The 922,746-nt window shown below is 55.9% G+C and carries 777 protein-coding genes, 7 tRNA genes, 1 other RNA gene, 18 pseudogenes, 2 CRISPR repeat arrays and 1 other annotated feature (2 of these 806 cut by a window edge); of the genes and pseudogenes, 396 read left to right on the top strand and 407 right to left on the bottom strand.

Annotated features, from left to right (window positions below; genetic code table 11):
* The 9 genes from CC94_RS0116765 to CC94_RS0116725 all read left to right on the top strand — a co-directional run.
* Positions 1-117: the final stretch of a dTDP-4-dehydrorhamnose reductase family protein gene (locus tag CC94_RS0116765; RefSeq protein ID WP_005371730.1), read on the top strand. It extends 747 nt beyond the left edge of the window; 117 of the gene's 864 nt are visible here — the last part of the coding sequence; its start codon lies beyond the left edge, outside the window; its stop codon occupies positions 115-117.
* 21 nt (positions 118-138) lie between these two features.
* A complete protein-coding gene (locus CC94_RS0116760; protein WP_005371729.1) occupies positions 139-1,149 on the top strand; it encodes a polysaccharide biosynthesis protein in 1,011 nt (336 codons plus the stop codon).
* Complete coding sequence (gene wecB, locus CC94_RS0116755) at positions 1,142-2,269, top strand: non-hydrolyzing UDP-N-acetylglucosamine 2-epimerase (RefSeq protein ID WP_005371727.1); 1,128 nt, start codon at positions 1,142-1,144, stop codon at positions 2,267-2,269. The genes CC94_RS0116760 and wecB overlap by 8 nt, the downstream gene beginning before the upstream one ends.
* Positions 2,266-3,252, top strand: a complete 987-nt coding sequence (locus CC94_RS0116750; protein ID WP_005371725.1) for a UDP-glucose 4-epimerase family protein — start codon at positions 2,266-2,268, stop codon at positions 3,250-3,252. Before wecB ends, CC94_RS0116750 begins: the two co-directional genes overlap by 4 nt.
* Positions 3,249-4,268, top strand: a complete 1,020-nt coding sequence (locus CC94_RS0116745; RefSeq protein WP_005371723.1) for an MraY family glycosyltransferase — start codon at positions 3,249-3,251, stop codon at positions 4,266-4,268. The genes CC94_RS0116750 and CC94_RS0116745 overlap by 4 nt, the downstream gene beginning before the upstream one ends.
* Positions 4,265-6,355: a polysaccharide biosynthesis protein gene (locus tag CC94_RS0116740; protein ID WP_005371722.1), complete on the top strand. Its 2,091-nt coding sequence runs from the start codon at positions 4,265-4,267 to the stop codon at positions 6,353-6,355. The genes CC94_RS0116745 and CC94_RS0116740 overlap by 4 nt, the downstream gene beginning before the upstream one ends.
* Before the next feature lie 202 nt (positions 6,356-6,557).
* Complete coding sequence (locus tag CC94_RS0116735; protein ID WP_005371721.1) at positions 6,558-7,478, top strand: LysR family transcriptional regulator; 921 nt, start codon at positions 6,558-6,560, stop codon at positions 7,476-7,478.
* Positions 7,475-8,068: a class I SAM-dependent methyltransferase gene (locus tag CC94_RS0116730; RefSeq protein WP_005371720.1), complete on the top strand. Its 594-nt coding sequence runs from the start codon at positions 7,475-7,477 to the stop codon at positions 8,066-8,068. The genes CC94_RS0116735 and CC94_RS0116730 overlap by 4 nt, the downstream gene beginning before the upstream one ends.
* Entirely contained in the window at positions 8,065-8,457 is a 393-nt protein-coding gene (locus tag CC94_RS0116725; protein ID WP_005371719.1) for a rhodanese-like domain-containing protein, read from the top strand. The genes CC94_RS0116730 and CC94_RS0116725 overlap by 4 nt, the downstream gene beginning before the upstream one ends.
* A gap of 857 nt (positions 8,458-9,314) precedes the next feature.
* Here CC94_RS0116725 and CC94_RS0116715 read toward each other — a convergent pair.
* From CC94_RS0116715 to CC94_RS0116690, 5 genes are all read right to left on the bottom strand, one after another.
* On the bottom strand, positions 9,315-13,550 hold the full coding sequence (locus tag CC94_RS0116715) for a DEAD/DEAH box helicase (RefSeq protein WP_005371718.1): 4,236 nt from the start codon (positions 13,548-13,550) through the stop codon (positions 9,315-9,317).
* A 254-nt stretch (positions 13,551-13,804) separates the two neighbouring features.
* Positions 13,805-14,707, bottom strand: a complete 903-nt coding sequence (gene ttcA, locus CC94_RS0116710) for a tRNA 2-thiocytidine(32) synthetase TtcA (RefSeq protein ID WP_005371717.1) — start codon at positions 14,705-14,707, stop codon at positions 13,805-13,807.
* 324 nt (positions 14,708-15,031) lie between these two features.
* Positions 15,032-16,252 carry a beta-ketoacyl-ACP synthase I gene (gene fabB / locus CC94_RS0116700; RefSeq protein ID WP_005371716.1) on the bottom strand — a complete coding sequence of 407 codons (1,221 nt, stop codon included), beginning with the start codon at positions 16,250-16,252 and terminating at the stop codon, positions 15,032-15,034.
* Positions 16,253-16,264: 12 nt separating this feature from the next.
* On the bottom strand, positions 16,265-16,780 hold the full coding sequence (gene fabA, locus CC94_RS0116695) for a 3-hydroxyacyl-[acyl-carrier-protein] dehydratase FabA (protein ID WP_005371715.1): 516 nt from the start codon (positions 16,778-16,780) through the stop codon (positions 16,265-16,267).
* A gap of 79 nt (positions 16,781-16,859) precedes the next feature.
* A complete protein-coding gene (locus CC94_RS0116690) occupies positions 16,860-18,764 on the bottom strand; it encodes a transglycosylase SLT domain-containing protein (protein WP_005371712.1) in 1,905 nt (634 codons plus the stop codon).
* A gap of 110 nt (positions 18,765-18,874) precedes the next feature.
* Between CC94_RS0116690 and CC94_RS0116685 the strand changes: the two genes are divergently transcribed.
* Together CC94_RS0116685 and CC94_RS0116680 are read left to right on the top strand one after the other, a co-directional pair.
* Positions 18,875-20,695 (top strand): ABC transporter ATP-binding protein, encoded by a 1,821-nt coding sequence (locus CC94_RS0116685; protein WP_051911528.1) that lies wholly within the window; start codon positions 18,875-18,877, stop codon positions 20,693-20,695.
* 64 nt (positions 20,696-20,759) lie between these two features.
* Complete coding sequence (locus CC94_RS0116680; RefSeq protein ID WP_005371709.1) at positions 20,760-21,590, top strand: PHP domain-containing protein; 831 nt, start codon at positions 20,760-20,762, stop codon at positions 21,588-21,590.
* A 48-nt stretch (positions 21,591-21,638) separates the two neighbouring features.
* Here CC94_RS0116680 and CC94_RS21750 read toward each other — a convergent pair whose 3' ends face one another.
* Positions 21,639-22,172 carry a DUF4231 domain-containing protein gene (locus CC94_RS21750; RefSeq protein WP_005371707.1) on the bottom strand — a complete coding sequence of 178 codons (534 nt, stop codon included), beginning with the start codon at positions 22,170-22,172 and terminating at the stop codon, positions 21,639-21,641.
* 59 nt (positions 22,173-22,231) lie between these two features.
* On the opposite strand from CC94_RS21750, the gene CC94_RS0116670 reads away from it, so the two are divergent.
* From CC94_RS0116670 to CC94_RS0116645, 6 genes are all read left to right on the top strand, one after another.
* Positions 22,232-23,146, top strand: a complete 915-nt coding sequence (locus CC94_RS0116670) for a 1-aminocyclopropane-1-carboxylate deaminase/D-cysteine desulfhydrase (protein WP_031431613.1) — start codon at positions 22,232-22,234, stop codon at positions 23,144-23,146.
* Between the two features lie 118 nt (positions 23,147-23,264).
* A complete protein-coding gene (locus tag CC94_RS0116665; RefSeq protein WP_005371705.1) occupies positions 23,265-23,921 on the top strand; it encodes a class I SAM-dependent methyltransferase in 657 nt (218 codons plus the stop codon).
* Positions 23,922-23,943: 22 nt separating this feature from the next.
* A complete protein-coding gene (ppk1, locus tag CC94_RS0116660) occupies positions 23,944-26,037 on the top strand; it encodes a polyphosphate kinase 1 (protein WP_005371704.1) in 2,094 nt (697 codons plus the stop codon).
* 85 nt (positions 26,038-26,122) lie between these two features.
* The gene (def, locus tag CC94_RS0116655; protein ID WP_005371703.1) at positions 26,123-26,647 is read left to right on the top strand and encodes a peptide deformylase; all 525 of its coding nucleotides are present in this window, start codon (positions 26,123-26,125) and stop codon (positions 26,645-26,647) included.
* 64 nt (positions 26,648-26,711) lie between these two features.
* On the top strand, positions 26,712-27,659 hold the full coding sequence (locus CC94_RS0116650) for an LOG family protein (RefSeq protein ID WP_005371702.1): 948 nt from the start codon (positions 26,712-26,714) through the stop codon (positions 27,657-27,659).
* A 12-nt stretch (positions 27,660-27,671) separates the two neighbouring features.
* Positions 27,672-28,943 carry an MgtC/SapB family protein gene (locus tag CC94_RS0116645; RefSeq protein ID WP_005371701.1) on the top strand — a complete coding sequence of 424 codons (1,272 nt, stop codon included), beginning with the start codon at positions 27,672-27,674 and terminating at the stop codon, positions 28,941-28,943.
* 62 nt (positions 28,944-29,005) lie between these two features.
* Here CC94_RS0116645 and CC94_RS0116640 read toward each other — a convergent pair whose 3' ends face one another.
* Positions 29,006-30,628: a GTPase gene (locus CC94_RS0116640; protein ID WP_005371699.1), complete on the bottom strand. Its 1,623-nt coding sequence runs from the start codon at positions 30,626-30,628 to the stop codon at positions 29,006-29,008.
* Entirely contained in the window at positions 30,609-32,348 is a 1,740-nt protein-coding gene (locus CC94_RS0116635) for a GTPase domain-containing protein (RefSeq protein ID WP_005371697.1), read from the bottom strand. Before CC94_RS0116635 ends, CC94_RS0116640 begins: the two co-directional genes overlap by 20 nt.
* Positions 32,349-32,472: 124 nt before the next feature.
* Between CC94_RS0116635 and CC94_RS0116630 the strand changes: the two genes are divergently transcribed.
* Positions 32,473-32,901 (top strand): hypothetical protein, encoded by a 429-nt coding sequence (locus tag CC94_RS0116630; RefSeq protein ID WP_005371695.1) that lies wholly within the window; start codon positions 32,473-32,475, stop codon positions 32,899-32,901.
* An 88-nt stretch (positions 32,902-32,989) separates the two neighbouring features.
* On the opposite strand, the gene glgC (CC94_RS0116625) is transcribed toward CC94_RS0116630, so the two are convergent.
* The gene (gene glgC, locus CC94_RS0116625; RefSeq protein ID WP_005371693.1) at positions 32,990-34,207 is read right to left on the bottom strand and encodes a glucose-1-phosphate adenylyltransferase; all 1,218 of its coding nucleotides are present in this window, start codon (positions 34,205-34,207) and stop codon (positions 32,990-32,992) included.
* Between the two features lie 149 nt (positions 34,208-34,356).
* Positions 34,357-34,488, bottom strand: a complete 132-nt coding sequence (locus CC94_RS25110) for a hypothetical protein (protein ID WP_005371692.1) — start codon at positions 34,486-34,488, stop codon at positions 34,357-34,359.
* Positions 34,489-34,930: 442 nt separating this feature from the next.
* Here CC94_RS25110 and CC94_RS0116620 point away from each other — a divergent pair, with 442 nt between their 5' ends.
* The 5 genes from CC94_RS0116620 (at position 34,931) to CC94_RS0116600 (ending at position 39,174) form a co-directional block, all read left to right on the top strand.
* Positions 34,931-35,380 carry a CBS domain-containing protein gene (locus CC94_RS0116620; protein WP_031431612.1) on the top strand — a complete coding sequence of 150 codons (450 nt, stop codon included), beginning with the start codon at positions 34,931-34,933 and terminating at the stop codon, positions 35,378-35,380.
* A gap of 262 nt (positions 35,381-35,642) precedes the next feature.
* A complete protein-coding gene (locus CC94_RS0116615; protein WP_031431611.1) occupies positions 35,643-36,434 on the top strand; it encodes a GNAT family N-acetyltransferase in 792 nt (263 codons plus the stop codon).
* A complete protein-coding gene (locus CC94_RS0116610; RefSeq protein WP_031431610.1) occupies positions 36,406-37,239 on the top strand; it encodes a lysophospholipid acyltransferase family protein in 834 nt (277 codons plus the stop codon). Before CC94_RS0116615 ends, CC94_RS0116610 begins: the two co-directional genes overlap by 29 nt.
* A gap of 152 nt (positions 37,240-37,391) precedes the next feature.
* Positions 37,392-38,408, top strand: a complete 1,017-nt coding sequence (locus tag CC94_RS0116605) for a M14 family zinc carboxypeptidase (protein ID WP_031431609.1) — start codon at positions 37,392-37,394, stop codon at positions 38,406-38,408.
* Positions 38,401-39,174 carry an alpha/beta fold hydrolase gene (locus CC94_RS0116600; RefSeq protein WP_005371679.1) on the top strand — a complete coding sequence of 258 codons (774 nt, stop codon included), beginning with the start codon at positions 38,401-38,403 and terminating at the stop codon, positions 39,172-39,174. Before CC94_RS0116605 ends, CC94_RS0116600 begins: the two co-directional genes overlap by 8 nt.
* Before the next feature lie 21 nt (positions 39,175-39,195).
* On the opposite strand, the gene CC94_RS22510 is transcribed toward CC94_RS0116600, so the two are convergent.
* Both CC94_RS22510 and recJ read right to left on the bottom strand, forming a co-directional pair.
* Positions 39,196-42,345 carry a sensor domain-containing protein gene (locus tag CC94_RS22510; protein ID WP_051911527.1) on the bottom strand — a complete coding sequence of 1,050 codons (3,150 nt, stop codon included), beginning with the start codon at positions 42,343-42,345 and terminating at the stop codon, positions 39,196-39,198.
* A 200-nt stretch (positions 42,346-42,545) separates the two neighbouring features.
* On the bottom strand, positions 42,546-44,288 hold the full coding sequence (gene recJ, locus CC94_RS0116590; RefSeq protein WP_005371676.1) for a single-stranded-DNA-specific exonuclease RecJ: 1,743 nt from the start codon (positions 44,286-44,288) through the stop codon (positions 42,546-42,548).
* A gap of 213 nt (positions 44,289-44,501) precedes the next feature.
* Here recJ and CC94_RS0116585 point away from each other — a divergent pair, with 213 nt between their 5' ends.
* The 4 genes from CC94_RS0116585 (at position 44,502) to CC94_RS0116570 (ending at position 50,355) form a co-directional block, all read left to right on the top strand.
* On the top strand, positions 44,502-45,134 hold the full coding sequence (locus CC94_RS0116585; protein WP_005371675.1) for an HD domain-containing protein: 633 nt from the start codon (positions 44,502-44,504) through the stop codon (positions 45,132-45,134).
* Positions 45,135-45,394: 260 nt separating this feature from the next.
* Positions 45,395-47,146 carry a carbamoyltransferase family protein gene (locus CC94_RS0116580; protein ID WP_005371672.1) on the top strand — a complete coding sequence of 584 codons (1,752 nt, stop codon included), beginning with the start codon at positions 45,395-45,397 and terminating at the stop codon, positions 47,144-47,146.
* A complete protein-coding gene (locus CC94_RS0116575) occupies positions 47,139-49,322 on the top strand; it encodes an iron-containing redox enzyme family protein (RefSeq protein WP_031431607.1) in 2,184 nt (727 codons plus the stop codon). The genes CC94_RS0116580 and CC94_RS0116575 overlap by 8 nt, the downstream gene beginning before the upstream one ends.
* Positions 49,315-50,355, top strand: a complete 1,041-nt coding sequence (locus CC94_RS0116570; protein WP_031431606.1) for a fatty acid desaturase — start codon at positions 49,315-49,317, stop codon at positions 50,353-50,355. The genes CC94_RS0116575 and CC94_RS0116570 overlap by 8 nt, the downstream gene beginning before the upstream one ends.
* Positions 50,356-51,062: 707 nt before the next feature.
* On the opposite strand, the gene CC94_RS0116565 is transcribed toward CC94_RS0116570, so the two are convergent.
* The 4 genes from CC94_RS0116565 to CC94_RS0116550 form a co-directional block, all read right to left on the bottom strand.
* Positions 51,063-52,370 carry a replication-associated recombination protein A gene (locus CC94_RS0116565; RefSeq protein ID WP_031431605.1) on the bottom strand — a complete coding sequence of 436 codons (1,308 nt, stop codon included), beginning with the start codon at positions 52,368-52,370 and terminating at the stop codon, positions 51,063-51,065.
* Positions 52,371-52,409: 39 nt separating this feature from the next.
* On the bottom strand, positions 52,410-53,039 hold the full coding sequence (lolA, locus tag CC94_RS0116560) for an outer membrane lipoprotein periplasmic chaperone LolA (protein WP_031431604.1): 630 nt from the start codon (positions 53,037-53,039) through the stop codon (positions 52,410-52,412).
* A gap of 12 nt (positions 53,040-53,051) precedes the next feature.
* Positions 53,052-55,400 (bottom strand): penicillin-binding protein 1B, encoded by a 2,349-nt coding sequence (gene mrcB / locus CC94_RS0116555; RefSeq protein ID WP_005371659.1) that lies wholly within the window; start codon positions 55,398-55,400, stop codon positions 53,052-53,054.
* A 178-nt stretch (positions 55,401-55,578) separates the two neighbouring features.
* Positions 55,579-56,601 (bottom strand): alpha/beta hydrolase, encoded by a 1,023-nt coding sequence (locus CC94_RS0116550; RefSeq protein WP_005371656.1) that lies wholly within the window; start codon positions 56,599-56,601, stop codon positions 55,579-55,581.
* A 255-nt stretch (positions 56,602-56,856) separates the two neighbouring features.
* Between CC94_RS0116550 and CC94_RS0116545 the strand changes: the two genes are divergently transcribed.
* The gene (locus CC94_RS0116545) at positions 56,857-58,026 is read left to right on the top strand and encodes an AI-2E family transporter (RefSeq protein WP_005371653.1); all 1,170 of its coding nucleotides are present in this window, start codon (positions 56,857-56,859) and stop codon (positions 58,024-58,026) included.
* On the opposite strand, the gene CC94_RS0116540 is transcribed toward CC94_RS0116545, so the two are convergent.
* Positions 57,968-59,389 (bottom strand): PhoH family protein, encoded by a 1,422-nt coding sequence (locus tag CC94_RS0116540; protein ID WP_005371650.1) that lies wholly within the window; start codon positions 59,387-59,389, stop codon positions 57,968-57,970. The genes CC94_RS0116545 and CC94_RS0116540 overlap by 59 nt on opposite strands.
* 354 nt (positions 59,390-59,743) lie before the next feature.
* Between CC94_RS0116540 and CC94_RS22505 the strand changes: the two genes are divergently transcribed.
* On the top strand, positions 59,744-61,750 hold the full coding sequence (locus CC94_RS22505) for an ABC transporter substrate-binding protein (RefSeq protein ID WP_051911526.1): 2,007 nt from the start codon (positions 59,744-59,746) through the stop codon (positions 61,748-61,750).
* Positions 61,751-61,784: 34 nt separating this feature from the next.
* Here CC94_RS22505 and CC94_RS0116530 read toward each other — a convergent pair whose 3' ends face one another.
* Together CC94_RS0116530 and CC94_RS0116525 are read right to left on the bottom strand one after the other, a co-directional pair.
* Positions 61,785-62,255 carry a peroxiredoxin gene (locus CC94_RS0116530; protein ID WP_005371646.1) on the bottom strand — a complete coding sequence of 157 codons (471 nt, stop codon included), beginning with the start codon at positions 62,253-62,255 and terminating at the stop codon, positions 61,785-61,787.
* A gap of 9 nt (positions 62,256-62,264) precedes the next feature.
* Positions 62,265-62,789, bottom strand: coding sequence for a glycine cleavage system transcriptional repressor (locus CC94_RS0116525; RefSeq protein WP_005371644.1), 525 nt, complete (start codon positions 62,787-62,789; stop codon positions 62,265-62,267).
* A 181-nt stretch (positions 62,790-62,970) separates the two neighbouring features.
* Here CC94_RS0116525 and CC94_RS0116520 point away from each other — a divergent pair, with 181 nt between their 5' ends.
* Positions 62,971-64,497 (top strand): SPOR domain-containing protein, encoded by a 1,527-nt coding sequence (locus CC94_RS0116520; RefSeq protein WP_031431601.1) that lies wholly within the window; start codon positions 62,971-62,973, stop codon positions 64,495-64,497.
* A gap of 59 nt (positions 64,498-64,556) precedes the next feature.
* Here the strand turns inward: CC94_RS0116520 and CC94_RS21735 are convergent, their stop codons facing one another.
* The 17 genes from CC94_RS21735 to CC94_RS0116435 all read right to left on the bottom strand — a co-directional run bounded on the left by CC94_RS21735 (position 64,557) and on the right by CC94_RS0116435 (position 84,977).
* Positions 64,557-65,051: a hypothetical protein gene (locus tag CC94_RS21735; protein WP_036304068.1), complete on the bottom strand. Its 495-nt coding sequence runs from the start codon at positions 65,049-65,051 to the stop codon at positions 64,557-64,559.
* 105 nt (positions 65,052-65,156) lie between these two features.
* Positions 65,157-65,900: a lysophospholipid acyltransferase family protein gene (locus tag CC94_RS0116510; RefSeq protein ID WP_031431599.1), complete on the bottom strand. Its 744-nt coding sequence runs from the start codon at positions 65,898-65,900 to the stop codon at positions 65,157-65,159.
* Complete coding sequence (gene gmhB / locus CC94_RS0116505; RefSeq protein ID WP_005371636.1) at positions 65,860-66,411, bottom strand: D-glycero-beta-D-manno-heptose 1,7-bisphosphate 7-phosphatase; 552 nt, start codon at positions 66,409-66,411, stop codon at positions 65,860-65,862. The genes CC94_RS0116510 and gmhB overlap by 41 nt, the downstream gene beginning before the upstream one ends.
* Positions 66,412-66,519: 108 nt before the next feature.
* Complete coding sequence (gene glyS, locus CC94_RS0116500; protein WP_031431598.1) at positions 66,520-68,589, bottom strand: glycine--tRNA ligase subunit beta; 2,070 nt, start codon at positions 68,587-68,589, stop codon at positions 66,520-66,522.
* Positions 68,586-69,506, bottom strand: coding sequence for a glycine--tRNA ligase subunit alpha (gene glyQ, locus CC94_RS0116495; RefSeq protein ID WP_031431597.1), 921 nt, complete (start codon positions 69,504-69,506; stop codon positions 68,586-68,588). Before glyQ ends, glyS begins: the two co-directional genes overlap by 4 nt.
* 291 nt (positions 69,507-69,797) lie before the next feature.
* Positions 69,798-70,532: an ABC transporter ATP-binding protein gene (locus CC94_RS0116490; RefSeq protein ID WP_051911525.1), complete on the bottom strand. Its 735-nt coding sequence runs from the start codon at positions 70,530-70,532 to the stop codon at positions 69,798-69,800.
* Complete coding sequence (locus CC94_RS0116485) at positions 70,529-71,299, bottom strand: ABC transporter ATP-binding protein (RefSeq protein ID WP_031431595.1); 771 nt, start codon at positions 71,297-71,299, stop codon at positions 70,529-70,531. Before CC94_RS0116485 ends, CC94_RS0116490 begins: the two co-directional genes overlap by 4 nt.
* Positions 71,277-72,380, bottom strand: a complete 1,104-nt coding sequence (locus CC94_RS0116480) for a branched-chain amino acid ABC transporter permease (RefSeq protein ID WP_051911524.1) — start codon at positions 72,378-72,380, stop codon at positions 71,277-71,279. The genes CC94_RS0116485 and CC94_RS0116480 overlap by 23 nt, the downstream gene beginning before the upstream one ends.
* Entirely contained in the window at positions 72,377-73,264 is an 888-nt protein-coding gene (locus CC94_RS0116475; protein WP_215731684.1) for a branched-chain amino acid ABC transporter permease, read from the bottom strand. The genes CC94_RS0116480 and CC94_RS0116475 overlap by 4 nt, the downstream gene beginning before the upstream one ends.
* Positions 73,265-73,301: 37 nt before the next feature.
* The gene (locus CC94_RS0116470) at positions 73,302-74,477 is read right to left on the bottom strand and encodes an ABC transporter substrate-binding protein (protein ID WP_031431592.1); all 1,176 of its coding nucleotides are present in this window, start codon (positions 74,475-74,477) and stop codon (positions 73,302-73,304) included.
* A gap of 204 nt (positions 74,478-74,681) precedes the next feature.
* The gene (gene glpK / locus CC94_RS0116465) at positions 74,682-76,169 is read right to left on the bottom strand and encodes a glycerol kinase GlpK (protein WP_031431591.1); all 1,488 of its coding nucleotides are present in this window, start codon (positions 76,167-76,169) and stop codon (positions 74,682-74,684) included.
* A gap of 4 nt (positions 76,170-76,173) precedes the next feature.
* A complete protein-coding gene (locus CC94_RS0116460; RefSeq protein ID WP_051911523.1) occupies positions 76,174-77,307 on the bottom strand; it encodes a GGDEF domain-containing protein in 1,134 nt (377 codons plus the stop codon).
* 115 nt (positions 77,308-77,422) lie between these two features.
* Complete coding sequence (locus CC94_RS0116455; protein WP_031431589.1) at positions 77,423-79,327, bottom strand: helix-hairpin-helix domain-containing protein; 1,905 nt, start codon at positions 79,325-79,327, stop codon at positions 77,423-77,425.
* A gap of 86 nt (positions 79,328-79,413) precedes the next feature.
* Entirely contained in the window at positions 79,414-80,151 is a 738-nt protein-coding gene (locus CC94_RS0116450; RefSeq protein ID WP_031431588.1) for a cell division protein ZipA C-terminal FtsZ-binding domain-containing protein, read from the bottom strand.
* Positions 80,151-83,660, bottom strand: coding sequence for a chromosome segregation protein SMC (gene smc, locus CC94_RS0116445; RefSeq protein WP_005371615.1), 3,510 nt, complete (start codon positions 83,658-83,660; stop codon positions 80,151-80,153). Before smc ends, CC94_RS0116450 begins: the two co-directional genes overlap by 1 nt.
* A gap of 106 nt (positions 83,661-83,766) precedes the next feature.
* The gene (locus tag CC94_RS22500; protein ID WP_005371613.1) at positions 83,767-84,498 is read right to left on the bottom strand and encodes a tetratricopeptide repeat protein; all 732 of its coding nucleotides are present in this window, start codon (positions 84,496-84,498) and stop codon (positions 83,767-83,769) included.
* 77 nt (positions 84,499-84,575) lie between these two features.
* A complete protein-coding gene (locus tag CC94_RS0116435) occupies positions 84,576-84,977 on the bottom strand; it encodes a hypothetical protein (RefSeq protein WP_031431586.1) in 402 nt (133 codons plus the stop codon).
* A gap of 696 nt (positions 84,978-85,673) precedes the next feature.
* Between CC94_RS0116435 and CC94_RS0116425 the strand changes: the two genes are divergently transcribed.
* Together CC94_RS0116425 and CC94_RS0116420 are read left to right on the top strand one after the other, a co-directional pair.
* A complete protein-coding gene (locus CC94_RS0116425; RefSeq protein ID WP_005371605.1) occupies positions 85,674-86,051 on the top strand; it encodes a hypothetical protein in 378 nt (125 codons plus the stop codon).
* A gap of 28 nt (positions 86,052-86,079) precedes the next feature.
* Positions 86,080-86,505, top strand: a complete 426-nt coding sequence (locus tag CC94_RS0116420; protein WP_005371603.1) for a hypothetical protein — start codon at positions 86,080-86,082, stop codon at positions 86,503-86,505.
* A gap of 92 nt (positions 86,506-86,597) precedes the next feature.
* Here the strand turns inward: CC94_RS0116420 and CC94_RS0116415 are convergent, their stop codons facing one another.
* Positions 86,598-86,786: a DUF2970 domain-containing protein gene (locus CC94_RS0116415; RefSeq protein ID WP_005371601.1), complete on the bottom strand. Its 189-nt coding sequence runs from the start codon at positions 86,784-86,786 to the stop codon at positions 86,598-86,600.
* Between the two features lie 97 nt (positions 86,787-86,883).
* On the opposite strand from CC94_RS0116415, the gene metH reads away from it, so the two are divergent.
* From metH to CC94_RS21720, 11 genes and pseudogenes are all read left to right on the top strand, one after another.
* Entirely contained in the window at positions 86,884-90,558 is a 3,675-nt protein-coding gene (metH, locus tag CC94_RS0116410) for a methionine synthase (RefSeq protein WP_005371599.1), read from the top strand.
* An 82-nt stretch (positions 90,559-90,640) separates the two neighbouring features.
* The gene (locus tag CC94_RS0116405; RefSeq protein WP_005371598.1) at positions 90,641-91,147 is read left to right on the top strand and encodes a TIGR00645 family protein; all 507 of its coding nucleotides are present in this window, start codon (positions 90,641-90,643) and stop codon (positions 91,145-91,147) included.
* On the top strand, positions 91,147-91,398 hold the full coding sequence (locus CC94_RS0116400; RefSeq protein ID WP_005371596.1) for a glutaredoxin family protein: 252 nt from the start codon (positions 91,147-91,149) through the stop codon (positions 91,396-91,398). The genes CC94_RS0116405 and CC94_RS0116400 overlap by 1 nt, the downstream gene beginning before the upstream one ends.
* A gap of 218 nt (positions 91,399-91,616) precedes the next feature.
* Entirely contained in the window at positions 91,617-93,431 is a 1,815-nt protein-coding gene (gene typA, locus CC94_RS0116395; RefSeq protein ID WP_005371595.1) for a translational GTPase TypA, read from the top strand.
* Positions 93,432-93,766: 335 nt separating this feature from the next.
* Positions 93,767-98,107 (top strand): RHS repeat-associated core domain-containing protein, encoded by a 4,341-nt coding sequence (locus tag CC94_RS0116390; protein ID WP_031431584.1) that lies wholly within the window; start codon positions 93,767-93,769, stop codon positions 98,105-98,107.
* A gap of 15 nt (positions 98,108-98,122) precedes the next feature.
* On the top strand, positions 98,123-98,680 hold the full coding sequence (locus tag CC94_RS0116385; RefSeq protein ID WP_005371593.1) for a suppressor of fused domain protein: 558 nt from the start codon (positions 98,123-98,125) through the stop codon (positions 98,678-98,680).
* Positions 98,681-98,813: 133 nt separating this feature from the next.
* Positions 98,814-99,584 (top strand): annotated as a pseudogene (locus CC94_RS25625) (RHS repeat-associated core domain-containing protein); the annotation flags it as partial.
* 183 nt (positions 99,585-99,767) lie between these two features.
* The gene (locus tag CC94_RS25620; RefSeq protein WP_483819027.1) at positions 99,768-100,082 is read left to right on the top strand and encodes an HNH/endonuclease VII fold putative polymorphic toxin; all 315 of its coding nucleotides are present in this window, start codon (positions 99,768-99,770) and stop codon (positions 100,080-100,082) included.
* A complete protein-coding gene (locus CC94_RS21725; protein ID WP_005371592.1) occupies positions 100,072-100,713 on the top strand; it encodes a hypothetical protein in 642 nt (213 codons plus the stop codon). Before CC94_RS25620 ends, CC94_RS21725 begins: the two co-directional genes overlap by 11 nt.
* A gap of 243 nt (positions 100,714-100,956) precedes the next feature.
* A complete protein-coding gene (locus tag CC94_RS24365; protein ID WP_213069487.1) occupies positions 100,957-101,448 on the top strand; it encodes a hypothetical protein in 492 nt (163 codons plus the stop codon).
* Positions 101,441-101,926 (top strand): hypothetical protein, encoded by a 486-nt coding sequence (locus CC94_RS21720; RefSeq protein ID WP_005371591.1) that lies wholly within the window; start codon positions 101,441-101,443, stop codon positions 101,924-101,926. Before CC94_RS24365 ends, CC94_RS21720 begins: the two co-directional genes overlap by 8 nt.
* A 1,062-nt stretch (positions 101,927-102,988) precedes the next feature.
* On the opposite strand, the pseudogene CC94_RS0116365 reads toward CC94_RS21720, so the two are convergent.
* Positions 102,989-103,579, bottom strand: a pseudogene (locus tag CC94_RS0116365) (transposase); the annotation flags it as partial.
* Between the two features lie 47 nt (positions 103,580-103,626).
* Between CC94_RS0116365 and CC94_RS25550 the strand changes: the two are divergent.
* The 3 genes from CC94_RS25550 to CC94_RS0116355 all read left to right on the top strand — a co-directional run bounded on the left by CC94_RS25550 (position 103,627) and on the right by CC94_RS0116355 (position 109,690).
* Positions 103,627-103,836, top strand: a complete 210-nt coding sequence (locus tag CC94_RS25550; RefSeq protein ID WP_157203455.1) for an HNH/endonuclease VII fold putative polymorphic toxin — start codon at positions 103,627-103,629, stop codon at positions 103,834-103,836.
* Positions 103,837-104,577: 741 nt separating this feature from the next.
* On the top strand, positions 104,578-108,822 hold the full coding sequence (locus tag CC94_RS0116360; protein ID WP_005371587.1) for a DEAD/DEAH box helicase: 4,245 nt from the start codon (positions 104,578-104,580) through the stop codon (positions 108,820-108,822).
* 385 nt (positions 108,823-109,207) lie between these two features.
* Complete coding sequence (locus CC94_RS0116355) at positions 109,208-109,690, top strand: PepSY domain-containing protein (RefSeq protein ID WP_005371586.1); 483 nt, start codon at positions 109,208-109,210, stop codon at positions 109,688-109,690.
* 58 nt (positions 109,691-109,748) lie between these two features.
* On the opposite strand, the gene CC94_RS0116350 is transcribed toward CC94_RS0116355, so the two are convergent.
* From CC94_RS0116350 to CC94_RS0116330, 4 genes are all read right to left on the bottom strand, one after another.
* Positions 109,749-110,288 (bottom strand): gamma carbonic anhydrase family protein, encoded by a 540-nt coding sequence (locus CC94_RS0116350; RefSeq protein WP_005371585.1) that lies wholly within the window; start codon positions 110,286-110,288, stop codon positions 109,749-109,751.
* Positions 110,289-110,730: 442 nt separating this feature from the next.
* On the bottom strand, positions 110,731-113,136 hold the full coding sequence (locus CC94_RS0116340; RefSeq protein ID WP_005371584.1) for an MMPL family transporter: 2,406 nt from the start codon (positions 113,134-113,136) through the stop codon (positions 110,731-110,733).
* Entirely contained in the window at positions 113,111-113,701 is a 591-nt protein-coding gene (locus CC94_RS0116335; RefSeq protein WP_245619773.1) for an outer membrane lipoprotein carrier protein LolA, read from the bottom strand. Before CC94_RS0116335 ends, CC94_RS0116340 begins: the two co-directional genes overlap by 26 nt.
* Positions 113,698-114,117 carry an acyl-CoA thioesterase gene (locus tag CC94_RS0116330; protein WP_005371582.1) on the bottom strand — a complete coding sequence of 140 codons (420 nt, stop codon included), beginning with the start codon at positions 114,115-114,117 and terminating at the stop codon, positions 113,698-113,700. Before CC94_RS0116330 ends, CC94_RS0116335 begins: the two co-directional genes overlap by 4 nt.
* 193 nt (positions 114,118-114,310) lie before the next feature.
* Here CC94_RS0116330 and CC94_RS0116325 point away from each other — a divergent pair, with 193 nt between their 5' ends.
* Positions 114,311-115,096 (top strand): hypothetical protein, encoded by a 786-nt coding sequence (locus CC94_RS0116325; RefSeq protein ID WP_005371581.1) that lies wholly within the window; start codon positions 114,311-114,313, stop codon positions 115,094-115,096.
* Positions 115,097-115,274: 178 nt separating this feature from the next.
* On the opposite strand, the gene CC94_RS0116320 is transcribed toward CC94_RS0116325, so the two are convergent.
* The 4 genes from CC94_RS0116320 to sodC form a co-directional block, all read right to left on the bottom strand.
* Positions 115,275-116,642 (bottom strand): efflux transporter outer membrane subunit, encoded by a 1,368-nt coding sequence (locus CC94_RS0116320; protein ID WP_245549499.1) that lies wholly within the window; start codon positions 116,640-116,642, stop codon positions 115,275-115,277.
* Positions 116,642-118,594 carry a MacB family efflux pump subunit gene (locus CC94_RS0116315; RefSeq protein WP_005371576.1) on the bottom strand — a complete coding sequence of 651 codons (1,953 nt, stop codon included), beginning with the start codon at positions 118,592-118,594 and terminating at the stop codon, positions 116,642-116,644. The genes CC94_RS0116320 and CC94_RS0116315 overlap by 1 nt, the downstream gene beginning before the upstream one ends.
* Entirely contained in the window at positions 118,591-119,796 is a 1,206-nt protein-coding gene (locus tag CC94_RS0116310) for an efflux RND transporter periplasmic adaptor subunit (protein WP_005371574.1), read from the bottom strand. Before CC94_RS0116310 ends, CC94_RS0116315 begins: the two co-directional genes overlap by 4 nt.
* A gap of 376 nt (positions 119,797-120,172) precedes the next feature.
* Complete coding sequence (gene sodC, locus CC94_RS0116305) at positions 120,173-120,694, bottom strand: superoxide dismutase family protein (RefSeq protein ID WP_005371572.1); 522 nt, start codon at positions 120,692-120,694, stop codon at positions 120,173-120,175.
* A gap of 318 nt (positions 120,695-121,012) precedes the next feature.
* On the opposite strand from sodC, the gene CC94_RS0116300 reads away from it, so the two are divergent.
* Positions 121,013-121,699 carry a DUF2490 domain-containing protein gene (locus CC94_RS0116300; protein WP_245619772.1) on the top strand — a complete coding sequence of 229 codons (687 nt, stop codon included), beginning with the start codon at positions 121,013-121,015 and terminating at the stop codon, positions 121,697-121,699.
* Between the two features lie 70 nt (positions 121,700-121,769).
* On the opposite strand, the gene CC94_RS0116295 is transcribed toward CC94_RS0116300, so the two are convergent.
* The 8 genes from CC94_RS0116295 to CC94_RS0116260 all read right to left on the bottom strand — a co-directional run bounded on the left by CC94_RS0116295 (position 121,770) and on the right by CC94_RS0116260 (position 130,716).
* Complete coding sequence (locus CC94_RS0116295) at positions 121,770-124,082, bottom strand: NADP-dependent malic enzyme (protein WP_031431575.1); 2,313 nt, start codon at positions 124,080-124,082, stop codon at positions 121,770-121,772.
* A gap of 127 nt (positions 124,083-124,209) precedes the next feature.
* Positions 124,210-124,635 carry an HD domain-containing protein gene (locus CC94_RS0116290; protein WP_005371566.1) on the bottom strand — a complete coding sequence of 142 codons (426 nt, stop codon included), beginning with the start codon at positions 124,633-124,635 and terminating at the stop codon, positions 124,210-124,212.
* Between the two features lie 130 nt (positions 124,636-124,765).
* Complete coding sequence (gene rpoH / locus CC94_RS0116285; protein WP_005371564.1) at positions 124,766-125,620, bottom strand: RNA polymerase sigma factor RpoH; 855 nt, start codon at positions 125,618-125,620, stop codon at positions 124,766-124,768.
* A gap of 83 nt (positions 125,621-125,703) precedes the next feature.
* Positions 125,704-126,711, bottom strand: a complete 1,008-nt coding sequence (gene ftsX / locus CC94_RS0116280; protein ID WP_005371563.1) for a permease-like cell division protein FtsX — start codon at positions 126,709-126,711, stop codon at positions 125,704-125,706.
* Between the two features lie 3 nt (positions 126,712-126,714).
* Positions 126,715-127,371, bottom strand: a complete 657-nt coding sequence (ftsE, locus tag CC94_RS0116275) for a cell division ATP-binding protein FtsE (protein ID WP_005371553.1) — start codon at positions 127,369-127,371, stop codon at positions 126,715-126,717.
* Between the two features lie 8 nt (positions 127,372-127,379).
* Positions 127,380-129,401, bottom strand: coding sequence for a signal recognition particle-docking protein FtsY (gene ftsY, locus CC94_RS0116270; protein WP_005371551.1), 2,022 nt, complete (start codon positions 129,399-129,401; stop codon positions 127,380-127,382).
* Positions 129,402-129,410: 9 nt separating this feature from the next.
* Positions 129,411-130,007, bottom strand: coding sequence for a hypothetical protein (locus CC94_RS0116265; RefSeq protein WP_005371549.1), 597 nt, complete (start codon positions 130,005-130,007; stop codon positions 129,411-129,413).
* A gap of 7 nt (positions 130,008-130,014) precedes the next feature.
* Positions 130,015-130,716, bottom strand: a complete 702-nt coding sequence (locus CC94_RS0116260; protein WP_005371548.1) for an SURF1 family protein — start codon at positions 130,714-130,716, stop codon at positions 130,015-130,017.
* A gap of 130 nt (positions 130,717-130,846) precedes the next feature.
* Here CC94_RS0116260 and CC94_RS0116255 point away from each other — a divergent pair, with 130 nt between their 5' ends.
* Positions 130,847-131,128 (top strand): twin transmembrane helix small protein, encoded by a 282-nt coding sequence (locus tag CC94_RS0116255; protein ID WP_005371543.1) that lies wholly within the window; start codon positions 130,847-130,849, stop codon positions 131,126-131,128.
* Positions 131,129-131,181: 53 nt separating this feature from the next.
* On the opposite strand, the gene CC94_RS0116250 is transcribed toward CC94_RS0116255, so the two are convergent.
* From CC94_RS0116250 to coxB, 4 genes are all read right to left on the bottom strand, one after another.
* Complete coding sequence (locus tag CC94_RS0116250) at positions 131,182-132,054, bottom strand: cytochrome c oxidase subunit 3 (RefSeq protein WP_005371541.1); 873 nt, start codon at positions 132,052-132,054, stop codon at positions 131,182-131,184.
* Positions 132,055-132,065: 11 nt separating this feature from the next.
* Positions 132,066-132,611, bottom strand: a complete 546-nt coding sequence (locus tag CC94_RS0116245) for a cytochrome c oxidase assembly protein (RefSeq protein ID WP_005371539.1) — start codon at positions 132,609-132,611, stop codon at positions 132,066-132,068.
* Between the two features lie 146 nt (positions 132,612-132,757).
* A complete protein-coding gene (gene ctaD, locus CC94_RS0116235) occupies positions 132,758-134,380 on the bottom strand; it encodes a cytochrome c oxidase subunit I (RefSeq protein WP_005371537.1) in 1,623 nt (540 codons plus the stop codon).
* Positions 134,381-134,450: 70 nt separating this feature from the next.
* Complete coding sequence (gene coxB, locus CC94_RS0116230; RefSeq protein WP_005371535.1) at positions 134,451-135,974, bottom strand: cytochrome c oxidase subunit II; 1,524 nt, start codon at positions 135,972-135,974, stop codon at positions 134,451-134,453.
* 643 nt (positions 135,975-136,617) lie between these two features.
* On the opposite strand from coxB, the gene CC94_RS0116225 reads away from it, so the two are divergent.
* Positions 136,618-136,854: a hypothetical protein gene (locus CC94_RS0116225; protein WP_005371528.1), complete on the top strand. Its 237-nt coding sequence runs from the start codon at positions 136,618-136,620 to the stop codon at positions 136,852-136,854.
* Positions 136,855-136,978: 124 nt separating this feature from the next.
* Positions 136,979-138,586, top strand: a complete 1,608-nt coding sequence (locus tag CC94_RS0116220; RefSeq protein WP_005371526.1) for an NAD(P)/FAD-dependent oxidoreductase — start codon at positions 136,979-136,981, stop codon at positions 138,584-138,586.
* Positions 138,587-138,607: 21 nt separating this feature from the next.
* On the opposite strand, the gene CC94_RS0116215 is transcribed toward CC94_RS0116220, so the two are convergent.
* Positions 138,608-138,961, bottom strand: a complete 354-nt coding sequence (locus CC94_RS0116215) for a hypothetical protein (RefSeq protein WP_005371524.1) — start codon at positions 138,959-138,961, stop codon at positions 138,608-138,610.
* A 150-nt stretch (positions 138,962-139,111) separates the two neighbouring features.
* Here CC94_RS0116215 and cysD point away from each other — a divergent pair, with 150 nt between their 5' ends.
* The 3 genes from cysD to cysN all read left to right on the top strand — a co-directional run bounded on the left by cysD (position 139,112) and on the right by cysN (position 142,099).
* Positions 139,112-140,020, top strand: a complete 909-nt coding sequence (cysD, locus tag CC94_RS0116210; protein ID WP_005371523.1) for a sulfate adenylyltransferase subunit CysD — start codon at positions 139,112-139,114, stop codon at positions 140,018-140,020.
* 42 nt (positions 140,021-140,062) lie between these two features.
* A complete protein-coding gene (locus CC94_RS0116205) occupies positions 140,063-140,410 on the top strand; it encodes a four helix bundle protein (RefSeq protein ID WP_005371522.1) in 348 nt (115 codons plus the stop codon).
* 66 nt (positions 140,411-140,476) lie between these two features.
* The gene (gene cysN, locus CC94_RS0116200; protein WP_005371520.1) at positions 140,477-142,099 is read left to right on the top strand and encodes a sulfate adenylyltransferase subunit CysN; all 1,623 of its coding nucleotides are present in this window, start codon (positions 140,477-140,479) and stop codon (positions 142,097-142,099) included.
* A gap of 134 nt (positions 142,100-142,233) precedes the next feature.
* On the opposite strand, the gene CC94_RS0116195 is transcribed toward cysN, so the two are convergent.
* Positions 142,234-142,869, bottom strand: a complete 636-nt coding sequence (locus tag CC94_RS0116195) for an MlaC/ttg2D family ABC transporter substrate-binding protein (protein WP_005371519.1) — start codon at positions 142,867-142,869, stop codon at positions 142,234-142,236.
* A gap of 156 nt (positions 142,870-143,025) precedes the next feature.
* On the opposite strand from CC94_RS0116195, the gene hemB reads away from it, so the two are divergent.
* The 4 genes from hemB to dinB all read left to right on the top strand — a co-directional run bounded on the left by hemB (position 143,026) and on the right by dinB (position 146,672).
* On the top strand, positions 143,026-144,030 hold the full coding sequence (gene hemB, locus CC94_RS0116190; RefSeq protein ID WP_031431573.1) for a porphobilinogen synthase: 1,005 nt from the start codon (positions 143,026-143,028) through the stop codon (positions 144,028-144,030).
* 114 nt (positions 144,031-144,144) lie between these two features.
* Entirely contained in the window at positions 144,145-144,648 is a 504-nt protein-coding gene (locus tag CC94_RS0116185; RefSeq protein ID WP_005371517.1) for a hypothetical protein, read from the top strand.
* Position 144,649: 1 nt separating this feature from the next.
* Positions 144,650-145,489, top strand: coding sequence for a shikimate dehydrogenase (gene aroE, locus CC94_RS0116180; protein WP_031431572.1), 840 nt, complete (start codon positions 144,650-144,652; stop codon positions 145,487-145,489).
* 70 nt (positions 145,490-145,559) lie between these two features.
* The gene (gene dinB / locus CC94_RS0116175; RefSeq protein ID WP_031431571.1) at positions 145,560-146,672 is read left to right on the top strand and encodes a DNA polymerase IV; all 1,113 of its coding nucleotides are present in this window, start codon (positions 145,560-145,562) and stop codon (positions 146,670-146,672) included.
* Here the strand turns inward: dinB and CC94_RS0116170 are convergent.
* The 15 genes from CC94_RS0116170 to flgB all read right to left on the bottom strand — a co-directional run bounded on the left by CC94_RS0116170 (position 146,655) and on the right by flgB (position 160,841).
* Positions 146,655-147,401 (bottom strand): hypothetical protein, encoded by a 747-nt coding sequence (locus CC94_RS0116170; RefSeq protein WP_031431570.1) that lies wholly within the window; start codon positions 147,399-147,401, stop codon positions 146,655-146,657. The genes dinB and CC94_RS0116170 overlap by 18 nt on opposite strands.
* 11 nt (positions 147,402-147,412) lie before the next feature.
* Positions 147,413-148,384, bottom strand: a complete 972-nt coding sequence (gene motB / locus CC94_RS0116165) for a flagellar motor protein MotB (RefSeq protein WP_005371512.1) — start codon at positions 148,382-148,384, stop codon at positions 147,413-147,415.
* A 47-nt stretch (positions 148,385-148,431) separates the two neighbouring features.
* Entirely contained in the window at positions 148,432-149,289 is an 858-nt protein-coding gene (gene motA, locus CC94_RS0116160; RefSeq protein ID WP_005371511.1) for a flagellar motor stator protein MotA, read from the bottom strand.
* 130 nt (positions 149,290-149,419) lie between these two features.
* Positions 149,420-150,688, bottom strand: coding sequence for an EAL and HDOD domain-containing protein (locus CC94_RS0116155; protein WP_036304057.1), 1,269 nt, complete (start codon positions 150,686-150,688; stop codon positions 149,420-149,422).
* 235 nt (positions 150,689-150,923) lie between these two features.
* Entirely contained in the window at positions 150,924-151,850 is a 927-nt protein-coding gene (flgL, locus tag CC94_RS0116150; protein ID WP_005371509.1) for a flagellar hook-associated protein FlgL, read from the bottom strand.
* A 9-nt stretch (positions 151,851-151,859) separates the two neighbouring features.
* Positions 151,860-153,515, bottom strand: a complete 1,656-nt coding sequence (gene flgK, locus CC94_RS0116145; RefSeq protein WP_005371507.1) for a flagellar hook-associated protein FlgK — start codon at positions 153,513-153,515, stop codon at positions 151,860-151,862.
* A gap of 24 nt (positions 153,516-153,539) precedes the next feature.
* On the bottom strand, positions 153,540-154,592 hold the full coding sequence (flgJ, locus tag CC94_RS0116140) for a flagellar assembly peptidoglycan hydrolase FlgJ (RefSeq protein WP_005371505.1): 1,053 nt from the start codon (positions 154,590-154,592) through the stop codon (positions 153,540-153,542).
* A gap of 13 nt (positions 154,593-154,605) precedes the next feature.
* A complete protein-coding gene (locus CC94_RS0116135) occupies positions 154,606-155,712 on the bottom strand; it encodes a flagellar basal body P-ring protein FlgI (protein WP_005371503.1) in 1,107 nt (368 codons plus the stop codon).
* Positions 155,713-155,731: 19 nt separating this feature from the next.
* Entirely contained in the window at positions 155,732-156,406 is a 675-nt protein-coding gene (gene flgH / locus CC94_RS0116130) for a flagellar basal body L-ring protein FlgH (RefSeq protein ID WP_005371501.1), read from the bottom strand.
* A gap of 13 nt (positions 156,407-156,419) precedes the next feature.
* Positions 156,420-157,208, bottom strand: coding sequence for a flagellar basal-body rod protein FlgG (gene flgG / locus CC94_RS0116125; RefSeq protein ID WP_005371499.1), 789 nt, complete (start codon positions 157,206-157,208; stop codon positions 156,420-156,422).
* A gap of 50 nt (positions 157,209-157,258) precedes the next feature.
* The gene (flgF, locus tag CC94_RS0116120) at positions 157,259-157,999 is read right to left on the bottom strand and encodes a flagellar basal-body rod protein FlgF (protein ID WP_031431567.1); all 741 of its coding nucleotides are present in this window, start codon (positions 157,997-157,999) and stop codon (positions 157,259-157,261) included.
* A gap of 22 nt (positions 158,000-158,021) precedes the next feature.
* Positions 158,022-159,317: a flagellar hook protein FlgE gene (gene flgE, locus CC94_RS0116115; protein WP_031431566.1), complete on the bottom strand. Its 1,296-nt coding sequence runs from the start codon at positions 159,315-159,317 to the stop codon at positions 158,022-158,024.
* 15 nt (positions 159,318-159,332) lie between these two features.
* The gene (locus CC94_RS0116110; protein WP_031431565.1) at positions 159,333-160,004 is read right to left on the bottom strand and encodes a flagellar hook assembly protein FlgD; all 672 of its coding nucleotides are present in this window, start codon (positions 160,002-160,004) and stop codon (positions 159,333-159,335) included.
* Positions 160,005-160,014: 10 nt separating this feature from the next.
* Positions 160,015-160,431 carry a flagellar basal body rod protein FlgC gene (gene flgC / locus CC94_RS0116105; protein ID WP_031431564.1) on the bottom strand — a complete coding sequence of 139 codons (417 nt, stop codon included), beginning with the start codon at positions 160,429-160,431 and terminating at the stop codon, positions 160,015-160,017.
* A gap of 2 nt (positions 160,432-160,433) precedes the next feature.
* Positions 160,434-160,841 carry a flagellar basal body rod protein FlgB gene (flgB, locus tag CC94_RS0116100; protein WP_031431563.1) on the bottom strand — a complete coding sequence of 136 codons (408 nt, stop codon included), beginning with the start codon at positions 160,839-160,841 and terminating at the stop codon, positions 160,434-160,436.
* A 958-nt stretch (positions 160,842-161,799) separates the two neighbouring features.
* On the opposite strand from flgB, the gene CC94_RS0116095 reads away from it, so the two are divergent.
* The 4 genes from CC94_RS0116095 (at position 161,800) to CC94_RS0116080 (ending at position 169,610) form a co-directional block, all read left to right on the top strand.
* The gene (locus tag CC94_RS0116095) at positions 161,800-163,023 is read left to right on the top strand and encodes a hypothetical protein (RefSeq protein WP_031431562.1); all 1,224 of its coding nucleotides are present in this window, start codon (positions 161,800-161,802) and stop codon (positions 163,021-163,023) included.
* A gap of 75 nt (positions 163,024-163,098) precedes the next feature.
* Complete coding sequence (locus tag CC94_RS0116090) at positions 163,099-166,629, top strand: response regulator (protein ID WP_031431561.1); 3,531 nt, start codon at positions 163,099-163,101, stop codon at positions 166,627-166,629.
* The gene (locus CC94_RS0116085) at positions 166,626-168,482 is read left to right on the top strand and encodes a GGDEF domain-containing response regulator (protein WP_005371474.1); all 1,857 of its coding nucleotides are present in this window, start codon (positions 166,626-166,628) and stop codon (positions 168,480-168,482) included. Before CC94_RS0116090 ends, CC94_RS0116085 begins: the two co-directional genes overlap by 4 nt.
* A 240-nt stretch (positions 168,483-168,722) precedes the next feature.
* Positions 168,723-169,610, top strand: coding sequence for a GGDEF domain-containing protein (locus CC94_RS0116080; protein WP_005371472.1), 888 nt, complete (start codon positions 168,723-168,725; stop codon positions 169,608-169,610).
* A 490-nt stretch (positions 169,611-170,100) separates the two neighbouring features.
* Here CC94_RS0116080 and CC94_RS0116070 read toward each other — a convergent pair whose 3' ends face one another.
* From CC94_RS0116070 to CC94_RS0115960, 23 genes are all read right to left on the bottom strand, one after another.
* Positions 170,101-170,856 carry a Fic family protein gene (locus CC94_RS0116070; protein ID WP_031431559.1) on the bottom strand — a complete coding sequence of 252 codons (756 nt, stop codon included), beginning with the start codon at positions 170,854-170,856 and terminating at the stop codon, positions 170,101-170,103.
* A 188-nt stretch (positions 170,857-171,044) separates the two neighbouring features.
* Positions 171,045-171,539, bottom strand: coding sequence for a flagella synthesis protein FlgN (locus tag CC94_RS0116065; protein ID WP_005371466.1), 495 nt, complete (start codon positions 171,537-171,539; stop codon positions 171,045-171,047).
* Between the two features lie 2 nt (positions 171,540-171,541).
* Positions 171,542-171,853: a flagellar biosynthesis anti-sigma factor FlgM gene (gene flgM / locus CC94_RS0116060; protein WP_005371464.1), complete on the bottom strand. Its 312-nt coding sequence runs from the start codon at positions 171,851-171,853 to the stop codon at positions 171,542-171,544.
* Positions 171,854-171,937: 84 nt separating this feature from the next.
* The gene (gene flgA, locus CC94_RS0116055; protein ID WP_245619770.1) at positions 171,938-172,636 is read right to left on the bottom strand and encodes a flagellar basal body P-ring formation chaperone FlgA; all 699 of its coding nucleotides are present in this window, start codon (positions 172,634-172,636) and stop codon (positions 171,938-171,940) included.
* Between the two features lie 93 nt (positions 172,637-172,729).
* Positions 172,730-174,667 (bottom strand): flagellar hook-length control protein FliK, encoded by a 1,938-nt coding sequence (locus CC94_RS22490; RefSeq protein ID WP_169740967.1) that lies wholly within the window; start codon positions 174,665-174,667, stop codon positions 172,730-172,732.
* Between the two features lie 87 nt (positions 174,668-174,754).
* Entirely contained in the window at positions 174,755-175,192 is a 438-nt protein-coding gene (gene fliJ, locus CC94_RS0116045; RefSeq protein ID WP_031431556.1) for a flagellar export protein FliJ, read from the bottom strand.
* Positions 175,193-175,195: 3 nt separating this feature from the next.
* A complete protein-coding gene (gene fliI / locus CC94_RS0116040; RefSeq protein WP_031431555.1) occupies positions 175,196-176,554 on the bottom strand; it encodes a flagellar protein export ATPase FliI in 1,359 nt (452 codons plus the stop codon).
* Positions 176,555-176,559: 5 nt separating this feature from the next.
* Positions 176,560-177,294, bottom strand: a complete 735-nt coding sequence (gene fliH / locus CC94_RS0116035; protein WP_031431554.1) for a flagellar assembly protein FliH — start codon at positions 177,292-177,294, stop codon at positions 176,560-176,562.
* Entirely contained in the window at positions 177,278-178,285 is a 1,008-nt protein-coding gene (fliG, locus tag CC94_RS0116030; RefSeq protein WP_005371454.1) for a flagellar motor switch protein FliG, read from the bottom strand. Before fliG ends, fliH begins: the two co-directional genes overlap by 17 nt.
* Entirely contained in the window at positions 178,278-180,056 is a 1,779-nt protein-coding gene (gene fliF / locus CC94_RS0116025; RefSeq protein WP_031431553.1) for a flagellar basal-body MS-ring/collar protein FliF, read from the bottom strand. The genes fliG and fliF overlap by 8 nt, the downstream gene beginning before the upstream one ends.
* Positions 180,057-180,080: 24 nt before the next feature.
* Positions 180,081-180,398 (bottom strand): flagellar hook-basal body complex protein FliE, encoded by a 318-nt coding sequence (gene fliE, locus CC94_RS0116020; RefSeq protein ID WP_005371450.1) that lies wholly within the window; start codon positions 180,396-180,398, stop codon positions 180,081-180,083.
* Between the two features lie 476 nt (positions 180,399-180,874).
* Positions 180,875-182,347 (bottom strand): sigma-54 dependent transcriptional regulator, encoded by a 1,473-nt coding sequence (locus CC94_RS0116015; protein WP_005371448.1) that lies wholly within the window; start codon positions 182,345-182,347, stop codon positions 180,875-180,877.
* Between the two features lie 255 nt (positions 182,348-182,602).
* On the bottom strand, positions 182,603-183,190 hold the full coding sequence (cheD, locus tag CC94_RS0116010; RefSeq protein ID WP_005371445.1) for a chemoreceptor glutamine deamidase CheD: 588 nt from the start codon (positions 183,188-183,190) through the stop codon (positions 182,603-182,605).
* 6 nt (positions 183,191-183,196) lie between these two features.
* The gene (locus tag CC94_RS0116005; RefSeq protein WP_005371442.1) at positions 183,197-184,075 is read right to left on the bottom strand and encodes a CheR family methyltransferase; all 879 of its coding nucleotides are present in this window, start codon (positions 184,073-184,075) and stop codon (positions 183,197-183,199) included.
* A gap of 183 nt (positions 184,076-184,258) precedes the next feature.
* On the bottom strand, positions 184,259-186,559 hold the full coding sequence (locus tag CC94_RS25105) for a methyl-accepting chemotaxis protein (protein WP_005371440.1): 2,301 nt from the start codon (positions 186,557-186,559) through the stop codon (positions 184,259-184,261).
* 68 nt (positions 186,560-186,627) lie between these two features.
* Positions 186,628-187,116 carry a chemotaxis protein CheW gene (locus tag CC94_RS0115995; protein WP_005371439.1) on the bottom strand — a complete coding sequence of 163 codons (489 nt, stop codon included), beginning with the start codon at positions 187,114-187,116 and terminating at the stop codon, positions 186,628-186,630.
* A 440-nt stretch (positions 187,117-187,556) separates the two neighbouring features.
* The gene (locus tag CC94_RS0115990; protein ID WP_005371435.1) at positions 187,557-188,624 is read right to left on the bottom strand and encodes a protein-glutamate methylesterase/protein-glutamine glutaminase; all 1,068 of its coding nucleotides are present in this window, start codon (positions 188,622-188,624) and stop codon (positions 187,557-187,559) included.
* 139 nt (positions 188,625-188,763) lie between these two features.
* On the bottom strand, positions 188,764-189,402 hold the full coding sequence (gene cheD / locus CC94_RS0115985) for a chemoreceptor glutamine deamidase CheD (RefSeq protein WP_031431552.1): 639 nt from the start codon (positions 189,400-189,402) through the stop codon (positions 188,764-188,766).
* A gap of 265 nt (positions 189,403-189,667) precedes the next feature.
* Positions 189,668-190,033, bottom strand: a complete 366-nt coding sequence (locus CC94_RS0115980; protein WP_005371432.1) for an STAS domain-containing protein — start codon at positions 190,031-190,033, stop codon at positions 189,668-189,670.
* Positions 190,034-190,361: 328 nt separating this feature from the next.
* A complete protein-coding gene (locus CC94_RS0115975; protein ID WP_031431551.1) occupies positions 190,362-190,871 on the bottom strand; it encodes a chemotaxis protein CheW in 510 nt (169 codons plus the stop codon).
* 11 nt (positions 190,872-190,882) lie between these two features.
* The gene (locus tag CC94_RS0115970; protein ID WP_031431550.1) at positions 190,883-193,021 is read right to left on the bottom strand and encodes a chemotaxis protein CheA; all 2,139 of its coding nucleotides are present in this window, start codon (positions 193,019-193,021) and stop codon (positions 190,883-190,885) included.
* Between the two features lie 49 nt (positions 193,022-193,070).
* Complete coding sequence (locus tag CC94_RS0115965) at positions 193,071-193,433, bottom strand: response regulator (RefSeq protein WP_005371426.1); 363 nt, start codon at positions 193,431-193,433, stop codon at positions 193,071-193,073.
* Between the two features lie 845 nt (positions 193,434-194,278).
* Positions 194,279-194,668, bottom strand: coding sequence for a response regulator (locus tag CC94_RS0115960; protein ID WP_005371424.1), 390 nt, complete (start codon positions 194,666-194,668; stop codon positions 194,279-194,281).
* Between the two features lie 500 nt (positions 194,669-195,168).
* Here CC94_RS0115960 and CC94_RS0115955 point away from each other — a divergent pair, with 500 nt between their 5' ends.
* On the top strand, positions 195,169-195,705 hold the full coding sequence (locus tag CC94_RS0115955; RefSeq protein ID WP_031431549.1) for a hypothetical protein: 537 nt from the start codon (positions 195,169-195,171) through the stop codon (positions 195,703-195,705).
* A gap of 50 nt (positions 195,706-195,755) precedes the next feature.
* Here the strand turns inward: CC94_RS0115955 and CC94_RS0115950 are convergent, their stop codons facing one another.
* The 13 genes from CC94_RS0115950 to CC94_RS0115890 form a co-directional block, all read right to left on the bottom strand.
* Positions 195,756-196,142 carry a DUF2802 domain-containing protein gene (locus CC94_RS0115950; protein ID WP_031431548.1) on the bottom strand — a complete coding sequence of 129 codons (387 nt, stop codon included), beginning with the start codon at positions 196,140-196,142 and terminating at the stop codon, positions 195,756-195,758.
* 177 nt (positions 196,143-196,319) lie between these two features.
* Complete coding sequence (locus tag CC94_RS0115945) at positions 196,320-197,054, bottom strand: RNA polymerase sigma factor FliA (RefSeq protein WP_031431547.1); 735 nt, start codon at positions 197,052-197,054, stop codon at positions 196,320-196,322.
* Positions 197,051-197,923, bottom strand: coding sequence for a MinD/ParA family protein (locus CC94_RS0115940; protein WP_281174020.1), 873 nt, complete (start codon positions 197,921-197,923; stop codon positions 197,051-197,053). The genes CC94_RS0115945 and CC94_RS0115940 overlap by 4 nt, the downstream gene beginning before the upstream one ends.
* 4 nt (positions 197,924-197,927) lie before the next feature.
* A complete protein-coding gene (gene flhF, locus CC94_RS0115935; RefSeq protein WP_031431545.1) occupies positions 197,928-199,334 on the bottom strand; it encodes a flagellar biosynthesis GTPase FlhF in 1,407 nt (468 codons plus the stop codon).
* 16 nt (positions 199,335-199,350) lie between these two features.
* Positions 199,351-201,447, bottom strand: coding sequence for a flagellar biosynthesis protein FlhA (gene flhA, locus CC94_RS0115930; protein WP_031431544.1), 2,097 nt, complete (start codon positions 201,445-201,447; stop codon positions 199,351-199,353).
* A gap of 2 nt (positions 201,448-201,449) precedes the next feature.
* A complete protein-coding gene (flhB, locus tag CC94_RS0115925) occupies positions 201,450-202,583 on the bottom strand; it encodes a flagellar biosynthesis protein FlhB (RefSeq protein WP_005371413.1) in 1,134 nt (377 codons plus the stop codon).
* A 28-nt stretch (positions 202,584-202,611) separates the two neighbouring features.
* Positions 202,612-203,385, bottom strand: coding sequence for a flagellar biosynthetic protein FliR (gene fliR / locus CC94_RS0115920; protein ID WP_005371412.1), 774 nt, complete (start codon positions 203,383-203,385; stop codon positions 202,612-202,614).
* A gap of 3 nt (positions 203,386-203,388) precedes the next feature.
* Complete coding sequence (fliQ, locus tag CC94_RS0115915) at positions 203,389-203,658, bottom strand: flagellar biosynthesis protein FliQ (RefSeq protein ID WP_005371411.1); 270 nt, start codon at positions 203,656-203,658, stop codon at positions 203,389-203,391.
* Between the two features lie 16 nt (positions 203,659-203,674).
* Entirely contained in the window at positions 203,675-204,430 is a 756-nt protein-coding gene (gene fliP / locus CC94_RS0115910) for a flagellar type III secretion system pore protein FliP (protein WP_005371410.1), read from the bottom strand.
* Complete coding sequence (gene fliO / locus CC94_RS0115905; protein WP_245619769.1) at positions 204,423-204,767, bottom strand: flagellar biosynthetic protein FliO; 345 nt, start codon at positions 204,765-204,767, stop codon at positions 204,423-204,425. The genes fliP and fliO overlap by 8 nt, the downstream gene beginning before the upstream one ends.
* 95 nt (positions 204,768-204,862) lie before the next feature.
* On the bottom strand, positions 204,863-205,228 hold the full coding sequence (fliN, locus tag CC94_RS0115900; protein WP_031431542.1) for a flagellar motor switch protein FliN: 366 nt from the start codon (positions 205,226-205,228) through the stop codon (positions 204,863-204,865).
* Between the two features lie 44 nt (positions 205,229-205,272).
* The gene (gene fliM, locus CC94_RS0115895; RefSeq protein ID WP_005371406.1) at positions 205,273-206,277 is read right to left on the bottom strand and encodes a flagellar motor switch protein FliM; all 1,005 of its coding nucleotides are present in this window, start codon (positions 206,275-206,277) and stop codon (positions 205,273-205,275) included.
* Positions 206,278-206,280: 3 nt separating this feature from the next.
* Positions 206,281-206,772 carry a flagellar basal body-associated FliL family protein gene (locus CC94_RS0115890; protein WP_031431541.1) on the bottom strand — a complete coding sequence of 164 codons (492 nt, stop codon included), beginning with the start codon at positions 206,770-206,772 and terminating at the stop codon, positions 206,281-206,283.
* Positions 206,773-207,448: 676 nt separating this feature from the next.
* On the opposite strand from CC94_RS0115890, the gene CC94_RS0115885 reads away from it, so the two are divergent.
* A complete protein-coding gene (locus CC94_RS0115885; RefSeq protein ID WP_005371404.1) occupies positions 207,449-207,679 on the top strand; it encodes an AbrB/MazE/SpoVT family DNA-binding domain-containing protein in 231 nt (76 codons plus the stop codon).
* The gene (locus CC94_RS0115880) at positions 207,679-208,107 is read left to right on the top strand and encodes a type II toxin-antitoxin system VapC family toxin (RefSeq protein ID WP_005371402.1); all 429 of its coding nucleotides are present in this window, start codon (positions 207,679-207,681) and stop codon (positions 208,105-208,107) included. The genes CC94_RS0115885 and CC94_RS0115880 overlap by 1 nt, the downstream gene beginning before the upstream one ends.
* Before the next feature lie 387 nt (positions 208,108-208,494).
* Here the strand turns inward: CC94_RS0115880 and CC94_RS0115875 are convergent, their stop codons facing one another.
* The 5 genes from CC94_RS0115875 to CC94_RS24145 form a co-directional block, all read right to left on the bottom strand.
* The gene (locus CC94_RS0115875) at positions 208,495-208,800 is read right to left on the bottom strand and encodes a flagellar protein FliT (RefSeq protein WP_005371400.1); all 306 of its coding nucleotides are present in this window, start codon (positions 208,798-208,800) and stop codon (positions 208,495-208,497) included.
* A 16-nt stretch (positions 208,801-208,816) separates the two neighbouring features.
* Complete coding sequence (gene fliS, locus CC94_RS0115870; protein WP_005371398.1) at positions 208,817-209,209, bottom strand: flagellar export chaperone FliS; 393 nt, start codon at positions 209,207-209,209, stop codon at positions 208,817-208,819.
* A gap of 143 nt (positions 209,210-209,352) precedes the next feature.
* Positions 209,353-210,729: a flagellar filament capping protein FliD gene (gene fliD / locus CC94_RS0115865; RefSeq protein WP_005371396.1), complete on the bottom strand. Its 1,377-nt coding sequence runs from the start codon at positions 210,727-210,729 to the stop codon at positions 209,353-209,355.
* Between the two features lie 314 nt (positions 210,730-211,043).
* Positions 211,044-211,454 (bottom strand): flagellar protein FlaG, encoded by a 411-nt coding sequence (locus tag CC94_RS0115860; RefSeq protein ID WP_005371395.1) that lies wholly within the window; start codon positions 211,452-211,454, stop codon positions 211,044-211,046.
* 88 nt (positions 211,455-211,542) lie between these two features.
* Positions 211,543-213,828, bottom strand: coding sequence for a flagellin N-terminal helical domain-containing protein (locus CC94_RS24145; protein WP_005371394.1), 2,286 nt, complete (start codon positions 213,826-213,828; stop codon positions 211,543-211,545).
* Positions 213,829-214,583: 755 nt separating this feature from the next.
* Here CC94_RS24145 and CC94_RS0115850 point away from each other — a divergent pair.
* Positions 214,584-214,895, top strand: a complete 312-nt coding sequence (locus tag CC94_RS0115850) for a flagellar basal body-associated FliL family protein (RefSeq protein ID WP_245619768.1) — start codon at positions 214,584-214,586, stop codon at positions 214,893-214,895.
* A 130-nt stretch (positions 214,896-215,025) separates the two neighbouring features.
* Here the strand turns inward: CC94_RS0115850 and CC94_RS21715 are convergent, their stop codons facing one another.
* The 3 genes from CC94_RS21715 to fliK all read right to left on the bottom strand — a co-directional run bounded on the left by CC94_RS21715 (position 215,026) and on the right by fliK (position 218,180).
* Entirely contained in the window at positions 215,026-215,532 is a 507-nt protein-coding gene (locus CC94_RS21715; RefSeq protein ID WP_005371392.1) for an REP-associated tyrosine transposase, read from the bottom strand.
* 252 nt (positions 215,533-215,784) lie between these two features.
* Positions 215,785-216,054: an EscU/YscU/HrcU family type III secretion system export apparatus switch protein gene (locus CC94_RS0115840; protein ID WP_005371391.1), complete on the bottom strand. Its 270-nt coding sequence runs from the start codon at positions 216,052-216,054 to the stop codon at positions 215,785-215,787.
* Positions 216,051-218,180 (bottom strand): flagellar hook-length control protein FliK, encoded by a 2,130-nt coding sequence (gene fliK, locus CC94_RS0115835; protein WP_157203453.1) that lies wholly within the window; start codon positions 218,178-218,180, stop codon positions 216,051-216,053. Before fliK ends, CC94_RS0115840 begins: the two co-directional genes overlap by 4 nt.
* A 1,041-nt stretch (positions 218,181-219,221) precedes the next feature.
* Between fliK and CC94_RS0115825 the strand changes: the two genes are divergently transcribed.
* The gene (locus tag CC94_RS0115825) at positions 219,222-221,861 is read left to right on the top strand and encodes an MMPL family transporter (protein WP_031431537.1); all 2,640 of its coding nucleotides are present in this window, start codon (positions 219,222-219,224) and stop codon (positions 221,859-221,861) included.
* 918 nt (positions 221,862-222,779) lie between these two features.
* Positions 222,780-223,262: a hypothetical protein gene (locus CC94_RS0115820; RefSeq protein ID WP_040578309.1), complete on the top strand. Its 483-nt coding sequence runs from the start codon at positions 222,780-222,782 to the stop codon at positions 223,260-223,262.
* 5 nt (positions 223,263-223,267) lie between these two features.
* On the opposite strand, the gene CC94_RS0115815 is transcribed toward CC94_RS0115820, so the two are convergent.
* Together CC94_RS0115815 and ubiA are read right to left on the bottom strand one after the other, a co-directional pair.
* Complete coding sequence (locus CC94_RS0115815) at positions 223,268-223,600, bottom strand: hypothetical protein (protein WP_031431536.1); 333 nt, start codon at positions 223,598-223,600, stop codon at positions 223,268-223,270.
* 469 nt (positions 223,601-224,069) lie between these two features.
* Entirely contained in the window at positions 224,070-224,942 is an 873-nt protein-coding gene (gene ubiA, locus CC94_RS0115810; RefSeq protein ID WP_036304499.1) for a 4-hydroxybenzoate octaprenyltransferase, read from the bottom strand.
* 101 nt (positions 224,943-225,043) lie between these two features.
* On the opposite strand from ubiA, the gene arsC reads away from it, so the two are divergent.
* The 5 genes from arsC (at position 225,044) to CC94_RS0115785 (ending at position 230,007) form a co-directional block, all read left to right on the top strand.
* Complete coding sequence (gene arsC, locus CC94_RS0115805) at positions 225,044-225,391, top strand: arsenate reductase (glutaredoxin) (RefSeq protein WP_031431534.1); 348 nt, start codon at positions 225,044-225,046, stop codon at positions 225,389-225,391.
* A gap of 2 nt (positions 225,392-225,393) precedes the next feature.
* Positions 225,394-225,993 (top strand): NAD(P)H:quinone oxidoreductase, encoded by a 600-nt coding sequence (gene wrbA / locus CC94_RS0115800; RefSeq protein WP_031431533.1) that lies wholly within the window; start codon positions 225,394-225,396, stop codon positions 225,991-225,993.
* On the top strand, positions 225,990-226,346 hold the full coding sequence (locus CC94_RS0115795; protein ID WP_084675370.1) for a DUF2069 domain-containing protein: 357 nt from the start codon (positions 225,990-225,992) through the stop codon (positions 226,344-226,346). Before wrbA ends, CC94_RS0115795 begins: the two co-directional genes overlap by 4 nt.
* A complete protein-coding gene (gene hda / locus CC94_RS21710) occupies positions 226,240-227,037 on the top strand; it encodes a DnaA regulatory inactivator Hda (RefSeq protein ID WP_342666525.1) in 798 nt (265 codons plus the stop codon). Before CC94_RS0115795 ends, hda begins: the two co-directional genes overlap by 107 nt.
* Positions 227,038-227,271: 234 nt before the next feature.
* A complete protein-coding gene (locus tag CC94_RS0115785) occupies positions 227,272-230,007 on the top strand; it encodes a cation-transporting P-type ATPase (protein WP_031431531.1) in 2,736 nt (911 codons plus the stop codon).
* A gap of 266 nt (positions 230,008-230,273) precedes the next feature.
* Here the strand turns inward: CC94_RS0115785 and CC94_RS0115780 are convergent, their stop codons facing one another.
* The 3 genes from CC94_RS0115780 to CC94_RS0115775 form a co-directional block, all read right to left on the bottom strand.
* Positions 230,274-230,564 carry a type II toxin-antitoxin system HicB family antitoxin gene (locus tag CC94_RS0115780; protein WP_005371369.1) on the bottom strand — a complete coding sequence of 97 codons (291 nt, stop codon included), beginning with the start codon at positions 230,562-230,564 and terminating at the stop codon, positions 230,274-230,276.
* Positions 230,565-230,612: 48 nt separating this feature from the next.
* Positions 230,613-230,831 carry a type II toxin-antitoxin system HicB family antitoxin gene (locus tag CC94_RS23215; RefSeq protein ID WP_005371367.1) on the bottom strand — a complete coding sequence of 73 codons (219 nt, stop codon included), beginning with the start codon at positions 230,829-230,831 and terminating at the stop codon, positions 230,613-230,615.
* Positions 230,832-231,230: 399 nt separating this feature from the next.
* Complete coding sequence (locus CC94_RS0115775; RefSeq protein WP_005371365.1) at positions 231,231-232,721, bottom strand: alpha-amylase family glycosyl hydrolase; 1,491 nt, start codon at positions 232,719-232,721, stop codon at positions 231,231-231,233.
* Positions 232,722-233,254: 533 nt separating this feature from the next.
* Here CC94_RS0115775 and CC94_RS0115770 point away from each other — a divergent pair.
* From CC94_RS0115770 to CC94_RS0115720, 11 genes are all read left to right on the top strand, one after another.
* Complete coding sequence (locus tag CC94_RS0115770; RefSeq protein ID WP_005371363.1) at positions 233,255-233,965, top strand: ABC transporter ATP-binding protein; 711 nt, start codon at positions 233,255-233,257, stop codon at positions 233,963-233,965.
* Positions 233,949-236,495: an FtsX-like permease family protein gene (locus tag CC94_RS0115765; protein WP_031431530.1), complete on the top strand. Its 2,547-nt coding sequence runs from the start codon at positions 233,949-233,951 to the stop codon at positions 236,493-236,495. Before CC94_RS0115770 ends, CC94_RS0115765 begins: the two co-directional genes overlap by 17 nt.
* A complete protein-coding gene (locus tag CC94_RS0115760; RefSeq protein ID WP_245619767.1) occupies positions 236,495-237,640 on the top strand; it encodes a lipocalin-like domain-containing protein in 1,146 nt (381 codons plus the stop codon). Before CC94_RS0115765 ends, CC94_RS0115760 begins: the two co-directional genes overlap by 1 nt.
* 102 nt (positions 237,641-237,742) lie before the next feature.
* A complete protein-coding gene (locus CC94_RS0115755) occupies positions 237,743-238,918 on the top strand; it encodes a phosphoglycerate kinase (RefSeq protein WP_005371357.1) in 1,176 nt (391 codons plus the stop codon).
* Between the two features lie 260 nt (positions 238,919-239,178).
* The gene (rpoZ, locus tag CC94_RS0115750; protein ID WP_005371353.1) at positions 239,179-239,418 is read left to right on the top strand and encodes a DNA-directed RNA polymerase subunit omega; all 240 of its coding nucleotides are present in this window, start codon (positions 239,179-239,181) and stop codon (positions 239,416-239,418) included.
* Between the two features lie 10 nt (positions 239,419-239,428).
* Positions 239,429-241,597, top strand: coding sequence for a RelA/SpoT family protein (locus CC94_RS0115745; protein ID WP_005371351.1), 2,169 nt, complete (start codon positions 239,429-239,431; stop codon positions 241,595-241,597).
* Positions 241,598-241,649: 52 nt separating this feature from the next.
* Positions 241,650-242,054, top strand: coding sequence for a RidA family protein (locus CC94_RS0115740; RefSeq protein WP_005371349.1), 405 nt, complete (start codon positions 241,650-241,652; stop codon positions 242,052-242,054).
* A gap of 10 nt (positions 242,055-242,064) precedes the next feature.
* The gene (recG, locus tag CC94_RS0115735) at positions 242,065-244,146 is read left to right on the top strand and encodes an ATP-dependent DNA helicase RecG (protein ID WP_005371347.1); all 2,082 of its coding nucleotides are present in this window, start codon (positions 242,065-242,067) and stop codon (positions 244,144-244,146) included.
* 6 nt (positions 244,147-244,152) lie between these two features.
* Positions 244,153-244,713, top strand: coding sequence for a chorismate--pyruvate lyase family protein (locus CC94_RS0115730; RefSeq protein WP_005371346.1), 561 nt, complete (start codon positions 244,153-244,155; stop codon positions 244,711-244,713).
* An 88-nt stretch (positions 244,714-244,801) separates the two neighbouring features.
* Positions 244,802-245,065 (top strand): AbrB/MazE/SpoVT family DNA-binding domain-containing protein, encoded by a 264-nt coding sequence (locus CC94_RS0115725; protein WP_005371344.1) that lies wholly within the window; start codon positions 244,802-244,804, stop codon positions 245,063-245,065.
* The gene (locus CC94_RS0115720; RefSeq protein WP_005371342.1) at positions 245,052-245,468 is read left to right on the top strand and encodes a type II toxin-antitoxin system VapC family toxin; all 417 of its coding nucleotides are present in this window, start codon (positions 245,052-245,054) and stop codon (positions 245,466-245,468) included. The genes CC94_RS0115725 and CC94_RS0115720 overlap by 14 nt, the downstream gene beginning before the upstream one ends.
* A gap of 107 nt (positions 245,469-245,575) precedes the next feature.
* Here the strand turns inward: CC94_RS0115720 and CC94_RS0115715 are convergent, their stop codons facing one another.
* Positions 245,576-246,397 carry a thermonuclease family protein gene (locus CC94_RS0115715; RefSeq protein WP_005371340.1) on the bottom strand — a complete coding sequence of 274 codons (822 nt, stop codon included), beginning with the start codon at positions 246,395-246,397 and terminating at the stop codon, positions 245,576-245,578.
* 92 nt (positions 246,398-246,489) lie between these two features.
* On the opposite strand from CC94_RS0115715, the gene CC94_RS0115710 reads away from it, so the two are divergent.
* Together CC94_RS0115710 and dtd are read left to right on the top strand one after the other, a co-directional pair.
* A complete protein-coding gene (locus CC94_RS0115710; protein ID WP_005371339.1) occupies positions 246,490-246,888 on the top strand; it encodes a gamma-glutamylcyclotransferase family protein in 399 nt (132 codons plus the stop codon).
* Positions 246,889-246,891: 3 nt separating this feature from the next.
* Positions 246,892-247,332 (top strand): D-aminoacyl-tRNA deacylase, encoded by a 441-nt coding sequence (gene dtd, locus CC94_RS0115705; RefSeq protein WP_005371337.1) that lies wholly within the window; start codon positions 246,892-246,894, stop codon positions 247,330-247,332.
* Positions 247,333-247,340: 8 nt separating this feature from the next.
* Here dtd and CC94_RS24140 read toward each other — a convergent pair whose 3' ends face one another.
* Positions 247,341-247,481, bottom strand: coding sequence for a hypothetical protein (locus CC94_RS24140; protein ID WP_005371335.1), 141 nt, complete (start codon positions 247,479-247,481; stop codon positions 247,341-247,343).
* A 179-nt stretch (positions 247,482-247,660) separates the two neighbouring features.
* Between CC94_RS24140 and rraA the strand changes: the two genes are divergently transcribed.
* The 3 genes from rraA to CC94_RS0115685 are packed head-to-tail and all read left to right on the top strand — an operon-like array spanning position 247,661 to position 249,538.
* Positions 247,661-248,146 carry a ribonuclease E activity regulator RraA gene (gene rraA / locus CC94_RS0115695; protein WP_031431527.1) on the top strand — a complete coding sequence of 162 codons (486 nt, stop codon included), beginning with the start codon at positions 247,661-247,663 and terminating at the stop codon, positions 248,144-248,146.
* A gap of 36 nt (positions 248,147-248,182) precedes the next feature.
* A complete protein-coding gene (gene ispH / locus CC94_RS0115690) occupies positions 248,183-249,133 on the top strand; it encodes a 4-hydroxy-3-methylbut-2-enyl diphosphate reductase (RefSeq protein WP_005371329.1) in 951 nt (316 codons plus the stop codon).
* A complete protein-coding gene (locus CC94_RS0115685; protein WP_005371326.1) occupies positions 249,134-249,538 on the top strand; it encodes an RNA-binding S4 domain-containing protein in 405 nt (134 codons plus the stop codon).
* 108 nt (positions 249,539-249,646) lie between these two features.
* Here the strand turns inward: CC94_RS0115685 and CC94_RS0115680 are convergent, their stop codons facing one another.
* From CC94_RS0115680 to CC94_RS0115670, 3 genes are read right to left on the bottom strand one after another with little or no spacing between them, the layout of a single operon-like run.
* Positions 249,647-249,979 carry a TusE/DsrC/DsvC family sulfur relay protein gene (locus CC94_RS0115680; RefSeq protein WP_005371320.1) on the bottom strand — a complete coding sequence of 111 codons (333 nt, stop codon included), beginning with the start codon at positions 249,977-249,979 and terminating at the stop codon, positions 249,647-249,649.
* On the bottom strand, positions 249,970-250,260 hold the full coding sequence (gene tusB / locus CC94_RS0115675) for a sulfurtransferase complex subunit TusB (RefSeq protein ID WP_005371315.1): 291 nt from the start codon (positions 250,258-250,260) through the stop codon (positions 249,970-249,972). Before tusB ends, CC94_RS0115680 begins: the two co-directional genes overlap by 10 nt.
* A complete protein-coding gene (locus CC94_RS0115670) occupies positions 250,260-250,580 on the bottom strand; it encodes a DMT family transporter (RefSeq protein ID WP_005371313.1) in 321 nt (106 codons plus the stop codon). Before CC94_RS0115670 ends, tusB begins: the two co-directional genes overlap by 1 nt.
* Positions 250,581-250,693: 113 nt before the next feature.
* Here CC94_RS0115670 and CC94_RS0115665 point away from each other — a divergent pair, with 113 nt between their 5' ends.
* Positions 250,694-251,626 (top strand): histone deacetylase family protein, encoded by a 933-nt coding sequence (locus CC94_RS0115665; RefSeq protein WP_031431526.1) that lies wholly within the window; start codon positions 250,694-250,696, stop codon positions 251,624-251,626.
* A gap of 66 nt (positions 251,627-251,692) precedes the next feature.
* Here the strand turns inward: CC94_RS0115665 and CC94_RS0115660 are convergent, their stop codons facing one another.
* A complete protein-coding gene (locus CC94_RS0115660) occupies positions 251,693-253,111 on the bottom strand; it encodes a high affinity choline transporter 1 (protein ID WP_005371309.1) in 1,419 nt (472 codons plus the stop codon).
* Positions 253,112-253,386: 275 nt separating this feature from the next.
* Entirely contained in the window at positions 253,387-254,907 is a 1,521-nt protein-coding gene (locus tag CC94_RS0115655) for a CYTH and CHAD domain-containing protein (protein WP_031431525.1), read from the bottom strand.
* Between the two features lie 181 nt (positions 254,908-255,088).
* Here CC94_RS0115655 and CC94_RS0115650 point away from each other — a divergent pair, with 181 nt between their 5' ends.
* Positions 255,089-255,592, top strand: coding sequence for a SixA phosphatase family protein (locus tag CC94_RS0115650; RefSeq protein WP_005371305.1), 504 nt, complete (start codon positions 255,089-255,091; stop codon positions 255,590-255,592).
* Between the two features lie 59 nt (positions 255,593-255,651).
* Here CC94_RS0115650 and CC94_RS0115645 read toward each other — a convergent pair.
* Positions 255,652-255,728, bottom strand: a tRNA-Asp gene (locus CC94_RS0115645).
* A 322-nt stretch (positions 255,729-256,050) separates the two neighbouring features.
* Here CC94_RS0115645 and ssrA point away from each other — a divergent pair.
* The 10 genes from ssrA (at position 256,051) to CC94_RS25545 (ending at position 264,657) form a co-directional block, all read left to right on the top strand.
* Positions 256,051-256,443: a transfer-messenger RNA gene (ssrA, locus tag CC94_RS23210) on the top strand.
* Between the two features lie 162 nt (positions 256,444-256,605).
* Positions 256,606-257,817, top strand: coding sequence for a tyrosine-type recombinase/integrase (locus tag CC94_RS0115640; protein ID WP_031431524.1), 1,212 nt, complete (start codon positions 256,606-256,608; stop codon positions 257,815-257,817).
* Positions 257,818-258,119: 302 nt separating this feature from the next.
* On the top strand, positions 258,120-258,821 hold the full coding sequence (locus CC94_RS0115635; RefSeq protein ID WP_031431523.1) for a hypothetical protein: 702 nt from the start codon (positions 258,120-258,122) through the stop codon (positions 258,819-258,821).
* Positions 258,802-259,068 (top strand): RhuM family protein, encoded by a 267-nt coding sequence (gene rhuM / locus CC94_RS24830; RefSeq protein ID WP_342666541.1) that lies wholly within the window; start codon positions 258,802-258,804, stop codon positions 259,066-259,068. The genes CC94_RS0115635 and rhuM overlap by 20 nt, the downstream gene beginning before the upstream one ends.
* A 1,362-nt stretch (positions 259,069-260,430) precedes the next feature.
* Entirely contained in the window at positions 260,431-261,462 is a 1,032-nt protein-coding gene (locus tag CC94_RS0115620; protein ID WP_031431521.1) for an integrase domain-containing protein, read from the top strand.
* The gene (locus CC94_RS0115615) at positions 261,446-262,063 is read left to right on the top strand and encodes a helix-turn-helix domain-containing protein (protein WP_157203452.1); all 618 of its coding nucleotides are present in this window, start codon (positions 261,446-261,448) and stop codon (positions 262,061-262,063) included. Before CC94_RS0115620 ends, CC94_RS0115615 begins: the two co-directional genes overlap by 17 nt.
* On the top strand, positions 262,056-263,309 hold the full coding sequence (locus CC94_RS22480) for a DUF1173 family protein (protein WP_031431519.1): 1,254 nt from the start codon (positions 262,056-262,058) through the stop codon (positions 263,307-263,309). The genes CC94_RS0115615 and CC94_RS22480 overlap by 8 nt, the downstream gene beginning before the upstream one ends.
* 120 nt (positions 263,310-263,429) lie before the next feature.
* The gene (locus CC94_RS21700; RefSeq protein WP_036304049.1) at positions 263,430-263,759 is read left to right on the top strand and encodes a helix-turn-helix transcriptional regulator; all 330 of its coding nucleotides are present in this window, start codon (positions 263,430-263,432) and stop codon (positions 263,757-263,759) included.
* A gap of 2 nt (positions 263,760-263,761) precedes the next feature.
* Positions 263,762-264,418, top strand: a complete 657-nt coding sequence (locus CC94_RS21695) for a DNA cytosine methyltransferase (protein WP_051911520.1) — start codon at positions 263,762-263,764, stop codon at positions 264,416-264,418.
* A gap of 8 nt (positions 264,419-264,426) precedes the next feature.
* Positions 264,427-264,657, top strand: a complete 231-nt coding sequence (locus CC94_RS25545; protein ID WP_215731683.1) for a DNA cytosine methyltransferase — start codon at positions 264,427-264,429, stop codon at positions 264,655-264,657.
* Positions 264,658-265,110: 453 nt separating this feature from the next.
* On the opposite strand, the gene CC94_RS23200 is transcribed toward CC94_RS25545, so the two are convergent.
* The 6 genes from CC94_RS23200 to CC94_RS0115580 form a co-directional block, all read right to left on the bottom strand.
* The gene (locus CC94_RS23200) at positions 265,111-265,926 is read right to left on the bottom strand and encodes an HNH endonuclease (protein WP_084675369.1); all 816 of its coding nucleotides are present in this window, start codon (positions 265,924-265,926) and stop codon (positions 265,111-265,113) included.
* Positions 265,927-266,416: 490 nt separating this feature from the next.
* Positions 266,417-266,848 (bottom strand): hypothetical protein, encoded by a 432-nt coding sequence (locus CC94_RS24355; protein WP_051911518.1) that lies wholly within the window; start codon positions 266,846-266,848, stop codon positions 266,417-266,419.
* Positions 266,784-268,943 carry a Z1 domain-containing protein gene (locus tag CC94_RS21690; RefSeq protein WP_215731682.1) on the bottom strand — a complete coding sequence of 720 codons (2,160 nt, stop codon included), beginning with the start codon at positions 268,941-268,943 and terminating at the stop codon, positions 266,784-266,786. Before CC94_RS21690 ends, CC94_RS24355 begins: the two co-directional genes overlap by 65 nt.
* 6 nt (positions 268,944-268,949) lie before the next feature.
* Complete coding sequence (locus CC94_RS0115590; RefSeq protein ID WP_215731681.1) at positions 268,950-270,458, bottom strand: ATP-binding protein; 1,509 nt, start codon at positions 270,456-270,458, stop codon at positions 268,950-268,952.
* The gene (locus CC94_RS22465; protein WP_157203451.1) at positions 270,442-272,571 is read right to left on the bottom strand and encodes a sigma-70 family RNA polymerase sigma factor; all 2,130 of its coding nucleotides are present in this window, start codon (positions 272,569-272,571) and stop codon (positions 270,442-270,444) included. Before CC94_RS22465 ends, CC94_RS0115590 begins: the two co-directional genes overlap by 17 nt.
* 39 nt (positions 272,572-272,610) lie before the next feature.
* Positions 272,611-273,507, bottom strand: a complete 897-nt coding sequence (locus CC94_RS0115580; protein ID WP_031431515.1) for a WYL domain-containing protein — start codon at positions 273,505-273,507, stop codon at positions 272,611-272,613.
* 792 nt (positions 273,508-274,299) lie between these two features.
* Between CC94_RS0115580 and CC94_RS0115570 the strand changes: the two genes are divergently transcribed.
* The 4 genes from CC94_RS0115570 to CC94_RS23195 are packed head-to-tail and all read left to right on the top strand — an operon-like array spanning position 274,300 to position 277,201.
* Entirely contained in the window at positions 274,300-274,533 is a 234-nt protein-coding gene (locus CC94_RS0115570; protein ID WP_031431514.1) for a helix-turn-helix transcriptional regulator, read from the top strand.
* A complete protein-coding gene (locus CC94_RS0115565) occupies positions 274,517-274,954 on the top strand; it encodes a hypothetical protein (protein ID WP_051911515.1) in 438 nt (145 codons plus the stop codon). Before CC94_RS0115570 ends, CC94_RS0115565 begins: the two co-directional genes overlap by 17 nt.
* A complete protein-coding gene (locus CC94_RS0115560) occupies positions 274,951-276,750 on the top strand; it encodes a DUF927 domain-containing protein (RefSeq protein WP_051911514.1) in 1,800 nt (599 codons plus the stop codon). Before CC94_RS0115565 ends, CC94_RS0115560 begins: the two co-directional genes overlap by 4 nt.
* Positions 276,743-277,201 carry a hypothetical protein gene (locus CC94_RS23195; protein WP_245619765.1) on the top strand — a complete coding sequence of 153 codons (459 nt, stop codon included), beginning with the start codon at positions 276,743-276,745 and terminating at the stop codon, positions 277,199-277,201. Before CC94_RS0115560 ends, CC94_RS23195 begins: the two co-directional genes overlap by 8 nt.
* Before the next feature lie 378 nt (positions 277,202-277,579).
* Here CC94_RS23195 and CC94_RS0115550 read toward each other — a convergent pair whose 3' ends face one another.
* On the bottom strand, positions 277,580-278,752 hold the full coding sequence (locus tag CC94_RS0115550) for an IS256 family transposase (RefSeq protein ID WP_031430785.1): 1,173 nt from the start codon (positions 278,750-278,752) through the stop codon (positions 277,580-277,582).
* A gap of 107 nt (positions 278,753-278,859) precedes the next feature.
* Positions 278,860-279,642 (bottom strand): TonB-dependent receptor, encoded by a 783-nt coding sequence (locus CC94_RS0115545; protein WP_031431510.1) that lies wholly within the window; start codon positions 279,640-279,642, stop codon positions 278,860-278,862.
* A 185-nt stretch (positions 279,643-279,827) separates the two neighbouring features.
* On the opposite strand from CC94_RS0115545, the gene CC94_RS0115540 reads away from it, so the two are divergent.
* Positions 279,828-280,079: a type II toxin-antitoxin system Phd/YefM family antitoxin gene (locus tag CC94_RS0115540; RefSeq protein ID WP_031431509.1), complete on the top strand. Its 252-nt coding sequence runs from the start codon at positions 279,828-279,830 to the stop codon at positions 280,077-280,079.
* Positions 280,080-280,170: 91 nt separating this feature from the next.
* The gene (locus CC94_RS21680; RefSeq protein WP_245549494.1) at positions 280,171-280,425 is read left to right on the top strand and encodes a PIN domain-containing protein; all 255 of its coding nucleotides are present in this window, start codon (positions 280,171-280,173) and stop codon (positions 280,423-280,425) included.
* Positions 280,426-280,592: 167 nt separating this feature from the next.
* Here CC94_RS21680 and CC94_RS0115530 read toward each other — a convergent pair whose 3' ends face one another.
* The 6 genes from CC94_RS0115530 to CC94_RS0115505 all read right to left on the bottom strand — a co-directional run bounded on the left by CC94_RS0115530 (position 280,593) and on the right by CC94_RS0115505 (position 289,607).
* Positions 280,593-281,576: a FecR family protein gene (locus CC94_RS0115530; RefSeq protein WP_005371257.1), complete on the bottom strand. Its 984-nt coding sequence runs from the start codon at positions 281,574-281,576 to the stop codon at positions 280,593-280,595.
* A 390-nt stretch (positions 281,577-281,966) separates the two neighbouring features.
* Positions 281,967-282,548, bottom strand: coding sequence for a sigma-70 family RNA polymerase sigma factor (locus CC94_RS0115525; RefSeq protein ID WP_005371256.1), 582 nt, complete (start codon positions 282,546-282,548; stop codon positions 281,967-281,969).
* 298 nt (positions 282,549-282,846) lie between these two features.
* Positions 282,847-284,049 carry a DUF3322 domain-containing protein gene (locus CC94_RS0115520; protein WP_005371254.1) on the bottom strand — a complete coding sequence of 401 codons (1,203 nt, stop codon included), beginning with the start codon at positions 284,047-284,049 and terminating at the stop codon, positions 282,847-282,849.
* Positions 284,046-287,399 carry an ATP-binding protein gene (locus CC94_RS0115515; RefSeq protein ID WP_031431506.1) on the bottom strand — a complete coding sequence of 1,118 codons (3,354 nt, stop codon included), beginning with the start codon at positions 287,397-287,399 and terminating at the stop codon, positions 284,046-284,048. The genes CC94_RS0115520 and CC94_RS0115515 overlap by 4 nt, the downstream gene beginning before the upstream one ends.
* Complete coding sequence (locus CC94_RS0115510; RefSeq protein WP_031431505.1) at positions 287,392-288,147, bottom strand: DUF4194 domain-containing protein; 756 nt, start codon at positions 288,145-288,147, stop codon at positions 287,392-287,394. The genes CC94_RS0115515 and CC94_RS0115510 overlap by 8 nt, the downstream gene beginning before the upstream one ends.
* Positions 288,144-289,607, bottom strand: coding sequence for a DUF3375 domain-containing protein (locus tag CC94_RS0115505; protein WP_031431504.1), 1,464 nt, complete (start codon positions 289,605-289,607; stop codon positions 288,144-288,146). Before CC94_RS0115505 ends, CC94_RS0115510 begins: the two co-directional genes overlap by 4 nt.
* A 532-nt stretch (positions 289,608-290,139) precedes the next feature.
* Between CC94_RS0115505 and CC94_RS22460 the strand changes: the two genes are divergently transcribed.
* The 5 genes from CC94_RS22460 (at position 290,140) to CC94_RS0115475 (ending at position 295,758) form a co-directional block, all read left to right on the top strand.
* On the top strand, positions 290,140-291,228 hold the full coding sequence (locus tag CC94_RS22460; protein WP_031431503.1) for an MBL fold metallo-hydrolase: 1,089 nt from the start codon (positions 290,140-290,142) through the stop codon (positions 291,226-291,228).
* A gap of 157 nt (positions 291,229-291,385) precedes the next feature.
* Entirely contained in the window at positions 291,386-292,636 is a 1,251-nt protein-coding gene (locus CC94_RS0115495) for an NAD(P)/FAD-dependent oxidoreductase (protein WP_031431502.1), read from the top strand.
* 303 nt (positions 292,637-292,939) lie between these two features.
* Positions 292,940-294,643 carry a SulP family inorganic anion transporter gene (locus CC94_RS0115485; protein ID WP_005371242.1) on the top strand — a complete coding sequence of 568 codons (1,704 nt, stop codon included), beginning with the start codon at positions 292,940-292,942 and terminating at the stop codon, positions 294,641-294,643.
* Positions 294,644-295,038: 395 nt separating this feature from the next.
* On the top strand, positions 295,039-295,464 hold the full coding sequence (locus tag CC94_RS0115480) for a response regulator (protein ID WP_005371237.1): 426 nt from the start codon (positions 295,039-295,041) through the stop codon (positions 295,462-295,464).
* Positions 295,465-295,491: 27 nt separating this feature from the next.
* A complete protein-coding gene (locus tag CC94_RS0115475) occupies positions 295,492-295,758 on the top strand; it encodes a hypothetical protein (protein ID WP_157203450.1) in 267 nt (88 codons plus the stop codon).
* Between the two features lie 44 nt (positions 295,759-295,802).
* Here the strand turns inward: CC94_RS0115475 and CC94_RS0115470 are convergent, their stop codons facing one another.
* Positions 295,803-296,294, bottom strand: a complete 492-nt coding sequence (locus CC94_RS0115470; protein ID WP_005371233.1) for a macro domain-containing protein — start codon at positions 296,292-296,294, stop codon at positions 295,803-295,805.
* Between the two features lie 293 nt (positions 296,295-296,587).
* On the opposite strand from CC94_RS0115470, the gene CC94_RS0115465 reads away from it, so the two are divergent.
* Positions 296,588-296,848, top strand: a complete 261-nt coding sequence (locus CC94_RS0115465; RefSeq protein WP_036304045.1) for a hypothetical protein — start codon at positions 296,588-296,590, stop codon at positions 296,846-296,848.
* 19 nt (positions 296,849-296,867) lie between these two features.
* On the opposite strand, the gene CC94_RS0115460 is transcribed toward CC94_RS0115465, so the two are convergent.
* Positions 296,868-298,919: a DNA topoisomerase 3 gene (locus CC94_RS0115460; protein ID WP_036304041.1), complete on the bottom strand. Its 2,052-nt coding sequence runs from the start codon at positions 298,917-298,919 to the stop codon at positions 296,868-296,870.
* A gap of 6 nt (positions 298,920-298,925) precedes the next feature.
* Positions 298,926-300,326 (bottom strand): nucleotide 5'-monophosphate nucleosidase PpnN, encoded by a 1,401-nt coding sequence (gene ppnN / locus CC94_RS0115455; RefSeq protein WP_031431500.1) that lies wholly within the window; start codon positions 300,324-300,326, stop codon positions 298,926-298,928.
* 178 nt (positions 300,327-300,504) lie between these two features.
* Between ppnN and CC94_RS0115450 the strand changes: the two genes are divergently transcribed.
* Positions 300,505-301,152 (top strand): hypothetical protein, encoded by a 648-nt coding sequence (locus CC94_RS0115450; protein ID WP_031431499.1) that lies wholly within the window; start codon positions 300,505-300,507, stop codon positions 301,150-301,152.
* A gap of 111 nt (positions 301,153-301,263) precedes the next feature.
* On the opposite strand, the gene CC94_RS0115445 is transcribed toward CC94_RS0115450, so the two are convergent.
* From CC94_RS0115445 to CC94_RS0115430, 4 genes are all read right to left on the bottom strand, one after another.
* Positions 301,264-302,652 carry a sigma-54-dependent transcriptional regulator gene (locus tag CC94_RS0115445; protein WP_005371225.1) on the bottom strand — a complete coding sequence of 463 codons (1,389 nt, stop codon included), beginning with the start codon at positions 302,650-302,652 and terminating at the stop codon, positions 301,264-301,266.
* Positions 302,649-304,115: a sensor histidine kinase gene (locus tag CC94_RS0115440; protein WP_005371224.1), complete on the bottom strand. Its 1,467-nt coding sequence runs from the start codon at positions 304,113-304,115 to the stop codon at positions 302,649-302,651. The genes CC94_RS0115445 and CC94_RS0115440 overlap by 4 nt, the downstream gene beginning before the upstream one ends.
* Positions 304,116-304,184: 69 nt before the next feature.
* Positions 304,185-305,909: a SulP family inorganic anion transporter gene (locus CC94_RS0115435; RefSeq protein WP_051911575.1), complete on the bottom strand. Its 1,725-nt coding sequence runs from the start codon at positions 305,907-305,909 to the stop codon at positions 304,185-304,187.
* A 199-nt stretch (positions 305,910-306,108) separates the two neighbouring features.
* Positions 306,109-306,609, bottom strand: a complete 501-nt coding sequence (locus tag CC94_RS0115430) for a YqiA/YcfP family alpha/beta fold hydrolase (RefSeq protein ID WP_005371222.1) — start codon at positions 306,607-306,609, stop codon at positions 306,109-306,111.
* A 199-nt stretch (positions 306,610-306,808) separates the two neighbouring features.
* On the opposite strand from CC94_RS0115430, the gene CC94_RS0115425 reads away from it, so the two are divergent.
* The 17 genes from CC94_RS0115425 (at position 306,809) to CC94_RS0115345 (ending at position 320,232) form a co-directional block, all read left to right on the top strand.
* Positions 306,809-307,249 (top strand): YceD family protein, encoded by a 441-nt coding sequence (locus CC94_RS0115425; RefSeq protein ID WP_245619764.1) that lies wholly within the window; start codon positions 306,809-306,811, stop codon positions 307,247-307,249.
* Positions 307,230-307,415, top strand: a complete 186-nt coding sequence (gene rpmF / locus CC94_RS0115420; protein WP_005371218.1) for a 50S ribosomal protein L32 — start codon at positions 307,230-307,232, stop codon at positions 307,413-307,415. Before CC94_RS0115425 ends, rpmF begins: the two co-directional genes overlap by 20 nt.
* 80 nt (positions 307,416-307,495) lie before the next feature.
* Positions 307,496-308,524: a phosphate acyltransferase PlsX gene (plsX, locus tag CC94_RS0115415; RefSeq protein ID WP_005371216.1), complete on the top strand. Its 1,029-nt coding sequence runs from the start codon at positions 307,496-307,498 to the stop codon at positions 308,522-308,524.
* Positions 308,521-309,489: a beta-ketoacyl-ACP synthase III gene (locus CC94_RS0115410; protein WP_005371214.1), complete on the top strand. Its 969-nt coding sequence runs from the start codon at positions 308,521-308,523 to the stop codon at positions 309,487-309,489. Before plsX ends, CC94_RS0115410 begins: the two co-directional genes overlap by 4 nt.
* Before the next feature lie 106 nt (positions 309,490-309,595).
* Entirely contained in the window at positions 309,596-310,546 is a 951-nt protein-coding gene (gene fabD / locus CC94_RS0115405; protein WP_031431493.1) for an ACP S-malonyltransferase, read from the top strand.
* Positions 310,539-311,267 carry a 3-oxoacyl-ACP reductase FabG gene (gene fabG / locus CC94_RS0115400; protein WP_031431491.1) on the top strand — a complete coding sequence of 243 codons (729 nt, stop codon included), beginning with the start codon at positions 310,539-310,541 and terminating at the stop codon, positions 311,265-311,267. The genes fabD and fabG overlap by 8 nt, the downstream gene beginning before the upstream one ends.
* Before the next feature lie 193 nt (positions 311,268-311,460).
* Positions 311,461-311,691: an acyl carrier protein gene (gene acpP, locus CC94_RS0115395; protein WP_005371208.1), complete on the top strand. Its 231-nt coding sequence runs from the start codon at positions 311,461-311,463 to the stop codon at positions 311,689-311,691.
* 89 nt (positions 311,692-311,780) lie between these two features.
* Positions 311,781-313,025 carry a beta-ketoacyl-ACP synthase II gene (fabF, locus tag CC94_RS0115390; protein ID WP_005371206.1) on the top strand — a complete coding sequence of 415 codons (1,245 nt, stop codon included), beginning with the start codon at positions 311,781-311,783 and terminating at the stop codon, positions 313,023-313,025.
* A 33-nt stretch (positions 313,026-313,058) separates the two neighbouring features.
* Entirely contained in the window at positions 313,059-313,895 is an 837-nt protein-coding gene (gene pabC, locus CC94_RS0115385) for an aminodeoxychorismate lyase (RefSeq protein ID WP_031431490.1), read from the top strand.
* Positions 313,885-314,883: an endolytic transglycosylase MltG gene (gene mltG, locus CC94_RS0115380; protein WP_031431489.1), complete on the top strand. Its 999-nt coding sequence runs from the start codon at positions 313,885-313,887 to the stop codon at positions 314,881-314,883. The genes pabC and mltG overlap by 11 nt, the downstream gene beginning before the upstream one ends.
* 5 nt (positions 314,884-314,888) lie before the next feature.
* Positions 314,889-315,515 carry a dTMP kinase gene (gene tmk / locus CC94_RS0115375; protein ID WP_031431488.1) on the top strand — a complete coding sequence of 209 codons (627 nt, stop codon included), beginning with the start codon at positions 314,889-314,891 and terminating at the stop codon, positions 315,513-315,515.
* The gene (locus CC94_RS0115370; protein ID WP_031431487.1) at positions 315,512-316,489 is read left to right on the top strand and encodes a DNA polymerase III subunit delta'; all 978 of its coding nucleotides are present in this window, start codon (positions 315,512-315,514) and stop codon (positions 316,487-316,489) included. The genes tmk and CC94_RS0115370 overlap by 4 nt, the downstream gene beginning before the upstream one ends.
* 5 nt (positions 316,490-316,494) lie before the next feature.
* Positions 316,495-316,848 (top strand): PilZ domain-containing protein, encoded by a 354-nt coding sequence (locus tag CC94_RS0115365; protein WP_005371196.1) that lies wholly within the window; start codon positions 316,495-316,497, stop codon positions 316,846-316,848.
* 176 nt (positions 316,849-317,024) lie between these two features.
* The gene (locus CC94_RS0115360) at positions 317,025-317,831 is read left to right on the top strand and encodes a TatD family hydrolase (protein ID WP_031431485.1); all 807 of its coding nucleotides are present in this window, start codon (positions 317,025-317,027) and stop codon (positions 317,829-317,831) included.
* Positions 317,832-317,939: 108 nt separating this feature from the next.
* The gene (nagZ, locus tag CC94_RS0115355; RefSeq protein WP_031431484.1) at positions 317,940-318,956 is read left to right on the top strand and encodes a beta-N-acetylhexosaminidase; all 1,017 of its coding nucleotides are present in this window, start codon (positions 317,940-317,942) and stop codon (positions 318,954-318,956) included.
* Positions 318,950-319,498: a hypoxanthine-guanine phosphoribosyltransferase gene (locus CC94_RS0115350; protein ID WP_005371190.1), complete on the top strand. Its 549-nt coding sequence runs from the start codon at positions 318,950-318,952 to the stop codon at positions 319,496-319,498. The genes nagZ and CC94_RS0115350 overlap by 7 nt, the downstream gene beginning before the upstream one ends.
* Entirely contained in the window at positions 319,495-320,232 is a 738-nt protein-coding gene (locus CC94_RS0115345; protein WP_031431483.1) for an S-methyl-5'-thioinosine phosphorylase, read from the top strand. Before CC94_RS0115350 ends, CC94_RS0115345 begins: the two co-directional genes overlap by 4 nt.
* A gap of 75 nt (positions 320,233-320,307) precedes the next feature.
* On the opposite strand, the gene CC94_RS0115340 is transcribed toward CC94_RS0115345, so the two are convergent.
* The 4 genes and pseudogenes from CC94_RS0115340 to CC94_RS25305 form a co-directional block, all read right to left on the bottom strand.
* Entirely contained in the window at positions 320,308-320,634 is a 327-nt protein-coding gene (locus CC94_RS0115340) for a hypothetical protein (protein WP_005371186.1), read from the bottom strand.
* A 300-nt stretch (positions 320,635-320,934) separates the two neighbouring features.
* Positions 320,935-321,264, bottom strand: coding sequence for a PilZ domain-containing protein (locus CC94_RS0115335; protein ID WP_031431481.1), 330 nt, complete (start codon positions 321,262-321,264; stop codon positions 320,935-320,937).
* A gap of 81 nt (positions 321,265-321,345) precedes the next feature.
* A pseudogene (locus tag CC94_RS25310) lies at positions 321,346-321,744 on the bottom strand (IS5 family transposase); the annotation flags it as partial.
* Entirely contained in the window at positions 321,636-322,112 is a 477-nt protein-coding gene (locus CC94_RS25305; protein WP_031429487.1) for an IS5 family transposase, read from the bottom strand. The gene CC94_RS25305 and the pseudogene CC94_RS25310, both read right to left, overlap by 109 nt.
* A 234-nt stretch (positions 322,113-322,346) precedes the next feature.
* On the opposite strand from CC94_RS25305, the gene CC94_RS0115320 reads away from it, so the two are divergent.
* From CC94_RS0115320 to CC94_RS0115280, 9 genes are all read left to right on the top strand, one after another.
* A complete protein-coding gene (locus tag CC94_RS0115320; protein ID WP_031431480.1) occupies positions 322,347-323,552 on the top strand; it encodes an ABC transporter substrate-binding protein in 1,206 nt (401 codons plus the stop codon).
* A complete protein-coding gene (locus tag CC94_RS0115315) occupies positions 323,549-324,517 on the top strand; it encodes a PQQ-dependent catabolism-associated beta-propeller protein (RefSeq protein ID WP_031431479.1) in 969 nt (322 codons plus the stop codon). The genes CC94_RS0115320 and CC94_RS0115315 overlap by 4 nt, the downstream gene beginning before the upstream one ends.
* Positions 324,514-325,248 (top strand): ABC transporter ATP-binding protein, encoded by a 735-nt coding sequence (locus CC94_RS0115310; protein ID WP_005371180.1) that lies wholly within the window; start codon positions 324,514-324,516, stop codon positions 325,246-325,248. The genes CC94_RS0115315 and CC94_RS0115310 overlap by 4 nt, the downstream gene beginning before the upstream one ends.
* Positions 325,249-325,255: 7 nt before the next feature.
* The gene (locus tag CC94_RS0115305; protein ID WP_031431478.1) at positions 325,256-326,059 is read left to right on the top strand and encodes an ABC transporter permease; all 804 of its coding nucleotides are present in this window, start codon (positions 325,256-325,258) and stop codon (positions 326,057-326,059) included.
* 95 nt (positions 326,060-326,154) lie between these two features.
* Positions 326,155-327,732 (top strand): hypothetical protein, encoded by a 1,578-nt coding sequence (locus CC94_RS0115300; protein WP_031431476.1) that lies wholly within the window; start codon positions 326,155-326,157, stop codon positions 327,730-327,732.
* 262 nt (positions 327,733-327,994) lie between these two features.
* Positions 327,995-328,477, top strand: coding sequence for a hypothetical protein (locus tag CC94_RS0115295; RefSeq protein ID WP_005371177.1), 483 nt, complete (start codon positions 327,995-327,997; stop codon positions 328,475-328,477).
* A 70-nt stretch (positions 328,478-328,547) separates the two neighbouring features.
* Positions 328,548-328,622: transfer RNA gene (locus tag CC94_RS0115290), tRNA-Gly, on the top strand.
* Positions 328,623-328,678: 56 nt separating this feature from the next.
* Positions 328,679-328,752 (top strand) — tRNA-Cys (locus CC94_RS0115285).
* 10 nt (positions 328,753-328,762) lie between these two features.
* A tRNA-Gly gene (locus CC94_RS0115280) sits at positions 328,763-328,837 on the top strand.
* A gap of 165 nt (positions 328,838-329,002) precedes the next feature.
* Here the strand turns inward: CC94_RS0115280 and CC94_RS0115275 are convergent.
* Positions 329,003-331,222, bottom strand: coding sequence for a pentapeptide repeat-containing protein (locus CC94_RS0115275; RefSeq protein ID WP_031431475.1), 2,220 nt, complete (start codon positions 331,220-331,222; stop codon positions 329,003-329,005).
* An 877-nt stretch (positions 331,223-332,099) separates the two neighbouring features.
* Between CC94_RS0115275 and CC94_RS0115265 the strand changes: the two genes are divergently transcribed.
* From CC94_RS0115265 to CC94_RS0115180, 17 genes and pseudogenes are all read left to right on the top strand, one after another.
* On the top strand, positions 332,100-332,498 hold the full coding sequence (locus tag CC94_RS0115265) for an MbcA/ParS/Xre antitoxin family protein (RefSeq protein WP_005371175.1): 399 nt from the start codon (positions 332,100-332,102) through the stop codon (positions 332,496-332,498).
* Positions 332,498-333,211 (top strand): RES family NAD+ phosphorylase, encoded by a 714-nt coding sequence (locus tag CC94_RS0115260; protein ID WP_245619763.1) that lies wholly within the window; start codon positions 332,498-332,500, stop codon positions 333,209-333,211. Before CC94_RS0115265 ends, CC94_RS0115260 begins: the two co-directional genes overlap by 1 nt.
* 454 nt (positions 333,212-333,665) lie before the next feature.
* Positions 333,666-334,592: a helix-turn-helix transcriptional regulator gene (locus CC94_RS21670; protein ID WP_245619762.1), complete on the top strand. Its 927-nt coding sequence runs from the start codon at positions 333,666-333,668 to the stop codon at positions 334,590-334,592.
* Between the two features lie 128 nt (positions 334,593-334,720).
* Positions 334,721-337,474: a CRISPR-associated helicase/endonuclease Cas3 gene (gene cas3 / locus CC94_RS0115245; protein ID WP_031431473.1), complete on the top strand. Its 2,754-nt coding sequence runs from the start codon at positions 334,721-334,723 to the stop codon at positions 337,472-337,474.
* Positions 337,471-338,961, top strand: a complete 1,491-nt coding sequence (casA, locus tag CC94_RS0115240; protein ID WP_031431471.1) for a type I-E CRISPR-associated protein Cse1/CasA — start codon at positions 337,471-337,473, stop codon at positions 338,959-338,961. The genes cas3 and casA overlap by 4 nt, the downstream gene beginning before the upstream one ends.
* A 28-nt stretch (positions 338,962-338,989) precedes the next feature.
* Positions 338,990-339,415, top strand: a complete 426-nt coding sequence (gene casB, locus CC94_RS0115235) for a type I-E CRISPR-associated protein Cse2/CasB (protein WP_031431470.1) — start codon at positions 338,990-338,992, stop codon at positions 339,413-339,415.
* 16 nt (positions 339,416-339,431) lie between these two features.
* Complete coding sequence (cas7e, locus tag CC94_RS0115230; protein WP_031431469.1) at positions 339,432-340,559, top strand: type I-E CRISPR-associated protein Cas7/Cse4/CasC; 1,128 nt, start codon at positions 339,432-339,434, stop codon at positions 340,557-340,559.
* A gap of 5 nt (positions 340,560-340,564) precedes the next feature.
* The gene (gene cas5e / locus CC94_RS0115225; protein ID WP_031431467.1) at positions 340,565-341,221 is read left to right on the top strand and encodes a type I-E CRISPR-associated protein Cas5/CasD; all 657 of its coding nucleotides are present in this window, start codon (positions 340,565-340,567) and stop codon (positions 341,219-341,221) included.
* Positions 341,208-341,825: a type I-E CRISPR-associated protein Cas6/Cse3/CasE gene (cas6e, locus tag CC94_RS0115220; RefSeq protein ID WP_005371161.1), complete on the top strand. Its 618-nt coding sequence runs from the start codon at positions 341,208-341,210 to the stop codon at positions 341,823-341,825. Before cas5e ends, cas6e begins: the two co-directional genes overlap by 14 nt.
* A gap of 41 nt (positions 341,826-341,866) precedes the next feature.
* Positions 341,867-342,133, top strand: a complete 267-nt coding sequence (locus CC94_RS0115215) for a hypothetical protein (protein WP_005371160.1) — start codon at positions 341,867-341,869, stop codon at positions 342,131-342,133.
* Positions 342,111-342,542, top strand: a complete 432-nt coding sequence (locus CC94_RS0115210) for a type II toxin-antitoxin system VapC family toxin (protein ID WP_005371159.1) — start codon at positions 342,111-342,113, stop codon at positions 342,540-342,542. The genes CC94_RS0115215 and CC94_RS0115210 overlap by 23 nt, the downstream gene beginning before the upstream one ends.
* 25 nt (positions 342,543-342,567) lie before the next feature.
* Positions 342,568-342,942 carry a type VII toxin-antitoxin system MntA family adenylyltransferase antitoxin gene (gene mntA, locus CC94_RS0115205; RefSeq protein WP_005371158.1) on the top strand — a complete coding sequence of 125 codons (375 nt, stop codon included), beginning with the start codon at positions 342,568-342,570 and terminating at the stop codon, positions 342,940-342,942.
* Positions 342,935-343,357 carry a type VII toxin-antitoxin system HepT family RNase toxin gene (gene hepT / locus CC94_RS0115200; RefSeq protein ID WP_005371157.1) on the top strand — a complete coding sequence of 141 codons (423 nt, stop codon included), beginning with the start codon at positions 342,935-342,937 and terminating at the stop codon, positions 343,355-343,357. Before mntA ends, hepT begins: the two co-directional genes overlap by 8 nt.
* A gap of 19 nt (positions 343,358-343,376) precedes the next feature.
* Complete coding sequence (gene cas1e / locus CC94_RS0115195; RefSeq protein WP_005371155.1) at positions 343,377-344,288, top strand: type I-E CRISPR-associated endonuclease Cas1e; 912 nt, start codon at positions 343,377-343,379, stop codon at positions 344,286-344,288.
* Positions 344,269-344,574 (top strand): type I-E CRISPR-associated endoribonuclease Cas2e, encoded by a 306-nt coding sequence (cas2e, locus tag CC94_RS0115190; protein ID WP_005371153.1) that lies wholly within the window; start codon positions 344,269-344,271, stop codon positions 344,572-344,574. Before cas1e ends, cas2e begins: the two co-directional genes overlap by 20 nt.
* 85 nt (positions 344,575-344,659) lie before the next feature.
* Positions 344,660-356,096: direct repeats of the CRISPR family, unit length 29 nt; unit sequence GTGTTCCCCACGAGTGTGGGGATGAACCG.
* 41 nt (positions 356,097-356,137) lie between these two features.
* The gene (locus CC94_RS23825) at positions 356,138-357,250 is read left to right on the top strand and encodes a hypothetical protein (protein ID WP_157203449.1); all 1,113 of its coding nucleotides are present in this window, start codon (positions 356,138-356,140) and stop codon (positions 357,248-357,250) included.
* Between the two features lie 246 nt (positions 357,251-357,496).
* Positions 357,497-357,700: pseudogene (locus CC94_RS0115180) on the top strand (transposase); the annotation flags it as partial.
* Positions 357,701-357,779: 79 nt separating this feature from the next.
* Here CC94_RS0115180 and tnpA (CC94_RS0115175) read toward each other — a convergent pair.
* Entirely contained in the window at positions 357,780-358,208 is a 429-nt protein-coding gene (tnpA, locus tag CC94_RS0115175) for an IS200/IS605 family transposase (protein ID WP_005371143.1), read from the bottom strand.
* 92 nt (positions 358,209-358,300) lie between these two features.
* Between tnpA (CC94_RS0115175) and CC94_RS0115165 the strand changes: the two are divergent.
* From CC94_RS0115165 to CC94_RS25540, 5 genes and pseudogenes are all read left to right on the top strand, one after another.
* Positions 358,301-358,581 (top strand): annotated as a pseudogene (locus tag CC94_RS0115165) (IS3 family transposase); the annotation flags it as partial.
* Between the two features lie 71 nt (positions 358,582-358,652).
* Positions 358,653-359,003: an ISAs1 family transposase gene (locus CC94_RS0115160; protein WP_084675364.1), complete on the top strand. Its 351-nt coding sequence runs from the start codon at positions 358,653-358,655 to the stop codon at positions 359,001-359,003.
* 48 nt (positions 359,004-359,051) lie between these two features.
* A protein-coding gene (locus CC94_RS0115150; RefSeq protein WP_157203448.1) for an IS3 family transposase occupies positions 359,052-360,280 on the top strand; the annotation gives its coding sequence in 2 pieces (ribosomal slippage) (positions 359,052-359,343 and positions 359,343-360,280; 1,230 coding nt in all).
* Positions 359,336-359,452 (top strand) — a sequence feature (AL1L pseudoknot). It overlaps the preceding gene by 117 nt.
* 9 nt (positions 360,281-360,289) lie before the next feature.
* Entirely contained in the window at positions 360,290-361,081 is a 792-nt protein-coding gene (locus tag CC94_RS0115145) for an ISAs1 family transposase (RefSeq protein WP_281174044.1), read from the top strand.
* 12 nt (positions 361,082-361,093) lie between these two features.
* A pseudogene (locus CC94_RS25540) lies at positions 361,094-361,781 on the top strand (IS3 family transposase); the annotation flags it as partial.
* A gap of 183 nt (positions 361,782-361,964) precedes the next feature.
* Here CC94_RS25540 and CC94_RS0115135 read toward each other — a convergent pair.
* From CC94_RS0115135 to istA, 4 genes and pseudogenes are all read right to left on the bottom strand, one after another.
* A pseudogene (locus tag CC94_RS0115135) lies at positions 361,965-362,264 on the bottom strand (ATP-binding protein); the annotation flags it as partial.
* A 104-nt stretch (positions 362,265-362,368) separates the two neighbouring features.
* A complete protein-coding gene (gene tnpA / locus CC94_RS0115130; RefSeq protein WP_031431457.1) occupies positions 362,369-362,800 on the bottom strand; it encodes an IS200/IS605 family transposase in 432 nt (143 codons plus the stop codon).
* A gap of 117 nt (positions 362,801-362,917) precedes the next feature.
* A pseudogene (locus tag CC94_RS21660) lies at positions 362,918-363,373 on the bottom strand (ATP-binding protein); the annotation flags it as partial.
* Positions 363,360-364,891: pseudogene (istA, locus tag CC94_RS0115120) on the bottom strand (IS21 family transposase). The pseudogenes istA and CC94_RS21660, both read right to left, overlap by 14 nt.
* 262 nt (positions 364,892-365,153) lie before the next feature.
* On the opposite strand from istA, the gene CC94_RS0115115 reads away from it, so the two are divergent.
* Together CC94_RS0115115 and CC94_RS0115110 are read left to right on the top strand one after the other, a co-directional pair.
* Positions 365,154-365,879: a hypothetical protein gene (locus CC94_RS0115115; RefSeq protein WP_005371132.1), complete on the top strand. Its 726-nt coding sequence runs from the start codon at positions 365,154-365,156 to the stop codon at positions 365,877-365,879.
* Between the two features lie 1,135 nt (positions 365,880-367,014).
* Positions 367,015-368,211: a catalase family protein gene (locus tag CC94_RS0115110; RefSeq protein ID WP_005371130.1), complete on the top strand. Its 1,197-nt coding sequence runs from the start codon at positions 367,015-367,017 to the stop codon at positions 368,209-368,211.
* Between the two features lie 83 nt (positions 368,212-368,294).
* On the opposite strand, the gene CC94_RS0115105 is transcribed toward CC94_RS0115110, so the two are convergent.
* The 3 genes from CC94_RS0115105 to icd all read right to left on the bottom strand — a co-directional run bounded on the left by CC94_RS0115105 (position 368,295) and on the right by icd (position 373,867).
* Positions 368,295-370,181, bottom strand: coding sequence for a di-heme-cytochrome C peroxidase (locus CC94_RS0115105; RefSeq protein WP_031431455.1), 1,887 nt, complete (start codon positions 370,179-370,181; stop codon positions 368,295-368,297).
* A gap of 659 nt (positions 370,182-370,840) precedes the next feature.
* The gene (locus CC94_RS0115100) at positions 370,841-372,490 is read right to left on the bottom strand and encodes a SulP family inorganic anion transporter (RefSeq protein WP_031431453.1); all 1,650 of its coding nucleotides are present in this window, start codon (positions 372,488-372,490) and stop codon (positions 370,841-370,843) included.
* A gap of 66 nt (positions 372,491-372,556) precedes the next feature.
* The gene (gene icd, locus CC94_RS0115095) at positions 372,557-373,867 is read right to left on the bottom strand and encodes an NADP-dependent isocitrate dehydrogenase (RefSeq protein ID WP_031431452.1); all 1,311 of its coding nucleotides are present in this window, start codon (positions 373,865-373,867) and stop codon (positions 372,557-372,559) included.
* A 275-nt stretch (positions 373,868-374,142) separates the two neighbouring features.
* Between icd and thpR the strand changes: the two genes are divergently transcribed.
* Genes thpR through rpiA form a run of 3 tightly spaced genes read left to right on the top strand, consistent with a single transcriptional unit; the run spans position 374,143 to position 375,806 of the window.
* Entirely contained in the window at positions 374,143-374,742 is a 600-nt protein-coding gene (gene thpR / locus CC94_RS0115090; RefSeq protein ID WP_036304030.1) for an RNA 2',3'-cyclic phosphodiesterase, read from the top strand.
* A 6-nt stretch (positions 374,743-374,748) separates the two neighbouring features.
* The gene (locus CC94_RS0115085) at positions 374,749-375,096 is read left to right on the top strand and encodes a phenylpyruvate tautomerase MIF-related protein (protein ID WP_031431449.1); all 348 of its coding nucleotides are present in this window, start codon (positions 374,749-374,751) and stop codon (positions 375,094-375,096) included.
* 35 nt (positions 375,097-375,131) lie between these two features.
* Positions 375,132-375,806, top strand: coding sequence for a ribose-5-phosphate isomerase RpiA (gene rpiA / locus CC94_RS0115080; protein WP_031431448.1), 675 nt, complete (start codon positions 375,132-375,134; stop codon positions 375,804-375,806).
* Between the two features lie 49 nt (positions 375,807-375,855).
* On the opposite strand, the gene CC94_RS0115075 is transcribed toward rpiA, so the two are convergent.
* A complete protein-coding gene (locus CC94_RS0115075; protein WP_031431447.1) occupies positions 375,856-376,323 on the bottom strand; it encodes a hypothetical protein in 468 nt (155 codons plus the stop codon).
* A gap of 204 nt (positions 376,324-376,527) precedes the next feature.
* Here CC94_RS0115075 and CC94_RS0115070 point away from each other — a divergent pair, with 204 nt between their 5' ends.
* The gene (locus tag CC94_RS0115070; protein WP_031431445.1) at positions 376,528-378,477 is read left to right on the top strand and encodes a heavy metal translocating P-type ATPase; all 1,950 of its coding nucleotides are present in this window, start codon (positions 376,528-376,530) and stop codon (positions 378,475-378,477) included.
* A 17-nt stretch (positions 378,478-378,494) separates the two neighbouring features.
* Here the strand turns inward: CC94_RS0115070 and CC94_RS0115065 are convergent, their stop codons facing one another.
* Complete coding sequence (locus CC94_RS0115065) at positions 378,495-378,872, bottom strand: hypothetical protein (RefSeq protein ID WP_005371116.1); 378 nt, start codon at positions 378,870-378,872, stop codon at positions 378,495-378,497.
* A 91-nt stretch (positions 378,873-378,963) separates the two neighbouring features.
* On the opposite strand from CC94_RS0115065, the gene xseA reads away from it, so the two are divergent.
* Complete coding sequence (gene xseA, locus CC94_RS0115060) at positions 378,964-380,307, top strand: exodeoxyribonuclease VII large subunit (RefSeq protein WP_005371114.1); 1,344 nt, start codon at positions 378,964-378,966, stop codon at positions 380,305-380,307.
* 33 nt (positions 380,308-380,340) lie between these two features.
* Here xseA and CC94_RS0115055 read toward each other — a convergent pair whose 3' ends face one another.
* The gene (locus tag CC94_RS0115055) at positions 380,341-381,792 is read right to left on the bottom strand and encodes a TrkH family potassium uptake protein (RefSeq protein WP_031431444.1); all 1,452 of its coding nucleotides are present in this window, start codon (positions 381,790-381,792) and stop codon (positions 380,341-380,343) included.
* A gap of 135 nt (positions 381,793-381,927) precedes the next feature.
* Positions 381,928-383,304, bottom strand: a complete 1,377-nt coding sequence (gene trkA, locus CC94_RS0115050; protein ID WP_005371110.1) for a Trk system potassium transporter TrkA — start codon at positions 383,302-383,304, stop codon at positions 381,928-381,930.
* A gap of 13 nt (positions 383,305-383,317) precedes the next feature.
* Here trkA and CC94_RS0115045 point away from each other — a divergent pair, with 13 nt between their 5' ends.
* The 5 genes from CC94_RS0115045 (at position 383,318) to CC94_RS0115025 (ending at position 386,944) form a co-directional block, all read left to right on the top strand.
* On the top strand, positions 383,318-383,500 hold the full coding sequence (locus tag CC94_RS0115045) for a hypothetical protein (protein WP_031431443.1): 183 nt from the start codon (positions 383,318-383,320) through the stop codon (positions 383,498-383,500).
* A gap of 287 nt (positions 383,501-383,787) precedes the next feature.
* The gene (locus CC94_RS0115040) at positions 383,788-384,315 is read left to right on the top strand and encodes a hypothetical protein (RefSeq protein WP_005371108.1); all 528 of its coding nucleotides are present in this window, start codon (positions 383,788-383,790) and stop codon (positions 384,313-384,315) included.
* A gap of 140 nt (positions 384,316-384,455) precedes the next feature.
* Positions 384,456-385,181 (top strand): orotidine-5'-phosphate decarboxylase, encoded by a 726-nt coding sequence (gene pyrF, locus CC94_RS0115035; RefSeq protein WP_005371104.1) that lies wholly within the window; start codon positions 384,456-384,458, stop codon positions 385,179-385,181.
* Positions 385,182-385,240: 59 nt separating this feature from the next.
* Positions 385,241-385,969 carry a sulfite exporter TauE/SafE family protein gene (locus CC94_RS0115030; RefSeq protein WP_005371103.1) on the top strand — a complete coding sequence of 243 codons (729 nt, stop codon included), beginning with the start codon at positions 385,241-385,243 and terminating at the stop codon, positions 385,967-385,969.
* A 12-nt stretch (positions 385,970-385,981) separates the two neighbouring features.
* On the top strand, positions 385,982-386,944 hold the full coding sequence (locus CC94_RS0115025; RefSeq protein WP_031431442.1) for a sigma-54 interaction domain-containing protein: 963 nt from the start codon (positions 385,982-385,984) through the stop codon (positions 386,942-386,944).
* Between the two features lie 321 nt (positions 386,945-387,265).
* On the opposite strand, the gene CC94_RS0115020 is transcribed toward CC94_RS0115025, so the two are convergent.
* From CC94_RS0115020 to lepA, 8 genes are read right to left on the bottom strand one after another with little or no spacing between them, the layout of a single operon-like run.
* The gene (locus tag CC94_RS0115020; RefSeq protein WP_031431441.1) at positions 387,266-388,006 is read right to left on the bottom strand and encodes a PP2C family protein-serine/threonine phosphatase; all 741 of its coding nucleotides are present in this window, start codon (positions 388,004-388,006) and stop codon (positions 387,266-387,268) included.
* Positions 388,007-388,014: 8 nt separating this feature from the next.
* Positions 388,015-388,761, bottom strand: a complete 747-nt coding sequence (gene pdxJ, locus CC94_RS0115015; RefSeq protein WP_031431440.1) for a pyridoxine 5'-phosphate synthase — start codon at positions 388,759-388,761, stop codon at positions 388,015-388,017.
* Between the two features lie 4 nt (positions 388,762-388,765).
* Positions 388,766-389,473, bottom strand: coding sequence for a DNA repair protein RecO (gene recO / locus CC94_RS0115010; RefSeq protein WP_031431439.1), 708 nt, complete (start codon positions 389,471-389,473; stop codon positions 388,766-388,768).
* Positions 389,466-390,347, bottom strand: coding sequence for a GTPase Era (gene era, locus CC94_RS0115005; protein ID WP_031431437.1), 882 nt, complete (start codon positions 390,345-390,347; stop codon positions 389,466-389,468). The genes recO and era overlap by 8 nt, the downstream gene beginning before the upstream one ends.
* Entirely contained in the window at positions 390,344-391,027 is a 684-nt protein-coding gene (gene rnc / locus CC94_RS0115000; protein WP_031431435.1) for a ribonuclease III, read from the bottom strand. Before rnc ends, era begins: the two co-directional genes overlap by 4 nt.
* Positions 391,024-391,410, bottom strand: coding sequence for a DUF4845 domain-containing protein (locus CC94_RS0114995; protein WP_031431434.1), 387 nt, complete (start codon positions 391,408-391,410; stop codon positions 391,024-391,026). The genes rnc and CC94_RS0114995 overlap by 4 nt, the downstream gene beginning before the upstream one ends.
* A 42-nt stretch (positions 391,411-391,452) precedes the next feature.
* Positions 391,453-392,229: a signal peptidase I gene (lepB, locus tag CC94_RS0114990; protein ID WP_005371090.1), complete on the bottom strand. Its 777-nt coding sequence runs from the start codon at positions 392,227-392,229 to the stop codon at positions 391,453-391,455.
* 41 nt (positions 392,230-392,270) lie between these two features.
* The gene (gene lepA, locus CC94_RS0114985; RefSeq protein WP_031431433.1) at positions 392,271-394,070 is read right to left on the bottom strand and encodes a translation elongation factor 4; all 1,800 of its coding nucleotides are present in this window, start codon (positions 394,068-394,070) and stop codon (positions 392,271-392,273) included.
* A 465-nt stretch (positions 394,071-394,535) separates the two neighbouring features.
* On the opposite strand from lepA, the gene CC94_RS0114980 reads away from it, so the two are divergent.
* Together CC94_RS0114980 and CC94_RS25090 are read left to right on the top strand one after the other, a co-directional pair.
* Positions 394,536-395,627 (top strand): phosphotransferase, encoded by a 1,092-nt coding sequence (locus CC94_RS0114980; RefSeq protein WP_031431431.1) that lies wholly within the window; start codon positions 394,536-394,538, stop codon positions 395,625-395,627.
* Positions 395,628-396,022: 395 nt separating this feature from the next.
* Positions 396,023-396,151: a hypothetical protein gene (locus CC94_RS25090; protein ID WP_005371085.1), complete on the top strand. Its 129-nt coding sequence runs from the start codon at positions 396,023-396,025 to the stop codon at positions 396,149-396,151.
* Positions 396,152-396,304: 153 nt separating this feature from the next.
* Positions 396,305-401,374: direct repeats of the CRISPR family, unit length 28 nt; unit sequence TTTCTAAGCTACCTGTACGGCAGTGAAC.
* A 131-nt stretch (positions 401,375-401,505) separates the two neighbouring features.
* Here the strand turns inward: CC94_RS25090 and cas6f are convergent.
* Genes cas6f through csy1 form a run of 4 tightly spaced genes read right to left on the bottom strand, consistent with a single transcriptional unit; the run spans position 401,506 to position 405,219 of the window.
* Positions 401,506-402,093: a type I-F CRISPR-associated endoribonuclease Cas6/Csy4 gene (gene cas6f / locus CC94_RS0114965; RefSeq protein ID WP_031431429.1), complete on the bottom strand. Its 588-nt coding sequence runs from the start codon at positions 402,091-402,093 to the stop codon at positions 401,506-401,508.
* A gap of 2 nt (positions 402,094-402,095) precedes the next feature.
* Positions 402,096-403,133 (bottom strand): type I-F CRISPR-associated protein Csy3, encoded by a 1,038-nt coding sequence (gene csy3 / locus CC94_RS0114960; RefSeq protein ID WP_031431428.1) that lies wholly within the window; start codon positions 403,131-403,133, stop codon positions 402,096-402,098.
* A gap of 17 nt (positions 403,134-403,150) precedes the next feature.
* Entirely contained in the window at positions 403,151-404,026 is an 876-nt protein-coding gene (gene csy2, locus CC94_RS0114955; protein ID WP_031431427.1) for a type I-F CRISPR-associated protein Csy2, read from the bottom strand.
* The gene (gene csy1, locus CC94_RS0114950) at positions 404,023-405,219 is read right to left on the bottom strand and encodes a type I-F CRISPR-associated protein Csy1 (protein WP_031431426.1); all 1,197 of its coding nucleotides are present in this window, start codon (positions 405,217-405,219) and stop codon (positions 404,023-404,025) included. The genes csy2 and csy1 overlap by 4 nt, the downstream gene beginning before the upstream one ends.
* A gap of 259 nt (positions 405,220-405,478) precedes the next feature.
* On the opposite strand from csy1, the gene CC94_RS0114945 reads away from it, so the two are divergent.
* Complete coding sequence (locus CC94_RS0114945; protein ID WP_031431424.1) at positions 405,479-405,769, top strand: type II toxin-antitoxin system TacA family antitoxin; 291 nt, start codon at positions 405,479-405,481, stop codon at positions 405,767-405,769.
* Entirely contained in the window at positions 405,756-406,244 is a 489-nt protein-coding gene (locus CC94_RS0114940) for a GNAT family N-acetyltransferase (protein WP_031431423.1), read from the top strand. The genes CC94_RS0114945 and CC94_RS0114940 overlap by 14 nt, the downstream gene beginning before the upstream one ends.
* Here the strand turns inward: CC94_RS0114940 and cas3f are convergent.
* Both cas3f and cas1f read right to left on the bottom strand, forming a co-directional pair.
* A complete protein-coding gene (gene cas3f / locus CC94_RS0114935) occupies positions 406,241-409,549 on the bottom strand; it encodes a type I-F CRISPR-associated helicase Cas3f (RefSeq protein ID WP_031431422.1) in 3,309 nt (1,102 codons plus the stop codon). The two genes, CC94_RS0114940 and cas3f, sit on opposite strands and share 4 nt — an antisense overlap.
* A complete protein-coding gene (gene cas1f, locus CC94_RS0114930) occupies positions 409,546-410,493 on the bottom strand; it encodes a type I-F CRISPR-associated endonuclease Cas1f (protein ID WP_005371065.1) in 948 nt (315 codons plus the stop codon). Before cas1f ends, cas3f begins: the two co-directional genes overlap by 4 nt.
* 558 nt (positions 410,494-411,051) lie before the next feature.
* Between cas1f and CC94_RS0114925 the strand changes: the two genes are divergently transcribed.
* From CC94_RS0114925 to CC94_RS0114850, 15 genes are all read left to right on the top strand, one after another.
* Positions 411,052-411,360 carry a hypothetical protein gene (locus CC94_RS0114925; protein WP_005371064.1) on the top strand — a complete coding sequence of 103 codons (309 nt, stop codon included), beginning with the start codon at positions 411,052-411,054 and terminating at the stop codon, positions 411,358-411,360.
* 710 nt (positions 411,361-412,070) lie between these two features.
* On the top strand, positions 412,071-412,526 hold the full coding sequence (gene ndhC / locus CC94_RS0114915) for an NADH-quinone oxidoreductase subunit A (RefSeq protein ID WP_005371061.1): 456 nt from the start codon (positions 412,071-412,073) through the stop codon (positions 412,524-412,526).
* Entirely contained in the window at positions 412,495-413,136 is a 642-nt protein-coding gene (locus tag CC94_RS0114910) for an NADH-quinone oxidoreductase subunit B (protein WP_005371059.1), read from the top strand. Before ndhC ends, CC94_RS0114910 begins: the two co-directional genes overlap by 32 nt.
* Before the next feature lie 39 nt (positions 413,137-413,175).
* Entirely contained in the window at positions 413,176-414,954 is a 1,779-nt protein-coding gene (nuoC, locus tag CC94_RS0114905; protein WP_031431416.1) for an NADH-quinone oxidoreductase subunit C/D, read from the top strand.
* 28 nt (positions 414,955-414,982) lie between these two features.
* Positions 414,983-415,438, top strand: a complete 456-nt coding sequence (gene nuoE, locus CC94_RS0114900) for an NADH-quinone oxidoreductase subunit NuoE (RefSeq protein WP_342666521.1) — start codon at positions 414,983-414,985, stop codon at positions 415,436-415,438.
* A 15-nt stretch (positions 415,439-415,453) separates the two neighbouring features.
* A complete protein-coding gene (gene nuoF, locus CC94_RS0114895; RefSeq protein WP_036304488.1) occupies positions 415,454-416,734 on the top strand; it encodes an NADH-quinone oxidoreductase subunit NuoF in 1,281 nt (426 codons plus the stop codon).
* Complete coding sequence (gene nuoG, locus CC94_RS0114890; RefSeq protein ID WP_031431411.1) at positions 416,734-419,427, top strand: NADH-quinone oxidoreductase subunit NuoG; 2,694 nt, start codon at positions 416,734-416,736, stop codon at positions 419,425-419,427. The genes nuoF and nuoG overlap by 1 nt, the downstream gene beginning before the upstream one ends.
* Positions 419,424-420,377 (top strand): NADH-quinone oxidoreductase subunit NuoH, encoded by a 954-nt coding sequence (nuoH, locus tag CC94_RS0114885; RefSeq protein WP_031431410.1) that lies wholly within the window; start codon positions 419,424-419,426, stop codon positions 420,375-420,377. Before nuoG ends, nuoH begins: the two co-directional genes overlap by 4 nt.
* A gap of 22 nt (positions 420,378-420,399) precedes the next feature.
* Complete coding sequence (gene nuoI / locus CC94_RS0114880; RefSeq protein ID WP_031431408.1) at positions 420,400-420,915, top strand: NADH-quinone oxidoreductase subunit NuoI; 516 nt, start codon at positions 420,400-420,402, stop codon at positions 420,913-420,915.
* 10 nt (positions 420,916-420,925) lie between these two features.
* Positions 420,926-421,444, top strand: coding sequence for an NADH-quinone oxidoreductase subunit J (gene nuoJ, locus CC94_RS0114875; RefSeq protein WP_031431407.1), 519 nt, complete (start codon positions 420,926-420,928; stop codon positions 421,442-421,444).
* A complete protein-coding gene (gene nuoK, locus CC94_RS0114870; protein WP_031431405.1) occupies positions 421,441-421,749 on the top strand; it encodes an NADH-quinone oxidoreductase subunit NuoK in 309 nt (102 codons plus the stop codon). Before nuoJ ends, nuoK begins: the two co-directional genes overlap by 4 nt.
* A 225-nt stretch (positions 421,750-421,974) precedes the next feature.
* Positions 421,975-423,789, top strand: coding sequence for an NADH-quinone oxidoreductase subunit L (gene nuoL, locus CC94_RS0114865; RefSeq protein WP_031431404.1), 1,815 nt, complete (start codon positions 421,975-421,977; stop codon positions 423,787-423,789).
* The gene (gene nuoM, locus CC94_RS0114860) at positions 423,786-425,288 is read left to right on the top strand and encodes an NADH-quinone oxidoreductase subunit M (protein ID WP_031431403.1); all 1,503 of its coding nucleotides are present in this window, start codon (positions 423,786-423,788) and stop codon (positions 425,286-425,288) included. Before nuoL ends, nuoM begins: the two co-directional genes overlap by 4 nt.
* Complete coding sequence (locus CC94_RS0114855; protein ID WP_031431401.1) at positions 425,288-426,745, top strand: NADH-quinone oxidoreductase subunit N; 1,458 nt, start codon at positions 425,288-425,290, stop codon at positions 426,743-426,745. Before nuoM ends, CC94_RS0114855 begins: the two co-directional genes overlap by 1 nt.
* Before the next feature lie 59 nt (positions 426,746-426,804).
* Complete coding sequence (locus CC94_RS0114850) at positions 426,805-427,350, top strand: DUF3782 domain-containing protein (RefSeq protein ID WP_005371041.1); 546 nt, start codon at positions 426,805-426,807, stop codon at positions 427,348-427,350.
* 66 nt (positions 427,351-427,416) lie between these two features.
* On the opposite strand, the gene CC94_RS0114845 is transcribed toward CC94_RS0114850, so the two are convergent.
* Together CC94_RS0114845 and CC94_RS0114840 are read right to left on the bottom strand one after the other, a co-directional pair.
* Positions 427,417-427,572 (bottom strand): hypothetical protein, encoded by a 156-nt coding sequence (locus CC94_RS0114845; protein ID WP_245549489.1) that lies wholly within the window; start codon positions 427,570-427,572, stop codon positions 427,417-427,419.
* 778 nt (positions 427,573-428,350) lie between these two features.
* Positions 428,351-428,743, bottom strand: coding sequence for a helix-turn-helix domain-containing protein (locus CC94_RS0114840; RefSeq protein ID WP_005371039.1), 393 nt, complete (start codon positions 428,741-428,743; stop codon positions 428,351-428,353).
* Positions 428,744-429,408: 665 nt separating this feature from the next.
* Between CC94_RS0114840 and CC94_RS23820 the strand changes: the two genes are divergently transcribed.
* Positions 429,409-429,612, top strand: a complete 204-nt coding sequence (locus CC94_RS23820) for a hypothetical protein (RefSeq protein WP_005371037.1) — start codon at positions 429,409-429,411, stop codon at positions 429,610-429,612.
* 55 nt (positions 429,613-429,667) lie between these two features.
* Entirely contained in the window at positions 429,668-439,564 is a 9,897-nt protein-coding gene (locus tag CC94_RS21655) for a cadherin domain-containing protein (protein ID WP_036304023.1), read from the top strand.
* 254 nt (positions 439,565-439,818) lie between these two features.
* Here the strand turns inward: CC94_RS21655 and CC94_RS0114830 are convergent, their stop codons facing one another.
* On the bottom strand, positions 439,819-440,241 hold the full coding sequence (locus CC94_RS0114830; protein ID WP_084675361.1) for a Uma2 family endonuclease: 423 nt from the start codon (positions 440,239-440,241) through the stop codon (positions 439,819-439,821).
* A gap of 35 nt (positions 440,242-440,276) precedes the next feature.
* Between CC94_RS0114830 and CC94_RS0114825 the strand changes: the two genes are divergently transcribed.
* The 4 genes from CC94_RS0114825 (at position 440,277) to CC94_RS0114805 (ending at position 443,264) form a co-directional block, all read left to right on the top strand.
* The gene (locus CC94_RS0114825) at positions 440,277-440,756 is read left to right on the top strand and encodes a nuclear transport factor 2 family protein (protein ID WP_005371026.1); all 480 of its coding nucleotides are present in this window, start codon (positions 440,277-440,279) and stop codon (positions 440,754-440,756) included.
* Between the two features lie 254 nt (positions 440,757-441,010).
* The gene (locus CC94_RS0114815) at positions 441,011-441,346 is read left to right on the top strand and encodes a rhodanese-like domain-containing protein (protein ID WP_005371017.1); all 336 of its coding nucleotides are present in this window, start codon (positions 441,011-441,013) and stop codon (positions 441,344-441,346) included.
* A gap of 25 nt (positions 441,347-441,371) precedes the next feature.
* The gene (gene fae / locus CC94_RS0114810; RefSeq protein WP_005371016.1) at positions 441,372-441,905 is read left to right on the top strand and encodes a formaldehyde-activating enzyme; all 534 of its coding nucleotides are present in this window, start codon (positions 441,372-441,374) and stop codon (positions 441,903-441,905) included.
* A 69-nt stretch (positions 441,906-441,974) separates the two neighbouring features.
* The gene (locus tag CC94_RS0114805) at positions 441,975-443,264 is read left to right on the top strand and encodes a PepSY-associated TM helix domain-containing protein (RefSeq protein WP_005371015.1); all 1,290 of its coding nucleotides are present in this window, start codon (positions 441,975-441,977) and stop codon (positions 443,262-443,264) included.
* A 62-nt stretch (positions 443,265-443,326) separates the two neighbouring features.
* On the opposite strand, the gene CC94_RS0114800 is transcribed toward CC94_RS0114805, so the two are convergent.
* Positions 443,327-445,525, bottom strand: a complete 2,199-nt coding sequence (locus tag CC94_RS0114800; RefSeq protein ID WP_031431397.1) for a patatin-like phospholipase family protein — start codon at positions 445,523-445,525, stop codon at positions 443,327-443,329.
* Between the two features lie 124 nt (positions 445,526-445,649).
* On the bottom strand, positions 445,650-446,375 hold the full coding sequence (gene aqpZ, locus CC94_RS0114795; protein WP_005371013.1) for an aquaporin Z: 726 nt from the start codon (positions 446,373-446,375) through the stop codon (positions 445,650-445,652).
* A 386-nt stretch (positions 446,376-446,761) separates the two neighbouring features.
* On the opposite strand from aqpZ, the gene CC94_RS0114790 reads away from it, so the two are divergent.
* Together CC94_RS0114790 and CC94_RS23815 are read left to right on the top strand one after the other, a co-directional pair.
* Positions 446,762-446,941, top strand: coding sequence for a hypothetical protein (locus CC94_RS0114790; protein WP_031431395.1), 180 nt, complete (start codon positions 446,762-446,764; stop codon positions 446,939-446,941).
* On the top strand, positions 446,938-447,105 hold the full coding sequence (locus CC94_RS23815) for a hypothetical protein (protein WP_157203447.1): 168 nt from the start codon (positions 446,938-446,940) through the stop codon (positions 447,103-447,105). Before CC94_RS0114790 ends, CC94_RS23815 begins: the two co-directional genes overlap by 4 nt.
* Before the next feature lie 36 nt (positions 447,106-447,141).
* Here CC94_RS23815 and CC94_RS0114780 read toward each other — a convergent pair whose 3' ends face one another.
* The 4 genes from CC94_RS0114780 to grxD form a co-directional block, all read right to left on the bottom strand.
* On the bottom strand, positions 447,142-447,840 hold the full coding sequence (locus CC94_RS0114780) for a metallophosphoesterase family protein (protein ID WP_005371012.1): 699 nt from the start codon (positions 447,838-447,840) through the stop codon (positions 447,142-447,144).
* A 108-nt stretch (positions 447,841-447,948) separates the two neighbouring features.
* Complete coding sequence (locus CC94_RS0114775) at positions 447,949-449,805, bottom strand: cytochrome c peroxidase (protein ID WP_036304485.1); 1,857 nt, start codon at positions 449,803-449,805, stop codon at positions 447,949-447,951.
* Between the two features lie 60 nt (positions 449,806-449,865).
* Positions 449,866-451,431 (bottom strand): hypothetical protein, encoded by a 1,566-nt coding sequence (locus CC94_RS22455; RefSeq protein WP_005371010.1) that lies wholly within the window; start codon positions 451,429-451,431, stop codon positions 449,866-449,868.
* A gap of 233 nt (positions 451,432-451,664) precedes the next feature.
* On the bottom strand, positions 451,665-451,988 hold the full coding sequence (grxD, locus tag CC94_RS0114765) for a Grx4 family monothiol glutaredoxin (RefSeq protein WP_005371009.1): 324 nt from the start codon (positions 451,986-451,988) through the stop codon (positions 451,665-451,667).
* Between the two features lie 172 nt (positions 451,989-452,160).
* Between grxD and CC94_RS0114760 the strand changes: the two genes are divergently transcribed.
* The 5 genes from CC94_RS0114760 to cpdA all read left to right on the top strand — a co-directional run bounded on the left by CC94_RS0114760 (position 452,161) and on the right by cpdA (position 457,292).
* Complete coding sequence (locus tag CC94_RS0114760) at positions 452,161-453,348, top strand: acetylornithine transaminase (protein ID WP_005371008.1); 1,188 nt, start codon at positions 452,161-452,163, stop codon at positions 453,346-453,348.
* Positions 453,345-454,247, top strand: coding sequence for an ornithine carbamoyltransferase (gene argF / locus CC94_RS0114755; RefSeq protein ID WP_005371007.1), 903 nt, complete (start codon positions 453,345-453,347; stop codon positions 454,245-454,247). The genes CC94_RS0114760 and argF overlap by 4 nt, the downstream gene beginning before the upstream one ends.
* 39 nt (positions 454,248-454,286) lie before the next feature.
* Complete coding sequence (locus CC94_RS0114750) at positions 454,287-454,964, top strand: TIGR04211 family SH3 domain-containing protein (RefSeq protein WP_005371006.1); 678 nt, start codon at positions 454,287-454,289, stop codon at positions 454,962-454,964.
* A gap of 228 nt (positions 454,965-455,192) precedes the next feature.
* Positions 455,193-456,509, top strand: a complete 1,317-nt coding sequence (gene argA, locus CC94_RS0114745) for an amino-acid N-acetyltransferase (protein WP_005371005.1) — start codon at positions 455,193-455,195, stop codon at positions 456,507-456,509.
* 9 nt (positions 456,510-456,518) lie between these two features.
* A complete protein-coding gene (cpdA, locus tag CC94_RS0114740) occupies positions 456,519-457,292 on the top strand; it encodes a 3',5'-cyclic-AMP phosphodiesterase (RefSeq protein WP_005371004.1) in 774 nt (257 codons plus the stop codon).
* 45 nt (positions 457,293-457,337) lie between these two features.
* Here the strand turns inward: cpdA and CC94_RS0114735 are convergent, their stop codons facing one another.
* A complete protein-coding gene (locus tag CC94_RS0114735; protein WP_005371003.1) occupies positions 457,338-457,919 on the bottom strand; it encodes an RNA pyrophosphohydrolase in 582 nt (193 codons plus the stop codon).
* A gap of 152 nt (positions 457,920-458,071) precedes the next feature.
* On the opposite strand from CC94_RS0114735, the gene CC94_RS0114730 reads away from it, so the two are divergent.
* Together CC94_RS0114730 and CC94_RS0114725 are read left to right on the top strand one after the other, a co-directional pair.
* Entirely contained in the window at positions 458,072-458,758 is a 687-nt protein-coding gene (locus tag CC94_RS0114730; RefSeq protein WP_005371001.1) for a histidinol-phosphatase, read from the top strand.
* Positions 458,755-459,930 (top strand): lytic transglycosylase domain-containing protein, encoded by a 1,176-nt coding sequence (locus CC94_RS0114725; protein ID WP_005370999.1) that lies wholly within the window; start codon positions 458,755-458,757, stop codon positions 459,928-459,930. The genes CC94_RS0114730 and CC94_RS0114725 overlap by 4 nt, the downstream gene beginning before the upstream one ends.
* On the opposite strand, the gene CC94_RS0114720 is transcribed toward CC94_RS0114725, so the two are convergent.
* The 7 genes from CC94_RS0114720 to CC94_RS0114690 form a co-directional block, all read right to left on the bottom strand.
* Positions 459,924-461,243 carry a hemolysin family protein gene (locus CC94_RS0114720; protein ID WP_005370997.1) on the bottom strand — a complete coding sequence of 440 codons (1,320 nt, stop codon included), beginning with the start codon at positions 461,241-461,243 and terminating at the stop codon, positions 459,924-459,926. The two genes, CC94_RS0114725 and CC94_RS0114720, sit on opposite strands and share 7 nt — an antisense overlap.
* Before the next feature lie 541 nt (positions 461,244-461,784).
* Positions 461,785-464,895 carry an efflux RND transporter permease subunit gene (locus tag CC94_RS0114715; RefSeq protein ID WP_031431389.1) on the bottom strand — a complete coding sequence of 1,037 codons (3,111 nt, stop codon included), beginning with the start codon at positions 464,893-464,895 and terminating at the stop codon, positions 461,785-461,787.
* On the bottom strand, positions 464,892-466,064 hold the full coding sequence (locus CC94_RS0114710) for an efflux RND transporter periplasmic adaptor subunit (protein WP_005370994.1): 1,173 nt from the start codon (positions 466,062-466,064) through the stop codon (positions 464,892-464,894). The genes CC94_RS0114715 and CC94_RS0114710 overlap by 4 nt, the downstream gene beginning before the upstream one ends.
* Positions 466,061-467,497, bottom strand: coding sequence for a TolC family protein (locus CC94_RS0114705; protein WP_005370992.1), 1,437 nt, complete (start codon positions 467,495-467,497; stop codon positions 466,061-466,063). The genes CC94_RS0114710 and CC94_RS0114705 overlap by 4 nt, the downstream gene beginning before the upstream one ends.
* An 864-nt stretch (positions 467,498-468,361) precedes the next feature.
* Positions 468,362-469,798, bottom strand: coding sequence for a TolC family protein (locus CC94_RS0114700; protein ID WP_005370991.1), 1,437 nt, complete (start codon positions 469,796-469,798; stop codon positions 468,362-468,364).
* A gap of 2 nt (positions 469,799-469,800) precedes the next feature.
* Positions 469,801-472,959, bottom strand: coding sequence for an efflux RND transporter permease subunit (locus tag CC94_RS0114695; protein ID WP_031431387.1), 3,159 nt, complete (start codon positions 472,957-472,959; stop codon positions 469,801-469,803).
* 19 nt (positions 472,960-472,978) lie between these two features.
* The gene (locus tag CC94_RS0114690) at positions 472,979-474,088 is read right to left on the bottom strand and encodes an efflux RND transporter periplasmic adaptor subunit (protein ID WP_031431386.1); all 1,110 of its coding nucleotides are present in this window, start codon (positions 474,086-474,088) and stop codon (positions 472,979-472,981) included.
* A 145-nt stretch (positions 474,089-474,233) separates the two neighbouring features.
* On the opposite strand from CC94_RS0114690, the gene CC94_RS0114685 reads away from it, so the two are divergent.
* Entirely contained in the window at positions 474,234-475,742 is a 1,509-nt protein-coding gene (locus CC94_RS0114685; RefSeq protein ID WP_245619760.1) for an ATP-binding protein, read from the top strand.
* Entirely contained in the window at positions 475,739-477,091 is a 1,353-nt protein-coding gene (locus CC94_RS0114680; protein ID WP_005370984.1) for a sigma-54-dependent transcriptional regulator, read from the top strand. Before CC94_RS0114685 ends, CC94_RS0114680 begins: the two co-directional genes overlap by 4 nt.
* Before the next feature lie 52 nt (positions 477,092-477,143).
* On the opposite strand, the gene CC94_RS0114675 is transcribed toward CC94_RS0114680, so the two are convergent.
* The gene (locus CC94_RS0114675; protein WP_005370982.1) at positions 477,144-477,449 is read right to left on the bottom strand and encodes a chaperone modulator CbpM; all 306 of its coding nucleotides are present in this window, start codon (positions 477,447-477,449) and stop codon (positions 477,144-477,146) included.
* Positions 477,449-478,402, bottom strand: coding sequence for a DnaJ C-terminal domain-containing protein (locus CC94_RS0114670; protein WP_005370980.1), 954 nt, complete (start codon positions 478,400-478,402; stop codon positions 477,449-477,451). The genes CC94_RS0114675 and CC94_RS0114670 overlap by 1 nt, the downstream gene beginning before the upstream one ends.
* A gap of 185 nt (positions 478,403-478,587) precedes the next feature.
* On the opposite strand from CC94_RS0114670, the gene CC94_RS0114665 reads away from it, so the two are divergent.
* Genes CC94_RS0114665 through CC94_RS0114655 form a run of 3 tightly spaced genes read left to right on the top strand, consistent with a single transcriptional unit; the run spans position 478,588 to position 484,464 of the window.
* Entirely contained in the window at positions 478,588-480,987 is a 2,400-nt protein-coding gene (locus tag CC94_RS0114665; protein WP_005370978.1) for a Lon protease family protein, read from the top strand.
* Positions 480,988-481,027: 40 nt separating this feature from the next.
* Positions 481,028-483,547 carry an alpha-glucan family phosphorylase gene (gene glgP / locus CC94_RS0114660; protein ID WP_031431382.1) on the top strand — a complete coding sequence of 840 codons (2,520 nt, stop codon included), beginning with the start codon at positions 481,028-481,030 and terminating at the stop codon, positions 483,545-483,547.
* Complete coding sequence (locus tag CC94_RS0114655; protein WP_005370975.1) at positions 483,535-484,464, top strand: class I SAM-dependent methyltransferase; 930 nt, start codon at positions 483,535-483,537, stop codon at positions 484,462-484,464. The genes glgP and CC94_RS0114655 overlap by 13 nt, the downstream gene beginning before the upstream one ends.
* Here the strand turns inward: CC94_RS0114655 and CC94_RS0114650 are convergent.
* The 4 genes from CC94_RS0114650 to CC94_RS0114635 are packed head-to-tail and all read right to left on the bottom strand — an operon-like array spanning position 484,453 to position 490,771.
* Positions 484,453-485,217, bottom strand: a complete 765-nt coding sequence (locus CC94_RS0114650; protein ID WP_005370974.1) for a hypothetical protein — start codon at positions 485,215-485,217, stop codon at positions 484,453-484,455. The two genes, CC94_RS0114655 and CC94_RS0114650, sit on opposite strands and share 12 nt — an antisense overlap.
* 28 nt (positions 485,218-485,245) lie before the next feature.
* Positions 485,246-486,691: a dihydrolipoyl dehydrogenase gene (gene lpdA, locus CC94_RS0114645; RefSeq protein ID WP_005370973.1), complete on the bottom strand. Its 1,446-nt coding sequence runs from the start codon at positions 486,689-486,691 to the stop codon at positions 485,246-485,248.
* 2 nt (positions 486,692-486,693) lie between these two features.
* A complete protein-coding gene (gene odhB / locus CC94_RS0114640; RefSeq protein WP_005370972.1) occupies positions 486,694-487,941 on the bottom strand; it encodes a 2-oxoglutarate dehydrogenase complex dihydrolipoyllysine-residue succinyltransferase in 1,248 nt (415 codons plus the stop codon).
* 1 nt (position 487,942) lies between these two features.
* The gene (locus tag CC94_RS0114635) at positions 487,943-490,771 is read right to left on the bottom strand and encodes a 2-oxoglutarate dehydrogenase E1 component (protein WP_005370971.1); all 2,829 of its coding nucleotides are present in this window, start codon (positions 490,769-490,771) and stop codon (positions 487,943-487,945) included.
* Between the two features lie 178 nt (positions 490,772-490,949).
* On the opposite strand from CC94_RS0114635, the gene CC94_RS0114630 reads away from it, so the two are divergent.
* Both CC94_RS0114630 and CC94_RS0114625 read left to right on the top strand, forming a co-directional pair.
* Complete coding sequence (locus tag CC94_RS0114630) at positions 490,950-491,660, top strand: DUF2914 domain-containing protein (RefSeq protein WP_005370969.1); 711 nt, start codon at positions 490,950-490,952, stop codon at positions 491,658-491,660.
* A gap of 304 nt (positions 491,661-491,964) precedes the next feature.
* Positions 491,965-492,279 carry an H-NS histone family protein gene (locus tag CC94_RS0114625; RefSeq protein WP_031431379.1) on the top strand — a complete coding sequence of 105 codons (315 nt, stop codon included), beginning with the start codon at positions 491,965-491,967 and terminating at the stop codon, positions 492,277-492,279.
* 180 nt (positions 492,280-492,459) lie between these two features.
* Here the strand turns inward: CC94_RS0114625 and cysZ are convergent, their stop codons facing one another.
* Together cysZ and mtnA are read right to left on the bottom strand one after the other, a co-directional pair.
* Positions 492,460-493,179, bottom strand: coding sequence for a sulfate transporter CysZ (gene cysZ / locus CC94_RS0114620; protein ID WP_005370965.1), 720 nt, complete (start codon positions 493,177-493,179; stop codon positions 492,460-492,462).
* Between the two features lie 27 nt (positions 493,180-493,206).
* On the bottom strand, positions 493,207-494,247 hold the full coding sequence (gene mtnA, locus CC94_RS0114615) for an S-methyl-5-thioribose-1-phosphate isomerase (RefSeq protein ID WP_005370964.1): 1,041 nt from the start codon (positions 494,245-494,247) through the stop codon (positions 493,207-493,209).
* Positions 494,248-494,308: 61 nt separating this feature from the next.
* Here mtnA and CC94_RS0114610 point away from each other — a divergent pair, with 61 nt between their 5' ends.
* The 5 genes from CC94_RS0114610 to sufT all read left to right on the top strand — a co-directional run bounded on the left by CC94_RS0114610 (position 494,309) and on the right by sufT (position 498,412).
* The gene (locus CC94_RS0114610; RefSeq protein ID WP_005370962.1) at positions 494,309-495,619 is read left to right on the top strand and encodes a TRZ/ATZ family hydrolase; all 1,311 of its coding nucleotides are present in this window, start codon (positions 494,309-494,311) and stop codon (positions 495,617-495,619) included.
* Positions 495,620-495,752: 133 nt separating this feature from the next.
* A complete protein-coding gene (gene ubiG, locus CC94_RS0114605; protein ID WP_005370961.1) occupies positions 495,753-496,460 on the top strand; it encodes a bifunctional 2-polyprenyl-6-hydroxyphenol methylase/3-demethylubiquinol 3-O-methyltransferase UbiG in 708 nt (235 codons plus the stop codon).
* Positions 496,461-496,466: 6 nt separating this feature from the next.
* The gene (locus CC94_RS0114600) at positions 496,467-497,135 is read left to right on the top strand and encodes an HAD family hydrolase (protein ID WP_005370960.1); all 669 of its coding nucleotides are present in this window, start codon (positions 496,467-496,469) and stop codon (positions 497,133-497,135) included.
* Positions 497,126-497,854, top strand: a complete 729-nt coding sequence (locus tag CC94_RS0114595; protein ID WP_005370958.1) for an SDR family NAD(P)-dependent oxidoreductase — start codon at positions 497,126-497,128, stop codon at positions 497,852-497,854. Before CC94_RS0114600 ends, CC94_RS0114595 begins: the two co-directional genes overlap by 10 nt.
* Positions 497,855-497,863: 9 nt before the next feature.
* On the top strand, positions 497,864-498,412 hold the full coding sequence (gene sufT / locus CC94_RS0114590; RefSeq protein ID WP_005370956.1) for a putative Fe-S cluster assembly protein SufT: 549 nt from the start codon (positions 497,864-497,866) through the stop codon (positions 498,410-498,412).
* 319 nt (positions 498,413-498,731) lie between these two features.
* Here sufT and CC94_RS0114585 read toward each other — a convergent pair whose 3' ends face one another.
* The gene (locus tag CC94_RS0114585; protein ID WP_005370954.1) at positions 498,732-499,202 is read right to left on the bottom strand and encodes a DUF302 domain-containing protein; all 471 of its coding nucleotides are present in this window, start codon (positions 499,200-499,202) and stop codon (positions 498,732-498,734) included.
* 40 nt (positions 499,203-499,242) lie between these two features.
* Here CC94_RS0114585 and mobA point away from each other — a divergent pair, with 40 nt between their 5' ends.
* The 7 genes and pseudogenes from mobA to CC94_RS0114550 all read left to right on the top strand — a co-directional run bounded on the left by mobA (position 499,243) and on the right by CC94_RS0114550 (position 507,337).
* Positions 499,243-499,839 carry a molybdenum cofactor guanylyltransferase MobA gene (gene mobA, locus CC94_RS0114580; RefSeq protein WP_005370952.1) on the top strand — a complete coding sequence of 199 codons (597 nt, stop codon included), beginning with the start codon at positions 499,243-499,245 and terminating at the stop codon, positions 499,837-499,839.
* Positions 499,829-501,022 (top strand): pyridoxal phosphate-dependent aminotransferase, encoded by a 1,194-nt coding sequence (locus CC94_RS0114575; RefSeq protein WP_005370950.1) that lies wholly within the window; start codon positions 499,829-499,831, stop codon positions 501,020-501,022. The genes mobA and CC94_RS0114575 overlap by 11 nt, the downstream gene beginning before the upstream one ends.
* Positions 501,023-501,364: 342 nt before the next feature.
* On the top strand, positions 501,365-501,841 hold the full coding sequence (locus CC94_RS0114570; RefSeq protein ID WP_005370948.1) for a formate dehydrogenase subunit gamma: 477 nt from the start codon (positions 501,365-501,367) through the stop codon (positions 501,839-501,841).
* Positions 501,838-503,390, top strand: a pseudogene (locus CC94_RS21650) (formate dehydrogenase beta subunit). Before CC94_RS0114570 ends, CC94_RS21650 begins: the two are co-directional and overlap by 4 nt.
* A 19-nt stretch (positions 503,391-503,409) precedes the next feature.
* Positions 503,410-506,250: a formate dehydrogenase subunit alpha gene (gene fdhF, locus CC94_RS0114560; protein WP_005370946.1), complete on the top strand. Its 2,841-nt coding sequence runs from the start codon at positions 503,410-503,412 to the stop codon at positions 506,248-506,250.
* 3 nt (positions 506,251-506,253) lie between these two features.
* Complete coding sequence (gene fdhD / locus CC94_RS0114555) at positions 506,254-507,114, top strand: formate dehydrogenase accessory sulfurtransferase FdhD (protein WP_031431376.1); 861 nt, start codon at positions 506,254-506,256, stop codon at positions 507,112-507,114.
* Positions 507,115-507,124: 10 nt separating this feature from the next.
* Positions 507,125-507,337 carry a formate dehydrogenase subunit delta gene (locus CC94_RS0114550; RefSeq protein ID WP_005370944.1) on the top strand — a complete coding sequence of 71 codons (213 nt, stop codon included), beginning with the start codon at positions 507,125-507,127 and terminating at the stop codon, positions 507,335-507,337.
* 360 nt (positions 507,338-507,697) lie between these two features.
* Here the strand turns inward: CC94_RS0114550 and CC94_RS25535 are convergent.
* Positions 507,698-507,830 (bottom strand): annotated as a pseudogene (locus CC94_RS25535) (IS5/IS1182 family transposase); the annotation flags it as partial.
* A gap of 257 nt (positions 507,831-508,087) precedes the next feature.
* On the opposite strand from CC94_RS25535, the gene CC94_RS0114545 reads away from it, so the two are divergent.
* Positions 508,088-508,678: an SRPBCC family protein gene (locus tag CC94_RS0114545; RefSeq protein WP_005370943.1), complete on the top strand. Its 591-nt coding sequence runs from the start codon at positions 508,088-508,090 to the stop codon at positions 508,676-508,678.
* Positions 508,679-508,883: 205 nt separating this feature from the next.
* Here CC94_RS0114545 and CC94_RS0114540 read toward each other — a convergent pair whose 3' ends face one another.
* Positions 508,884-509,783 carry a hypothetical protein gene (locus CC94_RS0114540; RefSeq protein ID WP_031431375.1) on the bottom strand — a complete coding sequence of 300 codons (900 nt, stop codon included), beginning with the start codon at positions 509,781-509,783 and terminating at the stop codon, positions 508,884-508,886.
* Between the two features lie 840 nt (positions 509,784-510,623).
* On the opposite strand from CC94_RS0114540, the gene thiO reads away from it, so the two are divergent.
* Entirely contained in the window at positions 510,624-511,727 is a 1,104-nt protein-coding gene (thiO, locus tag CC94_RS0114535; protein ID WP_031431373.1) for a glycine oxidase ThiO, read from the top strand.
* Positions 511,728-511,740: 13 nt separating this feature from the next.
* Positions 511,741-512,763 carry a quinone-dependent dihydroorotate dehydrogenase gene (locus tag CC94_RS0114530; protein WP_031431372.1) on the top strand — a complete coding sequence of 341 codons (1,023 nt, stop codon included), beginning with the start codon at positions 511,741-511,743 and terminating at the stop codon, positions 512,761-512,763.
* 185 nt (positions 512,764-512,948) lie between these two features.
* On the opposite strand, the gene pmbA is transcribed toward CC94_RS0114530, so the two are convergent.
* From pmbA to rlmH, 8 genes are all read right to left on the bottom strand, one after another.
* A complete protein-coding gene (pmbA, locus tag CC94_RS0114525) occupies positions 512,949-514,280 on the bottom strand; it encodes a metalloprotease PmbA (protein ID WP_031431371.1) in 1,332 nt (443 codons plus the stop codon).
* 111 nt (positions 514,281-514,391) lie between these two features.
* Positions 514,392-515,831, bottom strand: a complete 1,440-nt coding sequence (gene tldD, locus CC94_RS0114520; RefSeq protein ID WP_031431369.1) for a metalloprotease TldD — start codon at positions 515,829-515,831, stop codon at positions 514,392-514,394.
* 47 nt (positions 515,832-515,878) lie between these two features.
* A complete protein-coding gene (bamC, locus tag CC94_RS0114515; protein ID WP_031431367.1) occupies positions 515,879-516,568 on the bottom strand; it encodes an outer membrane protein assembly factor BamC in 690 nt (229 codons plus the stop codon).
* A 10-nt stretch (positions 516,569-516,578) separates the two neighbouring features.
* Positions 516,579-517,391 (bottom strand): carbon-nitrogen hydrolase family protein, encoded by an 813-nt coding sequence (locus CC94_RS0114510; RefSeq protein ID WP_005370929.1) that lies wholly within the window; start codon positions 517,389-517,391, stop codon positions 516,579-516,581.
* A gap of 23 nt (positions 517,392-517,414) precedes the next feature.
* Positions 517,415-521,233, bottom strand: a complete 3,819-nt coding sequence (locus CC94_RS0114505; protein ID WP_031431366.1) for a YhdP family protein — start codon at positions 521,231-521,233, stop codon at positions 517,415-517,417.
* Positions 521,234-521,309: 76 nt separating this feature from the next.
* The gene (gene rng, locus CC94_RS0114500; RefSeq protein ID WP_005370925.1) at positions 521,310-522,764 is read right to left on the bottom strand and encodes a ribonuclease G; all 1,455 of its coding nucleotides are present in this window, start codon (positions 522,762-522,764) and stop codon (positions 521,310-521,312) included.
* Positions 522,757-523,338 (bottom strand): Maf family protein, encoded by a 582-nt coding sequence (locus CC94_RS0114495; RefSeq protein ID WP_031431365.1) that lies wholly within the window; start codon positions 523,336-523,338, stop codon positions 522,757-522,759. The genes rng and CC94_RS0114495 overlap by 8 nt, the downstream gene beginning before the upstream one ends.
* Entirely contained in the window at positions 523,335-523,805 is a 471-nt protein-coding gene (gene rlmH, locus CC94_RS0114490; RefSeq protein ID WP_031431364.1) for a 23S rRNA (pseudouridine(1915)-N(3))-methyltransferase RlmH, read from the bottom strand. The genes CC94_RS0114495 and rlmH overlap by 4 nt, the downstream gene beginning before the upstream one ends.
* A gap of 631 nt (positions 523,806-524,436) precedes the next feature.
* Here rlmH and CC94_RS0114485 point away from each other — a divergent pair.
* Positions 524,437-525,537 (top strand): L-dopachrome tautomerase-related protein, encoded by a 1,101-nt coding sequence (locus CC94_RS0114485; RefSeq protein WP_005370919.1) that lies wholly within the window; start codon positions 524,437-524,439, stop codon positions 525,535-525,537.
* A 7-nt stretch (positions 525,538-525,544) separates the two neighbouring features.
* Here the strand turns inward: CC94_RS0114485 and CC94_RS0114480 are convergent, their stop codons facing one another.
* Positions 525,545-526,468: a LysR family transcriptional regulator gene (locus CC94_RS0114480; RefSeq protein ID WP_005370918.1), complete on the bottom strand. Its 924-nt coding sequence runs from the start codon at positions 526,466-526,468 to the stop codon at positions 525,545-525,547.
* 286 nt (positions 526,469-526,754) lie between these two features.
* On the opposite strand from CC94_RS0114480, the gene amoA reads away from it, so the two are divergent.
* The 4 genes from amoA (at position 526,755) to CC94_RS0114460 (ending at position 530,869) form a co-directional block, all read left to right on the top strand.
* Positions 526,755-527,507, top strand: a complete 753-nt coding sequence (gene amoA, locus CC94_RS0114475; RefSeq protein WP_005370916.1) for a bacterial ammonia monooxygenase, subunit AmoA — start codon at positions 526,755-526,757, stop codon at positions 527,505-527,507.
* A 14-nt stretch (positions 527,508-527,521) separates the two neighbouring features.
* Positions 527,522-528,745: a bacterial ammonia monooxygenase, subunit AmoB gene (gene amoB, locus CC94_RS0114470; protein ID WP_005370915.1), complete on the top strand. Its 1,224-nt coding sequence runs from the start codon at positions 527,522-527,524 to the stop codon at positions 528,743-528,745.
* Positions 528,746-528,858: 113 nt separating this feature from the next.
* Positions 528,859-529,632: a bacterial ammonia monooxygenase, subunit AmoC gene (gene amoC / locus CC94_RS0114465; protein ID WP_005370914.1), complete on the top strand. Its 774-nt coding sequence runs from the start codon at positions 528,859-528,861 to the stop codon at positions 529,630-529,632.
* 127 nt (positions 529,633-529,759) lie between these two features.
* On the top strand, positions 529,760-530,869 hold the full coding sequence (locus CC94_RS0114460) for an MFS transporter (RefSeq protein ID WP_245619759.1): 1,110 nt from the start codon (positions 529,760-529,762) through the stop codon (positions 530,867-530,869).
* A 152-nt stretch (positions 530,870-531,021) separates the two neighbouring features.
* On the opposite strand, the pseudogene CC94_RS25300 reads toward CC94_RS0114460, so the two are convergent.
* The 18 genes and pseudogenes from CC94_RS25300 to CC94_RS0114375 form a co-directional block, all read right to left on the bottom strand.
* A pseudogene (locus CC94_RS25300) lies at positions 531,022-531,420 on the bottom strand (IS5 family transposase); the annotation flags it as partial.
* Positions 531,312-531,788, bottom strand: a complete 477-nt coding sequence (locus tag CC94_RS25295) for an IS5 family transposase (RefSeq protein WP_031429487.1) — start codon at positions 531,786-531,788, stop codon at positions 531,312-531,314. The gene CC94_RS25295 and the pseudogene CC94_RS25300, both read right to left, overlap by 109 nt.
* 181 nt (positions 531,789-531,969) lie before the next feature.
* On the bottom strand, positions 531,970-532,446 hold the full coding sequence (gene ispF / locus CC94_RS0114445; protein WP_036304011.1) for a 2-C-methyl-D-erythritol 2,4-cyclodiphosphate synthase: 477 nt from the start codon (positions 532,444-532,446) through the stop codon (positions 531,970-531,972).
* The gene (gene ispD, locus CC94_RS0114440) at positions 532,443-533,135 is read right to left on the bottom strand and encodes a 2-C-methyl-D-erythritol 4-phosphate cytidylyltransferase (protein WP_031431361.1); all 693 of its coding nucleotides are present in this window, start codon (positions 533,133-533,135) and stop codon (positions 532,443-532,445) included. The genes ispF and ispD overlap by 4 nt, the downstream gene beginning before the upstream one ends.
* A 63-nt stretch (positions 533,136-533,198) precedes the next feature.
* Entirely contained in the window at positions 533,199-533,471 is a 273-nt protein-coding gene (gene ftsB, locus CC94_RS0114435; RefSeq protein WP_005370906.1) for a cell division protein FtsB, read from the bottom strand.
* A 57-nt stretch (positions 533,472-533,528) separates the two neighbouring features.
* Positions 533,529-534,809 carry a phosphopyruvate hydratase gene (gene eno, locus CC94_RS0114430; protein ID WP_005370905.1) on the bottom strand — a complete coding sequence of 427 codons (1,281 nt, stop codon included), beginning with the start codon at positions 534,807-534,809 and terminating at the stop codon, positions 533,529-533,531.
* A 10-nt stretch (positions 534,810-534,819) separates the two neighbouring features.
* The gene (kdsA, locus tag CC94_RS0114425) at positions 534,820-535,653 is read right to left on the bottom strand and encodes a 3-deoxy-8-phosphooctulonate synthase (RefSeq protein WP_031431360.1); all 834 of its coding nucleotides are present in this window, start codon (positions 535,651-535,653) and stop codon (positions 534,820-534,822) included.
* Between the two features lie 19 nt (positions 535,654-535,672).
* The gene (locus CC94_RS0114420) at positions 535,673-535,933 is read right to left on the bottom strand and encodes a Txe/YoeB family addiction module toxin (protein ID WP_005370903.1); all 261 of its coding nucleotides are present in this window, start codon (positions 535,931-535,933) and stop codon (positions 535,673-535,675) included.
* Positions 535,930-536,163, bottom strand: a complete 234-nt coding sequence (locus CC94_RS0114415; RefSeq protein ID WP_005370902.1) for a hypothetical protein — start codon at positions 536,161-536,163, stop codon at positions 535,930-535,932. The genes CC94_RS0114420 and CC94_RS0114415 overlap by 4 nt, the downstream gene beginning before the upstream one ends.
* Before the next feature lie 54 nt (positions 536,164-536,217).
* A complete protein-coding gene (locus tag CC94_RS0114410) occupies positions 536,218-536,517 on the bottom strand; it encodes a hypothetical protein (protein WP_031431359.1) in 300 nt (99 codons plus the stop codon).
* A gap of 169 nt (positions 536,518-536,686) precedes the next feature.
* Complete coding sequence (locus tag CC94_RS0114405; protein ID WP_005370900.1) at positions 536,687-538,318, bottom strand: CTP synthase; 1,632 nt, start codon at positions 538,316-538,318, stop codon at positions 536,687-536,689.
* Positions 538,319-538,423: 105 nt separating this feature from the next.
* The gene (gene tilS, locus CC94_RS24825) at positions 538,424-538,720 is read right to left on the bottom strand and encodes a tRNA lysidine(34) synthetase TilS (protein WP_245619810.1); all 297 of its coding nucleotides are present in this window, start codon (positions 538,718-538,720) and stop codon (positions 538,424-538,426) included.
* A gap of 141 nt (positions 538,721-538,861) precedes the next feature.
* A pseudogene (tilS, locus tag CC94_RS21645) lies at positions 538,862-539,742 on the bottom strand (tRNA lysidine(34) synthetase TilS); the annotation flags it as partial.
* 63 nt (positions 539,743-539,805) lie between these two features.
* A complete protein-coding gene (gene accA / locus CC94_RS0114395) occupies positions 539,806-540,774 on the bottom strand; it encodes an acetyl-CoA carboxylase carboxyl transferase subunit alpha (protein ID WP_005370898.1) in 969 nt (322 codons plus the stop codon).
* 260 nt (positions 540,775-541,034) lie between these two features.
* Entirely contained in the window at positions 541,035-541,901 is an 867-nt protein-coding gene (locus tag CC94_RS0114390; protein WP_031431358.1) for a YiaD family glycine zipper/OmpA-like lipoprotein, read from the bottom strand.
* A gap of 189 nt (positions 541,902-542,090) precedes the next feature.
* The gene (locus CC94_RS0114385; RefSeq protein WP_031431356.1) at positions 542,091-544,496 is read right to left on the bottom strand and encodes a phosphoketolase family protein; all 2,406 of its coding nucleotides are present in this window, start codon (positions 544,494-544,496) and stop codon (positions 542,091-542,093) included.
* A gap of 11 nt (positions 544,497-544,507) precedes the next feature.
* Positions 544,508-545,695 (bottom strand): acetate/propionate family kinase, encoded by a 1,188-nt coding sequence (locus tag CC94_RS0114380; RefSeq protein WP_245619758.1) that lies wholly within the window; start codon positions 545,693-545,695, stop codon positions 544,508-544,510.
* Positions 545,696-545,834: 139 nt separating this feature from the next.
* The gene (locus CC94_RS0114375) at positions 545,835-547,052 is read right to left on the bottom strand and encodes a UbiH/UbiF/VisC/COQ6 family ubiquinone biosynthesis hydroxylase (RefSeq protein WP_031431353.1); all 1,218 of its coding nucleotides are present in this window, start codon (positions 547,050-547,052) and stop codon (positions 545,835-545,837) included.
* Between the two features lie 432 nt (positions 547,053-547,484).
* On the opposite strand from CC94_RS0114375, the gene CC94_RS0114370 reads away from it, so the two are divergent.
* The 5 genes from CC94_RS0114370 to smbP all read left to right on the top strand — a co-directional run bounded on the left by CC94_RS0114370 (position 547,485) and on the right by smbP (position 557,124).
* On the top strand, positions 547,485-552,992 hold the full coding sequence (locus tag CC94_RS0114370) for a glutamate synthase-related protein (protein ID WP_031431351.1): 5,508 nt from the start codon (positions 547,485-547,487) through the stop codon (positions 552,990-552,992).
* Positions 552,993-553,075: 83 nt separating this feature from the next.
* Positions 553,076-554,818: a sulfite reductase subunit alpha gene (locus CC94_RS0114365; RefSeq protein ID WP_005370892.1), complete on the top strand. Its 1,743-nt coding sequence runs from the start codon at positions 553,076-553,078 to the stop codon at positions 554,816-554,818.
* Between the two features lie 263 nt (positions 554,819-555,081).
* Positions 555,082-555,603: a hypothetical protein gene (locus CC94_RS0114360; RefSeq protein ID WP_005370891.1), complete on the top strand. Its 522-nt coding sequence runs from the start codon at positions 555,082-555,084 to the stop codon at positions 555,601-555,603.
* 2 nt (positions 555,604-555,605) lie between these two features.
* Positions 555,606-556,178, top strand: a complete 573-nt coding sequence (locus tag CC94_RS0114355) for a hypothetical protein (RefSeq protein WP_005370890.1) — start codon at positions 555,606-555,608, stop codon at positions 556,176-556,178.
* Between the two features lie 613 nt (positions 556,179-556,791).
* Positions 556,792-557,124: a small metal-binding protein SmbP gene (gene smbP / locus CC94_RS23170; RefSeq protein ID WP_005370889.1), complete on the top strand. Its 333-nt coding sequence runs from the start codon at positions 556,792-556,794 to the stop codon at positions 557,122-557,124.
* Positions 557,125-557,191: 67 nt separating this feature from the next.
* Here smbP and CC94_RS0114345 read toward each other — a convergent pair whose 3' ends face one another.
* Entirely contained in the window at positions 557,192-558,946 is a 1,755-nt protein-coding gene (locus CC94_RS0114345; protein ID WP_005370888.1) for a proline--tRNA ligase, read from the bottom strand.
* A 179-nt stretch (positions 558,947-559,125) separates the two neighbouring features.
* On the opposite strand from CC94_RS0114345, the gene CC94_RS0114340 reads away from it, so the two are divergent.
* Positions 559,126-560,583, top strand: coding sequence for a M48 family metalloprotease (locus tag CC94_RS0114340; RefSeq protein ID WP_005370887.1), 1,458 nt, complete (start codon positions 559,126-559,128; stop codon positions 560,581-560,583).
* A gap of 629 nt (positions 560,584-561,212) precedes the next feature.
* The gene (locus CC94_RS0114335; RefSeq protein ID WP_005370886.1) at positions 561,213-561,917 is read left to right on the top strand and encodes a urate hydroxylase PuuD; all 705 of its coding nucleotides are present in this window, start codon (positions 561,213-561,215) and stop codon (positions 561,915-561,917) included.
* A gap of 270 nt (positions 561,918-562,187) precedes the next feature.
* On the opposite strand, the gene CC94_RS0114330 is transcribed toward CC94_RS0114335, so the two are convergent.
* From CC94_RS0114330 to miaB, 4 genes are read right to left on the bottom strand one after another with little or no spacing between them, the layout of a single operon-like run.
* Positions 562,188-563,030, bottom strand: a complete 843-nt coding sequence (locus CC94_RS0114330) for a CorC family transporter (protein ID WP_005370885.1) — start codon at positions 563,028-563,030, stop codon at positions 562,188-562,190.
* Positions 563,027-563,530, bottom strand: a complete 504-nt coding sequence (gene ybeY / locus CC94_RS0114325) for an rRNA maturation RNase YbeY (RefSeq protein WP_005370884.1) — start codon at positions 563,528-563,530, stop codon at positions 563,027-563,029. Before ybeY ends, CC94_RS0114330 begins: the two co-directional genes overlap by 4 nt.
* The gene (locus tag CC94_RS0114320) at positions 563,499-564,476 is read right to left on the bottom strand and encodes a PhoH family protein (RefSeq protein ID WP_005370883.1); all 978 of its coding nucleotides are present in this window, start codon (positions 564,474-564,476) and stop codon (positions 563,499-563,501) included. The genes ybeY and CC94_RS0114320 overlap by 32 nt, the downstream gene beginning before the upstream one ends.
* 16 nt (positions 564,477-564,492) lie before the next feature.
* Complete coding sequence (gene miaB, locus CC94_RS0114315; RefSeq protein ID WP_005370882.1) at positions 564,493-565,848, bottom strand: tRNA (N6-isopentenyl adenosine(37)-C2)-methylthiotransferase MiaB; 1,356 nt, start codon at positions 565,846-565,848, stop codon at positions 564,493-564,495.
* A gap of 413 nt (positions 565,849-566,261) precedes the next feature.
* Here miaB and CC94_RS0114305 point away from each other — a divergent pair, with 413 nt between their 5' ends.
* Both CC94_RS0114305 and CC94_RS0114295 read left to right on the top strand, forming a co-directional pair.
* Positions 566,262-566,894, top strand: a complete 633-nt coding sequence (locus CC94_RS0114305) for a PilZ domain-containing protein (RefSeq protein ID WP_005370881.1) — start codon at positions 566,262-566,264, stop codon at positions 566,892-566,894.
* Between the two features lie 396 nt (positions 566,895-567,290).
* Positions 567,291-569,081 (top strand): multicopper oxidase domain-containing protein, encoded by a 1,791-nt coding sequence (locus CC94_RS0114295; RefSeq protein ID WP_005370880.1) that lies wholly within the window; start codon positions 567,291-567,293, stop codon positions 569,079-569,081.
* Between the two features lie 175 nt (positions 569,082-569,256).
* Here CC94_RS0114295 and CC94_RS21640 read toward each other — a convergent pair whose 3' ends face one another.
* The 4 genes from CC94_RS21640 to cysS all read right to left on the bottom strand — a co-directional run bounded on the left by CC94_RS21640 (position 569,257) and on the right by cysS (position 573,898).
* Positions 569,257-570,834 (bottom strand): cation-translocating P-type ATPase, encoded by a 1,578-nt coding sequence (locus CC94_RS21640; protein WP_051040356.1) that lies wholly within the window; start codon positions 570,832-570,834, stop codon positions 569,257-569,259.
* A gap of 26 nt (positions 570,835-570,860) precedes the next feature.
* On the bottom strand, positions 570,861-571,556 hold the full coding sequence (locus CC94_RS25080; protein ID WP_483819026.1) for a P-type ATPase actuator domain-containing protein: 696 nt from the start codon (positions 571,554-571,556) through the stop codon (positions 570,861-570,863).
* A 65-nt stretch (positions 571,557-571,621) separates the two neighbouring features.
* On the bottom strand, positions 571,622-572,251 hold the full coding sequence (gene fchA, locus CC94_RS0114285; RefSeq protein ID WP_005370879.1) for a methenyltetrahydrofolate cyclohydrolase: 630 nt from the start codon (positions 572,249-572,251) through the stop codon (positions 571,622-571,624).
* A gap of 213 nt (positions 572,252-572,464) precedes the next feature.
* Positions 572,465-573,898: a cysteine--tRNA ligase gene (cysS, locus tag CC94_RS0114280; protein ID WP_005370878.1), complete on the bottom strand. Its 1,434-nt coding sequence runs from the start codon at positions 573,896-573,898 to the stop codon at positions 572,465-572,467.
* Between the two features lie 210 nt (positions 573,899-574,108).
* On the opposite strand from cysS, the gene CC94_RS0114275 reads away from it, so the two are divergent.
* The 4 genes from CC94_RS0114275 (at position 574,109) to CC94_RS0114260 (ending at position 578,966) form a co-directional block, all read left to right on the top strand.
* Positions 574,109-574,618, top strand: a complete 510-nt coding sequence (locus CC94_RS0114275) for a peptidylprolyl isomerase (RefSeq protein ID WP_425357666.1) — start codon at positions 574,109-574,111, stop codon at positions 574,616-574,618.
* A gap of 249 nt (positions 574,619-574,867) precedes the next feature.
* Complete coding sequence (lpxH, locus tag CC94_RS0114270) at positions 574,868-575,584, top strand: UDP-2,3-diacylglucosamine diphosphatase (RefSeq protein ID WP_005370876.1); 717 nt, start codon at positions 574,868-574,870, stop codon at positions 575,582-575,584.
* A gap of 412 nt (positions 575,585-575,996) precedes the next feature.
* Positions 575,997-577,835: a methanol/ethanol family PQQ-dependent dehydrogenase gene (locus CC94_RS0114265; RefSeq protein ID WP_005370874.1), complete on the top strand. Its 1,839-nt coding sequence runs from the start codon at positions 575,997-575,999 to the stop codon at positions 577,833-577,835.
* 261 nt (positions 577,836-578,096) lie between these two features.
* Positions 578,097-578,966, top strand: coding sequence for a quinoprotein dehydrogenase-associated putative ABC transporter substrate-binding protein (locus CC94_RS0114260; protein WP_005370873.1), 870 nt, complete (start codon positions 578,097-578,099; stop codon positions 578,964-578,966).
* A 214-nt stretch (positions 578,967-579,180) separates the two neighbouring features.
* Here the strand turns inward: CC94_RS0114260 and malQ are convergent, their stop codons facing one another.
* A complete protein-coding gene (gene malQ, locus CC94_RS0114250; protein WP_005370872.1) occupies positions 579,181-580,662 on the bottom strand; it encodes a 4-alpha-glucanotransferase in 1,482 nt (493 codons plus the stop codon).
* A 285-nt stretch (positions 580,663-580,947) separates the two neighbouring features.
* Here malQ and CC94_RS0114245 point away from each other — a divergent pair, with 285 nt between their 5' ends.
* On the top strand, positions 580,948-581,250 hold the full coding sequence (locus CC94_RS0114245; RefSeq protein ID WP_031431347.1) for a hypothetical protein: 303 nt from the start codon (positions 580,948-580,950) through the stop codon (positions 581,248-581,250).
* Here the strand turns inward: CC94_RS0114245 and glgC (CC94_RS0114240) are convergent.
* Positions 581,243-582,502, bottom strand: a complete 1,260-nt coding sequence (gene glgC / locus CC94_RS0114240) for a glucose-1-phosphate adenylyltransferase (protein ID WP_005370871.1) — start codon at positions 582,500-582,502, stop codon at positions 581,243-581,245. The genes CC94_RS0114245 and glgC (CC94_RS0114240) overlap by 8 nt on opposite strands.
* Positions 582,503-582,578: 76 nt before the next feature.
* On the opposite strand from glgC (CC94_RS0114240), the gene glgB reads away from it, so the two are divergent.
* The 4 genes from glgB (at position 582,579) to CC94_RS0114220 (ending at position 589,806) form a co-directional block, all read left to right on the top strand.
* Positions 582,579-585,008, top strand: coding sequence for a 1,4-alpha-glucan branching protein GlgB (glgB, locus tag CC94_RS0114235; RefSeq protein WP_084675359.1), 2,430 nt, complete (start codon positions 582,579-582,581; stop codon positions 585,006-585,008).
* An 8-nt stretch (positions 585,009-585,016) separates the two neighbouring features.
* Complete coding sequence (gene glgA / locus CC94_RS0114230) at positions 585,017-586,450, top strand: glycogen synthase GlgA (RefSeq protein ID WP_005370869.1); 1,434 nt, start codon at positions 585,017-585,019, stop codon at positions 586,448-586,450.
* A 180-nt stretch (positions 586,451-586,630) separates the two neighbouring features.
* The gene (locus CC94_RS0114225) at positions 586,631-588,136 is read left to right on the top strand and encodes an endonuclease/exonuclease/phosphatase family protein (protein ID WP_005370866.1); all 1,506 of its coding nucleotides are present in this window, start codon (positions 586,631-586,633) and stop codon (positions 588,134-588,136) included.
* Between the two features lie 74 nt (positions 588,137-588,210).
* Positions 588,211-589,806, top strand: coding sequence for a phospholipase D-like domain-containing protein (locus tag CC94_RS0114220; RefSeq protein WP_005370864.1), 1,596 nt, complete (start codon positions 588,211-588,213; stop codon positions 589,804-589,806).
* Between the two features lie 481 nt (positions 589,807-590,287).
* Here CC94_RS0114220 and CC94_RS0114215 read toward each other — a convergent pair whose 3' ends face one another.
* Positions 590,288-591,118, bottom strand: a complete 831-nt coding sequence (locus CC94_RS0114215; RefSeq protein ID WP_005370862.1) for a quinoprotein dehydrogenase-associated SoxYZ-like carrier — start codon at positions 591,116-591,118, stop codon at positions 590,288-590,290.
* Between the two features lie 149 nt (positions 591,119-591,267).
* Between CC94_RS0114215 and CC94_RS0114210 the strand changes: the two genes are divergently transcribed.
* The 11 genes from CC94_RS0114210 (at position 591,268) to argB (ending at position 603,355) form a co-directional block, all read left to right on the top strand.
* A complete protein-coding gene (locus tag CC94_RS0114210; protein WP_005370861.1) occupies positions 591,268-591,825 on the top strand; it encodes a DOMON-like domain-containing protein in 558 nt (185 codons plus the stop codon).
* A gap of 10 nt (positions 591,826-591,835) precedes the next feature.
* The gene (locus CC94_RS0114205) at positions 591,836-593,038 is read left to right on the top strand and encodes an exo-beta-N-acetylmuramidase NamZ family protein (RefSeq protein WP_005370859.1); all 1,203 of its coding nucleotides are present in this window, start codon (positions 591,836-591,838) and stop codon (positions 593,036-593,038) included.
* Between the two features lie 582 nt (positions 593,039-593,620).
* Positions 593,621-594,805, top strand: coding sequence for a cyclopropane fatty acyl phospholipid synthase (cfa, locus tag CC94_RS0114200; RefSeq protein WP_051911510.1), 1,185 nt, complete (start codon positions 593,621-593,623; stop codon positions 594,803-594,805).
* A gap of 102 nt (positions 594,806-594,907) precedes the next feature.
* Positions 594,908-595,558: a DUF599 domain-containing protein gene (locus CC94_RS0114195; protein ID WP_005370851.1), complete on the top strand. Its 651-nt coding sequence runs from the start codon at positions 594,908-594,910 to the stop codon at positions 595,556-595,558.
* An 89-nt stretch (positions 595,559-595,647) separates the two neighbouring features.
* A complete protein-coding gene (locus tag CC94_RS0114190; RefSeq protein WP_005370849.1) occupies positions 595,648-597,273 on the top strand; it encodes an alkaline phosphatase in 1,626 nt (541 codons plus the stop codon).
* 113 nt (positions 597,274-597,386) lie between these two features.
* Positions 597,387-597,524 carry a hypothetical protein gene (locus CC94_RS23805; RefSeq protein ID WP_005370847.1) on the top strand — a complete coding sequence of 46 codons (138 nt, stop codon included), beginning with the start codon at positions 597,387-597,389 and terminating at the stop codon, positions 597,522-597,524.
* A 644-nt stretch (positions 597,525-598,168) separates the two neighbouring features.
* Complete coding sequence (locus CC94_RS0114180; protein WP_005370846.1) at positions 598,169-598,600, top strand: YeeE/YedE family protein; 432 nt, start codon at positions 598,169-598,171, stop codon at positions 598,598-598,600.
* On the top strand, positions 598,597-599,013 hold the full coding sequence (locus CC94_RS0114175; protein WP_005370844.1) for a DUF6691 family protein: 417 nt from the start codon (positions 598,597-598,599) through the stop codon (positions 599,011-599,013). Before CC94_RS0114180 ends, CC94_RS0114175 begins: the two co-directional genes overlap by 4 nt.
* Before the next feature lie 170 nt (positions 599,014-599,183).
* Positions 599,184-599,642, top strand: coding sequence for a dUTP diphosphatase (dut, locus tag CC94_RS0114170; RefSeq protein WP_005370843.1), 459 nt, complete (start codon positions 599,184-599,186; stop codon positions 599,640-599,642).
* A gap of 231 nt (positions 599,643-599,873) precedes the next feature.
* The gene (locus CC94_RS0114165; RefSeq protein ID WP_005370841.1) at positions 599,874-602,444 is read left to right on the top strand and encodes a phosphomannomutase/phosphoglucomutase; all 2,571 of its coding nucleotides are present in this window, start codon (positions 599,874-599,876) and stop codon (positions 602,442-602,444) included.
* Positions 602,445-602,464: 20 nt separating this feature from the next.
* On the top strand, positions 602,465-603,355 hold the full coding sequence (argB, locus tag CC94_RS0114160; RefSeq protein ID WP_031431342.1) for an acetylglutamate kinase: 891 nt from the start codon (positions 602,465-602,467) through the stop codon (positions 603,353-603,355).
* Here the strand turns inward: argB and CC94_RS0114155 are convergent.
* From CC94_RS0114155 to CC94_RS0114140, 4 genes are all read right to left on the bottom strand, one after another.
* The gene (locus CC94_RS0114155) at positions 603,352-604,356 is read right to left on the bottom strand and encodes a DUF4124 domain-containing protein (protein ID WP_005370831.1); all 1,005 of its coding nucleotides are present in this window, start codon (positions 604,354-604,356) and stop codon (positions 603,352-603,354) included. The genes argB and CC94_RS0114155 overlap by 4 nt on opposite strands.
* Positions 604,357-604,475: 119 nt before the next feature.
* Positions 604,476-605,054, bottom strand: coding sequence for a YggT family protein (locus CC94_RS0114150; protein WP_031431341.1), 579 nt, complete (start codon positions 605,052-605,054; stop codon positions 604,476-604,478).
* Positions 605,054-605,881, bottom strand: a complete 828-nt coding sequence (gene proC, locus CC94_RS0114145) for a pyrroline-5-carboxylate reductase (RefSeq protein WP_005370828.1) — start codon at positions 605,879-605,881, stop codon at positions 605,054-605,056. Before proC ends, CC94_RS0114150 begins: the two co-directional genes overlap by 1 nt.
* A gap of 221 nt (positions 605,882-606,102) precedes the next feature.
* The gene (locus CC94_RS0114140; RefSeq protein WP_005370826.1) at positions 606,103-606,594 is read right to left on the bottom strand and encodes a YchJ family protein; all 492 of its coding nucleotides are present in this window, start codon (positions 606,592-606,594) and stop codon (positions 606,103-606,105) included.
* Positions 606,595-606,761: 167 nt separating this feature from the next.
* Here CC94_RS0114140 and CC94_RS0114135 point away from each other — a divergent pair, with 167 nt between their 5' ends.
* A complete protein-coding gene (locus tag CC94_RS0114135) occupies positions 606,762-606,956 on the top strand; it encodes a hypothetical protein (RefSeq protein WP_031431339.1) in 195 nt (64 codons plus the stop codon).
* A gap of 44 nt (positions 606,957-607,000) precedes the next feature.
* Here the strand turns inward: CC94_RS0114135 and CC94_RS0114130 are convergent, their stop codons facing one another.
* The 6 genes from CC94_RS0114130 to pilV form a co-directional block, all read right to left on the bottom strand.
* Positions 607,001-607,411, bottom strand: a complete 411-nt coding sequence (locus tag CC94_RS0114130; RefSeq protein ID WP_051040354.1) for a type IV pilin protein — start codon at positions 607,409-607,411, stop codon at positions 607,001-607,003.
* 181 nt (positions 607,412-607,592) lie between these two features.
* On the bottom strand, positions 607,593-608,060 hold the full coding sequence (locus CC94_RS22445) for a GspH/FimT family pseudopilin (RefSeq protein ID WP_051040353.1): 468 nt from the start codon (positions 608,058-608,060) through the stop codon (positions 607,593-607,595).
* Positions 608,061-608,156: 96 nt separating this feature from the next.
* Positions 608,157-609,116: a DUF4114 domain-containing protein gene (locus CC94_RS0114120; RefSeq protein WP_005370822.1), complete on the bottom strand. Its 960-nt coding sequence runs from the start codon at positions 609,114-609,116 to the stop codon at positions 608,157-608,159.
* Between the two features lie 45 nt (positions 609,117-609,161).
* Entirely contained in the window at positions 609,162-609,632 is a 471-nt protein-coding gene (locus CC94_RS0114115; protein WP_157203445.1) for a hypothetical protein, read from the bottom strand.
* A 99-nt stretch (positions 609,633-609,731) separates the two neighbouring features.
* The gene (locus CC94_RS0114110; protein ID WP_005370820.1) at positions 609,732-610,604 is read right to left on the bottom strand and encodes a PilW family protein; all 873 of its coding nucleotides are present in this window, start codon (positions 610,602-610,604) and stop codon (positions 609,732-609,734) included.
* A complete protein-coding gene (gene pilV / locus CC94_RS22440) occupies positions 610,601-611,086 on the bottom strand; it encodes a type IV pilus modification protein PilV (RefSeq protein ID WP_005370819.1) in 486 nt (161 codons plus the stop codon). Before pilV ends, CC94_RS0114110 begins: the two co-directional genes overlap by 4 nt.
* Before the next feature lie 783 nt (positions 611,087-611,869).
* Between pilV and CC94_RS24810 the strand changes: the two genes are divergently transcribed.
* The gene (locus tag CC94_RS24810) at positions 611,870-611,998 is read left to right on the top strand and encodes a prepilin-type N-terminal cleavage/methylation domain-containing protein (RefSeq protein WP_342633133.1); all 129 of its coding nucleotides are present in this window, start codon (positions 611,870-611,872) and stop codon (positions 611,996-611,998) included.
* Positions 611,999-612,363: 365 nt separating this feature from the next.
* Here the strand turns inward: CC94_RS24810 and CC94_RS24350 are convergent, their stop codons facing one another.
* Genes CC94_RS24350 through CC94_RS0114085 form a run of 4 tightly spaced genes read right to left on the bottom strand, consistent with a single transcriptional unit; the run spans position 612,364 to position 616,077 of the window.
* Positions 612,364-613,641, bottom strand: a complete 1,278-nt coding sequence (locus CC94_RS24350; RefSeq protein WP_031431334.1) for a hypothetical protein — start codon at positions 613,639-613,641, stop codon at positions 612,364-612,366.
* Positions 613,642-613,660: 19 nt separating this feature from the next.
* The gene (locus tag CC94_RS0114095; RefSeq protein ID WP_005370815.1) at positions 613,661-614,770 is read right to left on the bottom strand and encodes a pilus assembly PilX family protein; all 1,110 of its coding nucleotides are present in this window, start codon (positions 614,768-614,770) and stop codon (positions 613,661-613,663) included.
* A gap of 24 nt (positions 614,771-614,794) precedes the next feature.
* Complete coding sequence (locus CC94_RS0114090; RefSeq protein WP_005370814.1) at positions 614,795-615,595, bottom strand: PilW family protein; 801 nt, start codon at positions 615,593-615,595, stop codon at positions 614,795-614,797.
* Positions 615,589-616,077, bottom strand: a complete 489-nt coding sequence (locus tag CC94_RS0114085; protein ID WP_005370812.1) for a GspH/FimT family pseudopilin — start codon at positions 616,075-616,077, stop codon at positions 615,589-615,591. The genes CC94_RS0114090 and CC94_RS0114085 overlap by 7 nt, the downstream gene beginning before the upstream one ends.
* Before the next feature lie 183 nt (positions 616,078-616,260).
* On the opposite strand from CC94_RS0114085, the gene CC94_RS25075 reads away from it, so the two are divergent.
* Complete coding sequence (locus tag CC94_RS25075) at positions 616,261-616,668, top strand: type IV pilin protein (protein ID WP_005370810.1); 408 nt, start codon at positions 616,261-616,263, stop codon at positions 616,666-616,668.
* Positions 616,669-617,012: 344 nt separating this feature from the next.
* Here CC94_RS25075 and ettA read toward each other — a convergent pair whose 3' ends face one another.
* Complete coding sequence (ettA, locus tag CC94_RS0114075) at positions 617,013-618,680, bottom strand: energy-dependent translational throttle protein EttA (protein WP_005370809.1); 1,668 nt, start codon at positions 618,678-618,680, stop codon at positions 617,013-617,015.
* A gap of 331 nt (positions 618,681-619,011) precedes the next feature.
* Between ettA and csrA the strand changes: the two genes are divergently transcribed.
* The 4 genes from csrA (at position 619,012) to CC94_RS0114055 (ending at position 619,568) form a co-directional block, all read left to right on the top strand.
* A complete protein-coding gene (gene csrA, locus CC94_RS0114070; protein WP_005370808.1) occupies positions 619,012-619,209 on the top strand; it encodes a carbon storage regulator CsrA in 198 nt (65 codons plus the stop codon).
* 9 nt (positions 619,210-619,218) lie between these two features.
* A tRNA-Ser gene (locus CC94_RS0114065) sits at positions 619,219-619,311 on the top strand.
* Between the two features lie 80 nt (positions 619,312-619,391).
* Positions 619,392-619,468 (top strand) — tRNA-Arg (locus CC94_RS0114060).
* 24 nt (positions 619,469-619,492) lie between these two features.
* Positions 619,493-619,568 (top strand) — tRNA-Asn (locus CC94_RS0114055).
* Positions 619,569-619,861: 293 nt separating this feature from the next.
* On the opposite strand, the pseudogene CC94_RS23155 reads toward CC94_RS0114055, so the two are convergent.
* The 3 genes and pseudogenes from CC94_RS23155 to CC94_RS24340 all read right to left on the bottom strand — a co-directional run.
* A pseudogene (locus CC94_RS23155) lies at positions 619,862-620,044 on the bottom strand (IS3 family transposase); the annotation flags it as partial.
* A gap of 11 nt (positions 620,045-620,055) precedes the next feature.
* On the bottom strand, positions 620,056-620,421 hold the full coding sequence (locus CC94_RS24345) for a group II intron maturase-specific domain-containing protein (protein WP_051040352.1): 366 nt from the start codon (positions 620,419-620,421) through the stop codon (positions 620,056-620,058).
* Between the two features lie 58 nt (positions 620,422-620,479).
* The gene (locus CC94_RS24340; RefSeq protein WP_051040351.1) at positions 620,480-621,190 is read right to left on the bottom strand and encodes a reverse transcriptase domain-containing protein; all 711 of its coding nucleotides are present in this window, start codon (positions 621,188-621,190) and stop codon (positions 620,480-620,482) included.
* A gap of 23 nt (positions 621,191-621,213) precedes the next feature.
* On the opposite strand from CC94_RS24340, the gene CC94_RS0114045 reads away from it, so the two are divergent.
* Positions 621,214-622,176 carry an IS5 family transposase gene (locus tag CC94_RS0114045; RefSeq protein WP_005370803.1) on the top strand — a complete coding sequence of 321 codons (963 nt, stop codon included), beginning with the start codon at positions 621,214-621,216 and terminating at the stop codon, positions 622,174-622,176.
* A 149-nt stretch (positions 622,177-622,325) separates the two neighbouring features.
* Here the strand turns inward: CC94_RS0114045 and CC94_RS24790 are convergent.
* Positions 622,326-622,667: pseudogene (locus tag CC94_RS24790) on the bottom strand (DDE-type integrase/transposase/recombinase); the annotation flags it as partial.
* Positions 622,648-623,175, bottom strand: a complete 528-nt coding sequence (locus tag CC94_RS21615; protein ID WP_005370801.1) for an integrase arm-type DNA-binding domain-containing protein — start codon at positions 623,173-623,175, stop codon at positions 622,648-622,650. The pseudogene CC94_RS24790 and the gene CC94_RS21615, both read right to left, overlap by 20 nt.
* A gap of 399 nt (positions 623,176-623,574) precedes the next feature.
* Here CC94_RS21615 and CC94_RS23140 point away from each other — a divergent pair.
* The 4 genes and pseudogenes from CC94_RS23140 (at position 623,575) to CC94_RS0114015 (ending at position 626,016) form a co-directional block, all read left to right on the top strand.
* A protein-coding gene (locus CC94_RS23140; RefSeq protein ID WP_157203444.1) for an IS630 family transposase occupies positions 623,575-624,707 on the top strand; the annotation gives its coding sequence in 2 pieces (ribosomal slippage) (positions 623,575-624,007 and positions 624,007-624,707; 1,134 coding nt in all).
* Between the two features lie 39 nt (positions 624,708-624,746).
* Entirely contained in the window at positions 624,747-624,998 is a 252-nt protein-coding gene (locus tag CC94_RS0114025; protein WP_031431330.1) for a helix-turn-helix domain-containing protein, read from the top strand.
* Between the two features lie 195 nt (positions 624,999-625,193).
* Positions 625,194-625,643 (top strand): annotated as a pseudogene (locus CC94_RS25530) (IS630 family transposase); the annotation flags it as partial.
* Positions 625,644-625,701: 58 nt separating this feature from the next.
* Positions 625,702-626,016, top strand: coding sequence for a transposase family protein (locus tag CC94_RS0114015; RefSeq protein ID WP_005370794.1), 315 nt, complete (start codon positions 625,702-625,704; stop codon positions 626,014-626,016).
* 339 nt (positions 626,017-626,355) lie between these two features.
* On the opposite strand, the gene CC94_RS0114010 is transcribed toward CC94_RS0114015, so the two are convergent.
* Positions 626,356-627,192 carry a helix-turn-helix transcriptional regulator gene (locus CC94_RS0114010; protein WP_005370792.1) on the bottom strand — a complete coding sequence of 279 codons (837 nt, stop codon included), beginning with the start codon at positions 627,190-627,192 and terminating at the stop codon, positions 626,356-626,358.
* Positions 627,193-627,302: 110 nt separating this feature from the next.
* Between CC94_RS0114010 and CC94_RS0114005 the strand changes: the two genes are divergently transcribed.
* The 5 genes from CC94_RS0114005 (at position 627,303) to CC94_RS0113975 (ending at position 631,960) form a co-directional block, all read left to right on the top strand.
* Positions 627,303-628,073: a class I SAM-dependent methyltransferase gene (locus CC94_RS0114005; RefSeq protein ID WP_005370785.1), complete on the top strand. Its 771-nt coding sequence runs from the start codon at positions 627,303-627,305 to the stop codon at positions 628,071-628,073.
* 141 nt (positions 628,074-628,214) lie between these two features.
* On the top strand, positions 628,215-629,015 hold the full coding sequence (locus CC94_RS0114000) for an SAM-dependent methyltransferase (protein ID WP_245549486.1): 801 nt from the start codon (positions 628,215-628,217) through the stop codon (positions 629,013-629,015).
* 87 nt (positions 629,016-629,102) lie between these two features.
* Complete coding sequence (locus CC94_RS0113995) at positions 629,103-629,459, top strand: nuclear transport factor 2 family protein (RefSeq protein ID WP_005370781.1); 357 nt, start codon at positions 629,103-629,105, stop codon at positions 629,457-629,459.
* 74 nt (positions 629,460-629,533) lie between these two features.
* A complete protein-coding gene (locus CC94_RS0113990; RefSeq protein WP_281174018.1) occupies positions 629,534-629,971 on the top strand; it encodes a cupin domain-containing protein in 438 nt (145 codons plus the stop codon).
* Positions 629,972-630,586: 615 nt separating this feature from the next.
* A complete protein-coding gene (locus CC94_RS0113975) occupies positions 630,587-631,960 on the top strand; it encodes a class II fumarate hydratase (protein WP_005370777.1) in 1,374 nt (457 codons plus the stop codon).
* Positions 631,961-632,028: 68 nt separating this feature from the next.
* On the opposite strand, the gene CC94_RS0113970 is transcribed toward CC94_RS0113975, so the two are convergent.
* Both CC94_RS0113970 and CC94_RS0113960 read right to left on the bottom strand, forming a co-directional pair.
* Positions 632,029-633,045 carry a sterol desaturase family protein gene (locus tag CC94_RS0113970; RefSeq protein WP_036304001.1) on the bottom strand — a complete coding sequence of 339 codons (1,017 nt, stop codon included), beginning with the start codon at positions 633,043-633,045 and terminating at the stop codon, positions 632,029-632,031.
* Positions 633,046-633,481: 436 nt separating this feature from the next.
* Entirely contained in the window at positions 633,482-635,443 is a 1,962-nt protein-coding gene (locus CC94_RS0113960; protein ID WP_031431326.1) for a PAS domain S-box protein, read from the bottom strand.
* Positions 635,444-635,965: 522 nt separating this feature from the next.
* On the opposite strand from CC94_RS0113960, the gene hisB reads away from it, so the two are divergent.
* The 9 genes from hisB (at position 635,966) to tatC (ending at position 641,019) form a co-directional block, all read left to right on the top strand.
* Positions 635,966-636,559 (top strand): imidazoleglycerol-phosphate dehydratase HisB, encoded by a 594-nt coding sequence (hisB, locus tag CC94_RS0113955; protein WP_005370770.1) that lies wholly within the window; start codon positions 635,966-635,968, stop codon positions 636,557-636,559.
* Positions 636,560-636,640: 81 nt separating this feature from the next.
* The gene (gene hisH / locus CC94_RS0113950; protein ID WP_031431325.1) at positions 636,641-637,276 is read left to right on the top strand and encodes an imidazole glycerol phosphate synthase subunit HisH; all 636 of its coding nucleotides are present in this window, start codon (positions 636,641-636,643) and stop codon (positions 637,274-637,276) included.
* Positions 637,277-637,340: 64 nt separating this feature from the next.
* A complete protein-coding gene (gene hisA / locus CC94_RS0113945; protein WP_031431324.1) occupies positions 637,341-638,072 on the top strand; it encodes a 1-(5-phosphoribosyl)-5-[(5-phosphoribosylamino)methylideneamino]imidazole-4-carboxamide isomerase in 732 nt (243 codons plus the stop codon).
* 5 nt (positions 638,073-638,077) lie between these two features.
* The gene (hisF, locus tag CC94_RS0113940) at positions 638,078-638,854 is read left to right on the top strand and encodes an imidazole glycerol phosphate synthase subunit HisF (protein ID WP_005370766.1); all 777 of its coding nucleotides are present in this window, start codon (positions 638,078-638,080) and stop codon (positions 638,852-638,854) included.
* On the top strand, positions 638,851-639,243 hold the full coding sequence (gene hisI, locus CC94_RS0113935; RefSeq protein ID WP_005370765.1) for a phosphoribosyl-AMP cyclohydrolase: 393 nt from the start codon (positions 638,851-638,853) through the stop codon (positions 639,241-639,243). The genes hisF and hisI overlap by 4 nt, the downstream gene beginning before the upstream one ends.
* The gene (locus tag CC94_RS0113930; RefSeq protein WP_005370764.1) at positions 639,240-639,557 is read left to right on the top strand and encodes a phosphoribosyl-ATP diphosphatase; all 318 of its coding nucleotides are present in this window, start codon (positions 639,240-639,242) and stop codon (positions 639,555-639,557) included. Before hisI ends, CC94_RS0113930 begins: the two co-directional genes overlap by 4 nt.
* 163 nt (positions 639,558-639,720) lie before the next feature.
* The gene (gene tatA, locus CC94_RS0113925; protein WP_005370763.1) at positions 639,721-639,933 is read left to right on the top strand and encodes a twin-arginine translocase TatA/TatE family subunit; all 213 of its coding nucleotides are present in this window, start codon (positions 639,721-639,723) and stop codon (positions 639,931-639,933) included.
* A gap of 2 nt (positions 639,934-639,935) precedes the next feature.
* The gene (gene tatB, locus CC94_RS0113920; RefSeq protein ID WP_005370761.1) at positions 639,936-640,262 is read left to right on the top strand and encodes a Sec-independent protein translocase protein TatB; all 327 of its coding nucleotides are present in this window, start codon (positions 639,936-639,938) and stop codon (positions 640,260-640,262) included.
* On the top strand, positions 640,252-641,019 hold the full coding sequence (gene tatC / locus CC94_RS0113915; RefSeq protein WP_005370759.1) for a twin-arginine translocase subunit TatC: 768 nt from the start codon (positions 640,252-640,254) through the stop codon (positions 641,017-641,019). Before tatB ends, tatC begins: the two co-directional genes overlap by 11 nt.
* Before the next feature lie 92 nt (positions 641,020-641,111).
* Here the strand turns inward: tatC and CC94_RS0113910 are convergent, their stop codons facing one another.
* From CC94_RS0113910 to CC94_RS0113900, 3 genes are all read right to left on the bottom strand, one after another.
* Entirely contained in the window at positions 641,112-641,453 is a 342-nt protein-coding gene (locus tag CC94_RS0113910; protein ID WP_005370757.1) for a DUF2956 domain-containing protein, read from the bottom strand.
* Positions 641,454-641,542: 89 nt separating this feature from the next.
* A complete protein-coding gene (gene mnmM, locus CC94_RS0113905) occupies positions 641,543-642,121 on the bottom strand; it encodes a tRNA 5-(aminomethyl)-2-thiouridylate-methyltransferase MnmM (protein WP_005370755.1) in 579 nt (192 codons plus the stop codon).
* The gene (locus CC94_RS0113900; protein WP_005370753.1) at positions 642,096-643,157 is read right to left on the bottom strand and encodes an NAD(P)/FAD-dependent oxidoreductase; all 1,062 of its coding nucleotides are present in this window, start codon (positions 643,155-643,157) and stop codon (positions 642,096-642,098) included. The genes mnmM and CC94_RS0113900 overlap by 26 nt, the downstream gene beginning before the upstream one ends.
* 191 nt (positions 643,158-643,348) lie before the next feature.
* On the opposite strand from CC94_RS0113900, the gene CC94_RS0113895 reads away from it, so the two are divergent.
* Complete coding sequence (locus tag CC94_RS0113895; RefSeq protein ID WP_005370750.1) at positions 643,349-644,320, top strand: MerR family transcriptional regulator; 972 nt, start codon at positions 643,349-643,351, stop codon at positions 644,318-644,320.
* A 240-nt stretch (positions 644,321-644,560) separates the two neighbouring features.
* Here the strand turns inward: CC94_RS0113895 and ftsH are convergent, their stop codons facing one another.
* The 4 genes from ftsH to smpB all read right to left on the bottom strand — a co-directional run bounded on the left by ftsH (position 644,561) and on the right by smpB (position 650,042).
* On the bottom strand, positions 644,561-646,465 hold the full coding sequence (gene ftsH, locus CC94_RS0113890; protein ID WP_005370748.1) for an ATP-dependent zinc metalloprotease FtsH: 1,905 nt from the start codon (positions 646,463-646,465) through the stop codon (positions 644,561-644,563).
* Positions 646,466-646,619: 154 nt separating this feature from the next.
* The gene (locus tag CC94_RS22435; protein ID WP_051911509.1) at positions 646,620-647,993 is read right to left on the bottom strand and encodes a sigma-70 family RNA polymerase sigma factor; all 1,374 of its coding nucleotides are present in this window, start codon (positions 647,991-647,993) and stop codon (positions 646,620-646,622) included.
* A gap of 1,137 nt (positions 647,994-649,130) precedes the next feature.
* On the bottom strand, positions 649,131-649,484 hold the full coding sequence (locus tag CC94_RS0113880) for a HopJ type III effector protein (RefSeq protein ID WP_005370744.1): 354 nt from the start codon (positions 649,482-649,484) through the stop codon (positions 649,131-649,133).
* A 72-nt stretch (positions 649,485-649,556) separates the two neighbouring features.
* Positions 649,557-650,042, bottom strand: a complete 486-nt coding sequence (gene smpB, locus CC94_RS0113875) for an SsrA-binding protein SmpB (RefSeq protein ID WP_005370742.1) — start codon at positions 650,040-650,042, stop codon at positions 649,557-649,559.
* Positions 650,043-650,148: 106 nt separating this feature from the next.
* Here smpB and CC94_RS0113870 point away from each other — a divergent pair, with 106 nt between their 5' ends.
* From CC94_RS0113870 to CC94_RS0113860, 3 genes are read left to right on the top strand one after another with little or no spacing between them, the layout of a single operon-like run.
* Positions 650,149-651,510 (top strand): sodium-dependent transporter, encoded by a 1,362-nt coding sequence (locus CC94_RS0113870; protein ID WP_005370740.1) that lies wholly within the window; start codon positions 650,149-650,151, stop codon positions 651,508-651,510.
* Positions 651,511-651,512: 2 nt separating this feature from the next.
* Positions 651,513-651,944 carry a type II toxin-antitoxin system RatA family toxin gene (locus tag CC94_RS0113865; protein WP_005370739.1) on the top strand — a complete coding sequence of 144 codons (432 nt, stop codon included), beginning with the start codon at positions 651,513-651,515 and terminating at the stop codon, positions 651,942-651,944.
* Positions 651,937-652,236, top strand: coding sequence for an RnfH family protein (locus CC94_RS0113860; protein WP_005370738.1), 300 nt, complete (start codon positions 651,937-651,939; stop codon positions 652,234-652,236). Before CC94_RS0113865 ends, CC94_RS0113860 begins: the two co-directional genes overlap by 8 nt.
* Before the next feature lie 17 nt (positions 652,237-652,253).
* On the opposite strand, the gene CC94_RS0113855 is transcribed toward CC94_RS0113860, so the two are convergent.
* Together CC94_RS0113855 and CC94_RS0113850 are read right to left on the bottom strand one after the other, a co-directional pair.
* Positions 652,254-653,120 carry an aldo/keto reductase family protein gene (locus CC94_RS0113855; protein WP_005370735.1) on the bottom strand — a complete coding sequence of 289 codons (867 nt, stop codon included), beginning with the start codon at positions 653,118-653,120 and terminating at the stop codon, positions 652,254-652,256.
* Positions 653,121-653,665: 545 nt separating this feature from the next.
* On the bottom strand, positions 653,666-654,274 hold the full coding sequence (locus tag CC94_RS0113850) for an outer membrane protein assembly factor BamE (RefSeq protein ID WP_005370734.1): 609 nt from the start codon (positions 654,272-654,274) through the stop codon (positions 653,666-653,668).
* A gap of 179 nt (positions 654,275-654,453) precedes the next feature.
* On the opposite strand from CC94_RS0113850, the gene fur reads away from it, so the two are divergent.
* Genes fur through lolD form a run of 3 tightly spaced genes read left to right on the top strand, consistent with a single transcriptional unit; the run spans position 654,454 to position 656,815 of the window.
* Positions 654,454-654,870, top strand: coding sequence for a ferric iron uptake transcriptional regulator (fur, locus tag CC94_RS0113845; protein WP_005370733.1), 417 nt, complete (start codon positions 654,454-654,456; stop codon positions 654,868-654,870).
* Positions 654,871-654,894: 24 nt separating this feature from the next.
* Complete coding sequence (locus CC94_RS0113840; protein ID WP_005370732.1) at positions 654,895-656,142, top strand: lipoprotein-releasing ABC transporter permease subunit; 1,248 nt, start codon at positions 654,895-654,897, stop codon at positions 656,140-656,142.
* Entirely contained in the window at positions 656,135-656,815 is a 681-nt protein-coding gene (gene lolD / locus CC94_RS0113835; protein ID WP_005370731.1) for a lipoprotein-releasing ABC transporter ATP-binding protein LolD, read from the top strand. Before CC94_RS0113840 ends, lolD begins: the two co-directional genes overlap by 8 nt.
* Before the next feature lie 111 nt (positions 656,816-656,926).
* Here the strand turns inward: lolD and CC94_RS0113830 are convergent, their stop codons facing one another.
* Complete coding sequence (locus CC94_RS0113830; RefSeq protein ID WP_157203443.1) at positions 656,927-657,493, bottom strand: DUF2062 domain-containing protein; 567 nt, start codon at positions 657,491-657,493, stop codon at positions 656,927-656,929.
* 123 nt (positions 657,494-657,616) lie between these two features.
* Here CC94_RS0113830 and CC94_RS0113825 point away from each other — a divergent pair, with 123 nt between their 5' ends.
* A complete protein-coding gene (locus tag CC94_RS0113825) occupies positions 657,617-659,884 on the top strand; it encodes a DNA internalization-related competence protein ComEC/Rec2 (RefSeq protein WP_005370729.1) in 2,268 nt (755 codons plus the stop codon).
* A gap of 15 nt (positions 659,885-659,899) precedes the next feature.
* Here the strand turns inward: CC94_RS0113825 and CC94_RS0113820 are convergent, their stop codons facing one another.
* From CC94_RS0113820 to CC94_RS0113810, 3 genes are read right to left on the bottom strand one after another with little or no spacing between them, the layout of a single operon-like run.
* Positions 659,900-660,487: a CDP-alcohol phosphatidyltransferase family protein gene (locus CC94_RS0113820; protein WP_005370728.1), complete on the bottom strand. Its 588-nt coding sequence runs from the start codon at positions 660,485-660,487 to the stop codon at positions 659,900-659,902.
* Positions 660,484-661,236, bottom strand: a complete 753-nt coding sequence (locus CC94_RS0113815; protein ID WP_031431315.1) for an endonuclease/exonuclease/phosphatase family protein — start codon at positions 661,234-661,236, stop codon at positions 660,484-660,486. The genes CC94_RS0113820 and CC94_RS0113815 overlap by 4 nt, the downstream gene beginning before the upstream one ends.
* A 21-nt stretch (positions 661,237-661,257) precedes the next feature.
* The gene (locus CC94_RS0113810; RefSeq protein WP_245549484.1) at positions 661,258-661,791 is read right to left on the bottom strand and encodes a CDP-archaeol synthase; all 534 of its coding nucleotides are present in this window, start codon (positions 661,789-661,791) and stop codon (positions 661,258-661,260) included.
* Between CC94_RS0113810 and CC94_RS24785 the strand changes: the two are divergent.
* The 4 genes and pseudogenes from CC94_RS24785 to CC94_RS0113790 all read left to right on the top strand — a co-directional run.
* Positions 661,763-662,232 (top strand): annotated as a pseudogene (locus CC94_RS24785) (transposase); the annotation flags it as partial. The gene CC94_RS0113810 and the pseudogene CC94_RS24785 sit on opposite strands and share 29 nt — an antisense overlap.
* A 200-nt stretch (positions 662,233-662,432) precedes the next feature.
* Positions 662,433-663,314 (top strand): 3-mercaptopyruvate sulfurtransferase, encoded by an 882-nt coding sequence (gene sseA / locus CC94_RS0113800; RefSeq protein ID WP_005370725.1) that lies wholly within the window; start codon positions 662,433-662,435, stop codon positions 663,312-663,314.
* 29 nt (positions 663,315-663,343) lie between these two features.
* On the top strand, positions 663,344-664,324 hold the full coding sequence (locus CC94_RS0113795) for an ABC transporter ATP-binding protein (protein WP_425411954.1): 981 nt from the start codon (positions 663,344-663,346) through the stop codon (positions 664,322-664,324).
* Complete coding sequence (locus tag CC94_RS0113790; RefSeq protein WP_031431308.1) at positions 664,321-665,082, top strand: ABC transporter permease; 762 nt, start codon at positions 664,321-664,323, stop codon at positions 665,080-665,082. The genes CC94_RS0113795 and CC94_RS0113790 overlap by 4 nt, the downstream gene beginning before the upstream one ends.
* Before the next feature lie 206 nt (positions 665,083-665,288).
* Here CC94_RS0113790 and CC94_RS0113780 read toward each other — a convergent pair whose 3' ends face one another.
* The 11 genes from CC94_RS0113780 to CC94_RS0113730 form a co-directional block, all read right to left on the bottom strand.
* Positions 665,289-665,729, bottom strand: a complete 441-nt coding sequence (locus tag CC94_RS0113780) for a phage virion morphogenesis protein (protein ID WP_031431307.1) — start codon at positions 665,727-665,729, stop codon at positions 665,289-665,291.
* Positions 665,730-665,743: 14 nt separating this feature from the next.
* Complete coding sequence (locus CC94_RS0113775; protein ID WP_157203441.1) at positions 665,744-666,010, bottom strand: hypothetical protein; 267 nt, start codon at positions 666,008-666,010, stop codon at positions 665,744-665,746.
* Positions 666,003-666,626 carry a phage head morphogenesis protein gene (locus CC94_RS22425; RefSeq protein ID WP_031431305.1) on the bottom strand — a complete coding sequence of 208 codons (624 nt, stop codon included), beginning with the start codon at positions 666,624-666,626 and terminating at the stop codon, positions 666,003-666,005. The genes CC94_RS0113775 and CC94_RS22425 overlap by 8 nt, the downstream gene beginning before the upstream one ends.
* A gap of 25 nt (positions 666,627-666,651) precedes the next feature.
* The gene (locus tag CC94_RS0113765; RefSeq protein ID WP_031431304.1) at positions 666,652-666,870 is read right to left on the bottom strand and encodes a hypothetical protein; all 219 of its coding nucleotides are present in this window, start codon (positions 666,868-666,870) and stop codon (positions 666,652-666,654) included.
* A gap of 322 nt (positions 666,871-667,192) precedes the next feature.
* Complete coding sequence (locus tag CC94_RS0113760) at positions 667,193-667,963, bottom strand: hypothetical protein (RefSeq protein WP_031431303.1); 771 nt, start codon at positions 667,961-667,963, stop codon at positions 667,193-667,195.
* A complete protein-coding gene (locus CC94_RS0113755) occupies positions 667,960-668,940 on the bottom strand; it encodes a toll/interleukin-1 receptor domain-containing protein (RefSeq protein ID WP_169740962.1) in 981 nt (326 codons plus the stop codon). The genes CC94_RS0113760 and CC94_RS0113755 overlap by 4 nt, the downstream gene beginning before the upstream one ends.
* Before the next feature lie 1,637 nt (positions 668,941-670,577).
* The gene (locus tag CC94_RS0113750) at positions 670,578-671,387 is read right to left on the bottom strand and encodes a sulfotransferase domain-containing protein (RefSeq protein WP_031431301.1); all 810 of its coding nucleotides are present in this window, start codon (positions 671,385-671,387) and stop codon (positions 670,578-670,580) included.
* Between the two features lie 55 nt (positions 671,388-671,442).
* Positions 671,443-673,443, bottom strand: coding sequence for a carbamoyltransferase family protein (locus CC94_RS0113745; RefSeq protein WP_031431300.1), 2,001 nt, complete (start codon positions 673,441-673,443; stop codon positions 671,443-671,445).
* A gap of 148 nt (positions 673,444-673,591) precedes the next feature.
* A complete protein-coding gene (locus CC94_RS0113740) occupies positions 673,592-674,872 on the bottom strand; it encodes a class I SAM-dependent methyltransferase (RefSeq protein WP_031431299.1) in 1,281 nt (426 codons plus the stop codon).
* 182 nt (positions 674,873-675,054) lie between these two features.
* Positions 675,055-676,254, bottom strand: coding sequence for a sulfotransferase family protein (locus CC94_RS0113735; RefSeq protein ID WP_084675353.1), 1,200 nt, complete (start codon positions 676,252-676,254; stop codon positions 675,055-675,057).
* Between the two features lie 78 nt (positions 676,255-676,332).
* A complete protein-coding gene (locus tag CC94_RS0113730; RefSeq protein ID WP_031431297.1) occupies positions 676,333-677,517 on the bottom strand; it encodes a PepSY-associated TM helix domain-containing protein in 1,185 nt (394 codons plus the stop codon).
* A 179-nt stretch (positions 677,518-677,696) separates the two neighbouring features.
* On the opposite strand from CC94_RS0113730, the gene CC94_RS0113725 reads away from it, so the two are divergent.
* On the top strand, positions 677,697-677,957 hold the full coding sequence (locus CC94_RS0113725; protein ID WP_031431296.1) for a hypothetical protein: 261 nt from the start codon (positions 677,697-677,699) through the stop codon (positions 677,955-677,957).
* 89 nt (positions 677,958-678,046) lie between these two features.
* On the opposite strand, the gene CC94_RS0113720 is transcribed toward CC94_RS0113725, so the two are convergent.
* The 8 genes from CC94_RS0113720 to CC94_RS0113685 form a co-directional block, all read right to left on the bottom strand.
* Positions 678,047-680,515: a TonB-dependent siderophore receptor gene (locus tag CC94_RS0113720; protein ID WP_051911507.1), complete on the bottom strand. Its 2,469-nt coding sequence runs from the start codon at positions 680,513-680,515 to the stop codon at positions 678,047-678,049.
* Between the two features lie 142 nt (positions 680,516-680,657).
* Complete coding sequence (locus tag CC94_RS0113715) at positions 680,658-685,235, bottom strand: non-ribosomal peptide synthetase (RefSeq protein WP_051911506.1); 4,578 nt, start codon at positions 685,233-685,235, stop codon at positions 680,658-680,660.
* On the bottom strand, positions 685,232-688,654 hold the full coding sequence (locus CC94_RS23120) for a non-ribosomal peptide synthetase (protein ID WP_084675352.1): 3,423 nt from the start codon (positions 688,652-688,654) through the stop codon (positions 685,232-685,234). The genes CC94_RS0113715 and CC94_RS23120 overlap by 4 nt, the downstream gene beginning before the upstream one ends.
* The gene (locus CC94_RS0113705; protein WP_036303996.1) at positions 688,651-691,986 is read right to left on the bottom strand and encodes a non-ribosomal peptide synthetase; all 3,336 of its coding nucleotides are present in this window, start codon (positions 691,984-691,986) and stop codon (positions 688,651-688,653) included. The genes CC94_RS23120 and CC94_RS0113705 overlap by 4 nt, the downstream gene beginning before the upstream one ends.
* 49 nt (positions 691,987-692,035) lie before the next feature.
* A complete protein-coding gene (locus CC94_RS0113700) occupies positions 692,036-695,392 on the bottom strand; it encodes a non-ribosomal peptide synthetase (RefSeq protein WP_031431291.1) in 3,357 nt (1,118 codons plus the stop codon).
* An 89-nt stretch (positions 695,393-695,481) separates the two neighbouring features.
* Positions 695,482-696,039 (bottom strand): ankyrin repeat domain-containing protein, encoded by a 558-nt coding sequence (locus tag CC94_RS0113695; protein WP_031431290.1) that lies wholly within the window; start codon positions 696,037-696,039, stop codon positions 695,482-695,484.
* A 54-nt stretch (positions 696,040-696,093) separates the two neighbouring features.
* Positions 696,094-697,692 carry an MBL fold metallo-hydrolase gene (locus tag CC94_RS0113690; protein WP_031431288.1) on the bottom strand — a complete coding sequence of 533 codons (1,599 nt, stop codon included), beginning with the start codon at positions 697,690-697,692 and terminating at the stop codon, positions 696,094-696,096.
* Between the two features lie 82 nt (positions 697,693-697,774).
* On the bottom strand, positions 697,775-703,033 hold the full coding sequence (locus CC94_RS0113685; protein WP_245619756.1) for a non-ribosomal peptide synthetase: 5,259 nt from the start codon (positions 703,031-703,033) through the stop codon (positions 697,775-697,777).
* 1,029 nt (positions 703,034-704,062) lie between these two features.
* Here CC94_RS0113685 and CC94_RS0113680 point away from each other — a divergent pair.
* Positions 704,063-704,713 (top strand): VOC family protein, encoded by a 651-nt coding sequence (locus tag CC94_RS0113680; RefSeq protein ID WP_031431285.1) that lies wholly within the window; start codon positions 704,063-704,065, stop codon positions 704,711-704,713.
* A 52-nt stretch (positions 704,714-704,765) separates the two neighbouring features.
* On the opposite strand, the gene CC94_RS0113675 is transcribed toward CC94_RS0113680, so the two are convergent.
* From CC94_RS0113675 to CC94_RS22410, 4 genes are all read right to left on the bottom strand, one after another.
* Positions 704,766-706,349 carry an EH signature domain-containing protein gene (locus CC94_RS0113675; RefSeq protein WP_031431284.1) on the bottom strand — a complete coding sequence of 528 codons (1,584 nt, stop codon included), beginning with the start codon at positions 706,347-706,349 and terminating at the stop codon, positions 704,766-704,768.
* On the bottom strand, positions 706,340-707,035 hold the full coding sequence (locus CC94_RS0113670; RefSeq protein ID WP_036303993.1) for an OmpA/MotB family protein: 696 nt from the start codon (positions 707,033-707,035) through the stop codon (positions 706,340-706,342). Before CC94_RS0113670 ends, CC94_RS0113675 begins: the two co-directional genes overlap by 10 nt.
* Positions 707,035-708,852, bottom strand: coding sequence for an anti-phage ZorAB system protein ZorA (gene zorA / locus CC94_RS0113665; protein WP_031431282.1), 1,818 nt, complete (start codon positions 708,850-708,852; stop codon positions 707,035-707,037). Before zorA ends, CC94_RS0113670 begins: the two co-directional genes overlap by 1 nt.
* Before the next feature lie 370 nt (positions 708,853-709,222).
* Positions 709,223-710,944 carry a transglycosylase SLT domain-containing protein gene (locus CC94_RS22410; protein ID WP_005370671.1) on the bottom strand — a complete coding sequence of 574 codons (1,722 nt, stop codon included), beginning with the start codon at positions 710,942-710,944 and terminating at the stop codon, positions 709,223-709,225.
* 234 nt (positions 710,945-711,178) lie between these two features.
* Between CC94_RS22410 and CC94_RS0113655 the strand changes: the two genes are divergently transcribed.
* The 5 genes from CC94_RS0113655 to CC94_RS0113635 all read left to right on the top strand — a co-directional run bounded on the left by CC94_RS0113655 (position 711,179) and on the right by CC94_RS0113635 (position 716,257).
* The gene (locus tag CC94_RS0113655) at positions 711,179-712,621 is read left to right on the top strand and encodes an ATP-binding protein (protein ID WP_005370669.1); all 1,443 of its coding nucleotides are present in this window, start codon (positions 711,179-711,181) and stop codon (positions 712,619-712,621) included.
* Positions 712,618-713,292, top strand: coding sequence for a response regulator (locus CC94_RS0113650; RefSeq protein ID WP_005370667.1), 675 nt, complete (start codon positions 712,618-712,620; stop codon positions 713,290-713,292). The genes CC94_RS0113655 and CC94_RS0113650 overlap by 4 nt, the downstream gene beginning before the upstream one ends.
* A gap of 384 nt (positions 713,293-713,676) precedes the next feature.
* A complete protein-coding gene (locus tag CC94_RS0113645) occupies positions 713,677-714,006 on the top strand; it encodes a Spy/CpxP family protein refolding chaperone (RefSeq protein WP_005370665.1) in 330 nt (109 codons plus the stop codon).
* A 287-nt stretch (positions 714,007-714,293) separates the two neighbouring features.
* Complete coding sequence (locus tag CC94_RS0113640) at positions 714,294-714,479, top strand: hypothetical protein (RefSeq protein ID WP_005370663.1); 186 nt, start codon at positions 714,294-714,296, stop codon at positions 714,477-714,479.
* 323 nt (positions 714,480-714,802) lie between these two features.
* Positions 714,803-716,257 (top strand): hypothetical protein, encoded by a 1,455-nt coding sequence (locus CC94_RS0113635; protein WP_005370661.1) that lies wholly within the window; start codon positions 714,803-714,805, stop codon positions 716,255-716,257.
* Between the two features lie 652 nt (positions 716,258-716,909).
* On the opposite strand, the gene CC94_RS0113630 is transcribed toward CC94_RS0113635, so the two are convergent.
* Both CC94_RS0113630 and CC94_RS0113625 read right to left on the bottom strand, forming a co-directional pair.
* Positions 716,910-717,191, bottom strand: a complete 282-nt coding sequence (locus CC94_RS0113630) for a type II toxin-antitoxin system HicB family antitoxin (protein ID WP_005370659.1) — start codon at positions 717,189-717,191, stop codon at positions 716,910-716,912.
* A 166-nt stretch (positions 717,192-717,357) separates the two neighbouring features.
* Positions 717,358-718,974 (bottom strand): alkaline phosphatase D family protein, encoded by a 1,617-nt coding sequence (locus tag CC94_RS0113625; protein WP_005370653.1) that lies wholly within the window; start codon positions 718,972-718,974, stop codon positions 717,358-717,360.
* A gap of 144 nt (positions 718,975-719,118) precedes the next feature.
* Between CC94_RS0113625 and CC94_RS0113620 the strand changes: the two genes are divergently transcribed.
* From CC94_RS0113620 to CC94_RS0113520, 20 genes are all read left to right on the top strand, one after another.
* Complete coding sequence (locus CC94_RS0113620) at positions 719,119-720,849, top strand: hypothetical protein (RefSeq protein WP_031431278.1); 1,731 nt, start codon at positions 719,119-719,121, stop codon at positions 720,847-720,849.
* Between the two features lie 212 nt (positions 720,850-721,061).
* Complete coding sequence (locus CC94_RS0113615) at positions 721,062-721,856, top strand: UDP-2,3-diacylglucosamine diphosphatase (protein ID WP_031431276.1); 795 nt, start codon at positions 721,062-721,064, stop codon at positions 721,854-721,856.
* A gap of 14 nt (positions 721,857-721,870) precedes the next feature.
* Complete coding sequence (lplT, locus tag CC94_RS0113610; RefSeq protein ID WP_005370634.1) at positions 721,871-723,181, top strand: lysophospholipid transporter LplT; 1,311 nt, start codon at positions 721,871-721,873, stop codon at positions 723,179-723,181.
* A gap of 525 nt (positions 723,182-723,706) precedes the next feature.
* A complete protein-coding gene (locus CC94_RS0113600) occupies positions 723,707-725,503 on the top strand; it encodes a patatin-like phospholipase family protein (RefSeq protein WP_051911500.1) in 1,797 nt (598 codons plus the stop codon).
* Positions 725,504-725,692: 189 nt separating this feature from the next.
* Positions 725,693-726,175 carry a transposase gene (locus tag CC94_RS24775; RefSeq protein WP_031431272.1) on the top strand — a complete coding sequence of 161 codons (483 nt, stop codon included), beginning with the start codon at positions 725,693-725,695 and terminating at the stop codon, positions 726,173-726,175.
* Between the two features lie 594 nt (positions 726,176-726,769).
* A protein-coding gene (locus tag CC94_RS25525) for an IS5 family transposase (protein ID WP_157203341.1) occupies positions 726,770-727,536 on the top strand; the annotation gives its coding sequence in 2 pieces (ribosomal slippage) (positions 726,770-727,145 and positions 727,145-727,536; 768 coding nt in all).
* Positions 727,537-727,974: 438 nt separating this feature from the next.
* A complete protein-coding gene (locus tag CC94_RS24770; RefSeq protein ID WP_245619755.1) occupies positions 727,975-728,289 on the top strand; it encodes a hypothetical protein in 315 nt (104 codons plus the stop codon).
* A gap of 18 nt (positions 728,290-728,307) precedes the next feature.
* Entirely contained in the window at positions 728,308-729,030 is a 723-nt protein-coding gene (locus CC94_RS21600) for a transposase (RefSeq protein WP_245619754.1), read from the top strand.
* A 468-nt stretch (positions 729,031-729,498) separates the two neighbouring features.
* Complete coding sequence (locus CC94_RS0113575; RefSeq protein WP_215731680.1) at positions 729,499-729,702, top strand: Flp family type IVb pilin; 204 nt, start codon at positions 729,499-729,501, stop codon at positions 729,700-729,702.
* A 39-nt stretch (positions 729,703-729,741) separates the two neighbouring features.
* Positions 729,742-730,287: a prepilin peptidase gene (locus tag CC94_RS0113570; RefSeq protein WP_031431270.1), complete on the top strand. Its 546-nt coding sequence runs from the start codon at positions 729,742-729,744 to the stop codon at positions 730,285-730,287.
* Positions 730,280-730,819, top strand: a complete 540-nt coding sequence (locus tag CC94_RS0113565; RefSeq protein WP_245619752.1) for a TadE/TadG family type IV pilus assembly protein — start codon at positions 730,280-730,282, stop codon at positions 730,817-730,819. The genes CC94_RS0113570 and CC94_RS0113565 overlap by 8 nt, the downstream gene beginning before the upstream one ends.
* A gap of 136 nt (positions 730,820-730,955) precedes the next feature.
* Entirely contained in the window at positions 730,956-731,933 is a 978-nt protein-coding gene (gene cpaB / locus CC94_RS0113560) for a Flp pilus assembly protein CpaB (protein WP_342666518.1), read from the top strand.
* 19 nt (positions 731,934-731,952) lie between these two features.
* Positions 731,953-733,341 carry a type II and III secretion system protein family protein gene (locus tag CC94_RS0113555; protein WP_245619751.1) on the top strand — a complete coding sequence of 463 codons (1,389 nt, stop codon included), beginning with the start codon at positions 731,953-731,955 and terminating at the stop codon, positions 733,339-733,341.
* Positions 733,342-733,345: 4 nt separating this feature from the next.
* Positions 733,346-734,575, top strand: a complete 1,230-nt coding sequence (locus CC94_RS0113550; protein ID WP_031431264.1) for a CpaE/TadZ family protein — start codon at positions 733,346-733,348, stop codon at positions 734,573-734,575.
* Positions 734,575-735,864 carry a TadA family conjugal transfer-associated ATPase gene (locus CC94_RS0113545; RefSeq protein WP_031431263.1) on the top strand — a complete coding sequence of 430 codons (1,290 nt, stop codon included), beginning with the start codon at positions 734,575-734,577 and terminating at the stop codon, positions 735,862-735,864. Before CC94_RS0113550 ends, CC94_RS0113545 begins: the two co-directional genes overlap by 1 nt.
* The gene (locus CC94_RS0113540) at positions 735,857-736,762 is read left to right on the top strand and encodes a type II secretion system F family protein (protein WP_031431261.1); all 906 of its coding nucleotides are present in this window, start codon (positions 735,857-735,859) and stop codon (positions 736,760-736,762) included. Before CC94_RS0113545 ends, CC94_RS0113540 begins: the two co-directional genes overlap by 8 nt.
* Positions 736,763-736,773: 11 nt before the next feature.
* Positions 736,774-737,706 (top strand): type II secretion system F family protein, encoded by a 933-nt coding sequence (locus CC94_RS0113535; RefSeq protein ID WP_031431260.1) that lies wholly within the window; start codon positions 736,774-736,776, stop codon positions 737,704-737,706.
* Positions 737,693-738,436, top strand: a complete 744-nt coding sequence (locus CC94_RS21595; protein ID WP_157203438.1) for a tetratricopeptide repeat protein — start codon at positions 737,693-737,695, stop codon at positions 738,434-738,436. The genes CC94_RS0113535 and CC94_RS21595 overlap by 14 nt, the downstream gene beginning before the upstream one ends.
* Positions 738,437-738,683: 247 nt before the next feature.
* The gene (locus tag CC94_RS0113525) at positions 738,684-738,962 is read left to right on the top strand and encodes a DUF3613 domain-containing protein (RefSeq protein ID WP_031431257.1); all 279 of its coding nucleotides are present in this window, start codon (positions 738,684-738,686) and stop codon (positions 738,960-738,962) included.
* Between the two features lie 11 nt (positions 738,963-738,973).
* Positions 738,974-740,749 carry a TadG family pilus assembly protein gene (locus CC94_RS0113520; RefSeq protein WP_051911499.1) on the top strand — a complete coding sequence of 592 codons (1,776 nt, stop codon included), beginning with the start codon at positions 738,974-738,976 and terminating at the stop codon, positions 740,747-740,749.
* Positions 740,750-740,935: 186 nt separating this feature from the next.
* Here CC94_RS0113520 and CC94_RS0113515 read toward each other — a convergent pair whose 3' ends face one another.
* Entirely contained in the window at positions 740,936-742,051 is a 1,116-nt protein-coding gene (locus CC94_RS0113515) for a GGDEF domain-containing protein (protein WP_031431253.1), read from the bottom strand.
* Between the two features lie 343 nt (positions 742,052-742,394).
* On the opposite strand from CC94_RS0113515, the gene CC94_RS23795 reads away from it, so the two are divergent.
* Positions 742,395-742,607 (top strand): hypothetical protein, encoded by a 213-nt coding sequence (locus CC94_RS23795; protein WP_157203437.1) that lies wholly within the window; start codon positions 742,395-742,397, stop codon positions 742,605-742,607.
* A gap of 152 nt (positions 742,608-742,759) precedes the next feature.
* On the opposite strand, the gene CC94_RS0113505 is transcribed toward CC94_RS23795, so the two are convergent.
* Together CC94_RS0113505 and CC94_RS25520 are read right to left on the bottom strand one after the other, a co-directional pair.
* Positions 742,760-743,476, bottom strand: coding sequence for a YebC/PmpR family DNA-binding transcriptional regulator (locus CC94_RS0113505; protein ID WP_031431252.1), 717 nt, complete (start codon positions 743,474-743,476; stop codon positions 742,760-742,762).
* 313 nt (positions 743,477-743,789) lie between these two features.
* Positions 743,790-744,125: pseudogene (locus CC94_RS25520) on the bottom strand (IS701 family transposase); the annotation flags it as partial.
* 929 nt (positions 744,126-745,054) lie between these two features.
* Between CC94_RS25520 and CC94_RS0113495 the strand changes: the two are divergent.
* Positions 745,055-746,584: a LamG domain-containing protein gene (locus CC94_RS0113495; protein ID WP_084675350.1), complete on the top strand. Its 1,530-nt coding sequence runs from the start codon at positions 745,055-745,057 to the stop codon at positions 746,582-746,584.
* A 200-nt stretch (positions 746,585-746,784) separates the two neighbouring features.
* Here CC94_RS0113495 and CC94_RS0113490 read toward each other — a convergent pair whose 3' ends face one another.
* Entirely contained in the window at positions 746,785-747,741 is a 957-nt protein-coding gene (locus CC94_RS0113490; protein WP_005369238.1) for an IS5 family transposase, read from the bottom strand.
* Between the two features lie 628 nt (positions 747,742-748,369).
* Here CC94_RS0113490 and CC94_RS0113480 point away from each other — a divergent pair.
* Together CC94_RS0113480 and CC94_RS0113475 are read left to right on the top strand one after the other, a co-directional pair.
* Positions 748,370-749,221, top strand: coding sequence for a 5-bromo-4-chloroindolyl phosphate hydrolysis family protein (locus tag CC94_RS0113480; RefSeq protein WP_005370606.1), 852 nt, complete (start codon positions 748,370-748,372; stop codon positions 749,219-749,221).
* 25 nt (positions 749,222-749,246) lie between these two features.
* Positions 749,247-750,401 (top strand): toxic anion resistance protein, encoded by a 1,155-nt coding sequence (locus CC94_RS0113475; protein WP_005370604.1) that lies wholly within the window; start codon positions 749,247-749,249, stop codon positions 750,399-750,401.
* A gap of 70 nt (positions 750,402-750,471) precedes the next feature.
* Here the strand turns inward: CC94_RS0113475 and CC94_RS0113470 are convergent, their stop codons facing one another.
* Positions 750,472-750,786, bottom strand: coding sequence for an endonuclease domain-containing protein (locus CC94_RS0113470; protein WP_245549477.1), 315 nt, complete (start codon positions 750,784-750,786; stop codon positions 750,472-750,474).
* A 691-nt stretch (positions 750,787-751,477) separates the two neighbouring features.
* On the opposite strand from CC94_RS0113470, the gene CC94_RS0113465 reads away from it, so the two are divergent.
* Together CC94_RS0113465 and CC94_RS0113450 are read left to right on the top strand one after the other, a co-directional pair.
* Complete coding sequence (locus CC94_RS0113465) at positions 751,478-752,434, top strand: IS5 family transposase (RefSeq protein WP_005369880.1); 957 nt, start codon at positions 751,478-751,480, stop codon at positions 752,432-752,434.
* 450 nt (positions 752,435-752,884) lie between these two features.
* On the top strand, positions 752,885-755,461 hold the full coding sequence (locus CC94_RS0113450) for a chemotaxis protein CheW (RefSeq protein ID WP_031431249.1): 2,577 nt from the start codon (positions 752,885-752,887) through the stop codon (positions 755,459-755,461).
* A 286-nt stretch (positions 755,462-755,747) separates the two neighbouring features.
* Here the strand turns inward: CC94_RS0113450 and CC94_RS0113445 are convergent, their stop codons facing one another.
* A complete protein-coding gene (locus CC94_RS0113445) occupies positions 755,748-759,932 on the bottom strand; it encodes a sulfite reductase subunit alpha (RefSeq protein WP_031431248.1) in 4,185 nt (1,394 codons plus the stop codon).
* 189 nt (positions 759,933-760,121) lie between these two features.
* Between CC94_RS0113445 and CC94_RS0113440 the strand changes: the two genes are divergently transcribed.
* Positions 760,122-760,892, top strand: a complete 771-nt coding sequence (locus CC94_RS0113440) for a glutamine amidotransferase (protein ID WP_036303985.1) — start codon at positions 760,122-760,124, stop codon at positions 760,890-760,892.
* Between the two features lie 127 nt (positions 760,893-761,019).
* Here CC94_RS0113440 and CC94_RS0113435 read toward each other — a convergent pair whose 3' ends face one another.
* The 6 genes from CC94_RS0113435 to CC94_RS22405 all read right to left on the bottom strand — a co-directional run bounded on the left by CC94_RS0113435 (position 761,020) and on the right by CC94_RS22405 (position 767,392).
* Positions 761,020-762,111 (bottom strand): LLM class flavin-dependent oxidoreductase, encoded by a 1,092-nt coding sequence (locus tag CC94_RS0113435; RefSeq protein WP_215731678.1) that lies wholly within the window; start codon positions 762,109-762,111, stop codon positions 761,020-761,022.
* 191 nt (positions 762,112-762,302) lie between these two features.
* Positions 762,303-763,352: an ABC transporter substrate-binding protein gene (locus CC94_RS0113430; RefSeq protein ID WP_005370591.1), complete on the bottom strand. Its 1,050-nt coding sequence runs from the start codon at positions 763,350-763,352 to the stop codon at positions 762,303-762,305.
* Position 763,353: 1 nt separating this feature from the next.
* Positions 763,354-764,118: an ABC transporter ATP-binding protein gene (locus CC94_RS0113425; RefSeq protein WP_005370588.1), complete on the bottom strand. Its 765-nt coding sequence runs from the start codon at positions 764,116-764,118 to the stop codon at positions 763,354-763,356.
* Positions 764,109-765,185, bottom strand: a complete 1,077-nt coding sequence (locus tag CC94_RS0113420; protein ID WP_157203436.1) for a FecCD family ABC transporter permease — start codon at positions 765,183-765,185, stop codon at positions 764,109-764,111. The genes CC94_RS0113425 and CC94_RS0113420 overlap by 10 nt, the downstream gene beginning before the upstream one ends.
* A 5-nt stretch (positions 765,186-765,190) precedes the next feature.
* Positions 765,191-766,735 (bottom strand): TonB-dependent receptor, encoded by a 1,545-nt coding sequence (locus tag CC94_RS21590; RefSeq protein ID WP_051040344.1) that lies wholly within the window; start codon positions 766,733-766,735, stop codon positions 765,191-765,193.
* Between the two features lie 147 nt (positions 766,736-766,882).
* A complete protein-coding gene (locus CC94_RS22405; protein WP_051911498.1) occupies positions 766,883-767,392 on the bottom strand; it encodes a TonB-dependent receptor plug domain-containing protein in 510 nt (169 codons plus the stop codon).
* A gap of 522 nt (positions 767,393-767,914) precedes the next feature.
* Between CC94_RS22405 and CC94_RS21585 the strand changes: the two genes are divergently transcribed.
* A complete protein-coding gene (locus tag CC94_RS21585) occupies positions 767,915-768,160 on the top strand; it encodes a hypothetical protein (RefSeq protein WP_425357665.1) in 246 nt (81 codons plus the stop codon).
* A 220-nt stretch (positions 768,161-768,380) separates the two neighbouring features.
* Complete coding sequence (locus CC94_RS0113405) at positions 768,381-768,587, top strand: hypothetical protein (RefSeq protein WP_031431244.1); 207 nt, start codon at positions 768,381-768,383, stop codon at positions 768,585-768,587.
* Between the two features lie 322 nt (positions 768,588-768,909).
* Here the strand turns inward: CC94_RS0113405 and cynS are convergent, their stop codons facing one another.
* From cynS to CC94_RS0113340, 13 genes are all read right to left on the bottom strand, one after another.
* Positions 768,910-769,356 carry a cyanase gene (gene cynS, locus CC94_RS0113400; protein ID WP_005370586.1) on the bottom strand — a complete coding sequence of 149 codons (447 nt, stop codon included), beginning with the start codon at positions 769,354-769,356 and terminating at the stop codon, positions 768,910-768,912.
* An 88-nt stretch (positions 769,357-769,444) separates the two neighbouring features.
* Positions 769,445-770,647: an NAD-dependent formate dehydrogenase gene (locus CC94_RS0113395; protein ID WP_031431242.1), complete on the bottom strand. Its 1,203-nt coding sequence runs from the start codon at positions 770,645-770,647 to the stop codon at positions 769,445-769,447.
* Between the two features lie 763 nt (positions 770,648-771,410).
* Positions 771,411-774,560: an efflux RND transporter permease subunit gene (locus CC94_RS0113390; protein ID WP_031431241.1), complete on the bottom strand. Its 3,150-nt coding sequence runs from the start codon at positions 774,558-774,560 to the stop codon at positions 771,411-771,413.
* Complete coding sequence (locus CC94_RS0113385) at positions 774,557-775,705, bottom strand: efflux RND transporter periplasmic adaptor subunit (protein WP_245619750.1); 1,149 nt, start codon at positions 775,703-775,705, stop codon at positions 774,557-774,559. The genes CC94_RS0113390 and CC94_RS0113385 overlap by 4 nt, the downstream gene beginning before the upstream one ends.
* Before the next feature lie 57 nt (positions 775,706-775,762).
* On the bottom strand, positions 775,763-777,343 hold the full coding sequence (locus CC94_RS0113380) for an efflux transporter outer membrane subunit (protein ID WP_005370582.1): 1,581 nt from the start codon (positions 777,341-777,343) through the stop codon (positions 775,763-775,765).
* A gap of 341 nt (positions 777,344-777,684) precedes the next feature.
* Positions 777,685-778,713 carry a peptide-methionine (S)-S-oxide reductase MsrA gene (gene msrA, locus CC94_RS0113375; RefSeq protein ID WP_005370581.1) on the bottom strand — a complete coding sequence of 343 codons (1,029 nt, stop codon included), beginning with the start codon at positions 778,711-778,713 and terminating at the stop codon, positions 777,685-777,687.
* A 197-nt stretch (positions 778,714-778,910) separates the two neighbouring features.
* Positions 778,911-779,828: a LysR family transcriptional regulator gene (locus tag CC94_RS0113370; protein ID WP_031431239.1), complete on the bottom strand. Its 918-nt coding sequence runs from the start codon at positions 779,826-779,828 to the stop codon at positions 778,911-778,913.
* 56 nt (positions 779,829-779,884) lie between these two features.
* The gene (locus tag CC94_RS22400; RefSeq protein ID WP_005370579.1) at positions 779,885-780,247 is read right to left on the bottom strand and encodes an ATP-binding cassette domain-containing protein; all 363 of its coding nucleotides are present in this window, start codon (positions 780,245-780,247) and stop codon (positions 779,885-779,887) included.
* Entirely contained in the window at positions 780,247-780,675 is a 429-nt protein-coding gene (locus CC94_RS0113360) for a TOBE domain-containing protein (protein WP_005370578.1), read from the bottom strand. The genes CC94_RS22400 and CC94_RS0113360 overlap by 1 nt, the downstream gene beginning before the upstream one ends.
* A gap of 17 nt (positions 780,676-780,692) precedes the next feature.
* The gene (gene modC, locus CC94_RS0113355; RefSeq protein ID WP_005370574.1) at positions 780,693-781,772 is read right to left on the bottom strand and encodes a molybdenum ABC transporter ATP-binding protein; all 1,080 of its coding nucleotides are present in this window, start codon (positions 781,770-781,772) and stop codon (positions 780,693-780,695) included.
* The gene (gene modB, locus CC94_RS0113350; protein ID WP_005370572.1) at positions 781,769-782,455 is read right to left on the bottom strand and encodes a molybdate ABC transporter permease subunit; all 687 of its coding nucleotides are present in this window, start codon (positions 782,453-782,455) and stop codon (positions 781,769-781,771) included. Before modB ends, modC begins: the two co-directional genes overlap by 4 nt.
* A 12-nt stretch (positions 782,456-782,467) precedes the next feature.
* On the bottom strand, positions 782,468-783,238 hold the full coding sequence (modA, locus tag CC94_RS0113345; protein ID WP_005370570.1) for a molybdate ABC transporter substrate-binding protein: 771 nt from the start codon (positions 783,236-783,238) through the stop codon (positions 782,468-782,470).
* A gap of 274 nt (positions 783,239-783,512) precedes the next feature.
* Positions 783,513-785,015, bottom strand: coding sequence for an alginate export family protein (locus tag CC94_RS0113340; RefSeq protein ID WP_005370568.1), 1,503 nt, complete (start codon positions 785,013-785,015; stop codon positions 783,513-783,515).
* A 193-nt stretch (positions 785,016-785,208) separates the two neighbouring features.
* Here CC94_RS0113340 and CC94_RS0113335 point away from each other — a divergent pair, with 193 nt between their 5' ends.
* Positions 785,209-786,018, top strand: coding sequence for a TOBE domain-containing protein (locus CC94_RS0113335; RefSeq protein ID WP_005370566.1), 810 nt, complete (start codon positions 785,209-785,211; stop codon positions 786,016-786,018).
* A 168-nt stretch (positions 786,019-786,186) separates the two neighbouring features.
* Here CC94_RS0113335 and CC94_RS21575 read toward each other — a convergent pair whose 3' ends face one another.
* The 3 genes from CC94_RS21575 to CC94_RS25070 all read right to left on the bottom strand — a co-directional run bounded on the left by CC94_RS21575 (position 786,187) and on the right by CC94_RS25070 (position 788,884).
* Positions 786,187-787,971 (bottom strand): ankyrin repeat domain-containing protein, encoded by a 1,785-nt coding sequence (locus tag CC94_RS21575; protein ID WP_213069467.1) that lies wholly within the window; start codon positions 787,969-787,971, stop codon positions 786,187-786,189.
* On the bottom strand, positions 787,890-788,444 hold the full coding sequence (locus CC94_RS24330; RefSeq protein ID WP_213069466.1) for a hypothetical protein: 555 nt from the start codon (positions 788,442-788,444) through the stop codon (positions 787,890-787,892). The genes CC94_RS21575 and CC94_RS24330 overlap by 82 nt, the downstream gene beginning before the upstream one ends.
* A gap of 305 nt (positions 788,445-788,749) precedes the next feature.
* Complete coding sequence (locus tag CC94_RS25070; RefSeq protein ID WP_281023979.1) at positions 788,750-788,884, bottom strand: hypothetical protein; 135 nt, start codon at positions 788,882-788,884, stop codon at positions 788,750-788,752.
* A 103-nt stretch (positions 788,885-788,987) separates the two neighbouring features.
* Between CC94_RS25070 and CC94_RS0113325 the strand changes: the two genes are divergently transcribed.
* Together CC94_RS0113325 and CC94_RS23785 are read left to right on the top strand one after the other, a co-directional pair.
* The gene (locus CC94_RS0113325) at positions 788,988-789,920 is read left to right on the top strand and encodes a lytic transglycosylase domain-containing protein (protein WP_245549475.1); all 933 of its coding nucleotides are present in this window, start codon (positions 788,988-788,990) and stop codon (positions 789,918-789,920) included.
* Positions 789,921-790,313: 393 nt separating this feature from the next.
* Entirely contained in the window at positions 790,314-790,478 is a 165-nt protein-coding gene (locus tag CC94_RS23785; protein WP_157203435.1) for a hypothetical protein, read from the top strand.
* 68 nt (positions 790,479-790,546) lie between these two features.
* Here the strand turns inward: CC94_RS23785 and CC94_RS0113315 are convergent, their stop codons facing one another.
* Genes CC94_RS0113315 through gshB form a run of 7 tightly spaced genes read right to left on the bottom strand, consistent with a single transcriptional unit; the run spans position 790,547 to position 796,264 of the window.
* Positions 790,547-791,827 (bottom strand): dihydroorotase, encoded by a 1,281-nt coding sequence (locus CC94_RS0113315; RefSeq protein WP_005370561.1) that lies wholly within the window; start codon positions 791,825-791,827, stop codon positions 790,547-790,549.
* Positions 791,824-792,789 carry an aspartate carbamoyltransferase catalytic subunit gene (locus CC94_RS0113310; RefSeq protein WP_005370559.1) on the bottom strand — a complete coding sequence of 322 codons (966 nt, stop codon included), beginning with the start codon at positions 792,787-792,789 and terminating at the stop codon, positions 791,824-791,826. Before CC94_RS0113310 ends, CC94_RS0113315 begins: the two co-directional genes overlap by 4 nt.
* Positions 792,790-792,792: 3 nt before the next feature.
* Positions 792,793-793,311: a bifunctional pyr operon transcriptional regulator/uracil phosphoribosyltransferase PyrR gene (gene pyrR / locus CC94_RS0113305; protein WP_005370550.1), complete on the bottom strand. Its 519-nt coding sequence runs from the start codon at positions 793,309-793,311 to the stop codon at positions 792,793-792,795.
* A complete protein-coding gene (gene ruvX, locus CC94_RS0113300; protein WP_005370548.1) occupies positions 793,301-793,813 on the bottom strand; it encodes a Holliday junction resolvase RuvX in 513 nt (170 codons plus the stop codon). The genes pyrR and ruvX overlap by 11 nt, the downstream gene beginning before the upstream one ends.
* Positions 793,806-794,369 (bottom strand): YqgE/AlgH family protein, encoded by a 564-nt coding sequence (locus tag CC94_RS0113295; RefSeq protein ID WP_005370547.1) that lies wholly within the window; start codon positions 794,367-794,369, stop codon positions 793,806-793,808. Before CC94_RS0113295 ends, ruvX begins: the two co-directional genes overlap by 8 nt.
* A gap of 43 nt (positions 794,370-794,412) precedes the next feature.
* Positions 794,413-795,330 (bottom strand): TonB family protein, encoded by a 918-nt coding sequence (locus CC94_RS0113290; RefSeq protein WP_005370545.1) that lies wholly within the window; start codon positions 795,328-795,330, stop codon positions 794,413-794,415.
* Entirely contained in the window at positions 795,317-796,264 is a 948-nt protein-coding gene (gene gshB, locus CC94_RS0113285; RefSeq protein WP_005370543.1) for a glutathione synthase, read from the bottom strand. Before gshB ends, CC94_RS0113290 begins: the two co-directional genes overlap by 14 nt.
* A 120-nt stretch (positions 796,265-796,384) precedes the next feature.
* On the opposite strand from gshB, the gene rpmB reads away from it, so the two are divergent.
* Together rpmB and rpmG are read left to right on the top strand one after the other, a co-directional pair.
* On the top strand, positions 796,385-796,621 hold the full coding sequence (rpmB, locus tag CC94_RS0113280) for a 50S ribosomal protein L28 (RefSeq protein WP_005370541.1): 237 nt from the start codon (positions 796,385-796,387) through the stop codon (positions 796,619-796,621).
* Positions 796,622-796,633: 12 nt separating this feature from the next.
* The gene (rpmG, locus tag CC94_RS0113275; RefSeq protein WP_005370539.1) at positions 796,634-796,789 is read left to right on the top strand and encodes a 50S ribosomal protein L33; all 156 of its coding nucleotides are present in this window, start codon (positions 796,634-796,636) and stop codon (positions 796,787-796,789) included.
* Positions 796,790-796,857: 68 nt separating this feature from the next.
* Here the strand turns inward: rpmG and CC94_RS0113270 are convergent, their stop codons facing one another.
* Positions 796,858-798,162, bottom strand: a complete 1,305-nt coding sequence (locus tag CC94_RS0113270) for a cyclic nucleotide-binding domain-containing protein (RefSeq protein WP_245549474.1) — start codon at positions 798,160-798,162, stop codon at positions 796,858-796,860.
* 235 nt (positions 798,163-798,397) lie between these two features.
* On the opposite strand from CC94_RS0113270, the gene CC94_RS0113265 reads away from it, so the two are divergent.
* The 3 genes from CC94_RS0113265 to CC94_RS0113255 all read left to right on the top strand — a co-directional run bounded on the left by CC94_RS0113265 (position 798,398) and on the right by CC94_RS0113255 (position 800,750).
* The gene (locus tag CC94_RS0113265) at positions 798,398-799,762 is read left to right on the top strand and encodes a DegQ family serine endoprotease (protein ID WP_031431232.1); all 1,365 of its coding nucleotides are present in this window, start codon (positions 798,398-798,400) and stop codon (positions 799,760-799,762) included.
* Between the two features lie 66 nt (positions 799,763-799,828).
* Positions 799,829-800,344, top strand: coding sequence for a molybdenum cofactor biosynthesis protein B (moaB, locus tag CC94_RS0113260; RefSeq protein WP_005370533.1), 516 nt, complete (start codon positions 799,829-799,831; stop codon positions 800,342-800,344).
* Position 800,345: 1 nt separating this feature from the next.
* Positions 800,346-800,750 carry a DUF423 domain-containing protein gene (locus tag CC94_RS0113255; RefSeq protein ID WP_005370532.1) on the top strand — a complete coding sequence of 135 codons (405 nt, stop codon included), beginning with the start codon at positions 800,346-800,348 and terminating at the stop codon, positions 800,748-800,750.
* A 112-nt stretch (positions 800,751-800,862) separates the two neighbouring features.
* Here the strand turns inward: CC94_RS0113255 and CC94_RS0113250 are convergent, their stop codons facing one another.
* The 5 genes from CC94_RS0113250 to CC94_RS0113230 form a co-directional block, all read right to left on the bottom strand.
* Positions 800,863-801,123: an HP1242/YdcH family protein gene (locus CC94_RS0113250; protein WP_005370531.1), complete on the bottom strand. Its 261-nt coding sequence runs from the start codon at positions 801,121-801,123 to the stop codon at positions 800,863-800,865.
* Positions 801,124-801,441: 318 nt separating this feature from the next.
* The gene (locus tag CC94_RS0113245) at positions 801,442-801,762 is read right to left on the bottom strand and encodes a non-heme iron oxygenase ferredoxin subunit (RefSeq protein WP_005370530.1); all 321 of its coding nucleotides are present in this window, start codon (positions 801,760-801,762) and stop codon (positions 801,442-801,444) included.
* A 17-nt stretch (positions 801,763-801,779) separates the two neighbouring features.
* Positions 801,780-802,565: a class I SAM-dependent methyltransferase gene (locus CC94_RS0113240; protein WP_005370529.1), complete on the bottom strand. Its 786-nt coding sequence runs from the start codon at positions 802,563-802,565 to the stop codon at positions 801,780-801,782.
* Positions 802,566-802,614: 49 nt separating this feature from the next.
* Positions 802,615-803,067 (bottom strand): Fe-S cluster assembly sulfur transfer protein SufU, encoded by a 453-nt coding sequence (gene sufU, locus CC94_RS0113235; protein WP_031431229.1) that lies wholly within the window; start codon positions 803,065-803,067, stop codon positions 802,615-802,617.
* Entirely contained in the window at positions 803,067-804,290 is a 1,224-nt protein-coding gene (locus CC94_RS0113230) for a cysteine desulfurase (protein ID WP_031431227.1), read from the bottom strand. The genes sufU and CC94_RS0113230 overlap by 1 nt, the downstream gene beginning before the upstream one ends.
* Before the next feature lie 134 nt (positions 804,291-804,424).
* Between CC94_RS0113230 and CC94_RS21570 the strand changes: the two genes are divergently transcribed.
* Positions 804,425-804,940 (top strand): Uma2 family endonuclease, encoded by a 516-nt coding sequence (locus tag CC94_RS21570; RefSeq protein WP_245619749.1) that lies wholly within the window; start codon positions 804,425-804,427, stop codon positions 804,938-804,940.
* 36 nt (positions 804,941-804,976) lie between these two features.
* Here CC94_RS21570 and sufD read toward each other — a convergent pair whose 3' ends face one another.
* The 4 genes from sufD to CC94_RS0113205 form a co-directional block, all read right to left on the bottom strand.
* Positions 804,977-806,299: a Fe-S cluster assembly protein SufD gene (gene sufD / locus CC94_RS0113220; protein ID WP_005370516.1), complete on the bottom strand. Its 1,323-nt coding sequence runs from the start codon at positions 806,297-806,299 to the stop codon at positions 804,977-804,979.
* The gene (gene sufC / locus CC94_RS0113215) at positions 806,299-807,042 is read right to left on the bottom strand and encodes a Fe-S cluster assembly ATPase SufC (RefSeq protein WP_005370514.1); all 744 of its coding nucleotides are present in this window, start codon (positions 807,040-807,042) and stop codon (positions 806,299-806,301) included. The genes sufD and sufC overlap by 1 nt, the downstream gene beginning before the upstream one ends.
* A gap of 171 nt (positions 807,043-807,213) precedes the next feature.
* Positions 807,214-808,662, bottom strand: coding sequence for a Fe-S cluster assembly protein SufB (sufB, locus tag CC94_RS0113210; RefSeq protein WP_031431226.1), 1,449 nt, complete (start codon positions 808,660-808,662; stop codon positions 807,214-807,216).
* Positions 808,663-808,759: 97 nt separating this feature from the next.
* Positions 808,760-809,209: an SUF system Fe-S cluster assembly regulator gene (locus tag CC94_RS0113205; RefSeq protein ID WP_031431224.1), complete on the bottom strand. Its 450-nt coding sequence runs from the start codon at positions 809,207-809,209 to the stop codon at positions 808,760-808,762.
* Between the two features lie 170 nt (positions 809,210-809,379).
* On the opposite strand from CC94_RS0113205, the gene ppnP reads away from it, so the two are divergent.
* Together ppnP and CC94_RS0113195 are read left to right on the top strand one after the other, a co-directional pair.
* Positions 809,380-809,694, top strand: coding sequence for a pyrimidine/purine nucleoside phosphorylase (gene ppnP / locus CC94_RS0113200; RefSeq protein ID WP_005370508.1), 315 nt, complete (start codon positions 809,380-809,382; stop codon positions 809,692-809,694).
* A 26-nt stretch (positions 809,695-809,720) separates the two neighbouring features.
* A complete protein-coding gene (locus CC94_RS0113195; RefSeq protein WP_031431223.1) occupies positions 809,721-810,149 on the top strand; it encodes a YcgN family cysteine cluster protein in 429 nt (142 codons plus the stop codon).
* A gap of 55 nt (positions 810,150-810,204) precedes the next feature.
* Here CC94_RS0113195 and CC94_RS0113190 read toward each other — a convergent pair whose 3' ends face one another.
* The 5 genes from CC94_RS0113190 to CC94_RS0113170 form a co-directional block, all read right to left on the bottom strand.
* Entirely contained in the window at positions 810,205-810,678 is a 474-nt protein-coding gene (locus CC94_RS0113190; RefSeq protein WP_005370504.1) for a discoidin domain-containing protein, read from the bottom strand.
* A 57-nt stretch (positions 810,679-810,735) separates the two neighbouring features.
* Entirely contained in the window at positions 810,736-811,122 is a 387-nt protein-coding gene (locus tag CC94_RS0113185; RefSeq protein WP_031431222.1) for a DUF6632 domain-containing protein, read from the bottom strand.
* A gap of 68 nt (positions 811,123-811,190) precedes the next feature.
* On the bottom strand, positions 811,191-811,478 hold the full coding sequence (locus tag CC94_RS0113180) for a hypothetical protein (RefSeq protein ID WP_031431220.1): 288 nt from the start codon (positions 811,476-811,478) through the stop codon (positions 811,191-811,193).
* A gap of 85 nt (positions 811,479-811,563) precedes the next feature.
* Positions 811,564-812,526 (bottom strand): YVTN family beta-propeller repeat protein, encoded by a 963-nt coding sequence (locus CC94_RS0113175; RefSeq protein ID WP_031431218.1) that lies wholly within the window; start codon positions 812,524-812,526, stop codon positions 811,564-811,566.
* 2 nt (positions 812,527-812,528) lie between these two features.
* Positions 812,529-813,095: an SRPBCC family protein gene (locus tag CC94_RS0113170; protein ID WP_005370497.1), complete on the bottom strand. Its 567-nt coding sequence runs from the start codon at positions 813,093-813,095 to the stop codon at positions 812,529-812,531.
* A 269-nt stretch (positions 813,096-813,364) separates the two neighbouring features.
* Here CC94_RS0113170 and CC94_RS0113165 point away from each other — a divergent pair, with 269 nt between their 5' ends.
* From CC94_RS0113165 to CC94_RS0113155, 3 genes are read left to right on the top strand one after another with little or no spacing between them, the layout of a single operon-like run.
* The gene (locus CC94_RS0113165) at positions 813,365-814,744 is read left to right on the top strand and encodes a TolC family protein (RefSeq protein WP_005370496.1); all 1,380 of its coding nucleotides are present in this window, start codon (positions 813,365-813,367) and stop codon (positions 814,742-814,744) included.
* Entirely contained in the window at positions 814,741-815,805 is a 1,065-nt protein-coding gene (locus tag CC94_RS0113160) for an efflux RND transporter periplasmic adaptor subunit (RefSeq protein ID WP_005370493.1), read from the top strand. The genes CC94_RS0113165 and CC94_RS0113160 overlap by 4 nt, the downstream gene beginning before the upstream one ends.
* Complete coding sequence (locus CC94_RS0113155; protein ID WP_031431217.1) at positions 815,802-819,044, top strand: efflux RND transporter permease subunit; 3,243 nt, start codon at positions 815,802-815,804, stop codon at positions 819,042-819,044. The genes CC94_RS0113160 and CC94_RS0113155 overlap by 4 nt, the downstream gene beginning before the upstream one ends.
* Before the next feature lie 190 nt (positions 819,045-819,234).
* Here CC94_RS0113155 and CC94_RS0113150 read toward each other — a convergent pair whose 3' ends face one another.
* The 5 genes from CC94_RS0113150 to hypF form a co-directional block, all read right to left on the bottom strand.
* Complete coding sequence (locus CC94_RS0113150; protein WP_031431216.1) at positions 819,235-819,825, bottom strand: hypothetical protein; 591 nt, start codon at positions 819,823-819,825, stop codon at positions 819,235-819,237.
* 97 nt (positions 819,826-819,922) lie between these two features.
* A complete protein-coding gene (gene hypE / locus CC94_RS0113145; protein ID WP_031431215.1) occupies positions 819,923-820,969 on the bottom strand; it encodes a hydrogenase expression/formation protein HypE in 1,047 nt (348 codons plus the stop codon).
* On the bottom strand, positions 820,962-822,056 hold the full coding sequence (gene hypD / locus CC94_RS0113140) for a hydrogenase formation protein HypD (RefSeq protein WP_005370486.1): 1,095 nt from the start codon (positions 822,054-822,056) through the stop codon (positions 820,962-820,964). The genes hypE and hypD overlap by 8 nt, the downstream gene beginning before the upstream one ends.
* Positions 822,053-822,298: a HypC/HybG/HupF family hydrogenase formation chaperone gene (locus CC94_RS0113135; RefSeq protein WP_005370485.1), complete on the bottom strand. Its 246-nt coding sequence runs from the start codon at positions 822,296-822,298 to the stop codon at positions 822,053-822,055. Before CC94_RS0113135 ends, hypD begins: the two co-directional genes overlap by 4 nt.
* 6 nt (positions 822,299-822,304) lie before the next feature.
* Positions 822,305-824,593, bottom strand: a complete 2,289-nt coding sequence (gene hypF, locus CC94_RS0113130; RefSeq protein WP_005370483.1) for a carbamoyltransferase HypF — start codon at positions 824,591-824,593, stop codon at positions 822,305-822,307.
* Between the two features lie 67 nt (positions 824,594-824,660).
* Here hypF and CC94_RS0113125 point away from each other — a divergent pair, with 67 nt between their 5' ends.
* From CC94_RS0113125 to hypB, 7 genes are all read left to right on the top strand, one after another.
* Positions 824,661-826,439 carry an NAD(P)H-dependent oxidoreductase subunit E gene (locus tag CC94_RS0113125; protein ID WP_031431214.1) on the top strand — a complete coding sequence of 593 codons (1,779 nt, stop codon included), beginning with the start codon at positions 824,661-824,663 and terminating at the stop codon, positions 826,437-826,439.
* 1 nt (position 826,440) lies between these two features.
* Entirely contained in the window at positions 826,441-827,160 is a 720-nt protein-coding gene (locus tag CC94_RS0113120; RefSeq protein ID WP_031431213.1) for a 2Fe-2S iron-sulfur cluster-binding protein, read from the top strand.
* On the top strand, positions 827,150-827,692 hold the full coding sequence (locus tag CC94_RS0113115) for an NADH-quinone oxidoreductase subunit B family protein (RefSeq protein WP_031431212.1): 543 nt from the start codon (positions 827,150-827,152) through the stop codon (positions 827,690-827,692). Before CC94_RS0113120 ends, CC94_RS0113115 begins: the two co-directional genes overlap by 11 nt.
* Before the next feature lie 117 nt (positions 827,693-827,809).
* Entirely contained in the window at positions 827,810-827,992 is a 183-nt protein-coding gene (locus tag CC94_RS24765) for a hypothetical protein (protein WP_005370477.1), read from the top strand.
* A 207-nt stretch (positions 827,993-828,199) separates the two neighbouring features.
* On the top strand, positions 828,200-829,702 hold the full coding sequence (locus CC94_RS0113105) for a Ni/Fe hydrogenase subunit alpha (RefSeq protein WP_031431210.1): 1,503 nt from the start codon (positions 828,200-828,202) through the stop codon (positions 829,700-829,702).
* Entirely contained in the window at positions 829,695-830,204 is a 510-nt protein-coding gene (locus CC94_RS0113100) for a hydrogenase maturation protease (RefSeq protein ID WP_031431209.1), read from the top strand. Before CC94_RS0113105 ends, CC94_RS0113100 begins: the two co-directional genes overlap by 8 nt.
* Before the next feature lie 18 nt (positions 830,205-830,222).
* On the top strand, positions 830,223-831,002 hold the full coding sequence (gene hypB / locus CC94_RS0113095; RefSeq protein WP_084675348.1) for a hydrogenase nickel incorporation protein HypB: 780 nt from the start codon (positions 830,223-830,225) through the stop codon (positions 831,000-831,002).
* Between the two features lie 160 nt (positions 831,003-831,162).
* Here the strand turns inward: hypB and CC94_RS0113090 are convergent, their stop codons facing one another.
* Both CC94_RS0113090 and CC94_RS0113085 read right to left on the bottom strand, forming a co-directional pair.
* A complete protein-coding gene (locus CC94_RS0113090) occupies positions 831,163-831,768 on the bottom strand; it encodes a TetR/AcrR family transcriptional regulator (RefSeq protein WP_031431206.1) in 606 nt (201 codons plus the stop codon).
* A 1-nt stretch (position 831,769) separates the two neighbouring features.
* Positions 831,770-832,684, bottom strand: a complete 915-nt coding sequence (locus CC94_RS0113085) for a LysR family transcriptional regulator (protein ID WP_005370472.1) — start codon at positions 832,682-832,684, stop codon at positions 831,770-831,772.
* Between the two features lie 194 nt (positions 832,685-832,878).
* Here CC94_RS0113085 and CC94_RS0113080 point away from each other — a divergent pair, with 194 nt between their 5' ends.
* The 3 genes from CC94_RS0113080 to CC94_RS0113070 all read left to right on the top strand — a co-directional run bounded on the left by CC94_RS0113080 (position 832,879) and on the right by CC94_RS0113070 (position 835,035).
* Positions 832,879-833,463 (top strand): beta-class carbonic anhydrase, encoded by a 585-nt coding sequence (locus CC94_RS0113080; RefSeq protein WP_031431204.1) that lies wholly within the window; start codon positions 832,879-832,881, stop codon positions 833,461-833,463.
* A 129-nt stretch (positions 833,464-833,592) separates the two neighbouring features.
* Positions 833,593-834,120 carry an NUDIX hydrolase gene (locus CC94_RS0113075; protein ID WP_031431202.1) on the top strand — a complete coding sequence of 176 codons (528 nt, stop codon included), beginning with the start codon at positions 833,593-833,595 and terminating at the stop codon, positions 834,118-834,120.
* Positions 834,121-834,654: 534 nt separating this feature from the next.
* Complete coding sequence (locus CC94_RS0113070; protein WP_342666540.1) at positions 834,655-835,035, top strand: transposase; 381 nt, start codon at positions 834,655-834,657, stop codon at positions 835,033-835,035.
* Positions 835,036-835,196: 161 nt separating this feature from the next.
* On the opposite strand, the gene CC94_RS0113065 is transcribed toward CC94_RS0113070, so the two are convergent.
* The 4 genes from CC94_RS0113065 to CC94_RS0113055 all read right to left on the bottom strand — a co-directional run bounded on the left by CC94_RS0113065 (position 835,197) and on the right by CC94_RS0113055 (position 839,151).
* The gene (locus tag CC94_RS0113065; RefSeq protein WP_157203434.1) at positions 835,197-836,315 is read right to left on the bottom strand and encodes a hypothetical protein; all 1,119 of its coding nucleotides are present in this window, start codon (positions 836,313-836,315) and stop codon (positions 835,197-835,199) included.
* Positions 836,316-836,492: 177 nt separating this feature from the next.
* Positions 836,493-836,678, bottom strand: a complete 186-nt coding sequence (locus tag CC94_RS24120; RefSeq protein ID WP_169740961.1) for a hypothetical protein — start codon at positions 836,676-836,678, stop codon at positions 836,493-836,495.
* A gap of 68 nt (positions 836,679-836,746) precedes the next feature.
* Positions 836,747-837,961, bottom strand: coding sequence for a hypothetical protein (locus CC94_RS0113060; RefSeq protein ID WP_031431196.1), 1,215 nt, complete (start codon positions 837,959-837,961; stop codon positions 836,747-836,749).
* On the bottom strand, positions 837,958-839,151 hold the full coding sequence (locus tag CC94_RS0113055; RefSeq protein WP_169740960.1) for an Mce/MlaD family protein: 1,194 nt from the start codon (positions 839,149-839,151) through the stop codon (positions 837,958-837,960). The genes CC94_RS0113060 and CC94_RS0113055 overlap by 4 nt, the downstream gene beginning before the upstream one ends.
* A 341-nt stretch (positions 839,152-839,492) precedes the next feature.
* Here CC94_RS0113055 and CC94_RS23780 point away from each other — a divergent pair.
* Positions 839,493-840,625 (top strand): IS630 family transposase gene (locus CC94_RS23780; RefSeq protein ID WP_157203433.1). Its coding sequence is split into 2 segments (ribosomal slippage): positions 839,493-839,925 and positions 839,925-840,625, totalling 1,134 coding nucleotides; the frame shifts between segments, so codons are not numbered across the junction.
* Between the two features lie 90 nt (positions 840,626-840,715).
* Positions 840,716-841,482 (top strand): IS5 family transposase gene (locus CC94_RS25515; protein ID WP_157203341.1). Its coding sequence is split into 2 segments (ribosomal slippage): positions 840,716-841,091 and positions 841,091-841,482, totalling 768 coding nucleotides; the frame shifts between segments, so codons are not numbered across the junction.
* 25 nt (positions 841,483-841,507) lie between these two features.
* Here CC94_RS25515 and CC94_RS0113030 read toward each other — a convergent pair.
* Complete coding sequence (locus CC94_RS0113030; protein WP_051911497.1) at positions 841,508-842,185, bottom strand: class I SAM-dependent methyltransferase; 678 nt, start codon at positions 842,183-842,185, stop codon at positions 841,508-841,510.
* A 768-nt stretch (positions 842,186-842,953) separates the two neighbouring features.
* On the opposite strand from CC94_RS0113030, the gene CC94_RS0113025 reads away from it, so the two are divergent.
* Positions 842,954-844,084: a helix-turn-helix transcriptional regulator gene (locus CC94_RS0113025; RefSeq protein ID WP_031431186.1), complete on the top strand. Its 1,131-nt coding sequence runs from the start codon at positions 842,954-842,956 to the stop codon at positions 844,082-844,084.
* Positions 844,085-844,408: 324 nt separating this feature from the next.
* Here CC94_RS0113025 and CC94_RS0113020 read toward each other — a convergent pair whose 3' ends face one another.
* Positions 844,409-846,238 (bottom strand): TonB-dependent receptor plug domain-containing protein, encoded by a 1,830-nt coding sequence (locus CC94_RS0113020; protein ID WP_169740959.1) that lies wholly within the window; start codon positions 846,236-846,238, stop codon positions 844,409-844,411.
* Between the two features lie 538 nt (positions 846,239-846,776).
* Between CC94_RS0113020 and CC94_RS23095 the strand changes: the two genes are divergently transcribed.
* The 3 genes from CC94_RS23095 to CC94_RS22390 all read left to right on the top strand — a co-directional run bounded on the left by CC94_RS23095 (position 846,777) and on the right by CC94_RS22390 (position 848,929).
* The gene (locus CC94_RS23095; RefSeq protein ID WP_005370441.1) at positions 846,777-847,016 is read left to right on the top strand and encodes a hypothetical protein; all 240 of its coding nucleotides are present in this window, start codon (positions 846,777-846,779) and stop codon (positions 847,014-847,016) included.
* A complete protein-coding gene (locus CC94_RS0113010; RefSeq protein ID WP_005370439.1) occupies positions 847,013-847,228 on the top strand; it encodes a DUF2283 domain-containing protein in 216 nt (71 codons plus the stop codon). The genes CC94_RS23095 and CC94_RS0113010 overlap by 4 nt, the downstream gene beginning before the upstream one ends.
* A gap of 255 nt (positions 847,229-847,483) precedes the next feature.
* On the top strand, positions 847,484-848,929 hold the full coding sequence (locus CC94_RS22390; RefSeq protein ID WP_051911496.1) for a serine/threonine-protein kinase: 1,446 nt from the start codon (positions 847,484-847,486) through the stop codon (positions 848,927-848,929).
* Here the strand turns inward: CC94_RS22390 and CC94_RS0113000 are convergent.
* From CC94_RS0113000 to CC94_RS0112975, 6 genes are all read right to left on the bottom strand, one after another.
* Positions 848,926-849,474 (bottom strand): OmpA family protein, encoded by a 549-nt coding sequence (locus CC94_RS0113000; RefSeq protein WP_005370437.1) that lies wholly within the window; start codon positions 849,472-849,474, stop codon positions 848,926-848,928. The genes CC94_RS22390 and CC94_RS0113000 overlap by 4 nt on opposite strands.
* Positions 849,475-849,507: 33 nt before the next feature.
* Positions 849,508-850,029, bottom strand: a complete 522-nt coding sequence (locus CC94_RS0112995) for a hypothetical protein (protein WP_005370435.1) — start codon at positions 850,027-850,029, stop codon at positions 849,508-849,510.
* 18 nt (positions 850,030-850,047) lie between these two features.
* Positions 850,048-850,461 carry a hypothetical protein gene (locus CC94_RS0112990; protein WP_005370433.1) on the bottom strand — a complete coding sequence of 138 codons (414 nt, stop codon included), beginning with the start codon at positions 850,459-850,461 and terminating at the stop codon, positions 850,048-850,050.
* Between the two features lie 35 nt (positions 850,462-850,496).
* Complete coding sequence (locus tag CC94_RS0112985; protein WP_084675344.1) at positions 850,497-853,505, bottom strand: caspase family protein; 3,009 nt, start codon at positions 853,503-853,505, stop codon at positions 850,497-850,499.
* A gap of 150 nt (positions 853,506-853,655) precedes the next feature.
* Positions 853,656-857,486 (bottom strand): two-partner secretion domain-containing protein, encoded by a 3,831-nt coding sequence (locus CC94_RS0112980; protein WP_005370431.1) that lies wholly within the window; start codon positions 857,484-857,486, stop codon positions 853,656-853,658.
* 28 nt (positions 857,487-857,514) lie between these two features.
* Positions 857,515-859,224 (bottom strand): ShlB/FhaC/HecB family hemolysin secretion/activation protein, encoded by a 1,710-nt coding sequence (locus tag CC94_RS0112975; protein WP_005370426.1) that lies wholly within the window; start codon positions 859,222-859,224, stop codon positions 857,515-857,517.
* A gap of 453 nt (positions 859,225-859,677) precedes the next feature.
* On the opposite strand from CC94_RS0112975, the gene CC94_RS0112970 reads away from it, so the two are divergent.
* The 3 genes from CC94_RS0112970 (at position 859,678) to CC94_RS0112960 (ending at position 860,923) form a co-directional block, all read left to right on the top strand.
* The gene (locus CC94_RS0112970; protein WP_005370425.1) at positions 859,678-860,070 is read left to right on the top strand and encodes a helix-turn-helix domain-containing protein; all 393 of its coding nucleotides are present in this window, start codon (positions 859,678-859,680) and stop codon (positions 860,068-860,070) included.
* A gap of 215 nt (positions 860,071-860,285) precedes the next feature.
* Entirely contained in the window at positions 860,286-860,579 is a 294-nt protein-coding gene (locus CC94_RS0112965; protein WP_005370424.1) for a type II toxin-antitoxin system ParD family antitoxin, read from the top strand.
* The gene (locus CC94_RS0112960) at positions 860,576-860,923 is read left to right on the top strand and encodes a type II toxin-antitoxin system RelE/ParE family toxin (protein ID WP_005370423.1); all 348 of its coding nucleotides are present in this window, start codon (positions 860,576-860,578) and stop codon (positions 860,921-860,923) included. The genes CC94_RS0112965 and CC94_RS0112960 overlap by 4 nt, the downstream gene beginning before the upstream one ends.
* A gap of 169 nt (positions 860,924-861,092) precedes the next feature.
* Here the strand turns inward: CC94_RS0112960 and CC94_RS23775 are convergent, their stop codons facing one another.
* On the bottom strand, positions 861,093-861,839 hold the full coding sequence (locus CC94_RS23775; RefSeq protein ID WP_005370422.1) for a hypothetical protein: 747 nt from the start codon (positions 861,837-861,839) through the stop codon (positions 861,093-861,095).
* Positions 861,840-862,331: 492 nt separating this feature from the next.
* Between CC94_RS23775 and CC94_RS24115 the strand changes: the two genes are divergently transcribed.
* Both CC94_RS24115 and CC94_RS0112945 read left to right on the top strand, forming a co-directional pair.
* Positions 862,332-862,940: a hypothetical protein gene (locus tag CC94_RS24115; protein ID WP_031431170.1), complete on the top strand. Its 609-nt coding sequence runs from the start codon at positions 862,332-862,334 to the stop codon at positions 862,938-862,940.
* Complete coding sequence (locus CC94_RS0112945; RefSeq protein WP_040578290.1) at positions 862,909-863,466, top strand: helix-turn-helix transcriptional regulator; 558 nt, start codon at positions 862,909-862,911, stop codon at positions 863,464-863,466. Before CC94_RS24115 ends, CC94_RS0112945 begins: the two co-directional genes overlap by 32 nt.
* 189 nt (positions 863,467-863,655) lie before the next feature.
* On the opposite strand, the gene CC94_RS0112940 is transcribed toward CC94_RS0112945, so the two are convergent.
* The 3 genes from CC94_RS0112940 to CC94_RS0112930 form a co-directional block, all read right to left on the bottom strand.
* Positions 863,656-864,195 (bottom strand): TonB-dependent receptor domain-containing protein, encoded by a 540-nt coding sequence (locus CC94_RS0112940; protein WP_031431166.1) that lies wholly within the window; start codon positions 864,193-864,195, stop codon positions 863,656-863,658.
* A gap of 311 nt (positions 864,196-864,506) precedes the next feature.
* A complete protein-coding gene (locus tag CC94_RS0112935; RefSeq protein WP_005370420.1) occupies positions 864,507-865,601 on the bottom strand; it encodes a DegT/DnrJ/EryC1/StrS family aminotransferase in 1,095 nt (364 codons plus the stop codon).
* A gap of 110 nt (positions 865,602-865,711) precedes the next feature.
* Complete coding sequence (locus CC94_RS0112930; protein WP_005370418.1) at positions 865,712-866,641, bottom strand: Gfo/Idh/MocA family protein; 930 nt, start codon at positions 866,639-866,641, stop codon at positions 865,712-865,714.
* Positions 866,642-866,971: 330 nt separating this feature from the next.
* On the opposite strand from CC94_RS0112930, the gene CC94_RS0112920 reads away from it, so the two are divergent.
* From CC94_RS0112920 to CC94_RS0112875, 10 genes are all read left to right on the top strand, one after another.
* A complete protein-coding gene (locus CC94_RS0112920; RefSeq protein ID WP_005370416.1) occupies positions 866,972-867,610 on the top strand; it encodes a phosphoribosylanthranilate isomerase in 639 nt (212 codons plus the stop codon).
* The gene (gene trpB, locus CC94_RS0112915) at positions 867,600-868,802 is read left to right on the top strand and encodes a tryptophan synthase subunit beta (protein WP_005370415.1); all 1,203 of its coding nucleotides are present in this window, start codon (positions 867,600-867,602) and stop codon (positions 868,800-868,802) included. The genes CC94_RS0112920 and trpB overlap by 11 nt, the downstream gene beginning before the upstream one ends.
* Entirely contained in the window at positions 868,799-869,602 is an 804-nt protein-coding gene (trpA, locus tag CC94_RS0112910) for a tryptophan synthase subunit alpha (RefSeq protein ID WP_005370413.1), read from the top strand. Before trpB ends, trpA begins: the two co-directional genes overlap by 4 nt.
* Before the next feature lie 115 nt (positions 869,603-869,717).
* A complete protein-coding gene (accD, locus tag CC94_RS0112905) occupies positions 869,718-870,677 on the top strand; it encodes an acetyl-CoA carboxylase, carboxyltransferase subunit beta (protein WP_084675341.1) in 960 nt (319 codons plus the stop codon).
* Between the two features lie 21 nt (positions 870,678-870,698).
* Positions 870,699-871,973: a bifunctional tetrahydrofolate synthase/dihydrofolate synthase gene (folC, locus tag CC94_RS0112900; RefSeq protein WP_005370406.1), complete on the top strand. Its 1,275-nt coding sequence runs from the start codon at positions 870,699-870,701 to the stop codon at positions 871,971-871,973.
* Between the two features lie 4 nt (positions 871,974-871,977).
* Complete coding sequence (locus CC94_RS0112895; RefSeq protein WP_005370401.1) at positions 871,978-872,754, top strand: SPOR domain-containing protein; 777 nt, start codon at positions 871,978-871,980, stop codon at positions 872,752-872,754.
* Entirely contained in the window at positions 872,754-873,284 is a 531-nt protein-coding gene (locus tag CC94_RS0112890; protein ID WP_005370400.1) for a CvpA family protein, read from the top strand. Before CC94_RS0112895 ends, CC94_RS0112890 begins: the two co-directional genes overlap by 1 nt.
* A 25-nt stretch (positions 873,285-873,309) precedes the next feature.
* The gene (gene purF / locus CC94_RS0112885) at positions 873,310-874,815 is read left to right on the top strand and encodes an amidophosphoribosyltransferase (RefSeq protein ID WP_005370399.1); all 1,506 of its coding nucleotides are present in this window, start codon (positions 873,310-873,312) and stop codon (positions 874,813-874,815) included.
* An 83-nt stretch (positions 874,816-874,898) separates the two neighbouring features.
* Complete coding sequence (locus CC94_RS0112880) at positions 874,899-876,080, top strand: O-succinylhomoserine sulfhydrylase (protein WP_005370393.1); 1,182 nt, start codon at positions 874,899-874,901, stop codon at positions 876,078-876,080.
* A 424-nt stretch (positions 876,081-876,504) separates the two neighbouring features.
* Positions 876,505-876,891 (top strand): VOC family protein, encoded by a 387-nt coding sequence (locus tag CC94_RS0112875; RefSeq protein WP_005370391.1) that lies wholly within the window; start codon positions 876,505-876,507, stop codon positions 876,889-876,891.
* A 650-nt stretch (positions 876,892-877,541) separates the two neighbouring features.
* Here CC94_RS0112875 and CC94_RS0112870 read toward each other — a convergent pair.
* The 4 genes from CC94_RS0112870 to CC94_RS0112855 form a co-directional block, all read right to left on the bottom strand.
* Positions 877,542-878,081 carry an REP-associated tyrosine transposase gene (locus CC94_RS0112870; RefSeq protein WP_031431155.1) on the bottom strand — a complete coding sequence of 180 codons (540 nt, stop codon included), beginning with the start codon at positions 878,079-878,081 and terminating at the stop codon, positions 877,542-877,544.
* Between the two features lie 514 nt (positions 878,082-878,595).
* Positions 878,596-879,060 (bottom strand): pilin, encoded by a 465-nt coding sequence (locus CC94_RS0112865; RefSeq protein WP_031431153.1) that lies wholly within the window; start codon positions 879,058-879,060, stop codon positions 878,596-878,598.
* 583 nt (positions 879,061-879,643) lie between these two features.
* Positions 879,644-880,522: an Rpn family recombination-promoting nuclease/putative transposase gene (locus tag CC94_RS0112860; protein WP_031431151.1), complete on the bottom strand. Its 879-nt coding sequence runs from the start codon at positions 880,520-880,522 to the stop codon at positions 879,644-879,646.
* 155 nt (positions 880,523-880,677) lie between these two features.
* Entirely contained in the window at positions 880,678-881,604 is a 927-nt protein-coding gene (locus tag CC94_RS0112855) for an Rpn family recombination-promoting nuclease/putative transposase (protein WP_031431149.1), read from the bottom strand.
* Between the two features lie 982 nt (positions 881,605-882,586).
* On the opposite strand from CC94_RS0112855, the gene CC94_RS0112850 reads away from it, so the two are divergent.
* From CC94_RS0112850 to CC94_RS0112840, 3 genes are all read left to right on the top strand, one after another.
* A complete protein-coding gene (locus tag CC94_RS0112850) occupies positions 882,587-884,086 on the top strand; it encodes a hypothetical protein (RefSeq protein WP_005370386.1) in 1,500 nt (499 codons plus the stop codon).
* Positions 884,087-884,536: 450 nt separating this feature from the next.
* The gene (locus CC94_RS21560) at positions 884,537-884,818 is read left to right on the top strand and encodes a hypothetical protein (protein WP_051040325.1); all 282 of its coding nucleotides are present in this window, start codon (positions 884,537-884,539) and stop codon (positions 884,816-884,818) included.
* A gap of 14 nt (positions 884,819-884,832) precedes the next feature.
* Complete coding sequence (locus CC94_RS0112840; protein ID WP_005370385.1) at positions 884,833-886,041, top strand: porin; 1,209 nt, start codon at positions 884,833-884,835, stop codon at positions 886,039-886,041.
* 54 nt (positions 886,042-886,095) lie between these two features.
* On the opposite strand, the gene CC94_RS0112835 is transcribed toward CC94_RS0112840, so the two are convergent.
* Positions 886,096-888,948, bottom strand: a complete 2,853-nt coding sequence (locus CC94_RS0112835) for an EAL domain-containing protein (protein ID WP_031431145.1) — start codon at positions 888,946-888,948, stop codon at positions 886,096-886,098.
* A 31-nt stretch (positions 888,949-888,979) separates the two neighbouring features.
* On the bottom strand, positions 888,980-889,801 hold the full coding sequence (locus tag CC94_RS0112830) for a PEP-CTERM/exosortase system-associated acyltransferase (protein WP_245549472.1): 822 nt from the start codon (positions 889,799-889,801) through the stop codon (positions 888,980-888,982).
* 579 nt (positions 889,802-890,380) lie between these two features.
* Between CC94_RS0112830 and CC94_RS0112820 the strand changes: the two genes are divergently transcribed.
* Positions 890,381-892,522 carry a sodium-translocating pyrophosphatase gene (locus CC94_RS0112820; RefSeq protein ID WP_005370380.1) on the top strand — a complete coding sequence of 714 codons (2,142 nt, stop codon included), beginning with the start codon at positions 890,381-890,383 and terminating at the stop codon, positions 892,520-892,522.
* A 467-nt stretch (positions 892,523-892,989) separates the two neighbouring features.
* Here CC94_RS0112820 and pnp read toward each other — a convergent pair whose 3' ends face one another.
* From pnp to rimP, 7 genes are all read right to left on the bottom strand, one after another.
* A complete protein-coding gene (gene pnp / locus CC94_RS0112815) occupies positions 892,990-895,071 on the bottom strand; it encodes a polyribonucleotide nucleotidyltransferase (protein WP_005370379.1) in 2,082 nt (693 codons plus the stop codon).
* Between the two features lie 93 nt (positions 895,072-895,164).
* Positions 895,165-895,434 carry a 30S ribosomal protein S15 gene (gene rpsO, locus CC94_RS0112810; protein ID WP_005370378.1) on the bottom strand — a complete coding sequence of 90 codons (270 nt, stop codon included), beginning with the start codon at positions 895,432-895,434 and terminating at the stop codon, positions 895,165-895,167.
* Between the two features lie 204 nt (positions 895,435-895,638).
* The gene (truB, locus tag CC94_RS0112805) at positions 895,639-896,547 is read right to left on the bottom strand and encodes a tRNA pseudouridine(55) synthase TruB (RefSeq protein WP_005370377.1); all 909 of its coding nucleotides are present in this window, start codon (positions 896,545-896,547) and stop codon (positions 895,639-895,641) included.
* On the bottom strand, positions 896,544-896,918 hold the full coding sequence (gene rbfA / locus CC94_RS0112800) for a 30S ribosome-binding factor RbfA (protein ID WP_005370376.1): 375 nt from the start codon (positions 896,916-896,918) through the stop codon (positions 896,544-896,546). The genes truB and rbfA overlap by 4 nt, the downstream gene beginning before the upstream one ends.
* A 6-nt stretch (positions 896,919-896,924) precedes the next feature.
* On the bottom strand, positions 896,925-899,606 hold the full coding sequence (gene infB, locus CC94_RS0112795; protein WP_005370373.1) for a translation initiation factor IF-2: 2,682 nt from the start codon (positions 899,604-899,606) through the stop codon (positions 896,925-896,927).
* Positions 899,607-899,620: 14 nt separating this feature from the next.
* Entirely contained in the window at positions 899,621-901,135 is a 1,515-nt protein-coding gene (gene nusA, locus CC94_RS0112790; RefSeq protein ID WP_005370372.1) for a transcription termination factor NusA, read from the bottom strand.
* On the bottom strand, positions 901,125-901,610 hold the full coding sequence (gene rimP, locus CC94_RS0112785) for a ribosome maturation factor RimP (protein ID WP_031431140.1): 486 nt from the start codon (positions 901,608-901,610) through the stop codon (positions 901,125-901,127). Before rimP ends, nusA begins: the two co-directional genes overlap by 11 nt.
* A 396-nt stretch (positions 901,611-902,006) precedes the next feature.
* On the opposite strand from rimP, the gene CC94_RS0112775 reads away from it, so the two are divergent.
* Positions 902,007-902,426, top strand: coding sequence for a secondary thiamine-phosphate synthase enzyme YjbQ (locus tag CC94_RS0112775; protein WP_031431138.1), 420 nt, complete (start codon positions 902,007-902,009; stop codon positions 902,424-902,426).
* 77 nt (positions 902,427-902,503) lie between these two features.
* On the opposite strand, the gene CC94_RS0112770 is transcribed toward CC94_RS0112775, so the two are convergent.
* From CC94_RS0112770 to CC94_RS0112755, 4 genes are read right to left on the bottom strand one after another with little or no spacing between them, the layout of a single operon-like run.
* Positions 902,504-904,108 carry an ABC transporter ATP-binding protein gene (locus tag CC94_RS0112770; RefSeq protein ID WP_031431136.1) on the bottom strand — a complete coding sequence of 535 codons (1,605 nt, stop codon included), beginning with the start codon at positions 904,106-904,108 and terminating at the stop codon, positions 902,504-902,506.
* Between the two features lie 3 nt (positions 904,109-904,111).
* Positions 904,112-904,747: a DUF4276 family protein gene (locus CC94_RS0112765; RefSeq protein ID WP_005370368.1), complete on the bottom strand. Its 636-nt coding sequence runs from the start codon at positions 904,745-904,747 to the stop codon at positions 904,112-904,114.
* 5 nt (positions 904,748-904,752) lie between these two features.
* Complete coding sequence (locus CC94_RS0112760; RefSeq protein ID WP_005370366.1) at positions 904,753-906,027, bottom strand: AAA family ATPase; 1,275 nt, start codon at positions 906,025-906,027, stop codon at positions 904,753-904,755.
* A gap of 33 nt (positions 906,028-906,060) precedes the next feature.
* Positions 906,061-907,410 carry an ABC transporter permease gene (locus CC94_RS0112755; protein WP_005370365.1) on the bottom strand — a complete coding sequence of 450 codons (1,350 nt, stop codon included), beginning with the start codon at positions 907,408-907,410 and terminating at the stop codon, positions 906,061-906,063.
* 237 nt (positions 907,411-907,647) lie between these two features.
* On the opposite strand from CC94_RS0112755, the gene CC94_RS0112750 reads away from it, so the two are divergent.
* Positions 907,648-908,877: a pyrophosphate--fructose-6-phosphate 1-phosphotransferase gene (locus CC94_RS0112750; protein WP_005370363.1), complete on the top strand. Its 1,230-nt coding sequence runs from the start codon at positions 907,648-907,650 to the stop codon at positions 908,875-908,877.
* Between the two features lie 71 nt (positions 908,878-908,948).
* Here the strand turns inward: CC94_RS0112750 and CC94_RS0112745 are convergent, their stop codons facing one another.
* Together CC94_RS0112745 and CC94_RS0112740 are read right to left on the bottom strand one after the other, a co-directional pair.
* On the bottom strand, positions 908,949-910,763 hold the full coding sequence (locus tag CC94_RS0112745; RefSeq protein WP_005370361.1) for a YVTN family beta-propeller repeat protein: 1,815 nt from the start codon (positions 910,761-910,763) through the stop codon (positions 908,949-908,951).
* A gap of 19 nt (positions 910,764-910,782) precedes the next feature.
* Positions 910,783-911,730: a multicopper oxidase domain-containing protein gene (locus CC94_RS0112740; protein WP_005370359.1), complete on the bottom strand. Its 948-nt coding sequence runs from the start codon at positions 911,728-911,730 to the stop codon at positions 910,783-910,785.
* 408 nt (positions 911,731-912,138) lie between these two features.
* Between CC94_RS0112740 and CC94_RS0112735 the strand changes: the two genes are divergently transcribed.
* Complete coding sequence (locus CC94_RS0112735; protein WP_031431132.1) at positions 912,139-912,780, top strand: helix-turn-helix transcriptional regulator; 642 nt, start codon at positions 912,139-912,141, stop codon at positions 912,778-912,780.
* Positions 912,781-912,836: 56 nt separating this feature from the next.
* Here the strand turns inward: CC94_RS0112735 and fic are convergent, their stop codons facing one another.
* From fic to CC94_RS0112715, 3 genes are all read right to left on the bottom strand, one after another.
* Positions 912,837-913,886: a protein adenylyltransferase Fic gene (gene fic / locus CC94_RS21555; protein ID WP_425357664.1), complete on the bottom strand. Its 1,050-nt coding sequence runs from the start codon at positions 913,884-913,886 to the stop codon at positions 912,837-912,839.
* Between the two features lie 249 nt (positions 913,887-914,135).
* The gene (locus CC94_RS0112720; RefSeq protein ID WP_005370353.1) at positions 914,136-914,606 is read right to left on the bottom strand and encodes a tRNA (cytidine(34)-2'-O)-methyltransferase; all 471 of its coding nucleotides are present in this window, start codon (positions 914,604-914,606) and stop codon (positions 914,136-914,138) included.
* Positions 914,607-914,615: 9 nt separating this feature from the next.
* Positions 914,616-917,117 (bottom strand): glycogen/starch/alpha-glucan phosphorylase, encoded by a 2,502-nt coding sequence (locus CC94_RS0112715; protein ID WP_005370350.1) that lies wholly within the window; start codon positions 917,115-917,117, stop codon positions 914,616-914,618.
* Between the two features lie 433 nt (positions 917,118-917,550).
* Between CC94_RS0112715 and CC94_RS0112710 the strand changes: the two genes are divergently transcribed.
* The 6 genes from CC94_RS0112710 to CC94_RS0112685 all read left to right on the top strand — a co-directional run.
* A complete protein-coding gene (locus CC94_RS0112710; protein WP_005370348.1) occupies positions 917,551-919,287 on the top strand; it encodes an acetolactate synthase 3 large subunit in 1,737 nt (578 codons plus the stop codon).
* Positions 919,287-919,781, top strand: a complete 495-nt coding sequence (gene ilvN, locus CC94_RS0112705; protein WP_005370347.1) for an acetolactate synthase small subunit — start codon at positions 919,287-919,289, stop codon at positions 919,779-919,781. The genes CC94_RS0112710 and ilvN overlap by 1 nt, the downstream gene beginning before the upstream one ends.
* A gap of 54 nt (positions 919,782-919,835) precedes the next feature.
* The gene (ilvC, locus tag CC94_RS0112700) at positions 919,836-920,852 is read left to right on the top strand and encodes a ketol-acid reductoisomerase (protein ID WP_005370345.1); all 1,017 of its coding nucleotides are present in this window, start codon (positions 919,836-919,838) and stop codon (positions 920,850-920,852) included.
* A gap of 592 nt (positions 920,853-921,444) precedes the next feature.
* Complete coding sequence (locus CC94_RS24110; protein WP_005370343.1) at positions 921,445-921,618, top strand: hypothetical protein; 174 nt, start codon at positions 921,445-921,447, stop codon at positions 921,616-921,618.
* 236 nt (positions 921,619-921,854) lie between these two features.
* Positions 921,855-922,493: a DUF2238 domain-containing protein gene (locus CC94_RS0112690; protein ID WP_031431128.1), complete on the top strand. Its 639-nt coding sequence runs from the start codon at positions 921,855-921,857 to the stop codon at positions 922,491-922,493.
* 74 nt (positions 922,494-922,567) lie between these two features.
* Positions 922,568-922,746, top strand: the start of a protein-coding gene (locus tag CC94_RS0112685; RefSeq protein ID WP_005370339.1) for an LOG family protein. The gene runs 412 nt beyond the window's last position; 179 of the gene's 591 nt are visible here — the first part of the coding sequence; its start codon is at positions 922,568-922,570; its stop codon lies beyond the right edge, outside the window.

Below are 922,746 nucleotides of genomic sequence, written 5' to 3'. Positions count from 1 at the left end.
CCGGACGATGCCGTATGTATCGACCGTTCGCTGGATTCGGCGCGCTTCCGGCAAGCCACAGGCTATGTCCCGCCCACCTGGCCGGAACTGATTTTGATGATGAAAAATTTTGGATGACGGAGTTTACCGGGCACACCGATGTTTGATGATAAAGTCTTGATGATTACCGGCGGCACCGGCTCGTTCGGGCATACGGTGCTGAACCGCTTCCTGGACACGAACGTCCGGGAAATCCGCATTTTCAGCCGCGACGAGAAAAAACAGGAAGACATGCGCATCGCGCTGGCGAACGACAAGGTCAAGTTTTACATCGGCGATGTCCGCGATTACACCAGCGTTTCCGAGGCCCTGAGCGGCGTCGATTATATTTTTCACGCCGCGGCGCTGAAACAGGTGCCGTCGTGTGAGTTTTATCCGATGGAAGCGGTCAAAACCAATGTGATCGGCACCGAGAACGTGTTGAATGCGGCGATCGCCAACGGCGTCAAACGCGTGGTCGTGCTCAGCACCGACAAGGCGGTCTATCCGATCAATGCGATGGGCATCTCGAAGGCGATGGCCGAAAAAATCATGGTCGCCCGCTCGCGGATGATTCCGGAAACCGGCACGGTGGTCTGCGCGACCCGCTACGGCAACGTGATGGCTTCGCGCGGCTCGGTGATTCCGCTGTTCGTCGGCCAGATCAGGAAAGGCGAGCCGATTACCGTGACCGACCCGAACATGACCCGTTTCCTGATGTCGCTGGAAGACTCGGTCGATCTGGTCCTGCATGCGTTCGAGCACGCCCGGCAGGGCGACATTTTCGTGCAGAAGGCCCCCGCCTCGACGGTCGCGGATCTGGCCCAGGCGCTGAAGGAACTGTTCGGCAGCGCCTCACCGGTCAAAGTGATCGGCACGCGCCACGGCGAAAAGCTGTACGAGTCGCTGATCTCGCGCGAAGAAATGGCCAAGGCCGAGGACATGGCACGCTATTTCCGGATTCCCGCGGACAACCGCGACCTGAACTACAACAAATATTTCGTCGAAGGCGAGGCCCATATTTCGGAACTGGACGATTACACCTCTCACAATACCGTGCGTTTGAACGTAGCGGAAATCAAACAACTGCTGATGACGCTGGACTACATCAGGAAGGAACTCGATGCTTAAAGTGATGACCTTGATCGGCACGCGCCCGGAACTGATCAAGATGAGCCGGGTGATCGCCGAACTCGACCGGTACACGCGGCACCTCCTCGTGCATTCCGGGCAGAATTACGATTACGAATTGAACCAGGTATTTTTCGACGACCTGGAAATCCGGAAACCGGACTATTTCCTCGGCGTCAGCGGCGAAACTGCGGCCCAGGCAATTGCGGACGTGATTGCAAAGGCCGACGACGTGTTCGCAAAGGAAATGCCCGACGCCCTGTTATTGTACGGCGACACCAATACCTGCCTCGCGGTGATCGCCGCGAAACGGCGCAAGATTCCGGTCTTTCACATGGAAGCGGGCAACCGCTGCTTCGACCAGCGCGTGCCCGAAGAACTGAACCGCAAGGTGCTCGACCATCTGAGCGACATCAACCTGGTGCTGACCGAGCACGCCCGCCGCTACCTGATCGCCGAGGGCATCCGGCCCGAGACGATCATCAAAACCGGCTCGCACATGCGGGAAGTGCTGGATTATTACCGGCCGAAAATCCTGCAATCCGACGTGCTGGCGCGCGAGCGGCTCCGGGAAGGCCAGTTCTTCATCGTCAGCGCGCACCGGGAAGAAAACGTCGACCACCCGGAAAACCTGCGCGATCTGCTCGCAACGCTCAAGGCGCTGGCCGATACCTATCGACTGCCGGTGATCGTATCGACCCATCCGCGCACCCGCAAGCGCCTGGAAGCGCTCGGCGAGTCGCTGGAACACCCGTTGATCCGCACGCTGAAACCGTTCGGTTTTCTCGATTACATCCGGCTGCAGATGGCGGCGTTCTGCGTATTGTCCGACAGCGGCACGATCACCGAAGAAGCTTCGCTGCTGAATCTGCCTGCCGTGACGCTCCGCCAGACGCACGAACGGCCGGAAGGGATGGATGTCGGCACCTTGGTGATGTGCGGCCTGAGGCAGGAAAACGTGCTGGACGCCGTCCGGACCGTAACCGGCCAGCATGACCGGACGCGCCGGATCATTCCCGAGATAGCCGATTACCAGGCGGGCGAAGTCTCGAAACAGATCGTCAGAGTGGTGCTCAGCTACACAGGTTACGTCAACCGTACCGTCTGGTCGAAAACATGAACACCGCCGGCACAAGCGAACTGAACATTCTGATTACCGGCGCCAACGGCTTCATCGGCAGCGCCTTGACGAAACGCTTGCAGGCCGATCGGCGGTTTTCCGTCCGGGCTGCGGTGCGGAGCATGACGGGGCTCGGCCGGACGGCCGGCGCCGAAGTATTCGAAACCGGCGATCTGGCGGCAGACACCGACTGGCAGGCCGCGTTACAAGGCATCGGCGTGGTCGTCCATCTCGCCGCGCGCGCCCATGTGATGCGGGATACCGCGGCCGATCCTCTGACCGAATACCGCAAGGTCAATGTCGACGGCACCTTGAATCTCGCAAGCCAGGCGCTGCAGGCCGGCATCAAACGCTTCATTTTCATCAGCTCGATCAAGGTCAACGGCGAGCAGACGCCGCTGAACCGCCCATTTCGCGCGGAAGACCATCCTTCTCCGGTAGACGCCTACGGCATTTCCAAACGCGAGGCCGAAGACGGTTTGCGTGCATTGTGCGCGAATTCGGGCATGGACTTCGTGATTATCCGCCCTCCCCTGGTTTACGGCCCCGGAGTCAAAGGCAATTTCCTGACGCTGCTGCGCTGCCTCGATAAAGGCCTGCCGCTGCCGCTGGCTTCCATCCGGAACAAACGCAGCCTGGTCTCGGTGGACAATCTGGCCGATCTGATCGTGATCTGCATCGAACACCCCTCGGCCGCCAACCAGACGTTTCTGGCCAGCGACGGCGAGGATCTTTCCACGCCCGAACTGTTGCAACGCACCGCGGCGGCGATCGGAAAAGAAGCCTGCTTGTGGAGCGCGCCGGTCGGGTTATTGCATTTTGCCGCGCAATGCGCCGGCAAGACCGAGGCGATCCGGAAACTCTGCGGCTCCTTGCAGCTGGATATCGCCAAAACCTGTGAGCGGCTCGGCTGGCGCCCGCCGGTGGCTATCGATCAGGCCCTGCAGGCCACCGCCCGGTATTATTTGGGAGCCCGCAAGTGATCGAAGCCGGCGGTTTGCTTCTCTCGGCCCTGGCGGCGTTCCTGCTCACCGGCCTGATTCGTCGTTATGCCTTGCGCTCGAATCTGATCGATGTCCCGAACCGGCGCAGTTCGCATACGCAGCCGACCCCGCGCGGCGGCGGCATGGCGATCGTGGCGGTGTTTTCGGCCGGCCTCGTCGCACTGTCCGCCCTGGACGTACTGACTGCCAACCAGAGCCTAGCCTTGATCGGTGCCGGTACCTGGGTCGCCTTCATCGGTTTCCTGGACGACCATCGCCATATCCCGGCCGGATGGCGGCTTCTGGCGCATTTTGCCGGCGCGGGCTGGGGCCTTTACTGGCTGGGCGGCTTTCCGCCTCTGCTCTTGTTCGGGGAGACGGTCGATCTCGGCGGATTCGGCCACCTCTTCGGGCTCCTCTATCTGGTCTGGCTGCTGAACCTGTACAATTTCATGGACGGCATCGACGGCATCGCGGGCATCGAAGCGGTCACCGCCTGCCTGGGCGGTTCGATGTTGTTTCTGATCGGCGGCCATTACCAAGCCTGGCTGGAACCGGCCCTGCTCGCGGCCGCCGCCGCCGGTTTCCTGCTCTGGAATTTTCCGCCCGCCCGGATCTTCATGGGCGATGCGGGCAGTGGTTTTTTAGGCATCGTCCTGGGTATGCTCTCGCTGCAGGCGGCCTGGCTGGACCCGGCTCTTTTCTGGAGCTGGCTGTGCCTTCTGGGCGTGTTCATCGTCGACGCGACCTGGACCTTATGGCGGCGCTTCCGGCGCGGCGAAAGGCTGCACGAAGCGCACCGCAGCCATGCCTACCAGTTTGCGGCGCGCCGTTACGGCTCACATAAAACCGTAAGTTTATTCGTCGGCGCGGTCAATCTGTTCTGGCTGCTGCCGTCGGCGATCCTGATCGGCCTCGGCGTATTGAACGGTATCGCGGGCGTCGCCCTGGCCTACCTGCCCCTGCTTCTGTCCGCGATCAAATTCAACGCGGGCGGCGAAGAAATGCGCGGATGAAGTCCCGGCTGGCGCATTGGTTCATCGGGCAACCCCGCTCCCGGAAAGCCCTGATTCTGATCGGGGCCGATGTCGTGTTTGCGGTCCTGGCTTTATGGTCGGCTTTTTCGCTGCGCTGGGGCATCCTGTTCGTCCCTCGAAATATCGAGTGGACGCTGATCGCGGTCGCGCCCATGCTGGCCGTTCCGATTTTCATTCGCCTCGGCCTGTACCGGGCCATCATCCGCTATATCGAAATCAAAGCGTTATGGACGATCGTACAGGCGGTCGCTCTCTATGCCGGGGCCTTCGCGGCCATTTATTTCCTGCCTTTCATCTTTTACGAGAGCGGCATCCGCAACCTGCCGAGGACGGTCCCCATTCTGAACTGGCTGATCATGACCCTGCTGGTCGGCAGCAGCCGATTTTTCGCGCGCTGGTGGCTCGGCGACACCTATGCCCGGCTCGGCGGCGGGCATAAGTTCTCCCTGCAGCCGAAGAAGAAAGTGCTCATTTACGGCGCCGGCAGCGGCGGTGTGCAGCTGGCCTCGGCCCTATCGCTCGGCCGCGAATTCGAACCGGTCGCCTTCATCGACGACGATTCGTCGCTTCATAAACACAAAATTCACGGTCTCAGGATTTATCCGTTTTCGGCCCTGAGTTACCTGATCGACCGCTACGCGGTTTCAAGCGTCCTGCTGGCGATACCGTCCGCCAAAAGATCGCGCCAAAGCGAATTGATCCGGATGCTCGAACCCTATGCCGTGCATGTCCTGTCGATGCCGTGCGTATCGGAAATCGCCGAAGGTAAAATCACTTTCGATAGCCTCCGCGAAGTCGGCATCGAGGATCTCCTGGGCCGAGATCCGGTGACGCCCAACCCCGATCTGCTGCATGCGAATATCACCGGCAAAACGGTCATGGTGACCGGCGCAGGCGGTTCGATCGGATCGGAACTGTGCCGGCAGCTCGTCGCGCTGCAGCCGTCCGCGCTGGTGCTGTTCGAACTGAGCGAATACGCCCTGTACGCGATCGAACGGGAGCTGCTGTCTTCCCGCAACGGCGGGAACGAAAGAACGCCGATCTATGCGATCCTGGGCTCCGTAACCGATGCGCCGCGCCTGACCAAAATCTGCAAAACTTTCAAGGTACAGACGATCTACCACGCGGCCGCCTACAAGCACGTACCGATCGTCGAACACAATCCGGTCGCGGCGATACGCAACAATATATTCGGCACTCTGCGCTCGGCCGAAGCGGCCGTAACGGCGCGGGTCGAAACCTTCGTGCTAATCTCGACCGATAAGGCGGTACGCCCGACCAACACGATGGGCGCTACCAAACGTTTCGCCGAACTGATCCTGCAGGCCTTCAGCGCCGAGCCGTCCGTCCGGCAGTCCACCCGCTTCACGATGGTCCGCTTCGGCAACGTTCTCGGCTCTTCCGGCTCGGTCGTGCCGTTGTTCAAGGAACAAATCAAACACGGCGGCCCGGTCACGGTCACCGACCCGAATATCATCCGTTATTTCATGACGATACCCGAAGCCGCGCAACTGGTCATTCAGGCCGGGGCGATGGGCGGCGGTGGCGACGTCTTCGTGCTCGACATGGGCGAGCCTGTCCGCATTCTCGACCTGGCCAAGCGGATGATTCATCTGAGCGGCCTCGAAATCAAGGATCGAGAACATCCGGACGGCGAAATCGAAATCCGCTTTACCGGGCTCAGACCCGGCGAAAAACTTTACGAAGAATTGCTGATTGGAAACCATGTAACGGAAACCGAACATCCCCGCATCATGCGCGCCGAAGAACACGTAATCGCCTGGGCGGACCTTCGTAAACGTCTGGAATGCCTGGACAGGGCGGCAGAACGGGACGATCACGTACAAATTCGGGAAATTTTGCTGCAAGCGGTCTCGGGCTTCGCGCCGCAATGCGGCATCGAAGACTTGCTCTGGAAACGGGCGCAATCCGGCGCCGCAATGCCGGGCCCCGAAGAAATAGACAAAAAAAAACCTCCCTTCGAAAATGGCGAAGGGAGGCGGAAAAATCAAGCAGCGAATAAATTTGAGGAGGCGCCGCCCGATGAAACAGAGAAAAATCTGTGACGCTCTTACTATACAGTCTTTAAAATAGGATACAATAACGCATATAATAAATTCATTGTTTCCTCATATGAAACAACTTAAAATTTCGACGATGTACCGCTCCCTCACTTTGGCCGCATAGGATTGGCAATCCCGTCCTGCGATTCCGCGTTTCCCTTAAACCTTAAACCCGCCAAACCCAGCTTGATTGCAGGAGAATCCCGTGGATAAATTGACCAGCATGAACGTTTTCGTCCGTGTCGCGAAAGCGGGAAGCTTTGCCGGCGGCGCCCGCGATCTGGATATTTCCCGGGCGATGGCGACCAAGCACATCATCCACCTGGAAAGCGCGCTCGGCACCCGCCTGTTCAACCGCACCACGCGCAGCCTGAGTCTGACCGAAGTCGGCGCCGCGTATTTCGAACGCTGCCAACAGGTCCTGCTCGACATCGAGGAAATGGAATCGCAGGTCACTCACCTGCAGACCGAGCCGCGCGGCTCGCTGCGGATCAGCGCCCCGCCGGTAATCGGCGCCACCCATATCGCGCGCGCCATCTCCGAATTTCTGAAGCTGCATCCCGACCTGAACATCGAACTGACCATCCAAAGCGGCCCCGGCGACATGATCGAAGACGGCATCGATCTAGCGATTTATCTGGGCACGCTGAACGACACCAGCATGGTCGCGCGCAAACTGGCCAGTTCTTCGCTAGTGGTCTGCGGATCGCCCACCTATTTCGCCAAACACGGCATTCCCGAGACGCCGCAGGATCTCGTTCACCACAGTTGCCTGATCAACTGGGCCATTCATCCCAAAAACAAATGGCCGTTCAAAAGCGAATCGGGTTCCCAGACCATTACCGTCTCGGGCCGCCTGCAAGCCAACGTGGCGGATGCGATCCGCATCGCGGCGATCAACGACATGGGGCTGGTGATGCTGCCGATCTACATCGTCGGCTGGGATATCGAACGCGGCAGGCTCCAGCCCGTGCTCCAGAATTACCCTTCGCCGCCGCTGGATGTGCATGCGGTTTATCCGCACCGGAAATATTTGTCCGCGAAAGTCCGCGTATTCATGGAATTTCTGCAAACCTGGCTGGAGCCTCGCGTCAGCAAGCCCGGGGGGGACTGCCCCGAAACATGAATGAGCTCCAGGAAAAATGGGACCGGCTCTACAGCCTGGACGAACCCGGCAACCAGGCCCCGGTGCCGCTGCTGGCCGAAAACGCGTTCCTATTGCCGTCCGAAGGGCATGCGCTCGATCTCGCGTGCGGGCTCGGCGCCAACGCGATTTTTCTTGCCGAGCATGGCCTGAAGGTCGTCGCTCTCGATATTTCCGCCGTCGCGATCGAAAAGTTGCAGACTTATGCCGGCCGCCGCCGGCTGGCGATCGAGGCGCACCGGACAGCCATCAGCTCCGCTTCGCTGCCTTCTTCCGCCTTCGATGTCATCGCGGTCGGCCGTTTTCTTGACCGCGGTTTGAAGGATGCGATAATGAACGCCCTGAAACCCGGCGGCTTATTGTTCTATCAAACATTCACCCGCCTGAAAATCGGCGACGAGGGTCCGAAAAATCCCGCCTATCTGCTGGACCGCAGTGAGCTGCTGACCCTGTTTCTGCCGTTGCGCCCGGTTTTTTACCGGGAAAATGCGGCGATCGGCGACCTCGGGCAGGGACTCCGCAACGAAGCCCAATTTATCGGCCAAAAACCTGAGCAAGAAATAAAATCATGATCGAAAACCTGACTCCGCAACAATGCTGGGATTTGCTCCAGCGCGATCCGAATGCCGTCCTTGTCGATGTCCGCACTAAGATGGAACACGCCTTCGTCGGTCATCCGACCGGCGCCATCCATATCCCCTGGAAAGAAGCGCCGGACTGGCAGCTGAATCCGAACTTTGCCGCCGAGGTTGAGGCCGCCGTCCCGAATAAGGACGCCCCGATCCTGCTGCTCTGCCGCAGCGGGCAACGCTCGCTGGATGCCGCCAGGCTGCTCGAACGGGACGGTTACAAGCATCCGATCAACATTCTGGAAGGCTTCGAGGGACCGCTCGACGAGAACAAGCACCGCGGCAATCTCGGCGGCTGGCGCTTTCACGGCCTGCCCTGGGAACAAAGCTGAACCAGGCGCGCCTTCCCCGCACCGCGCGCCCTGTGCGCAGATAATTACTGCACGCTTGCAGACCCCCGCACGGGTCTACGCTCTTTTTCCTCATGCAGTCCCTTTCATTTTCCTCCGGCGCAGCACTTCCAGCTTCCCCTGCTCTTTTCTGCCACCTGCGGCTAACTCTCCTCCCACGCCAAAGAAGATAGAAAACCAATTAATTCATAAGTTTAAGATAAATTCTTAATGAATCTTAGGATGTTTAGCCAGCTCTTTTTAACAAACCTTAACAAACAATCATAACTTATTGTTTAAATAAGTTTTATTGTGCCAGTCGCGTAGTCGTGTAGTCGTGTAGGTCGGGCACGCGCTTTTTGTGCCCGATATTTTCGATGTGACACGGTTACGGATCATCGAGCACCCTCTTCGCCGCCCAAATGTCGGGCAACGGTGAAGCTGTTGCCCGACCTACCAGGCTACCAAGCTTCACCGTCCAAATGCTTCAAACGGGATAAAGATGATTCTAAAGTAGAGCGAAAGAAGAAACCGGCAGAAATTACGGTGTTTGTTCCACGCGGAACTCTTGACAAATCACTTGACACGACTTTAACTATCGCCTCTAAGTTACATTAACTTCCGCCTTTAAATCACATTAATAATATTTCATAAATATCTGTTTTTATTTTTATTATTAATGAAAATAAATTTTGGTTTCTTATGCCCTTTCCGGACAATTACGGCAGTCTCAGTCCGGAGATCTCATCTTCGATTTGGGCCGTCTCCGTTTTTTGAATCCGGCGAAGGAGGGACCGGAGCCTAATTTCAAAAACGCTCCGAGCCGCCCAAAAAGGATCGAAAGGATCGCGGCCTCCTCGTCAATCATCGCTGCGCATCAAACTCAGCAAATCGTCCGCCGAAACCTTGCCGCTGACGTCCGCACCTTCGAGCAGGCTGTCGGCAAGGTCGCGCTTGCGGCTGTGCAGCGCGACGATTTTTTCTTCGATCGTCTGTTTGGCGATCATCCGATAGATCGTAACCGGGCGCTGCTGCCCCATCCGGTGCGCGCGGTCGGAGGCTTGGTCTTCGACGGCCGGATTCCACCACGGATCCATGTGGATCACATAATCGGCCGCAGTCAGGTTCAGGCCGACGCCGCCGGCTTTCAGACTGATCAGGAACAGCTCGCCGTCGCCGCGCTGGAACGCATCGACGCGCTGCTGGCGTTCCTTCGCCGGTGTCGAACCGTCCAGATATTGATACCGAATGCCACGCCCTTCGACATAGTTTCGGATCAGTTGCAGATGGTCGACGAACTGGCTGAACACCAGCGCTTTGTGCTTGTTGTCGCGCAGTTCCTCGACGATTTCGCCGAACGCGGCCAGTTTGCTGCTCGGCAAGTTGATTTCGGCGTTTGCGAGCCGGCTGTCGCAGCAACTGCGGCGCAGTTTGGTGATCGCGGCGAGGATTTTCAGATGTTTCTGCCCCGGCGGGCCGTCGCTACTCGCAAGTTCGTTCAGGCTGTCGCGGCGGATCGCTTCGTAAAACGCCATTTCTTCGCGGCTGAGTTCGACATAAACCGGGATTTCGGTGCGCGGCGGCAGTTCCTGCAAGACCTGGGTCTTGGTGCGGCGCAGGATGAACGGCTGAATCAGCTTCTTCAGGCGCTGGCGGGCCTGGGCGTCGCGGTCGCGTTCGATCGGCCCGGCAAAACGCAGGGTGAACTGCTCCTGCGAACCCAACAGGCCCGGGTTGATGAAGCGGAACAGGTTCCAGAGCTCGCCAAGATGGTTTTCGAGCGGCGTGCCGGTCATCACGATCCTGAAATCGCCCTGCAGATTCATCGCGCCTTGCGAGCGGCGGGTCGCGGTATTCTTGATCGCCTGCGCCTCGTCGAGAATCACCGTCCGAAAGCGGATTTTCGCCAGCATTTCGGCAACGGCTTCCTGCTGCAGCAGGCCGTAGCTGCAGATCAGCAGGTCGTACGGTCCCAAACTCTCCAGCATGCCCTGGCGGTCGCCGCCGCCCAGTTGCCGGGGCTTCAGGGTCGGTGCGAAGCGGTTCGCCTCGTTTTCCCAATTCAGGCACACCGAGGTCGGCGCGACGATCAGCGCCGGACCGTCGGGCGCGCGTTCGACCAACAGCGCGAGGCCCTGGATCGTTTTGCCGAGACCCATGTCGTCGGCCAGGCACGCCCCGACGCCCCAGTGCGCCAGGCGCGAAAGCCAGACATAACCGTCTCTCTGGTAATCGCGCAGTTCCGCCTGGAAAGTCGACGGCAGCTCCGGCCGGAACTCGCGCGCGGATTTCAGGCGCTCGACATGCGCCTGCCAATGCTTGTCGGCTTTGAATGCGCCGCCGTCCGTGTCCCAGTCCTCCAGAGTCAAAGCCGCCAGCGGATTGATCCGGACGTTCCTGCCGCTGATGTCGGCGTAGGCCTGCAAGTCTTCCAGCCGGCGGCGGAACGCTTCGGTCAAAGCGACGAACTGGCCGTCCTTCAGTTGCAGGAAACGGCCTTTGCCGCTGCCGAGCAGGGACAGCAGCTCCTGCATTTCGATGACGGTGCGATCGTCGATCTTCAATTCGCCATCCAGCGCGAACCAGTCGTTAGCGCGTTTGATGTTCATGCTGAAATTCGTACTTCCGGCCTGGCCCAGCAGCCGGAATTTGACGCCTTCCGGCCATTCGACGATCGCCCGGCCTTCCGGGAGCGACTTGAGCTGCAGCAGCAGTTCGAGACATTGCTCGGGCTCTTCAAGCAGCCGCTCGCCGGCTTCGTCCTGCTCCGCCAGGCCCAAAGCCGGGCAGGCTTCGAGCAGTTCGGCGGCGCGCGTTGTTTCGAGCGGCAAGTCGCGCTTCGCCTGCAGCCGCCGTCCGTCGATTTCGGCAAAGACGCTTTCGCCGCCCCGGCCGGGCGCATAATACGCCCCGCCTGTCGCAAACGGCCTGATCAACAGCGCAGCCTTCAAGCCTTCGCCGAACGGCAGCAAATGCACGCGCGGCGTGGCGTCGGCGGCGACCTGTTCGGCGCCGCTCGAACTGCCGCCGACGTCCGAATGAACGGTCAACAGGCTCGAAATGCCGGTCAGAGTCTGCAGTACGCGTTCCTGCGCCGACATCGGCACTTCCAGACCCTGAGGCCCCAGCACCGAATAAATCTTTTGATGCTCGGGCGCGAATTCGACGACTTTCAGGCGCGTCGGACTTTCCTTGCCGACATGGATTTTAAGGTCGTGCCACGGCGCCGGGTGCAGTTCGATCCGTATCTTGTCGCCGCCTTTTCCCCGGCTGACCCGTAACTCGGGCTCGCCCTTGACCACTTCGACGCGCACTTCGGGCGAATCCGCCCAAAACAGCAACGGATGGCCGGCCAGAGCGAGCGGCATTCGGCTGCTGAATTCGTAAGAGACCGCCCCGTAGTACCAGCTGCCGCCGCGGAATTCCTTGATCGTCTTGCACAGTTTCAGATCGTGTTCGCTCAAATAATCCAAACTGTCACGCTCCTCGTAAAGGCGCTTCAAGGCAACCGTCCGGCCCTTGCTCCAGCCGCCCTTGGCCTGCTGTTTCTGTTCGCGGGGCTCGATGGCCACGGTATGGCCGTACTCATGATAGGACACCAGCCAGATCAGGCGGACCGACTTCTCCGGGGCCGCCGGCCGGTCAGCGCTTTTGCCGGCCGACGGCGCGATATTCAACAAGGCGTCCAGGGCCAGATCCCAATCGGGCCGGCTGACGAACAGCTCGGCCAGGGCAAGGGGTTGTTCGGCCAGAAAACCGGCATCCCAGCGTTCGCTCCCGGCAGGGGCGATTTTAGCGAATACCTTCGCCAGTTCGGCGGCCGGCCAGCGATAGCCGTTATTCTGTAAATGGGCGTATAAAGACTGCTGATTTTTGCTCACTTCCGTAACATGCCCGGCATCGACCCAACATTGGATCAGCCATAAAAACACATGCTGTAATGCATTCGGAATCACCATCGCCGCTTCCGGACGGCCGTCTTTACCGAAACCGGAGGTGAGTTTGAACGGCAGCGTCATTGCCAGAAGTTCGGTCCGCCGCTGCAGGTCGCCCTGCTGAAACTCGTGAAACAGCGCGAGGTAGCGGTAAACGTCGGTCCAGATCCCGCCCATCCTGCCCCCTTGGGCGAGCAGGTTCGGCAGCTTCGCGAGGCGTTCGCCGTCACGCTGTTTCATGATCGCGAGCGGATAGAATACCCCGGCCAGGCCGTAAAAATACGCCGTGCGTTTGCCGGTTTCTTTCCTGAGCGCCTGCAGCGCCTTTTCGAAACCGACAATTGCCTGCGCCGAATCGCCTTTCATAAAGGCCAGCGCGGCGGCGACAGCTTGCAATTCGGGCTCGGTGCGGGGCGTTATCCAACGCTCGAGTTCGTCCCAATCGCCGCGCAGCCATTGCAATTCGGCAAACACGCGCGTCGCCAGAGGCGCCTTGACGAGCCCCGGTTCGAGCGCACACCGGCTTAAAAAATCGTCAATGGCCGAGTCGGCATAGAGATGGCTCAATTGATGTAAGGCAATGTAACCGGCAATGTCGTGCAGGATGACCGGATGGCGCCTCTTCAACCACGCGGCATCGAACGGGTTCAAGATCCAGCGCAGATAGATGTCGTGATCGGGCGGCAAATTCAAGACATGGCGGCCGATTTTCAGGCATTCGTCGGCCTCTTTATACTCGCGGAGGTGAAAGCGGATTCGCGCTTCGCGCAGACAGTCGTCGGCCTTATCGTAGCGGTAATAGCCGCCGCGCACCGGCGCATGGCGGCCGATGCTGTCGGCGATTTTTCGGAAGGCGCGCGTTTCTTCCGCCAGCTTTCGGGTCAGCGGCTCGACAAAACGCCGTGCGCATCGGTAGGTACCTTGTTTAGGCGTTTTTTCGGCCAGCCGCGAGTCCTGCAAGGCTTCCAGCAGCGGCGCCAGCGTTGCCGGTTTGAACGCCTTGCCGTCCTTGTCTTTGAATCCGAGATCGAACAGACATTTGCCGATCAGCATCGGACCGGCATAGCCGTCATGAACGGCCAGCACGTCAAGGATGGCGCCTTGTTGGGGAGAAAGTTGTTCGTATGTTTTGAATTGTTCGGAGAGAATTGCGGAATCCATCACCAATGCTGACTCGTGTAAGGGTTCGGAGCGGACTGAGGGCGGTTACGGCTGTAGTTAGCCGAAGAAAAAATGTAGGAAGGGCAACGGCACGCATTGGAACGGTCTTTAGGAACCGCAGACCTATACTGCGCCGTAACCCGCCAAGGTTGCCGCAAAAGGCGGGTTCGGCGTGCGGAAAGCTTTGCCGAACCCGAAACTCAAAAGCGAAGCGCGCCGAACCCGCCCTACGTTTGACCAGGACGCGACGATCTTTATTCCGCCGTGCCCAGGATCACGGCCGTGCGCGCTTTCGCGAAAGCGCGGTCGAAAACCAGCGGCTGTTCGACGCGAATTGGCGGCGGTGCGTCATCGGCTCCGTCGCTGCGCTGCAAGCCGACAAAGTCGAACAGCTTCGCATCGGCCAATTGCGACGGCGCGACGTTCTGCAGGCTGGTGAAAATCGTTTCGAGGCGGCCCGGGAACTGTTTGTCCCAGCCTCGAAGCATCTGCTTCATCGCCTTGCGCTGCAGGTTTTCCTGCGAACCGCACAGGTTGCACGGAATGATCGGAAAGTTTTTGAAAGCGGAGAAGCGTTCGATGTCCTTTTCGCGGCAATACGCCAAAGGCCGGATCACGATGTTCTTCCTATCGTCGCTGAGCAGCTTGGGCGGCATCGCCTTCAGTTTGCCGCCGTAAAAGATGTTCAGGAAAAAGGTTTCGAGAAGGTCGTCGCGGTGATGGCCGAGCGCGATTTTGGTGACGCCGTGCTCTTCGGCGAAGCCGTACAGGATGCCGCGGCGCAGCCGCGAGCAGAGCCCGCAGGTCGTGGCACCCTCCGGAATCACCCGTTTGACCACGCTGTAGGTATCGCGCTCGATGATGTGGTAGGGCACGCCGATCGATTCGAGGTATTCGGGCAGCACGTGCTCGGGAAAGCCCGGCTGCTTCTGATCCAGATTCACCGCGATGATCTCGAACCGGACCGGCGCGGTTTTCTGCAGATTCATCAGGATGTCGAGCAAGGTGAACGAATCCTTGCCGCCGGACAGGCAGACCATCACCTTGTCGCCGTCCTCGATCATATGGTAATCGGCGATCGCATCCCCTACGTTGTGGCGCAGGCGCTTTTGCAGTTTGTTGAATTGGGTGCGGGTTTTCGAACGGATATCGGACATGCGATGAAACAATTAAAGGGGTGGAAATTGCGTAGGGCGGGTTCGGCGCGCTTTGCGGGTGACTTTCAAATCAGGCAGACATTTCCGTGCGCCGAACCCGCCTTTTACGGCAATCTTGGCGGATTACGATACGCAGCCAAGACCGTCGATGCTTAAAGCCCCTACCCATGCGCATCGGAATCCACCCTACGGTCTATCTACGCGGAGCGGGGGTTTGCAACCCCGTCCCCTTACGTTTTCTACCGTGCACGGCAGTAGAAACTCTGAGGACGGGACAATATGCCTCGCCCGGCCAAGCGCCTTGCAGTGCTAGAGAATTAGGAGTTAACCGGTATAGCGTTCGAAGATCAAAGTGGCGTTCGTCCCCCCGAAGCCGAAGCTGTTCGACATGATCGTATTCAGGGTCACGCCGTCCTCGCGCTCGCGCACGATCGGAATGCCTTCCGCGCCCGGATCGAGCCGGGTGATATTGGCTGAAGCACTCAGAAAGCCTTCTTCCATCATCAATAACGAATAAATCGCCTCGTTCACGCCGGCCGCGCCTAGGGCATGGCCGGTCAGGGATTTGGTCGAACTGACCTTCGGCACCCGGCCGGCGCCGAACACGGTACGCAACGCTTCGAGCTCCTTGGTATCGCCGACCGGCGTGCTGGTGCCGTGCGCGTTGATATAGTCGATTTTACTGCGTACCGTCGCCAGGGCCTGGCGCATGCAGCGCACGGCGCCTTCGCCCGACGGCTGGACCATGTCGTAACCGTCGGAAGTGGCGCCGTAACCGGTCAATTCCCCATAAATTTTCGCGCCGCGCGCTTTCGCGTGCTCCAGCTCTTCGACCACCAGCACGCCGCCGCCGCCGGAAATCACGAAGCCGTCACGGGTTTCGTCATAAGGCCGGGATGCCGTTTCCGGGGTATCGTTGTATTTCGACGACAATGCGCCCATCGCATCGAACAAAAGCGACATCGTCCAATGCACTTCTTCGCCGCCGCCGGCGAATACGATGTCCTGCTTGCCCATCTGGATCAGTTCCATCGCATGGCCGATGCAGTGCGCGCTGGTCGCGCAGGCCGAACTGATCGAATAATTGACGCCCTTGATCCTGAACGGCGTCGCCAGGCAGGCCGTGTTGGTGCTGGACATCGTGCGCGGCACCATGTAGGGGCCGACTTTTTTGATGCCTTTCTCGCGCAACAGGTCGGCTGCCTCGACCAGGTTCGAAGTGGAAGGCCCGCCGGATCCCATCACGAGGCCGGTCCTTTCGTTCGAAATATCGCTGTCTTCCAGCCCCGAATCGTCGATCGCCTGCTGCATCGCAATGTAGTTGAAGGCGGCGCCGTCGCCCATGAAACGCTTGATCTTGCGGTCGATATGGGCATCCAGGTCGATCTTGACCGCGCCGTGAATATGGCTGCGAAAACCGAGTTCCCGATAAATATCGGCAAAACCGATGCCGGACCGTCCGAGCTTCAACGATTCGACGACTTCATTCCGGTTATTGCCGATACTCGAAACGATACCTAAACCGGTTACCACAACTCTTTTCATTACCTTTAAACCTTAGAAATCTTCTGTAGAAGTAAACAGACCGACGCGCAAATCGGTCGCTTCGTAAATCTTTTTGCCGTCCACTTCCATCGTCGCGTCAGCAATGCCCATCACCAGCTTGCGCATGATCAGACGTTTCATGTGAATATGGTAGACGACTTTTTTGGCGGTCGGTAACACCTGACCGGTAAATTTGACCTCGCCGACGCCCAGCGCGCGCCCTTTGCCCGGCCCGCCCATCCAGCAGAGAAAAAATCCGACCAACTGCCACATCGCATCGAGCCCCAGGCAGCCCGGCATGACCGGATCGCCCTGAAAATGACAGTCGAAAAACCAAAGGTCGGGCCTGATGTCGAGTTCGGCGATGATCTCGCCTTTGCCGTACAGCCCGCCTTCATCGGTAATCAACGTGATGCGGTCCATCATCAGCATAGGCGGCAACGGCAATTGGGCATTTTTGGGTCCATAAAGTTCTCCCCTTCCGGACATCAACAATTCGTCGCGCGTCAGACTATGCTTTTTCTCCATTCTGTGTTTACCTTGGCAAATTTTTATTAAATTGGTTCCGCATATTATCTATCAGGCCCTGAAAAAAATCAGCTCATTTTTACCCGGGCGGAACGGCGGGCATCAGGTCGGTGATCTTCAATCCGGGTTTGTCGAGCCGATGCTGATAAATGACCGCATAGGACAAAACCGCCGCCACATACTTTCGTGTTTCCCGAAACGGGATCGTTTCGACCCAGATATCGGCGGGCATCGCCCCGGCATTCGGCAGCCATTTCGTTGCTCTGGCAGGCCCCGCATTGTACGCCGCGGCCGCTAACGCCACATGACCGTTGAAGCGCTGCAGCAGTTTTTTGAAATAATAAGATCCCAGCCGAATATTCACATCGGGGTCGAACAGACTGGCGTCCGTTACCAGATCTTGCTGAATCTCCCGTGCAATCTGCCTGCCCGTTTTCGGCATCACCTGCATCAGTCCCAGCGCCCCGACGGCCGATTCGGCATGGCTGTCGAGCATGCTTTCCTGCCGGATGACGCCCAGCACGACCGCAGGGTCGAGATTGTGGCGGAGCGCATTGTTCCGCACCTGTTCCAGATAGCCGACCGGAAAGCGCAAGGCCAGATCGTCCCAATAATCCGCCTTGGCCAGCGTCTTGATCGCAACCGGATGCCAGCCCCACGACTCCGCCAGCTTGGCGGCCCGTGCGCGTTTCTCCCGGGCCAGTTTTCCCGTTGCGAACCACCATTGCCGCTGCGCTTCCATTTCGCGGTTTAACGCCCTGAGCTCGATCACGGCCTGAAAATCCTTTTCGGCCGCCAATTCCGCCAGATCGTTCGCGGCCAGCGGCACAGGGGTATCGGCCAGGAAGTATGGCTGCGACACCGCGTCGGCGGCCAGAAAGCCGTAAAAACTTCGGTCCTTGGCAGCCTGCATATACAGCGACCGCGCCTCCGCGGCCTGGCCGGCGACCTCGAACGCACGCGCCTGCCAATACTGCCAGCGCGCTTCCTTGAGCTCTTCGAGCGTCAAATCCGACACGGCTGCTGCGATATGCTCCCAGTTCTGTTCGAACAAAGCGGCCCTGACCCGCCACTCCCTCACCTCGCCGTCATAGACACTCAAACCGGTCAACCGGTCGTAAGCGCCGGCCTTTCTTTGAAAGGCCAAAGCCAGCGCCAGCCGGCGCTCGGTCATTTGCTTGATGCGGTCTTCCAGCGGCAGGCCTTGTTTCTCGGCGTCCCAAAGCCGCACGGCCCTGTCCGGGTCCGACTTGGCGATCCGGTCGAGGCCATGCGCAAAAATTCGGGCGGACAACGCATCGTTGCCCGAACGATTCTTCAGTTCAATGATCCGTTCGGGGTTCTTATCGACTTCGAGCCATGACTCAGCGACATCACGGTCCGACCTCGGCAGCTGGCGCGCAAGCGATTCGGCCAGCTGCCGGTGGTTTTCCTTCAACGCCATTTCGAAACGCTGCCATATCATTTCGCGGCTCATCAGCGCGGATTTTTCCAACTCGGCAAATAGCGGTCCGCATTCGCCCGGCTGAGAACTGCCGCTCATCCACAACCGTTTGGCATTCAGCAGGGCCTGTTCCTGAAAACCGGTTTGAAAGCGGGCCCAATGATACAGGCATTGGAGCGCCACATTGCCGTCGGCTATGTAATTTTCGGTATAAGCCTGCCACTTGTTTTGCGCGGCCATCGACTTGAGCCATTTTTCCCGCAGCAGCGGAGCGTAGCGCGTGTTTTTATAATCCGCCAGAAACGCACGGATTCCGTCGGTTTGCGTCAGGTCCTTTTTCAACCACTGATACAGAAGATAAGGATAAAGCGGATACTCGGACAGCGTATCGGCCAGTGCCTGAAAAGCGGCCGCATCGCCGCGCTCGACCGCCTGCTCGGCCAGCACGAAGTCGCTGCGCTCGCGCTGCCGGTCGCGCGCGCAGGCATCGATACCCGACGCCAGTACGATAGCCAGGAGGATGACTCGTAGGGATTGCATGCTATTTGAGAAATTGATTGATACGGCGGTCTGAACGAAATATTCGAAGAAGCGCCGCCGAACGGCGGCTATGACTAAATTCAAGGCTTCGCTATAATGGCGCGGAAAATATGACGACTTCAACCCGAAACGTGCACTCCAAACCCTCACGATCCCAGGCAGCGCCTTTCAACTGGGATTATATCTTCCAAATTGCCGGCCAACATAAAAAAGCTCTGATTTATTCTCATGTCATCGCCCTCCTGGCGATGATCGCGAGCGTGCCGGTGCCGCTGTTCATGCCGCTGCTGGTCGACGAAATCCTGCTGCACAAGCCCGGCCTGATCATCGAAACGCTGAATCCGCTCGTCCCCGCCGCGTGGCAGGTGCCGGTCTTTTATATCGCGGCCGTGCTGCTGGCGAGCCTTGTGCTGCGGATCATCGCGATCGTTTTCAACATCATCCAGGCGCGCGAGTTTTCCTCCATCGCAAAAGACATCATCTTCCGCATTCGTCAAGATCTGATCGGCCACCTGCAGACGATTTCGATGGCCGAATACGAAAGCCTCGGCACCGGCGCGATCGTCACGCACCTGGTCACCGATCTCGATACGATCGACAATTTCATCGGCAATACGATCAGTAAATTGCTGGTCGCGAGCCTGACCATTTTCGGCACCGCCGCGATCCTGCTCTGGATGAACTGGCGGCTGGGCCTGTTCATTTTATTGCTGAATCCGGTCGTGATCTATTTTACGCGCGTGGTCGGAGGCAAGGTCAAGGATCTGAAAAGCAAGGAAAACAGCGCCTACGGCATTTTTCAGGAATCGCTGACCGAAACGCTGGAAGCGATCCATCAGATCCGCGCCAGCAACCGCGAAAAGCACTACTGCCGCGAACTGATCAACGCGGCGCGCTATGTCAAGGATTACTCGGCCGCCTATGCCTGGAAAAGCGACGCCGCGAACCGGTTGAGCTTTTTGATTTTCCTGTTCGGCTTCGACGTCTTTCGCGCTCTGGCGATGCTGATGGTGTTCTATTCGGACCTGACGATCGGCCAGATGCTCGCGGTATTCGGTTATCTCTGGTTCATGATGGGGCCGGTCCAGGAGATCCTGAACATCCAGTACGCCTTTTACGCGGCGAAAGCGGCTCTGGCCCGGATCAACAGATTGAAGGCGCTGAAGCAGGAGCCGCATTATCCGCATCTTGAAAATCCGTTCCTGAACAAGAAGACCGTCGCGATCCGGATCGAAGACCTGCATTTCAGCTACGGCGAGGAAAAAGTGCTGAACGGGATCAACCTGACGATCCATGCCGGCGACAAAGTCGCGCTGGTCGGGGCCAGCGGCGGCGGTAAGTCGACCCTGATCCAGACCTTGATCGGCCTATATCCTGCCGAAAGCGGAACGATTCGTTTCGACGACGCGCCGATGGAACGGATAGGCCTGGAAGTAGTCAGAGAAAACGTGGTGACCGTGCTGCAGCAGCCGATCCTGTTCAACGACACGATCCGCGCGAATCTGACCCTCGGGCGTACCGCAAGCGACGCGGAATTATGGAATGCCCTGGAAACGGCCCAGCTTGGCGACATCGTAAAAGACCTGCCGACCGGGCTGGATACGGTCGTCGGCCGCCACGGCATGCGCCTGTCGGGCGGACAGCGCCAGCGCCTCGCGATTGCCCGGATGATCGTGGCCCAACCGAAAGTCGTGATTCTGGACGAGGCCACCTCCGCGCTCGACAGCGAAACCGAATACAAGCTGCACCAGGCGCTCGCCGGTTTTCTGGCGGGCCGAACCACTCTCATCATCGCGCACCGGCTGAGCGCGGTCAAACAGGCCGATCATGTCTATGTATTCGAAGAAGGCAAAATCTGCGAGCAGGGACGGCACGAGACGCTGATTGCCCAGAACGGGCTGTATGCGAAACTCTATGGGGAATACCAATAACCGCAGGCGTAAGACAAAAAACAGATGGGCAGAACCCTCTAAACCATAACGATAACAAAAATCCATGTCCGAAATTTACGATCTGCACTGCCACTCCACCGCTTCAGACGGCGCGCTGTCTCCGGCGGAACTGGTCCGGCGCGCGCATCGGCAGGGCGTGACCGCTCTGGCCCTAACCGACCACGATACGACCGCGGGACTCGGCGAGGCGCAACGCACCGCGCAAGCCGAAGGCCTCCGCTTCATTCCCGGCATCGAACTGTCCTGCCAATGGCAAGGTAAATGCCTGCATATCGTCGGACTCGGGATCGACCCCGCCTATGCCCCGCTCGCCGAAGCGACGCATGATCTGCGTAACGTACGGCTGCACCGCGCGGAACAGATGGCGCAGAAACTCGAAAAGAAACGCATCCACGGCGCGCTCGAAGCGGTCAAAAGAATGGCTGGCGACAGCATGATCACGCGCACGCACTTCGCCGATTTTCTGCTCTCGCAGGGCCATGTGACCAGCCAGCAGGAAGCCTTCGACCGTTATCTGGCGAAAGGCAAGGCGGCCTATGTAGCCACTCCCTGGGCGGAGATGGGCGTGGCTATCGACTGGATCGTCAAATCCGGCGGCGTCGCCGTCCTTGCACACCCGTTGCGCTACCAGTTGACCGCCAACTGGCTCAGGCGCTTGCTGAACGCCTTCAAGGAGGCCGGCGGACAGGCCGTCGAAGTCGTGACCGGGCGCTACAATCCGGAAGAAATCAGAAACATGGCCGACCATGCGAGTCGCTTCGGGCTTGCAGGCTCTGCAGGCTCGGACTTTCACAGCCCCGACAATCAATATGTCGAACTGGGCCGCCTGGCGCCTTTGCCGCCGGCTATCCGGCCGGTTTGGGACTTGCTGTAGATCTTTCTATTGTCTGACCCACATTCGCTTCCTCTCGTAAAAATCGTTTTAAACGGCGTTATTTTTAGCGTGTTGATCATCGGTTTCGCCGGCGGCACTGTTGCGGTACTGCCAGAATAATTGCTGTTCTTCCGCAATCACCGTTTCGACGCGCTCGACCAACAGCCGGTAGGCGGCCTCCTCATCGGTCACCGGGGCATAATCGCCGGCATTGTTGATGTACAGGCGATATTCCCGTTTCATCCCTTCGGCCGCTTTCCGGTAAGCCTGCCAGGTTTCGTTCGGACGCAGCAGCGTATCCACCGCGCGGAATACCGTGACGGCCGCGCCTAACAAGGCAGTGGCTCCGGCTGTCCAGGATTGATCGGCAAACACCTGGATGACCGAAATCAGCGCGCCCGTCACGATCACGGCCATTGCGAAAAACAAATGCTTGTATTTATACTGCCCTGCCTTGCTTTCGTACCAGCTCCGCTGATCTTCGAGAATGTTTTCGAAATAGTATGCCGCCCTCTCCTTGCGGCTCTCGATCACCGACTTCCAGGACGATACAGGGCGTGCTTCATTCGTTTGTTCGGTCATGGCTTTTTCTCTAGCTAAATAAGTCCGGCGTATTGTTATTATTTTACGATAAAATCCAGATGCATCCCGCCCTGTCCTCTCTGAAAGCCGGCTTTCATCCCTCGCCGCTGGTCCGTATCGCCGATCCCGATCTGCCCCGGGAGATCGAATTGTGGCTCAAGCGGGACGATAGGCTGCATCCTATCATATCCGGCAACAAATGGCGGAAGTTAAGCCACATCCTCGAAGACGCACTCTCATCCGGAGCCCGCACCCTGATCAGCATGGGCGGCGCCCACTCGAATCATCTGCATGCGCTGGCTTACGCCGGCAAACGACTGGGTTTGCAGACGATCGGCCATATCCGCGGCGAGCGGACGGAGCCGCTGACGCCGACCCTCGAGGACTGCCGCAATTGGGGCATGGAACTGCGCTTCGTTTCGCGGTCGGAATACCGGCAGCTCAGGCAATACCGTAAACCCGACAGCCTCCCCGGTATCCGGCCCGGCCAATACTGGCTGCCGGAAGGCGGCGCTCAGCCTCTTGCGCTGAAAGGCGTCGCCGAACTGGTCGAAGAAATCGAGATGCCTTTCGACGCGCTTTGCCTGCCCTGCGGCACCGGCACGACGCTGGCCGGCTGCATCGCCGCCCTCGGCGGCGCAAAAACCGTGCTCGGCTTTGCGGCGCTCAAGCACGCGGAGTTTTTGACGGCCGATGTGGAAAGCCTGCTGCCGAAACCCTGCCCTCGCTGGCAAATCGTTCACGATTACCATTTCGGCGGCTTTGCGAAAACGGCGCGCGAATTGCTCGAATTCATCCACCGCTTTGAACTGACCCAGCAAATTCCGCTCGAACCGGTCTATACCGGAAAAATGATGTACGGACTTTACGACATGATCGCCAAAGGCTGTTTCACCCCCGGCCAACGCATCGTCGCCGTCCACACCGGCGGCCTGCAGGGCAGGCGCGGATTTAACGCCGTCAACGCCGGATAAGACGGGAAGTATCGCCCGTCAATCCAAGTCGGCCCGGCAGCGCACTTCCCTCGGCACCTGCGGCATGGGTACATCTCTTCCCTTAATTCACCTATCACGTTAACTACGAGAGAATGCAATGGATAGACAACCGGAACCCGAGCTGATGGAAGATCCCGAACAGGTCAGGGCCTATGCCGAAGCCGATTTTGCGGTCCCGCACCAGCAATTCGTCGACCGCCTGCGGGCCTTCGTCGGCGACCCGGAATTCAGCGGCATCGCGCTCGACCTGGGCTGCGGGCCGTGCGACATCGGCCTGTGTTTCGCCAAGGCCTTTCCACGGTGCCGCATCGACGCGGTCGACGGTTCGCGCGCGATGCTCGATTATGCGGCCATCCGGACGCCGTCCATCGGGAACCGCATCCGGCTGATCCACGAACGTCTGCCTTTTGTCATATTTCCCGAACAATTTTATGCGATCATATTCAGCAACAGCCTGCTGCACCATTTGCCCGACCCGCAGGCGTTGTGGCAAACGATAAAAAAAGCCGCCCGGCCCGGCACCCGCATCGCGGTGATGGATCTGCTGCGCCCCGCCTCGCTCGAGGCGGCAATGGCGCTGGTCGAGGCCCATGCCGCCGGGGAGCCGGAGATTTTACGGCGCGATTTTTACCGTTCCCTGCTGGCCGCTTTTACCCTTGAAGAAATCCGGGATCAACTCAAAAAAGCCGAACTCCCGCTAAACATCGAACCAATCAGTGACCGCCACGTTTTCATCGAAGGCGTAATGCCTTAATCGCCAACCGCTCAAAATAGTTATGGACGCCATCATCGAAGTCATCCCCGCCGCCGACCTGCAAAAGCCGGAATTTTACATCAACCGCGACGCCAGCCTGCTCGAATTCAACAGGCGGGTACTGGCGCAAGCCCGCAACGAAGACGTGCCGCTACTCGAAAGGCTCAACTACCTGTGCATTTCCTGCTCGAATCTGGACGAATTTTACGAAGTCCGGGTCGCTTCCGTAATCCAGATGGCGGCGATCGATCCCAAGGTTACCGGTTCCGACGGTCTGACCCCGGGCGAGCAGCTGGAACTGATTTCGGTCAAGGCGCACGAACTGGTTACCGAGCAATACCAGGTGCTGAACGAGATCCTGATTCCGAAACTGCAGACACAGAACATCAACTTCATCCGCCGCAAGGACTGGAGCGAAACCCAGCTGAAATGGCTGCAGAATTATTTCAACGAGGAAGTGCTGCCGATCCTGACGCCGGTCGGCCTGGATTCGGCGCATCCTTTTCCGCGCATTCTGAACAAGAGTTTGAACTTCATCATCTCGCTGACCGGCAAGGATGCGTTCGGGCGCAACAGCGGCCGCGCGATTTTGCAGGCGCCGCGCGCATTGCCCCGCATCGTGCAGCTGCCGGCCGAGGAAACGCAAAGCGGCCGGTACGATTTCGTGTTTCTGTCGTCGATCATCCACGCCTTCGTCGACCAGCTGTTCAACGGAATGACCATCAAAGGCTGTTACCAATTCCGGGTAACCCGCAACAGCGACTTCTTCGTCGACGACGATGCGATCGACGACCTGCTGCTTGCGGTCGAAGGCGAACTGGCGATGCGCAACTACGGCGACGAGGTCCGCCTCGAAATCGACGCGAATTGCCCCGATGAAACGGTCGCCTTTCTGCTGGCCCGCTTCGACATGACCCGGCAGCACCTGTTTCTGGTCGACGGTCCGGTCAATCTGAACAGGCTTCAGGAAATCATTCGCCTGGTCGACCGTCCCGACGTGAAATTCGTGCCGTTCAAGCAAAGCGTTCCGGCGCAATTCGCGCGCAACAAGGACATGTTCGCCGCCATCCGCCGACAGGACATTCTGCTGCACCATCCGTTCGACTCGTTCGCGCCGGTCGTCGAATTCCTGCGCCAGGCCGCGGCATCGCCGGAAGTGCTGGCGATCAAGCAGACCCTGTATCGGACCGGCGCCGACTCGCCGATCGTGAACGCCTTGATCAAGGCGGCCCGGGCCGGCAAGGAAGTGACCGTGGTGATCGAACTGCGCGCCCGTTTCGACGAAAAGGCCAACATCGATCTGGCCGCCAAGCTCCAGGAAGCCGCAGTGCATGTCGTGTACGGCGTCGTCGGCTACAAGACGCACGCGAAGATGTGCCTGGTGCTCCGCCGCGAAGGCAAGGAACTGGTCAATTACGTGCATCTAGGCACCGGCAATTATCATCCGAAGACGACCCAGCTCTACACCGATTACGGCTTGTTTACCTGCGACAAGGAACTGGGCGAAGACGTCCGCAAGGTTTTCGCCCAACTGACCAGCCTCGGCAAGGTCACCAAGCTGAACAAACTGCTGCAGTCGCCGTTCACGCTGCACAGCGGCCTGCTGGACAAAATCGAGCGCGAAATCGCTTTTGCGCAGAAAGGCAAAGCGGCGAAAATCGTGATCAAGGTCAATGCGGTCGTGGAAGAAATATTGATTCAGTCGTTATACCGCGCCTCGCAGGCCGGCGTCGAAGTCAAACTGATCGTACGCGGCATCTGCTCCCTGCGGCCCGGCATTCCTGGCGCTTCAGAAAACATCGAGGTGCGCTCGATCATCGGCCGCTTCCTCGAACACGAACGCATCTACGCCTTTCTGAACGGCGGCAACCAGGAAATCTACGCATCGAGCGCCGACGTGATGAATCGAAACATGTTCCGCCGCGTCGAAGTGTTTTTTCCGATCGGCAGCAAGAAACTGCAAAACCGGATTCTGCGCGATCTGGAACTGTACCTGACCGATAATACCGAGGCTTGGCTGATGCAGCCGGACGGCCATTACCGGCGCGCGAATCGAATAGAGGACCAGAATCCCGTCCAGGCACAGATCCAATTGTTGAATGAATTGCAGAGTTAATCCATCCATAGTAAAAAAAGACCCTTTTTCACCCCGACCGGGACGATAAGCCCGAATTCGTCCGCGTAACGCTGAGAGGCATTTTATGAATCGGATAAGAGAAATTGCCCAACTGGGCGCCGAAGTGTTGCGGCGCCAGGCCCTGCCCGCCGCTGAAACGAACAGCGCCGAAAACCGCGCCGTGATCGCCGCGATGAAAGCGACGCTGGCCAATACCCAAGGCGTCGGTCTCGCCGCGCCGCAGATCGGCGAATCCGTGCGCATCGTGATCGTCGCCTCCCGCCCCACCCCGCGCTATCCGGACGCGCCTCTAATGGAACCGACCGTGATGATCAATCCCTCCTTCGAAACGCTTTCGGAAAGCATCGAAAAAGGCTGGGAGGGCTGCCTGAGCATTCCCGGAATTCGCGCCCTGGTCCCGCGCTTCAAAGACATCCGGGTCGACTATACCGACGAGCAAGGGCATCCGGTCCAAATCCGCCTGCAGGACTTCATCGCCCGCGTTTTTCAGCACGAATTCGACCATCTGAACGGCCTGGTCTTTCTGGACCGCGTCGAAAACAACCGGGACATTTTTTCCGAAAGCGAGTATCTTAAATTCTTCAGTTGAGCACGGATGGGCTTTCTCGGGCACATACCGGCCCTATTCGAGAAATCCATTTGTTACGGAAACCATGAAGCAAAACAGAAATATCCTTTCCTGCGCCCATCCCCTGAAAGAAGAACGATCCGAGCCCTTACCCTTCCAGATCCCCAAACCCGCCGAAGAAGATCCTGAAGCGCCGTTACGGCTGAAAAAGATCCTGTCCAGCGCCAGTTACCGCCAGGCCGACCAGGACGTCGACTTTCTGAATCAGGACGAACTGCGTTCGTTTCGTTTGCAGGTCGATTTTTTAAAAGCGGAGCAGACGCTCAAGGAAAACCGCGTCGAAAACACCATCGTGGTGTTCGGCGGCACGCGTATCAAGGAACCCGGCGAATCGAAGCGCAAGGTGGACGGCCTGAAAGCCGCGCTCGAAAGCAAGCCCAACGATCCCTTGCTGCTGGGAAAACTCCGGGTCGCCGAACGGGTTTACGCGAAAAGCCATTATTACCATACTGCGCGCGAATTCGGCCGCCTGGTCGGCGAGTCGCGGCGGCAGGCGCCCGACCGTGCCTGCGTGGTCATGACCGGCGGCGGCCCCGGCCTGATGGAAGCGGCCAACCGCGGGGCCTACGACAGCGGCGCGCTGACGGTCGGCCTGAACATCAACCTGCCTTACGAACAGTTTCCGAACCCGTATATCACGCCCGAATTGTGCTTCCGCTTTCATTATTTCGCGATGCGCAAACTGCATTTCCTGCTCCGCGCCAAGGCGCTGGTCGTGTTTCCGGGCGGCTACGGCACGTTCGACGAACTGTTCGAAACCCTGACCCTGATGCAGACCCGCAAGATCAAGCAGGCGCCGGTCGTGCTGGTAGGCGAGAGCTTCTGGAAGGAAGCGTTCAATGTCGATTTCCTGATCTGCGAAGGCGTGATCGATCCCGAAGACCGCGAGTTGTTCTGGTATGCGGAAACCGCCGAGGAAATCTGGCAAAGCATCCTGGACTGGTACAATGTCAACGGCGAGCCGCTGCTCTAAAGCGCCAAGCCCATGGAATTCGCCGACCTGATCGCGACCATTCCCCCCATCCTGATCCAGTTCGGGATGACGGTCGCCTTTGCGTTCGTGGTCGGGCTCGAATTTCGCCGCTATCATCAAATCAATCAATACCAGCTTCATTTCGGCAGCACCCGGACCTTTGTATTGATTGCGATTCTGGGCTTTATGCTGTTTTCGCTCGATTCCGGCAAGCTGCTGTTCGCCATGGGATTTCTACTGTTTGGGGCGGCGCTGCTGATTTATTATTGGCACTTGGCCGCGAAAGGCATCTTTTCGATCTTCAGCCCGCTGCTGGGGCTGCTGATCTATCTGATCGGTCCGATCGCGATTACTTTTCCGAACTGGTTCCTGGTGCTGTTTGCGGTAGTGCTGATCCTGATGCTCGGCGCGAAGCCGGTCATTCACCGTTTTTCGGATCAGCTCGCGAACGACGAAGTCGTCACGCTCGCCAAATTCCTGATCATTTCCGGCGTGATTCTGCCCTTATTGCCGGATCGGCCGATCGCACCGGCACTGCCGGTCACTTATTACAAAGTCTGGCTGGCGGTGATCATCGTTTCCGGCTTTTCGTATCTCAGCTATCTGATCCACAGTTATTTTTATAAAAGCCGCGGCCTGATGATTACGGCCGTATTGGCCGGGCTGTATTCGAGTACGGTCGCCACCATCATGATCGGCCGGCGCGCACGCAATTTGCCGGGAGCCGAAAGCTATGTCTCGGCCGCATTGATCACCGCCACCACGATGATGTACCTGCGCCTGCTGGCGATTATTTTTCTGTTCGACCTGCATGCGGGCCTCCGGCTGCTGTTGCCTTTCCTCCCGATCATCGTGCTGTCGGTGATCGCCGTGGCGGCGTTGGTCCATTATAAAAACGAATGCCCCTCCGAAGCGGATACGGTCGATGTCGGCCACCCGCTGGAACTTTCCACCGCCGTTCTGTTTGCGGCGCTGTTCATGGTGTTTACCTTCGTCACCCAATACGTGATCAGCCATTTCGGGCGCTCCGGGCTGAATTTCCTGGCGATTGCGGTGGGATTGACGGATATCTATCCGTTCATCCTGTCGTTGTTGAGCGGAAAATTTCAGGTTTCCGAATCGGCAATCGTTGCCGCGGTCGTATTGGCCAGCGGCAGCAACAATCTCTTGAAAGCCGCCTATGCGATATTCTTCGCGCGCAACGCTTCGGTACGCTTCGGAGCCGTCTGGCTGATTCTTCTGTTTTTGGCATCCATCGCGTATGCATACGCGTTGATCGTTTGATCCGATTCTCGCCCGCCCGCTCACGCCGAAGCGGTGAGCAATCGAACGTAATCAATCTCGGCTTAACGAATCAACATCCGTTGCAGCGGACTGCTGCTGTCGATCGTGGTCTGCTGCCGGCTTTCGAGTGCGGCGCAGTGGCCAAGCAGATCGGCGACCTGCCTTTGCTGTTCGGCATGCAAATCTTTCATCCGATCGATCGCCGCCAAGGCTTCGGAACCGATCGACGCAAACGCCTGCGCCAGGCCTTTTTGCAAGCCGCGCAGTGCGCTGGCCTGCAGCGAAGGCTTCAGTTTTCTGGCGATGAACCAGGGCGTCAGCCAGCTGATCGCGACCACCAGGCTGCTGTGAATCAGAAAATCGACGCCCAGGTACGCCAGATGGGTTTCGTTGCTGTACTCGTAACCGGTAAACACCTGATAACCGACCCAGCTCAGGGCCGCCAGCGGCAGCAGGATTTCGGCGATGCGCGCCCCGCTCAGCAAAGTCCGCTGCAGAGTGTTGCCGGGATTGGCGAGAGATTGTCTCACCGCCAGTTCGCTTTGGGTTTCGATGATTTTCGGCGCTTTTTCGCGAAGCGGAGCCAGTTGCCGCTTGAGCGGCTGCGCCGGAATGCCGCGCTGCTCGGCCTGCAGCACGAACTCGTCGAGGGCATCGTCGAACCGGGCTTTCGCCCAAGCGTCCCATAGCAGCGCATCGGCCTGAGTCGAAGGATATTTTCCGGTCGCCGGATGGGTCAGCAAGCCGACCGCATGTTCCGCATAATAATCGGCCAATTGCCTGACCGGCCAGGCGAAGCCTTCCAGCAGCAACTGCCCGGTACGCTGCCATTGCTGCTGCCAAAGCGGAGAGAGCTCCTTGAATGCCGCATCGCCGGCCAAAGCCTGCCGGTATTGTTCCAGCGCGCAGCGGAGCTCGTCGAGGCGGACCTTAAGCCCGCGCTGTTCGAGCTGCTGCACGGTATGCTCGTTGGCCAGATCGGTGAGCATCTTTGCCAAGGCGCTGAATTCGTCTTCCTGCCCGTCTTCCGCGCAGATCGTCTTGAAAACGATCGGGTCGACGAAACCGGCCTTGCTCAACTGGCGTTTGAAGTCCTCGAATTGTTCCGGTTGGCCGCGGTCCCATTGATTCAATACGAACAGCCAGGCGTGCCGCGCCCCTTCCGCCAACAGCAGCCGCCAGGCCTTCTCGTCGCGGTAGCGTTCCGGACTGACCACATAGATCAGTACGTCGATATGCGGCAGCCATTCCAGCACCAGATGCCGGTTGGCCTGGTCGATGCTGTCGAAATCGGGCATGTCGATCCAGATAATATGCCGTTTCGCCTCGTCGTCGTGCGGCGCGGTCTTCACGCTGGCGATCGGCAGATGCTCGGGCAAATGCCGGAGCGCGACCGAACGGTGGTGATACAGGGTCACCTCGCGCGAAGTCGGCCGTTCAATGCCGGTTCTGGCAATCGCCTTGCCGGCCAGCCGGTTCAACAGCGAACTCTTGCCGACGCCGGTACCGCCCATGAACGCCACCAGCAACGGCCGGCCCTGCCCTTGGCCGAACAGGGCGCTCGGCGTACCGGTCCGCGGAAGGCTTTCCTGTTCCGGCATGTCCCGATCGATCCAGCCCACCTCCGCCGCTTGTGCGGCCCACTGGCGGGTATGATCCGCCAAATCAGAGTAATCGTAAGCCATGACGTTTTTCCTTCAGATGGTTTTCCGCTTCCTGTAATTGCTCGGGCGTAATGTTGAAATGCGCCAGGGCGGACAATTGCTGCGGCAAAGCCGCCAATTTGTCGCGCAGCGCCTCGACGAACAGCACCTGTCTGACCTGGTTCAACTGGTTTTTTTTCAGATCGGCCTCGACGCTGTGCATGTAACTGCCGATCGCGCTTTCGGCCAGCAGCGAGGTCACCGTCAGCATCGACGGAGCGATCACCAGATCGTGCACCCCGATCCCGCCGGTATGCAAGGTCAACGCGATCACCGCCGCATCGGTCGTTGCCCGGGTCGCGCGCAGGCTGTTCAGTAGCAAAGGCTGCTCCTGCAGTTTGCGGTACAAACGGTGCGCGGCGCTTTCGACATCCTGCTGGAAAGTCTGGTGGTAATGTTTGACCGCGCCGTCGAACCCGGCCAACAGCTCCTGGCGCCGGCCGCGCAGAAGCGCGCCCATATCCTTCCACCACAGGCGCTGCTGATGCTCCTCGGCCTTGTCGCGCAGGTTGTCGGTCATCTGCAGCAAGGCGTGCTCGGCGATCTGGTGCAGCAGCGCGACTTCGTGGCTGGTGCCGGTCAGCGAAGCCTTCTTGCGGCCGAGCTTCATCAACTGCCTGACCGGCCAGGTCAATGCCCGGCGCGTGCCGGCCAATATGCCCGCCAAGCCGGGGATTTCGAGCAGGGCGAGCAGTTCGGCCATCGCGACCTGAAAGGTTTCGTAGTGATGCGGATGGTTCAGATAGTCGCGCTGATAATGGTCCAGCGCCTGTTTGATCGTTTGATCGAGCAACTGATGCCAATCTCTCAGCGCCTGATGCTCCTGCACAACGGGCTCCAGCCATTGCGGCCAGTAATACTGGAGCAATTCCTGCTCGTAGCGGGCATGCTTCTTGTAGGAAACCCGAGCGGCGAGCCGCGGCAGCAGCGACGGCTTGGCCTCCGGCCAGACCGGCAGGCCCGATGGCTTGTCATAGTACAGCGGCACGACTTCCGGAAATTCGTCCTTGCGGGCCAGCAGCCATTTTTCCTTCAAGGAATGCACGATCAGCGCTTCCGAGCCCTCGCTGAGCTTGTTCAGGCAGATCACGGTCGGCTGGCGTAAGGCTTCCAGGACGGACATCATGTCCCAGACCGACTGGTCCGCGTATTTTTCCTTGCTGATCACCAGCACGATCACATCGGCCAGCGCCATGGTCCGGATGACACCTTCGCGGTAGGTCGACGAATCGATCGAGTCGAAATCGGGCGTATCCCACAATACGCATTCGGGCAGTAGCGAAGAATGCGCTCCCGGTTCGGACAGCGCAAAGCAATCGTGCCGGTCTTTGCTCAATTGCGCGGGCAGCAGTTGCTGAAAACGCCCGAAGTAGCGCTGCAAGCCGCTGCAATCCTCGCGCCCGACCCGGTGGCAAAAGCCTTGCGGATGCACCGTATAGCCCGCCAGGGGGCTCACTCCGGCGGCGCCGGACTGAAGCAGCACGTTCACCAGCGTGCTCTTGCCCGCCTGCGTCGGCCCTACCACGGCAATCTGCAGCGGCGGCAACGGCTTGGAATCGATCAGCGCGCCTTTGCGTAAAAAAGCTTCCGCCAGCAGCAGCTGATCGATGCGCTGCCGGTAGACCGCCTTGGCGGATTCGAGAGGAGCCTGCTGTAAAATCGTCTGGTAACGCTGCTTCAGTAATTGGATAAATTCCAGCATAAGGGGTTGCATGGGTTATAATTGCCGATCATTTTACCGAGTTTTTTGAAGATCAGGCGTTATTAATAAACAATAAAAAGCCAATACCCTTAACACCGATCCGTCATTCCATCGAGGCAGCCTAATGAAAAAAATTTCCCTATTCCTGATTTTTATTCTGAGTTGTATCCTTTTGTCCGCCTGCGGCAGAAGCGACAAAGTCAACGGGCACAATATCCGGACCGCGTATAAGTCCGTCAAAGTATTGAAGGAACGGCTGCCGGCCGAGAAGCGCATCGAATTCGAAGTCTCCTTCTGGACCATTCGCGACGCGCAAAAGGCCGATTCCGAATTTTTGAATGCGGTCGACGGCAAAACCCCGCTGGAAATCATCGATATGGGCCAAGAGATCTACCAGCAGCGGAAGAATGCCGGCTTCAAGGGCTATGAGCACTATTCGAGCTGGGAGGACATGATCAACAAGTTCAGCCAGGAAAGATCGCAACAAGGCGCGATCAAAAAGGAAGACGCCAAAGATAAAGCGAACGACGTGCTTTACAATTTGCCGCGTTAGCCGAGAACGAAAAATGCCTGTTCCGGATGGACCGTTTCATACCGGTCCGTCCTTCCCCTTCCCCGCCACGGCCTGAACCGGTCCCGGGTCAAAAACGGTAGCCTTTCGGCACCACCGTCACCCCGCTTTCCGAAACCGTGAAACGCACCGCATCGGCCACCGGATCGATGCCGATTTTCTCGCCGGACGGTACGCTTACATACTTGTCGATGATGCAGCGCTTCAGCACCGCGCCGGCGCCGACCTGCACGCCCTTGAACAGGATCGAATCCTCGACCCGCGCATCGTCATCGACGCGAACCTGCGCCGAGAGAATGGAATGCCTGACCGTGCCGCCCATGATCACCGCTCCGCCGCAAATCAGCGAATTATCGAATTGACCGGGGCGGCCCGAGTGACCGGGCGCCATCCTGGCCGGGGGATATTGGCCGGGATAGGTCCGTATCGGCCAATCGCGCTGATACAGGTTGATCGGCGGCACCGGCAGCAGCAAATCCATATTCGCCGTGTAATATGAATCGACCGTGCCGACATCGCGCCAGTAACGGTCGGGCGTCACCCGCCCCTTCTCGCCGCCGAAACGGTAGGCGAAGACGCGTTGCCGGCCGATCAGGCGCGGAATGATGTCCTTGCCGAAATCATGGCGCGATTCGGCAAGCTCGTGATCGAATTTCAACTCCCGGCAGAGCAAATCCATATCGAATACATAGATCCCCATCGAAACCAGCGCATGTTGCGAATCGTCGGGCAGCGCCTGGGGATTGGCGGGTTTCTCCCGAAACTCCACGACGCGCTGAGACGGATCGACCGACATGACGCCGAAACCGCGGGCTTCCTCCAGCGGCACCCGCATGCAGGCAATCGTCAGTTCCGCGCCCTGCTCCTGGTGAAAATGCAGCAGGGCGGCGTAATCCATCCGGTAAATATGATCCCCCGACAGCACCAGCACATAAGCGGCATGGCTGCGTTCGAGCAGATACAGGTTTTGCATGATCGCATCGGCGGTGCCCGCGTACCAGGAATTACCGGTGCGCATCTGCGGCGGCACCGGGGTGATATACTCCGAAACCTCCGGATTGAAAATCGACCACCCGTCGCGCAGATGCTTTTGCAGGGAATGAGATTTGTATTGCGTCAGCACCAGAATGCGCCGCAGTCCAGAATGCAGACAGTTCGACAAGGTGAAATCGATGATCCGGTATTTGCCGCCGAAAGGCACGCTCGGCTTGGCCCGTTCGGCGGTCAAGGGGTGGAGTCTGGAACCGGCGCCGCCGGCCAGAATAATGGACAGGGTCTTGTCGAGCATGAAATGTCCTTTCAACCAAAACCTACCTGCCTAATACGAACACGTAAGCTTTATTCAAATACACCCAACTTTTCTCCTTACCAAACTTCAAGCGAAACTTGGCAAGGAGGCTGGAGGTGCGGAAACAGCCCTGTTTCCGAAACTAAAAATCAACCGTGATCGCCGCGTTTCCGCAGCGGACGGCAGCGAGCCATTGATACGCTTTTCTGACATGTTGCCAGTTCACGCCGATACACTTCCATCAGCACCAAAAACAGGCACAAAAATACAAAAGCAGCCATCTCAATCTCCTTCGTAGTTAAAAACAGAAGAATGCCGAGAAAGCATTCTTCACCCTAAGGATATCAAGCATTAACCATGCCATTTCGGTTACCGGCTTGATTTAACCTCACGAACCGAAAGCATTTCAAAGCCGTTCAAACCGCCCGGCGCTTCGGCACCAAAATGGTGATTCTCCCTTGTGAAGCGGGATAATATCAGTGCGCCGCTGCACGGGTTTTAAATCCGGCGGATGCCCCCTCCGGACCGCCTGCTTCAAAATTTCCTTATTTTTTAGTTATCCGCTCTTTCGGAATAGTTCACCCAAAACATTTGAAGCGCGAAACGGGCCGCAATACCGCAAACGATTCGTCCTGCCGCAACGGCAAATAACTTCGGCTTTGAATCAAACGCGCCCTTTAGAGTCAATTATTACCGTTCCCCACTCAAAATCGGATTTTCATTATGACGCTTAAAACCTTATGCAATCGCGAAGTTCTGGTGGCGTATAAAGACGACACGATCTTCAATGCCGCCGTACTGATGCGTCAATATCATGCCGGCGATGTGATTATAGTGGAAGAACGCAACGGCTTGCGCTATCCGGTCGGGATCGTGACGGACAGGGATATCGTCATCGAAGTGATCGCGAAAGAACTCGCGATCGATGCGGTCACGGTAGGCGATCTGATGTGCCGCGAACTGGTGCTGGCGCAGGAGGACGACGACCTGCTCGACGCGATTCGATCGATGCGTCAAAAAGGCGTCAGACGGCTGCCGGTCGTCGATAAAAGCGGCGTTCTCGTGGGCATCTTTGCTGCCGACGATCTGATCGGGTTGATCGCTGAACAGTTACAGGCCGCGGCCGGGTTGATCGGCAAGGAACAGGCACAGGAAAAGCAGTATCGATATTGACACGCCCCTACGTTTTCCTTTCAAAATTTTCTGAGCAAAACCGGCCCGCTTTCCGGGGCTGCCGAAAGTTTGCGTGCGGTTAATCCGGATACCCCCAAAATAACGGCTTCAACAGCGGGCGAATCCAGTTCTTTGTTTTGTTTTCGCTTCTTCTGTCATCGAAGTGTCATCCGCCCGTCACGTAGCGTTAACGTTTCCGACACGTAACTGACATCTCGCTCCCGTAATTTATCGGCATCTTTTAATAGCTAGAGCAAAGCCGATGAAAAATCTCGATCAGGAGACTTGCCAACCCGCCGCCAAACGCTTCAGCAGTTTCATTGCGGACTCGGAAGCGATGATCAAAGCCGCGCAAGCACTTCGCTACCGCGTTTTCGCGCGGGAAATGGGCGCCCGGCTCAAGTCCGCCGCCGAAGAACTGGATTATGACGAAATCGATGCGTACTGCGATCACCTGATCGTTTACGACAACCAGAAAAACAAGATCGCCGGCTATACGCGCCTGTTGAATCATGAACAAGCGCAATCGCTCGGCCGCTTTTATTCTCAGGATGAATTCGACCTGAGCCCGATTCTGGCGCTGCCCGGCCGGTTCCTCGAAATCGGCCGTACCTGCGTCGATCCCGATTATCGCGGCGGCGCGGTGCTGACGACCCTGTGGTCGGCGCTCGCGCAGTATGCGAGCGAAGGCGGTTATCGCTATCTGCTGGGCTGCGCCAGCATCACGCCGGGCCCGAGCGGATATGCGGTGGATGCGGTCTTTCGGCATATCGACCGGAAAAATATCGCGCCGGCAGCCTTGAAAACCGTCCCGGCCGTCCCGGTGCCGGCGCGTTTGCGCTGCCGGCGCGACGAGTCGGGCATTCCGCCGCTGCTGAAAGCCTATCTGCGTTTCGGCGCTTTGGTCTGCGCCGAACCGTTTTGGGACGAAAGCTTCAACTGCATGGATCTGCTGATGCTGCTGCCGCTCGAACAGCTGGAGCAGCGTTACAGCAAGCACTATCTGAGAAACGGCCAGAGCGCCAATGAAAGCGAAACTTCGGCTCTACTCTAAAGCGGCCGGGCTCATGCTGCTGTTTACGGCCGGCTTTCTGATCGCCGCAGGCCTGTTTCCGGTCATCGGGCTGGTTCGCCCACCCGCCGGAGCCAGACAAATCAGGGATGCGGTCAAACTCCGCTGGCTGCAGCGGTTCGGCCGCATCCTGAACCTGCGGGTCGACAGGAGCGGCAGCCTTGCCAGGCACCCGGTGCTGGTCGTCAGCAACCACGTCTCCTGGCTGGACATCATCGTCCTGGGCGGGCATGTGCCCGGTTGTTTCGCCGCCAAGGACGACATCGCCGGCTGGCCGGTCATCGGCTATCTGTCGCGGCAGGCCGGCACCGTGTTTATCCGCCGGGGCGACAGGAAGCAGATCCTGCAGACCGCCGAAAAAATGGCCTGGCAATTGCGCCGGAACGGCAATATGCTGGTTTTTCCGGAGGGCACGACCACCGACGGCAGCGAAGTCCTGGATTTTCACGCGTCGCTGTTTCAACCCGCCCTGCTGACCCGTGCCGCGATCCAGCCCGCGGCCATCCGTTATTTGAACGCCGCCGGGGAAAGCGCGCCGTTCATCGGCGACGAAACATTCGTCACGCATTTGTTCAAAATGCTGGCGCTCGACAAAATCGACGTCAAACTCGATTTTCTGCCGGCGATCGAGAGCGAAGACAAAACCCGCAACGGCATCAGCCGCGAAGCCAGAAGCCTGATCCGGGAAGCTTTGCGGGCCGATGAGCCTGTCGGCGTTTTAACTCCCGCAAGCCGGAAAATCAGAAGGCAAATTGACGGCTTAGCGGCTTCTCTTCAGGAATCATAGACCTGGCAGGTCTTGTAACCGAAAGTAATTCGCCCGAAGCCTAACCTGCTGTCTTTCCCGGAAAAGATTGAGTACAATCGGCCGCATCTCACCCCGCACCCGCCTCAACGGCGGAACAGCGCTTAATTCATCACGGAAATAACGATAATTGGATGGCGGATTTTGTCTTACCGGAACTCGACAGGCTCGAACGCCTCATCGAACGACTCGGCAACCGCGCGCAGTGCGAAATCGTCGAGCGCATTCCTTACGAGGGGCACCAATTCCCGATTCACTGCATCACGCTCGGTTCGAACCGGCCGGAGGCGCCGGCGCTGGCATTTTTCGGCGGCGTGCACGGCCTCGAAAAAATCGGCTCGGAAGTGATCCTGTCATTCATCCAAACGATCACCGGCCTGCTCGACTGGGACGAAGAATTCGCCGCACGACTGCAGAAATCGCGCCTGGTCTTCATGCCTCTAGTCAATCCGGTCGGCGTGTATCTCGGCACGCGAGCGAACGGCAACGGCGTCGATCTGATGCGCAACGCGCCTGTCGAAGCCGAAGGCGCCACCCGGCTGTATTGCGGACAGCGCATCAGCCCCCGCCTTCCCTGGTACCGCGGCAGCGAACTCGAAATGGAGAAGGAAGCGCTGGCCTTGTGCCGCGTGGTCGAAAAACACTTGTTCGACTCGAAGCTATCGATCGCGCTGGATCTTCATTCGGGTTTCGGCATTCGTGACCGCTTATGGTTTCCCTATGCTTCGCGCAAGACCCCGTTCGGCCATTTGGCCGAAATGCTGGCGCTAAAGGAAAACCTCGACCGCTGCTACCCTTACCATATTTACAAAATCGAACCGACCTGCACCGAATACCTGATCAACGGCGATTTATGGGATTATCTGTTCGACCGCTTCGCCGAACAGGCACAGGAAGCGCGGCTGTTTCTGCCGCTGACGCTCGAAATGGGGTCCTGGCTCTGGCTGCGCAAAAACCCTTTGCATCTGTTTTCGCGCCACGGCCTGTTCCATCCGATCCTGCCGCACCGCCAGCAGCGCATCTATCGGCGTCACTTCCTGCTGTTCGATTTCCTGCATCGCAGCCTGCTCTACCCAGCGGGCTGGACAGCCCTGGGCGAACGGCAAAAACACCAATACACCCGGAAAGCGATGGAGCTGTGGTATGCCTGAACCGACTGCCCCCCCTTTCATTTTGCTGCGCGGCCTGACCCGCGAATCGGCGCACTGGGGGGATTTCGTGCCGCAGTTGCAGGCCGCGTTTCCGAACGCACGACTGACTTTGCTCGATTTGCCCGGCGCAGGCCTTTTATTTCGAGAAACTTCGCCGGCCTCGATCCGCGGCATTCTGGAAAAAGTCCGAATGCAGGCGCTCGAACAGAATTCTCTCAATGAACCGGCCGTGTTGATCGCCGTTTCGCTGGGCGGCATGGTCGCCTGGGAGTGGATGCTCACGCATCCTCAGGAAATCGGCGGCGGGATCCTGATCAGTACCAGCCTGGGCGGTTTGAGCCCTTTTTACCGGCGCCTGCGCTGGCAAAATTACGGCAGACTGTTCGCCGCGGCCGGGAATCGGGATGTCGAAAAAAGAGAACCGGCGCTGCTCGAATTGCTCAGCAACCGCGAAGACCGCTATCCGCAAACCGCCGCCGACTGGATCGCGATTCAAAAAGCGCGCCCGGTCGGCGCCGGAACCGCTTTCCGCCAGTTGATGGCGGCCGCGACTTATTGCCCCGGAGACATCAAGCCGAAGCCGCCGATCTTGCTATTGAACAGCCGCGGCGATCGACTGGTCGATCCGCAGTGCTCCGAAGCCATTGCCCGCAAATGGCAGCTCGAATTCCATACCCATCCCTGGGGCGGGCATGACTTGACGGTCGACGACAGCGGCTGGGTGGTGGCGGAAATCCGTGCCTGGATCAAAAACGCGGCGCGCTGAAAAACGCCAAAGCACGGCGATTTACGAAATCGTCGGCTCCGAAACGGCCGGGCATAATGCCGGATGCTTCGCTAACAGGGCCTCGAACCGATCGGCGGGAAGGGGTTTCGAAAAAAAGTAGCCCTGCCCGTAATCGCAGCCCATCTTTTTGAGTATCGCGTACTGGTCTTGAGTTTCGATGCCTTCGGCGATCACCTGAATGCCCAACTTGTGAGCCATGCCGATCATCGCTTCGCAAAGCGCCAGATCGCTGGCCCCGGAAGCGAGATTGCGCACGAAGGACTGGTCGATCTTGAGATAATCGATATCGAACTTTTTCAGATAGGAAAGCGACGAATAGCCTGTCCCAAAGTCATCCAGCGCCACCTGTATCCCCATGTCCCTGAAGACCAGCAATTGGCTGCTGATTTCCTCCCGGGCTTCCATCAGCAGATTCTCGGTGATTTCGACAACGATACTTTGGCCCGGCAAATCGGCTTCCGCCAAAGCATTGAAGCAAGGGACCCGGCTGTCGGCATTCGCCCTGAATTGGGCGGGAGACATGTTGACGCTGACCTGAAACGCCGGATAATGGATGGCGCGCCACCGCGCCACTTGGGCAGCCGCCTGGCGGCACACCCAATTGCCTATTCCGATGATCTGGCCGGTGTCTTCGGCAATCGGTATAAAGTCGGACGGACTCACCAGTCCCCTCTGGGGATGCTGCCAGCGAATCAGCGCCTCGGCCTTCTGAATAAGGCCGGTTTCCAAATCCACGATGGGTTGGTAGTGCAAAATAAACTGATCGTTTGCCAAGGCGCTGTACAGGTCGTTGGTCAACCGCATGCGGGCATTGGACACCTCCTGCATGGCCGGCGTGTAATAATGAAAACGATTGCGTCCTTGGCGTTTGGCCGCATACATGGCTTGGTCGGCGTTTTTAAGCAACGTCGTAATGTCCCGGGCATCGTCGGGATAGAAAGTGATGCCGATACTGGCCGAAACATAGGCCAACTCGTTCTTCAGCCGGTAAGGCATCGCCAGTTTATCGAGAAGACCATTGGCAACCCGGCCGACATTGCCGACATCCTGCAAATCGTCCAGAACGATGATGAATTCATCCCCGCCCAGACGCCCGGTAATGTCGGATTCCCGCACGCATTCGGCCATACGCTCCGCCGCTTCCTGAAGCAGCGAATCGCCGACCTCGTGCCCCAACGTATCGTTGACGTCTTTGAAACGGTCCAGATCGATCAACAGCACCGCAAATCGCCTGTTATCCCGGCGCGCCCGCTTGATTTCTTCCATCAACCGATCATGGACCATTCGCCGGTTCGGCAGATTCGTCAAAAAATCGAAATTGGCCTGGCGCCAGATAAGCTCTTCGCTCTTTTTCTCTTCGGTAATGTCGGAAAACAGCGCTACCCGGCGGTACGTCGAACCTTCATCCCGGCAAATCGTATCGGCGATCAACCGCGCAGGATAGATTTCACCCCCCTTGCGGCGGCTCCAGACCTCTCCTTGCCATTTGCCGGAAATGGAAATCGCCCCATCCATCTCCCGAGCGAAAGTGCCGTCATGGGAAACCGAAAAGAGAAAGTCCGGCTGTTTACCCAAAACCTCCTCGAAGCCGTAGCCCGTAATTTCGGTGAAGGCGGGGTTGACGGTAATGATGCGGTTATCCGCGTCGGTTACCATCATCGCTTGGCTGCTGGCTTGATATACCAGAGTGGCGAGCTCCATCTCTTCGGCGGCGAGTCTGCGGTCCGTGATATCGGTGAACATGGCGAATGCGCCGGCAAAGTTGCCGTCGCTGTCCGTCAATGCGGAACCGGCAATCGAACACCAACGGACTTTACTGTCCCGGCGGCGTAGCCGCAGCTCGTAATAGGTGCTTTCTCCTTGGCTTCTTTGCCGCATTTCGCGCCGAAAATGCGGAATGTCCGCCTCAAAAACAAATTCCTCCAACAGCCGTCCGAGCATCTGTTCGGGCGCATAACCCAGCATCGAAGTCATGGCCGAGTTGACGAGAACGATGCGAAAACGCCGGTCGATCGAGCAAATGCCCTCATTGCTGGTCTCGACGATGAGCCGATAGCGCTCTTCGCTTTCGCTTAAAGCTTTTAAGGCTTGACGCCATTGGGAGATGTCCTCCGTAATCGACCAGATATAGCGCTGCCCATGAGGCCCGGATACCAGCATGCCGTTTAGACGGAGAGGAATGCGCTGGCCGTTTTTATTCCGGTATTCTTTCTCGTACGGTCCGTAGTAGCCGACGCGGAACAGCGACTCCAACTGCTCCGCTTCCTGCGATTCGTATTCCGGCGGCGTCAGCGCCCAGTAATCCAGGTTCTTGAGTTCGTCCGCCGAATAACCGCACATGCGGCGAAAAGCTTCGTTGAATTCGATAAAACGGCCCTTCATGTCGGTCAGGGCGATGCCGAGCGGCGACAACTCGTAAAGCCCGCGCAGCCTCTTTTCATTTTCTTTCAAATGTTGTGAATATTCGCGGTTGAGAATCAGGCTCATCGCAATCATCAGGCCCAAATAGCCATAAGACCGCAAAGGGACAAAATCGATGGCGAACAACCTCACCATAAGCCCTTCGGTCAGGAACATCATGAAAAAGCCGACGGCGGCGATCATACCCAAGAGATTGCGATGTCCGCTATGACGGTAAAAATCGCTCAGCGCATGCAGCACATAGCCAAAGCTCGCCATCACCGTAACCATGCCGAAATAAAACCATCGCCCCGGCTGACCTACCACCAGGGCAACCGCTTCTCCCCATCTCGAATGCAAAGTTTTGAAACCCTCGATCCGGTCGTATAACAAACCGAAAGGCTGGCTTACATTCACCCATAACAATAAAACGTAGAGCAGGGTCAACCCTTTCAGAAATCGCAGCGGCCGGCTGTTGGAAAAGAGCGCGATAAACCAAAGGAAAATCATGAAAAATACGATGCTGAGACCGAGGCTCCATTTGAGAGCCGTAATGCATTCATCGAGATTTTCGGCTTTTAACGACCGGCATTCAAATAAGGCGACCAGCGATACGACCCAACTCGCCGAGCCGAATGCGATCTGAGCGGCATTGAAGGGCCGGCTGAAACCCACGGAAAAATGAATCAGACCGGCATAAATGCAGAGGCCGGAGAGAACATACAAGCTGGGCGCAATGATTTGGATCATCTTCTACGGGTAAGCGGGACATAGGCCGTGCCGAACCGGCAAGAGGCTATGATCAAAGGTCGTCAGGCGGTGAATGTCCGACTCAGTATAGCCAGCTTTTCAAGACGTTGGCTCAAATTCGGACTTTTTTACAAAAATCTTCCATCTCCGGCTTTTCGTTTACCCCGCTCCCGCAACAGTACCGGACAGCCTTCAAAGGGTTACAACGTTTTTTCGAGATACTGCACGATCAACTGCACATTGCGGTTGCTCCTGAATTCGTTGATGTCGAGCTTGTAGGCCGCCCGGCAGGCGCGAAGGCCGAGCCATCGTTCGGGGTGATCGATAAAAAACGCGATCGCATCGATCAATAGGCCATTGGCGTTTCTCAACACCAGCTTCAGATGCTTCTGGCCGACGATGCTAGCCTGTACGACCTCGAACTCGCCCTGGAAAACCGGTTCCGGAAAGCCCTGTCCCCAGGTCGCGGCGTTCTGCAGCAGTTCGGCGAATTCGACCGTCATTTCCTGTTCGCTAAGTTCGCCGTCCGAAAGCACTTTCTGCTCCAGATCGACCTCGTCCAGGCGTTTACGCACCATTTCATCGAACGCCAGCGCGAACGGCGGATAATCGTGCATCGCAATACTCATTCCGGCCGCCATCGCGTGGCCGCCGAATTTGCTGAGCAACTTCGGATGCGCGGCCGCGATGTCGCTGAGCACGTCGCGGATATGCACCCCCGGAATCGAGCGGGCCGAGCCTTTGATCTGATCCTTGCCTGCCGGCGCGAACGCGATGACCGGCCGGTGCAGGCGGTCCTTGATCCGGGACGCCAGAATCCCGATCACGCCCTGATGCCAATTGGGGTCGAACAGGCACACGCCGGCAGGCAAATGGCGCTCGTCGAGCGCCCGCATCTCTTTCAGCAGCGTCAGCGCCTCGTGCTTCATCTGGCCTTCGATTTCCTTGCGGCCGTTGTTCAGGTCGTCCAGCTGCAGGGCCATCTGCCTGGCTTCCTCCGGATCGTCGCTGAGCAGGCACTGAATCCCCAGCGTCATATCGTCCAGGCGGCCGGCCGCATTCAAACGCGGCCCGAGCGCGAACCCCAGATCGGCGGCCTGGAGCGTGGCCGGTTTGCGGCCGGAAACGTCGACCAACGCCTGAATACCGGGATGCGCCTTGCCCATCCGAATCCTGAGCAACCCTTGATGCACCAATATCCGGTTGATCCGGTCCAGCTCGACTACATCGGCAACCGTTCCCAGCGCCACATAATCGAGCAACTGGCCGAGATTCGGGTCGGGCAATCCCTTGGCCTGAAACCAGCCGGTTTCCCGGAGCCGGCTTCTGAGCGCCAACAGGCAATAAAACATGACCCCGACCCCGGCCAGCGCGCGGCTCGGAAATTTGTCATCGGGCAGGTTCGGATTCACGATCGCCTCGGCGGCCGGCAGCTCGCTCCCCGGCAAATGATGATCGGTGACCAGCACCTTGATGCCGGCCTGTTTCGCCGCCAGGACTCCGTCGATGCTGGAAATGCCGTTATCGACCGTAAGGATCAGGTCGGGCTGTCTCCGCTTGACCAGCTCGACGATCTCGGGCGTCAATCCATAGCCGTACTCGAAGCGGTTGGGCACCACGAAGCCGACGCGCCGGGCGCCGAACAGTTGCAGGCCCTTGATCGCCACCGCGCAGCTGGTCGCGCCGTCCGCGTCGAAATCGGCCACGATCACGATTTTTTGGTCCTGTTCCAGCGCCGTGATCAGCTGCTCCACCATCTTCTCAATGCCCGACAAAAGCCAGGGCGGCGGCAATTTGGCCAGCGAACGGTCCAGATCGTCGGGCGAGGCGACGCCCCGCGCCAAAAAGATGCGCTCCAATATCGGATGCAGGCCGTCCATAGGCAGATGCGGTTGAACCAATGGCCGGGAAGTAATGATTTTTTTGACGCCTTGAGGGTACATGCGCGGGGGGAAATTAAGTCGCTTTCAGAGCTGATAAAGATGAGCCATTATAGCGCCAAATAACGTAACTCCGATCCGGATAATGTCCCGAATCTAGCCGTTGACCGGGCAATGACAAAGGGGCTATTTTTTATATTTTTGTTGCAAGCTGAATCGGCAACGGGAAAGATAGACATAAATTTATCGATAACTTATAGGACACATTATAAGACCATGTTTCTGGTTGAGCGCTGGTTTGAAGCCTGGGCAGCCCTCGGAGTTCCCCGCAGCCCCGAGCTCGAACGGCTGCATGCCGATTTGACGCGGCGTTACTGCGAGCCGCATCGGCATTACCATACGCTGCGGCATCTGGCGGAGTGTTTCGGCCATTTGTCCGAGTTGGCGCCGTATCTTTCGCATAAACCGGAGTCCGAGCTGGCGCTGTGGTTCCACGACGCCGTTTACGACCCGCATCGCACGGACAATGAAGCGCTAAGCGCGGCTTGGGCGGCCGATTCGGCCCGCTCACTGGGCGTTGCGGAACCTACGGCCCGGCGTATCGCCCGGCTGATCATAACCACCCGCCACAATGCAGAACCCGAGGGGAACGATGCTGAGGCCGTGACTGACGCCGACCTGGGCATCCTGAGCGCCGACGCCGGGCGCTTCTTCCAGTACGAAGCGCAAATCCGGCAGGAATATGCCTGGGTTCCCGAAGCTGACTTTAGAGCCGGGCGCGCCGAGTTTCTGGCCCGCCTGCTGGACCGGCCGCATATTTTCTCGACGGAGCGCTTCCGCCGCCGTTATGAAGCTCGGGCGCGCGCCAATTTGCAGGCGTCCGTTCGCCGGTTGGCCGAGAGCCCTTGAGCCCGTCCCCGGCTCAAGCGTCCACCTCGCAACACAAACCCTCCTCTTCCTCCCGTTCGCCGTCGAAACGGGAAATTCCGATTTTAAAACAGCAAATTACAAAATATTCCATCCCGTTCCTCGGGAATTCCCGATTTTAATCTGGATTCCTCGCGCCATTATGGTATATACATCACTGATCGCCGGGATCGATGATCTCGATCGGTTGGAGCCCTCGATAACAACGATAAAACATCCACCCGAATCATGCCTGGAGCGGAATGAAAACCTATTGTATCGGCTTGTCGGTCACTTATCACGACTCGGCGCTGGCGATTGTCGACGCGGCGGGCGATGTGCTGTTCGCCGAAGCGACCGAACGCTTTCTGCAGAACAAGCGCGCGTTGAACGCCGAGCCGGACCAGTTGTTCCGGATACCGGAGCTGCTCGAAACCTATTGCCCCGATCCGGGCGCAATCACGGTCGCCAGCAACTGGCGCAAACGGCGGCCGCTCTACGAATCGCTGATGTCGCGGCTCGGCCTGCTGTCGGCGCCGGGCCTGCTGAAAGACGGCATCAAACGGCTGCGTTCGCCGCTCGGCAATTATCAGCTGCACCACATGATGGCCTGCCAGCACAACAGCATCCGCCGCGCCGGCCTGAATCTGGTCCGGATCCTCCGCGAACGCTATCCGCACTGCAAAATCCGCTTCGCCAACTACGACCATCATCTGACGCATGCCGCGGCCGCCTGCTACGGCAGCCCGTTCGAGGAAGCCGCCTGCGCGGTGATCGACTCGTTCGGCGAACGCGGCGCGATGGCGTTTTACCGGTACCGGGACGGCAGGCTGGAGCCACTTTACGAGGCCCGCGGCGCAGGTACCGCAAGCCTCGGCCTGTATTACATGAAGATCACCGAACTATGCGGCTTCGACTGGCTGAAAGGCGAGGAATGGAAGGTAATGGGTCTGGCGCCTTACGGCCGCCTGAACGAAGCACTGTATGCGCTGCTGCAATCGACGATTACGCTCGACGGCTTCGAGGCACGGCATCAGGGCAAGAAAATTTTCGACCGGATCGACCGGCTAGACGTCTTCAAGCACAAGCAGCAGGATCCCATCGAACTGGCCGCCGATCTGGCCTTTACCGGCCAGCGATTTTTTGCGGAGACGGTGAACCGGCTGCTGACCCATCTGCAGCATGTCACCCAGTCCGACAATCTGGCGTTGGCCGGCGGCTGCGCGCTGAACTCCTCGAATAACGGCCGGATCACCCAGGAAACCCCGTTCAGGCAAGTTTATGTGCCTTCCGCCCCGGCCGACGACGGCTGCGCGCTCGGCGCGGCCTGGCTGGCGCATCATGACGCGCATCCGGCGCCTCCCTCACCGAAGGCGATACAAACGCCCTACACCGGTTCGGTAATCGCCGAGGAGGCGATCGACCGCCTGCTGCGCTTCAACCGCTCGCTGACGATCGAGCATCTGCCGGAGTCGATCTGCGAAGCGGCCGCCCAACGGCTGGCCGAAGGAAGACTGGTCGGCTGGCTGCAAGGACGCGCCGAATTCGGGCCGCGCGCGCTCGGCAACCGTTCGATCCTGGCCGACCCGCGCTTTGCCGAAACGCAGGACCTGATCAACGAAAAAATCAAATTCCGCGAAACCTTTCGTCCGTTCGCACCGTCCATTCTGCATGAGTTCGGCACCGACTATTTCGAACATTACCAGGAGTCGCCGTATATGGACAAAACCCTGAAAATTCGCGAAACGATGCGCGGGCGGATTGCTGCCGTCTGCCACGTGGACGGCACCGGACGCCTGCAAACGGTCAAGCAGGAATGGAACCCGCGTTTTTACCGGCTGATCGACTGCTTCCGGCAAGTGACCGGCGTTCCGGTGCTGCTGAACACCAGCTTCAACGTGATGGGAAAACCGCTGGCACATTCGCTCGAGGACGCGATCGCGCTGTTTCTGACTACCGGGCTGGACATCCTGGTCGTCAACGACTATCTGATCGGCAAGCCCCGCGATGCATGAGCCCGCCGACCCTTTCGCTCTTCATCTGAAGCCGGCCTTTTCGAAGGCGGTTTACCGGACGGCGCGGCAATACCGCCAAAACGGGAGAACACTGTTCCATGCACTGATCCAGGATGGTGAAGAGCCCGCGCTGTACCCTTTCGCCTATCATTTTATCGAAAGCCGCCAGGCCGGAAAGACATCGTCCGATTCAACCGGATTGCCTTCCAGATGGGATAGCGAGAGTATTTTACAGGCGTTGACATTGCAAGAATCGACCTTTCCGCCAATAACAGCCACACTCGCCCAACTGCGAGATGCCCTGGTCCAGGTTCAACCGGTGCTGCTGACCGAACCGTGCTGGCTGCGGAACATCCTGCAGACTGCGACGAATCAAGCGCCGGCCGCGATTGCCCTGTCGGCCGTGTATGCCTCGTCCGGCGCGATGGCTGCGTCGGACAAAGCGTTTCAAGCGTTGCTCTTGAACGCCGGCCTGGAAATTCCCGATCCCTGCAGCAGTGCTTTTGCCCGGAACGAAACGATCGATTCCCGGTTTTTCGATTTCGCGGCGCTGCAACTGGCGCTTGGGCAATTTCCACGCGTCTTTTTTCCCGAAATTCTCGGCTTTACGGTTGCGTGGTGCGATTCGCGGAGCCTGCTCGAAGGATTGGCGAACGATCCTCCGGAATTAACGATTTATCTGCAACGCAGGCGGAATCGATTGCCATCGGCAAAGCCTATTGCAATCGATGCGATCCGGGATTACCTGGCCCGGTTCGAGAGCGGCAAGACTACGCTCTGGCAACGCATAACGGCTGGATTCGATCTCTACCGGAAGCATTTCGAACGATGCGAGCGTCGGCTGCGCGACCGCCTGGAAAATCCCGAAACCGCCGCGCAGGCAGCGGCAAAGATGTTGACGGAGAAAGCCCAGGGCGCCTGCGGGCACCACCGTCATGTCAGGCTGGAAGGACGCTCGCTGGACGACTGGTTCGCCGAACAGCCTTTCGATGGCAAGGGGTTTCTTGCCGCCTTGCACCGATCGGCCTACATCAACCGGCAAAATCCCGCCGCCAGCCCCTTGCTGAAGCTTTTCGAGTTCGAAGGGCCGATGTTCGGCGTATTGACCGAAGCCGATAGGGATTGCCTGAAATACTGGCTAAGCGGAGAAGATGCCGGCTTCGAAGAAGTGCCCTGCCCCGGCGAAACTCCGCCCGAAACGGACTGGCTGCCGGCGGAAGGCGGAGACGATACGCCCGCATTCGGCAAAATGAACCGGCGAGAACTCTACCATTATCTGGTCAATGCCGAGCTTTATCCGGACGTATTACCCACCGCCCGCCGCCTCGTCGAACGCATGCTGCGCACAGCGGGCCGGTTCAGCCGCTTGCCGTTCGCGAACTATACGCATCGGGCCTTTACGAACCATATCGATACGCTTTATCGACGCGAGATGCAGGCTTACGAACCGTTGGCAGAAAAGCCCCGTCTGTCCAGGCGGGCCTATGTCTGGGGCATCGAACAGCTGGCGCCGGCGATTTTGGCCGACGGCTGCTGGCTACAGCATGCAAGCCGCCTCGAATTCACTGCGTATGCAGCCATCGGCGCGTCCTTATCCAAAATCTACGACGACGAAACCGGTAACGGGACCGAAGCGCAGAACCATCCGGTCATTTACCGGCGCCTGCTCGACAGCCTGCACATCGATCTGCCGCCGATTCACGATCCGGCCTTCTGCCATCATCCCGGTTTTATCGACAGCGCCTTCGACATTCCGGCGTATCTGCTGGCTATTTCGCAGTTTCCGGCCAGTTTTCTGCCGGAACTTCTGGGCCTTAACCTGGCGATCGAACTGAGCGGCCTCGGTAGGATTTACCTGCGACTAGCCGAGGAACTGGAGTTTTGGGGCATCGATCCGAAGATCGTGAAAGTGCATACCTCGATCGATAATCTGGCGTCGGGGCATGCGGCGCTTGCCGGAAACGCAATCCGGCATTATTTGGATCAAATTGCCACCGGCCAGGGCGAAACCGCCAAAAACGCCCACTGGCGCCGGATTTACCGCGGCTACTGTTCGCTGGCGACGGCCGGGCGGACCTTCAAAATCGCGCTGGCCGTTCGTTATTTATGCAAGCCATTCCAAGGCCGGTGTAGCGGCCGGCACTTTTTTGTCCGCCGCTCCGGCCAAAATGCCTAGCTGTTTCGGGTATCTGCTCGCTTTCGTCTTGCCGCTCGGCAGTTTTGTGTTTTTGCTGGGCGGACCGCATGCCCAGGCAACGGCATTGGCCTGGACGCTGCCCTTCTGGCTGATGCTGCTGTTGGACTGGAAAACGCCCGATTGGCCGAGCCATCCGGACAAAAAAATGCCGGAGCTGTACTATGACGGGATTCTGTATGGGCTGGCCCTGCTGCAATGCCTCAACATCGTCCTGATGCTCGAATTCGTGTCGAAACTATCCTGGGAGAAGCCGGGCGATTTCGGCGCTAATCTGATCAATCTGCTTCTGGTCCGCTTTCTGGTCGGCACCAGTTCGGGCACATCGGGCATCGTCGTCGCGCACGAACTGATCCACCGCGACTCGAAGCTGCAGCGCCTATTGGGACATCTTTTGCTGTACAGCGTCTGTTACGATCATTTCGTGATCGCGCATCAACGCGGCCATCATCACCATCTCGGCATGCCGGAAGATATCGCCACGGCACATTTCGGCGAAAGTTTTGCCGCTTACTGGCGCCGGGTTTTCAAAGGTTATTTTAATTATGCCTGGCGATCGGAACGGGAGCGGCTCGGCATCGGGCGGCGTTTCTGGCAGGCCGGACTGTTGAAGCATCAGGTGCTGCACGGTTTGGCGGTCGAATGCACATTCGTCATCGGGATCGTTGCGCATTACGGCTGGCTGGCCGCGCTGCTGTTTCTTTACCAGGCATTCGCCGCGGTCCGGATACTGGAAGCCGTCAATTACTTCCAGCACTGGGGGCTCGGCGAAGGCCGGTTCGGCAGAACCTATGGCTGGGTCACAGGCTCATGGTTGTCTCGCTATGCGCTGATCGGCCTGTCGAATCACATCGGCCATCATCTCAACGCCAAAAGCCGCTATCACCAAATCACCTATTCCGACCGGGGGCCGAAAATGCCCTACGGCTATTTCGTGATGAATCTCTGGGTAAAACTGCACAATGCGTCATACCGGAAGATGGCGGAAAATAAGCTGCTCCACTTCGATTGCTGAAAATATAAGCTTTACCTTCCACGTCAAGCGTTATGAATAGCAGCGTTGTAGGGCGTTTTTGCGACAGCAAAACGCCAATCCCCTTCAAAGCGAGGCGGATTGCCTAGCGGCGAATCCGCCCTACAAGCGCTACCGGGGGTACGGAGAGCTGTAGGGCGTTTTCGCGATAGCAAAACGCCAATAAGCCCTCCAAGCGCGGCGGATTGCCTGGCGGCGAATCCGCCCTACAAAAGCGACAAGTTTTACCGAAGATTTTCGTCCCTCAGCGCCGGGACCGTTCGTCGAGCGCTGCAGAGCTGTAGGGCGTTTTCGCGATAGCAAAACGCCAATAAGCCCTCCAAGCGCGGCGGATTGCCTGGCGGCGAACCCGCCCTACAAAAGCGACAAGTTTTACCGAAGATTTTCGCCCCTCAGCGCCGGGACCGTTCGTCGAGCGCTGCAGAGCTGTAGGGCGTTTTCGCGATAGCAAAACGCCAATAAGCCCTCCAAGCGCGGCGGATTGCCTGGCGGCGAACCCGCCCTACAAAAGCGACAAGTTTTACCGAAGATTTTCGCCCCTCAGCGCCGGGACCGCTCGTCGAGCGCCTGCAGAGCTGTAGGGCGTTTTCGCGATAGCAAAACGCCAATAAGCCCTCCAAGCGCGGCGGATTGCCTGGCGGCGAATCCGCCCTACAAGAGCGACAAGTTTTACCGAAGATTTTCGTCCCTCAGCGCCGGGACCGCTCGTCGAGCGCCTGCAGATGTTTCAGCTTTTCGGCGATTTTGATTTCCAGGCCCCTGCCCACCGGCTGATAATAGGTAGTTCCCCGGAGTTCGTCGGGAAAATAGTTCTCGCCCGCAGCATAAGCTTCGGGTTCGTCGTGCGCGTAGCGATACGCCTTGCCGTAATCCAGCGCCTGCATCAGTTTGGTGGGCGCATTGCGCAGATGCACCGGCACGCCCAGGCTGCCGCTGCGCTTCGCATCCTGCATCGCGGCATTGTAGGCCCGGTACACCGCATTGCTTTTCGGCGCGCAGGCCAGATAAACGACCGCCTGCGCCAGCGCCAGCTCGCCTTCGGGACTGCCCAGGCGCTCCTGCGCCTGCCAGGCATCCAGAGCGATCTGCAGACCGCGGGGATCGGCATTGCCGATGTCCTCGGAGGCCATCCGGACGATCCGGCGGGCGATATAGGCCAGGTCGCAGCCCGCGTCGAGCATCCGGCACAGCCAGTACAGCGCCGCATCCGGCGCGCTGCCGCGCACCGACTTGTGCAGGGCTGAAATCTGATTGTAAAACTCCTCGCCCTGCTTGTCGAAGCGCCGGACGCCGCCGCTCAGCACTTCGCACGCCAGCGCTTCGCCGATGGTTTTCTCGTCGTTGGCGGCGGCCAGTTCGACGGCCAGTTCGAGCAGGTTCAGCAGCCTGCGCGCATCGCCGTCGGCGGCCTGCACGAATTGCCCCCGGATTTCCGCCTCCATCGCAATTTCCAATCGCCCCAGGCCGCGTTCCCGGTCGGTCAGGGCGCGTTCCGCCACCGCCGACAAGTCTTCCGCGGTCAAAGGGTTCAGCACGTACACGCGGGCCCTGGACAATAACGCATTGTTCAATGCAAACGATGGGTTTTCGGTCGTTGCCCCGATAAAATAGACCGTCCCGTCCTCGACGTGCGGCAAAAACGCATCCTGTTGCGCCTTGTTGAATCGATGCACCTCGTCGACGAATAAAATCGTCCGGTGCTGCTGTTGCTGGAGCAGAAACTGCGCCTCGGCGACCGCCGCGCGGATTTCTTTCACGCCGGCGAGCACCGCCGAAACCGGCGCGAATTCGGCGTCGGCATGGCAGGCGATCAGCCGCGCCAGCGTGGTTTTGCCCGCGCCGGGCGGCCCCCAGAAAATCATCGAATGCAGGCGTCCCGCCATGATGCTTTCATAGAGGGGCTTGCCCGGCTTGAGGATATGCTTCTGTCCCGCATACTCGTCCAGGCTTTGCGGCCGCATTCTGTCGGCCAAAGGTCTCGTCAAATCATCGGACATTTTGCGTTTTTCCTTGCGTTCCGCACCTTGCCGCTCCGATTATTCCTCGAACACATCCGCACCCTTCGGCACTTCAAACTGGAACAAATTCTGCTTGAGCGGCGGATTGATCAGCACGTTCGAAAAATAGATACGGGTCAACTGGCCGAAATTATCGCTGAGCTCCATGCCGCCGAGGGAGCCCTTGGTCAAACCGATCAGGATGTATTTGAAGGTCGTTTCCTCGCTTTTCGGCGACAGCTTGATCCACTGCATGTCGCCTTCCTTGCCCTGGCCTTCGATGATGAAATTGTCTTCCAGAGACACTTCGCCGCTCAAGAGCAGCGCCGGCGTCGAACCGAGCGATTGATCGAGTTTTTTGACGGTGACCTGGTCCAGATCCTTGTCGTAGAACCAGACCTTGCCTTTGTCGGCGACGATCTGCTGGGAAAAGGGCTTCTGGTAATCCCAGCGGAATTTGCCCGGCCGCTGCAGGTAAAAGACGCCGAAACTGGTCTTGGCCGGCAGCCCCTGCTCGTTCAGCAGAACCTGCTTGAAATCGGCCGACAGCGACCTGGAAGCGGTCAGGAAGGCTCTTAACTGCCGTACCGGCTCGTCGTCCGCCTGCAGCGGCAAACTGACAAAAGCCGATAGTAATAGGATAAAGCCCAGCCATATTTGTCGATTCATTAAAACTCCTGATTAGTTACTTTGAGGAAAAAATTCCTCAAACCACGGCCGATCCTGTTCGATGACCGGATTGCCGCAGGCCGAATAGGCGGTCGGCTCGGACCCCGCGACATACGGATAACCCTTGCCGTACGGACAATCCGCCCCGGCGACCAAGCCGGAATAAGGATCGATCCTCACCATTTTGATATTGTCGGGCGGCGTCAGACTCACGGGTTGCCTCGAAATCTGCCGCATGAGCGCGGTCCAGACCGGCAGCGCGCCGGTCGCTCCGGTCAAGCCGGCCGGTTTGTTATCGTCGCGCCCGACCCAGACCACCGAAAGATAATCACCGGTAAAGCCGGCGAACCAGCTGTCCTTCGCATCGTTGGTCGTACCGGTTTTGCCGACCAGGCCGTAATTCTGCGGGAAAACCGAATACGCCGCGGAACCGGTGCCCGAATGCATCACTTCCTGCATCATGGTGTTCAGAATGTAAGTAGCGGACGGATCGACCGTCTGCCGGACCGTGTACGGATAGCTTTGCAGCTTTTCTCCCGCCGCGGAAACGACCGCCTTGATCGCCTTGATCGGGGTCAGGAAACCGTCGCCGGCAAGCGTCTGGTACATCTGGGCCACTTCGAGCGGGGTCAGTTGCGCCGCACCCAGCAGGAAGGAGGGATACAAGTCAACCTGGCGGTTCACGCCCAAATCTTTCAGCGTTTTCGCGACCCGCCCGATGCCGATATCCATGCCGACCCGAACGGTCGCCAGATTGTACGATTTGGCAAGCGCGGTATGCAGCCCGATCGTGCCGTGCTCCTTATGGTCGTAATTCTTCGGACTCCAGTCGTTGCCGTGGTCGCCCTTGATGAAGATCGCGCTGTCGTTGACCGGCGTGGTGATCGTGTATCTTCTCGGGTTCTGCAGCGCGGTCAGGTAGATCACCGGCTTGATCAGCGAGCCGATCGGCCGCACCGCATCCAGCGCCCGGTTGAAGCCGGCGGAAGAATCGTCCCGCCCGCCCGCCAGCGCCGCGATTTCGCCGCTGTCCCGGCGCGTGACCACGACGGCCGACTCGAGCGCTTTGACCCTGGACAGTTTTTCCAGTTGCGGCAGCTTGCGCTTGGTCGTCTCTTCAAGCTTATCCTGAATTTGCGTATCCAGCGTGGTAAAGATCCGCAGACCCTCGGAAGTCAGATCCTCTTCATGGTAGTCCTGCTTCAGTTGGCGCTTGACCAGATCCAGAAAGGCCGGATAGCGGTTCGCCGAACGATGCGTATTCGCGATCACCGCCAACGGCCGCGCCTTCGCGGCGGCAGCTTCTTCCGGCGTGATGTATTCCTGCGCGGCCATTTCGTCGAGCACCAGATTGCGGCGCTGCAGCGCCCGATCGGGAAAACGGCGGGGATTGTACTCGGACGGCCCGCGCACCAGCGCCACCAGCGAAGCCAGTTGTTCCAGCGACAGATCCTTCAACGGAGCACCAAAATAAAACTGGCTGGCCAGCCCAAAGCCGTGCACCGCGCTGGCGCCGTCCTGGCCCAGATAGATTTCGTTCAGGTACGCTTCGAGAATCTCGTTCTTGCCGTAACGGTACTCCAGGATCAGCGCCATCAGCGCTTCCTTGATCTTGCGGGTCAGTTTGCGTTCGGACGTCAGATAGAAGTTTTTGACCAGCTGCTGGGTGATCGTGCTGCCGCCCTGCACCATGTCGCCGGCCTGGATATTTGCGAGCATCGCCCGCAGGATGCCGCGCATGGAAATTCCGAAGTGATTATAAAAATCCCTGTCTTCCGACGCGAGCAGGCCTTTGATCAGCCTATCCGGCGCTTCTTCGAGCTTGATCAGTATCCGGTCTTCCTTGATGGTCGGATAAAAGCTGCCGATCTGGACCGGATCCATTCGGACGATCGCCAGGCTTTGTTCATTGGCCAGATCGGTAATGCCCGCGATCCCGATTTCGGAAAAATCGACCCGCATCGCCACGCCGGGCTGCGGTTCCGGCTGGTCCCAAAAGGTGAAGGTGCGGGTTTTGACCGAAATCCGCCCGCCATTGCGAAAATAAGTGCCTTCCGCCGCCAGCTCCGAATCTTTCCGGTAATGCAGCATCTCCAGCAGATTCTCGAATTTTTCCGCACTGATCCCGTAGCCGGCATACAGTTCGACAGGATTGCCATAGACGCGCGCGGGAATCGCCCAGCGTTTGCCTTCGAACTGGGCGCGTACGTGGTAATCGAGATAACCCAAGTAGGTGAAAAGAAAGAAGGCACCGAGGCCGATCAGGATGATAAAGCTGTTTCTAAACCAATGGGATGTAGATTTTCTGCTTTGGGGATTCTTATTGTACCGGGCACTTCGCCTGGTCGATCTGTGTGTCATGGCCTTTTTAAGCAGTGATGGGATAAATGCGTCCGTTATATGAATCGGCTATTATACCCAGTTCAGGCAGGCCGGCATCAGAAACCGTGACATTAGCAAGCCTTCGATGAACCCCTCATGAATGAAACGAAAAAGGCCGGCCGGACGCTGAAAGCCCGGCGAGGCTTTCGGTGCCTCCTCAATTGAACGAAGTCAATACCGGCTTCAGCACGATTTCGGCGCGCCGGTCGGCGCCGGACGGCAAATGGACCTTGCGGGAATCTATCCAGGCGGCGATATCCTGCCAGGTTTTGTCTGCCTGCAAATCCCTGAGCAGCATATGATAGCCTTGCTGATAAAACGCGACGGTTTTTTCTTTTTCGCCGGAGGGATTCTTCTTATGCTTCAGAAACCGTTGCAGAAAGGCGTAAGTGGGCTTTTTGGGAATGATATCGTCTTTTTCCCCATACAACAGCAGCGTATCTTCAGTCAGCGAATCGGCGCTGTTGAACGCCAGATCCATCAAGTTGGCCAGGCCGTACAGCGTTTCGACGCGGGCTCCCTTGATCACCCAGGGATCGCGGCCCAATTCGCGGAGCATTTCGATATTGTCCGACGGCGTCACCTTCACGACGCCTTTGCCGGTCAGCCTCAACCAGGGCGTCGTATGGGCGAGTATCCACAACAGGCTGTTCTGGTACCAGGGCATCGTCTTGCGCGCCCAGAGCGCAGGCGCGGCCAGAATAATCCCGTCGACAAGCTCGGTGGTATCGTGTTTGGCCGCGGTCATCACCACTGCGCCGCCCATGCTTTCGCCAAGCAGGAATATCGGACTTCTGGGATAGCGTTCCTTAACCAGGCGCGCCAGCGTCAACAGATCGTCCGCATAGGAGGCGGAGCCGGCCCACAGTCCGCGCTTCGGCGCGGCGCCGAAGCCGCGCTGGTCATAGGCAAAACTGGCGATGCCGTGTTCGCTGAAATAGCGGGCCGGCTGGTCGAAAAAACGGCTGTAGTCGTTGAAACCGTGTACCGCGATGATCACCGCTTTGGGTTCGCCTTGGGGCAGCCAGCTCCGAAGCGGCAAGCGCGCGCCGTCTTCGGTAATGAAAGCCAGCGTATCGAGACGAGCCACGGTCGTTTTGGCGCCGGAAGGGTAAATGGAAGGCATACAGCCGGACAGCAGGAGAGTGATCAAGGAGAGGATCGAGACAATCTTTTTCATATACCTTCGACCCGGCCGGATGCCGGGATAAACGGAACGGCAGACAAGGCGGCAACTACAATCCGAACCCTTGTCTTGAAGATCGAATGTAAAACAACCGTCATTTCCGCCCATCCTGCGGGAATGATGAGCCCCCGGTTCAGAGAAGTTGCTTCCATCCAACAATAATGATTGTGAATGCGCATAAAAGTTCCTAGCGTTCCCGTTTCAGAATAGCGTTAGAATAAGGATTATTCAAACAAAAATTCACCCGTCATGCCTGCGGCAAACCCGAACCGAACCGTTATCGCACTCGTCCTTCGCTCTTTCGTCAACCGGATCCTGCCCAATGCGCAGGCCGTTTCGCTGGCATTGATACTGATCATGATTTCGGTACTGATCTATTCGCTGTCCGGCCTGCTAATGCCGGTGTTCGCTTCGGTCGTGCTGGCTTACCTCCTGGAGGGAATCGTGGCGAAAGCCGAAGCGGCGGGCCTGCCGAGATGGACGAGTGTCTATCTGGTATTCTCGATCTTCATGACCGGCGTCGTTTTTTTGTGTTTTTATCTGCTGCCGATCGTATCGCAGCAAGCCGTCGAGTTTGTCCAGCAGATTCCCGCGATGGTGTACCGGCTCGAAATGAGCATCCTGCAGCTGCCGAAACTGTATCCGAAACTGATCTCGCAAAGCCGTATTCAGGAAATCATGCAGATACTGCAGCGGGAGGTGTGGTCCTACGGGCAGAACATGCTGTCGGTGTCGGCCGCGTCGCTGGTCAGCGTGGCCAGCGCGATCGTCTATCTGTTCCTGGTGCCGATGATGGTGTTTTTCTTTCTGAAAGACAAAAAACTGCTGATCGACTGGTTTCTGCAATTCATCCCGAGCGACCGGTATCTGACCGCGCGCGTCTGGGAAGAAGTCGACATTCAGATCGGCAACTATATTCGCGGCAAGTTTGCCGAAGTGTTCATCCTTTGGGCGTCCAGCTTCATCACTTTCCGCTTTCTCGACCTGAACTATGCGATGCTGCTGGCGGTGTTCATGGGCCTGCAGGTCATCATTCCCTATGTCGGGGCGACACTGGTCACCTTCCCGGTGCTCGGCGTCGCCTATTTTCAATGGGGCTGGGGCAGCGACGCATTCGTGTACGTTGCGGTCGCCTATGCGATCATCCAGGCCCTCGACGGCGTCCTGCTGGTGCCGATCCTGTTCTCCGAGGCGGTCAATCTGCATGCGATTGCGATCATCGTGGCGATCCTGTTTTTCGGCGGCCTATGGGGCTTTTGGGGGGTATTTTTCGCGATTCCCCTGGCCACCGTAGTCAAAGCGGTGCTGTCGGCCTGGCCCCGGCTGGGCGATCCGAATCACGACAGTCCGTTTTACTGCCCTATAAATAGTCCGACCCAAAATCCGCCAAACGCGAGCGCTCGCCGCGGCGCAGGGTGATATGCGCCGCGTGTTCCCAGCGCTTGAAACGGTCCACCACATAGGTGAGCCCCGAGGTCGTCGCGGTCAAATAAGGCGTATCGATCTGTGAAAGGTTGCCGATACAGATGATCTTGGTGCCGGGGCCGGCGCGGGTGATCAGTGTTTTCAACTGCTTGGAGGTCAGGTTCTGGGCCTCGTCGATGATCAGATAGCGGTTCAGAAAAGTCCGGCCGCGCATGAAATTCAACGAACGGATCTTGACCCGGTTCATCAGCAGATTCTGCGTTGCCCCCTGCTCCCATTCGGTATTGCCGGACCGGTTGCCCAGCAGTTCGAGATTGTCCATCAGCGCCCCCATCCACGGCGCCATTTTTTCTTCCTCGGTACCGGGCAGAAAGCCGATATCCTCGCCGATCGGCACCGTTTCGCGCGTCATGATGATTTCGTTATAGAGTTTGTGTTCCATTGTCAACGTCAAGCCGGCCGCGAGCGCCAGCAAGGTTTTGCCGGTGCCGGCCGTGCCGAGCAGCGTCACGAAATCGATGTCTGGATCGAGCAGGACATTGAAGGCGAAGTTCTGCTCGCGGTTCTTCGCGGCGATGCCCCAGACGCTGTTGTGCTTAGTCCGGTAATCCCGTGCCAGTTCCAGGATCGCGGCGCGGCCGTCGCAGGAACGCACGATCGCCTCGAAATTCGAGTCGTCTTCCATGTACAGGTACTGGTTCGGATACCATTCCGCGACCAGCGGATTTTCAAGTTTATAAAAGGTTCTGCCCTTTTCCTGCCACGAATCCATCTTGCTGCCGTACCGGTCCCAGAAATCGTCTTCGAGCGCCATCGCGCCGCTGTACAACAGTTCGATATCGTCGAGCACCTGGTCGTTGTGGTAATCCTCGGCCGGCAGTTCCAGCGTCGCCGCCTTGAGGCGCATGTTGATGTCTTTCGAGACCAGGATCACTTTGATCCCGGGCAATTGTCGGGTCAGCGCCAGCACCACGCTCAGAATCGAATTATCGGCAAGACTGCCCGGCATGGTTTCGGGCAACAGTTCGCTCATGATGCTGGTCTGGAAATACAAACGGCCGGCCCTGCCGATCACGCCGCCTCCCCCGCCGTTCGCCTCCAGACGCGATAACGGCAATCCGTCCTTGATATGCTCGGGATTCACGTCCCGGATCAGCTCGTCGAGAAAACGGCTGGCCTGGCGCACGTTGCGCGCCACTTCGGTCATGCCTCTTTTGGCCCGGTCCAGTTCTTCCAAAACGATCATCGGAATGAAAATGTCATGCTCCTGAAATCTGAAAATACAGGCGGGATCATGCATCAGCACATTTGTATCGAGCACAAACAGTTTTTTATCGGGAGTGGTTTGAATATTCATGAAATCCTTGAGCTGTGAGGTTCAAAAGTCATCGATGCGCGCTTGTCTTCCGCTTCCGATACCGACCGGCGCTATCGTTAAGAATAATCGCTTTGAGTGGATTTATAAAGCACCCTGAGATGGGATGCCGTTCCCGGAAACGTCCCGCGAACGGTCTTTAACCTTCATGGCCTTCCCGGCCAAATAGCAAAATTGTGACCGCTTTCTCGGAAAAGTTTCCATCTTTCGACATCTGAACTATATTCACAAGTAAGCGTTTTCGATCGCCGATATTTTTAACGGCAAAAATCACAAGCCATGAACCCAACTCGCGCTTTTTCGTTTATCCTCTCGGCTTTATGCAGTACAGTCCCCGTGTTTGCCTTTCCGGCTCCGCAACAGGACATCATCGATATTCAACTGCGCTGGCACCATCAATTCCAGTTTGCCGGTTACTATGCCGCCGTCGAAAAAGGCTTTTACCGCGAGGAAGGACTGGAAGTCCGGCTGCATCCCGGCGATCCCGCGCATCAACCCGTGCAGGAAGTCCTGTCCGGGCGCGCCCAATATGCCGAAGGCAACAGCGAAGTCCTTTTCCAAAGACTGCGGGGCGAGCCGCTGGTTGCACTGGCGGCCATTTTTCAGCACTCGCCGTCGATACTGCTGGTGCGCAAGGATTCGGGCATCGATTCGGTACATGACTTGGCCGGAAAAAAGGTGATGCTGATGAATCGGACCGAAGATGCCGATTTCCTGACCATGTTCGTGAATGAAGGGATTCCGCTTTCTCAAATCGACATTATTCCGAGCAGTTATCGAATCGACGATTTGATAACCCGCAAAGCGGACGCTTTCAATGCCTATTCGAGCAACGAACCGTTTTTCCTGAAGCAGCGCGGCATTCCTTACAATGTCATCGCCCCCGGCAATTATCGGGTCGATTTTTACAGCGACATTTTTTTCACTTCCGAGAAAGAATTACGCAGCCGCCCCGAACGCGTCGAAAAGATGCTTCGCGCCACGCTGAAAGGCTGGCGCTACGCGATGGATCATCCGGACGAGATCATCGATTTGCTGATCCGCCGCTACCCGGTCGACAAAACGCGGGCGCATCTCGAATTCGAGGCGGCGGAGATGCGCAAACTGATCTTCCCGGATCTGATCGAAATCGGTCATATGAATCCGGAACGATGGCAGCATATGGCCGACGCCTTCGTGAAAGCCGGCTTGGTCGGATCGGATGATTATCTCGACGGCTTCCTCTACAGCGTCAAATCCAACAAGCACTTACCCGCCTGGGTCGTCCCGGTGCTGGCGTTCGCCCTGGCCGTTATCGCCTTGATCCTGGCCGCCGCCTATTACCTGATGCAATTGAACCGGCGCCTCGCATCGGCGCAGCATCAATTGCACGCGGTCAACCGAGCCCTTTCGGAAGAAATCGATGAACGCAAAACGATCGAGGCAAACTTGCGCATCAGCGAAACGCGCTACCGTTCGCTGTTCGGGAACATGGTTGAAGGCTTTGCGTTTTGCCGGATGCTTTACCGCAACGGTCAACCCGACGATATCCAGTACATCGAAGTGAATCCGGCATTCGAAACCTTGACCGGCTTGTCGGCCGTGACCGGCAAAAAGATAACCGAAGTCGTGCCGGGCATCAAAGCGTCCAACCCGGAAGTCTTCGAAATTTACGGGCGCGTTGCGGCAGGCGGCCCTCCCGAGAAATTCGAGATTTTCATGTCTCCGCTCAATCTCTGGTTTTCCGTCTCGGCCTACCATGCCGACACCGACACTCATTGCTTCGTCACGGTGATCGAAAACATCACCGAACGCAAACTGCTGCAACGCAATTACGAGCAGATGGCGCAGACCGATTATCTCACCGGCCTGTCCAATCGCCGATATTTCATGCAGCAGGCCGAAACCGAGCTGGCGCGCACCCTGCGCTACGGCAGCGCCTTGGCGCTCCTAATGCTCGATCTGGATCATTTCAAACAGATCAACGACAACCACGGCCATCGGGCCGGCGACAAGGTCTTGCAGGCGTTCAGCACGCTTTGCCTGTCGATTCTGCGCGAATCGGATCTGATCGGGCGCCTGGGGGGAGAGGAGTTTGTCATCATGCTGCCGGAAACCGGCGTCGCGGAGGCCATCGGCGTAGCCGAACGGCTGCGAAAAATAACGGAAGAAGTGTTCGTGCTCCTGGAAAACGGGCAGGCTTTGTATTTTACCGTTTCGATCGGGATCGCCGGACTCGACGAACGCTACGCGCATCTCGACGCCCTGCTTCAGAAAGCCGATCAATCGCTTTACACAGCCAAGTCGATGGGGCGTAACCGGATCCATACCGAGGCATCATGCATCCGCGCGGCCTGCCGGTAAAAGCGCAAACTACACAGCTTTCCACGGGCTGAATTCAGTTCAGTCCTTCCACCGCCAGCAGCACTTCCCGTGCATGGTCCTTGACCTTCACTTTACGCCATTCGCGCACCAGCATTCCACGGCGGTCGAACAAAAACGTGCTGCGCTCGATACCGCGAACCTGCTTGCCGTACATGTTCTTCATCCCGATCACGTCGAACAGGCCGCAGAGCCTCTCGTCAGGGTCGGACAACAGCTCGAACGGAAACGCCTGCTTGGACTTGAAGCCTTCATGCATCTTGACCGAATCACGCGACACACCGAAAACGACCGTATCCAGCGCAGCAAAGCGCTCGCTCAGATCGCGGAAATCGCCGCCTTCCTGCGTGCAGCCCGGCGTATTGTCCTTCGGATAAAAATACAGCACGATGTTCCGCCCCGCGTAGTCGGTCAATCTAACCGTTTTGCCGCCGGTAGACTGAATTTCGAGATCGGGCGCGGCGCTGCCGAGCGTTAAAGGTGTCATATCCGGCTCCTAACGTTTAATCGGTTCGAGAATGGCGTCGATATTCAGTTGATCGCAGAAATCCAGAAATTCCTCGCGCAACGGCAGCAAGCGGACTTCCGGCGGGATCAGCACGATGAATTTGGTGGTGAACACCGAAGTCGAAATGTACGGCGCCTGATACGAACTGCCCGACACCTCCTCGATTTCGATTCCGTGCGAGTCCAGGAAGGACGATACCGCTTCGATGATGTTGTCGCGGTCGACCGATAACGTTTCGAGGGAATAAGGCAGAAAATCTTTTTCTCTGTGCTGATGTTCGGGCCTCAGCATATGGACCTTGATGTCCAGGCGCTTCTCGACCGCTTCCAGGGCATTTTCGATCTTGGCGATTTGGTTCCAGTTACCCTGGATCAGCAAATAGGCTGCATGCGCCTGTTCCAGTCTGCTGTAGCGAACTTCTACAATACCGCATTTGCAATCGCGGACTGCGGACAATATTTCGCTGATGAATAAGCTCCGGTTATGTCCCAATACGGTAACGGCTAATTGCATATTTTTCTCTTCGGTTTATCGGCTGAGGGCGATAAGGGGCAAAAATACTGTGGCAAAAAATACATCCGCTTAGCTTCAAACTCCTATTGATTAAACAAATGAAAGATATTGGATTTTTTCCTCGCCAAGCAATAAACTAGCCGGAAAAATGAGCGTTATATTACTACCAAAGAGCCCCCCAATGACAGAGCTTTTAAACAAAAAGTCTAAAGAAGGACGCTACCGCGTCGAACCGAATATCGCCGAAGTCGATCCGGTCATTGAGCCGTTGACCGATCTGGATGATGACGAAGATGCGATCGACCGGCTGCTGATCAATACGGGTTTCGACGCCGATGAAAACGTTTCCGCGCGGACGGTAGTCGATGACCGGACGTTACCGATCCCTCAGGACGTTGTCCCGCCCTTCGATGCGTTCGGTGAAGACGAGGCCCTGACCGTACTGCAAGCCGACGATGACGAATATGTCGAACCGGTGGATATCGGCTCGCCGCTCGCCGACGTCGAGCTAGCCCCGGATCCGCCGCCGTACCAAGCGGCATCCGTAAATATTGAACCGCTCCCGGGCCAGGATGCGCTTGCGCCTATTGCTGACGAGCACGCGGCCTCCGCCTTGCGCCATCCGGCACCCGAATCTGCCGGCACGCTTCATGACATTTTCGCCTTGCCCGCCGAAAAGGATGAAGCTTTCGCGCCGGACGCCCCGGCACTCCCCATTCCCAAACCCGATCCGGAAGAAACGTCCTTTGTCAACCGCACCGCATTCAAAGACTGCCGCCCTCCCCTTGACCGAGAGCCGGAACCAGACGCCATTCCGCATCATCCACCCGGAAATGAAACGACGGCATTGGGCGATGTGAATCCGTCTGTCGAAGCTCCCTTCTCCCCATTTAAAGCAGACGCTTTCATCCCGGAACGAGGCATCGCCCCTGACGCACCGCTGCATGCCGGGGAAGAGAGCCGTCTGCCCTCGGCGCCGGAAGACCTCCTGCAACGTATCGCGCAGCTTGAAGCCAAAGCCTCGAATACCCGCCGCCTTTCCTATGCGGCGATGTTGCTGTCGCTCGCCGCCTTATGTGCGGCTTCATACCTCGGCTACCTAGCCGTTCAGACACGTGCCGAACTGATTAAACTGCAAGACATGCAGTCGATCATGAAAGAAGACCTCGACGGCTTGAGCGAAAAGCTCGACAATGGTAAACAGGTGGTCGGAGACAGCGCCGATACGCCCAGTGCCTTTATCGATGAAAGCCCGCAAAAGCCGGGAAACCAATCGGCCGCGGTCCGGGCACCGGCTTCTCCGGAAACCGGGCCGCTTCATGTCGCCGCCCCGCCGGCGGCCGGCGGGGCCCGAAAAATTTCCGAACCTTCCGTCCGCAAAATCCGTGTTTTACCGGTTCAACCGGCCCAAAGCGCCGCACCGCAAAAAGCTTCGGAAAGCTATCCGGACAAACCCGCCACAGGAACCGCCGGCGGCCCGTGGTCGGTTAACTTGGCCGCCTTCAGACAGATGGACGATGCCAGAAAAAAAGCCGCGGAATTGAAGCGAAAAGGGATTCCGGTCAAAGTGAGGAAAATCGATATCAATCATTCCATTTGGTACCGGCTCAGCGTGCCCGGCTTCGCTACCAGGGAGGCAGCCAGCGCCCACTCGGCGCGGCTCAAGAAATTGCTGCGTTTGAACTCGATTTGGGTCGCGGCGACTTAAGCCGGAGGTTATCCCGCCGATGACGGCAGAATACCGTCGAACCGATCTCCAGGCAGGATTTATTTTTTCCCGGATTCGACAGGCGCCGGCTGAGCCGGTTCGGCATCGCTTTTTGCCGGTTCGGCATTCGGTTTCGCCTCTTCCTGAGCCCCTTTTCCCTCTTCTTCGGGCTCGGACTGAATCATGATGGCCGAATAGCAGTTCATCAGGCTTTCGGTGAAATTGTTGTGGGCATCGGCCAGGGCTTTCGGTGAACCGAAATCCTTACGCAACTCATCCAGCGTTTTCTTCGGGTCTGCCGACTTCATCAACGTCAGCATTTTGGTGTAGTTTTTATAGGCGGTACGGCGTTCGGGATCGAACTCGGCAAAGCCGGGCATGTGCTGGGTCGTGGTGTCGACGACACAATCGGTCATTTTTTCCGGATCGATGTGATAGTCCTTCACCTCCTGTTCCTTTTTTATTTCCTCCAAAACCGCCGCTTCATATTCGCCTTTCTCGGCGCAACCCACGGCGAGCAAAGCGGAAATCGAGATGAGTAAAATCTTTTTCATTCAGTTAAACCTTGAGTGATTGTTTTATAAACCAATGGAAAACCAGAAAAACCGGCATAAGAAGCAACTTGCAGTTTTTACGCCCCGTGCTTTCGACCCGCTTTTTTAAAGTTCCTTCATCGCCTCGGCAATCCAGGCTTCGGCCTCGGCATTGATATGGGCGGCCTTGCGCCCTTTGCTTTCGATCGGAGGACCGATTTTGACCTTGATCGTACCCGGATATTTCAAAAAGCTGTAACGCGGCCAGTAAACGCCGGCGTTATGCGCAATCGGCACGACCGGATATCCCGATTGCTGCGCCAGCATCGCCCCGCCGGCATTGAATTTTTTGACTTCGCCGGGCGCGGTACGGGTGCCTTCCGGAAAAATGACCACCCAGAGGCCGGCCTTTAAATTCTCTGTGCCTTTATCGAGCAATTTACGCAGCGCCGCACGCTGATTTTTGCGGTCGATCGCAATCGGTTTCAATGTTGCCATCGCCCACCCCCAAAGCGGCAGCCAAAGCAGCGACCGCTTCAGCAAAACCGAATGCATCGGCAGAAAATCGCGATAAGCGATCGTCTCCCAGGCCGACTGGTGCTTGCTCAGCACGATCGAAGTCCGGCTCGGGTCGATGTGTTCCATCCCTTCGATTTCATGGTCGATCCCGCAGCATGCTTTAGCGAGCCACAGCACCCATTTGATCCAGAGCCCGGCGATCCGGTAACGGATCCGGAAAGGCAGCACAATCGCCATCAGCACCAGGGGACAGATCACGAACAGCGACAGCGTCATGCCGATGAACAGCAGCGTCGAACCGAAATAAACCTTAAAGTTCCTGCCCCGAGACGAGGGCGTTTGCAGCGTCATATAAATTGTCAAAAACCGGGATTTTCAAATGGGGGTTCGCGGCCAGCGTTTTCCGGCCTTTGCCGGTCTTGACCAGGATCGGCCGGATGCCGGCCGCTTCGGCGGCCTGAATGTCGCGCAGCGAATCGCCGACCAGCACCGCATCGTGCAGATCGGCCCGATGCTCCGCCGCGAAGGCTCTGATCAGCCCCGCTTTCGGCTTGCGGCAGTCGCAATCGTCTTCAGGGCCGTGCGGACAGTAATATATCGCCTCGATCGCGCCGCCGTTTTCGGCAGCCAGGCGGCGCATCTTCCGGTGGATGCGCTCCAGCATGGAGAGATCGAACAACCCGCGCGCGATGCCGGACTGGTTCGTGATCACCACGACCTTGAAGCCGTGGCTGCCCAGCAGCGCGATCGCCTCCAGGCTTCCCGGAATCGGCCGCCATTCTTCCGGCGACTTGATGAACGCGTCGGAGTCCTCGTTGATCACGCCGTCCCGGTCGAGCAGTACATAACGGTTATGCGCCATGTTTCAAGCCGGGCCGCTTCGACCTGAGGCTGCGGAACCGGCGAAAAGCCGGAATTTTCTCGCCGCTCGGATATTCTGTTGCTTCATCGATGGGGCGCCGGTCTCCGATCAAGACTGCAGTTTCGAGATGTCCGCGCAAGTCAAAAACTGTTCGGACAACAGCGTCAGCAACGCCAGCCGGTTCGCGCGCAATTCGGGATCGTCGCACATTACCATCACATGATCGAAAAAATCGTTGACCACAGGCTCCAGCTGCGCGAGCCGGCTCAGCGTGCCCTGGTAATCGCGCTGCGCCAAAAGCGGCTGGATCGCCTCCGCCGCGCTGTTGGCCGCTTCAAACAGACGCTGTTCCTGCGCTTCGGCGAGCGTTCCGACCGAAGCGGCAGGCGCCGTCTCCGATTTTTTCAGGATATTGCGGATGCGTTTGTTCGCGGCCGAAAGGCTTTCGGCCTGCGGCAACTGCCGGAACGCTTTGACCGCGGCCAGGCGCTGAACGAAGTCGAGCGGCTCGGACGGATTGACCGCCATCACCGCCTCGAACTCATCGGCCGAGTAGCCCTGATCCAGGCAGTAGCCCTTCAGCCGGTCGAACACGAAATCGCTCACCAGCGCACGCGTCGCCTCGACGTCGAACGCATGCGTGAACTGGCCCAGCGCAACGTCGATCAGATCGCGGATATTCAGCGGCAGGCGGTTTTCGACGATGATCCGGAGCACGCCGATCGCCGTGCGCCGGAGCGCATAAGGATCCTTGTCGCCGGTCGGAATCAGTCCGGTGCTGAAAATGCCGCACAAGGTGTCGATCTTGTCCGCCAGCGCGACGATCCGGCCGGTTGCGCTGCCCGGCGTCGGACCGCCGGCCTGCTTCGGCAGATAATGCTCTTCGATCGCCTGCGCCACTTCGGCCGGCTCGCCGTCCGCCAGCGCGTAATAACGGCCCATGATACCCTGCAGATTGCCGAATTCGCCGACCATATCGGTCAACAGATCGGTTTTGGCCAGCAACGCGGCACGTTTCGCCAAGCCGGCATCGGCCTGCAGCAGGTTTGCAATCACTTCGGCCAGTTTGACCACGCGTCCAGTCTTGTCCGCCACGGTCCCCAGCTTCTCCTGGAACACGATGTTGGCCATACTCAAGACACGCTCGGCCAAAGGTTTCTTGCGATCCTGTCTCCAGAAAAATTCGGCGTCGGTCAGGCGAGGAGTAATCACGCGCTCGTTGCCGCGCCGGATCGACTCGGGGCGCTTGCTCTCGATGTTGCTGAACGTGATGAAATGCGGCAGCAGCGCGCCGCCCCGGCTCTTCACCGGAAAATATTTCTGGTTGGTCTGCATCGTCGTGATCAGCACTTCGGCCGGCAATTCCAGAAAGCGTGGATCGAAATTGCCGGTGACCGGCATCGGCCATTCATTCAGCGCAGCGACTTCATCGAGCAGATCGTCCTCGATATGCGCGATGCCGTTTACCTGGACGGCGGCCTTGTTCGCGGCCTCGCGGATGAGCGTTTTCCTGGCTTCGAAATCGGCGATCACCCTGCCCTTCTCATGCAGCGTTTCTACATAAGCCTCGGGGCTTGCAACCGTCAATTGCTCCGGCGCATGAAAGCGGTGGCCCTGGGTGGCGCGGCCAGTTGTCAGGCCCAGAATCTCGGCCTCGATCACCTGTTCGCCGAACAGCAGCACGGCCCAGTGCACGGGCCTGATGAATTCGGTCGTGAAGCTGCCCCAGCGCATCCGTTTGGCGATCGGAAGCATAGCCAGACTTTTGCGGATGATGTCAGGAATCAATTTTTCGGTAGCCTGCCCTTCGATCTCCTGGGTATAGGAAAGCCATGCACCCTTGTCGGTTTTCAGCTCCTGCAATTGATCGAAGGTGGTGCCGCAGCTGGCCGCGAATCCCAGCGTGGCCTTACTCGGGCTGCCGTCCGGCGCATAAGCGGCCTGCAGTGCCGGACCGCGCTTTTCGACCGTCTTGTTTGGCTGTGCGGTATCGAGATTCTCGATCAAAACCGCAAGACGCCGCGGCGTCGCATAAAACCGGCTGCCTGAAAACGCCAAGCCAGCCTCGTTCAATCCCGCGACGATGCCGTTTTGCAGCGCCTGGGCCAGATTCAGCAGGTTCTTCGGCGGCAGTTCTTCCGAGCCCAATTCGAAAAGTAAATGTCTGGTTTCGCTCATCTTGATTCTCCCTGTCCGGCCAGCATCGGAAAGCCCAGCGATTCACGGCGCTGGTAGTAGGCCTCGGCGACCGATTTGGCCAGATTTCTGACCCGCAAAATATAGCGCTGGCGCTCGGTGACCGAGATCGCGTGCCGCGCATCGAGCAGATTGAAGGTATGCGACGCCTTCAGCACCATTTCGTAGGCCGGCAACGGCAAGTTTGCCTGGATCAATTTCCGGCATTCCTGTTCGTAGGTGTCGAAGCATTTGAACAGAAAATCGACGTTCGCATAATCGAAATTGAACGCGGACATTTCGACCTCGTTCTGATGGAATACGTCACCGTAACTCACCACGCCGTGCGGAGTACGCGTCCAGACCAGATCGAACACGCTCTGCACGCCCTGCAAATACATCGCCAGCCGTTCCATCCCGTAAGTGATTTCGCCGGTTACCGGCCGGCACTCGAGGCCGCCGACCTGCTGGAAATAGGTAAACTGGGTCACTTCCATCCCGTTCAGCCAGACCTCCCAACCGAGCCCCCAGGCGCCCAGCGTCGGCGACTCCCAGTTATCCTCGACGAAGCGGATGTCGTGTTCGAGCAGATCGAAGCCCAGGTAACGCAGGGAATCGAGATAGAGTTCCTGAATGTTGTCGGGCGAAGGCTTCAGGATCACCTGGTACTGGTAATAATGCTGCAGGCGGTTCGGGTTCTCGCCGAAGCGTCCGTCGGTTGGCCGGCGCGAAGGCTGGACATAGGCCGTATTCCAGGGTTCGGGGCCGATCGCGCGAAGAAAGGTCGCCGGATGAAAAGTCCCCGCCCCCACTTCCTGATCCAAAGGCTGCAGCAGCACACAGCCTTGCTTGGCCCAGTATTCCTGCAGGGCCAGAATCAATCCCTGAAACGTCGAAACATCGTAATTCGAACTCGCCACGGTACACTCACGATATGCAGTAAAAATCTCGTGATTATATCTTAAAATTCGGTTTAAAGCAGGGTTTATGGCGCGCTTTCAAAACGCCGCGCCATACTCAAGGTGATATTGTAATGTCGGCAGACAAGGCTACGCATCGAAATGCCCCCACTGCCATTAACTTAAGAAAAAATAGAGTCCAAAGCTTGCTTTGGCCGACTTAGCGATTTTTCCAAAGCAAGCTTTGGACTCCACGCGAGGCCGACTCGACGTTCTTATTAACTTAATGGCAGCCCAAGTGCCTCCAGGCGCTCAAGCCCCCAAATACGCTTCCTTGATGCGAGGATTATCCGACAATTCCAGACCTGTCCCGGCCAGTACCACCCTGCCCGTCTCCAGCACATAAGCCCGATGCGCTATCCGCAACGCCATGTTCGCATTCTGTTCCACCAGCAGGATTGTGGTGCCGGTCCGGTTGATGTCCTCGATGATGCGGAAAATTTCCTGTACTAGCCGAGGCGCCAAACCCATGGAAGGCTCATCCAGAAGCAGGAGCCGGCCGCGGCTCATCAGCGCGCGCGCCACCGCGAGCATTTGCTGTTCGCCCCCCGACAGGGTTCCCGCCGGCTGCTGCCGGCGCTCCTTGAGCCGCGGAAACAGCGAAAACACCCTGTCGTAATCGGCTTCGACCTCGCCTTTGCCCTGGCGCTGCCAGGTCGCCAGCTGAAGATTTTCCTGCACGGTCAGGTTGCCGAAAATGCCCCGGCCCTCCGGCACATGCGCGATTCCGAGTCCTACGATCGAATGTGCCGGGATCGGCCCAAGATCACTTCCGTCGAAAACGATGTCGCCGGTAAATCGGATGAGGCCCGAAATGGCCCGCAGAATCGAACTTTTACCGGCGCCGTTCGCACCGATCAATGTAACGATTTCCCCCCGGTTGACCTTGAACGATACCCCGTGCAAAGCCTGAATGCCGTTGTAACGGACCTCCAGATTCCGCACTTCCAGTTGCGGGCCGGCCTGCCGAATCGACGCCTGTCTCATTTAACCGGAACCTCGCCCAGATAAGCTTCCAGAACCCGGGGATGGTTCTGGATCAATTTGGGCGGCCCTTCGACCAGGGTCACGCCAAAATCGAGCACCTGGATCCGTTCGCAGATGCCCATGACCAGCTTCATCTGATGCTCGATCAGCAGAATCGTCAGTTTGAATTCGCGGCGAATCCACTGGATCAACTCCATCAACTGCTCGATCTCCCTCGGGTTCATCCCGGCGGCGGGCTCGTCAAGCAACAGCAGTTCCGGCGAAATCGCCAGCGCCCGCGCTATCTCCAGCCGCCGCTGCAGGCCATAAGGCAGATTCTTCGCTTTTTCGCCGGCCAGATGCTCGAGTTTGAATATCCCCAACAGCTCACGCGCATGATCAATCACGCGCTGTTCTTCGCGCCGAAAGCGCCCCAAGTGCAGCAATGCCTCCCAGGGCGTGTAAGCGACCTGCGAATAGTGCGCGATCCGGACATTGTCCAGCACCGACAAATCGCGGAACAAGCGGATGTTCTGAAAAGTGCGGCCGATGTGCAACGCGGCAATCTGGTTCGGGGTCTTTCCCACCAGTTCGGTGCCTTTGAAGCGGATACTGCCCGAACTGGCCCGGTAGACGCCGGTGATCAGGTTGAAGACGGTCGTCTTGCCGGCGCCGTTGGGACCAATCACGCCGACCAAATCGCCCTCGTAGAGTTCCAGATTGAAATCCTCGACCGCGCGCAGGCCGCCGAACCGATGTCCCACCTTAGTCGCTTTCAGGATGTTCATGTAAACCTGCTTCGGGAAGCGTGTGACGATGAGCATCCTTATCCCGTTCTGGAACGAAACCACGGTATTCCCGCAGCCCCATCATGCCGCGCGGCCAGTACAGCATCACCAGAATCAGCGCCAAGGGCATGATCACCATCCGCCACACGCCGAGATGGCTGATGAAGTGCTCGTTCAGGGGATTGAATACCGCCGCAGGCAGCCAGGACAACAGCGACGCCATCGTCGACGGCCGCAACAACTCCAGCAGCACAGTGAAAAGCGTCGCGCCGAGGATGGAGCCACCGATCGACGCGATGCCGCCCAAATAGACCATGATCAGAATTTCGGTGGACTTGGCGATATCGAAAACCCGGGGGCTAATGAATTGCAACAGATGCGCGAACAGCGCACCGGCAATGCCCGCACAGAACGACGACAGCATGAAGGCGAAAAATTTCACCTGCCGGGTATTCACACTCATCAGGTCGCTCGCGATTTCGTCTTCGCGAATCGAGAGCACGCCGCGCCCGTAGTTGGAATAAACAAAATTGCGGATCAGCCAAACCAGCGCCACGGTCCAGAAAAAGACCCAGGGCAAAGTCGTCAGCCGCAGGATGCCGGAGAGACCGCGCGGTCCGCCGACGAAGTCGATATTTTCGATGCCGGATTTGACGATCATCAGGAACGCCAGGGTAATAATCGCCAGATAGTCGCCTCTGACTTTGAACGAGGGAACCGCGACGATCAAGCCGAAGACCGCGGCCGCCGCACCGCCGGCCAGCACCGCCAACGGAAACAGCAGCGGAAAATCGGCCGCGGGCAGCACCTTCATCGTCAGCACGGCCGAGGTATAGGCGCCTATGGCCATGAAGCCGGCATGCGCCAGGGAAAACTCGCCCATGTAGCCATTCACCAGATTCAGGCTGACGGCCAGGATGATATTGATGCCGACGTACATCAGAATCAACTGCGCGTAAACGCTGAGCAGATGGTACTCCGGAACCAGGAAAGCCAGAACCAAGCCGCTCGCGAGCAGAACGGGAACGAGCCAGCGCCGCTCCAGCAGCCTGTTCCAATAAACGCTAACTTTGGCGATCATACTTTCTGGACGCGCGGCTTGCCCAAAATACCGTAGGGCCGGACGATGATCAACAGCATCAGCAGCGTGAACGCGACGAAATCGCGGAAGGTCGACGGCAAAAAGGCCACCACCATAATCTCGACGCTACCGAGGATAAAAGCGCCGACCATCGCGCCGCGAATATTGCCGATGCCCCCCACGACTGCGCAAATAAACGCCTTCCAGCCGACCAATATCCCCATGTACGGATCGATCACCGGATAGGCCAGCGCGTACATCGAACCCGCCGCGCCCGCGAGTCCGGCGCCGATCGCGAAAGTGATCGAGATGACCCGATCGACCGGGATGCCCATCAGAGGCACATAGGTCTTGTCCCAGGAAATCGCGCGCATCGCCATTCCGATCCGGGTACGATGCACGATGGTGTCAAGCAATCCGATCAATACCAGCGACAGGCTGATGATGACCAGTTGTATTGACGAAAGCGAAAGACCGTACAGGTTCCAGGTGACGTTTCCCAATAAGGTCGGGATGTGCTTCGGATAGGGCGACAGCGCCAGCGTGAAGTTCTCCAGAAACAGCCCGACGCCCAGCGCGGTAATGATGGCCGAAACGCGCGGTGCCTGGCGCAACGGTTTATAGGCAAGCCGTTCGATCACGACGCCCAGCAGCCCGGTCCCCAACATCGTCAGCAACAAGGTCGGCACAAAGCTCAAACCGAGCTGAGTCGACAGCAGAAAACAGAAAAATGCGCCGATCATGAACACATCGCCGTGCGCGAAGTTGATCATGGCCAGGATGCCGTAAACCATCGTGTAACCCAGCGCGATCAACGCGTAGATTCCGCCCAATTGCAAGGCGTTCAACCCTTGTTGCAGCCAGTAGATCAGCGCTTCGTTCAAAGCCTCGGTCCTCGGACCCTATATCCGATCCTGTACTTCATGGCGCCGCGTTCATTACCCAGACGAACTTATCGCCTTTCACCTGCATGATCACCGCGCTCTTGACCGGGTCGCCGGAACCGGGAGCAAACTTGATGATACCGGTCACCCCTTCATAGTCGGCCACCGCGGCCATCGCATCACGGACCGCCTTGCGATCGAGTGCGGGCGATTTTTTCAGTGCCGCGGACAACAGGCCCATCGCATCATAGGTCAGTGCGGCGACGTCGTCCGGCGTATTGCCGTACCTGCCGGCATAGGCATCGATGAATTTTTTCGCGGCCGGCGTCGCAATATCGGCCGCGTAATGGTTCGCGAAATAATCGCCTTCCACCGCCCCGCCCGCCAGCTTGATCAGTTCCGGGCTGCTCCAGGCGTCGGAGCCGACCAACGGTTGCTTGATGCCCGCACGGCGCGCTTGCTGGGCGATCAGGCCGACATCGTTGTAATAGGCGGGCAGAAAGACAATATCGGGACCTGCGCTCTTGATCTTGGTCAACTGCGCGGAAAAATCGCGGTCGCCGGTCGTGTACGTTTCAAAAGCCACGATCTGCCCGCCCAACTCCGCAAAGGTTTGACGGAACAGATCGGCCTGGCTCTTCGGCGCCTCGGAGGCCACATCGTAAAACACAGCGGCCTTTTTCGCGCCCAGCTTTTCGGTCGCGAACCGGGCCAGCACCCGGCCTTCGAACGGATCGGTATAACAGGCGCGAAATACATAGGACTTCGGTTTGCCACTGCTCGTGTCCAGCGTCGTCTTCGGATTGGTTGACCAGGGCGTGATCAACAACGTCGTGTTGAACTCGGCGATCTCGGCGGCGGGAATCGCACCGAGACTGGCATTCGGGCCGATAATCGCGACCACGTTGTCCTGGCTGATCAGTTTATTGGCCGCGGCCACCGATTGGTCGGGTTTGGAAGCGTTATCCTCGATGACAAGCTCGACCGGATAAGTTTTGCCGTCGACCGCGATTCCACCGGCGGCATTGATTTCGCCGACCGCCAGTTCGGCGGCATTTCTGGACGAAGCGCCGACCGCGGGCATGTCGCCCGTCAATTCGACAATCAGCCCCACTTTGATCGTATCTTGCGGGTGGGTGGAATTGCCGCAACCGGCCAACTGCATGGCGGTTATCGCGATTGGCAAGACAGCCAGGAAGATTGTTTTACGCATGAGTCTTCTACGAAAAAAGGCTTAAAGCGGGTTTTCACCAGTGATTGAGATGACTCCCATCACGCCGATAATTGAGTCGAGAATAGCGCTGAACACCATAGTAGCCAGAATCCATCTTTCTTTTTATGCCGTTCGCAGTTAGCCGGGCTATGATCCGCTTTCTTGCCAAGAATAGCAATATGCCGCTCTCCCGCTCGTCGGCCTTTACGGGCCGTTCCATCCCTTGACGCTCTCGACGGCCTTGCGCCATTGTTTTTTATGAGCTTCCCGCACGCCGGCCGGCATAGTGCCCTCAAAAGAGCGATCGGCCCGCCATTTATCGGCCAGCTGATCCAAGGTCCATACCCCCGTGGCAATCCCCGCCAGATAGGCCGCGCCCAGCGCGGTCGTTTCGAGATGCGCCGGGCGGACCACTTCGAGCCCGGAAATATCGCTCTGAAACCGGGCGAGAAATTGATTGGCCGCCGCGCCTCCGTCGATCCGTAACTGGCTGACCGGCCTGCCGCTGTCCTCGGACAGAATCCGTAAAATATCGTCGACCTGAAAAGCCATGCTTTCCAGCGCGGCGCGGATGATATGCGCCGCGGTTGTACCGCGGGTCAGCCCGAAGATCGCTCCGCGCGCGTCCGGATCCCAATCCGGCGCACCGAGCCCGGTGAAGGCGGGCACGAAATAAACACCGCCGTTATCGCCGACCGAGGTTGCCAGCATTTCGCTGTCGGCGGCCGAGCCGAGCAGATGCAGGGCGTCGCGCAGCCACTGAATGGCCGCGCCGCCGACAAAAACGCTGCCTTCCAGCGCGTAGTCGACCCGGCCGCCGATCTGCCAGGCGACCGTGGTCAACAGCCGATGCTTCGAGAGAATTTTTTCGGCGCCGGTATTCATCACCAGAAACGAGCCGGTGCCGTAGGTGCACTTGGCCATGCCCGGCTCGACGCACAGTTGCCCGAACAGGGAGGCCTGCTGATCGCCGACGACCGCGCCAATCGGCATGCCTGCGCCGATCTCCTCGCTGCGCGTCAGGCCGTAGCATTCGCTCGACGGTCTGACTTCGGGCAACAAGGCCGCCGGAATTCCGAACAGGTCAAGCAATTCTTCGTCCCAACGGAGGGTTTCGATATTGAAAAGCAGCGTACGCGACGCATTCGATACATCGGTGATGTGCAGTTCGCCCCGCGTCATTTTCCAGACCAGCCAGGTATCGACGGTGCCGAACGCCAGCCTGCCCTGCCGCGCCCGGTCAAGCGCGCCGTCCACATGATCGAGAATCCAGCGGATCTTGGTCGCGGAAAAATACGGGTCGAGCAGCAGGCCGGTTTTTGCCCGCACCCTGTCTTCCCAGCCGGCCGCCTGCAAGCGCGCGCACTGCCCGGCGGTGCGCCGGTCCTGCCAGACGATCGCGTTGTAAATCGGCTTGCCTGTCTGCCTGTCCCAGATGACCGTCGTTTCGCGCTGATTGGCGATGCCGATCCCGGCAATCGCTTCCGGGCCCAAATCGAGTCGCTGCATCGCCTCGCGGCATACCGAGGACTGGCTCTGCCAGATGGTTTCGGGATCGTGTTCGACCCAGCCCGCTTGTGGAAAAATCTGCCCGAACGCCTGTTGGGCAACGGCTGCGGGCCTGCCCTCCGAATCGTAGAGAATACAGCGCGAACTGCTGGTCCCTTGGTCGATCGACATCAAATAGCGCATCGGCTCAAGCCTTTAGCAGCGCAAACGGCCTGTCCCGCGGAATGTCGTGGTATTCGATCCGGTTGCGGCCGTTATTTTTGGCCTGGTACAAAGCGGAATCGGCGGTGTTGATCAAGCATGAAGCGGCTTCGGCGATCGTCAACGGATCCCTGCGATCGGAACGATAGGTCGCCAATCCGATGGAAAGCGTCACAGGTATCGTGATTTCGCTGAAAGTGATTTTGAGAGACTGCACATTTCTCCGAATCCGTTCGGCGATTTCACAACCGGTCGACTGATCGATATTGCTCAACAAAACCACGAATTCCTCGCCGCCGTAACGGGCCAGCACGTCATTATTCCTGAGCTGGTTTTTGATCGCCTTCGCCACGATCGATAACACGCTGTCGCCCGCCAGATGGCCGTATTTGTCGTTGACCGATTTGAAATGGTCGATATCCAGAAACAGGCAGGTCAACGGATCGCTGTTGCGCTGGCAGCGTGCAACTTCCTCGCCGATCCGCTGTTCGAGAAAACGGCGGTTGTTGACGCCGGTCAGCGTATCGACATAACTGGTACGGCGAATCGTTTCGATATTCAGGCGATTCTCCAGGCAGATGCCGACCACCATGCTCAAATGGGCGAGAAAATCGTCCGTAATCGAGCCGAAAAAACGGCCGGGCCGGCTGCTGCCCAAATTCAGCGTGCCGAGGTATTCTCCCCGTTGGTACAACGGAATAATCGCGATATGGGCCAAAGGAATATCGTCGGAAACGAAAAAATGCCCGAAATGCTCCTGCACGAAGGACCCAAGGTAGGAATGCAGGACATAGCCGAACTTTACACTGAACAATCCCTTGTCGCACAGCAAAGTCAGACGTCGATGATGCGCCGGATCGAACGATTCTTCGGCGAGCAACTGGCTCAACTCGCCGGACTCGTCAAGCAGGCAGAGCGTGACCTGATCGAGATCGAAATCGGCTTTCGCGCTGTCCAGGATATAGCGGATCATTTCTCCCAGCGAACTTTGATCGAACAGGCGCATCTCGAAAGTCTGGAAGTCCTTCAACATCGAGCTGCCTTTTCTGATGGAATCGAACAGGCCACTGATGTGGCTTTCCAACACAATCAAATCCGTCGTCAAGTCGTTTTCCAGCATGGCCTCTCTCCGGCAATTCGCAGGTCATCGCCTCTTCCCTGGCAAGCTTAACGCTCCCTTATCCTCCTGCTTCGCTAGAAGTTTATTTCATATCACACTAATTTGTAAATAAAAATTAGTCAAACATCGCCAGATATTCGACTTCGCTGATCACCTTCACCCCTTTTGCCGCGGCTGCGCTGATTTTCGCTGCGCCGACATCTTCTCCGGTCACCAGAAAATCGGTCTTGCCGCTGACTGCGCTGGCGACCTTCGCGCCCAGCCGCTTGGCTTCGCGCGTCATCTCCTCGCGCGAACCGTGCGTCATCGTGCCGGTGAACACGATCGTTTTGCCCGCGATCGGGCTGGCGGGCTGCGCCTGCTCGCTGCGCAGCGGCGTCCTGGCCAGATTGAAGCCGAGCGCATGAATTCGCATGAAATCGTTCTTGATTTTCGCCAGATTCGCAATCACCGCCTCGCCGGTCTTCTGCGCGAAGCCTTCGATCGAAACGATGTCGTCCAACGTCAGGTCGAAAATGGCCAGCAGCGGAAAATGCCGCAAAAGCCGCTCGCAGTTGCCGAGCCCCATCCGGTAAATGCCGAAAGCGCCGAGAAAGCGCCAGTCCTCGATCGAATCCCGGCGGCTCCGGGCCAGTTGATCGAGCAGATTCTGCGAGGTTTTCTCCCCGAAACCGAGCTGCTGCAAATACTGCCGGTCCAGTTGGTAGATTTGGTAAACCGAATGGATCCCTGCCGCATGCAGTTTCTCGATCGTCTTCTCGCCGAAACCGTCGATATTGCCGAGCGTCCTGAAAAAATGCTCGATCGTATTTTCGATTTGCGCCGGACACTGGACCGGATTCGGGCAATACAGATAATCGCTGTCCCAGATCAGCGCGGTGCCGCAACTCGGGCAGGTTTCCGGAATTTGCGGCGGTTGCGGAACGATGACCCGTTCGATTTTCGGGATCACCAATCCCGAACGGATCAATTCGATCACCGCGTCCTCGCCGATCCCCATTTCTTTCACCATTTTGTAATGGTGCGCGGTCGCACGCGAGATCATCGCGCCGCTCAATTTGGTCGGCTCCAGCTCGGCGACCGGATTCACCCGGCCGGAACGCGAGGTCTGCGGGGTTACCCGCAGCACTTTGACGACCGCGGTCTCGATATTGTTTTTATAGGCGATCTGCCAGCGGTGATGGTGGCGCGTCGCGCCCATGTGCTGCCTGATCCGGACATCGGTCACTTCGAAAATCACCCCGTCGACATCGTACTCGACCTTGGCCGGCACCGCGTGCACAATCGTCTCGAACTGTTCCAGAATCTCTTTTACCGAACCTTGCCAGTCCGGCAGCTGCGCAAACGGAAAGAACACCGCGGCGTGGTTCTGAATCGTCGCCAGTGCGTGTTCTTCGAGATCCTTTTCCTTGATGATGCTGGCCTGGAAATTACGCGCATTTTCAAAATAATCGGCCAGATGCGTCGCGAAATAACGCTGGTTCACCACGATCTCGCCGGCGCCCTGCCCGCGCCGGCCGTCGCCGGCGACCACGAGGCCGCGCTCGAACACCCGGCTGATGTCGGTCCCCTTGCGGCCGTCGCCGCGGGTATAAAGCATTTTGCCGTCGTCGTAAGCCGCAAAGCCGTCCAGCTTCGGCGTCGCTCGAAAACGCAGCCCTTCGAAATCGATGCCCAGTTCCTGCGCCGCTTTTTCGACCCGCTGCAGCCATTTTTCGATGCCTTCCTTCGAGTAGGCTTTCTCGGTCGACAGCATCATCTCGGGCAGCGCGACCGTTTTGCCGACAAACGCTTTTTCGGGCTCGACCGTTTCCAGATAAGGATGATCGGGATGGCGCCGGCGCAACTCTTCGAGAAACACGAAATCGTACACGGCATCCGAAAGGATCGGTTCGCCGCGCCGGTAATATTCGTTGCAGACCTTCAAAAATTCGACCAGCTCGCCGTCGGATAACCGGTCGGGCCGCGCCTCGGCGGCGATTTTGAGGATGGCTTCGGGTGGGGTGTGATTTTTATTCAATGGAACTGACCGGCAACAAAAAAGGCCAGACGGATCATCGCTCTCGGGCGAGAAATCCGCCTACGTCAAAATTTTTCCGATAAGTATTACAGGCTCCGGCGAATCAATTCCACCGTTTTCTCGCTCAACGGCCTGTGCTCGTGGTCGAGCACGGTGCCGTCCAGTTCGGCCGCCATGAACACGGCCGTCTGCACGAAGTCGTCGAATACCGGCACCGCGTCTTCCAGCTCGCCGGGCTGCATGAAAAAGATAATGCCCGGGCAATAGAAGTCTTCCAGATCGTGCTCGGGGAAAGTGCCCGGAGGCTGCATGCTGGCGACGCCGAAATCCACCAGGCGTTTCGAGTCGAGCCGTTCGTAAATTTTTAGATTGCCGTATTCGAGGCCGGCGAGGTCGAACGCATGGGCGAGGTCGAGACCGTTAAAACCTTCGTCCTGATTCGCGATGACGCTGAACTGAATGATGCTGGGCGCGGGAAAGCGCGGCTCCGGCTCGTCATAGTCTTCAGAATCCTCAGCTTCCGGATTCGCCTCAGCGTCCGGCTCTTCGGTCTCCGGCTCATGGTAGCGGCCCGTTTTGCCGGATGAAACCGCTGCGGACGCGACTGCCATCCTGTCGTCGTCCTCTTCCAACGTGCCGGGAAAGTCCTCGTCATCAATGGCCTTTCTCGGGGCAACCCCGGACTTCGGCGGCGTTTCGTCTTCGAAATCGTCCTCCAGGCTGTCCCGGTATTTCTTGCTTTTGACGAATGCCCATGCCAGCATCCCGGTAATGATGATCAAACCGGTTGCAATGATCACAATTCTCAATAATTCTTTATCCATCAGGTTTCCGCCAGACTGACTGCTTCTTCTAAATCGACCGCGACCATCCGGGAGACTCCCGGTTCTTTCATCGTGACACCGGCCAACTGGTGCGCGATCTCCATCGTGGCCTTGTTATGCGAAATATATAAAAACTGCACCGAGGACGACATTTCCTCGACCATTTTGGAAAAGCGGCCGACATTCGCATCGTCCAGCGGCGCATCGACCTCGTCGAGCAGACAGAAAGGCGCCGGATTCAGATCGAAAATCGAAAACACCAGCGCGACCGCGGTCAGCGCCTTTTCGCCGCCGGACAAGAGATGGATCGAGCTGTTGCGCTTGCCGGGCGGCCGCGCGATGATGTTCACGCCCGATTCGAGCAGATCCTCTTCGCTGAGTTCCAGGTAGGCCTGGCCGCCGCCGAACAATTTCGGAAATTTTTCCTGCAGGCCGCCGTTTATTTTATCGAAAGTTTCCTTGAACCGCAGCCGGCTTTCCTTGTCGATTTTGCTGATCGCCAATTCCAGGGTCTGCAGCGCTTCCGTCAGGTCGGCATGCTGCGCATTCAGGAAATTCATTCGTTCGGTCTGCGCCTTGAACTCTTCGATCGCGGTCAGATTGATCGCGCCGAGGCGTTCGATCTGCCGGGCCAGTTCGTCGACTTTTTGCTTCCAGGCCGACTCCTCGGCGCCTTCCCGCAACTGCTTCAGCACTTCATCCGCATCGGCTTCGATCTCGGTCAGCTGTTCGTTGACGGTTTGCTGGCGCACCCGGCTTTCCTGCAGTTCGTAGCGAATCTTGTCGAGCGCTTCCTTACGTTTTTCGAGTGCGTTTTGCAGTCGCACCTGTTCCTGCGAGAACCGCGAAATATCGGCTTCGACCTGTTCCTGTAATGCGCGCTGCGTTTTCAGTTGCTTGTCGAGCCGTTCGCGGTCGAGCGTCAGTTCCTGCAACTGCTGTTTTTCTTCGTCGATCGGCTTCAAGGTATCCTGCAGTTTTGCCTCCAGCTCGGCCTTTCGGTCGAACAGTTGCCGACACTGCAATTCCAGGCGTTCGATCTGTTTCGCGGTATGATTTTCGGAGGCCAGCAGCGACTCGATCTGGGTTTTCAGCGCGAAAACTTTTTGCCGGGCGTCATGCACCCTCTGTTCGGCCGATTTTTGCTGGCCGGAGAGATCCTGGCTCGCGCTTTCGAGTTGATGTTTTTGCTGCGCCTGTTTTTCGAGCGTCTGTTCGGCCTCCTGCATCAACTGGACCGACTCGGCGATCAGCTCGGCATTCTCGGCGATATGCGCGTCGATCTCTTCCAGCTCGCGGCGCAGCTGAGCGATCCGGCGCTGCTGCTGTTCGAAACGCGCAGTTTTGGCGCTATGCTCGGCGCTGCGCAGGGTCAGCCGGCTTTGCAGCGTTTTATCTTCCTGCTGCAGCGTGTCGCGGCTGCGCTCGGCGGTCTTCAGATCGTCCTCGGCGGTTTCGAGGCGCTCCTCGAAAGCGGCGATTTCGGCCTGTAATTCTTCCTGTCGCTGCTTCAGCTGGCGCAGTTCCCGTTCGCGCTGCAGGACGCCGGCCTTGCTGTCCTGCGCGCGGATGATCCGGATCCAGCCCGGCCCGAACCAGGCGCCGTCCGGCGTGATCACCGATTCGTAGGGCTTCAGCGACAAGGCCAAATGTCTGGCCGACGCCGTATCTTCGGCACAATGAATGCCGGCAAGAATCGCGTTCAAATCCCAAGATGCTTTGACCTTGGCCGTCAGAAGTTCGCCGTTCTGCAACGCTTCGGAGTTGACCCGGAAACCGGTTTCGAACAAGGCGAGCGAATCGCCCTGCAAGCGGGGCAATTCCGCCACCACCGGCTGGGCATCCTCGACACAGATCGCTTCCAGATAGCCGCCCAGCACCGTTTCGACCGCGGTTTCCCAGCCCGGCTGCACGTCCAGGCATTCGGCCAGCCGCCGGCTGCCGCCGAGCTGCATGGCGTTCAGCCACTCGTTCAGTTTCTTGTTGTCCTTGCCCATCGCATGCTGCTGAAGCAGTTCCAGGGAAGTGATCTTGCCCCGGATGCCGTGCAGTTCGGCGCGCTGTTTGTGCAACGTGTCGTGCAGGCTTTTGATCTCGTCCCGGCGGTCGCGGCTCAGCCGTTGCGCGGCCTCGATCTTTTCGTGCAGCTCGGCCCGGTCCGTTTCGAGCAGATCGATTTCCTCGGCCAGCGCCTCGATTTCGTCTTCCAGTTCGCTGCCGGACAATTCGTCGCGCTCGGCCTGCAATTGATCGCGGCGGGCCTGCAATTGCCGATTCTGGTTCTGCAACTGCCGGGATTTGACCCGTTCGACCTCGGCCTGTTCCTGATAGCGCGCGCTTTCGGTCCGGTAGACTTCCCACTCGGCCTGCCAGTCGCTCTGCTTCTGCTGTACGCCCTGCTGCCATTGCAGGCTTTCTTCCTGACGCTGTTCGGCGATCTGTAAAGCCTCTTCCGCGGTCAGTTTCGCCTGCTTCAGGGTTTCGAGCTGCTCCCGGTCCGTATCGATCTCGCCCTGCGCCTGTTCGGCCTGACGCGTTACCCGGTCGATCTCGGTCTCGGTTTCGCGATGGGATTGTTCGTTATGGCGGATCGCCTGCTCCAGGCTGCCGACCTCCGCCACCACGCTGTAATAATCACCCTGCGCCTTATTCAGATTGTGCTGCTGGTTTTTATGATCGCCGCGCTTGCTTTCGAGCGCGCTTTCCAACGCGCGCAATTCAACGAAGACCCGATTATGCTCGTGCGCCGCTTCCTGCATCGCCGACTCCAGCGCGGCCGCGGCCGCTTGGTATGATTGCCAGCGCATCGCCAGCAATTCGAGTTTGAACTGGCGTTCCTGCTTTTTCAGTTCGGTGTATTTCTCGGCTTTCTCGGCCTGTTTTTGCAGGTGCTTCAGCTGTTTTTCGACTTCGTCGCGAAGATCCTGCAGGCGCTCCAGATTTTCGCGGGTATTCTGCATCCGGGATTCGGTCTCCTGGCGCCTTTCCTTGTATTTGGAAATGCCCGCCGCTTCTTCGATATGCAGACGCAGATCTTCCGGTTTCGCTTCGACGACCCGCGAAATGGTGCCCTGTTCGATGATCGCATAACTGCGCGCTCCGAGGCCGGTGCCCAGAAAAATGTCGGTGATGTCCTTGCGCCGGCATTTCGAGCCGTTCAGCGTGAACTGCGACTGGCCGTCGCGGCTGACCTGGCGCTTGATCGAAATGGTCGAGTAATTGGCATATTCGCCGCCCAGTTTGCCTTCCGTATTGTCGAAGATCAGTTCGACCGAGGCAGTGCCGATCGGTTTGCGGGTCGCAGAACCGTTGAAAATCACGTCGGCCATGTTCCCGCCGCGCAGGTGTTTGGCCGAACTTTCGCCCATCACCCAGCGCACGGCGTCGATGATGTTCGATTTGCCGCAACCGTTCGGGCCGACGATGGCGGTCAGATTGCCGGTGATCGGAATCGTCGTCGGGTCCACAAACGACTTGAAACCCGCCAGTTTGATTTTTTCCAGTCTCATTACGGAAAGAAGAAATGCTACGCGAACAAAATAAGCGCGTATTATCGATGATAATGCGGCGAGCGGCGACTGTTTTCAGCGCCGCGCGCCGCATCGGAACGCCAAGCTAAAAACCGGCGGCCTTGTCGCGCGCCGCCTTGGCGCCGGAGGAATCTTTCTGCAATTCGCGCGCGCGGGCGATCAGCAGCCAGCTGTGCTTCTTCAGATATCGGTCGCCGCCGGCCAGAAGCGCGGCTTTTTTCGCCAGCTCCTCGGCCTGTTTCGGTTTGGACTGCTGCAATCGTAACAGTGCCAGCTTGTAATAGAGGCCGGCATTGTTCGGCTCGATGTTGCGGGCGCGCTCGATCGTGGCTATCGCGGAATCCAGGTTCCCCGACCGGCTGCTCTGATTGGCGGCCGTCACCAGCGCGCCGACGGCCGGCGAAGACGAAGCGGACGGTTCTATCGGCTGAAAAGGGATAGGAGCCGGAACGAACGCTTCCGGCGCCGGGACATTGACTGCGGGGCCCGGAGACACCGGCGGCGCTTCGACACCGCCCGTCACGGCCGGGACATCCGCCTCCGGCAACGGCGGCAGCATTCCGTCCGTCCCGCCGGTCATCGGCGTCGGCTCGATAGGAGTCACCTGCTGATTGAATTCCGGAATCGGTGTCGTTGTCACGGTAGGTTCGGGAATCTGAGCCGGAGCCGGCGGCTGCACCACAGGCGCGCGCGGCTGTCGGTAGACCGGCGCGGGCCCCGCATGGATCGGAGCGGGATACTGCTGTTCGTAAAGTCCCGCACAGCCCGATAAAAGCCCGGACAGCACGAAAAGTATAATGAAATGTTTTTGCATCATTGATTTCTCATCTAGCGCGGAGTAAGGGCGGAAAAAATATGCCGCCCATAAAATCCAGGCCACTTTTTTCGGCGCAGTCAGGAAACTTTCTGCCCGTAATAATTGATCTTCTGCAATCGATTCAGATTCGCGCGCCGGGAATCGAGCTTCAACCGTTTGAAAATCGCCCGGACCTCCATAGCCCGGATTTCCTCCAGGGTGCCGAATCTTAACTTAAATAGGTTCTTTTTCCTACCTTCGGGGAAAAAGCGCATGATCCGGTCGACCTCTTCATCGATAACCCTTCGTGCCCGCAGCAAGTCTTCAGCCACATCCTCGGGAAAATCAAACGGATGATCGGGGTCGACGGCGACGGGAACCGTCTCCGGCTGCTTCGGCCGGCCGGCATTTTCAGGGTTCAGTATCCCGCGCAGGCGACGGCTTTTGGCCGGGTCGACAAGCGGAGGGCTTTCGCTGACTTCCGCATAAGGGGGTCCCAAGACTTTTCGTTTTGTTTCTGCGGGCATGAAGAACCGGCGGGAATGAATAAAAGGCAGACTTTATCCCGACTCGTTAGCAAATGACAAGCCTTCTACCGGCTTGACACCGGTTCGTCAAGGCAAACGGACCCGGCCGGGCGCTTGTGCCGGGTTTGGAGCCGGAATCTGAGGGGAATCGACGACCTGCCGGAAGCTATAAAGCCATCCTGGACAATCGTCAGACTGAAAGGAAGAAAGAACGTTTGAAAATAATAGGCCGCCTCTAATCCTCAATAATTTCGAGATCAGTTCAGGCGGCCTAAATACTTAATAATTAATGATTAAGCGGGTTGAGACAGAGATTTACTGCTCGTCGTCCGGGTGTGGAGCGAAAACCCATTTTACCAGGGCATACACCGCGCCAACCACCACCAGCAAACCAACAATGCCAGCAGGCGTTTTCAAAGTCTCAGTCAAATCTAAGATGAACCCCATATTAGTCCTACCTATAATTGTAAATATTTTTTAGAAATTGCCAGATTAGTAGCAAGGAATGCACATGATACTTTAGGCTCCATTAAAGTCAAGGATTAATGACGGATAAACGGCCCGGCCCCGGCCTGCGGCATTCTTTTTACCGCGTCAGTATGTCCTCGGATAGCGAGTGTGGTATAGTTTAAATTCTGTGTAATAGATTCGGACTGAGGGGATAGATTCATGCGCCACTATTTATTATCATCGGTAGCCTTGCTGGCGTCTTTCACGGCAAACGCCGATGTGCAGTTGAAGGATGACAGCGATATTCGAGGCAAATGGAATTTGTATGCGGAAGCGGCAAAGCTGGACGGCGAAAAGAAGAACGTCGATATCGTCTGGGATTTTGCGGACAACGGCATCCTGCATACGATTGCGACCGACTCGCTCGGCCGTACCAATGAGATGAGAATCGAAGTAAAATACATAGTCGAGGATGGAGTACTGAAAAAAGAAGTGTCGCCGGGACGCGGCAAATTCGAGACCTGCAAAGCCGTCGAAAAGACCGCCGACAGCATGGTGCTCAAATGTTCTTTCAATTACTTCTTCCTGAAAAAATAATAATTAAGAAAATAATAAAGGTGTAACTATGATAGGTGGAATTTTAATGGTGTTGGCCGTCATCTGGATTTATCAGTCGGCTAACAAAGCAAAAGTCAGCAATCCTTTAATGTGGGTCGCGATCGCGGCCGGCGTGTTCTTTGTCGTGCAAATGCTCTTGGTGCAGGCAAACGTCTTTATCCTGGAAGCGGTCCGGGGCAGCGAGTCCAGCGGCGATTACGAAAGAGACCTGCTCAGTGTCGGCGACAGAAAAAACCAGGGCGGCTTTCAGGGCGTGGGCGGTTATCTGCTGTCGGTCTTTTTCGAACTGATGCCTCCGCTTGCCGGCGTGCTCGCAGTGGCCTTCGTGCGGCTCAAGTTCGTTACGAAAGAATCCTTTTCGATCCACAACCTGTTTAGCGGTATCAAGGAAATGTTTACCAGCATTTCGCAAAGCTTCAAAACTCCCGAATAAAACACCACAAGGCCCCGCCCGCCTCGCTAAAAAGCTCAAGCAATGCTTGAGCTTTTTAGTTTGCGGCGGGGTCCCGGATTCCTTGATAGCGGTCAACCGGTAACCATCCGTACCAGGAAAATGATCGCGGAAACAAAAACGACCGTAAAGATCAGCCCCGCTATCAGATAGGCCGGCAACGAGCCTTGCATAAAATCTTTTTGCCTGTTTTTTTCGCTTTGCACCCCCATTGCGGCGGACAAAACACTTTTTATGACATCGACGATCGACGGTTTGGACATTCGTACCTCCTTTAAAAAAATTCGAATAATAGTGTAGTCATTCGGCCCTACCAACCGCAATTTTTCGACGACCGGCCCGACCTTTTACCTTTTGCCCATGGACAAGACCCCCGATTTAAAACAGCTCCTTTCCCAGAAAATCCTATTCCTCGACGGCGCGATGGGTACCATGATCCAAAGCTACAAGCTGGAGGAAAAAGACTACCGGGGCGCGCGTTTCGCCGACTGGGACATCGACCTGAAAGGCAACAACGATCTTCTGTCGCTGACCCAGCCCGCGATCATCAAAGCCATCCACTGCGCCTACCTGGAAGCCGGTGCGGACATCATCGAAACCAACACCTTCAACTCGACCCGGGTCGCGATGGCCGACTACCGGATGGAAGCTTTGGTTTACGAAATCAATGTCGAATCGGCGCGTCTCGCCCGCCAGGCCTGCGACGACTATACACAGCTTACGCCGGACAAGCCACGCTTCGTCGCCGGCGTGCTGGGACCGACCAACCGGACCGCCTCGATGTCGCCCGACGTAAACGATCCCGGCTTCCGTAACATTTCGTTCGACGAACTGGTCGAGGCCTACACCGAAGCCACCCGGGGCCTGATCGACGGCGGCGCCGACATCATCCTGATCGAAACGGTGTTCGACACGCTGAACGCGAAAGCCGCCGCCTTCGCGGTCGACGCCTACTTCGAACGGATCGGCCACAAGCTGCCGGTGATGATTTCCGGCACGATCACCGATGCCTCGGGCAGGACTTTATCGGGCCAGACCGTGGCCGCGTTCTGGCATTCCCTGAAACATATCGAACCGATCTCGTTCGGCTTCAACTGCGCGCTCGGCGCAAAGGAATTAAGGCAGCACATCGACGAACTGTCGACGATCGCGGATACCCATGTCTCCGCGCATCCGAACGCGGGCCTGCCGAACGAATTCGGCGAATACGACGAATCGCCGGAAATGATGGCGCAGGAAATCGCCGACTGGGCAAAGCAGGGCTTTCTGAACATCATCGGCGGCTGCTGCGGCACGACGCCTGCGCACATCAAGGCGATCGTCGAGGCGGTTTCGCCCTACCCGCCCCGAGCCATTCCCGACATCCCCAAAGCCTGCCGATTGTCCGGCCTCGAAGCGACGGCGATCGGCCCGGACAGCCTGTTCGTGAACGTCGGCGAGCGGACCAATGTCACAGGCTCAGCGGTCTTCAAACGGCTGATCGTGGCCGGCGATTACGAGGCCGCGCTCGACGTCGCCCGCCAGCAGGTCGAAAACGGCGCGCAGGTAATCGACATCAACATGGACGAAGGCATGCTCGAATCGAAAGAAGCGATGGTGCGTTTCCTGATGTTGCTCGCGGCCGAACCCGACATCGCGAAAGTGCCGATCATGCTCGATTCGTCGAAATGGGAAATTCTCGAAGCCGGGCTCAAGTGCATCCAGGGCAAAGGCATCGTCAATTCGATTTCGCTGAAAGAAGGCGAAGCGAAATTCATCGAACACGCGAAACTGGTCCGGCGCTACGGAGCGGCAGTGATCGTGATGGCGTTCGACGAAGTCGGCCAGGCCGACACACAAGCCCGCAAGGTCGAAATCTGCACCCGCGCCTACCGCATTCTGACCGAACAGCTCGGTTTTCCGCCCGAAGACATTATTTTCGATCCGAACATTTTTGCGATCGCGACCGGCATCGAAGAGCACAATAACTACGGGCTCGATTTCATCGAAGCGACCCATGAAATCAAGGCGACCCTGCCGCATGCGCTGATTTCCGGCGGCGTCTCGAACGTTTCGTTCTCGTTCCGCGGCAATAATCCGGTCCGCGAAGCGATCCATGCGGTGTTTCTCTATCACGCGATCCAGGCCGGCATGGACATGGGCATCGTGAACGCGGGCCAGTTGGCGATCTACGAAGACATTCCGGCCGAATTGCGCGAGGCGGTCGAAGACGTCGTGCTGAACCGGCATCCGCACGCGACCGAAAAACTGCTCGAAATCGCCGAACGCTACCGCGGCGACGGCTCAAGCGGCGCCGTCAAGCCCGAAGAGCTGGAATGGCGCAGTTGGCCGGTCAACAAACGGCTCGAACATGCGCTGGTGAAAGGCATCGCCGATTTCATCGACGAGGACACCGAAGCAGCCCGCCTGCAAGCCGACAAGCCGCTCCATGTGATCGAAGGCCCGTTGATGGACGGCATGAACGTGGTCGGCGACCTGTTCGGGGCCGGCAAGATGTTCCTGCCGCAGGTCGTCAAGTCCGCGCGGGTGATGAAAAAGGCGGTCGCCTATCTGATGCCGTTCATGGAAGACGATCAGGCCGAAGAACGCCAAAGCAACGGCAAGATTCTGATGGCGACAGTCAAAGGCGACGTGCACGATATCGGCAAGAATATCGTCGGCGTGGTGCTGCAGTGCAACAACTACGAGGTGATCGACCTCGGCGTGATGGTGCCGGCCGAAACGATCCTGCAGACCGCGCGCAAGGAAAAGGTCGACATCATCGGTCTCAGCGGCCTGATCACGCCATCGCTGGACGAAATGGTGCACCTCGCCAAAGAAATGCAGCGCCAGGGCTTTACGATTCCGCTGCTGATCGGCGGCGCCACCACCTCGCGCGCGCATACCGCGGTCAAGATCGAACCGAATTACGAAGGCGCGACCGTCTATGTACCGGACGCCTCGCGCGGCGTCGGCGTCGCGGGCAGCCTGCTCAGCGCCGACCTGAAAGCCGGCTATACCGAAGCGGTGCGCGCCGAATACCGGGAAGTTCGAGAGCGCCATAAAGGCAAAGAGGCGAAGACCCAGCAGCATCCGATCGAAGCCGCCCGCCGGAACCGAGCCGCGTGGAACGGCCATATCCCGATCAAACCCTCGTTTCTCGGCATCCGGGCCATCGACCGCTTCCCGCTGGAAACCCTGGTCTGGTATATTGACTGGTCGCCGTTCTTCCAGACCTGGGAACTGGCCGGGCGCTATCCGAAAATCCTGGACGACAGCGTGGTCGGCCTTGAAGCGCGCAAACTGTTCGACGATGCGCAAGTGATGCTGCACAAAATCATCAACGAAGCATGGCTGACCGCCCGCGCGGTGATCGGCTTTTTCCCGGCCAACAGCGACGGCGACGACGTGATCGTGTACGCAGACGAATCGCGCGCCAAAGTCCGCGCCGTGCTGCACCATCTGCGTCAGCAAAACGTGAAGGCGCCGGGCCGGCCGAACTATTGCCTGTCCGACTTCATCGCGCCGAAAGAGCAAGGCATCGCCGATTACATCGGCGCGTTCGCGGTGACCGCCGGCGTCGGCATCGAAGCGAAACTGGCCGAATTCGAACGCGATCACGACGACTACAGCGCCATCATGCTGAAGGCGCTGGCCGACCGTCTGGCAGAAGCTTTGGCCGAATACATGCACCAAGCGGTCCGAACCGATTACTGGGGTTATGCGAAGGACGAAAAACTCAGCAACGAACAATTGATCGAGGAAGCCTACCGCGGCATTCGTCCCGCCCCCGGCTACCCGGCCTGCCCGGACCATACCGAAAAGGCCAGGCTGTTCGAGCTCTTGAACGTCACCGAGAGTACCGGCATCACCCTGACCGAAAGTTACGCGATGTATCCCGCCGCGGCAGTCAGCGGCTGGTATTTCGCGCATCCGGAAGCACAGTATTTCAACGTCGGCAAAATCAACCGGGACCAACTGCAGGACTATGCCAAACGCAAAGGCATTGCCGAAGAAGTCGCCGAACGTTGGCTGTCGGCGCATCTGAATCATTGAAAGCACTGGTTCAAAGTTCAGAGAGCAAGGTTCAAAGCTCCCGATTTCTTGCACCCTAGACCTTGAACCCTGAGCCCATCCCATGTCATTAAAAGAAAAAATCGAACACTCCCTCGAACGCATCCTGTACGGCAGCCGCTGGATCCTGGCGCCGGTCTATGTCGGGATGAGCCTGGTCGTCGCCGCGCTGTTCATCAAATTCTTCCAGGAACTCTATCATTTCCTGCCACACCTCCTGGAGATGAACGAAACCGACCTGATCCTGAAAGTGCTGGCCCTGATCGACCTGACCATGGTCGGCAGCCTGATCGTAATCGTGATGTTCAGCGGTTACGAAAACTTCGTTTCCCGTCTGGATATCGCCGAAGACGCCGAAAAACTCGACTGGCTCGGCACCCACGACTACGGCTCCCTGAAGATGAAGATCGCCTCGACCATCGTCGCGATTTCGTCGATCCATCTGTTGAAAATCTTCATGAAGATCGAAGACACCCATAACGATAAAATCCTCTGGTACGTGGCCGTGCATCTGACGCTGGTCGTTTCGGCCCTGCTGATGAGCGTCCAGGACAAGATGAGCAAACACTGATGCGCTTCTTATTGCTCGGCACCGAAGGCTGCCACCTCTGCGAAGAAGCCGGGGAAATCGTCGCGGCGTGCGCACCGCATTTCCCGGTCGAATCGGTCGACATCGCCGAACATCCGGAATGGCAGCCCGATTATGCGCTGAAAATCCCGGTTCTGCTGGAACCGGCAAGCCGCCGCGCGCTCTGCTGGCCGTTCGACCTGCCGCAGGCAGCCCATTTTCTGCAACAGTTCGGTGAAGCGGTTTCGCGTTAAAGCCGGACGGACGGCTACCCTCCATGCGGCTCGCCTGGAACGCCGCCCATCGGCGTCCAGCGGCGATTTTTCGGTGACTCGTTGAACGATAAAAACACCGGGCCGGCTTTTGTGTATAATTCCTTTCCTTAACCCTCGTTTACCCCCAAATCCCTTTTGCGATGCGGGCACGGGATGCGCCGCATCGAATCATTCGCTAACCCTTTCAAATTGACTCAATGGATATCAATAAATTAAGAAACGTCGCGATCATCGCGCACGTCGATCACGGCAAAACTACGCTGGTCGATAAACTGCTGCAGCAATCCGGCACGTTTGCCGCGCACGCGAAAGTCGCCGAGCGGGTCATGGACTCGAACGACCTGGAAAAAGAACGTGGTATTACCATTCTGGCCAAGAACACCGCGCTGGACTGGAACGGTTACCATATCAACATCGTCGATACGCCGGGCCACGCCGATTTCGGCGGCGAGGTCGAGCGGGTACTGTCGATGGTCGACTCGGTGCTGCTGCTGGTCGACGCGGTCGACGGCCCGATGCCGCAGACTCGCTTCGTGACCCAGAAAGCGTTTGCGCTGGGCCTGAGACCAATCGTCGTAATCAACAAAATCGACCGCCCCGGCGCACGCCCGGACTGGGTCGTCGATCAGACGTTCGACCTGTTCGACCGCCTCGGCGCGACCGACGAACAGCTCGATTTCCCGATCGTCTATGCTTCCGCACTGAACGGTTTTGCCGGCCTGGAACCGACCGTCACCGGCGGCGACATGACGCCGCTGTTCGAAACGATTGTAACGCACGTCAGCCCGCCGGACGTCGATCCCGACGGCCCGTTCCAGATGCAGGTGTCGAGCCTCGACTACAACACCTACGTCGGCGTGATCGGGATCGGCCGGATTCAGCGCGGCGCCGTCAAGACCAACATGCAGCTGACCATCGTCAGCCGCGAAGGCGAAGAGCGCAAGGGCCGCATCCTGCAGGTGTTCGGTTTCCACGGCCTGGAGCGGGTCGAAGTGCCGGAAGCGAATGCCGGCGACATCATCGCGTTTACCGGTATCGAAAAACTTGAAATCTCGGATACGCTTTGTCATCCCGATGCAATCGAGGCCATGGCCCCGCTGACCGTCGACGAGCCGACCGTTACGATGACATTTCAGGTCAACAATTCGCCGTTTGCGGGCAAGGAAGGCAAGTTCCTGACTTCCCGGCAGATCCGCGAGCGCCTGGAAAAGGAATTGCAGCACAACGTGGCGTTGCGCGTCGAGGACACCGGCGATCCGGACAAATTCAAGGTTTCGGGCCGCGGCGAGCTGCATTTGTCGGTATTGATCGAAAACATGCGCCGGGAAGGCTTCGAACTCGGCGTTTCGCGCCCGGAAGTGATCCTGAAGGAAGTCGACGGCGAAAAACATGAGCCTTTCGAAATGGTCACGATCGAAGTCGAGGAAACTCACCAGGGATCGATCATGGAAAAACTCGGCGAGCGCAAGGGCGACTTGTTGAATATGGTGCCGGACGGCAAAGGCCGGGTGCGCCTGGAATATAGGGTGCCCTCGCGCGGCCTGATCGGCTTCCAGACCGAATTCATGACCTCGACTTCGGGTTCCGGACTGTTCTACCATGTGTTCGATCATTACGGGCCGATGAAAAAAGGCGAGCTAGGCGCCCGAAAACGCGGCGTGCTGATCTCGATGACTCAGGGCAAGGCGCTGGCTTATGCGCTGTTTGCGTTGCAGGAACGCGGCGAGCTATTTCTGGTGCATGCCGATGAAGTCTATGAAGGCATGCTGGTCGGCATCCATTCGCGCGCAAACGATCTGGTCGTGAACCCCTGTAAAGCCAAGCAGTTGACCAACATCCGCGCAGCCGGCACCGACGAGAACCTGATTCTGGTACCAATTCAGAAAATGACGCTCGAACAGGCGCTCGAATTCATCGACGAAGACGAATTGGTCGAAGTCACGCCGAAATCGATTCGGCTGCGCAAGAAACTGCTGCTCGAACACGAACGGAAACGGGCCGCAAAAAGTTAACTACTTAATAGCAGGGGCTGGGCTTCAAGCCCAGTCCCGAATGTCCGCCGTCTGCACAACCCCCGCTGTGATTCTCTTTATATATGGCCCACGGCCCTACACCGCATGCCGCTCGTCAATGCAAGAAAAAACGCCGTCCCGATAACCCCCAATGCCGTTAAGTTTAGCTCCAAGGCGTTGCAAAGCTGGCTTTGCAAATGACGTAACTTTTTTAACGGATCAGGTGAGGTGAATATCCTTCTCGAACGTCTTCTAGTTAAATGAGCCGATAGAGTCGGCAATCTAGTGATTACCGGATGTTCAGCCCATCGAATTTTCCCACCCTGAGGACGATCATGTATTTCCTTCCCCCAGCGCGACTGATCTGGCGAGCTCACCTTTGGCTCTCACTGTTATTCCTTCCCTGCCTGGCGTCTGCCGATCCGGGCCTACCCTACGAGCAACTGCCCGGCCAGCTGCAATGGGAACAGAACGACCGCACGCGCGTACCGCAGGTCGAGTTCCAGTCGGAACCGCTGTCCGGCGCAACGCTGCTGAAAGAAACCGACTACCGCGGCGAAGGCCAGTTTCCGTTGGTTTTTACCCGCATCCGCGCTTCACCGCAGTTTTTAATGACGGAAAACTGCGATTCTCTCGCCGGAATGAGGGGTTGGATACACAGTTATTCGAGTTGCTTGATCGATCATCTAAACTACGATGGTCCTTCAAGCAACCGTACGCTCACCGTCTGTACATTGGGTGTGTGCACGATGTTCGAGGAAACCTTAAAGCCGCGCTCGAAGGACGTGCGCGACACCTTGGTGGCGAACGGCGTGATCAACGGCACGAGTTATCGCTGGGTCTATACCCATTTCCAATCCGGCATCCGCGAAGCCTACAACGGCCTCGGTAATCTGGTAGCCCGCTTCGACCGGTCCGGCATCGAGCACCGGGTGGTTTACCAATCAATAAACGGCTTCAACCGGATCAGCACGGTAACCCACGTGCCGAGCGGGCGCGTCTTGCGTTTCCAATATAACCAAGGTTGGCTGGTTTCGATGACCGATCCGGCTGGTCAAATCTATGCTTACAACTTCAGTAACAACTCGAATACGGTGACCTTTCCGGCGGCGACGGCGGGGGCTATGCCGTTAGTCAGGCACTATACCCAAGGAACTTTAACTTTAAGGGCATGTTACGACGCAGGCGGTATCGAAAATATCCGCAACGCTTATACCTATTTGCATACGGTATCGGAAGGCGAACGTACCTTGTTGGATACGACCTTCAATTGGCCATGCAGTACGAATTTCCCCACTTATTCGCGCATCGAGCAGGCCGGGCACAATGCTAAAAACCGAGTCCAACAGCGTAGTATTCTAACGGAAAAGCTGACCGAACAGTTTGCCGACAGCGATACCGCCGACTACCGGTCACTGGTCTACAATCGAACTTTTACTCAAACGAACGCTACCGATATAAGAAGCCCGATTTACCGTCCAAAAGGTGTCAGCCTGCGGTGCGCCGATTGCGACGGCGATTTTAAAACCGCTACCTATAACGCCAAAGGCGACCTGTTGAGCCGCACCGATTATCTGGGCCGGGTCACCACGTTCACCCGCGACCCTCGCGGCCTGCCGCTGACCGAAATGGAAGCCGCCGGCACCCCGGAAGCGCGCGCCACCACCCGCACCTGGGACAGCCGCTTTCCGCTCAAAACCGCGGAAGTGCGCGGCGCGGTGGCCAAAGACTGGCGCTACAACGACCGCGGCCACTTGATCAAGGAAATCGTCCGGCCGGCCACGGAAACCCTGGCCTACGACAGTTGCCGCACCGGCTCCACGACCTGCCACCAGACCGTGTATAGCCACACTTACGATCCCACGACTCAAGTCATCGTGCGGACGGTCAAAACCGGCCCGCGTCCGGAAAACGGCAGCACCGTCACCGACTACCGAAATAACGGCGACCTGTGGAAAACCACCGACGCCCTGGGGCGTGTCGGGGAAGTGGTCGGCGTCGATGCGCACGGCCATGTCACCGATCAGGTCGACATCACCGGCGTGCATACGGTCACGACTTACAATGCCCTGGGCCAGCCGTTGTCGGTCGCGGTCGGTGAGGACGTGACCCGCTACGCCTACGCCACGGACGGCCGCCTGCAAACGCTGACCCGCCCCGACGGCAGTCAATTGAACTACACCTACACGCCGGCCGGCTCGGTAAAAACAGTCAGCCTGAGCGCGAACGGCCGCACCGATACGGTGGCGTATCAACGCGACAGCCGCGGCAAGATTCTGCAGACGCTCGCCAGCCAAACCGGGCAGGCGGCGCAGCGTTGGGAACAAGGTTTCGATGAGCGGGGCCGTTTGATCTCGGAACGCGACGGCTCCGGCAGTTGGTCTTCCGTGTCGGTCTATAATGACAACAACCTCGAAACCCGCACCTGTTTGAGCCTGGAAATCTGCGACTTGACCGGCTATACGGCCCTGGATCAAATCAACGAAAAAACGCGGGCGCCGATGGCGGACGACCATTCGCTCGCCCTTTCCATTCCGTTGTTCGATCTCTGGTACGACCCGGCCGGCCGGGTCAACCGGGTGGTCGATCCGAACGGCGTCGAAACCCGCTTGAGCCACACCGAGCTGGACCGCCACGACCGCGAGGACTCGGCCGACTTCGGCCTCCGCCAGGCCGACTTCGATCTGGCCGGCAATGAAACCTACCGCGAGGACCCGGACGGCTACGCCAGCGATAAAACCTACGACCCGCTGGATCGGCTGCAACGCGCCGCGTACAGCGATAACGGCGTGCTGGCACAGACCTGGGACGTGCCGACGTTGGCCGGCGAACCGGCCGCCTCTGCGCTTGGCCGCCTGACCGGACGCAGCCGGCTGAATGCCGCCGCCGAAGGGAACCTCACCGTCAACGAGGCGTTCCGTTATAATGCCCGCGGCGACGTGACCGGCTACCGACAATCCTTGAGCGGCCGCCCGGATTTGACCTTCACCACTGCCTACACCGCCGGCGCCGACGCCGCCGGCAAGCCGACGCGGATCGACTATCCGGGCGGCTTGACAATAACTTACCGCTACGGCACCGACGGCCGCGCCACCGAGGTCCTCGCCACGCTCGGCGCGACGACCTTGACGCTGGCCACCGACATCCGCTGGCAGCCGTTGATCCATCGCTTGTCTCGACTGACTTTCGGCAACGGCCTGACCTATACCCGCGAACGCGATGCCGGCGGCCGGCTGTCTGCTGTCACGTTAACGCAGGGCGCCTCGGCCTTGTACCGCTTCCCGGTCGGCTACGATGCCCGCAACCGCGTCACCGTCTACGGCCCTACCACTTTCGCCTACGACGACCTCGACCATTTGGCCGAACACCGCGACACGACACGCACCCTGCTGCGCCACGACGCCAACGGCAACCTGGAGCAAGTTCAACAGTTGAACGCGAGCGGTGTGCCGCTTGCCAACAATCATTTGGTCTACATCGGCAACCGCCTGATCCAGGAAACGCAAATGCCCGCCCCGGCCGAAGGCGGCCTGGACGGCTCCAACGGCCCGTACCGCTACGACCTATCCGGCTACGTGACCGGCCACGGCAAAGCCGTGCAATTCGGCTACGACGCGGCGCGTAACCTGACCCGCTACACGCGCAATGGCCTGACCACCCGCTACGTCTACGACGGCCACCGCCGCCGTGCGCTCAAGCTCGCCAGCGGCAGCGAGACGCGCTATGTCTACGACGGCCAGGATCACCTCCTCTACGAACTGGCCGCCAACGGCAGCCGCTGCAACTACGTCTGGCTCGGCGACATCCCGCTGGCGGTGATCGACCAGAACGCCGCCGGCGCGCTGACCGCCGCCTATGCGATCGAAACCGACTTCGCCAATACCCCGCGCTACCTACGCTCCGCCTTGCCGAACGTCAACCTGAGCCAACCGGTCTGGGCCTGGCCGCTGGCCCCCTATGGCAATGCCCCGGCGCAGCAAGATCCGGACAATAACGGCAGTCAAGTCGTCTTCAACCTGCGCTACCCCGGCCAGTACTACGATGCCGAGTCGGGCCTGCATTACAACCACACCCGCTATTTCTCGCCCCGCACCGGCCGCTATCTGCAACCGGACCTCATCAAGCTGGAGGGCGGAGTCAATGTGTACACCTATGCCAATGGCAATCCGGTACACTATACCGATCCGACCGGGACGTTCGGTGTAGTCGGTGCCTTTTTTGGCGGACTTTTCGACTTCAGCTTTCAGATGCTGAGCAATGGCTTTGATATTGGCGCCGTGAGTTGGGGCGAAGTGGGTGCTTCGGCGGCTTTGGGGGGAGTCGGCGGTGTGGGAGTCGGTACGCTTGGGAAGATGAAGAAGGTTGTTGATAAGGCGGGGGATGTTACAAAGAGCGCAGCGGATATTACGAGACGACCTTCAAGCTTCAGAAAACAAACAGTACAAGATGCATGGGATAATGCTACAACTGGATCGAAGCCTGGGTCAAAAGCATGTCCTACATGTAGCAAAGATGTGGAAGTTGCACCAACTCAGGGACGCAGAGATTGGGATGTTGATCATCAGCCAAAATGGAGTGAGAGGAGCTTGAGTGGCATGGACAGAAAGCAGGTCCTAGACGAATATAACAAAGATGTAAGGTTACGATGCCCAAGCTGTAACCGTTCTGACAACTGAGGAGCAAGCCAAATCATGAACATTATTGACCATGCTGAAATATTTCTTGGAAAAGTTTCACAAGGTTGGAAGGAAAATCTTTCTTCTGATGGCTTGCAAGTAGTGTGTTTCGAGGATAGCCCATTTAAATCTGTAGATACCTTTTTCACAGTGGGTTTAAGTCACCACGAGTTAAGGATATCTGATGAAAAAAAAGTCCGTCAGGAGTTGGTTTTCCCTCTATCAGGATCAGACACGAGCACGGCTGAAAATATGGTCTCACTCTTGCTCTTTATTTGTGAGCTGATCCTAAAGGATCACAACGCTCTTCTTCGAGGACAGGTAATACGACTTCCAGTAGATGCAGCTAAGAAACTCGGATTTGATGCGGTGTATTGTACAATTCCTGTATTTATGGGTGATGCTTTTGCAACCTTTAGCGGGTCAGAACCGCCGACAGTCGTTGTTTGGTCTATTCCCATTTACACTAGTGAAGCGAATTATGTTAATGCAAATGGTTGGAACAAATTCGAAGATTTATTGGAAGAAAAAGACCCCGATTTATTTTCTTTAGAGCGTGAACCAATAATTTGATGTTACAACCCGTAAGATACTCTGTTCAAACCCGTAACCCGTAACCCGTAAGGCGGAACCGGCTTTGCCGGGTTCCGCCATTCGGAACGACCACGATGCCGAACGAGCCCTGTAGCGCCACGACGCCAACGGCAACCTGGAGCAAGTTCAACAGTTGAACGCGAACGGCGTGCCGCTTGCCAACAATCATTTGGTCTACACCGGCAACCGCCTGACCCAGGAAACGCAAACGCCCGCCCCGGCCGAAGGCGGCCTGGACGGCTCCAACGGCCCGTACCGCTACGACCTATCCGGCTACGTGACCGGCCACGGCAATGCCGTGCAATTCGGCTACGACGCGGCGCGTAACCTGACCCGCTGCACGCGCAATGGCCTGACCACCCGCTACGTCTACGACGGCCACCGCCGCCGCGTGCTCAAGCTTACGAATGGCAGCGAGACGCGTTCCATCTACGACGACCAGGATCATCCGCTCTACGAACTGGCCGCCGACGGCAGCCGCCGGAACTACGTCTGGCTCGGCGACATCCCGCTGGCGGTGATCGATCAGAATGCCGCCGGCGCGCTGACCGCCGCCTACGCGATCGAAACCGACTTCGCCAATACCCCGCGCTACCTGCGCCCCGCCTTGCCGAACGCCAACCTGAGCCAGCCGGTCTGGGCTTGGCCGCTGGCCCCCTATGGCAACGCCCCGGCACAGCCAGATCCGGACCATGACGGCAGCCAAGTCGTCTTCAATCTGCGTTACCCCGGCCAATATTACGATGCCGAGTCGGGATTGCATTACAACCATACCCGCTATTTCTCGCCAAGAACCGGAAGATACTTGCAGCCCGACCTCATCAAACTGGAGGGCGGGGTCAATGTGTATACCTATGCCAATGGCAATCCGGTACACTTTACCGATCCGACCGGGACCGTTTGGGATTTTGTGGATATCGGCTTTTTTGCGCAGAGTCTGTTTAACTTTATCCAACAGCCGGGCTTGGACAACGCCATTAACTTGGGGCTTGACGGGGTTGGGTTGTTACCTGGGGTACCGGCGTTAGGGACACTTAGGCAGGTGGGCCAGGCGGCGGATAAAGTGATGGATGGGGTAAAAGGGGTTAAGCCACCTAACCTTAGTCCTTCAGGCGCTGGCCGTAATGGGGCTTTCCGAGAAGCGAAAAGACAGTCTGGCGTACCGGTCAATCAACAACCCAGTCGTGTTACTCCAAATGTCGACAAGAGGGGAAATACTCAACCAGGGAAAATCTATGAGTTTGATAGTCCTACCTCTGGCGGAGGTATGAAAACTATAAGGATTAGGGATGACTCCGGTGGGCATAATTTCGGAGCAGGCAATTTACAAAATCGTGGGCCACATTTTAATGATGAAATAGGTAATCATTATGACTACTGAGATTAAAACTACTATTACAATGAATATCTCTGTAAAAAACGAAGTATTCAACCTAAATAAATCAAACATCCCTGAAAATTGCACCTTGGCAGCTATTTCTTGGTTTCTTAGTGGTGAATCTATCAGTACGTTACAGTTGAAGATTTTGAATATTATTATTAATTTAATTACTGAGAAGCTAACAAAATATAATGTTTGGTTATTTATAGGTAACTCTACATGGCAACCTGATACAAGAGTTGTTCGTTATCGAAAACTCTGGAATGCATTAAAAGCAAGAGGTGTCGAAATTCCCCATTTCGGTGAAACTTTTGAACAGATGCAAGAAAGCGCTCAAGGACTAAAGTTTTTTGGAGCTAAGCTAATTTCAGAATTAAGTACTACTAGTGTTATCCAAGCTATTCATGAAGAACGTTGCGCTTATATATTGGCCTTACCTAAAGATATTAGTATTGACCAGGCACTCGACAAAGGATGGCAAGTAAATAATATCTTTGATAGAGAGCTTTTAAAATTTATTGCAAAGAGTAATGGAATAATTTTAAAGGCTGTTGGGGAGTTTGATGACTATGAAGCGGGTTTTGTTGGTATTGCTAAGCCGGAATTGATTGTGAAGCTTATAACCCGGTAACCCGGTAAGGCGGATTCGCCGATAGGCAATCCGTCATGGCTTTGAACCCGTAAGGCGGAACCGGCTTTGCCGGGTTCCGCCATTCGGAACGACCACGATGCCGAACGAGCCCTGTAGCCCTGTAGGTCGGGCAACCGCTTTATCGTTGCCCGACGCCCATGTGGCGATCATGCTTCGGAATATTGCTCGGGCCTGAAGCCTGCCACCTTTCAAGGCATTGGAAATGTCGGGCACAAAAAGCATGTGCCCGACCTACACGACTTTACCGGTCCGACCGGGACATCCTGGGACATCGGAGACTTCTTTTCGACGTTTTCTTCGATATTTTCCAGCTTTACGTCTCAGTTTATCAGCTTCTCTGATACCGGTAATGTATCTACGCCTGAAGTTGGAAAGGCAGATTTAGTTAAGGGAGTTGTTAATGCGGTAAAAAATGCATTGAACTCACGTCAAGCTAGACGGGAAACAATGAGGCAAGAAAAAATCCCAACTAGCCAACAACCGATTTCTCAATCTAAAAATCAATCCGGTCGAGAGTACAAGTATGAGGTTCCGAAGAAAGGAGGAGGGATAGAAACAAAGTCAGTTCAACAACAAACATTGGATAGAAGCCATCCAGGTGAAAAACATTGGGAGGCCGGATCGATTAAAGTTGACGGTGATGGAAATATACAAACAAATAAATACGGTTTTCCAAAACTGGAAAATAATAAATCGAAGGTAGATTATGAATGATTCAATAGAGAGAAAACAAAAAATTGCTTATAAAGTTAATCTTAAAGATCATTTAACAGAACTAAGCTACTTTAGTCAAAAGCCTGTGACAGAAGCATCTTTGTTATCTATAGAAGAAACAAAAAAAATAATGAATATAAAAATTAGCGATCAAGCGGTAACTACCCGCTTTACTATTCCATTCAAAGATAAAAACCTTCCAAGATTTGCCTTATTTATCGATTTATTGTACAAACAAAATCCAGGCCCTATGTTTATTTGGACTAAATTTTCTGAAATTTGCGGATGTATCAAAATCAACTCAATTAAAGAATTTAATTTTGAATTTCCTTTCTCTGCGAGCTCTCACGGCATTGTTACTCTCATCACTAAAGATATCACCGATAAAATGGTACTTGATTACTACTTAGATGAAGAGGATAAAGAAATGCTAGAGGTTAGCTTAATAGGGAATAATTGGTCGGCAATTCGTTATTAACCCGTAACCCGTAACCCGTAAGGCGGAACCGGCTTTGCCGGGTTCCGCCATTCGGAACGACCACGATGCCGAACGAGCCCTGTAGGTCGGGCAACCGCTTTATCGTTGCCCGACGCCCATGTGGCGATCATGCTTCGGAATATTGCTCGGGCCTGAAGCCTGCCACCTTTCAAGGCATTGGAAATGTCGGGCACAAAAAGCACGTGCCCGACCTACACGACTAAAAGACCTTAATTTAACGAAGAATACGGAAAAGGTCAGCCCTGTAGGTCGGGCAACTGCTTTATCGTTGCCCGACATCCATGTGGCGATCATACTTCAGAATATTGCACGGGCCAGAAACCCTGTCACCTTTCAAGGCATTGGAAATGTCGGGCACAAAAAGCACGTGCCCGACCTACACGACTATGGTACGTGTCTGAAACCCTGCCACCTTTCAAGGCCTTGGAAATGTCGGGCACAAAAAGCGCGTGCCCGACCTACAGGGCTTTTTTAACGGACCAGCTGAGGTAAATGTCCCTCTCGAACGTCTTCTAGTTAAATACGTATTAAGAGCTAAAGGCTGTTACGCTGTGAAAACAGCCTAATAAAATCCCCCTGCTCCGCTTTTTTCAAAGGGAGGAAAGCGGCATTGTCAAAGGGGCGAGGGTATGAGCCGCTTCAACAATGGCCAAAACGACATCCCTCCTTTGAAAAGAGAGAGCGAGCATGCTGGCGGACATCTTCTCCTTTGAAAAAGCTGTCTCTTGATTACAACTCAGCAAGCGCAGATTTGCTGAGTTGTAATCAAGAGACAAGCGAGAGGGGGGAGCAAGGGGTGCGACCTATTATCGACCCAAAATATGGCTGTTAAAACCTTATTGGACGAGGCTATTCCAGCGAGCCGTGATATGAAAAAACAAACAATATAATTAGAGTTTGCTCAGTAAATCAGCCATAGGCCTGTACCAGCCGAACGGCTGATTGAAACGGAGCACGCCGGGTTAAAAGTATTGGTTTCCAGGCCTGTGCAACTGCCTTGATCAAACCCGCAAGGCTGCATTTCCTGAGGCCAAAAAAGATCCTTTGCAGGATCAACAGGTTCATGACCAGGAAGATGGTGTTGATCCAGGCAAAAGAGGTATTGGCGCGCTTGGCCCGGATGTCGTTGAGGCGGTAACCTCTCTTGCCTTGGCCGAATTTGCCCTCGATGGGAATGCGTTGCAAATAGTCTTGCCGACGCTGCGCCTTGGCTTGTTTGAGCTGTTCGCGATTGGCGTCGGTGACTTGCTTGGGGCGGCCGAGCGGCTTGCCGGCGAAGTGGATGCCGCGTTGCTTCAAGTAGCCGCGGTTGGCGCGCGTGCCATAGAGCGGATCGGCGATCACCCGCTCCGGATAGTGGCCGTACCGCTCGCGGTAAGCCTCAACCTGGGTAGGCAGGTCCAAGCCTTCATGAAAGGCATCCCACCGCAGGTGGTCGACATGGGCCAAGCCGTCGCCGGTTAGACTGACGCTGAGTTTGGCGCCAAACTCGACCGGCTTGTCCTGTTTGCCGCGCACTATCGGCCGCACATAGGGCTGACTGATACTGACGATACGCTGGTCGCAGCGGTGGGTCTGGTTGCAATACATCTCCGATTGCTGCTGGTACACGTGCTGGATCACCCAGTAACGATGCAGCCCTGTAGGTCGGGCAACCGCTTTATCGTTGCCCGACGCCCATGTGGCGATCATGCTTCGGAATATTGCTCGGGCCTGAAGCCCTGCCACCTTTCAAGGCATTGGAAATGTCGGGCACAAAAAGCACGTGCCCGACCTACACGACTATAAGGATCAGGGATGACTCTGGTGGGCATAATTTCGGAGCAGGCAATATACAAAATCGTGGGCCACATTTTAATGATGAAATAGGTAATCATTATGACTACTGAGATTAAAACTACTATTACAATGAATATCTCTGTAAAAAATTAAGTATTCAATCTAAATAAATAAAACATCCCTGAAAATTGCACCTTGGCAGCTATTTCTTGGTTTCTTAGTGGTGAATTTATCAGTACGTTACAGTTGAGGATTTTAAATATTACTATTAATTTAATTACTTATAAGCTAACAAAAAAAGTAAGGCGTAACCGGCTTTGCTGGGTTCCGCCACTCGGAACGACCACGATGCCGAACGAGCCCTGCAACTTTGATGCGATGCTCCAAACTTTATTTTATCTGTCGGCCTAGGGTTGGCGGATCGCCTGCCGGCATATCAAGCGACCCGGCATTCCAAGCTCATTCGGCGGAACCCGGCAAAACCGGTTCCGCCTTTAATAAAATGGAGACTTGACATGTCTATAACAGGTCGGGCAACCGCTTTAGCGTTGCCCGATGTCCATATGGCGATCCTACTTCGGAATATTGCGAGGATCTGAAACCCTGTCACCTTTCAAGGTCTTGGAAATGTCGGGCACAAAAAGCGCGTGCCCGACCTACACGACTGACCATCGGGAAGCGCATCGTTCGTGATCGGCCCATGTGCCGCAAGAAGGCGCCTCTCTGGCGAACGATGCGCTTCACTTCGTTCAGCACATCCTACTGCCTTCCAGGTAAAATGGTGGCAGTTTCCTGCCAAATGACCGTTTACTCAAAAATTCTTATCTCCTCCATGTCCGGCAACTAAAGCCATGACGCATATCCTGCATTCTTTCCATCCTGCCGTCTCACATTGGTTTCTGGATCGATTCCAGGCGCCGACAGACGTTCAAAGCCAGGCCTGGCCCGCGATTCAGGCCGGCCAGGCGACGCTGATCGCCGCGCCGACCGGTTCCGGTAAAACGCTGGCCGCCTTTCTCGCGGTGATCGATCAACTGGTCAAACAAGGCGTCGAGAGCTTTTTGCCCGATCAGGCGCTGGTACTGTACGTTTCCCCGCTGAAAGCGCTGTCCAACGACATCCATAAGAACCTGGAACTGCCGCTGTCCGGCATCGGCATGGCGCTGCTCGAAGCCTCATTGCCCGGTGTCGTGATCCGCGCGCAGACCCGGACCGGCGACACCAGCCAGGCCGAACGGATCGCGATGAGGCGCACTCCGCCGCACATCCTGGTCACGACGCCAGAGTCCTTATATATTCTCCTGACCTCCGAATCGGGCCGCGAGATGCTGAAAACGGTACGCAGCGTGATCGTCGACGAAATTCATGCCGTGGCCGGCAACAAGCGCGGCGCACATCTGATGCTGTCTCTCGAAAGATTGACTCAGCTAACCGAAAAGCCGCCGGTGCGGATCGGCCTGTCCGCGACGCAGAAGCCCTTGACCACAATCGCACGCTTTTTGACCGGAGACCGCAACGAGCCCTGTACGATCATCGATACGGGCCATGTCCGGCAACGCGATTTGAAAATCGAGGTGACCGGCTCGCCGCTCGAAGCGGTGATGGCGAACGAGGTCTGGACCGAAATCTACGACCGTCTCGTCGAACTGGTCAACGACCACCATACCACGCTGATTTTCGTGAACACCCGGCGGCTCGCCGAACGCGCCGCCGCCGCGCTGGCCGAACGCCTCGGCGAGGAGTTCGTGACCTCGCATCACGGCAGCCTGGCGAAGGAACACCGGCTCGACGCGGAAAACCGGCTCAAGCAGGGCCGGCTGAAGGCGCTGGTCGCGACCGCCTCGCTCGAACTCGGCATCGACATCGGCGATGTCGACCTGGTCTGCCAGCTCGGCTCGCCGCATGGGATCGCGGCGTTCCTGCAGCGGGTCGGCCGTTCCGGGCACCGGCTCGACGCAACCCCGAAAGGGCGGCTGTTTCCGCTCACGCGCGACGACCTGCTGGAATGCACCGCGTTGTTGAACGCGGTCGCGCACGATCAGCTCGACACGATCCGAATCCCGGATCATCCGCTGGACGTGCTCGCCCAGCAAATCGTCGCGGAAGTCGCCTGCCGCGAGTGGCCGGAGCAGAATTTATATGAAACCCTGCGCAAAGCCTGGCCGTATCGCGAACTAACATTGGAGCAATATACTGCGGTCGTCAAGATGCTTGCGGACGGCTACCACACCCGGCGCGGACGCCGCGGCGCCTACCTGCACCGCGACGCCGTGCACGGGATGCTCAGGCCGCGCAAGGGCGCGCGGCTGACCGCGATCGTAAACGGCGGCGCGATCCCGGATCAGTTCGACTACGACGTAATCATGCAGCCGGAAGGGCTGTTCGTCGGCACGCTGAACGAGGATTTCGCGTTCGAAAGCATTCCTGGCGACATTTTCCAGCTCGGCAACAATTCCTACCGGATGCTGAAGATCGAGCAAGGCAAAGTGTTTGTCGAGGACGCGCACGGCCAGCCGCCGAACATCCCGTTCTGGTTCGGCGAGGCGCAGGGACGCAGCCGCGAACTGTCCGAAGCGGTGTCGGATTTGTCCGAAACGGTCGATCGCCTGCTCGAACAGGGCGGCGATGCTGCGCGCGATTTCATCTTCCACCGGCTCGGCCTGCCCTCGCCTGCCGCCGAGCAGCTGCATCATTATCTCGCCACCTCGAAAGCCGCGCTGACCGCGCTGCCCTCGTTCAAGACGATCATCTTCGAACGCTTTTTCGACGAAACCGGCGACATGCATTTCGTGGTGCATTCGCCCTACGGCTCGCGAATCAACAAAGCCTGGGGGCTGGCGCTCCGGAAACGCTTCTGCCGGCGCTTCAATTTCGAACTGCAGGCGGCCGCGACCGAGGACAACATCGTGCTGTCGCTGGGGCCGACGCACAGTTTCCCCCTGCTCGAACCGGCCGGCTACCTGAAGGCTGCTTCGGTCAGGGACGTGCTGGTCCAGGCGCTGTTGGCCGCACCGATGTTTCCGACGCGCTGGCGCTGGGTCGCGAATACCGCGCTGGCGGTGCCGCGTAACCGCGGCGGCAAAAAAGTGCCGGCGCAGTTCCAGCGCAACGATGCGGAAGACCTGATCGCGATCGTTTTTCCGGACCAACTCGCCTGTTTCGAGAATATCGCCGGCGACCGGGAGATTCCGGATCATCCGCTGGTCGAGCAAACGCTGTGGGACTGCCTGCACGACCTGATGGACCTCGACGGCCTTGAAGCCGTTCTGGCAGGCATCGAAAGCGGGGAAATCCGGGTGATTGCCCGCGACCTGACTTCGCCCTCGCCGATGGCACAGGAAATTCTGAATGCGCGGCCGTACGCATTCCTCGACGACGCGCCCGCCGAAGAACGCCGTACGCTGGCGGTGCAGCAGCGCCGTTTCGGCAGTCCCGAAGATGCCGCCGAAATCGGCCGCCTGAATCCCGAAGCGATCGAACAAGTCTGCCGGGAAGCCTGGCCGGAAGCGCGCGATCCGGACGAACTGCACGATGCGCTGGTCGTACTCGGCTTCATGACCGAGCTGGAAGGCCTGCGCGCACCGATCGGATTATTCACGGCGCTGCAGCGCAGCGACCGGGCAACCGCGCTGCGATTGCCGAATGCGCAAACGCTCTGGGTAGCGGCCGAACGACTGGCCGAACTGCAGCAGCTTTTTCCGAACGCCGCACTCGAACCGCCTATTCGCGCGCTGCCTATCGACCGAACGCAGGCCGAAGAGGATGTCTTGCGCGATCTGGTTCGAAGCCGTCTCGAAGAACTCGGGCCGGTCACGGCCGATCTGCTCGCCCGCCCGCTGGGCCTGCCGACGCCGCGAATCGAGGCCGCGCTGATCGCACTGGAACAGCAGGGTATCGTGCTGCAGGGCCGCTTCACGCCCGGCGCGGAGGCCGTGGAATGGTGCGAGCGCGGCCTGCTCGCGCGGATCCACCGCTACACCCTGAAGCAGTTGCGCCGGGAAATCGAGCCGGTCGCCCCGAGCGTTTACATGCGCTTTCTGTTCCACTGGCACGGCCTGCGCGAACCGGGAACCGGCGAAGCGGCGCTCGCCAAGGCCCTGCATCAGCTCGAAGGTTGTAATCTCCCCGCTTCCTGCTGGGAACACGACATTCTGAGCCGGCGCATCAAACCTTATTTTGCGTCCGAACTGGACCAGCTTTGCACGTCAGGCAAATTCATCTGGCTGCGTCTGAAAGCACTGGGCGACAGCGCGCCGAAATCGGCCGGCAAAAACACGCCGGTCGCGCTGGTCGCGCGCGAGCACCTGGAAACTTGGCGCGCCTTTGCGCCGGTTCCGGACATCGAAGCGCAGGCGCTCTCCGGCAATGCGCAGAAAGTCCATGCCGCGATCAAGGAATGGGGGGCGAGCTTTTTTCAGGAGCTGGCCGCCGAAACCGGCCTGCTGAAGACGCAACTGGAAGAAGCGCTCGGCGAACTGGCCGCCGCAGGGGTGATCACTTCGGACAGCTTCCAGGGCCTGCGCACGCTGGTCACGCCGCAAAAGATCCTGCACCGGCGCGGCAAGCGCTATCCGATTTACGATCCCTTCGCCGCGGCCGGGCGCTGGTCGCTGCTGCGCTCCTTGCGAAAGCCTACGGAAGCGCATTATCCGGCCGTCGAACACATCGCCCGCATCCTACTCAAACGTTACGGCGTGGTGTTTCGGAAAGTGCTGGAACGGGAAGAAAACCTGCCGAGCTGGCGTGAACTGCTGTATGTTTACCGGCGCCTGGAAGCACGCGGCGAACTGCGCGGTGGCCGTTTCGTGCAAGGGTTTGCGGGCGAGCAATTCGCGCTGCCCGAAGCGGTCGGCCTACTTCGGAACCTGCGCAAACCGCCCATCACACCCGAGCTGGCCGTGATCAATGCGTCCGACCCGCTGAATCTGACCGGGATCGTCACGCCCGGCGACCGGATTCCGTCGATCCACAGCCAACGCCTCGTCTATAAGGACGGAACGCCACTGGCGCATGGCTCGGGCAAAAACGTGCATTACCTGCAAACTCTTGACGCGGAACATCAATGGCAATTGCAGTGGGCGCTGCTGAACAAATAATACCGCCCTTATGCTATTGCCGTGAAAGATGCGTAGGATATACCGACGTAAGGAGGCGCACCGAGTGCCCTTCAGGGTATCGGTCGCGAACGATACCCTGAAAGCTCTTGATGCGCTTCACTTCGTTCAGCACATCCTACGCATCTTTCACCTATCGCGATGACAGCCTCAACTTTATAGTATTGGCTTCCCTTTACCAGGACAAACGGGGTAAAAAAGCAAGAAAATTGTCGAATTTTATTGATGTCTATCAATCAAAATTATCGATAATAATTCTGTTACGCTCAGCGTCAATCACACTTTCATTTCAGACCGGCCGATTCCTAATCCATCCGCGTGGCGGAATCAGCGGCGTTTCCCGTCCTTCTTGATCAAGGAGAAAATCATGAACGCTAAATATATTTTTGTTGCATTCCTCGCCGTCATCGCCGCCGGCGCCGCTGCCCAAGGAACCCCGGAAGGGGACGCCTGCCGTAAAGCGGTGGCCGAGCTCGCAAAAGGCGAAATCGTCAAAATGAAGCTTAAAAATAAAAACGGCATAGACCTTTATGAAATCGACGTCAAATCCCCGGACGGCGTCAAGTGGGAGTTCAAGTGCGACAAGGCCACCGCCAAAATCCTCGAAAAGGAACAGGAACTGCCGAACGCCAATCATCCTACATTTACGGCACTGAAAAAAATCGATGAAACGCAGGCCCGCCAGATTGCCCTGAAGGCCCAGCCCGGAACGATTACCAAGGTAGAATATGAAATCGAAAAGGACGGCACCGCCACGTATGAATTCGGCATCAGAACGAGCGACGACCAGGATATGGAGGTCGAAGTCGATGCCGCAACCGGCAAGATTATCAAGACCGAAGAAGATTAACGGCCTGCAGATGTCGGCAAGTCAACGAGAAGGCTGACGGATGCCGTCCGCAATCCGTTTATTCCGGAGATTCCTGCAAATGCTCATTCTTCAATTGAATGTAATGCGCCGCGGAATATTCGAGAAACTCTTTTTCGGAATCGGTTAGCGGCCGCTTTTTCTGGGCGGGCGAACCGACGTACAGATGCCCGCCCTCCAGCCGCTTGCCCGGCGGCACTAAGGCGCCCGCGCCCAGCATCACATAGTCTTCCAGCACCGCATCGTCCATCACGATCGCGCCGATGCCGACCAGGCAATAATCGCCGATCGTGCAGGCATGCGCGACCGCCCGGTGCCCGATCGTCACGCCCTTGCCGATCGTCAAGGGATAACCTTTTTGGGTGAACTGACCGTAATGCGTCACATGCAGCACCGAGCCGTCCTGCACATTGGTGCCTTCGCCGATCGTAATGCGCTCGACATCACCCCGAATCACGACCGAAGGCCAGATCGAAACGTCGTCGCCGAGCGTCACCTCGCCGATCACGGTCGCATTTTGGTCGATATAGACCCGTTCGCCGACGGCCGGCCGTTTACCTTTAAAACTTCTGACTGTCACAGTGACTCCTTGAATAGAATGTTCCCAGAAAGGGGTTAATATAACCGTTCCCCGGCGCTTAGGCCAGATTTACGGAAGCATTTCCGCCGGGCGTAACCGGCCTGAATCGCCGGTTCCAATCAATGGACCGGCAGGAGTCCAAAGCTGGCTTTGGATCACTTCTCTATTACGTTCAAAGCAAGCTTTTCAAAGCGGGCTTTGAACTCCAATGCTTGAGCTTTGTAGGACTTGTATATAACGATGAGCACTGGAGCGTGGGAACGAGAAATTTGCAGAGCAAATCCCCCCTGCCCCCTTTTTCAAAGGGGGATGTCGTCTTCCGGGCTCAGCCGGTAGCAGTAGGTCGGGCAACGATGAAGCTGTTGTCCGACCTACTCGGCTTGAAAAATCCCTGATACGGGACTGCCGGTAAGTCACTTAGGAAACAAAAGGAAACCGAACGCTACATCGGCGCGTCTTCAGTCCGCTTTTTACGAGGATTGAGCGCGCTTTTCCTAATGTTTCCGGCGATCTTGCGGGGCTCTTTGGGTCTTTGGAGCGGATTTTCTTTCCCGATCAAAGGCGCCGTCAGCATCGCGGCCATAATCCCGACCGCCACGGTAAAACCGAACGCATGCACGATCTCGGTCGAACTGACTGCGAGCAGGCCGAACGACAGCAAGGTCGTCAAGCCCGAAAGGGTAACGGCCAGCGAGGTGCTGGTTCGCCTTTCCCCGGCCAGATAAAAGAACGCCGCGTAATCGACGCCGATTCCCAAGACCAGCAGCAGCGCGAAAAGATTGAAGAGGCTGAACAGCTGATTGAACCAGCCGGTCAACGCGAGTGCGGCCAGCGACGCAACAAGCGGAACCGACATCACGGTCAGGGCGCCGCGCCGGCCGAACTTGAAACACAGGCCTGCCGACACCAGCGCGAAGGCGGCAAACAGCAGCACGCTCGCCCTGATCCGATAGCGCGCGAACAGCGAAGAAAGTTCCTCGACATGATCGACCCAGACGACGCCCGGCAACGCTTCTAAAGACTTCAAAGCCGCAGCATCCCGAATCCGGCTCAGAGCCACGATGCCGGCACAGCGGCCTTCGGTACAGCCGAGCCAGAGCGACCGTTTGCCGGCGTCGGCCGCCGCCAGCCAGTCTTCCAGTTTCAGCGTGCCGCCCTCGGCCTCGGCAAAGGTTTTCAATTCTGCGGCGATGGCGGCGCGGTCGAAGCCCAGTTCGCTCATATAACGTTTAGCCAGGCCGGAATCGAACAGGGCCTTTTTCACCAGAAGATAGTCAGTCCGCTGGTTTTCGGGATCGGGCCAGTAGCGGCTGAGCCCTTCGTAGGATTTCAGAGCGTCGCGCCGGATCAGGGCATCGAGCTTTTCGAGCAGGCGCTGTTCGTTAACATACCACTCCTGCCGATCCTTGCCCGAAACGAGGAAAAACTGGTTGTCCCGTAGTTGCAAGAGCCGCCGGATCTTTTCGGCGTCCTGCAGCAATGCCGGGGATGCGGACTGGAGTAAACGCACATCGTCGCGCGGGGTCAATTGGGCCGTACCGCCCGCCAGCACGATCAGCACCGATGCGCCGAGCCAGCGGCGGTTGTGGAAAGCCCAGTCCGGCCAGCGCCGTTCCCACAGCGTCGCCAGTTTCAGCAGCGCCGGCTCGTGCGCGAAGCGGAACCCGGTCAGCAGCAGCGGAAACAGCAGCACGACGGTCAGCCAGGCGGCGAACAATCCCACCGCGGAAAACAGCGCGACTTCTTGCAGCCCCGGAAACGGCGAAAAGCCGAGGCCCGCATAGCTGAGCAGGTTGCTGATCAGTCCCAGGAACAGCGCCGGAAATATCGCCGACAACCCTTTGCGCGGATTCCAGTCGCGCTCGCCGAAACTGTCGCAGAGATAATGTTGGGCGTAATCGTCGACCACGCCGATCAGGCTCGCGCCGAACACCAGCGTGATGATATGAATCTTGCCGAACATCCAGACACTAACGACTAATGCGGCGGCCAGGCCGCTTGCGATCGCTGCCGTGGACAAGAGCAACGGTCGGATGCTGCGGAACGTCCACAGAAACAGCAAGACAATCCCGATGCCGGAACCGATGCCGACCGTCGAGATTTCCCGTTGAGCCGACTCCGCGCCGTAGGCGGTAAACAGCGGCAGGCCCGAAACGAGCAGTTCGCCGCCGGACTTTTGTATCTCGGCCGCCGCATTCCGGCTCAATTGCAGCAGCTTTTCGAGCTTGTCCAGAGGCAGCCGGCCGTTGTCGAGATCGGCCTGCAGCAGCACCCAAACCTTTTGTCCATCCCGGACCGTCACGACGCCTTGTTCCAGATTCAGGCCGGCCGGTTTTTGCGTGGCCATATAGCGCCCGAATAGCAGCAAGGGATCGTGTTCGAGCATCGCTGCCTGCATCTGGCCGGCCGGGCTGTAGAGCATCTCCAGGTTCCGGTCGAGCAGAGCCTGAGGCTGCGATACCAATAAACGCCGCGTTTCCGGATCGAGCAAGCGATAGCGATGAGCGAAAAACCGCCGGTATCGATCGACGCCCTGTTCCTGGTTAACCTTCAATGTGATGCTGCCGAACAAGCCGCTGTCTCTGACCCGCTTTTCGAGCTGTTCGGCATTCGCAATGGCTGCTTCACCGCCGGGCGCGCCGATCAGCCAGATCACCTTGCGGTTGATCAACGCGTTGTGGCGTTCGATCGCCGCGGCAACGTCGGGACGCTGCTCGATTTTCGGCAACAGCGCCAGAAAGCCGGTTTCGAGCCAGTCGCGGTTCAGCGTGTCAAACCCGAGGACGCCGAGCAGCAGCATCCCGAGCAGCCAGATCCCGGCGCTAAGGCGCGGAAGATAAGCGTTCAAAATCGGCTTCCTGGGTGGACGTCAATGATTCGGGATGGGCGATAGGGTCGAAGGTGATGCGGGTGGAATTGCCGTTCGCTTCCTTGATGTCGATCTGCCTGAGTTCCTTGTCCCCGGCCAGTTGCATCTCGAAAATGATTTTTCGCAGCAAAGGATCCTTCGGCTTCAATTGCAGTCGCCATGCGGTTTTACCGTTCGTGCCGGCCAATTCGAAGCCTTCCTGCATCGACTGCAAATCGCCTCCGAACATCGCGGTAAACACCCGGCCGAACGCCGGCGGCAGAATCTGTTCGCCCTGCGCCGTCAATAATCTTGTTCGATTGACCAACAGCATGGAAGGCACCGGCGTCAACGTTTGCCAGATTACGCCGCGGCTTCGGTGGTAAATGAAGGTTCCGGTCGAGATCAGCGGCTTCTTCAGGACTTTGATGTTTTTTTCCTGCCGGAAGCGGCCTGCGGTCAATTCGGTCTTGACGAGCCGCGCACCGATCTCCGCCAGCGTATCGGTGGCCAGAGTCGCCCGCAATGGCATCAACAATAATAAAAGGATAGCCAACGGTTTCACGGCTTCACCCCCAGCTTTTTCAGCAATACCGGCGGCGACTCCAGGCACATTTCGCGGTTGCGCCTGTCCACCGCAACCTGGACCGTATGGCCCTTGGCCAGTTTCGCGCCGGTCGCGGCATCGATAATCGAATAATCGATCTTCAGGCGATGTTCCCATTCGGCGAGGAAGGCTCTGACCGTCACGATCCGGCCGAACACCGCCGGCTTGATATAGCGAATGCGCAGGTCGATGATCGGCCAATCATAGCCCGAATCGCGCATCGCGAGATAGTTATAGTCGATCCGGTCGAGCAGTTCGCAGCGGGCGATTTCGAAATATTTCGCATAATGTCCGTGCCACACGATCTCCATCATATCCGCATCGTGGAAAGGAATTTTAAGATCGATTTCGGCGCAGTAAATGGGGTTTTGCACTGAGCTATCCTGGTTAAGGGCGGGAATCCGGCCCGCTATTTTATGTCAGATTGGTTTTATCCGAAAAATAAACGGCCCGGCGCCAGCTTGCATGTTGGATGCCGTTGCGTTAGACTCCGAAATGCCCCCAGAGAACTCCGGTTATTAACGCACCCGGCCGCCGCCGCGGCCGAACCGATACAGGAGATGTCTTATGCAATTTTTTCGGATGCAATCCCCTCCCTACAGTTCCGACAGCCAGGATTTATCGATCAATGGCAATCTGGAATACGTTTACCGCTTTCCCGGCGTCAGTTGCAATGCTTGCAAGGCCACCTACGGCGGCAGCCGCATTCTGACCCTGGAAGCGCCGCCGCAAATCCGGACCGACCAGCGATTCCGGAGCCGCTGGCCGATTACCGAGCGGGAACACGCAGCCATGCAGCGCGAAGTCGCCGCTTATCTGGATGCCGATTTCGCCGCCTTTGAAACCTTCAAACCGGGCGACAATTTCCAGCCGGCCTACTACGACAGCCCGTCGCTTCCCCATACCGACTTTTTATGGCCGAACATCCGCAGCTTCGTCGTTTCGGCGAGAATGAAGCGGATCGTCTTCGACGAGCTGGCCGGCGACGTCGATATCGTTCCGATCAGTCCCCGCAAAGTCGGCAAGCGCCCCGGCAATGCCTTGCCCGCCGCCCTCGATCCGGACGATCCGCAGAACCGGATTCATGGCCCGGCAGCGATCGAGCCGTATTATCAGATTCTGGTCCGGTCGGAATCGGATTATCCGAAGGGCGGTTCGCCGGTTTCGGTCTGCCCGGTCTGCAAACACGAAACGATCGACGACGAAAAACGGGAGCTGGTGATGCGCGAAGACATGTGGCGCGGCCAACCGATCTTCCTGCTCAGGACGACGTTGTACGTAATCGTGACCGAAGCGCTGGCCGAGAAAATCCAAAGGGCCGGCGCCAGCAATGTCGATTTCGTGCCGGTCTAACTCGCGGCCGGTACAAGTCATCGCCGTATCTCAGATACGAAGGCCGGATAAGCGCAGCGCATCCACCGCATGATTGCCGGATGCGCTGCGCTTATCCGGCCTACGAGAGAGGATTGGGGGAGAGGGATTTTTCCTCTATTCAGGGCAACCGGTTCCGGCAAGAACAGCCCTCGCAATACTACAAACGCCGCCAGCCCCCGCCCAGCGCCTTGTACAACAGCACCGAGGCGGTCAGCACGTCCACATGCGCCTGCACCTCGCTATCCCGTGCATTCAGCAGGCTGCGCTGAACGTTCAGCAGGGTCTGATAATCGGTCGCACCGGCCAGATAGCGTTCCAATCCCAATTCGTACGCCTCACTAGCACTGTTAACCGAAAGATGCAACTGTTCGCGGCGGCGTGCGGCCTGACCGCCTAGCGCAAGCGCATCCTCGACTTCGCGATAGGCGATCAACAGCGTTTGCCGGTAAACCTCGACCAGTTCGTTACGTCGGGCCTTGGTCCGTTCGAGTTCGCCTTCGAGGCGGCCGCCCTGGAAGATCGGCTGGCTCAATGTGGCTCCCGCCGCGACCGCGATGCCGGCCGGCTGCGACATCATCGCGGCAGTGAAAATGTTGTCCGCGCCGAGTTCCAGTTTTGGATAGAAGGCGGCCCGGGCAACGCCGATATCCGCATGCGCGGCGATCAGCTCGGCTTCGGCGCCCCGGACGTCGGGACGCTGCTCGAACAAGGCGGCCGGACGAGCCGGGTCGGCGTTGGGGATGCGAATCCCTTGCAACGTTCTTCCCTGCGGCTCGAACTGTTGCGGAGGACGGCCGAGCAGCACCGCGAGCGCGTTCTCGGTCTGCGCGATATCCTGACTGAGACGGGCCACCTGCGCAGCGGCATTCGCGCGCTCGGTCTGTTGCTGCGCGACATCCAGCGCGGTCGCGGCGCCGGCCTCGAAGCGCGACTCGATGAGAGCCAGCACTTCGCTGATATTTTTGAAATTCTCCTCGGCGATGGCCCGGCGGTCCTTGAGGCCGAGCAGCGTAAAGTAGGTCTGGGCGACATCCCCCATCACGGTCAGCCGCAGCGCATCGAGCGAGAAGCGGGCATTGTCCAGATGCGCCCTGGCGCTGTCGCGGCCGGCGCGCAGGCGGCCCCACAAATCGACTTCATAGGACAGGTTCCATTGGCCTTGCCAGGTACTTTGGCCGCCGTTGAAACGGGTGCCGTCGTCGTAGGTATAACTGCCGCCGGCGCCGACGGCAGGCAGCAGCGGCGCGCCGGCGATTTTGGCGAGCGCCCGGAACTGATCGATACGCCGGGTGACCGCAGCCAGGTCGCGATTGTTAACCAGCGCTTCATTCATCAGGCGATCGAGCTCGGCGCTGCCGAACAGTTTCCACCAGACCGGCGAAATGGCCGCTCCGCCGGTCTGCGTTTTCGGTGCAGGATTCTTCCAGGCTTCGGGGACGGCATCGGACGGACGCCGGTAATCGGGCACCAGCGAGCAGCCGGCCAGCGCCAGGCAAATGGCCAAAAACCCTTGTTTGTTCTGCATCATTCCGCCGCCAGCGCCACCACCGGATCGAGCAGCGCCGCCTTGCGCGCCGGTAAAAAACCAAATAGAACGCCGGTGCCGAACGCGCAGGAGAACGCCATCACGGCCGGCAAAGGGGAAAAAACCACGGTCATTTCGAACATCGCAATCACTTTGCCGGCCCCGAAGCCGAGCAAAACGCCCAACAGGCCGCCCAGCGTACACACCACGGCCGCCTCGGTATTGAATTGCAGCAGAATGTCGCGACGCCGCGCGCCGACCGCCATCCGGATTCCGATTTCGCGGGTACGCTCGGTCACGCTGACCAGCATGATGTTCATCACCCCAATGCCGCCGACCAGCAGCGAGATCGCCGCCACCGTGCCGAGCAGCACGGTCAGCGTATTCTGGGTCGCGGTGGCGGTTTCGAGAATCGAAGCCATGTTGCGTATCCTGAAATCTTCGGTCTGATGGCGCGAAAGCAATAACCTCGAAATCGCATCCTCGGTTTCTTCGATCGCGCCCACATCGCTGACGCGCACGGTAATCCCGTTCAGATAATTCTGCCCGAACAGCCGGATCAGGCCGGTCGTGACCGGCACGAACACCGTATCGTCCTGATCGCCGCCGAAGCCCGATGCCCCTTTCGGAGTCATGACTCCGATCACTTCGAACGGGATATTGCCGATCAGAATATAGCGCCCTATCGAGTCGATCCCCTCCGGGAACAGGATCTGCGCGACCGTTTGCCCGAGTACGACGACCGGTGCGTAGCGACGCATGTCCTGGTCGTTGAAAAAATCGCCTTCCGCGACCGGCCAGTCGCGGACTCTGGGCAGCGCCGCGCCGACACCCTGAATGGTGGTCGCATAGTCGATATTGCCGAACCGGACCGTTTGCCGGCTGCTGCGCTCGGGCTGGGCGACTTCGACATTCGGCAGTTCCTGGATCGCCTCGGCGTCATCGGGAGTCAGTGTGATGACATCGCTGGCACCGCGCAGCCCGGGTGCGCCGGGGCGGATCGACAGCAGATTGGTGCCCATCGACTTGATCTGATCCAGCACGTCCTGCTGGCTGCCCTCCCCGACCGCAAGCATCGTCACCACCGCGGCGACACCGATGATGATGCCGAGCAGCGTCAAGGCGGTCCGGAACAAATTGACCCGCAGCGCGCGCAAGGCGGTCTTGACCGCTTCGCCAATATCCGCGAAGACGCCGGCCTTGCCGCCCGGATCGATCATCACGTTCGGATGCTCGGCGCCCAGGCTCGACGGCGCCGAATCATCGACGATTCTGCCGTCGCTGATCGTGATGATCCTTTCGGCATGCGCGGCGACGCCCGCATCGTGGGTGATCAGCAAGATCGTGCGCCCCGAGCGGTGCAATTCCTTGAGCAAGGCCATCACTTCCTGGCCGCTGCGGCTGTCCAGCGCGCCGGTCGGCTCGTCGGCCAGCATGACGGGCGGATCGTTCATCAGCGCCCGGGCAATCGCGACCCGCTGCTGCTGGCCGCCGGACAATTGCGAAGGCCGATGGTCGCAGCGTTCGCCCAGGCCCAGGTTGGAAAGCAGCTTGCGCGCCCGTTCCAGGCGGGTGTTTTTATCTTCGCCTGCATAGAGCGCGGGAATCTGGACATTTTCTTCCGCGCTTTCCGAACCGAGCAGATTGTAGCGCTGAAACACGAAGCCGAACGTCGCCCGCCGCAACGCGGCCAGTTCGTCCGGATCGAACAGCGAAACGTTCCGACCGGCCACCTGATAAGTGCCTGAAGTGGGCCGGTCGAGACAGCCCAGGATATTCATCAGCGTCGATTTGCCCGAACCCGACTGGCCGATGATCGCGACGAACTCGCCGGGCCAGATTTTCAGCGATATGTCGTCCAGGGCCCGAATCAGATTGTCGCCGCTTTTGAAAGTCCGGGAGATGCGTTCCAGGTTCAGCAACGGCTCCGTTTTTGCCAGGTTCAGGCTCATATCCGCGGCATCGCCGGTGGTCTGTAGGAATCTCTGCCTCCATTCTTCTGGGCGGACGCCACCGTCAGCTTGACCCGGTCGCCGACCGACAAGCCGTCGCGAATCTCGGCGAAGCGCCGGTTCTGTATACCGACATGAATCACTTTTTCGCTCACCCGGTTATCGGCTCCGGCCGCCTTGACCTGATAGGCCCTGCCTTTCTCGTTGTCCCGGTCCTGCAGCCGTTTGCCCAGCGCATTGACCGGGATCACCGGCACATGCCGGGCCTCGCCCAGCACGAAAAAAACCTGCGCGCTCATCCCGCTCATCAGCTGGCCGTCCTCGTTGTCGACATCGACGAGCACGTTGTACAGGACCACATTGTTCACCACTTCCGGCGTCGGCAGAATCTGCCTCACCACGCCCTGCCAGCGGCGCTGGTCCGAGCCGAGCGTGGTGAAATAGACGGGCATGCCGACCTTGATGCGCATGATGTCGGCTTCCGCGGTCTGCGAGCGCACGGTCATCTTGTCGAGCTTGGCCAGCTGCATGATATTCGGCGTTTGCTGATTGGCGTTCAGGGTCTGACCTTCGCGGGCAGTCTGCTGTACGACGGTGCCGTCCATCGAGGCGAAAATCTTGGTGTAGCCCAGATTGGTCCGGTCGCCCGCAAGCGTCGATTCAACTTGCTGTATTTGCGCCCTAATCGAATCGGCAACTGCCAGCGCGGCCTTGCTGTTGGATTCACTGTTCTGCAGCGTTTCCTGGCTGACCGCCTTGGTCGGGTACAATTTCCGATTGCGGGCATACTGACGGTTGGCAAACAGGATCAACGCCTCTTGCTGGACCAGTTGCGCTTTCAAATTATTGATACTGGCTTCATCCGCCTGCACCCGCGCCGCATAAATGCGCGGGTCGATTTGAGCCAGCTGCTGGCCGGTTTTGACAATGTCGCCGATCTCGACGAACAGTTTCTGCAACTGGCCGGTGACCTGCGCACCGATATCGACATATTCCTTCGGCTCCAGTTTGCCTTGCGCGGTCACGTTTTCTTCGATGTCGCCGTAGGCGATTTCGACGATCGACTCTTTCATCGCCGCCTGAGCCGACTCGGTTTCCTTCTGAAAATAAAAACGCAGCGCCGCGCCCGCTGTGACGAGTACGGCAAGCAGGCCGGCAAACCAGTAAAGGTGCCGGCGAGTGATCAATGGTTTTACCCGCATTAAAAACGACTTAAAAGAAAATAAGAATCATTCGCAAAAATTGGCAGCATTGTAGCATGGCCGCATGCGTTTCAGGCTTTTAGGGAGAGATGACGGATCGGTTTTCAAAAAGCAGAACGGTGATAATCAGGTTCTTAAGAGCACAGTCTCGGGTACAAAATAATAGCCCACGGTCCGGTTCCATGACTCCTGTCGAGTGCACACGGCGGATCGGATCGATCCGCCGTGTGCAGAGCAATTTTCCCGTCGGGGGCTCTCACATTGAATCTTAGGCTTGTCAAGGTATCCGGCGCGGGAGATGCTTCTTGCATCGCCGATCACTCCGCCCGCCGGCAACGAGATGATAGCGGAGCAGCCTTAGCCGGCTATCCGAAATTCAGTTTCCGATGATTCCACAGGCAATCCGGCCCTTGCCGCCGCCGAGCGGTTCGGGTTGGTCCGAATAATTATCGCCGCCGGCATGGATGACTAACGCGCGGCCTTTGACGTCCTCCATTCTCAGGCGCGGAGCCATAACACTTTCGGTCACCTTACCGTTCGTGTTCACGACCAATTTCGGTAAATCGCCTAAATGACCGCTGCCTTCCGGACCTGCATGCTTTTTCGTGGCTTTCGGGTCGTAATGTCCGCCCGCGGCAAGCGCCGGCGTCATTTTACCCTCTTTTTCTTTCGCCTCGCAGTTTGGATTTTCGTGCAGATGAAATCCATGCTCCCCCGCAGGCAGCCCCTCAAGCACCGGCGTAAAAACCAAACCGTTCGGCAACTCGGTGATTTTAATGCTGCCGATCGCTTTTACCGTTCCCTGCTCGTTGACCGTATTCATCGGGACAGCGACTTCGGCGGCAATGGCATAAGTTACCGATGAAACGAACAGTGTGACGAGATAAACAGCCCTCATTTGGCTCTCCCATTGACGAATTGGATAAAAACTCTTCTCATGGTAAAACCAGCGACAAAGTAAATCAACTTAAAAACATCGGTTATTTTCCACCACCGCAGTTTTTTCGATAGATTTTTATTCCTTGCCTAAAGGGCAGCTCATTTTTTAGAATTTGATTAATTAATTGAAAAGTTGTACTTTTCATAAGTGGCCTGTATTTTGCTGAATATAAGCGCCTCCGCATGAAAAAGCCTTCATGCCGGGCGCTGCTTCACGTTTCGCTAACAGACAGGCAATCGAATTTTTAATTGTAGGAATACCGGTATGAGAAAAACCATGAATCCCCTCGGACTGACGGCCATTATTTTGAGCTCCCCCGCCTTAGCGGACGATCTGCTGCAGGATGCCGGCAGCTGGCTGCAGATCGTCGGCGAAGGCAGTTTGAGAGGGGTGGATCCAAGCCTCGAAAAAGGGCGCATCTGGCTGGAAGGACAATCCCGTTTCGACGATAACTGGAATCATTGGTATCAAGGCATGGTCCGCGCGGCCCTGGGCTATTCGCTGAGCGACCGGGCGACAATCTGGGCGGGCTATACCTGGCTGCCGACTCAAAACGTCGGTAAAGAGTATGTATCCCAGCAGGATGTCTGGCCGGCGTTTCGTTACGTTTTGCCGACCGATTTCGGCACCTTAACGTTCAGAACGATGGTCGAAAGCAATTTCCTGAAAGGCGACGATGTCCGTTTCCGGCCCCGGCAAATGATCCGCTTCATGCATCCTTTGGAATTTGAACCGCGCTTGAGCCTGATCACCTGGGACGAGTTTTTCATCCGCGCGAACTCGACCCGTTTCGGCGGCAAGTCCGGCTTCGATCAGAACCGGGCATTTGCGGGGCTCGGCTGGACCTTCAACAAAAACTTCAGGGCCGAAGGGGGCTATCTGAACCAGTATCTGGACGACGCCACCCATACCGATAACACGATGCATCATTTGATCATGGGATCGCTATACATCAACTTCTGACATTGTCGATAAGCTTTATCAACAAACACCGGCCGGGCTTCAAAACCCGGCCGGTGTTTGTTCGCCCCCTCTAAGCCGCGTCGTTCGCATCCGCGACGCAAAGCGCGGCCATGTTCACGATCCGCCGCACCGTCGCAGCCGGCGTCAGGATGTGCGCGGGCCGCGCACAGCCCAGCAATACCGGCCCGATCGCGATGCCGCTGCCGGAGGCGGTCTTGAGCAGGTTGTAGGCGATATTGGCCGCGTCGATGTTCGGCATCACCAGCAGATTCGCGCTGCCTTTCAGCTTGGTCTCCGGCATCATTTTTTTCAGCATCTCGTAATCGAGGGCCGTGTCGCCGTGAATCTCGCCCTCGATTTCCAGTTCCGGCGCCTTTTTCCGAACGATCGCAAAGGCCGCGCGCATTTTTTGCGCGGACGCGCTGTCGCCGGTCCCGAAATTCGAATGCGACAGCAAGGCGACACGCGGAGTCAGGCCGAAACCGCGCATCCGTTCTGCGGCCAACAAGGTAATCTGAGCAAGCTGCTCAGCATCCGGATCGTAATTGATATGCGTATCGACCAGCAAAATCTGGCGGTCGGGCAGGATCAGACCGTTCATTGCCGCATAGACGTTCACGCCCTCCTGCTTGCCGAGCACCTGGTCGATATACCCCAGATGCGAAGCCGCCGTTCCGAAAAGCCCGCAGATCATCCCGTCGGCATAGCCCTTATGCACCAGCATCGCGGCAATCAGGGTATGGCGGCGGCGCATTTCGAGCTTCGCATAATCCTCGTTGACGCCTTTGCGCACGGTCATGTCGAGATAGGATTTCCAGAAATCGCGGTAACGCTCGTCGTATTCGGGGTTCACGACCGTAAAATCGACATCGGGCCGAATGCGAAGCCCCAGTCTTTCGATCCGCTGCCGCAATACCGCGGGCCGCCCGACCAGGGTCGGATAGGCGATATTTTCGTCGACCAGCATCTGCACCGCGCGCAGCACCCGCTGTTCCTCGCCTTCGGCGAACACGATCCGTTTTTTCGACGCCGGAATTTGCTTGGCGATCCGAAACACCGGCTTCATGAAAGTCCCGCTGTGATAAACGAACTGCTGCAAGCGTTCGACGTAAGCCGGCATGTCCCCGATCGGACGGGCCGCGACGCCCGACGCTTCCGCCGCCGCCGCAATCGCGGGCGCAATCTTGGTCATCAGGCGCGGATCGAAAGGCTTCGGAATGATATAGTCGGGACCGAAAATCAATTCGTCGATCCCGTAAATGCTGGCGACGATTTCGGACTGTTCCGCTTGGGCCAGCTCGGCGATCGCATGCACGGCCGCAATTTCCATCGCCCGGGTGATCGTTGTCGCGCCGGAGTCCAGCGCGCCCCGGAAAATATACGGAAAACACAAGGCATTGTTGACTTGGTTCGGATAATCGGAACGGCCGGTCGCGATCACCGCGTCATCGCGCACGGCGGCAACCTCTTCGGGCAGGATTTCGGGATCGGGATTGGCCAGTGCCAGAATCAAAGGCCGCACCGCCATCCTCTTGACCATCTCGGGCTTCAGGACGCCGCCGGCGGACAGGCCCAGAAAAATATCCGCGCCCGGCATCGCCTCGCCCAGGGTCCGCGCCTCGGTATCGCGGGCAAAACGCGCCTTGTTCGGATCCATGCCCTCGGCGCGCCCCGTATAAACGACGCCGTGGTGGTCGGTCACGAAGATATTCCCGGCCGGAAATCCGAGGTCGATCAGCAAATCCAGGCAGGCCAGCGCGGCGGCGCCGGCGCCCGAAGCGACCAGTTTGCACTGGCCGAGCGTTTTGCCGACGATTTTCAGCCCGTTCAGGATCGCCGCGCCGACGATGATCGCGGTGCCGTGCTGATCGTCGTGAAAAACCGGAATCTTCATTCTTTCGCGCAGCTTGCGCTCGATATAGAAACATTCGGGCGCCTTGATGTCTTCCAGATTGATGCCGCCGAAGGTCGGTTCGAGCGCCGCGATGATGTCGCAAAGCTTGTCCGGGTCCTTTTCGTCGATCTCGATGTCGAACACGTCGATGCCGGCGAATTTCTTGAACAACACGCCCTTCCCTTCCATCACCGGTTTGGCCGCCAGCGGTCCGATATTGCCGAGGCCCAGCACCGCGGTGCCGTTGCTGATCACCGCGACCAGATTGCTGCGCGCGGTGTATTTGAAGACGCTGGCCGGATCGGCCGCGATGGCCTCGCAGGCCGCCGCGACCCCCGGCGAGTAGGCCAGCGACAGGTCGCGCTGGTTGGCTAGCGGTTTGATCGGCGTGACGCTGATCTTGCCCGGCGCCGGAAATTCGTGATATTCGAGCGCGGCCTCGCGCAACTGCCTGCGCAGTTCGCCGTTGGAGTGATCTGATGACTGCATTGCCGCGATCCCTTTCTTGAGTTCCGGAATGTCTTTGATTCTACCAGAGTTGAGAAGGCGAAATCGCGAAAATCGGCGGATGAACTGCCGGGCGCCGGCACCGCCTGAAAAATAGACGGCCGAGCCGTTAATTTCCCGCCAGTAGAATCTTGCGCACGGCCTGATATTCCCGCAGGCGCTCGCGATCCTTTTCGGTCGGCTCGGCAATGCGCGACAGATTCATGTTGTCCGCCACGTCCGCCAGCTTGACAGCCCGCGCGATCGGGTTCCGCACGGCGCGTTCGGCCGCTTCAATACGCGACTCCCCCGGCTCCTTGGTCAAGGCGCGCACCGCTTCTATCACTTCCGCCGGAAAATTCTCGTCGGCGAGGTCTTCGAATGAAATGCCGGTATCCTCCACCACGTCATGCAATATCGCCGCCAGACGTTCGTACGGAGAGTCGACCGCCAACATCACCCGGATCGGATGCAATATGTACGGCTGTCCCGCTTTATCAAGCTGGCCCGCGTGGGCTTTGACCGCAATCTCTATGGCTTTTTCCAAGGTGGACATGCTCTTTCTCCCTTTGTCACTGCGATTTAATAATGCTTCCGACGCGCCGGACTTCGGAAAATTCCGCCCATAAAAAAGGCTTAACGGAAATCCCGTTAAGCCTTGTAAAAACCGATACGGTTTCAGCGAATCAAGCCGCCAGTACCGCGGTCCGCAATTTCTTCATCGCATTTTGCTCAAGCTGGCGGATCCGCTCGGCGGATACGTTGTAGCGCTCGGCCAATTCGTGCAGCGTCGCTTTTTTGTCCGCCAGCCAGCGGCTGGACAGGATATCCAGGCTGCGCTCGTCCAGTTCGGACAGGGCTCCGGACAGCAATTCCTGCTCATGGCCGGACCATTCCTCGTTTTCCAGCAACAGGGCCGGATCGGCGCCGTGCTGTTGCAGATAATGGGTCGGCGCGACGTAAGTCTGCTCCTCCTCATCGTCGACCGGCAGGTCGAACGAAACGTCGCGGTTGCTCAGGCGCTGCTCCATTTCGTACACCGTGCTGACTTCGACATCGAGGTCGGCGGCGATGGCCTTGGCTTCGTCGTTCGACAGCCAGCCGAGGTTTTGCTTGGATTTGCGCAGATTGAAGAACAGTTTGCGCTGCGCCTTGGTAGTCGCGACTTTCACGATGCCCCAGTTCTTGATTACGTACTCGTGAATCTCGGCCTTGATCCAGTGCACCGCAAACGACACCAGGCGCACGCCGATGTCCGGATCGAAGCGTTTGACCGCCTTCATCAGGCCGATATTGCCTTCCTGGATGATGTCCGGCATCGACAGGCCGTAACCGCTGTAGCCCCGCGCCACGTGCATCACGAAGCGCAAGTTGGTCATCACCAACTGCCGCGCGGCTTCCAGATCGCCGTGATCTCTAAACCTTATCGCCAATTCGCGTTCCTGCTCGGATGTCAACCTAGGCATTTGCCGGACCAGATTCAGATAAGCATCGAAAGTGCCGGCCGATAAATTAACAGGTAAGGTTAATGCATGACTCATGATGTAATGTACCTCGGTTAGTCAACTTGATTTAATTTTAGCACTCTCAAACTCAGAGTGCTAATCATTTTACAAGTTCAACGCTACTCGGGCCGCAATTGCCGGAGCTGATAGGTCAGAACCGCCCAAGAGCCTGTCACGCCGAGTCCCGAAGACAACAGGACCAGAAAAACCGACTCGCCGTAATCGAGAAAGCGCAGATGAAAACTACCCTCGTAAAGCAGCGACAGGTTCTCGACAGAACGCCACAACAGCAGCATGATCGCGGTCACGATGAACCAGGCCGCCACGCCGGACAAAAAACCGATCCAGAAGCCGCCGTACAAAAAAGGCCGCTGAATGAAGCGATTGGTCGCGCCGACCAGTTTTGCGATCACGACTTCCTCGCGCCGGTTATGCAGCTCCAACCGTATCGTATTGCCGGTGATGAACAGCACGCCAAACCCGAGCAGAATGCTGATGCTCCGGGTCGCCCGCTCCGCGAGCCGAATGATCGACTGCATCCTTTCGAGCCACTGCATGTCCATCTGCGCCTCATCGACTTCAGGATATTGCAGCAAGGCTTGCTGGAGCGTTTTCAACACCTTGACATTCGATTGCGCCGGCGTCGGCACGACTTCGAGCACGACCGGCAGCGGATTGCCTTCGAGCGCATCGAGCGCGGCGTCCAGGCCGCTGTTGGCCTTGAATTCGGCCAGCGCCTGCGCCTTGCCGATCAGTTTGATCGCGGCGACTTCGTGATGCTTGCTGATTTTTTCGACCAGCCTGCGCGCCTCGGCTTCGGTCACCGAGTCTTTCAGGAACAGCGAGATCTGATTGCTCGACTCGATCGTGCCGGTCAATTGTTCCAGATTCTCGACCAGCAGGTAAAAGCAGGCGGCCAGCGCGATCGAAATCGCAAGCACGCCGACCGTCAGTGCGGTTGTGAATGGCTTGTCGACAAGCCGCCCCAAGCTGGAAAACAGTGCATGCGCATGCAAGTCGCGATAAGCATGCAGTTTGTCGAAAAAATCGCCGCCGGCAATTTTGTTCTGGGGGGCTTCCTGGCGGGGCTGCGGTTTGGGTTTAACCGGTTTAACGGCGCGCTTCATCGTTTATCCCGCCACCAGCCGGCCGTGGTCCAGCGCCAAAACGCGCCGGTCCATTTTGTGAATCAAAGCGATATCGTGAGAAACGATCAATACGGTGACTCCTACCTGTTGAAATCGGGTAAACAAGGTCATGATTTCCGCTGCCAGCTCGGGGTCCAGATTGCCGGTCGGTTCGTCGGCCAGGATCATCGGCGGCTTGTTCACCACCGCGCGGGCGATTCCGACGCGCTGCTGTTCGCCGCCGGATAGGGTCAGCGGATATTTTTTCTCTTTGCCCAAAAGCCCGACCTTGTCCAGCGCCGCCCTGACCTTCCGGGCAATTTCGCGGTGCCCGTAACCGGCCACCGCGAGCGGCAGCGCCACATTGTCGAATACGGTGCGGTCCTGCAGCAGTTTGAAGTCCTGAAAAATCAGCCCCATTTTGCGGCGCAAAAAGGGAATCTGGCGATCCTGCGCATAACTGACATTATGGCCGCCCAGATAGATCTGTCCGCGGCTGGCGCGCTCGATCAGCGCGATCAGCTTGAACAGCGTGCTTTTCCCGGCCCCGGAATGGCCGGTCAGGAACGCCATCTCGCCGCGCTCCAGATGGAAGCTGATGTTGCTCAGCACATCCCCGGCTTCGGAATAGCGTTTGCTCACGTTATCGAATTTTAACATAATCCTTGTCAGTCCCTCGCGAACAGCGCCTCGACGAACGCGCCGGCATGAAAATCCTGCAAATCGTCGATGCCCTCGCCGACGCCGATAAAACGGATCGGAATGCCGAGCTGCTTGGCCAGCGCGAAAATCACCCCGCCTTTGGCGGTACCGTCGAGCTTGGTCAATGCCAGGCCGGTCAGAGAAACCGCTTCATTGAACTGCTTGGCTTGCGACAGCGCATTCTGACCGGTGCCCGCATCGATCACCAACAGCACCTCATGCGGGGCGGTTTCGTCGAGTTTGCCCATGATCCGTTTGACTTTCTTCAATTCGTCCATCAGGTTGGACTTGGTATGCAGGCGGCCCGCCGTATCCGCGATCAGCACGTCGATCCCTTTCGCCTGGGCCGACTGCAGGCCGTCGTAAATCACCGAAGCCGAATCGGCGCCGGTATGCTGCGCGACCACATGGATGTTGTTGCGTTCGCCCCAGGTTTGCAGTTGTTCGACCGCCGCCGCCCGAAACGTGTCGCCGGCCGCCAGCATCACGCTGTGACCCTGCGCCTGCAGGCGTTTGGCCAGTTTGCCGATCGTGGTGGTTTTGCCCACGCCGTTCACGCCGACGACCAGAATCACGAACGGAGTGTCCTGCTTCGGGATCGCTAGCGGCTGGCTGCAGGGTTCCAGAATGCTCAACAATTCCTGTTTGACCGCGGCGGCCAGCGTTTCCGGGTCGCGAAGCTGATGCCGTTCCAGGCTTTGGGTCAGGCGGTTGATGATCTTGGTCGTCGCATCGATGCCGATGTCGGCCATCAATAAAGTCGCCTCGATGTCTTCGAGCAGTTCGTCGCTGACCGATTTCTGGCCGAGCGTCAGGCCGGCCAGCGCGTCGCCGAGCCCGGAACGGGTCCGTTTCAACTGCGATTTCAGACGCAGATACAGTGATTCGGGCGCCGGCTCGACATAAACCTCTTCTGTAGGCTTTTCGATCGTGACCGGAACCTTGGGAATTTCCTTCACTTCCGGCAACGGACGCGGGCGTTCGGCAGGAATTTCGGCTGCCTTCAGGCCGTAGCGCCCGTAGAAACCGATCGAAATCAGCGGCATCATCATCAATGCCGCGAACGCATTGTGCAGCACGGCCGCCCATAACGGCGCGGCCAGTTCCACGACCGCGATGCCCAGGCTGATCTGGGCGATCAGCAAAATGCACAGTTTCAATCCGGCGCGTCTGACCGGCTTCGGATTTTTCGCCGAAACCGCCAGCAGCATCACCAAGCCGAGCACGAGCAAGCTGACCAGCGCAAACATGCGATGCAGCCAGTGCACCGCAACCTGGGCCTCCGGCGGCAGCACACCGGTATCGCCGTTTATCAGTCCGTTCAGCAGGTCCGTCGCGTGGTAGAAATCGGCCGTTTCCGGAAACCATTGCCCGTTGCACAGCGGAAATTCGGTGCCGCAGGCCAAGGCGGCCAGATTCGTGCCGGTCCAGCCGCCGAGCAGAACCTGCAGCAAAACGACCCACATCCCGAAGCGGGCCCAGTTCACCGGCCCCTGCCGGGACGGCAGGCGGACATAATCCGGCTTGACGCGCAAATACAGGCCGAACAGGAGCCAGAACGTGAACATGCCGAGCATTAGGTGCAGCGTCACGATCAGCGGCATCGTCCGCAGTTTTACCGCCCACATGCCCAGCGCGGCTTGCAGCCCGACCAGAACCAGCAGGAACAAGCTGCCGGTGACTGCGGCGACTCGGTTGGTCTTGACCCAGGGCGATAAAACGGCGAGCAGCAAAATCACCAAGCCGAGACCTGCAGCCAGATAGCGGTGCGTCATTTCCTTCCAGGCCTTGGCAGGGTCGAAAGGGTGTTCGGGAAAGGCCCGATCGGCTTCGGCCTTAAAGTCCGGCGTATCGGCAATCACGGCCCTGCCGTAGCAGCCGGGCCAGTCCGGGCAGCCGAGACCGGCATCCGACAGGCGCACATAGGCGCCGAAAACGATCACGATCAGCGCCAGAAAGACGCCGAAAAGAGCAATTTTTCTATACATGGGTAATTCCTAACCGATCTGCGAGATTCTTAAAAGATGCGCCAAATCGCTTTTGACTTTATAGGGATCGAATCCGGGTTCGTATTGCATCATCAGATTACGCAAGGGATCCATCAATAACACCGCACCGTCGTGGAATCCCTCCGGCTTGATTTGAGCGAGTTTGGCCATCAAGGAATCGCTCGGCTTCACGCGCAGCAGCGATTTGTCGCCCTGCCACCAAACCTCGGCAAGCTTCGGATCGGGGTTGTCGAGCAACAAAACGATACGCCGGGTTCTCGGCAGATCCTTATTCAGCATCAGCTGGATCTGCCTGGTTTTATGCAAGGCATCCAGGCAAGCCGCATTGCAGTCCTGACGCGGAATCACATTTACGATCAGCCAGTGCGCATTCAATTCGTGAATATTATCGGTGGTGAACGCATCGAATCCGCTCAATTCGGAAGTTTCGGTCGTCACCGGCGGCACGATCAGTTGGCCGTAATTGGTCCGGCCCTGCAGCCACTCCGGCCTCGCCTTGAACAACAAGGCGGCCAGAAACGGAATAAAAGCCATCGCAAACAAAGTGAGGATGAGCAGGCGGTTTTTTTTCTGTTGATCATTCATTTTTTTATTATTTTAAACGGCTGTACCAGACAAACAGCAGCGCCAGCGCGGCGGCAAGGCCGAACCATTGCAGCGCGTAGGCGACATGCTGTTCGGGCGGCATCACCGCAGCTTCGCGCCATTCGCGCCGGTAGCCCTCGGGGGCCTGTTTGTCGAGTTCCAACATGAAAGGAAATACGGGATAGCCAAATCTTTCGGACAAAACGGCACTGTCCGCAATCTGGACCACGGCCGGCCAGCCTGCGGTCGGCTGATCGGCGCCGGCCAGCTTGATGCCGACGCTCGGAAAGTGATTGATCCGGCCGCTGACCTGCGTCGGGTTGGATCGAATCGCGATATCGGGCAATACTTTCCTGTCCCGGCTGGCCGGAATCCAGCCTCGATTCACCAGGATCGCCTTTTCGCTTCCGTCCAGAATGAACGGCGTCAGGACAAAATAACCCGCCCGGCCTTCGACAACCTGGTTGTCGATCAAAATCTGATGCGTGCTGTCGTAAGAGCCGCTCGCCGCGGCCTGCCGATAGCGCAGAACCTCTTTCTCTTCCGGCGTTGCCGCCGTCAGCTGCAGCGCGGGCGCGGCCATGCCTTGTTTTTGGCGGTCCAGAAATGCGCGCTTTTGTTCGGCCCGATCCAACTGCCAAAAACCCAAGGAAATCAATACCGGCAAAAGGCACACTACGACCAGCGTGGGAACTTTTTCAAATTTCATGGTTTGATCTTACGCCTTTATGGGCGTCCCGCACGTCAAGGCAAAGGAACAATAAATTTGCAATTCTTCCGGCAAAGGGATAATTTTCGCTTTCCATCAATTTCCGCATGCAGCCCGCTCCCATTTATTCATGATTATCAAAACAATCGTCGCCCTCGCCTTTATTCTGATCATTATAAGTCTCGGTTCGGCGCTTTTACACCTCGTCAAACACAAAAGCGACGAAGATTCGAAAAAAACGGTCAAGGCGCTGACTTTCCGGATTACCCTGTCGCTGATACTGTTCGTTTTTGTTTACCTGATGATCGCGACCGGCCTCTATATACCGCAAGGCATTGGCGCCAGAATGCATGCGCCGAAACCGCCCGCCTCAACCGAACCCGCTCCGCAAAACACGCCGCCGTCGAATTGACAAAAAAAAGCGTTGCCTGAACGGCAACGCTTTCGATCGATTGAAAACCGCGATTACAGCAAATACACGAACACGAACAGGCCCAGCCAGACCACGTCGACGAAGTGCCAGTACCAGGCGGCCGCCTCGAAGGCAAAATGGTTCTCGGGCTTGAAATGGCCTCTCCAGCTCCGGAACAACACCGTGCTCAGAATGATCGCGCCGACGCAGACATGGAAGCCGTGGAAGCCGGTCAGCATGAAGAAAGTCGAACCGTAAATGCCGGTGCCGAGCGTCAGCCCCATTTCGGTGTAGGCTTCATGATATTCGTAAGCCTGAAGCCCGACGAACAAAAAGCCGAGGGTAACAGTCGCTATCAATCCTTGAATCAATTGCTGGCGCTTGCCGGCCAACAGGCCATGATGGGCCCAGGTGCAGGTCACGCCGCTGCTCAACAGAATCAACGTATTCAAAAAAGCCAGCCCCCAAGCGCCCATAGGCTCGAATTCGCCGTCCGGACTCGGCTTGCCGCCGATCAGATGCGCCGGACCATTGGTCGGCCATACCGCCTCAAAGCCCTTGTGCAGCATCTCGCCGGTAACGCCTTCCGCAAGCCACGGCACCGACAAATTCCGGGTGTACCAGAGCGCGCCGAAGAAGACCGAGAAGAACATCACTTCGGAAAAGATGAACCACATCATGCCCATCCGGTAGGAAATGCCGACCTGGGTGTTGTACATGCCGTATTCGCTTTCCAGCGACTGCAGGGTAAACCAGCCCGCCAGCATGAAGATGAAAACCAAAAGGCCCAGAATCATCATGCCGGGCCCGATCGACGAACCGTTCAGAAAATTCGCGAACCCCGCCAGCATGATAAACAGCCCCACCGTGCCTATTATCGGCCAGGTCGCTTTATGCGGAATGTAATAAGCATTGTGTGTGGACATAACGTTCCCCTTTATTGTTTCTCTGCTTTTTCAGTATTGTCAAAAAATGTGTAAGCCAGTGTAATCGTTTTATGCTCCGGCGAAATCTTCGGATCGACGACGAAACGCACCGGCATCATCCTGCCTTCCCGCGGCTTGAATTTCTGCTCGGTAAAGCAGAAACACTCGGTCTTCTTGAAGTATTCGGCCGCAAGGCCCGGTGAAATACTCGGTATCGCCTGCGCAACCATCGGCTTGTCGGTCTTGTTTTGCGCATAAAAATTCACCGTATAAAACTGGCCCGGATGAATCTTTAATTTCGGCGTTTCCGCACGAAACTCCATCGGCGCCGATTCATTCAGCGCGGTCACGAACTCGACGGTCAACTCGCGGCTTTGATCGACCTGATAACCGGTTTCCTTCGCGGCCGTAGTATCGACCTTGCCGTTAAGACCGGTTACCTTGCACAACACATCGTATAACGGCACCAGCGCGAAACCGAAGCCGAACATCACTATGGTGACCAGCAACAGGGTACGCACCAGCCTGGCGTTTTTTCGCCGCAATTCGTCAGTCATTGCGAGACGGCTTTCAGAACCGCAAAGACATAAATTGCGACGGCAATCACTACCAATATTAATGCCGTCAAAATATTTTTCTGCTTGATATTCATTTCGATACGGATACGCTGCCTGAGGCAGCGTATCTCCGGTTCAGCTACGGCTTAGGAATGCTCGCTTGGAACGGTTTCCGGCGGCGTCGTGAAAGTATGATAAGGAGCCGGTGACGGCAAAGTCCATTCCAGACTATGTTTATGCGCATCTTCCCAGACTTCGTCGGTCACTTTCTCGCCGGTGCCGCCGCGGATCGTATCGATCACGATATACAGGAACAGCAACTGGCTAAGTCCGAAAATGAAGCCGCCGATGCTTGAAACCATATTCCAGTCCGCGAACTGTACCGCATAATCGGGAATACGGCGCGGCATACCGGCCAACCCCAGGAAATGCTGCGGGAAGAACAGAATGTTGACCGAAATCGCCGACAGCCAGAAATGCAGCCTGGCGATTTTTTCGTTATACATATGACCGGTCCATTTCGGCAGCCAGAAGTAGCCGGCCGCCATCAGGATGAATACCGAAGCCGGCACCAGCGTATAGTGAAAATGCGCCACGATGAAATAGGTGTCATGATATTGAAAATCGGCAGGCGCAACCGCCATCATCAAACCGGTAAAACCACCCATCGTGAACAACACCACGAAGGCGATCGAAAACAGCATCGGCGTTTCGAAGGTCATCGACCCCTTCCACATCGTCGCGGTCCAGTTGAACACCTTCACGCCGGTCGGAATTGCAATCAACATCGTCGCATACATGAAATACAGTTCACCCGCCATCGGCATCCCGACCAGGAACATATGGTGAGCCCAGACGATGAACGACAGAAACGCGATCGACGCGGTTGCATACACCATCGAGCTGTAGCCGAACAGGGGCTTACGAGCAAACACCGGAATGATCGTGGAGGCGACGCCGAAGGTCGGCAGAATCATCACATACACTTCCGGATGACCGAAGAACCAGAAAATATGCTGGTACAGTACCGGGTCACCGCCGCCGGCCGCATCGAAGAAGCTGGTATCGAAGAAACGGTCGGTCAGCAGCATGGTCACCGCACCCGCGAACACCGGCATGATCGCGATCAATAAGAATGCGGTGATCAGCCAGGTCCAGACGAACAACGGCATTTTCATCAGCGTCATCGCCGGTGCGCGCATATTGAAAATGGTCGCGATAATGTTGATCGCACCCATGATCGACGAAATCCCGAGCAAATGCACCGAGAAGATCGCAAACGGCAGCGCCGCACCGGTTTGCAATACCAACGGCGGATACAAGGTCCAGCCGGCCGCCGGCGCGCCGCCTTCCATGAACAGGGTGCTGGCCAGCAACAAAATACCGGCAACCAGCATCCAGAAGCTCATGTTGTTCATCCGGGGCAGCGCCATATCCGGCGCGCCGATCATCATCGGAATCATCCAGTTCGCCAAACCGACGAAGGCCGGCATCACCGCACCGAACACCATGACGAGGGCATGCATCGTGGTCATCGAATTGAAGAATTGCGGATTGACGAACTGCAAACCCGGTTCGAACAGCTCGGCACGGATCACCATCGCCATCGCGCCGCCGACGAAAAACATCGCGAGCGCGAAAACGAGATACAGCGTGCCGATATCCTTATGGTTGGTCGTAATGATCCAGCGAATCCATCCCTTCATCGGGCCGTGGTCATCATGATGATCATCGTGCTCATGATCATGGGGTGCTATGACAGCGGACATAGTTGTTATACCTCAAATAAAATGTAAAAAAAGAAGCCATGAATCCAGGTAAACGCAAGGGTTTGCCACCTTATTGCAGTAAAGGCTCAATCTCCTCGGGCGTAATCATGTCGTTTACCGAATTACCCAGTGCATTACGGGTATAAGTCACGACTGCGGCAAATTCTTCAGGACTCAACGTACCGCCGAAAGCCGGCATCATACCTTTGCCCGCCTTCATCAAGTCGATCTGTTCCTTGATGTCGCCGTTGACTACATCGCTGCCTGTCAACGCCGGGAACGTCGGCGGCAAGCCCTGGCCGCCTGCCTGATGGCAGGAAACGCAACGGCTTTCATACACGGTCTTGCCTTTAGCAATCAAGGCTTCCTTGGATGACGACGGCGCGCTTTCATCCGCTTTCGGCTCTGCCGCCGGAGCCGGCTCCTCGGCCTCTTCTTCATCTTCGTCCGACTCCGAAACGGCCGCTGCGCCTTCCGGCAGCATCGCGTGCACCGCTTTCGGCTGAATTTCATCGCCAACCGAGTTGCCTAACGCGTTACGGGTATAGGTGATGACCTCCGCCAGCTCATCGGCCTTCAGCATTTTGCCGAATGCCGGCATTGCGCCTTTACCGTTCAGGACGATCTCGGCCTGCTTGTTGATATCGCCGGTCACGATCGGGCTGCCTTTAAGAGCCGGGAATGCGCCGGGAACACCCTCACCGGTCGGCAAATGGCAGGTGGCGCAGTTTTTCTCGTAGACGCCTTGGCCCGCCGTGATCAGCTCATCGCGACTCTTGTCGCTCAGGTCAGGCCCTTGGGCTGCTTCCGACTTGGTTTTCTTGACCCAGGCGTCGTAATCGGGCTGGTCCATCGCAACCACTACGATCGGCATGAAGCCGTGGTCCTTGCCGCACAACTCGGTACACTGGCCCCGGTATGTGCCGGCCTGATCGACCTGAGCCCACGCCTCATTCACGAAGCCGGGGTTTGCGTCTTTCTTCCAGCCCAAAGCCGGAACCCACCAGGAATGGATCACATCGGCCGCAGTAAACAGGAAGCGGATTTTCTTTTTGGTTGGGATTACCAAAGGCTTGTCGACGTTCAACAAATAATTCGGCACGGTGCGCGGATCGATATCGGAGCCAAGCTGGCGCGCCTTGTTGCTTTCTTCGTCCAGGCTGCTGAAAAACTTGATGCCGTTGTCCAGGTATTCGTATTCCCATTTCCACTGCCAACCGGTCACCTTGACCGACATATCGGAATCCTGCACGTCGCCGAGATCGAGCATCGTCTTGGTCGCCGGGATCGCCATACTGATCAGAATCACGGTCGGAATAATGGTCCAGATGATTTCGATCGTGGTGTTTTCATGAAACTGTGCCGCCTGGTGACCTTTGTCCTTGCGGTGATGCAAGATCGAATAGAACATCGTGCCGAACACGCCAAGACCGATGAATACGCAAATCCAGAGAATCAGCATATGCAGGTCATAAACATCATGACTGATCTTGGTAACCCCTTCGGTTAAGTTGAGCGTGTAATCCGCCTGCGCTAACTCTTGCCCGATAGCCGTCAAGATCGTGCCTGCGAATAGTTGCTTGGTTTTGTTCACGGAGCAGCCCCTTCGTAAGTAATAAAAAACCTTGAATGCGTCATTTCATTCCGAAAATCCGGGGCAGCGTCGAAACAAAGCTCCCCCTACGCAATAAATTTCACAATATAACTGTGTAATTCTACCCTATCAAACCCTTCTAAGCCAGATGTCTCTAGCGGTTAAAGCTTGCGCAGCGACCGCTGCACTGCCCATTCATTAGTGCTCAAATGCCTGCAACTTCCGGTAAAAACTGCTTTAGCACAGACAAAAGCGCAGAAAACGGTCAAAATATTTGAGACAAAAGTAAACGCCGATCAACCTAAAAATGTGATTTTCCCTTAAAGAATGCATCGAAAAAATGAAAAATTCCCGAGACGGAATATGAGCGAAGCAGGCAAAGATCGGCAAAAACCGGCCTTACCAGTGGCCATTCCGGTAGCCGGCCGGTGCTCCGCCGGCCGATATACGGGAGCGCCGGCTTGCGGACCGACGAAGAAAGCCCCTGGTGAACGCCTGGTAAAAGGACCCCATTCTGGTCCATACTACGGTCCAGTGATCTTTTATCCCGCCGGTCCGGCACACAAACCGAGTTTCATCATCAAAAGAAAGCTCGGGTATAATGCCCTAACCAAAGATAAATCCGCGCGAGGCGGTCACCGCTATGCCTTCCGATTACCGTCCCATTCTGGATAAAATCAAAACCGGCGATTGGGATGCCGCGCATCGGTCGATTCAGAACTTCTCCGACCCGCTGGCTTGCCGGATCCATGCCTTTCTGCATCGACAGGAGGGCGACCTCGACAATGCGGCCTACTGGTACGCCCGTGCAAAAATGACGCCGCCTGCCGATAGCTTGACCGAAGAACTCGACCGCCTTTATCGATTGGCGCAAAAATAAATCGTGCACCGAAATTTTCAAGTCCCGAAAACAATCCTGCGGTTCCGCCCGCCTTTGAATATTTACCTTCCTTTTTTTAATAACCGCGCCGGTCCAGGCGCTGCCCATTCCTTTTGCCGTACCGATGCTGCGTATTACCGAACTCAAACTGCCGCTCGACCATTCCGAAAACCAGCTGAAATCCGCTATCATTCAACGTTTAGGCATTAACGCCGGACAGCTGAAAAGCCACAGCATCTTCCGCCGCGGCTACGATGCCCGGAAACGCGACAGCATTACGCTGATTTATACGCTCGATGTCGAACTGGAAAACGAAGCCGTCGTGCTGGCGCGCTTTCGGGACGATCCCCACATCGCCCCTACCCCGGACACCCGCTATCATCCTGTCGCGCAGGCACCGCAAAACCTGGCGACAAGGCCGGTCGTGATCGGCTTCGGGCCTTGCGGACTTTTCGCAGGACTGCTGCTCGCGGAAATGGGGTTCCGTCCGATCATTCTGGAGCGAGGCAAACCGGTGCGCGAGCGCACCAAAGACACCTTTGGCCTCTGGCGCCAGCGGGAATTCAATCCGGAATCGAACGTGCAATTCGGCGAAGGCGGCGCGGGCACCTTTTCAGACGGCAAATTGCACACTCAAATCAAGGATCCCCACCATCGCGGCCGCAAGGTGCTGACCGAATTCGTGAAGGCGGGCGCGCCGACGGAAATCCTCTATTTGAGCAAGCCGCACATCGGCACGTTCAGGCTGGTGTCGATGATCGAGGAAATGCGCGGCACGATCGAAGCTCTGGGGGGCGAGATCCGTTTTCAAAGCCGCGTCGAGGACATTTTGATCGAAAACGGCGCAGTGCGCGGCGTGGCGCTGGCGAACGGCGAGACGATCGATGCCGATCACATCGTGATCGCGGCCGGCCACAGTGCGCGCGATACCTTCAAAATGCTCTACGAACGCGGCGTCTATATCGAGCCGAAACCGTTCTCGATCGGCTTCCGGATCGAGCATCCGCAATCGCTGATCGACCGCTGCCGCTTCGGCAGCTATGCGGGGCACCCGCTGCTCGGTGCGGCCGATTACAAACTGGTGCACCACTGCAAGAACGGCCGCTCCGTTTACAGTTTCTGCATGTGCCCCGGCGGCACGGTCGTCGCCGCCACCTCCGAGCCCGGCCAGGTGGTGACCAACGGCATGAGCCAGTATTCGCGCAATGAACGCAACGCGAACAGCGGCATCGTGGTCGGCATCACGCCCGACGATTATCCGGGATACCCGCTGGCCGGCATCGACCTGCAGCGGGAACTGGAAAAAAGAGCCTTCGAACTGGGCGGCGGCACCTACGATGCGCCGGGCCAACTGGTCGGCGATTTTCTGGCCGGCCGCCCATCGACCGGATTCGGCTCGGTGCAGCCGTCTTATACCCCCGGCGTGCATCTAGGCGATTTGAGCAAGGCTCTGCCCGCTTATGCAATCGAGGCGATCCGCGAAGCGCTTCCCGCTTTCGATAGAAAAATCCCCGGCTTTGCGATGCAGGATGCGGTGCTGACCGGCGTCGAAACTCGCACCTCCTCGCCGATCCGAATCAAGCGCAACGGGGACTATCAAAGCCTGAACACGCGCGGCCTGTATCCGGCCGGCGAAGGTGCGGGCTACGCCGGCGGAATTATGTCGGCAGCGATCGACGGGATCAAAGCGGCGGAAGCGGTCGCCCTGAACATCATCGGAAAGAGAAAATAATCGCCGCGCCGGAGGAAGGATTCACTTCGAGCGCTTGGTCGTGTTGAAGACGTAAGAAGCCACGACGCCGCGGTTATCGAACTTGATCACCAGGTCTTCGGTTTCGCCCTCGCTGAACAGGCTGTACCGATAATGCCCGTAAGTCCAGGTCTTCATTCCGTTATCGATGCCGGTGCGCCAGGGTGCGCCGAAGGTCGTATAGATGTCGTTCTGGGTCGTCTGGCCGATCCGTATGGTCGAAACTTGGCCGGCCGGAAATTCGTGCCCGATCGAAGCGCACCCCGACACAGACAGAAACACCAGCATCGCGGTCAGGCGGGCGGCGTTCTGTAGAATTCCGCAACGGCGGACCGGGGAACAATCGTGGAAGCGCATGGAAATATCCTTTCGAAAAATGAGAGGCGTCATCATAAAGCAATCACCGGTAAAATTCCTGTCCTTTTGCGCGCACGGCTGGCAATCGAAGGCCATACGAATTAGAATAACGGGTTAAACTCAAGCTTACCGAATTATCTGGCCCACTTAATGATTGATTATAAACTGACGCATCTGAAACAGCTTGAAGCTGAAAGCATTCACATCATTCGGGAAGTTGCCGCCGAATTCGAACGGCCGGTGATGCTGTATTCGATCGGCAAGGATTCCGCGGTGATGCTGCACCTGGCGATGAAAGCGTTCTATCCGGGAAAGCCGCCGTTTCCCTTGATGCATGTCGATACGACCTGGAAATTCCGCGACATGATCGCCTTCCGCGACAAAATGGTGAAGGATCTTGGTCTCGAGCTGTTGGTCTATATCAATCAGGACGGGGTCGACCAGGGCATCGGGCCGTTTACGCACGGCAGCAAGAAACATACCGACGTGATGAAAACCGATGCCCTGAAACAGGCATTGGACAAATACAAGTTCGACGCAGCTTTCGGCGGCGCCCGCCGCGACGAGGAGAAATCGCGCGCGAAGGAGCGGGTCTATTCTTTCCGCGACAAAAATCACCGCTGGGATCCGAAAAACCAGCGCCCGGAACTTTGGAACATCTACAACGGCAAGATCGACAAGGGCGAAAGCATCCGCGTGTTCCCGCTGTCGAACTGGACCGAACTGGACATCTGGCAATACATCCATCTCGAAAACATCCCGATCGTCCCTCTTTATTTCGCCAAGGAGCGCCCGGTCGTGAACAAGGACGGCATGCTGATCATGGTCGACGACGAACGGATGCCGATCGGACCGGACGACAAGATCGAAATGAAGAAGGTCCGCTTCCGCACGCTGGGCTGCTACCCGTTGACCGGCGCGGTCGAATCGAATGCGACGACACTGCCGGAAATCATCCAGGAAATGCTGTTGACCACGACCTCCGAACGCCAGGGCCGCCTGATCGACCACGACCAAGCCGGCTCGATGGAGCAGAAAAAGCGCGAAGGGTATTTCTGAAATCAGGTTCAAGGTACAGGATATAAAGTTCAAAACAGCATCATGCGATTTGAAGACCTGGAAGTTTGGAAAATCTCTTGTAGGCTGTGCGTTGAGCTCTACAAAGTACTTGAAGAATGCCACGATTTCGGCTTTAAAGATCAAACCACTCGCTGTGCGCTATCTATTCCCAGCAACATCGCTGAGGGTTATGAGCGAGGCAGCAACAAAGATGCCACTAAATTTTTCTATTACGCCAAAGGCTCTGCCGGCGAATTAAGAACGCAAATCTATATTAGGGTAAAAATTGGGCACTTTGATAACGAAACAGGAATTTCTCTAAAAAATGAAGCGGAAAAAATTTCCAAAATGCTTTCCTCGCTTATCAAATCCCGCCAGCCTAAACCTTGAACCTTGAACCTTGAACCTTGAACCTTGAACCTTGAACCTTGAACCTTGAACCTTGAACCCAACCTAATGTCCCACCAGTCCGATTTAATCAGCACCGACATCAACGCCTATCTGGCGCAACACGAACGCAAGGAACTGCTCCGCTTTTTAACCTGCGGCAATGTCGACGACGGCAAAAGCACGCTGATCGGCCGCCTGCTGCACGACTCCAAGATGATCTACGAAGATCAGCTGGCCGCGGTGCAGGCGGACAGCGTCAAATCGGGTACCACCGGCGCGGGCAAGATCGATCTGGCGCTGCTGGTCGACGGGCTGCAGGCCGAGCGCGAACAAGGCATCACGATCGATGTCGCTTACCGCTATTTTTCGACCTCGACCCGCAAATTCATCATCGCCGATACCCCCGGCCACGAGCAATACACCCGCAACATGGCGACCGGCGCGTCGACCTGCGATCTGGCGATTATTCTGATCGACGCCCGCTACGGCGTGCAGACCCAGACCAAACGGCACAGCTTTATCGCGTCCCTGCTCGGCATCCGGCACATCATCGTCGCGGTCAACAAAATGGACCTGGTCGATTACAGCGAAGCGACTTTCAATAAAATCAAGCGCGACTATCTGGAATTTACCGCCGCGCTGTCGCTGCACGACATCCGCTTCATCCCGATTTCGGCACTGGACGGCGACAACGTGGTCAATCGCAGCGGGAACATGCCGTGGTTCGACGGCGAGCCGCTGATGGACGCGCTGAATAACGTGAAGATTGCGAACGACCATAACTTTATCGACGCGCGCTTCCCGGTCCAGTACGTAAACCGGCCCAACCTGAATTTCCGCGGCTTCTGCGGCACCGTCGCGGCCGGGGTGTTCCGGAAAGGCGACCCGATCACCGCCCTGCCCTCCGGCAAGACCAGCAAAATCAAGTCGATCGTAACTTACGACGGCGAGCTTGCCGAAGCTTTCCCGCCAATGGCAGTTACCTTCACGCTGGAAGACGAGATCGACATCAGCCGCGGGGACATGATCGTCGGCAACGAAACCCTAACAGCGATCGTTGCCGATAAATTCCGTGCGCACATCGTCTGGATGCACGAAAAGGCATTGACGCCCGGTCGGCAGTACACCCTGAAGCTGGCTACCCGCAGCGTGTCCGGCTCGGTATCGATGATCCACCACCGGATCGACGTGAATACGCTGGAACACCACGATGCCAGCGAGCTGAAGCTGAACGAGATCGGCCACTGCACCGTATCGGTCAATGCGCCGGTCGTGTTCGACGCTTATAAAACCAGCAAAGGCACCGCTTCTTTCATCATCATCGACCGCCTGACCAACGGCACGATCGGCGCGGGCATGATCCTCGGCACGACCGAAGAGGAAACCCTACCCCCGGTCAGCGTCGAGGAGCGCGCGGCCCGCTTCAGCCAACAGGCCTCGGCCGTTTCGCTCACCGGCACGAACGCCAGGGAAATCGCTTATCAACTGGAAAGAAAACTGTTCGACAACGGCCATGCCGCGACCGTGCTGGAAACCGCCGATGCCGCCCTGATCGAGGCAATCAAAAACGCCGGCCTGATCGGCTTGTGCGTCAACGGCGAAGCGCAATGCAACGCCGAGTTCGACAGCGAGGTGCTGCCGATCGATGAAATCTACAACGGGCTGAAAGACAGAAAGATCATTTACTGAAGAAAATCCGGAACGGGACTGCAAAAGCGCCACCCGGAAACCGGCAGGATAGCGTTTATCGCTCTAAATGTCCGATGACAAGGCCGGGAAGGCGGAAGGCATTGACGATGTGCCTTCCGCCTTTATTTTTAGGATCAGGACTTCGTCGACAACGCTTCCGCGTTACGCTTGGCCAGGCTTTCGATCACCGCGCCCAGCGAACCTTTTTGCTGCACTTCATTCGTGAAAGTCGTCCGGTAGTTGGTGACTAGGCTGACGCCTTCGATCATGATGTCGTAAGCCTTCCACTGTCCGGTTTCGCTCAAAAACATCCGGTAATTGACGCCGACCGGCTGAATGCCCGGCTGCAGCACTTCGGTTTTGACGACCACCTTGTTGGAGCCCGGCTCCATGTCCATCGGCAGGAAGCGGACCGACCACTCCTTGAATTCGATGAAAGCGCGCGAGTACGTTCTAACCAACAATGTCTGGAACTCCTGCTTGAAGCGCTCACGTTCTTCCGGGGTAGCGGTTTTCCAGATTTTGCCCAACACCAGCGCGGAAATCTTGTCGAAATCGGTATGCGGATAGATCACTTCATTCACGAATCGAGTGATTTTTGCGAAATCGTGCTTAAAGGAACTATCCTGCAGGCGTTGTTTCAGCTTGTCCGCTGCATCCTGGATTGCTTGTTGAGGCGGTAGCAAGTCTTGCGAATAAGCGCTCGATACCGGTAAAAATGCCATAAAAAACAGACATAAACCGAAAAGCGTAATTTGTTTGAACTTCATATTAATCCTCAGAATGATAGAAACCTGTTGCCTGTCATTTTCAAATGATCAAAATGACTTTCCTGTTACAATAAAAAATTTGCGGAACCGCGCCTGCCGATTTGCAGCGTGGTGCTTAACGTTGAGATTTTCTTAAATACCAAAAGTTCTGGCAAGATGACCTATCATACCACCAATTTTCCCAAAATACGCATGAGAAGAATGCGTTACAGCGACTTTTCGCGCCGCTTGATGCAAGAGCACCGCTTATCCGTGGACGACCTGATTTATCCGGTATTCGTGACCGAAGGCAGCAATGAAAGAATCCCGATCGTGTCGATGCCCGGCATCGAAAGACTATCCGTCGACCTCCTTTTGGAAGAAGCCTACGAACTATTCAGTCTCGGCATTCCGGCGCTTGCGCTGTTTCCGGTCATTCCCCTAGAAAAAAAGTCCGATCTCGCCAAGGAGGCTTACAATCCGGAAGGACTCGTGCAAACCACAGTCCGCGCCCTAAAAGAATCCGTGCCTGAACTCGGCGTCATTACCGACGTGGCGCTGGATCCTTACACTTCGCATGGGCAGGATGGCCTGATCGATCAGGACGGTTATGTGCTGAACGACGAAACGATCGAAGTGCTGGTCAAACAGGCCCTGTCGCACGCCGAGGCCGGCGCCGACATCGTCGCCCCCTCGGACATGATGGACGGGCGCATCGGCGCGATTCGGCAGGCGCTGGAAGCCAGCCGCCACCGCAACACCAAGATATTGGCCTACTCCGCAAAATATGCGTCGAGTTTTTACGGCCCGTTCCGGGACGCGGTCGGCTCGTCGGCCGCGCTGGGCAAGGCCAACAAATACAACTACCAGATGGATCCGGCCAACTCCGACGAAGCCTTGCGCGAGATCGCGCTGGACTTGCAGGAAGGCGCCGACATGGTCATGGTCAAACCCGGCATGCCCTATCTCGACATCATCCGCCGGGTCAAGGACGAGTTCGGCGTCCCGACCTTCGCCTATCAGGTTTCCGGCGAATACGCCATGCTGAAAGCGGCTTCGATCAACGGCTGGCTCGACGAAAAACAGGTGGTGCTGGAATCGCTGCTGGCATTCAAACGCGCCGGCAGCGACGCCATTTTGACCTACTTCGCCAAGTCCGTGGCAGAATGGCTGCAAAATTGAACTCAGGCACATCGAACTGAAACTCAACCGCTCTGCCGAGCTCAAAAAGTCCAGAGCGGCCGGCAAGAGCGCCGTAAAACAATCACAACGATAACGACAAACGGAGTCCCGGATATGATTCTTACCGCAAGGCGCAAACGCCAGATCGAAGCCATCATCTTGATTATACTGCTGATATTGTCGCTCGGCGGTATTTTTATCAATGACTACGCTCCGTCCGACGGTTTCGGCTACTGGGTCATGATGGTCTTCGTATTCGCCTTTTTCTCGATCATTCTGGGCTGGCTGCAATCGCAACAGGAAGGTGAAAATTTCGCGCCGGTGTTGCGCGATCAGGCGCTGCATTGGCTCTGCACCCTGCTCGTAGTCGGCGGCGACTCGATCGTGCTGAAGCCGGAAAACAACTCCGGCCTGGTCATTCTGCTGATTCTGTCGCTCGCGGTGGTGCTGGACGGCGTGCGCATCGGCTGGCGCTTCAGCGTCGTCGGCATCTTTCTGGGCGTCTCGGCGGTGATTCCGACTTATACGCAACATTTTTTCTGGGTGGAACTGATCATCGTCGCCACCATCATCACCCTGACCATCATCTGGAGCTTTTGGCTGAGGAGAAACAATTAACATGCCCGCAATTGACCGTTATGCCGTCTTCGGAAGCCCGATCAAACACAGCAAATCGCCCCAAATCCACCGCCTGTTCGCCGAACAGACAGGCCAGTCGCTCAGTTACGAAGCGCAGGAGGTAAAGGCCGAGTCATTCGCCGAGGCAGTCCGCGCCTTCTTCGCCGCCGGCGGCAAAGGCCTGAACTGCACCGTGCCGCTGAAGGAACTGGCCTACCGCTTTGCCTCGCACAAAACCGGACGCGCGGAACGCAGCAAGGCGACCAATACGCTCGCCCTGCAGGCGGACGGCACGATTCTAGGCGACAATACCGACGGCTGCGGCCTGGTCGGGGACCTGCTGAATAATCATCGCATCACGCTCGCGGGCAAACGCATCCTGATTCTCGGTGCGGGCGGCGCCAGCCGGGGCATCCTCGGGCCGATCCTGGAAGAAGCCCCGGCCGCTCTGGTGATCGCGAACCGGACCGTCGAAAAAGCGGAGAGGCTTGCCGAAGAATTCGAATGTCTCGGCAGCATTGCCGGCTGCGGCTTCGAAGCGCTTGCCGGACGGCAATTCGACCTGATTCTGAACGCCACCTCCGCCAGCCTGAGCGGCGAACTGCCTCCCCTGCCCGAACATCTGCTCGCCGATAAAGGCAACTGTTACGATCTTGCCTACGGCAACGAGCCGACCGCCTTCGTGCGCTGGGGAATCGCCCAGGGGGCGCAAAAGAGCCTGGACGGGCTCGGCATGCTGGTCGAACAAGCGGCCGAAGCGTTCTTCATCTGGCGCGGAGTCAGGCCCCAGACCCATCCGGTCATCGATCTGCTCGACCGGGAAAGAAAAGCCCAAGCCTAGCCGAACCGGCGGATGCGCAACACCTATCCGCCTATCGGCCTCGATCAGCCAAGCCGACAAAGAAAACGCCATGACTGCCGACTCGCCTTTGCGCAAAATCATCCATATCGACATGGATGCTTTTTACGCAGCGGTCGAGCAGCGCGACAATCCCGCCTACCGGGGCAAACCCATCGTGGTCGGTGGCCAACCCGATTCGCGGGGCGTGGTCGCGACCTGCAGCTATGAAGCCAGAAAATTCGGCATCCGTTCGGCGATGGCCTCCTCCCAAGCTTACCGGTTGTGTCCCCAGGCGATCTTTGTAAAGCCCCGGTTTGAAGTTTACAGAGACGTCTCGGCAGCGATCCGGCGCATTTTTTCCGACTATACCGAACTGTTCGAACCGCTGTCGCTCGATGAAGCGTATCTGGACGTGACCGAGGTTTCGCATTGCCAAGGATCGGCCACCTTGATTGCCAAGGAAATCAAAGACAAGATTCGGCAGCAAACCGGACTGACCGCCTCGGCCGGCGTTTCCTACAACAAGTTCCTGGCGAAGATCGCCTCCGATCTCGACAAACCCGACGGATTGTATCTGATCACGCCGGAACAGGGCCCCGGATTCGTCGAACGCCTGTCGGTCGGCAAATTTCACGGCATCGGCAAGGCCACCGAGAAAAAAATGCACGAACTGGACATCCGGTCCGGGCTGGATCTGAAACGCTGGCCGCTGTCTTTATTGGTGCAGCATTTCGGCAAGGCCGGACAGCATTATTACGACATTGCCCGCGGCATCGACCACCGGCCGGTCCGCAATTTCCGCCCGAGCAAATCGGTCGGCGTGGAAATCACCTATCCGGAAGACCTCGCCGAACCCAACCTCATCCTGCAGCAACTGATCGACCTGATGGGCAAGGCACTCGCACGGCTGACCGCGAAACAGATGACGGCGCATACGCTCACGGTCAAAATCAAATACCATGACTTCGTGCAGATCACCCGCAGCAAAACGCTGCCGCAGGCCATTACGGGAGTGGAAGGGTTCGAGGCCATACTGGCCGATTTGCTGAAAGATACCGAGGTCGGCGTCAAAAAGGTACGCCTGCTGGGCATTGCCCTGTCGTCCCTGCACAGTCCGGAGTTACTGCATTACCGGCAAACGGACCTGTTCGCCTTCTCCATGCCGTCACATTTCCCAAATTAACAGGCGGGTATGCCGCGCGTCGTTCAACTGCACGATCCTGGCGGGAGCACAGTCCGGCACGGCAAAGGAATTGCTTACAAACAAAGAACCTGCCCGCATTTCATGCTTCGCCTTTCGCCAGAGTTCGGCCATGGGTTCCGGCGACAGGAAAGCGTAGACGACATCGTAATCCGCCAGATTTTCATTCCAGAAGCTGCCGTAACGGACATACACGCCACTCTTCTTCGAGCGCAGCCGACTCACCAGAAAAGGAAGCGGCGCCGACTCGATACCGTAGAACCGCCCGGCCGGCTTTTGCTCGGCAAGGCGGGCCAGCAGGCCACCCAAGCCGCTGCCCAAATCGAGAAAACGGAACGGCCGGTGCCCGGGCAACAGCGAGGCCAGCGCCGCGCAGCTCGTTTCGTTGGAGAGATAAAGCGGGACTCTTTCCTTGGCATTACTGAAAAAAATCAGCCAAAGCAATAAAAATCCTCCCAAAAAAAAATGGGGGGACAAGTTGAGGCCGGATACCAGCAACAGCATCGGCACAAAAAGCCCCTGTATGACGAACCACCATGGAGGCAAACCGAAAAGCCAGCTCGACACGACGGCGGTTGCGCTTTGCAGGAGCGTCAACCCCCACCAAGGCAACAACAGGCCAAAAAGCAGGCTCGCTTTAAATGCCAGAAACGCGGCAAGCAATGCTCCCGCCTGCGCCAGCAAGGCGGAAAAAACGACCGGCAGACGCATCGATGCCGAGACTAGCGGCTTACCGGCTGGGGAACAGGCGGCTTGATCTCCGGCACGGCCGGCGACGGCGGCAAAGAAGAATTGTTCAGCAGCTTTTTCTGTGCGAAGTCGCGGACGTTGGCGCTGTTGATAACGCCTTCTTCGGTTCGCTTATTCAGGACGATGATCGAAATTCTCCGATTGATCGGATCGAGGGGGTTGTCCTTGTTCAGATGGACGCTGGAAGCCAGGCCCACGACCCGGATGATCTTTTCGTCCTTTAACCCGCCCCGCACCAGTTCTTTGCGGGCGGCGTTGGCGCGATCCGCCGACAACTCCCAGTTCGTATAGCCCTGCCCATTGCCGGGAAAGGGAGCGCTGTCGGTATGTCCCGAAACGCTGATCCGGTTCGGCAATTCGTTAATGACCGGAGCGAGCTGATCCAGAATCTGCGCCGCGTAAGGCTCCATCTTGGCGCTGGCCGTATTGAACATGGCCTTTTTTTCCTGATCCATGATCTGGATGCGCAACCCTTCCGTCGTAAAGTCGATCATCAGCTGGTCCTTGTACTGATTCATCAGCGGGGTGGTTTCGATCAAATTATCGATTTTTTCCTTCAGTTGCTTCAGGTGGTTGATATCCCGCCGTTCCGCTTCCTCATCGACATCCCTGTCGCTGGCCTCGGCAATGGATTCCTGCTTGCCTTCATTGGTCAACTTGACCTGCCCCTCGGACTGCGTCACATCTTGCCCGCCACCCTGGATCAGGCTGGTCGCATCGCCGGTATTGGCCCCGCCGGCAATGGACGGCCTCCAGGGGTCGGTAAAATAATCGGCAATCCCCTGCCGAATCGAAGGCTCGGTCGTACCGAGCAGCCACATGAGCAGAAAAAAAGCCATCATCGCCGTCACGAAGTCGGCATACGCCAATTTCCAGGCGCCGCCATGATAGCCGTGTCCGCCTTTTTTTATTTTCTTGATGACAACAATCGGATTTTCATTCATGCGGGCGGATTTTCATTCATGCGGGTAGCGTAAGGCCAATATCGTTTTTATTGTTTGTTATTCTTGAGATGCTCTTCCAACTCTATAAAAGGCGGACGCTCGGCGGAGAACATGACTTTTCGGGCAAACTCCACTGCCACGGGAGGGGCATAACCGTTCATCGAGGCAATAAAGCCGGCCTTGATGCTTTGATAGTATTTGGTGGACTCGGCCAGCTTCTGCTCCATCAGGCCGACCAGAGGGCCGATAAAACCGTAGGAAAGCAGAATCCCGAGAAAAGTGCCGACCAGCGCCGCACCGATGAGCTGGCCCAATTCGGCGGGAGGCTTGCCTACCGAACCCATGGTATGGACTACGCCCATGACGGCAGCGATGATCCCGAAAGCCGGCAAACCGTCGGCCAGGCGCGACAAGGCGCTGATAGGCAAATGCCCCTCTTCATGGTGAGTTTCGATTTCGAGATCCATCAGATTGTCGACCTGATGGACATCGAAATTGCCCGCAACCATCAACCGAAGATAGTCGGTAATGAATTCGACGGCATGGTGATCGGCAAGCACATTGGGCGCCGCGTTAAAAAGGGGACTTTGCGAGGGGTTGTCTATGTCGGCCTCGATGGCCAACAATCCCTGCTGCCTGATTTTGACGAAAATATTGTTTAACAAGGTCAGAGTTTCCAGATAAAACGTTTTTGTATATTTGGAACCTTTGAATACGCCTCCCAAACCGCGTAACGCCGCTTTCAATACTTTCGGGCTGTTGGAAACGATAAAGGCGCCTACAGCCCCTCCAAAGATGATAACAAACTCAAACGGCTGCACCAGAACGCCGACATGCCCTCCCGCCCCCATGTATCCGCCCAACAGAGCGCCAATAACTACGATATATCCAATAACGACAAACATGCAGCCTTCTCTTCAAATATAATCAGCAAATATTATCAGGTAATTCCGTTTTCGGTACGGCGAAGATATTAAAAGTGTAGCGGATTATTTGAATCAGGCGGGCTTTCTTTTCGAGAAACCAGAGGACGGCCTAGGCGAGCTCATTCAGAATATCCTCTGCGCTGGTAATGGCCTGTATATAGATTGCGACCAATTTATCCATGGCGACCAATTCCGCAAACGGTTCGAGCGAATGGCCCTGTTCAAGCGCTTGAATGCAATTCAATCCGACACTGTAAGGCCCCGTACGCTCAACCAGTGCTTGGGTCATTTCGGCTTGAATAGGCATATCCTTTACCAATTGATCGAGAGGCTGGCCGAACATCCCGTCAAGGATCGACAGCAGTCCCACGGCATAAGCGCTTTCCGGCTTACCGAGTGCGAGCTCTTTGCTCATCGAGTAACATAATTCGGCGCGGATCAAGCCCGTTTTTATAATCTCGACGCTTTTCACGGGCATATCGGACATGATGACCAGGCTTGCCCAGGCCCTCAGTCTTTTTAAACCGATAAACAAGACGGCTTGCTGAATGGAGTCGACTTTTTTAGTAAAGCCGAAGAAGGCCGAATTAATGAATCGCAGGGCTTTAAAGCTGAGTTGGGGATCCAGAGAAATCAACCGGGCCAACTCGTCCAGACCCACCGCGGGATCATTGATTCGGGAAATCATCTTTATCAATAAATTCTGATTGGTCTGCAGAATTTTGGTATTCAATATCTGGGGCCTGGCGAAAAAGTATCCTTGAAAAAGATCAAAACCCATTTCCAGCACCTTTGCAAACTCGGCATACGTTTCAACTTTCTCCGCAAGCAAAACCAATCCTTTCTTCTTTAAATCGGCAATATTTTGCGAATAGGCTTCGAGGTGGAGTCCGGTAATATCGATTTTGACGATAGAGCAATAAGGTAATAAAGGAGACCAATGAGGCTCGAACCTGTAATCATCCAGGGCGATAATAAAGCCGCTCTCATGCAGCTTACGTATGCCGCCTACCAGTTCGGCGTCGATTTCAATGTCTTCCAGAACCTCCAGCACGAAACGGTCCTTATCCAGCGGTAAGGCTTGCACATCGGTAAACAATGTTCTCGTAAAATTCACAAACGCTTTATGAGGCCCGACCAAATGTTTCACGCCGAATTCAAGAAACGTATAAAGCAGGGTACGCGCCGTTACGAGATTTCCGTTGGCGCCTTCCTCCGGTCCGGCATTCCGGTATCGATACAGCAACTCATAACCATAGGTCCGTTGATTGCGGTCAAGGATGGGCTGGCGTCCTACTTGAACGATCTCTGTCGGGCATTCCAGCTCTGTTTTGGGATTATTATCCGGCACGCAGTGTTTTCTATGTCTAAACGCCATGTTATGAATCTGCGATTCACGCCTTTACCTTACAGAATGCCATAAACACGGGGCGAATCGGAAGTCATTTCTCGACTTCACGGGAAACGCCGCCATTCTATCGCCGAGCCGATATATACCCTGGCTTTATATTCCGGCTTTCGGCGAATAAGTTTAACCGCATGATCAGATGTATATGGATAACTTGCTATACGCCCGGACAGAAAGCCGGAAGTATCGGGAAAGTCCTCCGAAGTCAAAAGAGGTTGAATAGCGACAGCTTTTGCACCTGTACGAAAGCCTGCTGAGCCGCCTGCAATGCAGTGGATTGAAGACTGAAGCGGCTGATGGCATCGGCATAATCGACATCCTCGATTCCGGATAATACCGTTTGGATGTTAAGCACCTGATCGGCATGCATGTTTTCTTGCTGATCCAATACGTTGAGCCGAACCCCTATCGAGGATTGCACATTGATTATCCTCTCCATGGATTGCTTAATATCGTCCAGCGAACTGGATTCCGGCGCATTGCTTTTTAGGTCGGCGATAAATTTGTCTATCGCTTCAAAAGCGTTATCGATGCCGGGAGATGGACCGGCGGGGGGAGGCGCGCCGGTAGGCACTCCAAAAACACTCTCGCCCGGGTTTCCGTCAGCCACCAGACGATCCGTACCGATTTGAATCTGCCGCTGATTGCCGTCTCCGCCGTAGGCATATCCCCCGCCGGGGGCGGGAACCTTTTCGAAAGGCTGGGTATCGCTTTTAAATCCTGCAAACACATATTCGCCGTTCGCGTTTCGGCTGTTGGCTATCGCCACCAGTTGATCCTTCAAGCCCTCCATTTCCGTGGCGATCGCATTCCTGTCGCTCGGCGAATTCGTGTCATTCAAGCCCTGAATTCCCAACTCGTTGATTTGTTGAAAAATATCCACCGCGTTCTGCAATAGTCCGTCCTGTAACGAAAGCCTTTGCCTGGCGGTATCGATATTTCTTTGATACTGCTCGGTCTGATTGAGGTTTTGATTCAGATCGACCACGCGCGCAGCGGCTGCGGGATCATCGGACGGCGCCAGTATTTTTTTGCCGGAAGACAGCTGCATCTGGGTCTGGCTCAACCGGACCTGCTGGTTCAGAATGGAATTGAGGCTCAATTGCTGCGCCCAAGAAGTCGAAATTCGCATGACAGTCTCCTATCGAATAGCTCCGATGAGGGTATCGAACAGGGAATTGGCGACGGAGATTGCCTTTGCCGCCGCCTGATAAGCATTCTGAAATTTAATCAGATTCGCCGCCTCTTCGTCCAGGTTGACCCCCACCAGATTTTCCCGGGTTTGTTTGGCCTGGTTCAGCAAAACCTGCTGAGCCGATTGGCTGGTTTTTGCCGATTGCGTGCTGGTCCCAACCTGGCTCACCAATTGGCCATACGCGGAAGAAAGCGTGGAGCGGCCTCCCGATAGAATAGGCTGCTGTTCAAGATTCGCAAGCTTCAGCGCATTGGTATTGTCCCCCGGAACGGAAGCGCCATTGCCCGCCGCGGCGATTTCCTCGGGATCGCCGATATTGATCTTCAGGTTTTCGGCCGCGTAAAAGGCGGGGCGGATCAGAAAGCTCGAAGCGCCGGTCGGCGGCGTAGACAAGCTGATCGTCATCCCTTCCACATTGACCGGGCTTCCGGGAAAGCCGGCGATATTGATCGCCTGCTTGTCGCTCAGGCGGGTCAACGTATAATTGGTGCCGTCGTAATCCAAACGATAATCGCTGGGGTTCAGGTTCGCCGTATTGGCCGGATCGTAAGTGGCAGCGATGCTGCCCCCTCCCGGCAGGCCGGGATTGACCGTAACCGGCACATTCATGCCGGTGCCGCCCAAGGCGAATAAATCCTGGCCCGGCGCGCCGTTCAAATCGAAGCCGCTGTTATGTATCGCGTTGAACTGCACGGACAAAGCGGCAGCCAAGACTCCCAACTGTTGTTGCGCGGGGTCCAGAATCTGATCCCGAAATTTGAGCTCGCCCGATAATTCGCCGCCCGTGATCGACTGCGTGATGGGCTGGCCGTTGATAACGATATCCTTATAGGAATTATCGAAAGTGGAGCCGGCCAGCGATAAAGTCGCCGCACTCGCATTGGAAACCAAAGACTGCCCTTTGCCGATGATCAGGTTGACCGAGCCGTCGTCCATATTGAGCGCGGACACGTTGATTTTCTCGGCGATCTTGGTGATCAGCGCATCGCGCTGGTCCAGCAGATCGTTCGGCATCTGCATACCGCCAGTCCGTCCGAACTCCGCGGTGATTTTAACGTTCAGATCGGCGATGGACTGCGCATAGGTATTGATATCGTCGAGAGTGGCCTGCATCTGCTTGTTCGTCTGATCGCGCAAACCGTCGAAAGACGATGCCATGTCATTGAATTGTTGCGCCAGCGAACCGGCCTGCCCCAGCATGGCCTGGCGGGCGGCCAGGGAAGTCGGGTCATTGGCGACATCATTGACCGCGCTAAAAAACGATTTTAAAGTCACCGGCAGGCCCGAGTCGTTGTTGCCGACCAGCGTGTCCACTTGCGATGCCATGCCCGCCAAATAGTCCGACTCGGCGAAGGCGGAGGTGCTGGAATTGAGCTGCTGATTGATAAATTGATCGTAGCTGCGCGTAATATTGACGACGTTGACGCCCTGTCCGATGTACCCTGCCCCCGTAAATTGAGGGGGACGGGCGCTCAGCTCGACCTGTTGCCGGCTATAACCTTCGGTATTGACATTGCTGATGTTCTGGCTCGTCGTCGCCAGCCAGCGCTGGGAAGCGAAAAGCCCTGTCAACGCCGTTTCTAAAATCCCCGTTCCAGCCATGATCTTGTCCTGCTTCGGTTGTTATCAGGCCCGATCGTCCATCGCCGCGGCAAGATCGGGTTGAATGTTGTTCATTGTTGCGCCGCGATAAATGCTGATGATCTTCTCGGCGTATTTCGGATCCGTCGCATAGCCTGCCTGCTGCAATCCGCGCAGATACCGTTCCGGACTATCAGCCTGTTTCAAGGCGTCGCCATAGCGCGGGTTGTTTTTAATCAATCGCACATAATCCTGAAAACTTTCCTCGAACGAATCATACGCACGAAATCCTGCGTTGGTTTTCCTGCCGACGCCTCGTTCGAATTCCAGCGCCTGGACCGACACTTGTTCCCCCTGCCATGCCCTTCCGGCTTTGATGTTGAACAAGTTGAAGGTGCTTTCACCCTCCCGGTTTTTGATCAACGAACGCCCCCAATTCGTCTCCAGTGCCGCCTGCGCCAGCAGCACTTTCGGCTCGACGCCCAATTCCCTGGCGGCCCGTTCGGCAATGGGATGCAAATGCCTGACAAAATCCTGTGCAGAATATATCGGCAGATCGCCGGATTTCTTGAATGAAAATTCCGAATCCCCGCCCTCCAAGGCAAGCTTTTCACCGTTGACCGAAGCCGGATTGATTTCTTCTTCATTCCCGATCGCGGCATCCGACGCTTCATGACTCTCATCGATCTTGCCGAGGATACGGCTGTCGACTTTGCCGTGCCGGCCCGGCATCGCCTTGCCGGCGGTGGAAGAGCGGTTCAGATAATCCTCGATATTCATTTTTCCGGTCTTGTCATCGTCGGCCTCTTCGCGTTTCATCTGCTTGACGATCAAATCCGCCAGCCCAACCGATCCCGACAGATTCGACGCCAACTGTTGATCGTACATTTCGCCGTAAAACTTGCTTTGCTCGTTATCCAGGATACCGTCCGCCAGTTTCGACTCGCGCATGCTTTTGAGGACCTGATTCAGGAAAACGGCCTCGAATTGCTTGGCGGCCGCTTTCAAGGCTTCCGGAGACTCTTTCCTGGCTTCGGTTTTCAGCTTCGCAAGGGCGTTGAGGTCGGTATAAACATCGGACCGGTTCGCGTTTAACATAAGAAACCTCCCGCTAAATGACTATCAGCTCGGCGCGCAGGGCGCCGGCGGTCTTGAGGGCCTCCAAAATGGCGACCAAATCGCTCGGCCCGGCCCCGACGGTATTGACCGCCTTGACGATTTCATCCAGGGACACGCCGGCATTGAATACGAACATCCGGTTTCTTTCCTGTTCGACTTGCACATCCGATTGCGGCGTCACCACGGTCTGGCCGCCGGAAAACGCATTCGGCTGGCTGACCTGCGGATTTTCGCTGATGGTCACCGTCAAACTGCCGTGCGACACGGCGGCCGGCCGCACCCGAACTGTATTGTTGATCACCACGGTTCCCGTGCGGGAGTTGACGATGATCCGCGCCGGCGCCTCGTCCGGCATGATATTGATGTTTTCGACCAATGCCGCGAACGAGACTTTTTGCGCCACATCGAAAGGCCCCCTGACGCTGACCGAAGCGGCATCGACCGGCCTCGCGGTATTGGCGCCCAGTTCTCTGTTGATGGCTTCGGCCATTCGATTGGCCGTCGTAAAATCGGCCGCATGCAAATTGAAAGTTAAAATGTTGCCTTCCGAAAAAGGCGTTTTGACCGTACGCTCGATGGTGGCGCCGTTCGGAATCCGGCCGACGGTGGGATTGTTGACGGTAATGTTGGAACCGTCCCGGCCGGTCGCGCTCAAGCCGTTCACGACCAGATTGCCCTGCGCGACCGCATAAACTTGGCCGTCCGCGCCCTTCAGCGGCGTCATCACCAAGGTGCCGCCCCGCAGACTTTTCGAGTCGCCGATTGCGGAAACCGTGACGTCGATGGTTTGCCCCGGCTTGGCGAACGGAGGCAAATCGGCCTGAATCGCCACGGCGGCGATATTTCTCGATTTGGGATCGACGCCGGGAGGCAAGGTCACGCCGAAGCGGCCCATCATGCTGCGCAAGGTTTGCCCCGCAAACTTGGTTCTATCCCCGGATTTGTTGTCCACGCCCACGACCAGCCCGTAACCCACCAACTGATTGGTCCGCATTCCTTCGACGGAAGCGATATCCTTGATCCGTTCGCCTCGAACCGAACCGCTGAGAGCCAGTCCCAGCATGGCGAATAAACCGATGGCCTTGCGTACGCTCTTCATGTTTCAGACTCGCTCGAATTCAGAAAGGAAACCACGGACTATAGATGATCCTGGCAAGCCATCCCATTTTGCTGGCGTCCGCCATGGCGCCTTCTCCGGTATACATAATGGTCGCATCGGCCACTTTGTCCGAGGAAACGGTATTGGACGTGTCGAGATCGACAGGCCTGACGATACCCGAAAGCCGGACGTATTCGTCGCCCTGGTTCAACGTCACTCTTTTCTCGCCGCGCACCCGCAAATTGCCGTTCGGAAGGACTTCCACGACCGTAACGGAAATATTGCCGACCAGACTGTTGCTCTGGTTGGCCTCGCCTTCCCCGTTAAAGTCCCTTTTGCCGGCCAGTTCGGTTTTCGCATCGTTGCCGGTGAGGGACGACAGCGCGAATCCGGCGACAGTCGGCGCCGACACCAGCACATCGAGGTCCTTTTTCGCACTCAGATCGTCCGCCTTTTTGGCCTGGGTCAACTCCTGAAGCTTGATGGTCAACACATCCCCCACCCGCATCGCCTTATTGTCTTCGAACAGGCGCATGTCGTAACCGGCCTGGTAGATGGCGCCGCTATTCGACACGGGAGGCTGCAATGATGCCGGCGCCACCGGCGCGAATGCGGGATCTTTGGGCGGCACGGTCGTGCAAGCCGACAACAGAATGGACGCCAACCCCAAAAGTCCAAGCTTTTGCATGATCATCCTCATTCTCCCGCTACAGTTGCTGGGTCACGAACGAAAGCATTTGATCCGTGGTCGATATGGCCTTGGAATTCATCTCGTAAGCCCGCTGGGTTTCAATCATGTTCACCAGTTCTTCGACGACATTCACGTTGGAGGTTTCCAGAGAGCCCTGCAATAACGTGCCGTATTCCTGGTCGCCCGGCGTGCCTATGAGCGGCGCGCCGCTGGAGACCGTTTCCCGGTAAAGGTTTTCGCCGACCGGTTCAAGACCGGTAGGATTGATGAAATCCGCCGTCTGGATCTGTCCGACCTGAACCGGCGCGGCATTTCCCGGCTGCAACACCGAAACGGTGCCGTCCCGGCCGATCGTGATGCTGAGCGCATCGTTCGGTATCGTAATCGCCGGTTCCAACTGCAAGCCGCCCGAAGTCACCAGTTGGCCGTTGGAGTCGAGTTTCAAGGTTCCGTCGCGGGTATAATTAATGTCGCCGTTCGGCATCAGGATTTGCAAATAACCCCTGCCGTTGATCGCGACGTCCAGGGAATTTTCGGTCTGCTGAATATTTCCCTGCGTATGCAGTTTCTCGGTAGCGACAGTTCTGACGCCGGTGCCCAACTGCAGGCCCGACGGCAATTCGGTATTTTGAGTCGTCTGCGCGCCCGCTTGCCGAATATTCTGATAAACCAGATCCTCGAATAGCGGCCTGGATTTTTTGAATCCGGTGGTGTTGACGTTCGCCAAGTTATTGGCGATAACGGCCATCCGGGTTTGCTGGGCGTCCAGGCCGGTTTTGGCGACCCATAAAGCGCGTTCGGTCATAGTAATCTCCTGCGTGTCAAAGAATTGTCTCGATCAAACTCATGCAGGGTTTATGCCATCTGCATCAGTTTGGCGCCGATGCTGGCATTGTCATCCGCCGCTTTCATGACTTTGGTTTGCAGTTCGAAATTTTTGGACAGTTCGATCATCTCCACCATCGCGCTGATCGCATTGACATTGCTGCCTTCCAAGGAACCCTGCACCAGCCTGACGTCGGCGCTGGCCTCCGCCGTTTTGCCGCCTTTCAAATGCATCAGCCCGTCATTCAACTTTTCAAGATCGCCCGGCGCCGGCTGGACCAGCTTGATCCGGTCCAGCATCGCCATATTGGTGGAGTTGACGCCCATCGGAATGATGCTGATCGTGCCGTCCCTGCCGATTTCCAGCTTTCGTGCCGGCGGCAGGGAAATCGGCCCGTTTTGCCCCAGAATCTGCAGGCCGGCGCCGTTCTGCAGCAAGCCCTCGGGAGTGATCCGAAGATCGCCGGCGCGGGTATAGGCTTCCTTGCCGTCGGCCGTCTGCACGGCCAGCCAACCGTCGCCCTCGATCGCAACGTCCAGTTCGCGGCCGGTGGTTTGCAGCGCGCCGATTGACAGATCCGTCGCCGGCCTTTCGGTCATCGCATAAACGCGCGTCGGATAACCGGCGCCGAACACCGGCATGCTGCGGAATTGCTCCAGATCGGCCTTGAATCCCGAGGTTTGAGTGTTCGCCAAATTATTGGCGTTTGCCGTTTGCGCCAATAATGTTTGCTTGGCTCCGCTCATCGCGATATAGAGACTCTTATCCATTACGGCTCTCCCGGCTTAGCGTTTAACGGATATTCAAGATGGTTTCGGTAACGGTTTTTTCAACGCTGATGGCCTGGGCATTGGCCTGATAGGCTTGCTGGCCGATGATCAGCCGTACCAATTCCGAGGTCAAATCCACGTTGGAAGCTTCCACCGCGCCCGACTGGATCTTCCCGAAACTTCCCGTGCCAGGCGCGCCGACAATCCGTTCGCCGGAGTCCGCGCTTTGCGCCCAAGTCGTATCGCCCAATTTCGCCAGCCCTTGCGGATTGGGAAAACGGGACAGCGCGACCTGGCCCAACGTTTCCGCTTTACCGTTGCTGTATTTGGCATAGACGACTCCGGAATCATCGATATCGATCCCTATCAAGTTACCCGAAGGAAAACCGTTCTGAGCCAGATTATTGACCGAAAATACACTGCTGTATTGGGTCGTTCCGGTAAAGTCAAAGGTCAGGCTGAGCGAATCGACGTTCAGATTGGGATCCAGCGTCGTGGAGTCGATCGGGCCGTAAGCGAGCGGCATCACCGTCGTCAAGTTTCCGGCCGTGTCGAACGTCATCGTCTTAAATGATTGGGAACCGTCGAGCGGTAAAGGCGCTGCCGTACCGTCGGTATTGATCGGTTTGCCGTCAACGAACAGATACGTATTCCAGGTATTCGGCGTCGTCGGGCTCTGACTGACGTAATAAGTAGTGGCGATATGGGAGTTTCCTTGCGAGTCGTAAATCGTCAAGGACGTAGAGTGATTGTAGGAATTCGGAACCGCAGGATCCACGGTGGTAGCGGTCGGCGCGACCTGGGTCGACTGCAGATTCGAACTGACGCCTATGGTGCTGGTGGCGGTCGGCGATCCCTGATTGGCCTTGACCTGCAAAGGCTGCAAAACTCCGGTGCTGAATCCCGCGGCCACCGTCGTTCCGTTCGGCTTGAACGTCATCAGGTACAGGCCCTGATTGTTCACCACATAGCCTTCCTTGTCCAGTTTGAACTCTCCGTCCCGGGTAAATGCGGTAGGCTGATCCGACGTAGCGCTGCTTCCCAACGAAAAAAAACCGTCGCCGCTGATGGCCAGATCCAGATTGTTGCCGGTCGCATTGATGTTGCCCTGCGTAAACTGTTGCGCCACATTCGCCACCCTGACCCCGGTCCCCGCCTGAATACTGCTGACGCCGCTGACGCTGGCGGCATAGACATCGGAAAACTCCGCCCTGGATTCCTTGAAGCCAACCGTGTTGGCATTGGCAATGTTATTGCTCGTCACGTCCAAATTTTTCGAAGCGGCATTCATGCCGCTGACCGCTGTAAAGAAAGCCATGTGATTTCTCCAAAATTAAAGAATCTGTGTGATTTGATTGAAGTTTACCGCCCCCAATCCTTCCAGGTTCACCGTAACGCCCTGCTGGCCGTTGCCCAGAATAACGCTGTCGACCTTGGAATTGACTTGCGTGGCCAATGCCGTATTGGTTCCGTCGATGGTCGCCGCCGCCTCCAGCTTATAGCTGCCCGGATGCGCCAATACGTTGCCATCGCTGTAACCGTCCCAGGTGAAAGGCACATTTCCCGCTGTCTGGTTGCCAAGATTCAAGGTCCGCACCGTTTCTCCCGTTTGCGCATCGACGATTTTCAACGTCACATTGGGGGAGTTGCCCGGCAGCACCAGTTGTCCTTGAATCTCGCCGCCTGCCGGCAGAGTGCCCTGACCCGACTGCACGGACACGTAATGCCCCACCAAGCTTGAGGCCTGCAGGGCCTGATCCGAACTGATCGAATCAGCGAAACTTTTAAAAGATTCCTGCAAATCCTGAATTCCCGCCACCGTTCCGAACTGCGCCATTTGCGCCAGAAAATCGCCGTTTTCCATGGGCTTGGTAGGATCCTGGTGAGTCATTTGCGTCGTCATCAGTTTCAAAAAATCTTCCTGTCCCAACGACGACTTTTTAGAAGCCGTCGTTTGGGAGCCCGATAATCCCAGGGCGTTGATCGCATCTATTCCGAGAGTCATGCCATGCCTCCTATTTACCCATTTTCAAGGTTTGAAGAATCAGTTCCTTTGCCGTATTCAAAACCTCCACATTGTTTTGATAAGAGCGGGAGGCCGACATCATATTGGCCATCTCTTCGATCGTATTCACGTTGGGTTTGTAGATGTACCCGTCCTTGTCCGCCAGGGGATGATAAGGCGCATATTCCGCCACCGACGGCTCCTGGCTTTCCACCACGCCCAATACGTTGACGCCGCTTCCTGGTTTCTGCCGGTCGAGAAGATTCTTCAACTCGGAAGCGAATACCGGCTGGCGGGATTTATACACCGTATCCAGACTGCCGCTGACGGTGTTGGCGTTGGCAATGTTGCTGGCGACCAGGTTCAGCCTGACCGACTGGGCGTTCATACCGCTGCCGGCAATATCGAAAATATTGAAATTGGCCATGCTCATTCACCTCTGAGGGCCATCATCAGACCCGCTAAACTGTTATTGATAAAATTCAAACTGGCTTGATACTGCACCGCGTTTTCGGCAAATTTGGCCTGTTCCACATGCGCTTCCACGGTATTGCCGTCGAGCGACGCCTGGTTCGGGTTGCGGTACATCATCCTGGCGCCCAGCGTTAACTCGGGGGGAGCAAGGTGATTCGTCCGCGTGCGTTCCAGGTTTAAACCGGAAAGGTTTAAACCGGAAGGCATGTTTTGCTTCAATACCGACGAAAAATCCAGGTCGCGCGCTTTATAGCCCGGCGTGTCCGCATTGACCAGATTCGAGGCGAGCACCTCGCTGCGTTTTTCGCGCAATGCCAGTGCCTGCGCGTGAATCCCCAAGGCTTTATCGAAATTTATAGACATACTTTTTACCTCACGATAGGTCGCTTCGAGATTTCTTAAGCAAATACCGCACCAAAATATTTTTTCTATTTGTAAACAAATATCTGCAATCCGATAAGGGTTTTTGATTACGATAGGACATGATTTCTTGCTATGATGAAACCCCGCTATTCATGCGGAAGAAGCGGTTTGGCCGGCGTACTGCCAAATTATTGACGTTGCGCCTGTGCTGCGGAAAATTACCGGCTGTGTCGGCAATTGGAAGACAGATCTATTACGGAATTAAGAGCTAGAGGCTGTTGTGCTGTGAAAGCGGCCTGGATAAAATCCCCCCTCTTTTTCAAAAGGGGAAGCGGCCGTAGGATGCGGTGAGGAACGAACCGCATCGTTCGCGATTGATGCGGTTCGTTCCTCACCGCATCCTACGGCTCTTGTAGGGTGGATTCGCCGCCAGGCAATCCGCCTTCCCTTTGAAGCCGGGTAGGCCGGGCAACCGCTTCATCGTTGCCCGACGTCAGGTGGCAACCTTGCTTCGCTATGGCGACAGCTTGAAGTCGCCACCCCATTGAACTCCGGCCATGTCGGGCACAAAAAGCGTGCCCGACCTACTCGGCTGCCCCTTTTTCAAAGGGGAAAGTGGCCGTAGGATGTGGTGAGGAACGAACCGCATCGTTCGCGATTGATGCGGTTCCTATCGTCACCGCATCCTACGGTTCTTGTAGGGTGGATTCGCCGCCAGGCAATCCGCCTTCCCTTTGAAGCCGGGTAGGTCGGGCAACCGCTTCATCGTTGCCCGACGTCAGGTGGCAACCTTGCTTCGCCATGGCGACAGCCTGAAGTCGCTACCCCATTGAATCCGGCCATGTCGGGCGCAAAAAGCGTGCCCGACCTACTCGGCTGTTGTGCTGCAAAGAGTGGATGGAGCAACGCCGATGCGGCGCTTAATTCGCATTTTAGGGTTATTTACGAGTAATGGCTTATGAAATATTGGTTGTCGGCGGCTTTATTGGCGAATATCGCCTTGCTTCTGGTGGAATTTCATTCCGGAGCATTCGAATCCGCCCCGATGGAAGAAACTAGCGACCTCCGGAAAGAACGCGAGACTGATTCGAATCCACACAAAGATGCACCCGGTGAAATCGGTCTCGCCGATACTCCTGTTTCTTCTGCCGAAAATTCAAACGGGGGTTTGAATTCGCACCATGAAGCGCGGCTGGAAGTTGAACAATCTCCGCGTCAGGATAATATTTCCATTCCCGATGCCCAGGCATTGCTTCCAGCATCGAACTCAATCCAGACGCCCGGACAAACCCGGACTTTTCCGCTCGAAAGCGGCAGCGCGGACGCTCCCGGAGATGAACCCATTGCTGCCGTTGGTCTTCCGCGGCCGGCGCAACCGCCCGCCTCTCCCGAGCCGTCAAAAACCCCGACCGCCATTCAATCGGCTGAGAAAGGCTCCGCCGCTCCATCCACCCTTGCGCCAATCCCGCTTATCCCTGCCGAGGAAAAGAATGTCTCCGCTGCTCCCGAAAATCCTCGAAAAGGCGGAAAGCCGGGTCTGGCTCACGCCGTTCCTCCCAACGAAATCGCCGGGAAAGCCGAAGCGCCTGTGCATTCGCCAAAAGCCGCGGCGCAAACGGCAAAAAACAAAAACGCCGGGAGTGAATCCGTGGCCAGGGAAACGTATCCGTCGCTCCCCCTGCCGCACGCGCCGGATAAAGTGCTGACAGCCTGCTACATGGCCGGCCCCGCCAATAGTCTCGGCGCCCTAAACGCGCTGCTCGGGCAGTTCCGTCCGCAATTGACGGAACTGGCCATGGCTCCGGCCCCGGCGGAAAAAGCGCATAAGCACAACCGGTTTGTAGTGTACTATCCCGCGCCGCCTTCCTTGGAAGAGTCGTTTCTTGCCGCGACCACCTTAAAAAACACCTATGGAATTAAAGACTTGCAGGTCATTAGAGACGGAGAGATGAAAGGCGCCATTTCTTTGGGCGTCTTCAGCAGCCAACGGAACGCCGAATCGGCAAAAAGCCGATTTGAGCAGCAAGGGCTGCAAGTCCAAATCAAACCGCGTTTTCCGACCGAAAACGCCTACAAAGTGCGAATGCGCTGGACTTCGCAGCAGGAACCGATCGCCGAGCAATTAGTCGATGCATTGACCCGGAGCTATCCCGATACCCGGCGAATTGGCTCCTGCGAGTAACCGGATCGGGGAGATAGACTCGGTTTCTTAACAGCCTGCTAGACTTTAAGGACGAATCACCGAGAAGCACCCCCCATGATGGTCACCGCCCCCGTTTCAAAATCGCTCAAACGATCTTTCCTGTATTCGCTCATCAGCATCGGCATCGTCCTGGTACTTGCGGAAGCCCTCGTCATACTGCTGCTGGAAGCCCTGCCTGCGTGGGGGATCGGGTTAACGCCCCTGCAGGAAAACGCTGCGCGCCTGGTATTACTCTTCGTGTTGTCGGCTCCTTTGACATGGGTGTTGGCATTGCGGCCGTTGGCCGGAAAAATCGACCGGCAACAAGCCGGCCATATGAACCGGATCAACGAGAATCAACAATTACGCCAGGCGCTGGACTTTCATGTCCTGATCAGCATTACGGATGTCGCCGGACGCATCACTTATGTCAACCGGAAATTTTGCGAAGTCTCCGGGTTCAGCGAAAGCGAACTACTCGGCCAAGACCACCGTATCATCAACTCCGGCTATCATGATCAGGAGTTTATCCGTCAAATGTGGCGCACGATCGCCCAGGGCCGGCCCTGGGAAGGCGAATTCTGCAATCGCAGCAAGGAAGGCCGCCATTATTGGGTAGCCAGCACGATTATTCCGATGCCGGGTCCGAACGGCAAACCTGCGCACTATCTTTCCATCCGCCGCGAAATCACCAAGATCAAAGAAAACGAAATCCGCCTGTTGACCCTGAAACAGGCTTTGGATGCCAGCAGCGAGATGATTATCGTCACGGACGATCACGGCTGTATTCAGTATGTCAACCCAGCTTTGTGCGATTTTACGGGCTGGAAAGAAGAAATGCTGGCCGGCAGGCCGCCGGACATCCTCGACAGCCCGAATGCCGATCCGCGCTCGTTGCGCGAAATGCGGAACAGCCTGCGCCTCGGCAAATCCTGGAGCGGCCGTCTGCTCAACTGGCGAAAGGGCGCGCCGCCCTTTCGAATCGCCGGCCAATCGCCTGTTCCGGATGCACGCGATTATTGGGCGGAAGTCTGCATCACGCCGATACGCAACCAAAATGGCGAGATCATCGGTTATGTGCAGATTCAGCGGAATATCACCGACCAGGTCCATAAGGAACAAGCCCAGACGCTGGAAAATGCCGACACTGTCGCGCGTCTGGCCATTTCCGAAACATTGCAGCAAACGCTGCCGCTGCAACAGCGATTTATCCGGGTGTTGGATATTCTGTTCAACCTGAAAGCATTCGACTTGCAGCGTAAGGGCGGCGTATTTCTTAAAGACCCGAACGAGGATTGCCTCGATTTATTCCTACTGCACGGCAAATTCAGCGAGGAATTCATCCGCCGCGAACAGCATGTGCCTTTTGGGGCCTGCCTGTGCGGACGCGCGGCCGTTTCCCAGGAACTCATCGTCAGTAATGACTGCTTCTGCGACCCGCGCCATGAACACCAGTTCGAAGACATGCAAGCGCACGGTCATTATATTGTGCCGATCGTGTCCGCCGGCGCAACCCTGGGCATTTTGTTTCTCTATACCGATCCTCATCCTTTGCAGTTGGAATCGCGCCTGACCATGCTGCGGCAAGTCGGCGACATGATGGGACTGGCCCTGCTGCAGGAACAAGCCAGGCATTCTTTGGAAAAGGCGCGCAATGCCGCCGAAGAGGCCGCCAAAACCAAAGCCGAGTTTTTGGCCAACATGAGCCACGAAATCCGCACGCCTATGAATGGCGTATTGGGAATGCTGGATATTCTGAAAGATACCGACATGAGCTATGAACAGAGAGACCTGTTGGAAACGGCCGCCAATTCCGCCGAATCGTTATTAGCCATCATCAACGATATTCTGGATTTTTCCAAACTGGAAGCGGGCAAATGCGAGCTCGAACAGATCGAATTCAACCTGCCGGCCCTGGTCGAAGAAATTTGCGCTTTGATGTCGGTTCGCGCGCACGCCAAGGAATTGGAACTCAACTGCTTTCTGCCGCCCACGCTGCCGGCGCGCTGGCTAGGCGATCCCAACCGCATCCGGCAGGTGCTGGTCAATTTGGTCGGCAATGCGGTCAAATTTACCGAACGAGGCGAAGTCTCCGTCAAAGTATTGGCGCAAGCATCCGCCGGCGACGACAGTGCGCTACGCGTGGAAATCAAAGATACCGGTATCGGCATGAGTCCGGAAGGCCAGACACTGTTGTTTCAGCCGTTCGCACAGGCCGACAATTCCACGGCCCGGCGTTTTGGCGGAACCGGTTTAGGACTATCCATCAGTAAAAATCTGATCGATCTGATGAAAGGCAATATCGGGGTGGAAAGCGTGCAGGGGAAAGGCACTTGCTTCTGGTTTACCTTACCGCTGCAACCGGTCGATAATCATGCCGCGCCTTCTCTTACCGATCTTTCCGGCAAACGCGCGCTGGTCGTCGACGATAACGACACCAACCGCAAAATTCTGCGGTACTATTTGCAGCACTGGGGCATGCGGGTCAGCGAAGCCGATAATGCCCCCGCCGCGTTGACCGAACTGCAAACGGCGGCCCTGAAAAACGAGGCTTACGATATTTTACTATCGGATCTGCATATGCCCGATATGGATGGCTACGCGCTGGCGCGCGCCATTGCAACATTCCCCTCCATCGCCGCTACGCCGCGCCTGCTGCTTTCCTCAGGCGGCATGGGCTCCGAAGCCGACCGCCTGGCGTTGGGCTTTGCCCAAAGTCTGCTAAAACCCGTCCGTCAAGCCCAGTTGCTAGAGGCCATCGCCAGCGCCTTGCATGCCCCGCTCAGAAAAACCCTGTCGCCGATCAAGATTGCCGAAGAGTTACCCGATTACGGCAGCAAGCAGATCCTGGTAGTCGAAGACAACAAGGTCAATCAAAAAGTCATCCTGGCGATGTTGGGCAAATTCCGATGCACTCCGGACCTGGCCGAAAATGGCCGGGAGGCGCTCGATAAATTGGCCCAAAAAACTTACGATCTGGTGTTCATGGACTGCCAGATGCCGGTCATGGACGGCTACGAAGCGGCCCGCCTATTGCGAAACCGGGAATCGCCCCTCCCCGTGAAAACTCCCGTCGTTGCCCTCACGGCACATGCCGCCGCCGGAGAGCGCGAGAAATGCCTGGCCGCCGGCATGGACGACTTTTTAAGCAAGCCTATCGTCAGACAGGAACTGGCGGAAGCCTTGGCGCGATGGTTGGGAGACGCCAGCTCCTGTGAGATAATGGCCGACACGAAGTCTGTTATTGCGAACGACCTGTCCTCCCCGTGCTGGGATGAAGCCGAAGCGCTTAAACGTCTGGACAATGATCAAGAGCTACTCAACGACATGATCGATTTATTCTTCACCATCACCCCGGACCGATTGCTCGAACTCGAAGAAGCCCTGGCTCGCCGCGAGCCAGCCGCCCTGGCCGATGCCGCGCATGCGATCAAGGGCATGGCCGGGCATTTTTGCGCCGATCCGCTGTATTCCGCCGCGGCCAGACTGGAGCACAGCGCCCGGCAGGAGGAACCGGGCGATTTTCGACAAATGACGCGGGATGTGGCCGATGCGGCCGCCCGGTTGATGGTCGCATTGCGCTCAAAGCAAGGCGCCGCTTTATGAATACCGAGTTCAGCTTTCACGAACTCAAAGCGGCTGAGCGTCTGCCTACACCTTCGGGGCTTGCCTTGGCGATCATGCAGTTGCTGCAAAAAACGGATGCCACCCTACTGGAACTGGCCGAACTGGTAAAAGGGGATCCGGCCTTGACCGCACGCATCTTGGGCTTTGCCAATTCCGCCGCATTCGGTGCCCGCCGCCCCGTAGCCACGGTCCATGACGCCGTGCTGATGATGGGCATGAATTCGGTACGCAATTTCGCGTTGAGCCTGTCCTTGATCAACAATCACCGTGACGGCCATTGCATGGGCTTCGATTATCCGATCTACTGGGCACAGGCGCTGGCCATGGCCGTCGCCATTGCCGCCATTACCGCGCGCGAACGGACGATAGCGCCGGAAGAAGCTTTTACGATAGGCTTATTGTCCGACATCGGCCGGCTGGCCCTGGCCACCGCCTGGCCGGAAACTTACGGCGATTGTCTTCAAATGTCTCAGGGCGACGACCTGCTGCGCCTGGAACGTGAACGCTTTGCCGTCGACCATAAGGAACTCACCCTCATACTTTTGCTGGACTGGGGGTTTCCCAGCATATTGCTGGATGCACTCAACCTCAGTACCGAACCTCTTGCCGGCGAAATTTCCAGGGTAACCCGCCTGGCCCGGCAATTGGCTTTCGCCCGGCAGATCGCACGTTACTGCATCGCCGATGACCAGTATCGCACCACCCTCTTACCGGATTTGCAGCGGCAAGCCGAAAACCACTCTCTCGAGCGCGATTTTTTCGACAAGTTTATCAATGACATCAGCAGGGAATGGCAGACATGGGGCAAATTGATTGAAATCAAGACCGATGCGCGGCTTGCGTTTCCGGCGGCCCCGAGCGAGCAAACGGAAACATTACCCGGACTGGATCTGCTGCTGGTAGACGATGATCCGATGATGGTAGCGCGCCTGTCGAAGCAATTGACGGCCGCCGGCCATCGGGTGGCTGCCTGCCGTGACGGCGAGGCCGCGCTAAAACATGTCGTCGAGCATAAGCCGCAAATGATGATTACCGATTGGCGAATGAAACCCCTGGATGGTTTAAGCCTGTGCAAGACCTTGCGTGAAGCCGACATCGGCAAGAACCTGTATCTGATCATGCTCACCGCGACCGAAAGCGAAGACGCCCTGGTCAAGGCTTTTGCCGCCGGCATCGACGATTATGTCACCAAACCGGTCAGCCTGCGGGTTTTATTGGCGCGTATCCGCGCCGGCCAGCGCATCATCATGCTGCAACAGGAAGTGGAAAAAGAAAAAAAAGACATCCAGCGCTACACCGCCGAGCTGACCGTCGCAAATCGCCGCCTGGAAATGATGGCGAATACCGATATTCTCACCAGCCTGCCCAACCGCCGTTATGCCCTGACCCGCCTGGAACAGGAATGGGAAACCGCCCAGCGCTACAATCGGCCCTTAAGCGTCTTGATGCTGGATCTGGACCATTTCAAATCGATTAACGATACCTTGGGCCATGACGCCGGTGACGCCGTACTAACCCATTCCGCGAAAATATTGAAAGCCACCGTCCGGGCAAGCGACATCGCCTGCCGTCTGGGCGGCGAAGAATTTTTGGTGATCGCCCCCAACACAGACGGAACCGCCGCCCTTTTACTCGCCGAACGCATTCGCGGAGCCATACAGGCTCAACAACCCAAAGATCCCGCTCTCACAAAGCCGATTACCGTCAGCATCGGCGTTGCCGGCTCGGTAGGGGACAAACCCGGCTGGAAAACGCTTATCAAACTAGCCGACCAAGCGTTATACCAGATCAAGGCAAGGAGCCGTAATGCCGTACAGCTCGCATCGTTTTGAAAAGTTTTCCCCGGTTGCCGAACCGGTCCGCATCTCGCGTCTTGTATTTGTACGGACCTTGAATTATTTTTACCGTAACGATCCGCGACTCACTCAGCGTCAATTTTCAGGCATTTCAAAAATGCCAACTATCTCACATTTTCATCTATCTGAATTATAAAGATTATAGTTTTTTGGCATAAGAATCGCTTAATCATTCACAACCATGAAACCTCATGAATTCCAATCCGGAGAATCGTTGTGAATCAGAAATCCGCAGTACTGACCGTTACCAGCACCAGCACATTCGAGTCGGCCAAAGCTGTCAATCTGGATCATTTTGATCTCAGCAGCGCTTTGCAGACTACGCTCGATTTCAATAAATTGATTTCCATTTTCAGCCGGAAAATCGAAAGGCTGATTCCTCATACGGCCTATGCGTATTCTCATACGGAATTCGGAGTGGAAATCAAAAACGGGGTTTTTACCCGCAATGCCTATACCTACCTGCTCAAGCTCGAAGAGCAGATGCTCGGTAAATTGACTTTCATGAACAATCGCAAATACAGCCAGAAAGAGATCAAGCTATTGGAAAATCTGCTGTGTTTTTTAATCTACCCTTTAAAAAACGCAACTCAGTATCAGCATGCTTTGAAAATGGCTTACACCGATCCCCTGACCCAGGCCAATACCCGGACATCCTTCGACGATTCGGTAAAGCGGGAAATGAGCCTGGCCATTCGGGCAGGAAAAAACCTCTCGGTCATCTTTCTCGACATCGACCACTTCAAATTTTTCAATGACCATTACGGCCACCAATGCGGCGATTTCGTCCTGGCGTCCCTCGCCAAATGCATCCGCGACAGCCTGCGTTCCAGCGACCTTCTGTTCCGCACCGGAGGCGAAGAATTCGTCATTTTATTGAGCGACACCGACATTGACGGCGCCAAATTATTGGCGGAAAGAATTCGTATGTCCATTGAAAACCATACCCTGGTTTTCGACATGCATGCCATCAAAGTGACGGTCAGCCTGGGAGTCAGCGCCTTATGCAAGGAAGATACGGCGGAAACTTTTATCAAACGTGCCGACGCGGCCATGTATCAGGCGAAAAGAGACGGCAGAAACCGGGTATTCGTCGCCGCTTAGCCGCCTCCTCGCCTGTCCGGCTCGAAATGATCCGGACGCATGAAGAGGCGCTCGCCCTGATGTAGTGCTCTTCGCTTTGATTGCCCACGTGCGCTTGCCACCATTGTCGTACTTCCGGCAAATGGCTTTCGTCCACTTTCTCGTGACCTTCGCGGGTGTTGGGTGGCGACACCGCAATCGCGCTGGATACCAGGCTCGTTTCATTGCGCTACTTTTGTAGCGGATGGCGGATAGCTTGCTGTCGGCGGCTAGAGCATTTTCATATCGCGTGTAGGAAAGTCCTCACCGTCTGAAGGGTGCCCTGCCGTCAAGTCCAGCCCCGTAGGGTACGCTGTGCGCACCTTTCGACATTGATGGTACGCACAGCGTACCCTACGGGGGCGGTCGAGCGGTTGTTGGCAGGATTTTCCCAGCCGATAAGAGTGCACCTTCTTGCCATCGATGAACTCGGTTACGGTAATCCCCGAAGTTTCAGGCAACAGGCTCATCATTATGCGTCCTTGGAACCTTGAATGATCCGCAGATAACGCTCCAGGGCAGTCTGCTCAAGCCCTGCGACCAAATCGATGAACGGACTGTAATCCCCACGTGTATGCGCAGTATCCAGCGCATCGTAATAGCCCAAGCGTTGCTCGACCGGAATGATCACCGGCAAAAATCCTCGCCGCATCAACTCAAAGTTCATCAATAAACGCGAAGTGCGGCCGTTGCCGTCGACAAACGGATGAATGCCGACAAAATCGACGTGTAACCGAGCGGCACACTCCATCGGATGCAGATTGATTGATCTGCTGTACCAATCCATGAGGGCAGCCATCGCTTCCGGCACTTTAATGAAATCGGGCGGCACATGCTCTGCGCCGGCGATCACCACGTTTTCCTGCCGGTACTGGCCAGCATTGCGGTCGTCGATATTTTTCAGCACCAAGTGATGAATGGATTTGATCTGCCATTCGCTCAACGCATCCTGGCTTTGAACAATGGCTTCCACATAATCGATGGCTTCTTTGTGGTTGATCACTTCGAAATGCTCGCGCAACGGCTTGCCGCCGATCGTAATGCCCTCTAGCACCACCTTGGTTTCTTTCAACGTCAGCGTGTTGCCCTCGATAGCGTTGGAATGGTAAGTCCACTCCAGCACTTGTTGTTCATGCAGCGTGCGGACGGTGTGTTCCGGCAGAGGACGAAGACTGTCCAGACAGGACTTGAGACGATCGATTCCGGCAAACAGGAACGGAATATTCATGATTTGTCTACCGTTACGCTGAGTTTGCTGGTAAGCAATTGTTGCATCGGAGCTTTTTTCTCCTGCTGTAGACAGATGAGTTTTTTGGGAGAGTTTCAATCTCTCTCCCGGCTGCGGAAAGAATTTGGGTGATTTTTTCTTGTTCTAAAAAATTTTTGTAAATCTCAAAAGAGCCGACAATTTTGGCACTATACCGATATGAGGGGGCGGCCCAAATAGTCGGCTTTGGCAATGCCGTCGGGCCCATAGGTATTTCCAATTTGCGGTTTGCCCTTAATAATCTGCAAAGAGCGCTTGGCATGGCGCGACAGAAGATCGATGCATGCCCCGTTGCGTTCGTTGAGCGCTTTACAGTCCGCGGAAAGCCGGACGACTTGTGCCCAGCTGCGGGTTGCTTCCGAGGTAGAGAATCCCGCCGCTTCGGCACGCTGAAGGCATAGCGACATCCCTTCCCGATTATGGGGCAGCTTTTCCAGGGCCAATAACTCGCCCAGTTGCCGGTTCACCCGCTCCATCTGCTCGACGAGCTGATTTTTGTTGCTCGCGATAAAACCGATCAGTTCGGCTTGCGGCGTCTGCTTCAGGTTCTCGGCCTCTTGATTGAGCTGCCGATAGAGTGATTCAACCAACGGCAGAACACTGAGGATCTGTTTTTCGATGAGCGGAAATGTTTTTTCTATCATGGTCAAATCTCCTTATCCGGCGGCAACAATTTTTCAAATTCAATCATTTTTTGAGCGATCTTTTCAGCATCGATCTGATACTTGCCTTCGGCAAGCGCTTTCTTTACCGCGTTGATTCGATCCACATCAAAGGTGGAAGCGGGCGATAATTCGACCGCTTTTTTAAAGTCCCGTACAACCGTGGAGGCGGGAATATCGCCCTCATGTTTGACAGTCTTGGCCGACACCTGCTTTTGATCGTCGGCGTCAGCCTTTTTGACGGGTTTAACCGGGGCGAGACTGCTAAGTCTTCCGGCGATGGGTTCTATGGCCATGTCAAATACCTCTATTCCGCTCTATCTATATCTAATTTAGCGGCAGGGTATGGTAAAACTTTAACGTTTTTTTTGATAGGCCTTTTAATGATCGACCGATGCGATCCCCGGTTCCACTACGGCGGCGCTAACGACGCGCCCGGAACTTTCGTTCTTGACCCGAATCTTTTGCCCCCGCGCGCCGTCCATCATCGCCTGGCCGTTCATTCGGACTTCAAAGCCGGGCCGGCTGGAAGTGATGGCGATTTTTTCCCCCCTTCTTATCAGTATCGGCTCGGCAACCGCTCGGGGACTGAGAACAACTCCTGCCGGCAGAAAACGCGTGGCTTGTTTGTTTTCGAGCTGCTCGGGCTGGGCGGCGGCAGCGTCGCTCAGCCGGGCGATTTCTCTTTTCTCGAAGGTAAAGTGTTGCCGGGTAATGATATCGCCACGCTGTACGGGCTGCGTCAGGACCGGAACTTCCTGATAAAACTTGATGAGGGCGGTGACGAATATCGACCATCTGTTTCCCGAATTGCAGCGTACGCCTACCGCAACCCGTCCCGAGGCTTTGCTCAAGTCACTCGTGGTATAGGCTTGCAGCGGCTCCAAACAGGCGGATAACGCCAATAGATTGTCGATCGGAACGACGCTAACCTCGTATTCGTACATCGGGCTGATATTTTGCCCGATATAATCCTTTACGGTTTCATAAATGCTTTCATGGGACTGCAAAGGCTGTTCCGCCCTGGCCGGATTCAGCAACATCCAGACCAATACGCATAGGCTATATAAAATCTTCATCGCAAAATTTGCCGGTTTTATGACTTGATAATTATTCAGCACATTTAATGCCAAAGCTTTCCGCATTTTGACGGCCCAAACTTCCCGCGAACATCAAGCATAGATATTCAATAATCCTTTATTGACGACGGTACCTCCGCTTTCCGGCTCTTCGCCCGCTTCGGCCATGCTCCCCGCCGGCTGAACGCCCGCTTCGAAATGCTTCGGCGACTGCTGAGAAGAGGATTGTTGCTGCTGTTGGCCCGACGACGTATTTTGCGAAATATTGACGTCCGTCAGATTGAGCTGCTGCTCGTTCATCATTTCGCGCAATTTGGGAATGGAGGCTTCCAGTACCTCACGCACCGCGGCGTGCTGCGCCGTAAACGCGATCGTTGCCTGATCGTTCTGCATTTCGATACGTACCGAAATCGGCCCGAGATGCTCCGGATTCAACTTGATTTCGGCCGCGGACAATTCTTTATGGTTCATCCACAAAATCCGTTCTCCCAAATCCTTGTTCCAGTCGGGATGCTGCATCGGCTTGGTCATTGCCGGCATGTCCGCCCTGTTTTCGGAAGGCTGCCGATGAGATTGGGCAACCTCCACCATGCCGCGGGGCGGCACGTTGTCCGTATCCGGAGCGGAAAGGCCGGCTTCGTTCGAATGCGCATCGTTCGAAGGTGGCGATTTTTCCGGGGGATCGACATTCGGAAATTGAAATTCCTTGACGACCCGGCCAAATTCTCCCTCTTGCTTCGAGGCGTCTTCGGGTGCCGCCTGCGTCCCTGCGCCGTTCGGTTTCAATTCTTCGAACAACGGCTTAATAAAAGGTTGGGACGATATTTTGCGCCCTGCGTCTTCGTTTACGAAATCATCGAAGCTCTTTTCTTCGCCGGCAGCCGCGGACACAGGCTGAGGCGGTACGGGCGTCGCCGTCAATACCGTCATGGAGGGTATAGCCTGCGCCGGATCGTCGGTGTCTTTATCCGAATCTTGTGCCTTCCTTTTTTCGTTACCCGCATGAACCGTAGAGTCGGCCCGGTCAATTTTTTGACGGGGCAATTGTTCGACGGTCTCGGGTAGAACCGCCCTCTGGTTTGGCTTATTGCCGGCGTCTTCGCCGGATTCGATGTTTGACGGCCCGTTTTTTGCCGATTGGACCGGACTTTGCGGATTGGGCGTAAATTCCGGATAGGCCGGTCCGTCTCTATCCGAATCTTCGGGCTTTTGCCCCCCATCCTGCCTGATACTTTGACGGTCCGCCGGCGTTTCGACCGTTTGCGGGCGGAGTTCGACAGCCTCGACTAACGGCATTTCCCGGGCCGAGGCGTCATCGCCCCCCGCTCCGGTGTCGGCCGCCTGAGCAAGAGGTATTTTTTCGGAATCCGGATGCCTAAGCGAAGGCGCCAAGGCCGGAACCGCCGGCAAAACCTCGGAATCGCTGCCTTTGCTTGCGCCGGCAGTTTTCACGGTCGTCGCCGTCATGGCTACAGCGGATTTTACCGAATGCTCCGCAACAGATTGCCGCTCTAGCGAGTATCGTTCTACAGGATGTTCCGGCGCAAGAAGCGGTGCGCTTTCGGCATTTCCTTTCGCGCCGTAACTCAAGCTGTCCGTTACCGCCTCCAGAGCGGCTTTGGGATCGGCCGCTTGGCCGGCTGCGCCGGCCCCCGTCTCCCCGGCGGTGGATTGCGCCGAGGTTCGGCCGTTCTGAAAAGCCGCATTGGCCGGCAAGTCAACATCGACGGCTTCCGGCTGTGTCAAAGCCTGGTCGATCGGCTCCGGCAAAGGCGGCAGGGCCGCCGCGTCATATTGCCGGTCGCCCGGCAGATCCGAAAATTCGGCAAAACGAGCCGGCGGATTCGCCGGTTGAAGCGCAACCGGAGCAACGTACTGTCCCGGCGGTAACGTCCCCTTCGCGTTGGCCTCGCCCAACGACGCCAACTGTCCCCTCAAGGCGTCCGCAAATCCCCCTGTCGAGGGGCCGTTATCGATCAACGATTGTCCACTCCCGTCAGCCGCAATCACCGGCTGGAGTACGGAGGCCAATATACTCCCCTCGATATTCATAACCACCCTCTTGCCAATTCTGTCAAAGATTTCCTTCGATTTTCGGGCGCTTTTTCGGATCAGCCTTTAGCGGCCCATAACGAATCTCGTGGCCCATTCATCCTGTTCCTCTTGCTCGATCTTGTCATCGAGCTTCTTTTCCGTCACGACCGCCGTATCGCAAACTTTCTGCAGACTCGCCGTCTGATTGTGCCGATTTTCCCAGTGTTTCTTTTTCGCCCGGAATTCCGCCTGGCTTCCCTGCAGGGAAAGTTCCTGGCCTCTGATCGCCGTATCCAGCTTATCCATGAACGACCTGAACTCCATCAACCGGGCGGCACTGGCGCCCTCGCCTCCCAAACGATTGAAGCGTTCCTGATAATCTCGCCGGTAATTTTTTAAATTTTCCAATTGCGCTTCGATTTCCTGCATTTTCTTCCGAGAGGCGCCCAACGCTTCCAGGGCGTTTTTTTCCTGGACTGCCTTGATCTCCACAATCGCTTTGATACGCTGGGATCTTTTCATCGTTTATCCTTTATTTCTTAATTCCAACAGTATTTCCAACTCTTTCAGGCTGCGTTCCACGTTGACCGCTTCGTTCATATCCTGTTTCAGAAACTCCAGGATCGCCGGATTTTTTTCGATAGACTTGTCGATACGCGGATCGGAGCCGGCCTGGTAGGCGCCGACGCTGATCAAATCCAGATTTTGCCGGTAAATGGAGTATAAACGCCGGACCTCCAGCGCCATCTTCATGTGGCTGCTATCGACGATATCGGGCATGACGCGGCTCACCGAGGCTTCGATATCGATCGCCGGAAAATGCCCGGACTCGGCCAAATTTCTGGACAGGAAGATATGGCCGTCCAACACGCCCCGGGCCGAATCGGCGATCGGATCGTTATTATCGTCGCCCTCGGTCAGCACCGTATAAAAAGCGGTGATCGAGCCGCCGCCTTCGCTGCCGTTACCGGCCCGTTCCACCAGATGCGGCAGCTTGGCAAAGACGGAGGGCGGATAACCCTTGGTAGCCGGCGGTTCCCCGATCGCCAAAGCGATTTCGCGATGGGCCTGGGCGAAACGGGTCAACGAATCCATCAGCAGTAACACATCTTGCCCCTGATCGCGAAAATATTCCGCGATGCTGGTCGCCAGCAAAGCGCCGTGCACCCGCATCAGGGGAGGGTCGTCGGCCGGCGTGGCGACGACCACGGCCCGCTTCAGCCCCTCTTCGCCCAATATCTTCTGTACGAATTCATTGACTTCGCGCCCCCGCTCGCCGATCAGCCCGACCACCACGATGTCCGCCGCCGTAAACTTGGTCATCATGCCGAGCAGGATGCTTTTTCCGACGCCGGTGCCCGCAAACAAGCCCATGCGCTGGCCTCGTCCGACGCAGAGCATCGAATTGATCGCCCTGACGCCGACATCGAGCGGCGTGCGGATCGGCTTTCGCGTCAAGGGGTTGATCGTCGTGCCGTTGAGCGAAATGCGCGCATCCGCGTTCAGAGGCCCTTTGTTATCGAGCGGTCTGCCCGCGCCGTCCAAGACTCTTCCGAGCAAGCCGGCGCCTACGCTAGCCAGACTGTTTTCCCCCATCGGAATGACGCGGCAATCCGGCTCCAGCCCATACAGTTCGCCCGCCGACATTAAAAAGACCCGTTCACCCGCAAAACCGACCACCTCGGCCTCGATTTTTCTTCCGCCGTTCATCTCGATTCGGCAGCGCGAACCGATCGCCGCTCTGCATCCGACGGCCTCCAGGGTCAGCCCCACCATCCGGGACAGCTTTCCTTCAACCACCAGGCCGGGCGTTTGCTCAATTCTTTGCGAGTAAGGCTTTAACCTGTCGATCCAAACCCCGGACCGGTTCGCTTCCGGAATCATCGGCTTCAATCCCCCTGCCGCTCGCCGCCGAACAGCGTCGAAATCACGGACGCCAAACGATTTTCCATCGAAGCGTCGATATGCGAAACTTCGGTATCGACTTTGCAGCCGCCGCGGGTAATCAACGGATCCTCGATCAAATTCCAGGGGGGAGACAGCTCCGTCGGAGCCAGTACGGAGCGCACCAATTCCGCGTCGTCCGGATGCAGATGCAAATAGATTTTCTGAGAAGACAGCGGCAGTATCTTGATCGATTCTTTGACAGCGGCAATGATCTGCCCGGGGTCCATTTTGATTTCCCTGCGTATGATTTGGGTGGCGATAGCGATCGCCAATTTGACCAGCTCCTTTTCCACTTCATCGTCGAGTACTTTGAACGGTTCGCTCAAGGACTCCATCAGCCGGGCAAACTCCGCGGCCTGCTCCTGCAATAAGTGCTGATTTTCATCATAGCCTTTTTTTATGCCTTCGGTGAGTCCCTCATCGAAGCCTTTTTTTACGCCTTCATCGAAGCCCTGCCGAAAGCCGTCCTGTTTCCCTTGCGCAAAAGCTTCCTCATACGCCTGCTTTTGAACCGCTTCGATCTCCTCAACCGTCAACTTCGGCGTTCGGCCGGGAACAAGAACCGACGCTTCGGCTTTCTCCCGCGTACCCGGAGTCGAAACTTCCGGCAGATTCCATAATTCGAACGTTTCCGTTTCCGGCAGGGAAAATCCGGACGTTTTAGATGAGTTTGTCATCGCCGCCTCCGAATGTAATCGCACCCGACTCGGCCAGGCTTCTGACGATCAACAAGATTTCTTTCTGCGCCTGCTCCACTTCGCTCAATTTGGCAGGCGGCGCCGCTTCCAGGTCATCGCGCAGCATATCCGCCGCGCGCTTGGACAGATTGCTGAAGATTTTATTCTTCAGTATTTCGCTGACGCCGCGCAATGCCAGCAGCAGCCGGTCCGCCGCCACCTCGCGTAGAAACGTTTGCATGCCCCTGTCGTCCAGATTGACAAGATCTTCGAAAATAAACATCTTATCCTGGATCTTTTGCGCCAATTCGGAACTGCTTCCCGATATTTCCTCCAGCAACAGGGTACTGACGGGGCTATCCATGTGATTCAAAATATTGGCAGCGACATTGACTCCGCCGACAAAGGAAGATTTGATGTTTTCGTTGCCCTCCAATTGCTCTTCCATGATTTCATCCAGTTCGCGCAAGGCGGCAAGCGGCACGCCTTCCAGCGAGGCAATGCGCATCAGCAGGTTCGGGCGCACTTCTTCGGGTAAGGACATGATCACATCCGCCGCCCGCTGGCCATCGAGCAAAGACAGAATATTGGCGACGATCTGGGGATGTTCTCCGCGCACCAGATCCGCTATCGAGCGCGTATCCATCCATTTCAATTGGTTAATGCCTTTCGACCGGCCTCCGATCAATATTCTGTCGATAATGATTTCCGCTTTTTCGGGACCCAAAGCATGCGTCAGGACGCTTCGAATATAATCTTCCGAATCAACCCCCAAGGCGGTCTGTTTTTTGACGGTAACGACAAATTCGTCCAGCACGGCATCCACCATTTCCGGTGAGATGCCTTTCAGCGACACCATGTTGGCGCCGATCAACTCTACTTCCCTGGGTTCCAGGTATTTCATAATCTCGCCGGCCCTTTTTTGCCCCAACGCAAAAAGCAGCAAGGAAGCGCGTTCAACGCCGGTTAAAGTGCCTTCGGGACTACTCATCTTTGATCCACGCCTTAATCGTTTGCACCACTAATTTCGGATTTTCATCCACTAACCTCTGCACATATTCCATATGCCTTTCGTAACTCTGCGGCGCCGACAACAGCGAGAACTCATCCCTGGCAGACGCCAGCGCAGCATGTTCCGCTCTTCGATCGTCAGCCGGCACGGCTTCGGGAACGGCTTTATCGGCCGGAGGATTCCCGTCCACCGAAGCATTGTTTGCCGCGGCCGCGGCCTCCGCCTTGTCCGGCTCCTTTTTGTCATCGACGCGGCCTATAAGTCCGCGCACGGCGGGACGCAATACGCCGAACAGCAGCAGCAGGATAGTTGCCGCGGCAATCAGCTGCTTCATCAGTTCCGCAAACCAGACTTGTTCCCAAACCGGAATTTCCGGCAGGCTTTCCATTTCTTCATTCGGATTGAAGGAGACGTTGGTTACCGTCACCTGATCTCCCCGTTTACTGTCGTAGCCCACGGTCTGCTTTACCAAATCGCCGAGCCGGTTAATATCGTCGGCGGTATAGGGTTGATTGGCGGCTTTGCCATCCTTTCCCACCGTATGGCGGTCGTCCACCACCACGGCGACAGTCAGGCGGCTGATAGCGCCGGTTCCCATGCGGGTATGGGTAATGGTCTTGTCCAATTCGAAGTTTCTGGTGGTGCTTTTGGAAAAGGAGCCGTTTTCCGTATTCGCCGCATTCTTTTGGGAATCCGCTGCCGTCACTTTTTCCGGCGCAGTGCCCGCCGGCGTCGGCTGGTTGGATAACGCCCCCGGCACCCCTTGAACCGCGGACAGCGTATTCTTTTCTTCCGCCGCTTGTTCGCTTCTCAAGACCGAACCGTCCGGGTTGAACATTTCCTGCGTTTTTTCGGTTTGCGTGAAATCGACATCTGCGGAAAGCTGGACGCGCATGCCGTTGGAACCGACCAGAGGCGTCAAAATATTGGCTATCCGTTCCATCAGATGCTCTTCGATATTTTTTTTGTATTCCAACTGCCTGGAGGCGAGATAAACTTCCGACGACGAATCCTTGCTGTTCAATAACTGCCCTTTCTGATCCACGACCGTCACTTGCTCCGCTTCAAGCAATGGAACGCTGGAGGCCACCAAATGGACGATCGATTGAATTTGCTCTTTATCCAGCGATCTGCCTTGGTACAGATTGACCATGACCGAAGCGCTCGGTTTTTTACGGTCTCTGACGAACACCGACTGCTGAGGCATTGCCAATAATACTCTCGCCGATTTTACATTCTGGATCGACATGACGGTTTGCGCGATTTCGCCTTCGAGAGCCCGTTGAAAGCGGAGCGCCTCGACACTCTTGCTCGTTCCGAAGCCGGGGTCCTTATCCAGTAAATCGTAGCCCAGACTCTTGCTTTTGGGCAGTCCCTGAGACGCCAGCTTGAGCTTTAGCTCATGAACTTTATCGGCCGGCACCATGATCGCTCCGGATCCGGACTCTACCCGGTACTTGACGCCTTCCGACTCAAGAATTTCCAGAATTTCAGAAGCATCCTTATCGCCGACTTCCGAAAACAATAAGCCGTAAGAAGGTGCTTGCGACCAGAGCACGACCGCAACGCCCACTGCCACGCTGAGCGCCAGCCCGAGCATCAAACCGATCTGACGCGTTAGCGGCAGCCCGGCCAGACCTTGCATGACAGGATGGGCATTGCCCGTTACCGCCAACGCGCCTTGAACACCGGCGTTCGTTAGATCTTGAGTCCCGGCATTCATTAAATTATTACCGTTTTGCACGCTCATTTTTCAGTCGCTTTGCCGCATGAATTATATCGGCATGTTCATTACGTCTTTATAGGCGTCCACAAGTTTGTTTCTGACCTGCAGCATGGCTTGAAACGAAACGCTCGCCTTTTGCGAAGCCAGCATGACTTCCGCCAGACTGGCGCCGGACTCTCCGGTTTCGAACGTCTCCGCCATGGTGCGCGCGGTTTGTTGGGAGGCGTTGACGGAATCAATGGTCTGCCTCAGCAATGCCGAAAAATCCGTGTTACCGCCGTTGCCTGTTTCCTGCACTCGATTTCCGGCTTCGAGAGACATTGCCCGCATCTCGGCCAACATACGGTTTATGTTCATATCGTTCATGGCATTTCCTATCGATTTATCGGCACCGGCTGACAAAGGAGAAAAGTCCGATGCCCGGACAATTTAATTTCACCGCCCTAACTTTATGCATGATTGATGCCAATTCTGCTACATCTCTCTGCTCTACGCCGAGGAACGGCAGCCGGCTTTCGGTGCGTTATCCGATATTTCCCAATTAAATCCGTCAAGTGAATGCCAACGCATATCTTTCGGGCCGTTGCCGCATGGCGATTAAAAGGGATGGCGCCTACCCGGAGTACCACTGCATTTCCTGCCATCGTCAAAATTTTGACAAAAGCCGCTTTTGTAAATCGAGCGCACACAAACTCTGCAAACAAAGCGGGAAAGAAAAAAGAATGCGCGCTTGCCAATGCATCGCTCGGTTGCCGTTGCAACCCAGCCGCAGGGAGGAAAGCGGGAGAAGGGAATCGAGACTCAGGATCCGCCCCGGTTCGAGAAACGAGCCCGGAAACAGCTTAAAACTGCAAGTCCAGCTTGCGTAACTTTTCAACGAGCGTAGTACGGCGAAGATTCAACCGCTTGGCCGCGTGCGCCACAATGCCATTGCTTTCTTCCAGCGCTTGACGAATCAAATGGCTTTCCATCGTATCCAGATATTTTTTGAGATCGATACCTTGCTCGGGCAAAGACACGCCCTCGCCTTTCATGACATTTTCCAAAACCTTATCCGCTTCCGTAGGCTCCGCCAATTCGCCGCTTTCCTCTACTTCTTCCGGATCGGCCACGACTGCGCCCGAGAGATCGGCAAAACGCTGAAATTTTTCCGGCAGGTCGGCGGCATTAACCACTGCCCCGGGATAAATAATAGCCAGCCGCTCGATCAGGTTCGCCAACTCGCGGACATTACCGGGCCATTCATACCGCATCAATGCCGCCATGCACGCATTGCTCAATCTGACCGTGCCCCGGTTTGAAGCTTCCATTCTGCCGGTGATGTCCTTGACTAAGAGAGGAATATCCTCCGGGCGATGCCTTAATGAAGGAACTTCGATAGGAAAGACGTTCAGGCGATAGTACAAATCTTCCCTAAAACGGTTTTCTTTGATCTGGTTCTCAAGGTGCCGATGCGTAGCGGCAATAATCCTGACATCACAATGTATGGCCTTGCTGCTGCCCACCCGCTCGAATGTCCGTTCCTGCAGGACTCTCAGCAACTTGACTTGCATCGCCAGGGGCATATCGCCGATTTCGTCCAGAAAAAGCGTGCCGCCCTCCGCCAGTTCGAAGCGCCCCACCCTGGCATTCAAGGCGCCTGTAAAAGCCCCTTTCTCATGGCCAAACAGCTCGCTTTCCAACAATTCGCCGGGGATCGCACCGCAATTAATCGGCACGAACGGCTTTGATCTTCGAAGGGAAGCGTCGTGCAATGACCGGGCGATGACTTCTTTGCCGGTTCCCGATTCGCCAAGAATCAAAACAGTGGCATCCGAATCCGCAACCTGATCGATGAGTTTTCGAACATTGACGATCGCCGGACTATTGCCCTGCAACCGCGCAACCGATGACGAACGGCGATCGTAGGCTCTACGGTCCGAGTGGGGATTGTTGAGCCCGATTTCCTGCCAGAAAGCGGTAAAGAGCTTGTCAGTGACGCGCTTTAAGCCGGCGTGCGTAATGGGCCATTCCAATATCTGATGGACCATTTTGTCGATCGCAGACGGAACCTCGTCAACGGCCCCTTTGTCCACTAGGAGAATAAGCGGTATTTTTCCCGCCTGGGCCGCGATATCCTTGATCGCAAGCGCACGTTTCTGCGAATCGACATCGCCAACAAAAATACCCGCGTATTGTTCGATCTGTCCGGTAATCGGCCCATAATCGGAAGCATCGGCAAAAACTGCCTGATATTCCATAAATGTAAAGATGACTTCAAGCTGCTGGGATCTTGTCGCGTTATTGTCGATGACTAAAATTCTCGGCAAAACCATATTTCCACACTCGTACTCAAGTATAAACCCTCAGAGAAGCCATCTATCACAAACTCCGAATCATAAATAACTCGGCTACAGCAGCGGACGAAGTGGCCTATTGCCAGGCAAGACTTTTAATTATAGCCGGATAAGATCATCATTCATATTGAACAGAAAAAAGACCGGCACCGTTCGCGAAAGAAAATGCGATAGAAAATAAGGCCGCCTTTTTAAAAAGGCGTCGCCTGAGCGAGTTCATTGCACTCCCCGGTCTCATTCTCCATGCAACAGGCGATTAACGTATGCTTCCTCGCGCTGGATAAGAGTGGCGTTATGGAGCCTTATCAGTTTCTTGACCATGACTTTGCCCTGCTCCGGAAAAAAATAGATTTTACGCGGATAGCGATCATATAAATCTTCGGCGACGATGGGTATCGCTTTGAGCTTCAGGTAGCTGCGTATAAAGTCGGCGGTACGCCGCCCCAGGTTATCCAGCCTGTCGTTTCTGAATGGATCGCCGCCGCCGAACAATTTGGCTTCAAGATTTTCATAGCGCGCGCCCATCCCGAGCAGATGATCGATCAGAACCTCCATGGCACGGTTGCCGTAATCAGTCGAATCGTAACCCGACTCTCCGTCCTTTCTCCGAGGCGGCAACATGAAATGATGCATTCCGCCGATACCGCTTTCCCGGTCGCGAACGCAGACCGCTACGCACGATCCCAATACGGTTACGATCAGGATGGGGCGAGCAGTGACATAATATTCGCCGGGTACAATCTTGACCGCATCAATATCAAAATAATTGTCATAATAAAAATTGGGAGCCGGTACCTCGTCGTCTGAAAAAAATTCGGACATGAATCCTTAAATTGAATTATGAAGAGGGTTTGACGGCAATGCAGCCTTTGAATGACGCACAGACGAGGCAAGTTCGTAAACGGTCTTGCCTCGCAATTTGAAGATATCCGCCGCGTGATGCAGGCTTTCCGAATGACCGGCGAACAGCAGTCCGTTTGCTTCCAGTTTTGGGGCGAAGCGTTTGAGAATTTTGTATTGGGTTGGCTTATCGAAATAAATCATGACATTACGGCAGAAAATAGCATCGAAGCCTCCCCCGATAGGCCAATGTTCATCCAGCAAATTAAGCCTTCTGAAACTGACCAAGTCGCGCAGTTCTTTCCGTACCTGAACATACCCGTCATTATTTCCAGAGCCTTTCAGGAAGAAGCGCTTGAGCGTTTCCCTGGGCAGCTTTTCCACCCGTTCTATTGGATAGATGCCGGCTTCGGCCTTACTCAAGACGTTCGTATCAATGTCGGTGGCGATAATCTCCACGGGAGGATTAAAGGCGCCGAAAGCTTCCACCACGGTCATGGCCATGGTATAAGGCTCCTCTCCGGTCGACGAGGCCGAGCACCACAAACGGATGGGCCGCTTTGACAGGCTCAGCACATGTTCCTTGAGAATCGGAAAATGATGGGGTTCACGGTAAAACGCCGTAAGATTGGTCGTGAGCGAGTTAATGAAGGCTTCCCACTCCTCGCCTTGATCCCGTTCCACCCTGATCAGGTATTCTTTGAAGGTTTTTAAACCGGTAGCCCGCAATCGGCGCCCTAGCCGCGTGTAGACCATTTCCTGTTTGCTATCGTTGAGCTTGATGCCGCTGTGCTGATAAAGGATGGTCCGAATCCGTTCAAAATCTTCCTTTGTGTATAAAAACTCCTTTTGCTCTTGTTTGCTCATCTTGCTCTGATCCTGACTGAAAATGAAGTTGCATTATTTAACCCGTACAGGCTTCGGAAATGATCTTGCCCTATGAATGGCTGAACCCAGACAGGAGGGGCGGTTTAAAACCGTCCCTCGGCATCGATAGATAAAAATTAGAACCTTCAGTCAATGTATAGCGCCCGATGCGATGCTTCTCGGCTAAAATTCCGTCCACTCATCGGCATGGGTTTGATTCAACTTGACGCTGCCGGCAGTTAACCGGGCCGAAGGTTTATAAGCGGATGACAAACTCGCCGCAGGACGCGGCGAGGAAGGGGTAAATCGGCTTGCGGATGAAGTGTCGAGGCGGAATTGACTCACCGTTTCCGATAGCGTTAACGACTGCTCCTCCAATGACTCCGCAGCCGCTGCGGCTTGTTCGACAAGCGCCGCGTTCTGCTGAGTCGCTTCATCCATCTGGGCTACTGCGGTATTCACCTGTTCGATACCGGAGCTTTGTTCTACGGACGCAGAGGCAATTTGCGACATGATATCGGTCACCCGCTTCACCGAGGAAACAATCTCATCCATTGTTTTGCCCGCTTCGAGCACCTGCTGGCTACCATCTTCGACCTTTTCCACCGAATCGCTGATCAACGCTTTGATTTCCTTTGCAGCTGCCGCCGAACGCTGAGCCAGATTACGTACCTCACTGGCCACGACGGCAAATCCGCGGCCTTGTTCACCGGCGCGTGCCGCCTCCACCGCGGCATTGAGCGCCAATATATTGGTCTGTAAAGCAATCCCGTCGATCACGCTGATGATGTCGACAATCTTACGGGAGCTTTCGTTGATCGCATGCATCGTATCGACCACTTGCTGCACGACACCGCCGCCTTTAACGGCGACGTCTGCGGCCGACAGCGCCATTTGGTTCGCCTGCTTGGCATTCTCGGCATTTTGTTTTACCGTGGAAGCAAGCTCCTCCATGCTGGAAGCCGTTTCTTCAAGACTGGCAGCCTGCTGTTCCGTGCGATGCGACAAGTCGGCATTACCGGCGGAAATTTCCTTTGCCGCCGTATGAATTGAATCGGTAGCCTCTCTGATGGTCAAGACAGCCTGAGCCAGATTATCTACCGAGACATTGACGTTATCGCATAACCTGGCAAAAGTACCCTGGTAATTTGTCGTAATTTTTTCAGTCAAATCCCTTTTTGCCAGCGCGCCCATTACCCAGACCACTTCATTGATGGGCCCCACGATAGCATCCAGCGTGTCATTAATTCCCTTAACGATGCGCTGATAGCCGCCCTGGTGCCGAGACACGTCGGCGCGAGTATCCAACCGCCCTTCCAAAGTGGCTTGAACCAGCGAATCGGTATCCACGATCAGTGCCTTGAGATTGGCGCGCACCTGTTCGATCGTTTCGTTGACAAACCCTTTCTTACCGGGAAACTTTTCCAGTGGCGCATCGAAATTACCTTCGCCGAATTCCTTAATGCATTCCATCGCCTTCATATTCATCTCGATATGGCCACTGACCATTTCGTTGATACGCTGCACGACGGTTTTATAGACCCCGTTGAAACGCTCGACGTCGATCATCCAATCGATATTGCCATTGCCATGCTCCTCCGACATGAGCTGTTGACAGGTGAGAAGGCCGTTGAGAACACCTATGCTGACGTTGAGATTTTTCTTGAGGGTATTGAAATCTCCCTTATACTCATCCGTAATCCGCTCAGGGATATTGCCTTGAGAAATATCTCCAATATATCGAGCCGTCATCGTTATAGGATTAATCAGCGCTTCCAGTACCTTATTAATCCCTTCCAGTATTTTTTTATGTTCACCCTCTTCCAGTTCTTCCGGTTTGGCCCGGACCGATAAAAGGCCATTGACGGTACTGTGGACAATTTCGTCAATCTGCTTAAAGAAAAGCATTTCCGAGGTATGGTCTACCCATTCGACAACAGAGCCTAGACGACTCCCATTCTCATCGATAACAGGGCTGGCCGTTAAACTGAAAATACGGGCGCCAACGGTAATCTGCGCCTTATGAATGCCCGTTAACTCGCCTAAAATCCGCTGCTGATGCGCCGGATTTTTATGAAAAATATCCATATTTGTGCCGATCAGGCGATGAGTGTCAAAACCGGGAAACACCTTGCGAAGATCGGCCTCCGCATTTTTCAGCATTTGAATTACCGCAGGATTCATATAAATGATATTGCGATCCTTGTCGGCCATCATCACGCAAGAGGTCACGGTATCGAGAGCTGTTTGCATTCTATGAAAATGGACCGCCTGCTCGACGTTCCTGTCCATAGCTCGACGGCTTTCCAATATCCGACGCTCAAGCGTAACCTGACTATTTTTCAATGCCTTCATAAGAGGAGCGACGACATCACTGCCCGTTGTTTCGATATCGCCAGTAAAATCACCATCCTTCATTTTATCGATGATTTTCACTGCCTCGTCAATGCGGGATTTCACCGCTTTACTGAGTAATAATGCCATTTTGATGCCTCTATCTTACCAATTAGCGAAATTATTATTTATTGCTGTTTTATGATTGAACTTAATTATTAAGCCGCAACTCTTTCAACTAGAGCCATATCTTTGGCCGACATGAGTTGCTCGATATCCACCAGAATTATCATACGCTCATCGATCGAGCCCAACCCGATGATATATTGAGTATCAATGCTCGCCCCCAATTCCGGCGTGGAATGAATTTGCTCAGGCGTCAATTCGATTACGTCGGATACACCGTCAACCACCATACCAATCACTCGGCCGCAGACATTTAAAACGATCACTACTGTAAACGGGTTGTATTCCACATTCCCCAATTGGAATTTTATGCGCATATCAACAATGGGCACTATGACGCCGCGCAAGTTAATTACGCCCTTGATGAAATCCGGAGTATTGGCAATCTTAGTGACCGTTTCATAGCCGCGAATTTCCTGAACCTTAAGAATATCGATTCCATAATCTTCATCGCCCAGTTTGAAGGCCAGATACTCCCTGCCGGTAGATGCAGCCCCGCCGGGCTTCTGATTGTCTTGCATAAATAACCCCGATTCTTAATATTGTGAATATTTAATATCGAATTTCAAAAATGGTGTAGTGTATCCGCATCGGTCAACTTTCGGCGGATTCAAGAATCTTTGCCCTAAGGCTCCCTTCCTGCCAGCACTACAGTTTTACTTAAGCATAGTAAAACGAAGCAGCAAGTCAAACCGTTATTGTAATTTTTTTATATCAAAAGTGATGCGGAATTCTTAAGACCAGAACATGCGGAACCATCCCGGCAATAAAAGGAATCTATGGGACAAAAAGCTGGGCGCCCAAACCCATTACGTCAATAAGCCTGACGGAATGGGGCAATTTAGCCATCTCGACATTCAATGAACTTGCCGTCCAGAGAAAATTTCTACCACTAAGAAACCTTCCGAAGAAAATCAGAGAGCTTGAATTGCTTTATTGATTGCATTCCAAGAAGAATTTCTCAGATGAGGGAGAGTATTTTACTGGCAATTCCATGGAGTGGCACAACATGATCGACGCATCCCATTTTATAAGCCGCTCCGGGCATACCCCATACGATGCTGGTCCGTTCATCCTGAATAACAGTGATTGCCCCGGCATCATGCATCTCACTCATCCCTTTGGCCCCGTCAACCCCCATACCGGTCAATAAAACGGCTATTGCATTTGTGCCGACGCTACGGGCAAGAGAGCTGAACATGACATCGACAGCTGGTTTATGACGATTAACGTACTCCCCATCATACAAGTGGATCACCAAACGGGCACCCTCCTTCATCACTTTCATATGCCTGTCTCCGGGAGCCAAATAGATATGGCCGGCTTCCACGATCTGGCCGTGCTTTGGAATGCAGGTTGTCATTTCAGTCACAAAGTCAATATGCCTGGCAAATGACTCGCTGAAAGCCAAAGGAAGATGTTGCGTAATGACGACAGCCGGGGTGTCTGCCGGAAACCCCTTGACGACCGATTTAATCGCCTCGGTTCCTCCCGTGGACGCTCCCAGGGCGATAATCTTATTGGAGGCTGCGTAGCTTTTTTTTACAGGATACGGTTTTTCCTTGAGTTGGCCGGGTATTTTTTCGATATCGCCCGATTTCAATCCTCTATTGTCGAAATTTCTAATATTGGCCAATGCCGCCATTTTGACCTTGCCAATAATCTCTTCCGCATAATTGTTCAAGGTATTGGCAACATCCACTTTAGGCTTGGGGACAAAATCAACAGCTCCCAAGGAAAGCGCTTCCAACGTAATGTCCGCTCCTCTTTCTGTGAGAGTCGAAATCATTACCACCGGCGTCGGCCGCAAACGCATCAAATTTTTCAGAAAAGTAATGCCGTCCATCTCCGGCATTTCGATATCCAAAGTCAGCACATCGGGATTGAGCTGCTTGATCATATCCCTGGCAATATAGGGGTTGGCCGCAGTACCGACCACTTCGATATCGGGCGATGAGTTAAAAATCTCAGTCAATAGTCTTCTGATTAACAAAGAGTCATCGATGATTAATACCCGTACTTTATTCATGCATTATTTCTTTATCAAATTACATGTCGCCCCGCATACGCGCTTGGCTACTACATTCCGGTTTACTTAGACTCTATCGGTCTTGCGGCAGATCGACGATGAATCTCTTGCTCTATACTTTACTATAAGGGGACTTCAATCAAAAAAGTTCAATTTCGCCGGCAACCGGGATATCTTTAAGGCTATTAAAATATTGGCGTTCTCTTTGGAGAACCGTATCGTTATGCAATTCTCTTATTTTTTTCATTGCCGCTTTTCCCGTTTTCGGAAAATAAATTATTTTTCGAGGATAAATATCACCCAAATCCTGAGATAGCAATTTCAATCCTTCCTGATCGAGATAATCCAGAACAAAATTGATATTTTTGATTCCAATATCGGTTAGAGTCGGAATGATTTTTCCGCCTCCGAATACTTTTACTTCCAGATTTTTACGTTTACCGCCATTGCTCAATATGGTATTGATCAAATGTTCCATAGCATAGTTTCCGTAACGCGTAGAAGCCCCTATAATAGATTCATTACTCTTTTTTATCGGGCCGTAGTTTCCTTCCGGCAGCATAAAATGATTCATACCGCCAATGCCCAATTCTTTATCTCTGATACAAGCCGATACGCATGATCCCAATACCGTGGTAATCATCTCGTCTTCTTGCGTCACATAGTATTCTCCAGGGAGAATCTTAATCGCTATGATTTCCCGGTCTTTATCCCAATATCGATTAAGACGCTCAAACCCCGCAATCGACGGCCTACTAATCTTAATGTGCGCATTCATCAGTTACTTAATCTTCCCATAAATAGTATATGTAATCTATTCAAAGCCCTAAGAGCGAATTTGAGGATTCTGAATGTCCAATAAATAGCTGCTGACCAATTCCTGAAAAATTAGATTTAAGCCCATGTGCCTTTAGCCTTAAAGAATACCGAGTCCAGTCGCTAACAACAAACAGCACTCTATGCTTTATTAATTAATACGAACATGACCCGCGCAAATAAGAACATAACCCGAATGCTCTTCACAGCTTCCCGATGTCACCTATTTATTGCGCAAAACCATTGAGCTCCAACACGTCCGATAATCCCAGCAGGTCTGCGGATTCTATGAATCGTGGGGACGGCTCGGTAACTAGAATATTTTTTTGCCGTTTACCGGCTTCTTTTTTTAACGCGACTAACAGTTGCAAGGCCGCCGTATCAATCGAGGCCACCTGAGAGGCATTAATCTCAATCGAATCATGCACCGCAAAGGAATTTTTAATTCTTTCATGTAATTTAGTAATATTCTGAATACTTAAGACGGTATCCAAATTGATACGCGGCCCGGCATCCTCGCACTCCGTATCTGAGTTAAAACTCTGGTCTTCCTGCACATCCGTCATTGAGTTCATATCGTTTTCGGCAGTCATCTTTAGAAAATTACTCGCGTTTTCCTGTTTAAGGCACACCCTTATACATAAATGCCGTCATATCCGCCGGCAAGCGGGTATCCAGCACCAGGGAGGCAGGCTCAAAACATCCCTGTAGTCTGGATTCCGGAAATCCCTGCCGGAATGACGGACTTGGGTATAAGGATATGTGTTTAAGGTCATAAGAATATCCATCCCGCATCCCTTCTTTAGGCTACTAGCCATCTTCCATAAAATACTGGATTTAAGAATACAATTATTATTACTTAGTCATCTGCTGATATTTAAATATATTCAATGCCAGGGAAAGAGACAAAACCCTCGGCTGCTAATTATTATAATTTTCCAGTTCTTCCAGTTTGAGTAGTTTATCCACATCCAGCAAAATCACCATACGCTCATTGACCGATGTCAGGCCGGTGATGAATTCGTTGCTGACTTTCGAACCAAAATCAGGCGCTTTCTGAATTTTGTTTTTGTCTATGGTAATGACATCCGATACGGCATCAACCACCACCCCCATGGTCCTTGTTCTATTACCGTCTCGGGTTTGTAGCACAACGACAACGGTCAGCGGAGTGTATTCGGTAAATTTCAAGTCGAATCGCTCTCTCAAGTCGATAATCGGTACGATCGATCCGCGTAAATTCACCACGCCTTTCTCATAATAAGGAACATTAGGCACTCGGGAAACCGGCTCCCAACTGCGAATTTCCTGGACACGAAGAATATCCACCCCGTATTCTTCATTTTCCATCGTAAAACTCAAGTACTGGACCGCGTCGATTTCCTTGTGATAACGGTTCTGCTCCGAACTATTTTCTATCTCTTGTGCCATATCCGCTCTCGCTAAGCCGCCGAAGGTATCTGCGCCTGACGATTGGAATACCTTACCAAACCCGGAACGTCAAGAATTAAAGCGACCGAACCGTCGCCAAGAATGGTAGCGCCTGAAATGCCTTCCACTCTGCGGTAATTCGCTTCCAATGATTTAACGACCACCTGTTGCGGTCCCAATAATTCGTCGACAAACAGGCCGCATAACGCGCCTTGCCTTTCTACCACAACAATGACTCCCTCGGATGGCTTGGACTTGTCTTTGAGCGAAACATTGAATACCTCGTGCATTCTGATGATCGGAATGTATTGATTCCGCAGTTTGAATGCCTCGCCTTTACCGGCTATCGTATTAAGCATTTTTTCGGTGACATTGATTGATTCGATAATTGAAACCAAAGGCACAATATAGATTTCATCGCCCACGGCAACGGACTGGCCGTCAATAATGGCCAAAGTCAACGGCAGATGAATGGAAATCGTCGTACCTTTTCCAAGTTCGGAAATGATATCGACATTTCCTCCCAAGGCCTGAATGTTCTTTCTTACGACATCCATGCCGACACCGCGGCCGGAAATATCGGTAATACTTTCTGCGGTTGAAAAACCCGGCATGAAGATCAATTCAAAAGCCTGTTTGTCGCTCAACTGGCTATTTTCAGCAATCAACCCTTTCTCGACAGCCTTGGCGATCAATTTATTTCTATCCAATCCCCTTCCGTCATCGCTGATCTCGATAACGATATGGCCGCCCCGGTGATAAGCATTCAGTTCTATCGTACCGATTTCGGACTTGCCTGCAACCAGCCGGTCCACCGGCATTTCTATGCCGTGATCCAGGCTGTTCCTGATTAAATGCACCAACGGGTCATTGATCAATTCAACGACGGCCTTATCCACCTCGGTGTTTTCCCCCACTAATTTCAACTCGATTTTTTTGCCTAGCTTGGCACCGATATCATGGACCAGCCGGGGAAATCGGCTAAATACGAAACTAATGGGCAGCATCCGTATGTTCATGACGCTTTGCTGCATGTCCCGGGTATGGCGTTCGAGCTGTGAAAGGCCCCTTTTCAGCTGTTCCAACTGATCCATGGTAAAATTTTCACTGATCAGGCCCAGCATGGATTGCGTTATGACGACTTCGCCCACCAAATCGATCAAGGCGTCAATTTTTGCGGTATCGACACGAATTGAACTGGAATTGGAATTGGAAGACTTGGGCGATTTGGTTTGATCATTATCAGGCTGGGAGACGCTCTGTTTGGTGCTTTCCGGATTGCCCGTCCCGGTTTTTGCTTCGGCTTCGCCCAATTCCGTTTTCGGAGCGCCGGTTTCGGGCGGAACCGGCTCCGGCTCGATTTTTTTTACTGGCGGAACCGTTTTGCCAGGCTTTGTCAAAGGCTGAATGTCGAGTTCGCAGTCCCCCTCAACCCAGGAAAAGACCTCATTGACTTCCTGAAAAGAGATGTCGCCTTTTATCTGCAGTGTCCAGGAAAGATTGCACTCCTCCGGGTCCAGCTCAAAAAGCCCCGGCACATCCCGCGTATTGACCGATACGGAATAGTCGCCCAACTCGGCGAGCTCGCGAAATATCCTCACCGGATCGTTCCCGGTTTTAAGCAGGTCAAGGTAAGGGCAAAAGGCTATCTTCCAGCCTTGCTCCGGCATTTCGCAGGCTTCGGATGCGACAGCCTCATCATCCGCATTTCCGGACTCAGGCCGGGAAGATGGAGGCTCAGTAGCCGGAGTCCCCCCTGCCGCGCCGTTCAGTTGAATTTCCAGGGCAAGTTTATATTTTTCTACCGCAGCCCGATCTACGCTTTCTCCTTCCTGAATTGAAGTCAGCATGGTTCTCAGACAGTCCACCGAACCTAACAAAACATCGACCGCGGGTTGAGTCACTTTCCTTCGCCCGTCGCGCATCTCGTCAAGTAAGGTTTCCATCACATGGGTAAAATCAGCCACATCGTGAAATCCGAATGTACCGCTTCCGCCCTTGATCGAATGCGCACCCCGGAAAATGGTATTAATCATTTCCGCATCTATATCTCCCGTATCGAGGTTTAACAACCCGGATTCCATCGCATCCAGTCCTTCGAAACATTCTTCAAAAAAGACCTGATGGAATTGAGACATATCGATAGACATAGGCTTACCTGTGTAATACGAGAATTTGAGTCATTACCTTGACTATAAATTAGCCAAGAACCTTTTTTAATGTCCTTAATAACTGTTCCGGATCAAATGGTTTGACGATCCATCCCGTCGCTCCGGCCGCCTTGCCTTCTTGTTTTTTTTCAATCCCGGACTCTGTCGTCAGCATCAGCATGGGTATGTATTTATAATCGGGCAATGATCTCAAATCTCTGATGAGGGCAATACCGTCCTTATTCGGCATATTGACATCGGTGACGATGCAATCAAATTTCTTGATTTGGGCTTTTGTCAATGCATCAACCCCATCTACAGCCTCTTCGACTTCATAGCCAGCGCCTTTAAGAGTAAAGGCGACCATTTTTCTCATAGAGGCTGAATCGTCAACTGCAAGAATACTTGCCATTGTTTTCTCCATTGTTGTACTTAAAGCAAAATCGGGTCAATAGCAGCAAAACGTCAATCGTTTCCTGAAAGTATAGTAAAAAAAATTTTTTTGTTGGATTTTGCGAATTGAAAAGGAAAGTGAACAGCCAAAGCAAGAGCTTTGCGAATCAGATGATCTGGAGCGAGAACAAAACGGCACTTGTCGGGATTGCGGTGTAATGGTCAACAAAAACCGGACACCTATTCAAAAGGAGGTGGCACCGAAAAACTGAACGAGCGGCAGGTACTTATGGACCGCTTCGTAGGGTACGCTGTGCGTACCTTCCCCCAATGGTATAGCACATCAATGGTACGCACAGCGTACCTTACGGTGGGATGCCGGACGGGATATTTATCCCGTCCGTAACGTTTGAAGCGGGACAAGCAGGGAAGAGGATTTTGTGTTGGCAGAGAGTTTTCAAACAGTGGGGACGGCGTTATAAATCCTGCCCCGCTCAGATCCTGGGAGCGTACATCCCTGCAGTCGAGCGTACCCTACTTGAAGCTTGAGTTCGGGATAAGAAACAACAACCCCATGCTCTCATTTATCAAAGTCAATCCGCTGCCTCAGAGGTAATGGCTTATCCCGAATTCAGGTTACAAAACCATTTCACGCCCTTATTGATCAGGTTAAACCCATGCCCTTATACATAAATGCCGTCATACCCGCCGGGCAGCGGGTATCCAGGGCCAGGGATGGCAGGCTTAAACGTCCCTGTAGCCTGGATTCCGGCAATCCCTGCCGGAATGACGGGCTTGTGTATAAGGACATGGGTTAAACCTCTGATGATTCATTTGAATCATCAGCGGCCCATGCTTGCATAATCATGACAGCATAGTGCCAATTTTCTTTATTAAATCAGCGGGTTTATAAGGTTTTATAATATAAGCCGTTATGCCCGCCTCGATGGCTTCTTTGACTTTGCTGCCTTCCGACGACGAAGTGAGCATAATAAAAGGCGTACTTGCCAGTTTAGGCTCTGCCTTTACAGCTTTGAACAAATCCAATCCGCTCATTCCCGGCATGTTCCAATCACAAACTACCAGATTAACTTTTATCCTTTTCATCAATTTGAGCGCTTCTTCCCCATCGGGCACATCAAAAACATGCGCAAAACCGGCATCCCGTAAAACGGCTTTGGTCATGCTGCGCATAGATAAGGCGTCATCGACAACCAAGATTTTGTTCTGAAGTAATTCGTTCGTTAAGTCCATCGTTGTTCCAAAAAACAAGAGCTATAAATTTCCACGTGCTCAACAAAATTAGGCAAAATCAATAGAAAATCTGCTAAGCACTATTGACTGAAAGGAAGAAAAAAGGCTTCAAAACGCCACGCAACTCAAGCCAATCAAGCTTTTAAAGCATTTTCTTCCCTGCTCGCACTCTAATAATAGCAAAAACGAATAAATTGGCATGGGTAAAATGCCTTCCCTACATCTTTCGCGTCCGGATAATGATAACGGCTTCTCAAATCCAAAAAATTAAGGCCAAAATAAACGCCTCCTTCCGGCCTTCCGGGAACTCACGATTTTTATCGAGAGAGCACTACCCTGCTTATCCTGTGTAATTTGCCGACACTATATTTCTTATGTAAAATTAGGCACCTCGTTTTTTAGCTCGGAATATGAAAATGTCTAATATTTTCCATCGATCGAAAAAATCTTGGCGATTTTGTAACCCTTATTTGGCAGTTAGTTCCTGCATGGTGAAATAATTGACTCATTCCGATTCGAAAAGCCCCGATCTTGATTGGAGCCAGGTCCGAGAAACCGTCAAATTGTTGACATTGTCAGCCACGCAGGTAGACGTGATCATGCAGGAAGGCGACTCGGCAGTCGATACACTGACCGATTCGTTTACCGAAATTGTAGAAAGTATGCAGGCAATGAACCAGCATCTTTTGGCTCTTGTCGATTCCAATGAGAGGGAACTGGCTTTAACTTGCTGTTCGAAGACCCAGGAAAAGATTCAAGCCGCCATCGTTGCATTTCAGTTTTACGACCGCATGCAGCAGTGTCTGCATCATGTCACCTCGAATCTGAGAGGATTGTCCAATCTCGTTGGAAGTCCGGAACACCTCTATAATCCTGATGCATGGCGAGAACTTCAAGGAGAGATAAGATCCAGATTTACGATGGAATCCGAAAAAGTGATGTTTGACGCTATTCTTCAAGGCAAATCGGTCGATGAAGCGATTGCCGCAAAGACCGCCTTCCAGGAAAACGAGTCGGACAATATAGAACTCTTCTGAGTCCGACAAAAACCTTGCTTCGTTCCAAACGCAGAAATAACCCGCAAGCTTCAACCCGGTCCTGATCCGTGCAGACGCATCAATAACACGGCCTCGTCCCTGCACAAGCTACAATCGCGCATCAGCTCTTCCACGCTCGCGCCATGGCGAATTTTCTGAATGATGGCGTTATAGGGATTTGCCGATTGCTCATTTTGCTGAAAAGCCGAAAGCTTTGCCGATAACCCTTTCAATTGTTCATCGATAAACGCCAGCCGGCTGTCCGCCGCTCGTGCGGACGAACTCAACCCGGCTAAATATTGATCGTTTTTTTGAACGCTATTTTTCAATACCTGCAATTCACCCTTTAGTTTCATGTGAGTACGCACCAGCCATAACAGCATAACCACGACCGTTACCGTAACATGCGCAAGGACGATCAAAAACAAATTAGCCATCGATCAATTTCATTTCCTGGAGAGAGTGAGCCGAACGCTTTTTCCGGATTTTACAGTTTCTCATTCATGTCTTACGGACTGTGCCGAAATGAATTTTCCACTGTCCATCCGTTTCCTTTATCGTCCGAACAAAGCCGAAGAAAGGCATCGAACGGAAGATTATAACGCAGAAAAATTTTACCGGCTTGGTTCCAGCCAGCCTTTCATTCTGGAACGCAATCTCAACACCGCTTGCGAACTGATCTGGCTCACCCTCGATTCGCTGACATTCAACACATCCCCAATCTCGCGCAGATTCAACTCTTCGCCATAGTAGAGCGATAACACGAGCCGTTCGCGCTCGGGCAGTCCCGAGATGGCTTCGGCCAGGGCCTTTCGCAGCCCCGCCCGGCTCACATCCTCAAAGGTTGCCTCGCCAAAGCTCGCCGCCTCGTCAAGATAATGATCGCCGGACTCGGCCAATTCTTCGATACTGAAGATGCGGCAGCTACTGGAATCTTCAAGTATGCGATGATACTCTTCGAGAGAGATCCCTAAAAATTCGGCAATCTCCTCCGCCCTGGCTTCCCGTCCCGTCTTATTTTCAATCACCCGGATAGCGTCCGTCACCAGCCGCCATTTTTTATGCACCGAACGCGGCGTCCAGTCGGAACGCCGCACCTCATCCAGCATCGCTCCGCGAATACGTATCCCGGCATAGGTTTCAAAACTGGCGCCTTGGCCGATGTCGTAGTTTTTAATGGCGTCCAGCAATCCCAGCATCCCGGCCTGAACCAGATCATCGAGCTGCACGGCATCGGTCAGCCGGTTCAGCAAGTGCTGGGCGATTCGCCTGACCAGCGGCGCATATCGCATGACGTGCTCATCGATGCCGCCGGTCTGAACCGCGCTGTACATGGCTACTCCGCTCATACATAATCCTTGTGGGAACTGTATTGAACCATTCGTTCAATGAAAAACTCGAGATAGCCGCCCGCCTGATACTTTACCGGCAAGGCATCGATTTTTTCGGCGATTTCCGTGATTGCGAGGGAGATGTCGCTCTTGGGATATTCCAATACCACCGGGCTTTGCTGCTGGACCGATTTACGCAAAGTCAAGTCGTAGGGTATGCTGCCGATAAACTGCAGGTTAACGTCCAGATAGGCGTCGGTAACTTTACATAATTTCTGAAATAACTTTCTGCCTTGCTCCCCGGTTTGGACCATGTTGGCGATGACATTAAAATCACTGACCGTATAGTCTCGATTCAGCAGCTTGATAAACGCATAGGCATCCGTCAGCGAGGTAGGTTCATCGCAAATCACCACCATGACCTCCTGACAGGCGCGCACAAAGTTTATCACGCTCGCCGAAATGCCGGCTGCAGTATCCACGATCAAAACATCCATCTCCTGATCGATCTCGCTGAACGCCCGAATCAGCGCGGCCTGCTCCAGGGTGGTAAGCTCCGACATCTTCTGAATACCGGAAGATCCCGGAATGACTTTCAATCCCATCGGACCTTCCACCATGATCTCATTCATGGATTTCTCTCCGGACAACACATGAGCCAGATTGAATTTCGGATAAATGCCCAGCAAAATATCGACGTTGGCCAACCCCATATCGGCGTCGAGCAAGGCAACCCGGCGGCCTTTTTTAGCAAGAGCAACCGCAACATTCACCGACACGTTGGTCTTACCTACCCCTCCCTTTCCGCTGGCAACCGCAATGACCTTAACCGGCTTAACGCTTTTCATATTTCTAATCCCTTGAGCTTGATCATGATACTGTTGCATGATTTTATGCTACAAACATTTCGTAATTTTCAAAATCGCCGACGCTGTTATCCGCTTTAGATTCGGCTGCACATTGGCCGATCAGCGTTCTGGCCACAGGGATAAACATATCTTCGGGAACGCGCTGCCCATTGGTGATAAAGGATACCGGCAGATTCTGCTCTATCAGCGCGGAAAACGCCGGACCGGCGGTAACCGCCTCGTCGAGCTTCGTCAGGATACAGGCCTGCGGCTCAAAAAACCGGAAGGCATTAATGATCTCATTCATAACCCTGTATTCGGATGCGGCCGACATTACGAGATAAGCTTTAATCGAGAAAACACTTTGCCGCAGCATGTTGATCTGCTCCACCAGCTTCATATCCCGCTGACTCATGCCGGCCGTATCGATCAGAATCAGGCGCTTGTCGGACAGGCCGAGGATAAGGTTCCGTAATTCCTCGCTGTTGGACGCCACCCGAACCGGCACACCGAGAATACGTCCGTAGGTATTGATTTGCTCGTGAGCGCCGATTCGATAGTTATCGGTAGTGATCAAGGCGACCTGCGACGGGCCATGCTTCAGAATGAATTTGGCGGCCAGCTTGGCAATGGTCGTCGTTTTACCGACACCGGTGGGACCAATCAGCGCCACGACTCCGCCTGTGTCCAACAAGTTGTCCTGGGCGATGGGCAGCATTTTCGCCATCAATTCCTGAGCTTCTGCAAAAGCCAAATCGATATTGGCATAACTGTTCAGTTGATTGGCGACATTCACGCTCGTTTTTTTGGAAATGCCCATCTTGGCCAATTGCTGTAACAGATGAGCCCGGGCCGGATTAGCTTGTGGAAGACTTGTAATGCCGGTGTCCGCCATTTTGCTGTCGATAGCGGATTTCAAAGATTTAAGGTCTTTGAACATTTCCAGCAACAGTTTCTCCGACAGGGTGGGTTGCTTCGTTTCCGCCGTCTTGGCTTTCTCGACCGGTTTTTCTTTCTCAAAGGGATGAACGACAGCAGACGGAGCCGGTTTGGTTTCTTTTACCGGCAGCACGTTTTCTTGAGCACGAAACTGCATTCTTTCGGCATAGCCGACAAACTGATCAGCCGCAGCCCGCGGAGTGTGATCCGGCATCATGCCTCCGCGGCTTCTTTTTTCATTGTTGCTCAAGCCATCAAAACGATTGGTTTCGGCCTGCAAACCCGGCGCTTGGCGAGGCGCTGCTCTATTTAATGCCGTTGGTAACGGCTCGCCGGATTGCTCCACCAACTTGTTTTGAATCAATTGTTCGTCAAAATCACGGGCCGCAACAATTTCAATTCCGCCGTCAACGGATTTGTTCGACATGATCACCGCGTCAGCACCTAATTCTTCTTTGACCATACGCATCGCCTGGCGTATATCCGGCGCAAAAAAACGTTTAATTTTCATCTTGTTGCCTCATTTTTTATGTCCATCGCCCTATGGTTGAAACTACTTTGATTTGCCGGTCCGGGGGTATTTCGTTATAGGCCAGAACATGTAGCCCGGAAATCGAATGGCGGACAAATCTGGCCAACCAGGGGCGCACGTAGGAAGATACCAGCAAAACCGGAGCTTGCCCCTCCATTTCCATTTTTTGCGTATTTTCCTGTAACGACCTATGCATTTTTTCCGCCAACCCCGGTTCGATGCCGGCCCCTTGTTCACCTGCGGTTTGCAAAGATTTATGCAATAACTGTTCCAGCTCATACTCTAGCGTCATGACCGACAATTCCGGCTGTATCCCGCTGATTTCATGGACAATCATTCGGCCTAATGAAGCGCGCACTGCTGACGTCAAGACGTCGGGATCTTGACTCTTGACCCCGTATTCCGCCAAAGTTTCGGCAATCGTGCGCATATCGCGGATGGGCACACGCTCCTGCAGCAAATTCTGCAGGACCTTGACAACCAAGCCCAAAGGCAGAATTTTCGGCACCAGATCATCGACCAGCTTCGGCGCCGTCTTCGCCAGGTTTTCAAGGACTTTCTGCGCTTCTTCGTAGCCGAACAATTTATGCGCATGGAGCTGAAGCAGATAGCTGAGATGCGTAGCCACCACAGTGCTGGGGTCCACCACGGTATAACCCAGTGTTTGGGCATAATTTTTCTGGGACGGCTCGATCCAGACCGCTTCCAGCCCGAAAGACGGATCGCGGCAGGCTTTGCCTTCCAGCGTTCCGAAGACGCGCCCCGGATTGATCGCCATTTCCAGGTCGGGCATGATTTCGGCCTCACCGACCGTAACGCCCATCAATGAAATCCTATACTCGGTAGGATTCAAATCCAGATTATCGCGTATGTGAACGGACGGAACCAAAAAGCCGAGCTCTTGCGAGAGTTTTTTGCGCACACCTTTGATCCTCGCCATCAACTGCCCCCCCTGATTTTTATCGACCAGAGGGATGAGCCGATAGCCGACCTCCAACCCCACAACATCGATCGGCATAACATCATCCCAACCCAACTCCTTGATCTCGGGCACGGCAGGAGCCGCCATATCGATCGGATAATTTTCATCCACCATTTCGCCCTGCTTGCGCCGTTTATCGATCAAATAAGCGGAACCGGCCAGCATCGAAGCCAGCAAAATAAAAACCAGATTCGGCATGCCCGGAATGATGCCCAGCGCCGCGATGACCCCTGCCGTAATCAGCAGGGCTTTCGGATTTTCGAAAAGCTGCGTGCTGACTTGCTGACCGAGATTCTGGCTGGTGCTGCCGACTTTGGTCACCACGATCGCCGAAGCGGTCGAGAGCAGCAAGGAAGGAATCTGGGCGACTAGGCCGTCGCCGATGGTCAATAAGGTGTAAATCTTCCCGGCATCGGCAAAACTCATGCCGTGCTGACCGACGCCGATCGCCATACCGCCGATCATGTTGATGAACAAAATGAGGATACCCGCCACCGCATCACCGCGGACGAATTTGCTGGCGCCGTCCATCGAACCGTAAAAGTCGGCTTCGGTCGCAACTTCGGCCCGGCGGGCGCGCGCCTCATCCTGAGTGATCAAGCCGGCATTCAGGTCCGCGTCGATCGCCATCTGCTTGCCCGGCATCGCATCCAGCGTAAACCGTGCGCCGACTTCCGCGACCCGTCCTGCGCCTTTGGTCACGACGACGAAATTGATCACGACCAGAATGGAAAAAACGACCAGACCCACCGCAAAGTTGCCGCCGATCACGAAGGCGCCGAAGGCCTCGATCACCTTGCCCGCCGCGTCTCCGCCGTTATGCCCTTCCAGCAGGACGATCCGGGTCGAAGCCACGTTCAACGCCAGGCGCAATAATGTCGCCAACAGAATCACCGTCGGGAAAGCCGCAAACTCCAGCGGCTTGAGGGTATAGACGACCACCAGCAGAATGATCAGCGAGAAGGCGATGTTGAAGGTGAACAGCAAATCCAGCAAAAACGCCGGCAACGGCAACATGATCATCGCCAGGATCATCATGATGACGATCGGTGCCCCCAGCTCCGCCTTGCCTAAAAATTTGACGGCCGAAGTAATTTTACTTAATTCCATACTTATCTATCTTGTTTGAACTCGTCAGGGACTTGAATATTGACAGGCGGGCGGGGCTCGTTCCAATGATTTTCCCTGGCCATTTTTAATTGATAAACATAAGCCAGCACCTGCGCCACCGCTACATAAAGCCCTTGCGGTATCTCCCGGTCGACGTCGGTCGAATAATACAGCGCTCTCGCCAGCGGCGGAGCCGAAACCAGGGGCACATTGGCGCCGACCGCCAACGATCGAATCTGGGCGGCCATCAAATCGGCGCCTTTCGCTACCAGTATAGGCGCCCCCTTGGAATCCATGTCGTATTTCAACGCCACCGCGTAATGCGTCGGGTTGGTAACCACCACGTCGGCTTTCGGCACTTCCGCCATCATCCGATTCTGCGCCATTTCCATCTGAATCCGGCGCTGCCGTCCCTTCACTTCCGGCTTTCCTTCGGTTTCCTTCATTTCATCCTTGATTTCCTGCAGCGTCATTTTCAATTTGCGGTTGTGGTCCCATAACTGATAGGGTACGTCGATCATCACCACCACGATCAGCGAAGCGCTGAGCACGAGAAAGCAGATCCCCACAATATGCAGCGCATGGAGAATGGACTGATCGACCGGTTCCACGCCCAGCCCGATCAGTTCGCCGATGAAATGCCGATACAATAAAAAAGCGGCGGCCAAGATCAATAGGAATTTCAACAGGGCCTTGAGCAGTTCAATCAGTCCCCTCAGGGAAAACAGCCTGGCAAGGCCTTTGAGCGGATCGAGCTTTTCCAGCTTGGGCGCAATCGATTCCCAGCTGAAAATCCACCCGCCCAGCGCCAGGGGAGCAATCACCGCGACGGCAACCATCACCGCGATAAAAGGAGCGATCAACGACAAACCGTCCAGCATGGCCTGCTTGAACCGGATAACGGGACTTAAAGGATCGAAAATGACTTCCCGTTTGAGTTGAAACTGCTCCCGCATGAGGCTCAACAATCCATTGCCCATGCGCCCTCCCGTCATCAGCAGGAGAATGGCGCTGGCGATCAGCATGGCGAAGGTATTCAGTTCGCGGGAACGGGCGATCTGGCCTTGTTTTCGGGCGTCTTCAAGACGCTTGCTGGTGGGTTCTTCGGTTTTTTCCTGATCTGAATCTTCAGCCATGACGCACAATCTTCACCGACAATAAATCTCACAGCCTCAACAACTGTTCGATCAGCTCATAGGCGCCGGTCAAAAGACCGGAAAGTTGCCCCAATACATTGGGAAAAGTCAGCCAGATCAACGCCAGCCCCAACATCAGCGTTACCGGAAAGCCCACTGAAAAAATATTCAGCTGCGGAGCGGCGCGCGTCGCCACTCCGAAGCCGATATTGACCAGCAGCAGACTGACGATGAGGGGCATCGCCAATAATACGCCGCCCGCAAACATGCGGCTGCTCCAGGCGATGATCGCCCAAAGGTCGGCCTTGGCAAGGCCGTCGGGTCCAATCGGCAGACTGGCAAAACTGTCCAGCAGCATTTTGATCAACAGCAAATGGCCATCCAGGCTGAGAAACACCAAAGTCCCGGTCATCGTGTAAAGCTGCGAGACGAGCGGCGCTTGCTGGCCATTTTGAGGATCCACCATGGAAGCGAATCCCAGACCCATGCTCAACGCGACACTTTGCCCCGCAAACGAAAGCGCGGAAAAAACCATCTGCACGATAAAACCGATCGCCAGGCCGATCACAACCTGCTGGACGATGATCAGCATGCCTTCATAACTCAGCATGTCGACGGCAGGCGCCCCCGGCAATAACGGCATGACGACAAACGTCATCGCCGCCGTAAGAATCAACCGCGCCCGGGCCGGTACGGCCTGCAAACTGAACAGAGGAACCGCCGTAAACATCGCGCCGATGCGGATCATGGGCAAAAAGAATGAAGCGGCCTGATGCAAAATTTGGGCTTCGGTAAAATTCACGGCTTATCCAATCAATTGCGGAATCGCCTTTACCAGGCCTTGAAAATAATCGAGAAACAATTGCAGCATCCAGGGCCCGGCAATCAGCAGTACGAGCCCAATGACGATCAATTTAGGGACGAAGGTCAGCGTTGCTTCGTTGATCTGGGTCGCCGCCTGAAACATAGCAATAATCAGACCAACCCCTAGGGAGGGCAGCAAAATGGGGGCCGTCAGCTTGATTGCGACGATCATCGCATCCTGGCTGATATCATAAATGGTATCCGGCGTCATAATTTTGACTTCGATTTCAGTTGACGTAAAAACTCGCCGCCAGCATTTCCATAATCAAGGACCAGCCATCGGCCAGTACGAACAACATGATTTTGAACGGCAACGAAACGATCATCGGGGACAGCATCATCATCCCCATCGTCATCAACACACTCGCAACGACAAGATCGATGATCAGGAACGGCAGGAAAATCAGAAACCCTATCTGAAAAGCCGTTTTCAACTCGCTCGTGACATAAGCGGAAAGCAACAATGAAAAAGGAACCTCTTCGATGGAATTCAAGTCGGCATGACCGGAAATTCTGATAAACATCTCCAGATCGGCCTCACGGGTCTGCTTCAGCATAAATTGGCGGAACGGCTCCGAAGCTTGGGTAATTGCCGTGGCCGCGTCGATTTTTTCTTCGAGGTAAGGCTGTACCGCCTCCGTATTGACTTTCTCGAGTACCGGCATCATGATGAAAATCGTCAAAAACAAAGACAAGCCCAATAACACCTGATTGCTGGGCGCCTGCCCCGTGCCGAGGGCCTGCCGCAGTAAACTCAGCACAATCACGATCCGGGTAAACGCAGTCATCGTCAGCAGCAACGCCGGCAACACGGTCAGCAAGGTCATCAGCGCCAGAATCTGAATCGTGACGCTATAGGTCTGGCCGCCCTGCTTGCCGGTGGTGACGGTGACGGCATCGATGCCGGCCGCAAACGCAGGCGTCTCGGCCCATAGGCAACCGGCGGCCAGGAGCAAGGCGGTCAACACGAGAGAGCTACGCATCGGGACGGGATTTAATCGCTTGCATGAGTTTTTGGGCAAATACGCCCTTGACGGAACTTTTGGCGGCGTCTTCTCCGGCCAAACAATCATCTCCCTCCAGTACGTGCAAGGTCTGAATCCGGCCGGGCGTAACGCCCAGAACCAGTTGTTTCCTACCCACCTGCAACAGGATGACTTTTTCCCGCATACCCAGCGAGAGTCCGCCGATCACTCGCATTCGCTCTGCGCCGGCCGCAGCCATTCGGCTGAATTTGCCGATAACCCAGATGCAAAGAAAAAAAATCCCCAGTACAACCAGGAGTCCAAGAGTCCAGTGGAGCAGATCGGCGGAAGCCACGCTTCGAAAAGGCGGTTTTGAAACATCCGTCGGCAAGGCAAAACTCGCGGATGCGCATAGAAATAAAAAAATGCAAAAGAGAGGTTTTATCGACATCAGGCCAATCTTTTGACGCGTTCCGACAGACTGATGATGTCGGTCAGGCGAATACCGAATTTTTCATTGACGACAACCACTTCGCCATGCGCAACCAAGGTGCCGTTAACCAGAATATCGAGCGGCTCGCCCGCGAGACGATCGAGTTCGACAATCGCCCCCTGATTCAATTTCAACAAATTTCTGATGCTGATCTGCGTCCGGCCAAATTCCATAGACAGGGTGACAGGAACATCCAGAATGACGTCGAGATTGAGTTCTTCCGATGAGGCGCTTAATGGTTTCTCGTATTCATTGTGAAGAGTTCCCGCTTCTTCGAATTCATTAACTTTAACTTCACCCGATTCAAGGGGATCTTTATTCATATTGCTTGTATAACCATTTGAATTGTTAATATTGCCCGAATCACTCAAACGGACTCGGTTCTCACTATCTTATCGATAATCTGCACGGCATAGTGACCTTCCGAAGTGCAAGGTCTGCACGTAAAGACAGATACGCCTTCGGCCTTCAAGGACAGGGTTTTCGGCATGTCGATCGGGATGATGTCGCCTTTCTTCAACCGCAAAATATCGCTGATGGGCAGATTCTTCTCGACCAACTGGGTATTCACTTTCAGTTTAGCCTCCATCACTTCATTTCTCAAAGCCACCCGCCATTGCGTGTCGGATTCCGTACTGTCCACTCCCACCGACTCCAATAAACCCTTGATCGGTTCGATCATCGCATAGGGCATCAGAATGTTGATATCGCCGCCCCCGCCCTCCAATGCAATGTTGACCGTAGTGATCATCACATAATCGTCCACTCCGACAATCGCCGCATAATTCGGATTGATCTCCGAATTCAAATATTCGAAATTGATCGCCAGCACCGGTTCCCAGGCATCTTTCAGGTCTTTGAAAATCATGTCCAATATCTTCTGGATTACCCTCATTTCGGTCCGGGTAAACTCGCGGCCTTGAGAATTATGGTCGTACTGACCGTTGCCGCCGAAGAAATTATCGACCACGGTAAACACGAAATAGGGGTCCATCACGATCAATGCCCGCCCCCGAAGCGGGGAAATCCGGACAATATTCAAGTTGGTCGGCGTGCGCAACCGGTCCATGAAATCGGAAAACTTCTGAAACTGAATCCCCGATACGAAAATTTCCGGAGAACGGTGCAACAATTTAAACAGCGATGTACGTAAAGAGTTGGAGAAACGGTCGTTAATCATCTCCAGCGTGCGTATATGGCGCCGCTGAACCACCCTTTCCTGGGTGTTGAAATCATAGGGCTTGACGACCTCTCGCGCATCAACTTCCTCCGCTATGCTTTCAACTTCGGCTTCAGGCTCAAAATCGCCCTCTTCGACACTATTGAGCAGCGCCTCGATCTCTTCCTGGGAAAGTAAATCCGACGTACTCATAATCTATTGCATGACGAAGGCAGTAAAAAACAATTCCTTAACCTGACTCTTTCCCGCCATTTTTTTGAGAATCGAATTCACTTCATTCAACATGGCGGCGCGCAGCTTTTCCTTCTCCTCGCGCATGTTCAAGCTTTCGGGTTTTTGAGCACTGATCAGCATCAACAAGTTATTGCGAATCATGGGCTCATGCTTTTTCACAGCTTCCAAGGCATCCTCTTTTCCGGCGACCAGAAAAGCGAGCGAAATCTGGATCATCTGAATGGATGAGCCTCTGGGAAAATTCACCGTCAGAGGTTTAGCCATCTCATAGTAAAGCTTTTCAGCTTCCTCTTCATCGTCGTGCGCCGTTTTTTCGGCATTGGCCGAATGATGCAAATAATAAAAAACACCCCCTCCAACACCTCCGGCCAATAAAACCGCCCCCAGAATAATGGCGAGCAGCTTCATCGTAGATTTTTTCCCTTTACCGGCGTTTTGATCAGATTCTGCCATAGTCGAAATCGAAGCTTCGTTTAATTTAAAAAATCGATGCTTACTATTATAGACACTGGCAAGGGAAAGAGATAGGAACAGCTCACGCAGGACGGGGCAATCGCGCCATATTCACAAAGGCCGTCATTCCGGCAGAGATTGGCGGAATGACGAGCGCTGTAGGGTGTTTTCGCGATAGCAAAACGCCAATCCCCCTCAAAGCACGGCGGATTGCCTTCGGCGAATCCACCCTACAAGGGCTTGTGTTTCCCGCAAATCCCTGTGTTTCCACCGCCGTCGGAGCGACGCCTTCGTCGCGATGCTCGATGGCCGTTGATATTGAAACCTTTTTTGGCGGAACCGCTGCCGCGTTCCGCCCTACAACGCGGTAGGGTGTTTTCGCGATAGCAAAACACCAATCCCCCTCAAAGCACGGCGGATTGCCTTTGGCGAATCCACCCTACAAGGGCTTGTGTTTCCCGCAAATCCCTGTGTTTCCACCGCCGTCGGAGCGACGCCTTCGTCGCGATGCTCGATGACCGTTGATATGGAAACCCTACAACGCGGTAGGGTGTTTTCGCGATAGCAAAACACCAATCCCCTTCAAAGCGCGATTGCCCTGTTTTTCATCCCTCTATTTACTTTTCCCGTTACAGAGTATTACCATTAAAGTATTACTTTCCACCCGGTAATCATCATGCGCGTTACAAGCAAAGGCCAAGTCACCATTCCTCAAAACGTCCGGGAAAGCATGGGCATCCTGCCCGCCGAAACCGAGATCGAATTTCTACAGGATAAAAACGGGCGCTGGTATATCGTCAAAGCCCCAAGCCGGACAAAAAAAACCAGCCGGTTCCGGTCCGCCCATAAAACGGCAAAATTGACGATGAGCACCGACGATATCATGGCCTTGACGCGAGCCGGCTGATGGCCGTTATCCTGATCGATAGTGGCGTGGTCATCGACCTCTCCGACCCTGAAAGCGCCTGGTTCGAATGGAGTGTCGCGACCCTGGAGCGACTCGACCAGAACAATACCCTGGTCATTAACCCGATCATTTACGCCGAGTGCTCCATAGGATTCGAGCGCATCGAAGAAGTGGAAGTCCTGTTCGAACATCTGGGCTTCGTCATCCGGCCAATCCCGAAAGAGGCCCTGTTTTTGGCGGGGAAAGCCTTTTTACAGTACAAGAAGCGCCAAGGCGGCAAAAGCAATGTGCTGCCGGATTTTTTCATTGGGGCGCACGCCGTAGTAGCAAATTACCGGCTAATGACGCGGGATCGGGGACGCTTCAGCACCTACTTTCCCAGCGTCGAGTTGATCATGCCGAATTCGGCCAACGGGTTGAATCGATAGGGTCCTCAAGGAGGCCTCGCTCGGGATGGAATTTGCAACAACACAGGGTTGGATAAACGAAGCGCATCCACCGCGCTGTTATCCAAGCCAAGCGTTACGAAGAGCAGAGTTGTAGGGTGTTTTCGCGATAGCAAAACACCAATCCCCTTCAAAGCACGGCGGATTGCCTTCGGCGAATCCACCCTACAAGGGCTTGTGTTTCCCGCAAATCCCTGTGTTTCCACCGCCGTCGGAGCGACGCCTTCGTCGCGATGCTCGATGGCCGTTGATATTGAAACCTTTTTTGGCGGAACCGCTGCCGCGTTCCGCCCTAGAGCCGTACGCTATGCGTACCGTTTACCGCCGAAAATGGTACGCACAGCGTACCCCACCCACCGGCCCGAAAAACTAAAGCATATAAGCCTTCACGGCTTTCTTCCCCTGCTCCATCTGCCGTAAAGCCAAGCCCGCCTCCTGTTTTTCGGCCAGTCCCAGCGTCGCTATTTCATAATCCATCGCCAGTATATTTCGGATACTTTCCGCAACCGGAGAAGCCAATTCAGGCTCGACAGGGGTGAGAAAAAAGGCGGAAATCCGCTCGCGCCTGCCCGCTTCTAACGCGATCACCTCATCCCAAAGCGAAGCCTGGGCTTTTTCCAGCATCGCCCGGGTTAGCTCAACCAGTTGCAGAAGCTCGGCTATCCTGTCGTTCATTTAAAGCCAACCGGTCCTAAACATTCAAAATACCGGGGATCGCATCCCATCCGGCTTTAATTTCCAGCATCAAATCGGCAATCTCGTCGAGAATCGCCTCGTCGCTCTGAAGATTGGCCATCAACAGACGTTGGGACATATAGCCATACAGACTATTCAGATTCTCCGCCAATTCGCCGCCTTTTTCCTTATCCAGCGAGGCCTGCAATCCGCCGACGATCGTAATGGCTTTACCGATGTTCTCGCCTTTTTGAGCGATTTCTTTCCGAAGGATATTGCCCTTCGCCAACGCGATTTTTTCGAGCACCCCTTCCATCAGCATCTGGATAAGGCGGTGCGGCGTCGCATCCATCACCAAGGACTGAACACGCACTTCTTTGTATTGGTTCATTGCCATACTAGCATTCATTTGACTCTCCTCTGTATTTTTTATGCTTTGAAATCAGAATTATCCGACAACTATAGCGGCAGTTTCATCCAAAACTTTAGAGCTAAAAACCGCTAATTTTCCGATATTCCGATTCTCCAAAACTCAGTAAAGGCTTCTTTAGCTTATCCGTTCGTACTTACGACACCGGGTAAATTAGCCAATTGTTGTGTCAAAAAACTTCCGGTACTCTGCAATTGCGCCACCAAGGTATCCATCGCCGTAAACTGCTTGCGGTAGCGGGATTCCAGCGCGGTCAGCCTCGTGTTGAGAGCGTCCCGTTGATCGGCAATACCGGCAATGCTCTTGTTGACGCCGTTAATGCGCGAAGACAAAGGGCCATCGGAAGACAGATACGTTGTCAAAGTGCTGTCGAATTTTTTGGCCAAGCCGTTTTCGGAAGAAAATAAATTGGCGATGGCATCGAAATTGGTTGTCATCGCTTTGTCCAGTTTGGAGGAATCCAACTGCAAATTGCCGGTTTTATCGCTGACAATGCCGATATCGGCTAAAGCCGAGATGCCGCCCCCGCCTTGCACGACACTCGACAGCACCTGGCGAAGCTGATTCTGTACGCCGCGCAACGTGGCGTCGCCCAGCAACGGCCCGCCGGTTTGGGTAGCGGCGTTGTAACTGGATAAATTGCTCATCGTATTGACCAGCGAATTGTACGACTTGATGAAATCATTGAGCTTGGAGGTGACGGAACTTTTGTCCATCGCGACGGTGATCTTGCCGGTCGTGGCCGGATCGGCTTTCACCAGTGAAAGGGTAACGCCGGTAATCGCGTCCGAAAAGCTGTTGCTGTCGCGGGTCACCTGCTGCCCGTCGATATGAATGATGGCGTCCTGGGCGGACTGGACCGTGGTCAGATTGGCGGTCGCCAGCCGGCTCAAATCCTTGCCGTCCGACGCATTCGCATCGGTTGCGGTTATTGAGATGGTATTGGCTGCGCCGACCTTTTCCGAGGTCAACACCAATTGCGAACCGGTATCGACTTTAATGATCGTCGCCTTGACGCCCGGATTATCCGTAGCGGAATTGATCGCATCGCGAAGGCCGGCCAAAGTCGTGTCGGCACCGACAGCGATGTTGAAACTGGAGGAACCCAAATCGATTTTGAGACTGCCTTCGCCGACAACATCGGTTTCGGCGCTAAAATCGCCGGAACGCACTTTCGCGGCCTGCGCCAATTGATCGACGGAGATCGAAAAACTGCCGGCCACGGCGGCGCTGCCGGCGGTTACGGTAAACAAATCGGTGTCGCTGGAAGTGGCGGTGCGCACCTTGAACGCGGAAGCATCCTTGAGCGCCTGTACGCTGGTCTGAAACGAAGACAGGGCACCCTTCAGCGAACCGTAGGCCGAAAGATCCGCTTGTAATGTGGCTTCTTGAGTGTTTAACCGATCTGTCGTCGGCTGTCCTTCGGCAGTCACCAATTTCGACACGAGGCCCTCGATATCCAGCCCCGATCCTACCCCGGCAGAAGTAATTGCAACCATATTGAGTCCCCCCTTAACTTAAGAAGCTGTCTTGCAAAACATCACAAGCATTTTGCAAGGGTTAATGTGATCATGGCAATCCACAAGGGCTTGTGTTTCCGCCGCCGTGGGAGCGACGCTTTCGTCGCGATGCTCGATGGCCGTTGATATTGAAACCCTTTTTGGCGGAACCGCTGGCGCGTTCCGCCCTACGATTCATCCACCTTACGGGTTACAGGATCGTAGGATGCGGTGAGGAACGAACCGCATCAATCGCGAACGATGCGGTTCGCGTTCCTCGCCGCATCCTACGGCTCTATCATGCCGAACACCCATCAGGCCGTGGAACTGAATATCGTCAATTTTCCCTTATCATTCTGCTCCGCCAGGCTGCGCGCCAGCCTCAACGCTTCTTCGGACGGAATCTGCCGGATGACTTGCTGGCTTTTCGTATCGATGACTTTAACGATCATCTCGCCGCTTCCTTCGTCAAGGCTGAATTGCAGATCCCTCTGGATGTTCTGCACAAAATCGTTCAGCTTACTGACGGCATTACCCAGCTTTTCCGGATCTTTCGCCTGATCTTTCCCTGCGCCGGAAACGGCATCAGGCACAAGACGTGCCTCTACCGTTGCCGCCTCGGCTTGCGGAGCCGGGTCGATCGGAACCTTTGCCTGAACCGCCGGCTCGGGCGTCGCGGCCGGAGCGGGAGGGCGCTGTTGAGTCATGCTGGTACCAATGTCCATGTTAACCTCCTCATCAAACTCCTTTTTACATGATCATGAAAAAACGGAAGCCCGGCGTTGCCGCCGGGCAATGGCTTGGCACTCTATATTATCTCAAAAGACTCAAAACGCCTTGCGGAAGCTGATTGGCCTGGGACAACATCGCCGTGCCGGCCTGCTGCAGGATTTGCGCGCGGGTCAGGTTGGCGGTTTCCTTCGCGAAGTCGGCGTCGGTGATCCGGCTCTTCGAAGCGGTCAGGTTTTCGGTCCGCGTTTGCAGACTGTCCACCACGGCGGCAAAACGGTTTTGGTAGGAGCCGAGCGATGCGCGCGAAGTATTGATCGTCTGCAGGGCGCCGTCAATCGTGTCCAGGGCTTTGGAGGCGTTGGCGGCGGTCAGCACGTCGAGGGACGCGAGGCTATTTACGGACGAGGTGGTAGTAGCCGTTGTCGTCCCCGTAGTAAAGCCCGCATTGCCCGCCGCGGCACCACCCAGGACAATGCCGTCGGCGCTTGTGCTCGACAAGGTAATGGTGCCGTGATTGGAGAAAGCGCTGGCTGCGGCTGCCTGTCTTCCAAGTTGATCGGCACTCAGGCCTGTTTGAGTCGCCAGGGCCGTTTGAGTGGCCTCTGCTGCTACAGGATCCGTCGCGGTACCGGAGATGCCGAATGTCAAACCGTCCGCATTAGTGCCGTCCGTGAAGGTAATTTCCCCGGTTGCTGCGTCAGCTGCGACAGTGCCGTTTGCTGCGGTGCCACCGGTGGTGGCTTCCAGCGCCGTATTAATCGCTGCAGCTAATTGCTGTCCATTGTATGCGGCGCCACCGGAGGCTTGTTTACCAATCACGCCAGCAGTAGTACCTGCGCCCACATCAGCGACAATTTGAGCTGCCAACGCGTCTTTGTTATCTGTAGCGGTTGCGGCATCCACGGCAACGCCGCTTTGAGCAATACCCAAAGTTTTAGAGGCCGCTACAGTCAGTGTACTGCCAGCTACCGTCACTGTGCCGGCACCCTTCCCATTGATAAGGTCAGCGAGGGCAGTAGCATCTGCATCATCATCTCCTGTTGCTTTGTAAGAGATATTTCCTGTAGCGCTACCAGTGAGAGTGAGATTATAGGTTTGCCCGGCGGTCAAGCTTGTAATTGTATAGGTACTACCGGCATCTCCAGCAGTGGCGGCAGTCGCTGCGGCATACGCTTCAGTAGCCAAGGTAACATCAGCCACACTCGTGCCATCTACCGTCAGACCGGTAATTGTACCGCCAGCAGTCGAAAAACCCGGAGTAAAAGTACCCGCAGTAGCTACGGCCGCGCCGGCAACAGCAGGAGCGCCTAATTGCCCAACGTTACCGGATTGAAGACCTGTCCGATTGAGGAAAGCCGTTTTTGCGGTCGCAGCGGCAGCCGGATCGGCGGCGACACTATTCAGACCGATACTGATGTCGCGGCCATCGGCAGCAGTCAGGGTTAAGGCTCCCGTGGTCACATTTGCCGATGCGGTAACACCGGTTTGAGTAGACACCTGATTAATTGCCGCCGCCAGGTTAGCACCTTGGCCGGCGGCTGTTCCGCCTGCCGCGACAGCACCGATATTAACTCCATTAATACTGAAGGTATTGGCCGCAATCCCGGTAAAATCTGTTGCGGCAGAGCCGGTGACGGTGTTCGGATTAGCCGTCGCGGTCACGCCGGACTGTCCGGAAATCGCGTTGATCGCTTCGGCGATCGAGAAGGCGCTGGCGTCGCTTTGACCGGGCAACGCGCCGATTTTCGAGGCGCCCACCTGCTGGCCGTTCAGCGTCAAATCGCCGGCGGCAAGAGCGGCAATCGTTTTCCCGCCCGAATTGCTGGCTTTGTAAGACGCCCCCGCGCTGCCCAAATCCGAAGTCCGGGCGCTGGAAATCGACGAAATCTGGATCACGTCGCTGGAAGAATTGTTGGCGCCGATCTGGAAGTTTTTAGCGGTAAACGAACCATCCAGCAGTTTGGTGCCGTTGAACGACGAGTTTTGCGACACCCGGTCGATTTCCGCAATCAACGATTGCACTTCGCCGTTGATCGCCGCGCGGTCGGAATCGGAGTTGGTGGCATTGGCCGACTGCACCGCCAGCTCGCGCATCCGTTGCAGGTTGTTGCCGATCGTGTTCAAATCGCCTTCGGCCGTTTGCGCCAGCGAAATACCGTCGTTCGCGTTGCGCTGCGCTTGGTCGTTGCCGCGGATTTGCGAGTTCATACGCTCACTGATCGCCAAACCTGCCGCGTCGTCCTTGGCGCTGTTGATGCGCAAACCGGAAGACAAACGTTGCAGCGAAGTCGCCAGCGAAGCCTGCGACGTGCTCAGGTTTCTTTGGGCGTTCAATGAAGAAATGTTGGTGTTGATAACTTGTGCCATGATGACTCTCCGATGTATGGACTAAAAAGGCCAAACGGCTTGGCCGGCTTAAAAGTATCGGGGATTTTTTCATATTACTCATTGCCCCGCCTTTGTCCTGGTTATCGACTGCGCTTTTTAAAACTTTAATGTTTTTTTGTCCTGTCATGCGTTTTGTGATCTGCTTCACATAATCGCAGCACCCCGGTGGATTGCCTTCGGCGAATCCACCCTACCCCGCTGCAACCTCGTAGGGTGGTTTCGCGAAGCAAACCACCTCAGGCCTCAAATCCAGGGCATGACCTGCCGCGAAACCCGGCGAACCCGGCGGATTGCCTTCGGCGAATCCACCCTACCCCGCTGCAACCCCGTAGGATGGTTTCGCGAAGCAAACCACCTCAGGCCTCAAATCCAGGGCATGGCCTGCCGCGAAACCCGGCGAACCCGGTGGATTGCCTTCGGCGAATCCACCCTACCCCGCTGCAACCCCGTAGGGTGGTTTCGCGAAGCAAACCACCTCAGGCCTCAAATCCAGGGCATGACCTGCCGCGAAACCCGGCGAACCCGGCGAACCCGGCGAACCCGGCGAACCCGGCGGATTGCCTTCGGCGAATCCGCCTTTCGATACCCGAGCGCCAAAATGGCCTATACTGAAATCCTGATTATCGTCAGCTTAACGGGAGCCAATCGTGCGCTTATCGGTTTTATTACTCAGTTTTTTACTCATGTCTTCTTGGGCTTATGCGAACGAAGGATCCTCATCGGGGGAAGGCGGCATGGAATACCTGGAAATCACGCCCAAAATTACGGTCAATCTGGCTGAACCGAGAAGCTACTTGCTGGTCAATGTTCAGCTTTTAGCCGAAGGCCCGAAGGCAGTCGAAAAACTCAAAAAACATATGCCGGCGATCAAGCACGAGCTGATCATGCTGCTCAGCGGCAGGTCGACCGATTCGATCCAGACAATGGAACAGCGCGAAGCCTTACGCAAGGAAACCGCCGCCGCCATTAAAAAAACCCTGGAGCACTACGAGGACAGCGATGGCTTTCGAGACGCTTTTTTCAGCGAATTTTTGATCAGCTATTGATGTAGGCTAAATGGCGGATTCGCCGAAGGCAATCCGCCATTTAGCCTCAAAGCCAAGGAATGGCTTGTCATGAATGCCGGCGGATTGCCTTCGGCGAATCCGCCCTACTCCGATACATGAGGCAAATTCTCTACTTTTCCGCACCAGTCCACCGGCAGAATGCCGTCGCATAGCATACATAACGGTGGAACGAGGAATACGGCCAATCGCGCACGCGGCTGACGTAGCCATGTTTTAAAGGGTTAACATGAACATAGTCGATGTGCCGGGAATAATCGCGTTCGGATGCCAGCGTGTGTTCCCAGTAACGGCGCTGCCATATGCCGCGTTCGGCGCGCCGGCGGCGGAGCGGGGATATTCGCTCGATATTGGGCAGACCTTTCGAGAACAGCAGTTTAATCAAACGCCAGCGCAAAGGGTAATCATCGGAGTCGGACGGCAGCGTCCATATACAGTGCATATGATCCGGCAATACCACCCAGGCATCGATATGGAAGGGATATAAGATTTTCACGCGCCGAACGGAGTCGCGCAAAAGCCCGATATGATCGGTCAATAACGTCTGTTTCCGGTCGAGAAGATTGACGGTAAAAAAATAGCATCCGCCCGCTACGAAATTGCGCCGGTAATTAGACATCGGAAATCCCGAAATAAAAATAAGCGTAGCAGAAACGTAGGGTGGTTTCGCGAAGCAAACCACCTTTCAGGCTCAAACCGGGGCATGGCCTGCCGCGAAACCCGGCGGATTGCCTTCGGCGAATCCGCCCTACTCCGTACCTGAGACAGTGCAACCTCGTAGGGTGGTTTCGCGAAGCAAACCGCCTTTCAGGCCTCAAACCGGGGCATGGCCTGCCGCGAAACCCGGCGGATTGCCTTCGGCGAATCCGCCTTACGGCCGTTTGCCGCTCAGCATGTAGGCGAACGCAATCACTTCGGCCACCGCGATGTAGAGCTCGCGCGGGATTTCGCGCTCCAGAGGCACGCTGGCCAATACTTGAACCAATTCCGCATCGTGACGCAGAGGAATATGGTGCGCTTCGGCCAGTTCGATAATCTGTTCCGCCAGCAATCCTCTTCCTTTGGCAGTCACTCTGGGGGCGCCGGTTCCGTCATAGTTCAGCGCAACGGCAAGGGTGGATTTTGGGTTGTTTTGGGTCATGCGAGAAGGTCCAGCAAGTGTAGGTCAACCGTTTCCGAAAGCGACGACGAAGGCGGTCGGTCCAAGACGGTGAGCGCCCCAACCGCCAACCCGGCCTGCTCCAGCCTTGCACGCAGCGTTTCGGTCGCCTGGCCGATCCTGTCGGCGGTTTCTTCCCGATCGCTCCAGAGGCAGGCATCGATTTGCGTGCCGTTCCAGATGATACGGGCGTTAAAGGCGCCCATGCCGGGAGGCTGGAGCTGGATCGTCGCGGTCCAGCCGGGAACACGGTCCTCGGTCGGAGAGCCGCCTTCCGCGGCAATCGACAGTTCGGCGTTGTCCTGATAGTTTCCCGCAACGAAAGGCAGATTCAATTGCAAACATACGGTGCCGTCGTCGCGCGGCTGAGAGGCCAATTGATCAACGGCAATTTTAGCCAATGCGCCTTCCGCTTTCTGGGCCAGCTTGGCCGGGTCGATCTCTTCCGGTTTGCTGAAACTGTCTTCGGCTTTATCGGTTAAAGGAAGAGGCGGCGCGTTCCGAACCGTCGATAGGCTCGTTTCGAATGGCTGCGGTTTGGCCCCGGCCGCCAGCCCTTCTTTCTCCGGCGTCTGAATATCCGTGGAATGGGCCGCTTTGTCGGCAGCGAGTTTAGCCGCGCTTTGCTCCGGTTTGGGCGCGAAAGTTTCCGTTTCGGCCGGCGCCGGCGCGCCGACTTTCTCTTCCGGTTGAGTCAGCAACAGCCACGGGGCAGACGGCGAAGCCGGGAGCTGCCCCACGGCAGCGCTTTTGGCCTGCGATTGCGGCGGCAGGGGCTCGCCGGTCGTCGTAGGCAAGGCGCTTGCCGCCCGTTGCGGCATCTTGTCCGGATTCGAAACGGCCTGATCGCCGGCCTCTTCCGGAACCTGTGCCGCCGTTTGGAAGGGCGCCGTTCCGGGCGGAGAGGCGCTTTCCTGCCGCAAAGGTCGAGCAGGGGCAGCCGCCTTGCCGCCTTCTCCTGGCTGCAGAACGGCCAGCAGATTCAGCAGGCGCGCCTTCAAATCATTTTCCGGAAGCGGCGCGCCTTCGGCCAGGGCCGCCTCAAGAAACACGCCCGGATTCCGGACGGCTTTTTGCAAACCCTCGGGCGTCATCAGTTTTGCCGCCTGCGGCAGTACCGTGACAAGACGCTCCGCCGCAGGACTCGCCGCTTTGTCGACAGCGAGCTTGGCCGCGCTTTGCTCCGGTTTGGGCGCGAAAGTTTCCGTTTCGGCCGGCGCCGGCGCGCCGATTTTTTCTTCCGGTCGAGTCGCCGGCGGCCACGGAGCAGACGGTGAAGCCGGGAGCTGTCCCTCGGCAGCACTTTTGACCTGCGATTGCGGCGGCAATGCTTTACCGGTCGGTGGAGGCAAGGCGGTTTCCGCCCGTTGCGGCACTTTAGCCGGATTCAGAATGGCCTGATCGCCGGCCTCTTCCGGTGCCGGTGCCGCCGTTTCGGAAGGCGCCGTGCCGGGCGGAGAGGCGCTTTCCTGCCGCAAAGATCGAGCAGGGGCAGCCGCCTTGCCGCCTTCCCCTGGCTGCAGAACGGCCAGCAGATTCAGCAGGCGCGCCTTCAAATCATTTTCCGGAAGCGGCGCGCCTTCGGCCAGGGCCGCGGCCAGCGACGCCTCAAGAAACACTCCCGAATTCCGCACGGCTTTTTGCAAACCCTCGGGCGTCATCAACTTTTCCGCCTGCGGCAGTGCCGCGGCGAGACGTTCCACAGCCACATGCACCGGCCCCGGCAGATTCGAAGAATTCGAGGACGGCAACCGGCCCACCATCGCGGCGAATTCCTTCAAATCGATCTGCTTCGGCAACAGCTCGCGCAGGGCCTTGGGCACGACTTCCGGCCCGGGCGGCTCGGCAGGAAGAACGCGTAATTCGGGCAGCGCGCCGAGCCGGCTCACCTGAACCTGCAAGCGCTGGCCGACGGTCAATTCCGCTTGGCTCATCGCGGTCAGCGATTCGCCGCCCGGTAACCGCTGAAGCTGAAAACGATTTTCGCCCATCCGCGCCTGAACTACGACATCGAGGATAGTTCCCAGTTTAAGCGACTCAATCTGTTGAGGAGACGCGGCGGTCGCTGCAACATTCGAGAGAGCCGCACTGTTGCGAATTTCCATCATCCAAGCCTCGGTCGGGTACGGTAAGGGGGAGATTGTGCCTTGCAACAAGCGCAGGCCGGCTAGAGCATTTTCGTTTCGGGTTTACGTGCCGCCAAGTTAAGGGAAACTCGTCATTCCGGCAAGGATTGCCGGAATCCAGAAGCCAAGGATGGCGGGCTCTAATACATCCCTGTCATCTGGATCTCGGCACAAATCTGTCTGGAACAGATTTGCATTGACCCGAAGGGGGCCAGGCAGGAAAGCCTGGCATGAATCCCTGCCGAGATGACGGCTTGACTTAACAGTATTGTGCACTTATACGCGATATGAAAATGCTCTAGACACCCAAACTCATGCTTTCAATACCGCATCCGATTTTTTAGGTGCCGAATCGCAAAACCCTGGACGCCTCGCGATCTTTCTGTACGGATTGCTCATGATGATTGGGATCATGCCGATTTTGGCCTTTGGTATTTTCACATCCCGCAAGCAATGCCAGCATGAAAAATAATAGGATAGACGATTTCATCATACCCTCCTCATTCGGTTGTCGGTGAAATATAAAATAGCAAATTCCGGCATAATTCACCAAGTCTCGGCACGGAGACCTCAAGCAAAGCCCCATTGAATGACATGGATTGACAGCAATTGCTGCATCCCTGCCCTGCCGCGAGTGTTGTCATACCCGCCGCGAATGCAAGCCGCCACGGCCAAGCGTTGCGCGGTTCGGCCCTCATCTTCGAGACCTTCCCATTAAGTCAATCATGGAAGGAAGGCCTGCCCTCCACGGCAATCATGCGATGGTGAAACTTCCGCAGGACGGGTTTTTTAAGGCTGCGGAATACTTTCACAGCCTCCAATATCCCGTCCGGCGTTTGGACCCGCTGCCCCGCAACGCGGATCTTCGGAAAAACGAGACATAGCGCGATTGCCCCGGCATGCCCTCGCCTGTACTGTTATTTTGAGGAATTTTGCTATTTTGCAGTCTATAAATCTATTGCCCAAACCGCGAAAGCAGTTTCCGGATTCTGCCCCCTAACATAAAAAGACCCCAGGTGCCGCATGAAAAAAATCACCGAAGTTTATGGTCAATGGATCGCCAAACTGGATGGCAGATTGCTGCGTTATCCGAAAACGCTAATCCTGACGTTCCTGCTGCTCTGCGGATTCAGCGTGTACTATACGGCCAAGCACCTGGGCATCGATGCCGATACGACCGATATTCTATCGAAGGATCTGCAGTTCCAGAAAGATCGCGAGCGTTTTATCAAGGCTTTTCCGCAGGATGACCAGGCGATCCTGGTCGTAGTCGATGCCCGGACACCGGAGCAGGCAACGCGCGCTTTGGATTATCTCGGAGCGGAATTCGGCAGGGAACGGCAGATCAAATCGGTTTACATCCCGGGCGCAGGCGATTTCTTCGAGCGGCACGGCCTGCTTTATCTCGACCTTGACAAGTTGGAGGAACTGGCCGCCAAAATGACGGAAGCCCAGCCCTTCATCGGCACGCTGTCCAAGGATAACAGCCTGAAAGGGCTGTTCAACATTCTCGAACAGGCCATTACCGCAAAAACGCATGAATTGCCGGTCGACCTGAATCCCCTACTCGATAAAATCGGTGCGGCGATCCAGGCCGTACTGGACGGCAAGACTTATCAGTTATCCTGGCAGCAGTTGATGGTGGGGGAACACAGGGACCTGTCGAGCACCCGGCGCTTCATTCTGCTCAAGCCCCATCTGAATTTCGAAGAACTGATGCCGGCCGAAAAGCCGCTGGCGGCGGTACGGGCCGTCACGGCAAAAGCCGAACAAATTTTCCCAGGAATCGACATACGGCTGACCGGCGAGGTCGTGCTGGAACACGACGAACTGGCCACGGTAACCTACAGCGCCGAAATGGCTTCGGCGTTCTCGTTCCTGCTGGTCTTCCTGTCCCTACTGATCGGCTTCCGGTCGGTCAAACTGACGCTGGCCACGCTCGGCGTGCTGACCATGGGCCTGATGCTGACTTTCGGCTTTGCCGCACTGGCCATTGGGCATCTGAACATTATTTCGGTGTCCTTCGCGGCGCTGTATATCGGTATCGGCGATGATTACGCGGTCCAGGTCTGCATGCGCTACCGCGAACTGTTCAGGCAGAACATGCCCCGCGGGCAGGCCCTGCTCGAAGCCGTGCGCAAGGTCGCGCCGCCGGTCACTTTGTGCGCGATCACGGGAGCGACCGGCTTTTTTGCCTTCCTGCCAACCCAATACACCGGCGTTTCCGAACTGGGGCTGATCGCCGGCGTGGGCATTTTCATTTCGCTACTGATCACGCTGATCGTACTGCCGGCGATATTGAAGCTGTTTCCACCGAATTCGGGGCCGGCAAAAAAGTCCGACGATCTGTTCCCGGACTGGGTTTACCTGTTCCCGATCCGGCATGCCACTCCGGTCAAGTGGGCTACCGCCTTACTGACTGCGGCGGGCCTGGCCGTGCTGACCCAGGCCCGGTTCGACATCAACCCGCTCAATTTGCGCGATCCCTACAGCGAATCGGTGGCCACCTTCAGGGAATTGCTGAAAACCCAAAATACCTCGCCGATGACGCTGACCGTACTGGCGGACAGTCAAGACGAAGCATTGGCCACGGCGCAAAGGCTGATGCAACTGGAATCGGTCGAAAATGCGATTACGATTTACGACTATATCCCTTCGAACCAGGAGGCCAAACTGAGCATCATCGATGACTTGTCCCTGGTCATGGGGCTCCAGTTGACGGCGTTTCCGGCCCCGCATCGGGATAGCGTTGAAAACGGCATGGCGGCATTGGAAAAATTCAGGCAGGCTGTCGGCAAGCATTTAAAGGAAAAGCCCGACAGCGAGCTTGCGGCAACCCTGCGTCCGTTGCATCGGAAAGTGGAGTCGCTGATTGCGGTATTGCAAGCGAAATCGGCTCCGGAAAGAAAAGCCATGCTGGACAAATTGCAATTCAGCCTGCTGGATACGCTGCCGGATACCATGAATACGCTGCTGAAAGGGTTGAATCCGGGCGAGGTCACGATCGATACGCTGCCGCCCGACCTTGCCGAACGCTGGCTCGGCAAAGACGGCGTCTACCGGATCATGGCCTCGCCCAGCAAGGACCTCAACGATGAGAAAAACCTGAAAGCGTTCATCCGCGAGGTCCGGCAAATCGCCCCACACGCGACCGATCTGCCGGTCATTTACCTGGAATCGGGCAATGCGATCGTAAAAGCCTTTCAACAGGCGCTGGCCAGTGCCGTCGCGGCCATTGTGATCGTGTTGATATTCACGCAGCGCAACACCAAGGACGCGCTGCTGATTCTGCTGCCTTTGACGATGACGGCCGTCCTGACCGGCGCCTCTACGGTACTGATGGACAATCCGTTCAACTTTGCCAATATCATCGTCATTCCGATCCTGTTCGGGCTGGGCGTCGATGCCGGCATCAACATCATGAACCGGCTGCGCCATCCGGATCGGGAAGACAGTGTTCTCAGAACCGGCACGGCCAGAGGCGTCGTGTTCAGCGAGCTGACCACGATGTGCAGCCTGGTCAGCATGGCGTTCACCCCGCATCTCGGCCTTGCCGGCATGGGGCAACTGCTGTCGATCGGATTGCTTCTGAGTATTATCTGCACGCTGATCGTGTTGCCGGCGTTTGTTTCCGGAGAGGAGGGGCGAATAGCCCGCGGATAAGGCCACAGCCGGGAAGGGGCGCCCTCGGAGGCCGAAATTGAATTAAAAAGAGTCGTCATCGGGTGCCCCCTCCTGAGCGGGACAGCGGTTATAACCGGTGCTGTTAAATTTAGCCCCGACGCTCCAAGCTGGCTTTGCAAATGACGAAACCGATTGACAAAGCCAGCTTTGTACTTTTAAGAAGGCTTGACTCCAGCTTATCTTAGCGGCATCGGGTTTACACCCCGTCCGCACTGTTTGAAAATTCTCAGCAAACACCAAATCATTTTCCCTGTCGGTCCCGCTTTAAACGTTACGGACGGGATAAATATCCCGCCCGGCATGCAGCCGGCGGTTCATACCGTAGGGTACGCTGTGCGTACCTTTTCGCCCCCAATGGTACGCACAGCATACCCTACGACTGAAAACAGGAACGATCGGCGGCATGCCGGGAAGCTATTTCTAGCCACATCCTAAACGGTTTGCAAGTGGAGCTGAAATTCATCATCATTGTCCGGCCGTCCCTGTGTATTACGAAGACCCAGACCGGTAAGCGCTGCACTCATCACCGCCCAACCGCTCTTCTCAGGCTGACGGTACATCCGGAGATGGCATGAAGTCGACCGCTCTTACCTCCGTTAGACATTCACTTATCAACGCAAAGGTTATAGTTTTATGATTGAGCGATATTTTTTTCCGGGTGCTGCATTCAGTTGGGCCCCGCCCCAAGCGATTACCACGCAACCTAAAGACGGAATCGTAACCGTGAGCCCGCCGACTCCGTCGGTCATGACTTTTCAGGATCTGGATCCTTTCCACTTCGATACGAGCACCATGAATCGTTTCAGGAGCCTGGGGTTAACGAAAAACTAGGCGATACATCACGATTGGCTATGCTACATTCACGGGCGCACCGCCAAAATCAGTTCGACTAACGATGTGCTGACCGGATTCATGAGCGGCTGCTATATCGCCGCCTGGACCGACAACACAGGCAGGCAAGTCGGCCACATCGGAACCATAGAAAGCGTGGGTAAGACCCAGCCGCCGAATTCGACGGTGAAACAAACTTTCTCGGCCATGATGCCTAACAATGTCAAGGCCTATAATCCGATGGCATTGACGCGAAAATATCCGCAGTACGATGGTTGGTGGAACGTACTGAGCCTGGTGACGTCCGACAGCCGCTTCTATTCCATCCTACTTTTGAAGCATCGCCGTAACGATCCCTTGATTACCTGTGCCGGCATAAAGAGTTGCGCAGGCATCGGGACCAAATATGATGCGGCAGCTTTTGGCTTAAGGCGTCAGATTCCTTACCGGAGTCCGGAAAATGCGCCGAGGTGGAAAGCATCAATTGTTGGGCTTCATTGCATTCAGCCCAACCTACGGCTACGGCATCGGCGCATTTTCCCGCTCTGAACCGATTATTTTTTCTTATAAAAATTAGAGGTATAACAAGACATCAGCGCGCCCCTGACCAAGGCCACATCATTTTGCCGGTAGATTTGACTTTCCTTATCGCCGAGCGTGGGCATAAGTTTCTTGGTTTCGTCGGAAATATCGCTATTGCTGAAAACCGCATCAGCCACACAATTGCAATAGGAGTTGGCCTGTTCCGCGGGGCGCGTGGAGCTCTCCTGATTGATACAGCTATTTACGAAGACCGGTTTAACCTGGTACGTATCGCGATTCTCGCCGGTACATGCCGATAAATCGATACATAAAGCCGCAATAAACACTAAGTTTTTCTTATTCATTTTATTCCTTGTCATCGATATTACGTCTCGAGAAATTGTAGTCGTTTGTTGATTAAATTAGGATAGAGAGAAGGGCTTTTATTCAGGGTTCCTCAATCCTTCCCGCCATTCCCTCTAAGACATGGCAAAAATAACCTCCCGGCAGGCCGCCCGATCGTCCCCCCGCGTTGCGCGCACATGAGACGCTTCGGGTGGCAACAATGGGATAGATACGCTCTTTCAATACAATCCCTATTTTGCAAGCTCCGTAGGGTACGCTGTGCGTACCTTTTCATTCCTCATGGTACGCACAGCGCACCCTACAGCGGTAATCCACTCTTCGGAGCACCCCACCCGCCGTGGAGGGTTTTCGCGTAGCCTAGACAAGGCTGTATCACGATGAGAACGCCGTTCGAACCACTCTGCGGTTCGGGGGCCAGGTTCCCACGCAAAGCGCAGGAGCTATGAGGAGAAGTTAATCGATCCAATCCTAAACAAACCGGTAATCCAGCACCAAGCCGATAAAAACCGCCAGCCCGAACCAGTTGTTATTCAAAAACGCCTTGAAGCAGAGCGCCCTTTCGCGGCGGAAAATCAGTTTCTGCTGGTAAACCGCCAGCCCTGCCGCTACCAGCAGCCCGGCGTAATAAAAAATGCCCAGTTCCTGCATGCGCCCGACGGCGATCAGCAAGGCAAGCATCACGATCTGCAGCGCGCCCATGATATGCCGGTCATAGGCGCCGAACAGGATCGCGGTCGATTTGACGCCGATTTTCAGGTCGTCGTCCTTGTCGACCATCGCGTACATCGTGTCGTAAACCAGCGCCCAGAGCAGCACGGCCAAGTACAAAAGCCAGCCGGTCAAGGGAATCGCATTCAATTGCGCGGCGAACGCCATCGGCACCGCCCAGCCGAACGCGGCTCCCAGATAGGCCTGCGGCAGATGCGTGAAGCGCTTCATGAACGGATAGCTGGCGGCCAGAAACGCGCCGATGAAAGACAGCCCGATCGTGAACCGATTCATCAGCAGAACCAGTCCGAACGAAATCAGGCACAAAACCGCGAACAGGATCAGGGCTTCCTTCGGCCGGACGCGGCCGGACGCGATCGGGCGCTGCCGGGTGCGTTCGACGTGCGGGTCGAAATCGCGGTCGGCGTAATCGTTGATCACGCAGCCGGCGGCCCGCATCAGCACTACGCCCAGCACGAATACCGCGCATACCAGCGCATCCGGTTTGCCGTTTCCCGCAATCCACAGCGCCCACAGCGTCGGCCATAATAGAATCAATGTACCGATCGGACGGTCAAACCGGGCAAGCAGCCAGTATTGTCTGGCGCGATCGCAAATACGATCCGAAATCAGTGCGGACAAGAAATGACCCCTTTTTCAGCGAGAGTTTTGACGAGAAATGTTATTATAACTTCTTTATTGGAAAGCGCGCCGAAGCGCCGGAGGCCGCCGTTATGAAGGTTAAAATTTATCATAATCCGCGTTGCAGCAAATCCCGCGAAACGCTGCAACTGTTGCGCGACAAGGGCATCGAACCCGAAATTGTCGAATATCTGAAAACGCCGCCAAGCGCGGAAGAACTCGACCGGATTCTGCAAAAACTCGGCATCGAGCCGCGCGATTTGATGCGCAAAAAAGAAAAGCCCTACGACGAATACGACCTGTTCGACAAATCGCTGGACAGGGAAACCCTGATCCGCGCGATGGTCGAGCACCCGATCCTGATCGAACGCCCGATCGTGGTGGCCGGCGAGAAGGCCGCGATCGGCCGGCCGCCGGAAAACGTGCTCGCGATTCTGTAACGATGGCCAGGATCCTGGTGCTGTATTTCTCCCGGCACGGGGCGACCGCCGACATGGCGATGCAGGTCGCGCGCGGCGTCGATGCGGTCGAGGGCGCCGAAGCGGTGATCAGGACCGTGCCCGACGTGTCCGCGGTCTGCGAAAAAACCGCCGAACGGATTCCGGCGCATGGCACGCTGTATGCGACGCTGGACGACCTGAAACATTGCGACGGCCTCGCCCTGGGCAGCCCGACCCATTTCGGGAACATGGCCGCGCCGTTGAAATATTTTCTCGACGGCACGACCCCGATCTGGTTTTCGGGCGCCCTGGCCGGCAAGCCAGCCGGCGTTTTCACCTCGACCGGCAGCCTGCACGGCGGCCAGGAAAGCACGCTGCTTTCGATGATGCTGCCCTTGCTGCATCACGGCATGCTCCTCCTGGGCCTGCCGTATACCGAGACGGCCTTGCGCGAAACCGCCTCGGGTGGCACGCCGTACGGGCCGAGTCATCTGACGGAGCGAAATGCCGCGTTGACCGATCACGAAAAAACCTTGTGCCGGGCATTGGGCAAGCGTCTGGCCGTCACCGCGAAAACGCTGAAAGCGGGAATGCCGATTTGATCAGCAGCCGGCCGATTTTCTTCCACTACTTGGCGCTCGCCGGCTATTTCGGGCTGTTTGCGCTGATGATGCTGTGGCCTACCGTACTGGCCGCATCAACCCGGTTTCCCGTGGCGCTGATTCTGGTCGTGACGGTAACGCCGCTGTTGCCGCCGCTCCGCGGTTTGCTGGCCTTCAACCCCAGAAGCCACGCGTGGGCCGGCTTCCTCAGCCTGCCGTACTTCGTGCACGGCACGGTCGAGGCGTATGCCAATGCCGGCGCCCGTCATCTGGCTGCGGCCGAGATGCTGTTCAGCCTGTTGCTGTTCTTCGGTTCCGCGCTCGCGATCCGTTTCAACAGGAAAGCGCAGTGAGCATGGCGAAGCAACTGCCGTTGCAGTTTGTGTTCAGGGCCAACCAAACGTTCCAGGATTTTTTCCGGGCGCCAATTCGTCCGTCGTCAATCATCTGCAGCAGTGCGTTGCGGGCAACGGCGAAGCGTTTATCTTCCTTTGGGGACAAACAGGCCTCGGCAAGAGCCATTTGCTGCACGCCTGCTGCCATGAAGCGCAGCAGCAGAAGCTTTCGTGCTTCTATTTCGATCTGGCGCTGGCCGCCGGATCTTCCGTACACCTGTTCAACGACCTGGAAGCCTTCGAACTGGTCTGTCTGGACAACGTGGAAGCGATCGCCGGCCATGCCGACTGGGAGCAGGCCCTGTTCAACTTCTTCAACCGGCACCGGGATTTGGGGCATAAGCTGATCGTTTCTTCCCGCACCGCTCCGAAAGAACTGCCCATCCAACTGCCCGATTTGAAAACGCGGCTGAACTGGGGGCTCGGTCTGAAAATCCAAACGCCGGACGACACGGGAAAGACCGCCGCGCTGATTTATAAAGCCCGGCGCATGGGTCTGGAAATCTCGCCGCAGGCCGGGCGTTTCCTGTTGAGCCGCGCCAACCGCGACATGAATTCCTTATGGCGCCTGCTCGACCGGCTCGACCAAGCCTCGCTGTCCGCGCAGCGCAAATTGACCATCCCGTTTTTGAAACAGATTCTCGATTGAGGAAGCGCCGCTAAAGGCCGGTACGGCCTGACTCCGGTCGGGCTTATCTTTCCGGTTATAAGGGAAACTTCCCCCCGCATTCGCCCTTATTTTTCATCTTCAAAGTCAACATACCGCTAAAATTCCGGTCGATAAAGTGATTATCCCATCCTGCGCCTGGAACAATACCTTTTGCCGGGCGGACTGGAGAGGGTAGAATCGGTTAATCATTGTCAGCTCAATCCTGGATCCTATATGCCTAAGCAAAAAACTGCCAATAAACGAGCGACGAATTGGCACACGCTTGCCGCCGCCGACACGGTCGCGCGCCTGAGTTCGGACAAGCACCACGGCTTGTCTTCCGGCGAAGCGCGCGCGCGGCTGAAACAATACGGACGTAACCGCCTGCCGCGGCCGCCCAAGCGTTCCGCTTTCATCCGCTTTCTGCTCCAGTTCCATAATATTCTGATTTATGTGATGCTGACGGCCGCCGGCACGACAGCCATGCTGGGCGACTGGGTCGACACCGGCGTCCTGTTGGCCGCGGTGATTGTCAACGCGATCATCGGCTTTATCCAGGAGGGCAAAGCGGAACAGGCGATGGACGCGATTCGCGGCATGCTCTCCCTGCATACGACAGTCATTCGCGACGGCAAGCGCCTGGAAATCGAAGCCGAAAAACTGGTGCCGGGCGACATCGTGACGCTGGCTTCCGGGGACAAAGTGCCGGCCGACCTCCGGCTTATCACCGGTAAGAGCTTGCGGGTGAACGAGGCGATATTGACCGGCGAATCCGAAGCGGTCGAAAAAACAGCCGGCCCGGTCCCGAATGACGCCCCGCTGGGCGAGCGTTTCTGCATGCTTTTTTCCGGCACCCTGGTCACCTCCGGGCAGGCGTCGGCTATCGTGGTCGCCACCGGCCTTCGCACCGAACTGGGACGGATCAGCTCGCTGCTTCGACAGGTCCGGAGCACGACCACGCCGCTGCTGCGTCAGATCGACAGATTCGGCCGCTGGCTGGCACTGGCGATTGTGCTGCTGTCCATCGCGACCTTTATTGTCGGCGTGCTGTGGCACGGACATCCGCCTAAAGAAATGTTCATGATGGCGGTGGCTCTCGCCGCATCGGCCATCCCCGAAGGACTGCCCGCCATCATGACCATCACGCTGGCGCTCGGGATGCGCCGGATGGCGAAACGCCATGCGATCATCCGGCATCTGCCGGCGGTGGAAACGCTGGGTTCGGTCACGGTCATTTGTTCCGACAAGACCGGTACGCTGACCCGGAACGAAATGACGGTGCAAAAGCTCGCCACCGCGGATCATGTTTTCACTGTCAGCGGCGTGGGTTACGAGCCGGACGGCGGGGTTTATCTGAACGGCGCCGCGGTCACCGCCGACAACTGCCCGGAACTGGAGGAAATTGCCCGCGCCGCCGCGCTATGCAATGACGCGCAACTGCACCGGGATGCCGATGAGTCCTGGCAACTGGCAGGCGATCCGACCGAGGGCGCCCTGCTCGCATTCGCCGTCAAAACCGGCAAAGATCCTGCCTGGGAGCGCGAAAAGCGGCCGCGTACCGACGCCATCCCGTTCGAATCGGAACACCGGCTGATGGCGACCCTCCACCACGACCATAAAGACAACGGCCTCATTTTCGTCAAGGGCGCTCCCGAGCGCATTCTGGAAATGTGCGACCGCCAGGGCGGCCTCCAGCAGAACCAGACCACGCTGGATACCGGCTATTGGCTTCGCCGCGCGCAGGCATTCGCCGCCGACGGCTTGCGCGTCCTGGCGATTGCCGGAAAATTAGTCGAGGATTCCAAGCGCGAGGTCAGTTTTGCGGATCTGGAAAACGGCTTTACTCTGCTCGCTCTGGCCGGAATCATCGATCCGCCCCGGGAAGAAGCGATCGCTGCGGTGAAAACGTGTGTCGGCGCCGGCATCCGCGTCAAGATGATCACTGGCGACCATGTCGATACGGCACAGGCGATCGGCGAGCGGCTCGGCATCGGCCTCGGCAAACCGACCTTGAGCGGAGCCCAGATCGAAGCCCTGAATGACGAGCAGTTGCAGGAAGTCGTGCTGGAGGTCGACGTATTCGCGCGGGCAAGCCCGGAACACAAGCTGCGCCTGGTAGAGGCTCTGCAGGCGGCGGGTCAGGTTGTGGCGATGACCGGCGACGGCGTGAACGACGCGCCCGCGCTAAAGCGGGCCGATGTCGGGGTCGCGATGGGCCTGAAAGGGACGGAAGCAGCCAAGGAGGCATCGGACATGGTGCTGGCCGACGACAATTTCGCCACGATCGGCAACGCCGTTTACGTGGGGAGAGGCATTTACGACAATATTCAGAAATTCATCCTGTTCATGCTCCCGACCAACGGCGGGGAAGCCCTTGTCGTACTGGCGGCCATCTTCTTCGAGTTGACCCTGCCGCTGACCCCGGCCCAGGTGCTCTGGATCAACATGGTCACGTCCAGTACCCTGGGACTCGCGCTCGCCTTCGAGCGCCCCGAGCGCGACGTCATGCTCAAAAAGCCCCGCGCTCCCAAGGAACCTTTGCTTTCCTGGTTTTTCGCCTGGCGGGTGCTGATGGTTTCCACGCTGTTCATGATCGGCGCGCTCGGCCTTTTCCTCTGGGAAACGCAGCGGGGATCCAGCCTGGAAACCGCGCGCACCATGGCGGTCAGCACCGTGGTCGGCGCGGAAATGTTCTACCTGATCAACAGCCGCTACATCTACAAATCCGTCTTGTCGCTTGAAGGATTGTTCGGAAACGCCTACGTTCTGATCGCGATCGCCGCCTGTGCGGCATTGCAGATCGCTTACGCCCATACAGGCCCCATGCAGGCCTTGTTCGGATCGACCGGCCTGTCTCCGAACGAATGGCTGAAAGTCGCCTGCGTCGGCTTTTTCATCTTTGTCGCCGCGGAATTGGAAAAAGCCGTGATTCGCTGGCTCTTCGTTGGCGTTGCCGTCGTCCGCCGGTAAAATGACTTTCCGATATAGGGTACGCTGCGCGTACCTTCTCAAAGCCCGCAACACGGCAAGGCCATCTTTGATGTTCACGGAAATATGCCGCGTCATCTGTAGGGTCGTAGGATGCGGTGACGATAGAAACCGCCTCAATCGTGAACGATGCCAATCGCGAACGATGCGGTTCGTTCCTCACCGCATCCTACGACCCTGCCCCGGTCAGGGCTTGCCGGGATGACGTGTTTTCCTTACGAAGGCCATATACCCAAAGCAAAAATGCTCTAATGCACGTACATACTGTTCAAATTTGCAAATTCCGGCACATTCCGCTCTTTTTCCTGCGTTCCTATCTGCAGGATCTTAACAGTGCAAGCCGGCGTTGGCGGTTCGAACCCAAGTTCGCCAAGCCGTCCTATCTGTTGAGCAAGGGTAGATTGCAGAGCGGCCAGGGCTTTTTCTTCCGTCGCTCCATAGGCGACGCAACCGGGCAGGTCCGGACAATAAGCGGAATAATTCTTTGCCAATCCCCGGTTGCTCAGCTGGATAATGGCGATAAAAAATCTCGTATTCATGTTATTTCGTTAAGCGTGTTGTTGACTTGTGCATCGGCAATGACGAACTCAAACCTCTAAAACCTGTACTTGCGAATGGTTCTCGATGGAGTCAAGTCCGAGTGCTTTCCGGCTGTCTATATGACGGATGACGCAGATTTTCAGGGCTTCGAGCGCTTTTTCCGGCGTCGGGGCATGCGCTATGCAACCCGGAATGTCCGGGCAATAAGCCGAGAAACGCTTGGTAATGTCTTGACGGGTCGGTTGAATAACGGCTGCTAATTTCATTTCGTGCGACTTTAAACAGGGGTTTGGTTAAAAAATCTCCTATTTTTCCTCTCCTTAATAAAAGCGGCATCGGTCTTGACGATCAGCCAGCTTCTTTTGGCGTCATATTACAGAGGAATCGGCACGACCGAAATACGGGCGGGCGCGTACGTAGATGCCCGTATTCAATGTCCGCAATTTGCTTCGCTTGCTCTGCGCCATTTGCGCCCGCCAAGACGAGCGAAGCCCGGCAACCGAAAAAGGCGGGCTTTGCCGCAAGCCCGCTCCAAAAATGCGGTTCGGAAAGCCTCACGGAAGGCGGAATAGCGCAGCCCATTCCGCCGGATGCGATGCCTTCATGCGGCGCAATGCGGCTTCGCCTATTGCGCCCTACGGTTCTACCGGTTTGAAGGCCGACGTTCATCGGCCATTATTGCCCCGCTCTGCGGCCAGAAAATGAAATCCCCATGCCGGCAGGTCGACGTATAAGCCTTCGTTCTGCAGCTCCGCCCCATCGCGTTCGAAGCTTGTCGACTGGAAAATATCGTTCAGCCGCCAAACCCCGTCATTGAGTCCCGGCCAGGCGATTTTTACCAGGCCCTGGCTTTGCGTTTCGGACAGGTTCACTACGATCAGGCAACGGCTGTTTTCCGTGGCCCAGGTCCAGGCCACCAGATTGTTGCAGGTCGCATTGTCCGGCCAGCCGCCGCACTCGCAGAGCTGCCAGTCGCCCTGCATGAAGTCGCCCTCATTCAATGCGCAGAGTAATTGCAGATAAAACGCCAGCGAATCGGTAGCCGGAGCTTCCTCCGGCCGGCGCCCCAACGATACCGGCAAACGAACGCGCAGGCCTTCCAACTGGCCTTCGTGGATCAGACGCGCGCCGGGCAAGGTCAGCGCGGCGACCGCGGCGGCGCGCTGCCTCTCCGGATTGAAAGCGGCGGCGGCCCTGGCCTCGCCGTGATTTTCAATGAAGCGGACCAGTTTGTCCTGATAGGCGCGGTCGGCGCGCAGATGCAGCCGCACGCTTTCCGCCGGCTCGTGGGCCAGCCGATCGTACAGGCGTTTGTCGTAACAGAAATCGAAGCCTTGCTGCTGCAACTCCCATTCTTTGTCCCAGTAGGCTTCGGCGATGAACAGGAAGCCGGGATGAGCCTTTTTGACGGCCGGTATCACTTCGCCCCAATATTCGGTTGCGGGCCTGTCGCCCGCGCGCGGCCCCCAGGTTTCCTCGAAAACCGAATCGAGCAACAGCATCGCCATGTCGCAGCGCACGCCGTCGCACTGAGCGGCGACCGCATTCAGGGTCTCGACGGCGGCGGCACGCAAGCCGGAATGAAAACCGTTCAGTTGGACCCTGTCGGCCCATGCGGGAAAGCAAGGATCCTTGGCGCAGGCAAAGATGTTGCCGCCGATGTCGATGAAGGAGGCCGGGTCCCGGCTGAGATCCTTGTCGCCGCCGCGGATAAAATAGGTGGGATGCTCGGCCAGCCAGGGATGGTCCGGTGCGACATGATTGGGAACGAAGTCGAGGATCAGGCGCAGACCGCGCGCCGCCATTCCGGCTCTGGCAACGGCCAGGGCATCCGGCCCGCCCAGATGCTCGTCAACGCGGTAGCGCCTGATGCAGTAAGGCGAGCCGACATGATCCGCCTCTTTGAAATCCGGCAAAGCGGCTTGGAAATCCGCCCGCAAGGATTCATCGGCCATCGCGATCGTTCTGCCCATCGGGCTGCGTTCCCACACGCCCATCAGCCAGACCGCATCGAAGCCGAGGGCGGCGATGCTGTCCCACTCGATATCGGGGACCGAAGCCAGGGTGACCGGCCGGCCGGCGCTTCGGCTGAGCTCCTCCAGCCAGACCCAGGTATTGATTTCGTAAATCTGCGGATATTTCGTCCAGGAATTCATAAAGTCTCTTTTGGTTTAGGTGGTGTGTTTCTTCTTCAGGAAATCGTTTTTGCCGGTCTTCGGAGACTCTGACGCACCCTGGCTATAGGGTGGACAAGCGTAGCGCATCCACCGCGCAATCGCCGGATACCCCGGAGAGCACAAGTGCGCTTCGCTTATACAGATGGAAGACCAAAGAAATGATAGGGATTCGGATCTTTCAAAATCACAAGAAGCAAGATGGGTTGGCCTATTGACTAACGGGACTTGTTCGAATCGAATGCATTAACCGCTCGGCCGACAGCCGGCGACGCACGGCGAATGGATTAGCGCGCCGCTCACCGTGCGAAGCAGGCATGATGAAGCCTGCCCGGTCATTTTATACGTAAAGCGCTTATCGTAAAAACATATAATAAAATTATGTAATATTACAAGGCCAGACACTACGTCCGCCAGGGAAACTTGTCCTGCCGAATCCTGAGTTGAACCTTTCGCACGGTGCTTGTCGAATCAGCATTCAGCTTCATTCGCCCGCTTTTCATCCGGGGATCATCATGCCGAGCCATTGCGTCCTCCAGCTCAAGCAGTTACGCAAGAGTTATCCCGAACCCGGCGGGCGGCGCGTGATTTTCGAAAACTTGAACCTCGACGTGCGGCAGAGCGAATTCATCGTGCTGCTGGGCCGCAGCGGCTCGGGCAAATCGACCTTCCTGAACCTGATCGCCGGAATCGACCGGCCGGACAGCGGCGAAGTGATCGCGAACGGCGTCAATCTGACCCGCCAGTCCGAGCATCGGCGCACGCTGTTCCGCCGCCGCCATATCGGCTTCATTTTCCAGAATTACAACCTGATCCCGACGCTGACGGTCGAAGAGAACCTACTGCTGCCTTTGGAACTGACCTGGAAACGCATCACCCGGCAGGAGCGGCTCAAAGTCGCCGACATGCTGGATAAATTGGCGCTGCAAGCGCACGGCGGCGCGTATCCTGACCGACTGTCGGGCGGCGAACAGCAGCGGGTCGCAGTCGCGCGGGCGCTGATCCACGATCCCGACCTGATCCTGGCCGACGAACCGACCGGCAACCTGGACCTCGACACCGGCAGAACCGTCCTCGCCATGCTGGATGAACTGGTGCAGCGCGCCGGCAAGACCCTGATCATGGTGACCCACAGCCCGGAAACGATCGGCAAGGAAAATCGGCTTTACGCGATCGGCGACCGCAAGCTGCAAGCGGTGGAGCGGGACGATGGCCGGCCTGCTTAGGCGCAGCAGCCGCAACCACCTGTTTCGCCACCCGGGCCAGTTGGTTCTGGCCCTGCTCGGCATCGCGCTGGGCGTAGCCGTCGTCATCGCGGTCGACCTGGCGCTGGACAGCGCATTCCGCTCGTTCGAACTGGCCGGCGAAGCGGTGTCCGGACGGGCGACACATGTGATCGGCGAGGACGAAGGGCTGGACGAACGACTTTATACCCGGCTGCGCGTCGAGCAGGGCATCCGGAACATGGCGCCCCTGATCCGCGATGATGTCGCCCTCGCCCAGGACTCCGACGATCGTTACACGCTGTACGGCATCGATCCCCTGATCGAAAAAGACTTTCGGGCTGCCTGGCAGAAACAGCCGGCTGGCGGCGACTCCGGCCGGCTCTTGCGGAAACTGCTGACGGAGCCCAACGGCGTGCTGATCGGCGAACGGACCGCCCGGCGCCTGAACGCGGCTGCCGGCGATACTTTTCCGATCCGGACCGCAACCGGCCTTCATGTATTGACGATAATCGGCCTGATCGAGGCTCCGGATGCCGTTGCGGAACAGCTGCTCGACAAAGTGATCGTCGCCGACATCGCGACCGTCCAGGAACTGACGGGGCTCTACGGCAGGCTCAGCCGGATCGAACTGATGCTGCCCGAAGGCGCCGAGCAAGGGCCGGTTCCGGAAAGAATCCGCCGCGCCCTGCCCGCAAGCCTCCGGATTGCTGCGGTAGAAACGCTGGCGCAAGCGGCCCGCGAAATGACGGAGGCGTTTTCGGTCAATTTGAAAGCCTTGGGCCTGTTGTCGCTGCTGGTCGGGCTTTTCCTGATCTATAACGCGATGCTTTTTCTGGTCGTACAGCGGCGCGGACTGATCGGCATCCTGCGCGCGCTCGGCGTCACGCGCCGGGAAATCTTCGGACTAATTCTGCAGGAAGCCCTGCTGCTGGCGGTGACCGGCACTCTCCTCGGCACGCTCGCCGGGATCGGAATCGGCGGTTTTTTGTTGCCCTCGGTCTCGGCCACGCTGAGCAGCGTTTATTTCGCAACCGGCTCCGGTACTTTGCTGATCGCTCCGGAACAAATCTTTAAAGCGGCCGCGCTTGGTATCGGCGCCAGCCTGCTGGCCGTGTTGCCTCCCGCTTTCGAAGCGACGCAGGTGTCGCCCGCCGCCGCGCTGACGCGCTCCCGGCTGGAGTCCGGTTCGAAGCGGCTGGTCCGGCTAGGCTTGGGACTCGGGCTGCTGCTGATCGCTTCGGGGCTGACGGTGATCGAACTCTCCGAATCCAGCATCCGTTTCAGTCTGGCCGGCATTTTTCTCTTGATGGCCGGCTTTGCGCTGCTGACGCCGGCAGCGACCCTGGGGATGATGAAAGGGATCGGCCGGCTGGTCGAGAGCCGGAGCATTATCGGCCGCCTGCCGGTGCGGCTGATTTCGGCCGAGATCAGCCGCACCGGTATCGCGATGGCGGCCCTGATGATCGCGGTCGCGGCGACGATCGGGATGGACCTGATGATCGCCAGTTTCCGCCAGACCGTGTCGGACTGGATCCGAACCAGCCTGCAGGGCGACCTGTACGTAACCTTGACCGGCAACCCGGCCGCCCCCGGCAAGGCGGCCAAAAATCGCGAACTGAAAGCGGCCATCCAAGCGCTGCCCGGGGTCGATGTGACGAGCAGCGTCCTGCGCACCTCGTTGCCGGCGCCAACCGGCCCGGTTCCGGCTACGGTTTTCGATTTGACTGCGCGTTCCCATGCCGGCTTTCTGCTGTTGCAGGCAAGCGATTCGGTCTGGGAACGGTTCGAGCTGGAACCGGCCATTCTCGTCACCGAGGCTTTCGCCTATCACCACCGGCTGAAGCTCGGCGACACGCTGACCTTCCTGACACCCACAGGTCACGTCATCTATCAAGTGATCGGCATTTATGCCGACTACAGCGGCGACCGGGGGCACATCGCAATGAGCCGCCGGCAATATCTTCGACACTGGCCGGATCCGGGTTTTACCGGGATCGGCGTTTACGCCCGGAGAGAGGCCGATATAACCGGACTGGAAAAATCGATCCGCCGCACACTCTCCGCCGGGCAGACGCTGCGATCGGCCCGCGTCATCTACGAGGCGTCGATGCATGTTTTCGAGCAAACCTTCACGATCACCGAAACCTTGCGCGGATTGGCGGCCGGAATCGCGATGATCGGCGTGTTCGGCGCATTGACGGCCCTGCAGTTGGAACGCGCCCGCCAGATCGGAATTCTGCGCGCGATCGGCCTGACGCCGGGACAATTGTACCGCCTGATCGCCGCCGAAACCGGACTGATGGGACTCTGCGCCGGCCTTTTCGCGCTGCCGGTCGGCGGCCTGGTAGCGTACGAACTGATTTTCGTAATCTACCGGCGTTCCTTCGGCTGGACGATGGCGTTTCATTTCCACCCGGAAATACTGCTGTACGGCCTGCTGCTGGCGTTCGGCGCCGCGCTTCTGGCCGGCCTGTGGCCGGCCCGTAAAATGGCGCGGATCAACCCCACGGAAGCGTTGAGGACGGAATGATGAGCGGGCGCCTGTGGATTTTGCCGATCGCGTTGGCGTTGGCGGCCGGGGGAGGATCGATGACGTTCCGCTACAAAGATCCGGCCGCTGTCGAGCCGCCGCAAGACGATGCGTTCAGCGATACCCTGACTTCCGGCGATCCGGGCTTCGAGCGGGCTTACCGGCCTCGTCCTTTTTCTTTTCCCGACGATTTCGGCCCGCACGAGCGCTTCCGGACCGAATGGTGGTATTTCACCGGCAACCTGCAGACCGGGGGCGGGCGCCAGTTCGGCTACGAGCTGACTTTTTTCCGCTTTGCGCTGACGCCGCACCGGCCGGCATCGACATCGGCCTGGCGCACCAACCAACTGTATATGGCACACTTCGCGCTAACCGATGCGGAAACCGGGCGCTTTCTTGCCGACGAACGCTTCAGCCGGGCCGCAAGCGGACTCGCCGGCGCACGCAACGAGCGCTACCATGTCTGGTTGTACGACTGGAAAGCCGAGGGCCGGAATAACGACGGTTTTCCGATTCGCCTGCAGGCCGGAAGCGGAGCGCATGCGCTCGACCTGAATCTGAAAACCCAAGATTCTCCCGTACTGCAGGGCGACAGGGGCCTGAGCCAGAAAAGCGCGGAGCCCGGCAATGCCTCCTATTACTATTCCTATCCGCGCATCACTACGGAAGGCATCATCACCGCGGACGGCAAAAGCCACCGTGTCACCGGCGAAAGCTGGATGGACCGGGAATGGAGCACGAGCGCCCTGGCCAAGGAACAGGCGGGCTGGGACTGGTTCGCGCTGCAGCTCGATAACCGGAGCGAACTGATGTTTTACCGGTTCCGGCGCAAGGACGGCCGGCCCGATCCGAACAGTACAGGCGCCTGGTTTCCGGCCGATCGAAGCAAGCTACCTTTAACCGATCGGGAAGTCGTCGTCGAAGTACTCGGCTACTGGAAAAGCCCGCACTCGAAGATCACTTATCCTGCGCGCTGGCGCCTCTCCGTGCCGGGCCAAAAGCTTTCGCTCGAAATCGTGCCGTTGATTAACGACCAGGAACTGAATTTGAGCTACCGCTATTGGGAAGGCGCGGTTTCGGTTCGGGGCCGATGGAACGGGAAAGAAATCGAAGGAAAAGGGTATGTGGAATTGACGGGATACTGATAAAGATACCTTAACTGCATAATCTATGCGAACAAGACTAACCCGCCTCCGATACCTTATAATAAGCCGATTCGCCCCTTACTAAAACCAAGAGAGAAAAATATGTCAGTAAAAAGAATGGCCGATCTGGATTTGGCCGGCAAACGCGTATTGATTCGTCAGGATTTGAACGTACCGGTCAAGAACGGCAAAGTCACCAGCGATATCCGTATCCAGGCCAGCGTACCGACCATTCGGCAAGCCCTGGAAAAAGGCGCTGCGGTGATGCTGATGTCGCATCTCGGCCGCCCTGAAGAAGGCGTCTATGATGAAGCGGCCTCGTTGAAGCCGGTCGCCGACCGCCTGTCCGAACTGCTCGGCAAACCGGTGCGCCTGGAAAAAGACTGGATCGACGGCATCGCCATTCAACCCGGCGAAGTGGTGCTGTGCGAGAATGTCCGTTTCAATGCCGGGGAAGGTAAAAACAAGGACGAACTGGGCCAGAAAATGGCCGCGCTCTGCGACGTGTTCGTAATGGACGCGTTCGGCACCGCGCACCGCGCCCAGGCCTCGACGCACAGCGTCGCGAAATTCGCGAAAGTCGCCTGCGCGGGCCCGCTGTTGGCCAGCGAACTCGACGCGCTCGGCCGCGCGCTGGAAACCCCGGCCAAACCGCTGGTCGCGATCGTCGGCGGCTCGAAAGTCTCGACCAAGCTGACCGTGCTGAAATCGTTGTCCGAAAAGGTCGACCAATTGATCGTCGGCGGCGGCATCGCGAACACCTTCATCGCGGCGGCCGGTTTCCCGGTCGGCAAATCGTTGTACGAACCGGATCTGATCGGCGAAGCCAAACAACTGATCGCGATGGCGAAACAAAACGGTTCCGACATTCCGGTTCCGGTCGACGTGGTCTGCGCGAAGGAGTTTTCCGAAACCGCGGCGGCCACCGTCAAAAAAGTCAGTGAAGTGGCCGACGACGACCTGATCATGGATATCGGTCCCGAAACCGCAAAGCAATACGCCGAGATTCTGGCTTCCGCCAAAACGATCGTCTGGAACGGCCCGGTCGGCGTATTCGAGTTCGACCAGTTCGGCGGCGGCACCCAGGCGCTGGCCGAAGCGATCGCCGAATCGCCTGCCTTTTCGATCGCCGGCGGCGGCGATACGCTAGCGGCGATCGACAAATACGGCATCAACGACAAAGTCTCCTACACCTCGACCGGCGGCGGCGCTTTTCTCGAATTCCTCGAAGGCAAGGAACTGCCGGCCGTGGCAATCCTGAAAACGCGCGGCGAATAATCTCCTGCGCGGATTTTCTCCGCTCTGCATCCTGGCCTTTCCCGGCCGGCAAAAATGCCGGGAAAGGGCAAATCGGCATAGCCCCGGCTAACAGCGGGGGCTATCCTTTCAACCGCGTTCAATATTGCTAATATTCCATTATTGCTAATATAATGGCTTTAAGCGTTTTGTAACGCACTGATCAAAAAATAGAAAACCATTCTCCGTCAAGCCGGTCAAATGATCGGATTGATTTTGAACTCATACTTAGTAGGATACCGATGGCCAGAGTTACGATTGAAGATTGTTTGGAACATGTCGAGAACCGCTTTAAGCTGGTGCTGCTGGCGGCAACACGCGCGCGCCAGTTGAGCCGCGGTGCGGATGAATTCGTCCCGCGCGGCAAGGACAAGGATACCGTCGTTGCGTTGCGCGAGATCGCTGCGGGCCATGTGACCATGGAAAATGTCGGTGCTCTGCACCGCTCCAGCGAGCATCACGATCCGAATCCGATATTCTGAGACTGAATGTATGTTGGAAATAGCCGATCCAATCGAACTCGAACGCCCCCAGGACAAGCTGGTCAGGCGTTTGTGCGAGATCCTGAACGGCTATCTCGACCAGCCCCATATCGACGACTGCGTCCGGGCCTATGAATTCAGTGCGGCGGCGCATTCGGGACAATTCCGCAAAAGTGGCGAAGCCTACATCTGCCATCCGGTCGCGGTGGCGATCAGTCTCGCCGAAATGCGGATGGACGCCAACTGCATCATGGCGGCGATTCTGCATGATGTCATCGAAGACACCCCGATCAGCAAGGCCGAATTGGCCGCCGAATTCAGTCCCGATGTCGCCGAACTGGTCGACGGCGTAACCAAGCTGACCAAGATCGACGGCATTTCGCGGGCCGAGGCCCAGGCTGAGAACGTCCGCAAGATGTTCATGGCGATGACCCGCGATCTGCGGATCATCATGGTCAAACTCGCCGACCGGCTGCACAACATGCAGACCCTCGGCGTGATGCCGTCCGAGAAAAAACGGCGCATCGCCAAGGAAACGCTGGACATCTACGCACCGCTCGCGAATCGGCTGGGCATGAACAATATCCAGCAGCACCTCGAAGTCCTCAGCTTCGAGGCCATGTACCCCCGACGTTATGCGATCCTGAAAGCGGCCGTCAAAAAAACGCGCGGCAGTGGGTTGAAAACGATCAATACGGTCGAAAACTCGGTCAAAAATCGGATGAGCCAGGCCGACATCGTGTGCGAGGTGTCCGGCCGCGAAAAGAATCTCTACAGCATTTATACCAAAATGCGGCACAAGAAAATTTCCTTGCCGGACATTTTCGACGTGTACGCCTTCCGCATCTGCGTCGACACGATCGACGACTGCTACCGGACGATCGGCGTCGTGCATTCGCTCTACAACCCGAAACCCGGCCGCTTCAAGGATTACATCGCGCTGCCCAAGGCGAACGGGTATCAGTCTCTGCATACAACCCTGATCGGCCCCGGCGGCGTACCGCTCGAAATCCAGATCCGCACGCACGAGATGCACCGGATGGCCGAGTCGGGCATCGCCGCGCACTGGCTGTACAAATCCGATGACGACAGGCAAGAAAAATTCCAGAAACGCGCGAACGAATGGCTGAAAGATATCCTCGAAATCCAGAAGTCGGCCGGCGATTCCCTGGAATTCATCGAAAACCTAAAGGTCGACCTGTTCCCGCAGGAAGTGTTCGTGTTTACGCCGAAAGGCAATATCGTGAAAGTGCCCCGCGGCTCGACCGTGGTGGATTTCGCCTATGCGGTGCACACCGACATCGGCAATCAATGCATCTCCGCACGCATCGACAAACAGCTCGCGCCGCTGCAAACCAAACTCGAAAACGGCGTAATGGTCGACATCATCACGGCCCCGTGGGCACGGCCGAATCCGTTGTGGCTGAACTTCGTCATCACCGCCAAAGCCCGTTCGAGCATCCGCAGCTACCTGAAAAACTTCAACCGCAAGGAGGCGATCCTGCTCGGCCGCCGCCTGCTCGAAAAAGAATTGCAGGCGATGGACCTGCATCTCGAACAGGTCGATGAAAAGCGGATTCATGACCTGCTCAAGCTCATCGCCAAACCGTCGCTGGACGATCTGTTGGAAGATATCGGCCTCGGCAACAAAATGCCGTTCCTGATCGCCAAACGGCTTTCCCAGGACGACGTGCACGGCGCGCTCAAACTGGAAGACACGCAGATGGCCCGCACCGCGCCCTTGATCATCAAGGGCACCGAAGGCATGATCATCACGCTGGCCAAGTGCTGCCGGCCGATTCCGGGTGATGCGATCGTCGGCTTCTACAATCCGGGCAAAGGCATCGTCGTCCATCATAACGAGTGCCATAACAGCAGCGACACCCGGAAAAAGCAGGCCAACTGGCTGGAGGTCGAATGGAGCCAGGATCTGACCACCGAATTTCCGGCCGAATTGCGTCTCGAAGTCATGAACCGGACCGGCACGCTGGCCACGATCCTGGCCGCGATCTCCGAAATGAATTCGAATATCGAAAACGTCAGCGTCGCCGATCAGGACGACAAGATCTGCGTCGACCTGATCACGCTCAGCGTCAAAAACCGCGTCCATCTGGCCGAAATCATGCGCAAGCTGAAAAAGCTGCCGATCGTGGTCAGACTCGAACGCGTCAGAGCCTGATACAATCCAGATTCTGAGAAACAGTTTTACGAAATTCCAGCCCCTTTACCCCATGATCAAAGAAACCATCAGCACCGATAAAGCCCCGCAGGCGATCGGCACCTATTCGCAAGCGGTCAGAGCCGACCGCACCGTTTACCTGTCCGGCCAGATTCCGCTGTCGCCGGAAACGATGGCCCTGGTGGAAGGCGACATCAAAGCCCAGATTGTCCAGGTCTTCGAAAACCTGCAGGCAGTCGCCGAAGCCGCTGGCGGCACGTTTGCCGATTTCGTCAAACTAAACGTGTACCTGACCGACCTGGCGCATTTCCCGCTGGTCAACGAGATTATGGGGCGCTATTTTCAGGAACCCTATCCCGCCCGTGCCGCGATCGGCGTCGCCGCGCTGCCGAAAGGCGCACCGGTCGAGATCGACGGCATCATGTGCCTGCCGCCCCAGGAATATCCCGCCTCCTGAGCGTGTTTCGATGAACCGTCTGCAGCAACCGGTTGCCACGCTCGCGGGAATCGGCGCGCAAACCGCGCGCCGTTTCGAAAAACTGGGCATCCGCGTCATTCAGGACTTGCTGTTCCATCTACCGGCGCGTTACGAAGACCGTACCCGGCTCACCCCGATCGGCTCGCTCGCAGCGGGCATGACCGCCATGATCGCCGGCAAAGTCGAATTCGCAGACGTCCTGCCGCGCGGACGCAAAAGCCTGATCGTCCGGATTGCCGACGACACCGGCTTTATCTCGCTGAAATTTTTTCACTATTCGGCAAGCCAGCTGCATGCCTTTGCGCCCGGCGCGCTGGTCAGTTGCTACGGCGAAGTCCGTTACGGCTACGCCGGCCTGGAGATGACCCATCCCGACTACCGGATCGTTGCTGACACCGACGGTTTCTCGCTGGAGACCCGCCTGACGCCGGTCTATCCGCTGACCGAAGGGCTCGGCCAGACGGTGATCCGGAAAGCCGTCAAACAGGCGCTCGCATTGTGCGAATACGATGCCCGGCTGCTGACCGACTGGATCCCCGAACCACTATTACATGAGCTGCGCTTCCCTACCCTGCAGGAAGCGCTGCAAACCCTGCATACGCCGGGCGAACCCGCCGCCTCCGCCGCACTGCAAAACGGCAGCCATCCGGCATTGAAACGGCTCGCGTTCGAAGAACTGCTCTCGCACTATCTGAGCCTCCGATCGGCGAAAAGCAAAATCCAGTCCTGCCGGGCCCCCGTATTGGCCGGCGATCCGGCTGCCGCCGATCGCTTCGTTCGCCGCCTGCCTTTTCCGCTGACCGGTGCCCAGCGGCGCGTGATCACCGAGATTGCCGACAGCTGCCGGAAAATCCAGCCGATGATGCGGCTCGTGCAGGGCGACGTCGGTTCCGGCAAAACGGTCGTGGCGGCCTATGCGGCGCTGCTGGCGGTCAGTTCGGGTTACCAGGCCGCCGTGATGGCGCCGACCGAGCTTCTGGCCGAACAGCATTACCGCAACTTCAGCGCCTGGTTCAGCCACTTCGATATCCAGGTTGTACTGTTGACCGGCCAGACGAAAGGCAGGCAACGTCAGGAGATTCTGGAAGCCTTAAAATCCGGAACGGCCCCAATTGCGGTCGGTACGCATGCGCTGTTTCAGGACGGCGTCGAGTTCGATCGGCTCGGGCTTTGCATCATCGACGAACAGCACCGGTTCGGCGTGCACCAGCGCCTGGCGCTGCGCGAAAAAGGCCGCCAGTCAAGCATCCGTCCGCATCAACTGGTGATGACTGCGACGCCGATTCCGCGCACCCTGGCGATGCTGCAATATTCGGACCTCGACATCTCGGTGATCGACGAATTGCCGCCAGGCCGAAAGCCGATCGTGACCAGCGTGATTCCGGCCGACCGCCGCCATGAGGTGATCGCCCGCATCAACGGCTGGGTCGCGCAAAAAAAGCAGGCGTATTGGGTCTGCACCCTGATCGAGGAATCCGAAGCACTGCAATGCGAAGCGGCCGAAAAAACCGCGGAAATGCTGACCGAAGCGCTGTCCGGAGTACGGATCGCGCTGATCCACGGACGTATGAAGGCGGCCGAGAAAGACGTGGCGATGCAGGCGTTCAAACAGCATCAAATCGATCTTCTGGTCGCGACGACCGTGATCGAAGTCGGTGTCGACGTGCCGAACGCCGGGTTGATGATCATCGAAAATCCGGAGCGGCTCGGCCTTTCGCAGCTGCACCAGTTGCGCGGGCGCGTCGGCCGCGGGGACAGCGACAGCTATTGCCTGCTGATGTATCAGCCGCCGTTATCGGAGATGGCCCGCCGGCGGCTCGGCATTTTACGCGACAGTAACGACGGCTTCGTGATTGCCGAAAAAGACCTCGAACTGCGCGGCCCCGGCGAAGTGCTCGGCACGCGCCAGACCGGCGCAGTGCATTTCAAAATCGCCGATTTGGCGAGGGACGCCGATTTGCTGGATAATATCCAGCAAATCGGCGAACGGTTCTTCAACGAGGTCCCGGACGCCGTCCAACCCCTGTGCGACCGCTGGCTCGGGGCATCCATTCATTACGCCGAGGTTTAACCCCGCTTGCCGTTCCAAAGTCTGTTATTCTCCCGTGAACCCGGCTGGCGGGAAAACCGTCCGGGACTTCGCCACCGCCTGCCCGAAAACGTCGCCTCATGGATTTACGAAGCCGGCTCGCTGACCCGGCGCCTGCGCAGCTATTACGGCAGTGCCGTCAAGGTCGAAGTGGTTTATCAACGCTGGCTGACGCCATTCCTGAGCGAACGCAAGCTGCTCGGCCAAGCCGAACACCGTTACTGCATGACCCGCGAGGTGATGCTGCACGCGAACGGGATGCCGCTGATCCTGGCCCGCACGATCATGCCGAAGCAGACGATCCGGTCGGCGCACAGAAACCTCTCTCGTCTCGGCAGCCGTCCGCTCGGGGAGGTGATATTCTCGTATCCCGATATCGAACGGCTGGATCTTCAGGTCACGGCGCTAAGCCCTTCCGCCTGGAGCCCGAAGGCAGTGGAGCTAGGCGCCATCCGGACGCCGGTCTGGGGGCGGCGGACCGTCTACGCGATCATGCATCAGCCGCTGCTGGTCAACGAATTTTTCATGCCGGGCGCCTTGGCGATCTGACGCGCAAATACCGTACAGTCGCACCTCCTTCTATTATCCCAACGACCATGATAAACTCCGTCTTACTAAGTAAGAATACCGAGTCATCATGCCGACAGTGACAGTTTCCGATAAAGGCCAAGTTGTAATACCGGCGGAAATCCGCCGGCGAATGGGCATTACGCCCGGCTGCCAGCTCAATTTCATTCTGGAAGGCAATGCGTTGCGGGTCGAAGTCAAGCGCCGCATCCAGCCCAGCCGTGCCGAAGAAGGTTACGGCATGCTGGTCTGCAAAAGACGGGGCGAAAGACGGTTATCCGATTTCGATGTCGCCCAAGCCATGCGCGAGACGCCGGATAATGATAGCGATTGACACGAATATACTGGCGCGCTTTTACGTGGAGGATCCCAACGATCCTGAAGCAGTCAGACAACGCCCCATTGCCCGGCGCATTCTAACGGAATCGGCGGATTTGTTCGTTCCGTTAACCGTAATATTGGAATTGGAATGGGTGCTGCGCGCATTTTACGGTTTCGGCAGCGACGATTTCGCGCGCGTTATTACCCATCTGTTAGGGCTTTCCCACATCAACGTCGAAAACTGGCCCAGCATTGCCGACGCATTGGAATTGCACCGTGAAGGTCTTGATTTTGCCGATGCCTTGCATCTAAAGGCAGGCCAACATTGCGAGATTTTTTACAGTTTCGACGACCGGCGTTTTGCCCGGCGCGCAAAAAAACTGGGCGTCAAACCGAACGTTACGGTGCCGAGTTAAAGCCGGGATTCGGACTTGCTGCCGGCTCAATCTCGGTCGGATCAAGTGATCAGCGGGTTTGCAGAACCCGTCCGACCGAAATACCGGGCGCTTCGGCAATCGCTCGATCAACTGCGGGAGTCGCCCACGATGGCGCTCGGGTGGCGGATCAGCATCGAATAGCCGCCCTTGTATTTGTTCAGCCAGCCGCGCACCTCGACCGATCGGCCCAGATAACGGCTTAAATCCGGAAACATCGGCAATCCCCGCTTTTCGATCCGGGCCTCGAACTTATCCGAAAATTTCAGGTACACGAATTTCCGGCTGCCGCGCAAATCGACGACCCGCCCGGTCACCCGCGTCCAGCCCGGATGGCCCGAAGCCGGCAGGCGGTCGGCCGGAATCGGCTCGTATTCCGATTTACGCCAGATGCCCAGGCGGGCCTTTTCGGCACGGCGTTCGGCATCGACCAGCCGGTCGACATACAGCAGATTCGGCGGATAGATATTCACCGCCGCCAGACCTTGCTCGACCAGTTGCAGATTGATATGCTCCTTTTGATCGGTAAACACGTGCGCGAGCGTCCTGCCGTATTTGTCGGCCGCTTCAGCATCCGACTCCAGCCGCACCTTGCGGTTTTGCAGCTTGGCGGCGAGCCAGCGCTTCGCCTCCTCGCCGCCTGCCTGTTCCGGCTGATTGCGATGCTCGACCTCCGGCGTGTTCACGCCAAGCAGCCTGACCTTGCGGCCGTCTTCGAGCATCAGCGTGTCGCCGTCGAACACTTTTTTGACCCGGTAGAAACCGTACCCCGGCTTAATGTCGAGCACTTTCGCCGCCGCAGCCGGACGGTCGGAGTAATGTTTGTTGCCGGCGCCGTCCTGCCAGCCGTAGATTTCCGCGTTGACCCAATAGGCCAGGCATAACAATAATAGCGAGACGATACGCCGCATGGATTTCCTTGAAAGGCGAAAAAGACCGGCCAAACCGTGTTGACCCGAAGAAAACTTCAGTCCCCTTATTTTAGCCTAACCGTCGGAATGCTTTGATTAACGACTTATTATTCGTTTACGGTACGCTCCGCCGCGGAAGCCGCCATCCGCTGGCCCGGCTGTTGGCCGAAAATGCCGAGTGGCTCGGTTTCGCCTATTTTAGCGGCCGGCTGTTCGATCTCGGTGCGTACCCCGGCGCGGTGCCGTCCGGCGACCCCGCGCACCGGGTCCGGGGCGAGCTCTACCGGCTTGACGATCCCGCTGCGATACTGCCCCTGCTCGACCGTTACGAAGAATTCGGCGAAGAGTTCCCCGAACCGAACGAATTCATCCGCTCGCTGCAGGCGGTCCGTTTCAAAGGGTGCGCGTTGAAAGCCTGGATTTATCTTTATAACTGGCCCACCGGCAACCTTACCGTTCCAGGGCAAAACCATTCCCATAAACTGAAATAATGCATGATCACGATCATCCAGCGCGTTACGACCGCCCATGTCGCGGTCGACCATCAAATCATCGGCAAGATCGGGACCGGCATCATGGCGCTGGTCGCGGTCGAAAAGGAAGACAGCGAAAAGCAGGCCGAACGCCTGCTCGAACGGATTCTGAATTACCGGATTTTTCCGGACGAGGCCGGCAAAATGAACTTGAGCCTGAAAGACATCGACGGCGGCCTGCTGCTGGTGCCGCAATTCACGCTGGCCGCCGATACGCAAAAAGGCAACCGCCCCAGCTTCACCTCCGCCGCGCCGCCGGAGCACGGCAAAAAGCTGTTCGGCTATCTGCAGGCTCTGGCGCTGAACGTCCATCCTTCCGTACAATTCGGGCGCTTCGGCGCCGACATGCAGGTGGCGCTGGTCAACGCCGGCCCGGTCACCTTTACCCTCAGATCGCAGTAACGCCCCCCTTACCAGCCGCTGTCGTCATCGTTCCGATAGGGCTGCGGCTTCACCTTGTCGGAAATTTTAGGAACCTTCGCCGAGCGCAGCAGAATCAATGCGCTGCCCAGGACGAACAGCAGGGCGACGATAAACAAAACGATCCACATCGGATAATCCTCAAGTTGCCTGAAAACCTTTAATAGACTATAAAATAGCCGCATAACGTTCCCATTTTAACGCGCTAAAGGTACGGCGTATGGAACGATTCATAAGGAATTTCGGGAAGCGTTTTATGACCCTTCTTGATGGCACCGCTTTGAAACCGACTGTTTGGGAAACCGATCCGATGACTTTTACCACCGCCCGCCTCTGCGATGCCCACGCCCACGATATGCACTTTCATATTGCCGAACCGCTGTTCAAACCCTACGGAGCCAAGCCGATATTCCGGGGCCGCATCACGACCTTGAAAGTTTTCGAAGACCATGGGCAGATCAAAACCATCCTGCAGGAAAAAGCCGAAGGCCGCGTGCTGGTGGTCGATGGCGGCGGGTCGCACCGCTGCGCACTGATCGACGCCGAGCTGGCCAAACTGGCGGTCGCTAACGGCTGGCAGGGACTGGTGGTTTACGGCTGCGTCCGCGATACCGCAGAACTGATCGAACTGCCGATCGGCATCCGCGCGCTGCACGCCCATCCTTTGCAAAGCCACCAGAAAAACTTCGGCGACCGCGATCTGCCGGTCTTTTTTGCCGGCGTCCACTTTAAAAAAGATCATTTTATATATGCCGATCATGACGGAATCGTCGTCTCGGACAAAATGTTGAGTTAAAATAAGCGGATATTTTCCCACTATGGAAGTCAAGATATGCAAATCGTACTCGCTAACCCGCGCGGATTCTGTGCCGGCGTCGACCGGGCCATCGAAATCGTCGATCAGGCGCTCGAAACCTTCGGCGCGCCGATTTATGTGCGCCACGAAGTCGTGCACAACCGCACTGTCGTCGACGGATTGAAAGCGAAAGGCGCGGTATTCATCGAAGATTTGAAAGAAGTACCGGTCGGCTCGTATCTGATCTTCAGCGCACACGGCGTTTCCAAGCAGGTGCAGAAGGAAGCCGAAGAACGGCAGCTGACCGTTTTCGACGCGACCTGCCCGCTGGTTACCAAAGTGCACATCCAGGTCGCCAAGCATGCCAAATCGGACCGCGAAGTGATCCTGATCGGCCATGCCGGCCATCCGGAAGTCGAAGGCACGATGGGCCAATACGAAAAATGCACCGAGAACGGCGGCATTTATCTGGTCGAAACGCCGGAAGACGTCGCGAACCTGAAGGTGAACAATCCGGACAATCTCACCTATGTCACGCAGACCACCCTGTCGATGACCGATACGAAAGTGATGGTCGACGCGCTCAAGGCCCGTTTCACCGGCATCAAGGAACAAAAAAAAGACGATATCTGCTACGCCACGCAAAACCGCCAGGACGCGGTTCAGGACCTGGCCAAGAAAGCCGACGCGATCCTGGTCGTCGGCTCGCCGAACAGCTCCAATTCCAACCGCCTGCGCGAAATCGCCGAACAGCTCGGCAAACCGGCCTACCTGATCGATACCGCCAAGGACATGAAACAGGAATGGTTCGACGGTATCGAAGTCGTCGGGGTGACCGCCGGCGCCTCGGCGCCGGAAGTGCTGGTCCAGGAAGTGATCAGCAAGCTGAAACAATGGGGCGGCTCGACCACCACCGAACTGCCCGGCATCGAGGAAAAAGTCGTCTTTTCGTTGCCGAAAGAACTGAAAAAACACATGGTGCAGTAATTGCCCGCCGAACTCGACTCGCTCCGCCTCGATAAATGGCTGTGGGCCGCGCGTTTTTTCAAGACGCGGGGTCAAGCCCAGGAAGCGATCGCGGGCGGCAAGGTGCACGTCAACGATCAGCGCGTGAAACCCGGCAAGGAAGTGAAGCCGGGCATGCGCCTATCCATCACCAAGGACACCCTGCACTGGAAAATCACGATCGTAGCGCTCTCCGCACAGCGCCGGCCCGCCAAGGAAGCGGCGCTGCTCTACGAAGAAGATCCCGAAAGCCACGCCAAACGCCAGCAGCAGATCATCGGCGAACGCGAAATGCGCGCGCTGATGCCCAACAACGGCCCCGACCAGCGGCCGAACAAAAAGCAGCGGCGAATGATCCACCGTTTCAAGCAGGATTTCGATCTCTAACGTAGGGTACGCTCGACTGCAGGGATGCAGGAGGTAGAGCAATGCAGGAGCAATTGCCGAGTGCGTACCTTTCTCGATTCTTCCGGTTCATGGTACGCACAGCGTACCCTACATGCACGTCGGCGGCTTCGGCAGCCCCGCCAGCTTGCAGGCGTATTTCAAAGGCCCCTCGGGAAACAGGCGATGCAGATACCGGCTGTTGCCTTTGTCCTCGCCGAGCGCCTTCGCAACCGCTTTCGCGAACACCCGCGCATTCGGCAAATGCTTGAACTCGAAGTAATAATTCCGGATGAAGCGAATGATTTCCCAGTGCGCGGGGCTCAATTCGATCCGCTCCGCCTCGGCCAGCTTTTCCGCAATCGCTTCGTTCCAGTCGGAGGCGTTGACCAAAAACCCCTGATCGGTCGTCGCCAGCGCCCTGCCGCCCACCTTCAATTCCATGACTGAATCAACGGATGCGCGACGGTCAGTTCGACCAGTCCTGGATAATCGATCACTTCGATGCCTTCCACGATCCGGTCGGCCTCGATACCGCGCATCAGCAGATCGGCGGACAGCGCATACAGAGGGTGATCGGCCAGCATCCCTGCCAGACGATCGTACAGCCGGCCGTCACGTAAAATCCAGAGCACCGCATTTTCCAGAAACACCACGCTGCTGCCCGAATCGATTCTTTCCAGAACGGCTGACGGAACCGGCGAAGCGGAAATCAGATGCAGCATTAATGCGCTTCGGTCAGTTTAAGACCGATGACGCCGAGAATCACCAGCGAGATCGACATCAACCGGCATACATCGGCCGGTTCCTTGAACAATAAAATGCCCAGGGCCGCAACCCCGACCGCCCCCATCCCGGTCCAGACCGCATAGGCCGTACCCAGCGGCAAAGACTTGATGGCCAGCATCAACAGGTAAAAACTGCACAATCCCGACACGCAGGTGACCACGCTGGGCCACAATTTGGTGAAACCTTCGTTGAACTTCAGGCTCAATGCAAAAACAATCTCCGCGAGACCGGCGGAGAACAACAATAACCAGGCCATTTAGCGCCTCTTGCTTTACTTCGGTAAAAGCGACTATTCTACCCTAGGCGGCAGTCTCGACGAAATCCCGCAGCGCGGCGGCGCATGGCCATCCACTTCGGTTTTATCTCCTTATGATGACGCTTTATTACACGCACGGCGACTTTCTAAGACACACCCCGCCCTTTGAGCACCCCGAATCGCCGGATCGGCTGCGCCGCATCGAAAAAGCCTTACAGGCGCCCGAATTCGCCAAACTGGTCAGAAAATCGCCGCCGCTCGGACCCGCGCAATACGATCAAATCCGGCTGATCCATACCCAGGCACATATCGACCGGGTTTTACACCCCATCCCGGAAGGCAGCCACCACTACCTCGACCCGGACACCTATCTTTCGCACGGCAGCGCGAACGCTGCCTTGCGCGCAGTCGGCGCGGTCTGCGATGCGGTCGACCAAGTGGCCGGCGGCAAGGCCGACAACGCTTTTTGCGCGGTGCGCCCACCCGGCCATCATGCCGAACCGGACCGGGCGATGGGTTTTTGCCTGTTCAACAATGTCGCGATCGCCGCCGAACATGCGCGGAAACACCCTTCGATCCGGCGCATCGCGATCGTCGACTTCGACGTGCATCACGGCAACGGCACCCAGGCTGCCTTCGAACGGCAAGCCGAGGTGCTGTACGTTTCCACTCACGAAATGCCTTTATATCCGGGCACCGGTTATCCAAACGAAACCGGCGTCGGCAATATCGTCAACATTCCGCTCGCGGCCGGCACGGACGGCGCCGAATATCGCCATAAGGTCGAAACGATCGCCCTGCCCGCACTACGCCGTTTCAAACCCGAACTGCTGCTGGTTTCGGCCGGTTTCGACGCGCACTGCGACGACCCGCTCGCGGACATCGAGCTGGTCGAGGACGACTACCGCTGGATTACGGAAGAATTGATCACCGTCGCCAAGGAATTCTGCAACGGCCGGCTGATATCGGTTCTGGAAGGCGGCTACCACCTGGAAGCCCTGGCGCGCAGCGTGGCGGCGCATGTGGGAGTGTTGCTGCAGGCTTGAACACCAAAGCGACTTTCCCACCCTCACAGACCTGCCAGGTTTTGAAAACCTGGCAGGTCTTCTCCATCAATGTTCCTCACGCAGCCAGGCCGCGATAAGGCCCAATTTTACATCTTTCCTGCGCATGCTTTCCCATGTTGCCACCAGAACATAGCTCGCCAAGGCGGCCGACAGCGAAACCAGATAAGGCGTCGCCAGATCCAGAACATGATGCCCGACAATCCAGGTCAGCATACCCACAGCCAGCGTCACGCCGGCACTGAACGCGCCGCCGAAGGAAGTGAAGAGCCCGAAGATCACCACCGTAAAAATACCCGCGCTGCCGAAAGCGGAGGCCTCTTCGACCAGCGTGTAGACCCGGCCGGCATTCAACGCCAACGCAAAGGCGACGATTCCGCTCGCCAGCACGATCATCCGGGCGATTTTGACTTTCGCCGCATCGTCCCGAACCTTGACCAGCGGCACGACCAGATTGTGCGACAACAGCGCCGAGGCCGCCAGCAAGGCGCTGTCGACGGTCGACAAAATCGCCGAAATCAGCGCGCCGGCGAAAACGACGTAGAAAAAAGAATGCAGATATTTTTGCGCCAGCGTCGGCAAAATCTGCTCCGGTTCGTTCAACCCGGGCAGGAGCTGCATACCAAGCAGCCCGATCGTGACCGGAATCAGGCCGACCGCCAGATAAAGCAGGCCGCCGTACACGCAGGCGCGGCGCGCCACTTCGGGAGAGCGGCTGGCCAGCACTCGTGCGACCAGCTCCTGAGAAAGCACCGAGCCGCAGATCGGGATCGCCCACTGTTCCAGCGTTTCGAGACCCGATTTTTCCGACGTTCCGAAAAATCCCAACCGTTCCGCATCCAGACGCGCGATCGACACGTCGAGGCCCCCGCCCGCCTCCAGCACGATCACCAGCAACAGCAGCAAGCCAATGATCAGCGCGATGCCCTGCACCGCATCGGTCACCACGTCGGCCAGCAAACCGCCGTACATCGTATAAACGATCACGACCGCTGCCGCGACCGCAATCGCGATGTCGACTTCGAGCCCGGACGCCGAAGACAGCACCTGCCCAAACGCGCGAACCTGCGCCGCCGCCCACATGATCGAGGTCGGGGCGATCAGGAGCACGGCAAAGCTCTGGATTCCGGCCGAATAACGCTGCACGAACAGATCGGCCAGCGTGGTCAGATTGCGCCGCCACAAATGCGCCGCAAACACCAGGCCCATTAGAACCAAACAAAGGGTGTAGCCGAACGGATCGACCGTTGCGCCCGACAGACCGTTTTCGTAGACCGAACCCGCCGCGCCGATGCAGGTCTCCGCGCCGAACCAGGTCGCGAACACGCTCAGGCTGCCCATGCCGACGCCGAGACTGCGCCCGGCCAATAGATAATCGCTTTCGCTGGTGATTTTTCGCGAACAATAAACGCCGACCAGCAGTTGCAGCAGGATGTAAACGACGATGCCGACAAGTACGGTATTCATGCCACGGATACGAGCGAAGTCAAAAACGGCTCATTGTATCCCAGGAAAGCGGGAAGTCAGGAGAGATTCGAAGTTCGTACGGATTGCGTAAAATGCGCAATCCAACCTGCGGAGCCTATGATCGGGATGAATGACGGGTTGAGAGCTGTAGGGCGTTTTCGCGACAGCAAAACGCCTAGCCCTCAAAGCGAAGCGAGGCGGATTGCCTGGCGGCGAATCCGCCCTACAAGGGAGCCGTAGGTTAAGCCGGCAAAAGCCGACTCAACATGAAAAACCTACTGCTGCCCCGCGAACAGCGCTTTGAAGACCGCGTGATTTTTCGCCTGCACAAACGCATCGAATGCCGGCTGATAATGTTTGCGCACCCGCGCTTTTTGGATGGTCAACTGGTGAACCAACTCGTCCAGGGCTCTCAGCGTGGCGGGCGGCAACTCGCCTTTGTTATCCTTGCAGCAGCGATCGATATAATCGATCTGCACGTCGAGATCCTGAAAATCGCCAAGCACGTCCTGCAATCCTTTAAGCTGCTTGATCAGCTTTCTAACCTGTTGCCTGGGATACAGGCTTTGAAAAAACTCGATCAGGTAACGCAATTTCTTACAGGTCTTGCGCAATTCGTGTAGATTTTCCGCCGGCGAATGCGGCGTAATCGCCCGGCCCTCCTTGACTATGCGACGATAGATCTTCCAGATACGGCGATCAGCCAGCGTTTTGATGTCCGGGCAGTGTACAGCGGTGGATTCCGGATACGACCGGCTTTTCAGGCAGTGCTCCCATTCCGTCAGTGTCTTGCGGTATTTGGCCGAACTCAATTTTTCAGCCAGATCCCGTTGATTTTGCGTTCGCTTTTCCTGCAGCAGTTCCAGAAACGGCTCGATATCCGCATGCGAATCGGTAGGCAGATGAAGCATGTAGCGCTCGAATTTCGCCAGGTAAACGTCGAGATCGCGCGTCGGGCCGGTAACCTGGCCCAACCAGGAGAAAAAATCCGCGAAATAGCTTGTTACATCGGCCGTCAGCACATCCTTGAGCTGACCGAGGCCGGTACGGGTTCGCCGCACCGCGACCCGAAAATCGTGCAGAAACTCGGAATCCAGATCGGCAATCACGCCCTGTTCGTTCAACTTCATCGTTTTCAATAAAGCGCCGAAGATGAATTTGACGGCCAGATCGGCGCGCATCGAGGAATCGAGATCGATTTTGAGCTTGGACGAATAATCGTTCGGCTTGCGGCCTTCGAGCGCGAGCGCAAGGTCCAACGGCGACCGGGCGAGCGGCTGCATGCCGAGCGCTTCGGTCAGGGTCGCGGCGATATGTTCCGCGGTTTTCAGGAAACCTTTGACCGGCTGAAGCGTCAGTTGGCTGTTCAAAAGTTCGTAATCTTCAAGCAACAGGCGCAGGATGATGCGCTTTTCTTCATTGCGCAGCAACAAATGATAGGCTTCGTACTCCAGCGAACAGAGAGGCAGCAGTGCGCGCGGTTCCAGATAGGTTTCCAGCGTAGTGCGCACCTTGCCCGCTTTAAGAAGATTGGCCCGGTGAGGGATCTCCTGCGTTTCCAGGGTCGCAAAAATCCGGCCGTTCTGCAGATTTTTCAATACCAGGTTCGAAGCCGTCCGGGACCGGTTGAATTCACACAAAATTTCGTTTTGATAAAGGCGCCAGTCGAAACTGTCGTAATAGGTGCGGAGGCAATACTCCTGCAAAACCAGTTGCACGTCGGCAAACTTATCCAGAGACGCGATCAGCTTATCAACGCCCAGACCCGCAGGCAATTCGAATCGTAAGTCCATCATCCCGTCGTTCCGGAAGCAGATTTTGAGATAAAAGGCATAAATCCTTTATACTGCCATTCTTATATGACAGTTTAATGACGTCGGCCGCCATACACAAGCACAGCCGGCGGGGTTGTTAATTTTGACCGCCGAAGTCCGTCAAGATTGCAAAAAACCCATTTATTTTGAAGGGTAAAAAACGATGAGAGAATTATGGTTGTTGCGCCATGGCAAATCGGACCGCGATGCGGTGGGTTCCGACTTCGACCGCCCGTTGAAACCGCGCGGCAGACGTGCGGCGCAGCGTCTTGGCGAGTGGTTGCAGGAGCGCGGGCTATATCCGGATTTGATCATTACATCGCCTGCCCGGCGCGCGCTGAATACCGCCCAACTGGTCTGCGACGCGCTGAAACGGCCCGAGCCGCCGACGCAGGAGCCGCGGCTTTATTTTTCCGGCCTGGAAGAAATCAAAAACGTACTCGCCGGATGTCTCGAATCGGCCCAATGCGTAGTGCTGGTCGGACATAACCCGGACCTGGAAGAACTGCTGGTCGAACTGGTCGGCGAAGACGGCCTGCCCGAGGTCGAGAAACTGATGCCCACGGCAGCTTTGGCCCGGCTTGAAATGCCGGATGACTGGAGCGAACTGGAAGCCGGCTGCGCCAGACTGATCGAAATTCTCTATCCGAAATCTTTGCAGGAATAGAAAAACGACTGAAGAAAAAGGAGAGGGGAGCAAAAAGCTCTCCCTATGAAGAAGACAGATGGCGGAGCGGACGGGACTCGAACCCGCGACCCCCGGCGTGACAGGCCGGTATTCTAACCGACTGAACTACCGCTCCGCGTTAGAAGGCGGGCATTTTACAGGATTTCTGAAATTCGTCAAGCACTGTTGCCAACTTTGTAGGGTACGCTATGCGTACCATCAGGCAAAAAGGGGGTACGCATGGCGTACCCTACAAGGGAATCGCATTTCGGCAGGCCGGCGCCCCGCCCCTGAAATGAAGAATCCTGTAGGGATATTCCCACTGATGGGCTATAATGACCATCTTAAATATTTTCAATTTTCCCGGTGCCGTTTGGCGTAAGTCGCCGAGTCGGAAAAATTTTTTCGAAAATTGAATTTTTTTAAAATATTCCTATCTCAAGATACGAAACAGTTAAGGGGGCGACTTGGCTTCGACGTGGGTAGCGAAACCTTAAGTGCATGCCGAGGACTGTACACCTCGTAAAACCTACAGAAAAAAAGTATTCGCAAACGACGAAAACTACTCAATGGCTTTGGCTGCCTAAAAACAGCCACCATTCCTTTGACTGTCTGTGCTTATGCGGGCAGAGTTCTTAATGTCCTTCGGGACAAGCGGAACGCTCAGAGGTCATTCACATAAGATCGCGCCAAAATTTGTCCGGGGTGGCGGCGCTAAAACCTAACGGAATCGCTGACAGTTTTCTTGGCCCGACGGGTAGCTGGCAGCTAAATCAAAAGCGCGGGATAAGCATGTAGACCTTACGGCGGAGTACTTGCGGACGCGGGTTCAATTCCCGCCGCCTCCACCAAGAATTCGTTTAAAGATGTCCGATAAAATCCAGAAAACCCGCATTCCGCAAGGGATGCGGGTTTTTTGTTGTCCTGGTTTATCCCATAAGACTTATTGACATACGGTAACTTTTGACGGTAAATTTAACGGTAACTCGGCTACCGTCAAAACAGTTACCGTCATGCCTCTGTCCGATACCGCCATAAAAAACGTCAAACCCAAGCCGGATAAGCCTTTCAAGCTTCCGGATGAAAAAGGTTTATATCTCCTTGTTACCGTCAATGGCGGTAAGTGGTGGCGTTTTGATTACCGTTTTGACGGTAAGCGAAAAACACTTTCCATGGGGACTTATCCCGATACCGGACTAAAGCAGGCCAGAGAAAAACGAGACCTAGCCAGAAAGCAAATTGCCGAAGGTGTTGATCCCGGTCTGGATAGAAAAATCAAAAAACAAGGCGCTGGCGAAAATACTTTCAAGGCATTGGCTTTGGAATGGTTTGAGAGAAAAATGACCATCCGCTCCGATAGCCATCAAAAACGCACCAAAAGTTTACTGGAACGTGATTTGTTTCCATGGCTGGGCGACAGGCCGATTGCGGACATCAAAGCACTGGAATTGTTGCAGGCGCTACGCAGAATTGAAAATAGAAACGCCATAGAAACCGCGCATCGGGCCTTGCAAGTGTGCGGTCAGGTTTACCGTTACGCCATTGCCAATGGCAAAATAGAGTCGGACATAACCCTTTCGCTAAAAGGCGCTTTAACTGCTGTCAATTCTACAAACTTCGCATCCATGACCGACCCGCAGCATGTAAAGCCATTGCTGCAGGCAATCGAGAATTACAGCGGCTCTTTCATCGTAAAATGTGCATTGCAGCTGGCCCCCATGCTGTTTGTGCGTCCTGGTGAGCTAAGGAACATGCAATGGCAGGACGTTAACCTGGACAAAGCGGAATGGCGTTACCTGGTAACAAAAACCCAAACCCAACATATCGTGCCGCTATCCAGACAGGTACTGGCAATTTTAACCAGCCTGCACCCGCTAACCGGCAATGGTAAATTTGTATTTCCATCGGCAAGAACGCCAAACGGCTCAAGAGCCATGTCCGATGTCGCCTTGCTGGCCGCCCTGCGGCGGATGGGTTTTGGCAAGGACGAAATGACGGTGCACGGATTCCGGGCCATGGCCAGAACCATTCTGGACGAAGTACTGGGATTCAGGCCGGATTTTATAGAACATCAGCTAGCCCATGCCGTTAAAGATCCAAACGGCAGAGCCTATAACCGCACCGCCCATCTGGCGGAACGGGTCAAAATGATGCAGGCTTGGGCGGATTATCTGGATAATTTGAAAGCTGGGGCCGATATCTTGCCGTTTAAAAGAAAAGGTTAGATTTGGCTTTTTGGAAGCAAACAACCAAATAATGGTTTTAAATATTTTATGGGTGAACTTGGGGAATTAAGGGAACATTCATATAATTTAATAAGCTAGATGATTTTTATTGCTTTAAGTTAGGCTAGGGAGAGGAACTTTCTTAACCGGTTTAACAGCTCTAGATAGTTTTTATTGATAGTCTGCCCTCACCAATGTTATACAAAATGGAAGCTTAAATGCTAATCAATAAATTATTGTGTAGAAGATCTTTATTAGGTAGTTATGCAGTTAACTATCAAGTTCCTTGTTAGGCTGTATGCATGACGCGACATTTCGGACTCGTCGATTATAAGGTTCAAGAAGCGGAGTTCTTTTTGCTCGAAACGCATCGGCATGCAAAGAAGCTGGGATTCCTCAACGTCCAATTCTGTACTGCTGCTTTTGTATCTTCCGCTCGGAGCATTACTTTCGCCATGCAGTCGTGTCTCAAAGGGCATGCAGAGTTCGATTCGTGGTATGCGCCCCGCCAGGAAGCTCTAAGGAAGGATGCGTTATCTCGTTTTTTTCATGATTTCAGAACAGTCACACAACATATTGGAGAAAATCTAGTTTCCGGCGGTTCGCACAGTAACACTGGAACATTTTATTACTTCTTGCCGTGTTCAGATTTGCCAAATGTGCCGGAGATGGACGTAATCACAGCCTGCGATACTTATTTCAGAAGGGTTCTGAACCTTGTTTTCGATTGCTACGTCGATCTACGCACAACAGTCGACGGCCAGTGGTACTTCACCGAGGAACACTTCAGAAGCATTGGGAAGACTATTGAGGATGCTGAGGAAGAACTGGGCTTTCCACGCGGCTGGACCGACATCAAGCAACCCGATATCGAGCCATATCGCTGGGAACTGTTAAGGAAAAGAGCTGATGGTTGCGGGATTGAAGAACAGTTCCACACTTGGCTAGATAGAGAGTTAGAGCGACCAGAGCCTCTTCCGCCATATTTTCCAGTCGCCAAATAATTCATTCAATCGAGAGCTGGAGTCTCTTGATCCTATCGTCAATGCCTACCTGGATTTGGCAGAAGAATGGACACCACGGGAAATTCCAATGACCATGGTGGCCTGGGCCATACGGCTTGACGCCTTTTTGGAATTTACCGAAAGAGGCATCCTGCAAAACAGTGGCAAAGTTTCCATGGAAATTGCTAAAAAACATGCCGAAAGCGAGTTTGAAAAAATTCCGCATTGTGCAGTACAGGTTATTTGAAAACGAATTTCAGAACATATTGAAACAAGAAAATGCCGCTTCCAATCAGGAAAAATAGAAATAATTGTTCGCACCTTGCTGGATTGCACGGGACTCTAGTGGACAACATAAAACAACATATCCTATTGAAAATAAATAAATTTCCATCAAAACACGCTTGACATCCCCCTAAATTACCACCAAACTACCCCCGGCTAAAAGAACTTTTCAGGACGAGATTTTCATAGACTCCAAATCCGGGAGTATAAACACACGGATCTATACCGACTATAGCCCCTCGGGGTGGCAGAGAAGCCGTTGGATGTACTGTGTCCGTAGGGCCGTTTGGCAATGCGTCCACCTGAAGATATTTTTATATGATGAATGGTGCGGATGGGCTTTAAAAAAGTGCTATCTGGGTCGGCAGGGAAAGTGCGTCCTGATGAAATGCATCGGGAACGCCTTCATATTTTGACAACAATAACGATTTTAATGGCCGTTTACGGCTGTTAAATATTCAGTATGCGCCTTGGTGCGCTTTAAATATACCGATAAACCGCGTTAGTAGGTTTTTCTGAACGGCGGTGTTGCTGTTGTGCCTGTTTCAGGTGCTGAAATCCTGGCTGGAATCACGGTTCCGCAGGATGGTTACTGGCGGGCTTTGCCTCCAGTGCAGCAAGCCTGATCTATCGGTCTGCATACAAACGCTTGTCTTCCAAAGGTCAGGCTGGCCTATGCCATCCGCCTTGGTAGCCGATGTTTGTCTCGTCCTTTCGAATCTTACGATTTCGATTCCAAATCGCCATGTCCTCATGGCCCGGTCTGGCATTGCTGGTCTCAACCGGCCTTTGCTCATGTATCCAAAAGAAATTTATTGTACCTGTGCACCGCAGCCATCTGGCTTGGTGCATTCAGAACCAGACCCGCTGTTTCAATTTTTCTGAAAAACAGAACAGAACGGGTTTTAAGTAATTACTTTAAATAAATCATACGGATAACTTCGCGCTCATCGCGGGTTTTTCCGGGTTTTCCGGCAACGGATGATGATGGGGCAGAGTTGATTGTCGGGGTTGGACAGTCAATGCGTTTGGCCAGCACCCCTAGTCCGTTTCCGGTTAACCATCAACATTTCTCGCCCGCGCAGCGAGTCATAAGCCGCGCCCACCTCAACTTTGTACGCACAACTGCCGAGTTTGCAACTCGTGCGTCAACACTCATCGTCATGAGCATGGCCTTGTGTGCAAAGCGGGTGCAGGAGCCGGGTTACCCCGCTCATGACGTTAAATCATTCAAGGCCTACCCGGCTCCATCTTGCCAAGGGGATTTTCGCCAGTCCTTTTGGCAAGACGGAGCCATAGCCAAACATTCAAGGAGTACAACGTGATGCATCACGACCAACCCAAACGGTCAAACCGGAAGAACCGTCCAAAATCTTCCCGGAATTACGGCATTGGCAGCCGCAGCCTGCTGCGCGCCGGCAAAATGTGTTCGCACCAGGCGGATAAATCTTTTTCCACCAAAGGCACTTTGGCGGATCGCTGGACACTGTTCGCCAAATGGCTGCAAGCGGAATGCAGCATCAGCAAAATGGAAGCGATCACCCAGGAACATGTCCTGGCTTACGGACGGCATCTGAACCAGCGCGTCCGGATGGAAGAATTAAAACCCTCCTCCGCCCAACTGTATCTCTCGGCGGTCAACAGCATTTTGAAAACCGCCACGGCCGGGCAATGGCAAAGCATCAGTCCAACCCGGGATTGCGGCATACCCAGGCGTAAATATCTTCCGGAAACCAGCAAGGCCATGCCGCCAGCCAAACATGCGCAAGTCTTGGCGGAAATAACCGGCAGCCACGACCATCAATCAGGCGAGCAGACCAAAGAACCCGGCCATCAACGCCTGGCTGTTTTGCTCGATCTGCAACGGACATTGGGCTTGCGCTTTAAGGAATCCGCCTTGCTGGACGCCAAACAGGCGTTACAACAAGCCGAAACGACCGGCCATATCAGCATTTTATCCGGCACCAAAGGCGGCAAGCGCCGGGAGGTACCGGTCAGCGCATCCGCCAAGTCCGCATTGGTACAGGCGGCGCAAATCCAGGACGGCCGTTCATTGATTCCGCAAAGCATGAACTATGTGCAATTTCGCACCGCCTGTTATGCCCTGGCGCAGCAATATCAATTCAACTTTCACGCCCAGCGCCATCACTATGCCCAGCAACGCTATCAGCAACTGACCGGCGCAGCGGCACCGATTACCACTGGCATCCCCAGAAAAGACTGGCTGGATTATCTGGCCAAACAACTGGGCATGGACACATGCACGGCGGAAGCCCTGGACCAGCAAGCCCGCTTGAAACTATCCGCTGAATTGGGGCATAACCGGCTGGAGGTGGTCAGTGTCTATATTGGTTGAGCAAATTCAAAGCCTGGCCCACCAGTATGTGCGCAGCGGTTCCAAGGAAAATCGCCGGCTGCAGGTGGGCAGAATGATCAAGTTTGCAGAATTTATCGAACAAACCGAACAACTGCATAACCTGCACGAAGTCGGCAAACGCCATGTCATCCTTTTCTGGAAGGCTCACCGCGACATGGCGCCCAAAACCGCCAATGCCTATTGGCTGGCCTTATGCGTGATCTGGCAATGGAGCAATAAACCCGGAACGCCGCCAAAGCCGAATCTGTTTGTCCAGTCCGGCAAGAATGAAAAAACAATCACCAATCAACAGCCTGCCAGCGATGAATCCGGTTTGGCTGCCACCGTGTTGAACGATGCAGCGGTTTTACCAAACCTGACGGATATCTGCCTTTACCTCAAACGACAAAGGCTTAATCTAAACCTGACTCTGAAAGCAGTAAGCCAAGCAATCGGAATCAGCATGGAAACCATCACCGACATGGAATCCGGCAACGGGCAAATCCGTTACGCGGATGTCGCCAGCCTGAGCCAATTCTACGTCAGTTTACAAAACGCCAGCCAGGCTAACCCAATTAACGAGGAATCCAGCCATGAGTGAAATCAATATCGACGGCACCCTGATCGATTACGCGCAGTTGAGCGATCCGGAAAATCACTATGCACAACAGCTGATGGCCCGATATTACAAAGGCTTGGTGCATCCATTCTGTACCTGCTTGGCAGATGATCAATGCCGGGAAATCAACATCAGAAAGCGCAGTTGCTATTTTCCGGCCAGAAATGCCAAGACCAGTGGCAACCATGCTCCCTGGTGCAAGCTTTACATCAATCCGGCATTGACCCAATATCAGCGGGATAACCAGCCGGCGATAATTGAGAAAGATGACAAACTGGATGTCAAAATCAAAGCCATCCTGACAATCAGCGCCAAGCCCAAGCCCAAAACCAGCAAAATTTACGGCACGGAAGCCACGGCCAGTAAAACGACATCCCGCACCGGCATAACCTTGTTGGGTTTTTTACATCTATGCTGGCAAACGGCCAACCTGAATGACTGGAGACCCGCAAAACAGCCCAAATGCGGCTTGAATACCGTTGCCTCCAGCATACATAAGATTGCCGGCAAAATTACCGTTGGCAGACATCCCCTTGCAGAAAAACTGATTATTCCGCACTGGATCTTTCCGGAAAATGACACCACCGAAACGCGCGACCAGCATTACTGGAATGAAATCAGGAAAATAAGCATGGCCGAAAGTCAGAAAAATCTTGAAGAAAAAACTGCAAACTCCGGCAAGGCGGCAATTGTGATTGGCCTAGTGCAGCGCCTGATCAAAACCAAAGGAAGCAGCGGCAATGTCGGCGTATCCATACAATTGCTGGACAGCCTGCTCTGGATGCCGGCGGAACTGGCCAAGAAAACGGAACACAGTTTTGGGCAATGGCTTTCCGAAATAGGCAAACCAGCTCGGCACATCATCGTCATCTGCACGGTATTTCGTAAAGGCGATTATTACACCATCGGCGACATTGCCCTGATGCGCACCAGCAAGCAATTCATACCGGTCGATTCCAGCTACGAATTGCTGGTTGCGGATAAGCTGGTAGCCGAAAACAGGGCATTTACCAAGCCGTTAAAACTAGATGAAGAACCGTACCTGCCGGACTTTGTGCTGAACGATTGCCGGCAAAAATGGGTGCTGGAGGTTTTTGGATTGAATGATGCTGAATATCTTAGGCGGAAAGCTGAAAAATTAGCCTATTACAGGAAAAGGCAAATTTTTTGTTGGCATTGGTCGCCAATAAGTAATTCTGTAATGGCTGAATTTCCGGATCAACAATAGTTTTTTCACTAAATGGTGCCTATTGCGCACGATTAATCAAATTTGAGAGCTTATTTATAATTCTTAATATGTATAAAATTTGATAAAATATGCATATTAAGCATATTTTTCTATCGCGCGATGATTTCATCTGTATCTGAGTTGGTTCGTATTGCAAGGAATGGGCTAAGTCAGGAGCAGTTTGCCAAAGAACTTGGAGTCAAGCAGTCTTCAATAAGTCGATATGAAAAGGGTTTAGTCAATCCTCCGGCACGCGTGATTGACCATTGTTTGCGTCTGATTAATCAAAACCAGACAAATATTGCTCCATCAGCAGAAGAACTTGCATCAAAAATTTTGAACCACCTTACGGATATTGCTGCCGCAGAAACAAGGATGGCTCTCGATAAGATTATTGACACATTGGTTGCCAAACAATCGAACATAAAGTCGAAGAAAGGCAAAAGGTAAAAATGAAGTTAAATAACATACAAGTGATTGATCTATTTGCCGGGCCAGGCGGTTTGGGCGAGGGATTTTCAAATGCGTCTGACGATGCATTCAGAATTATAGTTTCTGCAGAGAAAGATCAGTTTGCACACCAGACTTTAAGACTAAGAGCCTATTACAGACAATTACTGCGAGAGGCACCAGATAAGCTGAATGTATATTTGGATTTTTGTAATGGAACTCGGGAGATTCCTTGGGACGAGTCTACACAGGCCTTATGGAATGAAGCCGGAGAAGAGGCAAAACTTATTGAGTTAGGCACTGAATCCGGTAATGCCGAACTGGACATTGCAATTCAACAAAAACTCGATATGAATGCACCGTGGGTTTTGATTGGTGGTCCACCATGCCAAGCATATTCACTGGTAGGCAGATCTAGAAACAAAGGAAAAATTGATTACAAACCAGAGAAAGACGACAAGCATTTTTTATACAAGGAATATTTGAGAATAATTCAGAAATATCGGCCTGCTATATTTGTAATGGAAAATGTAAAAGGAATTCTGTCATCCAAAATCAATGGTGAATTGATATTTCATTCAATTCTTAAGGACTTGTCCGATCCTGATTCAGCCATCAACGATGGAAACACCGTCGGAAGATACAGAATTTATCGTTAGTAAAAGATGTGGAATTTAAGCGGGGTGACAGCCCAACATCGATCAATCCGCATGATTTTATCATTCAGGCTGAGGAATACGGAGTGCCGCAGGCGAGACATCGAGTAATCCTGCTCGGAGTCAGGGAGGATATTCCGATAAACAGTAGACAATTACTAAACAAGATTGAAAAACAAGTTAATGTCGGAGATGTAATAGCCGATCTCCCTCCAATACGGAGCATATTAAGCCGCGCCTGAAAACTGGGCTGCTAATGTTTCCGGGCATGCAACTTATCTGACCTCAAATTCCAGTGATCCAAAGCTGCGATATGAACTTAATATGGCTGTGCATGGGGTCTCAAAACATATTCTTACTGGCGGAACAAGAATGCACACTGAAAATTATCCCAAAGTAGTGAAGTCAGAGTTGCTGTCGGAATGGTATACAAGGAATCGTCCACAAGTCTGGCTGAACCATGAATCAAGAGCACATATGACCAGCGACCTGAGGCGTTATCTATACGCTGCAGCTTTTGCCAAAGCTCATAACCGTTCACCGAAAGGGGCTGAGGATTTCAATATACCCGGTCTGGAACCCAAGCACAAGAATTGGGAGACCGGACATTTTGCTGACCGATTCAGGGTGCAAGTTTCGGATAAACCGTCAAACACTGTGACCACTTAAAAGGCCAAAATAGCCGTTATAAAAAATCAATCGGAACAGAAAATTGCTTCTCTGTGACGCGCTAATGACTGTTTATCGGGCAGGAATTTTTCCGGGAGTGTTAATTGCTTTCCTTCGTATGATAAGAAGTTAAATCGGAGCGCTTCTACCGTCATAAATTCCTTGATTCTTTTACCCAGCACTAGCCTGTATTCTTCGTCGAAAGTTATCAATCCTCTATCAAATGCCTTGTCATGTAAATTAGAAAGACACAAGCCATTGCATGGATTTACTCTTTGATCTGGGTAGTCAGCCCAAGGAAGGATATGGCTCGCAACTAGAAGCTCGGAAACTGGAATTCCGGAAATACAACATCGGTTGAGGTAAGAAGCAAGAACTGTACGACGAAAAAAGCCTTGGGCTAATCTCGCCGTTATTGTCCGTGTAGTTTCTGTTGAACCAAGCCAATCTTTTGATTTAGCGCTATCATCACTTGTGTTGTCGCTAAATTTTTCCTGTATTGGTAAATTAGAGAATGGTATTTTTTGTTCAACTACTTGACTCCAAAGATACTCGCTTTTTGCTGAAACTTTTTCCCAGTTTCTAGTAATTTCTTCCCAAATTTCACGATCCAATTTACTGGCACCAGATAAACCTTTAACACCACGCGCCTGCTCCTCAGGATCAAGAGAAGTGAAATTGTTTAGTTTCATCGCAACACTACTTGGAGTTCGGCCAATTGCCGTTGCAAGTTCAATTACTTCACGACACCTACTATGTTGCTTACCAAATGGTATTCGGCAATATAGATTTACAGCCAATAATGTTTCTTCTCGACTCCACGGTTTTCTGATCGTAGTCATAAAATTTAGTATTGTTAGGAAAAACAGCCGATAAAAATAAATTTCTTTTGTTTTATTATGCCGCTTTCATTATTGGAGAAAAGTCTTTGTAGCCATAAGAATCAAGATCGTTCCAATTGGGTTGAATTTTAGGCAAAAACAGGTTGCTGCTTCGACTGCGGCGGAAGCAGCGAATTTTTATCAAAGACTTAGTACTCGCTAAGGTTCTTGAGTTTTTATGAGGTGTGCCTTCTGGCAGATTGGCTCCTTCGTGACCGGGTTCGAGTACGTATAAAAGCAGCAAACCTCTATCTCGGGATGGCTCGATATCATTCGCACCATATCCCCGTATTTCTCGAATTGCGGGACCATTTGGCACGTCCGGTGGCTCTTGCAATTTGCCATCTCGAAGTCTGGCCGGATCAGGCTTCCAGGCTTTTTGAGTTTTTTCGAGTGCGGCTTCCCAGGTTTTTGCATCGGTGTCTATAAACTCGTCTCTTGGTGACAGGAGTCATCCAATGGAATAGCGGTCATCGAAACGGCCGTTATTTTTTCGGATCAGCATATTGACTGCGATGTCCTTGGTTAAACTGAAGTCACCTCCATCACCACCCCCAATCAATGCAATAGTCCATTTGCTCAGTTCACCGGCATCATTCATTGACCGAATGAATTCGGCGATAAGATTGCTTTTTACTTTGTAGGATTCCGGGTAGGTTAAATAGGCCTCCAGAAAATCAATAACCTGACTTGCCGCTCCATCGCGCCAGAGGAATCCATTCCACCGCTGTTTCCCTTTTGCTGTCGACCTCTCAGGGTTGACTTCAGTGGGCTTCCCAAGAGAGTTAATCAGCCCTAATGTTGCCGCAATGTTTGATTCAAGAATACCGGTGCGCTTGTGAAAAACGACTGTTTCCAGCAGTTTTCCGCTGAAAGAGAGCAACAAATCTCTTGCCGCTCGCATCTTTAGCCGGGAAGTAACCATAAGCACGGGATGAGACTGAACTTTGAGGCCATATTCGCGAGGTGTGGCTCCCACTGGCAACCATCAGATCAAACTCTTCCCTTAGCTCTTCTGCTGCGTCGGCTATGTGTCCGAACCACTCTGAAAGTTCCGCAGTTGTATATAGACGGCATAAATCCAGATAGCCCGGTCGATATCCAAACCAGCGCCCCATCTGCATCAGCGTGTCGTACATTTTGGATGCACGCAAAAAATAGCTGACACAAAGTCCTTCCAGTGTAAGGCCTCGAGCAAGTTTATCGCCACCAATCGCAATCACCTTGAGGCCTGTCCCCTGGCGTTCGTCATAGTCAAGAGCATCCTTCGCCGTACCATTAATCATCCTGATTTCGATGTCGGAAATGGTGTCGAATAATCCGGCCTGAATGTCATCCCATGTCACATTCCCTTTCGATACCTGATCTGGTTGGACGGAACGGATTGCCTGGGATGTGGGCTTGAAGTCTTCTTCCCATAAGGCCTTTAGACGTTGAAGAATCATCTCGTGCTCGATGTTCCGGTGGAGCCGCTGGCGCATGTGCCGAATATGTTCTTCTACCTGTTTGCAAACCTCTTTCTGCACAGAGTTGAAACGAGTGACGTGTACAAGCATTGAACAGTGTTCATTCGCCTGACCATCAAGTCGGCGAACTGCACAGGCAAGAACAAAGGCGTCTATTGCATTTACAATTGATGGAGGGAGGTTCTCGGTACCGTTGTGGATCGGTCTATGGCCGTTTTTATGCTGTTGCGGCATCCAGCCAATTCGTCCGTCTTCAGTAGCATAGTCATCTACCAAGCGTACAAGAGGCAACCCACTTCGGAAACCTTCCTGATTCATTAATCCAAATACTTTGGATGGACCTATGTAGTTCGAAGGGGCCGCCAAGTTAATAATGAAGGAAGATGGAAAAAGATCAGGACCTTCATCACGAGTTTCTCCCCGTTCGTGTATGAAAATATTGGCAAATGGGGTGGCTGTGTAACCAACATAAGCCGACTTGGAGAAAGAGTGCAGAATTCTTCGGATCAGTCTGTTGATGGTTGTTGGCAAATGCTCGTCATCCGGGTTTCCATCTGCGTCGAATACCTGTTCTTGGGTATCAACAGAAGCATGGTCAGCTTCGTCATCTATAATCAACAGTGGTAGTTTTGTTACGATTTTCTTTACTTTTGGAAGGTCGTCGTGGGTCTCTGCGCCCCCCTGGCTGGCAGCAAGATTGGTGTCGGCGGCATGATTTTGAATCCATTTCAGGAGCTCACGAAGAACGGTCTTGTTCTTTTTTACAACAAAAAGCCAGGGACGTTCTTCAGGTGAAACGGCCAGATTTCTGGCAACTCTTTTACTAAAGTCGCCGCTATTGGAACGATTGGTTGCACAATTGGGGTGGATTTCCTTGTCACTATCGATTTCACCAACACCAAGAAGACTTTTGATATCCCGATCAGTCAACGTTTCATAACCTAAAAAACCTTCTTCCAGTCTTATTTGGGTTTGAGAGCGCAGATTGTTATGAAGGCCAGCGAGTACAATGATTATCTTGTATCCAGCATCTGCTGCTTTACAGATGAGTCCGGTGTAGTTCCCTGTTTTACCTGACTGAACATGTCCGACCACAAGTCCGCGACGATCCCAGCGTCCGGCACGAGTTGGATCTTCCAGCAAAGCCAGAACGGAGTCGCTGGATTTATCCAGAGCCTCAATGGCCTTCCAGGAGAGTTTTTTCTCAAGCCATTCCCGATAGCGTTGCCAATAACGCCAGTTTTGTTTTCTTGATGAATTCAGCCAGTCCTCGTGTCCGACATTACTTACAAGGCTGGTATCTTGACCGATCCATTGACTGTTTCGACGAATCAATTCGTCGATTACACCCTCTCGATCAAGATTTTCCGCCCACTGTGGATTCATTAAGATAACCAGATCAATCTTTTCCGAGATTAAGGCTGGGGTTATGGTCGATTTGTCTTTGTCGGCAACAAGTAAGACCTGGACGATTTTTACAACATTCTGAAAATTTTCATTTGGTTCTGCCACTTTCAATTACTCCTTGTCATGAGCGTCTGGTTTATCTGGAAGTTTTGAAATTAAATCAGGGTAATTATTAAACGGATTCATATTAAGAAGCAGAGTCTTAGCTTGAGCCGGGGGAATTCCCTTGCGAAGAACCATACTCCCATAAACGACAGACAGAACAGTCTCAACTGCAGAAGGATCACCTGCAAATCCTGTTCGAGGAGTCTCGCGAGCCTCGGTTGTATCCAGCCAGATTCTTTGTACGGGGATTGTTTCTTCGATGATGCGCAGCATTGCCCGAATTTGTGGTTCGATGGCTCTGGCATCCTCCAGCACCGATTTTATGAGTGGATGCTCTGAGTCGATACGATAGCGAATGCCACCTTTAAAATGTTCTGTGTGCCATGCCTGAACTAGTGGCTCATTATTACCAGTACGCAGCGGTTGTCCTCGATGGGCAAATACACGTCGCGCTCTCTCGCGAGTATCTTCCGCCAGCCTGGTAAGTCGCTCACGGATTGACACAGGTGGGCGTGCACTTGACTTGCGCACATCGATTTTCCATTCGGCATCCGCAGTATTGGGAATATCCAGCCTGATCCTGGCTAGACGATGAGCTTCTTCCTTTGTCCAGGAGCGTCCACGTCCCAGACCCAACCAGCTACCGGAAACAAGCAATCTTTCGTTTCTGTAGACATAAAATCCCTGCTGAGCAGTCCAGCCATCCGGACCCGCAGCAGAGTCGTGATCACGTAATGCCATACGATCTTTATGAGGAAGTACATGACATCTAACTTCTACATATCCATATTCTGTTAGTATACGTTCGGTTGGTGACGACCATGTAGCCGGGTGCCCCGTAAGAAAAGGATCCCAGGGGTCGATATGTTTTCCATTGAGGAATATTTGAAGCCGATTTCCAGATAAGAATCGATGAAAAACCATTGCCAAATGACGTTCTACCCGATCTATGAGATCAAGAAAATCTTGTTCACAAAAACTTGAGGCAATGATTCTGTCTAGGGTTTCCCACAAGACAATAGTGCCAGTATTCTCGGTAGCATATAGCGGTGTAAGAAACTCAATTGAATTTTCGTCTGACCCTTCAAGAAGGTGCCAGCCATCATCTTCGCATGCCGCAAGCACATCAAGATCCCACCTCAGGCAGTTCAATTTTCCAGCTTTGCGACTGGCGACTGTCAGCCTGCGGCATTGGGAAAAAGAGGCAGTTTTGAGGCCCAATCCAAATCGCCCTAAATCATGAGATTGACGTTCAACGACTGGATTTCTTTCTCCTAATCGCATGGCAAGGTCAAGTTCGCAGTCATTCATTCCATTTCCGTTATCGAGAATAGAGATAACTGATTGCTTTCCATTCCACTTAAACAAAATTTCTACTTTGCTTGCGTTGGCTGCAATGCTGTTATCAATGATGTCCGCCAAAGCTGTAGCCGGTGAGTAGCCCAATCCCCGAAGTGCTTCAAGCATTGCTACTGCCTTTGGAGGGGCATTTCGCGAGTTATTCGGATTTTTCATCTTCCTTTGCTTCGTCCTGTTTTTTTTGTTTGGGGATTTCAATAAAATCTCTGAGGCTTTCAGCTCTTGAGGGCCCCCTCAATTTACGTAATGCCTTGGCCTCAATTTGCCTAATGCGCTCTCGCGTAACCATAAAGACCTGTCCAATTTCCTCTAGAGTATGTTCCTCACTATCATCCACTCCAAATCGTAAACGAAGCACTTCCGATTCTTTGGGCTCTAGTGTATCCAGCATGCGATCCAATTCGTCGTGAAGCGCAATCTGCATTACAAATTCGTCAGGAGTTGGGGCGGCGGAAAAAAAGAATTCTGAGTTCACAACATATTCAATACCCAATGAATCAATCGGGATTATTTCAGAAGTTGCTCTCAATGCTTTTGTCACCTTTTCCATTGGGAGCGACAATTGTTTTGCAATGCTGGCTGCATCGGCAGTCAGCCCAGTAGTCTGCTCAATTCTTTCTCTGGCCCATTCGACTTGATTGACTGATTCGATCATATGCACTGGAATACGAATCAAGCGCGCCTGATCGGCAATCGCACGAGTTATTGATTGTCGTATCCACCAAGTAGCATAGGTTGAAAATTTGAAACCACGTCGATAATCGAACTTCTCGACGGCTTTGATCAGGCCAAGATTGCCTTCCTGAATCAGGTCCAGGAAGTCCAATCCTCTATGCACATATTTTCTGGCGATCGAGTAAACAAGCCGAAGATTGGACTCAACCATTCGGGATTTCGCTCTTTTTACTTTATCAAGTGCAACTTCAAGAGCAGAATAGGCTGCTGGATCAGTTTTGGATTGACCCAGTCTGTTGCAAAGATCTTCCAAAAATGCCCATGACAATCCGATTTTTCGCAAGGAGTCGAGCATGATGCAATTGTTTTCCTTTGATAAATGAGGAAGTAAGGCGCGAATTGTTTCGATTTGAACTGTTAAGTCAGAGATGGGTTTCTCATCAATATCTTCGTTATCATCATGAAAATGGTAGCCATCATCGGCTGGGCCATCATCTTCAGACTGAATGATGGTCTCCCGATTAACCATTGTGTCCAACGGCAATTCATTCATCAGAATTTTATTAGCTACACAAAGAATTTCAGTTATCGCAGGGAAAGAGCCCGAAATTGCAATGAGAGCCTCCTCCAGCCCCTTCTCAATAATGTTGCCAATTTCAGCCTCACCTTCTCTAGAAAGCAGGCTCACTGCTTTTGCCATGTCTTTTTCGTAGAGTCTTTGAGGTTCGATGTTTTGGGAAGTCAGTTCACTCAGCAAGGACAAAGCCTCTTTAGCAGTGTCTTCGATATCCTCGTCCAAGGGAATAGGAATATCAGGTTGCAGCCATTCGACATCCTCTATAATCACCCCCAGTTCTTCCAGAATAAAGACGAGGCGCCTCTCGAACTCAATATCTAAATTTCCTTGATCGTCCAGGGCAACATCTTCAATCCACCGCCGTGATGCATGGCTTTCTTGCAGAGCGACAAGGAACAGGTGTTGCACTGCGCTACGAATTTCATCGTTCCAGACTCGTCTGTGATTTTGTTGACTGTCAGTCAGGTCAATGTCTACATCAGACCAGTCTTCGTCATAGTCGATTGGGGTGTGAGCAGAAATAGCACGATGAGTTGCTGAAACCATGGATAGGCATTCATCATCATGAGGCGGAGGAGGTGAATCTTCTTCTGATTCCCAGCCTGAAAGATCAAATGCTTCATCAGAAGACTTTAACTGATCGAGTTTTTCGCATTCACTTGATTCATGATGCGATTGGATTACCCCGGTATCTAAATTTTTATCAAGTTCGGACAGACTCTTTTTTAACAATTCAGCAAGACTGTCCATGTTCTTGCTCAATGCAATAGTGAGTGCATCATTTCCCTCGTTGTCCTGCGTTCGAGGGTCGGCGCCGGCCTCAAGAAGAATCATGCAGGTTTCAGTATGTCCTTTAGATGCCGCAAGAATAAGTGGTGAACGTCCCTTTTCATCGATAGCATTGACTTCGATTCCGCGACGGATATGCAGGCGAACAGCAGCTTGAACACCGGAGAGCACTGCCATTTTGAGGAGTGGGTTTAAGAGTTTTCCCGGTTTCAGAAATACATCATTCACATCATATCGTCCATAGTAAAGTAGTAGTGAGGATTGAACTCACTTTCTCTCCGTGGGTGAAGCGTATCCTGGAGCAATGGCTGCACTCTCGACACCATAGAGAGCTAAATGATCTTTCAGCCAGAGCCTATGTTCAGGGCCATGAAGACTATGATCCGGCGAGCAGTCAACACACCACTTGCGAAGCACGTATCCGGCAATGGTACCGCGCATCTTTAACTTCAACTCACCATCAATCATGCCATAGTCCATTTCGGTAATCTCGGGACGCGGTTGATTCGGGTGTGGCACAAGATCTAGCTCAACTATTCTCGACCACTGAATATCCTCATTTTGGCACTCGCAGGGATCGACTTTATCCTCTCGCATCACGATTGGTTGCCGGATTCGGCTGATTACAAAATCCCGGAAGTTTTGCGTATTCCGGTCAAATGCTCGCACGTGCCAACGTAGGCCATTATCAATCAAGGCAAATGGAATGATTTCCCGTTCGGTTTTACCGCTGGAGATGGAGTGATAGACAATTTTAAGAGGACACTCGTTATGAATGGCTCTGGTAACGCTGGCAAGAATCTCCAGATCACAATGGGCTAATCGCGAAGGTATTTCACATGCGATCCATGGGCTGAACCGCGCAGGTTCACCGTCACCATAACCCTGTGAAAGCCAAGTAAGCACACGCTCTGGCGGAAAATCGAATACCGGTTTAAAACCCTCTCCAACCGTGTATATTTTGTTTTTAGTGTTGTAATCAAGATTATCCGGGGCAAGTTCCTTATAAAATCCAATATCTCTTGTTGCGGCAGCAGCCTGAATTCCAAATCTGGTAGTCAAATCCTGACGACGTATTTCGCCAAGAAAGTGCAATCGCAATTCGATAAATGCGAGGCGATCACGTTGAGTTTGGGTTAAGTCTTTAACTTGCTTGAATGTCATTCAGATTTTGAACTTGCGGTTGATGATCATTTAATGATGGTAATCCATGTCATCATAAAAGTCTATAATCCGCATCATTTTGATGCGGACTTGCGCTTTTCAGTCTTGAACTTCATGAGCATGAAGAATGGCTTTAGCTATTTGATTTTATGAACTAATTAATGCCTATCTGAATTCCTTCCATTGTTTTGTACAAAAGATGAGTAATTTTTCAGTTTTTGTACAACTCAGCCAAAAAATTATCTTCAAAATATCAAATCAGGACCAAATAGATACCAACTCCAGGATTTTTGGCGAATTATCGAAATATTTTTTAGCAATACACCTAAAAAAATCTAATTAGGCACTTTAAGGTCGTTTTTTCGATGTGATCGATAAAAAATTGTTGTTGGATTTTGCAAAAAATCACGAATTAGCAATTTATTGCAGGTTTGCCATCAAAAATTTCCAGGACAATGATTCCAATTGAATCCAATACTGTCGTTTACAGTTTGCAGAATCAATTTTTGAGGCGATTACTCATTTATTTTGGATTTTATTTAGGGATATTGCAGCAAATTGCAAATTCAATATTTGCAGCAATACAGTTGCCAACACCTTTATTGCAGAATGGGTACAGGAAAAAGCTATCGATTAATAACTGAATCAAAGCGTCCATTAACACATTTTGGCAATTTTAACCGTTCTAAAGATGCCGTATTTGGCCATCTCTGTCAGCAAAAAATTATTTTTTTTATTGCAAAATTTTACCCAACTCGAATATTGCACCTATCTGGATCAAGGAGTACCTGAATGTCCAAACTACCCGAAACCGGTTATCTACGCCTGGCGCAAATCATAGGCAATGCCAAAGTCAATCCGCCGATACCGGCTCTGATTCCGGTCAGTAAATCCACTTGGTGGGCTGGTGTTAAATCCGGCCGATTTCCGACGCCGATTAAACTCGGGCTTCGTATCACGGTCTGGCGAGTGGAAGACATCCGTGATTTGATTACGCGGTTGGCGCTTGATGCGGCAGCGCAATAGCAAAAAGCTGCCACCATTCGGCAAGGCTTTGGCTGACAAGCTGCAATCTGCTGTTCCGCCTTGGCTGGTGATTGTCTGTATCGGCAATGGATGCTGGCAGCGCGCCCGGCATTGGCAACAAAATCCCAGTGTTTGGGCTTTGGTGATGCCGGCGTCCGATTCGCCCTTGGATTATCTCTGGCAAGTGCAGGCTTTATGCGTGCTGGTGGACAGGGATTTGGGCGTGTCCTGTGCGCAGATAATGCAACTGGTCAAGGTGCTGCTGGTTTTCGGTGCTTTTCAGGTAACGGTTTATCCGCGCGGGGTGGATTTTTCTTTGCCGGCTTATGTATATGATGCCAGCAAGCCGGTGGGTGAGCGTTGGGTGCAGGTACGGGAGCAGATTGTCACCTATCCAGGTCTATCCGGGAGGGAGGGATGATATTTCTGCCTGAGACGCTGGATCTGGATGAGGCGGAGTTGGCGTTATTGCAGCAGGAAGTGGCTATGGCCAAGCCGGTCAAGCAATTGTCGTTTGCCGATCTGCAGTTGCCTTGTTATCTGGTCGAGGATGAGAGTTTTGAGCTCAACGGGCAACGCCGTGCCGGGGTGTGGTATTGCTATCAGACGGAAGCCAATCAGCGCCGATCTGCCACACAGCATGTGGTTCGAATTTGTTCGCCATTGTATATCGATGCGGTGACCAATAGCGAGGATGGCCGCTATTTTGGCCGTTTGCTACGCTATAAAGACACCTTTGGCAACTGGCGGAAATGGCCGATGCCAATGGAATTGTTGCGCGGTTCCGGCGAGGAAATCCGCGGCGAATTGTTGGCGTTCGGTGTGGAAATCGAATGGAAGCAGCGGCATCGGTTGATGGATTATCTGCAATCCTTCGTGCCGCCTAAAGTGGTGACGTCAGTGACACGTACCGGCTGGACAGCCAAAGGTCATTCCTTTGTGCTGCCGGGCAGTATTATCGGCGCTCAGGATGTGTTTTTGCAAAGTGACGGTATAAGTCATATCAATACTATAGGTTGCGGCGGCGATTTCCGGCAATGGCAAAGCCTTGCAGCGTGTTGTATAGGCAATCCGATTTTGATTGTTTCAGTCTGCGTGGCTTTGGCTGGGCCATTATTGGCGAAAGTACATCATGATTCCGGCGGCATACACTGGACAGGTGATTCCAGTAGCGGCAAAACCACGGCCTTACAATTGGCGGCATCGGTTTGGGGCGATCAGCATTTTAAACGCAGTTGGCGGGCAACCGCCAATGGCCTGGAAAGCATAGCCGTCGCTTTGTCCGATACCTGTTTATGCCTGGATGAAATCAATGAGGCCGATCCTCAGGAAGTGGGCAGTATTGTGTATTGCCTGGGCAACGGTACCGGCAAAACCAGGGCCAACAAGCTTGGCGCTGCCAAACAGGTACAGCATTGGCGGCTTTCCATTTTGTCTTCCGGTGAGAGGCCGGTTAACAAAGTATTGGAGGAAAACGGTAAACAGGCCAAGGCCGGTCAATTATTGCGCTTACTGAGTATCCGCGCCAACCGTCAATTCGGCTTGTTTGATGATCTGCACCATTTCCAGGATGGCCGGGAGTTTTCCAATTATCTGAAGCAGCAATGTGCCAGACATTACGGCCATGCCGGTATCAAGTTTGTTGAATACTTGATCAGCCAAGGCGATGAAGACTTTATCGAGACATTGTCCATACTGGAAGCGCAGTTTACCCATACCGATCCGCAATCGGCCAGAGTGGCGTCCCGATTTGCCGTGTATGCCATGGCTGGTGAACTGGCTAGCGAAGCCGGTATTTTACCTTGGCAATCCGGCGTCGCGCTGCAAGCCTGCCAGTTGATCTACCGGCAATGGCAAACCGAACGCGGTCATGGCTTGACCGAAAGCCAGCAAATATTGCAGAACGTTCGTACTTATATCCTTAAATTCGGCGATACCCGCTTTACCGATAAAAACAATCCGGAAGAAAAGCCGCGTGGCGACCGTTCCGGTTGGTATATGGATCAAGGCGAAGAGCGGATTTATTTGTTCAGCGGCGAGGAGTTGGAAATCGCCGGCGGCAAATTCGGCCTGACCCGCATCCTGGATGCCCTGGAAGAAGCCCACTGGATCGCCGACCGCTATTCCGACAAGCGTTACAAGAAAATTACCATCAAGGGCCATGGCAAGCTTTGCCTCTATTGCATCTCACCCAGGGAGGAAGAGGCGCATGCTTGAGGGATTGTTCAGCCAGCTTTCAAACCAAACGGCAAATGTTCCCCCGGCTGTTTTACAAAAATCGTTCAGGGAACCGTTGAAAGCCGCTGTTTACAAGGGAAGTTCCCCGGTTCCCCCGATTCACCGGCATAACAAGCAATATCCAAATTTACAAACATTGTCCGATCAGGACAGGCAGAAAATTCTGGATTATCTGACCGCCATTGGTGAAACGGATCAGAAAGTTATTCAGGAAATGTTGCAAATCTGTGCGGTTGATGCCGATAAGCGGATTTGGATGCTGCAATGGGCTGAACAGCATCTGCCGAAACCACCTGTTGAACTTCTTGATGACCGGCATTATTGCCGGGAGTGCCTGCATCTAAAGAACAAGAGGTGTCAAAAGCAGGATTTCAGGCCTGTTGATGATGTTCCGAGGCGGTGTGGTGATTATCAGGGATTAACCTTTTGATCGGGTTCGGGATAAGGTTTTAAATATTAAGCAAATTAGTTGATAAAAACTAGAATTTATAAGATATAACGAATAGGCTATTTTGCTTCAAAGTTTGATAAAATATCACACAATTCTGGAAAAAATTTGAAAAATTTAATCAAATGCTGATCAATATTATTTGTATCGAATAGCATTTTTAGTTGAGCTTGCAATTAGTTATCTAATTCCTTGTTTGGAGTTATGAATTATGCGTGAAACTTTTCAGCGAATGGAGTTTTTCGAGACGTACTACTACGCTAACGTGATTCATAACGTTCTCGAAAATACTTGGCCATACTTGAGGAATTTGAACAGTTGGCGAGAGTGTAAAACAATCCGTGTAAACTGCGGTTAAATTTAATTGGGCATGCGGTCTGGAAACATAATCATAAACTGATTAATAGCCGGCTTCCAATCGCGCAATGGCATGGACCATTTTTTAGAGGCATTCTCGATTGCCAAATAAATGACTTTCATAGCCGAATCGTCATTGGGGAACAGTTTCCGTTGATTGATGGCTTTTCTAATCACGCTATTGATCGATTCAATGGCATTGGTGGTGTAAATGATTTTCCGGATCGCGTCAGGGTAATCGAAGAATGCGATCAAGTTGGCCCAGTGGTTGCGCCAGGAGCGACTGATGGAGGGGTATTGGCCGTCCCATTGCGCGGCAAAGGCTTCCAATTCCTGTTCTGCTTCAGTCACGGTAACGGACTGGTAGATTTTCCGGAGCCCGGCGGCGACGGTTTTGCGGTCTTTCCAGGACACGAAACGCAAGGAATTGCGCACCCTATGCACGATACAGAGTTGGACTTGTGTGCTTGGGAAAGCGGCGGCGATCGCTTCCGGAAAACCGGTTAAGCCATCGACACAGGCAATGAGCACATCCTTGACGCCGCGGTTTTTCAGTTCGGTCAGGACCGACAGCCAGAATTTGGCGCCTTCATTTTCGGACAGCCACAGACCCAGCAACTCCTTTCTGCCTTCCAGGGTGACGCCGAGCGCCAGGTAAACGGCTTTGTTGATGACTCGCTTGTCCTGCCGGATTTTGACGACAATGCAGTCCAGATAGAGGATAGGATAGAGCGCATCCAAGGGTCGGGATTGCCACTCGATCACTTTGCCCAGTACCGCTTCCGTGACATTAGACACCAGGGTGGGCGAGATATCGGCGCCATAGAGTTCGCGGAAGGTTTCGACGATATCTCGCGTGCTCATGCCCTTGGCATACAAGGTCAGAATCTTATCGTCAAAATGACTCAAGCGGGTTTGATGCTTGGTGACCAGCGGCGGCTCGAAGCTGCCGTTACGATCGCGTGGGGTGTCAATCTCAATGACCCCGTGTCCGCTTTTCAGCTTTTTTGTGCCATAACCGTTGCGACTATTGCCGGAACCATAGCCTTCGGGAGAAGGCTTGGCATACCCTAAATGGGCATCCATTTCGGCATTCAGCGAGGCTTCTACCGTGATTTTCAGTAAATCCTGAGTCAGTGCCGCTAAATCACGCTCTGACTTAACGCCACGGGCCAAATCTTGTCAAGCGGCAACCATCGTGGGGTCTTTAATAATATCGCTCATTTTCTGCTCTCCTTGAGAGAAGTTTACTACACTGAAAATAAGCGGTTACACGGAATTATTTACACCCTCATACGGCCATACAATACAGCCGCGGGACCTTTGAGCACTTCAATGCTTTGCAGATTGCCGACATCGAATTCCCCTGGAAATCCGTCGTTACCAAAGAGCAATCCATTCCGGTAAACCCTGTCATTTTGAAAGCCGCGAATAATGAAGCCAGTGCCAAGACCCAATGTCGGCCGCGCCCGCACGCCACTGACGTTTTCCAGCGCATCCTTGATGCGCGTGCTTTTCTGGTCATCCATTACGGTCCTTGGCACGATTTGCAGCGACACTGGTGTTTCGATGAGCGGCGTGTCGGTCTTGGTAGCTGTGCTGGAATTACGAATGGCGTAGTTCTTGTTATAAGGATCGGTCGAATCATATTCCGCCGCGCCCGTCACCGTCATTGGCGGCAGTTCGACGTTTCCCGAAGCCGGGGCCGATGCCCGCTTTGTACTTTTCTCCACCGTAATCGTATCCCCCGCCGTTTTCCGATACTCCAACCCGGAATCGGCCAGCATGATGCGCAGCGCCTGTTCCGGCGTGTGCCGGCCGGACACCGGGCGCGACCGTAAAGCGCCGACCGCGCCGGCCTGATACAGTAAACGCAGGCCGGCGCGGTCGGCCAGTTCGGTCAAGGCGCTGTCCATCGGCTGCGCCGGGATGTCGAAGGTTTGCAGGGCGGAGCCGGCCAGCGCCGGCATGCCGAAACCGCCGGCGAGCAACGCCGAGGCGATACAGGCGGGCAATAATCGATTATCGCCGGGCTTTGCTTTGTCGTTTCGATGTCTGGTTTCCATGTTTTCCCCTTAACAATGAAGCGGCAAAATAACGCCGCGTATGGGTTAAGACGGATCAGCGGGAAAATCTTGTAATCGGTATCCGAATTTTTATATGCGCCATTTCAAAGCGCCGGCCGCCTTTGACAAGGGAAAATGGAGCACCTATTCTTAGCCATGCCTAGCCAAGCTATGAGGATTGTATGATGCAAGTCAATATACTCGAGGCTAAAAATAGCCTCTCCAGCCTGATCGTTGCCGCCGAGCGGGATGAAGAAGTGATCATCGCGCGCAACGGCAAACCTGTCGCCAGAATCGTCAAATACGAAGCGCCCAAGGTAGCCGCTCCCGGCGCCTGGCGCGGCAAGGCCGGCTATGCCGCCGATTGGAATTCCGCCGGGAACAACGCGGAAGTCGAACGTCTGTTTACGGAAGACGATGACGCGTCTGCTGCTTGATACCTCGTTTACGACTGGCTGATGGGAGAAGTGCCGGACCGTGCACTCATCGAACGGATTCAGGCCGAAGGCGCCTGGGTCAGCGCGGTAAATGGCGATCAAGAACGGCCTGGGCAGAATGCCCTTGCCTTCCGGCAAAGTCGCCGAAGACATTCAGGCGCAAGGTTTTCGATGGTTGAACGTTACGCCGTACCACGCCCAGACGCTGTTTGAATTGGGCGCTCGCTATAAAGGCCCTTTTGACCGCTTGTTGCTCGCTCAAGCGAAATACGAGAATCTATGGATTGTGACTTACGATGCAATCTTTCAGGCTTATCTCGATGAAGTCATTATCGTAAAAAAATAATGCAAATTTATCCTGCAAGCATGGGGCCCAATATCGTTAAGATAAGCCGGAATCAGGGCGCTTAGGATTTCGCCAGAAATAACTTCCCCTTTTTGAAAAAGGGGGGATCGAGGGGGATTTGTTTGATAAATCTCCCCCGGCCCCTCTTTTTCAAAGAGGGGAGTGAATCATCCCCGGAGCAACGTCAGCCACGGCGTGATGCGGGTGATGTTGACCGGCAGAATGTCGGCGATCATGTCCAACGCGGCGGCGGGGTCGCCCACGGGAAAGACGCCGGTGACGCGCAAGGTTTCGAGCCCGCCGTTGACGATCACCATGCGGCCGGGATAATAGCGATCCAATTCGGCGACCACCGCCGCCAACGGCTGGTTTTTAAAGATCAGCTTGCCGCGCCGCCAGGCCGACATCTGCTTGGGGTCGATCGCAACAGGGGCTTCGAATCCGTGTTCCGGGCTGTAGCGGGCTTGCTGTCCGGCATTGACCCGGCTCGATTCCGGATAATCCTTGTCATCAAGTCCTTTGACGCCGACGGCGTGCTCCTCGACCGTCACGCGCGTGCCCCGGCTATCTTCCCAAACCTCAAATACGGTGCCCAAGGCCTTGACGACGGCGGTGCCGGTGGCGACCTCAAACGGCCTGGCGGGATCTTTGGCCACGGTAAATACCGCTTGCCCGCGATGCAAGGCGATATGCCTGCCGGCGGCGTCGAAGGCGACCGAGAACGCGGTGTCGGTATTCAGCGCGACCTGGCTGCCGTCCGCGAGGATGACATGTTTCTGCTCGCCGACGCCGGTGGAATAATCGCTGAACCAACGTTCGCCGAAGCCTAAAAACTGAATCGCCGACGCGGCCAGAAGCAGGCCAGCGGCTAAACCGGCCCATTGCCGGCCGTGGGATCGGCCGCGCCGGGTTCCGGCGGGGATTTTCCGGAGGCCGGCGGCAGGCGGCGCGCTCGCCAGCATGGCGTTCCCCATCTCCAACCACAGCTGTTCGGCCTCGGCAAACGCCTTGCGGTGCGAGGGACTGCGGCTTTGCCAAGCCTTGGCCTCGGCAAAATCCTCAGCGGCCGCCTTGCCGGAATTCAGCCGGATCACCCAATCGATGGCCTGATCGGATAGGGCGGTAATTTCTGAAACCGGGGCTTTGGACATGGCGATAATGGGACACTTTTATGATGGTTATTATGACGGATCAATAAAGAATTGTTGCCATTATAAAGCAGTTGAGCCGTTAAACGGGGAAACACGAGGCAATGCCGTTACCGTGAAAATACATTTTCATTCCGAAGGGTGAACGGTGATTTTCATGACTGTTAAGTTACCGTCATCTCGGCATGGATTGCCGAGATCCAGACTACAGGGATGTATTAAAGCTCGCCATCCCTAGCACCTGGACTCCGGCATTCCTTGCCGGAATGACGAATTCTCCCCCTTAACCAACGGCATTGGAATACGAGAAAGCCCGCCCGCGCTTTTACCTATTCAACGGCGCTTTTCAGAACCAAGCCAACGCCTGCGTTATCGTCAAAAACGCCGCCTCGTTCAGTAATTTTTCAAGCGGCCGCGGCAATGTTTCATCGCCGACGCCAGATGCTTGGCGACCATGCTTTCGGAGATGCCCAGGCGTGCGGCAATCTCGACGTGGCTACAGCCGTCGACCCGGTTCAGATAAAAAGCCAGCCGGCAGGCTTCCGGCAGTTCGGCCAAGGCCCGATTGACCGCATCGAGCCGTTGCTGCTGCTGATAGCGGCTCTCCGGGCCGGGCAGGCGTTCGGGAATATTTTGCCAGGTTTCTTCGTCGACCTCGTGCGGCAGCCGATTATGGCAGCGGCGCTGACAGTCGATGACCAAATTGGCGACAATCCGAAACACGAACGCACGCAGATTTTCGACCGTCTCGGGACGCGGATGGCCGTTCATGCGCAGAAAAGCGTCGTGCAGAATATCCAGAGCATGATCTTCGGTACCCGCTTTCCTAATGATAAAGCGGCTCAGTTCGCCCCTATGCTGCTGGATAAAATCGGCGATATGCTGAAGGGTGAAGTCGGATACGCCTTCCGGATCTTCGGAAGCATCCGTGCCGGTGCCGCATAACGGCTGAGAAAGATTGGAAAAATCGGTCATGAGCTGGCCAGGGATTTTTTTAAAAGCCTAAGCACAGCATTTTTCGTGCCTGACCAAACAATTGCCGGACAGACTGGCTTTTCCCCGCAGCGACGATTGCAAGCGCCCGCTTCCGTGTGTGAAATGCCGCACACGATGCGTCAAATACCGCAGTGCCGTTGGGATGAGCTTTACGAACCCCCAACAATTCGACCGGTGAACGCTGCTTGTTGGGGGGTCCTGACGTCACCCGCCATATGCATCAACTTAAGGAATCTCTGAACAACTGAGCGGGGACGGGGTTTCACACCCATAGGCGCTAACTTAAAATCCGCTTTCTGCCGGTCTCCAGCCAGTCCAGGAGTTGCCGCAAGGCATGGTCCGGCGCGATGCGTTCCTGCTCCAGGCGCGTCCTGCCGTAAAAGCCGTCGCGCAGCCGTTCGAACAAGCCAAGCTCGGCGGCGGTCAGGCAAGCGGGCGTCCGCCGGCAAGGGCTCTCCTCGTCGACCATACGCTCGCGATACCGCAGCAAGGTGGCTTCATCCATCATCAGCGCCTGTACATGCGGCTGGCGACGGCGCGCATCGCTTAAAAACATCAGCCCCGCGCTGTCGATGTCGCCCCAGTAGCCGATTTGCCGAGCACCCAACCAATCCGCATCCATCCAGGCGGTATTGCCGCCCCCGCCGAATACCGCAATCGTGTCGTCGAGTTCGGGCAGCGCATAGCCGCTTTGGACGTTTTCGACGACCAGGATGAAGGATGCCGGCAGCGGATGGCATCGTAAAGTCTGCGTATCGAGTTGCAACAGCGGCAGCCCGGCCAGCCGCTCCCGGCTTTGTCGACAAAGCGGCCGCACTTGCAGCCAGCCGCGGGGATTTTCGCGGCAGTCCAGCCAGCCGAGCAGCCCGTCCGGTTGGGTTGCCGTACCGTCATACAGGCAATCCAGCAGGTCGCCGAGCAGGACGGCATAGTTCTCGACGAATTTGGTATCCACATGTTCGAGCGGCAGCGCGCGCAAAAAAGCGCCCTGCCCCATTCCCGGCCGCAGTTGGGGCAGGCATTTCGCAAGCAGAACGGCATCGTCCGCCGCCATGTCTTCGATGACGTCGAGATGTTTGAGCAAGGCGTTCGACAAACGGGTATCGATGGCGAGCAGAGGCAGCATGCGCTCTTCCCAGAGCCGGCTTCTAACTTGGGCTTCCGGACCGAGCAGCGCGACCAGTTCCGGCATCGACCCGATTTGCAAGGCCACCGGCACGTCGTGTTCGCCGAGGTGCGGGAATTTTTTGCGTTGCCATTCCAGTTGCTCGGGAAAACGCCAGGCCTTCCAGCCGGCGATGAATTGCCGGAAATGTTCGAGATCGGCCAGCGCCTGGTCTTCGGTCGGCGCCTTAAGCAGCATGCGCAGCGGAAACGGGCGCTCTCCGCATAGGCGTCCGCGCAAATTCCGGGCATGATCCCATTCGCGCCGTTTGATCTCGGCAACGGCTTCCGCGGGCGGCAATCCCCACGGCTTCATGTTTCGGGTGCCAGCACGATGTCGAGTTCGCCGGCTTGCCGCTGCAGGCGTCGGTCGATTTCTTCCCAGGTCACCTCGCAAAGCCGGCTTTCGTGCGTCGCGCCATCGCGTTCGGCAATGATCAGGGAACGCGCCGATTCGCGCGCCAGATTCAGGTTTTTATAAGGCGTGATCAGGTTTACGTGGATGTGCAGTTCCTTGAAGATGCGCAGCACCCGGCGGCTGACCGCCTCGGCGGTGTTCGAGAACGCTTCGTCGAGGAATACGGTGCTGTAGACCGGACGGTCGTAGCCGTCCGGCGTCAGCACGTAGGCCAGGCTGGCCGCGACGATCGTGCCGGCGAACGATTCTTTTTCGCCGCCGGATTTGCCGCTCGACGATTTCAATACGTCGCGGATCGCGCCGTCTTCCAGGCCGATTTCTTCCGCATAGAACGACAACTGGTGGCGCGGATCGAGCAGGCGCAGGCTTTCGAGCGTATAGGCGCTGGCCGAGCTGCTGGCTTTGTCGAGAATTTCGATCACCTGTTGCAACACCGCGAACCGCGCCTCGTGATCGTCGCCGGTCAATTGCTCCATGACCTGCCGCAACAGCCGATTGAAATGCAGCACATGCTCGTATTGATCGTTTTGAATGCCGAGGCGCAGGAAGCTGCCGGCCTTGAATTCGGTCCGCGCCAACACCCGGTTGATCGTTTCAATGCGTTCGTGGATTTCTTCGCGCTCCGAATCGATGCGCTGACGGATCGCGGCCAGCGATTGCGTCGTGTGCTTGTTCAGGCGTTTTTGAAATTCTTCGACCAAGGCCGGCAGGCCGTCTTTTTCGAGTTGCCCGAGATGGTGCAAATACTCGGACAGGCTGGCCAGGTCCGCGCCCCATTCGGCGGTCAAGGCTTCCCATTTGGCGCGAAAACCGGTCATGATGCCGATCGCGCTCCGGCCTGCCCGGTCTTTGCGGCCGCGTGCCGCATCGCGCTGTTGTTCGAGGCCGCGACGATGGCGTTCTTCGATTTTGGCCGCATCGTCCAATTGTTCGTCTTGCAGCGCGCCGGTTTTGCCGCGCAACGCCGCGCGCAAATCGTCGCCGAGCCCTGCCGCCGCCAAGCGTTGCGCCTGTTCCTGTCGGGCCGCCGCGCTTTGCCGGTCTTTACCGATACCGGCGACCTCGGCGATCTGTTGCCCTTGCTTTGTCTGCAACTGCTGCAGCGCCTGCTTGGCCTCGTCCCAGCGAGCTTTCGCCTTGGCCAGATCGCCGCCGGCCTGCTCCAGTTGCCGGATGTCGTTTTGCAGTTGCCCGGTTCTTCCCTGCCAATACGGCGCATCGATTTCGGCCCAGCGGAATTCGCCGAGTTTTTCCCACTGCCGGCTGCGTTTGCCGACTTCATCGAGCCTTGTGCGGGCTTCGGCGGCGGCCTTGTCGAGAACGCCCAGTTGTTCGGCCAGGGCCTTGGCCTCCTGCTTCAACGCGTCCAGGCGGTTTTTGTTCGAGAAACCGAGCTGCCAGGCGCGGCGGTCGTCGATGCGCTGCTGGTCCTTTTTCTCGAAGCGGCCTTTTTCGAGGTGCATCAGGCCCTGTTGGGTCAGCGAAAACGGCGTGCGGTCGAGTGCTTCGGTCGAAGCGACGCAATCGAGGTCGAAATGCGCCAGATGCTGCTTCAGCCAGTCGCGGTACGGATGCTCGCGCCAAGCCAGTTTGCGCAGATAGCCGTTGGTTTTGAACGTTGCCTTGTCGTTCGAAGCGCGCACGACCTGCGCACGCACATGCAGGCCGGTGTGGCGCTGGTTCAGCCAGCGGGTGACCAACGGATATTCGCCTTCCGGCACCGCCAAAGTCGTGCGCAGGCCGCCGAGCGCGCGTTCGATCGCGCCTTGCCAGGCGCGCTCTTCGTCCTTCACGTCGAGCAATTCGCCGAAAAACACCAGTTGCTCGCGTGCGAGCCCCAGCGCTTCGGCCATTTCGTCGCGCAGTTGTTGAAACTTGCTGTCGATGTTCGAGTCGGGACGCGCTTCGATCGCGCGGATTTCTTCCTGCAGGTCGCGCTGTTGCTGCTGCGCGTTGGAGAATTTGGCCGCCTGCTCGGCAAACGCATCCTGCGCTTGGGTTTTTTCCTGTTCGATTTGTTCGATCGCATTTGCGGCCTGTTGCCGATTCCGGGCAAACACCGCTTCCTGCAGCGTTTTATCCAACTGCAAGGCGCCGGCGATCTGCTGGTAGTCGGCGGCGCGGCGGGTCGTGTCGCGCAGTTTGTCTTCGGCGACGGATAAGTCTTTTTTGATCGCTTCGATTCGTTCGCCGCCGGCCTGCAGATAATCGGCGTGGCGCTGTTCCGCGTTGCTTTCGGCGTCTTTTACCTCTTGTTCCAGTTTGGCCAATACCTGCTTCGCCGCGCGCAGCCGATCTTCGATCCGTTCGACGCGCTCGGCCCAGAGCGCCGCGCATTGTTCGCCGAACCAGACCGGCAAGCCCTGCAGTTCGGCATCGAGCTGTTTGAGTTCGCTTTCGGCGCGGAACAGGTCCTTTTCGATCGCCGGCAATTCGGCCAGCGCGTCGCGCTGGCGGCGGGCGTCGAGCAAACGCTCGTGGATACCGACCAGATCGGCAAACTCGCCGACCGCCTTGCGCGCATCTTCGCGCACGCCGCTCGGCTCCAGCACCAATTCGCGGATCAGCGCGGTCAGATCGTCGATTTTCTTCAAACCCAACGCGCGCGCCAGCAGCGCCGGCGCGTTCGGGTTATCCATGCGCAGCAGCCGCCGGTAGCTTTCCAGGTATTCGGAAAAGCGGTCGTCGCAGTTGGTGATGGCCGGATCGTCCTTCAAAAAGTTTTTCAATGCCCGAGGATCGCCGTCGCCGAACGCGTCGAGCAATTCTTTCAGCGCCAGTTTGCGGCGCGCGACCAGGTAGACCCGCTTCAGATCCCCAAGGCTGCCGCCGGCATGGGTGATCCAGAACAGCGCCGCGAGCGCCATTTCGGCGCCGTCCTCGGCGGCGTAATTCGCGCACAGACCGGTCACGACCGCGCCTTCGCGCTTGCTGCGCACCCGCGTCTGGCTGCCGTCGTGGGCGCTGCCGAAGCTGCCGCGCACGTACGACATCAAACTTCGGTCGCTGCGGTCGCCCTGCGCGGCGGCCACGTTGAACGCCGCCTTGCCGGCCGGCTGCAGCAGCGCCATCAGCGCATCGACCAGGGTCGATTTGCCGGCGCCGTTGTCGCCGGTGATCAGAGTGCCGTCGGGATCGATGGCGGCCGTATGCAGGCCGTGGAACGAACCCCAGTTGTAGACCGACAATTGCCGCAGCCTGATCGCGCCGCAATCGTACAGGTCGGCGATTTGCGTTATTTCATTCATCGTTCGTCTCGCTGCCGGACCGTTCGGCCAGGCGGGTGTATTCGCCGAGCATTTGCTCCAGAAACGCCGCGTTCACGACATAGCGGATCACCGGGGTGATTTCGTAACGGTCGTCCTCGCCGCGCACCGCCCCCAGGATGCGCCGGTCCTTCATAGTGTTCAAGGCGCCGTTCAATTGGCGCAGGTCGCCGCGGCTGCTGTTGGTCAGCGGCAGAAACGGCCGCAGCGCGGTTTCGATGCGTTCGTTGTCGATGATCACGCGTTGTTCGCCGGCGGTTTCGCGTTCCTGGTAATGCTTGCGCAGCACCAGGAGCAGCAGCGTATCGTAGAGCGACAAAGTGCGCCGGTTGATCAGCGAAGCGCCTTCTTCGTCGCCGTCGCCATCGCCGCCCTGCGTCAGCAGCATCGCGATGCCGGCCTTTTCGTCGAGCAACAGGCGCAGGTTCATGTCGGCCAGATGTTCCTGAATGCCGGCGCGGTAACGGCACAGCGCCTCGAACAACAGGCGCTTGTTCTCGGCCATGACCACGCCGTGGCGCATGAGCGCGATCAGGGCGCGCCGCGCTTCCTGCGGCAAGCGTCCTTGCTGCTGGTCTTCGACCGCAAGCGGTGCGAGCGGCAGCATGGCCTCCTCTTCGGGCTCCGTCTCCGGCTCGCTTTCCGGCACGGGCGGAGGCGGCATTTCCTCCGCTTCGGCCGGATTCAGCAACATGTCGAAAAAATGGGTTTGCCGGTATTCGCGGTTCATAATTGCAATTCTTCCAGCCGCTCGGGAAACTGCTCGGCGCTGAGCAGGTAATGCGGAATTTCGGCCTTGAATCGGCGGCCCTGGCGGTCGGCGATGCTTACTGTTTGGCGGCCGCTCAGTTCGGCCGCCCCGACCGCCCGCGCCACCCGCAGGCAGGCGACCAGTTCTTCCAGCCCGGCCTTGACCGGCCGGCGTTCGATGACGTCCGCGACCGACAACGGAATGCGGCTGCCGCGCACGATGTTGCGCATGCCTTCGGCGATCTGCATCACCTGCACCGCATGCAACTGCTCGAGCATGGCCGCGCTCGGCGTCGAGGCGTTTTGCGCGGCTTCGATGCCGCGCGTATGCAATGGTTCTTCCGGCATTTTCAGGCGCAGGCTGGCCGGCGAAGAAATCTTGACCGTGCCGCTCGCAAGCGCCAGGCCGGTGTCGTGGCGGAGCGGAATCGCGGCGTCCTTGAAGCCGACCGCCAGCCTTTCGAGCCTGCCGAGCAAACGGTCGACCGCGCGTATTTCGGAGGCCGCGCCGCTTTCGACGAACTGGCGCAGTTTTTCCTCGGTGCGGCGGCGTACCCGGAACACGCGTTCGCTTTCCTTGTTCAATTCGCGCATCAATTTGCCGAGAAAACGCGCCTGCGTGTCGTTCAGGTGTTTCGCGGCCGGGCGGGTCAAGATCGTCTTCAATTGCTCGCGAAGTTCGGTGCTGCGATTCGGGTCGCACAATAATTGGAAAAAACCGTCGAAGGCCCGGCCGGCATCGCTGTCGGCCAGCAGCCGTTCCTGTTCCAGCAGTTTCAGGATGACCGCGCCGCGGCCGCCGCCGGATTCGATCATCTCGATGCGCAGGCTTTGGTCGAGCCGGCGGATGTCGTCTTCGACGCGGCGAAAATCGCCGGTCAATACGGAAGCCAATTGATAAATTTCGACGATGCGTTCGCGCTGTTCGCTGTCCGACAACTCGCGCACGATGCCCGCCTGCAAGTCGTCCAGTTCGCGCTGGATCTCGGCCTTGCGCGCTTCCAGGATGGCCGTACGCTCGCCGGGATCGGGGCTGAGCGCGACCGACAGATCGCGCACTGCATCCTGGACGATACGCAGGTGCGAGGCGGTGGCGCCGCTCTCGCGCTGGTCCATTTGCCGGCAGAAACGCAGCGCCACTTCGCAGGCATCGGTTTTGCTCAGGCGGTCGTCCAGTTCGCGCAGCCAGCCGGACTGTATCCATTGGCGCAGGTAGCCCGGCGCATTTTCTTTGCTGTCCAGCCTTCCCTGCTCGCGCAGCCGTTCGAGTTCCATGTCCAGGGCGGCTCGGGCGCGCCCGAACGCTACTTCGTTGTCGTCTTCGAACAAATCGGCGATAAACGCCAGTATCACCGGCGCATTGTCGGCCCGCAGCAGGCGCCAGGCGGCGTGTTCCTTGTGCAGGCGGCGGAAGCGGGCGTTTAATTCGTGAAAGCTCATTAAATTCCGTTAAAATCAGAGTCCGCCGATTATAGCGTATGCGGAACGGGATTTATCGACCTTTTCCCCGGACTGTATTGTTCCCAGGGTGAAAAAGGCCGTTACTCGTTCCCACGTTCCAGCGTGGGAACGCATACGGAACGAGAAAATCCCGAAATCACGGCTTCGAAACGTCGGGTTACGCTATCGCTAACCCGACCTACGCACTTAATCTGTTTCATGACCGCCTTGTGAAACACATTCATGTCTCGGTGAAACATGATGAAACGCCAAAGCACCACGCATCAGGAACGGTATCCGCGCTTTTCCAAAGCCGGACCGCTTCACTCAACTTTCCCGCCGGATGGCATCAATCCATTCTCTGCCTGTAAATTGAACCGAGACTCAATCTTTTGCGCCGAAAAGTACCGAGTATTTTCAAAGCGCCTATTCGAACGTTTTTAGGTTGGCACGTACATTGCTGTTAACACAACAGCATTCATTTAAACGATAATCTAGCGGTATCGTTCCTAATAACAAGAGGAGAGACAAAATGATTTTCAAACAATTATTCGATCCACAAACCTGGACTTACACTTATTTCATCGCCGATACCGACGCCAGGGAAGCGGTGCTGATCGATCCGGTCAAGTCGCATATCGACGAGTACATCGCCCTGCTCGACGAGCACGGCCTGAAGCTGAAATATACGCTCGAAACGCATGTGCACGCGGACCATATCACCGCCAGCGGCCTGCTCAGGCAAAAACTCGGCGCGGAAACCGGCGTCGGCCAGTTGTGCGGCGCCATCGGCGCGGATCTGCAATTGCAGGACAGCGATGTGCTGGAATTCGGCAACGGCGAAAAAATCAAGGTCATCGCGACGCCCGGCCACACCCAAGGTAGCGTCTCGTTCCTGTGGCGGGACCGCGTGTTTACCGGCGACTCGCTGTTCATCGGCGGCTGCGGACGCACCGACTTCCAGAGCGGCGATGCGGGCGCGCTGTACGACTGCATCACCCGGAAACTGTTTACTCTGCCCGACGAAACCCTGGTTTATCCGGGCCACGACTACCAGCAGCGCTGGGTCAGCAGCATCATGCAGGAGCGCATCACGAATCCGCGCCTGGCCGGCAAAACCCGCGAGGAATTCATCAAGATCATGAACAACCTGAATCTGCCAAAGCCGCGACTGATCGATGAAGCGGTGCCGGCCAACCGTTACTGCGGCCTGGATGAAGACGAGCGGCAGGACGCGGTGGCGCGGCGCGATTCGACGCGGCCGGAACGGGCTATGATCACCGCGCAGGATCTGGTCTCGGCAGCCAAAGAGCGGATCACCGAAATCGGCATCGACAAGGCCAGGCAGTTGCTGAACCAGAGCGGCGTTGCCGTGGTCGACGTGCGCGAAGAGAGCGAATATGCGGCCGGCCATATCGACAACGCGCTGCCGATTCCACGCGGCGTACTGGAGTTCAAAGTTGGCGCCACGCCGGAACTGGCCGACAAGTCGAAAACCGTCGTCGTTTACTGCCGGACCGGCGGCCGCGCGGCGCTGGCCGCGCAAACCCTGCAAAACCTGGGGTATTCGAACGTGCTGTCGATTGCCGGCGGTTACGAGGCCTGGCAAAAAAGTCTCTGATGCGGTAAATCCGCAATGCCGGTTGACTTAAGCCGAGTTTAGCGTAAAAGTGAAGCCGGACGGACGATCGGACGTTCGCCCGGCAAAGTCTACGGATACCTGAGAGATTAAAGAGGCTTTGCTTCTACCAATAAGAAACTTCAAGCGAGGAGATTTTATGTCGCAACACCATACCCTTCTGATCGTCGGCGGCGGCGCTGCCGGCGTGTCGGTCGCGAACAACATGCTTCGGCAACAGCCGGAAATGGATATCGGCCTGATCGAGCCTTCCGAAAAGCATTATTACCAGCCGGGTTTCACGATTATCGGCGGCGGCGAATACACCCTGAAAAAAACCACCCGCAACGAAGCCGACCTGATCAACCCGAAGGTCAACTGGATCAAGGACTACGCCGAAAGCTTCCAGCCGGAACAAAACACCGTCACGCTGCGTTCGGGCGAAACGGTCAGTTACGATTATCTGGTCGTCTGCCCCGGCCTGCAACTGGATTGGGACAAGATCAAAGGCCTGAAGGAAACGCTCGGCAAAAACCGGGTCAGCAGCAACTATTCGCCCGAAACCGTCGAATATACCTGGGAGTGCATCCGCTCGCTCGAAGGCGGCACCGCGCTGTTCACCCAGCCGACCATGCCGATCAAATGCGCCGGCGCGCCGCAAAAGATCATGTATCTGGCGGCCGACCGTTTCCGGAAGAAAGGCATCCTCGACAAATTCACGATCGAGTTCTGCAATGCGGGTCCGGCCATGTTCGGGATCCCGTTTTTCGCGAAGGCATTGGAGAAAGTGGTCGACGGCTACGGCATCAAAAAATGTTTCAACCATAATCTGGTCGAGATCGACGGCCCGAACAAGACCGCGATTTTCGAAACGACCGACAGCGACGGCAATAAACAGCGGGTCGAGAAAAAATTCGACTATATCCATGTAACGCCGCCGCAAAGCGCCCCGGATTTCGTCAAGCGCAGCCCGCTCGCGAACGCGGCCGGCTGGGTCGACGTGAATGAAAATACCCTGCAGCACAACAAATATCCGAACATTTTCGGCCTGGGCGATGCGACCTCGACTCCGAACGCAAAAACCGCCGCAGCAATCCGCAAACAAGTGCCGGTCGTGGTCGACAACATTTTGCGCCTGATCAAAAGCGCCGGTGTGGAAAGCCAATACGACGGCTACGGTTCCTGCCCGCTGACGACTTCGCTGAGCACGGTGATGCTGGCCGAGTTTTCCTATGGCGGCAAGGTGACGCCTTCGTTCCCGCTCCTGGATCCGCGTATGAACCGCTGGATCTGGTGGTGGGGGAAAAAGGTCGGTTTTCCCTGGATGTACTGGCATTTGATGCTGAAAGGCTACCGGATCGACATTCCGCACAAGACCCGCTATGCGGAAAAATTCTTGAAGGAACAATAAGCGAGAAAGGCTCCGGACAAACGGCGCAAGAAAAACGCGGAGCCATCGCCGGGCAATTCAGCCCCCTTTCTACCCGGCGCATCCGCAGCGCTAAATCCGGCCCCATACTCAGCAACGTTCCCACGCCCTTTGCGTGGGAATGCCTTCCGCGATGCATTGCAGCCTTCCGCGCTTTTCCAGCCGGCTCTTGCCTGATTCCGATCTTGAAGACGTTTTTCAGGAACGATCCATCCGCGGCCGCAACCGCGGTCCTTGCTGAAAAATTGTTTTTGACCGGTTTTGTCACTAACCTATTTGTTTTCGATGCGCCCGACTGACTTTCTGCCCATTTTCGGCTGGCTCAAAACCTATTCCCGGAGCGATCTCCAGGGCGACGCGTTCGCCAGCGCGATCACGGCCATCCTGCTCGTGCCGCAAGGCATCGCTTATGCGCTGCTGGCCGGGATTCCGCCGCAACTGGGACTCTATGCCAGCATTTTGCCGCCGATGCTGTATGCGCTGTTCGGCACCAGCCGGACCTTGTCGGTCGGTCCGGTATCGATCGCCGCGGTGATGATCGCCAGCGCGCTCGCCTCGCCCGAGATCAGCGCCCTGCATCAGCCCGAACAAAGCGCCGTGATGCTGGCCGCCGAAACCGGGATGATTCTGCTGCTGATGGCCCTGTTGCGCATGGGGAGCCTCGTTAATTTCATCAGCCATCCGGTGCTGACCGGCTTTACCAGCGGCGCCTCGATCCTGATCGTATTCAGTCAGCTGCCGCCGCTGCTCGGATTGGCAAAATTCGACTGTACATGGAGTCTCGGCTGCTACGCAGACACTGTACGAACGGCCAATCCCGCTGCCGCGGCCACCGGATTTTGCGCGCTTTCCCTGTTGATCCTGTTCGGCAGGCCGCTCACCGGCCTGCTCAAAAAAACCGCCATGAAACCGGCCTGGATTACCGCCGTCAGCAAATGCGGACCGTTACTGGCGGTCGCCCTCGGCGCGGCGGCGGTCAACCGGTTCGATCTCCATACCGATTACCGCGTCGCCACAGTCGGTCCAATTCCGGCCGGACTTCCCGCTTTGCGCTTCGATATGGGCGATTATGCCCATTGGCGGCTTCTGCTGCCCTATGCCGTCTTGATCGCCCTGGTCGCCTATGTCGAAAGCGTCGCGATCGCCAAGGCGATTGCGAACCTCAAAGGCGAAAAAATCCGGCCCAATCAGGAATTGTTCGGCCTCGGCGCGGCCAATATCGCCTCGGCCCTGTCCGGCGGCATGGCCGTGGCCGGAGGCTTCAGCCGCACAATGGTCAACTTTTCCGCCGGCGCGCGGACCCAACTGGCGATGCTGGCGGCCTCCGGTCTCGTCGCGCTGGCGTTAATGTTTTTCAGCCCTTATTTTGCCGCCATCCCGAAATCGGTGCTCGCCGCGATCATTCTGGTCGCGATCACGCCGCTGATCCGGTTGAAAAACATCGTCGACACCTGGCGCTACGATGCCAGCGACGGCCTCGCCGAAGGCGTCACCCTGCTCGGCGTGCTGGTGCTCGGCATCGAGGAAGGCATCACGCTCGGCATCGTCCTGACCCTGATCAGCTACCTCAGAATCACGAGCCATCCGCACATCGCCGTGGTCGGACGCATCCAGGGCACCGAGCATTTCCGCAACGTCAAACGCCATGAAGTGAAAACCTGGCGGCACCTGCTGCTGCTTCGCGTCGACGAAAACCTCACTTTCGCCAACGTAAACTATGTCGAGGAATTCATTACCGACCAATTGCGGCGCCAGCCGGACATCCGGCATATCGTGCTGATCTTCGCCTCGGTCAGCTATATCGACAGCACTGCGCTCGAAGTGATCGAAGGCCTGAACGATACCTTGAAAAACCGGAACATCACGCTGCATCTTTCCGAAGCGAAAGGCCCGGTGCTCGACAAGCTGCAGAAGACCGACTTTCTCGGCCATCTGAAACCCGGCAAGGTGTTTTTTCGGACCCAGGATGCGGTCAATGAACTGGCTTAGCATGTGGCAAAAAACCACTTCCCGAAAGCCCCCTTGACCGTTCCTCCGCGCTGCGCGCGTTATAGTTGTAGGATACGCTGTGCGCACCATCGGGAAAAAGGTACTCACAGCGTACCCTACAACGGTTTGTGCCCTTTGGAGTGTAACCCAAGCCGGGAAGGCGTCGATCGCGCGCATTCCGAAACAAAACGGCAGCCGGTTCAAAACGCTTGCCGGATCCTATCCTCTCCGCCGAAGGGCGGGCAAGGGCCTCCGCCCCGTCCTCTCAAGCCGCTTTCATCCCGATTCGCCTTCGGTTTTGCCATCGGGCTTAGTACTTTCGTACAATTCACAAACCTCGAAAAATCGGTAAACTATCGCCGTTTACGAACAATCGGCGTATGGGAACCGGAAGAATGGACATTGTGATTATCGATCATCAAGAAACATTGGCCCGTCTGATCCCTACCGATAGAGTTACCGTACAGTTTTTTGACGATCCGCTTGCCGCTTTTCGCTTCATTGAAACTTCTGAACCCGCTCTCGTCTTTGTAAGTTTCGGATTACTGAGAGATGAGGTTTTTCTCTGCATCGAATACCTATACCGGATCATTCCCGACAGCCCGATTATTCTGACCGGCTCGCGACTCGAAGACGACAGCGTCCTCGACTGCCTTCAGGCAGGCGCGCGCGGCTATCTCGAACTCGGCGACGCGGAAAAGTTCGTCGGCAAGCTGATCGGCGCGGTAGTGAACGGCGAAGCCTGGATTTCGCGGAGATTGGTTGCAAAACTGTTGCAGCGATTACAGAACCGCCGTTACGAATCGCTCGGTACCGGCTAACAAGAGCTAACAATAGAAAGAATGGAAATGAAAGATTTGCAAAGCGGCCAAGAGGCGCCCCCGACTCAAACGCAGGAGACATTGAGCCTGCAAGACCTGTTGATCGATGCGGAATCCGATGCGTTAAGCGATTATCTGGCGCTTTCGATCAGCCTGGACGGTCAGGATGCGAGAGTCAGCATCACCACCACCGATGCCGAGCCGACGACTTATTCATCGGTATTCTCCAGCATCCAGGAAATCGATCTGCAGGCCCTGCTGGCCAACTTGCAGGCCGACTCCGGCCAAGGATGAAGCGGCATTTCATCGCAAAGCCGAAACCCGGCCGTTTTGGTCTTCTATAGCCCGGGCTCCAGCGCCGCTTGGCCCGGACGGTAAACGGCGTACACATAGACCGGGATGTCCAGCCCGCCCAGGCGCTCGTCGATCAAGGGCCAGACATCGTCCCAATCCAGGTCTCCAACTCCGGTCGCCAGCCGCGGCAATGCCAACGAGGCCAGTTTTTCGTGGCGAATGATTTTGACCAGCGCGTCCAATGCGTGCCGGACATTGCCGATCGTCGCCTTGCCGTGCCGGTGATCGTGGCTGTCGACGCCTTCCTGAGTAATCAGATTGACGATCCTGACATGGTCCGGACCACCCCACATCCAGGCCTCGCCCGGCTTGGTATTGTGCATGTGGCACCAGCGATGGAAGTCCTTGTGCATGGCCGGATACCGGTCGTGCAGTTCGAGCGCCAGCCCTTTGTCCATCGGATCGTTGAGGCCCACGCCATGCGCGATCGCCTGGGCCTGGGTCAATAAGATATCGCCTTCGACTCGGTAAATCATCGTGTTCTCCTTATGTTATTCCAGGCCTGATCGCGATGGCGTCAGACCGTTTGTTTTTTAGCCACAAAGTCTCCAAAGACGCCGGTTATGCTTGCCAGCCCGAATGATAGATACGCGCTCACTGCGCTGCCGCCCATTATAAGGCGGTTTCGAAGCCTCGCGTTTCCGTATCGGATTCGGTCATCAAAAACACTGACGCTGATGCGAGAATTGCGGTAAATTTCCAATCGCTTCGGGATGAATTCCGAATTACCCTTGTCTATAGTCTAGTTTAACGGAATGAGGCTGTTATTATGAAATTAAAGCCGTTACTTTCTTCTGTCGGAGAACACATGCAGGAGCAGCCGATCGGCTCCTTGCTGACCTTGTTGTTTGCCTTGCTGGTGATCATCCTGATGAGTTTGTATTTTCGGGTTTATATGGACGATGAGCGGTGGGAAAAATTCAAAGCCGAGCACCACTGCGAACTGCGGATGAGCAAAACCGGAACGCAGCGCGCGAGCTGGGCTTGCGACGACGGCAAAACCTATTTCCGCTGGCGCCAGCAGCGTTGAGGATCGGCCAATTCCAAAATCAAGGACGCGGCTCGCGCAATCCTGCATCAACGCCGATTTCGCCGCGCGGATCCAGCGTCAGCACCGCAGACGCATGCTCGCCATCGATCGTGATCCCGCAAGCTTCCGCGGTACGGCCCTGCCACAATAATTCCGCCGCCATCCGGCGGGATATCTGCGCGCCGAACGCCTCTTTCCACAACACAAACTTGCAACCCTTGCGCCAGTCGCTGCAGCCGTAGCCTTTTCGGCCTTCGATGACCGGCGCGCCGCAGAGAGGGCAGCGCCCCAGGTCCGCCGGTGCTTCGCCGCGTCGGGATGAACTCACGATAGCGCGGGTAAAACGGACGATCCCTTCCATGAACTGCCGCGGATCGTATTCGTTCTGTTCGATTCTTTTCAAGCGCGATTCCCATTCGCCGGTCATCGCGGCCGACTTCAAATGCTCGTCGGCGATCAAGCCGATCAGCCGCTGCCCGGTTTCGGTGCTCAGCAACAATTTTTTCTGCCGGCGGATATAGTCGCGCTTGACCAGCACTTCGATGATCGCGGCCCGCGTCGCCGGCGTCCCCAGCCCTTTTTCCTTCAAGGCTTCTTTCAGTGTTTCATCGTCGCAGGTTTTGCCGGCCGACTCCATCATGCCCAGCAAAGTGGCTTCGGTATAGTGTTTCGGCGGAGTCGTCTTGCCCTGTTTGAGCGCTGGCCGGTGCGGCCCGGTTTCGCCCTGCTCGAAAGCGGGCAGAATTTTTTGCTCCTGCTCGGCAGGCTGGGAAGAAGAATCCTTATATAATGCCTGCCAACCCGGCGCCTCGATAACCGTGCCGGTCGTTTTGAACGGCACTTCGGCCGCCTCGCCGAGCACGGTGGTGACCTGCTTCAGGCAGGGCGGGTAAAACCCCGCGATGAACCGTATCGCGATCGCCTGATAGACCTTTTCCTCATCGCCCGCCAACGGCGACCGCGGCAAGGTGGCGGTCGGAATGATCGCATGGTGATCGGTCACGCCGGCGTCATTGAACAGGCGGCCGGTCAAAGCCAGTTGATTCAGGTTCAGCGCTGCGATCTGCGGCTCGAAGCGCGCCTGCAAGGCTTGCAGCAAGGGCCTGACCTGTGGCTTCATGTCCGTGCTCAGGTAACGGCTGTCGGTACGCGGATAAGTGATGTGCTTTTTTTCGTATAACGACTGCGCAAGCCGAAGCGTCTGATCGGCCGTGAAGCCGTGGCGGATGCTCATGTCTTTCTGCAGATCGGTCAGATCGTACAAAGGGGGCGGATAGACTTTTTCCTGCTTGCCTTTGACCGAGATAATCCGGAAATCGCTGCCGTCGATACGTTCCCTGAGCGCCTCGGCCTCCTCCTTTTTCTCGAAACGCCCGCCGCTGTGTTGAAAGTCGACCTCGCGGTACAAGGTATGCAGTTCCCAGAAATCTTTCGGCTTGAAATCGGCGATCTCCCGGTCGCGCTGCACGACCAGCGCCAGCACCGGCGTCTGTACCCGGCCGAGGGTCCACAGCTGCGAACCCTGGCCGAACTTGAGCGTGTAATAGCGGGTCGCATTCAGACCGACGATCCAGTCCGCCTCGCTGCGGCATTTCGCGGCCCGATAGAGCCCTTCGAAGGCCCGGCCCTCGCGCAGCCGGGCGAATCCCTGGCGAATCGCCTCGTCGGTCAGCGAACTGATCCACAGCCGCTTGAACGGCTTATCCTCGCAGCCGCACCAGGACAGGATGTAACGGAAGATCAGTTCGCCTTCCCGGCCCGCGTCGGTCGCGCACACGATCTCGCCGGCGCTCCGCAACAGGCTTTTGACCGTCTGCAACTGCTTCTGCGCGGCCGCGTCCCCCCGCGCCCTGAGCGCAAAACGCTCGGGAATGATCGGCAGGCTCTCCAGGGACCAGCGTTTCCAGGCCCGGTTGTACTGGTCCGGCTCCTGCAATTCGACCAGATGCCCGAAAGCCCAGACGATCCGGTAACCGTTGCCTTCCAGGTAACCGTCGCGCCGGTTGTTGACGCCCAGGCAGCGCGCAATGTCCCGAGCCACGGAGGGCTTTTCGGTCAAAACGACTTTCATCGAAATCTATGCCCGGTTCCCCTCGACGGCTTCCGGCCGGACGATCCGGTAACAAGGCACGTATTTCTTGCCCGGCAGTTTCATCCGGTGCTGCTTCACGAAAGACGTCAGCAGCGTATCCATCAGCGCCATGATCTCGGGATCGCCATGAATTTCGAAATGGCCGTGCTTTTCGACCGCGCGAATCCCTTCGTCCTTCACGTTGCCGGCCACGATGCCCGAAAACACCCGCCGCAGATTCGCCGCCAAGACATGCACGGCCTGATTTTTATGCAGGGCCAGATTGCTCATGTTGTGATGCGTCGGCACGAAAGGCGTTTGGAAGACTTTGTCGATATGCAACATCCAGTTGAAATAATACGCATCGCCGGCAGCCTTGCGGAAGGCTTGCACTTGGCGGATGCCCGCTTCCATCTCGATCGCGGCCTGCCGGGGATCGTCGATGATGATCCGGTAGCGCTGCCGCGCTTCCGTGCCGAGCGTGCCGCCGATAAACCGGTCAATCTGCTCGAAATAGTCTCCCGCGCTGTCGGGTCCGGTAAAAATCAACGGAAACGGCATCGCCTCGTTTTCGGGATGAAGCAGAATGCCGAGAATGTACAGAATTTCTTCGGCGGTGCCCGCGCCGCCCGGAAACACGACGATGCCGTGGCCGGTCCGCACGAACGCTTCGAGACGCTTCTCGATGTCCGGCAGAATGACCAAGTCGTTCACGATCGGATTCGGCGATTCGGCCGCGATGATGCCCGGCTCGGTAATGCCGAGGTATTGCCCGTGCTTGATCCGCTGCTTCGCATGGCCGATCGCCGCGCCTTTCATCGGACCCTTCATCGCGCCCGGCCCGCAGCCGGTGCAAATGTCCAGGCCGCGCAGGCCCAGTTCATGGCCGACCTGCTTGCTGTACTCGTATTCCTTACGGCTGATCGAATGCCCGCCCCAACAGACGACCAGCTTCGGATCCACCATCGGCAGCAAAATGTTTGCGTTGCGGAGAATGTGGAACACCGCATTGCTGATGCCCTCCGAGGTTTGCAGATCGAAGCGCGGATTGTCGTTGATCTCGTCGCTGACGTAGATAATGTCGCGCAATACCGCGAACAGGTGCTCTTTGATCCCCTTGATCATGTTGCCGTCCACAAAGGCGTGCGCAGGCGCATTTTTCAGCTCCAGCTTGATTCCGCGCTGCTGCTGGACGACACGAATCCCGAAGGACGAATACCGTTCCAGAAGCTCCTTGCCATCGTCCATCGAACTGCCGCAATTCAGTACCGCCAGCGCGCAATTGCGGAATACCCGGTATAAACCGCCTTGGCTGGTATCCAACAATTTACCGACTTCGGCTTTCGATAGAATGTCCAGGCGGCCTTCCTCGGGCGATATGACCGCATCCATTACTTCTTGTTTCATTCTGTTCCTCTACACTTCACTCTTCGGTGGATTGCTTCGCGACGCTTGTTCCTTGACGGAAAGTTATGCCTCTGGCCGACACCCGCCTTTCCCGGATAAAAAACAACCGTGTATTCATGACCTATTCAGCATTTTCAATTATGATTTTCCTGACTCATAATTATATAGGGCTAAAATCATGAACCCCATCATTAAAGGAGCGATTCTGGCTGGATTGGCGATATTGCCTGCGGCTTGCGCAACCTATCCCCAAGGGTACTATGACAGCGCCGGCTACGGCTATTCTCCGAATTACTACGACAGCGGCTACGGCTATGGCGTCGTCGAACGTAATTATTACAATACATACACCTACCCTACCCCTACCTACCCTACCCCGGCTTACCGCACCGTGGCACCCTCCTATCGCCACGACGACGGCCGGCACTACTCGCCGGCTTCCGGCACCCTTTACCCTAACTCCGGCTCCCGCGGCCGCGACGCAAGGAATCATTATAACTGGAACGTACAGGCTGCGAAGCCCTACGACAACCGGAAATTCGATCGGGACCGCCAGGGATATGGCGATCGGCGCGAAGGATGGCCGCAGCATCCGGCCGCACCGAATGCGTCCGGGCAAGGGCCGCGCCGGCAAAATTGGGATCGGCAGGAAACCGGAAGTCAGAACAGCGGTTTTGAAGAGCACCACCCGGCTTACGGCAGAGCGGGATCGGAATGGCGGAACAATGCCCCGGCCGCCCCGAAAAACGGGCAGGACGGGCAAGCGAGACAAAGGCCCGGAAAACGGCACGCCCCGAATCGGCGGGACATGCAAAACGGTCAATGACCGCTTTCCGCCGGCCAGGAAGATCGAAGAGACGCGCCGACCCGCAACGAACGGATTGGATATCACTTCCCTCCGGATCGGCCGGACGCTCCGAATTCAGGCCCCGCGAGATCATTCGACGCTTTTTAAATTATATTTTCGCACCCGGTAACGCAGGGTTTCCCGTGTCGCCCCCAAATCCCTGGCGGCCGCGGTCAGATTGTAATCTGCACGCTCCAATGCGGTCTTGATGATGAACTTGTCCATGTCGTCCAAGGCCATGCTGCCGTCCAGCGGCAGCAGAATCATGTTTTTATCGGTCACCCCGACCTGCGGCGGATTGGCCTGCCCCGGCAATTGCAGCCATTGTCCCGGAAAAACCGGCCCATCGGCAAACAGGACGCAACGCTCGATCACATTGCGCAGTTCGCGCACATTGCCCGGCCAGTCGTAATTTTTCAGTTTGCTCCAGACCTCCGCCGGAATATCCTTGACGCGCTGGCCGGCTTTCGCATTGAATTCGGCAACGAACAACGGCACCAGATCCTCCAGGTCTTCCTTGGCCGCACGCAAGGGCGGCAGCATGACCTTGAAAACGCTCAGGCGGTGGTAAAGATCGCTGCGGAAGCTGCCTTCGCGCACCATCTGTTCCAGATCGCGGTTGCTGGCTGCGATAATCTGCACATCGACACCGACCTCTTTTTCGCCGCCGAGACGGCGCACCTTGTGATCCTCGATCGCCTTGAGCAGCTTGGCCTGCAGTTCGAGCGGCATTTCGCCGATCTCGTCCATGAACAGGGTTCCGCCGTCGGCCTGTTCGAGCAGGCCGCGATGCCGGGCGGTCGCGCCGGTAAACGCCCCCGATTCGTGGCCGAACAGTTCGGATTCGAGCAGTTCGCGCGGCAGCGCCGCACAGTTCACCTCGATCATCGGCTGCTGCGCGCGGGCGCCGCCGTAGTGCAGGATTTTCGCGGCCAGCCCCTTGCCGGTGCCGGTTTCGCCGCCGATGATCAGGGCGCTGAACGGCACCTGGGTCAAGCGTTGCAGCAAACTCCGCACCTCCTGCGCCTGCCGGCTCCGGCCGACATAGGCGCTTGGCGAATAACGCTTATGCCCGGCGCTGGCCTGCTCGCGCACTCGCCTGATGATTGCGGCGCTGCGTGCGGCGCTGGCAACCACCAGATCGAGCCGCTCCAGATCGCAGGGTTTTTCCAGAAAATCATAAGCGCCGAGCCTGAGCGCCCGCACCGAATCGGGCACGCTGCCGTAGCCGGTCAGAAACAGCCATTCGGCATGCCCTGCCTTCTTCTTGATCTTTTCCATCAAATCCAGGGCATTGCCGTCGGGCAGATTCAGGTCCGAAAGTATCAGCAACGGCGCCAGATTTTTTTTGACCAGCCAATCCTCGGCTTCGGCCAGCGTGGTCGCCAAGACGACTTCCCATCCCGATTTCCGGTAATGCAGCGACAGTTCGGAACCCAACAGTTTTTCATCTTCGACGATCAGCAAGGTCTCTATCATCGATGCGCCTCCTCAACAATGGCCGGCCAACACAGCGAGACACAGGCGCCGTGCGGTATCAGATTCTTGAGACCGATGCAGCCGCCGGTCTCTTTGACATAACGTTGCACCATCGACAGGCCGAGCCCGGTGCCCCGCTGGCGGGTCGTCCGAAACGGCCGAATGCCCTGTTCGAGCAGTTCCGGGGAAAATCCGGGACCGTCATCCGCCACCTCGATCCTGAGACCTTCTCCATCCCGAACAGCCGTGACGCATATCATACCGCTCCGTCCTTCCAGAGCATCGGCCGCATTCAAGATCAGATTCAACAAAGCTTGCCTGAGGCCGCCCGCCGGCAAATGCGCCCTGAGCGGCGGAGGCGCCACAACCTCCAGACGGATGGTTTCGGCGATCTGATAACGGGTCAATGCCGCCAGATCGCGGATCAGCATCGCAATATCGATGTCGTCGGGCTCTTCCGGCGCATGGCGGCTTTGGTTCAGCAGATCGTTGAGCAAATGGCCGAGCCGTTTCAGTTCGCCGCCGATCAATTCCATGCGCGCATACTGGCCGGGATTATCGATCTCGCGCCGCAAGTTGCTAAACGCGATCTGGATGCCCGCCAGCGGATTGCGTATTTCGTGGGCAAGTTCGGCCGCGACTTCGCCGACCGCCGCGAGCCGTTCGGCCCGGGCCAGGCTGGCCTGCTGTTCGAGCAGGGCCTGGGTCGCCAGCCTGACTTCCCGCTGAAGCGATTGCGCATACAGGCGTTTGGCTTCCTCGAGTTCGGCCAGATGGCTGACCATCTCGTTATAGCTGTTGAAAACCGGCAACAGCAAAGGATCGAGATGGTCGGTCGTGATTCGGGTAAAATTGCCTTCGGTCAGGCGCTGCAGCAGCAATCTCAGATCGTGCAAAGGGTGTAGGATACGTCGATAGAAAAACCCGAACGCGACGACCACGATTACGATAAACGTGACTGCGGCCAGATCAAGTTCGGTTTGCGTGTCTTCGCTGATCTCGCCGAGCAATTTCTCGCGCTGCCCAAGCTCGTTATCCAGCGTATCGCTGAGCAGATTCAGCGCGCTGATCAAACGCTCCTGCCTGTCTGTCACGCCAGGTTGCCGCCATTCATCGAGTATCGACTTAACAAGGGTCATGTTTCCGGCGGAGCTTTCGGCCAAAAAACCGCTTTCCGCAAACAGCGCATTCAATTCGGCGACCGTGCCGCTCAACGCGTCGATCGTCGGCAGCAAGCGCTCGTGCCGGGCGATTGGGGTCACTTTGGTCAGATAATCGATCAGCGCCTTTTGCAGCGCCACCGATGCATGCTGCACGCTATGCGAATAATTGACGTGGAAAAAGACCGTATTGAAATGATGCAGGTTGCGCCAGATCATCCCGACGAACATCGCCAGCGTCAACGACATCAACAATAAAAAGGCCAGAACCCGATGCTGGATAGGACTACTCAAGAATTGCATAAATTTTAAACAGGATAGATGCGCCTGCGATCAGGGCGGGTATTTCGCCCGCCCTGATCGCTCCGGAGATTAAACTTCCTCCGTCGAACGCCGTTTATTGTCCGCGTAGCCCGGGAGACCGTGATGATCCGAGCGCCGTCTACACATGTGGTCTCTTTTCATTTTGCGCACAGCCAGCGGATGCCGTGAGTAGGTATCATGGTATTCCATCCCGAAGAACTCGCAGACGCCGCCCTGTGCTTCATAATTGTGCTGGAATTCGTGCAGGAATTCCATCACGGTATGATCGATCAGATAAGCATTGCTCAACTGAAAGATCACATGCCGGCCCTTGTCGATGCCGGCCAGCGCGTTTTTCAACGCCATGAAGTTCGAAAAGATCGCCGCCCCGACGATTTCGACCAGCAGCACGCCATTTTCCAGGCGTTCCAGCACGAAATGAATCTTGAACAGATTATTCAGCCGGACGCCTCTGAACATATGGATCGCGAATTTGGCCGCGATACCGATCGCCACGCCGACCAACAAGTCGGTCGCCAGTACGCCGATAATGGTGAGCACGAACATGAACAATTGTTCCTTGCCGATCCCCATCACTTTGGCGAATTCTTTCGGCGAAGCGAGACGAAAACCGGTAAACACCAGCAAAGAGGCCAAAGACGCCAGCGGAATGCTGTGGATCAGGCGCGGAAACAGCACCACGAACAGCAGGAGAAACGTGCCGTGAAAAAAATTGGCCCAGCCGGTTTTCGCCCCGTTGTTGCAGTTGGCGGAACTCCGGACGATTTCGGCGATCATCGGCAGCCCGCCGATCATCCCCGCCACGAGATTACCGATGCCAATCGCAGTCAAATCGCGATCTAGGTCCGAGTGCCGCCGATAAGGATCGAGTTTGTCGACCGCCACGGCGCTGAGCAGACTTTCCAGGCTGCCGACCAGGCAGATCGCGACCACCGCTTCCCAGAACTCGGCCGTCGCGATTTTCGAGAAATCCGGAAAATAGAAACTGGACAAAAAATTATCCGAAATCGCGACCAGAAACTTCGGCCCGACCGTGGCCTCGTGATGCGGCAGAAACGTAGCATCCGGCAGAAACAGATACATGTGTTCATGATCGAGATCGTAAAACTTCCCCAAACCGATACCGGCCAGCACCACCAGAATCGGCGCCGGCAGCATTTTCAGCTGCGGCTCGCGGACCACCTGCCAGAAAATCAGGATCGCGATGCTGGTCACCCCGATCATGGCGATTTCCGGATTCAGGTCGACGATGCTGCGCGGAATTTGCGCGATCGTCGAGAACAGACTGCCGCTTTCCGGTGTCTCGCCGAGCATCACATGAATCTGCTTGGCCATGATGATGATCCCGATCGCGGCCAGCATTCCATGCACGACCGAAGCCGGAAAAAACGAACTGAGCCGGCCGGCCTTGAAGAACCCCATCGCGATTTGCAGCACGCTGGCGACCACGATCGCGGCCAAGGTATAGCGATAACCCGCCATCGCGTCGCCCTGCCCAAGGCTTTGCACCGCGTCCAGCACGACCACGATCAGGCCGGCGGCCGGGCCGTTGATCGTCATGAACGAACCGCCGATCCTCGAAACCAGCATGCCGCCGACGACCGCCGTAATGAGCCCGGCGGACGGAGGAAATCCCGACGCCATCGAGATCCCCAGACACAACGGCAGCGCGATCAAGAACACCAAAAACCCCGACAACAGGTCCGCTCGCCAATTTTCCTTTAATCCGGCAATCCCCGTTTCGGGTAAGCCGGGCGATAAACCTTTAGACATCAGCATCTCCGTAATATTGATAGATGCCTAAGCCTTAGCGAATACCATGCCAGCCCACATAAAACTATAAACTATTGTTTATAATATATCTTCTTATCAAGAAGCCCTCATCGTCCGGAAAAACGGTGTAAAACCACCGTTTTAAGGTTGTATTACACCTTAAGCCTGTATTCCGCCCTGTTCGCCGAGCGTTTGCCAGCTAAGAAATCGTCCGCAGGAACCGCTCGAACTCTTGAATGATAAACGGCAGTTCGCCCATCAAGCGATGATCCGCATCCACCATCGTCAGACGGACCCGGTATTCCCGGCAAAAGCGCCAGGCATGCTCGGGCGGCACGATCTCATCGCGCCAGCCGTGATAAACCCAGGTCTTGTCCGGCGGGATCGTAAACGCGGTTTGCCGGTAGCCCGGCAGATAAAAAGCGGGAGCCAGTAGAAAAAGACCGGCCGGCTTGACCGTTTCGGCCGCAACGGCGGACACGTAAGCACCCATACTCGAACCGACCAGTACAACCCGGTCGAAATTCCGCCATCCCGTCGCCAGCAATTGGTCAGCACGCCGATCGGGATCGGGCTGCGCCCGGTAATCGGGGCTTTCGAACCGGTAACCCTGACTTTCTGCGGCTTTCGCAAATGCCAGCGCCTTTTCGCCTCCCGGCAGGCTGTCCTTACCGTGGCTGTAGATCAGTAATTTTTTCATCCGTTTCTCCGATAGATCTTGCCCATTCTGGGTAATACCTTAAAATCATATAGCATTTGACCATAGCAAGGTTTCACGATAAGATTATTGATTTATGTTAGATCGCCTCCCCCGAACTATTGATCCGTTACATCTCGCCGACAAGCGCAGTGTAATTAAAGGGGAGCTTTCGCTTAAAGATTTTGGCCGCCTCTGCGGCATGCTGTTCGATACCGGCGGAAACGTCGCGGTCGAGCTCCATTTCAGCCGCGAAGGCCGATTGGCCAAAATCGAAGGGAAGATTGAAACCCGTCTGCAACTGATCTGCCAGAATTGCCTGCAGCCTATCGACTGGCCCGTACAGGCGCCCGTCCGGCTGGGCGTTGTGAACTCCCTGGAGCAAGTGGACCGCTTGCCTCCGGACTTCGAACCGCTGTTCGTCGAGGAAGAAAAAATGCCTCTGCTGGATATCGTCGAAGACGAGCTGTTGCTGAATCTTCCCCAGTACCCGAAACATTCCGAAGCCTGCCAGATTCAGGAGACGGACAGCCGCGTGCCGACTCGACCCGAGGCAGGCCGGCAAAAAAGACAGGATAACCCTTTTTCCATTTTAGCCAACTTAAAAAACCAGGAGAACCCTCATGGCAGTACAAAAAAGTAAAGTATCCCGCTCGAGACGCGGCCAGCGCCGCTCGCACGATGCATTGACCGCCCGCACGCTGTCGCAAGATCCGTTGACCGGCGAAACCCATCTGCGTCATCACGTCACTCCCGACGGCTACTTCAAAGGCCGCCAGATTACAGCGGTTGCCGGCGACGAAGAATAAGCAGCGAACTTTAACTTGGCGCCATACCGAACCCTCGCCGGTTCGGTTTTTTATTTTTTGATGCGGAGACCTCGGTTAAGGTGAGCTTGACAATTTCGATTGATGCGATGGGTGGGGACTTTGGCCCGGACGTAACGATCCCGGCCTCCCTGGATTGCCTGAAGAGCAATCCGGAACTAAAGCTGATTCTGGTAGGCAATGAAGCCGTCATCAAGGAGAAGTTGGGAAACCATCTCGAAGCTTATCGCGACAGACTCACCATCCATCATGCATCCCAGTGCGTCGACATGGACGAACCGCCGTCAAAAGCTTTAAAAAACAAAAAGGATTCCTCGATGCGGGTCGCGATCAATCTGGTCCGCGACGGCCTTGCCGATGCCTGCGTCAGCGCGGGCAATACCGGCGCGCTGATGGCGACCGCCCGTTTCGTGCTCAAAATGATACCGGGCATCGACCGCCCGGCGATCATTTCCACACTGCCCTCGATTCACGGTCATACCCATGTGCTCGATCTGGGCGCGAATGTCGACTGCACGGCGCAGCATCTGTTCGAATTCGCGGTGATGGGCGCCGAACTGGTCAAGGCGGTCGAGAACATCGAATCGCCGCGGGTCGGCCTGCTGAACATCGGCGAGGAAGAAATGAAAGGCAACGAGCAGGTAAAGGCCGCCGCCAAGCTGCTCGAAGCCTCCTCATTGAATTACATCGGCTATGTCGAAGGGAACTCGCTGAACGCTGGGGACATCGAGGTCGATCTGATCGTCACCGACGGCTTCGTCGGCAATGTCGCGCTCAAGTCGATCGAAGGCGCCGCCAAAATGATCGGGACCCTATTAAAGCAGGCGTTTTCGAAAAACCTGCTGACCAAGGCGGTCGGCCTGATTGCCTATCCGGTTTTATCCTCCTTCAAAAAACGGATCGATCCGCGCCTTTACAACGGCGCCAGCTTTCTCGGCCTGCGTGGACTGGTGATCAAAAGTCACGGCGGCGCCGACGTGCTGGCTTTCAAAACTGCGATACGGTTGGCTGAAATTGAAGTCAAACAGGACGTCATACGCAAAATCAGCCAGCAGGTCGAACAGAACCTGTCTTTGGGAATGCATTCATGACCCGCTATTCAAGAGTCATTGGCACCGGCGGCTATCTCCCCTCGGAAATCTTAACCAACGATCAAATTTCGGAAACGGTCGACACCTCCGACAGCTGGATCTTTGAACGGACCGGCATCAAGAGCCGGCGTATCGCGGCTCCCGACGAAACCGCCGCCAGCATGGCCGAAATTGCGGCCCGCCAGGCCATCGCGATGGGCGGCATCGATCCCGAAGAAATCGACCTGGTCATCGTCGCGACCGGCACGCCGGACCGCGTCTACCCGAGCACGGGCTGCCTGCTGCAGCATCGGCTCGGGATCAAACATTGCGTCGCGTTCGATGTCCAGGCCGCCTGTTCCGGCGCGATCTTCGGGCTGAGCATCGCCGATCAGTACATCAAAACCGGTGCGGCCCGCAAGGTGCTGATCGTCGGCTCCGAAATCTGCTCGCGCATCGTCGACTGGACCGACCGGACGACCTGCGTGCTGTTCGGCGACGGCGCCGGCGCGCTCCTGCTGGGCGCTTCCGAAGAAACCGGCATCCTGTCCACCCACATTCATTCGGCCGGCGAATACGAAGAACTGCTGTACTGCCCGAACCCGCAGGCCGCAGCGAACGGCCATAAACACGAAATGGGCTTCATCAACATGCGCGGCAACGAAGTCTTCAAAGTGGCAGTCAACACGCTCGGGCGGATTGTCGACGAAACCCTGGAGGCCAATGCGCTGGACAAGGAAGCGATCGACTGGCTGGTCCCGCACCAGGCCAATATCCGGATCATCCAGGCCACCGCGAAGAAGCTGAAAATGCCGATGGAACAGGTCGTCGTCACCCTCGAAAACCAGGGCAACACGTCTTCCGCTTCGGTCCTGCTGGCGTTCAACGAGGCAGTACGCGACGGGCGGATTCAGCGCGGCCAGATCGTCCTGCTGGAAGCCTTCGGCGCCGGGTTCACCTGGGGCTCGGCATTGCTAAAGTATTAATAAAGCGGGGTAAAAGCACAAGGCGGAAAAGCAAAGTGGCTTTTCGCCTCGCGCTTTTGCCTCGCTCAAAAATAACAAAGACTTTAAAAAATACTCGACACTTCGCATGAGCACACAACACTACGACTTAGCCTTCGTTTTTCCAGGCCAGGGTTCCCAGTCGGTCGGCATGATGGCCGACCTGGCGGCCGGTTTCCCCGAAATCAAACAGACGTTCGAACGCGCTTCCGATGCGTTGGGCAAGGATTTGTGGACCCTGGTCGGCGACGGCCCTGAAGCCGACCTGAATCAGACGCAGAATACCCAGCCCGCCATGCTGGCTGCAGGGTTTGCGATCTGGGAAGTCTGGCGCAAGCAGTGCAGCATCCGGCCGGCCTGGACCGCAGGCCACAGCCTCGGCGAATATACCGCCCTGGTCGCCGCCCATGCGATCGCGTTCGAAGATGCCATCAAGCTGGTCGCAGTCCGCGGCCGCCTGATGCAGGAGGCGGTGCCGCCGGGCACCGGGGCGATGGCCGCGATTCTCGGACTTGAGGATCATCAGATCGTGGAAGCCTGCAAAAAAGCGGCGCAGGGCGAAGTCGTCGAGGCGGTCAATTTCAATGCGCCGGGCCAGGTCGTGATCGCCGGTCACGCAAGCGCGGTACAGCGCGCGATCGCCGAAGCCCAAATACTGGGCGCCAAGCGCGCCGTGCCGCTGCCGGTCAGCGTGCCCTCGCACTGCGCACTGATGCGCGACGCCGCCGATAAACTCGGCGAGGAACTCTCGCGGGTTCAAATCGACAGCCCCGAGATGACGTTGATCCACAATACCGACGTGATGTCGCACAGCGCCCCGGAAGTGATCCGCAACGCGCTGAAGGAGCAGTTGTTCAAACCGGTGCGCTGGGTCGACTCGATCAGATTCATGCACGACCAGGGCGTCACCCGCATTGTCGAATGCGGCCCCGGCAAGGTCCTGATCGGACTGAACAAACGCATCGCGAAAGATGCCGAACACCTGTCCATTTTCGACACCAAATCTTTCCACACTACACTGGAGCAGTTAAATGGCTAAACAAGTCGCCTTAGTGACAGGCGCCAGCCGCGGCATCGGCAAGGCGATCGCCGAAAGACTGGCCGGCGACGGCTTTTTCGTGGTCGGCACCGCGACCACCGACAACGGCGCGAAAGCGATCTCGGCTTATCTCGGCGAAAACGGCAAGGGCCTGCGTCTCGACGTCGCAAACGCCGATTCGGTCGCCGAAGCGATCAAGACCGTCAACGACGCATTCGGCGCACCAACCGTACTGGTCAACAATGCGGGCATTACCCGCGACAATCTGTTGATGCGGATGAAAGACGAAGAATGGGATGCGATCATCAATACCAATCTCGCCTCGGTCTTCCGAATGAGCAAGGCCGTGCTGCGCGGGATGATGAAAGCGCGAACCGGACGGATCATCAGCATTTCTTCGGTGGTCGGTTCGACCGGCAACGCGGGACAAGCCAATTATGCCGCCGCCAAGGCCGGCATCGTCGGATTCAGTAAATCGCTGGCAAAAGAAGTCGGCTCGCGGAATATTACCGTGAACGTGGTGGCTCCGGGCTTCATCGACACCGACATGACCCGGGAACTGGGCGACGAGATCAAAACCTCGCTGCTGGCGTCGATTCCGCTGGAACGGCTCGGCTCCGCCGAGGAAATCGCGCACGCGGTATCGTTCCTGGCCTCCCCGGGAGCTTCCTATATCACCGGCGAAACCCTGCATGTGAACGGCGGAATGTATATGCCCTAACCGTTACGCCCGAGATTGGGCAAGCGTCAACCCAGCTTTATATTGTGACTTTGAATTCAGATTAAAGTATAATTTTCGCTACCGTCGTCTGGAATTTCCGTGGACGGGATTTCTGGTAAAACCAATAACAATATCATTGTAAATATATGATTTCTTATTAGAAGTATATTTACATTGCTTGAGGATATAAATTATGAGTAATGTTGAACAACGAGTAAAAAAGATTGTTGCAGAGCAATTGGGCGTCAAAGAAGATATCGCCAACGACGCGTCTTTCGTGGACGATCTGGGTGCCGATTCTCTGGACACCGTTGAACTCGTTATGGCGCTTGAAGAAGAATTCGAATGCGAAATTCCGGACGAAGAAGCTGAAAAAATCACCACCGTTCAGCAAGCTATCGACTACGTCGAAAAAAATACCTGATAGCGATTTCTTAGTGGATGACAACCCGCGCATCCACTAACCCTCACCCCCCGTTTTTCTAAACCACAGATTCCACACGGTAACACACATTGAGCACACGTCGAGTCGTAATCACCGGTTTGGGCGCCATTACGCCTTTAGCAAACACGGTAGCCGAAACCTGGGACGGCATCATTAACGGCAGAAGCGGCATCAGCCCGATCGATTCGTTTGACATCTCGCCTTTCGCCACTACCTTCGGCGGCGTGATTCGCAATTTTGACGTCACCCAATATATCCCGGCCAAAGATGCCCAGCGCATGGACGGCTTCATCCACTACGGACTGGCGGCCGGCTGCCAGGCGATCGAAGATTCCGGCCTCGAAGTGACCGACGCGAACGCGGAACGGATCGGCGTGGCGATCGGCGCCGGCATCGGCGGCGTGACCGGCATCGAAGAGTGTTACGCGCTGTACGACAAAAGCGGCCCACGGCGGATTTCGCCGTTCTTCGTGCCCGGCAACATCATCAACATGATTTCCGGCAACCTGTCGATCAAGTATGGATTGAAAGGCCCGAATTTCGCGATCGTAACCGCCTGCGCGACCGGCACGCACAATATCGGCGATGCGGCGCGGCTGATCCAGCACGGCGACGCGGACGTCATGATCGCCGGCGGCGCGGAACGATGCACGACCTCGCCGACCGCGATGGGCGGCTTCATCTCGGCAAAGGCGTTGTCGCGCCGCAACGATAGCCCGGCCACGGCCAGCCGGCCCTGGGACAAAGACCGCGACGGCTTCGTACTCAGCGACGGCGCGGGCGTAGTCGTTCTTGAAGAACTCGAACACGCGAAAGCGCGCGGCGCCAAGATTTATGCGGAACTGATCGGTTACGGCATGAGCGGCGACGCCTATCACATGACCACGCCGTCGCCGGGCGGCGAAGGCGCGGCGCGCTGCATGCGCAACGCCCTGCGCAACGCCGGCCTGAATCCCGCCGACATCGATTACATCAACGCGCACGGCACCTCGACGCCGGCCGGCGATATCGGCGAAACTCAGGCGATGAAAGCCGCCTTGGGCGACCATGCCTATAAGATCGCGGTCAGTTCGACCAAGTCGATGATCGGCCACATGCTCGGCGCGGCCGGCGGCATCGAGGCGGTATTGACCGCGCTCAGCATCGAGCACCAGATCGCGCCGCCGACGATCAACCTGGATAACCCCGATCCCGAGTGCGATCTCGACTATGTCCCGCACGTGGCCCGCGACATGAAGATCAGCATTGCGATGTCGAACTCCTTCGGTTTCGGCGGCACCAACGGAACGCTGATCTTTAAACGCTACGAATAAGCCCGATCCCGCACAGGGTCGCCCTGTCCGCCGATGCTGCTTGTCAATGGTGAACGCAGAAAGACCCTGCCCGTTTCGGACCGCGGCCTGCAATATGGAGACGGCTTGTTCGAAACGATCGAAATCGAGAATTCCCGGCCGGTTTTTTTCGATCTGCACCTGAGGCGTCTCGAGGCGGGTTGCCTTCGGCTCGGGCTTCCGTTTCCCTCTCCCGGCCTATTGGCCGAAGAAGCCCGGACCTTGTGCCGGGAGTCGCCCGCTCAAGCCGTACTCAAGATCATTGTGACCGCCGGCTCCGGCGGGCGCGGCTATCGCCGTCCCGAAACGATCGAAACCACCCGGATTTTGAGCCTGCACCCCTACCCCGAGTACCCGGCCGCCTTCGGCACCGAAGGGATCCGGGCCCGCCTCTGCGCAACACGCCTGGGCATCAATCCGGCCTTGGCCGGCCTCAAACATCTGAACCGGCTGGAACAAGTACTCGCCCGCGCCGAATGGAGCGACTCCGCCATCCAGGAAGGCCTGATGCTGGACAGCGGCGGCCATCTGATCGAGGGGACGATGACCAACCTATTCTATGCCCGGAACGGCGCCCTCTACACCGCCTCGCTCGAATGGTGCGGGATTGCGGGCATCATTCGCGAACTGATCATGCGGCTTGCCGCCCGGCATCGACTTGCCGTTATAGAACTCAGCTACACGCCCGAACGGTTAGCGTCGGCCGATGAAGCCTTCGTCTGCAATTCGATTATCGGCATCTGGCCGGTCCGGCAATTCGAGCAAATCGCCCTCCGTCCCGGTCCAATTACCCGTAACATGCAGCAATGGCTGGCGGATTACAAACAAGAGACGCTTCGCAGTGAGCCATAAAATCATAGGACTGACCTTATTATTCATCAGCTTCACGGCCGGCTGGGCGTGGATGGATTACCGTGCCGTGTTGGAAACACCGGCCGTCAAAGATAATCCGGTTGTGATCGAGATCGCGAAGGGAGATTCGATGGACCGAATTGCCGAAAAACTCGCCGAACAACATCTGAAGATCAATCCATTCTGGTTCAAGGTGGTCGCGCTCCGAAAGCAGGCGGCCTCCAAGCTGAAAACCGGCGAGTTCGAATTCGCCGTCGGACTGACGCTGCCCGAAATCATCGATCAAATCGCCGCCGGCAAGACCCGGCAACACAGCGTCACCTTTCCGGAAGGCTGGAGATTGACCGATATTCTGAACGCGCTGAACAGCAACCCCTACATCGAACACACCCTGAAAGATGCTTCCCCCGACGCCCTACGCACCCGGCTTGAAATCAAGGAAAACCATGCCGAAGGCTTGTTTTTCCCGGATACTTATTTTTTCGAAAAAAACATGACGGATGTCTCGCTGCTGAAGAGGGCCTACGGTAAAATGCAGTCGGTGATGCAGGAAGAATGGCCGCAAAGATCGGCAGACCTGCCGCTTGTCTCGCCTTACGAGGCGCTAATCCTAGCCTCGATCATCGAAAAAGAAACCGGCGCGAACGACGAACGGCCCCTGATCGCGGGCGTGATGACGCGCCGACTGAAAAACGACATCCCGCTACAGACCGACCCGACGGTCATCTACGGGATGGGCTCCGATTATCAAGGCAATATCGGCGAGCAGGATCTGAAAAATCCGACGCCCTATAATACCTACCAGGTCAAAGGCCTGCCGCCGACGCCGATCGCGATGCCGGGACGCCAGGCAATCCGCGCCGCCCTTCACCCCGATGACGGCAGCAGCCTGTATTTCGTCGCGAAAGGCGACGGCACCCATGTCTTTTCATCGACCCTGCAGGAACACAACCGCGCGGTCAAACAGTTCCAAAAACAAAAAAAATGAGCGGCATGACACGCGGAAAATTCATCACCCTCGAAGGCGGCGAGGGCGTCGGTAAAAGCACGAACCTGGTCTTTCTGCAAGACTATCTGAAGCACCGGGGCATTCCGGCCGTCGTCACCCGCGAACCCGGCGGTACGCCGTTGGCCGAGAAGCTCCGCGAAGTGCTGCTCGCCCACGGCAGCGAATCGATCGCCCCGACCGCCGAATTATTGCTGATGTTCGCGGCCCGCGCGCAGCACATCCGCCATGTGATCGAACCGGCGCTGGCCCGGGGCGAATGGGTGCTGTGCGACCGTTTCACCGACGCGACTTACGCCTACCAGGGCGGTGCGCGGCACATGGATTGCGCCGCGATTACCTGGCTCGAAAATCTGGTGCAAGGATCGCTTCGCCCCGATCTGACGCTGCTGCTCGATGCGCCGGCCGAAATCGGCCTGGCGCGCGCGAAGGGACGCCGGAGCAAACCAGACCGCTTCGAAACCGAAAAACGCCGGTTTTTCGAAGACGTGAGGCAGGCCTATTTGCGGCTCGCCGCACTGCATCCGGAGCGGATCAGGCTCATTGCCGCAGACCGCCCTCTGCCCGAAGTGCAGGCGGATCTCGCCGCTTCGCTGTCGGCCTTGCTCAAATGAAACCGTTACTGCCCTGGCAGCAAACCCAATGGCGGCAACTGTGCGGCTACCTCCGCCAGCGGCGCATTCCGCAGGCGCTGCTGATCAGCGGCAACAAGGGCCTCGGCAAACGCGAACTGGCCGAACGCTTCGCCGCAGTCCTGCTCTGCCGGGCGCCTTCCGCCGAAGGGGAAGTCTGCGGCAGTTGCCAGGCCTGTAAACTGCATGCGGCAGGCAATCACCCGGACCTGTTGGTGGTGGCTCCGGAAGAACCCGGCAAGGCGATCGGGATCAACCCGATCCGCGAACTGATCGCCGATATCCAATTGAAACCGCAATACGACGCCTATCGGGTCGTGATCATCGATCCCGCCGAACAACTGAACCGGGCGTCCGCGAACGCATTTTTGAAGTGTCTCGAAGAACCGACCGAACGCACGGTGATCATTCTGGTCACCGCCAACCCGGCCAGACTGCCGATCACGATCGCCAGCCGCTGCCAGCGCCTGGCCTTGACGCCGCCGGCCCGGGCCGCCGCCGTTGCCTGGCTGCAAGCCCGGTCGGTCGCCGATGCGGATGCGCTGGCGGCGCTGGCTCAAAACGCGCCGCTGACCGCGCTGGCCTATGCGGAAGAACAGGTCTTGACCACCCGCAACGGCTGCTTCAAAGCCTGGCTCGACATCGCCCGCCGTCGCGCCAGCCCGGTCGCCATTGCCGAAGACTGGCAAAAACTGCCGCTCTCCCCGCTGCTCTCCTGGCTGACCGGCTGGGTGATCGAGCTGGTCAAATGCAAATTCCAGCCGCAAAATCCCCCCACGCCGTCTGCTTCGGCCGAACGCCCCTTGCAGGAACTGGCTGAGCGGCTAGACTTAAAGGGCCTGTATCGATTGTACGATTTATTGCTGGCGGCCCGCGAGCGGCTCGACAGTCAGATCAATAAACAAATGATGCTGGAAGAAATTCTGATTCAATGGACCGAACTCAACCGGAGCTAATCATCATGTCATCGCCAGACTCTACTCCCCGGCAAGGCATCTTGTCGCTGTCCATCAAGGAAAAAAGCGCGCTGTATATGGCTTATATGCCTTTCGTAACCAACGGCGGCTTGTTCATCCCGACCACCCGGAATTATGAAATGGGCCAGGAAGTATTCATTTTGCTGAGCCTGATGGAAGAAACCGAAAGGCTGCCGATTGCCGGCAAAATCGTCTGGAAAACCCCGGCGGGCAGCGTGTACCGCGCCGCCGGCATCGGCGTGCAATTCAGCGACCAGGACGGCGGCATGGTCCGCAATAAGCTCGAAAACTATCTGGCCGGCACGCTCGAATCCGAACGGCCAACCCATACGATGTAAAATCCGGATGCGACTAATTTCTGCACATCGCGCCCCGATCGCGTAAAATATTTCTCCCTTGCCGGCAGCCACATCGTTGCCCGCCGACAATCCGGGAAACGGGCCGGCATTCCGCCTGTCCTCGTTTTCTAATTCAGGCCGTTTCTTATTATCCCGAAAGCTACCTCCGAAGCCTTATGCTTATCGACTCGCATTGCCATCTCGACCGCATCGACCTCGAACCCTACCGGAACGATTTCTCGGTTTTCCTGAAAGAAGCTGAAAATCAGCGCATCGAACACATGCTCTGCATCTCGATCGACATGGAAGCGTATCCGCCCATGCTCGACTTGGTCAGCCGTTATCCGCAGCTCTCGGCGACGGTCGGCGTGCATCCGAACGCGCATGAAGGTTTTGAGCCGAACGAGGAGCAATTGGTCGAGCTGGGCAGTCATCCGAAAGTGATCGGCATCGGCGAAACCGGCCTGGATTATTTCCGCAGCGCCGGCGACCTCGGCTGGCAGCACGAGCGTTTCCGGACCCATATCCGCGCCGCGAAAGCGCTAAACAAGCCGCTGATCGTGCATACCCGCGAAGCGCGCGAAGACACGCTGCGCATTCTGAAGGAAGAAGGCGCCGAAAGCTGCGGCGGCGTCATCCATTGTTTTACCGAAAACCAGGCATTCGCCGAACAGGCGCTCGACCTGAACTTTTATCTTTCATTCTCCGGCATCGTGACGTTCAACAGCGCGAAGGAAATCAAGGAAGTCGCGAAACGTGTGCCCCTCGACCGTTTTCTGATCGAAACCGACTCGCCTTATCTTGCGCCGGTGCCGTTCCGCGGCAAGCCGAACTATCCGACCTACGTGCGCTATGTCGCCGAACAGATCGCCGAATTGCGCAATACCTCGTTCGAAGAAATCGCCGACGCCTCGACGAGAAACTTTTATACGCTGTTCAAGTTGAACCAACAATCGGATAAAAAACCACTCCCTGAAATTTAACCCGCGTAGGGTACGCTGCGCGTACCTTTCGGAAGCGTGCCTTATCGGAATGCCCTGATAAGATACGCGCAGCGTACCCTACGATTGATCCATTAACCCATCCAAACCATGACGACGCTTCCTTCACTCGGACCGGTCATGCTCGATGTCGAGGGGCCGACCCTCGCCGTGCATGAGATCGACAAAATCCGCCATCCGAACACCGGCGCGGTAATCCTGTTCGCGCGCAACTATGACAATCCCGAACAGGTCCGGGCGCTGATCGCGAGTATTCGCAAGGCGCGCGGCGGCGAAGTTTTGATCGCAGTCGACCAGGAAGGCGGCCGGGTTCAGCGTTTTCAAAACGGTTTCACGCGCCTGCCGCCGGCCGCGCGCTATGCGGAAAAACCGGAACTGGCCGAAGCGGCGGGTTGGCTGATGGCCAGCGAACTGCTTGCGGTCGGCGTCGATTTCAGTTTTGCGCCGGTGCTCGACGTCGATTGCGGGATCAGCCAAGTGATCGGCAACCGCTCGTTTTCGACCGATCCCGAACGGGCGGCGGAACTGGCTTCGAGGTTCAGGAAAGGCATGCAGTCGGCCGGCATGGCCGCGACCGGCAAACATTTTCCGGGGCACGGCGCGGTCGCGCCCGATTCGCATCTGGCGCTGCCGGTCGACGAACGCGGCCTGGACAGCATCCGCGCCAAGGATTTGCTTCCGTTCAAGCGGCTGATCGCCGAAGGGCTCGAAGGCGTAATGCCTGCGCATGTCGTGTTTGCGGCGACCGACCCGCGGCCCGCCGGTTTTTCGCCGTTCTGGATACAACAGGTTTTGCGGAAAGAATTACAATTCGACGGCGCGGTTTTCAGCGACGATTTGAGCATGGCCGGCGCTTCCTGGGCCGGAGGCTATCCCGAACGCGCCGAGGCGGCGCTCGCCGCCGGCTGCGACATGGTGCTGGTCTGCAACAATCCGGCCGCCGCCGAACAAGTGCTCGAAACCCTGCCGACCAAAGCCGACCCGCTCCGGGAACACCGCCTTGCCGCGATGCGGGGCAAAGCGCAATTTACCCGCGAAGAATTAATGAATTCGGTACAATGGCGCAAAATTTCAGAACGGATCAATCGAGCTTTTCACTCATGCTAGACGAAATTCAACAGGTACAAGAAACGGCCGATTTGCTGTACAGCGAACAGGAAGTCGAAACGGCGCTCGACCGGATGGCCGAACAAATCAACCGGAAACTGGCCGGCACCAACCCGGTGTTCGTATGCGTGATGCACGGCGGCGTCGTCGCGGCCGGCCGTCTGCTCACGCGGCTGACCATGCCGCTGACGATCGATGCGGTCAACGCGAGCCGGTATCAGAACAAAACGTCGGGCAGCACACTCGCATGGACGCTGAAACCCGGCACGCCGCTGGCGGGCCGGACCGTGCTGATCGTCGACGACATTCTCGATGAAGGGATTACCCTGAAGGCGATCGTCGATTATTGCCTCGAACAAGGGGCGAACACCGTCTACACGGCCGTGCTGGTCGATAAAAAGCTCGACCATCCGAAGCCGATTCAGGCCGATTTCGTCGGCGTCGAGACCGAAAACCGTTATCTGTTCGGGTACGGGATGGATTACAAAGGCTATTTGCGCAACGCGGCCGGCATTTATGCCTGCAAGGAAGGCGGCGCATGAGCAAACTCGCGATCATCGGCGGCACCGGCCTCATGCAGCTCGAAGGTTTGAAGATCGTCAAGCGCGATGCATTGACGACGCCTTACGGCCAGCCGTCGGCCGAATTCCTGACCGGCGACTTCCACGGCCGCGAAGTGGTTTTTCTGGCCCGGCACGGCAATCCGCATGCGATCCCGCCGCACAAAATCAACTACCGGGCCAACCTCTTCGGGCTCCAGCAGCTCGGGGTCGAACGGATCATTGCGGTGGCGGCGGTCGGCGGCATTACGCGGGAGATGGAACCCGCGCACATTGCGATACCGGACCAGATCATCGACTATACCTACGGCCGCCACCACACCTTTTTCGAGGGTGAAAACGACCCGGTTACCCATGTCGATTTCACCTATCCGTACACCCAGAAGCTGCGTACCGGACTGATCACGGCGGCTGCGAAAGCGGATATCCGGGTTTCTCCCCTGGGCACCTACGGCTGCACGCAGGGTCCGCGTCTTGAATCCACCGCCGAAATCCGCCGGATGGAACGGGACGGCTGCGATGTGGTCGGGATGACCGGTATGCCGGAAGCGGCGCTGGCGAGGGAAGTCGGGATCGATTATGCGGCGATGGCGGTGGTTGCGAACTGGGCCGCCGGAAAGACCGAAGGCGAAATCACGATGGTGGAAATCGAGATGCATCTGCACAAAGGCATGGCGAACGCGGCAGAAATTCTGAAAGCGTTTATTGCAGCCTGAAACGCCGCCTTTCCGCCCGGTTTCCGCGCACCCTGCGCGGAAACCGGATACCCCGCCCCGGACGGGAACAACCGTTCACTGACGGCGCAGATTATGCTTTTTGCGGTAAATGTTCTGGCTGGCCTGATTCTGGCGGCGATTCAGGCGGACCTGCTCTTTCCGCGTGAGGACCCCGTCGGCTTTGGCCTTGTCCTCCATGCGCCGGATCTTTTCCTGCTGCGCTTGCAAACGCTGCACTTCTTTCGAAGTCAATCTACCCGAGCTGACGCCTTGTTCAATACGCTGCTGCTGCTTTTCCTGGCGCCGGTCGACCCGCAGCGTATCGGTGCCGGCGTAACCTGCCGGAAGCACGGCGGTAACAAGTAAAAACCCGGCAAGTATTAAAGCGGTTAACGGCTTCATTGTCATTTTCCTCGAGGAACGTTAAACAGAGGGCTCACATTCTATCCGGTTTGAACAAAAAACCCATCTCGGATTCGCTTCTTCGGTCATTCCAGACGGTCCGCCTGAATCCGCTCGCCTTCCGCCGGAAGCAGCGGCAATGCCAACCCTGCCCGGCGCGGACAGGACCGGCCGCCCGGCGCTCGACCCGGCCACCGGCCAGGGACTTGGCACAATAAACAGAGATTCCGCTCAATCGATAACCGATCATTTGGCTCCCCACCTCGCGGTTTTCACCTCGACCGGGCAATGCGTCCTGCGTCACTTGAAAGTCAGTTTTTCCTGGGTCTTCAGCATATAGTCGCCGAGCTCGTTATTATAAGCGGCGAATTTTATCCCATACTGGTCCTCGCCCTCGGATTTTCTGATCACCGTGGCACCAATCTCGAAGCGCCTGGCGGTTTCGAACGTCAGTAATACGATGATCTTGGAACGTACCGCCAATTTCTCCGGACTGAAGATCAAGCAGCCCCGGTTGCTGATATCGAGTAGCTCGACCGGAATCTCCTGCCGAAACCGGTCGCCCCCGATCGCGCTAAACCAATTCTGTTTGCGGATATGGACCTTGATGTCCTTGCGGATATAACGCACGGTCCGGCGCTCGTTGGCTACCTGCCCATTTCCCTTTCGGTCGGGAGTTAAACCCTTATTGTCAATATTTAGATAGTGTCGTCATAAGATAGCTGTCCACAGGGCGATGCACCGGATCTGCACAGCGGCCAGGAACGATGCGGTGTTCTTGGCATAGCGTGTGGCAATACCTCGCCAGCGCTTGAGGTGCAAGAACGCGTTTTCTACTAAATGCCGCAGTTTGTACAGGTCGCGATCGTAGTCGCGGGGTTGTTTTCGATTGCGGCGTGGCGGAATGACCACCGTCATCTGATTTGCTTCGGCTTGGGCTACGATAGCATCGCTATCGTAGCCTTTGTCCGCCAATAAGTACTGAGCATCCACGCCTTCGATCAAGGCTGAAGCCTGCGAACAATCTGCTGTGGTACCTGCTGTAATAAGGATTCTGACCGGCATACCATGCGCATCCACGGCCAGATGTATCTTACTGTTGAGCCCCCTTTTGTGACCGCCATGCCCTGATTGCCGCCTTGCGCGCCGGTCGCATGCGGATGGACTTTGATGTGGCTGGCATCAATCATCAACCATTCATAGTCGGGTTCGGTGACCAACTGTTCCAACAGGGCTTCCCAGACGCCGTGATCTCGCCAACGGCAAAACCGGCGATGGGTGTTCTTCCAATCGCCATAGTCAGGTGGCAGGTCGCGCCATGGCGCACCGGTACGCAAAATCCAGAAGACCGCATTGATAAACAAGCGGTTGTCTCGCGCTTTTCCGCCCCAGGCCCCGGCACGGCCGGGCAGATGGGGTTCCAGTAAGCTCCAAACCGTATCGGAAATGTCATGGCGGCGGTGGGCAGGTTGGGACATGGCTCTTTAATCTCATCAGCAACGACAATCTCCGTATTATACCTGACAAAGACTTATCTTGTGACGACACTATCTAGAGTCATGGCGATACTCGATCAGAAATGATTGTCAGAAAACCAGTATCGATCTTTATCAGGCAAAATTCAATTGCCGGCCCGCATGCGGGCGCCAAAAGTTAAATAAAATTCATCAAATCCGTTAAAATTGAGTCTCTTGTTATTTAATCGTCAAAATATGATTGATCTTCTCAAGTCCTCCCTCCTTAGGAACCGGCTGCCTATCGCACTGATCACGCTGCTGGTCATGGCGGATCCGGTCGCCGCGAAAGCCCAGCCGATCCCGGTGCCGATCGCCTATCTGACCCAGGAACGGGAAGTCCCGCCGCCGCTGTCGAATCTGGACCCTTTCATCAAGGACAAGGGTCTGCCAGGCGCGGAACTCGCAATCGAGGACAACAACACGACCGGACAATTTACCGGACAGGCGTTCGCTTTGAAAGCCTTTACCGTTCCGCTGCAGGGCGATCCACTGGCCGCGTTCAAACAGTACATCGCCGGCAAATACCGTTTTGTGGTCGTGAACCTGCCCGAGATCCAGCTGATCAAGCTGGCCGACCTGCCGGAAGCGAAAGACGCCTTGTTGTTCGATATCGCCACCACGGACGACAAACTGCGCAACCGGGACTGCCGGGCGAACGTGCTGCACATCCTGCCGAGCCGCGCCATGCGCGCCGATGCCCTGGCGCAGTATCTGCTCAAAAAACGCTGGACCAAATTGTTCCTGCTGCTGGGCAACCATGACGAAGACCGCCTGTACGGCGAGGCGATCAAGCGGGCCGCCACCCGTTTCGGACTCGAAATCGTCAGCGAGAAGCCCTGGGAACATACCGCCGATGCACGCCGCACCGCGCAATCCGATGTCCCTGTCCTGACCCAGGCGGACGACGAATACGATGTGCTGATCGTGGCGGACGAGCGCGGCGAATTCGGCGAATACCTCGACTACCGCACCTGGCTGCCCCGGCCGGTCGCCGGCACGCAAGGCCTGACCGCGACGGCCTGGCACCGGACGCACGAACAGTGGGGCGCGGTGCAATTGCAAAACCGCTTCAAGGAAAAATACGGCCGCTGGATGGAAGAGATCGGCTATGCCGGCTACCTGGCCACCCGGGCGGTCGGCGAAGCGGCAACGCGCGTCAAATCGAACGAATTGCAGCCGGTCAAAGACTATCTGCTGAGTCCTGCCTTCGCGCTGCAAGGTTATAAAGGCACGCCGCTGTCGTTCCGGGCCTGGAACGGCCAACTGCGGCAGCCGGTGCTTCTGGCGGCGCCGCGCTCGCTGGTGGCCGTCGCGCCGATCGAAGGCTTTCTGCACCCGAAAACCGAGCTCGACACGCTCGGTTACGACCAACCCGAAGCTACCTGCCCCTTGAACAAATGATTAAAAACACTTTGCTCGCCGCGTTGCTGGCCACCCCGTTTATCGGCCCCATCGCGCATGCCGAAACGCTGTTCGTGACGCTCGAAAAAGACAACGCGCTCGCCGTCGTCGACCCTGTCGCGGGCAAACTGCTCAAGACGGTGCCGGTCGGCCAGCGTCCGCGCGGAATCGCGCTCAGCCCCGACTTCAAATCGATTTATGTCGCCACCAGCGACGACGATACGATTAAAATTCTCGACGCGGAAACGTTGAAAGAAATCGGCAAGCTACCGTCCGGCGAAGATCCCGAAACCTTTGCGCTAAACCCGGACGGCACCCTGCTGTATGTCTCGAACGAAGACGACAGCAGGGTCACCGCGATCGATCTCAAGAAACGGAAAGCGGTCAAGCAAATCAAGGTCGGCGTCGAACCGGAAGGCATTACCGCCAGCCCCGACAAAAAATGGGTGATCAGCGCTTCCGAGACGACCAACATGGTGCACTGGATCGACGCGAAAACGCTGGAAGCGGTCAACCACATCCTGGTCGATCCTCGCCCGCGTGCGGTCGCTTTCACGGCCGATAGCGAACAGTTGTGGGTCACCTCCGAAATGGCCGGCACCCTGACGATCATCGACGTGAAATCGCAGCAAATCGTGAAGAACATCAAATTCGCAGTCCAGGGCGTGACGGCGGACAAGATCCAGCCAGTCGGGATCGTGATCGACAAGGAACGCAAGCGCGGCTATGTCGCGCTGGGGCCGGCAAACCGGGTCGCGGTGGTCGACGCACAGAAACTGGAAGCCGAAAATTATCTGCTGGTCGGCCAGCGCGTCTGGAATCTGGCGTTTTCGCCCGACCAGCAGCGTCTGTATACGACCAACGGCGTCAGCAACGACATCTCGATCATCGATCTGGCCAGCCAGACCGTCACCCAATCGGTCGGCGTCGGCACCTACCCGTGGGGCGTCGCGGTCAAACCATGAACACGAATGCCGCCTTAACCGTCACTGACGTCAGTTTTTCCTACGGCGCCAAAAAAGCGCTGGACCGGGTCGACTTCGAGATTCCGCCCGGACACTGCACGATGCTGCTCGGGCCGAACGGCGCGGGCAAAAGCACGCTGTTTTCGCTGATCACCCGCCTCTACGACACGCCGAACGGACAAATCGAACTGTGCGGCTACGATATCAAAAAAAGGACCACCCGGGCGCTGGCCAACCTCGGGATCGTTTTTCAGCAAACGACGCTGGACCTGGACCTGACCGTGCTGCAAAACCTGCGCTACCACGCCGCACTACACGGTATGAGCCACAAAGTCGCCGCACAACGCATCCATGAAGAATTGGAAAGGCTCGACATGTTCGCGCGCCGCTTCGAAAAAGTCCGCCAACTGAACGGCGGCCACCGCCGCCGCGTCGAGATTGCCCGCGCCCTCCTGCACAAGCCGGCGCTGCTGCTGCTCGACGAACCGACCGTCGGCCTCGACGTGCCGAGCCGCACGTCGATCGTCGACTATGTGCACAGCCTTGCCCGCACCGGCCATATCGCGGTGCTGTGGGCCAGCCATCTAATCGACGAAATTTATCCGGACGACCGGCTGATCGTGCTGCACAAAGGCAAAATCAAGGCGGCCGGCAGCGTCGACGAGATCCTCCAAAGCACCGGCACGGCAACGGTCAAGGACGCTTTTTTCAGACTGACCCAGGGAGACTGAAGACACGATGAACATACTGCACTTCTGGCGCGCGCTGTGGGGTATCGTCGGCCGCGAACTCCGGCGCTTCGTCACCCAGCGCGAACGTTTCATTTCAGCGCTGGTCAGGCCGCTGATCTGGCTGTTCGTCTTTGCCGCCGGCTTCCGGGCCGCGCTTGGGCTCGCCATCACGCCGCCTTACCAAACCTACATTCTTTACGAAGTCTATATTACGCCGGGCCTGATCGGGATGATCCAGTTGTTCAACGGCATGCAGAGCTCGCTGTCGATGGTCTACGACCGCGAAATGGGCAGCATGCGCAGCCTGTTGGTCAGTCCGCTGCCGCGCTGGTTTCTACTGGTATCGAAACTGTTGGCGGGCACCTTCGTGTCGATCCTGCAGGTCTACGTATTTCTCGCGATTGCCTGGATTTACAAGATTCATGCGCCCTGGCAGGGTTATCTCTGGATCGTCCCGGCGCTGATCCTGTCCGGCCTGATGCTCGGAGCGCTCGGGTTACTGTTGTCGTCCTTCATCAAACAGCTCGAAAACTTTGCCGGCGTGATGAATTTTGTGATTTTTCCGATGTTTTTCCTTTCGACCGCGCTCTATCCTTTATGGAAGCTGAAGGAATCGAGCCTGCCGCTATACCATCTGGCCCAATACAACCCCTTTTCCCAGGCCGTCGAACTGATCCGCTTCGCCTTATACGGCCAACTCAACCAAGAGGCACTGCTTTATACGCTGGCTTCCTTCATGGTGTTTATCACTGCCGCGATTATTGGCTATAATCCGTCAAAAGGAATGATGGTAAAAAAAGGCGGCGGTTAAACATTCCTCGGCAGCATGCTCCGGCCGGACGAGAATAAAAACTTCTGACCTCCGCCCGGCATCTGTCAAAGCGCCTTCCTCTCTCCGGTGACTATGTGAAAAATTCTTTTTACCTTGTTATTCCCAAACAGGAAAACAATCCGCAACGCACCAAAGAATACGAGGCCAAACCCCTCCAGCAGTGGATCAACGAGCTTCCGGCGGCGAATCCGGGCCTAGCAACGCGCTTGGTGCACGATTTGATTATCGAGTTCAATACTCTGGCGATCTCGGCCGATCTCCGGATCGCGGCGCTCGAACAGCTGCGCCCCAGTATTCTCGCCATCGAAGAAAATTTACTCAGCCGCCTAACCAAAACCGGTTTTCCCAAAGAAGAGAACGACCAAAAAATCTTCAACGTGCTCGTCTCGATCGAAAAGGAACTGACGCTGAGCTACTGGATCGTGCTGAAGGAACTGTCGCAGAAAACCTTCGGCTGGTTCCAGGGCAAACAATTGCCTCTGGCCCTGCATCGCTGCATCAGCGGACTCAGCGGCATCGTGGTCAGCCATTGCCTGATGGGCATATCGATTCCGGACTGGATATGGATCGACCTGCATTCGCTCTACAAACTCAGCGTCAATCTGAAAAAAAACACGGCCAGGATTATCGACGATCCGACCCATCCCTCCGAAAAAAGCAGTCCGGAAGACTGCTACAAGCAAATCCTGCTGCTCAGCCTGGCCGCTCCGAACGGACTGATGCAAAAAGAGGTGCTGCGGGTCTATCACTTCATCAAAACGCTCTGCGAATCGGTGCATATCCAGAACACCCCGGTTTCCGGTCAGTCGGCGCAATTTGTGATTCTGACCGACGAAGACCGGCCGCCCTTTCTCTTGAAAGAAGGAGCCCATCGTCCGGATTCCGCCACCCTGTATCTGGACTTCACCAAACTCTATAAAACGCTCGAACACAAGGCAAGACTCGCCAACATCGGCGAAGGGCGCTTCAACTCGGTGCTTGCGCTGCAAAACAATCAAATGCCGAGCTTCGATCTCTTGGAATACCTGTTCCACCGCTGGTCCGGCTTCGAGCTGGAAAGCACCCCGCTATTCGAAGACCGCCTGGACCGCTGCATTACGCTGGGCCTGATCTCTGCCCACGAACTATTGAACGATTCGCTGCACCCATCGGAAAGCCAAACCGAACTGCAGGCCCATACGGCTTCCGAAAGTTTGCTGACCTACCGATTCGAACAAGCTGGCATCTTATCCATCGGGCGCCTGATCGGCATCCGAAAAGCCGACCGCCGGGACGACGCCATCGTACTGGGTATCGTCAACCAGATCCTAATCGAGAAAAAGACGAACAATCTGCTATTCGGTGTCGAATTTCTGGCTTCACAATGCTATGCGGTTACCTATAACCCGCTCGACTCATCCAAAAAAGAAGAATCGATCAAAGCGCTGCTGTGCACCGTTACAGAAGCGGACGGCGACAAGAGCTACCTGATTACGGATAACTTCATCCTGAAAGACGGGGATACCGCCCGTATTTACTGGAAAAACGAAGATTATTCCGTTTCGCTGCGCGATCGGAAAAATATCGGCCTGGGCTACTGGCGATTTCAATGCATAAAAATAATGGAGAGGCCAAAAGCTTCCACCCCGGCAAAAGGCTATGACTTCATCTAGCTTCCTTAGAAAATCCGCCCGGCACAAAAAACACAAACCACTTGAAAAGTTTTTTCATCGTGGTAACTTGTGCGGTCGAGTGAGCGATTAAAACAGTAGGAAAATAGGTTGCGGCCTCATCGGCCAAAACCGCTGCACTCCGCACGCAATGAATTTTAGACAAATGCAGACCTTCCGCTCCGGATCAGGGAAAGTCAAAGGCAAGAATCGTCCGAATTCCTATGCAATTACAATAATAAAATCAATATCGTGAGGATAAGAAATGAGTAACGAAGATAAAACCAAACCCTCGTTGGATACGGCCAAAAACCTGTTCGGCAATCTGACTTCTGCGGCGTTGAACCTGAAAGAAACCAAACCTAAAGTGTTCTACGGCGCGGTCGGCGGCGTTGCCTTACTGGTTTTGATCGCGGTATTCAGCGGCGGGGAAAGCCGTCCGGCCGTTCAACAATATAATAAGCAAGCTCTTGCCGTCGGTCAGACCTATTCATTAAAATCCCCGAATAGCTACGATCCGAACTCCACGATCCGTATCGTTCCTGCTCCGGGCACCCTGGCTGCCTACGATGACACCGAAGAAGCGGATCGCACCGGCACCTGCCAGCATTTCCCGCAAGGAACCAAAGTCAAAGTGCTGAGACTGCAGGACGCTTTCGATACCGCCAACAGCTTTGCCGAAGTTTCGATCGAAGGCGGCGAGTGCAACGGTAAAACCGGCTGGGTTTTGTCGATCGATCTGCAATAAATCGATCGGCGCTGTAAAAATTATTTGACACATTCTGTAAATACTATATAATTTGCGAATAATTTCTAGCGCGGGAATAGCTCAGTGGTAGAGCACAACCTTGCCAAGGTTGGGGTCGCGAGTTCGAATCTCGTTTCCCGCTCCAAAATATGACAAAAAAGCCGCGGAACTCGCGGCTTTTTTATTTAGATTTAAAATCAAGGCTGCGTAGCAAAATGGTTATGCAGCGGCCTGCAAAGCCGTAGATACCGGTTCGATTCCGGTCGCAGCCTCCATCATATCCATGCGGGAATAGCTCAGTGGTAGAGCACAACCTTGCCAAGGTTGGGGTCGCGAGTTCGAATCTCGTTTCCCGCTCCAAAATATGACAAAAAAGCCGCGGAACTCGCGGCTTTTTTGTATCGAAAACCAATAGCGTGTCGCTCAAATTCAACTTCAAGGGTTTGATGCACCCGGTATTATCCCTCCTCAACCGGCCAAAATCCGAGCCGGATACAGCACCTATGGACGATGCGGCCAGTGCGGCTACCGGGGCTTTTCCGCATTCTTGCGGAGTTCCGCAGTATCCCGCAGTTTCAGGCGGGTCTGTTCCGACAAGCCGGCCAAGCCTGCGCAGGACTTCGGCGCCTCGAGCACTTTGAGCAGGGCCGCCGCCAGTCCGGAATCCGGGTTATCCTCCGTTGAGTTGTTGAAAGCCCGTCTTGCGATACCGGCGGCAATCGCCGGGTCCGAACAGGCCAGGTCGATCAGTTTAGGGTGCAGCACTTTGGTGCGATAAACATCCAGCTGCGCCGGACTCTTGTATTTGCATCCCAACAAGACGCGGTGATCGCTGTAACAATTTGTCCGGCTGGCCGCTTTGCCCGGCGACAAACCGGTGCCGACCTGTTTCATCCGTTTCTGCAGGGCGCTGAATTTTTCATCATCGAGTAACGGTTTCAGCATCGCTTCCAGGCTGCGCTGTTGCTGTGCATCCCACTCCAGCGAGGCATGATCGGCAATAAAGATACCGTCGAGATTGGCGGCAGACCAATCGCTCCCCTGCAGTTGCGTTTCCCGCAGCTCCGCCCCCTGCAGATCGGCCAGGACCAGGTCCGCGCCCTGCAATTCCGCGTAAACCAGATCCGCGCCTTGCAGATTCGCCTTGCGCAGCGTAGCGCCCTGCAGTTTCGCGCCTCGCAGGTCGGCACCCTGCAGTTTTGCCCCACGCAGATCCACGCCCTGCAGGTTCGCCCCGCGCAGGTCCGCACTCTGCAAGTTCGCCCAGCTCAGGTCGGCGCCCTGGAGGTCGGCACCGCGCAGGTCCGCGCCCTGCAAATCCGCTTCGACCAGGACCGCGCCTTGTAGTTGCGTACCTCCCAGGATCGCGCCCTGCAGTTGCGTCTTGTCCCAGCCAGCCACCCCCTGGAGCTTTGCTCTCAGCAGCACAGCGCCCTGCAGTTGGACATGGCGAATGTCCGCCTTGGGTAATTGGGCTCCCTGCAAATTGGCGAAACGTAGATCGCGCTTTTGCAAATTGAGGCCGTCGAACTCCTTGAAGGCCGCATCGCGGATTGCCTTGTTCGGGTCCGTTGCGCGCGTCAGCAGGGACAAAGAGACTTCTTTCGGTACCAGGCGCCTTTCCTTCAGATTCAGATTGCGCGAAAAAAAGCTCAAGTCGAACCACGCACAGGGCCCCAGCATCACCTGAAGAATCGAAGCCTCGGTTTTTTCGGCCTGCTCCAGCGAAGTGCAGGATATGGTCCCCTGTTTATGCACCGCGACGCTCAGCCAGGTTTCGGGCACTTTCCGGATCAGCCAGTCTTCGAAATACCCGGAGTCCTGCTCCGGAGAGCCGTTTCCAGCATCGCTTTTCGCCGGGCTGTAATAAGCCTGGACGGTCATCCTGCCGGGTATCACCGCGACTAGGCTCAACAAGACCACCAGCGGCAGCGACACCATCAGAACGATCATTCCCTTGGGTTCGGTCCCGGTTTGCTGAACCGGCCGCAGGGCGACTTCGCGCAGATGCCGGTTCGGCCAGCGCCGCTGGATCGCCCGGACCGACCGGTTCCATCCCAGTTCGCACAGATAGTGGAGCGAGGCCGGCCAATACCCGAACAGTTTGAAGGCGAAGTTTTGCCACCATTCCCCAGCCCGGTCCTGCGGCGATGCAATCAGCGGCCAGAGCGCGACCAGCATGACCGCGTCGACCCAGACCGCGAACCGCTGGGACCAGGTGATCGCCTCATCGTGAAACGGCAGAAAACGGATTTGCGCTGCCAGCAGCATAAATAAAGGCAAGGCAATGATCGTAATGCCGACGATCAGCGACAGCAGCCAGCGTATCAGCCAGACATTGGACCTCCCGACGATCAGGTGCGTAAAAGGAAAGATGAACAGGCGGTCGCGGATTTGTTGCCCGGCCGAAGTATTGGGCAAATCGTGGTCCAGATTCCAGAGCTTGCAGGAAAGCAGCTCCAGTTGCATCAGCAGATTGAAATGCAGCAGCACGACCATCCACGGGGCGAACGAATAAAAAGCCGTCAGCGGCAATTCCACATCCAGAATCGGCAGCTTGACCGGACTGATCCGGAGCAGATCCTCGTGCGTGGTTCCCCAGACGATCACGCCGAGATAGGCGGCGAACGCGATGAACGCGACATGCAGCGCCGCCACCGTCTGCGAGGCGGAATTGGCCGAATCCAGCAGTTTCTCGATGTGCGGAGAATTTTCGGGGTTGGGAGACAATGCAGGGCTGGTCATGGCGGCGAATACGAAAAGCGGCTTACTGGGTTTTGAGTTGCCAATGTCCCGAATCGATCCTTCGGGTTTGGCTTGAATGCCCGCTACGTTACCGGAGGCACGAAGACGCGTGAACAGAGACGACGCCGATTCGCGGTACACGGCTTCGGGCTTCGCTTCGTAACGGCGGGAAAAAATCGTTTGGCGTCGGCCCGGGCCGCATCTCACCGTAGGCTCTCGCGGTTAGATGGCCGGGCCGGCGCGCCTGCTCGATATCCGCCCTCAAAAAAGCAGGTTACCCGAACCGAACGGCGCCGCACTGACAAGCAGCCCGTTCTTATCGCTATGGGCATCGCGCACCAGCGGCGTAAGCCATTTCCCCGTTCCGGCAACCGGTCGGCGAATCTCCGGGAACCGTTTTCCGAACATGCCGACACAAGGCAATTCTTTTCACAAAATTGCCGCAGCCCTGTAGGTCGGGTACGCGCTTTTTGTACCCGACATTTCCAATGGCATGGTTTCGGATCAATACAATATTCCGAAACATGATCGCCATCCACACGTCGGGCAACGATATGGAAACAATATGAAAATACTCTAATCCAGGTTTCTATTCGGAAGCAGAAAAGACGTTTACCTAGGATTTGGTCAGTAATTAACTTCCCGAATGCGAATCGTTGTAGAGGCAGCTTCCGCCTCGACAGATGCCTCGGTCGCGGCTGAAGCCGCTTCTACACACGCTGGGCATGCCAATATCCGGCCTACTACACGAACCGGCCGTTCGCAGACTACAAGCCCAAGATAAATTCCTAGGAAAAAGACAAAATGCTTGACAAAGTCCATATATAGACTTAATTTTTATTATAATACATAAATAAACCCATTTAGGAGGTACGGCGTGTTATCTATCGCAAAAGACCGCCCCGGCCTTGACCAGGCCACGGTGGCAAAAAGTGCGTTACGGACTTTTTTTAATATCGCGGAAGCCTGGAAGCTCAGCACGGAGGAAGCGATGACGTTGTTGGGAGTGGATTCCCGCAGCACTTTTTTCAAATGGAAAAAGCAGCCCGAACTGGCCAAGTTGAATCCCGACAAACTGGAAAGGCTCTCCTATATCTTCGGTATTTACAAAGCCTTGCAGATTTTATTGCCAAAACCCGAAGCGGCCGACCAATGGATCAAGCGCCCGAATTCCGTAGCCTTGTTTCAAGGCAAATCCGCGCTTGACCGAATGCTGAAAGGCCGCGTCATCGATTTGTATATCGTCCGGCAATACCTCGACGGGCAGCGCGGATGATGAATCATATGCCGACGCCGCCGATCAATCGTGTGGTCTGGCGGCCCTGTTGGCGGCTGGTGCCGAGCCGGTTTCCGCCGTCCGGATTATTCGACCGGGTCGCCGAGCCGGAAGACCTGGACATTGTTTTCGCCATCGAAGCGCTGACCAATGACCGGTTGTTGGACGAATCGGGCGACATCATGCGGGTTCCCTTCGAAGACCGTATCTCGGGTCCCGGAACAACGCCGATCATGGCTGCGTTCACTCACCTCACCCCCGAAGGAAGCCGGTTTACGGACGGCACTTATGGGGTTTACTACGCCGGCAGCGACATGGATACGGCCATCGCCGAAACCCGGTTCCATAAAGCCAGGTTTCTGGCGGCGACGAACGAGCCGCCGATAGAAATTGACATGCGCAGTTATGCTTCGGATTTGGACTCCGAACTGCATGATATTCGAAAGATGCAATCGCGGATGCCGGCTATTTATACAGACGACCCGGAGAGTTATAGCCATCCTCAAGCACTGGCGAAAGCATTGCACGGCACGGGATCGAACGGCATCGTTTACGACAGTGTCCGTTATGCCGGCGGGGAATGTATAGCCGTCTTTAAACCGCGCGTGCTCTCTCCCGTTCGGCAAGGCCCGCATTTTTGTTATGTATGGAACGGAGAAGCCATCACGGAGATTTATCAAAAAAACCGTTACCAACCGGGGCAATCATTCTGACGCCGTCCCGACTGTCCTATAAAAACCCTTTATGGGCAACCCATGCATTATTTTCCGGACTATTGGCTGCCGGGATGGCGAAACACCGGTAAAATTCTTACGGCTTCGCAACTGGAAGCCGTGCACTAACCATGAAACCTTTGGAATACGGATTTCGCGTAACGCTTCATTCGCCCCCTGTAAGGATCATTGTTCCAAACTGATCAATATCGATATTACGTAGCCGGTTTCACCGCCTTGAATAAGCCCATGGATGACCCTACCCAACACAAACCCACATTAAAGAGCAATTAACCATGACAACTCTCACGCCTTATTAATGTCCAAAGCAAACCAGGGCTGGTCGCTGCTAAAAATTAGACTACAATAAGTGAATCTCTCAAGTGGTTTTGAATACCGAATAAAACCACTTGAGCGTTTATATTGTCCTCACTCTAAGGCCTAGTATCCAGACATGGAACGCTTCGAACGTATTTACCAACTGCACCATATCCTATCCGGCCGCCGTACGCCGATCGCCAATAGAGACCTTCAGGAACAACTGGAATGTTCCGAAATCACCGTCAAACGCTTGATAAGCCTGATGCGCAACCACTTCGCTGCGCCGATCGTGTACAACCGGCAATTGAACGGCTACACCTATGGCAATGAAAATGGTGCGCATCCCTATGAATTGCCCGGATTGTGGTTTAGCGCCGATGAACTTTGGGGATTGTTGACCTGCCACACGCTGCTCAGCAAACTGTCACAAGGCATCTTCGGCGAACACGTGATCCAGTTGCAAAAGCGCGTAGAGAAATTGCTCGCGTTGGATAACACCAGCGCCGGACGCAAACTCGAAAGCGTCAAAATCCTCGCCATGGCTGCCCGGCAAAAAGGCATCAATCCGCTGTTCAACAAAATCGCCTCCGCGTTGTTCGACCGCCGGCAGCTGCGTTTGACCTACAAGGCGCGCAGCGACGGCGAAACGACCGAACGCGACGTATCGCCGCAGACCCTGGTTCATTACCGCGACAACTGGTATCTCGACGCCTGGTGCCACCTGAAAAACGAGCTGCGCATTTTTGCGGTCGAAAACATCCAAACCGCCGCCCGGCTCGACCGGCCCGCCAAAATCATTCCCCGCGCCGAGCTGGATACCTATTTCTCTTCCGCCTACGGCATCTTTTCAGGCAAAGCCGAGCATCTCGCCAAACTCAAATTCACCCCCGAACGCGCCCGCTGGATCAAAGACGAACACTGGCATTCCGAACAACAGGGCCGCTGGCTCGACGACAGCAGCTACGAACTCGCCTTCCCGTTCGGCGACCACCGCGAATTGTTGATGGACATCCTCAAACACGGCCGCCACATGTCGAAGTCCTCGAACCGGCGTTTTTAAGGCAGGCCGTTCGGGATGAAATCCAGGAGATGAAAAAAATTTACCGAAAAGACGAGATTGGGATCATCGAATGATACGGTGGCTATGGATAATGCAATTTCGAGTTAAAAAAACCGGCGACATTGACGATGGCAGAAGAAACGAATAAAGAAATTCCGTTGTATTACCGCTATTGGGGCAAGGCTAAACCTGAAACTGATAGCGGAGGTCCGGCTTATCATTTGCTGCCTTATCATTGTCTGGATGTGGCGGCAGTTGCTGATATTTGGCTGAACCGGAGCTACGATATTAAACGTTGTTTCACGGACATTACTGGATTGGATGAAGAAAAAAGCCGGGCATGGCTACTGTTTTTTATCGCTTTACATGATTACGGCAAATTCGATTTGCGCTTCCAGCGCAAGGCGCGAGAAGCCTGGGAAAACGTCAATGCCGAATTGAATGCCATTCCTACACAACTGACCGGCCAAGCAATTAAAGAATATAACCACGGGCCGGCCGGGCTTTACTGGTTTTATCGCGATCAACATCCGCGCTTCTCTTCCGGGGACGGCGATTTTTACTTTGACGATAATGATGAATGGCTGGCCTGGTCAAGTTGGCTGGCGCCGGTGGTCGGCCATCACGGTATTGTGCCGGGCGAACACGAGAAAGACGCGCCGAAATATAGCCTATTCGCTTCCGAAACCCTGTTGGATACTTTCAAGCAAGCCAGGTTACAGTGGCTTCAAGCTTTAGAACGGTTATTTCTTGTTCCTGCAGGGCTAACATTGGCGGATACGCCGCCGCTACTTGAGCAAACCAAAAATAAGCAATCGCCGGCGACGATGCTGGCAGGATTTTGTTCGGTCGCTGATTGGTTGGGGTCGTGCGACTGGTTTCGCTATGACAAGCAGCCATGTCCTGATCTTGAAAAATTAACCCAGTGGTATGAGCAGCGATTGGAAATTGCCGGAAGCATTTTACAGGAGGCCGGCGTTATCAGCCAGGTTCAGCCTTATCAATCGATCGATGTGTTACTGAACGGCAACTCTCCCAGACAAGTCCAGTGCCTGATCGAACGCCTACCCAAAACACCCGGCATGACGCTGATCGAAGCCTCCACCGGCTCAGGCAAAACCGAAACGGCATTGGCTTATGCCTGGCAATTATTGGCTTTGGGTTTGGCCGACAGCATTGTGTTTGCCTTGCCGACTCAGGCAACTGCCAATGCGATGTTGAGCCGTCTGGAAAAAGCCGCGCCGCTGCTGTTTGCCAATCAGACCAATGTCGTACTAGCACACGGGCGAGCCAAATATCAACAAGATTTCATCGATTTAAAACAAGCCTGTCGCCCCCAAACCGCCCAAGGCAATGAAGAAGCCTGGGTGCAATGCGGCAACTGGCTGGCACAAAGCCGTAAACGGGTTTTTCTCGGCCAGATTGGGGTGTGCACGGTCGACCAAGTCTTCGTATCGGTGTTGCCGGTCAAGCATAAATTTGTGCGCGGATTCGGCCTGGGCCGAAGCGTTTTGATCATCGACGAAGTTCATGCCTATGACAGTTACATGTATGGACTCATGGATGCCGTGCTGGAACAGCAACGCCTTGCCGGCGGCAGTGCGATTTTACTGTCAGCGACGTTGCCGTCCGGGCAAAAACGGCAGCTGGCTGCGGCATGGGCATGTCAATATGAGGTCGTCAATCAGACTTATCCGATTATCAGCCATTACAGCGCCGGACAAGTTGAAACTTTCGATCTCATGGAGATGCCCGAGCAGCAGCCTAAACCGGTTACCGTCGGTCTAGAGCTAATAAAATATCCCGAACTATTGCCGGACGCCTTGTTCCTACAACGGTTACTGGACGCGGTTGAACAAGGCGCGCAAGTTTGCCTGGTGTGCAATCTGGTCGCTGACGCCCAGCAGCTTTATCAACGCTGCCAAGTGCTCATCGAACAATCGGCAATACTCACAGCGGAGCAATGCCTGCTGTTCCATTCCCGCTTCATCTTCGGCCACCGCCAGGACAAGGAGCGTAAGGTCCTGGATTGGTTCGGCCCCGAACCGCACCCGAAAAATATCAGAAACCAAGGTCATTTGTTGATAGCGACGCAAGTGGTCGAGCAATCTCTCGATCTCGACTTCGACTGGCTGGTAACTCAGCTTTGCCCGGCAGATTTATTGTTTCAACGCATGGGCCGTTTGCATCGTCATGCCAAAAATCGGCCGGACAGGCCGAAGCTCTTTGCCGATCCGATTTGTACCGTACTGCTGCCGATCGAGCCGGATTACGCATTGCACGAAGTCATCTACGGCAACAGTCGGGTGCTTTGGCGCACTCAACGGCTTTTGGAAACTGCCGGAGGTGACGAAGATTTACAAATCACCTTTCCGACAGCTTATAGGGATTGGATCGAGAAAGTTTATGATGAAAATGCATGGCCGGATGAACCTGAATCGGTGCTGAAAAGCTACGATGTCTACGATAAAGACTGCTACACCAGCAAGATGTTGGCGAAGCAGTTGATTAACAGCAGCATGCACGAACTTTCGGATAATGATGCGAATGTTTCCGTCCTTACCCGTGACGGGGACATGAGCCTGAACGTCATTCCTGTCTATCTCGACTCACAGGGACGGCGATGCCTGTTAAACGGCAAAATGATCGATGAGATGGATGAAAGCCAACGATCGGAAGCCATCAATCTGAACAGCGTTGCCGTACCAAGCAGTTGGGGAAAACACGATCGGTTACCGATATCCGATCAAGAGGGGTTAATTTGGCTTTCTATGCAACGTCAAGAAAACGATCAATTTATAGCTAAACACTACAATGATACTTATCTGTATCATCCCGATACCGGCCTCATCCGCATTGATCCAATCGAGGAGAACGCATGAACTTACTGACAGATGCTTGGATACCCATCCAGCAACAAGGCAGCTACCAAAAGATTACTTTGCAGCAACTGCTGTGCGGCGAACAAAGCGGCGAGCTTTGCCTGCCGCGCAACGACATGGAATTGGCCTGTTTGCAGTTGCTTTGCGCCATAACGCAAGTCCTGTTTACGCCCAAGAACAAAAAGGAATTGGGACAATATATCCAACAACCGATGACGGCACAGGACTATGTCGAAGTCAGCCGGGGAAAAATGTCTTGGTTCGATCTAAATCACGCGAAGACCCCGTTCATGCAAATTCGCGGCGTCAAATCCACCCAACCAACGGGCATGGATAAATTGCTGGCAGGCGTAGCTGACGGCACTAATAAAGCCTTCGTTAACCCGCAAGGGCTGGGTGAAGTTTTATGCGGCGGTTGTGCAGCCATTGCATTGTTCAATGCGGCCAACAACTGTCCAAGTATGGGCGGCGGTTTTAAGGGGAGCTTGCGCGGCAGTACGCCCATTACGATTTTGATCCGGGGGAAAGAACTACGGCAAACCATCTGGTTAAACGTATTGACCGAAGAAACAGCGGAAGCTGCGATGCCGTGGTATCAAAATACGAAGAACCAATTGCCGAATTATCTGGACACCGTCAAAGCCGATGCCAAAATCGCTGCCTCCGCGATCGGCCTCAATCGAGGTTTGTTGTGGCAGCCGGCGCATTTCGAGCTTTTGCCGCCAAAGACTTCCGGTTGCTGCAGTTGTTGCGGTTGCATAGAACCGGTATATGACGGTTTTAACAAGGCCAAATTTAATTACACGGTAGAAGGCGTTTGGCCGCATCCCCTATCCGCCCGTATTTTTACCGTTAAAAAAGGCGAGAAAGAAGAAAAATTTCCATCCTTTACCACGACCGCGCCGACCTGGACACATTTAAGCCGTTTGGTTGTCGATCAGCAAACCGACAAGGAAGGCCAACAGACTGCACCGGTAATTCAACAAGCCAGAACCTTCATGGCATCCGATAAAATTCAATTGATCGTCGGCGGCTACCGCAACAACCAGGCTACGATTTTAGAACGCCGTCACGAATTGTTCAGTCTGGCGCAAGGCTGGGCGACACACGGCGAAGTAATTCACCAGATCATCGCGGTCGGCCTGGCTTACAAAACGGCGTTAAGAAAAGCGCTGTACCTGTTTGCGGTCGGCATTAAAGACAAAGTGCATGGATCCGGCATCAATCTTTGCGAGTCTGCCGAAACGAACTATTACCAGCAAACGGAAAGCCTGCTGCATTACAGCTTGGCCGCCGTCGATTACGCCGCACCATCGGCGGCATTAAATGCCCAAAACGGCAAGCTCAAGGCAATGGTGACCGCTTTATTCGAACAAGCGACCGAACCCTACCGGCAAGAACCCAAGATGCTGAAAGCCTTGGCGCTGGCGAGGCGATCCTTAAATAAATCCCTGCAAGAACTGGAACCGGAAGGAGCGAATACATGAGTGTAGGAGAAAACAAGGGCCGGATTTTATGGCTTTGTATGAACATTACCAAAAGCTGAAACCCGGCCCGCAAGCCGAACTCAAGCGTGTCGTGCAACCGGACGACTTGCTTGAAATCCCTGCTTTCTATCGGCTATTGCAAGACAACAAGGCGAGCAAAAACATGCAGCGCTTGGTGTTTTGCCTGCCGTTGATCAAGCACCAGGACAACGGCGATTCGCTGGGAAAAGCGCTGGCAAAAGCCGACATCAACGAAAAGCGACTGTTTATGGTGATTCGTTCTCAGGAACCGAATGACCTGATCCAGTTGAGACGGCTGCTCAAACAGGCCGAGCCGAAGCTGGATTGGCCCTCAGCGGCGAAAACCCTGTATTTCTGGAACGACCGCGCCAAACGCCAGCTATTGGAAGATTTCTTCTTCTATCAAAACAGCAAAACCAAAGAATCCGCTTAATGCAAAGGAACAAACCATGAACGAGAACTTTATCAATTTCCACGTACTGATTTCCCACAGCCCCTCTTGCCTGAACCGCGACGACATGAATATGCAAAAATCGGCGATTTTCGGCGGCAAGCGCCGAGTGCGTGTTTCCAGTCAGAGTTTGAAGCGCACGATGCGCCATAGCGATTATTATCGCGAACACTTGGGGGAACCCAGCGTGCGCACCAAGCATCTGGCGGATTTTCAAACGCAAACCATTGCCGCTCTTTCGGGGCGTTACGAGGAAAAACTGATCAAACAAGCGATCAGCTATATCTCCGGCAAAGATGCCAGCGCCGAAGATGCCAAGGGTGATGCGGTTGCACCCTGGGTATTGGAAGAAGTCGCGTATTTTTGCGAGCAAATCACAGCGCTGGAGTCCGATGGCATCGACCCGAAAAAACTGCAAAAACAAATCGAAAAAGACGGCCAGGCCTTTCGCCAAGCCCTTGCGAGAGGTATGGACATTGCCTTGTCGGGACGGATGGCGACTTCCGGTTTGATGAGCGAAGTCGGCAAAATCGATGGCGCCTTGGCTGTCGCCCATGCTATCACCACCCATACCGTCGATGCCGATATCGACTGGTTTACCGCCGTCGACGACTTGCAGGAATTGGGATCAGGGCATTTGGATACGCAGGAGTTTTCGTCCGGGGTTTTCTACCGTTATGCCAGCTTGAATCTCAAGCAGTTGCAGGTGAATCTCGGATTACTGCCGGACATGAAAGCGCCAGAAACAGGCGACAGCCGTACAAAAGTGCTCGATATTGCCGCGCATGTTTTACACATGCTGGCAACCGAAGTTCCCAGCGCCAAGCAGCAAAGCTTTGCCGCGCACAATCTGGCTGACGTCGCATTGGTCAGCTTCGCCCATCAACCGATTTCGCTGGCCAACGCCTTTGAAAAACCGGTGCCGGCGGACTATAAAACCGGCGGATTTAGAGAGCCGTCAATCAAGGAATTAAACGCCTATTGGGATAAAGTGCATCGCGGTTACGATTTGACGGAACGCTGCGCCGAATTCGCTTTGGATGAAATCGCGCTGCCAGCCGGAATTGTAGCCAAATCCTCCCTGCCTGATCTTGAAAACTGGCTCAGAAACAACGGTCAAGGTTAAAAGCCATGCGCGACTATCTGATCTTAAAACTGCAAGGCCCGATGCAGGCATGGGGGCGGGAGAGCTTTGAAGGCTTACGGCCCTCTGAGCTGTTCCCCGGACGCAGTGCTTTGTTGGGTTTGCTCGGAGCATGCTTAGGGATCGACCGTACCGACCGGCGACGATTGCAAGATTTGGCAGCCAGCGTTTCGTTTGCCGTACGAGTCGACCGGCAAGGACAAAAAATGACTGATTATCATACCGTCAAGGATGCGAGAGAAGATTATCGCGGCCTCAAAAGCCATAACACCATTCAGACCTGGCGGGAATATTGGCAAGATGCCTGTTACACGGTAGCAATTTGGGCAAGTAGAGATAATGCACCTCTACATTTAGCCGCTATCGAGCAGGCAATTAAGCAGCCGATCTACACACCAGTACTGGGGCGGCGCAACTGTCCATTAGCCAGACCGTTGTTTGAAACGAAGATTGCCGCCGAATCCGCTCTGGCGGCACTAGCGCAAACCGGAGCGAATCAAGGCACCCTTTACAGCGAAGAGAATAGCCCCGGCGCGATACCTCTTAAAAAACGGGATGTGCCGATCGTTCATCAACCGCGCCAATTCGCCAGCCGAACCGTGTTCATGACCGCTGTTCAAGGAGCGCTCCATGTATCTGAGTAAAATTCACATTCCCTGGCATCAGGCGAAAAACCCTTACCAGTTTCATCAGGCGCTCTGGCGTCTGTTTCCGGGACAGGATGAATCAACGCGGGATTTTTTATTTCGGGTTGAACAGATGCAAAAAGGCATTGGAGCCAATGTTCTTTTACAGTCCACTTTACAACCTCAAAGCAGCGTCCAAAGCCCGTCGCTTCTCGCTCAACGCGAATACGATTTGAATGTGCAGAACGGCCAACACTTTCGCTTTCGCCTGCGCGCTAATCCGATCAAAACGATTAAGGACAGCGACAAAGGCACATTCGAGAAAAAAGGCAAAACCTATACGAAAACCGTGCGCGTTCCTTTGTTGCAAGAAGAACAGCAGCAGGCCTGGCTGGAACGTAAGCTACAAACTTTTGCGCGACTGGAAACACTGACGATGCAGCCGGAACCCGTTCTATATTTTCGCAAAATTAAAGAAGGCCGAAGCGGTAAAATTCAAACCGTGCTGTTCGACGGCATATTGACTGTCACTGATGCAACCCTATTTAAGCAGGAAATAACTCAAGGTATTGGCCCTGCCAAAGCCTTCGGCTGCGGCTTGCTATCTATCGCCAGGATTTAATGTTACAGTCCGTATGACAATTCATACAATGAGGTAATGCCATGAGAATCAACGCAAAATTAGACGAGCAAAGCGAGAAAAACTTGCAGTTTATTAAAGAGCAAACCGGCGAAACCGTGACCCAGATCATCAAGGAACTGCTCGCGGATAAAGCGGGCGAACTCAGGCAAAAACAGCAGCCGGGAAGCAAAATGAAAGCCTTGCTGCAAAGTAAGTTTGTAGGCTGCGGCGAAGGACCGGAAGACGGTTCCGTCAATTACAAAAAATATATCCGCGACTATATCGATGAAAAATTTAGTCATCGCTGATACGGGATATTTTGCGGCGTTGGCTAATCCCAAGGATAGGTACCATCTGCTTGCACTTTCGGTAAGTCAATCGATTTCCGACGACTTGATCACCACTTGGCCTGTCATTACCGAATTATGTCATTATTTGGTTAAAAATATTTCACCGCAGGCGCAAGCCTTTTTTCTGGATGAAATTTCAACAGGGATTATTCAGGTTGTGAATACAGAAAAGGAGCATCTCAATCGAACGCGACGCTTGCTTTTGAAATATGCTGATCTTCCTATGGATTTTGCCGATGCCTCCCTGGTGATTTTAGCCGAAGAGTTGGGCCACGGCCGGATTCTCTCGACCGATCGGCGCGATTTCAACACGTATCGCTGGAAAAATCACAAACCATTCCAAAACCTGCTGCTGCCGGACGACTGATTCGGCTTCGATGAGAACGCATGCCATGTCTGAACTGCTGCAAAAAATCGCCGAGCTAGCCGATAACGATTCCGACATTGCGGTCGTCTGGCTCTACGGTTCGCGCGCGAAAGGCAATGCCCATGCGTCCAGCGATTACGATCTAGCCGTAGCATTCAACCGCTTCATCAAAGACGATCCGATCGAAAAGCGGCTACGGCCCGAGTGTCTCGCGCTGGACTGGCAACGGGCTTTAGGTCTGCATGATTTTCAGTTGTCCATTGTGGACATCAATCAGGCGCCGATTCCTTTGGCGTTTGAAATCATTCAGGCCGATACGGTCATTTTTTGCCGGGATGAAAACCGGCTTTGGCAGGAAACGCTCCGCATTCATAGCCGCATGGAACTCGATTATGCCTGAAGCCTATCTCGACTCGATCGAACAACATAGCCGGGAGCGCCGGGAAGACCTTGATGGCTTGTCTGTTATCGCCGCAGAGCGCCCATTCAGCCGAATTGAACGCCGTGCCGCCGAACGGGCTTTGCAGATATTGATAGGAGCCTGTATCGGCACGGCAAAATTTTGGTTAAAGGCCGAACATCTTAACCTGCCGTTGGACGCATACGAGAGCTTTGCCAAATTGGCCGAATTGCAAAAGCTTTCGCTGGATGAACTGAAGCAATGGCGCAAAATTGTAGGGATGCGCAATGCTTTGGTGCCCGATTATCCGGCCATCGACGCCGACTTGTTACGGACAGTTTTGGCTGAGCGATCGTACGATTTTCTGATCGACTTCATTTTGAAGGTTAAACGGCAATGCACGACTCAACGTTAATCGAACAAGGAAATCTTTCATGCTCCCACCACTCAAACCCATCGCGATGAAAGAACGCGTGTCGATGGTCTTCATCGAAAAAGGCCAGATCGACGTGAAAGACGGCGCCTTTGTCGTGATCGACGAAACCGGCATCCGCACTCACATTCCGGTCGGCAGCATCGCCTGCATCATGCTGGAACCGGGCACCCGCGTTTCCCATCATGCCGCAGCGCTAGCCGCCAGAGCCGGCACATTGCTGGTCTGGGTCGGCGAAGCGGGCGTCCGGGTCTATGCTTCGGGACAGCCGGGCGGCGCGCGTTCCGACCGCTTGCTGTATCAGGCCAAACTGGCGCTGGACGATGCCGCCCGCTTGAAGGTCGTGCGCAAGATGTACGAGATCCGCTTCGGCGAAAAACCGCCCGAACGCCGCAGCGTAGAACAATTGCGCGGCATCGAAGGCGCCCGCGTAAAAAAAACCTACGAACTGCTGGCCAAGCAGGCCGGCGTCACTTGGAAAGGCCGCCGCTACGATCCGACGGAATGGGACAACAGCGATATGGCCAACCGCTGCGTCAGCTCGGCTACCGCCTGCCTCTACGGTATCTGCGAAGCGGCCGTGCTGGCGGCCGGCTACGCACCGGCGATCGGTTTCATTCATACCGGCAAGCCGTTGTCTTTCGTGTATGACATCGCCGACCTGTTCAAATTCGACGAGATCATTCCGCACGCCTTCAAAATCGCTGCGAAGAATTACCGCGATCCGGAACGCGAAGTCCGGCTGATGTGCCGCGATATTTTCCGGCAAAGCAAAATCCTGAGAAAAATCATTCCCACCATCGAAGACGTACTGGCCGCCGGCGACTTGGAAATTCCCAAGCCCGCCGAAGAGTCCGTACTCCCCGCCATCCCCAATCCCGAGAGCATCGGCGATGTTGGTCATCGTAGTTGAAAACGTCCCGCCCCGGTTGCGGGGGCGCCTTGCCGTCTGGCTGATCGAGATTCGTGCCGGGGTTTATGTAGGCGATTTGTCGGTCAAAGTCAGGGAAATGATCTGGGTACAAATCGAGAATGGCATCGAAGACGGCAACGCGGTCATGGTCTGGACCACCAATACCGAACCCGGTTTCGACTTCATCACCCTGGGCAAAAACCGCCGCCTGCCGGTCGAGTTGGACGGCTTGAAACTGGTTTCGTTTTATCCCGAGGAAGACCCGAACGATCAGAATGCTCTTTAACAATTTAACGTTAAAAAACCGGCAAAGAATCGGTGGAAATTTTGAGGCGATTATTTCGCTTGTCTAACAATGTGTTAGGATAAGTGTGTTCCCCACGAGTGTGGGGATGAACCGTCAGAGACAAGCGAGACCAATATAACGCTCAAGTGTTCCCCACGAGTGTGGGGATGAACCGATATCTGTGTATCTAACAGAATATACAGTCTAGTGTTCCCCACGAGTGTGGGGATGAACCGTTTTCGGACAGCGACGGCGTCGCGATGATGGAGTGTTCCCCACGAGTGTGGGGATGAACCGTCTCATTGGTCACTTTGGCGCTGATCCTGTTAGTGTTCCCCACGAGTGTGGGGATGAACCGCCGTTTTGAGCGGCTTTTTCTACTTAGTGCTAGTGTTCCCCACGAGTGTGGGGATGAACCGGCCGCCAACAAACGGGTCGGCGATCAAACCGCGTGTTCCCCACGAGTGTGGGGATGAACCGATTATCCAGCGTTGGAGAGTATGATCGGCGGCGTGTTCCCCACGAGTGTGGGGATGAACCATGTCGTAAAGCCGCTTGTTATCGGATAGTGCCGTGTTCCCCACGAGTGTGGGGATGAACCGCATTCATCGACATCCTCAAACCCGCCGACGAGGTGTTCCCCACGAGTGTGGGGATGAACCGCGGTGGATCGACGGCACACCGTTGAGCAGTTGGTGTTCCCCACGAGTGTGGGGATGAACCGCCGGCACGTTTATCGTCGATCCCGACAAGGGTGTGTTCCCCACGAGTGTGGGGATGAACCGAACGGCGACAACTACCCGAACGAGATTGTTGTGTGTTCCCCACGAGTGTGGGGATGAACCGCGCGCGGGCGCACGGCGCGAAGTCTGCATGAAAGTGTTCCCCACGAGTGTGGGGATGAACCGCCCCGCGTTCTGTTAAGGCTTGTCCGCAGATTGTGTTCCCCACGAGTGTGGGGATGAACCGCACCATGCCTTCGAAACGTTCGGTAAAGCCGAGTGTTCCCCACGAGTGTGGGGATGAACCGACATGCCGACTGATCTTGTGCCACGCGCCGCGGTGTTCCCCACGAGTGTGGGGATGAACCGCCATGGACGAAACCTGCAACCTGCGCCTGCAAGTGTTCCCCACGAGTGTGGGGATGAACCGCTGATCGCGCAACTGACCGCACAAATCGTCGAGTGTTCCCCACGAGTGTGGGGATGAACCGCCAAAAAAAACGAACCAGCGGAGACTAAATAAGTGTTCCCCACGAGTGTGGGGATGAACCGCGCTCCAACTCAGGCAGGGTCAGTTGGAAGATGTGTTCCCCACGAGTGTGGGGATGAACCGTTGCGAACGTCGGCGACGACAAGATTAATCGCGTGTTCCCCACGAGTGTGGGGATGAACCGGAGTACCTGAGTTTGTACGAGCGGGTCGGCAAGTGTTCCCCACGAGTGTGGGGATGAACCGTTCGTCGGCGGCGCGCCTTAGTTCGGCGTTAGGTGTTCCCCACGAGTGTGGGGATGAACCGAGCTATTCTCGCAGAGCATATATAGCGTGCCGGTGTTCCCCACGAGTGTGGGGATGAACCGCTAATGGCGCAGGTTATCCGAACCGTTCCCGCGTGTTCCCCACGAGTGTGGGGATGAACCGTCAGCGCGGCTTGTACCGCGCCCTTTTCAGCAGTGTTCCCCACGAGTGTGGGGATGAACCGTTGACTTCGCATACGACGAAATCGCTTGTCGAGTGTTCCCCACGAGTGTGGGGATGAACCGTGCGCTCGGAAGACGACGCCACGGTCTACCTGGTGTTCCCCACGAGTGTGGGGATGAACCGATTTACAGCGCATACACGACGCAGCTTTTAGGGTGTTCCCCACGAGTGTGGGGATGAACCGTACGCACCGCTGATTCTGGTGCCGTAGGCAATGTGTTCCCCACGAGTGTGGGGATGAACCGCTTTTGGGCCGTGTTAAATATCGCACGCTTGAGTGTTCCCCACGAGTGTGGGGATGAACCGATTCCGAAAGGCAATTACCAACAACACGTCGTGTGTTCCCCACGAGTGTGGGGATGAACCGTTTTGGTCGGTGCGCCTTTCACTTATCGGGTCGTGTTCCCCACGAGTGTGGGGATGAACCGTAATCGACGTTGAATTAGATACGACCGAAAAGGTGTTCCCCACGAGTGTGGGGATGAACCGGATTACCCGGACATTTCCGCCGATGGTCGCATGTGTTCCCCACGAGTGTGGGGATGAACCGTTATGGTAAGTTATCAGAGCTATCAGAGTTACGTGTTCCCCACGAGTGTGGGGATGAACCGATGAATCCCGCAGAACTTGCGGCTTATCTGAAGTGTTCCCCACGAGTGTGGGGATGAACCGGCATCATACATATGCATATTTCGCTTTTCGGTGTGTTCCCCACGAGTGTGGGGATGAACCGTACGCATGGACCCAGCCGACAGAGCCGATCAGGTGTTCCCCACGAGTGTGGGGATGAACCGACGGTGTTTTTGTTAATAGTCATTTTGTATTCGTGTTCCCCACGAGTGTGGGGATGAACCGCTTGATTAATCTTGATTAATTCAGCTAGTCTCGTGTTCCCCACGAGTGTGGGGATGAACCGGCTGAGATAGACCGTCTACTTAAACTATTAGGGTGTTCCCCACGAGTGTGGGGATGAACCGGCCGGCGTGGTAGTATTTACACTCAGGCAAGCGTGTTCCCCACGAGTGTGGGGATGAACCGGATAAAAAGGGCTTAAGGTTTACATCTAAGCCGTGTTCCCCACGAGTGTGGGGATGAACCGTTTATCGGTTAATGCGTGGATTAGAACTAATAGTGTTCCCCACGAGTGTGGGGATGAACCGTTTTCCCCTGTCCTTTATTAAATTGAGCTGCAGTGTTCCCCACGAGTGTGGGGATGAACCGGTATGTGTTCTGCTAGTATATCCGCCGCCGTCGTGTTCCCCACGAGTGTGGGGATGAACCGGGTTTATTTTAAAAATACTAAAATAATCAACCGTGTTCCCCACGAGTGTGGGGATGAACCGCAACTATCCCATTCAAGTTCAAACATTGAAGAGTGTTCCCCACGAGTGTGGGGATGAACCGGATTTATTTTAAAAATACTAAAATAATCAACCGTGTTCCCCACGAGTGTGGGGATGAACCGCAAAAGCAACCGCAGCATCTTCACATTAGAACGTGTTCCCCACGAGTGTGGGGATGAACCGGTCTTACCACCAAATGATACTGTTTCTGGTACGTGTTCCCCACGAGTGTGGGGATGAACCGTCCGCTTTAGTTCGTTTTTCACCGTCCACGGTGTGTTCCCCACGAGTGTGGGGATGAACCGATATTGTACCCAATGACTTCAGGCACTGGGAAGTGTTCCCCACGAGTGTGGGGATGAACCGTCTTTGAAACCAGCTTCCATGTTTTCAACGATGTGTTCCCCACGAGTGTGGGGATGAACCGACTAGCTAGTAGTTGGTATAGATTTTGCCGGGGTGTTCCCCACGAGTGTGGGGATGAACCGCAAAATCGCTATGGCTTAATCTTGATTAAGCAGTGTTCCCCACGAGTGTGGGGATGAACCGCTCAGACGTTCAGATGAGCCATTCAGCCAAATGTGTTCCCCACGAGTGTGGGGATGAACCGCCGCGATCCGCCCCGCCCTCGAAACCGCGATCGTGTTCCCCACGAGTGTGGGGATGAACCGAAGCGCGCGACTGGCAAGGCAAGTACGAACAAGTGTTCCCCACGAGTGTGGGGATGAACCGCGCCCGCCGCCGTATTGATGACGAGCTGCAGAGTGTTCCCCACGAGTGTGGGGATGAACCGATTAAAGAGGCACTACCAGTTTTACCTGCCGCGTGTTCCCCACGAGTGTGGGGATGAACCGGCAGGAATTTATTTATCTAAACCTAGTTTTGAGTGTTCCCCACGAGTGTGGGGATGAACCGTTATGGGATTTAATAGCTAAATAGATTAATCAGTGTTCCCCACGAGTGTGGGGATGAACCTGGTCAACTCGTTTAAAGCTAACCAAAGGATACGTGTTCCCCACGAGTGTGGGGATGAACCGTAAATCTATATCTGGGTTCCTAGTCGTATGACGTGTTCCCCACGAGTGTGGGGATGAACCGATAACCAAAACCCCAATACCATGAGCAATCAAGTGTTCCCCACGAGTGTGGGGATGAACCGCCAGATTACGGCACAGCTCATAAAGCTGTTGAGTGTTCCCCACGAGTGTGGGGATGAACCGCCCGGATAATAGGTATTAAATATCGCTTTTCGGTGTTCCCCACGAGTGTGGGGATGAACCGATACTAAAATCAGCACTAACCGATACTGAGAAGTGTTCCCCACGAGTGTGGGGATGAACCGAACCATTTGTTGGTGGGGCTAACTCCATACAAGTGTTCCCCACGAGTGTGGGGATGAACCGATTACTGTTTAGTCCGTTCCGCTCGCATCTGAGTGTTCCCCACGAGTGTGGGGATGAACCGAGTAAACAACAAAGCCGATTTTGTTATAGCACGTGTTCCCCACGAGTGTGGGGATGAACCGCAACTATTGCTTCAAAGCTCGAACATCGAAGAGTGTTCCCCACGAGTGTGGGGATGAACCGGGAAACAAAATATTTACCAGGATTATTGAACTGTGTTCCCCACGAGTGTGGGGATGAACCGGCTTTTGCATCGTGAATCAATTGCCCCAGGTCGTGTTCCCCACGAGTGTGGGGATGAACCGTTCCGGCTCCACCTGGGCGCGGGCTAGGTTCGGTGTTCCCCACGAGTGTGGGGATGAACCGAGGGCGTCATAGATTCGCTCCATATTGCGGAGGTGTTCCCCACGAGTGTGGGGATGAACCGGCAACTACGGCACAGGCCGTGATATCGCCGAGGTGTTCCCCACGAGTGTGGGGATGAACCGGGCTTGAAATCGCCCTCGTTCAGCGACGGCGAGTGTTCCCCACGAGTGTGGGGATGAACCGACCATCGAACAATTCATGGCCGAGCTGGAAGCGTGTTCCCCACGAGTGTGGGGATGAACCGCTCTTGGTGCGCCAGTTCGAGCAACGGCTCGAGTGTTCCCCACGAGTGTGGGGATGAACCGGCATCTAACAGAGCGGCAGATGTAGCGTCGGTGTGTTCCCCACGAGTGTGGGGATGAACCGGCGTAGTTGCGGTAGATCCGGCCGTCGACCTGGTGTTCCCCACGAGTGTGGGGATGAACCGGCGACCCGTTGACCAAAGGCATCGTTGATCGCGTGTTCCCCACGAGTGTGGGGATGAACCGGCCGGCGGCGCCGGCAACCTCGCGCAGATCAGGTGTTCCCCACGAGTGTGGGGATGAACCGTCGCTCAGGACGCGGACGGCCCGGCAAGTGTAGTGTTCCCCACGAGTGTGGGGATGAACCGTGGGTCTCCACCAGATTGTTGCCCTGCTCGACGTGTTCCCCACGAGTGTGGGGATGAACCGGCAATTCTAGCGCGTCAGCGCGAGTCCGATACGTGTTCCCCACGAGTGTGGGGATGAACCGGCATGACCGTCGGCAATTTCGACGAGCAGGGTGTGTTCCCCACGAGTGTGGGGATGAACCGGGTGTACGGTCACGGTCCACTGGATCGAAGGTGTGTTCCCCACGAGTGTGGGGATGAACCGACTACGATGGTCTGGTCGTGTGGCTGCGTGACGTGTTCCCCACGAGTGTGGGGATGAACCGAAACCTAACGCTAATTAGGCATCCTAAATGACGTGTTCCCCACGAGTGTGGGGATGAACCGCGTACGCTTGCCATTGGCGCGCGTACTTTCTTGTGTTCCCCACGAGTGTGGGGATGAACCGGCGTCGTAGTCGGTCAGGGTGTAGGTATAGGTGTGTTCCCCACGAGTGTGGGGATGAACCGAAACAGGACATTACCCGATTTCGGCTCTCGTTGTGTTCCCCACGAGTGTGGGGATGAACCGAACGAGGCGGACACCTTGCTGAAACGGCGGCTGTGTTCCCCACGAGTGTGGGGATGAACCGGTCTTTTCATGACTTTTACTACAACATTTGCGGTGTTCCCCACGAGTGTGGGGATGAACCTTTTGCACGGCCGCCAGATAACGCTGGTATTCCGTGTTCCCCACGAGTGTGGGGATGAACCGGCAATGGGCCATGACGTATAACGCTAGCTTGAGTGTTCCCCACGAGTGTGGGGATGAACCGAAGACCTGCGCAAAGACGGCAAGACCGTCGCGGTGTTCCCCACGAGTGTGGGGATGAACCGCCGGATCAAACAGGCCGGCGATGAACTGCGCCGTGTTCCCCACGAGTGTGGGGATGAACCGCTTGCGACGACCGGGCGCTGTGAGATTACCGGGTGTTCCCCACGAGTGTGGGGATGAACCGGCCGCGTACAGGTACACATCGGGATGCGCGGAGTGTTCCCCACGAGTGTGGGGATGAACCGGCGATTCGCTGCGCGTCAGACTCCCCAATCAAGTGTTCCCCACGAGTGTGGGGATGAACCGCCCTGGTGTCCGGCATCGAGTCGGATTTCATCGTGTTCCCCACGAGTGTGGGGATGAACCGCGATATATCGAATCCGAACGAGGAAGGAAAACGTGTTCCCCACGAGTGTGGGGATGAACCAGGCGCGCTTGTCTTCCGGTATATCGATGCTGGGTGTTCCCCACGAGTGTGGGGATGAACCGGGGTTGGGAACCGCCTGAATGGCCAGATCTTTGTGTTCCCCACGAGTGTGGGGATGAACCGGCAGAGCAGGAAATGTTTACGATGCTTGGGCTGTGTTCCCCACGAGTGTGGGGATGAACCGCACTTCGCACCATACCTCACGCGGATCACCGAGTGTTCCCCACGAGTGTGGGGATGAACCGTTCGTGGGGATTGAGCTTGATGAAACCTATTAGTGTTCCCCACGAGTGTGGGGATGAACCGTGAACGCGCAATCCCTGCAAGCGTCGCTGATAGTGTTCCCCACGAGTGTGGGGATGAACCGACTTCAGCAGTTTTGCGTAAACCCGAGTCCGTGTGTTCCCCACGAGTGTGGGGATGAACCGCGCCAAGGCCCTGATCTCGATCATCAACCGCAGTGTTCCCCACGAGTGTGGGGATGAACCGACCCCACGCAAATGACAGACGCCGAATTCGCTGTGTTCCCCACGAGTGTGGGGATGAACCGCCTGACGCGCCGCAGGCAAACAGTCTGCCTGCGTGTTCCCCACGAGTGTGGGGATGAACCGCCAATCGGCGCGCCGAAATCGCCCAAACCATCGTGTTCCCCACGAGTGTGGGGATGAACCGCGCTTCCCGGCCTCCAGCATGGCTTCGGCGGAGTGTTCCCCACGAGTGTGGGGATGAACCGACCCTGGACCTGACCACCTTCAATATCGCCTCGTGTTCCCCACGAGTGTGGGGATGAACCGCCACGGTCTTCTCCCCCTTTCGGTACGAGGAGGTGTTCCCCACGAGTGTGGGGATGAACCGGTATCCGCTTCTTCGTTCCCGAGGTGTCCGTGGTGTTCCCCACGAGTGTGGGGATGAACCGCGCAAGTACAAAAGCGCCGACACAAAACAAAGGTGTTCCCCACGAGTGTGGGGATGAACCGGCGCTGTTCCAGTCGCTGGAATCAGCTTTGGTGTGTTCCCCACGAGTGTGGGGATGAACCGCGTTCAAGGCAGCATCCGACGCTGAGAAGGACGTGTTCCCCACGAGTGTGGGGATGAACCGCATCCGACGCTGAGAAGGACAACCGCGCCGCAGTGTTCCCCACGAGTGTGGGGATGAACCGATCGCCGCGTATTCCGGGGTCGAGGCATAAAAGTGTTCCCCACGAGTGTGGGGATGAACCGAACAACATGGTTAACGGCCTACAGAACCAAATGTGTTCCCCACGAGTGTGGGGATGAACCGTACGAGCGTGGCGCGGTAATGCCTGGGGGAGAGTGTTCCCCACGAGTGTGGGGATGAACCGAGGAGAAATCGGGGACGAAAAAGAGGGCGTAAGTGTTCCCCACGAGTGTGGGGATGAACCATCGGTATAAAGCGATAGCGAGTGACTCTAATCGTGTTCCCCACGAGTGTGGGGATGAACCGCGACCTAAACATGTCTTGTGGCGATATTGCCAGTGTTCCCCACGAGTGTGGGGATGAACCAAGGAACGTTACGCGCAGCGGATGGCGGCAATACGTGTTCCCCACGAGTGTGGGGATGAACCATTCGACGGCAACGCTTTTGCTAGCAATGGAGCGTGTTCCCCACGAGTGTGGGGATGAACCGAATTCGCCAACTGAGAACGACATGATAAAAACGTGTTCCCCACGAGTGTGGGGATGAACCGGGCTTGCTGAAGAAGAAAGCCGATATGGCGATGTGTTCCCCACGAGTGTGGGGATGAACCGCCATGCGCCTGATGCGGCCGCAATGAGCGCTAGTGTTCCCCACGAGTGTGGGGATGAACCGACCCAAAGTTCGGCGTTCCATCCGTCGCCCTCGTGTTCCCCACGAGTGTGGGGATGAACCCGCGCCGTCTACCGTCCAGTATTCGGGCTCGCCGTGTTCCCCACGAGTGTGGGGATGAACCGAGGCCGACTTGAACCGGCTGCTGTCGGTACAGGTGTTCCCCACGAGTGTGGGGATGAACCGCAGCGATTACTCGATGGCGGTTTCTCGGTCGTGTGTTCCCCACGAGTGTGGGGATGAACCGGCAGGTTTCGACATGGCGATCCAGGAAGTGAAGTGTTCCCCACGAGTGTGGGGATGAACCGGACGGTAACCGCTACGTTCAGTTGGAATCGGTGTGTTCCCCACGAGTGTGGGGATGAACCGCCTTTGCCGTCCAGTCGCTCCGGTGTGGCGGAGTGTTCCCCACGAGTGTGGGGATGAACCGTGATCACCGACGCGGCGACCACGTTCATTGTGGTGTTCCCCACGAGTGTGGGGATGAACCGTACAGCAGTTGCAACAGCAGTTTCAGCAAATGGTGTTCCCCACGAGTGTGGGGATGAACCGGTGACATTTCAATATTCTCTTCTGATTCTGGCGTGTTCCCCACGAGTGTGGGGATGAACCGCTTGCGCCGACATCGTAAACGGCAATGATGACGTGTTCCCCACGAGTGTGGGGATGAACCGGCTCTGAGATCTGGATAACGTGGAACCCTGAGGTGTTCCCCACGAGTGTGGGGATGAACCGTAAATTCGGTCATTCCACCCCCTGCGGCACCAGTGTTCCCCACGAGTGTGGGGATGAACCGATTTCGTACGCAGGCACGCCGCGTTCGACGAGGTGTTCCCCACGAGTGTGGGGATGAACCGGTCGTCGATATGGTCACTCGCGAGGCACTGAGGTGTTCCCCACGAGTGTGGGGATGAACCGCCTTTGGTCGAGGGAGCAAAGCGCCAAGGCCGTGTTCCCCACGAGTGTGGGGATGAACCGTTATCCCGACAATCAGAGAGGAAGGCTCTGAGGTGTTCCCCACGAGTGTGGGGATGAACCGGCCAGGTAGCCCTTCCGCTTTGGCTTGTTGGGGTGTTCCCCACGAGTGTGGGGATGAACCGCCCCGTATATCGGACCAACAGGCGCGTTCACCGTGTTCCCCACGAGTGTGGGGATGAACCGCTCTGCAATCAGCGTTCAATCGGCTCGGCGGGGTGTTCCCCACGAGTGTGGGGATGAACCGGCAGTCGCATTCTTTTTTTAGCGCATCGACGCGTGTTCCCCACGAGTGTGGGGATGAACCGTTGTTCAGCGAGCTTGGCCGCCCTGTTGGCGAGTGTTCCCCACGAGTGTGGGGATGAACCGCAGTATATGCATAGATTGGTTTGGGAGAGAAAGTGTTCCCCACGAGTGTGGGGATGAACCGGCCGCGTACAGGTACACATCGGGATGCGCGGAGTGTTCCCCACGAGTGTGGGGATGAACCGGCTATTTGATTAAGCCGCTCCTTTATACCGGAGTGTTCCCCACGAGTGTGGGGATGAACCGTTGTCAACGACGCTAGGCAGAACTCCCCGTCGGTGTTCCCCACGAGTGTGGGGATGAACCGGCCGCCTCTATTCTGACCGAGACGCTATAGATGTGTTCCCCACGAGTGTGGGGATGAACCGCGTGTCTCCTGCGCTTCGCTCATTTCGAGTTCGTGTTCCCCACGAGTGTGGGGATGAACCGCTGGTGATCGACATTCCGCGCGGCAAGCTCGCGTGTTCCCCACGAGTGTGGGGATGAACCGTAGGTGCCAGGCTGGTCTTGCCGTAAGGCGAAGTGTTCCCCACGAGTGTGGGGATGAACCGACGGTCTCGGTGTAGACGGCCGGGACATCGACGTGTTCCCCACGAGTGTGGGGATGAACCGTCGTCCGGATCACCCGGGTGTACGTTTCCGGAGTGTTCCCCACGAGTGTGGGGATGAACCGGTCTTGACCAGCGGTAATAACCGGAAGGCTTGGTGTTCCCCACGAGTGTGGGGATGAACCGAGTATGCTTGGCCAGGTACTCACGCTCGTAGAGTGTTCCCCACGAGTGTGGGGATGAACCGCGTTCGTCGAACGCGTCGCCATCAAACTTGAAGTGTTCCCCACGAGTGTGGGGATGAACCGCTGAATAGCTACGTCATTGTGTCGGGTTACAAGTGTTCCCCACGAGTGTGGGGATGAACCGCGTACCGATCGATGCCCAAGCGATAGCCGAAGGTGTTCCCCACGAGTGTGGGGATGAACCGGTCTGCCGACATCATCTGCTTCGATTTCATGAGTGTTCCCCACGAGTGTGGGGATGAACCGTGTATCTTCCGCATGATGGCGTAACGCATGATGTGTTCCCCACGAGTGTGGGGATGAACCGCCGTGGATGCGTTCCAAAACCACACTGGCCTGGTGTTCCCCACGAGTGTGGGGATGAACCGTCCTTGCAGCAACCGTCAGTGCCAACGATTACGTGTTCCCCACGAGTGTGGGGATGAACCGATATGGGTCCTGGCGCTATGTCTCCTGATCAGGTGTTCCCCACGAGTGTGGGGATGAACCGTTGGTCGACGCGCTGAAAGGCCTGTTCCAGGAGTGTTCCCCACGAGTGTGGGGATGAACCGATCATAGCGTTAAATTGGCGCGATAACGCGAAGTGTTCCCCACGAGTGTGGGGATGAACCGCGCGACGAAAACCGCAATATTGGGATTGGCCCGTGTTCCCCACGAGTGTGGGGATGAACCGTTGTTGCAAACAGTTGATTGCCATTTTCCGGAGTGTTCCCCACGAGTGTGGGGATGAACCGCAGTCTTCGAGCAAGTCACCGTCGATCCCATAGTGTTCCCCACGAGTGTGGGGATGAACCGCGGCCTACCTGTTTGAGAGTCAAGATGCTGTGGTGTTCCCCACGAGTGTGGGGATGAACCGTCAATTTCGGCCGCCTTCCGTTCCGCGATGAAGTGTTCCCCACGAGTGTGGGGATGAACCGGCATTGTTTCAAAACAACAAACGAATCCACGCGTGTTCCCCACGAGTGTGGGGATGAACCGATGGCACCATCGCCCTAGTCAAGCAGAACGGAAGCAACAAATTGATGTATATGGAAGGCGTGGTGGGCAATGACGGCGTCTTTCACACCGTAAATTCTGGATTTAAAACGCGCGAAAACTATTTAAAAACGAAGACGCTGCTCTGGGATGGGGCGCCGTCCCATCAGCCGTTGCCCCCTAACGCAGTCTCGGGCCAGAACAACGCCTACAGACAGACCATATCACAAACCGAGTTTACCGACAAGCAGGCGGAATTGTATCGCCAAGCGGTTGCCGCACGACGCCAACAGGGCGATATCTTCGAGGCCGGCGCCTCACGGCGCATGCTCAAAAGCGATTCAAACAAGGCGCCGCTGCTGGAAGATGCGCGCGTCCCGGAAAACTTCCTGAACGGCTCCCCTGCCGACGTTGCGCAATTTTTGAAGTCGATGCAGAACAAGCCGCAAGCCTTGCGCGCGGCCGAAGACTATTTGTCGACGCAACTGCGAAACCGCATTTACACGCCGAGCGGCGACTTGAAGGCGAAGTGGCAGCAGGAGTGGTTAAAGTGGCAGCAGGCGCATCAGCCTGTACTGAGACAGTTTCCGGAGCTGAATGAGAGAATCACCACGGCGCTCAAGATGCAGAATTCCGCATCGAAAACAGCCGGCGTGCTCGACAGCGGCGGCGCCCGGCATTTTTTGGCCGAAAAAGACCCGGATCGGTCAGTCAAGTCACTGCTGCAAAGCCCAAACAAACAGCAAGATGTCAGTGGCCTGCTGACATTGGCGCGCGATCCCGCGCAACGGCAAAACCTTGCGGGCGCGATTAAAGATCATTGGCTGAGCAATGTGACGCAAAACGGCGCGACCGACATTCTGGGCAACCCGGTATTCAATCGGGGGCAAGTGCTCAAATCGATCAAAGACCCCGCGAATGCCGGCTTATTGCGCGGCCTATTGGACAATGAGGGGCTAAGCCGCCTGAATACCATCGCCAAAGACCTGGAACGTAGCGACTATTTGAATTATGCGCCCAGGGCGCGCGGCTCGGATACCAACGCTAATCTGGGGAATCGAGCCTTTGTCGGTCGTGCGACCGATACCGGCTTGGAAAAGATATTCGGCCGCTCCTACGGGTTGTTGAAATCGTGTTCCCCACGAGTGTGGGGATGAACCGTTGCCGCCAAAACCGTAGGCGGATAGGCCGTCGTGTTCCCCACGAGCGTGGGGATGAACCGCCGAGCGGAAAATCTACAACGCCGTGGCCCGCGTGTTCCACACGAGCGTGGGGATGAACCGACTTATGGTGGGCGATACGGGTACCCCATGATGTGTTCCCCACGAGCGTGGGGATAAACTGATATGGCTACACTAAACCGGACACACTTTTTAAAATATATCGAAAAAAGTGAGTCCCCTATGAGTCAAGAAAAACCCAAAACCTATACTGCGGAATTTAGAGAATCGGCCGTGAAGCTGGCGAATGAATCCGATCAATCGATCGCGCAGACCGCCAAAGACCTTGGCATTAATATAAATACCCTGCATACCTGGATCAGCAAATACAGTCGGCCGACTGATCAGGATAAAGCTATCCGCACCGACCAGCATCTTTACGATGACTAAACAACCACCGGCTAAAAGCCGGTGGGTTTGGGTTACGGACTGAAAGTCCGGGATACGCGTCGGTTTAACGACGCGTCTACGGTTCAACTTTAAATTCGGTAGCTGGATCCGACTCAAAATGATGCTCTAGATATTCTTTGATCATCTCTTCGGTCATCTCTCCCACCGTGGCACAAAAATACCCCCGCGCCCAGAAATGCCGCCCCCAGTACCGCTTCTTCAACGCAGGAAACTCCTCGAACAACTGGCTGGCCGACCTCCCCTTGATTCGCCTCATGATTTCGCTGGGCGCCAGTTCCGGCGGCGCGGAAACCAGAATATGCACGTGATCCTTGCTAACCACCCCTTTCACAATCCGTATCTCAAAGGCTTCGCAGGTCTGCCGCACCCACTCCCGGACGCGTTCCCCGACGTCACCTTTCAATACCGGGTAGCGATATTTCGTCACCCAAACAAAAGGGTATTCAATTTTAAATACCGTGTGGCTGCCATACCGATAGTCCATGCCACTCCCATCTGTAAATCTTTCATCTTACCTCCGCAGGGCTGCAGATGAAATCTGCCCGCCTAAAGGCGGGGCTTAAACCTTTTATATCGAAGTTAAAGCGCTTGAAGAAAGAGGTGGCCCGGCTGACCGAGGAGCGTGATTTATTAAAAAAGGCAGCCGCGTACTTTGCCAGGGAACAACGGTGAAGTACGCCTGGATCCAACAGCATAGCAGCGCGTTTGCGGTGGAGACGATGTGCCGGTTTATGAGGGTGTCCCGGAGCGCTTACTATGCTTGGCTGCAACGCCCTGAAAGCGCCGGTGAAAAAGAGGATGCTGAATTGACCGAACTGATTAAAACCGCTTTTGCCAAGAGTCGGGCGACTTATGGCAGGGCAATCGCGCTATCTCCCTATTGACATGAGCAAGCGTATAAAATAAGCCCTTTGCAGAGAAAACAAGGATGCCACCCAATCCAATGCCGTATTTCGAGGACCTCAAAGATCCACGCCGCGAGACGAAAAACAAGTTGCACAAGCTGAGCGATATTTTAAGGATCGTGTTATACGCCGTGCTGAGTGGCATAGAAGACTGGGTGGGCATGGAAGCATTCGCCGAAGAGAAAGAGGCGTGGCTGCGTGAGTTTCTGGAGTTACCGAACGGTATTCCATCGCACGACACCTTAAGCGATGTGTTGGGGAGGATTGATCCTAATGCCTTTCAGGAAGCCTTTTTAAGCTGGGTTCATGCGGCGTTGCCGAGTCTGTCGGGCGAACAAATCTGTTTGGACGGCAAGACGTTGCGCGGCAGTTGAACCGCCCCGGGTTTTCAGGAGGCTCTAACTTTATGAGAAGATAGAGCAATGAAAGAGAAAACCACCAAGCACTATTCACCAGAAATTCAAGAGCGGGCGATTCGCATGGTGCGCGAGCATCAGGGCGAATACACTTCAGAATGGGCTGCAATTCAGTCGATCGCCGGCAAGCTCGGTTGTACGGCGGAAACGCTTCGCCGCTGGATCAGGCAGTCACAAAAAGCCAGCGGTGATACACAGGAGCCGGCCGGCAGTGAATCGGAACGCATCAAAGCATTGGAACGGGAAGTCCGTGAATTGCGGCAGGCCAACGAGATTCTACGCAAGGCGTCGGCTTATTTTGCCCAGGCGGAGCTCGACCGCCCATTCAAACGATGAAAGCCTTTATTGATGAACATCGCAATGTTTACGGGGTCGAGCCGATCTGCAAAGTCTTGCCGATTGCCCCGTCGACCTATTACCTTCATGCGGCACGTCGGGCCAAGCCTGAGCTGCGCTCTGCCCGCAGCCAGCGCGATGAAGCGCTGAGCCTTCAGATTCGTCGGGTCTGGGAAGAAAACTTCCAAACCTACGGCGCGCGTAAAGTGTGGCGTCAGTTGCAGCGCGAAGGCTTCTCGTTGGCTCGATGCACGGTCGAGCGCCTCATGCGACAACTGGGGCTCAAAGGCATTATGCGGGGTAAAACTGTCAAAACCACCATTAGCAACTCCAACGCAGTTTGTCCGCTGGATCGCGTTAACCGCCAATTCAATGCCGAGCGTCCGAATGCGCTATGGGTCGCCGATTTTACCTATGTCAAAACCTGGCAAGGCTTTGTGTATGTCGCTTTCGTGGTCGATGTCTTTGCCCGCTACATCGTCGGCTGGAAAGTCTCCGCTTCTGCACAGACCGATTTTGTCCTGGATGCCTTGGAACAGGCTTTGTCTGATCGTCGGCCAGCAAGGGATGGCGGTCTGATTCATCACAGTGACCGCGGCGTGCAGTACGTGTCGATCCGTTATACTGAGCGTTTGGCAGAAGCCGGTGTTGAGGCGTCGGTCGGCAGTGTAGGAGACTCTTATGACAATGCCCTGGCCGAGACTATCAATGGCTTATATAAAGCCGAGGTCATTCATCGGCAATCCTGGAAAAACCGCGAAGCCGTCGAACTGGCCACTTTGACTTGGGTCAATTGGTTTAACCATCAACGACTGCTAGGACCGATTGGTAATATGCCTCCCGCTGAAGCCGAGGCAAGGTATTATCAACAACTTTATGAGTCTGCTATCGCGGCATGACTCACAACAATCAGCCTCCGACAAACCCGGGGCGGTTCAAGTCGCGTCGGCGACAAGGCCGTACATTTGCTGAGTGCGTATGCGGCCAAAGCGCGCTGGGTGTTGGCGCAACAGGCGGTCGGCGAGAAAACCAACGAGATTACGGCGATTCCCGATCTGTTATCGATGCTGGACATGACCGGTGCGCTGGTCTCGATTGACGCGATGGGCTGTCAGAAGCGCATCGCCCAAACGATTATTGATGCCCAAGCTGATTACCTACTGGCACTGAAGGACAATCACAAGGATTTGTGCGGCGACGTCAGGCTTTGGCTCGATACCGAAGCGACGGCCGGACACCTGCCTATGCATGAAACCGTGGATAAAGACCATGGGCGCATTGAAATTCGCCGCTGCCATTTAAGCGCACAGATCGACTGGCTCGAACAGAAGTCGGAATGGAAAGGCTTAGCCGCTGTCGGCCGGGTGGAATCGACACGCATTATCGGCGATAAAACGTCCGTCGAAACCCGGTATTATCTGTGTTCATTCATCGATCTGGAACGGTTTGCCGAGAGTGTACGCCAGCATTGGGCCATTGAAAACCAGCAGCATTGGGTATTAGATGTGCAGTTCAGGGAAGACGACAACCGGGCCCGAAAAGATCATTCGCCGGAAAACTTGGCGTTAATCCGGCGCGCGGCGTTGAATCTGTTGAATAACAACGGACCCAGTAAAGACAGCCTACGCCGACGAAAGCTACGGGCTTGTTTGAGCGACCGTTACCGTGCCGAACTGATCTTCGGAAAAAAACGGACATAGCGCGATTGCCCTGCGACTTATGGGACGCGCCGCCTTAAAGTGGTGTTGTTTCAGCGGAAGCAAACCGTCAGCCGGCGCCGGATCGGCCGCTTGATGCGCCAGGCGGACTTAACGTGTAAAACGAAACGGAAATTCAAAGCGACCACGCATTCCCAGCATGATCTACCGGTAGCGGACAATGTATTGGACCGTCAATTCAAGGTCATGCAGCCCAACCGGGTTTATGCCGGCGACATCACCTCTATCGCCACGCAGGAAGGCTGGCTGTACCTGGCGGTGGTCATTGATTTATGCTCTCGGCAGGTGTTCGGTTGGTCGATGGCCGAACATAGGCGCACTCAGCGGGTCAACGACGCGCTATTGATGGCTCTCTGGAAGCGCAAAGCCGGATAAAGGTCTGTTGTGGCACAGCGATCGCGGCAGCCCGTATGCGTCGGAAAGCCATCGGGCGCTGTTAAAACAGCATGGCATCCGCCAGAGCATGAGCCGTAAAGGCAACTGTTGGGATAATAGTGTTTCGGAAAGCTTCTTCCATACCTTGAAAACCGAACGGGCGCATCAGCAGACCTATCAAACCCGAGCTGAGGCTAAACAGGCGATATTTGAGTATATTGAGGTCTTTTACAATCGCGAGCGGCTCCATTCCGCCAACGGTTATATGTCGCCCGTAGATTACGAACTGCAGCTAAAAACTGCTTAACTTTGTGTCCGGTAAGGTGTTGACACATCAGAACCGTACTTTGATTCGCTAAAACTTGGATGTTGAAAGTGTTCCCCACGAGCGCGGGGATGAACCGTTCCATCGTGCATTGGATATGCGGCTGTCAATGGCCAATAATTTTGAGCCAGTTTCGGCCATTAAAATTGAGCCACTTTACCAGGATTAAGATGGCTGATTCAGTTTTGTTTTGAGTCGGTAACTTTCTCCTCCGAGCATAAAAATGTGGGAGTGATGGATAATGCGGTCGACGATCGGCACGGCGACGTTATCATCGTGGAAGAATTCGCTCCACTGGGTGAAGTCCTTGTTGGTGGTCAGGATGATCGACCGGTATTCATACAGCGCATGGATGAGCTGAAACAGGTTATGCCGACCTTGCTTGTTCATCGGTAGATACCCCAGTTCATCGATGATCAGCACATCGAACTTGAGCAACTGGTTGATCTTCTTTTGTAAATATCCCCCGGCAAAGCCGGGGGCTTTATGTTGTGAACCGCTCAAAGCGGTAAGAGGGGTCGCTAACGCGGCCCCAGTTTAATAGCCGCCTAAAGGCGGCCTTCAGTTCTTCAGCTCCAAAGACTCAACTGTTCAATTCTCTGGTCTTCTTGTTCTTGATGCCTTATGTACTCTCGAATCATCGTTTCATCTCGACCTACCGTCGAAACAAAGTAACCACGCGCCCAAAAGTGCTGGCCTACAAAATTGCGCTTCTTCTCTCCGTAAACCCGCGCGAGATGGATGGCACTCTTGCCTTTGATGAAACCGATCACTTGCGACACTGCGTACTTCGGCGGGATCGCAATCAGCATGTGCACGTGATCCGGCATCAAATGCCCTTCAAGGATCCGACTTTCTTTCTGGCTCGCCAGTCTTTTAAAGACTTCTCCCAAGTGCTGGCGCAGCTCCTTATACAACGTTCGTCGCCGACATTTCGGGATAAATACAATGTGATATTTGCACTCCCACCGGGAGTGACTTAAGCTTTCGTTCTCGTCCATCAGGTTCTCCTCTATCGTGTGCTTGGCGGTTCACGGTAGTCAGTTTCCTGATGGACTCCTCTTATTGTCAAACTTTTGCTGTCTCCCCGGCAGAGCCGGGGGATTTCCCATTATTGTTAATTCGCCTTTGAGTTCGGCCACTTCCAGGGTTTCCATCAGGCTGAGGGCGGTGTGGAAGCAGACTTTGTAGCCGGCGTCGATGGCTTTCAGACCGATGCCGATGGCCAGATGGGTCTTGCCGACGCCGGGCGGTCCGATAAAGACGACGTTGTCGCGGTTGTCGATAAAGCCGAAGTCGAGCAGGCTGTTGACCTCGCGTTTGCTGATCGTGGTCTAGAACCGGTAATCGAACTCTTCCAGGCTTTTGTGCAGCGGAAAGCCGGCGCGTTTACGGTTTTGCTCGATGCGCTTGCCGTTGCGTTGTTGCTTTTCGTGCAGGACCAGGCTTTCGGCAAAATGCAGATAGGAGCTTTCATGGGCTTCGGCTTGGTTCAACAGTTGTTCCAGAGCGTCGGCAATACCGGCCAGGCAGAGACTGCGGTACTTCTGGGCGACGCTGTTAATGGACGCTATGGCTCACTCCCTGGCCAGTGGGGTGGCCATGCAGGGCGGCATAACGGGCCAGGACGGCCGAGCCGGACTGGTCGCCGGCTTTACCTCGGCCGGTGTGATGCGTTCAGGGTGTTGCTGGTAGGCGGCCAGCCGTTCCTTAAGGCCGGTGGCGGTTAGGCGCGGCGTGTCGAGGAGCCGTTGCCAGAGCGCTTCCGGCAAGGCACCGTGGCAGCGTAGGTGCTCGGCCAGCACCTGTTTGGCGCCCGCCAGCTGGTCTTTGTAGATTTTCGGCGAAGAGGCTTTCAGCACCGTGCAGAGCGCCAACGCCCGATCGGGGTGACCCAACAACTGTTGCAGTTCCTGTTCCAGCGCTTCGACGCGCAGGTCCCTGTCGCGGTAATGATGGGTGTTCTTGAGGATCTGCCCTTTGTCCAGACACACGCCATGTTCGGCGATCACTTCGCCGCTGCTCAAGTCGCTGATGCGGAGCTGGCCGTCTTGTTCGCAAACGCCAACCCGCGCATTTTGATACGCCATCGGCACCGAGTATTTATTCGATTGCCAGGCGATCAGGCCGGTCTTGTCGGCTTTACGCGTCACCACGACGGCCGCTGCGGCATCGAGACAGGACGGGGGCAGATACGGCAACATCCTGGCTTTTTCCTCACGCGCATACAAGGCACGCGGAGACTGGCCAGTGCTGCCGTGGCGGCGTTGATTGGCGGTGCGGTCCAGCCAGTCGGCCACATACTGCTCCAGATCACGCCAATCGACGAAGGTCTCGCCGTACAGCCCGTTGTGTTTAACGTATTTGACCCCGGCTTCAACCTTGCCTTTGCTTTCCGGATCATAACCTTCACAGGTCCGGATATGAAACCCGGCGGCCGTCGCATACTGATGGAAACGCTGATTCAAGGTTAACTCCCGGAAAACCTCATTGATCACCACCCGCTTGGTCTGATCGTACACGCATTCCTGCGGCATGCCGCCAAAATAGCGGAAGGCCGCATCGTGCTGGTGAATCAACATGCCGGTATCGGTCGGGCGCTGGGATACCGATACATGCAGCAAGCGCGAATAGGACAGCACGAATACCGTGAAATACACCGTGGTTTCTCTACCGCCGATCATCACCCCGCGCAGCTCGCCGCCGTCGACCTGGCACTGCTCGCCCGGGATCATATCCAGCACCGGTTCGTAATAGCGGGACTGTTTGAAGCTGATCTCCTGCTTCAACGCCTGGATATAGCGCCGTACCGACCGGTCGGACACCGCCATATCATCGACTTTGGCCTTCAACTTACGCAGCACTTTCACGGCCGACAGGCCCGGATAGGTTTGCAGCTGTTGAATGATGTAGTCGCGGTGATCGTCCAGTTTCTTGACGCGGTCCGTGTCGGACAACAGGGTCGTAATCGCCGGTTCCGGTAGCTTCAAATACTTGCTGACGGTGTTGCGGGAAATCCCCAATGCTTTGGCAATCTGCCGCTCCGATAAGCCATTGCCATGGTTGTATAACGCTTTGATCTGATGGATCACGATCCACTCCTTCATGCCGGTCCCTGAACAAAAATCAGGGACTGTGGCAAATACTTTGAGAAAAATAAAGTCTGAAAAAGTGGCTCAAAATTGTTGGCCAATTTGGCTCAGTTTAATTGGCCATTAACAGCGGCCATGGCGGTGTTCCCCACGAGCGTGGGGGTGAACCGCTCAGTGGCTTTTATTCATCTAAATTACTGTAGTAACCTTTGGTGCTAGCTAAATGGTAGGTGGGCCATGGAGAAGGTCTAAAGAGTGTTAAGTGTTTGACCATAACCAGGCATCGCTTTGGCCAAGCGAACTGGTGACCATTGGTCTGTTGTTCGCTCTCAAAGGTGTCGGCAGTCGTGCCTTCTACCGCTGGCTGACACGCAATTGCACGGCTTGCTTTCCCACCCTGCCCGAGCGTACCCGCTTGTTTCGCCGCCTGAAGACGCATTGGCAGTGGGCTCAGCTGTTTCTTGCCCAACCCCGTCTGCTCGGCGTCATCGACAGCTACGGCATCGAACTGATCCACCCGATACGCCGGGGCCGCAACCCCAAGGGTTGGGGGGAACCGGGTATTTTCAACCACCGCTGGATCGTGGGCGGCAAGTTATGCCTGGCCCTCAACCATTTGGGCCAAATCATCGGCTGGGCCTGGGCGATCGCCAATGCTCACGATACGTGGTTCCATCCGATCGTTGAGGTCTTTAAGGACCGTTGCGTGATGTTGGCTGATACCAGTTTCCATGCGGCAAAAGGCGATCCGCCCAATCTCAAGATCTGTCCCCGAGTCCAGTGGAATGGCAGAATGCTAGTGGAAACCGTTTACTCGATGCTCACCGTCGTTTCCCATACAAAAAAAATGCGCCATCAAACGGCCGACTATTTTCAGGCCCATCTCGCCATGGCGGTAGCGGCTTTCAACCTCTTGATCGCTTGGGACGGCTTGCCTGCGCTGAACGATGGGTTCGTTCCTCTATCCATCGCGGGGTTCAATCTTTAAATAAAAACCAGCACCAAAGGTTAATAGACAACTGTTACAGTGTCCAGCGCCACCTGTTCAACGGCGTCATTGCCAGGTTTATTGGTATTCTTATGCCTACTATGGCGCATTTGAACCCAGAATTTCAGGCTGACGTCAATGCGTAACTTCTATGTAATATTTTAATTTCCTGCAGCAAACTAATGAAATTGAAATAATTACCCTATGCCAGCAAAAAAATATCGCGTAAAACTGACTGAAACCGAACGAAGGTAGTGCGGGGCAATTCGTCTTTCCCACAAACGCCATGGCATCACCTGCTCCATTTCCTGTAGAAATCGTTGACGCCGCGTTTGCTTCGGCTTCTTCACAAACAGCGTAGCGCTCAGGCCAAGTTGCTTTATGCGGGTATCCTCTCGAAAATGGCGGTAAGGATATCTTATCGCAGAGGTTGGACTTATTCAGAGTTTCCTTTAGCCATCCCGACACCGTGTCTCGATCGACCGCAAAGGTATCCGCTAACTGGATTAAACGGTAGCGCTTACCACTCAAAAGCACCGCATACGCCCGCTACCAAAAACGCGGCCACGAGACATAACGAGAAGCCTCCAACAGCGGGCGCTGCTCCGCTTCGCTTAATCGATTCACATACTTCATTGATCGCTCTACAACCTGCCATCACATACCCTGATTTTACCCGGTTTTTTATGCATACCTACTTAGAGAACAAATGACTTGATATTTTAATTTAATTTTAATATAAAGAACGATTAATAAATTTTTTACGTCTAAAAATAGCACTCAATTAATGTAATCTTAATTTTTTACTGATATATTAAAAATTGAATGATATATGGCGTTTGTTTTAAATTGATGACCTTGTAATTAAGCCTTTGTCTATCTGTATAACCAGTCTTAGGATTTACTTCTATTAATTTAATATTTTTTTATAAATCCAACAAATAAGCTAGGCCGGTTTGCATTCCGAATGCTTTCTTCCCTTTCGGTGCCCTCTGCAAAAACCAATACAAAAGCTTGGTTTATTAATCAATCTATTATATCCGAAGGTATAAAAGCCAAAAAACCGGAATGGTCGAATAACTATACATTCCAGACTCTATGCGAATTTTTCAAAAACTTCACTTGGAGAGTTACCATGCCCAGACCTCCTAAAAATTCCGCACGGGGCGGCTCCGGAAAACGTACCGCCGAAATTCCGAAATCCTCTTTCGAGCACATACCCGATCCCGATCTGGAAAACCGTCTGATTGACGAGATTGCGGATGTTCTAGTCAAACTGCTCGAAAGACATTGTTCGCTTACCGGGGAACAACGGAAATTTCTGAGCGAGGGTTATCCGGAGTCTGCCCGGCTACTTCGAGACGTTCATCCCAAATCGCACGGCTGCGTAGAAGCAGTCTTCCAAATTGATCCTGAGCTGCCGAAGGAATATCGGATTGGTTTGTTCGACAAGCCCGGAAAACGCTATGAATCCATCATCCGGTTTTCCAGTACGGTCGCCCTGGTAAGTCCGGATATCGACAAAACCGGAAAGCATGGATGCCGCGGCATGGCGATCAAAGTGTTCGATGTCGAGGGAAACGTATTGAGCAAAGATCAAGGAGAGAACAACCAGGATTTTTTGATGATCGATCAGCCGAATTTCACGTTTGCGAATATCGAGGATTATCATCGGCTGCATCGGATTCCAGGCACGCACAATGACAGGCCGGCAGTTTTTTTTGCCCCATGCTGTCTCCGGGATCCGAGGCTGGACGATATCGAGAAAAAAGCAGTCATGAAATATATGGAGGAGGAAAAGATCGAGTCCGACGACATTCAGTCCATCCTGTCAACCTTCAAAATCGTGCAGTCGATCCAAACCACGCCGATAGCCAATCCGTTAGGCGTTTCTTATTTCAGTGCCGCGCCGTTTCTTTTCGGGCCCGACCGCGTGATGAAGTTTTCCGCCCGTCCTCGTATCGAAATACCGCCGACCAGAGTTCCCCACCCGTCCGCAGACAACTATCTCCGCAATTCGCTCATCGAGTCCCTGAAAGGAAACGAACCGCTCGTTTTCGATTTTCGCGTCCAAATCAGAAACGATGTATCTGAAGCCGATATTGAGAATGCCACAACGGTATGGGACGAAAAAAAATACCCGTTCGTCGAAGTGGCCAGGATTACGATCCCTTCTCCGCAGGAGATCGACAGTCCCGAAACGATCGCCCGTTGCGAACGATTGGCGTTTACTCCGTGGCACGCCCTGCCCGAATACCAGCCGATCGGCGGCATCAATCGGCTACGAAAAAGGATTGATGAGATTTCGGCGCAATACAGGCTGAACAAATAACTCAATAATTCCCTTTTGGGGTTCCCGCGCCCTGCCCGGGAACCCCATTTACAACCTCGGCGAGCAATCGCCGCCACTCTCCTTTATAGAATTTTCAAATATTCCAGCAACGCGGCCTTTTCCTCTTTCGACAGCTTCGTACCGAACTCATGGCCGCAGCGGCTGTTGCCGGATTTGGCGTTGGCACCTTCGCAATCGGTCGTTTTCAGCACGTAATCGAATTTGCTTTGCTCGACCGCCAGCCCGACTTTTTCGGGATCGTAGGCCGGACCGATTTTGAACTCGGCAGGGCGGTTTTCGACCGGTTCCAGCAGCGCCGCCAGCGTCGGCACCGAACCGTTGTGCAGGTAAGGCGCGGTTGCCCAGATGCCCTCCAGAACGCGCGATTCGTAGGCAATCGCAGGATTCGGATCGGTGAATTTATCCTTGCAGCGGTACCCGTCGGTTGGGGCCTTGGCAGCCGTCGGCATCGAATGATACATGCCTTTCAGCACCGCATTTTCCGGGGTGACCATGTCCGCCTGTTGTTTCCGCAGCTGATCGGTAATTTCCTTAAGTTTGCCGTTCTTGACGTCGCCGGCCAACCGCTCGACGAGTCCGAGCTTGGTTTGCGCCTTCAATTCCAGATCGAGCGCTTTCGGCGAGGCGGTATATTGCAGGAGCGTTCCCATACCGACCAAGCTCAAGACCTTGACCGCATTTTCGCCCTGTGCCTTCAGCGGCTGTTCGAGGAACGGAATCTTCGCTCCGGCCAGCACGCCGGTATCTACGGTCAACGCAAACAAGTCGAACTCTTTCGCGTCGGTGCCGACATAACACAGCGGCGTCGCCCAGGTTTTATTCAAGGCGCGCGGCACGCCATCGCGAATGCCGTGACAGGCCGCGCAGCCTCCGTTTTCGGTCTGGGTTTTGCTTTCGTAAATCCGCTTGCCCCGAGCGGCCAGTTTCGCATCGACCGCCCACTTGCCGGTTTTCCAGGGCCATTCCGGCGGGCCGATTTTCTTGACTAGGTTTTCGACCGACTTAAGCCCGTCGAAATTGGCCGAATTGTGCTGCAGATAATCGTAGCCGAGAATCCGCCAGGGCACCTTTTGCGGATAGAAATCCGCAAACACGCCAAGTACTTCGCCGTAATTGCGCGATAATCCCAGTAATGCATTACCGTTGTCCGCAAAGCCCGGCCACTGGGTCTTGTCCTGGATCGGGGCGTTCCAGACAAACGGATAGCGCACCGGCGTGTCGGCCAGCCGGATATTCGAGCGAATGATATGATCCGGTGCCGTGCCGATATCCAGCCCGGTCAGCCGGTTCAGGATCATCGCCACTGCATCGAGGCGCACAGGCCCCCAGGGCTTGTCCTTCGGCAATGCGATGCTCATGATCGTATGATAAGGCAGGTACCAGGTCTCGACGTTCTGCCGCAGCTTCGACTTTTGCTCGGCCGAGGGAACGCCGCCCAACACAGCGGCCGCGAAATCATCGAAGGATTTCTGATCGTCCAAGATCTGCCCGACCGCGCTGTCCAGATCGGCCGCGAAACTTTGAAAGTCGGCGATGGCCGGTCCGCCGTCGATCCGGTAGCCCTGGCCGTCCACCTCGATTTCCCGGGTATGGCAGGCGGAACAGGTCATCCCGACCGAACTGCCGTTGGTCGTAAAGCCAACCGGTAAGCCCTTGATCTTGCCGGCGGGATTCGGCAAATAACCGTAGCGGGACAGGCTGTCCTCCAAAAACGGCTTGCCGTTCAGCTGTTTCAGCGCCTGGAACCACTGTAGCGGCATGACTCTGGAGCCCTGATCCTGGGAATAATATTGCAGGCGCGCCGCCGCAGTCCACTGCTCGCCCTGCTCCGCATAAATCGGGCCGGGTGCGGCATTGGCCGGCTGTAGTCCGGGCAATAGGCAAGCCGCGGCCGTTAACGTAACGGAAGAAAGATATTTCAATCTGAATAGCTGGTGTCGCATTGTCATGGAATTTTCCCCCTGTCGATCAATAGGTTGTTATTGTTTTAGCGGACGAGAAAGCCGTTCCAAGGCGCTTCCTCAAGAAGTGTTGCCGGCCGAAACCGGTTCGTTGAAAACGCTCAGCATTATACGTCAGCTCGCGCTCGGGGTAGGAAATTTATCTAGTAAACGACATAAGGAAATTAAACCTTAAGGATGTGGCTAAAAATAACCTCCCGGCATGCCGCCCGATCATTCCTGTTTTCAGTCGTAGGGTACGTTGCGCGTACCCTGAGGGATTGAAAAGGTACGCACTCGGACTGCTCCATGCGTTGCCCTAACTCCCGCATCCCTGCAGTCGAGCGTACCCTGCAACGGTTTGTGCTCTTTGAGGGTATAACCCAAGCCGGGGATATGACGATAAGCGCTCGGCGGGGGAACGAGAGGGAGTAATGTCGACCAAATCCTAAGCATAAAGCGCGCGGTAGATCACAGTACAGTAACTGATCTCGTTCAAAGCCAATGCTTACCCAGAGTGGAACCGGAAGGGATTATTTTCGAGTGGATTCGGCAGCGTTCCAGCACTGAAACCATACCGGCGTGCCCGGCTCGGAAACAACGACAGCGCCAAGCGAGCGTTGCCGCCGGTCTCCGAACTTTGTAAATGAACAAATTACTTCAGGGTATTATTTCCTGTCGTCCGCGGTCATCAATCTCGCAGCCAGCGCATGATCGGAAAACCGCTCCAGCGCATGGCCGACTTCTCGGCAAACGCCGCCCTGCGCTTTATAATCCCGGCTGAAATCGTGGATGAAATCCATCACGGTATGATCGATCAGATAGCCGTCCGTGAAATCGAAAATGACGGTCTTGCCTTTTTCCAAACCTTCCACGGCGTGTTTCAGCGGCAGATAGTTCGAAAACAGGGCCGAACCCGACAATTTGACGACAATCGTATCGGTTCCTGTCTGCCGGATGGAGAAATGGATTTTGAACATGTTTTTCAGCCACACCCCGCGCACAAGGTGGATGACCAGTTTAGCGGCGATGCCGAGCGTGACGCCGATCAGCAAATCGGTCGCCAATACGCCGATCATCGTAATCAAGAACAAACCCAACTGCTCGGCGCCGATTGCCCAGACCTGGCTGAAAGTTTTGGGCGAAGCGAGCTTGAAGCCGGTGTAAACCAGCAGCGCCGCCAGCGACGCCAGCGGAATGTTATGGATCAGGTGCGGAAACAACACGACGAACGCCAACAGGATCAGGCCGTGGAAAAAATTGGCCCAGCCGGTCCTGGCGCCGTACTGGATATTGGACGAACTCCGCACGATCTCGGCGATCATCGGCAAACCGCCGATAAAACCGGCGACCGTATTGCCCAGGCCGACCGCCGCCAGATCGCGGTCGAGATCGGACTTGCGCTTGTAAGGATCGAGTTTGTCGACCGCAGTCGCGCTCAGCAGCGTTTCGAGGCTGCCGACCAGGCAAATGCTGAGCACCGCGCCCCAGAATTTCAGCGTCAGCGCCTTAGAATAGTCGGCAAGTTGGAAAAAGGACGACCATTCGTCCGGAATATCGACCAGAAACCGCGGCGCGATCGCATGCGCATGGCCGGCTTGCAGCTCCGAGTCCGACAGAAAGGGATGCCAATGCTCATGTTGCACCCCGAAAATCTGCCCCAGCCCCATCCCGGTCAGCAGCACGACCAACGGGGCGGGAACCGCTTTCAATTTCGGCTGTTTGAGCCGTGGCCAGAAAATCAATAGGGCCAGTCCGCTCAGGCCGATGAAGGCGATCACCGGATCGGGATTTAAGAGGCTGTGCGGAATCTGCGCGATTGTCGCAAAAATGCTTCCCTCCGCAGGGCCGGCGCCCAGCATCACATGGCTCTGTTTGGCGATGATGATGATCCCGAGCCCCGCCAGCATCCCGTGCACGACCGCAGGCGGAAAAAACGCACTGTACTGGCCGGCCTTGTACACGCCCATCAGCACCTGCAAAGCGCCGGCCAGCATGATCGCGGCCAGCGTATAGCGGTAGCCGGCCAAGGGATCGCCATCGCCCAGCGCTTGCGCCGCGCTGAGGATCACCACGATCAAGCCGGCCGCCGGGCCATTGATCGTCACATGGGAACCGTTCACCCGCGACACCAGGAGCCCGCCGACGATGGCGGTGATAATGCCCGCCGACGGCGGGAAGCCGGAGGCGATCGCAATGCCCAGGCACAACGGCAAGGCGATCAAAAACACAAAAAAACCGGCGAGCAGATCGCTGCGCCAGTTCGTCTTCAAGGCATCCAGGCCGGATGATGGCGGCATTCCAGATTGCAGGGTCATTAAATAAAGAACCTCGTTAAGGTGAAGTAGGATAGCCTTTTACAGCGCTGCAAAAGGCTGCATCTTTTACGGTCGCTCTTTTAAACGAGCAATCATTACATCCGCAAATTCGCTGCATTTGACCTCGGTCGCGCCCTCCATCAGCCGGGCGAAATCATAGGTGACCCGTTTACCCGCGATCGCGGCGTCCATCGCCCGAATCACCGCGTCGGCCGCTTCGGTCCAGCCCAGATAACGCAGCATCATTTCGCCGGACAGAATCAGCGATCCCGGATTGACCTTGTCCTGATTCGCATACTTCGGCGCGGTGCCGTGAGTCGCCTCGAACACCGCGGCGCCGTTCTGATAGTTGATATTGCCGCCCGGCGCGATGCCGATCCCGCCGACCTGCGCGGCCAGCGCGTCGGAAAGGTAATCGCCGTTCAGATTCAGCGTGGCGATCACGTCGAAGTCGTCCGGGCGCGTCAACACCTGTTGCAGCGTAATGTCCGCGATCGCGTCCTTGATCAACAGCCGGCCCTGCGCCAATGCGTCGGCCTGCTCCTTATTCGCGGCCGCTTCGCCCCGAGCCGCCCTGGTTTTTTCCCACTGCAACCAGGTATAAGTCTGCTCGGGATATTCCCGCTCGGCCAGCGCATAAGCCCAACTCCGGAACGCGCCTTCAGTAAACTTCATGATATTGCCTTTGTGCACGATCGTGACGCTTTTACGCTGATTCATCAGCGCATAAGAGATCGCGGCCCGCACCAGGCGCTCGGTGCCTTCCTGCGAAACCGGCTTGATGCCGATGCCCGAGGTGTCGGGAAAACGGATTTTCGCATAATGCTTCGGGAAATGCTCTTGCAGCAAAGCCAGAAAACGCCGGTTCTCTTCGCTGCCCTGCTCGAATTCCAGCCCCGCATAAATGTCTTCGGTGTTTTCCCGGAAGATCACCATGTCGACCGACTCGGGCTTTCTGACCGGCGACGGCACGCCTTTGAACCAGCGGACCGGGCGCAGGCAGACGTACAGGTCGAGCAATTGCCGGAGCGCCACATTCAGCGAACGGATGCCGCCGCCGACCGGCGTGGTCAGCGGCCCTTTGATCGACACCCGGTAATCGCGGCAGGCCTCGACGGTCGCATCCGGCAGCCAAGTGCCGAACTCGCGGAAGGCTTTTTCGCCGGCAAAGATTTCGAGCCAATGGATTTTGCGCCGGCCGCCGTATGCGTTCGCGACCGCCGCATCCAGCACGCGCACGGTCGCGCGCCAGATGTCGGGCCCGGTGCCGTCGCCTTCGATGTAAGGGATGATCGGATTGTCCGGAACGGCCAGCCTGCCGTTCTGCATGGTAATCGGAACGCCGCCGGGGGGCGGAATCAGCGTGGGACCTGTCATAGGCGTCTCCTTTGCAATCGTGGGCTGACGGGACCGCCGCATCAAACGGGATCTGCGGCGTATTGGAATCGCTTTGGCGGCATCATAACAAAAAGCGATTGGCTTTGTCTTAGCCGTTGAGGTATCTTCGTACCGGCTCCTTTCGAAGCTTCGGCAGAGGCGGCGGATTCGTCCCGAAAGAAGGACCGCGAAATGGACTCGCAAAAAAGCTGTCGACAGTCGATAAGGGATTTCACAGTGCACGCGCCTCGGAAAAAAGGCGGGAGATCACGCCATTGAAACGCTTGTTTTTTGCCCTCTGGCCCGTCCCTGAAATCCGCGCAAGATGCGCGGCGGTCTCCGCCGCGCTGAAAACCGCCGGCCGGCCGGTGCAAGCGGATAACCTGCATGTGACGCTGGTTTTCATCGGCAGTGTCGACGAAACGGTCGAAGCGAAGCTCATTGAGGCGGCCGGAACGGTCGACTTCGCGAAGATTTCAATCCGTTTCGACGCGCTGGATTACTGGCGCAGGCCCCAAATCATTTGCCTGACCGGCAAACCGGAAGATACCGCGGCAACCTCGCTGGTCGATGCATTGAACCGGATCGCCGCCGCGCTGGAAATCCGTACGGACGACCGACCTTATCAGGCGCACGTGACGTTGCTCAGAAAGGCCAAAGCACTGCCTCCGCTGGCCTTCGAACCGATCGTCTGGCAGTCCGGCGCTTTCTGCCTGGTCGAATCCCGCTCGACACCGGAAGGCGTCGTCTACCGGGTGCTGAAAACCTGGCAAACACCGACAAAAGCCGGAGCGGAAACCGAACCCCGTCCCGGATTAACAAATCCGGAAGGCGGCATTATAATCGGCGATAACGCCTCCACCCACCGCCCCTAAAACGCCATGCCCTATCTAAAACTGAACACGAATGTCGACGTCGACAACGCCAAATCCCCCGAACTGCTGAGCCAATTGTCGCAGTTGGTCGCCGCCGAAACCGGCAAACCCGAACGCTATGTGCTGGTCGAACTGAATGCCGGCAAGGCGATGCTGTTCGCGGGCAGCGCCGAGCCCTTGGCCTATCTCGAATGCAAAAGCATCGGCCTTTCGGCGAAGCAGGCGAAATCGCTGTCCGCGGCCTTGAGCCGGCAGCTCGAAACGGCCCTGGCGATTCCTGCGAACCGGATCTATATCGAATTCGGCAATTGCCCGGCCGAATTCTGGGGCTGGAACGGTTCGACGTTCGGCTGACGGGAAAGCTCTTTCTTCACCGGAGAAAACCAATCATGAACGACAAAGCATTGGTCGCCCAGCATGCGGCGCAGAAAATCGAAGACGGCATGATCGTCGGTCTCGGCACCGGCTCGACCGCGAATTGCTTCATCGAAGCGCTCGCGAAGCGGCATCAGGAGGGATTGAACATCAAGACGATCGCCAGTTCCATGGTCAGCGCGATCAAAGCGCGCGAACTCGGGCTGCCGCAGATCCCGATCGAACAGTTATCCGGCCTAGACGTGTATGTCGACGGCGCCGACGAAGTTGCGCCGGACATGACCTTATTGAAAGGCCGGGGCTACGACCTGGTCCGCGAGAAACTCCTGGCCGGCGCAAGCCGGGAATTCTGGGTGTTGATCGATCCGGGCAAGCGCGTCGGCCGGATCGGCGAGCGCTATCCGATCCCGGTCGAAGTGATTCCGTTCGCCTGGCGGCTGGTTAGGGAAAGCCTCGCCACGGTCGGCGGCAAGGCCGAACTGCGGCAGACGCCGAACAAGGACGGCCTGGTAGTAACCTCGCACGGCAGTCTGGTGCTGGATACGGTTTTTCCTGAAGCGTTCGACAGCCGCAAACTGGATACGGTGCTGAACGGGATACCGGGAGTCGTCGAACACGGCATTTTCAGCCGTCTGGCCAGCGCAGTGTTTTGCGCCCAGGATGGACAAATCGAGGAGCAATTGGCTTGAATAGGGCGATCCCGTTCCCGCGTGCCTGCGCGGGAACGAAGCGCGTCGATCAGAAACGCTCTTTCTCGGTGATTTTGCCGTCACCGTCAACCGAGACAGCCCACTGGGCACCGGAAACGTCGAGGGTAAAATCGAAGGCCTCCCCCGCCCCGTTCGGATTCGCAACCTGAATCGCTTCCTTGATCTCGTGGTTCGGAAATTCGGCCTTCAGATTCTCCAGGGTTCCGGGCGGCAACAAGCCGGAGGGATCGATCACCGGCGCGCTGACGAAGAAATAGCCGTTCTTGCGATAATATTCGATCAGCGATTCTTCGCCGTCCTTGAAATGAATCTGATACAGTTCTTGATTGAAGTGCTTTTTGGGCAGCGCACTGATGTCCGCCGCATTCGGATGCTTTTTATACAATTGATCGACGACCGGCGCCGGCAAACCGTCTTTGCCTAACACCTCCGCACGGACAGGAAACGCCACGAACGCCGCCGCAGCCAGCAATGAACCCAGGAAAAATTGACGCATGATACTCTACCTAATCAGGAATTTATTGTAATTATCGATTTGTCGCGGCATCGGAAAAAGCAGGCCACAATGCCGCTTGTTTATCGTTTATAAAAAACGGCCGAAATTATAACCAATATTCGCCGGTTATCGGATAAGCAATATCATCAGCGCACCCGCCCGCGGCTATTCACTCATTTTTAAGGACAGATTTTCGAAATCCCGATGCCGAAGTTCTCGTATGCAAAATCATCCCCGTTCGGTTCCGAACAAGGAATAGCTTTGTTAAGTCTGGCCGGCATCGGCACTCACCTGTGGCTCCGCTATGCATCCGCTGCCGGCGGCCAAACCTATCGACTATCACTTTCGGCTTCGTTCGGTCCCGAGCCTGAACCTGTCTTCCGTTACGGTTTCGACGCCGCCATTGCGCTAATGCAGTTCCCCTTAATCTCTGTACTCGTTCTGGGCGGTGTCCCGTTGCTTTACCGCCTGCTGGCGAAAATGCTGCACGGCGATCTGGGCGCCGATCTGTTGGCCGGCACATCGATCGTCACCTCCGTGTGGCTGGACGAGTGGCTGGCCGGCAGTCTGGTCGTGCTGATGCTGTCGGGCGGGGCGGTGCTCGAAACCTATGCGTTGCGCAAAGCCTCTTCGGTACTCGAAGCGCTGGCGAAGCGAATGCCGTCGATCGCGCATAGGAAAACCGGCGAGGCGCTGGCCGATGTCGCGGTCGAAAAAATCCAGGTCGGCGATACACTGGTGATCCTGCCGCATGAAATCTGCCCGGTGGACGGCACCGTGCTCGAAGGCACGAGTACGATGGACGAGTCCTATCTGACCGGCGAACCGTACTTGATGTCAAAAACCGCGGGTTCTCCGGTTTTGTCCGGCGCGATCAACGGCGACGCCGCGCTAACGGTACGCGCCGATAAACTGGCGGCGGACTCGCGCTATGCGAAGATCATGGAAGTGATGCGCGCGTCGGAAAACTCTCGTCCCAAAATCCGGCGGCTCGGCGACCGGCTCGGCGCCTCGTACGCGCCGCTCGCGCTCGCGATTGCGGCGGCGGCCTGGTATTTCAGCGGCGACGTGGCCCGCTTTCTGGCCGTGCTGGTGGTCGCAACCCCCTGCCCTTTGCTGATCGGGATTCCGGTAACCCTCATCAGTTCGATCTCGCTGGCCGCTAAGCGCGAAATCATCATCAAGAACCCGGCGGTTCTGGAAAATCTGGGCCTGTGCCGAACCGCCATTTTCGATAAGACCGGCACCTTGACCTACGGCCGTCCGTCCCTGGTCGCGATCGAGACCGATCCCGCCTTCGACGAGCGCGAAGTCCTGGCGCTGGCGGCAAGCCTCGAACGCTATTCGAAACATCCCTTGTCGGGCGCGATTCTGAAAGCGGCAGAGAAAACGGCGCTCCCTCTGCGGCCGGTCGAGCAAATCACCGAGCGGCCGGGTCAAGGCATTTCCGGCCTGGTCTCGGGCAAAAAAGTGGCGATCACCAGCCGCAAATCGTTTATCGCCCGTTCTCCCGATGCGCTCGCGCGTTTGCCGGAAATATCGGGCGGCCTGGAATGCATCGTGCTGGTCGACGGGCGGTATGCTGCAACGCTGCAATTCCGCGACGAAGTCCGCGCGGACAGTTCCTCGTTCATCAATCATCTTCAGCCGAGCCATTTGTTCGACAGGGTGATGCTGGTTTCGGGCGACCGGGAATCCGAAGTCCGTTATCTGGCCGAGCGGGTCGGGATCGATCATGTATATTCCGGCCAAAGCCCGGAACAGAAACTGGCGCTGGTCAGGGCCGAAACGGAGAATGCCAAAACGGTGTTTCTCGGCGACGGAATCAATGATGCGCCGGCCTTGACCGCCGCGACGATCGGGATTGCGTTCGGGCAGAACAGCGACATTACCGGCGAAGCGGCCGATGCGGTCATCATGGACAGTTCGCTCTTGAAAGTGGACGAACTGTTCCATATCGGCAAAAGGATGCGCCGGATCGCCCTGCAAAGCGCGATCGGCGGCATGGTATTAAGCACGGTCGGAATGGGAGCCGCCGGGATGGGCTATCTGAGCCCGGTCGCCGGGGCTCTGGCGCAGGAATTGATCGATGTGATCGCGATTCTGAATGCGCTGCGCGCCGCGCTGCCGCCGAAATCGCTGTCGGATTTCTGAACCTATTACGCAAACGTTTAGCGATAAAAACGATTGCCCCCGTAATAGCCGCCGTTCTGCTTGAGGTCGCGAATGTCTTCCGAAGCCCGCGTGAGCTTTGCCTTCAGGATCTGTCTCTCCCGCCAGTCCAGACGGCCGTCCCGTTTGAAGCGCTGTTCGACTCGCTCGATATGCTGCTGCTGACGCGCCAACTGCTGATATTCGCGAGGCGTCAACTGTCCTCTTGCCAACCCGCTTTTGATGCGCTGGCGCTGCTGCCACTGGTCGGCGTTGATTCTGCCGCTTCCCCTCTGGCCGTAAAAATCCGCCCCGCCATGATAATCCTGGGAATGCGCCTCTGCGGTGCCGATCAGGAACAAGCCGCACAACACGCCCAAAATTTTTGTCTTTTTCATGATCTGTCTCCTTTGTTGATGACGGCGACAGATTAACCTCGGCAAGTTGAATCCGAACTGAACGATTTTAAAAATGATAGAATGCCGCGCCATGAGCGCAATCACCCTACAACCCCGAATTTATACCGTCTCGGAACTGAACCGCGAAGCCGCGCTTGCGCTCGGCGAACATTTTTTGATGGTCTGGGTCGAAGGCGAAATCTCCAATCTCAGCGCGCCTTCGTCAGGCCACTTGTATTTCTCGCTGAAAGATGCGGGCGCGCAGGTGCGGTGCGCGCTGTTCAAGAATCAGCAGCGCGGACTGCGCTGCAAACCTGCCAACGGGATGCAGGTCATCGTCAGGGCCGAGGTCAGCCTGTACGAGCCGCGCGGCGATTACCAATTGATCATCGAGCGGCTGGAAGCGGCGGGCGACGGCGCCCTACGGCGGGCTTTCGAAGCCTTGCGCTGGAAACTGTCCGCCGAAGGCCTGTTCGATCCGTCCCGCAAAAAACCGCTGCCATCCCTGCCGCGGGCCATCGGCATCGTCACCTCGCCGACCGGCGCCGCATTGCGTGATATTCTCAGCGTATTAAGACGGCGCTTCCCGGCCATTCCGGTGATCGTTTATCCGGCCTCGGTCCAAGGGGCCAATGCCAAACTCGAAGTGGCGGCGGCAATCGATACCGCCAACCGGCGCGCGGACTGCGAGGTGCTGATCGTCGCGCGCGGCGGCGGATCGCTCGAAGACCTGCAGGCCTTCAATGAAGAAATCGTCGCGCGCGCAATTGCCGCGAGTTCGATTCCGGTCATTTCCGGAATCGGCCACGAAACGGATGTGACGATCGCCGACTTCGCGGCGGACCTGCGCGCCGCCACCCCGACCGCCGCCGCCGAACATGCCACGCCGGACCGGCAGCAGTGGCTCAACGGTTTCGTGCAATCGGAAAAACGCCTCGAACAATTGCTGCAGCGCAAACTGACAGGCGCGCACCAACGCCTGGCATGGCTCGATAAACGCCTGAAACAGCAACATCCCGGACAAAAGCTCAGACGCAACGCGCAGCGGCTGGACGAACTGGCGCTGCGCCTGACGCAAGGAATGCAACGCAAGCAGCAACAGCATCTTCATCAGCTTGCCGCCGCAAACGCCAAATTATGGCGTTTCAACCCGGCCGCGCGGATACGCAGCCAGCAGCAGCGGCAACAATATCTGGTACAGCGCCTGCAGCTCGCGATGCAAAACAAACTGGAACAAAACCGGCTCAAACTGGCGAACACCCGCCAGACCTTGCACGCGGTCAGCCCGCTCGCGACCTTGAATCGGGGCTATGCGCTGGTAACGGAGGCGGAAAGCGGCAGCCTCGTGCGTTCGGCGCGGCAGCTCGCGGTTGGCGACAGAATCCGAATCCGGGTGGCGGACGGTCAATTTGTCAGTGAAATCGTCGATCGCTGAGCCAGCCGCTGGCGGCAAAATCCGCAGCCGCGGTTATTTTTTCCAGAATTCGGGCAAGAATAGAATGATGATCGAAAAAATCTGCACCCGTCCGAGCAGCATCGCAAAAGTGCATACCGCGGTCTGGAAATCGGTCAGACTGGCATAAGTGGTAGCCGGCCCGACCTGATTCAAGCCGGGACCGGCGTTGTTGATACTGGAAATCACCGCGGACAGGGCGCTGATGAAGTCCATCCCGCTGAACAGCAGTGTGAACACCAGGATCACGATGCACATGAAATACAGGAAAATAAAGCCGGTCACCGAAGTCACGATCGAATTCTTGATGATCTGCTCGCCGATTTTTAAAGGCCGTATCGCATGCGGATGAATGAATTTGAACAATTCGAGGCGCGCCTGCTTCAACAGAATGATCGTCCGGATCATCCGGATGCCGCCGCCGGTTGAACCGGAGGAAGCCGAGATACAGCTCAGAAACAACATCCACATCGGCACGAAAATCGGCCACTGATTGAAATCCTGCGTCGCGAAACCGCAAGTCGTCGCAATCGTGACCAGATTAAAGGTCGCATGGCGAAAAGCGATCCAAAAATCGGGATAACTGCCTTCCTGCCACAATATCGTCGCCGTCATGACGCAACTTCCGAGCATCAGCACCAGGAAACTCCGCGCCTCCATATCGACCGCATAGGGCTTGAGCGAAAGTTTCCGTATCGCAATGAAATGAGTCGCAAAGTTGACTGCCGCGATCAACTGAAACACGGTCAGCACGATCTCGATCGGCAACGAGTTGAAATAACCGACGCTCTGATCATGCGTGGACATGCCGCCCAGACTCATGGCGGAAAAGGCATGGCAAATCGCATCGAACCAGTTCATTCCGGCCAGTTTCAACGCGATGATGCAGACGACCGAAATGCCCGCATACACCATCCACAAGGCTTTCGCGGTCTGCGCAATGCGCGGGGGCAGATCCGATTCCTTGACCGATCCCGGCGTTTCGGCGATATACAGCTGCATCCCGCCGATGCCCAATATCGGTAAAATCGCGACGGCGAAGATAATGATGCCCAGGCCCGCGATCCAGCTCAGTTCATGGCGCCAAAGATTGATCGATACCGGCAATTGATCGAGCCCGCTCATCACGCTCGAACCGGTTGTCGTGAGGGCGGAGACGACTTCGAAATAGGCGTCGATGAAACTCATGCCGGGAAAATAATACAGAAGCGGCAAGGTACAGAATACGGGCGTTGCGGACCAGGTAATCGCGACCAGTAAAAACCCGGTCTGCCGCGATACTTTCTTGGGAACGCGCAGCGTCGGAAAAAACAGCGCCGCACCGGACAGCAAAGTAATGCCCGTGCCCCGGAAAAAAGCCTGCGTCGCGCCGTCATCGGCAAAATAGGACGTCATCAGGCTGGTCGCCATCAGGCCGCTGAAGCCCATTGTGACCAGACCGAAAATATGGAAAATCGTCAAAATCATGGGGTTGTCCGTGCGGTATGAAGCCTCGGCCATTCCTCTAAACCCATCGAAAAATCGAGAAGAACCGGAGGGAGAGTTTCAAAAGGGGTAGGCACGAGCGAAAGCTCGCGAAAATCGTCCATGGCTTCGGTGTTATCAGACCTTATGCAACGGCTGAAAGATTTTTTCGATATTGCTGACCAGTTTTTTGTCCATCGCGAACATCACCACATGATCGCCTTCCTCGAAGATCACGTCGTGATGGATCGGAATGACTTCGCCGTTCCGTATCAGGGCGCCCATCACGATGCCGGACGGAAAATGAATACTGTCCACGCGCCGTCCGACTACCGAGTTCGGATCGCTGTCGCCGCTGTAATGCGCGATCGCCTCGATCGCTTCGGCGCTGCCGCCGCACAATGAACGCACCTGCACCACGTCGCCGCGGCGCACGTGCTTCAAAATGCTGCCCAGCGTTTCCTGGTTCGGCAGCACCGCGACGTCGATATCGGTATCGGCCAGCAGCTTCGTATAGGACTTATGATTGAGCAGGCAGATCGTCTTGCGCGCACCCAGGCTTTTCGCCAGCGACGCCGAGATGATATTGACTCCGTCGTTTTCAGTAATCGCGCAAAACAGGTCGGTACTGCCGATCGATTCGTCGATCAATAAAGCTTCGTCGGCGCAATCGCCGTTCAGTACGACCGTTTTTTCGAGCTCGTTGGCGATCTTGTTCGCGCGTTTCGGATTGAGTTCGATGATCTTGACCTGATGGTCGTTCTGCAGCGCCAGCGCCAGCCGCTTGCCGACATGCCCTCCGCCGGCAATGATGATCCGCTTCAACGGCGCTTCCAGTTTACGCAACGATTTCAGGACCTGCCGGACCTGCTCGCGCGGAGCGACCAGGAAAATCTCGTCGCCGGTTTCGATCGTCGCGTCGCCGTTCACGACCAGGGGCTTGCCGTCCCGGAAGATCGCGACAATCCGGATTTTGGCATCGGATAAATGCTCTTTGAACGAACGAATCTTTTTACCGGTCAGAAAGCCGTTCGGCACCACTTTGACCGAAAACAGCCGTACCAGCCCTCCCGCGAAATCGGAAATGTGCAGCACGCCGGGAAACTCGATCAAATTGCGGATCGACTCCATCACGATCTGCTCGGGGCTGATCACGATGTCGATCGGAATGCCGGCCGGGCTGAATAAATTCGGGTTCTTCATGTAATCGATCGCACGCACCCGGGCGATCGTTTTCGGGCGACTGTACAGCGCGTTGATAATCAGGCAGGCCAGCATGTTGGTTTCGTCGCTGTCGGTCACCGCGATCACCATGTCGGTATTATGCACGCCGGCCTGTTCGAGTACGCTCGGATGCGCCGCATTGCCGCTCACCGTCGCGATATCGAAGCGCTGCTTCAAGGCGTCCAGGAGCTCGGGCTTGAAGTCGATCACCATGATATCGTTTTCTTCGCTTGCCAAAGCCTCGGCGACCGACGAGCCGGTTACGCCCGCTCCGAGAATGAGGATTTTCATAATCGACTTATTAATGAACCAATCAAATCAAATTTGGCGCGATATTATAAATATCGTGCTGAATATTTCATTAAAATTATCCGCCTACCTCGACGGCATGCAAAGCGCCGCTGCGGTAGCCGGCAGATTTACCGATACGAATCAATCGCCTGTTGAAACACGGCCGAATGTGCGCTGCGATAAAACACATCATTAAAGCCGTTAATTTCTGTAACCCGTGCGGATTTCATGGGGTAGCCAGACGGCTGGCCAGCTCATGGGGAGCCATTCTCGTTAACGGCTCCAGCAATCCTGCGGTTCAGGAAGCATTAAGTTTGAAGCCAGATAATAACGCCCGATCGATATGCGCCGTTCAAACGATTGAGGCCGGCTTTCGCCCATGAAAATAAACTGCGATGATATGGGTCGTCCGTAGTGGACCGGGAAAGGCTTTTCGAATATCATCCCCAGCCAATTTTTTCACAACAATTTCTTTAATTAACTATGAATAAACTTTATCGATTCGGACAAATTACCTCACTCGCCTCTGCCGCTTTGATCACGGGATGCCTGGGGGGAGTCCCCGGCAGCTATCCTGCGCAGGGCTACCCGACCTCCGGTTATCCCAATCAAGGATATTCGTACGGCGGCTATCCGAATACCGGTGCACAGACAGGGCTCGGCTCGATTTCGGGGACAGTCATCGCGGCCATTATTCAGGGCATGGCCGGCAGCGTTCTCAACGGACAAATCGGCTCGCAGCTCGCGCCTGTCGACCAGAACTTCCGTCTCCAACAATTGGGCGGATTATTGCAAACGGGCAATATCGGCCAGTCGCAGCAATGGCTGAACCCGCAAACCGGAAGTCAAGTTGCGATCAATCCGATCGGCCAGCTCAGCCTGAACCCGCAAACCCAGCAGAAATGCCAGAATCTCGAAGAAACCGTCATATTGCCGGACGGCAAAAATATCCGCGAAAAGCGGACGGCTTGCCTCGATCCAACAACCGGAAAATGGAATCTGGTCAAGTAAGGGCCGAAACACCCTCGCCGCACCGTTTGCGCTTTTGCCGGCCGGTGAGTCATCCCGTACATCTCACTCTATTCGAGTGCATGGTATGATATGGCGAATTTTCCGGTTTTTTATTCTACTCAATCCGATTGCCCTGCCCGATGAACGATTCCTTTCTTTCCACAAAGCCCATCCCGAACGAAGAACGCCTGATCATGGCCCTGGATGTGCCCGGCTTCGAACAAGCACGCGCCCTGGTCGAAAGGCTCGGCGACAGCGTCGTGTTTTACAAGGTGGGGATGGAATTGTTCATGTCGGGCGATTATTTCGGCTTCATCGAATGGCTGAAACAGCGCAATAAAAAAGTCTTCGTCGATCTGAAATTTTTCGACGTGCCCGCAACGGTCGGACGTGCGATCAAGGCGTTGAGCAGCAAAGGCGTCGATTTCGCGACCATTCACGGCAACGACGCGATCATGGAAGCGGCCGCCAAGGATAAGGGTCCGCTGAAGGTTTTGGCGGTCACCGCCTTGACCAGCCTGGACCGGGGCGACCTGAACGACCTCGGTTTCCAGTGCGACGTGCGCGAACTGGTGCTTTCGCGCGCCCGGCGCGCCTTGCAGCACGGCTGCGACGGCGTCGTTTCGTCCGGGCTCGAAGCGCCGATGCTGCGCGAGGAGCTGGGCCAGCGCCTCTTGGTCGTCACGCCGGGAATACGGCCGGTCGATAACCGCGAAGAAGACGATCAAAAACGGGTGGCGACCGTCGAAACCGCCTTCCGGAACGGCGCCGATTATATCGTGGTGGGCCGGCCGATACGCGACGCCGCCGATCCGAAAGCGATGGCCGAAAAAATTCAGGGACAGATTCGCGATCAATTCCGTTGAGCCGGTGTTTCTGTTGCTCGCAAATGCTTTGCCCGACCGTGCGTTAATGCGGGGAAACGATGGTACTTGACCCCGCCTTTTCGACATCCTATCCGGTCGCGTTTTTGATGGGGCTGTTCAGCAGCGTCCATTGCATCGGGATGTGCGGATCGATTATCGGCACGCTGACGCTCAGCTTGAGCGCCGAAATCCGCGCCAGAAAATCCTCGCTGCTTCCCTACGTCTTCAACTACAATGCCGGGCGCATCCTGAGCTATGCACTGGCCGGCGCCCTGGCCGGCATGATCGATCTGCTGATTTTGCATTCGGTCGGGCGCATACAGGGCTACCGGCTGCTGCAAATCGTTTCCGCGGTGATCATGACCGGTTCCGGCCTTTATATTGCCGGCTGGTTTCCGCGTTTCGCCTATGTCGAAAAAGCCGGCCTGCGGTTGTGGAAGCTGATCGAACCTTACGGACGCAAACTGATCCCGGTCAAGAACCGCTGGCACGCCTTCCTGTTCGGGATAGTCTGGGGCTGGTTGCCGTGCGGCTTGGTCTATGCGGCGCTGGCCTTGGCCGCCACTGCCGGCAGTATTCCGCACAGCATGCTGACGATGTTTTTTTTCGGACTCGGCACTTTACCGGCTGTCATGGGTATCGGTATAATGACAGGATCATTGGTGCGGTTATCCAGATGGCGCTATTTCAAGCAGGCTGCAGGCCTGATCATGATTGCGCTCGCTTTGTTCGCCGCCCTGCCGTGGCTGAATCCGATGGCTTACACGGCGCATTCCGCAATTCATTGAGAGGATCCACTTATGAACCCTTTTAGCTCGATCATTGGTCAATCCCCCGCATTGGAATCGTTGTTGCGCAGCGCCGGCATCGCCGCCATGACCGATGTCACAATCTTGATCAAGGGCGAAACCGGCACCGGCAAGGAAGTATTGGCGAATGCCCTGCAAAAAGCCAGTCCGCGCGCGCGCAAGCCGTTCATTACGCTGAACTGCGCCGCACTGCCCGAGACCCTGATCGAATCCGAGTTGTTCGGCCACAGGAAAGGCGCTTTCACCGGCGCGATTGCGAACCAGCAGGGCCTGTTCCAGGCCGCCGACGGCGGCACCCTGTTTCTGGACGAAATCAACTCGTTGCCGGTTTCGATCCAGGCAAAGCTGCTGCGCTTTCTGGATTCGGGCGAATGCCTCGCGGTCGGCGACACCAAGCCCTATAAAGTCAACGTGCGCGTGATCGCCGCGACCAACAGCGACCTCGTCCAGCAAATCGCCGCCGGCGAATTCCGGCAAGACTTGTATTTCCGGCTGAATGTGGTGCCGCTGGAACTGCCCTCCCTGGCCCAGCGATCCGAAGACATCGGGCCGCTGATCAACCACTTCCTGAATGTATTCTCGAAAACGCATTCAATCGATGCCCCCAAATTCAGCCGGCATTCGCTCAAAATCCTGAAGGCTTATCCGTGGCCGGGCAACATCCGGGAATTGCGCAATTTGTGCGAACGGCTGTGCATTTTGCTGGCGGGCAGAACCATCGAACCCGAGAACCTGCCGTTTGAATTTACCCGCGGCGTGGATGAAGAACGCAATCTCGAAACCGGCTTCAAGCTTCCCGAAGGCGGCGTGCAATTGGACACACTGGAAGCCGACCTGATCTATCAGGCCCTGAATCGGACTCATGGCAACCGCAGCCAGTCGGCACGATTGCTGGGTCTTTCCCGGGATACGCTGCTTTACCGGATGCGCAAGCACGGCTTCGCCGCGCAGTAGAAATGTACCGGGGGAAAGCCCTCCGTCCCATTATTAAAATAAACCATCCGCAAACCGGCTTAAGACAGGGCTGCCCGATCGTTCATCCACATTGCGCGACCTCGGACGGCGACAACGGGGCAAATACGCCCTTCCCCCTCCCCTTATTTTGCATGTAGGGTACGCTGTGCGTACCTTTTCACTCCAATGGTACGCACAGCCTACCCTACAGCAGCGGCTGACAACTCAAGCTAGGCAAGAAGATGGGCTAACGATAAGCGAGCACTCGGCGGGGAAGTAATGATCGACCAAATTCTCAGCAAACGGAACCAGCAATCGCCTTCACGTCGCCAGACAGCGGACCCACTGCACGGTAATATTGTCGCTCTTGCCACTTGCGCGCAACAGCGAGAGTCTGGCTATTTTTCCCAAGTCATCCAGTTCGGTTTGGGGTTGCGCCAGCTGAACCAGTTCCTGAGCTTTCACATTTTCCCAAAATCCGTCGCTGCAGAGAACAAAGGTTTCTCCCGCCTGCGGAGCCGGATAAACATTGATCTCGACTTCGTACCCCATCGCGATATTGATGCTGCGCAACAGGCAATTCTGCTCCGGATGACCGCCCATTTCGGCTTCGGTGATTTTGCCTTCTTCCAGGAGTCCCTGCAGAACCGAATGATCCCGCGTCCGCCAGACGATCCCCTGCGAATTCAGCCGGTACACCCGCGAATCGCCGCAATGCGCCGTTAACACGCACGCTTTGCCGAGATAAAGAATCGCGCAGGTGGTATGCGCCTGAAGAGCCTCCGGATCATTCGCCGACAGATACCGCATTTCTTCAATCGCCGCATCCACCCATAGCGACATCGTGGCCGCCGGTTTCCCGCACATCAGATCCGCAAAGGCTTGGGTATTCTTGATCAGTCCGTGGCAAAAGAAACGCGACGCTTTTTCCCCGGCATAATGTCCGCCCAGACCATCGGCGACGACAAACACGGCAAAGTCGTGGCCGATCCGGTAAGCCATGCAGTCCTGGTTGATCTCCCGGTCGCCCGGCGAAGTCAATTGGTGATGGACCAGCTTCATACGATGCTTTAACGGCCGGATAACCGGCTTTGCACCATCAACCGTTTCAAATCCCCGACCGCCTGCGCAAAGCCGCTGAACAATGCCCGGGCAACGATCGAGTGCCCGATGTTCAATTCGACGATTTCGGGAATCCGGCAGATAGCCTGGACATTATGGTAATTCAGCCCATGTCCTGCGTTGACCTGCAAGCCGGCGCGGTCAGCCAGGCGCGCGGCTGTCCGGATGCGTTCCAGCTCCAGGGCGCGGGCGGCCGGAGTCGGCGCTTCCGCATAGCGGCCGGTATGCAGTTCGACAACCGGCGCACCGGCCTTGACCGCAGCTTCGATCTGCGCCGCTTCCGGATCGATGAACAGGGATACCTCCACTCCGACGGCCGCCAGCCTAGCACAGGCCGAGGCGATGTGAAGCAGATTCCCGGCCACGTCCAATCCGCCTTCGGTCGTCAACTCCTCACGCTTTTCCGGCACCAGGCAGCAGGCGGCCGGCTTGAGTTTTTCCGCGATGCCGACCATTTCTTCGGTCACCGCCATCTCCATGTTCAGCCGGGTCTGGATCATCTCCTTCAATAAAAACAGGTCGCGATCCTGAATGTGCCGGCGATCTTCGCGCAGATGCGCGGTGATGCTGTCCGCACCGGCCTGCTCGGCCGCCAGGGCCGCCTGGACGGGCTCCGGGTACACGGTACCGCGCGCCTGCCGGACGGTAGCCACATGATCGATATTGACGCCTAATAAAATTTCTCTGCTGTCCATGAGTTTACAAACGTTTGATGATTTCGTTGAGAACCTTGCGGCTGTTCAGCGGTTTCCCGTGCAGCAACTGGTCCAGTACCTGCCTCAGCAAGGCTTTCGCCGCGGCCAGCACAGCCGGATCGCTGAAATTCCGGGCCTGAATCGCCAGCAAGCTTTTTCCGGTATAAATGCCCTCGGCAGCTTCGACCGGACTCAGCTCGGCGCCGAGGTGATAGCATTTCGACGGTTCGACCGGCTTACCGTGCTGCATGTCATACGCAAGCTGCAATCCGTAACCCGCCTTCTCGATCAAATTGAGTTCGAAGTTTCGCAGCACCGCTTCGAGCGAGCCGCCCTGCCGCAAATCGGTCAGACATTGGCAATAATCGGCAAACAATTCGGGGTGCGGATCGTCCTTGTGCAAAAAAGCTTCGATCAATTCGTTCAGGTAGAAACCGCAGTACAACGCCAACCCGGTCAACGGCCGAAACGGCTCCGCCAGTTCGGCATCGGTCAGGGTCTTTAATTCCGCCTTGCCGAGATAGCTCAGCCGCAACGGGATGAAGGGCTGCAAGAGGCCCTGCGATTTCGATCTGGCCTTCCGGACGCCTTTCGCCAGCAGCGAAAGACGTCCGAAATCCTGGGTAAACGCTTCGACGATCAGGCTGGATTCGCGATAGTCCCGCTGCTGGAGGATATAGGCAGGCTGCAGGAAGACCCGGTTTTCAGTCATTAAAGCCGAGGCCCTGCAAGGCGCGCTCGTTGTCGGACCAGCCCTTTTTGACCTTCACCCACAGTTGCAGATAGACCTTCCGATCGAGCAGCTTTTCGATATCCAACCGTGCATCGGTGCCGACTTTTTTCAGCATCTCGCCATCCTTGCCGATCACGATCGTTTTCTGCGCCGATCGTTCGACCCAGATCACCGCATAAATCTTGGTGATGCCGGGCTGTTCCTGAAACAGCTCGATTTCGACGGTCAACGCGTACGGCAACTCGTCGCCGAGCCGGCGCGTCAGTTTTTCGCGGATGATTTCGGCGCACAAAAAGCGCTCGGGACGGTCGGTAATCTGGTCTTCGGGATAGATCAGCCCGCCTTCGGGCAGCAATTCGAAGATCGCTTTTTCGAGCGCGTCGAGATGGGTGTTTTTAAGTGCCGAAATCGGCACCAGATGCTTGAACGGAAAACGATGCTGCGCCTCGGCGAAAAACGCCAGAATCTGCTCCTTGTCCTTGATCCGGTCGACCTTGTTGACGGCCAAAATGACCGGCAAACCTGCCAGCTCGAGTTTTTTGAAAATTACCTCGTCATACTCATGAAAAGACAGGCCGTCGATCAGCCAGACCACCACGTCGACACCGAGCAGAGCGGTATCGGCGGCCCGGTTCAGATAGCGGTTCAAGGCACGCTTGTCGCTTTGGTGCATGCCGGGCGTGTCGAGATAAACGACCTGTCCGGCCTCGGTCGTATTGATCCCGACGATCCGGTGCCGGGTCGTTTGCGGCTTGCGCGAGGTAATGCTGATCTTTTGTTTCAGCAGATGATTCATCAATGTCGACTTGCCGACATTCGGGCGCCCGATCAGGGCTGCGAAACCGCATTTCATTGACCTTTATTCTCCAGCAATTGCAGCATTTTTTCGGCTGCCGCCTGTTCCGCCCGTTTTCTCGACACCCCGGTACCGATACTGGCATCCTTGAGCAACGGAATCGTGCATCTGACCTTAAAAGTTTGCTGATGCGGCAAACCGGACATGGTCAGCAGCGTATATTCGGGTAGTTCCACTCTTTTGGACTGCATCAGTTCCTGCAGTTGCGTCTTCGGATCTTTCTGCCAATTGTCCAGCGTCAGGGCCTGCAGTTTTTCCTGAAACAAATGTCTGATCCATTGCTTGCAGGCTTCGATGCCCTGGTCGAGGAACAAGGCGCCGATCACCGCTTCCAGCGCATCGGACAGAATCGACTCGCGCCGGAAGCCGCCGCTTTTCAATTCGCCGGATCCCAGCAGCAGATAATCGCCGAAGCGGTGCGCGCGCGCCAGCTCGGCCAGTGAAGCCTGATTGACCAGATTGGCCCGAAGCCGGCTCAGCACGCCTTCGGGCGCCTCGGAAAATTTCTCGTACAAAATCTCCGCAATGACGAACCCCAGAATCGAATCGCCCAAAAATTCCAGGCGTTCGTTATTTTTCGCGCCGGCGCTGCGGTGGGTCAGCGCGGTCGAAAAGAGCTCGGGATTATTGAATGTCAATCCCAGGTTACGGGATAAAATCTTCGGATCCCTGATCACACGTTGCTGTCCCCGCCGGCTTCTATCATGTCGTGAAATTCGACCAATACGCTGAGATTGTAGGCCATCGGCTCGACGACCTCATATTCGATCTCGACCTTCACAGAGTTGCTGCTTTTGCTGATCTTAATGTCCCCCGAGTCAATGAAGTCGACATAACCGATATTGAAACGGTTACTGAGGCTACGCCGGATTTCCGATTCGCTCATGTTAGGAAATGCGGGGTCTTTCTTCAACGCGGACAGGACGCCGGCGACCTTGTTGTGATTCAGATAAATCGGCCCGATCTTCAAAATCAGAAAGACGAAAAACCCGAAAATAAAGAGCAGAACGCACAACGAAATAAACGTAAGCCCCCGCTGATGTTTCGGCAATGTTTGCATGACGGCTCCGGATCGATAATGAACGAATCCATTAAGTCTAGTTTATTTTAACGCCGTGCCAATGCGGTCGAAACCGACGCCTTTATGCTGCCAATCCCAGCTCATCCAGATGAAAAACGCCTTGCCGACCAGATTCTGCTCGGGCACCATGCCCCAGTAACGGCTGTCGTTGCTGTTGTCGCGGTTGTCTCCCATCACAAAATAATGGCCCGGCGGCACCACGAATACCCCTTCCACGGAGGGAGCTTCCTGGCGGACCAGGATTTTATGCTCGACGCCGGTCAAATCCTCGTTCAGCTCGACCGCTCCACTCATATCCTGACCCTGCCCAAAGCCTTCATAAGTGCCGATAGGTTTCTGGGCCACCGGCATATCGTTCACGAAAAGCGTTTTGTTGAAATAGCCGATCCTGTCTCCCGGCAAACCGATCACGCGCTTGATGTAATCGACCGTCGGGTCTTTCGGAAAGCGGAACACCACGATATCGCCGCGCTGGGGTTCGTTCAAATCGACCACTTTTTTATTGATCACCGGCAGGCGAATCCCGTACGTGAACTTGTTCACCAGAATGAAATCGCCGATCAGCAAGGTCGGCATCATCGAAGCGGACGGAATCCGGAACGGTTCGGCAATGAAGGAACGCAGCAGAAACACGATCAGCACGACCGGGAAAAAGGAATGCGCATATTCGACCAGCCAGGGTTCGTTTTCCGCATCGTAAGGTTGGCCTTTGCTCTTTAAATAGGCGGCGTAGCCGCCCCAGATGACGCCCGTGACCACCGTCGCCACGAGCAGAAAAAACGAAAAATCGTAGTCCATCGCTATCCAGTCGAGTAATGATTAAAAAATGGTGGGACCGCTCATTCCTTGTTCAGTTGCAGGACCGCCAGGAAAGCCTCCTGGGGTATTTCGATATTACCGACCTGCTTCATCCGTTTCTTGCCGGCCTTTTGCTTTTCGAGCAGTTTTTTCTTGCGGGTGATGTCACCGCCGTAGCATTTCGCGGTCACGTTCTTGCGCATTGCCTTGACCGTCGAACGAGCGATGATCTTCGCGCCGATCGCGGCCTGGATCGCAACTTCGTACATCTGCTTCGGAATCAGATCTTTCATTTTTTCGACCAAGTCGCGGCCGCGGCTCTGGCTTTGGTCGCGGTGCACGATCACCGATAGCGCATCGACCTTGTCGCCGTTGATCAGCACGTCGAGCTTGACCAGGGGCGCTTCCTGGAAGCGCAGAAATTCGTAATCGAACGAGGCGAAGCCGCGGCTGACCGATTTGAGCCGGTCGAAGAAATCGAGCACCACCTCGCTGAGCGGCATTTCGTAATGGATCGATACCTGCCTGCCCACGAACTGCATGTCTTTCTGCACGCCGCGTTTTTCGATGCACAGATTGATGACGCTGCCCAGGTAGTCCTGCGGCACGAAAATATTGGCGCGGATGATCGGCTCGCGGATTTCTTCGATCAAACCCGCTTCGGGCAATTTGGCCGGGTTGTCGACCATCACGACTTCGCCGCCGTGCGTCACGACTTCATAGACCACGGTCGGCGCGGTCGTGATCAGATCGACGTCGTATTCGCGTTCGAGCCGCTCCTGCACGATTTCCATGTGCAGCATGCCCAAAAAACCGCAGCGGAAACCGAAACCGAGCGCCTGCGAGGTTTCCGGCTCGAACTGCAGCGCCGCATCGTTCAGATTCAGCTTTTTCAACGCTTCGCGCAGTTCCTCGTAGTCGTCCGAGCTGACCGGATAGAGCCCCGCAAACACGCGCGGCTGCACCTTCTGGAAGCCGGTCAACTGCTCGGCGGCCGGATTGTCGGTCCAGGTGATCGTATCGCCGACCGGCGCGCCGAAAATGTCCTTGATACCGGCCACCACGAAACCGACCTCGCCGGTATCGAGGAGTTCCTTTTCCAGCCGCTTCGGCGTGAATACGCCGACCTTTTCGACCAGAAACGACTTGCCGGTCGACATGATCGTAATCTTCTGTTTGCGGCGGATGCTGCCGTGCACGATACGAACCAGCGATACCACGCCAAGGTAGCTGTCGAACCAGGAATCGATGATCAAAGCCTGCAGCGGCCCTTCGGCATTGCCGGTGGGCGGCGGGATTTTGGTGACCAGTTGCTCCAGCACATCCTGCACGCCAAGCCCGGTCTTCGCGCTGATCTTCAAGGCGTCGTCGGCCGGAATCCCGATCACATCCTCGATCTCGGCGATGACCCGCTCCGGCTCGGCCGAAGGCAGGTCGATCTTGTTCAGGACCGGCATCACCTCCAGGCCCTGCTCGATCGCGGTATAGCAGTTCGCCACGCTCTGGGCCTCGACGCCCTGCGCCGCGTCCACGACCAGCAGTGCGCCCTCGCAGGCGGCCAGCGAACGCGAAACCTCGTAGGAGAAATCGACATGGCCCGGCGTATCGATGAAATTCAGCTGGTAAGTTTCGCCGTCCTTCGCCTTGTAGTCCAGCGTGACGCTCTGCGCCTTGATCGTGATCCCGCGTTCTCTTTCGATGTCCATCGAGTCGAGCACCTGCGCGGACATTTCCCGATCGCTGAGCCCGCCGCAGATCTGAATGAAACGGTCCGCCAGCGTCGACTTGCCGTGATCGATGTGCGCGATGATCGAGAAGTTTCTGATATGTTTTAAATCCACTGCGTTTTCTAGTCTGTCAATGAAACTGAACGGAAGGCGGGATAAATCAGGAATGATCGTCCAATGACTTTGGAGCGTGCCGAACCGCGCCCGAATAAACCTCGCATTATAACAGAACCAAGCCGTGTATGACCCGACTTTCACAGCGCGGCCACTCATCGGGCGGAACATTTTGAGGATGGGCAGGCCTTATTGTTCCGCAAAGGTATTCCGGAAAACCGGAAAGGAGTCAGCCAGTCAAAATACACCCCAAACTGTTGATATTAAGATAAAAACATACTTACGCGCCAACCCGGGAACGCGGTAGCCGTGGCGCAGCCGCCGCTTTGCTTTTGCTTAATTCCTACTTACAATAATGTAAAAACCAGCCGATGCCCTTCCCGCGGAACGATCCGGCGGTACGGAATTTAGGCCTTTTCCTATTGAAAAACAACGCTTCCAAAACCCATAAAGCCCCAAGACCTCATGCAATACGCCATTGCCGATCATCATTCAGACATCATGGTGAACCGCCTTCACGACTTTACGGTTACCTGGGCGCAACGGATTGTCAAACGCCACTGCCTTGAAACCCGCGTCAAAAACATCGAACTCATTTCCGCCGATGTCGGCACGACGACCCGCGTACGCCTGGCGGTCGACCACGACGGTCCGGAATCGCTGCCTCGCCGCTGGTTTGTCAAAATTCCCTCGCTGGCCTGGCGGGCCCGGCTGATCACCGCCCTGCCCCGGCTTTTGCACGTCGAAACCCGGTTTTACCGCGACATCGCCCATGCGGTTCCGCTGGCCAGACCTGCGCTCTTGGCCGCGCAGAGCCGATTCGGCAAAGGGGCCACGCTGGTATTGTCCGACATCGCCGAAAGCGGGGCTCTGCCCGGCCGGGCCGGCGAAGCCTTGACGCTGCCTCAGGCCGCCGCCGTCGTCGAGCAGCTGGCCCGCTTTCATGCCGCCTTTTGGGGCATTCACCACGATCGGAACTACCGCTGGCTGGGCGGCCCTATCCGCCGTCTGGAAGACACGCTGGGCACGTTGATGGCAGTGCCATTGATGCAGTTGGGTCTGGAAAAAGCCGCAGGAGCCGTACCCGCCCGTTTGCACCGGGCCGCGCTCCATTACGCGCGCCACCGCCGGCGGATCATGCAGTTCCTGAACGGCGGCACCCAAACGCTGATCCATCGCGACTGCCATCCCGGCAACTTTTTCTGGAGCGACTCGCAACCGGGATTCCTCGACTGGCAACTGGTCCGGATCGGCGAAGGCGTCGCCGATATTGCCTATTTTCTAGCGACGGCGCTGGAGCCCGAACTGCGGCAAGCGCACGAGCGTCCGCTGCTGGATTTATACCGGCAGACGCTGGCTGCGCACAAGGCCGCCGAAACTACGCCGGACCTACTCTGGCAGCGCTACCGCGCACATCTTTCCTACCCTTTCGAGGCGATGGTCGCCACCCTGGCGATCGGCGGCATGATGGAAGAAAACGCCAACCTCGAAATGATCCGGCGCGCCGCATGCGCCATCAGCGACCTGGACGGATTCGAGGCACTGGCGGAGGCATAGGTCTTGATACGCTGCCGGTCATCATGAAGGTCAGCCGAAGACAGCGCAATCGCTTCTCGCCTTGATGGCAATACCGTTAAGATAAGCCGGAATCGGGCCGCTTCATGGCGTGACAAAGCCGGCTTTGTCAATCGGTTCGATGAGTTGCAAAGCTAGCTTTGCAGCTCATCAGAGCCTCCTTAACGGCATTGCCACTAGCGATGGATTGCATTTTCCAATTGATGCGCAAGCCATTCATGTCGCTTTCGGCGTCCTGACGCCGGGAAAATCGTTCGAGCCCATTCTTCATAGGGCTTGACGTCACTAACAGCGTTTATCTCGCTCTCCAAGATATCTTGCAATCCTTTGTATTCCGGATCAGAATCCGAAGTATCCCTGACTCAAAGGTGGCGGCAATGTTGAGAATGGTTTTCGAGATTGTAATGGCGCTGGCGGTTATTTTATCTCTGGTGTTTTTTACCAAGATGGGCTCGCTGGATAATCAAGCCGACGACGAAGACAAGCCTAGCGACAACAGCGAGTAGAGACCTTCTTTTAAGGTCAAAGCCATGTGCGGCCGATCCACAACCGCATAGCGGCGATTCTCGTCCGCAGATTGAAACGCCTGGCTGCAAACGAAATTAAGCCGCCTGTACGGCAGTGAACCGATGATGGATTTTTCAATGTCGTTCGCCCCGTTTCTAAGCTACCTGTACGGCAGTGAACGTCATCAAACAGAAAAAAGGGCGCGGCAGTCATTTCTAAGCTACCTGTACGGCAGTGAACTACGATCAGGTCTATGTCTCCGGCCAGCATCATTTCTAAGCTACCTGTACGGCAGTGAACGCGCCGTGGGTGGCGTTGATGCTGATGCCGACTTTCTAAGCTACCTGTACGGCAGTGAACCGGGTATCGCGTTCGAGCAGTTCCTCAGCCTTTTTCTAAGCTACCTGTACGGCAGTGAACTTTTCGGCCCAGCTCGGCATCGAAGTTTTCAGTTTCTAAGCTACCTGTACGGCAGTGAACTGCGACCCCGGTCAACTGCGTGATTACGAACGTTTCTAAGCTACCTGTACGGCAGTGAACAACTCGCCCATCATGATGGCGGCGTGGTGCATTTTCTAAGCTACCTGTACGGCAGTGAACTTCGCTCGCGGTGAACACTCCCCAACGCTGCTTTTCTAAGCTACCTGTACGGCAGTGAACCCGCTGATGAACGTAAGCCACGTCTCGTAACTTTTCTAAGCTACCTGTACGGCAGTGAACCGCTACAACAGCGAGATTGCGCAGATCAACAATTTCTAAGCTACCTGTACGGCAGTGAACGGCCTGAAAGGGCTGCAAAACCGCATCGAGCATTTCTAAGCTACCTGTACGGCAGTGAACTGCAGCGACCACATCAACCCCGGCTCGATAGGTTTCTAAGCTACCTGTACGGCAGTGAACCGGCCATTGCCAACGCGACAACGATCGCTGTCTTTCTAAGCTACCTGTACGGCAGTGAACTTGCTGAAGGTCTGCACCACGGTTTGCGTGAATTTCTAAGCTACCTGTACGGCAGTGAACCGCGGGACGCCTCTCGGTCGCTTCAGGACATGTTTCTAAGCTACCTGTACGGCAGTGAACGTTCCCCCTGTACTGATGGAAGCGCTCGTGAATTTCTAAGCTACCTGTACGGCAGTGAACTGACAGCACCGCTGCAACGCATTGTCCGCTCATTTCTAAGCTACCTGTACGGCAGTGAACTCTACGCTTCCTTTTCTCGTGATAGGCCTTCTTTTCTAAGCTACCTGTACGGCAGTGAACGTTCCCCCTGTACTGATGGAAGCGCTCGTGAATTTCTAAGCTACCTGTACGGCAGTGAACTGACAGCACCGCTGCAACGCATTGTCCGCTCATTTCTAAGCTACCTGTACGGCAGTGAACTTATTGATCTCAGAAAAAGAAAAGCAGGGCATTTTCTAAGCTACCTGTACGGCAGTGAACATACCGATCTGCGTTTCGGTTTTGAAGTCACCTTTCTAAGCTACCTGTACGGCAGTGAACTGCGCCAGCCACGAAAGGCGCGACAGTCCGGATTTCTAAGCTACCTGTACGGCAGTGAACAGATGGCGGTTGTATTGCCTGCTCATGGGCTTTTTCTAAGCTACCTGTACGGCAGTGAACTCGGAGAGGGGGAGATCGTGGACTAGGCAGTATTTCTAAGCTACCTGTACGGCAGTGAACGTTGACGTTGGCAACGGCTTTGCTCGATTCCATTTCTAAGCTACCTGTACGGCAGTGAACTGGTCGATGATGCCGAATTGATGACCGGTATATTTCTAAGCTACCTGTACGGCAGTGAACAATTTTTAGACTGCAAACTGAGAATATTTGCTTTTCTAAGCTACCTGTACGGCAGTGAACACTGGTCAGGAGATCCCATTGGCGCAGGATAATTTCTAAGCTACCTGTACGGCAGTGAACTTGCATTGGCCTACGCCGAATCCGAAGCCGATTTTCTAAGCTACCTGTACGGCAGTGAACTAGGTCGCGCCAGAATCACGCATGAAACCTCATTTCTAAGCTACCTGTACGGCAGTGAACCAAGGTTCACGCGTCATGGACGTGCAAGACCATTTCTAAGCTACCTGTACGGCAGTGAACGCGCCTGGCGACATGACGCCGACCGCCATTATTTTCTAAGCTACCTGTACGGCAGTGAACATAAAATTAACAAACGACGCATACCCAGATCATTTCTAAGCTACCTGTACGGCAGTGAACCACGGGCCCCGGACATGGTAGGACAGGGTTTATTTCTAAGCTACCTGTACGGCAGTGAACCGTCAGCGGCACAATCGCCAATGCGCTGCCAATTTCTAAGCTACCTGTACGGCAGTGAACTTTGATTGCGCCTGCCTTGCCGCCAACGGTTGTTTCTAAGCTACCTGTACGGCAGTGAACCGAGTAATCAGCCCTTGCTGGTAAGGGTCCGATTTCTAAGCTACCTGTACGGCAGTGAACGGTCTATGCGCGAATGCGCGGCGTCATGGAATTTTCTAAGCTACCTGTACGGCAGTGAACCCAGCGTCAGAAACCCGGTTCGGCAGGACATTTTTCTAAGCTACCTGTACGGCAGTGAACACGTAATCCAGCGTCAGAAACCCGGTTCGGCATTTCTAAGCTACCTGTACGGCAGTGAACATTTATCGCCCCATCCACAAATGGACGGTTGATTTCTAAGCTACCTGTACGGCAGTGAACCTACCGGACGGCGGGCTGTTGGTGGATCGTGATTTCTAAGCTACCTGTACGGCAGTGAACTAAATGCGCTGCCGGCATTGATGGGCTCGGCTTTTCTAAGCTACCTGTACGGCAGTGAACTACACCCTGCAGCGTACCGGCGCGTAGCCGTTTTTCTAAGCTACCTGTACGGCAGTGAACGGGATTCACTTGATAAAATTAGGGATGACAATTTTCTAAGCTACCTGTACGGCAGTGAACATCGCGCACGCCATCCCCGATCGAGCGGGGCATTTCTAAGCTACCTGTACGGCAGTGAACTTTCATTTGTGCTCTCCGGTTGTTTCGTTAAATTTCTAAGCTACCTGTACGGCAGTGAACCTATTCATCGCCATCTCAGCCTGTAATAATATTTTCTAAGCTACCTGTACGGCAGTGAACCACCATATCGCCCATTTGCACAGCGGCTTCCTTTTCTAAGCTACCTGTACGGCAGTGAACATCAGATCGCGCTGCCGATTCCGCTCCAGCAATTTCTAAGCTACCTGTACGGCAGTGAACGATAGCGGAAGTTGGACGGAGCCAGCAGCCGATTTCTAAGCTACCTGTACGGCAGTGAACAATTGCGGTCAGCGGTTTTGATTGGCGATGATTTTCTAAGCTACCTGTACGGCAGTGAACATTAACCAGTTTCGATATTGCCACCTTGGGCGTTTCTAAGCTACCTGTACGGCAGTGAACTTCAAGATCCCGTTTTGGTCAGGGGCGGTATATTTCTAAGCTACCTGTACGGCAGTGAACAATACATTCATGGGATTCACTTGATAAAATTATTTCTAAGCTACCTGTACGGCAGTGAACCAAGTCGGCGGCAGGGCAGGAAATCCAGCTTATTTCTAAGCTACCTGTACGGCAGTGAACTGGAACATTAGAAAAAACGAAGCCCGGTGTCTTTTCTAAGCTACCTGTACGGCAGTGAACTGCGTGATGATGAACGCCGGCAGCGGGAAACTTTTCTAAGCTACCTGTACGGCAGTGAACGGCGCTTTCGTGTCGAGCGCGACTTTCTCCACTTTCTAAGCTACCTGTACGGCAGTGAACTGACAGCCTCGCCCAAATTATTCACAATGTTTTTTCTAAGCTACCTGTACGGCAGTGAACGGGCGAAAAATACTTAGCCACTATGGAGCAATTTTCTAAGCTACCTGTACGGCAGTGAACGTTTGCATAAGTTCGATGCCGATCGATTTGTCTTTCTAAGCTACCTGTACGGCAGTGAACAAATCGGTGACGCAAAGCGCGGACAAAGTGCTTTTCTAAGCTACCTGTACGGCAGTGAACTACCGGGCAGTTAAACGCTGCCTCGGCGTGATTTTCTAAGCTACCTGTACGGCAGTGAACATCCTGACCGACGCGAAAGAGCTGTTCCAGCATTTCTAAGCTACCTGTACGGCAGTGAACATCATGAGCGTAGAGATGAAAATAGAGGTATCTTTCTAAGCTACCTGTACGGCAGTGAACGCGCACGAACGTCGGCAGCCGGTTAAAGGTAATTTCTAAGCTACCTGTACGGCAGTGAACCGCCTTGCCCATTCTTCGGCGCTCATTTTTCCTTTCTAAGCTACCTGTACGGCAGTGAACACCAATTCCTTGAGCTCCTTGGTTTTTTTATTTTTCTAAGCTACCTGTACGGCAGTGAACCATTGACTAGTGACGCGGCTTCGCGCGCAGAGATTTCTAAGCTACCTGTACGGCAGTGAACTCTTGCTTAATCGGCGCATTGAACCCGTGCATTTTCTAAGCTACCTGTACGGCAGTGAACGTCCGGTAGATTTCGTGCAGCCTTTTGCAGCTTTTCTAAGCTACCTGTACGGCAGTGAACACATAGACGGCGAATCATGGACAGTCAATGATTTTCTAAGCTACCTGTACGGCAGTGAACATTATCGGCATATATGACGCCTCACTTGGGGCTTTCTAAGCTACCTGTACGGCAGTGAACGGCGGGGCCGGTGAAGACGTCGATCAGCTTATCTTTCTAAGCTACCTGTACGGCAGTGAACTGTAGGGCAGCCGCTCTCTGCGCATGTCGCTTTTTCTAAGCTACCTGTACGGCAGTGAACCTTATCCTTGTGCCAGTTGCTCAGCGTCTGCATTTCTAAGCTACCTGTACGGCAGTGAACCCCGCGGCGGCGGCCGTGCGAGCGGATACCGCTTTCTAAGCTACCTGTACGGCAGTGAACACAGCGGTTGACCGACATAAATTTGTCGTAAATTTCTAAGCTACCTGTACGGCAGTGAACTGTTCGTAACGTGGTTCAGGACCAATTATCCTTTTCTAAGCTACCTGTACGGCAGTGAACAAACCCGTCTCTGACGGCCTTGACTTTCATCATTTCTAAGCTACCTGTACGGCAGTGAACCTGGATAGCGCCCGGCGATTGACCTATCGCGATTTCTAAGCTACCTGTACGGCAGTGAACAAGATGCCGCTCAAGTCGTCGATCACTTCTTTTTTCTAAGCTACCTGTACGGCAGTGAACTGTGGATCGACTTCAATTTAGATAAGCATAACAATACCTTGGACGGAATTTTCCGTTTTTACCAACGAAAAACCCATCTAAGACAACTAATTGATTTTTCTGTATTTTTAAAAAGCTATTTCCGGCATTGGTCAAAAAACGGGAACGCTGCTTGAATGGCTCAATCCATAGGTGCTAAAACCGCCTTTCGTCGGTTCACCGGTTTCCACATACTCAATAAACAAACGGAATCTTTCCCCGCTACTTTGGCTTTTCATCCATACGAAAGGCGCCTCGATGCGCTGCTCCACGCAGTTTTCGAACGTTGCAATCGCCAGTTCGATACCGATGTTTTCCCGTTCGGCTTTGCGCCTTGCCAGTCTCGCCAGTCTGGCGCTACTGCTTTTCGACTGGATGCGCCGGTAATAGGCATGGGTTCGAACGCGATCGGGAATGGCGCGGATTTGAGTCAAGTGGACATAATCGCTGAGACGGCTTAGCCATTCCCGTACATTGCACTGTTCGAGCTGGCGTTCCGTTTCGGCCAACAGCCGCAGCTTATGGCCCAACCGGCGATTTTCCGCATCGTACGCCGGTAGCGCGATGCCGATCGGCACTTTGCCGTCGGCGTCCTGCATTTCCACTAACGCCAGATGCACCTGTTGATAGACTTTTTCCCATAAAAAATGCAGGCCGATTTCGGCATCGGGCAACAAATTGATGTCCTGATAGACTTTCATGCTCAGTCCTTGCCGCTCTCGCCGAAAACGCCGCCGCGTACCAAGACCGCCATCACATAGTGTTCGTCGTTCTCGGCCAATTTTTCGCCGCGCGCGAAGCGGTCGAACAGCGTGTAAAAATCGGCTTTATCCTTGGGCGTGCGGTAGGCTTTGCCCAGATTGGTGACGGCACCGTAAGGCTCTATTGCGATCGGCCCAATTTGCGCCTCATCGTAGCCTGGATACCAGGTATCGATCGTGCGCAAGGCGTTGCCGATTTTTTGCGAATGCATGCCGGCGATGCCGTCAATCTCATAAAGGATTTTGCTTTTTTTCGATTTGCTGCTGCCTTTGTCCAGCACCAGTTCTTCGCTCGGATAAACGTCCTGCGCCAGACCGACCTGCGCATACGCGTTGACTTCCAGCAACAGGAATTCGGTTTTGCCGGATAAGGCATCCGCGATTTTGCCGGCCAATTCGGCAATTTGCGGATCGGGATTGTCGAAATACCGGGTGCTGACGGCCTTGGCATCGAATAGCCATGCGGAGCGATCGCCTTGATTCAACACCTTGACCGCAACCTCGATCTTTTCCGTGCCGACCCGGTTGCGCCACAAAAAACGACCGTTGGCGATATTGGCCGCATAACGCGAGGCCAAGTCGCGGAAACCTTCGCTATCGATATAAGCTTTTGCGGATTTGGCATAGCTGGCATTGAATTCAGCGCTGTTGCAGGCCGAGGGTTTTTCCACGCCGCTCAGGATTTTCAGTGTGAAGGTCAATTTCAACGTGTCCTGGTCGCTGCCCAGCGCGCAACTGTCGACGGTTTGTGGGTTGGGATTTTCGATTGTGGCGTCCAGTTTGGCCGGATCGTCCTGCAAGGCTTTTTTCAGGCGGTTGGAGATGGTACCGCGCACCGACTTTTCCTGCAGTGTCAAGGCTGTTGCCTGTTCGACCCGGCGTTCCCAGGTCGTGCCGTATAATCGTCCGTCCGAAGGCACCAGTTTTTTTTCGAATGCCAGTACCGAAGCGGAAACGAGGTTGTTGTTTTTATTGGCCATGATCGGTTTTCCTTGCGTTAAGAGCGGTTGTTTTGTTGACAAAGGTAGAAGTTGTTTTCGGCATCGTAGCGGGTGTGCCAAAGCAGGTCGTCCAGGCGCTTGATCCGGTACGGCATCACGAACTCGCCGAGCGTGACCAGACTTTCGGCAAAACGGTGCGGCGTACCGGGATCGCGCTGGTTTTCGGCGAAGCCTAATTCGGTAATGCCGTGAAAGCCGGTCGCAATCGGCACCAGCCAGCCCTCGGCTTTACGCTTGGCGGTCCATTCGCCTTTGCCGTTGTCGAGAAGCCGGCTGCGGTGTTCGACTTTGAGATAACTCAATAAGGCGTCGATCGCATCCTGGCCGTTCCGCATCGCTTCGGCCATCAGTTCGCGGCGTTCCTGCAACACGTAGGACGGCATCAGCTTGCGGATCAGTCTGGCCAGTTCGTTGTCGCCGTCGATTGACAGCGTTTCCGGTGCTTTGAACGATAGAATATCGCCGCCGGCCAGTTTCAATTGATAAAGCCGGCTTTCCACGGCCTGGGTGAGTTTTGCGCTATCGTCCTGGCCGACACCCTGGTACTCAATCGCCAACGATACGGTCAAGTGACAGCGGGCTTCTTCGATGAAAGACGGGCGCTCGCCGGTTTTATCAAGCGGGTTGCCGGTGCCCACGATCGAATGGACGAAATCGCCCGGTCCTTTATAGGTTTGCAGATCGATCCGATGGCAGGCGACGGCGGCGCGGGTAAAGCGCAAGCTTCCGAATACGCCGGCATTCAGTTGGCACTGCAGGGCATGGATGCCGCCGAACCAGGCGGTCATCGCCGGAAAGCCGAGGGTATAAGGGCTGGACAGCGCGTTGGCGTTGTGGATTTTCAGTTGTGGGACGATCAAGAACCGGTTCATCGCAAAAGCTCCTCATGCTCACCGAGCACTTTTCTAATGTGCTTCAGTTCGTCGTCGCCCATCGCAATCGCTTTCTCCGCGCCGATGACATTCCGATAGGCGATACGGAACCAATCGGCCAGACTCACGATGATTTCGGCGAGCCATTCGTCTTCCTGCTCGCGCCGCACATCGAAAGCGGAATCCAGCCAGATCTTTTGCGCCAACGGCAAGCGCGTGTTTTCGGACCAGCCCGCCGTTTCCTGTCTTAATTGCCCAACCGTTTCGAGCACGCGTTCGGCGATGGAAATGATCCAGTCATCCCGACCGTCACGGATATCGATGTTGTTGGGTTTTGCCATAAACAGTCGGTGCAATGCCAAGAACTCTTCCCGGTACGGCTTGAAGTACAGGCTGTCCTTGAAGAAACTGGATTTCGGCCGCCGGACGACGCGTTGCGCCAAAACCGGGGGCAACGAAGGCAGCAAATAGGCAATGCCGCCGTTTTGGTTGTTCAGTATGCTGATGTTCTGCGGCTTGGTGCCGCCGAAACCGATCGCGGCCAGATTGTAAATCTCGTCGCAGCCATGTTCGTTATGCGCTTGATTGCGACGGTCGTCGCGGGCTTGTTTGGCCTGTTCCGAAAAACGCATGGCGTTGATGCGTTCTTTCAATTTGAACACCAGGCCTGAAGGCGTCAGAATCGACAGCAGGTGATAGCCGCCTTCGATCGGAAAATAGACTTGTTTGATTTTTTCGGAGGTTTTTATCGTGCCGGAAAGCTCAGTGATCGCTAACAAGCCTGTCCGTATATCGGAATAGTCCATTGAAGGGATCGTCAGTTGCTGTTTGATCGCTTCGGTGTTTTGCTGCAGATGTTCAAGGACCGATTTACCATCTGCCATCCGCAGAGCCAAAAATTTCCATATAGGTATATTTGCCGACGTATCGAAAATAGTATCAAGGTCAGTATCGCTATTTCCCGTCCGTAAAAAACCGTCGTTTCTGTGCAAAGCAGATGCGCAAACTTCGCTTGTATTTTTAGCGTCAGGGTGGCTGAATTTAACGGGGTGACTGACTCGAAACAATTTGCCAGCTTTTTTCGCTGCTTTTGGCAGCCAGTCATCCAGCTCCTTTTCTAATTCTGGCAAAGTCGGATTTGACGAGCTCTTGAGTCGTCCCGTCAAAAATGTTTGCAATACCGGGTCTAACATGCTGCTATCCTTCCAAAATAAAGTCAAATGAGAGTGTATTACAGGAGAAAGTTTAATTCAACCTGTTTAATGAAAGTTGTATAATGAAACTCTGCCGAATAGGCAGTTTAGAAATGTTTTATGAACGTTGTTGCATTCACTGCCGCACAGGCAGCTTTAAATTTAAAGGCAATACGATTCGCCATATGTACCCACTAAATAGGCGATTTTTGTTTTATTTGTAGGTACAATATCACCGAACTTGAACAAAGGGTGATATATGAAAAGCGAATCAAACCATCAAAATATCTTAAAGGTCCGCATGGACGCGATAACCTTGGAGTTACTGGAACGGGCCAGAAGCTACGTCGATTTGGATAAAAGTAAATTCACACGGCAATGTATCCGCGAAAAAGCAGAGGCGATTATTGCCGAACATGAGTCTACGCACTTTGGCGAGGAAGATTGGCGGGTGTTTTTCGAGATGCTGGATAATCCGCCAGAACCTACCGAACGTATGAAAAAAGCAGCCTCCACTTATAAAAAAATAATTGATAATGAAGAAGTTTGAGCTTTTGGAACCCGAGAGGCATGACCGAAAATCGTTCGATTGCGGCGTTCCGGCGCTGAACCTGTATTTGCAGCGTTTCGCCAATCAGGACCAAAAGCGCGGCCTGAGCCGTGTTTATGTGCTATCGGAAGGCCGGCATATTATCGGTTATTACACGATCAGCGCGGACTCTGTCGTTACCGATGCCTTGCCGGACAAGGAGAAATTCGGAGCTTATGCGAAAGCGCCTTTTTTACTGTTGGGGCGTCTCGCCGTCGACAAGCGTTTCCAGAGTCGAGGTTACGGCGATGCCTTGATTTTTCATGCCTTCAAAACTACCGCGGAAGCGGCGGAAAAAGTCGGTATCCTGGGTATCGTCGTCGAAGCAAAGGACGATCGAGCGGTTTCTTATTACGAGAAATTCGGGTTCATCAGGTTGATCGTCACCCCAAACCTGCTGGTGCTGCCTTTCTCGGCAATGAAACCGCTGCTTTAACGATCGTCGATCTTCCAAAATCCCAATTGTTCGCCATACGCGAAGCATCTGCCGTTGTTGATATCTTTTTCAGAGACTTCCACGTTGATCTCACCGTAGCGTAAAGCCGTCCCCAGCAGCGATAGTCCGGATTTTTCGGCTTGCTGTTCGAGCAGTTCCCGATAGTCGCGGTGCAGCCACCAGCGTTCCTTCTCCCGGCCAGTCAGTTCCACACGAGACACTTTGTAAGTCTTTTCGACGGTATTGATGCCGTCTTCGCACGTTTTTTCGACAAAGCGGGAGTTGCCTTTTTCGTCCGGCACATCATACAAAGTTTGTTCGCACGTCTGTTGGCGGAACGGCGTCAGATTTTGCGGCAAGCCGGTCAACCACCAACAGCCGTCCAGCCAGCCCTGCAAACTTTCGGGGCCGCATTGCACATAAGCGGTCAATAGCGACTGAATACGGCGATGTTCCAGATCGGCCAGATTATTTCCGGGCTGCGGCTTGGCGCTGCACCGGATGCGCGGCAGGGCATCGATGCTCGACAATTGCGTCGCCGGAATCAGCTCCGATAAATCGTGCGTATTCAGGCGGTTGTTTTTGTCTTCATAACCGGGGTAACAATAGGCCGGTTCGCCGTCCGTCCCGAGCAAGGCCCGCAGGTTGTATTGCAGCAGCGCGATGTTCGGTTCCGAGGGCACGAGCTCCCGATGACGCAGCACGCGTCCGGCCAACTGGATGATCGAACGGTAGGAAGACGGCTCCACCACGGCCCAGTCGAAATCGTGGTCGCGCCCCACTTCTTCGACCGGCGTTGCGACCAGGATAAAGATCAGATTTTCCGCAGGACTTTCATGAAGATGTCTTCGAATGACTGGATCGTCGCAACCGGCGTTGGGCCGGTTGCGCTTGAGCACGTCATCCAGATGCCGTTCCTGGTGATGACGCAATAGCAACACCTGCCGGCTGTGGTAGGCCATGACGCGGATATCGATGCCTTCGGGCCAGCCGGCCGCCGCCAGATAACGGGCCAACTCGACGCAGGGCGTAACATTGGCCATGCGCACGACGCCGAACGATACCCGCTTGCGGTGGTCGGGCTCAAGAAAGGCATGGCGGCGGTGCAGGCGCGCGATCGTTTGCCGAATCGCGGCGAAATAGGATTGCTTGAGCCCGTCTAAGTCGCCGCCCGGCCCGGGGCATTCGACCATTTCGCCGATGCGCTTGACCGGCGTTTTAGCCGGGTTTTGCAGGTTGGCGCAGCGTTTTTCGATAAAGCCGGCATGCGCTTGCCGGTAGCCGCTCAAATCGGCGTTTTGCAGCGTTCGAACCCGGCTATCGAACTCGTCGATCCAGGCGCAGCCGATTTGGCTCTTGACCCTCCGGCTTTGCGCAAACAGCCGCCAACCGTTTCGGTAAGCGTTGAAATAGCCTTCGGCCAGATCGGGCGGAATGGTGGCCGAAGAAATCATCACCTTCCGTCCCAACATGCCTGCCAGATGGATCAGGCGGCCGATCGCGACCAAATCGTCGCCGTCGAAGTCATCGATCTCGTCGATGACCAGATCCGAAGACATCAGGCGCAAGCACGGTAAAATGTAGCGGCCACCGCGCCGGGTTTCGGTTGCCGCCATCAGATGGTCGACCGTACAGGCCAAAACCGGCGCGTAGAGAAATTTTTGTTTGCGTTTGTCGATTCTACCGCTCCGATCGGTCCAGACGGTGCCGAGCGCACTGAGCGCCGCTTCGGGAATATCGAAATCCACCTCGTTGTCTTCCCACAACGCTTCCGCCGATTCCGAGCCGCCTTGTTCGCTAGCGGAGGCGTCTTCTTTCAAATTTTGTTGCACCTGCTTATGCAGTTCCAGCACCGCCCGCGAACCAATCATGACGGCCAGTTCGCTATCGTCCAGGCCGATGCGGCTCCGGTATTCGTCGCCGGTTTGCAAGGTCAGCGTGCGCAGACCCAAGGCCAGCACGTAGCGCAGACTGTCGCCGCCTTCGGACAAGGATTGCATGATCTTGGCGTTGGCCAGGGTTTTACCGCTGCCGGTGCTGGCCATGTTGACCGCGAAAAATCCGTAGCGGCCGCCGTCGGCATTCGCTTCGGTTTTCCAGGCTTTGATCTTGTCCACCGCCTGATCCTGCCAGCGAAATCTTTTGTTCGTGCTTTTCTTTTTCAGACATTTGACATCGTAAACCGGCGGCGGGTCGCTTTCGAACAGCGGCAAACGGCGCGCGATCGTGGTCGCGCATTTGCCGACGCGTACCAAATGTTCGTCCAGGCGCTGCTTGAGATCGGCATTTTTATCGGTATTGGCAAATAAGGGCAGATCCTTGGGCCAGTTGCCGTCGGCATCCTGCGAAGAATACTGGTGATCGCCCAACATCAGGCATAAACGCGCATGGTGCAGCAACAGGCGGTAGCTGCCGTCGGCCAGCGCCGCTTCGACTTGCGGCAGGCGGGCCAGCAATTCGCCGGCCCATTTTTTCAGTTGCTCCAGCCAAGCTTGGGAATGGGCCAACAAGCCGTCGGAAAAGGTCAAACAGTCGCCTTGACGGTTTGCTTCGGCTTCGTTGCGATAAGCCCATGCGGCGGTAATGCGCTTCAACGCCTGTTGCAGGCTTTCGGCCGGCGTACTGCGCCATTCCCTGGCCACGTCCCTGGATTTGAAGTCCGGCAGTTTGTGATGCGTTACGACCAGCCAGGCAATCAGGCATGCCACGTCAGGCAGGGCAGCCATCGGTTTGTCGCCGAGGCTGCGCATTTTTTCGGCCAGCGCCGTTTCGTCGACAACGCCTTCCGCCAGGCGTTTCAACCATACCGCATCGCTCGGCTCGCCGTCGATCATGGCCGCCAGCAGCAACACCGAAACCCACTCGTGGCGCAGCGGATCGGGCGGCATTTTCGCGCGCAGTTTTTGTTGAAACCACAGCGACGCCTTGCCCCAATCGTGAAACAGCGCCGCCAGCGCGGCCAGAGTTTTGATCAACGGCAAATCATGCCAATCGTTTTCCCTGACTCTGCCGGCGATTTCCTGCCGGGTGGTATTGACCGGCACGATGCCCTGCGCATTGAATCGGCTTCGATTGCCGACGATCCAGACCAGTTCGCTGCGGCCGCGGCTGCGCAGCCAATGGCAGGCGACGGCGGTATTCTTGGAAGCGGTTTTGCGCAGCAGTTTTCTGACCGCATCCAGGCCATCCTGGGTAATTACCGTCTGCCAGGTACGGTCGCCGATCCGGTTGGCGAAACTGTCGAGCACGCGCCGGGTTTTATCGAGCGCATTTTTCTCGCATTGCGAGACGAATGTCACCATCATAAAAGGCGACCTTCCAGGCTGAGGTTTTTGACCGTATCGAACATGAAGTCCAGCGCCTTATGTTCTGCAAAACTTTGCAGGCACTGCTGGCGGAATTCCTGCTCGTTGTTCCGTTCTTTGGCGCAAATGAAGGCCCAGGGCAGCACAAGCGTATCCTTGACCAGATCGGCGACATCGAACACCAACGCGCCGCGCCGGGTTTTGCCGTGCATGACCGCAAAGCCGTGCGGAATGCCGAGGACCCAGAGTGTCGTCGCCGCCAAGCCGTAGGCCAGATAATTGCCGTGATTCAAAAACGCGTTGGCGTCGTCTTCTCCGGCATGGTCCCGCGTAAACCCGTCCGTTCGGGTGGCCTGGGCCGCGATTTTATACAGATTTTTGGTCAACTGCGCTTCAATGGTCAGTAAATCGGTCACACTCGGACTTTGGGTTATTCTGGCGTTGAAGCTGTTCAAAGCCCGTTCCACGTCCGCATCGTCGGCATAAAACCCGTAATTTTGCAGTTCCCTGTCTTTTCCCCAGACCCGCTGCAAATAATCGAGCCGAAGCCGCTGCAACCGCTTGGCAACTTGCAGGCGCTTGCTTTCATCGAACCAAAACGACAGCCAGCCTTGCACATATTCGGTCGGCCGGTATTCGCTTTGCGGCGACAGCCATTCCACTTCATTGCCAGCCAGTAACGGCGTTCCGCCGCCACCGCAAAAACCGATCAATACGCCTGCCGATGCCAGCATTCTGACGGCGGCCTGGGTGATGGACGTACCGGTCCCCAACAAAATCACGGTAGTATTGGCAATCGGGATATTCCAATACTGTTTTTCTTCTTTGCCTTCGGTCAGGTAAAGCACCCGCCCGTCTTTCTGCATGACGCGGCATTTTTCCAGGTAATAGATGTTGGCGCGTTTGGAATGCAGAATGGCTTTTAAATCGGTGAGTTGCTCCATGGCTTTATATTTTTTCACAATTTGAGTTTGTCCCCGATATCCACAAGGCGGCCTTCGCCGCCGCAGCGGAATGGCGTGCGCAGCTTCTGCCGAAGTCAGCCTTTCGTTCGGTGGCAAATAGATCATCGGGACATTTAATTGCTCGGCCCTTTTAACCGGCGCCGACAGTCTAACAAACCAACTACATCCCGGCAATGATCGGGAAACCGCCTTCGAATCTTTGGAGCGCTGCTCTGCAATCTGAATCGATTAGCCACGGGCGGATATGCAGATCTCGATACGGATCGCTTACGGCAAGGTACTTTGCAGCCTGATCTTTTTCAAAGCCCGTAGGGCGGGCCGGCGAGGGAAACCCATCGTTCGCGATTGATGCGCTGCGCAAGGTTCAGCGCCTCTTATCAAGATGTACCGGCGTGTTGGGTTAACGGTAAAGCGGTTAACCCCACCTGCCCGGCTTCAGCCAAGCCAGGAATCTCAATGTAACTTATCGATTTATTTCCTGTCATTGGTTGCGTAAAGGCAATGAAATTGCTCCTGCCGCAATGATGAGGAGGAAGTATGAAAGTAATAGTTGGGTTAGCGGGTTTGTTCGCGATTCTTATCAATAGTCCTTTATCTGCCTGCGATATTGTCAATAAACGGGATATTTATGTAGCCGACCGAATCGGTGTGGCGGGTAATTGTTCAAACAATGGCGAAAAAATCGAATGTTACGAGGTAGGCGAATACTATGGCGGCCTGACCTGCGAGGGGCCCATAGGAACCAACAGCGGCTACAATTTAAGGGACCTGATCTACGCTGTTTGCGCCTGTTCGTCCGAAGATCAGGAAAGGATTGACGAGCAGATGAACCAGGAACTCGAATAGCCCGGATTGTGCTCCGGACGAAACTTGTCGATTCAGTCGACGGCTGGAAGGCGGTTTCGTGTGCGCAAATCACTACCGTTCCTGGTAAAGAGTATCTTTTCCGCAGAAGAGGAGCTAACCGCTGATCCCGATAAGGTATTAGGCTGACTCTGTAGGAGCGAGCGATAAAAGCAATCCCGGAGAGCGTGGCGCAATAGGCAGCGCATGAAACCCGGTCTTCGGCGAAATACTCGTCCCATGCTGACGGCTTTTCGCTATTTGAATTGGATCTTGAGGCAGGAAGCACCCGCCGGCATCCGCTTCCCGTTCGAGAATGAAAGGATCTCCAATGCTCGGCCTTTTGCACGGTGTGGGAAATTGAACAAACCGCCACTTCCGGCAAAGCCAAGGGAACCGCGTTCGAATCCTGAATAATCGTCTCGTCAATCTGATAGGGCTTCGGGGAGCCGGAAGATAGGTAGCGTTCGACGAGAATCGATCGATGCAGACGCTTTGAAAAAAATAGCCTTATTTCTTGAACTCCAGCCTAACGATATTGTCTAATTCTTTTAGAATTGTAAGCACCGGACTCAATGACAAGTTCATTGCGATCGTGGCGACCGGATTAAGGATACAAACGCCCGGCGCTTCCCAAAACCCGAGCCAGGGCGTTTCGGAACCGTCAGCCGGACCATTCCACTTGTCATTCACCGTAAGCGGAGCATTCATCGATGGTTGCCGAAGCCTCTTCCGTCTCGCATATCCTGCCGCTGCTCGTTTATTTCGGGGCCATCCTCGCCATTACCGCCGTCATGCTCGGCGGCGCCTATTTGCTGGGCCAACGGCATCGCGCGCCGCGCGCGGAGGAACCCTTCGAGTCCGGCATCGTACCGACCGGCGACGTGCATCTCCGCTTCTCGGTGCAGTTTTATCTGATCGCGATCTTTTTCGTGATTTTCGATATGGAAACCGTCTTTCTGTTTGCCTGGGCGATCGCCGTGAAGCAGACCGGCTGGACGGGCTTTATCGAAGCGTCGATTTTTATCGGTATTCTGATCGCGACGCTGATCTATCTTAATGCGATCGGCGCGCTCGACTGGCGAACCCGACGGCAGCGCCTTGAAGCCGCCCACCGCCAACACTTGGGAGAGAAGCATGCATTGGACCTTGACCCGCGCCGAGGATGATCCCGCCCCGCAACCGGGAGGACATGCCAATGAGGAAACCCTGCGCCAGAGCTTTCTGCTCGCCAGGCTCGAAGACATGGTCGCCTGGGGACAGGCCCATTCGGTCTGGCCTTTCAATTTCGGGCTGTCCTGCTGTTATGTGGAAATGGCGACCGCCTTCACCAGCCGGCACGACATGGCCCGCTTCGGCTCCGAAGTGATCCGGGCGTCGCCCCGCCAGGCCGATCTGATCGTGATTTCGGGCACGGTATTCCGCAAAATGGCACCGGTCATCAAACGGCTCTACGACCAGATGCTGGAACCGCGCTGGGTGATCTCGATGGGCTCCTGCGCCAATTCCGGCGGCATGTACGACATCTACAGCGTGGTGCAGGGCGTGGACAAGTTTTTGCCGGTCGACGTGTATGTGCCGGGCTGCCCGCCCCGCCCCGAAGCGCTGCTGCAGGGACTGATGCTGCTACAGCAGGCGATCGGCCGGGAAAGGCGGCCTTTAAGCTGGACCGTCGGCGAGCAAACGGTCATCAAACCGGCCGAAAAACCCAGCTACCGCGATCTGCTCACCGAGGCGAGGATGCGCGCTCGCGAGTTGAGAAGCCCGGACGAACTCTAGCCCCAAGGTCAGCATGAAGGCTTGGAAGGATAAACATCGATGAACGCCGAGGCAGGCAATACCGTGTATTCTCCCGCCGCCTCCGAGATCGCCGAGGCGCTTGCCGAACGGCTCGGAGTTGCCGGCCTTATCCCCCAACCTACCGCCGACGGGATCACCACCTTGTGGGTTCCCCGCGAGAAGCTGCGCACGATCCTGCACTGTTTAAAACACGAGCTCCTCTCTCCTCATGTGATGCTGTTCGACTTGACCGCGATCGACGAGCGCCAGCGCATTCACCGCCAAGGCTTGCCGGACAGCGATTTCACGGTCATCTATCATCTGCTTTCCTTTTCCCGAAACGAAGATATCCGGCTCAAGGTAGCCCTGCGCGAAAACGATCTGCTTCTCCCGACGGTTTTGGACCTCTGGCCGTCGGCGAACTGGTACGAGCGCGAGGCCTGGGACATGTTCGGGATCGTCTTCGAGGGCCATCCGCATCTTCGCCGGATTCTGATGCCGCCGACCTGGGAAGGGCATCCGTTGCGCAAGGATCATTATGCCCGCGCCACCGAAAAGGAGCCTTTCACCCTTCCCGACGAACGCCAGGACATCGAACAGAATGCGCTGCGTTTCGTGCCGGAAGACTGGGGCATGAGCCGGCGCAGCGAAGAAAGCGATTTCATGTTCCTGAACATGGGGCCGAACCATCCGAGCGTCCACGGCGTGTTCCGGATCGCACTGCAACTCGACGGCGAAGAGATCGTCAACGCGCTGCCCGACATCGGCTACCACCACCGCGGCGCGGAAAAAATGGGCGAGCGGCAGTCCTGGCATACCTATATTCCTTACACGGACCGGGTCGATTATCTGGGCGGCTCGATGAACAACCTGCCTTACGTGCTGGCCGTCGAGAAACTGGCCGGAATCGAGGTCCCGCCGCGCGCGGAAGTGATCCGGGTGATGGTCGCCGAATTCTACCGAATTGCCAGCCATCTGCTGTTCTACGGCACCTATGCTCAGGATATCGGCCAGTTGTCGCCGATTTTTTACATGTTTATCGATCGCGAACAGGTCTTCGACATTCTGGAATCGATCAGCGGCGCCCGGATGCATTCGAGCTATTTCCGGATCGGCGGGGTCGCGATGGATTTGCCGAAAGGCTGGGACAAGCGGATTCGGGAGTTTCTCGACCGTTTTCCGGGACGGCTCGACGACTACGACAAACTGGTGATGCGAAACGGCACGATCAAACGCCGCACGCAAGGCGTGGGCGCTTATAACACCCGGGAAGCGATCGACTGGGGCGCGACCGGGCCGGGGCTCCGGGCGACCGGCTTCGGCTGGGATTACCGGAAGGCGCGGCCCTACTCCGGCTATCAGAACTTCGAATTCGAAATCCCGATCGCGCAGAACGGCGACTGCTACGACCGCTGCGCGGTGCGGGTCGAGGAAATGCGCCAAAGCGTCCGGATCATCCGGCAATGCCTGGACAACATGCCCGAAGGGCCTTATAAGGCCGAACACCCGCTGACCACGCCGCCGCCGCGAACACGGACGCTGCACGACATCGAAACGCTGATCCAGCATTTCCTGAACGTGAGCTGGGGACCGGTGATTCCGGCCGGCGAAGCGGCCGTCACCGTCGAAGCCACGAAGGGTCTGAACGCGTACTACCTGACCAGCGACGGCAACGGCATGTCCTACCGCACCCGCATCCGCACCCCCTCTTTCCCGCATTTGCAAATGATACCGATGATGTGCAACGGCATGATGGTCGCCGACCTGATCGCGATACTGGCCAGCATCGATTTTGTAATGGCCGACGTGGACCGTTGAGATGAAGGCAGAAACGAATACACGCGCTTTGAGCGCAACCGAAATCGACGAGATCAACGCCGAATTGCCGCACTATGAAGACAAGTCGGCCGTCTCGATCGAAGCATTGAAGATCGTTCAGAAACACCGCGGCTGGGTTTCCGACGACAGCCTCACCGCAATCGCCGAATACCTGAAAATATCGCCCGCGCAGTTGGAAGGGGTTGCGACCTTTTACAATCTGATTTACCGCCGGCCGGTCGGCAACACCGTGATTCACGTCTGCGACAGCGTGAGTTGCTGGATGCTCGGCGGCGACCGGTTGCGCGACAAGCTGTGCCGGCATTTGAACGTCAAGCTCGGCGAGACGTCGCAAGATGGCGAATACACCGTTTTGCCGATCGTTTGCCTGGGCGCCTGCGACCGCGCACCGGTCGCGATGGTGAACGGCGAACTCAGGCCGGATCTGACCGACAATATCGTACAGGAACTCCTCGGAGAATAAGGCGAGATGGCGACGATGGACAGACCGTTAACCCAGAACATCCGCGCGGACCGTGACTTCGCCACCCTGGCGGATTACCGCAAAACCGGCGGTTACGAAGGACTGAGGAAGGCCGTAACCGACCTCGGCCCGAAGGCAGTGCAGCAATGGGTCAAGGACGCAGGACTCCGAGGCCGGGGCGGCGCCGGCTTCGGCACCGGGCTCAAATGGAGCCTGGTGCCGATCGACCCGGCGCCGGACCACCCCCCTTATCTGGTGGTCAATGCGGACGAGATGGAGCCCGGCACCTTCAAGGACCGGCTGCTGCTCGAAAAGGACCCGCATCAATTGCTCGAAGGCATCGCCATTGCCGCTTACGCGATCCAGGCGCAAACCGCTTACATCTTTCTGCGCGGTGAATACCGCCTGGCCGCCGAGCGCTTGACGCGGGCCCTGCAGGAGGCCCGTGCGGCACATTATGTCGGCGCGCATCTCCTCGATTCAGATTTCTCGCTCGATATTCATCTCCATACCAGCGCCGGCCGCTATATCTGCGGCGAAGAGTCGGCGCTGCTGAATGCACTGGAAGGCAAGCGGGCCACGCCGCGCCCAAAACCGCCCTTCGCGGTGGTCAGCGGCCTGTGGGGGCGGCCGACGGTCGTGAACAATGTCGAAACGATCTGCAACGTGCCGCACATCCTGCGCCACGGCGCGGACTGGTACAAGGGGCTCGGACGCGGCGCCGATGCGGGCACCAAGCTGTTCGGCGCCAGCGGCCGCGTCAAACGCCCCGGCCTGTGGGAACTGCCGATGGGCACGCCGATTCGCGAAATCCTGGAAGAGCATGCCGGCGGCATGAAGGACGGCTACCAACTGCGCGGCTTCCTGCCCGGCGGCGCTTCGACCGATTTTCTGCTGCCCGAGCATCTGGACGTGCCGATGGAGTTCGATACGGTCGCCAAGGCCGGCAGCCGGATGGGCACCGGCACCATCATCGTGCTCGACGATAAGACCTGCCCGGTGCGGATGGTGTTGAATCTGGAACGGTTTTTCGCGCAGGAATCGTGCGGCTGGTGCACCCCGTGCCGGGACGGCCTGCCGTGGACAGTGACGCTGCTGCAGGACATCGTCGAAGGCAGGGGCCGCCCCGAAGATCTGGATACCCTGGCCGGTTTAACCCGGATGCTCGGCCCCGGCAACACGTTTTGCGCACTCGCGCCGGGCGCGATGGAACCGCTGCAAAGCGCGCTGAAATATTTCCGCGAAGACTTCGAACGCTACATTTTTCAAAACCGCCCGCTCAAGGAGGCCGTCTGATGGCCCGGATCGAAATCGACGGCAACCTGCACGACGTGAAGGACGGCGACAATGTACTCGCTGCCTGTCTGTCGCTGGGACTGGATCTGCCCTATTTTTGCTGGCATCCGGCGCTGGGGTCGGTCGGCGCCTGCCGGCAATGCGCGGTGATCCAGTACAAGGATGCGGAAGACCCTCGCGGCCGCCTGGTGATGGCCTGCCTCACGCCGGTCGCGGATAACCTGCGCATTTCTCTGAATGCCGGCTTGGCCCGGCAATTCCGCCAGGACAACATCGAGCTGTTGATGACCAATCACCCGCACGACTGCCCGGTCTGCGAGGAAGGCGGCGAATGCCACCTGCAGGACATGACGCTGATGACCGGCCACACCGCGCGCCGTTACCGCGGCCGCAAGCGGACGCACCGGAATCAATATCTCGGCCCTTTCGTCAATCACGAAATGAACCGCTGCATCGCCTGCTACCGCTGCGTCCGCTTCTACAACGACTACGCGGGGGGCAACGACCTCGAAGTGCTGGGCATCCACAACAACGTGTATTTCGGCCGCTTCGAGGACGGCACGCTCGAAAACGAATTCAGCGGCAATCTGGTTGAAGTCTGCCCGACCGGCGTCTTCACCGACAAGCCGTTCAGCGACCGCTATACCCGGAAATGGGACTTGCAGACCGCGCCTTCGGTCTGCGTGCATTGCAGCCTCGGTTGCAACACCGCACCGGGCGAACGCTACGGCGAACTGCGCCGGATCGTGAACCGCTACCACGGCGACGTGAACGGCTATTTCTTGTGCGACCGGGGACGCTTCGGCTACGGCTTCGTAAACAGCGATCTGCGCATTCGAACCGCACGCATCGATGGCCAAAGGGCTGCGTCTTCGGAAATCGCGATAGAACATTTTCGGGCACTGTTACAAGACGCACAGGGACTGATCGGAATCGGTTCGCCGCGCGCATCGATCGAGGCAAATTTCGCGCTGCGCGAACGGGTCGGCGAAGACAACTTCTTTCTCGGGCTCGACGATACCGAGCACACCTTGCTGGAAACCATCCATCACGTTATCACGAGCGGAGGCATCCATACGCCATCCCTTCGCGAAACCGAACAGGCCGACGCGGTCCTGATTCTGGGCGAGGACCTCACCCACAGCGCGCCCCGCCTCGCCCTGTCGCTCCGTCAGGCGGTAAGGAACGCGACGATCGAACTGGCCAAAAAACTGAAAATCCCGCATTGGCTGGACAACGCGGTCCGGCAATTACAGGGACAGGCGCAAAGCCCGCTGTTCATCGCCTCCGTTTACGCTTCGCGCCTGGACGATATCGCAGCCGGAACCTTTCACGGCAGTCCGGAAGCGATCGCCCGGCTCGGCTTCGCGATCGCGCATTACCTGAATCAGGAATCGCCCCTGCCCTTCGGCCTGGACGAAGCGGACAATGCGCTGGCAAGCCGTATGGCGGCCCAGTTGCGCCAGGCGAAACGGCCGCTGATCGTTTCGGGCACAAGCGGCTCAAGTCTGGCGGTAATTCAAGCGGCCTACAATGTCGCCAAAGCGCTGCCGGCTCAGGACAAAGGATTGATTTTCGCGTTGCCCGAGGCGAACAGTTTGGGCCTGGCGATGCTCGGCGGCAAACGGCTGGAAGCAGCCTTCGCGCACGTGAAAAACGGTTCGGCCGACACGGTCGTGATTCTCGAAAACGACCTTTACCGGCGTGCGCCGCAGGCACAGGTCGATGATTTTTTAAATTCGGCACAACAAACCGTCGCGATCGACCATCTCGAAAACACGACGACCGCAAAAGCCGGCCTGCTGCTGCCCGCCGCCACCTTTGCCGAATCCGAAGGCACTTTGGTCAGTAACGAAGGCAGAGCCCAACGTTATTTCCCGGTTTATCCGACGAAAGAACCGGTGCTCGCCGCTTGGCAATGGCTGGATCGCGCTATCGAAAAACCCCGCTGGAACCATTTCGGCGATTTGTCTTCGGCCTGTGCGGCGGAAATTCCTGCGCTTGCCGGGATTGCGCGCCTCGGCCAGGCAAATGTGCCGGCCGTCGAGGGAAAAATCCCCCGGCAGCCGCACCGCTACAGCGGACGCACCGCGATGTACGCCAACATTAAGGTCAGCGAGCCTCCTTCGCCGGAAGACCATGAAACGCCGTTCGCTTTTTCGATGGAAGGCGACACCGTCCATGCGCCGCCCGCGATGGTGCCGGTCGTGTGGGCGCCGGGCTGGAACTCGAATCAGGCGATCGGCAAGTTCCAGGACGAAATCGGCGGCCCGCTGCACGGCGGCGACCCGGGTATCCGGCTGGTCGAAGCTTCGGGAACCCTGCCCTGGTTCGACGGGATTCCGCCGGCTTACACGCCCGATCCAACGCTTTGGCGGATCATCAGACTGCCGAATATTTTCGCCGGCGAGGAATTGAGCCGGCATTCGCCGCCGATCGCGGAACGGCTTCCGGACCTGTGTATCTTCATGAATCCCGAGGATGCCGGAAGGTTGGCTGTGCGCGACAACGATCCAGTCGAGATTGCCGATGTGGCCGGATTCGTCTTACATCAGCTTCCGGTCCGGATCGAACCGACCTTGTCGCCCGGTTTGCTCGGCGTGACCTCGGGCCTGCCGCCTTTTCAAAATATGCGAAACGACGCCCGAGTCGTGCTGAAAAAAGCTTCGGTCCAAGAGGAGGATCGCCTATGAACGCCGAACTCGGCGAAGCCGCCGACATCGCCGGTATTTTGATTGCGGTGATCGTCGTCGCCGCACTGCTGATCTGGGTCGAGCGGCGCCTTCTGGCTGTCTGGCAGGACCGGCTCGGCCCCAATCGCGTCGGACCGCTGGGGCTGATGCAGGTGGTCGCGGACATGATCAAGATGTTTTTCAAGGAGGACTGGATACCGCCTTTTGCGGACAAACCAATCTTCGTGATCGCCCCGACGATCGTCTTCATGACGGCGCTCGCGGCTTTCGCGGTGATCCCGTTCGCGCCGGGCGTCGGGATCATCGATTTCAATTTCGGGCTGCTTTATTTTCTGGCGCTGTCTTCGCTGTCGGTCTACAGCATCGTGCTGGCCGGCTATGCGTCCAACAACAAATATTCGCTGCTCGGCGGCTTGCGCGCGGCCGCGCAGACGGTCAGCTACGAGGTCTTCATGGGCATTTCGATCATGGGCGTCGTGATGCTGGCCGGGACGTTCGATTTAAGAGGAATCGTCGAGGCCCAGCGCGGCGGCTGGTTCATCGTGCCGCAGTTTTTGGGCTTCGTGATCTTTTTGATCGCGATTGTCGCCGAAAGCCGCCGCGGCCCGCTCGACCTGCCCGAAGCCGAACAGGAATTGGTGGCCGGCTTCCATACCGAGTATTCCGGAATGAAATTCGGGATGTTTTTCGTCGGTGAATATGTCGCGATCATCCTGAATTCCGCGATCATCGCGACGCTGTTTTTCGGCGGCTGGCTGGGACCGTGGCTGCCGCCCCTGGCTTGGTTCTGCCTGAAGACGGGCATCGGGGTCATGTTTTTCATCCTGATCCGCGGCGCCTTGCCGCGCCCGCGCTATGACCAGTTGATGGCCTTCGGCTGGAAAATCCTGCTGCCGGCCGGCCTGTTGAACCTGGTGATCACCGGCGCGCTGGCACTCCCGCCGGGCTGACCATCGAGACAAGGAGCTTATGATGCTGAGCCAGTTGCGATCGTTATGGGAAGTGTTGAAACACACGTTCGTCAAGCCGGATACGGTCGAATACCCGGAACAGAAACCGGCGCTGTCCCCGCGCTACCGGGGACGCATCGTGCTGACCCGCGACCCGGACGGCGAGGAGCGCTGCGTCGCCTGCAATCTCTGCGCGGTGGTGTGCCCGGTCGATTGTATCGCCTTGCAGAAAACCGAGGACGAAAACGGCCGCTGGTATCCCGAATTTTTCCGGATCAATTTTTCGCGCTGCATTCTATGCGGATTTTGCGAGGAAGCCTGCCCGACCTGCGCGATCCAGCTGACGCCCGACTTCGAGATGTGCGAATACGACCGGCAGAACATGGTCTACGAAAAGGAACATCTGTTGATCGACGGCACCGGCAAATATCACGATTACAACTTTTACCGGGTTGCCGGAATGACGATCGGCGGAAAAGCGAAGGGACAGGCCGAAAACGAAGCCCCGCCGGTCGATGTGAAAACCCTGTTGCCCTGAAGGAAACCCTATGGCGCCGATCCTGTTTTACCTGACCTCCGCGGTCGCGGTGTTCGCGACGGTGATGATGCTGACCCGGCTGAATGCGGTCCACGGGCTCCTGTACCTGATCCTGTCGCTGCTGGCGGTCGGCGTGATCTTCTTCCTGATGGGCGCCTATTTCGCCGCGGTGCTGGAAGTGATCATCTACGCGGGCGCGATCATGGTGCTATTCGTATTCGTGATCATGATGCTCAACCAGGGTCAGACGACAACCGCCCAGGAGCGTGCTTGGCTACAGCCCGGCGTCTGGATCGGGCCATCGTTGCTGGCCCTAATTCTGCTCGCCGAAATGGCCGTGATCATCGTTCATGGCGGTCATATGGAAACCGGCCGGATCGTAAGTGCGAAACAAGTCGGCATCACCTTATTCGGCCCTTATCTGATCGCGGTCGAACTGGCCTCGATCCTGCTGCTGGCCGGGCTGGTCGGCGCTTACCACCTCGGCAGGCCGATACCGAAAACGTTACCTCCGGAGAGCGGCCCATGAACACGATTCCTTTGGAATTCGGGCTGATGCTGTCGGCGGTGCTGTTCGTGCTCGGCTTGATCGGCGTATTGGCGCGCCGCAATCTGATCATGATCCTGATGTCGCTGGAAGTAATGCTGAATGCGGCGGGGCTGGCGTTTATCGTGGCGGGTTCGCGCTGGGGACAGGCGGACGGACAGATCATGTTTTTGCTGGTGCTGACGCTGGCGGCCGCGGAAGTCGGTATCGGACTGGGGCTGGCGCTACAGATTTTTCACCGTTTCAAAACGCTGGACGCCGATGCGGTCAGCGAAATGCGAGGTTAGTACAGGTAGGATGTGCCGACGAAGGAGGCGCATCGTTCGCGATGCGATACCCTGAAGGGCATTTGATGCGCTTCACTTCGTTCAGCACATCCTACGCATTTTTCATCTGCCGAGGTATGGATGGCAGCCCCATAGTTGTTAAATAACAACTTTATTTTGCCCTCATCCTCTCCCCAAGGGGGAAGGAATCGTTCTTTGGACTTAGCCGTACAGGAGGATTCGACCGTGTTGCAATTGTTAGGCTGGATACCGCTTTTTCCGCTGCTCGGCTTCCTAAGCCTGGTTTTTTTCGGCCGGCGCCTGTCCAAGCCGACGATTGCCCGGATCGGCGTCGGCAGCGTGGGAATTTCGGCCTTGCTGGCCTTCCTGGTCGGCTTCGAATTCCTGCGCGGCTCGATGGCGCCCTACCGGCTGGCGCTGGGCGCCTGGATCAGCAGCGGTGACCTCGCGATTCCGTTCGACCTTTATCTCGATGCATTGTCGCTGACGATGCTGTTCGTGGTGACCGGCGTCGGCTTTTTGATCCACCTGTATTCGGCCGAATTCATGGAAGAAGATGCCGGCTATGCGCGTTTTTTCGCCTATATGAACCTGTTCGTTGCCGCGATGCTAGTGCTGGTGCTCGCGGACAATCTGCTGCTGCTCTATCTGGGCTGGGAAGGGGTCGGACTCGGCAGCTATCTGTTGATCGGCTTCTGGTACGAAAATCCGGAAAACGGTTACGCCGCGCGCAAGGCGTTCGTGATGACCCGCATCGGCGACATGGCGCTGGCGTTGGGCCTGTTTTTACTGTTCACCGAACTGCATACGCTCGATATTCAAACGGTGATGGAGCGGGCGCAGAGCCAATGGACGGTCGGCGCGATCCTGCCTGTGGCCGCGGCGGCGCTGCTGCTTGGCGGCGCGGTCGGCAAATCCGCGCAGTTGCCGCTCCAAACCTGGCTGCCGGACGCGATGGCCGGCCCGACGCCGGTCAGCGCATTGATCCATGCCGCCACGATGGTCACCGCGGGAGTTTATCTGATCGCGCGGACGCATGTATTGTTTACACTCGCCCCACCTGTGCAAACCGCAGTCGCCGTGGTCGGCGGGATTACTTTACTGATCGCGGGGTTGTCGGGCCTGGTGCAGACCGACATCAAACGGATCCTGGCCTATTCGACGATCAGCCAGATCGGCTACATGTTTCTCGCGCTCGGCGGCGGCGCCTGGTCGGCGGCGATTTTCCACCTACTCACGCACGCCTTCTTCAAGGCGTTGCTGTTCCTGGCGGCCGGCGCGGTGATCTTCTGTTTCCACCACGAACACGACATTTTTAAAATGGGAGGCCTCCGCAAAGCGATGCCGCTTGCATTCTGGAGCTTCCTGATCGGCAGCGCCGCGTTGGCCGCGCTGCCTTTCACTTCCGGTTATTACAGCAAGCATGAAATCCTGCTGGCGGCCTTCTCGCGTTCGCCGGCGTTATGGGGAGTCGGCTGTCTCGGCGCCTTGCTCACCGGCATCTACAGCTTCCGGCTGGTCTTCGTGGTGTTTTTTGGTAGCCAAACCCGGCAAGTCGAGACGACCATCGGCCACCGGATGGGTATTCCCCTCGTCCTGCTGAGCATTTTGGCATTGGCGGGCGGCATGCTGCAAATCCCGCTCGATTCGGTCTTTCCGGTCTCCCACGCCGAGGCTGTTTCTCCGCTGGTCTCCCTTGTCACGCTGAGCATGCCGATACTGGGTTTGTTGATCGCGGCGCTTTTTTATCTGACCGGCACGTTTTCGCCGGCCGCTTTCGCGAACGAGCCGATCAGGCGGCTGCTATTCTCGGGCTGGGGCTTCGACGCTATCTATCGGGCGCTGTTGATTCATCCTTTCGCCGCACTGGCCCGATCGAATAAAAACGATCGGGTGGACAGCCTGTACGCCGGCATCGCCCGGCTGAGCCGGCAACTGCACGCACTCGCCACAGTCACCCAAACCGGAAGCGTCCGCGGGTACGCTACGTCGATGGCGTTAGGCTCCGCCATCGTGATCGCGATAGGGCTGCTGTCATGATGCTGTCTTCTTTGATCGCCGTTTTGTTTCTCGGCGGCATCGCCGCCTGGACGGCCGAACGTTGGAACCCGAGCGCGCCGCGCTGGATCGCGATCGGTACGCTGGCCCTGGAAGCCCTGCTGGCCGGCTCGCAATTTGCGGGGCTTGATGCTAGTACCACCCTTCTCTCTACACCAAGTCTATCATCCGCGTGGCTGGCCGAAGTCGATTTGCCCTGGATTCCCCGCTTCGGCATCGGTTTTCACCTGGCCGCCGACGGCCTGAGCCTGTTGCTGATCGCACTGACCGTACTGCTCGGCTTTATGGCGGCCAGCAGTTCCTGGACCGAAATCGACCAACGGACCGGCTTCTTTTACTTCAATCTTTTAACCTGCCTGGCCGGCACGGTCGGCGTGTTTCTGGCGGTCGACCTGTTCCTGTTCTTTCTGTTCTGGGAAGTGATGATCGTCCCGATGTATTTCCTGATCAGCATCTGGGGACACGAAAACCGGATTTACGCGGCGATCAAGTTCGTGATTTTCACGCAGGTCAGCAGCCTGTTGATGCTGATCTCGATCATCGTGCTGGCGCTGGTCCATTACCATGCCACAGGCGCCTTCACGTTCGATTATTTTGTTCTGTTGAACGCCAGGCTCGATCCCGAATTGTCCATCTGGCTGATGCTCGGTTTTTTTATCGCGTTTACGGTCAAGCTGCCGGCGGTGCCCTTCCATACCTGGCTGCCGGACGCGCATACGCAGGCGCCGACCGGCGGCAGCGTGATTCTGGCCGGCGTGCTGCTGAAGACCGGCGCCTACGGGCTGCTGCGCTTCGTGATCCCGCTGTTTCCGGATGCCGCGCACCGGTTCGCGCCGGTGGCGCTCGCGCTCGGCGTGGTCAGCGTGCTGTACGCGGCGCTGATGGCGTTCGCGCAATCCGATTTCAAACGGCTGGTCGCTTACACCAGCGTCAGCCACATGGGTTTCATTCTGCTGGGCGCATTTTCCTGGAATCTGCTCGCGATGCAGGGCGCGGTCGTGACGATGCTCGCGCACGGGCTCAGCGCCGGCGCCCTGTTCATGATTGCCGGTTCCCTGCAGCACCGCCTGCATAGCCGGGAATTCGGAAAGATGGGCGGCTTGTGGCAGGTCATCCCGCAATTGTCCGCCTTTACGCTGTTTTTCATAATGGCGACGCTGGGGCTTCCGGGACTCGGGAATTTCGTCGGCGAGTTCCTGGTGCTTATCGGGGTCTTCCAGGCAAATACGGCCGCGGCCGCAGTCGCCGCGCTCGCACTGATCCTGTCGCCGGTCTATGCGCTGATCGTGATCCAGCGAGCCTACCACGGTCCCTTGCAAACACGGCCCCTGCTGGCTGATTGCAGCGTCCGCGAACTGGCCTCGCTGGGGCTGCTGGTCGCGGCCCTGGTCTGGCTGGGCCTGCATCCCCAGGCCGTCCTGGACGTTTCGAAGCCGGCGCTGCAGCCGTGGGTGCAGAACCTCAATGCAAAGGAGACCTGATGAAACTCGGTTCGCTGATCGCTCTGGCGCCTTTTCTGGCAATGACCGTCACGGCCGTTGCCGCGATGCTCGCGATCGCGGTCAAACGGAATTTAGCGCTGATTAACGGGATTGCGGGCGCCGGCATCGTGATCTCGCTGCTGTTGCTCGCTCCGGCCCGACAGCAGGCTCCGGCACAAGTAACTCCGCTGCTGCGGATAGACGATTACGCGCTGTTCTTTATCGCCTTGCTGCTGTGCGCAGGTCTTGCGGTGCTGGGCCTATGTCATGATTATTTCAAGGAACGCGGCGGCGAAAACGAAGAACTTCCGCTGCTGCTCGTCACCGCGCTGCTCGGCGGCTCGGTGCTGGCCGCCAGCAGCCATTTCGCGGCCTTTTTTCTGGGGCTCGAAATACTGAGCATTTCGTTGTTCACGCTAATCGGCTATCCGGTCAATCAATTGCGCCCGCTCGAAGCCGCGATCAAATATCTGATATTGTCCGGCGTGTCTTCCGCCTTTCTGCTGATGGGCATCGCATTCCTTTACGCACAAAGCGGCGAATTGAGCTTCAACGGCATGAATCGCTTTATCCTGTCCCAACCGGCAATGAACACCGTCGTGTTGAGCGGAATCGTGCTGATCGTGGCCGGACTCGGTTTCAAACTGTCGTTGGTGCCGTTCCATTTGTGGACGCCGGACGTCTACGAAGGCGCACCCGCGCCGGTCACCGCTTTTATCGCGACCGTCTCGAAAGGGGCCGTTTTCGCGCTGCTGCTGCGCCTGTTCGCCGAGACCGGCAGCTACGCGTACACGCCGCTCCAGCCGGTGCTCGGCTTCATCGCGGTCCTGTCGATTCTGGGCGGCAACCTGCTGGCGCTGCTGCAAAAGAACGTCAAGCGCCTGCTGGCCTATTCGTCGATCGCCCACATGGGCTATCTCCTGGTCGCCTTCATCGCCGGCGCGCGGATTGCCAAGCCTTTGGTCGTGGAATCGGTGGGCTTTTATCTGGTCGCCTATTTCATCACCACGATCGGCGCGTTCGGCGTCGTGTCGGTGCTTTCTTCGGCGGATCGGGAAGCCGGCGATATAGCCGTTTACCGGGGCTTATTCTGGCGGCGCCCCTGGCTGGCCGGCACGTTTACGCTGATGCTGCTGTCGCTGGCCGGAATTCCTTTGACCGCCGGCTTCATCGGCAAATTCTATATTTTCGCCAGCGGCGCCGACGGAAAGCTCTGGGGCTTGCTGGCGGCGGTCATCGTCGGCAGCGGGCTGGGGCTTTTCTACTATCTCAGGATTATCGTGACGATGTCTACGGAGGAGGATGAAGGAAAAGAAACCGAACTTCGAACAATGCCCGGCGAACAGTTATCCGCCCTAACGCTTGCCGTTTTAAGCCTGTTGCTGGTCTGGTTCGGAATTCTTCCCGAGTCTCTTATCCATTCTATTCGCGCCGTAGCAGATATTTTCGGCAAATAACCCAAACGCGAAAATGTGTTATAGTGCAAACCCTTATTTTTCCACTGAGTTAAACCTCCATGTCCACACCGGCTGAAGACATCTGGGCCATTTTGCGGGAAGTGGCCGAATCGCAAAAAGAAACCGACCGCAAGTTTCAAGAAACCGACCGCAAACTCAAGGAACTCGGCAAGCAAATCGGCGGCTTGGGAGAAAAATTCGGCAGCTTTACCGAAGGTTTGGCGTTGCCGTCGATGGAAAAAATCCTGCGCGAACGTTTCGGCATGGAGGTCGTCAGCCCCAGCGTGCGCGTCAGCAAAGGCGGCGAACACATCGAAATCGACGTGCTGGCCTACACCAACGGCGAGCTCAATCGCGCCTACGTGGTCGAAGTCAAAAGCCATGTGCGCGAAGAAGCGATCAGCCAAATCCTGACTTTGCTGAAACGCTTCCGCGACTATTTTCCCGAGCATAAAAACAAAACGGTCTACGGCATTCTGGCGGCGGTCGACATGACGCCGGCGTTACGCGAGCGCGCGCTCAGTGAAGGGCTTTATGTCGCGCGCATCCATGACAGCGTCTTCGAGATGGACACGCCGGAGAAATTTGAGCCGCAGGCGTATTGATTGTTTAGAGATTAGATAAATAGAAGGGAAAAAGCCCTTATGGCGGAACCGCTAGCGCGTTCCGCCCTACGCGCTCTCGGTCAGCAATCTCTCATAAGGAATATGCAACCCGTCGTGCAAGCGCTTAATCATCCTTAAACTCAACGGACGCTTGCGGTTAAGCACTTCCGAGACCCGGCCGCTGCTGCCGATATAGCCGAGTAGGTCGGGCAACAGCTTCATCGTTGCCCGACGATAGGCGGCAATCTTGCTTCGCTATTGCAACAACCTGGAGCCGCCACCCCATTGGACCCCGGCCATGTCGGGCACAAAAAAACGTGCCCGACCTACGCGGCTATCTGCTGTAGGGCGTTTTCGCGATAGCAAAACGCCAATAGCCGGGTAGGTCGGGCAACAGTCCCATCGTTGCCCGACATTCGGTGGCAATCTTGCCTCGCTATTGCGACAATCCGCAGCCGCCACCCCATTGAACCCCGGCCATGTCGGGCACAAAAAAACGTGCCCGACCTACGCGGCTATCTGCTGTAGGGCGTTTTCGCGATAGCAAAACGCCAATAGCCTTCAAAGCGGAGGCGGATTGCCTAACGGCGAATCCGCCCTACAAGAGCTCGCGTGGAGCCGGGTAGGTCGGGCAACAGTCCCATCGTTGCCCGACATTCGGTGGCAATCTTGCCTCGCTATTGCGACAATCCGCAGCCGCTACTCAATTGAAACCCTGCAATGTCGGGCACAAAAAGCGTGTCCGACCTACTCGGCTACCTGCTGTAGGGCGTTTTCGCGATAGCAAAACGCCAATAGCCTTCAAAGCGGAGGCGGATTGCCTAAAGGCGAATCCGCCCTACAAGAGCTCGCGTGGAGTCCAAAGCTTGCTTTGGTTGATTTTCCAAAGCAAGCTTTGGACTCCATTTTTCTTAACTTAATGACAGCGCGTAGCACGGGTAAAGGCGCCAGCCGAAACCCATCCATCGAAAAAACAAGAACATGCAACGTCCGGAAGTCATCATGATTTACCGTTTCTGGGCGCCTTCAGCAAATCGATAATTTCTTTCAAATACGCCACTTCTTTGTCTTTCTGCTCGACGAGCAATTGCAGTTTTTCCAGCTCGACTTGCAAGTGCATGGATTCGGGCGAGGACTCACCGATGTACCAATTGCCCTGCTTGTTATGCGTGCCAGTCTGGTTGAAAACATTTTTTTCATTTAGCTCCAGCAAATCCACGAGCTTGATGCCGAACAAGGCGGCAATCTGCTCGAGCCGCGACAAATTCACGTCCGTTTCGCCGCGCTCGATACTGCCGTAACCGTTCGGCGACATTTCCAGCTTACTGGCCGCCTCTTCCTGCGACCAGCCTTTCAACTGTCTGAGCAGGCGAATTTTTTCATGTACAGCCATAAAAAACACATCCCATGGGTGAAATACCAAGTCTGGCTTGATTGTAGCAAACTCGCGGCATTTTTATAATTCGAGCAGCAACGTAAAACGTAAGGTGGATTTGCCGACACGACTGCCGGGTAGCGTCGGGCACAAAAAAACGTGCCCGACCTACTCGATCATTTCAGTCAAATGACCGATAACAGGCTCGCATGCCATGAAATAAATTAGCCGGGTAGCCGAGTAGGTCGGGCAACAGCTTCATCGTTGCCCGACGATAGGCGGCAATCTTGCTTCGCTATTGCAACAACCTGGAGCCGCCACCCCATTGGACCCCGGCCATGTCGGGCACAAAAAAACGTGCCCGACCTACTCGATCATTTCAGTCAAATGACCGATGACAGGCTCGCATGCCATGAAATAAATTAGCCGGGTAGCCGAGTAGGTCGGGCAACAGCTTCATCGTTGCCCGACGATAGGCGGCAATCTTGCTTCGCTATTGCAACAACCTGGAGCCGCCACCCTATTGAACCCCGGCCATGTCGGGCACAAAAAAACGTGCCCGACCTACGCGGCTACAGCTATCTTCGGCAAACATTTCAGTCAAATGACCGATGACAGGCTCGCATGCCATGAAATAAATTAACAAGCTCCATGTTATTTCTACCGTTAGAAGACGTTTCTCCATGTGCGACAAAAAAAACAGCAACGATAACCGCCGCAAGCGAAAACAGCCGCTTGCCGACACCCTCATTCCCAATGCCGTTAAATTAAGCCGTCATCTCGGCACGGATTGCCGAGATCCAGACTACAGGGATGTATTGAAGCTCGCCATCCCTGGCGCCTGGATTCCGGCATTCCTTGCCGGAATGACGAATTCCTCCTCTTAACTTAACGACATTACTCCATCCCCTGTACCCAATCATTGAATAAGGAACCCCCCCAATGAGCCTTCGTATCGCCTTTATCGACGCCCGTATCGGCAATTATCAAGCCCTGATCGCCGCCCTGCCGGACGGTGTCGACGCCATCGTGCTCGATCCGAACCGGGACGGCCTCGAACAAATCGCCCAGGCCCTGCAAAACCGGCCCGCGCTGGACGCGATCGACATCGTGTCGCACGGCTCGCCGGGATCGCTGACCCTGGGCGCCGGCGTCCTGAACGGCGGCAACCTGGCGGATCATGCCGCGCAACTGGCCGAAATCGGCGGCCATTTGACCGCCGGCGGCGACCTGCTGCTCTACGGCTGCGACGTGGCCCAGGGCGATGCCGGGCAGGCGTTCATCGAACGGCTCGCGCAATTGACCGGGGCGGACGTCGCGGCATCGACCGACCTGACCGGCGCGGCCGAACTGGGCGGCGATTGGCGACTGGAAGCGGCGACCGGCCCGGTGGAAACCGCCAGCCTGGCGCTGCCCTATGGCGGCCTGTTGCTGGACATCCCCGGCACCGACGGAAACGACACGCTCACCGGCACCGACGGCGACGATATCTTGACCGGCGGCCTGGGCGACGACCTTCTGCAAGGCGGTTTGGGCGAGGATGTCGCGGTATTTGCCGGCAACTTGGCCGACTACCAAATCGCCGCCCTTGGCGACGGCAGCCTGCAAGTACGCGACCAGAATCCAGCCGACGGCGACGAAGGCACGGATACGCTGTTCGGCATTCAAACCTTGCGGTTTGCCGATCGCGATATTGGCGTGGGCAGCACCGGCGTGCGCAACGAATTTCAGGTCAACACCACCACGACTAACAATCAACTGTCTCCCGCCGTCACCGCGCTGAATGACGGCGGCTACCTGGTGACCTGGGTGTCTCTGGGCCAGGACGGCAGCGACTGGGGCATCTACGGCCAGCGCTACGACGCCGACGGCAATGCCTTGGGCAGCGAGTTTCAGGTCAACACCCCCACGGCCGGCGATCAACTATCTCCCGCCGTCGCCGCGCTGAACGACGGCGGCTACCTGGTGACTTGGAGGTCTAACCAGAACGGCAGTGACTGGGACATCTACGCCCGGCGCTACGACGCCGACGGCAATGCCTTGGGCAGCGAGTTTCGGGCCAACACCACCACGGCCAACGATCAATACGCTCCCGCCGTCGCCGCGCTGAACGACGGCGGCTACCTGGTGACTTGGATGTCTTATGGCCAGAACGGCAGTGACTGGGACATCTACGCCCGGCGCTACGACGCCGACGGCGGCACCGTGGGCAGCGAGTTTCAGGTCAACACCACCACGACTAACAATCAAATGCATCCCGCCGTCACCGCGCTGAACGACGGCGGCTACCTGGTGACCTGGCAGTCTAACCAGAACGGCAGTGACTGGGATATCTACGCTCAGCGCTACAACGCCGACGGCAGCGCCCAGGGCAACGAGTTTCAGATCAACACCACCACGACTAACAATCAAACGAATCCCACCGTCACCGTGCTGAACAACGGCGGCTACCTGGTGACCTGGGAGTCTGAGCAGAGCGGCAGTGGGTTGGACATCTACGCCCGGCGCTACGACGCCAACGGCACTTCCCAGGACGACGAATTTCTGATCAACACCACCACGGCCAACGATCAATCCGCTCCCGCCGTCACCGCGCTGAACGACGGCGGCTACCTGGTGACCTGGATGTCTCTGAACCAGAACGGCAGCGACTGGGACGTTTACGGCCAACGCTACGACGCCGACGGTAACGCCGTGGGCGTCGAGTTTCGGGCCAACACCACCACGGCTGACAATCAACTGTATCCCGCCGTCGCCGCGCTGAACGACGGCGGCTATCTGGTGACCTGGCAGTCCAATATCCAGGACGGCAGCGGCACTGGCATCTACGGCCAGCGCTACGATGTAGACGGACAGCCGTTCGGCAGCCCGAAACTGATCGGTAGCCCCGAAAACGACAGCCTGAGCATCGCGGCCGACACGGCCCTGCCCGTCATGTTGCTTGGCGAGGCGGGCAGCGACATGCTGGGCGGCGGCAGCGGCAACGATATCCTGGAAGGCGGTGCCGGCGACGACACTCTGCACGGCGGCCTCGGTGACGATACTCTGGAAGGCGGCGCCGGCGACGACATCCTGTCTGGCGGCGGCGGCAACGACCGGCTGCTGGGCGGGCCCGGCGAGGATATTGCCCAATACGCCGGCAACCGGGCCGATTACCAATTCAGCCTGGACCCCCAAGGCCATGTGACCGTGCGCGACATCCATATGGACGATGGCGATGAAGGCACCGACACCTTGCTCGACGATCTCACGCTGCGTTTTGCCGATGGCGACTACATTGCCACGCCCCAGATCAGAGGCGGCGAATTTCAAGTCAACACTACCACGGCCAACAGTCAAGCCTATCCCGCCGTCGCCGTGCTGAATGACGGCGGCTACCTGGTGACCTGGATATCTTATGGCCAGGACGGTAGTGGCTATGGCATTTACGGCCAGCGCTACGACGCCGACGGCAACGCCCTGGGCGACGAGTTTCGGGCCAATACCACCACGACCAGCGATCAAGTTGCTCCCGCCGTCGCCGCGCTGAAAGACGGCGGCTACCTAATAATCTGGACATCCTGGAACCAGGACGGCAGTGACTATGACATCTACGCCCAGCGCTACGACGCCAACGGCGATCCCCAGGACGAGGAGTTTCGGGTCAACACCACCACGGCCAGCGATCAACACGATCCCGCCGTCGCCGTGCTGAACGATGGCGGCTACCTGATAATCTGGACATCCTGGAACCAGGACGGCGATAGCGGGGGCATCTACGGCCAGCGCTACGACGCCGACGGCAGCGCCCTGGGTGACGAGTTTCGGGTCAACATCACCACGGCCAACGATCAATCCGCTCCCGCCGTCGCCGCGCTGAATGACGGCGGCTACCTGGTGACCTGGATGTCTTATGGCCAGGACGGTAGTGGCTATGGCATTTACGGCCAGCGCTACGGCGCCGATGACACTCCTCAGGAAAGTGAGTTTCTGGTCAATACCACCATAAACGACTATCAAAGCTATCCCGCCGTCACCGTGCTGAACAACGGCTACCTGGTGATCTGGACATCTTTTGGCCAGGACGGTAGTGACTATGGCATTTACGGCCAGCGCTACAACGCCGACGGCGATCCCCAGGGCAACGAATTTCGGGTCAATACCGCTACGGACTACGGTCAAATATATCCCGCCGTCACCGCACTGGACGACGGCGGCTACCTGGTGACCTGGATGTCCATTGGCCAGGACGGCAGCGACAGCGGCATCTACGGCCAGCGCTACGACGCCAACGGCGATCCCCAGGACGAGGAGTTTCGGGTCAACACGACTACGGCCAACTCTCAATCCCTTCCCGCCGTCGCCGCGCTGAACGACGGCGGCTACCTGGTAACCTGGCAGTCTCAGAACCAGGACGGCGACGGTTCGGGTATCTACGGCCAGCGCTACGGCGCCGACGGCAATCCGGTCGAGTCGGTGGTGCAAGTGACGCTCAACCATGCGCCCGCCGCCGCCCCGGTCGCGCTCGGCTCCGCCGTCGAAGACAGTCCCGGCGTCACCATCACCGCCGCGCAATTGCTCGACGGCGCCAGCGATGAGGACGGCGATACCCTGCAAATCACCGCGCTAAGCCTGAACGATCCCACGCAAGGCCAATTGACGGCGGAACCGAACGGCATTTCCTGGACCTTCGTGCCCGCCGCCAACCTGAACGGCCCAGTCGGCTTCAGCTACGCGGTCAGCGACGGCCACGCCGCCTTCGCCGGCAGCAGCGCCAGCCTGACGCTGACGCCGGTCAACGACGCGCCGAGCGGCACCGACAAGACGGTAACGGTGCCGGAAGACGGCAGCCACGCGTTTACGGCGGCGGACTTCGGTTTGACCGACCCGAACGACACGCCGCCCAACAGCCTGCTGGCGGTCAAGATCGCCACGCTGCCGGCGGCCGGCAGCCTCACCCTCGACGGCGCGGCCGTGACGGCGGGCCAGACGATCGTGGCGGGCGACCTCGGCAAGCTGGCGTACGCGCCGGCGGCCAACGCCAATGGGACGGGCTACGCCAGCTTCACCTTTCAGGTGCAAGACAACGGCGGCGCCGCCAACGGCGGGGTGGACCTGGACGGCACGCCCAACACCCTCACGGTAAACGTGACGCCGGTGGACGACGCGCCGAGCCTGGCCGATGCGAGCCGTTCGATCGATGAAAATAGCGCCAACGGCACGCTCGTGTACGACGTAAACGACAGCCTGACCGGCACCGACCTGGACAGCGACGGCCAAGCCATCACCTACGGCATCACCGCCGGCAATAGCTCGGGCGGCTTCGCCATCGAGGCATCGACCGGCAAGATCACGGTGGCCGACGGCACGAAGCTGGATTTCGAAACCCAGCCAAGCTTCACGCTGACGGTGACGGCCAGCGACGGCGCGCTGAGCGATACGGCGACCATTACCGTCAATCTCGACAATCTGGACGAAGTGGCGCCGGTGTTTACTTCGGGCACGACGGCAACGGCGATTGCTGAAAACAGCGGCGCCGGGCAGGTGGTGTATAACGCGGCGGCGAACGATCCGGCGACGGACGGCGGCCCGTCCAACCCGCTGGTCTATAGCCTGAGCGGCGCCGATGCGGCGGCGTTGACGATCAACGGCAATACCGGCGAAGTGACGTTGATCGACGATCCTGACTTTGAAACGAAACCCAGCTACAGCTTCACGGTGGTGGCCACCGATGCGGCCGGCAACGCCGCGACGCAAGCGGTGACGTTGGCGGTCAATAACATGGACGAAGTGGCGCCGGTGTTTACTTCGGGCGCCACGGCAGCCGCGATTGCCGAAAACAGCGGTGCCGGCCAGATGGTATACACGGCCACCACGACCGACAATCCGGATGGCAGCCATCCAAGCGACGGCCCGTCGACGCGCACCTACAGCCTGAGCGGCGCCGACGCGGCGGCGTTGACGATCAACGGCAATACCGGCGCGGTCACGCTGACCGGCAACCCGAACTTTGAAGCGAAACCCAGCTACAGCTTCACGGTGGTGGCCACCGATGCGGCCGGCAACGCCGCAACCCAAGCGGTGACGCTGGCGATCAACAACGTGGATGAAGTGGCGCCGGTGTTTACCTCGGGCGCCACGGCGACGGCGATCGCCGAAAATAGCGGCGCCGGGCAGGTGGTGTACACGGCCACCACGACCGACAATCCGGATGGCAGCCATCCAAGCGACGGCCCGTCGGCACGCACCTACAGCCTGAGCGGCGCCGACGCGGCGGCGTTTACGATCGATTCCGAAACTGGCGAAGTGACGCTGACCGGCAATCCGAACTTTGAAGCGAAACCCAGCTACAGCTTCACGGTGGTGGCCACCGATGCGGCCGGCAACGCCGCAACCCAAGCGGTGACGCTGGCGATCAACAACGTGGACGAAGTGGCGCCGGTGTTTACCTCGGGCGCCACGGCGACGGCGATCGCCGAAAATAGCGGCGCCGGGCAGGTGGTGTACACGGCCACCACGACCGACAATCCGGATGGCAGCCATCCAAGCGACGGCCCGTCGGCACGCACCTACAGCCTGAGCGGCGCCGACGCGGCGGCGTTGACGATCAACGGCAATACCGGCGCGGTGACGCTGACCGGCAATCCGAACTTTGAAGCGAAACCCAACTACAGCTTCACGGTGGTGGCCACCGATGCGGCCGGCAACGCCGCAACCCAAGCGGTGACGCTGGCCGTCAATAACGTGGACGAAGTGGCGCCGGTGTTTACCTCGGGCGCCACGGCAGCCGCGATTGCCGAAAACAGTGGCGCCGGGCAGGTGGTGTACACGGCCACCACGACCGACAACCCGGATGCAGGCCATCCGAACGACGGCCCGTCGGCACGCACCTACAGCCTGAGCGGTGCCGACGCGGCAGCGTTGACGATCAACGGCAATACCGGCGCGGTGACGCTGACCGGCAATCCGAACTTTGAAGCGAAACCCAACTACAGCTTCACGGTGGTGGCCACCGACGCGGCCGGCAACGCCGCAACCCAAGCGGTGACGCTGGCGGTCAATAACGTGGATGAAGTGGCGCCGGTGTTTACCTCGGGCGCCACGGCAGCCGCGATTGCCGAAAACAGCGGCGCCGGCCAGATGGTGTACACGGCCACGACAACCGACAATCCAGATGGCAGCCACCCGAACGATGGCCCGTCGGCACGCACCTACAGCCTGGGCGGCGCCGACGCGGCGGCGTTTACGATCGATTCCGAAACTGGCGAAGTGACGCTGATCGGCAATCCCGATTTCGAAACGAAAGCCGGCTACAGCTTCGAGGTGACCGCGACCGACGCGGCCGGCAACGCCGCGACGCAAGCGGTGACGCTGGCCGTCAACAATCTGGACGAAGTGGCGCCGGTCTTTACCTCGGATACCACGGCGGCGGCGATCACTGAAAACAGCGGCGCCGGGCAGGTGGTGTACACGGCACAGGCAACGGACGCAGGCCAGCCGTCGGCGCCGTTGGTGTATAGCCTGGACGGCGCCGATGCGGCGGCGTTCAGCATCGATGAAAACAGCGGCGAAGTGACGTTGATCGACGATCCTGACTTTGAAACGAAATCCAGTTACAGCTTTACGGTGGTGGCCATCGACACGGCCGGCAACGCCGCGACGCAAACGGTGACGCTGGCGATCAGCAATGTAGACGAAGTGGCGCCGGTGTTTACCTCGGGCGCCACGGCAGCCGCGATCGCTGAGAACAGCGGCGCCGGTCAAGTCGTTTATACTGCGGCGGCGAACGATCCGGCGACGGACGGCGGCCCGTCCAACCCGCTGGTCTACAGTCTGGGCGGTGCCGACGCGGCGGCGTTGACGATCGACGCCGAGACCGGCGAAGTAACGCTGACCGCCGACCCGAATTTCGAGATAAAAGCCGGCTACAGCTTCGAGGTGACCGCGACCGATGCGGCCGGCAATGCCGCGACGCAAACGGTGACGCTGGCTGTCAATAACGTGGACGAAGTGGCGCCGGTGTTTACCTCGGGGGCCACGGCAACGGCGATCGCTGAAAATAGCGGCGCCGCTCAAGTCGTCTATCGCGCGCAAGCCACCGATGACCCGGATACCGAGCACCCCGGCGATGGTCCATCGATTCCGTTGGCGTATAGCCTGGGCGGCGCCGATGCGGCGGCGTTCAGCATCGATGAAAACAGCGGCGAAGTGACGTTGATCGACGATCCTGACTTTGAAACGAAATCCAGTTACAGCTTTACGGTGGTGGCCATCGACACGGCCGGCAACGCCGCGACGCAAACAGTGACGCTGGCGATCAACAATCTGGACGAAGTGGCGCCGGTGTTTACCTCGGGCGCCACGGCAACGGCGATCGCTGAGAACAGCGGCGCCGGTCAAGTCGTTTATACTGCGGCGGCGAACGATCCGGCGACGGACGGCGGCCCGTCCAACCCGCTGGTCTACAGTCTGGGCGGTGCCGACGCGGCGGCGTTGACGATCGACGCCGAGACCGGCGAAGTAACGCTGACCGCCGACCCGAATTTCGAGATAAAAGCCGGCTACAGCTTCGAGGTGACCGCGACCGATGCGGCCGGCAATGCCGCGACGCAAACGGTGACGCTGGCTGTCAATAACGTGGACGAAGTGGCGCCGGTGTTTACCTCGGGGGCCACGGCAACGGCGATCGCTGAAAATAGCGGCGCCGCTCAAGTCGTCTATCGCGCGCAAGCCACCGATGACCCGGATACCGAGCACCCCAGCGATGGTCCATCGATTCCGTTGGTGTATAGCCTGGGCGGCGCCGATGCGGCGGCGTTCAGCATCGATGAAAACAGCGGCGAAGTGACGTTGATCGACGATCCAAACTTTGAGGCGCAGGCCGGCTACAGTTTTGAGGTGATCGCGACCGATACGGCCGGCAACACGGCTATCCGAACGGTGGCGCTGGCGATCGATGACCTCAACGAAGCGCCGGTATTTACCTCCGGCACAACCGCGAGCGTCGCCGAAAACAGTCCGCCGAGCACGGTGGTCTACACGGCGATCGCTAGCGATCCCGACGCGGGACAAACGTTGACCTACAGTTTGGACGGCAGCGATGCCGGCTTGCTTGAGATCGACGCCGAGAGCGGCGCGGTCACTTTAAAGACCATCCCTGATTTTGAGACGCGAAATAGTTACCGTTTCACGGTCATCGCAACCGATAACGCCAGTATCGCACTGAATGCTTCTCAAGCGGTGATCCTGACCGTGACGAACGTGCCGGAATCCGACGACGACAACGACGGCGTTCCGACAGAGATAGAAATGAACGTTCCCGTGTTGGCCGACGGCAATGGCGCGATGGTCGCCGGCGACGGCAACGGTGATGGCGTGGCCGATAGCCGACAAACCAACGTGCTCTCGCAGGCAGTCTTGAATACGCCGACGGCCGTCAGCCATTCCGACGGGGCATTGCCTGTGTATGTGACCCTGGTCGCCGATTCGAATGCCGGTAAAGCGAACGTGACAGGGCCGTCGGCTTCGCGCATCACCGAGTTTGAGCAACTCGATGCGCCCGCCGATTTTCCGGACGCGGGCGCTATTCCCCTGGGCTTGTTCGGTTTCTCCGCGACGACGCAAGAAGAAGGTGGCACCGAGACCTTCAGTCTCTATCTCGACGACGATATTCATGTCAACGGCTATTGGAAAAAAGACGCTCAGGGCACCTGGGTCAATTTGGCCAGTGCCGCTTATGGCGGCGCGATGACCACGGAAGGCGATAAAACGCGGCTCGACTTTCAAATCACCGACGGCGGCGAATTCGATAGCGACGGTCTTGCCAACGGCGTGATTCGCGATCCGGGCGCGCCGGCGTTTTTGCCCCCGCTCGGTCAGCTGATCAATGACAATAACAAAGGGAATCATGTGTATGGCGAGAACGGCCGCAACGACGTGCTGTTAGGTAATAACGGCAATGACCATTTATTCGGAGGTTCCGGCGATAACTGGCTGGTCGGCGGCAAGGGAAAGGATACCTACCATTTTTCCGCTACCGATCGGGTGGCCGGCGGCATGGATCGGATCGTCGACGACAACGGCAGCCTCATCGCCTTCGACAGCGCCCTGTTGAGCCAGTTGAAATTGAACGGCACGGCCTTGAGTCAGTTAACGGGCGGAAAAAATGGCTTGGGCAGCGTGATCGACGCCAATAACGGCTTGGCGTTTAAAGACGGTATTTTGCAAGTCGATGCGAATGGCGATGGGGTCTTCAATGCCGATGACGACTTTCAGGTGCGTTTTTATAACCGTACGGCCGATACGCTGCGGTTCGATACCAACAAAGACCTGTTGATCTTGAACGGCAAAGGGCCGAAAGCGGCGCTGCCGATGACGGGCAGCCCGCAGTCCGATACTCTGATTGGCGATAATAAAGCCAATGATCTGAATGGCGGCGCCGCCGACGATATCCTCTATGGCGCCGGCGGCCGCGATAAACTGACCGGCGGCAAGGGCGCCGATATGCTGGTCGGCGGGGCCGGGCGCGATCTGTATTATTGGGCGGCCGCCGACCTGGAAGCGAACGGGCACGATCGGCTCATCGACGGTAAAGGCAGCCGGCTCGGCTTCGATGCGGCGATATTGAGCCAGTTGAAGCTGGGCGGGCAGGCGCTCTCCGATATCACGGCGCGCAAAGTGGCCATCGGCGCGACGTTGAATGACGATAATGGCGTAGCCTATCGAAACGGTGTATTGCAGATGGATCTGAACGGCAATGGCAGTTTTGACGACGGCGATTTTCAGATCGAAATTGTCGGCACCACGCCTTTGAAAGGGCTGGTTTTCGACGGCGCGCTGGATGTGATCAAGTTGGTATAGCGTTGTGGGAGCGACGCCTTCGTCACGATGCTCGATGGCCGTTGATATTGAAACCCTGATGGCGGAACCGCTAGCGCGTTCCGCCTTACCCATCCTCTGTTGTAGGGTGTTTTCGCGATCGCAAAACGCCAACCGGCTGCAAAGCGATGGCGGATTGCCTGACGGCGAATCCGCAAGGGCTATTGCGACAATCCGCAGCCGCTACCCCATTGACCCCCTGCCATGTCGGGCACAAAAAAGCGTGCCCGACCTACTCAGCTACCTACTGTAGGGCGGTTTCGCGAAGCAAACCACCTCATCCAAACAAAATCCGGCTCGATCAAGACATATTCCTGCAATGACGGCAGGTTGATGTAGCGTAAAAGTTTCACCGCCGTATCGGTTTTTCGGGTTGACTTCGACAGCACTTCGACGATCAGCGCCGGGTTTTCCGAAAACATGTCGGAACCGCTCATTTTGCTGCAATCGACGACGACATCCGGATAAACGTAGTCCCTACCGAGCCGGACTTTCATGTCGGCCATAAAAGGTGTACACGGTTTTCCTTCCAGGTGATTGCCGAATTTGCGCGTCAAATTGCCGGCCATGCAGTTATGGTTTATGAGTGAAAAGGGATGAGATATTTTCTCGTCGAGATTTCGGAATACAATAGGCCTGCCGGCATTAAAATCCGGCATTTCTCCCGTCTTCACTCACCGCTAAGGAGTTTTCCGTGACCGTCATCCATGAACCGCGACCGCCCTTTCCTCCGTTTACCCGCGAAACCGCCGCGCAAAAAGTCCGCATGGCGGAAGACGCCTGGAATAATCGAAATCCCGAACGTGTCGCCTTGGCCTATACCGTCGACAGCCGCTGGCGCAATCGGGCCGAGTTTCCGGTCGGCCGCGAACAGATCGTCGAATTTCTGATCCGCAAATGGCGGACCGAGCTTGAATACCGTTTGATCAAGGAATTATGGGCCTTCGAAGGCGACCGGATCGCGGTCCGCTTTGCTTACGAATGGCACAACCATGAGGACGAATGGTTCCGCTCATACGGCAACGAGAACTGGGAATTCGATGAGAACGGCCTGATGCGCCGCCGTTATGCCAGCATCAACGACTTGCCGATCGCGGAATCCGAACGCAAGTTCCATTGGCCGCAAGGGCGCCGGCCGGACGACCATCCGGGGCTCAGCGACCTCGGGCTTTAGAGGCGGATGTTTGCAAAGCGAGCTTTGCAACACCTCCCATCCTGACTTAACGACATCGGTCCGCCTCCTTCCTGCCGCGAATGAAACCGGCCTCGCGAACGGGCGTCGGGATTTATTTCCGGCGCCCGCCCTCTAATAAAAAACCACTAAAAACAACCCGGCCGGAATCGCCGCCCGAACCGGCGCATTACCGGAAAAAAACGGACGGCAGTCCGTTAAATGCGATTGAAACACTCAGTTAAGGAGGTGCGAAAATGAACATCCTGACGCGAAACGAATTGAAAAATATGCAGGATAATCGGGAAGATTTTCTGCTGCTGAACGTGCTCTCGGAAGATGCTTTCCGAAAAGCCCATATTCCGGGCTCGCAAAATGCGCCGGTCTCCGGAAGCGAGTTTCTACAAAAAGTGGCCACGCTGGCAGGACCGCAAGGCAAGGACCGTCCGATCGTCACCTATTGCGCCGGCTTTCATTGCAATGCCTCGAAAGAGGCAGCCAATCGGCTGGCCGCGGCCGGTTATTCGCAAGTCTCCGCATTCGAAGGCGGCCTGGAAGACTGGGCGAATGCCGGCTATTCCATTGAGCCCTAAAGTTACAGCTAACCGGAGAAATATCATGCCGAATATCAATATCCCCAAACCCAAAATAGATCATGTATTGGTTGGTGAAGCGCTGGTTGGAGAAGGGAACGAAGTGGCGCATATCGACCTGATCATGGGACCGCGCGGCAGCGCCGCGGAATTCGCTTTCTGCAATGCATTGACCAACCAGAAACGCGGCGATAATGCGCTGTTGGCGCTGATAGCGCCCAACTTGATGACCAAACCGGCGACGGTCATGTTCAACAAGGTGGAAATCACCAACGGGCGGCAGGCGGAGCAGATGTTCGGCCCGGCGCAAAGAGGGGTCGCCACGGCGGTTGCCGACTGCGTCAAGGAAGGCATCATTCCGTTGGAGGAGGCTACGCATATATTTATCTGCGTAGGTGTCTTCATTCACTGGGACGCTACCGATAACAGCAAAATCCAGGACTGGAATTACGAAGCCGTCAAACTGGCGATAAAGCGCGCTGTCAAAGGCCAGCCGTCGCTGGAAGAAGTCATCGCCGAAGAACACTCACAGCACCATCCGCTGGCCGCGCACGATTGATGCGCCCGGCCTGACAGAAAAAGCCGATCCGTGGGATAATTCGCAGTTTTTCCGAAGCCCTTTTCCCGAATGACCCACGCGATCATCAAGGCCCGGCGCGGTCGGGCCGTCTGGCTCAAACTGCATCTGCTGCTGGCGCTCGGCGCCGGTTTTTTGTTTGCCCTGCTGGGCCTGACCGGCAGCCTCAGCATTTACCGGGAAGATATCGACGAACTGCTGAATCCACGCCTGGTGATCGACCATCCCGAAGGCGCTCACCAATCGCTGGACAAGATCATCGCGGCGGTGCGGTCGGCACATCCGGACCGGCACGGCGCCTGGACGCTCGAAATGCCGAGATCGCCGCACGGAATGATTACCGCCTGGTTCGAAAAACCGCGCGAAACGTATTTCGAGTGGTACGCTCCCTTGATGGTTTCGGTCAATCCTTACACCGCCGAGGTCGCTGCGAGCCGCTTCTGGGGCTCGACCTTTACGACTTGGTTCCTGGATTTGCACAGCCATCTGCTGCTCGGCCTGACCGGACGGAAAACGGTAGGGGCTTTGGGACTGCTGTTGATGCTGTCGGCGGGCAGCGGGCTGTATTTGTGGTGGCCCGGCATCAAAGGGCTACGCAAAGCGCTGACGATACGGCGGCAATCCGGCCTGCTGCGTTTTGCGACCGATTTGCACCGGATCACCGGTTTTCTGAGCGCCGCAGCGATCCTCACGCTGGCCGGCACCGGCGTCTTGCTCTCTTACCCGGCACTGGTGGAAACGCTGACCGGCGAGGCCGGGATGGGCCACGGCGAGGCGAACGGCGCGATCGTCAGCACCGCCGTACCGAACGATCATCCAGTCGGTCTGGAAGGCGCCGAGTTCATCGCCCGCGCCCCGTTTCCGAACGCCGAATTACGGCGGATCAGCACGCCGGTCGGCGACAGCGGGGTGTTTGAAATCCATTTTCGCCAGGACGGCGAAATCAATCAGCGCCATCCTTTCACCACGGTCTGGGTAGACCGCTGGAGCGGCCACATTCTGGAAGTGCGCGACCCGGCCCGCTTTACGGCCGGACAAACCGCGGCGGCCTGGCTATGGCCGCTGCATTCGGGCGAGGCCTTGGGCGCCTCGGGACGCTTGCTCTGGTTTTTGGCAGGACAGGCGCTGTTTTTTCTGTATCTGAGCGGCCTGTTCCGATGGCTGTGCCGGCGCGGCGTGCTTCGGGATCGCGCGGTCGATTTTACGCCTGTGAAAAAAGCCGGTTACCGAATCCTCGCCCTGGCTTGGCGCCTGGGCCTTGCGCTCGGGCGGCGGGCCGCTGAATCCGGGCGAAAAGCCCTGCCGCAAGCCGTTGCGTGGTGGCAAAAGCTGAGCCGGTAACCGTCGGCGGCCGGGACATCGGCGTTCAAGTCCCCCTTGCATGAAAGCGCAACGCAGATGCGTTACACTTCCGGCACGCCTTCGACGTCCTCCTGTACCCCTTCGACGGCTGCTTGCGCCGCTTCCGCGAAAATCTCCGAAACCGGGGTAATTTCTTCGCTGGAAAGCGACAGCGCGCTGCACATCTGCGCGGTCAACCGGAACCCCAACTCCCGGTACGCCTCGACCTGAACCTCATCAAAAAACTGGTCGTTCGTGGACTGATTCGGAAACTCCTCGTGCTGGGCGCGGTAACTGTAGATTTCCGCAGGCAAATCCTTGGCCAGCGTCGCCCTGACGATATACAGGGTACCCTTTTTGGCGGGCCCCAGAGCGCTGGCCGGGTAATGGATCGTGCCTCTGTCGAAGCCCATTCTCGAAAAGCCGAAGCGCTTCGCGTACACGCTTTCTCCGTCCGATCCCGGCATCAGGCTTTCCAGCTCGTCATGGAAAGTAATCGTGACGTCGAAATCGACCTGGATCCGCACCAGAAGACTACCGATATCGTCCAGGGTGAAATTCGGGTCCGCGCCGGCCGAAGAAAAATAGAGGGTATCAACGCGCCTTCTGATCAATTCATACAGCCCGGTATTGTCGAAATGGCCGCCGTCGGTCAGCTCCAGATAGCCCACGTTTTCCCTGAGATCCTGTCCCAGTAACCCCTGAAAAAAGCCCGGATAGAAAAAGTTGGGGCGCCTGTTCATATCCGACAGGATTTTCCGCCAGCCGGTCACCGCCGGATTCTGTATCCAGAAGCCCAGCCGGATATTGAAAAACGTCAGCAGAAACGAAACCAGGCGGTTGCGGGTGGTGCCCTGCCCGGAGTTGGCGGCGTTCGGATTCAACGCGGCGCCCGAAATCGACACCGCCGTCGCGAGCGTCATTTCGCCGTCGGACAGCGCATCCATCGGATGAAAACCGACCGCGTCGCCGCCGCAATACAGATGGGACATGATGAAATTGTCCCCGGCGCGGCCCCGGTATTTGGCATTGGGAGAATCGACCAGAACGGCATTGGTATTGATGATGTGGTAAGGCCCCCATTGATCGGGTCCGGAAACTTGGGTAAAAAAAGCCACATCGGCTTCGGTCGCCAGTTCCCAGCGCGTGTTGTTCACCGCTTGCGGATTCGGCAGAAAGGCTTCCATCAGGCGGTCGCGGTCCATTCGCCCGATGCCGAACAGGTTCAGGTTGACGAACCATCCGGTCAGGACGACGCCGGCGATCACCAATCCGTAAAGCCACTGCATGTCCGAATGATCCCAATCCAGCGCGAATTTATAACCGACCGCCATGATGCCGAAGATCAGCAATGCCGAGGTCAGCAGAATACGAATCTCCGTCATCGCGCCTTTGCCGGCCTGGTTGCCCTTTTGCTGCTGGAAAAACTCGTAGATCGATCCGATCATGCCGAGCAGCGCCGGAAAGGAAGTGGTCATATATTCCATTCCGCGCAGTTTATCGCTGACGAATTGGTTGATTCCCGGCAGCAACGCCAATACCCAGAATGCAAGCGCCAGCAAAATGATCTTGCCCTGCACGCGCTGAAACCAGAAACGCCCGCGATACCCGCGCTGCTCCGTCCCTAACTTCCGCCAGGTCATCCAGGCATACAAAAAACTGGTGATTCCGAAGACCAGCACCATGATCAGCGCGGCTTGCGTGAAAAGGGAGGCCGGCTGCCAGCCGTCCGTAAACGGCAGCATCCAGGGTTTCGGCACGAACAGCCGGAGATTGACGAAAAGATAAAAGAGGCTGACGATCACCGCGAGATAGACCGAGGACGCCAGCGCAATATTACGCAGCAGGACGCCCAGCAGCGACAAGGCCGACAGCCCGTTCGGCAGCAGGTAATTGCCGTTCTGCCTCAGGAAATTCAGCGGCGAATGGACTGCATCGGAAGCGAACGGAAAAGTCCAGGGCGAACCGTTCTTCTTGTTCTGATAATTGAACCAGGTCAGCGAGGAGCCGATATAGCCGCCGCCCGAAACGGTCGACAAATAGTCCACCCGACGCAAAATATGGTATTTGTTCAACCCCTGCAGGACGCCCAGCGCGAACGAAGCGGAACGGATACCGCCGCCGCTGATCGCCAGTCCGGCAAGGCGTGCGGCTTCATCGGCTTCCCGAATATCGCCCCGGTTCAGCCGCTGGCTTTTGATGACTTCCAGTTCTTCCTGACGAACTTGCGCAAAACCGGTTGCGGATCGATCTTTTTCCATACCCTCCCCCTCTCTGCATAATAATGCCCTTGCCATCCATCTTCAGTATCCGGGCTTCTCGAAACCTTTCTCTCGTCAAAAAAAGCCGAGAAGCTCAGATGTCGGTTCGATGAATGAACGATTTTTATTGTTGTTTGACGAAGCCGGGAGCCGCCGTATCTTCAATCCGCTCTTCGGCAATCAACCGATAAATGTAAGCGCCCAAAAGCGCGCCCGCGATCGGAGCGACCCAGAACAGCCAAACCTGCCCGAGCGCCCAGTCGCCGGCATAAACCGCGACGCCCAGGCTTCTGGCGGGGTTGACTGAGGTGTTGGTGACCGGTATGCTGATCAGGTGTATCAGGGTCAGGCCCAAGCCTATCGGGATAGGGGCAAAACCTTGCGGCACGCGGCGATCGGTGGCGCCAAGAATGATCAGTATAAACATCATGGTCATCACGACTTCGGTCACTAACGCGGCCCCCAGGGAATAACCGCCTGGCGAATGTTCGCCGTAGCCGTTCGCCGCAAAACCGGCAGCGGCATCGAAACCCGCCTTGCCGCTGGCGATCAGATAGAGAATGCCGCCTCCGACCAATCCTCCGGCCACCTGAGCCAGAATATAAGGCAACAATTTATTCGCGGGAAAACGTCCGCCGGCCCACAAGCCGATAGATACGGCGGGATTCAGATGGCAACCGGAAATATGGCCGATCGCATACGCCATCGTCAAAAGCGTAAGCCCGAAAGCAAACGCAACCCCCAGTAACCCGATGCCCACATTCGGAAACGCGGCCGCCAATACTGCGCTGCCGCATCCGCCCAAAACCAACCAGAAAGTTCCCAAAAACTCGGCGCCTATTTGCTTCATGTTCATTCTCCTGCAATTCATGATAAGTAAATCGGATAATCCTACGGATGCGCGTTCCTTACGGAATGCTTCCTCACCGTCCCGAACCCAAAGTCCGTAACGGTCAACCCATCCCAAACCTAAATTAAAAAACAAACGAATAACAGCCGACTTGAGGGTATCAAGCCTTTACTTTCCCAACTGCTGACGGGAACGGTCAAACAATAAAATCAATTGCCTCGCCATTTTTAAAAATGACGAGGCAATATAGACAGGCTTGGTGAAACTGTCAATTTCTTTCCGGTTGATAACATCCGGATAAAGAGACGGGGATAAACGCTTGAATCCTTATGCGAGGATAAAAATCGACTCATCTCTGCATCCCCTTTCAGGAATACCTGTCGAAATTGCTTAAAACTATCGGCCCGTCGATTTGCCTGACCGCAAAAGCCACCCGCTTCGGCCGCCGCTGGGAAACATTCGGAGTCTGGAAGACGATTTTATTGATGTGGACGTTACGGCTTCGGAATTTTTTCGGCGCCGATCCGTTCGACCTGGCGGAACTTTACCACAAGGGACGCTGTTGAAAAGCGTAATTCGCTTATCCGCCGCACCGGGCATTTTCTCGATCATGGCCGGCTGGAAATGCCGGCTTGCGAATGATCATCAAGCCGGACATGGCGCGAAGAGACGGCTGCTACGGGTTTTCTCCGGCTGCCTGTCAAAACCTTACGCCGAAACGGGGCAGTGACAAATTCCCAGGCGCCGCCGGTTCGAAAAAGCAGACCTAATCCGAAACGGCCAGTTCCCCGGCGTTCACCAGATTGCCGGCCAGATCGGCCACCACTTGATCGGCGACACCCACCACGCGGATATTGCGCCGAATCGTGGCAGCATAATTTTCGTGCAGATGGCCATGAAACACATGTTTCACTCCCATCGCGGAGGCCAGCTCGCCGATTGCCGCAAACCCGAACCGATGCGAGGACGGGGCTTCGTGCGTGACCAGGATATCGGCCTGCAGGGCTTTCATCGCTTCGAACTCGTCATGCCAGATCGCGGACCGGTATTTTAGCGACAGTTCGGAATAGCGCTGCGCAGTTTTCTGGCTGTTCAGAAAATGGCGTTTGTTGATCCACTTCGGCTGGGCAGGCGGATACCAGACCCTGCCCAAAAAAATCCCGCCGAGTCCCGCGATCCGCAACCCGGCGATTTCCTTCACGCGAAGGTGCAGACTGTAGTCGGCAAGCGAGGAGTTGAACAGGCTGTGGTATTTGCAGGGCGACTGGAAGTCATGGTTACCCGCGATCCACCAAATTTCGGTCAAGCCGATGATCTCGGCCAGATAGTGCTCCAAAGGGCACTCCAAATCGTAATCGCCGAGCAGCACGACCGCTTCGGGACGGCATTTTCGGACCGCCTCGATCAGCGGCCGAAAATTTCCGTGCGGATCGCCGGCAAACAGGATTCGGTGATTGGGGTTCATGATCGCTCTTGAGCGCGGATTTCGTTGATTTTAAAGTCCTCATGTTATCATCAAACGGTTGAGCTTCTCCAGCACCAAAATCCGTCGTAGCCAGAGAAACCCGATTTGTCATTTCGCATCGCCGATCGGCGCCGCAAACGCATCGCCGACCAAGTCGCCGACGTTCGAACCGGTCAGGCTCTTCAGAAACGCGACCAGCGCCGCCGCTTCCCGATCGTTCAGCGGCAAAGGCCGGATCAGCGGATCCAGGTTTTCGTTCGGACGACCGCCTTGCCGGTAAAATTGCACGACTTCCTCTAACGTCCCCAGGCTGCCGTCATGCATGTACGGCGCGGTCAAACCGATATTGCGCAGGGAAAGCGTGCGGTATTTCCAGCGGTCCTCGGGTTTTTGGGTGATTTCATAACGGCCGAGATCGTTGCCCTTATCGCCGGATACCGAATCGATCACCTCGCGGTCGACTTCGACGAAAGTGCCCGGCGCAATCTGCACGCGGCGCTTCGCGTTCGAGCCGTCCATCGCCGCGGCAAAACCGATTCCGGTATTGTGGAAGCCGTTGTCGGTAAACAACGCAAATTTCGAATCGACCGTGTGGCACCCGGAACACCCGGCTTTGCCGGTAAACAATTTGAAACCCTGCTGAGCCTCTTCGCTCAGCACTTTCCGGTCCTTGCCGTAGAACCAACGGTCGAACGGCGAATCGGCCGAGTTCAAGGTACGCTCGTAGCTGGCGATCGCCATCCCGAGGGTTTCCATGCCCGGCCCTTTGCCGAAGGCTTTTTGAAACAATCCCCGGTAGTCCTCGCTGTTGGCGACCGTCTCCAACACATAGCCGATCGACGGATTCGCCATCTCGTCGTGCGCGAGTAGCGGCCCCCATGCCTGTCGCTCCAATGCCGTTTCGCGGCCGTCATGAAACAGCTGATCGAGATAAGCGACATTGTACAGGGTCGGCGAATTGCGGCGGACCGTCCGCCCTTCGACGCCGACCGCGGTCGCCATTTCGTTGCTGGTAAAGCCCTGCTCCGGAATATGGCACATCGCGCAGGAAAAGGTCTTGTTCAGCGACAGGCGGCGATCGTAAAACAGTTTGCGGCCCAGGCCGATTTTCGCCTCGGTCAAGGGATTGTCCTTCGGCACCGGCACGGGCGGCAAACCCCGCATCGGTTTTCGAATCGTCGCCAGCAGGTCGATCGCTTTGCCCCGCCGTTCCTTCATTGCCAGCGAATGGGTTTGATAGCCGCCGCTTTCGTAATCGGACTTGTCGTCCCCGGCCCGATACAAGGACGGCTTGCCGGCCGCAGGCGTCTTGACCGCTACGGTCCGGGGTTCGCCGCTCAGCAAGGTCTTGATGTCATTGATCAACGTATCCGCATGCAGAAACGAGACGCTGTAAATGTTCCGGATGCGTTTGTCCGCATCGATCAGATAAACCCGCAGCACATGCGAAAACGTCCCGGTGCTTTTGCCTTCCGCGTCGTAAACCTTCTGCACCGTATGGTTGTAACCGCCGAGAATCGGCTGCAGATCGGCCTCGGAACGCGTCGTCAGAAAATGCCATTCGATGCCCGGCGCCTGAAACTCCTTGCCGTATGCCGCCATCGTGTCGGGCGTATCGTGTTCGGGGTTGAAGCTGAGCGTAATCAGTCTCAATTTGGCGGCGATATCCTTCTCGTTGGCAAGGCGCCGTTTGATTTTATGCAGCACCGCGATCGCCAAGGGGCAGCCGTTCACGTCGCTGCAGGTCGAATAGACGAAACTGAGCAGCACGATCTTGTCGCCCATCAAATCGTACAGTTCGAGCGCCTTGCCGTCGCTGTCCAGCACCTCGCCGTTGGCGGCCTCGCCCAAAGGCGGCAACGCATAAGTGCCCGGTGCCGGCAACGCGAATTGCAGATTGCCGTAGCCGGGGGCGAGCGGCGGTTGCTCCGCCGCCCGGAGACCGACAGCGCCTATAAGATTCATGAACAGGAAGGCAAGAAATGCTTGCCCAGGGATAATGCGCGATTTCATGGCTGTTCTTTTTTACAAACCGTAAACGCGAACGATTTCGGAGATCGCCTGGGTGACTTTTAGTTCCAGGTCCGCTTGCCAGTTTTCTTCGTTCTGACCGTAGAGAATCACGCGCCGGGTGCTCAAATCGATCGGAATGTCGCCGGCGTTCCGGGAAATGATCAGCACGGGTTTGGCGAGCGTGTGCGCGATGCCGAGCTCATAGAGCACGTTCGGATTGCGGCCGGTGATGTCGGCGATCACGAAATCGGCCATATTGAGGCTCCTCCAGATATCGACCAGGATATCGGTGGGCGTGAACACGTCATCGCCGCGCACCGCCTGCACCGACAGCGCTTTGCAGGCATCCGCCAGAAGCTTGTGGACGTCGCTAGACCAAGCGTAACTGAAAGGCATCACCAGGAAGCACGTTCTTGTTCTCGAACCGTCATTATCCGTTACGGACGCAGGAAACAGTTTTTCCGGCCCCAGAAAAATTACATCCTTCTTCAGCCGGCGCGCGGAAGCATCCAGAAAGTCGAGATAAGCCCCGAGACCGGTCGATTGCAGCGCCGCAGAGATGCGCGTATCGGCCGTGCGCCACTCCTCCCCGGTCAGTCGGTTCCGCAAGAGGTGTTTTGTATGGGATTTCAGATATCTCACCGTCTCGTCGAAACGATCGGTCAGCCAGACCTCGATCACGACCAGCGCAACCACGAACAACACCCCATAAAATGACTTCCAGACCCGATGAATCGGCAAAAAGCCCACCGCGACCGCCAGCAGCAGCCCGCCCAGCGACAGCAATATCAGCAGCGCCGAAAGGCCGGATCGCCCCTTGCCCGGCTCCTGGCCGCTCTCGGTTTTCTGTGGCGTGCCGGAAAACTGGGTCAGGGCGGCCAGCATCAATAATTGCCCGAACATCCAGACCGCCTCGATGCCGTACGGCACATCGTTGTCGCTGTAGGCCAGATCGCTTGCCAGCAGCAAGGCGGTCGCCACCAGCGTCATGCTCACCGCCGGCGATTGTTTCAACAGGACCGCGATCAGGCCGGAAACCAGTATCAGGAACTCGAAGCCCGACACCACCGCATCCAGACGGCCCGCTGCCTCGCCGAGCAGCGGCAAATATTGGGGATAGTAGAAATTGGCCAGAATCAAGAACAAACCGGCGAACAACAGCGCAAAAACGCCCTGGGTCAGCGCCGTCGGCGGATAGCTCCGCCATTGTTCGAGTACCAGATAACCCCACGCGCACACGCCGAAGAAGACGAATCCGCCGTAGCTGATGTTCGAATAGGACGGCAGGTCGCCGCTGAAATGGAAAGACCGATGAACGTCCGCCGGATCGAAGGTAATCCAGGACACACTCATCATGATCAGGCTCAGGCCGTGGAAAACCAGAAAAAACGTATAAGGCCTCGCGGTTTTCCGGGCAGTAAGGAATGCGGCCAGTGCCGCCGCCACCGCTGCCGAAGCCTGATCCCAGTTATAAAAATTCAGGCCGAAAGACTGATCGCCCAACACGACCCAGAACGTCAACCAGAGCAGATACAGCGCGGTCAAACCGCCCAGCCATAAAGTTGTCCGCTCTCGCATTCGCCTGCGCCCTGTCGTGTAAGTGTAAGCGCTGTAGCTTAACAAGCATTGTCGATACTGTCTAACCGGGACCACGAGCGGCGAAATCACGGACGCATCCTGTCGCGGCGGATGCCTTATCGCATTCGGGTTTGAACGGACCGGCCCGATTGCCGTAGCCGGAAACGACGGCGCCGTCCCGGATTCCGCGGAACCGGCGGGACGAGACTCGGAAAGAAATAATGGATGGCGGGTTATTCGGCGACCGAATTGGCTGCGCTCAACATTTTAGCCAGTTCGCCTTTTTGGTAGAGATCGATCATGATGTCGCAGCCGCCGACCAGTTCGCCGGCGATATAAAGCTGCGGATAAGTCGGCCAGTTGGAGTAGCTTTTCAACGCTTCGCGCAATTCGGGGTCTTCGAAAATGTTCACATAGGCATATTTTGCGCTGCAGGCATCCAGAATGTGCACCGCCTGCCCTGAAAATCCGCACTGCGGAAAATCGGGCGAACCTTTCATATACAAGATCACAGGATTGGATTCCAGTTGGGATTGAATTCTTTCGATAACGCTCATGATTTTTTAACACTCGATAATGAAAATTGGTTGATTCTAACAAGTTTAAACTCATTAAAAAAGCAAATCTTTAAGCCTCTACTTGCCTGATACACAATAGAAATTTATAATCGGACCTTTTTTTCTGCCGGCTGGGGTTTACTGCCGGTTTTTTCATTTACAGGTCAATGAAATGAACAGTCACATCATGCCGACTTACGGGCACCTGCCGGTGACCTTCGTGCGCGGGTCCGGCGCATGGTTATGGGATACCGACGGCAAGCGCTACCTGGACGCCTTGTCCGGCATCGCGGTTTGCAGCCTGGGGCATGCGCACCCGGCCGTTCATCGCGCGATCTGTAAACAGAGCGAAACCCTGCTGCACACTTCGAACGTCTATCAAATCGCCGTTCAGGAAAACCTCGCCGCCAAGCTTGCCGCCCTGAGCGGAATGGACAATGTCTTTTTCTGCAATTCCGGCGCCGAAGCGAACGAAGCCGCGATCAAAATCGCGCGCAAATACGGCCATGGCCTGGGCATCGATATTCCTCGGATCATCGTGATGGAAAAAAGTTTCCACGGGCGCACGCTGGCCACCCTGAGCGCGACCGGCAATCCGAAGGTCCAGCAGGGCTTCGAACCGCTGGTCGAAGGCTTTATCCGCGTGCCTTACAACGACGTGCCCGCGCTCGAACGGGCGCTGGCCGAACACAGCGGCGTGGTCGCGGTGCTGGTCGAACCGGTGCAGGGCGAAGGCGGCGTGAATGTGCCGTCTGCGGACTATCTGAACCGGATCCGCGCCCTTTGCGATCGACATAACCTGCTGATGATGCTGGACGAGATCCAGACCGGCATCGGCCGCACCGGCAAATTCCTCGCCTTCCAGCACAACAGGATACTGCCCGATGTCGTCACGCTTGCGAAAGCGCTCGGCAACGGCGTGCCGATCGGCGCCTGCCTGGCGCACGGCAAAGCGGCGGAGGTCCTCACCGCAGGCAACCACGGCTCGACTTTCGGCGGCAATCTGCTCGCCTGCAGCGCGGCCCTGGCCGTGCTCGACACGCTGGAACAGGAAAAGCTGGCCGACCAGGCGGAACGCCACGGCCGGGCGATCCAGGCAGCATTCAGCGAAAGCCTGGACGGCATGCCGGGCGTCGTCGACATTCGCCACAAAGGCATGATGATCGGCATCGAGCTGGATCGCCCGTGCGGCGGTCTGGTTTCCGCCGCCCTGGAGAGAGGCCTGCTGATCAACGTAACGAACGAAAAGACGATCCGCCTGCTGCCGCCGTTGATCTTCGACGAGGCCCAGATCGAATTGCTCGTCGCCATTTTATCCGGTCTCGTCAAAGACTACACAGCACAAGATGTAACCCTATGAAAGTCAGACATTTCATCAGCCTGCTCGACATTACCGGCTACGAGTTCCGGAAACTGATCAGCCGGGCCATCGAACTGAAAAAACATCGCGACCGGAATTATTATCCGTTCAAAGGCAAGGTGCTCGCGATGATCTTCGAGAAATCTTCGACCCGCACGCGCGTCTCGTTCGAAGCCGGCATGGCGCAATTCGGAGGCAGTTCGATGTTTCTTTCGCCCAGGGATACCCAGTTGGGCCGCGGCGAACCGATCGAAGACAGCGCGAAAGTGATTTCGAGCATGGTCGATTGCGTGATGCTGCGCACCCATAGCCATGAGATGGTGGCCACCTTCGCACTGAACTCCCGCGTGCCGGTCATCAACGGCCTGACCGACGAGCAGCACCCCTGCCAGCTATTGGCCGACATGCAGACCTATTTTGAAAAGCGCGGCGACATCAAGGGCAAGACGGTCGCGTGGATCGGCGACGGCAACAACATGTGCCATTCCTATATTCATGCCGCGATGCTGCTCGATTTTCATCTGCATATCGCCTGTCCGGACGGTTACCGCCCGAATCAAGCGATCGTCGAGGCGGCCGGCGATCATGTGAAATTCTTCGCGGCCCCGATCGAGGCGGCCCGGAACGCCGATCTTCTGGTCACGGACGTCTGGGCCAGCATGGGACAGGAAGAGGAACAAAAATTGCGGGAACTGGCATTCAAGAATTACCAGATCACCGCCGAAGTGATGCGCGCCGCCAGGCCCGACGCGCTGTTCATGCACTGCCTGCCCGCGCACCGCGGCGAAGAAGTCGCCGCCGAGGTGATCGACGGACCGCAGAGCGTCGTTTTCGAAGAAGCCGAAAACCGCCTGCATGCCCAAAAAGCGCTGCTCGAATTTCTCATCCCGGGTAAATAACGTTAAAATCGGACTTCCTCATACCCTAGAGATTCCATCGTGAAACGCCTACTCATCGCTTCCCTGCTGGTCGTCGGCGCCGTCCATGCGGCAGAGCCGAACAAGACGGTCTATGTGACCGACACCCACATCATCGCCTTGCGCAGCGAAGAAAGCAACAAAGGCGCCCTGGTGCGCTCGCTTGAAACCGGCACCCCCCTGACCGTGCTGGAAGTCAGCAAGAAAAGCGGCTATTCCCGCGTCCGGCTGGAAGACGGCACCGAGGGTTATATTCTGACCCGCAACACAATGAAAGAACCGCCCAGCCGGACGCAGTTGGAATCGGCCACCCGTGAAAGCGCCGCGCTGAAATCCGAAAATGCGGCGCTGAAACTCGAACTGATCAAGCTGAAACAATTCCTGACGCCCGGCACGACGCTCGAACAATCCCTGGCCAAGGAACGCGATAAATTGATCCATGAACTCAGCGAGCTGAAAAAAACGTCGGCCGATGCGATCCGGATCAAAGCCGAACGCGACAATTATGAGGAACGCTACGTACAGATCGAAAAAGAAGCCAAGCAGCTGGAACGCGAAAATGCGGCACTCAAGGACCGCTCGGAGCAGGACTGGTTTCTCTATGGCGGCATGGTCGCCTCGATCGGGATGATCCTGGGATTCGTGCTGCCGAAGCTGAGCTGGCGGCGCAAATCGAGCAATTGGGATACTTTTTATTAACCGTCAACACCGGCGCCCGCTGTTCTTCTTTGCTTTTTCAACTTTTCCCGGAACAGAGACATGCCCGGCTGCATGCACACGGCGAATATGATGGCTTCCGCGATCGAAGAACGTAGATTGGGTTAGGCGCCAGCCGTAACCCAACGCATCGAAGACTGCAATGTTGGGTTACGGCTGGCGCCTAACCCAACCTACAAAAATCACATTTTCGATCAATCCTTTCCTTTGATGCTACCTAACCAATCCTTCGTCAACTGGTTCAGAGATTCCTCGCCCTACATCCACGCGCACCGAAATAAAACCTTCGTGATCAATTTCGGCGGCGAGGCGCTGCTCGACCCGGACTTCGACCATCTGGTCCACGATTTCGCGCTGTTGAAGAGCCTCGGCATTCGGCTGGTGCTGGTGCACGGGATTCGTCCGCAGATCGACGAGCGGCTGAAGAAACTGGACGCTCCCGCGCTATTCCACAACAATCTCCGGATTACCAGCGAGCTGGCGCTGCAATGCGTGAAGGAAGCGGCCGGCACCGCACGGGTCGAGATCGAGGCGCTGTTGTCCTTGGGCCTCGCGAACACGCCGATGGCGGGATACGGGCTTCGGGTTGCTTCGGGCAATTTCGTGACCGCCAAACCGATCGGCGTGATCGGCGGCGTCGATTACGGCCATACCGGCGAAGTCCGGCGGATCGACGGCGCGGCGATCGAACGGCAGCTCGACCAGGACGCGGTCGTGCTGATCTCGCCGATCGGCTATTCGCCGAGCGGCGAGGTGTTCAACCTGTCCGCCGAACAGGTCGCCACCCAGGTCGCGATTGCCTTGAGAGCCGAAAAGCTGATCCTGTTGACCGAGCAAAGCTTTTGCGATCCCGGCAGCGGCCAGCAGATCCTGCAAATGACCACCGCCGAAGCGGGCGATTTCCTCGATCGGCATCCGGAGCTGCCGAATATTGTCGCCCTGCCGCTGAAAGCCGCGATCCAGTGTTCGAACGCGGGCGTGGGCCGCGTCCATCTGGTCGATCGGAGGACCGACGGCGCCCTGCTGCTCGAACTGTTTACCCGCAACGGTGTCGGCACGCTGATCAGTGCGATGCCGTTCGAAGAATTGCGGTCCGCAACGCTGAACGACATCGGCGGCATTCTGGAACTGATCAAGCCGCTCGAACAGCAAGGCATTCTAGCCAAACGTTCGCGCGAAAAAATCGAAATGGAAATCGCCGATTATATCGTCGTCGAACGCGATGGGCTGATCATCGGCTGCACCGCGCTGCATCGGGATGAACCGAGCCGGAGCGGCGTAATCGCCTGCCTCGCGGTCCACCCGGACTACCGGGGCGGTTCGCGAGGCAGCCGGCTGTTGGATCATGCCTATGCCAAAGCCAGGCAGTCAGGCCTGAAAAGGATCTACGCCTTGTCGACGCAAACGATGCACTGGTTCATCGAGCGGGGATTTGGCCAATCGGACCTGGCCAGCCTGCCGGATTCGCTGAAGAACCTTTATAATCCGCAGCGGAACTCCAAGATACTGAATAAAAAAATCGACTGAAATCCAGCCATGCCGGCGCACGCGCATACCCTCCTGCAAATTTCCGATCTGCATCTTCTCCCGCATCCGGGAGATACGATGTACGGCATCGACACCGAATATTATTTTCACCGGGTGCTCGAACACGCGCTGGCGGCGCATCCTGACATCGACCTGATCCTGGCCACGGGCGACCTGACGCAGGAACCTTGCCTCGACAGCTACCGGCGCATCGCCGAAAAGCTGCAGAGCGCGGGAATTCCCTGCATCTGCCTGCCGGGAAACCATGATGATCCGGCGCTGATGCAAAGCGCTTTGAACAGGGGACGGGTCAGCTGCAATAAACAAACGTTTCTCGGCAATTGGCAGACCATTGCCTTGAGCAGCCTGATTCCGGGTAAACCGGGCGGACGGCTCGATGAACAGGAATTGCGGTTTCTGGAAGACTGCTTGCGCGCTTGTCCGGACCGGTATGCGCTGATTGCGGTGCACCATCACTGCCTGAAAACCGGCAGCCTTTGGATGGATACGATGATCATCGACAACAGCGGGGAATTTCTTGCGGTACTGCGCCGTTACCCGAAGGTCAGGGCGGTCACCTGCGGCCATATTCATCAGGTGATGGACAAGCGGACCGATGCGGTACGCGTATTCAGCGCGCCTTCGACCTGCTTTCAGTTCGAACCCGATAGCCTCGCTTTCAGCCTTGACGACGCCGGGCCCGGTTATCGGATCGTTTATCTTTACCCCGATGGCAGCCTGGAAACCGCCGTTTACCGCCTGCCCCAAAAACCGGCGGTTTAGGGTCTCAAATAGACCTTTATTGACAGCCTTCTTGCCTGAAATCCGTTATGCCCTGGCGGCGGCCTTTTTATGTCTCGGCCGGCGGCTGCCTTTCAGCCTGGCAGGCGGCATCCGATCCTTAACCGTTTTGCCGGCCATATCGACGGGCAAGCCTTCGATGGCCAGAATCTCGCTCAATTCGGTCATCGCCCGCTGATAAACCTTGCGCTTGAAATAAACGACATCTTTCAGCGGTTCCCAGTAATCCACCCAGCGCCAGCTGTCGAATTCCGGTTTCGGGCAATGGTCGAAACGCACGTTCGATTCATGCGTGAGCAGCCGCAGAATAAACCAGATCTGCTTTTGTCCGATGCAGATCGGCGCGGTATTCTTACGGATATAACGTTCGGGCAGTTTATAACGCAACCAATAGCGTGTCCGCCCAAGTACCTGAACATGCTGCTGCTGCAGCCCGGTCTCTTCCCACAATTCACGATACATCGCCGTTTCGGGGTCTTCGTCTTGATTGATACCGCCCTGAGGAAATTGCCAGGCATTCATCCCCATCCGTTTTGCCCAAAACACGCGACCCTCGTCATTGCAAAGGATGATCCCGACATTGGGCCGGTATCCTTTCGAGTCTATCATGTTAAAACCTTGTTGTTTACCCCACCTTTTCCCCGGCGCGCGTATGATAAAATGACGAGGCAGGTAAGGCAGTTATAATGAATACCTCATTGAACCATAAAATCAACCGAGTTTCCATAGGCAGCTAGCCTTTTAATCTGGACAGGATACCCGTGAGTTTAGCCATTTTCGATTTGGACAATACCCTGATAGCCGACGACAGCGATTACCTATGGGGGCAGTTTCTGGTGGATCGCGGCATCGTCGACAAGGACGAGTACGAGCAGGCGAACGTGAAGTTTTACGACGACTACAAACGCGGCACCTTGAATATCGTCGAATTTTTGCAATTTTCGCTGCGCCCCCTCTCTCTGCATAGCGCCGATCGACTTCATCAATGGCGGGCCGAGTTTGTCGAGGACGTCATCCGTCCGCTGCTGCTGCAGCCTGCTCTGGAACTGGTCGGCAAACATAAAAAGCGCGGCGATACGCTGCTGGTGATTACCGCCACCAACCGCTTCGTGACCGAACCGATCGTGAAGCTGTTCGGGATCGAAAACCTGCTCGCGACTACGCCCGAATTCAAGGAAGGACGTTACACCGGCGGTTTCATCGGCCTGCCCTGCTTCCGGGAGGGGAAGGTCGCCTATCTCGAAAACTGGCTGCAAGATTCGAACGAGACATTAAAAAACAGTTGGTTTTACAGCGATTCGCACAACGACCTGCCTCTCTTAAGCAGGGTCGAAAATCCGGTCGCGGTCGATCCCGACGCGACATTGAAGCAGCACGCCGAATCGGCGAACTGGCCGATCATCAGCCTGCGCAACGGCGTCTGTCCGGACAATCATTTGCATAAATGACCGACAGCCGCGCGATGGAAAAGCAGGAGCGACTTCCCGAAACGGAAACGGCCGACACGGCCGGGGCAAAGCCGCCGAAACCTGCCCGGACACGCAATCCATCGCCATCGGCACCACGCAGAAAAGGCGCCTCGAAATCGCCAGCCGCCTCAAAATCAACCACCAAAAAGAAGAAAAAAACGCCGCCTCCCGGTTATCTGCAGCGCAAGCTGGCCCTGCTTACAATCGAAGTGATCAGCCTCATCGGAGTCGCGATTTCGGCCATCATCGTGCTGCTCGGCTATTCCGCCGCGCACTTCACCGGCACCGGCTTTTTCGCCAACCTGCTGCCGTTCGCGTTCGGCATCTTGCTGCTGGTCCTGCTGGCGGCATTTTTCCTGCTCGGCTGGTGGCGGCTGCGCCAATCGCTGCATCAGAAAGCCGAGATCCTGGCGCCGGCGGTTGCCGCAGGCCTTGCCGTCGTGATCGGCTGGATCAGCGTGCAGGATAATTTCGCGCTGGCTTACAGACATTTCAGAACGCTGGTCGGCGGCAAGGTGGAAGCCGGGCGGGTGACGCTGGCGCATCAGGTCTATGCGGCATACCGGCGTTACGGCACCAAAGCGATGCAAAAAATGCTGGACCGGGCCGCGGCCTTCAAGCCCGCGATCGAGGCGGCGGCCGAAGCGTTCGACGTCGACGCGAATATCCTGCACGGAATCGCGGCTGCCGAGTCTTCGTTCATGCCGCGGGACAGCGCGGACGGCGGCCGTGGCCTGTTCCAAATCACCCAGGTGCCGAAAACGATCGCCCGCGAAGCCGCCGAGCAACTGGAGGTCGACAGACTGGATCTGCAAAACCCGAAGCACAACGCCTTCATTGCCGCCGCAACGTTCAAACACTACCTGAACGAAATGAACGGCGACCTGTTCCTGGGCCTTCTGGCCTACAACATCGGCCCGGCCAACGGCGGTTTGCGCTTCATCATGGACAAGTACCATGCTTCCGACTTCACGACCATCCAGCCCTATCTGCAGGAAATGCCGCGCGGCTATCCGGTGCGGGTATTATCCTACGCGCTGGCTTTCCGGCTCTGGCGCGAGGAAGGCAGACTGCTGGCCTACGAAGAAGGCCGCAATGCGGTTCACATTCAGAATATCGGCATACCGGGCCTGCACGGCAATTTTTATTGAGCCGGCCTCTTGTTTTTGAGATCGGCCTTCTCATTTGCAACCAGAACTTTGTCGATTCGCGTGCCGTCCACATCGACCACTTCGAAATACCAGCCGTCGTAAACGAAGTGATCCGCCACATGGGGTATTTTTTCCAGATAGAACAGAATGAATCCGCCGACAGTATTGAACGCCGTTACCGCCTCGCCGGGAAACGGCCCCGTCATGCCGATCGCCGATTTCAGCCGGACGATCGAGACGCTGCCGTCCACCAGCCAGGAACCGTCATCGCGCCGTACGATGTCGGGATCGAATTCAGCTTCCGGGCTCGGCAAATCGCCCACGATCGCTTTCAATACATCGCTCAAGGTAACCAGACCTTCCAGTTCGCCGTATTCATTCACGATCAGCGCAAACTCGTCGTGCATTTCCCTGAAAAACTCCAGAAGCTCGGGCAGCATCAACGAATCCGGCACATACAGGGGCGCGCGCAGCACAGGCCCAACATCGAATTCGCCCCCGTCCATCAGGATTTTCAACAAATCGCTGCGGTGCAGAATGCCCAATATGTTTTCAACGCCGCCACGGCAGACCACGGCCTTCGCATAAGGACAGTCGGCAATCAGGCGTTTGACCGCCCGCTCGTCATCCTCCAGATCGACGATAAAAATATCCTTGCGTGGCGTCATGATGGCGCCGACCCGCTGCTCGTCGAGCTTCAGCACATTCGAGACCAGCTGCCCTTCCTGGTCATGGAACACACCCGCTTCCGAACCGATGTCCATCAGGATTTTGATTTCTTCGTTGGTCACTGTAACCTTACGGGGCTTATGGGCGCCGATCATGCGCAGCAGCACGTTGCTGGAAGCGGACAGCAGCCACACCAACGGCGCGGCGACCAGGGCCAGGCCGTTCATCGGCCCGGCCATCACGCGGGCGATGCTTTCCGGACGCAGCAATGCCAGGCGTTTGGGCACCAGTTCGCCCACCACGACCGAAAAATAAGTGATCGAGACGACCGTTGCCGCTAAAGCCAGATTTTCCGCATAAGGCGCAAGATATGCTACTTGCCGAAACTGGACGGCCAGCGGCTCGGCCAGTGCACCCTCACCTACCGCTCCGCTCAGAATGCCTACCGAGGTGATCCCGACCTGGACGGTCGATAAAAACCGCGAAGGTTCCTGATGAAGCTTCAAGGCGGCTTGGGCGCCGGGCCGATGCTCGTCCGCCAATTTCTGCAGCCTCGCTTTGCCGGAAGAAACCAACGCCATTTCCGACATGGCGAACAGGCCGTTTATCAGAATCAAAATGACAATAAGCGCAATGTCCATCATGCCGGCCGCCAGCCTCGTCAGGTACGGTTCAAGTATTTAAAGCACGGATTTTACACGAACGGCGCGTATTCAGCTCGAAGGCGCTTGAAATCGAGTCCCATCGAAGCCTGCCGGCACTAAAGCATTTTCATATCGCGTGTAGGGAAATGCTCACCGCCTGAGGGGTGCCATGCCGTTAAGTCCAGCCAGCCCCATAGGGTACGCTGTGCGTACCATCAATGTCGAAAGGTACGCACAGCGTACCCTACGGGAGCTGAACCCGTAAGATACGGGTGCCGGACGGGATATTTATCCCGTCCGTAACATTTAAAGCGGGATGGATAGGAAAGATGATTTGGTGTTGGCGGAGAATTTTCAAACAGCGGGGACAGGGTGATAAACCCCGTCCCACTCAGTCCGGCGGAAGTTTCAACATAGCGCGATTGCCCTGCTCAGACCAAAGGTTTATCCCAAGTTCAGGTTATGTACGCTCTTCCGGCTCCGGCGCGAAGATGGAGCAATGCGTTCCGCTCTATCCAGCGAGCTTTGAATCAAAATGGAATCAGTCCTTATCCAATTCGAGCTCTTCCTTTGTCGGCAAATTGATCGGCGGCTCGAACAAGCGATAGAGCACCGGCACCAGCAGCACGGTCATCACCGTGGCGCTGAACAGTCCCCACACAATGACGGTCGCCAAAGGCCGCTGGACATCCGACCCCAGGCCGGTCGCCAGCGAGGCGGGCACCAGCCCCAGAATCGCGACCAGCGAGGCAATCAGAATCGGCCGGACGCAACGCACCGAGCCCTGAATGATCGCGGCTTCGAGCGCGGCACCGTTCATGCGCAATTCGGTGATCGTACGGACGATCAGCACCCCATTCATGATCGACACGCCGAAAACCGCCGCGAATCCGACCCCCGAAGACACGTTCAAATGCATGTCGCGCAGATACAGCGCCGCTACGCCGCCGACAAACGCAAAAGGGATCGCGAACAGCAGGATCAGCGCCGCGCGCAGCGAACCGAAAGTCGCCAGCAGCAACATGAAGATCACGCCGATGCTCATCGGCACCAGAATGGTGAAATGTTGCGCGGCGCGTTCCAGATTTTCGAACATGCCCAGCCAAGCCGCCCGGTAACCGCTCGGAACGGTGATTTCTTTCGCGAAAAGATTTTTGGCTTCCGCCACAAAACCGCCCTGATCGCGGTTCACGATATCGGTACGCACCGTCAATCGGCGGCGGCCGTCTCCGCGCGCAATGATCGTCTGCCCATCGACGATATCGATATGCGCGACCTGCGCCAGAGGAATCGGTATGCCCTCGGTATTGTAGACCGGCAGCCGCCCTATCGCGGCGGGCGAACTCAGATATTCCTTCGCGAAGCGGGCAACGATATCGATGCGCCGTTCTCCTTCAAATAAATGGCCGATCGGCGAACCGCCGACCGCAACGTCGATGAGCCGATTCACATCCTCGATGCTGACATTGTAACGCGCGCACAGGAAACGATCCGGCTTGATCACCAATTGCGGCTGAGGGCCTTCCTGTTCGATGCTGACGTCTTCCGCACCCGGCACCCTCGCCAGCAACTCCTTGGTTTTTTGGGCGAGGCGCAACAGCACATCCGAATCGGCGCCTGAAAACTCCACGGCCAGATTCGCCGAGGTGCCGTTCGCATCCTCGGTCACGCTGTCGATGATAGGCTGGGTAAAGTTGAAGCGCGTGGTCGGAAACTCGGCGCGAAAACGGTTTCCCAGCGCGGCCAGAAGTTCCTGCTTGCTTGAAAATTGCACCCACCGATCGCGCGGCTTGGGACTGATCAGCATCTCTATCCGGCTGGGCGGAAAAGGATCGGTGCCGCTGTCGCTGCGTCCCGCCTGCACGACGATGAAATCGATATCGGGAAACTCGAGCGCAATCTGCCGCAGCCGCTGCCCGAATTTGGACGTCTGCTGCAAGGCGGTGCCTTCCGGAAAATTCGCCCGCACCCAGGCGACGCCCTCGTCCATGTAAGGCAGAAATTCGGTGCCGAGGCGCGGCACGACGGACACCAAACTGACCACCAGCACGGTTGCGGCGGCCATTACGGTAGGCCAGCGGCGGCGCATCAAGGTTTCGAGCAGCATGGAGTAGCGCGGATAAAGCCACCTCAGCAGCGGATTTTCCCAATCCCGGTAACCGTGCCGAAACAGATAACTGGCCAGAACCGGCACCACGAACAGCGCAAACAGCATCGCGCCGAACAGCGCGAACAAGATCGTCAACGCCATCGGCCGGAACAGCAAGCCTTCGATGTGCGTCAATGTCAGCAACGGCAAAAAGGCGCCGACAATCATCAGGATCGAAAAAAACACCGGGCGTTCGACCTCCAGAGACGCATCGAGCACCGTTTTGGCGGCGCCGGTCCGGCTTTGTTGCAGCGTCGCCTCGTGCATGCGATGGGCGATATTTTCCGCCATGATCACCGCGCCGTCGACGATGATGCCGAAGTCGATCGCCCCGATCGAGAGCAGGCCGATAGGAATGCCCATCGCATTCATCAGCACCAGCGCGAACAACAGCGAAAACGGAATCGTCAAGGCGACGAGCAGGGCCAGGGAGGGGCGTCCCAGAAAAAACAGCAGCACCACCGTCACCAGCGAAATACCGAGCAAGACGCTGTGGCTGACCGTATGCAGGGTGCTGTCGACCAGCATCGAACGGTCGTAGAATGGCACCACCTGCACGCCCTGCGGCAGATCGACCTGGTTCAGCACCGTAATGACGTCCTTGACGTGGTTCAGCACGGTCGAAGGGTTTTCGCCCCGCCGCATCAGCACAATGCCTTCGATCGTCGCATCGTTGCGGTTTTTGCTGAGAATCCCGGAAGGCACTTTCGAATCGATCTCGACATCGGCCACGTCGCGCACATAGATCGGCGTACCGCCATGCGATTTGATGAAGATATTGCCGATTTCCTCGACGCTTTGCAGCGCACCGCGTCCCCTGATGACGAAAGACATGCTGCCGCGCGACAGCACGCTGCCGCCGGCGCTTTCGTTGTTGGTCCGGATCGCCTCGACCACATCGCTCAAAGACAGGCCGAAACGCTGCAATTGCGCCGGATTCATCAGCACGGCGTACTGTTTTTCGTAACCGCCGAAATTGCTCACGTCGGCGACGCCGGAAGCGCGCAATAAATGCGGTATCACGATCCAGTCATTGATCGAACGCAGTTCAATCAGATCGTAGCGCCCGTCCGAAACCAGCTCATAACGCAGGATTTCGCCGTAAGCGGTCGCCAAGGGCCCCAATTCGGCCGAGGCGCCGTCGGGCAAATCGAGACCGGTCAGTTTTTCCTGGACCCGCTGCCTGGCCCAGTATCCTTCGACGCCCTCTTCGAAAATCAACTGCACGACCGACAAACCGAAGATGGTGCGCGAACGGATCGTATCGACGCGCGGCACGTTACGCATCTGAATTTCGATCGGCACCGTGACCTGGCGTTCGACCTCTTCGGGCGCCCTTCCCGGGTAGGTCGTGATTACCTGCACCATTTGCGCCGAGATGTCGGGATAGGCATCGATCTGCATCCTGGAAAAAGACCACAGCCCCAATAGCGTAATAATCACCGCGATGCCCAGCACGATCAGGCGATGGTGCATCGCATTGTTCAACAGGCGCGGGATCATTCCTTCACACCCTCGGGCTGCATTTCCTTAGCAATATCCTCATTCAGCAGCGCCTGCACCAGCATCGGTTTCAACAGGATCGCGCCATTGCCGATGATTTTTTCGCCGCCCTGCAGGCCCTGCAGAATTTCGACCCGGTCGCCGATGCTTTCCCCGACCTGAACTTCAGTGATTTTCCATAATCCCGGACCAGCGCCTATGAACACAAAATCGGCGTTCCGGCTGTGCAAAACCGCATCCGACGGCACCAGAACCGCCATCCGGGGATCGGTGCCGAGGCCGATTTCCGCGTACATGCCCGGCTTGAATTTATTATCCGGATCCGGCAGCTCGAAGAACACCCGCAAAGTATGCTGTTCCGCCGACAAAGCCGGAGCCAGACTCTTGACTTTGCCGATGAAGGACTGTCCCGGCAAGCCATAAAATTTGGTCACGCAGGCCTGCCCCACCGCAACCAAATTGATCTTCAATTCCGGAACATCCGCCTTGATCAACGACGTGCCGGAAGCGGCGTTTTCCAGCAACGAAGGATCGACGCCGTCCTGCAGCAAAGTTCTTTCCAGCGCCGCGCGGTTGCGCGTCGCGACCGTCAACGCGGTCTCGGCCTCGTAGACTGCCTTCTGGCCTTCCAGTTGCACTTGCAACAGATTCGCCTCCGCGGCAGTCAGATCGCGGATCGCTTCGGTGCCGGTCGCGACCAGTTTGCGTAAACGGTCCACCACCAGTTTTTGTGACTGAGTCTGTGCGGCGGTCAATTCGCGGATCTTTTCCAGCCGTTTGATATTGAATTCCTTTTCCGCCCGTGCGCGCTGCCAGTCCGCATAGACTCCCGAAAGCTCGATGCTGTTGAACTGCCAGCGATCTTCGCTCGGGTTGGAGCCCGGTGCCAAATGGGCGACGACGGAACCCGTCGCCAGCAACAGCGGGGTGGTGATCTGATCCTTCGGAACGGTCGAAATATCCAGCTTTTGTTCGAGAAGGCTGCCCGCCCTGACGGCAACGGTCCTAGGACCGGCCAGCTTTACTACCGCCGTGTTGTCGGCGGCGTTCTGATCGGCATGGCCGGGACGCCCGGAAGCCATCATCAACAAAAAGGCCGCGGCGATGACGATGCAGCAACCGTAAAAAAACACACGCCTGCCGAAACGGGGTAAAAAAGGATGGTTCATTGCAAGATTTCTTTGCCGACGGCAGCATTGAGTTGAGAAAGCGAATGCCAGTAACTGGAACGGCTGGTGATATGCAGACGGTAGGTCTCAAGGTAGATTCGCTGGGCATCCAATACCTCGATCAGCGTCTTGCCGCCCAATTCATACGCCTGGTTGATTTTGTCGCGCACATTTCTGGCCGCATCCAACTGGCCGGGGTCATCGTTGATCAAAACTTGGTGAGCGGAGGCAAACGCCCTGACCGCCTGATCGATTTCGCTGCGCAACGCAGTCAACTGCGCTTGCAGATTGGCTCTGGACTGGATCAATACCGAGCGCGCCTTGGCAATATTGCCCTGATTGCGGTCGAAAAGCGGCACGACGATGTCGACACCGGCTCCCCAGGAATTGGCATCCGGATAACCGATGGCCTGCTGCTGAAACTGGCGGGTATAACCGATTTTCGGCACGACTTGCGGATAGGCGTTGCGTTCCTGCAAGGCAATATCGGCATTCGCCTTGTCGAGCTGGCGTTGCAGAGACAAAAGATCGGGCCGGTTTTCCTCCGCCAGCTCGAAAGCCTTTTCAATTTCGATCGGCATAGCGGGATCGGCCACATCCAGACTGCCTTTGACCGCAACCTGCACATTTCCGGCAATGCCGAGCAAGGCGCGCAATTGATTCTGCGCCGCATTCAGCTCAAGTTCCCGCGCATGGACATCACGGTGGCTGCTGAAGATGGACAGGCGAATCCTATCCGCCTCTATCGTGCCGACGCCTCCCAAGGCCACGCGATTTAGAATAATCCGCTCGACTCGGGTCAGATTGGCATTGTTTTCCTGCGCCAGCTCCAGCATGGCCTGCGCTTCGAGTACGGTATAAAAGGCGGAAATCGCCGAAGCGATCCGAAGCCTGACCGTATTGGCGAAATCCGCCGCCGCAATATCCACGCCGTGCCGGCCGGAAACTATCGCGGCGGCACGCTTGCCGAATAAAAACCAGTCGATCGGCATCGAAATCCCGGCATCGAATTGCGGCGGACCGCCCTGCCGGTCCACGGTAAACGTCCGATCCAAAGGCATCAAGGAGCCGCTCACCGACACGTCGGGATTCGGCAAAAGCCCGGCCGTGATCAGGTCCGCTTCAGCCTGATGAATATTCTCAAAGGCCGACTGAATGACCGGATCGGCCTTTAAGGCGGTTTGAATGACTTGATTTAAATTGAATTCCTTCGCCTCGATTTGCGGCGAAGAGGGCTTTTCATCCTTGAGAGGTAACGCTTCGGCTTCAGGAATGGAGACCGAATCGTCAGCAGTCTCCTTCAAATCCTGCATGTAGGCCGGCGGCAGGAGGGGCTGATACGCGGGCGGAGTACACCCATTCATCACAATCAGCGCGGAAATTGCAGAAGAAAAACGCTTACTCTTCAAATGCATGCGGGTGCTTATACGCATGTTGTCAATTCTATTTTGTTAACGGAACGGATAGGGTTCAAACATCGGCAAACTCCATGAATCTCAAGAAAGGACTATAGAAGATAATTCCAGGTTTCGGCAGTTCGAATAAAATTTGGCGCAATTATTTTTTTCGATTCGCTATTATAACGCATCGCGCAAACTTGGCGCGGATCCCCTTCGATCACTGACCTCGGCCCCGCCGAGTCCTGCCGACACTAGAGCATTTTCATATCGCGAATAGGGAAGTCCTCACCGTCTGAAGGGCGCCCTGCCGTTAAGTCCAGCCAGCCCCGTAGGGTACGCTCGACTGCAGGGATGCAGGAGGTACGACCCCAGGGATGGGGAAGGTAGATCGCGTCGGGAACACGCGATCGAGAGCAATGCAGGAGCAATTGCCGAGTGCGTACCGTCAATGTCGAAAGGTACGCACAGCGTACCCTACGGGGCTGAACCTGTAAGATACCGATGCCGGACGGGATATTTATCCCGTTCGTAACGTTTGGAATCGCGCGAACACAGACGATGATTTTATGCTGGCGATAGGTCTTCAAACGTGGGAAACGGGGTTATCAACCGTGTCCCGCTCAGGGTATGCGCATAACCAAGGTCGATTAAAATTCGAAGATTCGGGCGGAGCTCTGTATAAACCTAAAACGTAAGCAATTCTAATGCCAGAAACCATTTGCATAATATACCTTTTAAAAACAGTTATTTACACAAATCTTAGAAGATATTCATCAAAGGACAATGGTTTGAAAAAACCATGAATTCGAAAAAACACCGTTTAATAATGAACGGCACGCATGAAACCCGGAGGCGCCTGGGCAGGGTGCCGCCAGATCCTGCCGGCGCTTGACGCGATTATCGCCAGCCGCCGCCCAATGCCCGGTAAATATTGACAGTCGACAGCCGTTCCTGTTTGATCACGTCGATTAATTCGAGATTGGCCTGCAAAGCGTTCTGCTGCGCGATCAGGACTTCCAGATAGGTTGCCCGCGCGGACCTATAAAGCTCCTTGGAGGTATCGACGGACTTTTGCAGCGTTTCGCTCTGCTGCTTTTTCAACTCTTGCATGCGTTGCAGATTCCGGAGATTGGAGAGCTGATTCGCCACTTCGACATAGCCGTTCAAAATGGTTTTCTGGTAGTTGTACATGGCGGTCAACTGATTGGCCTTGGCGGTATTGAACTGGGCTTTCAGCGCATTCATGTTGATCAGCGGCGCCACCAGGGTCCCCATCAGCGAATAGGCGAGCGAGGCCGGCGACTGAAACAGAAATTCCGGATTGAAGGCCTGAAAGCCCAGCGTCGCGGTGATGTTGAAATTCGGATAGAAAGCCGCCTTCGCCGCCTTCAGATCGAACTTGCTGGCCTCGATCTCGAATTCGGCCGCGCGGATGTCGGGGCGGTTTTCCAGCAGTTGCGAAGGAATGCCCGCCAAAATCTGCCGGGAAACGGCCTGGAACAAAACGTCTTTGTTTCGCGGCAGGGGCTGCGGATAGCGCCCGAGCAGAAAGTTGATCCTGTTTTCGGTTTCGGTGATGCGCTGCAGCGTCTGTTTTTCAAGCACCTCGGAATTGAGCAACTGGGCGCTGAATTGCTGCACGGCCAATTCGTTGGCGCGGCCGGTTTCTTTCTGGAGCTTGATCACCTCCAGCGCCTCCTGCTGTTTCCGGAGCGTCTGCCGAATAATGTCCAGTTCGTTGTCCAGCGCCAGCAATTCGTTGTAATGGATCGCCACATCGGCGACCAAGTTAGAAATCACGAACCGGCTCCCTTCCACGCTGGCCAGGTATTGCGAAATGGCGGCCTTGCGCTGGTTCCGCAACTTGCCCCAAACATCCACTTCCCAGGACGCCTGCAGCCCCAGGAAGATATCGGTTAAATTTTCCGGAACGATTTGGCCGGGCGTGATATAGGTGGACGCGTTTCCCGCCCCGTCCATCGTGTACAGCCCGAATTTCCGCACCCCGCCGCCCACGTTCAGGCCCACTTTCGGAAGCAGCGCGCCGTTCGCCAGCTTCACGCTGGAACGCGACATCTCGATGCGTTGCAGGGCGATTTGCAAATCGAGGTTATTGCGTACCGCGGTATCGATCAGCTCGACCAGCAGCGGGTCGGTGAAGTATTGGCGCCAGTCGATGCCGGCGATCGTGGCATCGCCTTTTGGGTTCGGAAAGGTTTTGGGGATTTCCTTTTCCGGAACGGACAGGTCGGTATTGAGCGTTCCGCAACCGGTGGCCGCCGAAATCACTAAACACAGGACCGTGCGGGAAAAAATTCGACATTTCAATTTCATTTTTAGAGTGTTTCGGTGTAGGCAATTTCTTCTTTTCTTTTTTCGGGATTGCGCTTATCGGCGAGGGTTGCAAACACCACATACAAACCGGGGATCACGATCACCCCGAACAGCGTTCCGAAAATCATGCCGCCCGCCGCCGCGGAGCCGATGGTATTGTTGCCGATCTTGCCCGCGCCGGAAGCGAACATCAGCGGAACGAGCCCGGCGATAAAGGCGAAGGAGGTCATCAAGATGGGACGCAAACGCAGCGTCGCCGCCTCGATGGCTGCTTCGAACGGCGTTTTTCCGAGCCGGTGCTTCAGGGTCGCGAATTCGATGATCAGAATGGCGTTCTTACCGAGAATACCGATCAGCATGACCATCGCGATCTGCGCGTAGATATTGTTCTCCAGCCCCATCAGCCACAGAAAAAACAAGGCGCCGAACACGCCGGTCGGCAAGGAGAGGATCACCGGCATCGGCAGGATGAAACTTTCGTATTGCGCCGCGAGCAGCAGGTACACGAACAACAGGCAGATCAGAAAGATGTACACCGCCTGATGGCCCGCCTGGGCCTGATCGCGCGACGAGCCGGCCCAATCGTAGCCGAAACCTTTCGGAAGTTTCGTGGCGGCGACTTCCTTGATCGCGGCGATCGCCTGGCCGCTGCTGTACCCGGGCGCGGGCTGTCCGTTGACCATCGCCGAGGGATACATGTTGTAGCGCGTCACCTGTTCCGGACCGTAGACTTTTTCGACGCGCAGAAAGGACGAAAAAGGGACCATGTTCCCGGCATCGTTTTTAATGTACAGCTTCATCAGGTCGTCGGGCTGGGCGCGGTATTCGGGCAGCGCCTGCACCATCACTTTGTACATCTGGCCGAAACGGATGAAATTGGTCGCGTATTCGCTGCCGATCAGGGTTTGCAGGGTGCTCATCGCATTCTCGGCGGTAATGCCTTTTTGCGCGGCCTTGTCGCCGTCGATATGCAGCAGGAATTGCGGAAAGCGGGTGTTGAAGGTCGTAAAGGCATTCACGATCTCGGGCCGCTTGTTGAGTTCCTCGACGAAGGCGTCGACTGTTTTCTGCAGGCGATGGAGGTCGCCCTCGCCGGTTTTGTCCAGCAGGCGCATTTCGAAGCCGCTGGAATTGCCGTAACCCGGCACGGGCGGCGGCGTGAAAAACTCGATGCCGGCGTCCTGGATATGCCGGGTTTTTTCTTCGAGCAGGCGGATGATCTCCTTATCGGAAACGCTGCGTTGTTCCCAGTTTTTCAGACTGATCAGATTCATGCCGTAAACGGCGCCCGTGCCTTCGGACAGCAGGCTGAATCCCGCCAAGCTGGACACCGAATTCACGTCCGCCAGACTCGAAGCGATCCGCTGCACGGCGTCCGAGGCTTTTTCGGTGCGTTCCAGCGTCGCTCCCGTCGGAGCGGTGATATTGACGTAAATCGTCCCCTGGTCTTCCTCGGGAATGAAGCCGGAAGGCACCAGGGCGCCGATCAGGCCGGCGCCCGCGGAAAAACCGAGCAATATCCCGAACGTGACCAGCCTTCTGCCGGCGATCGCGCCCACCAGTTTCCGGTAGTTTTCGGACAGCCCGTCGTACCAGGCATTGAAGCGGGTAAAAAACCGGTGGGCCCCGGATTTTTTCGGATGGTCGGGGTCATGGCCGTTTTTAAGAAACACCGCGCACAGCGCGGGAGTCAGGGTCAGCGCGGTGATGCCGGAAAGCACGATGGAACAGGCCATCGTCAGCGAAAACTGTCGGAAAAACACGCCTTCCGGGCCCTCCATGAAAGCGACCGGCACGAACACCGCCGACATCACCAGCGTGATCGCGACGATCGCTCCGCTGATTTCGCGCATCGCCTGCTCCGTAGCTTTACGCGGCCCTATCCGCGCATGTTCCAGCTTGGCGTGCACGGCCTCGATGACCACGATCGCATTGTCCACCACGATGCCGATCGCGAGCACCAGCGCGAACAAGGTGATCAGGTTCAGCGAAAAACCCATCATCTGCATGAAGAAAAACGTGCCGATCAGCGATACCGGCACCGCGAAGATGGGAATGACGGTAGAACGGAAATCCTGTAAAAAGACAAACACCACCAACGCGACCAGCAAAAAAGCTTCGGCCAGGGTTTTGATCACTTCATGGATGGAAGCGTCCAGAAACTCGGAAACGTCGTAACTCAGCGTATAGTCCATGCCCGGCGGGAAAGAAGCCGATTTGATCGTCGCCATCGTGGTTTTGATCCGCTCGATCACCTCCTTGGCATTGCTGCCCGGACGCTGCTTCAGCAAAATCGCGGCGGAAGGCCGCCCGTTTTCTTTCGACAGGACGTTGTAATCCTGCGAATCGAATTCGATCTCGGCTACGTCCTTCAGCCGCAGAATTTCGCCGTCCTCTCGGCTTTTCAGGACGATGTTTTCGTAAGCTTTTCGGGTGTTGAACTTGCCCGTGTACTTCAAAACGTATTGCAGCGCCTGGGCTTTTTTACCCGAGCTTTCGCCGATTTTGCCGGGCGCCGCCTCGACGTTCTGCGCCTTGAGCGTATCGATGATTTCGGCGGCCGAAATGCCGTACATCAGCATCTTGTCGGGCTTGAGCCAGACCCGCATGGCGTATTCCCGGGACCCCAATATTTCGGCGAAGCCCACGCCCTCGATTCTTTTCAGCTCTTTTAAGACGTTGATGTCGGTAAAGTTGTAAAGGAATTTTTCGTCCAGCGACGGATCGGAGCTGAGTATGTTGATATACAGCAGCATCGCGTTTTGCACTTTCTCGACGATCACGCCCGCTTTAATCGCTTCGGCGGGCAATTCGTCCAAAGCGGAAGATACCCGGTTCTGGACATTGACCGCCGCCACCTCGGGGTCGGTCCCGGCCTTGAAAATAATCTGGATTTGGCCGGCGCCGTCGTTACCGGAAACGGACGACATATAGGCCATGCCCGGTACGCCGTTAATCACCCGCTCGAGCGGCGTGATCACCGCCTTGACGACGACTTCCGCATTGGCGCCGGTGTATTGGGTAGTGACGTTGACCTCGGGCGGGGCGATATCGGGAAACTGCGTCACCGGCAGCCGGATCAAGGACAACAGGCCGATCAACGTAATCAGAATCGAGATCACGATCGACAGGACCGGACGATGAATGAATTTACTGGTCATGAGGATTTCTTGCCGTCGGTTAGAACTTGCCGGTTGTCGGCATCACTGCAGCCGGATCGACGGGAACGGGCCGGATTTTCTTGCCCTCCCTTTCGTCGCCGGCGCCTTCGAAGAGAACCCACTCGTTTTCCGACAGGCCGGATTCCACGACGTAAAAATCTTCGAAACGCATTTTCGGGACGATGTTTCTTTGTTTCAGGCGCCCTTCGCTATCGACCACGAACAAATAAATCTTGTCCTGAATTTCGAAAGTGGACTTCTGCGGCACCAGCAACGCATTGTTAAGCCGTTCGTCGACAATGACCTTGCCGTTGGCTCCGTGTTTCAACAGGCCGTCCGGATTCGGAAAACGGGCCCTGAAAGCGATGTTACCCGTCGAACGGTCGAATTCACTTTCGATCGCTTCGATTTTCCCTCTGTAACCATAAGACGCATTGTTCGCGAGCTTCAAGCCGACGGAACTGATTTCCTTTTCCCCGTTCGTCCTGTAATTGAGGTAATCGATTTCGGAAAGATTGAAATAAGCGAACACTTCCCGGTTGTCGGAAATGGAGGTCAGCATATCGCCTTCCAGAATCAGGCTGCCGACCTTGTTCGGTATGCGGTTGATGGTGCCGTTGAAAGGCGCCCGGATTTGCGTGAATGCAATGTGTAAAGCCGCTTTTTCGCTGTTTGCCTTGGCCTCTTCCACGTCGGCCGCCAAGGCCTCGGTTTTGGCCTGGGCGACTTCGAGCTCGGTCCCGGACACGATGTTTTTGGCCGCCAGCAGCTTGACATTGGCTAAGTCCACCTTGGCCGCCTTCAAATCGGCCAGAGTATTTTTATAGACCGCATTCGCTTTTTGAAGCTCCTTTTCAAACTCCAATGCGCTCAACGTGAACAATAATTGATCTTTGTTGACGGCCTGACCTTCGTCCACATGAATGTTGTCGATGTATCCTTTCACTTTGCTGCGGACTTCGACATACTTCACCGACTGAATTTCGGCGACGTAGTCGCTGCTCCGGGTGATGTCTTTTACCATCGGATGGATCACTTCGCGGGATTCCGCAGTTTCGGTCTCCGTTTCTGAAGTGCAGGAGGCCAAGGCCAGGCACAGGGCGAGCAATGCGGTTCGGCTGTTTTTCATTGAAAGAGGGATGTCATTGGCAATCCTAAAATTTATGCAATGATCATGCCGCCTTAAGCCGGAAATAAATTCATGCCGTTTTTCATGGGGTTTTCATGGGGTTGCTTGGAAGTAATTTTTTATTCGCTTACCGATGTGTTGCGTCTTGCAACAAAGCGGCGCAAAATACGTCACCATGTCGGTGATTTATAAATTGACCCTCTCCCTGTTTGCCCTGTCTCTCATGGTGTTCGGCATCTACGGGACGTATCAGCTTCGGGCCGAATCGCAAAATTTGCGGGATGAAGTCGAACAGGAAACGCGCTTGCTGGCCTACAGCCTGCTCGTTTCGGTAGAAAACGCCTTGCGGGATGAACAAACGGAAGACGTGCAGGCGCTGTTGCAGCAAATAGACCGGCTCAGGCCCTCCATCGACGTACGCATCTATATTCGAAACCGCAACGTCATCCGTTCGGCTGCGGAAGGGCTGGCTTGGCCGGAACCCGTAGAGCGTACCCTCTTCCAGACCACCCTTGAGGGTGAAAGAAAAGAATTTTATTTTCCTGTCGAAGATCCCGACTTTCTTGTGGTGTCTTTGCCTTTCGGCAAGGATTCCGGGGCCATTCCGCCGGGCAATCTGGCTCTGGTGCGCTCGCTGCAGAAAATGAGAGCGGACTTGAGCGACATGAAGACCTATATCGCGGTGTCCTTTTTTTCTTTCATTTTATTTATCACCCTCCTTTGCTTCTTTTTGGGCCAGATCTACATCTCCCGCCCTTTACGGGAACTGCGCCAGGCCATGCTTGCCTTCGGGAACGGCAAGGAGCCGCCGAAACCCTTGCCGGTGAACGGCAGCGACGAGCTGGCGTCGGTAAGGCAGGAATTCAACCGGATGACGGCCCAATTGTTTTCGGCGCATTGCCGGCTCGAAACCGAAACCCAGCAACGCCGGCAGCTCCAGCGCGCGTTGCAGAATGCCGACAAAATGATCACGATCGGCCAACTGTCGGCAGGGCTGGCCCATGAAATCGGATCGCCCTTGCAGATCCTCAACGGCCGGGCAAGAGCGCTTGCAAACGGCGGCGACGATCCGGGAGAAGTGCGGCGAATCGCCAATATTCTGGTCGACCAGACCGACCGTATTACCCGCATCGTCCAGCGCCTGCTGGAATTTGCCCCGCGCCATCCCGCCGAACCCGTGCCATGCGACGTCATCCAGACGGTCGCGGAAGTCATCGACATGCTGGGTTTCGAAGCGCGCCGACAAGGAGTGACCATGACTTACACCCATCCCGAAACACTGCCGTTGGGGATGATCAACAAAGACGGCGTCCAGCAGATCGTGTTGAACCTGCTGTCCAACGCGCTGGCGGCCATCGTCGGCCCGGGCGAGATCGGCATCGATCTGGCGCAGGGAGCGATCGCCTATGCCGACAAGCCGGTCACGGCGCTCCGGCTGACCGTCCGCGATACCGGGACCGGCATTGCTCCGGAGCATCTCCCCCATCTCTTCGAACCTTACTTCACCACCCGCGGCAAACAGGGCGGCACCGGCCTCGGGCTGGCCGTAGTCAAAACGCTGGTAACCGAAATGGGCGGCACTGTCGCCGCCGAAACCGCCGCCGGCAAAGGCAGCCGGTTCATCGTCTATCTGCCCTGGAAAAATCCGTTATGACCGAAGAAAACGCTCGCCTGCTGGTAATCGATGACGATCCCGGCGTTGTGGATTATCTGCTCGAAATGCTCAGGCAGCAGGGTTATTCGGTTACCGGCTGCACGCAAACCGGACAGGCGCTCGAAGCGATAGAAAAAGAACCGTTCGACCTGGTCGTTTCCGATGTGGTCATGCCCGGAATGCGCGGCCTCGAATTAATGGCCGCGATCCACCGCAAACGGCCCGAACAGTTGGTATTGCTGATCACCGCCTTCGGCAGCATCGATTTGGCGATACAAAGCATGCGCGCCGGCGCCTGCGATTTTTTAACCAAGCCGTTTCGCATCGAAGAACTCTATGCCGCGGTAACGCGCGCGTTCGAGGACAGGCAGATGCGCCGCACGGCGGTAAAAATCGGCGAGAGCGGCGGTAAAAACCCTGACGAAAGCACTTTCATCACCCGCAGCCCTTGCATGCTTCAACTGATCAATCTGGCCACCCGGGCGGCGGGGGTAAATTCCACGGTGCTGCTGACCGGCGAAAGCGGCACCGGCAAAAGCGCGGTGGCCCGCTGGATTCACGACCACAGCCCGAACCGTTCGGGCCCTTTTATCGCGGTGAATTGCGCGGCGCTGCCCCACAGCTTGGTGGAAAGCGAACTGTTCGGCGTACGCAAAGGCGCTTTTACCGATGCCAGCAAAGATCGTCCGGGGCTGTTTTTACAGGCCGACTCGGGAACGCTGTTTCTGGATGAAATTGCCGAACTGCCTTTGGAAATTCAACCGAAACTGCTGCAGGCATTGGAAACCGGAAAAATAAGGGCGCTGGGCGACACACGGGAAATCCGGCTGAACGTCCGCCTGATCGCCGCGACCCACCAGCCTCTGGCGCAGCGCGTCAACGATAAAACGTTTCGCGCCGACCTCTATCACCGGCTTAACGTGATCAATCTCGAAGTACCTTCTTTAAGGGAGCGCAAGGAGGATATCGACGAATTGGTCAATGTATTGCTTCACAGGATTTGCCGGCGGCTCGGCAAACAGGAATCCGTCAATATTTCCATGGAAGTGTTACGCTGGTTTCGGGCTTATCACTGGCCCGGCAATGTCAGGGAACTGGCCAATACGCTGGAAAGGGCCATCGTACTTGCCGAGCATGATACCCTGCTGTTGGAAGATCTGGCGCAAGCCTCGAAACTGCCGCCGAGCGAAGGGGATTTTCTCGAGTCGGCCATGCAGCAGGGATGGACGCTGGCGAATATCGAACGGGCTTATATCCGTCATGTACTGGAAGCGACCGGCGGCAATAAAATACAGGCCGCGCGGATACTTGGCCTGGACCGCAGCACTTTATACCGTAAGCTGGGCTGAGGCTTACTCCGAATGGCGCCCTGGCTCAGCCCAGTGGATTGACCGTTAAAAATCAGAAATCGCGCATTTGCCGGCGCAGCGTCTCCATTTCTTCGAGCAAATCCAGCACCAGCGCGCTACCCGGCAGATTCACGCCCAGATCGTGCTGCAAGCGGATCGCGATTTGGACCCGCTTCAGCGCCCGCGTATCGAAGCGCCAGGTATGGATCGAAGCCCCCTCCGGATCCAGAATGCCTTCCTCGACCATTTCGACCACCTGCTCCCGGGTGGCTTTCGCGCACTCGCACAATTCCACCAGCGAAAATTGGACCGATTCGTCCATGACCGTTCCGGCGATCACCAACAGTTCTTTTTTCATCAGTCGATTCCCATGTTCTGGCGAGGATTCATCGGCATCAGCTCGGCCATCCGTTTATACAGCGCGGCGGCGGCTTCATCGGGCGCCGGCGGCGTCACGATTTTCAAGGTGACGAGTTGATCGCCCGGCGTCACGCCCGGCAATCCGCGTCCCTTCAAACGCAACTGCGTCCCCGCTTGCGAACCGCGAGGAATTTTGACTTCGACTTTCCCTCCCAGCGTGGGAACCGGCACATTGCCGCCCAACGCCGCTTCCCAGGGCGTCACCGGCAACTCGATCGAAATATCCTTTCCTTTCGCCTGGAAGTAGCGGTGTTTGTTGAATTCGACTTCGAGGTACAAATCGCCGTTTTTTCCACCCTGCATGCCCGGCATACCCTGCCCGGTCAGGCGAATGCGCTGGCCGGCCTGAATCCCGCGCGGAATTTTGATATTGAGCGTTTTCCTGTTCGATACGATGCGGCCCTGGGCGTCGATTTCCGGCGTATCCAGCGCAACCGTCCGCGACGCGCCGTGGTACGCATCCTCCAGATCGATCAGGATACGCACATGCTGGTCTTCGCCCTGAGCCTGAAACCCGCGATAGAACACGCCTTCTTGATGCGGCGAAAAGCCGCCTCCGAACAACGCTTCGAAAAAATCGCTGAAGCCGGTTGTCCGGCCGCCGCCCGCGAACCCCGTACCGAAATCGAATTCGCGCTGCCACTCGGGTGGCGGGGTAAAGGTCTGCCCTTCCTGCCAATTCTGGCCGATCCGATCGTAAGCCGCGCGCTTCTTCGGGTCTTTCAGAACCTCATAAGCCTCGCCCAGTTCTTTGAATTTGGCTTCCGCATCCTTTTCCTTGCTCACATCGGGATGGTATTTGCGTGCCAACTTGCGGTAAGCTCTCTTGATTTCCTCCGGCGTTGCCTTACGATCAACACCCATGATCTTGTAATAATCTTTATATTCCATTGGCTTCGGCAAAAGGTTGGAAAACGCTGAAAGTTATGATAATCCTAATCCACGAAAACTATAATTAAAACTTCGGGTCTTTTGGTTTAATGGATATAGCCCCTATATTCATGATCAGTCTCGGCTAAAATAGAAATGGCGTAACCGCTCTTGCCCCTCCCGCTTCATTGGATGAGTAATATTGAATGAAAATGACACCGCTGCCATCTTCACAACTCTATAAAGCCTGCGATACCTCACAGTTAAACTTCGCTTCCACACAGGAACTGGAGGATATCGCCCTGACGGTCGGCCAGGAGCGCGCGATCGAATCGCTCAAAATCGGTATCCGGATCGCCAAAAAAGGCTACAACGTCTTCGCAATGGCTCCCTCGGGCACCGGCAAGCTGACGTCGGTGCTGCAGTTGGCCGAACACGAAGCCAGCCGCCATGAAGCCCCGGCCGATTGGTGTTACGTGAACAATTTCGCCCAGCCGTCCCGACCGCAGACAATCAGGCTCGCTCCCGGCGAAGGGCGCATTTTTCAGACCGATATGGAAAAATTGGTCGACGAACTCAGCATTGCGATTCCCGCCGCGTTCGACGGCGACGAGTACCGCTCCCGAGTCGGCGAACTGGAGAGCAAATCGCGCCAGCATGAAGTCGACCAGCTCAGTCAGCTTCGCGACGAGGCCGCCGAAGCGCACGTCATCCTGACCGAAACGCCGACCGGCTATGCGTTCGTTCCGGCCGACGATAAGGGAGAGCCGATCGGCGCCGAAGAGTTCAACAAATTCGATAAAGACAGGCAGCATCAAATTCAGGAAGCGATTTTCGCTTTCCAGGAACGCCTGCAGAACCTGCTCAAGAAATTTCCGGCGTGGCGCAAGGAAACCAAGCGCAAACTGCAGGCCCTGAACCGCGAAATCGCCGAACTGGCGGTCAACCATTCGATCGACGACCTGCTCGCCAAATACAGCCGGCAGGATGCAATCATGGCCTACCTGAAAGATGTCAAACAAGACATCATCGAGCATATCCGCGATTTCATTCCGCATGCCGAGAAAGTACTTCCTTTCATGGAAATGCCGCAGGAACAGAGTCCGTTCAAACGCTATCAGGCCAACCTGATGGTCGACTTCAGCCACAAAAGGTCCGCGCCCGTCATTTTCGAACAACATCCGAACTACGGCAATCTGATCGGGCGGATCGACCATCAGGCTTACATGGGTTCGCTGGTCACCGACTTCACGATGATCCGGCCCGGCGCGCTGCACAAAGCGAACGGCGGCTTCCTGATCCTCGATGTGCAAAAACTGCTGTTCCAGCCCTATGCCTGGGAGGGCCTGAAAAGAATCCTGCAGATGGAGGAAATCCGGATCGAATCGCTGGAACGCGCGCTGAGCCTGATCAGCACGGTATCGCTCGAACCCGAGCCGATTCCGCTGGACGTCAAAGTGATCCTGATCGGCGAACCGATTTACTATTATTTGTTGAGCGCCTACGATCCGGAATTTCACGATCTCTTTAAAATCGCCGCCGATTTCGACGATACGGTATCGCGCGAAACCGAAACCCGGGACTACGCACGACTCCTGGCAACGCTGGCGCGGCGCGAAAAGCTTCGCCCATTGAGCCGTGCGGCGGTAGCCCGCGTCATCGAACACAGCGCGAGGATGGCCGGCGATACGGAGAAGCTCCTGACCCACCTGCGCAGCCTTACCGACCTGCTGACCGAATCTGACTATTGGGCCGGCAGCAACGGCCATACCGAGATCACCAACAGCGACGTGCAGCAGGCGATCGACCACAAAATCAAACGGCTCGACAAAGTGCGCGAGAAACTTTACGAAAACATTCTGCGCGGCACTCTGATGATCGATACAGAAGGGACGGTCGTCGGCCAGATCAACGGCTTGTCGGTGTTGCAGCTCGGCGATTTCATGTTCGGCCAGCCGTCGCGAATTACCGCGACGACGCGCCTCGGCAACGGCAAAATCGTCGACATCATGCGCGAAACCGAGCTCGGCGGCGCCCACCATTCCAAAGGCGTGCTGATCCTCTCGAACTTCATCGCCGCGCGCTATGCGCGGAAAAGCCCGTTTTCGATGTCCGCCAGCCTGGTTTTCGAACAGTCTTACGGCCATGTCGACGGCGACAGCGCCTCCCTGGCCGAACTCTGCGCAATTCTTTCCTCGCTGGCGCGGGTGCCGCTCCGGCAGGATATCGCGATGACCGGCTCGGTCAACCAGCTCGGCCAGGTGCAGCCGATCGGCGGCGTGAACGAAAAAATCGAGGGCTTCTTCGACATCTGCTCCGCCAAGGGGCTGACCGGCAACCAGGGCGTGATCATTCCTGCCAGCAATATCAAGCACCTGATGTTACGATGGGACGTGGTGCATGCCGCGCAAACGAAACAATTCTCGATCTTTGCGGTTTCTACCGTCGACGAGGCGTTGGAAATACTGACCGGCATCGAAGCCGGCGAAGCCGACGCCGCAGGCACCTACCCGCAGGAATCGTTCAATGCGAAGGTCGACGGGCAGTTGCAGCAATTTACGACGATAAGAAAGGATTACGCCAAATCCCAGTCGGATCAAGCCTGAAAGGATGCCTCTTTCCCTCCTCCCCTTGAGGTAACATACGATGAAAACCCCTGCCTTCTTTCGTCCGGACATGGCATCGAAGCTCGACGGCCTCGCCGAGCTCGCCATTGATTGCAGTTACACCTGGGCGCACGGCGCGGACGAAGTCTGGTGCGAACTCGACAAGAAATTATGGACGCTGACCCGAAACCCGTGGCTGGTGCTGCAATCGGTGTCCTATTCGCATCTGGAAAAACTGTCCGAAAATCAGGACTTCTGCCAAAAGCTTCGCACGATCGTATCGGCGCACCGGCTGGCCTTGTCCGAAAACCGCTGGTTCCAGCATCATTACCAGCAGCAGGCCTCCCTGAAGAAGATCGCCTATTTCAGTATGGAATTCGGGCTCAGCGAGGCGCTGCCGATCTACTCCGGCGGCCTTGGCCTGCTGGCGGGCGATCATTTGAAAGCCGCCAGCGATCTGGGCCTGCCGCTGGTCGGCGTGGGCCTTCTCTACCAGAACGGCTATTTCCGCCAGGACTTCGATGCGCGCGGCAACCAGATTGCGCTCTACCCTTCCAGCAACACCAGCGATCTGCCGATCACTCCGGTGCGCGATGCCAACGACGAATGGCTGCGCATCAAACTGCTGACTCCTTATCAGCTTTGGGTGCGCGTCTGGAAGGCGCAAATCGGCCGCATCGAACTGTACCTGCTCGATACCAACGACCCGATCAACCATCCGGTCGACCGCTGCATCACCACGGAACTTTACGGCGGCGGCTCCAATCACCGCCTGGCGCAGGAAATTCTGCTCGGCATCGGAGGCTGGCGCGTTTTGCAGGCCTTGGGCATTACGCCCGACGTCTGCCACCTGAACGAAGGGCACGCCGCGTTCGTGGTGCTGGAGCGGGCGCGCGACCTGATGCGCGAGAAAAATCTCGATTTCGCGACCGCCGTGACGATCGGCCGCGCCGGCAACCTGTTCACCACGCATACGCCGGTCGAAGCCGGTTTCGACCGCTTCAGCCCGGAACTGATCAACACCCAGCTGGGGCTGTATGCGCAAGAACTCGGCATCGACATGCCGACACTGCTGAGCCTCGGCCGGGCGCCGGGTTGCAACGATCCGCAGGCCCTATTCAACATGGCTTACCTGGCGATACGCGGCAGCACCGCGGTCAACGGCGTCAGCCGGCTGCACGGGGAAGTCAGCCGGGATATTTTTACCCCGTTGTTTCCGAACTGGTCCCGCCATGACATTCCGGTCACGCATGTGACCAACGGCGTGCATGTGCCGGCATGGGACTCCAAAGAGGCGGACGAATTATGGACGCGCCAATGCGGCAAGACCCGCTGGTTGTGCGACCCGGAGATTCTCGGCAAAAACTTCAACCGCGTCGAAGACCTGGAACTCTGGAACATGCGCGCCAAAAACCGCGACCGCCTAGTCCATTTCGTCCGCGACGAATACAGCCGGGAAATCAACATCCACAGCAATTTGAACCCGGACGAACTCGAAAAGCACGTCCTGCGCCTGTTAGACCCGAACGTGATGACGATCGGCTTCGCGCGCCGCTTCGCGACCTACAAACGCCCGAACCTGCTGCTGACCGATCCGGAGCGGCTGGCCCGCATTCTATGCCATCCTTCAAGGCCCGTGCAGCTGGTCGTATCCGGCAAGGCGCATCCGGCCGACATGCCGGGACAACAACTGATCAAGGACTGGCACCAATTCATGCGCCGCCCCGAGATCCGCGAGCGCGCGGTATTCCTGAGCGATTACGACATGATCACCGCGGAATACCTGGTGCAGGGCGTCGATCTCTGGATCAATACGCCGCGGCGGCCGTGGGAAGCCTGCGGCACCAGCGGCATGAAGATCCTGGTCAACGGCGGCCTGAACGTTTCCGAGCTGGACGGCTGGTGGGCCGAGGCTTATACGCCCGAAGTCGGCTGGGCCTTGAACGGCGACGAAGCCGGACACAGCGACCTGGAACAGGCCGAGATACTTTACCGGCTGCTGGAAGAAGAGATCGTTCCGGCCTTTTACGAGCGCAACGAACAAGGCATTCCGGAACGCTGGACGAAAAAAATGCGCGCCAGCATGAGCTTGCTGACCCCGCATTTCTCCGCCAACCGGATGGTCCGGGAATATACCGAGCGTTTCTATCTGCCTCTGGCCGCGCAGTATCATCAAAGGGCGGCGGCGCAAGGCGACTCGGGCAAAAGGCTGACGCAATGGCTGCAGCGCCTGCAGGATTTCTGGCCCAAAATCCATGTCGAGCAGGGGCAGGCGGAAGACCACGGCGCAGAGCAAACCTTCAAACTGCACGTCTACCTGGGCGACTTGACCGCCGATGACGTTTCGGTGCAGCTGTTTTCCGAACCTGCGGCCGACATTCCGGAAAACATTTACCCGATTCCGATCGCACACCCGATTCCGGGCGCCGTCAACGGCTATGTGTACAGCCTCACGATTCCGGCGGTCCGCCCGATCCAGGATTACACGCCCCGTATCATTCCCCGCCATCCTGGCTGTCTGGTTCCGATCGAAACGCAGCATATTTTGTGGATAAAGTAGAGGGCCGCCTATTTCCGGGCAACCCCGGACCTACACATTCGGGCGAGCCTAACGCGCTAAAAACGGCCGATCTTCCCTATTTCGACGCGCTGCTGAAACTGCTGCAGAGCGGCAATGCGGCGGTCGAGCAGAGTTTCGGACGGCATGTGCACTGGGGATATTGGGAACATCCGCAGGAAGCTCTTCCGAGCGCCGCCGGTTTTGCCGAAGCCGCCGAGAACCTGAGCCGGGAACTCTGCCGGGCCGCCTCGATAAAAACGGGGCTGGCCGTATTGGATGTCGGCTGCGGTTTCGGCGGGACGATCGCGCATATGAACGACCGCTACGCCGACATGCAATTGACCGGTTTGAATCTGGACGCCCGCCAGTTACAGCGTGCCCGCGACCGGACCGTTCCTCAAGCCCGGAATCGGATCGGCTTCGTCCAGGGCGATGCCTGCCGACTGCCGTTTCCGGACCGATGCTTCGATGCGGTGCTGGCCGTCGAATGTATTTTCCATTTTCCGAGCCGCGAGCGGTTTTTTCGGGAAGCCTGGCGCGTATTGAAGCCGGGCGGCATACTCGCTCTGTCCGATTTCATTCCCGCGCCGGTGATCGCTCCTTTCGCCAAGATCAGGCTGCCGGAGCGTTTAAGCCGGGGATTTTACGGTAAATGCAACGTGCGATATACGCTTGCGGATTATCGGCAATTGGCCGCCGGCTCCCGGTTTACCTTACTTTGCGAACGGGATATTACGAGAAATACGCTGCCGACCTACCCTTACCTCAGACGCCTCGCCCGGCAGGCAGGCTATTTTAACGGCTTCGCGATGGTTGAAACCGCTGCATTGGAACTGCTGAGCCGTCTCGAACTGATCAAATATTTCGTTTTCGCGTTCGAAAAAGGCGCCGACGAATCCGCACCTTTAACGGGATAGCCTGACCGGCGCGATCGGCAGCATGATCAAAAATCCTAATCCAGAACCGAGCGCCAGCCATTTTACGAACGTATAAAGCCGGCGCAGTTTGCGGTTGGCCTTGTTGACGATCGTAAACTCGTTCAGATAAATCGTTTCGCAAGCGCCGTTGCCGGTATCCTCGCGCGTCGTGCTGGTGCCCCGGTAGAAGCCGTTGGCGGGATTCGCATACTCGACAAGCAGGCCGCTCAGGCGGATGTGATCGCCCGGCTCGGCTTTCATCAGCGCGGCTTTGACCGTCTCCTGGTCGGCCAGCAGATGATTGTTCGACAGCGCATTCATCTTAAACGCACTGCCGGTCTCGCTATCCTGCCAGGAAACCCAGCAGGTCCAGGAGTCGTTACGAAAGTCGATCCGGCGATAGATGCCGGACTGCACATTCTCGCCCCAGACCACGCACAAATCGCGCAGGTTCAGAAAATCCTGCCAACGGCCGTGATGCCAGATATCGTCCAGTTGATCCGCATCGTGCAGGCTGACCACCACGCCGTCGAGCCGGTAGGAAAATCTGGGCGTTACCGTATAATGCCGCCCATTGACTTGCGCTGTGAAGGCGGCTTCATCGGTCGGCTCCTGTTGAGGCTCCTGAAGCGCCTCGGCATCGTAATAGGAAGGTTCGGGCAGTCTGTCCTTGTAGACGTACAGGCTTACCCAAAGCAATGCGCTGACCCAGAAGATCCTCTTGAACAGCGTTTCCAGAACCGACAACAGCATCCTGCTCAGCGGTGCGGCAAATACATAGTCACTCGCTCATCGGCAAATGCAGGGCCATCTTCCGCAACGCCAGTGCGCCTTCGTAGAGCGCTTCGGACAGCGTCGGATGGGCATGGATGGTCTTCGCGAGGTCTTCGCTGCTGGCGCAAAACTCCATCGCGAGCACCGCTTCGGCGATCAGTTCGGACGCCTGCGCGCCGATCATGTGAACGCCGAGAATCCTGTCGGTTTCGGCATGCGCGATCACTTTGACCAGCCCTTCGGTGCGCCCCATCGTCAGCGCGCGCGGCGAAGCGCTCATCGGAAAAAAACCGACCTTCACCGGTTCGCCGAGCGCCCTGAGCGCCTGCTCGGTGTGTCCGACCCAGGCAATCTCCGGATCGGTATAAATCACGCTCGGCAACAGATCGTAGTTGATGATCGGATGGAGGCCTGCGATCTGTTCGGCCACGAACACCCCTTCTTCGATCCCCTTATGCGCGAGCATCGGACCGAGCAGAGTCAGATCGCCGACTGCATAAACGCCGGGTAGATTGGTCCGGCAATTTTCATCGACATGCACATAACCCGACTCGTCGAGCAACAGGTCGGCTTCAGGCGCAGCCAGTCCTTCGGAGTTGGGCTTCCGGCCGATCGCGACAATCATCCTGTCGACATGCAGCGTATCGTTGCCCTCGTGATTCTGGTATTCGATCACGACTTTGCCCTCGCTTTTCTTCGCCGAAATCACGCGCGCGCCGAGCCGCATCTCTATACCCTGGCCGGTGAAGATACGGTAAGCTTCGAGCGAAATATGCCGGTCCGGCAGATTCAGAAAATTTTCCTGGGCTTCGAGTAAAATCACTTCGGCTCCCAACCGGTTCCAGATACTGGCAATTTCCAGCCCCTTGATCCCGGCGCCGATGATCGCAAGGCGTTTGGGGACCGAATCCAGGTTCAATGCGTCGCCGGTGTCAATGATGTATTCCCGGTCGATCGGCGCATAAGGCAACTCCAGCGGCTTGGAGCCGGTCGCCAGAATGATATGGTCCGCGTTCAGATAAGACGCTTCGCCGCCTTTTACCGGAACGATCTCGACCCGTCCCGCCTGCAGCAATTTGGCTCTGGCATGAATATGATCGATCTTGTGAAAACCGAACAGTCCGGCAATGTGGCGGTTGATCTCCGCAACGATCCGGTCTTTCCGTTCGATCATCCGCCCGACGTCGAGCGAAATGTTTTCGACGCCGATCCCGTGCTGCGCCAGGCCGGTGGTCAGCGAATGATAAATCTTCGCCGACTCGAGCAGGGCCATCGACGCGATGCAGCCCGCGTTCAAATACGACCCGCCCAGATTGGGCCGGCCGAGTTTATCGCTCCAACTGTCGACGCAAGCCGTTTTCAACCCCAGCTGGCCGCAGCGTATCGCCGTCACATAGCCCGCAGGACCTGCACCGATGATGATGACGTCGTACTTCGCTCGTTGTATCGGCATGTTTAAATGTTCAGCAGTAAATGGGCCGGCGATTCCAGACACTCCTTGACCGTGACTAAAAACTGCACCGCTTCGCGGCCGTCCACCAAGCGATGATCGTAAGACAGCGCCAGGTACATGATAGGCCGGATCACGATCTGACCGTTCTCGACGACCGCCCGTTCCTTGATCGCATGCATGCCCAGAATCGCGCATTGCGGCGGATTCAGAATCGGCGTGGACAGCATCGAGCCGAACACGCCGCCGTTGGTAATCGTGAAGGTGCCTCCCTGCAGATCTTCATAGCTCAGCGTGCCGGTGCGGGCCTTCTCGCCGAAATCGGCGATGCTTTTTTCGATGCCGGCAAAATCCAGTTGATCGGCATCGCGCAACACCGGCACGATCAGGCCGCGCGGAGTCGAAACCGCGATCCCGATGTCGAAATAGCCGTGATAAATGATGTCGTTGCCGTCGATCGACGCATTGACCGCCGGAAATTTTTTCAACGCTTCGATCGAAGCCTTCACGAAAAACGACATGAAGCCGAGCTTGGTGCTGTGTTTTTGCTCGAATCGCGTCTTGTACTGGTTGCGCAGGTCGATCACGCTCTGCATGTTGACCTCGTTGAAGGTAGTCAGCATCGCCGCGTTCCGCTGCGCCTCCAACAGCCGCTCCGCGACTTTCGCGCGCAGCCGGGTCATCGGCACGCGCTGTTCCGGACGCAGGTTCGAAGCCCCGCGATTTTGCTCGGGCGCCGGACGCGGCGCCTGTTCCGGTGCGGGCGCGGGCGCTTTCTGCCCGGCTTCGGGCGCAGCCTGCTTCTTGAGATGGTCGAGCACATCGGATTTGGTAATCCGTCCGCTTTTGCCTGTGCCGGTAATTTCCTGCGGACTCAGCGTCGTTTCCTGAAGCAGGCGCCTGACCGAAGGGCTTAACGGCATTTCCGCGGCCTCCTGGCGAGGCTCCTCGGTTTTCGCCGCCGCCGCGGGGCTTTCAGCAGGCGGCCGAGTCTCGGCGGCATCGGCGCCAGCCCCGGAAGTATCGATGACGGCCAGCACCTCGCCCGCGGTCACGACCGTACCGTTCTCCTTCAGAATGCCGCTTAGCACGCCCGCTTCGGGAGCCGGAACTTCAAGCACGACCTTATCGGTTTCCAGGTCGACCAGATTCTCGTTCCGGGCCACCCGATCGCCGGGTTTTTTATGCCAGTTCACTAAGGTGGCGTCGGCGACCGATTCGGGTAAATTGGGGACTAACACTTCTATGCTCATATTAACTTCCTGAGGAATTGCCGTATAAAGCCGAATCCACGACGGCTTTCTGTTGCTGGATGTGTTCATGGAAATGGCCGACCGCCGGCGCCGCGGAAGCCTCGCGTCCGCTATAGCTCATCCGGATATGCGGCGCCAGGTTGTCGCGGAAATGATGGTTCGACTGATACCAGGCTCCCTGATTCTTGGGTTCTTCCTGGCACCAGACGAACTCTTCCAGATTCGGATATTTGGCCAGCTCGGCCTTGAACAATTCGGTCGGAAACGGATAAAGCTGTTCGATTCGCCCGATCGCGACCTGTTTCAGGCCGGCTTCGCGGCGCGCTTCCAGGAGATCGTAATAAACCTTGCCGGCGCAGAACACGTAGCGGGTCACCTGCCGAGGGTCGATCTCGTCCGTCTCGCCGATGATCGCCCGGAAATGACCGCCGGTCAATTCTTCCAGAGTCGAAACGGCCAGCTTGTGCCTGAGCAGGCTTTTCGGGCTCATCACGATCAGCGGTTTCCGGTAAGGCCGGATCAACTGGCGGCGGAGCAGATGAAAAATTTGCGCCGGCGTGGTCGGCGTGCAAACCTGAATATTGTGTTCGGCGCAGAGCTGCAGGTAACGCTCCAGCCGGGCGGAAGAATGCTCCGGCCCCTGCCCTTCATAGCCGTGCGGCAGCAGCAGCACCAAGCCGCACAAACGCCCCCATTTGGTTTCGCCGGAACTGATGAACTGGTCGATCACGACCTGGGCGCCGTTTGCGAAATCGCCGAACTGCGCCTCCCAGATCACCAGCGTGTTAGGCATCGTGGTGCTGTAGCCGTATTCGAAACCCAGCACGCCGGCTTCGGACAGCAGCGAATCGTAAATATCCGCGCGCCCCTGGTCTTTATCGAGGTGTTTCAGCGGAATGTATTCTTCGTTCTTCAGCTGGTTGTGCAGCACCGCATGGCGATGTACGAAGGTGCCCCGGCCCACGTCCTGGCCGGTCAGGCGCACATGGTATTTTTCCATCAGCAGCGTCGCATAAGCCAGGTTTTCCGCGAATCCCCAATCCAGCGGCAACGCGCCGGCCGCCATCTTACGGCGATTGTCCATCACCTTGGCAACGCGCGAATGAATTTCGAAGCCGGCCGGCAAACGCAGCATACGGTCGTTGCAATAGCGGATCCGGTCGAGCGAGACCGTCGTATCGCACGGCGCTTCCCAGTGCTGGCCGTGAAACTGATTCCACTGGTGCGTATAGGAATATTTCGGATTTTGCGACAGCGGCCGCGAAACGACCTGCCCTTCATCAAGCATTTTTTGATAGTTTTGCTCCATCGCCGCGGCTTCTTCCGCCGCAATCACCCCTTCGGCGATCAATTTTTCGGCATATAGCCTGCGGGTGGTTTTGAGCTGGCGGATTTTTTTGTACATCATCGGCTGCGTCGCGGCCGGCTCGTCGGCCTCGTTATGGCCGAGCCGCCGGTAGCAGATCAGATCGATCACCACATCCTTCTTGAAGGTCATCCTGAAATCCAGCGCCAGTTTGCTGACGAAGGCGACCGCTTCCGGATCGTCGCCGTTCACATGAAACACCGGCGCCTGGATCAGGCTCGCAATATCGGTGCAATAGAGCGTGGAACGAGCATCCCTCGGGTCGCTGGTGGTGAAACCGATCTGGTTGTTGATCACGATATGGATCGTACCGCCGGCTTCGAAGGCACGGGTTTGCGACATGTTCAAGGTTTCCATCACGATGCCCTGCCCCGAGAAGGCCGCATCGCCGTGGATCAGGACCGGAACGACCTGATCCTTGCCGTCGATGCCGGCGCGGTCCTGCCGCGCCCGGACCGAACCTTCGACCACCGGATTGATGATCTCCAGATGCGAGGGGTTGAACGCGAGCGTCAGGTGAATCGGGCCGGTCGGCGTATCGATATCCGACGAAAATCCCATGTGGTATTTGACATCGCCCGAACTGACGCCCGGCGGCGACGATGCCGAGTGACCCGCAAACTCGTCGAACAATAAGGCCGGACTCTTGCCGAGAATATTGACCAGCACGTTCAGGCGTCCGCGGTGCGCCATGCCGATCACGATTTCGTTGACCCCTTTGGTGCTGCAGCCCATGACCAGCTCGTCGAGAATCGGGATCAGCGATTCCCCGCCTTCGAGCGAAAACCGTTTCTGGCCGACGAATTTGTTATGCAGATAAACTTCGATCCCCTCGGCCGCCGTCAACAATTTCAGCACCCAGCGCTGTTTCTCAGCATCGAGCGTCAGATTGCCCTTGGCGTTTTCCATCCGGCTGATCAGCCACCGGCGCGTCGCGGTATCGACGATATGCATGTATTCGGAGCCGATGCTGCCGCAGTAAATCTCTTTCAGATTCGCGATGATTTCGCGCAACGGCAGGCGGTCGACGCCGTGCAGGATGCCGGTATCGAACCAGGTATCCATGTCGAGTTCGGAGAGTCCGTAAAAGGCCGGATCCATATCCGGGGGCGGCGGCAGAGTCTTGCCGAAGGGATTGTTGTCGGCGATCTGATGCCCGCGCACCCGGTAGTGATTGATCAGCCGCGCGACCGCAGCCTGCTTCTTGACGCTCTCTTCGGTAAAGCCCTGCAATTGGGCCAGCCGCCCCTGCGATTTCGTCGCGAGTTCGGCAAACCGTTCGACAATGGGGCTGTGCGGGGTCTCATAACCGCCGCCGTTCTGAATCGAGCGAAAACGCTGCCGCCAATCGGGATCGACCGACTCGGGGTCTTTCAGATAACGCTCGTATAAATCTTCGATAAACCAGGCGTTGCTTCCATACAGGGAGGAAGATTCCCGGAATTTTTCAAGCAGCGAAGCCATGATTAAGTATCCTGATGGGAAAAAGCGGAAACGGCTGTCTGTCCGGATTATATTCGCACGCAATAGCGTAGTGGTATATTACCAGTATGTACGGCCTTTGCTCACTAAATAAATGCGCGATAAATGCGCGCATAAAACTTGAGACAACGGAATTTCTTGAACTGTAATCGAAAAACGTATGACAGACCCTAAAAACATCGTAATCAAAGTCAAATACACGACGCCCGGCACCGCTGCAGAAACGTCGGCCTCGAACGTGAAAATGATCACGGAGTGGAACATCAAACGCATCGCCTGCACGGTAAGCGTCTTGATTTTGTCGATTACGGCGCTGTTCCTCCTGCTGGCCGGCAATTCCGAACCGGAAGTCGCCGCACGGAACGAAACTGCACTGCCACCGACACCTTCCGCAAGCCAAAGCGCTATTCAGTCCGGCCCGAAGCTTTCCTCGCCAGAGGTTTCGGCAACCCCGGAGAAGCAGGCTGCGATTCCGAATCTCTCTTCCCCTCCGGCAGTATCCACTCACGCCGAACCTTCCGCCCCTGCAGGCAACGGCGGTCGAATCCGACGGGCTGCGCTTGCCTACCGCATCGTCGATAAAGAACCGGCTGATTTGATCGAGGGCAACGTCAGTATCGGCAACGGAAAACCCGTGCAGATGTATTACTTCACCGAAGTCAGGGGCAAAACGGCACAAACCCTGTTCCACGAATGGCTTAGAAACGGCCAGAGGGTGCTACGCCACCCTGTTGCCATCGCCGCGGAAAGATGGCGCACCTCCAGCCAACGCGAACTTGGCCTCAACGACCGAGGGAACTGGTCCGTACGGACTATCGACAATCACGGCACGGTCATGAATGAAATACGTTTTACCGTATCGGCCGAATAATCCGGTCTGCCTCCCGGCTTGTAGCCTTGAATTATATTACGCATAAAAACGCACCCTGCCGTTCAGTTAAATATTACTGAATGTTTCCTTAAAACTTTGGTCACATAATCAATATCTCAATATCGGATGGAATTTTCTTCTACAGGGGGTTTTGTTTTTCTTAATAATCTCAACCATGCCGGATGCAGGATTGCTGATTCCGAGAATCAACGTGATCAATTTCACTAAATGATATAAGGCATGTTTTAAAATCGATAGGGGTTATGATAAAATTCAACCTCACTAAAATTTTGAGCAATACATTATGACTGATTTTCAGAATCTTTCTGTGAACGAATTACAAACGGTTATCGAAAACGCAGAGAAGGCGTTAAAAAATAAGCTTGTCAACCATCGCAAAGAAATCATCACGCAGATAAAAGAATTGGCCGCTTCGATCGACGTGACGGTGGAAATCATCGAGAACGATAAAAAATCGCCCCGGAAAGGCGTTAAAGTGCCCGCAAAATACCGCCACCCTAATGATCCCAGCAAGATCTGGACGGGACGCGGCATGATGCCGAAATGGCTGCGCACTTTAATCGAAGAAGGGCACGATAGTTCGGAATTCAAAATCTAAATCGATTTTGAAAAATCTGAAACTGTTTCAAGCAAAAAATCGTTCTAACACCCTGTACTGTTCCGCAATGGGATTCCGCGGCTGCCGCCTGACGAGAGGAGGCGAAACCTCAAGCGTGAACTGATGCTATGGGCAAAAATGGGGATATTCGACAAAAAGACTATCCCCATTTCAAAGCGATCACTTTTTTTCGATTTCCCGTAAATACAGCGTCGCCCCGATCACTGCGGCAGGCGCAACGACGATATTCACGATCGGCACAGCCAAACCCGCTGCCGCCAGCCCTCCGAAACTCAAAGCCCCCCACCTGACGCTGCCGATGAGTTTACGCTGTTCGGAAAACAGAATACCCGCATTTTCCAACGGATAGGCCAGATATTCCAATGCCATTCCCCAAGCGCCGAATAATGCCCATAATAACGGCGCGATCACATTAATCCCGGGAATAATCGAAATGATTACCAGCAATATTGCGCGTACCCCCAAATAAGCCGCCCGCCGCAATTCGGCCTTGACGACCCGAAGCCAGGGCACTTCCATCACCGTTGCCGATTCCCCGGCGGCAATCCCCAAGGTCGCGGCCGATAACATCCCGTAAAACGGCGACGCGATCAGATTGGCCAATACTGTAAAGGTAAAAAATCCGCCGATAAAAAAACCGATAAAGAATAGCGGCCATAATATCCAGCGCAGCCATTGCAGCCAGTCCGGAATCAATCGATCGATCATATCGCCGAGATAAAGATATCCCAGCGCGAATGCGACCGCATACAGCACTAGATTGACCAGTACCGGAATCACGACAAATTTTCGCAGCTTCGAATTGCCGAGCCATCGGATTCCCTCCCCGAAAAACTTAATCGCCAGCAAAGGATTATTCCCTTTTCGATCTAACATCATTAGCCATACCTCCCGTATTTATTATGCTCAGGACATCCGCAAGCGGGCCATGCCGTCGGCGGACGGATTCGGCACGACTCCCGTTTCGGTCACGATCGCATCGATCAATTCCGACGGCGTCACGTCGAAAACCGGATTCCAGGCCTGGACCAGCGAATCCTGCTCCCGGTAACAGGCAGGCAGCAGTTCCGCCGGATCACGCTCTTCGATCTCGATACGGCTGCCGTCGGCGATCGTCCAGTCGATCGTCGAAGTCGGCGCGACCACCATGAATTTGACGCCGTGCTGCCTAGCCAAAACCGCCAAGGCATAAGTGCCGATCTTGTTCGCCGCATCCCCGTTCGCCGCGATCCGATCCGCGCCGACGATCACCCAGTCGACCGCGCCGGAGCGCATCAGCCAAGCCGCCGCCGAATCGGCAATCAAAGTCGCGGGTATGCCGTCCTGGGACAATTCCCAGACGGTCAGCCGCGCGCCTTGCAGCCAGGGCCGCGTTTCGCCCGCATAGACCTGCACCGGCCGGCGGCTGTACAAGCTGCGTATCACGCTGAGCGCGGTCCCATAGCCGCCGGTGGCGAGCGCGCCGGCATTGCAGTGCGTCAAGACCCCTTTCGCGCTGCCGATCAGGTCCGCGCCGCGTTCGCCCATCGCCCGGTTCGCGGCAATGTCGTCCGCATGGATCTTTTCGGCTTCCGCAAGCACCGCGGCCAAAGGCGTATCCGGGTGCGCATCGAGCGTCTTTTTCATCCGGTCCAGCGCCCAAAACAGATTCACCGCGGTCGGCCTCGATTTGGCCAGCCCGTCGATATCGGCATCGACCTTGGCCCGCCAGTCCGCTGCATTTTCGCCGGCATGGCGCCTCACCGACAATACCACCCCATAGGCAGCGGCAATCCCGATTGCCGGCGCCCCGCGCACTCGCATCGAAGCAATCGCACGGCTCACCTCTTCGGCCGTGTCAAAATCCTGATAAACGATCCGTTCGGGCACTTTCCGCTGATCCAGAATCTGCAACGCATTACCGGTCCACTTGAGAGCTTCGACAGACAATCTGTTTTGTTTCGTCATTATTTAGTCAAAAATCATCGTATATAAAGTTATAATTCCGCGCTTCAATCAAGGAATGCCCATGCAAGTCGATACCCTGATCCATGCCCGCTGGATTATACCCGTTGAACCCGAATCCGTAACCTACGAAAACCACACCCTGGCAATCGACGGCGGCCGGATTGTCGATCTTTTGCCAACCGAGGAGGCCCGGCAAAAATATACCGGGACGCATATCGAAAACCTGGACAGCCACGCCTTGCTGCCGGGGCTGATCAATTGCCATACCCATGCCGCGATGACGCTGTTGCGGGGCATTGCGGACGATCTGCACTTGATGGACTGGCTGCAGAACCACATCTGGCCGATCGAACAGCGCTGGGTCGGCGAAGCGTTCGTCAGGGACGGTACCGAACTGGCGATCGCCGAGATGATCCGCGGCGGCACGACCTGTTTCCAGGACATGTATTTCTTCCCGGAAGTCGTGGCGCAGCAAGCCGTACAGCACGGCATCCGCGCCAGTATCGGCCTGATCGTGGTCGATTTCCCGACCGTCTGGGCCGAAACCGGCGACGCCTACATCGAAAAAGGCCTGGCGTTGCGCGACCGGCTTCGCTACGAGCCGCTGCTGACGACCGCGTTCGCCCCGCATGCGCCTTACACGGTATCGGATGCGCCGCTCAAAAGAATCCGGATGTTTTCGGACGAACTGGAACTGCCGGTACACATGCATGTGCACGAGACGAAGCACGAGGTCGAGGAGGAATTCGCCAAGACCGGCCTGCGGCCGCTTCAACGCCTGAAAGCCTTGGGATTGTTGAGTCCGATGCTGTCGGCAGTCCATATGACGCAACTGACCGAGGACGAAATGGACCTGCTCGCGGAAACCGGCGCGCATGTCGTGCATTGCCCGGAATCGAACCTGAAACTGGCCAGCGGCTTTTGCCCGGTCGCACAATTGATGGCCCGCGGCGTCAACGTCACGCTCGGCACCGACGGCGCGGCCAGCAACAACGACCTCGACATGTTCGGCGAAATGCGCACCGCCGCGCTGCTCGCCAAAGCGGTCGCGAACGACGCGAGCGCCCTGCCTGCGTCAATGGCGCTGAGAATGGCGACGATCAACGGCGCCAAAGCGCTCGGCATCGGACGGGAAACCGGCTCGCTCGAAACCGGCAAGGCGGCCGACGTGATCGCGGTCGATTTGAGCGACCTCGAAACCCAGCCCTTGTATTGCCCGGTTTCGCAGATCGTCTATGCGGCCAGCCGCCGGCAGGTCAGCGACGTCTGGGTTGCCGGAAAACGCCTGCTGAAACAAAGAGAATTGACGACGATCAATTCCAACGAATTGAGCGGAAAGATCGGCCATTGGAAAGAACGGCTTTCATCCTGATCGGTTTATCTGAGGGCGCGCGCATTACGTATGATTTTCGCCGCGAAAAAGGTACGCACAACGTCCTCCGACGTATTGACCAAGATCAATAACCTAGTAAAATACTAAACTATAGCCACCCACGCTAACGCTTATGACTGCATCCAATAACGTCCACCCGCACGAAATCAACAAGTTCGGCTCGCAAGCCGAGCGCTGGTGGGATCCGCAGGGCGAACTGAAAACCCTGCACGACATCAACCCTCTCAGACTCCAGTTCATCCGCCGCTTTATCGACCTGAAAGGCGCGCGGATCGTCGACGTCGGCTGCGGCGGAGGCATTTTGACCGAAGGCCTGGCCAAAGAAGGCGCGGATGCGCTCGGCATCGACTTGAGCGCAGAACTGCTCGACATCGCCGACCTGCACGGCCTCGAATCCGGCATCCCTACGCAGTACCGAAAAATCAGCGCCGAAGACCTGGCCGCCGAGCAGCCAGCCGGCTTCGATCATGTGACGTGCATGGAAATGCTCGAACACGTGCCCGATCCCGGCGCGATCATCAACGCCTGCGCGACGCTGGTCAAGCCGGGCGGCATGGTGTTCTTCTCCACCTTGAACCGCAAGCCGAAGGCTTATCTGCTTGCGATCGTCGCGGCCGAGCACGTGCTGAAGATGCTGCCGAAAGGCACCCACGAGTACAAGACCTTCATCAAGCCTTCCGAACTCTGCCAATCGGCGCGCAACGCCGGCCTGCAGCTGAGCGGCGTGGTCGGGATCGAATACAATCCGCTGACCCAACGCTTCAGCCTCGGCAACGACATCGACGTAAACTATATCGCCGCTTTTCGGCGCCCCGAGTAAACGCCGATGGAACTTGCCTGCATCCTATTCGATCTGGACGGCACTCTGGTCGACACGGCGCCCGATCTGATGCGCTGCCTGAACCTCTCGCTCGCCCGGCACGGCTTTCCGGAAGCCAGCGACACTGCGGTTAAACCGTTCATTTCGTTCGGCGCCCGCGCCATGATCGCTGCCGGCCTGGCCGAACCGGTCGCTTCCGGCGTTCGGGAAACATTGCTTGCGACGATGCTCGACTGTTATGAACGGCATATCGCCGATCAGTCGAGCTTCTTTGCCGGTATCGAAGAGACGCTGGCGCAAATCGAAGCGCAAGGCCTGAAATGGGGCGTCGTGACAAACAAGCGCGAGCGTTTCACGAACCCGTTGATGGCGGCCTTGAACCTGACCGACCGCGCCGCCTGCATCGTCAGCGGCGACACCACCGCCTATTCGAAACCGCATCCGGGCCCCATGCTGGCCGCCTGCGAACAAGCCGGCGTAAAACCGGAGCAGTGCGTCTACATCGGCGATGCGGTTCACGACATCGCCGCCGGCAAAAACGCCCACATGAAAACCCTGGCAGCAAGCTACGGCTACTTGAAACCCGGCGACCGGCCGGAAACCTGGGGAGCCGACTCGGTGATCGATTCGCCCCTGCAAATTACCGACTGGATAGGAGCGCACCGATGCCGCTGAGCCACCAAGTAATACTGATTACCGGCGCGGGCGGCGGCCTCGGCGCGACCGCCGCATTGACGCTCGCCAAGCGCGGCGCGCATGTGATTCTGCTCGACAACAAAATTCCGAAACTCGAAGCGGTTTACGACAAGATCGTCGAAGCCGGCGCTCCCGAACCGATCCTGTACCCGTTCGACCTGGCCGGCGCGAGCGAAAACGATTTTCAGGAACTGGCCAACCGGATCGACGAAAAATACGGCTCGCTGCAAGGCGTTCTGCATTCAGCAGTCGAATTCAGCGGCTTTACGCCGATCTCGCTGCTTGGCACCAAGGAATGGGGCCATGCGCTGAACGTAAATCTAAACGGGCCGTTTCTGCTCTGCCGCGTGCTGCTGCCGGTACTGCAAAAAAGCCCGCATGCCTCGATCGTATTTATCTCCGACTCGTCCGCCCGAAACGCCCCGGCTTATTCCGGCGCCTACGGCGTGTCCAAATTCGCCGTCGAAGGCCTGGCGAAGATTTTGGCCGAAGAAGTGGAAAGCACCGGCAAAATCCGGGTCAACATCATGGTGCCCGGCCCGGTCGACTCCCCGCTCCGTAAAAAAGCCTATCCCGGCGTGGACAACAGCAAACTGCCGTCGATGGAATCCCTGGCGCCGGTCTACCTTTATCTTTTCGGCCCGCAGAGCATCGGCGTGAACGGCCAGGTGATCGATGCGCGGACCTTTCATCTCTAAAGCACTTTTATGACAGAACGAGAAGCCTTTGTCCTGACCCGCGACGTGGACGTCATCACGATCCCCGACGGCGTTCCCGGCAAGCTGAAAGAAGGGGAAACGGTCGTGATTCACCAATCGTTGGGCAACAATTATACGGTGGTAACCGAATACGGGCATATGGTCCGGATCGACGGCAAGGATGCAGACGCGCTCGGCAAGGAGGCGCACGCACTGCATACGCTGATGTCCGACACCAGCCCCGAAGCGGTCGAAAAAAACTGCTGGGAAGTGATGAAGACCGTGTACGATCCGGAAATTCCGGTCAATATCGTCGACCTCGGGCTGGTATACTCCTGCGAGGTCACGCCGGTCGGCGAACATCTGAACGACGTGCAGATCCGGATGACGCTGACCGCCCCCGGCTGCGGCATGGGCCCGGTGATTCAAGGCGACGTCGAAAGAGGCATCCGCGCGCTGCCGGGCGTCGACCAGGTCACGGTCGAAATCGTGCTCGACCCGCCCTGGTCGCGCGAGATGATGTCGGAAGTGGCGCAGTTGCAGTTGGGCCTTTACTGATCCTCATTCTTGGCGAGGCCGCGAAGGATATATACCTCTCCTCGATCTTCCATACTCCGCCGATCGTACCGTAACATAACGAAAACCCGGTGCCCTCAAGCCGATCGCCTGACGGCCTGACGACAAATAGAAGCGGAAACGCTCCCGATCAGTAATTATCGGGATTTGCCAATAGGAGTGGAATATAGCGGAAAAAAAGACAGCGCGAGAGGAAAATAAGCATACCAAATGGACATCCAAGCTGATGTAAGGAAATCGCTTCCGGTTTCCGGCGCCCGCCGGGTGTTGCCCCACCGGGAGGCGTTACGCGCCCGTCCTCCTACTCCTCGACGGCAAAGTCGAGAATCTCTTTTAGCTTTTGGTTCATCGTCTCCAGGAAACGATTCAATTCGGGATTGTCCGAATCGGTCGGCAGCAGGTGGGTCCTGACGACAGTCTTGCCGTCCCGCCGATACATTACGACATTACAAGGCATGTATTTGATCGCTTCCGGCGCCATCTTCAGCATCGTCCTTGCATGGGTCAGATTGCAGAACTGGATCGTGTCGAAATCCGGAAAATCCTTGTCGCCGCGTTCGCGGATCACTTTACCGACCCGACTGTGTGCTGTTATCCTGAAATTGTTTTCCGCAATCGCGCTTTTCAGCTCGTCGAGCACTTCGTCGTAGGGCTTCCGCGTTTCGACCTGGTAATAGTACACATACTCGCCGGACACCGGGGCAGCGCCGTTAATCCCTGCGCAACCGGCAAGGAATGACAGGCTGATCAAAATCACGGCGCATCGGAACATGGTCAAACCGAAAAGTGAACAACCGGCACAGCTTAACATTATGAACCATCGAACAACAACGGCAGGCGTGATCCTGGCGGGAGGGCGGGCGCGCAGGATGCACAATCAGGACAAAGGGCTGATTCCGTACCGCGGCCGTCCCCTGGTCTGTTACGCGATCGACGCGCTGGCTGGCGCGGTCTCCGAAATCATCATCAACGCCAACCGCCATCCCGACCGATACCGTGCGCTGGGCCGGCCGGTCGTGCCTGACCTGACCGCCGGTTTCGACGGACCATTAGCGGGCATCCTGGCAGCGATGCGGCATACCGAAGCGGAAGTCCTGGTGGTGCTGCCCTGCGATTCGCCGCTGATTCTGACCGAACATATCGAGAAATTACTCGCGGCACGGGACGAGCACGATGCGGACATCGCGGCCGCGCACGACGGCGAGCATCTGCATCCGGTTTTCCTCGCGCTCAAAACCGATTTAAAAAATAGCCTGCAGGAATACCTGAGCCGCGGCGAGCGCAAAGTCGGCCACTGGATCGGCCAGCATCGGCTCGTGCTGGCCGATTTCAGCGCCACGCCGGAAATTTTCGCCAACGTGAATACGATGTCCGAACTGGCCGCGCTGGAGACTCAAAATGAACGGTAAAATGGAACGACACCTATACCCGGCCCCGAGCCGGCGCATCGCCGCCGTGCAATCGCCGATCATCCCGGTCGTCGGCGCCTGGACCCGTAACCATCCCAGCACGCTCTCTCTCGGCCAGGGCATGGTTTCCTATCCGCCGCCCGACTCGGCCCTCGACGCGATCCGCGATTTCGGCAGGCAGGCCGAGCAGCATCTTTACGGTTCGGCGTTCGGTTATCCGCCGCTTTTGGACTTGATCCGGGACAAGCTGCGCCGGGAAAACGGCATCGATACGGGCGCCGGCATCGGCGTGATGGTTACCGCGGGCTCGAACATGGCGTTTCTGAACGCGCTGCTTGCGATCGCCGATCCCGGCGATGAAATCATTCTGCCCCTGCCCTATTATTTCAATCAGGAAATGGCGATCCGGATGCTGGGCTGCGCGCCGGTCGGCGTCAACACCGACAATCGCTGCCAGCCGGACATTGCGCGCCTTCGCGCCTCGATTACCCCAAAAACCCGCGCGGTCGTGACCATCTCGCCGAACAACCCGAGCGGCGCGGTCTATCCCGAAGCCGCGCTGCGCGCCATCAACGCGCTGTGCCGCGAATACGGGCTGTACCATATCAGCGACGAAGCCTACGAATATTTCACCTACGGTAAAATCCGGCATTTTTCGCCCGGCTCGCTGCCCGGCGCCGCGCCGCATACGATTTCGCTCTACTCGCTCTCGAAAGCCTACGGCTTCGCGAGCTGGCGGATCGGTTACATGGTCTATCCCGAAAACCTGGCACCCTCGCTGTTGAAGATCCAGGACACCAACCTGATCTGCCCGCCGCTGATCAGTCAGATCGCCGCCGCCGGCGCCCTGGAAACCGGCGCCGATTATTGCAAAAACCGTCTGCCGGAACTGGCTGCAAAACGCGAGCGGTTGATCGCCCGGCTACAGCCGCTGAAGGGCTTGTGCGAAATCCCGGAGCCCGAAGGCGCTTTCTATCTGCTGCTGAAGATCGATACCGAGAAAAACGACCTCGAACTGGCTAAAATGCTGATCGACGACTTCAAAGTCGCCGCCATTCCGGGCAGCGCGTTCGGATTGACCGACGGCTGCTGTCTGCGCATTTCGTACGGTATGCTGGATCAAGCGCAACTCGATGCCGCCGTCAGCAGGTTGATCAAAGGTATTCGACGATTCGCGACGTAAACGCCCGCCGCAGTCGCTGCAAACGCCTTGAACGACAGCTCTTCTCATACCTTGAAGTAGAAATGCCGCGCCCGTTCATTCGGCATTTTCCACTCTGCCGTAACGGTATTGCCTCCGGTTCGCCTGCCTCATTTCTTATCCGAAACTTTTATTTATGCTCGACTATCGAATTGTTTATTTCCGCTCTTTTTTACAATGTTGAAGTTTCAATAACATAATCTTTTGTCACTTTTATGATCCTTTTACTTCGAAATTCAATTGTGTTAATCTGGACAAACCACTTTTATGAGCAACGCAAAAAATCTGTTCGATTGTTCTAATTTTTTAGCCAGAGAGACAAACATGACTGAATCCGGCGCCAGCCATGCCGAAGTGCACGATATCATCGCCAAGTTGAAAGACCTCCCCGGCGCGCTGTTACCGATCCTGCACGGAATCCAGGACAAGCTCGGTTATATCCCGGCCGCCACCGTTCCCGACATCGCCAAGGCGTTGAATCTGTCCCGCGCCGAAGTGCACGGCGTCATCAGTTTCTATCACTATTTCCGCGAGACGCCGCCCGGCAAAACCACCGTCCACATCTGCCGCGCCGAATCGTGCCAGGCGATGGGAAGCAGGCAACTGGAGGCGCACGTCAAAAACAGACTAGGCATCGACTATCACGAAACCACCGCGGACGGCGCGTTCTCGCTGGAACCTGTCTATTGCCTGGGACTTTGCGCCGCCTCGCCGTCGATGCAGATCGGCGAGCAGCTTTACGGACGCGTCAGTGCGGACTTGTTCGACTGCGTGATCAAGTCCGAGGAGGTATCGGCATGATTCACAAGATTTACATTCCGGGCGATGCGGCTGCCGTTTCATTGGGCGCAGACCGCGTTGCGGTGGCCGTTGCGCAGGAAGCCGAAAAGCGCGGTATTCGGATTGAATTGGTCCGCAACGGCTCGCGCGGGCTCTTCTGGCTGGAACCCTTGGTCGAAGTTGCGGCCGCCAGCGGACGGATGGCTTACGGGCCGGTGCAAACCCAAGACGTCGCCGGATTATTCGATGCCGATTTTCTGAACGGCGGCAGTCATTCCCTCGCACTGGGCCCGATTGAAGAACTCCCTTATCTGAAAGCTCAACAACGCCTGACGTTCGCGCGCGTTGGAATTACCGACCCGGTAAGCCTCGACGATTACCTCGCCCACGAAGGCTACCGCGGCCTTAAAAACGCACTCGCCATGTCCGGGGCGGACATCGTCAAGCAAGTCACCGATTCGGGCCTGCGCGGCCGCGGCGGTGCGGCATTTCCGACCGGAATCAAATGGAACACGGTACTGAACACGCCGTCCGAGCAGAAATACATCATCTGCAATGCGGACGAAGGCGACTCCGGCACCTATTCCGACCGGATGGTGATGGAAGGCGATCCGTTCGTGCTGATCGAGGGCATGACGATCGCCGGTATCGCGGTCGGCGCAACCCAGGGCTATATCTACCTGCGCGTCGAATATCCGCATGCGCACAAGGCGTTGAATGCGGCGATCTCCAAAGCTTACGAGGCGGGCTACCTCGGCAACAATATTCTGGGCAGCGGTAAAAATTCGATCTGGAAGTACGCCTCGGCGCAGGCGCTTACATCTGCGGCGAAGAAACATCGCTGATGGAAAGCATCGAAGGCAAGCGCGGCCTGGTCCGCTTCAAACCGCCCCTGCCCGCGATCAGCGGTCTGTTCGGCAAGCCGACCATCGTGAACAACGTCATTTCGTTGGCCTCGGTGCCGATCATTCTGGACAAGGGCGGCAACTACTACCGCGACTACGGAATGGGCCGCTCGCGCGGCACGCTGCCGCTACAACTGGCCGGCAACATCAAACACCCGGGCCTGGTCGAAATCGCGTTCGGGATGACGCTGCGCGAACTGCTCTACGATTTCGGCGGCGGCTCGGCGACCGGGCGCCCGATTAAAGCCGTCCAGGTCGGCGGCCCTCTGGGCGCCTTCCTGCCCGAATCGCAATTCGACACCCCGCTCGACTATGAAGCCTTCGCGGCGGTTTGGGCCGTGCTCGGCCACGGGGGCGTGGTCGCGTTCGACGATACGGTCGACATGGCCGAAATGGCGCGCTACAGCATGGAATTCTGCAAGATCGAATCGTGCGGCAAATGCACGCCGTGCCGGATCGGCTCGACCCGCGGCATCGAAGTGATCAGCGACATCATCGAAGGACGCAATCTCGCAAAGAACGTGCCGCTGCTGCGCGACCTCTGCAATACGCTGCTTAACGGCTCCCTGTGTGCTCTGGGAGGCATGACGCCTTATCCGGTACTCAGCGCCCTGAACCATTTCCCGGAAGACTTCGGCATCGCCGATCAAGCCGACGCCGCCTGATAATTAAGAGGTATTCGTTATGTCGCTCGATAAAGAAAAAGATTTCGGCACCCCTGCCAGACAATCCGATCAACTGGTCAATCTGGAAATCGACGGCTTCCAGGTCACTGCGCCTGCCGGCACATCGGTTCTGCGCGCGGCGGCCGGCATCGGCATCGATATTCCGAAGCTGTGCGCGACCGACAGCATCGAACCGTTCGGCTCCTGCCGCTTGTGCGTGGTCGAAGTCAAGGGCATGCGCGGCATGCCCGCCTCCTGTACCACGCCGGTCGCCGAAGGGATGGTGGTTACGACCCAGAATAAAAAACTGGCCGATGTGCGCCGCGGCGTCATGGAGCTCTACATCTCGGACCATCCGCTCGACTGCCTGACCTGCGCCGCGAACGGCGACTGCGAACTGCAGGACATGGCCGGCGCGGTCGGCCTCCGCGAAGTGCGCTACAATCCTGCCGGCGAAAACCATTTGGACGCCGTCAAGGACCAAAGCAACCCGTATTTCACGTTCGACCCGAGCAAGTGCATCGTCTGCTCGCGCTGCGTGCGCGCCTGCGAAGAAACCCAGGGCACCTTCGCGCTGACGATCGACGGCCGCGGCTTTGCCTCGAAAGTCTCGCCGAGCCAGAACCAGTCTTTCATGGATTCCGAATGCGTCTCCTGCGGCGCCTGCGTCCAGGCCTGCCCGACCGCGACACTGATCGAAAAATCGGTGATCGAGCTCGGTACGCCCGAGCATGCGGTCGTAACCACCTGCGCCTATTGCGGCGTCGGTTGCTCGTTCCGTGCCGAAATGAAAGGCGATCAAGTGGTCCGGATGGTGCCGCACAAGGACGGCAAGGCCAACCACGGCCATTCCTGCGTGAAGGGCCGCTTCGCTTTCGGTTACGCAACCCACAAGGACCGGATCACCAAACCGATGATCCGCAAGAGCATCAAGGATCATTGGCAGGAAGTCAGCTGGGAGGAAGCGATCGGCTATGCCGCCTCCGAACTGAAACGGATCCAGGCCAAATACGGCCGCGATTCGATCGGCGGCATCACCTCGTCACGCTGCACGAACGAAGAAACCTATCTGGTGCAGAAACTGATCCGCGCCGGCTTCGGCAATAATAACGTCGACACCTGCGCGCGCGTCTGCCACTCCCCGACCGGTTACGGACTGAAGCAGACTTTCGGCGAATCGTCCGGCACCCAGAATTTCGATTCGGTGATGAAGTCCGATGTGGTCATGGTGATCGGCGCAAACCCGACCGACGGCCATCCGGTATTCGGCTCGCAAATGAAAAAACGCCTGCGCCAGGGCGCGAAGCTGATCGTAATCGATCCGCGCGAGATCGATCTGGTCAAATCGCCGCATGTCAAAGCTTCGCACCATTTGAAATTACGCCCCGGCACCAATGTCGCTTTGATCAATGCGCTAGCACATGTCGTGGTAACTGAAGGGCTTGTTAATGAAGAGTTTGTCGATGCCCGTTGCGACCATGAATCGTTCAACAAATGGCGACACTTCATTGCCGACGAGCGCCATGCCCCCGAAGCGGCCGAAGCGGTGACCGGCGTGCCGGCCGGCGAAATCCGCGCCGCCGCGCGTCTTTATGCAAGCGCAGGTAATGCCGCGATCTACTACGGCCTCGGCGTCACCGAGCACAGCCAAGGCTCGACGACGGTAATCGGCATCGCGAACCTCGCCATGGCGACCGGCAACCTCGGACGCGAAGGCGTCGGCGTGAATCCTCTGCGCGGCCAGAATAACGTACAAGGCTCCTGCGACATGGGCTCGTTCCCGCACGAATTCCCAGGCTACCGCCATGTTTCGGACGATGCGACACGCAAACTGTTCGAACAAAACTGGGGCGTCCCGCTGCAAGACGAACCCGGTCTGCGCATTCCGAACATGTTCGATGCAGCCAGCGACGGAAGCTTCAAAGGTCTCTACGTCGAAGGCGAAGACATCGCGCAGTCGGACCCGGACATCCAGCACGTGCATCATGCGCTGGAATCGATGGAATGCATCATCGTTCAGGATCTGTTTCTGAATGAAACTGCGAAATTCGCGCATGTATTCCTGCCCGGCTCCTCTTTCCTCGAAAAAAACGGAACCTTCACGAATGCAGAGCGCCGAATCTCGCCGGTACGCAAGGTCATGGCGCCGCTCGCAGGTTATGAAGACTGGCAAATCACCCAGATGCTGGCGAATGCGATGGACTACCCGATGAACTACAGCCATCCATCCGAAATCATGGATGAAATCGCCCGGTTGACGCCGACCTTTACCGGTGTCAGTTACGATAAAATCGAGCACCTCGGCAGCGTTCAGTGGCCATGTAACGAGGATGCTCCGGAAGGCACGCCGACCATGCACGAACATCAATTCATGCGCGATAACGGCAAGGGCCTGTTCATGCTCACCGAATACATCGCAACGCAAGAACGCACGACCCGGATGTTCCCGTTGATCCTGACCACCGGCCGGATTTTGTCGCAATACAACGTCGGCGCGCAAACCCGCCGCACCGGTAACGTGGCCTGGCATGCCGAGGACCGTCTCGAAATCCATCCGCATGACGCGGAAGATCGCGGCCTGAAGAATGGCGACTGGGTCGGCGTCAAGAGCCGTTCCGGCGAAACCGTGCTGAGAGCGCTGATTACCGACCGCGTTCAGCCGGGCGTCGTTTACACGACTTTCCACTTCCCGGAATCCGGCGCAAACGTGATCACGACCGACAATTCGGACTGGGCGACCAACTGCCCTGAATACAAGGTCACCGCCGTGCAGGCCACCAAGGTCGGTCAGACTTCGGAATGGCAGAAAAACTATCGGGCATTTTCCGAAGAACAGCTGGAACTGCTTGCAAAGGGATAGACCATGGCCAATGTCGTGATGCAGCCGCTTTCGCCCGAGCTGGGCTGGCCGAGCTACCAGCAGAGCCGGGTCGAGCGTTGGCGCGGGCAGCAGCACAGCATCCAGCAGGACTATATCGCCGAAGAGGTGCCGGTGTCGCTGGTTTACAACGGCCAGCCGCATGTAGTGATGCTGATGACGCCGGCCAATATCGAGGATTTTGCGCTCGGCTTCAGCATTACCGAAGGCATTATCCAGGATCCTGCCGAATTGCTATCGATTCATGTTTATAACCGTTCGAAAGGAATAGAAGCACGAATTAAAATTCCCGACACGCGTTTTGCCAATCTGGCCGACAAGGGCCGCAATCTGACCGGCAGGACCGGCTGCGGACTCTGTGGCGCGACGACCCTGCAACAGGCGGTGCGTGACACCAAAACGGTCGGCGGCGATTTGCAGCTGGCCTCCGGCGAGCTGTTCGCGGCACTGAACGAAATTCGCCAGCAGCAGACACTGAATCAACTGACCGGCGCGGTGCATGCGGCCGCCTGGATTCTGCCGGGACAAGGCATCCAATACCTTCGCGAAGACGTCGGCCGCCACAACGCACTCGACAAATTGATCGGCTTGTTATTGCGGCTCGGCAAAAACCCGGCCTCAGGATTCCTGCTCATGACCAGCCGGGCTAGCTACGAATTGGTACAAAAGGCCGCCAGCGCCGGCATTACCCTGCTGGCAGCCATGTCCGCACCGACCGGACTGGCCATTCGCCTCGCCGAAGAAGCCGGCATGACCCTCGTCGGTTTCGCCCGGGATGACCAGCACGTCGTCTACAGCCGCCCCGAACGGCTGACTCATACCACTTATCCTACCCTGATTACCTGATAATTGAGCGATGCAACTCGAAAAACTGATCAAAATGGCTAATGATATTAGCGATTTCTTCAATTCGGAAAGCGACAAGGAACTCGCAGCCGAAGGCATTAAAAATCATATAAAACGATCTTGGGATCCTCGAATGCGGAACCAGATCATTGCTTACTGTCAGGAAGACGGAAAAGACTTGAATGCTCTGGCGCAAAAAGCGGTACAGAAATTGGCCTCCTAATTCAGCAACGTAGACAGGGATAAGTCGGACTCGCACCATCCCTTCCTCGGCAAATCCCCTGTTAAAAATAATCTGAGGTGAAATCGGCAAATGGCCGGGACCATCCAAAGATTTGTTGTAATTGTAGGATGGGTAGAGCGTCAGCGAAGCCCATCAAACAGTCGTCCGGATACTAACAACAAGCGTTTCGAGGCTCCTGTTATCCGAATATGACCAAGCTCCATGCACCACATGCCCCCCAGCAATGGGTTTTGCTGACGCTCTACCCACATCCTACCGGCTAAACAACCTTCCTTCTATAACAAGCTTCAAAGCTCCCCCGTTGACGGTACGCGGATACGAATCACAAGTCTCGATCGCGTAGTCGCGGGATTGCTTGCGATTTCGACGCAGGGAATGACAACCGCCATCTCGCGGTCTTGGGCTTGAGCGACAAACACATCGCTACATAGCCTTTATCCTCCCATAAATGCTGAGCATCCACGCCTTCGAGAAATCTTATCCCCAGTATTGAACAAGCAACCGGCCCTATGGAACCAGGAAATCCTGCTTCCGAACGCCACGGCTAAATTTCCTTTTCTCTTGAAATGTCTTGAGTGGTATTCATGAAATTCTGTATTTCCATTATGATAACAAACTTTTTACATATATATGTTATAAATGTATAAAATACTTTCCTGTAATCTGCATTGAGGCATTACGCCATGTGCCTGGGGATTGCGCAAGACTCATACCACAAGGAGTAGAATCATGTATAAAATCGCCACCATCCCACGAAAAATAGCCATCGTATGCGTGGCAATCGCCGGGCTCTTGTTCTTTCCCTTGGCGGCTCAGAGTGCCAATGTACTGCGCAGTTCGGTGACAAGACAGGGTGGTCAATACCTAATACACATGGAAACCGTTGTCCAAGCCCCCATTTCTAAGGTCCACTCCCTTCTCAAGGATTATAAAAACTTTACCCGCTTCAACTCAATTTTCAAGCAGGTTAAATTTGTGAAGGACCTGGATGATGGAGGGATTAGAATGGGCGTCGAATCGGAGTTTTGCATACTGGGCATTTGCCAGCATTTCGACTGGCTCCAGGATGTCCAGTTTCTACCCGACGGGGATATTTCCATAACTATCGTGCCGAACCAAGGTGATTTTCGGCAGGGAAATGGCCGCTGGAGTCTATCATCGGTAGACGGTGGAACTCGGCTGTTATTCAACCTTGATCTAACACCGAAACATTGGGTTCCGCCAGTATTGACTACATTGTTAATGCAGCAAAAAATTTCCGATGACGCTTTTAAATTCGCCCAAGAACTAGAAAAGATGGCAATCTCGAAAGGCTGTTAATTCCTAGTTTATCAGCCAGTGCCGCTTCTGGCAGCCTGCCAGAGTCGGTCCATCATACAAGCAGAGATAGGATCTTGTGTAATATTAAGGATGACATCGAAGCGAAGAATGCCCTATCCATTATCCACACAACGTGTAGAGAATTTCAGACAAAAAAAGGAGGGCCATCGAAGTCCTCCTTTTTTGATAGCGGAAAGGATTCTTTTTAGAAACCAAAGCCGATATAGCCGCCGGCGGTGACGCCGTTGGTATTTACACCGTCCACGCTACCCAATGCTTGGTGCCAGCGGGCATCCGCACCGATATAAATATCCTTCCAAAGCTTATAATCCGCACCAGCGCCGAACTGCATACCCGGGTTGAGTACGGTAATTGCATCGGATGGCGGACTGATGATCGACAATTCGAAGCCGACAGGAATAATCCATGGTCTGAACGCGCTGCCTTTCATGAATTTGATTTTCGGGGAAGCTGCCAAAGACAACTGATTGACAGTAGCGCTCTGCGTATTGGCGGCAGGAAGGTTTACACCTAAACTAGCCAATACCGCAGTCTCTTGAGGAGATAAACCGTTTGATTTCTTGGTTCCAAGCTGCCGGTAATCGATCAACAATTCAGCCAAAAGTTCGGTATTGTCCATCAAGCCGAACAAATCGTCGTTGATGCTGAAATCGAAGCCAGCGCCGAAATACCAAGCGTCATGACCACCGATTGAGCCAACGATAGCACCAAAAGGAGCTCCGCTTCCCGAAGGATCCAATGTACCGCCTCTCTTTTGTTCGTAACGCGCATAACCGCCGCGGAAGAAAGCCATGTTATCCTTGGTTTCAACCTTAACCGGTGCGGATTTGACTTGCTGCATCCATTGATCCAGCTCTTGAACTTTTTCGGAATCGTTATGCGGCGCATTGACTGCGGCGCGCAAACTGGCCAATTCGTTTTGAACCGCTTGCAACTGTGCTTCCAGAGCGTCCGCTTTGTTGCTTGCGGCTTCGGCAACGCGCTCCGCTTTCGAGTGAGCCTGTACTTCCGGCGCAGCGGCAACGCCGGCCAGAGTCAAAGCCGCTGCCGCAATAGCACAGGGTGTATAAATTTTCTTGCTCATTTATTCCTCCTCATGAGGTTGTAATTTTACAAAATTTTGCTTTGAAACAACAAAGCGTATTCCACGGCGTAATAATAGCAATAATACCTTTCCATTACAAGTTTTTATGTTATTTTTTCAACATATTTTTTTTATTTAAAAACATAGACTTAAATGATTTTAGCAAAAACAATCTTATCCTTGTACGCCTAAAACAACAAACGCGGCGATCAATTTCCGTGACTACAATATAGTTGTCGAGAAGGCTTTCTATCCTCTACCCGTCTTAAAAAGTAATTTCTAATAAACTAAAAATACTTCATAGAAGCTTTTTGTTGCATTTCAACAACAATCAAACAACCGGGTATCTGAAAGGCGGAGAAGTAAAGGTTTCCTCATGCTCCGAATTTAATGACATGAATATCCGCTATTTATCATAATCAGAGCATTTTTTATATCGCGTGCAAGGGGCGAATTTGTTCGCCTTCAAATCAAGGTCACGGGCAATTCAGTTCGCGCCCCTGTAGAAGCGGCTTCAGCCGCTATTAGAGAATCTATCGCGGCTGAAGCCGCTCTTACACAATCTGGTTTTGGACAATTAAGGCCGTCATTTTTGTTGGAATCCCTAACGGCATTGCCAAAAACAAAGACCCTAAACCCGAAACGAAAGTGCGTTGGCCCTCTCTTACCATCAAATACCGAACCGGAAGCCGCAATATTATGTTAGATTAACCGGTTCTTAGGTTGCAAAGGTCACTTGAGACCTCGTAAACCGATCGCTTCGATAAACCGATATCTACTTATCGATTATTTATACTCCTGAATCAACATCCCGGTTCTTTCCCCGGCTTTTATTGATCCATGACTCAACATCCAGACTTTACGCTAATCGGCGGCGGCATCATCGGCCTTTTAACCGCCAGAGAACTCCGCCAAACCGGCGCCCGCATTACATTGATCGAAAAAAACCGGCTCGGCCAGGAATCCTCCTGGGCAGGCGGCGGCATTTTGCTTCCTTTATATCCCTGGCGGCAACCGGATGCGATTTCCCGCCTGGTGATGCGCAGCCTCGCCTTGTATCCGATCCTGGCTGAACAGCTCATAGAAGACACGCGGCTGGATCCCGAATGGACGCCCTGTGGTTTACTGATCACCAAAAATCCCGATATCCAGGCGGCAATCGACTGGTGCCATCGCAATGCGATCCGCTACGAAGCGCCCGGAGCGGCTTTTTTCGATAATTTGAATACCCGGCCCGAAAATCCGCTTTGGCTGCCCGATATCGCGCAGGCGCGCAATCCCCGGCTGGTCAAATCGCTCAGACAGGACTTGATCGATAGAGGCGTTAAAATCATCGAAGCGTGCGAATTAATTTCGGCATCCATGCATCAATCCCGGATTGATGCAATCAATACCACGCAAGGTACATTCGCAGTCGACCGGCTGATCATCAGCGCCGGCGCCTGGACCGGCGAATTATTCGGGCAACGGTTTCCGGCCCTACCGCCGGCTTGTACGCCGAACATCGTGCCGGTCAAAGGCCAGATGCTGCTGTTCGAGGCCAAGCCCGATACGCTCCGGCATATGGTGCTCGACGAGGACCGCTATCTGATCCCGCGCCGGGACGGCAAGATTCTCGCAGGAAGTTCGGTCGAACTCGATCAATTCGACAAAACGCCGTCGCCGAAAATACACGATCAGTTGAAGAATTTTGCTTGGGCGCTGATGCCTTCATTAAAACACTTCCCGATCATCAAACATTGGGCGGGCCTCAGGCCGGGAACCGAACACGGCATCCCTTACATCGGCCGGCACCCCGAAATCGGGAATCTCTACATCAATGCGGGCCATTTCAGAAACGGTCTGGCAATGGGACCGGCCTCGGCCGAACTGCTGGCCGACCTGATCTTGAACCGCGCGCCGCGCGTTGCGCCGGAACCTTATCAATTTTCCAGGCCGCATTAATCGTTTTTTCGACATGAATTTTTACCCTCTATTACGTCCGCTCCTGTTTAAGCTATCTCCTGAAACCGCGCATCGCGTCACGCTGAACCTGCTCGATGCGGCTTATGCCTCGGGCATCAGCCGCGCGCTCTATCCTGAGATCGAGGCTGCGCCGGTCGAAGTGATGGGCTTGAATTTTAAAAATCGGGTCGGGCTCGCAGCCGGCCTGGATAAAGACGGCGACCATATCGATGCCTTGGCCTCGCTCGGTTTTGGCTTCATCGAGATCGGAACGGTCACGCCTCGCCCCCAGCCCGGCAATCCGAAACCGCGCTTGTTCAGGCTGCCGGAGCATCGGGCGATCATCAACCGGATGGGATTCAACAATCTTGGCGTGGATCATCTGATCGGACGGGTCCGCCAGGCCGACTACAGGGGCATTCTAGGCATCAACATCGGCAAGAATTTCGATACGCCGATCGAGCAGGCGGCCGAAGATTATCTGGCAGGCTTCCGCAAGGTCTATCCTTGGGCCGGCTACGTCACGATCAATATTTCTTCGCCGAATACGAAAAATCTGCGCCAGCTGCAGCAAACCGACGAGCTCAAAAACCTGCTTTCGGCCTTGAAGGAAGAGCAATTCGCACTGGCCGAGAAACATCTGCGTTACGTACCGGTCGTCGTCAAAATCGCGCCGGATCTGAACGACGAAGAAATCGAACAGATTTCCCGATTGTTGATCGCCTTCGCGATCGACGGCGTGATCGCGACCAACACGACGCTCGACCGTACCGCCATCGGCGGGCATCCGCTCGCTGCGGAAGCGGGCGGGCTGAGCGGAGCGCCGATCAAGGACAAGTCCACGGCTGTCGTACGCCGGCTGGCGGAAGCATTGAATGGACGCTGCCCGATCATTGCGGCCGGAGGAATATTGAGTGGCGACGATGCGCGGGAGAAAATCGCGGCGGGAGCCAGCTTGGTGCAGATATACAGCGGCCTGATCTATCAAGGGCCGCAGCTGATTGCGGACTGCGTAAAGCGGTTGAATGCGGCGTAACGGCGTAGGGTGGGTTAGGCGCGCAGTTGAAAGGTTTTAAATGTAGTGCGATGTTTTCCGCGCGCCGAAACCCACCGTGGATATAAACGGCAATGGCGGGTTACGGCGCGCGGAAAACTTTGTCGTATATCAGAGGTTCAAGGGTTGGCGCGCCTAACCCGCCCTGCGATTCTGCAATAAACATATTATTCGCCGGCAACCGACATCCGCTCGATCAAAATCGATCCGGTACGGACATTGCCGCGCAGATCGACATCGTTACCGACAGCCACGATATTCCTGAACATATTCTTCAAATTACCGGCGATCGTGATTTCCTCGACCGGGTATTGTATCTTGCCGTTTTCGACCCAAAAACCGGCGGCACCGCGCGAATAGTCCCCCGTGACCATATTCACTCCCTGCCCCATCAGTTCGGTCACGAGCAGGCCGGTGTCCAGCAGCTTCAACATCCCGTGGAAATCCTGCGTGCCCGGATCAATGGTCAGATTGTGCACACCGCCGGCGTTGCCGGTGCTCTTCATGCCCAGCTTCCGGGCCGAATAGGTTCCCAGCACGTAACTGTGGACGACGCCTTGGCTGACGATGTCGTGCGGACGGGTCGCGACGCCTTCGCTGTCGTACGCGGCGCTGCCGAGCGCACCGACCAGATGCGGCTGCTCGTGAATATGGATAAATTCCGGAAAAATTTGTTTGCCGAGCGAGTCCAGCAGAAAAGAAGACTTCCGGTACAGTACGCCGCCGCTAATCGCGCCGATGAACGAACCGAGCAGGCCGGCCGCAACCTCCGCCGCATACAGCACCGGACATTGCCGGGTGCTCAAACCGCGCGCGCCGAGACGCCTCAACGTGCGTTGGGCGGCTTTTTGACCCACATGAATGGCCGACTCCAGATCTGAAGGATTCCGGGCCACGCTGTACCAGTAGTCGCGCTGCATGTTGCCGCCGCGTTCGGCCAGCACCGAACAGCTCAAGGAATGCCGGGTGGACATCGTTCCGTGCAGGAAGCCCAGCGTGTTGCCCAGCACATGGACGCCCTGATGGGTATTCACGCTGGCGCCTTCCGAGTTGCTGATTTCGGGATCGTAACCGCGCGCGACATCCTCGCATTCGATCGCGAGAGCGATCGCCGCTTCGGCATCGATCGGCCAGGGATGGTTCAGTTGGAGATCGGGAAATTCGGTCGCCAACAACTCCCGATCGGGCAGACCGGCACAGTCGTCGGCATTCGTGTACCGGGCGATGCTGCAGGCTGCCGCGACAGTGTCCTTGATCGCCTCGGGAGAAAGATGCGTGGTGCTTGCCGAGCCCTTGCGCCGATCAAAGTAAACCGTTACGCCGAGGCCCTGATCGCGGTGATGTTCGATCGTTTCGACATCGCCCATCCGGGCCGTCACCGACAGGCCGTTTTCCTGGCTGAGGCCGGCTTCCGCGGCGCTGGCGCCCTGCCGAAGAGCCTCGTCCAACAAGGACTGGACGATAGCCTTCAATTCGTTGAGTTGATCCTGGTTTTGCAAAATAGACTCTTGGGGTTCCGTGTCGGATTGCTTGGCGAACCCGACCTGATGATTTAAAGACCTGCCAGATTTTGAAAACCCGGCAGGTCTGATGATTTTTTCAAAAATCGATTAAACACTCGTCCCGCCCACGGTCAAGCCGTCGATTTTCAGAGTCGGCTGACCGACGCCGACCGGCACGCTCTGGCCTTCCTTGCCGCAGGTGCCGACGCCGGAATCCAGCTCCAGATCGTTGCCGACCATCGATACGCGAGTCAAGACGTCCGGCCCGTTGCCGATCAGGGTGGCGCCTTTGAGCGGCCGGGTAATCCTGCCGTTTTCGATCAGGTACGCCTCGCTGGCCGAAAACACGAACTTGCCGGAGGTAATGTCGACCTGACCGCCGCCGAAGTTTTTCGCGTAAATGCCTTTCCCGACGCTGCGAATGATTTCTTCCGGATGGTGCGGACCGGGCAGCATGTAGGTATTGGTCATCCGTGGCATCGGCGCGTGCGCATAGGATTCCCGACGGCCGTTGCCGGTCGGCTTGACGCCCATCAGCCGCGCATTCGTCTTGTCCTGCATGTAGCCTTTCAGGATGCCTTTTTCGATCAGGACCGTCCGCTCGGTCGGAGTGCCTTCGTCGTCGATATTCAGCGAACCGCGGCGGCCCGGCAGGGCGCCGTCATCGACGACCGTACAGAGATCGGAAGCGACCCGCTGTCCCACCCGGCCGCTGAACGCGGAAGTACCCTTGCGGTTGAAGTCCCCTTCCAGCCCGTGTCCGATCGCTTCATGCAACAGAATGCCCGGCCATCCCGGCCCCAGGACGACGGTCATATTGCCGGCCGGCGCCTCGACCGCTTCGAGGTTGACCAATGCCTGGCGCACCGCTTCGCGGCCGTAATTCAGCGCCCGGTCCTGTTCGATGAAATAACGGTAGTCGCTGCGCGCGCCGCCGCCCATGCTGCCCTGCTCGCGCCGGCCGTCCTGCACGACGATCACGGTCACGTTCATCCGCACCAGCGGCCGCACATCGGCAGCCAATGCACCGTCCTGCCCCGCAACCAGGATATGGTCATGGACGCCGATCAGGCTGACGATCACCTCTTCGATGCGGGGATCCAGCTTGCGCGTTTCGCTTTCGACCCGGCGCAATAAATCGATTTTCTGCCGGTCTTCGAGCGATCGGATCGGGTCGATCGGTGCGTAGTAAGACGGCCAGCTCGGCGGCAAAGACAATCCCACGCGGGCCTGTTGGGCCTGGCGCACGATCGCCTTCACGTTATTGGCCGCCTCCATCAGGACCGGCAGTTCGATCCGGTCGCTGTAGGCAAAACCGGTCTTGTCGCCGGACACGGCCCTCACGCCGGCGCCCTGCGCGATGTTATGGCTGCCTTCTTTGATGATGCCTCCTTCCATGACCCAGGATTCGGCACGGGTGGACTGGAAATAAATATCGGCCGCATCCGCCCTGGAAGACATCAGGCGGCTCATGATCGTATCGATTTCGCTTTCGGTAATGCCTGAAGGCTTCAGGATGGCTTGTTTGGCCAGGGTGATCAATTCCATTAATACGGTTCGGTTAGAATAAAAGGACGCAAGTCAGTATAAAGTCATCAATCTTCGCGAAGATCGTCTTTCAACGTGAAATAGAGCGATCTCAACAGTTTTTCGGCACCGCCGCCGGCCGGCTTGTCCTCCGCCGTATCTGCCTGGTCGGCGATCTCTTCATCATCACGGTCGGTTCTTTTCCGGTACTCTGCGTCCTTCCCTGGCGCAACGGTCACTTTCGTGACGGACTCTTCCGGCGAAACGGTCAGCACGTAGGGCCGCTTCTCATAATCGTCACTGAACAGGCCGAGGGTTTTTTCGATCATGGAACCGTGCTTGGACACATAACTGTCCGCATCGTAACTGACGTAAAATTTACCCTTGTCATGTTCAAGATCGGTGACTTCGATCCCGCTTTGGATCATTGCGCGCTTCAGCGAGTTCCAGGCCGTATCGAAGGGCTGCCTGAGCGTCAGCACCCAGGGCGGCACCTCGCTGATCGAGACGGCCTGATCGCCCAGGCCTTTCTTGATTTTCGCTTTGGCCTCATTGCGGTCTTCATCGGCGGCCGAAGCGGCGTCTTCCGGCCGCTTATCCGCGCCCGCGTTTTCCGGCGCCTCGCCAGCCGGCTCCTGCTTTTCGATCACCAGTGTAGGGGGCTTTTCAAGCGTCGAGGTGTCGCGGTAACGCGGATCTTCGGATGCACAGGCTGCCAGCAACAAGCCGGCAAACAGTAAACCGAAATGCAGCCGCATAGCTTCTTCCTTAAATGAATCGGCGGTGCTGCAGCACCGGAAACGCCGTACGAACTTTTTCGAGACGCTCCAGATCGATGTCGGCCATCACGAAGCCGCCGCCGGTCTTGCAGCAATCCAACACCACGCCCCACGGATCGACGATCATGCTGTGCCCGAAGGTCTTGCGTCCGTTAATATGAAATCCGCCCTGATTCGGCGCAATGATGTAGCACAGATTTTCGACCGCCCGGGCGCGCAGCAGCAGTTCCCAGTGCGCGGCACCGGTCTCGGCGGTAAACGCGGAGGGAATAATCAGGATTTCCACCCCCATCCGGGCCATTTCTCTAAAAAACTCCGGAAAGCGCAAATCGTAGCATACGGCAATGCCTATCCGACCGAACGGGGTATCGAAAACCAGAGGGCGTGCGCCGGCCTCGATCGAATCGGATTCCCGGTAGACTTCATTCGTGCCCGGCACGCTGACGTCGAACAGGTGCATCTTGTCGTAGCGTGCAACCCGTTCGCCGTGGTCGTTATAGATCAGGCAGGCGGCTCTGACTTTATTTTCGGCATCTCCCGCGATCGGCATCGTGCCGCCGACGATCCAGACCCCGTATTTCGCGGCCGTTTCGGATAAGAAATTTTGAATCGGCCCCTGGCCGTCGGTTTCCTTGATCCGTATCTTGTCCAGTTCATGCTCGCCCATCAGCGCAAAATTTTCCGGCAGCGCGACCAGTTTTGCACCGGCCTTTGCCGCTTCCGCGATCAGTTTTTCGGCTTCCAGCAGATTGGAGCCGACATTGGGACTGGAAGCCATCTGGATGGCCGCACACTTACTCATTCATTCCTCTCTCGTTATTGTCTTCATTTTTGCAGCAGCGACGGAAAGTCGGTAATTCCGCTCCAGGTTTTCTGCAGCAAACCTTCCTTTTCATGCAAAGTCAGAATCTCCGCGTTTTCCCAGCTGCCTTTGACCCGATATTGCGAGCCGAAAAAAAAGCCTTCATGCTCGGTGCCGGTGATCGTTTTGTCGATCAAGGCCGCAAACTTGCCCATAATTGTACCAGCAATGGGCACCGCATCGGCACTTTTTGGCGTCACCGTCACCACGTGATCGAGTGTCCGGTTCACGAAATCGGTTTCTCCGACAATCGAAATTTTGGCCGGCACGGCATCGACTACCAGATCGTCGGTGACGGCCTTACCGTGGGCCAGATTAAAGCGGCCTTTAATGCTGTTGAAAGTCAGCCCTTCCTGATACACGTCGCTAAAGTCCAATTGGAGACGTTTGAACCACTGCGCCATCGCCAGAATTCCGAGCACCCGTCCGAAGCCGGGTTCGATGCTCAGGATGCGCCCGCTCTTGAAATCGACGTCCGCAGCGCCCTCCAGATCGGCCAGCGCAAAACGGTAAGGCGGCGCCTGCCAATTCAGATCGAAATCGATCACGCCGCTGGTTTCGGTCAAGTCCTTGTTGATGCCGAGACGGGCGAACAGGGAGCCTCCCTTGACCAACTCCAGACGCCCCCTGGCACGGGTTTGAGAGCGGCCGCCGGCACTTTTCCAGCTTCCGGTCAACGCCAGTCTCTGGTCTTTGCCCTGCAATTCGAAGCGGTCGAACGACAGGCCGTCTTCGACCCGTTCGGTATCCAGCACAAACCGGCCCAGATCGGCTTCATTCCAAAAGGTTTTGGCGCTGCGGACCGAGAGCCGCGGAAAATAGTCGCGCGCCTCCCCTCGGCCTTCATCTTCCAGCCTGAATCGGGTCAGCGCGAAAACATCCAGACGATCCAGATTCAACTCGATCCGCTCCGGCCCCTGCAAATCGGCCGGCAGCTTGACCCGACCTTTCAGAATGGCAGTGTCGATGCCGCCCTCCCAGTACGCATCCGATCGCCGCAAGTCGAGGTCGAACCGCCCGAGGCCGGTTTCCCCCCAAAGCCCCTGGCCGCCGTGCACCTTGATCTGCGCGACATCGAATTTACTTTTCTGGCCTGAGGACGGGGTGCCGGTCAACCGGATCCAGTCCCGCAATTGCAGCCGGTCGCGATGGATTTCAAGCAGCAGGCCGGGCTCGCTGCGCGGCTCGGCCCGGCCATCGCCCAACAGGATATGGCCCGACTCGACATGCGGCTTGTTCAAACCGATTTTGAGCGCGGCGCTGAAATCGTTGCCGTAATGCAGTTGGACCAGTGCCGTATTCCGATCGTCAAACTCGAAAGCAATCGACAAAGGTTTCTGTTGATTTGCCGGTTTTGCCAGCATATCGGGCAAATCCAGCCGCACCCCATTCAAATCGGATTGGGCTGTCAAGGTCGGCTTGCCCTCCGTATGCGGCAGGCGCAAGGCAAGCCGGTAAGCGGCCTCTCCCCGCGCGAAATCGAGCCAGGGCATATCGAGTTTGATACGGAGCGCTTCAATGCCGGCTCGCCCGTCGGCACGCACTTCGGTTTTAAAGCCGTCCGTGTCGAGGTTGATTTTGACCGGACGATCCAGAAAGCTGGCGGTAAGACTATCGCCATAGACGCCTTTCCCGTCGAACTTGAGATTTCCGGTCAGGTTTTTCAATGTCAAAGCGGGGGACTTCAGCCCCAACACGGCATCCTTGAACTGCGCTTCCACATCGGTCCGATAACCGCCGCCGTTTTCCAAAGGAATTTCCAAATTCAGGTTGAACTTGGCTTTCCCTTGCGGCGCCGCAATACGCAAAAACGCATTCGTGCGTTCGGCCAGGGGAGAGTTCCGCACGAATTCGAGCGCCTGGCCGATATCACCCTCCAGCTCGCCTTTGATCGCCAGCTTACCGGCGGCCTCCAGACTCCGGATGACGACATCGCCCTGCTTCACCGCTACGCCGTAAAACGCCCCCTGCCGCACAGCCACATTCAGACTCTGCCGGTAAAACAAGACTTCGGCCGCCGCACCGGTCAGATTCGGCCAGCCCGATTGATAGGCAAGCTCCACATTTTCCGCGTCGAAGAGAACTTCGAAGACGCCTTCGGAGCCTGTAAACGGAAAATCCCCCGGATTGCCGTACAGCAGAAATCCGCCTTTCGGGATGGAGCCTTTCACAAACGCATGATCGAGCCAATCCACCACGCCGGACGCGATGCTTTTGGCCGGCAAATAGCGGCTGATCACTTTGACGTCGGAACAAGAAAACCGGCTCTGCAGATCGATAAACGGCTCGCCGCCTTCGTCCGGAACGGAAAACTGCAAGCGGCTGTCCGTCTTGATGCCACGAGACTCCAGCGTCAGCAACGGACTGGCAATGGACAGCCCTTCGTCCGTATGCCGCCATTGGACAGTCCCCGCTACTCGATCGAGCGGGAGCGGTTCGCGAAACAGGCCCGGCGCATGGAATACCGCATCTTCGCCGGCCAGTTCGATCGCGCCCTGCTGCCGGTTGCCCCGGATCCGTCCGGACAGATTCTCCAGTCCGGGCAGTGCACCGACCGCCGCGAAGCCCGCCTGGTTGAAGCCGCCGTTCACCGACAGGATTTGTCGGTCGAAATCCGCAAACAGCGCAAAATCGCGCAGTTCGCCTTTCGGATTGAAATCGCGCAGCGACTTGGCCGCCGCATTTTCCTTCGGCAGCAGAAAACGGCCCAACAGAGCGGCTTCCTGCAGTTCCAGGCGCTCGGCATACAACGCCATCCGCCGCGCGGCCTTTTCCTGTCCGCCTGCATTTTTGATGCTGAGTACCGCATCGGGCCAGGTTTTGATCTCGTCGCGCTCGCGGGTCTTCAGTACGAATTCCTTGAGGTTAAGCTGCCACTGCCTTTCGCTGAGCCCCAGATAGAAACGGCTTTGCAGTTGTTCGGCGACGAAGGGTTCGGTACCGGGCCTGTTCAACCTCAAACCGCGAATATCCGCCTGGGCGTTAACCGCCACCGCCTGCGTCTGCCGCCAGTCGCTCCAGATCCTGAGATCGCCGTGCCCGGACGCCACCGTAATCGCCATCGGCAGATCGAGCGTCACCCATTCCGGCAAATTCAGGTTGCGGCCTTCGAGAAAGGCGCGGCCTTGCAGGTTTTTGAAATCGAACAGATTGCCGGCGAAGTCCACCGACACCCGCAGCGTTTCGCCAAACTTTTCGGGTAACCGCATCAGTACGTTCAACCTATGGCGATCGCCCTCGTTGATCAGCGCCATGTCGACGGACTCGAACGTCAACGGCCGTCCCTGTTTCTGCTCGTCCTGCCAAGCAATGTCGCTGTCGAGCACCTCGTATTTGCCGGTTTCGAGCAGCCACAACGGGTCGCCCTCGCCTTCCCTCAGGCCGGCGATGCTCAATTTGCCGTCGGCATTGCGTTTGACGGTCAGTTTCGCGCCGACCAGCGTCACCCAGGACGAGGCCAGCAGATCCCTTTTGAGAGCGGCCTTCAGCAGATGAATGCCCAAACGGATTTCCCTCAGCTCGATCGCATTGCGTTCGGCCGACGCGATCGAGGCGATGCCGATATCGCTGAGCACGACCTCGGGACTGAAGCCGCGCATCCGGGCGCCGAGCCGGCCGATCGTGACCGGAGCGCCGACCATCACGCCGACCCGCGACGCCAGCCGGGCCTTGTAGCCTTCGACGCCGGACAAGGCCAGGCGCACGCCGGTCATGCCCAGAGCGGCGGCGATCAATCCCCAGAAAAGCAGATGCCGGGCAGCCCGGCTAACATGGCGGATCATAAAAACGGGTGAAAAGCCAAGGATGCTCTAGGCTGGGATCGAAGCTTTTTTCGCAGGATGACGGGCGCCTTTCGCCTTACAAAAGCACCACATCGTATTGCTCCTGATTGTACTCGGCCTCGGCGCGGAACTTGATCTGCACGCCGAGAAACGCTTCGAGTTCCGCCAGCATGTCGGCCTCTTCGTCGAGCAGCATTTCGACCACTTCGTTCGAGGCCAGAACGAGCAGCTGTTTGACCTTGTATTGCCTGACCTCGCGGATGATTTCGCGGAAGATTTCGAGACACACCGTCTCCGGCGTTTTCAAGACGCCGCGGCCGCCGCACGCCTTGCAGGGCTCGCAAAGGATGTGTTCGAGGCTTTCCCGGGTCCGCTTGCGGGTCATTTCGACCAGTCCGAGCACCGACACCTCGGTGATCTTGGTCTTCGCGTGATCCTTCTCCAGATGGCGTTCGAGCGCCTGCAGCACCTGGCGCTTGTGCTCGTCGCTCTGCATGTCGATGAAGTCGATGATGATGATGCCGCCGAGGTTGCGCAGCCGGAGCTGGCGGGAAATCGCCTGCGCCGCTTCGAGGTTGGTCTTGAAGATCGTCTCTTCCAGATTGCGGCCCGAAACATAACCGCCGGTGTTCACGTCGACCGTCGTCATCGCCTCGGTCTGGTCGAACACCAAATGACCGCCGGACTTCAGCTTGACTTTGCGGTCGAGCGCCTTTTGAATCTCGCTTTCGACATTGTAGATTTCGAATACCGGGCATTCGCCGGTGTAATGCTCGATCACCGGCACGATCTCGGGCACGAATACTTCGGCAAACTCGACCAGCCGGTGATAGGTCTCGGTCGAATCGACCCGTACCCGATCGATGCCTTCCTTATAGAGATCGCGAAGCGTGCGGATGCTGAGCGGCAGGTCCTTGTGAATGAACTGCTTGGCCTTGGCGCCGGCAATCTTTGCAGAAATCGCCCCCCAGAGCTTCAGCAAAAAGGTCATATCGGCGATCAATACCGGCTCTTCGACGCATTCGGCCGCGGTCCTGGCGATGAAGCCGCCGCAATTGTGCTCCTGGCGGAACGCATCGAGGCAGGCTTTCAGGCGTGCCCGTTCTTCCTCGCATTCGATCCGGTGCGAGACGCCCGAATTGTTCGCATAGGGCATATAGACCTGATAGCGCGACGGAATCGAGATTTCGGTCGTGAGCCTCGCCCCTTTGCTGCCGATCGGGTCCTTCACCACCTGCACGACGATGTGCTGGCCTTCGTAAAGATAATGCTCGATGTTTTCGGAGCCTTTTTTTTCGAGCTCTTTGCTGGACAGGTCGGACAGGTGCAAAAACGCGGCCCTGGGCAGGCCGATATCGACGAAGGCGGCCTGCATGCCGGGCAGCACCCGGCAGACTTCGCCTTTATAGATGTTTCCCACTAATCCGCGCTGGCGGGTGCGTTCGATGATGAGTTCCTGCAAAATGCCGTTTTCGATGACAGCAACGCGCGTCTCCGGCGGCGTCACGTTGATTAGAATTTCTTCACTCATGCAAAACCTGGATACCTTGTTGTAAAAGAAGTTCGGCCGTTTCGAACAACGGCAGCCCGACCACGCCGGAAAAACTGCCCCGGATCGACTGCACGAATACACTGCCGAGTCCCTGGATCGCATAACTTCCGGCCTTATCGGCCGGCTCTGAGGTTGCCCAGTAGGCCAATATTTCCCGTTCGCTGAGCGCCCGGAAAGTGACATGGGTCACACTCAGCGCCTCGCCGTGTTCGTTCCCGCGCAGCGAGACCGCACTGTAAACCTGATGTGTCCGCCCCGATAATCGGCGCAGCATCATGATGGCATCCTCCTTATTCTTAGGCTTGCCCATAATCTGCCCATCCAGTACGACCGCGGTATCGGCGGCAAGAACCGGCAAACCCATATGCACCACTTGCGCATGACAAACCGCCGACTTTTCGGCCGCAATCCTACGCACATAGTCATGGGGCGCTTCATTATGCCGAGGCGACTCGTCAATGTGCACCGGCCAGATCTCGTAAGTCATACCGATCTGATCCAGCAATTCACGCCGACGGGGCGAGGCCGAAGCAAGAATGATCCGGGCTTTCATCCGCGATGATAAGGATGGTGGGTCAGAATACTCCAGGCGCGGTAAAGCTGCTCGGCCACGACGATACGCACCAAAGGATGCGGAAAGGTCAGATTCGACAAACACCAGGATTCGCGAGCCGTTTTTTTAACCGCTTCGGCCAAGCCTTCCGGCCCCCCGATCAGCAAAGCGAGGTTCTGGCCGCTTTCGAGCCAGCGTTTCAACGCCGCGGAAAGCTCGGGAGTGGACCAGGGCTTGCCTGCCAAATCGAGCGCAACCGGATGGCAATTCGCCGGAATCGCAGCCAGCATCCGGTCACCTTCGTCCTTTACAATCCGAACGACATCACAATTTTTGCCCCGATTGCCCGGATTAATTTCCTTTAAAATCAATTCGCATTCCCGCGGCAGCCGCTTCGCGTATTCGTCATAACCTTGCTGCACCCATGCGGGCATGCGGTTTCCTATCGAGATCAGATGTATTTGCATCGGAGCAGGATACCGAGAAGCGGCGCTTGTTGCAATGCGGAGCATGCAATTGCAGTAGTTCCGGCAGAGGGCTCAAGTCGGCACATTGATGTTACAACTGATTCCGATGACTGGATAAATTGATCGAAACAGGCTATTTTACAGCCAGTTTTATGCGATCTTAAATGCTTGGGGAATCAAATGAAAAAGGGTATTCGGAATTGGGTGTTGAAAAGTTAAAGTTTGGCTGAGACAGAAATTTTATTCATTGTTGAAATACCGTGCTCGGTATTGCTTCCAGAAGATCACAGGCAGCACTCGGCCAATTTGAGACATTTAAAGATTCCGAAATGGCTTCAGCAAAAAGTCGGCTCTATGTTACTAAGGATTTGGCTCCGAATAACTGCCCGGCCAAAGACCTGCCAGATTTTAAAAACCTGGCAGGTCTGCAACGTATGCAGGGAGGTTAATTGCGGCCGAATCCTAAGCAGCCATTAATAAAATTATCGTTTTTTCTCCCCTTCAACAATCAATTCAATGGGCATCCTCGATTCATAAATTTTGTGAATGGCAGCATGAGTAAACATCATTTAACACCTGGGTAGCGCTCTAGTATGGTGTATTGGAACATAACCAACAATGAGGTATAAAAATGAATCGTTTAGTCAAATTTAGCGCTATCTTACTTTTGGGAGTAGCCTGGCGAGCAGGTGCTGGAGGTAATTCGAATTTCGAGGTTCTGGCCAACCTGGACCAGGGGCCGGGCAATGTCACCGTGACGCAGGAGGGACGCATCATTATGAGCCTGCATCAGTTTTACGCGCCCGAGTTCTCTGTTGTTGAAGTGCAGCCGAATCATGCGTTGACGCCGTTTCCTTCACCAGCATTAAGTGCTTTTATCTCGCGATCGGCATTGAAGCTCGATTCGGTTCTGGGCATCCGTTCGGACAAAAACGGCATTGTCTGGATGCTTGATAACGGCATGCGCGGCAAGGCCACGCCGAAATTGGTCGGCTGGAATAGCCGTACCGATCGATTGCACCGCGTCATTTATTTGCCCCTTCCATTAACCGGTGAACACGCTTTCGTGAATGATTTTGTGGTCGACCTGCGCCACCAACATATTTATATCAGTGATCCGGCCGGCGGCAGCGATGCGGCATTGATTGTCGTAAATATAACAACAGGTTCTGCGCGACGGGTGCTGCAAGGCCATCCCAGCGTGCTTCCGGAAAACGTCGATCTGATTATCGACGGAAAACCGGTTCAGGTCAGGGAAGCGTCAGGGCGTTTGGTCAGACCGCATATCGGCGTCAATCCGATCACGGAAGACCTGAACAACGAATGGGTCTATTATGGCCCGATGCACGGGCATGGCCTGTACCGGATCAAGGCGGCCGATCTGACCGATGAAAGTCTCGATGCGCAGACGCTGGCAAAGCGGGTGGAACGCTATAGCGATAAACCGATTTCGGACGGCATCACAATCGACCAAGCGAATAATATCTATCTCGGCGAATTGGCCGAAAACGCGATCGGCGTCATTGCGCCGGATCGGACTTACCGGCGGCTTGCCCAGTGCCCGCGCTTGTCCTGGGTCGATTCCTTCAGCTTCGGACCGGAGGGCCGTTTGTACGCGGTAGTCAACCGGCTGCATCAATCAGCTGTGCTGAACGGCGGCGAATCGGCATCGAAGCTTCCTTATTATCTGCTGCAAGTCAAACCGCTCGCCCCCGGTCTGCCGGGGCGCTAAGCCAACCTCATAGGGCGGCAAAGGTCTGGCCGATGTCAGTAAGGAGCCCGCGCAGCCAGACCAGCGCTGGGTCCTTGTCGCAGAGCGGATGCCAAATCATCGTCAGGTCATAGTCCGGCAGATCGACCGGGACCGGAAAGATGTCGAGCGCCGCAAAGCGGGTGAACTGTTTGGCGGTCCGCTGCGGCAGCGACAGGACCATGTCGGTTTGCGCGACGATCAGCGGCGCCGATAGAAAATGCGGCACGATCAATTGAATGCGCCGCTCCATGCCCATTTCCTGCAATTTCTGATCAATCAGTCCAACCGGGCTGCCGGTCCGCGAAATCAGCATATGCGGCAATGCGACATAATCGGTTAGTGACAAACCGTCTTCTAACATCGGATGCCCCTTTCGGGCCAGACAGGCCATGCGATCGCTGAACAAAGTCTGACGATGCAGATGGGAAGGCGGATTCAACACCGATTCAAATCCGAGCACCACGTCCAGGCTGCCGTTTTCGAGGGCTCCTGTCGGAAACGAGGCTTCGGTGCGTTTGACCTGGACTGCAATGCCGGGCGCGAGGCGGCTGATCCGTTCGGATAGCGCTGGCAACATCAGAAGTTCCATGTAGTCGGTCGCAGCCAGTACGAATCGGCGCTGGCTGGTCAGCGGATCGAACGCCGCCGGCAACCGAATCAAATGCTCTACTTCTTTCAAAACTTCCTTGACCGGGTCTATCAAAGCCAATGCCCTCGGCGTCGGCTTCATGCCGCTTGGCGTTTTGATCAGCAGCGGATCGTCCAGTTGCTGGCGCAGCCGGTGCAGAATATGGCTCATCGCCGATTGGGTAACGAACATCCGTTCCGCGGCGCGTGTCACGTTCAATTCTTCCATCAGCACATCGAAGGCCACCAGCAGATTCAGATCGAAATTTCTTAGCGAAGTCATAAAAAAGTATCCCTGCCGCGATAAAAGCTGCATTTTTCCATGGTACTACGCCGGCGCGGAGCTGTACGTAGGTCCTCATGATAGCGAAAAATCACCGGGTTCCCGGTAATGAATTTGCTCAATGGCGGCATGAATTTTCACCATTTAACAAGCCGACTCGAAGTATTTAATCTATCTCCCCAGCGTGTTGTTGGCCGATTCAAGTATCCGCTTTCCCCTCATTTAAGTGATCCTCGGCGGCTGGACAATGCGCACCTTTTTTCATTTCATCCTAGGAGATGTGAATATGTCGCTACCTATTACTACGCAATCAATCAAGCCCTATTCGGGCGAAAAAGCCAGGCTTGTCAGGGCTTACGATTATCTGATTCTGGTCCTGGCCCTGTTTCTTTTTATCGGCTCGTTCCATCTGCATTTCGCACTGACCGTCGGCGACTGGGATTTCTGGGTGGACTGGAAGGACCGGCAGTGGTGGCCGTTGGTCACGCCGCTGATGGGCATCACGTTTCCGGCGGCGGTGCAGGCGGTGCTGTGGGATAAGTTCCGGCTGCCGCTCGGCGCGACCTTGTGCGTCGCCGCCTTATTAATCGGCACCTGGGTCACCCGGATCTTTGCCTATCACTACTGGAATTATTTTCCGGTCAACATGGTGCTGCCGGCAACGATGCTGCCCGGCGCGCTGGTGCTCGACGCGATTCTGATGCTGAGCAACAGTTTCACAATTACCGCCATCATCGGCGGCAGCGCCTTCGCCTTGCTATTTTATCCGAGCAACTGGCCGATTTTCGCGCTGTTTCACATGCCTGTCGAGTATGCGAATGCCCAACTGACCCTCGCCGATTTATTCGGTTTTCAATACATCCGAACCGGAATGCCGGAATACCTGCGCATTATCGAGCGCGGCACGCTCCGCACTTATGGCCAATACGCGGCGCCTCTGGCCGCCTTCTGTTCGGCGCTGCTGTGCACGCTAATGTATGCCTTGTGGTGGTACATCGGCAAGTGGTTTGCGACAACCCGTTACCTGAACAAAATCTGATCGGAGATAGCAAGATGAAAATCAGAATTACAAAATGGGTTTACACCATCGGATTGATTATCATAGGTTTAGGCGGGCCAGTACAAACCGCTCTCGCCCACGGTGAGAAAGCTCTGGAACCGTTCATCCGGATGCGCACGATCCAATGGTATGACGTGGCCTGGTCCAAACAACAATTCAAGGTCAACGAGGAAGTAACCGTAAGCGGCCGTTTTCATGTCGCCGAAGACTGGCCGGTCAGCGTGCCGAAGCCGGATGCGGCGTTTTTAAATGTATCGACGCCGGGGCCGGTGTTGATCCGTACCGAGCGTTGGTTGAACGGCAAGCCGTGGGTCAACTCGGTGGCGCTGCAACCGGGCGGCGATTATGAATTCAAGATCGTGTTGAAAGGCCGTCTGCCGGGACGCTACCACATCCATCCGTTCTTCAATTTGAAGGATGCAGGTCAGGTAATGGGTCCGGGCGCTTGGCTCGATATTTCCGGGAATGCCGGCGATTTCAGCAACGAAGTCAGAACATTGAATGGCGAAATCGTCGATATGGAAAGCGTCGGTCTCTTCAATGGTATCGGGTGGCACCTGTTTTGGGGCGTGCTGGCGACAGCCTGGCTGCTTTGGTGGGTACGCCGGCCGCTGTTTATCTCCCGTTACCGGATGTTGCAGGCCGGCATGGAAGATGAACTGATCACAGTTAATGATCGCTTGATTGCCAAGGTCGTGCTGGCGGCAGTGCCCGTGGCTGTACTCGCCATCAACGCGGTCACGGTCAATCGCTACCCGAACGCGATTCCCCTGCAGGCGTCTCTGGACCAGGTATTGCCGCTGTCCGCCCAGGTCAATGCGGGCCAGGTCGATGCAGAAGCGGTCAAAGCCGAATATATCATAGCGAAGCGGATGATGATCTTTACCGTCAGGGTCAATAACCGCAGCGATAAGCCGGTTCAGCTCGGCGAATTCAATACCGCGAACGTCAGCTTTATCAATCCCGAGTTGCCGGCCGCCTCCCAGGTTTCGACGATCGAGGCAACTTTGAGGCTGGATGATAATACGCCGATTCGACCGGGTGAAGAGCGAACGATCTCCGTAACAGCGCAAGACGCCTTATGGGAAACCGAGAAGCTGGATGGCCTGATCAACGATGCGGACAGCCGCGTCGGTGGCCTGCTGTTTCTTTACGATAGCGAAAGCGGCGAGCGTTACATCTCGAGTGTATCCGCCGCCGTGATACCGAAGTTTTAATCATTCATTAGGAGACCTAGCGGACCTGGCGGCATTCCGTATGGCGCTCTCCAAGGTGGGGACGTTGACCGGCCAGAACGATAGCTCCCTATATCATCAAGAGGAGAACCCTTATGGCTACAACATCAGAAAATATGCCCGTTATCACATCAACCGGGAACCGTCTACCCTGGTATTTGCAGGATTTGCCACGATACCTGAAAACCTTCGGCGTGCTAACCGTCATGTATATCGGCTTGCGTCTGTACCAGGGCGCTTTTGCGGTCTCGGCAGGGCTCGATTCGACCGAGCCGGCGTTCGAGCAATACTGGATGCGGTTGTTTTATATTGAACTGGCGGTCATCGCGGTGGTAATGACCGGCCTGTGGTCTTATTTATGGCTTACGCGCGATCGGCAGCTGGACAAGCTATCGCCTAAGGAAGAGATTCGCCGCTATTTCACGCTGACGATGTGGATCAGCATCTATACCTTCGCCGTGTATTGGGCCGGCAGTTATTTTGCCGAACAGGACAATTCCTGGCATCAGGTCGCGATTCGCGATACGCCGTTCACCGCCAATCACATCATCGAGTTTTATTTCAATTTTCCGTTGTATGTGATTCTTGGCGGCTGTGCCTGGCTTTATGCCAGAACGCGGCTTCCCCTGTATGCGCAAGGCATTTCCCTACCGTTAACCTTGGCCGTGTTCGGCCCGTTTATGATCCTGGTCAGCGTCGGCTTCAACGAATGGGGACATACCTTCTGGTTTCGCGAAGAATTCTTCGCCGCGCCGATTCACTGGGGCTTTGTGATCGGCGTCTGGTTTGCCCTGGGGGTGGGCGGCATTCTTCTCCAGGGCGTCACCCGCTTAATCGACTTATTGGATAAGATTGAGGATGCGGAATAACGCCGGGATGAACATAAACAGAATAGATTCCGCGCCCCAGCGGTTGCACTATGCCTGGATCGTATTGGCAGTGACCTTTGCGTGTCTGTTTTTCGCCGCCACGCTCCGGTCATTGCCAGGCATCCTAATGCTGGCGCTGGAACACGAGTTCGGCTGGACCCGAGACACGATCAGCGGCGCCGCGGCGTTGAATCTGCTGCTATTCGGAATCTCCGGGCCATGGCTGGGCCGCTGGATGGATCTCTATGGACCCAAACGCGTATGTTTGGTCAGCATTGCGCTGCTGGCGCTCGCTGCCGGGGCTTGTACCATAGCCAGTGAACTATGGCAGTGGTATCTGCTGTGGGGAGTCATGGCCGGCATCGGCTCCGGAGGGACGTCAATCGTGCTGGGTTCGGCCTTGATCAACCGCTGGTTTACTGAGCATCGGGGATTGGCGCTCGGCGTGCTCGGCGCGGCGTTTTCATCGGGCCAACTGGTTTTCACACCGCTGCTGATGCAGATCAACATGGATTTCGGCTGGAGACCGACTCTTCTGCTATTGGCTGGACTGTTAGGATTATTGGTGTTGCCGCTCTCGGCCTATTGGCTCGCTGACGAACCTATCCTGAAAAGGTGTCGTCCATACGGTAATGCCGGCAATGAGATAAAGCACGTGCCGGCCGATCCCAGACCAATGCGCAAAGCGATACGTCAATCCCAGTTTTGGTTGTTGGCAGGCAGTTTCGCCATTTGCGGCTTCACTACATCCGGTCTATTCCAAACCCATCTGATTCCGCACGGTATCGAGCATGGATTTACAGAAATGGGGATGGCGGTATCACTGGGCTTGATGGGTGCGACTGACATTGTGGGCACCATCTTATCCGGCTGGCTTTGCGACCGTTTTGACAAAAGCAAATTATTGGCCATTTATTATGGCTTGCGCGGTCTGTCGCTAATGGGGCTGCTCTTCGTGGAGTCTATTGAACAAATGCTACTGTTTTCGATGGTTTATGGTTTGAACTGGCTCTCCACGGTACCCGCAACCTCGGCGCTGACCGCCGATTTGTTCGGCAAAAATAACGTCGGCGTCGTATTCGGTTGGATCTGCTGTGCCCATCAAGCGGGCGCCGCATTGGCTTCGTACTCAGCCGGCTACCTGCATAGCCGGCTGGGCAATTATCATCTGGCCTTTCTTTGCTCAGGCCTGTTTGCCTTATTAGCAGTGCTCATGGTTGTTAGAATTCGCAAATAAATTGAGATTCGGCGTTTTAGGAAAATATCCGGCGACAAATCGGTCACTGCTTCAGTCGGATAAGGGGAGAAAAGCAGACGGTTGAGAGGAAAAATAGTTAGCGACGAGTTTTGGGTCGATGACTGCTGCTCAACTTTTTCTAGATAGTGTCGTCATAAGATAGCTGTCCACAGGGCGATGCACCGGATCTGCACAGCGGCCAGGAACGATGCGGTGTTCTTGGCATAGCGTGTGGCAATACCTCGCCAGCGCTTGAGGTGCAAGAACGCGTTTTCTACTAAATGCCGCAGTTTGTACAGGTCGCGATCGTAGTCGCGGGGTTGTTTTCGATTGCGGCGTGGCGGAATGACCACCGTCATCTGATTTGCTTCGGCTTGGGCTACGATAGCATCGCTATCGTAGCCTTTGTCCGCCAATAAGTACTGAGCATCCACGCCTTCGATCAAGGCTGAAGCCTGCGAACAATCTGCTGTGGTACCTGCTGTAATAAGGATTCTGACCGGCATACCATGCGCATCCACGGCCAGATGTATCTTACTGTTGAGCCCCCTTTTGTGACCGCCATGCCCTGATTGCCGCCTTGCGCGCCGGTCGCATGCGGATGGACTTTGATGTGGCTGGCATCAATCATCAACCATTCATAGTCGGGTTCGGTGACCAACTGTTCCAACAGGGCTTCCCAGACGCCGTGATCTCGCCAACGGCAAAACCGGCGATGGGTGTTCTTCCAATCGCCATAGTCAGGTGGCAGGTCGCGCCATGGCGCACCGGTACGCAAAATCCAGAAGACCGCATTGATAAACAAGCGGTTGTCTCGCGCTTTTCCGCCCCAGGCCCCGGCACGGCCGGGCAGATGGGGTTCCAGTAAGCTCCAAACCGTATCGGAAATGTCATGGCGGCGGTGGGCAGGTTGGGACATGGCTCTTTAATCTCATCAGCAACGACAATCTCCGTATTATACCTGACAAAGACTTATCTTGTGACGACACTATCTAGCAAGCGATAAAAAAGTGACTTTTAGGCAGCGGTTCTGATGACATGCAATTCCAAATTACGAATCAATTGCTAATTTGCCATTCAACATCCACTTCCGAATACCCCTATTTTTTTTCTACCAACACCACCGCCTGCACCGCAATTCCTTCCTTACGGCCTTCGAAGCCGAGTTTTTCGGTCGTAGTCGCTTTCACATTGATGAAATCAACTTCGGTTTGTAAATCGTCGGCGATATTCCGGCACATCGCGGCGATATGGGGAGCCATTTTCGGGGCTTGCGCGATGATCGTGATGTCGGCATTGACCAGGGTATAGCCCCTATCACGAACGACGCCGTAAACATGGCGCAGCAACACTCGGCTATCGGCGCCTTTGAACTGCGGATCGGTGTCCGGAAAATGTTTGCCTATGTCGCCCAGCGCAGCTGCGCCCAGCAACGCATCGGCCAGCGCATGCAGCACCACGTCGCCGTCCGAATGCGCTTCCAGTCCTTTTTCGTAAGGAATCGTCACGCCGCCTAAAATGATGTGATCGCCCTCGTTGAAGCGGTGCACGTCATAGCCTTGCCCTACTCTGATCATTGTTGCTCCAGATAAAAGGTTGCCAGCGCCAGATCTTCGGGCCGGGTAATTTTGATGTTGTCGGCTCGTCCTTCGACGATTTTCGGCTTGAAGCCTTTCAGCTCAAGCGCACTGGCCTCGTCGGTGATTGCCGGGTTGCCTTCCGCTTCGGTCAACGCAGCCTTCAACATGCCGTAGCGGAACATCTGCGGGGTCAACGCGCGCCAGATATGGCGGCGGTCGAGCGTTCCGACGATTGAGCTTCCCTGCACATCCTTCAAGGTATCGTGCAAAGACAGCGCCAGAATCCCGCCGATCGGATCATCGGCCAGGGTATCGATCAGTTTACGGATATCTTCCGACGTGATACAGGGGCGAGCGGCATCATGCACCAGCACCCAGTCGCCGTCATCGGCTTGGCCGTGCAGGGATTTCAACGCGGACAGCACCGAATCGGCCCGTTCCTTGCCGCCGGGCGCGGTGATCACGCTTGGATGCCTCGATACTTCCAATTCGGGCCAGTAGGGATCCTCGGTCGAAACGGCCACCGCGACCGCACCGAACACGCCCGCCTCCAGCAAGCGGTTCAGGGTCCGCTCGATCACGGTCTTTCCGGCCAGTTCGAGATATTGTTTGGGACGGTCGGACTGCATGCGCTTGCCGACGCCGGCCGCCGGCACGACGGCCCAGAATTGGATTGACTCGGTCATCAAACAGGATTGATCAGCAGGGGAATCGCGTCAAAACGCATTCAACCCAATGGATGTTAGGGATTATTTTTCGATTACCTGAAAAAAAGTCTCGTCTTCGCGAATCATGCCCAATTCGTCGCGGGCGCGTTCCTCGATCGCTTCCTGGCCTTTGTGCAGGTCCCTGACTTCCGCATAAAGTTTCTCGTTGCGCTGGCGTTTTTCCTCGGCCAGCTTCTTCAGTTCCGCCAGCTGTTGTTGATAGGCGCGCGTTTCCTTCAGACTGCCGTCGCCGAGCCACAGGCGGTATTGAAAGTGGAGGATCAGCAGAATGATGACCGCAACGAGAAATTTCATGACGTCCGTTCAGGGCGCAGGCCGGCAAACATGCCGGCCTGCGCCCGTTTCCAGGATTTAGAGCGACTTGAATGCGCTACGGCCGGCATAGCGCGCCACGCCGCCCAGCTCTTCCTCGATCTTCATCAGGCGGTTGTACTTGGCGACACGGTCGGAGCGGCTGAGCGATCCGGTCTTGATCTGGCCGGTGCCGGTCGCAACGACCAGATCCGCGATCGTGGTGTCTTCGGTCTCGCCGGAACGGTGCGAAACGACCGCCGAGTAACCGGCTTTTTTCGCCATGTCGATCGCGGCCAGCGTTTCGGTCAACGTGCCGATCTGATTCACCTTGATCAGGATCGAATTGGCGATGCTCCGCTCGATGCCTCTGGCCAGAATCTTCGGATTGGTTACGAACAAATCGTCGCCGACCAGTTGGATGCGGCCGCCGAGTTTTTCGGTCATCAGTTTCCAGCCGTCCCAATCGTTTTCGTCGAAACCGTCTTCGATGCTGATAATCGGATATTTGTTGACCCAATCGACGAAGAAGTCGGCCATTTGCGCCGACGTGTACTGCTTGTTCTCGGACGCCAGATCGTAGACGCCGTCGCTGTAATATTCGGACGCGGCCGCATCCAGGCCCAGGTAAATGTCGACGCCCGGTTTGAAGCCGGCCTGTTCGATGGCCTGCAGGATCACGCCGATCGCTTCTTCGTTGGATGACAGGTTGGGCGCGAAACCGCCTTCGTCGCCGACCGTGGTCGCCAAACCTTTCGATTTCAATACTTTGGCCAGATTGTGGAACACTTCCGCGCCGTAGCGGATCGCTTCGCGGAAAGTCGGCGCGCCGACCGGCAAAATCATGAACTCCTGCAGATCGACGCTGTTGTCCGCATGCGAGCCGCCGTTGATGATGTTCATCATCGGCACCGGCATCACGAATTCGCCGGACTTGTTCAGATAACGGTACAGCGGCTGCTTGCTTTCCTGCGCCGCCGCGTGCGCCGCCGCCATCGAGACCGCCAGCAATGCGTTCGCGCCCAGACGCGACTTCGATTCGGTGCCGTCCAGTGCGAGCATCTTGTTGTCGATGCCTTCCTGATCGGCCGCGTCCATGCCGATGATCGCGCCGCGGATTTCGGTCTTGACGTTCTCGACGGCTTTCAACACGCCTTTGCCGAGATAGCGGGATTTGTCGCCGTCGCGCAGTTCGATCGCTTCACGTTCGCCGGTCGATGCCCCGGACGGCACCATCGCGCTGCCGACCACGCCGGACGCCAGTACCACATCGGCTTCGACGGTCGGGTTGCCGCGCGAATCCAGAACTTCTCTTGCACGAATATCTACTATTGCAGCCATTAATGTTTCCTTAGATTGTTGTTTCTATCAGGGGATGGGCTTTGACCGCCTGATCGATGGTTAATAAAACTTCGAGTAATTCTTTGATCCGGTGCATCGGCCACGAATTCGGGCCGTCGCTTTTCGCCTCGGCCGGATTCGGATGCGTTTCCATGAACAGGCCGGAAATGCCGACCGCCACCGCGGCCCGCGCCAGCACCGGCACGAATTCGCGCTGGCCGCCCGAACAGTTGCCCTGTCCGCCCGGCAATTGTACCGAGTGGGTCGCATCGAACACGACCGGGCAGCCGGTGTCGCGCATCACCGCCAGCGAGCGCATGTCGGAAACCAGGTTGTTGTAGCCGAACGACACCCCGCGCTCGCAGACCATGATCTTGTCGTTACCTGCGGCCTTCGCCTTGTTCGCGACATTCGCCATGTCCCAGGGCGCCAGAAACTGGCCTTTCTTGATGTTGACCGGAATGCCGCACGCGGCGACGTTCCGGATGAAATTGGTCTGCCGGCACAGAAACGCCGGCGTCTGCATCACGTCGACGACCTTCGCAACTTCGGCGAGCGGGGTGTCCTCGTGCACGTCGGTCAAAACCGGCACGCCGATTTCTTTTTTGACTTTGGCCAGAATTTCGAGCCCGCGCTCAATGCCGAGTCCACGGAAGCTTTCATGCGACGAACGGTTGGCCTTATCGAACGACGATTTGTAGATAAAAGGAATGTTCAGTTCCTGCGTCACTTCTTTCAAATAGCCCGCCGTATCGAGCGCCAGTTGTTCGCTTTCGATCACGCAGGGGCCCGCGATCAAAAACAGCGGCTTGTCGAGGCCGACTTCAAAACCACATAATTGCATGAGTGTTCTCGTTTTGTGACTACTTCTTGTAATGGTATTTACAACTGATAACAATCAACCTGCCATCCTGGATTTTATAAACCAAACGGTGTTCGTCATCGATTCGCCGCGACCAATAGCCTTGCAGTTCATATTTCAACGGCTCCGGTTTGCCCAACCCTTCATAAGGATTGCGGCAAATATCCTTGATCAGCGTGACGATGCGTTTATGGCATTTTTTGTCATCGATTGCCCACTGATTAAAATCATCAAATGCCGTGGCTTCGAAACTGATGATCACAATTTTTCTAAATCAATATCGATCAGACGGTTGCTTTCGATCTGCTCAATGGCGGCCAGCAGCCTCTCTTTATTTTCGGGGTTGGACAATAAATAAGCCGTTTCATCTTGCGCGACCTGCGTCACTTCGGAAATCGCGATTTCGATCGTTTGATGAGGAAACTGGGCTTTTATCGCAGCGATGAAGTTTTCATTCAGATCATCGCTATTGATTTTATAAAGCGTGTACATTGAACTTAGAGGTTTATTCTTTTGATGTAGTGGTATTTTCCGTTCATTTATTTTTTAAAACCGCTGCAATATCGATATATGTGATTGCTTATTATACTTCTGGCAATAAGGCATCAGAACTAGTGCAGCTTCCCTAGCTCTTTGAGGCCCAAATTCCTTTTCAATCTTTTCCAGTATAATTTTATATTGCAACAGACTACCGCTACGATTATAAGGCTCGCGAGTATTTAGTATGCTTTCAAGCCAATTCATTGTCATTTTTGCTGAAGTAGGTTTCATATCTTGGGGTACATGTTTAAGCCTACCTTCTTTGAATGCTTCATAACATTCCAGAATCATTGCTTTTGTGATCATTGCTAAATCTCCGTTCAGAGTTTACATTAAGCCGTGTAGGTCGGGCAGAGCTTTATTGCCCGACGTTTTAGGTATCGGTTGCACGAAATGTCGGGCACAAAAAAGCGTGCCCGACCTACTACACTACGCAGCTCAAAATTGTTGGGTTACGGCTATCGCCTAACCCAACCTACACAGTTATCTTTTTATGCTCCGCCGCCGCGATCACGAATCCCGAAAACAACGGATGCCCTTTGCGCGGAGTCGAGGTAAATTCGGGATGGAACTGGCAAGCCAGGAACCAGGGATGATCGGCGATCTCGATCACTTCGACCAAACGCCCATCGATCGATTTGCCGGAAAAGCGCAGGCCGGCCTTTTCGAGCTTATCGAAATACTGATTGTTGAACTCGTAGCGATGACGGTGACGTTCGGTAATCACGTCTTTCTGGTAGAGACGGAACGCCAGCGAATCGGCCTGCAGGCGGCATTGCTGACCGCCGAGGCGCATCGTGCCGCCCAAGTCGGAGTTTTGATCGCGCGTTTCGATCCGGCCGGCCTCGTCCATCCATTCGGTGATCAGGCCGATCACCGGATGCGGCGACTTCGGCAGGAATTCGGTGCTGTGCGCGCCTTCGAGTTTCGCCACGTCGCGGGCGAATTCGATCACTGCGACCTGCATGCCGAGGCAGATGCCGAGGTAAGGAATCTTGTTCTCGCGGGCGTATTTGACCGTGGCGATCTTGCCTTCCACGCCGCGCTCGCCGAAACCGCCAGGCACCAGGATCGCATCGACGTTCTTCAGCGCGCCGACGCCTTCGTCTTCGATCGTTTCCGAATCGATATAATGAATTTTGACCTTGTTACGAGTTTTGATGCCGGCATGAATCAGCGCCTCGTTAAGGGATTTGTACGAATCGGTATGGTCGACGTATTTGCCGACGATCGCGATGTTTACCTCATTGGTGGATGTGGTCAATGCATCCACCACGTTTTTCCACTCGGCCAGATTCGCGGGCGGCGCATTCAGGCGCAATTTGTTCACGACGATGTCGTCCAGGCCCTGTTCATGCAGTAAGAGCGGAATCCGGTAAATCGTATCCGCATCGACCGCCGAAATGACCGCTTTTTCCTCGACATTGGTAAACAAGGCGATCTTGCGGCGCTCGTTTACCGGAATCGGCTGTTCGGAACGGCAGATCAAAATGTCCGGCTGGATGCCGATGGTGCGCAGTTCCTTGACCGAATGCTGGGTCGGTTTGGTTTTGAGTTCGCCCGCCGAGCGGATATAAGGGACCAGCGTCAGGTGAATGAACAGCGAGCGCTCCGCGCCGAGGTCGACGCGCATCTGCCGGATCGCTTCGAGAAACGGCAACGATTCGATGTCACCGACCGTGCCGCCGACTTCGATAAGCGCGACATCTTTGCCCTCCGCGCTTTGCTCGATGCGGCTCTTGATTTCGTCGGTAATATGCGGAATCACCTGTACGGTCGCGCCGAGATATTCGCCCTTGCGCTCGCGGCGCAGTACGCTGTCATAGACCTGACCGGTGGTAAAATTGTTCTTCCGGGTCATCGTGGTTTTCAGGAAACGCTCGTAATGCCCCAGATCCAGATCGGTTTCCGCGCCATCCTCGGTCACAAACACTTCACCGTGCTGGAAAGGGCTCATCGTGCCCGGATCGACGTTGATGTAAGGATCCAGCTTGGTCAACGTCACTTTCAGGCCGCGCGCTTCCAGAATGGCCGCGAGCGAAGACGCCGCAATGCCCTTGCCGAGGGAAGAGACGACCCCGCCGGTGATAAAGATATATTTGGTCATGTAAAGATTGTTTACTTCGGATTTTAGACAGATGACGGGTATCAGAAGGGTGGCTATTCTAGCACCAAACAGGCACTATCGTCTTTAGCGATTTGCGCGCCCGGATCAATGACGGGCTAACGCCAGACGGAAACAGGGATACAGGCCTTCCCGGTAATAGTCGGCGCCGATCCAAAGGTCGGCGACCGCGGCCAGTTGGCCGTCGAGATAGAGCAAAGGAAGCGCAGCCCTTTCCCAAGGCGGCATACCGATCTCCTGATAGAGATTTTTCAAAAGATGATGACCACGGCGTCCGGGCAACGCGATCTTTTCTCCCCCGCTACGGAATTTGACGGTTACGGTTGACTGCCGCCAGACGGACTCGGGAATTCCGTCCGTCGAAACGACCCGATTCAGGGTCATGCGTTTGCCGATCATCAGCGATTCCTTTTCCTTCGGCCAATCCAGGGGCTGCAAATCCTCGACTTGCCCATTTCGCAGGCAATACAATCTGTTCCGGTAGCGGCGCATTTGACAGCCCTGCCCGTTCAGCACCGGATCGCTATCGCCGGCGGCGCCGATCACGTGATCGAACAACTGCGTCAGAAAAGCCTGGGACGGCATTTTCAAACCCATTTGCCCGAACCAGTGCCGGATGATCAACCGGCGCCTTCGAAGATCAAACGTGCCGAGCCGCTCGATATCCAGCGTGTTGTCGCGGGCGGAATGCACGAGAGCGAACGATTCGGCGGCAATCTCGGCCAGCACGGCATAAGCTTCCGCGCAATGGCCTGCCGCCCGACCCACGGTCCGATCGCAGGCCGGCCAGCGCTGTTTCAATAACGGCAGTACTTCGCGGCGCAGAAAGTTGCGGTCATACACGCTCTCGCGATTGGTCGGATCCTCGATCCAATCCAATCGATGCGCTAACGCATAGCGATCTATGTCTTGTTTCCGGACATGCAGAAACGGCCTGAGCAGCGTCCCCGGACCGAACGGCATGCTTGCCGGCATGCCGGCAAGCCCGGCAAACCGCCGCCCCGCAGCAACTGCAGCAGGACCGTTTCGAGCTGGTCGTCCCGATGCTGCGCCACCAGCAGCACATCATCCGGGCGCATCAACGGCTTCAGCGCCGCGTACCGGGCGTTCCTGGCCGCTTCTTCCGGGCTTTCACCCGGCCTGGGATGCGCATCCACGCGGCGCAGCAAAAAATCGACCCCAAGTCCGCGCGCCGTCGTTTCGGCATGGCGCGCCCAATCCTCGGCCTGCGCCTGCAGGCCGTGATGCACGTGCACCGCCGTAACTCTTTCACGCAGTTTCGGTTCCTGAGCGCACAGATGCAGCAGCACGTGCGAATCGACGCCGCCGCTATAGGCGAGAAAAATTTGCCGGGGAGACGCCCGGCACAAAGCGAGCGAAGACTCGATCAGCCGCGGCGTCAGCATGTGGGTTAAAATCTCGAGGTTCAAGAGCCCGGCATTAAGCCGGGCGGCGGAAATACCGGCTATTTATTTAACCGGCTCTTCGATGAAAGCGCCGAAATTCATCAGGCGCTGATAACGTTTTTCCAACAACTCGTCGATATCGAGCTGTTTCAGTTCTTCAAGATGGCGCTGTAGGGCTTCCTTCAAATTCTCGGCCACGCCGTGAAAATCCCGATGGCCACCGCCCACCGGTTCGCGCACCACTTCATCGAGCAGGCCCTGCTCGCGAATCCGGTCGGAAGTGATCCCCATCGCCTCCGCAGCAAGCTGCGATTTGTCCGCGCTTTTCCATAGGATCGAAGCGCAGCCCTCCGGAGAAATGACCGAGTAGGTGCTGTATTCCAGCATGATCAGACGGTCGCCGACGCCGATCGCCAACGCGCCGCCGGAACCGCCTTCGCCGGTCACGGTGCAAATGATGGGGGTTCCGAGTTTGGCCATTTCGAACAGGTTTTTCGCGATCGCTTCGCTTTGTCCGCGCTCCTCGGCGCCGATGCCGGGATAGGCGCCCGGCGTATCGATCAGGCAGATCACCGGCAATTGGAAGCGCTCGGCCATCTTCATCACGCGAAGCGCCTTTCGGTAGCCTTCGGGGCGCGGCATCCCGAAATTGCGGTAGATTTTTTCCTTGGTGTCGCGGCCTTTCTGATGCCCGATCACCACGACCGGCTCTCCGTCGAACCGAGCCAGGCCGCAAACGATCGCCGGATCGTCCGCATAAGCGCGGTCGCCGTGCAATTCATGAAAATCGGTGAACATCAGCTTGATGTAGTCGAGCGTATAAGGACGTCCCGGATGGCGGGACAATTGCGAAATCTGCCAGTCGGACAGCGTCGCGAAGATCGATTCGGTCAGTGCACGGCTTTTCTCTTCCAGTTGCTGGATGGCATCGGATATGTTGATGTCATTATCGAATTCCACATTACGAAGCTCGCGGATTTTGGCTTCCAGTTCGGCAATGGGCTGTTCGAAATCGAGAAATTTTAAATCCATGGGGTCTTGATCGATGAGGGTCTAAGTCTGTAAATAAAAACACCGGCCGCCCGAGAATGCGGCTAACGGGCAATGATTATACCCGATGCAGTAAGCGAATCGTAAATTAATCCCACGGAAAAACAATGTATCGTACTGCCGCTCAGTCCGGCCATGAGCCGGCAAAAAAAGCCCCTGCACAATCACGTTGCACAGGGGCCTGGCTCACGCAGCCGGAGAACTCGCCGGCCGAAACACATTCAGCGCGGATATCCGGAGGGCTATTGCGGGTAGCCTTGCTGCGGGTAGCCCTGTTGAGGATAGCCCTGCTGCGGATAACCCTGCTGCGGATAACCCTGCTGCGGATAACCCTGTTGCGGGTAGCCCTGCTGAGGATAGCCTTGCTGTTGCGGATAACCTTGCTGTTGCGGATAACCTTGCTGTTGCGGATAGCCCTGCTGTTGAGGCTGCTGCGGAGAGCCTTGCTGCGCGCCGGCATTGCTGTTCGCAACGATCGCCAGTTCGACACGGCGGTTTTGCGCGCGGTTTTCCTCGCTGGTATTCGGAAACTTCGGCATTCTCTCGCCCATGCCCTGCTGTTTCAGACGGGAAAAGTTCACGCCGTGCTGTCCGAGATAATCGGACACGCTGGCAGCGCGTTGTTCCGACAAACGCTGATTATAAGTATCCGAGCCAATGTCGTCGGTATGGCCGGTAACGGTAATCGTCGATTCAGGATATTGATTCAGGATAGTGGCCACCGTATTCAGCGCGGACTGCGCTTGGGGGGTCAACGTCGATGAATTGAAGGCGAACGTCACGTTTTCCGGCATGTTCAGATTCAAGGTGTTCTCGGCGGTTCTCTGCACTTCGATGCCGGTACCCTGCAAAGACTGCTCCATTTGTTTCTGCTGATGATCCATATAAGCACCGACGGCCGCACCGACCAGACCGCCGGCCAAAGCCCCCCAGCCGGCATTCTTCAGATCGTTGCCGCCGAAAGCGGTGCCGATCGCCGCACCGGAAGCCGCGCCGATGCCTCCGCCCATAGCAGCCTTGCTGAGCGAAGACTGGCCGGTGTAAGGATCGGTGACGCAAGCCGATAATAATACGGAACTGATCGCTGTGATTAATAAGGTTTTTTTCATATTTGCCTCGGTCATGGGGTGAATAGTGGGCGACCTTTTATATTGAAGCCGATAAAACGTATTTTCAGAAAATTTGCCTAGTTTGACATTAATTTCCGAAAAGTTCTTAATAATTATACTAACAGATTCTAAACGGATACTGAACAACCGCGCCGGATTCGAACATGAACTTAGCCGCATAAGGACGCCTTAGCCAGCTTGCATCTGCAAACCTGCCGTCTCCGCAGGCCATTTCCATTCGCGGATCTCCGGCATGTCCTCGCCGTGGATCCGGATATAGTGCTTGTGGTCTATCAGTTTGCCCTTGAAATATTGTTTCAGATAAACCGCCCGCTCTTTTAACCGAGGCACTCTGTCGATCACATCGATCGCCAGATGGAAGCGGTCGATATCGTTCATGACGACCATATCGAAAGGCGTCGAAGTCGTGCCTTCTTCCTTATAGCCGCGCACATGCAGATTCTCATGGTTGGGGCGGCGGTAAGTCAGCCGGTGGATCAGCCAGGGATAGCCGTGATAAGCGAACACGATCGGCTTGTCGGAAGTGAACAGTTGTTCGAAATCGCGGTCGGACAGCCCATGCGGATGCTCGCCCGGCGGCTGCAGCTTCATCAGGTCGACGACATTGATGACCCGGATTTTCAGGTCGGGAATCTGGGTCCGCAGGATGTCGACCGCCGCCAATGTCTCCAGCGTCGGCACGTCGCCGGCGCAGGCCATCACCACATCGGGTTCTTTACCGAGGTCGTTGCTCGCCCATTCCCAGACGCCGATGCCGGCGTGGCAGTGCTTGATTGCCTGGTCCATCGTCAGCCACTGCGGCGCCGGCTGCTTGCCGGCGACGACCACGTTCACGTAGTTGCGGCTGCGCAGCACGTGATCGGTCACGGACAGCAGGGTATTCGCATCGGGCGGAAAATAAACGCGCACGACCTCGGCTTTCTTGTTCACAACATGGTCGATGAATCCCGGATCCTGATGCGAAAAGCCGTTATGGTCCTGGCGCCAGACGTGCGAAGTCAGCAAATAATTCAATGAAGCGATCGGCCGCCGCCAGGGTATGTGGTTACAGGTTTTCAACCATTTCGCATGCTGGTTGAACATCGAATCGACGATGTGGATGAACGCTTCGTAACAGGAAAAAAAGCCGTGCCGCCCGGTCAGCAGGTAGCCTTCCAGCCAGCCCTGGCAGGTATGCTCGCTGAGAATCTCCATGACCCTGCCGTCGCGCGCCAAATCGGTGTCTTCCGGCAGGATTTTTTCCTCCCAAACCCTGGGCGTCGCCTCGAAAACGGCATCCCAGCGGTTCGAGGCCGTTTCGTCGGGACCGAAAATCCGGAAGTTGCGCTGTTCGAGGTTGCCCCTCATCACGTCGCGCAAAAACTTGCCCATCACCCGCGTCGCTTCCGCCTCGACCGCTCCGGGTGCAGGGATTTCCAGCGCATAGTCGCGAAAATCGGGCAGCCGCAGATCGCGCAGCAACACGCCGCCGTTCGCATGCGGATTATCGCTGATCCGGCGCTGGCCGCGCGGCGCAAGCTCCAGTAACTCGGGTTTCGGCGTCCCCTGCGCATCGAAGAGCTCTTCGGGACGGTAACTCAGGAGCCATTGTTCGAGCATCTCGATGTGCGCCGGATTATCGGCCAGATTGGCCAGCGGCACCTGATGCGAACGCCAGAAATCCTCGGTTTTCTTGCCGTCTACACTCTCAGGGCCGGTCCAGCCTTTCGGGGTACGCAGGATAATCATCGGCCACTTCGGGCGGCTCCAGGATTGGCCGGAGCGTACCGTTTGCTGTATCGCCCGGATCTCGTCCAGGCACCGGTCGAGCGCCTCGGCCATACGCGGATGCACCGCCGCCGGATCGCTGCCTTCGACCAGATAAGGCCGGTAGCCGTAGCCTTCGAAGAGCTTGATCAACTCGTCCTGGTCGATCCGGCTCAAAATCGTCGGGTTCGCGATCTTGTAGCCGTTCAGATGCAGAATCGGCAACACCGCCCCGTCCCGCGCCGGATTCAGGAATTTATTCGAATGCCAGGAAGCCGCCAAAGGGCCCGTTTCGGCCTCTCCGTCGCCGACCACGCAACAGGCGATCAGGTCGGGATTGTCGAATACGGCCCCGTAGGCATGCGACAACGCATAGCCGAGCTCGCCGCCTTCATGGATCGAGCCGGGCGTCTCCGGCGCGACATGGCTCGGGATGCCGCCCGGAAACGAAAACTGCTTGAACAGGGCACGCATCCCCTCGCGATCCAGCGAAACGTTCGGATAACGCTCGCTGTAAGTGCCTTCCAGCCAAGCGTTCGCGACCATCGCCGGCCCGCCGTGCCCCGGGCCGCAGATAAAGATCATGTTCAGATCGTGCGCCTTGATCAGACGGTTCAGGTGCACATGGATGAAATTCAACCCTGGCGTCGTACCCCAATGCCCCAACAAACGCGGTTTGATGTGTCCGAGCGCCAACGGCTCGTTGAGCAGCGGATTGTCGAGCAGATAGATTTGCCCGACCGACAGATAATTTGCCGCGCGCCAATAGGCATCCATCCGGCTCTGCATTTCGGGGGAAAGCGTTGCATGTTCTGAAGCGGTTTTCACGCGTATTCTCCTTAAGATCGATATTCCAAACGGTTTAAAATCTGCGCCGCAATCTCGCGCTCTTCTTCGGCATGGATAACCAGGATTCGCGGCTTTTTGATGGGACTGCCGATATCCCGGTCATGTTCCGAGACCCGCAGGTTGGCTTCAACATCGATCGCGAAACCGAGCCGGTCGAGCCCTTCGGCAATTTTTTGCCGGATCAGGGGCGCGTGCTCGCCGATGCCGCCGGTGAAAATCAGCGCATCCACATCGCCGAGCACCGCGCAGAGCGCCCCGATATATTTTCTGATCCGGTAGCAATAAATGTCGACGGCCAGCCGGGCCCGCTGATCGCCGTTTTCGGCCAGCCGCAAGACTTCGCGCATGTCGCCCGCCCCGCACACGCCCAACAGGCCGCTTTCGCGGTTGAGCAAACGGTCCAATCGGTCCGCCGTCCAGCCTTCTCTGAGCAGAGTCACCGGAATCATCGGGTCGATGTCGCCGCTGCGGGTCGTCATCATCAGACCTTCGGTCGGCGAGAATCCCATCGAAGTGTCGACGCCTCTGCCGCCGAGTACCGCAGTCGCACTGGCGCCTCCGCCCAGATGCAAAATGATGCAATTGATATTGGCGCGGTCCTTCGACAAGAGCGTAGCGGCCCTTGTAACGCTGTATTGGCAGGAAATGCCGTGAAAACCGAAGCGGCGAAACTCGACATTGCCCGACAATGCAGGAGGAATAGGGTAGCGGCTCGCATGTTCAGGCATTTGCCGATGGAAAGCCGTATCGAAAACCGCATATTGCGGGATTTCCGGAAACGCGGCCTCCGCCATTGAAACGCCGAGACGGTTCAGCGGATTATGCAGCGGCGCATAAGCATCCAGTTCCGCAAGACGGGCCGACACCTCGGAAGTCATCCGAGTCGCACAGGTAAAGTCGCCGCCTCCATGCACGACCCGATGACCGATCGCCCCCAAGGGGGCTTGCAGGTCCGGCAGCTGTTCCCGCCACTCGTCGAAAACTGCGGACAAGGCTTGCCTGGCCATCGCGTTCTCGGGAATATGCCGCTCGATGTCCTTTCCCCGGCTATCCCGACCTTTCAACCGAATGCCGCCTCCGTTTCCGTAATCGGCATTCATTCGCGCGATCTCCCGCAAACTCGAATCGAACAGCCGGGTTTTGACCGTGGCGCTGCCAACGTTTATGATCAGCAGCATGAATTCATCGGAACGCATGGACAAGAATTATCGCATTTAAATTTAACGAGCAAATGAAATAGGCACAAGCCGGCAGCCGCAGCCGCCCGGAGCGCCGCAAACGGCGGCCCCGCGCCAGCAGGATCATACCGGCAGGGAATTAGATGAACGGCTCGCCGCGCGCCAGCCTGGGAAGATCGCCCGCGATTCCCATCGCGCTGCGCATCACCAAATTCTTTGCGGGCAAGATCCGTTCGGCCAATCCCAGGCCGAGATTACGCAAAAATTTGACCGGCGGCAGATCGTTGCTGAAGACCCGGTAAAACGCGTCCATCACGGTCATCATTTTCAGATTTTCGTTCCGGCGCATTTTTTCGTAGCGCTTCAATACCGCGGCATCGGCGATGTCCTCGCCTTTTTTATCGGCATCGAGCAGCACTTCGGCAAGCGCCGCCGCATCGAGAAAACCGATATTGACGCCCTGCCCGGCCAAAGGGTTGATCATGTGCGCCGCGTCCCCGACCAGCGCGACGCCGGGTTTGACATAATGCTGCGCGTGCTGGCGCTTCAGCGGGAAGCTGGCCCGCCCCAGCACTTTGTTGATCTTGCCGAGACAATCGGGGAAAGCGGCTTGCAACTCCCTCAACAAGTCCTCGTCGGCCAACGCTTTTAAACGGTTGACCTGATCGGGAGAATTGTACCAGACGATCGATCCGTAATGCCCGGTCAAGGGCAGAAATGCTTGCGGTCCGCTCGGCACGAAGCGCTGCCAGGTAATATCCTGCTGCCCGTAGGCGGTTTCGACATAGATCACCAGCGCATGCTGTTGATAATCCCAGCCGGTCACCCCGAGGCCCACCGTTTGCCTAACCCTGGACTGGCCGCCGTCGGCCGCGACCAATACCCTGGCCGACAACACGCGCCCGTCCGCGAGTTCGAGCTCGGACACCTTGCCGGGCTGATAACGGATTTTGCTCACCTCGACCCGGTAAATGACTTCGACGTTTTCGAACGCCTCAAGACGCTCCAGCAGTGCCAATTGGGTGATCCGGTTTTCGACGATATGGCCCAGCTCGCGTTCTCCGATGTCGTCGCTGCGGAACTCGGTATCGCCCGCCGTTTCCCAGACCCGCATCCGTCTGAAGGGGCAAAACCGGCGACTTTCGACGCCTTGCCAGGCGCCGACCGCCGCCAAAATGTTTTTCGAGGCGATGCTGAGCGCCGAAACGCGCAAATCGTGCGGCTGTTCCGGCGAGAAAGGTTCGGGCGGCGCGCTCTCGATCACCGCAACTTTCAGGCGACCGCCGCCCAATCCGCAACCGACCGCCGCACCGACCATACCGCCGCCGACAACCACCACATCAAAATCTTCTTTCATGTTTCCGAAAAGTACTGTATGCCTAATAAACCGGACCCGAACATGGCTCAAAACGTTTTCCCGCCCTGTTCCACCCGACTTTACAGCGCCATTAAGCCCTTGTCCAATAAATATTTTGTATCCGAAACAGGGCCGATTCCCCGCTCGACAAGCATACGATTCGGTGATATAAGCAACAAAATCCGTGACGGTAACACCCTACTATCGTAAACGATTCGACGGCCTTCCGATGCCTTGCAGAGTTCGAGTAACCCATGACAAACCCGGACAAATCTGTTAGCATTGGCAGGTTTCACTAGATGAATTTCTTTGGCAAAGAAAATATCGTAACGGACTCAATGCGCCGGTTTTCGCCCGGCTTACTCTATCACGCATTGAAATAAAACGATCAATTATGGCCGCCTGCGCGGCATAATTAGGACGGGCTGAACTATGAACAACAATTCCCGAATGAGCGACCAGCAACCCTTACTCTACGATGCCGATTTATCCCAGGATAGCTGCGGCGTGGGTTTCATCACCCATAAGCAAAGCATACAGACGCACGACATTTTGGTCAAAACGCATGAAGCGCTGTGTACGATCCCGCATCGGGGAGGGATGAGTTCGGAAGGAGTCGGCGACGGCGCCGGAATCAATATCGACTTATCGCTGAAATTCTTCCGCAAGATTACCGGTTTGAATGACCTGGAACTCGGCCGATTCGGCGTTGCGAATTTCTTTTTTCCGGAAGATCACGATCACTACGACTCGGTTACCTCGGAACTGATCGAGCGCCATTTCAGAGAAGCCAAGCTGCCGATCATCTTATGGCGTAATGTACCGGTCGACAACTCGGTCCTGAACCAAGCCGCGGTCAAGGCGCAGCAGCCGATCAAGCAGGTCGTGTTCGGCCGCCCGGAGCATTTGAAGTCGGCTAGCCATGACGAGTACGAAAAGTATATTCAGGCGGCTCTGCTGGATCTCGAAAAGGAAGGTTTTACCCGTCCGGAGCTGAACGGCTTTTATCCGCTGTCGATGAGCTCCCGCACCCAGGTCTACAAGGGCCGGCTGAATTCGTTCGAAGTGATTCCGTATTTCAAAGACCTGTACGATACCGACCACGAAGTCAGTACGCTGTTTTTCCACACCCGGTTTTCGACCAACACCGCGCCGGCCACGATGATGGCGCAGCCGTTCCGCTACATGGCGCACAACGGCGAACTGAATACCGACAAGAAAAACCGGCTCAGCGAAAACGCGATCGCGCGCCAGCACAACAAGCACATCTGCTTTCCGTGCGGCCAGTCCGACTCTGGCCGCCTGGATCAGACCTTGACCCGGCGGATCAACGAAGACGACCTGGACATCGTGACCGCGGTGCTGGCGATGATGCCGCCGGCCTGGGAAAACGACACCACCCTGTCGCCGGAAGTGCGCGCGATGCTCGAATACTTCAGCCTGTACGAAGAAAAGAACGACGGCCCCGCCGCGCTGATCTTCAACGACGGCATCCGCGTCGGCGCGCGCCTGGACCGCCTTGGCCTGCGTCCTCTGCGCTCGGTCGAAACCAAGGAATACCTCGCCGTGATGTCCGAAGCCGGCCAGATCGACTTCCCGCCGAAGGAAGTGCTGACCCGCGGCCGGATCGAGGCCGGCGGCATGCTCTACTTCGACCACAGCACCGGCGAAAAATATAACAGCCATCAGGTGATGGAAAGGCTCGCGAAGGAAAAAGACTACCGGGCTCTGCTGAAGCAGCGCAGCCTGCACTTGGCCGAACTACCGAAGGTCGAGCTGGCCGAACTGAGCAACGACCATGAATTCAATTTCGACCAGCGCCATACCGCCTACTCGCTGAACCAGGAAAGCTTCAAGTTCCTGCTCGACCCGATTCTGCAGACCGGCGCCGAAAAAGTCTCCGCGATGGGCTACGGCCTCGCCCCGAACGCGCTGTCGAGCGCAGAAGGCGGCATGTCGCGCTATTTCAGCCAGCGTTTCGCGCAGGTCACCAATCCGCCGCTCGACTCGATTCGCGAAAGCGACGGTATGACATTGCGCGTCGCGTTGGGCGCCAAGCCGACCTTTTCGGACGAATACAGCAAGCAACTGGTGATCGACTCGCCGATCCTGCAGCGCACCCAGCTCGAACAGATCCGCCGCGAGCCCCAGGTCAGCACGGTCACGCTGGACATGCTGTACCGGCCGGATTTCGACGACGCGAAGCGTAACGAAGACGCGCTCGAAGCGGCACTGCTGAACGTCTGCGCGCAGGTCGAACAGGCCGCCCGCAACAATGTCGGCATCGTCATCCTAAGCGACGTGAAGATCGGCCGCGAGCTGGCCGCGATTCCGGCATTGCTGATGATCGCCGCCGCCAACCAGCATCTGGTCAGGATGGGCCTGCGCTTCAACTCCTCGCTGATCGCCGAGACCGGCCAGGCCGCGAGTCCGCACGACGTCGCGACGATTCTGGGCTTCGGCGCCTCCGCAATCTGCCCGATCAGCGTGCATAACCGCGTGATCACCGATTTCGTACCGGCCGACCATCAAAAAGCGCTCGACAAATTCCAGAAAGGCGTCGAAAAATCGCTGATGAAGACGATGGGCAAATTCGGCCTGTGCACGGCCGAAAGCTACATCGGCGGCGAATTTTTCGAATCGAATTATATCGACACCGAAGAGCCGGGACTGGCGCCTTACTTTCCGAACATTCATTCGTCGGTCGGCGGCGCGCGCTTTTCCGACATCGCCGCCAGCGCGGCCGGATGGCATCAAAAGGCGCTCAGTGTACAGGAGGAAAAGGATATTCCGTTCCTCGGCCTGTTCAAGGAGCGCCAGGACGGTGCGGGGCACTCGTACGGCAACACCGCGGTGCGCGAATACATCAACATGACCGACGAGCCGATCCTGTACATTCCGCAAGATAAATCGCCGGAAGCCTCCGACACGGCCTATACCGATTTCGGCTATACGAAGCGCACCCCCGAACAGATCGACAATTTCGGCATTACGCCCGCCTACCGCAGCTTCACGAAGAACCTATACCTGGAACGCGAATCGCGGCCGGCGGCACTGCGCGACATCATGGATTTTCCGGCCGACGTGACGCAGGCGGAAACCGCGCAGGATTTCGACCGGATTCTGGGCAAGCAAAACCTGCGCGGCAACATCAATTACCTGATCCGCGGCCTGGACGTCAGCAAGACCGGCGAAAACGCTTTTGCCGTTAAACTGACGTCAAATACTTCTACTTCGAAAGCGCGCCTGGAGCAACTGGCCGAGCACTTCAAGACCCGCTTCGCCGGCACCGCATTTACCGCCGCGATCGAAAGCGACGCGCTGACATTGAAACTGGAAGACGCTGACAGCCTGTTCGCGAACTATCTGAACAGGATCCGGGCCGCCCGCGAACCGATCGCGCTAGCCGAGGTCCAACCCGCGCACGAAATCACCCCGACGCTCGCGTCCGGCGCGATGAGCCACGGTGCTTTGCTCGCCGAAGCGCACGAAACGGTCGCCCAAGGCTTCAACATCGTGGGTTCTTTGAGCAACTGCGGCGAAGGCGGCGAGCATTCGAGTCGCTTCAACACGCTGAAATCCTGCAACATCAAGCAGTTCGCCTCCGGCCGTTTCGGCGTCTGGGCCGGCTATCTGGCCGATCCGAACCTGCGCGAGATCGAGATCAAGATCGCGCAGGGCGCAAAACCGGGCGAAGGCGGCCAGTTGCCGGCACCGAAAGTCACGGTCGAGATCGCGGCGTTGCGCGGCGGCACGCCGAAGGTCGAGCTGGTCAGCCCTCCCCCGCATCATGACACTTATTCGATCGAAGACCTGGGGCAATTGATTCACGATGCAAAAGCCGCCCGCGTTAAAGTCGGTGTCAAGTTGGTGTCGTCCGAAGGCATCGGCACGATCGCGGTCGGCGTCGCGAAAGCCGGCGCGGACGTGATCAACGTCGCCGGCAACACCGGCGGTACCGGCGCGGCGGCGGTCACCAGCCTGAAAAACAGCGGCCGCTCGCCCGAAATCGGCATTGCCGAAGTGCATCAGGCGCTATCGGTCAACGGTCTGCGCGACAAGGTGATTCTGCGCTGCAGCGGCGCGCACCAAAGCGGCCTCGACGTCGTCAAATCGGCGATTCTGGGCGCCGATTCGTTCGAATTCGGCACCACCGCGCTGATGATGCTGCGCTGCGTGATGGCGAAAAACTGCAACGTGAAATGCCCCGCAGGGCTGACCACCGTGCATGAAGAGTTCAAGGGCGATGCACGCGTGTTGGCGCAGTACCTGATGAACCTCGCGCATGAAGTCCGCGAAATCCTGGCCGTACTCGGCTACAAGAGCCTTGCGGAAATCCGCGGCCAGACCGGCCTCCTGCACCTGATCGAGCATCCGTCGCTGATCGGCCAGGTCGACCTACGCAAGATGTTGGCGTATGTCGATGTAGTCAAGATCGCCAACCCGGTCTATCTCGAAGCGAATTTCGCCATCGACGACAAGATCATCGAAAAGGTCAAGGCCGAGCTGATCGAAAAAGGCCAGCCCCAGGTCGTGATCGAAGGCAGCGAGTTCAAGCTGAATAACCGCCACAAGACCATCGGCGGCCAGACCGCGATCGATATCGAACGGATGCTCGCTTATGAGCTGTCCGAACAGCAGATTGCGAAGGCTAAGCCGATCTACCTGAACCACGGCAAGGGCCACCGCGCCGAGGGCCGCCGTTATCTGGCGTCCGAGACGATCGTGATCCGTACCACCGGCTCGGCCGGCCAAAGTTATGCCGCATTCCTGAATGACGGCATGCGCATGGAACATCTCGGCACCTGTAACGACGGCGTCGGCAAATCGATGTGCGGCGGCCTGTTGATCGTCGAATCGCCCGGCGGCGGTGTCAAAACACCCGGCAACAACGTGCTGATCGGCAATTTCGCGCTGTTCGGCGCGACCGGCGGCAAGGCGTTCATCAACGGCGAGGCGGGTGACCGTTTCGCGGTGCGCAACTCGGGCGCGATGGCGGTCGTCGAAGGCGTGGGCGATTTCGGCTGCGAATACATGACCAACGGCGCGGTGCTGAACATCGGCGGATTCGGCAAAGGCTTCTGCAACGGGATGTCCGGCGGCAACGCCTACCAGTACGACCCGGACAACCGGCTCGAAAACCTGTACGACAAATCGTCCGTGGAACTGCGCCGCCTGAGCGAAGACAGCGATGTCGCCCGCGCGCATGAGCAGTTCGTGATTTCCATGCTGGAACAGCATGCCGACTACGCGAATTCGAGCAAGGCCAAAAACCTGCTGAACAACTGGACGAACGAGCGCGAGCATTTCAAATTCGCGCTGCCTTTGTGGCTGAACAAAACGCAGTCGGCCGTATTCCTGCAAAAAGCGATGGACCGCAAGGAAATGATCGAGGAATTGTCGGTCGAACTGGCGCGCCGGCAGATCGAACAGGTCCGGGAAGCGTACCGGACCGCCAGCCCGCTGTTCGGCGGCGCGATTCCGGCTTACGGGTCGACCGACACCGACCTCACCTTCAAGCTGGTCAACAGTTTCATGGTGCTCGAAAAGGCGCAGCAAGTCGCGCAGGAGATGCTCAAACACTTGCCCGAAGCGCAACGCACTCCGGCCCGAATCGAACAGGCCGCGCGCAAACTGATCGTCGAGCGCCCGCGCAAACTGCAGGATACGCTGGTCAAGACCACCCGCGAAGCCTACAGCAATTACACGGACGAACAGTTGTCCTGGCTGCTGGCGGATAAACGGCTGAACGATTACAAAACCGCCCTGATCAACCGCTCGGTGCAAAGCATTTATTCGATCGGTTCCACCGCCTGGATTATCGAGCAGGATCAGGTGAACAAGGCAGCACTGGCGGGCATTCCTTCGATCGAGCAATATCTGGCCAGTCTCGCCGGCCTGAGTATCGTGCAAGGCATGTTGAACGAACAGGCGGCCTAATCTCGCACCCGTAATTTCTTCGAGCTGCGCTCCCTCGGATCCCGAGGGGGCTCCGATTTTTATTGATTTACATTTAAACGGAAATGAAAACACCGCAAATTCCTCTCGACGGTCCTTACAGCGAAAGCCAGCGCGCTTGGCTCAGCGGCTTCTTTGCCGGCATGCACACCCACATGATCCAAAGCGCGGGCGCCGCCCAGCAAACCGCGAGCCGTACGATCGACATCCTGTACGGCAGCCAGACCGGCAATGCCGAATCGGTTGCGAACGATGCCGCGCAGATCGCCAAGGCGCACGGACTCAAACCGGTCGTCAAGGGCATGGACGAAGTCGAAGCGAATGCATTGGCGGAAATGAATTACCTCCTGGTCATCACCAGCACTTACGGCGAAGGGGAGATGCCCGACAATGCGCAAATGCTTTGGGATGCGGTCAAGAGCGATGCGATGCCGCGGCTCGAAAAGCTGCAATATTCGGTGCTGGCGCTCGGCGATACCAGCTACGATCTGTTCTGCCAGGCGGGCAAGGACTGGGACGAACGGCTCGCAGAGCTCGGCGCGAAACGCGTTTACGACCGGGCCGACTGCGACGTCGATTTCGAAGAGCCCGCCGAAGCCTGGATCAAGGCGGTCATTCCGTTCATGTCCGGCGGCAACACGACGGCGACCGTGGTTGAAACCGAAGCGACAGTTGCCGAAAAGTCTCAATATAATCGGAAAAATCCGTTCCCCGGCAGAATGCTGGTCAATCGCCTAGTCACGGCGCCTTCCTCGTCGAAAGAAACCCGTCATTACGAAATTTCGATCGCAGGCTCCGGAATGAGTTACGAAGCGGGCGACGCGCTGTGCGTCGTACCGACCAACTGCCCGGAACTGGTCAAGGATATTCTCCAGGCGATCGGCTGCAACGGCGACGAAGACGAACCGGTCAACGGTGAATTTACATCTCTGTACGAAGCTCTGCGTACCCAGTTCGAAATCAAGACGCCGAGCAAGGAACTGGTCGAGGAAATCGCTGGCCGCTCCGGCAACAAGGAATTGAACCCGATTCTCGAATCCGGCGACAAGGACAAACTGGCCGATTATTTGTGGGGCCGAGACATCCTGGACCTGCTCCGGCAAAATCCCGGCTGCGAGTTTTCCGCCGCCGAATTCATCGCCCTGCTGAAGCCACTGCAGCACCGCGCCTATTCGATTTCATCGAGCGGCAAGGTCTATCCCGACTCCGTGCACCTGACGGTCGCCAGCGTGCGTTACGACAGTTTCGGTCGCCAGCATAAGGGCGTCTGCTCGACCTTCCTGGCCGACCTGGTTGACGAACACACCGAAGTGCGCTGCTTCTTCACGCCGAACAAAGTCTTCAGGGTACCCGACGACAACAGCCTGCCGATGATCATGGTCGGCCCCGGCACCGGCCTTGCGCCATTCCGCGCCTTCCTGCAGGAACGCGAATACCGGGGGGCAACGGGTAAAAACTGGTTGTTCTTCGGCGACCGGAACGCCGCGACCGACTTCATGTACCGCGACGAGATCGAAGCGATGCAGGCAAAAGGTCTCCTGACCCGGCTGGATCTGGCGTTTTCGCGCGATCAGGACGAAAAGATCTATGTGCAGGACCGAATGCGCGAGCACGGCGCCGAACTGTTCGTCTGGCTCGAAGAAGGCGGCTATTTCTTCGTCTGCGGCGATGCGTACCGGATGGCCAAGGATGTCGACAAGGCGCTGCATGACGTAATCGCCACACACGGCAAAATGAGCGAGCAGCAAGCGGTCGATTATGTGAATCAGTTGAAAAAGGATAAACGTTACGTGCGGGACGTCTACTAAAAACAGCCCGCCCACATGCTTCGGCGGAAAAGGATAAGCGCACCGTCCCACCACGCCCTGCGCTCGCCGTTATACACATTGCCACGCGCGCCAGAAACGCTATGTAGGTTGGGTTAGGCGTTAGCCGTAACCCAACAAAGTCAATGATGTAAATGTTGGGTTACGCTTCGCTAACCCAACCTACGCTACAGACGCTGTCATGATGAGTCTGCGGCGACAAGGAAAATGATAAATCCGATTTTTACAAATTCCTGGTCGAACCGATGATCAAAACCGCCTTTTCCCTCTTCATCGCCTCGCTAATGCTGTTCCTGGTTGCCGAAGTCCTCTCTTTGCTGCCCAGCCAAGCTTTCAGCAAAGCGTTTTACCCGATCGGAATCTTATCGCTACTCGCTTCTTTCACGCTGCTGCTCAGTTATCTGGCGCTTCTCACCGTCAGGCAGATCATACGGGAATTCCGCCGATATTTTTCCGGCATCGAGCGCAGGCAACGCCGGCTCTGGTTCGTTCAGGGAAAACTCGACCGGGAACAACGCTTATTCTTTCACCGTCGTTTGCAAACCCGTTATTTTCTCGAAGCCCGAAAGCAACGCCTGACACGCGTCAACGACCGCAAACACAGCCGCTCACTGGCCAAAGCGATCGACACCGATCTGGCCGCGATCAAATCGCTCGTTTCCAGCGACCAACTTGAGGCATGGAAGCGGCAGAATCGCACTTACCGCAAACAGGCAAACATCGAAGGCCTGATTGCGCTTCAACAATCGATCGTCACCCACCGCTAGTCATGGCCTGGTTATCCGAACGCATTCTCGGCCTCGTCGATCTACTGAACTCGATCAAAGGCAGGAATTTGCAATGGCGGCAAAGCAATCAGGCGCAGCAGGCGGAGTTGAAACAGCAACGGATTCTGGCCGAAAAAGCGCTGGAAGCCGAGCTCAAAAAACAGAGCGTAAAGCTGGAGCACGAAATCGATCTCCTGAAAACCCGGCACGACGCAGAGCTATCCATGTACAAAACTCGCTGCAAGCAGGATATCAAGGATTACCGGCAATATCTGGATTCGCTCGACCAATTGAAAGAATCGATACAAAAAAGCTATACCCATTTGCCCGAGTCGGTCGCACTCACGATCCACCACCACGCCAAACATCTTTTGCGCAATATGTGGGAAGCCGAGGACCATGAACGAAAGATACGCTATGAAATAGAATTGATCCGATTCATGACCGCGGTCCACGAAGACGCCCGGCTGCACCTGGAAAACGCCGGCCTCAGAAATTTGCCGGAAAGCACGCTAAAGCTGCTCCAGCAGCCATCGGCCGGGCAAAACGAGTCTGCTCGTCCGGCTAAAAGATAAGCTCCAGCTTCCGTAGCGGGTTCTCTAACCTGCTCCGAGGAAGCCACTTCAAAATGAAAAAAGCGGTATTCTATGAAGCCCGGACTTCGCATTACATCTTATAATCTCCCTGCTTGACAAGGCGAGAAGTCGTGTAGATGCCTGTACCCTCCGGGAGAGAGTGAGGGAATTTAAATGGCTTTTCCAAACACGCCGAAGGATATTTATCTCGGCCGCACCATTCGGAGATACCCCCAAAGGTCGGCTTGCCAGTGTTTTCGAACAGTTCAAACCGACTGCACCGCTTCGCTAAAGCGTGCGGATGGGTTTAAAAAACCGTCCGGCGGAAACCTCGCATTAATATAACTCACTAGTATTCTAGTTCAATCGCCACACCTTATATAAGAATTTCCATGCTAAAGTTTTTAATATTGAAATTTAAGGTGAACTGTGAAGGCTATTTATGGTCTAATAGAAGCGTTGCCTTTGCAACATAACAAAAAAGTGTAATTCCAATATTATTGAATAAGCCTCCATCCCGCCTTTTCTGACGGTTATTCGTGATGATTCGTTATGAGCCGCAAATAAGAAAGGCAGGCTGGATCATTTAAAACAATTAATGAGGAAAGCTATTATGAAAAAAATAATAACACTTAGCGCCACTGTCCTGTTAGCCATCTGCTCTTCCGCTTTTGCGGAGGAACATGCCGCCGCCGCACTCGAACATGCCAAAGCTGCCGTCGAACACGGTAAAGCCGGCCATGCAAACGTACTGGTCGAGCATGCCAACGCCGCGCTGGAACATGCGCTTGCCGGCGCGATCGTCGATAGAGGAGAACAAAAAGCACATCTCGAAGAGGGTGCCAGCCACCTTGAAGAAGCCATCAATCATGGCAACCTGGGTCATGCCAAAGAAGCCACCGAGCATGCCGAAGCAGCGGTCACCCATCTAACAGCCGCACAATAATTCAGGCAAAAAGCTGAAAAAAGAAACGGGCGGAATATCCGCCCGTTTTGTTATTGACGAATATGGATTAAGCCAGTCTGGCTTTCAGAAAGTCGATCAGCTCGGCCATCGGGATTTCCTGATTTTCACTTGCCGTTCTGGACTTATACTCGACCGTGCCGCTATCCAGGCCGCGGTCGCCGACCACGATGCAGTGCGGGATACCGATCAGTTCCATGTCCGAAAACATGAAGCCGGCGCGCACTTTGCGGTCGTCGAACAGCACGTCGATGCCGGCGGCAAGCAGTTCCTGGTACAGCTTTTCCGCAATGGCCTTCAGGCGTTCGGATTTATGCATGTTCATCGGGCACAGCGCGACCTGGAACGGCGCCAGGCTGGCCGGCCAAACGATCCCTTTCTCGTCGTGGTTCTGCTCGATCGCGGCCGCGACGACCCGCGAGATGCCGATTCCGTAACAGCCCATGATCATCGTGTGATTCTTGCCGCCCTCGTTGATCACCGCCGCCTTCATCGCTTCGCTGTACCTGGTGCCCAACTGGAAGATGTGACCGACTTCGATGCCGCGCGCGATCTTCAGTACGCCGTGGCCGTCCGGGCTCGGATCGCCTTCGATCACATTGCGAATATCCGCGACATGCTCCGAAAGAGTGGCGGAAGATGCCAGTGCAAAATCCCTTTCCCAGTTGGCGCCTTTAAAGTGATAGCCGGGCTCGTTGGCGCCGCAGACGAAGTCGCTCATGTGCATCGCCGAACGATCGGCTACCCAATAAATAACCTGATCGGTTGGCACTCTCGGCGGGCCGATATAGCCGGCGCGGCAGCCCAAATGCTGTTCGATTTCTTCGTCGTGGGCGAAGCGGAAATCGCCCAGAACCTTGCGCGCCTTGACTTCGTTCAGTTCATGATCGCCGCGCAAATACAGCAGGCAGAAGACATCGACTTCTTCGTTCCGGTCCGTACGCACCTTGCGCATTACCGCAATCGTCTTCAGAATTTTTTCCGGCGCGACGTTTAGAAACTCGCTGACTTCGGCAATCGATTTCCGGCCGGGGGTTACGATTTTCTCCAGCGCTTCCTTGGGGAAAGCTCTGGGCGAGGTGGGCGGCAAGGCTTCCGCCTGTTCGATGTTGGCCGCGTATTCGCTGTCCGTCGAAAACGCGATCGCATCTTCGCCGGACTCGGCCAGCACATGAAACTCGTGCGACACCGCGCCGCCGATCGCCCCGGAATCGGCCATCACCGCCCGGAACTTCAGGCCGAAGCGGCTGAAGATCGCCGTGTAGGCGCCGTGCATCACCTCATACGTCTCCTGCAGCGACGCCTGATCCATATGGAATGAATAGGCATCCTTCATCACGAATTCGCGCGAACGCATCACGCCGAAGCGCGGGCGGATTTCGTCACGGAATTTGGTCTGGATCTGGTAATAGGTGATCGGCAACTGCTTGTAGCTTTTGATCTCATTGCGCGCCAGGTCGGTGATAATTTCCTCGTGCGTCGGCCCCAGGCAGAAGTCGCGCTCGTGCCGGTCTTTCAGGCGCGCAAGTTCCGGACCGTATTTTTCCCAGCGCCCGGTTTCTTGCCACAATTCGGCAGGCTGCAAAGCCGGCATCAAGACCTCCAGAGCGCCCGCGCGTTCCATTTCCTCCCGGGTGATCTTCTCGACTTTGCGCAATACCCTGAGCCCCAGAGGCAGCCAAGTGTATAAACCTGCCGCCAGCTTACGGATCAGCCCGGCCCGAATCATCAATTGATGGCTCGCCACCACGGCGTCCACGGGAGTTTCTTTAACGGTATTGAGCGGAAATTGAGTCGTACGCATGATCTAGGGTCTGAATGATTGAAAAAACGCTTATTTTACCGATTTCGGGCATTATTCGTCATCTGCTTGTCGGTGCAACCATTCTCGCCGGAACAGGTCAAACCCGCATCGATGCGCTACAATAACGGCTGAAGCCGCCCGAACCCGATCATTTATCCCAATATACGCTCTGCCTGCTAATGCAAAAAACCGCTCTGTTGGCCCTGATCCTAAGCCTGACTCTTTTTCCGTCCCTCCCTCACGCCGCCGACGACATCAGCAAAATCGAGCTTCCCGACATGGGCGATTCCTCCGGCACGCTGATCACGCCGGAAGAGGAGCAACAGCTCGGCGCCGCTTTCTTCCGCAGCCTGAACGCGCAGATCACAATCAATCAGGATCCGGAAATTCAACATTACATTCAGTCGATCGGCCAAAGGCTGGTCACGGTCAGCGACTTGCCGGGCTATCCGTTCCACTTTTTTGTGGTGCTGGAAAACGACATCAATGCGTTTGCGGGGCCCGGCGGCTATATCGGCGTCAATTCCGGCCTGATTCTGACCACCGAAGCGGAAAGCGAACTGGCCTCCGTGATGGCGCACGAAATTGCACACGTGACCCAACGGCACCTGTACCGCGCCGCCGAAGCCGCAAACCGCTTGTCGATTCCGACCGCCGTCGCGACGCTGGCCGCGATCCTGCTCGGCACGCAGTCCCCTCAACTCGGGCAGGCCGCCCTGGTGGCGATCCAAGCCGGCAGCATTCAATTCCAGATCGACTTTACCCGCGAAAACGAAGAAGAAGCCGACCGGGTCGGCATGCATATCCTCTCCGAATCGCAATACGACCCGCGCAGCATGCCGACTTTTTTCGAACGCCTGCAGCAATCGACGCGCTATTACGGCCAGAACATTCCGGAATTCCTGCGCACGCACCCGGTCACCACCTCACGGATTTCCGATAGCCGCAGTCGCGCCGACCAGTATCCTTACAAACAATATCCGGATTCCTTGAGCTACCAGCTGATCAGAGCCAAGCTGAAGGTTCAGACCGGCACCGACCCGGCCGAAAGCCGTAAATATTTCGAGAGCCGATTGAACCAGGGAACCGAAGAACAAAGAACCGTAGCCCTTTACGGACTCGGCCTGACCGCCCTGGCGCAACAGAAATTCGACGAAGCGGAACGGATTTTCCAGAAATTGATGACCGGCTTCCCGGCCCAGCCGCAGTACGGTGCCGCGCTTGCCCGTACCGCGCTCGAACAGCGCCAACTCAACAAAGCGCTTGCGCTCTACGAAAAACTGAGCAGCCAGTTCCCGGAAAACGAAGCGATCAAACTCGAATACATCACTTCACTCCTGAAAACCGGCCAGGCCGAAAAAGCCCGGCAAACGCTCTTCTCGCTGAGCACCAACATGCAGAAATTGCCGATTTACTACCAAATGCTGGCCGAAACTTACGGCAAATTGCACCAACCGGCCGAATCGCACCGCTATTTCGCCGAGTATTACTATGCGATGGGGCAAACCCGCGACGCCATTACCCAAATCCGGCTCGCGCAAAAATCGAAAGGACTGAATTTTTATTTGTCTTCAATTCTGAGCGAACGGCTGAGGTTTTTTCTCGATGAAGAAAAGAAAGCCAGAGAGGCGCATTGAGAAACGCCCGGGCGAAGAATGAAGCTTGTTGTCCCATTAGATCGAAAAATTTTGGTCTAACTATAAATCGATCCGAATGGTAACGGCATGACGGACCGGCGCTTTTCCTCCAAAAGCCCCGTCAAAAAATCATAACCGATTGTTTTTATTAAATTATTTTATTGATCAAGAATTTTCCATAAAAAAAATCGTTTTTTTGTGGACAATGCGTTTTCAATCGATTTAGAATACGCCCGCTCTTGAAGAAGAGCGAGCTGGATAATCAACCAGCGGTGGAGGATAGCTTAATTTAGCTATGCTGATAACAATAATTAAATACAAAGAACCTGCTTGAGTAAAGTTGTACGGTCAATGGCTCAGTACAACGGCATCATAACAATAATAATAAAATGCTCAACACGCCCGCTTTATGCGGGCTTTTTATCGCCCGAAGAAAAACTTTAACGGGAGAAATCCCCTGCTTTCCCTTTCTCATGTCTCTGCATTCCAAAGGCATCCGCTTTGCCCAAAGCATGACTTGACTTTTATCGCCGAATCTGTCCAATATCTACTCTTGTACAGCATCAGCATCCGCTTCGCGTACAATTCAACCAAATCATCCATAACAAATAATTATAAGAGGAGTTGCCATGGGTATCGTTACGACAAACGCCGGTCTGGAAATGCTTTTACGGTGGGGACATTTATTGGGCGGCATCACCTGGATCGGATTACTGTATTATTTCAACCTGGTGCAAAGCGAATATTTCAAGGAAGCGGAAGCCTCCGCCAAATCGGACGCCTTACAAAAACTGGTGCCGCGCGCGCTCTGGTGGTTTCGTTGGGGGGCGGTGGTGACCTTGCTGACCGGCTTGGGAATGTTCGCAGTCAGCGGCGGAAGAATCGCGTCGATGGACATCTACCTCGGCGCCCTGCTTGGAATCCTGATGTTTACGAACGTCTGGCTGATCATCTGGCCAAACCAGAAAGTCGTGATCGCTTCGGCAAAACAGGTGGCTCTTGGCGGAGCGGCGCTGCCGAATGCGGCTGATGCGCTAGCGGCAGCGGGACTGGCATCGAGAACCAACACACTGTTTTCGATTCCGATGCTGTTCTTCATGGCGGCCTCTTCACATTATCCCCACCTGACCTTCAAGCCGCTGCCGTTCATCATTGCCGTCGCAATCATTCTATTGCTCCAATATAACGGTGCGTATCTGGCGTTGAAACGGTTCGAACTCGTGAAGAAGTTGCCGGCGGGCGGCAAGATGAAATTTTACGCCAGCATCGGCGGAGTGATCCATTGCGGTCTGGCATTGGCAGTGGTGCTGTTCCTGTTACTGGATCTTCTATAATACAGCCGAAAAGCCGTTCTCTGTGAAGGAGACCGGCTTAACCGCTCAGGGGATCATCAAAAACTCAAGCGGCCCAGCCAAAAGAGGTTTATCGTTCCCGCTCTCGGGCACGCTCGAAAACATGCCAATGGAAGGCAAGCCCGACGCTCTCCGGCATCGTGCGCCACCGGCGCGACGCTAATAACGCCGTCGCTATTCAACGCATCAAGGAGAGGACGCACCGGAGCGCGGGAACGATGCATTGGGCGAAGAAACGCTTCATCGCCTTGATCATTCGAGAAGCTTCAGCTTGACCAGATGCACGCGCCGGGTGTCGGCCCTGACGATTTCGAAGCGCATATTGTCGACGGTCAGGCTTTCGCCTTTCTTCGGCATGTGCTCCATTTCGTTCACGATAAAGCCGCCGACCGTGTCATATTCGTCGGTTGCCAGATGGGTATTGAAATATTCGTCGAACTCCTCGATCGGCGTGAGCGCCTTGATCATGTATTCGTTTTCGTTGCGCTGTAGAATGTAGCTTTCGTCATCCTGCTCGTCATGCTCATCCTCGATCTCGCCGACGATCTGCTCCAGCACGTCCTCGATCGTGACCAGTCCGGCGGCCTGGCCGTATTCGTCGACGACGATCGCCATGTGATTGCCCTTGGTGCGGAGTTCTTTCAACAGTACATTCAGGCGCTTGCTTTCCGGCACCAGGATGACCGGACGCATGATTTGCTCGACTTTCAACTGCTTGTTTTGAAGCGAATGCGCGAACAAATCCTTCACCAGCAAAATACCGACCACTTTGCTGCGGTCTTCCTCGATGACGGGATAACGTGAGTGGCCGAATTGAGTGACCAGCGGAAACAAGGTATCGAGCTCCGCATCTTTAGGCACTACGACCATTTGAACGCGCGGAATCATGATATCCCTGACCCGCAATTGCGATACCTGCAATGCGCCTTCGATCATGCTCAAGGCGTCGGTATCGAGTAAATGATTTTCCCTGGCGTCGCGGAGTATCTCCAGCAGATCGTCAAGGTCCTGAGGCTCCCCGGTCAGCAGCTGACCGATTTTTCCGATCCAGCTTTTCTGCGAGGAGTGCCTACTCGGAGGCTGCCCTTCACTCATTTATGTATAACCTCTATATATGGGTTTTCGATTTGCAATTGTTTTAGAATCGCGATTTCTTTCGTTTCCATTTCCTCGGCCTCATTCTCCTCGATATGGTCGTAGCCTAGCAAATGCAGGAGGCCATGAACGACCATATGGGCCCAATGGGCCGACAGTGTTTTGTGCTGCTCCGCTGCTTCCCGTTCGACGACGGGAGCGCAAATCACCAGATCGCCCAGTAAAACGCCTTCTTCAGATTCGGCCGCGTCCAACCCTTCAGGCCATTCGAACGGAAAGCTTAACACGTTGGTCGGCCCCTGCTTGTGCCGGTATTGGACGTTCAACGCGGCGCTCTCCTGTTCATCGACGATACGAATCACACAGGCATAAGGTTCGTGGCTGTCTTCCAGCACACCATCGATCCACTTGACGATCTGACGCCGGTCGGGCTGTCCCGGCGACTTAAAAACGCGCTGAATGGAAATATTATGCTTTCGGCGCTTTGGCGTTTTTTTCATAAGCTTCGTAGGCGGATACGATACGCTGCACCAAAGGATGCCGGACCACGTCGCGCACCCCGAAATAGGTGAAGCTGATGCCGTCGATATCCTTCAGCACGTCCAGGACCTGCCGGAGTCCGGACATTTTTTCGGACGGCAGATCGATCTGGGTCAAGTCGCCGGTCACGACCGCCGTCGAACCGAACCCGACCCGGGTCAAAAACATCTTGATCTGCTCGGTAGTGGTATTCTGCGCTTCATCCAAAATAATGAACGCATCGTTCAAAGTCCGGCCGCGCATGAACGCCAACGGCGCCACCTCAATGATGCCGCGTTCCAGCATTTTCTCGACGCGCTCGAAGCCGAGCATCTCGTACAATGCATCATACAACGGACGCAGGTACGGGTCGACCTTTTGCGCCATATCGCCCGGCAAAAAGCCGAGCTTTTCACCCGCCTCGACCGCCGGACGCACCAAGATGATTTTGCTGACTTTTTCGTTCTGCAGCGCCTCGATCGCGCAGGCGACCGCCAGATAGGTCTTGCCGGTGCCGGCCGGGCCGATGCCGAAATTGATGTCGTGAGTCACGATCTTTCTGAGGTAATCCTGCTGATTCGCTCCCCGCCCCCGGATCATGCCGCGCTTGGTCTTGATAGCGACCACCGGCTGGTTCGGTTCCTCGGGAGCGTCAAGAATCGCATCGATCGACGCATCCTGCATCGCCAGATGTATCGATTCGGAGGTCAGTTCTTCTTTTTCGGTGGTTTCGAACAGCTTCTGCATCAGTGCACAGGCGGCCTTGACCGACGCCGGAGCGCCGACCACCTTGAACTGGTTTCCCCGATTCGAAATTTCGACTTGGAGGCGCGCTTCGATCTGACGCAGATGTTGATCGAGTTGTCCGCAGAGATTGGAGAGCCGGACATTATCGGCCGGCATCAGGATCAGCTCCTGGGAGGTCATGGAAGGCAAATCAGCCTTAACTGTTGGCAACAATTCTTTCAATACTGGAATCAACGATCCGGCCTCGCAAGGAATTAGGCAGCGCCTCGGTAATCAGCACATCGACAAACTGGCCGGCCAGCCGCGGATGAGCGGCAAAATTAACGACCCGATTGTTTTCGGTACGGCCCTGCATGTGTAAAGGGTTCTTTTTCGATTTGGCTTCGACAAGCACGGTTTGCACCGTGTGCACCATCTTCTCGGCAAACCGGGCCGCATTTTCATGAATACGGTTTTGGAAGCGCTCGAGGCGCTGCTTTTTGACTTCCAGCGGCACATCGTCCGGCAGTTCCGCCGCAGGCGTTCCCGGACGCGGACTGTAAATGAAACTGAACGACAGGTCGAAACCGATCTCATCGACCAGCGCCAGAGTGTCCTCGAAATCCTGCTCGGTTTCGCCCGGAAAGCCGATGATGAAATCGGAAGACAAATAGAGGTTCGGGCGCACTTCCCGGAGCTTGCGGATTTTTTCGATGTAGTCGGCGCAGGTATGACCGCGTTTCATCATTTTCAAGATACGGTCGCTCCCGGACTGCACCGGCAGATGCAGATGGTCGACCAGCGCCGGAATTTCGGCATAGGCTTCGATCAGGCTGTCGGTAAATTCGACCGGATGCGAGGTGGTAAAACGGATCCGCCCGATGCCTTCGATAGCGGCTACATGATGCAGCAGCAACGCAAAATCGGCGATATCGCCGTCTTCCATCCGCCCCCGGTAAGCGTTCACGTTCTGGCCGAGCAGATTGACTTCACGGACGCCCTGTTTGGCCAATGCCGCGATTTCGGCGATCACATCGTCGAGCGGACGGCTGATTTCTTCGCCACGAGTATAAGGCACCACGCAGAAGGAACAGTATTTGCTGCAGCCCTCCATTACCGAGACGAATGCCTTCGGCCCTTCGGCGCGCGGCTCGGGCAGCGCATCGAATTTCTCGATTTCGGGAAAAGAGATGTCGACAACCGGCTTGCGCTTGCTGCGGGCCTGGTCGAGCAGTTGCGGCAACCGATGCAAGGTTTGCGGGCCGAACACGATGTCGACGAACGGGGCGCGTTTCTGAATTGCATCGCCTTCCTGACTGGCGACGCAACCGCCGACGCCGATCACGACTTCAGGGCGTTTTTCTTTCAGCATCCGCCATTGGCCTAACGCAGAAAACACTTTTTCTTGAGCTTTTTCGCGAATCGAACAGGTGTTCAACAACAAAACGTCCGCCTGTTTCGGATCGTCGGTCAATTCGAACCCATGTGAAGCACGCAGCACGTCCCGCATTTTATCGGAATCGTACTCGTTCATCTGGCAACCATTGGTTTGAATATAAAGCTTCTGCGTCATATCGTCGAAATCATTTAAAATCGCTAAGTCTATGTTCCTAAAGAAATAACCCGCGAGATAAAATGATGCTCACAGCCCCCGCCATATCAATGACTATGCTCAGAGTGATTGGGTAACTCCAGGAAAGTTCATCAGGAAAGGGGGCATTATACCCTGAATCGTAACTAAACAAAAAACCGGCGGCGGATTTCATCGGATAAAATACGCCGCTCCTCTCATTAGGATCGCGGGCGTAACCAAGATCCGTTCGCTATTCATCCTCTTTTCGTATCACTCACATGACCATCCGGAATATGGCTCCGAGAATAAAGTAACCCGCCTTTCTGACGAAAAGGCCCAAATTGATTACAATGACCTTAACTTTAAAGTGATCGCCGAAAGCTGAATCGGCATAATCGGGAGAAAGAGAAAACATGAGACTTGAATCGCGGCGCGCTTTTCGAAAAGACCTGCACCTTGAAGGCATGATCTTTCTGAACGAACAAGAACAGTCCATTACCATTAGGAATCTGTCCATTACCGGCCTGCTGGTCGAGCTCGATCAGCTTAAAGGCGGCGAAATCGACATCAAGGACATCTTCAACTCGCTGCAATCCTCAACCCTGGTCGATATCTTCATTCCCTCAATGCGCCTGGCCGGAGAAATGGAAGTCATCCGGGCCGACATAAAAAAGGACAAGATACTGATCGCGCTGGAATTCAAATCGGTTTCCTATGATGTCGAAGATTTTATTTACCGCCGGAAAATGTACCGGAAAAAGATGCCGGGAAGCGGCCGTATCCTGTTGAACGGCGCTTATTATCTTTTCACGGCGATAAACGTTTCGGTCGAAGGCCTGATGATTCAACTGAATGAGACAATTACCGGCGATGTTTTGAACACCACGGTTTCCTTCGAATTCGAAAAACTCGAAATGAACGGCGAAGCGCGAATCGTCTGGATCGAGCATCCTCAACCGGAGAAAACACTAATGGGTCTGAATTATGTGCATCTGGAGAAAGCAAAACTGAGCGCGATTCCGCGTTTCGAAAACCGGTACGCCTGAAAAAGCGAACTTCATAAAGCCCGGTTTGTCCTATGGGCGTGCGATGCATGAACTTGGCTTTTTGGCCGGCATGATTCAACATGCCGGCTTGCAAAACCAAAAAACGGCGCCGCTCCAGCCTGTTTTGGCTTGCTAAACTTTTCACCCTTTCAACCATCCATTATAATCGCCCGATTTATTGAGGCGGACTTTAAAATAGACTGATGCGCGTCCAAGTAACAATCAACAGCCTGCGCTGTCCCGGCCTGCTTTTATTTAGAGACCGCTCTGACCATCAATGTCCCGCTTACCGTCAAGGAAGACTTCGACGTTCTAATTTGTTAGAATCAATAAGGTAATTATACTTGTAATCCGTTGGAACAAGTGTCTTATTCGTGTAGTTTTCCGAGGTAATTTATGCAAAAAAAGCTTCTTGCCATTCTTTGTGGCACTCCCTTGCTCCTCGCCCCGCTATGGAGCCAGGCCGCCACCGATCTGCCGCCCAACGGAAAAACCGAACTGGGCGCGGTGGAAGAAGTCTGTTCGAACTTCACCGACCCGGAATGGCGCAAAGCCCAAGTCATCGACGGCGTCGAAATTCAGGAGTCGTTGCTCTGTAACCCGGACAATCCTGCCGAAATCGCCGCCTTCGTCAAAGGCACCAACAACATTTCGATGGACACCCTGATGCAGACCCAGCTCGCCGCCGACGCGATCACGGTATCAGACGATATGGACGGCGACGGCGATCCGGACAAATACATCATCAGACTCGAAGTCGCCGAATTGAACGGCCATTCGCCGGACATGAAAGATCCCACCACCACCTTCGACATCGCGCCGGGCATTCAGCCAACCTTTTGGGTGTTCGCACCGAAGACCCGCGACATGTCGACGCTGAGCCTCTACGAACCGATTGCGAACCCATTGCTGCGCGCGCCGTCGCCGGTCATTCGCGTCGAGCAGGGCGACATTGTCTGGCTGGTGCTCGAAAATACCCATTATCTGCCGCACTCGATCCATCTGCACGGCATCGACCATCCTTACATGGATCACAGCGGCAGCGGCAACGACGGCGTCGGCCAGACCAGCGCAATGGACGTCATGCCGGGTCAAAAGAAGACCTATGTAATCAAGCCCCGCCAGCCGGGAACCATGTATTATCACTGCCATGTGCAGCCGCACGTCCATATTCCGATGGGCCTGCAGGGCATGTTCGTGATCGAGGAGAACCGGCCGAACAACTGGCCGCAAGTCTTCAACGTCGGCGCCGGCCAGGTTCGCCACCCATCGGTTGGGGTGCTCGAAAAATACAACTGGGAATACGACCTGCATTATCAGTCCGCGGACAAGGAACTGCATGAAATGGCCCGCTCGGCCAACGATCCGCGCCTGATCGCCAAAAAATTGAATCTGGATTACGACGTAACCGATGCGAAGGACGACTATTTCATGCTGAACGGACGTGCATTCCCTTATACGCTCCGGGAGTCGCTGATCGTTCTTGAGCAGGATCAAAAGGTGAAATTGCGCGTCTATAACGGCACTCAGGAAACGATCGCGGTGCATCTGCACGGACACAAGCCGACCTCGACCCATTACGACGGCGTCGATAACGGTCCGAATTCCTATATCACCCGTGACGTGCACGGCTTGACGCCGGCGCAGCGCCTGGATCTGGAACTGTCGGGAGTCGATGACGGCTTGCACAGCTTCGGCGAGGGCGTGTGGATGTTCCATGACCACGTCGAAAAAGCCTTTACGACCGACGGCGTCGGCGAGGGCGGCGACATCAGCCTGGTCGTGTATAAAAAATTCCTGAACGACAAGGGCATTCCCTCTCTGCACGGAATGAGCCTCGCGCCGTATTTCACGAAGGAATTCTGGCAGAAAAAATATCCGGTCTGGCAGGACCTGGATGCTTGGCACAGCCTCGGCTTTCCTGACGTGAAAGCGGGCTACCAACCGGCCAAAAAAGCCGTGCAGATCGTGCAGCCGAGTTCGGTCCCAACCTCCGCGAGTCCGGCGGCCGTTCCTTCTTCATCAGCGCAAACCGCAGCCACAGCGGCCGCTCAGGAAGAATCGTCCGTTTTCGGTAAGCTGATCTTCGGCCTGCTGCTCGGCCTGCTGAGCTATTGGGCAGTCATCAAGCGGGAATGGCTTTTGGGAATGGTGAGAAAACTGGTGAAAAACAATTTGGGCAATTGACACCACTCAAAAATGACCGGCCGGCGCATGGAAGCGCCGGGTGATTTTACTTTCTGCCCGGCAGCGAATTTCCCTTATTTCCGTCACGAAGCGCTGCCGCCGCCCCCGAGACAATCGGCTTCATCCATCAAAGTGCCATAGAACACGGCCCCGGCTTTCCCGACTTATACCCTGCTTATTTGAAACGCCTTTGCCGACTCAATAGCACCTTTCTGACTTCCAAAGCCGTCAACGGAATGCATCCCAGCGCCATCCAGACGACAAAATGGTCGGCGGGCAGCGGCTTCGTTACAAACAAGCCCTGCAGCACCGGCATTTGGTGAATCAGCAAATGCAGGGAAAAACTCAAGATAATGACCAGAAACAGCCACAGGTTCGACAACAGCCCTATCTCGAACACGGTCTTTCGGCTGCTGCGCGCGCCGAATGCCCGTAACAGCTCTGCAATTACCAATGCCGTGAAGGTGGCGTCCCGCGCATATTCCAAACCCTCCCCGTACAGATAGAATTCCAAGACGAAGGCGGAAAGGGAGGTTGCCGCCGTCAAAACGCCGGCCAAAAGGGTCAGGCGAACGTGCTCTTCGTCCAGCAACTGCGCCTCAGGCGGCCGCGGCGGACGCTTCAGCACGTCGGCAGCGACCGGGTCGGTCGCCAGCGCCAAGGCCGGCAGGCTATAGATGGTCAAGTTGATCCACAATAAGTGCAAGGGCAATAACGGCAACGGCCAGCCCACGAGCGCCGCGATCGGCATCACCATTAATTCGGCAGAATTACCGGCGAGCAGGTAAGCAGGGGTTTTGGCGATATTTTCATAGAGGCCTCGCCCTTCTTCGACTGCGGCGACGATCGAGGAAAAGTCGTCATCGACGATGATCAGATCGGCGGCCTCCTTCGTAACTTCGGTACCGGTTTGCCCCATGGCGATGCCGATAGCCGCTTCCTTCAGCGCCGGCGCATCATTCACGCCGTCCCCGGTCATTGCCACGACCTTATTGTCCGCTTTCCAGGCGCGCACGATACGCAGCTTGTCTTCGGCCGTTACCCGCGCATACACCGCCGTATTCCGTACCATGCTGGCAAAGTCGGTATCGGCCATTCGCTCCAGGTCACGGCCGGTCACCCGTTTGTCGCCGTCATCTCCCAAAATGCCCAGTTCACGTGCGATCGCCGCCGCCGTATCGGGATGGTCGCCGATAATCATCACTGGCTTGATGCCGGCGCTCCGGCAGCGCGCCACCGCGCTTTTGGCCTCGGCTCGTGGCGGGTCCTGCAAACCGAACAGACCGAGAAAAACCAACTCCCGTTCGATCTCGTCGGCCGTACCTTCGGGATCGATCAGCGGGCGCTGAGCGACGGCGAGCACGCGCAAGGCATTCCGGGCCATTTCTCCCACCGCTTGCGTAATGGCCTGCCGATCCTCATCGGCCAGCGTTCTGAATTCCCCATTGTCATGGATATGGGCGCAACGCGCCAACACGACTTCGGATGCCCCCTTGGTGAAAGCCTTGACTGAATCTCCTTCCCTGCGCACAACCGTCATGCGTTTGCGCCCGGAGTCGAAAGGCAGCGCAGTCAAGCGGACGCAGAGGCTTCGATGTCCGCGCGGCCGATGCCGCCTTTGGCGGCACGCACCTTCGGTCGGATCGCCGATGATGCCCTGTCCGGCGAGTTCGGCATCGCTACAGGCCGCCGCCGCATACAACAATGCATAAAGCGCGGCGTCTTGCGAAAGCACGCGCTGCGCATCGCCCAAAAAAACTCCCTTCTACCCGATAGCCTTCACCCGTCACCTCGTAAAACCGCAGGCCTGCGAGCATACGGCGCACCAAAGCGTTGCGGCGAATCATGCGCTGCATTGCCAGCGCCAGGGCCGCCGTCACGACGGCCGGCAGGCCTTCGGGAATCGCAGCCACGGCTAGGCTGACCGCGGAAAGAAAGAAACAATTCGAAAAGCACCGCAGACCGCAGCAAGCCCAACAGAAATACCAATGCCACGGTACCGAGGCATGCCCCCAAAAGATAACGGGTAATCCTGTCAAGCCGTTTTTGCAGCGGCGTGGCATCTTTTTCCGCTGTTTCCAGTAATTGCGCACTCAATCCTAACTCGGTACCCATACCGGCTGCGATGACTAACGCCCGCGCCGAACCTCCGGCGATACGGGTCCCCAGAAACACCATATTGCTGTGGTCCGCTAAAGGCGTTTCAATCGGTAGAATGCCGATCGATTTGTCTACCGGTTGGGATTCGCCGGTCAAAGAGACTTCGTTGGCGCGCAACGAGGAAGCTTCGATCAGGCGGGCATCGGCCGCCACCAGATCGCCCGCGTCCAGCAGCAAGATATCGCCGGCTACAATCTCGGCCGCAGCGCATACCTGCGCACGTCCGTTCCGGACGACCCTGGCTTTGGGTGCGGCCAAGCGGGCTAAAGAAGCGACGGCCTTTTCGGCGCGAAATTCCTGAAAGAAACCGATCACCGCATTCAGCACAACGATAGGTTTGCGATTAATCCTCCGGATTTACAAATAATTATTTTCGTATCTTATAACTTTGTCTTCACGATTCGATAAATTTCCTCGGCAGCAACCTCGCTTCCCTGCAACAGCGACTCCAGCGCGGCCAGTTTGGCTTCCGCAAAGTCACGATCCTTTAAACTGCCTGCATTGATATAGACATTCAGCGCCGCGCTTTTCAGCGCGCCGTAGCCTGCCATCGCGGCAACCCCGGCATCACTGATCACGCCGGGATTGCCTTTTTCGGCGGCAAGCCGGCTCAGGTCGATCGCTTCGCGGCAGGCGAGCGCGCAGGTCAAGGGTACTTCGGTCGCTTCTTTCAACGCCTCCTGAATCGCCGCGCTGCGCACCGCTTTTTGTTCGTCGGTCTCTTTCGGCAATCCGTAAGTCGCCATCAGCCGGTTGAACACATCGACATCGGCTTTGATCATGTCGGTCAGCTTAACACGCAACGCTTCGGATTTTTCTAGCAGGGCCTGCATGTCGGCCTCGACTTCCGCGAATTTGGGCTTGCCGATCGTCAGGTTGCAGACCATGCTGGTCAGCGCCGCCGACTGGGCGCCCATCACCGCCGCGGCGCTGCCGCCGCCGGGCGTCGGCGCCTTGCTGGCCAGTTCAGTGAAGAAGGTTTCGAGGGATTTGTCTTTGATTTCGGTCATTTTAAAAAAATTGCAAAGATAATGAGAAGATGCCCGAGCCCATCAAGTCCATTCTTTAAATTGTTTCAAAAATCGCAAACAAAAGGTTCGGGTAAAAATAACACGCCTGTATTCCGTAGGGTACGCTCCGCGTATCATTTTTTGAGGGAAGGGTCCGAATCGACATCTCGAAAAGTACGCGGAGCGTACCCTACAGAGCGACACGAGGCGTCGCTAGACGCGCCGCCAGTTGGTCGTCCCGTTCGGCGCGTCTTCGAGGATGATGCCTTGTTCTTTCAATTGATTGCGGATTTGATCGGCCAGCGCCCAGCTTTTGGCTTTTTTGGCGTCCAGGCGGGCCTGGATTTGCCGCTCTATCCAAACATCCCCTCTCATCACGTCTGCCGAAACCCAATCACCAGCGGTTGCGCTTTCATAAACGGCGGAATGAAATGCCCCGCTTTTCAACCAAGCTTCAGGATCGTCCTGCAAGATGCCGAGCAAGCCGCCGAGCTGTTTTAGACTTGCCGCAAACTGCCCTGCCTGCTCCACGTCTTTCGTTTTAGCCTTGTTCAATTCCCGCGCGAGGTCGAACAACACCGAAACCGCAACCGGCGTGTTGAAATCGTCGTTCATCGCCTGCTCGAAGCGACCTCGATAGTCGGGAAGAATCGGCGCATCGGGAGCGGTTACGCCACGCTGGGCCGTATAGAGCCGATTCAGCGCAGTTGCCGACTCATTCAACTGTTCATCCGAATAATTCAGCGGACTCCGGTAATGGCTCGACAGGATGAAGAAGCGGATGATCTCGGGCCGGTACTGCTTGAGCACTTCGCGCACCGTGAAGAAATTGCCGAGCGACTTGGACATCTTCTCTTCGTTCACCCGCACGAAGCCGTTGTGCATCCACAGGTTCACGAACTTTTCGCCGGTCGCGCCTTCGGACTGGGCGATTTCGTTTTCGTGATGCGGAAACTGCAGATCCATGCCGCCGCCGTGAATGTCGAAATGATTGCCGAGGCAGCAGGTCGACATGGCCGAGCATTCGATATGCCAGCCGGGGCGGCCGTCGCCCCACGGAGCAGGCCATGAAGGCTCGTTGGCCTTGGCCATTTTCCAGAGCACGAAATCGAACGGATTCTGCTTCGCCGCATCGACATCGACCCGTTCTCCGGCTTGCAATTCTTCGAGCTTCTTGCCGGACAGCTTGCCGTAGTCTCTGAATTTTTCGACCGCATAGAACACGTCGCCGCTGCTGCCGATATAAGCATAGCCCTTCGCAAGCAGGGCTTCGATCATCGCGATGATCGAGGCGATCGATTGCGTCGCACGCGGTTCGATGTCCGGCGGCAACACCGCCAGCGCGCGCTCGTCCTCGTGCATCGCGTCGATGAAACGCGCGGTCAGTCGGTTGAAATCCTCACCGTTCTCGTTGGCGCGCTGGATGATCTTGTCGTCGATATCGGTGATGTTCCGGACATAGGTCAAATCGTATCCCAAATGCCGGAAATAACGCGCCACCGTGTCGAACACGACCATCACCCGCGCATGGCCGATGTGGCAATAGTCGTAAACGGTCATGCCGCACACATACATGCCGACCTTGCCTTCGATGCGAGGCTTGAAGGTTTCTTTTCGACGCGTCAGGGTATTGTAGATTTTCAACATGAACCGAGAATTCCGTGATCGGGACGGGCGGAAATTTAACCGCCCGTTTGCAAAACGTTACAATTTACCAAGCGCACGCTTCTCTTTCAAGGCGAAAACACATAAACTTAACCGTTTTGTATCTTAGTCAAGGAAAAACTCATGCGTCTCATCTTTCTGAGCCTGATACTCGTTTTAAATTCAACACTCTCATTCGCAACGGAAAACAAAATGTCTGAATCCCCGAAAGTCAAACTGACCACCTCGCTTGGCGACATCGTGATCCAGCTGGATCCTGCCAAAGCGCCGGTTTCATCGCAGAATTTTCTCGACTATGTGAACAAGGGCTTTTATAACGGCACGATTTTTCATCGCGTGATCAAAGGCTTCATGGCGCAAGGCGGCGGTTTCGACACCCAGTTCCAGCAAAAAGCGACCGATGCTCCGATCAAGAACGAAGCGGACAACGGCCTGCCGAACAAACGCGGCAGCATCGCGATGGCGCGCACGAATGATCCAAATTCCGCGACCGCGCAGTTCTTCATCAACTACGCCGACAATACCTTCCTGAACCATACCAGCCCGACTCCGAGCGGCTGGGGCTATGCGGTGTTCGGAGAAGTCGTCGAAGGCATGGACGTGGTCGACAAGATGGCCGACCAGCCGACCGGCAACCGCGGCCCGCATCAGAACGTGCCGAAGGCCGACATCGTGATCGAAAAGGCGGAAGAGATTAAATAAGGCATAGGATGGGTAGAGGCGCTAGCCAAAGCCCATCAATCGAAACCCATCAGGTGTTATTTCTTGATGGGTTTCGCTTGCGCTCTCGGCAATAGCTCCTGCATTGCTCTACCTCCTGCATCCCTGCAGTCGTCGGCAATAGCTCCTGCATCGCTCTCGATCGCGTGTCCCCGACGCAATCCATCTCCTCCATTCCTGGGGTCGTAACTCCTGCATCCGTGCAGTCGTACCCATCCTACATTTTGAATCATGATCCTCTTCATCTCCGACCTCCACCTCTCGCTCGACAAGCCCGAAATCACCCGCCGTTTCCTGGATTTCCTGGAAAACCGCGCCTCCAGGGCCGAAGCGCTGTACATTCTCGGCGATCTGTTCGATGCCTGGATCGGCGATGACGATCCGACGCCGCCGAACGGCAAGATCAAACGCCGGCTTAAAGAATTGGTCGACAGCGGCACTCGGGTGTACTTTCAGTCGGGCAACCGCGACTTTCTGCTCGGCGAGCGTTTCTGCCGCGAAACCGGCGTAACATTGCTCGGCGATTACCATGTGATCGATCTCTACGGCATCCCGACTCTGCTTACGCATGGCGATCTGCTCTGCACCGACGACCTGCCCTATCAGGCGTTTCGCGCCAAATCGCATACCCCGGAATGGATACGGTCGGTCCTGAGCAAACCCCTGCCGCTACGCCTTTTGGCCGCGCGCTGGTATCGTTTGCGCAGCTTTTGGCACAAGCGCAAAAAAAATCAGGAAATCATGGACGTCAATCAGGAAACGGTGATGCGCATCATGAAGGAACACAATTGCCGGCAGCTGATCCACGGCCATACCCACCGGCCCGGCATACATGATTTTCAGATCGACGGCGAGTCGGTACGCCGCTTCGTGCTGGCCGCCTGGAGCAAAGAAACAGGTCAGGCATTATGCTGGACAAATCAGGGATACGGCATCGAGAAAATTTGAAGAGACCGGAACCTCGCCGGCCCGGTCGCCAAGCCATAAGATCCGCAAAAACGGAGCTGCCGGAAAACCGCAACAGACTGATTCTTTTTGTGCTTTCCTTTTCCTGAATACGCCTGCCGGCCTTTTCCGGCATTGATTTTTTTAGGAAAAAATCCCTGAACCACTGAAGCGCAATGTCTACAAAAGCGGAGCCGTCAAAAACCGCAACAACCTGATTTTTTTGAATTTTCCATTTCGTAATATGCCTTTTATCCTTCTTTGATATTGACTTTTTAGGAAAAATCCCTGAATCTAAGCAACTGGAGTGAGCCTGTTTGACCATTCGAAAAACACCAATTCACCCAAAAACTAATATTAGTCAAAATAAATAAACCGTATTTTGTGGCACAGCAAAATACCAGGAGAGAAAAATATGAAGAAGCCTATTAAGAGTTGGCTGCTAGCTTCAAGTGTGGCTGCAATCCTGGCTGCACCGGCAATTGCATCGGCTAACAGCGAACTTGAACAACTTTCGCAAAATCCCGCTAACTGGTCTATGTGGGGCGGAAACTATGCAGGCACCCGTTACAGCGAGCTGAGCCAAATCAACGCCGGCAACGTCAAAAATCTGCAGCCAGCCTGGTCTTTTTCTACCGGTGTTCTGCGTGGTCATGAAGGCGGCCCACTGGTCGTAAACGATGTTCTTTACATCCATACTCCTTTCCCTAACACCGTTTTCGCAATCGATCAAAAAACCCAGGCCATCATCTGGGAATACACTCCGACCCAGGACGCTGACGTGACCGTACCCGTCATGTGCTGCGACACCGTCAACCGCGGTTTGGCCTACGGCGACGGCAAAATTTTCCTGCAGCAATCCGATACCGTTCTGACCGCTTTGGACGCAAAGACCGGCAAACGCGTGTGGAGCGTACAAAACGGCGACCCGAAACTGGGCATGACCAACACCCAATCTCCATTGGTGGTTAAAGATAAAGTCCTGACCGGTATCTCCGGCGGTGAATTCGGCGTACGCGGCTTCCTGGCAGCCTACGACATCAAAACCGGCCAGCTGGCATGGAAAGGCTACAGCATGGGCCCTGATGCCGACACCTTGATCGACCCGAACAAAACCACTGCCTGGAAAGACGGCAAGGTACAACCGGTCGGCCCTAACTCGAGTACCAGCACCTGGGAAGGCGACCAATGGAAAATCGGCGGCGGCACCACCTGGGGATGGTACAGCTACGATCCTAAACTGAACTTGGTTTACTACGGCTCCGGCAACCCATCCACCTGGAACCCGGCGCAACGTCCGGGCGACAACAAATGGTCGATGTCGTTGTGGGCGCGCGATGCGGATACCGGAGCGGTCAAATGGGTTTACCAGATGACTCCGCACGACGAATGGGACTACGACGGTATCAACGAAACCGTATTGGTCGACCAGGAAGTTAAAGGCAAACCGCACAAAACGATCGTGCATTTCGACCGTAACGGCTTCGGCTACACTTTGGATCGTGAAACCGGGGAACTGCTGGTTGCCGAAAAGTTCGACAAATCGGTCAACTGGGCGACTCACATCGACATGCATACCGGGCGTCCTGTAGGCGATCCAAAATACAGCACCGAACACAACGGCGAAGACGTGACCACCGAAGGCGCCTGCCCTGCGGCATTGGGCGCCAAAAACATGGCACCTACGTCTTACTCTCCGCAAACCGGCCTGTTCTACATCTCGGGCAACCACCTGTGCATGAACTACGAGCCGTTCGAAGTTTCTTACACGGCGGGCCAGCCTTATGTGGGCGCAACTTTGACCATGATGCCGGCCGGCGCGGACGTCATCACCGGACAGCCTGACGGTTCCACCAACCTGGGCCAATTCACCGCGTGGGATGCGAAAACCGGCAAGATCGTCTGGTCCAACAAAGAACCATTCTCTGTGTGGTCCGGCTCACTCGCCACTGCTGGCGGCGTGGTATTCTACGGTACGCTGGAAGGCTACCTGAAAGCGGTCGATGCGAAGACCGGCCAGGAACTGTACCGGTTCAAGACCCCATCGGGCATCATCGGCAACGTCAACACCTGGAGCTATAACGGCAAACAATATATTGGCGTACTGTCGGGCATCGGCGGCTGGGCAGGTATCGGTATCGCGGCCGGCCTGGAAGGCGAAAGCGAAGGTCTGGGCGCAGTAGGCGCATACAGAAGCCTGAGCTCATTCACCAAACTGGGCGGCACCTTGACCGTGTTCACATTGCCGGACTAAGCCAAGCGGTTTGGGTTTATAGGCTGAATCGAAGCCCTGGCTGATTCTTCGGTCAGGGCTTTTTTTTATTTATTGAAGTGATTCAATTCTTTTTCCATGCCAGGCTTCCTGCCGGCTCTGGCAGCGATCCCGATTAATCGTTGCCGGTTCGACCGCCATGCGCTATAAAGGCTGTCTGTTTCCCTTTAAATGAATTTGGTTAAAATTTTTTACCCATTCTCAAGCCCCGATTCCTATCACTATTCCCTGGAGGAAATATTCATGCAGGCAAAATCCATTTTTCGACGATTCGTGATCAGCGCCCTTCTGCTCGGAAGCGTTGCGCCGATTCATGCCAAAGAAAAATTCAAAGTCTGCGCCGATCCGTTGAATCCGCCCTATTCGACTAAAAAGAAAGACGGCTTCGAGAACAAGATAGCCGAACTGTTTGCAAAGAAGCTGGGACAGAAAATCGAGTATACGTGGTTCCCGCAACGCATCGGCTTCATCCGCAACACCTTGAACGCACCTGTCGACGAAAAAGAAGTGGACAGCAAGGAATTCAAATGCAACGTGGTAATGAACGTCCCTGCCGATTCAGACATGGCCTTGACCACGGAACCTTATTATCAATCGACTTATGTCCTGTTGATCGCCAAAGGCCGGGGTTTTGACGACATCAAGAACGCCCAGCAACTGGCTGAACTCCCCCTGGAAAAACAGGAAGCCGCGAAAATCGCGATGTTCGACCGGGGACCGGGGACTGCCTGGCTGCAAAAACACGGACTGCTGGAGACGAGCATCCCCTACCAGTCGATGTCCGGCGACGAAGACAACAATGTTGCGATGCAAATCGATCGAGACTTAAAAGCGAAAAAAATCAATATGGTGATCGTATGGGGACCGATTGCGGGTTATATCGTTTCACAGGGGCCCAAGAACGGCTATACAGAGATACCGATGCACTCGGAGTCCGGCATCCCGTTTGAATTCGCTATGGCGATGGGCGTCAGGAACGGCGACAAAGAAAGGCAGCAAATGCTGAACAAACTGATTGCCGAAAACAAGAAGGAAATCCGGAGAATCATTGAAAGCTACCATATCCCTCTGACCGAGATCAAGAAGACGGCGAAGCCGAAAGACGATGATTGATGTTGACTGGGGCAGTCCGGATTATAAAAAGCAATGATGGACGGAGCGATTTACGGTCCTCCAGCGTAACCCGAAATCACGGCTTCGAAATGCCGGGTTACGCTATCGCCCGGCAACTGCTCCCTGCGTTGCTCTACCTCCTGCATCCATGCAGTCGTCGGCAACTGCTCCCTGCGTTGCTCTACCTCCTGCATCCATGCAGTCGTAACCCGACCTACGCACGTTTTCGATCGTATAGAGCGACCAGGTGAGCCAGCTTCCCGGCCCGCTCGTCGGTCAACTGGCACCACTGAAAACGCCAATTCCAGTTGCCGGACGTCGTACCGGGCGTATTCATCCGATGCTCGGTATCCAGTTCCAGGATATCCTGCATCGGAATCACGGCAAGGTTCGCAACCGAACTCAAGGCCGCCTGCATCAGAGCCCAATGCAGCGGAATGGACGGAAAGCCGAGATAATCGTAAACGAAATGTTTTTGCTGATGGCTCAGCTTGTGCACCCAGCCGACGGTCGTATCGTTGTCGTGCGTGCCGGTATAGACGACGCAGTTTTTGGTGTAGTGACTCGGCAGATAAGGATTGTCCGTATTGCCGCCGAATGCGAAATGCAGAATCTTCATGCCCGGCAACTCGAATTCGTCCCGAAGCATTTCCACTTCGTGGGTAATCACCCCCAAATCCTCGGCGATCAGCGCAATTGCGCCGAATTCGCCATTGATCGCCTGCAACAACGCTTTGCCGGGCGCTTTGGCCCAGGCGCCGTTGATTGCGGTCTCTTCGTGCGCCGGAATTTCCCAGGCGGCCTCAAACCCACGGAAGTGGTCGATGCGCAGAATATCGAACAGTTCCATTTGGGTTCCCATCCGCTTGAGCCACCAGTCGAAGCCATTTTGCCGCAATACAGTCCAGTCATAATGCGGATTGCCCCAGCGCTGCCCGTTAGCGGAAAAATAATCCGGCGGAACCCCTGCAACGACTCGCATCTCTCCCGACTCGTCGAGCTTGAACACGGAACGGTTGGCCCAGACATCCGCGCTGTCGTACGAGACGAAAATGGGCACATCGCCGAACAATAAAATACCTTTCTCGTTCGCGTAGCGCTTCAGGCCCATCCATTGATTATAAAACACATATTGCTCGAATTTAATGCAGTCGATTTCGCGTTTCAGGCGCCGCTCCATTTCTTTCAACGCTTTCGGATCGCGTTCCTTGTAACGCTCGGGCCAGTAATTCCAGCTTTTACAGTCGAACTCGTTCCTGAGCACGATGAACAGCGCAAAATCGTCGAGCCAAAAAGCCTTGGCTTCGCAGAACTGCTTGAAGTCTTCCTGGTCCTGTTCGCTCGCCCTATCCAGGAAACCGTAATAGGCCTGCGCGACCAGCGCACCTTTGTCAAACTCGCGCGATTCGCGAACCACCGGCCCCTGGTCGGAAAAATTCAGCCATCCCGACTGCACCAGTTGATCGAGACTGATCAATTCCGGATTGCCCGCATGCGCTGACAAACATTGATAAGGCGAACCATCGCCGTGAGGCATCCCGAGCGGCAAGGTCTGCCATACCGAGACGCCGCAATTTTGCAGAAAATCAACGAAATAATATGCGTTTTGACCTAGATCGCCCTGCCGATCATGACCGGGCAGGGAAGTTATATGCAGAAGGACGCCTGCACGCCGTTGGTTCAGTACATTATTCAAACAATCATCTCAAGCAAAATGAAAAACCTTAATGAGCCTTTGACTGCACTCGGCTTGCTGCCGAGGTAAAAACCGAAGCAGGTGGGATCCGGCAAGGCCAGACGGGGAACGGCCGACAGGGAATTTCCCAGCCCGCTGGCGCTGCGGCCTGTTTTGAACGATCATAGCAACAATGCCGGGATTCATCTATCTCGGAACCAAAAGCTGAATGGGTATTGAGCAGCCCGGAAAAATCGCCCTAGGAGGCTCGACGCAAGCCGCTTGCCGGAACGGCCGTTCCGGCACATGGAAAAAAGAGCGCGCGAATCGGCGACACGGAACCGCATTGCTGATAGGATGCCTTTCGCGCAAATGATGAAATACCTCGCAACGCAAGCTGGGGGCGCTTTTATCTTGGGCCAGATTAAACAATACTTCACCCATTATTTCAAGGAATATCGCCTCTGCCTCGACAACAAACCGTCCCTTCTCGGTCAACCATTGGATTTTACGGATAACGGGGCGGAAAAACGCGCCTCGCAAATCCGATGCTGCCGCCGGACTCATTCGCGGGTCCGGCGGCAGCATCGGGTTAAGCTGTCTATCTAACGAAATGCAGCTTCTGACCGAGCATGTCCGGCGTCACCAGCACGATGCCGCCCGGGCTGACGTAATATTTCTTTGCGTCTTCGGCCAGATTCTCGCCGATGACCGTACCTTCCGGAATCTCGCAGCCTTTTTCGATGATCGCGCGCTTGATCCGGCAATTACGGCCGATATTCGCTTGCGGCAGCACGATGCAATGTTCGAGCGTCGTAAAGGAATTGACGCGCACGTTCGAAAACAATAGCGAATGCCGAACCGAAGCGCCGGAGATGATGCAGCCGCCGGATACCATCGAGTCGACCGCATAGCCGCGCCGGTTGTCGTCGTCGAAAACGAATTTGGCGGGCGGCGTCTGGTCCTGATAAGTCCATATCGGCCAGGTCTGATCGTACAGGTTCATGTCAGGCTTGACGCCGATCAACTCCATATTCGCTTCGAAATACGCGTCGATCGTACCTACGTCCCGCCAGTAGCTTTGCAAGCCGCTCTGCATATCCAGAAAAGGATAGGCGTTCACCAGATATTTGTCGATCACGGACGGAATGATGTCCTTGCCGAAATCATGTTGGCTGCCTCGGGTATCGGCATCCTTGATCAGCTGCTCGAACAGGAAACGCGAGTTGAATACGTAGATGCCCATCGACGCCAGCGCGCTGTCGGTTCTACCCGGCATGACCGGAGGATTGGCCGGTTTTTCGACGAACGCCCGCACCCGGCGGTTTTCGTCGACGCCCATCACGCCGAACGCGGTGGCGTCTTGCAAAGAGACTTCAATGCAGCCGATGGTCAGATCGGCGTTGCGGGCCACATGATCCGCGATCATCGCCGCATAGTCCATCTTGTATATGTGGTCGCCCGCAAGCACGAGCACATAGTCGGGGTTACGTGCCCGCAGGATATCGATATTCTGGAATACGGCATCGGCCGTGCCCTTATACCAGGAATCTTCGTCATGACGTTGCTGGGCAGGCATGATATGAACATATTCGCCAAACTCCCCGGTCAGAAACCCCCACCCTAACTGGATATGCCGAATCAGCGAATCAGCCTTGTACTGCGTCAGGATGCCGATCTTACGAATCCCCGAATTGACGCAATTGGATAAGGGGAAATCGATGATTCTGAATTTACCGCCGAACGGTACGGCCGGTTTAGCACGCCAATCCGTCATATTCATCAGACGTGAACCTCGACCTCCCGCCAAAATCAGCGCGATGGTATTGCGTGTTAAATGACTCATTAAATGGTCTGGCATTTGATCCTCCTCCTAGATATAGATTCACATCTATTGTCGTGTTTGGTAACATTCACTGCAAATTTATTTTACTCCAATGAGGCGAAATCCAGTGACGAAACGCTCGAAAACCCTGCAAGATACTGACGCCCTAAAGACCCAGCTCCTCCACCCTGCTACCCCGTCGCCTTCGAGTGTCGAGGCCGAGCAAAACAAAGCCGCAGAGAAACAAAATGTTAGCAAAACCGCTGCGATGATTTCTCCCGAGCAATCCTCCGCCTCCGTTAAGCAGATTGCCGCCGAAAGCAGCGGCTCATCGAAAACGGCGCATATTACGTCTCCGAAAATCCATTCCCTCGCCGAGTCCTATCACCCGCTCGACGACGAGTATTTGAAGATTGCGAACGCCCGCCACCACGACCCGTTCTCGATTCTCGGCCGCCATTCCAAGAATGGAGGCATTGAGGTGAAGGTCTTCATGCCGCATGCCGAATCGGTCCATTTCAGCCATAACGGCAAAGCCCTCGAACGGATTCCCGGTTCCGATTTCTTCATCTATCAGGCCGAGGAAGACGATCTGCCCGCGCATTACCGCCTGGCCTGGAAAGACAAAAACGGCTACAGCCACGAAAATTTCGATGCGTACGACTTCGGCGCACAGACGCCCGAATTCGACCTGCATCTGTTCGGCGAAGGCAAACACTGGCATATCTACCAGAAACTCGGCGCCCATCTGCATCAGGTCGACGGTATCAGCGGCATACAATTCGCCGTGTGGGCGCCGAATGCCAGCCGGCTCAGCGTAGTCGGAGACTTCAACCGATGGGACGGGCGCTGCCATCCGATGCGCTGCCTCGGCAGCAGCGGCGTCTGGGAAATCTTCATTCCCGACCTGAAGGCCGGCAGTTTGTACAAGTTCGAAATCCTGAACCGCTTCACGAACGAAATTCTGGTCAAATCCGATCCTTACGGCCAGTATTTCGAATTCCGGCCGAACACGTCGTCGATCGTGATCAAGGAAAAAACCTACCAATGGAGAGATCATCAATGGATGATGCAGCGTACCGCGCATAACTGGCTGCATGAGCCGATGTCCATTTACGAGGTGCATCTGGGCTCCTGGCGGCGCGACAATCAAGGCAATTTTCTGAGCTACCGCCAGCTCGCCGTGCAGCTGGTCGATTACGTCAAACAGATGGGCTATACGCACATCGAGCTGTTGCCGGTCACCGAACACCCGCTGGATCTGTCCTGGGGTTATCAGACCACCGGCTATTTCGCGCCGACCAGCCGGCACGGATCGCCGGACGATTTCCGCTTTTTCGTGGATACCTGCCACCAAAACGACATCGGTATCATCCTGGACTGGGTACCCGCGCACTTCCCGAAAGACAATTTCGCGCTGGCCCGCTTCGACGGCAGCGCACTGTACGAGCATGAAGACCCGCGCAAAGGCGAGCACCGCGACTGGGGCACGCTGATTTACAACTACGGGCGCAACGAAGTCAAAAACTTCCTGCTGTCGAGCGCGGTGTACTGGCTGGAAGAATTCCACCTCGACGGCCTGCGGGTCGACGCGGTGGCCTCCATGCTCTATCTGGACTACTCCCGGGAGCGTAACGACTGGATCCCGAACATGTACGGCGGCAACGAAAATCTCGAAGCGATCGATTTTCTGCGCGAACTGAATACGGTTACTCATCAGCAGCATCCCGGCACCGTGATCATGGCGGAAGAATCCACTGCCTGGCCACAGGTGACCCGCCCGACCTGGACCGGTGGCCTCGGCTTTTCGATGAAATGGAACATGGGCTGGATGCATGACGTACTTTCCTACATGAGCAAGGATCCGATCCACCGGATGCACCACCACGACCAGCTCACCTTCGGCCTGCTTTACGCGTTCACCGAAAATTTCGTGCTGCCGTTCTCTCATGACGAAGTCGTGCACGGCAAAGGCGCGTTGGTCAATAAAATGCCCGGCGACGAGTGGCAGCGCTTCGCCAACCTGCGTCTGCTGTTCACCTTCATGTTCACCTATCCGGGCAAGAAGCTGATGTTCATGGGCTGCGAATTCGGCCAGGGCACCGAATGGAGCGTCAGCCGCGCGCTGGACTGGTACGTGCTCGATTATGCCCACCACCGCGGCATTCAAACGCTGGTCAGGGACCTCAATCGCCTGTATAAAACGCATCCGGCGCTGTTCAAGCACGACTTCGAACACCTGGGCTTCGAATGGGTCGACTGCCACGACATCCAGCAATCGATCATCAGCTATCGCCGCAAGAGCGATCTGGAAGATCTGGTCATCGTGCTGAATTTCACTCCGGTACCGCGCGAGCATTACCGGATCGGCGTCCCGGCCGAAGGCGTCTATACCGAAATTTTCAACTCCGACTCGCACTATTACGACGGCAGCAATATCGGCAATGGCGCGGTGATGTCGGAACCGATTCCGTGGATGAATCTGCCGCACTCGCTGACTTTAACCTTACCCCCGTTAGGCGCACTGATTCTGAAGCAATAACCCACTGCATGAAAAAAATTCTTTTTGTCACCAGCGAGGCGCATCCGTTGATCAAGACGGGCGGCCTCGCCGATGTCTCCGGCAGTCTGCCCAAAGCCCTGGCGGAACTGTCGCAGGATATCCGGATTCTGATACCTTACTATCAGGCGCTCAAGACCTTCGGCAACGTCCGTTATGTTTGTTCGCTACGCATCGATAACCGGAGCGTGAACATTCTCGAAACCCGCATGCCGGAAAGCCACATTCCGGTCTGGCTGGTCGATTATCCGACCTTCTTCAATTATCCGGGCAACCCTTACGTCGATGAAAACGGCAACGCCTGGGAGAACAATGCCGAACGTTTCGCACTGTTCTGCCGGGTTGCGGTCGAGATCGCGATGGACCGGGTGCATCAGGACTGGAAGCCCGACGTCGTGCACTGCAACGATTGGCAAAGCGCCCTCGTCCCGGCGTTCCTGTCGCTGGAAGATAACCGGCCGAAGACCGTTTTCACGATCCACAATCTGGCTTACCAGGGCCTGTTTCCGGCCAGCACCGCGGCGACACTGAACCTACCCGGCCAGCTGTTGAGCCCGGAAGGACTCGAATTCCACAGCCTGCTTTCGTTCATCAAGGGCGGTCTGGTCTACAGCGACCGGATCACCACAGTCAGCCCGACCTATGCGACGGAAATCCAGACGCCCGAATTCGGCTATGGGCTCGAAGGGCTGCTGAGGCATCGCAACCATGTGCTGAGCGGCATTCTGAACGGCATCGACCTAGAACACTGGAATCCGGAAAGCGACCCGCTCATCGCGCAAACCTACACCGCACAAACCCTGGCGGAAAAAAAAGCCAACAAGGCCGAACTGCAGAAACGCTTTTCGCTGCCGGTAACCGACGGGGTTCCCTTGTTCGGCCTGATCGGGCGCCTGGTCGAACAAAAAGGCATCGACCTGATTCTGGACTCGCTGCCTGCCATCCTGGAGATGCCGCTGCAAATCGTCCTGCTCGGCAGCGGCGAAAAAAGCATGGAACGCAAGCTGATGAGTTATGCGCATCTGTATCCCGAGAAAATCGCAGTCACGGTCGGCTACGACGAAGCGCTCGCGCATAGGATCGAAGCCGGCTCGGACGTATTTTTGATGCCGTCGCGCTTCGAGCCCTGCGGCCTGAACCAGATGTACAGCCAGCGTTACGGCACCCTTCCCCTGGTCCGGCGGACCGGCGGCCTCGCCGATACGGTGGTCGATGCGGTGCCGCAAACCCTCAATGATAACTCCGCGACCGGCATTGTCTTCGACGAAGCCACGGCGGGGTCGCTGCTCGAGGCAGTCAAGCGCGCCGCGATTCTGTACGGCAATCCGAAGGCTTGGGAGCAAATGCAGATCAACGGCATGAGCAAGGATTTTTCCTGGCAGCAAAGCGCCAGCCAGTATCTGGACTTATACCGGAGCCTGTAGCGCAATGGAACCGCTTCCGCGTTTCGGATGAACATGACCGTGTGCCGCGACTTCCAATTGTAGGGTACGCTGCGCGTACCTTTCTCCAATTGTTAATATCGGAAAAAGGTACGCGCAGCGTACCCTACCTGCCACCGTTCCTTTTTTGCCTTGCATGGACAGCCGCCCCGATGACATCCTATGAGTAAAATCCAGCTGCATTACGTTGAAAACGTGATTAGCCGTAAAAAAGGCGGCGTGCACCAGCATTTGACGTTCTTCATCGCCGTCGAAAATCTGAGCTACCACAAGCAGATCAACGTCCACTGGGCCGGCGAAGACGGCATCTGGCACGACCTGCCGGCACGCTTTCACAGCGCGATCGCACCGAACAGGGAATACTGGCAGGCGCATGTTCAGTTCCAGCTCGAACCTGCCCAATCCCTGCCGGGCAACATTACCTTTTCGCTGCGCTACCGCGCCGAGGAAGTCGAATATTGGGACAACAATCACGGCCGAAACTATCGCAGCCAGGCCGACTCCGGTATCCGCCTGCCGGGGCGCCAGCCGTTACAGGTCGTGGATTTCAACGCGGCATTGCCCGAAAGCCGCAAATACCTGCCGGTCACGGTCGCGGTCGAACAGTCGCTTGCGCCCGAAAAGGTGACCGTGCACTGGACGACCGACAACTGGCGCCACACGCATCAAACCCCCTGCCGTTTCAAACGGACCTATTGGGACAAAGAGTTGCACAGCAACGCCCGCAATCCGAATCAATACGGCCTCCAAATCTGGAAAGGCTGGCTGAAAACCGCCGACGCATTCCGCGTGCAGTATTCGGTCTCCGTCGAAAGCCGCGGCCGGACCGTTTGGGACAACAATTTCGGCCACAATTACGCGGCGAGCCGCAAGCCGCTCAAGATCCTGATCCTGAACCTGCACTGCTATCAGGAAGCCGACCAGGACGCAAAATTTTCCGCGATCGCCAGGGCGATCGACGAACTCGGCGTCGACGTCGCCTGCTTCCAGGAAGTTGCGGAACTCTGGAACGAAGGGCGCGGCGACTGGCCCAGCAATTCGGCCCGCATCATCGGCAGCCGCCTCAAAAAGCCTTATCATTTATACGCCGACTGGTCGCATCTGGGCTTCAACAAATACCGCGAAGGCGTCGCGATCCTGAGCCGCTTTCCGCTCCTGCATCCGGAATCGCGCTACGTCTCGGCAAGCGAGGATCCCTACAATATCCATGCCCGCAAAGTCGTGATGGCCGAGGTCGAGGCCCCGCATATCGGCCGGCTGAATATTTTCTCCGCGCATTTGAGCTGGTGGGAAGACGGCTTTCAAGAGCAGTTCGACCGGCTACGCGAATGGGCGGCCGGCAAACGTACCGACCAAGTGACAGGCACCCTGCTCTGCGGCGACTTCAATATCCCGGCCGGATCGCAAGGCTACCGCCACGTGATCGGCTCCGGCGAATACGAAGACCAGTTTCTGGCTGCGAATGCCCGAGGCGAGCCTTCGCAAATCCGCCGGGTCAACGATCCCCACTGGAACCGTTATCTCGCCGACGACTACCGGATCGATTATATCTTCATGCGCAAAGACAGCGGCTTGTCCGTCACTTCCGGCCGGGTATTGTTTACGCCCGAGGATTACGGCCACGTTTCGGACCATTGCGGCTACCTGATGACTTTCGAACCCCAATAAGGACCTTACCGGGCACTCAACACTTATGCCAAACCACAGATTTCACCGGCCTGATTCATCGATGGAGAATTTTGATGCAAATCGCTGAGCATTTTGCCATGCCCGTCTACGGCGAGTTGGGAGGCTTCTTCGCGCGCACCAACGACTTCGGCGACAAGTTTTATATCCGCTGGGGCAAGCTCGAATTCGACGTCCATTACGGCGTACAGGCCAATATCAAGGTGATCCTGAAAGTCTATCGCGAGCACAATGTCCGCGAAACCTACATCGTCGATACCGACCCCTACGACATCCACTGGGACCGCCACAAGCGGCGCACCCGGGATTTTTACATCCATCCCGAGTCCGGCCATTTCGGCCGCATCAACTGCGTCAAATTTTCGTTCATCGTGCATCTGCACGAACATTCGATCGCCTCGCAGAACGATTACATCTACATGGACGGCCACCAGTTGCAGGACGACCAGCCCAAACACCGCCATATTACTTCGGAATGGGCGACCCCGAACGCCTACCGGACTTACGAACTGAACGCCGGTGAGCTGCAGGCCGACGTCGACTGGTACAATCACCATTTCGAATCGCTCCGGCTGACGCCGAAGTTCACCAAGGGCCTGCTCTACCATCCTTACCATCCGAAGCGCTTCATCCACGACCATATCGACAAGGTGATCCGCAGCAAACACGAAAATCCGGAGCGCCTATGCACGATCAAGGTCAGCGTCGACTGCATCGACGACGGCGACTTCATCACGCACCTGATTCACGCGCACCATCAGGGCGTCTGCGTGCAGTGCATCGTCGACTGGCGCAAGATGACGCTGACCAACAGCCAGAACTACGCGCGGCTGAAACGCTCCGGCATCGAACTGGTCGGCGTGTTCTGCACGGCCAAACATCACCTGATCGAAGTCGAGCCGGACATGCACACCAAATTCATCCTCTTCAACGACGAAGACTGCATCCTGGGCTCGTTCAACATCACTTTCGACCGCTGGTGGGCGAACTGGGAATCGGGCATGACCTTCCACTCGCGCGGCGTCTGCCGGCTGCTCGACAACGTCTTCCAAAGCCAGCGCGGCGGCGTGATCCAGAAATACGGAATCGACCCCTTCAGCCAGTTCAACCTGCTGTACACGTTCGGCCGCCATACGATGTTGAACGGCCGTTATTACAAGCCGCACCATGCGATCCTGGCCGAAATCCACCGCGCCCGCCATTCGATCAAATGCTGTCTGTTCCTGATCGGCGACCTAGTGGGCGACCATCACGACAGCGTGGTCGACGCACTGGTCCAGGCGCATCACCGGGGCGTCTACGTGCATATCCTGTTCAACGGCCATCTGGCGCGCGAAGGCCGCGTCGGCGTCGAACGCAGCATGGCCGAAGAGCTTGCCCGTCCCTTGCTGCCGTCGGTGCAGCGACTGAAGAACGCGGGTATTCCGGTCGGCCTGGTCTACGGCCAGGACGACCACAAAGTGCCCTACTCGCCGATCCATTCCAAATATTGCATCATCGACGATGCGATCGTGATCGAAGGCAGCTTCAACTGGTACAACACTTCGGTATTCTCGCACGACCTGATCGTGATCGCGAACAAGCGCGAGGTGGCCGGGCCGTATTTGTACGAGTTTGATGAAATCCAACGATCGTTCAGGGTGTTTTATTGACCGGCCCACGTAAGGCACATAGCGTGATCGGGTGGAGGTAACGGGATTGCGCCCGTTACCTCTTCCCCTCGGATATGCGGTTTTCCGCATCCGGCGGTTGAACCTGGCGACTCAAGTGGTCGCAAAATCGGATGGCCCCTAGGCCCCAACGTCGTAATCGGGCGTTGTTCAAGACGGTTTGCAGCACGGGGCTGCGCGCCAATCGCCATGTCCCAACCGAAACGCTGGCCTGTTTCAAGGGGTACGGCTTTATCTTCAGCCTGCGCAAAGCGTGCAGCCGGCCGTGCCGATTGTGCCTGCGCATCCCACTTTCCAGGATGATAATCGGACGCCGGTATTCGCAAAAACAGAAGGAGTTCCACCGCCCCCGGATGTAGCATTGCCAACCGGCGACACGGTCATCCCGCTTCAAGCTGAACTTGGATTGTTTATTTCACAGCCGATAGCGGAGCGGTTCCGCCGAATCATGATTGCCAATTGGCTACAGTTTGACCGGGTAAGATTCGCTGTAGGTCGAACCTTTCGTGCACGCATCCCGCGCGGTCGGGCTTTCGCAAGACGTGTCGCCGATTTCCGCCTTCAGGATTCCCGCCGACTGCGGCACGAAATAAAAGCGGAAATTCGGGTCGGAACTGATCGCGATATCGGTTTTCGCGGTCAGCACCGGCTTGCCGTTGAAGGTGACTTTCAGCTGCTCAATGAAATGCGATTTCTTCACGAAACGCGTCAGCTGATCCATCTGCATGCCGGTAATGTTCGGATGGCTGATCAACAGTTGCGCCAGATTCGGCTCGCCGGCTTTCACATCGCCGTCCAGCCTGAATTTCATTTTGCCGAGCCGTTTCATCGAAGCGTCCAGATCGGCCCCGATCGGAACGGAGCAGCCGCCGCTGGCTTTCACGAATTTTTTCGTCATGATCAGCCTGCCGTCGTTCATTTCCGCGATCGCCCGGATGTAACTGTAGGTGTTGACCCGGACCCGCATCGCCAGATCGGCCTTGCCGCTGTCGGGCGTCAGTTCGAACTCGCCGACGAACGGAAACGGATTCTTGTCGACCAGCACGAGAATTTTCCTGATATAAATGTCCTGCGTCTGCGGAATCTTGCTGACGATTTTCAGCGGCACCAGCGCCGGATCCTCGGCCCGGGCGGGTGCTTCCAGCTCGATCACATCGTTGCTTTCGGTGATCGTTTTACCGGAAAAATACTGATTTCTCAGCGTCGCGTTCCATTCGTTTTCATCACCTTCGGCCATTGCGGTCAACGGCAAGGCCAGCAACAGCACGATAGACAGGAGTCTCGATATTTTCATTTTCTATATCCGATGGTTCAGTAACTTTTCCATTATGGGCCTTGAGGCAAACGAGAGCAACCTCGCCGGTGCATGACTCCAATACAGCCGAACCGCTATTCCGTATTTGCTTTAAAATACCGCCAACCCTTACCCCGCTTTCTGTTTCCATGACGATAAAACTCCTGCATTGCCATTCCGCAACGCCGAACGATTCGATAGACTCCTTGAGCGTCGAGATTGAACGCGACGCGGAAGCCGGTCTGACGCTGCGCTACCGGCTTGCAGGCCACCTGGAAAAGATTCTGATTCCCGCGGCCAAACCGTCCGCTGCCGGCGACGGCTTATGGCGGCATACCTGTTTCGAAGCCTTTGCCGCCGCTGCCGGAACTTCCGCTTATCGCGAATTCAATTTTTCGCCGTCAAGGGAATGGGCCGCCTATGCGTTCGGCGATTATCGCGCGCGCAGGCCCTGGAGCATCGGCACGCCCCCCGTTATTGAAGTCTCGCAGCCGCAGGATCAACTGCTGTTGACCGCCCGCATCGCGGCAGACGACCTGCCCGCCGGCGACCGCCTAACGCTGGGCCTGACCGCGGTTATCGAATCGATCGACGGCAATCTGTCTTATTGGGCCTTGCACCACCCGGGCGAAAAACCCGATTTTCACGACCGTGCCGGCTTCGTCTATCCGCTCGACAGCATACTTTCCGACAACCCTTTAAAATAGCGACCCGCCCATGAAATTCGGCATAGACCGCTTACTCGAAGACCGCCGCCTGCGCGCGCCGCTGGCCGGCCGACGCATCGCCCTGCTCGCCCATCCCGCCTCGGTGACCGCCGATCTGACGCACAGCCTGGACGCCCTCGCCCGCCTTCCGGACCTGAAGCTCGGCGCCGCCTTCGGCCCGCAGCACGGCCTGCGCGGCGACAAGCAGGACAACATGATCGAATCGCCCGATTTCGTCGATCCAGTGCATGGCATTCCGGTGTTCAGTCTGTACGGGGCAGTGCGCCGACCGACCGAGGCGATGATGGACACGTTCGACGTACTGCTGGTCGACTTGCAGGATCTGGGCTGCCGGATTTACACCTTCATCACCACCCTGCGCTATGTGCTCGAAGCCGCGACCCAGCATCGAAAGGCGGTCTGGATTCTCGACCGCCCGAACCCGGCAGGACGTCCCGCCGAAGGGTTAGCCCTCCGGCCCGGCTGGGAAAGTTTCGTCGGCGCGGGACCGATGCCGATGCGCCACGGCCTGACGATGGGCGAAATGGCGCGCTGGTTTGTCGCCACATTCAAGCTTGACGTGGATTGCCAAGTGATCGCGATGGAAGGCTGGGACCCGGAGGCCGCGCCCGGCCACGGCTGGCCGCTCGGCGAGCGCGCCTGGATCAATCCAAGCCCGAACGCGCCGAATCTCTGGATGACCCGCTGCTATGCCGGCACGGTGATGCTTGAAGGCACCACCCTCTCCGAAGGCCGCGGCACGACCCGGCCGCTGGAGTTGTTCGGCGCGCCCGATCTCGATGCGCGCCGTTTGATCGAAACGATGCATTCGCTCGCTCCGGTATGGCTCGAAGGCTGCCGTTTGCGCGCATGCTGGTTCGAGCCGACTTTCCACAAACATGCCGGCAAATTGTGCGCCGGCCTACAGATCCATGTCGAGAATCCGTCATACCGCCATGAGCGGTTCCGCCCCTGGCGCCTGCAGGCGTTGGCCTTCAAAGCCTTGCGCCGCCTACAGCCGGATTATCCGTTGTGGCGCGATTTTCCTTACGAATACGAACTCGACCGTCTGGCGGTCGACGTAATCAACGGCTCGCCGCTGCTGCGCGAGTGGGTCGACGATGCCGGCGCGGCCCCAGGGGATCTGGAGAAACTGGCCCAGCGGGACGAAAACGCCTGGCTGGCCGACAGGCTGGAGTTCCTGCTTTACTAAAGACTGGGTCGATACCCCCATCGCGATATAACCCCGTCCCCACTGTTTGAAAATTCTCCAAACACAAAATCATCCTCCCTGTCCATCCCACTTTAAACGTTACGGACGGAATAAATATCCCGTCCGGCATGCCGCACCGTAGGGTACGCTGTGCATACCATTGGAAGTTGACAAGGTACGCACAGCGTACCCTACGTGACGGAGCTTGCAAAATAGGGGGGTGTTTAAAAGACGTATCTGCCCCGCTGCCGCCACGAGGTGTCTCATGGCGCGCGCCGCCATTTTCCAGGCGCATGATTTTGCTCTCAAAGCCGATGAACGCCGGGCTTGAACGGCTGTCATAAATTTGTGATTATAATTTCTCAGCCCGGCGGCGCAGAAGCCTCTCGCTCTCATTTTTGCTTAACCAGGAATAACATCACCGCGATTTGCGTAACGAAATCAGCCGAAAACTTCGAATTTAACGATGAGGCCATCATAGAGCCGGACAGTGCGCGTCGCCGAACTGAAACCCACGATAACAATAGCCGTCTGACTTTGAAGATGAGTCCGGAGCTTTTAAACCGGACCGGGAGTTCGCAAATGACAGAAGAACAAAAAATTGCCATTGACCGCGCATTGATCGCACCACGACCAAGACGCAAGAGAAGCTCGACGCAGGAATTTGTTCACCGTTTGTTTGAAGAAGCCGATATCCGCCTCAACGGCCACAGGCCTTTCGACATCCAGGTGCGCGACCCTCGATTTTACGAACGCGTGCTGACGGACGGGCCGCTCGGTTTCGGCGAAGCCTACACCGAAGGGTGGTGGGACTGCCACGACATGGCCGAAATGATCGCCCGCATTACCCGCCACGACATCGAAAAAAACCTGAAACTCTCCTGGAAACTGTTGTGGGGAGTTCTCCGCTCCCGCCTGGTCAATCTGCAATCCCGAAGCCGCTCGCCTACCGTCGGCCGCGATCACTACGACAAAACGCTGGACGCCTACGAATGCATGACCGGCAAATGGCAGGCATTGAGCTGCGGCTACTGGAAATCGGCAAAGACGCTGGACGAAGCCCAGGAAGCCAAATTCGACCTGATCTGCCGAAAGCTCGACATCAGCCGCCACGACCGCGTGCTCGACATCGGCTGCGGTTTCGGCTCGTTCGCCAAATTCGCCGCGGAAAAATACGGCTGCAGCGTGACCGGCATCAATATCTCTCCCCAGCAGGCCGAACGCGCGCGCAGCAACTGCACGGGACTTCCGGTCGACATCGTGACCTGCGACTACCGGGACACCCGACACTATCTGTCCGAAAAGAAATTCGACAAACTCGTTTCGATCGGCATGTTCGAGCATGTCGGCAATAGAAACTTCCGCACTTATTTTCAAATCGCCAACCGCTGCCTGAAAGACGACGGCCTCTTCCTGTTGCATACGATCGGTTCGAACATTTCGCTGCACCATAACGATCCCTGGTTCGAAAAGTACATTTTTCCGGGAGGGCTTCTGCCATCGATCAAGCAAATCGGCGCGGCGATCGAGAACGTCTTCGTGATGGAAGACTGGCATAATTTCGGCTACGACTATTCCTTGACGCTGAACAGCTGGTACAAAAATTTCGCCGCGGCCTGGTCCGGTGACCCAAACGACCCGTTTTATCGGATGTGGACCTATTATCTCCTGTCCTGTTCGGGCTATTTCAAGGCCCGGCGCGTACAGTTGTGGCAGGTCGTACTTTCCAAATCCGGCCATAGCGGCGGCTATACCAGCATTCGATAACCGCCCGGACTCACTTCGAATGCCAGGGAAGGCGCTCTTTCATCGTCAAAATCCGGCCTTCGGCGTATACTGGCGCGGTTTTCCACGAACTCAGCCTCCGCCATGCGCCTCCCGTTACCGTTCGACCTGCTCGCGTTTGCAGGCAGCAGCGGCCTGATACTGATCTACTACCTTTTTTTGCGGCTGCGCACCCGCCGCGATCCCGATTTCAGCGTACACCGGTTTAACCGGAAGGTGCGCGCGGCGTGGGTCGATATGGTGGCGCAGAGCGGCAAGATGGATGTCCTGGCCGTGCAGACGCTCCGCAATTCGGTCATGGCGGCCAATTTCATGGCGTCGACTTCGGTGCTGCTGATCATCGGCACGCTGAATCTGAGCGACCGGATCGAAAAATGGGCCGGCGCCTGGCATCCGGAGACGGCCGCCGCAAGCCGGGCGGGTGAATTATGGCTGATCAAGCTCGGCCTGTTACTGCTCGTTTTTTTCATCGCCTTTTACTGTTTTACGATGGCCATCCGCTTTTTCAATCATGTCGGCTACATGATCAACCTGCTGGCGGGACTGCCCGAAGCCGACATTTCGCACGCGCAAGTCTGCACCTATCTGAACCGGGCGGGAGCCTACTACAGCTACGGCACGCGCAGCTTTTTTTTCAGCCTGCCGCTGATTCTCTGGTTTTTCGGTCCTTATCCCCTGATTCTGGCAACGATCGTGCTGATTGCGGCACTCTACAAGCTGGATCGGGCGCCCTGACGGCGCCTGACAGGCGTTGCGCGTGTCATCGATCTTTAACATGCCGTTTATGGCGGCCTGCGCTACAATCATTTATTTGCAGAAACCCAATGAAAGATCAATCCTCCGCTTTACCAAGGGCTTTCGTTTTCGGAATCGCCGGGCTGTTGCTGCTCGGCTGTTCGACGCTGGCCGAAAAGACGCCTGCACGAGCCGAAATCAAAAACGTGATCATGGTCATCGGCGACGGGATGGGGCCGCAGCAGGTCGGCCTGCTGCTGTCTTATGCGCGGCAGGCGCCGCACGGCGTACTGAAGAATCATAAAACCGCGCTGGACAGGCTGGTGGCCGAAAGCGGACGTATCGGCGCTTCGCTGACCTATCCCGACGGCGCGCTGGTCACCGATTCGGCGGCGTCCGCGACGCAGCTGGCATCCGGCAAATTCGCCAAGACCGAAATGGTCGGCCTGGACGCGGACGGATATCCGGCGGAAAGCGTCATCGAGAAAGCCAGACGCTGGGGCAAGGCGACCGGCCTGGTCTCGGACACGCGCATCACCCACGCGACGCCTGCCGCGTTCGCCGCACACGAAACCCACCGCAGCCGCGAAACCCGCATTCCCGAAGACTTGCTGGCCGCAAACGCCGACGTGATGCTGTCCGGCGGCCTCGATTATTGGCTGCCCCAGGCCGCCGCCGAAAAGAATTCGGCCATTCATCGGGAAATGGAGGCCAATATCGAGCATGCCTTTCGAATCGGTTCGGCGCGCAAGGACGGGAAAAACCTGCTGAATGAAGCCCGCAAACAAGGCTACCATCTGGTTTTCAATGCCCGCCAATTGCGGCAGGCATCCGGCAAAACCCTGGGGCTTTTCGCCGGCTCCGGAATGAGCGACGGCATCGCCGAAAGCCTGAACCGGCGGAACGCCGGCCATGCCGAACCGACGCTCGCAGAAATGAGCGAACAGGCATTGAAAATCCTGGAACGCAACGAACGCGGCTTTTTTTTGATGATCGAAGCCGGCCAGATCGATTGGGCGTCGCACCGGAACGATACGGGACTCCTGCTGCATGAAATGCTCCGCTTCGATGCGATGCTGCACAAGGTGCTGGACTGGATGGGCGGGCGCGAAGATACGTTGCTGATCGTGACCGCCGATCACGAAACGGGCGGCTTCGGCTTCGGCTACTCGGGCAAAAACATTCCCGCTCCCACAACATTGGCGAGCGGACATGTTTTCAAACCGAACTTCAATTTCGGCAATCCCGAAATTCTCGACAGGCTGTATGCGCAAAAGCTCAGCTATCACGACATCTTTGCTGAATTCGACGCCCTGCCGCCCAACCAAAGAACAGCAGCCGCGCTGGCCGAACGCGTCAACCGTCATACCGAATTCAAGATAAGCGCCAGCGAAGCCGCAAGCATTCTGGCAACCGAGGCGAATGCGGGCCACCGTCCCGATCATCCCTCCCTGAGCGAGAAAACCGTTCCCAAACTGGCCGCCAAAACCGCATTTTTCGTCTATACGAAGGACAACCGCGAAAATCTTCTGGCCGAGCTTGTCGGCGCCCGGCAGCAGGTCGTCTGGGCCAGCGGCACGCATACCAGCACGCCGGTTTTTGTATTTGCGAAAGGGGCCGGACGGGCCGTCGAGCCGTTCGCAAGCATTTTGCATCATACGGACGTCGGCCGCCTGACGATCGAGGCGTTACGGCCGGAAGATACCGCAGACTGAGGCAGTCTTACGCCTATTTAGGCACGATTCATCAAACTGTCATCGAATCGTCGCGCGATCGTAACGAACCTGCCGCACAATGTAATCCTTCGAAACTCGACAGGAGCATTGTCATGCAAACGCTCAAACGCAGCCCTTGGCAAAACGTCCGCCTCAATCTGCTCTATTCGGCGCTGGGACTGCCGGCGTTCAGCCTGCTGGTCGCCTGGTTGGTCGAACGGCTCGCCGAGGCTTTATTCCTGAAGTGGTAGATCCAGGTTCTTGTCCCGTATAAATTACGGGCGATACGATACTCCTCCTCGGATACCGTCCGGTCAGGACGGTATGCTCTCGCTCTGCATTCCCGAGCCGCAGAGTGGTTCGAACGGTACTCACCGTGATCCATCCTTTGCCCAGCTTGGGTACTCCCCGTTGTAGGGTACGCTGTGCGTACCTTTTCATCCCCATGGTACGCACAGCGTACCCTACAACTGCCTGCCGCCGGCCCGCCTGGGAGGCGTTCAGCCGGCCCCCAATGCTCGACCACCCGCCATTAACGTCAAAATCGAGAACGGCTTGGGGCCTTCTCCCTTCATCTCTCCGCATGCCTGCAATTTTCGCTGCGGAAACGGCTCCCTCATTCTCTTTATAGTTGCAAACGGTCTAAAATCAGGCTTCGAGCGGTTACCGAAGGAAGCAAATCCGTTAGCCTGATTTCAAGAAAAACCGGGCCATAAGCCGAAGCAATCGCGCCATAATCTCTATTATCTTGATTTAACAAAGCTTAACCGGAAGCACGCCTGCCCTTGGGCCATCAATCGTCAGAAAACCAAATGATCGATTATTTAGAATATACTAATGCTATTTTTCCAAACCTTATTTATCCCCGTTTTTTATTCTGAAGAGGCTGCAAATCATGGAAAATTTCACCCCCTACTCCGCCCTGGCGGGCGGCGCCCTGATCGGGATCGCCAGCGCAATGCTGTTGTTTTTCAACGGACGCATTGCCGGCATCAGCGGGATCATGAACGGCGTGTTTTTCGCGCCGAAAAACGATAGGACCTGGCGGCTGCTGTTTCTGGCCGGCCTCGTCGCCGGCGGAGGGCTCCTGCAATGGCTCGTCCCCGGCTTCAATGTTCCGCGTCAGGGTTATCCGGCCGAATTGCTGGCGATCGGCGGCTTTCTGGTAGGCGTCGGGACCCGGATCGCAAACGGCTGTGTCAGCGGCCACGGCGTCTGCGGAATCGCTCGCCTGTCGATCCGCTCGATCGCGGCGACGCTGACCTTTATCGCCGCCGGCATGCTCACCGTCTACGTAATCCGCCACCTGTCGGAGCTGACCGCATGAAGACTTACGCAATCACATTTCTGAGCGGGATTTTATTCGGCGCGGGCCTGGCGCTTTCGCACATGATCGATCCGAACAAAGTGCTGAATTTTCTCGATGTGACAGGCCGCTGGGACCCCAGCCTGCTGTTTGTGATGATCGGCGCGCTGGCCGTTGCGATGGCTGCGTTCCGAATCATCCTGAAACGCCCCGCGCCGCTCTGGTCCGGGTCTTTTCAACTGCCTCAAAAGACCGCCATCGATCCGAAACTGATCTTCGGCGCGGCCATTTTCGGCGTCGGCTGGGGCATGAGCGGTTACTGTCCCGGCCCTTCGGTCACCGGCCTGAGTCTGTTATCCCGGGAGTCGGTGATCATGGTCCTCGCGATTTATTCCGGCTTTTTCGTCACTCACCGCCTGCTGGACAAGCCCTGATCCCTCCCATCCGGCAACGCCCCTTGCCCGGACGTTGCCGCCTCTTTTCGGCATCTCGATCCGCCTTCGATTTATCAGGTGTCCGAAGGGAACAGGAATGTTAGAATTTCCTTTTCGCACGCTGCCTCGGCGCGGCGTCTTTTTTGCCCGAAAAAAATACCCTCGTATCCATGAAACGACTGATCGAAACCAAAATCGTAAACCCACTGCTCGAACAATACGGTGTTCCGTCCTATAAAACCGTCGGCTCCGCAGGAATCGATCTGGTAGCGTGCATTGCAGAGCCCGTCGCGATCGGCGGCCGGCAAAACCGGCTGATCGGCACCGGCCTTGCGATCAATATCCAGGATCCCGGCCTGGTCGCGGTCGTCGCGAGCCGAAGCGGGCTGTGCCTGAACCATCAGATCCGGGTCGGCCAGGGCGTCGGCATCATCGATTCCGATTACCACGGCGAAATCGGCGTAATCCTGCACAATGACGGCGAAAACGATTACACGGTCAATCCGGGCGAGCGGATCGCGCAGCTGCTTTTCATGCCGGTCGTCCAGGTGGCGCTTAAACTCGTTCCCGCATTCACGACCGTTACCGGCCGCGGAACCGGCGGCTTCGGCTCGACGGGAAAAGCCTGAAAAACCTGATGTTTTTTCCTGTTACCGGTGATTCTTAAACCGATTTGAAAGCGCCTGCACAGATGCCGCCCGGAGACGCGAGCCTCAAATCACTTTCCCAGGTACCGTACCGCGTGTTTCGGCTCCGTGCCAGCGCGACGGGAAAAGCGGGTTCTGGCCCGATCGCGGCCGATTGGCGCCCCGGACTTAAAACCCGCCCGTCCGATTTCCATTCATTTTAGGATATAGAGGATGTTTCGACTTTTCTCTTATTTGGCCGCCGCATCCCTCCTGCTGCTTCTGATTTCGAATGCGGGCGTCTTCTGGATCGCATCCCACGCAATCAAGCAATCCAGGGAGGCAGCGCTCGGCGCCCTCGCCCAAGGCATCGGCCTGTCGATATCCGCACAGATCGAGCTGCTGGATAAAAGTCTGGACAAACTGGCGCAAGCTCCCGAAACGCTACAGGCCATCGCCAGCCAAAATCCGGAAACGCTGCGGCAAGCGGCTGGCCGACTGCTGCCGCTGCTCCCGAACGCTCTCAGCGTCAGGCTCCTGCTGCCCGGCATTACCGAGCTGGACAACAATGGCTCGCCGCCGATGACTTATGCCGATCTGAACATGGTTCGCGAAACGTTTTCGAACAACCGCAACCCGCTGCCGGCCGTTCAAGGCGAAAACCCGGGCGCCCGGCATCTGGCGATAGCCCGAAAGATCGTCCAGGGAGAACAGACGGTCGGCGTACTGTTGGCCGGTTTCGACGACGACCTTATCCGCAAAAGCATCGCGCGGGCCAAGATCGACGAAGGCTATATCCGCCTGCACCAGGGCAAGCTCCCGTTAAGCGCCGCCGGTCGTGCGCCGGAAGAAAAAGGAGAAGGAGACGGCCGCCTGCAGATTCCGGTAGCGAACACCGACTGGGTTCTCCATTACGGGCATGTCGATGAGAACGCGCCCGTCACGCTCGACGCCGGCTTGATGTTCGGCTTTATTCTGGTTCCGTTGGGGCTGATGACGGTTTTATTCCTGCTGAGCTACCGTCGACTATCGAAGATGCTGAGCGAAGATCTGAGCAGTACAATGCGCGCCTTCAAGGACCTGATGAAAAACAATTTTCAGGGCAATTACGCGACCCGGCTCGGCGAAATGAAAGGTTTCATCTCGATTTTGTCCCAGTACAAGCGAGTCATGGACCACGACGGCAACGAAGTGGCCGTCCCACCGAAGCAGGCGATAGACTCCGGCCTCGGATTTACCGATTTTTCCACCGACACCGATTTCGGGTTCGCCATAGAACCGGCCGCGAAAGCCGCCCCCAAAGCACCGGAGAGCTCCAAAGTCTTCAAAAAACCGGCCGCCGGCCAGAAACCGGAACCGCAGGCCGCCAGCACTCCCCCCGTTCTGGATAAACCGCCCGCCCCAAAAACTGCGGCTCCGGCCGAAGCCGTCGACGATCCGAAAAACGCCATTTTCCGCGCCTACGACATTCGGGGCATTGTCGGCGAATCCTTGACTCAACACATCGTGTACGATATCGGCCGGGCGCTCGGGACCGAAGCCAAATCGCAGGGCTGCCGCACGATCGTACTGGGCCGCGACGGGCGGAAAACCAGCCCCGGCCTGGCGACCGCGATCGCCAAGGGAATCCTTTCCACCGGCTGCAGCGTGCTCGATATCGGGATGGTGCCGACGCCGGTACTCTATTTTGTTGCCCACCACGCCGAAGACCGTTCCGGAGTCATGATCACCGGCAGCCACAATCCGGCCGAATATAACGGCATCAAGATGGTGATCCAGGGCGAAACGCTGGCCGAAGAACGTATCCGGAACCTGAAAAAATGCATCGACAGTCAGGCCTATACGGTCGGTGAGCCCGGCGCGATCGAAAAAAACAGCCGCTTCGCCAACGAATACATCGGCACCGTATCCGAGGACGTCCACTTGGGCAGGCCGATGAAAATCGTCGTCGATTGCGGCAACGGGGCAGCCGGCGAGATCGCGCCCAAATTGCTCAAAACGATCGGCTGTGAAGTGATCGAATTGAACTGCGAGATCGACGGAAACTTCCCGCATCATCATCCCGACCCGAGCAAACCCGCCAATCTGAAAGAACTGATCATGGCGGTCGCGCATTACCAGGCCGACCTGGGCCTGGCCTTCGACGGCGACCGGCTTGGCGTGGTCGACTCGAACGGCAAGATCATCTGGCCGGACCGGCAGATGATGCTGTATGCGCAAAACGTGCTGGCAGCGCGTCCCGGAGCCGAAATCATTTTCGACGTCAAATGCAGCCGCCATTTGGCCAGCCACATCAAAGACCGCGGCGGGCGCCCGACACTCTGGAAAACAGGCCACGCGCTGATGAAGGCCAAACTCCGCGAAACCGGCGCGGCGCTGGCCGGCGAGATGAGCGGCCATATATTCTTCAATGACCGCTGGTTCGGCTTCGACGACGCCTTATACGCGGCGGCCCGCCTGATCGAAATCCTGTCCGAAGACAGCCGCACCAGCGCGGAAGTTTTCGCCGAGCTGCCTGACAGCTTCAATACGCCGGAACTGAGCATCATGCTGAAAGAAGGCGAAAATGTCCAATTCATCGAAAAGCTGAAGCAGGTCGCCGCGTTTTCCGATGCCGAAGTCACCACCCTTGACGGCATCAGAATCTACTATCCGGATGGCTTCGGCCTGGTGCGGGCCTCGAACACGACGCCTTCGCTGGTGATCCGCTTCGAGGCCGATACCCGCGAGTCATTGACAAAAATTCAGCAGCACTTCAGGCAGATGATTAAAACCGTAGATTCTGATTTAGTACTTCCCTTTTAATTATGGAATCCCAAAAAACGATGCAAAACCGAAAAGCCCACCAGATCGCCGATGTCCTGATCGAAGCCCTGCCTTATATTCAACGCTTCAAGGGAAAAACCGTAGTCGTCAAGTACGGGGGTAACGCGATGATTGACGAAGCGCTCAAACACAGTTTCGCCCGCGACATCGTGCTGATGAAACTGGTCGGAATCAATCCGATCGTGGTGCACGGCGGCGGCCCGCAAATCGGCCAGTTGCTCGCGAAACTGGGCAAAACGACCGGCTTTGTCGACGGGATGCGGATTACCGACAGCGAAACGATGGACGTGGTCGAAATGGTGCTCGGCGGACTGGTGAACAAAGAGATCGTGAATCTGATCAACATCCACGGAGGCAAGGCGATCGGTCTGACCGGCAAGGACGGCGACTTCATCCGGGCAAAAAAAATTCATCTGACCAAGGCAGACCCGAATGCGCAGTCGCCGGAAATCATCGACCTGGGCCATGTCGGCGAAGTCAGCAGTATCGATCCGTCGGTCGTCGAAATGCTCGGCCAGAGCGATTTCATTCCAGTGATCGCCCCGATCGGCGTCGGCGCGGACGGCCACTCGTACAATATCAACGCCGATCTGGTTGCAGGCAAGGTCGCGGAAGTGTTGAAGGCGGAAAAACTGATTCTTTTGACCAATACCGCCGGCATTCTGGATAAGGAAGGCAAGCTGTTGACCGGCTTGACGTTGAAAGACATCGACGAGCTGATCGCGGACGGCACGATTTCGGGCGGCATGATTCCGAAGACCCGCTGCGGAACCGATGCGCTGCGCGGCGGCGTCGGCAAGGTGCATATCATCGACGGCCGCGTCGAGCATGCGGTGCTGCTCGAATTATTCACCGATCAGGGCGTCGGCACCTTGCTGCTGAGCCGTTAGTCGGCCTTCGCGTCCGTTACGGCGTTTTCGATATACGTTCTGAAAGACGTCCGGATGTCGCGCACTTTGTCGCCGGCGCAAAGTTCCCTGCCCAGCGACGACTGCCGGCAGCGGATGTCGAGAAACAACTGTTGCTGATGATTGCCCATGTCGACCTTCGACACGGACAGGCTTAAATCGGAGTCTGCCGCCGGTTCGGCCGTCATCAGCAGCTTATCGTTGTCGATGTCGGTCGGCGTCGTCGAAAAGCGGCGCACGAACTGATGCGCGCTTTCCCAGGCCTTTGCGCATTGGCTGGCGCTATTGCAAAGATACAGGCCCAGTTCAACCGCGGCTTTCATTTCCGCCGTTTTGCCGCTCAACGCCTGCGGCGCCTCGGTATCGGAATGCGTCAGAAATTTATAGCGTTCGATATCCGCTTCGAACACGGCTTTTTCCTGTTTTTTCTTGGTTTCCTGATTGTCGATCTCTGCCTGTACCGCTTTGACTTGCGCCTTCGCCTTATCGATATCCCGGGTTAACGGTGCAGGAATCTTCTCGCCGCTGCGCTCGAGATGGGCCGCACGCTGAAGATGATTTTCCAGCTCGACCTCCGCCTGATGTTTGTTGCCGCGCAAAAACCCGATCCGCCCATCGATCGCATGCATTTTTTTCTTTAACGTATCCTGCATATCCCTTAAATTGCGGAACGTGCTCAATAAGACTTTGTCGTTCGCCTTTTGCCGGGCGATGAGGCTTTCCTGCTGCTTTTTCAAGGCTTCGAGGCGCCGGTCGAGCTCGATCTGCTCCCTGGTTTTTGCCTTCTCCGTAATTTGGACGACGCGGCCCTTTTCGCTCAGTTCTTCGCGCCGGTGTTGAACCTGTTCCGGCGGTACCTGATCGGACAAAAACGTTTTACCGTTCTCGTCGACCCAGCGGTACATTTTCTTGGCATGAGCCTGCCCCCCGGCCAGGCAAAATGCGGCAAACAACAGGCTGATAAAAAAAGCGCGGTCTTGCATGACGTTAAAAGAAATAAAAATGCCTTCTAAAGTATAGTGAAAGTTCCGCATCTTAAAACGGCTGCCGAGGTTTGTTTCTCCCCTGCGGGCACGGCATGTTCCCGCAGTGAGAAGAGCGATTACCAGGCGATCAGAGCCGCCAGTTGGCTCAACGGGGGAAGGATGACCATTCTGGCGACCTGCAGAAACAGTAGCGCGGCGAGCGGCGACAGATCGATGCCGCCCAGATCGGGAATGATTCTTCTGAAAATGTTCAGCACGGGCTCGGTCAGGCTGTAAAGAATCGACGAAGCCGCGTCGAACCGGCCGGGATTCAGCCAGCTCAACAACGCACGTGCGATGATGGAGAAGATAAAGACATTGAACAATAAATTGATCAGTTCCATGATCGCGATCAAAGTCAGGGCGCCGATCCCCAGCGCCCCGCCCTGCAACAGGCCGATCAGAAAATTCGCCAGTATCTGCAGGAACAGCATCAGAATCAGCGAAGATGTGTCGATCTTGCCGATCGGCGGAATGTACCGGCGCATCAGGCGCAGCGGAGGCTGGGTCGCCCTGACCAGAAACTGCGAAATCGGATTATAAAAATCGGCGCCGCACCACTGCAGCAGGAAGCGCATCAATACCGCCAGAATGTAAAGCGAGGACAGCGCCTCGATAATCAGGACGAGCGGATCGGTAAAATAACTTGCACCCATTAATTGAACTCCGGTTGGTTGGACATTTCGACCGAACGGTCGCGTGCCGCATGGAGCGCTTTCGAAACCAGTGCCTCGAAACCGCCTTGCTGAAAGGTTTCGATCGCCCGCTGAGTCGTGCCGCCCGGCGAGGTCACGCGTTTGCGCAACAACTCAGGGGTTTCGCTCGATTCCAGCGCAATTTTTGCCGCGCCCAAGGCGGTTTGCAGCACCAGCAGGCGCGCCGTTTCCTCGGTCAGGCCCAGCTCCGCCGCCGCTTTCTCCATCGATTCCATCAGCAGGAAGTAATAAGCCGGTCCGCTGCCCGATACGGCCGTTACCGCATCCAGTTCTTTTTCATCCTTGACCCAAAGCGCAATACCGACCGCACGCAAAATGTTTTCGGCCATGCTGCGCTGCTCGGCACCGACTTTGTCGTTCGCATGCAGGGCCGTGGCGCCGGTCAGCACCAACGCCGGCGTATTCGGCATGCAGCGGACGATCGCGATGTCCGGCCCCAGCCAGGCGCTGAGGCTGCGCTCGCCGATGCCGGCGGCAATCGAGACGACCAGTGGTTTACGCTGCTGAATCGCCGGCGCGATCTGTTTCGCCACATCGCGCATGATCTGCGGCTTCACCGCCAGCACGACGACGTCGGCCTCGCTGACTGCCGTTTCGTTCGATGCGGTCACGTTGACTTTCAGACGCTCCGCCAGCGACTTGAGCTGCTCGGAGTTGATGTCGGAAACCCAGATGCTGGAAGGCTCATGACCGGCAGCGATCAGGCCGCTGATCAGGCTCGTCGCCATATTGCCGCCGCCGATAAATCCAATTTTTTGTGTTTTCATTTTCACCCTGTGTTGATTTTCCGAAAATATTTTACCCTATATAAGGTTCGGAACATCAATCACAAGGTTATCGTGAGAATTTCCTGGAAAAAATGCCGGCCTGCATCGATCGGACATTGCCGGCGACGGCCTATAAGCGCCGCGCGCGGAAACTATTAAAAAAGGACATAATGATGATTGTGGAGCAAAGCGTAAGCCCGGCACATTGACCCTGAACAGGCTTATTTCCCCGCACCGCAGCATCGCTTGAACTTTTTGCCGCTGCCGCAGGAACAAGGCGCATTTTTGCCCAGATTGACGGTCGAGCCGATCCTGCCGAGCGATTTGATCGCCCCGTCCAGATAAAACCAGCGGCCTTCCTTTTTGACGAATCGGCTCACCTCATGCAGAACACAGGCTTCCCCGTCCTGCAGATAGTAAGCTTTGAATTCGACGAGCCCCTTGTCGTCCCGAGGCCCGCCCTTTTTCGTATCGACGATTTCAAGGTGCTGCCAGACCGCCGTCTCGCGGGAAAAATCGATGCTGTCCGGGCATTTACCGCTGTCCCAGGTCGCGCGTAAATAATCGGCATCATGCAATGCATAGGCAGTGAATCGGGAACGCATCAAGGCTTCTGCGGTGGCCGGAAATACCTCGTCGTCATGGTATTGCCGACAGCATTGGTCATAGCCGAGCCCCGATCCGCACAGACAAGCGATTTGAGAATTGGACAAAAGAAATCCCTCGATCTTCTATAATAAATAACGTTGATTTTTCATCATTCCCCCCGCATTGCACTCGTCATACTCCCGTCCTGCAAAACACAAACAGTGGAATTCAAAGCGGATTTTGAACGGCGTATTCAGGATCGCTCCAAAGCCAACCTGCAAACCCGCGCCATTTGAGCGACGAAATCTGCGATTTGACCGGCTATACCGCCCTGGATCAGATCAACGAAAAAGCGCGGATGCCGATGAGTTTGGACGACCATTCGCCGGTTCAGCCCATTCCGTTGTTCGACTTCTGTACGATCCGGCCGGACGGTCCAACCGGCTCGTCGATCCGAATGGCATCGCGCTCATCCGTTCGGCCTTGAACAATAAAGCGTTCGGGCGATTGCCCTGGGTCTCCCGGTACAAATTACCAGCAATCCGGTTCCCCTCCTCCTTTTTCGCCCGCGCTGGTATAAGTCAACGCATCACATCGGTCACCATCAACGGAAGTGGCTTTCAAAGTGTAAGCGCTGGCTGTTACAGTAGCAATCTCCAAACTGTATATTTTAGTTCCGCCAGAAACGGGGACTTGATCGGAGAGAATGTCTGCCGCTGTCGGATCGTTGACTCCATCCGTATAGACTCCATTACTGTTCAATTTCCATAATTCCATCGCGCTTGCGAGAGATACAAGTGCCGCTTGTGCTTCGGCGCGTTTGGCTTTTTTAATATGTTCGATATAAGTGGGATAGGCTATGCTGGCTAGTATGCCAATGATTGCCATAGTGATCATTGCCTCAATTAATGTAAATCCTTGAAAAGAAGCTCTCATAAACATTGAATTAAACGTGATGCGAATATCCTAAATAGTTTTGCCATTCAGGTTACGGGTCAATGCCGTTAAGTTTAGCTCCCCCAAAGAGTTGCAAAGCTGGCTTTGCAACTCATCAAGGCGATTGACAAAGCGAGCTTTGCCAATCCATCAAGCGACCGGATTGGCTTATCTTAACGACATTGAATTACGGGTTGGTTATTTTAATTTTCCCCGAAGGGGCAATGGTTAATGTGCGTTGTGCGGAGCCAACGGTCGAGGTAAAAGTCATCGTGATAACATTCACAGAATTTAAACGACCTTCCGGACGGAAAATAGGATTGGAATTCCCCTCAACCGCCACACTTATGTTAGTAGCAGTCTTGTATCGTTGCACTACATTGTCCTGACTCTCCACAAAGACTTCCCAAGAATTACCGTTAATCGATACGCCCGCAAATTTAACACGTTTGGTAGCTTCACTACGCGCGGCCTGCAAAGCAGTAAGCATGTCATTGGCCGATGTTGTTAAACGATTGTCGACGATAAAAGACTGCAAGCTAGGTACGCCAATAGCCAAGGTAATACCCATGATGGCAACAACTACCAACAGTTCCAATAGAGTAAAACCTTGTGTAAATATTGAATTAGAGTTACCCATGAGCAAGGCAGACATTTAAACTTTATGACATTAATATTTTCTACGCCTATTTGTCTTTTAAAACAATAGAAAACTCGACTTTGGCGATCTTCACCGTATCGCCCACAAGGCTTACATGGAAGATGGTACGGTACGTTCACTCCAGCTTTGGCGTCCACCAGCACCTTTGATCTTCTCAGTTCCATCCGTTCCATCAGGAGTAGGATCAGTTTCTGTAGGGGATGTTCCCTCAGTACCGGTATCTATGTTGATCAACGTATCGACACCCTCTATAGCGTCGAAGGGATCGACACAGATTGCCAATATGGCATCGTTGAAGTCGTTATCGGAAACATAGCCATTATCGTTGTACGAACTACTTTGACGGTTAAGGTCTTCGATGCTGATAACTAAAACTTTCGATTCAGGATCCGACAATAATACGGTATGGTAATTCAGCTTTTGGCTGCTAGGCTCCGGATTAAGATTTTTAACAGTGCGAAATATCTGGTTGTCGGTACGATCCGATCTTACCTGGTTGGATTGCCAACCATTCGATACTACCGTAAAACCGACTCCCTTTCCGGCTGCGATTGTACCTAAATCGACGGTATCGCCAAGCGATAAATCGCCTCCTGAGTTTTTCGCAGAAAAGTTTGGGAATACGATTTTTTCAACGATAGAGGAACTGGTCAAACTGGTCAGCTTGGTTTTGTCGAAACTAAAGAAACCCAGTGCATTGGTGTAGCCCGCTCCCTCACCAACAAAGGCTACTTTGATATTGGCGTCTTTTTTTAGCAGGATGTTTGCTTGGGTGTCTTCCGTAAATAAAGGAGAATCAATAGCCAGCGCATTACCTTCAGGCAATAGCCTCAATACCTTGTCCATGATGCCGTCGGGCACGGTGCAACCTGACGCCAGTTTTTTGGGTTTGCCGGTATTGGTATCGTAATTGGTAGAGTTGTAAGACTTCAGATAAGTCCAGACTTTGCCGCTAGAGCTGCCGCCTCTGGCTAGAGCCGACTGTTCAACACTCAGAGCCACTAACACTCCACTTAGGGTCAAAGTCAAGATTTTCTTTTGCATGTTCATAATATTCACCTCTGTGAGTTAAATGAATGGAAGAGCGTAGCCGTTTTAAGCAAACACCGAGCAGCCTACTGCGTATTTGGATCGAATAGCCCGTTCAGCGCCCGTATTACTATTGATCAAAGTAACGTCTAAGATGTATACCTCCGTAGGACATTGTGCATTCGCTAGTCTGGCGCAGGCAGTAACATTCTCTGCAGAATCGCTCTTATGGGCTGTATAGCTGTTTTCGCCAACACAGCGGTATTCGAAGCTGTTGACGACACAAAAAACTGCTTTGATTGTTGCAGTGGCCGGAATTGATTCGGGCAGGGTCAATTCGCTGTTTTCGAATAGTCGGCCACTAATCCCACAGTCATCCTGTTCGTCAGGCCTGGTAGGATCGTCTTTATTAGGCTTGCGACTGGTTTCAATAATGGCTTCCGCTACATCCAAGACCATTTCCGTGCGCGAAAAAGTTTTGATTTGTTCGCCAACATTGTTTGTAATGGCAAGCTGTATTCTATTTTGCTGAATCATGCTTACAGTAACCAATGTCAACAATAACAGCATACACAAGCTGAATATTAAAACTGCGCCGCGTTGAATATTGAGCGATCTTAATAGCATTTTTTTCCTTCATAGCTGATTACGTAAAGCAATAGTGGTAGTAAACACGCGATACAAACTGTGATCACTCGGCGTAATCTCTGTTTCTTCTACCTTATAGGGACGTACTTGTTGAACCAAATGCGTATTTTCGCTTTTTAATACTACCGATAACCGCATGCTAACCACGTTTTGCCATACGTCCGGCTCAACGCCAGCTGCTTCGGCATAATAATTGGCGGCATGATCAGCGTCCGCATCAATGCCGTAGAGAACTGTCAAACTTTGGACGTTTTCTATCAAAGTGACTGGCATATCTGTTAGGGCGCAGTTTTTGCCGGAATCGGTATTACATACTCCAGCGACCGAACGTTGGGAAGTGCAAAGCAGGCTGCCGTTGTTAACGAAAAAATAAATTCTTACCACATGTACCGCCTCCGCGGGGTCTTCTCCCGTATCCAGCAGGCTATTCACCGTACAGGGCGAACTACTGTTGCTAAGATTGGCCGGACTTAAATCATCAGCATCAAGCAGCTGATAACGAATGACGAAGGCATCATTCGCCGGATTATCCTGGCTAACTCCTTTAACATATTCTGCAGCATTCAAATCAAAAGAAATGCCGGTATCCGGTATTTCAATTACGTCTTCATCGAGGAACACCCTGCTGATAATTCCGTCATTATCCATTCTGCTGCGTAAGCCGCCCGTGCGACGAATTTCTTTTTGCAGTATTTCCTGAACATAACGGGCATCGTCTGTCATATTGTTAAGCGCTCGCTGGCTACGATTGATTTTTTGCATTTGCAAAAACAGGCTGCTGATACTCGCGATCAACGCCAGACCCAATACTAGACTGATCATTAATTCGATCAACGTCGCCCCTGTTTGCCAATTCTTCATGGCTGCAGTTCCAGTTCGAATTTTGCGCTACTTTGGCTACCGCTGGTCCAACTCAGCGTTAGGCAACGCATCGCGGAAGTTCCTGTGCAAACATCGCTACCCGACACAGGGCTAATACCAACCTCTACCAAAGCTGCCGGACCCAATTGGGCTTTAGCTTTTTCCATCCAAACGCAGTAATCGTATGATGCCATGACGCTTATACTGCAAGACTGGGCAGCACTGTTGCAATTATCCTCGCAGCTATTGGCCGCTGTCGGTAGAGTATCGGTATTCCATGCAGAGGCATTGGCATGAATGCGGTCTGCCATTTCATAGCTTAGCGCCATTGCCTGGCTATACAAATAAGCGTCCTGACTGTTCCTGATCGACAACATTTGCAGTGCGCCCAGCCCCAACAAACCTAAAGCCAAAATCACCATAGCAACTAAAATTTCGATAAGCGTAAAACCATTGAGGCGGCGAAAACCGAGTACAAGCATAATTAATACACCCGATGTGCTATTGTGGAGCCAGATTTAACTTTACCGCTCCGGCCTTCCTTGAAGTTCTTAATTTCAGTTTGATTTGGAACCCAAATAATATTAAGGGTTTTTAATAAGAATTAGGCTGAATAAAATTAAATCTTCAAAAGGCCGGTTATATCGTTATAAGGTAGACAGATTCTGCTATTTTTATCAAAATCTTTCTGCGACAAAGTTATCACTCTATAAAAAAACCTCTAAACTGCTGCGGTTTTCGGCCCGCAGCTTGCGCCGAAGCATTTTGCTTTCACACTCCCGCGCTCTGCGCAGGAATACCGCGCGAAATAAAGCGTTCATTGGCCCAATTTCTCTATTTAATCTGCTCCCGCTGATCCGCGCCGCTGTCCAGACGGCGATGCCTGCCGGCTTTGCAGTCGTGATAGCGCCCACCTAGTGTCACCTTCAAACGCCAGAATAGGCTCGCGATCCGGTCGAAAAACCAACGGGGAGCGCGCCAAAATGACCACAGTGAGCCGGGAAAGGATGGTGTTAAACGCGATGGTGATGACCATCGTAAACTCGAATGGCGTAAAGCCGGAACTCCTCCATTTTTTCATGTCGCCCCTACCTGATTTCTTAAATTTCAATGGATTACCGAGTAGGTATTTTTTATAAACAAGCGATTAAACAGAAGCTATCGGCTGTACGATGGCGCTTATTTATTCACAGACCCATTTCCACAATAACTATAGACGGTTGTGCGCTGCTTGTGTGAATGAATAGCTTAAAAGGGTGACTTAATTGAACATTTTTAGACGATTTGTTGGATTTACCTTGATTGAACTGATAATCGCCGTCGCTATTATTTGGTATCCTGGTATCGATCGCTTATCCCACTTATACGGAGCATGTCAAGCGAGCCAACGGTAAATCCGCTTTGTTGAACGCGCAGATGGCCCAGGAAAAATACCGGACGACGCATACCGCCTACAGCGCCTCCCGGTCTAGCCGTAGGCCGTACTCCATCCCCTATCGTCATTCCCGCGCGTTGCGTATCCAAAGGGCATCATTATGGGAATGCCGCTTAAGCCGCTCCGACGACTCGAAACCGCCGGACTTCCTTCAGCCGGTTCCCATGCCGCGCGCTCGCCGTTATACCCCGTCCTGCAAAACTCAAGCAGTGGAGTTCAAAGCTGGCGTTGAACGGCGTATTTTAGGCGTGATCCCAAGCCAGCTTTGGCCGCCTGCCGGTCCGCTGTCGATTGGAACCTTCGCAATATTAAGGCCAAGGAAAGTCACTTACCTAACTTAGCCGTTACTTTCACATCGCAGTTGGCTTTAGAACCTGCAAGCAAATCCTGGGTTTGGATTGTAAAGTTTGAACTTCCGGTTATCTTAACGTTTTTGAAACCCGCGTTATTTAAAAGTTGCGTTGCTTGAACCTCTGTTTTTCCAATAATGTTAGGGACCAAGCAGAGCTCTTGAATGTTTACCTGCGCATTCGCATCCAATTGAATAGGGAGCGCGACGTTGGCTTTGACGCAAACCAGATCGGGCGGCAGCGGCAGAAGGCTTCTGAGAAGCGATTCCACCGGCCCTATCACGCCTTGTAGCGGCAGATCGTTGAGCGCCAGATTAACGCTTAAGTCGACTTTATTGCCGCCGATGTCAAGCCCGACAATAGCGGGATTTAAGTCTTCCAGACTGCAAATATAGGTACCTTTCTTTCCCAGAGACAATAAATCGAGCGGGTTACTAAGGCCAACCGACACCACTGTGCAAACAGCCAGAGGGTTTGTGTCGATCTGCAGACGCGCACCCAATGTAAGCCGCTTTTGGCTTACATAATCGCCCGCGATAATGCCTGCCGTAATCAGCCCCGTACACGCGTTTCCTCCTGGCGTCGGGTCGGGCGTCGGGTCGGGCGTCGGATCGGGCGTCGGATCGGGTGTCGGATCGGGTGTCGGATCGGGTGTCGGATCGGGTGTCGGATCGGGTGTCGGATCGGGTGTCGGATCGGGTGTCGGATCGGGCGTCGGGTCGGGCGTCGGGTCGGGCGTCGGATCGGGTGTCGGATCGGGTGTCGGATCGGGTGTCGGATCGGGTGTCGGATCAGGCGTCGGGCTAGGAGTACTCGCCGCCGCCAGTACGATACCGCCTTTCACGGGCTGGTCGCCGGCGATGTAGGATGTTAACTGCACGGTCTGGGTAACGCCCTTGACATCCACCCAGGTCGTGGTCACGCTGATCTGTTTACACTTCACCGAATTAGGGCAGTCCGAAATTACCCAGGCCCGGCTGAAAGCGCTGCTGTCGCCTCCTTCGGCCATCGGGGTATCGTTGCCCGAAATCATGCCTTCGTAAGTATCCTGATTGGCAAAGCCGCGCAGTTGTTCGATTTTGTCCTGCGACAAATTCAAGGCACGGGTTTTCATGCGGCTGTCGCCGCTGCTGATCAGGGTCAGTCCTTGCAGCTTGGCCATCCCCAGCATCGCCACCGCCACGATCAGCGCGGCGATCAACGCTTCCAACAGGAAGAAACCTCGCAACGAGGCAGGCAATAATTTCTTCATGGCGATTCCCCTTAAAAAATCAAAAGTCTTTCCAGGTGCCGGGAATGCGGGTAGCGTCTTCAATAAAACTGCTGACGTCGTTACCGCCGCCACCAATACCATTACCGATGTGTTTTGAATTAGCGGTTACCTTGGTAATATTTCCTTCCGAAACAATCGTTCCATGAATAGTCGCATTTCCCCAGCCTTGATCGCTACATGTCGCAGAAAAGTAGACAAAACCGTAAATCGTGACATTTCCTTGAATTTTAGGGCATCTGCCGTTCTGGATAATAATGACGACGGGGCGAGTTGCCGAACCAAAATTACCGCTAATATGAGAATCGCTATCCCATACATAAAATGGCTCTTTCTCTTCCCCCGGAGTGGCGGGTAACGAATGAGCAGGATAGTTATACTCATTGGTCATGGCGATATGGGTCGCGGTACTTAAAGTAACCGTAAAAAGATAATCCCATGCCGGTGTCGATGTGCCCGGAAAAGTATTATCACTCACGACAGATCCAAGACTTGGCGGCGGATGTTTGTTAAAAAACCCCGTATCAATCGCACTCACAGGCTGCGATGTTATGATCGCCGTTCCCGGAGGGCTACCCGAATCAATATCCGGATTTCCGGTGACATTGGCTAAACTGCCATTGATTACAAAAGGAGGAGCGGCTTGCCCTTTTATAGTCAAATAGTTTGTTTGTGTAACCCATGCCTCGGATATTGCGGCAATAGTAGAATCATTAACCCCCTCGGCGGACGATTCGACTTTAATGTAAGTCTTGTTCGCAATTATTTTTTTCGTGAAAGTCAGCGTAAAGCTATAGCTCTCGCCGGTCGACGAACCAGTGACCATGCTCAGTGCCGTCGGACATCCCGTCGGCAAGGAGCCCGAGGAACAGGTCACGGCATTCGGAATGGTATTCTTTTGCGCCCAGGCCACGCCGTATTCCAGCCCGGCTTCGGCCGCTTCCTGCGCTTCGCGGGCACGCAGATCGTTGCCAGTGATCTTTTGCTCCATCAGACCGGTTCGCGCCGTGGTCACAGAGACAACAGCCATCACGATCGCCAACATCAGCGCCACGATCAAAGTAACGGCGCCCCGCTGGCGGGCCTTGGGATTGCGGTTCGGAAACTTCATGGCTAACTCCAGGAAACGAGGCGGTTAAGGAACGGCGGCCAGATATTTGTCGTTGCGCACCCGCACCTGCTCGACGATGGTTTGGGTGACCGCATGATCGTCGTGCAAACGGCCGGTCAAGGTAATTGTGACATTGCGGACATACAGGCAGGCGGGGGCGGGGCTGCCGTCGCGGGTACAAATATTGCAAACTTCGCCGGTGTCGCAAACCCCGTTATTGTTATCGTCGCCGTACGGGATACCGTCGGAATCGGAGGCTTCCATGATGCCGTCGCCGTCGTCGTCGTTGGTCATGCTGGTCACATTGAGCTCCGTCGAAGTCAGCGCGAACGTCAATCCGGTAATTTCCACCTCCACTTCGGTGATGGACTCCCAGGCGCTGTTAGTGCAGTTCTCGTTGGTGCTGCCGCTTCTGCGCATTTCCAGTTTGCCGTCATCGCTCAAACGGAACCCAAAGTATTCATTACTGCCGACGTCGGGCGGACTGTCATTATTACGATTGTAGGTATAAACGATGCAACTGCCGTCGTTATACACGGCCAGATCGGTGATTGTGTCATCAAAAAAAGGATTATTCCGCAATGAATCTAAATTGGTGTCCGGATCGGACGTCACAAAACCCGCACGCCGAATATCGCGCACCATGATATCCATCATGGCACGCATGTCCTGGTTCAAGCGGGAGAGTTTGACATTGTCGGCCTGCCCTCTGACCGAGGCAGTAAAAATACTGAGGCCACCGGCGACAACGATCAAGCCAACCAACATGCCGATCAGCAGTTCGACCAATGAGATACCGATTTGCCCTTTACGGTGCGTTAACATGCTTCGTAGCCTCCGATTGAGCCGCAAATCCGCGCCCGGCCTAACGTGCTGACCTTGACGCCGACGCTGAAGTGATTGGAAGTGATCGTGGCGGTACCATTGTTGGGATTAATGCCACGTATCGGATCGAAAGTAGTATAGGCAACGCCGCCGGCAAAACTGGCCGAGGCCAAGGTGGTCGCGGGAAAGTCGCTGCCGTTGACGGTTTTGAGCAGGGTGTTGCTGCCGCCAGGGCCGACCCGGATGGCGTAACTCCATGCGCCGCCGGTGGTAAACGTGACTCTGATTTTTTGATTGCGCACGATGGCTTCGGCACGCGCCCAACGCAGGTCGGCCAGCATCGCTTCCGCCGCACTAATGAGACGCTGCTTTTCGAGGGTGGCATTAAACGAAGGCCCAGCCATCGCTGCCAGAATGGCGACGATGGCGATGACTATCATGAGCTCGAGCAGCGTAAAGCCGGAATTCCCCAATTTTTTCATGTCGCCCTACCTATTCTTTAATTTCAATCAATTGCCGCGAAGGTATTTTCTATACCCAAGCGCTTAAACAGAGGGGCCATCGCCTGCACGATGACGCTTATTTATTCGCCGGCCCATTTCCACGATAACTATAGACTGTTGTGCTATGCTTGTGCGAATAAACAGTCTAATAAAGGTAAATGAATGGACACTTTCAGGCGACTTGCAGGGTTTACATTGATCGAATTGATGATTGCCATCGCCATTATCGGCATTCTCGCATCGATCGCCTATCCCGCTTATACGGAGTATGTCAAACAAGCCAAGCGCGCCGACGGTAAATCCGCTTTGTTGAGCGCGCAGATGGCTCAGGAAAAATACCGGACGACACATACCGCCTACAGCGCCTCGCTCGATGCCATCGGCGTTTCCGGTACATCGCCCGATGGCTACTACACGGTTGCCATTACCGGAACGCCGAATGCGACGACCTACACCCTAACAGCAACGCCCAGAAGCCCGTTTACCGATTCTACTTGCGGCACGTTTGCCGTAAATCAGGACGGGAAAGACTATACGGGCTATGCAAGCGCCGATTGCTGGAAAAAATAGCCCCGTGCAGTCCTATGTATCATTACATAGCCCTTCGATAATCCTCGGCCTAGCCGTAAGCCGTACTACATCCCCTATCGTCGTTCCCGTGCGTTACGTATCCAAAGGGCATAAATAGAAGAATGTAGCCCAAGCTCGAAACGCCGGGATTCTTCCGTCAACCGGTTCCCAAGCCGCGTGCCCATCATTATACCCGGTCCTGCAAAACTCAAGTAGTGGAGCTCAAAGCTGGCTTTGAACGCCTGCCGGTCCGTCGTCGATTGGATCAAGCTAGCCGAGGCGTATCACGATGAGCGCCGCGTGTGGAAACCTTGCAGAACCAAGCTTCAGCTATTATAAAGCGTTCACTGGCTCAATTTTTTGTATTTGATACGGTGCGGATTGTCCGCGTCGCTGCCCAAACGGCGATGCCGGTCGGCTTCGTAGTCCTGATAGTTGCCTTCGAACCAGACCACCTGGCTATCGCCTTCGAACGCCAGAATGTGCGTCGCGATCCGGTCCAGAAACCAGCGGTCGTGCGAGATGACCACCGCGCAACCGGGGAAAGCCAACAAAGCTTCTTCGAGCGCACGCAGCGTTTCGACGTCCAGATCGTTAGTCGGCTCGTCCAGCAGCAACACGTTGCCGCCGCTTTTCAACAGCTTGGCCAGATGCACCCGGTTACGCTCGCCGCCGGACAAGTCCCCTATCCGCTTCTGCTGATCCGCGCCCTTAAAATTGAAACGCCCCACATACGCGCGCGACGGTGTTTCGTATTTGCCGACGGTGATGACATCGAGCCCGTCCGAGATTTCTTCGAAGACCGTATGGTTCGGATTCATATCATCGCGCAGCTGATCGACATACGACAACTGCACGGTCTGGCCAATCGTCAAAGTCCCCGAATCCGGTTTTTCCAGCCCTGCCATCATTCTGAACAAAGTGGTCTTACCGGCCCCGTTCGGGCCGATGATGCCGACAATACCGCCGGGCGGTAGTTTGAAGCTCAGCTCGCTGATCAACAACCGGTCGCCGAACCCTTTGCCGATATGGTCGGCATGAATCACCACATCGCCGAGGCGAGGTCCCGGCGGAATATAGATTTCTTGAGTCTCGTTGCGTTTTTGCACCTCGACCGAGGACAACTCTTCGAAACGCGCCAGACGGGCCTTGCTTTTCGCATGGCGCCCCTTCGGATTCGAGCGCACCCATTCCAATTCGGCCTTCATCGCTTTCTGGCGGGAAGTTTCCTGCCTTTCTTCCTGCTCCAGACGTTTTTCCTTCTGCTCCAGCCAGCTCGAATAATTGCCTTCCCACGGAATGCCCGCGCCCCGGTCGAGCTCCAGAATCCAGCCGGCGACATTGTCCAGGAAGTAGCGGTCGTGCGTCACCGCCACCACGGTGCCGGGATAATCGTGCAGGAAACGTTCCAGCCAGGCGACCGATTCGGCGTCCAGATGGTTGGTAGGCTCGTCCAAAAGCAGCATATCCGGGTTGGAAAGCAACAGCCTGCAAAGTGCGACCCGGCGTTTTTCACCGCCCGACAATTTCGTTACATCGGCATCCCAATCCGGCAAGCGTAAGGCGTCGGCAGCGATTTCGAGCTTCCTGTCCAGTTCCCAAGCGCCGGCCGCCTCGATTTTTTCCTGCAGCTCGGCCTGCTCGGCCAACAGTGCATCGAAATCGGCATCGGGATCCGCGAACGCATTGTTCACTTCATTGAAGCGGTCCAGAACGGCCTTGATGTCCGCGACCGCTTCTTCGACGTTGCCGCGCACGCTCTTGTTCGGATCCAGTTGCGGCTCCTGCGAAAGATAGCCGATATAAATGCCCTTTTGGGGAATCGCTTCGCCTTCGATTTCCTTGTCGATGCCGGCCATGATTTTTAACAACGTCGATTTACCGGAACCGTTCAAGCCCAAAACGCCGATCTTTGCGCCGGGAAAGAATGACAGCGAGATGTCTTTCAGGATGTATTTCTTGGGCGGAACGATTTTTCCGACCCGATTCATTGAATAGATGTATTGCGCCATTTTATTATTAAAGTGCAAGTGGGGAAAAGAGGTTCGATGAGGGCGAATTATCCCATGTTTCTTGTGGGGAGGTAACCCGGCTGCCCGCTAAAGCGCTGCCCATCCCTCCAAACATACTATTGGGATACTTTCAGTTTTTCAATGTCTTCAGAAAAAACGTAAAAAAGCAACCGAAAAAAGTGCAAAGGAAAGATTGTATGCAAAAAACCCGCCACAATGAAAAGATGTCCGATTAGATTTTCAATTATCAAAAATTGATGTTATAATTTCCGCTTATGAGTTGGATGCTGTGAAGAACAGTGAGTTTTCAATGTGATTAGGGAGAGAGGCTATGCTTATCTTGACTCGTCGGGTAGGTGAGACATTAATGATAGGTGATGACGTAACCGTCACAGTGCTTGGAGTCAAAGGCAATCAAGTACGCATCGGAGTTAATGCGCCGAAAGAAGTCTCTGTTCACAGGGAAGAAATCTACGAACGCATCAAAAAAGAGCAAGCTGAATCTACTGATACAGACAACTCAAATTAAAACCGATCTGGAGGGATGGCCGAGAGGCTGAAGGCGCTCCCCTGCTAAGGGAGTATGGGCCTATAAAGCCCATCGAGGGTTCGAATCCCTCTCTCTCCGCCACGTTTTAAACTACTCATAAAAATACAAAGGGATTTGTTGACAAAGAGATAAAAACCAAGGATAATGGGAAAATAAATTAGGCGCCCGTAGCTCAGCTGGATAGAGTACTCGGCTACGAACCGAGCGGTCGGGAGTTCGAATCTCTCCGGGCGCGCCAATTAGCAATTTTATCGACATTCATTCCCCTGTAGCTCAGTCGGTAGAGCAGGTGACTGTTAATCACCGGGTCGGCGGTTCGAGCCCGTCCGGGGGAGCCAAATAAATCAAGGGCTTAGACGAAAATCTAAGCCCTTTTTTATTGCCTGAATTTTTCGGGTCAATGCCGGGGCAAGTTTGGGAACAAATAAGAGCGATTGCTGTTGTCCTTCCTCTCTTCGCAAAAACTCCCACTCCGTCAGTACGGAACCCTTGGGGAAACTTCACCATTGTCGGCACGTACCGGCTGCGTACCTCGGCATCTATCTTTATCCGTTTTTGAAATTGTGCCCGACGTGTACCGGCCTCGTTACCAGTGGCGTCATGATGTGTCAACACTTTACCGGACACACGGTTAAGCAGCTTTTTGCTGCAATTCGTAGTCTACGGGCGACAAATAGCCGTTGGCAGAATGGAGTCGCTCGCGGTTATAAAACACTTCGATATATTCAAACACAGCCTGCCTAGCGTCATCCCGATTACAAAAAGTCTGATGATGAATCAGCTCAGTTTTCAAGGTATGAAAGAAGCTTTCCGAGACGGGTCGAGTCAGCCGAAGGGAACCTCCCCCTTCAGCTGCCCAAGGAATCGTACGTGAACCTCTCGATTCATACGGCTCTTGTTATTCAGCCAAACGCGCCAATGTGCAAATAACGTCGGATTTTGTCGGTAGAGCTCCCGCAACCATTGACCGGCACGCCATTTCCGGCGCTTTAGCGGTTTGAATTTCCGCCGTATCCAGTTCAAGAGTTTGTCGTTGATATAGCTATAAATGGCCGACATGGCCGATTTTCTAAACCTGCCGTAATAAGCGATCCATCCCTGGATGATCGGATTAATGACCCTAGCCAGCTCCTCAATGCTTCGAGGGTAGCCCGCTTTTATCAACGGATGTCCTTTCAGCTTTGCTCTCATAGCTTTCAGCGCTTTACGGCTGACGGCCGGTGAAAAGCTGACAAAGAACCTGTCGTTGCTATCGCGAACGCTTCTGGGTCTGAAGGTGTACCCCCAGAAAATCGAAGCTCTGATTTGGATAGCTTCCCCTTCGGTTTGAGTCCTTACAGTACACGATCTTGGTTTTCTCCTCGCAGAGTTCAAGACCGCACTGGGTAAACCGCCGCCTGATTTGATGCGCGATCATTTTCAGCTGACTCTCACTCCGGCAATGCACCACAATATCGTCGGCATAGCGTTCGAAATGGATACATGGAAAGTGCCTTTGCATCCATTGATCGAAGACCAAATGCAGAAAGATATTGGCCAGTAACGGACTGATGACGCCGCCCTGCGGCGTGCCTTTCTCGCGGCTTAGCCGCTCTCCACTCGGCAGTACCACATCGGCCTTTAACCAGCGTTCGGTGTACAGCAATGTCCATCTACAGCCGGTGTACTTGGCAACCGCCTTCATAACCCAGTTATGATCCAACGCATCGAAGAAACCGCGGATGTCCATGTCCAGCACCCAGTCATCCCGCCAGCAGCGTTGCCGCGCCTGCGCGATTCGATCGGCGATGGTCGGGATACCCAGGGGCCTCAACTTGCCGTTCGCCTTGGGAATTTCGACGCGTTTTACCGGCGGAGGAAAATAGCTGCCCGATGACAACCGATTCCATAGCTTATACAGATTGTTCTTTAAGGAAGCGCTGATTAAATCTCCGGCCGCCAGATGAGATAATAGAGGCATCAGACCGCAGCCAGGACAAGCCGATGAACACACCGACGCAAAGCAGTTTTGCCAAACTCGAATACAGCAGCAAAAAGCGCCAAACCCGACGGGAAAAATTTCTGTCGGAAATGGAGCCAGTGGTGCCGTGGGCGTTATTGTTAGCCCAGCTCGAAGCGCATTATCCGCAAAGCGGTCGGCGCGGGAGGCAACCGATGGCCTTGAATCGCATGTTGCGCATTTACTGCATGCAACAATGGTTCAGCTACTCGGACCGCCAGATGGAAGACGCACGATATGAAATCGACAGCATTCGCCGTTTTGCCGGCTTCGGCAGCGTCACCGAAGCGCTGCCGGACGAAACGACGATCCTCAACTTCCGTCATTGGTTGGAAAAGCACAAGCTGACTGAAGTGCTGTTGGCGACGATCAACCATTATTTGAAGGAACGCGGCCTGTTGGTCTCCAAAGGCACAATGGTGGATGCCACGATTATTCATGCTCCCAGCTCGACCAAGAACCAAGCGCAGCAGCGTGACCCGGACATGCACCAAACCAAGAAAGGCCACCAATGGTATTTCGGGATGAAAATCCATGTCGGTGCCGACGTGAAGTCAGGCGCGGTCCACCGCGTGACGGTGACGGCGGCCAATACCGCCGACATCGTGGAATTGCCCAAGCTATTGCGTGAAGACGATCAAGCCATCTTTGCCGACGCCGGCTACACCAGCGACGACTATAAGAAGGGCTCGCACTATCTGGGGCTGAACTGGTGTGTCAACGATAAGCGGAAACCGGGCAAAAACCTGTCGAACCGCCAACGTAAGCGCAACCGCCAATACGCATCGGTCAGAGCGCGCGTCGAGCACATCTTCCGGATCATCAAATGCCAATTCGGTTTTCGCAAGACCCGTTACCGGGGGTTGAAGAAAAACACCGCTCAAGTCAATGGGCTGGTGGGCTTGGCCAATTTGTATTTGCTGCACCGCCAGTTGATGGCGGCCTAGGCCGAAATCCGTCTACCGTGTGCCCGAACACGGTAGACGGTGATAACAATCGAGCAAGTTTGGATTATCTGATTAACGGGTAAGCACTTTTTAAAAAAACGACGCTTAGGTCGAGGGGGAACGCTCGGAGTTGGATTAGTTCAGCGGTTCCTTAGTAATGCCCGGTGGCTTTCGGAAGCATATTGGCTCCCTCGGTCGGTATGCCAGAGTCGGCCTTTTGCCGGTTTACGCTTCCAAATGGCCATCAATAACGCATCATTCACCAGCTTGGTCCGCATCTGTTCGGCCATTGACCAACCAACGATTTGCCGAGAAAACAAATCGATGACTACCACTCAATACAACCAACCTTCCGGGGTATGAATGTAAGTGATGTCGCCCGCATAGACCTGATTCGGTCGCTGTACTGCAAATTGCCGATCCAAGTGGTTATCGACAACCGGAAGATTATGCTTGGAGTTTGTCGTCGCTTTAAATCTCCGCCGTGTTTTTCAGCAGCCGCAGCACGCGCAATTTGTTATCCCGGCCGCCGGTCAGCTTGGTGCGCTGTGCCAGCACCTTATCACGGGTGATTTCGCTGATCGGTTTATCGAGCCAGTCGGGGAAGCCTTGTTTGATCTTTTTGGTATAGTCCAGCACGGACGCTTCGCGCAAGTCGGTTTTGTCGGCCAGATACTTATCGAGCAATTCTTGCAGGGTAATGTTGCGGTGGCGTTGCTTGCGTTTTTCTTCGGTCGGGTTGACGCCTTGGGCAAACTCGCCCAACGCATCCCGCGCCATCCACCGCGCATCATCGACGGTCAGATCAGGAAAGCGTCCCAAAGTGACGCGCTGCGCCGTCCGCCCCGTCCATTTCAGCAGGACGAATGATTTCACGCCGGTACTGCTTACCCGGCAAGTCAATTTTGGGCAGCCGCTGTCGTAGTATTCCAAACGCCCGCTTTCCGGTATCGGAAGTTCTGCGATCCGCTTTTGAGTGAAGTTGAGTTTTTCCGCCATAGTGCCCTCTGGGTCAAGAATGAAACAAGATTTAAGGCATTTTTAGAGAATGTTAGCGAAATGTCAAGAAATGAGTAATGCGATAATAAACAATAGCTTGCATTGAATTTATATTGTCAATCAATAGCTTAAAAAATGCCATGATGGGTAACCGTTAATCACCGGGTCGGCGGTTCGAACCCGTCCGGGAAAGCCAAATAAAGTAAAGGCCTTGCAGAAATGCAAGGCCTTTTTTTGCCCTGCTTACGGTCAAACTCCGGTCCTTTGGACAATTTAGGTGCCCCACTCTCAAATTGTCGTTAGCTGAATCTAGTAGCGCACCAAACTTGCTTTGATAAATAGTTAATGTAATATTTTAATCTCCTGCAGCAAGCCAATGAAATTGAAAATAATTAAGCTATGCCAGCAAAAAAATATCGCGTAAAACTGACTGAAACCGAACGAAGTGAGTTAATGGGGTTTCTCAATAAAGGCCGCGCATCGTCACGAAAACTCACTCACGCCCGAATACTCTTGCAATGTGATGAATCGGGAGGCACGCCGGCCAAAAAAGATCAAGATATCGCAGAGGCTTTGAACATCAGTGCCAGCAGCGCCGAACGCGTTCGTCAGCGGTTTGTGGAAGAAGGCTTGGAATCCGCTCTCAACCCAAAGGTGCAGGCGCGTTTCCGCTCGAAAAAGCTGGATGGTGCCGCCGAAGCCTTTCTGGTTGCCACAGCCTGTACGAATCCTCCCGAGGGGCGAGCGGAATGGAGCATGCAATTGTTGGCTGACAAACTGGTTGAATGCAAGCTGGTCGATTCAGTCAGTGATGAAACGGTGAGGACCACTTTAAAAAAAATGCGCTTAAACCGTGGTTAAAGGAGTGTTGGTGCATTCCCCCGCAAGCGAATGCCGATTTTGTGTGTGCGATGGAAGATGTTTTGGAAACGTATCAGCGAACCTATACCGACGACGAGGTGTTGGTTTGCCTGGATGAAACCAGTAAACAACACATTAAAGAAACACGAACCCCGTTGCCAGCCAGACCCGGCGAACCCGGAAAATATGATTTTGAATATGAACGTAACGGCGTCAGCCATTTATTTATGCTGTTTGCACCGCTTGACGGATGGCGTCAGGTCAAGGTGACCGATCATCATACCCAAGCCGATTGGGCACAGGTTGTCAAAGAGTTAGTCGATGAGCATTTCCCTGAAAAGAAGAAAATCGTTTTGGTGATGGATAACCTGAACACTCATAAGCTCAGTTCGCTTTATACCGCATTCAAGCCGGAAGAAGCGCGCAGCATTGCGGAACGGATTGAGATTCACTATACCCCAAAGCATGGCAGTGGGTTGGATATGGCAGAAATAGAAATTGGCGTTATGGCTCGACAATGCCTAAATCGGCGCATACCCGATCAAGACGCGTTAAAGCGTGAAATAAAGGCTTGGCAAGATCAACGGAATCAGAGGGGCGTTCGTGTGGATTGGCGGTTTACGACTCAAAATGCTCGGGTGAAATTAAAATCCCTCTATCCAGCAATATAAGCTTGGCGGACTACTAAGAGCCTATCCCGGTAACGTGTCATGAACCTGGAATTAAACGCCGCCGAACGCCTCACCTTGGAGGAGCTTTCCATCCATCACCGGTATGCGGATTTCCGCTGCCGGGCCTTGGGCGTATTGGCGTTGGCCAAAGGCCATCCTTTACCGGTAGTGGCCGATATTCTCGGTGTCACGCCGCCGACCGTTTATCACTGGCGCAAAGCGTGGCGCACGCGAGGCCTGATGGGGCTGCTGGAGGGCCATCAAGGCGGCGGCCCTGCTGGATACCGCTGAAGCGATAGCCCGTGCTGCCCCTGCCACCCTGGCGGAGATTGCCCGGCAAGTCCACGCGGCGCATCCGGAGGCGCCTGATTTTAGTCTCGACCGCTTATCGGCGGGCTTGCGGGCGCGTGGACTGTCATTCACGCGTACACGGCTGTCTTTAAAAAAAGCCGGTGTCCGGTCCAGTTCGAGGCCGCCCGCGTCAACTTGAAGCATGGCCAGGCAGCCGCCCGCGCCGGCAAAACCGCTCTGTTTTACCTGGACGAAAGCGGCTTTTGCACGATTCCCAACGTGCAGCGGGCCTGGAATCCCAAAGGCAAACCGCACACGGCCGATGCCGGCCTCACGCACCAACGGGTGAATGTCGTGGGCGTCTTGGACTATGCTACGGGGGAAGTCTGGCATGAGGTGCACACCCAGTCTATCCGCCGTCAGGCCGTTGTCGAATTAATCGACCGTCTCGCCCAACGCGAGCAGCAGATGCCGCTGACGATTGTCGTGCTGGACAATGCCGCGATCCATCATGGCATTGACCCGGAAAAACTCGACGACGGGTTGGTCAATCATCGCTTGGTGTTGATGCATCTGCCGCCCTACAGCCCGGAACTGAACCCGATCGAAATCGTGTGGAAGCAGGCCAAATACCACTGGCGCCGATTTGCCACCTGGACCAAGGAGCAATTGCTCGAAGCCGTGCAAAATCTGATGGCAAGTATTGGCTCAACTTATAAAATCAGTTTTACGTGGCGAGGAACAGGTCGTGCTGGGCGATCGCGCCTATACGCGCAAGGACCGCAATTTGGCGGCGGAACGTCAGGAAGGCGAGCCGGTCTGGGCGTTTCCGTTCAAGCGCAAGAAGGGCGAGGACTTGCCGGTGGAACAAGCCCTTTGCAACCGCATGCTGGCCCCTTTGCGAGCCGCGGTCGAGCATCCGTTCCGGATCGTCAAGCGCCAATTCGGCTATACCCAAGTGCGCTTGTTTGCCCTCGGCAATCTTTACTCCATCCGGAAGGCGTTGAGGCCGACCTAGGGAGACATCCGTCCTGCGTCCTGGAAAACCCCGGGGCAAAGGGTGAAAACGGCCCCACAGGGGCCGCTTCTCGTCGAAAATCGGACGATTTTTCGGCCACGCACCCCATTGATTGACCGGTGCTAGCAATAAAAACTACTTATTCAGAGCTTCCTTAAAGTGGTTTTTCATTAATTGTGCCACACGCTATAGGGATCTTTGACATAAATAATGAAAATTTCAAAGCTAAGGATTGGCAGCCGACATATAAAAAAAGCTCCGCCTTTGCTTTGGAAAACCGATTATCTGGCATTTCCTACCGTAGGATAGCTCGATAGAAATGCAAGATGCTAAACGGCCTCAATAAAACCCTTCATCGCAATCCTGTGGATGCAGTACGACGAGTTTGATCTCGTTTTGCTGGGCCATCCGTAATGTGTACTGCCAATAGAAGCGTTTGCCTTCTTTCGGAAGCAAGAAACCCCGACTTCCCCCTTCGCGAGCAAGCACTTTCTGGGATCGCCAAGCCTCCTTGAAAACCGGACTAACTGCTTGGAGCTCATCAACCAGCGCTTGGTGTACGGCGTCATGGCGCAAACCGGCGCTATCGGCTCGATATTCAGCCACGAGGCGCCAAGCGCGTTCTTCCCAATCCAGGATCAAATTTGGCGCGTTGGAGTGAAGAAAAACATAGCGCAACAAATTGGGGGCAAACTTTTCTCTTTGACCTAATGGCGAAACTAACCAGTCGCAAAATAGTTTGGCCGCTGCCTGATTCCAGGCAATAGCATCCCAATAGCGATCGAGTATATAGGCTGGCGAGCGGATGGCTGCGACGAGCGCTTCGTAAGGCGCAGGCCCTTCGTGCTTTTCATGAGGAAGCGCCGGATCGGTACGGCCCGCGAGTTGAAACAGGTAGGCGCGTTCCGCTTCTGTAAGCCGCAAGCCGGTTGCTAGCTCGGCCAGAGTGGCAACCGAGATCGCTGTGGTTCTGCCTTGTTCCATCCAAGTGTACCAAGTCGTGCTAATGCCGCACAAATCGGCGACCTCTTCGCGCCGCAAGCCTTTAGTTCTACGGCGCTGTCCTTTGGACAAGCCGAAGTCTTCAGGCGCTAAGCGTTCGCGTGCCGCTCGCAGAAAGTCGCCAAGCGCGCTGGCTTGGTTGTCGTGTTTATCGAAATCGTTGCCGTGTTTCACAATGGCGTTCGTCTGTCTGGTAACCTATATAATAGGATAAACTATTATCTTGTACCATGATATTTTTCATTTTATCGTAAAGGCTCTTTCCTTTCTACGGAGTATTTACGATGATGACACATCGCCAATCAGTTCATGAGCAATTCGACCCACAGGCCAAGGCTTATCTGACCAGCGCGGTTCATGCCCAAGGCAACGATCTTGTCAGGGCGCAAGCCCTCGTTAAACAGGCCATTCCCAGAACCGGTGTAGGGCTCGATATCGGCTGTGGAGCGGGCCACCTGAGCTTCGCTTTATCTCCATTGGTCTCACGCATCGTTGCCCTGGATCCCTCCGAAAGCATGCTCGCTACCGTACGTGAAGCGGCCGGCCAGAAAGAGCTCGCCAACATTGAAACGAAGCAGGGCAATGCCGAGGAGCTGCCTTTTCCCGATGCATCCTTCTGCTTGGTGGCCACGCGCTACAGTGCCCATCATTGGGTCGGTCTTGATCGGGCATTGGCAGAAATGCGGCGGGTACTGCGACCGGACGGATATATCCTGGTCATTGACGTCGAGACGTTTTCCGACCCGCTGGTTGATTCACACCTTCAGGCGCTCGAATTGCTCCACGACCGCTCGCACGTCCGCGATCGTTCCGAAGCGGAGTGGCGACGCCATTTTCAAGAGGCGGGCTTTGCCTTGCTCGAACACTCACGTTGGCCTGTGCGTCTCGAGTTCGCCTCCTGGGTGGCGACCATCCGTACGCCGCCGTCGAAGGTGGCGATGATCCGGGAGATTCAAATCGAGGCGCCACGAGAAGTACGCGAAGCACTGGCTATCGAGGAGGATGGGTCTTTTACGATTCAGACTGGCTTATTATGGGGATGCCTTGATTCCTGATAAAATGGAAATCCGGCCGAATAACTGATCCGTAACAGGGGGAAATCCCCATCCTGTCATCAATCCGATTCACAGGACGCCCGCTTTACATTAGCTGACGTCCTGTGAAAAAAGTAATGGCTTCTTAGACGCGGGTATTAGATGACCTCGGCTAGAGCATTTTCGCTTTGGGAATATGGCCTTCGTAAGGAAAACACGAAGGAAAACACGTCATTCCGGCAGGGATTGCCGGACAACTGCAATGATGCAGGAGGAAGTATCGTGGAATTATCGAGCGTCATCCATTGGGGCCGATCGTTAAGCGAGTACAAAGCAATGTTCTCGCTTTCAAACCATGACCTCGGCAAGAAAATCCTTGGCTGTGGCGATGGACCGGCATCTTTCAATGCCGAATTGACCGAGCAAAACGGCCATGTCATCTCAGTTGACCCGATCTATCGGTTTAATGCCAATCAAATTCGAGCGAGAATTGATGAAGTGTACTCCCAAGTTGTCGAGCAAGTCTCTAAAAATAAAGACGACTATGTTTGGAAGCACATTCCCCATGTTGAAGCGCTAGGAAAAGTAAGGATGCAGGCGATGCGCCTCTTTCTCGCTGATTACGGAGTAGCAAAAGAGAGTGGCCGCTATCTGAATGCTTCCCTGCCCACGCTTCCTTTCGATGATGGTGAATTTGAAATCGCGCTTTGTTCGCATTATTTGTTCTTATACAGCGAGCACGTAAATCAGAGTCAACACATTCTTTCGATGAAAGAGCTGTGCCGCATAGCCAAAGAAGTCCGTGTTTATCCTCTTCTATCGCTTAGCGACAATCAAACATCACCGCATCTTAAGCCCGTCATCGCCGAATTGGAGGCAGACGGGATCAGTGTCGATTTGGTCGAAGTGGGCTATGAATTCCAAAAAGGTGCCACAAAAATGCTCGTGGCAAAAAGTGTATAATAAAGCCTTCCCGCGAACGCGGCCGTTTAACGCACTTGCTCGGCTAAAGGCAAGATCAGGTACAGACCGTAACCAACAACCCCTCCCATGAACAGAGAACTCGCAGAACGCTTCGCCAAGAACTGGCTCGATGCCTGGAATGCGCATGACCTACCGCGCATCCTGGCGCACTACACCGATGATTTCGAAATGTCCTCGCCGGTTATCATTCAAGTGACCGGCAATCCGGAAGGCCGGCTTCAAGGCAAGCAGGCAGTCGGCGCCTACTGGACCAAGGCGCTGGCCCTTTTCCCGAACTTGCGTTTCGAGCCCATATGCACGCTCATTGGGGTCAACAGCATTGTCATTCACTACATGGGCGCCACCGGCAAACGTGTGGCCGAGGTTTTCCACTTCAATGAAGCCGGCCTGGTCTGCCGCGCTCAGGCGCACTACGAGCCATAAAAACTTCTTGCCTCCCCACAAAAGTACAGCCCATGAGCAATCCTAAGACCCCCATCGCAGTGCAGGCCGACGAAGTGCCCCCGCGTACCAAGCCCTCGACTTATCCTGAACCGTTTGCCTCGCGGATGAAGGGAAGAGAGAAGCGGCAACTGGGCGATGTCTTCGGGCTCACCCACTTTGGCGTCAACTTGACCCGCCTCGCCCCGCGAGCGGTCTCCGCCCTTCGCCACAGTCACACCCAACAGGACGAGTTCATCTACATCCTCAGCGGCCACCCGACGCTGCGAACGGACGCGGGCAATACGCCGCTCGCCCCTGGCATGTGCGCCGGCTTTAAGGCCGGCTCGGGCAATGCGCACCACTTGATCAACGACACTTCCGAAGTCGTCGTGTATCTCGAAATCGGCGATAGAACCCCCGGAGACCGGGGCGCGTACCCGGACGATGATCTTCAAGCCGATCTCAAGGACGGCAAATGGCACTTCACCCACAAGGACGGAACGCCTTACTGAGGCTTTCACTGCAGCCCGCCCAGGCGGCTAACCGTACCTTGACCGGACATCCGGCTGCGCATGCTGCCGGTGAGTTTGTGAACGATGAATTATTGCCGCCAAAGACGGTGTACGTAATCACGCGTCCGGAAAAATGTTGGCGCATCAGGGAATTAATTTTCCTCGCCATCTACTTCGTCCTTGAGATTGCCGACCGAGCGCCGGGCGCCATGCCCTATTTCCTGAGCCGCATCCCGGGGTTCCATGGCCGATGGCCTTGACGACATCGCGCGTGCCATGCCCGATTTCGCAAGTCACATCGCGCGTGGTATGGCCCACAACCCTGCCGGTCTGTTTGATTTCGGCGCAAGCGTTCAGCAGCGAGCAGGGTAACAACAAAGCGCGGGTTGCCCACGGGGTAATAGCCATAGCGATTTTCCGATCATTTGTCCGAAAGGCGATTTTACAGCAAGCGCCCTCCGCCAATCTTAAACATGCCTTTGCACTCCGGACAGGCAAATCCATGCGGCCGACGGACAAGACATCGGAGCCGGCTTCGGAAACCTTCACGACGCAACCCACTCAAAGAACTGGCAACAGATCGACTCTACAATTTACACTTCATAAGGCTATGCCATGACCTCATCCTACCGCATCGAGAAAGACAGCCTCGGCCAAATCCGTGTGCCCTCCTCCGCTTTATACGGCGCGCAAACGCAGCGCGCGGTCGAGAATTTTCCGGTCAGCGGCCTGACTTTGCCGCCAAACTTCATCCAGGCCATCGCGCTGATCAAGAAAATCGCGGCGGAGATCAACGCAGAGCTGGGCGAGCTGGATGAAGCGCGGAGCGCGGCGATTGTCGAGGCCGCGCAGGAGATTATCGACGGCCGGCACGCCGACCAGTTTCCGGTCGACGTATTCCAGACGGGCTCCGGCACCAGCACGAACATGAACGTGAACGAAGTGATTGCGTCCCTGGCAAGCCGGAAGGCGGGCGTCGAGATTCATCCGAACGACCATGTGAACCGCGGCCAAAGCAGCAACGACGTGATGCCGACCGCGATTCATCTGAGCGCCGCGCTCGCCTGCCATCGCGACCTGCTGCCTGCGCTGACGCATCTGGCCGAAGCGGTCGAAACGAAATCGGCCGCCGTTAGCGAAATCCTGAAGACCGGCCGCACGCACTTGATGGACGCGCTGCCGCTGCGAATGAGCCAGGAGATGGGCGGCTGGGCGCTGCAGATTCGGAACGGCAGGGAAAGAATCGAGGCGGCGCTGGTCAGGATTTACCGGCTGGCGCAGGGCGGCACCGCAGTCGGCACCGGCGCCAACGCACATCCCGAATTCGCGGCAAGGTTTACGGAGGCGTTGCGCAACGGCACGGGCCTGCCGTTCAGTCCGAACGGCTCGTTTTTCGAAAGCCTGAGCTGCCAGGACGCCAGCGTCGAATTATCGGGCCAGTTGAAAGTGGTTGCGGTGAGCCTGCTCAAGATCGCGAACGACCTGCGCTGGATGAACAGCGGTCCGTTGGCGGGCCTTGGAGAGATCGAACTGCCCGCCTTGCAGCCTGGCAGCAGTATCATGCCGGGCAAGGTCAATCCGGTGATTCCGGAAGCGGCCGCGATGGCCGCCGTCCAGATAATCGGCAACGATGCGGCGATTGCGCTGGCCGGCGCATCCGGCAATTTCCAGTTGAACGTGATGCTGCCGGTGATCGCCTACAATCTGCTGCAAAGCATCGAGATACTCGGCAATGCCTGCCGACTGCTGGCCGACAAGGCAATCAAGGAATTCAAGGTGCGGACTGAAAAACTCGCGGAGCCGCTGGCGAAAAATCCGATGCTGGCGACCGCGTTGAATCCGGTCGTCGGCTATGGCAAAGCCGCGGAAATTGCGAAGGCCGCTTATCGGCAACGGCGTCCGATCATCGACGTGGCGGCGGAAATGACCGGTCTGTCGCGCGGAGAACTCGAGAAACTGCTGGATCCGGCCCGTCTGGTCGGAAAATAACCCGGCAGGCGAGCGATTACTTAATGCTTACTCGCCCGCCGCACTGTCCGTTGCACTCGGACGGCATATCAACAATTCATATAGCGATCGCCCTGGAACTGATTGTGGTCACGCTGGATCTGGCTGAGGATTTCCCTCTTCGCTTCGAGCCAGTCGTATAATTCGTAGCCCGGCGAAAACGCCCGCTTTTCGGCTTTGTAGTACGCCGCTTCGGCAATCATGGTGTGGATATTCACCGTGACCGCGCCGGCACAGGCAGGAACCGGTGCCGGCGGTGCGGTATTCACGAAACCGAATTTGACCAATCCCCACACCGTTGGCGGCACCGCTTGCTCGATCCCGACGGCTGCCGGCTCGACCTCTTTACGCGACAGAAACAACCAGTCCCAGATCGAAAGGATCGCCCCGTAATTACTGTCGTGCTCCGACCGTTCGCGCGAATGATGAACGCGATGCAGATACGGCGTCACGATCATCTGGCCGAGCCATTTCTCGCCCGGAAAGGCGATATTCGTATGGTGGAACATCACGAACAGCGGATAGACCGTTTCGTAAGCGAATACGACCGTTTTGTCGATGCCGAGCAGAACAATGTATAAGGCTTTGAGCACGGTGGTCATCACCATCTCGACAATATGAATCCTGAAAGCGGTCGATACATTCAGATAGGGATCGCTGTGGTGGACCTTGTGGAACAGCCATAATCCGTCGAACCGATGGCAGACCCGATGCCATGCATACAAAAGCAAATCCAGCAGCAAAAAGCCCAGCAGCGCTTTCCAGCCGTGGCTACGGATTCCGTCCAGCGGGCCTTCTCCGGAAAAATGCTCCAGCGCAAACCACAGGCCGGTTATCGACAAAGCAGACATCAGCACGCTGTTGACGACAAATAGTCCCAAATTAACGCGATAGGCGGCAAGGGTTTGTTCGGGCCGTTGCCGCAGGGTGGGCCGCTGAATTTCGGCAAGCGACAGCAGAGTAAATCCCAAAATCACACAAACGAACGGCCAATTGTCGGGGAACTGCATGTGCCAGGCCGACAGGGAGGATTGCAGGGTGGAATAAATTTCGATGATGTTTAGCATGACTTTACCTCAATTTACCGCAAATAACTTGATGGAAAGTGCATCACAAAATTATTCTAATTATTGCATGTGACGAAGTGATGAAAATTTTCCTCTGGGTTTCGGCCGGACTTCCACTATTTCCTCACTACGGTCCACAGCAATTTCAATGCCATAAAAAACTGCAGCCATTTTTTTAAGGAAAAAATCAAACAACAAAAATTTAAATATCTGATTTTGTTGTACTTAAAAATCAAGATCTTAAGTTTTTGAAAAAGAAGGATAAAAAGCTCAGTCCCCCGATGACAGCATGCACCTTCATTGTGCGAGTGAATTGTTGTTTTAGGTGCAATTATTGTTGTAGATCTGCATCAGAACCGAAAGTTCCTGCGGGCAAATGTCGGGTATTCGTTTCAGCGAAGGCATCGCCGATTTTTTTGCACCGGCGAGGCCGGATTCAACGGCATTTGAAAACCATCAACGTAATATCGTCCTTGAACGAATCGGTCCGGCAAAACTGCTGCAGGCGAGCCAGAAAAGCATCGATCAGCGCTTCAGGATCGTCCCGGCAATGTTCGAGCAGCAGGTTCTCGACCCGCTGCATTCCGAAAAAATCGCCGCCATCGTTTTCGGCTTCGATTAAACCGTCGGTGTAAAACAAAATGATGTCTCCCGGTTCCAGCGGCAGGCATTTCTCTTCAAAAGCGACCTGTTCGGTAACGCCCACGATCAAACCCTCGGCATCCAGCGGGAAGCAGGTCTGGTGGCGTTGCCGACATAATAAAGGCGGAGGATGGCCCGCATTCGCATAACGGATCAGCCGGTTGTCGATGTCGTATTGCAGATAGAACAGGGTCAGGAAGAAGTCCGATTTGTCGAGATCCTCAAACAGGAAATTGTTCAACACGCTCAGCTTCGCCGCCGGCGACTCGACCCCGCCCGCATTCGCGCGGATCGCGCTGCGCGTCTCGACCATAAACAGCGCCGGCCCGATCGCATGGCCCGATACGTCGGCAATCACCAGTTCCAGATGGCGGCCGCCGTGGCTGAAATAGTCGTAATAGTCGCCGCCGACCCGGTCGGCCGGCAAACAGCGGCCCACGACTTCGAATTGGTCGTTGCGGATCGGGCTTGACGGGGAGAGTGTCGTCTGAATCTTGCGCGCAATCTCGATTTCGTTGCGCGCGACCGCCAGTTTGACCTGAGCCTGGCGAATCTGCTGTTCGGCAGCCTTGCGCGCGCTGATATCGTGGATGAATCCGCTGAAGATGAAGGTATTGCCTTCCCTGAGCGGCGAGATGCTCAGTTCGATCGGAAACTCCGCGCCGCTGCGGCGCAAGGCGGTCTGTTCGATCAGGCGATTCAAAACGGGGCCCTCGCCGCTGCGCAAAAAATTCTCCACGCCCTGCCGATGCGCCCTGCGGAACCGTTCGGGAATGATCAGTTCTTCCAGACGCTGTCCGAGCGCTTCTTCGCGGCTCCAGCCGAACATCTGTTCGGCCTTTTGATTCCAGTCCCGGATAAGCCCGTGAGCATCCATGATTACAATCGCATTCAGCGAACTCTCGATAATCATCCGAATGCGTTTTTCGCTTTCGATCAAGGCATCCTGGAATTGCTTTCGGGCCGTAATGTCGCGGTCGACGCCGCGCCACTTAAGCAGTTTTCCGCTGGCGTCGACGATCGGCAAGCCGGTGGACTCGGTGATCACTTCATGGCCGTCCCGGTGCTGGTAGTGGTTGATCAGGCTGTAGAACGGCTCCTGGCTGGTCGCGTAAAACAGTTGCTCGGCCTTGTCCTGCGCGGTTAAAAATTCGGTGTAGTGCTTGCCGATGACCTGATCGGGCCGGTAACCCAAGATCTGGTAAACCGCCGTGCTGGAGTAAATATAGAAACCGTCGGGATCCTGTTCCCAAAGCCATTCCCCGGTCATCTCGGCCATCTGCCGAAAACGTTTCTCGCTCTCGATCAGCGCCGATTCGACATCCATGCACGCTCCCGAGGCCGCGGAAGAAAGCCTGGATTCCTCCTCTCCTGTGGCATCCAAAAGAAGTTTATTGCCGAATTCCCGGATCAGGATCAATACATTGATCAAATCCGGATCTTTTGTAATCAAGCGCGACAGCGATAGTTGGGATTTGATCAGCCGTCCGCTACGGGTCGCCACGCCGGCGATCACATACTGATCGTCGCCCGATTCGAGCAAACGCGAAAAGACTTGCTGCCAGGGTTGATTTTCGTTTTCCGGACAGAGCAGATGGAAAGATTTGTCCGCCACCTCCTTCTCGTCGAAGCCCAAAAGCTCGGATGCCGCGACATTGATGTGCTTGATCCGCGGAGGCCAGACGCAGGCATCGTCCGAACATTCCCATTCGGCAATCACGATCTTGGCTTTCGGAAGTTCATTGGGCTGATGCAAGCGTTCTCTCCTGATAACTTCAGCTGAGACTTTCTGGTTGGGTGAAAAAATCCTGGTCGAACAAGGCAAGATTAGGTTCCGGAACTTTTCGGATCATAACACAATCGCCTCCTTTCGATCTTCCGCCGCGCCTTCCATTTGCTATCCGATCCTTGAATGCGAATTAAGTGCTGCATTCAACGTTGCTTAAGCAACTATTTGCAAAGCAAATCCCCCCTGCCCCCCTTTTTCAAAGGGGGGAGAAAGCGGCATTGGCCAAGACAATATCCCCCTTGAAAAAAGGGGCCGGCAAGACAATATCCCCCCTTTGAAAAAGGGGGGCAGGGGGGATTTTATAGGGGGGCTTTCACAGCGTAACAGCCTTTAGCTCTTAATTCGCATTTGAATTCGCCGGATAATCGCTGACGCCGTTTTCCTTTTCTGACCCGCAGCCAACCGGCATTGGCGGTCAAAGCGAACAACTGCTGCAAAAACACTTCAGTTCATAGTAAAATGGCCGATATAGCTTCTTTTAACCGAATCATGGACCCACGCACTGCTCGCGTCGAACGCAACACGCTCGAAACGCAAATCAAGATCAGCCTGAATCTGGACGGGACCGGCAAAGCCCGGTTTGTCACCGGCGTTCCGTTTCTGGACCACATGCTGGATCAAATCGCCAGGCACGGCCTGATCGATATCGAGGTCGATGCGCAAGGCGATCTCGAAATCGACGCGCACCATACCGTCGAAGACATCGGCATCACGCTCGGCCAAGCCTTCGCGCAGGCGGTCGGCGACAAGAAAGGCATCGTTCGCTATGGCCATGCGTATGTACCGCTCGACGAAGCCCTCTCGCGTGTCGCAATCGATCTGTCCGGCCGCCCGGGGCTCTTCTATGAAGTCAAATTTCCGCGCGCCATGATCGGACGCTTCGATGTCGATCTGTTCAGGGAATTTTTCCAGGGTTTCGTCAACCATGCCGGAGTGACGCTGCACATCGATAATTTGAAAGGCGTCAACGCCCATCACATCGCCGAAACGATCTTTAAAGCCCTGGGACGCGCGCTGCGAATGGCGGTCGCTCACGACCCGCGCATGGCCGGCATCATGCCCTCCACGAAAGGCAGCCTTTAACCACGCGCATCTCCAGCACATTTTATCGGCAATGATCCCTGAATTTTTTTCCTTTTAGTCCGAGCCTTTCGTCTTAATCTTATGTCATCCGTCGCTGTTATCGATTACGGAATGGGTAATCTGCATTCCATCGTCAAAGCCTTGCAGCATGCCGATCCTGAAACCGAAGTGATCTGCACCGCCGACTCCGAAACCATTCTCGGCGCGGACCGGGTGGTTTTCCCCGGTGTCGGCGCGATCCGCGACTGCATGCGCGCCTTGAACGAAAGCGGACTGGACGCGGTGATTCGCCGGGTCGCCGCAGCCAAGCCGCTGCTGGGCATTTGCCTCGGAATGCAGGCGTTGTTGACTGACAGCGAGGAAAACGGCGGCATCTCGGGCCTGAAGCTGATCCCGGGACATGTGGTCCGTTTCACCGAGAATCTGGCCGACAGCGACGGCCATGCGCTCAAAATTCCGCATATGGGCTGGAACCAGGTCCATCAGATCCCGCACGCTCTATGGCAGGACATTCCGCAGGACAGCCGGTTCTACTTCGTACACAGCTATTACGCCCGGCCCGACGACGCCAATACGACGTCCGCCACCAGCGCCTACCCCGAAACTTTCGCCTGCGCACTGGCGCAGGACAATATTTTCGCGGTGCAGTTTCACCCCGAAAAGAGCCAGACGGCCGGCTTGCAGCTGCTGCGCAACTTTTTGCGCTGGTCCTGTTGATTGACTTTTATCTTACTGATCTTTCATTAATTATTATAAAAATTGCTGTTGAGGAAATCCGCGTATGTTGTTGATACCTGCTATTGACCTGAAAGAAGGCAAATGTGTCCGTTTGCGGCAGGGGCGTATGGAAGACGATACGGTATTCTCCGAGGATCCGGTCGCAGTCGCGGGCCGCTGGGTCGGCCTGGGCGCCAGACGGCTGCATCTGGTCGATCTGGACGGCGCGTTCGCGGGCAAACCGCGCAATGCGGACGTGATTCATGCGATCGTCGAAGCCTTTCCGGACATACCGATTCAAATCGGCGGCGGCATCCGGGACGAAGAGACGGTTCAGGCTTATCTGAATGCGGGCGTCGAATACGTGATCATCGGCACCAAGGCGGTCAATGCGCCGCATTTCGTCCGCGACATGGCGGTCGAATATCCGCGCCGGATCATCGTCGGACTCGACGCGAAAGGCGGCAAGGTCGCGATCGACGGCTGGTCCAAACTGTCCCGCCATGACGTGATCGACCTCGCCCAGCATTTCGAGGAAGACGGCGTCGAAGCGATCATCTACACCGATATTTCGCGCGACGGCATGATGTCCGGCGTGAACATCGAAGCCACTGCGCGGCTTGCGCGCGCGATCCGGATTCCGGTAATCGCCTCGGGCGGCATCACCAATATCGACGACATCCGCGCGCTCGGAGAGATTGCCGTCGACGGCGTGATCGGTGCGATTACCGGCCGCGCGATCTACGAAGGCACGCTTGATTTCGCCGAAGCGGAAAAACTGGCCGAATCATTCTAATCATTATGAGCCTTGCCAAACGCATCATTCCCTGCCTGGACGTCGACAACGGCCGCGTCGTCAAGGGCGTCAAGTTCGTCGATATCCGCGACGCCGGCGATCCGGTCGAAATCGCCCGGCGCTACGACCGCGAAGGCGCGGATGAAATCACTTTTCTGGACATTACCGCAACCCACGACAACCGCGCCACGATGGTGCATGTGGTCGAACAGGTCGCCGGCGAAGTTTTCATTCCCTTGACGGTCGGCGGCGGCATCCGCACGCTCGACGACATCCGCCGGATGCTGAACGCCGGCGCGGACAAGGTCGGCATCAACAGCGCGGCCGTGTTCAATCCCGAGTTCGTACGCGAAGCGGCCGAACGCTTCGGTTCGCAGTGTATCGTCGTCGCGATCGACGCGAAAAAAGTCTCCGCCTCCGACGAACCAAACCGTTGGGAAATCTTTACGCACGGCGGCCGCAAACCGACCGGCATCGAAGCGATCGGCTGGGCAAAAAAGATGGTCGATTACGGCGCCGGCGAAATCCTGCTGACCAGCATGGACCGGGACGGCACCCGCGAAGGTTTTGACCTGCCATTGACCCGCGCGATCAGCGAAGCGGTCACCGTTCCGGTGATCGCCTCGGGCGGCGTCGGCAATCTGGATCATTTGGTGGACGGCATTGTCGAAGGCAAGGCCGATGCGGTGCTGGCCGCCAGCATCTTCCATTTCGCCGAATATTCGATTCAACAGGCCAAAGCGCACATGGCCGCGCGCGGGATCGAGGTAAGGCTGACATGAACGAAGCCTGGCTCGACGAAATCCGCTGGACCGCCGACGACTTGGTGCCGGCGATCGCCCAGCAGGCGGACAGCGGCAAAATATTGATGTTCGCCTGGATGAACCGCGAATCGCTGCGCCTGACGGCCGCCGAAGGCTACGCGGTGTATTGGTCCAGGTCGCGGAACAAGTTGTGGCGCAAGGGCGAAGAATCCGGCCACCGGCAAAAAGTGCTCGGCATCTACCTCGATTGCGACGAAGACGTCGTTTTGCTCAAAATTGAACAGCAAGGCGGCATTGCCTGTCATACCGGACGTGAAAGCTGCTTTTACCGGCAACTGCAGGGTGATCGATGGCAGCCGGTCGAACCGGTACTGAAAGATCCCGAAGCTATCTATCGAATATCATGAGCGAAATACTGCGGCAACTGGCGGACGTGCTGGAACAGCGCAAACAGCAATCGGCGGAGAAATCCTATGTCGCGAGCCTTTACGCAAAGGGGCTCGACACGATCCTGAAAAAGATCGGCGAGGAAGCGACCGAAACGGTGATCGCCGCGAAAGGCGGCGACAAGCAGCAAATCGTCTACGAAACGGCCGATTTGTGGTTTCACTGCATGGTGCTGCTGGCCCAACAAGGACTGGGGCCGGACGATGTGTTGAACGAGCTGCAGCGCCGTTTCGGACTGTCGGGCATCGAAGAAAAGGCACAGCGGCAAAAATAAGCCGAAATTTCACTGCGGTACGGATTCGAAAAACTGTCCGCCCGGCCTTCGATATCCCTTTTCACGATAATGGCACCGGGGCTTCCTTGAATGAATCCCGTGCCAACGGCGGCAATACCGGAAATCCAATCATCATTCCCACCTGTCTGAAAGAGGTTAGCCCATGGGCATCAGCATTTCCGAATTATTAGTCTTGTTGCTGATCGTGGTGGTGCTATTCGGCACCAAACGGTTGCGCAATGTCGGCTCCGACCTGGGCGCGGCCATCAAAGGCTTTCGTAACGCGGTCAAGGACCAGGACAATCCGACGCTTCCAGCCGAGGACAAGCCGCCGATCGAAGGCGAAACGGTCGCCAAACATCAGGAAAAAACCTGACGATGTTCGAAATAGGCTTTTCCGAAATCGTCATGGTCGGGCTGGTCAGCCTGCTGGTGATCGGGCCGGAGCGGCTTCCCAAAGTCGCCCGGGTTGCAGGCTACTGGATCGGCAAGACCCGGCGGATGATTGCCGCCGCCAAGGCCGAAATCAGCGCCGAGCTTCATGCCGAGGAAATGCGGCAGGCTTTACAAGAACAGGACGACTTGAAAGAACTGCAAAACCTGATCGATGAAACCCGCGGCGCCGCCCGTTCGTTCCCATCCTCTCTCGAAAGTCTGCCGCAAGACAGCCTGAAGCCGGACGCAGAGCAGCATCATGAAAAATAACCCGAACGACGGCCAGGAAATGCCTTTCCTGGGCCATTTGATCGAACTGCGCAACCGCCTGCTGCGGGGAGTCATCTTCGTGCTGGTGGTCTTCCTGGCGCTCAGCTATTACGCAAACGATATTTATGCGCTGCTGGCAGGCCCGCTCATGAAGTACATGCCCGCCAACAGCAGCATGATCGCAATCGAAGTCGCCTCGCCGTTCTTTACACCCTTTAAATTGGCGCTGGTCGTCGCGATCTTCATCTCGATTCCGTATCTGCTGTACCAGTTCTGGGCCTTCGTCGCGCCGGGACTCTATCAGCACGAACGGCGCTTCATCCTGCCGCTGCTGATCGCCAGCACCCTGCTGTTCTTTCTCGGCGTCGCGTTCGCGTATTTCGCCGTGTTTCCGCTGATGTTCCAGTTTTTGACCGCGGTCGCGCCCGCCGGCGTGACCGTGATGACCGACATCAGCCACTATCTCGACTTCGTGCTGACCCTGTTTTTCGCTTTCGGCATTTGTTTCGAAGTACCGATTTTTACGGTCGTATTGGTCTGGGCCGGCCTCGTGACGCCGCGCAACCTTGCCGAACAGCGCCCCTATGTGATTGTCGGCGCTTTCGTGATCGGGATGGTGCTGACCCCGCCCGACGTGATTTCGCAGACCTTACTGGCGGTACCGATGTGGCTACTGTTCGAAGCGGGCTTGTTGTGCTCCCGGCTGTTTGCGCCCAAACCCGCCTCCGATTCAGACAAGCAACTGACCTCTTCCTGAGGCAGGGTGGGCCATCACTTGCCGATGAAGACCTGGCAGGTCTGATTCAACCCTTTAACTCTGCTGAACGATCCGGAGAGAGTGGCGGCCTTTCAGCGCATCATCCGGTAAACGCCGATACCAAGCCAGGTCAATCCGAGCAGCAACCAGGGCAGCCAGTGCTGTCCGTAAACGATCGTTTCTCGGGTCGACGGGCCGGTTTCCGCTTGCTCGGATTCCGGCCCGCTCGAATGCGCGGCTTTCTTGCGTCGCTTGTTCAGTTCGCGGGATTTTTCCTTTTGCTGTTTTTTATACTGCTCAATGCCTTTCTGGATGCCTTGGGCGATCAGTTTGGTCTGTTCTTTCGTCTGCGCCGGCCGCTGGGTAGCCCGGGCGATTTTCATCGCCTCTTCCTGGGTTTGCGGTGAAGGTTTTTGATAATTTTTGTTGGCCATAAGGTGTACGGGAAGGGAAATATATTTTATCAAACAGATCTGCCGGCTTCGCTTGACAGCATGCCGCAGCAAAAAACCATCGGCGGCGCTTAAAACTTCCGGTTCACCGCAAAAAGCCGGGGGGCGGCCCGATCATCCGGTTTAGCCTCGATCAGCTCAAATTCAAAGCGTCCGGAGTCCAGCCGCGCACACCACTGCCGGACCTGTTCGCATTCCTGTGCGCCGCCGACATGGCCGGGATAGGCGACGATCGTGATGATTCCTTCAGGACTCAGCAGCCGGCTTGCGGCCGATAACGCCGCCAATGTCGACTCGGCCCGGGTGATTACCGATTTATCGCCACCGGGCAAATAGCCGAGATTGAACATCACGGCGCTGACCAGGCCATGCTGCGCCTGAGGCAGCATTTCATCCATTTCGGCATGACTGCGATGAAACAGGGTTAGGCAATCCCGAAAATCAGGGTTTGCCATTCTATCTTGCACTGATTCAAGAGCCAACTGTTGAATATCGAAACCGTAGACCCTGCCCGCCGGCGCGACTTTCTGTAACAGAAACAGCGTATCATAACCGTTCCCGACCGTCGCATCGACGGCGACCGCACCCGGGTAGAGCCGCGCACCGACCAGTTGATGCGCTATATCAACCAAAGAAATGCGTTTTTTCATAGCGTCTAATATCGCAACGTTCGGGCAAGGCTTCGCCCGTTAACAGATAATCGGCAAAACGGCGGCAATGCCACGGAATGGACAGACTGCCTTTCGTGCCGAACCCGTTGAAAATACTCAAATAAGAATAACGCGGATGGCTGCCGACAAAAGGCCGCCTGTCCATCGTACACGGGCGGACACCCGCCTCGTGCGCGATCGGGCCGGCATTCCGCAAGCCGGCAAAAAGCCTCTCCCCCGCTTCAGCCAATTCCATTCTCGCGGCAGAGGTGACATGCGTATCGACATTGCCGTGATCGAAGGTTGCGCCGATGCGTACCCGCCTGTCACCGATCGGGATCAGCCAATGGCCGTCGTTCAACATCCGGTCGGGTATGGCAAGGTGGTGCTCAAGAGTCAGGATTTCGCCTTTGGCAGGCTGCAGCGGCAGCCACGAAAACCAGGGATTATCCCGCATATGAAACCCTTCGCAAAATATCACTTTCCGAATGCTGAAATCCCGCCAGCCGGGTTCGGCATCCAGGCGAATCTCCCGATAGTCTAAAGCGGCCTGTAGATAAGCCTGACGACTTTGCAAGAATTCCTGCAGGCGGGCCAATAACGGCCGGATCAGCAAATAGCCGGTCTGTTTCTGCTCCAGATACCCCGGATAACCTTCGCCGCTTGCCGTGGAAGAGTATATATTGCCTAAATAAGGCCGGTACGCGTCATCCTGAAGCCGTTTCCGGCAATGAACGGCCTCGACGCTGCTGCAGAACACGCGGCGCATCGGCTTTTCGATAAAAAAAGACCGGCCGAACGCCTCGGCGATTACCTGGTAAAAATCTTTCGCGGCAGGCAATAATCGGTCGACCTCTTCGGTTTTGACGAAGCGGCGGCCGGTGAGCGGATTAATCAGACCGGCCGCCACTTGCGAAGCATTGAGATCTCCGCGGTCGACGACCAGAACGCTGCCGCCGCGCCGCATGAGCTCCCAGGCCAGCAAGCCGCCGGCAAGGCCGAATCCGACAATCAAAAAATCAATCCGTTTTTTCATAAACAAACCGGTGCTCTTAGATTCAACATACAGAGCGAAATCCAAGATTCGTCTAACTTTTGTTCAACATGATGGTATAATGCCTGAACAATCGCCAACGCTTTTTAAATATCAATAACTTACACTATAATTGAACGATAGGCATGGAATTTCAGCCGCCTGATGCCTAATCTTCTTACTCACCGACCGATATGACTGATATTAAGGACAATCCGGAACAGTATTCGATCAGCACTGTCGCCAAACGATCCGGCATCAAAACCGAACTGGTCAGAGCCTGGGAGCGGCGCTATCAGGCGGTCACTCCAACCCGCACGGCCGGGGGGCATCGCATTTATACCGAACAGGACATTACCCGCCTGACGCTCCTGAATCAGGCCACGACCCATGGCCACAACATCAGCCGCATTGCCCACTACTCGCTCGATGAGCTGAAAAAATTACTGCAAGCCGAAGAGGCAGTAATGCCGACCAAACTGATCCCGATTACGCCTGTGCATCCCAACAAAGCGTTAGCGGAAGAATATATCCACAAGTGCTATGCGGCTGTCATCGCATTCGACGGCAAAACCCTGGAATCGCACTTCGAAAACGCAATCGTCGAATTCGGCATCCAGAATTTTATCGAAAATTTGCTGGATCCTTTGTTTATCCTGATCAGCGAGCGCTGTAAAACCGGCGAACTTCGGCCCGTGCACGAACATATGGCCTCTTCGATCATTCGCTCGCTGATCTATTTATTGCGTAACAATGCACCCTGCCCGCCTTCAGCGCCCAAAATGGTCGTTACCACGCCCGTCGGCCAATTGCACGAACTCGGCGCACTGCTGGCGGCTATTATCGCCGAATTGAAAGGTTGGCAAGTCACCTATTTAGGCGCGAATCTACCGGCTGAAGAAATCGCGGCCGCGGCCAAATTTACCGATGCGGCAGCCGTTACGCTCAGCGTCAGTTCCTACGCAGGCGACAATGTGGTGCCGAAAGAACTGAGAAAGCTAAGGAAACTGGTAGGCATTGACGTTGCAATCATCGTGGGAGGCCGTGCAGCCCCCCATTACGAATCCATACTGAATGAAGTCGGCGTGGTCAAAATGCAGAACTTCGCGCATTTTCGAAGTTATCTTGACGAACTGGAAATCCAGAAAGGCAAAAAGCGCGCATAAAATTAGACTCGATGGGCGACTCAGCGTTGCCCATCCTCTACTTTAAAGCGCCTTGGCAGAAACTCTGGTTTTGAAAACACATCCATACGGTTCGGCTTATTCCGGAGTCAGGGGAAGGGCCGATCTTCTCGCTTCGACCGGAATCACCTCGCCTATCCGGGATAAAAGCCAACACCCCATTACCCGAAATTCATCCGGCGAAAAAAAGGGGGGTAATGAGCCCCCCGTAATGAGCGCACCTCAAACCTGTCCGACCGGTTTATTTTTATTTACGTTTACGGTCTTATCGTCGCCCTTATCGGGTTTGTGCAAAGCCGTGGGGCCGGAGGCATCGCTGTCGTCGAGCGGCGGCCGCGGCTCCTGGCCGGCCATCAGGTCGTCGATCTGGCGCTTGTCGATGGTTTCCCATTTCATCAGCGCCTCGGCCATCTGGTGCAGGATGTCGACGTGCTCGGTCAGGATCTGCTCGGCCCGGTGGTAGTTGCGGTCGATCACCGCCTTGATCTCTTCATCGATCTGGTGGGCGATCTCGTTCGAGAACGAGGAGCCCGGCGAGGCGTAGCCCATGAACGGCTGGCCGCTCTCTTCGCCGTATACCTGCGGCCCGAGTTTGTCCGAGAACCCCCAGCGCTTGACCATGTTGCGCGCCAGTTCGGTCGCCCGCTCGATGTCGTTGGAGGCGCCGGTGGTGACCCGGTCGCCGCCATAGATCATCTGTTCGGCGATGCGCCCGCCGAACAGGCTGGAGATCTGGCTTTCCAGTTTGCGCTTGCTGGCGCTGTACTGGTCTTGCTCGGGCAGGAACATGGTAATCCCTAAAGCCCGGCCCCGCGGCATGATGCTGACCTTGTACACCGGATCGTGCTCGGGCACCAGCCGCCCGACGATGCAGTGCCCGGCTTCGTGGTAGGCGGTCAGCCGCTTGTCGTCTTCGGTCATCACCATGGTGTGGCGTTCGGCCCCCATCAGCAGTTTGTCCTTGGCTTTCTCCAGGTCGGCCATGGTGACTTCCTGTTTGTTGGCACGGGCCGCAAACAAGGCCGCTTCATTGACCAGGTTGGCCAAATCGGCCCCGGAGAAGCCCGGGGTGCCGCGGGCGATGTATTTGAGTTCGACGTCGGCTCCGGCCGGCACTTTCTTGATGTGCACGTTCAGGATCTGTTCGCGGCCTTTCACATCGGGCAGGCCGACGTTGACCTGGCGGTCGAAACGGCCGGGCCGCAACAGGGCTTTGTCGAGGATGTCGGCGCGGTTGGTGGCCGCGATCACGATCACCCCTTCGTTGCCGTTGAAGCCGTCCATCTCGACCAGTAATTGGTTCAGGGTCTGTTCGCGTTCTTCGTTGCCGCCGGAGAAGCCGGCTCCGCCGCGCTGGCGGCCCACCGCGTCGATTTCGTCGATGAAGATGATGCAGGGCGCATGCTCTTTGGCCTGCGCAAACATGTCCCGCACCCGGGACGCCCCGACCCCGACGAACATTTCGACGAAGTCCGAGCCGGAGATGGTGAAGAACTTGACTCCGGCCTCCCCGGCAATGGCCCGCGCCAGCAGGGTCTTGCCGGTGCCCGGCGGGCCCACCATCAGAATCCCGCGCGGAATCTGGCCGCCCAGCTTCTGGAATTTCTGCGGATCGGACAGGAAGTCGACCAGTTCGACCACTTCTTCCTTCGCTTCCTCGCAGCCGGCCACGTCCGCAAACATTACTTTGCGCTTGTCTTCTTCCAGCAGCTTCGCCTTGCTCTTGCCGAAACTGCCCGCGCCGCCGGCCTGTTGACGCCGCATATAGATCACCCAGACCGCGATCAGCAACAGCATCGGGAACCACGATACGAAAATCTGCATCAAAAACGACTGTTTGGGGGGCGCAACGGTACGGATCTGCACCCCGGCGGCCAACAGATCGTCGATCATGTGCGGATCATCGGGATTGATCGTTTCCAGATCCTGGCCGTCGTTGGTACGGATTTTGACATGGTCGCCCATGATTTCGACGCGCGTGACCTGCTTTGCCTTGACCTTGGCGAGGAAATCCGAATAAGCGATGCCGTCCATTGCCGGCGGGGGCGCGTTAAAGCGATTGAATACCAATATCAAGCCGGTGATCAGGATCGACCAGAACAGCAAGTTATATAGATTGGATTTCATTTTTATCTCTCCTGACCCTTTCTGATTTTCAAGTTCTACATGCCGGACTCCCTTCCGAAATCACCGCACCAAGTGCCCAAGGCGGCGAATAACTTATTATTTTAATCAATTAATTAAGTACGGCCTTGTTTTTTTCAAGGTCCGCGGAAATATTTTACAGAAAATTGCCCAGTTGCCCCCCGTAATGGGATCTGATTTTATTCAATGCCGCCATCTCGATTTGCCTGACCCGCTCCCGGGTCAGATTCAATTCCGCCCCGATTTCCTTCAATGTCTTTTCCCGCTCAGTATCGATTCCGAAATGCTGACTGATGATCTTTGCCTCTCTCGGACTCAATATCCTGAACGCTTGTTCAATCAACTGCTCAAGGTCGGATTGCGCAAGCACGCCAAACGGCGTGGAAAAAACCTGCTGTTCGAGAAAATCAATGGGGGCATAGGTGTCTTCGTCATTTTCCGCGGAGGCCTCGATGGGTACCGCCGCCTGCGAAATCGCGAGAATTTTGTTGATTTCTTCGAGCGACAGACCGGTATGCCCGGCCAGATCCTGCAGGGAAGGTTCCTTGCCGAGGCGCAGGATGAGTTGCTCGCGATCCCGAAAAAACTTGTTGATCACGCCGATTTGTCCGCACGGAATCCGGACCACTCGTTCACAACGGGACAGTGCCCTGGAAATCGCCTGCCTGATCCAGTAACCCGCGTAAGTCGAAAACTTGAATCCAAGCCGATAATCGTAACGGTCTGCGGCTTTCAGTAAACCGGTCTGGCCCTCCTGGACCAAATCATCGAAATCCAGAAAACCGCCTTTGTACTGATTCGCAATATACAGAACCAAGCCGGAATTTGCGGTTACCAACTGTTGGCGCGATGCAAGCCAGAGACGTTCCTTCGCAAGCAGGCCCTGAACATATTCATAGCGGTCTTTGTTTTCGGGAAAAAGCCATTCCCATGCTCCGAAATGCTGCCGGTCGAGTTCGAGAATCGCGTCGAAATCCGCCCTGCACCGCCTGGCGTTGCGTCGTCTCAGGCGCGCACCGAGCTTTCGCCTCCCGACACTGCTTTCCGTAGCCTGCAGAGCCGCATAGCAGTGCAGATCGACCAGTTGCGTCAGATCTTTGAATACAAAGGGAAACCATTGCAAAGCCTGCCGCAGATCCTGCGCCTCGGGACCTGCGCCTGCATGAATGAACCGCTGATAAGACTGATGAATGAGAACAAGGGACGACTTCAATTCGGAGGATAGCTTCGGTTCATCGTCGACTTCCTGAGGTTCTTTGTCGAACTGCCGTTCATATTCATTAAGCAGCCACAAGGGAGTCAGCACGGAACAAAGCAATGCATCGATCAAGTCGGCTTTGCGGATTTTCAGCTCCCTTGCAATCAACATATTCGACTCCCCCGTATTGACGGTATTGACGGTGGAGCTTTCCGGTTTTTCCGCCGTCCCATCAAACTCTGGGTAGACGGTTTCCTGATCGGTCTCTTCCCTCAATTCCGAAAAATATCCTTCCGATATCGTGACAGCCATTTGCCTATCCTCCCCAAAATGTTACTGAATCAACGCTCGCAATATCCTCAAAATAAAAACATCCTTATCTGAAGCGCCGAAAACCGTCCGTTGTTAACCGCTCGCTGCCATTGAAAAAAGCCTATTGATTGAAAACCTTTACAATAATTATTCAATATGCTGAAAAACAAGAGCGGCCGCTCGATTTTGTTTCCCTGTCTGAGTTTGACAACACTTTGATAAATTAGTTTATTTATTGCCGACCTCACTCACTGGTAAAGCATGAATGTATTTGCAATTTAACAATTTTCACCTCCTGCGTCAAATAAAAATCTATACAATATTTATACAAAAGCATTCCGGAGAGTTGATTTGTCAATCATTTCCGGAACACTGTACATAAGCGAACGACTAAATGGCGCATGGAAAGCCTTCTTGTCAAAAAATCGAATACTGCGACTCTCCTTCAATGGACTTCTGACTGCCGAACTTGTCCGATAACGGTTTTCTTCAAGCCGTCGAGCGAACTGCCGTTCATCATCAGGTTTTTTATTGAAATGGGCCCCCGCAACATTCGCTGCAACGTAAAAAATTTATCATTATGTACAACTAAGTACAACATTACTTTTTAAAAGATAAGTATGATCAATAGTGTGGATAAATAGAAAAACGGAAGACGAACTCGCAAGATCAGTCCGGAGAAAATAAAAGAAGATTCAAGAGCGGGGGGGGGGGGGGCGCCGCACACCTCATTCTTATTGCGAGAACTTATCCGGAGAGAGCCGCTCGCGCGCTAAAACAGCCGGCGGACGCACGGAATCCGCAGGAGGCCATTGCGAAAGAAAAATGAAAGTTAAACCTGTGACTTCTGATCCCGTTCACGGATAACTACTCTATGACCCAGCGTCATGCCGAAGACGGTTCTCAGTCCCGAGACGGGATAACAAGCAGTAGAAGGTAATGATTTCGAGCCAATTTTCGTCGACTGGAGTTTGCCTTTCAGATCGGCCTTGTCGGCATAATCAGCATAAAAGGCTATCGATGATGAGTAGAAAGTTCGGTTCCCCCACATGTCCTTTGCGGCCGGAAGGCCGGGAGGCACCGGAAAACACCTTCCGATGCCTTAAGCGGCCGGAAGATCAGGCCAGGCCGTTCGAGTTATTTTTCTTCCAGCGGCATTTCTTCGAACTGTACGCCTTCCCAGCCGTATTTTATGAAATTGCGGATATTTTGATGGCTTTTGCCTTCGGGATCTGCCAGAACCTCCTGCCGGTAAAAATCGCCAAATAAACTCAAGGTTTGCTGTTTATCCAGGTCGTGCAGCAGTGCGAAGGCGAAGATCTTGCAGGATCCTTCGTTGACTCCCGCCGAATTGACCAGGCGCTGATCGCCCAGGCCGTTGCTGAATTCGACCGGGTGATAATCGTAGTGTTCGCTGATTATCGAAATCGTGTCCTGAAAGCTGACCGGTTCGTTTTTTCTAACTTTTTCTAAAAATTTGGCAAGGGACATCGGAAAGTCGAGATGAAGATTCAAGATAGGATGGGTTTAATTTCAAAAGCAATACCAACAGCCGCTCAGCCGTCAACCGTGTTTCATGATCCGGGCTTTTTCGCGCTGCCAATCCCGGTCCTTCGCACTGGCGCGCTTGTCGTGCAATTGCTTGCCTTTCGCAAGGCCGATTTCGAGTTTGGCGCGGCCGTGCTTCCAGTAGAGCGAGAGCGGAATTATCGTGTAACCCTTGCGCTCGACGGAGCCGATCAATTTGTTCAATTCGTGCCGGTTCAGCAGCAGTTTCTTGGCGCGCACCGCTTCGGGCCTGATATGGGTCGAGGCGGACAGCAGCGGCGAGATATGCGCGCCGGACAGCCAGGCTTCGCCGCGCTTGATGCTCACGTAGCTTTCCTTCAATTGCACCTTGCCTTCGCGCAGGCTTTTAACCTCCCATCCTTCCAGCACCAGCCCCGCCTCGTAGCGTTCTTCGATGAAATATTCATGGGTCGCCTGCCGGTTCACCGCGATGGTGGAATTTTGCTGACTCTTGTTCTTTTTGGATTTTTTATCGGCCATGAGGGGCGGACTGTAATTTTCGACTGACGTAAAACAATAAATTTGTTATTTTACTCGATTAAACTCCATCCAGTGTTTTTTATATAGCTTCTGATAGGCACTCCTCATGGCGAATGTGAAAAAAACGATTCACGGCGAATGGTCGTCGCGCTTTGCTTTCATCCTCGCGGCCACCGGTTCGGCGGTCGGCCTCGGCAATATCTGGAAATTCCCGTATATTACCGGCGCGAACGGCGGCGGGGCATTCGTCCTGGTGTACCTGCTGTGCGTCGCGCTGATCGGGATTCCGCTGATGATGGCCGAAACGATGCTCGGCCGGCGCACCCGCCAGGACCCGATCAATACGATGGAAATCCTGACCGAGGAAGCCGGCGCGGACAAGAACTGGCACTATCTGGGCTGGATGGGCGTCGCGGCGGGGGTGATGATTCTGTCCTACTACAGCGTGATCGCAGGCTGGTCCACCGCTTATGTGCTGAAAGCGTTTACCGGCAGCTTTTTCGACGCCGACCCGGCCGTGATCAAGGACATTTTCGACGATTTCGTCTCGAATCCGCTGCGCCTGACGTTCTGGCATTCGCTGTTCATGATTGCGACGCTGCTGATCGTGGTGCGCGGCGTAAACAACGGGCTGGAACAGGCCGTACGCTACCTGATGCCGAGCCTGTTCGGCCTGATGATCCTGCTGCTGGGCTATGCGATGACCACCAGCGGCTATTTCGACGGTTTCAACTTCCTGTTCAAGCCGGACTTCAGCAAGCTGACCGGGGATTCGGTATTGACCGCGATGGGCCAGGCGTTTTTTACGCTGAGCCTCGGCATGGGCTCGGTAATGGTGTACGGCTCGTATTTATCTTCCGACATTTCGATCGCAAAGACCTCGATCATCATCGCGGCGGCGGACACCTTTGTCGCGCTGCTCGCCGGCCTGATCATTTTTCCGCTCGTCTTTACGCACGGCCTGCATCCCGATTCCGGCCCCGGCCTGATCTTCAAGACCTTGCCGATCGCGTTCGGCTCGATGACCGGCGGCTGGTTTTTCGGGGTGCTGTTCTTTATCGTACTGGCGATCGCCGCGCTCACCTCCTCCATCGCGCTGATCGAACCCGCGGTCGCCTGGCTGGTCGAGAGCAAGGGTTACAGCCGCGAGAAAGCCTGTACCCAGGCGGGCCTTGTGGCCTGGGCATTGGGGCTCGGCACCGTATTTTCGTTCAATATCTGGTCGGACGTCAAACTGTTCGAGCGGACGTTTTTCGACTTGATCGATTATCTGACCGCCAACCTGATGCTGCCGGTCGGCGGCTTCTGCATCGCGGTATTTTGCGGTTGGATCATGCACCCTCGGCACAGCGAACAGGAACTGAACCTGGGCCGGCCGCTCTGGTTCAAGCTGTGGATGCTGCTGGTCCGTTATGTCGCCCCGCTGGCGGTATTCCTCGTCTTTCTGCATGTGGTGGGAGTGCTGTAACGATGACCGTTGTGCAGAAAAGCGCACTGGTCAGATTTTCCGCCAAACAGATGTTCGATCTGGTCAACGACATCGAGTCGTATCCGAAATTCCTGCCCTGGTGTTCGGGCAGCCGAATTCTGAAACGCGAAGGCGACATCGTCGAAGCCGAACTGACCATTTCGAAAGGCGGCTTCAAGAAAACGTTTTCGACCCGAAACCGGATCGATCCCGGCGGCAAAATCACCGTTTCGCTGCTCGAAGGCCCTTTCACCTACCTGGAAGGCGTCTGGAGCTTCATGCCGCTGCGCGAGGATGCCAGCAAGATTTCACTGGATCTGGAGTTCGAAATGCCCGGCATGCTGGCCAGCCTGGCCTTCGGCACGGTGTTCAACCAGATCTGCAACACGATGGTCACTTCGTTCACCGAACGCGCCAAGGCGGTCTATGCATAACGCCGATAACGGCCAGGACGAAGTGCTCGTAGATGTCGCCTATGCGACAAACGATGTTCAGACCCTGGTGACCCTGAAATTGCCCGCCGGCGCGACGGTGGGGGAAGCGATCGAGGCGTCGGGACTGTTGATCCATTTTCCTGAAATCGATCTGGCCGTCAATCCGGTCGGTATCTTCGGCAAGGCTTGCCCTCTCGATCGAGAAGTCAAGGCCGCCGACCGGATCGAAATCTACCGGCCGCTCCGGCACGACCCGAAGGAGGCCAGAAGGCAGCGGGCCGTCAAAAAGTAGACGCGGGTTATCCGGTTCTAAAACGCGATACGCTTGATCAGCTCGATTTCTTCGTCGGCAAGCTCAAGCCGGTAGACCGCCAGATCCTCGATCATGTGTTGCGGGTCGGCCGTACCGGTCAGCGGAATCATCCCGACCTGCAGTACAAACCGGAACACCGCCTGTTCGACCGTGCAGCCATGGCGTTCGGCGATTTCCCGCATTTCGCGCCGCCCTAACGCTGCCAGGTTCGCGGTCAAAAGGGAAAAGCCCTGGTAAGTAATGCCGTGCGCGCGGCACAGCGCCCGGATTTCCGCATCCCATCCCGTGCGCGCAAAGCAGCGGTTTTGTACGAATGCAGGCTTGATATCGGCGTTCTTGAGCAGCAGTTGCAATTGTTCGAGCGAAAAGTTGGAGACGCCGATCAGCCTGACCCGGCCGGATTCCTGCAGGTTTTCCATTGCACCCCAGGCTTCCCAGTCGGCCGAAGTCAAACCCCGGCCGGAAGCCGGCCCATGCAACAGGTAGGAATCCAGATAATCGGTATGCAGGTGCGCTAGCGAACTCTGCAAGGATTGCTCCACCTGCACCGCGTAACTGGCCTGCGAATCGTAAGGCAACCGATGATCCTGGCTCGAAACATAGGTGAATTTGCTCTGCAGGAACAGGCCGGTGCGTTGCAGTTTCCCCGAAGCCAATGCCCGACCGACCGCTTCTCCGACGCCCTCCTCGAAATAATGGCGGCGCTGATTCGCCGTATCGATTCCCAGGAAGCCGGATTCGAGCGCCAAAGCGACCAGCCGTTCGGTTGCATTCTCTTTCCAGGCCGTGCCGTAAAGAAAAGTCGGCACGCTAACGCCCCGATGCTCGATCACCGGGCTAATCGTCAGGATAGGATTCGGCATGATCATTCCTCCTTAATTTATAGCAACCGACCGGTTATAGACCCATGCCCCTATACATAAATGCCGTCATACCCGCCGGGAAGCGGGTATCCAGCGCCAGGGATGGCAAGTTCAAAACATCCCTGTAACCTGGATTCCGGAAATCCCTGACCGGGGGCAGGCTTTGCCGGAATGACGGACTTGTGTATAAGGACATGGGTTAGACCGGCATAAACATCGATGATTGCATTACGCTCGATTGCCTTAGAGGCCGGCTTTTATGGAAATCCTCACAGGGCAGGCAAATTAGGGAGGGAGCGTCGTTTTCACCTTCGCAATCCGGCGGAAACGCCAGGATCAAAATTCGGCTTCCCCCTTAAAAATCGAAATTTGATTTCCCCGAAATTTCCGACAAGATAGGCTGGAAGCGCGTCGATAAAAACCATCCGCTCCGCCATCTCGAGACCTTCCTCAACGGTTGTAATCGCATTTGGAAAGGGAGGGCTTAAAGCGAAGGAGCCTCGATTTTTTCGACATCCCGGCTCGGCCAGTCAGGGGAAACACCATCATTCACCTTCCGCGTCAGCCGGAGTGACGCCCTGCCCTTCGCCTTTCTGCGGTTCATCGCCTTCATCCGAACGCATCCAGCCGGTCAAACTTTCCCATAAGCTTTTCGATTCCTCCGCGGGCGCGTTCTCCTTCTCGCTTTCCTGCTGCGATGCGGCGGCAGACTTATCCGTGCCGAACCATCCCTTGATGGTTCCCCATAAACTTTCGTCGAGATTCCGTTTCGGCACCTCCACGGTCGCGTCGGGAGAAGGCTTGAGCACCGGCAATTTGCTCGGTTTGAAATCGCCTTGCAAGCCGACTACGCTGTCACCTTCAAAAATCAAGATGAGCCTCTTCTGTTGCCGCGGTTCGCCGCCGGGCTGATTCGAATAAAGATATTCCCATCGGTTCTCGCGAAAGGATTCCTTCAACATCGGAGACCCCATGATATAAAGCACCTGACGCTTGCTCATCCCGGGCCTGAGCTGGTCCACCATCGACTGATCCACGATATTGCCCTGTTGCACATCGACCCTGTAGACGCCGGGCAGATTATTTAAAACCGTCGAACAGGAAGCAACCGCCATTCCGGCCAGCAGCGTAAAATAAAGTAAAAACTTACGCATGAATCTCGGGTATCATAGAAAAATGCTGCATCATACCTGATGTCAAAAAATAATCCTATTCGCCTTTATTAATAAGGCCCTACCGCCTTCAACTTCTCATCCCATTCACGGTCAAAAAAGGCTACAATGGCCAATTGCAATGGAAAAACGGCTGATCTCGGCTCTATCGGAGATAACTAGTGGAATCGCATGATTTAAGAAACGCCGGCCTGAAGGTGACGCTGCCTCGGATCAAAATACTCCAAATCCTGGAAAATCAAGTCAATGACCGCCATTTGACCGCGGAGCAGGTCTATAAAATCTTGCTCAGCGAGGATGAGGAAATCGGCCTGGCCACCGTTTACCGCGTGTTGACCCAGTTCGAAGCGGCGGGCCTCGTCACCCGCCACCATTTCGAAGGCGGCAACTCGGTCTTCGAATTGGCCAGCGGCGACCATCACGACCATATCATGTGCATCAAATGCGGCAAAGTCGATGAATTTTCGGACGAGGTGATCGAAAACCGCCAGAAAGAGATTGCCGAACGGATGGGTTACAAGCTGACCGACCACGGCCTCTACTTGTACGGTTATTGTCCGAACTGCAAAAAATCCTGATTTTCCCACCTCTCGCCCAACTTCATGTTCAAACCACTGATATTTTATATCGGCTTGCGCTACACGCGTGCCAAACGCCGAACGCAATTCATTTCCTTCATTACGCTCACGTCCGTATTCGGGATTGCGCTCGGCGTCACCGCGCTGATTACCGTACTGTCGGTAATGAATGGCTTCGAAGCCGAGCTGCGCGAACGAATCCTCGGCATGACTTCGCATGCCACGGTCACCGGGCTGAACGGCCAACTCGACAATTGGCCGGAGGCGGAGGCGAAAATCAAGAATCAACCGCATGTCGAAGGCGTTGCCCCGTTTATCAGCGGTCAGGTGATGATCAACGCCGACCGCCGCGTCAGCGGCACGATGCTGAACGGCATCCTGCCCGATTATGAAAACAAGGTTTCCAAAGTCGGTGCGAACATGGTGGAGGGCAGGCTGTCCGATTTAACCGCTGGCAGCTACAACATCGTGCTCGGCGCGGAACTGGCCAACTATCTCGGCGTGATCGTCGGCGACAAGATCACCGTGATCAGCCCGCAGATCAATTCGACGCCGGCAGGCATACTGCCGCGCATGCGCCGCTTCACCGTCACCGGCCTCTTCAAGGTCGGCATGTACGAATACGACCGCAACATGGCGCTGATCCATCTCGACGATGCGGCCAAACTGTATCGGATGGATACAGCCGTTTCCGGCCTGCGGATCAAACTCGACGAAATTTTCAACGCGCCCAGGATTACCCGTGAACTGGCCTCAGAGTTCTACGGCGAGTACGTGGTCAGCGACTGGACACAGGCCCACAGCAACTTTTTCCGTGCGGTGCAGACCGAGAAACGGGTGATGTTCATCATTCTGTTGCTGATCGTGGCGGTCGCCGCCTTCAATATCGTCTCGACGCTGGTGATGGTGGTCACCGACAAGCGCGGCGACATCGCGATCCTGAAAACCCAGGGCCTGACTTCGCGCGCGGTGATGGGCATTTTTGTGGTGCTCGGTACGATCATCGGGGTGACCGGCACGGCGATCGGCACGCTCGGCGGTATTACGCTGGCCTTGAATGCGAGCACTATCGTGCGCAAGATCGAGACCTTTTTTCAGGTCAACTTTTTACCGGCCGACGTGTATTACATCAGCGAATTGCCCTCCAAACTGGTGCTGACCGACGTCTACGCGATCGCCGGAATGGCTTTTTTGCTTTCCCTGCTCGCCACGCTGTACCCCGCCTGGCAGGCCGCCAAAGTCAACCCTGCGGAGGTCTTGCGCTATGAATAACACCGCGATACTCGAATGCCGGCAATTGACCAAGCGTTACACCCAGGGCGAGCTGGACGTCGAAGTCCTGCGCGGCGTGGATTTGACGATCGGCGTGGGCGAGCGCGTCGCCATCATGGGCGCCTCGGGGTCCGGCAAGAGCACTTTGCTGCATCTGTTGGGCGGACTCGAAAAACCCAGCGGCGGCCAAGTGGTGCTGGACAACATCGACATCAACAAAATCGGTTCCTCGGGCTTGGCGAAGCTTAGAAACCGCGCGCTCGGCTTCGTCTACCAATCCCATCACCTGCTCGGCGAATTCACCGTCCTGGAAAACGTCGCGATGCCGCAGTTGATCGGCGGAAAAACGGTCAAGGAAGCGTCCGAAAACGCCGTGGAACTGATCAGGCGCGTCGGACTCGGCCACCGGATCGAGCACAAGCCGGGCGAATTGTCGGGCGGCGAAAGGCAGCGCGCCGCAATTGCCCGAGCCTTGATCAACAAGCCCGCACTGGTCATGGCGGACGAACCGACCGGTAACCTGGACAGCAAAACCGCCCATCAGGTTTACGAATTGATGCTGGAATTGAATCAGGAAATGAACGTCAGCTTCCTGGTCGTTACGCACGATCATGAGCTGGCTTCGAAGATCGGCCGAGTACTGCACATGGAAGACGGTTTGATCGTTTCTTAAAACGGTCACGCCGTTGATCCCCTTCTCCAGGCTGGAGAAGGGGTCATACCTCAAAATCCAGACCGCTTATTTTATCCGGTAGGCACAGCGGCGATTACGCAAAACCTTTTTCTATGACTTGCGCCAGTAAGTGCACTGGAAAGGCCGGATGCGATCCGCTCTTTTTTTTCTATCGGTCCATTTTTTGGTGATATGGGCCCGCCAAAAATAGTGGATGCCGAAATAGCCGGCGGCTGAAGAAATCACGCCCAGTATCAGGCAACCCAACAGGAACGGCTGCCAGACCTCTCCCAACTCGGAGAGCATATTGCCGACCGAAAAATCGGCGCTCTGCTCGGTGGCCGGCGTATTCATGAATAATAGCCCGACCCGGTAGGCGAAATAAAACAAAGGCGGCATCGTAATCGGATTGGTCACCCAGACCAGCGCCACCGATAAAGGGATATTCGAACGGAAATAAATAGCGGCGGCCGCAGCAAACACCATTTGCGCCGGCAGCGGAACCCAGGCGAAAAACAGGCCGATCGCAAAAGCCTTTGCGACCGAGTGCCTGTTCAAATGCCACAGATTCGGTTCGTGCAGACTGTCGCCCAGAAACTGCAAGTGCTTATGTCGCTTGATCACGTCGTGATCGGGAACGAGCTTGTCCAGAAGCCGTTTTACCAATTGTTTTGCCATAATGCCTAGAGAATGCAGCTGATGCCTGAGAGCGCCCGTGCAGGGCGGAAAAGGCCCCCTGTCAGGCATGGCTTAAGTGTAACAGTTTTTTAATTGCGCTAAAAAAATATTGCCGACAGCCTTATGATCATCGCGGCGATCAGCTATTTGATAGGGGTTATGCTGGTCCAGCAACTCCCCGATATGACCGGGGCGGGCTATCTCTTGTTCCTCGTGCCCGTATTCGGCTTTGCGTTATGGCGGCGCCATTGGGTCGTGGCATTCATCCTGTCAGGGTTGTTCTGGGGAACCGGTTTCGCGCTGATCCGTTTACACGACCGGCTGCCTCAGGCGCTGGAAGGCACCGATCTGAGAATCACCGGACGGATCGCCAACCTGCCTGACGTAGGGGATAAAAACTTACGCTTCGATTTCGCGATCGCCGAGTCGCCGCCGGAATTCCCTTCGCGGATCCGGCTCACCTGGTATCGACCGGATCGCCCGGTGAAAGCCGGACAAACCTGGACTTTTACGGTCAAACTGAAACGCCCGCACGGCACCCTCAATCCGGGCGGTTTCGACTACGAGCGCTGGCTGTTTACCGAAGGCATCGGCGCCACCGGTTACGTGCGAACCCGCCCGCCACCCGTGTTGATCAAAGAAGCCGCCTACGCCAATGTGCCCGGCTTGAGACAAAAGATCGCCGACCGGCTGAACGGACTGTTGACCGGCTCGCCCAGCCTCGCGCTGCTGCAGGCACTGATGATCGGCGACGGCAGCCGGATCACGCAAGCGCAATGGGATATTTTCAGAAAAACCGGAACGACGCATCTGATCGTGATTTCCGGTTCGCATATCGGACTGATCGCGGGCTTTGTCTATTTTCTGGCGCTCAAAGGCTGGGCCCTGACCGGCGTGTTGCGCTGGCCGCCGCCAAGAATCGCGGCGCTCGTAGCACTAATTGCGGCCGTGTTTTATACGTTTCTCGCCGGTTTTGCGGTCCCCGCGCAACGTGCGCTGATCATGCTGGCCATCGCGATGGCGTCGGTGATCGGGCAGAGGAACAGCAGGCCCATCGATACCCTTGCCGCCGCTTTACTCGGGGTACTGATCCTCGATCCTCTCGCGGTCCTATCGACCGGCTTCTGGCTCTCATTCTTTGCGGTCGGACTGATCCTGTTTGCGGTCGCGGGCCGCCTGGCCAAACCGAAACCTTTCGGCGCGGCGGTCAAATTACATGGGGTCACATCGCTCGGGCTTGCGCCTTTCCTGTTGTTCTTTTTCCAGCAAATCACTTTTATCGCGCCGTTCGCGAATCTCCTGGCCGTGCCGGTGATCAGCCTGGCCGTGTTGCCTTTGGCCCTCCTCGGCCTGTTGCTCCTGCCGCTATCCTCGACGCTCGCCGGCCTGTTGCTGTTGCCGGCCGACTATATCTTGCGGAGCTTGATGTGGCTGCTCAATTTAATGGCGCAAATTCCGGCCGCAACCCTCAGCCATTCCGCGCCTCCCTACTGGGCGCTGCTGACCGCGATACCAGGCGCCTTCTGGCTGCTCGCGCCGTTCGGAACGCCTTCGCGCTGGTTGGGCGTGATAATGATAGCGCCGCTGATTTTCACTGCCCCCGCCCGGCCGGCGGTAGGCGAAATCAGGATGACCCTGCTCGATGTCGGCCAGGGACTTGCGGTCGGCATACAAACCGCCGGCCACTGGCTGGTGTACGACACCGGCCCGCAGTTTTCTCCCGAGAGCGATATGGGGCGCAACGTGGTACTGCCGTATCTACACAGCCGGGGGGCAAACAAGATCGACACACTAATCGTCAGCCACGGCGATAACGATCATATCGGCGGCGCGCGCTCGATTTTGCGCGCGCTGCCTGTCGCACACCTCCTGACCGGCGCGCCGGAGGGCCTGGCCGAATATGCGCCTGCCCTCTGCAAGGCAGGGCAAAGCTGGCGATGGGATGAGGTGGACTTTACGATGCTCGCACCCGAACGGCTCGACCCGGCAACCGACAACAATAATTCCTGCGTGTTGAAAATCCGCTCCCGAAACGGCGCCATTCTGTTGGCCGGCGATATCGAAGCCGCCGCGGAATCCCGGCTGGTCGACCGCTACGGGTCTGCCTTGCGCGCAGACATTCTGGTCGCCCCCCATCACGGCAGCAAAACGTCTTCGACCCAGGCATTTTTAGAGACTGTAAAACCTCGATATGTCTTGATTCCCGCAGGCTACCGGAACCAATTCGGCCATCCCCACGCTGGCGTACTCGCGCGCTACCAGAAAATCGGGGCAAAATGGCTAAAGAGCGCCGACAGCGGGGCCATTCTGGCCGATCTGTCCGCACACGGCCTCACCATAAAAACGTATCGGGAACTGGATAAGAAATATTGGCGGGCCGGAAGCGAATAATTTCCGCCGCCAAGGTCAGGACTGGCGTTTTTGCAGCACATTCCAAAGCGAACGCACATTCGATTCGGGCGACGGCAACAATAAAGTAATGGTGATTTCCTCAAGCGCCGCAGTCAGCGAGACGAAAGCCGCGATCCTGAGCGGCCAGACGGTGCCGCCCAAAAACAGAATGAACAGAGAAACGCCGACCACTACCGCGGCCGCCTTGACCAGCCAGGTATGGTAACTGGTGAGCCTGCCGAACTTGATCATGCCGGCTGCAGGCGGGGCAATGCAACTGCCGACGATCATCAGGACATACAGCCATTCGCGCATGACCAGATCGGGCCATAGCCAGAAGCTGCAGACCGCGATCGTCATATAGGTCAGCAAATCGGCAAAACTGTCGAGCGTGGCACCGAATTCGGTCACCTGCCCGGTCAGGCGGGCCGCAAATCCGTCCAGTACGTCGCTCAGAAAAACCAGCGCCAGAAGACTTATGAAAGCCCGGTCATGGCCGGACCAGGCAAAAGCCAGCAAGCCGGGCGCCGCGACGAAGCGGAAGCAGGTCAGCAGATTGGGAAGAGTCCATAAGGACCGGAAAAAAGGTTGATTGCCGTTCATAAGCTAAATGACGCCGCCAACGGGGCATGATCGGAAAGCCTGCGCCATGGCGCGCCCGCCAGACGTTCGCACCCGACCGGAGTCAATCCGCGGAAATAAATCCGGTCCATCGGCAAAAGTGGCATCCAACACGGAAAAGTCCGCGCATAATCGCCATGCGTCACATGAAAAACCTCTTTCAGCCCGAGGTGCCGTTCAAAATGCCGCTCCGCCTGGCTAAGCCAGTCGTTGAAGTCGCCGGCGACGATCAGCGGCGCGTGATGCGGTACATATTGATCGATCCGCTCGCTCAATCGGTCAAGCTGCGCGCGCCGCTCGCGGCTGGTCAATCCGAAATGTATGCACACGATATGCACCTCCTCGTCCGTGTCCGGCATACGGATCACGCCGTGCAGCATGCTCCGGCTGGCCCACGGAAACGGCGAAACATTGATGTTTTCCCAGTTGACGAACGGAAAACGGCTCAAAATCGCGTTGCCGTGGTGACCTGTCTTGTACACTGCGTTCTTGCCGTAAATATAAAACGGCCATACGCCTTCGGCGATAAACTCGAATTGCGAAATCGCCGGCCAGTCTTCGACTTCCAGCGCATGAAGATGGTGCTCTCCCTGCATTTCCTGCAGAAACAACAGGTCGGCTCCCGCCTCTTCCAAGGCTTCTTTCATCTGATGCAGAACGAAGCGCCGATTGCCCGGATTAAAGCCCTTGTGGATATTGTAAGTTAAGACCTTCAGGCCCGGTTTATTCATACTCTCCGCACCGCGGAAGAACTACGGGTGTTTACGCAAACGCCATTTGACCAAAACAGGCGAAAGCCATTCTTCAATCAAGTAAAAAGCACCCACTGAAATCACGATTTCAAGCCAGCCGATGCCCAGGCTCGATTTTACCATTAACAGCGGAAAAAGCGACTCGGGCACCGTATCGAGGCCGCGCACATGGCTGCCTTCGGCCATGCCTAACCGCCTTTTGCAAAAACTGGCCAACAAATCGCCACACAGAGTGCCGACCGCGAATAATAGACCGGTAAGCGGACCCTGTCCCAACAGATAAGCAGCCGCAGGCGTTGCCGCACAGGCGGCGAATAGGCCGCGCCATGTTTTGGCCGTGCCGAACAAAGGATGACCATCGCTTAACCGAAGGCCGCCATCTATCGGCTTCATGGCATAGGAACCCGCTAGTGCACCCAGCAATACCGGGGCACCGTTCGCAGCCAGAAGCAGAAACACGGCGTCAAAGATAACGCTCGAACTTAAACTGTCCACTGTATAGCGAAAACGGGATGCTGAAATGAGTTCGACCAAGAAAGGAAACAATTATCACTTTGGCATGAAGGCGCACAGTGGAGTCGATGCCGAGTCGGGCCGGGTGCATACGGTTGAGGTAACCACCGCAAAAGTGGCGGATGGGGCTATGGCCGAGGCGTTGCTGCACGGCGAAGAAAAAGTTGTCGGCGGTGCCCGGGCCTATACCCGCAAGAACCGCAATCTGACGGCAGGTCAACAGGATGAGCCGGCGTGGGCTTTTCCTTTCAAGCGTCAGAAGGACCGGCGGAGCAAGCCCTTTACAACCGCCTGCCGGCTGCATGCCGTGCCGTGGTCGAACACCCCTTCCGGATCGTCAAGCGCCAATTCGGTTATACCCACGTGCGCTACCGAGGACTTTATAAGAATGTGCAGCAACTGTATTTGCTGTTTGCCCTCGGCAATCTTTACCACATCCGGGAGGCGATGAGGCCCTCCTAGGGGAACGTCCGTTCCGTGCCCTGGTAAAAACCGGGATGAAGGGTGAAAAAGGCCATCAAGGAGCAGTTGCTCGGAGAAAATCGGCCAGTTTTGACTCCTAACCCCGGCAGGGGGCCCAATTCTGGAAAACTCACTTATTCAGAGTTTCCTTAAAGTAAGGATCTCGGCGAAGACCGTTACTCTTATGATAAAGTGAAAACATGAGCATTCCCCCACTTCCAACCAATGCCGAACTTGATACCGACAGCGCTTTAATCAGTTGCGAAGGGTTGCGCCAGCATCTTGATCGTCCCGATTTGGTCATCCTGGACGCCACCTACTTTTTACCGAGACAGCAACGGAGCGCTCTTGCAGAATACCACCGCCAGCATATCCAGGGCGCCCAGTTTTTCGACATCGACGACATTGCCGACCAGACTCATCCTCTTCCGCATACTCTTCCCAGTGCTGAACAATTCGGGCGTCAAGTGGGTCAGTTGGGTATCGATAACCAGACTTGGATAATCGTTTACGACCGTCACCACTTTTTTGCCTCGGCCCGCGCCTGGTGGATGTTCCGAGTATTCGGGCACGACAAAGTCAAAGTCCTGGATGGCGGTTTAACCCGATGGAAGCAATTGGCGTTTCCGTTGACTGACAAAAGAAAAGCCCCGGTCTATAAAGCCTTTCATGCCGTCTTTCACCCCGAACTGCTTGCCGATTTAGCGCAGATGCGTGAGATTCAACAGCAAGGCTCCGCCCAAATTCTGGACTCCCGTTCCGCAGACAGCTTTATGGGTCAACGGCCACAGCATGAGCCCGGCCTTCAACCGGGCCATATCCCTGGCAGCTTCAATATTCCCTATCAACATTTGTTCAGGCCGGATGACCATCGATTACGGCCGGTTGACCAACTGAGACAACTCCTGTCATCGACAATGGTAGAGTCTTCCAAGCCAATAGTGACCAGTTGCGGCTCGGGTGTTTCAGCGGCAGTCTTGCTTCTGGCGCTGTATCAGGCGGGTATTCATAAGATTCCGTTATTCGACGGCTCCTGGGCCGAATGGGGGAGGCGCAAGGATGTGCCGATCGCGCCTCGGTAATCAATAGACTCTGGGATTTACATTCATCCATGAAAAAAATGCCCGTATCCGCGCCCATGACCACCGATAGCTCCGCCCCCATCCTCTCCGTGCGCGACGTTAACAAGGTCTATGCCGACGGTTTCCGGGCGCTCAACCACATCAACCTGGACATCCGACGCGGCGAGATATTTGCCTTGCTCGGACCCAATGGAGCCGGCAAGACGACACTGATTAGCCTGATCTGCGGCATCGTCAAAGCCACGTCCGGAACCATCTTCGCCGACGGGTACAATATCGTGCGGGACTACCGCGCGGCGCGGGCCGCCATCGGCCTGGTACCACAGGAACTGCATACGGATTCGTTCGAGTCGGTCTGGGCCACCGTCAAATTTAGCCGTGGGCTATTCGGTAAGTCACCCGACGCGGTCTATCTGGAAAAAGTCCTGCGCGATCTGTCCCTGTGGGACAAGCGCAACGCGAAAATCATGACCCTTTCCGGCGGCATGAAACGCCGCATGCTGATTGCCAAAGCCCTCGCGCATGAGCCGGCGATCTTGTTCCTCGATGAGCCGAGCGCCGGCGTGGATGTGGAGTTGCGCCACGACATGTGGCGCCTGGTACGCAAACTACGGACGCAGGGTACCACGATCATTTTGACTACCCATTACATCGAGGAAGCAGAAGACATGGCCGATCGGATCGGCGTCATCAACCAAGGGGAATTGATCGTGGTGGAAGACAAAGAAATACTGATGCGCAAGCTTGGCAAGAAGCAGCTTACCCTGACTTTGCGGCAGCCCCTATCCCGCATTCCCGCCGGGCTCAACGCTTGGCCGTTAACGCTCTCCGACGACGGGCATGCCCTGATTTATCGCTTCGACGCCCAAAAAGAAGAAAGCGGTATTGCCGCGTTGTTGCGCACGCTCAATCAACACGGCATCGATTTCAAAGACTTACGCTCCCGCGAGAGTTCACTGGAAGACATCTTCGTCAGCCTGGTACATCAGTCCAAGCAGGAGCAGACATGAACCTCTACGGCATCCGGGCCATTTACCATTTCGAAATGGCGCGCACCTTTCGTACGCTGGCGGAAAGCATCGCCGCGCCTGTGCTGACCACCTCGCTGTACTTCATCGTCTTTGGCAAAGCCATCGGTTCGCGCATGGGCGACATCGACAGCGTCAGTTATGGTGCCTTCATTATCCCTGGGCTGGTCATGCTGAATTTACTGAACGAAAGCATCGCCAATGCTTCGTTCGGGATTTACATGCCCAAGTGGTCGGGCACGATTTATGAGCTGCTCTCGGCACCGGTTTCTTGGATCGAGGTGCTGATCGGTTATGTGGGCGCAGCGGCGACCAAGTCGGTGATGCTGGGCCTGCTCATTCTGGGCACCGCGCGCCTTTTCGTACCCTACGAAATCGCCCATCCGGGGTGGATGATCGCCTTTCTCTTGCTGACGGCGGTGACTTTCAGTCTGTTTGGCTTCATTATCGGGCTGTGGGCCGATAATTTTCAGAAACTCCAGGTGGTACCGATGCTGGTCGTCACGCCCCTGACTTTCCTGGGCGGCGCATTCTATTCGATCAAGATGCTGCCCCCGTTATGGCAGAAGATCACGCTATTCAATCCCGTGGTGTATTTGATCAGCGGCTTTCGCTGGAGTTTTTACGGTGTTGCCGATGTACACGTCGGCATGAGCATTGGCATGATAGCGGGCTTTCTGATCCTCTGCCTGACTTTTGTCTGGTGGGTGTTTAAGACGGGGTACATGAATAGAAATTAGATAAATGAAAGGGGAAAAGCGAGATAAATGGAAATGAAACGAAATGAAGAGGGATAAAACGGAACGAAAAATAAAAATAATTTGCGCAGAGCGAAAATAAAAAAATCAGCGCATTCGATCCCCAAAACGCTGGGTTTTCAGGAAGTGAACCAAGCCCGGATCAAAAACAGCCCTTGCCTCGCTCGCCTCCATAGACATAGAAGAACTCACAGCGCGGCCTGGATATGATCGCGAATGATGTCCAGAATCTCATCCCGATCGTCATCCGATAGGCCCAAAAACGGCCGCTCCGGAATATGCCGGCGCGGATCGCCGTATTGGTGCGTGGCGCCGTACTTCGAACCCGTCCCGAACAACAGCTGATCGGCCGAGACTTCATAATGCAGCGTTCCGCGCAAATTGCCCTCCAGCGTCAAGATCTTGTCCTGGTTTTTCGGCTTGCGCGCCTGGTAGCTGGGTAGCAACTCCGCCCACGGCTCGCCGTCCGGCGCAACCTGTCGACCAAAGCGTTCGTCATGGCTTCTCGTCAAATATTCGCCGATATTCGCGAAAGCGGGCTCCAAATCGCCCGTCAGATCGACCAAGCGCCGCAACAGCTGCTGCACCGCGCGGTCGTCGAATTCAACTTCAATAAAGGCGTCGGCCATAACCGCTATATCCCCTAAAAATAACTGGTGGGAAAAACATCGCGGTATCCTACCTCGTACCGCCAAACGGGATCTTCGATGCGCTCACGCGTTGCCTGCATCTGAACGGTATCGCCGCGCAACGCATACAGCTCATAAATGGTTGTCATCCTGGCATCGTGCGGCAGCTTTGCCTCCCAAGCACGGACCTCATCCAGAGGCATAGACACATAGCGCGATCGTACTTGCGCCGCTTCAGATGGTGTTGCGTTATGGGGTGGATCAAATAATGTTTCACTCATAAAAATCCCGACCTTCGGATATAGCCAGCAACTGTAGCGCAATAAGATTGGCATCCTGCTGACTTAAAAATGCCAATATGTCCCTGAGTTTACCATTCAGTTCGGTCGGCGTCGCCGTCATATCAAGATAACGTAACCGGGTCAGTGCGTGCGCCTTCAGCACGTAATCGCTGTCCATCAAGCCCAGCCGCTGCAGCAACGCATGGAACCGCCCGACCGTCTTCGGATACGAAAAGCCTTTGGCGCGAATATCGGCCCAATGCGCCGGCTCGCGGCCCAAGGCACGCAACAGCTCGGGATACGTCTGCCGCGCCAATACCTCGTGCAATCCTTCCGATATGGTGTCTTCGCCGGTCCAGCCCGTCCAGCCGCGGGCCGCCACGATCGCTTCGAAATCGCGGGTAAACTCGGCCAGCGTGGTGCCTTGCTCGATGGCCTTGGTCACCGCCTGGTGCAGATCGCTCAGCAGATCGGCCTGCATGGCCCCGGCGACGGTAAACGCCGTATCGTGCTGCTCGCGAACCCGATCGTTCCAGCGCTCGGTCGGGACCAGCTCTTTGGCGCGCCAAAAGGCAATTTGTTCCTTGAACGGCAGCGAGCCGTACCGGACGCCCATTACCGCAGACTCGGACGCGTCGTCATCAACGCCCCTCGTTCACATCGCCCCGGCCGGCCAACTCCGCCGCTAAAAACGCCTCGGCAAACACCGCCGCCAGCGCTTCTTTGTCCCAGGCCGGAAAGATCTCCGCCAGCCGCTCCCGCACTTCGAGCAGGTCCGCGGACGAATGCAGCACGCCGCGCACCGCCTCCATCAGCCCATCGACCGCCGGCTGCGCGGCGCGCTCCAACAGATCCACCATTTCGCCCGGCGGATCGTCGAGCGGACGGGCTTCGGCAAATTGCGCGGCCGGATTATCGGCCTTCCGCCCGGCGTTATCCGGCCGGGCGGGCGCACGGTTTGCCAGGGCTACCGGGTCATTCGTGGAGGTAGAGGTATTAGTGTCGGGTTTTGACCGTTATGCAAAGCTTTGCATAACGGCCATAAGTTGCCGTTGATTGTTCTGCAGCCTTGCCATTCGAATGACCGCTTCATTCTGAAACCTGACGGGCAACCTATGCGTGCAACTCGACCTTATCGGGCGTTCATTAGAGAAAATACCCGCCTCAAGAACGACCGCTTTCTTAGTAGTCGGAGGCTTCCTCATCGCTTTGTCTCGTTCCCAGCACCCATTCGGTCACCGCATAACTTAGCCCAGCCTCCCGAACTGCGTTTTTAGCCGCCTCAATCAGAGGTTCCGAGGCGGTTTCACCTTGATTCCTCTCCTCACTCTGTTCTACACCTCGGATTGGAACCCCATCCAGCTTGGACTCTGCGATCTCACTGAAAAGCACCTCAGCACCTTTAGGGGCCTGGCCAACAACACCGATAACTCCCAGACGCATATTCGATTCCATGGCATTATGAGACAGACGTTCAAGGATTTTCCTTGAGATCTTACCAATAGCAAGTATCTGAGAAGGTTTCTCCCGTTTTAGAAAATCATCTAATTGATCATCTAAAGATTCGAGTGACTTAGGGATAATCCTCTTTTCCATTCCGCTATCAAGGTCCATGATACCCAAATCAACCAGTTCTGAAAGCAAGCCACCCTCATCATATGGCGTCTCTTTGCTGAATTCAGGATCCCGATACAACGGATCCGGGGTATCGAAAACATTACGAACCACTCCGGCCAGCACAATTGGCGATGGAAAGCGCTCTCCTCCTTCTACTGTTCGCTCTTGCTGATACCCGACGATTGCTGTCCCCACAGCCAACACAGTTTGGGATGTTCCGACAAACAGGATTCGACGCTTGGACTCAACGGCCAATCCGGCTGCAACAGAGGCAAGATCCATTAAGTAAGGATCAGCGTCTGCATCAGGTCCTACTAGAATCATTAGAGAATTCATGGGTTTACACCATTGGCGAAGTCATGGATTGAACCGGGTAACTGATATGGTCCGCGAAGCAGAACAATGGCCAGATGAGCGAGCCAGTCGAGTTCCTGATTCGCCCGTGGTGGAAGATGCTGGTGCTGTCCGGCTAAAATTCTAAAATCAAAAGTACTTGTAAAAGAAGAGGTTACAGCGGTATTGTGCAATTCGGACAAATTTCCTGGTCTTCCACTGGGATAGACGAGAGCTGTTTTACCGTGAGCGGAGAGAGCATATGTTCCATTCCCTAGTTCCTGGAATCCAACCCCTTCTGACTGAGAGGTTTTCCGCAATAATTCTTCATAAAAGACTCGACGAGCAATGGAGTTGATAGTGTAACGCCGAGCGATAAAGTCAATAACAGTCCCTAAGTCTGAGATAGAAAGTTCCTCAGAGGATGGTTGGGTTCTAACATTCATGCGATCTGGCGACTGAGGGCCAGCAGGAAGGGGTGGAGCACCGTCTACATTCAATGCCATCAGGCCTAGGTGATAATGGCGCGCAAAGGCAATCTCCCATCTAGTCCAGCGGGACTTAGCCAAGTTTGGACTCTCAAGCAGCAGTACACATCCTTTGTCTGCTAGTTCCTCGGCAATTTCCTGTGGGAAAAAGCGGCCTGGCGTTCCCGAGAATCTGTCAAGATACACGCGATAGCCACGCTGAACTAGAGCATGGTGGATCTGGTCAGCAAGACTCTTGGTGTCGTCACGGCGATAGCTTAAGAAAAGCTTTCGTTCTGCTCCCACTTGGATCCAACGTAGAATATCGGTGGCAAGCCAGGCGGCGTTACCCACATCAGCCAGTCGGTTCATGCTTTGAAGGCTCTTCGGTAGAGAAAACCCACCTGCACTAGGAGGCAGAACCGGAATGATGATACCGTTTATTCCTGCCTGCTGTTTCCAATCCAGAGCAAACTGCTCAACATGATTGTTCAGCGAAGTACCATCGGTCATCAAAACGAGGATATGTTGGCACGAGGGCTCCCTCCAAGCCATACAACTCATTCCGTCTTCCCATCTCCCTCGCGCTCCCGGACCACCACACGGACTGGTTCCAACCGGAAGGCTCAGCTGAGTCTTAATGGAATTAAAGACAGCGACGGTTTTTAACTCGACGCTAGGCTGGCATGAAAGCAAGTGGATATGAATGGGACGGCCGAGCCCTGGAACGGTATCTTTTAGACAAACGTTGTTTGTACCGCTTCCTGTGGGATGGTTCATCTGTAATACAGTGTTCCAAGTCATCGTACGGCCTCATTAGAGCTAATTGAAGACGATAAAGAGGTGAGCCAAACGCCTGCAGTAGGTGAAAGGTCGCCATAAGCCGACGAACAACCTCCTCACCAAGTTTCTTCAAATTTTGAATCTGTTTGGCATTGTCCATCTCCCTCATATTTTTCATGCTTTCGTCTGGGGTGGTCATCCGGAGTAGCTCAAGGGCCTTGCCATCCAGCGGGGAATCATATCGCAGATAGCTTAACCCAGCTGTACCATGTAGTAGGTCAGTCGATAAATTACCAACTTCAACGTCGATTTCTCTTAACTGTAGGGCTTTTTGACATTAGCTGCAACAATAAATAGCTCGGAGAATAATTGGGCTTCGCTGATTAACATATCTGGTATCGCTTTTGCCCAGCTAATACCGCCTTGTTTAAGGAATGAAAATGTCCAATGCCCCTACTGCACATCCCAGAACCCTGTTCCTAATGGAAACCAACAGCAAATTATCGGCCCCCATTTCCCACTGAAAGGGGTAGCCCTTTAGTTGTGTAGGTCGGGCACGCGCTTTTTGCGCCCGACATTTCCAAGGCCTTGAAAGATGGCAGGGTTTCAGACCCGCGCAATATTCCGAAGCAGGATCGCCACATGATCGTCGGGCAACGATAAAGCGGTTGCCCGACCTACAGGGTTGAGAATATCCGGGGGCTTTGGCTCACATTCAATGAGAACGAGCCCGCTTTAATTGAGAACAGCCCGATCACATCGGCCAGAAACCCCATTAATTGAGAATGGGGCCGAGGGCACACCACTATCCCACATCCAGGTGGCTTTGGCTCAGAAACGGGCTCTATCGGCGGTTGCTTTGTCCATCCAGACGGAAACCCAGTCTTTCCACGCGCACGGGGTCTGGTGCGGTCTTCGCTTTTTTGCTGGGCATGGCAAAACCTCCTGGGTCACATTCTTAATATTGACGTACATTGTACGTCATATTGATGAATTGTAATATCCCTTCTTCAGACCGGCCGGTTCGGCAAAACGATCGAATTCGAACGGGAATTTTATAGAAGCACTGCATGAATAGGTGTCCGGTTTTTGTTGACCATTACAATGGGTAGATGAAGCAAGGTGTGACAGGTTGAATTCGATCCATCGGTGGATAATGAAATTTGCAAAATGCGTTTTCATTCAACTCCAGTCGAATTCTTTCCCTAATAGCAGCCAAAGCTTTTCATTATAGGGTTTAAAAAACTCACTAAGTTTAGATAAACTTTCTTCGTCCGGCGGAGGCAATACAATAGGATTCTCATTTATTCTGTTATTGGATGCAGGACACTCAAAACTTGGCAAACCAACGAATTCATAAATTTTATTTAAAAAACTATTGCTATCAAAAAATAATCTGCCACATCCAACACCAGGACATTCTCTCGACCAAAACATTCCATCCAGTAACTCACGGCTTTCCAGTAAATACTCGTCTGCAACACGTTAAAACCGCAGGCTCTGGCCATATGCATCGGATATTCCGGAAATACGTTGAGCGCTCTATCAACATAAGCCGGAAACGATGCTAAAAACGGCAGTTCGCTCGCACGTTTCTTGCCCGACATAAACACCTCCCACTTCCAGTGTGAAAAGACGCGTTTTACCGAGTCTCTTAATATCAACACAATTTTTGTATTCGGCTGCACCTGCGATAGTCTGTAAGTTAATTCCATCCAATGAAGATAAGGCGCAAGAAATGGGGAAAGCGCCGAACCATAACGGGAAGCATACTCTTTCTTCTGCCTCTCCGTTGGATAAAATATTCGCCAATCCTCGGGATCGGGGATATAAAACTCTTTGGATAGTGGCGCCATTATGTTGGGGTGCAGCATGATGTTGACAGCCAAATCGCTGGTGCCGCTTTTTATCGGCCCAATCACACAGAAATCGGGTAAAGTTCGCTTACCGCCAAATTTCCGCAACAGCATTCTCCAGCTAGGCGGAGGTCCAAAATAATGAGGAAGAAATTGATATTCCGATAACCCGGCAATGTATTGCAATTTTGACGGCAAATGATCGTCCGACATATAGCCACTGCGAATATTCCTATACTCGGAAACCAACTGATAAGCTCGGGACAGCCTATTTCTTTTGCGTTCAATTGCGGCAGCATCCATTTTTTCTGACTCCAACATTATTAATATGCTTGCGGCTAAAATCCAACCGACTAGCGCCCTGCCGGCAACAACGCTATCGTTTAGAATCGGGCCGCAACACCAGTAAGCGATCCGACCACAATCCCGGCAATTCTTGCAAAACCTGCGCTCGCTGTTCCTTTAAAAAACCCAAGCTATCCATAAGCTGGCCAACAGGCTGTTCTCCGTCTGCCGCTTGCAAAATCTTGTACCCCACTTCGGACAATGTATAACGCCGGGAAAAATTGTAATTCCACAACAGCGCGTAACTGAAGCTGCGTTCGCTATTGCTAACATAGCGATCTTCCCTGCGTAATACCGCCGCTTTCGGCAAACTAACGATTAAGTTGGCCAAATCTTCCGGCTGCCAATCCTTTTTCCGGGCCAAATAATCGCCCACGACCAGGTAATCCAGCCCGGACGTTAAATAACACACCACCGCATCGTCGATGCTGTCGACGATAGGTTCGGCATTGTTGTTGAATGAGGTGTTCAACAAAATTGGAATACCGGTTTTACCGCCGAACGCATCGATCAATTCCCAATAACGCGGATTGCCGACCCGGCTTACGGTTTGCAACCTAGCGCTGCCGTCTACGTGGGTAATCGCGGGCAATTGTTCGCGCCATTCCGGTTTGACGTTCAGCACGAACGACATGAACGGAAAATCGGCCTGTTCTCCCGGCACTTCGAAGAAATCCCGCACCCGTTCTTCCAGAATCGACGGCGCAAACGGCCGATAACCTTCACGCATTTTGATCATCGCATTGATTGTCTCCTTGTGCGAAGCAACGCGCGGATCGGCCAGAATACTACGGTTGCCCAAAGCCCTGGGACCGAATTCCGAACGGCCTTGCACCCAACCGATCACCGCGCCGTCGATCATCAAATCGGCTACTTGCTCGGAACGGTTCCGCAATTTTTCAATCTGTAAAAATGCGCGCCAAGCCTCTAAAGCGTTGCCGACTTCATCCTCATGAATCGGCGTTCCCCAATAAGCATGAGAAACGCGTATAAAAGGGAGCTCCGGTTGCATCTTGTGGGTAACATAAGCCGCCGCACCATAAGCACATCCCGAATCCCCGGCAAAAGACGGCAGAAAAACATCTTCAAACAAACCGGAACAGAGAATCTTACCGTTCATGCTGCTGTTTTGCCCGACACCGCCGCTGATTACCAAACAAGTATGACCGGTCGTATGTTTAAAATGACGCAGAATATGAAAAACAATAGTCTCTAACGCTTCTTGCAATGCCGCTGCAATATCCATGTGGACTTGCGTGAACGGATCGTCCCGTCTTCTCGGTTGCAATAGTTCGTACATTTCCATAATACGATCTTGATGGATGGTGTACTCGCCGTCCGGCAGTAAGTCATAAAAGCAGTTGAACTTCTGCCGATAAACGGACGCATTCCCATAAGGGGCCAAGCCCATGACTTTGTATTCGTCGAAATCTTTGTAACCCAAAAAAGCGATGACTTTTAAATAAAAATGCCCCAAGGAATCGGGAACGGACTTCGTTCGCAGTACATTGAAGTCTTTACAGTTCGCATCTGCCACCATTGCCGAAATATCGTCGCCTTCCCCGTCGATGGTGAGTACCAACGCTTTATCGAAGCCTGACAAATAATAGGATGCGGCGGCATGAGCAAGATGATGGTGTACGAATTGAAAAATATCCTGACTAAGCGAGACGCCGAACTCCCGTTCGAATAAGATCTGATATAAATGCCTGATATTGGTAAAAATATTTAACTCAGGCGTATGGATACCCAATTCCTTGAGCTTAGCGTTTAAAAAATCTTCACCTGCGTAAATTGCAATAGCATCCAGTTCATCGATTGTCTTTTGCGCTGTCTGCAAACAAAAACTGACAGCAGATGAGCATAGTTTATTGGTATGCTTGATTCGGCTTATTCTCTCTTCTTCAATGCCTGAAACTACTTTTCCGTTTTCCAGCAATACGGCGGCAGAATCATGCCCTAAGCCCCTATGAGCTAGCATCACCGTTTCGAAAACCGAATCTATTCCACCGGTTATACCTAAAATTAACATTTATTCTCCACTGCCTTACTTTTCGGTTATTGATCAATAGGGGGGCATAGCTGAATCGCTTTGGGCAAAACCAAAGCTTATGATTGTTAAAGCCTGAAAAACAGGAAAATAACACTCAATTTTTATCTAAAGATCCCCGTCGGATCATCTAATCTTCTAACTCGATCAGATAATGCTGCACATGTAAAACGTAAATCAACTGTAAAAATACATCCTCAGTCAAACCTATTCCTTTTTCATACACGCCTGTATAAATCTGCCTCAAGCTGTTCTTGCCATCCACACCGGCAAGAGTTGTTTCCAGCAACAGGGCAAAATCGGCAGGTATGGAAAAAGAACGTCCTCCGACGCTAATTTCTAACACTTCGCGACGGGCCCCCTGTTCACCGAATAACTTTTTCCGCGCCAAAGCCAACTCGCGGCCTTTAACAATTCTGGGAATTTCGCGCCAAACACTATCGTTTCGGTTAAAAAACCGCTGAATCGATCTGTCATCAGCCGGTATGTTGCTATCGTTTTCATTTTTTCTTAGGGTAAAAAAATGCACCAGTTGCTGATTATTTCCGGCTTCGGAATAAATTTTCTCTAAATTGAGCAGGGCAAAACGTTCATTCTCCATGCTAAGCACATCAAATCCCATTTTTTCAAAAAAAACCGGCAACTCATTTAATTTACGCCGGCCTAACTCAATCGGATCACTGGGAAGTCGGCAAGGATTAGAAAAATTAATCCATAAACCGCCTGGTTTCAGTACCCGGTAAATTTCCTCTGTCAGCCGTATCGGATTACTAATAAAATCCAGCATATATTGCGTAATGACCACGGACAAAGAGCCGCTTACGAACGGCATATTCAGCACGTCGGAAACGACATAATGGATTTCGTTTGCTGTTGATGCCGGTGGCGTTAATTCGACCTTATGCCAATCGGCTCGCTGTAAATGGAAGACCAACGGCTCTCCTTGAATAAATTGCTTGGCAACCAGAAGGGTCGACAAAGATAAATCCACGCCATAAGACACTTGAAAATCATCGGCAACACTATATAACAAACCGCAAGCACCCGATCCTAACACGGCAACTGACTCCCAATCCTTACAATGCTCGGTAATGGTCTTGCTGAACAAGTTTTCTACCTTGGCAAACTCAGGTGTTCCAAACCAGTCCTGGTAAAAATACGGCAGCATGTCATGACATGTAAAACCCGACTTTACCGAACTCCAAGCCAACGCATTATCTTTACGAGGCTGCTCTGCCAGAAAATCGGTAATGGCTTTGCACGTTCTCTCCAGAACCCGTATATTGACCGCCATGCCTTGCTTCATCATGTCAGTTCTGCCGGCAAACATATTGTCATCCAAATGATGCTCATAATCCTCTAGACGATAACTTATGTTGGCAAATGAAGTCTTGATTTCTTCTATTTCCATAATAAAGCCTTGCAAAGAGGAAATACTATCGGGTAAAACAAATACGCTAATTCCATTAATAATGGGATAAATATTTCCACAGTGAGAGCAAGTTCGAATGCTCGGGGATTGGTCAATTAGAGGCTCTTGACAGGCAATACATTGATACATAATAAAATCCTATCGGATTAAAAAACTTTGATTTAAGAAAACAGCAGACGGCCTAAATTCATTAATGCTTCCTTATCATCGGTTCCTTGTATTTCAATCTCTCCATGAGAAAAAGCTTCTATCGCATCTCTCGTTCCGTTTATCATATCGACCAGCAAAGTTGCGGAAAAACAAACGGTAGTACCTGAATCATGATCGCCCTTTTTTAACGTCGCTTCTTGATGGGATAAATCGATAACCCAAAATATATCCGTATTACCTTTAATAATTACTTTCCATATGCCTTTAAGGTCTGGGTACCTATACCGGTTGTTTTTAAGCGCATTCATAAAACGATTTTCAAATATATCCGATATATCAGGCATATTTTCTGCATTTATTTCACTGTGAATACCATTAGAATAGTAAGCATCCAAGCTGGGATAACCCAATTCACCAAGTAATCTGTTTATGTCCGTTATGAATTTCTTCGGAATCCCGGCTCGCGGTACTTCTATTCCTTTTCCTACCGAGTCTTGACGAATCCTGCTGGATAATGCCGCCTTGCCGTCCCCTTCACCTTTATCATGGCTAACCTGAAATACACGCTCCATTAAGCCTTTTTCCCATTCGACTCCCAAAAAATGGAATAATCGCGGTAGAGTTTTTTCTGGCTGCATAACAATGGATTCATAGTTCACTCGAAAACAGCGTTCTCGATGTGTCGATTCAAACATCAATATTTTATCGGTCTTTTCCAGCCAATTCTCTGCCATCGCCGCAATAATACTGTCTGGGTTTCTGTGTACATAAGGTATATGCTCAGGAAGAAAACGGAATTTACTTAAGTTGATACTGGAATGTACGACATCCATGCAATGCCTGTATAGGCAAATATACTTGGCATCGGGAAAATGAGCGTCTAGCACAGACAGATATTCCAAATTCATTGGCGTTTTCTCGCACCAGATTTGTTTGTTTTTTGCTTTAATATAACTGTCCATTATGTTGCAAATCATTTTCCTGGCTTCGCTTACTGCAAACTGTTGTTTACCTTCTTCATCTAGTTCAACCTGATTTTGTGCTATAGTCCCCATTAAGGTACGATTTAAACTTTCACATAAACTGCCAAGATATAAATGGCTTGGACAAGCTACTTTCGAATGAGTATCGACAATATATCGAAGCATGGTAGATCCCGATCTTTCACAGGAGAGAATAAACACGGGTTTGTGGAATGTAATACTATTCATAATCTTCCAAGATATACTTTGCGCCTGTGAATCAAAGCTTCGGCGTATATGGCATACGAGCAGTTATATTCTGTATATTTAGCCTATTTCGTACTTATTCCGCTTTTGCTTGACCACTCTATTCTTCTGTAACCACCGTATAATCCCTGTGACATAAAGCACCAAAGGCACCAACCCAGAGATTAAAATAATAAGCTGTCCTGCAAAACCAAAAGCTTCACCGGTGTGAAGCGGATAAAGCCATTCCACAAAAATATCACCGGCGGTACGGTTAGCACGTTCCCGCGCATGGATGATTTTGCCGCTGTATTGGTCAATCCAAAGACGCCGGTAAGAATGTTTTTGATTAGGTTCGTCAAACTCCCGTTTATTTACACCATAAACATCATGTTCATTTTGGGGGAAATCAATCCTTAGATATTCACCATCCTGGAAACGCGCATCGGTAACCTCTTTAACTTCGGCAAGGCTGATCGGCATTTTATCGCCCACTGGAATAACACTCTGATATCTAGGCCAAGGGGCTGACACCGACGAAAAAACACCAACCAATCCCCGTCCATATTCCGGGAAGATCAGATACACACCGGATATAATCAAAAACAAAACAATAATTGAACTATAAAAACCGAATGTTTTATGTAAATCGAAATTAAGCCGTTCCGAACTCGCATTACGTTTAATGGTTAGGGCCTTCCTGAGCTTACCTGGGCTGGGCCACCATAAAATTAAACCGGTTAACGCCGAAAATAATAGACCTATACCTGTAAAACCTACGATATCCATTCCGACTGATGCCAGCCCTAATGAATAGTGCAAACGCAGAATAAAATCCTTAAACGGGTCTCGCCATATCCGTTTAAAGTCAATTACCAGACGTTGCCCCATCACTTCCGCAGTATAGGGATTGATAAATATCTGGTGCCTTTCCAGATAGTCTGTATTCGGTGATGGCTGATCAAACCACAGTTCAAAAGCTAATCCTGAATGCCTGGGAAAATCCAAACTGATAGCCTTGCCATTGGACGGTAAGGCCTTCAAACCCGATGCAACAATAGCATCCAGCGGTAAATAGCTTTTATTTTCCATATCGGTCGGAACAGTCATCAGCTTGGGATTTAACCACTCATCCAACGGGAACTCAAAAGCCAATACACTGCCGGTAAGGCCGATCAATACAAACACCGCCCCGGCAAACAATCCAAGATACAGATGAACCTTGAGCCAGAGCTTACGACGATTTTTTAGACTCAGATGCCTCATAGCCCTTAATAATCTGTAGAAAAATCAAGACTGGGTAATGATTTTTTCACTACCCCAGCAACAGACGTAGTAGCCATCCGGAGTGCGGGCCAAAAGGTCTGCATTCTTACCTAACACGAGTATTCCCGCTTTTTCCCATAACGCTCACCACAACCGCTCTTCACGGATGCAGCTTTGGAGTGGCTTGGCATACCCGTCTGATCGACGACGCCGAGGAGCCCGCCTTCGTCGCTGGTGCAGCATGGCTCGCAGCTTTCTGGGTGCATTGCCTTCTTGACGCACCGGCAACTAGTTTGAAAAAACGCCGCTTAGAGATTGCCACATTTCTACCATCCCTGACCGCCATACATTTTGGGTTTCCTAATGAAGCGCTAATTAAATCACTCCACTTGCCTGAGCTTGTCGAAGGGCTTTTTAAATTAAAGATTGATCGGTTATGATTCGACAAACTTACCATGAACGGAATAAATCAGCGTTTCCCTAAGATACCTGCTTTCGATGCCCAACCCAGACAATCCAGTCTTCGCAATTAAAACTGTAATCTTATCGATCCCATCACCGAAAGAGGATTGCCGGTAACAATCGAGTTGCGTGAACTTGCCCCTGCGTAATAGCCCTTATCCAACAAGTTGTTGATATTCACTTGCGTGGTCAGGCGCGTTTTGCCGACAGGTATCGTATAAGCCGCCATCGCATCCATCGTGATATACCCGGGCAAATCAACTGCGGGCAAATCAACCTTGTTGGGTATTGTGGGGTTAAGGCGTTTGTTGTCGCCAAGGCGTTTCCCGACCACTACGCCACCAAGTCCGGCTTTAAAACGTTCGGTAAATTGATAAGTTCCCCATAGGGAGGCTTGGTGTTCAGGGACATTAATAGGACGATCGCCTATGAGATTTGCGTTAGCGTTAATATAACGAATATCAGTAAAAGCATAGGTCGCAACCAGATTTAACTTTTCAGTCACCTGCCCTTTAATATCCATTTCCACGCCACGGCTTCTGACCTTGCCTGCGGTAATTTGGAATCCAGAATGATCAGGATCGGCAACTTTCGTATTGGTTTTAGTCAAATCATAAAAAGAAACGGTACTTGAGAGCCGTTTATCGAAAAATTCAGTTTTGAAACCGGCCTCATATTGCTCTCCGGATTCTGGTTTAAAATTCTCGCCGGTAACTGAGAGGCTGGTGTTTGCGGAACCCAAAGACTCCGTATAGCTAGCAAATAAAGAAAGCCATTGCCAAGGCTGGTAAAGTACACCTACACGCGGGCTGAATTTCTGGTCTTCTTGATCGCTGTAGTTAGCCTTTGCCAGATCAGGAGATTTAATACTAGAAGCCGTACCATACGTGACCCAATCATAACGGCCGCCGCCCATAATGTGCAGCTTGTCAAACAGGGTAATATGATCTTGAAAGTAAACGCCAAATCGTTCTTCTTTGCGGAGATAATTCCAGTTGTTAGGCAATGCATCGAGTGTTGCCTGGCTAATGACATTATAAACCGGATTAAAAATATCAATCGGCGTTGTCGCAATGAAATGACCATTCCACTGACCAAAAGCCTGATGGTAATAATCCCCCCCCAGCAGGACCTCATGCCGGGTTCCAAGCATGTTAAATTTACCTGACAAATCCAGATTGGTTGAATAGGTTTCCTGATTTGCAGGCCCACTAAATATATTACGATTTAGAATTGGCTCCTGCTTTCGTAATGTACCAGAAGAACCTATATCGTTATATTGCATATCCCAGTTTTCCCATAGAAAACGATTTTTAAGCTGCCAGTCGTCATTAAATTTAAATGCCCAGTCATAAGCCACTAAGGTAGTGTCACTGACAGGCCCGTTAGCGCTGTCAAGGTAACTGCGGTTTAAAGGCACAGGCGCAGGACGGCTGCCAATCGCTGGAACACCGAAGTCATTTATTTTCTTCTCGTGCTTATGCTCGAATTCGAGATTAGCTTCAAAACGATCATTGGGGCGCCAGCTTAGCGTAGGAGCAATAAAGTAACGCTCATTGTTGACAAACTGCTTAAACGAGCCAATATCCTGATAAGCCAGATTGACGCGGTAGCGTAATTCGCCGTTTTTGTCGATAGGGCCTGTGGCATCGGCGGTGGTACGATATTGGTCATAGGAACCGAATTGTTGCTGCACGGAATAAGTAGGCGTATCCAAGCCTTTTTTGGTGACGTAATTGATCAACCCACCCGGTTGAGCCCGCCCATACAGCATGGAAGCGGGGCCTTTGATGACCTCGAATTGTTCGATGTTAGAGGGGTCGTAAGTGTTAAAACCGCGTAATAAACCATTACGGTATATATCGATGGTTGAAAAACCGCGAATGATAAACCTTTCGTATATATCGCCTGAGTCGTGACCGGCTTGGACGCCGCTGACATTCTTGATTATTGCATCGGTAATGTTAATGTCTTGTTGATCATCCAAGAGTTTTCTCGGAACCACTTGAATGTTCATGGGCGTTTGCATGATTGGCGTGTCGGTTTTGGTGGCGGCAAAGGCGTTGCTCACCGAATAACTCTGGAGTTCCACGCCTTCTGTATTACGCTCGCTTGAGACTGTCATCGCTTCCAACGTAGGAATGCTAGATTGCGCGCCGGCAACGGCCACCCTTTCCAAGGTTATGCTATTGTCCCCAGCCGAACGATAAGCCAATCCACTTCCACGCAGCAACTCGTTCAGACCTTCTTGCGCTCTATAATTACCTTTAAGCGGCTTGGACTTTACCCCCACTACCATGGATGCCGGATAGGTTAATTCCATACCGGTTTTCTCCGCGAAACTGTTTAATGCGGAAGCCAAATCGCCGGAAGGTATATCGAATTGAATTTTTTGACTTGTGTCCGCTCCCGATAGAGCCGGCACTGCGTGACAAAACGTTAAAACAAATGCCCCCTGTATAAAGCAAGCCCTAAGCCTTTTTCCCGGATGAGTCATGATTTCGCCGGGCAAAAGGTTCTTCTTTTTATTAGCCATTCTGGAATTTTCCTTAGTCACTTTGTGCCTGCGGTCAGTTCTTAAAAAGCCGAGCCCGTCGCTTGCACAGTTAGTTATCGATACAGTCAATGCTTACAAACAGTAGACGAACAAACTTAATATCCGCCCCACCTGAAAAAAATCATTTTGTTAAAAATGATTTCTCCTGGTAATGCTCTGGCTCAGAAATAAAGCCGCTCCGTTTAAAATAAGCTTGATAACGCGTCAATAACTCACTATCCAACAAGACACACTCGATCCCTATCTTCGACAAGGCACTTTGCGTCTCGCGGCAATCGTAACGAACACGGTTTTCTTCCAATGATTCCGTATCATCATCCCGACTTTGATCGGAAAACGTCGACAGCAACGGTAACAAAGCAAAGTCCGTTAACTTGCCCGCCTCGGCAATCTCAAAGATTTTTTTCACCCAGTCTCGATAAGGCATACGATCCAGGCGATAACCTAATCGGTTAAAGCTGTCGAGTAATTCATCGGAATAAGGCGGGGTAGGATGATTTAAATGAAAATACGCGCCGGCAGAATCCGGCTGTAATGATAATGCGACAATAGACCGACTTATATAATCGACCGGGGCCATATCCATGCGGACGCGTTCAGCAGGCGCGCAGCCCATTTGTATGCAAGCCTTGATCACCCGGCACAGAAAATCCTCAGTATTCCAATTACCGCTACGGCTGTCGCCGGCAACGGTAGCGGGCCGGTAAACCGTCACCTGAAATCCCCTCCCCCCGGCTGATCTAAGCAGTTTTTCGGCAACCCATTTGCTCTGGGCGTAGCCATTGGCTAAGGCTGCGCAGAGCATCGGTTCATCGCGTTCCCGATAGCCTTGCGGATTGGCGGACACTTCGTTAAACACCGACAAGGTCGAAACATAATGAAGCGCTTTGGCTTTGCGATAACAAGCAAGTCGCAACGCAGCTTCGGTACCCAAAACATTGGTGGCTTTTAACGCCTGATAAGGTTGAATAAAGTTAACCAGTGCGCCGTTGTGATAAATGACTTCGACCTGCTCGGCAATTTCTTGGTAACGCAGTTCGGACAGACCAAGCCTAGGCTCTGCCAAGTCCCCGCACACTGCAACAACTCGGCGCCAATCGATACCGTCTTGCAGTTCGTAATGGACGATTTGTCGTTGCAATCGGGCTAGAGCTTGTTGCTCATCAACCGCCCTGACCAAGCAATAGATTTTGGCATCCGTTTGCTCAAGTAACTCAGCCAGCAAAAACGCGCCCAAAAAACCGGTCGCGCCGGTCAAAAATAGCGCTTGAGCTGCCGCTACGTTGATAGGTGCAGAGGGTAAAGGAATAATGGCAGGATTGAGTTCTGCTTCGGTTTCAAAATCGACTTTGACAGCCTCGCTTTCACCGGTATCGATTAACCGCGCTTGCGCCGCGACAGTCGTCATCTCGAAAAAACTTTTCAGCGGCAATTGGATATTGAATTGTTTTCGCACTGCAAGCGGCAACTGCGCCGCCAGCAAAGAGTGCCCACCCAGGCCGAAAAAATCGTCATATCTTCCGGCTCGCCCAATACCGAGTATTCCGCACCAAATCGCCGCCAAGGCTTTTTCGGTCCGGGTCTCCGGTTCCACGTAGCGGCTGCTTACAACATTAGCCATATCGGGCGCCGGCAACGCCTTGCGGTCGATTTTGCCGTTTGCGGTCAACGGCATCCGCGCCAAAAATATTACGGCTCCCGGTAACATATAGCCCGGCAATGAGGCTTTAAGGCTCTCCAGCAGCGTTTCCGCCGTAAGTTGATCGCCACCGACCACATAAGCGATCAACAGCTTGTTGCCGGGCAAGTTTTCTCTGACCAAAACGACAGCCTCATCGACATCGGGATGCTCTAAAAGCCTTGCCTCGATTTCTCCCAACTCAATCCTGAAGCCGCGTATTTTCACTTGGTCGTCGATACGGCCCGAAAATTCGATATTGCCGTCCGGGCGGTAACGCGCCAAGTCTCCGGTTTTATACAGCCTGCCGCCGCCATTCAGGAACGGATCGGGGATGAACTTTTCCGCTGTCAGTTCGGGGCGCCGCCAATAGCCTCGCACCGTGCCTTCGCCGCCGATATACAATTCGCCCGGCACACCGACCGGAACCGGGTTGCCGCTGCGGTCCAGGATATAAAGCCGTACGTTATCGATAGGTCGGCCTATCGATAACGGCCTGTCCAAATCGTCCCGATCAGCCAAATAAACGCTGCTCCACACCGAACCTTCGGTAGGGCCGTATTCATTGTATAGAGGTACGTCCGGCAATATCGCATAGTGTCGCTTGACGACCTCGGTTGAACACGTCTCTCCGGCAACGATAGCTGTTTTCAAAGTTTGCAGCTTAGTTCGCTCTTGTTTCAGCAGCAACGCATAAAAAGACGGCAGCGCCAACAGATGCGATACCCGCCGCTTGGCGATGATGTCGGCCAGCGCCGCCGGATCTTTGGCGGCGTCATCCGTCGGCAAGCACAGGCAACCGCCCTGCCCCAGCGTCCAAAACAACCCGGCCACCGAACTGTCGAACGCAAACGACGATAACAATAAATAGGCGTCCACCGGCTCCCGATAGCAGCCAAAGCGCGCTGTTGTCGAATGCACGGCATTGCGATGCGAGACCATCACACCTTTGGGCAACCCCGTGGAACCTGAGGTATAAATGATATAAGCAAGATCGAGCGGATGATTGCATAGCACCGGATTAACGTCCGGCCATTGCCCAATCGTTCGCCAATCGCTATCCAAGCAAATCTTGTATTTCGCGTTGTGCGGCAATGCCTCTGCCAGCGCTTGCCGGGTCAGCAGCACGTCAATCCAGGCATCGTTAAGCATGTAGGCGATTCTCTGTTCCGGATACTGTGGATCGATAGGTACATAAGCCCCGCCGGCCTTGATGATGCCCAACATGCCGACCGCCATTTCCGGCGAGCGATCGACGCAAAGGCCCACTGCCACATCGGGGCCGACGCCTATGGAGCGCAGATAATGAGCCACTTGATTGGCTTTGCCGTTGAGTTCTGCATAGCTTAAAGTCAATCCTGCGAATGCCAGCGCATCGGCGCGCGGCGCTTTTTGGGCTTGCATTTCAAACAGCTGGTGAAGGCAGCTATCCGCCGGATAAGCGGCTTGCGTGGCATTCCAATCAAACAGGATTTGCTTGCGTTCCGCCAAAGTCAGCAGCGGCAATTGGTAAAGACGGCTTTGCGGAGCATCGGCAATACCTTGCAGCAACATCACATACTGCTGTGCCAGCCGCGCTATCGTAGCCGGGTCGAATAGGTTGGTGTTGTATTCCAGACTGGCGCAAAGTGCCCCGGTGTCTTCGCGGATATGTAAAGTTAAATCGAATTTAGACACCTTGTTTTCATCGTCGATAGCATCGATTGCCAAATCCGGCAATTTCAGTATCTGCCCCGTTTGATTTTGCAAAACGAACATAACCTGGAACAAAGGGCTGTAACTCAAATTACGTTCGGGATGCAGTGCTTCAACCAACTGTTCGAACGGCAAATCCTGATGATTTTGAGCATCTAAAACAGTATTTCTGACTTGCACCAACAACTCATCGAATTGCGGATTGCCTGACAGATCGGAACGCACTATCAAAGTATTGACGAAGAAACCGATCAAACCTTCTATTTCCAAGCGATTGCGATTGGCAATCGGTACGCCGACGCAAATATCCTGGTGACGGCTATAGCGGAACAGCAGGATTTTGAACGCCGTCAGTAACAGCATGAATAAAGTCGCATCGTATCGGCGGCTTAGTTGGTGGACTTGTTCCGCCAGAGCCGCCGGAATTTCAAAGCGATGCAAGGCTCCGCAATGATTCATCACCGCAGGCCTTGGCCGGTCGGTCGGCAACTCCAGCAAGCCGGGCGCGCCATCCAATTTATTTCGCCAATAATCGATATGTTGCTGCAACACATTTCCGGAAAGCTTTCGTCGCTGCCAGCAGGCAAAATCGGCGTATTGAACCTGCAACGCCGCTAACGGCGAGTATTCACCGCGGCTAAATGCTTGATAAAGCGTTACGAATTCGCGCATCAATATCGCCGCCGACCAACCGTCGAAAACGATATGGTGCAAAGTAACCAACAATATTTTTTCCTGTCTCCCGCCAGTGCCGGACAAGGCGAGCAGCGTTATCCGAAACAAAGGCCCGGACTCCAGACAAAAAGGCTTTGCCGCCTCCTGCCGGGACAGATCCGCCGCTACAGTCCGACAGAGCGGTTCAGGCAAACCCGTTAAATCGACATCGGCGACAGAAAGCGCGCATTCCGGTGAAACAGCTTGTGCCGGTACAATGTCAGTAACGAAAACGGTGCGCAAATTTTCATGCCGCCGCACGATCTCATTAAAACTTTGCGCCAACGCCGCTTCATTCAAAGACCCGGTCAAACTGAACGCATACGGCATGTTATACAGAGAACTGTCCGGCTCCAACCGGTCCAAAAACCATAAGCGCTGCTGGGCGTAAGATAGCGGTAGCGGTTCCATGCGGCGGCCGGGCATTATCGATGCGGATTCTTGCCCGGCTTGGGAAAGCGCTTCGATTAACTCCGCTTTCTTGGATTTGAGCTGGGATTTAATGTCTTCGCTCAGTGCATGTTTCGGCGCTTTACATTTTAAGTTGCCTTGTTCGACATAAAGATGCACATGCAAATCGCGTAGTGTCGCGAGCAACTGCTCCAACATCATAGCTCAATGTCCTCAAACTCGATTTCGGCGCTGCTTCCTGCAGCTTTTTGCTGATCTTTGGCCCAAACCAGCAGGTCGACTTTGGCTGCCAGTTGGGCGAGACTGGTCGTATCAAACAGGGCCTTTAACTGCAACTCGATCTTGAATCTCATGCAAATTCGAGATACCAATTGGGTCGCCAACAGGGAATGCCCGCCCAATTCAAAAAAATTATCCTCGACGCCGATATTTTCGACACCCAGCACATCCGCCCAGATTCCGGACAAGATTTCCTCGGTTGCGCTACGCGGCGCGACATACTGTTTAGCATTCGTCACGGTGCTGTCCGGCTGCCGCAAGCGCTTACGATCCAGCTTGCCATTGGCGCTGAGCGGCATACTATCCAGCAAGACAAAAGCGCCGGGAAGCATATAGTCAGGCAAAGTTTCCTGAAGGTGGCGCTTTAGCTGCTCGACATCGACCGCCTCCTTGTTGACAACAACCAGATAAGCCGCCAGCCGCTTGTCGCCCGCTGTGTCTTCACGGGCAAGGACAGCGGCTTCTTTGATGTTAGGGTGTTTCAGCAGCCTGGCCTCGATCTCGCCTAACTCGATCCTGAATCCCCTGATTTTGACCTGATAGTCGATACGTCCTAGATAATCGATATTGCCATCAATCCGGTAACGCGCCAAATCGCCGGTTTTGTACAGCCGGCTACCCTCTGGTCCGAACGGACTGGGGATAAATTTTTCCGCTGTGAGTTCGGGACGGTTGAGATAACCGCGCCCCAAACCGATACCGGCGATATGCAACTCGCCCGGCGTTCCGGGCGGCACCGGATTAAGCTGCCGATCCAGAATATAAAGCCTAATGTTGGCTATCGGGTGGCCAAGCGGAATCGCAGTTTCAGGGCAGTCCGGCAAACAGGCCCAATAACTGACATCTACCGAAGCTTCGGTGGGGCCGTAAAGATTATGCAATTCGGTCGGCAATTTTTTCTGGAAGCGCACCACCAAATCGGCCGGTAAAGCTTCACCACTGCAAATAACGCGTTTTAACGACGTGCAGGATTCCACGCCCGGAGTGTCGATAAAGGCTTGCAGCATCGACGGCACGAAATGGATCGTGGTGATTTGCTCTCTGATGATGGTATCGACCAATACTCCGCTGTCCTTGTGTTCGTCAGGCTTGGCGACAACTAATTGCGCTCCCGTCATCAGCGGCCAGAAAAATTCCCAGACCGACACATCGAAGCTGTACGGAGTCTTTTGCAATACGCAGTCACGACCATCCAGCCGATATTGTTGCTGCATCCATTGCAGCCGGTTGAGGATGCCTTGATGCGGTATGCAGGCAGCTTTAGGTTGTCCCGTGGAACCGGAAGTGTAGATGCAATAGGCCAGGTTTTCAGGCATGAGTTGGATGTCGGGGTTGTCATCCTTAACTTGCGCTATCCTGTCCCAATCACCATCCAAACACAGCACAGCCGCCGTAGAGGCCGTGAGTTTCTCCCGGCAGGCTGTTTGGGTCAGCACGACCGCCGCGCCAACATCGCGCAGCATGAAATCCAATCGTTCTTGCGGATAGCCGGGGTCAAGCGGCACATAAGCTCCACCGGCTTTGAGTATGCCCAACAAACCAATCACCATCTCTAGCGAACGCTCAAGACAAATGCTTACCAGCACATCCGGCCCAACGCCATGAGCGCCCAGATAACGAGCTAATTGGTTGGCTTTGCTATTCAGTTCGGCATAGGTTAATGATTGCCCTTCGAACACCACAGCAACCGCATTCGGCAATTTTTCCGCCTGGGCTTCGAAGAGGTGATGGATACATCGGTTTGCAGGATAATCAACTTCAGTTGCATTCCAGTCAATCAGGATTTGTTGATTTTCTCTCTGCGTAAGTAGGGGCAATTCGGATAAGCGACTTTCGGGAGTATCAACAATGCCTTGCAATAAGGTCAGATAGTGTTCTGCAAATCGAACAATAGTAGTTGAATCATATAAGTCTGTATTATATTCAAAAGTTCCATTTAATACGCCTGATTCATCTTCTTCAATATTTAATGTCAAATCAAATTTTGAAGTAGCACTTTCATTTTCTACAGAACTTATATTTAAATCCGGTAGTTTTAAAAGATACTGTGCTTTGTTTTGTAAAACAAACATTACCTGAAAAAGTAAATTGTAACTTGTGTTTCGTTGAGGACTCAAAACCTCGATCAATTTATCAAAAGGTAAATCTTGATAGCTTTGAGCATTGAGTACGGTATGCTTAATTTGGGCAAGCAAGGCGCTGAATCGAGGATTGTTTGACAAATCTGAACGAATAACAAGGGTGTTTACAAAAAAACCTATCAAACTTTCAATTTCCATTCGATTCCGGTTAGCCACGGGTGTTCCAACACATAAATCCGTTTGATGACTGTGGCGGAATAATAATACGTTAAATACGGTCATTAAATAAACGTATAAAGTAACGTCATATGTCCTGCATAATATCTGGATTTTTCTGACCAATAATAGAGGCATTGAAAAACAAAAGCTTCCACCACAATATCGCATTACTGCAGGTCTAGGTCGATCCGTAGGTAATTCAATAACATTTGAAGCGCCTTCTAACTTTTTACGCCAATAATCAATTTGCTTTTCCAGATTGTTTCCTGCCAACCATTTCTGTTGCCAATAAGCAAAATCCGCATATTGAATAGGCAATTCCGGTAAAGAGGAAACTCCCCCCTGGCTGAATGCCCCATAAAGTGCAATGAATTCGCGAATTAAGATTCCGGAAGACCATCCATCAGAAATAATATGATGTAACACAATAAGCAAAATAGCTTCTCTTTTACTTGTATCCTGAGATAGATTTATTATTGTAGCCCGTGCCAAAGGCGCTTCTGTTAAGTCAAAAACCCTCAACTTTTCCTTAACAATCAAATTATCCATTGCTTGTTGACGTGTAATACTTGGTAATTCGTCCAAATTAACATAGGCAACAGAAAACGTAGATTTGTCTGAAATTAGCTGATGTACTTGCTCATTTTCTGTCACAAAACTAGTTCGCAATATTTCATGTCGACGAATTATTTCATTAAAGCTTTGTTCCAAAGCAATGGTATTTAAATTACCCACCAATCTCAACGTTATTGGTATATTGTAAAACGAGCTATCCGGCTCTAGTTGATTCAGAAACCATAATCGTTGCTGAGCGTAAGATAGCGGAATTAAATCTGTCCGGCTGACCGGTGCTAGATGTGAATTATCAACCTTTCTCTCATTAGCTAATAATTCAATTAATTCATCCCTTCTATAGCGAAGTTGATCTATTATCTCTGAATTTAATACACTTTCAGGTGCCTTACATTTTAAATCCCCATCGTCTACATAAATATAAATATCCAAATCTTTCAGTTTCTTGAGCAAATCAGCGACACTCATAGTTTAATTTCCTTGTACTCGATATTATTAGCTACCACTGATTTATTATTGTTATTCAAAATCCATGTGGCCAAGTCAATTTCTTGAGCAATTTTTCTGGCCGACTTAACTTCAAATATGGTTTTTAGCGGCAAGTCTATGTTAAAATAATTACATATCTTTGACACCAGCTGGGTCGCTAATAAAGAATGCCCTCCCAAGTCAAAAAAACTATCCTCCACACTTATCTTATTAATTTTCAAAACTTCCTCAAATATTCCTACCAAAACCTTTTCTGTTTCTGATAGGGGCGCAATGTATCCTTTTGTAAAAGGATTACAAAAATCGGGGACTGGCAAAGCTTCCCGATCAAGTTTTCCATTTACTGTTAATGGTAATTTCTCAAGAAAAACATACGAACTTGGACACATATAGTCAGGCAATTCATTTCTCAGAAAATCCATCAAATCAGCAATATTAAAATCATCTTTTTCTTTAGTAACTATATAACCTACAAGCCGCCTATCTCCAGTCATATCTTCTTTAGCCATTACTACGGAATCTACAACCTTATGATACTTTAACAGTTGCATTCTTATTTCTTCTAATTCGATTCTGAATCCACGGATTTTTAATTGATCATCAAATCGACCCAAGAACTCTATATTCCCATCAGGTCGATAACGGACCAAGTCACCCGTTCTATATAAACGGCTGCCATCACATATGAATGGATTAGGAACAAACTTATCGGCTGTTAAATCGGGCCTATTGATATAACCACGCGCCAACCCCAAACCACCAATATAAAGCTCCCCTATAACTCCTATTGGAACAGGTAATGACTGTTTATCTAGAACATATACGCACACATTATCAATAGGCTTTCCGACAGGTATTGAATGGACTTCAGTACAATTATCAATATACTCCTTTACATCAAGCGTTAACGAACCGATTGTGGCTTCAGTTGGACCATAATGATTTATTAGTTTACAGCGCCCAATATCATTAATAATTTTTTCAGACAGCTCGACAGACATGGTTTCACCACCCGTAATAAGACAATCTCCAATCTGCATGTTTATTTTATTCGATCCATCCAATAAAGCATTTAAATGAGAGGGAACCATTTTAATAACGTCAATCTTTGTATCTGATATGGACTGATAAAACTTACTACTATCCATTACATTTTCATAGCTTAAGACGTTAAGACAGCCTCCTGATAATAATGAAATAAATATTGAAGTATTACCTAAATCAGCACTTATGGTCGAAACAATCGCAAAACGTAACCCTGGCTTTACAGCAATTTTTCTCATCATTGAGAAAACGTAATTTACTAAACCATGATTAGTTATTGACACACCTTTAGGTTTACCAGTCGATCCAGAAGTAAAAATAACATAAACCAAACTATCAATATGGTTATTAGTATTTAAATTATCTATCCAGTTTCTGTTAGAAAACAAGGACTCATTATCCAATGAGATAGTATCGCCTTTCCAGTCCGTGAGTTTTGAAAGAATTCCTTCTTGAGTTAAAAGAATAGATGTCCTAGTTTCATTTAATATGAATTCCAAACGTTTCGAAGGAAAGTATGGATCTAGGGGAACATAAGCCCCGCCTGCTTTTAAAATACCCAACAATCCAATAATCATCTCCAACGAACGATCAACGCAAAGACCCACAAGTATCTCTGCTCCTACGCCTTTTGAACGCAAATAATGGGCTACCTGATTAGCCCTGATATTTAGTTCTTTATAAGTTAAAGAACGGTCTTCAAAAATAACCGCGATAGAGTTTGGAGTTTTCTCAACCTGTTCTTCGAACAATTGACAAATACATTTATTTTCTTCGAAAAAAACCCTGGTTTTGTTCCAGTCTTCCAATATCAACCGCTTTTCGGAAGATGTCAGTAGAGGCAAATCAGAAACTGGAATATCTGGACAATTGAGTATGCTTTCCAGTAACTTTTTCAGATGGTTAGCCATTCTATCGATAGTTGACTCATCGAATAGGTCTGTACTATATTTAAAAGCACAACGTATATTTTTCTCCGATTTTGATATACTCAAAGTCAAATCGAATTTGGCGGAGTTCATTTCCGCATCGGCTATATTAAAATTCAATTCCGAAACACTTAGCGCATCCATCGGCGCATTCTGGTAAACCAGCATCACCTGGAACAACGGAGTCCGGTTTGACTCCCGTTCCAGTTTCAATTCTTCGACTAAATGCTCGAACGGTAAATCTTGGTTGTTTTGTGCATCCAGGCTATTTTTTCTGACGCTATTTAACAGTTCGATAAAGGTCGGGTTACTGGATAAATCGCTTCTCAGCACCAGAGTATTGACGAAAAATCCGATCAGGTTTTCGATGTCCCGACGGTTGCGATTGGCTATCGGATAACCGATACATATATCGTACTGACCGGAATAACGCGACAATAAAATAGTGAATGTCGCCATCATCACCACAAATAAAGTCGTATCGGCCTGACGGCTTAATCGGATCAATGCGGCGGTTGTTTCATCATTCAATTCGAACTCATGGCTCGCACCCTGATATGACATTACCGGCGGTCTGGGCCGGTCGGTCGGCAACTCCAATACTCTAGGCGCATTCTCCAGGTATTGCCGCCAATAAGCGATTTGTTTGGCGTATAGCTCGCCTTGCAGGCGATGACGTTGCCAGTCGGCAAAATCGGCATATTGAATCATCAACTCCGGTTCGGATGACGGATTGCCGCTTTTAAAGGTCTGGTAATACGTTCCAATCTCCTTGATAAGCAACCTTAGTGACCATTCATCAGAAACGATATGATGCAGGGTCATCAATAATACATAGCGCTCGCCATCCAGTTTGAGCAAGGCAGCTCTTAACAGCGGCGGTTGCTTAAGGTCGAAGACACGATGCGCTTCCTGCACTTCAAGGGTTTTGACGATGCTTTCCTGTTGCAATCCGTCCATCCCGGTTAAATCGATATGGTTAATAGTTATTGCGCTATTTACCTCTACGACTTGCCGAGCTTCGTTTTCGATTATCACAAACGAAGTTCTTAACGCTTCATGCCGACGAACGACCTCATTCAACGCTTGTTCCAATACCGATATATTCAGGTTGCCTTGCAATTGCACCAGCCCGGCCATGTTATAAAATGGGCTATCCGGTTCCATTTGCGCTAAAAACCATAGCCTTTCTTGTGCAAACGATAACGGACACGGCGAGAAATTCGCTCGTTTACTGATGGTCTGGTTAACAAAAGCCGATCTGTCCTTGATGCGTTTTAACAGCAACGCTTGTTTTTCTTTGGAAAGATCGGCGATTCGAGCGGTATGGCTGGACATAGTTAAAAATCCTGATTTCAAAGCGAATCTGTACAATGTTTTGAGATTCTCAGTCGCTCGTGAGCAGTTGATTGACTTCTTCGTTTGAAAGCCGTTCGAGCTCTTGTAACAACTCGTCTAAAGAATCGTCATCTTGCTGCTGAATTTGCAGCCTGGCTATCTCGGCAGCCAGTAACTCGATGGTCGACGATTCGAATAATATCTCTGTAGGAACTTCTACATTGAACACGCACTGAATCCGGGACAGAACCTGAATTGCCGCCAATGAGTGACCGCCTTGTTCAAAAAAATCCACATCAACGCCGACCGTTTCGAGACCCAATACTTCTTGCCAAATATCAGCCAGCGCCGCCTCGATCCAGTTTGACGCCGTTCTTAACGCTCCTGCTCGTTGCGCCGAGTCCTGTATACTCAACAATGCAAGGCGATCCCGTTTGCCATTAGGCATTAACGGCAATTCGTTCAATCCGATATAGGTCGACGGCACCATATAATCCGGCAGGTTTTGCTTAAGATATGTCTGCAAAGCTTCAGCTTCCGGTACGTCGACAAATTGCCGCCCAACCAGATAAGCAATCAATCTTTTATTGCCGGACACTTCCTCTTTTACCAAAACAACAGCATCCTTAATGGCAGGATGTTGCAGCAGGCGCTCTTCGATTTCACCCAGTTCAACCCGGTAGCCGCGAATCTTGACTTGGTTGTCGATACGACCTATGAATTCGATCTCACCGTCGGCACGAAAGCGTGCCAAATCACCGGTTTTATAAATCCGCTCACCCTCCGTACTGAACGGATTGGGAATGAATTTTTCCGCAGTCAACTCCGACCGGTTCAGATAGCCTTGCGCCAAACCGGCTCCGCCTATGCACAACTCGCCGCTGACTCCTATCGGCACCGGTTGATATTGCTTGTCCAGAATATAAATCCGCACGTTAGCGATGGCCCGGCCAATCGGCAACATAGTATCTGCATCGGTTTTCTTGCTGCGATAAACACTGCTCCAAACTGTGCCTTCCGTAGGGCCGTATTCGTTGTAGAACTGCGTTTCAGGCAACCGGCGATGATGTGTTGCGGCGATATCGGCGGAGCAGGCTTCTCCTGCGACGATCACCGCTCGCAGGGTATTTAGATAAGAAATATTGCTGTCATTGGTGATGGCGGTATAAAACGAAGGCAGGGCCAACAAATGACTAACCCGATGCCGGTTAATCAGTTCAGCCAAGGCATGGGGATTGGTCAATTCCTCCTGCTGCGGCAAGCACAAACAGCCGCCTCGGCTTAAGGTCCAAAATATCCCGGCCACGGAGCTGTCGAATGCAAACGAGGACAGCAGTAAAAAACATGCCACCGGCTCGCGGTAATAATCCGTTCTGGCTAACGTCGAATGCAATAAATTGCGATGACTGACCATAACCCCTTTAGGCTGTCCGGTAGAGCCTGAGGTATAAATGATATAAGCGGTATTGTCCGGCGAGAGCAGATCCTGGGATACAGGATATTTCCGGCTTTCAGTAGCGCCCTCTTCGTCCAGGCACAGCATTTTGATGTTTCGATGCGAAAACTTGCCGGTCAACGCATTTTGCGTCAGCAATATCTCGATACCGGCATCGTCCGCCATAAACTCCAGGCGCCCTTCGGGGTAACTGGGATCCAACGGAACATAAGCAGCCCCGGCTTTCAGCGCGGCCAGCAAACCAACAATCAGTTCTACGGAACGTTCGGCACAGACGCCAACCCGACATTCAGGCCCGGCACCCAGTTCCAATAGGCACGCGGCCCATAAATCCGCACGCCCGTTAAGTTCGCCGTAACTGATTCTTTGCCCGCCGAAAACCAGTGCCGTCATATCCGGAGTCATTTTCGCCTGCGCCTCAAAAAGCCGGTGAATCAAAGGGGCATCCTGTGTAGAACTTGCCGTGCATACATTTGAAGCCAGGACACGATCTCCACCACTCCAGTCGTCAAGCAACTGCCTGGTTTCCGCTTGAGACATTATCGGCAATTGTTTCAGCGGGAGTTCCGGTTTACCGATAGCACCCGCCAACAGCATTTGCAGGTGCCCGGCCATTCTTGCAATAGTTGCAGGATCGAATAAATCGGTGTTGTATTCGAAGCAGCCTGACAGCTTGCCGTTACGTTCATCGATGAGCAAAGTCAGATCGAACTGGGCCGTGCGGTTATTCATCGTCAACGGCACGACTGACAAATCCTGCATCCGAAAATCCGCTATCGGTACATTCATCACTGTCAGCATCACTTGAAACAAAGGCGTATGGCCGGTGTTGCGAACCGGATTCAACGCATCCAGCAATTGACCGAAAGAAAGTTCCTGATGGTTCTGATCCAGCAAAGCCTGCTCACGCAACTGCACCAACAGCTCTGAGAACGACAGGTCTGCCTCTATCCGACAACGCAGCACCAGCGTGTTGACGAAAAAGCCTATCAAAGCCGCCGTCTGACTCTGGCTGCGTCCAGCCACCGGATAACCGATACACAGATCCTTACTGCCGGTATAGCGGTACAGCAACGTGTTGAAGGCGGCGGCCATGACCATGAACAGCGTGGCATGGTATTGTTTACCTAGCTCTTTGACCGCACCGCTCAACTCGGCGGAAAGTTCAAACCTGTATAGATTGCCGCGGTAACTAGACCGTGGCGGCCGCGGCCGGTCGGTAGGCAACGCCAGCAGCGGCGGCGCGCCGGCCAGTTTCTGCCGCCAATAGTCCAAATGCCTGGCCCATTTTTCCTGCTGCTGGCGTTGCCATACGCAAAAATCGCCGTATTGGATCGGCAATTCCGGCAACGCCGACGGCTTGCCGTGGCCGTATGCAGCGTACAGCGCGGCGACTTCTTGCATCAACACCCCGACCGACCAGCGGTCGGAAACGATGTGATGCAGCGCCAACAACAGAATATGCCTCTGTTCGCTCAACACCGCCAGCAGCGCCCGTAACGGCGGCTGTCCGGTAAGTAGAAACGGTCGATGAACAAAATCGTCGGCGCATTGCTGGAATAAATCCATCGCACTCTCATGGCTAAAGCCTGTAAAATCCAGACACGCCAGCGGCAACCGGCTGTCGGGCAAGACTTGCTGCCCCTCGGCGACAAACAGGCTGCGTAGAATTTCGTGACGCCTGACCACTTCGTCCAGGCTATGTTGCAAGGCTTGTACATTCAGCAAACCGTCGAATTGCACGGCTCCGGCAACATTGTAAATCGGATTGTCCGGTTCCAGCTGCGACATGATCCACAAGCGTTCCTGCGAATACGATAAGGGAACCGGTTGGTCCTTATTTCGTTTTGTAATAGCGCCATTAGCCGGAATATGGGATTTCTTTAGTCTGGTAATCAGTTGTCTGCGACTGACTGACTGTTGCTTGTCCGGTTCTTTAGTCTCGATCATAATTTTTCCCTCGTGAAGTGGTACATAGCCTTGAATACAGCTATCTCCATTCAGGCTATCGACAACAGCAGTTGCCACGTTTAGGACCGCTAACGTCTCGACTCATAATCGGCGGCAAGTTCCAAGTCTGTGGGCACATGAAAACCTAAGCGATTTCGACAGTAATGTCGCCAATCATCCGAACCTGAATCGAACACTACATTCTCTCCGGGCCACATCGATTCAGTAACGCTGAAATCCTGGTGCAAATAGACCACGGCATCGTCAGACAATGACTGTTCAATCTGCCAGTCCGGAAATTCATGGAATGCGTTGACTGGATAAGCCTTGCAAAAGGGTCTTGCCGGTTTTTCCGAAGCAATTCCGCTTTCCTGTTCCGCCTTTTGCAGTAAAGTGGCGGTTTCCACTCGCGCAGCCGCCAAGGCAATTTGATAAGGCGTTCTAAGATCGCGGCCGCTATTGATTGGATTGGCTCCTGCTTCGAGTAACAGCTTCACTATTTCCGTGTCGCCGTGGCCCGTAGCCCAATTTAATGCGGTCCAGCCATAATCGTCTTTTTGTTCCAATGCTTCGCCATTTTCAATCAAGGCTTGTACTTGATGAATGTCACCTGTCTTAGCCGCTTCAATCAGTTGTGGTTTGTTCATAGATCGTTTCCTTAATAGAGAATCATTTGAATGGGTTATGATGTTGCAATTCCTTCACAGAAAAATCTCGTCGCGCCCATATAGCCGCCGGGCATCGCTAAAGCCACGCTGATGACAAACCGCCAGCATTTTGTTGATTTCGCGAATGTAGGCATCATCGTCTTCCGGCTCCAGCGCCATGAAATATTGCAGCCACGGCTCGCGGCCGATGGCGTAGACGTAGACGCGGCTGGCGCCGACTGCATCCAGCAACCGCAATGCGCCTTCGGCATTGCTGCCGTTCGAGCGCCGGGCCTGGCAGTGTTTGTGATCCGGCAGCTTGGGTAACAAAGCGCCGTATACCCAGGAGAGCGGCGCGCCGATGCATTCCATGCCCAAAAACACGGTGTCGATGGGTCCGTATTCGGCGCATAGATTCTGGTACATCTGTTCGTCCAGGCAGTTCGAATCGGCGGCGAATAACACTTTCCGGTTTCCGGCGCGAACCAGATAGGCACTTTTTGCAAACGGCAAATCGCTGTGTTCGCCCAGAAAAGGCACCGCGACGATTTCACCATCCGTAAACGTGATACTGTCTAACGGATCGACTTCAACGACCTGCCGAAAACCCAATTCCCTGGCCAGCAGTTTCATCGAAATATCGGCATAGAAAATGCCGGAACTTTTGGGTACCACCAGACAACCGATTTTGTGCCGTAACCGTAACAGGGTTTCGAACACATAATGGTCGTGATGGACATGGGTAATCAGCACATAGTCGATATGTGCCGGCAAATCCTGAAAACTGTAGCGGTCTATCCCGCCCTGGCTGGGTTTGACGGCGATGAAAGGATCGATCAGCACGGTAATGCCGGCCGTTTCGACCAGAACGCCCGCATGGCCCAGATAACGGATTCTCACGCCCGGGCCTTGCCAGGCTTCACCGGCATGCGGCGCCTGATCGGTCAATAAACGGATCAGCTTATCTTCGTCGCCGGCATCCAATCCCAGCACTTCCCGGATATAACCTAAGGATTGCGGCCGGCTATCCAGCTTGAACAATTCGTCGACAGCGGCTTCGGCAAACGGAATCCGCCAGGATACGCTCTCGCCGTCCGGCAGGCGCGGCGTACTCATGTAATATGCCCGAGCCCGGTCATGGGTTTGTGTGAACAGTTGGAACGACTGCAAATGTTTTTTGTAATGCCGGCTTTTATAAAAAAGGCTCTCGATACAGCGGACAATGGGGCGGTTGTTATAGTCGTAGAGCAATTCGACGTAACCGCGTAAAGACTGAGGTAATTGAGGGTAATAAGCTTCCAGGCTTTGCCCGATAGCCTCGCGATCCAGCAAATTCTGAAAAGTGATCAGGTCTTCGGCCATCCGCAGGCTTTCGGCATGCTCGCCTCCCATGCGCTCCAGCATTTGCGCGATGTCGGCCGCTCGGTCGACCGGTACGTTGACGAACGGCCCGCCCAGCAATTTCGGATTGGCGCTGGATTTAAGATGGATAGCGGGATTTTGCAGATACGAAGTCAGATTCTTCTTCTGATAATTCAGCATATGCAGGCTGTAGGGCACCGGCGAAAAAGTATGCGGCCAGGCAACCCAGTGATCGACCAGCGCTTCTACGGCGGTGGAATCGGCAAGCCGGTATGGGGTTCTGTCGTTCATGGTTTCCGTTTCCTGTTCATTGATTTGTTATCGAGCCGTGGGAAACGAACGAATTCGCCCCAAAAACCCATGCGATCCGTCATCATTCCTCGCTCCGATACTCAGCCATGCGGTCAACGAATTCGGCTAGCGTCGCCGCTTCGAACAACACATTGACCGGCAGATCGATGGCGAACATTTCCTGTATTTTTGCCATCACCTGGACGCCCGCCAATGAATGTCCTCCCAGTTCGAAAAAATCGTCGTGAATGCTCAAACGATCGATACCCAGCACTTCACGCCAGATGGACGCCACCGCTTCCTCGGCCTCGTCGCGCGGTGCAACGAAACCGTCCTGATCGCCGGCCCGGATTTCCGGCATTGGCAACGCCTTGCGATCCAGCTTGCCATTGGCATTCAACGGCATGGACTCAAGCCATAGCCATGCCGAGGGCTGCATGTAGTCGGGCAAGCTCTCCTTAACAAGAGACCTCAGCGCATCCTGAGCCGAAGCATCACCGCTCCAATAGGCGACCAGACGCTTCATGCCGGGCACATCTTCCCGCACGGTGACGGCCGCCGCAGATACCGCGGAATGCCCCAGTAAGCAGGCTTCGATTTCACCGAGTTCAATGCGGTAGCCCCTGATTTTGACTTGCCGATCGAAACGGCCCAGGAATTCAACAGTTCCGTCTGCGCGATACCTCGCCCGGTCGCCGGTTCGATATAAACGTCCGCCGTTGCGGCCGAACGAATCCGGCACGAAGCGTTCAGCCGTCAAAGCGGATTGGCCGAGATAGCCTCGGCTAATACCGTCGCCGCCAACCAGCAACTCTCCCGCCACCCCGACTGCAACCGGCTGCATCGCCGCATCGACGATGTGAATGCGCATATTGGCAATGGGGGCGCCGATCGGCAGCGTGGCATCGCAATCGGTCGGTTGAACGCGATAAACGCTGCACCAGACGGTGGCTTCGGTCGGACCGTATTCGTTGAATAACCCGACCGCCGGCAAGCGTGAATGGTGCAGTTCGGCCAAAGTGCCCGGACAAGCTTCGCCGGCGACGATGGCGGTGCCCAGGCTTTGCAACGCGGCGCTGGGCACATGCTCCAGCAAGAGTTGATACAGCGACGGCAAGGTTAACAGGTGGGTGACCCGGTTACGCTCGATCAGGGCCCCGAGCCCCAGCGGCTCTTTCAGCAGGTTGTCGTCAGGCAAACAGAGGGCAGCGCCCTGGCTTAAACACCAGAAAATACCCGCCACCGAACTATCGAAAGCGAACGACGGCAATAACAGATAACACCCCATCGGTTCACGGTAGTAAGCGCTTCTCGCCAAAGTCGAATGCAACAGATTGGCATGGCTGACCACCACGCCTTTGGGATGGCCGGTCGAGCCGGAGGTATAAATCAGGTAGGCGGCGGATGCCGGAAAACGCACGACAGATGGGTTGGCCGCACTGTAAGCGCCGAACTCATGCGGTTCGTCGACGCAGATTTTCACCGCGTGTCCGCAATCCAGAGCCGGTACCAGGGACAGCACGGTCAACAGCCAGCCGGCCCCGGCATCCCGAAACAAATACGCTTGCCGTTCCCGAGGATAGCTCGGGTCAATGGGCACATACATGGCGCCCGCTTTCAAAATGGCCAACATACCGATCAATAAGTCGGGGCCACGGGGCAGGCTTAACGCGACGCGGCGCTCCGGACCGACGCCCTGCGCGATCAGATAATGCGCCAGCCGGTTGGCCCGTGCATTTAACTCGGCATAAGAAAGCCGCAGCTCTCCAAACACCAGCGCCGTTGCCTGGGGCTGGCGGTCCGCAACCGCTTCGAATAGATCAACGATGCTGCGCTGCTCCAGATAATGCAGAGTCGTGGCATTCCAGTCCGCCAGTTGCCGTTTTTCCGGTACGCTCAAAAACGGCAATTGGCTCAACCGGGTAGCGGGGTCCGCCAATATCCCGTTCAGCAGGCATTGAAAATGTCCCAGCATGCGCCGTACCGACAATTGGCTGATGACGTCGCAACGATAGCTGAACACCGCCGTCAACCCCTGGCCGGTTTCCGTGCACAGCAGGGCCAGATCGAATTCTTCCGACCTTTCCGGCAAGGCAACCGTTTCGACAGAGGCATTGGCCCATCGGCCAGGGGCGCCGGATTGTCCCAAGGCCAGCGCTGCCGCCAAGGGAGAGTCCGCGGACTGCAGCACGAACCAGGTCCGAAACGGCGCCATGTCGTTGCCGGTGCGGGGCAACACCTTCTCCGCCAGCAAAGCATACGGATAATGCTGATGATCGAGCGCTGCCAACACGGCGGCATTGACCTGAGCCAAATAATCGCAAAACGGCTGTTCGCCGTGAGGCCGGCTGCGCAATGCGACCGGGTTGACGAAATAACCCACCGAATCGGCAAATTCACGTTTAGGCCGCCCTAAGGTCGGACTGCCGACGATCAGATCGGTCTGACCGCTGTAGCGGTACAGCAGGGTCTTGAAGATGCTCAACAACAGCGTATACAGTGTGGTGCGGCGGGCTGAGGCCAAACGTTTAAGCTTGTCCAACGTTTCCGGCGAGATGAGCAACGTTTCCGCAGCGCTCCGGCCTGACGACGCCCCCGCAGATGAACGTTCGCCCGGCAGTTCCAACCTGGGTATCTCACCGGCCAGTTGCCGGCGCCAATAGCTCAGGTCTTGTTCGGCAGCAGTGCTTTCCAGATAATGTTGCTGCCATGCGACATAATCCGAGTAGATTGAAGCAGAGGACGGCAATTGAGGCGCCTGACCGGCACATCGAGCGAGATAGAGTGTTTGCAACTCGGCCAGCAATACTTGCAGCGAACGAAAATCGACGATCAAATGATGCGCGCAAAATGCCAGAACAGGATCGGCACCGGTACAACGGAATACGCCGCATCTCAGCAGCGGTCCATGTTCCAGGTCAAACGGCTCGCTGACGAAAATTTGCAGCTGCTTCATCTGCTGTGAGCGGTCGCAACAATCAACCCGCTCCAGCCGCGGCTCCGGTTGCTCAAGAGGCAGGCAAACCGGCAGCCGGTCGGCGCCCAGTTTAAACCCGACGCGTAATTGCGCATGTCGCCGACGTAACTCGATCAATGCACCGCCCAGCGCGTCCCAGTTTAATTCGCCCCTGATTTGCAATGCAATCGGCATGTGGTGCAAAGCTTTGCCCTGCCCTAATTGCGCCCGTGTCCACAATGCCTGCTGGTTGTATGACACAGCGAAATCCAAAGCCTTCCCCATGCCGGTATCGGCAAGGGGAACAGGTGTGTCGGCGGCATGTTTTGCCAGACTCAGCGCCGTTGCGGCGCAATCGGATAAGGTCGAGCTGCCGAGCAAGCCGGTGACCGGTATATCGACATCCAGCAACTCGTCGATGAAATATTTCATTTCCACGGCTTTCAACGAATCCAGGCCCAGTTGCGATAGCGTATGGCTTGATTCGGCAGCGCCGGCAGCCAAGCCTGATAATGCCGAGGCTTTCAGCGCAAGATGTTCCGCCAATAAATCGGCGGCATTGACGCGATTCATCGTCAACAAAACCTGGCGCAATAAGCGGCGTTCGGCAGCGCCCGCATCGACATTCACTAAAGGCCGCGGCTCGCCCGCCGCTTGCAGGTTGTCGCTGGCGATAAACTCAAACCCCTGTTGGATAAAAAGCGCCTGGCAGGCATTTCGCCGAAGTTTTCCGCTGCTGGTTTTTAACACCGCGCCGGGTTTGAGGAACAGGATACGGTCGGCTTGGATGCCGCATTCTTCGGTCAATCGGGCACGAATCGCCGAGAATTCGCTACGGTAATCGCCTTGCCTGACGCGGTTGCGTTTCAATTCGGCCAGCACGACCAACTTTTCGCCGTCGCCTTCGTCAACCGAAAACGCCACGGTCGATGCCGGATTCAGCGCATCGGTTGCCGCTTCGACGGCATGCTCGAGATCGTGCGGGTAATAATTGCGGCCGCGAATAATGATCAAGTCTTTCAAGCGCCCGGAAACGAACAATTCGCCGCCGTCGATAAATCCCAAATCGCCGCTGCGCAGCCAGGATCGGCCTTCGGCATCTTTGACGAAAGCTTTGCCGCTCATTTCAGGGTTCTGCCAATAGCCCTGGGCGATGCTGGGACCGCTCAGCCAGATTTCTCCGATTCGACCCTCCGCGCAACACGCAGCGCCATCAGGCTCGACAATACGCAAGTCCTGGCCGCCATCGATATCGATCGCGCCACAACCTACAAGGCTTCTGGCATTCAATGGATTGTCACCGCCTGGCTGGACTCTGCGTTGTTCCAGGGCGGTTTTATCGAACGCGGCAATTCTTGGAAGGGATTGTTTAGCGCCGCCAGTCGCCAAGAGCGTCGCTTCGGCCAGGCCATAACAGGGATAGAACGCATGCCGCTGGAATCCGCATGCCGAGAATGCTTCGCCGAATCGCTGCAAAGTCAGCGGATTGATGGGTTCGGCGCCGTTGAAGGCCAGTTGCCAATGGCTGAGATCGATTCCGGCCAATTCGTCGCGGCTGATTTTTTGAACGCACAAATCGTAAGCGAAATTAGGCCCGCCGCTGGTATGCGCACGGTAATCGCTGATGGCCTGCAACCAGCGTAGCGGTTTTTCCAAAAACGCCATCGGCGCCATCAGAATCGCACTCGCTCCGCAATACAAGGGCTGCATCACATTACCGATCAGGCCCATGTCGTGATAAAGCGGCAGCCAGCCGACCACGGTCGAGCGTTCGTCATGGCCGAACCGGCGCTTGATCAACTGCTGGTTTGCCAGCAAGTTGCCGTGGCTGACCATCACCCCCTTGGCGTCACCGGTAGAACCCGAAGTGTATTGCAGAAAGGCCAAATCCAAGGCTTGCAAGAGAGGCGGTTGCCACGAGCTGGCATCATCAAAGTGTTCGTCGGCATCGGTTCGCAACAAATGCTTGTCTAACAAATCTCCCGTGGCGTCTGGGAAATCGCGAATGTTGCCGGCAACTTGTCGGGTGGTAAGAATTATTTTCGCTCTGCTGTCATCAAGAATGGCCTGTAGCCTGGGCATATGCCGATTATTACCGGGCGGATAGGCCGGAACGGCGACCGCCCCGGCGTGAAGGCAGGCAAAAAAGGCCACGATGTAATCCAGGCCGGGCGGATAGAGCAATAAGGCCCGCTCGCCTTGCATGCCCATCCGTTGCAACGCTGCCGCCAATTGCCCGGCTTTTGCATTGAGTTCGCCATAAGTCAACGAATGCCGGCCTGATGCCCCATAATCCAAAAATGTATACGCAATCCGGTGGGGATGGCATGCCGCGCGCCGCTGCAACACCTCCGCCAGAGAAGTTGCTCCTTCGAGCAATAGCACATCATCTGTGGAACCATCTAAATCATGTCGCTCGTTTAACACATACCCTCCGTCTATCCGACAGGTGACGCACGAAATTTCGTCTTTGAATCGCCGTCTCTAATTTCAAGTGCAGGCAACCTCCACTGAAAAGCCAGGCAAAATGATTCAAGTCCGTTTAGATATGTGGAAGACGATCTATAGAAATAATTTCCCCACCAAAAAGTTGTTTTAGCAACAGCCTGGAAACACTTCGGCATTGATTTGAGGCTGAGCGCAGTTAATCCGAGGGAATTCGAAATTGCCGATTAGAGGAAAAAATATGTCCGCAAAATCAGTTGCGGTTCTTGCCCATCCGCGAAACTGTCAAAATACAAGCGATTGATCCAAGCTCTAATGGCGCCCTGAGTGATGGAGCGAAAATAACGACCGATAATTTTCGGAATGAATTCAGGGATGCAGGCCGTAGCATGGGTACGACTCCAAGAATATAGCGCGTAGGATGGATAGAGCGAAGCGAAACCCATCAATCAATGTACGGCAGGCTATTCACGATGGGTTTCGGCTAACGCCTCTACTCATCCTAAGGATTTTATAGGGCGGATTCGCCGCCAGGCAATCCGCCGCGCTTTGAAGGCTATTGGCGTTTTGCTATCGCGAAAACGCCCTACAACGCTGCTCCTCATAACGCTTAACGTGGATAACAGTATCTAATTTTCAGTTGTAGGGTACGCTGTGCGTACCATTGGGGGGGGGGGGTGAAAAGGTACGCACAGCGTACCCTACACGGTTTGCCCAAGCCAAGCTGGCAAGGGAGTATCGCGATAAGCGCTCGGCGGGAGGTGGATTTTCCATGGTTTGCCTCTCTCCGATTTCGCTTCCCCTTCTTTCATTCCGACGCGAAGATACCCATGAAAACAAATATCTTATTTGGCGCTCTGTTTGCTTAGCCTCATCGATCCCGCTCACGCCGCCGGTATAATGACCGCCGGCCGCGCCGAATCGCCCGCCATGACGTGTCCCGGCCCCCTGTTCCCAAAGGAGATCGCCATGCTGCGTTCATATATCGACCATATCGCCGTCACGGCCCCTTCCCTGGAAGCCGGCGAAGCCTACATTCGCCGGACGCTCGGGACAAGCCTGGAAACCGGCAGCGCGCATCCCCGCATGGGAACCCATAATCGTTTGCTGAAACTAGGCGAGATGCGTTATCTCGAAGTGATCGCGATCGATCCGGCCGCACCGCCGCCCGACCGGCCTCGCTGGTTCCGGCTCGACGCGCCCGATCCTGCCCGGCCGGCGCGGCTGGCTGCCTGGATCGCCCGCACGAACGACATCGCGGCCGCGGCAAAGGCTTCGCCGTTCCCTTTGGGCGGGATCGAGCCGATGCGCCGCGGCTCCCTGAACTGGCTGATTACCCTGCCGGCCGACGGCGGCCTGCCGCTGCAGGGCGTCGCGCCGGCGCTGATCCAATGGCCCGAGGGCATTCATCCGGCCGCCGCGCTGCCGGACAGCGGCTGTGCGCTGGTGCGCCTCGAAGGCTTCCATCCGGAAGCCGGGAAGGTACGCCGCGTACTGGATGCAATCGGCTTCGAAGACGATTTTCGGGTGTTCGAACTGGAGCCGGGCAGGCCGCCTTATCTCGTGGCTCACATTCGAACGCCCGCCGGCATGCGGCAACTGGGCGGCCCCGACGGGTGAATTTCGCGCCGTCCAGGGCCGCGGCTGCAGGTTGCGGCCGGAACGAACGCTTTCAAAACTCTGCCGCCTCTTCCTTTCGGGATTGCCGATAAAACCCGTCGGCGCGGCGAATGAAACCATGTTTGCCCAGCCACTCGCCGAGTACCCCGGAACCGTGCTTGCAGCATATCCTTTCGGCCCCGTCGGGCAAGGATTCGACCACCAGCCGATAGCGCGCGGCCAGCGCCTCGAAAGTCATTCGGTCCGGAAAAATACCGAATTTCGCCAGTTCCGACACGAAGGCCTTTTCCCAGGCATAACCGGAATGGATCAATCCGTCGCTGTGCCCGTAGCTGTTGGTGAAAACATTTTTCGTGGTATCCCGAAAAACGCCGTAACGGAGGCCGTGCTTCAAGAGCTGGGGGTTAATATCCTCCTCCCGGTACGCCCAACATTTGCCGCCGGTCTTTACCGCGGATTCGAGAATGAACAGGCCGCCGATTTTCATCAGGATCAAATTGTCGTCCGGCTTTTCCGGATCGCGGAAAACGGGGCGCCGTTCTTCCCTATCCTGCGAAAGGCGGGACGGGGACTCCTTTACGGAATTGCCGGTCCAGATATGGGTAAATTCGATCCGGTCGACAAACTGCAGCCAGAACTCATGCCGGCGGCTGTCTTCGACGAGTTGCCTGAAAACCGCCTCCAGGTCGTGCGGCACCAGCCATCGCTGGACCATGGCCTTGGCCTTCGGAGTTACCCGCAGCCAAGCGGTTTGCCTTTCCAGCGAAGGGCTCTTCCAGCGGAACACGGCCAGCGACAATAAAGCCTCGTGAGGCTCGGCAGCCAGGCACAGGGAATACCGGTCGAGTATTCTGGCCAAGCCTTTGTCGATACATTCCCTGCGTTGCCGCAGTTGGGCCAGGACAGGATCGATCGCCCGCTTGAAGCGGTCGTCCGGATAGCCGACGATCGCATCGACCTGAGCCATCACCAATTCGGGCCAGAACCAGGAGGTCGGCGGAATATCGACCTCCCGAGCGATACGCTCCACGATTTCGGAGCGCCCTTCCAGCGCGTCTTCGGCCAGCGTCCGCGTGGCGTTCTTTTCCAAGACCCGTCTGTGCTTTAGAATCCCTTCCAGCCAGCGCGGCTTGAAGCTCGAACTGCGCGATACGGCATCCAGCGAATTCGCGAGAAACGCCCGCAGCGCCTCCCGACTCCGAATCTCGGCCGCGTTGTTGCCCGGCGGGCAATTCAGGTAGGCGCTGAGCAGGCCCTGCCAGGGATAAGGGCTCAGCATCCGCCCGGAATATTGCGCGGCGAATTCGGTCAGCAAAAAACCGACGGCGCTCTCCGATCGCATCAGCGAGCCGTGGCCGGCGATCTCGGTGTGCAATCCGCGGCAGAGCAATGCGACTTCCAGCCAACTGAAAGAAGGCGTCCTCGACGGCTCCTCGACCCAGCGGAAAAACTTCTCCAGCGTCTGGCGCACCATTTCCGGATTGGGCTTGCCCATATCCGCATTTTTCAGGGTTTCCCCGATCCTGATTTTTGTCGCCTCCATCTGCTTGACGGAGGCCGCGAAAGGCGGAATGCGGTAAATATCTTCGAATTTCAGCAAGGCGCAGCTGAAATGCTCGGCGTATTTCACAGGCATTTCCCGAAATCGGTGGTATCGACCGTATTCATGGTACTCGGCGTTTCGTCGAACCCCAAAAAATCCAGTTTGAATTCAACCCTCCGCATTTCGGCTTCCGTTTTTCCCACGCCGTTGTTGAAGCTGTAGCCGCCCACCAAAAAAAGATCGCGGATCATGCGCTTGTCGTCGTCGAGCAAAGCGGCTTCTTCGGGCGCCGGCGATTCGAACAGGCTGCACAGCACGGTTTCCGCCCGCCGCATGCTCAGTTGCAGATTGAGCAGATAGGAACCGGTCGGAGAGGCATAGCCTTCGACCACGACCCGTTTGAGCAATTTCCCCCGGTCCTTGCGCGCGACATTCAGCACGATGGGCACGAACTTCCGCAGCGTCCGCTTGGCGGAGTCGGAAAGTTTGGAATCGTTGTTGCCGAACTGGGCCTGGCTGCCGAAATCGATGCGGTTGTTGACGCAATCGACCGTCACGCCGCTGACGCCCTGGGCCGCCTGCTTGATTTCTTCGCACAGCAGGCCGATTTTCTTGAGATGCTCCAATTCCGGCGCCGGATTGGTGATGATGACCAGCGAAAAGGTCATGACGATGAGGAACATCATCATCATCGCCGTCATCAGGTCGGCATAGGAAATCCAGAACGGCTTTTCGCCTTCTTCCTTCGGCCTGGGGAGAGGTGTGCCGCGCGACAGCATCAGATTTCCCTGCTCCGCATCATCATGTCGGCAAGCCCGCCGATGGAAGCCGCCAGCGGCTCGTAGGCCGAGGCGACCTGGTTGAGCGTGTCGGCGTGATGCTTGTGAAACTCGGCGTCGTGCCTTGCCATTTCTTCCCGAAACCTCGCCAGGGTTTCCGCCAGCTTCTCGGCGATGGCGGCCACCGATTTATCCGCCTCGGCATTCAGTTGTTCGAACGCTTCCACCGTCGCCTGCATCTGCTGAACGATTTGCCAGTTCATGCCGGCCTCCTGTTTGGCCCTTTCGAGCATGCTTGCCATTTCGGCGACCATTCGGGCGAGGGCGTCGCGCGTTCCGGCAGACTGCTCCAGAATGGCCGCGACCGAATGCGAGGCGTTTTCCAACAGGCCGCCGCTTTGGGCAAGCTGCAGCGAGACCTGCTCGGCGCGCTCCAGCACGCCGGCCACCTTGTCGCCGGCCAGCGAAAAACGTTGGGTGGCTTCCGAAATGCGCGCCGCGCTATCGTTCATTTTTTCGATAGTCGCGGCGAAGGTCCGGCTCGTGTCGGCCAGCTGCGCTTCCAGCGTTCCCTGGGAGGCGCCGAGGACATCCACCAGGGACGCCATGTTGGCGGTGAGTTCTTCGCGCTCCGCTTTGCCCGACCGGCGCAGTTCGTGCAGAAGCTCGTGAAAACCCGCCTGCATGTCGCGCATCGATTGGGCCGAATCGTCCATCATCCCGACCAGCCCCAGCATGCGGTCGGCAAAGGCGCTGTCGATCTTGTCGGCAAACGACTGGACCAGTTGCTCCAGGTTGGTGGTCACCGTAGCGCCCTGTTCGCGGCCGACGCGCGCCATTTTATTGCCGATGTCGTCCAGGCCTCGCTCCAGTATGCGGTTAACCCGGTCGCCGTGCTCCCTCCCCGATTCGATATGTTCCCGGATTCTCGCCGACAGCAAATCGCCCAGCCGCTGCGATTGTTCGATCTGCCGCACGGTCTGATTTTGCAGCACGGCGGACAGTTCGTCGACGAGGCTGTCTTTCAGTTGGCTCATTTGGACGGCGTTTTCGGATGACGACTTGACGAGCGAAGCCAGATAATCTTCGCCGACGCCGCCTTCGTACAACGTATCCAGCAGTCGGCACAGCGCTTCCAGCCGCCGATAGCAAAGATTGAGCAATACCTTCTCGAAAAACGTCACCGTCATGGCGGCGCCGATGGCGAAAAAAGAGGCGATGAAGGCACCCTGGACTTCGGTGAACAAGCTTTTCAAACCGAGGAAAAGCTTTTCCATCTGGGCGGCATCGGTCCTCGCCTTGGCCAGCAGCGAAGGGTCGAATTGCTGAATGCCGTGAATCAATCCGTAAAACGTGCCGATAATGCCGATTCCGGTCAACAGGCCCGGCAGGTGTTTGAAAAACTCCACGTTCAATCGGGCATCGACGAGCAATTGGGGGCTGAAGATCGCTTCGGCGGAAACGGTCGAGCGGATACGGACTATCCGTCCTTGCGCGTTTCGGTCCTCGTACTGCTCGTGCAGGGTGTCCCGGAAGGTATCCCAAACGCCGGCAAAGAAACGGTGCCGGAAGATCCGGTCCAACTCGTCTTTGGTGACGGTTTCACCGCCGGCTTTTTGCCGCCGGAGAGCCGCTAAGGCGCCGATGGCCGATTGGAGGCGCACCAGGGAAAAAACCGCTTGCCCCACGTACCAAACCAAAAATAATAGCAACAGCACGGCAACCACATTGATCACCATCCGCGGATTGCCGCTGATGGGAATATCCAGCCATTGGGCGAATTGCCGGGGGAGAAAAGCGAACAAGGAGTCTAACATTTAAAGCGCATTCCAACAGTGTTTGGCAAGGGTGCAAAAGAGCTCCGTGAAAAACCGGGCCGGCACAGTATTACCGGGATCCTGCCGAGCGGACCCGCTCGGGCAAACGGAAAAATCGGCCATGAAAATCGAAGAATAAAGCTCTACCTGGACTTTATGCGGCTCATGCTATCACGGCACGCTGAGCGAGTCATGCAAAAATCCGGCCCCGAAAAGGCCGGCCCGAACGTCGAACCGGATGGAATGAAGTGCGTCGTATCTCCTGACGTGCCGCAAAGATTTTTCTCGGGCTGTCGGGGAAAAAATAGGGTACCTGCCGGCAACGGCCAGAATGAAAACGAAAACGCAGGCGCAAGCCGAAACCGCCGACTCAAAAGCCGCCAGCTTCCGCCGGCAGGCGTTGTTCGCCGTCCTCGTCAAGCAATAAGAAAGGCACAGCGAACTTCGGATGCCCGGAAGAACTGCCGACCGCCGAATCCCCGGCCAAAAGCGAAGCCGGAGCGTATGAACCGGTATTTGCCGCCGGTTTTTCCGCCGCAAACACGGCGTTGCGGGACAAACCTGCCAGGCGCCGGCGAAGCCGGACCGCGTTATCCGAAGGCAGCAGAAAAACGTAAGCATGCCGGCGCGGCAAAACGGTCCCGAGATAACCGGGGTTAAGCCTGCGGAATCGATCAGGCGGCATATCGGCCAGACCCGCGATCGCGGCGATTTTCTTTTCGGCCAGATAATTCACTTCAAACGCATCGTCGATTTTGACTTTGACGAAATACGGCTCGTTCTTGACGGACGGCAACCGAACATCAAAGTGGGCCGGGCGGGCGAAGATCGCCGATAAAGCCAGCAGCCGGGGAACGTACTCCTTCGTTTCACGGGGCAAGTTCAGCGACCAGAAATCGGCCGGCAAGCCCGCCGCCCGGTTACGGCCGACCGCATTGTCTACCGCGGCCTGCCCCGCATTATAAGCCGCCAGCGCCAGCAGCCAGTCGCCGTTGAAATGGCGATATAAACCGCTCAGGAAACGTATCGCCGCCTGGGTGGATTTTTGAATATCGAGCCGTTCGTCATAATCGCGGCTTTGCGTCAAATCGTAGTCGATGCCGGTGCCGGGAATGAATTGCCAGAGCCCTTTAGCGTTTTTCGGAGATTCGGCGGTCGGCCGGTAAGCGCTTTCGACGATCGGGAGCAGCGCCAGCTCCAGCGGCAACCGGTAACGGCTGAGTTCTTCGACGATATGGTACAGGTAGGGGCGCGCGCGTTCGCCTACGCGATAGAGGAAATCGGGATTTCGGGTGTAAACGTCGATGAATTTATCGATACGCGGGTCGATCGCGGCCTGTTCGCCTGGATGCCCTGCCGGAAGAGCCTGTTTTTCGAGCCGGTTTGCATTGCGCTCCGGCTGCCGGCTGCCCGGTCCGGGCGCGAATGATCGGGATTTTGCGCAACGCGAGGCCGTTTTTACAGTCCCCTCTTCTGTGCTCAGGCGCCAGGACAAACGCGCTGAAGCTTTAAAGCCATTTAACCGGCCGGTTAACCTGTCGGTTGAGCCAAGGGCGGGTTGCCGGCGAAAATCGAGATGCGGCTCCCCGATTCGGGTTTGCTCCTTCCATGCCCGCAAAGCCGTCTCGCTATCCGCAACAAGCACATTGCCGTGCCGCCTCTTCGCCGCGAACGGCACGCAATCCGCCTCGTTGTCCTGCGAGCCTTTCGCGCCCAGCAGTTTCATGCCCAGCGCCGTGTAGCGGGGCGGAGCAAATTTCGGCCGGCTTGATTCCGAATCATCGGAAACAAGCTCCGTTTGCGGCAAAGCTTCGAAAGAGGATCGCAAATAGCGGCCTCCACCCCGATGCTTACGCTTTTTGAGGACAACCGCCGAAGAACCGGAGCGGACCGCCGCCTGATCGGCAGCGGCCGGGCGAAGAATGCCCATTCCGGAACGGATACGCGCCCAGACGTCGTCCGGGCCGGCAACCGTCATTCTTGCGTAAGGTCTCTTGTGTTTGGCAGTATCGAAAGCGGCGGCGGCTTCGGGAACAGGACCGGCCAAGGTAACGCCGATGACGAGAGTCAACACTTCCATAAAATACCGCATAACCGTTCCCTCACCCGCCATGCTCCGGCGCAAACCGGCCGGAGCGATCCCGAAAAATATTTTCCCCTGCGCTTTGTCGCCCCAGTGAGATAAAGCTACGGAGATTTCGACCGCCGCCGCGGAAAAAGATTCGTTATCGTCCCGGTTAACGGATGATCCGAAGGAAGTATTTCCACGGAATCGGCGCAATCCCGGTAAAATCTGGCCTGCCGAATATTTCCGTTTTGCCGACCGATGCCCAAATCGATCCGTTTCAAGCTGTTTTTGACCCTGCTGCTGACGACGCTGCTGGTAGTCGCCGGCATGTACGCCTTCATGCGCTGGTCGCTGGACCGCGGCTTCGCCGAGTTTCTCGAAAAAAGGCAGCAGGAGCACCTGTCCACGCTGCTCGAAAATCTCGAAAATCATTACACGGCCGATCCCGGTTGGGAGCGCCTGGCCGGCAACAAACGCCAATGGCTGGACTTGCTGGGGACAAGCCACGAACATCGGCGTCATTTTCCGCTGGACTGGCTGAGGCAAGCCATGAGAGAACCGCCGGACGTTTGGCCGCCCGATTTGCCCGGCCCGAAATCCGAACGCCGGTTTCTGCCGCTGGAATTGCGGGTGATGCTGCTGCGCGCGGACAAAACGGTTATTTTCGGCCGCCGCGACCGGTTGGAGCAATTGGCCTTGCACCCTATTCTGTACCGACAGCAGGTCGTCGGCTACCTGGGCGTGTTGCCCGGCAAACCGCTCAATCAGCCGATCGAGCTGCAGTTCATCGAACGGCAAGGCCGGTCTTTCGTATGGATCGCGCTGGGAATGGTGCTGCTGTCCGCGGTGCTCGCCTCGGTGCTGGCGTACGCGCTCGGCCGGCCGTTAAAACGCATCGCCGGCGCGGCCAGAACGCTGGCGGCCGGCAATTACGACATCCGCCTGCCGGTCGAATCGGCCGACGAACTGGGGCAATTGGCGCGCGATTTCAACGAGATGGCGGCCGCGCTGGGACAGGCCGAACGGGCGCGGCGGCGCTGGATCGCGGACATTTCGCACGAACTGCGGACACCGATCGCGCTGCTGCGCGGCGAACTGGAAGCCTTGCAGGACGGCATTCGTCCTTTGACGCGCGAGGCGGTCGATGCCTTGTACGGCGATCTGATGCGCCTGAACCGCCTGACCGACGATCTGTATCAACTCTCGCTGTCCGACCAGGGCGCCTTGAGCTACCGCAAATCCGCGGTCGACCCGGTTGCGATCCTGCGGGCGGACACGGACGCCCTAGCCCCGGAATTTGCCGCCAAAGGGATCGCGGTAAAACTCATCGACCGGCGCGAATCCCCATTTACCCTTCATGCCGACCCGGACCGCCTGTCGCAGCTTTTCCGCAACCTGTTGACCAACAGCCTGAATTATACCGACGCCGGGGGACGACTGAACGTGACCGCCGCGCGGAAAGCCGGCGCGCTCGCGGTCGAATTTGCCGACAGCGCGCCGGGCGTGCCGGAAGCGGCGCTGCCGCACCTGTTCGACCGCTTTTACCGGGTCGAAAGCTCGCGCAGCCGCCATCACGGCGGCGCCGGCCTCGGGCTGGCGATCTGCAGCAATATCGTGAAGGCGCACCGGGGCAAGATCAGCGCAAGCGCTTCCGCGGCGGGCGGGCTTCGGGTTCGGATCGAACTGCCGGTGAACGGATGAAACGGATACTGATCGTCGAAGACGAACCCCGGCTCGCGCAATTGGAGGCCGATTATCTGCAGGCGGCGGGCTTTGCCGGCACGATTCTGGCCGACGGCCTCGCCGTCGTGCCCTGGCTCAGGCAGCATGGCGCCGACCTGGTGCTGCTGGATCTGATGCTGCCCGGCCGGGACGGCCTGGAACTGTGCCGCGAGATCAGGAGCTTCAGCACGGTGCCGATCATCATGGTCACCGCACGCATCGAAGAAATCGACCGCCTGCTGGGGCTGGAGCTCGGCGCCGACGACTATATCTGCAAGCCTTTCAGCCCGCGCGAGATGGTCGCGCGCGTAAAGGCGGTCTTGCGCCGCCTGCAACCGCCCGCCCCAACACCGAACGGGCATTCGCTGGCTCTCGATCCCGGCCAATTCCGGGTGCGCGCCGGCAGCCGGGAAGCCGAATTGACCGCGGTCGAATTCGAACTGCTGCAGGCCTTGCACCGGCAGCCGGGACGCATTTTCTCCAGGCAGCAGTTGATGGATCTGATCTATCCCGACCAGCGCATCGTCTCCGACCGGACGATCGACAGCCACATCAAGAAGCTGCGCAAAAAACTGGCCGAACTGCTGCCCGAAAAGGAAGTGATCCACTCGGTTTACGGCGCCGGCTACCGTTACGAAAACCCGGATTAGCGCATTTTCATATCGAGTGCAGAGAGGTCCTCACCTTCTGAAAGGCGCCCAGCCGTTAAGCCCAGCCCCGTAGGGTACGCTGTGCGTACCTTTCGACATGGAGGGTACGCACAGCGTACCCTACGGGGGCAGTCGTCCGGCAATCCCTGAATGACGTGCTTTCCTTACGAAGGCCATATACCCAAAGCGAAAATGCTCTACCGCATCTCCAGGGGCGGCGCCGTTTCGCGTCCTTCCTGTTTCCGCTCGAAATACCGCGCTGAAACTTCCACATTGTTTCCACAATTGCTGCAAATTGTTTGCATGGTCGCCGATTATCTTATTCCCCAAGAACGGCGAAACCTCCCGTTCGAATCCCCAAATTAATCTGAATGAGGCAAGACCATGAACAAAACCTTACTGACACTCGCATTCGTAACGATCTTCCCGTTGACCGCTGCCGCGTTTCCCGGCGCCCAGGGCCCCGGTTCGGAAGATCATCAGCAGCCTCGGATCGAACGCCTGACCCAGGAGCTGCAACTGACGGAAGAACAAAAAGGCAAAGTGGAAGCGATCTTTAAGGAACAACAGGACAAATTCAAGGCGCTGCACGAAGAAACCCACAGCAAACTCGGCGCCGTATTGACTCCGGAACAATTGACCAAACTCGACGCGCTCAAAAAACAGCACCGCGGACACTGGAAGAATAAAAAAGGTCAGGCAAAATCCGAATAAACCGCGGCCCAAAGGAGCGTCGAACGCTCTCCTACCCGCCTTCCGATACACCGGCAGCGCAGGCAGGATCGGAGTTCGACGCTGCGCCAAGCCCGTAGCCGCCGGCCGGGCCGGCGGACCGGGCAAATACTTCGGCGTATCGCTTCGAAGCGGAAAAGCCTTTGATTTTTTATAAAAAGTCGTTTTTTCCGCAAAAATTTCCGCTTAAGCTCGCTAGCGAACATAACCGCTGACGACCGACGGATAAAATGAAAAAAGGGAGAGTCAACAATCACAGGAGACAAGGAATGATCTCAAGGGAAAACACCCGGCCCGCCTCGACCCCATCCTCCGAATGCGCGCACGCCGGCTGCCATTGTCCGGTTTCGGCCGGCCAGAAATATTGCAGCGATTATTGCGAAAATATGGTCGGCGCCGATACTTGCAACTGCGGGCATGCCGAATGCAATCCCGCAGCAAAGGACGACCGGTAGCACGAGCCGCGGAAGATTCTCTTTTGCATGCCGCGTTCGAGCTGACGAGTTTCGGCTAATACGCCCCTGTAGAACGATTTTTAATCTCTCCGCGGTAGTCGATTCGAGCAGGAATCTCAAAGCCTTCCGCCGGAGGGACGACGCCTGGGTCGGCAGTATCGACGTCGCCATCAAAAAGCGAAAACCGCCTGCCTGTTCGGCATGCCATCCGGCGAACTGGCAAACTTTCGCAACCGAACGGCCTTGATGAACGCCGATAGAACCCAGGGAATTTTATCGGCCGGCCGGCGGCCTAAAGATTTTCCGACATCGAGGCGTCAATCATGTCCGCTCCAGTCTTCACACGGCACATCCGCCATGCGGTGTTTCTTGCCGCCGCCGGATGCCTGCTTGCGGCGGCCGCTTACGGAGAAGAGACCGTAAATCCTCCGCGGCCCGCCGTCGCTTCACCCCCTGCCGCTGCCACGACCGGGTTGCCCCCTATGGAACAGGCTTTGGTGCCCGAAGGCGTATTCGCCGTGCGGCTCGCCGAAGCGTTAAAGCTTGGCCGGGCGCCGGACGAAGCCCAAGCGGAATCGCTGCTCGACGGCTTCGGCATCGGGCCCGCAAACGGCTGGATTACCGATTATCCCGTAACGCCGGCGGTACTGGGGGATATCGAGAAAAGCCTTGCCGACGCCGCCGGGCAGGGAAAACTCGGTTTCGGCAAGCACCAAGCCCTGGCGCTGCTCGCCGAAGTGGAAAAAGCACTCGGGCTCGACGTGACGCCGGATCTGAAAACGCCTGCCGGCCCGGTCCGCAAGCCGGAAAACAAGCCCTTGTATCGCTATACCGACGTGCAGGGAGAAATTCATTACACCGATGACTACAATGCCATACCGGAAGCCTATCGGAACAGCGTCAAAACCCTGAATCCGCCGGCGCCCCCCGGAGTTTCCGACCTGGACGGAGGACTGACGGGCGAAGCGCCCCTGCCGGAATACGCGCCAAATCCGAATTCCGGCGCCGTCGAGGATTATTTCGACGTGTACGGCCCGCCCGTGGTCACCTATTATTCGCCGCCGGCGCCTTACGATTATCTTTACACCTGGACGCCTTACCCCTTCTGGTCCACGGGATTCTATTTTCCCGGCTTCTTCGTGTTGAACGATTTTCACCGCGCTGTATTTCTCGACCGCCATCGTTATTTCGTCAGCCGCCATACCGGCGGCAACAGATACCGTTATCCAGGGGCCGAGAGATCGCTCAAAACGCCTCCAGGAGGCTTTCGCCAGCCCAGATACGGGTTTTACACGCCGTCTGCCAGAGCCGGCGCTCGGGCCATCGTGTCGCGCGTCGGGAGCCGCCGCGGCTGGAACCGCTCCGCTTCCAGGGAAGGTTTTTCGGGAAGCCGAAGCCAGCGCCCTCAAATCATCCGCTGGAATTCCGCCCTTCGAGCGGCGCGGCGGAACGGCGGTTCCGCTGTCACTCCATCGTATCGTTCCCGCGATATTGCCAATCGCCGGACGAACCCGCAGCAAGAAGCGAGACGGCTTGCCGGCGGAAACGGACGCGAACGGCGGTCTTTCGGCCAAGGAATTCAAGTGCCCCAAAACATCCGCGCCGCTCCCCTCCATCGCCGGGAGCGCATCTTCCTGCCGCCTCGTACCGCAGAAAGAAGCATGTCGCCGGCGGCTCCCCGCCGCGGAGCCTTCGAAGGATTTCAAGGCGGCGCCCGCTTCGGCACCCGCGGAAGCGGGTCTTTCGGAGGCGGCGCAAGATCCGGCGCGCGCCGGTAAGCCCAGGCGGATGCCGAATCGGCCCTTCCCTATATAGAGTGGCTACGCGGTAGCGAGAACGCCGGGCCTCGACGGGAGAAACTTCACATAAATTTCCAATGAAGGCAAAATATCGGCCCCTGAAAATTGTTACACTGAGCGGAACGGGGGGGGGGTTATAACCCATAGGCGCTAACCTAAAATATAAAATATTGAAAGTAAAAGGAATCTCTCCTTAAAGTTTTACTTTGATTTGCCGTTCCAAAAACCATAACATATTGGAAATTAATTATTTTTATTGGAATTGGTCAATTTTTAAGTTAGCGCCTATGGGTTTATCTCCCCGTCCCCCTGTTTGAAAATTCTCCGCAAGCACAAAATCATCCTCCCTGTCCGTCCCGCTTCAAACGTTACGGACGGAATGAATATCCCCGCCCGGCATGCGTTGTAGGGTACGCTGTGCGTACCATTGGTGTGCTATACCATTGAGGAGGGAAGGTACGCACAGCGTACCCTACAACTGAGTTTAAAAAAAACGTCTCTGCCCCATTGCCGCCAGCCGAGGTGTCCGATGAGGCGCGTAGCGCGAGGGAACGATCGGGTAGCCTTTTGGGGGAAGTGATTTTCTGTCACATCCCAACTAAAGGCTGATGCTGTTTCCCGCAGGATTCAGTTAGTGCAGGCGGCTTAAGTTGGCAAAACCGTAATCGTTTTGCGGCACATCGACGGTTTCGACCTCCAGAACTTTTACCTTGCACTGGTGCATCGGCGGTTCGAGCCCGAGTTCTTCCAGGTTTTGTATCTGGTGCGAAAGGGTGGTCTGTAGGGCCAACAAGGCTTTTTCCTCGGTCGGCCCGTGGGCAATGCAGCCCGGAATATCCGGGCAATAAGCGGTGAAACTTTTGGCGAGACCTTTGTTGGTCGGCTGAATAATGGCGAATAATTTCATTTTCATAACGCTCACTCTAGTTTATTTATCGTTAAAGGCAGATGGCCCCCCGCTCCGATGTTTTTGTTATGTCCGTGAGGTTCTTCTAAAAGAAGATTCTACAGATACCGGCAAGACGCTGTATAGAGATATAAAAGTGCCATAATGGATAGAGAATGGATAGGCCGCGTATTCATTTCGGCCCGCGTTTTCGCCAAGCAGGCACAAGTTCCCCGGTATACAGCGCGTTCCCTTCGCCGTCTTTCAGCACAACCGTCATTACCCCGCTCCGGCCGTCAACGTCGACCTGGCCGAACGATTGCAAGCCCAACAACGGCGACAGATTCGATACCGGCGAGGCTTTCTGGAAGATCACTTGCGGACCGAACGTATCGTCCAGCTCGTGCGGGCCGAAGCTGCCCGCGTTCAAAGGCCCCGCGACAAACTCCCAAAACGGTTCGAAATCCTTGAACCGGGCCTTCGCCGGCTCGTAAAAATGAGCGGCCGCATAATGCACGTCCGCGGTCAGCCAGACCGTGTTGGCGATGCCTTCCCGCTTCAGGAACGCCAGCAACTCGGCCAGTTCGAATTCGCGCCCCCGCACCGGGCCGTCGCCGTTCGCCACACTTTCGAATTGCGGCCGGCTCCGGCCGTCGACGCCGTCCAGCGACTGCAGGCCGAGCGGCATGTCCGCCGCAATCACCTTCCATACCGCGGCCGACCGCTTCAAGCCGGCTTTCAGCCAGTCCAACTGCTCCCGTCCCAGGTAGCATGTCTCCGGCCCCGGCCGGGCCTGGTCGTTGCAGTTGTTGCCGCCGCGGTACGAACGCATGTCCAGCGCGAACACGTCGAGCAGCGGCCCGTAAGACAACTTCCGGTAAATCCGCCCGGCGGCATCGGCGGAGGGCAGACGCATCGGCGCATATTCGAACGCGGCCCGCCTGCCGCGCTCGACCAGCTTTGCGATCGATTTTTCGGCATAGCGCGGATCGGCGCCCAAATCTTTCGAGGGGGACCAGTTATTGGTGATCTCATGGTCGTCCCAAAGCCAGACGGTCGGGACTTCCGCATTGAAACGCCGCAGGTTGTCGTCGAGCAGATTGTATTTATAGCGGCCGCGAAACTCGTCCAGCGTCTCGGCGACCTTGGCGACTTCCGGAATCACGAGGTTATTCCAGACCGCGCCGGTCTGCGGCACGATCTGGGATTCCGGAATCGGGCTGTCGGCATAGATGCTGTCGCCGCAGTGAATGAAAAAATCCGGCGCGGTCCGGCGCATCGCTTCGAAGATGCGCATGCCGCCGATATCGGGATTGATGCCCCAGCCCTGCCCGCAGGTATCGCCCGACCACAGGAAGCGCACGTCCCGCCTATCCTCGGGCGCCGTCCGGAAACGGCCGTACAAGGGCTCGCTGAAAATCTTCGGATTATCGAGGTCCCGGAACAGGACTCTGACGTACACCTCCCGCCCGGACGGCAAGCCGCTCAGATCGAGGCGGGCCGTATAATCGGTGCCGGGCAGGGCCAAGGGGCCGGGCAGCGTGCCGGCATCGCTGAAATCGGGCTTGAAGCCGTACTCGACGACCATTCGGGCGGGGCCGTCGGAGCGGCTCCAGACGACGGCCCTATCCGCCAGCATGTCGCCGAACTGAACGCCCTGCAGCGTCAGCGGCCGGCCGGTCAACTCCCCTGCCCGCCCCGACCCGCCGCTACTGCCGTACCCGGCCAGGGTCGGGATAAAACCGGCCCCCAATGCCAGCCCCGCCGTCTTGAGGAAATGGCGTCGGGACCCTAAAACATCATTCGCCATCTGAAACAGATCATGATTGAACACCGGACTTTATTATGGGAACGGAATCATGACAGGCTGATGACGGAACGGCCGCTTTCATCATTTCGTAACAGTCGCGGACTAGAATGCCGACAAAAATAGCAAGAAGAGTACCAGCGCTGCATGAAATTCAAGCGGGTTTATCTACAGGCGGCCTTCCTGGCGGCGGCCGGCCTCGCCCTGTCGAATGACCGAATGCCGGGCTTCGCCATCGCGCACGATCCCGGACAGATTTCCCTGACCCCTGTGTTCGCTACTTCTCCCCTCCCCTCCGCCGCGCTCGGGCAAACGCTGATCGCGTCACCGTTGTTGAGCCGGATCGAAGGCAAGCCCCGGCTGGTCGCCGCCGCCTCCAATGGCCTGATTTCACTGCTGGATGCGGAAACCGGCGCGCCGGCGTGGCAAATCGACGCGCCAGCTCCCGACGGACAACAGGTCGAGCTGGTTGCGACGCCGGTGCTGGTGGGCGAAAAGCTGGTGATCGTTTACCAATGCCTGGACCGGGGCGTCCGCGTCAGTCACCGCATGGCGGTGATCGATCTGGCGCTACGGCAACTGGACGCGGCGTTTCCGGTCCTGGAGTTCGGCGCCGAGAAACCGGCCGCGGACGGCCGCTCGACCGTCCGATTCAACCCGCCGACCGCCTATTCGCACGCGGCCTTGAAACACGCGCCGAAAAAAGACGGCGGGCTCGGCGTGGCGTACGCGTCTTTCGGCAACGCCGGCGACACCCAGCCTTTTCACGGCTGGCTGTTCGAAGTCGATCTGGACCTCTGGCGGCGGCAAGGCCCGGAGCGGGCGATTACCGCCGCGCTGCTGACCACGCCGGAAGCCGAATGCCCGGTCACGGTGGAATCCGGCACCCGGGAAATGATCTGCGGCGGCGGCATCTGGACCCCGCCCGGCCCCCAGCTCTACCCGTCCGGAGACAACTACGAACTGTTCGTGCCGACCGGCAACGGTCAGGTGGATCTGTCCCGGCGCGATTACGCCAATACGCTGATACGCCTGAAACCCGGACTCGCCTTCGATCCCGGCTGCGATGTCCAATTATGCACGGATTTCGATCCCCAAAACCCGGACAATGCCTGCATGGCATCCTGCAAAAATCTGTTCATTCCCCGACTGGCCGCGCACAATCCGCCATTGCAGCCCGCAAGCGGCGACTGCGACGGCAAAAGCTACGCGGACTGCCTGGCCTGGATGGATTACGACCTCGGCGCGAACGCGCCGGTCAAAGTCGCTTTGCAGGACGGACGCTCGGTGCTGGTGCAGCCTGGCAAGGACGGCGGGGTTTCCCTATTGGATGCGGAGCATCTCGGCACGCAGTACGACCGGCTGCAGATCGCCGACGTCTGCGGCACCGCCGCCGACCCCTGCAAGATTCCCTGGATGGGCATGATCGTGACGCAGCCGGTCGTCAGCTATGCGGCGGATGTCCCGGTGGTGGTCGTTCCGACCTTCGTGCCGGATAAAACGCATCCGGCCGGCTTGGTCGCGCTGAAGATCGTGAGCGAAAACGGCACGCCGAAGTTCGCGCGTTTCTGGCAATTTCCCGCGCCCGAAAGCCCCGAAGCGAAGCAGCGCTTCCGAGCCCACCCCTCATTGCCGGTGATTTCGAAGCTTCCGCAAAGCGGGGAGGAAATCGTGTGGATCATCGATATCGGCCAGCACGGCACGCTTTACGGAATACGCATCCGGGACGGCAAGCGGCTGGCCGAGGTTTCGCTCCGGGGAACGGGGCGACCGCTCTCCGCGCCGGTCATTCATCAAAATTACCTTTATGCGGCCTCCAGCCTGCCGAATACACAACAGGCGCTCGTGGAAGGCTTCAGGATCGACGCGGAACCTTAGCGTGCAAATCCCATCGCGCACCGGCATTCCCCTCGGCATTCAAGCCGAACGCAAACGGCGGACGCCGATGTCACGCAATTTTCATGCGCCGTTGTTAGCATCGCCGCCGCGCTTTCCTCCGAGAACAGCGCTTCTCCCGCAATACAAAAGGCTGCCGGCCTCCGGCGCTCGCGGCAGCGTCCCAAAGACTTGTAATAACCTCCGGTGAGATTATGGATAACCCTACCTACCGCACCATCTGGATTTCAGACCTTCACCTCGGTTCCGCGCAATGCCAGGCGGACGTGCTGCTCGATTTTTTGAAACAGACCGAGAGCGAAAAACTTTACCTGGTCGGCGACATCATCGATTTCTGGTCGCTGTCGAAAAAAATGTACTGGCCACGCGAGCACAATACGGTGATACAGAAACTGCTCCGCAAGGCCCGCCACGGCACCCAGATTATTTACGTGCCCGGTAACCATGACGAAAATGTGCGCGACTACCACAATTACGTGTTCGGGGATATCGTGGTCAAAAATACGGACGTGCATACCACCGTCCTGGGCAAGCAGTTTCTGGTGGTGCACGGCGACGAATACGACACGATCGCTCAATATCACCAGTGGATCGCCAGACTCGGCAGCGCCGGCTACGACTTTCTGTTATGGATCAACCGCATCTTGCGTCCGGTCAGGCGCTGGCTCGGCATCCAGTCGCATTTCTCGCTGGCCGCCTACGTGAAGTTCAAAGTCAAAAACATCGTGCAGTTCATTTCCGATTACGAAAAAAGCATCGTCAGCACGTTGCGCGACAAAGGGCTGGACGGCGTGATCTGCGGCCACATCCACCATGCCGAAATCAAGGAAATGGAAGGCTTCCTATACGTGAATACCGGGGATTTCGTCGAAAGCTGCACCGCGATCGTCGAGCATTTCGACGGCAGCCTGGAACTGATGCATTGGCTCAAACAGGATGAGCCGGCGCTTGCGGCGCAAATCGCTCTCGAAGCCCACGTTCATGATTGAAAAGGATCAACGCGATGCATAAACCCTCGAACCCTTTTGCCGCCGCCGATCCGGTTCCCGCCGATGCGCCCCTGCGCGCCGCATCTTCGACAGCCCGCGGTTTCCACACGATCCTGGCCGCGCAGTTCTTTTCCTCGCTCGGCGACAACGCGCTGCTGTTCGCGGCGATCGCGCTGCTCGAATCGATGCAGGCGCCCGCCTGGCAAATCCCGGTGCTGCAGCAGTTCTTCGTGTTCGCGTTCATTCTGCTGGCCCCGTTTGTGGGCGCCTACGCGGATGCGCTGCCGAAAGGCCAGGTGATGTTCATCAGCAACAGCATCAAGACGGCCGGCTGCCTGGCGATGCTGTTCGGCCTGCATCCTTTGATCGCCTACGGCTTTGTCGGCCTCGGCGCGGCGCTGTATTCGCCGGCGAAATACGGGATTCTGACCGAATATCTGCCGGCCGAAAGGCTGGTCTGGGCGAACGGCTGGATGGAAGGGCTGACCGTCGCCGCGATCATTCTGGGCGCCATTTTCGGCGGTTTGCTGATCGGGCCGCGCACCGAAGACCTGATCGTGCAGCGGTTGAACGGGCTGGCTTTCAACGGCGGCATCGATACCGCGCCCGAATTCGCGATTCTGGCGGTCCTGGGCATTTACCTGGTCGCGGCCATACTGAATTGCTTCATCCCGAAACTGGCGATCGAGCACGCGTTGACGCATCGCGATCCGGTCTCGCTGGTCAGGGAGTTCCGGCAGAGTTTCCGGATGCTCTGGCAAGATCCGCTGGGCCAGGTTTCGCTGGCGGTCACCTCGCTGTTCTGGGGCGCCGGCACCAGCCTGCGCTTCATCATTCTGGCCTGGTCGGCCGCCGCCTTGAATTTCGACCGGGAACAGGCGACGCAGTTGACCGCAGTCGTCGCGCTCGGCCTGGCGGCCGGCTCGGTGATTGCCGCCAAATCGGTGCCGGTGATGCATGCGGTCAAGGTCCTGCCGCTCGGCATCGCGATGGGGCTGGTCGTGCTGGCGATGGCGTGGGTGAGCGACTGGCGCCTGGCCACGCTGCTGCTGCTTGCGATCGGCATCCTGGCCGGCAGTTTCCTGATTCCGATGAACGCCCTGCTCCAGCACCGCGGGCATTTGCTGATGGGGTCGGGCCATTCGGTCGCGGTGCAGAACTTCAACGAGAACCTGAGCATTCTGCTGATGCTCGGCGCTTATTCCCTGATGATCAAGGCCGGTTTTTCAATCCAGACCGTCGTGATCGCCTTCGGTTTGTTCATCGCGCTCAGCATGGCCGCGATCCATCGCCTTCACGGCCACGATCAGGATTCGAACCCGTAACATTCCGCCGGCTTTCGCCGCGACGGCGAAATCCGGCGTTCCGCGTAATTTCTTCCAGAGCTCCCGGCAGCAGCGCTTAAACCGCTCCCGGTCGCAATCGGTCAACCGGTAACGGTAACGCGGTTCAAGCGGCGCCGGTAGGGCCGTAGGATGTGGTGAGGAACGAACCGCATCGTTCGCGATTGATGCGGTTCCTATCGTCACCGCATCCTACGACCCTTGTTTTTAAAGGACCGCACATGTTGTTCGACATGCAGCAAGGCATGCAGGCGCCGGGCCCGATCGATCGGTTGGTCGTTGTCCATTGTGGATAGGGCCTCAGCCGGTGTTTAAGGATTTCGTCAAAAACAATCTCCCCCTTTGAAAGAGGGGAAAGCGAACGTTTATTTCAGCTTATCTTTAGCCTACCGATTTCGGGAAATTATTCGGAGCCAAATCCTAAATGGATTGATCCGAAAGCCAAAAACAAAGAGAATAACAATCGGCGCTAGCCAATTTCTTCAATCGATAGGAGGGCGGAATCTCATGGCAACAAACAAACTACAACAAAAACTCGGGTTGGCTCTTTCCGGCGGCGGTTTTCGGGCCTCGTACTTCCACATCGGCGTACTGGCGCAAATGGCCGAGCAGGGCCTGTTGCGCGATGTGGAAGTGATCTCCGCCGTTTCCGGCGGGTCGATCATTGCCGCGCTGTACTACCTCCATGCCAAAAAACTGCTGGAGTCCAAACCGGATGACGAAGTGAAGGACCAGAACTATGTCGACCTCGTCAAACGGATTGAAACCGATTTCAAAAAGGCGACGGACCGAAACATCCGCTTGCGCACCTTCGCCGATTTCCGCTCCAACCTCAAGATGGCCGCGGCCAATTATTCCCGCAGCGACCGCATCTCCGAACTCTATAACGCCTATCTCTACCGGAACGTACTGAACGACGTTTCCGACCCGGTGCGGATGCGGGAACTGAAGATTCATCCTCCGGGCGAGCCGGATGATTTTCATCCCAGGACCGGAAATGCCCGCCGAAAAGCCAAAGTGCCGATCCTGAACCTCAACGCGACAGTGTTGAACAACGGGCAGGATTGGCAATTCACCGCCCAAACCATGGGCGAACCGCTGGGAGATATAGACGTCGAACTGCCGGAAACGGTTACCCCCGCCGACATCTACCGTAGAGCGCCGTCTTACGCGGACATCGCTCCCCACCAGCAGAATTTCGAACTCGGCCATGCCGTAGGAGCGTCCGCCTGCGTTCCGGGCCTGTTTCCGCCGCTCGCGGTCAGCGGGCTTTACCGGGACGAAGACGATAACATCCGCATCCAGCTGGTCGACGGCGGGGTATACGACAACCAGGGCATCGAGGCGTTGTTGTGGACCGGCTGCACCCACTTCATCGTCAGCGACGCTTCCCTGCAATTGGCCGTCGAAGACGAACCGGATACGGATACGCTTCCGGTGCTGCTGCGCGCCTCGAACTGCGTGACGCCCGACCGGCTCCGGAGCGAAACCCTCGATAACCTGTTCGATACTTTCGGACGCGACAAAACCGCTTTCATGCATTTGCGCAAAGATCTGGGGATTCGCAAGATTCCCTGGATCGATCAGGACGGCAAGCCCGCCGAAGGCGGCGCTCCCTCCTTTCCGCCTGAAACCGGGGAATTCGGGATCGCTCCCGAAATACAGGAGCTCCTGGCCACCGTACGCACCGACCTGGATGCGTTCAGCGAAGTCGAAGCCTATTCGCTGATGCTGGACGGTTACCGGATGAGCGCCCCGGAACTCGATGCCTTCAGGGACAATAACGGGTTCGGGACGGCACAAGCCCAACCCCTTGCCTCGTGGAGCTTTCTGGCCATCGCGCCGAAGATCGACGCGCCGAGCCCCGATCTTCTCAAACAGTTGAAGGTATCCGGGCTGCGCTTCGGGAAAGCGATGATGCTGATTCCTGCGCTCTCGGCCCTGATCACCGCGCTGATGCTGCTTCTGCTGGTATTGCTCTGGCCTCTCCTGAAGCAGGCGTTCGAATTCGAAATTCCGCTCGGCGTGATCGCGGTTCTGGTGGCGGTCGTGGCGGCATATCAACACTTAATGAAATGGGAGCGGATGTTCGCCTTCGTGAAGCCGTTGCGGCTGTCCATCGATGCGATCAAACGCATCGTCTTGAATGTGGTCCCGGCGCTGCTTCTGATGCCGGTCATTTGGATTTATCTCAGGCTGATCAATCCGCTTTACCTGTGGCGGGGCAGAGTCGACAACCTCGACCTGAGTGCGGCGGAACGATGGAAACACTTCTTGAAATGGCTAAGGTCAAACGCAGCCTGAAGAGGCTTGCTGTTGATGAGGGGGAAACGCGCCCGTCAGACCTTGCCCCGGCAGTTCGAGGACAATATGCGGGAGCGCACCGACTCCCGCAAGACGGATAGTTAATCTTTACAAATAAGGCCGCGTGGGATTTCCCGGAGCCCGTTCAGGAATCCCGCCCGAAGTATTCTCCCGTCGGAGGTAGTCATTATGAAAGCAGCCCAAATACACGGCCCGAAAAATATTTCGTACGATACCGTTCCCGATCCAGCGATTCGCGACGACAGGGATATGATTCTAAAAGTTACCGCCACGGCCATCTGCGGCTCCGATCTGCATATGTATTCCGGCGGAATCCCGCAAGTGCGCCCGATGGTGATGAGCCACGAATTCATGGGTATCGTGGAAGAATGCACTGCCGTTCCTGGGATACGTGGCTTCGATGCCGGGAAAGGGGTTAAGGGCCGCAAACGCCATCTTCTGGTGGATATCCTGGGTTGGCTCATGGCCGTCGTCGTGACCGCCGCCAGTGTACAAGACCGGGACGGCGCGCGCCGGTCGGTAGTCGAGCGTACCTTCGGCTGGTTGAACCACTCGCGCCGCCTCAGCAAAAGTCATGAGCGTCTCACTCGCACGGACGAAACCTGGATTTATATCGCCATGACCCGTCTGATGTTGAATCGCCTGGTTTGAAGCGGGAATTTCCAAACAGCTTCTAAGTTTGATCCAAAAAGAACAAATGCGCGGATACACTCAAACTTTTAAGTATTCAAACCATCACAACCACCGCTAATACTTTAAGACTACAATAACTAAAATGGATTAAGTCAGGACATTAAAAAGAGAATTATTTTTATTTAGCTTACAGATCTTTTCACCCTACCACCTCAAATACTTACCAAAAAAGATCAGCAAGCCCAATCTTCTGGCCAAAAAAAGATGCGGCGTGCCTAATTATTTATCTTTCCGGTTTCGGTTGCCTGAAGGCGGCTCAAGAAGAAGCTTATATGCGATAGGACAAAACAGTTCATGATAAGCTCTAACATGATGAACATGGCTGAAAGGAAAGCTTGCGCATTGTACCCAGACCAGCTTAAGCATTTATTAAAATAAATCCGATCTAACAAAAAAATTAGTCGCTTTTAGGCAGGCTGTTGATTTTATCTCTCCCACAATCCGCATTGATCCGTTGCAGCAGAAGCGAGAGTGGTTAGATAGTGTCGTCACAAGATAAGTCTTTGTCAGGTATAATACGGAGATTGTCGTTGCTGATGAGATTAAAGAGCCATGTCCCAACCTGCCCACCGCCGCCATGACATTTCCGATACGGTTTGGAGCTTACTGGAACCCCATCTGCCCGGCCGTGCCGGGGCCTGGGGCGGAAAAGCGCGAGACAACCGCTTGTTTATCAATGCGGTCTTCTGGATTTTGCGTACCGGTGCGCCATGGCGCGACCTGCCACCTGACTATGGCGATTGGAAGAACACCCATCGCCGGTTTTGCCGTTGGCGAGATCACGGCGTCTGGGAAGCCCTGTTGGAACAGTTGGTCACCGAACCCGACTATGAATGGTTGATGATTGATGCCAGCCACATCAAAGTCCATCCGCATGCGACCGGCGCGCAAGGCGGCAATCAGGGCATGGCGGTCACAAAAGGGGGCTCAACAGTAAGATACATCTGGCCGTGGATGCGCATGGTATGCCGGTCAGAATCCTTATTACAGCAGGTACCACAGCAGATTGTTCGCAGGCTTCAGCCTTGATCGAAGGCGTGGATGCTCAGTACTTATTGGCGGACAAAGGCTACGATAGCGATGCTATCGTAGCCCAAGCCGAAGCAAATCAGATGACGGTGGTCATTCCGCCACGCCGCAATCGAAAACAACCCCGCGACTACGATCGCGACCTGTACAAACTGCGGCATTTAGTAGAAAACGCGTTCTTGCACCTCAAGCGCTGGCGAGGTATTGCCACACGCTATGCCAAGAACACCGCATCGTTCCTGGCCGCTGTGCAGATCCGGTGCATCGCCCTGTGGACAGCTATCTTATGACGACACTATCTAATAAGTTATTATTTTTAATGTTAAAAAGTTCCATCTCAAATATATTGCATTGATCCCATGCGCGGTGCCGCCGGTTTGAAACATTCGGGGCACACTGGCAAGCCTGCCTTTGGGGACATCTCCGAACGTGACGGACGGGATAAACTTCCGTCCGGCGTTTGATACAACCGCTCTTCACCTTGGCCGCCTACAACTTGACCCGGATGGGCGCAAGCTTTGGCTTTCTCTTAATTTAAATTTAAGACTTTCTCTATATACTGGCTCCATATTCTTAATTTAAACTTAATTTTTATAGCCTATATGTACGATATGGAATTTGCAGATATCGCATAATGTACTTAAATGTTTACAGTATCCCTTGTCATCTCATCACCTATCAGTTTCAGATAAACTATCCCCCTCTGCAACTTTTGATTCAAGGTAAGCTTGGGAACTGTAAGAAAACTGGCGAATGAAGTGGAGCACGGGCTTGCGGGGGCACTTCCGAGGCTGCGCAAGACGGTGGTAGGGAAATTGGCGCTGGCCGTGGGTGCGATGATCGAAGGCCAGACGCCGAACACCGTGGAACTGGCCAATCTGCTGCCTTTGGAGACCGAGCGGCAGGACATGCGCGAACAATGGCTGAGGCGCTTGCTGAAGAATCCCTTGCTGCTCGCCCCGAGGGTGATGGAGCCGTTCACACGGGAGGCGCTGGCTAAGGCCGCGCGGAACGGCCAGACCGTGCTGCTGGCTATGGACTAGACTGACTTGGGCGACCGGATGGCGTTGCTGGTGGTGGCCCTGAGGGTCGGCGACCGGGCGCTGCCCTTAGTTTGGCGGGCGGAGGCGGGGCCGGCCAACATCGGCTTCGAGAGTCAGCAAAGGCTGCTGGAGCAGGTGCGGGCCTGGCTGCCTGCGGGGGCGCAGGTGCTGCTCTCGGCGGACCGGTTCTACCCCTCAGCCGCTCTGTTCGGCTGGGTCCAGACCCACGGTTGGGGTTACCGGCTGCGGCTGAAAGGCAACGTGCTGGCGGACACCGGACATGGCGACGAGACCATCACCGGTCAGTTGGCACAAGGCGTGGCGGAACGTTATCTGTCGGGGGTGAGGCTGTTCACACAGGGGCTCATGACGAACCTGGGCATCCTCCACGAAGCCGGGCATCCAGACCCTTGGATCATCGCGATGGACTGCCCTCCGTCGCGGGCGTCGGTGCTGGACTATGCCGCGCGCTGGGCCATCGAGCCGATGTTCTCCGACTTCAAGGGCCGGGGCTTCGACCTGGGGAGCTCACAGCTTTGGCACGCGGACCGCCTGGAGCGACTGGTCCTGATCATGGCGCTGGCGATGTACTGGTGCGTCCGCGTCGGCCAGGACGACGCCCTGGCGCGTCCGACGCCGCTCGAAAAAAAACCGGGGAACAAAATGACCCCGACCATTGGAGCTTCAGGAAACTCCGCCGCAGCCTGGTCTCCTGGTTCATCCGCGGTCTGCGCCGACTGAAGCGCTGCCTGCAAAACGGCATCCCTTTGCCCGCCTTTTATGGAACGGGGTAAAGTGATAGGTGATGAGCCCTTGTCATTTAATTGCAATAATCCAGAGAATGCCGCAGAATGAAGCCGTTCGGTGTTTCTTAGTAAGTGTTGGACAATTAATAATTCCGGGCATCGCCCCCACGAGGGCTCAACACTGCTATATTTAAATTAAGGAAAATGGACTCCAAAGCTGGCTTTGGAAAAATCGCCAAATCAACCAAAGCACGCTTTAAACTCCACGCGAGACCGGCTCGATGCGCTTAACTTAATGACAATGACGAAGGCTCAATCGGTCAGTATGTTTTTTTAATTCTTAAGATTCAGCCCGAATAAGTGGGTCGCATTTTTTAGGCAATGACACACTGAAGTACGATGTTACCTAAAAAATGAAATTCCATACGGTCATGAGACCGTTTACGTCAAAGGAGAAAGTAAAATGAAAGCATGCAAAATGAAAAAATGGTTGTCCGCGTTTATGAAAGAGGAGGAAGGCGCGAGCGGTATTGAATATGCGCTAATTGCCGCGATGGTCGCACTTATCCTGGTCGCTTTCATTGAGCCTATTAGTGGGGCAGTAGGGCGTATTTTTACTTCAATTCAAACTGCGTTGGAAACAGCAGCCCCAGCATCAAGCGGCTAGCAGACTCAATTTAGCCCCGTAGATAAAAAATCACACGAAATGGATATTCTAGCGACCGTACCCGTTCAGTATTGGATTATAGGAGGCTGGGCTGTCGCCTGCGGTGGTTATGACCTGGTGGTTCGTCGCATGCCCAATGTCCTGACGTTGGGCGCTCACGGTGGGGCGCTGGCGATGCTTGCAACTACCGGCCAGGGCTGGCTGGGAGCTTCTCCAACCTCGTGCTTCACCGCCTGGGCATTGGCGCTGGTTTTAACGGTGCCGGCCTGGGCGTTGAAACGGCTGGGGGCGGGGGATGCCAAATTGCTGGCCGCCATGGGGCTTACGGGCGGCATGGAGGTCATGCTGGTTGCGTATGCCATCGCCGGGCTTCTCGTGGGCGGCACGGCGGTCATCTGGGTGCTGGCTTATCGATGGCTGCCGCTGTTGACGCCGCAACTGGCGAGCATCGGGATCGATGCGCCGGCGATACCTGAACCGAAAGGCAGAATGTTGCCTTTCGGGCTAGGGCTCGCCATCGGCTTGATCGTTGCGCTGGCCCTGCTGGTTGCCGGGGTACCGGTGTTGCCGATCCGCTTTGATTGACAAAAGTCTGTCTGTTATTCTTAAAGAGCGGAGCGTTATGAAGCCAAGACCTCGTCAGCCCGGCCCCCGTCGCCGCTTATCGCGCGGCTGGCGCGGACAGCGCGGGGCGGCGGCCATAGAGGCCGCGCTTCTGTTCGTCATCTTTTTCACCTTGTTTTACGCCATTGTCAGTTATTCGATGCCGCTTATGATGATGCAGGCGTTTCACCATGCGGCGGCAGCGGGGGCGAGAGCCGCCGTGGCGGTTGATCCTTCCGCGGAAGGTTATGAAACCGTAGTGGAAAACAGGGTGCGTGACATCGTGGGCGAATCATTGAGCTGGCTTCCCTCGGCCGCCCATAATGCCGTGCTCGGAGAGGGGAATGAAAAGGTGCGGGTGGATTTCGACCACGACAACCGCATGCTGACGGTGACCGTCCAGTTTCCTGACTATACGGCAAATCCGCTGATACCGATATTGAGTTTGCCCGGCATAGGCGATGTTCCCAAACTGCCCGAAGATCTCACCGCAAGTGCTACCGTACAATTCTAGGAACGATCGTGCCGGCTAAGTTCCGTTTTGTCAAAGACAGCCTATATCTCCAGATACGCCGCGGGTTGGGCGAAAAAGCCCTGTATCAATATTCGAAACATCAATACTTACAATAAATTACTCAAGGACAAAGGGGATGATGAGCAGTTCAGTCTTGCGCGTATTCGCGGTGATACTCGCTGTAGGGGCCATCGCTATCGGTTATTTCGGTTACAAGCTAAGCGGACAGCCGCCCAAGCCGGAACCGGCGTCCGTCGAGAGGATAGCGCCGGAAGGAGAGTCCGCAATGTTTGCCGCACACGATATCCAGGCAGGACAGGTCATCACAAAGGATGATCTGACAACCGCGCTCGTTCCCGCCCGTCCGGTGCGGTCCTACGCCACCGGCGATTCTCTCATCGGCCGCAAAGCCGGAACGGACATTGCCAAGGGGGAAATGGTGCTGTCCAGTCATTTTCCATCCCATAGCCAATTGGCGTTAAGCCTTTATCCCGGCGAGCGGGCAGTCGCGGTTAAAGTCGACGAGGTCATCGGCACCGGAGGCTTCATCGAGCCTGGCGATCAGGTGGATGTGCTGCTCTATCTGCACGCCGATCAGGAAATAGGCCAGGACAGTTCGGCCCAGGTGGTTTTGTCGCAAGTGCGGGTACTGGCCTTCGGCAATAGGCTGGATACGCCAAATGAACAGGCCGCCGCCGGCGAAGGGCCATCGGGCCTGCTGGAAAAAGCCAAAACCGGCGAAAAAGCGGATAAACTCAAAAAAGAAGAGCCTGACGGAAAAAAAAGTAAAACCGCCGTGCTAGCCATTGCCGAAGCCGATGCCCCGACACTCCTGCTGGCGGAGTCCAGCGGCAGAATCAGACTCGCCCTTCATGGCGCCGAGCCCGTGGAAAACGTCATGAGAACGGCCGAGGCAGGTCTTGAGCCGGCGGCTCTTTTTCCTTCAGCGAAAGGAAAAAACAAAAAGGATAAGCATTATACTGTGTTAAGAGAGTTGATCGCCAAAAGGGCGGGCACGCATGAAGCAGAGGCCGGAAGCGGCAGAGCCGCGAAGGGAGCCCAGGTCTTCGTGCACCGCGGGGGATCGACGGAAATTCTGACACTGGGGCATTAACATGCGCCGTCAACTTACAATGACAACGATCAGCTTGGCGATCAGCAACATGAATTATTTCAAAGCGCTTATTCTCTGGACTCTGCTTGCAGTCGCCTTTTCCGCGCATGGAAGATATGACGATACCATCAGCATCGAGATGGGCAAACAATTCAGCTACCGTTATGGCAATAGCATCAAACGCGTCGCCCTCGGCGATCCTGAAATCGCCGATGTCTCGGTGATCGACGCGCGGCAGCTATTGATCACGCCCAAAAAGCCCGGTTCCACCAGCCTGATGCTATGGCAGGGTTCCGGCATCGGCGAGCCCGATTTTTACGCCGAACTGCTGGTCACGGCTTCGAAAGACCTGAAACGGCACGCTGTCGAAAGCCTTGGCAAGGCCGCTTTACAGGTTTCGGAGGCCGGCGACAAACTCGAACTTTCAGGCCAGAGCGCTTCGCTGGAAGTCCATGACCAGGCCCGCCAAGCCATGGACGAGCAAAACAAATCCACCGTGGTGGATACCAGCCAACTGGGATTCGACTCGCAGGTGCAGATCGACATCAAAATTGTCGAGATCAGCCGGTCACGATTGCAGAACGCCGGGCTATTCCTCGGCAAAAACACCGCCAACACGACAATGGCGCTTTCTACGCCTAATAATCTGACGGGTATCGAGTCCGCGGGGCAAGGCGCCTTTTCGTTGCTCAGCAGCGGCTTCTTCCCGCACGCCCAGGCTTTCAATTTCATCTACGGCAACGCCAGCGAAGGCATACTCGGCGTGATCTCCGTACTTGAGAACAACGGTTTCGCCTATACGCTGGCGGAACCCTCCCTGGTCGCCTTGAGCGGGCAAAGCGCCAATTTCCTGGCCGGCGGCGAGTTTCCGATTCCCGTGCCGCAAGGCGGCGCGTCAACTGGCGCCATTACCATCAGGTTCAAGGAGTTCGGCGTGCGCGTGTCGCTGACGCCGACCGTGCTGGACCAGCGCCGGATCGCCCTGAAAGTCGCTCCCGAAGTCAGCGAACTGGATTACAACGCCGGCATTGAGATCAGCAGCACCACCGTGCCGGCCTTGCGCGTCCGCCGCACCGATACCAGCATCGCCCTGGGCGACGGCGAGAGTTTCGTGATCAGCGGTCTGGTGAGCCAGAACACGCTGGCCAGCGTCGATAAGTTTCCGTGGCTCGGCGACATTCCGATTCTCGGCGCCTTCTTCCGGTCCACGCATTTCGACCGCGGGGACAGGGAGCTGATCATGGTGGTGACGCCGCATCTGGTTCAGCCCCTGGCCAAGGACGCGCCATTGCCGCCGATGCCGGGCGAGCGTTTCCGGCAGTACGACCCGAACTTCTTCCATACCTTTTTTAAGGAAAAAGGCGATTTTCGGACCACTTCCCCTGTCCAATCGGGGTTTTCGAAATAACAGCATGAGCACTGCGCGCAAACACAGTTTTATTGCGGTCACGGGCAATCAAGAGCATATACGCTGGCTGAAGGGAGTATTCAAAGATACGGGGGAAGTGGTTGTCGCTGATTTGCCGTCGCTCGAGCGCGTGCGCCAGATACTCGACTTGACCGGCGCCCAGTTGGTGTTCGTGGCATTGACGCCGCAGACGCTACGTCAGGATACGGCCCTGATAGAAGGCCTGGTCGCCGTCAAGCCGCTGCTGTCCGTGATCGCCATGGCCGACCAGATCGACAATGAGATGCTGCTTTTGGCGATGCGGGCCGGCGCCCGCGATTTCGTTACCGCCGGCAGCCGGCACAATGAAGTCATCAATCTGGTTCAGCGCATGCAGAATCGCGCCCCGGCACCCAATACGGCCCCGGCGTCTGTCGGTCAAATCCTAACGCTGGTCAGCGCCCGGCCCGGTTCCGATGCCCCCATGCTGGCGCTCCATCTCGCGCTGGCGATGCAGGGCGATCGGAAGGAGCGCAATACGCTGCTGCTCGACCTGGGCAATCCTGTCGGCGACACCTTGATGTATCTCGGCCTCAATTCCCCTTACAGCTTCATCGACGCCGTGAGAAGCTTGCGCCGCCTGGACTCCATGCTCATAGACAGCGCCTTCGCCAAGCACGAAAGCGGGCTCAGCCTGTTGTCGCTGCCGGAAGAACAGGGAGCGATGAGCGAGATTACTTCCGCCGACATCTATGTGCTTCTGGGCATGTTGCGGCGTTATTTTTCACGGATCGTCATTAATTTGGGCGGCGTTCCGCAATCGGATTTCCTGTATCTGTTACTGAACAATTCCGACAATGCCCTGGTAGTTGTCGAACAGACCGTTCCCAGTTGCAAGCAAAACATGCAGTTCGTGCGCAAAATGATCGAACATAACATTGCGATGAAGAATGTAGGGTTGGTCATCGATCGTTATCTTCCGCAGTTTCCTCCCAACGCCGAAAGTCTTTCGCATGGTTTCGGCCTGGAGCTTCTGGCGACACTGCCGCCTTCCGGCATGGCCCGCTTAAACATGATGAATTCAGGGGAAAGCCTGTTTCAATGCGCTCCTCGCGCCCCTTATACGCTGGCGGTCCGGAAACTGGCCAAAAGAATCATGGACGGCGAAGCCTCGGGCGAGCAGGACTCCGGCACGAGCAAAAGCCTGCTCGAGACTATCGGCTCCTGGTTTGGCGGCAAAAAAGGGCTGATGTAATGGAGCTGAAATTTACTCAGTACGACTATAGCCTCAAGCATACAGAGAGCTACCAGGACCTCAAGTATCTGCTGCACCGCTATCTGATCGATCGTATCGATGAGGACAACATTCCTCTGAACGATTGGACGCCGGAACAAATTCAACGCTACGTCCATGACCATGTATCGCGCTACGTCGGCCAGCGGCAACTCGCGGTAACCAGCTTCGACCTCAACGAACTGGTCGAGGAGATGGTTAACGAACTGACGGGATACGGTCCGCTTCAGTCCCTGCTGGCCGATGACCTGGTCAGCGACATCATGGTGAACGGGGCCAGGCATATATTTCTGGAACGCAACGGGAAAGTGCAGCAGACCGATCTGAGGTTCATCGATGACGATCATGTATTGCGCGTGATTCGCCGGATTATCGCGCCTCTCGGCCGCCGGCTGGATGAATCCAGCCCCATGGTGGACGCGCGCCTGCCCGACGGCAGCCGGGTCAACGCCATCATTCCGCCGCTGGCCATCGACGGCCCCTGCCTATCGGTGCGCAAGTTCCGCAAGGACCCGTTGCGGGAATCGGACCTGCTGGTTTACGGCTCCGCCAACGAGGCCATGCTGGAGTTTTTTAGAAAAGCCGTGCTGAATCGTTGCAATATTCTGATCAGCGGGGGAACCGGGTCGGGCAAAACCACCCTGCTGAATATTCTGAGCCGTTTCATCGATAAGCGGGAACGGGTCGTGACCATAGAGGACGCGGCCGAACTCCAGTTGGGCCATAACCATGTGGTGCGCCTTGAAACACGCCCGCCCAATGTGGAAGGAAACGGAGAAGTCAGGGCGCGCGATCTGGTGCGCAATGCGTTGCGGATGCGGCCGGACCGCATCATTCTGGGCGAGGTTCGCGGCGAAGAGATCCTGGATGTATTGCAGGCGATGAATACCGGGCACGACGGCTCGATGAGCACGGTGCATGCCAACAGCGCCCGCGATGCCCTGGTCCGGATGGAGATGCTGTCGGCACTGGCAAACTTTCAGGGCGGAGTGGAGGTTCTCCGGCAAATGATCGGCAGCGCCATCGATATCATTGTTCAAATCACCCGGTTTTCCGACGGCACCCGCCGCATTGTTTCCGTTGTCGAGGTGGTCGGGCTTCGGGATGGCCAGTTCATGCTGAACGAATTATTCGGCTACGACAAAATCCATAAATGCTTTGTTTCCACCAAGACGCGCCCGTCCGGCCCTAAATTCGAAACCGACGGCGGTTCGTCATCGATGGGAGAGGGAGGGGGCGCATTTGGTTAGCCGGGTCATTTTAATCTATGCGATGGCTGTCGCGCTGTTGGCGGTGGCGTTGTTTGTTTACCTGCAAAGCCAGCGGGAAGCGTTCATCGAAAAAGTGGAGCGGCGCCTGGTTGAATCGTCCGGCTTCAAGATTCAAACGCCATTGCACCGGAAGCCGCATAAATTGACCCTGATCGAGCGCCTGTTCTCGCGGGCGGGCATCAACGCGAGCGGCCGGCAATTGTCCATGGGTTTTCTGTGCCTGATCCTGCTCGCCGTTTTCGGAGGGTTATGGAAAGGGGACCTCGCATTCGCGCTGATGATACCGGTTATCGGCGTTCTTGTCGTCTATCTGTGGCTTTTGCATAAGACCAAAGGCCGCATAGTCTTGATGATCGCCCAACTCCCTTTGTTTCTCGACCAGGTATTGCGTGGCCTCGGCACCGGCCGCAGCATGGAGGGCGCCTTGGCGCTGGCCGCCGAGGAAACTCCGGCTCCGCTCAAGGAAGTCATCGAGCGGGTGCTGCGCGCCAACGAATTGGGCGCCGATCTCGGAGTCACGATTCAGGAGACCGCCGATCTTTATCGGATCAACGAGTTATACCTGCTGGCGCTGGCGATTCGGATAAACCGCATCTACGGCAGCAGCGTCCGGGATTTGTTGCAGAATGTGGTGAAAATGATTTATGAACGCGAGGCGGCGCGCAGGGAATTGCGCGCAATGACCGGCGAAACCCGGGTCACGGCCTGGGTATTGGGATTGCTGCCCCCGTGCATGGCGGTTTATATCATGGCCATGAATCCCGGCTATCTGGAGACCATGTGGTACGATCCCTCGGGACAGGTCATGCTGATAGTCGCCGTGGCCTTGCAAATCGTCGGGGCTTTCACGCTCTGGCGCATGATCAAAAGCATTTAGGAGATATCGCGATGACGGTGTGGTTGTATTTGGCGATGGCGTTGCTTCTTGCCTTGGCGGGCGGCCTGCTGCTGTGGTCTTCGTTTCGTTCGGACGATACGGCCTATGCATCGCAGCGGCGGTTTGGCGATCTGCTTCAAACAGGCGTGGCTTCCGATGGCGTCGATGAAAGGTGGATGCTTTCGGCCATCGAGCGCATGAGCAGCGGCGATGTGGGAAAAGTACTGCCGGGCTCGGACCAGAAAGAGACGACACGGCTGTTGAAACAGGCAGGATGGTATGCCATCCCGAAACGGACAGTTTTTATGGCGATTTCGTGGTTGACCCCGCTGACCGCCATGGCGGGAGCGGGAACCTATGTCGTTACCGCCGGCGACCTGGCCGGCGCGCAAAAGCTGTCATTGATCTTCATCGCATTCATTCTGGGCTTTTTCTTGCCCCGCTATGTTTTGCGTTACCGGGCGAAAGCGCGCCGTAGCGCCTTGTCCCGGGAAATGCCCACTGCGATTTATTTACTGCGCATGCTGTTCGATGCGGGGCTTTCCACCGAGCATGCCTTGCGCGTGCTGCATGAGGAGGGGCGTGTGCTGATGCCGAATCTTTCCGAGGAAATCGCCGGAGTGTTGCAGCGAATCAATGCCGGGCACGACCGCGTCGATGCATTGCATGAAATGGCCGAGCCCCTGGACGTGGCCGAGTTGACCGATACCGTGGCCATTCTTAAACAGGTAACCCGATACGGAGGCAATATCCGCGATTCCTTGATGAAATTCGCGAAGTTGATGGAAGAACGCCAGCAATCCGCTTTGCGCGAATATGTCAATCAACTATCCGGCAAAATGTCGATAGTGATGATGATTTTTCTGTTTCCCGCCCTATTGATTTTTCTTGCGGGACCCGGGTTTCTTGCACTTGGGCGAGGATTGGCGAATGCCTATGGTTAAGTTCGCGATGAATGGCATTTTGCCGGTTTTGACCGGAGTCCTTTTGATGGGTTGCAGCCAATTGGCGGCGCGAATGGATTATAGCGCATCGGACGAAACCGATACGCGCCGCCAAAAAGATCCGGCATGCGAAACGGGTGCCGACCCCGATCAGAACGTCAAGCTGGACTTGATCCGGAAGCTCATGGACAGCGGCAAGCTGTACGCGGCGTTGGCCCATCTGGAGGAGACCCGCTCGACTTCGCCGCAATCCATTTATCTGCGCGCGGAAATATTGCGCCAGACGAATCGGGAGGAAAAGGCCGCCGAGTTGTACCGCAGTCTGCTCGACGGCTGCATGGCCGGTAAAGGCCATCACGGACTCGGGCTGATCGCCGGCAAGGAAAATAAAGCGTCCGAGGCGGTATATTACCTGCAAAAGGCCGAAGCCGAATTGCCGACCGACGCGCGCGTGCGCAATGATCTGGGTTATGCGCTAATGCTTGACGGGCAGCTCGATCCGGCGCGCGACGAGTTTTTGACGGCACTGGAGCTGAAAGGCAATGATCCCCTTGCCGCGGCCAACATGGTGCTGCTCCTGGCGATCATGGGAAAAGAGCAGGAAATGCAAGCTTTTGCCTCTTACATGAACATCGATCCGGAAACCGTGACGCAGCTTCGCAAGCAGGCCGAGAAGATTAAGGCATCGGCGGAAAATTCAGACAAGCAGTCAACGGCTGCGCCGCCCTAGAGCATTTTTGCTTTGGGCATATGGCCTTCGCAAGGAAAACGCGTCATTCAGGGATTGCCGGACGATTGCACCCGTAGGGTACGCTGTGCGTACCTTTCGACATTGAGGGTACGCACAGCGTACCCTACGGGGCTGGACTTAACGGCAGGGCACCCTTCAGAAGGCGAGGGCCTTCCTACACACGACATGAAAATGCTCTAGCCGACTCGCTCGAATTAACCCAATAACCCACCATGAGGAGCAAGTTATGTTTCATAAATCGATTGCCACGATTTTATCTCCGATCCTGCTGTTCGGCGCCCATATTGCGGCGGCGGACCCGCCGAAGCGTTCCGTCGGCGAGGAAACGCGGCGCTGGCTGGAATTGCAAAGCAGCGGCGCCGCCGCCTCGACAACACGCCAGACTGTTTCAGGGCCGGTTGCCGATGCGATATATCAGCGTTACGTCGAAAGCTTCAAACATCCGATTCCGGAATTCTACAAGAGCGATAAAGACGGCGGCAGCGGCGACGGCTCATCACGGTAACGGCGGGCAGCATGATCGAGGAGGTCGGCATGACAGTTGAAATCGATGCTTTGAAGCATGGAGAGCGGCGGCGCCGCCCGCCCATGAGATCGCCCGCCAGTCAACGCGGCGCGTTAGGCATTTTCGGAGCGATGGTGCTGCTTCTATCGGTGCTTTTTACGGCAGTGGCCGTGGACACCGGCCGCCTGATGCTGGAACAGCGGCACTTGCAATCCGTGGCGGACATGGCGGCGCTGGATGCCTCGTCCCAAGCTGGCAGTTGCGGCGACGGCGAGCTGTCCACGGCGCAAGCGGCGGCGCAAGCCAGCGCCGCGCGCAATGGTCATCCCGTGGGCGGCGTACGGACTTTGGCCGTGGCTTTGGGGAATGCCGCACCGGGGGCGGACGGCGTCAGGGTTTTTGCCGCGAGCCCTTCCGCAACCGCCACGTCCGTGCAGGTCACCGCCGGCAACACGGTGCCGGCAAGCCTGTTTGCCGGCGGATTGCTTGGCGGGCAGGCAACGCTACGGGCCGGAGCCGTGGCGAGACGGCAGGTAGCGGCCGGTTTCTCCGCGGGCAGTGGGCTGGTGTCGCTGGATACCCAGAAATCAGCTATTTTGAATTCGTTGCTTGGCGGGGTTCTCGGTTCGACCGTGGCTCTCAATCTGGTTTCCTATCAAGGTATTGCCGCGGCCAAGGTGAAGCTTGCCGATCTGGTGGACGCCGCGACCGGCATAGGCACCGTGGATGAGCTTCTGAAGGCCGATCTGAGTTTGAGCGAGCTATTGCAAATCTATGCGGACGCGCTGAATGCCAACACTGCGGCAAACGCCGAAGCGATCGCCGCAATGCAGACGTTGATCAATGCGAATATTTCCAATTTGTCGGCCAAACTCGGCGATATTCTGGCGGTAACGACAGACGGCCCGGAAAAAGCCGCCTCCGCCAGCGTCAATTTGCTCGATCTGATCACCACATCGGCTCTGGTCGCCAATGGTCAAAATGCGTTGACATTGTCTCCAGGACTGACATTGCTGGGACTGCATGTAAATACGGTATTGAAAGTGATTGAACCGCCGCAGATTGCCATTGGTCCGCCGGGGATGGACGAGGATGGCGAATGGCGCACCCAGATGAAGACCGCGCAGGTGAGACTGAATGCTGCCGTTCAGGGAGGGCCTTCGATAGCGCTGGACGTTGCAGTGGATCTCGCTTTAAAGGTCGAGGTGGCTCAGGGCCGGGCCTGGCTAAAAAGTATCCAATGCCGTAATCAGGAAGACTCCAGCTCCACCGTTACTATCGGCGCGCGACCCGGAATTGCCTCGATTGCCCTGGCAAAGGCCACAAACCCCAGCGCTTCCGCGGCGGCAATTAGAGTCAAGTTGTTAGGTATTCCCGTCGCCGATGTGGAAGTGGGTTTGGATTTACCTCTTGAGCCTCCGGGCGAGACCGATCTGGAGTATCGGGTTAATGCGGATAATCCGTTGCCGCAGCTTCAGACTGCATCAAGCAGCGTCGGCGGAAGTCTCGGTAATGGTCTCGGCGGCCTTGCCGACAGCCTGGAACTCAGAGTTATTCCGCTCTCATTAACCTCGCTTGATCGCCTTCTTCTGGGACCTTTGCTGAATGCGTTATTGGGCAGTTTGGTCGGCGACTTGCTGGGCCAGTTGCTTTCTCCTTTGCTAACCCAGCTGAGCGCCACGGTTCTCGATCCCCTGTTACACCTGTTGGGAATCGAGGTTGGTAAGCTGGATGTCCAATTATTTGAACTGGATATCGACGGCCAGCGCCCCGAGTTGTTGGTTTGAAAGTGCGTGGGTCGGGTTAGCGGTAGCGTAACCCGACATTTCGAAGCCGTGGTTTCGGGATTTTCTCGTTGCGCATGCGTTCCCACGCTGGAGCGTGGGAAAAAGGAAAAGGAAAGGAAGCGCGACTGCCTGGTCAATCATGTTGACGACTGACTGGGGCATGCTTGAGATGATGCGTATGGAGGACTACGCTTTCTCGTTTTCATCGAGGACTGGGTCATACCAGACCACCTTGTTGCGCCCGGTCGCTTTGGCGCGGTACAAAGCTTTGTCGGCGGTTCTTACCAGTTCGACCGCTTTCAGATTCTCCCTCGCATACAGCGTGACGCCGCCCATGCTGATAGTGACGCGGCCTAAAGTCGAATCCAGATGCGGAATACCCAGCTTTTCAACGGCGCCACGCATTAGCTCGCACAGTGCATAGGCATCATCCCGCGTCGTATGGCTGAGCACTATCACGAATTCTTCTCCGCCATAGCGGGCGACGAGATCGGTGGCTCGTCTCACCGACCGGGAAAGAGCCCGCGCCACTTGAGCCAGGCAGCGGTCGCCCTCCTGATGGCCGTAGCGATCGTTAAATTTTTTAAAGAAATCGACATCCACCATGATCAGCGATATCGGTTGCTCGGAGCGACGGGCGTGGAACCATTCTTGCTCCAGTCCGATGTCGAAACGACGGCGGTTGGCCAGATGAGTAAGCTCGTCTTCTTCGGCGGCGTTTTCGAGGCCGAAACGCGACAGCAAGCTTTCCAACAAATCCTTATGCAACAGGTGGGCGGAGTAGAACAGGCTGATCCCCATCAACAAGATGGGCGGGATTGCGTTCCGGCCAAGCTCTTGATCCGCCAAAGCCAGCACCGACACGAGCGGCACCAGCAATCCCAATAAAAAGGCGGCGTAAACTGGCAGCAGTGCGCTAAGCCGCGGCAGAGCCTCTGCCGCGATCACTCCAAGCATGAGGATGACGGCTAATTTCGTTGTAAGCGATAAATAAGGGAACAACAACGGCGTGAATCCAAAGCCTAATCCCGCGGCCCCCGCTGCGATTATATCGGAGGTAAGAGACCCTCCTTTCAAGGTATCTTTGCCGATATAGCGCAGGGTCAGGCGGCCCGCAAACCAATGCCAGATGCCGCCGAACATGGCGATGATGAACCATGTAAGAAAAATGGAACGCGGCGTTTCCAACCAAAGGTAAGCGGCGAGCAAAACGGTATATAGGCAATGGATGACAAAAACCGTCGTCGTACGCCTATAAAGGTGGCGATGTAATTGCGTGAAAAGTTGTACGGGATCCATCATGATGGTTTGCCTTGGCCTGGATATTTCACCACGAAGTCTGAATGATGTGTCAACACTTTTCCAGACACATGGTTAAGCCGTTTTATACAGCAACCCGTAGTCCACAGGTCAATGCCGTTAAGTTAAGCGCATTGCGGCATAATTAATCAGTTAACAGACTGAAATTACAGGATAAACCAATGAGGCCGACTTAGCGGTATTCATACCAGCATTCTCGCGGCGCTCGTGGCTTTTTTTTACTGTGTGCCTTCAAGGGCAGCTTACAAAGCCTCCTGGACGACCTGTTCGTCACGCTGGAGAGCCGGGTAGGTCGGGCAAAAGCTTCATCGTTGCCCGACGTTAGGTGGCAACCTTACTTCACTATTGCGACAACCTGAAGCCGCCACCCAATTTGCCCCCCGGCAATGTCGGGCACAAAAAGCGCGTCCGACCTACCCGGCTGAAGGAGTTCCGGAACGTGTTCGACGCCGCGCCGCCCTGGCTGGCCAAGGCGCTGGGAAAAAGTCCGGCGGAAAGGAAGCGCTTCGCGGTCGGCACGGGCCGGCGGCCGGCCTGATTAAACCGATGAAATCGGGTTCGGATAAAGGCAATCCCACGCCTAGAGTTCGAACACATCGGCGTGCTCAGGATTCCGGCCACCCTGGCCGGAACCTCGCTGTTTCTTACAACCGCCCTGCCTTACGAGGGGCAAGCGCGACAGGCCGAGCATCAATACTCGGCATCGTGATAAACGTTCTGCACGTCATCCAGATCGTTCAGCAAATCCAGAAACTTTTCGAACGTCGCGACATCCTCGCCGCCGATCGGCGTGCCGCCTTTCGGCACGAACTGAATTTCGTCGACCTCGAAATCGATCTCGCCCAGTAAATCGATCAAGGCTTGCTTGGCCTTGAAGTAATCGCCCTGCGGGGTGAAGACGGTCAGTTTGCCGTCCTCGTTTTCGATGTCGGCCACATCCACATCGGCGGACAGCAAGGCGTCGAGCACCGCATCCTCGTCGTCGTGCTTGAGCGCCAGAATCGCGACATGGTCGAACATGTGGCTGACCGTGCCGGGCGTGCCGATCTTGCATTTCGTTTTGGTGAAGCACTGGCGCACGTCGCCGAAGGTTCGGTTGGGGTTGTCGGTCAGGCAGTCGACGATCACCATGCAGCCGCCGGGGCCAAAGCCTTCGTAGCGCGCGGGGGCGAAATCCTCTCCGGCGCCGCCTCTCGCCTTGTCGATCGCTTTTTCGATCACGTGGGCAGGCACCTGGTCTTTCTTGGCCCGTTCGATCAATCCCCGCAATGCTAGGTTTCCGGCAGGGTCGCCGCCCCCGGACTTGGCGCGCACATAAATTTCGCGGCCGTACTTGCTGTACAGCTTCGTCTTGGCCCCGGCGGTTTTGGCCATGGACACTTTACGGTTTTGATAAGCTCTACCCATCGGGCTGCTGCTCCCTTGAAGACAAAAAAACGGGATTTTACAGGCAAGCATTCGCGAAGAAAACCGTTAGTTTGCGGCTCCGCTTTTCCGTCTTCCCGTAATCGGTCCGACGCTTCCGTGCGCCCGAAGGCGGAAACGGGCCGCCGCGGAAGACGGAGAGGCGACGGTTGCCGGAACGGCCGGCTCGTAAACGCCCCGAATTCATCAAGCCGTCACAATGGCATTCTATGCCTGGGAAATTTTCAAGCCCGAGGAATGCAATCCATGCTCGACGAATCCCTCTTGCGCCAACCGCACGCCGGCCTTGCCGGAATATTTCGCTGGTCCGTTTCTCCCGCCGCGTCTGAATGTCCCAAAACCGATAGGGCTTGCGAACCCGTTCGAAGGCGGCCGGAATCGATACGCCGCCGCTGTGATACAACGCATTGAGTAGGTTGATTCCCCGTACCGGATACCCTTGGCAAGGATCATAATGCCAACACATCACTTCGTTTCCGTCCGTCCAGGCTTTCCCTTGGATTGTGGCGCCGAAAATCAATACCCCGTTTTCCCGCTCCGCTAAAAAGCGCGCCACTCGATCATGGCTCACTTCGCCATCCAGCATGGCCGACATCCCGGTGGCCGTTGCCGCTCCAAACGTACTGATCAGATAAGCCGTGTATAGCTTTAATTCTGTTTTTTCATCTTCTTAGCATACAAGTTTAGGCCGGACTGCGTAACGCCCGTTATTACTATGAGTTTTCTGGAATAACAAGGGAATGTGGTATTGGATCATCCCCGAACGTAATAAAAAAGTAGATATGCAGGCCGATGTTATTTATCGGGAGATAATCTACTATTTTATGAAAAATATCTATAGTAGATAAGCGTGTGTTAAGAATTGTAGATTATGATCTTCTGCATCAGGTTGTAATGCAGGAGAATATTTGCAACCCAGCCTTTTGAAGCCGGCAGCCGGTGCCTTGTGCTGTATGGAAAACCATATAGATTACAGAAAATTAAACCATATACCCATCTTATAAAGATCTAAAAACTCTTCCTATTTATAAGGATCGCTGAATCGCCGGATTGGAAGTCGCCGCGGCTAAATTCAAAATTTCCGCAAGGCAGATTCGCCTGAAAAACGGCAAGACTGCCCCTAGGGATTTGGCTTCAAATCACTTGCCGGCCCAAGACCTGGCAGGTCTACCACCCCTACTAGGAAGTTAATATCGGCCAGATCCTAAAGGCGGTAATCCAAGATTTCCAGCCTGATTGGCTATTTTCCCGAGACCCTGAGGGGCTGCGGATTGAACGGCCGCGTTTACCCCGAAAGGAACTCTTCGAACCTAATTTTCAATTAGGAGGAGAATGTTTTACTCGAATATTCAAGATAATCAAACCGAAAGTTTGACCTCGCCTATAACCTATTGATTTTATCCGTGGCGGTTTTATCGCGGCCTTTTTAAGGCCCTGGGCCCGCCTTTGGCTAAAAATTCATCAATCTACGCCCGGCTTATACGATAAGCCGGGCATTCACCCTTAGTTATAACAATGAATACTTCTTTTATAACGGTACTTTCCGCGCGCGGACTTTTTATGCGCCATTTCTTACGGATACTCGCACCGCTTTCATTCAGCGGCAATTTATTCGCCGCCACCGTCAACCTTGCCTGGGATCCCAGCGAATCTCCCGCTGTGGAAGGTTATAAGGTTGCTTACGGGACCGGCAGCGGCAACTATACTTCGACGGTCGATGCCGGCAACAAGACCTCGCTCTCGGTTTCGGGGCTGAACGCAGGAACGCGCTATTTTTTTGCGGTAAAGGCCTATGATTCGGCCGGAACCACCGAAAGTGCTTATTCCAATGAACTCACGCTTGCAACGCCCGCTCCTCAGGCACTGCCAGCCGGGCCGGATCCTGGGGATGCGCCCGCTCCGGATGCAAAATCCGATGGAGAAACTTCGGGCGGAACTCAAGGCGGAGCATCTGGCGGAGCGACCGCCGGGCCTCTCGCCGATGCCGAAGGCGATGGACTCATGGCCGCTTTTGGTTTCGAGGAAGACAGCGGCAAGACCGTAGTGGACGCTTCGGGCAACGGCAACCATGGCACGATCAAGGGTGCCGTCCGAACTGACGACGGCCGCCATGGAAAAGCGTTGATGTTCGATGGCGTCAATGACTGGGTCACCGTCAAACATGACGCCTCTCTGGATATGTCAAACGGCCTGACGCTGGAAGCCTGGGTGTATCCGTTGTCGCAGTCCAAGGGCAACAACGCGGTCATATTGAAGCAGGCGCCCAGGGGTGAAGCCTATGCCCTTTACGCCGAAGAGGAGGACGATCTGCCTGCCTCTTATCTCAACGACGGCGATTACCATAGGGTCGCCGGCGCCAACCGCCTGCCAGCAGACACATGGAGCCATCTCGTCGCGACCTATGACGGCGCTAATCAGCGCTTGTACGTGAACGGCGTCGAAGTTGCCCAGAGCCCGCAGACCGCGATGATCCGGCAATCCAAAGGAAAGCTCCGGATCGGCGGCAACAGCCTGGGCAATGAATATTTCCACGGCTACATCGACGAGGTGCGTATTTATAACCGGGCCCTGACGCCGAACGAAGTCGTCGCCAACCGGGATACTGCGGTCGATACTTCGAATCCTCCGCAATTTGTGATGGGAGACAATACCCTGCAACCTTGGGTCGATTACCGTTCGCAGGGCACCGCCAAAGCGTTCCGGACCGTACCCGCCGAATCCGGCATCCTCACGCAAATCTGGGTGTATCTCGACGCCGGTTCGACCGCAACGAGGTTGAGCGCCGCAATCTATAGGGATCGGTCGAGGCATCCCGGGACCCGTATGGCCCAGGGCAAATTGAGCCACCTCACGGCCGGCGCCTGGAACGCGATACCGGTTTCCGCCGTGTCGGTAACCGCGGGCCGTCCGTACTGGATTGCACTGCTCGGAACGGAAGGGCAAGTGGCTTTCCGGGATCAGACGGGCGCTTCGACCGGCCTGATGGAAACCAGCGCCTCTAATAAAGAGCTGAAGAAATTGCCTTATAAATGGAAAGGTTCGGCAACGGAACAGAATGCGTCCATGTCTGTCTACGGCAAGGGGTATTGACCGGACGGCGGTCTGAGCGGACGGGGTTTGCGGCCCCGTCTGCCGTTTAGGAAGCTCTGAATAAGTGGTTTTTATAAGCGACACCGTGCGACATCCGTGGCACCTCGCCGAAAATGGGCAAATCCTTCCCGGCAGCGCCCGCTATCGGGGTGATTTCACTCAGTGTTCTCGGTTTTCCAGGGCGAAGGACAAAGGTCTCCCTAGGTCGGCTGCAGCGCCTGCCGAACGTGATAAAGATTGCCCAGGGCAAACAGCAAGTAGAGTTGTTGGGCATTCTTGAACAGCCCCCGGTAACGCACTTTGGTATAGCCGAACTGGCGCTTGACGATCCGGAACGGATGTTCGACCATGGCGCGTAACGGCGCCAGCATGTGGTTGTGAAGGGCTTGCTCTACCGGCAACTCCTCACCCTTCCCCCGCTTGAACGGAAAGGCCCAAACCGGCTCACCTTCCAGGCGATCCGCCGCCAGATTCCGGTCCTTGCGGGTATAGGCCCGATCGCCCAGCACGACCCGTTCCTCGCCGTGCAGCAACGCCTCCGTCATGACCCCATCCGCCACCTTGGCGGTGGTCATCTCCACAGTATGCACTAACCCCGACTCGGCATCGACCCCAATGTGCGCCTTCATCCCAAAGTGGTAATTGTTCCCTTTCTTGGTCGAACTCATCTCGGCATCCCGTTTGCGCGCCCGGTTCTTGGTGGACGGCGGGGCAGCGATTAATGTCGCATCGACGATCGTGCCTTGCCGTAGCAACAGGCCTTTTTCGGCCAACAGCGCCGCCGTTTCATCAAATAGGGTTTGTGCCAACTGATGGCGTTCCAGCAGATGCCGGAACTTGAGGATCGTGGTTTCATCCGGCAGGGCGTCCTCGCCCGCATCGAGCCCGGCAAACTCGCGCAGCAGCGGCATGTCGTGCAATACTTCCTCCATCGCCGGATCGGAATAGCCGAACCACTGCTGCATCAGGTGAATGCGCAACATCGTCGCCAAGGGAAAGGGGCGGCGGCCTCGGCCCGCTGTCGGGTAGTGCGGCGCTATCCGGCTCGTCCACAAACTCCAAGGCACTACCTGCTCCATCTCTTGGAGAAATTGCTGCCGCCGAGTCTGTTTCGGTTTCTTCACAAACAGTGGGGCACTGAGTCCGAGTTGCTTCATGGCGGGCACCTATCGAAAATGGCAAGCTGCGGATATTTTATCCCAGGCGTAGGACTTATTCAGAGTTTCCTTTAGTTAATGGCCGGTGGATAAGCGAAGCGCATCCACCAGATGGCCTGATGCCTTTCCGGACGTGCCGGACCCGCGAAGGCGCCCCAGCACGGACGGGATAGCCCGCCCCGCATCAGGCTGGCGTGCGCTCCGGACTTGAATATCCGGAACCGGCGTTAGAGCGTTTTCGTTCGGCTGTCCGGCCTGTGGAGCAAGGGCGAATGATTCGCCCGTTTCCGCGCTTTGAAAGCGAATGAATTCCCACACCCCCTATGAAAACGCGCTCAAAATTTAAAACCGATTTTCCGGCAGAAATCGAAACTCAGAGCACAGCGCTTGGTCATACAGTGGTCGCTACGGTGCTTTTCACTTGTTAGGCCGTTGCAAATACCGGAGACCCACTCACCGCTGACCGGAGTTATAAAACAATGCCCGGATTACTACGCAACCTGCTCGGCTTTATCATTTTGGTGGCAACGATCGGTCTTGCGACCTGCCAAGCGATGGTGAGGGCTGAGCCGTCCGTTCCGATTGCCGCATTCAAAGATTATCCTTCTCGCGGCCAACAGGCAAAATGATGAATCCCTCCGGCAAAACCCGGCGCTTTATCGAGGATCTGCTGCAGCGTTATTCTCCGCGCGGCTTGCTGCTCTATTTTCTGCCGATGGCATTGATTCCGGCGACGTTTATCGCGTTGGCAAAAGGCCATGTGCTGAATGTTTTAATCGATGCGGCCGGTTTCGCGTTGTATATGCTGGCTGCCGTGTGTTTGCGCCAAGGACTGCAGGCGGAATATGTTTACCATAAAAGCCGTATCGCCGGCCCGCCCAATCCGCCGTTGAAAACGATCGCCGCAGCGATTGCGGCGCTGGCGACCGGCATGGTCGCCTGGTTGGGCGCGGGACATTCGCTGCCGGCGGGGATGCTGTTCGCCAGCGGCGCGTTTCTGGGCATGTATTTGCGTTACGGCTTCGACCCGCGCGTGGAAAAGCGGAAAATCACGGCGGCCTACGGCTATTCCGGGGATGAAATCCGGCAGGCACTCGAAGACTCGTCGCGCGTCATCCGCGGTATCGAGCAGGCCAACGCCCGGATACGCAATGCCGAATTGAACCGGCGGATCGAACGGATCTGCGATATCGCCGATGATATTCTGGCGGATATCGCGGCCGACCCGCGCAATTTCCGAAGGGCGCGGAAATTTCTGAACGTCTACCTCGAAGGCGCCCGCCAAGTGAGCGAAGGTTATGCGGAAACCCACCGGCAGACCTCATCCGAAGCACTGGAACAGAATTTCCGCAACGTGCTGGAAACCATCGAATCGACCTTTCAGGAGCAGCATCAAAAACTGATGGAAGAAGACGCGTTCGATTTGGACGTCAAAATCGAAGTCTTGAATACGCAGATGAAACGGGAAGGGATCCGCTAATGACCTCATTTTCGGAGTATGGCTTATGAATAACCCCCAGGCTTCCGCGGCAAACGAATCAACAAGCGGCACCTCCGGAAGCGCCGCGTTCGACGAAATCGTGCCCGGCGTGACGGCCGAACCGGCGCCGCTTGCAAAGGCGCCGCCGGAGAAGCGGCAGCGCGTCAGGCAGTTGTTGAACGAAATCGAGGTCGGCAATACGAATTCGATCCTTTTCTTCGGCAGCAAGGCGCAGGAACAGTTGACGACGATTTCCGACCGGATGCTGGACGGCGTCAGGAACAAGGACACCGGGCCGGCCGGCGAAGACCTGAACGAAATGGTCGCGGCGCTGCGCGGCTTCGAGGTCGACAATCTGGACCCGAACAAGAAACAGGGAATTTTCGACAAGCTGCTGGGCCGGGCCAAACCGGTCGTCAAATTCCTGCAGCAATACGAAGAAGTGCGCAAGCAGATCGACAGGATCACCGACCGGCTGGAGCGGCACAAAACCGCCTTGCTGACCGACATCGTTTCGCTGGACAAACTCTATCGGGCCAATCTGGACTACTTTAACACGCTGGAGGATTACATTGCCGCCGGCGAAGAAAAACTGCGCCAGCTGGACGAGGGCGTGATTCCGGAACAGGCCAAAAAAGCCGAAAGCAGCGAACAGGTGATCGCCGCCCAAGCCCTGCGCGACCTGCGCGCGGCCCGCGACGATCTGGAGCGGCGCGTGCACGACCTGCGCCTGACCCGGCAGGTCGCGATGCAAAGTCTGCCCGGCATCCGCCTGGTGCAGGAAAACGACAAGGGCCTGGTCAACAAGATCAATTCGACGATCGTGAATACGGTGCCGCTCTGGCGCCAGCAACTGGCGACCGCGGTGACCCTCTACCGTTCCGCCGAGGCGGCCGAAACGGTCAAGGCCGCGGCCGACCTGACCAACGAACTGCTGGCCGCGAACGCCGAAAGCCTGAAGCAGGCGAACGCCGAAACCCGCAGGCAGCTGGAACGCGGCGTGTTCGATATCGAAACGGTCAGGAAAGCCAATCAGGCGCTGATCGCGACGATCGAGGAAAGCCTGCAGATCGCGGACCAGGGCAAAAAAATGCGCCGCGAAGCGGTCGCGCAGTTGGAGCAGTGCGAAGCCGACCTGCGCAAGACGCTGGCCGCGGCGTCGGCCGGGGAAGACGGTTAAAGGTTGTTACGCAGTGAAAGCCGCCTGATAAAATCCCCCCTGCCCCTTAAAAAGAGGAGCCTGGGGGGATTTAAAAATGCCCTACCCCCTTCAGAACTTCCCGAAAAACAACCTCCATCACCCCTTCAATATTTTTTAGCACCTCAACGTTCGTAAACCGCAGCACCGCCAATCCCTGGTTCTGCAGATACAGCGTCCGCTGCTGATCATAATACTGTTGCTCCGGTTCAAAATGCTGCCCGCCGTCCAACTCGATCACCAATTTCGCTTGGGGAGCGTAAAAATCCACAATGTAACCGCCTATCGGCTTCTGCCGATAAAACTGCACGCCCGAAATTTGTTTGCGCCGTACGCGCGACCACAGTATTTTCTCGGCATCGGTCATGTTGCTGCGCAAGCTGCGGGCTTTGAATTTAAGGTTCAGGTTGTAAGTCAGCATTGGAAATCCCCCCTGGCCCCCCTTTTTCAAAGGGGGTATGGTTTTGGTTTTGGTTTTGGTTTTGGTTTTGGTTTTGGTTTTGGTTTTGGTTTTGGTTTTGGTTTTGGTTTGGTTTTGGTTTTGGTCTTTACCGAAACTGACCCCTTTCTCGTTTTCAAAAGGAGTCTTGTCCCGGTCGTTATAAAGTTACCAATACCCATTTCTTTTCCCTTTTTTCGAAAAAGATATTGCCCTCATTAGTTGAAGTTAACAAGAACACTTTCGCTCTTTCTTCATTAAAGCGGAATATCGTCGTATGAATTTACCACTCCTGCGCTTTCCCCCGTTTGAAAAAGACACTTCTTCAATATCAACGCCAAAAACTTCAATGCACTGCCGCTTCCCCCCTTTGAAAAAGGGGGGTTAGGGGGGATTTTCAAAAACAAACCGCATCGAAATCATTTCGGAGTAGTTAAGGAAACCCTGAAGAAATCGCCTGTCCATAGTCTATCAATTCGCCACACGCTAATCGTCATCTTTATTCATCTGTATAGCACTTTTCGCGAAAGCGATAACAAGCTCTCTTAAGGAAACTCTGAATAAGTCCTACGCCTGGGATAAAATATCCGCAGCTTGCCATTTTCGATAGGTGCCCGCCATGAAGCAACTCGGACTCAGTGCCCCGCTGTTCGTGAAGAAACCGAAACAGACTCGGCGGCAGCAATTTCTCCAAGAGATGGAGCAGGTAGTGCCTTGGAGTTTGTGGGCGAGCCGGATAGCGCCGCACTACCCGACAGCGGGCCGAGGCCGCCGCCCCTTTCCCTTGGCGACGATGTTGCGCATTCACCTGATGCAGCAGTGGTTCGGCTATTCCGATCCGGCGATGGAGGAAGTATTGCACGACATGCCGCTGCTGCGCGAGTTTGCCGGGCTCGATGCGGGCGAGGACGCCCTGCCGGATGAAACCACGATCCTCAAGTTCCGGCATCTGCTGGAACGCCATCAGTTAGCACAAACCCTATTTGATGAAACGGCGGCGCTGTTGGCCGAAAAAGGCCTGTTGCTACGGCAAGGCACGATCGTCGATGCGACATTAATCGCTGCCCCGCCGTCCACCAAGAACCGGGCGCGCAAACGGGATGCCGAGATGAGTTCGACCAAGAAAGGGAACAATTACCACTTTGGGATGAAGGCGCACATTGGGGTCGATGCCGAGTCGGGGTTGGTGCATACTGTGGAGATGACCACCGCCAAGGTGGCGGATGGGGTCATGACGGAGGCGTTGCTGCACGGCGAGGAACGGGTCGTGCTGGGCGATCGGGCCTATACCCGCAAGGACCGGAATCTAGCGGCGGATCGCCTGGAAGGCGAGCCGGTTTGGGCCTTTCCGTTCAAGCGGGGGAAGGGTGAAGAGTTGCCGGTAGAGCAAGCCCTTCACAACCACATGCTGGCGCCGTTACGCGCCATGGTCGAACATCCGTTCCGGATCGTCAAGCGCCAGTTCGGCTATACCAAAGTGCGTTACCGGGGGCTGTTCAAGAATGCCCAACAACTCTACTTGCTGTTTGCCCTGGGCAATCTTTATCACGTTCGGCAGGCGCTGCAGCCGACCTAGGGAGACCTTTGTCCTTCGCCCTGGAAAACCGAGAACACTGAGTGAAATCACCCCGATAGCGGGCGCTGCCGGGAAGGATTTGCCCATTTTCGGCGAGGTGCCACGGATGTCGCACGGTGTCGCTTATAAAAACCACTTATTCAGAGCTTCCTTAAAGCCCTTCTTCCGATAAAGCGACTGGGCTAACGCATTGTTCTTGTCCGCCCAAACCATAATCCTCTTGCCCCCGCCCTGAACAGCAAAGCTAATCGAGGCATCCGGACCACTTTTCCAATCAATCGCACTAACATTGTGCACTGTATATGCACCACATTTGTGCGCATTGCTTAAATTGCTTCATCCCGGTACGGCAGCTCCAGTTTTTCCGACCACATATCGAAGATGGTGCAAAAATTGCTTGAAATCTGGGTATTTTTTCTCATCCCTATTTTAAGCGGAAGGACAAATAAAATGCTGTCAGAGGTTGAGCGTTTCGAAACATTTTCTCCTTATATCCGGAGTGTGGCCCAATGCAAGGAAATCCTCCGGGAACTGAACGGCACCTGGGGGCTGATTTCGTCGATCGCCGAAATCAGCTGTCCCAAAGAAGCCGCCTCCATCCTGCCCGCGATGGAGGCGACCAAGCAGGGTTTCGGCGATCTGGAAAAAAAGCTGACTCATCAGCTGGTTTCCGAGGAAATCAACAAGACCTGCCTCGAACTCAATTCCAAGGCGCAAGTCTCGATCGACATTCTGGTGCGGAACCTGTACGAGCGCACCGCGGACATCGGTTTCCTGGCCACCAATGCCGATATCTGCGATTTCGTGCTGAACGCCGTCAAAAGCGAAGATGCCGACACCGGCTCGATCAACCGCTTGCTGGACGAATACGGTTCGAAATATACCGTTTACGACGACATCATCGTCCTGGATACGCAGGGCCGCATTCTGGCCAGGCTGGACCGCGAAGCGACCCCCGTCGAGCAGGCCGTTTCCGACCCGATCATCCACCGAACGCTGAATTCGACCGAAGACTATGTTGAAACTTTCGGAAAGACCGTCCTGCGTCCCGACACGGACCGCGCGCTGATTTATTCGAAACGCATCGCCGACCCGGCCGACGGCGCCGTGCTCGGCATCTTGTGCCTGTCGTTCCGCTTCGATAACGAGATGGAAGGCATTTTTCGCAGCCTGCAGAAAAAAGGCGACAAGGCGGTCATTTTACTGCTGAACGCCGACGCCAAAGTCATCGCCACCAGCGATTTCGACCATGTGCCGATCGGCCGCCGCCTCGAAGCCGTGCCGGAAGGCCGCGAGTTCGGCATCACCGACTTCGCCGGGCGGGAATACCTGTCGGTGACGCACCGGGGCCGTCCCTACCAGGGTTATGCCGGCCAGGAATGGTACGGGCACGCCATGATTCCGCTGCAATCGGCCTTCGGCGCATCCGCGGCCGACAAGGAAATCAACGCGGAAATCCTCCGCCACGGCGACGCCCTGTCCACCGAACTGTCCAGCCTGATCGCGGGCGCCGCCGAAGGCATCAACCAGTTCCTGCACCGCGTCATCTGGAACGGCCAGATCATGGCCGCCAACGAACATGGCCATCTTCTGTCGCTGAAGGCGATCCTGCGCCAGATCCGTTCGATGGGCGCCCGCACGGCCCAGGCGCTGGCCGATTCGAGCAGCAAGCTGCACATCACGATGATTACCGCCGAACTGCGCAATGCCGAATCCATCGCAAGGCTGATGATCGACATCATGGATAGGAACCTTTACGAACGCAGCAACGACTGCCGCTGGTGGGCCCTGACTTCGGAAATCCGCCGCCTGCTGTCCGAAGGCCGCCTAGGCGACAAAGACAAGCGGAAAATGACCGACATTCTGATTTACATCAACAAACTGTACACGGTCTATACACGCCTTTTCATCTACGACATCAAGGGGGTGATCGTCGCCGAATCCAATCTCCATCACGATCCCGTGGAGGCGGTAGACAGGCCCGTCAATGCCGCCTATGCGCAAGAGACGTTTTATTTGCGCTCGCCGCAGGAATACCGGGTATCGCCGTTCGAAGAGACCTGGCTGTACGGCGACGAACCGACTTATGTGTATAACGCGGCCATCCGCCATTTCGACGATCCGAACAAGGTCGTCGGCGGTATCGGGATCGTTTTCGATTCGGCCCGCGAATTCAGGCAGATGCTGGAAGACTGCCTGCCCGAAAAAGCCGGCGTTTTCGGTTTGTTCGTGGAGCGGCCCGGCGGACGCATTATCGCCTCGACCGGAGCGTCTCCCTACCAAAACGGCGAAACGCTCGAAATCCTCCAGGAGTTTTCCGAACTGCAAACGGGCTCCGGCAAGTCCAGAATCGTGCTTCACGACAAAACCTACTATGCCGTCGGCTGTTACTCGTCGCGCGGCTACCGCGAATTCAAAACCACGGGGGACTACCGAAACGATGTGGCCGCCTTCGTCTTCATCCCCATCGGCGAAGAAAAAGCCGAAGCGGCCGTTACCGATCAGCGCGAAGTCATTACCTACCCGCAAGAGCCGGTCATCGGCGAAACCGTGGATCTGGCGACGTTTTACATCGGGAGCAAGGTCTATGCCTTTCGTGCCGCCGATGTGCTGGAAGCCGTCGAAGCCGCGCGGATCAATCGGCTGCCCGGCGTAGAATCCTATATCGTCGGCAGCATCCTGTATTACGACAACCGGGGGGAGGAAGGCAGCGACAGATTCCCGATCATCGTGGTGGACGGCAAAATTCTGACCGGGACGCCGCCGGTCGATCCGGAAAATCCGGAAAACATCAAAGGCATCATCGTCGTGGTCCGGACCGCAACCGGCGTCATCGGCCTATTGGTCGACGATATCGATGCGATCCCCACCTTTGAAAAGCGGCAAATCCAGCCTGTCGACGAACTATTGCGCGGCGACGGCGGCTACGTAAAGTCGCTGGTCAACCTCTGCGACCACAACGCGTCCGGGCAAATGCTGGTCGTCCTGGATCAAAACCTGATTCTGTCCTCGGTTCGGAAACGGTAGCGGATTGAAATGAAATGTTTGTTGGGTAAACCTGGGCTGTAAGGCGGAACGCGCCAGCGGTTCCGCCATAACCAGCGGTTCCGCCATAAGAAGGGTTTCAGTATCAACGGCCATTGAGCATCGCGACGAAGACGACGCTCCCACGGCGGTGGAAACACAGGGCCGGGCGGATTCGCCGACAGGCAATCCGCCTCCGCTTTGAAGGCTATTGGCGTTTTGCTGCCGCGAAAACACCCTACAGCTCTGGGCGAATCCCATCCCGCATCCGGACTCCTGGCCGCCCGCGTCAATAGACATCCCTCAGATAGCGTTTATCCTGCCCCATCCGTCCGACATAGGCGGCGGCGTGTTCGGCGCTCATCGCGCCGTGCTCCTGCACGATTTGCCTGAGCGCCGCATCCACGTCCTTCGCCATCCGGGCGGCATCGCCGCAGACATAGAAATGCGCGCCGTCTTCCAGCCAGGCCCACAGCTCGGCGCCGTGTTCGAGCATCCGGTGCTGCACGTAGATTTTTTCGGCCTGGTCGCGCGAGAAAGCGGTATCCAGCCGATGCAGATAGCCGTCCTTTTGCATTCCCGTCAGTTCGTCGCGGTAGTAAAAGTCGGTTGCGGCGTGCTGCTCGCCGAAGATCAGCCAGTTTTTGCCTTTCGCGCAGACGGCCCGGCGCTCCTGCAGGAACGCCCGAAACGGCGCGACGCCGGTGCCGGGGCCGACCATGATCATCGGCGTCTCGGAACGTTTGGGCGGACGGAAGTGCGCCGATTTCTGGAGGAAGATCGGCACTTCGGCACCGGCCGCCCGGTCGGCGAGAAAGGTCGAGCACACGCCGCCGCGCGCTTTGCCGCCGGAGGCATAACGCACCGCCGCCACGGTCAGATGCACCTGCAGCGGGTCGACCTTCGGGCTCGAAGCGATCGAATACAAGCGCGGCTGCAGCCTCTTGAGCACGCCCAGCCATTCGCCGGCCGCCGCCCGAATCGGAAATTCATGCAGGACGTCGACGATCTGCCGGCCCCACAACCATTCTTTCAACCGGGCCTTGTTTGCCTCTTTCAGGAGTTCCGCGAGCGCGCCGCTGCCCGAACGTTCGGCGACAAAACGCAACAAGTCCGGCGTAATCCGGGCAATCTCGTAATGGCGGAGCAGCGCCTCGCCAAGCGGCAATGCTTCCCCGTCCACAACGACCGGCTCCGCAGGCGAAAGCTGGAGCGCCGCCAACATCTCGGCGGCCAGGTCGGGACAGTTGACCGGCCAGACGCCCAGCGCATCGCCGGCTTCGTAGGTAAAGCCGCTGCCGGTCAGATCGAAAGCGAACTGCCGCGTTTCCTTCACAGCGCCGGGCGCATTGAGCAAGCGGTTCAATACGAGGCGGCTGCGCAGCGGACGGTTCCGATCGTATGCGGGTACCGCAACCGGAGACAGGGCCGCCTCCTCGTCGTCCTCGCCGGCGCCTGCCGGCACCGGAATCTTCCGAGTGGCTTGCCGGACCGGCGCGGCGGTTCCGGCCAGCGCCTGGGCGACCGCCGCGAGCCAGGCTTCGGCCGGGATCTGGAATTCCGGTTCGCAGTCCGTGCGCGGAGCCAGCCGCTGCGCACCCAGCGCCTCCAGGCGCGCGTCGAGCTTGCGGCCGAAGCCGCAGAACTGGTCGTAATTGGAATCGCCGAACGCCAGCACCGAAAATTGCAATTGTTCCAACCGGGGCGCGTCGCCGGCCTCCAGCATCGACCAGAACGCGCAGCCGTTGTCCGGCGGATCGCCGTCGCCGAAGGTACTCGCCAACAGCAATAGACGCGACACGCCGGTCAGGTCGGCCGCCTTGCAAGCGTCCATGTCGGCAAGCCGAACGTCATACCCTTCGGCGGTGAGCCGCTCGGCACAGCGGCCGGCGAAACCTTCCGCGTTGCCGGTCTGCGAAGCCCATAAAATCGTCAACGGCGGCTTGGCGGGCGCCGGCGTTTCCACGGCGGCCGGCGCCGGCATCGCAGACGGGTCCACGGCGCGCGCGAACAGGCCGGCCAGCACGCCGTCCAACAGCAGCCGCTTGCCGTCGTCGAGCGGCGCGCCGGACGGCAACACCGGAACGCCGGTTGCTTGAGAAGCCGATGCGCCGCAGCGCAAGCCGGTCAAATAGCCTTGTAGATAGCGCTGTTCCTGCGCATCCAATACGATGGCAGGCACGGCGTCGAGGCCGAGAAATTTAGCGAGAGCATCGATCTGTTGCATGTTCGGTTCCGTGTGAAGTGGAGTCGATGCGCCGGCATTGGCGCGGACGGGAACGCCGTTGTTCCCGCTGACGGTCGAATGAGAAAAAGGCGTATCGGCGACGCGCGTCAGGGCCACCGCGCAAAATTTGAATTCGGGCTGCTGCGACAACGGATCGATCGCATCGCTGGTCACCGCGTTGATCGCCAGGTCTTCCCCGAATACGTCGTTCCAATGGAAAGGCGCGAAGCAGTTGCCAGGCCGCACCCGGTCCGTGACCACGGCCGGCAGCACCGCGCGGCCGCGCCGGGAACGGATTTCGACCCGGTCCTTGTCGCGCACGCCGAGCGCGGCGGCGTCTTCGGGATGGATTTCGACGAACGGCCCCGGATTCAGCTTGTTCAGCGTCGGAATTTTGCCGGTCTTGGTCAGGGTATGCCATTGGTGCTGCAAACGGCCGGTATTCAGCACGAACGGAAAATCGCGGTTCGGCAGTTCCGCCGGCGCCATATACGGGCGCGGCAAAAATACGCCCTTGCCGCTTTCGGTCGGAAAGACGAACTTGGGCGTACCGCCGTCCGGGTGCGTTTTGAGCGTCTGGCTGACGCCGTCGTTCAGATAGCGGATCGGATGCCGGTCGGCCGCGTCGTCCGGCGGGCAAGGCCATTGCAGCGGCGTTTCGCGCAAGCGTTCGTAACTGGCGCCGCGGATGTCGTAGCCGGTTTTCGGATTCCAGGCGCGCTTGATTTCCTCGAACACCTCGGCTGCGGAGGCGTAAGCGAAGGCTTCCGCATAGCCCATCTCGCTCGCGACGCGGGCAATGATTTGCCAATCGGGCAGCGCCTCGCCGGGCGGCTCGACGGCCTTTCGCATCAGCGTCATGTTGCGCTCGGAATTGATCATCACGCCTTCGGCCTCGGCCCACAACGCGCCGGGCAGCAGGATGTCCGCATAGCGGTTGGTTTCGGTGTCGAGAAAGGCGTCCTGAGTGATCACCAGCTCGGCCGCGCGCAGGCCGGCAATCACGTTGTCGCGGTTCGGCACCGTGGCGACCGGATTCGTGCAGATGATCCAGCACGCCTTGATGCGGCCTTCCCGCATCGCCTCGAACATCGCCACGGTGCCGTCACCCGGATCACTGCGCAGCGTGCCGGAAGGGATACCCCACAAGCCTTCGACGAACACACGGTCCTTTTCGACCAGCGCCGAACGCTGGCCCGGCAGGCCCGGCCCCATGTAGCCCATCTCGCGCCCACCCATCGCATTGGGTTGCCCGGTCAGCGAAAACGGCCCGCTGCCGGGCCGGCAGATCGCCCCGGTCGCCAGATGCAGGTTGCAGATCGCGTTGGTGTGCCAGGTGCCGTGCGTGCTTTGATTGAGTCCCATCGTCCAGCAGCTCATCCATTCGCCCGCGGCGCCGATCCATTCGGCGGCCTTGCGGATGTCGGCTTCATCCAGGCCGGTAATCTCCGCGACCTTCGCGGGCGGATAGTCTTCCAGAAAAGCCGGCATCGCCTCCCAGCCTTCGGTAAAGCGGGCGATGAAATCCGCGTCGGCCCGGCCGTTTTTGACGAGCAGATGCAACAAGCCGTTCAGCAGCGCCAGGTCGGTGCCGGGTTTGATCTGCAAGAACAAGCCGGCCTTGTCGGCGGTCGCGTTGCGGCGCGGATCGACCACAATCAGTTTGGCGCCGGCCTTGACCCGGTCCATCAGCCTGAGGAACAGGATCGGATGACAGTCGGCCATGTTCGCGCCGATCACGAAGAACAGGTCGGCGCGGTCGAAATCCTGGTAGGAGCCCGGCGGCCCGTCCGCGCCCAGCGACAGTTTGTAGCCGCTGCCGGCGCTGGCCATGCACAGACGCGAGTTCGATTCGATATTGTTGGTGCCGACGAAACCCTTGGCCAGCTTGTTGGCGAGGTATTGCGCTTCCAGCGACATCTGGCCGGACACGTAGAACGACAGCGCGTCCGGCCCGTGCGCGTCGAGGATCGCGCGCAGGCGGCGCGCGGTTTCGCGAATCGCGTGATCGACCGCGACGCGGGCCGGTTCCTGCCGGCGTTCGTCGCGCAGGTAGGCATGCTCCAGACGGCCAGATTCTGCGATGGCCTGAATACAGGTATTGCCTTTGGTGCAAAGCCGGCCGAAATTGCTCGGATGCCGCTTGTCGCCGGCCACTTTGACCACTTTGCCGTCCCGGACGTCCATCACGATACCACAGCCTACGCCGCAATAAGGGCAAACGCTTTTGATCTGGCTTGTCGTCATAAAAAGGGGCGTTCCGCTGTGGATTACGTTATACTTTGAAATATATCGAAGATTATCAAGCAATAATCGAGCCATAATAAAATGCTTATAAATCAGCCAATTACGTGCAGGACGTTGCGATTCGCGCACCAAAATAACTCGATGGCCTTACGATACGCTCTCAAATGGCGCACAGCGGAGTAAAAACATATGACACGAACCGTCTTGGCGATTAGCCATATCGCCTGTGAAGATCTGGGGACGCTGGAAACGGCGCTGCGGCGTTTCGGCTTTACGATCGAGACGGTCGACGCCGCGGTCGCCGACCTGAAAGGCATCGATCCCTTGCGGCCCGATCTGCTGGTGATCCTGGGCGGCCCGATCAGCGTTTACGAAGCCGACGCCTATCCTTTCATCGATGATGAAATCGCCTTGATACGCGCGCGGCTTGCCGCCCAACGGCCGACGCTCGGCATCTGCCTGGGCGCACAACTGATCGCGAAAGCGCTGGGCGCCGACGTCTATCCGGGAACGCAAGGCAAGGAAATCGGCTGGGCGCCGCTGTTGCCCGGCAAGGAGGCGGCGCAGTATCCGGCGTTGGCCGAAATGGCCGCCGCGCGCTTGCCGGTCTTGCACTGGCATGGGGACACCTTCGATTTGCCGCCGGGCTGCCGCCATCTCGCCGCGACCGCGGCCTATCCGAATCAAGCCTTCGCGGTCGGCCGCCATGCCCTCGCCTTACAGTTTCATTTGGAGGTCACTGCGGCAGGTATGGAACGCTGGTTCGTGGCGCATGCCTGCGAACTCGGCCAGCAACGGATCGGCATACCGCAATTACGGGCGCAAAGCTTGCGCCATGCGCCTGCGCTCGCGGCGGCAGCCGCACGTTTTTGGAACCACTGGCTAAGCGAGGCGTTCGGCGAGGCCGGCGAGAAAACGGCCATGACGGATCCGGAACCCGGCGTCGGCGGCTGCTTTTAGTTCGAAAATCAAGGCGGCATGCTGACCGGGTGCGGACGCATCGAATGGCCGGAATACGTCCGCGACGCCGGTTCGATCAGCGAATGAACCTGTCTGGATGATCAGATACTATCGGAATCGGCAGCCGTTATATCCGGCGACCGCTCCCGGCCGCGTCAACGGTTTCGGGCGGCCGGCCGCACAACGAAGGCATGACCTCTTCCGCAAACAGATTCAGCGAACGTTGGAGGCCGGCCGGCGGCAGACAGCCGAAAAAGGCCGGCAGCAGGTTGAAATGGCGAATGCCGAGACTCTCCCGCAACTCCCCGATGCGCTCGCGGCAGGTGGCGGGCGAGCCGACCACCACCATATGTTTGATGAAAAGCCTGGGTTCGAGATTGGCCATGTCGATCACTCCCTTTGCCCGCTGCGATTGGCCTACATTCCGTAATTTCGCCAGCAGCTCCGGCAATACCGGCAACAGCTCGCGTTCGGCGGCCGCGTCCGATTCGGCGACATAGGTGAAACGTCCGAACGGCACCGTGGCCGGGTCTCCGCCGGCTTCGACGAACCAGCGCAGATTGTCGCGCGCATGGGCAGCCGACTGGATGCCGTGAATGATCAGGCGATGGCCGGCGGCACCCGCCCAGCGCGCCAAATCCTCGCTGTAGGTGCCGATATAGATCGGGGGATGCGGTTTCTGCACGGGCTTGGGCTGTACGTCGATCGCCGCCCCGTCCATCTGCAAAGGCCGATCGGCCCAGCAGTCCAGCACCTGTTGCAGCGCACGGGGAAATTGTTCCCTGGCCGCCGGATTGTCGACGCCGAACGCCTGGAGATAACGTTCGCTGCCGCCGCGGGAAACGCCGAAGTCTACTCGCCCACGCGACAAACAGTCCAGGCTGGCCAGTTCTTCGGCGAGCCTGATCGGCTGGTGCAGCGGCAACAGCAGCAGCGAGAATCCCAGTCGGATGGTGCGCGTACGCGCAGCCATCGCCGCGGCCACGACCAGGGGAGACAGGACGTGGCGGCCGCCTCGCTTCTGCCGCGTTTGAAAATGTTCTTCGTTGAGCCACAGGGAATGAAAACCCTGGCGCTCGGCCCGTTTGGCCAACGCGGGCCATTGCGCCGGAGCGCTCGATTCAAAGCCTGCGGCGGAGCCGGAAAGACCGAACACCATCCCTTGCCGGTCGATAGGTTGTTGGTTTTGTGTGTGTTTGTGGGTGGATATTTTTGTCATTGCGGACTCCCTGGGTTGGATCGACAAGTGCTAAGGATTTGGCTCCAAATAATTTCCCGACCAAAGACCTGCCAGGTTTTAAAAACCTGGCAGGTCTACCGGCATACCAGGAAGTTAATATCGGCCAGTCGCGGCTTAGCCGCGATGGGCACCTCAATGCGGCTAAAGCCGCTCCTACACACGAGGAGCTTTTATTTGTGCCGAACACTATTAGCTGCCGGGCCGCCGGCGAGAATCTCCCCGATCTGCTCCGGGGAAAGCTCGACGCCGAAAATATCCCGATAAAAGCGTGCCGTCTCCGCCGCGAGATCGATATCGTCGAACAGCGACGGATGGAATTGGCTGGCGGCCCAAAGCACCGTGAGCGGCTGTTCCGCGGTACGATTCGCCCAGGTGTGCGCGGCGCACGGCGCGACCAGCAGATGCCGGTTGCGTACGGCCGAAAGACCGGCGAAGCGAGGCTCGCGCACCAGCATTTCCGCATCCTCGCGGCTGACGACGATCAGAAAGTCCGGATCCCAGGCCAGCAGTTGCTCCATCGTGAAGCTGCGCGCTTCAATGCTGCGACCGTCGTCCGTGACGCTTTCGCCGCCGGCGGCGCGAATCCACCATTCGACCACCAGGTGCGGCTGGGTCAGTGTCGCCGGATTGAAATACAGCACGCGCGGCCGCACCGGCTTGCTCCGTTGCAGCCGCGCGGCGACAGTGGCCAGTATATGATCGAAGCGCTCGACGTAACGGTCGGCGGCGTCCGGACGGGCATACAGTTGCCCCAGCAAACGCACTGCGGCTTTCACTTGTTCCGGCCGGGTCCAGGCGAGATAAAGGGCCGGGAGGCCGGCGCGGCGCATTCTTTCCGCACCGGCTCTGTCCATTGTCAGCACCGCGTCGGGGGCCGTTTGCAGCAGGGCTTCGAGGTCCGGGGTATTGTCGGGGTTTTGCAGGGAGGGAAGTTTCGCGATTTGCGGCGCAAAGACCGTCTGGTAACCCCAACGCGAATGCTTCGCGAATGCCGGCAAGCCATTGGCGATGCTGCGTCCTTCGCCTACCGCAAAGATCAAGCTATTGAGCACCGGCACCGCGCCCACCGTCACGACCCGCTCGACAGGCTGCGGGACCGTTACCGGCGCGGACGCCATGTCGAGCAGCACTCGCTGAGCCGGCGCGGATAACGCTGCCGGCGCCCAGAGCAGGAGCGAAAGGTAAACGAAACGGAAGCTGCCCATCAAAACGTTCTTCATTTCAAATCCTCGGCACGCAGGCTGCGGGCACGCCGTGCATCGCGACGATGTCGATCGGGGTGCGGTAAAGATCGGACAACATGTCGGCGCTCAACACCTCGCCCGCCGTGCCGAATTTCGCGATGCGGCCGTCCCGAAGGACAGCCACGCGGGCCCCCAGCAGCAACGCATGTTCGGGTTGATGCGAGGTGAACAGGACGGACAGCCCGTCGGCGGCCAGGCTGCGGATGGTCCGGAGCACGCGGACCTGATTGCCGAGGTCGAGGCTGGCGGTCGGCTCGTCCATCAGAAAGATGCCGGGTTCCTGGACCAGCGCCCTCGCAATCAGCGCCAACTGGCGTTCGCCGCCGCTGACCTGGTTGAAGCTGCGCCTGGCAAGGTGTTCGATGCCGACTCTGGACAATGCCCTGCATGCCATGTCATGGTCTCGCCGGGAAGGTGACGCCAAGGGCCGCAAATGGGGCGTGCGCCCCATCAGCACCGTATCCAGGAGCGACAGCGCGCTTTCTCCGCCGGCCTGCGGCACGTAAGCCATTTTTCGCGCCCGTTGCCGTGCCGTCGCCGAGGTCTTGCCGTCGATACTGATGGTGCCGCGTTCGGCACGGACCGCGCCGATCAGACAGCGCAGCAAGGTAGTTTTTCCGGTGCCGTTCGGACCGAGCAGACAGAGCATTTCGCCTTTGGCCAAGGTCAGGTCGATCGCGTCCAGCACGGGAGGATGCGACAAAGCGTATCGGTAGACCAGACCTTCCACTTTCAAGACCATTGCCGCCTCGCCCGCATCAACACGGCAACGAACATGGGCGCTCCCAATACGGCGGTCGCAATGCCGAGCGGCAGCTCCGTGGCGAAAGCGCTACGGCAGAAATCGTCCACCAGCAGCAGATAACCGGCGCCGAGCAAGGCCGAGGCCGGCAGCAACCGCATGTAGGCCGGCCCCACCAGGAGACGGGAAAGGTGCGGCACGAGCAGTCCTACCCAGCCGACGGTGCCGGCGATGCTAATGGCAGCGGCCGTCGTCAGCGTCGCCGCCGCAATCAACACCAGCCGCAAGGGCTCCACCTCGATGCCCAGCGCTTTCGCTTCGTCGTCCCCGGCTTCCAGCACCTGCGTCGGCCAGCGCAGCAGAAAGAGCACGGCAATGCCCGCCAACGCAAACGGCGACGCATACGTCAGATCGGATAAAGACACCTGCCCTAGCCCGCCCAGCAGCCAGAAGACAATCGCGGGCAGCGTATCGAGCGGATCGGCGATATACTTCAAGGCCGAAGTCAGCGCCTGAAAGAGCGCCGAGATGACAAGGCCCGAAAGCACTAGCACCAGGACGGAGCCGCGGCCAAGCCGTCCGGCGATGAACACCGCCGTGCCGACGGCGAGGATGCCGCCGGCGAAGGCGGCGCCTTGCACCATCAATCCTCCGGCGGACCGCAGCATCGCCAGCGCCGCGCCGAAACCGGCGCCGGCGGAAACCCCCAGAAGCGCCGGCGAGGCCAAGGGATTTCGGAACAACGTTTGAAAAGCGGCGCCTGCCGAAGACAGGCTTGCGCCCACCAGCATGGCGGCCAGCACCCGCGGCAGACGGACGGCCAGGACGACATTATCGACCGCCGCGCCCTGCACCGAATCCCGCCCGGTCAGCGCGGCCCCGAGGACATCGAGGATGGCGGCCGACGGCAAGGGATAGTGCCCCATGCCCATCGAAAAAACCGCCATGATCAATACGCCGAGCGCCATCGCCGCGATTGGCCAGGATCGATCGCGGCGATCGCTCGGCGGCGCAATATCCTCATGTGCTTTCCGCTTTTCGGATGCGCCTGTATTAGGAGCGGACATTCCCTTCAGAACCTTCCGCTCAAGGTAAAGGCCAGCGTTCTGGGCGCGCCGACGTAGTAGGCCGTGGCGCTGTTCAAATTGAAATCGTTCGCCGAGATCTGCGAGACATAACGGCGGTTGAACACGTTTTGCAGGCTCATCGAAAGCTCGATGCTGCGCCAGATACGGTAGCCGGCGTTTAAATCGAAGACCGTGTAGCCCTTGACGTCTTCGGTTTGCGCCGAATCGCCGTAACGCTTCCCGACATTGCGCACGATAGGCGAAATCATCAAATCGCGCCAACGGTAGATGAGCCCGCCTTTAAACATCGTATGAGCCGTGTTGGGAATCTGTTTGCCTTTGGTGCCCAGATATTTTCCTCCGGCTAGGGTCGGGGTATTTTCATCATAGGTTTCCGACGCCACCGTGCCAGAGCCGAAAAAGGCCAGGGATTCGTTCAGCTGGTATCCGGCCTCAAACTCGATCCCGTATTGCGTGGTCTTGGCCGTCCCCTGGTAATAGGAGAGTCCGCCCAAGGACGGATCGGTGACCAGGACCTGCCGATTTTGGTTTTTCGCGCCGAACAGCGTCGTCACGACATTGAACCCGCCGTGCTTGTAGCTGGCGCTCAAATCGATCTGATCGGATAATTCCGGCTTCACCCGGTCGACGAGGTTTTGAAGGGTGATGCCTCGGGCAACAAAGGCCGCTTCTTTGCTGATGTAATTGCTCGCTTGAGGCCCCCAGTCGGGACGGCCGAACCGGCGGCCATAGGAAATGCCGGCGCCCCACTCCGCGTTAAATTGCTGGCGAATACCGAAGTTGGGCAAAAACTCGCCATAATTCTTTTCGACTATGGCGGCGTTAGTATCGGGCGCTGGATTGTAGGCCCAGATCTGATCGTAGGACACGTCCGGCAACCCTGTGGTCTTGTAATACCGCATTTTAGACACACCGAGGTCCATATAGCGCAAACCGCCGCTCACGACGGTTTGGCCAAGGGTTTCGGTCAGTTGGAAATAAGGGCTGTTGACGATGAATGGGTCGATTTTGGCCAGTGTGGACCGCCTGACGAAACTCAGGCTGCCGTCGGCATTTACCCTGTTCAGCGTCTGGTCGGTCGGCGGCGGAGGCGGCGCCATCGATTGCGCCCAGTAGCCGACCACCAGATCCGTATGGGGTCCGAAACGGCCCTGGTATTCCAGCACGCCGCCCAGGTTGTCGTTCTGCTGACGCCAGTTCTGCACATTGGCACCGCTGGCCGAATAGGTGGTGCCGTCGCTGTTCCAATAGTAAGGTTTCAGCAGGAGATGGTGGCCTTCCGCCAGTTTGAAATCGATCTTGGCCAGGGCCGCATAATTCTCGTATTCCGAGCGGTTGGCGTCGTAATAATTGGCGTCCGTCGAGGATTTGCCCGTTAACGTCGTGTTATAGTCGTTGTAGTAATTGGCGCGAAGATTTTGTACCTGGCCATAGGTCAATGGACGGTAGGTATGGCCCGAGAATTTGTTATAGACCACGTCGAGATCCAGTTTGACCCGGTCGCCGAAGGGCTGGCTGATGCCCAGCATCACGTTGTCGCGCGATATGTCCCCCGCACCTTTCCATTTGTCCGTCGCGGAGGTCGACCCCGAGATGAAAGCGCGGGTGCCCGTGGCGGACAGCTTGCCCGTGTCGATACGGGCAAACGACCGGCGAAAGCCGAACGAACCGACCGCCTATTTGCCGATCACGCCGAAGTCGTCCCGAGGCCCAAACAATAGTTGGTCGACCGCGCCGGTGGCATTGGATATGCCAAGCCCCTGATTGGCGGGCATGCCGCCGCGGTACACGTCGACCTGGCCGACGTTTTCGAGATCGATCAGATCGGTGCCGCCGACAATGCCGGTCACCGGCAGTCCTTCGATATTGCGGGTCACATGAAAATCGCTTTTGCCGCGGATATTGATGTTGCGCGTCGGGGTCAGTCCGTAGGGATCGGGGCTCTCGTAGTTGAACGACGGCACCAGATTCAGTGGGGCGTAGAGGCTGGTCTGCGCCGGGCCGCCCAGCAGATCGAGCCCTTCCCGTGTGACGCTGCTCTTGGGCGTCGGCTGCGGCTCGGACACCATCACTTCCATATTGCGCGCCGAAGAGTTCACCGTGACCTCGTTCAAAACAATATCGTCCTCGGCCCGGGTCATCTGAGGCAACAGCATTGAGGCCAATAATAAAACAGGGATACGCATGATTTTTCCGTTGTGTTCTGACCGGCGCGCATGAATCCGGCAAGGAGACTCCCGTTTAAAATGATCGGGTGCCCCACGCTGTTCGCCAGTGCAGTGTTTGAAATTGTGTCAAAGAAAGCTTCAACCCACTCCAAGCGGAATCGAAGCGAGTATACTTCAAAAAATATATCCGGCATGGTATAGCAATAATCGGGCCACAATGAAAATCTCGCGGAACCCATGCGGGAAGCGCGTCGAGCACTACACTCAACGCACCAGAATAACTCGATGAGTTGACGATACGCCCTTAAATGGCACATAACAATATAAAAAACATGGCACGAACTGCCGGTCCGCCAATGCATCCCGCATGGCACGGCAAAAAGACGTTGCGATTCTCGAAAATAGCGCTTGAAATTCCATTTTTCTCTGCTTATCATCCGCGCGAATTTCGATAAAGTAAGAAGTCCATACGGTCATCCGCACTGTGCTTGAGGGCCGAGGCATGGGCTCAGTTCTGAATGTTCGAGGACTTGCCGAATCATGAGCCGTAGTCGCCGCAAAACTCCCATCGTCGGCCACACGACCTGCCGTAGCGAACGCAAGGACAAGAAGCGCTGGCATCGGCGCTGGCGAACCCGCGAGCGCATCGCATTGGCCAGCGCATCGCCGGAAGCGTTGAACGCCCATCTGCCCTTGCTGGAAAATCAGGTCGGCAATGTGTGGTCAATGGGTAAGGATGGCCGCTTCTACTGGCCCATTACACCATTACACACCAAGCGGCGATAGCCGAACGCATCGCCAACCGCCAGGGACACAGCCCTCAAGAACGCACATCCCTGAAAAAGCGCCTGCTGCACAAGTGGATGGGCAAATGAGCGTTGGGGGAACGGCCTTAACCACGGCAGACATCCCAATCGCGGCTGAAGCCGCTTCTCCTCGCAATGGGCTTTCGACACACCGGGACGTTATTTTTAGCGAAATCCTTAACGCAACAAAGCAATCATTTATGGCATACCCGTATGCCGACCGATTGAAGGGCCACCGCCTGCAGGTCGATTTTTGCCTGGAAATGGGCGAAGGGCCGGTGCTGCGCGAGGTGCGCGACCGCATTGACCGATTGGAATTGAGGGCTGTGGAACAGGCCAAGCTGTCCGAGATTGATGCCGGCGCGATTGAGTACGCGCTGACGCTGGAGGGCATCGACCCACAATGACTGACCGACGATGACAACCAGCCGCTAACGCGCTGGTGGTGGCGCCTGGGCAAGCTTCGCAATAAAACCTATCCGCCCGAGCGGCTGCCGGCGCATTTACAGATTGTCTATCGCACTGCCCGGTAAGTCAGGCATTCTTGCTTTTTGTGCCCCATATGCCCAATGATTGAATGCGCTTATGGTTTCGAATCATCGCAACATTCCGAAGCATGATCGCCGCTTCGGTCCATTCGCCGGGAGCCGTAGCGACAGGGTCCTTGACATAAAACGAGAGCAGACGCGATTACTCTCCGATAATCGCGTCTGTCCCCTTTCACGCACGTCAATAAGTCTTGTAGGGCAGGAATTTTCCGGACAGGGTAATGTTGACCCGGTCGCCGTTTGGGTCCGGCTCGCGGCGCAGATCCATTCTGAAATCGATCGCGCTCATGATGCCGTCGCCAAATTCTTCGTGAATCAACTCTTTCAGCGTGGGTCCGTAGACGCTGACCAATTCGTAAAAACGGTAGATCAGCGGATCGCCCGGTTTGGCGTCGGCCGACGCGCCCTTGTAAGGCACGACGGTCAGCCATCGCCGCTCTTCTTCGCTCAACCCGAAAATTTCACCGACAATCGCGGCTTGCGCCGGCGTCAGCGTCATCTGGCCGAGGCAGGCGGCCGTCACCCACTCCTTGCTCAGGCCGACTTTGGCCGCCACATCGGACCACTTCAAGCCGCGGCCGACCTTAGTGGCGATGATTTTTTCGGTTACCTCGATTCTGCTCGTCATCTCTGCTCCAAACTGTCACCCTGCGGATTAGTGTCCGCGAAAACGGGAGAACGCCTTTCGGCGTTCCCCGCCGTAGGATCCAAACCGCTCAGTCTTTCTTGTATTTGGCGGCTTCTTCGGAACCGCCGGTGGCGTTACCTTTGCTGTAGGAATGCGCGCCGACGCCGGCCAACTGGCCGCCTTGAACGATCAGGTATTCATCGCGAATCGGCCGACCTTCGAAGTAACACTCCAGAATTTCCCGGGTGCCGGCAGCGTAACGGGTCTGCGCCGACAAACTGGTGCCCGAGATATGCGGAGTCATGCCGTGATGTGGCATGGTACGCCAAGGGTGATCTTGCGGAGCGGGTTGAGGAAACCAAACATCGCCGGCATAGCCTGCCAATTGGCCGCTTTCCAGCGCATTGACGATCGCGTCGCGGTCGCACAGCTTGCCACGCGCGGTGTTGATCAGATAGGCGCCGCGTTTGAAATTTTTCAGCGTCTGCTCGTTGATCATGTGTTCGGTCTCGGGATGCAGCGGACAGTTCAGCGTCACTACATCGCACACTTTGGTCAGGCTTTCCAGGCTAGAATGATAGGTCAGGTTAAGTTCCTTTTCGACCGCTTCCGGCAGGCGATGGCGATCCAGATAATGCAGCTTCACGTCGAAAGGTTTCAGCAGGCGCAGCACGCGCAAGCCGATGCGGCCCGCGGCCACGGTGCCGACGTTCATCGCTTCCAGATCGTAAGAGCGCGCCACGCAGTCGGCGATATTCCAGCCACCTTTGATCACCCAGTTGTAAGAAGGGATGTAATTGCGAACCAAGGCCAGCGTCATCATCATCACGTGTTCGGCGACGCTGTGGCTATTGCAGTAGGTGACTTCGGCCACGGTAATGCCGTGCTCTATCGCCGCCTGCAGGTCGGTATGGTCAGAGCCGATGCCAGCGGTCACGATCATTTTCAGATTCTTTGCCTTGGCGATGCGTTCGGCGGTCATGTAGGCCGGCCAGAACGGCTGGGAAATCACGATTTCGGCATCGTGCAGTTCGCGGTCCAGCACGCTGTCGGCACCATCCTTGCTGGAGGTCACCACCAGAGTATGACCATTTGATTCCAGGTATTTGCGCAATCCCAGTTCTCCCGACACGCTACCCAACAGCGCGCCGGGTTTGAAGTCAATCGCGTGAGGAGTAGGGAGCGTCTGCCCGTCCGGATAACGCTCGGGCTGCGGCAAGTCGTCGCGCGCGTAAGAAGTAGGATAGCCATCGACGGGATCGTCATAAAGTACGCAAATAATTTTAGCCATTTGATGTTTACCTCAATGTTGATTGGATAACGGGGGCACATCCCTCGAAGGTATGCCTTTCTTTATCCCGGCCGGCCGGGTACGCCTATTGTTCACTTTAGACGTGGCGGGCGTCCAATCGTTTCGGCCTATGCTTTAATAACTTACGGTTATCGGCAGTAAAACCGGGGCCTGCGCGGGCGGCCGGGGACACGGGAAAACGGCGGACGGAATCGGCAAATACCTTGCCGGATGGCGGAAAACGGGCGTATCGCTCAAGCGCCCGGAACGTTTTCGGGTAATGTGCAGGAACAAATTCATTCCTCTTCGAGGCGTCTGGCGGACGAACGGCGCGTCATGAAACACATGGCGCGGCGGCAACGGGGTAGAGACGTGCTTTAAACGCAACCTTCAGCTGTAGGGTACGCTGTGCGTACCATGGGTGAAAAGGTACGCACTCGGCAATTGCTCCTGCATTGCTCTATCTCCTGCATCCCAGCAGTCGAGCGTACCCTACGGCGGTTTGTGCCCTTTGGAGGGTAACCCCAGTTGGCAAGGGGGTACCACGATAAGCGCTCGGCGGGGGAACGAGAGGGGGAAGTAACGATCGGCCAAATACTCAGTCCATATCGCCAACCCGCAGCTTGACCCCGGCAACATCGCAGGCCGCAAGAAAACAAGGTTCGATTCATTACAGGTTCGCCGTCCGGGCGGGGTCCGGCATTGGCGAAAACGGCGCATGCGCGCGGCGACTATACCGCTGCCACTAAATGTACCAGACCCTTCATTTAAGGCTCTTCTCCCCGGCGGCGCTTTTTTCCGAGATGAGGCCGGCAGTCCAGGCCGACAACCGCACCAAGACCACATAAAGCACGGGCACGAACGGAATCGCCAACAGCGTCGAAGACAACATTCCGCCGAACACCACCGTGCCGATGGCCTGTTGGCTGGCTGCGCCGGCTTCGGAGGCGCCCAGCAACGGCACCACGCCCATAATGAAGGCGAAAGACGTCATCACAATAGGGCGAAAGCGGCGGCGCGTGGCCTCCACCGCCGCCTCCGCCGCGTCCCTCCCTTCGGCCTGGAGCTGCCGGGCGAATTCGACGATCAGGATCGCGTTCTTGCAGGCCAGACCGATCATCAGGATCAGACCGACCTGGGTGTAGAGATTGTTGTCGAATCCCCGCATCATCAAAGCCAGCAGCACGCCGACCAGGGCCATGGGCACCACCAGCACCACGGCCAGGGGACTGGTCCAGCTTTCGTATAAAGCCGCGAGCACCATGAAGACCAGGACGATCGAAAGGCCGTAAATGAAGTAGGCCTGCTTGCCCACCTGCTTTTCCTGGTAGGAAGTCGCGGTCCAGTCGAAACCGATCCCTTTCGGCAAGGTTTTCGCCGCCAGTTGCTCCATCAGTTTTAACGCTTGCCCGGAACTGAACCCGGTGGCAGCAATGCCGTAGATTTGCGCAGACGGATAAAGGTTGTAGCGCAATACCAGTTCGGGGCCCACCGTTCTGTTCACCTCCAGCAGGGTGCCCAACGGCACCATTTCGCCCTGTCCGTTCCGCACATAAAGGTTTTTGATGTCTTCCGGCTGGGCGCGAAACGGCGCGTCGGCCTGCACATAAACCTGGAACACTTGGTTGAATTTGTTGAAAAGATTGACGAAGGACGAGCCCAAATAAGTCTGCAGCGTCGAAAACACGTTGTTGAGCGGGATGTCGAGCGATTCCACCTTGATTCTGTCGATGTCCAGAAACAGCTGCGGGCTGCGCGCATTGAACGTAGAAGTCAAATTCCGCAGGCCGGACTGGCTGTTGCCCGCGCGGATGACTTCGTCGACCGTTTTTTGCAACTCGGCAAGTCCCAGACTCTGGCGGTCTTCCACCATCAATTGGAAACCGCCGCCCTGCCCCAGCCCCCGGATCGGCGGAGGGATCAGTACGATGGACCGGGATTCTTCGATGGCCGCCAGTTCCCGGCGCAGATGGGCGGTGATCGCGTCCTGGCTCAAGTCCTTCCCGCGCTTGTTCCAGTCTTCGAAGACGATAAACGTGGTGATCATGTTGGAGACGTTGGCGCTGTCCAGTATGGACAAGCCGCCGATCGTCACCCAGGCGTCCACACCCCGGGTTTTATGCAGAATTCGATTCAGCTGCTCGGTCAGGGCGACGACGCGCGGCTGCGAGGCAGCGTCCGGAAGCTGCGTGATCACCATCGCATAACCTTGGTCTTCGGTCGGTAAAAAACCGGTCGGATGGTAGGCAAACCGCCAAACGCTGACCGCAATGATCAGCGCGTACAGCAGCGTCATCGCAACGGCCCGCCGCACCATCCAGCTCACCAGCCGCACGTAGGCATGCTCGAACCCGCCGTAAGCCTTGTTGAAGCCTCGGAAAAACCAGTTGCTCTCCTTGTTTCGGGCCGGCCGCAGCCATAGCGCGCACTGGGCCGGTTTAAGCGTCAGGGCATTGATCGCGCTGATGATGGCGGTGGAGGCGATGATCAAGGCGAACTGGCGGAACAGTTGGCCGGTAATGCCCGGCAGAAAGGCGGCCGGCAGAAACACCGAAGCCAGCACCAGCGTAATCCCCATGATCGGCCCGGTGATTTCCTGCATCGCCTTGATCGTGGCGTCTTTAGGGGACAAGCCTTGTTCGATATGAAACGAAGCGTTCTCGACGATCACGATCGCATCGTCGACCACGATGCCGACCGCCAGAATCAGTGCGAACAGGGTCAACAGATTGATCCCGAAACCCAGCAGGGCCATCGCCGCGAATGCGCCGATCAGCGTGACCGGGACGGTGGTGGCGGGTACCAGGGTCGCCCGCCAGTCCTGCAGGAACAGCACGACGACCACGAGCACCAGGATGCCGGCCTCGAACAGCGTGATGTAGACGTCGTGGATCGCGCTGCGAACGAACTTGGTGGTATCGTAACGAATTTCGTAGCTCAGGCCCGGCGGAAAATCCTTGCTCATCTTCGCCATCGCCTGCTTCACTTCTTCCGCGACATCGAGCGCGTTGGCGCCGGGCAGGGTAAATACCGGCATCACGGCCGCCTTATGCCCGCTGGACTGAGAAAAATTGCTGTAACTCTGACGGCTGAGCTCGACGCGGGCGACATCGCGGATGCGCACGATTTGCGCCGATTCGCTGCGGGCGCTCTTGATCACGATATTCTCGAACTGCGAGACATCGGCCAACCGGCCGAGCGAATTGACCGTAAACTGGAAAGCCTGGTTTACCGGCGCAGGCGGGCCGCCCAATTGCCCTGCGGCCACTTGCAGATTCTGGCTCTGGATGGCGCCGATCACGTCGAGCGTGGTCAGGCTGAAATAACGAAGCTTTTCCGGATTCAACCAGACCCGCATGCTGTAAGGCCCGGCGCCCCGCACCGCAATCTGGCCGACGCCGGGCAAACGCGCCAGCGGGTTTTGCAGATTGATCACTGCGTAATTGGAAAGGAAGGTTTCGTCGTAACGGTCGTCTTCCGAATACAGCCCGACCACCAGCAGGATGTCCGTGGACACTTTTTTGACCGTAACGCCCTGCGGCTGCACCGAGGAAGGGAGCTGAGGCAAGGCGCTGTTGACCAGGTTTTGCACCAACGCCATCGAGGTATTCAGATCGGTGCCCACATTGAACGTAATCGTCAAGGTGTAGCTGCCGTCGCTGGCGCTGGTCGAGGACATGTACAGCGAATTCTCCACGCCGTTGACCGCCTGCTCGATCGGAATGCCGACCGTGGCCGCCACCACCTCGGCGCTGGCCCCCGGATAGCGGGACGTTACCTGAATGGTCGGCGGCACGATGGGGGGGTATTGCGACACGGGCAGGTTCACAAAACAGACCAGCCCCAGAATGACCGTGACGATCGCGATGACGTTCGCAAAAATGGGGCGTTCGATAAAATAGCGGGAAATCATGGGGATGTCTTCCCTGGTTCGGCCGGACCCGCAGCAACGCCCTTGCCGCCTTCCGTTTTCGTCGACGCTTTCGGTCTGGGAGCCACTTGATTTCCCGGAACGGCGTGCAGCAGGCCCGTGACGATGATCCGATCCCGATCGTCGATTCCCTCTTCGATTACCCGGTCCTCATCCGTTTGAACCCCAAGCTTGACCGGCCGCCGTTCGACGCGGTCATTACTGTCCACGACCAGCAGATAGGAACCCAGTTGATCGTAACCCACCGCCGTTTCCGGCACCACCAGCGCCGTTTTTTCCGAGTTGACCACGAGAACCCGAACCTTCGCGAACAATCCCGGCAGAATCGTACCGTCGGCATTCGAAAAACGGGCCCGCAGCAGCAATGTGCCCGTCGTCGGGGTCACCGAAATCGCGGTGAAATCGAGATGGCCGGTATGGGGATAATCTTTTTCGTCGGACAGGGCGAGGTAGGCGGGGATTTTCATTTTTTCGGCTTCCCCCGGATCGATCCGGGTTTGCCTGATCACCTTCAGCAGGTCCGCTTCGTTGATCGTGAAATAAACATAGATGGGATCTATCTGGTTGATGCGCGCCAGCGGCGTAAACTCGCCGGCGCCGACCAGGTTGCCGGGATCCTTGAGCCGGCGGTCGATCCGGCCGTCGAAAGGGACCACGACTTTCGTATAATCCAGATCCAATCCGGCCAGATCGCGTTTGGCTTCGGCGGCGATCAGCGCGGCTTTGGCGTTATCCCGCTCGAATCGCCACCGGTCCGCATCGGTCTGGGCGGCCGCATGTTGCCGCACCAGGCCCGTGAACCGCGCCAGCTCGGTTTGGGCATGGTCGAGGCTGGCTTTTTGCTGCAGCACTTGCGCTTCCGCCTGCTTCAGCTTGGCCTGATAAGTATCCTGCTGGATCAGGAACAGCGGCTGATCTTTCTTTACGCTCTCGCCGTCGTGAAAAAAAACCTTTTCCAGATAACCCTGCACGCGCGCGACCAGCTGGACCGTATTGAAGGCCTGGGTATTGCCGGTAAACTCCAGGTATTCCCTCACCTGCCGATGAACCGGTAGGCTGACGGTGACTTCCGGGGGAGGCGGCGGCACATAGGCATTCTTTTCTTCGCAACCGCCCGCAAAGAGCATGGCGCCTCCTACGAATGCCGCGATGTTGTATTTCCTCATAGCAATCTTCGCTCCCATTTACCAGCGAGGCCAACCGATGCCCGAAGATTTCCGGGCATCCGGCGACGGTTGCGCGGCAGGCGACAACAACCCGCCCCAATCGGTACGCTTTGCCATTTCCTCCTTGACGAAAACGGGCACCGCATCCTTGCCTTCGCGAATCTGCCACCCGCCTCCGAGGGCCCGGTATACGCCCACCAGATTGTTCGAGATGTCGCCCAACGTGACGGCGAGGCTGTCTTGTTCGTTCAGCAGCGCCTGCTGGGCCGTCAACACGGTCGTAAAATCGGTGATGCCCTGCCGGTACTGCAAGGTGGCCAGTTCCAGCGAATGCCGCGCGGCCGTGATACTTTTCACCAAAGACCGGGCGCGCTCCTGGGAGCGCAGGAACGCCACCAAGTTGTCTTCCACTTCGCGCTGCGCGGCGAGCACGGTATTCTGATAGCCGATCAGCAAGGCCTGCAGCCGGGCGTCCTGTACCCGGACTTGATTGGTGATTTGCCCGTAGTTGAAGATGTTCCATTGCAGCGCCGGCCCGAAGTTGGCGGTCCGGCTTTTCCATAAGAAAACATCGCTCAGCGCGAACGAGCCGACATCGGTCGAGAGTAAACCGAAAGTGCCGGTCAGCGAAAAAGCCGGATAAAGAGCCGCCTGGGTCACGCCGACGCTTGCGGACTGGGCGGCGGCACGCCGTTCGGCGGCGCGGACATCGGGGCGGCGGCGCAGCAGATCGGCCGGCACGCCCACGACCACCTCCGCGGGAGGGGCGGGAATTTGCGCATTGCCGCTCAGCAAATCGCCGATCCGGCCCGGCGCCATGCCCAGCAGAAAATTCAACGCGTTCTGCTGCCGGCGAAGTTCGATCTCGAGCGTAGGAATGGAAGCCTCGGTGCTTGCCAACACCGTCCTGGCCTGTTCGACATCGCGCTCGGAAGTCGTGCCGCCCTCATAGCGGATTTTTGCAAGCTGCAGGTTGGCCTGCTGCGTATCGACGTTTTGCCGCGCAATGCCCAGGCGTTTTTCAAACGTCCGGATCGTGATATACGCATGCGCCACATCGGCCGTGAGACTGACCAACCCGGCGTTGTAATTGGCCACCGCCGCCTGGAATTCGGCATCCGCCGATTCGATGGCGCGGCGGAATTTACCCCAGAAGTCGATTTCCCAGCTGGCGGTCAGGCCAAGCTGGGTCTGGGCATAATCGAAAATATGGGAAAAAGCGGCCTGCGAGGCACGCTGGCTGAGGTGGATCTCGTTCAGCGAACCGGTCAGTTGCTGATTTTGCGGATAAAGATCGCCGGTTGCGATGGCCAGTTGTGCGCGGGCCTCGAGTATTCGCACGCCGGCGACGCGGAGATCGAGATTGTCGAGATAAGCGCGTTCAATGAGCCGGTTAAGAACCGGGTCGTCAAATGTTTTCCACCAATCCCGGACATCGGTGAAATTCGTTTTGAGCCGGCCGTCCCGAGAATCCAGCCATTGGGCCGCCGTTTCGGCGGGAGGGCGGACATAGTCGGGGCCGACCATGCAGCCGGAAAGCAGCAGAAAGAACCACAACCCTGCCGGGCGAAAACCGGCCGATTTAGCCGCCTGATTCATCCTGACTCCGGCAGACGTCAGGCTGGGCGGACGAGGAACAGGGAAACGGGGCGCCTCGGCTCCCGGAGACCGCCGAAAACGGGTACAAGGCGGCGGCAAACAGAGCCTCGACGCTAATGAAATGCCTTCTCAAGCCATGTAAAAACATGATCCACACCCCCTCGAATCAAGCCATTGGACTCTATGGCCGGCTTATTGTTCAACGGACGCTCTGGCAGGAGCCCATAAATTAGGAAGCCAACGCGCTGACAGATTATGCCATCGAATGCAAAAAGCCTCGAATTTCCAAATCTCTCGAACGACTCGGAGACATGGAAACATCTTCTCCACTGGAACGCCGCCTACGTGCTTTTCCCCGCTTCGCTCAACCACCGCCAGAAATCCCCCGCCCCCCGATAACCGGTATAGCGGGCGACTTCCTGCCGGTCTCTGAACAGGACGATGGTGGGAGTGGCGAATAATTCCCCGTTCAGCTTCCAGCCTTCCGGAGGCGCCGTCAAATGGGTGGACACGATGGGAAGCGGATTTTTCCAGACCGCAAGCACTTCCTTGTCGAATTGCCGGCAATAGCCGCAATCGTCCGCTTCGAAGGCGATCAGCTGTTCCCCGACATTCAAGGCGACATTCTGCCAACCCTGACCGCCCTCCCCGGTTTCGGCCGCCTCATGCGGAACCGCGCCGCCGACGGCAGTCCGCGGATCGAGATAGGCCACGCCGATGCCTCCCAATCCGCAATAACCGAGCGGATTCTTTTCCAGATAGTCCTGATGGTAATCTTCGGCGGCGGCATAGTTCCTGAGCGGCGCAATTTCGGTCGTAATAGGCTTGGCGATACCCACCTTCTTCAGGCTCTGTTGATAGACTTCCCGTGTTTTCTCGGCCCACCGGCGTTCCTCGTCGGTACGGTAAAAGACGGCGCTGCGGTAATTGCTGCCGATGTCGTTGCCCTGGCGATTGCCCTGGGTCGGATTGTGGTTTTCCCAAAAATGGATCAGGACGCGTTCGAGGGTGGTCTGCCGTGGGTCGTAATAGACTTTAACCACTTCGGCATGGTTTTTGACGGGAGTGCCTTCTTCTATCGCCTTTTCGGTGTCGTGAAGCGTTTCGTAAACGGGGGAAGGCATATCGCCCCCGGCATAGCCGGCTTCGACGTCCAGCACGCCGGTCAGCGCCTGCATGCGCTTTTCGGCGCCCCAAAAGCACCCCATCCCCAACACGATATAGGGGGTATCCGGACCGACCGCCGCCTTGTTCAGAGAAGGATTGACGGTTTTACCCTCCAGCAGGTGCGGATTCAGCAGCCCGCCGGCCGCAACCGCCAAAACGCCCAGTATCAAAAAAGAGCAAGATGCGCGTTTTCGCCTGTTCACAGTCTCTCCTCCAAAAATCGGTTTATCGATAAAACGGCTGCGCGTCGTACGTTCAGTTAGAAACCTTACATCGGCATTTGTGCCGGGCGCGGAAAATTTATTTCCGGGAACACGCGGCCCGCGGCGGATCACCCCGGAGCGCAGGCCAAACCGCGCCGGTCGCACGGACCCGGCGATCGTCCGGTTTTATCACTCATTCATAACTTGCCGATTATCAACGAATCGAAGCAATGCTGCAAATTCAGTCCTTGGGCTATTTTCCAGGCGGCGTCCTGGATCGGGATGGGCAACTCCTGGCGGCGCATGACCAGGCCCACTTTCCGCGAAAGCTCGGGCGCCAGCGGCAGCGCGGCCACTTCCTGGCGCATTTCGAACTGGCTCAGCATGCTGTGCGGCACAATACTGTACAGGCCCACGTTGCATACGTGCGCATACAGGGCGAAGATCGAATCGGTTTCCAGCATGATCTTCGGGGCGACCCCGGCCTGCCGGAAGGCGGCGTCGATCAGATGGCGGTTTTGCATGTTCGGCGTCAAGAGGCACAAGGGAAGCCCTTCGACGTCGTTCCAGCTCAAATGGCCTTCGAGCAGGCGGGAATCCGGCTTCCGGGCCAGCAGCACGTGCCGCTCGCGGTACAGCGGCAAAATCCGGAATCCTTTTAACCGGGGATCCTCCAGATAGGTCAGGCCCAGATCCAGCTCGAAGCCGTCGAGTTGCCGGATGAGTTCTTCGGCGCAGAGGGAGGTCAGTTTGACGGCGATGCCGGGATATTCGTCCTGGCAGGGCTTGGTCAGCAGCGGCGTGACGGCCAGCATCGTCGGGATGGCGCCCAGGCGCAGAACGCCGGTGAGCTGCCGGCGATACTGGACGGCGGCCTGGCGCATGCCCTCCCAGTTCTGGGCCAGAATGCGCGCCCACTGCAAGACTTTTTCGCCTTCCTCGGTAAAACCCTCGAAACGCTGTCCGCGCTTGATGATGGTGATGCCCAGTTCTTCTTCGAGATGCTGGATGGCGTTCGACAGGGCGGGCTGGGAAACATGGCTGAGCTCGGCCGCCCGGCCGAAATGTCGGGTTTTGGCGAGAGCGAGCAGATAATGGATTTGCCGGATGAACATCGGTAAGGGCCAAAAAGGGAGAAACTTCCTTGAAACAACAGGATACCGCCCGGTCTTCAGCCGGGCGGCGAAAAGCCGTCGCCCGACGAGTCGTAACCCGCGCCGTCGATCTGCGCGGCCGCGCCGACCGGGCGCAGTTCGCGGGGCATCACGATGCCTCGGGTGCTGTCGGATAAAATCTTGCCGTTCAGAACGATGCGCCCGCTTTGGGGTTGCAGGGCGCCGGAAATCAAATCGAAAACCGCGCTTTTGCCGGCCCCGGATTTTCCGAACAGGCCGACGCAGGTTGCGCTGGCCGACAATTGCATCGACAAGCCGAAACGGCCGCGGCCCAGTGTTACGTTCATTTCCAGCAGCATGGCACCTTCCACGGTACGAACTGCGGCCGGGATCGAGCCGGTCCGCAGGCGATGGCTCATTATCCCGCGACCGCCAGAATCACCGATCCGGCTTTGAATACCGCCGTCACCGGCTGCCCCTGGCGTAAATCCAGCGCTTCGACGCTTTCGTTCGTGACCGTGGCGGCCACCGTTTCGCCGCCTTTCAATTCGATGTCCACCTCGCTGTTGATCGCGCCGAGCTTGACTTGAGTCACCGTTCCCTGGAGCTGGTTGCGCGCCGAAATGCGGTAGCCGCCGAAATCGGTGACGATGATCACGTGCGGCGCCTTGATCATCGCGATCACTTCCTTGCCGGCCTGGATAGCGAGCGATTCGGCCGATTCCTTGGTCACCGTGGCGACGAGAGTATCTCCGCCCTGCAATCGCACGAGAACTTCCGTATATACCGAACCCGGGCGAACTTCGCTGACGACTCCTTTGAACTGGTTGCGTGCACTGACTTTCATGATGAATCTCCCATGCGCTAATTTACAATGGATGTGCCTTTAATCTGCACATAAACGTGCCTGCCCACCTGCAAATCCAGTAACTGTCTGGATTTACAGGTGATATGCGCCAACAACGGCAGCGCACTGACTTCGAGCTTTACGATTGCCTGGCCGTTCAACCTGTCGGCTATGTCCGTGATCGTGGCGGGCAGCACGTTCAGAATGCTGGTCGCCCGCGGCGCTTCCAGGGAAATACTAACATCGCTGGCATAGATCTGTACCCTTACCGTGTCGCCGATAGCCGCCGCCACTATCGGCAGATGAAGCTCCGCGCCGCTAAAGCCGATCAGGGTCAAATGATAGTCGGCATCGTGTTCCACGACGCGCCCCTGCCAGACCATCAGAGCATGCTTGTCCTCCGCTATCGGCAGATCGATACGGCCCAACGTATCGGCGAGCGGGCCCGACGCCAGCACGCGGCCTGCGTCTATCGCCACCAGATGATCGGCCAACTGCGCGACTTCCTCCTGCGAATGCGTGACATACAAAACCGGAATGTCCAATTGCTGGCGCAAACGGATCAAAAACGGCAGGATCTCCTGCTTGAGTTTGAAATCCAGCGAAGCCATCGGCTCATCCATCAGCAGCAATTCCGGTTTGAGAACCAGCGCACGCGCAATGGCGACCCGTTGCCGTTCTCCCCCCGACAGCCGATCCGGCATTCGGTCCAGCAAGCGGTCGATCGCCAAAAGCTTTAAAGTCTTCCGCACATCGCCGCCGTTAAACGACCGGCCAACGCGCTTCAGGCCAAAGTTCAGGTTGTCGAATACCGTTAAATGCGGAAACAGATTGGCATCCTGGAACACATAACCGACCTGGCGTTGATAGGGCGGCAGGAAAATGGCCCGTTCGCTGTCCTGCCAGATCTTGCCGTTGACGCTCAGAAAACCCTGCGGCGGTTGCTCGAGCCCGGCAATGCAGCGCAGTAAAGTGGTCTTACCGGAGCCGGAAGGGCCGAACAGCACGCTGATGCCCGATCCGGGCAGATTCAGGTCGGCATCCAACTGAAACGCGCCGTAATCCAATTGAAAGCGGGTAAAGATGGTCTGGCTCATTTGATTGGATGAGAAACAGGAGGGTTTTTTAAAACGCTAAACAACAGCAGCAACACGGTAAAGCTGAAAGCCAGCAAGCCGCCGGCCAGCCAATGCGCCCGGCCGTATTCCAGCGCCTCGACGTGATTGTAGATTTGCACCGAAACCACCCGGGTTTTGCCGGGAATATTGCCGCCGATCATCAACACCACGCCGAATTCGCCGACCGTATGGGCGAAGCCGAGTATCGCGGCGGTTATAAAGCCCGGCTTCGCCAGCGGGGCCACGATGTGGAAAAAGGTATCCAGCGGCCCGGCACGCAGCGTGGCGGCGGCTTCCAGGGGCTGACGGCCGATCGCGGCAAAGGCCGTATGCAAGGGCTGCACCACGAACGGCAACGAATACAATACCGACGCGACGACGAGCCCCTTAAAGGTAAAGGGCAAGGGACCGAGGCCCAGTCCCGCCATCAGGGCGCCGATCGGCCCGTTCGGACCGAGCAGCACCAATAGATAAAAACCGAGCACGGTGGGCGGCAAAATCAGAGGCAACGCGATCAGGGCATTGACGATGCCCTTCCAGCGCGATCCGGTGCGCGCCAGCCACCAGGCCAGCGGGGTGCCGAGCAGCAACAGCAGGACGGTCGTCAGGCCGGCGACCTGAAAAGTCAGCCAAAGCGCCGAAATATCGTCATCGCTGAACATCGGTTGGAAAATTCAATCGGCCAAACTGTAACCGTATTTTTGGATGATCGCCCGCGCTTCGGCGGATTTGAGGAATTCGAGCAACGCGGGCGCCGCCGGATTTGCCGCGCCTTTATTCAGCAACACCGCATCCTGGCGAATCGGCGCATGAAGATTTTCAGGCACGGTCCAGGCGGAACCCTTGAGAATTTTGCCGTTCTCGATCACCTGCGACAGCGCGATGAAGCCCAGCTCCGCATTGCCGGTCGAGACGAACTGATAAGTTTGCGAAATGTTCTCGCCGAGCACGAACAAGGGCTGGAGTTTTTCGAAGAAACCCTTGTTCTTCAACACCTCGACGGCGGCCTCGCCGTAAGGCGCCAATTTGGGATCGGCCAGCGCCAGATGCTTGAAGCCGCCCTGTTCCAGGATGCGCCCCTGAGCGTCGACATAGCCCGGCTTGGCCGACCACAGCACCAGCTTGCCGACCGCATAGGTAAAGCGGCTGCCGGCTACGGCCAGCCCGGCCTTTTCCAGTTGTTCCGGTTTTTCGGCGTCGGCGGACAGAAACACTTCGAACGGCGCCCCGTTTTCGATCTGCGCGACGAATTTGCCCGAAGAACCGAACGACAGCTTGGCGCTGTGACCGGTCGCCTTTTCGAACGCTGCGGCGATTTCGGTCATCGGCTGGGCGAAATTGGAAGCGACCGCCGCTATCGTCGTGGCGGCAAGGGCCGGCTGGCAAACGACGACCGCGCAGCATAGCACGATCATCGAGAAGCGTGAGATGAAGGTAGCGAACATGGGCACTCCTAATGGTTTCGTCAAAAATAGCTTCCCCTTTGAAAAAAAGGGATTTCGTCAAAAACAACTTCCCCCCCTTTGAAAAAGGAGGAACTCGTCAAAAACACCTCCCCCTTTGAAAAAGGGGGATCGAGGGGGATTTAGTTTAGAAAATCTCCTCCGTCCCCTCTTTTTCAAAGAGGGGAGTGAATAATCTGCGTTTCCAATCACTCAACATTCGGGGAAATGATTTCCAACCCAATCCTAAGCATGATGAGCGGTTTATAACATATCCTTAAAACCGGAACAGGCTTTGCGCATAGAAATAATCGGTATCCCCGCTTTTCGGCGCATTAGGCGCATCTTCGGCAAAGGTGCCTTTGAACAGATGGGCCCAGCCGGTTTCCAGGTTCAGACTGCTGTTAACATCCCAGCGTGCCGACAGTTCCAACTGCTGGCCGACAAATCCGCCGGACCCGCCCGTCTGATCGCGCAATCCCGCCGCCGTCCAGCTATCCTTGTTTTCTGCCAGCCAGAAAAAACGGTGGCTGATAAAAGCTTGTACGGCCGGGTGCGGATTGAAGCTGACCCGGTAACCCGGCGTATTGATGTTACTGCGGGCAAAGGAGGCGTATATGCCCGTCGGCCCGAAATCGAAGCGCCGCGCGCCGTACAAAGTGTCGAACTGCTGGTCCTTTTTGTCTTTCGGATCGTGGTCGCCGCTCGCATAATCGTACTCGACCGCGAAGCGCGGCGTCCACGGCATCTCGAAGGTGTAGCCCGCGTCCAGATGCTGGAACCAGGCCGCATGGTCCAGATTTTCATTGGACGCCGTATTCGCCCGCACCGTGCCCCACTGGCCGATCGTTTCGGTTTGAAAATCGAAATGCCCTTTTTCAGGTTTGATATAAAAGCGCATGCCCGGCGTAAAATAGCGGCGGTTTCGGGTCGGATTGCGCTTACGGTCGCCTTCGTCGAGATGGTACAAGTACAGTTCGGCGTTGATCTTGGCGGGCAGATCGTACACTTCCAGAAAGCCGCCGGAAAACCATGCTTGCTCTTCCGGCTCGTCGAAACTGTGGAAATTGTCCAGCAATTGCTGTGAATTGTTCGGATAGCGCCCGACCGGTTTGGTCACGAAGGCGTTGAACTGCCAGTGGTTGTAATCGAGAACTCTCAGACGGAAACCGTCGAAACTGTTGAGCGTATTCCGGAACACGTTTCTGGCGACCAAACGGCGGCTGCCGAAGTTCAGGGTCTGCCGGCCGGCGATCGCCTCGACGCCCAGGCCGCTGTACATTACATTCTGGTCAGCCCAGGCCAGATAGCCCTGGATGAAATCGGCCTCGTCGACATGGGTATTGTTGATTCCGGAACCCTTGTCGGCCAGGAATTGGCGGGCGTCCAGAAATTCTCCGCCGACTCGCCATTGTCGAAAATGGGCTTCAACCCATAGATCGGCCTGCAGGGGGACCTGCTGGTCGCCGCCCTTGCAACCGGCCTTAAAGCAGCCGTCCAGCGTTTCGTAGCGGGTGCGCTGTTCCAGAGACACCGTCAGCCATTCGGGCAGGCCCAAGGCATCGTGCAGGTTCCAGACCGGTTTCTCGTATTTATACGAGCCCGACAAGGCATCCGGCATTTGGCTCGAAAAGACGGCGAAAGGCGGTTTGGTGTAGCTTTTTTCTTCCGCCGCATCGGCCAGTCCGGGACTGGAGATCATCGCGGCGGAAACGGCAACCGTTCCGATCGAACGGGTAAAAGTGGAAGCGATATTCGATTCATTTTGGGGATTTATCATAATAGCGGTCTGCCTTTTGTGAACGTCAAACGCCGTTCGTGTGGTAGTCGATTTCAGAAAAGGTTTTTCCCAAACAGTTACCGGTCTGAGATGGTGTTAGTATATATCGTTATATACCAAAGTAAATAACGTTGTTTGGCGACAAACCGTTTTTGCATAAGAAACATTCAAGCTATTTTTTCAAGGAAGTGACATGAATCCGAACGACAACGCGCCCTCCCGATGGATAGAAGGCGAATTACGGCTAGCGGGAATGCTGGATGCCCGCATGATGGAGCTCTTGAAGGCGATAGACCGGAGCGGATCGATCAATCAGGCCGCCAAACAAATGGGGCTGAGTTACAAGGGCGCCTGGCAAATGCTGGAACGGGCCAACAACGGCGCGCCGCAAACCCTGCTGACCACCGCCATCGGCGGCAGTAAGGGGGGCGGAACCGCATTGACGCCCGCGGGTAAGGCGTTGCTGGCCTTGTTTACCCGGCTGGAGCAAAAGCACAGGGATTTTATCGCCGAACTGAACCGAAGCCTGGCCGAAGACCCCGCTACGATACTTCTTCTTCAGCGCCTGGAGGTCAAAACCAGCACTCGCAACCAATTGTTCGGCCAAGTCACCGCAATCGACAGGGATGTCGCGGATGCCCGAATTACCGTGCGCCTGAAAGGCGGAGAAGAGGTGGTTTCGTCTTTCAGCACCGCTTCGCTCGACGCACTGGCGATCGGCATCGGCGCCGATGCGGTGCTGATGATCAACAGCGCCGACATCATGCTGTTGACCGATCCCGCCCTCGAACGGATTTCGGCCCGGAACCGCCTGCTCGGGAAGGTGATGCGGATCCGGCACGACATCGTGGATTCGGAAGTGATCGTTCTCTTGCCGAACGGCGAAATCCTGGCCGCGATGATTACCCAGCAAAGCCTGCGCAAACTGGCGCTAATGCCCGGCATGTCGGTCTGGGCGGTCTTCAAGGCCCACGCGCCGATCCTGGGCGTCAGGTCGTCGTAACGCCCGCGGTTCCCCGGCGATCTTAGCGAGTATACTGGCCAACCGCGTTTTGCCGGTGCCGGAAAGCCCGATCAGCAGAACGTTCGATTTGCCGATTTCGACTTTCTGTTCCGCATGGCCCAGCCGGACTTCCGGCTCTTGTGCTTCAGGCGCTTGGTTTGGAAACGCTTATTCGCTGCGCACGCCCTCCCTCTTTTCCGTCAGCAAATGCTTCAATTCGGCTTTGCGCTCCTGCATCCAGGTTTCGAGGATTTCGTTGTAATCCCGGTGCCACCAATCCTGTTTGGCATCGTGCCGGGGCGCCAGTTTGTCGATATTCAATAAGTCGTAAATATTGATCCACTCCCCTTCGACCCGGATCGCCAGGTTCGGGTTGAAAATGTAATGGCCGCGCATAACCCGGTAAAACAGCCTGCGGTTGTAACGGTCGTCTTTTTCGATTTCGTTTTTCGCCAGAATCGCGGACAAATAGGCACGCTGCTTGCGCCGCTCCGGCAAAATTCCGGCCGGGATGTGCGCGATCGCATCGATAAAGTCCTGCGTCGTGAACCCTTCGAGCCAGTAAACCATTTTTTTCGGCATGACCCGGTAAAACAGAGCGATCATCAGGTTCAGCAGAAAAAACTCCATGCTGCTTTTGTCGAGCTTGATCAGCCGGTGCTCGACCTGGATGCTCATGCTGGTCGGCTCCAACAGGTCGTAGATCGCGGCCAGTTTCTTTTTCGCATAGGTTTCGCCGCGTTCGGCCTGGGCGAGCGCGATCTGGAATGCGGTCAGGCCGTTGCCGTCGACTTTTTCGGGATCGGCCCCGACCTCGACCAACGCCTTCACGACTTCCGCGTTGCCGGTCCAGGCCGCCACCATCAACGGCGTCTGATTGAACACGTTACGGAAATCCGGGCCGTATTGATCGGTCTGCTTCAAGACCGCATCCGGCTTTTTGAATTGATAAGCCACATAATGCTTCTGTTTGAGCATCAGCAAGCCCTTATCCGGCTGTCTAGCCGGCTTGAAATCGGCGTGCAGCAGCGCATTCAAAATATTTAAATCCTCGTAGACCAAGGCATATTCGAACAGGGTCATCTTGGCGTTCTTGTCGTTCGCTTCCAGCGCTTTCCGTTTCAGTTCGGCCAGCGCTTCGCCGCTCAGCACTTGCCACGGCGGCGTTTTTTGCTTCAGGATTTCGCTGCGGATGCGGTCGGCCTGTTCCTGCTTGCCTTGCAGTTCCAGCTTGTGCGCTTCCAGGCGCCAGGCGTCCAGGCTCGAATTCTGATTCGCCAGCGTCAGGCTGGTGCGCACATCGCGCAGGCCGAGCAAATCGAGCAACGGCTGGCGGACGTTGCTTTCGATCCAGTACAGGTTCTTGATCGCGCGAGTCAGCGCGACGTACAGCGCGTTCACGTAAAACTTGTACACCTCCAGCGATTTGTCGGTCTTGTCCTTGCCGCGCGCGTATTTCAAGTCCTGCTCCAGGTCGGCCGCCGTGACACCCTTCGCGATTTCGCGGTAGCGGCTTTCTTCGAGCGTCAAAAAGTTGTACAGGATGATATTTTCGTATTCGAGCCCTTTCGCTTCCTGGATCATGAACACCAGCGGCGTCGAGAAATGGCGCGCCGCTTCCGGTTTTTGTTCGGCGTTCATCACGATCACCGCGAACAAAGTCGAAGTGCGCGTCTTGCTGTCGAGTTCGCGGCGAATGTCGGCCGAGTCTTCGAGCAGCAGCACTTCGCCTTCCATGTGGCCGTTGCTTTCGACCAGATAATGGCTTTCTTTGTCGATCGAGCCGAAGCGCTGGTTTTTGATCTTCAAAATCCGGTTCGCGATCTCGGTCACTTGCGGCGCGTTCCGGTAGTTCGTGTTCAAGATCCGGATCAGATCGCCTTCGCCGCGCAAATCTTCCTGCTTATAAAACAGGCTTTTGACTTTGGACCAGGAAAAGAAATTCGGATGCACGATCTGGTTCGAGTCGCCGCAGAGAAGCCGCTACCGGCCGAACCGATGATCACCAGCGGCGGCTGCACCTGATAGATCGCCTGCTGGTTGTCGTCGAACGAAATGATCTTGTCGAGCAGATTGAAGCGGTCGTGGTGCGGATTCAAATACGCGAGCGGCGCGCCTTCGATCTTCGCCGGATCGTCGATCGCCGGAATCTTGCTTTCGTCGATCGCGGCGGCGCGGCGCAGAAAACGCGAGTCTTCGTAGGCGTGCTGCTTGATGTATGCCAGGATCAGCGCATAAGCGTGCCCCTGATGCCGGTAAACCGAGAACAACAGCCGGTCGCTTTGATTCAGTCGGGCGCGGTACAGATTGTCGCCGACTTTTTTGACCTCGGCCGACTTGAAATCGTCGGCTTCGAGGTATTTGACCATTTTCGAGAATCCGGGAATCTGTTTGGGGTTCAGCTCGTTGTAAAGAAGAATCTGCATGAAAATCGAGTTGGCGAAGATTATTAAAAATAGGATGCCAGCAAACGGCAAGCTGCTGCGTAAAACGGTTTGCTAGAGTTTAAGGACATTGCCGAACTACTGGATGAACGTAGGGTACGCGGTGCGTACCTGATTTTAATCTACTCGAGCGTCAGAAAAAGGTATGCACCGCATACCCTACTTCAACAAGAAGGGGCTTTTTTGGTTAGACCTCCTTATGCCGGACAAAAAAAATTAACTGTTTCTCAAGCTCGGAATGAGCTAAGATAATTTTAAACCTTCGCAAAGCAAAACGACGCGCTTCGTCAAGCCGTTGTTTTGTTTCTTTCTCCGGCAAATTTTTCACCGTTCTTTTCACGCAAAATGAAGCGATTGATGATGCGGATGTGGCTTTCATCGGCGATCGCGATGGGGCTGAGCGCCTGCGGCGGCCAGACCATCGCCCTCCGTGAGGAACCTCGAATCCATACGCCCTCCCCCCTGGCAGTCCCTGCCGCTCCGCGAAAGCTCCATAAACCGGTAACGACTTACTCCGGCCTCTTCTTGAAACCTGGCGACCTGGAACCGGCGGTGGAGTTCTGGCGCAATGTCTATGTGAAGTGGCGGCGTTCGGAAGTGGTGCTTCATGACGACCGCCATCTGAACGTCATCTACGAAGTGATCAGATTGCCGGGTTACGTCGACGAAAGCCTGACCTCCGAGCAGAAAGACATCGTCAGCCGGCGCCGCAATTTCTGGAAGGCCCAACTGGCCGTCCTGGAAAGCAAAGTGCGCTACAACGCCCCGTTGAATGCCGGCGACCGCGAACTGATCGCCAGGCTGGAAAGCAGCGGCAGAACGCTCGCCATCCTCTTGAGCGGCGCCGCCGAACGGGTGCATGCGCAACGCGGGACGCGCGAACGCTTCAAACGCGGCATCGAGATCAGCGCAGGCTATGACCGGCGGTTCCGAAAGATATTCCGCGACGCCGGCCTGCCGGAAGACTTGGCTTATCTGCCTCATGTCGAATCCTCGTTTCAACCGGCGGCCCGCTCCTCTGCCGGCGCGGTCGGCATGTGGCAGTTCACCAAAGCCGCCGCAAAACGGTTCATGCCCGGCAGCCATCGCGCGGACCGGCGCCTCGATCCTTACGCTTCCGCGGTCGGCGCGGCCAATTACCTCGGCTACGCCTACGGCATGCTGGGGAACTGGCCCGCGGCGATTACTTCCTACAACCACGGCATTAACGGCATGAAGCGTGCGCAGAGCCAGTTCGGCCCCGACTTTGCTCGTATCGTGCAAAACTACGCAAGTCCTGCATTCGGCTTCGCCTCCCGCAACTATTATGCGCAATTCCTGGCGGCGCGCGAAATCGCCAGCGATCCGGCACAGTATTTTCCGGAAGAAGGAATGTATGCCGAGAAGAATGGCTTGCGGAATGTCAACGTGAACGGCAACACCCTGGCTCCTTTGAATGCAGCGGCGGCCGAAAAATAAACGGCTTTTTGAATTTGCCAGGGAATACCCCGGAAATCCTACGGGGCTCGCGGCCCAATGCCGTTACCGTGAAAATACCCAAGTAGATACTGTTATTCACGTCAAGCGTTATGAAGCGCAGCGTTGTAGGGCGTTTTCGCGATAGCAAAACGCCAACAGCCTTCAAAGCGCGGCGGATTGCCTGGCGGCGAATCCACCCTACAAGAGCCGTTGGGCTGAACGAAGGGAGGCGCACCGAGTACCGGGGTATCGTTCGCGATCGATGCGCCACCCAACATCGGCAACCGCTCCTGCGTTGCCCTATCTCCTGCATCCTGTCTGTTAAGTTAAAGAGATAAAATACTGTAGGCCGGATAAGCGTAGCCCCGAGGCGTTGCAAAGCTTGCTTTGCAAATGACCAAACCGATTGACCAAGCAAGAAAGCCGGAAACGACCGTCCTGGCCCTGCGCCTGCAGGATCGGACGATATTGCAGGAATACGGGATAAACATCGAAACCGGGCGCTCCGGCAAAGGCCGGAGTATCTGGCTCGTGATGAAGCCGATACGACTACCGTAAAACCAGGCTGATCGGATGAAGACACCGAAGACAAGCCTCATCGGTGCATCGGTCTTCCGGCCGCAACCCTAAGCCGGCGAATGGATCAACCGTCCAGCCTGCAGGGTATGAGTGACCCGGCCTTTCATCGTCTGCCCCCAGAACGGCGTATTGACGCCCTGGCTTTTCCAGTTGGCTTCATCGATTGTCCAGACTGAAGCCGGATCGAAGATGCAGACATCGGCCTGCAGGCCCGGCGTCAGCGCGCCGCGCCCGAGGCCCAGTATCTGCGCCGGCTTCGAGGTCAGCGCCGCGATGCCTTCGGACAGGGTCAGCGCACCGTCGTCGGCCAGTTTGAGCAACAGCGGCAGTACCGTTTCCAACGCGGAAATGCCCGGCTCGGTTTCCGGGAAGGCGCCGAGTTTGGCGTCGAGATCGTGCGGCTGATGATCCGAAACGATCGCGTCGATCGTGCCGGCCGCCAGGCCCGTCCGCAAATACTGCCTGTCGGCCTCGGTACGGAGCGGCGGCAGCACATGGTAGGCGCTGTCGAACGGGATCATGTCGTTTTCGGTCAGATGCAGCTGATGCATCGCCACGTCGGCGGTAACCCGCAAGCCGTCGTTCCTGGCCTGCCGGATCTTGAGCACCGAACGCTTGCAGCTGAGCTGCCCGAAATGGACCCGGCAGCCGGTCAGTTCGGCCAGTTCGAGGCACTGCGCCAGCGCGATCGTTTCGGCCGCCTCCGGTATGCTCGGCAGACCGTAGCGGGTCGCCAACACGCCTTCGTGCGCGCAGCCGTTGTTGCCGAGCCAGAAATCGTTGGGCCGAAACATCAGCAGCAAATCGTGGCTTGCCGCATATTCCATCGCCCGCCGCAGGATCAGCAGGTTTTTGACCGGCCGGTTCGCATGCCCGACCGCGATACAGCCGGCCCGCTGCAAAGACAGCATCGAGCTGAGTTCGGTCCCGTCGAGCTTTTGCGTCAGCGCGGCGATCGGATGGATCTGCGGATAGCCGGCTTTTTCGGCCAGTTCCCGTACCAGCTCCGCAACGGCCGGCGTATCGATCACCGGCACCGTATCCGGCTGCAGGCACAGGGTCGTAAAGCCGGCACTGGCCGCCGCGCGGGTTTCGCTCTTGAATGTTCCCTTGCGGCTTTGTCCCGGCTCGCGCAAACGGGCGCTCAGATCGATGAAGCCGGGACAGACGATTTGTCCGGCCGCGTCGAGGGTAAAGTCCGCGTCGAAACCGTCCGGCCTGGCGGCAACCGAAAGGATCTTGCCGTCCGCAATGTAAACGCCGCCGGTCCGGTCGATGCCGTTGGTCGGATCGACCAGGCGTCCGCCCGTAATCTGTATCTTGTTCATACGCTGACTCCGTGCGGATGCATCACCATCGCCATCACCGCCATCCGCACCGCGATACCGTTGCTGACCTGTTGCAATATCACCGACTGCGGGCCGTCGGCGACCTTCGAGTCGATCTCCACGCCGCGGTTGATCGGCCCCGGATGCATCACGATCGCATCGGGCTTCGCGTATTTCAATTTGTCCCCGGTCAGGCCGAAACATTTGAAATATTCGCTTTCGCTGGGCAGCAGGGCCGAACTCATCCTTTCTTTCTGCAGGCGCAGCATCATCACCACGTCCACATCGTTCAGACCGTTTTTCAGGTCGTGGAACACTTTCACGCCCAGCGTCTCGACATAGGCCGGCAGCAAAGTTTTGGGCGCAATCACCCGGACCTCGGCGGCGCCCAGCGTGTTCAGGGCGATGATTTCGGAACGGGCGACCCGCGAATGCAGGATGTCGCCGATGATCGCGACCTTCAGCGGCGCGAAATCTTTCTTGATCCGGCGAATCGTGAACATGTCCAGCATCGCCTGGGTCGGATGCGCATGCTGGCCGTCGCCGGCATTGATCACGCCGATGTGCGGCGCGGCCTGTTGGGCAATGAAATGAGCCGCGCCGCTCAGCGCATGGCGGACGACGAACATGTCGACGAACATCGCCTCCAGATTGCGAATCGTATCGAGCAGGCTTTCGCCTTTCGAAGTGGCCGAAGTCGCGATGTTGATGCTGAGCACGTCGGCCGACAGGCGCTTGGCCGCCAGTTCGAACGTGGTCCGGGTGCGCGTGCTGTTTTCGAAGAACAGGTTCACGATCGTCTTGCCGCGCAGGATCGGCACTTTCTTGACCTGCTGGTCGGACATGCCGGCGAACGACTCGGCCATGTCGAGAATTTCGGTCAACAGCGATTTGTCCAGCCCCTCGATTGTCAGAAAATGCTTCAGCTTGCCTTCCGGGGTCAGTTGCAGATTGCCGGCCATGAATCAAGCGGCTCCTTTGGCACACTCGATATGCACGCCCAACGGTTCGGGACCGGTCAGCTTGATGCGCTGGCCCGGATTCAGTTCGATCCGGCTCCCGACGCAATCCGGCGCGATCGGAATCTGCTTGCCGTCGCGCTTGATCAGCACCGCCAGCACGACCTGGTTCGGCCGTCCGTAATCGAAAATCTCGTTCAACGCCGCGCGAATGGTGCGGCCGGTGTAAAACACGTCGTCGACCAGAATGATGTCGCGGCCTTCGAGCTGAGTGGGCAACTGGTTCGGCTTCACCCTCGGGTTCATCCCGATCTGCGAAAAATCGTCGCGGTAGAAGGAAATGTCGAGGAGTCCCAAAGGCTCCTGAATGTGGAGTTTCCTGTGCAGGCGCTCGGCGATCCAGACGCCGCCGGTGCGTATCCCAACCATCAGGGGATTATTCAATTTACGGTCGGCAATAAGGGATTCAAGCTGGTCGGCCAGGCGGTCGATCAGCTCCGGGATATCGATATGGTTAGGATTCATTTTCTCGATGGCTATGGCTATTGAGCCAGGTTTGCAAAATAAGCTGCGCGGCCAGCTGGTCCTGGACTTCCCAGAGTTTCTTAGCCTTCACGCTCACCTCGTCGAACAGCAGCTGTTTCGCCTCGAAGGTCGACAAGGTTTCGTCCTGCCGGTAAACGGGCAGGCCGAAGCGGCCTTCCAGCTGCCGGCAGAATTTTAGCATGCGCGGCGTGACCGGATTGTCGCTTCCGTCCGCCTGCCGCGAAATGCCAACGACCAGCCCCACCGGATGCCATGCCCGGATCAGTTCGGCAATTCCCTGCCAGTTCGGCTGTTGGTTGGCCGCCCTGAGCGTCCGCAGCGGGCTTGCGGTCAGCGTGGCCGTTTGTCCGACCGCCACGCCGATCTTCTTGATGCCGAAGTCGAAGCCGAGAAAGGTATCGCCGGCGCTTTTCGATGCCAGCGGGTCCCTGCGTTCGGAAGTCTTCGTGTTGCCGGGAAGCCTGGATAAATCCTCAGCCATGTCCAGCCGGCATGGTCAGCTGGTTGATGTCGATGCCGATCTGCCCGGCCGCGGCCGTCCAGCGCATATTGATCGGCAGGTCGAATAAGACCTTGGTGCCGAACGGCGAATTGAGCCAGGCATTTTCCTTGATTTCCCTTTCCAACTGGCCTTCGCCCCAGCCGGCATAACCGAGCGCGACCAGATAGTGTTCCGGCCCTTCGCCGACCGCAATCGCCTCGATCACATCGCGCGAAGTGGTCAGCGAAATCGTATCGGAAACCGGCAGCGTCGCGTCCCACTGCCCACAGGCCGTATGCACGACGAAGCCGCGGTCCTGCTGCACCGGCCCGCCCGCGAAGATCGGCGCCTCGGCGGCCTCTTCGGAAGTCACGCGGATATCCATCTGCTTGAAGATTTCGCTGAGCTTCATTCCGGTCGAACGGTTGATCACGATGCCCAAAGCGCCTTCCTGATTATGCTGACACATGTAAGTGACGGTATGAAAAAAATTGGGATCGGCCAGATTCGGCATCGCGATGATGAATTGATTGTTCAAATAAGTTGCTTCGTTCATGGCTATCACTCATATCTAAGGTTACTGGACAAACCGCACCTGTTCAACGCGTCGTAATGCCCGACTCATCGGAGAATTTCCATACCCGGGTAATCACCAGCACACTCAACTCCTTCAACAAATCTTGGGGCAAAGGGGCGAAAGGGGCGCTCATCCGAACGATATTCTTGGCCGCTTCGTCCAGCTCCGGAATCCCCGAGGATTTGTTGATCCGGATGCTGTAGATGCTGCCGTCGGCATTGATGCCTACATCCATTGTCAAAGTAGCCGAAAAATTCCGTTTCGAAGCGACTTCGGGATAATTGCGGTTTCCCATCCTTTCGACCTTGTCTTCCCAGTCTTTCAGGTACTGCGCCGCCAGATATTTATGCGCACTGACCATGCTGACGAACTTGATCTTGCTTTGCTCGCCGCTCAGCTGGCTGTCGCGGATTTCGGTGCCCAGTTGAGTGATCTGTTCCTGCAGCGCCTCCGCCGTCAGAATCGGATGACGGCGCTGCTCGACGGCAGGCCGTTTCTCGGGCGCCGGTTGCACGTCCGCCTCGGCGGCTTTTTTCTCGGCCTTCTGCTGGGTCAAAACTTTTTTCTGGACCTTGGGCCTGGGATGACTCTGCTGCGGTTCCGGCTCGGCCCTTGCCAGATGCTTGCTTTGGGGGGTATTGCCCTCATTCGCGATTTTCCGGGCTTGCGGCTTCGGTTTGATGTCCTGTTGCCCGGCCCCGACCTGATTTTCCTGCGCCAACATTTTCGCCTGTTTGGGCGCTTTCCTGGCCGGCGTATCGACCAGCGTAATCTCGATCGAACGTTTGAATTCTTCGGGTTTCGGAGCCGAAAAATCAACCCCCAAAATAAGCAGGATATGCAGGGCCGCCGCGACGAACAAAAAAACCAGAATCGTATCGTTACCCGATGATACCGTGGGCGCGAACAAGGTGCGGCTCGTCATTTCAGGCGATTGCATTCTCGATATGGTCCATCAGCATGCCGGCGATATTCAGCCCGAATTCGCGGTCCAGCTCCTGCACGCAGGTCGGGCTGGTCACGTTGATTTCGGTCAGGGTGTCGCCGATCACGTCGATGCCGGCGAAAACCAGGCCTTTCTCCCGCAAAGTCGGACCCACCTGTCCGGCGATCCACCTATCGCGTTCGGTCAATGGCCGGCCCTCGGCGCGGCCGCCGGCCGCAAGATTGCCGCGCGTTTCGCCGGGCGCCGGAATCCGCGCCAGCGCATACGGCACCGCTTCGCCGTTGACCAGTAAAATGCGCTTGTCGCCGTCGACGATTTCGGGTAGGTATTTTTGCGCCATCACATAGCGGGTATTATATCGCGTCATCATTTCCAGTATCACGCTCAGGTTGGGGTCGCCCCGGCGCAAGCGAAATATGGAAGTGCCGCCCATGCCGTCCAGCGGTTTCAGAATAATTTCCTCCTGCTCGTACAGAAAATGGCGAATCCGTTCGGGCTCTCTCGCCACCAAGGTTTCGGCGCAGCATTGCGGAAACCAGGCCGTGAACAACTTCTCGTTCGCATCACGTAGCGATTGCGGTTTGTTCACGACATAGACCCCCAAATTTTCCGCACGTTCCAGCAGGTAGGTGGCATAGATGTACTCCTGGTCGAATGGCGGGTCCTTGCGCATCAGGATCACGTCGAGCTGGTCCAGCGGTATATCCCGTTCGAGATGGAATTCGAACCACCGCTGCGGATCCCGCTGCACGGTCAGCGTACGGGTTCGCGCATAAGCCCGGCCGTTGCGCAGGTAAAGATCGTTCAATTCCATGTAGTGAAGCTCCCAGCCCCTGGCCTGCGCTTCGAGCAGCATCGCAAAGCTGGTGTCTTTTTTGATATTGATCTTCTGGATGGAATCCATCACCATGCCGAGCTTGATAGACATCGTTTTCCTTGTTCGTTGGCTTGAAACATCCGGTTTATTTTATCGGGAGTTATTTACCTTGAAAAGAAATTTTGGTATAAAGTTAGATTAACTTTGAACCAAGGCATATTGAGGGTAATCATGTCCAGAGTCTGTCAAGTAACCGGCAAACACCCGGTTACCGGAAACAACGTTTCCCACGCAAACAACAAAACCAACCGCCGTTTTTTGCCTAATCTGCAGCATCACAGATTCTGGGTGGAAAGCGAAAACCGCTGGGTTCGCCTGAGAATTTCGGCCAAAGGCATGCGGATCATCGATAAAAAAGGCATCGACGCGGTATTGGCCGACCTGCGCGGCCGCGGCGAGAAAGTGTAAGGAGAGAGAAAAATGCGCGATAAAATCAAATTGGTTTCTACCGAAGGCACCGGTCATTTCTATACCACGACCAAAAACAAGAGAACGATGCCCGAAAAGATGGAAATCAAAAAATTCGATCCGGTGGTCCGCAAGCACGTGATCTACAAAGAAGCGAAAATCAAATAAGCCGCTTTCCGATTCCGCTCCCGGGCTTGGCCGGGAGCTTGTTGCCCCCGATTTCGTCCGGGCGGTTCTTAGGCGTCGTTTTTGAGTTTCCGGAGCATGTGTTTTAATTGCTCGAAATGCCTGGACAGCGTCGTGAAACGATCTTCGATCCGTTTCTTTTCCTCATCCAGTTCGCTGCATCTGTCGTTCAGCTGCTTGACCGTACGGCGCAACATTTCATTTTCCTTTTTGAGCTTTAGAAGCTGCTCATCAGGACCGGCATCCCGTTCCTCCGGCATCGGAGTGCCTTCCTCTACTTGAGGCGGCGCATCGGCCTTCGTCTCGTTCCGGCTCTCGGCTGAGTCTTCCTTAGACGCTTCGGCTACGGATTCCATCCCTCCTTTCAGGATGAATGCCTTGAACCGGTGCTTCAGCAGAAAAAAAGCCCCCGCCTCGCTGATGCGCCCGTTACGGCACACCACGATTACCGGTTTGTCCCGATTCAAACTTTTAAGCTGCATCCTTAAGGAAAAAAACTGCACATTGACGCTGCCTTCGATATGACCCCGCTCGAATTCATCCAACGGCCGAAGATCCAGCACGGCACCGCCCTCATCCCGCAGCGCCGCCATTTCCTCGTAGCCGACGAAAACCAAAGAAGGCTTTTTGATCAGGGCGACGAACCGGTTCTTGTCCAGACGCAATACGGTCACATCGGTCAAGGCAGTCACCGAAACCGTCCGCGGCGCACCGCTAATCAATGCATCCTCGCCGAAAATCTCGCCCTTTTCGAGCACGGCAAGCCGAATGGATTTCGAGATCGGCGTCGGCTTCCGCGAAATCTCGCATTGGCCGCTTTTCAAAAAATAAAAGTAATCCCCCTCGGCACCCTGTTCGATAATCACCTCTCCCTTGACCACCGCCACCTCTTCCAAGGCAAGCAGGATTTTCTGCAGATTAGCCGGAGGCAACCGCTGAAAAATCGGTAATTTCAGCAGTATCGTCATCCAGTCATCGGAGTTTTCGTCAATTTCCTCTTCAACCACCACCATTTCGCTCTCTTCCTTATATTCCAGCGCCGGAGGATTGTTGGCCTTTTCCGCATCCACCCTGACGAACCGGACGACGCCCTTGGCGAACGCATCGATCTTTCTCGGCAATTGATGCGCCAGGGCAAACTTGGCGGACTCGTGTGCGGACGAAACCACTTCGATGACCAAACCTTCCGCCTGCAGCACCACTTCGCCTTCAAGCAGGTAGAATAAATCGTTTTCGGTATCGCCTTTTTTAAACAGCAAAGCATCCCTGATTTCTTCTACCGTGATTTCATTGCACAAGTCATTGAACAACGGCCCCGGCAAGGTCGCCAAAGGAACCAGTTTTCGAATGCGCAAAGCATCCTCTGAATTTACATCTACCGCCATAGGCCCATTAAACGCGATTAACAACATTCGCGCAGGACTCGAATCAGGCCGCCCGTTTAAATCCTGCCGGAATACCGGAAAAATAGCACGCCGCACCGAAACAATAAAGCTTTTATTATGCGAAAGACTCCCTATTTCGGCCTTGTTTTAAACGTTTTCGATCTTATATTGTCTATTGCCACGTTTAACCCGCTTGAGAATCCGTATGAGAAAAAAATTTGCAAAACAGTACGCGATACCGCTTCTTTTAACGGCCAGCCTTGGAATCAGCACTCCCGCGACAGCCGGACTACCGGCTTTCCTGGGCGGTCAGAGCGTGCCTTCGCTGGCGCCGATGCTGGAAAAAAGCATGCCTGCCGTGGTCAATATTTCGACCACCACCAATATCGAGGTCGCGGAAAACCCTTTGCTGCAAGACCCTTTTTTCCGGCATTTTTTCAATCTGCCCAACCAATCGCCGCGCCAGCAGCAAAAAAACAGCCTCGGTTCCGGCGTCATTATCGACAGCGACAAAGGCTACGTGCTGACCAATAACCATGTGATCGACAAAGCGGACAAGATCATGGTCACCCTGAGCGACGGCCGCCAGCTCGACGCCCGCCTGGTCGGCGCCGATCCGGAAGCCGATGTGGCGGTCGTCCAGATTCAGGGCGACAATCTGACCGAATTGCCGATGGCCGATTCGAGCCAGCTGAGAGTCGGCGATTTCGTGGTCGCGATCGGCAACCCGTTCGGCCTCGGCCAGACGGTCACCTCGGGAATCATCAGCGCGCTGGGGCGCTCGGGACTGGGCATCGAAGGCTATGAAGACTTCATTCAGACCGACGCCTCGATCAACCCCGGCAACTCGGGCGGCGCACTCGTCAACCTGAACGGCGAATTTATCGGGATGAATACCGCGATCCTGGCGCCGAGCGGCGGCAATGTCGGGATCGGCTTCGCGATTCCGTCGAACATGGTCGCGAGCCTCATGGATTCCCTGGTCAAACACGGCGAAGTGCGCCGCGGACTGCTCGGCGTCACGACGCAGGACCTGACGCCCGACCTGGTCAAGGCCTTCAATCTGACCAATCACCAAGGGGCGGTGATCAGCCGGATCGAAAGCAATTCGGCCGCCGCCAAAGCCGGCCTGGAACCGGGCGACGTGATCGTTGCGGCCAACGGCAAGCCGATCCGAAACAGTCATGAAATCCGCAACATCATCGGTCTGATGCAGATCGGCGACGAGGTGAACATCGAGTTCTACCGCGGCAACGAAAAAAAACAGGCCACTGCCACCATCGGCAAGCCCGAACGCCCGCATTTGAACGGCGAGAAACTGCATCCGACCCTGAAAGGCACGATTCTGGGTGCCACCTCGAAGGACCAGGTCGAAGGCATTCTGATCGAGAAGATCAATACCGCTTCCTACGCTTGGCGTGTCGGCCTCAGGCCCGGCGACGTGATCGTGACCGCCAACCGTTACCGCGTGCACAGCCTGGACGAGCTGAAACAGGCCGCCGATCCGGAGTCGCCGTTGATGATCAATATTCAGCGCGGCCAGGAAGGCTTCTTCGTCGTCTTGCGGTAAACGCAAATGCTGGTTACCCTATGCGGGTTTCGATAACCCGCATACCAACCCATCAACGCTCTACCGATGACGAACACTTTCATCCCTTTAAATATCGCGGTATTGGTCGTCTCCGATACGCGTACCGAAGCCGACGACATTTCCGGCAAAACGCTGGCCGAACGCGCGGTGGCCGCCGGCCATCACATCATCGAAAAAAAAATCGTGCCCGACGACATCTACCGGATACGAGCAATCGTCTCGCAATGGATTGCCGATGAGCAGGTGAATGTGGTCCTCGCCACCGGCGGCACCGGGGTAACCGGCCGCGACGGCACGCCCGAAGCGGTCAGGCCGCTGCTCGACAAAGTGCTCGACGGCTTCGGCGAAACCTTCCGGATGCTGTCCTACCAGGACATCAAGACCTCGACGATCCAGTCGCGCGCGCTCGCCGGCGTCGCGAACGGCACGTATCTCTTTTGCCTGCCCGGTTCGTCCGGGGCCTGCCGCACCGCCTGGGATCATCTGATCAAAGATCAGCTCGACTTCCGCACCCAACCCTGCAACCTCGTTCAACTGATGCCAAGACTTGTGGAAATCTGACATGCAATCGAGTTTTTTATTTTTTGGCGCGCTCGGCGCCTTGGTCGGCGTAGGCATGGGCGCGTTCGGCGCGCACGGCCTGAAAAATATGATCAGCCCGGAAATGCTGACGGTCTACCAGACCGGCGTCAGCTACCAGATGTGGCATGCGCTGGGGTTGATCGGAATCGCCCTGATCCGCCGGAACGAGCCCGAATCCAAACTCTTGAACTGGGCCGGCTGGCTGATGCTGACCGGCATCGTGCTGTTCTCGGGCAGCCTGTACCTGCTCGCGATCATGGGTTTGAAGGAACTCGGAATGGTTACCCCGTTCGGCGGCGTCAGTTTTTTGCTAGCCTGGCTATTGCTGGCCGTTTACGCCACCAAGAAAGCGCCGGCCAGCAGGTATTCCTCACGCTCCCGCTGACTCTGTTTGCCGCCGAACAGGAACTATCCTTTTCAAAGCATAAAAAAGGGTACGACTTATGTACCCTTTTTTGTCTGCCGATGTAGCCGGCTTATCGCTAATCAAAGCCTTCTCAGCTCTCTACCGATTTTTCGGCGGCCTTTTGCAACATGCCGTACAGCGTATCTTTCATCTGCACGCGGCGCTTTTTCAGATTCTCCAGAAACTCGTCCGAATGCGCCTCGATTTCGAGCTCGGTACGGCGGATTTCGTCGTTAAGCTCGTCGTATTCCCGATGGAGTTTTTCAAACTCCGGATCAGTCGTCTTCAGGAGATGGATCTGCTCGCGGAATTCGGGGAATTCGATCGACAAATGATGCTTTTCGTTTAGCATAGGCTTTCCTTTAATTAATTTTAATAAGAAAAATTTTTATCGTTCCCTCACTCTGTGCTCGTCTTTATACACAAGTGAGGAGCAATCCAATGCGAGCTTTGGACTTCTGCCTGATCCACGATAAGGATTCCGTCAACAATGGCTTCCCCATGTAGGGTACGCTGTGCGTACCTTTTGGGCTTTGAGAAGGTACGCACAGCGTACCCTACAAATTGTTGTATTTGATGGAATATCGAATGGCCGGATACGATGTGTATAACGACGAGCGCTCTGCGTGGGAATAATCAGCGGAATTTATTTTTGACCCAATCCTGAAGATCAATCCCAACGGTCGTCCCGGACCTGAACTTTCCCGTTCTCGATCCGTAACGGGAAGGCATGAATATCCTCGTAAGCCGGCGGAGACAGCACCGCGCCGGTCTTCACGCAAAATCTCGCGCCGTGGCGGGGACAAATGATCTGGTCGCCGTCCAGTTCGCCGCTGGCGATTTCCGCCCCGTCGTGCGTGCAGGCGTCTTCGATCGCGTAATAGCACCCCTCGATCCGGAACACCGCGACATCGGTGCCGTCGACCTCGACAACTACATTTTCGCCGTCAGCCAGGGCATTCTGACCGCAAACATCAACCCATTCCGTCATCAGCAGTACCTGTTTTTCTAGCTTTTCAAATAAACGTCGTAACGCAACAATTTTCCCTGAAAACTCTCGTTCGGCTTGCCGCCGAGCGGTTCGGCGTAATCGGGGCTCTTGACGACGATCCGCCTGCCGGCGGCTTTAAACGCCGCTTCGAATAATTGTTCCTTATCTTGATCATCGCCCGAGAGGGCGCGCAGCACCACCATCGACTTTTTCGCAAGCGCGGATTTTTTGCGTTTGGGCGGGAACATCGGATCGAGATAGACACAGTCCGGCCTGCTGTCGAGATTCGCCAGGACCGCAATCGCATCGCCCTGAATCAATCGGGGCGACACCGGTGCCAGTCTTTGCATCCACTCCAGCTCCGCCAGCCGGCGGAAACCGTCGGCCAGCAGTTCGGCCATCACCGGCGAGCGTTCCAGGCAGGTCAGCTCGTATCCCATCCGGAAAATATGCAACGCATCCTGGCCCCAGCCGGTCGTCGCATCGACGACCGTTCGGGTCTTGCGGCCCAGCGCCTGCGCCAATGGACCTTGCTTCGGAGCAGGCCAGGAACGCTGCTCGCCGGCGCGCGGTTCGACTTCGACCGTAAGGCCGCCGGCTTTCGGCAGCTCGCGGTCCAGCAGCTTCAGGCTGCCGTCGCGCCAGCTCAGAAAAAACGCTTCCTGCGCACCGAAATCGGCAGTCCCGGCATTGCGCAGCGGAACGCCCAGACGTTCCGCCAACTGCCGGAAAGAGGACACATCGCCCTGCCCTTCATACAGCACGGCGAGTTTGCCGGAATATACGGAAGCCGGCCCGCTCATCGGCCCATCGAACCGGGATGCCCGATACGAATGCGATTCGAAAAAAACGTCACTCCGTCGAAACCGGCGTATGCTGATTCTTCAGCGCCGCATCGAGCGTATGCCAGGCCAGGGTCGCGCACTTCACGCGCGCCGGATATTCCCTGACGCCGGCTAGCACGGCCAGCTTGCCGAGCGCTTCGAGCTGCAGGTTCTCATCCTTGCCAGTCGTCATTTCGTGGAATTTTTTGAACAGGGCTTCGGCTTGCTGTTCGGTCATGCCCTTGACGATTTCGGTCATCAGCGATACCGAGGCGGTCGAGATCGCGCAGCCCGATCCCTGAAAGCTGACGTCCTTGATCACGTCGCCGTCCATTTTCAGGTACAGCGTCAGGTGGTCGCCGCACAAGGGATTGAAGCCTTCCACCTGCCGGTTCGCGTCTTCCATCACCCGAAAATTGCGCGGGTTGCGGTTGTGATCGAAAATGACCTCCTGGTAGAGGTCGCGTAATTCATCAAACATCAGCCAAATACCTTGATTAACGATTCTATCCCTTGCATCAGCGCGTCGATTTCCGCGCGAGTGTTATACATCGCGAAGGAAGCGCGCGCGGTCGCCGGCACCTCGAAAAAATCCATCACCGGCATCGCGCAGTGGTGGCCCGCCCGGATCGCGATCCCGAGACTGTCCAGCATCGTGCCGATATCGTGCGGATGCACGTTTTCCAGTACGAACGACAGGATCGCGCCTTTCCGGGCCGCTTCGCCGACGATGGTGAGACCGTCGATGTTCCGGGCCTGTTCGGTCGCATAGGCGAGCAATTCGGCCTCGTAAGCGGCCACTTGGTCCATCCCGACCGCATTCAGATAATCGATCGCGGCGCCCAGCCCGACCACGTCCGCGATGCTCGGCGTGCCGGCTTCGAACTTGTAGGGGAGTTTATTATAGTCCGATTTTTCGAAAGTCACCTTGCGGATCATGTCGCCGCCGCCCTGATACGGCGGCATCGCTTCGAGCAGCGCCCGCTTGCCGTAAAGCACGCCGATGCCGGAGGGACCGTACAGCTTATGCCCCGAAAACGCATAAAAATCGCAATCGAGCGCCTGCACATCGATTTTCATATGCGGCGCCGCCTGGGCGCCGTCGAGCAGTACCGGCACACTGCGCGCATGCGCAGCCGCAATGATTTTTTCGACCGGATTGATCGTACCCAGCGCATTGGACATGTGCGCGACCGCTACCAGGCGGGTCTTGTCGGTTAATAACGCTTCGAACGCTTCATAGATCAGCTCGCCCTTGCGGTTGATCGGCGCGACTTTCAATACTGCGCCGGTCTGCTCGCATAAGAGCTGCCAGGGCACGATATTCGAGTGATGCTCCATCGCGGTGATCAGGATTTCGTCGCCGGCCCGGATATGGGTCCGTCCGTAGCTTTGCGCGACCAGATTGATCGCCTCGGTCGCGCCCCTGACGAAAATGATTTCCTTTTCGCTGGCCGCGTTGATGAAGTCCCTGATCTTGCCGCGCGCGCTTTCGAACTTGTCGGTCGAACGCACGCTGAGCGTGTGCACGCCGCGGTGGATGTTCGCATAATCGTTCCGGTACAGATCGCTGATCGCGTCGATCACTGCGTTCGGCTTCTGGCAACTGGCGGCATTGTCCAGGTAAACCAGGTCTTTGCCGCGGATCTTTTGGGCCAGGATCGGAAAATCGGCACGGATTTTTTCTACGGGAAAATGTGTCATTACGTTAAAAGTTCTGTTTCAAATTCGGTGATTGCAACTTAAACCGAGAGCTATTATATTGGCTGTAAGGTTCAACTACGATTCTGTCTGATGGCTACCGTATCTCCCAGAAAACATCTGACCAATCTCGACGAATGGCGTCGACTCGGCGAGGCGGCTATTTTCCCCCGGACAGCCGTCTCGAACTGATCGAAGGAGAAATATTGGAAATGGCGCCTATCGGCTTTAATCACGCGGGCCATGTGATGCGGCTCAATCATTTTTTCTCGAAATTACTGGGCGATCGAGCCCTCGTCAATATTCAAAATCCCCTCCAGCTCGGCGACCTCTCCGAACCGGAACCGGACTTCATGCTGCTGAGACCGAATCCGGATTTTTACTCCTCGCGACATCCAAAGGCGGACGATGTCTTGCTGCTAATCGAAGTCGCCGACAGTTCGCTGGCTTTCGATCAGAACCAGAAACAGCGGTTATACGCGCTGCATCGAATTCCCGAGTACTGGCTGCTGAATCTGAACGACAACTGCCTGGAAGTTTACCGGCGCCCGCACGGCGAGTTATATGAGGAAAAAACCACCTTGCGCATTGGCGATTCGATCGGTTTGTCGCAGCTTCCCGGCATTGTTATCCAACTCTCGGATATTTTATAGTCTAAACGTTGGGTTGCCGTTTTCCGGCAACTCAACCTACAGCCACGCCTTTTCGACGCCTTGCTGCGGAAACCGCCGCAAGAGTTCGCCCAGCACCAGATCGTGCAGTTCCCTGATCTTGATCTTGTCGACCATTTCATTCGCAAACGCAAAAGTCAGCATGTTGCGCGCGGTTTCTTCGTCGACGCCGCGGGACTGTAAATAAAACACCGACTTTTCGTCCAACTGGCCGACCGTTACGCCGTGTCCGCATTTCACGTCGTCGGCATAGATTTCCAGTTGCGGCTTGGTATCCGCTTCCGCGTCGTTCGAGAGCAACAGGTTGCGGTTGTTCATTTCCGAATCGGTTTTTTGCGCATCCTCCGCGACAATCACCCGGCCCTGAAACACGCCCCGCGCTCTGTCATCGAGAACGCCTTTGTATAATTCGCGGCTGGTCGCATGAGGCTTCAAATGGTTGATCCGGGTGTGATTGTCGATATGCTGGCGCTTGTCGCCGACATACAGGCCGTTCAAAATACACTCCGATGCCAGATCCAGATCGGCATGAATGTCGCTCCTTGCCAGGAGCCCGCCGAACGCGTAATGATGGTGCGCAAAACGCGCATCCCGCGCCTGGGCCACGTAAGTGCCGCCGAAATGATAGGCCTTGGCCGACTCGGCCTGCAGCTTATAAAGCGCCAGCTCCGCGTTCGCGCCGACAAACACTTCGTTGACGGACGCTGCGAGGTAAGCGCAATCCGCGCCGATATAGGTCTCGACGACTTCGGCCTGCGCCATCGGATCGACAACAATCAGGTTGCGGGTGGTCGCCAACGCATCGGATTCGGTCACCACATGCAGCAGTTGCAGCGGCTTCGCCAGCACTTGCTTGGCCGGGATATGCACGAACAGGCCGTCGCTGAACCAGGCCGTGTTGAATGCGACAAAGCCGTGCTCGCTGTCCGCAACCGCCTTGCCGAAATGCTCCTCGACCCGCTCGGAATATTGCCTTAAAGCATCGGCCATACTCAGGACCAAGACATCATTGGGCAGGCTGGCGAGGCTCGAAAGCTCGGCCGAAAAACGGCCGTTCAACAGCACGATCGACCAGGCGTCCTGTAACCGATAACTGTCGATCCATGCCTGATCGACCGCGCTTGCCGGGGCAGACAAAAGCGGAGAAAACAGTTTCTTCTCGATTGCCGATACGTTCGTGTAACGCCATTCTTCCTCGCGCAGCGATGGAAATCCGCCGGCCGCAAACAACGCGAGCGCATCATGGCGCCGCTGCTTCAGCCAGGGTAAATTTCCGCCGGGCAATTGAGGCGCGATCCTTTCGTATTCCACCGGATAACGGCTTGCAGTCACTGCACTCATCACGCCGCCTCGAGCCAGCCGTAGCCTTTTTCTTCCAACTCCAGCGCCAGTTCGGGGCCGCCGGACTTCACGATCCGGCCGTGCGCCAACACATGCACCACGTCCGGCTTGATGTAGTCGAGCAGGCGCTGATAATGGGTCACCATCACGAACGCGCGCTCCGGCGAACGCAGCGAATTCACGCCGTCGGCGACGATCTTCAACGCATCGATGTCGAGGCCGGAATCGGTTTCGTCGAGAATGCACAGCTTCGGCTCCATGATCGCCATCTGCAGGATTTCGTTACGTTTCTTCTCGCCGCCGGAAAAGCCTTCGTTGACCGCGCGGTACAAAAACTTCTCGTCCATTTCCAACAGCTTGACCTTGTTCTTGACCAGGGTCAGAAAATCCATCGCATCGACTTCAGGCAGGCCGCGGTGCTTCCGAACCGCGTTCAGCGCGGCCTTCAGCAAATAAATGTTGCTGACGCCCGGAATTTCGACCGGGTATTGAAACGCCAGAAACACCCCTTCGCGCGCGCGGATTTCCGGCGCCATCTCGATCAGGTCCATGCCGCGATAGGTCACCGAACCTTCGGTTACGGTATAACCGGCCTTGCCCGACAGCACATGCGACAGCGTGCTTTTGCCGGAACCGTTCGGTCCCATGATCGCATGGATTTCTCCCGCATTGATCTCTAAATTGATGCCTTTCAGAATCGGCTTGTCGCCCACGCTGACGTGGAGATTTTCTATGCTGAGCATTTTGTTTTACCTGTGCTATTTAATTGGGTTTTGTACCCAGATACTTACAAATTTCTATGCGATACACATGCTTCGCTATTAAAGGCAAGCTCATAGGCTGGGTTGAGGAACGAAACCCAGCATTTTCGGACAATTGCTGGGTTTATCAACCCAGCCTACGGGGCTTGCCCACTAGCCGACCGAACCTTCCAGACTCAACCCCAGCAATGCCTGCGCCTCGACCGCAAACTCCATCGGCAATTCCTTGAAGACTTCCTTGCAAAAACCATTCACGATCATCGACACCGCATCTTCGGCCGAAAGCCCGCGCTGCTGGCAAAAAAACAGTTGGTCTTCGCTGATCTTCGAGGTGGTCGCTTCGTGCTCGACCTGCGCCGACGGCTGCCTGACTTCTATATAAGGAAAGGTATGGGCGCCGCAGCGGTCGCCGACCAGGAGCGAATCGCATTGCGTGTAGTTACGCGCGTTCTCGGCGCTCTTCAGTACCTTCACCAGGCCGCGGTAGGTATTCTGCGCCTTGCCCGCCGAGATGCCTTTCGACACGATCGTGCTGCGCGTGTTCTTGCCGATGTGGATCATCTTGGTGCCGGTGTCGGCCTGCTGGTAATTGTTGGTCAGCGCGACAGAATAAAATTCGCCGATCGAATTGTCGCCCGCCAACACGCAGCTCGGGTATTTCCAGGTGATCGCCGAACCGGTTTCGACCTGGGTCCAGGACACCTTCGAATTGTCGCCGCGGCAATCGGCGCGCTTGGTCACGAAGTTGTAAATGCCGCCCTTGCCTTCCTTGTCGCCCGGATACCAGTTCTGCACGGTCGAATATTTGATCGTGGCGTCTTTCAGCGCGACCAGCTCGACCACCGCCGCATGCAGTTGGTTTTCGTCGCGCATCGGCGCGGTGCAGCCTTCCAGATAAGACACATGGCTGCCTTCGTCCGCGATAATCAGGGTCCGCTCGAACTGCCCGGTGTTCGCTGCGTTGATCCGGAAATAGGTCGATAGTTCCATCGGGCAGCGCACGCCTTTCGGGATATAGACGAACGAGCCGTCGGTGAACACCGCCGAATTGAGCGCCGCGAAGAAATTATCGCCAGGCGGCACGACCGAGCCGAGGTATTGTTTGACCAGCTCGGGATACTCGCGCAACGCTTCCGAAATCGGGCAGAAAACGATGCCGGCATCCTTCAGCTTTTCCTTGAACGTGGTCGCAACCGAAACGCTGTCGAACACCGCGTCGACCGCGACACCGGCCAGACGCTCCTGCTCGTCGAGCGGAATGCCGAGCTTTTTATAGGCGGCCAGCACTTCCGGATCGATGTCGTCCAGGCTTTTCGGGCGGTCTTCCTTGCGTTTCGGCGCCGAATAGTAGCTGATCGCTTGGTAGTCGATCGGATCGAACTTCACGAACGCCCATTCGGGGGTTTTCATCGTGCGCCAATGGCGAAACGCTCTCAGGCGCCATTCCAGCATGAATTCAGGCTCGTTTTTGACTTTGGACAAGCGATGAATCACGTTCTCGTCGAGACCCGGCGCGAAGGTTTCGGTTTCCAGGACCGTCACAAAGCCCTGCTTGTATTCCTGGCTGATCAGGTTCTGAATTTCTTGAGCGCTTGCTGACATAAAAAACTCTCTAAATATCTCAATGAATGGATAGGGCTACATGATGGGTTTCGATCGATGGGTTTCGGCTGGCGCCTCTACCCATCCTACGCAGGCATTAACGGGATAAACTCGCGACCGGAATCAGGATTTTCTCGGGCACCATCGCCGGTTTGATCATATCCGCCAGCGTCACCGACTCCAGCGCGTCATGGATCGCCTGGTTGATCAGACCCCAATTACCGCGAATCCCGCAGCCTGAAGCCTGCTTGCAACCCCGGTGCGAAATGCTGCACTCGGTCAGCGCAATCGGGCCTTCCAACGCACGAATGACCGCCGCGACGGTGATCCTGTCCGGCGTACTGGCCAGGGCATAACCGCCTTTCGCGCCGCGCGTCGAAGTCAGTACCTGCGCATGGACCAGCAGTTTAAGAATTTTACTGACCGTGGGCAAGGCAATTCCGGTCGCCGAGGCTATTTCGATCGCCGTGTGGAATGCCGAGGCGCCTTTCGCCATATGGCTCAAAATCACTGTGGCGTAATCAGTCAGTTTACTTACCCGTAGCATATCTACCCTCTTCAATTAGGACTATTTTAGTCCTTTTTAATTCCGTAGTAAATAAGTAGGTTTTATTTTTTTACGTCCTTTCCCCTCGCACGGCGGACTCAAACCGAACCAAACCACCCGTAATCTGGTATCATGGCGCCCCCTGAAACTTACTCACAACACAAGGTACCATGTCCGAATTCAGCAATGTCACCGTCGTCAAAAAAGCCAACGTCTATTTCGGCGGCAACGTTTCCAGCCGCACGATCCGTTTCGCGGACGGCACGGTCAAAACCCTCGGCTTCATGCTGCCCGGAGAATACACGTTCAACACCGCCGATCCCGAACTGATGGAAATCCTCGACGGCGACCTGGACGTCTGGCTGCCGGGCGCAGCGCACTGGCAAACGGTCAAAGGCGGCGAGTCGTTCAACGTGCCGGGCAATGCGCAATTCACGGTCAAGATCAAGGCACCGACCGACTATTGCTGCTCGTTCCTGAAATAAAGGATTCGCCGAAAAAAACGGCCGCGATGAATTTCTGGCAAACCAAAACACTGCATGAAATGACCGACGCCGAATGGGAGTCGCTTTGCGACAACTGCGGCAAGTGCTGTTTGAACAAGCTCGAAGACGAGAAAACCGGCGAAATTCACTTCACCAGCGCGGCCTGCAGGCTGCTCGACCTGAAAACCTGCCGCTGCACGCGCTATGCGGAACGCACGCGGCTGGTGCCGCGCTGCCTCGACGTCAGAAAGCTGGATCCAGAAGCGTATCACTGGCTGCCCTCGACCTGCGCCTACCGCCTGCTGTCCGAAAGCGAAGACCTGCCTACATGGCACCCTTTAGTCTCGGGCCGCCGCGAAACGGTACAGCGTGCCGGTGTTTCGATAAGCAGCTATGCGGTCAACGAAAACCAGGTCAGGCGACTGGAGGATCACATCATCCGGTGGCTGGATTAATCAAACCCGATCCCATAAACCATCCACCCGACTGACGGCAAAAGAAGGGCCGATCTCAGGCAACCCGCAATTTTTCGAGAGAGGCAAAGGCGCGTTCCCCGCTAATGTCGGGCGTAATGTTCAGTTCGAGCCCGGTCACGCCGGAAAGCGCCACCGTATGATCTTCGGTCTCGCGCGTGCTTCCGTCGGGACTGAAATTCCATTGCTGGCGCACGATTTCATTCCAGGTCCGGCCGTCATCGCCGGACCAGCGAAGCTGGTATTCCTGGGTCCGCCTGATCGCGGTTTCCAAAAAAATCAGATGAATCCGATGAATATCTTGCGGTCGTTTAAAAAGCAGCCGGATCGTTTGCGCACCGGGCCTGGCGGCCCGCCAACCGCGTTCGGTGTTCGATAACAATGCCGCCTCCACCGGATGTTCGCTGCTTTCCGACGTGACTTCCACGTCGGCGAGCGACTCCAGATTCAGCCAGCTTGTCGTCCGCTTTTGCCGATCGGGGGAAATATCGGTAATGATGTGTTTTTCCATAAGACCTGGTTCTCAATATTCGAAATAAAACTTCTTTAGCTTGATTGAACGGCGCCTCTATGGTTCACGACGCTCCGGCGGCAGCAGATACCGGAGCGCGGCCGCCACCGGAAACAGCGCCGGCACATCTCCGGCCAGATTGGCCCGTTCGTTTTCGTCCGCAATGCCGTGAAACAGCATGATGCCGCCGTGCACAACACTCGACCAGATCGTAAAGCCGATCAGGCTCCGATGCGCCAGCGGATTCTTGGCCGCGAGGATCAGGAATACGCCCAGCGTGGCGTAAATGCCGATGATCATCTGCTCGTATTCCGGCTGCCGGGGCTCCCTGCCCCATCCCGAAGGCCAGATCCACATCATCAGCGGGTAAATGCCGACAATGAAGACGGTTCCGATGATCCGGAGCGCAATACCAAGGGATTTGAGTTTTTGATCCGGGGTCATGCCAACCTCCTCTGCTTTAAAAAAATGGGGCGGCGGGCGCACCCACTCCGTTCAGCGCAAACGGCGAGCTATTCGTCGCCCAGCCATCCTTCCAGCGTCTCGATAATACTCTGCGCCTGTTCCCGGCTGGAGATATTGAATTTGGACTTCTGGCGGTATTCGCCGTTCTGTTTCTGGTAACGCCGGATCGAATATTTGTCCGGGCCGTATTCTTCCTTCGTGCGATTCCACTCCTGGTAGCGGTACATCACCGTCGCCCAGGCCCCCTTGCTCAGGACTTTCTTGTCCAGTTCCTTAACCGTTTCCACGCCGCCGTCTTCATAGGCAATGGTCAATTCTTCTACATTCTCTGCCATATTACACCTAAAACTTCATGTAGGGTACGCTGCGCGTACCGTTCCACGGTTATAAATAACCCAAAACAGGTACGCGCAGCGTACCCTACTTTCCGATAAACTGTCCGAATGCCCGGCTGCCCTCGCCGGCCCTGATCGTCTCGACGACCGTAAGCCGCTTCGCATCGATCACCGATACCGTGCCGTCGAACCAGTTGGCGACATAGACATGGCGGTCGTCCGCGAGCGTGCCGATGCCTTCCGGCTTGCCGCCCACCTCGACCACCCCATGCTCCTTCAGTTCGGCCGTATCGATCACCGAAACCGAATCGCTGTTCTGGTTGGTCACCAACAGGCGGCTGTCGTTCAGCGCGAACGTAGCCGCATACGGCCTGCCCTGCACCTTGACGGTGGCCACGGCTTCCATCGACGCCGTATCGACCACCGTCACGTCGTCGCTTTCGACATTGGCGGTATAAAGGCGCCGGCCTTCGCTGTCGAGAGCCAAGCCGAAAGGGTGCGCGCCGACGCCGGCCGATCCGACCACTTTCAGACTGGCCAGATCGATCTTCGAAACCGAATCGCTAAGCCGGTTGGCGACATAGAGCCAGCGGTTGTCGGGACTGATCGCCAGGCCGGACGGCGACTGGCCGACCGGAATCGTCTTGACCGGTTGCAGGCTGTCCGCGTCGAGCACGGTCACGATCGCCTTGTACCAGTCCGCGACGAATAGCCGCCTGCCGGTCCGGTCGACGGCGACGCCCAACGCGCCGCTGCTGACTTTGGCTTCCTTGACGAGCACGCGGGTTTGCGCATCGATCACCGCGACGCTGCCGCTTTCCGGCGTACTGATGTAAACCCGGCGGCCGTCGGGCGCTACCGCCACGCCGGCCGGCTTGCCCTTGACGGGAACCGTATCGGCCACCTTGCCCGACTCGGTATCGATGATCGCGACATTGTCGTCCAGCTGATTGGTGATATAGGCGAAAGGCGCCGCCGCAGACGGCAACGGCAGGGCGGAAGCCGCCAGAACCGCCGCCGCGAGAACATAAGGTCGCAGCGAACGCATGCTTATTTTTCAGCCAGCGTTTTCAGGTTGGCCAGGCCGGTTTTCAGCACGTTTTCCACGGCCTTGTTCGCCACTTCCTCGTTCATTTCGGCCGGCGGATCGTTGTTCATGTAAGCACGGTAATAGGCCGCCTTCCAGAATACCTTCGATTTGTCCGCACCCTCGGCTTCGACGCCGATGGTCGCGGCATAATCGTGCACCGGCAAGACCGGCACGTGTTCTTGCGCGCCGGCATGGGTAATCGTGCTCGCGGTACTCATTTCGGTGATCTTGTAGGCATACGACATCTTCGCTTCGTCGTATTTTTTCAGCTCTTCGGTGATCGTGCCGCCATTAGTCAAGGTCAGAACGCGAACCGCGCCTTTCTTGTTGCCGCCCTTGTTTTCCACGCTGCCGATGCCGGGATGCCAGGACATGTCGCCGTAGTCCTTGATGATGCCCCAGACTTTCTCGGCGGGCGCGTTGATCACGACTTCCTCTTCGGCTTTCTGACGAACCGGTCCGTGCGCAACGGCAAGCGATGAAGCAAAGAACATCGCAGCGGGAATGCTGTACAACAGTTTTTTCATGATAACTCCTGAGTGGGACGTTAATAAATAAATGCCGCATTATATGCCAATCCCTTGCCGCAAGCATCCGTTTAAAATGGATAGCGAACAGAGGCGCCGGGGCACATCCTTCAAAATCGCTCCGCAGCCTGCATTTAATATTTAAATAACAAAAATTTACAAAGGACAATCGATCCGTTTTCGAAAAATAGGCCGCCCATCCCTTTACCGTAAGGCTTAGGGCCATTATGCTGTAGCTTTTTGCATCGATCACCTGCGACTAAAGATCCATGCCGCCACCCCATTCCAAGCTTGCCTGTTTTCTGCTGCCGCTCGCGCTTTGCGTCGTTCCGGCGGCGGCAGCCCCGAATCCGGCGGCGGAATCCGATCCCGCCCTGCCGTCAGGCTCGGCTCCCCTTCTGACCCTGGAACGCGCGGTGACTCTGGCAATCGAACGCAACCCCGACCTTCAGATCGCCAATGAACGGATCGCCCAGGCCGAAGCCGCCATCGGCGAAAGCCTCGCCGCCTTCTATCCGCAAATCAGGGCCCGCCTGAGCTACCGTTACAGCGACAACCCGGCGGAGGCATTCGGAATGATCGTCGCACAGCGCCGTTTTTCTTTCGGCCAGAATATCAATCAACCGAACGGGGTGACCGATTTCCGCCCCGAAGTCCAGGCAACCTGGTCTTTGTACCGGGGCGGCCGCGATTATCACCAAAGCCTGGCCGCTGGCCTCGGCAAGGAAATCTCCGAACTGGAGCTTTCGGCGGTCAGCAACAATCTGATCCACGGCGTGACCGACGGCTTTTATACCCTGTTAGTCGCCAAAGAAAATCAGGCGATCGCGCAGCGCGCGGCCCTGGCGGTACAAAGCGAGCTGGCTGACACCCGCAAACGCCATGCCGCCGGCTCGGCTCTGAAAGCGGACGTGCTCTCGCTCGAAGCCCGTCTGGCCGAAGCCCGCGAGGCGGACATCCACGCGCGGAATGCGGTCGAAATGGCGCGCACGGTGCTCAGAACTCTGCTCGATTTCCCCGACAGCAGCCCGATCGAACCCCGCATCGATCGGGAACGCCCCTTGCCGCGTTTGCCGGCGGCCTTTGACGACTTGCGGACCGAGGCGCTCGCCAACCGCCCGGAAATGCTGATCGCCCAGAGACAGATCGAAACCCGGCAGCACGAGATCAAAATCGCCCGGGGCGAACATCTGCCGCGCCTCGACGCCTTCGTCAATTACGGGCTGAACGAACGTTCGCCCGAGTTTTCTTCGGCACACGACAACGTGACGTCCGGTGTCGCGGTCGAGATGGATTTGTTTGCCGGCCTCGGCACCGCAGCGCGGGTCCGCAAAGCCGAAAGGCGGTTGGCCGAAGCGAAGGCGCAACGCCGTAAAATCGAGCTGCAGATCGGCCGGGAAGCCAAAAATGCCTCCCTGGAATTGCAGGAAGCGCTGCAGCGCGCCGAAGTCGCCGGGACGGCGGTCGCGGCAGCCGAAGAAGCGTTCCGCCTGGTTACCGTGCAGCATCGTGCCGGGGCCGCGACGGTGACGCGCTTCCTCGAAAGCGAAGTCGCGCGCGACCGGGCGCAAACGCAACGGATGACCGCGCATTATGACGCGCTGCGCGCCGAGGCGGCTCTGCAGCGCGCGCTCGGAGCCCGGCGATGACGCAGCCGCTGCCGAAAAAATGGCTGTTCCCGGCCGCCGCGCTGATCGCATTGCTTCTGTTGATTTTATGGATGCTTGGGCTGCTCGGAGGAAACAAGACCGAACCCGGCCTAACGCCGCTACCCACCCAAGCGATGCTCCCGCAGGAAACCGCGCGCGCGATCCGGCAAACACTCCGGGAGACTCAGGCCTGGCCGGGCGCGGTCAAAGCCCTCATCGAAGCGCGGATAGCGCCGAAAATCAGCGCCCGCATCCTGGAAGTCGCCTTCCGCGAAGGCGACCGGGTCGAACGGGGCGCCGTCCTCGCCCGGCTCGACGCGGAACAGTCCCGGGCGCAGGAACGCGAAGCTTCGGCGCATGCCGCCGCCGCGAAAGCCGAAGCGGCGCGTACGGAGGCGGACCTGAAACGGACGCGGGAACTGTTCGAACAGGAAGCCGCGACCCGCGAAGCCTTTGAACACGCCGCAGCGGCCGCACGCAAGGCATCGGCCGGCGCCCGGGCCGCCGAACAGAACTTGCGCGAAGCCACGCTGCAACGCAGCGAAACCGTATTAACCGCGCCTTTTGGCGGCGTGATCGCCCGGCGCCTGCATGAACCGGGCGACATGGGACTCGCCGGCGAGCCGATCGTCGTACTGCACGACCCTTCGGCGTTGCGTCTGGAAGCCTCGGTCACGGCCGCCTGCGCAGGCCAGATCAACGTCGGCGATCCGGCCACGGTGCGCATCGATGCGTTGAAAGCTTCGCTCGATGCGAAGATCGGCGAAATCGTGCCGGCCGCCGACCCGCTGACCGGCACGGTCCTGATCAAGGCCGACCTGCCCCAAACGAAAGGCCTGCAGCCGGGCCTGTTCGGCTGGCTCGAACAGGCCTGCGGCAGCGAACATACCGCCCTGCTGATTCCCGCGGCGGCGCTGCGCCGGATCGGCCAGGTCGAGGCCGTGACCGTACTGGAAGGCGACAGGCTGAGCACCCGGCAGGTGCGCTCCGGCTTCGCGCGCGGAGAATTCGTCGAAATTCTCTCCGGCCTGGACGAGGGCGAAACCGTGGTCGTTCGATGACGCACGAACCCCAACGCGGCCTGAGCGCCGCGATCGTCCGCATCTTTACCGTTTCGCACCTGTCGCCGATACTGCTGATCGCGGCGCTGATCGCCGGCGTCGCCGCGCTGCAACTGACCCCGCGCGAGGAAGATCCGCAGATCGTGGTGCCGGTAATGGACGTGATGGTCGACTATCCGGGCGCTTCCGCCGAAGAAGTCGAAAAACTGGCCGCGACGCCGCTCGAAGCGATGCTGAAGCAGATCAAAGGCGTCGAGCATGTGTTTTCGGCATCCCAGCCGGGCCGGGCGGTCGTCACGGTCGGCTATTACGTCGGCGAGAACCCCGAAGACAGCCTGGTCAAGACCTGGAGCAAGGTGATGTCGAACCAGGACCTGCTGCCGCCGGGCGTGCGCGGCTGGAACATCAAGCCGGTCGATATCGACGACGTGCCGATGCTGATGCTGACCTTGTCTTCATCGACCGGGCAAACCGATGCGCTGGGACTCCGCCGGATCGCCGACGAGCTGCTGGCCAGCCTGCGCGGCGCCGACGACATCGCGAAAACCGAAGTGGTCGGCGGCGCGCGCCGGCAGGTGTCGATTTATCCCGATACGGCGAAAATGACCGGCTACGGCATCGCGCTGCAGGACGTCATCGACGCGCTCCGGGGCGCCAACGTCCATCTGCGCACAGGGCGCTTCCAGAACGGCAACCGCGAAACGGTGCTGGAAGCCGGTACTTATTTCGACTCGGCCGATGCCCTGGCCGCCACCGTGGTCAAAGTCCCCGGCGGCCGCCCCGTTTACCTGCGCGACATCGGCCGCGTGACCGACGGCGAGGAAGAGCGCGAACATTACACCCGAATCGGTTTCGGCCCGGCAGTCTCGAAAATGCGGACGGTCGGCCGGGCCGAAGGCCCCAAGGCAAAGCCCGGCGACGAACGCGAAATGGTCACGATCGCGCTGGCCAAGCGCAAGGGCAGCAATGCGGTAAAGGTTTCGCAAGATATCCTGGCCAAGGTCGAAGCGCAGCGCGGCCTATTGATTCCTGCCGACGTCGAAATCACGGTCAGCCGCGATTACGGGGCGACCGCCGACCACAAGGTCAACGAACTGGTCAAACATCTGGGCCTTGCGATCGCGATCATTCTGGTGCTGCTCGCGCTGGCGCTCGGGCCGAAGGAGTCGTTTATCGTCTGCATCGCGGTGCCGGTCACGTTCGCGGTCACGCTGCTGGCCGACCTGGTGTTCGGCTATACCATCAACCGGGTCACGCTGTTCGCGCTGATCCTGTCGCTGGGCCTCCTGGTCGACGATCCGATCGTCGACGTCGAAAACATCTTCCGCCATTTCAAACTGAAAAAAGAGCCTCCGCTGGAGGCGCTGCTGTCGGCGGTCGACGAAGTGCGTCCGCCGACGATCGTCGCGACACTGGCGGTAATGCTCGCGTTCATCCCGATGTTCTTCATCACAGGAATGATCGGCCCTTATCTCGCCCCGCTCGCGTTCAACATTCCGGTCGCGATGCTAGTCTCGCTGCTGGTTGCGTTCACGATCACGCCCTGGGCGAGCTACCTGCTGCTGAAAAGCGAATACGGCAAGGACGAAGCCGCGTTCGACCTGAAAATGTCGAACGGCTACCGGCTTTACCGCCGCGTGCTGACGCCCTTGATCGCCTCGCCGGCGCGCAGCCGAATGTTTCTGATCGCGGTCGGCATCGCCTTTCTGCTGTCTTCCCTGCTCGCGGTCACCCGCGCGGTGCCGCTAAAACTGCTGCCGTTCGACAACAAGAACGAATTGCAGATCGTGGCCGACATGCCGGCCGGCAGTACGCTCGAAAAGACCGATGCGGCGATGCGCGCCCTGGGCCGGTATCTGGCGACGGTGAACGAAGTGACCGATTACGAAAGCTATGTCGGCCTCGCCTCCCCGATCGATTTCAACGGGATGATCCGGCACTATTACCTGCGTTCGGGCAGCCGAAAGGGCGATATTCGGATCAACCTCCTGCCGAAGGACGAGCGCGTCCAGCAATCGCACCAGATCGCGATGCGTATCCGCGCCGACGTCGAACGGATCGGTCGGCAGTACGGCGCGAAACTGAAGATCGTCGAATTGCCGCCCGGCCCGCCGGTGCTGTCGACGCTGGTCGCCGAAGTTTACGGCCCGGCCGATGCCGGCTACGGCCGGCTGATCGAAACGGCCGAGGGGATCAAACAGCGCTTCGCGGATGTCAGCGGCGTCGTCGATATCGACGATCTGTCCGAAGCGCCCGACCCGGCCTGGTCGTTTCGGATCGACAAAACCAAAGCCGCCCTGCTCGGCGTCAGTCCGGCGGCAATCGTGCAAACGCTGGACGTGGCGTTGGCGGGCGGCGAGGCCGGCATGCTGCATGCGCCCGGCGAACGGCTGCCGCTCGAAATCCGGCTGCGCCTGCCGCGCGCGGAACGCTCGTCGCTACCGGAGCTGTTGAATACTAAAGTCAGAAGCAGCGGGGACGCCCTGATTGCGCTGAGCGAACTCGGCACGCTCGTTCCCGAATCCGGCGAGCCGGTCATCCATCACAAGGACCTCGAACGCGTCGCCTACGTGATCGGCGACAGCGCCGGGCGCAGCCCGGTCGAGGCGATCATCGACCTGTACGCGTACTTCGCCGACCATCCGCTGCCGAAAGGCTACCGCGCCGAACTGAGCGGCGAAGGCGAATGGAAAATTACCGCCGCGATCTTCCGCGACCTCGGCATTTCGTTCAGCGCCTCGCTGATCATGATCTATGTGCTGCTGGTCGTACAGACGGGGTCGCTCAGTCTGCCCGCGATCATGATGATCGCGATCCCGCTGACCATCATCGGCATCATGCCCGGCTTCTGGCTGCTGAATCTGCTGTTCGCCGAAAATATCGCAGGTTTCGCCGACTCGATCTATTTCACCGCGACCGCGATGGTCGGCATGATCGCGCTGGCCGGGATCGTGGTCCGGAACGGGATCATCCTGATCGATTTCATCGAACGGACGCGGGCGCGCGCCGATATCGCCAATCTCGAAGAAGCCCTGATCGAGGCGGGCGCGACCCGGATGCGGCCGATTTTCCTGACCGCCGGCGCCGCCATGTTCGGCTCGGTGGTGATCATCCTCGACCCGATTTTTTCCGGGCTGGCCTGGAGCTTCATTTTCGGAATCTTCGCCTCGACCGGCTTTTCGCTGGTGGTGATTCCGGTGGTGTATTACCTGATTTACCGGGATCGCCCCGAGGCGTGATCCAAGACATAAAAAAGGCCGCTTACAAAACGAGCGGCCTTTGCCATGTGCCAAGACCGAAGCCGGCCCCGTAAAGCAGGCGAGAATCTTACTGGACGGCCGGTACGCCTTTGTACGAACGCCCCAGATTTTTGAACTGGAAGGTACAGGCATTGGCGCCGCCGAATCCGGCCGCCGCGGCGTCGCCAGCTTAGTTGTTTAAGCTGGTAGGGAAAAGTAAGGCATTGGCGCCGCCGAATCCGGCCGCCGCGGCGTCGACTTTGAATCCGATGCCTTCGGCCACTTTAATACGCTTGCCTTTGCGGTTGATCGTTCCGGACACTTTCAACTTGGTGATTTTGAAGCCCGCCGAACCGTCGATGCCGGCCTGCGAAAAATCATAATTTGCCGGTACCCCCGCCAAAGCGAACGCCAATGCCGCCATCGGCGAGTCGTACCAGTGATCGAATTCCAGCTCCAGTTTCGAGCCGCTCTGCTCCCAATGGCCGCTGATTTGTTTTATCGAAAAAAATTCGTCCGTCCAGCTGAAAGTGCCTTCATTGTCGCCGGGCACGTCGCCATCATCGAAGCTGATCCTGGCCGACAATACGTTCCGTCCGGCGATCGGAGCGGAAACCGCACGGCCAACCTGGCATTTCGCGCTCACCCGGCCTTTGAACTTGCCGGTCAGCGCCCAGGTCGTGCCGACAACGGAGGGAACGGGAGCGGCCGCCTGAACCAGCGGCGCGCCGAGGAAACAGACCAATCCGGTCAACAAACCCAATTTCTTTTTGAATGGCATAGCCAATAATCTCCTTGCGGTGGTAAAAATCACGAAAAAGTTTAGCGGAAATTTTTATCGTGGTGCTGAAAACAGCCCGATTGGAACGCGTCCGCGATCAGCAGATTCTGGGCAACTGTTCTCCGCTGAAGAGATCCAGCACCCGGCCGACGCCGATCGGCGTTTGCAGGACGACCCGGCCCTGGGAACAGGCGGACTTGACCCGACCGATCGCGAGGGACTGCGCTCCCAAGGGATGCCGGCGCAAGACGGACAGCGCCGCTTCGGTTTGCGATTCCGGGACGAACAGCGCGAAACAGCCTTCATTGGCGATATACAAAGGATCGAAGCCCAGGATGTCGCAGGCGGCGCGCACATCCTCCCGTACCGGCAAGGCGCTTTCACCAAGCTCGAACTCATAACGGCTTGCGGACGCCAGTTCGATCAGCGCCGAGGCCAGCCCGCCGCGCGTCAGATCGCGCAGGCAGTGGATTTCGATGCCGTTTTGCAGCAGTTCCTGCACGAGGCCCGACAGATCCGCGCAGTCGCTTTCGATCCGGTGCTCGAAATTCATCCCTTCCCGCTCCAGCATCACCGCGATCCCGTGCCGGGCCAGATCGCTATTCACGATAATGCTGTCGCCGGGCCGGATCGCGGAGGGATTGACGTTTACCTGTTCGCCGATGAGCCCGATCCCGGCGGTATTGATGTACAGCCCGTCGCCCTTGCCGCGGTCGACCGTTTTGGTGTCGCCGGTCACGATCAGCACGCCCGCCTCGGACGCGGCCTGCTGCATCGACTCCAATATCCGCTGCAGATCGGCGGCCGGCAGCCCTTCCTCAATGATCAGCGAGCAGGTCAGGTACAACGGTTTCGCGCCGCTCATCGCAAGATCGTTCAGCGTACCGCAGACGGCCAGCTTGCCGATGTCGCCGCCGGGGAAAAACAGCGGCTTGACGACATACGAGTCGGTCGTGAACGCCAGCCGGGTCCCGTTGATCTCGACGACCGCACTGTCGTGGTTTTGATCCAAGACCGGATTGCGGAACACAGGCCGCACGAGCGTGTCGAGCAACTGCTGCATCAGCCGGCCGCCGCCCCCGTGCGCCATCACGATCCGGTCGTATTGTAGCGGAAGCGGGCAGTTCGGTTCGAAATCAGCCATGTTGCAGGCGGCGGTAGCGGTAATAGGCGGCGCAGGCGCCTTCGGACGAGACCATCGTGGCGCCGAGCGGTTTTTCCGGGGTGCAACGGACGCCGAATTCGGAGCACTCGGACGGCTTCAGCAGACCTTTCAACACGTCGCCGCTCCGGCAGGCGACGGGCTCCTGCGTCGCAATCGCATCGACCGAGAAGCGCCGTTCGGCGTTGAAGTCGCGGTAATCGTCGTTCAATGCCAGGCCGCCGTGCTTGATCGTCCCGAGCCCCCGCCAGTTTCGGTCGACCACCTCGAACACCTGCCGCAGCAACTGCTGCGCAGCCGGATTCCCATGCTCGCGCACCACGCGGCGGTAAGCGTTCTCGACTTCGAACCGGCCTTCTTCAAGTTGCTTGATGCAAGCATAGAGCCCATGCAGAACATCGACCGGCTCGAAACCGGTAATCACGATCGGGACCCGGTAACGCTCGGCAAGCGGCACGTATTCGCCGCAGCCCATGATCGTGCAGACATGCCCCGCCCCCAGAAAGCCCTGTACCCGATTGTCGGGAGAATCCAACAGCGCTTCGATCACCGGCGGCACCCGCACATGGCAGGCCAGCAGCGAAAAGTTGTTCAGTTGCGACTGTTTCGCTTGATAAGCGGCGAGCCCGATCGTCGGCGCGGTCGTTTCGAAACCGACGCCGAAGAAGACGACTTCTTGGTTCGGATGCTTGCGGGCGATTTCGAGCGCATCGGTCGGCGAGTATACGATTCGCACATCGGCGCCCTCCGCCTTCAGGCCGAGCAGGTCCTGCCGCGATCCCGGCACGCGCAGCATGTCGCCGAACGAGCACAGAATCACATTCGGCAAGGCGGCGATCGCCAGCGCCTTGTCGATGTATTCGAGCGGCGTGACGCACACCGGACAGCCCGGCCCGTGGATCAGGTTCACGCCTTCCGGCAACAGTTGGTCTATGCCGTATTTGATGATGCTGTGGGTCTGGCCGCCGCAGACTTCCATGATGTTCCAGGGCCGGGTCGTAATGGCGGCAATCGCCGCGCTCAACCGTTTCGCCGCGGCAGGGTCGCGGAAGGCCTTCTGCAAACTCATTGCTTGTCCTGAAATTCGGCCAGTTCGTGGAATGCCTGCAGGCTGGCCTCCGCTTCGCCGGGACCGAGCAGCGACAGCGCAAAACCGGCATGCACGATCACATAGTCGCCGATTTGCGCCTCCGGCACATAAGCCAGGCTGATTTCCTTCACAATGCCCGAAAAATCGACACGCCCCTTGCGCAGCAAGGGATCGTTGTCATCGGAAATACGGGTGATTCGGCCGGGAACGGCAAGGCACATATTCAGTTATCCGAGGTATTTGACGGCATACAACTGGCCGAGGGACAGGCCGCCGTCGTTCGGCGGTATTTTTTCATGACAATAGACCCGAAAGCCAGCGGTTTTTAATTTTCCGGCCGCCTGCTCGACGAGCAGCGCGTTCTGGAAACAGCCGCCGCTCAAGGCAACGGCCGGCTCGCCGGCACGTTCGGCGATCGCCGCGATCATCGCCGCCAATGTGTTGTGGAATTTTCGCGCGATCAGGCCGTGATTGCCGGTCGGAATATCCGTCAGCAACTGTTCGATCATCGGTTGCCAGTCGATCACGCAAGTCCCTTCGCCGGCGATCCGGAAATCGTAAACAAGATCCGATTCGACCGCCGCCGCGCATTGTTCCAGCGCGATCGCGGCCTGTCCCTCGAACCGATTGACCTGGCAAAGTCCGAGCAGGCTGGCGGCCGCATCGAACAGGCGCCCGGCGCTGGTGGTAAGCGGGCAGTTGATCCCTTTCTTCAGCGCCGATGCGAGCAGGTTCGATTCCGCTGCCGAGAAATGCGGCGCCATGCGCTCGAAAGCCCTTTCGGGTTCGAGCGCGTAAAGCAGCCCCAGGGCCGCGCGGCGAGGCTCCCGGATCGCCTTTTCTCCGCCCGGCAGCGAAAACGCGCGCAGGTGCGCGAAGCGTTCGAAGCCCCGGCCGTGTATCCGCAAAAATTCGCCGCCCCAAAGCGTGTTGTCGCTGCCGAGCCCGTTGCCGTCGAAGACCACTCCGAGCAGTGGCGGCTCCAGCCCGTGCTCGGCCATGCAGGCCAGCACGTGCGCATAGTGATGCTGAACCTTGACCGTTTGAACGGGCTTTTCAGCGCGTTGCGCCTCGCGTTCCGCGATCCGGCTGGCGCCATAGTCCTCGTGCAGATCGTGCGCGATCAGTTTCGGCCCGCGTTGATAAAACTGCCGAAGATCGGCCAATGTCGCTTCGCATTGCCGTACGGAAACATCGCAATCGAGATCGCCGATATGCGGGCTGACGATCATCTGCAGGTCATGGCCGAGCGCGACCGTATTTTTCAAATGGCCGCCGACCGCAAGCGCATTCGGCAGAATCGTCTTCGATAAAATGGGCTGCGGCACGTAGCCGCGGGCGCGCCGCAGCAGCGTCAGCCGGCCATTGATTACGCGCGCCACCGAATCGTCCAGCGGCCTGAGGATCGGACGGTCGTGGAGCAAAAAACAGTCGGCAATATCGGCCAATCGCTCCAGCGCCTGCGCGTTATCGATACAGATCGGCTCGCCGTGCCGGTTGCCGCTGGTCGCGACGACCGGCGCGCCGAAGCCGCGCAGCAACAGATGATGCAACGGCGCATAGGCCAGCATCACGCCGAGCATCGTGTTGTCCGGCGCCACCGCCTCGGTGACGGCGGCATTTGGCCGGCGCTTGAGCAAGATGATCGGCGCGGCAGGCGAAGCCAGCGCCTGCCTTTCAAGACCGCTCAGAAAGCAAAGCGCTTCGGCGTCTTCAATCCCCGGCACCATCAGGGCGAACGGTTTGGCCGGCCGGTGCTTGCGAATGCGCAAACGTTCGACGGCCACCGGAGCGGCCGCATCGGCCCAAAGCTGGAAGCCGCCGATCCCTTTCACCGCGATGATGCTCCCTTCCCGCAAATGCCCGCAGGCGGCTTCCAGTACCCGATCGCCGTCTGCCAGCCGATTGCCTGCCCGATCGTGCAGGCTCAATACGGGGCCGCACTGCGCGCAGGCGATCGTCTGAGCGTGAAAGCGCCGGTTTCCGGGATCACGATAATCCCGAGCGCAGTCTTGGCACAGCGCAAATCCGGCCATCGCGGTGCGCTCGCGATCGTAAGGCAGGCTCCCGATGATGCTGTAGCGCGGCCCGCAGCGGCTGCAACTGGTGAACGGGTAGCGGTAGAAACGGCCTGCGGGATCGAATAGATCCTGCAGGCAGTCGCCGCAAATCGCCAGGTCGGGCAGCACGAAAGCCGCGCTTTGCCCTTCGGCTTCGCTGCTTCGGATCTCGAAGCGGCTGAAATTTTCCAAAGGCCGTCTGTCTACGGATAGCGAGAAAATAGTGGCGGGCGGCGGCGGGTTATTGAGCCCGTCGAGAAACTGCCGCTGCAATTCCGGCGCGCCTTCGATCGCTATCGTCAGTCCCGAGCCGGTGTTTGCGACCCATCCGCTCTGGCGGCACCGCTCCGCCAGCTGAAAGACGAACGGCCGCATCCCGACGCCCTGGATCGTTCCCTCGACCTGAATCCGAAGCTGTTCGCGAATAGTGAAATCCCGTAAAAGATTTAATGGCATTGAAGCCTGAGTGGACTTATTATAATGCCGACCGACACGCCCCGAACATTCAAATCCGGTAACACGCATGCGACCATTCATTCAGGATCTGGCGGCAAAACATCATTTCCAGCCGACGCGTTTACTCGAAATGCTGCGCGAGATTCAGGCCCGCGATCATCATGTTTCGAATGAAGCGGTCGAACTGCTGGCCGAAGCGTTACGGATTCCCCGCACCCGGCTCATCGACGCGATCGAATTCTACAGCTTCTTTTCTTCCACTCCGAAGGGCCGCTACGAACTGCGGATCAGCGATTCGATCACCGACAAAATGCTCGGCAAAGACGCCCTGATCGATTATCTGTCCGAAAAATTGCGCGTGCCGGTCGGCGGCGTGCGTAGCGACGGCCTGGTCAGCCTCGACAATACGTCCTGCACCGGGATGTGCGACCAAGGCCCGGCGGGCCTGGTCAACGGCCATGCGCTGACGCGGCTGGACCGCGCCCGAATCGACCGGATCGCCGGGCTGATCGAGCGGCAAGTTCCGCTTGCCGAATGGCCTTCCGAATTTTTCCATGCCGAAGACAATATCCGCAAACCCGACCTGCTGCTCGGCCAGCCGATCGCCCAGGGCGAAGGATTGAAGGCGGCCTATGCGCGAGGATTAAACCAAACGCTCGCCGAAATCGACGCTTCGGGGCTGCGCGGCCGCGGCGGCGCGGGTTTCAAAACCGCGGCCAAATGGCGCTTCTGCGCCGAAGAAGCGGAAAGCGAACGCTACGTGGTCTGCAACGCGGACGAAGGCGAACCCGGAACGTTCAAGGACCGGGTGCTGCTGAATGCGTTCGCGGATCAGGTGTTCGAAGGGATGACCCTGTGCGCCGCGATCGTCGGCGCCAAACACGGCTTTTTGTATTTGCGCGGCGAATATCTGCACCTATACGACAAATTGCAGACGATCCTAGCCCACCGCCGCGAAGCCGGCCTGCTCGGGCGCGGCATTCTCGGCCGGAACTTCGATTTCGACATCGAAATCCGGCTCGGCGCCGGCGCCTATATTTGCGGCGAGGAATCGGCATTGATCGAATCGCTGGAAGGCAAAAGCGGCATTCCGCGCAACCGGCCGCCGTATCCGGTCACGCACGGCTATCTGGGCAAACCGACCGTCGTGAACAACGTCGAATCGTTCTTCGCGGCCGCGGCGATTGCGGTGCACGGCGGCGCTTGGTTTGCGGCGCACGGCGCCGAGAAATCGAAAGGCACAAAAATCCTCAGTATCAGCGGCGACTGCGCACGTCCCGGCATCTACGAATACCCGTTCGGGACGCCGGCCCGGACCATTCTGGACGAATGCGGCGCCGAAGACGTCCTGGGCGCACAGATCGGCGGACCGTCGGGCACCTTTATTTCGAACCGCGAATTCGATCGCCTGCTCGCGTTCGAAGACCTGGCCACCGGCGGCTCGTTCATCGTGTTCGACAACCGCCGGAACATTCTCGACATCGCGCGTAACTTCACCCATTTCTTTGCCCACGAAAGCTGCGGCTTCTGCACGCCCTGCCGGGTCGGCACCTCGCTGCTCCGGAAACAGCTCGACAAGATCTACGACGGCTACGGCTCCGCCGGCGATGTCGCGGCGCTCGATGAAATTTGCCGGCTGGTCAAGACCTACAGCCACTGCGGCCTCGGCCAGACCGCCGCGAATCCGGTGCTGACGACCCTGGCGCGCTATCCCGAAGCCTACGAAAGCCGGTTGAAGAAGATCAGCTACGAGCCCGGCTTCGACCTGGACGCCGAGCTCGAAACCGCGCGCCGCCTCGCGAACCGGAGCGATGCGGCGGCGCATTTATCGCAGACCGGGGAATGACATGAGCAAGACTTTTACGCTCGACGGCCAACCGATCCCTTTCAGCACCGGCCAAACGATCATTGACGCCGCGCTTGATGCCGGCGTCTATATTCCGCATCTGTGCCACCACCCGGACTATACGCCGCACGGCAGCTGCAAATTGTGTTCGGTGATCGTGAACGGGCGGGTCTGCTCCGCCTGCACGTTTCCGGCGGCCGAAGGACAAGAGGTGCTGAGCCATACCGACGAATTGAACGAGGATCGTAGGCGTATCACGCAAATGCTGTTCGTCGAGGGCAACCACCTCTGTCCCGGCTGCGAAAAAAGCGGCGACTGCAAGTTGCAGGCGGTCGGCTATTATCTCGGTATGCACGACAACCATTTCGTGCATTTCTTCTCGCCGCGCAAACTGGACGCCTCGCATCCGGATGTGCTGCTCGACCTGAACCGCTGCATTTTCTGCACGCTGTGCGTGCGCGCCTCGCGCGAAAAGGACGGCAAGGACGTATTCGCGATCAGCGGCCGGGGAATCAACAAGCACTTGATCGCCAACTCCGCCAGCGGGCTGTTGAAAGATACCGATCTCGAAGCGTCGGATCGGGCCGCGCACATCTGCCCGACCGGCGCGATCCTGATCAAACGCACCGGCTACACGACGCCGATCGGCGCGCGCGACTACGATCATCAGACGATCGCCGAAGTCAGCCTTGAACGGGAGCGGGAAACGCATGACGGATAAAAAACTGAAGATTGCGACCGTCTCGCTGGCCGGCTGCTTCGGCTGCCACATGTCGTTTCTGGACATCGACGAGCGGATTATGGAACTGGCCGAGGTCGCCGAATTCGACCGCTCGCCTTTGACCGACATCGAACACTGCGGCAACTGCGACATCGGCCTGATCGAAGGCGGCATCTGCAACTCGGAAAACGTGCATACCTTGCGCGAGTTCCGCCGGCACTGCAAAATCCTGGTCGCGGTCGGCGCCTGCGCGATCAACGGCGGCCTGCCGGCCTACCGGAATTACATCCCGCTCGAAGAATGCCTCGGTGAATCCTACCTGGACGGGATCGGGGTCGAAAACCCGCAGATACCGAGCGATCCGGAACTGCCGCTGCTGCTGAACAAGGTGCGTCCGATTCATGAAATCGTCAAGATCGATTATTCCCTGCCCGGCTGCCCGCCGTCCGCTGACGTGTTTTGGAAATTCCTGACCGATTTGCTGGCGGGACGGGAGCCGGTGTTGCCGTATGAATTGATCCATTATGATTGATGCGTAGGTTGGGTTAGCGATAGCGTAACCCAACATTGCCGTCTTCGATTTTGTTGGGTTACGGCTACCGCCTAACCCAACCTACGAACTAAATAAAATTTTGAATTGAGAAAAATCATGAAAACCAAAGAATTAATAGCAGAGGCTGTTTCCTTGCCCGTAGAAGAGCGGGCATTGGTGGTAGACCGTTTGCTCAGCAGTTTGAATACCCCAGAATCAAGTTTTGACTGGAAATTTCTGACCGATTTGCTGGCGGGACGGGAGCCGGTGTTGCCGTATGAGTTGATCCATTATGATTGATGCGTAGGTTGGGTTAGCGATAGCGTAACCCAACATTGCCGTCTTCGATTTTGTTGGGTTACGGCTATCGCCTAACCCAACCTACGAACTAAATAAAATTTTGAATTGAGTGCGTAGGTTGGGTTAGCGATAGCGTAACCCAACATTGCCGTCTTCGATTTTGTTGGGTTGCGGCTACCGCCTAACCCAACCTACAAAAGGCAGAGTATGTACGAACATCTGGAAACCGCCGACAATCCCGAAAACCTGAGACGCGTCGCGATCGATCCAGTCTCGCGCGTCGAAGGCCACGGCAAGGTCACGCTGCTCCTGGACGAGCACGACCGGGTCAAGCAGGCCCGGCTGCATATCGTCGAGTTCCGCGGCTTCGAACGCTTCATTCAGGGCCGGCCTTACTGGGAACTGCCGGTGATCGTGCAGCGCCTGTGCGGGATCTGCCCGGTCAGTCATCAGTTGGCTGCCGGTAAGGCGATCGACCAGTTGGTCGGGATCGATCCGGACAAACTGCCGCCGAGCGCGGACAAGCTCCGGCGGCTCCTGCATTTTGGGCAGGTGCTGCAGTCGCACGCGCTGCATTTTTTCCATCTGGCCAGTCCCGACCTGCTGTTCGGTTTCGAAAGCCAGATCGGCAAGCGCAACGTGATCGGCGTGTTGAGCGATTATCCCGACATCGGCCTGAAAGGGGTCAAGCTGCGCAAGTATGGGCAGGAAGTGATCCGGGTCATCTGCGGCAAGCGCATCCACGGCACCGGCGCGATCGCGGGCGGGATGAACAAGGCGCTGACTTTGGAAGAACGCGATTATCTGTTGGAAGACATCGACCAAATCATCGCCTGGTCCGAAGAAGCGGTCGGCGTAATCAAGAAAGTGCACTGCTCGCATCTTCCCTATTACGATGAATTCGCGACGATACGCAGCAATTATCTGGGCCTGGTCCGGCCGGACGGCGCGCTGGAGCTTTACCACGGCGGCCTCCGGGTCAGGAAGGGCGAAGGCGAAACCGTGCTCGATCATGTGGATTATTGCCGCTACAACGAAGTGATTCATGAAGAAGTCCGTTCCTGGAGCTACATGAAGTTCCCTTATCTGCTGGCGCTGGGCAAACAGGACGGCTGGTACCGGGTGGGGCCTTTGGCGCGGGTCAATAATTGCGACTATATCGACACGCCGCTTGCGGAAGCCGCGCGCGTCGAATTCAAGGCGCACGGCGGCGGATCGATGGTGCACAGCACGCTCGCGTTCCATTGGGCGCGGATGATCGAGGTGCTGCACTGCGCCGAGAGCATCAAGCATCTGCTGCACGACCCCGAGATCCTGGGCCGCGATCTGGTCGCGCGCGGTGAAAAGCGCTTCGAGGGCATCGGCGTGATCGAAGCGCCGCGCGGCACGCTGTTCCACCATTACCGGATCGACGAAAACGACATCGTGACCAAGGCCAATCTGATCGTCTCGACCACCAGCAACAACACCGCGATGAACGAATCGGTCCGGCAGGTCGCGGCGACCTATCTGTCCGGCCGCGAACTGACCGAGCCCTTGCTGAACAACCTGGAAGTCGCGATCCGCGCCTACGACCCCTGCCTGTCCTGCGCGACGCACGCGGTCGGCAAAATGCCGCTGCAGGTCGAATTGATCGATGCCGAAGGCCACATTGCCGATCGTATGGTCAAACATGGCGACGGTTCGCTCGAACGCGCGGACGATGCCTAAACCCGTCCTGGTCTTCGGTTACGGCAATCCCAGCCGCGGCGACGATGCGCTCGGTCCGCTACTGGTCGAATATGTGCAAGACCACTGCGACACGGACGGCATCGACGTCCTAATCGATTTTCAACTGCAAATTGAACATGCGCTGGATCTGGAACACAGGGAGCTCGTACTGTTCGCCGACGCATCGGTCGCGTGCGAAGCGCCTTTCGAATTGAACGAACTGGAACCGGCGCTGGAGATCGGTTACACGACCCATGCGCTGCATCCGGCCTCGGTGATGGCGGTTTATGCGTCGATCAACAAACAACGACCGCCGCCTTGTTTTTTGCTGGCGGTCAAAGGCGAAGCGTTCGAACTGGGCGAAAGTTTGAGCGCAAGCGCCGAACGACACTTGCGGCAAGCCGAATCGTTCATCGAAGCGCTGCTGCAAAATCCGCGGCCTGCCGCCTGGCGCAGCAAAAAATTTCAGAGCCGACCGTTATTTGATAAGATTCGAACATAATCAACCTCGGAAAACATCATGTGCGGAATTTGCGGCTGCGGCTATCCCCATCCACATCCTGAGCCTCAGAAACATCGCTTCGTCCTGAACCGGAAACTTGATGCCGGGCATGACCACGAGCATTCGGCGGCGCGGCTGTTAAAGATCGAGCAGGACCTGCTCGGCAAGAATAACGCCTACGCAGAGCAAAACCGGACTTACTTCGAACGGCGCCATATTTTCGTGCTGAATCTGGTCTCAAGCCCCGGTTCCGGCAAGACGACGCTGTTGGTCGAGACGATCAAGGCGCTGAAGGACCGGATTCCGATTGCAGTCATCGAAGGCGACCAGCAGACCGAACACGACGCCGAACGGATTCGCGCCGCCGGCGTGCCGGCCGTGCAGATCAATACCGGCCGCGCCTGCCATCTGGACGCGCAGGGGATCGGCCATGCGGTCGAGAAGCTGGGTCTCAGGAGTCACAGCCTGCTGGCGATCGAGAACGTCGGCAACCTGGTCTGTCCCTCCTCTTTCGATCTCGGCGAGGCGCACAAGGTCGTCGTGCTGTCGGTCACCGAAGGCGACGACAAGCCGCTCAAATACCCGGATATGTTCCACGCCGCCGACCTGATGCTGATCAACAAGACCGATCTGCTGCCTTACGTCGATTTCGACGTCGAGCGCTGCATCGGATTTGCACGGCAGGTCAATCCCGATATCGGGGTCATCCGCCTTTCGGCCGCGAAAGGCGAAAACTTTTCGGTCTGGCTCGATTGGCTGTCGAGCGGAATGGCCGGCATGAAGGCCAAGCGCTTGTAGGGCGGATTCGCCGTCAGGCAATCCGCCTCGCTTTGAAGGGGATTGGCGTTTTGCTATCGCGAAAACGCCCTACAGCTCTTAGAAACATACCCGCCTGCCCGATTTTCAAAACCTGACGGGGCTTGAATATTTCATTTAAGGATTATCTCCGGCGCAATTCTTACGGCACCGCCCGATTCCGCCAACTGCCGAGAAAATGCCGAACCAGCAGCTTCACGCCGGCTTCCATGTCGTCCGCGCCGGCGGCCGCGAACTTGCCCGTCAGCGACAGCATGCAGATGCCGTGGATCCCGCCCCACAAAGCGCGCGCCGCCTGCTTGACCTCCGCATCCGAACGATCCTCCGCGAGCCGCTTGAATTCCGCTTCGAAGCGGGAAAACGCACGGTCGATCTTTTCGCCATACCAATCCGGAAACGCCTCCCCTGCCGGCTGGCGATGTTCGAAAATCAGGTTCCAGCAGTTGAAATGCCGGCTGGCGAAATTCAGATAAATCCCCGCAATTGCTTCGATCGCTTCCGCCGGACCGTGGGGCGGCAGGCTATCGAACCGTCCGATCAACGCATCAAGCGTGCGCGCGTTCAAATGCAGCACCAGGTCGTTCATGTTCTCGAACACCATGTAGATGCTGCCGACCGTGTAGCCGATCTCGAAAGCGACATTGCGCATCGTCAGCGCCTTGCTGCCTTCTTCCGCGACCAGGGTTTCGGCCGCCTGGAGCACCATCGCCTTGATCTCCGGGAGCGTGTGTTGGCTTCGTCTTGCCATTTCAAACCCGCCTTACCTGACCGGACAAACTGTTTTCGGAAAAATACCCGACCAGAAAATCGACGAACGTCGTCAGCTTGGCAGGCAAAAACCGCCGGTGTAAATAAATCGCATAAATCGCCAGAGATGGAATCCGGAACTCCTGCAATACCTCGACCAGTTTGTCCTGCGCCAGATAATTCGCGACCGAAAACTCCGGCGCCTGGGTAATGCCCATCCCCAGCGCCGCCGCCTGGCACAAGGCTCGGCCGTTGTTCGAGGCGAAATGCCACTGGGTTTTAATCTTGGTCTCCTGCTCGCCGGTCCGGAAAATCCAGTAATCCCGGTGCGGCGTATCCATGTAATGCAGGCAGCGGTGTTCGCTGAGTTCTTCTATCCGTTCCGGTTTGCCGTGGGTCGCGATATACTCGGGCGAAGCATAAACGCACAGCCGCGTCTCGGCGATCTTGCGGGCCACCACGCCGAGATCCAGCGTATCGGTCACCAGAATCGACAGGTCGAAGCTGCCTTCGCTCAGATTCACCCGGCTGTTGTGCAGGGTCATCAAAATTTTCACGTCCGGATATTCGCGCTGGTAAGCCTCGATCGCCGGCACCATGAACAGTCCGCCGAAGTCGATCGGGACGCTGATTTTCAATACGCCGCGCACTTTCCGGCCGAGCTGCGAGGTCGATTCGTCCAGTTCCCGAAAATCGTCCAACAACTGCTTGCTGCGGTGATAGTAAATTTCTCCGGCCTCGGTCAGGCTGATCTGCCGCGTCGTCCGGTTCAGCAGGGCGACCCCGAGCGATTCTTCGAGCTGCGCGACGTATTTGCTGATCATCATCGCGGACAAGTTCATTTCGCGCGCGACCGCCGCAAAAGTGCCGAGTTCGACGATCCGGCAGAATACCTGCATGTTATTCAATTTATCCATCACCTTACTATAAACGATAAGTTTATATTTTATAAATTTATAACACTATTTAAAGCCTGGGTTTAGTCGGGTATATTACACCCCGGAGATAGTTGAAAGCCGCTTGGCCCTGTGCATCGAAAGAGACAAGACCAAGCGGTTTTTTTATATCGGCCATTTTTTCCGATCCCCAATAATAACGATAAGAGGCACTCATGAGCAAAATTCTGAACGAAGTCCTGGCCGCCAACCGGGAATACGTCGATAATTTCGGCGATAAAGGCGACTTGCCCATGCCGCCGGGCAGGCACTTTGCGATTCTGACCTGTATGGATGCCCGCCTCGATCCGGCCAAATACGCAGGATTGGCCGAGGGCGACGCGCACGTGATCCGGAATGCCGGCGGCCGCGCCAGCGACGACGCGATCCGTTCCCTGGTCATTTCCTACAAACTGCTCGGCACCCGCGAATGGTTCGTGATTCACCACACCAATTGCGGCATGGAACTGTTCAACGACGAAATCATGCGCGACTTGCTGGCCAACAGCCTGAAGACCGCCTCGCTGAACGAGCAAGGCTTGTGGTACGACACCGGGGAAGGTCCCGGCTCGCACGAAGCGAAACACATCAGTTGGCTGACGATCAAGGATCAAGAGCAAAGCGTGCTCGAAGATGTCGTCCGGATCAGAACCCATCCGCTGGTACCGCGCGACATTCCGGTTTACGGCTATATCTACGACTGCAAGACCGGCCGTCTGATCGAGGTGCCTTCCGCGACCGAAGCCGGCAAAGCCGCTTAAAGCCCAAACCTTACGCTCCGCCCGCCGCAAGTCGGGCGGAAGATTGTCCCTCTTCTTTTTTCCTTTTCTCGCCCCGTCGCCTCGGCTCAAGATGCAGCGAAAATCAATCCGGATAAATTCGATCGAGTCATGAAGCCACTCCCCCATCAGGAATTACTGGCGGTTGTCGACGAAAACGACAGCGTGATCGGAACCAGTCCGCGTCATCTCGTTCATACCTCGCTAATGAGGCACCGCGCAGTGCACATTCTGGTATTCGACGATTCCGGACGCCTGTTCCTGCAGAAACGCTCGATGCTGAAGGATCTGAATCCGGGGCTTTGGGATACCTCGGCCGCCGGCCATGTCGACGCGGGTGAAGATTACGACAGCAGCGCGGCGCGGGAATTGCGCGAAGAGCTCGGCGTGGAACATCGCGGCCCCTTAACGCCGGTTTTCAAGATGCCGCCGACGGCCGAAAACGGCATGGAGTTCGTCCAGGTTTACCGCGTCACGCACAACGGACCGTTCGCGCTTGCCGCCGACGAGATCGACGAAGGCGGCTGGTTTGCGCCCGATGAAGTCGATGCCCGCGTAAAGGCCGACGATCAGAATCTGACGCCGACCTTCAAAATGCTCTGGCGGCAATGGCTTTGGGATTCTTTCACAGTCTCGTAGCGTAATCGGACGCATGTCATTCATCGCCATCCACCACGCCACCTAACGTCGGGTAACGATGAGGCTATTGCCCGACCTACCCGGGCTCCGCTTTGAAGGCTACGGGCGTTTTGCTGTCGCGAAAACGCCCTACAGCAGGTAGCCTCAATGAAACGTTAGCGGAATCGAGGATAAACGAAGCCACATACGGTTTTGTGGGAGCGACGCCTTCGCCGCGACTTTCGAATAAAGTCCGATCGCTTTGAATGAGCGATAAATCGTATCTTTTGGCAAGTATCGATGCCGTAGGCGAGTCCATAAAAAGTTGTAAGGCACATTTGATTGCCTTACAAAAACAACGCCGTCATAGTCCGCATAATCAAACCAGCCCACGTAGGGCGGATGCCGACAGGCGATCCGCCGCCATGCCGGGCGATCCACTCTCCCTAGGCGGAACCCGGCAGAGCCGGTTCCGCCTTACGGATTCCGCCTTACGGGTTACGCCTTACGGGTTACGAGTTTCATGAAGGCTTGGACCTGACGACACAGGTTGAAGTGTACCGCGAGCGATACGGCCACTCTCCGGAACGGGTGATCGCCGATCCGCTCTATGGCACGCGCGCCAACCGCGGCTATTTGAAACAACGCGGCATCCACTTTGCCGGCAAGCCGCTCGGCCGCCCCAAGCAAGTGATCGACGCCAATCGCGAACAGCTCAAGCAAACCAAGGCGCAACGCCGACAAGACTATTTGCAACGCATTCCGATCGAGGGCAAATTCGGTCAGGGCAAAAAGGGTTACCGGCTCAACGACATCCGGGCCAAGCGCGCTAACACGGCATTCGCCTGGATCAACACCCTCTTTCTGGTCATGAACCTGCTGATCCTAAAGGATCTTTTTTGGCCTCAGTCAATGCGGTCTTGCGGGGGTGATTAAGGCAGTTGCCCAGGCATGGAAACAAAGGCTTTTAACCCAGCGCGCTCAGCTCCACTCCGTCGTTCGGCCTGTACAGGCCTATGGCTGATTTACTGAGCAATCTCTACTTAACATTTGTCTTAACAACTACGCGGGCTGTGGGATTCCGAGAAGAAAGCGGTTTAGTCCGTCGAAAGCTTTGCCATTTTGTCTGGATCTTTTTTAAATCCGATTCTCTCGTAAAACTTATCCGGAACGTTTGTGTAATCTTTAAAAATAGTCCAACTGCAAGGTTTCATTGGATCCGGATCATAATTTACAACCCATACTGGAAATCCGAATCTCCGCACCATGAAAATTTCATTTTGCGCACAGTGAGCGCAGAACGAAGAAACACCTTTCATATTCCAGGTTGAAGGTGAAGCCTTGGAATAATTCTCAAGTCCACGCGTGTTTTTTCCCGCATTTTTCCTTCTCATGGCTCCGCCACTGCCACATCCGTCAAAAACGATGGTGTAGTTGTCGGGATTGTCGACAATTTCAACTTTTCCGCGGCGATCAGGGCCGGAATAGTGGCCGCGCAGGTGTTCGGCCATCAGAGCTACAACACCTTCCGGAGAAAGTTTGGCAATCAGTTTGATAAAACCTTCGTACATTGTGCAAGACTGAAAGCTTTCTATCATCATGCGTTCGGAAAATGCCTGACCGTATGACTTTTCTGTTTCCGTCGGATACACCCAGAGATATTGGCAGAGATAGTCATGAACGGCGCGGGACTTACGTATGAAAACCGCAAATTTTGCAAGAGCCTCCTCTGCTTTTTTTTCTTTGGTGATTTGAACCACTTCGTGCCAGGCCGCAAGTGGAACGGCGTTGAGCTGCTCACTCAGCGTTTGGCAATCGGCACGACTTCGCCGAATTTCAGGAGAAAGAACCGAGATAACGGTTTTGCCGGCCTCGATATGCTCCGGGGATTCTTTTTCAACGCGAACGATCTCGGACCAAATGGAATGCACATGAGTTGTGATTTTAGTTTCCTCTGCAATCCCCAAATCTTCTCGTATCCGCTGGCCCCACGAAAGGGACCATTCAAGGAGAATGCGATTCATGTCCACATAAAGAAGCTTCATGACTTCCAAAAGAGCAACGGCATCTTCAGTACGTCTCGCACGAATCCATTCAGCCAGTTTATCCTGATCCGCCACTTTGAAATGGGCTAAAGCGCCGCTGCGAATAGTGCGGCCTAAAAGTGGCGAGAATTCGATTCTGTCTTCTCCGGTAAGCATCGGTGATTTGGGCATAAATACCTCTGAGAGCTTGTTCAATATCTATCAGGATAATAAAAAGGGTAGCGTCCCCTTTTCCCCTTTTCCCGGTCTTTAAATTCCGCTATTTTTGTATTGCTTAGTACAAGTCCTAATTCGATCGCTTTAGCCCGTAGGTTGGGTGGGTTAGCGAAGCGTAACTCAACCTACGGGCTATGGAGAATAGCTAATGGTAAAGTAAAAATTCCCGTTGTATTTTGACATAATATCTTTTACTGGTATTTTATAAGCAATAGCTGGCCAGTTAATAACTGGCCAAGGTATAAGTTTTGGATCCTCAAGATAGCTATTATTAATAATAGTAGTTGTTGGGTGATAAATATTATAACTATAGTCCATCGGCACTATGCTCCAAGCAAGAATTATATAAAGAGTATAATTCCCGAAGTCTTCTTCCGAAAGAAATTTTAGCGGATCAGATGAGATAGTCCACTGGTGATTTTCATCAGTATGATGGTAGCAATATACTGTCCCATCTGGCCCCGTCCCCCCAATCCCCCAACCCCGAGAGATTTACCCTCGTTATCATACAAAGAATAAAGAAACGGGGAGCCGAATGACCTCTCATCTATAGTAGTCATACATCGAGTTCGCCCCGACGTTGGAGATGTTTCGATAAATTCTCTAACTCCAGGCATAGTTCCGAGGTTGGTATGTAGGTTTACAACAACCTTATAAGGCACAAGAGCTTGAAACTCGACTAAATATTCAGGTGAATCTTGTTTTTGTATCTCACCCAAGTAAAAGCTGCAATCGGCTTTAAAACTCCTAATTTCTGGCAAGGGACCGACTAAGCCAGAAGAAGGAATAGCCAAACTTTTGCAGGTTGATGCCACATGAGAGAAAGACACTTCAAAATCCTTTCGTGTGAAGAGTAAATTTTCTATAGCACCCGCCGCCTGATGGCCCCTCACGATCATTTCGCTTTTAGCTTTATCCCATACCTGTTCCCGAATAATATTCCAAGAAGGTTGTTTTGCCGTTTCTAGGAATAATTTTTCGGCAGAAAATACTTCGTCAGTTATCGTGCCGAAATTTGGGCAAAGGGGACAATTTGGCGCTGAGCTGGGCCTGAAGTATTCCTTCGTTGCTTTGTACAACTTTTCATAATCCCCATACTGATTTGCAAATGATCCAGTTTTAGCCATGGCTTTGGCTAAATCGGCAATTTTGCTAAATAAATTTATTTTTGATGTCGCCCATTCGGTTAACGCTCCAAGCACCTGTTGGGTATCAGAATAATTTTTTGTAGAAATAATGGCATGGAGCTGCGCCGTTTTTCCCTTTACCATCTCTAGAATAAGTTTGTCATCGGTCTGTGCAGGGGTTAGCCGCGCATCATAGTCCGAGTTGATTCTTAGGCCATCCACTTGGCCATGTATCTTTTCTAACAAGGTAACATATACATCAAATGGCGATGACATGATATCAACAGCGACCCCGGCGAGCACTAAACCTGCTCCCACTGGGGCTGCCGACCCTAAAGAGACAACAGTAAGCCCTCCTCCCGCTATCTCTAAACTAGTACTAAGCAGTCTCGTTTTTTCTATAACGCTTTTATATTTTTCGCTTTCCTGTTTACCTTTAAGATACAAGCTAAGCCAATTGTCTCCCGCCGTCACGCCCCAGCTTCGACAGAAAGCGCTGGGGAAACAAGAAAATCTCCAAGCTGGAATAGAAATCTCTGAAAATTTAAATAATCGCTATATTCAGACCACGGATGGGAAGCGGTGGCAACCGAGATCAGTCCGGGATCAGATAAGTTGGATATCGCATCAAGTTTAACCGTGTTTAAATTTTGTGACCGCTCAGCAAGTGATGCTCCTAATACATTTATCGAATTGTTATCTAATGGAGCTAGAGCATCAGATAAAGTCTTTCTAATTAAAGCGATCGTGAGATCCGGTGAAGCATTAATCTGGGCTATTAATACTTTCTCACTCTCAGTGAGCACATTATTGGCGCTAAGCCAATCAATCAATTGTGAAACTTGTGCCTGCGCTTCTGTAGAGGAGGCATTGGCACGTATTGACTCTGCCAATACATCCAGCTCATGAATCAGATCATTAACGGCATTTAAACCCTGGTTCTGACTGATATCCGGAGAATCAACCGTTACTGAAAATGGGTTGCTGCCGTCAACCTGAACATCTATAGGACCATTTTGTAAAGGCTCAATGGAATTATTTACAATATTAAATGGAACAGTTACTTCTAGTTTATCAGAGCTCAAGTATTCAATTTTGTTAACGGGAATTCCGGCGATTTTTACTGAGGACGTAGGTCGAAAGCCCTTGCCACTCAACCTTATTTTTGTACCAGAGAAAATTTTGTCACTGATAATATTTTCAATACTGTCTATTACTGGAATGGTGGTGTTTGAGGTAGCCGACACGGAAAATGAAAAATCGTTAGAATTTTCATTTGTGAACTTGAAATCGATAATTTTTGTAATTTTTTTATTGATTTTTGGTATTTGAATATACGCTCCCGTAGCTGTTGGAACTAATCTGTATTTGTAAGCCCCATTTTTTCTTCGAAGTTCAGAAAACTCAAATTGTGATGCGGGTAGAAAGTGGTCAATCGCAACAATAACGTCTTCTGCATATTGGCGACTGTTATTTTTGACTAAAATTCTATATCGCTTATAACCCAGCCTGTCATCGGATCGTCTCTTAATTTTTTTAACTTCTAGAGGCGACCCAGAGATGGATATGGATTTAGGGCCCCAAAATTCTTCACCCGAGTCAGCAGCTAGGACAATCCCCATTGAGCTTAAACATAACATTAAAAAACTTATCAAACGAAACATGACATTCCCCGATAAATTATAAGTGTATATAAAGAAAACCTGAACTAAATCCCTTAGACCCATCAGCCCGTAGCCCGTAGGTTGGGTTAGGCGCCAGCCGTAACCCAACATTCGAAGCCGAATTCTGTTGGGTTACGCTTCGCTAACCCAACCTACGGGCTACAAATTACGCCTTACGGCCTTTGAGTCGTAGCGAATGCCTCGACCGCTTGCCGGCTCGACGAGTGATCAAGGCGATAGACCGGATTTGTGCTAGTAGTGTGCCAAACTTGCTTTGATGAATAGTTAATGTAAGATTTCAATTTCTTGTATCAATTCAATGAAATTGAAAGGATTAGCTTATGCCGGCAAAAAAGTATCGCGTAAAACTGACCGAAACGGAACGAAGTGAGTTAATGGAATTACTCAATAAAGGCCGGGCATCGTCACGAAAACTCACGCACGTCCGAATACTCTTGCAAAGTGATGAATCCGGGGGGACCCCCGCCAAAAAAGATCAAGACATTGCGGGTGCGTTGAACATCAGTGCCAGCAGCGTTGAACGAGTTCGTCAGCGGTTTGTGGAAGAAGGCTTGGAGTCAGCTCTCAATCCGAAGGTGCAGGAGCGTTTCCGCTTTAAAAAACTGGATGGCGCCGCCGAAGCCTTTCTGGTGGCCACAGCGTGCACGCCAGCTCCCGAGGGGCGAGCGGAATGGACGATGCAATTGTTGGCTGACAAACTGGTTGAATGCCAGATGGTCGATTCAGTCAGTGATGAAACGGTTAGGACCACTTTAAAAAAAATGCGCTTAAGCCTTGGTTAAAGGAGTGTTGGTGTATTCCCCCGCAAGCGAATGCCGATTTTGTTTGCGCGATGGAGGATGTTTTAGAAACGTATCATCGAACCTATACCGACGACGAGGTTTTAGTTTGCCTGGATGAAACCAGTAAACAGCACATCAAGGAAACCCGAACCCCTTTGCCGGTCAGGCCAGGGAAGCCGGAAAAACAGGATTTTGAATATGAACGTAACGGCGTCAGCCATTTATTTATGCTGTTTGCACCGCTTGAGGGATGGCGTTACGTCAAAGTGACGGACCAGCATACCAAAGCCGATTGGGCGCAGGTGATCAAAGAATTAGTGGATGAACATTTCCCTGAAAAGAAGAAAATAGTTTTGGTGATGGATAACCTGAATACGCACAAGGTCAGTTCGCTCTATGCCACATTCACACCGGAAGAAGCGCGCAGAATAGCGGAGCGTATTGAGATTCACTACACTCCCAAACATGGCAGTTGGTTGGATATGGCAGAAATAGAAATTGGCATTATGGCTCGACAATGCCTGCATCGGCGAATACCCGATCAAGATTCATTGAAGCGTGAAATTAAGGCTTGGCAAAATCAACGAAATCAGAAGGCTGTTCGTGTGGATTGGCGATTTACAACCAAAGAGGCGCGGGTAAAATTAAAATCGCTCTATCCAGCAATATAAGATTGGCAGACTACTAGATAGTGTCGTCACAAGATAAGTCTTTGTCAGGTATAATACGGAGATTGTCGTTGCTGATGAGATTAAAGAGCCATGTCCCAACCTGCCCACCGCCGCCATGACATTTCCGATACGGTTTGGAGCTTACTGGAACCCCATCTGCCCGGCCGTGCCGGGGCCTGGGGCGGAAAAGCGCGAGACAACCGCTTGTTTATCAATGCGGTCTTCTGGATTTTGCGTACCGGTGCGCCATGGCGCGACCTGCCACCTGACTATGGCGATTGGAAGAACACCCATCGCCGGTTTTGCCGTTGGCGAGATCACGGCGTCTGGGAAGCCCTGTTGGAACAGTTGGTCACCGAACCCGACTATGAATGGTTGATGATTGATGCCAGCCACATCAAAGTCCATCCGCATGCGACCGGCGCGCAAGGCGGCAATCAGGGCATGGCGGTCACAAAAGGGGGCTCAACAGTAAGATACATCTGGCCGTGGATGCGCATGGTATGCCGGTCAGAATCCTTATTACAGCAGGTACCACAGCAGATTGTTCGCAGGCTTCAGCCTTGATCGAAGGCGTGGATGCTCAGTACTTATTGGCGGACAAAGGCTACGATAGCGATGCTATCGTAGCCCAAGCCGAAGCAAATCAGATGACGGTGGTCATTCCGCCACGCCGCAATCGAAAACAACCCCGCGACTACGATCGCGACCTGTACAAACTGCGGCATTTAGTAGAAAACGCGTTCTTGCACCTCAAGCGCTGGCGAGGTATTGCCACACGCTATGCCAAGAACACCGCATCGTTCCTGGCCGCTGTGCAGATCCGGTGCATCGCCCTGTGGACAGCTATCTTATGACGACACTATCTAGCCTTTGGCGAGTTTATTTGATCCCAAATCCGATCAGTGATTTTCTGAACGAAGGGATCGCATCTCTCAACACGGTGCCGATCGATTTGATTCTTTCGAATCCTGTCCGATAGCGGCGGCTTTTCAAGAATGAGACTTGCTGCTTTTTAAAGCCGGCCGCATCGAACAAAATCTTGAGTTCTTTTTTCGTAAACTCGCGGTTATGGCGGTCAGGAAAGAAAGACCGGCCTTTATACAGAATCGGTTCGGCATAGAGGTAATGTTTTTCGTAATCGTAGGTGATGTGTTTGCCCCTGAGCAGGCGGCTGCGGTTTCTGAAACAGGCCACATTCGGTACGTCGAGCTCCAGAATGCCTCCCGGCTTCAGCACGCGGTACATTTCCTTGACTGCCGGCAGGTGCGAATGCGAAAAATGTTCCAGCGCCTGACAGCAGACCACCGCGTCGAAAAATCCGTCCGACCAGGGCAGGAGGTCGACCTCGACATTGCAGATTTTGAAATCCTCGAGTTTTGCAAAGGCCGTTGGAAATTGCTCGCGCCGGTCGACAATATCGACGGCATAGCACTCATGCCCGAGTTCATGGAGTAGAGAAGACAAGATGCCAGCGCCCGGGCCGATATCGAGCACTTTTCGGCAATTTCTAAGTTCATGGACGATCAGGCAAAAACGGTCGATGCTGCCTCTAAACACGTCGTCAGAGTCTGTATCGGTTAAATCATAAAGCCTGCCAGCCTCACGAAGCTGTAAAGCAGCACGAAAAACGGCGTTTTGTGAGGGTTTGGAATGCACTTTCTTCTCCTTGATATAAAATCCGGTAAGGAATTAAGGGTATCCCTCGTTCCAACCGGTAAATAACAATTTGTCGGCCTGATAGTTTGTGATCGCCAGACTGATTGGATGATCGCACATCCACTCGAAAAATCCCGGCTACAGGCACAGCGGATCATCCAGCCCGCACCCCATAGCGCGCGGCGGATTGCCTATCGGCGAATTTGCTGCTTTACGTTTCACGTTGATGAGAAAATTATAAAAATGCCATGAGCTTGCTACAATCAAGCCACACTTGGTATTTCACCCATAGGATGTGTCTTTATATGGCAGTGCATGAAAAAATTCGTCTGTCCGGACAGTTGAAAGGCTGTAAGCTCTAGAACTCGTTTTGCTTTCGACTGCTTCCGTTGGAAGACTGAACTTAGCCTACTTCGATAATTACCTTACTTACCCCCCTATCGCTAAGAATTGCCGGAGCGAAGCTTAATTTATATAATCCCTCTCCGTCATCAGTCATTTGGCTGAAACGGGCGTTCTTGCAGACATTTTTTTCGAGTCCCGCCAGCAGCGTCAGAAAGCAAAACAACGTTTTCGGCAAGTTGTCGGGAGCAGGGACTATTTATCTAACCCAGTGCCTGCGTATTGGCAACATCACTGAAAAATTCCGAGGAGTGAGTAGGGATCGAAATGGAGGAGCAATTTGACGAACTGGTCGGATTGATCTACGACGCCGGCATGGAACCGGCCGCTTGGCGACGGTTTCTCGAATGCTTTTCCGAGGCAATGCATTCAGCGGGATCCTTGCTGTTTGTACATGACTTCGGCACGGGCCGCTCGACAACGGCCTCCTCGCCCAACCGGAGTTTCGTCGCGCAGGCGCGTACCGACGAGGATTTCCTCGAATCGCTCCAAAAGGAATTCGGCCACGCGAACGTCTGGCTGCAAAATGCCAAGCGCTACGGCGAAGGCGTTCCGGTCATTTCCTCCCAGCTCTATCCTGACGCCGACCTGCCCAAAACCGAATTTTTCAGCGGCTGGCTGAAGCCGCAAGATTATTTCTACTCGATCGGCGGCGCGATCTTGCAGCAAGGGGATGTTTCGGTACGGGTAACGACATTGCGCTCGCGCCGCGCCGGCATCTATACGGAGAGCGAGATTGCCTTATATCGGCGCCTCATGCCGCACTTACAACGGGCGCTGCGCATTCACTGGCGCTTATCGTTGGAACAAGAAACGCGCTACTTGCGCGAACACGTCCTGGACCGGATAAATCAAGCGGTGGCCTTGTTGGACGGTGACGGTAAGGTGTTGTTCGCCAATCGACAGGCCGAGGCCATTTTCCGGGAGGGCAGCGGCCCGCTGGTCATCAACCAGCGGCTAACCGCCGCCGGCGCACAGGATGCCGCCGCGATTCGCGAAAACCTGTACCAGACTCGTCAGGGTTTTGGCGGCAGCATGGACGTAAAGGATATCGGGACCGGCCAGCGTTGGATGATTACTTTCATGCCGCTGCCCAACGCCTTTACCCAGTCCTTGGCCGAGCAAGCGCACATCATGGCGCTGATCGCCGAACCGGGCAAGCTGGCTACGGGCAATCTCGGCGGCTTTGCCAAGATTTACCGTCTCACTCCGGCCGAAACCCGTGTTTTAGAGCAATTACTGCTGAAAGAAAGCACTCAAGAAATCGCCGAATGCCTGCAAATCGGCATCAAGACCCTGCGTACTCAGCTCAGCGCCTTGTTCGCCAAGACCCAAACCAAAAACCAGCGCGAATTGGTCAAATTTTACTTGTCGCATCTGATGGCCGGACCGATGTAAATCATTCATCGTTAACCCGAAGAAATTATTTTTTAGATTGTTTGATGGGTTTCGCTGACGCTCTACCCATCCTACGGCCCTGTTATCCATGTCAAGCGTTATGAAGCGCAGCGTTGTAGGGCGTTTTCGCGATAGCAAAACGCCAACCGCGCCTGATTGCCTGACGGCGAATCCGTCCTACAAGCGCTTTGCCAAGCATCAAACGCTCTACCCACCCTACACAGGTTAAGGACACGTCGAACGGTGTTGGACGCGCTACAGCAGCCAGTGTCGACCTTGTGTCGGCAGTATTGATCCATGTCATTCGGGGCATCGATTACTGGTTCAAAGCCGGTAGGAAAGGCCGCCATAGACCGCGGCGCCGGCATGATCGAAACTATAGATATCCGGCGTTTTGTCGTTATTGATGTTTTCGCCGCGCACGTATAAGTCGAGCCTGGGCATCACCCGGTAGTTGACGTGAACGTTCAGATGAAACGCGTCGTCCACATCCAGTGTGTTGCCGAGATCGTTTTGAGACAGGCTGCGGTAAATGCCTTCAGCCCATAAGGTTAGCGGCAGATTCGGCGCGCGCCATTCGCCCCAGACGCGCACGCTATCCTTGGCTTGAAACGGCAACCGGCGGCCGTTATCGAGATTGCGGCCGTCGTTATAGGTATAGGCCGCTCCGCCGCGCCATTGCGGATTGAAAACGAGCTCGGCACTCGTTTCCAGACCGGCGATACTGGCGTTGGCGACATTGCCGATACATTCGCCGATGCAAGGGAGTTGGGCGGTGGGTTGCGGCTCCCAACTGACGACGATCAAATTGTCGTGGCGGGTGTAAAACCCGGTCAGATTGAATCTGAGGTTGGACAGCGCCTGCCACTCCAAGCCCAGGTCGCCGCCCGCGCCGCGTTCGGGTTTAAGCTGGGGATTACCGAGCAGCGGAAACAATCTTTCGGCGTAACTCGGTATCCGGAAGCCGTTGCCGCCGTTGGCGCGCAGCTTCAACGTGTCCTGTACCTGCCAGGCCAAGGCGGCGTGAACGAGCGCGTGGCTTTGGAAGCGATCGTAGCTTTCATAGCGGACGCCCATGTCGCCGCTGAGTTTTCCATAGGCGAAACGGGTTTCCAGAAAGCCGGCTTGCTGATTACGGCTTTCGGCAAAGGACGCGCCGGGCGCCAATGCCGGCGGCGGTCCGAAAGTAGGAGCCTCGGCCCATTCATGGCGCCCTTCCGCTCCCCATACCAGACGAATGACATCGCCCCCTTTGCCATGCCACAAACGCTGGTTGTTCTCCCAGCGGGCGAGGTAAAGATCGGTGGTATAGCCCGGAGTTATGCCCATGACTTTAGCCTGATTGTCGGTATGGATATAACCCAACTGCAAACGCATATCCCAATCCGCATTGATATGGGCAGTGAGCGTGTTCTGCGCTATCCAGCTTTCTTCGGCAAAAAAAGAGTCCTTTTCGTCCGCCATCGCAAACATGCCTTTGCGAATGCCGTAACCGTCCCATGCATTCCATGCATCGCGGTACAGCATGGAGCCTTCCCAGGCGACGGCATCACTCAGGTCCAGACCGGCTTTCATGAGGACCTGATTCGCGTGGTAAGGATCGCGCTCCGGATTGTTGTTGGACTTTTGCGCATGATAGGCGCCGTCGAACGCATCGGCGCGGGTGACTGTGACGGCAAGACGTGCTTTTTTTCCCGCCAGATTGCCGCGCGCAGTTTCCTTGAGAAAACCGAAGGTGCCGCCTTCCACGCGCAGATCCGCGCTGTCGTCTTTGGCCGTGCGGGACGTCAAATCGATGGAACCACCCAGCGAACCAAATGTTCTCGATGCCGGATTGAACCCCCGCTTGATTTCGATACGGTCTTGACCGTCGGGAAGCAACGCATTCAAATTGACGACGCCGGGCAAGGAGTCGGGCACCGGCATGCCGTCCAGAAAAACCAATCCTTGGCCGCCCACGCCTCGCACATGAAGCAGGCCCAAGCCGAAAGTACCGCCTTTAGTCACGCCAATGCCAGGAAGGCCCCGCAAGGTTTCGTCAACGGTACGCTCCTGGGCGATGGCCAGGTCTTCTTGAGTTAAATGCGTAGTACCGGTCTTTTCGGTAAATCCCGCGTCTTGAGCTTCGTCCGCGAAGTCGCCCGATGTTGTCACTGTAATTTCCGGCAGAATGACTTCTTCGGCTTCCGCGGCAACAGCGGAGCAAATAAGGAAAACAGCGAAAAATGCCAATACTTGCCCTAAACCTTTGACATTGAACAGCTCTAAAGTCGGATAGACTTTTCCTGGACCGCATTTTTGCACGAGAGCTCCAAGCGCATTGATTGTTTTTTGATTAAGACTCCTTGCCTGAATACAGTAACACAAGGGCGACTGAGTCGGAAAGATGTAGAGCGACGCTATATCTTTTTGTCGAGCGGAAAGACAAAGAAATGGCATATTTGACAGAAATTATCGATTGTCCGGAAACGGTAAATCATGATGATTTCCGGGCGTTGCATGTCCTTGTTTTGGAGAAGGCCTTATGCACTACGGTTTTGTGGGAGCGACGCCTTCGTCGCGACTTTCGAATAATCGCTTTGAATGAGCGATAAATCGTATCTTTTGGCAAGTTTCGATGCAGTAAGCGAGTCTATAAAAAGTTGTAAGGCACACTTGATTGCCTTACAAAAACTCCCTCATAATCCGCATAATGAACAATTTAACCACAACGACTTATTTTCGCGACGATGTTTTGCTGAAGCGCCCTTATATCCGTTCAGAAGGGTGCCTTAAAGCGATTTCACATCCCTTTCGTCGGGAAATCCAGCCGGATGGGCGTATTCGCCATTGGATATTTGTTGACGAACTCGACCGCTATTTGCGCGTGGTCACACTGGAAGATGGGGTGACCGTGCATAACGCTTTTCCAGACCGAAGGTTTAAGCCATGAAATTAAATTACGATAAAGAAACGGATTCTTTATATATCCATTTATCCGAACGGGCGTCCGTAGACTCCGATGAGGTGGCTGACGGCGTAGTGCTGGATTTTGATGAAAACGGGGGATTGGTTGGTATTGACGTACAACATGCCAGCCAAAAACCCGATATTCAATCCATAGTGCTGTCGCATTTGCCTTTGCACGATTTACAGGCGGCTTGATTCTTGGCTGTATAGAAATTTCTCATTTCCATATCCCTGATTTTGAACCCGTACCCCCTAAGACGGAACCGGCTTGCCGGGTTCCGTCGAATGAGGTTCTACCGTGAAATGCGGGGATCGCTTGACATGGCGGCGCTGGACAAAGCTATCAGCGTGCGGTTTTTTGAATACCCATTATGTTGCAAATAGAGACAGGTAATATCAGTGAGAGGCGGACTATTTTTGTGTAAATTTTTAGTCGATTAGGAGAGAAATGTGATAACTCCCTCTACCGAAAGCAAAAAAGTGCTAAAAGATCGCTTTGTGCTTGAAGAGGTTCTAGGTCGCGGCGGAATGGGAACCGTCTATAAGGCATTAGATTTATTAGCAGTAGAGGCTCGGGACAAAGACCCGTATTTGGCTATCAAACTGCTTAACTCCGATCTTCTGGACGATCCCCTGTTTTTTGTCGCGATGCAGAGGGAAGCCAAAAAAGCTAAATCACTTGCCCACCCAAACATTATTGCTGTCTATGACTTTGATCGGGATGGGAACAATATTTATTTGAGCATGGAACTCCTCAAAGGACAACCACTTAGTACATTACTAAAAAAATATACTTCTGGTATTCCATTCAGCAAGGCATGGCCATTAATTCAGAATATGGCCGCAGCGTTGTCGCATGCTCATAAAAACGGCATTGTTCATGCGGATTTTAAGCCTGGTAATGTTTTTGTGGATGAAGAGGGGCATGTGAAGGTTCTGGATTTAGGCATCGCCAGCCGATTCAATAAACCCGGACACAATTATGACGATACGACGATTTTCAGTTCCCAAACCTTAAATGCCTATTCACCTTCTTACGCGAGTCTGGAAAGGCTCAATAATCAGCCGGTGGATCCGCGAGACGATATTTATGCATTGGCTTGTGTCGTTTATGAACTATTAACCGGTAAACATCCCTTTTCGCGATCGAATGCACAACAAGCTTATGATATGAAAGCCAAGCCGGCGCCGATTACATCGATCACAAAGGCGCAATGGAACGGCTTATTGCATGGACTTGAGTTGAAACAGGGGAACAGGACACGGTCGATCGACCAATTTTTGCTGGAAATTTCGTCCCCCAAACAGCCTAAAATAAAAAGCCTTGCTGCAATTGCTACTGTCGGGGGCGTCTTATTGACGGTTTTGGCCTGGTTCATTTATCGTCCGGCGGAGCAGAACGGAAGGGCTGCCGAAGCAATCAAGCCGCCTACCCGCGTATCCCAGCGCATCGACGAGGCCACCGGAGACGGTGAAATGTCGACAATGCAATCCCCTCCGAAAAATGTCGAGGCTGGGATTCAACCATTCAAACTCAGGTTGTCCGCAGAGCATTATAGAATCGGAGAATCGATAGCGTTATTCGTTGCGACTGAAAAACCGCTGTATGTGACCCTTCTGCACATTAACTCCAAAGGCGAAATTTTTACGATTTTTCCGAATGCCTATGAGACCCATCATTTGATTCGGCCCGGTGCCGAGATTCGCATTCCTAACGCCAACGCGGACTATGAATTTACCGTGGACGGACCGGCCGGAACGGATCGTATTGAAGCTTTCGCCAGTACGATGCCGTTGCCGCAACCAGAGACAGTTGTCGGTTCGGAGGGCAAGTTAAAGCCGGAAATCGAAGGGTTGATTGCAGGGCGGATTACCCTGAAATTTCCGGTCAATTAAGGCATTGCGACAATTCTGACCCGGCGGTTGACCGCGCTATTAGGATTCGTCGGATCCAGCAAATTCGATTTGCCGTAGCCGGATGCCTGGATGCGGGAAGCGTTCAGTCCATGTTTCTGAACGAAAAAATTGCGTACCGTCGCGGCGCGCCTGACCGACAAATTTTTGTTGTAAGCATCGCTGCCTTTCGCATCGGTGTAACCCTCGACTTGAAATCTCAAGCTGTCGAGTTCACCAGACGTCAACGCTTCCGCGACCGGCGTCAATTGCCGAATCGATTCATCGGTCAATCTCGCTGAGTCGTATGCGAAGCGAATTTCCAGCGAAATGGCATTTCGCTGGGATGCTACGGTTTTTTTGGGGTTGATTTTGATGCTACGGGTCGAGATGGCTTCGTCGCTGTCTGCACTCGGTTTCAGCGCACGAATGACTTCTTCCTTTGAAGGGGAACGGCCGCCCAGATTCAAATCCTCGGCATCCGCGGCGACGCTGAAGGACAACGCGAACGCTGAAGCCAGCACATACAGATTTTTGCAAATGATCATATTCGCTCCAAGATAGGGATTAGGACTTCGAAACTAACCGCCGATAAACCCGGCGTTGATAGCGGATTGGCCCGATTGAATGCAGCGTTGATAATAACCGAGCATGTCTTTGGTCACCGCATCGATATTCGGATTGCGCATGAGTACATGAATCTCGGTTGCGCCAAATACTTTTTCGTTTTTCGTGACGTTCGAGCCGATATAGAAGGAGACCATACTAACCGCGTTAGCCACAAAAATGCCCGAAAGCGCGCGCCAGACGATGAAACCATTTTCTTTCCACGGAATCACGGCATCGAGTGCCTTCGCCCAGGTCAGCAGCGTGGGGTGCGCTTGACCGGGCGTTTGAATCGTTGCGAGCACGTCAGGCAACAGCACTTTCGAGGCGATTTGGCCGTTGCTGCGTTTCAATTGCTCCAACTCTTGCCAGATCGGTTTGAAAAAATTGCCGGCATAGAGCAGCGTTTTATTCGGCGGCGCGGCAATTCGAGTGCGAATAGTTGGATTCTTCTGCAGAAAATTCAATAATTCTTTGGTTTGGGGATACATCGGCATCGTTATGGCCCAAAATAGCTAGACGCGTACGGACAGAATTTGATTTGCTGCAACTTTCATAGGCATGCAAGCATTTCTTCCATTTTTAAGCGATTGGCCTTTTTGATTCGCTTCGAATCGCACATAGCCCAGCAAGCGCATGGCGTCTGATTTGGAGGTTACGCCGGTTTCATCCCGAAGGATGCGTAACGTTTGTAATAACTCTTGATCATTCAGTCTCTCGTTTTGAGAGAAAAGTTTACGCTCGATTGCCGGCGAAAGTCGTTTGCAGGTTAAAAGGCCGAATGCCAAACCGGTAGCCGCTCCGGCTAATAGCCCAGGCAACATGCCAAGTCGGCCGACCGCTGCGCCCATCAAAATTGCCCCGCCAACACAGGCTTTATAGGACATGTCTTGTTTGTCTTTGTCTGTCAAAATATTGAAATCTTCCATTCACTTGCTCCGACGCGGTAGTTGATTGTTTAAACTCATTTAGATTCCGGAACCGGCAACGCAATATTCGCCAATGTTCCAGGTGCAATCAATTGCGGCGTCTGTGGCCCGGCTGACGCATTATGTAATTTCTCCACCATTGGCACCGCAAAATCATGCAACTCCCCCACAGTAATTTTTCGATCATGATTGCGATCCGCTAACCCGCGCAAACCTTTCAGCAATACATAAGTAAACAAGCCGTGTTGCGCAGTTTTATATTCCTGCGAAAGCTCGTCGCCCTTTGAAGCGAGCAGCAACGGAAACAGTGCCGCGGCAGAACGTTTGCGGAGGGAACGTGAATCGAACTCACCGAAAATATTTTTGGCCTGGCAGGTGTCGACGATCATGACCCGGCGTCCGGCGGCTCGTCTCATGCCGTCAATGAAATCGGTCCAGCTTAGCAGAGAAGGAGCTTTTCCGGTCAGATTACGGCCCGACAGCACTGCTTCTATGTCCGTGAATTCGCCGTCTTGCGGAAGAAAATAATAGTTGCCGGTTTGATCGCTGAAGCCGTGCGAGGCCAGGAACAGCAGCACAGTGTCGTTCGGCCCGGCCTGCTCGAAAAATTTTAAAGCGTCTAAAATGTTTTGCCGCGTGGGCTGCTGTTCCGAGGCGTCGGCTAATAAGCGGACATGGACTTGTTTAAAACCGGAATCATCTGCGGATTTTTCCAACACTCCAGCCAGTTCAATCGCATCGTTCACGGCGTATTTCAGATCAGGTACTGTACTTTTGTTGTCTCCGGATATGCGTGTGAACTGATTGGCCCCCACTGCCAATACATACAAATCGCCTTTCGGATACATTGCTTGCTTGATATTGGATGTTTCGACCCACTGTTCCGCCAGTCCCAACGATACGCCGTTGTTGATTTCGACACGAATGAGATTGTCGCCCGCGGCAATCGGAAATCGGAAGGTGCGGCGCAAGCTGCTACTCTCGGTGGCTGCCAATTGACGTTCTTGATGCGTCGCAACCGGTAACAGATTGGCATAAATCTGGATATCCTGCATCGGCCGGCTATTTTTCTCGGCCTCGATTGTCAGTTCCAATTCCGGTATGCCTTTGGGGTTGATGGACGTACGCATCGACGTCACAGTGATGCGAGGCGGCGCAATGCTGCTCAATTGACTTAAGGTAAATTCGCCAAGGCGAATAGTATCTATGGTTCCACGACTGCCATTAGCCAAAACTCCGGCATAGCGAGTGCTGACACCCGATCTTTTGGGTTCGCTTCGAGCGATCCAATCTTCTTTTGCGCTTCCGGCAGAGGCGCCCAGGCTGCTACGCAACAAATCGGGCCTGTAAAACTGCCGTTCAAATTGCACTGCCCGGTAAAAATCCGGGGCACTATTTTTACCCCGGTTGACATGCCAGCCGATTAAATTGTCGCCGTTTTCGGAGGATGCATAATAGCCGTCGGGACGCCAAAGCACCCACTCCTTGCTGTGCGGTTCTACGAAAAGCGCCTGCATCTCTTTCCCGTCGGCCGCCCTATACCAACGGATCGTGCCGTCGGAAAGCGCCGCCACTACCAATGATCCGTCGCCGGTTGCCGCCAAATTCCAAACCGCGCCCGGCATGGCAGTGTTCCACGCCAGCCTGCCTTTTTTATCAAAGGATTTAAGCGACCACTCGGTACCTAAAAATAGGTGGGTATTTTTAGTAGAGGAAGCATAAGAGCGTACGATTTCGAAAGGCTCCAGTTCCAATGGATGCCCATTCAGTTTTGGCTTGGCGGCATTTTCCCAATCGGCGAGTTGTAAATTTTTATTGGGTTTCCGGCTTGCCGCCTGTTTGAAATTTGCCGTTTCCTTCTCTAATGACAGCTGATCGACCGAAAAAAATAAAGATTCTTTGACGGGCTGAGTGATTGGAAACGAGACTTTACTACCGTCAAAAGAAACCTGAAATCCATCGTGCATCTGTGGATGTTGAAGGGTATGGGTATCCGATAAGCGCGGTCTGGTTTCATTATCGGCAAGCAATCCGATCGCGGCGTTTTCAGTTGAAAACGCGATACCGTTCTGGCTGCGGGGGCGTATCGATTGAACCCTGTGAGATAATTTTATCGACTCATAATGAGAAAGATCGGAAACCTTCCAACGCAGAATTTCCGCTTCTTGGACATTGGCCGAATCGCCGCTGCCGTAAATGAATTCGCCCGATGGGCTCCAAACCGCGTTTCTGAGCGTTTTGATAGGATGTGAAGCATCGACTCTTAAACTGCGCTCAACCTGCAATTGCGGCAACGATAAAATCTGAATCAGCGGACTGTTGTAAGAACTGACCAGAAGCCTTTTGCCATCCGGGGAAAAATAGCTGTCGGCAATGCGGTCGACTTCTGGCACCTTAACGCGGGCAGCCAACTTGAATTGCGGATCGTAAACGCGAAGGTAGCCGTCATTGGAGCCTGTTGCCGCATAGCCGTTGCTTGAGAAGGACAAGCCGGTTACCCGTTCGCCATAATCCTGATCTTGTGCCAAAATTTGGAAGGTTTGGGTATCGACAAAGGCGATCCCGCCGTTTCCATGCAGGCCGATCGCCAGGACGCGGCCATCAGGCGAGAAGCGCAGCTCGCCGATAATATTCTTCAATTGATCGATACAGCGGAGCAAATGGCCGGTAGTGGCATCGAATAGATAAACGCACCCGTGTTTACCCCGTTCCCAGCAGGTCCAGCCGCCGACGGCGATTAGTTTGCTGTCCGGCGAAACGGCAATGCTGTCGAGGTTGCCTTCGAAAGCGTTGCCGATCGGAATGCGCAGCGTCTGCAATAATTTAAAATCGCGGCTGCGCCAGATTTTGACGGTTTTGTCGTGCGAAATCGTCGCCAGCCTTTGATCGTTCATCAAGGGTTCGACGCCAAAGACCGGCCCACTGTGATAAGCGGCATCGACCCGGATGATCGGGGTGCTATCTAAAGCAAAAGCCGCAGTCTGGTCGATAAACAAAAAGACGAAGGCGGAAAATAGGCGTTTCATTGTCATCAATTCAGTCATTCATAATCAAGGCGCCGCTTTGCGATGTTTAGGAAGTGGCCAATATTAACTTCCTGGTATGCCGGGTAGACCTGCCAGGTTTTTAAAACCTGGCAGGTCTTTGGTTGGGAAGTTATTTGGAGCCAGATCCTTAGAATAAAAGCACGGTAATTAAGAAGCTTCCTTGCATTGAGGCAGCCCGTTTTTAGAGTTCCCACGACCGACTCCACAAACTGGAGAATGCTTGGTTGAATAAGTATCTTGCACCGCCCCGTTTTCCGGGGAGTTTAAGCCCAAATCGGCATTATCGGCCTCGCTGCCGCCGCCCAAGATGACTGTTTCTTCGTCTGAGTTTTCCGGAGCGTTTGCATTTGGAGTCGTTTCCGACGAGTCGGCATAATTTAATGTTTGTTTGGTAATGGATGACGTGTCAATTCCTTCAGGGTCGGAAGAAACCGAATTCGATGGTGCCCCAAATAGTCTAAAATCTGTGTTAAACGAATTTTGTGGGGATGCTGTAGATGTTGAAACTGCATTATTTCCTAACATGTTAAATGTGTCCCACGAAGAATTTCTATTTTGCGATAAAATTGGTGTAGCTTGTGAAATAGGTTTTTGCGGTATCTTTTCGTTTTGGTCTCTAGGTTTTTCACTATAATCAAATGCGGCAGTTCCCAGGGTACGAATATAAAAAAATAACAGGTTTTCTATGTCTCTGTTTACGTATACAGATAAGTCATCGCCATCCCAAACGTTAAATGTCTTTGAATCAATTGTAAAACTCTCCGCAGGAATGCCAACCCAGTTAGGAAGAGAAATAGATTTTGCATACAGCTTCAAATTAAGTAGCAAATTTGGTTCAAATAATCCATTTATATTTCCACTGAGTAAAATATTTCCATTTTGATTTTCCAGCTCGACAGTCGGCTGATTGTCGACATCTTTCACATAGTGTAAAGGGTATTCAGAAAAACTTGGAGGAATGTCAACGTTCAGTAGTGAGTCTATTTTTTTTGAATTGTATACATGAATGTCGTTGTTTAGTGTAATGGCATCTCCATTTAAAGTATAAATTGAATTTCCTAATTCAATATTATTGGCGTCGTTAAAGTAATCTATTCCGACAGGTTTACCCAAGTAAACGCTGCCATTATCCACCACGATTTTTCCGTTGATGGTTAGTTTGCCGGTGGTACCGGTTTGTAATACGCTCAGTACATTATCGCTCGTCGGATAATTACCCTCTGCCGGGTGATTGCCCGTCAGATGCACTTGATCGTTAAAGGTTATGGCGTCTTTACCTTGAACCGAAAGTGCGGCTAAGCCGGTGTAGGTGTTATCCCCTGTACCCAAAGCCCGATTGAAAATAATCGGGCCGTCGGCGATTACATCAAGCTTTCCGGTAGTAAAGACATCGTACAAGGAAACCGCACCGGCACTGCGCAGTGAAATATCGGCAGTCCCTGTCTCCAGTCGCTTGTCGGATGTTCCGGTGACACTTCCTGAGTCGATGATCTTCAGCGTACCGTTCTCAGTCAACAAATCGCCCTTCAAATTAAGCGCGTTTTTTGCCGTCAACTCGATGCCGGCAGACCCCCGGGATCGCAAATCAATCGTGCTCAGGTCAAGTTTGCCCTGGTTTGCCGTGATGGATAACCCGCGGTCGGCGATGATATCACCGAGCTTAATGTCGCCATTTTGCGAAATTAGGGTTGCCGTGGCCGGAATAGCGCCTTGATTCTCTATGGTTGAATGGTTGCACAATCCACCTGGCGCCAAACAGGTTTTGCCCATCGTGATGTTTTTACCGGCATCGATTGTCAACTTTTCGGAGCCGGGATCAATCAGGATCTTGTCGGCAGTGGTGATCGATCCTTCCGTTCCGGTTGTTTTCAGGATGATTTTGGCATTATCCGTCAATAAATTGGCGTTGACTTGCATGTCGCCAATCGAGGTCAATTTGAGCTCATTGCCGGGCAATGCGCCGTTCGCGCCTTTGGTGCTGATATCCGCGCCGTTTGCAACATTGAGCGCGCCGCCGGACAAATCGACAGCACCGCCGGCAAAAATAGGTTTGAAGACATCAATCGAGCCGTCGGCCAATACGGTAACGCCGCCTATGGTCAACAAGCCGTTCAGGCCAACATTGCCGCCGGCATCGACTTCAAACACGCCAATACCTTGATTGTTCAGCCCTACCAAAGCCTGGCGGAAAATCGAATCGGCACCGGAGGTGACATCGATTTTCCCGGTGGAAAGCAAATGTTGCAGATCCGTATGGTTGCCCGCAGTCAGGGTAATATTTCGGTTGCCGGCGAACAAGGCCGTGCCGTTTGCCATCGTAATATTGCCGGTAATGGCGTTGATGAAGATGTCGCCGTTATTGGTCAGGATGTTGTCATTGATATTGATATTATTTCCCGCCGATAGGCTGAATGATGCGCCGGCTACGCCATTGGTGGCACGTCCGTCTATCTGCGAAGCAACCGTTAAGTCATTGCTGGTTTTCAGAGAAACGCTGGTGCCGGTTTGCAGCAGGTAATTGACCTTTTCGGAACTGATCACATTGTCTGCGCTTGACGGGCTGCTATAGGTGCCAGTGTTGGGTAATAACGTCGTCGATTGCATTTGCGTTTTGGACGCAATGGTCAAATTGCCGGGATCGAGCAGCAATTCACCCGCCGAACCGTTCTTTGCACTGGCATCGACCTCGCCGTCGAAATGCAGCGTATTTTTGCCGGAGACCTCGACCAGGCCACCGTTGCCGGACGCGCTGCCGCCGCGCGTGCTGATGCTGCCGTCATAGACGGTGCGATCGTCGGCCCAGACGATCACCTTGCCGCCGTCGCCTGCGGTTTTGCTGTCCGCGTTGATCGCCGCGCTGCGCTCGACCGTAGTCAGCAAGGCGCGGACACCGTCGCCGGAACCTTGATAATCGCCGCCGATCAACGCAGTTCCGCCTTGCCGATCGCCGGAGACGTCGATGCGGCTGCCGGCTTGCAGATTGACTTCGCGGCCGCGGATTTCGACTTTGCCGCCGTCGTTCTGCGCGGATCGGCCGGAAGCATCCAGTGTGCCGGCGACATCGATCCGTGTGCCGTCGTCGCCGAGCAAGGAGATCACGCCGTTCTTGTTCTCGATAGATTGCGCCTGTACGTGTCCTTGCAGGTTGATCAGGCTGTCGATGATCGCCTTGCCGGTGCCGGCCATGATCGTGACGATGCCGCCGTCGGCGGTGATTTCGCCGGTGTTGCTGACATAATGCGACAGGGGGTGGCCTTCGGCGTTCGGGATATGGTCGAGTTGTTCCTTGCTGACGGTCAGTTGGATCAAGCGATCGCCGTACAGATCGAGCGTGAACGCGTCGCCGCTGGCCAGCGCGACCTTGCCAAGGCGGGCATTGATCACGCCGTGGTTTTCGACGCCCGGCGCGACTAAAGCGACCAGACCGCCTTGCTGCGCGGTGATGTTGCCAAAATTGACAATGCGGGCTTCTGGGTTGCCGGGCTCGGCAAAGTGCAGGTTACCCGCCATGAAGTCTTCGTTGCTGATGTTCGCGGTGCTGGCGGTCAGCGAGCCGACGTTGATTTGGGCATCCTTGCCGACCATGATGCCGTTCTGGTTGATCAGATAGACGTTGCCGTTCGCGGTCATCCGGCCCAGAATCGCCGATGGATCGTTGCCGACGACCCGATTCAACGTCGCGGCGTCACGGCCGGGCTGATTGAAGTTGACATGCTCGTGCGTATCGATGCTGAACGATTGCCAATTGATCACCGCGCGCTGGCTGCTTTGGTTGATGTCCATCCGCGCGCCTTGCTCGACGATCGCCGCGTTGCCGGCGGCCACCTGGCCGCCGGTTGGATTGGCATGGGCGACTGGGATAAAACTGAAGGCGGCCAGAGCGACTGCTTCGGCTATCAATCGTTTCCGGATGGCGGCCGGTAAAGTCCTCAATTGATTGGGTTGGCAAACGGAGGTCTGGATGCTGTTTTTATTCATTTTCTCGGATTCCTGCTGTTCCGCAATATCAGAAGGTTAATTTAAAGCCGCCGAACAAGCGCATGTCTTTGTTTAGCTCTGTCGATTGCTCCGGATGGAGTGGCTTTGCGCCTTCAACGTAACCGGAAAAGTAGCGGGTAACGGTCATGCGCATGCCGACGCCGGCCGCGTGGACCGCAATACCGGGACGATCGTAGTTGTAATGCACCTCACCGTAATCATGGAAACCATACAGGGTCATGTCGGCATTCGCGAAAGGAGTAAAGGTGTAACGCAATTCGGCTTTGGTCGCGAAGCCTTTGTCGCCGATGAATTCGGAGGGATCATAAGCCCGTAGAAATTGCTCGCCGCCGAGCGAGAATTGTTCGGGAGCGAGTAGCACATCCTCGGTGTATTGCCCTTGGAACGCGGCGAGGAAAGACCATTGCGGCGCGATCGCTTGCAGGCGAGCCAGATAGATATTGGTTTTAACGTAGTCGACTTCGCCTTGAGCGGCCGATAGTTTGGCGGTACCCGCCGCGCGTTCCGTGTCGGAGGGATCACGTGCGCCAAGCGCGTTGATGCCCTGGCTGAGTTCCAGATCGACCATGTTGATGCCGCGCCAGCTATCGGCCAAATCATAAGTTAGGCCGGCTCTGAACGAGCGGATGCGGTCGCTGGTGATGGTTTCATTGAAAAAGTCGCTGGAGGAGGTCGAATCGACCATCGAAAAACTGCCCCGCACGCTTAAATTGCTGTTGCGACTGCGGAGCAAGGGGTGCGCCAAACCGATGTTGAGCGATACCAGATGAGAATTCAAACCGTTAGCGATGTTGAACAAAGACGTGTTGGACCAGACCTGATTCAGCATCAGGGACAGGCGTGTGCCTTCGTTGAACAGTGGCAGGTCCTCGCCCAGCGACAGCACGGTCATCTTGTCTTCGAACGATTGGAATACCCGTGCATAGCTTTTTTCCTGCAGGCCGAGCGCATTATTCGCTTCACCGTATACCTCCGCACGGTAAGTGCCGAGCAACTTGGTCAAGCGGTTGTTGAAGCCGAGGGTGGCGCTGAACGATTGTTGCGTGATTTCGACAACAAGATCGGCCGCCCCCGGCGTGATAGGTGAAGGCACGAGCGAACCGTAGGCGTTGATGCCCGGCAAATCATTAATCAATAACAAATAGCGCTCCATTGCCGAGATATTGACCGGTTTGGCGGTGCGGATTTTGTCCGCATAGTTTTGCAACAGGCCGAGTACGTCCTTTATACCATCGCCCTGGAATCTGACTTCATTGATATGGCCTTCGACAATGTCGAGCCGAACGATGCCGTTCTGCAATGTTTGTTTCGGAACCAACACTTGCGCTAAAACGTAGCCGTCGTTCCGGTAATGAACGGTTGCGTTTGCGGCGGCGGCGCGCAATTGGTTCAACGTTACGGTTTTGCCCAATAAAGACGTAAAGAAACTCTTCAATTCGGCTTCGGGGTATACCGTACCGCCGGAAAAAGTTACGTCTTTCAGTTCAAAGGCGATGTCGCCATCGGTCGCTGACGGAATCGGCTGTTCCGGAATCACCTTGAGGGCAGGCGTGTCTGCTTTCGGAGTCGGGATCGCCTTAAGCTGTTTCTCGATCTGTCCAGGTTGGATGGCGCCCGGAATCTGTTGGCTTTGGGCTTCTACGCTTGTCGAGTTGGACGCCCATAGGACACCAAATACGGCGGCCCCTTTGGCAAATTTATGGTTTAAGAGTCTCACTTCGCTTCCTATTAAAGACGTTGAGTAATGGTCGAGTTGATTGCCACTTTAGCTCCGTTGAATCAATCATCTGCGTAGCCTGTAGGTTGGGTTAGGCGCTAGCCGTAACCCAACACGCGAAGCCGAATTCCGTTGGGTTACGCTTCGCTAACCCAATCTACGGGCCTAGTTAATAAGATAGGATCCGCCATTACAGGGCGTATCGCCGCCATTAAAAATAAAAAACATGCTAATGAATCCAATGGAATCCGTCATCAGTCATTTGACTGAAATGATCGCCGAAGAGCTGTCGGACTGTAGGGTGTTTTCGCGATAGCAAAACGCCGATGTGCTTCAAAGCGGTGGTGTCGGCGAATTTGCCTTACGTTGTACGTTGACGGGCGAATTATAAAAATGCCGTGAGTTTGCTACAATCAAGCCAGACTTGGTATTTCACCCATAGGATGTGTCTTTATGGCAGTACATGAAAAAATTCGCCTGCTCAGACAGTTGAAAGGCTGGTCGCAGGAAGAGGCGGCCAGTAAGCTGGAAATGTCGCCAAACGGCTACGGCAGTATCGAGCGCGGCGAAACGGACGTGAATTTGTCGCGGCTCGAGCAGATTGCTGCTTTGTTCGGCATTAAGCTTGCGGATTTGTTTGAGCTGAATGAAAAAAATGTTTTCAATCTGGCGGGGTCGAACAACGATCAAAGCCACTGGCACATTGGCGTGTGTTCGCCTGAATTCATGCAATTGAAGGTCGAGCTGGAAAAACTGCAATTGCTCGTCGAGCAGAAAGACAAAGAAGTGGCGTATTTGAAAGAAATTATCGATTTGCTGAAGGCGCCCGGAAACGATAAATCATGATGGTTTGCGGGTGTTGCATGTCCTTGTTTTCGAGAGATGTGGAGCTGTAGGGTGTTTTCGCGATAGCGAAACCCCACAACATGCTTCAAAGCTATGGCGTTTGCTGACGCGAAACCGCCCTACGGTCCTCTGCAAACTGGGGAATTGGGTTGACAGTCCCATCTTGGCGTGAATAAAATGGCATAATCTGCCAATGCGCTATAGGAGAAAATGCCATGCCAACACGTAATGTCGTCATCACCAACCATCAAGCCGCCTTCATCGAGCAGTTGGTCGAAAGCGGGGAATACCAGAACGCCAGTGAAGTGCTACGCGAAGGCTTGCGTCTAGTGGAAGAGCGCCGGGCCGAACATGCCGCCAAACTCGCCAGATTGCGCGCGGCCGTCGACGTGGGAATCGCCGACAGTGAAGCAGGTCGCGTTACCCGATTTGAAAGTGGCGAAGAGCTGCAAGCGCATCTCAAGTCCATCGCTGCCAAGGCAATTGCGGACGGTTTAGCCGAAAGATGACCTTTAGTGGTACGAAGGGCTCTTGGAATGTTCAATTGGTTCGGCTTGCGGAACTGGATTTTGCGGAAATACTTCGTTGGACGGCCAGCAACTTCGGTGAACGTCAAGCAGTGATTTACGAAGCTACACTTTTGCAAGCAATTGATGCGCTGCGATCTGGCCCAAACATTATCGGCACCCGCCCACGCGACGACCTCGGTTCAGGTATCCGCACTTTGCATGTAGCGCGGCAAAGACGCAATGGGCGTCATTTCATCGTATTTCATGTCGTTGGTATAAGAGCCATTGAGGTGCTGCGCTTGTTGCACGACAGCATGGATTTGACCAGTCATTTGCCTTCCTGACCTCATGCCGTCCACAACAGTTCGGCGCCTTTGCCCTTGGCGTATTGGGCCTGATTGGTTTTCAGTTTATCATCCGTCTTCCAGCCTGTAGGGCGTTTTCGCGATAGCAAAACGCCGATGTGCTTCGAAGCGATGGCGGATTGCCTGTCGGCGAATCCGCCTTAGCGGGTTACTGGTAGATAACGCACATAAATCCTCCTCCATTGGTATTTTCAATACCTACCCATTCTTTTCCAGCGGGTATTTCACATGCTCGATAAGTTATTCTTGATCCAGTCGGAACTTTAACTGTAGTCGTAGACTGTCCAGGATTAAGGTCTCCCTTGCCTTGATGCCCTCCCCAAGTAGTACCATTAACGTAATGTGTAACACTGATCCTAACTTGGCAAGTGTTAGTTAGGCGATAATAAGTGCCATAATTGTCCGATTTGGATTGATCAACTTTTGATGAAACGCAATTTGTCATTGGTACGGAGTAACGACTGCTTGAGCCTGCATAAGATGATGCTTGGGCATTATTTGATACGTTGGAGTTTGACGTATTTGAGGAAGTAGCATAATCGCGGCTGCTACCGTACGTCGTGTACGCCCTTTGTGTTACAGTGCTAGCTATTGCATTAGAATTTTTTGCGGTTGAATAACTGGAAATACCACTTGGCCCAGAATATGAACGTCCTGAATTAGCTGCCGCAATGAGGGCTTTAGAGCCTGTTGTGACATCTGTAGTCCCGCCAAGAGTTACCACATCAATAAGAGCGGCCATAGTAATCCCCATCGTTCCGTACCAAAGCCCCGTTATGATATTACCTTGTGAAAACTCATTGCCGGTTTCCTTGATAGCTTTAGCGGTAGTGCAAGCGGTCGTATTCAAAACGCAACACAATAATATGACAAACTTTCCGAGTCTTCTTTTCATATATTTCTTTTATTGTTTTAAAGGCGGAACCGGTATTGTTTTAAAGGCGGAACCGGTATTGTTTTAAAGGCGGAACCGGCGTGCCGGTTCCGCCGAATGAGGTTCTGCCGTGAAATGTCGGGTCGCTTGATATGGTGTCTACGTCCTTATCGCATTAGTTAGCATGTAGGTTGGATTAGGCGTCAGCCGTAACCCAACACTCGAAGCCGAATGCTGTTGGGTACGCTTCGCTAACCCAAACTACGAGACTTCTCGCATTAGTCAGTTCGTAGAAATTGCCGGAGCGAAGCTTAATTTATATAATCCCTCCCTGTCATCAGTCATTTGACTGAAACGGGCGTTCTTGCGGGCGTTTTTCGATCCTCACCCGCAGCGTCAGAAAGCAAAACAACGTTTTCGGCAAATTGCCGGGAATAGTGATTGGTTATCTAACCAAGTGCCTGCGTATTGGCAGCATCATTGAGAAATTCCGAGGGGTGAGCGGGGGGCGAAATGGAGGAGCAATTTGACGAACTGGTCGGATTGATCTACGACGCAGGCATGGAGCCGGCCGCCTGGCGACGGTTTCTCGAATGCTTTTCCGAGGCGATGCATTCGGCGGGATCCTTGCTGTTTGTACATGACTTCGGCACGGGCCACTCGACCACGGCCTCCTCGCCCAACCGAAGCTTCGTCGCCCAGGCGCGTACCGACGAGGATTTCCTCGAATCGCTCCAAAGGGAATTCGGCCACTCGAACGTCTGGCTGCAAAATGCCAAACGCTACGGTGAAGGCGTTCCGGTCATTTCTTCCCAGCTGTATCTGGACGCCGACCTGCCCAAAACCGAGTTTTTCAATGGCTGGCTAAAGCCGCAAGATTATTTCTATTCGATCGGCGGCGCGATCTTGCAGCAAGGGGATGTTTCGGTACGGGTGACGACATTGCGCTCGCGCCGCGCCGGCCTATACGGAGAGCGAGATCGCCTTGTATCGGCGTCTCATGCCGCACTTGCAGCGGGCGCTGCGCATTCACTGGCGCTTATCGTTGGAGCAGGAAACGCGCTACTTACGCGAACACGCCCTGGACCGGATGAGTCAAGCGGTGGCCTTGTTGGACGGTGATGGCAAGGTGTTGTTCGCCAATCGACAGGTCGAGGCCGTTTTCCGGGAGGGCAGCGGCCCGCTGGTCATCAACCAGAGGCTGACCGCCGCCGGCGCACAGGATGCCGCCGCGATTCGCGAAAGCCTGTATCAGGCCCGTCAGGGTTTTGGCGGCAGCATGGGCGTAAAGGGTATCGGGACCAGCCAGCGTTGGATGATCACTTTCATGCCGCTGCCCAGCGCCTTTACCCAAACTTTAACAGAGCAAGCGCGCATCATGGTGCTGATCGCAGAACCGGGCAAGCTGGCTACGGGCAATCTCGGCGGCTTTGCCCAGCTTTACCGTCTCACTCCGGCCGAAACCCGCGTTTTAGAGCAATTACTGCTGAAAGACAGCACCCAGGAAATCGCCGAAAGCCTGCAAATCGGCATCAAGACCCTGCGTACTCAGCTCAGCGCCTTGTTCGCCAAGACCCAAACCAAAAACCAGCGCGAATTGGTGAAGTTTTATTTGTCGCATCTGATGGCTGGACCGATGCCGCCGTAAATCATCCACCGTTGTACCGGAGAAATTGTTTGATGGGTTTCGCTGGCGCTCCACTCATTCTATTAGGTGACAGACACGTCGAACGGTGTTGCGGACGACTTTGGACGTGCGGCAAAAGCCAGTGTCAACTTTTTGTTGGCGGTATGGCTACATTTCGCTCGGCCGGTAGCCTGGGCATCGATTGCCGGTTCAAAGCCGGTAGGAAAGGCCGCCGTAGACCACGGCGCTGGCATGATCAAAACTATGGATATCCGGCGTCTTGTCGTTATTGATGTTTTCGCCGCGCACGTACAAATCGAGCTTGGGCGTTACCCGGTAGTTGGTGTGAACGTTCAGATGAAACGCGTCGTCCACATCCAGCGTGTTGCCGAGATCGTTTTGAGACAGGCTGCGGTAGATGCCTTCGACCCATAAGGTCAGCGGCAGATTCGGCGCGCGCCATTCGCCCCAAGCGCGGACGCTGTGCGGGGCCTGAAACGGCAACCGGCGTCTATTGTCGAGATTGCGGCTATCGTTATAGGTGTAAGCCGCACCGCCGCGCCATTGCGGGTTGAAAACAAGCTCGCTACTCGTTTCGATGCCAGCGATACCGGCATTGGCGACATCGCTGACACACTCGCCGATGCAAGGGAAGGCATCCGGAAACGGTAAATCATGATTGATTTCCGGGCGTTGTAGTCTTTTTCCCGTTCTCACGCGCTGCGCGTAGGAACGATGAGGGGAAGTCATTATCGACCCAATCCTTTGTTTTCGAGGGGCCTTAGGCGCTACGGTTTTGCGGGAGCGCCCACCTTCGCCGCGGCTTTCGAATAAAGCCCAATCGCTTTGAATGCGCGATAATTCCTGCTTTTTGCCAATTCTCGATGCCGTAGGCGAGTCTATAAAAAGTTGTAAGAGGCCCTTGATTGCCTTACAGAAACGCCTTCATGGTCCGCATAGGAATTGGCCGATATGAACTTTCCGGTATGCCGGTAGACCTGCCAGGTTTTTAAAACCCGGCAGGTCTTTGACCGGGAAATGATTTGAAGCCAAATCCATAATCAAACCAGCGCGGCGCGAATCACCTTCACGATCGACTCTATCGTCCGATCATCCAGCTCCGAGCAGATCGGCAAGGACAGGCAGGTTGCCGCCACCTTTTCGGTATTCGGCAGGCTGACGCCGGCGCATTCGTCTTTGAACACGTTCTGTCGGTGCAGCGGCACCGGATAATAAATCGCCGAGGCGATCCGGTTTTCCTGCAGTGCCTTCATGACCTCGTCGCGGCGGTCGCACAGCAGCGTGTACTGATGATACACATGCTCCCCGACGCCATCCTCAAACGGCGTGGTCAAGGGCAAATCGGCCATCAGTTCCGAATACCGGTGCGCGGCGCGGCGGCGCGCACCGTTGTAGCGGTCGATCCGTTTCAGTTTCGCGCGCAGGATCACCGCCTGCATCTCGTCGAGCCGGCTGTTGTAGCCGATGATGTCGTGGTAATAGCGCACCTTCGAACCGTGATTGCGCAGCATTTTGATCGTTTCGGCGGCCGCGTCCGAGTTGGTCACGACCAGGCCGCCGTCACCGTAGGCGCCAAGGTTCTTACTCGGAAAGAAACTGTAGCCGCCCGCGTCGCCGATCGCGCCGGTCTGCCTGCCGCCGATCGAGGCGCCGAACGACTGGCAGCAGTCTTCGATCAATTTCAGATTGTGTTGCGAACAGATTGCAGTAATCCGCGCCATGTCGGCCGGCTGGCCGAACAGATGCACCGGCATCACCGCCTTGGTGTTCGGCGTGATCGCCTGCTCGATCGCCTCCGGCGAAATATTGAAGGTCTTCGGATCGATATCGACGAACACCGGCTTCGCGCCGACATAGCGGATCGCCTCGGCGGTCGCGATGAACGTGAACGCGGTCGTGATCACCTCATCGCCGGGGCCGATGCCTTCTGCGATCAGCGCCAGATGCAGCGCATCGGTGCCGGATGCCACGCCGATCGCATGCTTGACGCCCAGATAATCGGCGCATTCCTGTTCGAAAGCCTGCACGTTCGGGCCGAGAATGAATGAACAATTCGCGATCGTCTCGGCGAGGCCCTGCTCGACCTCGTCCTTGATTTCGGCGTATTGGGCCTTCAGGTTTACCATTGGGATCATGTTATCTGCCTAAATATTTCATAATAGTAGGGTGGATAAGCGAAGCGCATCCACCACGAAAAGGCCGGCGTGGGTGGATGCGCTTCGCTTATCCACCCTACGCTTAACCTTTAATTCAGAAGCTCCGTAATCCTGATCGCAGTTGCCAGCGCTCTTCTTCCCGCTTCTCCAGGCACCAGCGGATTTTCGCCGGTTTGTATGCAAGCGACGAAATGCCGGATTTCTTCCAGCAGCGCGTCGCTGGTCGCGAACACCGATTCTTCGGTCACGATCTCGGGAATGCCGGGAAACATTTCCTTCTCGCCGGTGCGGTGCTTGGTCAAGACGCGGTTCTGGAAATCGACCGACACGTACGAAGACGGGCGGAACAGACGCATCTTGCGTTCCAGTTTCATGCTGATCCGGCTCGCGGTTACATTCGCGACGCAGCCGTTTTCGAACAACAGGCGCGCGTTCGCGATGTCGGTGCCCTGGGTCAGCACCGCCGTGCCGCTCGCGTCGATCCGCTCGACCTCCGAATCGACCAAAGCCAGAATGATGTCGATGTCGTGAATCATCAGATCGAGCACCACGCTGACGTCGTTCGCGCGCGGATTGAACGGCGCCAGCCGGTGCGATTCGATGAACAGCGGCTTTTCTTCCTTGTCGAGCCCGAGCACGGCCGGATTGAAGCGTTCCAGATGGCCGACCTGCAGGACCCGGTTATTTTCATGCGCGATCGCGATCAGCTCGTCGGCTTCCTCCAGCGTCACCGTAATCGGCTTTTCGACCAGCACGTGCGCGCCGGCCGATAGAAAATGCTTCGCTACCCGATGATGCAGCGTGGTCGGCACGACCACGCTGACCGCATCGATCCGGCCCAGGAGCTCCCGGTAATCGGTCACCGCCTTCGCGCCGTGTTTCTCCGCGATATTACGGGCGGCAGCCTCGTCGATATCGACCACTGCGGTCAGTTCGCAGTCCGGCAGCGAAGCGTATTTTTCCGCGTGAAACTTGCCGAGATAGCCCGTACCGATTACCGCGCATCTTAATTTTTTCATCTATCTCATCCAACCGTCATTGCCGACATTGTTTTCCAGCGGGTCAGCCCAAAACGGTTTTCGCGCGGCTAACCCATAACTTGCCAGGTTTTAAAAACCTGGCAAGTCTTTCAACAAACCGTCCATTGTAAATGAAGCACGGACTTATTCAAATGGCGCAACTTTATCTGAAAGCCGGACCTCTGCAAATGCGGCGAAAAAAGCCATGTTTTCGTTTTAAATTTAAAAAATCCCCCGTTCCGAAACCGGCGAATTTTCGGAATCAAGGACGGCCGCCTTTTATGATATTCTATAAGGCTTGGTTTTTTTCTTAAATTCCCATATCACTTTATGCGAACTCGCGTTAAAATTTGCGGCTTTACGCGTGCCGAGGACGCGCGCGAAGCTGCGCTGCTCGGCGCCGATGCGGTCGGCTTAGTGTTTTACCCGCCAAGTCCGCGCAACGTCGACATCGACCAGGCATTGAAGATCGTCGGCGCCCTGCCCGCGTTTACGACGACCGTCGCATTGTTCGTGGATGAGGAAGAGGCACGGATACGGGAAATTTTGCAGCACGTGCCGATCGATTGCCTGCAGTTTCATGGCGACGAGGCGCCCGAGGCGTGCAGGCTTTACCGCAAACGCTATATCAAGGCGGTCGGGGTCAAGCCCGGCACCGATATTGCGGAGTTGGCGCGGCAATATCACGATGCGGCGGGACTCTTGCTCGACGCCTGGCATCCGGATGCGAAAGGCGGCACCGGCAGCCTTTTTGACTGGAAGATGATCCCGGAACAATGCGGCCTGCCGATCATTTTGGCGGGCGGCTTGAATCCGGAAAACGCCTGTGATGCGGTACGGACGGTCAAACCTTATGCGCTGGATGTCAGCAGCGGGGTGGAAGCGGCCAAAGGTGTTAAGGATGCGGCCAGAATGGCGGCGTTTTTAACAGAAGTTAATAAGGGTGACACAATAAATTATGACCAATAAATACAATATGCCCGATGCGCGGGGGCATTTCGGCCCCTACGGCGGAACGTTCGTCGCGGAAACGCTGATCCGGCCGATCCAGGAACTTAACGAAGCCTACCACCGCTATTTGCAGGACCCCGACTTCCTGGCCGAACTGGATGCCGACCTACAGCATTACGTCGGCCGGCCGTCGCCGCTGTACCATGCCGAACGCTGGAGCCGCGAACTCGGCGGCGCGCAGATCTACCTGAAGCGCGAAGACCTGAACCATACCGGTTCGCACAAGATCAACAACACGGTCGGCCAGGCCCTGCTGGCCAAGCGGATGGGCAAAACCCGGATCATCGCCGAAACCGGCGCCGGCCAGCACGGCGTCGCGACCGCCACCGTGGCGGCCCGTCTGGGCCTCGAATGCGTCGTGTACATGGGCGCGGTCGACGTCGCGCGCCAATCGCTGAACGTGTACCGGATGAAGCTCCTGGGTGCGAAAGTCGTCGCGGTCGAATCCGGCTCGAAAACGCTGAAAGACGCACTGAATGAAGCGCTCCGCGACTGGGTCACCAATGTCGACAACACCTTCTACATCATCGGTACGGTCGCCGGCCCGCACCCGTATCCGGCGATGGTCCGCGACTTCCAGGCCATTCTCGGCCGCGAAGCGAAGCAGCAATGCCAAGAAATGACCGGTCGCCTGCCCGACGCGCTGGTTGCCTGCGTCGGCGGCGGCTCGAACGCGATCGGCCTGTTCTATCCGTTCATCGACGACGAGAGCGTCAAAATGTACGGTGTCGAAGCGGCCGGCGACGGCATCGAAACCGGACGCCATTCCGCACCGCTGTCGGCAGGCCGCCCGGGCGTCCTGCACGGCAATCGCACCTATCTGATGGCCGACGACGACGGCGAAATCATCGAAACCCATTCGATCTCGGCAGGACTCGACTATCCGGGCGTCGGCCCCGAGCATTCCTGGCTGAAAGACACCGGCCGCGCAACTTACGTCAGCATTACCGACGACGAAGCGCTCGAAGGCTTCTACGCGCTGACCCGGATGGAAGGCATCATTCCGGCGCTCGAATCGAGCCACGCGATGGCCTACACGATGAAGCTGGCCCCGACGATGAAAAAAGATCAAATCATCATTGTCAACCTGTCCGGCCGCGGCGACAAAGATATGCAGACAATGGCCAAACGCGAGGGAATTTTACTGTGAGCCGATTAGCCGCCAAATTCGAAGAACTGTCCCAAAACGGCCGCAAGGCGCTGATCCCGTTCATTACCGCGGGCGATCCGTACCCTGCTTTCACGGTGCCGATGATGCATGCAATGGTCAAGGCCGGTGCCGACGTGATCGAACTGGGTGTGCCGTTTTCCGATCCGATGGCCGACGGCCCGGTGATCCAGCGCGCCAGCGAACGCGCGCTCGCACATAAGATGAGCCTGCGCCGTACGCTGGAAATGGCGATGGAGTTTCGGCGCACCGATGCCCAAACGCCTCTGGTCTTGATGGGCTACCTGAACCCGATTGAAGCGATGGGCTATGGGGGCTTTGCCAATGCCGCACAGCGGGCCGATGTCGACGGCGTGCTGACCGTCGACCTGCCGCCCGAGGAAGGCGAAGCCTGCGCCGCCGAATTGAAGACGCGCGGCATCGATACGATCTTTTTGCTGGCGCCGAACAGCAGCGCGGAGCGGATCAGAAAAATGGGTGAGATCGGTTCGGGCTACCTTTATTATGTGTCGCTGAAAGGCGTCACCGGCGCGGGGCATTTGAATACCGCCGATGTAGAGCAAAAACTCAAGGAAATCCGCGCAAACGCCAGCCTGCCGGTCGGCATCGGCTTCGGCGTGAAAGATGCGGAGACCGCGAAAACTGTCGCCGGCATCGGCGACGGCGTCGTGGTCGGCAGTGCGCTGATCAGCCATATCGAAGCGAATCCGGACGATCCCGAACGCGCCAAAAGCGCAATCATCGACATGCTGAGCGCGATGCGCCAGGCCATGGATAATTAAAAGAATCTCCCCCTACCCCCTCTTTTTCAAAGAGGGGCTTTACGCTTACTCGAGTATCTGACGATGGGGATGAGTAGTTACACGACAACCGCATTAACGCGCGCAACGAGGCACAATGACAATGAGTTGGTTTCAGAAACTGGTTCCGTCTACCATCAGAACGGAAAACTCCAATAAAAAAGGAGCCGTGCCTGAAGGTTTGTGGAATAAATGTCCCAACTGCAATGCAATTCTTTATGCGCTGGAGCTGGAAAGAAATCTGCACGTTTGCCCGAAATGCGAACATCACATGCGCATTTCGGCGCGAACCCGGCTGGACATTTTCCTGGACGCCGAAAGTCGGGAAGAAATCGGCAAAGGCATCAAGCCGACCGATCCATTGAAATTCCGGGACAGCAAGAAATACAAAGACCGTATCGCTCAGGCGCAAAAGCAGACAAAGGAAACCGACGCCCTGGTCGTTATGAAAGGCAAACTGAAGGGTATCGACATCGTCGCGGCCGCATTCGATTTCAATTTCATGGGCGGCTCGATGGGCTCGGTCGTCGGCGAGCGCTTCATGCGCGGCGTAAACAAAAGCCTGGAGTTCGGCTGCCCGTTCATCGTGTTTACCGCGAGCGGCGGCGCCCGGATGCAGGAATCCTTGTTTTCGCTGTTCCAGATGGCCAAGACCAGCGCCGCGCTGACCAAGCTGTCCGAGGCCGGCATTCCGTACATTTCGTTCATGACCGACCCGACCATGGGCGGCGTTTCGGCGAGTCTGGCGATGCTGGGCGACATCAATGCGGCCGAGCCGAACGCCTTGATCGGTTTTGCCGGCCCGCGCGTCATCGAACAAACCGTACGCGAAAAACTGCCGGAAGGCTTTCAGCGCAGCGAGTTTTTGCAGGAACACGGCGCGGTCGACATGATCATCGACCGCCGCGATATCCGCGACAAAATCGCCAGCATTCTGAGCATTTTGTCCCCGGTAAGAACCGAAGCACTGGCGCGGCTGGAATATCTTCAGAATCCGGAGCCGGAAACCGTCGACGAAGTGCCCGGCGAAAGCCAAGTCGTAGAAGAAGACCAGTAGCCGATTGCGATCCCACCGTTGATGCCGCGTTTCAATACGCTAAAAGACTGGCTGACCTGGCAGGAAAGCCTGCATCCTTTAGCGATCGACATGGGCCTGGAACGCGCCGCGCGCGTTTTCGCCGCGCTCGATCCGGATTACCGGAAACCGGTTACGATCACCGTCGCCGGCACCAACGGCAAAGGCTCCTGCGTCGCCTATCTCGAAACGATCTACCGGGCGCAGGGCTACCGGGTCGGCGCTTATACCTCGCCGCATATTCTACGCTACAACGAACGCATCAAGATCGACGCCATCCCGGCCGCCGACGAACTGATCTGCGAAGCATTCGCCCGAATCGAAGCGGTCCGCGACAACACCTCCTTAAGTTATTTCGAGTTCAGCACGCTCGCCGCGCTCGACATTTTTTCCCGTCGCCGCGTCGATATTCAGATCCTGGAAGTCGGCATGGGAGGCCGCCTCGACGCGGTCAACATCGTCGATCCGGACGTAGCGCTGATCAGCAGTATCGGGATCGATCATGTCGACTGGCTCGGCCAGACCCGCGAAGCGATCGGCGCCGAAAAAGCGGGCATCTTCCGTACCGGCGTGCCGGCGATTGTCGGCGATCCGGAGCCGCCCGCCTCGCTCTTGCAATGCGCCCAAAACAAAAACGCCAAACTGTTCCGCATCGGCAGAGAATTCGGCTACCAAAAAAACGCCAACGGCTGGCATTGGCGCTGTGCCGGCCAATCGCTCGAAAATCTGCCGCCGCCGGCGCTGAAAGGCGAACACCAATACCGGAACGCGGCCTCGGCGATTCTGGCAGCCCGCCAATTGTCGCCGGTTCTACCGGTCGACATCGCGGCGATCCGGCACGGCCTGGAAAATGTAAAACTGGCCGGCCGTTTTCAGTTAATTGATGATAGAATTCCCTTGCTGTTGGACGTGGGGCATAATCCGGAAGCCGTAAAAACTTTGGTCGAATACCTGCAGGAACATTGCCGGCATTACCGTATCCGCGCGCTGTTCTCGATGATGAAAGACAAGGACATCAAAGGCGTGCTCGAACTGATGAATCCTTTGGTTCACGACTGGTTTTTCGCTCCTTTGACGAATCCCCGAACGGCTAATGAGGCGCAAATGCGCGCAATCTTCGAACAGTGCGGAATCTCCGCCGCGCACTTCGGCTTTCAGACCTTCAACGAAGCCTTTGCCGCCGCAAAAACCCAGTTGCAAGAAGGCGATCTGCTGCTGGTCTTTGGCTCTTTCTTTTTGGTATCCGATTGCCTCTCCGCGCTAGATAAAGGTGAATGACGAAATGGATCAAGAACTGAAACAACGATTGATCGGAGCGGCTGTCGTCACGGCGCTTGCCGCCATTTTTATCCCGATGCTGTTCGACGATCCGGTCGACACCAGCGGCCAGGCCGTCAGCGAAATGACGATTCCCGAACCGCCCGCCGGTTCGCCGAACGGCCCCGAAAGCAAACTGCCTGCCGATGCGGCGAGCATAGAGAACGCGCCCGGCAACAATCCCTCTACTCTGAATGTTACCGCCGGAGGCGTCGAAAAGATCGAGCCCGGCCTTCAGGAAAACCCATCGGCCGATTACGAGCCGCCTGCCGAAATGGACGCCGCCGATGCCGAAAATGCGCCGGATGAAGACATCGAAACCGTCCCCCCGAAACCGGCGCCAACCCGCACGCCGCCCGTGGTCAACGCCCCGGTCAAAACGGCCGCGCCGAAAACCGCTCCGGTTCCCGGCCGGACCGCAAGCGTTACCGAACCGTCCGCCGCAGTCGAACCTGTCCCCTTGAAATCCTCAGAGACGCCGGCAAAGGCAGCGCCGAAAAGCACGGCAAAATTCGAACGCTGGACAATCCAGGCGGGCAGCTTCACCAAAAAGGAAAATGCGCTTTCGCAACGCGACAAACTGCGCAAGCTCGGTTTTCCGGCCGCCATGGAAACCTTATCGACCGACAAGGGCCCTATTTACCGCCTGAAGGTCGGCCCCGAACTGAGCAAGCAGCGCGCGATCGAGATCAGGAACCGCTTGAACCAACAGAACATCAAGACGATCATTCTGGCCGAGTGATGGCGGCGGTCCAATTCATGGCCCAGTTTTTTGCGAAGATGCTGTGGATTGATTACGCGATTGTGGTGCTGCTGGCATTCTTTCTGTTGATCGGCTTGCTGCGCGGCGCGGCGCTGGAAGCGCGTTCGCTGGCCTGCTGGCTGATTGCCGCCGCGATCGGCTGGTATTTTGCCGACGCCTACACCCGCGCGATCCGCTCGGAGTTCACGAATCCGAAAGCGGAAATCGCGGCCGCGTTCGCAATCCTGTTCGTGCTGACCCTGACGCTAAGCGCATCGATATTTTTTATCCTCAACTTCAAAAAAGAACGGATTTATCCTTCGCTTTTCGGGCATTTCGCCGGCCTGCCCGTCGCCCTGTCGCGCGGCTTGCTGTTCGTCTGCCTGATCGTGATTTTTGCCGGGCTCACGCCGCTGCCCAGGGACAGCTGGTGGCATGAGTCGATGCTGCTGCCGCATTTCCAGAATACGGTCGTGTGGCTAAAGACCCGTTTTCCGTCCGGATTTTCGGATTTTCTTCATTATTCTTGATTTTTTAAGGCTTGGACTTATCGATATGTGTGGTATTGCTGGAATTGTTTCCCATCAAAACGTCAACCAGGAGTTGTTCGACGCCCTCACGGTGTTGCAGCATCGGGGACAGGATGCCGCCGGAATCGTAACCTGCGAAAACGGCCGTCTGCATTTGCGTAAGGAGAACGGTCTGGCCCGCGACGTGTTCACCAATGCGCACATGCTGAAACTGAAGGGCGCCATGGGGATCGCCCATGTCCGCTACCCGACCGCCGGCTGCACCAGTTCGGCCGAGGCCCAGCCGTTCTATGTGAACTCGCCGTTCGGCCTGACGCTCGCGCACAACGGCAACCTGACCAACACCAATGAATTGAAAAAAGCGCTGTTCGTCGAGGACCAGCGCCATATCAATACCGATTCCGATTCCGAAGTGCTGTTGAACGTGTTCGCGCACGAGCTGCAGAATCTCGGCAAACTCAGTCTGACCGTCGACGACGTGTTCGAAGCGGTGCGCGGCGTGCATCGCCGCTGCCGCGGGGCTTATGCGGTCGTGGTGATGATCACCGGCTTCGGCATCCTGGGCTTTCGCGACCCGCACGGCATCCGCCCGGTCGTGTACGGCGAGCGCAAGACCGACAAAGGCTCCGAATTCATGATCGCCTCCGAAAGCGTCGCGCTCGACGTGCTCGGTTTTAATCTAATCCGCGACGTCGAGCCCGGCGAGGCAGTCTTCATCGAACAATCCGGCGAACTGCATACGCGGCAATGCGCGGATACGGTCGACCACTGCCCCTGCATCTTCGAATACGTCTATTTCGCCCGTCCCGACTCGATCATCGACGATATTTCGGTCTACAAGGCGCGTCTCCGGATGGGCGAAAAACTCGCGCAAAAAATCCTGCGCGAATGGCCCGATCACGACATCGACGTCGTCATCCCGATCCCGGACACCAGCCGCACCGCGGCGCTGGAAATGGCCAACCGGCTCGGCGTCAAATTCCGCGAAGGCTTCATCAAGAACCGCTACATCGGCCGGACCTTCATCATGCCCGGCCAGAAAATGCGCGAAAAATCGGTCCGGCAAAAATTGAACGCGATCGGCCTCGAATTCGAAGGCAAAAACGTACTGCTGGTCGACGATTCGGTCGTGCGCGGCACGACCTCGGCCCAGATCATCCAAATGGCGCGCGACGCCGGCGCCAAAAAAGTCTATTTCGCCTCCGCCGCGCCGCCGGTCCGCTACCCGAACGTTTACGGGATCGACATGCCCGCCGCGCACGAACTGATCGCGCATAATCTGTCCGAAGAAGAAGTCGGCAAGGCGATCGGCGCGGACCGGATCATCTACCAGGATCTGCAGGACCTGATCGACGCGGTACGCAAAGGCAATCCGGCCATCGAGCATTTCGATACCTCCTGCTTCAGCAAGGAATACGTCACCGGCGATATCGACGACGCCTATCTCGAACATATCGAAGACCTGCGCAACGACCATGCGCAAAGCCAGCGCAATGCCCAGAACTTCATCATCGAAATGCAGAATTGCTAACGATTAATCCACAGAAACGCGCAAGCATTGTAGGCCGGGTTAGCGATAGCGTAGCCCGACAACATCAGGAGTCCCGACAAACCATGAAAGACATCGACTGGAGCGACTACTCCCTCGAAACCCAAGCCATCCGCGCCGGCCATCGCCGCACCCCTGAAGGCGAACACAGCATCCCGATTTTCCCGACTTCCAGCTATGTCTTCAACAGCGCGGAGGAAGCGTCGCTGCGCTTTACCGGCCAACTGCCCGGCAACGTGTATTCGCGCTTCACGAACCCGACCGTGACCGCCTTCCAGGAACGGCTGGCCCTGATGGAAAAAGGCGAACGCTGCCTCGCGTTCGCATCGGGCATGGCCGCGATCATGGCGGTCGGAATGGGTATTCTGAAAGCCGGCGATCATGTGGTCTGTTCGCGCGGCGTGTTCGGCAATACCGTGCTGTTGTTCCAGAACTACTTCGGCAAATTCGGCGTCGAGACCGACTTCGTCGATTTGACCGATTCCGCCGCCTGGGAAGCCGCGATCCGGCCGAACACGCGTTTTTTATTCCTCGAAACGCCGTCGAATCCGTTGACCGAAATCGCGGACATCGCCGAACTGGCCGGCATCGCGCACCGGCATGGCTGCCTGCTGGTGGTCGACAACTGTTTCTGCACCCCGGCCCTGCAAAAACCGCTGACTCTCGGCGCGGACATCGTGGTGCATTCGGCCACCAAATACCTCGACGGCCACGGCCGCTGCGTCGGCGGCGCGGTCGTCGCCAACAACGAAATCATCGACAAACAGATTTATCCGTACCTGCGCACCGGCGGCGCCACGATGAGCCCCTTCAACGCCTGGACCTTCCTGTCCGGCCTCGAATCGCTCGCGGTCAGAATGAAAGCCCACTGCGACAACGCGCTGGCGCTTGCCCACTGGCTGGAACGGCAGCCCGGCGTCGCCAAAGTCCACCATCCGGGCCTTTCCTCGCATCCGCAACATGCGCTCGCCAAAACCCAGCAAAGCCACTTCGGCGCGATCGTCAGCTTCGAACTGGCCGGCGGCAAGGAACAGGCATGGAAGCTGATCGATGCGACCCAAATGATCTCGATCACCGCCAATCTCGGCGACGTGAAAACCACGATCACTCATCCCGCGACCACCACGCACGGCCGCCTGACGCCGGAAGCGCGCGCCGCGGCCGGTATCCGGGACGGTTTGGTCAGGGTTTCGGTCGGGCTCGAGCATATCGAAGATATCAAGCGGGATATCAACCGGGGTTTGTAGAGCGCAATCTGTCGTTTGATTTCGCATAAGCGTTCACCTCCCTTTGAAAAAGGAAGATCGAAGGGGAATTCAGTTTAGAAAATCTCCCCTAGCCCCTCTTTTTCAAAGAGGAGAACCCATAGCGGGACGGGATTTGCAATCAACGCCGTTAAGTTAAGAGGGAATACCCTGTAGGGTGGATAAGCGAAGCGCATCCACCGCACGGACGCCGGATGCGCTTCCTTATCCAGCCTACCGAATTCCTTAACTTAACGGCATTGTATTTACAATCCCCTCCACACCGTTTTGCGGCTGCCGGCACCCTCAAGTTCTGGAAAATCCTGGAACAACACAGTTCACCCGTCGTCACAAAAATAGTTCGGTTTTAAAAATCCCCCCGGAAAAGTATAATTCCGGCATCGCCTTTGCTTCCCTTTATCTTAATATGTCAATCCAATTCCTGACCTTACACCATGCCAGCCTGATCGTTTCGGATACCGAAAAATCCTTGCCGTTCTACAGGGACGTGCTGGGGCTCAAGCAAATCGAACGGCCGCCGCTGCCGTTTCCGGGCGCCTGGCTGCAAATCGGCGCCTCTCCATCCCAGCAGATACACCTGCTCGAACTCGACAATCCGGACCCGACCACCGGCCGTCCCGAACACGGCGGCCGCGACCGCCACGTCGCGCTAACGGTCGCCTCGCTGGATCCGGTGCTGGAATCGCTGGAAAAAAATCAGGTTTCCTATTCGCTCAGCAAATCGGGCCGCAGAGCGCTGTTCTGCCGCGACCGCGACGGCAACGCAATCGAATTCATCGAACAGCCGCAATAACCTGCCTATCATTTGGGAAAGAAGTAGGCCGGCGGATCGCCTGACGGCATCCGCCCTACGCGCTTCCAAGGAGTAGGTCGGGCAACAGCTCCACCGTTGCCCGACATTGAGCTGGCCATCATACGCCGTGGTGGCGATGATTCACCGTCCACGGTGCAATAGTTGAAAAGTCGGGCACAAAAAACGTGCCCGACCTACTATTCACCGAATACAGTATTAATTAAACCGAAGAGTTTATAGGAGTAGGTCGGGCAACAGCTCCACCGTTGCCCAACATTGGACTGGCCATCATACGCCGTGATGGCGATGATTCACCGTCCACGGTGCAATGGGGCGTTGATCTTCCAAGGAGTAGGTCGGGCAACAGCTCCACCGTTGCCCGACATTGAGCTGGCCATCATACGCCGTGGTGGCGATGATTCACCGTCCACGGTGCAATAGTTGAAAAGTCGGGCACAAAAAGCGTGCCCGACCTACTATTCACCGAATACAGTATTAATTAAACCGAAGAGTTTATAGGAGTAGGTCGGGCAACAGCTCCACCGTTGCCCGACATTGGGCTGGCCATCATGCGCCGTGATGGCGATGATTCACCGTCCACGGTGCAATGAGGCGTTAAAACGTCGGGCACAAAAAGCGTGCCCGACCTACTATTCACCGAAATGTTGATCTTCCAAGCCCGCCGCCACTCCTGCCCAATCCGAAGGATAAACGCCGAGATGGATGAAACGGTGAAAACTTGAATAGGGCCAATCCCCCGCGCGCAAAACCAAGCCGTGTTTCACGGGATTCCAATGGATATAGTCGCAGTGTTTTTCGAAGTCGCGATCGTTGCGAATTTGATGTTCCCAATAGCGCGGTTGCCAGATGGTTTGGGCGCGTTTACGTCGTTGCGCACGGGATGGCAGTGATTTGTAGACATCCGGGCAATGGCGGGTGAAATGCTTTTTGATGGCGCTCCAGCGCATTGGGTAATTTTTGTCGCCGGGCGGCAACGTCCAAATGCAATGCAGATGGTCCGGCAGCAGCACAAAGGCGTCAATCGTAAAGGGATGAGCGGATTTTACCGTGCGGAAGGCCGTGCGCAATAATTCGACGTTTTCCGGCACGCACAGAAATTTTCGCCGCCGATACGTCACCACGGTAAAAAAATAGGTACCTCCGGGCGTTTGAGCGCGACGGTATTGCATTAAAAATTCCCACGAAATTGAACATGCACATCAATTAAAGCACAGTTTCCGCAAAAAAAAGTAGGCCAGGCAACAGCTTCACCGTTACCCGACGTTGGATTGGCCATCATGCGCGGTGATAGCGATGATTCGTCGTTCTCAATGCGATGGGGCGTTAAAACGTCGGGCACAAAAGCGTGCCCGGCCGGCATGATCGAGGCCGCATAAAAAACCACCCGGGCCGACAAACAGCACGGGTGGTTTTTTCAGGTCAAACACCGTGAGTATTGGAAAAGTCGGGCAACGATGAAACCGTTGCCCGACCTACCCGGCTTCACCGTTACCCGACGTTGGATTGGCCATCATGCGTGGTGATAGCGATGATTCGTCGTTATAAAAAACCACCCGGGCCGGTAAACGGCGCGGGTGGTTTTTTCAGGTCAAACATATAGTGGGTATTGGAAAAGTCGGGCAACGATGAAGCTGTTGCCCGACCTACCCGGCTCAGGTGATAAACCCCGTCCCGCTCAGGAGGTTAACCTTCACCGCCCTCATCACCACCACCTGCATTACGGCATTGCGCTGGCGCATATTTGTAGCTCTCAGCCGGAACTGTGCATCCCCACGTTATGGTTCCATCGTTGTTAACAGCAGGCGTCAATGTCAATGTAAAGTCACCAGCCTTTGTGGTAGTTGCTACCGTAATTACTCCACTTGCGTCAGTACAACCTGAACTTTTAACGTTTTCTGTGGCAGTAGCAAGAGTGGTAACGCCGTTGCATGCGCCTGCTGCAATTACACCACCATTATTAGAAATATTTTCGGCTACAGTCGCTTTCATACTTGATGCGGCGACAAGAGCTTCTGACGCACGCGCACGTATGGTGTAATCCTTATAAGCCGGAATCGCAACCGCCGCCAGGATGCCGATGATCGCAATCACGATCATTAATTCGATCAAGGTAAAACCTTGTTGTTTTTGTACGGGAATATTTTTCATGGTAATTTCCTCTTTGAATGGGTCATTGTTGAAAACAACTCGACAAAAGCAGGTTATGTGCCAAATATTCAATATCCCACGCTCAAGCGCGAACCATGAAAAATTTCATTTCAAAAACAATTAGTTATACTCCACCGTTTTTTTAAAAGGCATTTTTTCATTGCCGGGAAAACCGTTTGAAGAATCATCGCTTCGGCAATTGACAAAAAACGGCGTCGTTTTGTGACGCTTTTTGTCAGTAAGGAATCCCCGCCACCCAATGGCAACCGCCGAACATAACCGGGTAGGTCGGGCACGCTTTTTGTGCCCGACTTTTCAACGCCCAATGGGTCCGTGGATGGATCATTGTAACCGCGGCGCATAATGGCTAACCCAGCGTCGGGCAACGATGGAGCTGTTGCCCGACCTACCCGACTGACGCTGCATCGCGGCGACTTGCTGTTAACCACGTCCAGCGTTATGAATGATGAAGAGCGGAGTGGTAGGGCGTTTTCGCGATAGCAAAACGCCTATCGCCTTCAAAGCGCGGCGGATTGCCTGGCGGCGAATCCGCCCTACAAAAGGGCGGAGTCTGGCGGCGGGCTTACCGCTTTTGAACGATTTGTTGAATTTCCGATTCGGATAAGCCAGTTATGTTGGCGATCTCGTCTCGATCCGCCCCGGACGCATGCAGCTTGAGCGCAATTTGTGTTTTGGCTTCATATAATCCTTCCGCTCTACCTTCCTCTTCGCCTAACTCCAGGCCTTTATCCATTGCCGAGGCAATCTTGCTCTCCACGTCGGCCAACGCCTGCATGCGCACTTCGTAAATCCGCCGTTCTTCTTCATCGAACATGCGGTCGACCGCGCTGACCGCTTTGACGATCGCGTTATCCTCCGCCAATTCTTTCGGAATCTTGTGTTTGTCCAATTGATGCGCCTTGGTCAAAAACGTGCTCCAGCGGTCCAGCGCGGTCACGATTTGCGCGCCGGTTTTGGTGAATTTTCTGAGTTCGATGTAATGCAGTTCGAACACGTCGTGCAATTTGTCGTCCTTGCCGGTTGCGGTATTGATGATTTTGTAGATGTTGTGGAATTCGTCGATGTCCGGCACGAAATTGAAATCCAGGATGTTGATGCTGATGGTTTTTTTCAGTTCCTTGAACATCATGCCTTCGCTGAGCTGTTCGGTGACCAGCTTGGCCCAGTAATAGATCGCGCGTTTGTCGAAATAATAATCCTCGCTGATTTGCATTTCGATGTTGTACCAGCGGCCTTTTTCACTCTTCGCCTTGATGTCGAGGATCGAGATTTTGCCGGCCTGATAGTCGGCCAAATTGTACGGATTTTTCAGTTCGATGTCCGCGACCCGGTCTTCTTCGGACACGATCGCGTTAATCAACGACATCAACAGGTCTTTGTTTTCTTCGCTGCCGAACAGTTTTTTAAACGCGAAATCGACGCGCGGGTTGATGATGCACATGGGAATGTCTCGTTACAGCGGGGCAATACCGCCATTATCGCGTTCGCGCGGTGGAAAGGCAATCGGCCGGGCGGTGTCTTTTGCGCCCGACTTTTCGGCGCATGATGGCTAACCCAACGCCGGGCAACGGTGGAGCTGTTGCCCGACTTACTCGGCTACAGATTTTGAACGATTTGTTGAATGTCCGGCTTGGATAAGCCGGTGAGGTTGGCGATGGCGTCTTGATCCATCCCGGAGGCATGCAGCTTGAGAGCGATTTGTTTTTTGGCTTCATATAAACCTTCCTCTTTGCCTTCCGCTCGGCCTTGCTCTTTGCCTTCCGCTCGGCCTTCTTCCCTGCCTTTCGCTTTGCCCAACTCCAAGCCTTTATCCATTGCCGAAGCAATCTTGCTCTCCACCTCGGCCAACGCCTGCATGCGTACTTCGTAAATTTTGCGTTCGTCTTCGTCGAACATGCGGTCCACCGCGCTGACCGCTTTGACGATCGCTCGGTCTTCCGCCAATTCTTTCGGGATTTTGTGTTTGTCCAACTGGTGCGCCTTGGTCAAAAACGTGCTCCAGCGGTCCAGCGCGGTCACGATTTGCGCGCCGGTTTTGGTGAATTTTCTGAGTTCGATGTAATGCAGTTCGAACACGTCGTGCAATTTGTCGTCCTTGCCGGTTGCGGTATTGATGATTTTGTAGATGTTGTGGAATTCGTCGATGTCCGGCACGAAATTGAAATCCAGGATGTTGATGCTGATGGTTTTTTTCAGTTCCTTGAACATCATGCCTTCGCTGAGCTGTTCGGTGACCAGCTTGGCCCAGTAATAGATCGCGCGTTTGTCGAAATAATAATCCTCGCTGATTTGCATTTCGATGTTGTACCAACGGCCTTTTTCACTCTTGGCCTTGATGTCGAGGATCGAGATTTTGCCGGCCTGATAGTCGGCCAAATTGTACGGATTTTTCAGTTCGATGTCCGCGACCCGGTCTTCTTCGGACACGATCGCGTTAATCAACGACATCAACAGGTCTTTGTTTTCTTCGCTGCCGAACAGCTTTTTAAAGGCGAAGTCGACGCGCGGGTTGATGATGCACATGGGTATGACTCGTTAAGGCGGGGCAAGGTTGTCATTATCGCGTTCGCCCGGCTGAAAGGCAACTGGTCGTGCAGCCGCGTACACCTAACGCCGGACAGGGCATAGCCGGGTAGGTCGGGCACGCTTTTTGTGCCCGGCTTTTCAATGCCCAATAGGTCCGTGGATGGATCATTGTAACCGCGACGCATAATGGCCAACCCAGCGTCGGGCAACGATGGAGCTGTTGCCCGACCTACCCGACCTACCCGACTGACGCTGCATCGAGGCGACTTGTCGTTAACCACGCCAAGCGTTATGAAGCCGGGTAGGTCGGGCACGCTTTTTGTGCCCGACTTTTCAACGCCCAATGGGTCCGTGGAGGGATCATTGTAACCGCGGCGCATAATGGCCAACCCAGCGTCGGGCAACGATGGAGCTGTTGCCCGACCTACCCGACTGACGCTGCATCGCGGCGACTTGCCGTTAACCACGCCAAGCGTTATGAAGCCGGGTAGGTCGGGCACGCTTTTTGTGCCCGACTTTTCAATGCCCAATGGGTCCGTGGAGGGATCATTGTAACCGCGACGCATAATGGCCAACCCAGCGTCGGGCAACGATGGAGCTGTTGCCCGACCTACCCGACTGACGCTGCATCGAGGCGACTTGCCGTTAACCACGCCAAGCGTTATGAAGAGCACAGTTGTAGGGCGTTTTCGCGATAGCAAAACGCCAACAGGCTTCAAAGCGATGGCGGATTGCCTGGCGGCGAATCCGCCCTACAAAAGGCTCAGAAGTAGAATGATTGCAAGGCTGCGCGGGCGGAATAAATACCCCGCTCCCGCCCGGTGTGCAGTCATAAAAAATATATTTTTGATAGCGTTTGCCGATTGCGAATTCAGAGCTGTGCTATGCTTTTCTCATCCATTATCTCCATTTGGCTTTGTTAACCGGCGGTACCGCTGCCGTGTTTTACACTTGAGTCACTCCCATTGCAGAGCGCCTTATGCAGAAATTCCACCCGTTGCCATTTGAAACCACCACGGCCTCCATCGGCAGCTGGCTGCTTTCCCTCGATCGAGTGGTTCCCGCCGAGAAAATCAATTTGCTCAGCGGGGTATTGAATGAATTGGCGAAATCCCCTATCGAAAAAAGCGCCTTGTTTCTGACCCTGGACAAGCTGACCGAAACCGTTTTGCTGTTATCCAAATTATTGGAGCACCATGCCAGAAAGTCGGCCGACTCGCCGGATAAAGCCCAAAAGCGGATGGCCGCCGCGATCAAATTGCCGAGAAAATTGAGCTTCGCCTATGCGCAATTAGCGCGTGAAAACACCCTCCCCCGCTCCCAACAAGCGGTTTGCGCGTATAGAGCGATGCAGATTTTGTCGCTGCTAAATAAGCGCAATACTTTGTTTTATGCCGCTCAGGATTTGACGATCTGGAAAAAATTCGCGAATTTGTATCTGCTGGCGGAAACGAATCAATGGCTGATGCTGAAATTCGATGACCGAATTCCGGGAATGCCCCATTATCCGACGATCGACGCGCTCGTAAAGCATGCGCTGCTCTTCCATTCGTGCCATCCTTGCCGGTACGACGGCACGGCGATAACGGCCATTTTTGACGCTACCGCGAAATTAGCCGAATATGTTCGGCTGGACCCCGGCTCATCGGATTTTGCCCTCTGCCATTGGCGGCCCGACGCGCTGCTTCCTCCCGATTGCATGGATTCGGAAATTCCCGCGAAACGGGTAGTATCGCTGCATACCGGCAAGTTGACGGATTTTCTCGAAAACCATCCGGATCAGGCGGCAAAATTCGCAGCTTACCCCGGCCTCCTGCCCCGCTTGACCGCTTATCATGAAATCCGCCGCTCGCTCGACCCGCTGCATTCCAGGACCTGCGGCTTGATTGTCGGAAGCGCACAAGCCCGGAAGTTTTTAAATATCCTGATCAGCCGCCACCGGGTCATGGAACTCAGCGGCATTCATGAAAGCCATCAGGCTGTAACCCGTCTGGAGCTGATACCGCTGGAGTTCAGAAGTAATCCGGCATCGCTGTCGTCGAAGATTCTGGCTGACTTCAAAAATGTCTCGGCAAGTCAATCCGCGCTGTTCCCTACCAAAGACAGCGCGTTTTGGGTCACCAAAACCGCCAATCTCAAGTGTTCGCAGGACGAACCGGCGATTCTTGTCCAGGAAAGGAAGCCGCCCTGTTTCGCCTTGATACGCCATATCCGGCCGGACAGCAACATCAAGTTTAAAAATCTTTTGCTGGAGAAAATCGACGGAGACGTTTATCCGGTCGAGTTAGGAAAAATTCATGGATTCATTGTCATTCGCCAGAAAAACGTGCGCGCCGAGCTTTTTCTGCCTCCGGCCAGCCGGTACGGAAATACCGCAGTGCTGGCGATCGGCCGGGGAATTATCGATGCTTCGCTCCGGATAGAGAAATTTATCGAATCGAATATGCATTTTGCTCGCTATGAAGTCAGCTTCTGCTGAACCTGGCCTACAAGCCGGCCCGGCCGGTGCAGAAATTCCGGTTTCAAACCGGAGCCGCAATAGAGTCATGTTCCTCACGGCGAAGTAATCGGTATATTGACGCCGAAAGGCTATAATATACCTCCTTTTCCGGTTAGACTTTCTCGGACAATGGGAGTTTTTTCTCGCCTTCCGCTTTATGAATGGAAAAAACTCTCCATATTTCTACTAGACTTGTAGATTTTTATTCTTGTAAGGCATTAAGGAAGTCGAATTGAAAAGGCAGGTTCCCCTCTCAAAAATTACAAGAAGCCGGGTTGCCCTCGCTATTTTGTTGTGCCTTTGGATAGAGAGGGGATATCCGGAATCTGTTCCGAATAAAGTCAGCCCTGACAGCGTTTATATCATTATCAATTCGGCCAATTTTCAACGGCAAATCAGCCAAACCGGTTTGAATGCCATATTTATAATATGCGTTTGAGACACTGGAGCGATGGTTCTCCGATTACGGTTTACGTACTGCAGGATGAAGATCCGCTGCATAAAACCTTTTGCAAACAGAAATTACGCGTATTTCCCCATCAGATACGCCGCGGCTGGAACAGGCTGGTTTTCAGCGGCACGGGACAGGCCCCGTTAGTGGTCGAAACGAAAGAGGAGATGTTGAAACAAGTCATGGAAACGCCCGGGGCAGTAGGCTACTTGAGCGGTAAGGATTTGACCTCAGCCGTCAAAATATTGGAAATTCAATAGGAAGATAGGCCTTTATGCACTATTCGCCAATACACTTCAAGCATGACTTGTTCTTCGCGTGCTCCTGCATCGCCGCGTTAGCATTCAGTGCATCCACCGCCGCGCAAAACTTGAACATCAACAAATGGTTGCCCGATTCGGTACAGGTGCACGGTTTTCTGTCGCAGGGCTTCATTCATACGAGCAACAACAATTTTTTCGGCCATTCCAAGGACTCGCTTTCGACCGATTTTCGCGAACTGGGCGTTAACGGTTCGTGGAGCGCATTGCCCGATTTGCAATTAGCGCTGCAGGTGGTCTGGCGGGACGCGGGGCAAACGGATGAAGACGGTTTTCGCATCGATTACGGCCTGGCCAACTATAATCTGTTGTCCACCGAATCCTCGCAGCTGGCGATACGCGCCGGCCGAGTACCGACACCGCTCGGTTTTTACAATGAAACCCGCGACGTCGCGTCGACCCGGCCGAGCATTTTCTTGCCGCAATCGATTTATTTCGATCGCAACAGAAATCTGGCGCTGTCCGCCGATGGAGGCTATCTGTATGGCGAGCACCGCACCGACTTCGGAGATTTTTCGTTCAACTTCGGGCTGATCATCCCCCGCACCGACGACCCGGAATTCATGAATACGATTTTGAGAAGGGAATCGGGTGCTTTGGAAGGCGATACTTCCTGGATCGCCCGCTTGGGTTACGAAGCGCCTGACAAGGGAGTCCGCCTGGCAGTAACTTATGCAGAATTCCTTAGCGATTTCCATTCTTCGCAGCAGCCGTCGAACGAAGGCTCATTCCATTTCAGCCCCTTGATCTTGTCGGCCCAGTACAACGCCGAAAAATGGTCTTTGACTGCAGAATATGCGTTGCGCCGCACCCGCCTGGATTACTTCCAACACTCGGACATCGGTTTTACCGGCCAGAGTTATTATCTCCAAGGCACTTACCGTTTCACCGACAAGCTGGAAGGACTCATCCGCTACGACGAATTGGTATGGGATCTTGACGATCAATACGGCTATCGGTATCCCGCGCCGTTGGGCCCCTCCTTTTCCCGCTATGCTCGGGACTGGACGTTCGGCCTGCGTTATGAAATTCTGCCTTCCTTGCTGGCGAGCGCCGAATACCATCACATCAACGGTACCGGCTGGCTGCCGCGTTTGGAAAATCCGCAGCAAGAGGCTCAACGCTGGGATATGTATGCCTTCATGCTTTCGTATAATTTTTGAGAATACGGCATCACTCCGACAAGACCAGCCAGGTTTTAAAAACCTGGCTGGTCTTCACCCGGAAACCGTCACATTTTCCATATGAAACTCGGGATACGGCATGGCTTTGCCGATGCCGTAGCCTTGCGCGTAATCGATGCCCATACCCGCCAGCATATTCAGAATATCCTGATTCTCGACGAACTCGGCAATCGTCTTGATGCCCATCCCTTGCCCTACGCTGTTGATCGCTTTCACGAACAATTGATCTTCACGGCAGTACAAAATATTCTTGATGAATGAGCCGTCGATCTTCAAATAATTGACCGGCAACTGTTTCAAGTAACTCATCGACGAGAAGCCGACGCCGAAATCGTCCAACGCAAAACTGCCGCCGATTCCCTCGATTTGCAAAATCAAATCATGGGCCGCCTGCAGCCTGGTTACCGCCTGCGTTTCGGTCACTTCAAAGATAAAGTGCTTGGCATCCAGGCGGTAACGCTGCAAATACCGGCTAATCACCGAAAAAGCCCCCGGATTGGACAACATTTCGGCGGACAGATTGATCGACAGCTTGATATCGAGGCCTTGTTTCAATAACTCGGCCTGTTTGCTGAACGCCAGTTCGATCACGCGCTGGTCGATTTGATAGATCAGCCCGGTTTGTTCGGCCACCGTGATAAACTGGGCGGGGTGAACGATCTCGCCCCCTTCCCCGACCATTCTGAGCAGACACTCGTAGTGCGTAATCGTGCGGTCGGCAATGCGCATGATCGGCTGGTAATAGAGTACGAAGCGGTTTTCTTCGAGCGCTTTTTCGATTTTGGCCTTCCAGGTGACCCGGCTCTTGATTTCGTTCCGGTTGATATCGGCATGATTGGCCAGCCGCCAACTGCCCCGGCTTTCCTCCTTCGCCCGATACATCGCGATATCCGCCGAGGCGAGCAGGTCATGCGCGCTGCAGTCCCCTTCCGGAAACATCAAGAGGCCGGCACTGACCGAAACCCGATGCTGCTCGCTGCCGACATCGATCACGACCGCCGCCATTTCGCTGCACAATTTCTGCGCCAGCTCCTCGGCCTGTTTTTGATCGACGTCGATGGCCAGAATGATGAATTCGTCGCCGCCGAAGCGCGCGACGATATCCGCTTTGCGCGTAATGTGGAGCAGTTTCTCGGCCACCTTGATCAAGAGTTCATCGCCGACCTGATGGCCGCTGCTGTCGTTGATGTATTTGAATTGATCGATATCGAAGAATACGATCGCGGACGTATGATTTTGGCGAATCGCCAGGTTGATCGCGTGTTCGAGCTCTTTCTCGAACTTGGGGCGGTTGTAAAGGCCGGTCAAAAGATCGTGTTCGGCCAGCCAGGTCAGGCGGTTCTCCGATTTTTTGCGTTCGGTCAGATCGAGGCCGACCACCAGGATTTCATGCGCGGATTCGGCATTCAGCTCTTCGATGAACAGCGGCGACAAATACCACGAAAGATAGAGTTCGGAACCGTCCGCCGCAAAAATCGGGCACTCGAACTGTAGATTCTTGCTCTGCGTCCGTTCGAAAACGCCGTTCGGCGTGCGTACCAGATCGGAAGCCTCGGCGGTGAAAAACAGCTCGGAAAATTGTTTGCCGACCAGATCGCTTGCCGTGTAACCGGTCAATTGCTCGGTAAATTTATTGAGGGTGCGTATCGTGCCGTTATTATCGATGGTCAGAATGATCACCTGCGCCGTGTTGAGCATGTTGTCGATGAAGTTTTTCTCGATCAAAAGCTCCTTCGCCTGATTGAACAATTCCTGAGTGCGCTGATTGACTTGATTATCGAGCGCCTGCAATGTGCCGATGAGTTCATGCGCCGCGCTTTCCAGTACATCGATTTCGTCCTTCAGGAAAGCGTGTTTGGGCGGCAGGATTTGTTTCCCGACATCGCGGTACTGTTTTTTCGCGATCAAAGGGAACACATTGACCAGGCTTTTGAGGCGCCGCGTCGGTCCGATCAACAAAAACAGCAAGACACCGCCGGATAATAAAAGGCTCGACAGCCCGCTCAGCGCATACAGGGCGGTCGCCTTTTTGACGCTGTCCAGCGAATCGCTGACATCTTCGATGATCAACAATCGGGTTTTATGGCTGGTTTCAAACGGCAGCGAAATCAAATCGTAGGTTTTTCCGCCGATTTCGAAAACGGCCGATCCTTGCGGCAATTCCTCGGGATAGCGTTTGCTGATTTCCCTCAGCAATGCCGAGTTTTTTTTAACCTCGGTCATCGCAATCACATTCATCGCCCAAGGCTCCAGCCGTAGAATGCCGAGATTCTCGCCCGGCGAATGCCGGGTCAGAATAGCCGCATCCAGGCCGATCACATTTTTCAATTTCAATACGGTATCGGCCAAATCGACGCCGAAAATGAAAATGCCGAGAAAATCGCCGTCGTGCAAAAACGGGGTCGCGCGAAAATGAATGCAGTGATCCTTGCACAAAATATAATCGTACGCGGTTTCGTTTTTGGCCGTCAGATTGACCCACTCGTCGAACTGCTTTTGATAAGCGCCTCCCCAGTTGCCAAGCATTTTTGCATCCTTGGTAAACAGAAAAACCGAAGTGATCTGCGACTCCAGTTCGATTTGCGGCCAATTCCGGTCGATCGTCCGCTTGATGGCTTTCAATACCTTGTTCGGCGACATCGAAGAATCCAGCAGCCCCGGAATCAGCCAGCCGATATCGATCCGGTCATTCTTGACCTGTTCCAGAATGGCTCCAAATGCCTGGGAGTAAGCGTGATGCAAGCGCGCCCTTTCCTGTTCGTAATTTTTGTTCAGTGTAAATTGTCCGAACAGCACCACGGCGCCGGAAGAGAGGAAGGTAACGAAGCTGACGGAGAGGATGGCTTTCCAGACAAGGCTCAGAAAACGTTGTGTTTTTCTTTCCATAAAGGGAGGATAGGGAGCGTTCGGGCGATAGCTAGTCGATCAGCTCAGATTGTATCGCATCGTAAAGCGCCTGGTAATCGGGACTTAGATTTTTGTAGATAAGTTCTGGGAAAATCAGATACGGCGCACGCAGACCGAAATAATCCGCCGCCTCCCCGATCCGGCTCAAACCGACACCGAACCGCATCAGCAGCCTCGCAAGACGCGGCTCCATCAAGGCGACCCCATAATCGAGTTTTTCTTCCAACATTAAAATCGCTGTCGCAAATATCAGGCAGACCGGCAGGTAATTGATCGGAAATCGTTTATTACTCTGATCCTCGGAAGATTCCTCGTTTCCGAGATCGTAGCTCTTATCGCTTTTCCGGCGCCGGAAGGATGAAAGAATCAGCATTCTGGAGACTTCGCCGGTTTTTCCGCTTCTGATGTCGTGGACTGGCGCCCGGCTGAAATCGAACGGGTTGGGATAGGTTTTTTCAATCGGCAGCGTTTTCGTAGGACTGGCGTCTAGCGGAACCAATCTGACGTTGCCGATGGGTTGACCGCTCGGTTTATGATAAAGCAGCGTATGAATCGAACAAGCATCCCATAAATCGGTTTCTAAACGTTCCTTGCTTAACGCATCGTTCGCGATCATATTTTGCTCTTCAAAATAAACGCGATAGCGTATGTTAAAAGCGATTTTCTTCATTTCAGGGCTCGAGGCCTTGACCATGCAGAAATATTTTTTGTAATGCGACACAAGACTTAAATTACAATCCATTGAATCACCTCGGCTGAACAGGGCAGCACAATTTATAATTGCAGGACTTTGCTGATTTTGATCGAACCGCAGGCTTGCCCTCAGTGGCACTGCACCGGAACCATGGCAATTTCATGCTCCCTAAGTACCTGCACAGGTTCAGGCAGACCAGCAAATCGAAGGCACCCGGTATATTCTTCACCCTGACATGAACCCTCGGAAAAAGCAGACGTATAGGCTAACGACCGCGCAACTGCACTCATGACGCAAGAGGCACGCCGTCGGTCATCTGCCCGGCTGTTTTCATTCCGGTGCATCCAAAGGCGATGGTATCTGAAAGAAGGCATTCATAATCATAATGCACTCCGTCTGAAATTTAAAAGAAAATCACAATCGTGAATTTTTGATTGTGGTTGTTTTAACTTTTCAGTAACCTACCTTCGCTTAAGTAACGGCCGAATATCCGGCCCGCGATCATCACGGGATAATGAACGCGGACGAAGCCGGGCAGGAGCGGGGCAATGCGTTGCTCCATCCTAACGGGCGTAAGGATGAGACGTTTTGAGGAACTTTTACCCTGCCGATCAGGAGCGGGGACCCTACAAACGTTTTTTTCGTCCGTGCCGGCAAAAGCACCGGCCGCTTACCAAGCCATAATCAATAACAATAACTAAAAAACTAGGAGGAACGGTGTTAAGCGCATCGCTGGCGATAGTTATCGCATTACTGACGGGTCTTTTGGGCGTAGTTTACGTCTTGTGGCAATTCAAAATCATTCTCGGCTACGACCGCGGCAATGCCACGATGCAAGCCATCGCCGAAGCTATCCAGGAGGGGGCTTCGGCTTTTCTCAACCGGGAATACCGGGTTCTGGCCGTCTTCGTCGTGATCGTGGCCTTGGTCATTTCATCCTTTTTACACTGGCAGACGGCGCTGTGCTTCATCGTCGGCGCCATCGCCTCCGCCGCCGCGGGTTATCTGGGCATGTACGTCGCGGTGCGGGCCAACGTCAGAACCGCCGCAGCCGCCAGCCGAAGCCTGCACGAAGGCCTCAGGGTCGCGTTCGGCAGCGGCGCGATCATGGGCATGTCGGTGGTCAGCTTCAGCCTGATCGGCATGGCATCGCTTTACTTGATCTTCAACGGCGATCCGAACCAGATGACCTACGTGACCGGTTTCGGCTTCGGCGCCAGCAGCATCGCTCTGTTCGCGCGGGTCGGCGGCGGTATCTTCACCAAGGCGGCCGACGTCGGCGCGGACCTGGTCGGCAAGGTCGAGAAAGGCATACCCGAGGACGACCCGCGCAATCCGGCCGTGATAGCCGATAACGTCGGCGACAACGTGGGCGATGTCGCCGGCATGGGCGCCGACTTGTTCGAAAGCTACAGCGGCTCGATCATCGCGGCCGCGACCCTCGGCGCGACGCTCGGCGGGGACAAAGCCGCCGCCTTTATCGGCCTGCCGTTCCTGGTAGCAGCGGTCGGCATTGTCGCCAGCCTGTTCGGAATCTACATGGTGACCGGCGAGGAGAAAAATGCGAACGAAGCAACTACCAGGATCTATCCCGGCTATTCCTTATGGATTCGCTACAGCCATCATTTACGCCACTTCGTCGCGAAAATCGACGAAAACGCTTCGCTCGAAGATCTGCTGGCGGCGTTGCGCCGTTCAGTCTGGGCCGCATCGGCAGCCATCCTGGCACTCAGCTTGACGACCGTCCTGATTTCCGGCGCCAGCATCAATTACTGGCTGGTGATCCTGGTCGGCCTGGTCGCCGGCAACGGCATCGCCTATGCGACCGAATATTTCACTTCTTACACCGATAAACCGACCCTCATGATCGCGCACGCGACCCAGACCGGCCCCGCGACGACGATCATTCAGGGCATGGCGGTCGGGATGTTGAGTACCTTGCTGCCGGTACTGATCGCCGCGTTCGCGATCCTGATGAGCATCTGGCTCGGCTTCAAGGCCGACGGCACGATCGCCGCCGGCCTGTACGCGGTAGCCTTGTCCGGGGTCGGCATGCTCAGCACGCTCGGGGTGACGCTCGCGACCGACGCTTACGGCCCGGTCGCCGACAATGCCGGCGGGATCGCCGAAATGGCGCATCTGCCGAGCGAAGTCCGCCACCGCACCGATGCGCTCGACAGCCTCGGCAACACCACCGCGGCCACCGGAAAAGGCTTCGCGATCGGCTCGGCGGTGCTGACGGCGCTGGCGCTTTTAGCCGCCTATGTCTCCGCCGCGAAAATCGAGAGCCTGAACATTCTCGGCCCGACCATGCTGCCCGGCATTCTGATCGGCGCGATGATGCCTTATCTGTTTTCCGCGCTGACGATGATGGCGGTCGGCAAGGCCGCGCACGCGATCGTGATGGAAGTGCGGCGACAGTTTCACGAAATTCCGGGCCTGATGGAAGGCAAGGCGCAGCCCGACTATAAGTCCTGCGTGGGCATCAGTACGGAAGGCGCGCTGAAGGAAATGATCCTGCCGGGCGCGCTGGCGGTTGTCGTGCCGCTCGTCGTCGGCCATGTGCTCGGCAAGGAAGCTCTCGCCGGCCTCCTGATCGGCACGATGAGTTCCGGCTTTCTGCTCGCGGTGATGATGGCGAATGCGGGCGGCGCCTGGGACAACGCGAAGAAATGGATCGAAACCGGACAATACGGCGGCAAAGGCTCGGATGCGCATAAAGCCGCGGTCGTCGGCGACACCGTCGGCGACCCGTTCAAGGACACCAGCGGCCCGTCGCTGAATATCCTGATCAAGCTGATGACGATCGTCAGTCTGGTGTTCGCGACTTCGTTCGGATCGGGGTGGCTGAGTTTCTAAGGCATTTTCATATCGCGTGTAGGGAAGTCCTCACCTTCTGAAGGGTGCCCTGCCGTTGCCCCGTAGGGTACGCTGTGCGTACCTTTTGACATTGAGGGTACGCACAGCGTACCCTACGGGCTGAACCCGTAAGATACAGGTGCCGGACGGGATATTTATGCCGTCCGCAACGTTTAAAGAGGGACGGACAGGTGAGGATGATTTTATGTCTGGAGCACAAAGCTGGCTTTGTTACTCCGTTTCGTCATTTGCAAAGCCAGCGTTGCAACGCCTCGGGGCTAAGCTTAACGGCATGGGTTATAAACCCCATCCCGCTCGGAGCTATTTTCTGTAGGGTACGCTGTGCGTACCATTGGGGGTGAAAAGGTACGCACAGCGTACCCTACAAAATCTTACGGACGGCGCCTATGGCCGGAGGAAACAAAAAAGGGCCTTCCGGCCCTTTTTGCAAACCGAAGCGGAAAAGCTTATTCTTCCTTTTCCGCTTCTTTCATACTCAGGCGAACGCGGCCCTGGCGGTCGATTTCGAGTACCTTGACCCGAACCACGTCGCCCTCGGACAGCTTGTCGCTGACCTTGTCGACATGCTCGTTCGAGATTTGCGAGATGTGCACCAGGCCATCTTTGCCGGGCAGGATCGTCACGAACGCGCCAAAGTCCATCAGGCGCACGACTTTGCCTTCGTAAATCTTGCCGACTTCGACCTCGGCGGTAATCTCTTCGATCAGACGGCGCGCTTCTTCGCCGGCCGCCTTGTCGACCGAGGCGATCTTGACGACGCCGTCGTCGGTCAGGTCGACGCTTGCGCCGGTAATTTCGGTAATGCCGCGGATGGTCGCGCCGCCCTTGCCGATCACTTCGCGGATCTTGCTCGGATCGATCTTGAAGGTGATGATGCGCGGCGCGTAGTCGGACATGTGTTCGCGCGCGGCCGGCAATACCTTGTTCATCTCGCCGAGGATGTGGATACGTCCGGTCTTCGCCTGCGCGAGCGCAGTCTTCATGATCTCGGCGGTGATGCCGTCGATCTTGATGTCCATTTGCAGCGCGGTGATCCCGTCGGCGGTACCCGCGACTTTGAAATCCATGTCGCCGAGATGGTCTTCGTCGCCCATGATGTCGGACAGGACCGCGTAATCGTCGCCTTCCTTGATCAGCCCCATCGCGATGCCGGCCACCGGCGCCTTGATCGGCACGCCGGCGTCCATCAGCGCCAGGCTGCTGCCGCAAACCGACGCCATCGAACTGGAGCCATTCGATTCGGTGATTTCGGAGACGACGCGGATCACATACGGAAATTCTTCCATGACCGGCAACACGGCCAATACACCGCGCTTGGCCAGGCGACCGTGGCCGATTTCGCGGCGCTTCGGAGAGCCGACGAAGCCGGTTTCGCCGACGCTGAACGGCGGGAAGTTGTAGTGCAGCATGAACAGCTCTTTGTATTCGCCGGTCAATGCGTCGATGATCTGCGCATCGCGCTGGGTACCCAGCGTCGCGACGACCAGCGCCTGCGTTTCGCCGCGGGTGAACAGGGCGGAACCGTGGGTTCTCGGCAGTACGCCGGTCCGGATCGTGATCGGGCGAACCGAATCGAGCGTACGTCCGTCGATGCGACGTTTCTCGCTCAGAATCGCCTGGCGGACGATGTTGTATTCGAGATTTTCGATGATGTGGCGGATCGCGTTTTCGGTATATTCGCCCAGTGCGGTAAATTTCTCGATCGCCGCGGTGCGGATCACTTTCAGACGATCCTGCCGAACCAGCTTTTCGGCGATCCGGTAGGCTTCCTGGATGCCTTCCTCGACTTCGGCGGTCACCAGGCGCACCAGCTCGGCATCGGCATCGGGAGCGGTCCATTCGACCACGCCGGCGCCGGCCGCGGCCGCGAATGCGTTGATCGCGTTGATCGCGGTCTGCATTTGTTCATGGCCGAACAACACCGCGCCGAGCATTTCGTCTTCGGTCAGGCCGTCGGCTTCGGATTCGACCATCAGTACCGCATTGGCGGTGCCGGCAACGACCAGTTGCAGGCGCGAATCCTTCAACGCCGCCGGCGCCGGATTCAACAGATATTGGCCGTCCTTGAAACCGACGCAAGCCGCGCCGACCGGGCCGTTGAACGGCAGTCCGGAAACCGCCAGCGCCGCGGAAGCGCCGAGCAGGGCGGGAATTTCGGTATCGACTTCCGGATTCAGCGAGATGACGGTGGCGATGATCTGGACTTCGTCCGTGTAACCTTCAGGGAAGAGCGGGCGTATCGGCCGGTCGATCAAACGCGAAATCAGCGTTTCCTGTTCGGACGGGCGGCCCTCCCGCTTGAAAAAACCGCCGGGGATTTTACCGGCCGCATAGGATTTTTCCTGATAATTCACCGTCAGCGGAAAAAAGTCGTTGCCGCCTGTGTCTTTTTTGCTAACGACGGTCACCAATAATGAGGTGCCTTCGACATCGATGATCACGGCGCCGTGGGCCTGGCGAGCAATTTCACCGGTTTCCAACGTAACGGTGCGATCGCCGTACTGAAATTCTTTCCTGATAGGATTCACTATTAGGTTCCTTTGCGTAGATATTGTTGAGTTAAAACTGGAGGTAACGCTGAAACGCAAACGGCGCCGAACCGGCGCCGTTTGCATTCTGTCTTATTTGCGCAAACCGAGACGATCGATCAGCGTACGGTAGCGGTCGCTGTCCTTGTTTTTCAGATAGTCGAGCAGTTTGCGACGCTGGTTGACCATGCGCAGCAGGCCGCGACGCGAGTGATTGTCTTTTTTGTGCTCCGCGAAATGCGGGGTCAGGTGCTGGATGTGCGCTGTCAACAGAGCGACCTGAACTTCCGGGGAACCGGTATCGGTTTCGGACAGACGGTACTCTTCAACGATTTTTTTCTTTTGTTCCGCAGTAAAAGGCATTTGATCAAACCCTATAATTTTATGTTTCGATAATTAAAAAAAGCCCTGACAGGGCCGGTGACACACCCATTTCCGCGATAGGGGGCAGAGAATGGGGAAATTAAGGCGAAAGAACTGATGGCCAGCCTTTCGCATTGTACTGTTCTGTAGGGTTCCGACGTTCCCACCTGGGAACGATGAAAACAACCCTTTCGTCCTTTTCCTTTAGCCGACTCCTTCCAAATTGAACAGTCTGCAAGGCGCTAGTTTACCATCCAATCGCATTTCGCCCAAGCCTAAAAACGCGCCTGCATGGTACAGGCGCACGGGTCCGGACTGTATAAGTTCGGACCGGACCGACTGTCCATTCCTGATCTTAACCGCATCGCCGTCCTGCAGTTCGACCGCCTGCAATGCCTGCAGCGGTTCATCGACGTTCAGCAGGCAGGCGTCGAGCTGCCGGGCATCCATCGCGCGCAATTGTTCAATCGTGAAAGCCCGGTCAATCGTAAATACGCCCGCCTGCAGGCGGCGCAGTTCCGCGACGGTTCCGCCGCAGCCGAAGTGTGCGCCGATGTCTTCCGCCAGCGAGCGGATATACGTGCCTTTCGAGCAAAACACTTCCAGCGTCAGTCGGTCGTACTCGAAACCGAGCTGTTTTATTTCATAAAGGGTGATCCGCCGGGCCTTGCGCTCGACCGTTTTGCCTTCGCGGGCCAGTTCGTAAAGCTTCCTGCCGTTCAGCTTCAGCGCCGAATACATCGGCGGCACCTGGTCGATTTCGCCGGTGAAGCGCTGCAGGCAGGCATCGAGCATCGCCTGGGTAATCTCGGGAACCGGCTTCGTTTCGAGCACCGTCCCTTCCGCATCGCCGGTGTCGGTCAATACGCCGAGCCGGATCACGACCCGGTAACGCTTGTCGTCATCCAGCATCATGCCCGACACCTTGGTGGCCTCGCCGAAACACAAAGGCAACAGCCCCGTCGCCAAGGGATCGAGACTGCCCGTATGCCCGGCCTTGGCGGCATTCAAGAGGCGCTTGGCCTCCTGGAGCGCCAGGTTCGAAGACACGCCGAGCCGTTTGTCCAGCAGCAGAATGCCGTGGACATTGCGCCGGAGATTACGTTTGCTCATTCCTGATCGGGGGCTTTATCGGTCTGGTCGATATCGCTGAGGAGTTCCGCAACGCGCATGCCGGTATCGAACGAATCGTCGTAGATAAAACGCAGCTCCGAGATATGGCGCAGCCGCATCCGTTTCGCGAGCTCGTGCCGGATTACCGGGGCCAGTTGATTTAGCCGTTTGACATGGTTCCGCTTGCCGGCCTCATCCGCGTTCAGTACCGTAAAATAGATTTTCGCGAGCGCCAGGTCCTTGGTCAGATCGACTTCATTGATCGTAATGAAGCCGAGCCGGGAATCCTTGACGACCCGCTGCAGAATGAACGAGAGTTCCTTCTGCATTTCAGATGCCACGCGGGCGCTACGCCCATATTCTTTTGCCATGATGCTTTACAATACGCGTTTGACTTCGGTCCGTTCAAAGACTTCGATCTGGTCGCCGACTTTGACGTCGTTGTAGTTCTTGACGCCGATGCCGCACTCCATGCCCATCTTGACTTCGTTCACGTCGTCCTTGAAGCGGCGCAGCGATTCGAGCTGACCTTCGAAAATCACCACGTTGTCGCGCAAGACGCGGATCGGCAGGTTGCGCTTGACGTAGCCCTCGACAACCATACAGCCGGCGATCGCGCCGAACTTCGGCGAACGGAACACGTCACGAACTTCGGCCAGGCCGACGATCTGCTCCTTGATTTCCGGCGCCAGCATGCCGCTGATCGCGTTTTTGACTTCGTCGATCGCTTCGTAGATGACGCTGTAATAATGCAGATCGACGCCCTTCTCTTCGATCAGCTTGCGCGCGGTCGCATCGGCGCGGACATTGAAGCCCATCAGGATCGCGCCCGACGCCAGCGCCAGATTTACGTCGCCTTCGTTGATGCCGCCGACGCCGCCGTAAACCACCTTGACCTCGACTTCCGACGTCGACAGGTCGACCAAGGCACCGCGCAATGCTTCGAGGCTGCCCTGCACGTCGGTCTTGAGCACCAGGTTCACGCTCGCGACCTCGCCGGCGGTCATCCGGGAGAAGACCTCGTCCAGCTTGGAAGCCTGCTGCGCCGCATGACGCGTGGTCCGCTTGCGCTCTTCGCGGTGCTTGGCCAGCTCTCTGGCGATCCGTTCGTTCTGTACGACCAGGAATTCGTCGCCCGCATTCGGCGTGCCCGACAAGCCGAGAATTTCGACCGGCACCGAAGGGCCGGCTTCCTTGATCGCTTTGCCGTTCTCGTTGAACATCGCCCGCACCCGGCCGTATTCGTGGCCGCACAGGACCATCTGGCCACTTTCGAGCGTGCCTTTCTGGACCAGCACGGTGGCAACCGCGCCGCGGCCTTTATCCAGGCGCGACTCGATCACGATACCCGAAGCCGGGCCTTGCACCGGCGCCTTCAGTTCGAGAATTTCGGTCTGCACGATCAGGGCTTCGATCAAATCGTCGATGCCCTGGCCGGTTTTCGCCGAAATTTTCAGGAATTGCGTATCGCCGCCCCATTCCTCGGCCAATACGTTGATAACCGACAATTCCTGCATCACCTTATCGGGATTCGCGTCCGGTTTATCGATCTTGTTGATCGCGACGATGATCGGCACGTTCGCGGCGCGCGCATGCTCGACCGCTTCCTTGGTCTGCGGCATCACGCCGTCGTCGGCCGCCACCACCACGATCACCACGTCGGTCACGTCCGCACCGCGCGCCCGCATCGCGGTAAACGCGGCATGGCCCGGCGTATCGAGGAAGGTGACCGCGCCGTGGTCGGTCTTGACCTGATAGGCGCCGATGTGCTGGGTAATGCCGCCCGCTTCGCCGGCGGCCACCCGGGTTTTACGGATATAGTCGAGCAACGAGGTTTTACCGTGGTCGACATGCCCCATGATCGTGACGATCGGCGCGCGCGGCACTTCCGGATAATTCTCTTCCGACTGCGCTTCGGCGAGCATTTCTTTTTCGAGATCGTCGTCGCTCTGCATGATCGCCTTGTGGCCCATGTCCTCGACCAGAATCGCCGCGGTGTCCTGATCGATGCTCTGGTTGATCGTCGCCATGATGCCGAGCTTCATCAGTTGCTTGATCACCACTGCGACCTTCACGCTCATCTTGTTGGCGAGATCGGATACCAGAATCGTTTCCGGAATCGTGACTTCCTTCACGATCGGCGCGGCCGGCATTTCGAACTGATGCTTGCTCTCGAACGGAGATCCCGACCGCTGAGGCGTCGTCTTGGACTTTTTCTTCGGACGGCGCGGCGCATCCCGTCCTTCGGAAAAGACGCCGTCATCGCGCTGCTTTTTGCGATGCAGCGTTTCCTGCTTCTGCAGCGCCTGCTGGCGGACTTTTTCGGCGGTGCGGTTGATCGACTCCTCGACGCGCCGATCCCGTTCGCTTATCTTCTTTTTGGCGGCTTCATCGGTTTCTTTGCCTTTGACGGCTTTTTCCACTTTGGCTTTCTTGCCTTCCTTAGCTTCCTTGACTTTGACCGTTTCAAGCCGGGTTACCGCCCCCCGTGCCGCCGCATCCGCTTCCTCGACAACCTGCACGGCCGCTTCTTCCTCGAACTCCTCCTGCGGCGCTTCTGCCGGAGACGCGGGCCGGGCCTCGACAGCCGGCGGGGCCGTTTCCGCAACCGGTTCGACTACTTCGGCAGGCTTCGCTTTTTGTTCTGCGGCAATGGCCGGCTCGGCCGTCGGCACGGACGGTTTTTCTTCCGGCGCGGGCTGCGGCCGGACTGGCGGTTTGGTTTCAACCGTCTCGACAAGATCGCGTTTGTTTACATAGGTTTTCTTTTTGCGAACTTCGACGGGGATCGTCTTGGTTGCCGTGCCCGGTACGCTCGCCTGCTTGATTTCAATCACCTTGCGGCGCTCCAGCGTCACGCGTCGGGGGACCGTTTTCGACTCGCCGCCATCCTTGCCGTGGCGTTTGCGCAAATGCGCCAGAAGCTGCATTTTCTCGTCTTCGCTGATCACATCGTCCGGCGTATTGGCCGACAACCCCGCTTCCTTCAATTGTTCCAATAACCTTTCCAGAGGTATTTTGACTACCTCGGCCAATTGCTGTACTGTTTGATCGCTCATCGCCTACTCCCGCCTTACTTGCCTTTTTCTTCAGAGAACCAGGGCTCCCGCGCCTTCATAATCAACTTCGCCGCTCGATCTTCATCCATTTCGGGTAAGCTCAGCAGGTCGTCGATCGACTGTTCAGCCAGATCGTCCATCGTGATTATACCGCGGCCGGCCAATTCATAAGCCAGCTCTTTGTCCATGCCTTCCATCTCCAGAAGGTCCTGGGCCGGCTCGTTGGTTTCTATTTTTTCTTCCGCCGCGATCGCGCTGATCAATAAGGAATCTTTCGCCCGGCTGCGCAGCTCGTTCACCAATTCTTCGTCGAAGCCCTCGATTTCGAGCATTTCGCTGACCGGCACATAAGCGATCTCTTCGATCGTATTGAAACCGACTTCGACCAGCGTCATCGCAATGTCTTCGTCGACATCGAGCTCCCTCACGAACAGATCCTTGATCTTGTTCGCTTCGGCTTCGCTGTTCGCTTCGGCTTTGGAGGCATCGATCACGTTCAGCTCCCAGCCGGTCAACTGGGTCGCCAGCCGAACGTTCTGGCCGCCCCGGCCGATCGCCTGGGACAGGTTTTCGGTGCTGACCGCCAGATCCATCGAATGCCTGTCTTCATCGACCACGATCGACTGGATTTCGGCCGGCGACATCGCATTGATCACATATTGCGCTTCGTTCGGATTCCAAAGAATGATATCGACCCGCTCGCCAGCCAGTTCGTTCGAAACCGACTGCACGCGCGATCCGCGCATGCCGACGCAGGCGCCGACCGGATCGAGGCGCGGATCGTTGCTCTTGACCGCGATTTTCGCCCGCGACCCCGGATCGCGGGCCGCCCCCATCAGCGTGATCAGCCCTTCGCCGACTTCCGGCACTTCCAGGCGGAACAACGCCAGCAACAATTCCGGCGCGGTCCGGCTGACGAACAATTGCGGGCCGCGCGGCTCCGAACGCACGTCTCTTAAATAGCCGCGGATACGGTCGCCGACGCGCACCGACTCGCGCGGAATCATGTCTTCCTTCGCGATGTAGGCTTCCACATGGCCGCCGAGATCCAGATAAACGCTGCCTTTCTCGATGCGCTTGACCACGCCGGTAATCAACTCGCCGACGCGGCTCTTGTACGCATCGACGATTTTCTTGCGCTCGGCTTCGCGGACCTTATGGATGATCACCTGCTTCGCGGTCTGGGCGGCGATACGGCCAAACTCGACCGATTCGATCTCTTCCTGCGCCATGTCGCCGACTTGGGCATCCGGATTGTCGAATCGTGCGACATCGAGCAAAATCTGCGTGCCGGGAAACTCGACGTCGCCGTTGATCTCGCTGTTCGGCGCCACCACGTCCCACAGCCGGTAAGTCTTGTAATCGCCGGTCTTTCGATCGATTTCGACGCGGGCTTTGATCGGAGTGGCATAGCGTTTGACCGTCGCCATTTCCAGCGCCGATTCGATGGCCTGGAAGACCACTTCCTTCTCAATCGCTTTTTCGTTGGAAAAAACATCCACGACCAACAAAATTTCTTTATTTGCCACTGCGTACTCCTTTTTCGATTAAATACTCCGGCACCAGACGCGCCTTGCTGATTGCCGAAAACGGCACTTCGAAAATTTGGCTGTTTTCGATCAGTGTAATGATATCTTCCTCGACTTTTTCGATCAGACCGGTAATCCGTTTGCGTCCGCCGATCGCCTTGAACAGGTTCACCTGCACGGTACTGCCTTTGAAGCGCTCGAACTGGCTAATCTTGAAAAACGGCCGGTCCGCCCCCGGCGAGGATACTTCCAACTGGTAATTGTCCGGAATCGGATCTTCGACATCGAGCATGCCGCTGACCTGATGGCTGACTTTCGAGCAGTCATCGAGCACTATGCCGTTGCCGCTGTCAATATAAATTCTCAATAAACCGTGCCTCGGATGCGGGTGATATTCAATGCCGACACATTCATAACCCAAACCCTCCACGATCGGCTCGATCAAGGCGACCAAATGTTCGGGAGCCTGCTTCATTTTTCCTCGCTTTTCACCGCACAAAAAAAAAGAGCCCAGGGCTCTTATCACTGACTAGCCAATGCTGTCGCCACAAACACGGAGCCCGGAAAATAAAAAACCCCATGATGGGGCTTCCGTGTAAATGGCGGCAGGGACCTTCGAAACGACCGCTTTCGAACCTCTGCCGTTAGGATACGGCATAAATACCGACACATCCTAAAAGACTCAATATATCATAATGTTTAGCAATTTTCAAAACGATTTAAGCATTTCGGCCCACCGCCCTGCGGAACGCGCGCCCAAAGCGGCAAGGCCGTACGTGTCCGCGGTTCCATTGCCGTTTTTCACTACCGACGATGAGCCCCGTTTCCAGGCCATGCTATGATGGACTTTTTCGGAACGGGAGCCATCCCGATGTGGATACAAAAAGCATTCTTTCTGCCGCCGAAAAAACGCGGCTTTCATTTGGTTACCAACGAGATCCTTCAGGAAATCCCGGAGTTAAGCACTATCCATTGCGGGTTGCTGCATCTGTTCATCAAGCATACCTCCGCCTCCCTGGCGCTCAACGAGAACGCCGACCCGACCGTGCGCCAGGACCTGGAAAGCCATTTCAACGAGATGGTGCCGGAGCGCGCGCCTTATTATCTGCATGATTACGAGGGCGACGACGACATGCCCGCGCACATCAAAAACTGCCTGCTCGGTTCGAGCCTGACGATTCCGGTCACGCGAGGCAAATTGAACCTGGGGATATGGCAGGGCATTTATCTCTGCGAGCATCGGAATCATGGCGGCAAACGGGAGATGGTCGCCACGCTGCATGGCGAGTAAGAACTGGCATCATCAACAGGGAAAGGACGGTCTTGTTCGGATTGCCGGGACGGGCTTCAGCCCTGTAGCCTCAACCGTCAGCCGACTTCCAAAACCGGCGCCGCCGCCAACAGTTTGCGGGTATAGTCGTGCCGCGGCGCCGTCAGCACCTGCTTCACGTCGCCATACTCGACGATTCTCCCGCGGTGCATCACCGCAACTGCGTCGGCAATTTCGGCAACGACCGCCAGATCGTGCGTGATGAACAGATAGCTAACGTTCTTTTCGCGCTGCAGGGTTTTCAGAAGCTCGATGATCTGCGCCTGCACCGATACGTCGAGCGCGCTGGTCGGTTCGTCGCAGACGATCAGCTTGGGATCGACCGCCAGGGCGCGCGCGATGCAGATACGTTGGCGCTGGCCGCCCGAGAATTCATGCGGATAGCGCTCTGCCGCATCGGCCGGCAGGCCGACCTGTTCGAGCAATTGCCGGACCTGTTCTCGCCGGACATCGGCGCCGGTCCCGGGGCGCAGGGCGCGAATCCCCTCCGCCACGATGTCGCCAACCAGCATGCGCGGATTCATCGACGAAAACGGATCCTGAAACACAATCTGCATGTCCGCGCGCTTCCGTCGCAATGCCTCCCCCGTCAACTGGCCGAGATCGACCCCATCCAGAAGCACCCGCCCCGCTCCGCCTGGAATCAGGTTCAACAACGCCTTGCCGAGCGTGGTCTTGCCGCAGCCGGATTCGCCGACCAGTGCCAGCGTTTTGCCCCTTGGAATCGTGAAACTGACCCCGTCGACCGCGCGCACATGGTCGACCACGCGCCTGAACAGACCTTTGCGGATCGGATAATAGCAGCGAAAATCTTCCACCTTGAGCAGCGGCGGCGCTTGCTCGGGCCGATGCGCAAGGCAGCTTCGCATCGACGGCAAAGCTTGCAGCAGCTTTTGCGTATATGGGTGTTTCGGCTGTTCGAAAAAATCCGGCAGCGCGCCGGTTTCGACGATCTTGCCCTGCTGCATCACCGCGACCCGGTCCGCCAGCGTCGAAACCAGCGCCAGATCGTGGCTGATCAGCCACAGCGCCATGCCGGTCCGCTGTTGAATGTTTTTGAGCAAAACCAGAATTTGCGCCTGGATCGTCACGTCCAGCGAAGTCGTCGGCTCGTCCGCGATCAACAAATCGGGCCGGCCGGCCAGCGCGATCGCAATCATCACGCGCTGCCGCTGGCCGCCCGAGAACTGGTGCGGATAATCGTTGATCCGCTGCTCCGGATCGGGAATTTCGACCTGACGCATGAGTTCCAGCACGCGGTTCCGCACGGCCACTTTCGGCAGCGAAAAATGGCTCTCGATCACTTCCGCGATCTGCCTGCCGACCGTCATCACCGGGTTCAGCGACGACATCGGGTCCTGAAAAATCAAGCCGATGCGCCGTCCGCGGATTTGGCACAACTCCAGCTCCGAATGGGCGGGCAGGTTATCGCCGTTCAGCGTGATCGAGTCGGCGGCCATCCTGGCGTTGTCCGGTAACAGGCGCAGCACTGATAAAGCGGTGATCGATTTGCCGGAACCCGATTCGCCGACCAGCGCGAAGGTTTCGCCCGGATGGATCGAAAAACTGATGCAGTCGACGACTTTGTGGTGGCGATTGAAGGCGACGCTAAGGTTTTGAACGGATAACAGAGGGTTAGTCATCACTCAAACAAATTCTCGAAGCTTTCTTAAAAAGTAATTGAAACTCAGGGATAAATTATTATCCACGTCCATATAAGGCGTAATATTTTCAGCCCATACAGATTTTTCAGCACCTTCCGCTCGACCTCCCAGCTTAGTGAGTGCCTGAGCCCCGCCCCTGTAAACAGCATCAGCCAATTGTTCCCAAGCCCCACAAATCGAATCGTTGACATATGCATTTAACACAGTATCTCTTGCTTTTGGATAAGCTTGCTTGATAGCGGTAATATCACCTAAAAACCAAGCCTCAGCCTCTTCAACCGCAATGCAAAATCGGGTTTCCGGCCGTGGATTGCAATTATCCAAAATAGAGAGCAGTTCGACTCTAAAATTCTTCAAACATTTGTCATCCAGGTCGCATACTACGAACACCACCCCGTAATCTTGCAACGATTTACCATAGGCTTTTAATAGCTTTGGCAAGTTATTCAGTAGCATACGATTGCTTATATTTTTAGCGGAGGCCATCGATCTCGGAATGTGGCCAATGCCCTTAAATGAGGTTACCCTAAACGTATGAGTATCTCCAATAATTTTGGGTATAAGAATATCCAGTGCAATTTTACCGGAACGGTCCTCCACAAGTATTTCGAAATGCATCTGGATTATCTCGCATCCAGATAATCGCTATACCAGAGTGAGCCCAATGGCAATCCTTCTGCAACCATATTTTTTACCAACTCATCATCGCTCGCCCTGCGAATAATGGAAAAACCATCCGAACCTTTTTCCAAAATCCAGACTTCCTTTGGATCGAGCGCATCGACGAAATAGGGCTGATGCGTGGTAATGAATACTTGCGATCCGCCTTTCCGGCCGGTCGCATGTTCTCGAAATTCGTTGGCCAACGTCTCCAGCAGTTTGTGATATAAACCGTTCTCCGGTTCTTCTATACAGAGAAAGGGGGGAGGCGATGGATCTTCCAATAAAAGAAGGTAGGCAAACACTTTCAATGTCCCGTCAGACATTTGTTGGGCATAAAAAGGATCTTGAAAGCCTTTGTCGTTGAATCGCAGAAGCAGTCGCCCATCGGCCGTCTCATCGGTGTCGATTTTGTCAATACCGGGAATCTTTTTTGCAATTCGGTCTAACACTTTCCTGAAGCGGTCTTTATGTTCTCTTTCCATGAATTGCACGACATTGCCAATATTGTCGCCCTTGATGTTCAGATGCTTCTGAGGCCCTGCGAGCGGAAGGCTTCTTGCCGAATTAGGCTCGAAATAACTCAAATACCATCCTTCAATAAATTGACGAAAAAGCGAAATTCGGGGATGTTGTTTTAAAGAACCTAATGTTGCGATTCCTAACTTTCTTTTATCCGATAGTTCGACGACTTCGGTTTCTTTACTTTCCTCCTTAATTGAAGACTCAAATAAATCATTGAAATCAATCTTTTTTTTGTTTTCGTCAATACCTTCCGCCTCGCCTTTCCATACGACTCCTTTCCCGTTTTCCAAAATTAAAAAAGAAAAAGGCCGTCCTTTATCCTGTCCTTTACGGCGCTGCCTAAGGCGTTCTTTTTGAACATAAGGCCTTCCCGACTCATCCACATCGATAGAAATCTCGTAAGTAATGGGGCGCGCATTGCCGTCTTCCTTATAATAAATTTCAAATTCCATCGGCCCGCCCTGCCCCTGAGAGCGAATTTTCTTAAACCCGCCGCGCCCGCGCGAGTCGCACGCTTCTTCGACTCCGAGCTTGAGAGCATCGGCCAAAAAACCGAAAACATCGAATAAAGTACTTTTACCCACGTTATTCTTCCCAATGACGACAGTCATTGGCGTCAGCGGCTCGGCCTGTTGCAAAGTCCATAACCGTCCGAGCGTTATATCTTTTAAAGCACGAAAGTTTTTAACTCTGATTCCTTCAATTTTAGCCATTGATTTTTCTCATTCTGGGCAATCATTTTTTTATCAGGCTTTATTGCCGCTCCGCCGCGGATCAAACGCATCCTGCACCACGTCCGCAAACAGATTGGCCGCCAGGACCAAAATAAACATGAACACAAAAGCGGCGGCCAGCGACCACCAGACGACCGGCTCGCGGGCCATCTCCAAGCGCGCGCCGTTGATCATGTTGCCCCAGCTGTAGGTGGTCGGATCGACGCCGATGTTGATGTAGGACAGCACCGCCTCGGCCAGCACCAGCGCGCTGAAATCGAGCACGACCGAGATCAGCACGATATGCATCACGTTCGGCAGGATGTGCCGTGCCAGGGTCGCGCCCTGTTTGACGCCCAACGCTTCGGCCGCCCGCACGTACTCCATTTCCCTGAGCTTCAGCGTTTCGGCGCGAAGCAGCCGGCACAGCCCGGTCCAACTGGTCACGCCGAGGATCATGCAGAGGAACAGGAGGCGCATGTCGGCGCGCACCACCACGCTGGTGAAGGCTTCCTCGTGATTCGCCATGTACACCTGCACCATCAGGATCGAGGCCGCGATCAGCAGAACGCCCGGAATCGAGTTCAGCGTGGTGTAGACGTACTGGATCACGTCATCGATCCAGCCCTGAAAAAATCCGGCCAGAATCCCGAACAGAATCGCCATCGGCAGCATGATCAGGGTCGTCAGCGTACCGATCACCAGGCCGGTGCGGATGCTTTTGACCGTCTGGTAGAACACGTCCTCGCCGACCTTGTCGGTGCCCAGCACGTGGTAATAAGAAGACAGATAGCACAGCATGTAACTGGCCGTCACGATCCCGAAGCCGACCGCCAGGGCGCTTTTCGCCGGTGCAGAGCCGTACAGAAAGCGCTTTTGCCGGGCGGCGAAAATTCCCCAGAGCATCAGCAGAAAAAACGCGCAGAGACTTGCGCCCTGAAACAGGCCGTAAGCGGCTTTCTTCAGCACATCGCCGGCCAACTGCCGCTCCGGATCGGCCAGATGCGCGCCGCCGTATTTCAGGCGCGGATAATCCCAGCGCGTCGCGCCGCCGTCCAGCGTGATCATTTCCTTGCCGTAGCCGAATGCCGCGAACGGTGCGGAATAAGTCTTTTCGCCCTGGCGACGCAAAGGCGCGGCCCAATAGTCGAGTACGCTGATCACATCGTAGCCGTCATCTCCCGACGCCTTGAAATGGATCGAATCGAACAGGCCGACCAATACGAAGAACAGCAGCACGGTCAACGAGACCATGCCGCTGCGGCTCGCGGCGATTTGCCGGAACGGCCGCCGGAAATGCTCCTTGCCGCGCATATAGAAGCCGAGGCCGATCGTGATCGCGATCAGCAGAAAAATCAGGGCATCGGTCCATAAAACGATCATGAAAACAACCTGTCCGGGAAGAAATGAAAGCCATGCGGGTGCGCTATTTTCCCATAATTCCGGCCAATCGCGGCATTTTGATAAAGCCGGGCGTTTTTCGGGTTCTATGATAAAATCGGCCAGTTCAGTGTCCGGCGTCCCCTATCGAAGACATGAAACGGCTCCGGAAGGGCATGGCGGCACAAAGGCCTCGTTGTGCCCAAGCATTTTATCCATCACATCATTATAAAAACGCACATGAACAAACCTAAGAAAGTTGCAATTTTGACCGCCGGCGGCCTGGCGCCCTGCCTTAATTCCGCGATCGGCAGCCTGATCGAACGCTACAACGAGATCGATCCCTCGATCGAGATCATCTGCTACCGCAGCGGTTACAAGGGCCTCCTGCTCGGCGATTCTTACAAAGTGACTCCGGAAGTGCGCGCCAATGCCGGCCTGCTGCAGAAATTCGGCGGTTCGGTGATCGGCAACAGCCGCGTCAAGCTGACCAACGTGAAAGACTGCATCAAGCGCGGCCTGGTGCAGGAAGGCCAGAACCCGCAAAAAGTCGCGGCCGACCAGTTGGTCAAAGACGGCGTGGACGTACTGCATACGATCGGCGGCGACGACACCAATACCGCGGCGGCCGACCTCGCGGCATTTCTGGCGCAGAACGACTACGGCCTGACCGTAATTGGTCTGCCGAAAACGGTCGACAACGACGTGTTCCCGATCAAACAATCCCTAGGTGCCTGGACCGCTGCCGAGCAGGGCGCGCGTTATTTCCGGAACGTGGTTGCGGAAAACAATTCGAATCCGCGCATGCTGATCGTGCACGAAGTGATGGGCCGCAGTTGCGGCTGGCTGACCGTGGCGACCGCCGTCGAATACCGCAAGCTGCTCGATCGGGCGGAATGGCTGCCCGACCTGGGCCTGAGCCGAGACACCTATGAAGTCCACGGTATTTTCGTGCCGGAAATGGATGTCGATCTGACCGCCGAAGCGAAACGCCTGCGCGAAGTAATGGACAAGGTCGACTGCGTGAATATTTTCGTTTCCGAAGGCGCCGGCGTTGAAGCCATCGTCGCCGAAATGCAATCGAAAGGACAGGATGTGCCGCGCGATGCGTTCGGCCACATCAAATTGGATGCGGTCAATCCGGGCAAATGGTTCGGCGAGCAGTTCGCGCAGATGATCGGCGCGGAAAAGACGCTGGTGCAAAAATCCGGCTATTTCGCGCGCGCCGCCGCCGCGAACGCCGAAGACATCCGCCTGATCAAGTCCTGCGCCGACCTGGCGGTCGAATGCGCGCTACGCCGCGAACCGGGCGTCATCGGCCATGACGAAGACAACGGCAACGTGCTGCGCGCGATCGAGTTCCCGCGCATCAAGGGCGGCAAGCCGTTCGACATCAATGCGCCGTGGTTCGAAAAGACCTTGAGCGCGATCGGCCAGACCAAAGGCAAAAAAGTCAGCGCCGCACATTAAGCCCGCTTCGCCCATGATTCCCATGCTTCGCATGGGAATCATGGAACCTTCCTTCTCCCTATCTAGGGAAACTATATCCCTTTCTGTTCGGGGGTCAAGGCATTAAGCCAGCCTTCCACTTCCGGACTTAACTGCCCTTTGCCGGACAGTTTCAGGGTTTCCTTCAGATAGCCGTGCTCCACGATCGGCAGCGGCAAGATACCCTGGCCGCCCATGCCGTTATGGGCTTGGATACTGCTATCCTTGAGATCGGACAACAATATCCGGCCGGCGACTTCCAGCTTGTCCATGTCGATGACGATCAAATCGTTGGCAAATTTACTTGCCACATAGGCGTAATAACCGCCTCCTTTCTTCATCCCGAAATGAGCGCCATGGCAGCCCGGCTCGCAAGGCAGGCTCTTGACTACCTTGTTGGTGGCGGTATCGACGATGGTGATCGACGCGCTCAAGGTATTGGCGGTGACCACGTACTTGCCGTCCGGACTCACCGGCGTCTGGATCGGCAACAGTCCATAGGCCTCGCCGCTGATCTTGCCGGTTACCGGATCGTAGTCCGCGGCCAGATTGATGTCTAGCAGTTTTTTCTTTCCTGGAACATCGATGACCGTCAGTGTACTCAGTAGCGGCGGCGTGCCGAGCAAGTTGGCGGCGTAAGCGGTGGAACCGTTCGGCGTGCCCCAAACGGCGATCGGAATGACGCCGCCAGTTGGAATTTCGGTGTTTGTATCGGTGTTTAAATCCACTACCGATACGCTACCGGCGAGAGCATTCGGAGTAACCATGTACTTGCTGTCTTCGGTAATATAGTGGCCGTGAGGCGACGTATGAGGGCCGGTATTAATACTTTTCTGTGCGGCCGGATTCTTGCCGCCTGTCATTTTGACTACCTGCTCTCCGGCGTTGATCGCGACATACAGCATGTCATCCGAAGGCCGTGAGATGACATGGGATGGCGATTCGCCGACCACGACCTCACTATACGTTTGGCCGCTGACGCGGTCGAAGGTCAACAGTTTCTTATCAAACCACGCGGTTTGATAGATATTTTGATAGCGTTTGTCAGTCCACATGTTGTGGGGATTGTTCATATCTTCCTTGACGCCCTTGAACTTGCTGGTCACGCTCCAGGTTCCCGTATTGATCCGTGTCGCGGTGCCGGATTTTTTCTTGCCGTCGATCTTCTCGAACTGCGTATTGACCCAGACTTCGCCCACGCCCGGCGTGCCGGGCTTTTTCAATTCATTGGGCATGGTCATGCCGAGCGCGCTGAGACTGATCGTATTGCCCTCGATGTTGAGCGGAATGTCGGGCAGCTTGACCTCCCATTTGGGCTTGCTGTAATCGCGCCAGAGGCTCGGGGTGGTGGCCACGAAGAAAGTCCGCAGCAGGCGTTTGGCAATGTCGCTGCTGGCCGGCACCTTGGCGCCGGTCACCAGTTGCAGTTCGCTACCGACATCCAGCCCCTTCGTGTTCGGATCGTCCACCACGACCGCGCCGAACATGTAAGGATGCACTTTGCAGGTAAAGACATACAGCCCCGGCTTGTCGAATTCCGTGGTCACGCTCGCGCTGGAGGGTTTTTCCTGGTCTATCGGAAAATTTTTGGCTCCGGAGGGCCACAACAGACTGGTGATGGTATGTTCGGTATTGGTGTCGGTCATCTTGATCATCGCCGCCTGATTGGGCTTGATGACGACCAAGGCATCGCCGTCGACGGGATCTTTAAACCACAGTCCGGGTTCGTCGGACATCTCCAGCATCGCCGACGGTATCAGGCCTGGTACACTGAGGAGCTGGTCATCGCCGCTCGCTTGTGCCGCACAAACGGGAATTCCGAGGTTTGCCATTAAAACGGCCGTTGTCAACTTTAAAACTTTGTTCATGATCGTGTCTCCTCAATTTTTATTCGATGACTCTGAAACCGCCCATCATGCCGCTTTGCATGTGCTGCAAAACATGACAGTGGTAATGCCAAGGCCCGGGGCCGACGCCTTCGCCCGCCTTGATCACGAAGGATTCGCGCGTAATCGGGCCAATATTCACCGTGTCGACCAAATGCGTTGTTCCCGGTTGCAGCCAGCGATGGCCGTGCAGATGGAAGGTATGGAACGCCGTGCCGATGCCGATGACATGGAAACGGACCAGCTCGCCCTCGCGGGCTCCAAGGGTGGGGTTTGTCCACAGCGGCACTTGGCGATTGGCAAGATGATTGATTTCCGTGCCCCAGAATGTGGTCTCATGCATCCAGAGAACAAACTCGCGTTTAATATCTTTGATATCCACTCCTTTCATCTGGCCATCCACCATCGCCATTATCTTGCCTCCTTTTGGATTGACGATCAGCGTTCCGTACAACCCCTTGTCCTCCGCACCCAACATCGGATTGCCGAAGGCATGATCGTGATAAGGCCAAGTTCCGGCGGTGCCCGGCGCGGCCGTCCATTTGTAGGTATAGGGTTTACCAGGAAGCGCCGCCTGGTCGGCTAGATGGTTGAACACCTTCATGGTGCCGTCGCTGTCGATTTTGTAATGAACGCCATGAACATGAATGCTTACGGGCTCATTCGAATCTTTGATGCCTTGTTCCAAAGTCACTTCGGCTTGGTCTCCCTCGGTCATCACGATCGCGGGTCCCGGGATGGTCGGTTCGGTGCTGTAACGATTGGTAATGTCTTCGAGCTTTCCGGAAGCGTCGCGTATTTTGTGGCTCACCATCTGGTAAGCCAACTGTCCGGAGTCCAGTTTGGCGGCTTTCAAGGTGATCAGGTGAGTTTTCCCGGATTCCGTGCCGGCATTCGCCGTAGGCATCAATGCCCATGCACAGAAGATTAAAACGGCTACTTTTGTCATTTTTTTTATGCCTCTCTATCAAGTGAGCTGTAACTGAAGCTCCCGTTTCATCCAGCCGTGTCGAAAAAACAGGACTGAAAAAATCCCTACAGACTTTGGCAAAAAATTGTCTTATGAAATAACGGCCGATCCACCATCGATCGAACCGCACGAGAAATTTTTCCAAGTCCTCTTCAGTGGTGTCTAAGTCCTCGCAAGCGAACTTGCTTTGGAACTGGAGCCTCAATGGTCGTATGAGGAGGACCCGGTGAGCAGCCGGTTTACAAAGAAGCTCCAGTTGCAGCTAGTGTAGACCGCAAGAGAAACTTTTTCAACTTTTAAGTTTTATAAGATTATTTATAATTTTAATCCGAGCGGGGAACACCTATGGTATCCTTGCAAAAAACATTTTCCCGAATGAAGGCTGTCATGTCTCAAGAGATAAGCTCCCGCCAGAGTCAAATACTTAAACTATTGCTCGAGAACAGGAACGGACTGTGTATCGACGACGTAGCCGATGCGTTGGATATTTCAAGAACCGCGGTTCAAAAACATTTTGCCGCACTTGAAAATGAAGGCTACATTAGAAAAAAGACATTCAATAAAACCGCCGGCCGACCGGTTACGGTGTATGCGCTGACGGATAAAGGCATCAACCATTTTCCCAAGCAATATGCCTGGTTTTCGGAATTAATGCTGAGCGATTTGCGCCAGGAAATAGGCCCCGAGCGTTTTAAGGACTATATGCGAAAACTGGGGCTCAAATTGGCAGAAAAGCTGCGCAAACGATTTGAAGGGAACGAGCTCAATGAAAAAATCGATGAGCTACTCGAAATCATGACGGAACTCGGCTATGCGGTACAAGCCGATGCCCAGACCGAATCCGATGCGTTCAGCATCCAGGCGCATAATTGCGTCTACCATGACCTGACTAAACAACACAATGAAATCTGTGAGTTCGATCTCGCCTTAATAACGGCCTTGCTGGGTGAAAAAGTAGAACAGCTGAGTTGCATGGCAAAGGGGGATTGCGCCTGCAAATTTAGAGTCAGCAAGAACGACGCAAAATGATTCCCGGCTACTGTAGACCACAGGAAAAAGACCGGTTTGCTGTCGCCCCACAGCATTTATTTCGCCTGGTAAAAGGCAAACTCATGTCCGTCCTGGGTCAACAGCCGTATCAATTTCGGATGCACGAACAGTTTTTCCTTGCCGGCTCGGATTTCAGTCAGCACGCCGATTTCCGCGAGCTGCTTCAGATAGGATGATGCGGTCTGGCGCTTGGCGACCCCCCTTTCCACCAGATTTTGTATCCGGCAATAAGGCTGCTCGAAAACGATTTGCATCAGTTCATGGCTGTAAATCTGCGGCAACCGCGTTCTGACATGGTTGCCCGTATGTTCGATCAACAAGCGTATCGCGGCAATTTTTGCGGTAGTCCAGCCGGCCGTGACTTCGACGGCTTTCAGCATGAAAATGATCCATTCCTCCCACTGTTGGTACTGCGTCACCGCCAGCAGCAGGCGGTAGTAATCCTGTTTGCGCCGGACGATATAACGGCTCAGGTACAGGATCGGCAAGGTCAACAACTGTCGGTCGATCAAATACAGGATATTGAGGATGCGCCCGGTACTCCCGTTGCCATCGGTAAACGGATGAATCGCCTCGAATTGATAATGGGCGATCGCCATTTTGATCAATGGGTCGGTATCGTCTTCCGCGTGCAGGTAATTTTCCCAGTTGCCCAGCAGATCGCGGATGATCGATTCGCCCACCGGCGGCGTATAGATGATGTCTCCATTCGCCTGGTTGCTGAGCATGGTTCCCGGCACCTTGCGAATGTCCATTTGCACCGATTTGATCGTGCTGCAAATTTCCAGCGCGGTGTTGGCGCATAACGGCCGATTGACAAGCCCCTCGTATCCCTGACGCAGCGCCGTACGGTAACGCTGCGCTTCCTTGGTCATCGGATCGGCCCGATGGTCTTCTTCTGCAAAACGGAAAAGTTTGTCGGTCGTCGTGACGATGTTTTCGATCTCGGAACTGCCTTGCGCTTCCAGTAAAGGCAACAGGTTGATCAACAGTCCTTGATTGGGCAGCAATTCGCCCGCCTGCTTGAGTTCAGCCAGTGCCGCCCGGGCCGGAATGCAGGCTTTTAGCACCGCTGATGCTTTCATATTCCATTTGCGGTGGCAACGGCGGAAGCGGGTTATAAGGTTGCTCTGGTCGCCACGTCATGTTTAACATTCTTTAAAATTTCGACATATTGTAAAGATATGTCGAAGCGATAAACATGTAAAGCTAATATGTCGAAAACAACTGAAAATTTCGACATGTTATTTTCCCAAGCGATCGATTCAGCGATGAAGCCGGCGAAAAACGGCCGCGCCGATTTTTAGCCCGTCCGGCACAGACAGGAAAAAACCTCACTTGAGCGCCGCGCCGGCAAATCCTAATTGCCGCCAGGCTTCGTACACCGCCGCCGCCGCGGTATTCGACAGGTTCAAACTGCGGCTCTCCGGGCGCATCGGCAGGTACAGGCAGCGCGCTTCACCAAGATCGGCCAGCAGGCTTACCGGCAGGCCACGGCTCTCGGGGCCGAACAGCAAGGCGTCGCCGGCCTGGAAGGCGACGTCGCTGAACAGCTTCCGGCCTTTCGTGCTCAACGCGAAGACGCGGCCGGGCCGTACGCGCTCCAGAAAATCGGCCAGTGCCGGATACACCTTCACCTCGGCCCATTCGTGATAATCGAGCCCGGCCCGACGCAATTTCTTGTCTTCCAGTTCGAAACCCAGCGGCTCGATCAGGTGCAGCTTTGCGCCGGTATTGGCGCAAAGCCGGATGATATTGCCGGAGTTCGCAGGAATCTCCGGCTCGTACAACACAATATGCAACATCGAAAACCGTCAATCCAGGGCCGGAATCGGTGTCAGTTTCCAGATTTCGTTGTTGTAGTCGGCGATCGTGCGATCGGTCGAAAATTTGCCGCTGGCGGCGCAGTTGAGAATGCTCATCCGCGTCCAGCGCTCCTGGTCCCGATAAGCTTCCTCCACGCGGCGCTGGGCATCGACGAAACTGCGGAAGTCGGCGATCGTCATCCACGGATCGTATGGACTTTTCAGCGAGGCGATGACCGGATCGAAAATGTCCGGCTCGAAGGAGTTGAAATAGCGCATCTCAAGCAGATTCATCACCCGCTTCAGGTCTTCGTCGGCTTCGATGATCCCCACGGGATCGTAATGGCGGCGCGCCTCCTCAACCTCCTGCTCGGTCAGTCCGAACAGGAAGAAATTCTCGTCGCCGACTTCTTCGCGGATCTCGATGTTAGCGCCGTCGAGCGTACCGATCGTCAAGGCGCCGTTCATCATGAACTTCATATTGCCGGTGCCGGAGGCTTCCTTGCCGGCGGTCGAGATCTGCTCGGACAAATCGGCGCCCGGACAGATTTTTTCCATCCCCGATACCCGATAATTCGGCAAAAAAATCAGTTTGAGCTTGTCGCCGACCATCGGGTCGTTGTTGATCACTTCCGAGACGTTGTTGATCAGCTTGATGATCCGCTTCGCCATGAAGTAGCCTGGCGCCGCCTTGCCGCCGATCAGTACGCAGCGGCTGGTCCAGTTGGCGGTATCGCCGCGCTTGATTCGGTCGTACAAATGAATCACGTGCAATACGTTCAGCAACTGCCGCTTGTATTCGTGGATTCGTTTGACCTGTACATCGAACAGCGCGTCCAGATTCACATCGATGTCGTGCTCCGCTTTCTTGTAATCGACCAGGCGTTTTTTCGCATTCAGGCGCACTTCCTGCCAGCGTTTTTGGAAAGCCTTGTCGTCGGCGTATTTCTCCAATTTTTTCAGTTGGGTCAGATCGGTCAGCCAGCCGCCGCCGATCGTTTCGGTAATCAATTCGGCCAGGTCGGGATTGCAGGAAGCGAGCCAACGGCGCGGCGTGACGCCGTTCGTCTTGTTGTTGAATTTTTCGGGCCACAATTCATAAAAGTCACGAAACAGCCCCTGTTGCAAGAGCTTGGAATGCAGTTCCGCGACCCCGTTGACCGAGAAGCTGCCCACGATCGCAAGGTAGGCCATACGGACATGCTGCTCGTGGCCCTCCTCGATCAACGACATCCGGCGCTGACGATCGATGTCGCCGGGCCAGCGCGCCGACACTTCGGTCAGGAAGTCCGCATTGATCTGGAAGATGATTTCGAGCAGGCGCGGCAACAGGCTCCTAAACAACGAGACCGACCATCTTTCCAGCGCCTCCGGCAACAGCGTATGATTCGTGTACGCCATCGTTTCGCGCGTAATCAGCCAAGCTTCATACCATTCGAGGCCATACACGTCGATCAACAGCCGCATCAGTTCCGCAACGGCGATGCTCGGGTGCGTATCGTTCAATTGGAAACAGTTTTTCGCCGCAAACTGGCTGAAGTCGTTGCCGTGACGGCCGATCCATCTTTCGAGCACGTCCTGCAGGCTGGCCGAGGCGAGTAAATATTGCTGTTTCAGGCGCAATGCCTTGCCGTTTTCGTTGGCGTCGTTCGGGTACAACACCATCGTGATGTTTTCGGCGGTATTTTTCGCGGCGACCGATTCCGCATAATCACCCGCGTTGAATTCGTCGAGATTGAATTCTTCGGTCGCGGTCGCCTTCCACAGCCGCAGCGTATTGACCGTACCGTTCTGGTAGCCGGGGACCGGCGTGTCGAACGGCACCGCCAGCACGTCGTGCGTATCGACCCAGGAAACCCTTTTCCGTCCGAATTCGTCGACATGCGTCTCGGTACGCCCTCCGAACTTGATCCTTTGCTTGTATTCGAGGCGTTCGATTTCCCAGACGTTGCCGTTGCGCAGCCAGTGGTCGGGCTTTTCGACCTGTTCGCCGTTGACGATTAGCTGCGTAAACATGCCGTATTCGTAGCGCAGGCCGTAGCCGGTCACCGGCAGTTGCAAGGTCGCGCAGCTGTCGATGAAGCAGGCGGCCAGCCGGCCCAGGCCGCCGTTGCCGAGTCCCGCATCGGGCTCGTTCTCGACCAGTTCTTCCAGCTCCAGCCCCAAGTCGTAGAGAGCGCTTTTGGCCGATTCGTCGATACCCAGGTTCAGCATGGCATTGCTCAAGGTGCGCCCCATCAGAAACTCCATCGATAGGTAATACGCCATTTTGCTGTCGGCCTGTTTATAGGCGTTATAGGTCTTTTTCCAACGCTCGATCAGGCGGTCGCTGATCGCCAGCGAAAACGCCTCGTAGGCATAATGCAGCGAAGCGCAATTTTCATCCCGGCCCAGCCGGTTCCCATAATAACGCTTGAAATCGTCCTTCAGTCCCCCCGTGTCCATTCCCAAACCGGGCAGCTTCGTAATCTCGGTTTTTGGTTGGCTCTTTTTGAATTGTCTCTTAGGCATTGTTCGGATCGCAGTCAGTTAATAAAAGATGGAGGCCATTTTAGGCTTTTTTAATTGAGGTTTCAGCTAAGTTTTCGGATTTTCGCCGATTCTCCGTCAACTTCCGTCAACAGACCCATTTTGGGGCGGAAAACGCCCAATCAAAACGCCTAACCCGCCAGGATCGTGCATGAGCGGAATCATAGCCGTTTGTACGGATAAATTATGCAACTCGCATGCCGTAAGAGAACACCCGAAGCGCAAAATCATCGCATCGAGATTGGTCATTACAATTTTATCGAGAACCGGGTAGAATACTGAAGCTATTGCCGGAATAATGGCTTATAATAAACGGTTATTCGATGCGTTTTTACCGAAGCGGTATTGACCATGCGGCAAAACACGAAGCCGAATTGCCGGCTTGAGAAAATTTTCAGGTTAACGAGGTACTGGGGTGGAGCTAAACGGCGCACAAATTTTGGTGCAGAGTCTCAAAGACGAAGGCGTTGAATATATTTTCGGCTATCCTGGCGGCGCAGTACTGCATTTGTACGACGCGCTGTTCCAACAGCAGGACATCAAGCATATTCTGGTGCGGCACGAGCAGGGCGCGACCCACGCGGCCGACGGCTATGCGCGCGCAACCGGCAAACCCGGCGTGGTGCTGGTCACCTCCGGCCCCGGCGCCACCAATGCGATCACCGGCATCGCGACCGCCTACATGGACTCCATCCCGCTGGTGGTAATCTCGGGACAGGTTTCGATGCCGGTGATCGGCAGCGACGCGTTCCAGGAAGTCGATATGATCGGCATCAGCCGTCCCTGCGTGAAGCACAATTTCCTGGTCAAGGACGTCAACAAGATCGCCGAAACGGTCAAGAAAGCCTTCTACATCGCGACCACCGGCCGGCCTGGCCCGGTCGTGGTCGACATTCCGAAGGACATGACCGACCCCCGCATCAAGGTACCGTACCATTACCCGAAAAAGGTCTCGATCCGCTCCTACAACCCGACCGTGACCGGCCACAAGGGCCAGATCAAGAAAGCGGTCGACCTGCTGCTGTCCGCGGAGCGCCCGGTCATTTATTCCGGCGGCGGCGTCGTGCTCGGCGAAGCCAGCCAGGAACTGACCGAGCTCGCCCACCTGCTCGGTTACCCGGTCACCAATACGCTGATGGGGCTCGGCGCCTACCCGGCCACCGACCAGCAGTTCATCGGCATGCTCGGCATGCACGGCACCTACGAAGCGAACATGGCGATGCACGAAAGCGATCTGATCATCGCGATCGGCGCGCGCTTCGACGACCGCGTCACCGGCAAACTGGACCGCTTCTGCCCGCACGCGAAAATCATCCATATCGATGTCGACCCGGCCTCGATCTCCAAAACGGTCAAGGTCGACATTCCGATCGTCGGCGAAGTGAAGCCGGTGCTGGAACAGATGATCGAACTGATTCGGGAACATAAAAAGAAGCCGAACAAAAAGGCACTGGACGACTGGTGGAAACAGATCGCGCAGTGGCAGGCGATCCAATGCCTGGAATACGACCGTTCGAGCCCCCTGATCAAGCCGCAGTACGTGATCGAGCAGCTTTGGGAAGTTACCCGGGGCGACGCCTATATCACTTCCGACGTCGGCCAGCACCAGATGTGGGCGGCACAGTATTACAAATTCGACAAACCCCGGCACTGGATCAATTCCGGCGGCCTCGGCACGATGGGCTTCGGCCTGCCCGCCGCGATCGGCGTCAAGATCGGGCATCCGGAAGCGGAAGTCGCCTGCGTGACCGGCGAAGCCAGTATCCAGATGTGCATTCAGGAACTGTCGACTGCGCTGCAGTACAATACGCCGATCAAGATCGTCAACCTGAACAACCGCTACATGGGCATGGTGCGGCAATGGCAGGAGTTTTCCTACGAAAGCCGTTATTCGCATTCGTACATGGACACGATTCCGGACTTCGTCAAACTCGCCGAAGCCTACGGCCATGTCGGCATGCGCATCGACAGGCCCGACGAGGTTCGGCCGGCGCTCGAACAGGCGTTCGCACTGAAAGACCGTACCGTGTTCCTGGACATCATCACCGACCGAACCGAAAACGTGTATCCCATGATAGAAGCCGGCAAAGCCCATAACGACATGAAGCTCCGGGTTGCCGCTTCCGCCTCGACAGACAGGGAACTGGCCTAATGAGACACATTATCTCCGTTTTAATGGAAAACGAATCCGGCGCACTGTCGCGCGTCGCCGGCCTGTTTTCGGCGCGCGGCTACAATATCGAGTCATTGACCGTCGCTCCGACCGAAGACCCTACCCTCTCGCGGATGACGATCGTCACGCGCGGCAGCGACGACATCGTCGAACAAATCACCAAGCAGTTGAACAAGCTGATCGACGTGGTCAAGGTGCTCGATCTGGCCGACGTCGGCGCGCACATCGAACGCGAACTGATGCTGATCAAGATCCGGACGACCGAACTGAACCGGCTCGAGATCCGCAGCCTCGCGGACATTTTCCGCGGCAAGATCATCGACGTCACGGCGACCACTTACGTCGTCGAGATGACCGGTCCTTCCGAAAAACTCGACGCATTCATCGCCGCCATCGCGCCCGAAGCGATCCTCGAAGTCGTCCGTTCCGGCCCGACCGGCATCTCGCGCGGCGAAAGCGGACTGCACTTGTAAAGCCGCCGGCTGTTTTCATTTTTCTAATTTATAAAAGCAACAACAGGTAAAACCATGCAAGTTTATTACGACAAAGATGCGGATCTTTCAATCATCAAATCCAGGAAAGTAGCGATCATCGGCTACGGCTCGCAAGGCCATGCGCATGCGAACAACTTAAAAGACTCGGGCGTCGATGTGGTAGTGGGCTTGCGGCCGAGTTCGGCCTCCGTCGCGAAGGCGCAAGGCTCCGGCCTGACCGTCAAGGACGTGCCGCAGGCGGTGGCCGGCGCGGACGTGGTGATGATCCTGACGCCCGACGAGTTCCAGTCGCAACTGTACAAAACCGAAATCGAGCCGAACATCAAGCAAGGCGCCACCCTGGCGTTCGCGCACGGTTTCTCGATCTTGTACAACCAGGTCGTGCCGCGCGCCGACCTCGACGTGGTGATGATCGCGCCGAAAGCGCCGGGTCACACGGTCCGCTCCGAATTCGTCCGCGGCGGCGGCGTGCCCGACCTGATCGCGGTGCACAGAGACGCTTCCGGCAACGCAAAGGCGCTGTGCTTGTCCTACGCTTCCGCAATCGGCGGCGGCCGTTCGGGCATCATCGAAACCACCTTCCGCGACGAAGCCGAGACCGACCTGTTCGGCGAACAGGCCGTACTCTGCGGTGGCGCGGTCGAACTGATCAAGGCCGGATTCGAAACGCTGGTCGAAGCCGGTTATGCGCCGGAAATGGCCTACTTCGAGTGTCTGCACGAACTGAAACTGATCGTCGACCTGATGTACGAAGGCGGCATCGCGAACATGAACTATTCGATCTCGAACAACGCCGAATACGGCGAATACGTGACCGGTCCGCGCGTCATCAACGACGAAAGCCGCCGCGCGATGAAAGAAGCGCTGAACAACATCCGCAACGGCGAATACGCGAAACGCTTCATTCTGGAAGGCGCCACCAACTATCCGGAAATGACCGCGCGCCGCCGGCTGAACGCCGAACATCCGATCGAGGTCGTCGGCGAGAAACTGCGCGCGATGATGCCGTGGATCAAGGCGAACAAGATCGTCGACAAAGCTAAAAACTGATCCAACCGATCCGGTCCGACCCAAAAGCCCGCCTTTCGGCGGGCTTTTTTTACGCTATAAAAAATCTCACCCTCATAAATTTAGGCTTTCGTCAAAAAACACTTCCCCCTTTTGAAAAAGGGAAATCGAGGGGGATTTGTTTGATAAATCTCCCCGCCCCCTTTTTTCAAAAAGAGGCGTGAATAATCTGCTTTTGTAACGTCAATAATTGAAAAGTTATTTCCTACCAGACCTTTATATTCAATTTTTAAACCATTTTCAATATACGATGACTCCAACTTCATGCTATGCTTCATCAACTGATGTAGGTTGTTAATATGAACTACTCATCCCCTACAGGGGTCTCATTTTCACTTTGCCGCCCGTTCATCGCGTATTCATTTTGCGGAAAGAATAATAGGCTGCAGCTGAGAAAAAAACCCGCCTAAAGGGTGAAATCAACCGTCGAATTTCATTAATTCGCGGGGGAAAAGCAACCTCTTCCCCAACCAAGCCGCATTAATCAAGCAAAAATAAAAATGGCCTGTTTTTTGCTTATTGATTTTTAGTCCCCCTCAACATCACCAAGTTTTGAAATTGATAAGGAGTGTGTATGATACGCATCATTGAAAAATGGAATGACGCGGAATTAATTTACGACGATTACGGTTATCATTTGCGCGTATTTTTGGGAGATCAACTCAGATCGATCATCAATGTGACGGCCGAAAATGACGACGAAGCGATTAAAAGAGCGCGGCGCGCGATCTATCTTTTCCTGTCCTGATGCGGACCGGCCGAAAGTCCGGCCAATGCCGTCTAGCCGTTGGTCGGATGAGTCGGCATACCCGAGCGCGTTTTTTCCGCACTGGGCAATAGACGCGCCAAAGCAGTTTCCAGAAGCACTATCCCAATTCGTCTTTCTTTTCTTAAAGACATATGGGATATCGGCTCGCCGCGCGGCATTGATTTTAAAAACGCCGGAGTTTTGCCATAATGGCAAAAAACCAACGCACACCGCCAATGCGCACTCATCCTCGCTTTTTCTATTGCCTCGGGCTCGCGCTTTTCTGGACCGCTTTCATCTGGTCCGGTATCCGTCCGAAGGACTATCCCACATGGATCCTCGAAACCCTGCCCGCCGTTATCGGAATCCTCATCGTTATCGCCACCCGCAGGCGCTTCCCGCTGACGCCGCTAGCTTACTGGCTGATCATCGCACACAGCGTGATCCTGATGATCGGCGGCCATTACACTTACGCGGAAGTCCCGTTGTTCGACACGCTTAAAGACATTTTCGGCTTCGAACGCAACAATTACGACAAACTCGGCCATTTCATGCAGGGCTTCAATCCGGCGATCGTCTCCCGGGAGATCCTGATCCGCAACCGGGTGCTCCGGAAGCCGTCATGGCTAAACTTCATGATCGTCTGTTTTTGCCTGGCGGTCGCCGCCTTTTACGAAATGATCGAATGGTGGACGGCCCTGCTCAGTAAAGATGCCGCCGAAGCCTTTCTCGGCACGCAAGGCTACGTCTGGGATACGCAGTCGGACATGGCGTGGGCCTTGCTGGGCGCCATACTGGCATTGAGCGGTTTGCACCGACTGCACGACCGGCAATTGGCACCGCTCGCCGCCACACCCGGCTTCGGAAGATCATAAAATCTGATGAAGACCGGGCACCTCTACAACAGCGCCGCAACACATCATGCTCCCGATCGGATGGCTTCGGACATATGAGACAGCTCAAAAATATCTGCGTCTATTGCGGCTCAAGCCCCGGTAGCCGGGAGGCCTATGCCGGAAAAGCCCGCGCGCTTGCCGAAACGCTGGTTAACCGCGGTATCGGCCTCGTCTACGGCGGCGCGAGCATCGGCCTGATGGGCATGATTGCGGACCATGTACTGCGGCTCGG

The sequence above is a fragment of the Methylomicrobium agile genome (assembly GCF_000733855.1).
GTDB lineage: Bacteria > Pseudomonadota > Gammaproteobacteria > Methylococcales > Methylomonadaceae > Methylomicrobium > Methylomicrobium agile.
This window is presented reverse-complemented; position numbering and strand designations above follow the sequence as displayed.

Excerpts from the sequence above, each read along its gene's own strand:
- smbP (WP_005370889.1), top strand. The coding sequence starts at position 556,792 with ATGAAAAAAATAATAACACTTAGCGCCACTGTCCTGTTAGCCATCTGC.
- CC94_RS0114410 (WP_031431359.1), bottom strand. The coding sequence starts at position 536,517 with ATGATCACAAAAGCAATGATTCTGGAATGTTATGAAGCATTCAAAGAA.
- CC94_RS0113360 (WP_005370578.1), bottom strand. The coding sequence starts at position 780,675 with ATGAAAGTCAGTGCACGCAACCAGTTCAAAGGAGTCGTCAGCGAAGTT.
- ndhC (WP_005371061.1), top strand. The coding sequence starts at position 412,071 with ATGGTTGCCGAAGCCTCTTCCGTCTCGCATATCCTGCCGCTGCTCGTT.
- cas1e (WP_005371155.1), top strand. The coding sequence starts at position 343,377 with ATGCTCCCACCACTCAAACCCATCGCGATGAAAGAACGCGTGTCGATG.
- CC94_RS0114155 (WP_005370831.1), bottom strand. The coding sequence starts at position 604,356 with ATGCAAGACCGCGCTTTTTTTATCAGCCTGTTGTTTGCCGCATTTTGC.
- aroE (WP_031431572.1), top strand. The coding sequence starts at position 144,650 with ATGCCCGCAATTGACCGTTATGCCGTCTTCGGAAGCCCGATCAAACAC.
- fliQ (WP_005371411.1), bottom strand. The coding sequence starts at position 203,658 with ATGACGCCGGATACCATTTATGATATCAGCCAGGATGCGATGATCGTC.
- CC94_RS0113765 (WP_031431304.1), bottom strand. The coding sequence starts at position 666,870 with ATGGTGGATCTGTTGGAGCGCGCCGCGCAGCCGGCGGTCGATGGGCTG.
- folC (WP_005370406.1), top strand. The coding sequence starts at position 870,699 with ATGCCGCGTTTCAATACGCTAAAAGACTGGCTGACCTGGCAGGAAAGC.
- glpK (WP_031431591.1), bottom strand. The coding sequence starts at position 76,169 with ATGCGCTATTTGATGTCGATCGACCAAGGGACCAGCAGTTCGCGCTGT.
- CC94_RS0113430 (WP_005370591.1), bottom strand. The coding sequence starts at position 763,352 with ATGAAGAACGTTTTGATGGGCAGCTTCCGTTTCGTTTACCTTTCGCTC.
- CC94_RS0114165 (WP_005370841.1), top strand. The coding sequence starts at position 599,874 with ATGTTTCGACTTTTCTCTTATTTGGCCGCCGCATCCCTCCTGCTGCTT.
- CC94_RS0115580 (WP_031431515.1), bottom strand. The coding sequence starts at position 273,507 with ATGACATTCAAGCAAGTTAAAGACTTAACCCAAACTCAACGTGATCGC.
- CC94_RS0115560 (WP_051911514.1), top strand. The coding sequence starts at position 274,951 with ATGATATTTCTGCCTGAGACGCTGGATCTGGATGAGGCGGAGTTGGCG.
- CC94_RS0115520 (WP_005371254.1), bottom strand. The coding sequence starts at position 284,049 with ATGAAGCCGTGGGGATTGCCGCCCGCGGAAGCCGTTGCCGAGATCAAA.
- eno (WP_005370905.1), bottom strand. The coding sequence starts at position 534,809 with ATGGCTGCAATAGTAGATATTCGTGCAAGAGAAGTTCTGGATTCGCGC.
- CC94_RS23195 (WP_245619765.1), top strand. The coding sequence starts at position 276,743 with ATGCTTGAGGGATTGTTCAGCCAGCTTTCAAACCAAACGGCAAATGTT.
- CC94_RS0114850 (WP_005371041.1), top strand. The coding sequence starts at position 426,805 with ATGTCCACACCGGCTGAAGACATCTGGGCCATTTTGCGGGAAGTGGCC.
- CC94_RS0113190 (WP_005370504.1), bottom strand. The coding sequence starts at position 810,678 with ATGGAAAAACACATCATTACCGATATTTCCCCCGATCGGCAAAAGCGG.
- lplT (WP_005370634.1), top strand. The coding sequence starts at position 721,871 with ATGCATAAACCCTCGAACCCTTTTGCCGCCGCCGATCCGGTTCCCGCC.
- dtd (WP_005371337.1), top strand. The coding sequence starts at position 246,892 with ATGATCACGATCATCCAGCGCGTTACGACCGCCCATGTCGCGGTCGAC.
- CC94_RS0114595 (WP_005370958.1), top strand. The coding sequence starts at position 497,126 with ATGCCGCTGAGCCACCAAGTAATACTGATTACCGGCGCGGGCGGCGGC.
- CC94_RS0112770 (WP_031431136.1), bottom strand. The coding sequence starts at position 904,108 with ATGACTAACCCTCTGTTATCCGTTCAAAACCTTAGCGTCGCCTTCAAT.
- pyrR (WP_005370550.1), bottom strand. The coding sequence starts at position 793,311 with ATGAATCCTAACCATATCGATATCCCGGAGCTGATCGACCGCCTGGCC.
- miaB (WP_005370882.1), bottom strand. The coding sequence starts at position 565,848 with ATGACGCAGAAGCTTTATATTCAAACCAATGGTTGCCAGATGAACGAG.
- CC94_RS22445 (WP_051040353.1), bottom strand. The coding sequence starts at position 608,060 with ATGTCTGCCTTGCTCATGGGTAACTCTAATTCAATATTTACACAAGGT.
- CC94_RS0112880 (WP_005370393.1), top strand. The coding sequence starts at position 874,899 with ATGAAAGACATCGACTGGAGCGACTACTCCCTCGAAACCCAAGCCATC.
- CC94_RS0113750 (WP_031431301.1), bottom strand. The coding sequence starts at position 671,387 with ATGTTGGAGTCAGAAAAAATGGATGCTGCCGCAATTGAACGCAAAAGA.
- CC94_RS0116480 (WP_051911524.1), bottom strand. The coding sequence starts at position 72,380 with ATGATCGCCAAAGTTAGCGTTTATTGGAACAGGCTGCTGGAGCGGCGC.
- CC94_RS0115655 (WP_031431525.1), bottom strand. The coding sequence starts at position 254,907 with ATGATGGACTTACGATTCGAATTGCCTGCGGGTCTGGGCGTTGATAAG.
- amoC (WP_005370914.1), top strand. The coding sequence starts at position 528,859 with ATGGCTACAACATCAGAAAATATGCCCGTTATCACATCAACCGGGAAC.
- hisF (WP_005370766.1), top strand. The coding sequence starts at position 638,078 with ATGAGCCTTGCCAAACGCATCATTCCCTGCCTGGACGTCGACAACGGC.
- CC94_RS0113895 (WP_005370750.1), top strand. The coding sequence starts at position 643,349 with ATGACTGATATTAAGGACAATCCGGAACAGTATTCGATCAGCACTGTC.
- CC94_RS0114090 (WP_005370814.1), bottom strand. The coding sequence starts at position 615,595 with ATGTTAACGCACCGTAAAGGGCAAATCGGTATCTCATTGGTCGAACTG.
- CC94_RS22400 (WP_005370579.1), bottom strand. The coding sequence starts at position 780,247 with ATGAGCCATCGCCTGCGGACCGGCTCGATCCCGGCCGCAGTTCGTACC.
- CC94_RS0115505 (WP_031431504.1), bottom strand. The coding sequence starts at position 289,607 with ATGAGCTTTCACGAATTAAACGCCCGCTTCCGCCGCCTGCACAAGGAA.
- CC94_RS0113850 (WP_005370734.1), bottom strand. The coding sequence starts at position 654,274 with ATGCGTAAGTTTTTACTTTATTTTACGCTGCTGGCCGGAATGGCGGTT.
- CC94_RS0112890 (WP_005370400.1), top strand. The coding sequence starts at position 872,754 with ATGGCGGCGGTCCAATTCATGGCCCAGTTTTTTGCGAAGATGCTGTGG.
- CC94_RS0115650 (WP_005371305.1), top strand. The coding sequence starts at position 255,089 with ATGAGAGAATTATGGTTGTTGCGCCATGGCAAATCGGACCGCGATGCG.
- pabC (WP_031431490.1), top strand. The coding sequence starts at position 313,059 with ATGCTGCTTGTCAATGGTGAACGCAGAAAGACCCTGCCCGTTTCGGAC.
- CC94_RS21570 (WP_245619749.1), top strand. The coding sequence starts at position 804,425 with ATGGCGTCGACTCGGCGAGGCGGCTATTTTCCCCCGGACAGCCGTCTC.
- hisI (WP_005370765.1), top strand. The coding sequence starts at position 638,851 with ATGAACGAAGCCTGGCTCGACGAAATCCGCTGGACCGCCGACGACTTG.
- cas6f (WP_031431429.1), bottom strand. The coding sequence starts at position 402,093 with ATGAAAGTCTATCAGGACATCAATTTGTTGCCCGATGCCGAAATCGGC.
- CC94_RS0114025 (WP_031431330.1), top strand. The coding sequence starts at position 624,747 with ATGAACCTGGAATTAAACGCCGCCGAACGCCTCACCTTGGAGGAGCTT.
- CC94_RS0116295 (WP_031431575.1), bottom strand. The coding sequence starts at position 124,082 with ATGCAGTCATCAGATCACTCCAACGGCGAACTGCGCAGGCAGTTGCGC.
- CC94_RS0116360 (WP_005371587.1), top strand. The coding sequence starts at position 104,578 with ATGACGCATATCCTGCATTCTTTCCATCCTGCCGTCTCACATTGGTTT.
- CC94_RS0116630 (WP_005371695.1), top strand. The coding sequence starts at position 32,473 with ATGAAAAAAATTTCCCTATTCCTGATTTTTATTCTGAGTTGTATCCTT.
- modC (WP_005370574.1), bottom strand. The coding sequence starts at position 781,772 with ATGAGCCAGACCATCTTTACCCGCTTTCAATTGGATTACGGCGCGTTT.
- CC94_RS0114735 (WP_005371003.1), bottom strand. The coding sequence starts at position 457,919 with ATGATAGACTCGAAAGGATACCGGCCCAATGTCGGGATCATCCTTTGC.
- CC94_RS0114510 (WP_005370929.1), bottom strand. The coding sequence starts at position 517,391 with ATGAGTAAGTGTGCGGCCATCCAGATGGCTTCCAGTCCCAATGTCGGC.
- CC94_RS0113995 (WP_005370781.1), top strand. The coding sequence starts at position 629,103 with ATGAACAGAGAACTCGCAGAACGCTTCGCCAAGAACTGGCTCGATGCC.
- CC94_RS0114575 (WP_005370950.1), top strand. The coding sequence starts at position 499,829 with ATGAACGGTAAAATGGAACGACACCTATACCCGGCCCCGAGCCGGCGC.
- CC94_RS0115885 (WP_005371404.1), top strand. The coding sequence starts at position 207,449 with ATGCGCGTTACAAGCAAAGGCCAAGTCACCATTCCTCAAAACGTCCGG.
- CC94_RS0113735 (WP_084675353.1), bottom strand. The coding sequence starts at position 676,254 with ATGAATAGTATTACATTCCACAAACCCGTGTTTATTCTCTCCTGTGAA.
- CC94_RS0114690 (WP_031431386.1), bottom strand. The coding sequence starts at position 474,088 with ATGAAAAACAGCCGAACCGCATTGCTCGCCCTGTGCCTGGCCTTGGCC.
- pyrF (WP_005371104.1), top strand. The coding sequence starts at position 384,456 with ATGAACGATTCCTTTCTTTCCACAAAGCCCATCCCGAACGAAGAACGC.
- CC94_RS0116615 (WP_031431611.1), top strand. The coding sequence starts at position 35,643 with ATGAAAAATCTCGATCAGGAGACTTGCCAACCCGCCGCCAAACGCTTC.
- CC94_RS0112765 (WP_005370368.1), bottom strand. The coding sequence starts at position 904,747 with ATGCATTTCGAAATACTTGTGGAGGACCGTTCCGGTAAAATTGCACTG.
- CC94_RS0115970 (WP_031431550.1), bottom strand. The coding sequence starts at position 193,021 with ATGTCTATCGATATGTCTCAATTCCATCAGGTCTTTTTTGAAGAATGT.
- CC94_RS21680 (WP_245549494.1), top strand. The coding sequence starts at position 280,171 with ATGGCGATCAAGAACGGCCTGGGCAGAATGCCCTTGCCTTCCGGCAAA.
- CC94_RS0115100 (WP_031431453.1), bottom strand. The coding sequence starts at position 372,490 with ATGACCCTGCAATCTGGAATGCCGCCATCATCCGGCCTGGATGCCTTG.
- nagZ (WP_031431484.1), top strand. The coding sequence starts at position 317,940 with ATGACGACGCTTCCTTCACTCGGACCGGTCATGCTCGATGTCGAGGGG.
- flgE (WP_031431566.1), bottom strand. The coding sequence starts at position 159,317 with ATGGCTTTCTTTACAGCGGTCAGCGGCATGAATGCCGCTTCGAAAAAT.
- CC94_RS0113170 (WP_005370497.1), bottom strand. The coding sequence starts at position 813,095 with ATGAAAAAACTGTTGTACAGCATTCCCGCTGCGATGTTCTTTGCTTCA.
- CC94_RS0116640 (WP_005371699.1), bottom strand. The coding sequence starts at position 30,628 with ATGGCTTACGATTACTCTGATTTGGCGGATCATACCCGCCAGTGGGCC.
- CC94_RS0114365 (WP_005370892.1), top strand. The coding sequence starts at position 553,076 with ATGAAAACACCGCAAATTCCTCTCGACGGTCCTTACAGCGAAAGCCAG.
- CC94_RS0114725 (WP_005370999.1), top strand. The coding sequence starts at position 458,755 with ATGACCGACAGCCGCGCGATGGAAAAGCAGGAGCGACTTCCCGAAACG.
- CC94_RS0116600 (WP_005371679.1), top strand. The coding sequence starts at position 38,401 with ATGCCTGAACCGACTGCCCCCCCTTTCATTTTGCTGCGCGGCCTGACC.
- CC94_RS0116355 (WP_005371586.1), top strand. The coding sequence starts at position 109,208 with ATGAACGCTAAATATATTTTTGTTGCATTCCTCGCCGTCATCGCCGCC.
- CC94_RS0113065 (WP_157203434.1), bottom strand. The coding sequence starts at position 836,315 with ATGCCCAAATCACCGATGCTTACCGGAGAAGACAGAATCGAATTCTCG.
- CC94_RS0114600 (WP_005370960.1), top strand. The coding sequence starts at position 496,467 with ATGGAACTTGCCTGCATCCTATTCGATCTGGACGGCACTCTGGTCGAC.
- CC94_RS0114940 (WP_031431423.1), top strand. The coding sequence starts at position 405,756 with ATGAAGAAGTTTGAGCTTTTGGAACCCGAGAGGCATGACCGAAAATCG.
- CC94_RS0114245 (WP_031431347.1), top strand. The coding sequence starts at position 580,948 with ATGGAAAAAAGAGCGCGCGAATCGGCGACACGGAACCGCATTGCTGAT.
- CC94_RS0116635 (WP_005371697.1), bottom strand. The coding sequence starts at position 32,348 with ATGCTGGAATTTATCCAATTACTGAAGCAGCGTTACCAGACGATTTTA.
- CC94_RS21735 (WP_036304068.1), bottom strand. The coding sequence starts at position 65,051 with ATGAAAAAGATTTTACTCATCTCGATTTCCGCTTTGCTCGCCGTGGGT.
- CC94_RS0114480 (WP_005370918.1), bottom strand. The coding sequence starts at position 526,468 with ATGACTTCGCTAAGAAATTTCGATCTGAATCTGCTGGTGGCCTTCGAT.
- CC94_RS0115315 (WP_031431479.1), top strand. The coding sequence starts at position 323,549 with ATGATTAAAAACACTTTGCTCGCCGCGTTGCTGGCCACCCCGTTTATC.
- CC94_RS0115995 (WP_005371439.1), bottom strand. The coding sequence starts at position 187,116 with ATGCAAGACAATCAGAAGCCCGGCGGGGCTGCATCTACCGGCAGGGAG.
- CC94_RS0114505 (WP_031431366.1), bottom strand. The coding sequence starts at position 521,233 with ATGATCCGCCATGTTAGCCGGGCTGCCCGGCATCTGCTTTTCTGGGGA.
- accD (WP_084675341.1), top strand. The coding sequence starts at position 869,718 with ATGACAATGAGTTGGTTTCAGAAACTGGTTCCGTCTACCATCAGAACG.
- fabG (WP_031431491.1), top strand. The coding sequence starts at position 310,539 with ATGGCTAAACAAGTCGCCTTAGTGACAGGCGCCAGCCGCGGCATCGGC.
- CC94_RS0115540 (WP_031431509.1), top strand. The coding sequence starts at position 279,828 with ATGCAAGTCAATATACTCGAGGCTAAAAATAGCCTCTCCAGCCTGATC.
- CC94_RS0114215 (WP_005370862.1), bottom strand. The coding sequence starts at position 591,118 with ATGAAAATATCGAGACTCCTGTCTATCGTGCTGTTGCTGGCCTTGCCG.
- rpoH (WP_005371564.1), bottom strand. The coding sequence starts at position 125,620 with ATGAGTCATGCATTAACCTTACCTGTTAATTTATCGGCCGGCACTTTC.
- CC94_RS0115295 (WP_005371177.1), top strand. The coding sequence starts at position 327,995 with ATGAGTAACGAAGATAAAACCAAACCCTCGTTGGATACGGCCAAAAAC.
- CC94_RS0114830 (WP_084675361.1), bottom strand. The coding sequence starts at position 440,241 with ATGCCGGATTTTAATGCCGGCAGGCCTATTGTATTCCGAAATCTCGAC.
- CC94_RS24140 (WP_005371335.1), bottom strand. The coding sequence starts at position 247,481 with ATGTGGATCGTTTTGTTTATCGTCGCCCTGCTGTTCGTCCTGGGCAGC.
- CC94_RS21615 (WP_005370801.1), bottom strand. The coding sequence starts at position 623,175 with ATGGCGGAAAAACTCAACTTCACTCAAAAGCGGATCGCAGAACTTCCG.
- CC94_RS21590 (WP_051040344.1), bottom strand. The coding sequence starts at position 766,735 with ATGCTGGGCATCAGCCAGCCCTTCGGCGACCGGGTCAAACTGGATCTC.
- CC94_RS0113715 (WP_051911506.1), bottom strand. The coding sequence starts at position 685,235 with ATGATGTTGGAGCAGTTGCTCGCGACACTACGCGATTTGCATGTGCAT.
- CC94_RS0113815 (WP_031431315.1), bottom strand. The coding sequence starts at position 661,236 with ATGAATAAACCGGGCCTGAAGGTCTTAACTTACAATATCCACAAGGGC.
- csy3 (WP_031431428.1), bottom strand. The coding sequence starts at position 403,133 with ATGGCCAATAAAAACAACAACCTCGTTTCCGCTTCGGTACTGGCATTC.
- CC94_RS21655 (WP_036304023.1), top strand. The coding sequence starts at position 429,668 with ATGAGCCTTCGTATCGCCTTTATCGACGCCCGTATCGGCAATTATCAA.
- CC94_RS0113000 (WP_005370437.1), bottom strand. The coding sequence starts at position 849,474 with ATGATCATTTGCAAAAATCTGTATGTGCTGGCTTCAGCGTTCGCGTTG.
- metH (WP_005371599.1), top strand. The coding sequence starts at position 86,884 with ATGGACAAGACCCCCGATTTAAAACAGCTCCTTTCCCAGAAAATCCTA.
- CC94_RS0116425 (WP_005371605.1), top strand. The coding sequence starts at position 85,674 with ATGCGCCACTATTTATTATCATCGGTAGCCTTGCTGGCGTCTTTCACG.
- CC94_RS0113670 (WP_036303993.1), bottom strand. The coding sequence starts at position 707,035 with ATGCTGTCGCGCGGCACACCTCTCCCCAGGCCGAAGGAAGAAGGCGAA.
- CC94_RS0115975 (WP_031431551.1), bottom strand. The coding sequence starts at position 190,871 with ATGGCACAAGAGATAGAAAATAGTTCGGAGCAGAACCGTTATCACAAG.
- def (WP_005371703.1), top strand. The coding sequence starts at position 26,123 with ATGAATCGGATAAGAGAAATTGCCCAACTGGGCGCCGAAGTGTTGCGG.
- pilV (WP_005370819.1), bottom strand. The coding sequence starts at position 611,086 with ATGCTTGTACTCGGTTTTCGCCGCCTCAATGGTTTTACGCTTATCGAA.
- CC94_RS0114945 (WP_031431424.1), top strand. The coding sequence starts at position 405,479 with ATGAAAAGCGAATCAAACCATCAAAATATCTTAAAGGTCCGCATGGAC.
- CC94_RS22500 (WP_005371613.1), bottom strand. The coding sequence starts at position 84,498 with ATGATGCAAAAACATTTCATTATACTTTTCGTGCTGTCCGGGCTTTTA.
- cpdA (WP_005371004.1), top strand. The coding sequence starts at position 456,519 with ATGCCGGCGCACGCGCATACCCTCCTGCAAATTTCCGATCTGCATCTT.
- CC94_RS0113575 (WP_215731680.1), top strand. The coding sequence starts at position 729,499 with ATGAAAGCATGCAAAATGAAAAAATGGTTGTCCGCGTTTATGAAAGAG.
- CC94_RS0116605 (WP_031431609.1), top strand. The coding sequence starts at position 37,392 with ATGGCGGATTTTGTCTTACCGGAACTCGACAGGCTCGAACGCCTCATC.
- cas3f (WP_031431422.1), bottom strand. The coding sequence starts at position 409,549 with ATGATGGTGACATTCGTCTCGCAATGCGAGAAAAATGCGCTCGATAAA.
- CC94_RS0115515 (WP_031431506.1), bottom strand. The coding sequence starts at position 287,399 with ATGAATGAAATAACGCAAATCGCCGACCTGTACGATTGCGGCGCGATC.
- CC94_RS0115965 (WP_005371426.1), bottom strand. The coding sequence starts at position 193,433 with ATGGCAAGTATTCTTGCAGTTGACGATTCAGCCTCTATGAGAAAAATG.
- CC94_RS25105 (WP_005371440.1), bottom strand. The coding sequence starts at position 186,559 with ATGGCATTATTACTCAGTAAAGCGGTGAAATCCCGCATTGACGAGGCA.
- CC94_RS0114085 (WP_005370812.1), bottom strand. The coding sequence starts at position 616,077 with ATGAAAAAATTGGGGAATTCCGGCTTTACGCTGCTCGAGCTCATGATA.
- CC94_RS0116095 (WP_031431562.1), top strand. The coding sequence starts at position 161,800 with ATGAAATATTGGTTGTCGGCGGCTTTATTGGCGAATATCGCCTTGCTT.
- glgC (WP_005370871.1), bottom strand. The coding sequence starts at position 582,502 with ATGCCAGACCATTTAATGAGTCATTTAACACGCAATACCATCGCGCTG.
- CC94_RS22480 (WP_031431519.1), top strand. The coding sequence starts at position 262,056 with ATGAGTGAAATCAATATCGACGGCACCCTGATCGATTACGCGCAGTTG.
- CC94_RS0114570 (WP_005370948.1), top strand. The coding sequence starts at position 501,365 with ATGACTGAATCCGGCGCCAGCCATGCCGAAGTGCACGATATCATCGCC.
- recJ (WP_005371676.1), bottom strand. The coding sequence starts at position 44,288 with ATGTACCCTCAAGGCGTCAAAAAAATCATTACTTCCCGGCCATTGGTT.
- CC94_RS0114635 (WP_005370971.1), bottom strand. The coding sequence starts at position 490,771 with ATGGCTTCGCTGCTTGAAAAATTCCGGGAATCTTCCTCCCTGTATGGA.
- CC94_RS0112740 (WP_005370359.1), bottom strand. The coding sequence starts at position 911,730 with ATGACAAAAGTAGCCGTTTTAATCTTCTGTGCATGGGCATTGATGCCT.
- CC94_RS0113870 (WP_005370740.1), top strand. The coding sequence starts at position 650,149 with ATGGCGAATGTGAAAAAAACGATTCACGGCGAATGGTCGTCGCGCTTT.
- CC94_RS0113390 (WP_031431241.1), bottom strand. The coding sequence starts at position 774,560 with ATGATTTCCCGCTATTTTATCGAACGCCCCATTTTTGCGAACGTCATC.
- CC94_RS0114390 (WP_031431358.1), bottom strand. The coding sequence starts at position 541,901 with ATGAAAAAAACCTTATTAATCACAGCGATCAGTTCCGTATTATTATCG.
- CC94_RS0116680 (WP_005371709.1), top strand. The coding sequence starts at position 20,760 with ATGTCCGAAATTTACGATCTGCACTGCCACTCCACCGCTTCAGACGGC.
- cysN (WP_005371520.1), top strand. The coding sequence starts at position 140,477 with ATGTCCCACCAGTCCGATTTAATCAGCACCGACATCAACGCCTATCTG.
- CC94_RS0113340 (WP_005370568.1), bottom strand. The coding sequence starts at position 785,015 with ATGATAAATCCCCAAAATGAATCGAATATCGCTTCCACTTTTACCCGT.
- wrbA (WP_031431533.1), top strand. The coding sequence starts at position 225,394 with ATGGCCAGGATCCTGGTGCTGTATTTCTCCCGGCACGGGGCGACCGCC.
- CC94_RS0114205 (WP_005370859.1), top strand. The coding sequence starts at position 591,836 with ATGAAATTCGGCATAGACCGCTTACTCGAAGACCGCCGCCTGCGCGCG.
- CC94_RS0116490 (WP_051911525.1), bottom strand. The coding sequence starts at position 70,532 with ATGAGACAGGCGTCGATTCGGCAGGCCGGCCCGCAACTGGAAGTGCGG.
- CC94_RS0114695 (WP_031431387.1), bottom strand. The coding sequence starts at position 472,959 with ATGACCAGTAAATTCATTCATCGTCCGGTCCTGTCGATCGTGATCTCG.
- ppnN (WP_031431500.1), bottom strand. The coding sequence starts at position 300,326 with ATGAAACAAGAAGTAATGGATGCGGTCATATCGCCCGAGGAAGGCCGC.
- sodC (WP_005371572.1), bottom strand. The coding sequence starts at position 120,694 with ATGAGGGCTGTTTATCTCGTCACACTGTTCGTTTCATCGGTAACTTAT.
- CC94_RS24775 (WP_031431272.1), top strand. The coding sequence starts at position 725,693 with ATGAAAGCAGCCCAAATACACGGCCCGAAAAATATTTCGTACGATACC.
- CC94_RS0116690 (WP_005371712.1), bottom strand. The coding sequence starts at position 18,764 with ATGCAATCCCTACGAGTCATCCTCCTGGCTATCGTACTGGCGTCGGGT.
- CC94_RS0115425 (WP_245619764.1), top strand. The coding sequence starts at position 306,809 with ATGCTGTTCGATACCGGCGGAAACGTCGCGGTCGAGCTCCATTTCAGC.
- CC94_RS0112715 (WP_005370350.1), bottom strand. The coding sequence starts at position 917,117 with ATGCCTAAGAGACAATTCAAAAAGAGCCAACCAAAAACCGAGATTACG.
- kdsA (WP_031431360.1), bottom strand. The coding sequence starts at position 535,653 with ATGCAATTATGTGGTTTTGAAGTCGGCCTCGACAAGCCGCTGTTTTTG.
- CC94_RS0114845 (WP_245549489.1), bottom strand. The coding sequence starts at position 427,572 with ATGAAGCTGTTGCCCGACCTACTCGGCTATATCGGCAGCAGCGGCCGG.
- CC94_RS0113700 (WP_031431291.1), bottom strand. The coding sequence starts at position 695,392 with ATGATCGAGACTAAAGAACCGGACAAGCAACAGTCAGTCAGTCGCAGA.
- motB (WP_005371512.1), bottom strand. The coding sequence starts at position 148,384 with ATGAATGAAAATCCGATTGTTGTCATCAAGAAAATAAAAAAAGGCGGA.
- CC94_RS0112995 (WP_005370435.1), bottom strand. The coding sequence starts at position 850,029 with ATGCCGATGTATCCCCAAACCAAAGAATTATTGAATTTTCTGCAGAAG.
- CC94_RS23215 (WP_005371367.1), bottom strand. The coding sequence starts at position 230,831 with ATGAAATTAGCAGCCGTTATTCAACCGACCCGTCAAGACATTACCAAG.
- CC94_RS0114665 (WP_005370978.1), top strand. The coding sequence starts at position 478,588 with ATGAAAATGACACCGCTGCCATCTTCACAACTCTATAAAGCCTGCGAT.
- CC94_RS21585 (WP_425357665.1), top strand. The coding sequence starts at position 767,915 with ATGAGCCGTAGTCGCCGCAAAACTCCCATCGTCGGCCACACGACCTGC.
- CC94_RS0116315 (WP_005371576.1), bottom strand. The coding sequence starts at position 118,594 with ATGAGCCTGAACCTGGCAAAAACGGAGCCGTTGCTGAACCTGGAACGC.
- nuoM (WP_031431403.1), top strand. The coding sequence starts at position 423,786 with ATGATGCTGTCTTCTTTGATCGCCGTTTTGTTTCTCGGCGGCATCGCC.
- CC94_RS0115785 (WP_031431531.1), top strand. The coding sequence starts at position 227,272 with ATGCCTAAGCAAAAAACTGCCAATAAACGAGCGACGAATTGGCACACG.
- CC94_RS0113825 (WP_005370729.1), top strand. The coding sequence starts at position 657,617 with ATGATCATCGCGGCGATCAGCTATTTGATAGGGGTTATGCTGGTCCAG.
- CC94_RS0115110 (WP_005371130.1), top strand. The coding sequence starts at position 367,015 with ATGCCCAGACCTCCTAAAAATTCCGCACGGGGCGGCTCCGGAAAACGT.
- flgB (WP_031431563.1), bottom strand. The coding sequence starts at position 160,841 with ATGTCTATAAATTTCGATAAAGCCTTGGGGATTCACGCGCAGGCACTG.
- hypF (WP_005370483.1), bottom strand. The coding sequence starts at position 824,593 with ATGCCATTAAATCTTTTACGGGATTTCACTATTCGCGAACAGCTTCGG.
- glgC (WP_005371693.1), bottom strand. The coding sequence starts at position 34,207 with ATGCTCGACAAGACCCTGTCCATTATTCTGGCCGGCGGCGCCGGTTCC.
- CC94_RS0114370 (WP_031431351.1), top strand. The coding sequence starts at position 547,485 with ATGAACAACAATTCCCGAATGAGCGACCAGCAACCCTTACTCTACGAT.
- CC94_RS0112720 (WP_005370353.1), bottom strand. The coding sequence starts at position 914,606 with ATGTTGCATATTGTGTTGTACGAGCCGGAGATTCCTGCGAACTCCGGC.
- CC94_RS0116195 (WP_005371519.1), bottom strand. The coding sequence starts at position 142,869 with ATGAAGTTCAAACAAATTACGCTTTTCGGTTTATGTCTGTTTTTTATG.
- CC94_RS0114650 (WP_005370974.1), bottom strand. The coding sequence starts at position 485,217 with ATGCTGTTGTCGGTTCTGGAAACGCTGTTCAAGAGGATCTTCTGGGTC.
- CC94_RS0113480 (WP_005370606.1), top strand. The coding sequence starts at position 748,370 with ATGAATCCCTCCGGCAAAACCCGGCGCTTTATCGAGGATCTGCTGCAG.
- CC94_RS0115850 (WP_245619768.1), top strand. The coding sequence starts at position 214,584 with ATGGAATACCTGGAAATCACGCCCAAAATTACGGTCAATCTGGCTGAA.
- rpmF (WP_005371218.1), top strand. The coding sequence starts at position 307,230 with ATGGCAGTACAAAAAAGTAAAGTATCCCGCTCGAGACGCGGCCAGCGC.
- CC94_RS0113080 (WP_031431204.1), top strand. The coding sequence starts at position 832,879 with ATGAGCAAAATTCTGAACGAAGTCCTGGCCGCCAACCGGGAATACGTC.
- CC94_RS0112750 (WP_005370363.1), top strand. The coding sequence starts at position 907,648 with ATGAACAAACCTAAGAAAGTTGCAATTTTGACCGCCGGCGGCCTGGCG.
- CC94_RS0115590 (WP_215731681.1), bottom strand. The coding sequence starts at position 270,458 with ATGAAAAATCCGAATAACTCGCGAAATGCCCCTCCAAAGGCAGTAGCA.
- CC94_RS0113790 (WP_031431308.1), top strand. The coding sequence starts at position 664,321 with ATGAACCTCTACGGCATCCGGGCCATTTACCATTTCGAAATGGCGCGC.
- fae (WP_005371016.1), top strand. The coding sequence starts at position 441,372 with ATGCCGAATATCAATATCCCCAAACCCAAAATAGATCATGTATTGGTT.
- recO (WP_031431439.1), bottom strand. The coding sequence starts at position 389,473 with ATGACTGAAAACCGGGTCTTCCTGCAGCCTGCCTATATCCTCCAGCAG.
- CC94_RS0115440 (WP_005371224.1), bottom strand. The coding sequence starts at position 304,115 with ATGCAATTCTTGAGTAGTCCTATCCAGCATCGGGTTCTGGCCTTTTTA.
- accA (WP_005370898.1), bottom strand. The coding sequence starts at position 540,774 with ATGGATTTAAAATTTCTCGATTTCGAACAGCCCATTGCCGAACTGGAA.
- CC94_RS0112980 (WP_005370431.1), bottom strand. The coding sequence starts at position 857,486 with ATGAATAAAAACAGCATCCAGACCTCCGTTTGCCAACCCAATCAATTG.
- glyS (WP_031431598.1), bottom strand. The coding sequence starts at position 68,589 with ATGAGCGAAACCAGACATTTACTTTTCGAATTGGGCTCGGAAGAACTG.
- CC94_RS0114995 (WP_031431434.1), bottom strand. The coding sequence starts at position 391,410 with ATGCAAACATTGCCGAAACATCAGCGGGGGCTTACGTTTATTTCGTTG.
- CC94_RS0114265 (WP_005370874.1), top strand. The coding sequence starts at position 575,997 with ATGAAGAAGCCTATTAAGAGTTGGCTGCTAGCTTCAAGTGTGGCTGCA.
- CC94_RS0114680 (WP_005370984.1), top strand. The coding sequence starts at position 475,739 with ATGACCGAAGAAAACGCTCGCCTGCTGGTAATCGATGACGATCCCGGC.
- CC94_RS0115275 (WP_031431475.1), bottom strand. The coding sequence starts at position 331,222 with ATGACCAGCCCTGCATTGTCTCCCAACCCCGAAAATTCTCCGCACATC.
- CC94_RS0113470 (WP_245549477.1), bottom strand. The coding sequence starts at position 750,786 with ATGACCGATGCCGAGAAAATACTGTGGTCGCGCGTACGGCGCAAACAA.
- CC94_RS0114260 (WP_005370873.1), top strand. The coding sequence starts at position 578,097 with ATGCAGGCAAAATCCATTTTTCGACGATTCGTGATCAGCGCCCTTCTG.
- CC94_RS0114095 (WP_005370815.1), bottom strand. The coding sequence starts at position 614,770 with ATGAAGTTTCCGAACCGCAATCCCAAGGCCCGCCAGCGGGGCGCCGTT.
- CC94_RS0113425 (WP_005370588.1), bottom strand. The coding sequence starts at position 764,118 with ATGGTCTTGAAAGTGGAAGGTCTGGTCTACCGATACGCTTTGTCGCAT.
- CC94_RS0112930 (WP_005370418.1), bottom strand. The coding sequence starts at position 866,641 with ATGAAAAAATTAAGATGCGCGGTAATCGGTACGGGCTATCTCGGCAAG.
- CC94_RS0113535 (WP_031431260.1), top strand. The coding sequence starts at position 736,774 with ATGACGGTGTGGTTGTATTTGGCGATGGCGTTGCTTCTTGCCTTGGCG.
- CC94_RS0114460 (WP_245619759.1), top strand. The coding sequence starts at position 529,760 with ATGCTGGCGCTGGAACACGAGTTCGGCTGGACCCGAGACACGATCAGC.
- CC94_RS0116255 (WP_005371543.1), top strand. The coding sequence starts at position 130,847 with ATGATTATCAAAACAATCGTCGCCCTCGCCTTTATTCTGATCATTATA.
- trkA (WP_005371110.1), bottom strand. The coding sequence starts at position 383,304 with ATGAAAATCCTCATTCTCGGAGCGGGCGTAACCGGCTCGTCGGTCGCC.
- CC94_RS0116390 (WP_031431584.1), top strand. The coding sequence starts at position 93,767 with ATGTATTTCCTTCCCCCAGCGCGACTGATCTGGCGAGCTCACCTTTGG.
- CC94_RS0112985 (WP_084675344.1), bottom strand. The coding sequence starts at position 853,505 with ATGACTGAATTGATGACAATGAAACGCCTATTTTCCGCCTTCGTCTTT.
- CC94_RS0113185 (WP_031431222.1), bottom strand. The coding sequence starts at position 811,122 with ATGACCCCGGATCAAAAACTCAAATCCCTTGGTATTGCGCTCCGGATC.
- CC94_RS0115305 (WP_031431478.1), top strand. The coding sequence starts at position 325,256 with ATGAACATACTGCACTTCTGGCGCGCGCTGTGGGGTATCGTCGGCCGC.
- CC94_RS21750 (WP_005371707.1), bottom strand. The coding sequence starts at position 22,172 with ATGACCGAACAAACGAATGAAGCACGCCCTGTATCGTCCTGGAAGTCG.
- CC94_RS0115860 (WP_005371395.1), bottom strand. The coding sequence starts at position 211,454 with ATGGACATTGGTACCAGCATGACTCAACAGCGCCCTCCCGCTCCGGCC.
- fdhD (WP_031431376.1), top strand. The coding sequence starts at position 506,254 with ATGGCCAATGTCGTGATGCAGCCGCTTTCGCCCGAGCTGGGCTGGCCG.
- CC94_RS0113795 (WP_425411954.1), top strand. The coding sequence starts at position 663,344 with ATGAAAAAAATGCCCGTATCCGCGCCCATGACCACCGATAGCTCCGCC.
- CC94_RS0115890 (WP_031431541.1), bottom strand. The coding sequence starts at position 206,772 with ATGGCAGAATCTGATCAAAACGCCGGTAAAGGGAAAAAATCTACGATG.
- CC94_RS0113900 (WP_005370753.1), bottom strand. The coding sequence starts at position 643,157 with ATGAAAAAACGGATTGATTTTTTGATTGTCGGATTCGGCCTTGCCGGC.
- CC94_RS0115445 (WP_005371225.1), bottom strand. The coding sequence starts at position 302,652 with ATGATAGAGACCTTGCTGATCGTCGAAGATGAAAAACTGTTGGGTTCC.
- casB (WP_031431470.1), top strand. The coding sequence starts at position 338,990 with ATGGCTTTGTATGAACATTACCAAAAGCTGAAACCCGGCCCGCAAGCC.
- CC94_RS0112895 (WP_005370401.1), top strand. The coding sequence starts at position 871,978 with ATGGATCAAGAACTGAAACAACGATTGATCGGAGCGGCTGTCGTCACG.
- CC94_RS0113650 (WP_005370667.1), top strand. The coding sequence starts at position 712,618 with ATGAAACGGATACTGATCGTCGAAGACGAACCCCGGCTCGCGCAATTG.
- CC94_RS0113160 (WP_005370493.1), top strand. The coding sequence starts at position 814,741 with ATGACGCAGCCGCTGCCGAAAAAATGGCTGTTCCCGGCCGCCGCGCTG.
- CC94_RS0113440 (WP_036303985.1), top strand. The coding sequence starts at position 760,122 with ATGACACGAACCGTCTTGGCGATTAGCCATATCGCCTGTGAAGATCTG.
- fliD (WP_005371396.1), bottom strand. The coding sequence starts at position 210,729 with ATGGTTGCAATTACTTCTGCCGGGGTAGGATCGGGGCTGGATATCGAG.
- CC94_RS0114625 (WP_031431379.1), top strand. The coding sequence starts at position 491,965 with ATGACTGATTTTCAGAATCTTTCTGTGAACGAATTACAAACGGTTATC.
- CC94_RS0113075 (WP_031431202.1), top strand. The coding sequence starts at position 833,593 with ATGAAGCCACTCCCCCATCAGGAATTACTGGCGGTTGTCGACGAAAAC.
- CC94_RS0113820 (WP_005370728.1), bottom strand. The coding sequence starts at position 660,487 with ATGAACGGCAATCAACCTTTTTTCCGGTCCTTATGGACTCTTCCCAAT.
- flgF (WP_031431567.1), bottom strand. The coding sequence starts at position 157,999 with ATGGATAAGAGTCTCTATATCGCGATGAGCGGAGCCAAGCAAACATTA.
- CC94_RS0114910 (WP_005371059.1), top strand. The coding sequence starts at position 412,495 with ATGCATTGGACCTTGACCCGCGCCGAGGATGATCCCGCCCCGCAACCG.
- cas5e (WP_031431467.1), top strand. The coding sequence starts at position 340,565 with ATGCGCGACTATCTGATCTTAAAACTGCAAGGCCCGATGCAGGCATGG.
- argF (WP_005371007.1), top strand. The coding sequence starts at position 453,345 with ATGAAAGTCAGACATTTCATCAGCCTGCTCGACATTACCGGCTACGAG.
- CC94_RS0113010 (WP_005370439.1), top strand. The coding sequence starts at position 847,013 with ATGAAATTAAATTACGATAAAGAAACGGATTCTTTATATATCCATTTA.
- CC94_RS0116170 (WP_031431570.1), bottom strand. The coding sequence starts at position 147,401 with ATGCGTCTGCCGGTCGTTTTTTCCGCCTTGCTGGCGCAGGCGGGAGCA.
- cynS (WP_005370586.1), bottom strand. The coding sequence starts at position 769,356 with ATGACGAGCAGAATCGAGGTAACCGAAAAAATCATCGCCACTAAGGTC.
- CC94_RS22425 (WP_031431305.1), bottom strand. The coding sequence starts at position 666,626 with ATGGGCGTCCGGTACGGCTCGCTGCCGTTCAAGGAACAAATTGCCTTT.
- CC94_RS0115950 (WP_031431548.1), bottom strand. The coding sequence starts at position 196,142 with ATGGCTAATTTGTTTTTGATCGTCCTTGCGCATGTTACGGTAACGGTC.
- CC94_RS0115465 (WP_036304045.1), top strand. The coding sequence starts at position 296,588 with ATGAAATTAAAGCCGTTACTTTCTTCTGTCGGAGAACACATGCAGGAG.
- CC94_RS0115430 (WP_005371222.1), bottom strand. The coding sequence starts at position 306,609 with ATGAAAAAATTACTGATCTACAGCCACGGTAAGGACAGCCTGCCGGGA.
- CC94_RS0115980 (WP_005371432.1), bottom strand. The coding sequence starts at position 190,033 with ATGACTGCCGAAAACGATATGAACTCAATGACGGATGTGCAGGAAGAC.
- fliH (WP_031431554.1), bottom strand. The coding sequence starts at position 177,294 with ATGACAAACTCATCTAAAACGTCCGGATTTTCCCTGCCGGAAACGGAA.
- fic (WP_425357664.1), bottom strand. The coding sequence starts at position 913,886 with ATGAAAGCATCAGCGGTGCTAAAAGCCTGCATTCCGGCCCGGGCGGCA.
- CC94_RS0113730 (WP_031431297.1), bottom strand. The coding sequence starts at position 677,517 with ATGAGGCATCTGAGTCTAAAAAATCGTCGTAAGCTCTGGCTCAAGGTT.
- CC94_RS0114630 (WP_005370969.1), top strand. The coding sequence starts at position 490,950 with ATGACAGACCCTAAAAACATCGTAATCAAAGTCAAATACACGACGCCC.
- CC94_RS0115660 (WP_005371309.1), bottom strand. The coding sequence starts at position 253,111 with ATGAATACCGTACTTGTCGGCATCGTCGTTTACATCCTGCTGCAACTG.
- CC94_RS0112735 (WP_031431132.1), top strand. The coding sequence starts at position 912,139 with ATGTCTCAAGAGATAAGCTCCCGCCAGAGTCAAATACTTAAACTATTG.
- CC94_RS0113655 (WP_005370669.1), top strand. The coding sequence starts at position 711,179 with ATGCCCAAATCGATCCGTTTCAAGCTGTTTTTGACCCTGCTGCTGACG.
- CC94_RS24115 (WP_031431170.1), top strand. The coding sequence starts at position 862,332 with ATGGAGGAGCAATTTGACGAACTGGTCGGATTGATCTACGACGCAGGC.
- CC94_RS0115775 (WP_005371365.1), bottom strand. The coding sequence starts at position 232,721 with ATGAATTCCTGGACGAAATATCCGCAGATTTACGAAATCAATACCTGG.
- CC94_RS0116645 (WP_005371701.1), top strand. The coding sequence starts at position 27,672 with ATGGAATTCGCCGACCTGATCGCGACCATTCCCCCCATCCTGATCCAG.
- CC94_RS0113970 (WP_036304001.1), bottom strand. The coding sequence starts at position 633,045 with ATGCTAAACATCATCGAAATTTATTCCACCCTGCAATCCTCCCTGTCG.
- nuoJ (WP_031431407.1), top strand. The coding sequence starts at position 420,926 with ATGGCGCCGATCCTGTTTTACCTGACCTCCGCGGTCGCGGTGTTCGCG.
- tatA (WP_005370763.1), top strand. The coding sequence starts at position 639,721 with ATGGGCATCAGCATTTCCGAATTATTAGTCTTGTTGCTGATCGTGGTG.
- fliE (WP_005371450.1), bottom strand. The coding sequence starts at position 180,398 with ATGAACGATATGAACATAAACCGTATGTTGGCCGAGATGCGGGCAATG.
- CC94_RS0113250 (WP_005370531.1), bottom strand. The coding sequence starts at position 801,123 with ATGCTAAACGAAAAGCATCATTTGTCGATCGAATTCCCCGAATTCCGC.
- rbfA (WP_005370376.1), bottom strand. The coding sequence starts at position 896,918 with ATGGCAAAAGAATATGGGCGTAGCGCCCGCGTGGCATCTGAAATGCAG.
- fliM (WP_005371406.1), bottom strand. The coding sequence starts at position 206,277 with ATGAGTACGTCGGATTTACTTTCCCAGGAAGAGATCGAGGCGCTGCTC.
- CC94_RS0116585 (WP_005371675.1), top strand. The coding sequence starts at position 44,502 with ATGTTTCTGGTTGAGCGCTGGTTTGAAGCCTGGGCAGCCCTCGGAGTT.
- CC94_RS0113690 (WP_031431288.1), bottom strand. The coding sequence starts at position 697,692 with ATGAACGACAGAACCCCATACCGGCTTGCCGATTCCACCGCCGTAGAA.
- CC94_RS0115030 (WP_005371103.1), top strand. The coding sequence starts at position 385,241 with ATGGTACTTGACCCCGCCTTTTCGACATCCTATCCGGTCGCGTTTTTG.
- CC94_RS0116085 (WP_005371474.1), top strand. The coding sequence starts at position 166,626 with ATGAATACCGAGTTCAGCTTTCACGAACTCAAAGCGGCTGAGCGTCTG.
- nuoI (WP_031431408.1), top strand. The coding sequence starts at position 420,400 with ATGCTGAGCCAGTTGCGATCGTTATGGGAAGTGTTGAAACACACGTTC.
- CC94_RS0114380 (WP_245619758.1), bottom strand. The coding sequence starts at position 545,695 with ATGCTGCTGATCATAAACGTTGGCAGCGCCACGGTCAAAACCCGGCTG.
- CC94_RS0116525 (WP_005371644.1), bottom strand. The coding sequence starts at position 62,789 with ATGCAATTAGCCGTTACCGTATTGGGACATAACCGGAGCTTATTCATC.
- CC94_RS0114550 (WP_005370944.1), top strand. The coding sequence starts at position 507,125 with ATGCAACTCGAAAAACTGATCAAAATGGCTAATGATATTAGCGATTTC.
- hypD (WP_005370486.1), bottom strand. The coding sequence starts at position 822,056 with ATGAGTTTGCAGAAGGCCTTCCGCGACCCTGCCGCGGCGAAACGGTTG.
- CC94_RS0115680 (WP_005371320.1), bottom strand. The coding sequence starts at position 249,979 with ATGGAATTGAAGGTGGGCGGCAGGGCGCTGGCGACGACCGATCAGGGG.
- hisB (WP_005370770.1), top strand. The coding sequence starts at position 635,966 with ATGGACCCACGCACTGCTCGCGTCGAACGCAACACGCTCGAAACGCAA.
- hypB (WP_084675348.1), top strand. The coding sequence starts at position 830,223 with ATGTGCGGAATTTGCGGCTGCGGCTATCCCCATCCACATCCTGAGCCT.
- ruvX (WP_005370548.1), bottom strand. The coding sequence starts at position 793,813 with ATGGCTGAGGATTTATCCAGGCTTCCCGGCAACACGAAGACTTCCGAA.
- CC94_RS0115055 (WP_031431444.1), bottom strand. The coding sequence starts at position 381,792 with ATGATTTTGACGATTTTCCATATTTTCGGTCTGGTCACAATGGGCTTC.
- smc (WP_005371615.1), bottom strand. The coding sequence starts at position 83,660 with ATGAGACTGGAAAAAATCAAACTGGCGGGTTTCAAGTCGTTTGTGGAC.
- CC94_RS0116460 (WP_051911523.1), bottom strand. The coding sequence starts at position 77,307 with ATGCTGGAAAACGACTTGACGACGGATTTGATTGTGTTGGAAAGCCAC.
- CC94_RS0115045 (WP_031431443.1), top strand. The coding sequence starts at position 383,318 with ATGAACCAATCAAATCAAATTTGGCGCGATATTATAAATATCGTGCTG.
- CC94_RS0113420 (WP_157203436.1), bottom strand. The coding sequence starts at position 765,185 with ATGTCCGCTCCTAATACAGGCGCATCCGAAAAGCGGAAAGCACATGAG.
- CC94_RS0114000 (WP_245549486.1), top strand. The coding sequence starts at position 628,215 with ATGACCTCGGCTAGAGCATTTTCGCTTTGGGAATATGGCCTTCGTAAG.
- ftsB (WP_005370906.1), bottom strand. The coding sequence starts at position 533,471 with ATGAAATTTCTCGTTGCGGTCATCATTCTGCTGATCCTCCACTTTCAA.
- cysZ (WP_005370965.1), bottom strand. The coding sequence starts at position 493,179 with ATGATGTTAGATCGAAAAGGGAATAATCCTTTGCTGGCGATTAAGTTT.
- smpB (WP_005370742.1), bottom strand. The coding sequence starts at position 650,042 with ATGGCCGATAAAAAATCCAAAAAGAACAAGAGTCAGCAAAATTCCACC.
- sufU (WP_031431229.1), bottom strand. The coding sequence starts at position 803,067 with ATGTTTGATGAATTACGCGACCTCTACCAGGAGGTCATTTTCGATCAC.
- CC94_RS21725 (WP_005371592.1), top strand. The coding sequence starts at position 100,072 with ATGACTACTGAGATTAAAACTACTATTACAATGAATATCTCTGTAAAA.
- recG (WP_005371347.1), top strand. The coding sequence starts at position 242,065 with ATGAACCGTCTGCAGCAACCGGTTGCCACGCTCGCGGGAATCGGCGCG.
- glgA (WP_005370869.1), top strand. The coding sequence starts at position 585,017 with ATGAAAAAAATTCTTTTTGTCACCAGCGAGGCGCATCCGTTGATCAAG.
- CC94_RS0116610 (WP_031431610.1), top strand. The coding sequence starts at position 36,406 with ATGAAAGCGAAACTTCGGCTCTACTCTAAAGCGGCCGGGCTCATGCTG.
- ettA (WP_005370809.1), bottom strand. The coding sequence starts at position 618,680 with ATGGCGCAATACATCTATTCAATGAATCGGGTCGGAAAAATCGTTCCG.
- CC94_RS0115320 (WP_031431480.1), top strand. The coding sequence starts at position 322,347 with ATGATTGATCTTCTCAAGTCCTCCCTCCTTAGGAACCGGCTGCCTATC.
- CC94_RS23805 (WP_005370847.1), top strand. The coding sequence starts at position 597,387 with ATGCAAACGCTCAAACGCAGCCCTTGGCAAAACGTCCGCCTCAATCTG.
- CC94_RS0116070 (WP_031431559.1), bottom strand. The coding sequence starts at position 170,856 with ATGAATATTCCGTTCCTGTTTGCCGGAATCGATCGTCTCAAGTCCTGT.
- CC94_RS0114340 (WP_005370887.1), top strand. The coding sequence starts at position 559,126 with ATGCAAAAAACCGCTCTGTTGGCCCTGATCCTAAGCCTGACTCTTTTT.
- CC94_RS0113435 (WP_215731678.1), bottom strand. The coding sequence starts at position 762,111 with ATGACAAAAATATCCACCCACAAACACACACAAAACCAACAACCTATC.
- amoA (WP_005370916.1), top strand. The coding sequence starts at position 526,755 with ATGTCGCTACCTATTACTACGCAATCAATCAAGCCCTATTCGGGCGAA.
- fabB (WP_005371716.1), bottom strand. The coding sequence starts at position 16,252 with ATGAAAAGAGTTGTGGTAACCGGTTTAGGTATCGTTTCGAGTATCGGC.
- CC94_RS0115350 (WP_005371190.1), top strand. The coding sequence starts at position 318,950 with ATGCTAGACGAAATTCAACAGGTACAAGAAACGGCCGATTTGCTGTAC.
- CC94_RS0116650 (WP_005371702.1), top strand. The coding sequence starts at position 26,712 with ATGAAGCAAAACAGAAATATCCTTTCCTGCGCCCATCCCCTGAAAGAA.
- CC94_RS0115530 (WP_005371257.1), bottom strand. The coding sequence starts at position 281,576 with ATGTCCAAAGCCCCGGTTTCAGAAATTACCGCCCTATCCGATCAGGCC.
- flhA (WP_031431544.1), bottom strand. The coding sequence starts at position 201,447 with ATGGAATTAAGTAAAATTACTTCGGCCGTCAAATTTTTAGGCAAGGCG.
- CC94_RS0116185 (WP_005371517.1), top strand. The coding sequence starts at position 144,145 with ATGATTCTTACCGCAAGGCGCAAACGCCAGATCGAAGCCATCATCTTG.
- CC94_RS25090 (WP_005371085.1), top strand. The coding sequence starts at position 396,023 with ATGTTGAGAATGGTTTTCGAGATTGTAATGGCGCTGGCGGTTATTTTA.
- CC94_RS0114805 (WP_005371015.1), top strand. The coding sequence starts at position 441,975 with ATGACCCACGCGATCATCAAGGCCCGGCGCGGTCGGGCCGTCTGGCTC.
- CC94_RS0116450 (WP_031431588.1), bottom strand. The coding sequence starts at position 80,151 with ATGGATAAAGAATTATTGAGAATTGTGATCATTGCAACCGGTTTGATC.
- fliN (WP_031431542.1), bottom strand. The coding sequence starts at position 205,228 with ATGAATAAAGATCCCCTTGAATCGGGTGAAGTTAAAGTTAATGAATTC.
- CC94_RS0115075 (WP_031431447.1), bottom strand. The coding sequence starts at position 376,323 with ATGCGTCAATTTTTCCTGGGTTCATTGCTGGCTGCGGCGGCGTTCGTG.
- CC94_RS23820 (WP_005371037.1), top strand. The coding sequence starts at position 429,409 with ATGTGCGACAAAAAAAACAGCAACGATAACCGCCGCAAGCGAAAACAG.
- CC94_RS25550 (WP_157203455.1), top strand. The coding sequence starts at position 103,627 with ATGTGGCGATCATGCTTCGGAATATTGCTCGGGCCTGAAGCCCTGCCA.
- flgH (WP_005371501.1), bottom strand. The coding sequence starts at position 156,406 with ATGATCATGCAAAAGCTTGGACTTTTGGGGTTGGCGTCCATTCTGTTG.
- zorA (WP_031431282.1), bottom strand. The coding sequence starts at position 708,852 with ATGTTAGACTCCTTGTTCGCTTTTCTCCCCCGGCAATTCGCCCAATGG.
- thiO (WP_031431373.1), top strand. The coding sequence starts at position 510,624 with ATGACTCAACATCCAGACTTTACGCTAATCGGCGGCGGCATCATCGGC.
- CC94_RS0115485 (WP_005371242.1), top strand. The coding sequence starts at position 292,940 with ATGCGCCCGACTGACTTTCTGCCCATTTTCGGCTGGCTCAAAACCTAT.
- CC94_RS0113975 (WP_005370777.1), top strand. The coding sequence starts at position 630,587 with ATGACCTCATCCTACCGCATCGAGAAAGACAGCCTCGGCCAAATCCGT.
- CC94_RS21560 (WP_051040325.1), top strand. The coding sequence starts at position 884,537 with ATGCGTTTGAGACACTGGAGCGATGGTTCTCCGATTACGGTTTACGTA.
- fliS (WP_005371398.1), bottom strand. The coding sequence starts at position 209,209 with ATGAATGCTAGTATGGCAATGAACCAATACAAAGAAGTGCGTGTTCAG.
- CC94_RS0113775 (WP_157203441.1), bottom strand. The coding sequence starts at position 666,010 with ATGAGTGAAACATTATTTGATCCACCCCATAACGCAACACCATCTGAA.
- arsC (WP_031431534.1), top strand. The coding sequence starts at position 225,044 with ATGAAGGTTAAAATTTATCATAATCCGCGTTGCAGCAAATCCCGCGAA.
- CC94_RS0115345 (WP_031431483.1), top strand. The coding sequence starts at position 319,495 with ATGAGCAAACTCGCGATCATCGGCGGCACCGGCCTCATGCAGCTCGAA.
- CC94_RS0112875 (WP_005370391.1), top strand. The coding sequence starts at position 876,505 with ATGTCAATCCAATTCCTGACCTTACACCATGCCAGCCTGATCGTTTCG.
- CC94_RS0113115 (WP_031431212.1), top strand. The coding sequence starts at position 827,150 with ATGACGGATAAAAAACTGAAGATTGCGACCGTCTCGCTGGCCGGCTGC.
- CC94_RS0116665 (WP_005371705.1), top strand. The coding sequence starts at position 23,265 with ATGGATAGACAACCGGAACCCGAGCTGATGGAAGATCCCGAACAGGTC.
- CC94_RS0116670 (WP_031431613.1), top strand. The coding sequence starts at position 22,232 with ATGCATCCCGCCCTGTCCTCTCTGAAAGCCGGCTTTCATCCCTCGCCG.
- rpmG (WP_005370539.1), top strand. The coding sequence starts at position 796,634 with ATGCGCGATAAAATCAAATTGGTTTCTACCGAAGGCACCGGTCATTTC.
- CC94_RS0114700 (WP_005370991.1), bottom strand. The coding sequence starts at position 469,798 with ATGAAATTGAAATGTCGAATTTTTTCCCGCACGGTCCTGTGTTTAGTG.
- CC94_RS22405 (WP_051911498.1), bottom strand. The coding sequence starts at position 767,392 with ATGCGTATCCCTGTTTTATTATTGGCCTCAATGCTGTTGCCTCAGATG.
- flgA (WP_245619770.1), bottom strand. The coding sequence starts at position 172,636 with ATGAAGATTTTATATAGCCTATGCGTATTGGTCTGGATGTTGCTGAAT.
- CC94_RS0112690 (WP_031431128.1), top strand. The coding sequence starts at position 921,855 with ATGCGCACTCATCCTCGCTTTTTCTATTGCCTCGGGCTCGCGCTTTTC.
- CC94_RS0112945 (WP_040578290.1), top strand. The coding sequence starts at position 862,909 with ATGAGTCAAGCGGTGGCCTTGTTGGACGGTGATGGCAAGGTGTTGTTC.
- CC94_RS22460 (WP_031431503.1), top strand. The coding sequence starts at position 290,140 with ATGATTTTCAAACAATTATTCGATCCACAAACCTGGACTTACACTTAT.
- ttcA (WP_005371717.1), bottom strand. The coding sequence starts at position 14,707 with ATGTCCGATATCCGTTCGAAAACCCGCACCCAATTCAACAAACTGCAA.
- CC94_RS0115745 (WP_005371351.1), top strand. The coding sequence starts at position 239,429 with ATGTTGGAAATAGCCGATCCAATCGAACTCGAACGCCCCCAGGACAAG.
- gmhB (WP_005371636.1), bottom strand. The coding sequence starts at position 66,411 with ATGGCGCATAACCGTTATGTACTGCTCGACCGGGACGGCGTGATCAAC.
- CC94_RS0116015 (WP_005371448.1), bottom strand. The coding sequence starts at position 182,347 with ATGGTTTTGCCGAGAATTTTAGTCATCGACAATAACGCGACAAGATCC.
- CC94_RS0116520 (WP_031431601.1), top strand. The coding sequence starts at position 62,971 with ATGACAGAGCTTTTAAACAAAAAGTCTAAAGAAGGACGCTACCGCGTC.
- CC94_RS0113120 (WP_031431213.1), top strand. The coding sequence starts at position 826,441 with ATGAGCAAGACTTTTACGCTCGACGGCCAACCGATCCCTTTCAGCACC.
- CC94_RS0116310 (WP_005371574.1), bottom strand. The coding sequence starts at position 119,796 with ATGCGGGTAAAACCATTGATCACTCGCCGGCACCTTTACTGGTTTGCC.
- CC94_RS0115020 (WP_031431441.1), bottom strand. The coding sequence starts at position 388,006 with ATGAAGCTGGTCCATCACCAATTGACTTCGCCGGGCGACCGGGAGATC.
- CC94_RS0114675 (WP_005370982.1), bottom strand. The coding sequence starts at position 477,449 with ATGAAAAAAGAACTGTTGGTGATCGCCGGAACGGTCATGGACGAATCG.
- argA (WP_005371005.1), top strand. The coding sequence starts at position 455,193 with ATGCTACCTAACCAATCCTTCGTCAACTGGTTCAGAGATTCCTCGCCC.
- CC94_RS0115725 (WP_005371344.1), top strand. The coding sequence starts at position 244,802 with ATGCCGACAGTGACAGTTTCCGATAAAGGCCAAGTTGTAATACCGGCG.
- fliP (WP_005371410.1), bottom strand. The coding sequence starts at position 204,430 with ATGCGTAGCTCTCTCGTGTTGACCGCCTTGCTCCTGGCCGCCGGTTGC.
- amoB (WP_005370915.1), top strand. The coding sequence starts at position 527,522 with ATGAAAATCAGAATTACAAAATGGGTTTACACCATCGGATTGATTATC.
- CC94_RS0113505 (WP_031431252.1), bottom strand. The coding sequence starts at position 743,476 with ATGGGTAGAGCTTATCAAAACCGTAAAGTGTCCATGGCCAAAACCGCC.
- CC94_RS0116320 (WP_245549499.1), bottom strand. The coding sequence starts at position 116,642 with ATGCAGAACAAACAAGGGTTTTTGGCCATTTGCCTGGCGCTGGCCGGC.
- CC94_RS0113705 (WP_036303996.1), bottom strand. The coding sequence starts at position 691,986 with ATGTCCAGCCATACCGCTCGAATCGCCGATCTTTCCAAAGAAAAACAA.
- tldD (WP_031431369.1), bottom strand. The coding sequence starts at position 515,831 with ATGGAATTGATCACCCTGGCCAAACAAGCCATCCTGAAGCCTTCAGGC.
- CC94_RS0115945 (WP_031431547.1), bottom strand. The coding sequence starts at position 197,054 with ATGAGCGGAGTAGCCATGTACAGCGCGGTTCAGACCGGCGGCATCGAT.
- CC94_RS22455 (WP_005371010.1), bottom strand. The coding sequence starts at position 451,431 with ATGCGAGAGCGGACAACTTTATGGCTGGGCGGTTTGACCGCGCTGTAT.
- mntA (WP_005371158.1), top strand. The coding sequence starts at position 342,568 with ATGTCTGAACTGCTGCAAAAAATCGCCGAGCTAGCCGATAACGATTCC.
- pdxJ (WP_031431440.1), bottom strand. The coding sequence starts at position 388,761 with ATGGACAGCAGAGAAATTTTATTAGGCGTCAATATCGATCATGTGGCT.
- CC94_RS0114760 (WP_005371008.1), top strand. The coding sequence starts at position 452,161 with ATGAACAGTCACATCATGCCGACTTACGGGCACCTGCCGGTGACCTTC.
- CC94_RS0116300 (WP_245619772.1), top strand. The coding sequence starts at position 121,013 with ATGAATCCCCTCGGACTGACGGCCATTATTTTGAGCTCCCCCGCCTTA.
- ctaD (WP_005371537.1), bottom strand. The coding sequence starts at position 134,380 with ATGTCCGCTGTCATAGCACCCCATGATCATGAGCACGATGATCATCAT.
- CC94_RS0115370 (WP_031431487.1), top strand. The coding sequence starts at position 315,512 with ATGAAACCGTTACTGCCCTGGCAGCAAACCCAATGGCGGCAACTGTGC.
- tatB (WP_005370761.1), top strand. The coding sequence starts at position 639,936 with ATGTTCGAAATAGGCTTTTCCGAAATCGTCATGGTCGGGCTGGTCAGC.
- CC94_RS0116510 (WP_031431599.1), bottom strand. The coding sequence starts at position 65,900 with ATGACGCTGCAAACGCCCTCGTCTCGGGGCAGGAACTTTAAGGTTTAT.
- hisH (WP_031431325.1), top strand. The coding sequence starts at position 636,641 with ATGTCATCCGTCGCTGTTATCGATTACGGAATGGGTAATCTGCATTCC.
- CC94_RS0114220 (WP_005370864.1), top strand. The coding sequence starts at position 588,211 with ATGCAAATCGCTGAGCATTTTGCCATGCCCGTCTACGGCGAGTTGGGA.
- CC94_RS0115770 (WP_005371363.1), top strand. The coding sequence starts at position 233,255 with ATGCCGAGCCATTGCGTCCTCCAGCTCAAGCAGTTACGCAAGAGTTAT.
- fdhF (WP_005370946.1), top strand. The coding sequence starts at position 503,410 with ATGTCGCTCGATAAAGAAAAAGATTTCGGCACCCCTGCCAGACAATCC.
- CC94_RS0116005 (WP_005371442.1), bottom strand. The coding sequence starts at position 184,075 with ATGAGCAAACAAGAGCAAAAGGAGTTTTTATACACAAAGGAAGATTTT.
- CC94_RS0115990 (WP_005371435.1), bottom strand. The coding sequence starts at position 188,624 with ATGAATAAAGTACGGGTATTAATCATCGATGACTCTTTGTTAATCAGA.
- CC94_RS0112935 (WP_005370420.1), bottom strand. The coding sequence starts at position 865,601 with ATGATCCCAATGGTAAACCTGAAGGCCCAATACGCCGAAATCAAGGAC.
- CC94_RS0116580 (WP_005371672.1), top strand. The coding sequence starts at position 45,395 with ATGAAAACCTATTGTATCGGCTTGTCGGTCACTTATCACGACTCGGCG.
- CC94_RS0113195 (WP_031431223.1), top strand. The coding sequence starts at position 809,721 with ATGAATTTCTGGCAAACCAAAACACTGCATGAAATGACCGACGCCGAA.
- CC94_RS0114800 (WP_031431397.1), bottom strand. The coding sequence starts at position 445,525 with ATGGAAAAAGATCGATCCGCAACCGGTTTTGCGCAAGTTCGTCAGGAA.
- CC94_RS0114530 (WP_031431372.1), top strand. The coding sequence starts at position 511,741 with ATGAATTTTTACCCTCTATTACGTCCGCTCCTGTTTAAGCTATCTCCT.
- cfa (WP_051911510.1), top strand. The coding sequence starts at position 593,621 with ATGACAGAAGAACAAAAAATTGCCATTGACCGCGCATTGATCGCACCA.
- CC94_RS0115065 (WP_005371116.1), bottom strand. The coding sequence starts at position 378,872 with ATGAAAAAGACAAAAATTTTGGGCGTGTTGTGCGGCTTGTTCCTGATC.
- CC94_RS0114225 (WP_005370866.1), top strand. The coding sequence starts at position 586,631 with ATGAGTAAAATCCAGCTGCATTACGTTGAAAACGTGATTAGCCGTAAA.
- CC94_RS0116565 (WP_031431605.1), bottom strand. The coding sequence starts at position 52,370 with ATGTCCGATGATTTGACGAGACCTTTGGCCGACAGAATGCGGCCGCAA.
- csrA (WP_005370808.1), top strand. The coding sequence starts at position 619,012 with ATGCTTATCTTGACTCGTCGGGTAGGTGAGACATTAATGATAGGTGAT.
- CC94_RS0114005 (WP_005370785.1), top strand. The coding sequence starts at position 627,303 with ATGATGACACATCGCCAATCAGTTCATGAGCAATTCGACCCACAGGCC.
- CC94_RS0115495 (WP_031431502.1), top strand. The coding sequence starts at position 291,386 with ATGTCGCAACACCATACCCTTCTGATCGTCGGCGGCGGCGCTGCCGGC.
- CC94_RS0113755 (WP_169740962.1), bottom strand. The coding sequence starts at position 668,940 with ATGACCGATGGTACTTCGCTGAACAATCATGTTGAGCAGTTTGCTCTG.
- CC94_RS0115545 (WP_031431510.1), bottom strand. The coding sequence starts at position 279,642 with ATGGAAACCAGACATCGAAACGACAAAGCAAAGCCCGGCGATAATCGA.
- CC94_RS0114775 (WP_036304485.1), bottom strand. The coding sequence starts at position 449,805 with ATGAATCTTATAGGCGCTGTCGGTCTCCGGGCGGCGGAGCAACCGCCG.
- xseA (WP_005371114.1), top strand. The coding sequence starts at position 378,964 with ATGAGCGCAATCACCCTACAACCCCGAATTTATACCGTCTCGGAACTG.
- fliJ (WP_031431556.1), bottom strand. The coding sequence starts at position 175,192 with ATGAAAAGATCCCAGCGTATCAAAGCGATTGTGGAGATCAAGGCAGTC.
- modA (WP_005370570.1), bottom strand. The coding sequence starts at position 783,238 with ATGTTCGCTACCTTCATCTCACGCTTCTCGATGATCGTGCTATGCTGC.
- fliI (WP_031431555.1), bottom strand. The coding sequence starts at position 176,554 with ATGATTCCGGAAGCGAACCGGTCCGGGGTTTGGATCGACAGGTTAAAG.
- CC94_RS0115435 (WP_051911575.1), bottom strand. The coding sequence starts at position 305,909 with ATGTCTAAAGGTTTATCGCCCGGCTTACCCGAAACGGGGATTGCCGGA.
- CC94_RS0113445 (WP_031431248.1), bottom strand. The coding sequence starts at position 759,932 with ATGACGACAAGCCAGATCAAAAGCGTTTGCCCTTATTGCGGCGTAGGC.
- CC94_RS0113760 (WP_031431303.1), bottom strand. The coding sequence starts at position 667,963 with ATGAATTCTCTAATGATTCTAGTAGGACCTGATGCAGACGCTGATCCT.
- rimP (WP_031431140.1), bottom strand. The coding sequence starts at position 901,610 with ATGAAGCAGGCTCCCGAACATTTGGTCGCCTTGATCGAGCCGATCGTG.
- nuoG (WP_031431411.1), top strand. The coding sequence starts at position 416,734 with ATGGCCCGGATCGAAATCGACGGCAACCTGCACGACGTGAAGGACGGC.
- CC94_RS22435 (WP_051911509.1), bottom strand. The coding sequence starts at position 647,993 with ATGGCTGTCACGATATCGGAAGGATATTTTTCGGAATTGAGGGAAGAG.
- hepT (WP_005371157.1), top strand. The coding sequence starts at position 342,935 with ATGCCTGAAGCCTATCTCGACTCGATCGAACAACATAGCCGGGAGCGC.
- CC94_RS0113230 (WP_031431227.1), bottom strand. The coding sequence starts at position 804,290 with ATGACACATTTTCCCGTAGAAAAAATCCGTGCCGATTTTCCGATCCTG.
- CC94_RS0113880 (WP_005370744.1), bottom strand. The coding sequence starts at position 649,484 with ATGTCCCTTGCCAAATTTTTAGAAAAAGTTAGAAAAAACGAACCGGTC.
- CC94_RS0114710 (WP_005370994.1), bottom strand. The coding sequence starts at position 466,064 with ATGAACCATCCTTTTTTACCCCGTTTCGGCAGGCGTGTGTTTTTTTAC.
- CC94_RS0113680 (WP_031431285.1), top strand. The coding sequence starts at position 704,063 with ATGCTGCGTTCATATATCGACCATATCGCCGTCACGGCCCCTTCCCTG.
- trpB (WP_005370415.1), top strand. The coding sequence starts at position 867,600 with ATGACCAATAAATACAATATGCCCGATGCGCGGGGGCATTTCGGCCCC.
- CC94_RS0113180 (WP_031431220.1), bottom strand. The coding sequence starts at position 811,478 with ATGGCAGAGAATGTAGAAGAATTGACCATTGCCTATGAAGACGGCGGC.
- CC94_RS24350 (WP_031431334.1), bottom strand. The coding sequence starts at position 613,641 with ATGAAGAAATTATTGCCTGCCTCGTTGCGAGGTTTCTTCCTGTTGGAA.
- tnpA (WP_005371143.1), bottom strand. The coding sequence starts at position 358,208 with ATGGACTATCGGTATGGCAGCCACACGGTATTTAAAATTGAATACCCT.
- CC94_RS0116415 (WP_005371601.1), bottom strand. The coding sequence starts at position 86,786 with ATGTCCAAACCGTCGATCGTCGATGTCATAAAAAGTGTTTTGTCCGCC.
- CC94_RS0116205 (WP_005371522.1), top strand. The coding sequence starts at position 140,063 with ATGCGATTTGAAGACCTGGAAGTTTGGAAAATCTCTTGTAGGCTGTGC.
- CC94_RS0115875 (WP_005371400.1), bottom strand. The coding sequence starts at position 208,800 with ATGAACGACAGGATAGCCGAGCTTCTGCAACTGGTTGAGCTAACCCGG.
- glgP (WP_031431382.1), top strand. The coding sequence starts at position 481,028 with ATGAAAACCCCTGCCTTCTTTCGTCCGGACATGGCATCGAAGCTCGAC.
- CC94_RS0113495 (WP_084675350.1), top strand. The coding sequence starts at position 745,055 with ATGCGCCATTTCTTACGGATACTCGCACCGCTTTCATTCAGCGGCAAT.
- grxD (WP_005371009.1), bottom strand. The coding sequence starts at position 451,988 with ATGAGCGTTATCGAAAGAATTCAATCCCAACTGGAATCCAATCCTGTG.
- ilvC (WP_005370345.1), top strand. The coding sequence starts at position 919,836 with ATGCAAGTTTATTACGACAAAGATGCGGATCTTTCAATCATCAAATCC.
- CC94_RS24330 (WP_213069466.1), bottom strand. The coding sequence starts at position 788,444 with ATGCAGATTCTTCTTTACAACGAGCTGAACCCCAAACAGATTCCCGGA.
- cheD (WP_031431552.1), bottom strand. The coding sequence starts at position 189,402 with ATGAATGCGCACATTAAGATTAGTAGGCCGTCGATTGCGGGGTTTGAG.
- CC94_RS0116620 (WP_031431612.1), top strand. The coding sequence starts at position 34,931 with ATGACGCTTAAAACCTTATGCAATCGCGAAGTTCTGGTGGCGTATAAA.
- CC94_RS0113525 (WP_031431257.1), top strand. The coding sequence starts at position 738,684 with ATGTTTCATAAATCGATTGCCACGATTTTATCTCCGATCCTGCTGTTC.
- CC94_RS0115215 (WP_005371160.1), top strand. The coding sequence starts at position 341,867 with ATGAGAATCAACGCAAAATTAGACGAGCAAAGCGAGAAAAACTTGCAG.
- CC94_RS0114130 (WP_051040354.1), bottom strand. The coding sequence starts at position 607,411 with ATGTTTATGAGAGCTTCTTTTCAAGGATTTACATTAATTGAGGCAATG.
- CC94_RS0116420 (WP_005371603.1), top strand. The coding sequence starts at position 86,080 with ATGATAGGTGGAATTTTAATGGTGTTGGCCGTCATCTGGATTTATCAG.
- CC94_RS0116065 (WP_005371466.1), bottom strand. The coding sequence starts at position 171,539 with ATGATAGAAAAAACATTTCCGCTCATCGAAAAACAGATCCTCAGTGTT.
- CC94_RS0114045 (WP_005370803.1), top strand. The coding sequence starts at position 621,214 with ATGAACACACCGACGCAAAGCAGTTTTGCCAAACTCGAATACAGCAGC.
- CC94_RS0113475 (WP_005370604.1), top strand. The coding sequence starts at position 749,247 with ATGAATAACCCCCAGGCTTCCGCGGCAAACGAATCAACAAGCGGCACC.
- CC94_RS23775 (WP_005370422.1), bottom strand. The coding sequence starts at position 861,839 with ATGAAAAGAAGACTCGGAAAGTTTGTCATATTATTGTGTTGCGTTTTG.
- CC94_RS25075 (WP_005370810.1), top strand. The coding sequence starts at position 616,261 with ATGGACACTTTCAGGCGACTTGCAGGGTTTACATTGATCGAATTGATG.
- CC94_RS0114195 (WP_005370851.1), top strand. The coding sequence starts at position 594,908 with ATGCGCCTCCCGTTACCGTTCGACCTGCTCGCGTTTGCAGGCAGCAGC.
- CC94_RS0113025 (WP_031431186.1), top strand. The coding sequence starts at position 842,954 with ATGGAGGAGCAATTTGACGAACTGGTCGGATTGATCTACGACGCCGGC.
- nuoH (WP_031431410.1), top strand. The coding sequence starts at position 419,424 with ATGAACGCCGAACTCGGCGAAGCCGCCGACATCGCCGGTATTTTGATT.
- CC94_RS0112940 (WP_031431166.1), bottom strand. The coding sequence starts at position 864,195 with ATGACTTCCCCTCATCGTTCCTACGCGCAGCGCGTGAGAACGGGAAAA.
- CC94_RS0115105 (WP_031431455.1), bottom strand. The coding sequence starts at position 370,181 with ATGACAATGCGACACCAGCTATTCAGATTGAAATATCTTTCTTCCGTT.
- CC94_RS0112870 (WP_031431155.1), bottom strand. The coding sequence starts at position 878,081 with ATGCAATACCGTCGCGCTCAAACGCCCGGAGGTACCTATTTTTTTACC.
- CC94_RS0116715 (WP_005371718.1), bottom strand. The coding sequence starts at position 13,550 with ATGGATTCCGCAATTCTCTCCGAACAATTCAAAACATACGAACAACTT.
- CC94_RS0116570 (WP_031431606.1), top strand. The coding sequence starts at position 49,315 with ATGCCTAGCTGTTTCGGGTATCTGCTCGCTTTCGTCTTGCCGCTCGGC.
- CC94_RS0116485 (WP_031431595.1), bottom strand. The coding sequence starts at position 71,299 with ATGAACATCCTGAAAGCGACTAAGGTGGGACATCGGTTCGGCGGCCTG.
- typA (WP_005371595.1), top strand. The coding sequence starts at position 91,617 with ATGGATATCAATAAATTAAGAAACGTCGCGATCATCGCGCACGTCGAT.
- proC (WP_005370828.1), bottom strand. The coding sequence starts at position 605,881 with ATGAAAACACAAAAAATTGGATTTATCGGCGGCGGCAATATGGCGACG.
- ilvN (WP_005370347.1), top strand. The coding sequence starts at position 919,287 with ATGAGACACATTATCTCCGTTTTAATGGAAAACGAATCCGGCGCACTG.
- CC94_RS0115815 (WP_031431536.1), bottom strand. The coding sequence starts at position 223,600 with ATGAATAAGAAAAACTTAGTGTTTATTGCGGCTTTATGTATCGATTTA.
- CC94_RS0112855 (WP_031431149.1), bottom strand. The coding sequence starts at position 881,604 with ATGTGCATCATCAACCCGCGCGTCGACTTCGCCTTTAAAAAGCTGTTC.
- CC94_RS0116110 (WP_031431565.1), bottom strand. The coding sequence starts at position 160,004 with ATGACTCTCGGAATAGATGCGATCAACGCCCTGGGATTATCGGGCTCC.
- sufD (WP_005370516.1), bottom strand. The coding sequence starts at position 806,299 with ATGAGTGCAGTGACTGCAAGCCGTTATCCGGTGGAATACGAAAGGATC.
- CC94_RS0114335 (WP_005370886.1), top strand. The coding sequence starts at position 561,213 with ATGGGTATCGTTACGACAAACGCCGGTCTGGAAATGCTTTTACGGTGG.
- CC94_RS0116215 (WP_005371524.1), bottom strand. The coding sequence starts at position 138,961 with ATGCGCTTCCACGATTGTTCCCCGGTCCGCCGTTGCGGAATTCTACAG.
- CC94_RS24765 (WP_005370477.1), top strand. The coding sequence starts at position 827,810 with ATGAAAACCAAAGAATTAATAGCAGAGGCTGTTTCCTTGCCCGTAGAA.
- CC94_RS0113385 (WP_245619750.1), bottom strand. The coding sequence starts at position 775,705 with ATGCTCTTTGCGGGCGGTTGCGAAGAAAAGAATGCCTATGTGCCGCCG.
- CC94_RS0116135 (WP_005371503.1), bottom strand. The coding sequence starts at position 155,712 with ATGAAGAGCGTACGCAAGGCCATCGGTTTATTCGCCATGCTGGGACTG.
- CC94_RS21670 (WP_245619762.1), top strand. The coding sequence starts at position 333,666 with ATGGAACGCTTCGAACGTATTTACCAACTGCACCATATCCTATCCGGC.
- CC94_RS0116260 (WP_005371548.1), bottom strand. The coding sequence starts at position 130,716 with ATGAAATTTGAAAAAGTTCCCACGCTGGTCGTAGTGTGCCTTTTGCCG.
- hemB (WP_031431573.1), top strand. The coding sequence starts at position 143,026 with ATGACCTATCATACCACCAATTTTCCCAAAATACGCATGAGAAGAATG.
- CC94_RS0115565 (WP_051911515.1), top strand. The coding sequence starts at position 274,517 with ATGCGGCAGCGCAATAGCAAAAAGCTGCCACCATTCGGCAAGGCTTTG.
- CC94_RS21695 (WP_051911520.1), top strand. The coding sequence starts at position 263,762 with ATGAAGTTAAATAACATACAAGTGATTGATCTATTTGCCGGGCCAGGC.
- CC94_RS0114355 (WP_005370890.1), top strand. The coding sequence starts at position 555,606 with ATGGCCTGGTTATCCGAACGCATTCTCGGCCTCGTCGATCTACTGAAC.
- CC94_RS0113085 (WP_005370472.1), bottom strand. The coding sequence starts at position 832,684 with ATGGATAAATTGAATAACATGCAGGTATTCTGCCGGATCGTCGAACTC.
- nuoF (WP_036304488.1), top strand. The coding sequence starts at position 415,454 with ATGGACAGACCGTTAACCCAGAACATCCGCGCGGACCGTGACTTCGCC.
- CC94_RS0116685 (WP_051911528.1), top strand. The coding sequence starts at position 18,875 with ATGACGACTTCAACCCGAAACGTGCACTCCAAACCCTCACGATCCCAG.
- dinB (WP_031431571.1), top strand. The coding sequence starts at position 145,560 with ATGACTGCCGACTCGCCTTTGCGCAAAATCATCCATATCGACATGGAT.
- CC94_RS0115765 (WP_031431530.1), top strand. The coding sequence starts at position 233,949 with ATGGCCGGCCTGCTTAGGCGCAGCAGCCGCAACCACCTGTTTCGCCAC.
- sufT (WP_005370956.1), top strand. The coding sequence starts at position 497,864 with ATGACAGAACGAGAAGCCTTTGTCCTGACCCGCGACGTGGACGTCATC.
- CC94_RS0113615 (WP_031431276.1), top strand. The coding sequence starts at position 721,062 with ATGGATAACCCTACCTACCGCACCATCTGGATTTCAGACCTTCACCTC.
- fliF (WP_031431553.1), bottom strand. The coding sequence starts at position 180,056 with ATGAGCGTGCAAAACGGTAATAATTTAATGAATGCCGGGACTCAAGAT.
- CC94_RS0112745 (WP_005370361.1), bottom strand. The coding sequence starts at position 910,763 with ATGAACAAAGTTTTAAAGTTGACAACGGCCGTTTTAATGGCAAACCTC.
- tilS (WP_245619810.1), bottom strand. The coding sequence starts at position 538,720 with ATGACCCTGAATCGGGTCGTTTCGACGGACGGAATTCCCGAGTCCGTC.
- CC94_RS0115570 (WP_031431514.1), top strand. The coding sequence starts at position 274,300 with ATGTCCAAACTACCCGAAACCGGTTATCTACGCCTGGCGCAAATCATA.
- tatC (WP_005370759.1), top strand. The coding sequence starts at position 640,252 with ATGAAAAATAACCCGAACGACGGCCAGGAAATGCCTTTCCTGGGCCAT.
- CC94_RS23095 (WP_005370441.1), top strand. The coding sequence starts at position 846,777 with ATGAACAATTTAACCACAACGACTTATTTTCGCGACGATGTTTTGCTG.
- gshB (WP_005370543.1), bottom strand. The coding sequence starts at position 796,264 with ATGTCTATCAAGCTCGGCATGGTGATGGATTCCATCCAGAAGATCAAT.
- CC94_RS23120 (WP_084675352.1), bottom strand. The coding sequence starts at position 688,654 with ATGAGTGTCGCTGATTTGCTCAAGAAACTGAAAGATTTGGATATTTAT.
- CC94_RS0114485 (WP_005370919.1), top strand. The coding sequence starts at position 524,437 with ATGAATCGTTTAGTCAAATTTAGCGCTATCTTACTTTTGGGAGTAGCC.
- hypE (WP_031431215.1), bottom strand. The coding sequence starts at position 820,969 with ATGGCTGATTTCGAACCGAACTGCCCGCTTCCGCTACAATACGACCGG.
- CC94_RS0113840 (WP_005370732.1), top strand. The coding sequence starts at position 654,895 with ATGTTCAAACCACTGATATTTTATATCGGCTTGCGCTACACGCGTGCC.
- CC94_RS0116290 (WP_005371566.1), bottom strand. The coding sequence starts at position 124,635 with ATGTCCACCTTGGAAAAAGCCATAGAGATTGCGGTCAAAGCCCACGCG.
- CC94_RS0115475 (WP_157203450.1), top strand. The coding sequence starts at position 295,492 with ATGAAAGATTTGCAAAGCGGCCAAGAGGCGCCCCCGACTCAAACGCAG.
- rpsO (WP_005370378.1), bottom strand. The coding sequence starts at position 895,434 with ATGCCTTTTACTGCGGAACAAAAGAAAAAAATCGTTGAAGAGTACCGT.
- ftsX (WP_005371563.1), bottom strand. The coding sequence starts at position 126,711 with ATGAAGCGCGCCGTTAAACCGGTTAAACCCAAACCGCAGCCCCGCCAG.
- CC94_RS23785 (WP_157203435.1), top strand. The coding sequence starts at position 790,314 with ATGACCAAACCGATTGACCAAGCAAGAAAGCCGGAAACGACCGTCCTG.
- cas6e (WP_005371161.1), top strand. The coding sequence starts at position 341,208 with ATGTATCTGAGTAAAATTCACATTCCCTGGCATCAGGCGAAAAACCCT.
- CC94_RS0113910 (WP_005370757.1), bottom strand. The coding sequence starts at position 641,453 with ATGGCCAACAAAAATTATCAAAAACCTTCACCGCAAACCCAGGAAGAG.
- CC94_RS0114840 (WP_005371039.1), bottom strand. The coding sequence starts at position 428,743 with ATGGCTGTACATGAAAAAATTCGCCTGCTCAGACAGTTGAAAGGCTGG.
- CC94_RS0113545 (WP_031431263.1), top strand. The coding sequence starts at position 734,575 with ATGGAGCTGAAATTTACTCAGTACGACTATAGCCTCAAGCATACAGAG.
- cysD (WP_005371523.1), top strand. The coding sequence starts at position 139,112 with ATGATTGATTATAAACTGACGCATCTGAAACAGCTTGAAGCTGAAAGC.
- CC94_RS0115260 (WP_245619763.1), top strand. The coding sequence starts at position 332,498 with ATGAATCATATGCCGACGCCGCCGATCAATCGTGTGGTCTGGCGGCCC.
- cysS (WP_005370878.1), bottom strand. The coding sequence starts at position 573,898 with ATGTTGAAAATCTACAATACCCTGACGCGTCGAAAAGAAACCTTCAAG.
- CC94_RS0115310 (WP_005371180.1), top strand. The coding sequence starts at position 324,514 with ATGAACACGAATGCCGCCTTAACCGTCACTGACGTCAGTTTTTCCTAC.
- CC94_RS0113830 (WP_157203443.1), bottom strand. The coding sequence starts at position 657,493 with ATGGCAAAACAATTGGTAAAACGGCTTCTGGACAAGCTCGTTCCCGAT.
- CC94_RS0113150 (WP_031431216.1), bottom strand. The coding sequence starts at position 819,825 with ATGCCATTCAAAAAGAAATTGGGTTTGTTGACCGGATTGGTCTGTTTC.
- infB (WP_005370373.1), bottom strand. The coding sequence starts at position 899,606 with ATGAGCGATCAAACAGTACAGCAATTGGCCGAGGTAGTCAAAATACCT.
- CC94_RS0116470 (WP_031431592.1), bottom strand. The coding sequence starts at position 74,477 with ATGCGTAAAACAATCTTCCTGGCTGTCTTGCCAATCGCGATAACCGCC.
- CC94_RS0114120 (WP_005370822.1), bottom strand. The coding sequence starts at position 609,116 with ATGAACATGCAAAAGAAAATCTTGACTTTGACCCTAAGTGGAGTGTTA.
- ftsE (WP_005371553.1), bottom strand. The coding sequence starts at position 127,371 with ATGTTAAAATTCGATAACGTGAGCAAACGCTATTCCGAAGCCGGGGAT.
- argB (WP_031431342.1), top strand. The coding sequence starts at position 602,465 with ATGCAAAACCGAAAAGCCCACCAGATCGCCGATGTCCTGATCGAAGCC.
- CC94_RS0114320 (WP_005370883.1), bottom strand. The coding sequence starts at position 564,476 with ATGACCTCCCAGGAGCTGATCCTGATGCCGGCCGATAATGTCCGGCTC.
- CC94_RS0115525 (WP_005371256.1), bottom strand. The coding sequence starts at position 282,548 with ATGACCGATTTTTCCAATCTTTCTCAGCCGTTATGCGGCACCGGCACG.
- fliK (WP_157203453.1), bottom strand. The coding sequence starts at position 218,180 with ATGATGGAAATTCGCAACAGTGCGGCTCTCTCGAATGTTGCAGCGACC.
- CC94_RS0116155 (WP_036304057.1), bottom strand. The coding sequence starts at position 150,688 with ATGGCGTTTAGACATAGAAAACACTGCGTGCCGGATAATAATCCCAAA.
- CC94_RS0114670 (WP_005370980.1), bottom strand. The coding sequence starts at position 478,402 with ATGGAATATAAAGATTATTACAAGATCATGGGTGTTGATCGTAAGGCA.
- cpaB (WP_342666518.1), top strand. The coding sequence starts at position 730,956 with ATGATGAGCAGTTCAGTCTTGCGCGTATTCGCGGTGATACTCGCTGTA.
- ftsH (WP_005370748.1), bottom strand. The coding sequence starts at position 646,465 with ATGAAATCCAATCTATATAACTTGCTGTTCTGGTCGATCCTGATCACC.
- CC94_RS0115780 (WP_005371369.1), bottom strand. The coding sequence starts at position 230,564 with ATGAATACGAGATTTTTTATCGCCATTATCCAGCTGAGCAACCGGGGA.
- tmk (WP_031431488.1), top strand. The coding sequence starts at position 314,889 with ATGACACGCGGAAAATTCATCACCCTCGAAGGCGGCGAGGGCGTCGGT.
- flgM (WP_005371464.1), bottom strand. The coding sequence starts at position 171,853 with ATGGCCATAGAACCCATCGCCGGAAGACTTAGCAGTCTCGCCCCGGTT.
- CC94_RS0116545 (WP_005371653.1), top strand. The coding sequence starts at position 56,857 with ATGCCTGCGGCAAACCCGAACCGAACCGTTATCGCACTCGTCCTTCGC.
- lolD (WP_005370731.1), top strand. The coding sequence starts at position 656,135 with ATGAATAACACCGCGATACTCGAATGCCGGCAATTGACCAAGCGTTAC.
- CC94_RS0115510 (WP_031431505.1), bottom strand. The coding sequence starts at position 288,147 with ATGAACCGCGAATACCGGCAAACCCATTTTTTCGACATGTTGCTGAAT.
- CC94_RS0113640 (WP_005370663.1), top strand. The coding sequence starts at position 714,294 with ATGATCTCAAGGGAAAACACCCGGCCCGCCTCGACCCCATCCTCCGAA.
- CC94_RS0115715 (WP_005371340.1), bottom strand. The coding sequence starts at position 246,397 with ATGCGGCGTATCGTCTCGCTATTATTGTTATGCCTGGCCTATTGGGTC.
- cheD (WP_005371445.1), bottom strand. The coding sequence starts at position 183,190 with ATGTCCGAATTTTTTTCAGACGACGAGGTACCGGCTCCCAATTTTTAT.
- flgC (WP_031431564.1), bottom strand. The coding sequence starts at position 160,431 with ATGGCCAATTTCAATATTTTCGATATTGCCGGCAGCGGTATGAACGCC.
- rpmB (WP_005370541.1), top strand. The coding sequence starts at position 796,385 with ATGTCCAGAGTCTGTCAAGTAACCGGCAAACACCCGGTTACCGGAAAC.
- CC94_RS24110 (WP_005370343.1), top strand. The coding sequence starts at position 921,445 with ATGATACGCATCATTGAAAAATGGAATGACGCGGAATTAATTTACGAC.
- CC94_RS0114275 (WP_425357666.1), top strand. The coding sequence starts at position 574,109 with ATGTCTGAATCCCCGAAAGTCAAACTGACCACCTCGCTTGGCGACATC.
- CC94_RS0112840 (WP_005370385.1), top strand. The coding sequence starts at position 884,833 with ATGCACTATTCGCCAATACACTTCAAGCATGACTTGTTCTTCGCGTGC.
- ppnP (WP_005370508.1), top strand. The coding sequence starts at position 809,380 with ATGTCCGAATTCAGCAATGTCACCGTCGTCAAAAAAGCCAACGTCTAT.
- CC94_RS0113855 (WP_005370735.1), bottom strand. The coding sequence starts at position 653,120 with ATGCCGAATCCTATCCTGACGATTAGCCCGGTGATCGAGCATCGGGGC.
- CC94_RS0115720 (WP_005371342.1), top strand. The coding sequence starts at position 245,052 with ATGATAGCGATTGACACGAATATACTGGCGCGCTTTTACGTGGAGGAT.
- CC94_RS0113740 (WP_031431299.1), bottom strand. The coding sequence starts at position 674,872 with ATGGAAATAGAAGAAATCAAGACTTCATTTGCCAACATAAGTTATCGT.
- CC94_RS0115665 (WP_031431526.1), top strand. The coding sequence starts at position 250,694 with ATGATGACGCTTTATTACACGCACGGCGACTTTCTAAGACACACCCCG.
- aqpZ (WP_005371013.1), bottom strand. The coding sequence starts at position 446,375 with ATGAAGCAAATAGGCGCCGAGTTTTTGGGAACTTTCTGGTTGGTTTTG.
- odhB (WP_005370972.1), bottom strand. The coding sequence starts at position 487,941 with ATGAGCATAGAAGTGTTAGTCCCCAATTTACCCGAATCGGTCGCCGAC.
- motA (WP_005371511.1), bottom strand. The coding sequence starts at position 149,289 with ATGTTTGTCGTTATTGGATATATCGTAGTTATTGGCGCTCTGTTGGGC.
- ispF (WP_036304011.1), bottom strand. The coding sequence starts at position 532,446 with ATGATCAGAGTAGGGCAAGGCTATGACGTGCACCGCTTCAACGAGGGC.
- CC94_RS0115740 (WP_005371349.1), top strand. The coding sequence starts at position 241,650 with ATGATCAAAGAAACCATCAGCACCGATAAAGCCCCGCAGGCGATCGGC.
- glgB (WP_084675359.1), top strand. The coding sequence starts at position 582,579 with ATGAGGCGAAATCCAGTGACGAAACGCTCGAAAACCCTGCAAGATACT.
- CC94_RS22510 (WP_051911527.1), bottom strand. The coding sequence starts at position 42,345 with ATGATCCAAATCATTGCGCCCAGCTTGTATGTTCTCTCCGGCCTCTGC.
- CC94_RS0112755 (WP_005370365.1), bottom strand. The coding sequence starts at position 907,410 with ATGATCGTTTTATGGACCGATGCCCTGATTTTTCTGCTGATCGCGATC.
- icd (WP_031431452.1), bottom strand. The coding sequence starts at position 373,867 with ATGACAGGTCCCACGCTGATTCCGCCCCCCGGCGGCGTTCCGATTACC.
- CC94_RS0115360 (WP_031431485.1), top strand. The coding sequence starts at position 317,025 with ATGCTTATCGACTCGCATTGCCATCTCGACCGCATCGACCTCGAACCC.
- CC94_RS21700 (WP_036304049.1), top strand. The coding sequence starts at position 263,430 with ATGATTTCATCTGTATCTGAGTTGGTTCGTATTGCAAGGAATGGGCTA.
- CC94_RS0115210 (WP_005371159.1), top strand. The coding sequence starts at position 342,111 with ATGAAAAATTTAGTCATCGCTGATACGGGATATTTTGCGGCGTTGGCT.
- CC94_RS25070 (WP_281023979.1), bottom strand. The coding sequence starts at position 788,884 with ATGGTCTGGCCGCCGCAGGCGCTCAGCCCCATCGCGATCGCCGATGAA.
- CC94_RS0113100 (WP_031431209.1), top strand. The coding sequence starts at position 829,695 with ATGCCTAAACCCGTCCTGGTCTTCGGTTACGGCAATCCCAGCCGCGGC.
- flgK (WP_005371507.1), bottom strand. The coding sequence starts at position 153,515 with ATGGCTGGAACGGGGATTTTAGAAACGGCGTTGACAGGGCTTTTCGCT.
- CC94_RS0113695 (WP_031431290.1), bottom strand. The coding sequence starts at position 696,039 with ATGAACAAACCACAACTGATTGAAGCGGCTAAGACAGGTGACATTCAT.
- CC94_RS0115085 (WP_031431449.1), top strand. The coding sequence starts at position 374,749 with ATGCCCTATCTAAAACTGAACACGAATGTCGACGTCGACAACGCCAAA.
- CC94_RS0112760 (WP_005370366.1), bottom strand. The coding sequence starts at position 906,027 with ATGGCTAAAATTGAAGGAATCAGAGTTAAAAACTTTCGTGCTTTAAAA.
- CC94_RS0114495 (WP_031431365.1), bottom strand. The coding sequence starts at position 523,338 with ATGAAAGCCCGGATCATTCTTGCTTCGGCCTCGCCCCGTCGGCGTGAA.
- CC94_RS0115940 (WP_281174020.1), bottom strand. The coding sequence starts at position 197,923 with ATGCAACAGTATCATGATCAAGCTCAAGGGATTAGAAATATGAAAAGC.
- CC94_RS0113630 (WP_005370659.1), bottom strand. The coding sequence starts at position 717,191 with ATGAAAATGAAATTATTCGCCATTATTCAGCCGACCAACAAAGGTCTC.
- CC94_RS0112965 (WP_005370424.1), top strand. The coding sequence starts at position 860,286 with ATGCCAACACGTAATGTCGTCATCACCAACCATCAAGCCGCCTTCATC.
- ispH (WP_005371329.1), top strand. The coding sequence starts at position 248,183 with ATGCAAATCGTACTCGCTAACCCGCGCGGATTCTGTGCCGGCGTCGAC.
- sufC (WP_005370514.1), bottom strand. The coding sequence starts at position 807,042 with ATGCTCAGCATAGAAAATCTCCACGTCAGCGTGGGCGACAAGCCGATT.
- CC94_RS0112990 (WP_005370433.1), bottom strand. The coding sequence starts at position 850,461 with ATGGAAGATTTCAATATTTTGACAGACAAAGACAAACAAGACATGTCC.
- CC94_RS0114405 (WP_005370900.1), bottom strand. The coding sequence starts at position 538,318 with ATGACCAAATATATCTTTATCACCGGCGGGGTCGTCTCTTCCCTCGGC.
- CC94_RS0113635 (WP_005370661.1), top strand. The coding sequence starts at position 714,803 with ATGTCCGCTCCAGTCTTCACACGGCACATCCGCCATGCGGTGTTTCTT.
- CC94_RS0115635 (WP_031431523.1), top strand. The coding sequence starts at position 258,120 with ATGACGCGACATTTCGGACTCGTCGATTATAAGGTTCAAGAAGCGGAG.
- moaB (WP_005370533.1), top strand. The coding sequence starts at position 799,829 with ATGACGAACACTTTCATCCCTTTAAATATCGCGGTATTGGTCGTCTCC.
- CC94_RS0113240 (WP_005370529.1), bottom strand. The coding sequence starts at position 802,565 with ATGAGCGGGCCGGCTTCCGTATATTCCGGCAAACTCGCCGTGCTGTAT.
- CC94_RS0113780 (WP_031431307.1), bottom strand. The coding sequence starts at position 665,729 with ATGGCCGACGCCTTTATTGAAGTTGAATTCGACGACCGCGCGGTGCAG.
- CC94_RS0114330 (WP_005370885.1), bottom strand. The coding sequence starts at position 563,030 with ATGAGTGAAGGGCAGCCTCCGAGTAGGCACTCCTCGCAGAAAAGCTGG.
- CC94_RS0114180 (WP_005370846.1), top strand. The coding sequence starts at position 598,169 with ATGGAAAATTTCACCCCCTACTCCGCCCTGGCGGGCGGCGCCCTGATC.
- CC94_RS0114415 (WP_005370902.1), bottom strand. The coding sequence starts at position 536,163 with ATGTACACGCTTTATAAAATCAATAGCGATGATCTGAATGAAAACTTC.
- CC94_RS0116090 (WP_031431561.1), top strand. The coding sequence starts at position 163,099 with ATGATGGTCACCGCCCCCGTTTCAAAATCGCTCAAACGATCTTTCCTG.
- rraA (WP_031431527.1), top strand. The coding sequence starts at position 247,661 with ATGACTTTTACCACCGCCCGCCTCTGCGATGCCCACGCCCACGATATG.
- CC94_RS0113450 (WP_031431249.1), top strand. The coding sequence starts at position 752,885 with ATGCTGTCAGAGGTTGAGCGTTTCGAAACATTTTCTCCTTATATCCGG.
- CC94_RS0115960 (WP_005371424.1), bottom strand. The coding sequence starts at position 194,668 with ATGGACTTAACGAACGAATTACTTCAGAACAAAATCTTGGTTGTCGAT.
- CC94_RS0114720 (WP_005370997.1), bottom strand. The coding sequence starts at position 461,243 with ATGATGGACATTGCGCTTATTGTCATTTTGATTCTGATAAACGGCCTG.
- CC94_RS0113125 (WP_031431214.1), top strand. The coding sequence starts at position 824,661 with ATGCGACCATTCATTCAGGATCTGGCGGCAAAACATCATTTCCAGCCG.
- flgJ (WP_005371505.1), bottom strand. The coding sequence starts at position 154,592 with ATGTTAAACGCGAACCGGTCCGATGTTTATACCGACCTCAACGCCCTT.
- fliG (WP_005371454.1), bottom strand. The coding sequence starts at position 178,285 with ATGAGTAGTCCCGAAGGCACTTTAACCGGCGTTGAACGCGCTTCCTTG.
- CC94_RS0113395 (WP_031431242.1), bottom strand. The coding sequence starts at position 770,647 with ATGGCTAAAATTATTTGCGTACTTTATGACGATCCCGTCGATGGCTAT.
- ppk1 (WP_005371704.1), top strand. The coding sequence starts at position 23,944 with ATGGACGCCATCATCGAAGTCATCCCCGCCGCCGACCTGCAAAAGCCG.
- CC94_RS0114345 (WP_005370888.1), bottom strand. The coding sequence starts at position 558,946 with ATGCGTACGACTCAATTTCCGCTCAATACCGTTAAAGAAACTCCCGTG.
- rng (WP_005370925.1), bottom strand. The coding sequence starts at position 522,764 with ATGAGTGAAGAAATTCTAATCAACGTGACGCCGCCGGAGACGCGCGTT.
- CC94_RS0114925 (WP_005371064.1), top strand. The coding sequence starts at position 411,052 with ATGAAAGTAATAGTTGGGTTAGCGGGTTTGTTCGCGATTCTTATCAAT.
- CC94_RS0115880 (WP_005371402.1), top strand. The coding sequence starts at position 207,679 with ATGGCCGTTATCCTGATCGATAGTGGCGTGGTCATCGACCTCTCCGAC.
- CC94_RS0115450 (WP_031431499.1), top strand. The coding sequence starts at position 300,505 with ATGAACCCCATCATTAAAGGAGCGATTCTGGCTGGATTGGCGATATTG.
- flgG (WP_005371499.1), bottom strand. The coding sequence starts at position 157,208 with ATGACCGAACGCGCTTTATGGGTCGCCAAAACCGGCCTGGACGCCCAG.
- CC94_RS0116740 (WP_005371722.1), top strand. The coding sequence starts at position 4,265 with ATGAAGTCCCGGCTGGCGCATTGGTTCATCGGGCAACCCCGCTCCCGG.
- CC94_RS0114780 (WP_005371012.1), bottom strand. The coding sequence starts at position 447,840 with ATGAACCCCAATCACCGAATCCTGTTTGCCGGCGATCCGCACGGAAAT.
- CC94_RS0116550 (WP_005371656.1), bottom strand. The coding sequence starts at position 56,601 with ATGAAAAAGATTGTCTCGATCCTCTCCTTGATCACTCTCCTGCTGTCC.
- CC94_RS21600 (WP_245619754.1), top strand. The coding sequence starts at position 728,308 with ATGGCGTTGCTGGTGGTGGCCCTGAGGGTCGGCGACCGGGCGCTGCCC.
- CC94_RS0116385 (WP_005371593.1), top strand. The coding sequence starts at position 98,123 with ATGAACATTATTGACCATGCTGAAATATTTCTTGGAAAAGTTTCACAA.
- sufB (WP_031431226.1), bottom strand. The coding sequence starts at position 808,662 with ATGTCAGCAAGCGCTCAAGAAATTCAGAACCTGATCAGCCAGGAATAC.
- CC94_RS0113600 (WP_051911500.1), top strand. The coding sequence starts at position 723,707 with ATGGCAACAAACAAACTACAACAAAAACTCGGGTTGGCTCTTTCCGGC.
- ubiG (WP_005370961.1), top strand. The coding sequence starts at position 495,753 with ATGACTGCATCCAATAACGTCCACCCGCACGAAATCAACAAGTTCGGC.
- CC94_RS0113865 (WP_005370739.1), top strand. The coding sequence starts at position 651,513 with ATGACCGTTGTGCAGAAAAGCGCACTGGTCAGATTTTCCGCCAAACAG.
- CC94_RS0114705 (WP_005370992.1), bottom strand. The coding sequence starts at position 467,497 with ATGCGTATAAGCACCCGCATGCATTTGAAGAGTAAGCGTTTTTCTTCT.
- nuoK (WP_031431405.1), top strand. The coding sequence starts at position 421,441 with ATGAACACGATTCCTTTGGAATTCGGGCTGATGCTGTCGGCGGTGCTG.
- CC94_RS0112775 (WP_031431138.1), top strand. The coding sequence starts at position 902,007 with ATGTGGATACAAAAAGCATTCTTTCTGCCGCCGAAAAAACGCGGCTTT.
- CC94_RS0112835 (WP_031431145.1), bottom strand. The coding sequence starts at position 888,948 with ATGGAAAGAAAAACACAACGTTTTCTGAGCCTTGTCTGGAAAGCCATC.
- CC94_RS0113370 (WP_031431239.1), bottom strand. The coding sequence starts at position 779,828 with ATGTTCATCCGGCAAATCCATTATCTGCTCGCTCTCGCCAAAACCCGA.
- fchA (WP_005370879.1), bottom strand. The coding sequence starts at position 572,251 with ATGACCGAAATCAAAGACAAATCCCTCGAAACCTTCTTCACTGAACTG.
- CC94_RS0113625 (WP_005370653.1), bottom strand. The coding sequence starts at position 718,974 with ATGGCGAATGATGTTTTAGGGTCCCGACGCCATTTCCTCAAGACGGCG.
- CC94_RS0113405 (WP_031431244.1), top strand. The coding sequence starts at position 768,381 with ATGGCATACCCGTATGCCGACCGATTGAAGGGCCACCGCCTGCAGGTC.
- CC94_RS0114540 (WP_031431375.1), bottom strand. The coding sequence starts at position 509,783 with ATGAGCAAGAAAATTTATACACCCTGTGCTATTGCGGCAGCGGCTTTG.
- CC94_RS0116750 (WP_005371725.1), top strand. The coding sequence starts at position 2,266 with ATGAACACCGCCGGCACAAGCGAACTGAACATTCTGATTACCGGCGCC.
- CC94_RS0116725 (WP_005371719.1), top strand. The coding sequence starts at position 8,065 with ATGATCGAAAACCTGACTCCGCAACAATGCTGGGATTTGCTCCAGCGC.
- CC94_RS0115620 (WP_031431521.1), top strand. The coding sequence starts at position 260,431 with ATGCATCACGACCAACCCAAACGGTCAAACCGGAAGAACCGTCCAAAA.
- CC94_RS0113105 (WP_031431210.1), top strand. The coding sequence starts at position 828,200 with ATGTACGAACATCTGGAAACCGCCGACAATCCCGAAAACCTGAGACGC.
- cas7e (WP_031431469.1), top strand. The coding sequence starts at position 339,432 with ATGAACGAGAACTTTATCAATTTCCACGTACTGATTTCCCACAGCCCC.
- CC94_RS0115470 (WP_005371233.1), bottom strand. The coding sequence starts at position 296,294 with ATGATTTACCGAGTCGAAGGCGATATCTTATTGACCCAGGCCCAGGCG.
- CC94_RS0114585 (WP_005370954.1), bottom strand. The coding sequence starts at position 499,202 with ATGTTCCGATGCGCCGTGATTTTGATCAGCCTGTCATTCCTTGCCGGT.
- rlmH (WP_031431364.1), bottom strand. The coding sequence starts at position 523,805 with ATGCAAATACATCTGATCTCGATAGGAAACCGCATGCCCGCATGGGTG.
- CC94_RS0114375 (WP_031431353.1), bottom strand. The coding sequence starts at position 547,052 with ATGAAAGAAGATTTTGATGTGGTGGTTGTCGGCGGCGGTATGGTCGGT.
- CC94_RS0113265 (WP_031431232.1), top strand. The coding sequence starts at position 798,398 with ATGAGAAAAAAATTTGCAAAACAGTACGCGATACCGCTTCTTTTAACG.
- CC94_RS0115040 (WP_005371108.1), top strand. The coding sequence starts at position 383,788 with ATGAATAAACTTTATCGATTCGGACAAATTACCTCACTCGCCTCTGCC.
- CC94_RS0113315 (WP_005370561.1), bottom strand. The coding sequence starts at position 791,827 with ATGAACAAGATACAGATTACGGGCGGACGCCTGGTCGATCCGACCAAC.
- CC94_RS0115025 (WP_031431442.1), top strand. The coding sequence starts at position 385,982 with ATGAACCCTTTTAGCTCGATCATTGGTCAATCCCCCGCATTGGAATCG.
- truB (WP_005370377.1), bottom strand. The coding sequence starts at position 896,547 with ATGAGCAAACGTAATCTCCGGCGCAATGTCCACGGCATTCTGCTGCTG.
- lpxH (WP_005370876.1), top strand. The coding sequence starts at position 574,868 with ATGATCCTCTTCATCTCCGACCTCCACCTCTCGCTCGACAAGCCCGAA.
- CC94_RS0112850 (WP_005370386.1), top strand. The coding sequence starts at position 882,587 with ATGCAGAAATTCCACCCGTTGCCATTTGAAACCACCACGGCCTCCATC.
- CC94_RS0116250 (WP_005371541.1), bottom strand. The coding sequence starts at position 132,054 with ATGTCCACACACAATGCTTATTACATTCCGCATAAAGCGACCTGGCCG.
- CC94_RS0115755 (WP_005371357.1), top strand. The coding sequence starts at position 237,743 with ATGTCAGTAAAAAGAATGGCCGATCTGGATTTGGCCGGCAAACGCGTA.
- CC94_RS0113515 (WP_031431253.1), bottom strand. The coding sequence starts at position 742,051 with ATGATGGATCCCGTACAACTTTTCACGCAATTACATCGCCACCTTTAT.
- modB (WP_005370572.1), bottom strand. The coding sequence starts at position 782,455 with ATGTTCAGCGATGACGATATTTCGGCGCTTTGGCTGACTTTTCAGGTC.
- CC94_RS0114360 (WP_005370891.1), top strand. The coding sequence starts at position 555,082 with ATGATCAAAACCGCCTTTTCCCTCTTCATCGCCTCGCTAATGCTGTTC.
- CC94_RS0113335 (WP_005370566.1), top strand. The coding sequence starts at position 785,209 with ATGAATCCGAACGACAACGCGCCCTCCCGATGGATAGAAGGCGAATTA.
- CC94_RS0112920 (WP_005370416.1), top strand. The coding sequence starts at position 866,972 with ATGCGAACTCGCGTTAAAATTTGCGGCTTTACGCGTGCCGAGGACGCG.
- flhF (WP_031431545.1), bottom strand. The coding sequence starts at position 199,334 with ATGAAAATTAAACGTTTTTTTGCGCCGGATATACGCCAGGCGATGCGT.
- acpP (WP_005371208.1), top strand. The coding sequence starts at position 311,461 with ATGAGTAATGTTGAACAACGAGTAAAAAAGATTGTTGCAGAGCAATTG.
- CC94_RS21715 (WP_005371392.1), bottom strand. The coding sequence starts at position 215,532 with ATGTCTAATTACCGGCGCAATTTCGTAGCGGGCGGATGCTATTTTTTT.
- CC94_RS24145 (WP_005371394.1), bottom strand. The coding sequence starts at position 213,828 with ATGGCACAAGTTATCAACACCAACATTTCTTCATTGAACGCCCAAAGA.
- CC94_RS0115840 (WP_005371391.1), bottom strand. The coding sequence starts at position 216,054 with ATGACCCAAAACAACCCAAAATCCACCCTTGCCGTTGCGCTGAACTAT.
- CC94_RS0116575 (WP_031431607.1), top strand. The coding sequence starts at position 47,139 with ATGCATGAGCCCGCCGACCCTTTCGCTCTTCATCTGAAGCCGGCCTTT.
- csy1 (WP_031431426.1), bottom strand. The coding sequence starts at position 405,219 with ATGTTAGACCCGGTATTGCAAACATTTTTGACGGGACGACTCAAGAGC.
- mnmM (WP_005370755.1), bottom strand. The coding sequence starts at position 642,121 with ATGAAAAAACGCATTTCTTTGGTTGATATAGCGCATCAACTGGTCGGT.
- CC94_RS0114190 (WP_005370849.1), top strand. The coding sequence starts at position 595,648 with ATGAAAGATCAATCCTCCGCTTTACCAAGGGCTTTCGTTTTCGGAATC.
- CC94_RS0114610 (WP_005370962.1), top strand. The coding sequence starts at position 494,309 with ATGCAAGTCGATACCCTGATCCATGCCCGCTGGATTATACCCGTTGAA.
- tnpA (WP_031431457.1), bottom strand. The coding sequence starts at position 362,800 with ATGGACGAGAACGAAAGCTTAAGTCACTCCCGGTGGGAGTGCAAATAT.
- CC94_RS0113520 (WP_051911499.1), top strand. The coding sequence starts at position 738,974 with ATGATCGAGGAGGTCGGCATGACAGTTGAAATCGATGCTTTGAAGCAT.
- cas3 (WP_031431473.1), top strand. The coding sequence starts at position 334,721 with ATGGCAGAAGAAACGAATAAAGAAATTCCGTTGTATTACCGCTATTGG.
- mobA (WP_005370952.1), top strand. The coding sequence starts at position 499,243 with ATGAACCATCGAACAACAACGGCAGGCGTGATCCTGGCGGGAGGGCGG.
- CC94_RS0113930 (WP_005370764.1), top strand. The coding sequence starts at position 639,240 with ATGAGCGAAATACTGCGGCAACTGGCGGACGTGCTGGAACAGCGCAAA.
- CC94_RS25620 (WP_483819027.1), top strand. The coding sequence starts at position 99,768 with ATGGATGGGGTAAAAGGGGTTAAGCCACCTAACCTTAGTCCTTCAGGC.
- CC94_RS0113620 (WP_031431278.1), top strand. The coding sequence starts at position 719,119 with ATGAAATTCAAGCGGGTTTATCTACAGGCGGCCTTCCTGGCGGCGGCC.
- ftsY (WP_005371551.1), bottom strand. The coding sequence starts at position 129,401 with ATGTATAGAAAAATTGCTCTTTTCGGCGTCTTTCTGGCGCTGATCGTG.
- CC94_RS0116730 (WP_005371720.1), top strand. The coding sequence starts at position 7,475 with ATGAATGAGCTCCAGGAAAAATGGGACCGGCTCTACAGCCTGGACGAA.
- flgL (WP_005371509.1), bottom strand. The coding sequence starts at position 151,850 with ATGCGAATTTCGACTTCTTGGGCGCAGCAATTGAGCCTCAATTCCATT.
- CC94_RS0113745 (WP_031431300.1), bottom strand. The coding sequence starts at position 673,443 with ATGTTAATTTTAGGTATAACCGGTGGAATAGATTCGGTTTTCGAAACG.
- fabD (WP_031431493.1), top strand. The coding sequence starts at position 309,596 with ATGAGCACACAACACTACGACTTAGCCTTCGTTTTTCCAGGCCAGGGT.
- CC94_RS0116325 (WP_005371581.1), top strand. The coding sequence starts at position 114,311 with ATGCAATTTTTTCGGATGCAATCCCCTCCCTACAGTTCCGACAGCCAG.
- csy2 (WP_031431427.1), bottom strand. The coding sequence starts at position 404,026 with ATGAACCGGTTCTTGATCGTCCCACAACTGAAAATCCACAACGCCAAC.
- CC94_RS0113295 (WP_005370547.1), bottom strand. The coding sequence starts at position 794,369 with ATGAACGAAGCAACTTATTTGAACAATCAATTCATCATCGCGATGCCG.
- lolA (WP_031431604.1), bottom strand. The coding sequence starts at position 53,039 with ATGAATCGACAAATATGGCTGGGCTTTATCCTATTACTATCGGCTTTT.
- CC94_RS24340 (WP_051040351.1), bottom strand. The coding sequence starts at position 621,190 with ATGCCTCTATTATCTCATCTGGCGGCCGGAGATTTAATCAGCGCTTCC.
- lpdA (WP_005370973.1), bottom strand. The coding sequence starts at position 486,691 with ATGCCGATACAACGAGCGAAGTACGACGTCATCATCATCGGTGCAGGT.
- CC94_RS0114305 (WP_005370881.1), top strand. The coding sequence starts at position 566,262 with ATGAGACTTGAATCGCGGCGCGCTTTTCGAAAAGACCTGCACCTTGAA.
- CC94_RS0116400 (WP_005371596.1), top strand. The coding sequence starts at position 91,147 with ATGCGCTTCTTATTGCTCGGCACCGAAGGCTGCCACCTCTGCGAAGAA.
- hisA (WP_031431324.1), top strand. The coding sequence starts at position 637,341 with ATGTTGTTGATACCTGCTATTGACCTGAAAGAAGGCAAATGTGTCCGT.
- CC94_RS21720 (WP_005371591.1), top strand. The coding sequence starts at position 101,441 with ATGAATGATTCAATAGAGAGAAAACAAAAAATTGCTTATAAAGTTAAT.
- CC94_RS0114210 (WP_005370861.1), top strand. The coding sequence starts at position 591,268 with ATGACGATAAAACTCCTGCATTGCCATTCCGCAACGCCGAACGATTCG.
- CC94_RS0113090 (WP_031431206.1), bottom strand. The coding sequence starts at position 831,768 with ATGGCAAGACGAAGCCAACACACGCTCCCGGAGATCAAGGCGATGGTG.
- CC94_RS0116220 (WP_005371526.1), top strand. The coding sequence starts at position 136,979 with ATGCTGCGTATTACCGAACTCAAACTGCCGCTCGACCATTCCGAAAAC.
- CC94_RS0115640 (WP_031431524.1), top strand. The coding sequence starts at position 256,606 with ATGCCTCTGTCCGATACCGCCATAAAAAACGTCAAACCCAAGCCGGAT.
- CC94_RS25305 (WP_031429487.1), bottom strand. The coding sequence starts at position 322,112 with ATGTCCCAACCTGCCCACCGCCGCCATGACATTTCCGATACGGTTTGG.
- CC94_RS0113155 (WP_031431217.1), top strand. The coding sequence starts at position 815,802 with ATGACGCACGAACCCCAACGCGGCCTGAGCGCCGCGATCGTCCGCATC.
- nuoC (WP_031431416.1), top strand. The coding sequence starts at position 413,176 with ATGAACGCCGAGGCAGGCAATACCGTGTATTCTCCCGCCGCCTCCGAG.
- CC94_RS0115160 (WP_084675364.1), top strand. The coding sequence starts at position 358,653 with ATGCCACCCAATCCAATGCCGTATTTCGAGGACCTCAAAGATCCACGC.
- ispD (WP_031431361.1), bottom strand. The coding sequence starts at position 533,135 with ATGACCGAGTCAATCCAATTCTGGGCCGTCGTGCCGGCGGCCGGCGTC.
- CC94_RS0115460 (WP_036304041.1), bottom strand. The coding sequence starts at position 298,919 with ATGAAAGTCGTTTTGACCGAAAAGCCCTCCGTGGCTCGGGACATTGCG.
- CC94_RS0113165 (WP_005370496.1), top strand. The coding sequence starts at position 813,365 with ATGCCGCCACCCCATTCCAAGCTTGCCTGTTTTCTGCTGCCGCTCGCG.
- fabA (WP_005371715.1), bottom strand. The coding sequence starts at position 16,780 with ATGGAGAAAAAGCATAGTCTGACGCGCGACGAATTGTTGATGTCCGGA.
- CC94_RS0113310 (WP_005370559.1), bottom strand. The coding sequence starts at position 792,789 with ATGGCCGGCAATCTGCAACTGACCCCGGAAGGCAAGCTGAAGCATTTT.
- mtnA (WP_005370964.1), bottom strand. The coding sequence starts at position 494,247 with ATGACGAAACAAAACAGATTGTCTGTCGAAGCTCTCAAGTGGACCGGT.
- CC94_RS0116265 (WP_005371549.1), bottom strand. The coding sequence starts at position 130,007 with ATGAATGATCAACAGAAAAAAAACCGCCTGCTCATCCTCACTTTGTTT.
- CC94_RS0116405 (WP_005371598.1), top strand. The coding sequence starts at position 90,641 with ATGTCATTAAAAGAAAAAATCGAACACTCCCTCGAACGCATCCTGTAC.
- purF (WP_005370399.1), top strand. The coding sequence starts at position 873,310 with ATGTGTGGTATTGCTGGAATTGTTTCCCATCAAAACGTCAACCAGGAG.
- rpiA (WP_031431448.1), top strand. The coding sequence starts at position 375,132 with ATGAACGACAAAGCATTGGTCGCCCAGCATGCGGCGCAGAAAATCGAA.
- sseA (WP_005370725.1), top strand. The coding sequence starts at position 662,433 with ATGAGCATTCCCCCACTTCCAACCAATGCCGAACTTGATACCGACAGC.
- CC94_RS0113465 (WP_005369880.1), top strand. The coding sequence starts at position 751,478 with ATGAAGCAACTCGGACTCAGTGCCCCGCTGTTCGTGAAGAAACCGAAA.
- CC94_RS0115670 (WP_005371313.1), bottom strand. The coding sequence starts at position 250,580 with ATGGCCTGGTTATTGTTGTTCTCCGCCGGTCTCGCGGAGATTGTTTTT.
- CC94_RS0113720 (WP_051911507.1), bottom strand. The coding sequence starts at position 680,515 with ATGGCTAATAAAAAGAAGAACCTTTTGCCCGGCGAAATCATGACTCAT.
- CC94_RS0113645 (WP_005370665.1), top strand. The coding sequence starts at position 713,677 with ATGAACAAAACCTTACTGACACTCGCATTCGTAACGATCTTCCCGTTG.
- CC94_RS0113245 (WP_005370530.1), bottom strand. The coding sequence starts at position 801,762 with ATGACGGAATGGGTTGATGTTTGCGGTCAGAATGCCCTGGCTGACGGC.
- CC94_RS0113550 (WP_031431264.1), top strand. The coding sequence starts at position 733,346 with ATGAGCACTGCGCGCAAACACAGTTTTATTGCGGTCACGGGCAATCAA.
- flhB (WP_005371413.1), bottom strand. The coding sequence starts at position 202,583 with ATGGCTGAAGATTCAGATCAGGAAAAAACCGAAGAACCCACCAGCAAG.
- CC94_RS0114295 (WP_005370880.1), top strand. The coding sequence starts at position 567,291 with ATGCAAAAAAAGCTTCTTGCCATTCTTTGTGGCACTCCCTTGCTCCTC.
- ybeY (WP_005370884.1), bottom strand. The coding sequence starts at position 563,530 with ATGAAAAAAACGCCAAAGCGCCGAAAGCATAATATTTCCATTCAGCGC.
- CC94_RS0115340 (WP_005371186.1), bottom strand. The coding sequence starts at position 320,634 with ATGAAGCCGTTAACCGCTTTAATACTTGCCGGGTTTTTACTTGTTACC.
- CC94_RS0113380 (WP_005370582.1), bottom strand. The coding sequence starts at position 777,343 with ATGAATCAGGCGGCTAAATCGGCCGGTTTTCGCCCGGCAGGGTTGTGG.
- CC94_RS0114815 (WP_005371017.1), top strand. The coding sequence starts at position 441,011 with ATGAACATCCTGACGCGAAACGAATTGAAAAATATGCAGGATAATCGG.
- cas2e (WP_005371153.1), top strand. The coding sequence starts at position 344,269 with ATGTTGGTCATCGTAGTTGAAAACGTCCCGCCCCGGTTGCGGGGGCGC.
- CC94_RS0114150 (WP_031431341.1), bottom strand. The coding sequence starts at position 605,054 with ATGGGTGCAAGTTATTTTACCGATCCGCTCGTCCTGATTATCGAGGCG.
- CC94_RS0115760 (WP_245619767.1), top strand. The coding sequence starts at position 236,495 with ATGAGCGGGCGCCTGTGGATTTTGCCGATCGCGTTGGCGTTGGCGGCC.
- bamC (WP_031431367.1), bottom strand. The coding sequence starts at position 516,568 with ATGCGGCTGCATTTCGGTTTACTGTTTGCCGGCTTGTTGCTGGCAGCC.
- wecB (WP_005371727.1), top strand. The coding sequence starts at position 1,142 with ATGCTTAAAGTGATGACCTTGATCGGCACGCGCCCGGAACTGATCAAG.
- CC94_RS0115480 (WP_005371237.1), top strand. The coding sequence starts at position 295,039 with ATGGACATTGTGATTATCGATCATCAAGAAACATTGGCCCGTCTGATC.
- CC94_RS0114980 (WP_031431431.1), top strand. The coding sequence starts at position 394,536 with ATGCAATACGCCATTGCCGATCATCATTCAGACATCATGGTGAACCGC.
- CC94_RS0113570 (WP_031431270.1), top strand. The coding sequence starts at position 729,742 with ATGGATATTCTAGCGACCGTACCCGTTCAGTATTGGATTATAGGAGGC.
- CC94_RS0113860 (WP_005370738.1), top strand. The coding sequence starts at position 651,937 with ATGCATAACGCCGATAACGGCCAGGACGAAGTGCTCGTAGATGTCGCC.
- CC94_RS0115410 (WP_005371214.1), top strand. The coding sequence starts at position 308,521 with ATGACCCGCTATTCAAGAGTCATTGGCACCGGCGGCTATCTCCCCTCG.
- CC94_RS0115070 (WP_031431445.1), top strand. The coding sequence starts at position 376,528 with ATGCCGAAGTTCTCGTATGCAAAATCATCCCCGTTCGGTTCCGAACAA.
- CC94_RS0114545 (WP_005370943.1), top strand. The coding sequence starts at position 508,088 with ATGTATAAAATCGCCACCATCCCACGAAAAATAGCCATCGTATGCGTG.
- CC94_RS21595 (WP_157203438.1), top strand. The coding sequence starts at position 737,693 with ATGCCTATGGTTAAGTTCGCGATGAATGGCATTTTGCCGGTTTTGACC.
- rpoZ (WP_005371353.1), top strand. The coding sequence starts at position 239,179 with ATGGCCAGAGTTACGATTGAAGATTGTTTGGAACATGTCGAGAACCGC.
- CC94_RS0114855 (WP_031431401.1), top strand. The coding sequence starts at position 425,288 with ATGAAACTCGGTTCGCTGATCGCTCTGGCGCCTTTTCTGGCAATGACC.
- CC94_RS0112960 (WP_005370423.1), top strand. The coding sequence starts at position 860,576 with ATGACCTTTAGTGGTACGAAGGGCTCTTGGAATGTTCAATTGGTTCGG.
- CC94_RS22410 (WP_005370671.1), bottom strand. The coding sequence starts at position 710,944 with ATGCGGTATTTTATGGAAGTGTTGACTCTCGTCATCGGCGTTACCTTG.
- CC94_RS0112860 (WP_031431151.1), bottom strand. The coding sequence starts at position 880,522 with ATGTGCATCATCAACCCGCGCGTCGATTTCGCGTTTAAAAAACTGTTC.
- CC94_RS0113490 (WP_005369238.1), bottom strand. The coding sequence starts at position 747,741 with ATGAAGCAACTCGGACTCAGTGCCCCACTGTTTGTGAAGAAACCGAAA.
- CC94_RS25110 (WP_005371692.1), bottom strand. The coding sequence starts at position 34,488 with ATGGCTGCTTTTGTATTTTTGTGCCTGTTTTTGGTGCTGATGGAAGTG.
- CC94_RS0115825 (WP_031431537.1), top strand. The coding sequence starts at position 219,222 with ATGAAAAAAATCACCGAAGTTTATGGTCAATGGATCGCCAAACTGGAT.
- mrcB (WP_005371659.1), bottom strand. The coding sequence starts at position 55,400 with ATGACACACAGATCGACCAGGCGAAGTGCCCGGTACAATAAGAATCCC.
- CC94_RS0113175 (WP_031431218.1), bottom strand. The coding sequence starts at position 812,526 with ATGCGTTCGCTGCGACCTTATGTTCTCGCGGCGGCGGTTCTGGCGGCT.
- CC94_RS0114715 (WP_031431389.1), bottom strand. The coding sequence starts at position 464,895 with ATGATCCCGCGCCTGTTGAACAATGCGATGCACCATCGCCTGATCGTG.
- CC94_RS0116245 (WP_005371539.1), bottom strand. The coding sequence starts at position 132,611 with ATGACTGACGAATTGCGGCGAAAAAACGCCAGGCTGGTGCGTACCCTG.
- dut (WP_005370843.1), top strand. The coding sequence starts at position 599,184 with ATGAAACGACTGATCGAAACCAAAATCGTAAACCCACTGCTCGAACAA.
- CC94_RS0116540 (WP_005371650.1), bottom strand. The coding sequence starts at position 59,389 with ATGAATATTCAAACCACTCCCGATAAAAAACTGTTTGTGCTCGATACA.
- CC94_RS24120 (WP_169740961.1), bottom strand. The coding sequence starts at position 836,678 with ATGGACTATAGTTATAATATTTATCACCCAACAACTACTATTATTAAT.
- CC94_RS0116225 (WP_005371528.1), top strand. The coding sequence starts at position 136,618 with ATGCCTTCCGATTACCGTCCCATTCTGGATAAAATCAAAACCGGCGAT.
- CC94_RS0113205 (WP_031431224.1), bottom strand. The coding sequence starts at position 809,209 with ATGCTACGGGTAAGTAAACTGACTGATTACGCCACAGTGATTTTGAGC.
- CC94_RS0112970 (WP_005370425.1), top strand. The coding sequence starts at position 859,678 with ATGGCAGTACATGAAAAAATTCGCCTGCTCAGACAGTTGAAAGGCTGG.
- CC94_RS0116530 (WP_005371646.1), bottom strand. The coding sequence starts at position 62,255 with ATGACACCTTTAACGCTCGGCAGCGCCGCGCCCGATCTCGAAATTCAG.
- hda (WP_342666525.1), top strand. The coding sequence starts at position 226,240 with ATGCCAATGCCGGCGCCCGTCATCTGGCTGCGGCCGAGATGCTGTTCA.
- CC94_RS0113555 (WP_245619751.1), top strand. The coding sequence starts at position 731,953 with ATGACAACGATCAGCTTGGCGATCAGCAACATGAATTATTTCAAAGCG.
- tusB (WP_005371315.1), bottom strand. The coding sequence starts at position 250,260 with ATGCTGCATCTGATTTCCGCTTCGCCGGTTCCGTCAGCCGTTCTGGAA.
- CC94_RS0116760 (WP_005371729.1), top strand. The coding sequence starts at position 139 with ATGTTTGATGATAAAGTCTTGATGATTACCGGCGGCACCGGCTCGTTC.
- cas1f (WP_005371065.1), bottom strand. The coding sequence starts at position 410,493 with ATGGAGCAACTCACCGATTTAAAAGCCATTCTGCATTCCAAACGCGCC.
- CC94_RS0114115 (WP_157203445.1), bottom strand. The coding sequence starts at position 609,632 with ATGATTCAGCAAAATAGAATACAGCTTGCCATTACAAACAATGTTGGC.
- CC94_RS23200 (WP_084675369.1), bottom strand. The coding sequence starts at position 265,926 with ATGACTACGATCAGAAAACCGTGGAGTCGAGAAGAAACATTATTGGCT.
- CC94_RS0113255 (WP_005370532.1), top strand. The coding sequence starts at position 800,346 with ATGCAATCGAGTTTTTTATTTTTTGGCGCGCTCGGCGCCTTGGTCGGC.
- lepB (WP_005371090.1), bottom strand. The coding sequence starts at position 392,229 with ATGGACTACGATTTTTCGTTTTTTCTGCTCGTGGCGACGGTGGTCACG.
- CC94_RS0113135 (WP_005370485.1), bottom strand. The coding sequence starts at position 822,298 with ATGTGCCTTGCCGTTCCCGGCCGAATCACCCGTATTTCCGATGACAAC.
- casA (WP_031431471.1), top strand. The coding sequence starts at position 337,471 with ATGAACTTACTGACAGATGCTTGGATACCCATCCAGCAACAAGGCAGC.
- CC94_RS0114175 (WP_005370844.1), top strand. The coding sequence starts at position 598,597 with ATGAAGACTTACGCAATCACATTTCTGAGCGGGATTTTATTCGGCGCG.
- CC94_RS0113055 (WP_169740960.1), bottom strand. The coding sequence starts at position 839,151 with ATGTTTCGTTTGATAAGTTTTTTAATGTTATGTTTAAGCTCAATGGGG.
- CC94_RS0113290 (WP_005370545.1), bottom strand. The coding sequence starts at position 795,330 with ATGCAATCGCCTGAAATGACGAGCCGCACCTTGTTCGCGCCCACGGTA.
- CC94_RS0112865 (WP_031431153.1), bottom strand. The coding sequence starts at position 879,060 with ATGAAAAATATTCCCGTACAAAAACAACAAGGTTTTACCTTGATCGAA.
- era (WP_031431437.1), bottom strand. The coding sequence starts at position 390,347 with ATGAAATGCGGTTTCGCAGCCCTGATCGGGCGCCCGAATGTCGGCAAG.
- CC94_RS0114110 (WP_005370820.1), bottom strand. The coding sequence starts at position 610,604 with ATGAAGAATTGGCAAACAGGGGCGACGTTGATCGAATTAATGATCAGT.
- CC94_RS0113675 (WP_031431284.1), bottom strand. The coding sequence starts at position 706,349 with ATGCCTGTGAAATACGCCGAGCATTTCAGCTGCGCCTTGCTGAAATTC.
- CC94_RS0115365 (WP_005371196.1), top strand. The coding sequence starts at position 316,495 with ATGTCATCGCCAGACTCTACTCCCCGGCAAGGCATCTTGTCGCTGTCC.
- CC94_RS25295 (WP_031429487.1), bottom strand. The coding sequence starts at position 531,788 with ATGTCCCAACCTGCCCACCGCCGCCATGACATTTCCGATACGGTTTGG.
- CC94_RS24345 (WP_051040352.1), bottom strand. The coding sequence starts at position 620,421 with ATGAGAGCAAAGCTGAAAGGACATCCGTTGATAAAAGCGGGCTACCCT.